Source organism: Citrobacter sp. FDAARGOS_156 (assembly GCF_001559235.2).
GTDB lineage: Bacteria > Pseudomonadota > Gammaproteobacteria > Enterobacterales > Enterobacteriaceae > Citrobacter > Citrobacter youngae.
Window position 1 is genome coordinate 3,625,780 of record NZ_CP014030.2, and the last position, 922,746, is coordinate 4,548,525.

The window sequence follows — 922,746 nt, forward strand, 5'->3', positions numbered from 1 at the left end:
CGTCGTTCAACAGCGCCTGTACTTCCGGGTTTTTGGAGTCGAGCACGCGCAGCGGGTTGGTGTACATGCGCCGCTTACAGTCTTCGTCCAGTTTATCTTTATACTGTTCCAGATAAGCGACCAGCGCATCACGGTAGTTCGCACGGGCTTCAAGCGACCCAATGGAGTTCAGCTCAAGGCTGACATGCTGAGAAATCCCCAACGCACGCCACCAGCGGGCGGTCAGCAGAATGAGTTCAGCATCGATGTCCGGGCCTTGCAGGCCAAACACTTCGCAACCCAACTGATGGAATTGACGATAGCGTCCTTTTTGCGGACGTTCGTGGCGGAACATCGGCCCGATATACCACAGACGCTGTTCCTGATTGTACAGGAGACCATGTTCGATGCCGGCGCGTACGCAGCCCGCAGTGCCTTCAGGGCGCAGGGTCAGGCTATCGCCATTGCGGTCCTCAAAGGTATACATCTCTTTTTCAACGACGTCGGTGACTTCACCGATCGCGCGTTTGAATAACGGGGTCTGCTCTACAATCGGCAAGCGGATTTCACTGTAACCGTAGCTGCCGAGCACGTTTTTAAGAGTGCCTTCAATGCGCTGCCAGATGGCGGTTTCGCCAGGCAGATAATCGTTCATGCCGCGAATGGCTTGAATGTTTTTTGCCACGTTTATTCTCTTTATGGATATAAAAATGAACCCTCAGCGCTAACCCGGATAATACGGGCGCCATGCGGGTTCAATCATACACGGGAAGCACGCCGCTTCCCATCACGTTATTATTTTTCAAGCTGCTGCACGTCAATGCGTCGCGCTTCGTCCAGAATACTCGCTTTGGCGCGAATACGGGCTTCGAGCTGCGTGATCATATCGTCGTTATCGAGTCGGTCCTTACGCACGCCGTCTTCATACAGGCCGCTTTTCTTGTTACCGCCCGTCACGCCCAGCGTAGAAACCAGCGCTTCACCAGGGCCGTTTACCACACAACCGATGATCGAAACGTCCATTGGCGTAATAATATCTTCCAGACGTTGCTCCAGCGCGTTCACTGTACCGATAACGTCAAACTCCTGACGCGAGCAGGTTGGGCAAGCGATAAAGTTGATGCCACGCGCACGAATGCGCAGCGATTTCAGGATGTCGAAGCCAACTTTGATCTCTTCTACCGGATCGGCCGCCAGAGATACGCGCAGCGTATCGCCGATCCCTTCAGACAGCAGCAATCCTAAACCGATCGCGGATTTTACCGAGCCGCTACGCAGGCCACCGGCTTCGGTGATCCCCAGATGCAGAGGTTGATCGATCTGTTTCGCCAGCAGGCGATAGGATTCTACGGCAAGGAAAACATCAGACGCTTTAACGCTGACTTTGAATTGATCGAAGTTCAGACGATCGAGGTGATCCACATGGCGCATTGCGGACTCCAGCAGCGCCTGCGGCGTCGGTTCACCGTATTTTTCCTGCAGATCTTTTTCCAGCGATCCGGCGTTGACGCCGATACGGATAGGAATATTTTTATCACGAGCGCAGTCCACCACCATGCGAATACGCTCTTCACTGCCGATATTACCTGGGTTAATACGCAGGCAATCAACGCCGTATTCCGCCACCTTCAGCGCGATACGATAGTCGAAGTGAATATCGGCAACCAGCGGGACGTTAACCTGCTGTTTGATAAGCTTGAACGCTTCTGCGGCATCCATTGTCGGTACAGAGACACGAACAATGTCTGCGCCTACGCGTTCCAGCGCTTTAATCTGATTAACCGTCGCTTCCACATCCGTGGTACGCGTATTAGTCATAGACTGTACGGCGATGGGCGCACCATCGCCGATCGGCACGTTCCCAACGTAAATGCGTGTCGATTTTCTACGTTGAATTGGAGCCTGGTTATGCATTAAAAAATCTCCCGCATTGCCGTCTGTTACTGAGCCGGTGATTGTTCGGCATTAACGGTCAGACGCGCAACCTGGTTAGTTCTGATAAAACGACTCAGATCGACAGGTTTACCCTGGAACTGAATCTGCACTGCCGCCGGAGCACCAATCTTCAGTTTGTACGGTGCCTGACCGGTCAAATTCAGATTGCCGTCTTTACGCTGCATCCCGCTGAACAGTTTTTTACCGGTCGCATCGGTGACTTCCAGCCAGCAATCGGCGGTAAAGTTCATCACCAGCGCGTTAGGATCGCCAGCCGGTGTAGTGACACCAGCTTGGTCAGTCGGCAGCGGTGCCGCTGTCGCCGGTGCAGTGGGTGTGGTCGCTGCAGTATCAACATTGGCCTGAGACGGAGCCACAACGGCGTTTTGATCTGCGCCAGGAGCCGGAGTCGCTGCGGTATCCGGCGTTTGAGCGGCATCAGCCACTGCACCATCATCCGGAGCCGGTGTACTGTCCTGGCTTGCAGAGGCGCTGGTATCCAGCGGCACACTCTGTGCGTTATCTTTACCAGCATTCAGCTCAGCAGAGGATTGATCGGCCATGGTGGTGATCTCTTCCTGCTGCGCTTTATGGTTCTGCCACCACCAGGCACCGGTCAGTCCGACAACGACAAACAGTACCAGCCAGGTAAAGGTCATTAGCCAGCCGTCGCGTTTCTTACGACGCTTACCGAGCGAAAAACTTTGCATCGGTGCGACGTTGGCAGGACGAATCGGAGCCTGTTTTTCCAGCCCTGGCAACAGTTCTTCTTCAGGAATATGCACCAGACGCGCATAAGAACGGATATACCCGCGCAGGAATGTTGAAGCGAGATCGGCTGGTGCCTTATCTTCTTCAATATCGCGTACCGTGGAAACCTTCAGGCAGAGTCGTTCCGCGACCACCTGTTGGCTGAATCCGAGTTGTTCACGGGCATTGCGCAGACGAACGCCGGTGGAGAGTGCTTCATTTTTGTCGTGCGTGGCTTCAGTATTCATTCGCTACAGCTGCGTAATATTTGGGTTCTGATGCCGGCGAGCCACAATGCTCACCCACACCGCGAAACATCTGGTCAGTTAACCTTCGTCAGACAGTATAAAACCGTCAGACCATCAATGACAAAACAGCGTAAACCTGAGGGCTAAACGCTTGTTGCGCCGTTACATACTGCCTTAAAGTCGACAAAAACGCACCGTTATTATTGACCTGACGACAACAACAAAGAACCTCATCTGGTTTACGTTGCACTACGGTACATTAATTATACCGTAGTGCACTCAACATCAAACGGTCTTGATGTCGATAGCATCACCCTGCATACGCTTACGCAGAGTACGCTTGGTACGGTCAATAACGTCGCCCGCCAGCTGACCGCAGGCTGCATCGATGTCATCGCCTCGTGTTTTACGCACGATGGTGGTGAAACCATAGCTCATCAACACTTTGGAGAAACGATCGATACGGCTGTTGGAGCTGCGACCATACGGCGCGCCCGGGAACGGGTTCCACGGGATCAGGTTGATCTTACACGGCGTATCTTTCAGCAGTTCTGCCAGCTGATGAGCATGCTCAGTGCCGTCATTGATGTGATCTAACATCACATACTCAATGGTCACACGGCCCTGATTCGCATTGGATTTCTCCAGATAACGGCGCACAGCCCCGAGGAACGTTTCGATATTGTACTTTTTGTTGATAGGTACAATTTCGTCACGAATTTCATCATTTGGCGCATGCAAAGAAATCGCCAGCGCAACGTCGATCATATCGCCCAGTTTATCCAGCGCAGGGACAACGCCTGAGGTGGAGAGCGTGACGCGACGCTTGGACAGCCCAAAACCAAAGTCGTCCAGCATGATTTCCATCGCCGGAACGACGTTGGTCAGGTTAAGCAGCGGCTCGCCCATCCCCATCATCACCACGTTGGTGATAGGACGCACGCCCGTTGCTTTCACCGCGCCGACGATTTTCGCCGCACGCCAGACCTGACCAATGATTTCCGACACTCGCAGGTTACGGTTAAAGCCCTGTTGCGCCGTAGAGCAGAATTTACACTCTAATGCGCAACCGACCTGTGAAGAAACACACAGGGTGGCGCGATCGTCTTCCGGGATATACACGGTTTCTACGCGCTGATCGCCAACCGCGATGGCCCATTTGATCGTACCGTCAGAGGAGCGCTGCTCTTCCACCACTTCCGGGGCGCGAATTTCAGCCACTTCTTTCAGCTTGTTACGCAGCACCTTATTGATGTCAGTCATGTCATCAAAGTTGTCGCTGCAATAGTGGTACATCCACTTCATGACCTGATCGGCACGAAACGGTTTTTCGCCCATCTCTTTGAAGAATTCGCGCATTTGCTGACGGTTCAGATCCAGCAGGTTAATTTTTCCATTTTTATTTGGAACCGCAGGAATGACGACTTCAGAGGTGTTAACTAATTCAGACATAATTTTTTCCGGCCTCGTTGTTACACGTTGTGGCCCGTGGAGGGTTAAAAAGAAACGCCCCGGCAAGCGATCTGCTCTTCCGGGGCGTTGCATTGTACAAAGTCTGGCGCAGGGATGCCACGTTTGCACGAAGCATTAGCGAAAATAATATGTAAATCGCTAATTCATCTCCAAAGGATTTCGCGTCGCAGGAAGGCGGCAAGTTCGAGCATCCCCGGGAGCATAGAAAACTATGTGACCGGGGTAAACGAATGCAGCCAACGCATCTGCAACGTGAAAGACGCGGGAGATTAGCGAGTGCGCGGGCAAACCTCGCCTTCCCCAAAGAAATAGGCGATTTCACGCGCCGCAGATTCAACGGAGTCAGAACCATGGGTGCCGTTCTCAGTAAAACTGTCAGCGTAATCTGCGCGCAGCGTACCTGCCAGCGCATTTGCCGGGTTGGTTGCACCCAGCAGATCGCGGTGGCGCTGTACGGCATTTTCGCTTTCCAGCACAGAAACAACGATCGGACCAGAGGTCATGAATTCAACCAGACCGTCAAAGAACGGCTTGCCATCATGCTCGGCGTAGAAGCCGCGTGCCTGCTCAACGGTCAGGTGCAGCATTTTAGTGCCGACAATTTTGAACCCTGCTGCTTCAAAGCGCGCAAAGATGCTCCCAATAACGTTTTTTGCCACCGCGTTTGGTTTGATGATGGAAAAAGTACGTTCAATAGCCATGATTACCTCTGAAAAAGATGTTTTGTTGTGGTTTACCTGGCGCGGATTATAAAGAGCATCCCGGCAATTGACTATTGACGAAGATAACATTTCTTTAAAATAAGATGAATTTTAGCAACAAACAGTGACCAACTGGTCTACTGCAACGAAAATCTCACCGCCGCCACCTGTCCGGCGTCATCCATCACCAGCAGTTGATAATCCCCTTTAGTCGCCAGCCGTAGCGTAAGACGACGTCCGCGTTCATCCAGCCTTTCACCGTTAAGAAACCACCAGCGTTCACCGCTCCCACCGCTGGTTTGCACCGGCAATGAGGCTTGAGCAGAACCGGGTAAACGTCTCACAATCGCGCCATCACGAATGCCTGTCAACTGCAACGGCTGCGAAGCATCCTGTCCCAGCGGCGGACACGTGGCAGAAACCGGCGGTAGCCTTGCCCCACGGCGCTCTGACTCCGGTAACCATGGCTCCAGCGGCAACGGCCAGACGATTAACGTTTGCTCGTGCGCCTGGGGGCAATCCGCCGCCACACGTTTGCCTTCATCATCCAGCCAGACAGGAAAACGAATGCCATTAACCCCTTCCTGTTCGGGCAATAATAACGTTGGCGGCTGACTGCCATCCAGTAACCAGGTTGCCAGACGGCGACGGCAGTTGCTGTCACTGGGGGCAAGAGATTGCCCGCCCGGCCAGCACACCACACCGCGACTCACGGATTCAGGGCGTGGATCTTCCGGCTGATTTGTCCCGCGAGAGAGCAAAAGATTGTTGACCTGATTGAGCAACGGCACGGCGCTGGCAAAACCAAACTGTCCCACCACCGGCGTACCGTCTGGCCTGCCGGTCCAGATGCCAATCACATAACGGGCGTTAACACCAATCGCCCACGCATCGCGATAGCCATAGCTGGTGCCCGTTTTCCACGCCAACGGCACCACGCGGCTCAGCGCGTTATCCGGCAGCGGTTGCGCTTCGTCAGCCATAATGCGGCGAATAATCCACGCCGCGCCCGCCGACATCAACGGACGTTCCAGCAGCGGATCGTCTGGCTGCAGACGCAGTTTTCCCGCTTTTCCCTGGCGGGCAAAGGCGCTGTACGCTGCGGCCATATCTTCCAGCCTTGCCCCCGCACCACCTAAAATCAGCGACAGATTCGGTGCGGCCCCTGCGGGAAGATACAGCGGTAAGCCAACGTTACGTAACGATGCGGCAAAACGCTTCGGACCATAGGCTTCGAGTACCTGCACGGCGGGTAAATTTAGCGAGCGCACCAGCGCTTCGCTCATACTCACCGGGCCATGAAAACCACTGTCAAAATTCCCTGGTCGATAATCCCCGGTTCGACGCGGTACATCCTGCAACAATGAAGCCGGATGAATGAGTCCGTCATCCAGCGCGAGACCATAAACAAACGGCTTTAGCACCGAGCCCGGCGAACGGATCGCATTCACCATATCCACATGACCAAAACGGGAGTCGTCATTCATATCTACCGAGCCGACCCAGCCACGCACGCTCATATCGGTGTGATCGACCACAATCATCGCCAGCGAACTGCGCGCAGGTAAGCGCCCTTTCCAGTTTTGCGCCAGCTCTTCCAGTTGACGCTGCAATCCGGCATCAAGGGTAGTCACGATTTTATCGCTCCGGCTTTTTCCCAGCATCATGCGCGAGAATAACGGTGCTAACTGCGGCATTTGCCGGGGCGCCAGCCAGACCGGTTCTTCACGCGACTCCTGCACCTGTCTGGCAGGCCAAATGCCCTGCGTTGCCATGCGTTCGAGTACTTTATTGCGCGCCGCTTCAGCACGGTCCGGCCAGCGATCCGGGCGCAGGCGGCTCGGTGCCTGCGGCAGCACGGCCAGCAGCGCGGCATCGGAATAACTCAATTGCGCAGGTGATTTACCAAAATAAGCCCAGCTTGCCGCCCCCACGCCCTGCAGCGTACCGCCGAACGGCGCACGGTTGAGATACAGTGTCAGGATGTCGCGTTTGGAGAGATGCCATTCCAGCTGCAATGCGCGCCAGAGTTGGCGAAACTTGCCGCCGAAGGTTCGCGGATGGGGATCGAGTAATCGTGCGACCTGCATGGTGAGCGTACTGCCGCCAGAAACCACACGCCCAGAGGAGAGGTCTTGCCATGCCGCGCGCAGTACTGAGAAAGGATTAACGCCAGGATGTTTCCAGAACCAACGGTCTTCGTAGTTAATTAACGCCTCAAGGTAGCGGGGCGACACCTCATCAATCGTTACTGGATACCGCCAGATGCCGTCCGCGTCGGCGAAGCGCCAGAGCGGCGTACCATCATAGGCCACCACGACCCGCGCCGGATCGACTTCGTGCAGCGGCAGCGGCCAGATTTTATCTGCCGCCCAAACCGCCGCCACAAACAATAGTGCAACGGCTGCCAGCCAGAGCCAGCAGCCGCGTTTACCCAACCCGCGCATCATTTACGGTCTGACAATCAACAGTCCCTCTGTCGCACCGGTCGCGCGCCACTGCGGAACGTACATGGACTCCACCTGCGGCACAGGAACCTGATAGGTCCCCGGCGTTACCGCCCGCGCCAGATACACCAGCGTCACCGGCTGTCCTTCGTTGACCGCCACTGCGGCGACAAAGCGATCGTCACGGAACTCAACGTGCTGGATATCCGCCTGCTGCATCTGATTGAGTAGATTCGCCACTTCGCTGCCGCTATCCTGCAGGCTGGCGCTGCCGTTGGCCAGATTCTGGTTTTCCAGTTCCAGGCCTGCTGGCAGTAAATCGACCACCAGCGCATCCGGCACGTTCTGGCTGGCTTTTACCTCCAGCCAGACCAGCACCAGCTCGCCGCTACGCAGAGAATCCAGTGATTTGCTATTCCCGTCGAGCCCCAGGATCTGACGTTCAATATGCAGGACATTGCTGGCAGGCGTCGGTGAGGTTTGCGGATAACCGCTCACATCCAGACGCAGCCACAGCGGTAGATTACCGGTATTGGTGACGCTCAGCGTAGACAGCGCGTCGGCATCCAGATTACGCGTCTGTGATTTCTCTGCGGCTAACGGTTGTTCAGAGAATGACGTTTGCGCCTGCCACGAGCCAGGCAAGTCCTGTAACGTACGCGCGGCAAGGAACAGCGCATTATTTTCCTGAGTCGAGAGCCAGCGCTGTCCAAAGGCCTGTTCTGACAAGGTGTTCAGCAGCGTATTCTGTACGTCAGGTTTGATCTTGTTCTCTTCGAGTAAGGCCAGCATCAACGCGTTATCCCGTAACGCACTGCCGTAATCCGCCATCCACTGTTGCGTATCGCGGCGCGGTGTATTCAGGGCCAGCGTCAACGCCTGTTCACTGCGGTTGGCATCGCCCATATTTTTCAGCGCGATCCCCAGTTGTAACAGCGGTAAACCAGAGGCTGCTTGCGCACGACGCTCCCAGATCTCACGCAATGCGCCGAGCGGAGCTTTTTGCTGACGAGCCAGTACCAGCGCGGCGTAAGCCTGGACGGCAAAGCGGCTCGCGGATGCGTCGTCGGTATAACGAATCGACATCATGCCCGGATCCTGCAAATAGCGCAGTAGCCGCTCGTTGCCCCGATTAATCACCTCTACCGGGACACTGTAGCCCTGTTCATTTGCCCGGACGAGGAAATCCATGACATACGCGGTCAGCCAGTACTCTTCCGACCCGTTTTTATCCCACAGCGCGAAACCGCCGTTATCACGCTGCATCTGCACTAAACGGGAAATCCCAATATCGACTGCCGCGCGACGTTTTTCATCGCTGTCGCCTACAATACCTAACGCCTTCAATTGCGCGGCGTTGGTGTATAAAGACGGGAACAACCCGCTCGCCGTTTGCTCAAGGCAACCGTAAGGGTAAGCTTTCAGTTCACGGATGTAGCGCGCCAGATTCAGCGGCGGTTTACCGCTGAACAGCAGCTGTCCCTGCATCGTCGCTGGAGAGAAATTCGTCAGTTCTTCGCCCGGAAGTTGCCAGGTTGCGCCCGGCTGAAGTGCGACACCGCTGTTAATGGTTTGCGCCGGGAACGCCGGACGCACGCCAATCTTCCACTGCTTATGCTGAACAGGCAGCGTTTCACCCGGTAAAGTCAGACCGCTAATTTCTGCCTGAATTTCGCCATCGCCAAACCCCTCCCGCGCGCGCACCGGAATAAACAGCGTAGTCCTTACGCCTGGCGCCAGATTTACCGGCGCGGGATCTTGCCCCATCAGCTCCAGTAAACCATTGGCCGCGAGCTTAATATTCAGCGTTTGCGGTTTGTCAGTCAGGTTAGTCACGTCCAGCGTCAGGCGCGAGGTATCGCCTCCCGCCAGAAAACGCGGCATATTCAGTTCAGCAATTACTGGCGCGGCAACAATCACCTTGCTTTCGCTGCTGCCAAAGTCATCCGCCGTCCAGGCCTGCGCCATTACCCGCAGCTCGCCGTTGAAATCACCGATAGGTAACGTCACCGACCCTTCGCCTTGCTCGTTAAGCGTGACCGGCAACGCCTGTTGCGCCACGATATTGACGTGATTGACCGGTGGTTTACCGCCACGTTTTAATTCATCGCCGTCACCACCAAAGCGCAGCGCTGCCAGACGTCCTTGCCCTTCGATCACCTGGCCGTAAATATCATAAATATCCGCGCCATAGCGTTTTTGCCCGAAAAACGCCTGCCACGGATCCGGCGTGGCGTAATCGGTAATATTCAGCACTCCGCTATCAACGGCAGAGACCAGCACGTTAACCTGTTTTGGTACGTCACCATTTTTGACGCTGGCTTTAATCTTGACGGTCAACGGCTGGTTTGGACGTATTTTCGCCGGGTTTTCCAGCGCCAGCGCCAGACGACGGTTTTCGTCACCTAACGGCAAATGCAGTAAACCGACCGCCCGTTTTGGCGTTGCCGAACGGGACTTGTCGCCAGGACGAACCACCAGCGCACTAAGATACAAATCGTGGCGATTCCAGGTTTTATCGATTGGGATGGAGATATCGAGACCATCCGCCGGTACGTCTATTTCTTGCCACCACAGCGGGCCTTCGCTGGATTCCACCATCGCATAACCTTTGCCAGCAGCGGGAGCGGCAACGTGCAGCTTCATGGTATCACCGGGACGATAGCTGGGTTTGTCCAGTTTCAGCGTCACGCGATCGGGACGCACAGCCCCACTGCCGTCGCTATTATCCTGCCAGCTATAACCGGCCCAGAAGCGTACGCTGCTCACCGCATCATTAGGGGCTTTCACTTCCAGACGATAGGCGCCCCACTCAACCGGGAAGCTGACTTTACCGGTTTCATCGGCCTTAAGATCCAGAGTCTGCTCACCTTCAACCAGATCCTTTTGATCGAACTGTGATTGCCAGCCCTCGCCTTCAGACCAGTTCCAGTAATAATCACGGCGTTCACGGATCAAACGCACCTGCAAACCGGACACCGCTTTTTTCTCGCCTTGCGCATCGGCATACACAATGTCGAAAGCGGCGTTGCTGTTTTCATCAACGATAGGCTGATTCACGGTGGTATCGGTGCGGTAGTCATAAACGGCTTTCGCCGCAAACTGCGGACGAATGCCCGGCAGCGTATCTGCAGGCCAGATGGCTTGTTCAACCCGACGCGTCACCGGACGACCGCCCGACTCCAGCAGGCTGGCTTGCAGAATGACCTGTAACGGGGAATGCGTCTCCTGCCACTGGCTGTTGGCGGTCACTTCGCCGCGACCGTGGTCATCCAGCGTGAGCTGAACTTCATCGAGGCTGCGGGAAAGGTTTTCTTCGGCGATATTCCCAAACTGGAAGCCCGGTAACGCCTGTACCGCATCCCGCAATGGACGCAGATAAAGCTGGCCTTGCAGCGCATTGCCGTTGGCGGGCGCGCCGTACAGGTAGTAGCCCACCACCGAGAACTTCACTTCATCAGTTGGCGCCACCGGCATCTTACTAGCGGCGAGGTTAAGCGCCATCCGCTCCGGCATAAAATCTTCGACGTGGAAATCCCACATCCGCGACTGGTTGTCGCCAGTATTGGCACGAATATGCCACATGCCGGTTGGCGCGCTGCTGTCCAGCGGCCAGCTAAAACTGTACAGGCCGTTTTCCGGTTGGCTAACTACCGAGCGTAATACCTGTCCGTCGGGTTTCACGACTTCCAGCTTCACCGGTTGGTCGGGCAATGTTTTGCCGTCGCTGTCACGCAGTAATCCGTTGAGGATCACCGTTTCGCCAGGACGATAGAGGTCGCGTGGGCCGAACATAAAGAACTGTTTGCTGTATCCCGGCGCACCGGCAATATCAAATTCAGCCAGATCCAACGCCGGGAGCTTCAGATCCAGCAGCGTGGTTTGCCCGTCTTTGCGGGCCAGCAATAAAGCCGCGTCTTTATCAGTCTCCAGTTTGACATGACCCTGAGCGTCGCTGGTAGCCTGCGCCAGCGTCTGCCCTTTCTCATTGAGTAAGGTGACCTCAATACCCTGCTGCGCAGCGCCATTTTCCAGACTCTGCGTAAAGACATCCAACTGGTTATGATAACGGTGCGCAGACACGCCAATATCGCTGAGCGTGAACAGCGTGGCGGCATTGCTATAGTTGTACTGCCCGGCCTGGTTCATCACCGCAATGTAAACGCCCGCCTGCTGTAGCGGCTTAATATCGCTAAGCGGCAGCAGCAGTATCTCGCGGGTATTGCGCGCTGGATTGAGGTCAAAGCGCCCGGTATAAACCAGTTCCGCCATTTTCAACAGATTGTCTGACTCCCAGTTTGACAGCGAATTACGATATTCCCACTGGCTGACAAATGCGCCGAGCGACTCGGGCTTCACGCGAAAGAAGTTCACATCCACGCTGTTGACGTTAAGGGCCATCACTGGCAGCCCTTCAATCACTTTTCCCGGCAGCAGCGAGCCGCGACTGGCGAAGCCTACGCTTGGCTGGACGTCGCGGGTGGTAATATTTTTTTCATAGTCGATAGCGAACGTCGCTTTATTCAGCGCCAGCAAATCACGCTCGATGGTCACCACCAGTTCGCGGTTGGGTTCGAGATGGCGTAAGCGTAGCTCTTTCAGGTTTGGCGCCAACTCCCAGGCCCCATCCACTTTGCCGCTTTTTTTATCGACAACGTGCAGTACGCGAGAAAAATCTTGTTCAGGATCGAGAGGAATAGAAAAAGTCAGCACCAGCGTCGCCGCACCATCCAACTGGACTTCTGAGGAATCCAGCAGCGTCAACGGCTTGCCCTGGCTTTGCTGCATCAGCTTTTGTAATTGCGCCGGATCTTTTGCCGGTGTGGTCTGTGGGGCGGGCGTATCATTTTTTGCCGTCGTCGACGGCTTATCGTTATTATCGCACCCCGCCAGCGCCAACATCAGCATACAGGCCACTACGCGTAAATGTTTCATTTTTCATCCCTGGCCTGAGTGGCCCGTTAGCAACGTAGAACAACTATTATGCGTCAGATTTCAGCAGGTGGAAGTCAGTAATAAGATGTTGTTGTCTGAATTTTCGTGATTAATGTGGGTCCACCTGACAAATCAGCCTCTTTTACTTGTCGCTTTGCACCAAACATCCGACAATTTGCCGAAACCTGGTAAAAATGGAGATGCCTATGACTACCGCCTTCTTTGTCGCTGCCGACTGGCTTGTCGAACATATTGACGACCCGGAAATACAAATTCTTGATGCCCGGATGGCACCTCCAGGCCAGGAAGATCGCGATGTTGGCGAGGAGTATCGCGCCGGCCATATTCCTGGTGCGGTCTTTTTTGATATCGAAGCGCTCTCCGACCATACTTCTGCGTTACCGCATATGCTGCCACGTCCGGAGGCTTTCGCCGTCGCCATGCGCGAGCTGGGTGTACATCAGGATAAACACCTGGTCATCTACGATGATGGCAATCTGTTTTCCGCCCCGCGTGCCTGGTGGATGCTGCGCACATTTGGCGTCGAAAATGTTTCCATTTTGGCCGGCGGTTTTGCGAGCTGGCAGCGTGATGAGCTCCCCTTGCAGACAGGAAATGTTGACTTGCCCGAAGGTGAATTTGACGCCGTGTTTACGCCAGAGGCCGTCGTGCGGGTGACCGATGTCCTGCTGGCCAGCCATGAAAAAACCGCACAGATTGTCGATGCGCGCCCGGCTGCGCGTTTTAACGCAGAAGTTGACGAACCCCGACCAGGCCTCAAGCGCGGCCATGTTCCCGGTGCGCTGAACGTACCGTGGACAGAGTTGGTTCGTGACGGCGAACTGAAAACCACCGATGAGCTGGATGCTATTTTCTTCAGCCACGGCGTGAGCTTTGACAGACCGATAATCGCCAGTTGCGGATCCGGCGTAACGGCGGCCGTGGTGGTGCTGGCGCTTGCGACGCTGGGCGTTTCTAACGTCGCATTGTATGACGGCGCATGGAGCGAATGGGGAGCGCGCAACGATTTACCGGTAGAACCCGAAACTAAATAAAATCTGATTTACACATCTTTTTCGCCCACAAAAAAACCGCTCAAATGAGCGGTTTTTTTGTGCCAGTCCGGTTCGCGGCCTTTCCAGCAGGCTGTGTTGCCATAGCAACGCAGGCACACCTCAGGAGCTAAATATTCCGGTTTAAGAGAATAAAAGTCAAGTTAATTAACAGGGAAACTATTCAACATTTAATGTATTATTCTGAGCGACCCTTTCCGCTGTCTCGCAAACGGGCACTGGCTTTAGGGAAGGTCATTGTATGGCCGTATACGCAGGCGCACCTCAGTGCTTGCTATCACGGCATGATCGCCAGTGGTGCTGTCGTGATGCGGTCTTCGCATGGACCGCGCAATGAAAATACGATACTTCTGTATCGTGCTTGTTGTATCTGGCGCGTTGTGTCTTCACGGTGATCGGAGTTACTCAGGTAATTCTGTATGCGTGACGCTCAGCGCCCAGGGCAAGTAAGCCAGGTAGCCGCCCTACGGGGCGGCTTTCCTTTACTCAGATAATCCTGTTCTGTTTGAAATCCCGCAGGAAACCGCCCCAGCGACGCTCGTAGAAAGGCGCGATGTGTTCGGTAATAAAGTGGCTGACCCCTTTCTCACCTTTCACCACCTGGCAGATATCAATCGGTTCATTACCCGGTAACGTATCCGTTGCAACACTCCCCGTGGCATGAATAATCTCTTCAATATCGCCATCGGCTTCAATGCCAATCAGCAGGTTGGGTTGGGCATCCGGACTTTCTTTGATCGAGCAGAGAAACGCGCGTTTTACCGGCTTAATGGTTTTAAACAGCGTAGTCAGCGAGTCAATCATCTGCGCCGGAGGTTCAGGGACTTCAGAGAGGATCAGCGATTCACCGCCTTCCAGTACTTCCTGGGTGCTGAGCGGATTCCCCTCTTCCCCCATCAGCAGGCTGATTTCACGCGGCATAAATTCTTTGCCGGTCGGCAGTTTCGCGTTGAGAAACAGCGTTTCGCCGAGCGTCATTTCAAACAATGTGCGCACCGGCATGACGACAAATGCCTGCTCATCTTCAACCGCCTGCTGCAGGGCTTCCAGGGAGGTAAAGAACGGGATCACGGTGGTGCCGTCTTCTTTTTCCCAGTGCTGAAGGTCGAGGGCGCTGTCTTCAACCACCGCCTCGCCTTCTGCGGCAGTACCCGGCACCCAGACGGTAGACTCCAGTAAAGTGCGGAAAAATGCCGGACGATGCGCAGGCTCTGTCGCCGCTTGCTCCAGCAGGGTTTCTAATTCGTTTTTCGTTTCGGACATAGAGATCACAAATTATGAATATATGAGTTGTAGGCCTGATAAGACGCACGACGTCGCCATCAGGCAAAATGCCGGGTGGCACTTCGCTTACCCGGCCTACAAAAACACCTTTCAGGCAGTCAACAGATTCGCGATAGTACGCACGCCCAGACCGGTTGCGCCCGCAGACCACTGCTCAACCGGAGCTTTGCGATAGGTTGCAGAGCAGTCGATGTGCAGCCAGCCTTGCTGATAGTTTTCCACAAAATGGGACAGGAAACCCGCCGCGGTGCTTGCGCCAGCCGGGTAGGCCGCGCTGCCGGTGTTATTCAGCTCGGCAAAGTTAGACGGCAGCTGGCTACGGTGGAACTCTGCCAACGGCAGACGCCAGAACGGCTCGTTTTCTTGCGCCGCACTTGCCAGCAGACGGGTAGCCAGTTGATCGTCAAAGCTAAATAGCGCATGGTAATCGTTGCCCAGCGCAGTTTTCGCCGCGCCGGTCAGCGTGGCAGCATCAATAATCAGTTCCGGTTTCTGCGCGCTGGCGTCAATCAGGCCATCGGCCAGTACCAGACGTCCTTCGGCATCGGTATTCATCACTTCAACTTTTTTACCGTTGCGATAGTGAATGATATCACCGAGCTTAAAGGCGTTGCCGCTGATCAGGTTATCCGCGCAGCACAGATACAGCTTAACGCGCTTGTTCAGACCACGGGTGATGGCGAACGCCAGCGCGCCGGTCACCGTGGCCGCACCGCCCATATCAGACTTCATCGAGTCCATAAATGCGCTTTGCTTGATGCTGTATCCGCCGGAATCAAAGGTAATTCCCTTGCCAACCAGACAGGCATAAACCGGCGCTTCTTTATCGCCAGTTGGATTGTAATCCAGCGCCAGCAGTACCGGAGGACGTTCGGAGCCACGACCTACGGTATGCAATCCCATGTAGTTCTGCTCGCGCAGATCTTCGCCTTTAGTGATCCGGTAAGAGACGTTATCGCAGGCAACAGAGCACAGCAGGTCTACTGCGCGTTGCGCCAGCTGTTCCGGGCCCAGCTCTTCTGCCGGGGCGTTAATGGTATCGCGCACCCAGTCAATAATTTTCAGGCGGTTATCCAGCTCTTTGCGCTGCGCCTCATCCAGAGCGGCCCACTCAACTTTGCGGGTGCCTTTTGGTCCTTTGTAGCCCTGCCAGAACGCCCAGCTACGTTCGGTATCCCAGCCTTCACCGTCCAGTTGGACATGTTTAATACCCAGGCCGTCAATTTTACGGGCGGCGCGCTGGATAAGGCCGAGGTCATCTTTCCCGTTCAGGTGCAGGGTAATGCCATCATTATTAATGCTGTATGTCGCCTTTTCACCCCAGCGGGCATCAGCGGGTTGCGTGGAAAGCGTAATTTTCATGGCTTCTGTCATTTTATTTATCCTTATTTTCGCGCATACAGGAAAACGGGCCACCCGTGGGCAGCCCGTTGACTTATTCGGCTTCGTCCAGCCAGACCAGCAAAATGGCCTCAAGGATTTTTTCGTTCGATGCCTGTGGATCATCATCGAACTCTTCCAGGTCACAGATCCACTGGTGCAGATCGGTGAAACGAACGGTCTTGGGGTCGAGATCGGGGAACGCGTCGTACAGCGCTTCGCCGATTTCACGGCTATCGGTCCACTTCAGTCCCATACTACCCTCTGTTAATGCTCACGTGCATGATTGATTGTGTAACGTGGGATTTCGACCACTAAATCGTCCTCGGTGACACGTGCCTGACAGCTTAAACGGCTCTCCGGCTCCAGTCCCCAGGCTTTATCCAGCATGTCGTCTTCTTCTTCTGTGCTTTCCGGCAAAGAATCAAAACCTTCACGTACGATGCAGTGGCAGGTTGTGCAGGCACAGGATTTTTCACAGGCGTGTTCAATCTCGATACCGTTACGCAGGGCAACGTCAAGAATGGTTTCGCCGGTCTCAGCTTCCAGAACTGCGCCATCGGGACAGAGATCCTGATGAGGCAAAATAACAATCTTTGGCATATTAAACCTCGTCCACGGAATGGCCTTTCAGCGCGCTACGGACGGACTTGTCCATGCGGCGAGCAGCGAATTCCTGGGTTTGTTTGTCTACGTTTTTAATGGCTTGTTCTATCGCGTCAACATCGTCACCCTGTGCAACCTCGCTCAAGTGCGCGGCGGCGGTGTCGATAGCCTGACGTTCTGCGGCGCTTAACAGCGCGGCATCAGCGTTCAGCGCACCGGATAAACTTTCCAGTACGCGTGCCGCTTCGACTTTCTGTTCTGCAAGCCAACGGGCTTTAACGTCCTGCTCGGCAAAACTCATCGAATCCTGAATCATGGAGGCGATTTCACTGTCGGTCAGACCGTAGGACGGTTTAACCTGAATTGAGGACTCAACGCCGGTAGATTTTTCCATGGCGGTGACGCTCAGCAGACCATCGGCGTCCACCTGGAAGGTCACGCGGATGTGTGCGCCGCCAGCTGGCAATGCCGGGATGCCGCGCAGCGCAAAACGCGCCAGTGAACGGCAGTCCTGCACCAGCTCACGCTCGCCTTGCATCACGTGAATGGACATCGCGGTTTGGCCATCTTTAAAGGTGGTAAAGTCCTGCGCGCGCGCCACCGGAATCGTGGTGTTACGTGGGATCACTTTCTCCACCAGACCGCCCATCGTTTCAAGGCCGAGCGACAGCGGGATAACGTCCAGCAGCAGCATTTCACTGTCCGGTTTATTGCCGACCAGAATATCCGCCTGAATTGCCGCACCAATGGCGACCACTTTATCCGGATCAATAGAGGTCAGCGGCGTACGGCCAAAAAATTCACCAACGCGTTCACGCACCAATGGCACGCGAGTTGAACCACCGACCATCACCACTTCCAGCACATCCTGCGGCTCCACGCCCGCATCTTTCAGCGCGCGACGGCAGGCCAGCAGCGTACGCTTGACCAGTGCGGAAATGAGTTCATTAAAGATTTCACGGGTGATTTCACCCTGCCATCCCGCCACGTTAACTGTTACAGAATCAGCGTCGCTAAGCGCGATTTTCGCTGCAATAGCGGCATCCAGCAGTTCGCGCTGTACGCGGTTATCGCTACGATCGGCAACACCCGCCTGCTCGCGAATGTAATCCGCCAGCAGATGGTCAAAGTCGTCGCCGCCGAGCGAGGAATCACCGCCGGTCGCCAGCACTTCAAACACGCCGCGACTCAGGCGCAGAATAGAAATATCAAAAGTACCGCCGCCAAGATCGTAGACCGCAATCACGCCTTCCTGACCGGAGTCCAGACCATAGGCAATCGCAGCTGCGGTCGGTTCGTTCAGCAGACGTAATACGTGCAGGCCCGCCAGACGCGCGGCGTCTTTGGTCCCCTGACGCTGTGCATCGTCAAAGTAAGCCGGAACGGTGATCACCACGCCGTCCAGTTCGCCGGACAGTGATTCGGTTGCCCGCGCGGCCAGCGCTTTCAAAATATCAGCGGAGACGCGCACCGGATTAAGCAATCCGGCAGCGGTTTCAATCATCGGCAAGCCGTTTTCGCTTGCCTGGAACGTATATGGCAGATGCGGGTAACGCGCCTGGATATCCGCCAGAGAGCGGCCCATCATGCGTTTTACCGAACTGACGGTGTTTGCCGTATCCAGCGCAGCATTGGCGCGGGCATCGTAACCGACAGAATAACCCTGCTGCTGATAGTGAACCACTGACGGCAACAGGTGGCGACCTTCATGATCTGCCAGCGTTTCGGCCTGGCCGCTGCGTACGGTCGCAACCAGGGAGTTGGTGGTGCCTAAATCGATACCTACCGCCAGACGACGCTGGTGCGGCGCGGCGCTCAGACCAGGCTCACTAATTTGTAATAAGGCCATTTTCGCTTCCGGAAATTAAAAATCGAGCAGTTTTTCTTCGAGTTGTTCTGCACTGCTTCGCAGTTTATCGAGAAAACGCAGCTTACGCACGGTATCTGCCGCTGCGTCCCACGTCTCGCTATCCAGCTGTTCCACCATCAATTGATGGCGAACGTTATACATTTCGCTGACGCGCTGCATAAACGCATCTAAACGTTGACTGTCTTTTGCCTGTTCAATTTCGTCCAGCTCTTCGCGCAGCTCCAGCTGTTCCATCAGGAACGCGGTATCGCGCACCGTGTGCTGCTCGCTACGGATGTCAAAGCCGTGTAAAGACAATAAGTATTCGGCGCGCATCAAAGGATGACGCAGCGTTTGCCAAGCCTGATTAATGGTAGCGGACTGCGAAACCGCAGCAAGTTGTTCCGCCTGGGAACCGCTGGCGAATTTATCAGGATGATACTGACGTTGTAGATCCTGAAAACGTAGGCTCAGCGCCTGAGTATCGAGCTGATAACGGGCCGGTAAGCCAAAGAGGGTGAAGTAGTCCATAACATTCTCAGGGCATCGATTCTCTGTTGTTCGATGAGGCAAAACCAGAGAGTCAGGTAAAACAAACCCCACGCGCAGGCGACCACGGTGGGGTTATCAGTAAGCGCGTTACACGTGGAAGCTTTCGCCGCATCCACATTCGTCTTTCACGTTCGGGTTAGTGAACTTAAACCCTTCGTTCAGACCTTCTTTGACGAAGTCTAACTGCGTACCGTCGAGGAATTGCAGGCTCTTACCGTCGACCACAACTTTAACGCCTTTGTCTTCAAACACGGTATCTTCAGCCGCCGGCTCGTCAACAAATTCCAGTACATAGGCCATACCTGAGCAGCCGGAGGTTCTCACGCCCAGACGCAGACCAAACCCTTTACCGCGGTTTGCCAGGAAGGTATTTACACGCGCTGCTGCACTGTCGCTTAAGGTAATCGACATAATAAAACCTCAACTCTTAATTATTTTGCTTCACGTTTGCTTTTGTAATCCGCAATCGCGGCTTTAATCGCGTCTTCAGCCAGAATAGAGCAGTGAATTTTCACCGGTGGCAGTTCAAGCTCGTCGGCGATATCGGTGTTTTTAATCGCCTGTGCTTCGTCCAGAGATTTCCCTTTTACCCATTCGGTAACCAGAGAGCTGGAAGCAATAGCGGAACCGCAGCCGTAAGTCTTGAAACGCGCGTCTTCAATGATACCTTCATTGTTGACTTTAATCTGCAACTTCATCACGTCGCCACAGGCCGGTGCACCCACCATGCCGCTGCCCACGTTCTCGTCGCTGTTGTCAAAAGAGCCCACGTTACGTGGATTCTCGTAATGATCGATTACTTTTTCGCTGTAAGCCATGCTGAATTCTCCTTATCGATACCGATTAGTGATGTGACCATTCAATGCTGTTCAGATCCACGCCCTGTTTGAACATTTCCCACAGTGGAGAAAGGTCACGCAGGCGGCCGATGGAGTTGCGAACCAGATTGATGGCGTAGTCAATCTCTTCTTCGGTAGTGAAACGACCTAAAGAGAAACGAATTGAGCTGTGTGCCAGCTCGTCGGTCATCCCCAGTGCGCGCAGCACGTAGGATGGCTCCAGGCTTGCAGAAGTACATGCAGAACCGGAGGATACCGCCAGATCTTTCAGCGCCATAATCAGCGACTCGCCTTCAACAAAGTTGAAGCTGACGTTGAGAATGTTCGGTGCGCCCTGCTCGAGGTCACCGTTGAGATACACCTCTTCCATATCTTTCACGCCGTTCCACAGACGGTTACGCAGACTGCGCAGGCGCGCCATCTCGGTTTCCATCTCTTCTTTGGCGATACGGTATGCTTCACCCATGCCGACGATCTGGTGCACAGGCAGCGTACCGGAACGCATGCCGCGCTCGTGACCGCCGCCGTGCATCTGCGCTTCAATACGAATACGCGGTTTACGACGCACGTACAGCGCACCGATACCTTTCGGGCCATAGATTTTGTGACCGGAGAAGGACATCAGGTCCACTTTCAGTTGGCTCAGATCGATAGGCAGTTTGCCCACGCTCTGGGTCGCATCAACGTGATAGATGATGCCGCGTGCGCGGCACATTTCGCCGATAGTCGCGATATCCTGCACCACGCCGATTTCGTTATTCACGTGCATGATGGACACGAGGATGGTGTCGTCACGCATTGCCGCTTCAAGTTCTTTCAGGTCGATAATGCCGTTACGCTGCGGGGCGAGGTAGGTGACTTCGAACCCTTCGCGCTCCAGCTGACGACAGGTGTCCAGCACGGCTTTGTGTTCGGTTTTGCTGGTGATGATGTGCTTGCCTTTTTTCTGATAAAAGTTGGCTGCACCTTTAATCGCCAGGTTATCGGATTCAGTCGCACCGGAAGTAAAGACGATTTCACGCGGGTCAGCGCCCACGAGGTCAGCAATCTGGTTACGGGCGATATCTACCGCCTCTTCAGCCTGCCAGCCGAAACGGTGTGAACGAGACGCTGGGTTACCAAAGTTTCCGTCCAGGGTCAGACACTGCATCATTTTCTCGGCAACACGCGGGTCCACCGGCGTGGTTGCGGAGTAGTCGAGATAGATCGGTAATTTCATTGCTCTATAAACTCCGTACATCGCTTCAATGCAAGGAATCAGGCAACCGGCTGGATGTACGACCGTGTTAACGGGGTGTGTAACACCCCGGCCTGATTCTAAAATACTTTTATTATGCGCGTAACTTAACGTCGATCGCGTCTTGAGCACGATTAGTGCGTGGAGCGTCATGGGTATGCTGGCGACCAGACACATCCAGGACTTCCTGATTATTCACCAGTTCGCCCAACGTAATGTTGTTGAGGAAACCGGTCAGACGATCGCTCAGATCGCGCCACAGCGCGTGGGTCAGGCATTTATCGCCGCCCTGACAACCGCCTTTGCCCTGGCAACGGGTCGCATCTACAGACTCGTCCACAGCGCTGATTACTTCACCTACTGCGATGCTGCCGGCATCTTTACCCAGCAGATACCCGCCGCCTGGTCCACGTACGCTGGAAACCAGACCGTTTTTACGCAAACGGGAAAACAGCTGCTCCAGATATGACAGGGAAATTCCCTGACGTTCAGAAATATCAGCCAACGGTACCGGGCCCGTTTCGGAGTTGAGCGCAACGTCCAACATTGCGGTCACGGCATAACGCCCTTTTGATGTCAGTCTCATGTCTTACTTAGCCTCAAACTCGCCCCTGCCCGGGGTTTTTTATTGTAAAATGGGGGTATTGCATAGCAGGGGCAAGTCTGACATTCCCGACTAAATCAGTCAACTATTTACTTGACTAATTTAGTCAGGTATTTAACCTTCAGTGCCATTTTTACTTGCCGGAGGCGTTACGTTTACTTGCCTTTATTCTGTTGCTCAATCGACGCTAAAATCCCGCGCAAAATGTTCAGTTCCTGGCTCTCCGGACGCGCGCGCGTAAACAGACGGCGCAGCTTGTTCATCACCTGTCCCGGATGCCCTTCACGGATAAACCCGGTCGACAGCAGCGTTTGTTCCAGATGACCGTAAAAACGCTCTAAATCATCGACCAGCGGGTACTCAGCTTCTTCGTATTCTGCGGTCTTCTCGCTTTCCTGCGTCGCCAGCCAGGCCATGCGCACTTCATAAGAGATGACCTGCACCGCCATCGCCAGGTTCAGCGAACTGTATTCCGGGTTCGCAGCAATAGCGACGTGGTAATGGCACTTCTGCAGTTCTTCATTCGTCAGACCAACGCGTTCACGACCAAACACCAGCGCCACCGGCGAATTCGTCGCTTCAGAGACGCTTTTTAAACCGCATTCACGCGGATCCAGCATCGGCCACGGCAGCGTACGAGAGCGCGCGCTGGTGCCTACTACCAGGCTGCAACCTGCCAGCGCTTCATCGAGAGTATCGACGATCTGCGCGCTGCCGATCACATCACTGGCACCTGCCGCCAGAGCGATGGCCTGAGAGTCCGGTTTAACCAGTGGATTTACCAGCCACAGATTGGTTAAACCCATGGTTTTCATTGCGCGGGCTACAGAGCCCATGTTGCCAGTGTGAGAGGTTTCCACCAGCACGATTCGAATATTTTGCAGCATTGTATTTCTTCGGCTAAAGATTATTCGGGCATATTATCATAAAACGAAGACATATTCCGAACTCGCTGCTATACTCTGCGCCGTTTTCCCGTTCTTTAACATCCAGTGAGAGAGACCGATGCATCCGATGCTGACCATCGCCGTGCGCGCAGCGCGCAAGGCGGGTAATGTAATTGCCAAACACTACGAAACCCCAGACTCTGTAGAAACCAGCCAGAAAGGCAGCAATGATTTCGTGACTAACGTCGATAAAGCCGCCGAAGCGATTATTATCGAAACTATTCGCAAATCTTACCCACAGCACACCATCATCACCGAAGAAAGCGGTGAGCACGCAGGTGAAGATCAGGATGTTCAATGGGTTATCGATCCACTGGATGGCACTACCAACTTCGTAAAACGTCTGCCGCACTTCGCAGTATCTATCGCAGTACGCATTAAAGGCCGTACTGAAGTCGCCGTTGTTTACGATCCAATGCGTAACGAACTGTTCACCGCCACTCGCGGCCAGGGCGCACAGCTGAACGGCTATCGTCTGCGTGGCAGCACCGCCCGCGATCTGGACGGCACCATCATCGCCACCGGTTTCCCGTTCAAAGCGAAGCAGCACGCCGCTTCTTACATGAAAATTCTTGGCAAAATGTTTACCGAGTGCGCTGACTTCCGCCGCACAGGTTCTGCTGCGCTGGATCTGGCTTACGTTGCCGCTGCGCGCGTTGACGGTTACTTCGAAATCGGTCTGAAACCATGGGATTTCGCAGCAGGTGAGCTGATTGCGCGTGAAGCTGGCGCACTGGTTTGCGACTTCACCGGTGGTCATAACTATCTGGCGACCGGCAACATCGTTGCAGGTAACCCGCGCGTTGTTAAAGCCATGCTGGCGAACATGCGTGATGAACTGAGCGACGCGCTGAAACGCTAATCGTTTGATGCCGGATGGCGGCTAGCGCCTTATCCGGCCTACCAGGGGCGTTCCCCGTAGGCCTGATAAGCGAGGCGCCATCAGGCATTCATCCTACAACAGTGCTAAAACGGTCTTATCCCCCGCCCCACCGGCACCGCGCTCATCCACATCACTACCGCAGCAGCAATAAGCACTGCACCACCGGCTAACGCCAGCGTCGTCCATCCGATTTGCCGCCACAGCACCGGCGCTTTGTGTCCGCTAATTCTCACCGCCAGCGAGCGAAAACTGTGTACCAGCAGAGCCAGTGACGTAATCGTTAAAGAGGTTCCTGCCGCCATCGCCAGCGCCGACGCCATACCCCAGCTAAAGACGCCAACCACTTTACTGAACAGCAGCACCATAATTGCGCCAGAGCATGGGCGCATGCCCATAGAGAGAATAATCATCAACCGGGCGCGCCAGTCATCACCGCTTTGCAGTTGTTCCGGGTTGGGCAAATGCTGATGCCCGCAGCCGCAGCCCTCGTGATGCACATGGTGCGGCGTAAAGGCGGTGAATTTCGGACGGCGGAGCAGCTGGCGCAATTTCTTTAGCGCACGGACACACAATAAAACACCCAACACGCCAACCAGCGCATAACTTCCTTTCTCCAGCCAGAAACTGCTCATATGCAGCTGTCGGGCAGGCAGTTGCAAGACGGTGAGGACTACAACCACCAGTCCTATTGCCACCAGCCCCTGCAATAGGGACGACGCCAGCGTCAGCCCAATGCTCGACTTGAGTTTCGACGGATGCGTCGCAAGCCAGGTCGTGATGACGATTTTGCCGTGCCCCGGCCCCAATGCGTGCAATACCCCATAAATAAAGCTAAACAGCAGCAGAGATCCGCCCGCACGTGTGGGGTTCGCGGCAACCGCTTTCAGCAACCCGCTCATCTGCTGGTTAACGTCGCGCTGCCAGACGACACTTTGCATCATTACCTGAGGCCAGGCCTGCCACAACCACAGCACCCCGCCTGTCGCCAGCAACAAAAAGACCGCCAGCGGCCATAGCGTGAGCCAACGGCGTCTGGCTGCGCGTTGTTGATAAACTACTGACATTGCAGCGTCACCGTCTGTGCAAACTGTTTACCCAACTCCATATCCTCCGGCGGTGCGTCTTCTTTATCCAGCGACTGCGCAAAGCTCAGCATGTGTTCATTCGGCGTCGGCGTATGCATTGAAATATGGCATTGCTGGCTTATGGTCTGCGAAAGCCGGGCGTCGCTGTCTTTGTCATAGCTCATATCGACGTAGTAGGTCGGATCGAAGGTCGAAATAGTATATTTTTGACCGCTCAGTGGTTGAGCTTCGGCCAGCGGCAGAACGAACGTCAGCACCGCCTGGTGTTCTTCACGCTCCATGCCATATTCCGTCGGTCTGTTTTTAAACTTTACCTTTTTCCCATCGTGCCATACTTCGGTGAAATAGTGCTGCCCGAGAACGTTGGCCATCACTTCCGCCGCCAGTTTTTTCCAAATTTCATCGCCAGGTTTAGCATTCCCCGCGTCGTAAAGCAGATCCGCCGACGTGATTTCATCCATCGTCCAGCGCATTTTTAGCGCGACGAACCGATCATTTTCGCTCACAACTTCGGTTTTCAGATGAATAAAGCTGTGGGGATGTGCACCTGTGCCAAAAGACAGGACAGCGAGAAACAACGTCATAATGATACGTTTAACGCCTTGCATGAGTTCTCCACGTTAAAAATCAACACCGCCACAAATAATGATGCCGTATTTGGCACAAGTGTGCCGAGGATACCATTGAACGAAAAAAAGTTGAGCACCCTTTTCCGGTATCGATTCAGTTCTCAATTTCGATAATTTCTTCTTCGGGAAATTCCACCCAAACACCTTTTCGGCGTCAAATCTTAAGTCAAATGATAATAAAATGTTAATTAATGGTTTCATTTTTAATGCTTCATTAACAATTAATTTGAACGCTTGAATCTAAAAACATGTAAATTTAACTAATTGTTAACTATTTTATTTCCATAAATTCACAATAATGGGCGTGCATCACATTCTCCAAACTTATGATTCATTCCCTCTTCCATTCGTTGTTAACTTCACGCCGTGACATGTCCTGCCCCCTACGAAAGGTACAACTATGAAATTCAAACTCGCATTACTCAGTGCAACCCTGGTTTCTGCATGCATGTTGTCCGGCACGTCCTTTGCGGCGGAAAAATATGAAATTGCTGTGGTTGCCAAAGTCACCGGTATTCCCTGGTTTAACCGCATGGAAACCGGTGTTAACGAAGCAGCAAAAAAACTGGATGTGAACGCTTACCAGACCGGTCCGTCTACGCCGGACCCGGCACAGCAGGTCAAAGTGATTGAGGATCTGATCGCCAAAAACGTCAACGCGATCATCGTGGTACCAAACGATGCCAAGGTTCTTGAGCCAGTACTGAAAAAAGCGCGCGATAAAGGCATTGTGGTCCTGACGCACGAATCCCCGGACGAGCAAATCGGTCAGTGGGATATCGAAACCATCGACAGTGAAAAATACGCGCAGGCCAACGTTGATGAGCTAGCAAAAAACATGGGCGGCAAAGGGGGTTATGCCATCTATGTCGGTTCGCTGACGGTCCCATTGCATAACGCGTGGGCGGATTATGCAATCAAGTACCAGAAAGAAAAATATCCGGAAATGTTCGAGGTCACTTCACGTCTGCCGGTTGCGGAAAGCATCGATAAATCCTACGCCACGACGCTGGATCTGATGAAAACCTATCCGCAGATGAAGGGGATTATCGGTTTCGGCTCGCTGGGTCCAATTGGTGCGGGTCAGGCTGTACAGAAAAAACGCGCCAAAGATAAAATTGCCGTCGTCGGGATCGCCATGCCAGCACAGGCTGCGCCTTACCTGATGCGTGGAGATATCAAAAAAGCGCTGCTGTGGGATCCAAAGGATGCGGGCTATGCGCTGGTAACGGTTGCCGATCAGCTGTTGCAGGGCAAAGAAGTCAATGCAGACCTGAGTATCGACGGTTTAGGGAAAGCCGATATCGACACGGAGAAGAAAGTGATCCGCTTTAACAAGATCCTCGAAGTCACCAAAGACAACGCACAGTCACTCGGTTTCTAAGGCTTTTGCCAACACCAGGGAAACCATAACGCCGACCGTCTGGTCGGCGCTATCCACCAAACTAACACTCAGCGTCCGTCAGGACGCTCGCAGGGGTATTGTCCATGACAGACACCACCGCATTTATCACTCTTGAGAATATCAGCAAACAATTCCCGGGCGTGCTGGCGCTGGATAACGTGAATCTGACGCTGAGAAAAGGCGAAGTTCACTGTCTGGCGGGTCAAAACGGCTGTGGTAAAAGCACCATTATTAAAGTGATCTCCGGGGTATATCACCCGGAAAAAGGCGCGCAGATTTTACTCGATGGCAAACTGTTCCATCACCTGACGCCGCAGCTCTCTTCCCATTATGGCATTCAGGTTATCTACCAGGACCTGTCGTTGTTCCCCAACTTTAGCGTCGCGGAAAATATTGCGGTTAACCGCTACCTTCCCGGCGGCGATATCTGGGTGCGTCGCGGAGCCATGAAACAGCAGGCGCTGGCCGCCATGAAGCGTATCGGGGTGAATATCGATCCCGATAAAAAAGTTGAAAAACTCTCGATTGCCGACCGACAGCTGGTCGCTATTTGTCGGGCAATTGCCGCCGACGCGCGCCTGGTGATTATGGACGAGCCCACCGCCTCGCTGACCCGTCAGGAGGTCAATGGCCTGCTGAAGGTGGTTAACGAACTGAAAGCGGCCGGCATTTGCGTGGTGTTTGTCAGCCATCGTCTGGATGAAGTGATGGAAGTGGCAGACCGCATCAGCGTGATGCGCGACGGCAAACTGGTGGGCACATATCCTGCCAGCGAACTGGACAGCCACGAGCTGGCTTTCCTGATGACCGGACAACGCTTCCATTACAGTCCGTTGCCGGAGAAATCATTCGACGCTCGAGCCCCCCTGCTGGAGCTGCGCAACCTAAGCCGCAGAGGCAAATACCAGAACATCAATCTGTCGCTGCACGGCGGCGAGATTGTCTCAATTGTCGGCCTGTTGGGCGCCGGGCGTACCGAGCTTTGTCTGAGCCTGTTTGGCATGACACACCCGGAAAGCGGAGAGATGCGTATTAACGGTCAGCCGGTCACGCTTCGTAATAACCACGACGCCATTAAGCACGGGATCGGCTACGTCTCAGAAGATCGCCTGACGCAGGGGCTGATCATGGAGCAATCGATCTACGACAACACCATCGTCACGGTGTTTGATCAACTGCACACCGGTAGCGGCTTGCTCGATCATCGTAAAGCGCAAAAGCTGGTCGCCGATTTGATCCGCGAGCTAAATATCAAGGTGTCCGATCCGCACCTGCCGGTCAAAACACTTTCCGGCGGGAATGCCCAGCGCATCGCCATTGCCAAATGGGTGGCGACCAATCCCCGCATTCTGATCCTCGACTCGCCTACCGTAGGCGTGGATATCGCCAACAAAGAGGGCATTTACCAGATAGCCCGCGATTTAGCGGAACAAGGTATGGCGGTGCTGATGATTTGCGATGAAATCCCGGAAGCGTATTACAACAGCCACCGCGTGCTGGTGATGCGTCGCGGCAGGCTGGTGGCGGAATTTAATCCTCATCACTGCCGTGAAGAGGAGATTGCTGAAGTGGTCGAGGTAATCAATGAATAAGATGCATCTGTCCCGTTTAATCGGGCAACATGAATTCTGGCTGGGCCTGCTGGTCGTGGCGCTGGCGGTTGGGCTGAGCATCAGCACCGACGAGTTCTTGTCTTTGGGGAACCTGACGGATGTGGCCACCAGCTACGCGATTCTCGGCATCCTTGCCTGTGGGATGTTTGTGGTGCTGATTTCCGGCGGGATCGATATCTCATTTCCGGCGATGACCGCGATTGCCCAGTATGCGATGGCCAGTTGGGTGATCGGCCACGGCGGCAACTTCGCACTGGCATTAACCATTGCGATTGCAGTGGGCCTGCTGCTTGGGCTGATCAACGGTTTTCTGGTCTATTGGCTGCGCGTTCCGGCAATCATCATTACCATCGCCACGTTGAACGTTTACTACGGTCTGCTGGTTTACGCCACTAAAGGTACCTGGCTGTACGGTTTCCCTGACTGGTTTATGAACGGCATTAACTGGTTCTCCTTCACCGCGGCAGATGGCTACGACTACGGCCTGACCCTGCCCCTGCTGTGCCTGGCGGCGGTAATCGTCTTTACCGCAGTGCTGATGAACTATACCCGTCTTGGCCGTCAGGTTTACGCCATGGGCGGCAACCGCGACGCGGCCTCACGCCTGGGGCTGAATCTGCTGAAGCTGCATTTCTACGTGTATGGCTATATGGGCATTCTGGCAGGTGTTGCCGCCGTGGTTCAGGCGCAAATCACCCAGTCAGTTGCGCCCAATTCGCTGCTCGGCTTTGAGCTGACGGTGCTGGCGGCGGTCGTACTCGGCGGAACCAGCATGAGCGGCGGGCGCGGTACGTTGACCGGAACCCTGCTCGGCGTTGTCTTACTCGCCTTCTTACAAAATGGTCTGACGCTACTCAGCGTCTCCTCTTACTGGCACACCGTATTCAGCGGTGCCATTATCCTGGTCAGCATCAGTGCCACGGCCTGGAACGAAAAACGCAAACTGGCAAGGGAGCTTTGAGATGAAAACAATCGCCAGATTTTTACCCGGTGATGCCATCATTCGTCTGCAATGCGTCATTATTGTGGTCGTCGCCCTGGTTTTCTCAGCCCTGCTTGGCAGCCGTTTCTTCAGCGTTGCTAACTTCCAGTCAATTGGCTCACAGTTACCGATCCTCGGCATGCTGGCCCTCGGAATGGGTATGACCATGCTGACCGGCGGCATTAACCTGTCAATTATTGCCGGGGCGAACGCCTGCTCGCTGGTAATGGCAGCGATTATCGTTACCCATCCGGATAACCCGCTGTTTCTGGTGCTGGCGCTGCTGGCAGGCGCAGCCGTGGCGGTGGCTATCGGTACGCTCAACGGCGCGCTGATTGCCTGGGTCGGCGTCTCACCGATTCTCGCCACCCTCGGCACGATGACACTTATCTCCGGGCTGAATATTCTGCTCTCCAACGGGACGGTGATTTCGGGTTTCCCGACCGCCATTCAGTACCTTGGCAACGCCACAATTGTGGGTATTCCGGTGGCGCTGTTGCTCTTTTTCCTGGTGGCAATCCTGCTATGGGTACTGCTGGAGCACACCACGCTGGGGCGCAGTCTTTATCTCGTCGGCTCCAATGAACAGGCTACCCGCTACAGCGGCGTGAATACCGTACGGGTACAAATTTCCGTGTACGTGATTTCAGCCCTGCTCGGCTGGGTCGCCGCCATTCTGATGATGGCGAAATTTAACTCGGCAAAAGCCGGATACGGTGAGTCCTACCTGCTGGTCACCATCCTTGCCTCCGTACTCGGTGGCATCAATCCGGATGGCGGCTTCGGACGCATTATCGGCCTGGTACTGGCGCTGATTGTGCTGCAAATGCTGGAAAGCGGCCTTAACTTGCTGGGGGTCAGCAGCTATCTGACGATGGCGCTGTGGGGCGCGGTGCTGATCCTCTTTATCGCATTACAGAATCGTAAAGCCTGATTTCAGGAGAAAAAATTATGGCAAGTTACTTTATTGGTGTGGATGTCGGAACCGGAAGCGCCCGTGCTGGCGTGTTTGATCTCAACGGCAGAATGGTCGGCCAGGCCAGTCGGGCCATCGAGATTTACCGTCCGCAGGCCGATTTTGTTGAGCAGTCTTCCGATAACATCTGGCAGGCGGTGTGTAACGCGGTTCGCGATGCGATTAACCAGTCGGATATCAACCCTATCCAGGTGAAAGGTCTGGGTTTTGACGCCACCTGTTCACTGGTGGTGCTGGATAAAGAAGGTAAACCGCTGACCATCAGTCCGTCCGGGCGCAGCGAACAGAATATCATTGTGTGGATGGATCACCGCGCCATTACTCAGGCTGAGCGCATTAACGCCCTGCATCATCGGGTGCTGGACTACGTTGGCGGTATTATCTCCCCGGAAATGCAAACGCCCAAACTGCTGTGGCTGAAGCAACATATGCCCAACACCTGGGCCAATGCGGGATACTACTTTGACCTGCCCGATTTCCTGACCTGGCGCGCAACGGGCGATGACACGCGCTCACTGTGCTCGACGGTGTGTAAATGGACCTATATGGGCCATGAAGACAAATGGGATGCCAGCTATTTCCGCCAGATTGGGCTGGAAGACTTGCTGGAACATGATGCCGCCAAAATTGGTCGCTACGTGAAAACCATGGGCGAACCGCTCGGTCACGGGCTGTCCGCACGCGCCGCCAGCGAAATGGGGCTGATTCCGGGGACCGCGGTCAGCGTCTCGATCATCGATGCCCACGCCGGTACGCTCGGCACGCTCGGCGCGAGCGGTGTTTCCGGCGAGGTGGCGGATTTTGACCGTCGTATCGCGCTGATTGGCGGCACCTCTACCGGACACATGGCGATTTCCAAAGAGCCGCGCTTTATCGGCGGCGTTTGGGGTCCTTACTACTCAGCAGTGCTGCCAGAATACTGGCTTAACGAAGGTGGACAGTCGGCAACCGGGGCGTTAATCGACCACGTTATTCAGTCGCATCCTTGTTACGAAACCTTGTTGACCCAGGCGAAATCTCAAGGGCAGACCATTTATGAAGTGCTGAATGCGCTGCTGCGTAAAATGGCCGGCGAGCCGGAAGATATCGCCTTTCTGACCCGCGACATGCACATCCTGCCCTACTTCCACGGCAACCGTTCACCGCGCGCCAACCCAACGCTCACAGGCGCTATCACCGGACTGAAGCTGTCGCGCACGCCGGAAGATATGGCGTTACAGTACCTCGCGACCATCCAGGCCATTGCGCTGGGAACGCGGCATATCATTGAAACGATGAATCAAAGCGGCTACACCATCGATACCATTATGGCCAGCGGCGGCGGGACGAAAAACCCGATCTTCGTTCAGGAGCATGCCAACGCCACCGGCTGTGCGATGCTGCTGCCTGAAGAGAGCGAAGCCATGCTACTGGGCGGCGCCATGATGGGAACTATCGCCGCGGGCGTGTTCGATACCTTCCCGGAAGCAATGTCGGCGATGAGCCGGATAGGTAAAACGGTCACCCCGCAGACCAATCGCATTAAGCAGTACTACGATCGCAAATATCGGGTGTTCCACGAGATGTATCAGGACCATATGAAATACCGCCAGTTGATGCAGGAGGACGCATGAGTGATTCATGGTCTCAGGCCAGCGACGTATTTCAGCTCTATAGCGATGCCCTGGCGGGTCTGGGGCAGCATCTGACTGAACCGGTCTGGCAGTCGCTGATGGCGGAGTTGCGCAGTTGTACAGGGAAAATCGTCGTTACCGGCGTCGGTACATCCGGTATTGCGGCGCGTAAAGTCGCGCATATGCTCGCCTGCGTGGAACGTCCGGCGATTTATCTCAACGCAACGGATGCAGCGCATGGCGATTTGGGCTTCTTACGCGCTAACGACCTGGTGATTATGCTGTCGCGCGGGGGTAATTCGGACGAGCTCACCCGGCTGCTGCCCGGACTGGCTGCGAGAAATGTGCCCATCCTGAGCGTGACTGAAAACGCGGATTCGGCCATCGCTAAAGCATCGAGGCTGGTGATTTCTACCGGCGTTCAGCGAGAGGCCGACCCGCTGAACATGTTGGCTACCACCTCGATTTTACTGGTGCTGGCAATCTTTGACGCCGCCTGTGCCTGTCTGATGAGCGAGAGTGGCTACTCAAAGGAAACGCTGCTGGCGGTACATCCGGGCGGCGATGTGGGATTAACGCTGAGTCGTGAGAAGTAACGCCAGACAGTTGTTCCGGAGGTAATGAATTTGTTGCCTCCGTCGTATTGCTACGTTCACCTAAGGTTTTCACTTCTCTGAAACGATACTCCCTGTGAACGTGTTAAGGGTACTATCGCCGTACCCTTAACAATCCCGGCTCCCGGCGGGAAAATTGCCACTTCGTGGTTCCCTCCGCTTATTCCTCCCGGCCTTACGGAAACACGTCGGCAATTTTCAGCCGGACCAGCCCACACCTAACCACCTGTATTTTTATTCGAATATATCTGAACAGCAAAACAGATTTAACTGGAAGTCAGAGCTGTGCAGCGATGACCACGGTCCGGCTGAAAATCGATGAGGCGTTGACGGCTGACCGGGGCTGCCCGCAGGGATGCGGGCAGAGGGGACGGCCTGCAGGGATGCAGGCTCGGCACCGACCCGACAGGCAGACGGCATAAGACGAATAACTCGCGTAGCGACGATTTTCCCGCCGGGAGCCTGGGATGCAAGGGAGGCGGCGGTGAGCCTCCTTTGCTCGTTCACGGGTATCTGTGCTTCAGAGAAATGACACTGCTGAGGTGAACGGAACCCTGAGCAGGAATCACATGTACTCCATAATGTTTAACAAACATGCAGTACATCTCTGGCATTTTTTATATCTCAACAAAAGATAAAACAGTGAAAAAGCGGATTAACGCGCTGCGTTCCACTCCCGCTATCTGATCCGCACGTGAAAAATTCTGTGACGCCCTCCAGCATTCCTGGTGGAAAGCATTCCATTCTCCAAATCTATGAGCAAACTTTAGCTATTCTTATCAAACATACTTACGGGAGACCCTACAGATGATGTCAACGCTTGCTCCGCCATCTGTACTTTCCGCTCCCCAGCGCCGTTGCCAGGTACTGCTGACGCTTTTCCTGCCGGGGCAAATCGCTACTACACAAACCTTCAGCAGCCTCAACGGTGTCGATGATGCCACGGTTCAGGAAGATATTATTGGCGCAGGACTCGAAATACAGCGTTATCACCGACTCGCGATTACTACCGCGCAGAATGGTGCCTATGCGATCGAAGGGACTCCGCTCAATCAGCGTCTGTGTCTGTTGCAGTGGCTGCGTCGTGGTTTGCGAATTTGCCCGACTTTTATCGCCCAGCATTTCACGCCCGCATTAAAAATGGAGCTGAAACAACAAGGTATTGCGCGGACGTTGTATGACGACACCAATCTGCATGCGCTCATCAATCTGTGCTCCCGGCGCTTACAGAAGCCGTTTGAGTGTCGTGACATCCAGTTCCTGCGCCTGTATTTACAATATTGCCTGCTACAGCACCACGCGGGGATCACCCCGGAGTTTAATCCACTCCAGCAACGGTGGGCGCAATCCTGCGCTGAGTATCCGCTCGCCGAGGAAATTGGCCGCCACTGGCAGCGCCACGTCATGCAACGTGCGCCGCTGGGCGAATCGCTGTTTATGGCGTTGTTATTCTCAATGATTCGCATCCCCGATCCTATCCGCGATAATCACCAGCAGGATCGCCGCCTGCGCCTTGCTATTGCGCGGCTGGTGCTGCGTTTTCGCGAGTATGGCAACGTGCGCTTCAGCGACGAGCAAGGGCTGCACGACCAGCTTTATATTCACCTTGCCCAGGCGCTTAACCGTAGCTTGTTTGCCATTGGCATTGATAACACGCTACCGGAGGAGTTCAGCCGACTTTACCCCCGGCTGGTACGTACCACCCGTGAGGCAATACACGGCTTCGAAGCGGAATATGACGTGCAGTTTTCAGAAGAAGAGATCGGCCTGGTTGCGGTTATTTTCGGTGCCTGGCTGATGCAGGAAAAGGATTTGCACGAGAAGCAGATTATCCTGCTGACCGGTAGTAACGAACAACTTGAAGCGCATATAGAGCAACAGCTGCGCGAACTGACGCTGCTGCCGCTCAACGTAAAGCATATGCCGATGCAGGATTTTCAAAAAGAGGGAGCCCCGCGTGGCGTAACGCTGATTATTACGCCATACACCACGCCGCTACCGCTGTTTTCTCCCCCGCTGATTCATGCGGATCTGGCGCTTACGCCGCATCAACAGCAGCAGATCCGCAAAATCCTCGAATCATAACATCGCAGACTGCGCCGCCACCTTCGGGCGCAGAAAGATTGCCGGGAGCGCCACCAGCGCCATCACCCAGAATACGCCGCTGCCCAGATTCTGGTACAGGTATCCTGCGAATACGGTCATGATGGCAATGCTGCCGCCCATCGCCACCGCCGAGTACACCGCCTGGAGACGAATCACTTCGCTGCCCTGGCGTGCCGCAATGTAGCGCATCGCCGCCAGGTGGCAGACGGTAAACGTTCCGCAATGCAGGATTTGCACTACAATCAGCCACGGCAGCTCTGTGCTCCAGCCCATCAGCCCCCAACGCGCGACGCCGCAAACGGCGGAAAGCAGCAGAAGATCGCGAGCGCTAAAGCGGCGGAACAGCTTGTGGCTGAGCGCAAAAATAATCACTTCCGCCACCACGCCTAATGACCATAAATAGCCCACCGCCGAAGCGGAATAACCGGCAGACTGCCAGTAAATGGCGCTGAAACCGTAATAAGCGGCATGTGCGCCCTGCAGCAGACTCACGCAGGCCAGAAAACGCCAGCTTTGGGTTATTAGCGCGCGCCAGGCGGGCCATCCCGCGCTCTCCTGCTGACGGTTCTCCCCCGCTGGCTGTACGCTTGGGCGGATCATCATCCCCAGCAGCATTGATGCAACGCCAAGCGACAGCAGGACCAGGATAATCCGATAGTCAAACAGGCTCACCAGTTTGCCGGTCAACGCAGAGCCGATCACAAAGGCCACGGATCCCCACAGCCGTACCCGACCGTAATCCATGGTTATCTGTTTTTGCCAGGTGTTGGCCAGTGCGTCGGTCAGCGGCACCAGCGGCGAGAAAAACAGGTTAAAGCCGACCATCACCACCATCAGCCACGCCACGTTGGTCCCCGCCCAGAAGGCCAGTGCAAACACCAACGTCAACAAGGCCAGAATACGTAACGCTGAGATCAGCCGAGAGGGATCGCTCACACGCGGTGCGATCAGCAAGCTACCGAGAAAACGGGCAATCAGCCCCGCGCCCAGCAGTAAACCGATGGTTTCCGGCGTCAGCCCCAGCCCTTCGAGCCAAACGCTCCAGAAAGGCAGAAAGATACCGTAGCTAAAGAAGTAGGTGAAATAACCGAGCGCCAGCCAGCGCGTGGAATGCAAAGCCATGAATCCCTCCCGTTTGGTGGCGATAGTCTGGCGACAAACGCAGGCTGGCGCAAGTGAGCATTAACACGCAGATAACATGATTTTTGCCCTATTCGACGCAAATTTGCATCGCAAAATGGCAGCGTTCACCCTGCGCTAAAACCTGTAACCCCGGCTACCCCTGCATGTGGTGGGCATTCACCGGATGCGTCTGCGGCTCCAGACACAGAAACGGCTCACCCGACATTCTGAACAGCATCAACCATGGAGTTTGCGCTAAAATCGTGACTCTCATCACATCTCGCTGAATAACAGCCCGTCCGCTCCAGCCGGAATAGCCGACGTTCAGCCAGCTATCCTCACCGTATTGCGCGCGCATGAAATCCGCCGCTGGTGGAATGACACGTTGCCATTCCAGCGGCAGATGCTGCAATCGTGTCAGAAACGCCCCCCCACTAAATCGCCACCCGTCTCTGTAAGCGATCATCTGCTGGTTCACGTCGCGCTGCCAGACCACGCTTTGCAGCATCGCCCACCAGCCAGCCGTGGAGTGCAAACCTTGGCTCCTCCCGTTGTCGAGGGCACTCGAAGAATTACACCTATACGAGCTAATACGTTTCTGAAATAGATAGTATATATACAGAAAAGCAAAAATAATTCACAAACAAAACACATCTGCACAATCAATAATAAATTAGCAGAACAAGTAATAATATATTAATTATCCATAAACAAATTCTGAAAATCACCTTAAGCAATACCACAACTGGAATACATTCAATATCATTCAAGGTAACTAAAGTTATTAAAATAGTTAAACAATTTTAATTGTCATCATTCATTAATATAACGCATGGAAGAAAGAGGTACTTTAATGAAAAAAGTAGTGAAATCAATCGCCGTCGGTTTACTTGCGCTTTCTGCGGGAAGCGCATGGGCGACGGACGGCACCATTGAATTTACAGGCGAGATTTTAACCAGCACCTGTGAATTTGCCAACGGTGATACGATCAACGTCGAATTAGGCCACTACGCCGCCAAACAATTTAAAAGCGTTGGCGATCGTTCTCCGGCTATTCCGGTCGATATTCCACTGAAAAACTGCCCAACAACGCCGTGGAAACACCTTGATGGCAATACGGACAACTCATTCCAGATGTGGTTAGAAACGCGTAGCGGCGGTACCGTTGCGGGCAACGAAAACCTGGTTGCCGTCAACAGTCTCGATGTTCCTGCAACGGGTGTAGGTATTCGAATCGACAGAGCCATCGACGGGAAACAAATGTCGCTGAATAAGCTTACCGATCCGAAAATCAGCTTTACGCCTGAAGCCGACGGCACAACTACGGTAGGACTGCAGGCCTACTACGTTTCCACCGTCGATTCTTCTGCCATCACCCCAGGGGAAGCAAACGCCACTGTTGATGTCACCATCGACTATCGCTGATTGCCATCTACCATCTCTTTCCCTTCTTTCCATAGACGGGGAAAGAAGTGGTTTCTGACGCCAGGTTAAGGATAACCGAGATGAAAAAAATCACAGCATTAGCGCTGACATTACTGCTGAGCGGCTGGTCCTGCCAAAATTTCGCTGGCGGAATTGTACTGGAAAGAACCCGCGTCATTTATGACGCAGGGAAGAAAGAAGCCGCGCTACCCGTGACTAATCGCAGTGAAAGTCTGCCCTATTTACTGCAATCCTGGGTCGACAATGAACAAGGGACAGCCCGTGGTCCCTTTATTATGACGCCACCGCTATTTCGCCTGAATGCAGGCAATAATTCATCATTGAGAATAATAAAGACATCTGATGATATAGCTAAAGATAAAGAATCCCTGTTTTTTATTAACGTACGCGCCATTCCGGCAACACAACAATCCGATAGCGTCGAAAATAATATGCTGACGCTGGTATTTAAAACCCGAATTAAGCTCTTCTACCGTCCGAGCAGCCTGGTAGGGAAGCCCTATGACGCCTATAAATTACTCGAATATAAATATAGCAATAATAAGTTAGACATCTATACCCCATCTGCTTATTACGTGGTCTTCGCGGGATTGACGCTGGATAAAACCGATCTGACCAACAACATAGAGCGGATCGCACCTGGCGAGCATAAACAGTTGGCAGTACCGGGTCTGGCAGGAAAGACGGTGCAGTGGGCTGCAATAAACGACTACGGCGGAACTAGCCAGACGGAAACCAGGACGCTGCAATAAATCGCGACTTACAGCCAACTTACGACGTTAGCTCTCAGGGAATGAAAAGCGATATGGTGCAATCAACGCCACATTTTTCAGATATTAAACCACTCGCCTTGTGGCTGCATTGCGCAATCGTCAGCGGATGTCTGGCATCTGTCCATGCCAGAGCCGATGTCTTCTACTTTGACCCAACGCTTCTGGAAACAGAAAAAAGTGGTCAGTCGTCGGTCGATCTTTCCGTTTTCTCTCAGGAGAATTCACAGCTCCCAGGAGAATATATCGTTGATATTTATGTTAATAAAAAGAAAATCGTACAGCGAAAAATCCCATTTATTGCAGATAAAAATCACCAGTTAATTCCCCAGCTAACCCTTGAACAACTGCGCGAGTTGGGCGTGAAAATTGAAAATTATCCACAGCTCGAAAAGCTGGATGACCTTACGACGATCGGCAACCTGGCGCAGGCCATTCCTGGCACCGTCTCGGAGTTTGATATCAACCACGGCAGACTGAACCTAAGCGTGCCCCAGATAGCGCTGTACCGCGATGCTCGCGGCTACGTTGCACCTTCTCGCTGGGACGATGGCATACCGGTTCTGTTCACCCACTACACGTTTAGCGGTTCGCAAAATCAGTATGACGGTGATAGCAATCAGCACCAGTATCTGAATATGCAAAACGGTGTCAACCTTGGTCCCTGGAGGCTACGTAACTACTCGACCTGGACACACAACGACAGTGATGCGCATTGGGATAGCATTAATAGCTGGCTACAACGAGATATTAAAAGCCTGAAATCACAGCTGATAGTAGGAGAAAGCGCAACTGAAGGCACCGTGTTCTCAAGTTATCAGTTCACGGGAGCACGTCTCTTTTCCGACGAAACCATGTTACCAAACAGCCAGCGTGGCTTTGCGCCAACAATTCGTGGCATCGCACACTCAAGCGCTATCGTCACAATACAGCAAAACGGCTACACCCTTTATCAAAGCAACGTGCCGGCTGGGGCCTTTGAAATCAACGACCTCTACCCTTCCTCCTTTAGTGGCGATCTCGATGTCACGATTGAGGAAGCTGACGGTACGGTAAGGCACTTCGTCCAACCCTTCTCTGCGCTGCCGCAAATGCAAAGACCCGGATACCTTAAATACAGCGTCACTGCCGGGCGTTTTCGCGCCCCAACGTCGCAGGACAGCAATGAACCCGAGTTTCTTGAAAGTACCGCCAGCTATGGCCTGAGCAACGCCATTACGCTGTATGGTGGTCTGAATGCCTCGCAGGATTACCAGGCTTTAGCGCTGGGTCTTGGCTCAACGCTTGGCGTACTCGGGGCGGTGTCGACAGATGTGAGCCGTGCAGATACCCAGTTGAATACGGATGGTCGTTATCATGGTTATAGCTGGCGTACACAGTACATTAAAGATATCCCCGAAAGCGGCACCAGCGTGTCGCTAAGCTATTATCGCTATACCAGCAGTGGCTATTTCAACTTTTCCGACGCCAATCAGAAGGATATCCGTGCCGACGATCGCCTGCGCAGCGAGGCTCAATTTACGTTCAACCAGTCACTGCTAACAGGCATCAGCTTTTATGCTTCAGGCTCACAGCAAGAATACTGGGACCGCGGGCAGCAGGATAAAAACCTGTCTATTGGCCTGAACGGTAACCTATGGGGAGTCAGCTATAACCTGAGCGGCCAGTTCACCGACTCTCAGGACCACGAAAACGATCGCACGCTATCGCTCAGCCTGAGCATACCGCTAGATCGCTGGCTATCCCATACACAGGCCACGTGGAGGACCACCGATCAGCGCGATCGTCCTACTGAGCACGAAGTGGGCATTAACGGCTCTCTGCTGGACGATGGCCGCCTGAGCTATAACCTGAAACAACGACAAAGCGAAGGAGGCGGCAACAAAAGCAGCAGCCTTTACGGCAGCTATCGTTCTGCTTTTGGCACCGCCAACGCTGGCTATGATTACAGCGCCGATAGCCGGCAATTGAGCTATGGTCTTTCCGGAGGTATTGTTGTCCACCGCCACGGCGTGACCCTTTCACAGCCTTTGGGCAATGCCTTTGCGCTGGTAGATGCCAACGGCGCTGCCGGTATCCGGGTGAAAAACTACCCCGGCATTGCCACCGACCATTTCGGCTATGCCGTGATTCCCTTCCTGACCGCTTACCAGGAAAATGCGATATCGATCGATACTACGCAGATGCCGGATAACGTTGACGTAACCGAAACAGTGCGCACCGTTGTGCCTAATCGAGGTGCCGCCGTCGCCGCCCAGTTCCTTGCTCGTACGGGTTACCGCGTACTGCTAAAACTCACCGATAGTCAGGGTAACGCACTACCTTTTGGCGCCATCGCCAGCAGCCAGACCCAGCAAAGTATTGTTGATGACGGTGGTGTGTTGTATATCAGCGGTGTGAACAATCAGCCGCAAATCTGGTCTGTGCGTTGGGGCAACCAACCCGATCAGCAGTGTCAGTTCACCTTTAGCCTGCCGGAAAGTGTCAGCCGCGGCACTTCAATACAAAATGGCAACGCACAATGTCGATAAGGAAGATGTGGATGAGAAATGGAATTTCTACCGCTGCAAGCGTCGTGCTGCTCGCGCTTTTTTCCCCCGCAGGCTATGCGATCACTGGCGCCTGCTCGGCGAAAGGCAGTTTTAGCGCCAATGTGTCCAGCGACTGGACGCAAGATCAGAATGTCACTGGCCGCACCCTGGAACTGCCGACACCGCTCACGGGCAACGCCTACCAGATAGAGTGTACCTGCGAGGCAAATACCAAGGTGGGCCTGTTTTATACGGTAACCAGCGGCCTCTCACAAACTGGCAAAGTAGGTGGTTATTACCGCCTGAACAACAATCTGGATATTCAAACTGAAGTCGACGATATTCCTGGCGTTACCGGTGTCACCCCACTGAATACGCAAGCCATCAGAGAGAGTGGTGCCTACCAAAGCGGTGGTAGCAACGGCAGCGTCTGCGCGGCCGATCCGGCGGATACCCGAGCCGCGCCTGTGACAATTGGTGCCAATACCCGTTTGACGTTTTACGTCACCAAACCCTTCCTGGGCGAGCTCGTGATCCCGGACACACTCGTCGCTTCAGTGCGTGCCGGATGGAGCACCAACACCACCCCACCATCCTTGAGTACGCTACAAGATATTGCCGAACTGCGCATTCAAGGGAGCATTACCGTGCCGCAAAATTGTAAAATCAACCAGGGAGACATCATTCGAGTCGATCTCGGCTTTATCAACGTCAGCCGTTTTACGACAAAGGACAGGATGCCAGACGGCTACACGCCGGTTAAATTTGAAATTCGTTACGATTGCGGCGACACATCAGAAATGGGTAATGATATGGAAATGCAGATTGATAGCAACGATGTCGTTAACCAGTACACGTTGGTCGCCCGTCGCCGTGAAACGGACAACGTCCCGGATGTCGGTATACAAATGTCACGTGATGGCTCCCAGATGATCCCCTTTACTAATGGGTTGCTCAGCCTCGATTCTTCAGGTCAGGGTGCCATCAGCCTGGAAGCGTGGCCGATAAACATGGTGGGCGGCACGCTGTCACCGGGAAAATATAGCGGCACAGCAACCATTACCGTTATTGTAAAGTAGCGCACTCGGCTGGCCGCTGCGCCAGCTCGATAAAATCGCGCAGGGCGGGTTTCAGGTCACCTTTTTTCCACGCCATCAGCAGCGAAATGGTTGGGATATCGCCGATAATTGGCCGGAAAACCACCTGCCCGGTATTAAAATTATTCATATAACCGGGTATCAAAGTGACCCCCAGCCCCATACCGACCAGGTTCATCGTCACCAGAATATTGGTCGCCACCTGCACAATATTGGGCTGGCTTTTCTGCTGCTGAAACCAGTTTTTGACAATCTTCGCTAATACGCCGGAATAAGCGGGATCGGTGCTGACAAAATTGACACCGTTCAGTTGCTGTGCCGATATCGCCTTTTCACTGGCTAACGGATGGTTAACCGGTAGCACTACCACCAGCGGCTCATGAATGAGCTCCAGATACTCCAGTTCCGGGCTGTAAACCGGATGGCGCATTAAACCAACATCCAGCTCCCCACTCAGGATCTTCTCTTCCTGCTCGGTGGTTATCAGACTCACCAGTTCAATGTGTGTATCCGGTTGTTTTAAACGAAACAAAGGCAGCACCTTAGGCAGCAGATTCACCTCTGCTGAAGGAACAAAACCAATCGTAAAATGATTATCTTCCTGCACCGTTTTACGGGCGCGAATTTTCGCGTTCTCTGCCTGTTCGAGGATAGCCAACGCATCCTGTAAAAAGCACTCTCCTGCCGCCGTCAGCGCAACTTTTCGCTTATCGCGCACCAGTAACGGAACGCCCACGCAGGTTTCCAGATCGCGGATCTGACTGCTTAACGACGGCTGGGAGGTATGCAACTTTTCTGCCGCTCGGGTGAAATTCAGCGCCTGCGCCACCGCGACAAAATAGCGTAAGTGCCTCAGTTCCATGCCCTGCTCCTTGTTATCGAAAAAATGTCTCAACTGGTAGAAATTTACTATTTCACAGATTGATAACTAACCAGCAACATCCTTAGGGCACATAAAAAGAAGGTCAATACATCTTAGCTTTCAGGATTAAAAAATATGACCACACCCTCAAATTTAGACATCTACCAACTGATCGACACGCAAAACGGTCGCGTAACCCCACGAATTTATACCGACCCTGAAATTTACCAACTGGAGCTGGAACGCATCTTCGGGCGCTGCTGGCTGTTTCTCGCCCATGAAAGCCAAATCCCGAAACCGGGTGATTTTTTTAACACTTACATGGGCGAGGATGCGGTGGTGGTGGTTCGCCAGAAAGACGGCAGCATCAAAGCGTTTCTCAACCAGTGTCGCCACCGTGCGATGCGCGTCAGCTACGCCGACTGCGGCAATACCCGCGCCTTCACCTGCCCGTATCACGGCTGGTCTTACGGTATTAACGGCGAGTTGATCGACGTCCCGCTGGAGCCGCGCGCTTATCCGCAAGGTTTATGCAAATCGCATTGGGGACTGAACGAAGTGCCTGGCGTCGAGAGCTATAAAGGGCTGATTTTCGGCAACTGGGATACCAGCGCACCAAACCTGCGCGATTATCTCGGCGACATCGCCTGGTATCTCGACGGTGTACTCGATCGTCGTGAAGGCGGCACCGAAATCGTCGGAGGCGTCCAGAAGTGGACCATCGACTGCAACTGGAAATTCCCCGCCGAACAGTTTGCCAGCGACCAGTATCACGCGCTGTTCAGCCATGCCTCTGCGGTGCAGGTGCTGGGGGCGAAAGACGACGGCAGCGATAAGCGCCTCGGCGACGGTCAGACCGCCCGCCCGGTGTGGGAAACCGCCAAAGATGCACTACAGTTCGGCCAGGACGGCCACGGCAGCGGCTTCTTCTTTACCGAGAAACCGGACGCCAACGTGTGGGTCGACGGTGAAGTCTCCAGCTACTACCGCGACACCTACGCGGAAGCCGAAGAGCGTTTGGGCAAGGTTCGCGCCCTGCGTCTGGCTGGTCACAACAACATCTTCCCCACGCTTTCCTGGCTCAACGGTACCGCCACGCTGCGCGTCTGGCACCCGCGTGGGCCGGATCGGGTTGAAGTGTGGGCGTTCTGTATTACCGATAAAGCCGCCTCTGATGAAGTGAAAGCCGCGTTTGAAAACAGCGCCACGCGGGCTTTTGGCCCCGCCGGGTTCCTGGAGCAGGACGACTCGGAAAACTGGTGTGAAATTCAAAAACTGCTCAAAGGCCACCGCGCACGCAACACGAAATTGTGTCTGGAAATGGGGCTTGGCCAGGAGAAGCGTCGTGAAGACGGCATTCCGGGGATCACTAACTACATCTTTTCGGAAACTGCGGCGCGCGGTATGTACCAACGCTGGGCCGATTTGCTCAGCAGCGAAAGCTGGCAGGACGTGCACGAGAAAACCGCCGCGTACCAGCAGGAGGTGATGAAATGAGCGCGTTAGTTTCTCTTGAGCTGCATCATCGCATCAGCCAGTTTCTGTATGAAGAAGCGCGTATGCTCGACGACTGGCAGTTTCGCGACTGGCTGGCGCAGCTGGATGACGACATTCGCTACACCATGCGTACCACGGTCAACGCCCAGACGCGCGACCGCCGCAAAGGCGTGCAGCCACCAACCACCTGGATTTTCAACGACAACAAAGACCAGCTCGAACGCCGCATCGCACGGCTGGAAACCGGCATGGCCTGGGCAGAAGAGCCGCCTTCCCGCACCCGCCACCTTATTAGCAACCTGCAGGTCAGTGAAACCGACGTGCCCGACGTCTTCGCCGTGCGCCTCAACTATCTGCTGTATCGCGCGCAAAAAGAGCGGGACGAGACGTTTTACGTCGGCATGCGCGTGGATAAAGTCCGTCGTTTGCCGGGCAACGAGTGGCGCTTACTGGCGCGCGAGATCGTGCTGGATCAGGCGGTTATTACCTCCCATAACCTGAGTGTACTGTTCTGATGAGTCGTATTTATGCCTGCCCCGTAGGGGATTTGCCGGAGGGTGAAGCCCTCCGGCTCGACACCTCGCCCGTCATCGCGCTGTTCAATGTTGGCGGCGAGTTTTATGCCATTAACGATCGCTGTAGCCACGGCAACGCCTCGATGTCGGAAGGTTATCTGGAAGACGATGCCACCGTGGAATGCCCGCTGCATGCGGCCAGTTTTTGTCTGAAAACAGGCAAAGCGCTATGCCTGCCCGCCACCGATCCGCTAACCACCTACGCAGTATATGTGGACGGTAGCGATGTATTTGTTGATATTCCAGAGGACGCCCGATGAGCGATTTACGCGATAACGTGGTTTTTATTACCGGCGGCGGTTCCGGCCTCGGCCTGGCGCTGGTCGAGCGCTTTATTGAAGAAGGCGCGAAAGTCGCTACGCTCGAACTGTCGCCAGCCAAAGTCGCCAGCCTGCGCCAGCGTTTTGGCGAACATGTATTGGCGGTAGAGGGCAACGTCACCTGCTACGCCGACTATCAGCGTGCGGTCGATCAGATCCTCACCGTGTTTGGCAAGCTGGACTGTTTTATTGGCAATGCGGGCATCTGGGATCACAACGCAACGCTGGTGAACACCTCTGCTGAAGCGCTGGAGAGCGGCTTTCACGAGTTATTTAACGTCAATGTGCTGGGTTATCTGCTGGGGGCGAAAGCCTGTTCCCCCGCACTTATCGCCAGCGAAGGCAGCATCATCTTTACCCTGTCAAACGCTGCCTGGTATCCCGGCGGCGGCGGGCCGCTGTACACCGCCAGTAAGCACGCGGCTACCGGGCTGATTCGCCAGTTGGCCTACGAGCTGGCGCCTAAAGTGCGGGTGAACGGCGTCGGTCCGTGCGGTATGGCCACCGATCTGCGCGGCCCACAGGCGCTGGGGCAAAGCGATACCTCAATTATGCAGTCACTGACGCCGGAAAAAATCGCCGCTATTTTGCCGCTACAGTTCTTCCCCGACCCAGCCGACTTTACCGGGCCATACGTGATGCTGGCGTCGCGTCGCAACAACCGCACCTTAAGCGGCGTGATGATCAATGCCGATGCCGGGCTGGGTATTCGCGGTATTCGCCACGTCGCCGCTGGTCTGGATCTCTGAGGAGGCGTTATGCACAACAAAATTATTGCTATCGTCGGCGGTGGACAGGCCGCAGCGATGGCGGCGGTAGCACTGCGCCAGCAAGGGTTTGACGGCGAGATACATCTGTTCTCCAATGAGCCGCATCAGCCGTACGAACGCCCGCCATTGTCCAAAGCCATGCTGCTGGACGACGCCCCGCAGCTACAGCCGGTGCTAAACACGGCCTGGTGGCAGGAAAAAAATGTTCATCTGCATCTGAACGTGACTATCCAGACGCTCGGCCGCGAAACGCATCAGTTGGTGCTGGCTGACGGCCAGGTTTATCCGTGGGATCAGCTATTGATTGCCACCGGTGCCGAGGCCCGTCCTCTTCCGCTGCTGGATAAACTGGGCGATCGCTGCTTTACCCTGCGCCACGTTGACGACGCGACTCGTCTGCGAGACGCTTTACTCCCCGGTAAATCGATTGTGATAGTCGGGGCGGGCACCATTGGTCTGGAACTGGCGGCCAGCACGACCCAGCGCGGCTGCCGGGTAACCGTAGTGGAGCTGGCACCAACGGTGATGGGCCGCAATGCGCCTGCTCCGGTGCGCGACTACCTGCTTGCCCGCCACCAGCAGGCGGGCGTACGGGTGTTACTCAACAGCGCCATTGAACACGCCGGAGCGGGAGAGTTTCTCTCACTGACGCTGCAAAACGGTGAAACTCTCACCGCTGATACGGTGATCTATGGCATCGGTATCGTGGCGAATGATACGCTGGCCCGCGACGCCGGTCTGGAGACGGCTAACGGTATTATCGTTGATAGCGCCTGCACCACCTCCGATCCCGCGATTTTCGCCGCCGGTGATGTGGCGCTCACTCGCCAACCGGACGGTTCACTGCGCCGGGTAGAAAGCTGGGAAAATGCTAACTTCCAGGCACAAATTGCCGCTGCCGCAATGCTTAATTCGCCGTTGCCGGAGAAGACACCAGGCTGGTTCTGGACTGACCAATACCAGGATAATTTGCAGTTTATTGGCGAAATGCAGGGAGATAGCTGGCTTGTACGCGGCGATGCTGATGCGCAGAAAGCGATATGGTTTAACCTGCAGGATGGCGTGATTGTCGGCGCAGTAACGTTGAATCAGGGCCGAGAAATACGTTTACTGAGAAAATGGATTCAGGCAAAGAAAAAGCCACCCATGGCGGCTTTAGTCGATGAAACAATCTTGCTTAAGTCGATATAACTGCCGGATGGCACTTCGTTTATCCGGCCTACATGTGAGTTACCTGTAGGCCGGATAAGGTGTTTACACCGTCATCCGGCAATCAGTATGGCTTACGCGTAAACCGGGAAGCGTGCGCAGATATCCAGAACTTTACCTTTGACGCGCTCGATTACGGCTTCGTCATTGATGTTGTCCAGCACATCACACATCCAGCCAGCCAGCTCTTTCGCTTCCGCTTCTTTGAAGCCACGGCGAGTGATTGCCGGAGAACCGATACGGATACCGGAAGTCACAAACGGGCTCTTCGGATCGTTCGGTACGCTGTTTTTGTTAACGGTGATGTTGGCGCGGCCCAGCGCGGCATCAGCTTCTTTACCGGTCAGGTTTTTATCAACCAGATCCAGCAGGAACAGGTGGTTTTCAGTTCCGCCAGAAACCACTTTGTAGCCACGGTTCAGGAACACTTCCACCATCGCTTTGGCGTTTTTAGCAACCTGCTGCTGGTAAACCTTGAACTCAGGCTCCATCGCTTCTTTCAGCGCTACAGCTTTCGCCGCGATCACGTGCATCAACGGGCCACCCTGCGCACTTGGGAACACCGCAGAGTTCAGTTTTTTGTACAGCTCTTCGTCACCGCCTTTCGCCAGGATCAGGCCGCCGCGCGGACCCGCCAGAGTTTTGTGGGTGGTGGTGGTGACAACGTGTGCGTGTGGAACCGGGTTCGGGTAAACGCCTGCGGCAATCAGACCCGCAACGTGCGCCATATCGACGAACAGGTATGCACCGATGCTGTCAGCGATTTCACGCATTTTTGCCCAGTCAACAACGCCGGAGTAAGCAGAGAAGCCACCGATGATCATCTTCGGTTTGTGCTCTTTGGCCTGCTTCGCCATGTCTTCGTAGTCAATTTTGCCGGACTCATCAATACCGTAAGGGATGATGTTGTACAGTTTGCCGGAGAAGTTAACCGGGGAGCCGTGAGTCAGGTGGCCGCCTTGTGCCAGGTTCATACCCAGAACGGTATCGCCCGGTTGCAGCAGAGCGGTGTAAACAGCGAAGTTAGCCTGAGAACCAGAGTGCGGCTGTACGTTAGCGTAGTCAGCGCCAAACAGCTCTTTTGCACGATCGATAGCCAATTGCTCAACGATATCAACGTACTCGCAACCGCCGTAGTAGCGCTTGCCCGGATAACCTTCAGCATATTTGTTGGTCAGCTGAGAACCCTGCGCCTGCATAACACGCGGGCTGGTGTAGTTTTCGGAGGCGATCAGTTCGATGTGCTCTTCCTGACGTACTTTTTCCTGCTCCATAGCCTGCCACAGTTCGGCATCATAATCGGCAATGTTCATTTCACGCTTTAACATCCGCATCTCCTGACTCAGCTAACAATAGAATTTCGGCCTAAAAAGGCAGTCCCTAGGACTTCGGCCAACAGTATAACCGAATCATTCTTCGATAACAGGTCTTGACAAAGGATTTTACGCAAACGATTACCTTCACGGCACGCAAGGCTTTGGAGAACAAAGGTCTGCTGAATTTCAACGGATTTCTTTTCAGGTTTGTGATGCAGATTTTTCACGATGTAACCTTTACAACGCAAAGTTACAAAGAACCATTTACAATGCAGGGGTATTTTTTATAAGATGCATTTGACATACATCATTAAAGTCTCAGATAAAGGAAGACCGTATGCTTGACGCACAAACCATCGCTACAGTGAAAGCCACCATTCCCCTGCTGGTTGAAACAGGTCCGAAGCTGACCGCCCATTTCTACGATCGCATGTTTACGCATAACCCAGAGCTGAAAGAAATTTTCAACATGAGTAACCAGCGTAATGGCGATCAGCGCGAGGCGCTGTTTAACGCGATTGCCGCGTATGCCAGCAATATCGAAAACCTGGCGGCGCTGTTGCCAGCGGTTGAGAAAATCGCGCAAAAGCATACCAGCTTCCAGATTAAACCAGAGCAGTACAACATCGTGGGTGGTCATTTGCTGGCAACGCTGGACGAAATGTTCAGCCCAGGCCAGGAAGTCCTGGATGCGTGGGGTAAAGCGTATGGCGTACTGGCGAACGTTTTCATCAACCGTGAAGCGCAAATCTATAGCGAAAATGCCAATAAAAATGGCGGCTGGGAAGGTACCCGTCCTTTCCGCATCGTGGCAAAAACCCCACGCAGTGCACTGATCACCAGCTTTGAGTTTGAACCTGTCGACGGTGGCGCAGTAGCTGAATATCATCCGGGGCAATACCTGGGCGTCTGGCTGAAGCCGGAAGGTTTCCCGCATCAGGAAATTCGTCAGTACTCACTGACCCGTAAACCTGATGGCAAAGGCTATCGGATTGCCGTTAAGCGTGAAGACGGTGGTCAGGTTTCCACCTGGCTGCACAACCATGCAAATGTTGGCGACGTTGTTCACTTAGCCGCACCTGCGGGCGATTTCTTTATGGACGTCGCGACCGATACCCCTGTGTCTCTGATTTCCGCAGGCGTAGGTCAGACCCCAATGCTGGCAATGCTGGATACGCTGGCGAAAGCAAACCATACGGCGCAGGTTAACTGGTTCCATGCGGCAGAAAATGGTGATGTCCATGCCTTCGCTGATGAAGTAAATGAACTCTGCAAAACGCTGCCACGCTTTAGCGCACACACCTGGTATCGTGAGCCAACCGAAGCCGATCGCGCGAAAGGCGCGTTTGATAGCGTAGGTCTGATGGATTTGAACAAGCTGGAAAGCGCAATCAGCGATCCGGCGATGCAGTTTTATCTGTGCGGTCCGGTTGGCTTTATGCAGTTTGCCGCAAAGCAGCTGGTCGGCCTGGGCGTGAAAAACGAGAACATTCATTACGAATGCTTTGGCCCGCATAAAGTTCTGTAATTACGTTATGCCTGATGGCGCTGCGCTTATCAGGCCTACGAGATATTGTAGGCCGGATAAGGTGTTTACACCGCCATCCGGCAAGCAAGGCGCGGCTTAGATTGCCGCGTCGTCTTCTTCACCAGTACGAATACGAATAACGCGCGCGACGTCAAAGACAAAAATCTTACCGTCGCCGATCTTGCCGGTCTGGGCAGTACGAATAATGGTGTCGACGCAGGTATCGACGATGTCGTCGGTAACCACAATTTCAATTTTTACCTTCGGCAGAAAATCCACCATATATTCCGCGCCACGGTACAGCTCGGTATGGCCTTTCTGACGGCCAAAGCCTTTCACTTCCGTTACCGTCATCCCGGTGATACCGACTTCCGCCAGCGCTTCGCGGACGTCGTCCAGCTTGAAGGGTTTAATAATCGCATCAATCTTTTTCATGCTATTCCTTGAAAAGGTCGCCTGTCTTTTGATCGAATAAAGCTAACATAATCCGCAGATTTATTCTTTGAAATCGTTTGCATCCAGCTCGTGTCGAGAAAGCAACTTATAAAATTCGGTGCGGTTGCGCCCCGCCATTCTTGCCGCGTGGGTCACATTGCCCTTGGTGATTTGCAGCAGCTTACGCAGATAGTTGAGCTCAAACTGGTTACGCGCCTCAACAAATGTCGGCAGCGCGGTGTTTTCCCCTTCCAGCGCCTGCTCCACCAGCGCGTCGCTGATCACTGGCGAAGAGGTCAACGCCACGCACTGCTCAATTACGTTGACCAACTGACGCACGTTGCCCGGCCAGCTGGCGGTCATTAACCGCTTCATGGCATCGGTTGAAAAGGCGCGTACGAACGGTTTGTGCCGTTCAGCAGACTGGCGCAGCAGATGGTTCGCCAGCAGCGGAATATCTTCCGTACGCTCGGCCAGCGCAGGGATCTTCAGACTCACCACGTTGAGGCGATAGTACAAATCCTCGCGAAATTCGCCCCGAGCCATCGCTTTGGGTAAATCGCGGTGGGTCGCGGAAACGATCCGCACATCAATGTCGATGTCGCGGTTACTTCCCAGCGGTCTGACTTTTCGCTCCTGCAATACGCGCAACAATTTAACCTGCAACGGTGCTGGCATATCGCCAATCTCATCGAGAAAAAGCGTGCCGCCTTCCGCAGCCTGAAACAGCCCTTCACGATTACTCACCGCGCCGGTAAAAGCGCCGCGCGCATGGCCAAACAGTTCAGACTCCAGCAGTTGTTCCGGCAACGCGCCACAGTTAATGGCAATAAAGGGCTTGTGGCTGCGCGGGCTGGCGTTGTGAATCGCCTGGGCAAACACCTCTTTCCCGGTGCCGCTCTGACCATTGATCAATACGCTGACATCCGATTGCGCGACCATCCGCGCCTGTTCTAACAAACGCAACATTAACGGGCTACGGGTAACAATTGATTCACGCCAGCTATCATCGGTAGCAGGCGCGGACTGTTCCAGCGCACCGTCAATCGCTTTGTAGAGCGCATCTTTATCGACCGGCTTGGTGAGAAAGCTGAAAACACCCTGCTGCGTTGCCGCGACAGCATCAGGAATGGAGCCGTGCGCTGTCAGGATAATGACCGGCATCCCCGGCTGCACTTTCTGGATTTCAGTGAACAGCTGCATGCCGTCCATTTCATCCATGCGCAGGTCGCTAATGACCAGATCCACTTTTTCACGATTCAGTACTCGTAATCCTTCCTGCCCACTTTCTGCGGTTACGACGCTGTAACCTTCGCTGGTCAGTCGCATACCGAGCAATTTCAACAGTCCCGGATCGTCATCGACGAGCAGCAGATGCGCGGGCTTGCGGCTTATCATGGCATGGCCTCCCCATCATCGGGCGTCGTGAGTTTATCAGTACCGTGCAACGCATCGGGATTATAGCTGCCGGCAGGTTTACGGGTGGACAGTTGTCGTTCGATATCGGTCAGATTTTCCAGCTTACGGGTGGTGAGATCGAGCTGACTCTGCAAATGCTGTTGCTGCTGACGCAGCGTATCGAGATCGCTATCTGACGACTGCTGGAGCTTACTGTAACGCATGCGTTCTTCGGCAAGCTGTAACTGCAACATTTGGTTACGGAACCAGGCCTGATAAAGCGGTCGAACCTGAGTCGGAATTTGTGGACTTAACGCGTCGAGACGCGTAACGACCTCCCGCCGTTCAGGCGGGGTAATACGGGCGTTATCGAGCAGGATCCCACGCTTAAAAGCGCCCTGCCAGGTATCCGTAAGTTGGCTACTGGCTTCACTACGCGCCTGCACTGGCATCATGCGATCGGCGCAATCCATCGCCCGCAGCCAATACAACGGGTTGGTATCCGTGGACTGACCCGTTAGCGACCAGATATCCGTACATTCGGTGGCAAGGTAATCAGCGAGTTGATGCGGCGGGATTTTCTCCTGCGAAGGATCGCCGATAATGTGATTCACCGCATTTGGAACGCAGCCGACCAGCGCCAGGCATGGCAGACTTGCGAGTAAGACGCGGCGAATAAAATCTCGTTTAAGCATTCGGGCAACAACGTGTGGCATACTCACCAGACTTAGGTTCATTTTAGTGGTTTTTCGATGCAGATAGCGGCAGTTCTATGCGGAAACAAACGCTTTGCGCATGCTCATCAACCAGATACAGTTTTCCCCGCATACGGCGGATACAGTCTCTGGCTATGCTCAGCCCCAACCCGCTTCCTTTGACTGCCCCTTTTCGCTGATGGCTGCCCTGGAAAAAAGGCTCGAAGATCATCGCCTGTTCTGCTTCTGGAATCGATGTGCCGGTATTTATGACATCAATATATACCGTTGAGCCATGCAAACTGCTGCGGATCCAAATGTTACCGGATTCAGCGCCATAGTGCACCGCATTGGAATAAAGATTGTCCAGCACGCTCATTAACAGCATGGGTTCGGCCAGACAAGCGTTCGCCGCCAGCGCAACATCAGTATGGATCATTTTGGCGCGAGCAGGCAGGCTATGTGCTGAAACCACGCTTTCCACCAGCGGCGCGATTTCTACAGTTTCAAGCTCAACCTCGTCATCCGCCAGCTTGCGGTTGTAATCAAGCAATTGCTCAATCAACTTTTGCAGATTACGGCTGCTGTCATCCAGAATCCCGACTACCTCTTTTTGCTCCGGCGTTAACGGGCCAACTACCTGATCGGCTAACAATTCGGTACCTTCGCGCATGCTCGCAAGCGGTGTTTTCAGCTCATGGGAAAGATGGCGTAAAAACTGATGCCGTTGCGACTCAAGCCAGGAGAGACGTTCACTCAACCAGATAATGCGCTGCCCCACGGACCGCAGCTCCCGGGGCCCGGTAAATAATACGCTATCACCCAGCAAGCGCCCTTCCCCCAGACGGTTAATCATCCGCTCGATGCCCTTCACCGGACCGATGATCATACGGGTAAACAGCAGCACCATCGCCAGACTAACGAGAAACAGCACCAGCGCCTGCCAGCCAAAGAACTGACCTCGTTCGGCAATTTCTTGTTGTAACTGCTGACCACGCGAAAAGACCACGGTACGTGTGGCCTGCACCATGTCGGTATTCGCATTAGCGAAGGCTTCCAGGCGGGCTGCCGCCTGGCTGTCAGGACCACTGTTATTACACTGCAATTGGGCGAGATCGTTGAGATCCTGCCGCAACGCCTGGTAGAGCTTGTTGTCCGGCAACACGCCCGCATGCGCATCCAGCATGTCGCTATAACGTTTACGCTGGCTCTGGTAAACCTTTGCCAGCGTCGGGTCATCCAGCACACAATACTGTCGGTAGCTACGTTCCATCTCCAGCGCGGCGTTGGTCATTGCCTCACTGCGTCGGGCATCAATGAGCGTGGTTCTGTTAGTCAGCGCCGCCTGCGCGCTCAGGGCGTTCAGGCTCTGCCACGCTTGCCAGGCCAGTACGAGCAAAGGGAGCAGGATCAGCAAAAATGCCAGTGTCACCAGCTGACGTAAGGATCGGGGGAAAACAGACCAGCGCTTCAAGGCGTTACTCTCAATGGACGGGAATAAGACGATGCTAACTGAGGGGAACGTCAGATACAACAAAGCCGGGATTAACCCGGCTTTGTTATGGAATAAGGCGGTGCCTAACTCGACGTTTCGCCCGAAGGTTGATATGAGCTTCGCTAATATCAGATGTTGGACGGCAGGCACCTTGTTGTGCGTCATTCGAAGTTTATGTAGCACGTCCCGAAGGGGCTGACATAAAAAGGTGAATGAGCCACTGGTTAATATTATGCAGCATCTGTGCCAATATTCAAAACACTTTATTAACACAATGATAAATATAAGAAATATGAATAATTGTGTAAAAATAAGAGTTGAGTGCTTTTTGTTCATTCTGTCGCTAATCAGCAACACTCGCTGTACTTAAAAACAAAATCATTATAAATCAAATCATTAAGTGTCTCTTTTTGGCGACAAGCCAACCCTGCCAATGTCGGGATTTCCCGACACTTTAATTTTGTGGCATAAGCGCTGAGTTTATTGCCGGATGGCGGCGTAAACGCCTTATCCGGCCTGTGATATAAAAAAAGCCCCTCACGAAGAGGGGCTTGATGATTGCAGGCCAATTAACCGAGCTGTTTACGCGCATTACGGAAGATACGCATCCACGGGCTATCCTCGCCCCAGTTTTCCGGGTGCCAGGAGTTGCTCACGGTACGGAACACGCGTTCCGGGTGTGGCATCATAATGGTTACACGACCATTTTCGGTGGTAACAGCAGTGATACCGTTTGGCGAACCGTTCGGGTTAGCCGGATAGGTTTCGGTCACCTTACCGAAGTTATCAACGTAGCGCAGTGCCACCAGCCCTTTGCTCTCCAGTCCTGCCAGATGTACATCGTCACGCACTTCTACGCGACCTTCGCCGTGAGAAACTGCGATTGGCATCTGTGACCCAACCATACCGGCAAGCAGCAGAGACGGGCTTTGTGTCACTTCGACCAGGCTGAAACGCGCTTCAAAGCGATCGGAGTGGTTACGCACAAAGCGTGGCCACAGATCGCTTCCTGGGATCAGCTCGCGCAGGTTAGACATCATCTGACAACCGTTACACACGCCGAGTGCCAGCGTTTGTGGGCGGTGGAAGAAGGTTTCGAACTCATCACGGACCCGATTGTTGAACAGAATCGACTTCGCCCAACCTTCGCCTGCGCCAAGCACATCACCGTAAGAGAAGCCGCCGCAGGCTACCAGCGCCTGGAAGTTACCCAGGCCGATGCGTCCGCCCAGCAGGTCGCTCATGTGTACATCGATAGCGTCAAAGCCCGCACGGTGGAAAGCTGCGGCCATCTCAACGTGGGAGTTCACACCCTGCTCGCGCAGCACGGCCACTTTCGGACGCGCACCGGTGGCGATATACGGCGCGGCAACATCTTCATTGATATCAAACGACAGTTTAACGTTGAGGCCAGGATCGGCATCGTTGGTTTTAGCGTTATGTTCCTGATCGGCGCACTCTGGATTGTCGCGCAGACGCTGCATCTGCCAGGTTGTTTCCGCCCACCACATACGCAGAGTAGTACGGCTTTCGCTGAACACCGCCTGACCGTCTGCTTCGACCACGAAGCGGTCGCCCTGCACGGCTTTACCCAGATAGTGCACGCAATCGGCCAGGCCATGTTGAGCCAGCAACGCCTCAACCGCGTCACGGTCAGCGGCGCGAACCTGAATGACAGCCCCCAACTCTTCATTAAACAGCGCCGCCAGATGATCATCGCCCAGAGTGCCGATGTCTGCTTCAACGCCGCAGTGGCCGGTGAAGGCCATTTCCGCCAGCGTAACCAGCAGGCCGCCGTCGGAGCGGTCGTGGTAGGCCAGCAGCTTACGCTGTGCCACCAGCGCCTGAATGGCGTCGTAGAAGCCTTTCAGCTGCTCTACGTTACGCACATCGGCAGGCTTATCGCCCAGTTGACGGTAAACCTGCGCCAGCGCCGTCGCACCCAGCGCATTGTGGCCAAGGCCAAGATCAATCAGCAGCAGCGCATTGTCTTCAGTAGACAGTTGCGGGGTAATCGTGTGGCGCACATCTTCCACGCGGGCAAAGGCGGTGATCACCAGCGACAACGGCGAGGTCATTTCACGCTGTTCGTTGCCTTCCTGCCAGCGGGTTTTCATCGACATAGAGTCTTTGCCCACCGGAATGGTCAGGCCAAGCGCCGGACATAATTCTTCCCCAACGGCTTTTACCGCTTCGTACAGTCCGGCGTCTTCGCCAGGGTGACCCGCAGCCGCCATCCAGTTGGCCGACAGTTTAATGCGTTTGATATCGCCAATCTGCGTTGCCGCAATGTTGGTCAGTGCCTCACCGACAGCCAGACGCGCAGAGGCGGAGAAGTCGAGCAATGCGACTGGCGCGCGCTCGCCGAGAGACATCGCTTCGCCGTAGTAGCTATCGAGGCTTGCGGTAGTGACCGCGCAGTTGGCGACCGGGATCTGCCATGGCCCCACCATCTGATCGCGCGCCACCATACCGGTAACGGTACGGTCGCCGATAGTCACGAGGAACGTTTTTTCAGCAACAGTCGGCAGATGCAGCACACGGTTAACCGCATCTGCAATCGAGATTTCACCACGATTCAGGGCATCGCCTTTGGCTTTCAGCGTCTGCACATCGCGGGTCATTTTCGGTGTTTTGCCCAACAACACATCGAGCGGCATGTCGATCGGTTGATTGTCGAAGTGGCTGTCGCTCAAGGTCAGATGCTGTTCTTCGGTGGCTTCACCGATCACCGCATACGGCGCGCGCTCACGCTTACACAGTTCGTCAAACAGCGGCAATTGATCGGCGGCAACCGCCAGCACATAGCGCTCCTGGGATTCGTTACACCAGATTTCCAGCGGGCTCATACCCGGCTCGTCGCTGAGGATGTCACGCAGCTGGAACTTACCGCCGCGGCCGCCGTCGCTGACCAGCTCCGGCATGGCGTTAGACAGGCCGCCCGCACCAACGTCATGGATAAACAGAATCGGGTTGGCATCGCCCATCTGCCAGCAACGGTCGATAACTTCCTGGCAGCGACGTTCCATTTCCGGGTTGTCGCGCTGTACAGAAGCGAAATCAAGATCGGCATCAGACTGACCGGAAGCCATAGATGATGCAGCCCCACCGCCAAGACCGATGTTCATCGCCGGACCGCCGAGGACGATCAGCTTGGCGCCAACGACGATCTCGCCCTTCTGCACGTGATCGGCACGGATATTGCCGATCCCGCCTGCCAGCATGATCGGTTTATGGTAACCGCGCAGCTCTTCGCCGTTATGGCTGTTGACCTTTTCTTCATAGGTGCGGAAGTAGCCCGTCAGCGCAGGGCGACCAAATTCGTTGTTAAACGCAGCACCACCCAGCGGGCCTTCGGTCATGATGTCGAGCGCGGTGACAATACGATCCGGCTTACCAAAGTCCTCTTCCCAAGGCTGTTCAAAGCCAGGAATACGCAGGTTGGAGACGGAGAAGCCTACCAGCCCGGCTTTCGGTTTCGCACCGCGCCCGGTTGCGCCTTCATCGCGAATTTCACCGCCAGAGCCGGTTGCCGCACCTGGCCACGGAGAGATAGCCGTCGGGTGGTTATGAGTTTCTACCTTCATCAGGATGTGGGCTGGTTCCTGATGGAAATCGTAGCGGCCAGTTTTGTGGTCGGCAAAATAGCGGCCCACTTCAGAACCTTCCATTACCGCGGCGTTGTCTTTATAGGCAGACAGCACGTGGTCCGGCGTGGTTTCGAAGGTATTCTTGATCATCTTGAACAGCGACTTAGGCTGTTGTTTACCATCGATAACCCAGTCGGCGTTAAAAATCTTGTGGCGGCAGTGCTCGGAGTTAGCCTGCGCGAACATGTACAGTTCAATGTCGTTCGGGTTGCGTCCCAGTTTGGTAAACGCATCCTGCAGATAGTCGATTTCGTCTTCCGCCAGCGCCAGGCCCAGACGCAGGTTAGCGTCGATCAGCGCCTGGCGTCCCTCACCAAGCAGATCAACGCTGGAAACCGGCGCAGGCTGGTGATGAACAAACAGTTTTTCAGCATCGCTCAGCGCAGAGAAAACCGTTTCCATCATGCGGTCGTGCAAAATATCGGCAACCGTCAGCCACTGCTCAGCGGTCAACGTGGAGGCCTCAACATACCAGGCAATGCCACGTTCCAGGCGGCTAATCTGTTGCAGGCCGCAGTTATGGGCAATATCAGTCGCTTTAGAAGACCACGGGGAAATGGTACCCGGGCGAGGCGTGACCAGCAGCAGTTTGCCTTCAGGGGCGTGGCTGTGAAGAGCAGGACCATATTTCAGCAGACGTGCAAGTTGCGCGCGCTCATCCTCATTCAATGGTGCATTCAGATCGGCAAAATGGACGTACTCGGCGTAAATATTGTGGACCTGGAGGTTGGCAGCCTGAAAACGTGCCAGCAGTTTGTTAATACGGAATGCAGACAGTGCAGGTGAACCACGCAGAATTTCCATCATAAGTCTCTCGTCTTCTAAGCTTTCGGTGTGCCCAAGTGGGGGAAACGGGCGTCATTATAAAGAATCTGGCGCGCCGACGAAACCGTTTGCGTCGAAATAAAATCACGGCCTCTTCTTATCATCAAATGCGGTCTGGTTTCTGAATAAGTTGCCAACTGGCGCAAGTTTAAGCAAAATGCCGCTCATTAATGACGACTTCACTTCTTAATCAATACCACAGCACGCAGAGACAACGTACGGTTCAGAGAATTAACTAATTGAAAAAATTAAAGATTAATTATCTGTTCATCGGTATTTTGACGCTGTTGTTGGCAGCGGCCCTCTGGCCATCTATCCCCTGGTTCGGTAAAGCCGACAATCGTATCGCCGCCATTCAGTCGCGGGGAGAGCTGCGCGTCAGTACCATCGACTCACCGCTCACTTACGCCACGCTTAATGGGAAAAAGTTTGGCCTGGATTACGAACTGACCAAAGCCTTCGCCAACTACCTGGGTGTGAAGCTGAAAATCTCCGTACGCCAGAACATCAGCCAGCTTTTTGACGACCTGGATAACGGTAATGCCGATCTGTTAGCCGCTGGTCTGGTGTATAACAGCGAGCGCGTTAAAAATTACCAGCCAGGCCCGACCTACTATTCCGTATCGCAACAACTGGTGTATCGGGTTGGGCAATACCGCCCGCGTACGCTTGCCACCGTGAACGAAAACCAACTGACTATCGCCCCGGGGCATGTGGTGGTTAACGACCTACAGCAGCTAAAAGAAAAAAAATACCCGGACCTGAGCTGGAAAGTTGATGAGAAAAAGGGCACCACTGAACTGCTTGATGATGTCATCGCCGGTAAGCTGGATTACACCATTGCCGATTCCGTTGCCATCAGCTTATATCAGCGCGTTCATCCTGAGCTGGCCGTGGCGCTGGACGTCTCTGACGAACAGCCGGTGACCTGGTTCAGTCGTCTGGACGATGACAATACGCTGTCTGCTGCCCTGCTGGATTTCTTCAATACCATGAATGAAGACGGCTCGCTTGCGCGACTGGAAGAAAAGTACCTTGGGCATGGCGATGATTTTGACTATGTTGATACCCGCACCTTTTTGCGCTCCGTAGACAGCGTGTTGCCGGACCTCAAGCCGCTTTTTGAGAAGTATGCGCAGGAGATAGACTGGCGACTGCTCGCCGCAATATCCTATCAGGAGTCACACTGGGACGCGCAGGCGACTTCCCCGACCGGTGTACGCGGGCTGATGATGCTGACCAAAAATACCGCCCAGAGTCTCGGGCTAACTGACCGTACCGATGCCGAGCAGAGCATCAGCGGCGGCGCGCGGTATTTGCAGGACATGATGAGCAAAGTGCCGGATACCGTCCCCGAAGGGGAACGTATCTGGTTTGCGCTTGCCGCCTACAACATGGGTTATGCGCACATGCTGGATGCCCGGGCGCTGACGGTGAAAACCAAAGGTAATCCGAACAGTTGGTCCGACGTAAAACAGCGTCTGCCGCTGCTCAGCCAAAAGCCGTATTACAACAAGTTGACCTATGGCTATGCGCGCGGTCACGAAGCCTACGCCTATGTGGAAAACATCCGTAAATACCAGATTAGCCTGGTGGGGTATCTGCAGGAGAAAGAAAAACAGGCGCAGGAAACGCAGCAACTGGCGCAGGATTACCCGGCTGTGTCACCGGCTGAGCTGTTAGGTAAAGATAAATTTCCGCTTTCAGCGTTTCTGACTCAGACGTCGTCAAACTATCTGTCGCACTCCCCTTCTCTGCTGTTTTCAGCACAGAAGAAAGAGGACAAGTAGTCTGATTGGTATTTACTGATTGGCAGATTTTTTCAACGCTTTGATTTCCTGCCGACGCATGCGAAAGAAATCACTGAGCAGCGTGGCGCATTCATCGCGTAACACCCCTTCGATCACGTCAACCCGATGATTCATTCCAGGGTGATGCAGCACATCCATTAATGACCCGGCAGCGCCCGTTTTCGCATCGCGTGCGCCAAAAACCACCCGACCGATACGGCTATGGACCATCGCGCCTGCGCACATCACGCACGGCTCCAGTGTGACATACAACGTTGCATCCAGCAGACGGTAGTTTTGTAGCACCAGACCGCCCTGGCGCAACGCCATGATTTCAGCGTGGGCGGTAGGATCATGATGGCCAATCGGTCGGTTCCAGCCTTCGCCAATAACGCGGTTGTTATGTACCAATACCGCACCCACCGGGACTTCACGCTCATCCCAGGCGCGCTTAGCCAGCGTTAAAGCATGACGCATCCAGTATTCGTGGCTAAATTCAACTTCAGACAAAGGGGTAACTCCAGTAATCAAAGCGGGCGCATTATACACAGACGCTATCGTTTACTCTATTCGAGTTGTTGCAGCTCTCCGCGCGGCGTGACGCGCCAGCGATGCTGGCAAAAAGAGAGCAGTGGATTGTCCTGCTTACTGTCGCTGTAGCCGCTGTAAAGAGACAGCGGTGCGCCAATCTGTCGTTCCAGTTGCGCGACTTTTTCATGCCCCAGACATCGTAGCGGCAATACCCAGCCACCGTATCCCCGCGCCATTTGACTGGCGATCAGATTGACACGCGGTAGCCACGGCGTGTCGAAGTAAACCTGCTCGACCAGCGACTGCGGAGAACCGGTGATAAGCCAGATATCAGCATCGGAGCTTAACAGGTACGTCGTCAGACGCTGCTGCACGACCGGAAATGCCGTCACATGCCCGCGAAACCAGCGCACAAAATCGGCCTGATGCGCTTTCAGACGCGCTTCGCTGCGACCAAAGGTACAGCCCCACAACAGCAGGCTCATGGGCCAGCGGGCGGCGCGCCCTTTAATTAACATTGCCAGCGCAATAATTGGCAACAGGGGCAGCACCAGCAACGCATTTAGCGGTTGGCGACGCAGCAGAAAACGTAAGAAACTGCCGAACATATCCTGCTGGTGTAACGTGCCATCCAAATCAAAAAAAACAACGCGACGCTGGTGACTGGTCAAACCTTATTCCTCTGGATCGTTGAACCCCAATAGCCAGGTAAACAGGAACCCGGCAATAACCGCTACCAGATAGCCTAACAGATAGAACATCACTTTTCCGGCAACAATCGTCAGTGCCAGCGGCAATCCCGAGATGCCAAAGGTGATGACCGTCGCCACCTTCCAGTAGCTGATCAGCGCCCCACCGACTGCACCACCGAGACAGGCACCGATAAACGGCTTGCCTAATGGCAACGTCACCCCAAAAATCAGCGGTTCACCAATGCCCAGCAATCCAACCGGCAGCGCGCTTTTAATCACTTTTTTCAGCCGTGCGTTACGGGTTTTCATCAGTACCGCAATAGCCGCACCGATTTGCCCCACTCCTGCCATCGCCAGAATAGGAAAGAGCGCGTTATAACCATGCGCCTGTACCAGTTCAACGTGGATCGGCACCAACCCCTGATGAAGTCCGGTGAGCACCAACGGCAGGAAAGTCCCAGCCAGCACGGCTCCCACCAGGAAACCGCCGCGATCGATAGCCCAGGATGCGCCGTGAGCAATCGATTCAGAAATCCAGCCGCCAAGCGGTTGCAGCGCCACAATAGCGATTGTCCCGGTAATAAGGGTGGTCAGCAGTGGATTGAGGATCAGTTCGAGAGACTCCGGCAGCACTTCGCGGAATTTGCGTTCGATCCAGCACATCAACGCCACCACCAGCAGCACTGCGATCACTCCACCGCGTCCCGGCTGCAATGCCTCGCCAAACAAGGTAATTTGCGCCAGTTGCGGGCTGGAGAGAATACCGGCCATCACCCCGCCCATCGCCAGCGAACCGCCAAATACTTTGGCGGTATTCACTCCGACCAGAATATTCATGATGGCAAACACGGCGCTGCCAAATATTCCCATCAGCCCAAGCATATTTGGATAGTGGGTCGCAAAATCCCCAACGATATCCGGTCGCTTAAGGATGTTAATGATGCCGGTAATCAAACCGGAGGCGATAAACGCCGGAATAAGCGGGATAAAAACGTTAGCCAGCTTGCGTAGCGCGTCACTCATCGGCGCTTTGTACTTCGCTTTGGCCTCTGATTTTGTTCGCTCAATATCCCCCACATTGGAACGTTCGCCGCCATCGGCAATCAGGGAACGCATGGCATCGACCACTTTCGCGGCTTTGCCGGGGCCGACAATGATCTGGTGCTGCGCCCCTTGCTTCACGTAGCCGCTAACGCCCGGCAGTTGCTTGAGTCGGGAAATATCGAGCTGAGCGTCATCCTGTACTTCCACTCTGACGCGGGTCATACAGTTTTCCAGGCGCAGAATATTTTTCTCTCCGCCCACGCCCAGCAGGATATCGCTGGCCAGCACCGCCGTCTTATCCATATACACCTCTTAGTGTTCTAACGCCGCGCGTAAAAAACCCTGGTGAGCGGCAAGCTTTTCGCGGGCTGCAGCGGCATCGAGCCCCGTGAGAGCCATCAGAATGGCGGGCTTAACATCAAAATCGGTCTGTTTCAGCAGAGCTTGCGCCTGGTCATACGCAATACCGGTAGCTTCCACGACCATGCGACAAGCCCGGTCTACCAGCTTAACGTTAGTCGCTTTCATATCCACCATCAGGTTCTGATACACCTTGCCAAACTTCACCATTGCACCGGTAGAAATCATATTGAGTACCAGTTTTTGCGCAGTACCGGACTTCAGTCGCGTTGACCCTGTCAGAGCCTCCGGGCCAACAACCGGTGATATGGCGATGTCCGCTTCACGCGCGATGGGGGAATCCGGATTACAGGAAATCGCCACCGTGGTGCAGCCAACGGAACGGGCATATTGCAAGCCGCCAATCACATACGGTGTACGCCCGGATGCAGCCAGACCCACCACCACATCCTGAGCCGTAAGGTTGAGCGAACGAAGATCATCTTCACCCAGCTGCGGGTTATCTTCTGCACCTTCAACGGCCTTCAGCAATGCGCCCGGCCCACCAGCAATCAGGCCAACAACCCGTCCATGCGGTACACCAAAAGTCGGTGGGCACTCAGACGCATCCAGTACGCCAAGACGCCCACTGGTCCCCGCCCCCATGTAGATAATCCGTCCACCCGCTTTTAACGCGTCAGCCGCTGCATCGACCGCAAGCGCAACTTCAGTCAGCGTTGCTTTTACAGCAACGGCTACCAGCGTATCCTGTTGATTAAAACGATGAACCAACTCAAGTGTGGATAACGCATCAAGATCCATGGTCTGAGGATTGCGGCTTTCTGACACTAACGCACCGAGATTCATTTTTTGTTCCTTAGGAATTTTTAATTCATAGTAATCCGTTATAATGGAATATAATATTCACCCAGGCGAGTGAAATTTTGTTTTGTAATCGCCATCACGTTTTCGCCAGGAGACAGCATGAACTGTTTGATTCGCATTCGTCAGCGTTACCCGGACCTCGCGCAAAGCGATAAAAAGCTTGCGGATTACCTCCTCGCACAGCCGGATACTGCGCGTCATCTCAGTTCACAGCAACTCGCCTTTGAAGCGGGCGTCAGCCAGTCCAGCGTGGTGAAGTTCGCGCAAAAGATGGGTTTCAAAGGATTTCCTGCACTCAAACTGGCGATCAGTGAAGCACTGGCCAGTAATCCCAATCCCCACTCTATCCCAGTGCATAATCAGATTCGCGGCGACGACCCTATGCGTCTGGTGGGTGAAAAACTGATTCAGGAGAACGTGGCGGCCATGCACGCCACACTGGATATCAACAGCGAAGAAAAGCTGATGGAAAGCGTCGCCTTGTTACGCTCCGCCCGACGCATTGTCCTGACCGGAATTGGCGCATCGGGGTTGGTAGCACAGAATTTTGCCTGGAAACTGTTGAAAATAGGTTTTAACGCGGTAGTGGAGCGCGATATGCACGCCCTGCTGGCAACGGTACAGGCGCTTTCGCCGGGCGATCTCCTGTTGGCCATTTCGTATACCGGAGAGCGCCGCGAGCTCAACCTGGCTGCGGATGAAACGTTGCGCACCGGCGCGAAAATCCTTGCCATCACCGGATTTACACCCAATGCCCTGCAACAGCGAGCAAGCCATTGCCTGTATACGATTGCCGAAGAACAAGCGACACGCAGCGCGGCAATTTCATCGACGCACGCGCAGATGATGCTCACGGATTTACTGTTTATGGCGCTGGTTCAGCAAGATTTAGAACATGCTCCGGAACGCATTCGCCACAGCGAAGCACTGGTAAAAAAACTGGTCTGAGCAAAGAATGCGCGTATAATGCCCGCCCGATTTGTGATGTTTTGAGAGTTTCCTGATGGCCCTGTTAATCACTAAAAAGTGTATCAATTGCGATATGTGCGAACCCGAATGCCCGAATGAGGCAATTTCGATGGGTGACAGCATTTACGAGATTAACAGCGACAAATGTACGGAATGCGTAGGCCATTACGACACGCCAACCTGCCAGAAGGTGTGCCCGATCCCCAATACTATTTTGAAAGATCCGGCACATGTCGAAACGGAAGAGCAGTTGTGGGATAAGTTTGTGCTGATGCACCACGCCGATAAACTTTAACCGCGTCGCCATCCGGCAACGTGCAGAATCTAACTCTCGATAATCACCGTGGCGCAGGCGTAGTGACGCTCATCGGCCAGCGTCACATGCATATGCGCGACACCCAGTTTTTCCGCCAGTTTTAACGCCTCCCCCCATAACCGCAGACGCGGCTTACCGAGTTCGTCGTTAAAAACTTCAAACTGATTAAACGCCAGCCCATTGCGAATACCCGTCCCAAAGGCTTTTGCTGCCGCCTCTTTGACCGCAAAGCGCTTTGCCAGAAAACGCACCGGCTGCTGATGCGTCTCCCAGATTGCCCATTCGTTGTCACTGAGCACGCGTCTTGCCAGACGGTCACCGGAACGGGAGATCACCGCTTCAATGCGGGCAATCTCCACGATATCCGTGCCTAATCCCAGAATAGCCATTAGCCACGCGCTTCCAGCATCAGGCGTTTCATTTCCACCACGGCGTCTTTCAGACCGCTCATCACCGCGCGTCCGATAATGGCATGGCCAATATTCAGCTCATGCATTTCCGGGATCCGCGCAATGGCTTTAACGTTGTGATACGTCAGGCCGTGACCCGCATTCACCTTCAGGCCAAGGCTGGCGGCAAAAGTTGCCGCTTTGGCGATACGCGCCAGTTCGCTGGCCTGTTCCGCATCGGTTTTCGCATCGGCGTAACAGCCGGTGTGGATTTCAATAAACGGCGCGCCAACTTCCGCAGCGGCCTTAATCTGTTCTTCGTCGGCATCGATAAACAGCGAAACCAGAATGCCTGCGTCCGCCAGGCGTTTGCAGGCATCGCGCATCTTGTCACGCTGGCCGGCGACGTCCAGACCACCTTCAGTAGTCACTTCCTGACGTTTTTCCGGCACCAGACAGCAAAAATGCGGCTTCGTCTCGACGGCGATTGCCAACATTTCGTCGGTGACCGCCATTTCCAGATTCATGCGCGTATCCAGCGTCTGGCGCAGAATACGTACGTCGCGGTCGGTGATATGGCGGCGGTCTTCACGCAGGTGTACGGTAATACCGTCCGCACCCGCCTGCTCAACGATAAACGCCGCCTGAACCGGATCCGGGTATGCGGTGCCGCGTGCATTACGTAACGTAGCAATGTGGTCAATATTGACGCCTAACAGTAATTCAGCCATGACAATCCTCGTTAATCATTATTTGTTTTTACTGCGCGTTTTGGCATAAATTGCCGGAACAGTTCCCGGCTTTTTAACGGCTTACCACCAAGATACGGCTTTAACGCCATGCGGGTAAAGCGTTTCGCGGCGCGTAACGTATCGACATCGGGAAATTCACGTGACTCAAGCGCTTTGAGATGGCGTCCGGTAAAAGTGGAATTATCGATCACTACGCTGGCGATAAACCCTTTTTCTTCCCGGTAACGATAGGTCATGGTGTCGTCTACCGGCTCGCCGCTGCCCGCACAATGGGTAAAATCGACGCCGTACCCCAGATGTCCAAGTAAGGCCAGCTCAAAGCGACGCAGCGCAGGCTCTGGCGAACCCGTCGCACCAGCCAGCGCCTGGATACAATTCAGATAATCGAAAAAGAGTTCAGAAAAACGGGTCTCGTACTCGAGGACGCGGGAGATAAGTTCGTTGATATACAAGCCGCTGTACAGCGTGATACCGCTAAGAGGGAGCGCCAGAGAAACGGCTTCAGCGCTACGCAGGGTTTTAACCTCACCGCGGCCGCCAAAGCGAAGCAACAACGGGGTAAAAGGCTGGAGCGCGCCTTTGAGATTAGAACGTTTAGAACGTGCGCCTTTAGCCACCAGGCGCACGCGACCCGACTCTTCCGTGAAGACGTCCAGCACGAGACTGGTTTCGCTCCAGGGGCGACTATGCAAGACAAAGGCTCGTTGCCATCCTTCCATATACTCGCCGTGTTTCAGAAGATGGGTTTAGACGTCGTCGCCGTAACCGAGGCTACGCAGCGCGCGTTCGTCATCGGCCCAGCCAGATTTCACTTTCACCCACAGTTCGAGGTGAACGGGCGCTTCGAACATCTCCTGCATGTCTTTACGCGCTTCGATGCCGATGGTTTTGATCTTGGCCCCTTTGTTGCCAATAACCATCTTTTTCTGCCCTTCACGTTCCACGAGGATCAGACCGTTAATATCGTAACCACCGCGCTCATTGGAGATAAAACGCTCAATTTCCACAGTAACGGAGTACGGTAATTCAGCCCCCAAAAAACGCATCAGCTTTTCGCGGATGATTTCAGAAGCCATAAAACGCTGAGAACGGTCAGTGATGTAATCTTCCGGGAAGTGATGGATAGCTTCCGGCAGATGCTTACGTACGATGCCCGCAACGGTATCGACATTCAGACCGGTCTCGGCAGAGATCGGGACGATATCGAGGAAGTTCATCTGGCTTGCCAGGAACTGCAGGTGCGGCAGCAGATCGGCTTTTTCCTGAACGTTGTCTACTTTGTTCACGGCCAGAATTACCGGCGCTTTACCGTCGCGCAGCTTGTTGAGCACCATTTCGTCGTCCGGCGTCCAGCGGGTGCCCTCGACAACGAAAATAACCAGTTCAACATCACCAATCGAGCTGCTGGCCGCTTTGTTCATCAGGCGGTTGATGGCACGTTTCTCTTCCATATGCAGGCCCGGTGTATCAACATAAATCGCCTGATACGCGCCTTCAGTATGGATGCCAACAATACGGTGACGTGTTGTCTGAGCCTTACGTGAGGTAATGGAAATCTTCTGCCCAAGTAGATTATTCAACAGGGTGGATTTGCCGACGTTCGGGCGACCGACGATGGCAATAAATCCGCAGTAAGTTGTATCGATGCTCATTCCAGCTCCAGTTTTTTTAACGCCTGTTCGGCGGCAGCCTGCTCAGCCTTACGACGGCTCGAACCTGTGCCAACCACCGGTTCACTCAGGCCGCTAACCTGGCAGTGGATAGTAAATTCTTGATCGTGTGCTTCACCACGAACCTGCACCACCAGATAAGACGGCAGCGGCAGGTGGCGACCCTGCAAATACTCCTGCAGGCGCGTTTTCGGATCTTTTTGTTTATCGCCTGGGCTAATTTCGTCCAGACGCGTTTGATACCAGTTCAGGATCAGCTGTTCAACGGTTTGAATATCGCTGTCGAGGAAGACGCCGCCGATCAACGCTTCGACGGTATCGGCCAGAATTGATTCGCGACGAAAACCGCCGCTTTTCAGCTCGCCCGGTCCCAGGCGTAAACATTCACCGAGGTCAAATTCACGGGCTAATTCAGCCAGCGTATTTCCACGCACCAGCGTGGCGCGCATGCGGCTCATATCACCTTCGTCCACTCGAGGGAAACGGTGATACAGCGCATTCGCAATAACAAAGCTCAAAATAGAGTCGCCTAAAAATTCTAAACGCTCGTTATGTTTGCTGCTGGCACTACGGTGAGTTAATGCCTGCTGCAACAGCTCCTGATGATTAAAAGTGTAGCCCAGCTTCCGTTGAAGCCGATTAATTACGATGGGATTCATGCGATACCAATAAATGAATGCGTCAACAATTCAGCACACGAAACAGACCTGATATACACCCGTCATTAGAGAGACCAATGCTGTTTCGTGTGCCGTGGCAACCTGACGGTGCCAACCTAAAACTTCGGGGGAATATTCTATACACAACGACAAGGGATGTCGTTAGTCTGAGGGAATTAATCCGAGAAATAATTCACGCTGTCGTTATTAAGACGACAGCGTGAACCATTATCAGCAATTAGTGGATGCCGCCAATGCGGCTCAAACGAACACCGGTTGGCCACTCACCTTCTTGTTTGTCGAAACTCATCCAGATTGCGGTCGCTTTACCTACCAGATTCGCTTCCGGTACAAATCCCCAGTAACGGCTGTCCGCGCTGTTGTCACGGTTATCGCCCATCATGAAGTAATGCCCCGGTGGAACGATCCAGGTGGCTAACTGCTGACCCGGCTGACGGTAATACATCCCCACCTGATCCTGCGCGATTGGCACCATCAGAATGCGGTGAGTTACCTCACCCAGCGTTTCTTTACGCTCGGTCAGGCGAATACCGTTGTCTTTCGTTTCGTTCAGCGGAACTTCAAAGAAACCGCTGGTCGCTTCCCCGCCGTTGCGGCGAGCAAACGTCTGCACAAAATCACTTGGCTGAACATCAGAGTACGTTACCGGCAGCGCGTTTTCACAAGCCTGACCAGAACTACATCCCGGCTGAATCGTCACCTCTTTCGCCACCGGATCGTACGTCACTTTGTCTCCCGGTAAACCGACAGCGCGTTTGATGTAGTCCAGACGCGGATCTTCCGGGTATTTAAATACCACGATATCACCGCGTTTCGGGTGGCCAGTTTCGATCAACGTTTTCTGATAAATCGGATCTTTAATTCCGTAGGCAAATTTCTCTACCAGAATAAAATCACCAATCAACAGTGTTGGCATCATCGAACCCGACGGGATCTGGAACGGTTCATAAATAAATGAACGCACCACCAGCACAATAGCCAGTACCGGGAAAACGGACGCACCGGTTTCCAGCCAACCCGGCTTAGGGGCAACTTTTTTCAGCGTTGCTTTATCCAGTGAATCGCCTGCAGCGGCCTGTGCCGCAGCCTGGCGCTCCCGGCGTTTTGGCGCGAAGACAAACTTATCTACGCACCATAAAATGCCCGTCACCAGTGTGGCAATCACCAGAATCAGGGCAAACATGTTCGCCATGCCAACTCCTTAAGATTATTTGCTGTCTTTACCGACATGCAGAATAGCGAGGAAGGCTTCCTGCGGCAGTTCGACGTTACCGATCTGCTTCATTCGCTTTTTACCCTCTTTCTGTTTTTGCAGCAGCTTTTTCTTACGGCTGATATCGCCACCGTAGCACTTAGCCAGAACGTTTTTACGCAGTTGCTTAACCGTTGAACGCGCAATGATGTGCGTACCAATGGCCGCCTGAATTGCGATATCGAACTGCTGGCGAGGGATCAGATCTTTCATCTTCTCGACCAGTTCACGACCACGGCTCTGGGAGTTATCGCGGTGGGTAATCAGCGCCAGTGCATCGACGCGTTCGTTGTTGATGAGAACATCAACACGTACCATGTCGGAGGCCTGGAAACGTTTGAAGTTATAATCCAGCGACGCATAGCCGCGAGAAGTCGACTTCAGACGGTCGAAGAAGTCGAGGACCACTTCCGCCATTGGAATTTCATAGGTCAACGCAACCTGGTTACCGTGGTAAACCATGTTGGTCTGTACACCACGCTTCTCGATACACAGTGTAATAACGTTGCCGAGGTATGCCTGCGGCAGCAGCATATGACATTCAGCAATCGGCTCGCGCAGTTCGTAAATGTTATTCAGCGGCGGCAGTTTGGACGGGCTGTCGACGTAGATAGTCTCTTTCGCCGTGGTTTCCACTTCGTACACTACGGTCGGCGCAGTGGTGATCAGATCCAGATCGTATTCACGTTCCAGACGCTCCTGAATGATCTCCATGTGCAGCAGCCCCAGGAAGCCACAGCGGAAGCCGAAGCCCAGCGCGGTAGAACTTTCCGGTTCGTAGAACAGTGAGGCGTCGTTGAGGCTCAGCTTACCAAGCGCATCACGGAAGTTTTCGTAGTCGTCGGAGCTGACCGGGAACAGACCCGCATATACCTGCGGCTTCACTTTTTTAAAGCCAGGCAGGGGTTTATCTGCCGGGTTACGAGCCAGCGTCAGGGTATCGCCTACCGGCGCGCCGAGGATGTCTTTAATGGCGCAAACTAACCAACCTACCTCGCCACACTTCAGTTCTGTACGGTCAACCTGTTTCGGCGTAAAGATACCCAGGCGATCTGCGTTGTAGACCTGACCGGTACTCATCACTTTGATTTTGTCGCCTTTACGCATGGTACCGTTTTTAATACGCACCAGCGAGACCACACCGAGATAGTTGTCGAACCAGGAGTCGATGATAAGCGCCTGTAACGGGCCTTCCGGGTCGCCTTCTGGCGGCGGAATATCACGCACCAGACGTTCAAGAACGTCGGTCACGCCAACACCGGTTTTCGCCGAGCAACGGACAGCGTCAGCCGCATCGATACCGACGATATCTTCAATCTCTTCCGCCACACGCTCTGGATCGGCGGCTGGCAGGTCAATTTTGTTCAGTACTGGCACTACTTCCAGATCCATTTCCATGGCGGTATAGCAGTTAGCCAGTGTTTGCGCTTCAACACCCTGCCCGGCATCAACGACCAGCAGTGCGCCTTCACAGGCGGCAAGCGAGCGTGAAACTTCATAAGAGAAGTCAACGTGGCCCGGGGTGTCGATAAAGTTAAGCTGGTAGGTTTCACCATCAGATGCTTTGAAATCGAGCGTCACGCTCTGCGCTTTGATAGTAATACCGCGCTCACGCTCAAGATCCATCGAGTCGAGAACCTGCGCTTCCATTTCACGGTCAGACAGGCCACCGCAGATCTGGATAATACGGTCAGACAGCGTCGATTTACCGTGGTCGATGTGAGCTATGATTGAAAAGTTACGTATGTTCTTCATATAGTGTAATTATTGTGCCTTACGCCTGCCTGGGCAGGCTCTGAGAAGTCGCTGTTCTGAGCTTAACGTCTGTTTTAGTGAAACGTCGCATTCTACACTACATCGCTGAGGCGAGGAAATGTTCATAGAGCAAGGATAGCGGGAACTGGAAACAACTTTGCAAAGTCAGTGAAACTTTTGCCGGATGGCGGCATAAACGCCTTATCCGGCCTACCTTTGCATCTGAGGACGCTGTAGGCCTGATAAGCGCAGCGCCATCAGGCAAAGATATCACTGCGGGGTTTCAACACGAATCAGATCGGGCGGGAGAGCTACGTTGAGAATAACCGGTTGCCAGGCTTCGCGCTCAGCAAGCTTACGGGAATATCCTCGCGCAATCAGGAATCCCCCCACACCGCCCAGTATCGCCCCGCTGAGTGCGGCGATATCGCTGCCAAACAGCACCTGAAACAGCGCAGCAAAAATAAAGAGTCCCGCCAGCGGAGACATATAAACCAGCATCGCCGAGCCTAACAGGCTCCCTTCGGCAATACCCAGTTCAACTTTCTGCCCAGGCGTCAGCGGTTCATCGCTGGGTACCACGATAGTATGCGTTGTTTGCGGCCCCAGTTTGTTCAGCACACGACTGCCGCATCCAGCCCGCGACGCGCAGCTGCTACACGATGCTTTAACATCGCAGCTGACCGTCGCCAGGCCATTTTGCCAGGAGACGACTGTTGCCCATTCTTTAATCATTGCGCGGCCCTGAACTTAATATTATCCGCGATACGCTTTGCCGTTTGCGGCGGGAGCTCGCCCACAATGGTGATTTCGGCATTATCCCGCACGGTAGTACTGACCGTTCGACGTCCGGTACGCAGCAGTTGATCGGCGCTGTTTTGCGACGCGCGGTTCACGTTCACAGAAAAACTGAACAGGCCATCAGAATACAGGCGCGATTCAATCGGCATGTTATCCATTGTCGGCAGCGGGCGTCGACTGCTGGAAACCTCGCTGAAGCCTTGCGGTAACCACGATGGACTCCAGTTGAAGTTCGTTTTCTCCCCCGCAGGAACTGACAGTAACGGCGGAAGGTTTGCTTTCGCCAGCGTCTGCATGCTGTCGCTAACCCCGTTATTGACGGTAAAGGCGATAACGCGGAATTGTTCAAGCGTTTCGCCATCCCGATCGAGGAGATCGACACGCATTGGCAGCTTGGTTTCGGTGTCCATCCAGACGATGTAGCTGTAACGCGTACCGTCACGCGCTACCACGCGGATAACTTCACAGAGTCGGTCGGCAATACGCGTGCGTCCTACCGCGATAAAATCATAGTAGGGTGCAAGACGTTTAAAATCGGTGTAAATCAGGGATGGCAGAGAATCAACAATATAGTCGCCATTCAGCGTGAACGGTTCGAGTCCTGGCTCAAAGTAACTGATTTCGTTGCCACGTTGCACCACTTCCCGACGCGGTCCATCCATTTGCAACAACTGTGCAAGAGGGCGGTTGTCCTGGCGGGCATGGCGATAACGTAGGGATTCAACGCCCTGCTTATTGATGCTGACAAATGACAGCTCATAGGTGAGCGACTGGCTGGCCAGATTCATCTGCTGCAACAACGCCCCGGACGCAGGATTGGCCGAGGCGTTTACAGAGAAGAACAGGCTACCAGCCACAAGTGACATGGCAAACCAAAGTTGCTTCATTACTGCGATTGCGTTCCTAAAGTTTGAATTCCTGGCACCTGGACAGCGGCTTGCTGTGTTTGCGCCTGCTCAAACTGAAGCTGTTCGGAGTGCAGTCGACGTTGCAGTTCGTAATCCTGCAACATGGCATTAATACGACGACGCTGCTCCTGTACCTGCTGTTGCTGACCGCCGCTGGCAGTCGCGTCAGAAGGTACACCCAGGCTCACCGGACTGGCTTTACCCATCATCGGTAATGTATTAAATACCGGCGTTTCGGGCTGCTGGGACGTTTCAGATTGTCCATTATAGTGCTGGACGCCAACAATAACTGCAAGTGATACACACGCGGCCACACCCATTTGGGTAAGCTGCGCGGCCCACGGACGCATTTTCTTCCAGAATGGCATTTTCTGCCACTGATGCGGTGCTGGCTGGGCCTCAGGGATCAATGGCACCGCCTGACGTACTGGCTCATCTGCGATAGCAGCCATTACGCGGTCGGAAATATCGAAATGGAGAACGTCGGCGGTATCACCTCGCATAGAATCGCGAATCAGGTGATAACTCTCCCAGGTTTTTTGCATTTCCGGGTCGTGAGCCAGCTCTTTGAGCAACTCAGTGTCCAGCGTTTCGCCATCCATTAAAGCGGAAAGTTTTTCTTTCTGCATGCCTAATACCTTTTCCAGTATCCCGCTATCGTCAACGCCTGATAAGCGGTTGAACTTTATTATCAATAGCTTCCCTCGCTCGGAAGATACGTGAACGCACCGTACCCACCGGACAATCCATGATAGCGGCTATCTCTTCATAGCTCAGGCCATCCAGCTCCCGCAAGGTTATTGCCATGCGTAAATCTTCCGGGAGGGACTCAATAGTTCGGAAAACTATCTGTCTCAGTTCTTCTGACAACATTAAGTTCTCAGGGTTCGAAATTTCTTTCAGCGCACCGCCACTTTCGTAATTTTCTGCTTCTATCGCATCTATATCACTGGAAGGAGGACGACGCCCCTGAGCGACCAGGTAATTCTTCGCTGTATTGACTGCAATACGATACAGCCAGGTATAAAAAGCACTATCTCCCCGGAACGAGTCCAGCGCACGATAGGCCTTGATAAATGCTTCTTGTACAACATCGGGAACATCGCCCGACGGTACATAGCGGGAAACCAGACTCGCCACTTTATGCTGGTAGCGAACCACCAGTAAGTTAAAGGCTTTCTGATCTCCCTTCTGGACCCGTTCAACCAGGACCTGGTCCGTTAACTGCTCGCTCATCCGAGGTAAAGTCTCCCCAAACCAAATTTCCACGCGCTTTCGAAACGCCACTCCATAAGCTTCACTATGAGCAAGCAAAAGCTTAGAGTGCTCAAGTTTCGTAAAGTTCCGTTACGCATTTGTTTTTGTTTGTCATGTTGTAGACAGGTCTTATCTCTCATTATAAGTCTACATAACCCGATCAACGCACTATCTGTATAGAAATGCCCATTTCACCGCCAGCAGAGTAACCCAACAGCCACTTTATTTCACCTCATAATCTGATGCTAACGGCCTGCTTCACAAAATATTTTTGCTCTTTCACTCATCCACATACCCTCCCCCTGTGTTTAGCCATTGCAACACAGTTGAAAATAAAACGTGCAGCATCGCGCAGTATGATGCTATGGTGAACGAACAATGTTTAGTAAATTAAACAAAAATCATGAATACGACTCCCGAATTATCCTGTGACGTGCTGATCATTGGCAGCGGGGCTGCCGGACTCTCACTGGCGCTACGCCTGGCTGAAAAACATCAGGTCATTGTCCTGAGCAAAGGGCCAGTTAGTGAAGGCTCGACATTTTATGCTCAGGGTGGCATCGCCGCTGTTTTCGATGAAACCGACAGCATTGACTCCCACGTTGAAGACACGCTGATTGCAGGGGCCGGTCTTTGCGATCGTCATGCCGTTGAGTTTGTAGCCAGTAACGCCCGCTCGTGTGTCCAGTGGCTAATTGATCAAGGCGTCTTATTTGATACTCAGGTTCAACCCAATGGCGAAGAGAGCTATCATCTGACCCGAGAAGGCGGCCATAGCCATCGACGAATCCTGCATGCGGCAGATGCCACTGGTAAAGAGGTCGAAACCACATTGGTCAGCCAGGCGCAAAGTCATCCGAATATTCGGGTACTGGAGCGCAGTAACGCCGTGGACCTGATCATCTCAGATAAAGTTGGTCTACCGGGGACGCGTCGGGTTGTCGGAGCCTGGATCTGGAATCGTAATAAAGAAGCCGTTGAGACCTGCCATGCGAAGTCGGTAGTGTTGGCCACTGGCGGCGCTTCTAAAGTGTATCAATACACCACCAATCCGGATATTTCTTCGGGCGACGGTATTGCGATGGCCTGGCGCGCAGGATGCCGCGTCGCCAATCTGGAATTTAACCAATTTCACCCAACCGCGCTGTATCATCCACAGGCGCGCAATTTTCTGCTGACTGAAGCGCTTCGCGGCGAAGGCGCACACCTGAAACGCCCGGATGGCTCACGCTTTATGCCCGACTTTGACAAGCGCGGCGAGCTGGCCCCACGTGATATTGTCGCCCGTGCCATCGACCACGAAATGAAGCGCCTCGGCGCTGACTGTATGTTCCTCGACATCAGCCATAAGCCCGAAGAGTTTGTTCGCCAGCATTTCCCGATGATTTACGAAAAATTGCTGGGACTGGGCATCGATCTGACCAAAGAGCCGGTCCCTATCGTTCCTGCCGCGCACTATACCTGCGGCGGTGTGATGGTTGATGACTTTGGCCGCACTGATGTCGACGGTTTATACGCAATCGGCGAAGTGAGCTATACCGGCCTGCATGGCGCCAATCGCATGGCGTCGAACTCGCTGCTGGAGTGTCTGGTGTATGGCTGGTCTGCGGCGGAAGATATTGACCGCAGAATGCCTTATGCCCGCGGCGTTAACTCGCTCCCGGGTTGGGATGAAAGCCGGGTAGAAAACCCGGATGAGTTGGTTGTCATTCAGCATAACTGGCATGAGCTGCGGCTGTTTATGTGGGATTACGTCGGCATCGTGCGCACCACTAAACGTCTGGAGCGCGCCCTGCGCCGTATCACCATGCTGCAACAGGAAATCGACGAGTATTACGCCCATTTCCGTGTGTCGAACAACCTACTGGAGCTGCGCAATCTGGTGCAGGTTGCCGAGCTGATTGTCCGCTGCGCGATGATGCGCAAAGAGAGTCGGGGCCTGCACTACACGCTGGATTATCCAGAACAGCTTCCAGAGGCGGGCCCGTCAATTCTCTCGCCGCTCAGTCATCACATAAACAGATAGAATGCCTGGGTCAGCGCCGTATAACCTTCAGAGTAACGCTGGTCTGGCCCACGGATAACCAACCTGTCGCTAAAGCACTCCCCGGCCTGCGGGGAGAATGCCAGCAATACCCGATGCGGTAGACGGGCCTCGGTTTCTGCTACATCTGTGCGCAATCGCAGATGCCAGCCCATGCTAAGCGCCTGCTGAGTAAATGCGTTACCAATCTGCTCCGGTAGCACTACACAAAAAAAGCCTTCTTCCGTAATGCTGTCCGCCGCCAGCGTAAGCAATGCCTGATGATCGAGCGTGGTGGTGTAGCGTGCCTGCTCGCGCTGCGGCGTAGCACATTCCACGCCCTGTTCATAATAGGGAGGATTGCTGATTATCAAATCAAAACGCACGGTCTGGCGCGGTATCCACTGCTGGGCATCTTCCGTATGCACGTTCACACGATGCATCCACGGAGATTGCGCGATGTTCTCCTGCGCCTGCTGCGCGGCGTCGACATCAAGCTCCACGGCGTCAATGATGACGTTTTCATCAGTGCGCTGGGCCAGCATCAGCGCCAGCAGGCCGCTCCCGGTACCAATATCCAGGATCCGCTTTACGCCCGCAACGGGGGCCCAGGCCCCCAATAAAATGCCGTCCGTTCCGACTTTCATTGCACAACGATCGTGTGCCACAAAAAACTGCTTAAAAGTAAATCCATTACGTCTAAGTACGGATGTAGACTGGGGCATGAAGAACAACCTTCCTGGAAAAAAAACGATAACATAGGATAAAAACAATACCTGAGAAGGTATATCCATACAAACAGATGAAGATTGCAGCCGTAACGTCTATAATCAGCGCCCCACTCAGAGGTAGAACATGACTGTAACGACTTTTTCCGAACTTGAACTCGATGAAAGCCTGCTGGAAGCCCTCCAGGAAAAAGGTTTCACTCGCCCGACCGCCATTCAGGCTGCCGCCATTCCGCCTGCGCTCGATGGCCGTGATGTACTCGGTTCTGCGCCGACAGGCACCGGTAAAACGGCGGCATATTTGCTGCCAGCGTTGCAGCACTTGCTCGACTTCCCGCGCAAGAAATCAGGTCCACCGCGCATTTTAATCCTGACACCGACGCGCGAACTGGCGATGCAGGTTGCCGAACACGCCCGTGAATTGGCCAAAAATACGCATCTGGATATTGCCACCATTACCGGCGGCGTGGCTTACATGAACCACATGGAAGTCTTTAGCGAAAACCAGGACATCGTGGTCGCCACCACTGGTCGTCTGCTGCAATACATTAAAGAAGAGAACTTCGACTGCCATGCAGTTGAAACGCTGATCCTCGATGAAGCAGACCGTATGCTGGACATGGGCTTTGCCCAGGACATCGAACATATCGCCGGTGAAACCCGCTGGCGTAAGCAAACGATGCTGTTCTCCGCCACCCTGGAAGGCGATGCGATCAAAGATTTTGCCGAGCGTCTGCTGGAAGATCCTGTCGAAGTCTCGGCAGATCCGTCCACCCGCGAACGCAAGAAGATCCATCAGTTTTACTACCGTGCCGATGATATCGAGCACAAAACTGCCCTGCTGATCCATCTGTTAAAACAGCCGGAAGCGACCCGCTCAATTGTCTTTGTACGCAAACGCGAACGTGTGCACGAGCTGGCTGGCTGGCTGCGCCAGGCAGGCATTAATAACTGCTATCTCGAAGGCGAGATGGTGCAGAACAAACGTAACGAAGCGATCAAACGCCTGACCGATGGTCGCGTGAACGTGCTGGTAGCCACCGACGTTGCCGCTCGCGGGATCGATATTCCTGACGTCAGCCACGTGTTTAACTTCGACATGCCGCGCAGTGGCGATGCCTATCTGCACCGCATTGGTCGTACCGGTCGTGCCGGGCGTAAAGGTACTGCAATCTCTTTGGTTGAAGCGCATGACCACCTGCTGCTCGGCAAAGCGAGCCGCTATATTGACGAGCCGCTGAAAGCACGCGTCATCGACGAACTGCGTCCAACCACGCGCGCGCCAAGTGAGAAATCCAACGGTAAGCCATCCAAGAAAGTGCTGGCGAAGCGCGCCGAGAAAAAAGCGAAAGAGAAAGAGAAGCCGCGGGTGAAAAAACGTCACCGCGACGCCAAAAATATCGGCAAACGTCGTAAGCCGAGCGGAGCTGCTACCCAGCAGTCCGACAAAGAGTAAACCGAATGCCGGGCCGTTTAGCCCGGCATTTTTTCATGCGCAGCAAAGCTCTCTGTAATACATTCCATAAAAACCCGTATCGCCGGGCTAACGACTTTTCCGGCATGATGTGCGCACAATGCGGTAATCAATTCAGGCTTTTCACTGAACGGCAACTCGATTAATTCTCCTGAGTGTAATTCCTTCTCAACGGTAAACCGCGGTAAAAAACTGACACCAAGATTCGCAGAGACACACTGCTTGATGCTTTCGATACTCCATAGCTCAATAGTATTTTCCAGCGTTATCTGCCGCTTACGCAGCAGACTTTCAAAACGCTGTCTAAAAATACATTGCGGTTCATTAATGATAAAACTGCAGGGAATATGCTGATTATGCTGAGTGAAATCAACATCCTGAAGAGCCGGAGAGGCGACCAGCGCCAGTGACTGTTCACCCAGTGACAGCATCTCAAGCGCCTCATCATTCCCAACCCGATAAAACACCCCCAGATCAACCTCATCGTCCAGCAGGGCATCACGAATGACATAACAATTGAGCGACTGTAGGGACAACCGAACATTGGGAGCGCGTTGTTTAAAGCGCTGTAAAACCTGCGGCATTTTATAGGCCAGTAACGTTTCTCCGGTTGCGACGCGGAGATCGCCGCTCGGCTGTGCATCTTGTTGCACCGTCTGACGGATCGATGCCATCACACGCGTCAGGTCATGTATATGCGGCATCAGCCGTTTGCCCTCACTGGTGAGACACATCCGCCGGCCAATTTTTTCGAATAGCTGTACTGAGAGTTCTTGTTCAAGCTGTTGAATATGAAACGTTACGGTTGATTGCGTACAGCAAAGCTTTTGTGAAGCCCGAAGGAATGAGCCCTCTTCCACTACCGTTTTTAACGTAATAAACCGACGTAAATCCATCCTCACCAACCTATCGAAATTATCGAATTCAAAATGCAAAAACATTCATTTTTTTAAATCTTATATCTCGGGTACTGTCTGCTAAAACAGAGGAGATAACAAGTGACACCCATGCTTTTAAGTGCATTCTGGACCTATACACTGATTACTGCGCTAACACCCGGCCCGAATAATATCCTCGCGCTGAGTGCGGCGACATCACATGGCCTACGTCAAAGCACGCGTGTTCTGGCCGGAATGAGTCTGGGCTTTTTAATCGTCATGCTGCTGTGCGCCGGGATCTCGTTTTCGCTGGCCGTCCTGGATCCGGCTATTATTCATTGGCTGAGTTGGGCAGGGGCAGCCTACATTTTATGGCTGGCGCTGAAAATCGCCACCAGCCCAGCCTCAAACGATAGGCTGCAGGCGGAACCGATTAGCTTTTGGGCGAGTTTTGGTTTGCAGTTTGTGAACGTCAAAATCATTTTGTACGGCATTACCGCGTTATCCACATTTGTATTGCCATATACACAGGACGCGCACTGGTTGATTGGAGTGAGTATTCTGCTGGCGCTCATCGGCACCTTCGGGAATGCCTGTTGGGCGCTGGCGGGCCATCTTTTTCAGCGCATCTTTCGCCGTTACGGTCGGCAGTTGAATATCATTCTGGCATTACTGTTGGTGTATTGTGCGGTGAGGATTTTTTACTAACGGATACAAAAAAGCGGAAGACGCACTGGCGTCTTCCGCTTGTAGATTCTCTGCTGAGCGGGGTTATTCCCGGCGAGCCTTACAGGCTCTCAGTAAAGGTACGAGCAATAACGTCGCGCTGCTGCTCTGGGGTCAGAGAGTTGAAACGCACTGCATAACCAGAAACACGGATGGTCAGCTGCGGATATTTTTCCGGGTGCTTAACTGCATCTTCCAGTGTTTCACGACGCAGAACGTTAACGTTCAGGTGCTGACCACCTTCTACACGAACTTCTGGCTGTACATCTACCGGTACTTCACGGTATTCGATTTCGCCCAGTTTGCTGACGGCAACGACGTCATCAGCATTGAAACCTGCTTTCGCAACGATGCAGCGTGCTTCGCCTTTTTCGCTGTCCAGCAGCCAGAAAGAGTTCAGCAGGTCGTCGTTTGCAGCTTTAGTAATCTGGATACCTGTAATCATGTTGATGCCTCCCCGGCAAAATTATTTGATTTCGGTTGGCCTCATCCGGCCAATTGGTAAAACCATTGTTGCTTGAGTGTATATATACCCCTCACACACCCTTGAATCTTTGATTTAAATCAACAAAAACCACACATGAAAAGTGGTGATAGGTGGATTTTATTGTTTTACATCAACTTACGCCATGTACACAGCTAAACTTTTTACATAAATTTTCAACTATCTTTAAGAGGTAGCGCTTTGAGAAACGTACAGAATTTTGCGACGTCGACAGAAGCAGTTAAGCTAGGAGGATTGAAAATTCGCAGGAGAGCGAGATGGCCACCGAATTAACCTGGCACGATGTGCTGGCTGAAGAAAAACAGCAGCCTTATTTTGTTAACACACTGCATACTGTTGCCGGCGAGCGTCAGTCAGGAATGACAATTTATCCGCCGCAAAAAGATGTGTTTAACGCGTTTCGTTTTACCGAGCTTGGTGACGTGAAAGTTGTCATCCTGGGTCAGGATCCTTACCACGGTCCAGGCCAGGCACACGGTCTCGCCTTCTCTGTACGCCCTGGCATCGCCACTCCGCCGTCACTACTGAACATGTATAAAGAGCTGGAAGCCACCATCCCGGGATTTACCCGTCCGACACATGGATACCTGGAAAGCTGGGCACGCCAGGGCGTATTGTTACTCAACACCGTTCTCACCGTTCGGGCGGGTCAGGCGCATTCGCATGCCAGTCTGGGATGGGAAACGTTTACTGATAAAGTCATCAGCCTGATTAACCAACATCGGGAAGGTGTGGTTTTCCTGCTCTGGGGTTCACATGCTCAGAAGAAAGGCGCGATTATTGATGCGCAGCGTCACCATGTGTTGAAAGCGCCACACCCATCACCGCTCTCTGCACATCGCGGTTTCTTTGGCTGCAATCACTTTGTACTGGCTAATGAATGGCTGGAACAACGAGGTGAAAAACCGATTGACTGGATGCCGGTATTACCCGCAGAAAGCGAGTAAAAAAATGCCAGCGATTCGCTGGCATTTTTATTATCAGGCTTTGTTCTGACGCCACCACTCCGCGAGTAGCACGCCGGTCGCAACAGAAACGTTAAGCGTTTCTACGTTGCCGGTACCGTCAATCGCCACGCACAAATCGTCGGCTGAGCATGCCGCTTCCGGCAGAGCTTCACGCTCACGCCCTAATACCAGCACCATTTTTTCCGGCAGCGTGGTCGTAAACAGCGGTTTACCTTTCACGCTTGAGGTCATCACTATCGTGTAACCCGCGTTACGGAAATCGTCCAGCACGTCGACAATACTGTCACCGGTAATCGGCTGAACGTGCTCAGCCCCCCCTTCAGCGGTACGGATAGCCGCACCCGATTCCAGCAGCGCCGCATCCTGCACCACCACGCCTTTCACACCGAAGTGTGCGCAGCTACGCATCATACCGCCCAGGTTATGCGGGTTGGCGATATCTTCCAGCGCCAGTACGCAATCCTGCGCGCCCGCCTGACCAACCCACTGCTTAACGGTGGTACCGTTACGTTTTTTAATCAGGAAACAGACACCACCGTGGTGTTCAGTGCCGGAGGCCTTCGCCAGTTCGGCTTCGTCAACCACGTGGTAGGCTTTGCGGTTTGCCGCCATCCAGCGTAATGCTTCTTTAAAGCGCGGGGTGACGCTCTGAACAAACCAGGCGCGGACGATAGCGTCCGGACGACTCTGGAACAGAGCCTGACAGGCATTCTCACCGTAAACGCGAGTTTCTTCCGCGCGCTGGCGACGTAATACTTCCGGATCGATAAAGCTTTTGCCGCTGATACCGCCGTGATCGGCTTTTTCCGCTGCGTCATCACTCGGGGCGCGGGACACGGTACGCCATGGCGAATCTTCACGTTTACGATCGCGTTCAACATCGCGGTCACGACCACGTTCACGGCCTCGTTCGCTGTTCGGACCCTTTCTGTCATCACGGGCAGGGCGACGACCGCCTTCGGCTCGGGAAGTACCGGGGCGACCGCCGCCTTTACCAGTACGTGGATTTTGGGTGCGTTTATCCGAGTCATCGTCACTGCGGACGTACATCACTTTGACCTTGCCGTTTTTGTTCTTCAGTTCGTCGCTCATGTTTTTCTCCACCTGCTCTGCGCGAAGCGCGCAGATTACCCGATGTGCACGTCGTTAGCCATTATTTCATTTAAAAGCTAAGGACTATTGTACTCATTGAATAAAACGCATTGTTGTTTAGAACAGACTCCCCGATAATATGTAACATAATAGAAACATACTGGCGTTACTGCCGTGAAGTCCACTCCACTCATCCAGAGGTTAGTTATGAATACCGTTTGTACCAGCTGCCAGGCTATCAACCGCATCCCCGACGATCGTGTCCAGGAAGCGGCTAAATGCGGACGCTGTGGTCACGACCTGTTTGATGGGGAGGTGATCAATGCGACCGGTGAAACACTGGATAAACTGTTAAAAGACGATCTCCCGGTGGTCGTTGACTTTTGGGCCCCCTGGTGTGGTCCATGCCGCAACTTCGCTCCGATTTTTGAAGATGTCGCGGAAGAACGTAGCGGTAAAGTACGTTTTGTTAAAGTGAATACGGAAGCCGAACGTGAGCTCAGCGCCCGCTTCGGTATCCGCAGCATCCCGACCATCATGATCTTCAGAAAAGGTGAAATCGTCGACATGCTTAATGGTGCCGTACCTAAGGCTCCGTTTGATAGCTGGCTTAACGAATCATTATAAACTCTGCGGGGCACATCTTGTGCCCCGTTTTGTCCTCTGAGACAATAGCATTTTTCAACGTGCTTCCCGATGACCAATAACGCCGTTCTCCAGTTACGTGCCGAGCGTCTTGCGCGCGCCACGCGCCCTTTTCTTGCCCGAGGTAATCGCATCCGTCGCTGTCAGCGCTGCCTGCTGCCGCTGAAACTGTGCCTGTGTGAAACGCTGACACCAGCTCAGGCGAAAAGCCGTTTTTGCCTGGTGATGTTTGATACCGAACCGATGAAGCCCAGCAATACCGGGCGTTTAATTGCCGATATCCTGCCCGAAACAACGGCTTTTCAGTGGTCACGCACCGAGCCACCGCAGGCGCTGCTTGAACTGGTGAAAAATCCGGATTATCAGCCGATGGTCGTATTCCCGGCATCTTATGCCGACGAGGGGCGTGAGGTCATTTTCACACCACCAGCCGGTAAACCACCGCTATTCATTATGCTTGATGGCACCTGGCCAGAAGCACGCAAAATGTTCCGCAAAAGCCCGTACCTTGATAACCTGCCGGTGATCTCCGTCGATTTATCACGCCTCTCCGCTTACCATCTGCGCGAAGTCCATGCCGAGGGGCAATATTGCACTGCCGAAGTGGCAATTGCTTTACTGGATCTGGCAGGTGATACGCAGGCAGCCGAAGGATTAGGTGAGCACTTCACGCGCTTTAAAACACGCTACCTGGCAGGAAAAACTCAACATCAGGGAAGCGTCACAGCAGACTCAACAGAAAGCGTTTAAAATCATTCGGTCACTGGTGTCATTAAGGAAGCCGATATGAGTCAACGTGGTCTGGAAGCGCTACTGCGACCGAAATCCATTGCGGTGATTGGGGCGTCAATGAAGCCTAATCGCGCGGGTTACCTGATGATGCGTAACCTGCTTGCCGGCGGTTTCAATGGACCTGTTTTACCGGTGACGCCCGCATGGAAAGCGGTGTTGGGCGTACTGGCGTGGCCCAATATCAACAGCCTGCCTTTTAGCCCCGATCTCGCCGTGTTGTGCACCAATGCCAGCCGTAACCTGGCATTACTCGAAGCACTTGGCGAGAAAGGCTGTAAAACCTGCATTATTCTCTCAGCTCCCTCGGCGCAGCACGCGGAGCTGCTGGCCTGTGCATCACGCTACAACATACGTCTGCTGGGGCCTAACAGTCTGGGACTTCTCGCGCCCTGGCAGGGGCTTAACGCCAGCTTTTCCCCCGTCCCGATTAAGCGCGGCAAGCTGGCTTTCATCTCTCAATCCGCCGCCGTGTCCAATACCATACTCGACTGGGCACAGCAGAGAGAAATGGGCTTTTCTTACTTTATCGCGCTGGGTGACAGCCTGGATATCGACGTTGATGAGTTGCTGGATTACCTGGCCCGCGACAGCAAAACCAGCGCGATATTGCTCTACCTCGAACATTTAAGCGATGCAAGGCGTTTTGTCTCCGCCGCGCGTAGCGCCTCGCGTAATAAACCTATTCTGGTGATTAAAAGCGGTCGTAGTCCCGCAGCACAGCGTTTACTGCATACCAGTGCCGGAATGGACCCGGCCTGGGATGCGGCGATTCAACGCGCTGGTTTATTGCGCGTTCAGGACACTCATGAGCTTTTCTCGGCAGTCGAAACCCTGAGCCACATGCGTCCGCTACGTGGCGACAGGCTGATGATCATCAGCAATGGGGCCGCTCCCGCGGCGCTGGCATTAGATGAACTGTGGTCGCGAAACGGTAAGCTGGCCGCGCTGAGTGAAGAAACCTGCCAGAAATTACGCGATGCCCTACCTGCTCACGTGGATATCGCCAACCCACTGGATCTGCGTGATGATGCCAGCAGCGAACATTACGTCAAGACACTGGATATTTTACTCGCCAGTCAGGATTTCGACGCACTGATGGTGATTCACTCACCCAGCGCAGCCGCCCCCGGAACCGAAAGCGCGCAAGCGTTGATCGAAGCGGTAAAGCGCCATCCGCGCGGCAAGTTCGTCTCGTTGCTGACCAACTGGTGCGGCGAGTTTTCATCCCAGGAAGCCCGCAGGCTGTTTAGTGAAGCCGGATTACCCACCTATCGTACGCCGGAAGGCACTATCACTGCATTTATGCATATGGTGGAGTACCGGCGTAACCAGAAGCAACTGCGAGAAACACCAGCCCTACCCGATAGCCTGACCACTAACACCGCCGAAGCGCATAGTCTGTTACAGCAGGCGATTGCTGAGGGAGCGACATCGCTGGATACCCATGAAGTGCAGCCGATTTTACACGCCTATGGCTTACACACACTGCCGACATGGATCGCCAGCGACAGTGCGGAAGCCGTACATATCGCAGAACAAATCGGTTACCCGGTAGCACTGAAGCTGCGTTCTCCTGATATCCCGCATAAATCGGAAGTTCAGGGGGTAATGCTCTATCTGCGTACGGCAACAGAGGTGCAGCAGGCAGCCAATGCGATTTTTGATCGGGTAAAAATGGCCTGGCCGCAGGCGCGCATTCACGGTTTATTAGTACAAAGTATGGCAAATCGCGCTGGCGCTCAGGAACTGCGCGTCGTCGTTGAACATGACCCTGTGTTTGGCCCGTTGATTATGCTGGGCGAAGGCGGGGTTGAGTGGCGTCCAGACGAGCAAGCCGTGGTGGCCTTGCCGCCATTGAACATGAATCTGGCGCGTTATCTGGTGATCCAGGGGATCAAAAACAAAAAGATCCGCGCTCGCAGCGCACTACGGCCCTTAGATATTGCAGGTTTAAGCCAACTGTTGGTCCAGGTCTCCAACCTGATCGTCGATTGTCCGGAAATTCAGCGCCTGGATATCCATCCTCTACTGGCCTCTGCTGGGGAATTTACTGCACTGGACGTCACACTGGATATTGCCCCTTTCACGGGCGATAACGAAAGCAGGCTGGCGGTACGCCCTTATCCCCATCAGCTTGAAGAATGGGTGGAGTTGAAAAATGGCGATCGCTGCCTGTTCCGTCCCATTTTGCCGGAGGACGAGCCTCATCTGCAGCAGTTCATATCTCAGGTAACGAAAGAAGATCTTTATTATCGCTATTTCAGTGAGATAAACGAATTTACCCACGAAGATTTAGCCAATATGACACAGATCGACTACGATCGGGAAATGGCCTTTGTGGCAGTACGCTGTAAAGATAATCAGCAAGAGATCCTCGGCGTAACGAGGGCAATCTCGGATCCTGATAACGTTGACGCCGAGTTTGCCGTGCTGGTTCGTTCTGACCTCAAAGGGCTGGGCTTAGGTCGTCGGTTGATGGAAAAGTTGATTGCATACACCCGAGATCACGGACTTAGACGTTTAAATGGTATTACGATGCCAAACAATCGGGGGATGGTCGCCCTGGCCCGAAAACTCGGGTTTGATGTCGATGTCCAGCTCGAAGAGGGAATTGTTGGGCTAACGCTGAATCTGGCCCAATATGAGGAATCGTGAGTAAGGTACTGGAAATGTTGACCACATTAATGGGTACTGGTGGTATCATTGCCCGCTTATGTCGTCTGCAAAGCACAGAGGACCCTTCAATGAACAGAGAAGAAATGCACTGTGATGTTGTCAAAATTTAAGCGTAATAAACATCAACAACACCTTGCCCAACTACCTAAGATTTCTCAGTCAGTTGATGATGTAGATTTCTTTTATGCTCCCGCAAATTTCAGGGAGACTCTGCTGGAGAAAATAGCCAGCGCGACGCGACGGATCTGCATTATTGCGCTGTACCTGGAACAGGATGACGGCGGTAAAGGCATACTCGACGCGCTCTATGCGGCAAAGCGGCAGCGTCCTGAACTGGATATCCGGGTGCTTGTCGACTGGCATCGAGCCCAGCGTGGACGCATTGGTGTTGCGGCATCCAATACCAACGCTGACTGGTATTGCCGCATGGCGCAAGAAAATCCTGGTATCGATATCCCTGTCTACGGCGTGCCAATTAACACCCGTGAAGCGCTTGGTGTTCTGCATTTTAAAGGCTTTATCATTGATGATAGCGTCCTGTATAGCGGGGCCAGTCTGAACGATGTTTACTTACACCAACATGATAAATACCGCTATGACCGCTATCAGCTGATTCGCAACGCGAAGATGGCCGATATAATGTACGATTGGGTTACGCAGAATCTGATGAATGGGCGCGGCGTTAATCGTCTCGATGATATCCATCGTCCTAAAAGCCCGGAAATTAAAAATGATATCCGCCTGTACCGTCAGGAATTGCGCGATGCATCCTTCCATTTTCAGGGTGATGCGGATAACGAACAGCTTTCGGTCACGCCGCTGGTTGGGCTCGGAAAATCCAGTCTGTTAAATAAGACTATTTTCCACCTCATGCCCTGCGCGGAGCACAAACTCACCATTTGTACGCCTTATTTCAACCTACCAGCCATCCTGGTGCGCAATATCATTCAACTACTGCGTGAAGGGAAAAAGGTCGAAATCATTGTCGGTGATAAAACCGCCAACGACTTCTTCATTCCGGAAGATGAGCCATTCAAGATCATCGGTGCGCTGCCTTATCTGTATGAAATAAATCTGCGCCGTTTCCTGAGCAGACTGCAGTATTACGTGAATACCGACCAGTTGGTCGTGCGCTTATGGAAAGATGATGACAACACCTATCATCTGAAAGGCATGTGGGTTGATGATAAATGGATGCTGCTTACCGGCAATAATCTTAACCCCCGCGCCTGGCGGCTGGATTTGGAAAACGCCATTCTTATCCATGATCCCCAGCAGGAACTGACTCCTCAGCGTGATAAAGAGCTGGAGCTTATCCGCACGCACACCACCGTCGTGAAACACTATCGCGACCTGCAGAGCATTGCCGACTATCCAGTCAAAGTACGTAAGCTCATCCGTCGATTACGCCGTATTCGAATCGACAGATTAATCAGCCGTATTCTGTAATCAAGACCCCGTCCAGCGACGGGGTTTTTCCTATGGAGGCAACGATGCGTCTGTGTATTCTTGCCAGTGTTTTGCTTCTTTCCGGTTGTAGCCACATGGCTAACGACAGCTGGAGTGGGCAAGACAAAGCTCAACACTTTATCGCCTCGGCCATGCTTGCCGCAGCGGGGAACGAGTATGCACAGCATCAGGGAAACAATCGCGATCGTAGCGCAGCTATCGGTTTGATGTTCTCAGTCAGCCTGGGTGCATCAAAAGAGCTGTGGGATAGCCGCCCCGCTGGGAGCGGCTGGAGCTGGAAAGACTTTGCCTGGGATGTGGCGGGCGCATCAACCGGCTATACCGTTTGGCAACTGGCACACCATTAGAGGCGTAAACCTTTTCCCTTACTGTGTAACATCAGCGAAACCAGGAATGCGACCACCGCCATCACGGTGACATACCAGAAGAATGATGTCTCCATGCCGACAGACTTCAGGGATAACGCAACATACTCGGCTGAACCACCAAACAAAGCATTAGCCACCGCATAAGATAACCCAACCCCCAGAGCACGCACCTGCGCCGGGAACATTTCGGCCTTCAGAATACCGCTAATTGACGTATAGAAACTCACGATCAACAAGGCACACATCACCAGAGCAAACGCCATGTAAGGAGACGTCACGCTTTGCAACGCGGTCAAAATGGGAACAGTAAAAATCGCGGCTAACGCGCCAAAACACAGCATTGAAGTCCGTCGGCCTATTTTATCTGACAACGCACCGAACAGCGGTTGCACCAGCATAAACACGCACAATGCAGCTGTCATAATGCCGCTGGCCACGTTGGCATGCATACCAGCCGTATTAACCAGATATTTCTGCATGTAGGTCGTAAACGTATAAAAACACAGCGAGCCAGCAGCGGTGAATCCCAGTACCATAAGAAAGGCTCTGCGGTTACGCCACAGCCCTTTCAGAGAACCCGCTTCTTTCAACGCACGGATATCCTGTTTTGATGTTTCATCCAGTTGACGACGCAACCACAATGCCACAATAGCTAACACAGCACCCAGCGCAAACGGAATACGCCAGCCCCACGCTCTTAGCGCCGAGTCTTCTAACGTTTGCTGTAATATGACCACAACCAGCAATGCCAGTAACTGCCCGCCGATTAACGTCACATACTGGAATGAGGCATAAAAACCTTTCTTACCTTCAACGGCTACTTCACTCATATAGGTAGCGCTGGTTCCGTATTCCCCACCAACAGATAACCCCTGGAATAATCTGGCCAGCAGTAATAGCGCGGGAGCCCAGGTGCCGATGGTTTCATATCCCGGAAGACAAGCGATCACCAACGATCCCATGCACATCATACAAACAGACAACAGCATAGACTTTTTACGCCCGTGTTTATCCGCAATACGACCAAAAAGCCATCCCCCGATTGGCCGCATCAGAAAGCCTGCAGCAAAAACGCCGGCAGTTTGTAAGAGTTGCGTGGTGGTGTTTCCAGATGGAAAAAAGATATGAGCAAAGTAGAGAGAGCAGAAAGAGTAAATATAGAAATCAAACCATTCAACCAGATTCCCTGACGATGCACCAACAATTGCCCATATACGACGACGGGTGTCGCCATCTGCCAGCGCCCCGTTCTCAGTTACACTGCTATCAGCCATTAGAATTGTACCCCTGCCAGGATCTTATGAATCTATCAATGACGTTTCATGTCTGTTTTAGTAAATTAAATGTTATATAATTGTTATAATTTATTATGAGAGATAGATCACGATTTTAATTAGCAGGAAAAGGATTAAGAAATGTTCGAAGGAAGAGAACCAGGTTGGCTGTCAGAATTGCCTGATGCGCTGCGCTTAATCCGGCAATGTGCACCCCGCACAGACGCAAAGAAGCCCATCCGTCAGGATGGGCTTCTTCACTTAATTGATGCCTGGCAGTTTATGGCGGGCGTCCTGCCCGCCACCCTCCGGGCCGTTGCTGCGCAACGTTCAAATCCGCTCCCGGCGGATTTGTCCTGCTCAGGAGAGCGCTCACCGACAGACCACAGATAAAAGCGAAAGGCCCGGTCTTTCGACCGGGCCTTTCGCTTTTATTTGATGCCTGGCAGTTCCCTACTCTCGCATGGGGAGACCCCACACTACCATCGGCGCTACGGCGTTTCACTTCTGAGTTCGGCATGGGGTCAGGTGGGACCACCGCGCTACAGCCGCCAGGCAAATTCTGTTATCAGACCGCTTCTGCGTTCTGATGTCATCTGTAATCAAGCTGAATCTGATGTCTCTTCGCCAAAACATCTTCGGCGTTGTAAGGTTAAGCCTCACGGTTCATTAGTATCGGTTAGCTCAATGTATCGCTACACTTACACACCCGACCTATCAACGTCATCGTCTTTAACGTTCCTTCAGGAGACTTATAGTCTCAGGGAGAACTCATCTCGGGGCAAGTTTCGTGCTTAGATGCTTTCAGCACTTATCTCTTCCGCATTTAGCTACCGGGCAATGCCATTGGCATGACAACCCGAACACCAGTGATGCGTCCACTCCGGTCCTCTCGTACTAGGAGCAGCCCCCCTCAATTCTCCAGCGCCCACGGCAGATAGGGACCGAACTGTCTCACGACGTTCTAAACCCAGCTCGCGTACCACTTTAAATGGCGAACAGCCATACCCTTGGGACCTACTTCAGCCCCAGGATGTGATGAGCCGACATCGAGGTGCCAAACACCGCCGTCGATATGAACTCTTGGGCGGTATCAGCCTGTTATCCCCGGAGTACCTTTTATCCGTTGAGCGATGGCCCTTCCATTCAGAACCACCGGATCACTAAGACCTGCTTTCGCACCTGCTCGAGCCGTCACTCTCGCAGTCAAGCTAGCTTATGCCTTTGCACTAACCTCCTGATGTCCGACCAGGATTAGCTAACCTTCGTGCTCCTCCGTTACTCTTTAGGAGGAGACCGCCCCAGTCAAACTACCCACCAGACACTGTCCGCAACCCGGATTACGGGTCCACGTTAGAACACCAGCCATTAAAGGGTGGTATTTCAAGGTTGGCTCCATGCAGACTGGCGTCCACACTTCAAAGCCTCCCACCTATCCTACACATCAAGGACCAGTGTTCAGTGTCAAGCTATAGTAAAGGTTCACGGGGTCTTTCCGTCTTGCCGCGGGTACACTGCATCTTCACAGCGAGTTCAATTTCACTGAGTCTCGGGTGGAGACAGCCTGGCCATCATTACGCCATTCGTGCAGGTCGGAACTTACCCGACAAGGAATTTCGCTACCTTAGGACCGTTATAGTTACGGCCGCCGTTTACCGGGGCTTCGATCAAGAGCTTCTCCTTACGGATAACCCCATCAATTAACCTTCCGGCACCGGGCAGGCGTCACACCGTATACGTCCACTTTCGTGTTTGCACAGTGCTGTGTTTTTAATAAACAGTTGCAGCCAGCTGGTATCTTCGACTGATTTCAGCTCCATGGGTAAACCACTTCACCTACATATCAGCGTGCCTTCTCCCGAAGTTACGGCACCATTTTGCCTAGTTCCTTCACCCGAGTTCTCTCAAGCGCCTTGGTATTCTCTACCTGACCACCTGTGTCGGTTTGGGGTACGATTTCGTGTTACCTGATGCTTAGAGGCTTTTCCTGGAAGCAGGGCATTTGTTACTTCAGCACCGTAGTGCCTCGTCATCACACCTTAGCGTTAAAAGAAGTCCGGATTTACCTAAACTTCCCGCCTACATGCTTAAACCGGGACAACCGTCGCCCGGCTAACATAGCCTTCTCCGTCCCCCCTTCGCAGTAACACCAAGTACAGGAATATTAACCTGTTTCCCATCGACTACGCCTTTCGGCCTCGCCTTAGGGGTCGACTCACCCTGCCCCGATTAACGTTGGACAGGAACCCTTGGTCTTCCGGCGTGCGGGTTTTTCACCCGCATTATCGTTACTTATGTCAGCATTCGCACTTCTGATACCTCCAGCATGCCTCACGACACACCTTCAACGGCTTACAGAACGCTCCCCTACCCAACAACACATAGTGTCGCTGCCGCAGCTTCGGTGCACAGTTTAGCCCCGTTACATCTTCCGCGCAGGCCGACTCGACCAGTGAGCTATTACGCTTTCTTTAAATGATGGCTGCTTCTAAGCCAACATCCTGGCTGTCTGTGCCTTCCCACATCGTTTCCCACTTAACTGTGACTTTGGGACCTTAGCTGGCGGTCTGGGTTGTTTCCCTCTTCACGACGGACGTTAGCACCCGCCGTGTGTCTCCCGTGATAACATTCTTCGGTATTCGCAGTTTGCATCGGGTTGGTAAGTCGGGATGACCCCCTAGCCGAAACAGTGCTCTACCCCCGAAGATGAGTTCACGAGGCGCTACCTAAATAGCTTTCGGGGAGAACCAGCTATCTCCCGGTTTGATTGGCCTTTCACCCCCAGCCACAAGTCATCCGCTAATTTTTCAACATTAGTCGGTTCGGTCCTCCAGTTAGTGTTACCCAACCTTCAACCTGCCCATGGCTAGATCACCGGGTTTCGGGTCTATACCCTGCAACTTAACGCCCAGTTAAGACTCGGTTTCCCTTCGGCTCCCCTATACGGTTAACCTTGCTACAGAATATAAGTCGCTGACCCATTATACAAAAGGTACGCAGTCACCTAACAAGTAGGCTCCCACTGCTTGTACGTACACGGTTTCAGGTTCTTTTTCACTCCCCTCGCCGGGTTCTTTTCGCCTTTCCCTCACGGTACTGGTTCACTATCGGTCAGTCAGGAGTATTTAGCCTTGGAGGATGGTCCCCCCATATTCAGACAGGATACCACGTGTCCCGCCCTACTCTTCGAGTTCACAACCTGTGCATTTTGGTGTACGGGACTATCACCCTGTACCGTCGGACTTTCCAGACCGTTCCACTAACACACAAGCTGATTCAGACTCTGGGCTGCTCCCCGTTCGCTCGCCGCTACTGGGGGAATCTCGGTTGATTTCTTTTCCTCGGGGTACTTAGATGTTTCAGTTCCCCCGGTTCGCTTCATTACGCTATGGATTCACGTAATGATAGTGTGTCGAAACACACTGGGTTTCCCCATTCGGAAATCGCCGGTTATAACGGTTCATATCACCTTACCGACGCTTATCGCAGATTAGCACGTCCTTCATCGCCTCTGACTGCCAGGGCATCCACCGTGTACGCTTAGTCGCTTAACCTCACAACCCGAAGATGTTTCGTAAAACACCACCGTGTTGCGAAAATTTGAGAGACTCGAACACACCATTTTTCATTTCTTATTACGGAGAAATGAAACAGTGTGTCGTTTCAATTTTCAGCTTGATCCAGATTTTTAAAGAGCAAATATCTCAAACGTCACCCGAAGGTAAGTTTTGAGATATTAAGGCCGGCGACTTTCACTCACACAAACCAGCAAGTGGCGTCCCCTAGGGGATTCGAACCCCTGTTACCGCCGTGAAAGGGCGGTGTCCTGGGCCTCTAGACGAAGGGGACGTGTCAGTCTCAATCGCAAGACGCCTTGCTATTTACTTTTCATCAGACAATCTGTGTGAGCACTACAAAGAACGTTTCTTTAAGGTAAGGAGGTGATCCAACCGCAGGTTCCCCTACGGTTACCTTGTTACGACTTCACCCCAGTCATGAATCACAAAGTGGTAAGCGCCCTCCCGAAGGTTAAGCTACCTACTTCTTTTGCAACCCACTCCCATGGTGTGACGGGCGGTGTGTACAAGGCCCGGGAACGTATTCACCGTGGCATTCTGATCCACGATTACTAGCGATTCCGACTTCATGGAGTCGAGTTGCAGACTCCAATCCGGACTACGACGCACTTTATGAGGTCCGCTTGCTCTCGCGAGGTCGCTTCTCTTTGTATGCGCCATTGTAGCACGTGTGTAGCCCTACTCGTAAGGGCCATGATGACTTGACGTCATCCCCACCTTCCTCCAGTTTATCACTGGCAGTCTCCTTTGAGTTCCCGACCGAATCGCTGGCAACAAAGGATAAGGGTTGCGCTCGTTGCGGGACTTAACCCAACATTTCACAACACGAGCTGACGACAGCCATGCAGCACCTGTCTCACGGTTCCCGAAGGCACCAAGCCATCTCTGGCAAGTTCCGTGGATGTCAAGAGTAGGTAAGGTTCTTCGCGTTGCATCGAATTAAACCACATGCTCCACCGCTTGTGCGGGCCCCCGTCAATTCATTTGAGTTTTAACCTTGCGGCCGTACTCCCCAGGCGGTCGACTTAACGCGTTAGCTCCGGAAGCCACGCCTCAAGGGCACAACCTCCAAGTCGACATCGTTTACGGCGTGGACTACCAGGGTATCTAATCCTGTTTGCTCCCCACGCTTTCGCACCTGAGCGTCAGTCTTTGTCCAGGGGGCCGCCTTCGCCACCGGTATTCCTCCAGATCTCTACGCATTTCACCGCTACACCTGGAATTCTACCCCCCTCTACAAGACTCTAGCCTGCCAGTTTCGGATGCAGTTCCCAGGTTGAGCCCGGGGATTTCACATCCGACTTGACAGACCGCCTGCGTGCGCTTTACGCCCAGTAATTCCGATTAACGCTTGCACCCTCCGTATTACCGCGGCTGCTGGCACGGAGTTAGCCGGTGCTTCTTCTGCGAGTAACGTCAATCGCTGCGGTTATTAACCACAACGCCTTCCTCCTCGCTGAAAGTACTTTACAACCCGAAGGCCTTCTTCATACACGCGGCATGGCTGCATCAGGCTTGCGCCCATTGTGCAATATTCCCCACTGCTGCCTCCCGTAGGAGTCTGGACCGTGTCTCAGTTCCAGTGTGGCTGGTCATCCTCTCAGACCAGCTAGGGATCGTCGCCTAGGTGAGCCGTTACCCCACCTACTAGCTAATCCCATCTGGGCACATCCGATGGCAAGAGGCCCGAAGGTCCCCCTCTTTGGTCTTGCGACGTTATGCGGTATTAGCTACCGTTTCCAGTAGTTATCCCCCTCCATCGGGCAGTTTCCCAGACATTACTCACCCGTCCGCCACTCGTCACCCAAGGAGCAAGCTCCTCTGTGCTACCGTTCGACTTGCATGTGTTAGGCCTGCCGCCAGCGTTCAATCTGAGCCATGATCAAACTCTTCAATTTAAGTTTGATGCTCGTGAATTAAACTTCGTAATGAATTACGTGTTCACTCAGAGACTTGGTATTCATTTTTCGTCTTGCGACGTTAAGAATCCGTATCTTCGAGTGCCCACACAGATTGTCTGATAAATTGTTAAAGAGCAGTGCCGCTTCGCTTTTTCTCAGCGGCGCGGGGTGTGCATATTACGCCATCCCGCTACGAAGTCAAGCATTTAATTTCGCTTTCTTCGCCGGAGTTCTCAGTGGAACCCCGCTGACCCGGCGGCTTGCGTGCCGTTGTTCCGTGTCAGTGGAGGCGCATTATAGGGAGTTATTTCAGGCTGACAAGTTAAAAATACAAAAAACTTATCAAGCGATTACTTTTTAATCAACAGCTCTATTCTTGCCTGGTTATTAAACAAAAACGAGCCCCGCAGGGCCCGTTTATTGAGGTTTTGTGACTTACTGCACTGCCACAATGCGATCGTCATTCACTTCCAGACGAATCGTTTTGCCTGGAATCAGCTCACCAGACAGGATTTGCTGCGCCAGCGGGTTTTCGATCTGCTGCTGGATAGCACGTTTCAATGGACGTGCACCATATACCGGATCGTAACCATTCGCGCTCAGCAGTTTAAGCGCCTCGTCAGAGATGTGAATTTCATAGCCACGCTCTTCCAGACGTTTATACAGACGCTGCAGTTGGATCTGAGCAATAGAAGCAATGTGTTTCTCACCCAATGGATGGAATACAACAACCTCATCTATACGGTTGATGAATTCCGGGCGGAAGTTCTGGCTCACGACGCCCAGCACCATATCCTTCATGTGACCATAATCCAGCTCACCGAAGCGTTCCTGAATCAGATCAGAGCCAAGGTTCGAGGTCATGATGACAACCGTATTACGGAAATCGACCGTTCTCCCCTGCCCGTCAGTCAAACGACCATCGTCAAGCACCTGCAACAGAATGTTAAATACATCCGGATGCGCTTTTTCCACTTCATCCAGCAGAATGACAGAGTAAGGACGACGGCGTACCGCTTCCGTCAGATACCCACCTTCTTCATAACCGACATATCCCGGAGGCGCCCCGACCAGACGAGAGACAGAATGTTTCTCCATAAACTCGGACATATCGATACGCACCATCGCGTCGTCGCTGTCGAACATAAAATTAGCCAGCGCCTTACACAGTTCGGTTTTACCGACACCGGTTGGGCCAAGGAACAGGAATGAACCAATCGGACGATTCGGATCGGACAAACCCGCACGGCTACGGCGGATGGCATTAGATACCGCTTCTACCGCTTCGTTCTGGCCAATCACGCGGCTGTGCAGCTCCTGTTCCATCCGCAATAATTTTTCCCGCTCGCCTTCCAACATACGAGCCACCGGGATCCCGGTCCAGCGCGCCAACACTTCTGCAATTTCTGCATCCGTCACTTTATTACGCAGCAGACGCATGGTTTTGCCTTCAGACTGGGTGGCTGCTTCCAGCTGTTTTTCCAGTTCCGGAATTTTGCCGTACTGCAGCTCGGACATGCGCGCCAGGTCGCCGACACGACGCGCCTGTTCGATAGCGATTTTTGCCTGTTCCAGCTCCGCCTTAATAGTCTGCGTGCCGGAGAGGGACGCTTTTTCAGCTTTCCACTCTTCTTCTAACTCAGAGTACTGGCGCTCTTTGTCGTCCAGCTCTTCATTAAGCATATCAAGACGTTTTTTGCTCGCCTCATCAGACTCTTTCATTAACGCCTGCTGTTCCAGCTTGAGCTGGATGATACGACGGTCGAGTCTGTCGAGTTCCTCCGGTTTGGAGTCAATCTGCATACGAATGCTGGATGCCGCTTCGTCAATGAGGTCGATAGCTTTATCCGGTAACTGACGATCGGCAATATAACGATGAGACAACGTAGCTGCCGCAACAATCGCCGGGTCAGTAATCTGTACATGGTGGTGCAGCTCGTAACGTTCTTTCAGTCCACGCAAAATGGCGATGGTGTCTTCTACTGATGGCTCAGCCACAAACACTTTCTGGAAACGACGTTCCAGCGCCGCATCTTTTTCGATGTACTGGCGGTATTCATCAAGCGTGGTGGCCCCTACGCAGTGCAGCTCCCCGCGCGCCAGCGCTGGTTTCAACATGTTGCCGGCGTCCATCGCGCCATCGGCTTTACCTGCACCGACCATTGTATGCAACTCATCGATGAACAGAATGACGTTGCCTTCCTGTTTCGAGAGATCGTTGAGCACACCTTTTAAACGTTCTTCAAATTCACCGCGATACTTCGCCCCGGCCACCAGCGCGCCCATATCCAGTGCCAGCACGCGACGACCTTTTAATCCTTCAGGTACTTCACCGTTAATGATTCGCTGTGCCAGCCCTTCGACGATAGCGGTTTTACCAACACCTGGCTCACCGATCAAAACCGGGTTATTTTTAGTACGACGTTGCAGCACCTGAATAGTGCGGCGAATTTCTTCATCACGACCAATAACCGGATCGAGTTTGCCTTGTTCGGCGCGTTCGGTCAGGTCGACGGTATATTTTTTCAAGGCCTGACGTTGGTCTTCAGCCCCCTGGTCATTCACGCTTTCACCTCCACGCATTTGTTCAATTGCCTGAGTGATATTGGCGGTTGTCGCTCCAGCTGATTTTAATAAATCGGTCAGCGTACCGCGTGACTCAAGCGCCGCCAGAACGAACAGTTCTGACGAAATAAAGTTGTCCCCACGTTTTTGCGCCAGCTTGTCGCAAAGATTCAGTACACGCATCAGTTCCTGAGAAGGCTGCACATCACCGCCGGTACCTTCGACCTGCGGCAAACGGCTCAACGCCTGGTCAATCGCTGTGCGTAACTGGCCAGCATTAATGCCAGCGGACGTTAACAAAGGACGAACCGATCCCCCTTCCTGATTCAGCAAGGCGCTCATTAGATGAAGTGGTTCGATGAATTGATTGTCGTGCCCCAATGCGAGTGACTGGGCATCGGCAAGAGCAAGCTGGAATTTATTGGTAAGACGATCCAGACGCATAACTCCTCCCATAACAGGCCAAAATTGCTACTGGAGATTAAATGAGGTCATCCCTCAATTATTCAAGGTGAATGACCTGAATTATGTGAAAAGAAAATTACACGTACCGGATCGTCTTGATTCTTTAGGTTATATCAGCCAAATAAAACTTGCCATACGACCCGTGGTATTGTCGCGACGATAAGAGAAGAACGTCTCACTTTCGCTGAAGGTGCAATGGTCACCACCGTAGACGTTCTCAACCCCCACATTTGCCAGACGTTGACGTGCAAGCTGATAGATATCCGCCAGATATTTTTCACCACGCGGTACAAATGCGATGTCCGCTTGCAGATCTTTCGCCATGAACGCTTCGCGGACTTCTGCTCCCACTTCAAACGCGTCCGGGCCAATCGCCGGGCCTAGCCAGGCGATAATGTTTTCCGGTTTATCGGCAAAGCACGCCACCGTTTCTTCCAGCACACCTTCACATAACCCGCGCCAGCCCGCATGGGCCGCCGCCACCTCTGTTCCAGCACGATTACAAAACAGCACCGGCAGACAGTCCGCCGTCATCACCGCACATACGGTGCCCGGCGTATTACTGTAGGACGCATCTGCACGTTTAGATAAGTATGGCCCGCCGCTCAATTTCAGGACGTCTTTACCGTGTACCTGTTCAAGCCAGACGGGTTTCGAAGGCAGATTGCCCGCAGCAAACAGCCGCTTGCGGTTCTCTTCCACATGCTCCGGGTTATCACCACAATGGGCACCCAGGTTAAGCGAATCATAAGGCGACAGACTGACGCCGCCAATGCGGGTAGAACTACAGGCCGCGACACCCTGAGGTATCGGCCACTGCGGGACAATTAGCTTACTCATAGCCAGGCAACATCATCCTTATGCTCTTCGAAATCAGCGCGCATCACTTCGATAAGCTCCACCATATCTTGCGGAATCGGCGCATGCCATTCCATCTCAATACCGGAAATCGGGTGATACAAACGCAACATGGTCGCGTGCAGCGCCTGACGGTCAAACTTACGCAGCACGGAGATAAACTCGTCAGAAGCGCCTTTCGGTGGACGCGGACGACCACCGTAGACCTGGTCGCCCACCAGCGGATGGGTGATATGCGCCATGTGCACGCGGATCTGGTGCGTACGTCCGGTTTCCAGACGCAACCGCAGACGCGTGTGCACACGGAAATGCTCCATAATGCGATAGTGCGTTACCGCAGGTTTCCCCATTGGATGCACTGACATATGCGTACGTTTGGTTGGATGACGGCTGATCGGTTCTTCGACTGTACCGCCCGCTGTCATATGGCCAATCGCCACGGCTTCATACTCACGAATGATTTCGCGCAGCTGCAATGACTCGACCAGGCGCGTTTGCGCCGGGACAGTTTTTGCCACAACCATAAGTCCGGTTGTGTCTTTATCCAGACGGTGCACAATACCGGCTCGTGGGACATCCGCAATTGGCGGGTAGTAATGCAACAACGCATTCAATACCGTACCATCAGGATTCCCGGCGCCCGGATGCACTACAAGGTCACGAGGTTTGTTGATGACAAGAATGTCGTCATCTTCATAAACGATATCCAGCGGGATATCCTGAGCTTCAAAACGAACCTCTTCATCAATTTCAGCATTGATGGAGACACGCTCTCCACCTAACACTTTTTCTTTCGGCTTATCGCAAAGATTGCCATTTACCAGTACGCGCTGGTCGAGGATCCATTCTTTTATGCGCGATCGCGAATAATCAGGGAACAATTCGGCCAAAGCCTGATCTAAGCGTTGACCAAGCTGATTTTCGGAGACTGTTGCGGTGAGTTCTACTCGTTGTGCCATAAACTGCTTCTTCGTTTAACGTTGGGTTTTACGGCTTTGCCGTTTAATATAGTGTGCTATTGTAGCTGGTCTTAACCGGGAGCAGGAACAGAGAATCTCCCGTATTACATTTTGAGGAAAGTCAAAACGTCATGACGCGCATGAAATATCTGGTGGCAGCAGCCACGTTGAGCCTGTTTTTGGCGGGTTGCTCTGGTTCAAAGGAAGAGGTGCCCGATAATCCGCCAAATGAAATCTACGCGACTGCTCAGCAAAAGCTGCAGGACGGTAACTGGAAACAGGCAATAACGCAATTGGAAGCGTTGGATAACCGCTATCCATTTGGACCGTATTCTCAGCAGGTGCAATTAGATCTCATCTACGCCTACTATAAAAACGCCGATCTGCCACTTGCTCAGGCTGCCATCGATCGTTTTATTCGTCTGAACCCGACTCACCCGAACATTGATTATGTCATGTACATGCGTGGCCTGACCAATATGGCGTTGGATGATAGCGCGCTGCAAGGATTCTTTGGCGTCGATCGTAGCGATCGCGATCCACAGCACGCCCGAGCTGCGTTTAATGACTTTTCCAAACTGGTACGTGGTTATCCGAACAGCCAGTACACAACCGATGCCACGAAGCGTCTGGTGTTCCTGAAAGATCGTCTGGCGAAGTATGAATACTCTGTTGCTGAGTACTATACCGCCCGTGGCGCATGGGTTGCAGTCGTGAACCGTGTGGAAGGTATGCTGCGTGACTATCCGGATACCCAGGCAACGCGTGATGCCCTGCCGTTGATGGAAAACGCTTATCGCCAAATGCAGATGAATGCCCAGGCAGAAAAAGTAGCGAAAATCATTGCCGCTAACAGCAGCAACACCTGATTGACCTCAGAATGCAAAACGGCAGCCCAAGGGCTGCCGTTTTTTTATCCGTTAACACCACAACTGAAGCGGTTTAGCTGCGACGCATCCTATCAAATATGGCCTGCTTTCAGGTATTCCTCAAGTAAAAAATCGCCTGTTCCTGCGGTGCCTCACAAAAAGGTTTTCTTGACAAAAAGCGACAAAAATATGTGATTTAGATCACATATTTTGACATTAGGAACGGTATGCTGGAATCACCAAGACGGGAAAGACAAGAGGTAAAATTTATGACAATGAACATTACCAGTAAACAAATGGAAATTACTCCGGCAATTCGCCAGCATGTCGCAGACCGTCTCGCCAAACTTGAAAAATGGCAAACTCATCTGATTAATCCACATATCATTCTGTCTAAGGAGCCACAGGGTTTCATTGCTGATGCCACCATCAATACACCGAACGGACATCTGGTCGCCAGCGCAAAACACGAGGATATATACACCGCCATTAACGATTTGATCAACAAGCTGGAACGGCAGCTCAATAAAGTGCAGCACAAAGGCGAAGCCCGTCGTGCAACAACTTCAGTAAAAGACGCCAACTTCGTCGAAGCAGAAGAAGAGTAGTCCCTTACATTGAGTGTATCGCCAACGCGCCTTCGGGCGCGTTTTTTGTTGACATGGTGAAAACAGTACGGGTACTTTACTGATGTAGCCAAAGGAAAATTACATGAAACTTGTCCCGTTCTTCTTCGCATTCTTTTTTACCTTCCCCTGAATGGGAGGCGTTTCGTCGTGTGATAAAGAATGCGAAGACGAACAATAAGGCCTCCCACAACGGGAGGCCTTTTTTTTGATAACAAGAAAGGCAACACTATGACATCGGAAAACCCATTGCTGGCGCTGCGCGATAAGATCAGCACGCTGGATGAAAAATTACTGGCCCTCCTGGCTGAGCGACGTGGACTGGCCGTAGAAGTTGGCAAAGCTAAACTGCTTTCACATCGTCCGGTTCGTGATATCGACCGTGAGCGCGACCTGTTAGACCGCCTGATTCAGCTTGGCAAAGCACATCATCTTGATGCTCATTACATTACTCGCCTGTTCCAGCTGATTATCGAAGACTCCGTCCTGACCCAGCAGGCGCTCCTTCAGCAGCATCTGAATAAGAGCAACCCGCATTCCGCTCGTGTTGCCTTCCTGGGACCAAAAGGGTCTTACTCACACCTCGCCGCCCGTCAGTACGCCGCACGTCATTTTGAGCAGTTTATTGAAAGCGGCTGCGCGAAATTTGCCGATATCTTTAATCAGGTTGAGACCGGACAGGCAGACTACGCGGTAGTGCCTATTGAAAACACCAGTTCCGGTGCGATTAATGACGTTTACGATCTGCTGCAGCACACCAGCCTGTCTATCGTTGGCGAGATGACGATTACTATCGATCATTGCGTACTGGTGTCGGGAACAACCGATCTGGAGAGCATCGACACGGTATACAGCCACCCACAACCGTTCCAGCAGTGCAGCAAGTTCCTGAACCGCTACCCGCACTGGAAGATTGAATACACTGAAAGCACTTCAGCTGCGATGGAAAAGGTCGCCCAGGCTAATTCGCCACGCGTGGCAGCCCTGGGAAGCGAAGCCGGTGGTGTACTGCATGGTCTGCAGGTACTTGAGCATATTGAAGCTAATCAGACACAAAACATTACCCGCTTCGTGGTACTGGCACGTAAAGCAATCAATGTTTCTGACCAGGTTCCAGCGAAAACAACGTTGCTGATGGCGACAGGACAACAGGCAGGTGCGCTGGTAGAAGCATTGCTGGTGCTGCGTAACCATAATCTGATTATGACTAAACTGGAGTCACGCCCGATTCACGGCAATCCGTGGGAAGAGATGTTTTATCTTGATATCCAGGCCAATCTGGAATCGCCCCAAATGCAAAAAGCATTGAAAGAGCTGGGTGAGATTACGCGTTCGATGAAAGTATTGGGATGTTATCCGAGTGAAAACGTGGTGCCGGTCGATCCAAGCTAACGTTTGACAATGCCGGATGGCACTACGCTTATCCGGCATCTTAATTAAGGACGGCTGTCATTCGCCTGGCGTAACAAAGTACGGCTTTCACTCTGGAAGCGCTGCGCATAGTCGCCAAACCAGTGTTCCACCTTACGGAAACTGTCGATAAAAGCCTGCTTATCGCCCTGCTCCAGTAAACCGATCGCCTCACCAAAACGTTGGTAGTAGCGCTTGATCAGCGCAAGGTTGCTTTCAGACGACATAATAATATCGGCATAGAGCTGAGGATCCTGGGCAAACAGACGGCCAACCATTGCCAGTTCAAGACGGTAAATAGGTGAAGAAAGAGCCAGTAACTGCTCCAGTTGCACATTCTCCTCCGCTAAATGCAGCCCATACGCAAATGTCGCAAAGTGGCGTAACGCCTGAATGAACGCCATATTCTGGTCGTGCTCAACGGCGCTGATCCGATGCAGCCGCGCACCCCATACCTGAATCTGTTCCAGAAACCACTGATAGGCTTCCGGCTGACGTCCATCACACCAGACGACGACCTGCTTTGCCAGACTGCCGCTGTCCGGACCAAACATCGGGTGTAACCCCACAACCGGACCGTCATGTGCCGCCAGCATCGCCTGCAGAGGACCATTTTTCACTGAGGCCAGATCCACCAGAATGCAGTCAGACGGCAGACGCGGTAGTTTGGCGATCACCTGCTCGGTGACGTGGATCGGCACACTGACGATCACCATGCCTGCATCGGCGACGATCTCCGTGGCGCGATCCCAGTCCTGCTGTTCCAGGATCCGCACCTGATAACCAGACAGCGTCAGCATCTTCTCGAACAGCCGCCCCATCTGTCCGCCACCACCGACGATCACCACCGGACGCAAAGAAGGACAAAGCGTCTTAAAGCCTTTGTCATTCTCACTGGAATAAGACTCGCGCATAACCCGACGCAATACATCTTCGATCAGATCTGGCGGCACCCCCAGCGCTTCAGCTTCTGCACGGCGGGAAGCCAACATCGAGGCTTCCCGCTCGGGTACGTAGATCGGCAGCCCAAAGCGGCTTTTGACTTCACCGACTTCGGCAACCAGCTCCAGACGCCGTGCCAGTAAATCCAGCAACGCCTTATCAACTTCATCAATTTGATCGCGTAGTGCGGTCAATTCAGCAACCATACCAACCTCTTATGCTACACGCGCCGTCAGTTGGCCGTTTAAATCCTGGCTAATTTCACGCAGTAGCGCATCCGTCATTTCCCAGCTAATGCAGGCATCAGTTACGGAGACGCCGTATTTCATTTCGCTACGTGGCTGTTCGGAGGACTGGTTGCCTTCGTGAATATTACTTTCAATCATCAAGCCGATGATTGAGCGATTGCCATCTTTGATTTGGGCGATCACAGATTCAGCCACGGCTGGCTGGCGACGGTAATCTTTATTGGAATTACCATGACTGCAATCTACCATCAGAGAAGGTCGTAGTCCTGCCTGCTCCATCTCTTTTTCACACTGGGCGACATCCGCTGGGCTGTAGTTCGGCGCTTTACCGCCACGCAGGATCACGTGACCATCTGGATTACCCTGAGTTTGCAGTAGTGCAACCTGCCCCGCCTGGTTAATACCAACAAAGCGGTGTGATTGTGCTGCGGCGCGCATGGCGTTAATTGCCGTTGCCAGGCTCCCATCTGTACCATTCTTAAAACCAACCGGCATGGAAAGACCAGAAGCCATTTCACGGTGCGTCTGTGATTCAGTGGTACGCGCACCGATAGCAGACCAGCTAAACAGATCGCCCAGGTATTGCGGGCTGTTTGGATCTAACGCTTCTGTTGCCAGCGGTAGCCCCATATTCACCAGTTCAAGCAGCAGTTGACGCGCAATTTTCAAGCCTGCTTCAACATCAAAAGAGCCATCCATATGAGGATCATTAATTAACCCTTTCCAACCGACGGTGGTACGGGGCTTTTCAAAGTAGACGCGCATCACCAGGTAGAGGCTATCGCTGACCTCTGCGGCAAGGGCTTTAAATCGACGAGCGTACTCAATAGCCGCTTCAGGATCGTGAATCGAGCATGGACCACACACCACCAGCAGTCGCGGGTCGCGACCAGAGATAATGTCTGAAATGGTTTTACGCGACTGAGCGATTTGCGCCTCCTGTGCAAGGCTCAGCGGAAATTCCGCTTTAAGCTGCTCTGGGGTCATCAGAACCTGTTCGTCGGTAATGTGTACGTTGTTCAGCGCGTCTTTTTGCATGATGGTGATCCTGTTTAGCTCGTTTGCGATAGTTTTCCTCAGCGAGGAGATAATCACGATAACACAATAGGTAAAGATTTCAATCCACATTCCGTAAATTTTTATTTACGGAACACCTTTTTACAGCAAAAATACTGCAAAATTCCGTACAATTAAATTTACACCATTCTATATATGAATCCGCTATGCTTTAAAAAAACGGGGAGAACAGGCAATGAAGCAACTCATCTGTACCTTATTTGTATTATTTCTCAGCGGATGTCAGATAGATCCCTATACTTTTTCCCCTACCTGGACAGGTACCGACTGGTTTGATGCCGGAATACAGGATGCCATTTCAGGCCATGTCGTTAAAGATAACGAGACACTTGCCGACAACTACAATGACCCGGAGGTCGATCGTGCCCAATATCTTAAGGGGTACGCCGAAGGACAAAGGAAAACCTGTCAGCAGGACTTTGTTTACGCGAGAGGATTGACCGGCAAAACCTTCCCCGCCAGTTGCGACACGGTAGACAATGTCAGCCGATTACATGAAGCATGGCAAAAAGGAGCAAACGAAGGAGCAGCCTCAACAAGGTTAAATTAAACAAGAGCTTAAATTTTATAAATTAATGAGATTTAGCTTAAATACTCAATGCACTCATTCCAGGAATAATGACGCCCTGGGAAAATAATGTTATTTTGTTGCAAACAATCTTGAATGTATATCGACGCAATACGGCAAACGCTGGTAGGTACCTATTCATGAGCTTTTCTTACCGACTCATACTTCTACTGGCACTGCTTCTGACCGGATTACCTCTGTACGCTCACAGCGTCACGGAAGAGGCAAAATCTGTGCGCTCTATAGTTTCCGGTATCGTCAGCTATACACGCTGGCCAGCACTTTCAGGGCCACCAAAACTGTGTATATTCTCTTCTTCGCGCTTTTCCAGCGTGCTGGAAGATACCCGAGCAGGAGCACTACCCTATCTTCCTGTCATCATTCATACGGAACAAGAAGTTTTAGTTGCGCAGTGTGATGGTTTTTATTTTGGAAAAGAAAGCCCTACATATCAGGCGGAACTAAAGAATAAATATCCTACTAAGGCATTGTTATTAATTGCCGAACAGAATCCCGAATGCGTTATTGGCAGCGCTTTTTGCCTCATAATTAAAGATGAAGACGTGAGATTTTCCGTAAATATGGATTCCCTGTCACGCAGCGGTGTAAGGGTAAGTCCAGACGTATTGATGCTTGCGCGGAATAAAAAGCATGAATAAGGGTCCTTCTCCCATAAAACGCCCAACGTTTAAGCGGACGCTGCGGCGTATCAGCATCGTCAGCGTACTGGTAACCATGACGCTGATTTGGCTGCTGCTTAGCATTTCGTCTGTGCTGGCTCTGAAGCAATACGCACAAAAGAATCTGGATCTCACGGCAGCAACCATGACCCGCACGCTCGAAGCCGCATTAGTCTTTTCGGATAGCGTCGCAGCGTCGGAAACGCTGGCGGCACTAGGACAGCAAGGGCAATTTTCAGTTGCAGAAGTCCGCAATCAAAAGCAGAAAGTGATCGCCACCTGGCGCTATGACGCGCAGGATGCTACTGACAAAATCAGCAGTATCATCAGCCACTGGTTGTTCCCACAACCGGTAACTCAACCCATTTTGCACAATGGCGACGTTATTGGTGAGGTGCGCCTGATTGCTCGCGACAGCGTTATTAGTCATTTCATTTATTTGTCGCTGGCGGTTCTTACCGGATGCATTTTACTGGCATCGGGTATTGCATTAATGCTTACTCGTTATTTACACAATGGTGTCGTGGACGCCCTGCAAAATATTACTGAGGTGGTACATGATGTTCGTACCAATCGTAATTTCTCACGGCGCGTATCTGAAGAACGGATTGAAGAATTTCATCTGTTTGCGCAGGACTTTAATAGCCTGCTGGATGAAATGGAAGAGTGGCAACTACGTCTCCAGGCAAAGAATGCCCAACTGTTGCGTACCGCGCTACATGACCCTTTGACTGGTCTTGCGAACCGTGCCGCATTTCGCAGCAGTATTAACGCACTGATGAACGACGACGCGGCCCACAGCAGCTCTGCGTTGTTATTCCTTGATGGCGATAATTTTAAATTTATTAATGATACCTGGGGACACGCTGCGGGCGATCGGGTCCTGATTGAAGTCGCAAAAAGGCTGGCCGAATTTGGTGGTAATCGGCATCACCCATACCGACTTGGCGGCGATGAATTTGCCATGGTGCTTTACAGCGTCCATTCTGAATACGAAGTTCAACGTATCTGCGCGGCGTTGTCGCAAGAGTTTAATCGACCTTTTGACCTGCATAACGGTCATCTGGCAAGCATGACACTCAGTATTGGTTTTGCGCTGACGTGGGAACATGCCTCTGCCGAGAAATTACAAGAACTTGCCGATCATAATATGTATCAGGCTAAAAATTTGCGCGCTGAGCGCATTATTAAAAAATAAGGAATTACACACATGCTAAGACGTTTATTATCCCCGTTTATTCTCATTATGCTGATTCTGGCAGGCTGTCAGGCACCTCAGGGGAAATTTACCCCAGAGCAAATTGCAGCTATGAAATCGTACGGATTTACTGAAGCTTCAGGAGACTGGTCTCTGGGTTTGTCTGACACCATCCTGTTTGACAAAAACGACTATAAACTCCGCCCTGAAAGTGAAAAGCAAATCCAGGAAATGGCGTCCAAACTGGCTGCTACCGGGTTAAACCATGCTCGTCTGGATGGTCACACCGATAACTATGGCGAGGACAGCTACAACGAAGCTCTGTCGCTCAAACGAGCCAATGTGGTTGCAGACGCCTGGGCTCGGGGTGCCAATATTCCACGTACTAACCTGACAACCCAAGGGCTCGGGAAGAAATACCCGCTTGCCAGCAATCAGACGTCAAAAGGCCGTGCCGAAAACCGCCGCGTTGCAGTCGTGATCTCGACACCGTAATCAATATCCAACTGGCTGCGCGTCGCGCAGTCATCTGATAAAAAAACAAAACATAAAGGTCGGAATAAAAAAAGGGCCAGCCTTTCGGCCAGCCCTTTTCTAACAGGATGTCGCTTGCGCGAATCTTAGTTAAGACGCTCTTTGATACGAGCAGACTTACCAGTGCGCTCACGCAGGTAGTACAGTTTAGCTTTACGAACAGCACCACGACGTTTAACAGCAATGCTGTCAACTACCGGAGAGTGAGTCTGGAAGACACGCTCAACGCCTTCGCCGTTGGAAATTTTACGAACAGTGAATGCAGAGTGCAGACCGCGGTTACGAATAGCGATAACCACGCCCTCGAATGCCTGCAGACGTTTTTTGGAACCTTCAACAACCCATACTTTCACTTCCACGGTATCACCCGGACGGAAGGAAGGTACGTCCTGCTTCATCTGTTCTTGTTCAAGTTGCTTAATAATGTTGCTCATAATTTAATCTCTTATCCTGGGTAAACTGATATTGGGGGCTTACGCCTGCCCATCATGTTTATGTTGCTGTTGTGCGTGTTCCTTTTTGAACTCCGCCAGCAACCTTGCTTGCTCTTCAGTCAGAGCCAGGTTTTCCAGAAGTTCAGGTCTTCTAAGCCAGGTCCGGCCCAGCGACTGCTTCAAACGCCAGCGACGTATCTCAGCGTGGTTCCCCGACAGTAATACCGCCGGTACTTCCATCTGCTCTAACACTTCAGGTCGGGTATAGTGTGGGCAGTCCAGCAACCCGTCAGCAAACGAATCTTCGATTGCCGAAGCCTCATGACCCAGAACCCCCGGAATAAACCGGGAAACGGAATCGATCAGCGTCATTGCCGGTAACTCACCACCGCTGAGAACGTAATCGCCGATTGACCATTCTTCGTCAATTTCGGTTTGAATCACGCGCTCATCTATTCCTTCATAGCGACCGCACACCAGAATCAACTTTTGATTCGTTGCCAGTTCGCAAACGCCCGCTTGATCAAGCTTGCGTCCCTGAGGTGACAGATAAATCACCTTTGCGCCTTCACCAGCCGCAGCTTTTGCTGCATGAATGGCGTCCCGTAAAGGTTGCACCATCATTAACATCCCCGGTCCGCCGCCGTACGGACGATCGTCCACGGTACGGTGCCGGTCATGAGTAAAGTCACGAGGACTCCAGCTCTGGATGTTCAGCAGGCCATTTTTTACTGCCCGGCCAGTTACCCCGTAATCGGTAATTGCGCGGAACATTTCTGGAAACAGGCTAACGATACCTATAAACACAAGCCAATCCCCATAACGCCGACTTTTACCGTTTATCCGGTGGTTTAAAAACCAGGATCCCAATCTACTTCGATAGTACGAGTAGCGAGATCGACTTTCTTGATAACCTGCCCATCGAGGAACGGCACAAGACGTTCCTTGATACCAAACGCATCTTTCAGGTTTGCCTTGATGACGATGACGTCATTCGAACCGGTTTCCATCATATCGACGACTTTACCGAGATCGTAGCCTTCAGTGGTCACTACCTGGCAGCCCATAAGGTCTTTCCAGTAGTAGGAACCATCTTCCAGCGCTGGCAACTGCGAGGAATCCACGACAATTTCGCAATTAGTCAGTAGATTCGCCGAATCACGATCGTCAACGCCTTTCAGCTTGATGATCAGATCCTGATTGTGGTGCTTCCAGCTTTCCAGCTGTACTTGCTGCCACTGACCCGCCTTCTGGATAAACCAGGGCTGATAGTCAAAAATGCTTTCGGCGTCTTCAGTGGAAGAAAACACTCTGAGCCAACCACGGATACCGTAAGAAGACCCCATTTTCCCCAAAACGATGGGTTCTACAGGAGCCTGTGCGGCGAGTTGCTTGCTCATCATGACCACCGTGACAGATTAAGCTGCTTTGTTTGCTGCTTTGATCAGCGTAGCTACGCGATCAGAAATAGTCGCGCCCTGGCCAACCCAGTGAGCGATGCGATCCAGATCCAGGCGAGTGCCTTCTTCTTTTTCGCTAGCGATTGGGTTAAAGAAGCCAACGCGCTCGATGAAGCGACCGTTGCGTGCATTACGGCTGTCGGTAACAACAACCTGGTAGAACGGACGCTTTTTAGCGCCGTGACGAGCTAAACGAATAGTAACCATAACATCCTCTTGTGTGAATAAAACACCCAGGCCCCATCGAGGAACGGAGCCCGGGTGTCATATTAAAAGCCCGAAAATTTTACTGATTTCTGGGGAAAATGCAATCAGCAGTTGATAACTCTGCTATAAAAGGCCGTCGGCGGTGCCGTCAGTTCGGTGCCGGCGTGCGCGCAGCCACCGGAGCGTACACGCAGTACGTGAGGATGGCGAGCACACCCCGGTGCCGAAATGGCAAACAAGCCAGGCCGATTAGCGACCAGGGAATCCTGGGGGCATCATCCCTTTCATATTCCGCATCATCTTCGCCATTCCGCCCTTCTTCATTTTCTTCATCATGCGCTGCATGTCGTCGAACTGTTTCAGAAGACGGTTAACGTCCTGTACCTGCATCCCGCAGCCCAGTGCGATACGGCGTTTGCGGGAGCCTTTGATGATTTCCGGTTTAGCGCGTTCTTTCATCGTCATCGAGTTGATGATGGCTTCCATACGCACCAGCACTTTATCGTCCATCTGCGATTTCACGTTGTCAGGGATCTGCCCCATGCCCGGCAGCTTGCCCATCAGGCTGGCCATGCCGCCCATGTTTTTCATCTGCTTAAGCTGTTCAAGGAAATCGTTCAGATCGAAGCCGTCGCCTTTTTTCAGCTTGCTTGCTAATTTCTCTGCCTGTGCACGGTCAACTTTGCTTTCGATATCTTCGATCAGCGACAGCACGTCGCCCATGCCGAGAATACGTGAGGCAATTCTGTCCGGATGGAACGGCTCCAGCGCTTCCGTTTTCTCACCAACGCCGAGGAATTTAATCGGCTTACCAGTGATATGACGAATAGACAATGCCGCACCGCCACGGGCGTCACCATCGACTTTAGTCAGTACCACACCGGTCAGCGGCAGTGCTTCGTTAAACGCTTTCGCAGTATTCGCAGCATCCTGACCGGTCATGGCATCGACAACAAACAGCGTTTCTACTGGATTGATAGACGCGTGAACCTGTTTGATTTCGTCCATCATCGCTTCATCAACATGCAGACGACCGGCGGTATCCACCAGTAGCACGTCGTAGAATTTGAGCTTAGCTTCTTTCAGCGCGGCATTAACAATATCAATCGGCTTCTGACCGACGTCAGACGGGAAGAAGTCCACGCCGACCTGCTCGGCCAACGTTTCCAGCTGTTTGATCGCCGCCGGGCGATAGACGTCGGCAGAGACCACCAGCACTTTTTTCTTGTGCTTCTCGCGCAGGAATTTACCCAGCTTACCGACGCTGGTGGTTTTACCCGCCCCCTGCAGGCCCGCCATCAGCACCACGGCCGGTGGCTGTGCCGCCAGATTTAGCGTCTGGTTTTCTTCGCCCATCGCCGAAACCAGTTCGCTACGAACGATTTTAACGAACTCCTGACCCGGGGTCAGGCTCTTGTTAACTTCGTGACCAACCGCTTTCTCTTTTACGCGATTGATAAACTCACGCACTACCGGCAGCGCAACGTCAGCCTCCAGTAGCGCCATGCGCACTTCGCGCAGCGTCTCTTTAACGTTGTCTTCAGTAAGGCGTCCACGGCCACTGATATTGCGCAGCGTGCGCGACAAACGATCGGTTAAATTATCAAACATTGTCTCTCGCCTGAGGTGGAAACGGTCGGTCGCAACAGCGACACATCAACAGAAATTTGTCGCAGTATAACATGAAGCCGCCTTTGTTGTTATGCAACGGTTGGAGCAGCGGTCACGTAACGCTATACTGCTTTTCTTTATTCCTGGCCAACTGTCGACACCCATATGCCCGTTTTTGCTCTGTTAGCCCTTGTCGCCTATTCCGTCAGCCTTGCGCTGATCGTTCCCGCCCTGCTGCAAAAAAACAGCGGCTGGCGGCGTATGGCTATTCTTTCTGCGGTTATCGCGCTGGTCTGTCACGCGTTTGCCCTGGAAGCACGTATTCTGCCAGGTGGTGAAAGCGGACAAAACTTGAGCCTGCTGAACGTCGGTTCTCTGGTTAGCCTGATGATCTGTACTGTCATGACCATTGTGGCCTCGCGCAACCGCGGCTGGCTATTGCTACCGATCGTCTATGCGTTTGCATTAATCAATCTGGCATGCGCTACGTTTATGCCCAACGAATACATCACCCATCTCGAAGCAACTCCGGGCATGATGATTCACATCGGGTTATCGCTGTTCGCTTACGCCACGCTGATTATCGCCGCGCTCTATGCGCTGCAACTGGCATGGATTGACTACCAGTTGAAAAACAAAAAACTGGCCTTCAGCAATGAAATGCCACCGCTGATGAGCATTGAGCGGAAGATGTTTCATATCACCCAGATAGGCGTGGTTCTGCTGACGCTGACGCTGTGTACTGGCCTGTTTTATATGCACAACCTGTTCAGCACAGAAAATATTGATAAAGCCGTTCTGTCTATCGTGGCATGGTTTGTCTATATCGTTCTGCTGTGGGGACATTACCATGAAGGCTGGCGTGGACGTCGTGTCGTCTGGTTTAACGTCGCAGGCGCAGGTATTCTGACGCTGGCCTATTTCGGCAGCCGCATCCTGCAGCAGTTCGTGAGTTAAATCTTTAAGGAACCCTACGTGGAACACATCTCCACCACCACGCTTATTGTCACGCTTCTCATTATGGTGGTCATTTCCGCCTATTTTTCCGGTTCCGAAACCGGAATGATGACCCTGAACCGCTACCGTCTGCGACACCGGGCAAAACAGGGAAATCGTCAGGCAAAACGCGTTGAGAAATTACTTCGTAAGCCCGACCGTCTGATAAGCCTGGTCCTCATTGGCAACAACCTGGTGAATATTTTGGCCTCCGCACTCGGGACCATTGTCGGTATGCGTCTGTATGGCGATGCGGGCGTGGCAATCGCCACTGGGGTCCTGACCTTTGTGGTACTGGTATTTGCTGAAGTATTGCCCAAAACCATTGCCGCGCTGTATCCAGAAAAAGTGGCCTATCCCAGCAGCGTGTTGTTAGCGCCACTGCAAGTACTGATGATGCCGCTTGTCTGGTTACTGAATACCATCACGCGTCTGCTGATGCGGATGATGGGCATCAAAACGGATATCGTGGTGAGCGGTTCACTGAGTAAAGATGAACTACGCACGCTGGTGAATGAATCGCGCTCGCAAATCTCTCGTCGTAACCAGGATATGCTGCTGTCCGTGCTGGACCTGGAAAAAGTCAGCGTCGATGACATTATGATCCCGCGTAACGAAATCATCGGTATCGATATTAACGATGACTGGAAGTCTATCGTCCGCCAACTTTCTCACTCCCCGCACGGGCGTATTGTGCTGTACCGCGACTCGCTGGACGATGCCATTAGCATGTTGCGCGTGCGTGAAGCGTGGCGACTCATGGCCGAGAAAAAGGAGTTCACCAAAGAGACCATGCTACGCGCCGCCGACGAGATCTACTTTGTCCCGGAAGGCACCCCGCTCAGCACTCAGTTGATCAAATTTCAGCGTAATAAGAAGAAGGTCGGCCTGGTGGTCAACGAATATGGCGATATTCAGGGGTTGGTCACCGTTGAAGATATTCTGGAGGAGATTGTCGGTGACTTCACCACGTCAATGTCACCAACGCTTGCCGAAGAAGTCACGCCGCAGAATGACGGTTCAGTAATTATTGATGGCAGCGCCAACGTTCGTGAAATCAATAAGGCATTTAACTGGCATTTGCCGGAAGATGATGCGCGAACGGTAAACGGTATTATCCTTGAAGCACTGGAAGAGATCCCCGTTGCCGGCACGCGAGTGCGTATTGGGCAGTACGATATCGATATTCTCGACGTGCAGGACAATATGATTAAGCAGGTGCAGGTATTGCCGGTCAAACCGCTACGAGAAAGCGTATCTGACCAGTGAGGATAATCCAGACCGGGTAACGCATCAGCACTACCCGGTCTGAGGCTGATTAGCTTTTTGCTTTCGCCACAGACACCATTGCCGCGCGAATGGTACGTCCGTTAAGGGTATAGCCTTTCTGCATGACCATCAGCACGTTACCGGCAGCAACTTCATCAGACTCAACCATTGCAATAGCCTGGTGTACGTTCGGGTCCATCGGCACATCGATATCCGCAACCACCTGCACGCCAAACTTCGCCACAACATCCAGCATCGACTTGCGGGTCAGTTCAATACCTTCAACCATCGCCGCCATCGCGTCATTATCTTTGTTCGCCACTTCCAGCGCGCGGTCCAGGCTATCCAGCACCGGCAGCAGTTCGTTGACGAATTTTTCCAACGCAAATTTATGCGCTTTTTCTACGTCCAGTTCGGTACGACGACGCAGGTTTTCCATTTCCGCTTTGATACGCAACACGCTGTCACGCTCGCGCGTTTCAGCTTCTGCAAGCTGAGCCTCCAGATTCGCAATCTTTTCATCGCGCGGATCCACCTGCTCAGCAGAAGCGTCTGATTCTACCGCCTCAACTTCTTCGTGCTGATCCATGATAATTTCTTCCGGGGCTTGCCCCTCAGGCGTTTTCTGTTCTTTACTACTCATGAATTTCTCCGCGTTTTTTTCGCATTCATCTCGCTAACCTGGATTATTATGGGGATAAGATTCAGGGTTTCAAGGGAAGTACTCACATTGTCACTAATCTTCGTTACAAGGACCTCGAGAAAATGAACAAACATTTCAAGTGTATTGGCATTGTGGGGCATCCACGTCACCCCACTGCACTGACCACACATGAAATGCTCTACCGCTGGCTGTGCGTCAAAGGTTATGAGGTTATCGTTGAGCAACAAATCGCCCACGAGCTGCAGTTGAAAAATGTGAAAACCGGTACGCTCGCAGAAATTGGTCAGCAAGCAGACCTCGCCGTAGTCGTCGGTGGCGACGGCAATATGCTGGGGGCTGCACGCACCCTGGCACGCTATGACATCAAAGTTATCGGGATTAACCGCGGCAATCTCGGTTTTCTGACCGATCTTGACCCGGACAATGCCCAACAGCAATTAGCTGACGTACTGGAAGGCCACTACATCAGCGAAAAGCGCTTTTTACTCGAAGCCCAGGTGTGCCAACAGGATTGCCAGAAGCGCATTAGCACTGCGATCAATGAAGTTGTGTTGCACCCCGGAAAAGTGGCGCACATGATTGAATTTGAAGTCTATATCGATGAAATCTTTGCCTTTTCCCAGCGTTCAGACGGGCTAATTATCTCCACCCCGACCGGCTCTACCGCCTATTCGCTCTCTGCCGGAGGCCCAATTCTGACGCCTTCGCTGGATGCCATTACACTGGTGCCGATGTTCCCACATACGCTTTCCGCACGACCGCTGGTGATCAACAGTAGCAGCACCATTCGCCTGCGCTTCTCTCATCGCCGTAACGATCTTGAGATCAGCTGCGACAGCCAGATCGCCCTGCCTATACAGGAAGGTGAAGACGTATTGATTCGCCGCTGTGATTATCATCTGAACCTGATACACCCAAAAGATTACAGTTATTTCAATACATTAAGCACTAAATTAGGCTGGTCAAAAAAATTATTCTAATTTAACGTCAACCTCTTTACTGTATAAAAAACCAGTTTATACTGTATGTAATTACAGTTATGGTTTTTCATACAGGAAAACAGCTATGTTGGCACAACTGACCATCAGCAATTTTGCTATCGTTCGTGAACTGGAGATCGATTTCCAAAGCGGAATGACCGTCATCACCGGCGAGACCGGTGCGGGTAAATCCATTGCCATTGATGCTCTCGGGTTGTGTCTGGGCGGGCGGGCAGAGGCCGACATGGTACGTACAGATGCCACACGCGCCGATCTGTGCGCGCGCTTCTCTTTAAAAGATACCCCTGCGGCCCTGCGCTGGCTGGAAGAGAACCAGCTTGAAGAAGGTCGTGAGTGTTTGTTACGCCGCGTAATCAGCAGCGACGGACGCTCCCGCGGATTTATCAATGGCACTGCCGTACCGCTGTCACAGCTGCGCGAGTTGGGCCAGTTGCTTATTCAAATCCACGGTCAGCATGCGCATCAGCTCCTGACAAAATCAGAACACCAAAAATCCCTGCTTGATGGCTACGCCAATGAAGCGTCCCTGACTCAGGAAATGGCTGTGCGCTACCAACTGTGGCACCAAAGCTGCCGTGACCTGGCACATCATCAGCAACAAAGCCAGGAACGCGCAGCCCGGGCAGAGCTATTGCAATACCAGTTAAAAGAACTGAACGAATTTAACCCACAACCGGGCGAGTTTGAGCAAATTGATGAAGAGTACAAGCGTCTGGCTAACAGCGGGCAGTTGCTCACCACCAGCCAGCAAGCGCTGGCTATCATGGCAGACGGCGAAGACATTAACCTGCAAAGCCAGCTGTACACGGCAAAACAGCTGGTCAGCGAACTGGCGGGAATGGACGGTAAGCTCTCCGGTATTCTGGACATGCTGGAAGAGGCGACAATCCAGCTCAGCGAAGCCAGCGATGAGCTGCGCCACTATTGCGATCGTCTGGATTTAGACCCTAACCGTTTGTTCGAGCTTGAACAGCGAATTTCTAAGCAAATCTCTCTGGCGCGTAAGCATCACGTCGCCCCTGAAGCACTGCCACAGTTTTACCAGTCCCTGCTTGATGAGCAACAGCAGCTTGACGATCAGGCTGATTCGCTCGAAACCTTAACCCTGGCGGTAAACACGCACCACCAGCAGGCGCTGGAAACGGCAAAAATGCTGCACCAACAGCGCCAGCATTATGCTCAGGAATTGGGGAAACTCATCACAGAAAGCATGCATGCTCTCTCGATGCCGCACGGTGTCTTTTGCATTGATGTGAAATTTGAGGAACACCATCTGAGCGCAGACGGTGCCGATCGTGTGGAATTCAAAGTTACCACTAACCCGGGTCAGCCGTTACAGCCGATTGCGAAAGTCGCTTCCGGTGGTGAGTTGTCGCGCATTGCGCTGGCTATTCAGGTGATTACCGCGCGTAAAATGGAAACTCCTGCGCTGATTTTCGATGAAGTCGACGTTGGTATCAGTGGTCCGACGGCAGCGGTTGTGGGTAAGCTACTGCGTCAATTGGGTGAATCAACCCAGGTGATGTGTGTGACTCACCTGCCGCAGGTTGCTGGTTGCGGTCATCAACATTTCTATGTCAGCAAAGAAACTGACGGCGCAATGACCGAAACACACATGCAGCCGCTGGATAAACGCGCTCGCCTGCAGGAATTAGCCCGCCTGCTTGGCGGTAGCGAAGTGACGCGTAATACCCTCGCAAATGCAAAAGAACTGCTAGCGGCATAAACTTTTTTACCTTGTGACGGTCTGAGTTCAACATAAAATCGCCGACCGACCCGACAGCAAAAGGTTTTAAAGTGGTGAAAGGTCTATTATCATCGGCATATTACATATGAGCCACGTACTGCTCGGGCCCGAAAAGGAATCAAATCACTATGCGCTGTAAAACGCTGACTGCTGCTGCAGCAGTACTACTGATGTTGACTGCAGGCTGTTCCACTCTGGAGCGAGTGGTTTACCGCCCTGACATCAACCAGGGAAATTATCTGACACCTACCGATGTCGCCAAAGTGCGTACAGGTATGACGCAACAGCAAGTTGCTTATGCACTGGGTACACCAATGATGTCCGATCCTTTTGGTACTAACACCTGGTTTTATGTGTTCCGTCAGCAGCCAGGGCATGAAGGCGTTACTCAGCAAACGCTGACGCTGACCTTTAACAGCAGCGGCGTATTAACCAACATTGATAACAAACCTGCTCTGACCGACAACAAGTAGGTTTGAGAGATCAAAAAAAGGTGCTCAATGAGCACCTTTTTTATTGTCTGTTATTTTTTAGCGGATTTCTCTGCTCGCTGCCTGCGCAGTTCTTTCGGATCAGCAATCAATGGCCGATAAATTTCCACCCGATCGCCGTCATGCAAAACATCAGCAAGCTTAACCGGACGGCTGTAGATGCCCACCTTATTTTTGCTGAGATCGATATCAGTACGTAGCTCCAGCAATCCCGAAGCGCGAATCGCCTCTTCGACGGTTGCGCCCTGCTGCAACGTCACGCGCTGCAGATACTGTTTCTCGGGCAGCGCGTACGCTACTTCAACGACAATTTTAGCCGACGCTGACACTGTAAACCTCTTTCGCGCGAACCGTGAAGGCCTGCACCATATTAGAAGCCAGCTCTTTAAAGATGCGGCCAAACGCCAGTTCGATTAACTTATTGGTGAACTCAAAATCGAGATGAAACTCAATACGACACGCTTCATGACTTAGTGGCGTAAACTTCCAGCCGCCAATCAGTTTCTTGAACGGTCCATCGACCAGATGCATCAGGATGCTCTGGTTACTGGTCAGTTGATTACGCGTGGTGAACGTTTTGCTGATCCCTGCTTTCGAGACATCCACAGCGGCCGTCATTTGCCCCGGAGTCGACTCCAGGACGCGGCTTCCGGTGCAACCCGGTAAAAACTGAGGATAGGATTTAACATCATTCACTAACTGATACATCTGTTCCGCACTGTAAGGTACTAAAGCGGTCCGGCTAATCTGAGGCATAACAATTTCCATCAATATCAATCGTGCAAATAATACCATTTATCATCCGCTAAAAAAAACGCTATAGCCCAACTCGTGCTAAGATAGCGCCTTGCGCCCCGCTGGATGAAATGGGGTGTTTTTCAATTCCAGATTACCTATACTGAGCGGCATTATGACGAAGAAAAAAGCACACAAACCTGGCTCAGCCACAATCGCGCTCAACAAGCGCGCACGACACGAATACTTTATTGAAGAAGAGTTCGAAGCTGGACTCGCACTGCAAGGCTGGGAAGTCAAATCCCTGCGCGCAGGAAAGGCCAATATTGGCGATAGCTATGTCATTCTCAAAGACGGCGAAGCGTTCCTGTTTGGCGCCAACTTCACGCCGATGGCCGTTGCCTCAACGCACGTCGTGTGTGACCCTACTCGCACCCGTAAGCTTCTGTTAAACCAACGCGAACTTGACTCCTTATATGGACGCATGAATCGTGACGGTTACACCGTCGTGGCACTTTCGCTGTACTGGAAGAATGCCTGGTGCAAAGTCAAAATTGGCGTCGCAAAAGGGAAGAAACAGCACGACAAGCGTTCCGATGTAAAAGAACGTGAGTGGCAGTTGGACAAAGCTCGTATTATGAAAAATGCAGGTCGATAAATCCCCTCTCAGCGGCCAGTCTCTCATCATGAGGCTGGCTCTTATTGTTTAGTTATTGAAACCCACCCATTATATTCACCAAAATTATAGTTTTTACACCGCTGAATCGTTCAAACCTAAAATAGTCTTTTCATTATTTTATCGGGTCCATAGCTTAATAAAATAAAACTTCAAGAGCGTATCGTTTATATTTTACGCCTCACCAATAACACTATTATTACTGGTGTTTATTAGATTTGTAAAAAACCACAAAGAGGAAAAACAACTTTATATACAGCGAGTTAGATTTCAACAACAACCAAAACACGTACTGGAAAGTATCCTTTTCAATTACCTCAATGTATTTTTAATATAGATAATTTGCGTAATACATCCTTTCTGACTATATCATCTAATACGAAAGAACTATTCAGACTCAGGGGCCCTGACGTATTCGAAAAACAAACTGATACCTGCGTGACCTAATCAATGAAACCACATGTGCAAACTCATCTATACGATGAACGGGCACCTGTCAGCTCATTCTCCCAACACGCTATTGTGGATTAATACTCTCGGCCTGCCATCAGGAGTGAATATATGCGTCTACTCGCCGTTGTATCAAAATTGACTGGTGTTTCCACAAATATTGAAGCTTCAGAAGTCACGCTCAATTCACCTTCCATCGTGAAGCTGTCTGTTTCTCGTGAAGAAATCAGTCAGCTTACCCGCGTAAATCAGGATCTGATTGTCACACTCCGCTCTGGTGAAACTATCACAATTAAAAACTTTTACGTTGGCAAAGGTGATGAACAAAGCCAGCTCGTACTTGAAGATAGCAACGGCGCACTATGGTGGGTTCAGGATACGGATGGCGCATTCCACTATCAGCATCTGGACGATCTCACCCCATTGATGGCGAGCGAAGGCAGTCATGAAGGAGGCGCAGTTTGGCCCTGGGTTCTTGGCGGGATCGCGGTCGCTGGCGGAGTTGGCCTCGCTGCAGGTGGCGGTGGCGGTGGGGGGAGCGATAACAACGCCGGAAACGATAATGGTGGGAACGGCAATAGCAATGGCAATGGCAATGGCAATGGCAATGGCAATGGCAATAGCAATAGCAATGGCAATGGCAATGGCAATGGCAATGGCAATGGCAATGGCAATGGCAATGGCAATGGCAACGGCAATGACAATGGCAACGGCGATGGTGGCGATCCGCCGACAACAACCCCTAATATGCCAGACGTGCCCGTTATTACCAGCGTGATCGATAATCAGGAGCTGATTACAGGTCCTGTCAATCAGCAGGAATCCACCAACGATAATACGCCTACTCTTCAGGGCACTGGCCCCGCAAATGCCACCTTACATATTTTTGATAACGGTGTCGAAATAGGACAGGTCACTATCGATGCCAACGGCAACTGGACGTTTACTCCATCTTCCCCGCTCGCGGAAGGCGCTCACCAGTTTACGGTCAGCGCATCAAACAATGCGGGCAGCAGCGCAATCTCAGACAGTTGGGTCATTACCGTCGATACCACCCCACCTGCCGCCGCAGTAATTTCTTCAGTGAACCTGGAAGGCACCATGGTGACGGGTAGTGCAGAGCCCGGAAGCACTGTCACCATCATTGGCAGTAACAACCAGGTTCTGGGTTCAGCAATCGTCGGTTCAGGCGGCACCTTCACTATTGGCATATCACCCTCGCAAACACATGGTGAAACGCTGACAGCAAAGATTCAGGATGAAGCAGGCAATATCGGGCCAGATACCTCATTCAGTGCCTCAAATTCCGGTTATCCAGGCGTCCCCGTGATTGTCAGCGTTATGGATGATGTCGCGCCCTCCGTTGGGTCATTGACCAACAATCAGTCCACTAATGATGCGACCCCAACGCTTTCCGGAACAGCTGACGCCAACAGTACGGTTAAAATTTACAATAACGGGGCATATATCGACAGCGTCGTCGCCGACAGCAACGGTAGTTGGGACTGGACCTCCAGCACAAACTTGCGGGACGGCTCATACGCCTTCACCGCTACGGCAACCAACCACCTGGGTACGGGGGGAATATCGACGGCATTCAATATCAATATCGATACTCAGCCGCCGTTATCACCAGACAATCTGAACGTATCTGCCGATGGTGCTGTCGTCACTGGTACGGCTGAACCCGGCAGTACCGTGACTATAACCGACAATAATAATCATTTAATCGGCAGTGGCGTTACCGGGTCAGATGGCTCGTTTACTATCACCATAAACCCCCCACAAACCAATGGCGAAACCATAGCCGCTATCGCTACCGATCCAGCAGGAAACCCGAGTTTGCCAGAAACAGCACTCGCTCCCGATATCACCGCCCCGCTACCGCCCGCAAACCTGACAATCAATAACGCGGGCAATGAGGTTTCCGGCACGGCAGAGCCCAACAGTACCGTACATATTCTCAATCCTGGTGGCACTATCATTGGCACGACCACCGCTGATGCTGATGGAGATTTCACCGCCACACTGGTTCCGCCACAAACGAACGGCGAACATCTTGTCGCCAATGCAACGGATGCAGCAGGTAATACCAGTGATAACACAGCAGTCACCGCGCCAGACAGCACCGCCCCTGACGCACCGACAGGGGTAATTGTCGCCGGGGATGGTGGTTCAGTCAGTGGACATGCTGAAATCGGCAGCACTATCACCGTAAAAGACAGCAACGGGAATACGATTGGCGTGGGTCAGGCAGACAGCGGCGGTCACTTTGCCGTGTCGATCACCCCGTCACAAAACAATGGTGAAACGGTAAAAGTGACCGCAACGGACAGCGCAGGCAACGAAAGTCTGCCCGCTTCCGCGCTGGCTCCGGATATTACCGCGCCAGACCAACCGATTATTATTGCCGTCTTAGATGATGTTCCCGACGTCATCGGAAAAATTGATAACAACACGCTGACAAACGACGATAAACCGGAAATTAAGGGCACCGCCGAAGCGGGCTCGCAGGTAAAAATTTATGATAATGGCACCCTGCTAACCACCGTTACCGCCGATATCAATGGTAACTGGGACTACACGCCGACCACCGCGCTGAGCCAGGGCGCACACGTGTTTACGGTTACGGCAACTGATGCCGCCAACAACACCAGTAGCGCCGCCAGTTGGAAAATCATTGTCGATAGCGTCGCACCGACCGTCCCGGTTATTACTCTGATTAACGATGACGTCGGAACCATCACCGGTAACATCGCGAATAACAACGGGGTAACCAACGACAACACGCCGACCCTCTCCGGGACCGGCGAGCCAGGCTCGCTGGTGAACCTGTATGATAACGGTTTGCTGATGACGGTGATGCTCATCGACAAGTCAGGTACCTGGAGCTATACCGTCCCGGACAACAAGCAGCTTGCCGATCGCGACCATCATTTTACAGTATCCGCAACAGATGCCGCCGGTAACGTCGTCACCTCCCCCGTCACTGTCACCATTACCGTTGACACCCAGCCTCCTGGGGCTCCGGTCATTTCAGCCGCCACAGATGACATCGGCAATGCACCCGTTGACTTGCCTTCTGGTAGCCGTTCAAACGATAACCTGCCGTCACTGAAGGGGACCGGAGAAGTTGGCTCCACCATCACTATCTACGATGGTGCCACACCGATTGGAACGACCACCGTTGTGGCCGGAGGAAGCTGGAGTTTCCCGGTCACCCAGCCACTTAGTGAAGGCTCGCACACATTGTCAGCTATCGCGACAGATGCGGCGGGTAACGCCAGTACCGCCGGAAGTTTCATGCTGACTGTCGATACAACACCACCCGCGGCCCCGATCATCACCTCAGCGGAAGGGCTTATTGGCATTGAAACTAAAGCACTGAGTAATGGCGGCAGCACGAAAAGCGACAACCCTAAACTGTCCGGAACAGGTGAGCCGGGTGCGACAATTACGATTTATGAGAATGGCGGCCTCGCCGGCATCACTACCGTACAGCCAGACGGCACCTGGACATTTACCCCGACCTCACTTGCCGATGGGCCGCATAAATTCACCGCCACGGCGACCGACGCGGCGGGCAACACAGGGATCCCATCGGCGGGCTTTACGCTGACGGTGGATAATCTGCCGCCAACGCAACCGCTCCCGCCCACCATTACGGACGACGTCAATCCGATAACCGGGGTCGTGACAAACGGCATGACTAACGACACCACGCCAACGTTCAGCGGCACGGGAAGTGTCGGCGATCTCATTACCCTCTATCTTAATGGCAACTCTTCGTCGCAGGGTACCGCAACGGTTGGGGCAGACGGTAGCTGGAGCTTTACACCATCAGTGCCACTTCCCCAGGATGTTTATCAGGTGACCATTACGGCGACCGATCCTGCTGGCAACGTCAGCCCGCCATCAGATGCCATCCTCCTGGAGATCGATACAACGCCCTCTGCCTCCCCTGTTATTCTTGCCGTCAATGATAATGTCGGTGGTTTCCAGGGCGATCTTGCACCTGGCGCAATAACAGATGATACGACGCCAACTATTCGCGGAACCGGCACTGACGGCGACACGATCACGCTGTACAACGGCAGTACGATTATCGGTACCACAACGGTGGTTGGCACCACCTGGAGTATTACTCCTGGGACGGCACTGGCAAACGGAAGTTATACGCTAACGGCCATTGCAACCGATGCGGCGGGGAACGCCAGTACCCCATCAAACAGCGTAGCGTTTACGGTTAGCAGCACCGTGCTGACCCTACCGCAGGTTACAGATATTGAAGATGACGCTGGCGTCATTATCGGTTCATTGACCAACGGTAGCGTCACGGATGATACCACCCCAACAATCAGCGGGACCGGTGCGCCGGGCAGTACGGTAGTCATTTTCGATGGCGGCAATCCCATTGCCGAAACCCTCGTTGCGGCGAATGGTAGCTGGAGTATTGAGATTACGCTGACGGGCGATGGCCCGCACACGCTGACGTTCGGCGCCAGGGATCCCGCGGGTAATTCCCTGGCGGCAGGAAACCCTGTGATGTTGATACTCGATACGCAGCCTCCTGCCGAGCCAATCGTCACCTATGTTGACCCGAACGGCACGCTGGTGAGCGGGACAGCCGAGCCGGGCAGTACCGTCATCATCAGAAATGGTACCACGGTACTGGGCCAGGGCATTGCGAACAGCGTTACAGGTGTCTACACCGTCACGATATCACCCGCACAAACTACGGGGCAGAATCTGAATGCAATCGCCCAGGATCAGGCGGGCAATAGCAGCGACCCTACGCCGTTTAACGCGGCCACTTCCAGTATTCCGCATCCGCCAACTCTCGAAATCATTGATGATGTCTCTCCCGTTACAGGAGTGATTGGCAACGGTAAATCCACCAATGACACCTCACCGCTGTTACAAGGAACCGCCACGGCAGGAGCAACGGTTACAATTTATCAGGATGGGAATGTAATCGCTACGGTCACCGCCGATGCCGTTTCCGGCGCATGGCGCTATCCATTATCCACTCCACTGACAAACGGCACGACCTACAATTTCACCGTATCGCAAACTGTAAACTCAGAACCCAGTGGGTTGTCGCCCAATTACGCCATCACTATCGATACTGCCGCCCCACAAGCACCCGCGATCACCAGTGTGATTGACGACGTGTTACCAGGTACAGGATCGTTAGATACCGGACAAATTACCAACGATGCACGCCCGACCTTCAATGGAACCGGCGAAGCGGGTGCGACTATCACCCTTTACGATAAAGGTATCGCGATTGGCACAACCACCGTGAGTGGCAGCGGATACTGGAGCTATACTCCGACAAATGGGTTGGGAGAAGGCGAGCATATCTTTACCGCACGCGCAACGGATGCGGCAGGCAACCAGGGCGATCCCTCCAACAGCTTCCGGATTATTGTCGATACGTTAATCCCAAGCGCGCCCTCTATTGTGACGGTAACGGACGACGTCGGTACCCCGCAATCCCTTACATCCGGACAGCTAACCAACGACAACACCCCAACGCTTGCTGGCGTCACCGAGGCCGATTCAGTGGTTACCATTCGCGATAATGGCGCGGTAATTGGCACAACCACCAGCGATGAAAACGGCAACTGGAGCTTTACACCGGCTCCAGCACTTAGTGAAGGCAATCATTCGTTAACCGCAACCGTCACGGATGGCGCTGGCAATATCAGTCCGGCAAGCCCACCTTTCGTTCTGGTAGTTGATACGCTGCCGCCCGCGGCGCCGAACATTACCTCGGTGATTGACGATCAACCCGGCAACACATCGCTGACTAACGGACAATTGACTAACGATGCACAACCCACGCTGAACGGCAAAGGAGAGATCGGCGCATCTATCACCATCCGCGATAAAGGCGTTGATATTGGTACAACCCAGGTTGATGAATCCGGCAACTGGAGCTTCACGCCGGATGCCCCACTGACTCAGGGGCAACACATCTTTACCGCCGTTGCCACCGACCAGGCGGGCAATATGGGTGGGGTATCTTCGTCCTTTACCCTCGAACTGGATTCTATCGCCCCACAGCCCCCCATCATTAGCACGGTGCTGGACAATACGGCGCCCACAACAGGCGCGATAACCAATGGGCAGACGACAAACGAAACACGTCCGGCACTGAGTGGCACGGGCGAAGTGGGAGCAACCATTACCGTTCTGAGCGATGGTCAACCCATTGGCACTACCACCGTGGGTGCGGGAGGTATCTGGAACTTTACCCCAACGGATGCTCTGAGCAACGGACCACATACATTGACCGTCACCGCGACCGACAGTGCAGGTAACACCAGCCTTGCGTCGAACGGCTTTGGGCTCATCGTCGATACCATATCGCCGGGTATACCCGTCATTTCTCAGGTCGCAGATGATGTCGGCCCGCTGACGGGCAATCTGAACAACGGCCAGGTCACAAATGATGCGCAACCCACGCTCAGTGGTACGGCAGAAGCCAATTCCACGATCAAAATTTATGACAATGGCACCTATCTCGGTACCGCTCCGGTAGACGCCAATGGAGCCTGGAACTTCACGCCAACAGCCGGACTTGGAAATGGTAACCATGCGCTCACGGTGACCGCCACGGATGCAGCCGGAAACGTCAGTCAGTCATCCGCCGCATTTAACATCATTGTGGATACCGTTGCCCCGCTTGCCCCCACCATCATCCAGGCCGTCGATGATGTACAGCCCGGCACCGGGACTCTGTCCAGTGGAGCCTGGACCAATGACACCCGTCCGCTGCTCAGTGGCTCAACGGAAGCGAATGCCCGGGTCGCGATTTACGATAACGGCACGCTGCTGGGGACGGTAACAGCCACAATAGATGGGACGTGGGAATATCTGCCATCCACACTGAGCAACGGCCAACATACATTCACTGCTATCGCCACCGACGCCGCAGGCAATATCGGTGCCACCTCAAGCGGATTTATTATTAATATCGATACGACCCCACCGCCAATCCCACAACTGATCTCGGTCATAGATGACATCGCAGGGGGAGTTTTCAATACAGCGCTGAACAATGGGCAGCTAACCAACGATGCCCGCCCAACGCTCAACGGTACCGCCGAAGCCGGTAGCACTGTCAGCATCTATGACGGGAACACTCTGCTTGGTACTGCGCTGGTGCAAAGCAATAATAGCTGGACATTTACTCCGACCACGCCGCTCGCGACCGGGTCCCATACCTTCACTGTAACCGCTACCGATGCGGCAGGTAATACCAGCGGCGCAACAGCAGGTTTTACCGTGGTGGTGGACACCACAGCCCCGGCACAGCCTTCAATAAGTAGCATTATTGATGATGTTGGCCCCAACACCGGTGCGATTGGCAGCAACCAGCCCACCAATGACTCACGCCCAACCCTGAACGGATCCACAGAGGCCAACGCGCGAGTCGATATTTATGATAATGGCAGTTTTGTTATCAGCGTAACGGCTGACAGCACCGGCAACTGGAGTTACACGCCGTCCACTGCTCTGGCTCAAGGGGCTCATTCTTTTACCATCACGGCGACAGATGCGGCGGGGAATACCAGTGGATTATCGTCTGCGGCAGCCATTGTGGTCGATACCATCGCGCCCGGTGTTCCAACCGGGCTGGCGGTCAACGCCAATGGTACGGCGTTAACCGGCGTGGCCGAAGCGAACAGTACGGTCATTATCACCTCTGGTAGCGGAACGGTACTCGGCACCACGACAGCGAATGCTTCCGGTAACTTCACCTTTACCCTGAATCCACCGCAAATTAGTGGACAAACGCTGCTGGTTAGCGCACAGGACGCCGCAGGCAACATCGGTACGGCGGGTAACGTGCTGGCCCCGTTTACCGGCGTACCGCCTGCGCCAGTGATCTCCAGCGTATTCGATGATGTCGGCACTATCACGGGCCTGGTCACCGCCGGGAAAACCACGAATGATACCCGCCCAACACTGAGCGGAACTGCGCAGGCAAACGCCGTTATCAACCTGTATAACAACGGCACGTTGATGGGGAGCACAACCGCAGACGGGAATGGGATCTGGAGCTTTACCCCATCCGGTGCGCTCAGCGAAGGCAACCACGCGTTTACTGCCAACGCCACAAATGCCAACGGCTCGAGCGTTTTGTCTGGCTCGTTCAGCGTCATTGTGGATACCACGCCACCGCCACCTCCTACGATTTTGATCAGCGCCGATGGCGGAACAGTGAGCGGCATTGCCGAAGCCGGCAGTACGGTGACGATATCCCTGCCTGGCGGCACCAGCGTGACAGCGGTCGCCAACAGCAGTGGCGTCTACAGTGCCGCCTTGCCTGTACGCCAGATTGAAGGTCAGTCGTTATCTGCAACGGCAACCGACGCGGCAGGTAACACGTCATCGCCTGCCAGCGTCATCGCGCCGGTACTCCCCCTGCAGGCTGAAGATAATGTCACCCGTTTGCCGCTACAGACTGACGTGACAATCAGCACTGAGCATCAAAGCGATTACGGTTTCCTGCTGGTGAACGCACTGGGTAATGTCGCCAATGTGCTGGGTAACGATACGGCAAGTGTTAATTTCAGCATCCAGTCTGGCGGTAGTGGCTCCATCACCATTAACGCCGCGGCGACCGGCATTGTGCTGTCACTATTAAGCTCAATGGAGATTGTTATCCAGCGCTATGACTCCTTGCTCAACACCTGGATAACCGTGGTCGATACCTCAAAACCCAATTTTGCCAGTTTGCTGACCATCGGAGCCTCTGGAGTGACGCTCAATTATGATGGGCTGACAGGCGGGGATTATCGCGTGGTCAGCTTCAACACTAACCTGCTGGCGACTGGCGCATACACCAGCCTGGACGTTGCCGTGGTGAAAACCAACGGCGGAACCATCACTGGGGGGACCACAGAATCCGGTAACATCATCACCGATACCGATCCAACTAACGGTCAAGATAACGCCCCTTCCGGCACGCTGGTCACCGCTATCACTGACGGTAACGGCAACGTCGTGAACGTCCCGGCGGGCGGCATTGATGTGCAGGGGAAATACGGCATTCTGCATATCAATCAGAATGGTAGCTACACCTATACCCTGACCAATACGTCAATCTCAGTGTATGGCCGTTCCGAAAGTTTCACTTACACGCTAACGCATGGTAGCGATCACTCCTCGGCAAAACTGGTGGTCACGCTGGGTCAGGCCCCGACCACCAGTACGGTAACGGCGGCAGACGATGTGGCTGCGCTGACTTACGGGACGCAGGTCATCGCAGTCGACAACCATCCATCACAACAAACCGGCTTCACGCTCGCCAGTGTTGGTTTGGGACAATTGCTGGATGTCAGCCTGGTCAACGGTTTGACCAACCCGATTAAATTCAACGTTGATGACGGCGCGACCCGAACGATAACGGTTCAGGCCAGCGTACTTGGCGTAACGCTGGGCGGCTTTGATCTCTATGTCTACCGCTTCAACGAGTCTATTCAGCAGTATGAGCAGTACCGGGTACAACCGAACTGGGTAACCGCCCTACTGAGCGGCAATTCACCCGCGTATACCATTACGCTGCCGGGCGGTGACTATCTGTTCCTGCTTAACGCTTCCGGCGGCCTGACGCTGCTGACCAGCTATACCCTGAATATTCAGGCCGATCACACCTACGCCGTCGACAGCCTGAGTGCGGCAACCAATGGAAATCTGCTGGCCAACGACTCGGCTCCGGCTAATACCGTTATCACCGAAGTGAACGGTGTCGCCGTTAACGCAACGGGCACTACCACCATTAACGGACAATACGGCACCCTGACTATTGATGCAAAAGGGAACTACACCTACACGCTGAAAAGCGGACTGGGCGCAGACGGTATCAGCACACCGGACAGTTTCGTCTATACGGTCAAAGCCCCCAATGGCGATACAGGTAGCGCCTCGCTGAACATTACGGCGACCCCGCAAGCGCTGGACGCAGTAAATGACGTCAGCAGCATGATGGCGGTAAGTACCATTCAGGACTCTGCGGCATATGGAAGTGGCGCGCTGGGCACCGCGACAATTCCGACGCTGGGGAGCAAAGCAACCGGTACAGGTTCGTTTGATATCGCAACAAATGACGTACTGAAAGGTGCCACGCTCAACTTTAGCATCGGCACACTTATCACCGTCGGTACGCTGGGCGTAACCTGGACAATCACCGGTCCTGACGGATTCTCGCTTTCTGGCTCTGTACCCGCCAGCTCTATCAGCCTGTTAGGCAGTTCAATTGCCGTCTCGCTGGGTAATGCTGAGCTAGCCGCTGGTCATTACAGCATCAGCTTCACAGGAACAATGGGGGGACTGGCCGTTGGCAACGTCAGCATTACGCCAAACGTCACGGGTACGACATGGCACCTCAATACCTGGGACGTTAACACCACGACGGTGAATGGCAATATTTTTGATGGCAGTGATGCCGCTGGCGCGCACGATCAGCTCTCAACCGTCCATACCCAGCTCACTGTCACCGGTTTTAACGGCAGTACCGCCACCCTCAATCCGGCCGGCAGCGCCAGTAGCGCAACCATTCAGGGTCATTATGGTTCACTGACCATGAACCTGGATGGTTCATACATCTACACGCTGAAGCCGGGTACAACCGTAGCGTCGATAATCAGCAAAGAGACCTTTACCTATACGCTGAACGACCAAAACGGGCACACGGACACCGCTACGCTGACCATCAATATGAACCCGCAGATGGCAAGCACCGCACAGCATGACGTCATCACCGGATCGGTCTACGGCGATACGCTGATTTATCACCTGCTCAATGCCAACGACGCTACCGGCGGTAACGGGACTGCGGACAACTGGACCAACTTTTCACTGGCTCAGGGCGACAAAATCGACATCGGCGACCTGCTGGTAGGCTGGAACGGACAAAATGCCACGCTCGGCAACTACCTCACAGTGACCACCAGCGGTAACAACACCATCGTGTCCATTGATCGCGACGGTACAGGCAACACGTACCACACCACTAACCTCGTAACGCTGGAGAACGTACACACCACGCTCGATGAGCTGATCCAACAAAATCACATTGTGACCTGAAACGAACGCCATACCACTATAACGATATAACAACAGCCCCGGATGCCATGACGTCCGGGGCAATAACAATCGTCACTGCCCTATTTTGCAAGGGATAAACTATGAGAAATGTCGCCCCTGTTGCTGTACTGCTGGCATTAACGTTTTGTTCCGTTCGTGCGAATGCCGAAGATGAACCGCAAATTATTACGCCGGAAGGGCTGGCAACCAGTCAGATGCTTCCCTCTCTGGATGGTTCTGTGGCCGATCTACCGCTAAGCGTTGCCGCTCCCGGAAGCCTGACGCTTAACGACGCGGTGAGTCGCGCCGTGAGCTGGCATCCTTCTATTCGTGAATCCATTGGCAAACTGCTCTCGCAAAATGAGCAGATAGACGTGGCGAAAGCGAAATATTACCCGCAAGTTACAGCCGGAATGAACAACGGCTACAGCAATACCTACACTGACCATGGCTTCAGCCCTGCACTGGTCATTTCGGTGTCACAAATGCTGTATGACTTCGGCAAAGTCGCCAGCCAGGTGCGCGCCGAAACCGCCGGTTCAGCGCAGCAACAGGCAAACGTGTTACTCAGCATCGATACTGTCGCTCACGCTACCGCCAATGCCATCGTCCAGGTTCAGACATGGCAACAGATGGTGGATGCCGCCGAAGAGCAACTGGTCGCGCTAAACGGTATTGGTCGACTGACCAGAGAACGTAATGATGAAGGGGCGACCTCGCTGTCAGACGTAGTGCAAACCGATGCGCGTATCGAGTCCGCACGTTCTCAACTGGCGCAATATCAGGCCAATCTCGACAGTAGCAAAGCGACATTGATGAGCTATCTCGGCTGGAACTCGCTTAACGGCATCAGCAATGAGTTTCCGGTAAAACTGGACAGCAGTTGCGATGTGGTAAAACCGGAGGATAAGTTAGTTCCTGCAGTGCTGGCGGCCTGGGCGCAGGCGAACGTCGCGCAGGCCAACCTTGATTACGCCAACGCGCAGATGACGCCAACCATTTCCCTGGAGCCATCTGTTCAGCACTATCTCAACGACAAATACCCCAGCCATGAGGTGCTCGACAAAACGCAGTACTCAGCGTGGGTAAAAGTCGAAATGCCGCTGTATCAAGGAGGCGGGCTCACCGCCCGACGCAACGCCGCCAGCCACGCGGTAGAGTCCGCACAGTACTCTATTCAGCGCACCCGACTCGAAGTACGACAGAAATTACTGGAATCCCGCAGCCAGGCAATGAGTCTCGCAACTGCATTGCAGATCCTGCGCCGCCAGCAGCGGCTGAGCGAACAAACGCGCGAACTGTATCAACAGCAGTATCTGGATCTCGGCTCACGCCCATTACTTGATGTTCTTAACGCCGAACAGGAGGTGTACCAGGCCCGTTTTGCCGAACTCCAGACCCAAAGCCAGCTTCGCCAGCTACAACTGAACTGCCTCTACAACACTGGATCGTTGCGCCAGGCGTTCGCCTTAAATAACCGCAGCATTCAATCGGTGGAGATCCAGCTATGAGCGACGTCGAGCCTGTTGTTGAAGATGCTATTGGCGAACCCACCCTGAGCCAGTGGGCACAGGCAATGACGCATATTGCCAGCCACTATCGCGTTGCCTGTTCGCCTGGTGCTATTCAGGCTAACGCCCCGTGGTTTGAGGGGAAAAGCAAAACCCTTGCTTTGACGCAATTAGCGCGCCAGGCGGGACTTTCCTTTCATACGCTGGATACCGCAAAGCAGGTACTTAACCAATGGCGTTTACCGGTGGTGGCGGAACTGCACGACGGCCAAATCATGGTGATCGAACATTTTAACGGTGAAGATGCCCTGGATGTTTTTATCATCGCCGACGAGGGACAACGCAACCGGCTGGCAGTGGCTGAGCTTCTGCCAGAAATCCATACTATCACCGCACTGCGCCCGTTATCGGCGTTAAAAGACGGTCGGGTTGATCGCTATATTTCGCGCTTTAGACCCGACTGGATACGCGAGCTGGTTTTACAAGATATCCGCCCTTACCTGCCGGTCATGATTGCCGCCTTTCTGATTAACGTCCTGTCGCTCGCCGGGATTATTTTTTCGATGCAGGTCTATGACCGGGTGATCCCCGCCCAGTCTTATCCAACGCTGTATGTTCTCTCTACCGGTGTTCTGGTCGCGGTGCTGTTTGGCTTTTTGCTGCGCGAAGCGCGTACCCACATCATGGACCTGCTCGGCAAACGCGCCGATATGCGCATTTCCGATCGCGTGTTTAGCCACGCATTGCGGCTGCGCAACAGCGCTGTCCCCCGCTCGACGGGGAGCTTTATTTCTCAACTGCGCGAGCTGGAACAAGTTCGCGAGATGATCACCTCCTCAACCATGTCGACCATTGTCGATCTGCCGTTTTTCTTTCTGTTCATCGTGGTGCTGGCATTTATCGCCCCACCGCTGGCGTGGATTGCACCTGTCGCGGCCCTGCTGATGATCCTGCCTGGCTTACTGTTACAGAAGAAGCTGGCGGTGCTCGCCAACCAGGCTGCCCATGAATCCACCCTGCGCAACGCGGTGCTGGTCGAGAGCGTTCAGGGTCTGGAAGACATCAAGCTGATGCAAGCTGAAAACCGCTTTTTACAGCAGTGGAACAGCTATATCCGCATTACCGGAGAGTCCGGGCTGCGCACGCGCAGGCTGACTCAGGGGCTGATTGGCTGGGGGATGTCAGTACAAAGCCTGGTCTACGCCGCCATCATTATGTTTGGCGCGCCGATGGTCATTGAAGGCACGATGACCACCGGCGCCGTGGTGGCGGCCTCAATGCTCGGTTCCAGAATGATTGCTCCGATGGCTAATCTGTGCGGCGTGCTGGCCCGCTGGCAACAGGTCAAGGCGGCGAAGATGGGATTAGACAGCATCATGCAGCTTCCCACCGAAACGCAGTACGACGAAGACCGGGTGCATCAGGAGATTTTTCACGGCCATTATCTGTTTGAGAACGCACACTTTCGCTACCACAGCGACGATCAGCGCGTTCCGCTGCGGATCTCGCGCCTGGAGGTCATGCCCGGCGAACGGGTGGCGATCCTCGGGCGTAACGGCGCCGGGAAATCAACGCTGCTGCAGGCCATGGCGGGTGGTGTGGAGATTATCCAGGGCGATGTCCGGCTCGACAACCTGAGCCTGGCGCAGATCGATATGGCCGATTTACGCCGCAACATCGGTTTTCTCAGCCAGAATGCGCGGCTGTTTTTCGGCACCCTACGCGAGAACCTGACCCTCGGCGCACCGCATGCCAGCGACGCGCAGATCTTCGAAGCGCTGGAGGTCAGCGGCGCGGCGGCTTTCGTTAAACAGCTCGCCAAAGGGCTGGCGCACCCCATTATGGAAGGCGGCAACGGTCTGTCCGGCGGCCAACGGCAGTCGATCCTGCTGGCAAGAATGCTGCTACGCTCACCCAATATTGTCCTGCTCGACGAACCCAGCGCCTCTCTGGATGAACACACCGAACGGGAGTTTATTCAGCGTCTGAACCTGTGGCTGGGCAACCGCACATTGATTGTTGCAACCCATCGCGTACCGGTTCTGGAACTGGTCGAACGCGTGGTGGTGCTCAAAGAGGGTCAACTGGTCATGGATGCCCCGAAAGCGCAGGCGTTGAATGCGAGCCGGGCACCTGCCCCTACTCACAGTCGGGAGTGGAAAAATGAAAACCAATCCGCATGACGCCGCCATGGACGACCTCGATATTCGCCGCGAGCACCGTTTTTCCGGGGCCAGCCGCATTATTCTGCTCAGCACGCTGCTGTTTGCAGTCCTGGGGATCTGGGCATATTTCGGCAAGCTGGATGAAGTCTCAACCGGCAGCGGGAAAGTGATCCCCAGCTCGCGCGAACAGGTATTGCAGTCGCTTGACGGAGGGATCCTCGCCGAACTCAGCGTGCACGAAGGAGATAAAGTTCAGGCCAACCAGATTGTCGCCCGCCTCGACCCAACGCGTTCGGAGTCCAACGTGGGTGAAAGCGCCGCCCGCTATCGCGCATCTTTAGCGTCAAGCGCCAGACTGAATGCCGAAGTCAACGATTTGCCGCTAACGTTCCCCAGCTCGCTGCAGGCCTGGCCGGATCTTATCGCCTCTGAAACGCGGCTGTATAAAAGCCGTCGCGCGCAGCTTGCTGATTCTATGGTGGAACTGCAGGATGCGCTGGTCTCGGTAAATAAAGAGCTGGCCATTACCCAACGGCTGGAGAAAAGCGGTGCCGCCAGCCACGTAGAAGTGCTGCGCCTGCAACGACAAAAAAGCGATCTTGGACTCAAAATAACCGATCTGCGCTCGCAATATTACGTGCAGGCGCGTGAAGCGCTGTCGAAGGCCAACGCCGAGGTAGATATGCTGGCGGCTATCTTAAAAGGTCGCGAAGACTCCGTCACCCGCCTGACCGTTCGCGCCCCGATGCGCGGTATCGTAAAAAACATCCAGGTCACCACGATTGGCGGCGTGATCCCTCCTAACGGCGAAATGATGGAGATTGTCCCGGTAGACGATCATTTGCTGATTGAAACCCGCCTGTCACCGCGCGATATCGCGTTTATCCACCCCGGACAGCGGGCGCTGGTGAAGATTACTGCCTATGACTACGCCATTTACGGAGGGCTGGAGGGCGTGGTCGAAACCATCTCCCCGGACACCATTCAGGACAAAGTGAAACCGGAAATTTTCTACTACCGCGTGTTTATCCGTACCCATCAGGACTTCTTACAGAACAAGCTGGGACGCCATTTTTCTATCGTACCGGGCATGATTGCCACTGTGGATATAAAAACAGGTGAAAAAACCATCGTCGACTATTTAATCAAACCATTTAATCGTGCAAAAGAAGCACTGCGCGAGCGGTAAATCCTTGCGGTTAAAGGGTTGCGGGGGCTGGTCACGCGTGTCACAAGTCTGTTATACTTGTTCTAACACATTGGGGCTGATTCTGGATTCGACGGGATTCGCGAAACCCAAGGTGCATGCCGAGGGGCGGTTGGCCTCGTAAAAAGCCGCAAAAAAATAGTCGCAAACGACGAAAACTACGCTTTAGCAGCTTAATAACCTGCTCTGAGCCCTCTCTCCCTAGCTTCCGCTCTTAAGACGGGGATCAAAGAGAGGTCAAACCCAAAAGAGATCGCGTGGATGCCCTGCCTGGGGTTGAAGCGTTAAAACTAATCAGGCTAGTCTGGTAGTGGCGTGTCTGTCCGCAGGTGCCAGGCGAATGTAAAGACTGACTAAGCATGTAGTACCGAGGATGTAGGAATTTCGGACGCGGGTTCAACTCCCGCCAGCTCCACCAAAATTCTCCATCGGTGATTACCAGAGTCATCCGATGAAGTCCTAAGAGCCCGCACGGCGCAAGCCCTGCGGGCTTTTTTGTGCCCTCAATTTGTCCCGCGAAGTCTGATGCCAACTAATTAAATCCGAACCTTTTAGGCACCTTGTTAGGCACCTCATAAAGCTTTATTGTTTTTGAGGTGCCTAAAACTATGGAAACCCGGCAATGGCAAGACAAACCAAACCTCTATCCGTTAAAGAAATCGAATCCGCCAAACCCAAAGAAGCAGACTACGTTCTCTATGATGGTGATGGCCTTGAGCTACTCATCAAATCCAGCGGGAGTAAAATCTGGCAGTTTCGCTACATTCGCCCTGTCGCCAAGAAACGTGCGAAGAAGAGCATAGGCCCCTACCCGTCAGTTACGCTTGCCGATGCCAGAAACTATCGCGCAGAGTCTCGTTCTCTTCTGGCGAAACAAATCGACCCTCAGGAACATCAGCAAGAACAACTTCGCAGTTCGCTGGAAGCTAAAACCAATACTTTCCAGCTCGTGGCTGAACGTTGGTGGAATGTGAAGAAAGCCAGTGTGACAGAGGACTATGCCGACGATATCTGGCGCTCTCTTGAAAGAGATGTCTTTCCTGCGATTGGCGACGTTAGCGTTACAGATATTAAAGCTCACACACTGGTTCAGGCCGTCCAACCGGTTCAGGCCAGAGGAGCACTGGAAACCGTTCGTCGCCTGTGCCAACGCATTAATGAGGTCATGATCTATGCCCAAAACACAGGGCTGATTGATGCTGTTCCCAGCGTTAATATCGGTAAAGCCTTCGAGAAGCCTCAGAAAAAGAACATGCCCAGCATTCGACCGGATCAGCTACCTCAACTGATGCAGACAATGCGAACAGCCAGCATTAGCCTTTCGACACGGTGCCTGTTCATGTGGCAACTTCTTACTATTACCCGCCCTGCCGAAGCGGCTGAGGCTCGTTGGGATGAGGTAGACATGGAAGCGCGAGAGTGGAAGATTCCTGCAGCACGCATGAAAATGAACCGCGACCATACTGTTCCATTGTCAGATGAAGCAATTGTGATACTGGAGATGATGGAGCCGTTAAGTGGAAATCGAGAATTTATCTTTCCCAGCCGTATTAAGCCCAACCAGCCAATGAATAGCCAGACCGTTAACGCATCGCTAAAACGTGCAGGTTTTGGTGGTGTGCTCGTTTCACACGGTTTGCGTTCTATCGCCAGCACAGCCCTTAATGAACAGGCTTTTCCGCCTGATATTATTGAAGCGGCATTGGCCCATGTGGATAAGAATGAGGTTCGCCGTGCATATAATCGCAGCGATTACCTGGAACAGCGTCGCCCGATGATGCAGTGGTGGGCTGATTTTGTTATGGCAGCTGACCGTGGAAGTGTGATTGGCGATGGTATTAGAGGTATAAGGCTTGTCGGCTAATACACGAATAAGCGCTTAAAAGGGAGCGCTTATTCTTATTATCCAAATTCACATAAAAGATTAATACAACTGACCAGTTCTTTTTTTTCTGCTTACAGTGTCCTCGAAAGCCTGTTTCACACTATCAACATTTGTAGACCACAATTTTAAAATAGTATCGGCTAAGGCTACCTGACTGGTAGTTGGCATTCGATATTTTTTATCGTGCTTATTAACATTCAATTTTGACTCTTCTATAAATAGCCTCAAAGGTTCAATGAGAACATTCACCGCTGCGGCTTTACTTCTCCATCCTTCTTCAGGAGCCAAATCATTTATAAGTTCCACCAGTTTTTCCTGAATAGGTCGATACATTTCAGATTTTTTTATCCCACCTTTTCTTCCTGACCTATTCCTGGTAGATAAAAGTTTAGTTTGTTTATCTACAGAGATCTTATACCAAACCATCCCCATGCTTTTATCAAATAACTCAGATGCTTTTTTGAATGCTTCAAATGCAACATCCTCATTGTCTGATATAACTAATTCACCCCATTTATAGCACTTCTGTGCATACGTAAGGTGAAATTTAAAAAGTTTATCCATAGAGATATATTCATGGATAATGACAGCAACATTATCTCTCAGAAGTTCAGCCTCCAATGTACTCCAATAACTTTCAATAAGCTCAGCTAACTCGATGCTTTTCTCATTTGATGGAAAGTCCTTATGAGAGTCGGTGTACCTATGCTCCTTCAAATAAGAAGACGAATACAACAATATTCCGGGACCATGCTTCTTAGAGTTCCAGACACGCTCTTTCATCATAGTCAGTTCAGCTTCCATATCTGTATACTTTTCATCCAGAAATTGTGCATGCACGCTCCATTCACAGTCTTTCATCGCACTGTACAGGGTACTGCGTTTTCGACTAATTTCTTCACTAAAATCTTTAATAGAAAACATTTATCCTCACAATATCAACAGGTTAAAACTGTTAAAAATAAACCTTTGCTATCCGTATTTCTTCGAAGAGTCCTTGCAGCTAATCTTTGCTGGAACCAAACTGAACTAACAAGAGGCAAACCAGTATGAACGCTTCATCAGCAGTCAGGATACTCCGCTTACCAGCTGTTATCCATAAAACAGGTATCTCGCGAGCCACAATTTATGACTGGTTGAACCCGAGGTCGCCACGATATGATCCAACTTTTCCGAAGAAAAGAAAACTTGGAACACAATCAGTTGGATGGCTTGAATCAGAAATTGATGAATGGTTGTTGCATCGTAATCTTATTAATTAATTCTAAAGAGGAGTTAGACAGGATGTATGTCTAAAAAAAACAGTTCAACGCAAAATAAAGAACTTGGACTAAAGTTCCAGACGCTTCCCACTTTTGCACAACGATTAATAAGCTACATACATTATAAAACAGGAGCCGCCGCCGAACTTGTTTTAACAGTGTTACTTGGGGTAATGGCACTTGCCTGCCAGGACAAATTTGATGTTCAGCTTAAAAATGAGAGAACCTTTACTTCACTATATCTCATGCTATTGGCACGCTCAGGTAGCAGGAAATCAACGGTTTTCAGGCTGTTGATGGAGGAAATTTATCAACTGGAAAAGGAGCTGCGAAATGATTTTCTGTTAAAAGAGAAAAATTATAATCTTAAACTAGTATCCTGGGAAACCGAGCTAAAAGAGCTTAAAAAACAATTTGGCAAAGCTGTTCGTCAGAAGGCTGATGTAACTGAAGCACTTGAGGCGTTGGAGGAGTGCCAAAGAAGGAAACCATCAGTCCCAGAAAGAAAGTATCTTATTAAAAACGATTCCACAAGTGAGGGGCTTAGAAAGGCATTAGCGCTGGGTTCTCCATCATTGATGCTCGGTTCTGATGAAGCTGGAGGGGTGTTTGACAGCAATCTTTTTCGCAATATATCAGTTCTCAACTCTCTTTGGGGAGAAGGGAGAATCTCTGACAGCAGAGCATCTCGTGACAGCTACGATGTTGATGATGTCCGGCTGACCGTATTGCTGTTGTTACAGCCTGAATTGTTTAACGACTTTATAAGTAAGCAGGGGAAAAAATTAAGAAAATCAGGATTCTTAGCGCGTTTATTATTGATTGATCTGGAGCAACTTCCTGAACTATGCAACATCCCTGATGCGTGTTCATGGTCTGATGAACCAGGACTTGATGGTTTTTTCTCTATTCTCGTTAAGCATTTGCAAGACGGGATAGAGCGTAGAGAAAAAAATGAAGAACGTATCTGTATTACTTTATCTGAAGAGGCGAAAGCGTCATGGGATACACAAAGTAAACTAATCAGGGAACTAATGCAAAAAGGAGAGGAGTTGCATCACTATGATGATTTCGCCTCAAGAATTATGGAACAAGCTACGAGAATCGCAGCAGTAATGCAAATGTTTATTACCCCCGACTCACCAATAATTACCAAGGAAACGTTAATGTCGGCTACTAAAATAACACAATGGATTATTAATCACCTTATCACTAAGGTCGATACTACCCGAGAACCTACAACTGCAGAAAAATTGGTATGGTTCATGGAGGAGCATCTTGTTAGTAATGGTTCTTACGATTTCAAGAGGAATGATATCATTAAAAAAGGTCCATATTCAGTCAGGCGTTCAGAAAGTCTGAATTCTGCTTTAGAAAAACTTGAATCTGAAGGAATAGTACAACTATTTGAACGAGGTGGGGTTAATTATGTCAAATTTATTGGTTCCAAAATGGAACCTAGTGAACTAGCTGAAAAGACTAATATCCCGTTGTTAGATTCAGGAACAGTTGCGATGAGTAAACTACGTTTACCTGAATAACTTCAGAGTAAGCAGGCTCTTCCTGATTAATATTTATTTTGTTCTTAAGCCGAGTAACACTAAGGATTCAGCTTAAATTATTGAGGAGGACAGCTCATGAGTTTTAATCGGTATATGTAATATACCTTTATCAAAGGTCTACTCCTGTACAAACATTCATCAAGAGTGACAACCCCTACAGAAGTTATATCCAACATCACGTGGGTAGCGTGAGGGCTACCCACAATCCAATGATTAATATTTAAAGAATGAAGGATTATTATGGAATCACAATATTCACTTACCAACGAAGAAATCGATGACTTGGTAGAAATAGCCTCCAGGAAGTATAGATCACCCATTGACCTCAATATTCTCAATTCACTGCTTGAAATGGTCTACGACACGCTGGAGCAGCATAACCGGATACTGGCTATTCGTACTGACACTAGGTTCGCTCTGTCTCATGTACCGGGAGAGCCTGATCTACCAATATGCTTCCAGCGCGAAGATGCGCAGGCAATCACTCGCTTCTTCGAGTCACTGAAAAGTCAGTTACGGGCGGATCACAAACGCTCCCGGAGAGCAGGAGATCCAACACTACCATCTTATGTGTGGTGCAGAGAACGCGATACCGGGGAGCACCCACATTATCACCTGATGTTGCTGTTTAATGCGGATGTGTATGGGCATCTGGGTAATTACCAAGAACTCAATGCTAAAAACATGGCAACCCGAATACAGAAAGCCTGGTGCAGTGCTATAGGGCTTGCTCACGAAGATTACTCAACATTAGCTGAATTCCCGCCAAATGCTGTTTACAGGTTTAGCAGGATAGATGCCTTGGACCGTAGTACGCTCTACTGGGATTTCCTGATTCGACTGGCGTACTTGGCCAAAACCAGAACTAAGGATGTCCACAGCGGTTACCGCAACTTTGGCACAAGCCAGTGTCCACACTTAGGCAGATTAACCTGTTAATAGCACTCTGGGTGAGGTATTTATCCTCACCCAGTCAATTAACATAATTGATACATTTCTCGGTAAAAAAATTCGATAATGTATCTTGATACCCTGCTACAACATGCTACATGTAGCAGCCGTAGCAGTCTCCAAAGATCAGAACATAGATTTTTGGGCTACCAGCCCTCTGGATATCTCCTCTCTTTCATCAAGCGACAGCGCTAATCGGTGCCGTTTTCTGCACGGGAGGACGGTAGCCGCCTGTCTGGTGGATAGTGGGCATAATGGAAGAATGATATCTGTCGAACATTCTGGCGATATCATGTAGAGAATCACCTTGCTTATATCTGTCCCAGATAATTGCCTTTTGCTCTGGCGTGTAGTTAATCCGAGTTCTTCGTTTCATGGCAACGTCCCCCCTTGATTAAGGATAGCGTTGCATCGACTCATTGAACTCACAGCACAGAGCGGAGAACCAAATTGAGCTAAAGGTCCGCTGTGAGCGAGAAGCGGAAGTTATGATACTTATAGATTAACATCTAACCATAAAAAACTAATGGCTGCCAATATTATGGAAAGCAAAAGGATTCTATTAGCAGTGAAATAATAAAGCGAAAATAATAATGGAAGATGTATAATATTTTTAACTGCATACAAATGTATAAATAAATATTTTTAGAATGTTTATTTGTGATAGGCATTATGTTTATAACATGATAAAATCTCATAGAGATAAAACTAAGGGAGATAAATAAATGCCAACTCCATGGGAAAAAGAAGAGTTTCAAAACTCGCAAAGATGGGTTAGAAAATCTAAATCCGGAGCTTTAATACCGATACCATGCATAGGGGTATGGATGGATGTATGTGGGTTTGGTTCTCGATTAGAAGAAGCAAATTGGAATCTCGAAATACTACAGTCTAATGGTACCCTAAATTTATTGAGCGAGGTATATCAATGTGTCGGACATCCTTTTTGGATAGGAGTCGAACCTCAGCCATACGAAAACATACTGATATTGAATGATGGTATAGCAAGAACCGTCGATTTTCATAACACACAATATATTCATGCAGCACAAGCAATATTTTACATTCGTGATCTCGTACTGGGGCACTTGCACTTACTAGAATTGACCAAGTTTCACCATTTGGGTATTAGAACCGTTTTGGCTGGTGGGGAACGAATTCAATATTCGCCAGAGATATTTACTGGAAATTCAATTCTGTCTCATAACGAGATCCCTTCTGAGTGGGGGGCGAAATTGTTGAAGAAAAATTTTTTATATAACCCCGCCGAGTTTCAAATGAATACAGCATTTGCAAAAGCATATTCTGTTGATGCCAACGGTACGAAAGCAGGCTTTAATGTGAATGGTTTTTTTATCGAAAAAATGTTTTTTGACCGATTTGCTGCCATTCCATATATAGCATTGACCTTCAACGAGACATCAATACAATTAAAGTACAATGATAACATTGCATTAGAGTTTTATGTAAGTACTAATAAAGCTTTTACATACAAAGGGCTCAACACCCACGTCTATGGAATATCAGCTGTACGTGTTGATAAGACATTTGAAGGTGAAGAAACAATAATTAATCTTGTTAACGATTAAAAAATATGAAAAATATGAAAAATATGAAAATAATAACAATGACCTCTGAGCTTTCATTGTTGATAAAATTATACGCTATGACTTCCGCTCCTGGCACAGAGCGGACAGGTTTATTGGGCTAAAGGTCCACAGTGATCGAAACGGGGACATTAAACTATTTATTGTAGAGGCTCCTTTATGATGGTGTTTTCAGAAATTGTTATTTAATTGAGATAGATGTTACCTGATATATATCTATCTGTGCTACAATCCGCTGCACTGCTAACAGTGTACTACCGCCACTCCAAAGTTTTGTGTTTATGATTAAGGATACTAATGAGAACCTTCAGCGATCTTGAGAAGACGTTAGTTCGTAAGATGATAGAACTTGATGATAGATCATGCTCTCTTAATGTTCTGGGAAATATTATTAATTCCTTTAACGGACATACAGGTCTACCTGAATTCTGCTATATTGAACTAAAAAGCGAAAGCGATGTATTCATCCAAGTTGAAAGTCACGCCTTAGAAAAAAATGGAATGGACTGGGTACGAGGCATTGATAATGATATTTCAAAAAAACTGCTGACGGTTGTGGCTCTTTTTCAATACCTAGAAGATGAGAAGCTTGCTTATTTTACAGGCGATCTTGGCATCAAAAACCTTGGGGTAAAATGTGATAGTGCTGAATATACGCGATGTGAGTTCCTAGACGACGACTTAAAGCCTTTGATTTTTAAATATTCTAGGAAAAAAATATTTGTTTCAGAAACACTTCGATTATTGGCAACAAATGGTTTTAAAACAGACGAGGAGTTGAGGCATGAAGCTGAAATCGTCTCAATGGGCAAACAGCTCAATATCACCCGCTGGGCTCTTGGGTTGACAGTTCTAGGTCTTATTATATCTATAATGATTCCAACTCTTACAATCTCTTCTGTCGAATTAAAAAATATTGAGCTTGTAAATAGTCGGCCTGCGTTGGCTGCGATAGAGAACCAATTGCAGAAAATGAATGATAACGATAATTCGAGGAATGCTATGATTGAGCGTATTGAATCGGCTATTCTTTCGTTACAAGAATCAATTGATAGAGCGTCGAGCATCTTGCCGGAGTCACATAACAATAAGATGCAGACGCCCGCCGATGATGACGACTGATTTTGGCATTGAGCAGGCCTGCTCGCTGGTCGAGGTCTGCTTTGAGCGAGAAGCGGAAGTTGGCAACGCCAACAGCTACATGACTAACATTGAGGAATTTTAATCATCGGGGAGTAGGTCAAATGGACCAGCTCCCCATCCGCTAAGACTAACCGCAGTAACAACTTACGCTTTTGGCCAGACCTATCGGTTGTTTATGACCGATTTCGACCCAAAGTCGCATGTGGATAATTTAAAGACTCATTGTGATTTGACCTGACAGTAGCTGTCAAATGAGTTTGAGCTACCACAGTTTATTGTGCTATTTAAGAGTGGCTATCGATGTCGAAAAGTTGTCACTCTTTCTGGATGCCTGCAATTTTCGATTAGGGCCGCGAGAAAATTATCCTCATGTTCATCAGGAAAGAGCACATGCGATGATAAACGTTCAGACTCCGGCAGTTCGAAATCAATTCGAATCGCTCCAACAAGATATAAGCCCGCAAGATTAAGTGCGTACGGACCTGATCGGCAGATTACACATGATTGCCTCTCCGGTCTAAGTGGCTGTAAACCATGAAGAACTCGATCGTGTGCATACACCGCCATTTCATTTTGTTTATGCTTAAACAAGTACAGGATGGACTTCGAACCGTTACTTCCGACGAACTGGTAATGATCATTTCCAGCATTGGGAACAAAACGATGACTCGCAAAAAACATTGCCACTCGCAAATCACTGCTTAAATCCAAATATGGCGAAAACAGTCCATAGTGCTGCAGTAGAGTACTAAGTAGGTCAGCCAGATTGTAATTGTGGCCCATACTCAAATCCAATCGAACGCGGCCAAAGAGACTCACTAAAGGATCATCTGAATCCTCCATATCTTGTGCTGAATATATCCACTCACCTCGTTTTATGAGTTCGTTTATTCGCCGATCCACTTCCTCGATGTCGAATTGTGAAGAGATAATCTTCGACCACTCATACAAGTCAATACCATTGAAATGGTGAAATGATCGCGGATGATTCTGGAGGAGATTTCGCCAAATAGAAGGAATAAAAGAAGTCTCGCCAAGCCCTTCGATAAGAAAGTATGGATTTCTTATTGGGCGAGTAATCTCGTAATGCATAATCTGCCCACGGAACAACAGTTTTTGCCCTAGAGACTCTTGGATTTTGTTAACCTGCCTCGTTAATTCGTCGTATGATTTTGCTGTGTTTAAAAAAATATCTTTACAGAAGGCCTTACCGGACTTTGCTATCTGATACCACTCGGTAAAATGATTTTTGTGAATTCGTGTGGCAAGATCCGAACTGGCTAGAGGTCCGCCATAGTAACGATCTATAATTATGTCACCCCCCATATTCACATATCCTGACGAGATTAGCGCTTCGGCTTCTGCAGTTTGGATGCCAAGGTCAGAATAAATCTGTCGAGTCTTCTCTAAATTTGGGGGATAAAAATTATTTGGCCAATCGAAGTCATTACTGTAGTAATTCCAATAGTTATCATAATTCGCCATGAGTTTCTTATTTTCCAATAGTTGACTAATACTAACGCCAATACATAAAAGCTTTTTCTTCTAAATTAAATTTTAGCGAAAGCTTTCGAATAAGATTTATTATCACCAATGTAGATACTTGTCAAATAGAACTGGTCGCCAAGTTGGATTTTTTCATGTGACGGTTTTCCGATTCGTTTGGTGGTCAGTTGACTCAACGTTATATTCATACAGCCATAGAATGCTGTAATACTTAACGATAAGTGAACCGCCACGGATAATTTAGACATTTCCTTGCCAGCTCAATCACGCTAGTAAGGTTCCCCCCATGTAGCCAATTTGTCAGAGGTCGGGTCAATACCTTTCTGAACATATAAATCTGAACCGATATCTTCTAGTAACTTGTTCCTCAAGGAAACATCAACCCGGCCAAGTAAGGATATATTGTCAATATGTTCTGAACCACACTTGCAGTCTTCCTCATGTATAACACGTTCCCAACAGCCGTTACTATCGATTCGATAGTGCATCCCATAGAAGCGACCAATACTCATGATACGCAACCCTGGATGATCGATACCATATTCAAATACACATACAATATTTTCAGGCATTTTTACTATTCCAACGCCCTTCCCATATCTTGTGTCCATACCATGGTAAACAAGTCCATCAAGTTCAATTGATATCTCATTATACTTTTCTAATAGCTTGTTGATTTCAGGAAGAACAAAACAAGGTTCACTTACACCATGATACAGGGCGCTTCCACATAGAATCTGAACTATTTGTGAAGAGATAATGGCCAAACCGTCCGGAGGCGGAAGGTCCCTAGTCCAAAAGGGTCTATACATTGCACTTCTAGAAGGCATGCGCTTTTGAAGGTGACAGGAATACTCAGGTAACTCCAATGACCTCTTGAACGCCTCAAGACCTTCATCCGAAAGGTGTCGCATCTTCACCCATGGCATTGCCAAAAGTTCGCGATAAACAGGATCCTCACATGGTTCTGGAAATAGCCAGCCAACACTATATCCCTCCGCATATTTACGCAGAACCTCTGCTGGAGCGCTGATATGACAAATAATACAGTCTCCATCTAACCCTTCACGAATTAAAGGCCCCACCATGTACGCATCCTGTCGCACATATCTTGGAGCACCATGATCTGTCGCAATTTCGGATAGATGAACAGCCTGAAGATTGTATTGTCGTAGTAACTTCTGGCTTATTAAATAAATGTGGCCAATATCTTCGGATGGAGCGAAACAAGCATTTAGAGTACGCAACCAAACTGGATCTTCAAAGCAATCCTCTACCAAATTGACCACATACTTAGAATCAAATTTATTACATGCAAACCAAGCAGCAACACGCGGATCGCCACTAACATCAAGGAAAAAGGAACGAAACCCATAATGCTGAAGGATTGCTTGGTTGGTTGCATTATCGCCGGTATCATTCCAACCGCGTACTAAGTGTTGCAAGGCTCTCTTTGCATAATAGGTCCACATAATCATCAAATCGGGTACGCATCCTTGACGCTGAAATGACGTGGGCATTGAGGGCGAGCCATCTGAAGATAGGTAATGTTGAGTTTGTCCTCTGTAGAGAACTCCTGGCCCATATTGTTTAATAACTATTTTGAGTTCTTCGAGCGTCTCGCAATGACAATGTTCCATCCTACCTCTCCATTCCAACTTTAATAGTCGAATAAATGCTCTTGACTCAAATTTAGTGTGCCATTATACCTATTCGTCTACCATCATCCCTTGATAGGTACAACCTCGTCGGATAGAAGTTTCTTGGATTGTAAATTTTGGACCCAACTCAATCTGTAGAGCATTTATTCTAAGACCAAAAAAATCAAAATGCTGAAGATCAGTTTTTAATTCTTCAATGAATACGGATTTATAAGCATTTGCATCAAACCCTTGGAATAACACTCCAGCATTATCCAATGCAGTAAAAACTCTAGAAACAGCAGAATTGAATATCGGCAACAAGTCCAAATACACTTGCTTTGTGGGGTATCGATCTACTTTCGTTTTTTTCCACACTTTTTCAAAGGCCAAGCCATTTTCCAGAGTGACGAATCTGGATAAAGCATTTGCTTTACCCATTGGGTTTAAGTAGTCCGATTCGCTGCGTGGATCTAAGCGACTATAAACATCTTCTAACTTTATCAAATGCATCATCAACGGAGGATTGCCACCTGTCGTTCGATGCCTAGCAATTAAATATTCAGCCCCAAGTAGACGCTCAGGTTTCCCATCCAACCAAATAGTCTGGAGAAGGCTATGGAATAGAGGATGATCACGGTGATGAAGAGCATTTCGAATTGAAATTAAGAGGCTAGTCTCAGGATGCTCATGGAAGTCAAATATCGCTTGTGATACATCATATAACGTATGAAAACCCTCAAGATTTTGTTCAAATGCTCGATCTAGGTTGTGGATAGCCTCTTCACGGTCGATTGCTACCAATTCTCGGTATCTTAAAAATGCTTCCCCATAGAGTCGCATATTGTTGGCAAAACGCCCAAGAGCATTAGTAATAATTGATACATCGCCCATATCAACCCTCAGCATCTTAGTATTTATAGACTCTTCTTGTGAGTCCTCGGTTGGATTGCATAATCATATAATGGCGTACTGAACATAGCTATCAATAGCGCTGGGAATGTCCGCTTCACGCCCTGAGACATTCGATAAGCTTTTTACGGCATCAATAAGGGCGATTTTCGCGCTTCCAGTGCCAGCAAATATTTTGCTTCATCATAACAGGTTCTAGTCTTCCAGCAGCGGTAAATTATCCTTATCCATTTGAATGCCAGAGCCCGGATCGCTGATTGATGAGATTTTCCTTTTTCTCGCAGCCCCTGGTAATACAGCTTGGCCCAGTATGATGAGTTAACCGTCTTGGCAGCCCATTCGACGAAGGTTTGCCTGACGAACTTGGCACACTGCCATCGCCAGTGAACCCAGGATTTCTGGCCACTTCGTTCAGTCACCGGTGCAATCCCCGCGTAGTTTTGAATTTCCTCAGCGCTGTTGAAGCGGTCGCGGTTATCACCCAGTGCGGCAAGCATACGTGGGCCCAGACACGGCCCCATGCCCGGTAGTGATCTGAACAGCTCTGCATCCGGAAGTGTATCGAATAACGATTCGATTCGTTCGTCGTAGGTTCTGATAAGTTCACCTACAAGTTTGATTTGCGATGCAAGAGCTGTTGCCATTAGCACGTTCGCCTCGATGACACTTTTATCAGTGGTCAGGGGAATAGCGTTCGCAATGCTTGTCACCCGCTGTTCTGTATAAGCTACAGCGGGACCACCTCTTGCGTTCATAAAATGACGGACGGTATCACTCCTGGCACGTTTGAGCTGTTGCAGGCTTGGCCAGCGGATTATGAGCTCACAGAACAATGAACTGTCCCGATGCGAGAACCATTCCAAGGGTTGAGGGTAATACTGCTTAAGCGTGTTAATGAGCCGATTAACAAAGCGGCGTTTGTCTTCTACCAGCAGTCTGCGCTGCTCGACTAGTTGTAGAAGTAAACGGATATCAGCATTGTCGGGTTCGATGGGTTTTATCTTTTGGGGATAGCGAAGCATCAGATCTAACGCCAGCTCGGCATCCTGCGGATCGTCCTTCGCACCACTTGGCCAGAAGGTCTGCCGATAGCGGGCCAATGATAACGCGTGTACAGGAAAGACAGTAATAAAGGGGTACTTCTGGAGAGCGTACACTACCGGGCCTTTTTTCAGTTCAAGGGCGATAGCGATCCTGCCTTTGACCTTCTGATGCAAGTCATTGAGCCAGGTATCAAGCGCTTCCGGCGTATGGTTAATCACATGGAATGTGCGCTCACCGTTTTTAAACTGAACGCAGACATCGTGTTTTTTATCCGCCCAGTCCAGGCCAACATGAGCAGCAAACTGATCTATAGCAGTCATCACCAACTCCTTTTAACCGGGGATTGGTATGCATTCCACGCTCTTCGAAAGAAATATAGTCAGCAGTTTATCTGCATGCCCTGAGTATTCGTTAGCGAACGTGGAGCACTTACTGGCTCGAAAGCAAAGCGGCAATCATCAAATCACATGATTCTGGCACAATATTCGTAACCAATAAGCGCATACCCTGAATCACTTAAAAGTGTAACTCTCAGGGTGTGAATGACTATACCTGGCACTAAGCGGACAAGCTACCTGAGCTGAAGGTCCGATTCGAACGAGGAGCGGACATTAACACTTAGAAGACGGTTATCTCGTTATGACCTTGATTTCTCTCCATTGGATTTCAAATCCTTGCCAGAACAGAAAGTGAACATCATGGCATGCAAGCCATTTTGAGCCTATCGAAATCAATTAGTTAAACTCATAACATTAAGTTGCAGCTGGCGGTCTTTGAGAAAAAAATGGCGGAAGTCTTAAATAATAATTACCGTTATATTCAAATTTTAAAGTCGAAAATAAATGAGTGGACTTGATATAGGGCTCCGAATGTAAAAGTGGCCAACGGGCCCTCTATTTTCTATTTGTTTTCTGCTAACTGATCGGGGCGAATAATATATAGCTCCGGAGACTGGTCGGGAGTGTTGTCAGGAGGCATCAGCATAACCCATGGACGGCCTATAAATTTACCATCTTCAAAAAACATGCCTACTTCGTCGCGCCAAAAACGTTTTGTCGCTAACACAGATCCAGGCCAAATTGATTCAATGATTTCTTTCAGTGAGGGAGTCATATTGCTCACAAGGTTAATTAATCGATTAGCATGATGGGTGGCACTTTCAGGACCTATACTTTTAGCTGTTAACATGACCATTGCAAATAACCGCTCTGTTCGCCTTCCCATTTTGACATCTAGCTTAAGTGTCAACCCATCTGGAAGTTGAGCTTCTATGGTTCTAATATCTATATCCACTTCAAAAACGGATTCATCAACACTTTCCCACATTTGTAAGTAAGTCATGCTTCGATCGAGTAAGTAACTGGGTGACGGTATATTATCGTAATATTCTAAAATCTGTGCTGCAGGTGCTCTATCATATGACTTTGTATAGACCAGTGGTCTTGCTAATGCAGCGGCTAAATGAATTGCTCGAGCGGGTTCAAACTCATCAATACCCATTTTCTTAAGCTGATGACGAATATTTTCTGCTTCTACAAAAAATCTTTCTGCTTCAGGATGAAAAGGAATATACTTTCCATCTTCAATTTTGACGCTTCTTTGTTGATCTTTTTCATTATGACACAAATAAGGATGTAGCCATCCCAGAACTGTTTCCCCTCCCAAGCTTTCAAACCAGTCAGGTTGAGGAACAAAATCTTGACGTATTAACTCAAGTTGTTCGTCATTAACAGCTACAAAAAGGGATTGATTAACGGCCTCTCGTTCGGAATGCTCATAAATTTCAACAGATTGAGTGCTTCCAGTGACATAAGGCCATCGAAGTTCGTACATCAAGAATGCATCATGGTTTTCTGAAAACCAACCAGCCCACTCAACTTCAGCAACTGAAATATTTTCAGGGAATTGCCAGCCCTCTCCCATTTCAGGAAGAAGCCATTCCTTCTCAGTCTTTATCTCTCCATTAAAATTTATGATGTAACTCTCTGGCTCAATTCCCCCTATCCAAATATTGTCGTCCTCATTTTTAGATTTTGGGTTAATCAAAGCGGGTTTACCAAATCTAACAGTCACTTCGGTGTAATTCCCCTTTAATGTTTGCAATACATCCTGTTTCATATTAGCAATAGAAATAGGTAGTTCTGTCAGGGACAGCCTACGCTCTCCGCTAATCGAATTAGCCGAAAAATCACCAACGCTTCCAGAATTAATTGATGGTCGGAATGGTTCAAATAATTCACGTGGTCCCCAAAAGTTAGCAACACCTTCATATTGAGTTGTATTTAATTTTACAGTGCTATCGTCACTTATATTCCGAATTATGAATGGAATAAGTAAGCGATGGGTAACCATTCCCAAGGTAGAACCATGTAGCCACATGCGCGATAGTAGCGGACTTTCTTCAACATATTGCAACATCAAATCGCCGTCAATATAGTCCAGAGAATAACCCGGGAAATTATCTATGTATTCACGCTTTCCCTGTGGGGAAATGCGACCATTCGTAAAAAATAAAGCAGACTTAACTCCAAACTTTGCCAAAGCTATAACAATCTCATCTGTTTCACGCGAGCTAACAGACTTTGAGTAATCAGAGTGGTGTTTACACTGGGTTAAATGTTGTATTCCTTCAGGGGTTATTGAAAGGATATCTCTTCTGCCATCACCAGGGCAATCAAGAATGCGAACCTTAGTATGACCAAGAGACCATTTAAGAATGTCTGCAGCAAGGATAGGGAGCGAATTAGGGTTTAAAGACCCGCTTAGTTTATACCGAGAATCAATTTCAGCCATTTACCTACTCCTATAGAAATAATTGTAATTATTCACTTTGCTTAGTTATACCATATATTAACAATCTATTCTCAATGGAAATTATAACTATGATTTTACAGTATAATTAATAGTGATATTGAAATATATAATTTTACTTTTTAAACAACTTAGTGCTCAGGTAAATTTACTTACTGGATGTCCGCTCCAGGCACACTGCGAACCAGCTAGCTGAACTGAAGGTCCGCAGTGAGCGAGAAGCGGACACTAACGCCTATAGTGAGTCCGATAACATTACCTTCTTAGAGCTTTGCTAGCCGATGATATTGAATTACTCACCCGAATTTCCACACCATCGATTTACGACTTCCATCAAGCCAGCTTCTTGGGTCGCTTCATTCGCCCACCCGCTTGCGAATTTAATATCGTTAGAATTTGGCAATTTATCAGGTGATAACTCTCGAATTCTAATCCTGCTTGGAAGTGCTGCGGCCTCCCCAACAAAAATTGCCTCTCGCCTTGTAAGGGCTGATAACATTTTAGTTAAGCCGCTTAAACTATCCGGCAAGAACTTTGAGACATGTTCTTGATCACTAGAATTAGATAATCTAAGTACTATCCAAGAGTTACACTGGGAGAGAACCGTACTTTCAACATCAGATGGTCTTTGTGAAATAAGCCCCAGCCCTAGTCCGTATTTACGCCCTTCTTTTGCAATCCGTCGTATAGCATCTTGAGCCTCTTTGTATTGTGCTTCACCATGGTTTGGCACGTAGCGGTGCGCTTCTTCGCAGATAAATAATATAGGATCTTTCTCTCTTTCTTCCCTTGTCTGCCAGAGTTTGTATTGAAAAAGAAGGCGGGATATTAAAGCAGTTAATGGTCCAGCCACCTCATTTGGCAGGCCTGATATGTCTATTATACGAATATCTTTTCCATTTGCTTCACCGACAAACTGCCCCAATATATCCTTTAGCTTAGGAGAATCAGCTTCACTATATTCTTTTAGCATAAAACTAAGCTGGGGGTTTGAGCGAAGGACTTTGAGTTTTTTAAGTATGCTTTCGACTTTATCGCGCCCCGATGATGCAGCTAATTTTTCCTGTTTCCCTTCTTTGCGCCCTTGAACCTTGTCTATGTGCTTGGCAAACTGCTCTAATTTGAACGGGACGGGTTTATCTCTATCAAAATTCAAAACCTGATCTTCAATTACACCTTCAACAAATGCAGCTTCTATTCCGCCGTTTGGTTCAGCACCTACATCCTGCACGTAACCCGCCTCTAGCAATCTAGAATAGGTGATTGCTTCATAAACAATATTATTTTGAGAGGTGGCTTCATGTTCTGTTTTACCAATGATTAAGGATCTCAACTCATCACTGGACATAAGCCAATAAGGCAACTTCAAAAGCTCTGCCTCATCCTCTACTGCAGATGCATCATTGTATGCGCGGAATACTTTTGCCCTATTGCCAAAAGCACTAGCATACTCACCGTGGGGATCAATCATGACAATTCTTGGTTTTAACGTCGTGTCACTAGGCTGATGTTCTAGTACAGAATGTAAAATTGATGCCACTGTTCCTGATTTCCCTGAACCTGTAGAACCTAATATCGCAAAGTGATGCCCAAACAGTTTATCAATATTCGCTCTGCATACTGCATTGTTGCCACCGATATAATTCCCAATTGGAACCATGGGTGTAATGGCTTCATCTTGAGCATTTGATTCTGCTGCTTTATAAACAGCCTCTAGCTCATCGTTTAGGCAGATATAGGCGCTTTGTAATGGCAAAGGGTAGGTTTCAACGCCACGAGAAAATTCAAGCCGAGAATTCTTGTGAGACCAGACACCCTGACCAAAGAGATCTGCCTCTAATATACGAGCATCATCTGCTGCATTAATAATTTGGTTACGGTCTTCAGTAATCAACTCAGATCTCATCTTAAGAGACCGAACAAAAGCAAATAACAACTTTCTACCAAAATGCACTTTAATGATACTGCCCATCTGTCCTACAGGATAAACTTGCCCATCAACAGCACGAATGAGTTCATTAACGCTATCATCGATCTCTATGCGTAAATTATTTCCAGCCACCTCAATAACTTTACCTACCTTTAGTTCTTTTCGCGATTGAAATATATTACTCATGAAGTTTCCCCTGTACTGATGAACTGCGTTAAGCCATCAAAACGCCACCATGAATACTTGCTAGCATCAGATTCAGCTAAAGGAGTTGTTGAATTATGATAAATACCCAATTCACCTGCGACGTACACTCTAGAACTAATTTTTGGACATCTCAGCCAAGCGTCTAAAGTCTTATTAATGACAACCCCATCTTTTGATGATTCTTGAATAAATGCAATAACTGTTGTTTGGTTAGACTCACTTCGCAATGCACTTTCTATTTCAGAATTAATATGGTCATCACCAAAACTATAACCGCAAGTAATTAATGTATTTTGCTGCCCACTCATTAAGGTTTTCCTTAAACCTAGGAATAAATTGGCGAATGGATCTTTCTGTGTTTCAACATATTTTGTTGCCTGAGGGTAAATCATTATATTTGCGGGGTTTGACAAGTATTTAGTTCCATATCTTGCACGCACTAGACCTAAGTCATCATCCCTGTGCCAATCTATCGAGCCATGTAATTTATATAGATGGTATGTATTTGAGTCTATCGCTGCATTCGAGAATGCGCTTTCGGCATTCCAAAAACCTACAGCTCCACCTGAAAAGCCATCACATACTATTTTTTTGTGTAGAGCTAAGGCGTCTTCAAGCAAAGTATCATAATTAGTAGTAAAAAATGTAGTTTTTGAACGTTGTTCTAGATTTGATTTGCTGATCAATAATGCCTCTATAAACTTATAATGAGGTTCTATTTCAACAATTGGGTTTGCTGCGCTACCAATCTCCTCCTCTATCGCACGATCAGCATTAGCAGCAACGTATCCATATCTGACAATCCCGCCGATAGCCTTGATAATTTCTAGATACAGTCGCCTTAGCTCTTCACTGGTATAACTATTAGCGCCAATATATGCCGACTGGTTCCTTGAACGCTCAGCAATAGCTAAAAGATCACCCAAATGACTCAAGTAGTGCTCAACATGGCAGTCATCAGAGAGATCTGCTTTTAAAACAGCTAAGATTTCGTTTTCTTTGCCTCCTGAATTTTCTTCGATAATTCGCTCAACGCGACTGGTCAATGGATACATTAAAGGTATTTTTGAACCGAAACTTATCCCTGCGCCAAAAAGCCAGCTTTGTCTACTTGGAGAACTTAAAAGCTGCTTTATGTTTTCCAACCTATTATCAAATTCTTCCATAAGGGTCTCTTCATTTATTGAGGTTTAGGATACAGAATCAAACAAATACGTGAGTGCGCTTTAACGCTTATTCAACGAGGCTGCCCGAACTTGATCACAAACCTACCTGTCTTTGTAGATTTAATGTACAGACACTACATTTTTTCTTTCACATTTACAACAAGTTATAGGTAAAACTGATAGCTGTACTAGCAACAACAAATTTACCCTAATTACACGCGATGTCGGCATTTAGATACGAAAACTAAGTGCATTTAAAGTATTAATAGGCAGCCAAGAGGGCAAGACGTAAGGAATCGTCCCCTTAACACAGAGCAGCCCTTCAGTTCATGTCAAGCTCTGTACCATAACAGTGCCGAGATCAGGTCTGAGCCAACTCAATTGAATCTCAAAACAGCTCAATCACTAATAGTATTGACCAATCTGCATGTATTCTAAGTAATTTCAGATAGATATCATCTTCCTGAACGCGCCGCATTTACAGCGAATCCGCAAGGGTTCGCTGTTTTTGTTTTCTTTATCTCGGAGATGTCATGAGAAATCAGGATGGTTTGCATTCGCTGCATCGTTCACTTACCGGTTTACCGGAATGGGCCTGCGCGCGAGTTATGCAACAGATTCGTCAGTTAACACAATACGAGCCCGTTATCGGCATTATGGGGAAAACCGGGTCGGGAAAATCAACACTCTGTAATGCGCTGTTTGCCGGAAAAATCTCTCCGGTCAGCGATGTGAGCGCCTGCACACGCGAACCTTTACGCTTTCGCCTGCAAGTTGGCGAACGATTTATGACCATAGTAGATCTGCCCGGTGTCGGTGAAAGCGAAAGTCGTGATGCGGAATATGCTGCGATGTATCGGCAGCAACTGCCGCACCTCGATCTGGTACTGTGGTTGATTAAGGCTGATGATCGGGCACTGGCTGTGGATGAGCATTTTTACCGTAAGGTAATTGGTGAGGCATATTGGCATAAGGTGCTTTTTGTTATCAGTCAGTCAGATAAGGTCGACCCCTCCAGCAGCGGTGATAAGCTCTTTAGGGAGCAAAAGCAGAACATCAGTCGCAAAATCTGCTTGCTGCATGAGCTATTTCAGCCGGTAAACCCTGTCTGTGCGGTGTCAGTCCGTCTGCAGTGGGGACTACGTGTGATGGCAGAGCGTATGATTCGTTGCCTGCCACGCGAGGCCAGCAGTCCGGTAGCGGTACAGCTCAGTGCGCCACTTCGTACCGATGCCGTTAATAAAAAAGCCCGTGACGATTTTGGTGAAACGGTCGGCTCGGTACTGGATACAGTAAGTTCCATGCCCCTGATACCGGCCCAAGTTCGGGCAATCATCCAGTCTGTGCGCGACATCGTGGTATCAGTCGCCCGTGCAGTCTGGAATTTCTTCTTCTGAACATTAACCCTTCTAACCCGTAGTTTCCTGAGCCCTGCCGCGATTTTGCGGCGGGGCTTTTTGTATTTAATTTTCCATCATGAGGAGTCTGCTTATGACCCGTCTGGCTTCGCGCTTTGGCGCATCAAATCTTATCCGTCGTGACCGTCCGTTAACCCGCGAAGAGCTATTTCGTGTAGTGCCCAGTGTTTTCAGCGAGGACAAACACGAATCTCGCAGTGAACGGTACACATATATACCCACGATTTCTCTCCTCGACAGTCTGCAGCACGAAGGTTTTCAGCCCTTCTTTGCCTGTCAGACCAGAGTGCGTAACCCAGGTCGCCGCGAGCACACAAAGCACATGCTGCGCCTGCGTCGGGAGGGGCAAATTACCGGCAAGCAGGTCCCGGAAATCATTTTGCTCAACTCTCATGACGGCACCAGCTCGTATCAGATGCTGCCGGGATTATTCCGCGCGGTATGCCAGAACGGGCTTGTCTGCGGTGAGTCGTTTGGCGAGGTGCGGGTGCCGCACAAAGGAGATGTCGTGAGTCAGGTGATTGAGGGGGCGTATGATGTGCTGGGTATTTTTGACCGTGTGGAAGAGAAGCGGGATGCCATGCAGTCGCTGATGCTGCCGCCACCTGCTCAACAGGCTCTGGCACAGGCTGCGCTGACATACCGTTTCGGTGAGGACCACCAGCCGGTGACAGCACCTCAGATACTCTCCCCACGCCGCTGGCAGGATGAGAGCAATGATCTGTGGACCACATACCAGCGTATTCAGGAGAACCTGATTAAGGGCGGGCTCAGTGGTCGGAGTGCAAAAGGTGGGCGAACGCATACCCGCGCCGTGCGTGGTATCGACGGAGATGTGAAGCTCAACCGGGCTCTCTGGGTGATGGCTGAAGCGATGCTGAGTGGGTTTCAGTCCTGAGCTTGTTATCAGCATGTTAGGAAAGGACACTCCCTGTCCGTTTTACCTCCACTGAATTGAGTGTTTTTTCACCGTATTTCACGATGTGCCGCGTCGGGCCTGCTTCCGGTGGCAGATAAAAAATAGTTCATTCCATGTCCATACCCTGTCCGCCCCCCTCTTTAGAATCATTTCATATTCAGTCAGTTAACTATTACGGAGATTTAAGATGACACAGGCAGAGCGCCGTCATGACCGGCTGGCTGTCAGGCTGTCACTGATAATCAGCCGCCTGGTTGCAGGTGAAACGCTGAACATGGCGCGGCTGGCTGCAGAGTTTGGTGTGTCAGTCCGTACCCTGCGACGGGATTTTCGCGAACGGCTGATGTACCTCGACCTTGAGTATCGACGGGGGCAATGCCGCCTGCGCAGTACCGGTGGAGGCGTACAGGGCGAGCTGGATGCGCTGACCTTTGCTCACCGGGCAGGACTGGCCGATATTTTTCCGGGGCTGGACCGGCGTCTGGCGGGCATGCTGCTCACTGCAGGAGGGATGCCCTGCCTGGTGTGGCACCCCCCACAGTCAGTGTCACCGGCCAGCTCGCTGGTGTTTTACCGCCTCGTCAGTGCCATTACCGCCTGCCAGCGGGTACTGCTGCTGGCCGAGGGAGAGCGCTGTGACGGGCTGGCCCCGTACCGACTGATTTCATTCGACGGCTGCTGGTACCTCACCGGTGAACTTAACGGGTATATCACCGTGCATCCTCTGGCGACCATCCATGCGGTGACAGTCCTCAACACAACGTTCACCCCACTAAAACGTCTCAGCCAGTTAACCACACAGGCGGGCTTTATCCGGGCCCTTCCGCACTTCAGCTGTATCCGTGAAGTCTTGTCTCCTGGGCCCTCTGAGGAGGAGCCGGGCAACACACTGATTTAATTATCTCTGTTAAGAAGGAAAAACAATGATCTGGCATTACGAGAAAAATGGCATACGTCACGACAATGTGACCGAAGACGACATCACCAGCCTGATTATGCGCGGTGAACTGACTGCATCCACTCTGGTGTGGCGACAGGGAATGGCAGAGTGGCAGCCGGTCTCCGCTACTCCGCTTTCTTCGGCGCTGCTCCGGAGCACCACACCGCCAGCGCTGCCGGGGAACCGCATTCCGGGTGGCGTTGTGTGGACGCTGGCATTTGCTCCCTTCATTGGCTACGCGCTGGAGTTGTGGACTGCAGGATTGAGCGGGATGTCATTTGACGAGGCATATGAGGCCGTCTCGGGTGGGCAGTACTGGTTCATCACGCTGCTGCTCAATATCGCACTGGGGTATCTCGATGAACGACGCCTGCGTAAGGCCGGAGTGGATACCACCACGTTCGGCAAACTTGCCTGGCTGGTGCCGTTCTATTTGTGGCGGCGGGCGAAAACCCTTGGTCAGAAACCGGCTTACTTCTGGGTATGGCTGGTGATGCTGGGCCTGACTGTCTGGGCCTGAATCGTCGCTACCTGATACTTTCTCTGTTAAGGACCAACGTAATGAAAACGCTGATTAAAATACTGGGCATTACTGGCAGCCTTCTGCTCTGTACAGAAGTTCAGGCCCAGCCTTATAACCGGACGCTGCCTGCTGTCGTCAATGACAACAACGGGAATATTTTCTGGTGTGATGCGCATCGTCAGGTTACCGGAAAATGTGAAGCCATGTCTGTTGACCGCCAGGGTGGGATGGTAACAGTTCGTTCAGCACCCTTTAAGGACTGCGAAGGTGGCCTGTGGGGCTGGATAACTATCATGCGCAACGATGTGTCGAAGGGATTCACCATTACTCCGGACAAGAAATTCGGTCTCACCGTAAAAGACCTGTGTCGTCCGGGCACGGTAGTGACCTTTAAGCCCAACCAGAAGAAGCCGGAATATGACGACCTGGTGGCGTTGTACCAGGGCAAAGAGCTGTTTCGCTACCGTCGTTTCTGATAACACCCGATATCAATTTCTCTCATTTTGCCCGACAGCGGGCTGGATTAATTCAGGAAGAAAACCATGCTGAAAATGATGACCTCTGCTGTACCCGCCCTCATTCTGTCACTTGCTGCATTCAGTGCCAGTGCCGCTCAACTTCCGGCAAGCCTGATGGATAAAGACAATCCCGGACAGGAGTACTGGTGCCAGGGAAACGACATCAACACCTCCATGTGTTCACTGACCGGTGTCAGCGACGACCATAAATTTGCTCTGATTCAGGATTTGCCCGGTCCAGCCTGTGAAGATTTAAGTTTCGGGATTATTGACCTGGTATTTAACACCGGACTTAACATCCCTTATGACGGTGGTGACTGCAAGGGAGATGTAAAGGCCGGGTTTGTTCGTGGCACAAAAGATAATGCCCTGTATGTGAAGATTGTCCGGGGCAGCAAAACTTTGCGCCTGTATAAGGTGCAGACGGGTTTCTGATAATCACCCCACACCTGCATACTACCATAGCCCCTGACGCATCTGCGTCAGGGGCTGTTGCTTTTAAGGTACACCGAATGTCTGAATCTCATATGCTGCCACCGGGGCCTTTCACCCGACAGCTGGCTGAAGCTGTTATCCGCCGGTATCACAACATCAGCATTGAAGATGACCAGGGTAGCCACTTCCGTCTGGTGGTTCGTGACTCTGAAGGTCGAATGGTCTGGCGGGCGTGGTGCTTTGAACCTGATGCCGGTGAAGAGCTTAACCGTTATATCCGCAAGTCAGGCATCCTCAGAGCATCCTCCTCCTGACCGCACCCATTCATCATCCCTGCATGTCCTTTATTTCCCATACGCCAGCCATCGTCGCTGGCGTTTTTATTGACGGAGAATATCCATGACGACACAAACGCAATGCGAATTGATGCCCGCTAATGAACCTCAATTTGACCTTACTGCAACACCAGTACCTGACGAACAGCGTCTTGATTTCTGGCCGCTGTACTTTGGCACTATCCCTCAGTGGATAACGCTGGAACCCCGTATTTTCGCCTGGATGGACCGCTTCTGTGATGAATACAGCGGTGGTATCTGGTCCTTTTACACGCTCAGTAATGACGGCGCGTTTATGGCCCCTGATGCTGAGGGAGACGATAAATGGCATCTGTTCAACGGCATGAACGGCAATAGTGCGGAAATGAGCGCAGAAGCCGCAGGTATTGCTGTCTGCCTGATCGAATACAGCCATCACGCCTGCCGCACCGAATGCGATGCCATGACGGAGCACTATTACCGCCTGCGGGATTACGCCCTGCAGCACCCTGAATCCACCGCCATTCTGCGCATTATTGATTAAGGATACTCATGATGGAACAGTCACTTATCCCACCAGCTCCGGCACTACCACTAACCGCACAACGCACGGTAAAACGCGCCTTAATGCTGCTTGACCGACACCTGCGCGAAACAGGCGTGGCATTCACCTCCACTCAGGCTGCCCGTGACTGGCTGAAACTGAAAATGGCGGGACTGGAGCGCGAAGAGTTTATGGTGCTGTATCTGAACCAACAGAACCAGTTGATTGCCCACGAAACCCTGTTTGCCGGTTCCATTAGCAGCACCGAGGTACATCCCCGTGAGGTGGTCAAACGCGCCCTGTATTTCAATGCAGCAGCAGTGATTCTGGCGCATAACCACCCCTCCGGCGACACCGCGCCCAGCCAGGCAGATAAGACCATCACGCAGCGTCTGGTGCAGGCGCTTCAGCTCGTTGATATCCGTGTGCCTGACCATCTAATCGTCGGCGGCAAGCAAATCTATTCGTTCGCTGAACACGGTCTGCTTTGAGGTGTGACATGAGAATTATCAGTAAACGCCGGGCGATGACGATATACCGTCAGCATCCGGCCTCCCGCATTTTTCGATACTGCACCGGCAGATACCAGTGGCACGGCAGCGTCTGTCATTATACCGGTCAGGTAGTTCCTGACATTCCTGGCGTGCTGGCGATATACGCCGAACGCCGCCAGGACCGCAACGGGCCCTATGCCTGTCTGATGAGTATCACCCTGAACTATAAATGAGCAACACCACATGGTACCTGCAGCGGGATATCACGCCGCGCCTGGAAGCACATCTGGTGCAGGAGGGGAACCACACCACTCAATCTTGCGAGCCGTCTTCCTGATTCACCTTTCTGAACTTTCCTTCTCTTTAATTTATCGCATACTGCGCCTGCCGGGAGCGGTAGGCGATTTTGTTTTTGCTACGTTAGTCGAAAATTTAGCCATTGGTTCAGGGAATCATTTCAAATTGACAGATTCTCTCAGTTCGATATGCTTTAGGGAAGGAGCCAAAATTTGGCGCCAAAATTAGGATACTTTATGAGCACCTCAACAAACTATCGTACCAGTCTCCGTCTTACAAACGAGCAATACAATGAAATATCTCGTTTATGCCAACTTGATGGCGGAAAGATCAAGATGAGTGCATGGATTACTGAGGCCATTAACGAAAAGATTCAACGTGATATGGAAAACGCGAAAGCTATTCCAGACCAGATGAATCAATCCGGTCCCTCTTTTTACGAGTTTTTTGCCGGAGGTGGCATGGCTCGGGCTGGTTTGGGTGAACATTGGAATTGCCTCTTTGCTAATGATTTTAGCCCAATGAAAGGACATGCTTACAGAAACAACTGGCATGGTGGGTTAGATTTATTAGTTGAAGATATAAATAAGATTACCAGCAAACAACTCCCTGACCAGGCTGACCTTGTATGGGCCTCTTTCCCTTGCCAGGACCTCTCTCTCGCAGGCGGATATAAAGGTATTGGTGGCGAAGATGACCAGACTCAAACCCGTTCAGGAACATTCTGGCCTTTCTGGCGACTCATGCGTAGTCTAATGACAGAAAATCGAGCACCTCGAATAATTGTGCTTGAAAATGTCTATGGTGTCTTGACGTCAAATAAGGGAAAGGATTTCGCCTCAATAGGTACTGTTTTATCTGATGCTGGTTATCGCTTTGGGGCGATGATGATTGATGCTGTCCATTTCGTCCCCCAGTCACGCCCTCGAGTTTTCATTGTGGCCGTTCATCCGACAGTAGAATTATCACAACAACTCGTATCTCAAACGCCAGTAACTCCATGGCATCCAGAACGGATGGTTACGGCTTTCAACGGACTATCAGCGAAAGCTCAGGAATTATGGTTATGGTGGAATTTACCCCTACCAGATAAGCGGTTAATCACATTTACTGACATAATCGATGAAGAGCCTGTAGGGGTAAAATGGGATTCTCCTGAGAAAACCAAGCTTTTACTGTCAATGATGACTGAAGCAAATCTCAGTAAAGTTAAAGCTGCTATGAAGTCAGGACAGCGCATAGTTGGCGGTCTTTATAAGCGCACCCGCAAAGATGATAACGGTGTAAAAGCGCAACGAGCAGAAGTCCGATTCGATGGTATTGCCGGATGTTTACGTACACCTGCGGGCGGTTCTAGCCGCCAGAGCATCTTGATCGTAGAGGGGGATCAGGTTCGCTCACGTCTCCTCTCCCCGAGAGAGGCGGCTCGCTTGATGGGGTTGCCTGATACCTACAAGCTCCCGGATAACTATAACGATGCTTATCATATTGCTGGAGATGGCGTTGTTGTGCCTGTTGTTAGCCATCTTTCTAGATTCATCTTTGAACCTATCCTTTCAGAGTCGTACAATGCTGTATTGACTCAGAAAAAGGTTGCGTAATGAATTCAACATCTGCAATTGACTCAGCACTGGAAGCATTTTCTGTAAGTAACTCGGTAAATGGGAATAAGGGACCAATTGCAGCTCTGTTGGTTATTAACCGACATGCACTTGAGAAGCAAAAGGCCGGAACCCTAGAATGGCCTTTAAATAGTGATGACTGGAAGACTGGCAAACAAGGCCAGGTAAAAGGGTTAGGGGGTCCAGCAACGCAAAAAGTGTTGGCTGATCATGGAATTGAAAGAATATTAGCCAGCGAAGGTGGTCGCACTAGTCGTGGTAGTATGCAACTCATGCTGGGATACATTGAGTTGTTAAATAATTATCACCAAATCAACGGTTCTATAGATCTATTTCGGTGTGAATGCTTCTGGATTAATAAGGCCAAAGAGTATTTTGAAAGACGCCCATTTGTTTTAAGCATCGATCCCCAATGGGGAGTTCGTCGAGCTATTCGCCATTTGCTGACTCAAGCGCAAAATAGACAAAATGAAGGTGCTGGTACCAGATTTGTAGGTACACTGATGCAGCATATGGTTGGAGCCAAATTGGATGTACTCCTTGGAGAAGGGAAAGTTACCCATCATCATTCGAATCAGAACGATTCAGGCTCCAGTCGCAGTGGTGATTTTGACTATGAAGACATGGTGTTACATGTTACCAACCTACCAACAGAAGCATTGTTGAGCAAGTGTATCGCAAATCTGGAAGGGGGTTATAAGCCACTCGTAATTACGTCGTCTAAGGGCGCATTTGTATTAGAAACATTACTCGAGAATTTTTGTAATGGCGTATACGATGGTCGTGTAGATATCCTGGAGTTTGAACAGTTTATAGCATCAAATGTCATTGAACTTGGAAGGTTTAATGCCGCTGGTCGTAAAGCCTCACTCAGTAAAATTATTGAGGCTTACAACCGTATCATTGAAACAGTTGAATATGATCTCAGCATGAAGATCGAGTTAGGAGAAAAGTAGTCATCTATCCTAACTGAACCTTAACACTCGGAGCCAATTTTCATATGGCTCCGCTCCCCCCAGAAACATGATAATTTCTTTTAGGCCCCTTTATAGGCCCCTTCGCAAAGTTGAATTGAGGAGAAGACAATAAAAAACAAAGAATTACACAACCAATTCAGACTCCGCCAGCCCAAAATCCTTCGAAGATGATTCCAGAGTCATCCGATGAAGTCCTAAGAGCCCGCACGGCGCAAGCCCTGCGGGCTTTTTTGTGCCCGTTACAGACCGAGAACATCCAGCCAAATCCAGAGAAAATTGGCACCTATGCCGTCGTGCTTTCATTGTTTATCAACGTTGCCAGGCGCTTAATCTGTTGTCCTTTGCTATCAAAATTACCCTCATCAAGCCACAGAGTGAACGCTTCGCGTAGCGCCGGGTATTCACTATCAATGATCGAATACCACGCGGTGTCCCGATTACGCTGGTGCACAACAACGGCCTGCCGGAATATGCCTTCAAAGGTAAAACCAAAGCGTGCTGCTGCCGCACGAGAAGGCGCATTAAGCGCATCGCATTTCCATTCAACGCGGCGATACCCCAGCCCCTCAAAAACATAGTCTAACAGCAGCGACATGACCTCCGTTGAAACCCGCGAACGTTTCATGCGTGATGAATAGGTCACCCAACCCACTTCTATTACGCCATTCGTTGCATCAATGCGCATAAGTGCCAGCGTGCCGACAGCCTGCATGCTGGCCAAATCGATTACGGCAAAATGCATGGGGTCGGTCTGCGCCGCAATCTTCGTTAAATAGCTTAAGAAAGAATCAAAGGTCGTGAATGGCCCTGTCGCGAGATAGGTCCAGTCGCGAGAGTCAGGCGTATCGCAATAGGCGTCATAAAGCGTCTTTGCGTGGCGTTCGACGTTAATACGCTCAAGTTTGCAATAACGACCGGTGATGTGCTGAGCCGTAGGAAATCGCGCACCTTGCCAGTCAGGTAACGCTAAACCAACGGGTTGCTGGAATTCATTAAACGTGGATGACATGCTATTTACCTCTCATAATAGAGTGTCAAATGACTGCAGAGTAAGAGACAACTGACAGGGTAAAAAGAACCACAATGGATGTTTTTAACAGATCCACATGACGATGCTATACCGAACATCAGCACCGTATTGCTTATCCGCAATTAAAAAATGCCGGTCATGCCACTGTTGTGGAAATAAGAAATACTGACATTATTACGTGCCATCGCTATCAGCATCAAAGCGACGCTACATGGCATGGGCAAGACGACGAATTCCCTCAACAATAACCTCTGGCGGGTGATTCGCAAAACCGATCATAATCCCCTGCCGGGAGATATCACCATGATAATAATGACTCAATGATTGAATCCCCATCCCCAGCATTCTGGCTTTCAGTTCGACCTCATCTCCGGTCAACCCGGCATGCAACCAGCAGACAATATGCCCCCCAGAATCAGAATGCTGGACGGTCATTTTATCGGCAAGATAGCATTGAATAGCATTGACCAACGCCGTTCGCCTCTCGTAGCATGCCTTACGAACCCGTCGTACATGGCTGGCGTAATGTCCTTCTTCAATAAAACTCGCCAGTACCGCCTGCTCAAGATAACTGGAGCCAATATCGGAAAAATATTTTGTCACGATAAACTGTTCTTTTAATCCTGGCGGAACAACTAAAAAACCTAAACGAAATTCTGGGTACATCATTTTTGAAAATGTCCCTGAATATATTACCCGCTGATGCTGATCTAACCCCTGCAAGGCTTGCAAAGAGCGTGCGGCATAACGAAACTCACTATTGTAATCATCTTCAAATATCCATGCCCGGTTAACCCGAGCCTATTCCAGTAGCTCAAGTCGTCGGGATAAACTGAGTGTCCCGCTAAGCGGGTACTGATCGGAAGGAACAACATAGGCCAGTTTCGCATGAGAGAAATGATCAATGCCGTATTGAACATTCATTCCTTCGTTATCCACCGGCACAGGTCTCACAATTGCCCCTGTTGACATAAATACCCCGCGCGCACCTTTATAACCAGGGTCGTCCAGCCAAACGTCATTTCCTTTTGTAAGCAACGCCCGGGCAGTAATATTTAACGCCTGCTGAATACCGTTTACGATAATTATCTGATCTTCACTACAGTTAACCCCTCGCGTTGTTTTCACGTAGTGACAAATTGCTTTCCGTAAGGGATAAAAACCGCAGGGGCTGGTATGAGAGCCGAGTTGATGCCGGGATTGTCTCCAGACTCGTCCCAGTAACTTGCCCCATAATGAATGAGGAAAGAGATCGGTACAGCCCACACCGACGGCAAACAGACGGTTCATTTCACGCCCTTCAACATCGCCAGACCATAAACCACGAACGGATACGATATCCGCATTTAGCTGCCCATCAACAGGCAGTTCATCCCCTTGCTGTAATTCAGGATAGAGACCGCTGATGCTGCGGTCAGGAAGACTTGGCGTGACAAAGGTTCCAGCGCCTTTGCGCGTCTGAATATACCCTTCGTCTAACAGCCGGTCATAACCCGCAATTACCGAGTTCCGTGAAATTGACATCATCTCGGACAGTCCCCGGGTTGAGGGTATCTTTGTCCCTGGCGGCAAACGGCCTTCTACGATTGCGTTGCGTAGCGCATGGTACACCTGTTCCTTAATAACGCCTTGCTCTAAAAAAAGCTCCTGAAATAAAGGTGCACTATTTTTTTTCATTGCACTCACTCTTACGTTAAAAGTGGATCCTGGAAATATTTGCAAAGTGTCTCTTTGCGGTGGCTTACGCAATATTTAGGATAACCGCCATAGAAAACCACTCTGACTAAAATTATCAGGAGACCTATGAGTAACCAAAACACAACTGCGCCGATTACTATCGAACCCGTCACCCAGCAAGACTACGCGGGCTGGCTACCGCTTTGGATAAATTACCAGATTTTTTACCGTACTGAAATTTCAGACAAGGTCACACAATTAACCTGGGGGCGTTTTCTCAATCCTGTGGAGCCTGTTTTCTGCGCTGTCGCAAAATCTGACGGTAAAATTGTCGGTCTGGTACATTATCTCTTTCACCGCTCAACCTGGGCGGAGTCTGATTATTGCTATCTGGAGGACTTATTTGTTAGTGAAGAAACCCGGGGCAAACACATCGGCAAGCAGCTTATCGAGTATGTTCAAAAACACGCCCGCAAGCGCCATGCGGCAAGATTATACTGGCACACACATGAAACAAACCTCCGCGGTCAGCGCCTTTATGACTGGGTTGCCAGCAAGAGTGGGATGATCGAGTACCGTATGTAAAATAAATAATACCCATTTAATCGGGTAGTTCTATGTAAACATCCCCCCGTACTGTACCTTCATTTTTCAACACATCGTCTGCGGCTCTGTTTCGCAAAGCCGCAGAATCCGAAATCATCAGATTTCTGAGACCAAATACCCGCTACGCTAAAAAGTGACATATTCATATATTTTAAACTTCCCATCAATAAAAAAACATTAATTCTCAACACGTTGCATATATCTTACTGCTCATGAGTTTTATTTTCACATAAAATGTCCCTACACTTGTTTTGCATCTCTATATTGCCGGAGCGGCCTCTAAACAAGCCGCCGGGTTGCATCGGTGCGGCATGAGATAATATATCAGTAAATATATTTTCTCATACTTTTGGGTGATATCAATTTGGCTAACTGGCGATCTGGAGATGTTTGAGGAGCTGGGTAGTGAAATAATAGTGTAACCAAGCGGGATGTTTTCCCAACATTAACGCGTTGCTTTCACACATAAAGGAGAAAAACAGGGTGCCGGAATAGCAACTTACGCAGCCCTGGCTTTGTCATAGTCTCCTGTTTTATTATTAATAATTAACCCTGAAAATATCTAGTGACAATGCAATTGTTCTAAATGTAGTTCATCCACCAAAGAGATATATAAAATAGCCAGAGTTTTAAATCACCTTGACGCCTATACAAATTGTTACCCTAATAACAATGTTATACGCACCTATCCCGCCCCGGGAGAAATAAACAGTAAGACATCTTATTTTTGCAGTTTAAAAAAACTACTATTGTTTTTCTTAGAGAGAGCGATTAAAGGTTTAATTTAACAGCATAACTGTAAATCCTGTGGCTCTGGAACAGCAGAGCCACAGGCGTTTGACACTAATCAGGCTTTACTGGGTATTGCACCTACAGCATGCGAACCTTTTACGGTCAACGTCACCACAGCGGAACATAACAGGGCGGCGATCATAAAGATAAATGCACTGTTGTAACTTCCGCCGCTGCTTTGGATAAGCCAGCCAATAATCGGCGCAGAAACCACCCCCGCCATCTGACCGCCAAAGTTAACAATACCGGAAGCCCGCCCCATGATATTGCTGGGGATGGTATCCATTAAAATGCCCCAAAATGTCGCCATGGCAAAAAACATAAACAGCGCAGAGATACACTGATAAACCACCGCCATATCCGCGCTGCTGACGCTGAAGGTCAGATACAGGAAGCCCGCCGCAATAACCGACGTCACGACATACAACGTCTTGCGCATCGGTTTGAATTTATCTGAGCAATATCCGCCGATTAATGTCCCACCCGCGCCAAACAGGAACGGAATTGCCGCCATCACTCCCGTCTTCGCCAGTGAAAATTCACGCACGGTAATCAGGTAGCTTGGCAACCAGGTTGAAAACCCCCAGAAGGTGATATCAAACAAGAACCAGATACTGGCCATCTGCCAGAGCACCGGCATCTTGAGCACGTCTTTAAACGCGATAGCGCTCGTATTTTGCAGGCCGCCCTGATCGTCAGCGGCTAAATCGGCCAGATCCTGTTGCGTAATCGCAGGGTGATCTTTCGGGTTGTCACGTGTGAATAAGTAGATACCCGCAGCAATAAACAGGCCCGGGATCCCCAGCACAATAAAGACCATGTGCCAGCCAAACGCCCCGATAATACTTGCAGCGACCACCACCGCCAGTGCGGGGCCTAAGGTATTTACCGTTGACTGAATTGCTGTAGCTCGACCGCGTTCTTTCGAAGGGAAATAGGTGGAAATCATTTTCCAGGAAGCTGATGGGAAGCACCCTTCGCCAATACCGAAGAAGAAGCGAACAGCCAGCATCAACGGCAGCGTTAATACCGCACCGGTTAAGCTGGTGAAAACTGACCACCAGGCAATACCAATAGCCATAATTTTACGTGAGCCAAACTTATCCGCCAGTAAACCACCGGGGATTTGGAACGCGGCATAACCAATGAAAAAGGCGCTAATAATTAAACCTTGTTGAGTTGTATCAAGATTTAAATCTTTGCCGATATAAGGCAACGAAACGCTCATGACCATTCTGTCGAGGAACGAGAGTAGCCATGCCAGCCAGATTAATGTCAGGACGGTATATCTTGCTTTCCAGGTCTTAGGTTTACCTGAAGGTAAAGATGTTTGTAGGTTCATTGTGATGTCCTTGGGGTGTAGTGATCTACCGCGGCCATAAATGGTCGCGATAGATCCATGCGTGTTTAGCGTTATTTATTAATATTGTTTTCTGATAACAGTACCGCTACAGGCATAACTTTCCGTGCCATTAATTAAGGCTATGCGTCCATTAACCATCACGATTTCAATCCCTTCCGGATACTGATTAGGTTCAACAAATGTCCCCTTATCCGCAATAGTCTTGGGATCGAACATCACAATATCCGCCGCATACCCTACCTTCAGCAGTCCGCGATCCTGCAGACCCAACACCTCAGCGGGTTTGCCTGTCATCTTGCGGATTGCCGCTTCCCAGCTCAGGCATCCTTCTTCACGCACGTATTTACCCAGCACGCGCGGGAAGGCGCCAAACACACGTGGGTGTGGTTTACCCGCGCCCATCAGTCCGTCAGTGCACACGTTCTGTTCCGGCCGGCAGAGAAACTTAATGACGTGCTCTTCAGTGCCGTAAAAATCGACCATGCCAACGGCGTTTTCTTCTTCAAACAACAGATCGAAGGTGGCGTTGTACGGATCTTTACCGCGCAATTCCCCCAGTTGAACAAGGTTCAGACCAACAGCATCCTGATTTTTCTCTGTCTTGACGCTGGTGACAAAAATCTGATCCAGGCCTGCAAAATCAATGAAGTTATCCCAACCAGGAATGCCCTGCTGGATATCCTCTATCATTTTGGCGCGCAATTCAGGCGAGGCCAGACGCTCAAGTAATTTGTCCGTCCCGCCAGAGTGGACCCACGGAGGCAGGATCACGCCGAGCATGGTGCTGCCCGCCACATACGGATACTGGTCGTAAGAGATACGGATCCCCTCTTCCTGGGCCTGCTCCAGCATGCCCAACATCTGGTCAATCAGCCCCCAGTTTTTCTTCCCACAGACCTTCATATGTGAAATATGCAACCAGACGCCGGTGGCTTTAGCGATATCGATCAGTTCCTGCGTTGAACTGATGATATCGTCAGCCTCACTGCGCTGGTGTACCACAAAGATCCCGTCATATTTCGCCGTGACCTTGCACAACTCAATCATTTCAGCGGTATCACCAAAAGCACACGGCATATAGATAAGCCCAGTTGAAAGACCAAACGCGCCGGCTTTTAGCTCACGTTCAAGGACTTCACACATCTTCGCCACATCTTCACGCGTGGAAGGGCGTCCATCCAGGCCCATCGCTTCCATGCGTACGTTACCGTGTGGCACCAGATATGCCAGGTTTGTCGCCGGATGTCGGGATGCCAACAGGTTGAGATAACCGTCCGTGTTTTTATATTTCCAGTCAATTTTGTCGGTGTCGCCGTCCAGTCCAGCAATATTTTTACGCCATGCCGGAATATATTCCTCCGGCAATGGTGCCAGCGCTACGCCATCCTGCCCCAGCAACTCGGTAGTAATCCCCTGGCGGATTTTCGCTGACAGCGCAGGATTAATAATGGCTGACAGATCAGAGTGTGTGTGAGTATCAATAAAGCCCGGGCAAATAATTTTCCCTGTTGCATCAATAACCTGTTCATTGACGCCAACATCAATTTGACCAATTTCGACAATATGCCCTTCATCAACCATTACATCGGCAATTCGGCCTGGATTACCCGTTCCATCAATCACATTTCCGTTTTTAAAAATGGTTTTCATCGTTATTCTCCATTGCGGTGCCGCGTAGCAGCACCACCTGTAAGGTAAGAGGTATTTATCTTTATTTTTTAACGGCGATAGAGTGTCTGGATGATGCTGTAATAGCCGCGGGCCGATCCGGTCAACTGATCAATCTCGATATACTCGTCGATGGTATGCGCCAGGTTTTCACGCGACGGCCCAAACCCGATGGTTTTGATCCCCGCTTCCCCCGCGTAGTGGCTGCCGTTGGTACAAAATGAGTACTGCGTAATGGTTGGATTAAAGCCAGCCTCGCGAACACCCGCCAACGCTGCCTGCACGAACTCGTCAGACTCGTCATAAACCCAGCCAGGGAAGAAACGCTCACCCTCAATGGTGGCTCCGGTATAGCAAGACTCCTTGCCAACCGCGTAAGAGACGCGGGCTTTGAACTGCGGGTCCTGGGCGGTTAGCTCCGCAAGTGCATTTTCCAGTGGCGCAATAACACTTTCTTTGGTTTCGCCCACCAGCAAGCGGCGATCGTAAGTGGCGCGGCAGTAATCCGGCACCACTGATGCGCCAGGATACGGCGACGATTTAATGTCTGTCAGTTCCAGGATACCGGGGCCAAGAACCGGGTGGGTTGGCGGAGTGATGGTGCGAATTTTGTCGATCAACTGAGCCATTTTGTACACCGCGTTAATTCCTGCCTGCGGGTTGGCGGAGTGGGCAGGTTTACCAAAGGTTTCAACCACAATTTCAGCACGACCACGCTGGCCGATTTTCAGATTCAGTTCAGAAGCTTCGCCAATAATGACGTAATCAGGCTGATAGCGCTCACTGACCAGACGAGCGGCAATGCCTTCAAAACACTCTTCATGAACGATACAGGCGACGTAAATTTTCCCGGCGAAATTACGCTGAGTATCCTGGCCGAAAAAACCTACGGCAGAGATCATCGCAGCAACAGCACCTTTCATATCGGTGGTGCCACGGCCATAAATTTTGCCATCGTCAATATCACCGCCGTACGGGTTGCGGGTCCACTTCTCTTCGTTCACCGGCACAGTATCAATATGACCATCCAGAACCAGCGTTTTCCCCTGCTGATTTCCCACAATACCGCCAACGATATTGCCGTATTTATCAACATGGATGTCGTCGAACTGGTAATGCTGCATCATTATTTTTATGGCATTTACCACGTCCCCTTCCTGACCTGAATAACTTTTTTGCTGGATCAGCGCCTGGCAATTTTTAATGACTTCTTCAATACGGGTTGCAGATAACATGGGGTTTCTCCGTTAATACTCTCAATCAGGAAATTATTTATTGATGCGCGGGTACTGACCGCCCCAGACAATATCCAAATATTGTTGCGGGTCGGTATCACCTTCAGTACTTATCAGCAACACGCGGGAATGCTCATCCAGACCCAGTTGCTCACGGGTTTGGGCCAAATCCGGGGAGGTCATCAACAGCGCCAGAAGACCTGTCGTGACGGCCCCAGACTCACCTGAAATAATTTGTGGGTCGCCCGCCAGCGGGTTGCCCAACATACGCATGCCCAGCGCCGCGACTTCATCAGGGCAGGAAGCAAATGCGGTGGCATAATCACGCAGTAACTTCCAGCCAATGCTGTTTGCCTCACCACAGGCCAGACCCGCCATCACGGTCTGTAAATCGCCGCCTACCGCAACAGCATCCCCCTCTTTTGCACGGGCTGAACGGTAGAGACAGTCGGCAATTAACGCTTCGGCGACGATCACTTTCGGACGATTTTCGCCCCATGCGGCCGTCACCATACCCTGCACCATTCCCGCAAATGAACCCACACCGGCCTGAACGAAAACATGCGTCGGGGCGACCTGATGGAGTTGATCAATCGCTTCCAGCATCAGCGTGCCGTAGCCCTGCATAATCCACTGCGGGATCTTTTCGTACCCTTCCCAGGCCGTGTCCTGCACAACGATCCAGCCATACTTTTGCGCCTGATCTGCGGTCATACGCACGGCATCGTCATAGTTCATATCCACGATTTCAGCGGTAGCGCCTTCATTGCGGATAGATGCCAGCCGCTGCTGTGAAGATCCTTTCGGCATGTAAACCACCGCATTTTGCTTTAGCTGGCGCGCCATCCACGCCACTCCGCGCCCGTGGTTACCATCGGTGGTGGTGGCAAACGTCACGGTCTTCAGGTCATGGCGTACTGCTTCACTGGTCATGACATCAAACGGCAATTCACTGATATCCTTCCCCACTAATTCCGCGATATGGCATGCCATCGCGTAGGCGCCACCCAGCGCTTTGAACGCTTTCAGGCCAAAACGTTGAGACTCATCTTTGAGGTAAATATTTTTTACGCCCAGTTTTTGTGAAAGTGCCGGCAACGTATACAGCGGTGTTGGAGCGTATCCCGGAATAGACCGATGAAAATTCAACGCTTTTACCAGTTCCTGGCGACTAAAGGGGGCCAGCGGTGCGTTAGGGTGCTCGGTAAACGGCGTCTGGTTGATAAAAAATGATAAGTTTTGCTGCATCATAAAACCTCATTATCCTGGTAATTCATTCCCTGTAATCGGTGTAATACAGAGTTATTTACGCTATCGGTAATCCATAAAAGCAAAATGCTTACCAGTTTTTTAGAAAATGAGGGAAAAACTAGAAATAATTTAATAAATTCTTTTATTTCAATACATTAATCAATTTTTAATGATAGCAAGGTAAAAACAGCCGTCGTTAGTTTATCGCCTGGTTTTGATAAATTCTCATAAATGATAAATAGTGTGATCACGAAGGATAAAATTAAAAAAACATCCAAAAACAATACGCTAGATTGATTTTTCGCAAATCAATTTTGCAATGGTTCGCCTATTTATCATTTTCCTTGAGAAATGAGACACCTTACCGGAGAAGTATCATGATTTCAGTACTGAGCAATATCCAGGATGATATATGCAATTATGCCGACGCTATTTCCGGCATTACCGGGACTGATGTAGAAATCATTGATGAATCTTTAATGCGCATTGCTGGCACCGGTAAATACCGACATATGCTCAATGAGAACGTGGCAAAAAATGGTTATATCTATCGGCATGTTTTGCAGGTCCGTGAGACGGTTTTGATCAAAAACCCCGGTGAACATCCTCTATGTCAACTGTGTGAAAAACACCATTACTGCTCTGAAATGCTGGATTTGAACGCCCCTATTTTTCTCAATAACCGCGTCATTGGGGTGATCGGCATTATTTGCTCAACGCAAACACAGCGTGACACTTTGCTTAGCCAGATCGATAAATTTGTCACGTTTATAGAGCAAATTGCCGTCATGATCTCCAGTAAGGTCTTTGAATGCCTGGAACGCTTACGCGCGCAGGAGACGCTCGGTGCCTTTCGCCGTCTGATTGATGCAATGGATCGCGGCGTTGTGGCCATCGATGGCAAGGGCCGCATCTGGCATGCCAACCATTCAGCAGATCGCATACTTAACCGTGAAGTTCAGGGATTACCTCTGACCATTGAAACGACCGGAGACAGTTTGTATGGCGATGAGGAAGCATGGCTGACACTTGAAGGGCAAAAACACCATGTGCTGTGTAAACAAATCTCGCTCTCGTCACTGGATAACGACCGATTAACTATGGTTATCTTTCGCGATGCGCACGACTATCTGAGCACGATTGCTCCCTCGCCCTATGAGTCTGACACACAGGTGCGTCTTATTGGCCATTCCCCCTCAATGGAACAACTCAGAAGTACCATTAGCAAAATCGCCAACAGCTATGCCAGTGTACTGATCACCGGGGAAAGTGGTTCAGGTAAAGAAGTTGTGGCATTTGCTATTCATCAGAGCAGCCCGCGTAAAGCCGCCCCTTTCGTGACCATCAACTGCGCCGCTATCCCTGAACAACTCCTGGAAAGCGAACTGTTTGGCTACGTACGCGGCGCATTCAGCGGTGCCGATCCCAAAGGCCGTGTGGGGAAATTTGAGCTGGCCAATGGGGGTAGCCTGTTCCTCGACGAGATTGGCGATATGCCACTGCATTTGCAGGCCAAGCTGCTCAGGGTACTGCAGGAAAAAGCCATCACCCGTGTGGGGTCTAACAACACCATCAATATTGACGTGCGGATTATTGCCGCAACCAACAAAAACATCAGCGCGATGGTCGAGAATAATCAGTTTCGTGAAGATCTTTTCTATCGCCTGAACGTGGTCCCTCTGGTACTTCCTTCCCTGCGTGAACGCCGGGCGGATATCGCCGTCCTGGCACAATATTTTGCCGATGAATTCTCGCTAAGCTACCAGCGACCGCCGCAAAAACTTCCCGATGATGTTATTAACCGCCTTTATGCCTGGCACTGGCCGGGCAACATCCGTGAACTGCGCAACGTCATCGAGTACATTTTTGTCATGCGCGGAGAAGCCGCCGGGATCAACGCCAGCCATCTGCCCCCTTACCTGCTTACCGCAGCCGATGGCAGAAAAAGCACAATGATGGCGCAACCTCGCCAGCTTGCCCACCAGGGCAAACAAGCAGAGAGAGATGCCATTGAAAACGTCATACAGCGATTTGGTTCAAGCGTTGAGGGTAAGAAACAAGCCGCGACAGAACTGGGGATCAGCATTGCGACGCTGTACCGAAAAATAAAACTCTATGGCTTATGAGCCTCGCCTTCTCAACGACAAAATCTGCATTATCCAATACTGCCGATCATCAATGCTCGCTTATCGGCCTACGGTTTACAGGCTTTAGTAGGCCGGATAGGGCGTCAGAGCCGCCATCCCGCAGATACAGCAAAGTCCCTTATGGTTGAGCGCTTTTAAAATTAAAACTCGCCATTCCCGCTATCTCAGATCGGCAATCAACAGGCACAGGATCTGAGTTTTTGGGAATAATTTCGCGAAAATGGAGAGAAAACGGTGATTTTTTTCGGTTAAGCTATGTGCATGCTTTGGCGCTACCACAAGGTCAAATTCACTCTTCAGGAACCAACCCGTAATGGCTAAAAGTATTCCGCAGCTGCCGCATGATCCCCATATGTGTCGCAGCTATGAAAAAAAGACTCGTAGCCCACTGGCACTCTATTCAGAGTATCAGCGTATGGATGTCGAGTTGCGGGAGCCGCTGGCCATGACTTACAGTCACTGGCATGGCCAGGTTGAAGTGAATGTGCCATTTGATGGTGATGTTGAGTACCTGTTCAATGACGAAGTGGTACAGAGCAAACAAGGCTTTATCACACTGTTCTGGGCGTGTACTCCCCATCAGCTCACGAATGCCGGGCACTGTAAGCAAATGGCTATCTTCAACTTGCCCATGCATTTATTTTTGTCCTGGCCGCTGGATAGAGAGCTGATTAATCACGTAACGCACGGCAGGGTGATTACCTCATCGGCATCCCAGCAGCTTAGCGTTTTTGAGGTTCAACGTTGGCAAAATGAACTCAACAGCGATAACGAACAGATTCGTCAGTTAGCCATTGATGAAATCGCCCTGATGCTCAAGCGGTTTAGCCTCTCAGGCTGGCGGACAGTATTGGGAAACCAAACTGCACGAACCCAGAAGAATAGCATTTCGCGGCATTCACAATTTTACGTCAGCCAGATGCTGGAATTTATTGCCGCCAACTGTGACAAATTGCTGACCGTCGAGGCCATTGCCGATCACGTCAAACTTAATCCTAATTATGCGATGGGTATCTTTCATCGCGTAATGCAACTGACGATGAAACAATATATTACGGCGATGCGCATCAACCATGTACGGGCATTACTCAGCGACACCGATAAAACCATTCTGGATATCGCGATGATTGCGGGTTTTCGCTCCAGCAGTCGATTTTATAGCTCATTTCATAAATACGTCGGTATGCCACCTCAGCAGTATCGCAAGCTCAGCCAGCAACGCCGAAATCATCCACCTTATGCGGAGGGATAATTGACTATCAAATCTATCTCTTATTTTACTGCTGAAATATGAACATCATAACAGCAGGCCAGAAAAGAACGCCTGAAACAGTTAATAAAATAGAGTTCGTTCAACAACTCACGTAACTACGCCACTCCGTTATTGATTGGCCTGTAGCAGGTATTTCTTTGGCTTGTTCAACCGTTAACGATTGGGATGGAATTATGGAACAAAATAGCTGTACCTCACACTACAGAAAAAAACTCTCTTTCTTTTGGTCAGTATTACCTATGGTGATCATGCTGGGCGGGATTAGTATAGGATATTTTATATTCAATATTCGTGCCGAACCTATGATCCTGATGGGAACGGCAGCCGCTTCATTTATCGCCATTGCTCATGGTTATACATGGGATGATATTCTGCAATCGATTTGCAATAAAATATCAGAAGCACTGCCAGTCATTCTAATTGTCGCCAGTATCGGGTTTTTGATTGGCTCCTGGATGGTATCAGGTACCATCCCGATGATGATCTATTATGGTTTGAAGTGGATTAACCCTCAGTATTTTTATATTTCAGCATTTATGCTGGGGGCATTGATCTCAGTGTGTACCGGCACCTCATGGGGTTCCATTGGTACCGTCGGAATTGCCATGATTGGTGTCGCCATTGGCCTTAATGTCTCTCTGCCCATCGCCGCTGGAGCCATTGTTTCAGGTTGCTGGTTTGGCGATAAACTCTCGCCGGTCTCTGATTCAACCAATATGGCGGCACTGGCTGCCGGTGTAAATCTGTACTCCCATATTGGCCATTTGCTGTGGACTACCGGTCCGGGATTCATTATTTGCTGCGTGGTTTATAGCTATATGGGAATGGGCATTGATGCCGCTGTCAGTGCACCAGAAAATATCACCCAGTTAATGAACGCTATCGGCCAGATTTATCAGTTCAACCTTCTGTTGTTGCTACCACCGATTATAGTTTTGTACGGCTCACTGTCGAAAAAACCGCCTATCCCGATGTTGTTTTTGTCCACCATCGTATCAATGATTCTGGCTCTGGTTTTTCAACAATTCAGCGCATCTTCGGTCGGTGAATCCGTGGTCAGCGGCTTTAAGCTCGCGATGCTTACCGGAGACCCTGTTCCTGCACTGTCATCTGATGTCTCGCGCTTATTAGAGCGAGGCGGCGCAATCTCTATGTTCAGCAGTTTTGTGACCGTCTTCAGCGCCTTTAGTTTTGCTGGCGCCATGAGTGCGACTGGCTCCCTGTACACGGTTATTAACGCGCTGACAAAAGGGGTTAAATCAACATTCCGCCTGGTCGCTACCACCATTGTTACGACGTTCACCATCTGCGCCTGTACCGCCAATGGAACCTTACCGTTGTTATTGTGCGGCGATGCCTTTAAAGATGAATACAAAAAACGTGGACTGGCCGCGAAGAACCTTTCGCGAACCACCGAAGATGCCGGAACCGTTGTCGAACCTATTATTCCATGGTCTGCTTCTGGTGTTTATTGCGCCACGATGCTGGGCGTGACAACTCTTGATTACCTGCCATGGGCAATTCTATGTTACAGCGGCGTCATCTTTGCATTGCTGTGGGCAGCAACCGGTATTGGCATTGCTAAATATGAGTCTAATGAACTGACTACCAATAGAGTTGAACAAGAATCATAAAGTGATAAATAGCTAAAGACAGCTATCACCAGGGGTATTTTACTATATCAACCAGATATGTACATGACGTGTGCATAAAAATCTCTGGTTTATTTCACGCGGCTTAAATTATTTATTTCAGAGACTATCCAGGAGTTAGCAATGTCTTTGTTTGATGATATTGTCACAAGGGATGTTAATTGTCGTAAATACGGACAATTACAACAAATGTACGGTACCAGCGATGTATTACCACTATGGATTGCGGATATGGATTTTGTGACGCCAGAACCCATCATGAATACATTACGCACAGTAGTAGAGCAGCCTGTTCAGGGCTATAACCTGGATTATCCGCAATGGAAAGAATCCGTTGTCCAGTGGTACGCAAAACAATATGATGCCGAGATTAAATCGCACTGGCTGCATTTTGTTCCCGGTGTCATAAAAACCATTGTCATGTCCTTGCTGGCACTCACTCGTACGGGAGACAATATATTAACCTGTACCCCAATATATGACCCCTACCCTAACCTGGTGAAAACCAGCGGCAGACATTTACTCCAGACCCGCCTCATTGAAAAAGACGGTTGCTATGAATTTGACTGGCAAGATCTCAGCGAGAAACTTAAACAGTGCAAAATGTTTCTTTTTCCCTCGCCACATAATCCTGGTGGAATGGTGTGGTCACGGGAAACGCTTGAAAAGATCAGTCACTATTGCCAGCAGGCCGGCGTCATCATTCTTTCCGATGAAGTGCATAGCGATTTAACCCTGCCAGGTAAGCAACACCGGCCCTTTTTTACCCTTGATGACGCAGCAGGGTGTCAGTCAATCGTACTGACCTCTGTCAGCAAGACCTTCAACACGGCGGCGATCCAGGGAGGGATAGCCATTATAAAGAATGATGAACTGCGTCACCGGTTCTATCATTTTCTCGATAACTGTTATCTTGCAGAGACTCACTCACTGCAACAGGCAACGATTTATAGCGCCTATACCCATTGCGGTGACTGGCACCGGGAATTATTGGCTTATCTGGCTGATAACGTGGCATTTGTTAGAAATGAAATCGAAATGCACTGTCCGTTGATTTCAATTGTCTATGGTGGCGCATCCTATCTGCTCTTTCTGAATGCCGAAAAAATGGCGCTTAGCGAGACGCAGCTAAGCGATTTTTTTGTCCATGAAGCCAGACTTGGCCTGTCACCAGGGTCACAATATGGTCCAGGCGGAGAGGGGCACATGCGTCTGAACGTTGGCTGTCCGCGCGCCATACTGGTCGAGGCGATGAACAGGCTAAAAGCGGCATACCAGAAACGGCTGAACGCATAACGCAGGCCGCTACGCTTGCCCTGCTTCGTCAGGGCAAAATTGCCCAAAGATATTGACCGAACTGCTATAAAGTCTTTCCCTTCTGTCGGCTGGTGTTAAACTGGAAAGTGTGATCTTCATCATAACCTGCTTAAACAGAGAAAAGAGACACTGCTATGCAACATATCATTGAGGGCTTCCTCAACTTCCAAAAAGAGATTTTCCCTCAACGTAAGGAACTCTTCCGCAGCCTGGCATCCAGCCAGAATCCTAAAGCGCTTTTCATCTCCTGTTCTGACAGCCGTCTGGTGCCAGAGTTAGTGACGCAGCAAGAGCCAGGACAGCTTTTCGTTATCCGTAACGCCGGTAATATCGTACCGTCTTTTGGCCCGGAGCCTGGTGGCGTGTCTGCTACCATTGAGTACGCGGTCGTTGCTCTAGGCGTGACTGATATCGTTATCTGTGGTCACTCCAACTGCGGCGCGATGAAAGCCATCGCAGAAAGCCAACCCCTGGATCCGATGCCTGCTGTCGCCCACTGGTTGCACTATGCCGATGCCGCGAAAGCCGTGGTTGAAAAGAAAACCTGGGCTAACGAAATCGATAAAGTGAATGCCATGGTAGAAGAAAACGTAATTGCCCAGTTGAACAACATTAAAACGCATCCTTGCGTGGCTGTTGGCCTGCGCAACAACGCGATTCGTCTGCACGGCTGGGTCTACGACATCGAAAGCGGAGAAATTCGTACTCTGGATAAGAACAGCAAGACTTACGTTTCACTGGCCGATAATCCACACGTCCATTTCGAGTAAAGCTGCACTGGAGCACGGATGCTCTGGCAATCCTCCCACTACGATTTCTGTTAGTAGACAAACACCCCTCATGCGACTAGCTTTTACACTAGCCATTGGTGTGGCTGTCGTGGAACCCGCAATAGATTAAGCGATAAAAAGGAGCAGGTACGCATGCGAACGAAAAATAACAGACTGATTAATATGTTATTTTTTCATGAGTCGTGGGATATTATGATCCTGAAAAGTAATGGTTCGCATACCTTTCCCACTAACACGCTGGACATTCTAAACCGCACCCGAGCCCAACAGCTCAAAAAGAAATATACCTTTCAGGCCGATCCTTTCATTATTGAAAAAGACAATAAAGTTTATGTGTTTTATGAAGCATTAAGCTTTCGTAATTCGCAAGGTATCCTGCGCTGCCGTATCCTTGATGCTAACCTGGTTGAGCTTGAGGATGTGAAACTCGACGGTTTTGATAACCTAAAATGCCATCTATCATTTCCTTTTTTATTTTACAACAACGATCAGCTTTTCATGATCCCGGAGTCTTCAGAAAGGAAAGAGGTTATCTTATTCCAGTCGATAGATTTCCCTACGCGCTGGAAACAGGTAAAAGTATTAGTACCTGATCAGGCGCTCACCGATAACGTCGTCGTTTCGTTGCATGAAAATCTTTATCTTTTATCCACCACGATGGAAGATAAGTTAGTTATCCATACAGCCAGTGATGTAACCGGGCCATGGCAAAAAATAGTGCCAACGCTTAACCTGTCGAATCAACACCCCCGAGGCGCTGGCGCACCACATTGCGTTGAGAATAGACTCTATTTCCTCACCCAGGAATGCACACCAGAGACGTACGGAAAGTCGGTTTATATCAAAGAGTTAATCACGATTAATGCATCCAGCTTTGATGAGCATTTGATTGCGCAGATCGATGCCAGCATCAACCAAAGCGAGGGCGTCCACACGCTGAACTTCACCGATAACTATATCGTGTATGATAGTAAGATAAGCAAATTCAGCCTGTTTTCTATACTTAAAAAAATATCTTATAAATGCAGGGTGAAATACCGGAATTATTACCTTAACCGACGCCGCCAATAACATTTATTTATGCCGGTGGCATTAATGAATTAATGATTGTTTGCAAAAAAATATCTGGAGACTGTATGGCAATTTTAGTCACTGGTGGTGCTGGTTATATTGGTTCACATACCGTGCTGACGCTTCTGGAAAGAGGTGATGATGTTGTGGTCATCGATAACCTTTCCAACTCCTCACAAACATCCCTGGACCGGGTTGCGGAACTGACCGGCAAAGCGCCCATTGTTTATATTGCTGATGTGCTGAACAACGATATTCTGAAAACGATTTTCTCTAACCATAACATCACCGATGTCATTCATTTTGCTGGATTAAAATCAGTTTCAGAATCAATAAAAGAGCCGCTTGCCTATTATGACAATAATGTCACCGGCACGCTGGTTTTACTGCGTGAGATGTTAGCTGCGGGGGTGAAGCACTTTATTTTCAGCTCTTCCGCCACGGTATACGGCAACCCGGAAAGCGTTCCATTAAGTGAACAATCGCCAACCGGTGGTACCACCAATCCGTATGGCACATCAAAATTCATGGTCGAGCAAATTCTGGCAGACTTTTCCCGCGCACAGCCCGATTTCCGAATCACCTGCCTACGCTACTTTAACCCAGTTGGCGCGCATCCATCGGGCAGGATTGGCGAAGATCCGAATGGTATCCCCAACAATCTGGTACCGTATATTTCTCAGGTGGCGATTGGCAAACTGGAAAGCGTGTCGGTCTATGGAAATGACTATCCAACCCCTGACGGCACCGGTGTGCGTGATTACATCCATGTGATGGATCTGGCAACTGGCCATTTAGCGGCACTGGATTGCCAGGAAAAAGGTGCGGCATACAAAGTCATCAACCTCGGTACCGGTATCGGGTATTCCGTACTTAACCTGATTGCAGCCTTCGAGAAAGCGGCGCAAACCCGCATTAATTATAAGATTGTGGCCAGAAGGCCCGGGGATATTGCCGAGTGTTGGTCAGACCCGTCGTTAGCACGAAAAGAGTTGGGATGGCAGGCCATCTATACCCTGGATGAAATGATACGCGACACCTGGAACTGGCAAAAAAACAATCCAGATGGCTATCACGTTTAATTTTTAACGATAAGGAGCCTGGTTGCCAGGCTCCTTACTATGGCAGGCTATTTCACCGTTACCGCAGAGACGCGATACCAACCGTTGCTCTGCTTCCCTTCATTGGCAAAGTGAATTCTTGCCGCACCGGTTTTATCCACTATCGCCGTCTCAATAGCATATTTCCCTTTCGGCAGCGTCCCGGGCATCGGCATCGGGTAACTCAGTGAGTACTTTCCGGGCAGCCAGTGACGTATATCTTCCGGGGCATTCCCTTGTGCCACCACCTTATTGGCCTCATCGACCAGACGAAATGCCAGCGTGTAGGGCAAGTAAATCGGCGCGTTACCCTCATTATACCAGGTGCTTGTCAGGGTGAATTCTTGTCCACCTTCCCAGACGGACTCGTGGCTCAGAGATGCTAAGCGAAACCGATAGCCCAGTTTTGTCAGTGCCTCGTCGACAATCGGACGATACTCACGGGGCACTGTTCTTGATTTCAGGTTAATCGTACTGGTATGTTGCTTCACCGCCCAGTCAAAAATCCCCTGCACTTCCGCTCGCGTATAGTGAAACGTATTTTTCCAGTCCTGCATGTACGAGCAGATCTCAAAGCTCACTGGCGCATGTTTCCAGGCATCATTAAATCCTGAATAGCTTTTCTGTGCGGCCTGCAGCCGTTGCGGATAATCATCCGCCATATGGTTCCAGGAAGCAGAAAACACGCGGAGATCGCCCAGGCAGTCCGCACGCCAGCCTGCCCCGCGCGCGACCGCATTCGCCAGACTTTGCCCACCACTCATCAGCATGATTTTTGGCGTACTGGGGAAAGCCGTAAAATGCATCGTCACATAGCGGTCCAACTGCGCCGTGGTATAGCGCTCCAGCAATGGTTTCAGCATCGGGAAGTTGCTGTTATGCCACTCTCCCCACGACCCCACCATGCCGATATCCACGAAAGCCAGGTTCTCGTTACCATCATAGCGTTTACCCATCGCGTTCAGCAGGCGCTGGCTATATTCAATAAATAGGGGATCGTCTAAATCAGGGATAAAGGTTTTTTTGTCAGGCGTCCAGGTTCCCTTTACGCCTTTGTTAATCAACCAGTCAGGAATTTGTGAACCGGTTTCCGGCTCAGCAAGCGCCATAAACCGCAGTCCGACGTTCATCGCCGGTCGATGCGCCACGGCATACTTAAAAGCGTCATCAACCAGTGCAAAATTGTACTGGCCTTCGACAGGCTCAAGGTCACGCCAGTAAAAGCGCTCATATTCAAAGCCGGTGTCGGGATAATCCGCCAGTCCAAGCGTTTCACCATATCCTTGATGAAAACTGGCGACCCCGATACCTGGGTTTGTCAGTGGGCCCGTCAATGCTTTGGGGGTTACGGTCGTTAATGCGGCCAATACCGTCAGCGGACAGAACAGACACAACAGCGCAGAAAACCATTTACACTTCATCGCAGTGACGCCCTCCACAGGTTTGATAACACTAGCGGTCTTTCAGGCTTAACCACCAGTCCCAGATACCAACGTGAAAATGTTGGAATACATCAATACCCAATGCGGATTTGATCATATATAGCGTCAGTAATACGCAGCAGGTGACAAACAGCGTGCCTAGCAGCAGCAAAAAAGTGAGCAACATGGTCGATAAGGTCGACTCCTGACGATGCCGCTGACGTAAGTCTCTGCCGAATAAAAAAACCAGATAAAAGCGTTTACCGAAAAATGGAAAACTTCTGCGAATATCGATCCGATGTCTTGATGCCAGAGTGCTGGCGACGATCGCTTTCTCGATCCCGCCTTTTTGTTCCGGAGTCAGTCCCTCCGATATATGCTCATCAAGTTGCGCATAAAATCGTTCGATGACGGGGGGGCGATTCTGAGGACTGGTCAAAATTAACCTATATCTTTATCAATTGAGTGATAGACATTGACTGTTTTTCTGGCAATTTCCTGCCAGTCATAATTTTGCAAATAGACACGATAGTCCACGCTATTTGCGCTGGCCCAGGCGGTTAATTTCTCAGCAAGGCTGGACAATGAGCCGACCCGAAAATAGGCCTCAGACGGCAACTGCACTTCCAAATTTGCGGGAATGTCGCTCACCACCGCCGGAAGGGAATACGACATCGCCTCCAGAAGTGCAATCGGTAGCCCTTCATGGTAGGAAGGCATAACGAACAGCCTGGCCTGCGAAAACACCGCCTGAAGTTCATCTCCCCTTAAAAACCCGGTCATCACCACCCCAGGGGTATCAGCGGCAAGTTGCTTGAGTCGAATACTGTATTCCGTTGGGTGATCTGCATCGCCAATGAGCACTAGCGGCTGTTGCAAACCACTTAGTTTGTACGCAGAGATGGCATCATGCATCCCCTTTTCTTCCACAAACCGTCCGACCACCACGAAATAGTTTTTCGCCTCGAGTCCAAAGCGGGAAAGCGTGGCATGAAGGGTTTGATCTGACAACGGACGGGGCTTATTGACGCCGTTGAAAATCAAATGCGCATCATAGCGAGCATGTTTTTTCTGAATTAGTTGGTTAATAACCTCAGAAATCACTATCACCTCATTGGCATATCTCACCGCCCAGCGTTCACCCAGCAGCAATATTTTTTTGGCGACGAATCCCCATTTTTGACGATCGTAATCAGGTCCGTGGTGGGTAAAAACCACCTTCTTACCTAACACGCGTAATAATGGGATCACCAAACCCGGTCCTATCGCATGGACATGCACAATATCAGAACGGTCGACACAGGTTCTAAACGCCGCTAAAACGGAATGCACAATCGCTTCCAGTGACCGTTTTTTGGGAGCCCATAGCGCATAGGTCTCAACTTTCTTATAAGAAGATCGTTTGTAGCTAACATACGGCGAGCGGGCGATCACACAAATATCAACGTCAAACTGTTGTTTAATAGCCGGATAAAGATTCTGGCAGTGGGTTTCCACACCGCCCAATACATCCGGAATACCGCGGGTTCCAAAAACCGTTATTTTTTTACTCATTCTATGGCCTGCCCAGAAGTTCTTTATATAACGCCTGTAAGGTATCCATATGTTTGCTAAGCGCATATTTTTCACTCAGGCGTGCGCGCCCCCGTAAGCCCATGACACGAGCTTTATCCGGGTCATCAACCAGAGTATCCATCGCCTTCGCCAGTTCCTGCGCATTACCCGGCTCAAATAAAACCCCTTCAATACCGTCACGTATTTGTTCGGGGATCCCGCCAATGCGCGCCCCGATCACCGGTTTCGCGAAAGACATCGCCTCCAGCACCGCCATTGAGCAGTTTTCATAACATTCAGAGGGGAGGATCACCACACGGGCATGCTTAATGAGCTGATTTAGGGCATCCCCTTGTTGTACATAACCTAAAAACTCAGCTTCCGGGTATTTCGCCACTAACTCGTCATGCAACGGACCGTGCCCCACTATTTTCAGCGGAGCCGGGTTACGCATTTTCTGATGAGCGGCCAGCAACGTTGCCACACCCTTTTCACGGCTCAGGCGGCCGAAGTACAGTATATAACCGTCATCGACGACCTCATCGATGGGCTGGCTATCATCAACACCATTGACGATCACATCGATTCGTGATTTCGGCAACGTGCGGAGTAACACGCCGCGTAGAAAGACGCTCGGTGAAACAATGACATCCAGAGCCTGATAATTTTGGGCAATGTATTGCCAGGTCGCTTCTAACGAGAGCAGCAAGCTTTTAGAGGCAGAGCCTTCCTGGCAGCGATAGCGGAAGGCATTGAAAACGGTACCGGTGATACAGGCATCACACACCTTCCCATCGCGTAACATAGAGTATGCAGGACAGACAATCTTATAGTCGTGCGCCGTCAGCACCGTTTTACAGCCAAAATTGCGCGCCACTTTAATCAACGCCGGCGTCAACTGATGGTAAATATTATGAAAGTGAACGATATCAGGGCGTTCTTTTTGTAAAAGCGCCAGCATTTTTTTGCAGGCCTGGGTGTTATGAATAAAGTTAACCGCGGTTTTGATGCCCCCCAACAGATTACTCTCTTTATGGTAATCGACATTGCTGACGAAATAATCCGCATAATCAGAGGGGAAATTTTTCTCATGCTGCATGGAAAAATCAATGACCTGCACACCAGCCTGTTTCAGCATGTCGCGTTCTTGAAAATAAACCGTTTCCGCGCCGCCTTTGATGAAAAAAAACTTGTTAACTAATAATACTTTCATGGCGCCTGCCCCGGTTATTCATTAATGATTTTATTGCTGGGCGGAGTCAGCGGATCGCGTACCGGATAAAAAATACCTTTGATCAACCCCGCTGAACGTACGATTAAATTAATAACGCTTTGCAGCCCATCTGTTAACGAGCGGTTTTGCACAATCTTCAACAAGGCAAATGCCAGTAAGGGTAGAAGCGCAACGGCAAACACGTTGATATTAAAGGTGAGCAGCGCAACAAATAAGAGAATAAGGTAGAGCGCAAATACCGCCTCATTCCTCACGATGTTGAATGACTGGGAAAACCAGGGTTTCCCCCAACTACAACGCAAAAGCTCACCCGGAGCCTGGTAATAACCGCTGGTCCAGCGGCGCGCCAGCATCTTAAACGTCGACAGCGTGTGTGACGTATGGCTGAAGTAAGGAATATCCAAACGCCGCAGTTTATAACCCGCTTCGATTAAACGCAGACCCAGCTCAGCTTCTTCATAAGCGTGCAAATTACGGTTGGTCAGATAACCAATTTTTTCAATTGCCGACCGACGATACAGTCCACCGCCTCCCAGATGATCGCTATCGCCAAGAGGATAGATTTTATTGATCCGCTGCTTACGAGACTTAAACTCATAGTTAACGGCATCATCCATTTCGACGGTACCGGCCACCCCGGCATAGTCCGGTTCCGCCTGCAAAAAGGCAACAGCCTGGTCAATGAAGCCATCTTCCAGCTCCATATCTCCATCCATCAATAATAAATATTCCCCTTCGCTGTACAGATAGCCCAACTGATGGCCCACCCCACAACAGCGATCGCCTGGATCGGTGAGTGACACTACCGTGACGCCTTTATTGGCTGCCAACTGCTGGGTGTTATCTGTCGACAGACTGTCAGCCACAATAATTTTATGCGGATACCCGACCAACTGACGCCGAATGCTGTCGATCGTTTTCTCAATGCCTTTAGATTCGTTGAGCGTCTTAATACTCACTGAAATAAATGGCTTATTGTCCATACCATCCCCCTGCACTGCGAAGTACGGTTCGACGAATCACTAAGCTCGCCCCCAGCGATAAATAGAACAGGAACTGTAACATCGGCGTAATCATCAATATCTGGCTGTAAGGTAAGCTGATTAAACAACTGATAGCGAAAGCGTTAAACGCGGGCGCAAAGCTCAGTAACTGCAGATCCTGTTTATCCAGCTGTTCAAGCATCAATACTGGTTTTGGCTGACATACTTTCAGAATATAAATAAACAAGCCAATAAACAGCAGCGTGCCAATAATGCCAACTTCCCACAGCAGCATACTCAGCGCAGTCGAGTCTAAAATCAGGTTATAGATAATGTTCAAAAACCCAGGGGAGACCGTACTACCACTGTTTGTGGCATTAAGCCCATAGCCAAATAATGTGCCCGACAGTCCCCATAGATCGTTATTTTTTAACCAGAACAGAAACGTTGTGAAACGCCCCAACTCTCCGGTCGACATGATGTAGTTCGGATCAAAGATATAGCTCAATGAATCAATAAAAATGCTTAATGAGCCTTTTGTCGGATCGCTGCCAAAAGCGGAAGAGTAGTACCAGGCCAGTATCATAATCGACAGGCCGATGAGCACCAGCATTCCTGCCACAATGATAAATAACGTCTTCAGGTTTACCTTACTGACATCTTTAACATAGCTCGGCGATATCCACACCCATGCAAGAAATATCGGTGACAGCAGGATGACAAACTTGACCTCGCCAATGATGCATAACCCTATTCCAAGGATGATATGCAGCGCTGCGGATTTAAACGTCGTAAGCCCGTGCTTATATTCAGAGAGTTTCAGCAACATAATTAACAGGCAAAATAACCCCATCGCCGCCGTATTGCCGCCACCCATTGGGTCTCCGCCGAATGTTCCGACCACGGAGTCCCATTTTTCATCTTCCCCGCGTACGGCCACACGCTGAGGAACAACCAGCAAAACCTGATAAATCATCACCGGGATTTGCGCATAGAACACCCAGTACAGATAGCGCGTCGCCCGATATATCTGCGATTCACGGCAAAAACCCAACAGCAAACAAACCATCACCAGCGATAACGCGATTTCGTTTTTGAAGGCCACAATTGCCACGGTGACCCCGCCCTGAATCAGGGTCGATGTTCCCGCCAGCACCAGAAAGGAAAAATACAGCGCAAGGATAATGGTTTCCTGTGCATCCAGACGCAGCGCCCCATCTCGCGTCTGCATCACCAGTAATCCCACCATCAGCAATGTCAGGAAAAACGGGATCCACAACACGGACTGCATGCCGGTGAAATACTGCACCAGACCACACAGGATCAGCGTTATAAAGGTGTAGACCTGTAAATAATTTCCGGTATTCAGTGTCATGGCGTCACCGGCTTGTTTTTCAGGAGATTGGCCCGCTTGTTCATTTTCAGGTAAATGAACGCATAGCGAATAAATGTCAGTGAAGAGAACAATATTACTGACGCCGCATAATCATGGTAAAAATAGGGAACGACCACAAACGCCAGTAGCACAATCGCCAACTGTTCAAGTTGGATACGCAGAAAATAGCGGTGCGAGCCAAAAATAAGCTCAATCACCGTTAAAGGACTTATCGCCAGCGCCGGGAACAAATAGGGCAGCATGTAGCGCGACGTCTCAATGGAGTTAATCCAGTCTTCGCTAAAACCCAGGCGCATCACAATGGGATAGAAAATAAAGACGCCTAAGGTACAGACAACCCCCAGCACTAGCAGCAGCATACGCACCTTCGTATACTCCTGATAATTGAAGGTGTTATTTCTAAAGTCGATGGACCATTTAGAAAAAATGGTATTGCGTACCGCGTTGCCGATAATCACTACCGGTGCCAGACAGAACCGGCTTACAACGGAAAAATACCCCGCCGTCAGCGCCGAAAACCAGAAGTTAATCAGCATAATAGGCAAGTTACTGCTCGCCATTGCCAGCACCTCAGCACTACCAACTTTAGTGATATGGTGAATATTCTGTTTAAAAAATCGCAAATTACTTGCCGGGCGCAAATGCTGCGACGTCACCGAACGAATATCAAACGAATGAAAAATACAGCTAGTGGTCAGCAAAATCATGGCGCAGGCCCACGACCAGTAAAATGTCTGTACCTGGTGCGTGAGCAGTACCGAGAGCACCACCACCACGGAGACAGAAATACGCTGAAAGATTAGAAAATAAAAGTTGGCTGTCCGCAGCGATAAGTTTTCCGATATTAACGCCCACGCCGTTGAAAGCGTCAGCAAATAGAGAAACAGTATGTTCTGGTGAAACAACCACGCGGTCAGGACGGCATACGGTAACGCAATGAGCGCGCTTTGCAGCAAACAGAACACCACATTTTGCGCCAGCTCGTCATCCTGCTGTTTGGGAATCAACAACTGGGAGGCAAAGGTACACACCTGAGCCCCCACCACCGCGATACTGTAGTTGAGCGCATACAGCCCAACCTCTGCCATATCGTACTTATGTGAGATCAACCAGATAGACAGCGCACCAATCAGCTGCGAAACGACTGATGAACTGGCTATCGTAGAAGCGCTCTTCAGTAAACTCATACACGACCTGGCGTAGTCATCAGTTGGTCAGTATTGAAGTTCAATGAGCGCAACCCTTCCTGCGTTTCAAGGTTTTTTTCTTCTACCGCATTCAACACTGCGCCAATCACCACGCCCTGATTATCCTCAATCTTATCCAGTGCGCTGGCGATATTCTCCGCAGAACCGGTTCCGGCTTTCACGATAAAGATAACCCCATCAACGGCTCGTTTGATCAGTTGGATATCCTGACTTTGATTCACCGCTGCAACGTCAATAATAATGCGTTGATACTGCGACTTCAGTTCGCGCATCACGGGTTCAACGCGCTCTGACGACAGCATCAGTAAAGAGGAAATGGTCGTCTTACCGTGGGGGATGAAATCAAGATTTTCAGTGATCTTAACCCGTACCTTTTCAAGCGGAGCCTCTCCCCGCAACAGCTCCGCCACACCAGCAGAAGTCGCTGATGCCAGTTCAGAAGACAGGCCGTTGGTATTGAAGAAATCAGCATCAATAAGCAACGTTTTCTGATCGAAGCTGAATGAACTGGCCAACAGATTCGCCAACAGGGAGCGCCCTTCACCCTGCTCCGCCGAAGTAATAGCGACCGTCTGCAGCGATCGATTATCCAGCATAATTCGGGTGCGAATACCGTGGATGATATCGGCATTCAGCGGGTTCTTCAGTATCATATCCCGCACCTGCGCGCGTCCCGAAGTGCCGGTAAATCGACGAATTTCGCCCAATGGCTCGACATTGAGACGTTTCTTCAGACGGCTCAGGGTACTAATTGAATTATCCATTGCCGCTTTGACGATGAAATACATGATGCTGAATACCACAACCAACATCACCACCATCACGAGCAGCAACGATTTATTCGGCTTAGACGGCTTTAACGGGGGAACGGCTGGATCATACAGCACCGCATCCGCATTAACCCCGGACAGCGACAATTCCTGAGTCCGCTGATAAAGCGTCTTATACAGATCTTCCATTTTATCTAACGCCAATTTTTGGCTGTTCCAGGCATCCCGTTTTGATGCCATCTTCTGGAAGATCTCTTTTTGCTCAGCAACCTGCTGCTGGTAATTCTTTTCATCGGCCAGCGCAGCCAGATACTGCTGACGTAAGCCAAGTTTTAACTCACCCAGTACCCGACCCGTTTGATTTTGGATTGATTGCACATCGGCTTCTGCTTTTAAAATATTGGCACTTTTAGGCCCATACACTTTGCGCAGTTCCGACAACGTGCGCTGCGCCTGAATCAGCGCAATGCGTAAATCCTGAATTTGCGCATGATCAGAAACTGATGGCAGCGAAATGATATCGCCTGAAGATTTCCCTCGGCTATTTACTTCATTATAAACAGACTCCGCGGCGACACGGCGTTGGGTCGCATCGGCAAGACGGTTGGTCACAATGCTTAACTGCTCTGTTTCAAAACCATCAATACCACGGAAGGTCAGCAGCCCAGAGTTTTTCAGGTAGCTATCCATTTCCTCTTTTTGTTTCGCTATCGATTTCTGAATCTCTTCCATTTTTTCAAAGTTGAGATTGCGAGCCTGCTCTGCTTTCAGACGCTTTTGTTCTACTGTGTAGTTGATAAAGGCCTGAGCGACGCCATTGGCTATCTCAGCAGAAAGTTGAGGCGATGAAGATTCATAAGAAATAGAGGCCAGATTAGTGGTACGGATACCGATGACCTTCAGATCTTTCGACAATGTTTTCAGCGCCTGATCAACCCTCAGTTGCTGATCTTCACTACCAGAGCCGGGCTTCGCCCCGGTAAAATCCGGGTTTTCATCCAGCTTCAGATCGCGGACCGCCTGCTCGAGGATAATGCGTGACTGCATCAGCGCATATTGCGTTTCGTAATATCCACTACGCGTTGAATCAAAACCATCCACCTGTGGAAACGGCGAAACGTTATCGGCTTGTGCCTTAATCAGCACCGTCGCCGTCGAGACATATTTTGATGACATCATGCTGATCAAGGGATACGCCACTACCCCGGCAATAATGCCGGCCAGCGCGATTTTCCAGGCATTCTTTTTCAGTTCTTTGGCAAAGCGGGAGAAATCGACGGAGTTTTCTCGTTGCTTGCCGTTTTCCACTATAGATAGTTTCATCGTTAGAAGAACCCCATGCCAATAATCACGACATCCCCAGGACGAACAGAGTGCGTTAAATCAACATTCTCAAGTAGCTGATTACTACCGGAGAGGCGAATGTTGATATCTTTGCGATCTGCACGGTCAGTAAATCCCCCCGCCTGAGCAATAGCTTTCTCTACGGTAAGTCCCGGCTCCCAGGCGAATCCATTCGGGCTTTTTACTTCCCCTGACACGTAGAATTTGCGGAACTCGGCAAGACTCACGGTCACCATGGGATTAACCATGTACCCGTTGCGCAAGCGTTGAGTTAATTCAATATTCACCTGTTCTGGTGTTTTATCTTTTAAACCCAGCACGCCGATATAAGGGAAGTTTATTGTTCCACTCTTATCCACGATAAATTTCATCGTCATTTCGGGTTCCCCGTAAACAACGATATTGACAGTATCCCCCGCCCCAATTCGGTAATCCTCTGCCACCGCAGCAGGATCGTCCATTAATGGTGGCCTGGACGTTGTGCATCCGACCAACAGGATACTGAATAGCAAAAACGCGCACAGTTCTATTATTTTCATTTTAGATCTGAACCTTAGCTTTAAGCATAATCATAGAATTATCATAACCCAACGTTCTAATGACTTCCTTACTGTCGTCGGGACCGATATAAAACGAATCAGTATCCTTATTCGAATTCAAGGTATCTAATTGATATTTAATCTCAAAATTGACAGACGGCGTGTAGTCATAGCTCATGGTTACACTAAATACACCATTTTTATCATGTCGATCCTTGTTCTGTTTTTTATAGTCTTCCGTGGTGTATGAGTAGTCCAGCAAAGTAGAAAAACGATTGCCCAGCCAGAAATGCTGGTAAGAAATCCCATACTCAGTCACTAAGATATACCCCCCAACTTCCGAGGGATCTTTAATACTTTGAGCAGAATGGGCGGTGAAGACTGACTGATTTAACGGCTTCCACTCCCCCTTTATATCCCAGTTTAGACCATTAAAATCACTCGAGTTTGCGGCATTTTCAAATGTTTTGTACAGCCATGAAACATTCATGTCGACGTTGGTTTTCCCCGTCAACTGCGATTTCAGACCGTAAAGCAAATAGTATTCATTACTGTCTTTTTCTGAGTTGTTATCATAGTGACGCTGATTAGTAATAAAACTATAGCGAAAGCGCGTTCTGGAGGTGTATTGGTCAAAAATTTCAGCCACCAGACTATTTTCATGCCATTCCTGCTGCTGAATATAATTGTAAAAATCCGGGCTGGTATCCTGCACATCCGAGGTATTCCCGAACGTCAGTTTTTTATACAACAGTGCCAGTTCCGCTTTGCCGCGTCCATCTGGTGCGCCATAGCTATAGCGCAACTCACTGTTGATAAAATTATTCGTCAGCGGAGAGTTAATTCCATACTGGCGGAACTGGTTCGGCAAAAAGCCCTCTGTGATATCGCGGCCGCGAGATTCATGCCCAATTGAATCTTCCAGATTCAGGGTTAAGCCGTGCATTTGCCCATAACGCCAGGCACCGTTAAAACGGAAAAAATGGTCGTTATAGTTATCGGCAGAATCGCTTGAGTAGTTACGATAATCGCCTGAATACATTAGCAAATACTTATCCTGTCCGCGCTCACCGATCATACTAAACACAGGTGCCGCGCTCTGGAACGCTGAACCTATCGCATCGCGGTTATGGGGCTGATAAGTTACGTTATCATCATAACCGTAATCCACAGCAGCTTGGCCCTGGAAGTCGATCCCCGCAAAGCCAATGTGTGATTTCGGCGTTAGATCAGCCCATGCGGACTGCGATATCACGATTCCGGTAATAACTATTAATTTAGTATGCATTCTTACCGACAAATCCTTTGAAAATAGTTTTAATAATAATTTTTATATCCAGCCATAACGACCAGTTTTGAATATATTCAATATCATACTGAACGCGCTTTTCCATCTTATAAAGTGCATCGATTTCCCCACGGAAACCGTTAATCTGCGCAAGCCCGGTGATCCCCGGCTTAACTTTATGGCGGATCATGTAATTTTCGACCTGTTTGCGGTATTGTTCATTATGCGTAACCGCATGAGGTCTGGGACCGACAATAGACATACTTCCCTGCAATACATTAATGAATTGCGGGAGTTCATCAAGAGAGGTGCGTCGCAAGAAACTACCAAATTTTGTCACGCGCGGATCATTCTTAGTGGCCTGGATAACCGTATCGGAATTCTCCATAACTCGCATCGAGCGAAACTTCCATACCTTAATTTTTTGTCCGCTCAGGCCGTATCGATCTTGTTTGAAAAACACCGGACCACGGGAGGTAAGTTTAATACCAATAGCAATCGCTAACATCAGTGAGGAGATCATCACCATAATGATACTACCGAGAATCAGGTCTTCCGCACGTTTAATAAATGAACCGGCCCCTTCAAACGGTGAGCTAAAGATGCCAATGGTTTGCAGGTTGTGGATCGAGCGCAGCTTGGACATATTGTTACTGTAGGTATAAAAATCAGGAACAATATAGGTATCTACCGTGGTATCCGACATCATGGCCAAAAAGTGACGAATACGATGTAATGCCACCATCGGCAATGCGATATAGATCTCGTCGATATTCCCTTGCTTAGCCTCTTCAACCAGATTAATGACAGGACCGCGAAAGGGACTTTTTATCTTATCCACGATATCACCACAGCGGGACAACGCGCGTTCATCATAAAAAGCCAAATCTAATTTGATATTGGAGTATTCAGCTATCAATGCATTTTCTGCTGCCACGCCGTTGTCGGTAAGACCAATAATCGCCACACGAATGTTTTTTTTCGTTGAATATTTAAAAATGAAAAAACGAATAAAATAAAGAAAAGGTAAAGGAATGAAATACCAGTAAACAATAGGGGATAAAAATGACGGTGTCAGACTTGTCAGGTATCCAAGTGACTCCGGTTCGGCCACCGTCATGCTGATCACTTCGTTGAACGAGATTGCCAGCAGCGTACAGAAAAGCAGCCGTTTTTGGTTACGTATGCCGATGGTTTTTATCTTCTGCTGGTACATTTTTGTGTATTCAGCAAGCAACAGGAAAAACACTGAGAAGAGGATGCTCAGAATGACAATGGTCTTAAACGGCACCATATTTAACAGATGGGCGCTAAAAATTAACGTAATATTGATTACAATAAAATCGACCAGCTTTAAAAAGACTGGATATCCTTGACTGCTAATCTTTAGCGAATTTTTAAGCATATCTCAGCCCATTATTTATTGATATTTAATTGTTTTTTTCTCTTTTCATGTTGCTAATTATATCACAAGTCTAAAAAACGCAATGGTACATTGTCAGTAAATGTAAAAAATAATGTTGACTAGTGTGACTATCACCCACGTTCCTTTTATATCATTATGATTTTTATCATTAATTTCTGAATGAACGTTTTATCGCCACTGCCAAAAAAGATGAGAATTTACAACACAACCGTTATTGACAGATAGCACTTCATAGACTATGAAAAGCCGTTATATGTATGACGAATAGCATAAATCGTTTCTCTTTTTCCCCTAAATAGCCGTTGAAATTAATTAACTGCACCGCAATACAAATAAAGTCAATAAATCACTTTCCGTTATTATTAATAATGATCGGCTTTCTTATCTGTAATTTTCTTAAGAATAATCTGCACCAGTGAAATAAAGATATCAGTTCGTGATGCTTAAAAATCGTACTCGTACGCTCAGTCCTCCTAACGTATCGCTGCGCGACAACTGCGGGTGTGTACGGTGTAGACGCGCAATATCGTTGACCAGAGCCAGCCCTATCCCTGCCCCCGGGACGTTGCCGACGTTATCCAGGCGATGAAAGGGCTGTAACGCCTGATGCACCTGTTGTGCATCAATACCTGGCCCGCTATCTTCAACCACCAGCACCACAGCTTCTCCCTCGCACATTAAACGCGCCGTCACCACGCCCAGCGCTGGCGTATATTTCAGCGCATTATCCAGCAGATTTCCGCACAGTTCACCGAGTAGCACCTCATCCCCTTCAATCCACAGCGCCTCCTGCTTCCCTTCATACCCCAGATCGATAGCTTTACTGCGCGCCTGCGCCAGACGGGTAAAACAGCTGGTTTGCACCACGTCATACAGATTAACGGGCGAAAAGTGCCTTTCCCCTTGCTCTTTACGCTTCACCGCTGAAAGCTGTAACAACCTTTCCGTCAGCTGAATAGTGTTATCCAGCGTTGAACTCATCGCCTGTAAGCTTTCATACCATTGCTGCGGTTGCGGGCTCGCCAAAGCCACTGCCGCCTGCGTTTTTAGCACTGCCAGTGGTGTTTTGAGCTGATGGGAAGCATCTGCGCTGAAGCGTTCCTGGCGGGAGATAAGCCCTCGCAGTCGATCGATATAGCGGTTGAACGCGACAATCAGCAAACGGGTTTCCGACCACGGCAGCAGCTCAGGCAGCGGCGTCAGTAACCCCGGCTCACGACGCACCATCAGCGAAGACAGCTGGCGCATCGGGCGTAACACCCGGCGCAGCAGCCAGCCGACCAGAACCAAAGTGAGCAGCACCAGCAGCCCTTGCGAAACCCACGAGGAAAACAGCAGCTGTCGCGCCAGATAGCGCCGCGATTGCAGCGTTTCGGCGACATAAATTTCAGCCATGCCGACAATACCGCCCTCATTGACCGGCTGGAGCAGGCGTGCCACGCGGATCGCCTCACCGCGATATTCCGTATGATAAAACCACGCTAACGCTGGATACAGCCGGGTACGCGAGGTCGCGGGCGGCATGGCCGGTAAATCGTCATAACCCGAGATAACCTTCCCCGCCGGATCGACCACCTTGTAATACAGCCTGTCGTTCATGTTCAGTTCAAAGCTGTCCAGTACCACCCACGGCACGTTGACTTCCAGGTGTTTATTGCGCACCACCAGCCGCTCAGAAACCGTTCTGGCCGATGAGAGCAGCGTCCGGTCATACGCCTGCGTCGCGGCCTGTAATGCGCTAACGTAGCTGTTAAACGCCGAGAGTCCCCACAGCAACAGCAGCGGTAGCCCCAGAAACATCAGCAGTTGCAGGTACAACGACTGGGGCTTAACCCACCTCATCGCAGCGTTCCAGCACATAACCCAGGCCACGCAGCGTGGCTATACGCACGTCGCTCCCTTGCAGTTTCTTCCGCAACCGATGGATATACAGCTCAATGCTTTCGGGGCTGACCTCATCGCTCAAACTGAACACCTGCTCAAACAACTGTTGACGCGAAACCGGACGCAGTCGACGGTACATCAGGACTGTCAGTAGAGCCTGCTCACGCGGCGTAAGCGCCAACGGTTGTCCTTGCAACAGAAAGTAACCTTCATCATAAAACGCTAACTCCCCCAGTTGCTGTATCCCTTGCACCTGGCCTGCGCTACGCCGCAGCAAGGCCCGCAGCCGGGCATCAAGCTCTTCAAGCTCAAACGGCTTAGCCAGATAATCATCGGCCCCGACGTTCAGTCCCTTCACCCGATCGGCTACCGCGCTGCGCGCCGTCAGCAACAAAACCGGCAGCGTCTGCCCGCGTTTGCGTAGGCGCTGGACGACTTCCAGACCATCCAACCCCGGCATGTTGATATCCAGTACCGCCAGCGCGTAGGTTTCACTGTGTAAAAGATGATCGGCCGACTGGCCATCAAACACGCAGTCAACGGCAAAACCGTTTTGCACCAGCGCTTTCTCCAGCCAGTGAGCTAACTCACGGTTATCTTCCGCTAATAAGAGACGCATATCACATCCTGTAAAGTTTCTGCCGCATTGAAAGGGAATTGAAAGGTTAATGTTTTAACAATCACGCAACCGAACTGCTACACATCGGCTCACATAATCACAAAAATCTTCTTCCGTACCCGAAAATCCGGTTTTCCGGCGTGAGGATAAACAATGAAAAAACAATTACTTCGTACCCTTACTGCAAGCATTTTATTGATGAGTACTTCTGCTTTAGCCGAACAAGCGCCATCGCGCACCGAATGCATTGCTCCGGCAAAACCCGGCGGTGGGTTCGACCTCACCTGTAAGCTGATTCAGGTGAGCATGATGGAAACTGGCGCCATCGAAAAACCGATGCGCGTGACCTATATGCCCGGTGGCGTGGGTGCCGTGGCCTATAACGCTATCGTCGCGCAACGTCCTGCCGAAGCCGGAACCGTCGTGGCCTTCTCCGGCGGCTCCCTGCTAAATCTGTCGCAAGGTAAATTCGGCCGCTATGGCGTCGATGACGTGCGTTGGCTGGCAAGTGTAGGCACTGACTACGGCATGATTGCCGTGCGTAGTGATTCCCCCTGGAAGACGCTGAAAGACCTGCTGACTGCCATGGAGAAAGATCCCAACAGCGTGGTGATTGGCGCGGGTGCTTCTATCGGTAGCCAGGACTGGATGAAGTCGGCGCTGCTGGCGCAAAAAGCCAACGTCGATCCGCACAAAATGCGCTACGTCGCCTTTGAGGGGGGTGGCGAACCGGTGACCGCGTTGATGGGCAATCACGTCCAGGTGGTTTCCGGCGATCTCAGTGAAATGGTGCCCTATCTCAGCGGCGACAAGATCCGCGTACTCGCGGTGTTCTCTGATGAACGTCTGCCGGGCCAGTTAGCCAATGTCCCTACCGCCAAAGAGCAGGGCTATGACCTTGTTTGGCCGATTATTCGTGGCTTCTACGTTGGGCCAAAAGTGAGCGATGCGGATTACCAGTGGTGGGTTGATGCCTTTAATAAGCTCCAACAGACCGACGAATTTAAAAAGCAGCGTGATCTGCGTGGCCTGTTCGAGTTCAACATGAGCGGTAAGCAACTCGATGACTACGTGAAGAAACAGGTCACCGATTATCGTGAGCAGGCAAAAGCCTTCGGTCTGGCGAAATAAGCCCGGGGGCAAAGATGATGAGCGATCGTATTTTCGCGGGTATCTGGCTGTTGCTCTGTATAGCCGGGCTGTTCGTGGCCTGGCAAATCAGCAGCGAATACAGCTATGAACCCGTTGGGCCGCGTCCCTTTCCGCTTGGCATTATTAGCTTGATGCTCTTGTGTGCCGTCGCGCTGCTGTTGCGCCACCCGGACACCATCAGTTGGCCTCGCCGCCACGTGCTGCAAAAGTTGCTCACGATGGTGATTGTGCTGCTGATGTACGCCTGGGGGTTTGAATGGTTGGGCTTTCCCATTGCCACTGCCATTCTCACCGTGGTGATTGGCATGCTGTTCGGCGCAACCATCCCGGCAGCGGGCATTTCCGGTTCGGTTCTCGGCATTCTGTTGTGGTACGCCTTCGACCGACTGCTTGACGTCACCTTACCACTCGGCGCCTGGCTGGGTTAACGGAGAAACGATGGATACCTGGATTTATCTTTCTCAGGGTTTCGCAGTGGCGATGACGCCGGAAAACCTGGTTATTGCCTTGATCGGCTGCTTTGTCGGCACCATCGTTGGGTTGCTGCCTGGCCTGGGGCCGATCAATGGCGTGGCGATCCTGCTGCCGCTGGCCTTCGCTTTGCATCTCCCTGCGGAATCTGCGCTGATCCTGTTGGCGACTGTTTATATCGGCTGCGAGTACGGCGGACGCATCTCCTCTATCCTGCTCAATGTTCCTGGCGATGCGGCAGCCATTATGACCGCCCTTGACGGCTATCCAATGGCCCAACAGGGACGCGGCGGCGTGGCGCTTTCTATCTCAGCGGTCAGTTCTTTCTTCGGTTCGCTTATCGCTATCGGCGGCATCATTCTGTTTGCCCCGGCGTTAGCACAATGGTCGCTGTCATTCGGTCCTGCAGAATACTTTGCCTTAATGGTCTTCGCCATTGCCTGTCTCGGCAGCATGATGGCGCAGAACCCACTGAAATCATTTCTGGCAGCGCTTATCGGTCTCGGACTCGCGACCGTCGGCGTAGACGCCAACACCGGGGTTTATCGCTTCACCTTTGACAGTGTTCATCTCTCCGACGGTGTGCAATTTATCGTGGTAGTGATTGGGCTGTTCTCTGTCTCAGAAATATTATTAATGCTGGAACATACCAGCAGTGGCCAAACGCTGGTACGTAAAACGGGCCGTATGCTGTTCAATGCCAAAGAAGGTATGCAGTGCGTAGGCACAACGCTGCGCTCATCGGTGATTGGCTTTTTCGTCGGCGTCCTGCCCGGCGCCGGGGCCACCATCGCCAGTGCTATCACCTACATGACCGAGAAGAAGCTCAGCGGTAACAGCGACAGCTTTGGGAAGGGGGACATTCGTGGTGTTGCCGCACCTGAGGCGGCCAACAATGCCTCGGCCTGTGGCTCGTTTATCCCAATGCTGACGCTCGGCGTACCAGGTTCGGGCACCACGGCGGTAATGATGGGTGCGCTGACGCTGTACAACATCACGCCAGGCCCGGCAATGTTCACCGAACAACCGGATATCGTCTGGGGACTGATTGCGGCGCTGCTGATTGCCAACGTGATGCTGCTGGTGATGAACATTCCGTTAATCGGTCTGTTCACCCGCATGCTGACCATTCCGCTGTGGTTCCTGGTTCCGGCCATTGCGGCGGTTTCGGCGGTCGGCGTGTATGCCGTCCACAGTACGACCTTTGATCTGGTACTGATGGTCGGTCTCGGCGTACTGGGATACATTTTGCGTAAAATGCACTTCCCGATGTCTCCGTTAATTCTCGGATTTGTGCTCGGGGAAATGCTGGAGCAGAACCTGCGTCGCGCCCTGTCCATCAGTAATGGCAGCATGGATATTCTGTGGGCCAGCGGCGTGGCGAAAGTCCTGCTGCTGATGGCGGTCATGGTTATCGTTATCCCGCCAGTGCTGCGCCTGATCCGCAAACGCAACAATAAGCCGCAGGTGGACATCGGCTAACAAATTGCCGGATGGCGGCGCTATTGCGCCCTATCCGGCCTACAATTTGGCTCGGTTGTAGGCCGGATAAGCGCAACGCCATCCGGCATTTTTATTTTCCGCGCAGCCCCAGCGTTCCTTCCAGCACATGTTCAACAAACTGCGTCAGCTTGGGCAGTGGGCGCAAATCCTGGCGCCACAACAAATGAATTGGCCGAGGCTCTGGCGTAAACCCCTCCAGCACCCGGACCAGCCGACCATTCGCGAGCTCTTCTGCCAATAAAACCTCTGGTTGTAACAGCAGCCCGGCTCCCGCTACCGCCGCCATACGCAGGCCGTGGCCATCATTACAGCGTAGAATCGCATCACGTTTCCACCTGACCTCACCCGCCACACCCGGCAGTTTCCATTCATTACGTGCCGTCCACACGGTATGCGACAAACACAGATGATCCACCAGATCCACGGGCGTTCGAGGAGTGCCGTATCGGGCAAGATAGTCCGGCGACGCACAGATGGCCATACGGTACGGACACAGATATTTCGCCACCACATCCGTCTGATGAATATCACCAATACGTATCGCCAGATCGACCCCTTCATCGACCAGATCCACCATTCGGTTAGTCAGATCTAACTCAATGCGTACCTCTGGCCAGGTTTGCAAAAAACCCGCGGCCAGCGGCGAGATAACACAGGCGCCAAAGGAGGTGGGCGCGCTGATGCGTAGCGTCCCTGCTGGTGCCAGCCGCAGACGCTCTACCGAACGTTCGGCTATCGATACCTGCTCCAGCACGCGACGGGCTTCTTCAAAATAGACGCGCCCGGCGTCGGTCAGACTCTGACGGCGTGTGTTACGTTCCAGCAGACGCGTACCGAGCTGCGCTTCCAGCAGGGCGATATATTTCCCCACCATCACCGCAGATATCTCCAGTCGCGTTGCCGCACCGGTAAAGCTTCCACTTTCCACCACCGCGATAAACGTTTCCATGCTGCGCAGCTTATCCATATTGCAAACCTCTGGTTAGTAATCATCTAACTTTTAGCCAGTTTATCTGATTTCATTTTCATTAAAGAATAGCGGCTCACACTATTGCGGAGGTGGTTATGAAAATCGTCATTATTGGTGCCAGCGGTACAGTGGGTCGTGCAGTCACAGAGACGTTGAGCCGTAAACATGAGGTTATCCGCGTGGGCCGCACGCAGGGTGATTACCAGGTCGATATCACCTCACAAGAGAGCGTACAGGCGCTATTTGAAAAAACTGGACGCGTGGATGCGATTGTTTCCGCCACCGGCAATCTGTTCTTTGGCCCGCTATCAACGATGACTGACAGTGAATTTAATCAGGGCCTGCAGGATAAGTTGTTAGGCCAGGTGCGTCTGGCCTTAACCGGGCAACATTACCTGAATGATGGCGGTTCCATTACGCTTATCAGCGGCATTATCGCCCATGAGCCCATTGCCCAGGGGGCAAATGCGGCAACGATCAATGCCGGGCTGGAAGGATTTGTGCGCGCGGCTGCCTGTGAGCTGGAACGTGGTCAGCGTATTAACCTGATAAGCCCGACCGTACTGAGTGAATCTGCTGAAGCCTACGATGGATTCTTCCCAGGCTTTGAAAGTGTGCCAGCGGCAACTGTGGCCAACGCTTACCGCCGCAGCGTGGAAGGCATTCAAACCGGACGTATTTATAAAGTGGGTTACTGTTAACCGCTTTTTCTCGCCTCTTACGTCATCAGTAAGAGGCGAGGAGTCGCATATTTCAGGCACCCGTTTCGTTTCTGATCCGCGCATTGATGTATTCCACGGCCTGCGTGACGTCCATAATGCCGTTAATCGCATTCGTCACGCCTTGCCCGATAATAATCTCTGCCTGTCGCAGGTTAAAAGACTCACCTTTACTTCCCTGAGACTCCCGTATTCCCGTCATGCCTTTTTCATTCAGTAAATTAAACCACGGGTAGAGATTGAGAACATTTTGATCGTGACATATTCCAGACCAGGCGCTGTTGCCCCCCAATAGAACCAGATGGCGCGAAATTTCATCGGAATAAAGCCAATGAAAAAACTGCTCAACCTGTTTTTTCTTCTTACTGTAGCGAGACATTCCAATAGAGCCACCGCCCAATTGTGGAAGCTGCCCCGGAACGGGAGCATAGCCGATCGTGGGGGCGATGGTCGTATGCGCAACATCGTTAAACAAATTGAGATACATAATCAGCATGGCGAGATTTCCACGCTCAAACTGTTTAACCGCATCACTCCACCACTCACCAGGGAGATTCACGGCGATAGACAACTGGTGCAGATATTCTTCGAGTGCAGCGGCAGCAAGCGAAGCATCAAGTTGTACCGGCTCGCCCTCACGCACCAATCGTCCCCCTAACGCGTAGTAACGCAGCAAGTACTCAGTGGCGATAAGTCCTGAACTGCCCAACGTCACTGCCGTGCCCATCGGGCGCTGTCTGTTTTCTGGCTGATGCAGTTGACTAAAGAAAGCGGCAATCTCATCAAATTGTGCGAAATTCTCTGGTAGCGTTAACTCTTTTCCTGTTGATTCATAAAACATCCGTTTAATCGTCGCATCTTCAAACAGATCTCGTCGATAAAACAGAAGCTGCATACTGGCATCAAAGGGAATTGCCCACGCAGTCCCATTCACCTGGCTGAAGTGCTGCTTAATTTGCTCAGAGAAGTTATCCAGCAATAACGGGAGCTCGGGGGAGACCGACTCCAGCGGCAATAATGCTTTTTCTGCAAACCAGGGAAAACACGCCATATCGATTCGCAGTAAATCGTAATAAGGGTGCAGGTGAAGATGAGAGAGAATTTCAAAAACCTCATCATACGGATAAACCGCAAGATTAACCTTAATACCGGTCTGGCGATAAAAGTGAGGTAACAGTTTCTTCAGCGCATCGGTCGAAGGGCTGGGCAAAATTAACATATTCAGCGTCGCCTCCGTCTCATGAGGCGGAGCGTATTGTCCATTCCAGGAAAAACCGCAATTCGTCAGAATACGGTGCTTCTCTTTACTTTTGGGTTGGCGAATACATGAAGCAATAGTTGTCCCCAGGCGGGCATAATCCATCTGATAGCTGGTGATTCCATCAAAAGATGCAGGAAGATTATCACTCAGTTGTACTATCGGCGGGCAGGACTGAGAACTCCCAAACCAGGACGCTTGCGTCAACGCACGCGTCTTCTCACTGTCCTGAACAATAAACAGATCGGGTATCGCCCCCCGGAAAAAGTCAAACGCGACGGTGTTAACTTCACTGGCATGCGCAGGTATAACCGTAAGCTTTGTGTGCGGACTTAACTCCCGGCATACCTTCTGTATCGCTTGAGTAAAGCGTGCGCTGTGGGCAAATTCCAGCGGTTCGCAGAAAACACCAATATGACCAGGCTGCTGCACCAGTGCCTTTCTTGCGGTTTCTTCCCCTGCGGTCACATAGTCAAGGCTAAAATAACAAACTGCACCGGCTGGCTGGCGATACGCAAAAAACACATTCTCCGGGGAGAGCCTGAGCATATCGTAATAGGGCTGGCTGTTGACCAGGCAACTCACGGTGACAATAGCCTGGTAAGACTTTGCCGCCAGTGTTTGCAAAATATCCAGTTCCAGATTGGGCAAATCATTAGTCAGGTAAAGATCAACCGGTTCGCTGAGTGAAGGTTGCCAGGCCTGGTGTAATCCCCGATAGAGTTGATAGTAACGTTCCGCATTGATGTCGGGCAGAATCAAGGCCACTCCCTGACTTTTGCTGGCTCTCAATGATTGCGCCTGCGCATTCAACTGATAGCCAACTTCTCGGGCCGCACGTTGAACCGCTTCAATCTTCTCAACGCTTACATTTCCTCTGCCATTGAGCACATTCGAGACAGTCCCATGCGACACACCGGCAATTCTTGCTATGTCTTTGATAGTTGGCATTTTTACATCCTTCCCCTGATGCTTTGATGCTAGCACGGCGCTCATCAGGAAACTATCTTCAGCAAGATAATTTGAACGTTACAATATTAAAAAGTGCATTTTATCAACACATTCTTATAACCACCTCTCAACCCCACATAGCATGAAGACATGAATCAAAAATTACAACCACATGAAATATAAAAATAAACCAATAAATTCTTGAAGAGGATCACTTCTACAACAAAAGATCGTTGTTGCCTTGAAGTCGCAGGATGATAATTGACACGTTCCAATTACATTTCATTGCATTTTCGTTCAAAAAACAACACTCTGTTTTGATCAAGAGGGAAACATGAATATTCATTTTCTGGGAACCGCGGCATCCGAAGGGATACCCAATCCTTTTTGCCGTTGTGAGCACTGTCAGCAAGCCCGTATTCGTAAAGGCAAAGACATACGCACGCACTCCTCAGCGATCATCGACGATGAACTGTTGATTGATGTCGCGCCTGAATTCACTCAGCAACTGCTGCGAGATGGCCTGGACGCAACAGAGATCAAATCGCTGCTGTTCACGCATACACATCCCGATCATTTCAACGTCGGCGATCTTTTTAGCCGAATGGAAGGGTACGGATTTGAGATTACTCATCCGTTGCACATTTTTGGTAATGACCGTGCGATTAACGGCGCGGCACAAGTGTTACCTGGCTACAGCGCAGAAAGATTTGCCTTTCATTGCCTGGTTCCCTTCGTAACCGTTGAAACCCGCGGATACCGAATCACTCCACTGCTGGCGAACCATGCCAAATGGGAGCTTTGTTATACCTGGTTTATCGAAAAAGACGGTCAGTCAATTTTCTATGGACATGATTCGGGCTGGTTCCCTGAACTCACCTGGCAATGGTTGAAAGGGAAAAAGATCGATTTAACGGTGCTGGAATGTACCTACGGTTTTAATGGTGATAACCGTACAAATAACCACATGAGTCTGGAAACTGTTTTCGCCGCCAGAGACAGGCTTGCAGAACTGGGCTGCCTTGAGAAAAATAGCCAACTCATCGTCTCGCATGTCTCACACAGCGGCGGTCTACTGCACGACGATCTCGTAGCGGCGTGCGACAAAGAGAACATTCTTGTCGCCTGGGATGGGCTTAACCTGAGCATCAACCAATAAAGGATATGCAATATGGACCTGAATAAAACACCACGCCTGCTGGTTATGATGTTCATACAATATTTCATGCAGGGCGCCTGGAATATGACCATGGGACTGGTATTAAGTACCTATGGTATGGCGACCATTATTGGCTCATCTTATGCTTTGCTTGGTCTGGCGACCATTCTTTCGCCACTCTTTATTGGCATGGTAGCCGACCGTTTCTTTTCGTCACAAAAAGTCATGGCGATCCTGCATTTAATTAATGCTGGCGTACTGTTGTTTGTTCCACAATTTATTGAGGCACAAAACACGGGTATGACGTTGACCATGATCTTCCTGGTTGGTCTGCTGTTTTATCCAACAACGGCGCTGGCTAACAGCATCAGTTTCAGCCACATTAACGGGGTGAAATACTTCCCCTTTATTCGTGTGTTCGGCACATTTGGCTTTATGGTCATCGGTTTTATTATTGGTGAAATGGGCTATTCCGGAAATACCATCACCTGGTATATTGCGTCAGCCTCCGGTGTCGTGCTCGGCCTTTACTGCTTTACGTTGCCAAACACCCCACCGAAAGCAAAAGGAAGCGTATTTACACTCCGCGATCTGTTATGTCTGGACGCTCTGGCACTCTTCAAGGACCGCAGTTTCTCGGTTTTGATGCTCAGCATTTTTGTCCTGATGATCCCCAAAACGGCTTATTCCGCCTATATCCCGGTCTTTTTAAAAGCGCTTGGATTCGATAACGCCGCGTCAATGATGCAGGTCGGCATCGCCTGTGAAGTCATTTTTATGTTCCTGCTCTCGTTTTTCTTACTGAAAGCCGGCTTCAAAATTACTCTCATGTTGGGCGCCGTTTGCTGGATCATCCGCACACTGTTGTTTGCTCATGCCTCGCTGGATGCCAACATGATGTTTGTGCTGATCGGTCTGATGTTGCAGGGATTCTGCTGGGACTTCTTCTTTACCGTGGGCGACATTTATGTTGACCGTAAAGCCGCGCCAGAGATTAAAGCCCAAGCCCAAAGTTTACGATTCATCGTCTCCAACGGCGTCGGTTTGCTGTTTGCCTCTACCGTATGCGGGCAAATCTTTAACAACACCGTGACGGAACAAGGCCCACAGGCGTTACCGCAATGGGAAACATTCTGGCTGGTTTCAGCAGGCGTTGCCGCAGTGGTCAGCGTATTCTTCCTGATATTCTTCCGGGACGATATTTCAAAACGCAAAGCAGACCTCCCATTGAAAAAAGCAAACTCCTGATCGTTAAAGACTCTTTCATTAAGGTAATTGCATGAATAATCTGGCCGCCATCATCAATGAGCAAGGATTGTTGCCTTTAACTACGATCATCAAAATCAGCATTGCATTTATTCTGGGTGGCATTATTGGCCTGGAAAGAGAATCGAAAGGGAAACCGGTCGGCTTCAAAACTTGCGTTATTTTATCCGTAGCCAGCTGTGTGTTAACTGTCGTATCAATACAATCTGCGGAATACTATGCTGAAATTTCGATGAACATCCGTAGCGATCCTATGCGCCTGGCGGCTCAGATTATCAGCGGCGTTGGTTTTCTCGGTGCGGGAGTCATTCTGCACCGACACGACGATGCTATTTCTGGTCTCACTACTGCGGCAATTGTCTGGGCATCTGCTGGGGTGGGAATCACCTGTGGAGCCGGTTTTTATTTTCATGCTTTTTTTGCCACGGCTTTATTTTTATTGGCAATCAAACTAAGCCCGTTCATTATTTTCTTACAGACTAAAAACCAGTTTCCCGGAAAAGTAAAAGTCCGGGTTATTCTTGATGAACGCGATGCACTCGAAAATCTGATAACCCGCATCCATCAGCAGAAAAACATTATTGAAAACATAACGATCAGGGATATTAAGAAGGGTAAAATTGAGGTTAATCTCAAAATCGTAATTCGTAAGAAGATGACCTTGCCCGACTTGTACCACGATCTCACCCATGTTGAACACGTCTGCGCTATCGCCCTTGAACATTAAGAGACTTTACTTTCCACTTTAAAATCAGGGGGTTTTACCCCTGAGAAAACCGTTCTATCCCCACTTCGCTTTAAATCCCTACCTTTTTCAATGTTAAATATTTGTTGTTTTTGATCACAAATAGTAAACAAACAAGCTCATTCTGTGCGCGTTTTTCAAAAATGTAGATATTTTTAATTTATGGCTACGAAACGAGCTGCGCCATATCTCCCTGACAATCTACTGAGAGGAACGATTTGATGAACGCACTGACTGCCGTAAAACCGAACGCTGAAGATCCAGCCCAGCACTACAGCGGTTTCACGCTGAAACCATCAGCCCAGTCCCCACGCCTGCTGGAGCTGACTTTTTCCGCTGAGACCACTGAGCAATTTCTGCAGGCCGTGGCGCAGTGGCCGGTACAGGCCCTGGAATACAAATCTTTCTTGCGCTTCAAAGTCGGCAAAATCCTCGATGACCTGTGCGGCAATCAGTTGCAGCCTCTGTTGCTGAAAACGTTGCTCGATCGTGCCGAAGGCGCACTGCTGATCAATGCCGTGGGCGTGGATGATGTAGCGCAGGCGGAAGAGATGGTCAAGCTGGCGACGGCGGTAGCGCATCTTATCGGACGCTCCAATTTTGATGCGATGAGCGGTCAGTACTATGCGCGCTTCGTGGTAAAAAACGTTGATAACTCAGACAGCTATCTGCGCCAGCCGCACCGTGTTATGGAGCTACACAACGACGGAACCTACCTCGAAGAGATCACCGACTATGTGCTGATGATGAAGATTGACGAGCAGAACATGACCGGCGGTAACTCGCTGCTGCTGCACCTTGACGACTGGGAACATCTGGATCAGTACTTTACCCATCCGCTGGCGCGTCGCCCCATGCGCTTTGCCGCGCCGCCAAGCAAAAACGTGAGCCAGGACGTGTTCCATCCGGTATTTGACGTTGACCAGCAGGGTCGTCCGGTGATGCGCTACATCGACCAGTTCGTCCAGCCAAAAGACTATGAAGAAGGCGTCTGGCTGAGCGACCTGTCCGACGCGCTGGAAACCAGCAAAAGTATTATTTCCGTACCGGTTTCAGTGGGTAAATTCCTGTTGATCAACAACCTGTTCTGGCTGCACGGTCGCGATCGTTTCACCTCGCACCCAGACCTGCGCCGCGAACTGATGCGCCAGCGTGGCTATTTCGCTTACGCGACAAACCACTACCAGACTCATCAGTAAGCGCGAAGGAAAAAAGCGGATGTATGATTTTGTGATTATTGGCGGCGGCATTATCGGCATGTCGACCGCCATGCAACTGATTGATGTCTATCCGGACGCCAGAATCGCGCTACTGGAAAAAGAGTCCGGCCCGGCCTGCCACCAGACGGGCCACAACAGCGGTGTCATTCATGCCGGGGTCTATTACACTCCCGGCAGCCTGAAGGCGCAGTTTTGCCTGGCCGGAAATCGCGCCACCAAAGCCTTTTGCGACCAAAACGGCATCCGCTATGACGTCTGCGGAAAGATGCTGGTCGCCACCTCAGAGCTGGAAATGGAGCGGATGCGCGCGTTATGGGATCGCACTGCCGCTAACGGTTTAGAGCGCGAGTGGTTAAACGCCAAAGAATTGCGTGAGCGTGAGCCAAACATTACCGGGCTGGGCGGGATTTTTGTTCCGTCGAGCGGGATTGTTAGCTACCGCGAAGTCACCGCCGCGATGGCGAAGATTTTCCAGGCCAAAGGTGGCGAGATTGTTTATAACGCCGAAGTCAGCGCGCTGAAAGAGCACGCTGCGGGCGTGATTGTCCATACCCGTCAGGGCCAGGAATATGAAGGCGCGACGCTGATTAGTTGTTCTGGCCTGATGGCGGACCGACTGGTGAAAATGCTCGGCGTTGAACCTGGCTTTATCATCTGTCCGTTCCGTGGCGAATATTTCCGCCTGGCGCCAGAACATAATCAGATAGTTAACCATCTGATCTACCCGATCCCCGATCCGGCGATGCCGTTTCTCGGTGTTCATCTGACCCGGATGATTGACGGCAGCGTCACGGTCGGCCCCAACGCCGTGCTGGCATTTAAACGTGAAGGCTACCGTAAGCGTGACTTCTCGCTCAGCGATACGCTGGAGATCCTCGGCTCTTCTGGTATTCGCCGCGTGCTGCAAAACAATCTGCGATCCGGGCTTGGCGAAATGAAGAACTCGCTGTGCAAAAGCGGTTATCTGCGGCTGGTACAAAAGTATTGCCCGAGTCTGACGCTTAAGGATCTGCAACCGTGGCCTGCAGGCGTGCGGGCACAGGCGGTGTCACCGGACGGCAAGCTGATTGACGATTTCCTGTTTGTCACCACGCCGCGTTCGATTCACACCTGTAACGCCCCTTCTCCGGCGGCAACATCGGCAATCCCTATTGGCGCACATATTGTCAGCAAAGTTCATGCGCTGCTGGAGAACCAGAGTAATCCCGGACGCACGCTGCGTGCGGCACGTAGCGTGGAGACATTACACGCCGCATTCACCCGTTAACCTTTTTAAGACAGGAAGCAATTATGCAACTTAACGATCCCACCTTGTTTCGCCAGCAGGCATTGATCGACGGCCACTGGCGTGACGCCAACAGCGGCGAGACCCTCGCGGTGACCAACCCCGCCAACGGTCAGAAATTAGGTAGCGTACCGAAAATGGGGGCAGATGAAACCCGCGAAGCCATTGAAGCCGCGAATCGCGCCCTGCCCGCGTGGCGGGCGCTAACCGCCAAAGAGCGGGCCAACATCCTGCGCCGCTGGTTCAACCTGATGATTGAACATCAGGACGATCTCGCCCGTCTGATGACCCTGGAACAGGGCAAACCGCTGGCGGAAGCCAAAGGCGAAATCACCTACGCCGCTTCCTTTATTGAGTGGTTTGCCGAAGAGGGCAAACGCATTTATGGCGATACGATCCCTGGCCATCAGGCCGACAAACGCCTGATCGTCATCAAGCAGCCGATCGGCGTTACCGCCGCGATTACGCCGTGGAACTTCCCGGCGGCGATGATCACCCGCAAAGCCGGTCCGGCGCTGGCGGCAGGTTGCACGATGGTGCTTAAACCCGCCAGCCAGACGCCATTCTCCGCGCTGGCGCTGGCAGAGCTGGCTAATCGCGCCGGGATCCCGGCAGGTGTTTTCAGCGTGGTGACCGGTTCTGCGAGCGCGGTCGGTAATGAGCTGACTGGCAACCCGCTGGTACGCAAGCTGTCGTTTACCGGCTCAACCGAAATTGGCCGTCAGTTAATGCAGCAGTGCGCCAAAGACATCAAAAAGGTATCGCTGGAACTGGGCGGCAATGCGCCGTTTATCGTCTTTGACGATGCCGATCTTGATAAAGCCGTGGAAGGTGCGCTGGCCTCGAAATTCCGTAATGCCGGGCAAACCTGCGTTTGTGCCAACCGCCTGTACGTGCAGGACGGCGTGTATGAGCGTTTTGCCGAAAAACTTCAGCAGGCTGTGAGCAAGCTGCACCTCGGCGATGGTCTGCAACCTGACGTCACTACCGGACCGCTGATCGACGATAAAGCGGTTGCCAAAGTGCAGGAACACATCGCCGATGCGCTGGATAAAGGCGCGCGCATTATCGCGGGCGGTAAACCTCATGCGCTCGGCGGTAACTTCTTCCAGCCCACCATTCTGGTAGATGTGCCTGACAACGCGAAGGTCGCCAAAGAAGAGACGTTCGGACCGCTGGCTCCGCTGTTTCGTTTTAAAGACGAAGCCGACGTCATCGCTCAGGCCAACGACACCGAGTTTGGTCTGGCCGCCTATTTCTACGCCCGTGATTTGAGCCGCGTCTTCCGCGTTGGCGAAGCGCTGGAGTACGGCATCGTCGGGATTAACACCGGCATTATCTCCAACGAAGTCGCCCCGTTTGGGGGAATCAAAGCCTCCGGTCTTGGCCGTGAAGGATCAAAGTACGGCATCGAAGACTACTTAGAAATCAAATATATGTGTATCGGCCTTTAATAAAATAAATACTGGAGAACACCTGATGAGCACCAACAAAGAACTCATGCAACGTCGCAGCAACGCCGTTCCCCGTGGCGTAGGCCAGATCCATCCAATTTTCGCCGAGCGTGCAGAAAACTGTCGGGTCTGGGACGTTGAAGGCCGTGAATTCCTCGATTTTGCCGGAGGTATTGCAGTGTTGAATACCGGGCACCTGCATCCGCAGATTGTCTCTGCGGTAGAAGCGCAGTTGAAAAAGCTGTCCCATACCTGTTTCCAGGTACTGGCCTATGAGCCATACCTGGAGCTGTGCGAAATCATGAACAAGAAAGTGCCGGGTGATTTCGCCAAGAAAACACTGCTGGTCACCACCGGCTCCGAAGCGGTGGAAAACGCGGTAAAAATCGCTCGCGCCGCCACCAAACGTACCGGGACCATCGCCTTTAGCGGTGCTTACCACGGCCGTACCCACTACACCCTGTCGCTGACAGGGAAAGTGAACCCATACTCTGCCGGAATGGGACTGATGCCGGGCCACGTGTATCGCGCGCTTTACCCGTGCCCGCTGCACGGCATCAGTGACGACGATGCTATCGCCAGCATTCATCGCATCTTCAAAAACGATGCCGCGCCGGAAGACGTTGCCGCCATCGTGATTGAACCCGTTCAGGGCGAGGGGGGTTTTTACGCCGCCTCGCCGGCCTTTATGCAGCGCCTGCGCGCCATTTGTGACGAACACGGGATCATGCTGATTGCCGATGAAGTACAGAGCGGCGCGGGTCGTACCGGTACGTTGTTTGCCATGGAGCAGATGGGCGTTGCGCCCGATCTCACCACCTTCGCTAAATCCATCGCCGGAGGCTTCCCGCTCGCAGGTGTGACCGGACGCGCCGACGTCATGGACGCTATTCCACCGGGTGGTCTGGGCGGTACCTATGCCGGTAACCCGATTGCCTGTGCCGCCGCGCTGGCGGTACTGAACATTTTCGAGCAGGAAAATCTGCTGCAAAAAGCCAACGATCTGGGGAAAACCCTGCGTGAAGGCCTGCTGGCTATCGCGGAAACCCACCGCGAGATTGGCGACGTACGCGGGCTGGGGGCGATGATTGCTATCGAACTGTTCGAAGATGGCGACCACACGAAACCAGACGCTAAACTGACCGCCGAAATTGTCGCGCGTGCGCGAGATAAAGGGCTGATCCTGCTCTCCTGCGGGCCTTACTACAACGTGCTGCGCATCCTTGTCCCGTTGACCATTGAAGATGCGCAAATCCGCCAGGGGCTGGACATTATCGCCCAGTGTTTTGCCGAGGCAAAACAGGGTTAAACCCGTATCAAAACGGGGAGTTTTAAGCCGGATAAGGCGGAGCCGCCATCCGGCAAACAGGGTCAATAACAATAATACGCGTGCCCCGGCGCGGGAATGCCGGGGTGCTCTCCCAAGTGAAATACTTTCGAGAGGTTTAAAGATGGGGCAACTGTCACAATCACATGATTTAGGGGGCGGGCTGAAATCACGCCACGTCACCATGCTGTCTATTGCCGGGGTAATCGGCGCAAGTCTGTTTGTCGGTTCAAGCGTGGCGATAGCAGAAGCCGGTCCCGCAGTATTATTAGCCTATCTGTTCGCCGGATTGCTGGTGGTGATGATTATGCGCATGTTGGCCGAAATGGCCGTCGCCACACCGGATACCGGTTCTTTTTCCACCTACGCCGATAAGGCCATCGGCCCTTGGGCGGGTTACACCATCGGCTGGTTGTACTGGTGGTTCTGGGTGTTGGTTATCCCACTGGAAGCGAATATCGCCGCCATCATTCTGCACTCCTGGGTGCCTGGCATCCCCATCTGGCTGTTTTCTTTGGTTATCACGCTGGCATTAACCGGCAGTAATTTGCTGAGCGTCAAAAATTACGGTGAGTTCGAGTTCTGGCTGGCGCTGTGCAAAGTGGTTGCCATTCTGGCGTTTATTACCCTCGGCGCAGCGGCGATTAGCGGCTTCTATCCCTACGCTGAGGTCAGCGGGGTTTCGCGCCTGTGGGATCAGGGCGGCTTTATGCCCAACGGTTTTGGCGCCGTGATCAGCGCAATGTTAATCACCATGTTCTCCTTTATGGGCGCAGAGATAGTTACGATCGCCGCCGCCGAATCCGATACCCCGGATAAACATATCGTTCGCGCCACCAACTCGGTTATCTGGCGTATCTCCATCTTCTATCTGTGCTCTATTTTTGTGGTGGTGGCACTGATCCCGTGGAACATGCCGGGACTGAAAGAAGTCGGTTCTTACCGCTCGGTACTGGAGTTACTGCATATTCCGCACGCGAAACTGATCATGGATTGCGTCATTTTGCTGTCGGTGACTAGCTGTCTCAACTCCGCGCTGTATACATCATCACGCATGCTCTACTCCCTGAGCCGTCGTGGCGATGCCCCCGCCTTTATGGGTAAAACAAACCGCAGCAAAACGCCGTATGTGGCGGTGTTGCTGTCTACCGGGGCGGCATTCCTCACCGTCATCGTCAACTATTACGCCCCGGCCAAGGTGTTTAAATTCCTGATCGACAGTTCCGGTGCCATCGCACTGCTGGTCTATCTGGTCATTGCCGTTTCTCAACTGCGGATGCGCAAAATCCTGCTGGCGCGAGGCGGCGAAATTAAACTGAAAATGTGGCTCTATCCGTGGCTTACCTGGCTGGTCATCGCGTTTATTATCTTTGTGCTGGTGGTCATGCTGTTTCGCCCGGCACAACAGCTGGAAGTTATCTCTACCGGATTATTAGCCATAGGCATTATTTGCACCGTGCCCATTATGTCACGCTGGAAAAAACTGCTATCTTGGCAAAAAGTACCATTGCAAAATACGCATTAAACCTGTTCCCGGCGCAGGCCGGGAAATCCTTTCAGGAGTATGACCATGACCGCCATTCCCCAACCGACGGCCATTGATGGATACCGCTGGCTGAAGAACGACATCATCCGCGGTGTGTATCAGCCTGATGAAAAACTGCGTATGAGCCTGCTGACCTCGCGTTATGATCTTGGCGTTGGGCCACTGCGCGAAGCGCTTTCGCAGTTAGTTGCCGAGCGGTTGGTGACGGTGGTGAATCAGAAAGGGTATCGTGTCGCCCCGATGTCAGAGCAGGAGTTGCTCGATATTTTCGATGCCCGCGCCAATATGGAAGCCATGCTGGTCGCGCTGGCCATTGAACGCGGCGACGACGCCTGGGAGGCTGAAATTCTGGCGCGCGCGCATATGCTTAGTAAGCTTGAAGCCATTGATGCCAGCGAACAGATGCTCGACGAGTGGGATCAGCGCCATCAGGCGTTTCACTCGGCGATTGTCGCCGGTTGCGGTTCACAATATCTGCTGCAAATGCGCGAACGACTGTTCGATTTGGCGGCGCGCTACCGGTTTATCTGGCTGCGAAAAACGGTGCTGTCGGTGGAGATGCTGGAAGACAAACACGATCAGCACCAAACACTGACCGAAGCTATTCTGGCACGCGATGCCGCGCGCGCCAGCGAATTAATGCGCCAGCACCTGCTGACGCCGATTCCGATTATTCAACAGGCGATGTCCGGTAAATTGCTGACGGAATAAGCCTGAATAATATTACTGCTCCGGAATACGTAAAACCTGCCCGGGATAAATTTTATCCGGGCTTTTCAGCATCGGTTTATTGGCTTCAAATATTTGATTATACAAATTGGCGTTACCGTAAACCTGTTTGGCAATCGCGCTCAGGGTATCCCCTGATTTCACGGTATAAAACTGGCTTTCGCTCGCGGGCGCAGAGGTTTTAACCTGATCATCGACGCTGGCGATACCAGAGATATTACCAATCGCAATCAGGATTTTTTCTTTCGCTTCCTGACTTAATCCATCACCAGAAACGGTGGCTTTGCCTTCGTTAATTTGGACGTCCACTTTATCCGCATCCGGAATACCGGTTTTATTCAGATGTTCCTGCACTTTTTTTGCCAGATCGGCTGTGTCATGATTTCCAGTGACCGCATCCCACAGTTTTTCACCCGCATCTTTTACAAAATTGAAGAGTCCCATATCCACCTCGGTAATTAACAATCAACCCCAAAAGTGTAGCAGAGGAGAACGAGGCGCAAAGAAAACGGCGCCAAAGCGCCGCTGTAGAAGGGGAATTAGTTACGCGTCTGTATCCAGAAGGCGTGGATCAGACCTGGGATGTAGCCCAGCAGCGTCAGAACGATATTGAGGATAAATGCCCAACCGAATCCTTTACCCAGCAACACGCCGAGCGGAGGCAAAATAATAGTAAAAACGATTCTCCAGAAACCCATACACACTCCCTACAAGCAAAAAATTAATCATTGTTTAAAAAGAGATTTTATCTCTAAGAGTAGCCATTCTACCCAACTCCGCCAGCATTCCGCGGCTGTTTTACCCTCCTTTACGCTCTTTACGCTGGCGTACGTTGGTTATTTATTTTAGAATATACTTAATTTAGATTATGCTTAAATACATATGACTGAACTTGAACAACTCCAGGCCAGTGCTGAACAGGCTGCCACCCTGCTAAAAGCGATGAGTAACCCTAAACGGTTGCTGATTTTGTGCATGCTCTGCGGTTCACCCGGTACCAGCGCAGGCGAGTTAGCCCGTATTACCGGCCTTAGCCCTTCCGCCACTTCCCAGCATCTGGCGCGTATGCGTGAAGAAGGACTGATAGACAGCCAGCGCGATGCCCAGCGCATCCTGTACTCCATCAAAAATACGGCCGTGAATTCGCTGATCGCTACATTAAAAACACTGTATTGCCCATAAGGAGCCATCATGACTATTGGGACGATTTCCCCGCGCGAGGCGCAGACACTGGTCGCACAGGGTGCAAAACTGATTGATATCCGCGACGCTGACGAGTATCTGCACGAGCATATTCCTGAGGCTCATCTGGCACCGTTTCCCGCGCTTGAGCAGGGATCGCTGCCTGCGAATTTACGCGCCGAGCAGGTGATTTTTCACTGCCAGTCAGGCAAACGTACACAAAATGCGGCAACAAAACTGAGCGCCATTGCTGCGCCTGCGCAGGTCTGGCTGCTGGAAGGTGGAATTGACGGCTGGAAAGCCGCAGGGTTGCCGGTGGCGAAAGACAGTTCACAACCGTTACCGCTGATGCGTCAGGTGCAGATAGCCGCAGGTAGCCTTGCCTTGCTTGGCGTCATTCTCGGTTACGCCGTTAACAGCGGCTTCTTCTTACTCAGCGGTTTTGTCGGTGCGGGGCTGGTACTTGCGGGTGTAACTGGCTTCTGCGGTATGGCGCGTCTGCTGGACAAAATGCCCTGGAACCGACGTACTCATTAAGCAGTAATCATTGAAACAGCACTGTACCCGCCGGTTGACGTGATCTATGGTGAGTTCTGCGATAAATGATAAATAAAGGAGCGCAACAATATGTTTAAACCTGGCGATCTGGTTCAACCGCGTATGGGCGGTCCAAAACTGAAGGTTGTTGAAGTCAATGACGATCAAATTGTGGCGGTACAAGCCAGCAATGAAAGTGGCGAAAAATACACCCTAAAAGTTGCTGATGTCACGCGATATTCTGAAGAAGGCGATTTCGGCGTCTGCTGAAAATAAGCGGTGAGGTTCCCCTCACCGCATTGATATTAGATCAAAAAATCATCGAGAGATTTACCGGCAGCCAGCGCCTGTGCAATCGGCTTTGGCGTGCGGCCTTGTCCTGTCCATGTTTTTGTTTCACCATTAGTATCCGTAAAACGATATTTCGCCGGACGCGGCTGACGTTTCTTAACCGAACGCGATGTTGCCGCCGACATGCTCAACAGTTCTTCAGGATCAATCCCATCAGCTCTCATCATCGCCAGCAGTGTATTAATTTTTTCCTGCTGTTCTGCACGTTGGCGCTGCAGCAGTTCTTCTTCGTCACGTCGTTCTTTGGTGACTACCCGAAGTTTTTCCAGCATATCGTCCAGAACCTCGACGGATAATTCACGCGCCATGACCCGTAGCGATCTAATATTATTTAAGTTTTTTAACATTGAACTCATATTAATAAAACCTCTTTAACGCAAAAACAGAAATCGGTATTACGAAGCAAATTGTATGCGAGTATTTTTTCTTTTTCCAGTCTCTTTTTTGTCGCAAGATATTAAAACGACAATCGCTATTATTATTTATCTTGTCATACGGTGATCTTTAGTCAGCGATATTTTATATTCGGCCAGCAACCAGAATAAATAGACTTGGGATATCTCGCTGCCGCACCAGATAAACCAATACAGGCATCGCGCAGGCGTTGCGGTAGATATGCGCAATATTCGTCAACATTCAAAAAGGAGCGCAAAAAGTTCAGAAAAACAAGTCAAAACAACTTATTGATTTTTAATGGTTTTAATTTTCATGACAACGAAAATACCAAAACGAACAAAAAACAAACCACTGCAGAGCATTTTATCGACAAAAAGGCAATAAATAAAAATTTTAAGCTAGTTGATAGTTATTATCCAGGCAGATATCCTACTCGAACGCGAAAGCAGCAAGACAAATCACTAGCAAGAAGGTATTGAAAACCTTTTTCCCCCTTTTTACAAGGAGCATTAACATGTTCTCTCCGCAGTCACGCTTGCGTCATGCAGTAGCAGACACGTTCGCGATGGTTGTTTATTGTTCTGTCGTGAACATGTTGATCGAGATATTCCTTTCAGGAATGAGTTTCGAACAGTCACTGTACTCCAGACTGGTCGCTATCCCCGTCAACATCCTGATCGCCTGGCCATACGGTATGTACCGCGATTTGTTTATGCGCGCGGCACGCAAAGCCACGCAGGCAGGATGGGGGAAAAACCTGGCGGATGTGCTGGCCTATGTCACGTTCCAGTCACCGGTATATGTGATTATTCTGCTGACGGTTGGCGCAGACTGGCACCAGATCACAGCTGCGGTAAGCTCCAACATCGTGGTCTCAATGCTGATGGGTGCAGTGTATGGCTACTTCCTTGATTATTGCCGCCGCCTGTTTAAGGTCAGCAGCTACCACCAGGCTAAAGCGTAAAAAACATCTCATCGCGACTGGCACTGCCAGTCGCGTTATCAGTTTGAACTCACGTCGCCAAACAACCCACTCAGATAACGTTCCAGCGCGATACGCGAGCTAAAGCCGTGTGGAATACCATAATGCTCGTGTGTCTCACCGGCTAAATACAGTGGGAATTGCTGATAGTGATCGCAGGTTTTAATATCCGTCGCGGGTTCTGCCAGCGAAGAGCTGCGCTCTTTTAGCGTGGGATGGATAATTAATGCGGTACGTCCCATACGAGCTTCACGGTTAACGTATACATAATTCTCACCACGTCGATAACCGTATGTTTTCTGTGTGACTACATCAACGGTAAAGCCCACTTTTTCAAGTACGCGCGCCACCTCATCAGGTCGTAAATACATATTATTTTCCTCGTTATCTTTTACTGCGGGCTTACCTTACCTGATTCAGCATTAGCAACGCTTTCAGAAAAGTCCATAAACGAGTGAACACGATGGGACGAATATCTTAAGAACCGTATATACCCTAAATAATTCGAGTTGCAGGAAGGCGGCAAGAGAGCGAATCCCCAGGAGCTTACTAAAGTAAGTGACTGGGGTGAACGAACGCAGCCAACGCACATGCAACTTGAAGTATGACGGGTATAGATTTATGTCAGCGCCATCCGCAGTTGGTACGCCGCCTGTTGCGCCATCTCCGCCGAGCTGATATTGGTAAATGACAGCAATATTCCCCCCTTTCCTTCTGACGTTATTCGCCAGCGGCTTAACGCCTGAACGGCTAACCCGGCCTGATTCGCTTTGCACACTAGCGCAACATCATCGCCGTCTACGGTCATCACCAGTTGGATCCCCCCTTCCTGAGGAATGACATTAAATCCTTGTTCGGTCAGGGCGTTTTCCATCCATTGACGCCGCTCGGCATAATGCTGGCGCATGCGTTTTAAGTGCCGCCAGAAATGACCGTCTTGCATAAAATCTGCCAGCGTTTGCTGCCATAAAACCGGAACGCTACAGGCCGTTAGCGACGCCTGCTGGCGAAAACGTTCAACCTGGGTCAGGGGTACCACCAGCCATGCCGTGCGCAACGCCGGAAACATCGATTTGCTGAACGTGCCGGCATAAATCACCCGCTGGGGCGCATCCAGACTTTTAAGCGGCGGCAACGGTTTACCGTGGTAGCGAAATTCACTGTCGTAATCATCTTCAATAATCCACGCCTGTTCGCGAGTCGCCCACTCCAGCAACCGATGACGGCGATCTAATGACAGAGCCACGCCCAGCGGACTTTGGTGTGCGGGGGTGAGCATGACAAAACGCGCCTGTGGAAAGTCGCGGATCCCGGCGCAGACATCCAGACCATCGGCATCAACCGCCACCGGCATCAGCTCAATGCGTTCCTGAGCCACCACGGGCCGAATCAACGGAAAGCCGGGATCTTCGACCCACATTCCCTCACCGGGTTGAGACAGGGCGCGCAGAATTAACGTCACTGATGCCGCGTAGCCTGACGTAATAAAAATCTGCTCCGGCTGGCACTCAATGCTGCGTGAAACGCGCAGGTAATCCACAATCGCCTGACGTAACGCGCGTTCGCCGCAAACATCTCCCACCGCAAGGTCAAAACGCGTTTGGGTGCGTAAACGCCGTCCCATCACCCGCGCCCAGACGTCACGCGGGAAGAGATCGAGTGCGGGTAATCCCATTTGAAAAGGGTGCGGTCTGGGGTTTTCTCCGGCGAAGATCGCGGGAGACGCAGGCGCCCTTTCGGGTCGCAGTTGCTCACTGACAAATGTTCCGGCCTGCCCACGCCGCGCGAGCCAGCCCTGCGCCACCAGCTCGGCGTAGGCATTTTCCACCGTCGAGCGTGACACACCCAATTCCTGGGCCCAGGTCCGACTTGATGGCAATCGGGTTCCGGGTTTGAGTTCACCTTTCTCAATTGCGTTTTTTAACTGACGGGCGATGTGCTGATAACGCGGCATTTATGGTCTGCTTTTTTGGCAACAATATGGCTCTCTATAGCAGTCCATTATAGTGCTACATTGCGGGTCATCCAAACGAGGAGAAATACTATGACCATGTTACGCCAGCCCTATTATGAACTCAGCCCTGAAGTCTATAACGCTCTGGTTCAGGCAAGCAAAGCGCTGGAGAACTGCGCGCTGGAAGCCACGCTGACGGAACTGATTTACCTGCGGGTCTCGCAAATCAACGGCTGCGCCTTTTGTCTGGAAATGCACAGTAAAGCGCTGCGCAAATCCGGTGTTGCGCAGGCCAAACTGGATGCGCTGGCAGGCTGGCGGGTGAGTCACCACTTCAGCGAGCAGGAACGTGCGGCGCTGGCGTGGGCCGAATCCGTCACCGATATCGCCAGCACCCATGCCGAAGATGATGTTTATCTGCCGCTGCTCGACCATTTTAGCGCGAAAGAAATTAGCGACCTGACGTTTGCCATTAGCCTGATGAACTGCTTTAACCGTCTGGCGGTGGGAATGCGTATGTAATTTTGCGCTGCCGGATGACGGCATTAATGCCTTCTCCGGCCTGGGATGCGCTCTCCTGTTGCCCGTAGGCCCGATAAGCTTAGCGCCATCGGGCAATTTAGAACCACCAGTTAGCCTTCCCCCGCCACGCTCATCACCCAGTTCATCATTAATCTAAAATTCCCATATCTTGTATGGTTGAATCTTTTTAAAACTACATCTAGTATTCCTCCTATCAGGACACACACAACCCGACGTCCTCTATCGCGCCGATCTTTTATTTTTAAATGGAAATACGAATCATGCGTATTATTATTTACACTCGCAATAACTGTGTTCAGTGCCATGCCACCAAACGGGCAATGGAAAGCCGTGGTTTTGACTTTGAGATGGTAAACGTCGATTTACAGCCCGATTTGGCTGATAGCCTGCGCGATCAAGGGTTTCGCCAGCTGCCGGTCGTGGTCGCGGGTGAAACCAGTTGGTCAGGTTTTCGCCCGGACATGATCAACCGTCTGCATCCGGAACCACGCGTGGCCAGCGCATGACGACGCTCGTCTACTTCTCCAGCAGCTCCGAAAATACGCACCGATTTATGCAGCGTCTGGGGTTACCTGCCATCCGCATTCCGCTTAATGAACGCGAGCGGATCCAGGTGGACGAACCTTACATTTTAATCGTGCCGTCTTACGGCGGCGGCGGTACGGCAGGCGCAGTCCCGCGTCAGGTGATCCGCTTTTTAAACGATCCTCATAACCGGGCATTAATCCGTGGCGTGATCGCCTCCGGCAACCGCAATTTCGGTGATGCATGCGGTCGCGCGGGTGATGTCATTTCACAAAAATGCGGCGTGCCGTGGCTTTATCGTTTTGAGCTAATGGGCACCCAAAGCGATATCGACAACGTTCGAAAAGGAGTGAGCGAATTTTGGCAACGACAACCGCAGAACGCGTAATCCAGCCCGCACTGGATTATCACGCCCTGAACGCCATGCTAAATCTGTACGATAAAGCCGGGCGTATTCAGTTCGATAAAGATCATCAGGCGGTGGAGGCTTTTTTTGCTACCCACGTCCGCCCTCATTCAGTGGTCTTTGCCAGTCAGCAGGAACGCCTGGAAACGCTGATTCGTGAAGGCTATTACGACGAAAGCATTTTAGCCCGCTACAATCGCGCATTCGTGCTGAAACTATTTGCCCACGCCCACGCCAGTGGATTCCGTTTTCAGACGTTCCTTGGCGCATGGAAGTTCTACACCAGCTATACGCTGAAAACGTTCGACGGTAAGCGCTATCTCGAAGATTTTGAGGATCGGGTGACGATGGTGGCGCTCACGCTGGCGCAGGGCGATGAAGTGCTTGCCATGCAGCTCACTGATGAAATGCTCTCTGGTCGTTTTCAACCAGCCACACCAACCTTTTTAAACTGCGGTAAGCAACAGCGTGGCGAACTGGTTTCCTGCTTCCTGCTACGCATTGAAGACAACATGGAGTCAATTGGTCGGGCGGTTAACTCAGCGCTGCAGCTCTCTAAACGCGGCGGCGGCGTGGCATTTTTACTCTCGAATCTGCGCGAGGCCGGAGCGCCAATTAAGCGTATTGAAAACCAGTCTTCCGGGGTGATCCCGGTCATGAAAATGCTGGAAGATGCGTTTTCTTATGCGAATCAGCTCGGCGCGCGTCAGGGCGCAGGCGCGGTGTATCTGCACGCACACCATCCGGATATTTTACGTTTTCTCGATACCAAGCGCGAAAACGCCGACGAGAAAATCCGCATCAAAACGCTCTCGCTTGGCGTGGTGATCCCGGATGTTACCTTTCGACTGGCGAAAGAAAATGCCCGGATGGCGCTGTTTTCACCGTATGACGTGGAACGCATTTACGGCAAACCGTTCGGTGATATCGCCGTGAGTGAGCGGTATGACGAACTGGTGGCCGACGAACGCGTGCGCAAAAAATACATTAACGCCCGCGAGTTCTTCCAGCGGCTGGCCGAGATCCAGTTTGAGTCTGGTTATCCTTACATCATGTTTGAAGATACGGTGAATCGCGCCAATCCGATTGCCGGTCGGATCAATATGAGCAATCTGTGCTCAGAGATTTTGCAGGTTAACAGTGCCTCCACCTACGATGAAAATCTCAATTACGAGCAGACCGGGCACGATATCTCCTGCAATCTCGGCTCGTTGAACATTGCCCATACCATGGATTCACCCGATTTTGGCCGCACCGTGGAGACGGCAGTTCGTGGCTTAACCGCCGTTTCGGACATGAGCCATATCCGCAGCGTTCCTTCCATTGAAGCCGGGAACAGCGCGTCGCACGCGATTGGCCTTGGGCAGATGAACCTGCACGGGTATCTGGCGCGGGAAGGGATTGCCTACGGTTCGCCCGAAGGGCTAGATTTCACCAATCTCTATTTCTACACCATCACCTGGCATGCGCTGAATACGTCAATGAAGATCGCCCGCGAGCGCGGTCAAACCTTTGCCGGATTCAAACAGTCACGCTACGCCAGCGGCGAGTATTTTAACCAGTATCTGCAGGGCGACTGGCAGCCAAAAACCGACAAGGTTCGCGCACTGTTTACCGCCAGCGGCATTACGCTACCGACGCGCGAGATGTGGGCGCAACTGCATGAAGATGTGATGCGCTACGGTATTTATAACCAGAATTTACAGGCGGTTCCGCCCACCGGTTCTATTTCCTACATCAACCATGCCACGTCAAGCATTCACCCGATTGTATCGAAAGTGGAGATTCGCAAAGAGGGCAAAACCGGGCGCGTTTACTACCCTGCCCCGTTTATGACCAATGAGAATCTGGCCTTGTATCAGGATGCCTACGAGATTGGCCCACAAAAGATCATTGATACCTACGCCGAAGCGACGCGGCATGTTGATCAGGGACTCTCACTGACGCTCTTTTTCCCCGATACCGCTACCACTCGAGATATCAACAAGGCACAGATCTACGCCTGGCGTAAGGGTATCAAATCGTTGTACTACATCCGGTTACGCCAGTTGGCGCTGGAAGGAACCGAAATTGAGGGTTGCGTGTCATGCGCACTGTAAGGAGAACCAAATGAAACTATCTCGCGTCAGCGCCATCAACTGGAACAAGATTGAAGATGATAAAGACCTTGAGGTATGGAATCGCCTGACCAGTAACTTCTGGCTACCGGAAAAAGTCCCGCTTTCCAATGATATCCCAGCCTGGCAAACGTTGAGCGCTGCCGAGCAGCAGCTCACTATCCGCGTATTTACCGGTCTGACGCTGCTCGACACGATTCAGAATATCGCCGGAGCCCCCGCGCTGATGGCGGATTCAATCACGCCGCATGAAGAGGCGGTACTGTCGAATATCAGCTTTATGGAAGCCGTGCACGCGCGTTCCTACAGTTCTATTTTTTCCACGCTTTGTCAGACCAAAGATGTGGATGCGGCTTACCTCTGGAGTGAAGAAAATACTCCACTCCAGCACAAGGCACAGATAATTCTGACGCATTACGCCGGCGCGGAGCCGTTGAAAAAGAAAATAGCCAGCGTATTTCTGGAATCCTTTCTGTTCTATTCCGGCTTCTGGCTACCGATGTATTTCTCCAGCCGCGGCAAGCTGACGAATACCGCTGACCTTATCCGCCTGATCATTCGTGATGAAGCGGTTCATGGTTATTACATTGGCTATAAATATCAAAAAGGTCTGGAGCACGTTTCACCCTCGACGCGTGAAGCGCTACAGAATTATGCCCTCGATCTGTTGATGGAATTATATGACAACGAAGTTCGTTATACGGAGGAATTGTATGCGGAAACCCCGTGGGTGGAAGACGTCAAAGCCTTCCTTTGCTACAACGCCAATAAGGCGTTAATGAATTTAGGTTATGAGGCCCTGTTCCCGGCAGAAATGGCGGATGTGAACCCGGCAATCCTCGCTGCACTCTCACCCAACGCTGACGAAAACCACGATTTCTTCTCGGGTTCTGGCTCATCCTATGTGATGGGAAAAGCGGTCGAAACCGAAGATGACGACTGGAATTTTTAACGTTTCCTTCCGCGGGAAATACCTTACATTTTCCGCGTTAATATTTTAACGAGATCACATTTTTATCACACAAATAGGATTGAGTGATCTACACTCAATATCAGCCGCAATATTCGCCTGTATTTCAACAATTCAGGCGCATTTTCAGTGCCATTTACAAAAAATATCCCTCACGGCTCATCCGCGCTCAGCCCTTATATCATGGGAAATTCCGCCATCTGACGTTTGGCAATATTCATGCCACAACCAAATTCAGGGTTGTCTCAGATTCTCAGTATGTTAGGGTAGAAAAAGGTCACTATTTCCATCAGGTAATATATCGATATAAACAAATAACAGGAATCATTCTATTGCATGGCAATTAAATTAGAAATTAAAAATCTCTATAAGATATTTGGAGAGCATCCGCAGAGAGCCTTCAAATATATTGAAAAAGGACTTTCAAAAGAGCAAATTCTGGATAAAACAGGGCTATCGCTTGGCGTTAAGAACGCCAGTCTGGCCATTGAAGAAGGCGAGATATTTGTCATCATGGGATTATCCGGTTCGGGTAAATCCACAATGGTACGCCTTCTCAATCGCCTGATTGAACCCACCCGCGGGCAGGTATTGATTGACGGCGTAGACATCGCCCGGATATCCGATGCTGAGCTTCGCGAGGTGCGCAGAAAAAAGATTGCGATGGTGTTCCAGTCCTTTGCCCTGATGCCGCACATGACGGTGCTGGACAATACGGCATTCGGCATGGAATTAGCCGGTGTTGGTGCGGATGAACGTCGTGAAAAAGCGTTAGATGCGCTACGTCAGGTTGGTCTGGAGAATTATGCTCACGGCTACCCGGATGAACTTTCCGGGGGGATGCGCCAGCGTGTGGGCCTCGCCCGTGCATTAGCCATTAATCCTGACATCTTATTAATGGATGAGGCCTTCTCAGCCCTCGATCCATTAATTCGTACTGAGATGCAGGATGAGCTGGTAAAACTGCAGGCGAAGCATCAACGTACCGTGGTCTTTATTTCCCACGATCTTGATGAAGCCATGCGTATTGGCGACAGAATTGCCATTATGCAAAACGGTGAAGTGGTGCAGGTCGGCACGCCGGATGAAATTCTGAATAATCCGGCCAATGATTATGTACGCACCTTCTTCCGTGGCGTTGATATTAGCCAGGTCTTCAGTGCGAAAGATATATCCCGTCGTAGCCCTGAAGGGCTAATTCGTAAAACACCAGGCGTCGGCCCTCGTTCAGCCCTGCAATTACTGCAGGACAAAGATCGTGAATATGGTTACGTGATCGAACGCGGCAATAAATTCGTCGGCGTGGTGTCGATCGACTCCTTAAAAACAGCGTTAAGTCAGGCGCAAGGTATTGAAGCGGCATTGATCGATGAGCCGTTAGCCGTAGATGCACAAACTCCTCTCAGCGAGTTACTTTCTCATGTCGGCCAGGCCCCGTGCGCGGTGCCGGTTGTTGATGAGGAACAGCAGTATGTGGGCGTCATTTCAAAACGCATGCTGTTACAGGCTTTAGATCGTGAGGGGGTAAACAATGGCTGATCAAACTAATCCGTGGGATACCACACCTGCGGCCGATAGCGCCGCGCAATCTGCTGATGCCTGGGGGACGCCCGCAGGCACGCCTGCCGACGGTGGTAGCGCAGACTGGCTGACCAGCGCCCCCGCGCCGGCACCAGAACATTTCAACATTATGGATCCATTCCATAAAACGCTGATCCCGCTGGATAGCTGGGTCACCGAAGGGATTGATTGGGTGGTCACCCATTTCCGTCCGGTCTTCCAGGGCATTCGTGTCCCAGTGGATTACATTCTCAACGGCTTTCAACAACTGCTGTTGGGTATGCCTGCGCCGGTCGCCATCATCATTTTTGCGCTTATCGCGTGGCAAATTTCTGGCGTCGGAATGGGCGTCGCCACGCTGATTTCACTGATTGCTATCGGTGCTATCGGTGCCTGGTCGCAAGCCATGATCACCCTGGCGCTGGTGTTAACCGCGCTGCTGTTCTGCGTGGTGATCGGTCTGCCAATGGGGATCTGGCTGGCGCGCAGCCCGCGTGCGGCGAAGATTGTTCGGCCACTGCTGGATGCGATGCAAACCACACCTGCGTTCGTCTATCTGGTGCCGATTGTCATGCTGTTCGGTATTGGCAACGTCCCGGGCGTGGTGGTGACGATTATCTTCGCCCTGCCGCCAATTGTGCGTCTGACTATTCTGGGGATTAACCAGGTGCCAGCCGATCTGATTGAAGCCTCGCGCTCGTTTGGTGCCAGCCCGCGTCAGATGCTGTTTAAAGTGCAGCTCCCGCTGGCGATGCCCACCATTATGGCCGGGGTGAACCAGACGCTGATGCTGGCACTCTCCATGGTCGTCATCGCGTCGATGATCGCCGTCGGTGGGCTGGGTCAGATGGTTCTGCGCGGTATCGGTCGTCTGGATATGGGGCTTGCCACCGTCGGCGGAGTTGGGATTGTGATCCTCGCCATCATTCTGGATCGCCTGACGCAGGCCGTCGGTCGCGACTCACGTAGCCGTGGCAACCGCCGCTGGTACACCACCGGTCCTGTTGGGCTTATCACTCGCCCTTTCACGAAGTAATTCACCCGCTGCCCGGTAGCGCATTGCTTACCGGGCCGACAATTCATTAACTTGCGCAAAATCGTTCAAGTTGCATCGCGGCGGCAAACGAATGTATCCCCAGGAGCGTACAAGTAGTACGTGACTGGGGTGCATGAATGCAGCCAACAAAGAGGCGGCTTGAAGGATGAAGTGCAATAAGGAACAACGATGCGACAGAAAATCATTATTGCCACAGCGTTTGCCACCCTTGTCTCCACCAGCACTTTCGCTGCCGACCTGCCGGGCAAAGGCATCACTGTACAGCCAATCCAGAGCACCATCTCTGAAGAATCCTTCCAGACGCAGTTAGTCGCCCGTGCGCTGGAGAAACTGGGTTACACCGTTAACAAAACCAGCGAAGTTGACTACAACGTCGGCTATACCTCTATTGCCTCTGGCGATGCGACGTTTACCGCCGTGAACTGGCAGCCGCTGCATGATGATATGTACGCCGCAGCGGGTGGAGACAAAAAGTTTTATCGCGAGGGGATATTTGTTACGGGTGCCGCACAGGGTTATCTGATCGATAAAAAAACCGCTGAGCAGTACAAAATCACCAATATTGCCCAGCTAAAAGATCCGAAGATCGCCAAAATCTTTGATACTAACGGCGATGGTAAAGCTGACATGATGGGCTGCTCACCGGGCTGGGGCTGCGAAGCGGTTATTAACCACCAGAACAAAGCCTTCGATCTGGAAAAAACAGTCGAGGTCAGCCACGGTAACTATGCGGCGATGATGGCCGATACCATTACCCGCTTTAAAGAAGGTAAACCCATTCTTTACTACACCTGGACACCATACTGGGTGAGCGACGTGATGAAACCGGGCAAAGATGTGGTCTGGCTGCAGGTGCCGTTCTCTTCCCTGCCTGGCGAACAGAAAGATATTGATACCAAGCTGCCAAACGGCGCCAACTACGGCTTCCCGGTGAACACGATGCATATCGTCGCCAATAAAGCCTGGGCGGAGAAAAACCCGGCTGCAGCGAAACTGTTTGCCATCATGAAGCTGCCGCTGGCGGATATCAACGCACAGAACGCAATGATGCATGATGGGAAAGCCTCAGAAGCTGACGTTCAGGGCCACGTTGACGGCTGGATCAAAGCCCACCAGCAGCAGTTCGACGGCTGGGTGAAAGAAGCGCTGGCTGCGCAGAAATAACCCACCCGTAGGCCTGATAAGTATAGCGCTATCAGGCCCGGTAACCACACCAATGCCGGATGGTGGCGCGATGCGCCTTATCCGGCCTACACGCCCCTCCCTCACCGCACAATCCATCACCCAACAAATCAGCAACATTTAATCACTTCCGTTATGATTGTTTTCTGCACCCCATTATTCAGTTGAAAACAATGACCAAACCCACTCACGGGCTTAGCCCGGCACTGATTGTTTTAATGTCTGTGGCGACCGGCCTCGCCGTTGCCAGTAACTATTACGCCCAACCGCTGCTCGACACCATCGCGAGAAACTTTTCGCTGTCGGCCAGTACTGCGGGCTTTATCGTCACTGCAGCCCAGCTTGGCTACGCTGCAGGGCTCCTGTTTCTGGTACCGCTTGGCGATATGTTTGAACGCCGGATGCTGATTGTCTCGATGACGTTGCTCGCCGCAGGCGGCATGCTGATTACTGCCAGCAGTCAGTCGCTGGGGATGCTGATCCTCGGTACTGCGCTAACCGGGTTGTTCTCAGTTGTGGCACAGATCCTGGTTCCGCTGGCGGCGACGCTCGCCACGCCAGACAAGCGCGGTAAGGTTGTCGGCACGATTATGAGCGGCCTGTTGCTGGGGATTTTGCTGGCGCGAACGGTTGCAGGATTGCTGGCGAATCTCGGCGGCTGGCGCACCGTGTTTTGGGTGGCCTCAGTATTGATGGCGTTGATGGCGATTGCCCTGTGGCGTGGTTTGCCAAAGATGAAATCAGAGACCCATCTTAACTACCCGCAGCTATTGGGCTCCGTGTTTAGCCTGTTTATCCACGATAAATTACTCCGCACCCGCGCGATGCTGGGCTGCCTGACCTTTGCCAACTTCAGTATCCTCTGGACATCGATGGCATTTTTACTCGCCGCACCGCCGTTTAACTATTCAGAGGGGATGATTGGTCTGTTCGGTCTGGCCGGGGCCGCCGGTGCGTTAGGCGCTCGTCCGGCGGGCGGTTTTGCCGATAAGGGTAAATCACACCTCACGACTACCGCAGGCCTGCTGCTACTGTTGCTCTCCTGGCTGGCTATCTGGTTCGGACATACTTCAGTGCCGATGCTGATTATCGGTATCCTGGTACTGGATCTGACCGTTCAGGGGGTACATATCACCAACCAGACCGTTATCTATCGCATTCACCCGGACGCACGTAATCGCCTGACTGCCGGGTACATGACCAGCTATTTCATTGGTGGTGCTGCAGGTTCGCTGATTTCAGCTTCAGCCTGGCAGCATGCCAGCTGGGCTGGCGTTTGTCTGGCAGGTGTGACTGTTGCCGTACTCAACCTGCTGGTCTGGTGGCGAGGTTTTCACCGCCAGGAAGCCGTAAATTAGGCGTATAACGTCTGTTTATCTTTGATTGGGCTCCTCAGGGTGTTAAGGAGCCCATCAGTCTGCTAAGGTTATAACGCATTGAGCCAGGTTATTTTAATTTCGGTAATGAAGCCTATAATCCTATGGAAAGCCCTGTTCCCCAGTCTGAATCCCGTTCTGCAACGTTAACTGAAGGATTCAAAGACAGCCTACCGATAGTTATCAGTTATATTCCGGTCGCATTTGCATTTGGTATGAATGCGACTCGCCTGGGCTTTACTCCCGTTGAAAGCATTTTTTTCTCCTGCATCATTTACGCCGGCGCCAGCCAGTTTGTCATCACAACCATGCTCGCCGCAGGCAGCTCATTGTGGGTCGCGGCTCTGACCGTCATGGCGATGGATGTTCGCCACGTTTTGTACGGCCCTTCTCTGCGTAGCCGTATCGCCCGACAGCTGAGCAAACCTAAAAGCGCGCTATGGGCCTTTGGCCTCACCGACGAAGTCTTTGCCGCGGCAACGGCGAAGCTGGTGCGGGATAACCGGCGCTGGAGTGAAAACTGGATGATTGGCATCGCGCTATGCTCCTGGGCTTCCTGGGTGCTTGGCACGGTGATCGGCGCATTTTCCGGCACTGGCTTACTGAAGGGGTTCCCGGCGGTAGAAGCGGCGCTGGGGTTTATGCTCCCGGCACTGTTTATGAGTTTTCTGCTGGCCTCTTTCCAGCGTAAGCAAACGCTATGCGTCACGGCGGCATTAGCCGGTGCGCTGGCTGGCGTGACGCTGTTCTCTATCCCGGCGGCCATCCTGGCGGGCATAGCCTGTGGATGCCTGACCGCGCTCATTCAGTCGTTCTGGCAGGGAGGTCCTGATGAGTTATGAGGTTCTGCTGCTCGGCCTGCTGGTCGGCTGCGTCAATTACTGTTTTCGCTATTTACCACTGCGTCTGCGAATGGGGAATGTGCGCCCGACAAAACGCGGAGCCACTGGAATATTACTCGACACCATCGGTATTGCATCAATTTGCGCCCTGCTGGTGGTGTCTACTGCGCCAGAAGTGATGCACGACGCCCGTCGTTTTGTGCCTACGCTGGTGGGGTTTGTGGTACTGGGTGCAAGCTTCTATAAGACCCGCAGCATCATCATTCCGACCTTACTGAGTGCCCTGGGCTATGGATTAGCCTGGAAAATGTTGTTTGTCTTATAGATTAAAATAATCATTTTAAATAAATAATACATTTACTTTATTTGTCACTGTCGTTACTATATCGGCTGAAATTAATGAGGTTATACCCAAATGGATAGTTCGTTTACGCCCATTGAACAAATGCTAAAATTTCGCGCCAGCCGCTACGAAGAGTTCCCTTATCAGGAAGTGCTTCTGACTCGTCTTTGCATGCATATGCAGGGCAAGCTGCTGGAAAACCGCAATAAGATGCTGAAAGCTCAAGGGATTAACGAGACGTTGTTTATGGCGTTGATTACGCTGGAGTCTCAGGAAAACCACAGTATTCAGCCTTCTGAACTGAGTTGCGCACTTGGCTCGTCACGGACTAACGCCACCCGTATCGCGGATGAGTTAGAAAAGCGTGGCTGGATCGAGCGCCGCGAAAGCGATAACGATCGCCGCTGTCTGCATCTGCAATTGACCGAAAAAGGCCATGCTTTTTTGCAGGAGGTATTACCGCCTCAGCATAACTGCCTTCATCAGCTTTGGTCATCTCTCAGCACCACCGAAAAAGATCAACTTGAGCATATCACCCGTAAACTTCTGACCCGTCTTGATCAGATGGAGCAGGATGGCGCGGTGTTAGAAGCGCTGCGCTAACGCGCTGACTCGCTCAGAAATCCAGATTTATAAATGAAAAACCGACAGGCCAGCACGCATACTGCTGGCCTGTCTGATAAACAGGTCGGCTCAGCCGATGTGAAAAAAATAAGATCGTGGAGAACAACATGAGCGCAAATGCGGAGACTCAAACCCCGCAGCAACCGGTCAAGAAGAATGGCAAACGTAAAAGTATGCTACTCCTGCTGACCTTGCTCTTTATTATCATTGCCGTGGCATATGGGATTTATTGGTTTTTAGTACTGCGTCATATCGAAGAGACAGACGATGCGTACGTGGCAGGGAACCAGGTTCAAATTATGGCGCAGGTATCAGGCAGCGTGACGAAAGTCTGGGCTGATAACACTGACTTTGTAAAACAGGGCGATGTGCTGGTCACTCTCGACCAGACAGATGCCAAACAGGCATTTGAAAAAGCCAAAACTGCGCTGGCCTCCAGCGTGCGCCAGACGCACCAGTTGATGATCAACAGCAAGCAACTGCAGGCCAGCATTGAAGTGCAGAGAACTGCACTGGCCCAGGCACAAAGCGACTTTAATCGCCGTGTCCCGCTGGGTAATGCCAACCTGATTGGCCGCGAAGAACTGCAACATGCCCGCGATGCCGTCGCCAGCGCTCAGGCTCAGCTTGATGTCGCAATCCAACAATATAATGCGAACCAGGCAATGATTCTGGGTAGCAAGCTGGAAGATCAACCTGCTGTACAACAGGCTGCCACCGAAGTGCGTAATGCCTGGCTGGCACTGGAACGTACCAAAATTGTTAGCCCGATGACCGGCTATGTTTCCCGTCGTGCCGTGCAGCCTGGCGCGCAAATTAGCCCGACTACGCCACTGATGGCGGTTGTTCCGGCCACTAACCTGTGGGTGGATGCCAACTTCAAAGAAACACAGCTGGCGCACATGCGTATTGGCCAACCGGCGACCGTTATCAGTGATATTTACGGCGATGACGTGAAATACACCGGGAAAGTCGTCGGCCTGGATATGGGTACGGGCAGCGCGTTCTCCCTGCTGCCGGCGCAAAACGCGACCGGTAACTGGATCAAAGTCGTCCAGCGTTTGCCGGTACGTATCGAACTGGATGCGCAGCAGCTGGCACAACATCCACTGCGTATTGGTTTGTCAACACTGGTTACGGTAGATACCGCTAATCGTGACGGGCAGATCCTGGCAAGCCAGGTCCGCACCACTCCAGTATCAGAAAGTAATGCACGTGAAATCAACCTTGATCCGGTCAATAAGATGATCGAAGAGATCGTGCAGGCCAACGCGGGCTAATTTAAAGGTGCGTGTGATGCAACAGCAAAAACCGCTTGAAGGCGCGCAGCTCGTCATTATGACGATTGCGCTGTCCCTGGCGACATTCATGCAGGTGCTGGACTCCACCATTGCTAACGTGGCGATCCCCACTATCGCCGGGAACCTCGGCTCTTCGCTGAGCCAGGGAACCTGGGTGATCACCTCATTCGGGGTGGCGAACGCTATCTCAATTCCGATCACCGGCTGGCTGGCCAAACGCGTTGGCGAAGTCAGACTATTCATGTGGTCAACTATCGCCTTCGTCATTGCGTCGTGGGCATGCGGGATGTCCACCAGCCTGAACATGCTGATTTTCTTCCGCGTCATTCAGGGTATTGTCGCTGGTCCATTGATTCCGCTGTCACAAAGCCTGTTATTGAATAACTATCCTCCCGCCAAGCGTTCCATTGCCCTCGCGCTATGGTCGATGACAGTGATTGTTGCCCCGATATGTGGCCCCATTCTTGGGGGCTACATCAGCGACAACTATCACTGGGGCTGGATATTTTTCATCAACGTGCCAATCGGTGCTGTGGTGGTATTGATGACCCTGCAAACTCTGCGAGGTCGGGAAACCAAAACCGAGCAGCGGCGTATCGACGCCATTGGTCTGGCTTTGCTGGTCATTGGTATCGGCAGTTTGCAGATTATGCTCGACCGCGGTAAAGAATTGGACTGGTTCGCCTCACAGGAAATTATTATCCTGACGGTTGTCGCCGTGGTGGCAATCAGCTTCCTCATCGTCTGGGAGCTTACCGATGAGCACCCCATTGTCGATCTCTCGCTGTTTAAGTCGCGCAACTTTACCATCGGCTGTCTGTGTATCAGTCTGGCCTATATGCTCTACTTCGGCGCAATCGTCCTGTTACCGCAGTTATTGCAGGAGGTGTACGGATATACGGCAACCTGGGCAGGTCTGGCGTCTGCGCCGGTTGGGGTGATTCCGGTGATCCTGTCGCCGATTATCGGCCGTTTCGCACACAAGCTGGATATGCGTCGGCTGGTCACGTTCAGCTTCATCATGTATGCCGTCTGTTTCTACTGGCGTGCGTGGACATTCGAACCCGGTATGGATTTTGGCGCATCGGCCTGGCCGCAGTTTATTCAGGGGTTCGCGGTAGCCTGCTTCTTTATGCCACTGACCACCATCACGCTATCGGGGTTACCGCCTGAACGAATGGCGGCAGCATCGAGCCTGTCTAACTTTACGCGAACGCTGGCGGGTTCTATTGGCACATCGATCACCACAACGATGTGGACTAGCCGTGAGTCGCTGCACCATGCGCAACTGACGGAGTCAGTAAACCCTTATAATCCTAATGCGCAGGCCATGTATAACCAGCTGCAGGGATTAGGGATGACCAAAGAACAGGCATCCGGCTGGCTGGCGCAGCAAATCACCAACCAGGGGCTGATTATTTCTGCTAACGAAATCTTCTGGATGTCTGCAGGGATTTTCCTCGTGCTACTCGGCCTGGTATGGTTTGCCAAACCGCCATTCGGTGCAGGCAGCGGCGGCGGCGGCGCGCACTAATAGCGATTTGTCGGTACTGAGAATCAAAACCCAATATAGATATTGAATCTATATTGGGTTCAATTCATTGACTCATTCAATATAAATTAATGCTAAACCAGAGCAGTTTTTGATATTTTTCGTTGTCTCTTAGTAAGAGAATCGCCTTAGTGATAAACCAATCAATAAGGCGATGTCAATGGACAACATTAATGCTTTAGCACAAAAACATATAGATATACTGGTAAGCGCTGCAATGAGCCCAGACGATAAAACATTGCACAAAGAAGCAACTAAACTACATGGCGTAGTCGAGTGTCTGAAGTACATTTTTACTTTTGGAATTAAGGACTCAGGGGAGAAGCGTCTTAAGTCAGTCATCAATAGTCTCGCGAGCTCTTTGGCTTCAGAGGGTATGTCCCCGCGAAAAACACTGAACAGTATTATTGATAACCCCGACATTTCTATTAGATTCACTATTGATAAGTCAGAAAAATCGCTACAAGGTGAATATGAATTATGTATAAGTAAGGACACGGATGGAGCATACTCACTGAATATTAGTGAAGAAAACGTATCTGAACCATTAGAGTTACAATTAAGTGAAGCGCAGTTCATATCAGGGGCCAGATATCTTAGCACCATATATTTTCTGGATACAAACAACCTATCAGAAGCCCAGCAAAAATATATTGATACTGGATGCCTCGATCTATCAGGGGAAGATTTAAGCGAACTTGATATGAGCGATTTGGATTTGAGTAATGCTGACCTTTCCGAGGCAAATCTAAGTAGAACAAGTATAGCAACTGAACAACTACTTGATACTAGTTTAATACGTGACAATTTTAGCGAAGATAATCAGCCTGAAGCAGCAGCAAGGTTGAATGAGATAATGTTGTTGGAAAAAAATATCTTCAGTAAAAATAATAAATTATTCGAATCCATTAAGAATATGGCTAAACCAGAGTGTCAACAATTGTTTAGTAAAACATTGATTGAAGAAAAAGATTCAGACATGATGGTTTCATATTCAATCGCAGGAAACATTATTGCTAATGAATCAATATTGCATTATACCATGCAGAAATTTTCAGAAGCAGGAATGGGTAACTTAAAGCAGGTTATCGACAAATTTTCAAAACTCTTTTTTGAACAACCTGCTGTATATAAAGATATCATTCCTGCCGAATCAAGCCTTAGGAAAATAACAACTCTAGATAAATGGAATGAAGCCGTACAATCCGGTTACTTTGATGCAGATAAAATGGCACTACTTTCGAGAGGACTCAGTACGACCACAGAGTACAAGGATTTCATCAAGGATCTAAAAGATGATCTGGAATCCTTTAACATCACTAGCCAAGAGAGTTATTGTAAAATACTGGACAAAGGTGAGATTATGATGGGGAAATATGACTATTGTACCAATGTCAGTGTAATAACCCCAGAAATCTTAGAAGACGTAGAAATCTTTGGACAATATACTTCTTTTTATAGAGAGTTTGGTAAATTAATTGATGTTATTTTTAATAAAACATAAAGGTAAAACTCAATAGCGCTTGCAACTACATTCTGACGATATCATTTAAAGGTGCGATGGCCACGCGTATTGATAAAAAAAAGCCAGTTCATCTGAACTGGCTTTTTTTATACCGGCTGGAGCCTATTATTTGTAGACCAGATGAGAAGCGTGAGCTTCACCATCCAGCATGACAACTAAATATGCAGTTCCTGCAGCTTGTCTTTTGGCAGCGCCAGCTCCTCATTGCTGTTAACGCGGACATCACGTTCCAGAATATGACGTGCAATGTCCTGCGCTTCGCTGAGGGAGTGCATCTGATACGTACCGCACTGGTAGACGTTCAGTTCCGGGATCTGACTCTGATCCTGCACTTTCAACACATCTGCCATTGCCGCTTTCCAGGCATCAGCTACGCGTTGTTCGTCCGGCGTTCCAATCAGGCTCATGTAGAAGCCGGTACGGCAACCCATTGGCGAAATATCGATAATCTCGACACCGTTGCCATTCAGGTGGTTACGCATAAAACCAGCAAACAGGTGTTCCAGCGTATGAATACCTTTCTCAGGCATCACTTCTTTGTTCGGAATGCAAAAACGCAGATCAAACACGGTGATTGCGTCGCCATGCGGGGTATTCATCGTTTTTGCAACCCGGACCGCGGGAGCTTCCATCCGGGTGTGATCGACAGTAAAACTATCTAACAACGGCATTTAGCCACCTCCGATAAATTTTTTTAAAATATTCTGAACTCTTTGTTCCGGGGCGAGTCTGAGTATATGAAAGACGCGCATTTGTTATCATCATCCCTGTTTTCAGAGATGAAATTTTGGCCACTCCCGAGTGGCCTTTTTCTTTTGTATCAGGCGTGCTTTTCCAGCCACACACCAAACGGCTCAGTATCTGCCGCTTCAATCTCCTGCTGACGGCGCTTAGAAGCCACACTTTCAGCAATAAATTCGTCTTCCTGCAGCAGTTCCAACGGCTCTTCGCGCAACAGGTTACGGTACGCTTCACCCAACGCTTTACCCGTGCCACCGATACCAGTATCAATCATAGACCGCAGGATCCGCGCTGAGAATGTCAGCTCAGGATTATCAAAGCAGGCAACCAGTTCGTCACATACTTTTTGATATTCCTCTCCTCCGTGAATGCCGTCCAGCGTTTGTGCCACACGTTTCAGATCACGGAACAGATCTTTACCCACTTTAGGCAACGGAAACTGAGCCGTTTCACAACCAATACCTAACGTCAGGCCTGGCTTGCGCCCTTCCAGAATAACGCGATTCCAGTTAGTACGCGTACACAGCAGCTCGTCGCTACTCATTTCCGGGGCATCAGCCAGAACGCACCAAACCATGAACAAATCGAGGAAGCGCACCTGTTGTTCATCTACGCCGATTGGCGAGAAGGGGTTGATGTCGAGCGAACGCACTTCGATATACTCAATGCCGCCGCGTAGAAGCGCATCAGACGGCGTTTCACCGCTGCGAGTCACGCGTTTCGGACGAATTGGCGCATACAGTTCATTTTCGATCTGCAAAACGTTGCTGTTGATTTGCAGGCGCTTACCGTCTTTCTCCAGACCGATCGCCGCGTACTCCTCTGAAGGCGTTTTAATCGCGCGCTTCAATCCTGCCACATACTCATGCAAATCGTTAAACGTAATTCCGAGATTGCTTTGCGACTTATTGGTATAACCCAGGTCACTCAGACGCAGCGACGTGGCATAAGGCAGGTAATACATACCACAATCGGTTTTTTCAAACGGCAGCGTTGTCGGTTTTCCTTGCAGGAAGGAGGAACAAATGGCCGGAGAGGCGCCAAACAGATACGGGATCACCCAACCAAAACGGTAGTAGTTGCGAATCAGACGGAAATACCCTGCTGACACTTTTTCTTTAGCGTCTTCATCGCCATCTGTTACGCCACATTTCGCCTGCCAGAAAGCCATCGGCAGCGAGAAGTTGTAGTGTACGCCGGAGATAGTCTGCATCAACGCGCCGTAACGGTTTTTGAGGCCTTCACGGTAAAGGGTTTTCAGACGACCGATATTCGACGTACCGTACTGCGCCAGCTCGATATCCTGACCTTCGGCAATATAGCAAGGCATGCTCAACGGCCACATACGCTCATCGCCAAGATTCCTGGCAGTATAGCGATGCAGATCGCGCATGAACGTGAGCATTTTGTGAATGTCATCGCCCGGTGGAGTAATAAACTCCAGCAGTGTTTCGGCAAAGTCAGTGGTTATCCATTTATGCGTTAGCGCTGAGCCTAACACTTCAGGATGGCCTGTCGTTGCCAATGAACCATCAGCATTAACACGCAGCGTTTCGCGCTCGAGCCCGCGTTGAATCCCCTCTAACGCATGAGGATGTTTTTCCAGCCAGGCCAGCGCCTGTGATACGTCCGGGATCAAATTGACCTCCCGCCTGTCAAAATCGTTTTAATTAGCATAATGGTATTGGTCAACCTGCAGGTTATTCCACAACACAATTAGTGCCACCACATAATGCCTTGCGTCGTAACCGCCGCGACCACAACATAGCGCAGCGCTTTGCCAAGACATAAAAAAAAGAGAACTGGGCCCCACGAGATGCGCATCCATCCCGCTAACAAGCACAGTAAATCACCCACAACCGGCATCCAGCTTAATAATAGTGTGACAGCGCCATAGCGCCTCAGCCAGCCAGTGGCTTTTTCTTGCCAGCGCGATGTTTTACGCAACGGAAAGAAACGCCCAAGGATAACGTTAGTTAACCCTCCAAGGCTATTACCCATTGTTGCTGTTAAAACTAAGACCCAGGGATGACTCGCTCCAGAAACCAGTAAGGCAACTAAAACAACTTCAGAATTTCCAGGTAATAGCGTGGCGCTGAGAAAGCTGCTGGTAAACAGCGAGAGGAGCGACAGTCCATCACTCACAATAACCGGACATCCACGGCGTCCATTCCTGCGGCACGCGCCGCCTGAAGTCCAAAATCGGCATCTTCAAACACGACGCAACGCGCCGGTTCAACGCCCATACGTTCAGCACAGAGCAAAAACGTATCAGGAGCCGGTTTGTGGCGTTGTACGTGATCGGCCGCCACCACGGCATCAAAATAACGACGCAGCCCAAGGTGAGTAAGCAGCGCTTCTGCAATCGCGCTTTCACTCCCCGTTCCTACCGCCATAGGCCGACGACCATGCCAGGCTTTCACGACGTCAACCAACGGCAGAGGCCGGACGCTATCCAGCAACATGCTTCTCACCTTGTCGGTTTTTTCACGCGCTAAGGCATGGGGGTCGAGATCGGCATGATTCAATTCAATTACCGACTGGGCAATACGCCACGTTGGGGAGCCGTTGAGGGCGACCATGGCTTGTTCATCAAAACGCAGCCCATAATGTCCCAATACCTCATGCCACGCCTTACGGTGCGTTGGCTCGGTATCCAGGATGGTGCCATCCATATCAAAAATCAAACCCGCATAACGTTCGTACATCGTCTTCTCACAAGCCGAATGACCAGACGTTATTTTATCGTAATTGATTGATTTTGTCGCTGACAGCGAATGAAGGGGTGTTCAGAGAGTATGTGGAAATGATTCAGAGGGGGGAGATGGTGCATCCGGGAGGATTCGAACCTCCGACCGCTCGGTTCGTAGCCGAGTACTCTATCCAGCTGAGCTACGGATGCATCGGGAATTGCTGATTACTACTGATACTGCAAAGAAGATGGTGCATCCGGGAGGATTCGAACCTCCGACCGCTCGGTTCGTAGCCGAGTACTCTATCCAGCTGAGCTACGGATGCATCGGGAATTGCTGTTTACTACTGATACTGCGAAGAAGATGGTGCATCCGGGAGGATTCGAACCTCCGACCGCTCGGTTCGTAGCCGAGTACTCTATCCAGCTGAGCTACGGATGCATCAGGAAAACTTACTTACTGCAGATTTGATATCGCTGCTAAAGTGATATCGATTTCCGTAACAACGCTAATGCGTTATTGCAGAGAAGATGGTGCATCCGGGAGGATTCGAACCTCCGACCGCTCGGTTCGTAGCCGAGTACTCTATCCAGCTGAGCTACGGATGCAAATGGCGGTGAGGCGGGGATTCGAACCCCGGATGCAGCTTTTGACCGCATACTCCCTTAGCAGGGGAGCGCCTTCAGCCTCTCGGCCACCTCACCAACACGCCTCTTGCGAGTGCTTCGAAGAACTTGTTTCTGCTCATCGTCGCTGCGTGGCGCACATATTACTTTCTGGGACTTATAAGTCAAACAATTTTTCCAGAGCTTTTATCGTTTGCACATTTCACGCGCAATTAGTCTGCAAAAACGGCAAAAAGAGTGTTTTATCAACAGATAAATTGGCAATTTCCTGAAGCAGTGAACAAACGGAAACTTCGTAGGGAAAGGCATTACGCCCAGTGGAATCGAAAAAATGGGGAGGACGAAGAAGAACAGAGAAGAAAAAGGGTAACTCAATCAGGTTGCGCCTCACCAGACAGGTGAGACGCGAAAACCTTAGTAACTGGACTGCTGGGATTTTTCAGCCTGGATACGCTGGTAGATCTCTTCCCGATGGACAGAAACTTCTTTCGGGGCGTTGACGCCAATGCGCACCTGGTTGCCCTTCACCCCTAAAACTGTCACGGTGACCTCATCGCCTATCATGAGGGTCTCACCAACTCGACGAGTCAGAATCAGCATTCTTTGCTCCTTGAAAGATTAAAAGAGTCGGGTCTCTCTGTATCCCGGCATTATCCATCATATAACGCCAAAAAGTAAGCGATGACAAACACCTAAGTGTAAGCAGTCACGGCATCACATTCTGTTAAACCTAAGTTTAGCCGATATACACAACTTCAACCTGACTTTATCGTTGTCGATAGCGTTGACGCAAACGCTGCGGATTGAAGTCCGCAGCGTCGGCTTACGCTTATAATTTTTACAGTTTTGCGCTAACCCAGCCTTTCACACTGGCTAACGCTGCCGGCAGAGCCGCAGCATCCGTACCACCGGCTTGCGCCATGTCCGGACGACCACCACCCTTGCCGCCTACCTGCTGAGCGACCATCCCAATCAGTTCCCCTGCTTTCACGCGGTCTGTCACATCCTTAGACACGCCCGCAATCAGAGAAACCTTACCTTCAGCAACTGTTGCCAGTACGACAACAGTAGAACCCAGCTGATTTTTCAGATCATCAACCATGGTACGCAGCATTTTCGGTTCAACGTCCGCAAGCTCGCTGACCAACAGCTTCACGCCATTGATATCAACGGCTTTGCTGGAAAGGTTCGCACTTTCCTGCGCTGCGGCCTGTTCCTTCAATTGCTGCAATTCTTTTTCGAGCTGACGCGTACGTTCCAGTACGGAACGAACTTTGTCACCGATATTCTGGCTATCGCCTTTCAGCAACTGCGCAATATCGCTTAAGCGATCGCTTTCAGCATGCACGGTATTAAGAGCACCTTCACCGGTCACGGCTTCGATACGACGAACGCCCGCAGCAGTACCAGACTCGGAGATAATACGGAACAGACCGATATCGCCCGTACGGCTGGCGTGAGTACCACCACACAGTTCGGTAGAGAAATCACCCATACTCAGTACACGCACGCGGTCATCGTATTTCTCACCAAACAGCGCCATTGCACCTTTGGCTTTCGCCGCCTCAAGATCCATGATGTTCGTTTCAATCGGCAGGTTGCGACGAATTTGCGCATTCACCAGATCTTCAACGGCACGGATTTCAGCAGGCTTCATCGCTTCGGTATGAGAGAAGTCGAAGCGCAGAATTTTATCGTTAACCAGCGAACCTTTCTGTGCCACGTGCGTGCCCAGAACCTGGCGCAGCGCCGCGTGCATCAGATGCGTTGCGGAGTGGTTCAGGCGAATACGTGCACGACGCGCTTCATCCACATCAGCCTGCACTGCATCGCCAACTTTCAGAGAACCCGCAGACAGTTTGCCGATGTGGCCAATCGCCTGACCATATTTCTGCGTGTCGCTAACGGCAAACGCGAAGCCCGCACCTTTCAGTTCGCCTTTATCGCCAACCTGACCACCAGATTCCGCATAGAACGGTGTCTGGTCAAGAACGACAACGGCATCCTGACCTGCGTTAATGGCGTCTACCGCTTTACCATCAACAAACAGCGCGGTGACTTTGCCGTTCAGTTCCAGGTGCTCGTAGCCTTTAAATTCAGAAGCACCATCAACGCGAATCATCGCATTGTAGTCTGCGCCAAAGCCGCTGGCTTCACGTGCGCGACGGCGCTGTTCTTCCATTGCGGCTTCAAAGCCCGCTTCATCAACCTTAATGTTACGCTCGCGGCAAACGTCTGCCGTCAGGTCAACCGGGAAACCGTAGGTGTCATACAGACGGAATGCGGTTTCGCCGTCCAGCGTATCGCCGGACAGTTTTGCCAGTTCTTCATCCAGCAGCGCCAGGCCACGCTCCAGCGTACGCGCAAACTGCTCTTCTTCGGTTTTCAGAACCTGCTCAACCATAGACTGTTGACGCTTCAGCTCTTCGCCCGCGGAACCCATTACATCTACCAGCGGACCAACCAGCTTGTAGAAGAAGGTGTCCTTCGCGCCCAGCATGTTGCCATGACGAACTGCGCGACGAATGATACGGCGCAGCACATAGCCACGGTTTTCATTAGACGGAACAACGCCATCGGCAATCAGGAACGCACAGGAACGGATATGGTCGGCGATAACGCGCAGTGATTTATTGCTCAGATCGGTCGCGCCGGTGACTTTCGCCACGGACTCAATCAGTGAACGGAACAGGTCAATTTCATAGTTGGAGTTAACGTGTTGCAGCACGGCCGCAATACGCTCCAGACCCATACCGGTATCCACGGACGGTTTCGGCAGCGGTTCCATGGTGCCGTCAGCCTGACGGTTGAACTGCATGAAGACGATGTTCCAGATCTCAATGTAGCGATCGCCATCTTCTTCCGCGCTTCCCGGAGGGCCACCCCAAATGTGGTCGCCGTGGTCGTAGAAAATTTCGGTGCACGGACCGCAAGGACCGGTATCACCCATCTGCCAGAAGTTGTCGGAAGCATAAGCCGCGCCTTTGTTATCACCGATACGGATGATACGTTCGCGCGGAATACCGACTTCTTTTTCCCAGATTTCATAGGCTTCATCGTCAGTTTCATAGACGGTGACCCACAGACGCTCTTTTGGCAGGGCAAACCAGTTTTCACCGGTCAACAGTTCCCATGCGTATTGAATGGCGTCGTGTTTGAAGTAATCGCCGAAGCTGAAGTTGCCCAGCATTTCGAAAAAGGTATGGTGACGTGCAGTGTAACCGACGTTTTCCAGGTCGTTGTGCTTACCGCCCGCACGTACGCAACGCTGCGAGGTGGTTGCGCGGGAATAATTACGCTTGTCGAGGCCAAGGAAAACATCCTTGAACTGGTTCATCCCGGCGTTGGTAAACAACAAAGTAGGGTCATTGTTCGGTACCAGGGAGCTGCTGGCAACTACCTGATGTCCTTTACTATGGAAAAAATCGAGAAACGCCTGACGGATCTCAGCGGTGCTCTTGCTCATAATTATCCTGAAGAAATCAAGCTAACGAAATGTCATTACCAGCATCGGCACGTAAACTGCGCCTCTGGCAATCGAAAAGTGGGAATAAGATAAGTTTTCTTTACTGGGAAGTAAAATCCCGTATGCGCTCAATCGTCAAAATTTCGCCATATTGCCTGAATATCTTCCATCAGATAGCCGCGATAGAGCAAAAAACGCTGGACCTTTACCTTATCTGAAAATTCCACAGGTAAAGGTTCTCCATATTTCCGGACGGCCTGCTCACGTGCAAGCGCTGCCCAGTCAATTTCACACTCGCGCATAGCTCGCTCAATGGACTCACGCGCGATCCCTTTCTGATTTAATTCCTGACGCACGCGGGCAGGTCCGTAGCCCTTACGACTGCGGCTGGCGATAAACTGCTGAACGAAGCGGTCATCATCCAGATAGCGACTTTCAATACACCAGGCGATGACCTTGTCGTAATCCTCCGGCGTAGCATCAATGTCTTCCGGTCCATTTTTTCCCATCACCGGAGCGGCCAGCTTGCGCCGCAGTTCCTGCTCACTGTGGTCGCGCATCGCAAGTATTCGCACGGCGCGGTCAAGAAGTCGGGAATAAGCGGAACGGCGGGAAGTTGCGTCTGTCATAGTGAGCCTTCAGAAATGGAAAAGGGCTGCATGATATGCAGCCCTTTACTATATACGATTCAAAACATGCGATTCAAAACAGGTTATCAGAAATCTTCGTTCGTTTCTTTTACGTCTTCACCGCTGTCATCAACAGAGAAATCAGGCGTTGAATCCTGGTTATTGAGCAGTAACTCACGTAATTTCTTCTCAATTTCTTTCGCGGTTGCCGGGTTTTCTTTCAGCCAGTTGGTTGCGTTCGCTTTACCCTGACCGATTTTCTCACCGTTGTAGCTGTACCATGCACCCGCTTTTTCAATCAGCTTCTCTTTCACGCCCAGGTCAACCAGTTCGCCGTAGAAGTTGATGCCTTCACCGTAAAGAATCTGGAATTCAGCCTGTTTGAACGGCGCTGCAATTTTATTTTTCACAACCTTAACGCGGGTTTCGCTGCCAACCACGTTGTCGCCTTCTTTCACCGCGCCAATACGACGGATATCCAGGCGAACAGAAGCGTAGAATTTCAGGGCATTACCACCAGTGGTGGTTTCCGGGTTACCGAACATAACGCCGATCTTCATACGGATCTGGTTGATGAAAATCAGCAGCGTGTTGGACTGCTTCAGGTTACCGGCCAGCTTACGCATTGCCTGGCTCATCATACGCGCCGCAAGGCCCATGTGAGAGTCGCCAATTTCGCCTTCGATTTCTGCCTTCGGCGTCAATGCGGCAACGGAGTCGACAACGATAACGTCAACCGCACCGGAGCGCGCCAGCGCATCACAGATTTCCAGCGCTTGTTCACCGGTATCCGGCTGAGAACACAGCAGGTTATCGATATCAACGCCAAGCTTACGGGCATAGACCGGGTCCAGTGCGTGTTCTGCATCGATAAATGCACAGGTTTTACCTTCACGCTGCGCAGCGGCAATAACCTGCAGGGTCAGCGTTGTTTTACCGGAGGATTCAGGCCCGTAGATTTCGACGATACGGCCCATTGGCAAACCGCCCGCGCCCAATGCAATATCCAGAGAAAGCGAACCGGTGGAGATAGTTTCCACATCCATGGAACGGTCTTCACCCAGGCGCATGATGGAGCCTTTACCGAATTGCTTTTCGATCTGACCCAGCGCTGCCGCCAACGCTTTCTGTTTGTTTTCGTCGATAGCCATTAATTACTCCTGTCATGCCGCTTTCGGGTTAAACCGCGAAACGTGATAGATAATGTTCTGTTGAGGCAATTATACTGTATGCTCATACAGTATCAAGTATTTTGTAGAAATTGTTGCCACAGGGTTTGTAACGCGTAGGCGGTCGCCTGTCGACGGACCGCATCGCGATCGCCGCTAAAGCATTCCCGGCGGGTAATTCCCTCGCCGCTCGCGCTGGCAAAGGCAAACCATACCGTTCCCACAGGTTTTTCTTCGCTACCACCATCCGGCCCCGCAATACCGCTTATCGAAACAGCGAAATGCGCGCGGGCGGCTTTTAACGCGCCTATCGCCATCTCCACCACCACAGGCTCACTCACTGCGCCATGCTGGGCCAGCGTCTCTTCGCGCACGCCAATCATCTGCGCTTTGGCTTCATTGCTGTAGGTCACAAACCCGCGTTCAAACCAGGCGGAGCTTCCGGCAATATCCGTAATCGCTTTGGCTACCCAGCCGCCGGTACAGGATTCCGCCGTCGTCACTGTTGCCCCGCGCGCTTTCAGCGCCAGGCCAACCTGCTCGCTTAACTGCATCAGTTCACTGTCGGTCATTTCAGCCTCTGTCAGTTAAAAAATATGCCGGACAAGATAGCACTTTCATAACCAATATGGGGATGGGGAGAACGTTTTACGAGGAGGATTCCAAAAATTGCTCCGTTGCACAAATAAGATCTGCCGGATGGGGATGTCAGGGCATCTTCTCCGGCCTACAAGAGATATCCTCCGGTAGGCCGGGGGAGCGATTACTGCACGCGCGCCAGCGCCACCGCCTGACCCAATTGCCACACGGCCATCGCGTAGTGAGTGCTGTGGTTATAGCGGGTAATCGTGTAGAAGTTCGGCAGTCCGTACCAGTACTGATAACCCGTGCCAATATCCAGGCGCAGCAGGCTGGCCTGCTGATGATTACCCAACGACTGCTGTGGCGTCAGACCCGCGGCAGCAAGCTGAGAAATGCTGTACTGGGTTTTAAAGCCGTTAGCCAACCCAGGTGCCTGACCATTTGCCGGAACCGCGACCGTATCGCCTTTCACCCAGCCGTGACCTTTGAAATAGTTCGCCACGCTACCGATGGCATCAACCGGATCCCACAGGTTAATGTGCCCATCGCCATTGAAATCAACGGCATATTGTTTATAGGAAGACGGCATAAATTGGCCGTAGCCCATTGCCCCCGCGAAAGAACCTTTCAAATCGAGCGGATCGTCGCTTTCATCTCGCGCCATCAGCAGGAAGGTTTCCAGTTCACCAGAGAAGTATTCCGCACGACGAGGATAGTTAAACGACAGCGTCGCCAGCGCATCCAGAATCCGCGTTTTACCCATCACGCGGCCCCAGCGAGTTTCTACGCCAATAATACCAACGATAATTTCCGGCGGTACGCCGTATACCTGCCACGCGCGGTTCAGCGCATCTTCGTATTGATTCCAGAACGCCACGCCGTTTTGCACGTTATCCGGCGTGATGAACTGTTTACGATAGCGCAGCCATGCGCCGTTAGGTCCGGCTGGCGGTTGCGTCGTCGGCGCCTGGCGGTCCATCAAACGCAATACCGAGTCCAGACGCTTGGCCTGCGACAGGATCTCCTGCAATTGCTGGCGGTCAAAGCCGTGCTTGTTCACCATTTTCTCGATGAACTGCTGTGCATTCGGATTATTGGCGAAGTCGCCGCTTGTTTGCATGACGTTGTGCTGCGGCTCAAGCAGGAAGCCGCCGGATGGCGTACCCGTAGTCGTTTGAGTCTCTGAAGGTTTGGGTTTGCTGCTACAGGCAGCAAGCAGTACGAAAAGGGGGAGTAACGCTACATAACGACGCTTGAACATGAGACATCCATTAAACAAATTCAGCCTGGGGGAAGTATGGTAAAGCATCCTCCGTCATACAAGGAAGCGGTAGTCGCTCTCCTTCACAGAATTTACATCCCCTTTCATCTCTGAGCCGCACATTTGCGAGCACTCACGCAATAACTTTCAAATTAAAATATTTTACTTTCATTTTGAGATCAAAATAACACTTTTAAATCTTTCGATCTGATTAAAATTGGTTACCGTTTGGCAAGGTAACTAAAATCCCTACAGGAGAGAATAATGATCGACACCATCACACTCGGTGCGGAGTGGTTTATCGGGCTGTTCCAGAAAGGCGGAGAGGTCTTTACCGGCATGGTGACCGGTATTCTTCCACTGCTGATTAGCCTGCTGGTCATCATGAATGCGCTGATTAACTTTATTGGCCAGCAGCGTATTGAACGTTTTGCCCAGCGCTGCGCCGGAAACCCATTGTCCCGCTACCTGCTGCTGCCGTGCATCGGCACATTCGTTTTTTGTAACCCCATGACGCTGAGCCTGGGCCGTTTTATGCCAGAGAGATATAAGCCCAGCTATTACGCAGCAGCGTCCTATAGCTGCCACTCAATGAACGGCTTGTTCCCACACATTAACCCCGGAGAGTTGTTTGTCTATCTGGGGATTGCCAGCGGCTTGACGACGCTGGGCCTCCCGCTCGGCCCGCTCGCGGTGAGCTATTTGCTGGTCGGTCTGGTGACCAACTTCTTCCGTGGCTGGGTGACCGATTTCACCACCGCCATCTTTGAGAAAAAAATGGGCATTCAACTTGAGCAGAAAGTGCATCTGGCGGGAGCAACATCATGACGCGTATTCGTATTGAAAAAGGCACCGGTGGTTGGGGTGGTCCGCTTGAACTGGAAGCAACGCCCGGGAAGAAAATTGTCTATATCACTGCCGGAACGCGCCCGGCGATTGTCGACAAGCTGGCGAACCTGACCGGCTGGCAGGCCGTTGATGGCTTCAAAGAAGGTGAACCACCAGAGAATGAAATCGGTGTAGCGATCATCGACTGCGGCGGCACACTGCGCTGCGGGATCTATCCAAAACGTCGTATCCCGACGGTGAATATTCACGCGACCGGGAAATCCGGCCCTCTGGCACAATACATTATTGAAGATATCTATGTCTCTGGCGTGAAAGAAGAAAATATCACCGTTGTCGGTGAAGCATCCGCTACCCCAACGCCTGTAAACAGCACTATCGGTCGCGATTACGACACCAGCAAAAAAATCACTGAACAGAGCGATGGCCTGCTGGCAAAAGTTGGCATGGGCATGGGCTCCGCCGTCGCGGTGCTGTTCCAGGCCGGGCGCGACACGATTGATACTGTGCTGAAAACCATTCTGCCGTTTATGGCGTTTGTCTCGGCACTGATTGGCATCATTATGGCTTCCGGTTTGGGTGACTGGATAGCCCATGGACTCGCACCGTTAGCCAGCCATCCGCTGGGGCTGGTGACCCTGGCGCTGATTTGTTCTTTCCCGCTGCTGTCGCCTTTCCTCGGCCCCGGTGCGGTTATCGCCCAGGTTATCGGCGTTTTGATCGGCGTACAGATTGGTTTGGGGAATATTCCCCCTCATCTGGCGCTACCTGCCCTGTTCGCCATTAACGCTCAGGCTGCATGCGACTTTATTCCTGTCGGGCTGTCGCTGGCCGAAGCGCGTCAGGACACGGTTCGCGTCGGCGTGCCATCCGTTCTGGTGAGTCGTTTTCTCACCGGCGCGCCTACCGTTCTCATCGCCTGGTTTGTTTCCGGCTTTATTTACCAATAAGAGGCACTCAAAAATGACCGTGATTTATCAGACCACCATCACCCGTATCGGCCAGAGCGCCCCGGATGCACTCAGCGACCAGATGTTGATTACCTTTCGTGAAGGCGCGCCAGCGGATATCGAGGAGTTTTGCTTCATTCATTGCCACGGCGAGCTGAACGGTTCGTTGCAAGCCGGGATCCAGTTTGAACTGGGCCAGCATCACTACCCGGTCACCGCCGTTGGCAGCGTAGCGGAACAAAATTTACGTGAACTGGGGCATATCACCCTGCGTTTTGACGGACTGAGCGAAGCGGAATTCCCCGGCACCGTACACGTTGCAGGCCCCGTACCGGACGGTATCGCGCCGGGCTGTATTTTGAAGTTTGTTGCTTAAGATTGAAGGAGATAAAGATGAATCAGGTTGCCGTTGTCATTGGTGGAGGCCAGACCCTTGGGGCATTCCTTTGCCGTGGGCTTGCGACAGAAGGATACCGCGTCGCGGTGGTGGATATTCAAAGCGATAAAGCCGCCAACGTGGCGCAAGAAATTAACGCCGAGTTTGGCGATGGCACCGCCTACGGTTTTGGCGCAGATGCCACCAGCGAACAGAGCGTGCTGGCGCTATCACGCGGAGTGGATGAAATATTTGGCAGTGTCGATCTGCTGGTTTACAGCGCCGGTATCGCTAAAGCCGCATTTATTAGCGATTTTCAGCTTGGGGATTTCGACCGCTCGCTGCAGGTGAATCTGGTCGGCTACTTCCTCTGCGCACGTGAGTTCTCACGCCTGATGATCCGCGATGGCGTTCAGGGGCGCATTATCCAGATCAACTCCAAATCAGGGAAAGTGGGCAGTAAACACAACTCTGGCTATAGCGCGGCAAAATTTGGCGGCGTGGGCTTAACCCAGTCGCTGGCGCTGGATCTGGCGGAATACGGGATCACCGTGCATTCATTGATGCTCGGCAACCTGCTGAAATCACCGATGTTCCAGTCGTTACTACCGCAATATGCGACCAAGCTTGGCCTTAAGCCAGACGAAGTTGAGCAGTACTACATTGATAAGGTTCCACTCAAACGCGGCTGCGATTATCAGGACGTGCTGAACATGCTGCTGTTTTACGCCAGTCCAAAAGCCTCTTACTGCACCGGGCAGTCCATCAACGTGACCGGCGGTCAGGTGATGTTTTAATGTTGAATTGCCGGATGGCGGCTACGCTTATCCGGCAAAATCAAAGGAGTACATTATGGTTTCCGCACTGATTACCGTCGCCGCTATCGCCTGGTGCCTGCAACTGGCGCTCGGTGGCTGGCAAATATCCCGCTTTAATCGGGCTTTCGATAAGCTCTGCCAACGGGGTCGGGTTGGCGTGGGGCGCTCCGGCGGACGTTTTAAACCCCGCGTGGTGATCGCCATTGCGTTAGATGAGCAGCAGCGGGTTACCGATACGTTATTTATGAAAGGTCTTACGGTATTCGCCAGACCCGGCAAAATTGCCACAATAATGGGCAAACATCTTGATGAATTACAGCCTGATGTGATCTTTCCCCATGATCCGCTATCGCAGAATGCACTATCATTAGCGCTTAAACTGAAACATGGGTAATTTCGTTGTGAATGCTAATAGCTTGCGAAATTATCATTTTGCAACCTATAGTCAGGGTAATCACGCCTATGAAACCTCGTCAGCGTCAGGCTGCCATACTGGAGCACCTGCAAAAGCAGGGAAAATGCTCGGTTGAAGAACTGGCCCACTACTTTGACACCACCGGCACGACCATTCGCAAAGACCTGGTCATTCTGGAAAATGCCGGCACCGTCATTCGTACCTATGGCGGCGTGGTATTAAATAAAGACGAATCCGACCCGCCAATCGATCACAAAACGCTAATCAACACGCATAAAAAAGAGCGGATTGCCGAAGCCGCCGTCCGTTTTATTCACGATGGCGACTCGATTATTCTGGATGCGGGCAGCACCGTACTGCAGATGGTGCCGATGCTCACGCGCTTTAGCAACATCACCGTTATGACCAACAGCCTGCACATTGTTAACGCCCTTTCGGAGCTGGACAACGAGCAAACCATCCTGATGCCCGGCGGGACCTTTCGCAAAAAATCTGCGTCATTTCACGGTCAGCTGGCAGAAAACGCCTTTGAGCAGTTCAGCTTTGATAAACTCTTCATGGGCACCGACGGCATTGACCTCAATGCCGGCGTGACCACTTTTAATGAGGTGTTTAGCGTCAGTAAAGCGATGTGTAATGCCGCTCGCGAAGTGATTCTGATGGCTGACTCGTCAAAATTTGGGCGCAAAAGCCCTAATGTTGTATGCAGTCTGGAAAGCGTCGACAAGCTGATTACCGATGCGGGTATCGACCCTGCATTTCGTCAGGCGCTGGAAGCAAAAGGGATTGAAGTGATCATAACCGGAGAAACCAATGAGTGATGCACTACTGAACGCGGGCCGTCAGACGTTAATGCTGGAGCTACAGGAAGCCAGCCGACTGCCAGAACGACTGGGCGATGATTTTGTCCGCGCTGCCAATACTATCATCCACTGTGAAGGCAAAGTGATTGTTTCCGGGATTGGCAAATCCGGCCATATTGGCAAAAAAATTGCGGCAACCCTCGCCAGCACCGGCACCCCCGCCTTTTTTGTGCATCCGGCAGAAGCGCTGCACGGCGACTTAGGCATGATTGAAAGCCGCGATGTCATGCTGTTTATCTCCTACTCCGGCGGGGCTAAAGAGCTGGATCTCATCATCCCACGCCTGGAAGACAAATCCGTCGCCCTGCTGGCAATGACCGGAAAACCGACCTCACCGTTGGGCCTGGCCGCCAAAGCCGTGCTGGATATTTCTGTTGAGCGCGAAGCCTGTCCGATGCGCCTGGCGCCGACCTCCAGCACCGTTAACACGCTGATGATGGGCGACGCGCTGGCCATCGCCGTGATGCAGGCGCGCGGCTTTAACGAAGAAGATTTCGCCCGCTCGCATCCGGCGGGTGCGCTGGGCGCTCGTCTGTTAAATAAAGTGCATCATCTGATGCGCCGCGACGATGCCATCCCGCAGGTGACGCTTACCACCAGCGTCATGGACGCGATGCTGGAACTCAGCCGCACGGGTCTTGGCCTGGTCGCGGTCTGCGACGACCAGTCACTGGTGAAAGGGGTCTTTACCGACGGCGACCTGCGCCGCTGGCTGGTTGGCGGCGGAGCGCTCACCACTCAGGTTAGCGAAGCAATGACCCAGAATGGCATTACGCTGCAGGCGCAGAGCCGTGCGATTGACGCCAAAGAGATCCTGATGAAGCGCAAAATCACTGCCGCACCAGTGGTAGATGAAAACGGTAAACTCACCGGTGCTATCAACCTGCAGGATTTCTATCAGGCCGGTATTATCTAATCCTTCAGCCCCAGACGCTTCGCCAGCCGGTGCAGGTTGGCGACGTCTGTTTCCAGCGCCCGCGCACTTGCCGCCCAACTATGGTTATTTTGCGCCAGTGCCCGGCGGATCATCTCCCGCTGGAACGACTCTGTTGCTTCACGCAGGTTGTGATGCTGTGGGATCTCCGCAACAACTTCCGCCGCCGGTGTTACTGGCGCTTCATCCTGCAGGGCAAAATGCTGCGCCTCCAGCACCACTTCATCCCCTGCCCTGGTGGCTCTTGCCAGAACGACCGCGCGGTGAATGGCATGTTCCAGTTCACGCACGTTCCCGGGCCAGGCGTAGCTCAACAGATGACTACGCGCACCGGGGCTTAACACCACGCGGGACAGTCCCAGCCGCAGCCGACATTGCTCGCAAAAATAGCCTGCCAGCAGCACCACGTCTTCGCCGCGTTCACGAAGAGGCGGTACCGAAAGGGGAAAGACGCTCAGCCGGTGGAACAAATCCGCACGGAAATTCCCGGCCAACACCTCTTCGCGTAAATCACGGTTCGTCGCCGCCAGCACTCGCACATCCACGCGCAAGCTGCGATCGTCACCCACGCGCTGAATATCGCCGTACTGCAATACGCGCAGCAGCTTAGCCTGTAGCGCCAGCGAGAGTTCACCTATCTCGTCGAGAAATAGCGTCCCATTGTCGGCCATTTCAAACTTACCGCTACGATTGCTGATAGCCCCGGTAAACGCGCCTTTTACGTGACCAAACAGTTCGCTTTCGGCAACGCTTTCCGGCAACGCCGCGCAGTTCAGATACACCAGTGGATTCACCGCGCGCGGCGAACCTTCATGGATAGCTTTAGCCACCAGCTCCTTCCCGGTCCCTGTTTCGCCGCTAATCAGTACGTTGAGATCGGACCCCGCCACAATCTCAATCTCTTTTTTCAACTGCATCATATTGGGCGACAGGCCAATCATCTGGGTTTCCGTCACCTGCTCAAAGTTGGTTGACGAACCTGGCAGCATATTCTGGCTTTCCAGCTGTTCAATCAGCAGCGCATTGCTCAATGCGCCAGCCGCCAGTGCGGCAATCAGCCTAAGCTCCTCATCGCTGAAAACATCGAACTGATCGGGCTCCATGCCATCCAGCGTTAACGCGCCAATCAAATTTTGACCGGCGAACAGCGGTAAGCCAATGCAGGCATGCACTTTCAGACTCTCCTGCCCCGGAATCAGACCATCATACGGGTCGGGCAAATCGCTGTCGGCAGGAAAACGTACCACGTCCCCGGCGCGGGCAATCGCCTCCAGACGCGGATGCCCTTCCAGAGTAAAGCGTCTGCCGAGAACATCCTGCGCCAGCCCATCGATCGCCAGCGGAATAAACTGTCGCGACTCGTAGCGCAGCAGTGCCGACGCGTCGCACTCCAGCACCTGACGCAAGGTGGTTATCAGTCGTTGAAAACGGTCCTGATGCCCAATACCGCTTTGTAATTCAATGGCGATGCCCGCCAGCACGTCTACGGAAAAGCTCATGGCTACCTCATTGTCATTTTGACAATTCATATTGTCATATTGACAATAAAACATATAGTCATTTTGACTACCACCTTATAGGTGGAAAAACAACTAATCCTTTAAAATCAAATAAATAAAAAGTTGGCACGCAACCTGCAATTAGCAAAACATCTTTTTTGAAAAACGCTGAATTAATTGAGGTTGCTATGTCTATTCTGGTTAAAAATAACATTCATTGGGTTGGCCAACGTGACTGGGAAGTGCGTGATTTCCACGGAACTGAATACAAAACGCTGCGCGGCAGCAGCTACAACAGCTATCTCATCCGTGAAGAAAAAAATGTCCTGATTGATACCGTAGACCACAAGTTTAGCCGTGAATTCGTGCAGAACCTGCGCAGTGAAATTGACCTCGCGGATATCGACTACATCATCATTAACCATGCAGAAGAAGACCACGCCGGGGCGCTGACCGAGCTGATGTCCTGCATCCCGGACACGCCGATTTACTGCACAGCCAACGCCATTGACTCTATCAACGGGCACCACCATCACCCGGAATGGAACTTTAACGTGGTGAAAACCGGTGATTCGCTGGACATTGGTAACGGCAAGCAGCTGATCTTCGTTGAAACGCCGATGCTGCACTGGCCGGACAGTATGATGACCTACATGACCGGCGATGCGGTGCTGTTCAGTAACGACGCCTTCGGTCAGCACTACTGTGACGAACGCCTGTTTAACGACGAAGTTGACCAGACCGAGCTGTTCGAACAGTGCCAGCGCTACTATGCCAACATCCTGACGCCGTTCAGCCGTCTGGTGACGCCGAAAATTACTGAGATCCTCGGCTTCAACCTGCCGGTCGATATGATTGCCACTTCCCACGGCGTGGTATGGCGCGACAACCCAACACAAATCGTTGAGCTGTACCTGAAATGGGCGGCGGATTATCAGGAAGACCGCATCACCATTTTCTACGACACCATGTCCAACAACACCCGCATGATGGCGGACGCGATTGCCCAGGGCATCAACGAAGTTGACCCGAATGTAGCGGTGAAAATCTTTAACGTCGCCCGTAGCGACAAAAACGAAGTTCTGACCAACGTCTTCCGCTCTAAAGGCGTGCTGGTCGGGACTTCCACAATGAACAACGTGATGATGCCGAAAATCGCCGGTCTGGTGGAAGAGATGACCGGCCTGCGTTTTCGTAACAAGCGTGCCAGCGCCTTTGGTTCACACGGCTGGAGCGGCGGTGCGGTAGACCGTTTGTCCACGCGTTTGCAGGATGCGGGCTTTGAAATGTCCCTGAGCCTGAAGGCCAAATGGCGTCCTGACCTCGATGCGCTGGAACTGTGCCGCCAGCACGGCCGTGAAATCGCGCGTCAGTGGGCGCTGGCTCCATTGCCGGAAACAACCGTGAAAGCCGTCGCCCAGGAAGAAGCCTGTGCCTGTGCCGCTGCGGCTGCCGCCGATCTTGGTCCCAGCATGCAGTGCAGCGTGTGCCAGTGGATTTACGATCCAGCAAAAGGTGAACCGCTGCAGGATGTCGCGCCGGGTACACCGTGGAGCGACGTGCCGGATAACTTCCTGTGCCCGGAATGTTCATTAGGTAAAGACGTCTTTGACGTACTGGCAACGGAGGCAAAATGAGCCACGGAATTGTCATCATTGGTTCGGGCTTTGCCGCCCGCCAGTTAGTCAAAAATATCCGTAAACAGGATGCGGCTGTTCCGCTGACCCTGATTGCCGCGGACAGCATGGATGAGTACAACAAGCCCGATCTCAGCCACGTTATCAGTCAGTCACAGCGTGCAGACGACCTCACCCGCCAGTCGGCGGGGGAGTTTGCCGAACAGTTTAATTTGCGCCTGTTCCCACATACCTGGGTAACCGACATCGACGCCGATGCCCACGTAGTGAAAAGTCAGAACAAGCAGTGGCAGTACGACAAGCTGGTGCTGGCAACGGGGGCTTCAGCCTTTGTACCTCCGGTTAGCGGGCGTGAGTTAATGCTTACATTGAACAGCCAACAAGAGTACCGCGCCTGTGAAACGCAGCTGCGTGACGCCCGGCGGGTACTGATTGTTGGCGGTGGCCTGATTGGTAGCGAACTGGCGATGGATTTCTGTCGTGCAGGTAAAGCGGTGACGCTTATCGACAACGCCGCCAGCATTCTGGCCTCGCTGATGCCGCCGGAAGTCAGCAGTCGCTTACAGCATCATCTGACCGATATGGGTGTCCATCTGCTGCTGAAATCACAGCTTCAGAGTCTGGAGAAAACCAGTACCGGTATTCGCGCCACGCTCGATCGTAGCCGCAACGTCGAAGTCGATGCGGTGATTGCCGCCACCGGCCTGCGCCCGGAAACCGCACTGGCGCGTCGCGCCGGATTGAACATCAATCGTGGCGTCTGCGTCGACAGCTACCTGCAAACCAGCCACCCGGACATTTATGCGCTCGGTGACTGTGCGGAAATTAATGGTCAGGTCCTGCCGTTCCTGCAGCCGATTCAGCTGAGCGCCATGTATCTGGCGAAAAACCTGCTCGGCGGCAATGCGCCATTGAAACTGCCAGCCATGCTGGTAAAAGTCAAAACGCCGGAGTTGCCATTGCATCTGGCAGGGGAAACCCAGCGCCGCGATCTGAACTGGCATATTGCCGCCGAAGCGCAAGGGATGGTCGCCAGAGGGATGAACGACGAAGGCCAGCTGTGTGCCTTCGTCGTCAGTGAAGACCGCATGAAAGAGGCCTTTGCGCTGCTGAAAACGTTGCCCGTGTAAGTCCAGAGTTCCGTTGCTTGATTTATTAACCTCACGCACACGGATGTGCGTTGCCACTTGTCAGTATGCCCCGGCATGTTTTTCTTGCCCCGCCAGTCCCGTAATGCCAGTCAGTTAAGCATTATTGAGAACATGTAATTCCGGCCCAGGGTTCCGTTCACCTCAGCAATGTCATTTCTCTGAGGCTCGGAAACCCGTGAACGTGTAAGGGAGGCTCACCGCCGCCTCCCTTACATCCCAGGCTCCCGGCGGGAAAATCGTCGCTGCGCGATTCATTCGTCTTATGCCGTCTGCCTGTCGGGTCGGGGCCGAGCCTGCGTCCCTGCAGGCCATCCCCTCTGCCCGCATCCCTGCGGGCAGACCCGGTCAGCCGTCAACGCCTCATCGATTTTCAGCCGGACCAGGGTCATCGCTTCAACGCTCTGACTTCCAGCTCAATATGTTTTGCTGTTTAAACAAAAAACGCAAATGGTCAGGTGTGGGCTGGTCCGGCTGAAAATTGCCGACGTGTTTTCGTAAGGCCGGGAGAGCCAGCATGGATGCTGGCTCAGGGCGCGTTTTGCAGGGACGCTACCTCGCGCCCGACCCGGTAGCCTGAAGGAATAAGCGGAGGGAACCACGAAGTGGCAATTTTCCCGCCGGGAGCCGGGATTGTTAAGGGTACGGCGATAGTACCCTTAACACGTTCACGGGGACTATCATTTCAGATATGTGAAAAATTTAAGGTGAACGTAGCAATGCGACGGAGGCAACAGATTCATTACCTCCGGTTCGTTAACTGATAAGCATTACGCCAGTCTCGGGGCTTTTTTATTTTTGCGTCAACACCCGCGCCGCGGCAATCACGCCCTGCCCCAATGACAACCCGCCGTCGCCCGCCGGTAAACGCTGTGGGAACAGTAAGGTAAAATCACGCAGATAAAACGCCAGCCGGGATGACAGTAAGCGGTTATGCATCACGCCGCCGCTGAAGACTAACGTTTTAATTCCGCGCGTTTCGGCCTGCTCACGCATCAGTGTGGCAAACCCACGCGCCAGCGCGTCGTGAAATGCCCACGCTCTTTCAGCAGGGGCGGTCTGCCAGGCCAGCCATTGCTGCCAAAAAGCCGCTAAGTCCAGATGATTGCCATTAAGCGGCACCGTAACAGGGTGATCAACGCCTGCACACTGCGATGCCAGCGCCTCCAGCGCGCAGGCAGCCTCACCTTCATAACTCAACGATTCCGGCGCACAACACAGCGCAGCGGCAACCGCATCAAACAAGCGTCCGCACGACGATGCCAGCGGGGCATTGATTCCCCGCTCGATGGCGCGCGCCAGTACGTTCCAGTTTTGATGTTGCAGCGCCGATGTTTCCGGATAACGCTGCCAGTCAGGAACAAAACGCAGGCACTGCGCGAGCAGATTGCGCCATGGCTGTTTTGCCGCTAAATCGCCGCCCGCCAGCGCTACCGCCGGTAAGCCGCCAAGGTGTTCGCATTCACGGTAGTTGACCCGCAGACATTCGCCGCCCCACAGCACGCCATTTTCCCCCATGCCGATGCCATCCAGCGTCAGGGCAATCACATCGCCGCCGTCGAGCGGCCAGCCGTGCTCGGCCAGGCATGCCGCAGCATGCGCATGATGATGCAGCACCGTTTCGGTTGGCAGATTCATCTCGCTGGCCCACTGGCTGGAAACATAGCCAGGGTGCGCATCATGCACGATACGCTGCGGCGTAAAGTCATAAATGTTCTGGATCAGACGTAACGCATCACACCACTGCTGCTGAATGCCGTCATCACTGAGATCGCCTAAATGCTGGCTGATAACCGCCTGTTCGCCGCGCACCAGGCAGAAAGTATTTTTCAGATCCGCGCCTAAGCACAACATCGGCGGCACGTCACGAAACCCCGGCGGCAGTGCTATCGCATCCGGCACGTAACCCCGGGAGCGGCGCAGTATTTCCCCACTGTCACGCACCACGGAGTCATCCATGCGCTGCATAATTTCACGGTTATGCAGCAGAAAACCATCAGCAATCTCACTTAAATCTTCCAGCGCCTGCGCATTGGTAATAGCAGGTGGCCTGCCGCTAAGATTGCCGGAGGTCATTACCAGCGGACAATTCATCTCTTGTAAGAGCAGATGCTGCAACGGATTCGCTGGCAGCATAACGCCTACTTCCGTTAACCCTGGCGCAATGCCCTCGCTCAATGCAGCGACATAGCGTTTCTGCATCAGCACGATTGGCGCGGCAGGGGTTGTCAGCAAATGACGTGCGGGTTCAGGTAATCCGTCATCAGCAGGCAGCATTACCGCCAGCGGTTTCGCCGGACGGTGTTTACGCAGCCTGAGCAGTGCGACGGCGTCATCATTGCGCGCATCGCACACCAGATGAAAGCCGCCAATGCCTTTCACGGCCACAATGCCGCCCGCTTTCAGCTGTGCCACCGCCGCCTGCAGGGCGTCTTCTTTTTCAGCCCGCACGTCAGTACTGATCCATTCCAGATGCGGGCCACATGCCGGACAAGCAACAGGCTGGGCATGGAAGCGACGGTCATACGGGTCACGATACTCTTTGTCGCATTGCGCACAGAGCGGGAACGACGCCATCACGGTCAACGGACGGTCATACGGCATGGCGCGGATAATGGTAAAACGTGGGCCGCAGTGGGTGCAGTTGATAAAGGGATAACGATAGCGGCGTTCGCCGGGAGTGTTCATTTCAATCAGACATTCGGGGCAGGTCGCGGCGTCCGGGACGATTTGCGTATTCATCGTACCGCCAGCACTTTGACGAATCGAGAAGTCAGCAGGTTGCTGCGTCCAGGCGAATGCTTCGCTCTCAACGCTGTCAATGCGCGCCAGCGGTGGGCAGTGTTGATGTAACTGCGCAATAAACTCCGCCGGATCTTCCTGTAAGCGCACAACCACACCGTCACCGTCGTTACACACGTCGCCATGCAGCTGTAACCGTTGCGCCAGTTGCCAGACGTAGGGGCGAAATCCGACGCCCTGTACCTTGCCGCGAATACGCAACTGTACGCCGGAGGGGGTGTTTATTGTCATTAGATTTTTCCCGCAGTCATCAATCCCGGTTAGCCTGATGGCGCGATGCTTATCAGGCCTACGGGGATGCGAACAGTAGGCCGGATAAGGCGAAGCCGCCATCCGGCATAAGTACTACCGTATTTTACGCGGATTTGCAGATATCAGAACAGCAAAGATGCGGTGGAATCCAGCGCCGCGCGACGGCGTTTTTCCGCGCTCAGTTGCTCCAGCTTGTTGCGATCCACATAAATCAGCGCGTGAGTCGGGCAGACTTCCATACAGGCAGGACCGGCCTCACGGTGGTGGCACAGGTCGCACTTATTGGCTTCGGCTTTTTCTGCACGGACGTTCAGACCCGCGCCGCTGTTACGCACAACCGGACGCACGACCACTTCCATTGCGCCGTAAGGACAAGCCACAACGCAAGTTTTACAGCCAATGCAGCGTTCCTGCATTACGTGAACAAAACCTTTATCACGGCTGATCGCACCGTTCGGGCAGACGTTAGCGCACGGCGCGTCTTCACACTGGCGGCACAGCGTCGCCGTGGAGACATTAACGCCTTTGATGACGTGAATGCGGGGTAAAAAAGTTTCAGGGGTCAGCGATGCGCAGTCCTGGTTATCCTGATGGGATACCACGCAGGCCACTTCACAGGTACGGCAACCAATGCATTTATTGGCGTCTGCAATGATGAAACGGTTCATCAATTTCTCCAGCAATGACAGAATATCTGCCGAAGCATTCACAAATCGTGCCAGATTTTAATTTACTGTTATTAAAGGATTTTTATTATAATGAATACAAGGATGCCGTGTCATCGTCACTAGTGACGATGACAAATGACAGCCGTCAGCGCTAAGCGGGCGGCGCAACAGAGTCGCGCTGGATGAGTTCACCGGTGAAAGTCTTTGGCGGCGTAAACGCCCCGTCACCCAACATAAAGATCAGGCGCCCAATCGTTTCCTGAATCATTTCTGTTACCGGAATTTTTACGCTGGAAAGCGCCGGAATAGTGTATGGCGCGAGGGTGATATCATCGAAGCCAATCACCGACACCTGTAAAGGCACCCGCACACCATGGGCGTGTAACTGCTTCATCGCGCCGATCGCCATATCGTCATTGCTGGCCACCAGCGCGGTAAAATTGACCTTACGTGAAAGCAACGCATCAACGCCCGCAGCACCGCAGGCTGGCGTCCACTTTCCCTTAACAATCAAGTCATTATTAAGCGCAATACCATGATGTGCCAGCGCGTCTTTATAACCTGAAAGTCGCTCCACGCCGGTTGGAGAATCCATCGAGCCGGTAATAAAACCAATCTCTTTATGCCCGGCGGCAATGAGCTGAGTGACGGCGTTAAAGCTGGTCTGCTTTTGATCACACCATACGCTGTGGCTACTGTTTTTCCGCAGGCGTCGGTTAAGCACCATAATCGGCTGAGTATGGGCGTCGATGATATCGTCTATCTCATCCACACTGAGAAAACGCGGATAGATCATAATCGCGTCGCAGCGTAAGTCCAGAAGGTATTGGATCGCCTGGCGTTCTTCCTCAGCGCTGTGCTTACCGTCAGCCAGCAACAGCTGACGCCCCTTATCCTCCGCCATGCGTGCGGTATGAAACAACAGTTCGCTGAAATAGACGCCGTGATAAAGGGTATTCGTCACCACCAGTCCCAGCGTCTGCGTGGTTTTCGCCGCCAGACTGCGCGCCAGCAAGTTAGGGCGATAACCACTCTCTTCAATGGCCTGAAACACGCGGTCTTTGGTCTCCTGGCTGACGTAGCCGTTCCCGGAAAGCACCCGGGAAACGGTCGCTTTCGACACGCCGGCACGCTTCGCCACCTCCAGCATCGTGGTCATATTACTCATCCCTATTCTCTCAATGTGACGCAGTGTACTGCACCGTTTCGCCGCTGTCCTTGCTGCTAAATCGCAGACGCTGACATCTGGTGATCGGAGTCACAATTACAAAAAATGATCAAAATTAAATCTTGCTCATTATTCATAATTTAAACATGATTTTGTGGAACCGGTTTCCTATCTGCGTTTCATAACCCAGAAAAGCGACCTAACGTAAACGGATAAAACATAACGTACCCTACTGATAAAACAGGATTAAATCCGATGTCCAAGAATTATGCAGCGCTGGCGCGCTCCGTTGTGACGGCTCTGGGAGGCGTTGACAACATCACAGCAGTGACCCACTGTATGACACGTTTGCGTTTCGTTATCAAAGATGACTCGCAGGTCGACAGCGCGACGCTGAAGACGCTTTCTGGCGTGCTTGGCGTGGTGCGGAGCGATAACCAGTGCCAGGTGATCATCGGCAACACCGTTTCGCAGGCGTATCGCGAAGTGGTCAGCCTGTTGCCTGCCAATATGCAGCCCGCTGAGCCGCAAACCAAACCCCGACTGACGCTGAAGCGGATTGGCGCGGGGATCCTCGACGCGCTGATCGGCACCATGTCCCCGTTGATCCCGGCGATTATCGGCGGATCAATGCTCAAGCTGCTGGCAATGATCCTCGAAATGACCGGCGTGCTGGAGAAAGGATCGTCCACGCTCACTATTCTGACCGTTATCGGCGACGGCGCATTTTTCTTCCTGCCGCTGATGGTCGCCGCGTCGGCAGCAATCAAATTCAAAACCAACATGTCACTGGCAATCGCCATCGCGGGTGTACTGGTGCATCCCAGCTTCATCGATCTGATGGCGAAGGCCGCGCAGGGTGAGCACGTTGAGTTTGCCCTGATCCCGGTGACGGCGGTGAAATATACCTACACGGTGATCCCGGCGCTGGTGATGACCTGGTGCCTGTCATACATCGAACGTTGGGTGGATCGCATCACTCCGGCAGTCACCAAAAACTTCCTGAAACCAATGCTGATCGTGCTGATCGCCGCGCCGCTCGCCATCGTCATCATTGGCCCGATCGGCATCTGGATCGGTAGCGCAATTTCAGCGCTGGTGTATACCATTCACGGCTATCTCGGTTGGCTGTCAGTGGCCATTATGGGCGCATTGTGGCCGCTGCTGGTGATGACCGGTATGCATCGCGTTTTCACGCCAACCATTATTCAGACCATTGCCGAAACCGGAAAAGAAGGCATGGTGATGCCGTCGGAAATCGGCGCCAACTTGTCGTTAGGCGGTTCATCGCTGGCAGTGGCATGGAAAACCAAAAACCCGGAACTGCGTCAGACGGCGTTAGCGGCAGCCGCCTCTGCCATCATGGCAGGGATTTCCGAACCCGCACTGTATGGCGTGGCGATCCGCCTGAAACGACCACTGATTGCGAGTCTTATCAGCGGTTTTATCTGCGGTGCCGTTGCCGGCATGGCCGGGCTGGCGAGTCACTCCATGGCGGCTCCAGGTCTGTTCACCAGCGTACAGTTTTTCGATCCGGCCAATCCGATGACTATCGTATGGGTGTTTGGCGTGATGGCGCTGGCGGTGGTGCTTTCCTTTGTATTAACACTGATTCTCGGCTTTGAAGATATTCCTGTCGAAGATGCCGCCGCGCAGGCCAGAAAAAATCAGGCCGCACAACCGGGCAATATCAATGGAGCCAGCATTTGACTGGTATGAACTGAGGTTAATTATGTCTGTTTTTCCGCAAGGATTTTTATGGGGCGGCGCACTGGCCGCCAACCAGTCTGAAGGGGCGTACCGGGAAGGTGGCAAAGGGCTGACGACCGTCGATATGATCCCTCACGGCACAAGTCGCATGCCCGTCAAACTGGGACAGGAAAAGCGCTTTACGTTGCGGGATGACGAATTTTATCCCAGCCATCAGGCGATCGACTTTTATCATCGCTATAAAGAAGACATCGCGTTAATGGCGGAAATGGGTTTTACGGTATTTCGTACTTCCATTGCCTGGAGCCGTCTCTACCCTAACGGCGATGAGCTGACGCCGAATGAAGAGGGTATCGCATTTTACCGGGCGGTGTTTGCCGAGTGTAAAAAATACGGTATTGAGCCGCTGGTCACGCTGTGTCACTTCGATGTGCCAATGCATCTGGTCACCGAGTACGGTTCATGGCGTAGCCGTAAAATGGTGGAGTTCTTTACCCGCTACGCCCGGACCTGCTTTGAGGCCTTTGACGGACTGGTGAAGTACTGGCTGACGTTCAACGAAATCAACATTATGCTGCACAGCCCCTTTTCAGGCGCCGGGCTGGTATTTGAAGAAGGTGAAAATCAGGATCAGGTGAAATATCAGTCCGCTCACCACGAACTGATAGCCAGCGCCCTGGCGACTAAAATAGCCCATGAAATTAATCCGCAAAACCAGGTCGGTTGTATGCTGGCTGGCGGTAATTTTTATCCTTATTCCTGTAAACCAGAAGATGTGTGGACCGCGCTGGAAAAAGACCGCGAAAACCTGTTCTTTATTGATGTGCAGGCGCGCGGGGCCTACCCGGCTTATTCTGCCCGCGTGTTTCGCGAAAAAGGCGTGGTCATAGAAAAAGCCCCGGAAGATGACGACATCCTGAAAAACACCGTCGATTTCGTCTCGTTCAGCTATTACGCATCGCGCTGCGCCTCGGCGGAAATGAACACCGGCAATACCAGCGCCGCCAACGTGGTGAAATCGCTACGTAATCCATACATTGCCGCCAGCGAATGGGGCTGGGGCATCGATCCGCTCGGTCTGCGCATCACCATGAATATGATGTATGACCGCTACCAGAAACCGCTATTTCTGGTGGAGAACGGGCTGGGGGCGAAAGATGAAATTGATACTAACGGCGAGATCAATGACGACTATCGCATCAGCTATTTACGCGAGCACATTCGCGTCATGGCAGACGCGATTGAAGATGGCGTGCCGCTGATGGGTTACACCACCTGGGGCTGTATTGACCTGGTTTCTGCCTCAACCGGTGAGATGAGCAAACGCTACGGTTTTGTGTATGTGGACCGCGATGATGCGGGCAACGGCACGCTGGCGCGCACCCGTAAGAAATCATTCTGGTGGTACAAAAAAGTGATCGCCAGTAACGGCGCCGATCTGGCATAACAGATCTGCCGGAGGGGGTTACAGCCTTCCGGCAGAATTACATATTTTCATTTCATTTATTACATTCCAGATGTGGAATCGTCCTTCCAGTTTCAGGTTTGCCCTCATCTTTTTTTACTGGCATTTTATTCAGTAGTTTTTAATCCTGGCCGTTCACCACAAGGAAACGTGCATGTCTGATAAAAATGGCACAACAGCAGTGGCTATCACTAAACCCGTACGTCGATTGAAAGTTGGCTATGTCAGAAAACGCCATGAAGATCCCAAAACGGGTTACACGCGACGAATCAGTCGGCACGCCTCACTCACGCTGAACGGCGACTGGCTGGAACAAGCAGGGTTTCCTACCGGTACGGCAGTGAGTGTGTCAGTGATGCAGGGGAAATTAATTATAGAGCAGGCCATTGAGTAACGAGGAAGGCGGGAAACAGGCCGGATGTCACTCACATCCGGCACTGATACGGTTTACTCTTCTGGCGCTTCCAGCTCGGAGAATCCACCGTGTCCTTCCCAACCGGCTAATCGCTGATAGACGGTATCAACAGCATCTTTGATCGGCTGTGTCATCGGGTAGTAAAAACCGACGATGTCCGGTTGAATGCCGAGGAAAATCACCTCACCAACGTCGTCTTTCAACTGATCGACCAGGTAATTCAGCGGCATGTTATGGGTGGTCATCATGAACATCTCGGCAATGTCATCGGGATCGATAATGCGGATTTCACCTGGGTTCAGCCCCATATCGGTGGCATCAACAATCAACAAACGTTGCGGACGCAGTTCACGGATGGCGACAATATCGTTCTCCGGCGCGCTACCGCCGTCGATGACAACCCAGTTGCCTTGAGGATTTGCAGCACACATTTCAGCCAGCAGCGGGCCCGCGCCGTCATCGCCCATCATGCTGTTACCCACACATAATAAAACGTCAGTCACGGTGTCTCCTCACCATCAGATAGATGGCGCTTTCCTGGTGGATGTCGTGCAGCATGCTAAGCATCAGCTTGCTCCACTCCTGCTGCTGCGGGGTCTGTACGGCACGCGCATCATCGAACGCGCGTGCCAGCATTTGCACATGGTTGAAATCGATAACGATCTCGCCGTATTTCGGCACACCTTCCATTTTCCGGCGGGCTTCGCTTCCCTCAGCAAGGGTAGCAATCCATGCCAGATATTCGTCCCATGGACAAGTTAACGCCGCTTCCAGGCAATCGATGATCCCAAGGTGGTGACCAATCGCCAGGCTGTAATAGACAACCTGCTGCGCCTCGGCGGGCGTCGCATCGTTCTCATCAATAAACTTACGGCTCAGTTGGCTGAACACCACCGTTTCACTCATCGGATACGCGCCTCTTCGACAACATGGTTAAGATGCGTGACGATCTCGGTCAGACGCGGATCGTTTTCCGCCTCCAGCCAGCGCGCCACCTGATGCTCGCCCTGCCCTAACTGCGTCATATAGTCATCAGCAATCTGGCGACCATAGCGGTATCCCGCCAGACGGCGAGCCTCGCGATCCACCTTCACGCGCAGCGGCTGAACCATATCCGGATGCAGAATTTCAGCAGGTTGTTCGTCCAGTTCGCCCGGCGCACGTGCATGAATTTTCTGTTCCAACAGGCCAAGCGCCATCGCAAAACCATACAGCGTGGCTGCAGGCGTTGGCGGGCAGCCAGGGATATACACATCCACCGGTACGATTTTGTCGGTGCCGCCCCATACGCAGTATAAGTCGTGGAAAATACCACCGCTGTTACCGCAGGCACCGTAAGAGATACAAATCTTCGGGTCTGGCGCAGACTGCCAGGCGCGCAGCGCCGGAGAGCGCATGGCACGGGTTACCGCGCCGGTAAACAGCAGGATATCCGCATGGCGCGGGGACGGTACCACTTTGATGCCAAAACGTTCGGCGTCAAACAGCGGAGAAAGCGTGGCGAAGATTTCGATTTCGCAACCGTTGCAGCCGCCGCAGTCCACACGGTAAACGTACGCTGAACGCTTGATGCTTTTTAGCAGCGACGCTTTCATGCTGGCAATGGATTCATCCACCGTCATCGGTACCGGAATACCGTTGGCGTCACGTGGGCCTAATAAATTGCTCATCAGCTGGCCTCTTTCATATGGCGAGTCAGTTCAATACGGTCAGACGGCACCAGGCATTTCTGGCGCTTACAGTCCGGGCAGGTCTCAAAGCTTTCACGGTGGTTTTCCGCGCGGCTATCACCGTTGTGCTTAAGCAGCGCAATGGCGTAATCAATCTCTTTTTGTACCGCAAACGGACGGTTACATACGCGGCAATTACACAGCGCAAAGCGGGACTGCTGCAGGAAATCCTCTTTCTTCCACACCGCCAGTTCATACTCCTGCGACAGCTTGATCGCCGCCGTCGGGCAAACTTCTTCGCAACGGGCGCAGAAGATGCAGCGACCGAGATTGAACTGCCACGCCAGCTCATTGGTGGCCAGATCGGTTTCTACCGTCAACGCGTTCGACGGGCACGCATTCACACAGGCCGCGCAGCCAATACACTGCTGCGGATTATGTTCCGGTTTGCCACGGAAGTTTTTATCGACCGCAATCGGCTCCAGCGGATACGACGACGTCGGCGCCCCGGTTTTGATGACTTTTTTGATAAAGGTAAACATGGCGATTCCTTATTTCAGCGGCGAGTTTTTACGCTCGATGCTGTAGCGCTCAAGTTCTTTGTACGGCACGACTTTGCTCTTCTTCTTACGTACATCGACCACGGTCATACGGTCAGTACAGGAGTAGCAAGGATCGAGGCTACCGATAATCAGCGGCGCATCGGAAACGGTATTACCACGCAGCATGTAGCGCAGCGTCGGCCAGTTGGCGTAGGTCGCCGCACGGCAGCGCCAGCGATACAGTTTCTGGTTGTCGCCGGTCATGCTCCAGTGGATGTCATCTCCACGCGGCGCTTCAGCAAAGCCCAGTGCGAAACGGTGAGGAATGTAGGTAAAGCCTTCCACCATCAGCGGGCCGCCCGGCAGGTTATCCAGACCAAAGTCGATCATATTCAGTGCGGTATAGACTTCATTAATACGAACTTTCAGACGAGAAATAACGTCGCAGCCTTGCTCGCTATGAACTTCCATCGGCAGCAGACCATAGCCGACAAACGGGTGATCGGCGCGGGTGTCACGCGCGTGGCCGCTGGCGCGAACCATCGGGCCGACGTTACTGAAGTCACGGGCAATTTCCGGATCCAGACGACCAATACCAACGGTACGCTGTTCCATGTTCGGCGTGCTGAGCAGCATATCGACCAGTTCCTGCACGTCACGACGCATCTGCTGCGCCAGTTGACGGGTCTGGATCATATCTTCTTTCAGCAGATCACGACGGATACCGCCGATCAGGTTCAGACCGTAGGTTTTACGTGCCCCGGTGAGGATCTCCGCCATCTTCATCGACGTTTCACGCACGCGGAAGAACTGCATAAAGCCGGAGTCAAAACCGGTGAAGTGACAGGCCAGGCCGAGGTTCAGCAGGTGCGAGTGCAGACGCTCAACTTCCAGTAGAATGGCACGGATCATCTGCGCACGTTCCGGCACCACGATGCCCATCGCATTCTCAACGGAGGTGGTATAGGAAGTGCTATGCGCAAAGCCGCAGATACCACACACGCGATCTGACAGGAACGTCACTTCGTTGTAACCCATACGGGTTTCCGCCAGTTTCTCCATGCCGCGGTGGACATAGAACAGACGGTAGTCGGCATCGATAATGTTCTCGCCGTCAACGAACAGGCGGAAGTGACCGGGTTCATCGGAGGTGACGTGCAGCGGACCAATTGGCACCACGTTGTTTTTCTTGTCGCCCAGTTCGTTGATGAACTCGTAGGTTTCCGCATCGGTAGTCGGCGCCGGACGCTGACGATAATCCATGCTGTCTTTACGCAGCGGATAGAGTTCGTCCGGCCAGTCATCCGGCAGTACCAGGCGACGCTCATCCGGCAAACCAACCGGGATTAAACCGTACATATCGCGCACTTCGCGCTCGCCCCAGACCGCAGCCGGAACGCGCGGCGTTACGGACGGGAACTCCAGTTTATTGGCATCGACTTCAACGCGGACGGTTATCCAGCATTTGGTGCCCTGCTCCATCGACATCACGTAGTAAACAGCGTAATGGCCGCACAGCTGGCGCTCGTCGTTACCAAACAACACGGACAACCAGCCGCCCTGTTTGTAGTACAGGAATTCCACCACTTCCGGCAGGTAGTTCACCTTGACGGTGATCGTCAGCTGATCTTTGGTCTGCCAGGCTTCATCCAGCACCACACCCGGGAAGGCCTGGTGCAGCGCAGCGAGATAGTGTTGACCTAATTTTTCTTCAGACATGCTCAAACTCTCTTAAATCACGCCACCAGCAAGGAGACGAACGCTAAAAACGCAAACCCAAAACCGGCCCAGGTCACGCGTGAAGTGGCGCAAAAACGCAGACGCGCCATGCTGTTTTCGAACAGGGCGATGACCAGCACGCCGAGGACCAGCTTGACGATGGCAATCACCAGCGCCAGCAGCAGTCCACCTGCGGTAAAGGTTTCCATCTGTCCCCACGGCAGGAACACACCGACGAACATTTGCAGAACGACCAGTTGCTTGAGGCTAATGCCCCATTTCAGCACCGCAAAACCGCTGCCGCTGTATTCGGTCAATGGACCTTCCTGCAGTTCCTGCTCGGCTTCCGCCAGATCGAACGGCAGTTTGCCCATTTCGATAAAGGTGGCGAAAGCGCAGGCGCACAGCGCCAGAATCAGCGGGATGCTGCGCGCAGCAGGCCAGTGGTAAATGGTATCGGCGATATTGCTGATATGGGTTGAACCCGCGACCTGCGCTGCGACCCACAGGCCCAGCAGCAGGATGGGTTCAACCAGCACGCCGAGCATCGCTTCACGGCTGGCACCAATGGCGGTAAACGGGCTACCGGTATCCAGACCCGCGATAGAAAAGAAGAAGCGAGCGATGGCGAACAGATAAATTAAGGTGATCAGATCGCCCAGTTGCGGCAGCGGTGAGCCAACGGTCACTACCGGCAACGCGGTGGCGATAGTCAGCATCACGCCCACCATCACAAACGGCGTCAGGCGGAAAACCCAGCTGGAATCCGCAGGCGCAATGCTCTGACGGCCGAGCAGTTTGATAATGTCGCGGTACTCCTGCAAAACGCCCGGACCACGGCGATTGTGCAAGCGCGCGCGCGCCACACGGGTAACGCCGGACAGCAGCGGCGCAACGGCAAACAGCACCAGCGCCTGAATTAACGGATATAAAACACTCATTCTCAGGCTCCTCGTGAAACCACAATCACCACCAGTACCGCCAGCTCAATCAGCGCCAGGCGACGGAACAGCACCGGCGCAGCCGCATTCTGCCAGCCCGGAACCAGTGATACCGGATTCAGCCATTTACGCAGTTTGAGTACCGGGGCAAAGGCTTCTTTGACCGGCATGGCAAAACCGTGCGCGGTAATGACCATTGACTGCTCGTGATCGTAACCACAGACCCATGCCGCACCGCGTGAACGTGACGGCAGACGGTTGCCTTTGAAAATTGCCATGATGATGAACGGCAGCAGCGGACATGCGATCAGCAGTAGCGTGATCATTGGCTGAGAAACGGTGGTGTTGGCGGTTTCCAGCGGCAGCGGAACGGCAGAGGAGATCATCGGCAGCAGCCACGGCGCAGCAACGCCGCCAATCACGCAGCAGATAGCCAGCGCAACGACGCTCACGCTCATCAGGATTGGCGCACAACAGGCATTCTCAGCTTCCTTCGTGCGCGGTGCGCCAAGGAACGTAACGCCATAGACTTTCGCCATACACATCACCGCCAGCGCGCCGGTAATTGCCAGCCCAACCGCCAGCAACGGCCCTAACAGACGACCGACAAACGCGCCACTGTTACCCAGATTGAAGAAGGACTGGTAGATAACCCATTCGCCGGCAAAACCGTTCAGCGGCGGCAGCGCGGCCATCGCCATCAGGCCAACCAGCATCGCCAGAGAGATAACCGGCATACGTTTACCGATCCCGCCCAGTTTTTCGATATCACGATGACCGGTACGGAACCAGATGCTGCCTGCGCCCAGAAACAGAACGCTTTTGAACAGGCTGTGGTTGACCAGATGGTACAGACCGCCGGTTAAACCCAGCGCAATCAGTGCTGGTTGATTAAGGGAAATCCCGGTCACGCCAGCACCCAGACCCAGCAGAATAATGCCGATGTTTTCCAGCGTGTGATACGCCAGCAGACGCTGGATGTTGTGCTCCATCAGCGCATACAGACCGCCGACAAACGCGGTAATCATGCCCAGCACCAGCAGCGTTATGCCCCACCACAGCGGCGCGTTACCGCCCAGCAGCGACAGCGACAGAATCCCCAGCAGACCCACCTTCATGACGACGGTAGAGAACAGCGCCGCAGCCGGTGCGCTGGCATTGGCGTGTGCCTGTGGCACCCAACCGTGCAGAGGAATAATCCCGGCCAGCAGGCCAAAACCTGCCACGCCCAGCAGCCAGATGTCAGACCCGAGCGGCAGCTCCTGGGTGCGCAGGTCTAGCAGACGCAGCTCCAGAGTGCCGTAACGTTGCCACACAAGGTAGCAGGCAACCGCCAGCAGCAGCGTACCAATACGTCCCAGCGCAAACCACAGTTTGCCTTCTTTACTGCATCCGGTGAGGAACACAGCACACAGCGCCATGATTTCCGCCATCACCACCAGCGTACCGAGGTTGCTGGCAACCACCGCACATACCGCCGCGGCCATCAGCAGATTGACCAGCAGGCCGTTAGCTAAAACCAGCGGATGACGATGCCAGTCAATGTTGTACAGGCTGACAAACAGACCGCACAGACCCAGCGTAATCAGCCAGATAGCGTTCAGTGGCGTCATTTGCAGACTGTGACCAATAAACGGCATCACGCCGCTGACCGCCAGCCCATTAATCAGTACGCTAAAACCCGCAGCCGCCGTATACAGGCTGCCCACTGCACCGCCAACCCCGGCAATCCAGCCACTCAACGATTTATGAAATGAAAACAGAAATGCCAGAACCGCCGCCGCTGTAAACCAGGCCACGCCGCTGTTAATTAGTGAAATTGCGCTCATTTTGCATCCCCACTCTGAGCCTGCTGAAACAAGGTGAGATCGCCGAAATCGGTGTTGAAAGTCAGCTCACGCTTACGTTTGCTGGCGCGGGCGATATCCATGTTGCTCACCAGGTGCAGGGCTTTGGTTGGGCACATGCGCACGCAGGCCGGACCAAGCTCGTCAAAACTGCACAGATCGCATTTCACCGCGATGGCGCGAACGCCCGGAACCCAGTCCAGCAGCGTGCTCACACGCGCAGGCGCCGGCGGAGCCGGAGGCGCTTTTGGCGTATTGGCGTTCGCCGGGATGTGCAGCGGACGGCTGCCGGAAAACTCTATCGCGCCGAACGGACAGGCAATCCCGCACAATTTGCAGCTGACGCACAGGCTTTCATTCAGCTGTACGGCGCCATCGACACGGTTAATCGCATTAACCGGGCAAACGGTGGCGCAAGGCGCATCTTCACACTGGTGGCAAAGCTGCGGCGCGGATTCTTTTTCATTTAACATCACTTTCAGGCGCGGCATTGACTGCAGGCCATGCTGGCGATGTGTCTCTGAGCAGGCGGCCTCACAGGTGTGGCAGCCAATGCAAAGAGTGGAGTCAGCAATTACAAAACGATTCACCAGGCATTCCTCAGGTGATAGTCATTTTTGACGAAAACATGTCTGCGAAATGTCATTTCGACATTTTTCGACATGCCCATTCCCTAAACTGTCGTGACGCAGAATGAAAGCGCATCATGACAAAACTGGGCAGCACCCGAGGCTTAAGCCGGGTTATGTCCTTCAACCAGCTGGCTTAAATTCACCGGCATATTGTTTTCAACCGCGGTGTACAAGCTGTCGTAGACGCTGGCGATTTTTTCGAGATAGTGCTCCAGCACCTGCTCGCGATCGCGGTTGCTGATACGCTCATCGACTTTACCGTCGAGGGTCAACTCTGCTTGTGCAATCAGTTGCTTATCATCACCATCTTTTGTTTCGACGTAGTACTCGATGGTGTGGCTATTGAAGCCGTCCGCCAGCGTGACGTAGATAGTGAAGTGTTCAAAAAGGACAAAGCACAAATCCTTGTCCGGCGCGCAGCTCATCGCATGATGCAAACGCGCTTTTGACAGGGTGATCCCCTGAACCAGCGAGTTGCAGTAGATACGCCACTGGTCCTGTAGGCGACGATGCCGTTCAGCGATGTAATCGGCTTTTTCGCTTATTTCCCAAATAGTCATGTCAGGTTACCCGTTTAGCAGAGATGAACAGCCTTAAGCACATTTCATGCCAAAATTAAATTACTTAATTTTCATATAGATAAAAAACCAAAGGCGGGTGACGACATGTCATTTCGTCATCGTCGTCATTGTCACGAATGAAAAAATTCAACCTGGCATGCTTATTGCTTTTGATACGGCAACTTCACAGGAGGCGGTATGCACGAAATAACCCTCTGCCAACGGGCACTGGAATTGATTGAACAACAGGCCACGCAACACGGTGCTCAGCGAGTAACTGGGGTCTGGCTCAAAATTGGCGCATTTTCTTGCGTAGAAACCAGCGCTCTCTCCTTTTGTTTTGATCTGGTATGCCGCGGGACCCTTGCAGAAGGTTGTAAACTCCACCTCGAAGAACAAGAAGCCGAATGTTGGTGCGAATCTTGTCAGCAATACGTCACGTTACTGACGCAACGCGTGCGCCGATGTCCGCAATGCAACAGCGATATGCTGAGAATTGTGGCCGATGACAGCTTACAGATTCGACGTATTGAAATAGATCAGACTCCAGCGCCGGATGGCGACGCCTAAGCGTCTTATCCAGCCTACACAAAGGGCTCGTTTGTAGGCCGGATAAGGCAACGCAGCCATCCGGCAACAGATGTATCGCAAGTAAAAAGATCAGGAGTGAGCGATGTGTACGACATGTGGTTGCGCTGAAGGCAACCTATATATAGAGGGTGATGAGCATAATCCCCACTCGGCGTTTCGCAGCGCGCCATTTGCCCCAGCGGCTCGTCCAGCGCTGAATATTACCGGTGTGAAGACCTCAAATTTCACACCGAGCCAGACCGACGAAGGCGATTTGCACTACGGTCACGGTGAGGCTGGAACCCACGCACCAGGTATGAGCCAACGCCGTATGCTGGAAGTGGAAATTGACGTACTGGACAAAAACAACCGCCTGGCCGAGCGCAACCGTGCCCGCTTTGCGGCCCGTCAGCATCTGGTGCTGAACCTTGTTTCAAGCCCGGGCTCCGGTAAAACCACACTGCTGACCAAAACGCTGATGAAGCTGAAAGATAGCGTGCCGTGCGCCGTTATCGAAGGTGACCAGCAGACGGTGAACGATGCTGCCCGTATTCGCGCCACAGGTACGCCCGCCATTCAGGTCAACACCGGTAAAGGTTGCCACCTTGACGCACAAATGATTGCTGACGCCGCGCCGCGTTTGCCGCTTGACGATAACGGTATTTTGTTCATTGAAAACGTCGGCAACCTGGTGTGCCCGGCCAGTTTCGACCTCGGCGAACGTCATAAAGTCGCCGTGCTTTCCGTCACCGAAGGTGAAGACAAACCGCTGAAATATCCGCATATGTTTGCCGCCGCATCGCTGATGCTGCTCAACAAAGTGGATCTGCTGCCGTACCTCAATTTTGACGTAGATAAGTGCATCGCCAGCGCCCGGGAAGTGAATCCGGAAATTGAGATCATCCTGATTTCCGCCACCAGCGGCGAAGGGATGGATCAATGGCTGTCATGGCTGGAGAATCAGCGATGTGCATAGGTGTTCCGGGTCAAATCCGCACCATTGATGGCAACCAGGCAAAGGTCGACGTTTGCGGTATTCAGCGCGACGTCGATCTGACGCTGGTCGGTAGCTGTGATGAAAAGGGTGAGCCACGCCTGGGCCAGTGGGTACTGGTTCACGTCGGTTTCGCCATGAGCATCATTAATGAAGCAGAAGCGCGCGACACGCTCGACGCGCTACAAAACATGTTTGACGTTGAGCCGGATGTCGGCGCGTTGCTGTATGGCGAGGAAAAATAATGCGTTTTGTTGACGAATACCGCGCACCAGAACAGGTGATGCAGTTGATAGAGCACCTGTGTGAACGTGCTGCACTCCTCCCCTACACGGCTGAACGCCCGCTGCGCATCATGGAAGTTTGTGGGGGTCATACCCACGCAATCTTCAAGTTCGGTCTCGACCAGTTACTGCCTGAAAACGTCGAGTTTATTCACGGTCCAGGCTGCCCGGTGTGCGTTCTGCCGATGGGCAGAATTGACAGCTGTGTCGAAATCGCCAGCCACCCGGAAGTGATTTTCTGCACCTTTGGCGACGCGATGCGCGTCCCGGGTAAACAAGGTTCTCTGCTACAAGCCAAAGCGCGCGGCGCGGATGTCCGTATCGTCTATTCCCCAATGGATGCGCTGAAGCTGGCCGAGGAAAACCCAACGCGCAAAGTGGTGTTCTTTGGCCTGGGTTTTGAAACCACCATGCCGACAACCGCCATCACTCTGCAGCAGGCCAAACAGCGCGATGTGCAGAACTTTTACTTTTTCTGCCAGCACATCACCTTGATCCCTACGCTGCGCAGCCTGCTGGAACAGCCGGACAACGGTATTGACGCCTTTTTAGCACCAGGCCACGTCAGCATGGTGATTGGCACAGATGCCTATAATTTCATTGCTTCAGACTTCCATCGTCCGTTAGTGGTCGCCGGTTTTGAACCGCTCGATCTCCTGCAAGGCGTGGTGATGTTAATTGAGCAGAAAATTGCCGCGCACAGCCAGGTAGAAAACCAGTACCGTCGCGTGGTACCTGACGCCGGTAACGCGTTAGCCCAACAGGCTATCGCCGACGTGTTCAGCGTGAATGGCGACAGCGAATGGCGCGGTCTGGGCGTCATTGAATCATCAGGCGTTCACCTGACACCTGACTATCAGCGCTTTGACGCCGAAGCGCATTTCCAGCCAGCGCCGCAGCAGGTGTATGACGATCCGCGCGCGCGTTGCGGAGAGGTATTGACCGGCAGATGCAAACCGCATCAGTGCCCGCTATTTGGCAAAACCTGTAACCCGGAGACCGCATTTGGCGCCCTGATGGTCTCCTCCGAAGGCGCATGTGCCGCCTGGTATCAGTATCGTCAGCAGGAGTGTGAAGCATGAACAGCGTACAACTCGCCCACGGTAGCGGCGGCCAGGCTATGCAGCAGTTGATCAACAGTCTGTTTATGGAGGCATTTGCGAATCCGTGGCTGGCGGAACAAGAAGATCAGGCACGTCTGGAACTGGCGCAACTGGTCGCTGAAGGCGATCGTCTGGCGTTTTCAACCGACAGCTATGTTATCGATCCGTTGTTCTTCCCGGGCGGTAATATCGGCAAGCTGGCAATCTGCGGTACGGCTAACGACGTGGCGGTCAGCGGCGCGATACCGCGCTACCTCTCCTGCGGTTTTATCCTCGAAGAGGGTCTGCCAATGGACACGCTGAAAACCGTCGTTAACAGCATGGCGGCAACCGCGCGCGAAGCGGGTATTGCTATCGTAACCGGCGATACCAAAGTTGTGCAGCGCGGCGCGGCGGACAAACTTTTTATCAACACCGCCGGAATGGGCGCGATCCCCGCCAACATTCACTGGGGTGCCCAGACCCTGAGCGTGGGCGATGTGCTGCTGGTCAGCGGTACGCTTGGCGATCACGGCGCAACTATCCTTAACCTGCGCGAACAATTGGGTCTTGATGGCGAACTGGTCAGCGACTGCGCGGTATTGACGCCGCTTATCCAGACGCTACGTGATATCCCCGGCGTGAAGGCGCTGCGTGACGCGACCCGTGGCGGCGTGAATGCGGTAACGCATGAATTTGCCGCATCATGCGGGTTTGGCATTGAGCTGTCTGAAGCGGCCCTGCCCGTGAAACCCGCGGTGCGTGGCGTTTGCGAACTGCTGGGTCTGGATGCGCTCAATTTTGCTAACGAAGGTAAGCTGGTGATTGCCGTTGAACGTCAGGCTGCTGAAGCCGTGCTCGCCGCACTCCACGCCCATCCTTTAGGACGCGATGCCGCGCTGATTGGTGAAGTGGTAGAACGCAAAGGTGTGCGTCTGGCCGGACTGTACGGCGTGAAACGGACCCTCGATTTACCACACGCCGAACCTTTACCTCGTATATGTTAGCAGCCAGTTGGCAGCATACTGTAGGCCGGATAAGACGCATTTGCGTCGACATCCGGCATTAACGCTGCATTATCGCCTGATGGCGCTTTGCTTATCAGGCCTACGGATTGCGTGACCAGCGAGTTCGCGGTCAGCTATCCGGCAATGATTTACGACTTATACCTATAATTCATTTACCGTTTTCGCACCGTTCTGCGGTGCTTTTCCTGGAAAAGCAATATGTCGTATACACCGATGAGTGACCTCGGACAGCAAGGCCTGTTCGATATTACTCGTACATTATTACAGCAGCCCGATCTCCCGTCTCTCAGCGAGGCGCTTTCGCAGCTGGTCAAGCGTTCAGCGCTGGCCGACTGTGCGGCTATTGTCTTATGGCAGGCACAAACGCAGCGTGCGCGTTATTTTGCGACGCGTGAAAATGGTAAACCCATCGATTATGAAGATGAAACGGTACTGGCCCATGGCCCGGTACGCCGTATTTTGTCTCGCCCCGATGCGCTGCACTGCAACTATCATGAGTTTACGGAAACCTGGCCACAGTTGGCTTCAGGTGGACTGTATTCTGAATTTGGCCACTACTGCCTGCTGCCGCTGGCGGCGGATGGACGCATCTTTGGCGGCTGTGAATTCATCCGCAACGAAGATCGTCCGTGGAGTGAAAAAGAGTACAACCGGCTGCAGACCTTTACCCAGATAGTCGGCGTCGTTGCGGAACAAATTCAGAGCAGAGTCAGCAACAACGTCGATTACGATTTGCTGTGTCGCGAACGTGACAACTTTCGTATCCTCGTCGCCATCACCAATGCGGTGCTCTCCCGCCTGGACATTGACGAGCTGGTCAGCGAAGTCGCCAAAGAGATCCATCACTACTTCGACATTGATGCCATCAGCATCGTGTTACGCAGCGATCGCAAAAACAAGCTCAGCATTTATTCCACCCACTATCTGGATGAACATCATCCGGCGCACGAACAAAGTGAAGTGGATGAAGCAGGTACGCTTTCTGAACGCGTTTTCAAAAGCAAAGAGATGCTGCTGATTAATCTGAGCGAACGCGATACGCTCGCCCCTTACGAACGGATGCTGTTCGAAACCTGGGGCAACCAGCTACAGACTCTGTGCCTGCTGCCGCTGATGTCCGGCAACACGATGCTTGGCGTGCTCAAACTGGCGCAGTGTGAAGAAAAAGTTTTCACCACCGCCAACCTGAAACTGTTGCGCCAGATTGCCGAACGCGTAGCCATTGCGGTAGATAACGCGCTTGCCTATCAGGAGATACATCGCCTGAAAGAACGTCTGGTCGATGAAAACCTGGCGCTGACCGAGCAACTGAACAATGTGGACAGTGAGTTCGGCGAAATTATCGGTCGCAGCGAAGCCATGTACAGCGTACTCAAACAGGTCGAAATGGTGGCGCAGAGCGACAGCACCGTATTGATTCTGGGTGAGACAGGTACGGGTAAAGAGCTGATCGCCAGAGCGATTCATAATCTGAGTGGGCGTAACGCCCGCCGGATGGTGAAGATGAACTGCGCGGCAATGCCTGCCGGATTACTGGAAAGCGACCTGTTTGGTCACGAGCGCGGCGCGTTTACCGGGGCCAGCACACAGCGAATTGGTCGTTTTGAACTGGCGGATAAAAGCTCGCTGTTCCTCGATGAAGTAGGTGACATGCCGCTGGAGCTACAGCCTAAGCTGCTGCGCGTACTGCAAGAGCAGGAATTTGAACGCCTGGGCAGCAACAAGCTGATCCAGACCGACGTTCGGTTGATCGCCGCCACTAACCGCGATCTGAAAAAGATGGTTGCCGATCGGGAATTCCGTAACGATCTGTATTACCGGCTGAACGTTTTCCCAATCCATTTACCTCCGCTGCGCGAGCGCCCGGAAGATATCCCACTGCTGGTGAAAGCCTTTACCTTTAAAATTGCTCGCCGGATGGGACGCAATATCGACAGTATTCCTGCCGAAGCGCTTCGTACCTTGAGCAGCATGGAGTGGCCGGGTAACGTGCGCGAACTGGAAAACGTGGTGGAGCGCGCGGTTCTGCTTACCCGAGGCAACGTGCTACAGCTGTCCCTGCCGGATATTGCCGCGTTGACGCCGTCCGCACCGCCGGTAGCCACCGAAGTTGCGCAGGATGGCGAGGACGAATACCAGTTGATCATGCGCGTCCTGAAAGAGACCAACGGCGTGGTTGCCGGTCCTAAAGGTGCTGCGCAGCGATTGGGGCTAAAACGAACCACGTTGTTGTCGCGTATGAAGCGATTAGGTATTGATAAGGATGCGCTGGTTTAGCCATTGTGGCTATACTGGGTGATAACTCAACGAAAGGAGGCAGTATGGCGGTATCAGCACGTAATCAATTAACCGGTACAGTCAGTGCAGTTGCCACTGGTGCAGTGAATGATGAAGTTGAACTGACGCTGGCTGGCGGCGCAAAACTGGTCGCGATTGTGACCCATAGCAGCCAGCAGGCACTGGGTCTGGCGAAAGGAAAAGAAGCCATTGCGCTGATTAAAGCGCCGTGGGTGACGCTGGCGACTGAAGACTGTGGCCTGAAATTCTCTGCCCGTAACCAATTTGCCGGTAGCGTTTCACAGGTAACCGAAGGCGCCGTTAACGCCACCGTACACATCAAAACTGATGCCGGTTTTGACATTGTCGCGGTCGTGACGAACGAAAGTCAGCAAGAGATGAAACTGAGCCAGGGAAGCCGGGTCATCGCGCTGATCAAAGCTTCGGCCATTCTTATTGCCACCAAAGCGTAACCGCCATCCGGTACCGGATAGTTAAATTGCCCGATGGCGCTACGCTTATCGGGCCTACGCGACAGGTGAGCCTGCGCTTGCTGGCCGGATAAGGCATCGCCGCTATCCGGCACAAAATAACCAGATTACTTCTTGCGCTGATATTTCTCAGGTAATTCCGGGACGGGACGCTTGTCATCAATCAAATGGCGAACGGTCAGAATTGGGTGACGCCAGAGCATTCTCGGCCCGGCCCAACGCATAATTTGCTTCATCTCTTCGCGTTTAGCAGGTTGATAGCAGTGTACCGGACACTGTTTGCAGGCCGGTTTTTCCTCGCCAAACACGCACTTGTCCAGGCGCTTTTGCGCATAAGCAAACAACGCATCGTAATGCCCCTGTTCATCTGAAGCTTCCGGACACTGGCTTTCGTACAGCGATATCATCTTTTGGATCGTCATTTTTTCACGAGCAATACGTTTGCCGGACATGATGCCTCCATAACTAAGTTGCATAAATAATACACCTTAATCATGAAGGCAACCAAGACCCGAGTACCGCTTACTCGTCACAACGGCTAAATAGCCCTGCGTTTATAAGGACGGTAGTGCGGTAGCCAAAAGTTATCTTTAATACTCTGCGACAGCGCGTCGTCGCTCATCTTCTCTGCCACACCCGACTGCTGTGCCGCCTTACCGACCTCAAAGGCAATGCTGCGGGTCACCTCGCAGATTGTCCCAATCTCCGGCAACAGAGCGCCTTCCCCGTTACGCACCAACGGGGAAGCATCGGCCAGCGCACGGCTTGCCGCCATCAGCATAGCCTCTGTTACGCGTGTCGCGCCGCTGGCGATAGCCCCCAGACCGATGGCCGGGAAAACATACACGTTATTGCACTGCGCCACCGGAATGGAGCGTCCATTAAATTCAATCACACCGCAGGGACTGCCGGTCGCAATGATGGCCTGTCCCTCGGTCCAGCGAATGATATCTTCTGGTCGCGCTTCCATTCTCGAAGTGGGATTCGACAACGGCATAACAATCGGACGGTCGCAGTATTGGTACATCGTGCTAATTACCTCCTGCGAGAACAATCCAGCCTGACCCGACACCCCCAGCATAACCGCCGGTTTGGCATTGTGGATCACCTCCAGTAACGACGGTGCCGGCCCCTCATACTGCCAGTCAGAAATTTCCTCGGGCGACTGCGCCAGCGGTTGCTGGAAATCAGCTAAGGCATTATTGGTGGTCATCACCAGACCGTCGCGATCCACCATAAAAATGGTCCGTCTGGCTTCAGCCTGGCTCATTCCTTCACTGATGCGACAGGCAATAATATGCCGGGCAATCCCACATCCCGCAGCCCCCGCCCCCACAATTACGATTGATTGCTGACGGAAGTCACGACCGCTGCCTCGGCAGGCAGCAACCAAAGTCGCCAGAGCCACCGACGCCGTGCCCTGAATATCATCGTTAAAACAGCACAGCTCATCGCGATAACGGTCCAGCAGCGGTACCGCGGTATGCTGGGCAAAATCTTCAAACTGCAGCAGAACGTTAGGCCAGCGCCGTTTTACGGCAGCAATAAACATTCCAATAAATGCGAAATAGTCTTCACCAGTTATGCGCGGATGACGCCAGCCGATATAGCGCGGATCGTCCAGCAGTCGCGCATTATTCGTGCCGACATCCAGTAAAATAGGTAGCGTATTCGCCGGATTTACCCCGCCACAGACGGTATAGAGCGACAGTTTCCCGATAGGAATTCCCATACCGCCAACGCCCTGGTCGCCCAGCCCCAGAATGCGCTCACCATCGGTGACGACGATGACCTTGATATGGTGCCGTGGAATATCATGCAAAATATCGTCAATACGATCGCGATCGGGCCAGGAGATAAAAACACCGCGCGCACGACGATATATCCACGAGAATTTTTCACAGGCGGCCCCGACTACCGGGGTATAAACGATGGGCAGCATCTCTGGAAGATACTTTTTCAGCAGGTAATAAAATAACGTTTCGTTGGTATCCTGGATATTACGCAGGTAAATATGTCGAGCGTTGTGGGACTCAGCCTCAAGATATTGTTGATACGCCCGTTCGGCTTGTTCATCAATATTCTCAATGGCGCAAGGCAGTAGCCCACTCAGGTTAAAGTCGTGCCTTTCTTGCTGCGTGAAGCTGCTTCCCTTGTTTAATAACGGAGATTCAAGCAGTAACTTCCCCGTAAACGGGACGTATAAAACATCGTTTGTCACGTTGCCATCCATAAATTACAACCAGATAAAAAATAAGAGCCTGCATTAGCAGGCTCTCGGGATTCAAATCAGGACATAGTTGGCAACCAGCATCGCCGCAATACCGGCCAGCGCTGGAAGCAGCGTTCTTCTGACGATCATAAACGGTGAACATTCTCCTGCTTTACTCACCGCAATAATGATTCCAGCCACTGGGGACATTGAGCGCCCCATTCCCGCCATTAACTGCATAGGCAGGATCATATTGACGGCGCTCTCACCAAATTTTGCTGCAATGGAGGGGGCCAGTCCGGAGAAGGAGAAAAAGGCGGCAACACCAGAGCCTGTCAGGATGGCGGTTACGCCCACCAGCGCGGTCATCACCAGCGTCATGCTGGTAAAGCCCAGTCCTGCGTTTTGCACTGACTGTAACAGGTAGTCCACCGCGCCAATTTTCTGCAACCCCTGGGCGTAGATATCCGCACATACCAGCAAGGAAACGATACTGGTAAACATGCTGCCCATGCCTTTGAAAAAGACCTGTAATCCTTTGCAGCTGCTTTTGAAATCACGGGTAGCCACCAGTTCAAAGAAAAATGCGACCACAGCGCCAAGGATCATCGCCGTGACTACGTCAATTTTGATGGATTTGATAACCAAAGGGCTAAAGACCAGCACCAGTGCCACCGGCAGGACCGGCAAAAGAGCATAAATCGCGGGCGCTTTGCGACCCTCTTCTTCCGCTTGCGCCACGCTTTGCGCACCCGGTACAAAGCCATCCTTTTTGTCGAAATATTTCGCGGTGAAGTAAATCACCACCGCCACGGCCAGCATAACCGCCACCGCAACCGGCATCTGGTAATGAGCAAAGTAGATAGCGCTTTCCATTCCGGCATGCTTCGCCGCCAGATTCGCCGTACCTGCCGCAGGCCCTAGATCCATAAACGCGCACAGGGCAATCATCGCGGCCGCAGAGGCTTTACTGACTCCGAGGCGCACCAGAACCGGGAAGAATGTCACCAACAGCAACATTGCCAGGCCCGCCGCACTTGAAATTGCCACGTGCAGAAGCTGCGCGCAGATGTACCCCAACGCGAGGATAAGGTAAGGCGCTTTAATTACCTGTAGCGGGCGAATGCACATATTCACCATCGCGTTCGATGCTTTGATGTGATCCATATAGCTGGCAAATCCACCCGCCGCCATGATGATAAGACCGATACCCGCAATTTGTGTGGTCAACGATGCTTTTGCAAAGCTAAAGATATCCAGCCAGGTTGACCCCGTGGATTTCGCTTTATCATAGAGAATGCTGTTTTCTGGATAAAACAGTACTGTGATGGTCAATAATGCCAGTCCAGCGAGTAATAAAACAGTTTGCGGCTGATAATTTTTAACAATTAACCATGCAGCAATAACTGTTATCACTATTGCTATAATAAACGCCGTCATAATAACAATTCCTATGCCATACAAATCTGGTAGGGTTACCCGTCATATCATCATAGCTTATGCAGGATACCGGGAAATCACATCCATATATAAGCAGTTATAATATGTACGTAAATTTATCGTATTACATACTCAAATATTGAGATTTAATTGTAATGGGTTGTGTGGTTGTAAAATACGGGAAAGGTGTTTTCCCACCTCTTTTTGTGAGTAAGATCGCAACTCATCTGAATACGGTCACATCCTCCAAAAAAGGCTGGATGCGGGTTTCCAGGATATTCATTCAATGATTGACCTCGAAAGCGTATTACCCTATAACAGCGTTGATATACAACAGCCATCGGGTGTTATCTATGTACAAAAAAAACACGTTAAGTCTGGATGAGTATAACTCACTTACTCTTAATATGGGCGATCTTACAGAATCTGAGTGCCGACTTAATGAGTACATTAATAAGCACTTCAATGAACTCCCCTATCATGGCATTGTTGATCTCTCGCAGAATGCGATGGTAAGTAAAGCTACTATCGGTCGATTCCTGAATAAAATAGGTTTTACCGGTTATGCCGCTTTCCGTAAAGCATTAGACATTACACTGTCAAAAAATAAACTATCAGCACCTTTTGAGAAAAACATCAAACTGCGTAACAATTCCAGCATCACGACAGAAAGTATTGTTACTGATTTCACGCATAAAATATCAACGTTATTTAGTCAATTTAAAAATAATATCGATATTGAAAGCCTGAATGCGTTTATCGATCTGGTATTAAACAATCAACGCCATATTTATGTCGTCGGTCCTTCATCTTCTCATGCCATGGCGACGCATTTTTGTACGTTGCTAAAGTACTTTCGCAGCGATATTACCCTGTTACCAACAGACATCAGCGAACTCCCCAAATGCCTCATCAATATCAAGGAGGAGGACGTCCTGATTGTGTTCTCTTACTATCGATTTAACCGGGTCGCGCTCAATATTGCAAAATGGTTCAGAAAAAAGAATGCCGTCGTAGTGTTGGTGACCAACTCAGAGGCGAACCCTTACGGTAAGTTCTGCGATCTGCAGTTTGTTCTCCCAAGCGACGTACATTCCATTTTTCAAAGCCGTATTCTTGGCTTCTTTTTTATCGAACTCATTCTGCATCTGGCTTATGAGAAAGGAGATAGCGAGGGGAATTTTGCCCAACTGGAAGAATTGTTCGTCTTCTTCGAAACATTTTCTGCATCGGCTCATAATACTTAGCGCTGCCAGCCGCCAGGAGAGTTATCCCGCCCGGCAGCATGACGAATCAGGCAATCTCTGCGGTTTTCACGCGATCGAACTCAGCAATTGTTTCCGCAATGAGCGCATCGTTAGCCCCGATATATGACAGCGGCTCACAGGCGGCGGTAATTTCTGCCACAGACAATGACGCGCGGATTTCCGGGCTAGCCTGTACGATCTCCATGAAGCTGTGCTCGCCGGTTGCATGCTTCAGCAGGTTTTTCACCAGGTTATAAGCGGACTCTCTGCCAATTTTGGCGGCAAGTTTCATCGTCAGCGATTCCGACATAATAAAGTGCTTCGAGCAGTCAAAATTAGCGCGCATCTTCTCTTCATTAACAATGAGATGCGAAAGCAGATTTTTTGCGCGCATCAGGCTGGTCGATAACGCATTAGAGGCCTCCGGGAGGATCGTCCAGTTCAGTACCCGCATTGAGGCGGCTCGCACATCCTGTTGATCCAGCATTGCTGGCGCGCCGGAAGCATACATCCACCCCATCCTTGCCAACGTTTGCATCATGTTACTGGCGCGCGGATTCACTTTGTGCGGCATCGTGCTTGACCCGCCGCCGCCTTCTCCTTCAAGCACTTCGGCAATCGGCGTGCGTCCCATGGTTTCGACATCGTTAGCCAGGCGACACAGCGTGCCGTGGATAAGAGCAAAAAACTGCACAACCTCAACAACCGCATCCTGGCTGGCATTATTAATCCCGCAGGGCACGTTCAGACCCAGCGCTAACATCAGCCGCTTGCGCGTTTCCATTCCCTGCTCGCCCACAGAAGCCAGGTTGCCCACCGCACCGCCAAAGAGTCCGGTAACGGCGCGCGGATACAGCTGCTGGAGCCTTGTCAGGTGGCGGTTTATCTCCGCCAGATAACTGCAAACATGCAGCCCCCACGTCGTTGCAGAGGCATCCACCGAATTGGTGCGAGCAACCATTACCGTACGAGCATGTCGTAACGCCATCGTTTTCATGGTTTCGCCAACATCAAGCAATTGCTCACGCAATAGCCGCAGCGTTTGCTGCAATCTCATCGCCATGCCTGAGTCGAGTAAATCCTGAGTGGTGCATCCCCAATGCAGAAACTGACTTACCAGCGGCGTTCCGCTGGCGGAGATCTGATCGATCAGCGGTTTTATCGCCATGCCGACCGTCTGTGTTTCCTGCGCCAGCGCTGGCCAGTCTATCTGTATTTCCCGACAGGTTTGTTCAATTTCAACGGCCGCCTGTTCAGGGATAATCCCCAACTCACTTTGCACGCGAGCGACCGTCGCCTCAAAGCGCAACCAACAACGCAGCAGATTGTCGTCAGACCATATTTCCCGCATCCTGGCCTGAGTGAACAATGATGAATAAAGGTCAGAATCAAATACCGTTGTTTGCTTCCCGTACATACAGCGCCTCTCCGGCCAATGAATGCGTGATAATCGAAAATGTGATTAATCAATTTTGCGGGATCTGTCTGCCAATTTATAGGGGAAAATAGTATTCCCACCCCAAAAATAATTATGAGAATACAACTTTCCCATTTTCAGCTTTTCTATCCAGTAGAAATGCGATGCACTTCACAGTAATTTTTAAAATGTAGATCAAATAGCCGTAACATTTCAAAAGAATCGTTCATAAAATATTAGAACCATTAATATAATAGCAAAAATAGAGATATTTATGCGTGAATAATCACATTTCATTACGAGAAAAAATGATTCCCATACCGCTGCCATTCCTTTTCCACAAACAATTATCCCGCTGTGAACTTTATTTTATGGTCAGGAAATTAATGCAAGTTTGAGGGATGACATGAAGCTAAAAAATTATTCACTAATATTACTAATGGGTATGAGTTCCTCGGCGTTCGCCTTAAACGTCTATAATAAGGACGGAAATACGCTGGATATTTATGGCCGCGTTGAGGGAAAAATTGCGAGTGGCCAGAATTCATTTGCTGGTAGCGAAAGCCGAAGCGATCTGGGTGGCCGTGTCGGTATTTATCTCACCCGGGATCTGGACCTTCTGCCAGAAACTAAAATCGTGGGGCGCCTGGAATGGCAGGTGCGTACCGAAAAAAATGATAACAATACCGGTGAAAGCGATATGGAGGCCCGTTATTCCTATGTCGGCCTGTCAAATAAAACATGGGGCGAGCTGATCACCGGGAGAACCAAGAACCCGTTGTATCAGGTGATGAAAATGACCGATAAGTATAAAAACTTCACCCCCAATATCTACAGCTATGGTATTACAACCATTGATGATTCTTACCAGTTCAACCGACAGGACGGCACCGTTCAGTGGAACGCCAAATTTGCCGGTAACGAAATCCAGCTGGCATGGGTCTCCGGTAACGGCAACAGTGATAACGAAGCGCTGGATTACGGGGCAATGGCCAGCTATCGTAAGTCTTTCAAATTTGGCGATTTTAGGATTACACCTGCGATAGCGGCCAGTCGTTACAAACGACAGGATGGCGTAGTGACCACCGATGGGCGTAATCAAAACGATCAAATTATGGGAGGATTACAACTCAGCTATAAAGCCTATGAAGTCGCGGTAACCGCATTGCGTACTTCTATTTCTCGCGATAACAAAAGCGATAATAATTATAAAGGGATGGATTCACTCATTTCCTACAATTTTGGCACCGTCAAGGTTCTCACCGGATATAGTTTTTTAAATGAAGATGGTAAAGATATTGCTGAAAAAGAAGACTGGCGTGCTGAAGCGCAATTAACATTGGCTGAAGATACGTGGTTATCATTTACTTACGATAAAGAGTTCGCCAGTAAGAACAAAAAAACCAATGATGATGCGCTCATCGTTGGGCTCCGTTATGATTTCTAAGAGATAAAAAATGAAAAAGATAACATTGCTTGCCGCAGCGACGACCCTCGCATTAAGTAGTCTCTGTGCTCACGCGGATACGTTATTAGCACCTTCCGCACATGCGAAAATGGATGGCGAGAATAAAATTGTCGCGCTTTATGGTAACTCTTTCACTTTCTATAACAATAATATTAATACCCGCCTGCGGGATTTAACGCAGTCCCTACTGCCAGACCATGCCAAAGGCTATAAGTATCGGGGGATCACGATTTCCAGCGGTCATTTAGGCTGGCAAATTGAGAATATGCGCTATCAGAACACGCTACAGAAATGGGATGTCGTCATCCTGCAGGGGAACTCAACAGAAACGATTTCAAAGAAAGAAAGTACCCGACAAAACTTCGTGGACTCTGCAACCCAAATGGCTGAGATGGCGCATAAAGCCGGTGCAAAAGTTGTCTATTTCATGACCTGGCCGAAAAAAGACAAACCCGAAGATAGCCAAAAACTGGCAGATGCTTATATCTCGATTGCGCAAAAAACGGGGGGATATGTGGCTCCGGTAGGTCTGGCTTTCGAGAAAGCACGTAAAACGCACCCAGAAATTAACCTGTATTATCATGATGGTGTACATCCTTCGATTTCTGGAACGTATCTCGCTGCCTGCGTATTCTTCGCTACCCTGTATAACCAGTCTCCAGTCGGCGGCGCGCTCCCTGTTGATACGGACATGACCCCAGCCACCGCCAAAGTGTTACAACAGGTAGCATGGGAAACCGTCACCGAGTTCCAAAAGTCATAATCACCGGGTTATTCGTTCCCAACACGCCGGCAATCGTACCGGCGTAAAACACATTATCCCCCATCTATTCCTTAGCACCCTACGCAAATAAGAATTATTTTCATTTATTTATGCCATGTGCTATATAACATAGCAAAGGCTATATTCGATGATTAATTAACCACTTTGTTGTGAGGGATACTATGCCGCATCTGCCTCGTCTGAAGTCAGTTCTCCTTGCCAGCCTGTTGACGGCACTTACGCTGTCGCCTGCCTGGGCGAAAGAAAAGTTCAAGGTCATCACGACGTTTACGATCATTGCTGATATGGCAAGCAATGTGGCAGGCGATGCGGCAGACGTCAGTTCAATCACCAAACCCGGGGCAGAGATTCACGAATACCAGCCCACGCCAGGCGACATTAAGCGGGCGCAGGGCGCGCAGTTAATTCTCTCTAATGGTCTCAATCTGGAACTCTGGTTTACCCGCTTCTACCAACATCTGTCCGGCGTACCGGAAGTGATGGTCTCAAACGGCGTAAAACCGATGGGCATCAGCGAAGGGCCATACAATGGAAAACCCAATCCGCATGCCTGGATGTCAGCAGACAACGCACTGATTTACGTGGATAACATTCGCGATGCGTTAATGAAATATGACCCGGAAAACGCAGCGACCTACCAGAAGAATGCCGATCGCTATAAAGCAGAAATTCAGCAAACGCTCGCGCCGCTCCAGGCCGAACTTGCCAAAATTCCTGCCGATAAACGCTGGCTGGTCACTAGCGAAGGGGCGTTCTCCTATCTGGCGCGCGATAACGACCTGAAAGAACTGTACTTATGGCCGATCAACGCCGATCAACAAGGTACGCCGAAGCAGGTACGCAAGGTGATCGATACCTTACGTGCGCATCAGATCCCCACGGTATTTAGCGAAAGTACCGTGTCCGACAAACCCGCGCGTCAGGTAGCCCGGGAGTCTGGCGCACATTACGGCGGCGTGCTGTACGTCGATTCACTCAGCGCTGCCGACGGCCCGGTCCCGACCTATCTGGATCTACTGCGCGTCACCACACAAACCATTGTTAACGGCATCAATAACGGCCTTGGGAGTCAACCATGAGTCAATCTGCGATTACCGTGAATCAGGTTACGGTGACGTATCGCAACGGCCACACTGCACTGCGGGATGCCACGTTTCAGGTTCCGGGCGGCTCGATTGCCGCACTGGTTGGTGTCAACGGTTCCGGGAAATCAACACTGTTTAAGGCGTTGATGGGGTTTGTCCGGCTGGCACAGGGGGAAATCTCTATCCTGCAACAGCCGGTCAACAAGGCGCTAAAACAGAATCTGATTGCTTATGTGCCCCAGTCTGAAGAGGTGGACTGGTCATTTCCGGTACTGGTGGAAGATGTGGTCATGATGGGACGTTTTGGCCATATGGGCTGGCTGCGTCGGCCAAAGGCGCACGATCACGCCTGCGTGGATGCTGCACTGGCGCGGGTTGATATGCTGGAATATCGCCATCGCCAGATTGGTGAACTGTCCGGTGGGCAGAAAAAACGCGTTTTCCTGGCAAGGGCCATTGCACAAGATGGGCAGGTTATTTTACTGGATGAACCCTTCACCGGCGTGGATGTAAAAACCGAAGCCCGGATCATCGACCTGCTGCGCGAATTGCGTGATGAGGGCCGAACCATGCTGGTCTCCACCCATAACCTGGGCTCGGTCACCGAGTTTTGTGATTACACGGTAATGATTAAAGGCACCGTGCTGGCAAGCGGTCCAACTGACACCACCTTTACCACCGAGAACCTTGAACAGGCATTTAGCGGCGTTCTGCGTCACGTCGCATTGAGTGGGGGTGAGCAGCATGTGATTACCGATGATGAGCGCCCGTTTATTTCGCGCCGCGCGGCACGCGAGGGGGAATAGTCATGAACTGGCTGACAGAACCCTTTGGTTACCAGTACATGCTCAACGCCATGTGGGTTTCGGCGATGGTCGGCGGCCTGTGCGCGTTCCTCTCATGCTACCTGATGCTCAAAGGCTGGTCGCTTATTGGCGATGCGCTATCGCATTCCATCGTCCCCGGTGTTGCCGGGGCATATATGCTAGGGCTTCCCTTCGCGCTGGGGGCATTTCTCTCCGGGGGACTGGCTGCGGGCAGTATGCTGTTTCTTAATCAGCGTTCGCGCCTGAAGGAAGATGCGATTATCGGACTGATTTTTTCGTCTTTTTTCGGTATCGGGCTGTTTATGGTGTCGCTCAATCCGATGTCGGTGAACATCCAGACCATTATTCTCGGTAACGTGCTGGCGATTGCGCCGGAAGATATTTTGCAACTGGCGATCATCGGCGTCATCTCACTGACTATCCTGCTGCTGAAGTGGAAAGACCTGATGGTGGTCTTTTTCGATGAAAACCATGCACGCTCTATTGGTCTGAATCCTGGTCGGCTGAAGCTGCTATTTTTTACGCTGCTCTCCGTTTCCACCGTTGCTGCACTGCAAACCGTCGGCGCATTTCTGGTCATTTGCCTGGTGGTCACGCCCGGCGCCACAGCCTGGCTGTTGACCGATCGTTTTCCTCGTCTGCTGACGATCGCTGTGGCTATCGGTAGCCTGACCAGCTTTTTCGGCGCCTGGCTAAGCTACTGGCTGGACGGCGCAACCGGCGGAATTATCGTCGTACTGCAAACGCTGCTGTTCCTGCTGGCGTTTGTCTTCGCCCCCAAACACGGTCTGCTGGCGAATCGCCGCCGCGCCCGGCAGGTGAACAAGGAGTCCTCATGTTCTTAACCACATTACTGGAACCTTTTCAGTTCAGCTTTATGGTCAACGCGCTGACCATCTCCGTTATCGTCGCCGTCCCCTGCGCGCTGCTGTCGGTATTTTTGGTGTTGAAAGGTTGGGCGCTGATGGGGGATGCCATGAGCCATGCGGTCTTTCCAGGGATTGTACTGGCCTGGATTGCGGGTATTCCGCTGGCGATTGGCGCTTTTGTCGCCGGATTGTTCTGCGCGGTCGCCACCGGGTATCTTGACGATAATAGCCGTATCAAGCGCGATACCCTGATGGGGATCGTCTTTTCCGGTATGTTTGGCGCCGGACTGGTGCTGTATGTGTCAATCCAGTCTGAAATTCATCTGGACCATATTTTGTTCGGTGACATGCTGGGCGTTTCGCTGGGCGACATTGCGCAGACTGCGGTTATCGCTTTGGGGATAGCGCTTATCATCGGGCTTAAATGGAAAGATCTGCTACTGCATGCGTTCGATCCGCACCAGGCAAAGGCCAGCGGTCTTAACACCACACTGCTGCATTATGGTCTGCTGTGTATGATAGCCCTGACTATCGTCGCGACGCTAAAGTCGGTAGGTATTATTTTGTCGATCTCCTTGCTGATTGCCCCCGGTGCGATTGCGATTTTAATGACGCGCAGGTTCGCCCAGGCATTATTACTGGCTACCGCCATATCGGTTGCAACGTCATTTCTGGGTGTATACCTGTCATTTTTCATCGACAGTGCCCCCGCGCCGACCATAGTCGTTTTATTTTCCCTGCTGTTTGTCATCACCTTTATTTATTCAACGCTGCGCGATCGGCGTTTAGAGAATCAACTTCAGCTGCATGATGTATAAATAATGCTTCATGATATGTCAGCTAATGATGCTTATGCCTCTAAAACCTCGTTTCCGCATCCTGACGGGTATTATCGATATTCAATAAGATAAAAAAGAGCAACCACGAAATGAATGAGTAATTTGATACAAACTTCACCAGCCACACTTCAATGGTACATTGGGGTGTGGTGTAAATAGACCCGTTTTAGTTCCAGGCATTTTTTGAGATCCCGGCCAGATAATAGTGCTGTCGGTATTCCTCCGGTGTCATATTGTTCAGTGATTCATGCGGGCGTTCACAGTTATATTCAGATAACCATTTCTCCGTGATTTCCCGCACTTCATTCAGCATTCTGAACAGATAAAAATCGAGTATTTCTGTACAGTATGTTCGGTTAAAGCGCTCAATAAAAGCGTTCTGTGTCGGCTTACCCGGCTGGATAAACTCCAGTTTTACTGCATGTTTCTCTGTCCATTCAGCCAGTGCCAGTGAGATAAATTCCGGACCATTATCCATGCGTAACGTGACCGGATCGCCGCGATTTGCCGCGATCCTGTCGAGCACACGGACCACGCGCAGAGCTGGCTGATTCAGTTCGATTTCAATCGACAACGCCTCACGGTTAAAGTCATCAACGACATTGAACGTGCGAAAACGACGGCCACAGACCTGGGTATCAGGCATAAAGTCGATAGACCAGTTCTGGTTCAGACTCCGGCAGGCCTGACGGAGAAGCTTTAATTCGTGGAGTTTAAAACGTGCAGCAAACGAGAGAAGTTGTGGAAAGTTACCAATTTTAAACTGAACAAGTTTACCAGTCGGGGACTCGCGTAACGGTAGGAAAAAGACTTCATCCCGGTGGCACCACATGAGAGACGTAAACCACGATTTTCGCCCACGTCAGCCTCATCTTTGCCACCAGGCTTCATCATTTTTACCGCTTTAAACGAAAGTGGCTTTCCCTCTTGTTTTACTACCATAAAGACTCCGTTATCATGCACCTTATGCAGTCATGAATTCCTACTGTTAACTGTAGGATTCCATGATATTCGATGAGACAACGTGAAACCTAATGATAACCATAAAATTCACTAACTCATTAAAAATTAAGAAATATGGACATCACACTCCAATGAGTACAATAGAAAATCTAGACTCTCACACCCCCATGATGCAGCAGTATCTCAAGCTGAAGGCTCAGCACCCGGAGATCCTGCTGTTTTACCGCATGGGCGACTTTTACGAACTGTTTTATGACGACGCGAAACGTGCGTCGCAGCTGCTCGATATCTCGCTGACCAAACGTGGCGCATCGGCAGGCGAGCCAATCCCGATGGCGGGCATTCCCCACCATGCGGTGGAAAACTACCTCGCTAAGCTGGTCAATCAGGGGGAATCTGTCGCTATTTGCGAGCAGATTGGCGATCCAGCAACCAGCAAAGGGCCGGTTGAACGCAAAGTGGTACGCATCGTCACACCGGGCACCATCAGCGATGAAGCACTTTTACAGGAACGTCAGGACAACCTGCTGGCCGCCGTCTGGCAGGACAGTAAAGGCTTTGGCTACGCCACACTGGACATCAGCTCCGGGCGTTTTCGCGTCAGTGAACCCGCAGACCGTGAGACGATGGCTGCGGAACTACAGCGCACCAATCCTGCCGAATTGCTGTATGCCGAGGATTTCGCAGAAACGTCGCTGATCGAAGGCCGTCGCGGCCTGCGTCGTCGTCCGCTGTGGGAGTTTGAAATTGATACCGCCCGCCAGCAGTTAAACCTGCAGTTTGGCACACGGGATCTGATCGGCTTTGGTGTGGAAAACGCGCCGCGTGGATTATGCGCTGCCGGCTGCCTGCTGCAATATGTAAAAGATACCCAGCGCACCTCACTGCCACATATTCGCTCCATCACCATGGAACGCCAGCAGGACAGCATCATTATGGATGCCGCCACGCGCCGCAATCTGGAAATTACCCAGAACCTGGCCGGTGGCGTAGAAAACACGCTGGCATCGGTGCTCGATTGCACCGTGACGCCAATGGGTAGCCGTATGCTCAAACGCTGGCTGCATATGCCAGTCCGCGATACGCAGATACTGATCGAGCGCCAGCAGACCATCGGCGCGCTGCAGGATTCCACCAGCGAATTGCAACCCGTACTACGTCAGGTGGGCGATCTGGAACGTATTCTGGCACGTCTGGCACTGCGTACCGCGCGCCCACGCGATCTGGCGCGGATGCGTCACGCCTTCCAGCAATTACCGGAACTGCGCGCTCAACTGGAAAACGTAAACAGCGCTCCCGTACAGATGCTGCGCGAGAAAATGGGCGAGTTCACGGAACTGCGTGAACTGCTGGAGCGTGCCGTGGTTGATGCCCCGCCAGTGCTGGTACGCGACGGTGGCGTTATCGCACCGGGCTATAACGAAGAGCTGGACGAATGGCGAGCGCTGGCTGATGGCGCAACCGATTATCTGGACAGACTGGAGATCCGCGAGCGCGAGCGCACCGGCCTGGACACATTGAAAGTTGGATTTAACGCCGTCCACGGTTACTACATTCAGATCAGTCGTGGACAGAGTCATCTGGCACCGATTAACTACGTACGCCGTCAGACGCTGAAAAATGCCGAGCGCTACATTATTCCTGAGCTGAAAGAGTACGAAGACAAAGTTCTGACCTCAAAAGGCAAAGCGCTGGCACTGGAAAAACAGCTGTATGACGAGCTGTTCGACATGCTGTTGCCGCATCTGGCTGATTTACAGCAGAGCGCCAGCGCACTGGCAGAGCTTGACGTGCTGGTCAACCTGGCCGAACGCGCTTATACCCTGAACTACACCTGCCCGACATTCAGCGATAAGCCCGGTATCCGTATTGCAGAGGGTCGCCATCCGGTGGTGGAACAGGTGCTGAGTGAGCCGTTTATCGCCAACCCACTTAACCTTTCCCCGCAGCGGCGGATGCTGATTATCACCGGGCCAAATATGGGCGGTAAAAGCACCTATATGCGCCAGACCGCGCTGATTGCGTTGCTGGCCTACATCGGTAGCTATGTGCCGGCACAAAAGGTAGAAATAGGTCCAATCGACCGTATCTTTACTCGTGTGGGCGCAGCGGATGACCTCGCATCCGGTCGTTCAACCTTCATGGTAGAAATGACCGAAACTGCCAATATTCTGCATAACGCCACTGAGAACAGCCTGGTGCTGATGGATGAGATTGGGCGCGGGACCTCAACCTATGACGGTTTATCTCTGGCCTGGGCTTGTGCTGAAAATCTGGCGAATAAAATCAAAGCACTCACGCTGTTTGCTACCCACTACTTCGAACTGACTCAGTTACCGGAAAAAATGGAAGGCGTAGCGAACGTACATCTGGATGCGTTAGAGCATGGCGATACCATCGCCTTTATGCACAGCGTACAGGATGGCGCGGCGAGTAAGAGCTATGGTCTGGCGGTCGCGGCACTGGCTGGCGTTCCGAAAGAGGTTATCAAACGCGCACGGCAAAAACTGCGCGAGCTGGAAAGCATCACGCCAAACGCCGCGGCAACGCAGGTTGATGGGACGCAGATGTCACTGCTCAGTGCACCGGAAGAGACATCACCTGCCGTTGAAGCACTGGAAAATATTGACCCGGATTCGCTGACGCCGCGCCAGGCGCTGGAGTGGATCTATCGGTTGAAGAGTCTGGTGTAATACTCGTGGTGCCGGATGACGGCTCCGTCTCATCCGGCCTACGGCCTGATTTGTAGGCCCGATAAGCACAGCGCCATCGGGCAAATTTACCGGGCGGGGCTTCGCCTCGCCTGCATTTTTGATTAGCGCTTATCTTCCGCCAACAGCGGGGGGATACTTGGCACCATCGGTGCTTCATCAATATCCTTCTGCGTCATGCGAAACGCCTGCGGGTAGTGCTCACGGCTGGTGCGACGTAGCGGTTCAGTATTACGCCAGGTGTACAGACAATGCTGGCACTGATATACCGTCCAGACGCCTTTTACCGGCGAATTCGCCATCACTTCAATATGTTCATCGGCACAACGTGGACAAATCATCTGCAACTCCTTATTTACGGTTAGCCAGCATGGCGGTCAGCTTTTCAGCCCAGGCTTTCGTTTCCGGTAAATCACATACCGGCTGGCTGTAGTGCCCACGGTTATCCGGCGCGACCGGTGTGGTGGCATCAATAATTAACTTGTCGGTAATCCCCGCCGGACTGGAACCCGGATCAAGCTCCAGCACCGACATATTCGGCAATTGCACCAGATCCCCCGCCGGATTGACCTTCGACGACAGCGCCCACATCACCTGCGGTAAGTTGAACGGATCAACATCCTCATCAACCATAATCACCATTTTCACGTAACCCAGACCGTGCGGCGTGGTCATCGCCCGCAACCCTACCGCACGGGCAAAGCCGCCGTAACGTTTTTTGGTGGAGATAATCGCCAGCAAACCGTGGGTGTACATGGCGTTCACCGCCTGCACTTCCGGGAATTCTGCCTTCAACTGTTGATACAGCGGTACGCAGGTTGCTGGCCCCATCAGATAGTCGATTTCCGTCCACGGCATCCCGAGATACAGCGATTCAAAAATAGGTTTACTGCGATAAGAGACTTTATCAATGCGCACCACAGTCATGTTGCGCCCGCCAGAGTAGTGCCCGGTAAATTCACCAAATGGCCCTTCTATTTCACGCTTGCGGCTTTCAATGACCCCTTCAAGGATCACTTCTGAACCCCACGGTACGTCAAAACCGGTGAGCGGTGCGGTGGCGATCGGGTACGGGCTTTCTCGTAGCGCCCCCGCCATTTCGTATTCAGATTGATCGTACTTCAGCGGCGTTGCCCCCATCAGAGTGATGATCGGATCGTTGCCAAGGGTGATCGCAATCGGTAGATCCTCGCCGCGCTCTTCAGCTTTATGCAGATGCAGCGCGATATCATGCATCGGCACCGGCTGCAGGCCAAGCTTGCGTTTGCCCTTCACTTCCATACGATAAATGCCGACGTTCTGCTTACCGAAATTGTCGACATCCAGCGGATCGCGTGAAACCACGCAGGCTTTATCAAGGTAGAAACCACCGTCGCCATCGTTCAGACGAAACAGCGGCAGAATATCAAACAGGTTGATATCGTCACCGTCGACGCTGTTTTCCGCCCACGCCGGGTTGGCACGACGCTCCGGCGTAACCGGAAATTTATCCCAGCGGCGAATGAATTCATCGATCTGTTTTTTCACCGGCGTATTCGGTGGTAAACCCAGCGAGATTGCATGGTTCTGCCAGGAGCCGATAGTGTTCATTGCCACACGGGCATCGGTAAATCCACGAATGTTGTCAAACCACAGCGCAGGCGCCCCGTCGCCAATACGTCCGGTGGCATTGGCAGCCGCTGCTAAATCCGGTTCGGCGTTCACTTCTTCACTGATTTTCAGCAATTGTCCCTGGTCGTCCAGCGCCTGCAAAAAGCTACGCAAATCATCAAATGCCATTACTCATTCTCCTGTAAAAAATTCTGCGCCTGCCGTAACCCCTGCCAGCGACGGGCGTTTGGGTGTTCCAGACCAAACTGATCGAGAACGCGAGCGACAATGTGCTGCGTAATGTCATCGACCGTTTGCGGATGGTTATAAAACGCGGGCATCGGCGGAACCATTGCGGCGCCCATACGGGAAAGTGCGAGCATATTTTCCAGATGAATGGTGCTCAGCGGCATTTCACGCGGAACCAGCACCAGCTTGCGCCCTTCTTTCAGCACCACATCAGCGGCGCGCCCCACCAGGCCTTCCGCGTAGCCTGCGCGAATACCGGCCAGCGTTTTCATGCTGCAGGGGATAATGATCATGCCGTCGGTCCGAAACGAGCCAGAGGAAATACTCGCTGCCTGGTCCGCCGGATGGTGGCAATAGTCCGCCAGCGCAGACACATCGTTAACGCTGTACGGCGTTTCGAGCTCAATCGTCGTTTTAGCCCACTTCGATAACACCAGATGCGTTTCCACTTCCGGCATTTGCCGCAGCGCTTGTAGTAGCGCCACACCAAGCGGCGCTCCCGTTGCCCCGGTCATTCCTACGATGAGTCTCATTCAACCTCTCAATATTGTTCGTGTACGAACATTTTGCATAACATACTCCCACAACCGACTCCGGGCAAGGACACCTGGCACAGATAGCTAAAGTCGCGCTTATTAAAAAATCACGCGTTACCCGCTATGATAGAGACCGATCGTTTGCCCGGAGTTCCCATGGAGTTACGAAATACCGCGTTTCACTTACTACGTCAGCTTTTTCAAAAGCATACGGCTCGCTGGCAGCATGCATTACCGGAACTGACCAAACCTCAGTACGCAGTGATGCGGGCCATCGCTGAACAGCCCGGCATTGAGCAGGTTACCCTGACCGAGGCTGCAGTCTGTACCAAGGCGACGCTTGCGGAAATGCTGAGCCGGATGGAAAAACGCAATCTGGTCAGGCGTGAGCACGACCCGGCGGATAAGCGTCGGCGGTTTGTTTATTTGACCGCGCAAGGGGAAGCATTACTGGCCAGCGCAACCCCGTTGGGAGATAGCGTGGATGATGAGTTTCTGGGCCGACTTAGCGGGGAAGAGCGCGAACAGTTTACGCAGTTGGTGCGTAAGATGATGAACTGATTTGCCGGATGGCGACGTAAACGTCTTATCCGGCCCACAAAGCCCTGCTCTCCGTAGAGCCTGATAAACGCAGTGCCATCAGGCAACAAACAAAGAAAAAGGCCAGCCTCACCGAGACTGGCCTTTCTTGATAGAACTTGTGCTTACTCGCGGAACAGCGCTTCGATATTCAGCCCCTGTGTCTGCAGGATTTCACGCAGACGACGCAGGCCTTCAACCTGAATCTGACGAACACGTTCACGGGTCAGGCCAATTTCACGGCCCACATCTTCCAGTGTCGCAGCTTCGTACCCCAGCAGACCAAAACGACGTGCCAGCACCTCACGCTGTTTGGCGTTCAGTTCGAACAGCCATTTGACGATGCTCTGTTTCATATCATCGTCTTGCGTGGTGTCTTCCGGACCGTTTTCCTTTTCGTCGGCCAGAATATCCAGCAACGCTTTTTCGGAATCGCCACCCAGCGGGGTGTCTACCGAAGTAATGCGCTCGTTGAGTCGGAGCATACGGCTGACGTCATCAACCGGTTTATCCAGTTGTTCCGCAATCTCTTCTGCACTCGGTTCGTGGTCCAGTTTATGCGACAACTCACGCGCGGTACGCAGATAGACATTCAGCTCTTTTACAATGTGAATCGGCAGTCGGATCGTACGGGTTTGATTCATAATCGCCCGTTCGATCGTCTGGCGGATCCACCAGGTTGCGTATGTTGAGAAGCGGAACCCGCGCTCAGGGTCAAACTTCTCGACGGCACGGATAAGCCCCAGATTGCCCTCTTCAATCAGGTCCAGCAATGCCAGACCACGATTGCCATAACGACGAGCAATTTTCACCACCAGACGCAGGTTACTTTCAATCATGCGGCGGCGAGAAGCGACATCTCCACGCAGTGCGCGACGCGCAAAATAAACTTCTTCTTCGGCTGTTAACAGTGGCGAATAACCAATCTCACCAAGGTAAAGCTGAGTCGCGTCCAACACACGCTGTGTGGCCCCCTGCGATAACAGCTCTTCTTCAGCCAGGTCGTTATCACTGGGTTCCTCTTCACTCAAGGCTTTCTCATCAAAAGCCTCTACTCCGTTCTCATCAAATTCCGCATCTTCATTTAAATCATGAACTTTCAGCGTATTCTGACTCATAAGGTGGCTCCTACCCGTGATCCCTAACGGAACTAGCACGTGAAAGCCTGGTTCCGCCGAATTATCGCTGCGGTAAATAGCGCAGCGGGTTTACGGATTTCCCCTTGTAACGAATTTCAAAATGCAAGCGTGTAGAACTGGTTCCGGTGCTACCCATGGTAGCTATCTTCTGCCCCGCCTTGATTTCTTGTTGTTCCCGGACCAGCATTGTATCGTTATGGGCGTAGGCACTCAGGTAATCATCGTTGTGTTTGATGATAATAAGATTACCGTAACCACGCAGCGCATTACCGGCATATACGACGCGTCCATCTGCGGTCGCGACAATAGCCTGTCCTTTGCTGCCTGCAATGTCGATCCCTTTATTGCCACCTTCGGTAGCTGCGAAGTTTTCGATCACTTTGCCGTCAGTCGGCCAGCGCCAGGTAGAAATCGGCGAACTGGTAGAAGTTGAGCTTGCAGTCGATTCGGTTGCACTAACTGCCGGAGCCGTTACAGGCGCTGTGACGACGGTCCCAGCAGGCTTGTTGTTCGGCAACATTTTGTTAGCACTTTGTTCACCTGAATCCTCAGAATACGTAATTGTTGGTTTCGAAGCAACAGCAACGGTGGAATTTTGTGCAGGGTTGGTCACAACTCCTTGCTGTGCTGCATCCGCCTGGGTGATGGCATTACCACCGGTAATCGGTGCACCCGACGCGTTGCCCACTTGCAGAGTTTGTCCGACATTCAGGCCATACGGGGCCGGAACGTTATTGCGTTGTGCGAGGTCACGGAAATCGTTCCCGGTAATCCAGGCAATATAGAAAAGCGTGTCGCCTTTCTTAACAGTATAGGTACTGCCACCCGTATAGCTACCTTTCGGAATATTCCCATACTGACGATTGTACACAATCCGCCCGTTTTCCATCTGGACAGGCTGTTCTGCAACCGGCTGAACCTGTGTTGGCTGAGTCGCCGGGCGTTGCACCGGTTGGATCTGTGGCGTTTGTTGTACTGTCGCCGTTGATCCCATTTTTGGTGGAGGCGTGATCAGCATGCCGGAGCTGGTGTTCGATGATGCATTGCCGCCAACAGAGCTGACCGGCGCTGGTGGATTCGAGGTGTTTGAACAACCTGCCAGCCATAACGAAACCAGTGACAATGCCGCCATGCGGCGAACGGTAAATTTGTGGCTTCCCGCGCTCATTTATCCCCCAGGAAAATTTGGTTAATACCCAGTGACGTAATCACCGTGCAAGGCATCGGACTGGACACTGGAAAATGTGACCACGATACGCTTACTAATTCCAGAATATCCAGGAAAACTCCAGGTATTCAGCAGCGTTAGCTACGCCAGCTCCCCTTTGACTAAGGGAACAAAGCGTACGGCCTCCACGGTGTCGATAATAAATTCGCCTCCCCGACGACGCACCCGTTTCAAAAACTGGTGCTCATCGCCCACGGGCAAGACGAGAATGCCGCCTTCATCCAACTGCATCATCAATGCCGTTGGGATCTCCGGCGGTGCTGCCGTCACAATGATAGCGTCAAACGGAGCTCGCGCCTGCCAGCCTTGCCATCCATCACCATGACGGGTCGAAACATTATGTAAATCAAGCTGTTTCAGGCGACGACGCGCCTGCCATTGCAAACCTTTAATGCGCTCAACAGAGCACACGTGATGCACCAGATGCGCCAGGATCGCCGTCTGGTAGCCAGAGCCGGTACCAATTTCCAGCACCCGAGACTGCGGCGTTAGCTCCAGCAGTTCGGTCATGCGAGCCACCATATAGGGCTGTGAGATGGTCTGCCCCTGGCCAATCGGCAGGGCGATATTATCCCAGGCCTTATGTTCAAACGCCTCATCAACGAACTTTTCACGCGGCACGGCGGCGAGCGCATCCAGGACATGCTCATCTCTGATGCCCTGCGCACGTAATTGTTCAAGAAGAGTGTGTACGCGTCTGCTTACCATTGCGTGTCGGCTCCCACGCTGTCTAACCAGTCAGAAACCACCTCATGCGCGCCATATGCGGTTAAATCGACATGCAGCGGCGTGATGGAAACATAACCTTCATCAACGGCAGCAAAATCCGTATCCGGACCGGCATCGCATTTTTCGCCCGGTGGTCCGATCCAGTACAGCGTATTGCCGCGGGGGTCCTGCTGTGGAATCACCTGATCCGCCGGATGGCGGCTGCCGCAGCGGGTAACGCGAATACCTTTGATCTGATCCAGGGGTAAATCCGGCACGTTGATATTCAGAATGCGACCGGTGCGCAGCGGTTCGCGGCTTAACGCGCGTAAAATCCGGCAGGTTACTGCGGCAGCAGTATCGTAGTGTTTATGCCCATCGAGTGAGACCGCCAGCGCAGGGAACCCCAGATGACGACCTTCCATCGCCGCCGCCACGGTACCGGAATAGATAACATCATCACCCAGATTAGGACCCGCGTTAATACCAGAAACGACAATGTCCGGACGCGGACGCATTAATGCGTTCACGCCCAGATAGACGCAGTCGGTGGGTGTCCCCATTTGTACAGCGATATCGCCATTATCATAGATAAACGTGCGAAGTGAAGACTCCAGCGTCAGCGAGTTAGACGCGCCACTGCGGTTACGATCCGGGGCAACCACCTGTACGTCAGCAAACTCACGCAGCGCTTTCGCCAGCGTTTGTATACCGGGCGCGTGGACCCCATCATCGTTACTCAGCAATATACGCATAATCACCCATTGTGTTAATAAGTTCCCTTACAACACTGGTGGCGAAGCTACCTGCCGGTAGCCAAAAGCGCAACTCAACGGTTACGTCATCCCACCAGTTCCAGCTTAATTGTTGTGGATACAGCAACATAGCGCGGCGCGATGCCTCAACTTTCTCGCGCAATAACAGAGACTGCAGCGCGGTTTCGTCAGCAATAGCGGCTTCTTCAAACGCCAGCGCATCGCGCTGAGTTCCCCACTCACCGCTGCCCGGCAATGCCGCTGTTATCATCAATTCTTTCTCATCGACGCGACGCTGTAATTCAGTTTGTTCTTCCTGTGTGGCGACAAACCAGCTTCCGCGTCCCGACAATTGTAGCGCATCGCCGTCAACAACTTGATTAAAGTCTGTTTTTTTCAGGCGTTCACTGACTATCTGATTAAACAACGCGCTACGGGCCGCCGACAACCAAAAACTGCGTTTATTGCGATCGCGCACCGGCGCATCGCTTTGCGCCCAGCGCAGCGCCCCTTGCAGGTTGCTGCCGCCGATACCAAAACGCTGAGCGCCAAAATAGTTCGGAACGCCGCGCTCGTTAATTGCCTGCAAACGCGCTTCAACATCATTTCGCTCGCTCACTTCACGCAGCACCAGCGTAAACGCGTTGCCTTTCAGCGCCCCTAAACGCAGCTTACGCTTGTGGCGCGCGTACTCCAGCACTTTACAGCCTTCAAGCTCAAATTTGCTTAAATCAGGCATCGCATTGCCCGGCACACGCGCACACAGCCACTGTTCCGTGACCGCATGCTTGTCTTTCTGGCCAGCAAAGCTGACTTCCCGGGCATGAATTTTCAGGAATTTCGCCAGCGCGTCAGCCACAAAACGGGTGTTACAACCGTTTTTCAGGATACGCACCAAAATGTGCTCGCCTTCGCCATCGGGTTCGAAGCCTAAATCTTCGACGACGACAAAGTCTTCCGGATTCGCTTTCAGAACGCCATGGCCTTGTGGTTTGCCATGGAGATACGTCAGATCTTCAAACGCAGTCATTTCGTTGCCTTAATGAGTAACGCCACCGCTTCACAGGCAATCCCTTCCCCACGCCCGGTAAAACCGAGTTTTTCCGTGGTGGTCGCTTTCACGTTAACATCATCCATATGGCAGCCGAGATCCTCGGCAATAAACACCCGCATTTGCGGAATGTGCGGCAGCATCTTCGGCGCCTGTGCAATAATCGTCACATCTACATTACCAAGCGTATAGCCTTTGGCCTGAATACGCCGCCAGGCTTCACGCAATAATTCACGACTATCTGCGCCTTTAAAGGCCGGGTCGGTATCAGGGAAGAGTTTACCGATATCCCCCAGCGCAGCCGCGCCCAGCAGAGCATCGGTTAGCGCGTGTAACGCAACATCACCATCAGAATGCGCCAGCAAACCTTTTTCATACGGAATGCGCACACCACCAATGATAATTGGGCCAACGCCGCCAAAAGCGTGTACGTCGAAACCGTGTCCAATTCGCATTATGTCTTCTCCTGGTATACACAACATCCTGCAGGCTGCCTCGTTGCAGCGTGAAGGATGAGGTGTCTAGATAGTTCGGGTCAGATAAAATTCCGCCAGCGCCAGATCTTCCGGGCGGGTGACTTTAATGTTGTCAGCGCGTCCTTCGACCAGCAGCGGATGAAAGCCGCAATATTCCAGTGCCGAAGCCTCATCCGTAATGGTTGCGCCTTCGTTGAGCGCTCGCGTCAGGCAGTCGTGCAACAGCTCGCGTGGGAAAAACTGCGGCGTCAACGCGTGCCATAAATCGGTGCGTTCGACCGTATGAGCAATCTCGGTCTTACCAGGCTCGGCACGTTTCATTGTGTCGCGTACGGGAGCCGCCAGGATACCGCCGATACGGCTGGCTTCACTTATTGCCAGTAAGCGGGCTAAATCATCCTGGTGCAGGCACGGACGTGCGGCATCATGCACCAGTACCCACTGAGCCTCCCCTGCTGCTTGCAAACCGGCAAGGACAGAATCAGCACGCTCGTTGCCGCCATCCACTACGGTAATTTGCGGGTGCGCAGCAAGTGGAAGTTGGGCAAAGCGACTGTCGCCTGGGCTGATAGCGATGACGACTCGCGTCACCCGGGGGTGAGCCAGCAGCGCATCCACCGAGTGTTCAAGAATGGTTTTATTGCCAATAGAGAGATACTGCTTAGGACACTCTGTTTGCATTCGGCGGCCAAACCCGGCAGCCGGCACCACGGCGCAAACGTCCAATAAAGTGGCTGCCATGTTAAATCCCTGGACGGTTTATCGATTGTTTTGCCCTGCAGTCTGAGCGCGTTTAGACGCGTCAGGCACCAGACGATAAAAGGTTTCGCCCGGCTTAGTCATACTGAGTTCGTTGCGCGCACGCTCCTCAATAGCCTCTTGTCCGCCATTGAGATCGTCAATTTCAGCAAAGAGCTGATCGTTACGCGCTTTAAGTTTCGCGTTTGTAGCTTGCTGCGCAGCAACATCATCGTTGACGCGACTATAGTCATGTATGCCGTTCTTACCGAACCACAGCGAATACTGCAGCCAGACTAATAAAGCCAGCAACAGCAGCGTTAGTTTACCCATCCTGCCCCCTGAAAAACGGCATTAACATCCCATAACTTCCGCAGACAACTTTACATCAACGGTCGGGAATGCCGCGACAACGCGGGCAAATGTACCACATTTGCCCGTTGTTACGTATACCCCGTGTAAGGAGAACATAATCTCATTGTTGGTTACGGTTTGAATTAGAGCTGCCGATATGCGGCACCACTCACCATGAAAAAAGGGAAGTGAACCTAGCCCAGCAGCCACAGGAACAATGCGCCAAACATCGACCCAACCACCAGCAGGGTAAACGTAACGCTTAGCAGCAGCCGTCCCTGCATAAGCGAATGCAGGGCAATACCCGCCACAATGGCGACGGGCAGCAACGCGAGGAAAAAGGGCCAGGTATAAATGAAAAAAAACAGTGTATTAGGGCCATACATCAGACACGGGAATCCCAGCGCCAACAACCACGCAATAAAACCGACCACGGCCCCCGGTAGTGACCAGGTGGTTTCGTCGTCGGCGGCGAAGGTATCTGACTCTGTAATAGTAATGTTATGGCTGTTACGCATATCTAATCCTGTGACCGTGACTGACCGGGCATGTGAGCTCGGGTGTCTCAGGATCTGATAATATCTTCCTGCCTCAGCAGGTCTAATAATTGGGGTACCAAATTTGTTACCAATTGTTCACCATCAAGATGAATTTCTGGCGATTCAGGCGCTTCGTATACCGAGTCAATGCCAGTAAAATTGCGCAACTCACCCGCCCGCGCTTTTTTATACAGCCCTTTTGGATCACGTGATTCACAGGTCGCCAGCGGTGTATCGACAAACACCTCTATAAAACGCCCTTCGCCAACCCGCTCACGAACCATTTTGCGCTCGGCGCGATGCGGTGAAATAAAGGCGGTCAACACCACAAGGCCCGCATCCACCATCAGGTTAGCCACCTCACCAACCCGACGAATATTCTCCTTACGATCGGCATCGCTAAATCCAAGATCGCTACACAGACCGTGGCGCACGTTATCGCCATCCAGCAGATAAGTGCTAACCCCCAGCTTGTGCAACGCTTCTTCCAGCGCTCCCGCTACCGTGGATTTACCCGAACCAGAGAGTCCGGTGAACCACAGCACAACACCACGATGCCCGTGGTGTTGCTCCCGCTGTTGCGGCGTAACAGGATGGGCATGCCAGACGACGTTTTCGTCATGCAGCGCCATTATTTTCCTCCCAGCAGATCGCGCGCACCCCAGTGTGGGAAATGGCGGCGCACCAGCGCATTAAGCTCCAGCTCAAACGCGCTGAACTGGGATGTCGTGGCCTGCTCCTGGACGATCGGCTCGCGTACCAGTCCAGCCCCGACGGTAACGTTAGTCAGACGGTCAATGATAATCAGGCCGCCCGTGACCGGATTATGCTGATAGGTATCCAGCACCAGCGGTTCATCAAAGGTCAGATTAACCAGGCCGATGCCGTTTAGCGGCAGCGCTTCAACGTCACGTTGGGTAAGGTTGTTAATATCGACCTGATACTCCACGCTATCAACACGCGCACGCGTCTTCTTGCCCGCCACTTTGATGTCATAGCTCTGCCCTGGCGACAACGGTTGTTCCGCCATCCACACCACATCAACGGCAGCGCTTTGTACCGCTGGCAACGCTTCACCGGCATCAAGTAACAGGTCGCCACGGCTGATATCGATCTCATCTTTCAGCACCAGGGTGATCGCTTCCCCTGCATGCGCTTCCTGCAAGTCGCCATCGAAGGTCACGATCCGCGCTACGCTGGACTCTACGCCGGACGGTAGCACTTTGACGCGCTGTCCCACCTTCACACTACCGGAGGCCAGCGTTCCGGCATAACCACGAAAATCAAGATTTGGGCGGTTCACATACTGCACCGGGAATCGCATCGGCTGAGTATCGACAACGCGCTGGATTTCAACAGTTTCAAGCACTTCCAGCAGCGTCGGGCCGCTGTACCACGGCATGCTGAAACTTTGCGACGCCACGTTGTCACCTTCCAGTGCTGAAAGCGGTACAAAACGGATATCCAGGTTGCCCGGCAACTGCTCTGCAAAGGTCAGATAATCTTCACGAATCCGGTTAAATGTCTCTTCGCTAAAATCCACCAGATCCATTTTGTTGATCGCAACGATCAGATGTTTTATTCCCAACAGCGTGGAGATAAAGCTGTGACGACGCGTCTGATCCAGCACGCCTTTACGTGCATCGATCAGCAGGATCGCCAGATCGCAGGTCGACGCACCGGTTGCCATATTGCGGGTGTACTGCTCATGGCCGGGGGTATCCGCAATGATAAATTTACGCTTCTCGGTAGAGAAATAACGGTAAGCCACGTCGATGGTGATGCCCTGCTCACGCTCGGCCTGCAAGCCATCAACCAACAGCGCCAGATCGAGCTTTTCGCCCTGGGTGCCGTGACGTTTGCTGTCGTTGTGCAGCGATGAAAGCTGATCTTCATAAATCTGACGCGTGTCGTGCAGCAGGCGACCAATCAGGGTACTTTTCCCGTCATCCACGCTACCGCAGGTTAAAAAGCGCAGCAGACTTTTGTGTTGCTGGGCAACCATCCAGGCTTCAACGCCGCCTTCATTAGCAATTTGTTGTGCAAGTGTCGTATTCATGGCGGCTCCTTAGAAATACCCCTGACGTTTCTTCAGCTCCATGGAGCCCGCCTGGTCGCGGTCAATCACGCGCCCCTGACGTTCACTGGTGGTTGAGACCAGCATCTCTTCGATAATTTCCGGCAGCGTCTGCGCGTCTGACTCCACCGCGCCAGTGAGCGGCCAGCAGCCGAGCGTGCGGAAACGCACCATGCGTTTTTTAATCACTTCACCGGGTTGCAGATCGATTCTGTCGTCATCAATCATCATCAACATGCCATCGCGCTCAAGCACCGGACGCTCTGCGGCAAGGTACAGCGGAACAATGTCGATGTTCTCCAGCCAGATGTACTGCCAGATATCCTGTTCCGTCCAGTTAGAGAGCGGGAATACGCGAATGCTTTCGCCTTTGTTAATCTGGCCGTTGTAGTTATGCCACAGCTCCGGACGCTGGTTTTTCGGGTCCCAGCGATGAAAACGATCGCGGAAGGAATAGATGCGCTCTTTCGCGCGCGATTTCTCTTCATCACGGCGTGCGCCACCGAATGCTGCGTCAAAACCGTATTTGTTCAGCGCCTGCTTCAACCCCTCGGTTTTCATAATGTCGGTATGCTTGGCGCTACCATGGACAAACGGGTTGATGCCCATCGCCACCCCTTCCGGGTTTTTATGCACCAGAAGTTCGCAGCCGTAGGCTTTTGCCGTACGGTCACGAAACTCATACATCTCGCTGAATTTCCAGCCGGTATCAACGTGTAGCAGAGGAAACGGCAGTGAACCAGGATAAAACGCTTTGCGCGCCAGATGCAGCATTACGCTGGAATCCTTGCCGATGGAATACATCATCACCGGATTCGAAAACTCGGCGGCCACCTCACGAATGATATGGATGCTCTCCGCTTCCAGTTGCCGCAGGTGGGTAAGTCGTTTTTGATCCATAACCGTTCCTATGTATTGCCGTTATTTTGCTAACGAAGTTCAGATAACCTGACTATAGGGAGGGCAAGAGAGCGAATGAAATTACGAATTGGAATGAGTAGTTCCTCAAAGGAATAACGATTTGGAAAAGCAAAGTTCAAAAAGTGCTTAAGCCGCCGGATTTCGGGCATTTAGGAGCAAATGAAATTGTTTTACCTCGATCACAGTTTCATACTAGCGACTGAAAATTTCTGCTTGGTATTTAAGGACTCATTATGTTTTCCGCAACGCGCCACCTTATTGCTGCCATGGCGCTCGGCGCGTGTTTTATCCTTCCTGCACAGGCAACATCCTCCAGACCTGGAGATATCGCAAATACTCAGGCCCGATATATCGCAACATTCTTCCCTGGCCGCGTGACGGGCTCTCCGGCAGAAATGCTATCTGCTGATTATTTACGTCAGCAATTTCAGCAGATGGGCTATCGCAGTGATATTCGAACGTTTAATAGCCGTTATGTTTATACCGCCAAAGACAACCGTAAGAACTGGCATAACGTTACGGGCAGCACCGTCATTGCAGCGCATGAAGGCAAAGCACCGCAGCAGATTATTATCATGGCGCACCTCGACACTTACGCCGCGCTGAGCGATGCCGATTCCGATGCTAATCTGGGCGGATTAACCTTACAGGGCATCGACGATAACGCCGCAGGTTTGGGTGTCATGCTGGAATTGGCTGAAAAACTTAAAAATGTGCCGACACAGTACGGCATTCGGTTTATCGCCACCAGCGGCGAGGAAGAAGGCAAACTCGGCGCAGAAAATATCCTCAAGCGCATGAGTGCGGCTGAGAAGAAAAATACGCTGCTGGTTATCAACCTCGATAACCTGATCGTCGGGGATAAGCTCTACTTCAATAGTGGGAAAAGAACCCCGGAAGCCGTACGAAAACTGACGCGCGACCGGGCGCTGGCAATTGCACACAGCCGCGGTATCGTCGCCAGTACCAACCCGGGCCTGAACAAAGACTATCCGAAAGGAACCGGATGTTGTAACGATGCCGAGGTCTTCGACAAAGCGGGAATCGCCGTGCTCTCGGTAGAAGCAACCAACTGGAACCTGGGTAAAAAAGACGGCTATCAGCAACGCGCTAAAACCGCCTCTTTCCCCGCAGGTAACAGCTGGCACGACGTGCGTCTGGACAACCAGCAGCATATTGATAAAGCGCTTCCAGGCCGGATTGAACATCGCAGCCGCGACGTCGTACGCATCATGCTGCCGCTGGTAAAAGAACTGGCGAAAGCAGGTAAATCCTGAAGAAGAAGCCCGGTAAAATGTAAACGTTACCGGGCTTTTAGCCGTTACCCTTCGTGCAGCCCGCACTCTCTTTTCAGCCCAAAGAACCGCGTCTCTTCTTCCGCCATCCCCGGCTCCCATTTGCGGGTGGTATGGGTATCGCCGACTGACAGATAGCCTTGATCCCACAGTGGATGATACTTCAGACCGTGTTTTTGCAGATACTGGTATACCGTACGGTTGTCCCAGTCGATAATCGGCAGCACTTTAAATACGCCACGCTGAATAGCCAATACCGGTAAATGTGCACGGCTACCGGACTGTTCGCGGCGCAGGCCGGCAAACCAGGTTTGTACATTCAGTTCTTTCAGCGCCCGGTTCATGGGTTCGACTTTGTTGATGTCATTGTATTTCTCAATGCCTTCGACGCCCTGTTCCCACAGCTTACCGTAGCGTGCCTCCTGCCAGGCGGCGCTCTCTTTCGCGCGATAAACCTGGAGATTCAGCTTGAGTTTGTCCGTTAACTCGTCAATAAACTGGTAGGTTTCCGGGAACAGATAACCGGTATCGGTCAGGATCACCGGGATATCCGGGCGGCTCTGGTTTACCAGATGCAGGCTGACCGCCGCCTGAATACCGAAGCTTGATGACAGAACATATTCGCCGGGCAGGTTTTCCAGCGCCCACGCCACACGATCCTCGGCACTCAGTTTTTCCAGTTCGGCGTTGGTTTCTGCCAGTGCTAATACGCGTTCGACTTTCGGCAGTTCATTCAGCGTGTTTAGATCGAGTTGGGACATAAGTTCCTCACTGTGTGCCTTGCCTGATGGCGCTTCGCTTATCAGGCCTACCGTCTGCGTAGGCCGGATAAGGCATTTATGCCGCCATCCGGCAATTCATGTTATTCCCAGAAATCACGCGCTGGATCGAGCACCGGGCGAATGATGCCCGCACGCACCGTAAAGTCGCCGAAGCCTTCACCCGCTTCACGCTCTTTCGCCCAGCGCCCAACCAGTTCGTCAACGGCGTCGAGAATTTCCGATTCCGTAATGTTTTCGCGATACATACGCGGAATACGTGTTCCCATGCGGTTACCGCCCAGGTGCACGTTGTAGCGCCCCGGCGCTTTGCCCACCAGCCCCAGCTCGGCCAGCATTGCGCGGCCACAGCCGTTCGGGCATCCCGTCACACGCATCACGATATGCTCGTCAGGAATGCCGTGTTTTTCCAGAATGGATTCCACTTTGTCAGTAAACGACGGCAGGAAACGCTCGGCTTCCGCCATCGCCAGCGGACAGGTCGGGAACGACACGCAGGCCATCGAGTTTTCACGCTGCGGCTTCACCGCATTCATCAGCCCATGATCGCGCGCCAGCTTCTCTACCTTCGCTTTCTGGCTTTCCGGTACACCGGCAATAATCAGGTTCTGGTTAGCAGTAATACGGAAATCGCCTTTGTGGATCTTCGCGATCTCCAGCAAGCCGGTTTTCAGCGGACGGCCCGGGTAATCCAGAATACGGCCATTTTCAATAAACAGCGTCAGATGCCAGTTATTGTCGATCCCTTTCACCCAACCAATCCTGTCGCCACGACCGGTGAACTCGTATGGGCGGATCGGCTCAAATTTGATCCCCGCACGACGTTCCACTTCCTCTTTGAACGTGCCGATACCAACGCGTTCAAGGGTGTATTTGGTTTTAGCGTTTTTACGGTCGGTACGGTTGCCCCAGTCACGCTGCGTCGTCACCACCGCTTCCGCCACCGCCAGCGTGTGTTCAAGCGGCAGATAGCCAAATTCGCTCGCCGTACGGGCGTAGGTTTTCTTATTGCCATGCTCAATCGACAAACCACCGCCGACCAGCAGGTTAAAGCCTACCAGCTTGCCGTTTTCGGCAATCGCCACGAAATTCATATCGTTGGCGTGCAGATCGATATCGTTCTGCGGCGGGATGACGACTGTGGTTTTAAACTTACGCGGCAGATAGGTTGAACCGAGGATCGGCTCTTCGTCCGTGGTCGCGACTTTTTCCTGATCGAGCCAGATCTCCGCATAAGCGCGGGTGCGCGGCAGCAGATGTTCAGAAATTTTCTTCGCCCACTCGTAGGCTTCGGCGTGCAGCTCTGACTCATATGGGTTAGAGGTACACAGCACGTTACGGTTCATGTCATTGGCGGTCGCCAGTGCGTCCAGCCCCACCGAATGCAGCATCTGGTGCACCGGCTTCACGTTCTTCTTCAGAATGCCATGGAACTGAAAGGTCTGACGGTTGGTCAGACGAATACTGCCGTAAATGGTGTTATCAGCGGCAAATTTGTCGATGGCCTTCCACTGGGTTGGGGTGATCACCCCGCCCGGCAGACGGCAGCGCAGCAGCATCGCGTGGCGCGGCTCCAGCTTCTGCTCGGCACGTTCGGCGCGAATATCGCGGTCATCCTGCTGATACATACCGTGGAAACGGATCAGCAGGAAGTTATCGCCGTGGAAACCGCCGGTCAGACCGTCGTTCAGGTCTTCCGCGATGGTGCCGCGCAGGAAATTACTTTCACGCTTCATGCGCTCGGCGTCAGTCAGTTTGCCTTCGACCACTAAAGGCCCTGGGTATTTTTCGCTCATTAGTAGACATCTCGCTGATAACGGCGCTCAACGCGCAGCTCACTTAAAAATTCATCCGCCGCTTCGATATCCATTGCACCGAATTCAGCAATCACTTCCAGCAATGCCTGCTCAACGTCTTTCGCCATGCGATTAGCGTCGCCGCAGACATAAATGTGGGCACCGTCATTGATCCAGCGCCACAGTTCCGCGCCCTGTTGGCGCAGTTTGTCTTGTACGTAGATTTTTTCTTTTTGGTCACGCGACCAGGCGAGATCGATCCGGCTCAACACGCCCTCTTTGACGTAGCGCTGCCATTCCACCTGATACAGGAAATCCTCGGTAAAGTGCGGGTTGCCGAAGAACAACCAGTTTTTACCTTCTGCGCCATCGGCAGCACGCTGCTGCATAAAGGCACGGAACGGTGCGATACCGGTACCCGGGCCAATCATGATAACCGGCGTCTGCGGGTTCGCCGGCAGGCGGAAGTTGTCGTTATGTTCGATGAAGACGCGAACTTCGCCCTCTTCTTCCACACGATCGGCGAGGAAGCTGGAGGCACCACCGGCGCGGGCGCGGCCTTCAATGTCGTAACGCACGACGCCAACAGTCACGTGCACTTCACTTTCGACTTCCGCCTGGGAGGAAGCAATGGAGTACAGACGCGGGGTCAGCGGGCGCAGAAGATCAACTAACGCCTGAGCGTCCAGTTGTGCCGGGGAGAAACGCACCATATCGACGATTGGCGTGGTGGTGGCGTAATGCTGCAACTGCGCTTTATCGCCCACCAGCGGCAGCAGCGATTCACTGCGCGTCAGCGTGGCGTAGTTTTCCACGATATTGGCGGTGTTGACCGTCAGCTCAAAGTGCCACTGTAAGGCTTCCGCCAGCGGCAGCGTTTTGTCATTGACCGTGACCGGTTCATCACCCTTCAGCCACAGCAGCTCTGCCAGCTCTTTAACCAGCGCAGGATCGTTCTGATACCACACGCCCAGCGCGTCGCCCGGCTGGTAGCGCAGGCCGGAATCGCCGAGATCGATTTCGATATGGCGCACATCTTTTAGTGAGTCGCGACCGGTGATTTTCTGATTCACCGCAAGTGACGCCGCCAGCGGCGCTTCTTTGGTATACGGGCTGGTGTGTACTTCGTTTACCGAACCACTCGCAGCAACTTGCACAGACGGTGCAGCCGGCGCACGGGCTTTCAGAACCTCAACCAGACGCTCACGCCACTGCGCGGCAGCGGCCTGGTATTCGACATCAGCATCCACCCGATCCAGCAGGCGCTCGCCACCCAGTTCAGCCAGCCTGCTGTCGAAATCTTTCCCCGCCTTGCAGAAGAACTCATAGGAGGTATCGCCCAAACCAAATATGGCAAAAGCAGTGTTCTCAAGCTTCGGCGCTTTTTTCGAAAACAGGAATTTATGCAACGCCACGGCTTCTTCCGCCGGTTCACCTTCCCCTTGCGTCGACGCCACCACGATCAGCAATTTTTCATTGGCGATTTGTTTGAATTTATAGTCGCCAGCGTTGATCAGAGTGACGTTGAGCTTCGCGGAGATCAAATCATCGCGCAGGGCTTCCGCCACACGACGCGCATTACCGGTTTGCGAGGCGGAGATAAGCGTAATACCGGGCATTTCAGCAGCAGGCGCAGGGGCCGCCGCATTGCTGCCAGGCTGCTGATTCAGCACGCCCCAGAAATAGCCAGAAACCCACGCGAGCTGTGCGGGAGTGAAGTCAGTCGTGGCTGCCTGAAGGCGTGCCAGTTGCTCCGGATTTAGCGGTAGCAAAGCGGAAGGTGGGGCCTGTGTCGTCATGCGTTGTCATGTTCCAGTAAGCAAAGCGGATTTCAGCAATAAAACCCAAACTGAAGATAAGGTTAACGGCGGGGATAGTAACAATTAAAGAAGGGATAGAAATAACAAATAACCAAATGGACTAACCTGTTTTAGTTATAGTCATTAACGACAAAAACGATTTAATAACTATATGATATATAAATAGTTATCAAACATTAACAGCGTAAATATGACGTTCTGATGCTTAGCGCCCTTTTAACTAATGATAAAAATTGTACTTTACGGTACCCTACGGCGGTTTTTCGCATTCTTGAGAGTAAAAAATGTCCACCACCTTGTTTAAAGATTTCACCTTCGAAGCCGCTCACCGCCTGCCGCATGTACCAGAAGGGCATAAATGTGGCCGCCTGCATGGTCACTCATTTATGGTGCGTCTTGAAATTACCGGTGAAGTCGATCCGCATACCGGTTGGATCATGGATTTTTCTGAGTTAAAAGCGGCGTTTAAGCCGACCTACGACAGACTCGATCACTACTATCTGAACGATATTCCAGGCCTCGAAAACCCAACCAGTGAAGTGCTGGCAAAATGGATTTGGGAGCAGGTTAAACCGGTGGTTCCACTGCTGAGCGCAGTAATGGTAAAAGAAACCTGCACAGCAGGCTGCGTGTATCGCGGCGAGTGATCCCGACCTTGCCGGATGGCGACGCACCGCGACTGATCCCGGCCTACCTTATTAGCAAGCGTAGGCCGGACAAGCGAAGCGCCCCGGCAAAACTTATCAGGCAATATTCAGATATTTGTGGGTTTGCATCGACAAACGCCAGTTACGCGCAATACAGGTATCAATACACAAACGCGTTGCATCTTCTTTCTGACTGATTGGCTGTAAGGCGATGATGCGTGGTTTTTCGTCGCTCAACGTGGCCAACAGTTCGTCCAGCGCTTCAATATCGCGAACGCGACCAACCGGATGTTTGATTTCATTCGCGCGCTCCAGCGCCTGCGACAGCACATCATAACCGCCGCGCATATTTACCTTCGGCGATACGGTCACCCAGGTATTCGGCGTACAGCGCACTTCATGGGTGCCGCTGGTTTCAATCTGGCAGCTAAAGCCGTTCTTTTCCAGCAGGTCAGTCAGCGGCATCAGGTCATGAATGCAGGGCTCACCACCGGTTATCACCACATGACGGGCGGTATAGCCCTGACGCTGAATAACAGCCAGCAGATCTTCACTGCTCGCCGCCCCCCATTTATCACTCTCTTTCGTCTTAGCCAGGATGCTGTACAGGGAGACTTCCCGATCCTCAAGCTTATCCCAGGTGTGTTTGGTATCGCACCAGGCACAGCCAACCGGGCATCCCTGTAAACGAATAAAAATGGCGGGGACGCCGGTAAAGTAACCCTCACCTTGCAGGGTCTGGAACATCTCGTTAATCGGGTACTGCATAGTCATCTCTGTTTAGGGTTATGGACGCGTATTATTGCAGATTTGCACGCTCAGGTCTTGCCCCCGGCTGCGCTGTCCCCTGAGTTAAAAATCATGAAACATGATCTCGTGTTTGCGCCTGCAATGATCGAATAGCTGTGATTTAATTTCATAGCTGTTCAGGCAGCGTTTTGATGTAACAAAATATTATTGATAATGACCTTATAAAAATAGTATAAATATTTTAAAAGTAAAATATTTCAAGCATGTACAAACGGAAACATGAAATTATGAATTTATTAGCATCACGCATAGTCAAATTCGATCCGCGATATCTTTTTATATTAGAATAGGCTTAAGAAACCTAAACTTACGCTAATTTTCCATTTAATCTCCGTTTAATTATCCGCGCCTAGAATCCAGTCAACCACCCCTAATGAGACTGCATTCATGAATACACTATTAATTACTGGCGCAACCGGTTTTTTGGGCGGAGCCGTTTTAGAAAACATTCTGAATCAGACAAATGGATTTAATCTGCTGCTTTTAGTTCGTGCCAGTAATGATGTATCTGCGCTGGAACGGATAAAGGAAAATCTGCGCAAATTCAATATTGCAGAAGAAAAACTGGCCACACTTAGCCCGCGGAATATCCTGTTGGGTGATTTAGTAGAACCTGAAGCGTTTCTTAACGACCCGCGTCTGGGCCAGGTTACTCATGTCATCAATTGCGCCGCCGTCGCCTCTTTTGGCAACAACCCGCTTATCTGGAAAGTCAATGTCGAAGGAACGCTGAAGTTCGCCCGGAGAATGGCCTGTGTCGGCAGCCTGCAGCGTTTTCTTCACGTTGGTACAGCAATGTCATGCTCCCCAGACCCCGATTCACTGGTGGCCGAAAGTGCAGAGTTTCGCGAGCGTGCTGAGCATCTGGTTGAGTATACGCACTCTAAATCCACGATAGAACGTCTGATGCAACAGGAATGCCCAACATTACCACTGGTTATCGCGCGGCCTTCGATCGTTGTTGGCCATACTCATCACGGCTGTAAACCCTCCAGCAGTATTTTCTGGGTATTCAGCATGGGTCTGATGCTACAAAAATTTATGTGTTCGATGGAAGACCGTATTGACGTGATCCCGGTTGATTATTGCGCCGATGCATTGCTGATGTTACTGAGCAGTCCACTTGCTCGCGGTGAAGTGGTGCACATCTCAGCAGGAGAAGAAAATAGCGTGAGGTTTGCAGATATTGATAACGCGATGGCATCTGCGCTGGAACAAGCTCCCGTCGGCAATAAATACGCACAGGTCAGCTATGAAACGCTGGTCCAAATGCGCCGTGAACTGAAGAATATTTTTGGCCCCTGCAACGAACGACTAATGCTGAAAGCCATGCGTCTTTACGGCGCGTTCGCAACGCTGAACGTGCGATTCAGCAATGATAAGCTGCTCAGCATGGGGATGCCGAAGCCGCCGCGTTTTACCGATTACATTGAGCGCTGTGTACAGACGACACGTGGGCTGACTATTCCACAGCAAATGGCAGTGGACTTTAAATAGGTTGCTATTGTGCAGGCAAAAAAATGCCAGCCCGAAGGCTGGCATTTTTAAATCAGAGAAAGAACAGGATTACGCCTGACCTTTGATCTCTTTACGACCGTTGTACGGAGCTTGTTCACCCAGAGCTTCTTCGATACGAATCAGCTGGTTGTACTTAGCAACGCGGTCAGAACGGCTCATAGAACCAGTTTTGATCTGGCCTGCAGCGGTACCAACAGCCAGGTCAGCGATGGTAGCATCTTCAGTTTCGCCAGAACGATGAGAGATGACAGCGGTGTAGCCAGCGTCTTTCGCCATTTTGATCGCAGCCAGAGTTTCGGTCAGAGAACCGATCTGGTTGAATTTGATCAGGATGGAGTTAACGATGCCTTTTTCGATGCCTTCTTTCAGGATCTTGGTGTTGGTTACGAACAGGTCGTCACCAACCAGCTGGATTTTGTCGCCCAGTACTTTAGTCTGGTATGCGAAACCATCCCAGTCAGACTCGTCCAGACCATCTTCGATGGACACGATCGGGTACTGTTTGGTCAGTTCTTCCAGGAAATGAGTGAATTCTTCGGAGGTGAATGCTTTGTTGCCTTCGCCAGCCAGAACGTATTTACCGTCTTTGTAGAATTCAGACGCTGCACAGTCCATCGCCAGAGTGATGTCTTTGCCCAGCTCGTAGCCAGCTGCTTTAACCGCTTCAGCGATTACCGCCAGAGCTTCAGCGTTGGAACCCAGGTTCGGCGCATAGCCGCCTTCGTCACCCACTGCAGTGTTCATACCTTTGGCTTTCAGAACTTTAGCCAGGTTGTGGAACACTTCAGAACCCATACGTACAGCTTCTTTCAGGGTTTTAGCGCCAACAGGCTGAATCATGAATTCCTGGATGTCGACGTTGTTGTCAGCGTGCTCACCACCGTTGATGATGTTCATCATCGGAACCGGCATGGAGTATTTGCCCGGAGTGCCGTTCAGTTCAGCGATGTGTGCATACAGCGGCAGGCCTTTAGCAGCAGCTGCTGCTTTGGCGTTCGCCAGGGACACAGCCAGGATGGCGTTTGCACCGAAGTTGGATTTGTTTTCAGTACCGTCCAGATCGATCATGATCTTGTCGATGCCAGCCTGATCTTTAGCATCTTTACCCAGCAGAGCCTGAGCAATCGGGCCGTTAACAGCTGCAACAGCTTTCAGTACGCCTTTACCCATGAAGCGGGATTTGTCGCCATCGCGCAGTTCCAGTGCTTCGCGGGAACCAGTAGAAGCACCTGACGGAGCTGCTGCCATACCAACGAAACCACCTTCCAGGTGTACTTCGGCTTCAACAGTCGGGTTACCACGGGAGTCGATGATTTCACGACCGATGATTTTAACGATTTTGGACATTAGGTTTTCCTCAGTACAAGTTAAACTAAAACTCCAGACAAACAATGCACCCTGATGGGTGCATTGCCGTTCTAACTTTTTACTTCTTACTTCGCCTGACGCTTCTGATGTTCACTGGCGGCTTTCACAAAGCCGGCGAACAGCGGGTGCCCATCACGTGGCGTGGAAGTAAATTCCGGGTGGAACTGACAGGCCACGAACCACGGATGATTCGGTACCTCAATGATCTCGACCAACTGATCATCACCGGAACGGCCTGCAACACGCAGACCCGCAGCTTCAATCTGTTTCAACAGCATATTGTTGACTTCGTAGCGGTGGCGATGGCGTTCAACAATTGTCGGCGTACCGTACAGTTGACGAACCAGACTCTCATCGCTCAACTGACACTGTTGCGCACCAAGACGCATTGTGCCGCCCAGATCGCTCTTCTCGGTACGGACTTCGACGTTGCCGTCTTCATCACGCCATTCAGTAATCAGGGCCACCACCGGGTACTTACAGTCTGGCACAAATTCTGTGGAGTTGGCGTTGTCCATTCCCACGACGTTACGAGCAAACTCAATCAACGCAACCTGCATACCCAGGCAAATACCCAGATAAGGAATATTGTTCTCACGCGCAAAGCGCGCTGTCGCGATTTTACCTTCAACACCACGGTAGCCGAAGCCGCCTGGGATCAGGATTGCATCAAGACCTTTCAGGATCTCAACGCCGCGCGTTTCGACATCTTGCGAATCAATCAGCTTGATGTTGACGGTGACACGATTCTTCAAGCCACCGTGCTTCAGCGCTTCGATAACTGACTTATAGGCATCCGGCAGTTCAATGTACTTGCCGACCATACCAATAGTCACTTCGCCTGCCGGATTCGCTTCTTCGTAGATAACCTGTTCCCATTCTGACAGATTCGCTTCCGGACAGTTCAAGCTGAATCGTTTACAAATATAATCGTCAAGGCCCTGAGATTTCAACAGGCCCGGAATTTTATAGATGGAATCGACATCTTTCAGAGAAATCACCGCTTTTTCCGGAACGTTACAGAACAATGCAATTTTTGCACGTTCATTAGCCGGAACTGCGCGATCGGAGCGACAAATCAGGATATCTGGCTGAATACCGATAGAAAGCAGCTCTTTTACCGAGTGCTGAGTCGGTTTAGTTTTGACTTCACCTGCCGCCGCCATGTACGGAACCAGCGTCAGATGCATAAACAACGTGTGCTCACGGCCAATTTCTACGGCCATCTGGCGAATCGCTTCAAGGAACGGCAGAGATTCGATATCCCCAACGGTTCCGCCGATTTCAACCAGAACAACATCATGACCTTCGCCGCCTTCCAGAACGCGTTCTTTAATGGCATTCGTGATGTGCGGGATAACCTGAACGGTCGCGCCCAGGTAGTCGCCACGGCGTTCTTTACGCAGAACGTCGGAGTAGATACGACCGGTGGTGAAGTTGTTACGGCGGCTCATTTTCGTACGAATGAAACGCTCATAGTGACCCAGGTCCAGGTCGGTTTCAGCGCCGTCTTCGGTAACGAACACTTCCCCGTGTTGGATAGGGCTCATAGTACCTGGATCGACGTTGATGTACGGATCCAGTTTCATCATGGTTACATTGAGGCCACGGGCTTCAAGAATGGCTGCCAGGGAGGCTGCGGCAATGCCTTTTCCCAGAGAGGATACGACCCCGCCGGTCACAAAAATATAGTTCGTTGTCATGCTGGACCTGAGAAGTTAGGGTGAAACGATGGAATTACCAAGACGGGAAAGTAGTATACCCGAACATGACGAGCGCCACAAACTTTCATTATTCCTCCTCTTCACCAGGCTCACATTAACATCGGGAGTGAGAAAATAGCCCCTTTGGGGTAAATGTTTTTGACGTAAATCAAGCGCTTGTTATTTAAAAAATCACACAAATCGCCCTTGACCGACGAAATCCCTTAGAGATCAATTTCCTGTCGTTTTACCTGTTGCCAGACTTCTTCCATTGTTTCCAGATCAACACCTGTCATTTCCAGACCGCGGGCAGCCACAATTCGCTCAACCTCACGAAAACGGCGCTCGAATTTTTCATTCGCTTTCTGCAAAGCAGTCTCTGCTTTAGTGCCTAAATGCCGGGCCATATTGACCGTGGCAAACAGCAGGTCGCCCATTTCCTCCTCCAGTTTAGCCTGGTCAACGACAGCCTGCTTCGCCTCGAACATGACTTCGTCAATCTCTTCGTAAACCTTGTCGACAACCGGCCCTAATGTTTTCCAGTCGAAGCCAACATTTGAGCAACGTTTCTGGATTTTCTGGGCGCGCATTAGTGCCGGTAAACTACGGGGAATATCGTCCAGCGCGGAATGTTGTGACTTCTCGGCACGTTCTTCGGTTTTGATTTGCTCCCAACGGGTTAGCACCTCGGTGCTGTTACTGGCAGAAACATCTGCGAAAACATGCGGGTGGCGGCGTTCAAGCTTATCGCTTATCGCAGCGCAGATATCATCAAAGTTGAAGCGCCCTTCTTCCTGTGCCATCTGGGCGTAAAACACCACCTGGAACAACAGATCGCCTAATTCACCACGCAGATCGTCGAAGTCTTCGCGCGCAATGGCATCAAGTACTTCATAGGTTTCTTCGAGGGTGTAAGGGGCAATAGTGGCGAATGTCTGCTCTTTATCCCACGGACAACCGTTTTCCGGGTCGCGCAGGCGCTGCATAATACCGAGCAGTCGATCGATTTGGTTCATTGGAATATCCTGAAATTTCAATATAGTAGACCGGATATGGCGACAGCCAACATCCGGCGATATAGCAATGCCTGATGGCAACGCTGACGCGTTGCCATCAGGCCTGCAAGATCATCCGGCCTACAAAATAATTAATTACCGTGCAGACGGCGTGCGTCGATCACATCCGGCACCTGGTTCAGCTTGCCGAGCACACGTCCGAGCACCTGCAGGTTGTAGATTTCGATGGTCATATCAATGGTGGCCAACTGTTGTTTGGTATCACTCCGGCTGGCAACCCCCAGCACGTTCACCTTTTCGTTGGCAAGAATCGTCGTGATATCACGTAACAAGCCGCTGCGATCGTTAGCCTGGACGCGAACCACCAGCGAATACCCTGCCGAGTAGCTTTCGCCCCAAACCGCGTCAACAATTCGTTCCGGCGCATGCGAGCGCAGTTCATTCAGCTGTTCGCAATCCGCCCGGTGGACGGAAATACCGCGTCCCTGGGTGATAAACCCGACAATCTCATCGCCAGGAATCGGCTGGCAGCACCGAGCGATGTGGTGCATCAGGTTACCCACCCCTTCAACCACCACGCGACCGTCGTCTTTTCGGCGACTCTGCGGCGCCTGCGTTTTCTGCTGAAGTTGTTTCAGCGCGGCGGCATCCTGTTCGGCAGCGCTTGGTTTATTAAACTGCGCCTGCAGGAAGTTCACCATCTGGTTGAGGCGGATGTCTCCTCCGCCAATCGCCGCCAGCAGCTCATCCAGCTCATTGAAGCTGTAGCGCGGCAGCAGATGTTTTTCCGCTTCTTTCAGGCTAATACCTAAATGCGCCAGCTCATCGTCGAGGATCTGGCGGCCCGCCAGGATGTTTTTGTCGCGATCCTGTTTACGGAACCAGGCGTGGATCTTCGAACGCCCACGACTGGTGGTTACGTAGCCAAGGTTAGGATTTAGCCAGTCACGACTTGGGTTTGGCTGTTTCTGAGTGATGATTTCAATTTGATCGCCCATCTGCAGCTGATAGGTAAACGGTACGATGCGCCCGCCAATTTTCGCGCCAATGCAACGATGCCCCACATCACTGTGAATGTGATAAGCAAAATCGAGCGGCGTTGAGCCCGCCGGTAAGTCCACAACATCGCCTTTTGGCGTAAAGACGTAAACTCTGTCATCAAAGACCTGGCTACGCACTTCATCCAGCATTTCACCGGAATCCGCCATCTCTTCCTGCCAGGCTATCAGTTTACGCAGCCACGCAATGCGGTCTTCATGACCAGAGCGCGCCGCGCCTGAAGCAGTACCTTCTTTGTACTTCCAGTGCGCGGCAACACCCAGCTCAGCATCTTCGTGCATCTGTTTGGTACGGATCTGGATTTCAATGGTTTTACCGCCAGGCCCCAGCACAACCGTATGGATTGACTGGTAACCGTTAGGCTTTGGATTGGCAACGTAGTCATCGAACTCATCAGGCAGATGGCGATAGTGAGTATGCACAATCCCCAGCGCGGCATAGCAATCCTGTAAACGCTCAGCCACGATACGCACCGCACGCACATCGAACAGTTCGTCAAAAGCCAGCTGCTTTTTCTGCATTTTGCGCCAGATGCTGTAGATGTGCTTCGGACGTCCGTAAACTTCGGCTTTGACGCCTTCCGTTTTCATCTCTGAGCGCAAATGACCGACGAATTCATCAATATAATGTTCCCTGTCGATACGACGTTCATGCAGCAGCTTGGCAATACGTTTGTATTCAGCCGGGTGCAGGTAACGGAAGCAGTAATCTTCCAGCTCCCATTTTAATTGCCCGATGCCTAATCGGTTGGCCAGCGGGGCATAGATATTGGTGCACTCTTTTGCTGCCAGTACGCGTTCATCTTCCGGTGCGTCTTTCACTTCTCGCAAATGGGCAATACGTTCCGCCAGCTTGATGACCACGCAGCGGAAGTCGTCGACCATTGCCAGCAGCATGCGACGAACGTTATCGACCTGCTCGGAAGAGACTGAATCGGTATGCGTGGCTTTAAGTTGGCGTATCGCCGCCATATCACGCACACCATGGATAAGGTTAACGATTGACGTGCCTACGCTCTCGCGCAGGATGTCTTCACTCACCACATTGGCATCCGCCAGAGGGAACAGCATCGCCGCTCGCAGCGTGTCGATATCCATGCTCAGCATGGAGAGTATTTCCACCATTTCGACGCCACGCCACAGCAGCAGATCCGCATCCGGATGCCCCTGTGTCTGCTGCAGGCAATACGCCCAGGTTTCGGCTAAGCGTTCACACGACTGCTGGCTGGAGATCCCAAGACTCGCGATCCATTTCTTAGGATCAAACTCACCAGCTTTATTTATATGTGCACTTCTTACCGCAACCATCGTCCTCTCCTTAAGGGGCATGGCCTGTCGAAGTCGACAAGCCGTACCCATTGTCTTTCACGTTGCATTACAACCCGAAATCCAATGGGTATAAAATTCATTACAAACGCTCAAACAGGACCATCGATTCCAGATGTCCAGTGTGCGGGAACATATCGAGCATCGCCAGTCGCCGAACGGTATATCCTGCATTGAGTAACGCTTCGCTGTCACGAGCCAGCGTAGCAGGATTACAGGATACATAAACAACGCGGCCAGGGTTTAACTTTATAATATGTTGCATCACGCCGGCAGCCCCCGCACGCGCAGGATCGAGCAATACTTTATCAAATCCGTTTTTTGCCCATGGTTGTTTGGTGACATCTTCTTCAAGGTTTTCATGAAAGAATGTCACATTGTGTAGTCCGTTATTCCGCGCATTTTCCCGGCCTTTTTCCACCAGCGCAGGGACACCTTCAACACCCACAACGCTCGCTGCTCGTACGGCCAACGGCAACGTAAAATTCCCCATACCACAGAACAAATCGAGCACCCGGTCCTCTCGCTGCACATCCAGCCATTCCAGCGCACAGGAAACCATTTTTTGGTTTACCCCTTCATTGACCTGGATAAAATCACGCGGGCTGAAGGTTAAACGTAGTCCATTTGAATCATACCAGGGCGATTCTTCTGAATTTGATTCCAGTATCTCGCTTTGCGGAGCCAGAAACAAAGACAGTCCCTGAGAATGCGAAAAGTGTTCCAGTTTTTCTTTATCCGCGGCACTCAATGGTGCGGTGTGGCGCAAAATCATCAGAGTTCCACTTCCAGCCTGCACCAATTCGACATGCCCCAAGTGACGCAGCCCCTGCAGACTCTGCAGGCATGCCCGAATTTCAGGCAGCAACGCCTCAAGTTGGGGCACCAAAATAGGGCATTGCTTCACATCAATAATGTCGCTGGAGCCGGACTTGCGAAATCCCATCTGCAATTGCTGCTCTTTCGAGCGATAGTTCAGACTTAAACGCGCGCGGCGTCGATAGCCCCACGGGGTATCGGCGATAACTTCTGTCACCTCACATTTCATTAAACGCGATAACGCTGCACTTTTGCTACGCTGCTGCAACGAGATGCTGGCGTGCTGCTGTTGACAGCCACCACAGACCCCAAAATGTGGACAACGTGGCACTTCACGTTCCGAACTGTCGTTTAAACGACGTTTGACTTGCGCGCGGGCGAACTGTTTTTTATCTTCAGTTATCACCACTTCTGCGCTTTCCTGAGGCAGCAATTCCGGTATAAACAGGGCTTTCCCGTTATGACGAGCAACGCCCTGACCAAAAGAATCAAGGTCATTGACGGTAACGGTTATGATCTGACGCGTCGTCACGCGTCGTTTTGCAGAGTAGAATTGCGCCATCGACGAGATATTTCTCTATTTAACAGTGTGACCCTAATTGTCCCATAACGGAACTCCATGACCAACTACAGCCTGCGCGCACGCATGATGATTCTGATCCTGGCCCCGACCGTCCTGATAGGTTTGCTGCTCAGTATCTTTTTTGTTGTGCATCGCTATAACGACTTGCAGCGTCAACTGGAAGATGCTGGTGCCAGCATCATCGAGCCACTCGCGGTTTCCAGCGAATACGGCATGAACTTGCAAAACCGGGAATCCATCGGCCAGCTTATCAGCGTGTTGCATCGTCGCCATTCCGATATTGTGCGGGCAATTTCCGTCTATGACGAAAATAACCAACTGTTCGTCACCTCCAACTTTCATCTTGATCCGTCAGAGATGCAATTGGCTACCGGATCGCCGTTTCCGCGAAAGCTGAGCGTAACCCGGCACGGGGATATCATGATCCTGCGTACCCCTATTATATCGGAAAGCTATTCACCTGATGAATCTGCCGTTAGCGATGCCAAAAACACCAAAAATATGTTGGGGTATGTGGCGCTTGAGCTGGACCTCAAGTCCGTGCGATTACAGCAGTACAAAGAGATCTTTATCTCCAGCGTCATGATGCTGTTTTGTATTGGCATTGCGTTAATTTTCGGCTGGCGTCTGATGCGCGACGTGACCGGACCAATTCGCAACATGGTGAATACCGTTGACCGAATACGTAGAGGTCAGCTCGATAGCCGCGTGGAAGGTTTCATGTTGGGCGAACTGGATATGCTGAAGAATGGCATCAACTCGATGGCAATGTCTCTCGCCGCCTACCATGAAGAGATGCAGCACAATATCGATCAGGCGACTTCAGATCTGCGCGAAACGCTGGAGCAGATGGAAATCCAAAACGTTGAGTTGGATCTGGCAAAGAAACGCGCCCAGGAAGCTGCACGTATTAAATCAGAGTTCCTGGCGAACATGTCTCATGAGCTACGTACACCGCTAAACGGTGTCATTGGCTTTACACGCCTGACACTGAAAACCGAGCTCAACACCACCCAGCGCGATCACCTGAATACAATTGAGCGCTCTGCTAACAACCTGCTTGCTATCATCAATGATGTGCTCGACTTCTCTAAACTGGAAGCGGGTAAACTGATTCTGGAAAGCATACCGTTCCCGCTGCGCAGCACACTGGATGACGTCGTAACGCTGTTAGCGCACTCCTCCCATGACAAAGGGCTGGAGCTAACACTGAATATTAAAAATGACGTTCCGGACAATGTGATTGGCGATCCGCTGCGCCTGCAACAGGTCATTACCAACCTGGTCGGCAATGCCATCAAATTTACTGAGAGCGGCAATATCGACATTCTGGTTGAAAAACGCGCGCTCAGTAACACCAAAGTCCAGATTGAAGTTCAAATCCGCGATACCGGTATTGGCATCCCGGAACGCGATCAGTCACGTCTGTTCCAGGCTTTCCGTCAGGCTGATGCCAGCATTTCGCGCCGTCACGGCGGTACCGGACTTGGCCTTGTGATCACACAAAAACTGGTCAATGAAATGGGTGGGGATATCTCGTTCCATAGCCAACCCAATCGCGGTTCCACTTTCTGGTTCCATATCAGTCTTGATCTCAATCCTAATGTTATCAGCGATCGTTCAACCACCCGCTGTCTGGCCGGAAAACGACTGGCTTACGTTGAACCAAATGCTACCGCCGCGCAATGCACGTTAGATATCTTGAGTGAAACGCCGCTGGAGGTGATTTACAGCCCTTCATTCTCTGCATTACCGGCAGAACACTACGATATCCTGCTACTTGGTGTCCCCGTCACTTTCCACGAGCCGCTCACCATGCAGCATAAACGTCTGGCAAGCGCAGCCGCAATGACCGATTTCCTGTTGCTGGCGCTGCCTTGCCATGCGCAGATTAACGCTGAAAAATTAAAGCAAGGCGGCGCGGCGGCATGTCTGTTAAAACCGCTCACCTCAACCCGATTACTGCCTGCGTTAACCGAATATTGCCACCTGAACCAGGGTGCAGAACGCCAGTTGTTAGATGAAAGCAAGATTGCGATGACCGTGATGGCGGTGGACGACAACCCGGCGAACCTGAAGCTTATCGGCGCATTACTTGAAGATAAGGTTCAGCACGTCGAGCTGTGCGACAGCGGGCAGCAGGCGGTGGACAGAGCCAAGCAAATGCAGTTTGATCTGATCCTGATGGATATTCAGATGCCAGACATGGACGGTATTCGTGCCTGCGAACTGATCCATCAGCTTCCACACCAGCAGCAGACACCGGTTATTGCGGTAACAGCACATGCCATGGCAGGGCAAAAAGAGAAGTTACTCAGCGCCGGAATGAATGACTACCTGGCTAAGCCGATTGAAGAAGATAAATTGCACAGTTTGCTGTTGCGCTATAAGCCCGGTGCCGGCACATCAGCCCGGGCTATCGTGGCGGCCCCCCCTGACCCCGTGGTCAACCCGAATACGACCCTCGACTGGCAACTGGCGTTGAGACAGGCTGCCGGTAAAAACGATCTGGCGCGGGATATGCTGCAAATGCTGATCGATTTCTTGCCTGAAGTCCGTAACAGAATTGAAGAGCAACTGGTGGGTGAAAACCCTGAAGGGTTGGTGGATTTGATTCATAAACTACACGGCAGCTGCGGTTACAGCGGGGTTCCCCGCATGAAAAACCTGTGCCTGCTTATTGAACAGCAGTTACGTAGCGGGACCAAAGAAGAAGATCTGGAACCAGAGTTTTTAGAGCTTCTTGATGAGATGGACAACGTCGGGCGAGAAGCGAAACGGATATTGGGGTGATATTCGCCGATGCGGCGTAAACACCTTATCCGGCCGACAGGTTTCGCTGTTTACCGTAGGCCCGATAGGCGTCGCGCCATCGGGCACATCGCCGGAGCGGCGTAAACGCCTTCTCCGACCTACAACTCAGCGTAATTGCTGCCCTGCTTTAAGCGTTGCGGCCACGTTTCGTGCCGTCATCCGCACATTTTCACTCGCATTATCCAGCGCCTCATCCAGCGTGCAAATGGTATAAATCACGCTAAAAACAGCATCAATTCCATGCTCATGCACCACGCCAACATCTGGCGTCAGGCTGCCTGCAATACCAATGACGGGCTTATTATATCGCTTTGCAACATTCGCTACGCCTACCGGGACTTTGCCATGGATCGTCTGACTGTCAATACGCCCTTCCCCGGTCACAACTAGGTCTGCATCCGCAACGCAGTCGTCGAGGTGTAACGCATCCGTCACGATCTCGATACCACGGCGTAGCTGCGCGCCGCAAAACGCATACAGTGCAGCTCCCATGCCTCCGGCAGCGCCTCCACCGGCCAGATCCAGCACGTTAACGTCCAGATCGCGGGCAATCAGTTGTGCATAGTGCGTCAGCGCATTATCCAGACGGGTGATCATCTCTGGCGTTGCCCCTTTTTGTGGACCAAATACTGCAGAAGCGCCCTCTTTACCGGTCAGCGGATTCGTGACATCACAGGCCACTTCGATACGACAGGTGGCAAGGCGCTTATCTAACGCTGAAATATCGATCCTGGTGAGCGCTTCCAGACCGATCCCGCCTTGTGCAATCTGGTTATTCTGTGCATCCAGCAATTTGGCGCCCAGTGCCTGCACCATACCGGCACCACCATCATTGGTCGCACTACCGCCAATCCCGATGATGATGTGTTCTACACCCGCATCCAGCGCATGGCGAATCAACTCTCCGGTCCCCCATGAGGTGGTTTTCAGCGGGTCGCGTAACCCTGCCGGAACTCGCTCTAACCCACTGGCGGCCGCCATCTCGATAAACGCTGAGCGCTCATCTCCTGATACCCCATAAAATGCCTGTACCTTACTTCCCAGGGGCCCCGTAACATCAACATGCACAAGGTGGCCCGCCGTAGCGGCAACCATCGCCTCGACCGTTCCTTCACCACCATCAGCGACCGGTATCTTTACGTAATCCGCATCAGGCCAGATCTCACGAAAACCCTGCTCAATGGCAGTTGCCACCTCAAGCGCACTCAAACTCTCTTTATAAGAATCCGGTGCAATTACTATTTTCATAAGCCGTCCTTACGCATGTTGATTCTGTTAATCATACACCTGGAGATGTGCCGGTTCCTGCCAGAACCGGCATAACACTTAGCGCACCATGCATGGGCGTTTATTATCGAAGGTCCAGTTCGGGATCAGGTACTGCATTCCCATCGCGTCATCACGCGCTCCCAGGCCATGTTGCTGGTACAGTTCGTGCGCTTTCATCACCTGGTCCATATCCAGTTCTACACCCAGACCCGGCTTCGCTGGTACCTGTACCATGCCGCCTTTAATGTCGAACGGTTCTTTGGTCAGGCGTTGGTTACCTTCCTGCCAGATCCAGTGGGTATCAATGGCCGTAATTTTACCCGGCGCAGCCGCCGCGACATGCGTAAACATCGCCAGCGAAATATCAAAGTGGTTGTTAGAGTGTGAACCCCAGGTGAGACCAAACTCATGACACATCTGCGCTACGCGAACAGACCCCTGCATGGTCCAAAAATGCGGGTCCGCCAGTGGGATATCCACGGACTGCAACGACAGCGTGTGCCCCATCTGACGCCAGTCGGTAGCAATCATATTGGTCGCTGTCGGCAGGCCAGTAGCGCGGCGGAATTCCGCCATCACTTCACGCCCAGAGAAGCCCTGCTCGGCGCCGCACGGATCTTCCGCATAGGCCAGAGAACCCTTCAGATACTTACCGATCTTGATCGCTTCATTCAACGACCAGGCGCCGTTGGGATCGAGCGTTACGCGGGCCTGCGGGAAACGCTTCGCCAACGCGACGATAGATTCCGCTTCCTCTTCCCCTGCCAGCACGCCACCTTTCAGTTTAAAGTCGTTAAAGCCATATTTCTCATACGCGGCTTCCGCCAGGCGCACAACCGCATCCGGGGTCATGGCCTCTTCATGACGCAGACGATACCAGTCGCACTTCTCATCCGGCTGACTCTGATACGGCAGCGGCGTCGCTTTACGGTTGCCGACGAAGAACAGATACCCCAACATTTCCACTTCGCTACGCTGCTGACCATCACCCAGCAGAGACGCGACATTCACCCCCAGGTGCTGGCCTAACAGATCCAACATGGCAGCTTCGATCCCAGTAACCACATGAATAGTGGTACGTAAATCAAAGGTCTGCAAACCGCGACCGCCCGCATCACGATCGGCAAAAGTATTGCGTACCGTATTCAGTACGTTTTTGTATTCACCTAACGTTTTGCCCACCACCAGCGGAATCGCATCTTCCAGCGTTTTACGGATTTTTTCTCCGCCGGGAATTTCACCCACGCCGGTATGACCGGAGTTATCTTTAATAATCACAATATTGCGCGTGAAGAACGGAGCATGTGCGCCGCTCAGGTTCATCAGCATACTGTCATGACCCGCAACCGGAATAACCTGCATAGAGGTAACCAGTGGGGTAGAAAATTGTGCGCTCATAATTAAGTCCTTATTCAAAATTAGTGGCGGCCGAAAACGGGACGTTTACGGTCAAAAGTCCATCCGGGGATCAGATACTGCATTGGGCCTGCGTCATTACGCGCGCCGCCGGGCAGCGCCTTATAGGCTTCATGCGCTTTCTGCACCTGATCCCAGTCCAGTTCCACGCCCAGACCGGGCGCATCGGGTACCGCAATTTTTCCGTTTTTAATCTCCAGCGGATTTTTGGTCAGGCGGCAATCACCCTCCTGCCAGATCCAGTGGGTATCAATAGCCGTTGGATTACCCGGCGCAGCCGCACCGACGTGGGTGAACATCGCCAGCGAAATATCAAAGTGGTTATTAGAATGGCATCCCCAGGTCAGGCCCCAGTCATCGCACAACTGCGCCACGCGTACCGCGCCGGAAAGCGTCCAGAAGTGCGGATCGGCCAGCGGAATATCGACTGCATTCAGCATTACCGCGTGGCCCATTTCGCGCCAGTTGGTAGCAATCATGTTGGTCGCCACCGGCAAACCAGTCGCGCGGCGGAACTCAGCCATCACTTCGCGGCCAGAAAAACCCTGTTCAGCGCCGCATGGATCTTCGGCGTAGGTCAGCACATCGTTCAGCCCTTTACACAGGGAGATGGCTTCATCCAGCAACCAGGCACCGTTGGGATCAACCGTAATACGCGCATCCGGGAAGCATTTTTTCAGCGCACGAGCGGTGTCGATTTCCTGCTCGCCCGGCAGCACACCACCCTTCAGTTTGAAATCTTTAAAGCCGTAGCGATCCTGTGACGCCTGCGCCAGACGCACCACCGCGTCGCTGGTCATCGCTTGCTGGTGACGTAATTGATACCACTCATGTTTACCCGGCGTACTTTCCAGATACGGCAAATCGGTTTTGCAGCGATCACCTACATAGAACAGATACCCGAGCACGGTCACTGCATCACGCTGCTTACCCGGACCTAACAGCTCGCAGACCGGTACATTCAGCGCTTTGCCCAGCAGATCCAGCAGCGCGGCCTCCAGCGCCGCCACCGCATTGACGCGCAGCTCAAATGTCCAGGCACCTTTGCCGAAAGTATCAAAGTCAGCAGCCTGATTGCCTTTATGTACCTGCTGGACCACCTTATTCAGGCGGGCCACTTCCTGACCCAATACCATCGGGATAGCGTCAACCAGAGTCTGATAAATCACTTCACCGCCCGGCGCTTCACCGACGCCAGTATTACCGGCGTTATCGGTAAGAACCACAATATTGCGGGTGAAATATGCGTTGTGCGCACCGCCAATATTGAGCAGCATGCTGTCATGCCCGGCCACCGGGATGACCTTCATATCGGTAATAACGGGGCTTGATTGTGTTGTCATCATCATTGTCCTGCGACAGGTTTAAGTTCGATACGTTTAATATCACCGACCAGCACCAGATAGCTCACCACAGCAATCAGCGCATGCACCCCAACGTAAATCAAGGCACCATTAAACGACCCCGTCGTGCCCACAATGTAGCCAATAGCAATCGGTGTCACGATGCCGGAGATATTACCGAACATGTTGAACAGACCGCCGCTCAGGCCGCTAATCTCTTTGGGGGCCGTGTCTGCCATTACCGCCCAGCCCAGTGCACCAATACCTTTACCGAAGAAAGCCAGCGCCATAAAGCCGATAATCATCCACTCAACGTTGACGTAGTTACAGAACACCATCACCATTGACAGCAACATACCCAACACGATTGGCGTTTTGCGGGCGATATTCAGCGAACCGGTGCGACGCATCAGCCAGTCGGAAATAATGCCGCCGAGCACGCCGCCTGCGAATCCGCAAATAGCCGGGACCGACGCGACAAATCCCGCTTTCAGAATCGACATACCGCGCGCCTGTACCAGATAGACCGGGAACCAGGTGATAAAGAAGTAGGTCAGCGCGTTAATACAGTACTGACCGATGTAGATACCGATCATCATGCGGGAACCCAACAACTGTTTGATTTGTCCCCATTTCACGCTGAACGGAACTTTAGCTTTAGCGGCTGCCTGATCCATGTTGATCAGTGCGCCACCTTCGGCAATGTAGTCCAGCTCTTTTTGGTTTACACCCGGGTGCTGGTTTGGTTCATGAATCACCTTCAGCCAGACAAAACTGATGATGATCCCGAGTCCGCCCATAAAGAAGAATACGTGTGACCAGCCTACTTCGTGGGTCAGCCAGCCCATGATTGGCGCGAAGATAACGGTGGCAAAGTACTGCGCAGAGTTAAAGATTGCGACCGCCGTGCCCCTCTCCTGTGCCGGGAACCATGCCGCAACTATGCGACTGTTGCCGGGGAAGGATGGCGCTTCAGCTAACCCCACAAGAAAGCGCAGGGTAAACAACGCAACGATAATGCCGAAGCCGCTAAAGATATCGACGAAGCCCTGCAGCAGGGTAAACATGGACCAGATAAAGATGGACCAGAAATAAACGCGTTTTGAACCAAAGCGGTCAAGCAACCAGCCGCCAGGGATCTGGCCGATAACATAGGCCCATGAAAAAGCGGAAAATACATACCCCATCCCTACCGCATCCAGACCAATGTCTTTGGCCATCTCCGAACCGGCAATGGATAAGGTGGCGCGGTCGCCGTAGTTGAAGGATGTGACGATAAACAACATCACCACTATCCAGTAGCGAGCGTTAGTGCGTTTTTCCGCGCTGCTCGCCGCCTGACTTAATGAACTCATTGTTGCACTCCTGAATCGTGGCTTTCGCCAGTTCATTCTGTACAGCACCTGTAGGGTGATCAGAATGAGAGGTTAGTGTGTGGCAGTTTTGGTACAGCTCAGGGCCGTTTTATTCTGACTCGCTGCCTTTTCGGGAACTGACGGGAAAAGTATATGAAGGAGTGCCTCTTACCCTCACCGTGCAAAAACACAACATTGCGAGGGGTGAATGAGGTTGTTTATGGCATAAGCCTAAGGGAATGGAAGATGCTTCACGAAATTGGCGTTTGAGGGGGATTTATTGCCGGGTAATGGCGACGCCTTACCCGGCTTATGATTCGAACTGTGCGGATGGTTGGGTAATATTCTATTTGAGGAGCGTTGCCCAGTGTTCTACCCAGGGGTTGGATTCGCTTTCCGGTTCCGGATGTTCACCGGCATCAATCAGCAGCATCTCACCTACACGCTGGGCGCTCTGTTCCTGCAAAAGCGCATCAAACTGCTTACCACCGCCGCAGAAATTGGCATATGAACTGTCACCGAGTGCAATAATGCCGTAGTGAACGTCGGGCTGATAACCCAGTTGGTCTTTAATTCCCTGAAACAGCGGCACGATGCTGTCCGGCAGATCGCCTTGTCCCGTCGTTGACGTTACGACCAGGATGTACTTGTCTTTGTACTTTTCCCAGTCAGCCAGTTCCGGATCTTCATAAACCGTAGCTTTATGCCCCTGATTTGCGAGGATAGCTTCGGCCTCTTCGGCAACCAGCAGCGCGTTTCCGTACATCGTGCCGACAAAAATTCCAATTTCCGCCATAACCGTAATCTCCTGGGACTTAAGAATCTATCTGCTTATCCTGACCTGACAGCCCGCTGAACTCAACCCTTTCATTCTCAGGGAGAAGTCCACGCCAGCCAAACTGTGATAGCGCCTGCATCCAGACGTCATCCAGCCCGGCGCGAATAACCAGCGGTTCGCCGGTGAAAGGATGGGTCAGCGCAAGCTGGCTGGCATGCAGCATTAATCGCTGACAACCGAAATGCTCCGCGGCGCTGCGGTTTTGTCGCAAATCACCGTGCTTGCTGTCGCCAATAATCGGATGACGCAAATGCGCCAGGTGACGTCTGAGCTGGTGTTTTCGACCGGTTTTAGGATCCAGCTCCACCAGCCCGTAACGGGTGGTCGGATAACGTCCGGTCGCCACCGGCATTTCAACCGTCGCCAGGCCGCGATAATGGGTTACCGCAGGCTGTGGGCCTTTGTCGTCACGGGCAAATTTATCGGCAATCTTGTCCAGCTCTTCCACCAAAGGATAATCCAGCACGGCATCATCCATCAGCCAGCCACGCACAATCGCATGATAGCGTTTTTGGATTTGATGCTGCTCAAACTGCTGTGCCAGCCGTCGTCCGGCCTCGCTGGACAGCCCCATCAACAGCACACCGGATGTCGGTCTGTCGAGTCGGTGGGCGGTAAAAACGTGCTGACCAATCTGGTCGCGCACCGTTTGCATTACCACCACTTTCTCATCGCGGTCGAGCCAACTGCGATGAACCAGCCAGCCCGAAGGTTTGTTGACTGCAACCAGCCATTGGTCCTGATAGAGAATCTCCAGCATCAGGCGTTATCACTGGTAAATAGCGCATCCAGATCCTGCAATGCAATCAGGATCACATCGCGCTGTGGATGATCGGCTGCCAGCGCCATTTCATAATATGGCGCAATAGCGAACGCTTCTGGAAGTGGCTGCGCATTATCAAGCAGCGCATGCATGCGGGGAATCAACACCCACTGCAGCCATTCAACCGGCTCCATGGTATCCATACAAAAAGGCTGCGTGCTGGAAAACAGATGCGCTTCTGGCTCATCCATCCGCCAGTGATTATGTTCACGCAGCAGTACTTCAAGCGCATGCAACTGCTCGCGCACACGGTCATGAGTCGTCATGAAATTAACCTCAATGATGAAAAATCTGGCGCGAAGAATAGCACCAGTAGAAAGGAAATAAAAAAAAGGGAGCACTGTAAAAACAGTGCTCCCGGTTCGTTTCGCAGCATTCCAGCTACTTTTAGTGCTCCCTGCTCATCCGTGACAACTTTTCCTGTGGTCTTGCGACCGCGTTCATCCTGAACTTTTGCATCCTGCTCACATCACCCCGATGTGAAAACTTCATCCTGAAGTGTCCTGGCCATCCTGACCCGCCGAACATCCTGACCGGCTCTCGTTCTCCATCCTGGAGGTGTCCTTTAACGCTTCCCGCGTTTTCCTCTTTGCTTCATCCTGAAACCTGTCCTTGCAGCACCGTCCAGGTGTGTCCTGCCGAAGTGTCATCATCCTGATGTTCACTTCGTTGTGCGACTCCTTGTCGACAGAGATAGAATCGCCTGTTTCGCATTGTCTTACAAGACACTTACAGACATACCCTAATGATTATTTTCATATGAAAGTTATCAATAAAACATTAACCAATTGAATTATAAATAGTTAACATTATATCGGTCGATGAAGTCTTTACTGATCACCTGGCAATCTCCTACAGGGTTTGTAAGAGATCTCTCACACGCCCTAGGGCAAACTGGATTACAGAACAGGCTTAAGTTGAGTAAGAAATTCCGCAAGCGAGGCCGCCAGAACCGTCCGTTTACGGGTTCCCAGCGTTTCCTTGCAGACTTCCCCAGACAAGTTGCACACTGAAATAACATCAAGTTCATTGTCCAGTGTGGCAATAAAAAGTGTAGGAGAGAGCTTAAGGCGTTTTTGCGTAACCAGGTGGCCGATCAGGTTTTCCTGTACGCGCCTGAAGTCATCTTCAGACCAGGTTTGCAGCAGAGTAAGTTTCTCATCCGCAAATTGTGCGTGCATGTCCCCGGCAAACTGGGTGGTATAAAACGCATGAACAGCGGGTTGTACCACAATATCAAAGGCGCGTTCAACCGCGTTTACATTCGGCTCGCCCACAAAAGGCTGCGGTTGCCAGTACACCGCATCGTTCGTGGAGGAGATGATGCACGGAGACGGTACGCCATACAGCTCTTCACTCAGCGGCCAGCTGCCGTTTTTTTCATGCCATGCATCGCAATAACGCGTCGTAAAGGCTGTCAACGCCTGTGCTGTCAATTCGTCCACTGATTTCTCTCTTCACAAAAGCCAGGATACACTTGTCGCATAGTGTATCTGGTTTATGACGGTGAAACATGTCCTCTTATGAAAATCATCAGGCGCTTGACGGCCTGACTCTCGGAAAATCAACGGATTACCGGGATATTTACGACGCCAGCCTGCTGCAGGGTGTTCCGCGCAGCCTGAACCGCGACCCGCTGGATCTTAAGGCCGATAATCTGCCTTTTCACGGCGCCGATATCTGGACGCTGTATGAACTGTCATGGCTGAATGCCAACGGCTTACCGCAGGTTGCGGTCGGCCATGTGGAGCTGGATTACACCAGCGTTAATCTGATTGAATCAAAAAGTTTTAAGCTGTATCTGAACAGTTTTAATCAGACGCGTTTTGACTCATGGGAACACGTCCGTCAGACGCTGGAACACGATCTACGCGCCTGCGCGCAAGGTGATGTCAGCGTAGCGCTCTATCGTCTTGACGAACAGGAAGGGCAGCCGATAGCCCACTTCAATGGCACCTGTATCGACAATCAGGATATCATCATCGATAACTACCAGTTCAGCACCGACTATCTGGAAAATGCCGTAAGCGGTGAAAAAGCGGTGGAAGAGACGCTGGTCAGCCATCTGCTAAAATCCAACTGCCTGATCACCCACCAGCCTGACTGGGGTTCCATACAAATTCAGTATCGCGGTCGCAAAATCGACAGGGAAAAGTTGCTGCGCTATCTGGTCTCCTTCCGCCACCACAATGAATTTCACGAGCAGTGTGTGGAACGCATTTTCAATGACCTGCTGCGTTTCTGTCAGCCGGAGAAACTGAGCGTATACGCACGCTACACGCGACGCGGCGGCCTCGATATCAACCCATGGCGCACCAACACAGATTTCACTCCCGCAACAGGCAGACTGGTGCGTCAGTAATCTTTTTTCTCAATTTTGCGTGTCGGATTCCGCGCGCAAGGTTGTGAAAGGTCATAAGCCAGGGCTATTGTAATCAGTAGAGGATGATATCTCTCGTCCCGTAAGGAGTTTACTTGATTACACATATTAGCCCGCTTGGCTCAATGGACATGTTGTCGCAGCTGGAAGTCGATATGCTTAAACGCACGGCCAGCAGCGACCTGTATCAACTGTTTCGTAACTGTTCGCTTGCCGTTCTGAACTCCGGCAGTTTGACAGACAACAGCAAAGAGCTGCTGTCTCGTTTTGAAAGTTTCGACATTAACGTGCTGCGCCGTGAACGCGGCGTGAAGCTGGAACTGATCAACCCACCTGAAGACGCGTTTGTCGATGGGCGCATCATTCGCGCGCTGCAGGCCAACCTGTTTGCCGTACTGCGCGACATTCTTTTCGTCAATGGCCAGATCCATAACGCGGGTCGTTTCCAGCATCTGGATCTCGAAAGCTCGGTTCACATCACCAACCTGGTCTTCTCCATTCTGCGTAACGCCCGGGCGCTTCACGTCGGTGAAGCGCCGAACATGGTCGTCTGCTGGGGCGGTCACTCCATCAACGAGAACGAATACTTGTATGCGCGTCGCGTGGGCACTCAGTTAGGCCTGCGTGAACTGAACATCTGCACCGGGTGTGGTCCGGGCGCGATGGAAGCACCAATGAAAGGCGCCGCGGTCGGCCACGCTCAGCAGCGCTACAAAGACAGCCGCTTTATTGGTATGACCGAGCCGTCAATTATCGCGGCGGAACCGCCTAACCCGCTGGTTAACGAACTGATCATCATGCCGGACATTGAAAAACGTCTGGAAGCGTTCGTGCGTATCGCTCACGGTATTATCATCTTCCCGGGCGGCGTAGGGACAGCAGAAGAGCTGTTGTATCTGCTGGGTATCCTGATGAATCCGGCCAACAAAGATCAAGTTCTGCCATTGATCCTGACCGGGCCAAAAGAGAGCGCCGATTACTTCCGCGTGCTGGACGAATTTATCGTGCACACGCTGGGGGAAGATGCGCGTCGCCACTATCGCATTATCATTGACGATGCAGCGGAAGTGGCGCGTCTGATGAAAAAAGCGATGCCGCTGGTGAAAGAAAACCGTCGCGACACAGGTGATGCTTACAGCTTTAACTGGTCGATTCGTATCGCGCCCGATCTGCAGATGCCGTTCGAACCGTCCCACGAAAACATGGCGAATCTGAAACTGTATCCAGACCAGCCTGTTGAAGTGCTGGCTGCAGACCTGCGTCGCGCATTCTCCGGGATTGTCGCGGGGAACGTGAAAGAAGTCGGCATTCGCGCCATTGAAGAGTTTGGCCCGTACAAAATCCACGGTGACCCTGAGATGATGCGCCGCATGGACGATCTCCTGCAGGGCTTTGTTGCACAACATCGTATGAAGTTACCGGGCACTGCGTATATCCCGTGCTACGAGATCTGCGCATAACCTTCAACACCCGCTAGCAGCGCTATAGCGGTGACAGTTTTGTCCATATCAAAGCCGGATTTGGCGCATCAGCCAACCGGCTTTTTTAGTGATACCAGTCACATAGCTCACGCAATAACATAAATATCAATTATCTTTCGTCTGGCGAGCCCCAAAACGCAAACGATTACCTCCCAGGGGAAACCGTGATTTATCACCGCAAATTATAATTAGTCATCAGAATTCACTAAAAACAACAGTTTTTATAGCGCAACCCTCGTATCTTCGCGCCCTGTCTTTCATGCCATATGTCGTTAATGTTAGCCTTCACGCCCGTAAATTCGCTTTGACTATTTTTTAACAGATTAATGGTCCAAATTTATCCACATAAAAGGTGGATTATTGCATTTGAGATCGCGATCACTGATACATTCATTACTTAAATGTATCTTTCCGCCCGAAAATTATTACGGCGAAAAATTATATAAAAATCGCTAAACGAATTTCGTTTTACAGTCGGGTATTTTTTCATTGGATTGAACCCAAACCCGACTTTTTAAGCTTCCTCCAGGAGAAACAGATGGAAAACACGCAAACCAGCACTATCGTTACGGGCCAGACCCGCAGCGCATGGCGCAAGACAGACACCATGTGGATGCTGGGCCTTTACGGCACGGCGATTGGCGCGGGTGTATTATTCCTGCCAATTAACGCAGGCGTTGGCGGTATGATCCCGCTGATCATCATGGCCATTCTTGCCTTCCCAATGACCTTCTTTGCTCACCGTGGTCTGACCCGCTTCGTGTTGTCCGGTAAAAATCCGGGTGAAGACATCACCGAAGTTGTAGAAGAACACTTCGGCGTTGGCGCAGGTAAACTGATTACCCTGCTCTACTTCTTCGCTATCTACCCGATTCTGTTGGTTTACAGCGTAGCAATCACCAATACCGTTGAAAGCTTCCTGACTCACCAGTTGGCGATTACGCCGCCGCCGCGTGCAATCCTGTCTCTGATCCTGATTGTCGGCATGATGACCATCGTGCGCTTCGGTGAGCAGATGATCGTTAAGGCGATGAGCATCCTGGTATTCCCGTTCGTTGCGGCTCTGATGCTGTTGGCGCTGTATCTGATCCCTCAGTGGAGCGGTGCGATTCTGGAAACCATGTCTTTTGACTCTGCGGCAACCACCGGCAACGGCCTGCTGTTGACCCTGTGGCTGGCGATTCCGGTAATGGTGTTCTCCTTCAACCACTCCCCGATCATCTCCTCCTTCGCCGTGGCGAAGCGTGAAGAGTACGGTGATGAAGCTGAGAAGAAATGCTCCAAGATTCTGGCATTCGCTCACATCATGATGGTACTGACCGTTATGTTCTTCGTCTTCAGCTGTGTATTCAGCCTGACCCCGGCGGACCTGGCAGCAGCAAAAGAACAGAACATCTCTATCCTGTCTTACCTGGCAAACCACTTTAACGCACCGATTATTGCCTGGATGGCACCGATCATCGCGATTATCGCTATCACCAAATCCTTCCTCGGCCACTACCTGGGCGCACGTGAAGGCTTCAACGGGATGGTGATTAAGTCTCTGCGCGGCAAAGGCAAATCCATCGAAATCAACAAACTGAACAAAATCACTGCACTGTTCATGCTGGTAACCACCTGGATTGTGGCGACGCTGAACCCGAGCATCCTCGGTATGATTGAGACCCTGGGTGGCCCAATCATCGCGATGATTCTGTTCCTGATGCCGATGTATGCGATTCAGAAAGTACCGGCAATGCGTAAATACAGCGGCCATATCAGCAACGTGTTCGTTGTGATTATGGGCCTGATCGCTATCTCCGCTATTTTCTACTCTCTGTTCAGTTAATTCCCCTGCGCCGCTCTTCGGGGCGGCGCACCTCGATACACAATGGACGCCTCATGATTAGCGTATTCGATATTTTCAAAATCGGCATTGGCCCTTCCAGCTCCCATACTGTTGGCCCGATGAAAGCAGGCAAACAATTCACGGATGACCTGATTGCACGCGGAATTCTCACTGACGTAACCCGCGTAGTGGTTGATGTCTATGGCTCTCTGTCCCTGACCGGGAAAGGTCACCATACCGACATCGCGATTATTATGGGCCTGGCGGGTAATCTGCCGGATACCGTAGACATTGATGCTATCCCGGCCTTTATCCAGGATGTGAATACTCACGGACGTTTGCTGCTGGCGGACGGTCAACATGAGGTCGAATTCCCGGTTGATAAGTGCATGAATTTCCATACGGACAATCTGTCCCTGCACGAAAACGGGATGCGTATTACCGCACTGGCAGGCGAAAAAGCCATTTACAGCCAGACGTACTATTCCATCGGCGGTGGATTTATCGTTGATGAAGAACACTTTGGTTTGCCGAATAACAATCCGGTAAACGTGCCATATCCGTATACATCCGCAGCCGATTTGCAACGACACTGTCAGGAAACCGGACTATCACTTTCCGGCCTGATGATGCAGAACGAACTAGCCCTGCACAGCAAAGAAGAGCTGGAACAGCACTTTGCAAACGTCTGGGAAGTGATGCGCAGTGGAATTGAACGCGGTATCACCACCGAAGGCGTATTGCCGGGCAAACTGCGCGTTCCGCGTCGTGCGGCAGCACTGCGTCGTATGCTGGTTAGCAGTGACAAAACCACGACTGACCCGATGGCAGTTGTAGACTGGATCAACATGTTTGCGCTGGCCGTGAACGAAGAGAACGCTGCCGGTGGACGTGTAGTTACCGCCCCGACGAACGGCGCATGCGGGATTGTTCCTGCAGTGCTGGCGTACTATGACAAGTTTATCCGCGACGTGAACGCTAACTCACTGGCACGCTATATGCTGGTCGCGAGCGCCATCGGTTCCCTGTACAAGATGAATGCCTCAATTTCGGGTGCTGAAGTGGGCTGTCAGGGTGAAGTCGGCGTGGCGTGTTCTATGGCGGCGGCGGGTCTGGCAGAACTGCTGGGCGGTAGCCCGACGCAGGTATGTATCGCCGCAGAAATCGGTATGGAACACAACCTGGGTCTGACCTGCGATCCGGTTGCCGGACAAGTTCAGGTTCCGTGCATTGAGCGTAACGCCATTGCATCGGTGAAAGCGGTGAACGCAGCTCGTATGGCGCTGCGCCGTACCAGCGAGCCTCGTGTATGCCTCGATAAAGTTATCGAGACCATGTACGAGACAGGTAAAGATATGAATGCCAAATACCGCGAAACCTCGCGTGGCGGTCTGGCGATGAAGATCGTTACCTGCGATTAATCCCTGGCGCAAACTTATCCGGCCTACAGTGCCACAGTCATTTGTAGGCCGGATAAGGCGTCAGCCGCCATCCGGCAAAATGTTGTTTCAGATCTTCGCCTCCCCCCACTGTGAATGTTACCCTACAGCCTGATTTATCAGGGAGAACACCGTGGCCGTCCATCTGCTCATTGTCGATGCACTCAATCTCATTCGTCGCATTCACGCCGTCCAGGGGTCGCCCTGCGTGGAGACGTGCCAGCACGCGCTCGATCAGTTGATTGTGCACAGTCAGCCCACACACGCCGTGGCGGTATTTGATGACGAAGCGCGCAACAGCGGCTGGCGTCACCAACGCTTACCTGACTACAAAGCCGGTCGCCCGCCAATGCCTGACGATTTACACAAGGAAATGCCCGCCTTACGCGCCGCTTTTGAACAACACGGCGTCTGTTGTTGGGTCTCGAGCGGGAATGAAGCCGATGATTTAGCCGCAACGCTGGCGGTGAAAGTCACCCAGGCGGGACATCAGGCCACCATCGTTTCGACAGATAAAGGTTATTGCCAACTGCTCTCCCCAACATTACGCATTCGCGACTATTTCCAGAAGCGCTGGCTGGACGCGCCGTTCATTGAGAAAGAATTTGGTGTAATGCCTCAGCAATTGCCAGATTATTGGGGACTGGCCGGGATCAGCAGCTCAAAAGTGCCGGGCGTTGCAGGTATTGGTCCCAAGAGTGCAACACAGCTACTCATGCAGTTTCAGCATCTGGAAGGGATTTACGCACATCTGGAAGACGTGCCGGAAAAGTGGCGCAAGAAACTGGAGATGCACCAGGAGATGGCGTTTCTGTGCCGTGATATCGCGCGGCTGCAAACGGACTTACATATTGACGGAAATCTCCAGCAGCTACGGCTGGCACGGTAGTCTTATTGCCGGATGGCGCTGCGCTTATCCGGCCTACGCATCGTCCCTCCAGTAGGCCGGATAAACGCCAGGTGATTACCAGGCGGTATGGTAAAGCTCGACAATATCGGCAATGCTTGCTTCACGCGGATTACCGCCAGTGCAAACATCGTCAAATGCCGCCTGCGCCAGCGCAGGAATATCTTCCTTACGTACCCCCACATCACGTAAGTGCGGCGGGATCCCCACATCGCGGTTAAGCGCAAACACAGCATCTACCGCAGCCTTACGCGCCTCTTCCAGCGTTAAACCTTCCACTTTCACCCCCATCACCCGGGCGATATCGCGGAATTTCTCTCCGGTGTATTCGGCGTTGTAGTGCATCACGTGCGGTAACAAAATGGCATTGGCGACGCCGTGCGGAGTGTTATAAAAGGCCCCTAGCGGGTGTGCCATCCCGTGCACGAGCCCCAGACCGACGTTTGAAAATCCCATTCCGGCAACGTACTGACCCAGCGCCATTGCCTCACCAGACTGGCTGTCACCATTAACAGAGCCGCGCAACGCCCCGGCAATGATCTCAATAGCTTTGATGTGCAACGCGTCAGTGAGTGCCCAAGCCGCCCGCGTAATATAACCTTCAATAGCATGGGTCAACGCATCGACCCCGGTCGCCGCTTTTAACGCGGCAGGCATACCATCCATCATATCGGCATCAATAAACGCCACCTGCGGGATGTCATGCGGATCGACACAGACAAATTTACGCCGATTTTCTTCGTCCGTGATCACGTAGTTAATGGTCACTTCCGCCGCCGTCCCTGCCGTCGTAGGGATTGCCATCACCGGTACGCTCGCAGCACGTGTTGGCGATAACCCTTCAAGGCTGCGTACATCGGCAAACTCAGGGTTATTGTGGATAATGCCAATCGCTTTGCAGGTATCCTGCGGGGAGCCGCCGCCTATAGCTATCAGATAATCTGCGCCACTTTGCTGAAAGACTCCCAATCCCTCCTTCACCACTGCAATTGTAGGATTTGGGATCACACCGGAATAGATTTCCCACGGCAAACCGGCGGCATCCATACGGGATGTCACCTTATCGACAACGCCGCACTGTACCAGGTTTGCATCGGTGACAATCAAAGCCTTGCGATAACCCCGACGGATGACCTCGTCCGTTAATGCCCCAACAGCTCCCCGGCCAAACCATGCCGTTTCATTCAGAATCATTCTGTTCGCCATCGTATTTCTCCTTTTCGCTATGCGAAATTACTCTTCAATTCGTAATCCGTAAGATTTGAATTTCTCCAGCACAATGGCGATCTCTTCGTCATCCAGCACCGGCACCGGGTCGACAATCGCCAGGGTGCTTAGATAAAGGCGGGCCAGGACTTCGACTTCATGCGCCAGCCATAGTGCTTTTTCCAGATTCGCTTCACAGGCAATCAACCCGTGGTGCTGCAACAACGTTGCCTTACGGCTTTTCAGCGCGACGCTCACATGCTCTGACAGCTCTCGTGTACCAAACGTCGCATACGGCGCACACGGGATAGAGTTCCCCCCAGCCGCGGCAATCATGTAATGGATTGCCGGAATAGGACGGTTCAAAATCGACACGGCGGTGCAATGAATCGCATGGTTATGAACGACTGCATTGGCATCCGGGCGCGTCTGATAAGCCGCCAGGTGAAAACGCCATTCACTGGAAGGTAATTGTCCTTTATCATATTTGCCGTCGTTATCTACGAACACGATCATGTTTTCAGTGAGTCTTTCGTAAGGGATACCGCTGGGTGTGATCAGCATTCCATTTTCATAGCGCGCACTTACATTTCCTGCGGTCCCCTGATTCAACCCAAGACGGGTCATTTCAAGGCAGGTTTCGATGATTTCACGTGATAAACGCATTCTTTCCATAATGATTCTCCGGGTACAGTTGCCCCTCGTCTTTATTGCGAAAAAATGCAGCCGCAGAGTAAGACGGGTCAGGTTTCAGGTATGAGCAGCCACTGAACACATTTATTCAGATTCAGTTGGCCGATTTAGTTAGTGCGACGAATTATTGTTGTCTTACGCGCTTAATTAGTTTCATCTCAACTTTTACAGTTTCTTTAATGGGCTGGTCATCAATAGCACTCATCATCATAGCGAAAGCTTTTTCCGCCCAGACATTTTCATCCTGCTGCATCGACCAGACATTATTCGCGAGGAATCCCAGCATGGGATGTTCATCAAATGTCCCGATATTAATATCCGGTGGAATCACACCGAAACGATTGCGAATAGCAATGACGGCACCTTCCAGTACAGGTAATGATGAGGCAATAAACGCCTGCGGACAGCCCTGTTCGTTGATCAATTTATCCATCAACCGATAACCACCATCCGGCGTATTATCCGGACCTTCACGCACCCAGTCACGATGAGAAATTCCATTATTGTTCAACGCGTTAAGGTAACCTTTTAAACGATCGCCAATACTGGGCAATCCGGTATCCCCGACTAAAAACCAGATCGGAGATTTGCCTGCATCAAACAAACTTTGCGTCAGCTTTTCACCGCCTAAAATGTTATGACTTTCAACCAGCGCGTTATCGGTATACTTAAAATCCCTGTCGAGTAGCACCATCGGTTTTCTGACCTGACGCAAATGGTGTTGCTGATTCTCTAATGTTGAAGGAACAATAAACAGGCCATCAACATTACGAGCTATTAACGCTTTCGTTAATTTGTTTTCGTAATCAACATCATCGTAGGTACAACTAATCGTTAATTGATATCCAGAACGACGACAACGTTGTTCAAGTTTCTCGGCCAGTGTGGCAAAAAAGACGTTAGATATATTGGGTACAATCAGCCCCAACGTATCTGTTTTATTCAGTTTCAGGCTGCGGGCTGAATGGTTTATGACATAACCATACCGTTCAACGTATTCATTAATACGCGTTTGGGTTTTGACACTGATACGATATTGCTCAGCCTTCCCGTTCAGCACCAGTCGCACGGTCGTCACCGATAAATTCAGATCGCTGGCTATCTGTTCTACTGTTTTAGCCATTTATATGTCCCAGTTCACATCCAAAAACGTCAATTCACAATCATAAAAGTATTTTAAACTTTTGTCTTACTGCATAACCTGGTTAAGCGCCTGCTGTTGATCCCACATCATCAGATATGCCTGGTATTTACGGTCATAGAAGTCCCGTCGTGCCGGATTCGCTTTAATCACCCCACCTGGGCAAACCATCGCCCGGCAGGCGGAGGGAACATCTGCCCACACCCCGCTGGCCACTGCACCGGTGATAGCCGCACCTAACGTCACCGCATCTTCTTCCTGCATAAGATGAATATCGCATCCGGTGGCGTCTGCATACTCTCGCAACCACAGAGGATTGTGTGTTGCACCGCCACATAGCGTCAGTCGAGAAATGGTATGACCGTTTTCGCGCATCACTTCCATAATGTGTCGCGTGCCGCAGGCAATCGCCTGTAATGTCGCCAGATACAGACGAGCAACCTGCATCTCACCTCGTTCAAGCGTCAAACCGCAAACGCTGCCCCGGGCATCGGGTCGCGCACGCGGGGAACGGTTACCGTGGTGATCGGCCAGCACATGCAGATAACGACCAGGCTCAGACTCCTGCTCCTCAAGTGCGGCAACCCATTCATTAACTAAAACTATGGGATGGCAGCCCCGGGCCTCAGCTTTGTGAAACAGCTCAGCGCTGGCACCCGACTCCTGAAGCGTCCAGTCAACCAGCGCCCCAGCCGCGCTTTGCCCCCCTTCCGTCAGCCAGTAACCAGGCAGCATAGCGGACCAGTACGGCCCCCATACACCCGGTGTATGAATCTCCTGCTCGCTGCACAGCATATGGCAATTTGATGTTCCGCTGATCAACGCCAATGTTCCCGCAGGCTCGACACCGGCAAGCGCCACGCCACCCGCATGCGCATCAATCATGCCACTGGCGACTACCACCGCTGTCGTCAATCCCAGCGCCTGTGCCGCATCGGGGCTGAGCGTCCCAACGGCCGCGCCCGGGGGCAGGATCCGCGACGGAATTTTGTTCAGTAAATCAGTTAATTCAACCGCATCCAGCAGGGAGTGGCTAAAGCGTTGCTCATGTGCCAGATAGTTCCATTTACAGGTTAAAGTACACAGACCAGCAACATCACAAGCGGTGGCTTTCCAGACCAAAAAATCCGCCAGATCGTAGAAGCGGTGTGCACTCTGCCAGGTCGCGGGGAAATGGTTTTTTAGCCACAACGCTTTGGGTAGTTCCATTTCGACACTGACTTCACCACCGACATAACGCAACGCCGGGTCCTGTGTAGCGTTGATACGCTGCGTCTCCTGCACCGCACGATGATCCATCCACATGATGATGTTATGGTCTGACGGTTCACCAGGTGAAACCGCCAGACCCTGCCCCTGTTCATCCAGAGCCACTAACGAACAGGTGGCATCAAACCCCAGCGAGCGGATCTCCTCAACGCTAACCCCGGCTGACGACACAGCCTCCTTCACGGCATGGCAAACCTGCTGCCAGATTTCGGCAGATGACTGCTCTACCCGCTCGGGGCTAGGTCGAAACTGCGAGATAGGGAATGTCGCAAAAGCCAGCCGTTTGCCACTGGCATCAAAAACACCAGCCCTGACACTGGCGGAACCGACATCCACTCCGAGGAAATATCCACTGCTCATAGTAGCTCCCTGACGCTGGCTAATAATGGGGCGAATGTACCGCCCCCGCGGTCTTATTTTTTACCGAATGGGTGCAACAGCTTGTCGATTTCCGGTGTATCAATGTTCTGCGCATTAACAAATTTCACCGGAATATCAATTTCTTTCGGTACTGACTGACCTGACACGGCCGCATTCAGCGTCTTAATACCCTGATAGCCAATCTGGTACGCATCCTGTACAACAAAGCCCTGGATCACGCCAGATTTCAGGAAGGCAATGATTGCTTCGGTGCTATCAAAACCAATCACCTTCACTTTACCTTTCAGGTTTTGGCTATCAATGGCGTTCGCCACACCCAGCGTTGAGCCTTCATTGGTGCCGTAGATCCCGGCAATATCGGGGTTTGCCTGGATCATATCGATGGTTTTATCCATCGCTTTTTGCGGATCGCCATCACTGTACTGAACCGGCAGAACTTTGATATCCGGATATTTTTCCTTCATTCTGGCCACAAAACCTTCCGAACGTTCAATTGCGGAAGAGGTTCCAGCCACGTGCGCAATAATGCCGACTTTCCCTTTGCTACCCACTTGTGCAGCGAGAGCATCTGCCGCTTCAGCCCCTGCTTTACGGTTATTCGTTGCCACAAAGCTGACAGGAATGTCAGAATTTACGCCTGAGTCAAACGTCACCACCTTGATGCCGCGTGAATTCGCTGTTTCCACTAATGGCGCAAGCGCATTGGCGTCTAATGCCGCCAACAGCAACCCATTAGGTTTTTGCGCCATTGCGTTTTCAACCAACTGAATCTGCTCGGCAATCTGAGTTTCATCGGCAGGCCCAACATAGCTGGTCTTATCGCCCAACTCTTTCGCTGCCGCTTCGGTACCCATTTTTACGGTCTGCCAGAATTCATGCTGGAAGCCTTTACTGACCACAGGAAGGTTCATATCTTTAGCCAGTGCGCTGGATGTCATGCAGGCCAGCAGGGATAACGCATAGACAAAATTCCTGGTTCTCATTGTTTTACTCCGTTCTGAGTGAGTCACCCTAAACGTCAGGGTTATGTTGTCCCGTGACTTCCGGGTGCGTAAATCAACGAATTTTTTTGCGTAAAGTGTCGAGATAAACCGCGGCGATAACGACTACGCCCATGGCCACCATTTGCCAGAACTGCGAGACGCCCATCAGGTTCAGACCATTTTTCAACACGCTCATAATGAATGCGCCGATAATGGTGCCGCCAATAGTGCCAATCCCCCCCATCAGGCTGGTACCGCCAATGACCACCGCAGCAATGGCTTCCAGTTCATAGCCCACGCCGACGGTCGGCTGGCCCGAGTTCAAACGAGAGGCCAGAATGACCCCGGCAATCCCGGTCAGCAGACCACAAAATGCGTAGACGAAAATTTTCACGCGCTGGACTTTAATCCCGGAAAGATGCGCAGCAACCTCATTACTGCCCACGGCATAGACATAGCGGCCAATCACCGTTTTCTTGAGGATATATGCGGCGATCAGTGCGACAACCACGAGGTAAAAAACGGGGTAAGGCAGCACATCGAACAAGCGTCCCTGCGCCAGCATCTTGAAGGTGGGATAATCAGCAAAGTAAATTGCCCGGCCGTCAGTCATTACCATATTGATGCCTCTGACGGACATCATCAGACCCAGGGTGGCAATAAAGGGCGGAATAGTCATTTTAGTGACCAGCAATCCATTGATATAGCCGCATAATCCACCCGCCAGCACACCCGCCAAAATACATACGGGCAGAGGTAATCCCAGCGTGGCGCTGATACCTACCGCAACACCAGAAAAAGCCACTACCGAGCCAAGAGAAAGGTCGATTCCTGAAGTGATAATGACGAAGGTAACGCCAATCGCCATGATGCCAATCACCGAGGTTTGCAGGGCAATTGTCATAATGTTTTCAGTGTTAAAGAAGAAAGGTGATCCAAAACTAAAAAATATCACCAGAATAATCAGACTCAAAAGCGGCGCCAGGCGCATTAAAAGCTCTTTGTTAATTTTTATTTTCTTATTATTGCTGTCTGAAGAGGTTACAGAGATAGTCATAAATTAGTCCTCTAACGTCGCATATTGCATGATTTTTTCTTGTGTGGCGTCATCAGAAGCTAACTCTCCGGTAATACGCCCATTACGCATAACTAAAATGCGATCGCACATACCCAGCACTTCCGGTAATTCAGAGGAAATCATGATAATTGATTTCCCTTTTGCCACCAGTCGATTCATTAATTCATAAATTTCAAGTTTGGCTCCCACATCAATACCGCGGGTGGGTTCATCAAAGATGAGAATGTCGGTGTCTTTGCATACCCATCTGGCAATAATAATTTTTTGCTGATTACCGCCACTTAAATTCAACGCAGCCTGTTCAAGATGCGGCGTCTTAATACGCAGTGCTTTCACCTGCTCTTCGCTGGTTTGCTGACAGCGTTTGCTATCCACGTTGCCATATCGGTTGGAATATTCGGGGTAATTTCCTAGCATAATATTGCGTTCAACGGACAATCCTAATGCCAGGCCCTCTTTTTTTCTGTCCTCGGTTAAGTAGCTAATACCCTGCTGGATGGCATCAGGAATATCCTTGATTACCGTCTCTTTACCGTTCAACTTGATGGTTCCGCTATCGATAGGATCGGCACCAAAGATAGCCCGTGCCAGCTCAGTACGCCCGGCCCCCATCAGCCCGGCAAAACCTAAGATTTCCCCCTGATGCAAGGTAAAATCGATATTGTTCAGTACGCCTTTTCGCGTCAGGCCACTGACTTCCAGTACCGGTTTACGCTGGGGTTGCGGCTCCCGACGGGGATAGATATTGCCAAGGTCACGCCCAACCATCATGGCAATCAGGTCGCTGATTTTGACCGAGTCATAATCCACGGTGGCAATAAACTGTCCATCACGCATGACGGTAGCGCGATCGGCTATCAGCGCCAGTTCCTCCAGTCGGTGCGAGATATAAACGATGCCCGTTCCCTGTTCTTTAAGTAAGCGTGTAACCCGGAATAAACTGTCAATTTCGGTTTCCGTCAACGCCGCCGTTGGTTCATCCATAATAAGAATCTTGGCATTCACCGATATCGCTTTCGCAATCTCAACCATTTGTTGCTGAGCAACAGTAAGATCGGCAACCAGCGTGTCTGGGGAGATATTCAGGTTTAATTTTTGCAAAATATCGATCGCAGCCTGCCGCTGTTGTTTCTCATCCAGACGCCAGCGATTATTTTTGCAAAACTCCCTGCCAATAAATATATTGTCTTCGACCGTCAGTTCAGGAAAAAGGTTAAACTCCTGATGAATAATGGTGATACCTACGCTTTGTGCGCTCAATGGGTTTGCAAACGAAACGGGTTGGTTCTCAAAAATAATATCCCCTTCATCAGGTTGATATACACCGGATAAAATTTTCATCAGGGTAGACTTTCCCGCGCCATTCTCCCCCAACAGTGCATGAACCTCACCTTTGCGTAAAGTAAAATCCACATTACTCAACGCTAATACGCCGGGAAAACGTTTCGTAATATGACTCATCTGTAAAAATGTTTCAGACATTGCTGCTTTCCTCAATATACAGAAACTGTAATCAGTGAATCAGGCGAAAAACAGCGTTGCCAGGAAGCCATCGTCACCGTTAATGCGAATGTGTCTACAAGATCATATGCGTTTTATCAACGATGCTAACTCGAGTTAGCGATTGCCTTTTAAAGCTATTTTAGCTGCCAAAAATAGCCAAATCATTTGGTTTAAAACTGTGACACTGAACAGACATTTTATTTTATCTTATTAATTTAAAAAGAATTTAATAAAAAAATTTGTATTTGTTTATTTGACGCAGATCGAATTTTAACCACTTCTCGTGAGGCTTCTCACAGTTCCATAACAAAAAAGTTGTGCAAAAAACTCTCTAATACCTAAGCTAACTCGAGTTAGCAAAAATGGGTAATTCAGCCAACTGCGACAGTGGTGTCCGACATCCGCTTTTGCAGCACGGCATAAAGTGAGATGAGGAACCTCGAATGAAAAAAAATAGTTTACCGAAAATCGGTATTCGTCCGGTGATTGATGGGCGTCGTATGGGTGTACGCGAGTCGCTCGAAGAACAAACCATGAACATGGCAAAAGCCACTGCCGCACTGATTTCCGAGAAACTTCGTCATGCCTGCGGGGCACAGATCGAGTGCGTTATCGCAGACACCTGTATTGCCGGATTGGCTGAATCTGCCGCCTGTGAAGAAAAATTTAGTAGCCTGAACGTCGGCGTGACAATTACCGTCACGCCGTGTTGGTGCTACGGCAGCGAAACTATCGATATGGACCCTATGCGCCCGAAAGCCATCTGGGGTTTCAACGGGACGGAGCGTCCAGGTGCCGTGTATCTGGCTGCAGCACTGGCTGCACATAATCAAAAAGGGCTTCCCGCCTTCTCTATTTACGGTCATGACGTGCAGGATGCAGGTGATACCACTATCCCTGCCGATGTTGAAGAAAAACTGCTGCGTTTCACTCGGGCAGGTTTAGCCGTTGCCAGCATGAAAGGTAAAAGCTATCTGTCCGTCGGCGGCGTTTCAATGGGAATTGCAGGCTCTATTGTCGACCATAACTTCTTTGAATCCTGGCTGGGAATGAAGGTTCAACCTGTTGATATGACCGAATTGCGTCGTCGCATTGACCAGAAGATCTATGACGAAGCGGAGCTGGAAATTGCCCTGGCATGGGCGGATAAACATTTCCGTTATGGCGAGGATCAGAACGCACAACAGTATAAGCGAAATGAAGAACAGAGCCGTGCAGTGCTGAAAGAGAGCCTGCTGATGGCCATGTGCATTCGCGACATGATGCAGGGTAACCAGAAACTGGCAGAGAAAGGCCGGGTTGAAGAGTCGATGGGGTACAACGCGATTGCCGCCGGTTTCCAGGGCCAGCGCCACTGGACGGATCAATATCCAAACGGCGACACCGCCGAAGCGTTGCTCAACAGCTCATTTGACTGGAATGGCGTGCGCGAACCGTATGTCGTCGCCACCGAGAACGACAGCCTGAACGGTGTCGCAATGTTGTTTGGCCACCAGCTCACCGGCACGGCACAGGTCTTTGCTGATGTACGAACCTACTGGTCACCGGAAGCAGTAGAGCGCGTCACAGGTAAACCGCTGACCGGTCTTGCGGAGCACGGCATTATTCACCTGATTAACTCCGGCTCTGCGGCACTGGATGGTTCCTGCAAACAGCGTGACAGCGAAGGCCAGCCAACCATGAAACCACACTGGGAGATCTCACAGCAGGAAGCAGATGATTGCCTGGCGGCGACGGAATGGTGTCCGGCGATCCACGAGTATTTCCGAGGCGGCGGCTACTCTTCCCGTTTTCTTACCGAAGGTGGCGTACCGTTCACCATGACCCGCATCAATATCATCAAAGGTCTGGGTCCAGTGCTACAAATTGCGGAAGGCTGGAGTGTGGAATTACCGAAAGAGGTACATGCTCAGCTTGATGCTCGCACCAACTCTACCTGGCCGACCACCTGGTTTGCACCGCGCTTAACCGGCAAAGGTCCGTTCAGCGATGTCTATTCCGTAATGGCTAACTGGGGTGCCAACCACGGTGTGCTGACGATTGGCCACGTTGGTGCGGACTTTATTACGCTCGCCGCCATGCTGCGTATCCCTGTGTGTATGCACAACGTGGAAGAAGAGAAGATCTATCGCCCTTCCGCATGGGCGGCGCACGGTATGGACAGCGAAGGCCAGGATTATCGCGCCTGCCAGAACTATGGCCCGCTGTATAAGCGTTAAACATCAAGCGATTGCCTGATGGCGACGCTTACGCATCTTATCGGGCCTACGAAGTGCACGGTTTTGTAGGCCCGATAAGGCGAAGCCGCCATCCGGCAATAGGTAATATCCCAGGAGCAATTATGAAACAAGAGGTTATCCTGGTCCTTGACTGTGGCGCGACCAACGTGCGGGCTATCGCTGTTGACCGCCAGGGAAAGATTGTCGCTCGTGCGTCCACCCCAAACGCCAGTGACATCGCTGCAGAAAATAGCGCCTGGCATCAGTGGTCCCTCGACGCTATTGTGCAGCGCTTTGCCGATTGCTGCCAGCGGCTCTCCGCGCAACTGGCCGCCTGCCAGGTCCGTGGGATCGCCGTCACCACCTTTGGCGTAGACGGCGCATTGGTTGATCAGAACGGCAAGCAACTGTATCCGGTAATCAGCTGGAAATGCCCACGCACCACGGCAGTAATGGAGAATATCCACCGCTACATGCCGTCGCAGCAGTTGCAGGAAATTTCCGGCGTCGGCGCGTTCAGCTTCAACACGCTGTATAAACTGGTTTGGCTAAAAGAAAACCATCCGCAATTACTGGAACAGGCGCACGCCTGGCTGTTTATTTCATCACTGCTCAACCATCGCCTCACCGGTGAGTTCACCACAGATATCACCATGGCCGGTACCAGTCAGATGCTGGATATTCATCAGCGAGATTTCAGTGTTGATATTTTGCAGGCAACCGGGATACCACGCCGACTGTTTCCACGTTTAGTTGAAGCGGGAGAGCAGATTGGAGTACTGCAACACGAGGCCGCCAGCCTGCTCGGGCTACCAGTGGGTACTCCTGTGATATCTGCCGGACACGACACGCAGTTTGCGCTATTTGGCGCTGGAGCCCAGCCAGATGAACCCGTGCTCTCCTCCGGTACATGGGAAATTCTGATGGTGCGCAGCGCGCAGGTGGATACATCCCAGCTTAGCCATTATGCGGGTTCAACCTGTGAACTGGATAGCCAGCCCGGACTCAATAACCCCGGAATGCAGTGGCTTGCTTCCGGTGTCCTCGAATGGGTACGCAAGTTGTTGTGGACTGCTGATACCCCATGGCAAACGCTGATTGACGAAGCCAGGGCAATCCCGGCAGGTGCCGAAGGCGTGAAGATGCACTGCGACCTGCTGGCCTCTCAGAATGCGGGCTGGCAGGGTGTCACACTCAACAGTACCCGCGGACACTTCTACCGCGCGGCGCTGGAAGGATTGACGGCCCAGTTGCAGCACAATCTACACACACTAGAAACCATCGGTCATTTCAACGCAACAGAGCTACTTCTGGTTGGTGGAGGAAGTCGTAATGCACTATGGAATCAGATAAAAGCGAACATTCTGGGTATTCCCATCAAAGTGCTGGATGATGCCGAAACGACGGTTGCCGGTGCAGCGATGTTTGCCTGGTCCGGTATCGGCGAATTTGCCTCTCCGGAACTGGCTCGCGCGCAGGTGGACTATCAGTATCGTTACTTCTATCCACAAACAGAACCCGTATTCACAGGAGTCGAGTGACATGCTCAAAACGATTTCCCCCTTAATTTCCCCGGATCTGTTAAAGGTGCTGGCTGAAATGGGTCACGGTGATGAGATTATTTTTTCCGACGCCCACTTTCCGGCCCACAGTATGGGCCCGCAGGTTATCCGGGCCGATGGTCTGCAGGTCAGCGACCTGTTGCAGGCGATTATTCCGCTGTTTGAACTGGACAGTTACGCCCCACCACTGGTGATGATGGCCGCCGTCGAAGGAGACTCGCTCGACCTCGACGTAGAAGCGCGATATCGGCAGGCACTGTCATTACAAACACCTTGCCCGGACATCACTCGCATTGACCGTTATGCATTTTATGAACGCGCACAAAAAGTATTCGCAATCGTTATTACAGGGGAGCGGGCAAAGTACGGAAATATCCTGTTAAAAAAAGGGGTAACGCCATAATCTCTTACCTGAATGCCCGACAGGTACGGGCATTCATCGCATGATGGGGTGAGAAAACATGAAAGCAGCGCGCCTGCAAGCAATCCTGGATCTGTTGAGCAACCATAAAAGTCTGACGACTGAAACCTTATCCTCACAGCTCAATGTCAGTAAAGAAACTATCCGTCGCGATCTTACGCAACTGCAGGCGCAGGGTAAGGTACTGCGTAATCACGGGCGCGCCAAAGTGATACATCGGGTAAACCAGGACTGCGGCGAGCCGTTTCATATCAGACTGAAAAGCCATTATTCCCACAAAGCAGATATCGCCAGAGACGCGTTAACGTGGATAGAGGAAGGTATGGTGATCGCGCTGGATGCCAGTTCTACTTGCTGGTACCTGGCTCGCCTGTTGCCAGACATTAACATTCACGTATTTACGAATAGCCAACCGATTTGCCTCGAATTGGGTAAACGTGAAAATATTCGGTTGATCAGTTCCGGTGGTCGACTTGAGCGTAAATACGGTTGCTACGTTAATCCATCGCTCATCTCACAGCTAAAGTCACTTGATATCGACCTGTTCATCTTTTCCTGCGAGGGGATCGACCGTGGCGGTACACTCTGGGATTCAAATGCTACCAACGCCGATTTTAAATCCATCCTGCTTAAGCGTGCGGCGCAGTCATTATTATTGATTGATAAGAGTAAATTTAATCGCTCGGGTGAGACGCAGATTGGGCATCTGGAAAATGTGACGCATATTATTTCAGATACAGAAATGATTGAAACAACCCACGCCGGATGAGGCGTTCACGCCGCCATCCGGCATATAAGTATTATCGTTCGTCGCGACGACCACCGACGGCAGCCCACAGACGACGCACGTGCACGGTGACTTCTTCACGGTCATGATACAGCTGACGCGCCTGAATCTGGGCATTTACGCCATGTTCATCAAGCTGGGCCTGAATGTAAGCCAGGTTCTGTGATACCTCTTCGTAGCGTTTTTTCATCGGCAGCTTGAGGTTGAAAATCGTCTCACGACACCAGCCGTTGACCAGCCATTGTGCCATCAGCGCGGCAACCTTCGCTGGCTTCTCCACCATGTCGCACACCATCCATGAGATGTTGTTGCGATTCGGGCGATACTTAAATCCATCCTCCCGCAGCCAGGTGACCTGCCCGGTATCCATCAGGCTTTGTGCCATCGGACCGTTATCCACGGAGTAAACCCACATGTTGCGTTTAACCAGCTGATAGGTCCATCCGCCCGGGCAGGCCCCTAAATCCACCGCATACATTCCATTGGCCAGACGCTCATCCCACTCATCGGCAGGGATAAACACGTGCAGCGCCTCTTCCAGCTTCAACGTTGAACGGCTCGGCGCATCCGCCGGGAACTTCAGACGCGGAATCCCCATGTAGAACGGGGAGTTATTGTCAGGCCAGGAATAGCCGGTATAGCAACAGCCTGGCGCAATAAAGAAGACGTGCACTACCGGACGTTTTGGCGTTTCATGTTTTGCCAGCACGCCCGCTTCACGCAGCGCGGCGCGCAGCGGTACGGTAAATTTGCGACAAAACTTAACCAGCTCTTTGCTTTCATTCGTGTCGGCAACTTCGACACGCAAATCGCCGCCTTTCTCCACCACGCCCTGCAGCATACCGACGATCGGTGTGATGCGGTCTTCCGGCGGCAAATATTGCAGTAGCTCGCCGACAACAAACATTTGGCGAGCAAAAATCAGCGAGCTAAACGGCAACTCTTTAACCAGCTTTTCCGCATCTTCCTGCTGATAGCATTCAAAGATGACATAACCCGCATTTTCTTTGACGCGGGCGAAACCAAAGATTTCGCGACGCCCTGCTTTATCCGTAATTTCTGCGGCGCACTCTTTTTCAAAACCCGGGCGACACAACAATACAACCTTATTCATGGCTTACGCCCTTACGTTTCAATCGAATAGCGCCCACTAACATCAGTGCCCAGCCTACAAGGAAGCTAAAACCACCGACAGGGGTAACAAACGCCCACAGGCGTAAATGAGAAAGCGCGAGGCAATACAGACTGCCGCTAAACAGCACAGTCCCTAATGCCAGGAACACGCTACTCCAGTAAAACCAAATGCTGATGCGTCGCTGCATGGCGACGGCCAGACCAAAAATAGCCAGCGTATGAAATGCCTGATACTCAAGGCCAGTCTGGATCCACCCCATTTCAACAACGCCGAGGGTTTTACTCAGAACATGTGCCCCAAAGGCTCCCAGAGCTACAAAGATAAAGCCACTGACGGCGGCAAAAATCAGCATAAAACGGCTGGTCATGTTAATACCCTACGTAAATTATTGTTCATAACGAAAGCGGAATTTTTCTTGTTCCGTGGCCGCTTTCGCCAGTATCCACTGACGGAAGGCGGCTATTTTACCCAGTTCTGCCTGACTGTCATGACAAACCAGATAAAATGCGTTTTTGCTGACCAGAACATCATTAAATGGACAAACCAGACGTCCGGCTTCAATTTCGGACTGCGCCATAACGTTATTGGCCAACGCAACGCCCTGTCCATGGATAGCGGCCTGTAGCACCATGGCGCTATGGCTGAAGATAGGTCCCTGCTGTACGTTGATATGATTCAGCCCAAGCTGGCGTGTATAAGCTTGCCAGTCACGCCGTGACGCATCGTGCAATAACGTATGTTTTGCCAGATCTTCAGGCGTCTTCAGCGGTTTATCACCAGTAAGCAACAGCGGCGAGCAGACCGGCAATAAATATTCTGCGTACAATTTTTCAACGCGCAGACCCGGCCAGTTGCCGCGCCCGTAGAAAATCGCCACATCCACATCGTCAGCCAGTTTGTCTTCCTGACGGTCCACCGCCTGGATCCTGACATCGATTCCCGGATAAGCTGAGTTAAAGCTAGAGAGTCTGGGCACCAGCCATTGGATCGCAAAACTGGGCAATAAACTGACCGTAAGCGCACCTTTTGCACTGCGTGCCTGAAGTTTACGCGTCGCGTCGGTTAATTGCGAAAAAATCTCTTTGATGTCGAGGAAGTAGCTTTGGCCTTCTTCCGTCAACAGTAAAGATCGATTGCGTCGACGAAACAGCTTCAGCCCAAGGAAATCCTCGAGTGACTTGATTTGATGACTTACTGCGGCCTGCGTCACAAAAAGCTCTTCTGCTGCACGCGTAAAGCTCAAATGACGCGCTGCAGCATCAAAAACACGCAACGCATTTAAGGGTGGTAATCGTTTTGACATGACTTTTAGGCTTTGATGTTAAATGAATTTAACAATTAGCTAACAGGCTGTAACCTATTAGTTTTTTTTATCTGAGCCATTATAAATTGTCCGTTGAGGTTCTACCAGCAAATACCTATAGTGGCGGCACTTCCTGAAGCCGGAACGAAAAGTTTTATCGGAATGCGTGTTCTGGTGGGCTTTTGGCTTACGGTTGTGATGTTGTGTTGTTGTGTTTGCAATTGGTCTGCGATTCAGACCATGGTAGCAAAGCTACCCTTTTTCACTTCCTGTACATTTACCCTGTCTGTCCATAGTGATTAATGTAGCACCGCCAAATTGCGGTGCTTTTTTTTGTCCGACTCTTTGTCGATGGATGACCGGTTAGTTATCCAGTTCTACCATCTCTTTCACGTCAGTGCGGTTAATCTGCTGTTTGTTGCCGTTAGCGTCTTTATACGAAATCATCCCCGTTTCATTATCGGTCTGTGGCTTACCGTCAGCTACGATTGATCGACCATCGTTGGTGTGCATCACGTAATTCGAACCGGAACAGGCGCTCAGGGCAAAAGTCAGCATACAGGCAGAAATTATGGCGGCAGTCTTTTTCATCTTCTTCTCCTTAAAGCGATTTATGCTATTAAAAACACACTCCGTAACAGGCAAAATTGTTCACCTAACGCTATTTAGCATAAGACACTGAGCGGGCTTTGCCAGGATATCCAGAGTATTCCGATGGTTAGCGCAACCCTTGTATCAATGCCCTTTTTGCGCCACGATCGGTTTACTGAACTGAGGAATACCATGAACGCTTTTAACCCCACGCAGTTTCGCGCACAATTTCCCGCACTCAACGATGCAGGTGTCTATCTCGACAGCGCCGCGACGGCATTGAAGCCGCAGGCGGTGATTGAGGCGACCCATCAGTTTTATAGTCTGAGCGCCGGGAACGTCCATCGCAGCCAGTTTGCTGAAGCCCAGCGTCTGACCGCGCGCTATGAAGCCGCGCGGGAAAAAGTCGCACGGCTGATTAACGCGCCGGATGACAAAACAATCGTCTGGACCCGTGGCACGACGGAAGCTATCAATATGGTTGCCCAAAGTTATGCGCGTCCGCGCTTACAACCGGGCGACGAGATTATCGTCAGCGTAGCGGAACATCACGCCAACCTGGTTCCCTGGCTGATGGTGGCGGAGCAAACGGGGGCCAACGTCATCAAGCTTCCGCTCAATGCCCATTTGCTGCCTGACACTGAGCGTCTGGCGGACCTCATCACCCCACGCAGTCGCATTCTGGCTCTCGGTCAGATGTCGAACGTCACCGGTGGCTGCCCTGACTTAGCCCGCGCGATTACGCTTGCTCATGCGGCAGGCATGGTGGTGATGGTGGATGGCGCTCAGGGAATTGTACATTTCCCCGCTGACGTTCAGCAGTTAGATATTGATTTCTATGCCTTTTCCGGACACAAATTATATGGTCCGACGGGCATTGGCGTATTGTATGGTAAACCAGAACTGTTGGAGGCCATGTCACCGTGGCTCGGCGGCGGTAAAATGATTAGCGAAGTCAGCTTTGATGGTTTCTCCACACAAGCGGCACCGTGGAAGCTTGAGGCAGGCACGCCGAACGTTGCGGGCGTCATTGGATTAAGTGCGGCGCTTGAATGGCTTGCGGATATTGATATCGTGCAAGCCGAAAACTGGAGCCGCAGTCTGGCGACGTTGGCAGAAGATATGCTGGCAAAGCGGCCAGGATTTCGTTCCTTCCGCTGCCAGGACTCCAGTCTGTTAGCCTTTGATTTCGCAGGCGTTCATCACAGCGACATGGTGACGCTACTGGCCGAATATGGCATTGCGCTGCGAGCGGGGCAGCACTGCGCACAACCGCTGCTGGCGGAGCTGGGCGTCTCCGGGACGCTGCGCGCCTCATTTGCACCTTATAATACGCAAAGCGATGTGGATGCGTTGGTCGCAGCCGTCGATCGCGCACTGGAAATATTGGTGGACTAATGACAAGCCCTCTGCTCGCCGGACACCCGTTTGGCACAATCGTAACGGAAGAGACGTTACGGAATACTTTTATCCCACTCACCCAGTGGGAAGATAAATATCGTCAACTTATTTTACTGGGCAAGCAACTTCCGGCCCTTTCAGATGATCTGAAAGCGCAGGCAAAAGAGATTGCCGGATGCGAAAACCGCGTTTGGCTGGGGTACAGTCTGCATGAGAATGGCACACTTCACTTCTTCGGTGATAGTGAAGGCCGAATTGTGCGCGGCCTGCTGGCGGTACTACTCACGGCTATCGAAGGTAAAACTACCGCGGAGTTACAGACGCGTTCGCCGATGGCGTTATTTGATGAGTTGGGCTTAAGCGCACAACTGAGCGCGTCACGTAGTCAGGGGCTGAATGCGCTCATTGAGGCAGCTCAGGATGCCGGATGGCAACGCTGATGCGTCTTATCCGGCCTACAACGCTGCGTGAACCGTAGGTCGGATAAGCGTCACGCCATCCGATACAATCAGGCCTGACGCGCGGCTTTCGCCATCATTTTCTTCAGCGCGTGAGAGACCGCAACAAAACCAAAGGTCGCCGTCACCATGGTGGCAGCGCCAAACCCGGATGCGCAATCCATACGCTTCGGCCCTTCCGCCGTAGCCTTCATTGCACATACCGAGCCATCTGCCTGCGGATACACCAGCGCTTCGGTCGAAAACACGCAGTCCACGCCCAACTTGCCTTTGCTGTTTTTCACCACCCCAAAATCACTTTTCAGCCGCTCACGTAGCTTGGCCGCCAGCGGATCCTGGATGGTTTTTGCCAAATCAACGACCTGTATCTGCGTCGGGTCGATCTGCCCGCCCGCACCACCGGTGGTCACCAGCGGAATTTTGTTACGCCGACAGTAAGCGATCAGCGCCGCTTTTGGGCGCACGCTGTCAATCGCATCAATGACATACGCATAACCCACACTCATATACTCAGCAACGTTATCCGGCGTGACAAAATCATCGACCACGTTAACCCGGCACTCCGGGTTAATCTGACGGATACGTTCAGCCATCACTTCAGCTTTTGCCAGACCGACGTTATCGCGCAGAGCATGGATCTGGCGGTTAGTATTGGTGACGCACACATCATCCATATCGATGAGCGTGATGGCACCAATGCCAGTGCGCGCCAGCGCTTCCGCCGCCCACGACCCCACGCCGCCAATTCCAACGACACAGACGTGCGATTGGGCAAACAGTTGCAGCGCATTTTCGCCATACAGACGCGCCGTACCGCCAAAACGCTGACGCCAAGCATCACTTATAACCACAGACATAGAACCTCAGATATAGAAAACAAAAAGAGCGGACAAATGCCGCCCTTGATGACTGCATCACTGCCTGATGGCGGCTACGCCTTATCAGGCCTACTCAATAATCCAGGCCGGATAAGCGAAGCGCCATCCGGCAATTAACCGCTGAATACGTTACCCGCGTTGGCCGCTGTTTTCAGCACCCACACGCGTCCGTAGTGATTATACCACCCCGCACGGTGTCCGGCGTCTGCACCAATACCCTGGTAGATATCGAAGTGCTGTCCTTTTATCGCCCCACCGACATCTAACGCCACCATCAGACGTAATTCATACTGACCGGTGAATTTCCCGTTATTGTCCAGCAGCGGAACTTCCGCCAGTAACGTTGTGCCCGCAGGAATGATGCTGCGATCAGAAGCCACGGATGCGCGACCAATCAGCGGTACCGCGCTGGCCCCTTTGACCGGCGCAAAAGATTGCGGTTTAAAGAAGACAAACGATGGGTTCTGCTCCAGAAGCTCACGCACTTCAGCTTCGCTGTGCGTTTCACCCCAATGGCGAATGGCCTGCATCGACATATCTTCTTTTTTCACTTCACCACGGTCGATAAGCACCTTACCGATGCTGCGATAGGCGTGACCGTTTTTCCCGGAATAGCTAAAAAAGTTCAGCGGACTGCCATCGCCGAAATCGATGTAACCACTGCCCTGAACATCCATAATGAAGTTATCCATTAGGGAGTTGCTGTACGCCAGAATATAATTGTCGCTCAGGGCGCCCGCATAAATCTCGGCACGGCTTGGTAAGCGCCCACGTTTTGGCGGCATGCGGTAGATAGGGTACTGAAATTCGCCCTGACGCGTATGGCGCGCCTGGATAACCGGCGTGTAGTAGCCCGTAAACTGGACGTTACCGTAGTTGTCCGCCCCTTCCATTTGCCAGGCATCAATACCAAACTGGCGCATACTGCGCGTATCACCGCCCGCACGTAGCCACTGCTGGATAGCGTTGTAAACGTTACTCTGGTTACCGTACAAACGTGGCGATGCGCTGCGAATTTGATTAACCTGCTCGGCGAAATCACCGGCGTTAATTGGCGCGCCAACCGCATCAGGCTGGTTCACCAGTGAGAAAGGCTGGGTAAATTTCCCGTCTTTATACTGCTGCCCACGATCGGTGGGTTTTGAGGAACATGCTGCGAGCATCGCGACGACTGCTCCCGCCAGAAGATATTTTGCCCAACGTCCTTTCATTGTTCTCGTCTTATGTTGCCTGAATGCGAGACGAAGATAACAAACCCCCGAACCTAATGAAATGCGTATACCTACCTGAACGCAAATTTTGCGCAAAAAACAATCCAGAATGCGTTGTTTTTGTTCGTTTTCGCCCTAAAAACGTGATCAAGGTGAAAAAAGGGTTGCATGAAATCATTAGCAGAGTATAGTGCGCATCCACGGACGCGGGGTGGAGCAGCCTGGTAGCTCGTCGGGCTCATAACCCGAAGGTCGTCAGTTCAAATCTGGCCCCCGCAACCAATTAAAATCAGAAGCAGTAACGTTACTCGATGGAAGAGTAATGACGGACGCGGGGTGGAGCAGCCTGGTAGCTCGTCGGGCTCATAACCCGAAGGTCGTCGGTTCAAATCCGGCCCCCGCAACCAATTAAAATCTGATGTAATATTTTTGCAAAGTGTTTGAAATACGAAGCAAAAAGACGGACGCGGGGTGGAGCAGCCTGGTAGCTCGTCGGGCTCATAACCCGAAGGTCGTCGGTTCAAATCCGGCCCCCGCAACCAACACATTAAACACCTTAACGGGTGTTTTTTTGTATCTGCGATCCGTAAAAAAAGCGCTTTTCAGCGCTTTTTTGTTATCCCCTTCTCGCCAGCGTCGCCCCATCGGCAAAGTAGGCTTTAATCCCCGCCAGAATCGACTCTGCAACTTCCTGCTGGAAGGTCGCCGTTTTGAGTTTGCGCTCTTCCTCAACGTTACTGATAAACGCTGTTTCTACCAGAATGGACGGAATATCCGGCGCTTTTAGCACCGCAAACCCGGCTTGTTCAACCTGATTCTTATGCAGATTGTTGATTTTACCAAGCTTATTCAATACCGCTTTACCAAACTTCAGGCTGTCGGCGATGGTCAGCGACTGCACCATATCGAACATGGTATGGTCGACGTAGCGGTCGCCACTCTTGCTGACGCCACCGATGAGATCCGAGGCGTTCTGGGTCTGCGCCAGATATTTCGCTGCGGTACTGGTCGCGCCTTTGGTCGAGAGCGCAAACACCGACGAACCGCTGGGCTGTCGACTGGTAAAGGCATCGGCGTGAATCGAGACAAACAGGTCTGCGCGCTGCTTCTGCGCTTTTGCCACACGGACTTTAAGCGGAATGAAAATATCTTCATTTCGCGTCATAAAGACCTTCATGTTGCCCTCTTTCTCTATGAGGGCTCGCAGACGGCGGGCAATCTGCAGTACCACATCTTTTTCACGCGTCTTGTATTTCCCCACCGCGCCGGAATCTTCCCCACCGTGGCCCGGGTCCAGCATAATGACAATGGGGCGATCGCGTCCCGCTTTGCCCGGCTGTGGGCCACTCTGCGCAGGTGGAACCTGTTTATCCAGATCGCCCTTGTTGTAATCTTCCAGCAACGCCAGCAGAGGATCCTGAACATCCTGGGCATTCGCGGGATAGAGATCCATCACCAGACGTTCTTTAAAGCCCGCCACCGGCGCCAGAGCAAAAAGTTGCGGCTTCACATTCTGTTTCAGCTCGAACACCATCCGCACGGTTTGTGGATCAAACTGGCCAACGCGCGCCGATTTAATATACGGGTCGTCAGGACGAATCTGCGCTCCCATGCCCTTGAGCACCGAGTTCAGATTAACGTCTTCAATATCCACAACCACACGCTCAGGATTACTCAGGGCAAACTGTTTGTATTTCAGCAGACGGTTAGATTCTACCGTGACGCGGGTATAGCTGGACGCAGGCCAGATACGTACGGCAACGACCTGACTCGTGGCTGCCAGACCAACCTGGCTGACGCTTAAAAGCCACATAGCACCCGCACCTTTCAGTAAACGGCGGCGACTGATTGCTGAGTTGGATCCCGACATGCTTCTCCCGAGCAAAAGAAATCTGTATTGAGGTAATACGTAAAACGTCCGAATTGACCGGAAACTTTAGCGAATGACGCATAATCTGTCATCTATAAAAGGGTAAACATTCTTTTTATATTCACGGTATTACTGATAAAAATCTTCGGTATGGGTAAAAATTACGCTTGCGTACAGCGCAAAAACAGAATAAAAATACACAAATTACGAATAATCATGCAATGAGGGTGTGCCGTGGTGAAGGAGCGTAGAACCGAACTGGTACAGGGATTCCGCCATTCTGTTCCCTATATCAATACCCATCGGGGAAAAACGTTTGTCATTATGCTGGGCGGCGAAGCCATAGAGCATGAAAACTTTTCCAGTATCGTCAATGACATTGGTCTTCTTCATAGCCTCGGCATCCGCCTGGTCGTGGTCTATGGCGCACGACCGCAGATTGATGCCAATCTTGCGGCGCATCATCATGAACCGGTGTACCACAAAAACACGCGCGTCACCGATGCGAAAACCCTGGAGCTGGTCAAACAGGCTGCGGGTTTACTTCAGCTTGATATTACCGCCCGCCTGTCGATGAGCCTGAATAATACGCCGTTGCAGGGGGCGCATATCAATGTGGTCAGCGGTAATTTTATTATCTCCCAGCCGCTGGGCGTTGATGACGGCGTAGATTACTGCCACAGCGGGCGTATTCGTCGCATCGATGAAGAGGCGATTCACCGCCAGTTAGACAGCGGCGCGATTGTGCTGATGGGCCCGGTCGCCGTTTCCGTCACTGGTGAGAGCTTTAATCTGACGTCAGAAGAGGTCGCCACGCAGTTGGCTATCAAACTGAAGGCGGAGAAGATGATCGGCTTTTGCTCCTCTCAGGGCGTCACCAACGATGATGGCGATATTATTTCCGAGCTGTTTCCCAACGAAGCCCAGGCTCGCGTTGAATTGCAGGAAGAGAAAGGCGATTACAGCTCCGGTACGGTGCGCTTCCTGCGCGGCGCAGTGAAAGCCTGTCGCAGTGGCGTACGCCGTTGCCATCTGATCAGCTATCAGGAAGATGGCGCATTACTGCAGGAACTGTTCTCCCGCGACGGGATCGGGACGCAGATCGTAATGGAAAGCGCCGAGCAGATCCGCCGCGCCACCATTAACGATATCGGCGGGATTCTGGAGCTTATCCGCCCGCTGGAACAGCAAGGTATTCTGGTCCGCCGCTCCCGCGAACAGCTGGAAATGGAGATCGACAAGTTCACCATAATTCAGCGCGATAATCTGACCATTGCCTGCGCCGCCCTGTACCCTTTTCCGGAGGAGAAGATTGGCGAAATGGCGTGCGTGGCAGTGCATCCGGACTACCGTAGCTCATCACGCGGCGAAGTTTTGCTGGAGCGGATTGCTGTGCAGGCCAGACAAATGGGGCTGAGTAAGCTGTTCGTGCTGACGACGCGCAGCATTCACTGGTTCCAGGAGCGCGGCTTCACGCCGGTCGATATCGATCTGCTGCCGGAAAGCAAAAAAGAGATGTACAACTATCAGCGGCGGTCAAAAGTGCTGATGGCGGATTTGGCATAGGAGTGGTTGCCGGATGCGGCATAACTGCCTTATCCGGCCAGCAAATGTTATTGATTAAACAGCGCCGACAATCCGCTTCGGCGTTCGGTTCGGGTGGCAATGGCGCTACTCAATATCCGTTCATCGGCATACAGTGACAAACGACGGCGTGCGCGGGTGACGGCGGTATAGACCAGCTCACGGGTCACCACGGGTGAGTGCTGGTTGGGTAAAATTAACGCCGCGTGGTCAAACTCAGATCCCTGCGATTTGTGCACCGTCATTGCCCAAGTGGTTTCATGTTCAGGCAAACGGCTGGGCTGGACCGATTTGATAGAACCGTCCGGCAGCGCAAACCACACTCTCAGGCCCTGCCCACGATCGAGGGCAATACCAATATCACCGTTAAATAATCCCAACGAACTGTCATTGCGCGCGATCATTACCGGCCTTCCCTCATACCAGCGGCTATGCGTCGAACGGTGAATTTTGCGCTTTTGCGCCATCACCTGCTCAATGCGTTCATTCAAGCCACCCACGCCAAACGGGCCTTCCCGCAGGGCGCACAATAGCTGATACTCATTGAAGGCCTGAATGACAGCATCCGGCTCGGCACGATCGCGCAGTAAATCGAGATAGTTCCCATAACCCGCCAGCGCTTCTTCCAGCATCGCGGCGTAATCCTCGCTGCTGTGCAGAGCGCGTTTTTCGATGTCGCTAAATCCCTGCTGGAAGACCGTTTTTATCGCGGCTTTATCACCACGATTAATCGCCGCAGCCAACTGGCCGATTCCGGAATCGCTACCGAAACGGTAGCTCTTTTGCAGCAGGCACAAACTGTCGCGCAGAGCAGCCGCCTGAGTTCCCGAACCTGCCGGAATAGCGCTTTCGGTCAGGCGACTAAGCTGGCGGGCACGTTCCGGGGTAAAGCCATCACCGACGAAAGCACAGATATCCCCCAGCACCGCCCCCGCTTCAACGGAAGCGAGCTGGTCGCGATCGCCAAGAAAAATCACCCGCCCATGTGGCGGTAGCGCATCGATAAGGCGCGACATCATCGGCAAATCGATCATCGAAGCTTCATCCACCACCAGCACGTCCAGATGCAGCGGGTTTCCTGCATGATGCCGCAGGCGTTGGCTTCCAGGTTGAGCGCCCAATAATCGGTGCAATGTACTGGCATCATCGGGAATGCGCTTCTTTTGCTCATCGGTCAGCGGCAGTTCTCGCAGCGCCGCGCCCAGCGAGGCGGTCAGACGGGCTGCCGCTTTTCCCGTTGGCGCCGCCAGACGAATACGACAGCGTTCACCGTCCGCCATCTGAATCAACGCCGCCAGAAGCCTCGCCACCGTTGTCGTTTTTCCGGTCCCCGGCCCGCCGGAGATCACCGATATACGGCGGGTCAACGCCACAGCAGCCGCCACTTTTTGCCAGTTAACGCCTTCAACGGGTGGAAACAGCGCCGCCAGCGTGTGGGTCAGCCGTTGTTCATCCACCTCAATGGCGTGGTTAACTTCACCGAAAAAGCGCGCCACCGCGCGTTCGTTATGCCACATGCGGTTCAGATACAAGCGATCGCCGTACAGCACCAGCGGCGTGGGCTGCTCGCCACGGCTTACCGCAGCGGAGGCCAGCAGGCATTCCGACCAATCTTCCGGTTCACCGGCCTCGTACAGCCCGGCGCTCAACAGCGGATGGGCATCTTCGCGTAAAGACAACCGGGAAAGCGGTAAGCAAACGTGCCCCTCGCCCGCCTCACGGCTAAGCAGAGCCGCCGCCAGCGTAACGGCAGGGTTGTCGTTTCCGGCAACCGCCAGCGCAAACTGAGCATCCAGAGGACGGAGCTGTTTTTGCTCTACGGCCTCCAGCAATCGTTTCTGGATTGTCATTGCATCTCCTCCAGAGCCGCACCGGCAAACAACTCGTCCATCAACGCGATCAATTCCCCATCGGGTCGGGTAGCGTAAATTCCCTGCTGCGGATTTTCACGGTCAACGCCACGCAGGAAGAGATAAATAACGCCGCCAAAATGGCGTTCATAATCGTAATCAGCAATGCGATGGCGCAGATAACGGTGCAGCGCCAGGGTATACAACTGATACTGCAGATCGTAACGGTGCGCCTGCATGGCTGAGGCCATTGCCTGCTGGGTATACGCAGAACTGTCTTCGCCCAGCCAGTTTGACTTGTAGTCGAGCAGGTAATAACGCCCCTGGTGGCGGAACACCAGGTCAATAAACCCTTTCAGCATGCCGCGTACCTGCATAAAGTCCAGCGGCGGGCAGCCAGCCGAAAGCGGATCGTATTGGCGGATCAACGCATCAAGTTGGCTGGCCATCAGCGGCTGCGAAATCGGCAGATAAAACTCCATCTCCACCTGTTTTTCACGCGCGGAAAGCTGACTCAAACTCACGCCGGTCTCGTTGAGAGGCGCCAGCAAAATGGCGTCCAACCATGCGGTCAAAACCGGCGTCCAGTGTGCATCATAACCGCCCAACGCCAGTTTTTCTTCGACCCAATGCGGCTCTACCGGTTGGGTGAAGTCGAGATCTTCAAACAGGCTATGCAAAAATGTACCCGGCGAAGCGCCGCGCGGAAACTGATGCGGCGTGAGTCCTGACTCTTCAATAACCTCACCGACGCCTGCGGCATCGATATCCAGTCGCGGGATCAGATCCTGCGCAATACCATGCCCACGCTGTTGCAGACCGGAATAGCTGGTCACGCGCCAGCTGTCACCAGGTGTACGCTGCAGTATTTTTGCATTCAACGTAGAACTGGCGGGCTGTGCAACCTGCCAGCGCTCACCGTCCGGTTTATTCGGCGTCAGGCAGGCGATATCCTCACCGCACAGCGCCTCAATAGCGCCACGCAGACCCGCGGCATCCATCGGCTCGCCTTTTTGCAGCAGGCGGCCAAGGGCACTCTGATGCACATCGGTATCCCCTTTCTTATCGCCCCGACGGCGTACCAACGGCGCCACGCCAAGGCTGCAGTGCCATACCGAACGGGTGAGCGCAACATAGAGCAAGCGCAAGTCTTCTGCCAGACGTTCCGCTTCGGCCAGCTCAACGCTCTCCGCGGCATCGCTGAGATCCAGCACCGCTTCAAAGGAGCTGCGATCGTGGTAGAAAGCCTGATCCTGGACGCGGAAATTGGTGATAAACGGCAACCAGACCAGCGGATATTCCAGCCCTTTCGATTTATGGATGGTGACGATTTTAACCAAATGCTTGTCGCTTTCGAGCCTGAGCTGCTGACTGGACGCATTGCTGTCGGGTTCAAGAATATGCTGAGATAGCCAGCGCACCAGCGCATGCTCGCTTTCCAGTTGCGATCCGGCTTCCTGGAGCAGTTCGCTGATATGTAAAATATCGGTCAGGCGGCGTTCGCCCCCCGCCGTCGCCAGCAGGTTTTCCGCAATATGGCGAGCGGACATCAGCGCGCGCAGCATGGGCATCACGCCGCGTTTATGCCAGATCTGACGATAGCCATCGAACTCCTCGACTACCGCATCCCAGGCATTTTCGTCGTTATTTAACGCTTCGAGATCCTGCGCATTCAGCCCCATCATTGAGGTTGCCAGCGCGCTACGCAGCGTGTTCTCACGCTCCGGCGTCATCACCGCTTGCAGCACCCACAGCAGTTCCTGCGCTTCCAGCGTTTCAAACACGCTGTCACGGTTGGAGAGATAAACAGAGGGAATGGCCAGTTGCGTCAGCGCATCGCGGACCAGCGCCGCCTCCTGGCGGCTACGAACCAGTACGCTGATGTCCGAGGCGCGTACCGGCCTGGACGTTTTACCGCTGACCAGTTGTGCAGCGCCAGAATACCCGGCCTTAAGCCAGTCGCGAATTTGCGTGGCGCACACCTGCGCCATGTAGTTCTGATAGTCGCCTACGCCACAGCTTTCCCCTTCCATCAGCCACATACTCATGGCTGGCTGCGTTTCACCGTGTAAAACAAACTGAAGCGACTGGTTTTTCTCTGCGGATTTTACCGGGCTGAAGGGGATGTCGCGGAACATAAAGGCGTCGTTCATCTGGCTGAAAATCGTATTCACGCTATTGACCATGCCAGGAGCCGAACGCCAGTTAGTATCGAGCGTATAGTGCGCGCTGACTTCGCTGCGCGCCTTCATGTAGGTAAAGATATCCGCGCCGCGAAAGGCGTAAATTGCCTGTTTCGGATCGCCAATCAGCAGCAGCGCGGTGTCCGGTTGATGCTGCCAGATACGGCGGAAAATACGGTATTGCTGCGGGTCGGTATCCTGGAACTCATCAATCATCGCGACCGGAAAACGGGTACGAATCGCCGTCGCCAGCGCATCGCCGCTTTCACTGCGCAACGCTGCATCCAGACGGCTGAGCATATCGTCAAAACCCAGCTCGCCGCGGCGGCGTTTCTCCTCGGCAACCGCCGTGCGGATCTCCGCCAGCGCCCGGGTGATCACCAGATCGCGGATTGTCAGCGGTTGGCCAAGCAGTTGATCAATAGCGACGAAAAGCGGGTGCTGAGGCGTTACGCCGCCCGCTTTGGTTCGCTCTTCTAAAAAGCGCTGGGAGAATTTCTCCAGCGCATCAGGCAACTGATAGCTTTGGGTTTCTTCCTGCGCCCATGCGCTGATCTTTTCGATCCACTTACCCTGGTTACCACGATTAAATTTACGCCGGTCGATCCCGGATGCTTCCAGCAGGCCATCCAGCTCATCAACGGCATCGCACCATTGCTGCTTAATTTGATTAATGCGCGCGAGGATTTGTTCGTGCCGGGTTGCCAGCGTTTCGTCATCGGGCGGTGGAGCCTTGATAACCGGTGCTTCCCCTTGCAGATAGCGATCGATATCTCTCAGCAGCGCCTGCGGTCCTTTCCACGTTTCAAAAATCACCTGCGCAATGTCACGGGGCAGCGGATAGCAGTGTCGACGCCAGAAGTCCGCACAGGCCTGATAGCGCAGCAGCGATTCATCTTCGATTAGTTGTTGCTCAAACAGCATGCCTGACTCAAAAGCGTTGAGGCTGAGCATACGCTGGCAAAAGCCGTGAATGGTAAACACCGCCGCTTCATCCATCTGTCTTTCTGCCAATAGCAGCCACTGGGCGGCCTGTTTTTTATCGGCGATTTCATCTAACAGACGGACGTATAGCGGGTTATCGGTGGTTTCACGCAGGCAGGCAATACGCAGTTCATGGATGTTGCTACGAATTCGACCGCGCAGCTCTTCAGTAGCCGCCTCGGTGAAGGTGACCACTAACAGTTCTTCGACGGTCAGCGGACGGGGAAAGGCGGCAGAGCCGCCCAGTCCAAGCAGTAAACGTAAATACAGGGCGGCGATGGTAAAGGTTTTACCGGTGCCCGCAGAGGCTTCAATCAGGCGCTCGCCCGTCAGGGGCAAGCGGAGTGGATCAAGGGACTCAGCGGCATCATTCATTCTTATCACTCATCAGGGGTAAGGTTTGCTGCAACGCGCTGACGGTCTGCCACACTTTCCAGCCTTCCGGGTGCACATATTCTGCTTTCCCGTTCTGACTGCCGGAAACCTGTGACAGTATCGCCATGCCTTGCGGCTCAACCACCGCCTGATGGAAGAAGTCGGCAAGCTTTTGCGGCGTCAGCAGTTTAATCTGAGCCACTATTTTATCACGTGAATCGAAGCGCATATTGCCGCGATCAAAATCTTTGCTTAACTGCGAGGCTTCTGCCCCCAGCGTTTGCGGGGCCTGGAGCATTTGCGCAATAATCGCCTGCTGAATTTGTGCGAACTCATCAGCTTTCATCGCCCGCAGCTTCGCTTCCGCCGTGGGGAAAAATGCCTTATAGCGTTCCCAGAGATAGGACGGTTGCTTGTCGCTGCTTTGCAACAGGAAGCCCATTCCCCACTGGCGGCCAACGCTCATTGGGAAAGCAAAGACGGCATAACCTAATTGCTCTTCAGTACGCAGTTGATTGTAGAACCACGGTTGAACAATCTGCCCTAACATGGCGCTATAGGCTGAACTGGTGTACTCATCGTATCCAGTTGGCACAAATACCGCCGCCAGCGCGGAATCCGTACTACTGCCCGCTTTTTCAAAGATGACAGACTGCTTCTTGTCTACCACAACATCTTTGTTTCGGCACCACTGTGAGCCGTTCGCACCAAGCTGCTTCTGGATATCCCGCGCCATGGTTTTCGCCTGAGTTTCACTCATATTACCGACCACCAGGAATTCGGGACGCGCCCCGGTTTTCAAGGCGTCGCGATAGGCCATTACCTCTTTCAGGGTGATGGAAGGCAGTAGCTTACGGCGCTCATCGCGTGAGAAGTACGGTACCTGAGACAGCATCTGAACCGGCATGATCGCCTGATCGTAGGCTTTGCCTTTCTCCGCCGAGTCCATCATCTGGGCGTACCAGGATTTCGCCTGTTCCAGCTGTTCATCTGTTGAGGTGTAACTGAAATAACCGCTCAGCAGCGCCTGGAAAAGCTGCGGCAAACGCTGAGTATAGCCGTTGGCGTTAAGCATCAGGCCGTTATTAGCGTTTGTAGAAAAACCAATACCTCCCACTGCGGCCTGGTTACTTAACTGGTCGAGTGCAATACCCGCCAGATAATCGTTCAGGGCGAATAAGACCTGATTGCGGGCGCTGTCCATCGCTTTCGGGTTACGCAGTATCACGCTGACATCAACCTTTGGCTCGCTGGCAAAATATTGGCTCGGCGCATACACCACGCGTAAATCCGGCTCATCAACGATCAGTTCCGGGTGAGCGTATTTTTTATCCGCCTTAATCAGCGTGAAATCATCAGGAATGTAGGGGTTCAACTCCGGTAATGACAACGCAATGCCCTGCGCTTTTTGCTGCCAGTCGGCAAAGGTTTTGTCGCTGATTTTATCTACCTGATAAGGCGCATCGACAAAGTAAGCAGTTTTATTATGCGGCTCTTTCGCACTGATATACCAGATACGCGCATTCTGCGGCGTCATCATTGCCAGACGTTGCTCAACGGCTTTGGCATCGTACTGGTCGGCAATATTCACCGCATCCAGAGTATGCTCGACGGGAACGCGGATCATGGTATCCGCCAGCCATTCAACGTAGTCCATATCACGGGTGATAGAGGGATAACGAAAATCGAGATCCAGCACGTGCGCCAGTTCGTCAAAATAGCGTTTATTGATACCTTTTTCACGTAACAGGTTGAGATAGCTAAAGATTGCAGCAACAACTTCATCGCGATTCGCCAGCCCTTTGTCGGTTAACGTCGCGGAAATGGCTAACACGCCGCTATTCCCATTGACCACCGGATCGGAGTCCGCACGAATACCTTCAACCAGCCCCTGCTTTTGCAACCAGTCAGACAATGTGCCCGGACTACGATTGCCAATCAGGTAGGTCACCAGCTCATCGGTTTTACTGCGGAACTGCGCGCTATTGTTATCAATACGAAACTCGACGCGCAGCACTTTACGCGGCATTGCCGGAACATAGTGGATGATGACGCCCTTTTGCGCGTCGGTGACAACCGGGACGGTTATTTCCGGTTTTTCGATATTTCTGTTTGGCACGCGTCCAAAGGTGTCAGCCGCTATCCGCGCCAGCTCTGGCAATGGTTTATTGCTATAAATCACCGCCTTCATCAGGTTCGCGGAGTAGTACTTTTCATGAAATTTGTGTAACGCCTGTACCACCGGATTACCCGGTTTATCGCTTAATGTTTCCAGATTTCCGCCGGAGAAGCGCGAACCAGGGTGCGCCGGGTTAATAGTCTCCGCACTCACCTGCGCCATACGCATCCCGTCTCGGGTACGCGCCAGCGTCAGCTCGGAGTTAACCGCGTTACGCTCGCGATCGGCATATTTTTTATCCAGTAACGGATCGGCAATAGCGTCTGCCAGGCGATCTACAGCCCCCACCAGCGCGTCGTTTTCAACCTCAAGATAGAAAGCCGTACGATAAGGCGCAGTGCTGGCATTATGGCTGCCGCCGTGCATTTTCAGGAATTCAGACAGGCTGTCCGGCTGCGGATATTTTTTCGACCCCATCAGACACATGTGTTCGAGATAATGCGCCAGCCCCTGATGATCGTCCGGATCTTCCAGCGAACCCACGGGGACCACCAGTGCAGAAAGGGATTTCACGGCCTGCGGATCGGATACCAGCAATACGACCATACCGTTATCAAGGCGCACGGCCTGATACTGACGGGTGTCTTTATCGCTTTTACGGATGGTTTCAGCTAAAGGCTGCCAACCGGTATCAGCCTGACTTACGGGAACCCAAAGGGCGACGAACAACAGTAATGCGCTAAACCAGGTGCTGCGGGGCATTCACAAACCTCATCATTAACGTATTCACCTGTTCACTGCAAACAACGCATTAAGCGTGTTCTGAACAGGGCAAGACTCTGTGCTGAACGCGTCAGCCTCTTCTCTTTGTAAGAATCAGTCCGTGACAGAAAGCGCATCATAGTGGAAGCCATCAAATTGCGCAATTTTTATACAATCATCACGACTGATTAAATCGAAAAATCGGTAACAGGTAACGCTGAGACTGTAAAACAATGGTCTCCAGCGTATCAGCATCCAGTTGACGCCACAGACGTTGATACCAGATGTCATCACCTTCACCGCGTACCATCATGTTGCCTTCATAGGCCTGCAGAAACTTACTGCGCGCTTTTTGCAACGTATCATCGTCATCTAACATGGCATCATTTACGGCGTCATAACAGGTTTTTATCCACGCCCCACCACTTTCCGGTAATACCAGTAGCGGCGATGACATGCCTTCCCGATATCCCTCAATAAGTTGCGACAGATACTGTAACGCCTGTTCGGCCTCCAGTGGAGGGAAACGCCACTCGCCGTCTTTGCGTAAGAACAACCGGCTTTCTCCCGTACCGCCACTCGCACAATAGACAAGATGTTCCAGCCAAAGTTGCACACCCTGCGCAATGCTGATCAAAGATGGGCGCCAGCGCAACAAACCGTCCTCTTGCACCTGCGGCAACCAACCGGTGATTTGCACGCCGTTACAGGTAAGATCGATTTCCATGCTCTGACAAGGCTGACGACAGGCGATAATGCGTTCAGCCAGCGTCTGCATCTCCTGACGCTGCGTATCCCACAGAATTTCACCAAATGGCCCATAGGGAAGCGCACCCGCCGCACGAAAACGGCGAAACAGTCGTTCAGCGTCGTTCTCTTCAACCAGGGTATTAAGCAACTGCTGATTAAGTTGATAGCGGCTGAGCCCTTCGAGGATAAAGGGTTCTGTTTCCGGGATTTCGCTCTCTTCAGAGCGGAAATTTACCCTCAGGCGCATCTGGAAAAACGCCCGCACCGGATGAGCCCAAAAGCGTTGCAGCGTTTCCAGCGTCAGGGTTTCAGGCATTGTAAAGGGGAGCGGCTGGACAAAATCCGTGTGCGCTTTGCCTGACAGACTTGCCGCTGGCAACCACTCTCGAGCATAACTTTGCTGCTCACCTGGCAGATAGTTTTGTGCATCAAAGGGCATACGGGTATGTAAACGGGTAATGTGCGCTTTTACTTTCGCTTCACTTTGATCGCTAGTGAGTAATTCATCGCCCGGCAAATAGTGGCTTTGCCCAATGTAATCCATAAGTTCCTGCACCAGCACCGACGGGAAGCGCTCACTGTTATCCTGGATTGAGCGGCCGATATAGCTGATATAGAGCGTTTGTTGCGCCGAAATCAGGGCTTCGAGGAACAGATAGCGGTCATCATCACGGCGGCTTCGGTCACCACGCCTCGGTTTTTGGCTCATCAGATCAAATCCCAGCGGCGCAAGCTGGCGCGGATAAACGCCATCGTTCATGCCCAACAGGCACACCACTTTGAAAGGGATAGAGCGCATCGGCATCAGCGTACAGATATTGACAGGCCCTGCCAGGAAACGCTGGCTAATGCGCTCCTGGTCAAGACGCTGCGCCAGTTCGTCACGTAACAGAGACAGCGGTATGGCCTCGCCATACTCGGCCCCCAAACCTTCAGTGATAATGGCCTGCCACTGCTGTTCAATCAGCGTCATCGCCGCTTCGGTGTCCGCGTCCGGCAGGAAGAAATCATTAAGCATGTCCCGGCAAACGGGTAACCACTCTTCCAGCGGGCGTTCCTGTGCTAACCCTCTGCGCCAGATGTTTAGCTGCATCAGCAACGAGGCCAAATGCCCGACTAACTCGGCAATCAAACCACTGGACTCATCATAGGGCAATACCGACTGCCACTCACCCTGTGCGCTTTCCATCGCATAGCCCAGCAGCATACGTGTTAAACCAAATTGCCAGGTATGCTGGCCAGTTGGAGGAAGCGCGAGTTCGCGCACGTTGTCGTCGTCAATGCCCCAGCGAATTCCAGATTCATTGACCCACAAACGAAGATAGCGCAACCCTTCTTCATTGATGTTGAAACGCGCAGCCAGCACGGGCACATCCAGTAATGCCAGGACATCCTCTGAGACAAAACGGCTGTCCGGTAGCGAAAGCAGGCTAATAAACGCCTGTAAGACGGGATGAGACTGACGCGCCCGGCGATCGGAAATAGCATACGGCAGGTAACGATCGGCCGGTGCACTGCCAAAGACAGCCTGAATAAATGGACTGTAGCTGTCGATATCCGCCACCATCACGATGATGTCGCGCGGCGTCAGTGTTGGGTCCGCTTCCAGCATTGCCAGCAACCGGTCGTGGAGTATTTCCACTTCGCGTTGTGGGCTATGACAGACATGAAACGTCACACTAGTATCATTCGGTTCAAGCAACCGTTTATTGTCGCTACGCGAATACTCCTCCAGGCTGACTCCTGCCACCGCATGGTTTTCGAGTTCCAGAATATCCGCTTGAATATTATGCAAAAGATTGTCAGGAGTAATATCGACAAACGCATCCAGCTCCTGGCTGTTTTCCAATTCCGAAAGCAAATATATGTAGTCACGTCCTAGTTTTCCCCATGAGGCCAACATCGGATTCCCCACATCCTGCTCACCATCGCTGTTAAACAGTCCTTCAGCATTCTGACTATCGCGAAACAGCGGTAAATGTCGTTCTTCAAAGCTATGCCTACGCTGACGCGCCAACAGTTTAGCCAGATAAGCGGGGTCTTTAATATCCCCCCAGTAGTAACGACAGGGATTGGTAAAAAGCAGATGAATATCAATATGCTTACCCAGCGCTTGTAATGCCTGCAGATACACGGGCGGTAGCGCGGAGATACCACAAATAAAGACGCGCGAGGGCAAGCCTTGTGGGCAGTCAGACGTATTCTCCAGGGTCTGAATAAACCGCTGATATAAATTGGCACGATGCCAGCCTGGCTGTCCCAGTTCAGCCGTGTATTCCACCAGTGCTTTCCACAATGGCGCTTGCCAGGCCTGAGCATCTCCTAGCCCTTCCACCTGCAGCCCCACCTCCCACTGCGTCAGCCATTCAGGACGGTAGACTAAATACTGGTCGAACAGATCCGCAGCGCGTGATGAAAGCTGAAACAGCTTACGTTTGTCTGTGTCGTCGGTGAGATAGTGGCGTAGCAGTGCGAAATCGTCGTTATCCAGCAATTGAGGTAGCAGCGTCATCAGCTTCCAGCTCATGCTCTGTTTGCTAAATGCGCTCTCTTTTGGGATATCCGGCAATACACGCACAAACATATCCCAGATAAAACTCGCTGGCAGCGGGAAATCAATGTTAGCGGCAATACCAAACTTCTGTGCCAGAGTCATTTGCAACCACTGCGCCATACCGGTGCTTTGAACCAGGATCATCTCGGGTTCAAAGGGGTCGTCCAGCCGCTCGCGCTCAACGATATATTCCATCAACGCTTCCAGCACATCCAGACGATTGGAGTGGTAGACCCTTAACATAGCAACTCCTGACTACTGACGATTTGGGCAGTGCAGTCGTGTCATCTGACCCTGCCTGCCCAGAGGGGAAGTAATTTTAACATTGATGCTGACACATCCCGCTATCGTTGTCTGCATTCGGTTAATTTGCCAGTTTAAAGGTGGTGAATACATATGCAACTGCGTTTGCTGCCAGGCGTGATGCCACAATTGTTGATACTGGCTTCTGACTAAAAAGCTCTTCATCAGCGCCCGCTGATATCCGGAAAGCGCGGTCACGATCATAATCATCAGCACCATTGCCAGCATCACTTCCGGCAGGCTAAAACCACGCTGTCTGTTCAGGGTATCAGACATAACGCCAGCACCTTTAACGGGCAGAAATCGCTCCAGCCATGCGCTGAGAATTCGATAGTACCCTCGATAATCATCCCCTGACGCCATAGCGATATACCTTCATATTGCGCAATAAGCAGCACAAGATCGTCGTCGAGCACACGCAGGCAGACTGTCGCACCCTGTGTGGAATAGCGTCGACACTGCGTTGCCATCTGCAAGCTCCAGGGCTGCATACGTGCCCATTCCATGGCGGATTGCACCACTGCCTGATGTTGTAGCGACTGGCTTTCCGTTGCCACCCGCGACGCAAAACTCGCCTCCTGTCGGCTCACGCCTTGCAGCAACAGACTGCCAAGTACCAGGAGTAAAAGCACCATTGCAAGCGATGAAACACCTCGCTCACGGTTCACAGGTTGAATCCTGTGACGTCATAGAATACCTCAATGACCTTTTGAGGTTCGGCGTTGCTTCTCCCGCGCAGGTGCAACGAAAGCACTGGCGCAAATCCTCTGATATTCAGGCGCTCCACCTGAAATACCTCAATCTGAATAGAATCCGGATCGGTCATTTTATCCCAACCTTTTCCCACGCAGGTTGTTGCGCCACGCAAGGTTTCCAGCACCTTATCTTGAACACGAAACCCAACGGCATCGGCCTCCTTTGTCGGAATATCGTCCCAAACACCGTTGCTATTGGCATCCCAGCGTACAATCACACAGTCTCCCGCGGCTGATATCATCAGCCCTTCTCCGATACAGTTTCCCCGACAATAGCCAGCCCGCTGGAGATGCTTCGCCACGGTATAGATCCGCTGCCAGAGCTCATCTTCAAGCACTAGCTGACGAGTGTTCTGCAAAATTTCTCGCTGCAGCGCAGGTAAAAATCGCGCAGCGCTGAGGAGTAAAATGCTGCTTATCACCATAGCGATAAGCACCTCAAGCAGTGAAAAGCCACGTTCACTTACCGACATTGATCCGCCTCACCGCGTTCGCAAAGCCTGATTCGTCCCCAACCAGACACCACCACACGCCATTCACCTGCAGCATTCTTCAGGTAGATATGCCCGGCCCATGCGGTATTACGTAGGCCAAAAAAAGCCAGTGACGGTGTTATCTCTGCCATCTCGACATCAGCCCAGAGTGGCGTAAAAATCAACGGTGAAACCGGCTGACACGAAGTTTGTGACGTCGCTGAGCTTGCCAGACACCATGTTCCTCCTTCGCGGAGCACGTTGATGACGTGATCACGATTACGCCAGTTAGCATCTTCGCGCAATTGCAGCAGGTAATCCCGCACCTGGCTGGCTGTTTGCCATAACCGCTGCTGTTGTTGCCAGCGCTGCCAACCGTACAACCCCGATGCGCCAAGCGCCGCGACAATCAGCATTGCAATCAGGGTTTCGAGAAGCGTGTAGCCTTGTTGTTTTTTCATGTCGCCAGTATGGCGTGAGAGAAATTAATAACGAGGGGGAAATTCAGCTTCTTCGGCAAGCTACGGAGAATATTTATCGCATTACATCACGTTGCAAAATTTCAGGAATCAACGCCGCAGAATAGAATGTAAGGCAAAAAAAACCGACGCATAAGGCGCCGGTTGTGACAGGATTAGCCTCGATCAGATAGCGACCGGTGCTTTAATGCCTGGGTGCGGATCGTAACCCTCAATTTCGAAGTCGTCGAAACGATAGTCGAAAATTGAATCAGGTTTACGCTTGATAACCAGCTTCGGCAGCGCACGTGGCTCACGGCTAAGCTGCAGATGTGTTTGATCCATATGGTTGCTGTACAGGTGCGTGTCACCGCCTGTCCAGACAAAATCACCGACTTCAAGATCGCACTGCTGCGCCATCATGTGAACCAGCAAGGCGTAGCTGGCGATGTTGAACGGCAGACCGAGGAACACATCGCATGAACGCTGATACAGTTGGCAAGAGAGTTTGCCATCCGCCACGTAGAACTGGAAGAACGCATGACACGGCGCCAACGCCATCTTATCCAGTTCGCCTACGTTCCACGCGGAAACGATAATACGACGGGAATCCGGGTCGTTTTTCAACTGGTTCAGCACCGTCGTGATCTGGTCGATATGGCGGCCATCCGGTGTTGGCCATGCACGCCACTGTTTACCGTACACCGGACCTAAATTACCGTTCTCATCAGCCCATTCATCCCAGATTGAGACGTTGTTTTCATGCAGGTAGGCAACGTTGGTGTCGCCCTGCAAAAACCACAACAGCTCATGGATGATCGAGCGTAAATGGCAGCGTTTAGTCGTAACCAGCGGGAACCCTTCCTGCAGATTAAAACGCATCTGATGACCAAAAATGGAAAGCGTTCCGGTTCCGGTGCGGTCGTTTTTCTGTGTGCCTTCATCCAGCACTTTTTGCATCAGTTCTAAATACTGTTTCATGGTTCCTCAGGAAACGTGTTGCTGCGGGCTGCGACGGTACGCCCAAACCATCATAATAATACCTGCGACAATCATCGGGATAGACAGGATCTGCCCCATGCTGATGTACTGGACCCATGTGCCGGTAAACTGCGCATCCGGCTGGCGGAAGAATTCGACGATAATACGAAACGCGCCATAGCCAATCAGGAACAGACCGGAAACCGAGCCCATCGGACGAGGTTTGCGAATAAACAGGTTAAGAATGATAAACAGCACAACCCCTTCCAGCGCCATCTCATAAAGCTGTGAGGCATGGCGAGGCAAAGAGCCGTATGTGTCAAAAATAGACTGCCACTGCGGATTGGTTTGCAGCAATAAAATATCTTCAGTGCGGGAGCCAGGGAACAGCATGGCGTACTTAAAGTTAGGGTCAACGCGTCCCCACAGTTCACCGTTGATAAAGTTACCCAGGCGGCCTGCGCCCAAACCAAACGGAATTAGTGGAGCAATAAAATCAGAGACCTGGAAGAATGTACGCTTGGTGCGTTTGGCGAAGATAATCATCACCAGAATCACCCCGATAAGCCCGCCATGGAAGGACATGCCCCCATCCCAGACGCGGAACAGATACAGCGGGTTATCAAGGAACAGCGGGAAGTTATAGAACAGCACGTAGCCAATACGCCCGCCGAGGAAGACCCCGAGGAAGCCTGCATAAAGTAAGTTTTCTACTTCGTTTTTGGTCCAGCCACTGCCCGGGCGATTAGCCCGGCGCGTCGCCAGCCACATCGCGAAAATAAACCCCACCAGATACATCATGCCGTACCAGTGAAGCGCGACGGGTCCAATTGAGAAAATGACCGGATCGAAATCCGGAAAATGCAGATAGCTACTGGTCATCTGTCACCACAAGTTCTTGTTATTTCGCTGAAGTCAGACAGCAATTGATAAGCGCGCCTGCATAATGCAGGCGCTCCAAAGGTGCGAATGATAGCACAAGGGGATCGCAGCGGATGCCGGGAAGATGTAAAAGATCTGTATAGGTAATCTTTACCCCCCGTATTGCCTGATGGTGCTACGCTTATCAGGCCTACAATCCTCCGCGAATCAATCCTCCCATGCCACGGCGCTCCATAAAGGCCGCTACCTGATGGCGTACCTCTGCCGCCATCTGCGCTTCCAGGCTGCGCTGCGCCAGCGTTTGCGCCTCATCAAAATCGATATGACGCAGCAGATATTTAACGCGAGCGACAGAACGACCGTTCATTGACAAATGGCGAAAACCCAGGCCTATCAGAATGGCTACACACATCGGGTCGCCCGCCATTTCACCGCATAAGCGCAAATCGATACCGCTTCTTTCGGCTTCCTGCACAATCATCGCCAGCGCGCGTAACATCCCCGGATGCAGACTGTCATAAATGCTGGCTACCCGTGTGTTGTTACGATCGACGGCCAGTATGTACTGGGTAAGATCGTTGGTTCCGACCGAGATAAAGTCAATCCGGTTTGTCAGATGCGGCAGCATGAACACCATCGACGGAACTTCCAGCATGATGCCAATGCGCGGTTTCGGGATCTCGTAGCCGATCATCTCTTCCACTTCGCGTCCGGCGCGTTCAATCAAACGTCGCGCTTCGTCCACTTCATCAATGCTGGTTACCATCGGTAGCAAAATGCTGAGGTTGCCGGTTGCCGCGTTGGCACGCAGCATGGCGCGAACCTGGATCAAAAAGATCTCTGGCTGATCGAGCGTTATGCGGATCCCTCGCCAGCCAAGGCACGGGTTCTCTTCACTGATGGGCATGTAGGGCAGTTGTTTATCGGCACCGACATCCAGCGTACGCAGAGTTACGGGCTTATCGTTAAACATCTGCAGCATACCCTGATACTGCGCAACCTGTTCTTCTTCCGAAGGAAAACCGCTTTGCAGCATGAACGGGATTTCGGTGCGATACAGGCCAATACCGTCGATCCTGCTACCCAGCTTTTCTTCATGTTCCGGGCTGAGACCCGCATTGAGCATCACCTTCACGCGCTCGCCGCTTTTCAACTGTGCTGGCTGGTTGACGTCGTCTTCCGCCAGGCGGCTCAGCTCAATTTCTTCACTGATAAGACGCTGGTATTCCTGAATCAATACCGGTTCCGGATCGACCAGCAGTTCACCGCGATAACCGTCCACCACCAGCGTGCGGCGATGCAGCACCGACGGCTGGATATCGGCCCCCATAACGGTAGGGATACCCAGCGCACGAACCATAATCGCCGCGTGAGAGTTGGCGGCACCATCCCTGACGACAACCCCTACCAACCGGTCCTGGGGAAGTTCCGCCAGCGTAGTGGCAGACAGCTCATCCGCCACCAGCACGAAACGTTCCGGCCAGGCATTCGGCCCCTGAACAGAGTCGTCAAGATGGAACAGCAGACGCTGCCCCAACGCGCGCAAATCCCCGGCGCGTTCTTTGAGATAGTTATCGCTTAGCGCGGCAAACTGTTCGGCAAACTTCTCGATGATCGTTTTAACCGCCCACTCGGCCACCGAGCCGTTATCCACTTCCGCGAACAACTCGCGGCGCAGACGGGTATCGGAGAGCAGGTGCGAATAGAGATCAAAAATTGCCGCCGTCTCTTTCTGTGCCCCGGCAGCAAAACGCTTACTGTAGCGGCGAAATTCATTTGCGGCTTCTTCCAGTGCGCCAGTCAGACGTTCACGCTCAAGCACTGGATCCAACGTTGAAGCCTGATACACCTGTTCCATCAGCGGTAACGTGGCATCCTGCCAGCCTTCAGCGATCGCCACGCCGGGGGCGGCAGGCAATGCGCGGATACGCGTTTGCCGGTATTGCCCAAATAGCGCGGTTAACTGCGACTGAGACAGAATAGCGGCCATTTGTGTGGCAAGCGTGACCAGAAAAGATTCTTCGCTTTCGTCGTACTGGCGCAACTCACGTTGCTGTACCACCAGGACGCCTAATAACTGGCGTCGCTGGATGATCGGTACGCCTAAGAACGCACGAAAGCGTTCTTCTTTCACCGAAGGAATATATTTAAAGCTGGGGTGTTTTTGCGCATCGGCAAGGTTGATAGGTTCCGCCAGCCTGCCAACCAGGCCAACGATCCCTTCATCAAACGCCAGTGCAACAGTGCGACCGCGTGGTTTTTTAAGTCCTCGGGTCGCCATCAGGTAATAACAGCGTCGGTCGTGATCGGCCAGGTAGACCGAGCAGACCTCTGTATCCATCGCAAGACAGATGTCAGTAACCAGAATATTCAACGCCTCATTGAGACGTGGGGCACTGGCCACCTTTTCGACTATTTCGCGCAGGCGGGTGAGCATAATTTGCGTAGCTTAACCTCTTTTACGTCTGTACGCAGGTGCGCTTTGCGGCTTAGGAGTGCTCTCCTGAAGCGCCATCACAACACTTGCGAATTCTTTCATCACCCTGCGATAGACATCGCGTTTAAATGACACCACCTGTCGAACCGGATACCAGTAACTCACCCAGCGCCAGCCGTCGAACTCAGGTGTACTGCTGGTTTGCATATTGATTTCAGCATCGCTACTGACCAACTGCAAAAGAAACCATTTTTGTTTCTGGCCGATACAAACCGGCTTTGTGTCCCAACGCACCAAACGTTTCGGTAACTTGTAACGCAACCAGTTACGAGTAGAAGCAAGGATCCGCACATCTTTACGACTCAGACCTACTTCTTCAAAGAGTTCCCGGTACATCGCCTGCTCTGCTGTCTCTCCTGCATTTATCCCGCCTTGCGGGAATTGCCAGGAGTGCTGACCAAATCGCCGGGCCCACATGACCTGCCCCTGGCGGTTACAAATTACTATCCCTACATTCGGGCGGTAGCCATCGTCATCAATCACCGGACTACCTCAACATAAACCTTATATACAAACGATTGTTTCACACTCCAGAGGGGCGGTAAACCACTCTGTTAAGGGCGCGATATTCTAATAACAATTGAATAACTCACAGCAAAGAGCCGAGTTATAAACAGAAGATATGCTACATAGGCGATTTTATTCACCTTTTCTGTGGATATAGTTGTGAAGAAGTACGGAATTACTATGGGAAAACCCGGAGCAGTCTGAATAAGACATCCGTCACACTCAAAAAATAGTCTTATATATTCATTAAGTTAAAAGCAACAACTGTAGCTAAACATGCAGAAATGTGATGCACGTCACGCATACGATCTTCGAGCTGATGAAAGATCGACCAGCGTTGGTTTTATCCACAGATTATGCCAATAAGTTAGGCACAATTTGTGTGAAAATTCGATTTTCGTCGCACGTCAAGGCTGTAAATTGAAACAGTAGTGGGGGTTTTTCACAGTTATCCCATCTTTCTGTGGATAACATGGTGTAAGATCCTGTTCATTGTCAGTGACCAGAATTGGAAAACCCGGTTTTCTGTTGCGCAACCCTTTACATCAAAATATAAAAACCACTATAAATCATGCAATTGGATAAAGCATGTGGAAAAAGATAAACTCTGTCCACACGGTATAAAATCATTGCTCATTTTTTAACCCAAGGGTAACCCTGATGCCAGAACTCCATCCATTGCTTTCTCCGCCTGAATCCGAAGCCCAGTTGCTGCACCAGGCACGGCAACTTTCGGGCTACACGCTGGGAGAACTGTCGGCGATGGCAGGACTCGTCGCGCCAAAGGATCTGAAGCGGGACAAAGGCTGGATTGGCGTGCTGCTGGAAATTTGGCTTGGGGCCAGTGCGGGCAGTAAACCGGAGCAGGATTTTGCCGCGCTGGGTGTGGAGTTAAAAACGATCCCTGTAGATAGCCTTGGCAGACCGCTGGAAACGACCTTTGTCTGCGTGGCACCGTTAACCGGTAATACCGGCGTGACCTGGGAAACCAGCCATGTTCGACACAAGCTTAAACGCGTGTTGTGGATACCCGTAGAAGGTGAACGCAGCATCCCTGTGGCTGAACGGCGCGTTGGCTCTCCGTTGCTGTGGAGTCCGAATGAAGAGGAAGATCGACAACTGCGTCTGGACTGGGAAGAGTTGATGGACATGATAGTGCTAGGCCACGTCGAACGCATCACCGCTCGCCATGGGGAAGTGCTGCAACTGCGTCCTAAAGCCGCTAACGCCCGGGCGCTGACCGAGGCCATTGGCGCCCATGGCGAACCGATCCTGACTCTGCCCCGCGGGTTTTACCTGAAAAAGAACTTCACTCGCGCATTGCTGGAACGGCATTTTCTATTCCAGGCTCAATAACACACCCTGACCTTTCGCCCGTCGCGTTACGCGCCTATAATTACCGCTTCTTTTTTTTGGCAGGACTTTGTTTGATGTTATTTGCATGGATAACCGATCCTAACGCCTGGCTGGCGCTCGGTACGCTGACGCTGCTGGAGATCGTTCTCGGGATCGACAATATTATTTTCCTTTCTCTGGTTGTAGCAAAACTCCCAACAGCACAACGTAATCATGCCCGACGAATCGGGCTGGCGGCAGCGATGGTGATGCGTCTGGCGCTGCTGGCATCCATCGCCTGGGTAACGCGGCTCACTAACCCGTTATTCGAACTGTTTGGCGAGGCGATTTCAGCGCGCGATCTGATCCTTCTGCTCGGCGGATTGTTCCTGATCTGGAAAGCGAGTAAAGAGATCCACGAATCCATTGAGGGCGAAGAGGAAGGGCTGAAAACCCGCGTCTCTTCTTTCCTGGGCGCGATTGTGCAGATCATGCTGTTGGATATTATCTTCAGTCTGGACTCAGTAATCACCGCAGTAGGCTTGTCCGATCATCTGTTTATTATGATGGCAGCCGTCGTGATTGCCGTGGGCGTAATGATGTTTGCAGCCCGCCCAATCGGTGAGTTTGTTGATCGTCACCCTTCGGTAAAAATGCTGGCACTCTCTTTCCTGATACTGGTTGGCTTCACGCTAATCCTGGAAAGCTTCGATGTCCATGTTCCGAAAGGATACATTTACTTCGCTATGTTCTTCTCTATCGCTGTAGAGACCCTGAACCTGTGGCGCAATAAAAAAAATCCACTCTGACTGACACTATCGCTCCCCCCATGGGGAGCGAATACTCCCCGCGCACCTTCCTTCTCTCACAGATTAAGATTTTACTGCTTTCGCCCTGCACAACTTCGCGTTATTACTAAACTAGTGTCAGACGCAGGCCATGTGAGGATAAGCAGATGAAAAAATGGGCAGTTTTAATTTCCGCCGTCGGGCTGGCTTTTGCCGTTTCCGGATGCAGCAGTGATTATGTGATGGCAACAAAAGATGGTCGAATGATCCTGACCGATGGTAAACCAGAAATTGACGATGATACCGGTCTGGTGAGTTACCACGATCAGCAAGGCAATGCGATGCAAATTAACCGCGACGAAGTCTCTCAAATCATTGAGCGTTGATGGTTAAGGTCAGCAACGCGCTGGCCTTAACAATTTTGCTTCCCTTTTTCCCTTCCCTCAGCCATTTTTATAATCCTTATGTCGTGATTATAAAAAGGAAACGGCTATGCAATATCACCGTATACCCCACAGCTCGCTGGAAGTCAGTACACTGGGGCTGGGCACAATGACGTTTGGTGAACAAAACAGCGAAGCCGACGCACATGCACAGCTCGACTATGCCGTTGCACAAGGCATAAATTTAATCGACGTTGCCGAGATGTATCCGGTACCGCCTCGTCCAGAAACCCAGGGACTCACCGAAACTTACGTGGGCAACTGGCTCGCCAAACACGGCAGCCGCGAAAAGCTAATCGTGGCGTCGAAGGTCAGTGGACCATCACGTAACAACGACAGCGGCATTCGACCGAATCAGGCGCTGGATCGTAAAAACATCCGTGAGGCACTGCACGACAGTCTGAAAAGACTGCAGACCGATTATCTCGATCTCTATCAGGTCCACTGGCCGCAGCGTCCGACCAACTGCTTTGGTAAGTTGGGCTATAGCTGGACGGACTCCGCGCCGGTCGTTTCCCTACTGGATACGCTGGACGCGCTGGCAGAGTTTCAGCGTGCAGGTAAGATTCGTTACATCGGTGTTTCCAACGAAACCGCGTTTGGCGTAATGCGTTACCTGCACCTGGCAGACAAACATGACCTGCCGCGTATCGCCACTATCCAGAACCCGTACAGCCTGCTAAACCGCAGCTTTGAAGTTGGACTGGCCGAAGTGAACCAGTATGAAGGCGTTGAGCTACTGGCCTACTCGTGCCTTGGTTTTGGCACCTTAACCGGTAAATACCTGAACGGTGCGAAACCTGCCGGCGCACGCAATACGCTGTTTAGCCGTTTTACGCGCTACAGCAGCGAACAAACGCAAAAAGCGGTAGCTGCCTATGTGGATATCGCCAAACGCCATAACCTCGATCCTGCGCAAATGGCGCTGGCATTCGTGCGTCGTCAGCCGTTTGTCGCCAGCACACTGCTGGGCGCCACGACGATGGAGCAGCTAAAAACCAACGTTGAAAGCCTGTATCTGGAATTGAGCGAGGAAGTGCTGGCAGAGATTGAAGCGGTGCATCAGGTGTATACCTATCCTGCACCTTAACAGTTAGCACCTGATGGCGCTGAGCTTATCAGGCCTACAGACAGCGTTCCCTGTAGGCCTGGTTGCAACAGCATATAACAGACTAATGGCGGCGCTGCCAAATCCACAGCGCCGTAATCGCCAGGGCAAACAACGCACCAAATCCAACGCCAATGGCTACCGCAGGAATACCCACCAACACCGCCAGTGAGTAGATACCGAGCATCAGCAACATCGCGCTGTTTTCACCCAGGTTTTGCACCGCAATAGCGTTGCCCGCACCCACGCTTTTTTTGCCCCGCTCCTGCAGTAACGCATTCAGTGGCACCACAAAGAACCCACCACACACGCCGATAAGCAGCAGCAACGCGTAGGCCGGAAGCAGCGAATGTTGAAGAGAGAAAATCAGCACCACGACGCCGATCAGTATCCCTGCAGGCATACAGCGCGACACGGTTTCCAGCGTCACCAGTTTCGCAGCCGCCCCCGCGCCGACAACAATCCCGATAGCCACCATAGCGTTGAGATAGGTCGGTGTGGCGTTATCGGTAATGCCGAGCGCAACCGGGACCCACAGCACCAGAAGAAAACGCAGCGTGACGCCCGCGCCCCAAAACAGGCTGGTTCCTACCAACGAGAAACGTGTTTCACCGTTGCGCCACAGCGAGGAGGCGGCACAGAAAAAACTACGCGCCATTTTGCCCAGATGCCAGGACTGACCGGGGCGAGCCGCGGCCAGTTTCGGGATATACAGGTTAGCCACCACTGCGCCAGCATAGGCCAGCGCACAGGCAGAAAGCGCGGCAATCACGTGCCAGTCGGCCAGAACGCCACCGGCGACAGATCCGAGCAGAATCGCGGCAATGGTGGAAGCTTCCATCAGGCCGTTGGCTTTCACCAGTTTGTCGCCGGTAGTCAGTTCACCGAGAATGCCATACTTGGCCGGAGAATACGCCGCAGCGCCAATACCCACCAGCGTATACCCGAGAAATGGGTTAACGCCGAAACAGATACTCGCCGCGCCCAGCAGCTTGAGACCGTTGGCGAACATCATCACTCTGCCTTTGGCAAAGCTATCCGCCACCTGTCCAACAAACGGCGCAAACAAAATGTAAGCGCCCACAAACACCATTTGCAGGATTGGCTGGCTCCAGTCCGGGTAGAACTGCGCCTTGAGCAAAGCCAGGGTAGCAAACAACAACGCGTTATCGCCAAACGCTGACAAAAACTGCGCGGCGATAACGGACATCATCCCTTTTGACCAGATTGACGTGCTAGTGTGTACTGACTCACGCATGTTGTTTTTCCGGTTCATCGACCCAGTTTTTCAGTGTCACAAAATCTGGCTTACCGCTGCCGAGCAGAGGGAGTTGTTTCAGGTGGCGGATATCACGCGGTACGGCAAGCTCTGGAATACCGTGGATGCGCGCATACTGGAGTAATCTTTCACGGGTCAGCTCGCTGTCGGTAGTAAACAGCACCAGCGCTTCCCCTTTATTGGCATCGCTCTTGATAGCCGTGGCATGCATTTTGTCAGCAGATACTGCCAGCGCCAGCTGTTCAACCATCTCCAGTGACACCATCTCACCGGCAATTTTGGCAAAGCGCTTGGCACGCCCCTGAATCTGTACAAAGCCATTTTCATCAAAGCGTACAACATCACCGGTGTCGTACCAGCCGTGTTCTATCTGACCCTGCGCATTTTCTGCGGTTGGGACTTCCAGTACACCTGGCTTTTCGACGCGTAGATAGCCGCTCATAATATTAGGGCCTTTCAGCTGTAAACGCCCGCCATCTTCAATACCAGGAACCGCCAACAGTCGGGCATCCATACCAGGCAGAATGCGCCCTACCGTTCCCGATTTCGCCGCCATCGGTACGTTAATCGACACCACCGGCGCACATTCCGTCACGCCATAGCCTTCAAGGACGCGCAGGCCAAACTTCTCCTGCCACAACTGCTTTGTGCTGTCTTGCAGCTTTTCGGCTCCGGCAACAACATAGCGCAGACGGTGGAAATCGTACGGATGAGCAAACCGCGCATAATTGCCGAGGAACGTTGAGGTACCAAACAGTACGGTGCAGTTACGGTCATATACCAGCTCAGGAACGATGCGGTAATGCAGCGGACTGGGGTACAAAAACACTTCAGCACCGGTCAGCAACGGCGTGAATAACCCTACCGTCAGGCCAAAAGAGTGAAATAGCGGCAATGCTGACATAAAGCGATCGTCGGCAGTGAAATCGGCAATCGTCTTAATCTGCTCGACGTTCGCCAGAATGCTCTTATGGCTGTGTACGACACCTTTCGGGTGGCCTTCTGATCCTGAGGTAAAGAGGATCACCGCAGCTTCTTCCGGCTGCTGCTTCACCTGTGCCAGATGCGGCGCCAACAGATGAGAAAAAATCCACAGCCTATCGCCAAAGGTCACATCGGCCTTCAGATCTTCCAGATACACCCAGCGCACCTGGGTGAGCTGTTCCGGTAGGTGCCAGAGTTTGCCTTTATCGAGAAATTGTCGGGAAGTGAAGATCGTTTTGATTTCAGAGGCTGTAATGGCGCTGGTTAATCCTTTCACGCCCGCCGTATAGTTCATCATCGCCGGGATGCGTCGACGCGCAATGGCGCCAAAAATGACCGCCGCGCTGATCCCCGCATTTGGCAGCATCAGGCCGATTTTTTCACCTTCCGCGCTATATTTCTCCAGAATACGAGCCACAAAGAGTGTCTTCGTCAGCAGTTTGCGGTAGCTGTCCGGCGTAAAGTTAACATCTTCAATGCAGTTTTTGCCTGCGCCAAACCGGTATTTTGCCGCCAGTAGCGACTCGTATAACGTTTCACGCGGGCGGACGGCCATACGCGCTTCCATCATAATCTGATGCAGCATTTCACCGGCGATTTTGCGGCGATCGCGAGCACGCGGCGCTTCCGGCATCGGCATTTGGGTCGGTGGCAGGATATGCAATTGAATACGCGGAAAAAATCGCTGTTTAACCAGACCTTTCAGGCGGCTAAAATGGGTCAGTTCCGCGCCTTCAATACGCACAGGCACCACCGTCGCCTTTGATTTTGCGGCAACGAACCCGGCACCATCGTAGATTTTCATCAGTGAACCGGTGGTCGAAATACGTCCTTCCGGGAAAATAACCACCGGGCGACCCTGCTCGACCAGGCGTACCAGATGTTTAATCGACATCGGTTTGGTTGGGTCTAGCGGTACGAAATCAATCAGTGGAGTGAGCCAGCGCATATACCATTGCTGGCTGATCGAGGTGTAAACGGCAAAAACGGGGCGAATCGGTAAAAAGAGCGCCAGCAGGATACCATCGATAAATGAGACATGGTTGGGCGTGATTAAGACGCGTTCTCCCCGTAGCGCGCTGACATCGCCCGTGACGCGAACACGAAACAGCACGCGAAACAGATTTCGAAAAAAGCCAAATAGCATCTCAACTCCCTGTGCCATTAATTATATAAACATCAATGATGGGAGAGTATACGAGTTGGGGAATGGGCGCGACAGATAACGGGTAAATAGAATCCGAAAAAAAACCTGCGCATCCGCGCAGGTCGGTGCAAGAGACAGGTACGAAGTGCGTACCGAATAATCTCACCAATCAATACCTCTGGGATCTTGATTGTGGTCGTCACCGCGCCGTTCCGCCAGTTGGAAAACGCAAAGGAATGAACCCAAGTGCAACGAGTTGTGTAAATTATCGGTTACTGTTACAGATACGCCGTACGCAAAAAAAAACCTGCGCATCTGCGCAGGCTGGTGTAAATTTTGTGATCAACCCGAAAGTTGATTTCACCTATCAATACCTCTGGGATCCCAACTCTATCAATCCGCTCTCTCCCCTCACCAGCGAACAATCGCAACAGCACATCGCAAAGTGTAAGCAAAGGTTTTCATTTTCTATTTTCTGTCTTACTTCGCTCGTGTCCGCTCACATTTGCGACGTCCTGACGGGCAATCTGCTTGAACAGACAGCCGTTTTCCGTAACACTGGCGGGATGTAAGCGTTTACCCACAACAGGTACTATCATGGCGACCATAAAGGATGTAGCCCGACTAGCTGGTGTATCAGTCGCCACCGTTTCTCGAGTGATCAATGACTCCCCCAAAGCCAGCGAAGCATCGCGTCTGGCTGTAATGAGTGCAATGGAATCACTCAGCTACCACCCCAACGCCAACGCGCGTGCGCTGGCACAACAATCTACTGAAACCGTCGGTCTGGTAGTCGGTGATGTGTCCGATCCGTTCTTTGGGGCAATGGTTAAAGCTGTCGAGCAGGTGGCCTATAACACCGGTAACTTTTTACTGATTGGCAACGGCTACCATAACGAGCAAAAGGAACGTCAGGCGATTGAGCAGCTTATTCGCCACCGCTGCGCAGCCCTCGTGGTCCACGCTAAAATTATCCCGGATGCCGAGCTGACATCATTGATGAAACAAATCCCCGGGATGGTACTGATCAATCGAATCTTACCGGGATTCGAACAACGCTGCGTTGCGCTGGACGACCGTTACGGTGCCTGGCTGGCAACCCGTCATCTTATTCAGCAGGGTCATACGCGCATCGGTTATCTGTGTTCCAACCACAGCATTTCAGATGCGGAAGATCGTTTGCAAGGCTATTACGACGCGCTGGCGGAAAGCAATATTCCGGTAAACGATCGACTGGTCACGTTTGGCGAGCCCGATGAAAGCGGCGGCGAGCAGGCAATGACTGAGCTGCTTGGTCGCGGCAAAAACTTCACGGCTATCGCCTGCTATAACGACTCAATGGCGGCGGGCGCTATGGGTGTATTAAATGATAACGGCATTGATGTGCCGGGAGAAATCTCGCTGATTGGTTTTGATGATGTACTGGTTTCACGCTACGTGCGCCCACGGCTGACGACGGTACGCTACCCTATCGTGACGATGGCAACCCAGGCCGCCGAACTGGCGCTGGCGCTGGCCGAAAAACGCCCGGTCCCGGAAATCACTCACGTCTTTAACCCAACGCTGGTACGTCGGCATTCCGTTTCGGCGCTGACTGAGCCGGGAAATTCTTTGTCAAACGATTAATCAGGATTACGTCATGACAACGATGTTAGACGTTTCACGACATGCTGGCGTATCGAAAGCGACCGTTTCACGCGTACTTAATGGTACGGGGCAGGTTAAAGAAAGCACGCGCCAGAAAGTCTTCAACGCCATGCAGGCATTAGATTATCGGCCTAATTTTTTAGCGCGCTCACTGGCAAACCGCACCAGCAACAGCATTGGTTTAGTGGTATCTACATTTGATGGCTTCTACTTTGGTCGCCTGCTACAACAGGCTTCGCGCCAGACGGAGTCTCACGGTAAACAGCTGATTGTCACCGACGGCCATGACACACCAGAGCGTGAGCAGGAAGCCGTTCAAATGCTGGCCGACCGACAGTGCGACGCTATTATTCTCTACACCCGCTACATGAGCGAAAAGGCGATTATGTCGCTGATGAGCCGCATTGATATGCCATTGCTGGTCATTAACCGCGACGTCAGCCAGGCCCGCGACCGCGCAATTTTCTTTGAACAGGAAGACGCGGCGTTTCAGGCCGTCGATTACCTCATCTCGCAAGGACATCGCGATATTGCCTGCATCACCGTACCAGGCCATACACCAACCGGTAAATCTCGGTTAATGGGATATCGTAAGGCGCTGGAAAAAAACGGTATTCCCTGGGAACCCGCCAAGGTCAAATACGGTGATTCAACGATGACCAGAGGCTATGAAGCCTGTCGTGAACTGTTGGATGAAGGAGTGATATTCAGCGCGCTGTTCGCCTGTAACGATGACATGGCGTTAGGTGCATCGAAAGCATTACATCAGGCAGGACTAAAGATCCCCGAGGATGTTTCGTTGTTTGGTTTTGATGATGCGCCCAGCGCGAAATGGCTGGAGCCGGGGCTGTCTACCGTTTATCTGCCGATCGATACCATGATAACCACGGCAATCGATCAGGCTATCCGTCTGGCCAACGGCGAAAGCGTGGAGCCGATCCCACCGTTTACCGGCAAACTGGTGTTACGGGAATCGGTGACAACGGGGCCGAACTTCACGTAATCAGATGCCGGATGGCGGCTTCGCCTTATCCGGCCTACAGGCCCCACCGTTTATTTCGTAGGCAGGATAAGCATAGCGCCATCCGGCGTTTCATAAAGCTGTATTCAGATTAATTCCAGCGCTAACAGCTCATCAATAGTCTGACGACGGCGAATGAGTCGCGCCACGCCGTTATCGAACAGAACCTCCGGCAGCAGCGGGCGGCTATTGTAGTTCGACGACATCGACGCGCCATACGCACCGGTATCATGCAATACCAGGTAATCTCCCGGCACTACCGCAGGTAATAGACGGGTTTCGACTTTACCGCCTTCCTGTTGGGTAAAAACATCGCCCGATTCGCACAGCGGCCCGGCAACCACCGTCTCAATCTGCGCCGCATTATCCAGCGAGCGGCCATCCCCGGCCAATGCGGAGATATGGTGATAGCTGCCGTACATTGCTGGCCGCATCAGATCGTTGAAGCCCGCGTCGATCAGCACGAAGTGGCGACTGCCCATCTCTTTCACACTGCGCACCTGCGCCACCAGCACACCCGCTTCGGCCACCAGAAAACGTCCTGGCTCGATCTCAAGCTTCACCGGATGCCCCAGATGTTTGGCGATTTGCTCTCGTGCGGCGTTCCACAGTCCGAAGTAGTGATCGGTGTTGATCGCCTCTTCTCCTTCGCGATATGGGATCGACAAACCTCCGCCCGCAGATATAGCCTCCAGATCCTGACCTAATTCAACAACCTGACGCACCATCGCGCCACACACTTGCTCCAGATGGCCGTAGTCCACACCGGAGCCGATATGCATGTGAATGCCCACCAGTTTCAGTTGATAACGCTGAATCACCTCCAGCGCCGCCGGAAGGTCGCTATACCAGATACCGTGCTTGCTGTTCTCGCCGCCGGTATTGGTTTTCTGGCTATGCCCGTGACCAAAACCTGGGTTGACGCGCAGCCATACACGATGCCCTGGCGAAACCTGACCCAGTTGTTCCAGCATATCAACCGACCCGGCGTTTACTGGAATACGTAGCTCATGCACCCGGGCCAGCGTCGCCTGGTCAATCATATCGGCGGTAAAGACGATTTCATCATTCTCCGGCACAAAACCTGCTGCCAGCGCACGTTCAATCTCACCCAGCGAGACGGAATCCACCTTCACGCCCTGCCCACGCATCAGACGCAAAATATGAATATTCGAGCAGGCCTTTTGGGCAAAACGCACCACATCAAACTGACTCAGTTTGGCTATCTGCGCGCGGATAATCTGCGCATCGTAAACCCATACCGGACAGCCGAATTCGGCGGGCAGACGCAGCAGGTTATCTGCGGTCAGGTCAGTATCAGTGCTGTTGAGTGGACGTGGCATGGTGTGCTCCGGTATTGGCTTTTTTATGATTACGCCACAGCCCGAAGAGAATAAAAAATATCGTTTTATCGCGAGTCTATGCAAAAATGATATGGAATGTTTATTTGAGGATCGCCGATGCCTGCCGTTAACTTGCGCCACATTGAAATTTTTCACGCCATTATGACAGCAGGCAACCTGACGGAAGCCGCACGGATGCTGCACACGTCGCAGCCTACCGTCAGTCGCGAGCTGGCAAGATTTGAAAAAGTTCTGGGGTTAACACTGTTCGAACGTACGCGAGGCCGGCTGCATCCCACAGTGCAGGGGCTACGCCTGTTTGAAGAGGTGCAACGTTCGTGGTATGGCCTGGACAGAATTGTGAGCGCCGCAGAGAGCCTGCGTGAATTTCGTCAGGGTGAGCTGTCGATTGTCTGCCTGCCAGTGTTCTCACAGTCCTTTTTACCGCCGCTGCTGCAGCCATTTCTCGAGCGCTATCCGCAGGTCAATATTCAGATAGTGCCGCAGGAGTCGCCGCTGTTGGAAGAGTGGCTGTCGGCACAGCGCCACGATCTCGGGTTAACTGAGACCCTGCATACCCCCGCCGGGACTAAACGCACTGAATTACTGTCGCTGGATGAAGTTTGCGTGCTGCCACAGGGACATCCGCTGACCGGGAAAGCAGTATTAACACCGCAAGATTTTCAGGGGGAAAACTATATCAGCCTGTCGCGCACCGACAGTTATCGCCAGTTGCTGGATACCCTGTTTAATGATCATCAGGTCAAGCGCCGAATGGTCATAGAAACGCACAGTGCCGCATCAATTTGTGCGATGGTACGTGCCGGCGTGGGGATCTCGGTAGTGAACCCGCTGACCGCCCTGGATTACGCAGGCAGCGGGATTGTAATCCGGCGTTTTAGTGTTTCGGTGCCTTTTACCGTCAGCCTGATCCATCCACTGCATCGCCCGGCATCCGCGCTGGTTGATGCTTTTACAGCACATCTACAGGCCCATCTCCACCGGCTTACTGACCCGCTGGAGGCTATTTTGCAATCTCAGGTGAAAGCATAAACGTCACGGCATCCTGCGCATGGATCGCCGCGGTATCGAAGACCGGCAACGGGCTCATTTCAGTGGGAACCAGCAGGCCAATTTCGGTGCAGCCAAAGATCACCCCTTGTGCCCCCTGACGAGCCAGTCGCTCAATCACGCTCAGGTAATAATCGCGGGAAGTTTCGCTAAATTCACCAAGGCACAGTTCCTCGAAAATAATCTGGTTTATTTTCTGTCGGTCGTCAGCGTCAGGGATTAGCGTGCTAATGCCAAATTCCATCTGTAAACGCCCACGATAGAAATCCTGTTCCATGGTGTAACGCGTGCCCAACAGCGCGACGTTACTCATCTTCTGTTGTTGTATGGCCCGACCTGTTGCATCGGCAATGTGCAAAAACGGGACATCGCAGGCCGTTTCAATGGCCTCGGCCACTTTATGCATAGTGTTGGTACACAGCACAATTCCCTCAGCTCCCGCTTGCTGTAACCCCACCGCTGCCTGCGCCAGGATCTCCCCTGCCCGCTGCCAGTCACCGTTCGACTGACACGCTTCAATCTCATGGAAATCGACGCTGTGCAGCAGAATTTTCGCAGAATGCAGACCGCCCAGATTCTGCTTAACCCCTTCATTAATCAGACGATAATAAGGAATAGTAGATTCCCAGCTCATTCCGCCTAACAGACCGATCGTTTTCATCATTTACCCTTATTCGTGGTTGTCCTCCCAGTGAACCAAAGATGTGATCAACTTTCCACATCTGCCGGCGCACATTTCCTTTTTTTATTTTCTGATATAAATTTAATGAAATAATGTTTCATTTTATTGCAAGGATATCGAATGTTTATTTTTCATAAAGAAACCACGCTTGAAGATCTGGGTAACGGCGTTACCCGGCGTATTCTGGCTCACGATGGCAAAATGATGGCCGTGGAAGTCAATTTCGAGCAGGGCGCAGTTGGCCCGATGCACAGCCATCCGCATGAACAACTCACGTACGTTTTATCGGGCGAGTTTGAATTTACGATTGGGGAAGAAAAGCATGTCGTCAGTGCAGGAGACACCCTGTACAAGCAACCCAATATTATGCACGGCTGCGTCTGTTTACAGCCGGGAACATTACTCGATACCTTCACCCCGGTACGCGAAGACTTCCTGCAGGCGTAATCTCTCTATTCTCGAACCTTGTTATACAAAAATGCCGGGTATCGCTTACGCTTACCCGGCCTGCACGAGACGTCATCCGACACTGCGCCTCACTACTTACACCCCAATATCTCTTAACTTCTCGCCAGCCATCAGCTTACGTTCGATATGCTCAAGCGTAACGTTTTTGGTTTCAGGAATAAGCCAGAAGGTAATACCAATAAATACGACGTTCAGTGCGGTATAAAGCCAGAACGTACCGGCTGCGCCAATGCTGTCGAGCAGCGTCAGGAACGTTGCGCCGATAATCATGTTCGACACCCAGTTGGTGGTGGTGGAGCAGGTAATACCAAAATCACGGCATTTCAGCGGCTGAATTTCCGAACACAGGATCCACACCACCGGCGCGGCGCTCATCGCATAGCCTGCAATACACATCATCGTCATGCCAACTGACAGCCAGGATAGCCCACTGGAAGCCGTGCCGTTATCAAACTGCATCAGGCAATAACCAAGCACCAGCGTCCCAATGGCCATCACGCTGAAACCAATTTTCAGCGCCGGTTTGCGTCCGGCTTTATCTACTGTAAAAACAGCAATAAAAGTCGCGAACATAAAGGTTAAGCCAACGACTAACGTGGCAATCATCTGCTGTTCAGTCGTGGTAAAACCGGCCATTTTAAAAATACGTGGGGCGTAGTACATAATGATGTTCATCCCGGTGAACTGCTGCATCGCCTGCAGTAACATCCCAAGAAAAACTGCGCGGCGCACGTTACGGTTAATTTTAAACAACGCCCAACCGCCCTGCTTCAGCTTCAGGCTTTCACGAATTTCGTTCAGTTCATCACGGGCCTTTTCTGAGGTATCACGCAACATGCGTAATACTTCTTCGGCTTCGATGTGGCGGCCTTTCTCCGCCAGCCAGCGCGGGCTGTTTGGCAGGAAAACAACCAGGATAATCAGTAACACCGCCGGAAGCGCCAGCACGCCCAGCATAGCGCGCCAGTTACCGCTGTAGCTAAACGCCGTATCAGATAAAAAGGCCAGTACGATCCCCAGCGTTACCATCAGTTGATACATGCTGATCATCTTGCCGCGCACGTTCTCACTGGCCATTTCGGAGAGATAGAGCGGCGCGGTGTAAGAGGCGATACCTACGGCAACGCCCAGTACCACGCGGGCAAAAATGAGCATTTCCACGCTTGAAGCAAATGCTGACCCCAGGGAACCAACGACAAACAGGATCGCCCCGGCCATCAGACTGTATTTGCGTCCCAGTCGGAATGACAACCAGCCGTTAAACAGCGCACCAATTGCCGCGCCAAGCATCATACTGCTGACCACCCACTCCTGCAGGCGACTGGTCAGGACAAAGTGATCGGTGATAAAAGGCAACGCGCCGGCAATTACGCCGATATCGAGGCCAAATAACAACCCTGCGACAGCCGCAGAAATAGAGACAAACAAGTTCATACGTCGCGTATCGCGCTGCGTACGCGGTGTTAAAGCAGCTTCATGATTAATTGAGACCATTTTTTCCTGCCAGATACAGAGTAAGCCATGTCGATGAAAGTAAGGGATCCCTTGCAGGAAGCGTCAGGCAGGAAACGGCAAAAACATGGATAAAATTGCTGCACCACATCGTTATGTGATGGATATTCCAATTTTAAAATTTATCGCTAATTACTCAATTAAATTTAATGCACTGATATTAAAGAGTATTAATTATTGCAAACCCATACATATATAATTATGTATGGATTAATTTATAAACAGAATATGGATTAAAATAACTTAACACCAAAAAAAACCCTGCCATTGGCAGGGTTTGTTGATGCTGGACGGTAAATTAACGCGCCAGCCACCCACCGTCGACCGCAACGGTATAACCGTTAATGTAGTCAGATGCGCTGGACGCCAGGAACACTACTGGCCCCATCAGATCGCTTGGCAGACCCCAACGGCCCGCCGGGATACGATCGAGAATTTCGGCGCTACGCTGCTCATCAGCACGCAGTTGCTGCGTGTTATTGGTCGCCATATAACCCGGCGCGATCGCATTCACGTTGATGTTATGTTTTGCCCACTCGTTGGCCATCAGACGGGTGACGCCCATTACGCCGCTTTTAGACGCGGTGTAAGACGGCACTCGGATGCCGCCCTGGAAGGAGAGCATAGAGGCGATGTTGATAATTTTGCCGCCATTACCCTGCGCGATAAAGTGCTTCGCCGCCGCCTGAGACATGAAGAACACGCTCTTAATGTTCAGGTTCATCACGTCGTCCCAGTCTTTTTCGCTGAAGTCGATAGCATCTTCACGACGGATAAGACCGGCGTTGTTGACCAGAATGTCGATATGACCGAATTCTGCGACCGCACGCTCCAGCAGTGCCGGAATACCATCAATCTGACGCAGATCGGCGGTCAGGCTTAAAAAACGGCGGCCCAGGGCGGTAACACGTTCGATGGTTTCAGTCGGCTCAACAATGTTGATACCCACGATATCGCAGCCCGCTTCCGCCAGGCCCAGCGCCATACCCTGACCCAGACCGGTGTCACAACCCGTCACAACGGCGACTTTACCTTCAAGAGAGAATGCATTCAAAATCATTGTAAATCCTTAAATTTTTATAATGCCCGCCACAGGCAGGCAAGGCTGTCGCCCGCAACTAGCGCAGATCTTTGACTGCAACATGGTCCATATCATCAAAGACCTGGTTTTCGCCGACCATGCCCCAAATGAACGTATACGCTTTTGTGCCGACGCCGGAGTGAATTGACCAGCTCGGAGAAATCACCGCCTGCTCGTTGTGCATCACTATATGACGCGTTTCCTGAGGCTGCCCCATCATGTGGAAGACACAGGTGTCCTCTTCCATATTGAAGTAGAAATAGACTTCCATACGGCGTTCATGGGTATGGCACGGCATGGTGTTCCACAGGTTGCCCGGCGCCAGTTCGGTCAGGCCCATGCTCAGTTGGCAGGTTTCCAGTACGTCCGGCACAAAATACTTGTTGATGGTACGGCGGTTACTCGTGAGATCATCACCCAACGTCACTGGCGCAACGTCGGCTGGGGTCACTTTTTTGGTTGGATAAGTCATGTGTGCCGGCGCGCAGTTATAATAGAACTTGGCGGGTTTTGCAGGGTCAATGCTTGCAAAAACAACTTCTTTTGCCCCTTTACCGACATACAGCGCATCGCGATGACCAATTTCATAGCACTGACCGTCAACGGTAATCGTGCCCGGTCCACCGATGTTGATCACGCCTAACTCACGACGCTCCAGGAAGTAGGTTACGCCCAGCTGTTTGCCAACTTCACCACCCACAGAGACGGTTTTGCCCACAGGCATAATGCCGCCAACAATGATGCGGTCGATGTGGCTGTAGACCATGGTGTATTCATCTGCGACAAACACTTCTTCTACCAAAAACTCATTACGCAGCGCCTGGGTATCCAGGGTTTTCGCATGCGCACTATGGATGCTTTGTCTTACGTCCACATTTACCTCCAGTGATAAATTGACCGTGAATTCTTGAGCGATAGCAAAACGCCGTTCCGTTTTACCTAATGCGTTCATGATATCCCTCCCGGGACGGGTTTTCAATTATAACTAAAACGATGTTTCACTTTTTCCGCATCTTATTATCAAAAGTGTAAGTGCGATCACGCCAGCGCGTATAAATAGCGAAATAGGTTTAAATAAAATCATTGAATAACAATAAGATAAATTTATTCATTCACTAGAGGTGGGGATAAAAAATGGAAAATTCAGCCGAGTTTATAGGCCGATAAGATACCTTTTCTAACAAAGTGCGCAGTTAATCACATGAAATGAAACAATGTTTTGATAAGTTGACTGTGTTTAGAGTGTATGTTTCTGTAACTGGCCTTGCCCTCCTGCTGGAGGGCTTTTTTACAGGTGCAGGGAAAACACGTAGAAAGGCGTTTAAGACGGTAAATGTAAGATCGTTAATCTCGTTCGATAGCGAGCGCCACCCCCTGACCGCCGCCGATACACAGCGTTGCCAGTCCTTTGTGCGCCCGGCGTTTCACCATTTCATGCACCAGCGAAACCAGAATTCGGCAGCCAGATGCGCCAATCGGATGACCGAGCGCAATGGCCCCACCGTTCACATTCACCCGACGCTCGTCCCATTCCAGCATTTTCCCAACGGATAATGCCTGCGCGGCGAAGGCTTCATTGGCTTCAATCAAATCGACATCCGCCAGTTGCCAGCCGACGCGCTCAAGGCAGCGACGCGTCGCGTATACCGGAGCTATCCCCATGAGAGCAGGATCGACACCGACGCTGGCAAAGGCGCGAATGCGCGCCAGTATGGGTAAATTCAGCGCCTGCGCTTTGGCTTCGCTCATCATCATCACCGCGGCAGCGCCATCATTGATAGATGACGCGTTGCCCGCCGTGACCGAACCGAGTCTGTCGAAGGTAGGATCCAGACGCGCCAGCCCTTCGGCGCTGGCATCGGTGCGCGGCTGCTCGTCGGTATCCACCACAAAGGATTGCCCGTTACGCTGGGTCACTACCGGCACGATCTCATCTTTAAAGCGCCCGGCATCAATTGCCATCCGCGCTTTGTGCTGCGAATGAAGCGCGTAGGCGTCCTGTAATTCGCGGCTGATACCATATTCCCGTGCCAGATTTTCAGCGGTAACACCCATATGGTAGTCGTTGAAAGCATCCCACAGCCCGTCATGTACCAGGCTGTCGACCAGTTGGCTGTTCCCCAGCTGTGCGCCGGTGCGGCTATCCGTAAGGACATGCGGGGCACGGCTCATATTCTCTTGCCCGCCCGCAATCACAATGTCGGCTTCGCCGCACTGGATAGCCTGGGTCGCCAGATGCAGCGCTTTCAGACCCGAGCCGCAGACATCGTTAATGGTGATGGCGGAAACGGTATTGGGTAGCCCACCATTGATGGCGGACTGACGCGCCGGATTCTGCCCTGCACCTGCGGTAAGTACCTGTCCGAGGATCACTTCATCCACGGCGTGAACATCCACGCCCGTGCGTTCCAGTAACGCCCTGATCACCATGCTACCTAATTCAACGGCAGAGTGGCGCGCCAGCGTCCCCTGGAAGCAGCCAATCGGTGTCCTTAACGCCCCGACTATCACAACCTCTTTCATCACCACCTCAGCGCAAAATAACACCGCAATAGTAGATGATTGTTAAAAAGAGTTATCAAGGTTGTTTAAAAACGGTGATTTTTATCACAAAGGAAATTCGTATCATTTATTGGTCATCTGAACGCCACTCTGCTGTAAATGGTCGCGCAACCAACTTCCCGCCACGCCTGGCGGGGATTTCTTATTCCACAACAGATCGATAGAGATAGCCTTTGGCCAACCGGGCAGCGTCAATGGAACCAGCGGCTTTTCTGCGGCAAATTCTTCTACCAGCGCGCAAGGCAGCGCGCACCAGCCGAATCCCTGAACCGCCATACTCAGCAGCAACAAATAGTTGGGAGCAGACCACACAGGGCCGCGCGCCACGTTGGTACGGCTTTCCAGATAGGTGTTCAGACGCAGCTCGCGCCAGGTATGCAGCTGTTCCCACTGCAGTTTTTCCTGCGCCGCCAGCGGATGCGAAGCCGCAACATATAATCCCATCCAGGTTTGCATCGGCAGGCGCGTGACGCCCATGTCGGTCGGGTAATCCTCCCGCGCTTCGATCAACCCCACCTGAGCACGTCCTTTTTGCAGCAGATCGATCACGTCCTCGTCTTCACCAATCAGACATTCAAACTCGGTATGGGGAAACTTACGGTCAAACTGCACCATCAGTTCTTCCAGCACATCCGGATGCAGCGTATCTGACAACACGAAGGTCAAACGCGCTTCCGTTTCACCCGACAGCGAAATCGCCGCTTCGTCCAGACGATCGCTCGCTGACAGAATGGCCTGCACATAACCCAGCACCCGCTTACCTTCTTCGGTCAGCGTTGGCTGGCGTGATGAACGGTCAAACAGCGCAAAACCAAGGTCGGCTTCCAGATGCGCAATGGCCGTACTGATGGTGGACTGGCTTTTGCGCAGCCGCCGGGCCGCTGCAGAAAATGAGCCGCAAGAAACGGTCTCTACAAATGCCGTTAACGCTTCAGGAGAGTAACGCATGAACTATCTACTTTATCGATGGATACTATCTTTTAGATATCACATAAAACGATAAAATTGCCACCATTCCGTTATCCGGGCATCAAAGAAGGTTTTAGGTTATGCAACACGATACAGTCCAACGTCGCTCGTTAATGGAGCGCATTTTTCATGCCGTCTGCTTTGAAGGCATTGCCACCGCTGTTCTCGCACCAACCACCGCATGGTTGATGCAGCGCTCGGTACTGGAAATGGGCGGGCTGACCATTCTGCTGGCAACGACAGCAATGATCTGGAATATCATATATAACGCCCTGTTTGACCGCTTATGGCCGTCACATCTGGTGAAACGTACGGCTAAAGTACGCGCATTCCACGCGTTAGGTTTTGAGAGTGGTTTTATTGTGATCGGGGTGAGCATCGTGGCGTATGTGCTGAACGTCAGCCTGTTTCAGGCATTCACGTTGGAAATAGGTTTCTTCCTGTTCTTCCTGCCGTACACCATGTTCTATAACTGGGCATATGACACGTTACGCGAGCGTGTTATGAAGCGTCGCCAGCAGCGCGTTACTGCCTGATAATTCAAACAATAGCCGGAATTTTCTCAATTCCGGCTATTCATCCATTCACCAGCCCACTTGTTCACACCTCCCCCAGCCCCTCTCATTTGTGGTAAATTGCGCTTCTTTTTGTTTATTTTATAGTTGATACGTTCAAATAATGTCGAAATTTTGGTCAAAAGAAGAGACTCTCTGGAGCTTCGCACTATATGGGACTGCCGTCGGCGCAGGAACCCTCTTCCTCCCCATACAGCTGGGTTCTGCAGGTGCGGTGGTATTGTTTATCACCGCTCTCGTCGCCTGGCCTTTAACCTACTGGCCGCACAAGGCGCTGTGCCAGTTTATCCTGTCTTCAAAAACGTCGGCTGGTGAGGGGATCACTGGCGCGGTTACACACTACTACGGCAAGAAAATTGGCAGCCTGATCACGACGCTTTATTTTATTGCCTTCTTTGTGGTGGTGCTGATCTACGCCGTGGCGATAACCAACTCACTCACCGAACAGCTGGCAAAACATATCGAGATAGATCTTCGCGTGCGTATGCTGGTCAGTCTGGGCGTGGTACTGGTGCTGAATTTAATTTTTCTGATGGGTCGCCAGGCCACCATCCGGGTGATGGGCTTTCTGGTGTTCCCGCTCATCGCGTATTTTTTGTTCCTTTCACTCTACCTGACCGGAAGCTGGCAGCCAACGCTACTCACCGGCCAGATGTCTGTCGATCAGCACACGCTTCATCAGGTTTGGATATCTATTCCCGTGATGGTTTTCGCTTTTAGCCATACGCCAATTATCTCCACGTTCGCCATTGATCGACGTGAGAAATACGGCGAGCAGGCCATGGGTAAATGCAAAAAAATCATGAAGGTAGCCTACGTCATCATCTGCCTGAGCGTGCTGTTTTTCGTTTTCAGCTGTTTGCTTTCGATTCCGACAAACTATATCGAGGATGCAAAAAATGAAGGCGTGACCATTCTGTCAGCACTATCGATGATGCCAAACGCGCCGGCCTGGCTGTCAATCTCCGGGATTATTGTTGCCGTCGTGGCGATGTCAAAATCGTTCCTCGGCACCTACTTTGGCGTAATTGAAGGGGCGACAGAAGTTGTAAAAACGTCGCTGCATCAGGTAGGTGTGAAGAAAAGCCGGGCCTTTAACCGCGCCCTGTCCATTATGTTGGTCTCAAGCATCACGTTTATCATCTGCTGCATTAACCCGAATGCCATTTCAATGATTTACGCGATCAGTGGGCCGCTGATTGCCATGATTCTGTTTATCATGCCGACATTGTCTACCTATCTGATCCCGGCGCTGAAGCCGTACCGTTCAGTGGGGAACCTGATAACGTTGATTGTCGGTCTGCTGTGTGTATCCGTGATGTTTTTTGGCTAAATGACGTTATCAACGGCTCATTCATCAGTGCGTGAATGAGCCGTTAAACTAACTTATTTGATGTACGAATCCAGCACTTTCAGGATCACATCCAAATCCTCTTCACGCTTTATTTCATCGCCCTGATGCACAATGTGCTCGGTCAGATGACCTTTAATCACTTCGCGCATTAATCCATTTACCGCCCCGCGGATCGCCGCTATTTGCTGCAATACCGCCGCGCATTCATGCGGTTCATCCAGCATGGTTTTCAACGCCGCTACCTGCCCCTGAATCTTACTGGTTCGGGCTTTCAGCTTCTGTTTGTCGCGGATCGTATGTGACATAACTTTACCTTTTTAACGTCTGGCTGTAGCGACAATACCATCGACATTCTACTGGGGGGTAGTATTTGATACTGGGGGGGAGTAGAATCCGGTGAAACAAAACAACTAAGAATCATTCTCATGGGTGAGTTTTCGACGCTTCTTCAGCAAGGCAACGCCTGGTTTTTCATTCCCAGCGCGATCTTATTGGGCGTGTTACACGGTCTGGAACCGGGGCATTCCAAGACAATGATGGCGGCCTTTATTATCGCCATAAAGGGGACTATCAAGCAGGCGGTGATGCTGGGGCTGGCGGCTACCCTGTCGCATACCGCTGTGGTGTGGTTGATTGCGCTCGGCGGGATGTATATCAGCAAAGCGTTTACAGCCCAGGCCGTGGAGCCCTGGCTGCAGTTTGTCTCGGCGATAATTATTCTCGGGACCGCATTCTGGATGTTCTGGCGGACCTGGCAGGGAGAGCAGAACTGGCTGGCCCAGACGCATCACGACCACGATCACGGGCATCACCACCACCATGATCATGACGATCATCACCACCACCATCATGACCACGATGACGATCATCACCATCACCATGACCACGATCATAACCATGCCGCGTTAGCAGGGCTGAGCGAGGGTTCGAAAGAGTATCAGGACGCGCACGAACGCGCACATGCCACCGATATTCAGCGCCGCTTTGCGGGCAAAGAGGTCACCAACGGCCAAATTTTATTGTTTGGCCTGACCGGCGGGTTAATCCCGTGTCCTGCGGCCATTACGGTACTGCTGATTTGTATCCAGCTCAAAGCCTTTACGCTGGGGGCAACGATGGTGCTGTGCTTTAGCCTCGGGCTGGCGATAACGCTGGTAACGGTGGGCGTGGGCGCGGCAATCAGCGTGCAGCAGGCGGCCAAACGCTGGAGCGGATTTAACACGCTGGCACGCAAAGCGCCCTATTTTTCCAGCGTGCTCATCGCGATGGTCGGCGTATATATGGGGATTCACGGCTATATGGGGATCGTCGGTTAATATATGGGAGCGCAGCAGCGATAGCCGCTGCGCGTAGAACCAGGCTAGCTTGCGACATTCCCCCACACCAGTTGCCCTTTATGGAAGGTCGCAGTGCGTGGGGAGATTCGCGCGACCGCTTCCGCCGAGCAGGAGGCATCCACCAGCACAAAGCTGGCTTCATCCTGCGCTTTCGGCCAGACGCGCTCACCTTTATCGTTAAGCGGCAGCACATCACCGGTAGCGAGAAACAGCGCCCGCGACAGGTTGAGTTCATTCGGGCGAATATAGAGCTGCGCGTACAGATTCGCCTTCTCCAGCATGTCTCCCAGGCCGTACGGCGACCAGTGGTCAATCACGCTGTCGGTGCCGGTAATCACTTCCACGCCTTTGTCGCGCAGCTGTTTTAGCGGCATGTGCATCGTGCCAATCGGCACCGTCGAGGCAATGGTAATCTGCTGCGCCGCCATGCGGGTTGCCAGTTCATCCACCTGCTGCTCGTTCAGCGTAGACAGCGCAAACGCGTGGCTGATGGTCAGTTTGCCCTTTAACTGCGGCGTTTTCTCCACCGTTTCCACCATGTAATTCACCGCCGCCACGCCCGCCGGACTGGTTTCATGCAGATGGATATCCACGCCTTTGTTGTAATCGAGCGCAATCTGGAACATGGTATCGAGTGATTTTTCCATCGCGCCGTCGACGCTGGTTGGGTCCAGACCGCCGACATACTGCGCTCCCGCCTGCATCGCTTCACGCATTAACGGTTCAGATTTTGATAACAGCAGGCCATGCTGCGGAAACGCCACGATTTCGCAGGCAAAACCCGGCTGGCGACGCGCCAGCACCGCCTGCAGGTTCTCCAGGTTTTTCAGTCCGGAAACCGGTTCGATATTGCAATGACTGCGGGCAATCGAGGTGCCTTTTGATTGCAGCAGATCGATAAGCTTTTCCGCCCGCTCCTGGGTATAAGGCTGGAGTTCAGGCAGCAGCTTTTGCTCCAGGCGAATCATATCCTGAATGGTGGTGCCCGCCGGACGGTTCAGCGAACGCCAGGGACCGCCGTAAAAGGTTTTATCCAGATGGATATGCATGTCGCGCATGGCGGGCAGCATCAGCTTTCCACCCGCATCGTAGTGCGGCAGCGCCGCATCCGGATGCTGCTTATTCTCGCGCAGCGCAACAATTTTCCCGTCCTGGATTTCAACGGTTTGCAGCGCGGTACGGGTATGTACCACCACCGAGTTTTCGTAATCAAACCCCGCTTCCAGCAGGACGTTATCCAGGTAATAGTGCTTATCGTTAATCGTCATTGTGCTCTTCGACCCGCAGGTGTTCCCGACAGGATTAGCAGCATACGTGACCGGAGCCACTGCGCCAAACAGCGCGGCAGCAGTGACCATTTTTCCGCTCTGGCTTAAAAATTCACGGCGGCTGTTACTTTCCTTCATTCGCATCTCCTCTCAGGAATGGACAATATGGGTGCCCGTTTCACCGCGCAGTGCGGCGGGCAGGCATTCCGGCGTGGTGATGATTACCCGCTTACCGCCACGCGCAAGGAACGTCAGGCTGGCAACGATTTTGGGTAACATACTGCCCGGCGGGAAGTGACCTTCCTGCATGTAGCGGGTCATTGTCGCAATATCCACCGTATCCAGCGCCTGCTGGTTGGGTTTGCCGAAGTGAATACACACTTTCTCTACGCCGGTGGTGATCACCAGAATGTCGGCGCGGATCTCCTGCGCCAACAACGCCGTGGAGAGATCTTTATCAATCACCGCATCCACGCTGTGATAATCCCCGTGCTCGCTACGCACCACCGGGATCCCGCCGCCGCCTGCGCCGATCACCACAAAACCTTGCTGAGTCAGCGTTTTGATGGCCTCTGCTTCAACAATACGTTTGGGTTCAGGGGACGCCACAACCCGGCGGTAGCCGCGCCCCGAATCCTCGACAAAGCGCCAGCCCGGATTGACCCGCAGCAGCTCATCGCGCTGCGCTTCGCTAAAGAACGCCCCGATAGGCTTGGTCGGATTAGCGAAGCCCGGATCGTTTTTGTCGACCTCCACCTGCGTGACCACCGTCACTGCCTTCTGCTCGCCGCGTCGTGCCAGTCGGTTGTTCAGCGCCTGTTGGATCAGATAGCCGATGCCGCCCTGCGTATCAGCTACGCAGTTTGCCAGCGGGGTGAGTGGCAACCCTTCGCGTTCGTGCGCGATTTCCGCACGCCGGAGATCCAGCCCCACCTGCGGCCCGTTACCGTGTGTCAGCACAATGTTGTAGTCCGATGCCAACATCTCCAGCACCGTGTCCGCCACCGCCTTCACCGCTTCAGCCTGGTGCTCAATCGACTGGCTGGCGTTATCTTTGATAATGCTGTTGCCGCCAATGGCAACGACCACAAGTTCTTTCATCGTATTTTCTTCCGCTTGCAGGCGATTCAGGTTGTTTTCGTCGGTTCCTGCTCAGGCGCAGTAGCCGCTTCACGACTGTCGAGAATATGTTTGACGACAAACATGCCGCTCATCATCAGGTAGGCCACAACAAACATCATCGAGCTGCCCTCAGCAAAGCCAACTGCCGGGGAGTGGATCACGCCAAACAGCGACAGCAGTGCCCCAAAGGCTGCGGCAATCGCCCCGCGTAACGGCTTATTCATAATGGCGAAGATAGCGACACAGCCCCACAGCATGCTGGCCAGCGGCGCGCCGCTTCCCAGATGCACCAGTCCGTCGTAATAGACGCCTTTGCTGTGCAGCAGGTCACTGCCCAGTTTCCCCGCAGAGGTTCCGGCGGCGCCCATCACGCTGTTAACGATGGTCAATGCCCAGTTGGCAATCCACGGGAACAGACAGATGAAGATGACGGGAACCTCGACTTTGGGCGTTTCTCGCACCACCTGGTTGGCGGTCACCACGCCGATAAACACCAGAATCGGCACTATCGCGGTCATCGGAATAATGGCGAGCATAAACGCGCCCAGCCCAAACAGCGGTACCAGGAACATGGTGATGCCTGAAGCGAGGGTATAGCCGATGCTGGCGCCCATCGCTTTCCAGCCCGCATGCCCAACATACACGGTCACCGGGAACGGATTGCCCAGCATGCAGCCGAGCATGGAGGCAAAGCCGTTCGCCATCATCACCTTACGGGTGTTGTACTCATCCCCCGCCGCGTGCGCACTTTCAATGTTCTCAAGGTCGAAAATGTAGTTCGCCAGACCCAGAGGAACCGCAGAAGCCAGATACGGCAGTGCATGCGGCAAACCTTGCAAGAAGCTGTCGACATGAATTTCCGGCGGGTTGAAGCCAAAGGAAGACATCGACGCTTTAATGGCTTCCGGGCTTTGTAAACCGGAGATCCACGCCAGGGCCGTACCGGCAATCAGCAGCAGCAAACCGGTAGGAATACGGGCAAAAATCGGCTTCTTACCGAACCAGTTAATGAAGATCAGCAACAGGACGATGAAAGAGACGGTCGGCGCTTCGAATGCCTGCAGCATCGGGTTCATCGCCAGCAGCAACAGTCCCAGGCCGGACAGACAAGAAAGCAGTACCGTACGTGGGATCATCTTGCGGATGGTTTCGCCCAGGAAGGAGCCGCCGACCAGGATTAACGCTTCTACAAAGCACCATACCAGCGCTATCTGAATCGCAAAGTTGGCATCTTTGGTTTGCTGATAAACCGGCATCAGTACCAGGAAGGTGACGGTAAAGATTGACGGTGCGCTCGGTCCGGACGGCAGCGCCGTCACGTCTTTACGCCCGGTGTGCTTTGCCATCTGCAGGCCAAACCAGGCGTAGCAGACGCTGGCCACCAGCACCGCCAGACCAAAGGCAGGCGCAATGCGACCATAGACAATTTCGGTAGGGATCCCGACGACAAAAATGAGCAGCCCCATCATTGTCAGCAGGTTAGTCAGGTTGTTGGTCATCAGCCCAAAGTAAGCTGCCCAGTCACCACGTTTCCATTCTAGTTTTATGCTGTTCATGGAATATCCTTAACAGGTTAAGCATCGTTTGCGATCGCGAAGATCGCCCAGCCCTGCAGGTAAGCAACGTTTTTCGCTTCGCTACTGTGGGGCTAACCGCGTCAGCCCCGATTGTTGTTATTGGCAGTAGCGGTCGCGCCAGTTGAGGATCGCCTTTTCAAAACAGGCGAACGGCGGGTGGACTATTCCGGCACCGATCATGCCGATCCCCGCGTCTTTGTGCGCAATGGCGGTGTTGATCACCGGCAGAATGCCGGTGCTGCCCACGCGCGTAATATCGATAGCGGTCGGTACGCCCATAAAACCAAGCAGCGGAATGGTGACGTTGGGGTTTTCGCCGAGAGTGATTTCACGCATCTGGCGCGAGAAATCAACGGCCTCTTCGACCGTACCACCCACCAGCGCCACGATAGCCGGTGCCGTCGCCATGGCGAAACCGCCAATGCCGTAGGTTTCGGTGATCGCGCTATCGCCAATATCGCGTCCTGAATCTTCCGGCTTATAGCCCGCAAACATCGGGCCAATCACCTGCTGCGCCGGACCGGTAAACCACTGACCCGGTAAGCCGCTAATGCGCAGACCGAACTCAACGCCGTTACGCGCCATCGTCGTCACCACGGTGCTGTATTCAATGCCGTGTGCAGCGTCCATTGCGGCTTTACACATCGCCATCCAGGTCGGCCCGGAGAAGTAGTCGCTGCTGAGGACGAACTCGAACACCTCACGCTGCTGCTCAACCGGATAGCCGGTCTGAATGATCCACGGCGTCAGCGCCTGAATCAGCAGCGCCGTCCCGGCGTTATTGCGGTTATGACACTCATCGCCCATGTGCAGCGCCTGCGCCAGCATCAGGCGCAAGTCTATTTCTCCCGCCAGCTTCATGGCATCGCGCAGCATTGGGCCCAGCACATCACGCATCCAGTTCAGACGATCAATAACGCTCTGATCGTTCGCCCCCATGCGCAGGATCTTCGCCATCTGCTCGCTCATATTGGTATATGCGCGGTTGCCGTAGGTTTTGTTCTCAACGATGTGCATAAACATGGATGCTGACGTCACACCCGCCATCGAGCCAACGCAGTCATGCTCGTGGCACGGAGAGAAGATAATTTCGCCCGAGGCGGCCAGTTCGGCGGCTTCATCCAGATCTTTCGCCAGCCCTTCAAACACCAGCGCACCGGTGACTGCGCCCTTCATTGCGCCGCACATTTTTTCCCAGCGGATTGGCGGTCCAGCGTGCAGGATGGTGTTGCGGGTCATCCCCGGCACGACATTGATTGCCTGGTCATAGCCAATCAGCACCGGATGCGACTGGATAATACGTTCCAGCGCCTGCTGGTTAGCGGCAGCGATTTTGTCTGCCAGCGGCGAATCGGCAATCTCGTCCAGTGCCGCAACCACCTGCATGTTGCCCTGGCCCGGCGGCGTCCAGTCGAGCTGGGTCACGGGAACGTTCTGCTTTTTCAGGTCATCGCTGAACATCGCGATACCGACGTTAATCACATTCAGCGGCTGGTTAAACAGCGTCTGGCTCATCAGGCTTCCTCCCCTTTACAGATAAATTCACGCGCCAGCAATCCGGTGTTGGTGCTACTGCTCGCCCAGATAACACCAGCATCAGTCAGCATCTGACACTGTTTTTCCAGCGATGGCGTATCAAGATCGGTTCCCAGCACATAGCCGAGGATCTCAAGCGGACGACCGTCTGCGGCGGCGATCGCTTTGGCTTCAACGATCGCATCGAGCATTACGCCAACCGGATCTTCATGCGATCCAAAGCCAAGCACAAAGTCCATCACGATCACGCCGACTTCAGGATCGCGCGCTTCCTGCAACAGACGACTAATGCGGTTGGTGGGATCGATCATCGGGTGCGGTTTACCGTTGGTGAAATCATCATCACCGAAATCAAGGAAGGTATGCGCGACGCTGCGATTGAGATCCGTGAGGCGGAATGCCGGGTCCGGATGAATGTTGCTGTACACTTCGGCATGTTTTTCCATGGCGGCAAACATCGCCTCATCGCACAGCGTGCCACCGCAGAACAAGCCACGGATGTACTTTTGTTGCGGGGTCAGACGGGCGCGAACCTCTTCAATCAGCGGCCAGTTGAGCGGATGCAGATCCAGGCTCTCTTTTTTCACGCCTGTCAGCAGTACCGCTTTCAGCGCAGCTTCTTTGGTGCCACGTGCGAACTGCAGCCCCGCTTCATCCGCAGGCGCGGCATCACGTCCAAGGAAACACACCACCACGGGCTTATGACAGGCGCGTGCACGTTCCAGTACCTTGCGGGCCACCGCAGGTGCAGGCGGTTTGGAGATCAGTGCAATGATTTCGGTTTGCGGATCGGCTTCCAACATGCCAATCGCGTCAAGCATCATCAGGCCGCCAATCTTTTCACTCAGATCGCGTCCACCGGTGCCAATCAGTTGGGAAATCCCGCCGCCAAACTCGTGAATGCGTACGCTCAGTTCCTGGCTACCGGTACCGGACGCACCAATAATTCCGATGTTGCCGCGACGAACTGCGTTGCCAAAACACAGCGCCGCGCCGTTAATGATGGCGGTTCCGCAGTCTGGCCCCATCATCAACAGCCCTTTTTCGTGCGCCAGTTGCTTAAGCATCAACTCGTCTTCAAGAGAGACGTTGTCAGAGAACAACATCACGTTGAGGTTATTTTGTAGCGCCTGACGCGCTTCACGCGCGGCAAACAGGCCATTGACCGAGATCACCGCCAGGTTGCTGTCGGGAACGTGCTTCTTCGCGCTGGCGAGCGTGGCATAGCGCGCTTCGTGCTGGCCACCCTGCTCTTTATGCGTAAACAGATCGTCAATCGCCACCAGCGTTTGCGCGTTTGCTTCGTCGCTCGCGCCTTTAATGACAATCATCAGATCGCCACTTTTCGCCTCTTCCAGTTCAGGCGTGAGCAGGCCGAGATTCTTCAGCACGCCCTTATTCATTTCTGTCGCCATAGCCACGAACGCCTGCTCCACACCATCGAGCTTATTTGCGCGTGTTGAAATAGACATCAGTGAGACCGAATCAAAGTACGTATTCTTTTTAACAACTATCCTGATCGACATAATTCCCTCCGGACCTGTGGCTCAGGGCGCAGGCATCTGCCATGCCGTACAGCATGTCGCAGCCAGAACTTGAGCCGATATTTTTAATATCAGTTATATATTGCGTAGAAACGGGTTGTTGCTCATTAATAATATGGTTCAGCAGCCGTCCAACGCTTTCCCGATAGCGCTGATGAAAAGCCTCCTCCAGCGTAATTTTACTGAGTAATGTCGTATTATTTCCGTCACGCTGCAAGGCGGCTAAAAACTCTCCCCGATATTTTCCCAGCGGGTGTCCTGGAATAAATAATATGGTACTTAGACCAACTAAATAATCATCCGATGATGGCGTCAGCCCAATCCCCAGACCAATTAAATGGCTGACCGCTGTAGAGATATTTTCTCCTGTACGCAACGCCGTCAGTAATGTTTGTCGGCGGTTGCGTAATTGACGGGTGATTTCCTGAAAAAACGGATTGTCACCCTGATACAAAAATAATGTGTCGTCGTTTCTTAGCTGTTGGCGGATAACCTCTTCCCAATGCTGCCAGCCGACTGCGGCAAGACTTGCTGCATCAGATGTCCACTGTGGCATTCGCCACGGCAGGCACCCGGAAGTTTCTATCCATTTATCATTGCCAACAACTATTCCCGACCCGCTAAAATTGACCAGCTCACCGGGGTGAAACAGGTCTTCACAATGCGTCAGCGCCAGCCGACAGCTGTTAGGTGCGTTATCACAATCTTCACTCAGTAACGTCAGCAACCGCTGCTGTTCAGGTATCAACAGGTTTACCGCGTGGGAAAAAACCTGTTCGACCCGTCCCATTCCCCGGAATGAAAGAAACGCGCCGTCGGCGGTTAGCGCCAGTACGCATCGCCGTGATGGCGTAGCGATAATGGCGCTCCTCTGTCAGGCTCCGGCGGCAATCAGCAGCTCGGCAATTTCGTGGTACCCTTTCTCTCGCGCCAGTTCCAGCGGGGTTTTACCGTATTTATCCGTCATGTGCGGATTTGCGCCATGGTCGAGCAGCAGCTTAACGATCTCCTGCTGCTTCGCGCCACCGTCATTAAGTACGATGGCTTCCAGCAGCGGCGTCCAGCCAACGAAATTGGTGTGGTTGACGTTAATATCGGTATGCAGCAGCAGCTCGCGCACGATCTCAACATGACCTTTCTCACTGGCAGGCGTAATGCCGACGCCGCCAAAACGGCTCAGACGCTCAAGATCCGGGTTAGCCGGTAATACCAAACGCAGTAGCGTTAAGTCATTTGTCAGGCAGCTAATCAGGAATGGATTAAAGCAGGTTTGATCTTGCTTATTAATATCAGCACCGGCGGCAATCAATAAAGAAACACAATCGTAATGCTTATTCAGGCTGGCAATAATTATGGCAGTACGGCCCTGACGGTTGGTGGCATTAATATCCACATTTTTTTCCAGACAGGATTTTAATCCTTCGACGTTACCCTGTTCTGCCGCCAGCAGAAATTCAGTAATAAGTTCTTTCTCTGACATAATCACTCTCCTGCAGTTTTTTAGACTCTTCATATTTCCGATAACCTGAGAATAGCAACAGAGTTTAGAGAATAACATCCGCTTAAATTTCATTCATCGTAAGCGTGTCGATTGTTGAATCAAATTTAATAATGAGAGTAAAACGTGCTGTAGTGCAATCTTTCCCTTATGACGGAAGCCGTTTTAGCGATGAATCAGAGCCTGGGGAAATCAGGCGGTATGCAGCACGGATAGCGGGTCGCAACTAAAATACAGAAGTGTGATTGCCTTCAAATCAAATGTAACCCTAGTGTTAAATTCTGTTCAAAACTGATTGCTCTCGATAAGGATTACAAATACATTCAACAATCATCGTATCGTGGACATCGCAGCATGGTCTGAGGGGAGAACGGATGAATTCAATTTTTACCGAGGAAAACCTGCTGGCCTTTACGATGGCAGCACGCTACAGCAGTTTCAGCAAGGCCGCTGAGGAGCTTGGCTTAACAACGTCGGCCATCAGCTACACCATCAAACGTATGGAGATGGGGCTCGATGTGGTGCTGTTTACTCGTAGTACCCGCAGCATTGAGCTCACCGAGTCCGGTCGCTACTTCTTTCGCAAAGCAACCGACCTGCTGAATGACTTCCACGCCATCAAGCGCAGCATCGATACTATCGCCCAGGGAATTGAAGCGAGGGTACGCATTTGCATTAACCAGCTGTTGTATACCCCACAGCATACTGCACGGCTGTTACAGGTACTCAAAAAGCAGTTTCCGACCTGCCAGATAACCGTCACCACCGAGGTGTATAACGGCGTCTGGGATTCGATCATCAACAACCTCGCCAACATCGCTATCGGCGCGCCCGATACGTTACTGGACGGCGGCGGCATTGATTACACTGAGATTGGCGCGATCCGTTGGTCGTTTGCGATTGCCCCGGATCATCCCCTCGCCTTTATGCCGGAACCCATTTCTGAGAGCCAGTTACGCCTGTACCCGAACATCATGGTGGAAGACACCGCTCACACCATTAACAAGAAGGTCGGCTGGCTGTTACACGGACAGGAGTCGATTCTGGTTCCCGATTTTAATACCAAGTGTCAGTGCCAGATCCTGGGTGAAGGCATTGGTTTTCTGCCGGACTATATGGTACGCGAAGCGATGGAAAAGTCGCTGCTGGTCACGCGGCAGATCCACAACCCGCGTCAGGATTCACGCATGCTGTTGGCAACCCAGCATTCGGCAACCGGTCGTGTAACTCAGTGGATTAAAAAAGAGTTTGGGCCACAAGGGATACTGACGGGGATTTATCAGGATCTGCTGCATCGGGAGTGATGAACCGGATGGCTGTTATACCTTCCGGTTCATATAAGATGATCAGGCGCGGATATCGTCGTACTCGCGGGTTTTATCAAATTCATGTTTGGCAAACGGGCACAGCGGAATAACTTTGCGGTTTTCAGCGCGCATTTTCTCCACCACCTTCGCTACCAGCAGCTTACCCACGCCCTGACCTTTCAGGCTGGGGTCGACATCGGTATGTTCAATGATGCTCAGATGCTCGCCCGTCGGCACAAATACTATCTCAGCAACCTGGTTGCCCTCGGCATCATTGACATAAAACTTGTTGTGGCCTGCAAGAATTTCCATAGTCCCCTCACTCATTTCTGGCGATATTTCAGCGCACCGCTCGGACAGGTATCGATGACCCTGATAACCGTCTCGACATCCACTTCATCCGGAATGATCCACGGTTTACGTTTCAGGTTAAACAGTTTCGCGCTTCCCCGCACGCAATTGCCCGAATGCTGACATATCGCCGTGTTGAAATAGACGTCAATCTTCTCGCCGGTATAGGCCCGGTAACCTGCATCCAGTAGTTCCTTATCCACGACATTGCCTCACATTTTTTTATTGTCTGGGTCTAATCATAGACCGATGCGAGGCTGAAGGAAGCCGCTGAAAGCAGAAATATCACTCAGACCGTCTCTGCCACGACGGCTGCTGCTCTGGTGGCAAATACTCCAGCATCGCAGGCGTCGGTGGCGGCAGACGGTTATCGGCGATATCCCTGTCCACATCGATATGACTGATCTCACCGCTTTCATGATGGTGAACCGTCAGCACCCTCGCCTTGTTCAGCTCTGTCACCAGCTCGCGGGTAATGCGTAAACTTTCCGCCAGCTCATGCTCTTCCAGACCCGGTCTGCGACTGCGGCGTTCCACCCGGAAACGAAACTGGTTGTACTTAGCCCAACCAATCAGCACCAGACCATTGACCAGGGCAATAAGAATGTAAAACGTCACCGTATCCAGGGTCGTGAAAAAGGGGCGAACCCCTATATGCGGTGAATGCGCCAGTGCGACGATCAACCCTTTATAAATCAGGTATAAGAACCCAATCCAGGCAATAAGCGTCAACACGACGTCGATCACCCGCGGCAGCAGACGCCGTTCGGTAAAAATCAACGGTTGGTTCATGATTCAATCCTCCCGATACCGCGATCAGGACTGACCCAGCGTGCCCTGCCGCGTTTGCGTTTGAGCATCACTTTGGGGAACGCCACCAGCGTGGTGAACAGACTCAGCATCCAGTACACCACCGGGAACCAGATGATCCAGAACAATGAGGCCCCAATCCCTTTTTCATAGCGCCGTTCAATCATCAGGCTCACCGCGAACTGCAACAGGCAGACCACGCCGAGGATAAGTCCAGTGAAGGCTGGCGGGAACAGATGCTGAACATACAGCGTGTCTGGCATCGGGAATAGCAGCCCTAACAGGAACAGCACGATACTAACCGCATACGCAAATGCCCAAGCGGTAGAGAAACAGAACTCAAGGAACAGCGGCCACATACGGCGGAATTCCCACGACCACAGGCGGCGCATGTTAACGATAAACACCTCCGCACCACCTTGTGCCCAGCGCAGGCGCTGTTTCCACAGTCCTTTCAATGTTTCAGGCATCAGGATCCAGCACAGCGCGCGCGGCTCAAAGAATACCGACCAGTGGCGTAATTGCAGCTTCCAACTGATGTCGATATCTTCGGTGATCATGTCCGGGCTCCAGTAGCCAACTTCAGCCAACGCCCGGCGACGAAACGCGGCAACGACACCTGAAACGGTAAATATCTGCCCGTAGACTCGCTGGGTACGCTTGATTAAGCCGATAATCGACGAGAACTCACCAACCTGTACGCGGCCAATTAACGTCGAGCGGGTACGAATACGCGGGTTACCGGTCACCGCACCAACGCGCGGGAACTGGATAAGCGGAGCCACGATATAGGCGACGGCATCACGATCCAGTAACGCATCCCCATCGATGCACACCAGGTAATCACTGCGCGCTGCAGCTGCGCCGGTCTTAAGAGCCAGGGCTTTCCCCTGGTTTTCCGCTAAGTGAATCACTCGCAGGCTTGGGTACTCTGTTGCCAGCTGTTCCAGAACATCGTGCGTGTCATCCGTCGAACCATCATTGATGGCAATAACTTCAATATTCTTATATCGCTGGGCCAGTGCGGCCTCGATCGTTTCGCGCGCGTTGATCCCTTCGTTAAAACACGGGATCAAAATCGAGACCAGCGGATTCCCTTCCAGAGTAGGCGGCGGCGTTTCATCTCCCCATTTCCAGTGACGCTCACGGTAAAACCAGAAATAGACCCCGCCGCTTATCCACAATGCAGACATGAACAAGGGCCAGAAGAAGACAAAGTTCAACATCACTTCACCCGTGAAGACGACAGCCACGCCAAACGGCAGGCTGAACATCAGGCAAAGTATCAGGAAAGCAATTATGCGATCGGTCATTTTTGCGGGTACCAGTATGAGGAGAACGTCGAACGAATCTCTGACATCTCAGGTTTATCGCTGATGAAATCATCCGGGTAATAGCCGTAGTTGCCTGCGCCGCTTAACTTAAGCTGACGCATCCATTCGGCGAGCTGTTTACCGCTGATTTCGGCCTGTTCCCCGGATTTACGCCAGTCGCGTGCCTGCAGTTCAAACACGGTTTTATCCAGCGCGCCGGGCGTCTGTGCGACAGCATTCACCAGTCGATCAAGCCAGGCGTTAGCATCATTGGCCGGGATCTGCTCCATAAATGGCATCGCCATGGGTGCCGTCCAGTCATAGGTATTCAGGAAATCATTCAGGTTTTGCGCAAACCAGGCTTCACTTTCAGGCTCCAGTACCGGCATGGCGTAAATATTGCGCGCAGTTTGCACCTGTGGACCGCGAATATTACGCACAGACTGAGTCAGCTGTTTGGTGAAGTCGATCAGCATCTTACTTTTCAGGCGAGTCCAGCGCTCAAACGCCTGAGGGTTATTACGGATTTGCTCGATGCTTCCCGGAAGTCCTGCGGCACGGTAGGCGGCTAACGCCTCCGGCGATGCATCTTCAAAATCCGTCAGGAAGGCATCGTCATGGAACAAGATGCCTTTGAAGCTGGCGTGCTTCGCCAGGTCTTCGTAGATCTCGGTAATGCGCTGACGCGCTTCACTGCTCCAGGGTGAAAGACGGACATAGTTCTCGCGGTTGATCGCAGTACGTCCGGTTTTCGGATCCCATGCCGTTACACGCGGAATTGAGGCATCCAGATCGAAAGCCAGCACCGGCATCCAGGCGTACACGGTAACCCCTGCACGGGTTTGTAACTGCCAGGAGATATAGTTAAACAGATCGGCGCGCATCGGCAGCCAGCGGTTAGGGAAATAGACCTCGCGAATGTTCCCGTCGCCTTTAGGGTCGGCATACGCCTGCAGGAAGACATGAGAGATACGCATGTCGTAGACACGCTGGATCAGCTTATCGATGTTGCGCTTCTGCTGGGCGGGGTCTTTGTCATAGACGTAATCCAGATCGACATGCATCACGCGCATCGTCTGCGGTTCACGCACCTGAGCAACCTGACTGGCAAAACGCTTGAGCGATGGGTTATCAGAAATCAGTACACGCGGGATATCATCAAGGAATGCCGCATTCGCCAGCCCTTCATTAAGCGTAAACGCCATCTTATAACCTTGCTCTTTGGCCAGGTTTAAGGTCGTACCGCTGGCGGCACCGTAAGGCCATACCCACGCACGTGGCGATTTCCCCGTTACCGCTTTAATTTTATTGGTGATCAAAGAGATATCGGTATTAATACGGCGATAGTATTGCTCGTCCGTTTCGTAAGTGCCGGTTTTCTTATCGTAGAGACGGTTTGCCACTGCAGGTTCTTTACTTCCCTGCGGGTTCGCCTCAGCACCGAAATGCGAGTTCCAGGTATGCGCGCCGATTTCCACCAACGGCGATTTGCCCATTTCCTCGACCATCTTCCAGGTGGCGAATTTGTCGCGCGCCGTCATCAGGCCACCAAAATCGACTTTTTTGTCCGCAGGGGCATCCACCCAGCTTCCAACCGGTGCCCAAAGGGCTGGCCAGTTGTAAGCTTTCAGCAGCGGCCAGACGCGGGTATAGAAACTGCTATACCCGTCATCAAAGGTGAGCAGAACCGCTTTTTCCGGCAGCACGATTTTACCGTCATGAGCATCCAGAATTTGCTGAACGCTGATCGGGTTATAGCCATTATCACGGAGCCAGGCTATTTGATCGCTCAGCGCGCTGGTACGCACAGAGAGGTAGCGCTGATCGGCTGCATCATCCTCTACATCGTGATAACCCAGAACCAAAAAACTATTTTTCGGCCACGGGTGATCGGCCGTCAGCGGCGTTCTCTCATCAGGAGGAACGTAGCGAGGCGTCGTATTGTGCGCACTGCTGCACGCGGTAATCATCAACCAGCCAGCGATGAGTGCGCTAAGCCATAGGCATCTTTTCAGCATGAACAATCCTTAAAACCTGACATTCAAATCGAAAGCGAGGGAGATATTCCGCTCACGTTTACCGTCGTAGGGGCGTTTATCCCACACCAGCATCACCCCGCCATCTACGACGTTGTTCCATTTAAGCCGTTGACCGTAACCCAACTGGACGATAGCCCCTGCGTCTTCACCTTGTTGCCAGTAGCCGCCCACACCAGCCACTCCCTGCTGTGTCCACACGGTGTCATAGTGTCGGTAAAGCACCTGCTCCGCGGTCAAGCCGGGAACTACGGAGAAATCACTTTTGGGGTTGTAATACGGCACATTCTCTTTGGTATTGGTGCTACCGCCGATACCCGGGGTAAAGTCCAGCGTGAAGCGCGGTGTCGTCCACATACGCTCTTTTCCGCTAAGCCCGTATTCGAGACGATCGTTACCATCCGAGAAATGTGAGGCCGCAAACGACAATTGATACTCTCGCCGTTCGTTTTGGTACCAGCGGACATACATGTCGCCGCCGTTTGCATATACGCCGCTACGCAGCGCACGCAGTGGCGTATTGCGGGAAAGACGCTCTGCTGACCCACCCACACGCCAGTTATCATTGAAGTCATGCCAGGCTGAAAGACGGCCCCCCATTTTCTGCCCGTCGCCATAATTACGGCCAGACAGTTCCATTTCGGCCCAGTAATCACGTGAAGTCCATTCAGCACCAGCCGCCAGATCGCGGCTGATGCCCTTTCCTTCTTCAAACTCGCCGGTGGCAAAGTTGAAACCGGTAAACAGTCGCCAGTTGTCATTAATCGGCGGGCTGTAAATCGCTGTATTGATGTTGAAGTCATTCTTACCGCTGACCGGACTATCGGAGGAGATCCCCTGCGTACCGCTGATACGTACTTCCGACATTTTGTGCACATCACGGATCCGTGCCAGGCGCAGCGTCGCTTCGTCATCCGGGCTACGGGCGATGACATCATCGGTCAGCTCATCGGCCTGTTTCCACTCCTGAAGATCCAGCGCCACATAGGCCTGCTGACGCTCCAGCTCCAGGTTGCTGGGCTCGATCACTTCCGCAAGCTTTAACTCTTTTTCCGCCGCATGTGGCAATCCACGGGCTTCCAAAACGGAAGCATAGGTTATGCGCAACCCCTGGTTACCGGACCCCGTTCGTGCCAGATGTTCTGAGAGTTTTTCTGCCTCAGGCAGTTCATTGGCAGCAAGATGATATTGCGTCAGCAGCGTCTGCCCGAGCAGCCAGTTATCGTTAGGCTGTGGCGTTGGCGAGCCGTAGATACGACGCAGATACGGGCTCTCTTTGATCAAGTCATCAACTTGTTTTTTAGCGGCATCAAAGTTTTCATTATCAATATGCGCATAGAACAGATCCTGTTGATCTTCAGGACTGAGCGGCGTCACAGGGATAGGTCCGTTCGGATAATAGATGCTCGCCAGCATTGCTTCGGTCTTTTCCGGCTGACGTTCGCTGAGCCACGCTGAAGCCACCCAACGTTTGGCATAGTTGGGCACTTCACCGTCCGCGGAAAGGGATTCGTACTCCTGAATCACGTCGGCAGTGCGCTTACGCACCAGCAGGGCCCCCATGCGGTCAATCCTCGCCCGACGCACATCCCCCTGAGCTGCGGGTTCATCTTTCCAGGCTGCCAGCAACTGGTCATAGCGGGCAAGCGCTTTATCCGCCACGATAAAACGCTCATCTTCATTTCGTGCAGAGGTATAAGAAGCGCGCACCTTTTCGGCTGCAGCATCAAGCGCCAGACGCCGCTTAACGGGGTCAGATGTCGGAACCACTTCCGTCAGTCCCAACGCCGGTTCAGCAACACGGTTGGCTGACAGCGCTGACAACAGCGTGGATTTCGCATTTTTGTTACCCGGATCAACTTCATCCGCCTGGCTGGCGACTAACAGCGCATCCCAGTTTTTACCCTGTGAATGATACACATAGGCAAGCAGTGCATCAGAGTCAGCCCCCGGATGCGCACGTGCCCATTTATTCGCTTCAGTCAGGGCCTGCTGATTGTAACGTGCATCCGCCAGCGTCATGATCCAGCCAGTACGCACATCGGCGTTCTCAGGCTCTTCCTGTACAACGCTCTCCCAGAGCGCTAATGATTCATTCCAGCTCTTCTGATTGCGATACGCACGTGCAGCCGCCACTTTGCCGCGTGCGGGCACTTCCATCTGTCCACGATACCTTTGCCAGATATCAATGGTTGCTTTATCGTTGTTATCAACCCAACTGGATACTTGCAGCCAGTCAGCCACCTGATTTGGCGTTAACGCACTTTTCTTTCCCTGCTCCTCAAGGTAGCGCAATAACGGTGTGCTATTACCACCTCGCGCTTCAATAATCAACGCATCGTAATCTGATACTGCTGCAGAGGCTTGCATTGGGAAAAGAACGCTTGCCGTAAATAAACAGGTTACTGACTTGAAGCGTTTAATAAAGTTGGCATGTCGACGCATACTGAACATATCTGCCCTTATATCTTACATCATAGTAAAAATAAGCGTTTTCAATAAGTTATAGTCATTCCATGACGGTTGCCGACCATGTAAAGTGCACTGCCGCTTATTTCGTAATATGGCTAAAAATCATTTAATTCTTTCGTCTTATTGACTCCCTATGACTCGTCCACTCGTCGTTGAGAGGCTGGCGAAAGCTCAGGAATTTTATCACTCAGTGTGGGGTCTTGCTATGTTATAAGAAAACTCTTAGGCAAAAAAAGTATTTTAAACCAAATTATCCTAATACTCTTGGGATCGAATACTGGATTTAGATTAAGTTTCCGTGACGAAACCACGTAACGATGATAACTATTATCAGCAAATATAGAAACACCAGGTAACTGTTTGCCTGATAAGCATTTTGAAAATTGACAGGAAAAACCTGATAATTAACAGTAACTGATAACACTATAAATAACATCAGTTAATTTTAAACGGCTAAGTTTCAGGGTTAAATCGGCAACATAACACCAGGCAAAAAGAATTAGGTAAAGATATAACAAAATGAAATTAAAGGGCTTTATGAGCAGTATGTTTATCACCTACCAAAAATGGCATTGTGGAATACCTCAATGAACTACCACAGGCAATTGTTAATTCCACTACGCCCAAGTGTATTTATCATTCCGTAAAACTGTACTTATCTATTTGTTAAATTATTGGCGATATCAACGACAATCAATTTTACCCTTACAAAATACAAGCCTAATACTATTGAATGATGTCCATTGAGCCATAAGCTTTTACGCTTACCCTTTCCGCATTCTTTCAGGTAATCTGGCAAAAGATGCCAACGGGAACTGGTCAATGAAAATCGTTAACGCAGAAGAAAAGCACATCCCCGCTATCCATACTATCTACGCACATCATGTTCTTCACCGGACGGCCAGCTTTGAGACTAACCCGCCAGATTCTCGCGAAATGCTTGTTCGCCTGACTAAGATCCGCGAGCTGGGGTTACCGTGGGTTGTGGCCCTGCAGGACGAAAAAGTCATCGGCTACTGTTATCTCACTCGCTACCGTGAACGCTATGCCTACCGTTATACGCTCGAAGACTCGATTTATATTGATCCGACAGCACAACGTCAGGGCGCGGGCAAAGCGCTACTACACCATGTCATTACATGGGCAGAAACACACGGCTACCGACAGATGATTGCCATCGTCGGCGACAGCAATAATCAGGGATCGCTGAAAGTCCACCAGCAGGTCGGATTTATGGAGGTCGGCACGCTAAAGAATATTGGCTTCAAGCATGGTCGCTGGCTCGATACCGTATTGCTACAACGTAATCTGGGTGAAGGTAACAGCACACTGCCGCCCGACGCTGGCATGATGCTCTGAGGGAAAACGGAGGGGCCCCCCTTAATACTTATTTCAGTCGTTTGCCTGCTTTATCTACCTGCTACTCGCCATCTTCCTTTACGAAAATGCCTTTTTGCGCACAACAACACGATACCCAGAGGGGTTTCATCAGATAGATTTCTGTGGTGCAGGACTGGCAAGATGGAATGATAAGGTAGATGATTGTTACGCTTGAAAATGTCAGTATAAACGATTAGAAAATAAAGCTAACCGACTAATTTTATTAGCTAAGCCACATTAAGGAATATGGGATGTTAAATGCCATTCTGGAAGGTAAAGCGGGAAGAATAACGCTAAATGAAGGGATGCGACAAAGCTGGCGAACTGTTTTTCAGTCCTATGAAGATCTACTCACAGCTGCAATCTGGAGCCGGGTTAACTATTTATCACCTGCTGCAATGAGTCATTTCTTTTCTGCATTGACAGGGAAATCCAGGGATGATTGGGGAGCTTATGAAGCTATCGCTTTCTGGCCAAAATTCGCTTTTCCTGATTCCATTGATGAAAAAATGCAGCCATACACATCTGGTCTGGAACAATTTTCTGAACCGGATGTGGTCATCACTTTCGAACATGCGGCACTGATTGTCGAGGTAAAACCACCTGCTGGAGGGATGCAATATCAACAGCAATGGCGAAAAGAACTTTATACTTATTTACACGATGATGACGCTAAACCTGTTGTCCATTTTTTAGCTCTGGGCAACTTGCCCGCCGCCGCAAAAACCTGGTTTCACGAATTAGCGACAGAGTTTCCCCAGGTTGAATTTCATGGACTGGAATGGCGTAGACTCAGAGAAATTTTCCAGCATTCAGAATGGAATGCCCCTCAGGATAAGCGCATCGTTGCTGATTGCCTGAAAGCCCTTGCTCTGTACGGCATCCGCGAACCACTACTTCCATGGCACAGATTTAGTCAATTTCTGACAGAGAATCCCCTCTCCGGCGATTTATCACTTATTAAGGAACAATAATGACACATGATCCCTTTGCTCAGGTTCGTCAGGCTCACCGCATCTGCGGGGCGTATTACCAGCAAATTCTGCCAATGATCAATGAGGTTGCGCAGAAAATAGAAACCTCTTTTCTCCTCTGGGATACATGGAGTTTCAATAAACCTCCTCGTCGCGGCGTGAATCCACTGGAGAGTTGGAAATGGGACTACCTGCCAATGATGGATGTATCATTCGTCTTTGGCAAACAAAAGCAGCCTTCTTTACCGATGTTGATGACCGACTATGTAATTGATTTTAAATTGGTTACTGACAGCGAATTAGAATATCACCAGCGCACATCACAGTACCCAAAAGATGAAGAACCACTGGCAACCCAACTGAAAACACCCGCCGACAAATCCCAAAGTTATCTGAATATTTATCTCTTCTCAGCAGCAAACAATGACACACCGTATTCCTCTCCAGAAGAGATGTGGGACAGCTATGAGGGCTATCCTGATACCCATTCCAAAGTACAATTTTCTGACAATAACCAAATTCGCGGTATCGGATTTTCAGTGCCGCTGATAGATATCGCGAACGACAATGGAGTGAATCTACTGGTGGAAAAAATTTTGGAACATAGAGAATATCTCATGCAAGGATAACCTGTTATCGCAGGATAACTTAATTTTTATAAGTGTTATCAGAGATTGAGCGGGTAATATTAAATCCAATATATCCTTATAATTCCAAAGTGATGCAGGGGGATTATTCAATAGAGAATAGTCCCCCTGCATCTCCCTATCGTTCTATAAATGGGACACTGCTTCCCACTTTTCAATCTGGACGGGTTATAACACATGAATTATAAATGCATCTGTTTTTTATCTCTGAGGTTACACCATGAACAAGAACATATTGATCGCAATATGCGCATTAGGTTTTGTGAATATTGCACATGCCGAAGTATATAAATTGGATAGTACGCATACGAATGCGACATTTAATATCGACCATTTTCAGACATCAACCAACCATGGTGGCTTTTACTCCATCAGCGGAGAAGTGAAATATCTTCCAGAGAAACAGCAAGGTGAAATGCAGGTAACCATTCCTGTTAAGTCTCTAAATACCGGTCTGGAAGCATTTGATAAACATATCCGTAGCAGCGATATACTCGATGCAGAAAAACATCCGAATATTGTATTCAAATCAACAAAATGGAACTTCTCTGAGGGCAAACCCGCCTCTATTGAAGGGATGTTGACGATGAAGGGTGTTACTAAACCTGTCACGTTAACGACGACCAAATTCGGCTGCTATATGAGTCCGGTTTTCAATGCTCAGGTCTGCGGTGGCGATTTCTCTGCAAAAATTGATCGTACCCTATGGGGTGTTGATTATCTCGTCAACATAGGAATGAGCAAAACAGTTGATATTAGTATTCAGGCTGAAGCAATACGCCAATAACAAGGAAGTAAGAGTGAAAGTGAATAAAACAGTTCTGGCCATAGCCTCTATGGCTATGATGATTTCATCGGGTATGGCGCAAGCCGAAGCATATAAAGCCAGCACCGAAGAGCACCCCATTAAAATGGTCAACATTGACGCTCTTGAAGATCAAGTAAAAGCCAGAATGGAAAAGGGAGCATTTGGTTATATTCGTGGAGGCGCGGAAGATGAAAATAATCTGCGCAGCAATACCGAGAGCTTTGATAAGAAATTTATCGTTCCTCGAGTATTGCAAGGTATTGAATTAAAAAATATCAATCTTTCAACCAGCTTGCTGGGCATTCCGCTAAAAACCCCCATAATCCAGGCGCCAATGGCAGCCCAGGGTCTGGCGCACGAAGCCGGTGAACTTGCCACAGCCCGAGGAATGGCCCAGGTAGGTTCAATTTTCTCTTTAAGCACCTACGGAAATAAAACCATTGAAGACGTTTCCAGGGCATCAGAGGGAAATCCGTTTTTCTTCCAGCTCTATATGAGTAAAAACAATAAGTTTAACGAATTTATACTGAGTGAAGCAGTTAAGCATGGTGCAAAAGCGATCATTCTGACAGTCGATTCACCTGTTGGTGGATATCGTGAAGACGATATAAAAAATAATTTCCAGTTCCCTCTCGGCTTTGCAAATCTTGAGATGTTTGCGAAGCAGAGTGATGACGGTTCAAAAACAGGCAAAGGTTCTGGTATCAGCGAAATTTACGCACAAGCCAAACAAGCCTTCACACCGGAAGATATTAAATACGTTCACCAAATCTCCGGTTTGCCGGTCATTGTGAAAGGAATTCAATCGCCGGAAGATGCAGAAATTGCTATTAAGGCCGGAGCTGCAGCTATCTGGGTTTCTAACCACGGGGGAAGGCAACTCGATAGTGGGCCATCCTCATTTGATGTATTGCCCTCTATCGCAAAAGTGGTAAATAAACGCGTACCCATCATTTTTGATAGTGGTGTACGTCGTGGCTCGCATGTATTTAAAGCTATCGCTAGTGGCGCTGATATCGTGGCTATTGGGCGTCCTGTCCTGTACGGTCTAAACCTTGGCGGGGCTCAGGGTGTTGCTTCTGTTGTCGAGCAACTCAACAAAGAATTAGTCATCAATATGATGCTCGGTGGAACCAAAGATATCGAGCAGGTGAAAAAAACCAAATTGTTGACCTTACGTGATCTGGAAGAATAAGAGCATACTTTGGGTTAACGGTGTGGAATATTAACCCCTCTACTCCACTCACCAGAGACATTATTAAAGAATAGATAATAATGCTGAATACCGGCCACTATGGCCGGTATTTTATTTATTCACCATGGAGGAAAAATACCTTAATAGCCAAAATAAAATTCTGGTCTGTTCCTGAACATTAAATTGTGATATCACGCACATGGCATGCATATTTTCGATAGGGCAGGATCGTCTACCGGGGCGGGGTCAGTCCATTACTGCCCAACCTAAAAACTATAATATTGGTAGGGAAACAGGCTCAAAAAGCGAGAAGAGAACTTGAATATCGTGGTTTTGATGTTGCACAATCAGAGCATCCCTCTCCACTTTTCAAAGCTCGGTATCGTCAGCGATGGGAGCAAATCCCGGCTGCGCGGAAAAATGAGATTTCAGCCAACAAGAGATAATGATGAAGAGAATCTTACTTTGTGTGCTGGCACTGCTGCCGCTACTCGCCCATACTGGCGGTAAAATCACTATGTCCGATCCTGACGAACAGAAGTTACAGGGCGGGAAGCGGCTTTGTACCTATGAAAACAGCATTTACCTGTTTACGCTGGTGACGCGCTCTCAGTCCTGCCCGTACTCTCGCACGTTCTCCACCTCGGACAACGAAAAGTAAATGGCAAAATGCCGACTTAGTCAGGCAGTATTACAAGGAAATCCATACCACCTTCAGAATTTTTGTTCACTTTATCTACAGAAAGTCCTTTTTCATCGATAAACTTCAATAAACCTTCATCAGTATAAAACCCCTGAATCCGTTCTTTGGTCTCAGCACTGACTAAAAAGAATTTCTTGGCTATGTTTTGAGTCTCGTTCTCCGCAATTTTTTTAGGTTGAGTATTTGATGAGAGGGACCAAACCAAACAGACTAACCAACCAAGAAAGGTCCAGCCAAGGAAGATATTTAAAGCCAAAATAGGCTTAAAGTTTCTGTGCCATCTTCTGTAAGCAATAACAGAAGGGATGAGATAAAGAACCAGCAGTACAGCAAGAAACACAAATCCATTAAGCGAAGAATAATCGTTCATCCAAAAAATCTCGTCAAATTATGCGATCAAGTATTAGCTTACTTAATTTCTCTTAGTTGCAACAGCATCATTTGCTGATGATGTGGCTACAGGCTTTGAGAGGATAGCCGTGAACACTTCAAGAGACGCAATCCCCACTTTTTGTTGGCTTAGCGAACTAAGCCAACAATGCCTAAAGACTAAATTCAGTCGTCCATCTCCAATGGTTCATTGTCCGACTATGAATAATCACGCGCTGTAGAGCACTCGGTATACATCTTCTTCGAGGATTTCACAAATATGGTCATCATAAGAATCCTCCACTGATTCGGATACCTTCACAGACAAGCCAGAATTTTGGGTACTGCTACTTTTTTAAACTGTCCAAAACTTAGGCGGGAGCCTAAGTTCACTAATAAAATGCAATAGAAGCCATAAAGCCCCGTTAGTGGTAAGGAGAATAGCGGAGCGTAGCTACTTCATCAGATTGTCAAAGGGATCACACCTTATCAGGGTGCTCGTGTACCGTTAGGAGCGTGAGCGAAGTGCTGGCAGAGCCTGCATGCCGTGTGCAGGTACATTGACCACTATTTACCTGTTTACGCAGCCACAAGATCGCACATCGGGCTTAAATGCGTGTGATCAATCTGTTTAGGAGTTGTGCCACGTATGAGGATTTTTGTTCGTTGTTGTACTGTCGCGGTAAGAACGTGGAACCACCGCCAGCGTGATGATATGCTCCCTTGTACCACACCGCAGACCAATCACGCGACAGGTGCAGGCGTAGAACAATGAGTAGTTTAAGTTGTACCTGTTTTTGCGGGGCAACGTAACTAACGGATAAAACATAACCAGTTGATTTATCAGGAGACTGGAGCGGGCGAAGGGAATCGAACCCTCGTATAGAGCTTGGGAAGCTCTCGTTCTACCATTGAACTACGCCCGCGAAGAGGTGCGTGGGCCATTATAGACCTTACGCACCCTCTGACAAGCCCAAACTATGCTAACTGCTGATAAAATAGCCTGTTAGCACTTAGGTTTACTCCCCTGCGGCGGTAAATAACGCAGCGGATCAATCGCCGTTGCGCGATAGCGAATCTGGAAGTGCAGGCGTACAGATGCCGCATCAGTGCTACCCATGGTGGCAATTTTCTGCCCGGCCTTCACGCTCTGCCCGTTGTTCACCAGTAGCGTATCATTATGCGCATAAGCGGTAATGTAATCCTCACTGTGCTTAATCATGATGAGGTTGCCATAGCCCCGCAGCTGGTTGCCGACATAAACTACCTTCCCTGCTCCCGCCGCATAAACCGGTGTGCCGCGCGCAGCTGAGATATCAATACCCTTGTTGCCGCCATCCGCCGTTGAATAAGGCAGGATCACTTTACCGCTGGCAGGCCACAACCAGCAGCGTTGCCCCACCGGCGGCCAGGATGACTGCGGCACGGATGAAGATGGTCTGACAGTTGCCGTTTTAGTCGAGGATTTCTTGGTTGTTTTGCCAGAGCTTGAACTGGTTTTCGCGCCGCCGCTGACCTTCAGCCTTTGCCCTACTTCGATGGTATAGGGTGGTGAAATGTTATTCAGACGGGCAATCTCTTTCACGCTGGTGCCGGTGGCGCGCGAAATACGGTATAGCGTATCTCCCCGCTTCACGGTATACACGGAGCCGGAATAACTTCCTGTATCAGACGACTTACTCCCGGAACAGCCCGCTAACAGCAGACCGGCACACAGCAGCATCACGATACCCAAGCCATTTTTCTTCAGGCGTCCTGCACTCAAAACAATACCTCGCAACATTTTCAGACGCTTTATCATAGCAGCCAGAAACCGGATGCCAAATCATATCGCGTAACGAAGCGTCGGCTCTGGCATTTCACACCCTCTGTTAATCAATATGACTTAATTAAGCATATAATGTAGGCGCTTAAGATTGAGGGTGGACGCAATGCGACAGGAACATGTCATTTTATTGAACGAACAGGGCCAACCCTGTGGAACGCTGGAAAAGTATGCGGCGCATACCGCCACAACGCCCCTGCACTCCGCTTTCTCATGCTGGATATTTAACGAGCAGGGGCAACTACTGGTCACCCGCCGGTCGCTGCATAAAAAAGCCTGGCCGGGTGTCTGGACAAACTCGGTGTGCGGTCATCCACAATCAGGGGAAACAACTGAAGACGCCATTATCCGTCGCGCCCGCTTCGAGCTGGGAGCTGACATTCGCGCACTCACGCCCGTATACGCTGATTTTCGCTATTGTGCCGCAGATCCCAGTGGAATTGTGGAAAATGAAGTTTGTCCGGTATACGCCGCACAGCTAATCAGCACGCTGCAGCCGAATGCGGAGGAAGTGATGGATTATCGGTGGAGCAATCTTGAGGATGTGTTATGCGGGATTGACGCTACACCGTGGGCCTTCAGCCCGTGGATGGTAATGCAGGTTTCAGACGATAAGGCGCGAAAATTGTTGCGCGCATTTTCCAGCGGTCATTAATTGCCGGATGACAACGCAAACGCGTTTTATCCGGCCTACGAATCGTCTTCCGCGTAGGCCGGATAAGGCATCAGCCGCCATCCGGCAGTTCACATCTTACTTAACCGGACGCATTGCCGGGAACAGGATCACGTCGCGGATGGTGTGGCTGTTAGTGAACAGCATAACCATACGGTCGATACCAATACCCAGGCCCGCAGTCGGCGGCAGACCGTGTTCCAGAGCGGTAACGTAGTCTTCGTCGTAGAACATCGCTTCGTCATCACCCGCATCTTTGGCGTTAACCTGATCCTGGAAACGCTGCGCCTGATCTTCGGCATCGTTCAGCTCGCTGAAGCCGTTACCGATTTCACGTCCGCCGATGAAGAATTCGAAGCGATCGGTGATTTCCGGGTTTTCGTCATTACGACGCGCCAGCGGAGAAACTTCTGCCGGGTACTCGGTAATGAAGGTCGGTTGAATCAGGTGCGCTTCTGCAACTTCTTCAAAGATCTCGGTCACGATACGACCCAGACCCCAGCTCTTCTCAACTTTGATGCCGATAGATTCAGCAATCGCTTTTGCAGAGTCGAAGTTATCCAGACCGGCCATGTTGGTTTCCGGACGGTATTTCTGAATCGCTTCGCGCATGGTCAGTTTTTCAAACGGCTTACCGAAGTCGAAGACTTCTTCACCGTAAGGCACTTCAGTCGTTCCCAGAACGTTCTGCGCCAACGTACGGAACAGAGATTCGGTCAGTTCGATCAGATCTTTGTAGTCCGCATAAGCCATGTAGAGTTCCATCATGGTGAACTCTGGGTTATGGCGAACAGAGATGCCTTCGTTACGGAAGTTACGGTTAATTTCGAATACGCGTTCGAAGCCGCCAACCACCAGACGCTTGAGGTAAAGTTCCGGCGCAATACGCAGGTACATGTCCAGATCCAGCGCGTTATGATGGGTGATAAACGGACGCGCTGCCGCACCGCCGGGGATCACCTGCATCATCGGGGTTTCAACTTCCATAAAGCCGCGGCCCACCATGAACTGACGGATACCCGCCATGATCTGTGAACGCACTTTAAAGGTGTTGCGGGATTCATCATTAGAGATGAGATCCAGGTAACGCTGGCGGTAACGCGCTTCCTGATCCTGCAGGCCGTGGAATTTATCCGGCAGCGGACGCAGGGCTTTGGTCAGCAGACGCAGCTCGGTACAATGGATGGACAGTTCGCCGGTTTTGGTCTTAAACAACTTACCTTTCGCGCCGAGGATATCGCCCAGATCCCATTTCTTGAACTGCTCGTTGTAGACGCCTTCCGGCAGATCGTCGCGCGCAACGTACAGCTGAATACGGCCGCCCACGTCCTGCAGCGTAACGAATGATGCTTTACCCATAATACGACGGGTCATCATACGGCCAGCAACGGAAACCTCAATGTTCAGCGCTTCCAGCTCTTCGTTTTCTTTCGCGTCGAAGTCAGCATGCAGTTGGTCTGAGGTATGATCGCGACGGAAATCGTTCGGGAACGGGATCCCCTGCTCGCGCAGGCTCGCCAGCTTCTCACGGCGCGTTTTCAGTTCATTGTTAAGGTCGGCTACCGCGTCAGCGCCCTGTGCGTGTTGTTCAGACATGTTGGTTCCTCATAACCCTGCTTTCAAACTTGCTTCGATAAATTGATCCAGGCTGCCATCCAGCACTGCCTGCGTGTTACGGGTTTCAACCCCGGTACGCAGATCTTTAATGCGGGAGTCATCAAGGACATAAGAACGAATCTGGCTACCCCAGCCGATATCTGACTTGGTGTCTTCCATCGCCTGTTTCTCGGCATTCTTCTTTTGCATTTCCAGTTCATAAAGCTTCGCTTTCATCTGCTTCATGGCCTGGTCTTTGTTCTTGTGCTGGGAACGGTCGTTCTGGCACTGCGTCACAATCCCGGTCGGGATGTGGGTGATACGCACCGCAGATTCTGTACGGTTAACGTGCTGACCGCCCGCACCCGAGGCACGGTAAACGTCAATACGCAGATCCGCCGGGTTGATATCGATATCGATATCATCGTCAACTTCCGGGTAGACAAACGCCGAACTGAACGACGTATGGCGACGGCCGCCGGAATCGAACGGGCTTTTACGTACCAGGCGGTGTACACCGGTTTCAGTACGCAGCCAACCGTAAGCATATTCTCCAGCGATTCTGATGGTCACGGATTTAATACCCGCCACTTCACCTTCAGACTCTTCAATAATTTCGGTCTTAAAGCCGCGCGCTTCAGCCCAACGCAGATACATACGCATCAGCATGCTGGCCCAATCCTGCGCTTCGGTACCGCCGGAGCCAGCCTGGATATCGAGATAGCAATCTGCGCTGTCATATTCACCGGAGAACATACGACGGAATTCCAGCTGTGCCAGTTTATCTTCCAGCGTATCGAGTTCTGCTACGGCTTCGTTAAAGGTTTCTTCGTCATCGGCTTCTACAGCCAGTTCCAACAGGCCGGAGACATCTTCCAGGCCCTGGCTCATCTGATCGAGCGTATCAACGATGGCCTCAAGGGAAGAACGTTCTTTACCCAGCGCCTGTGCACGTTCGGGTTCGTTCCACACGTCCGGCTGTTCCAGCTCGGCGTTTACTTCTTCCAGACGCTCTTTCTTGGCATCATAGTCAAAGATACCCCCTAAGAACGTCTGAGCGTTCCGTGAGGTCCTGAATGCGGTTATTTACCGGATTAATTTCAAACATGGTCTGATTTCTTTTATTGAACGAGTCAAAATGCGGTTATAAGAGCGGGATTGTAACCAATCCACACCCTTTTTTATAGCGAATATACACGTCATCCTTCAAGCTGACTCTTTGTTGGCTGCGCGAATTCACCCCAGTCACGTACTCGTTGTACGCTCCTGGGGACTCATTCACTTGCCGCCTCGATGCAGCTTGAATGATTATGTGTATTGTGACGCTAAAGTGGCCAGATATTATCGATTATAATCTGCAGGCTGCGGTTACCGCGAAACTCGTTAATATCCAGTTTGTAGGCAAGCTGAACTTCGCGAACACCGTTATCCGGCCAGCATGTGGTATCGACATTAAACGCAATTCCGTCCAGCAGTGGGCCGCCGCCAACAGGCTCCACCATCACCTTCAGATGACGCTCACCGACCAGGCGCTGCTGAAGCAGGCGGAAATGCCCGTCAAACAGCGGCTCCGGGAACATTTGTCCCCACGGGCCGGCATCGCGCAGCATTTGCGCGACCTCCATGGTCATCTCCGCTGCGCTCAGAGCGCCATCTGATACCACTTCACCCTGCAGTAAGGCGGGATCCAGCCACTCGGTTACCAGTTCGCCGAAACGCTGCTGGAAACGCTCAAACTGCGCTTCTTCCAGCGACAGACCTGCTGCCATCGCATGTCCACCAAACTTAATGATCATGCCGGGATAAAGCGTATCCAGACGCTCCAGCACATCACGCATATGCAGTCCCTGGATCGAACGTCCGGAGCCTTTCAGCGTACCGTCACCTGCCGGGGCAAACGCTATCACTGGGCGATGGAATCGCTCTTTGATGCGCGACGCCAGAATCCCCACCACGCCCTGATGCCACTCTGGGTGGTACATTGCCAGGCCGCCTGGGAGTGTGTCACTACTGCGTTCCAGCTTTTCACACAGGGTCAGTGCTTCTGCCTGCATCCCCTGTTCAATCTCTTTTCGTGTCTGGTTTAGCGCGTCCAGCTCATTGGCCAGCACGCGCGCTTCACCAATGTTGTCACACAGTAGCAGCGCCACGCCGACGGACATATCATCCAGACGACCTGCCGCGTTCAGCCGAGGGCCAAGCGCAAAACCTAAATCACTGGCGGCCAGTTTGAGCGGGTCACGATTGGAAATCTCCAGTAGCGCCTTAATGCCAGGGCGGCACTTTCCAGCACGAATGCGGCTTAAACCTTGCCACGTCAGGATACGGTTATTGGCATCCAGCGGCACCACGTCTGCTACTGTGCCCAAAGCAACCAGATCAAGCAAATCTGCCAGGTTCGGCGGCGCGATACCACGTTCATCAAACCAGCCTTTATCACGCAAAAAGGTGCGCAGCGCCAGCATCAGGTAGAAGGCCACACCAACGCCTGCCAGCGATTTCGACGGGAATTCACAGTCGGGCAGGTTAGGGTTGATGATCGCCTCTGCGCCCGGCAGCGTGTCACCGGGCAGGTGGTGATCGGTCACAACGACCGGGATCCCCAACGTTCTGGCATGTTCGACTCCCGCGTGAGACGAGATGCCGTTGTCTACGGTGACAATTAGCTGAGCGCCCCGGGCATGGGCCTGATCCACGACTTCCGTGCTTAAACCATAGCCGTCTTCAAAACGATTAGGCACCAGGTAGTCAACGTTGCTGCAGCCCAACGCACGCATTGCCAGGATGCTCAGCGCCGTGCTGGTCGCACCATCGGCATCGAAATCCCCCACCACAATGATGTGGGTTCCTTCGCGAAAGGCGTTATAGAGGATCTCAACCGCTTTTTCGACGCCGTTCAAATGCTGCCACGGCAGCATGCCTTTCACGCTACGCTCAAGCTCCTGCGCGCTGCGCACGCCGCGACTGGCGTACAAACGACGCAGCAGCGGCGGCAAGTCGGCTGGTAGCTCGGCGGTCTCGTCGGCTTCACGCCGACGAAGTTGTATCTGTTGTTTCACGCGAATTATTTACCGCTGGTCTGTTTTTCGTGTGCGTCGAGGAATTCTTTCATCTCTTTCGGCCCCTGATAGCCCGGAACAACATAGCCGTTGCTCAGGACAATCGCCGGTGTGCCACTGACGCCAAACTGCACGCCCAGCGCGTAATGATTCGCGATATCCACATCACAGGTCGCCGCTTTCACGCTCTTGCCCGCCATTGCATCGTCAAAGGCTTTGTTTTTATCTTTTGCACACCAGATTGACTTCATGTCCTGCTCGGCCTGGCTTTCCAGCCCCTGTCGAGGGAAGGCCAGATAACGGACGGTGATCCCTAACGCATTGTAGTCTTTCATCTCTTCATGCAACTTGTGGCAGTAACCACAGGTGATGTCGGTGAAAACGGTGATGACGTGTTTTTCCTGCGGCGCTTTGTAGACGATCATCTCTTTTTCCAGCGCATTCAGATGCTTCATCAGCAGTTGATTAGTGACATTTACCGGACTTGCGCCACTTACGTCATACATCGGCCCCTGAATAATATGCTTGCCGTCTTCAGTCACGTACAGCACACCGCTATTGGTCAGTACGGTTTTCATGCCCGCAACCGGAGCAGGTTGAATTTCGGTGCTCTGCACGCCCAGCTTCGCTAATGACTGGCGAATAGCTGCATCGTCTGCATGCACCATGCCTGAAAACGCTGTAGCCAGCAGGGTGAGCATCATAAAACGTTTCTTCATAACCTATCCTTTACTGTCAGCACTCACGCTCGTGGGTGATGCTGTTGATGTAGTTGACGCAAGCGCTCCGTTGCGACATGTGTATAAATCTGCGTAGTCGAGAGATCGCTATGCCCCAGCAGCATCTGCACCACGCGCAGGTCAGCGCCGTGATTGAGCAGATGCGTGGCAAAAGCATGCCGCAATACGTGCGGTGACAGTTTCTCGCTGTCGATCCCTGCTAACACAGCATAGTGTTTAATACGATGCCAGAAAGTCTGACGGGTCATCTGCTGCGCACGCTGGCTGGGAAACAGTACGTCAATCGATACGCCGTTGAGCAACCACGGACGGCCGTGTTCCAGGTATGTTTCCAGCCAGTACACGGCTTCTTCGCCCAACGGCACAAGCCGCTCTTTGTTGCCTTTACCAATCACCCGCACAACGCCCTGGCGCAGACTAATATCGCTCATCGTCAGCCCCACCAACTCTGATACGCGCAACCCCGTAGCGTACAAAACCTCCAGCATCGCTTTGTCGCGTAGCTCAAGCGGTTGGTCAATAAGCGGAGCCTGCAGCAGCCGTTCTACCTGCGCTTCGCTGAGATCTTTTGGCAAACGCTGCGGAAGTTTAGGTGAAGCAAGCGAGGCGCTTGGATCGTCTTCGCGAAATTTTTCGCCGTAAAGATGCTGAAAAAAACGCCGCATGGCACTGAGCAAACGTGCTGAACTGGTGGCTTTATACCCGCCATCCATCCGCTCAGCCAGCAATGCCTGCAAATCATCGCTTTGCGCCGTCGCCAGTGAAATGCCACGATGGTGCAACCATTCAACAAGCATTGTCAGATCGCGACGATACGCACTTAACGTGTTCTCTGCCAGATTTCGTTCCAGCCACAGTGCATCAAGAAACTGCTCGATGCGCGCCAGATCCTGTTCCACTCGCGCCCCTTATTCCACTCTCATTTTTGATGCATTATGCCTCATTGTGCCGGGATTGCGGCGATTCTGTTACACTACCCGCAACGCTACAGCAGAATTGAGATGTTTACGTCATGAACATGGGTCTTTTTTACGGTTCCAGCACCTGCTACACCGAAATGGCAGCAGAAAAAATCCGCGATATCCTGGGTCCCGAACTGGTGACACTGCACAATCTCAAGGATGATTCCCCGGCTCTAATGGAGCAGTATGACGTGCTCATTTTGGGTATTCCAACCTGGGATTTCGGTGAAATTCAGGAAGACTGGGAAGCGGTCTGGGATCAACTGGACAACCTCAACCTGGAAGGCAAGATTGTCGCGCTTTACGGCATGGGCGATCAACTGGGGTACGGTGAGTGGTTCCTTGATGCACTGGGCATGCTGCATGATAAACTGGTCACCAAAGGCGTTAAGTTTGTCGGTTACTGGCCAACAGAAGGTTATGAATTCACCAGTGATAAACCCGTGATTGCCGATGGGCAGTTGTTTGTCGGTTTAGCTCTGGATGAAACGAACCAGTACGACCTCAGCGATGAACGTATCCAGGCATGGTGTGAGCAAATTCTCGGTGAAATGGCCGAACACTGGTCCTGATAGCCAGTTTGCCGGATGACGGCGTGAATGCCTTCTCCGGCTTACATAGCGCGCTAAACCGTAGCTGCTCGCCATCAGTCATTCGCCGGCGTTAACCCTGCTTTACCTGTTGCAGCATTAACCGCCGCAAATCCCGCCACTCAGCGTCATCCATGCTGTCCGCTGCCAGCCACAAATGCTGACGTTTTCCCGCATCTGAACGCAAACGCAGCATCATGCCCGTTTTAATCATCCAGGGTGCACAAACGATAGACCACTCTTGCCCCTGCCAGCGCAGGCGACCGTCCATTAACAGTCTAATCTCTCCCTGACAAGCGTTAATGCGACGCTGACTGCGTACGCTATCAAACACCACCAGAGAGAGCAGCACCAACCATAATGGGGTGTAGCTCAATGGCCAGGGCATCAATAAAATGAATACCGCAACCAGCCCATGAATGAGCAGAGAGAGCCACTGTGCGCGCCATGAAACGCGTAAATCAGATTGCCACTGGACCACGTTCCCGATTCCGTGTCTGGATGAGTCGCACCATCTGCTCCAACTGCTCATCAGCCGGTTTCCCATGATTCATCAACCAGTTAAATAAGTCTGGATCATCACATTCCAGCAGACGGATAAAGATGCGTTTTTCTTCGTCACTTAAGTTGTCATACTCATGTTCAAAAAACGGCATGATAGAGATGTCCAGTTCACGCATACCGCGGCGGCATGCCCAATGAATACGTGCTTTGTTGTTAATATCCATGTTCTTTTCCCTGTCTCGCGAAAACGAAGTATCCGGCTATTGTAACGTGTTTTTCACGCTCTTTTACGGGAATATCAGTAAACGGAAGCGCGATCGCTAAATAAAACCACATTAAGTCAAAGGGTTCACTTTTTTGGATGTCTCCTCGCAAAGCTTAATATAAGGCACAAACAGGATGTTTAAACCGCTTGCAATAGCCTATAGCTCTTTTACCATTAGTCATTATTATCGCGTTAAGCAAATCAGGACATTATTATGGCTTTTACATCGTTTCCTCCTCGCCAGCCGTGTGCGTCGGCACGTTTGCCTCTGACGCTAATGACGCTCGACGACTGGGCTCTCGCCACCATTACCGGCGTCGACAGTGAAAAGTACATCCAGGGCCAGGTCACCGCTGATGTCAGCCAGATGACCGAACAGCAACACCTGCTGGCAGCTCACTGCGATGCCAAAGGTAAAATGTGGAGCAACCTGCGTCTCTTCCGTCAGGCTGATGGTTTTGCCTGGCTTGAACGCCGTAGCCTGCGTGATGCCCAATTGACCGAACTGAAAAAATACGCCGTCTTCTCGAAGGTCGTGATTGCCCCGGATGACGAGCGCGTCCTGCTGGGCGTAGCGGGCTTCCAGGCGCGCGCGGCGCTAGCCAATCTCTTTAGCGAACTGCCAACCAGCGATAAGCAGGTCGTTACCCACGGCGCTTCCGCCCTGCTGTGGTTCGAGCATCCATCTGAACGCTTCCTGCTGATCGTTGATGTCGCAACAGCTGAGATGATTGCGGAGAAACTGCGTGGCGAAGCAGAATTGAATAACAGCCAACAGTGGCTGGCGCTGGATATCGAAGCGGGTATTCCGGTTATTGATACTGCCAACAGCGCACAGTTTATTCCGCAGGCCACCAATCTGCAGGCATTGGGCGGTATCAGCTTTAAAAAAGGCTGCTATACCGGTCAGGAAATGGTTGCTCGTGCAAAATTCCGCGGCGCCAATAAACGCGCCATGTGGACTCTGGCAGGAGCGGCCAGTCGGGTACCGGAAGCGGGTGAAGACCTGGAGCTGAAAATGGGCGAGAACTGGCGTCGTACCGGCACCGTACTCGCCGCGGTACAGCTGGCTGATGGACAAGTGCTGGTGCAGGTTGTGATGAATAACGACATGGAAGCCGACAGCGTGTTCCGCGTTCGCGACGATGCAAAAACGCTGCATATCGTACCGCTGCCGTATTCGCTGGAAGAGTAAAAGATTAACGCCGGATAGCGCACGCTTATCCGGCCTACAGGCACATTTTGTAGGCCGGATAAGGCGTTAGCCGCCATCCGGCATCAAGGGTTACGCTTGACCAACGTACAGATAGATTGCCAGGAAGTGGCAAACGCTGCCACCCAGCACAAAGCCATGCCAGATCGCGTGGTTGTAAGGAATGCGCTTACAGACGTAGAAAATAACGCCCAGCGAATACACGACGCCGCCAACGGCCAGCAACGTCACACCACCCGCCGCCAGCTTAACCGCCAGTTGATACACCACTATCAGCGATAGCCAGCCCATTGTCAGGTAGGTCACCAGCGACAAAACCTTAAAGCGGTGCGCAATAGTCAGTTTGAATAAAATACCGATTAGCGCCAGGCTCCAGATAACAATCATCAGTCCGCGTGCCAGCGGCGAATCCAGCCCCACCAGCAGGAATGGCGTGTAGGTCCCGGCAATCAGCAGATAAATCGCGCAGTGGTCGAATTTTTTCAGCCAGACTTTCGCTCTCTGATGGGGGATCGCATGATACAAGGTTGAGGCAAGGAACAGCAGGATCATGCTGCCGCCGTACAGGCTATAGCTGGTAATAGCCATGGCGCTGGCGTTGGTATCCACTGCCTGAACCAGTAACAGCACCAGTCCGACAATCCCAAACACCAGCCCGATACCGTGACTGATGCTATTGGCTATTTCCTCTGCCAGCGAATATCCCTGCGCGATTAATGGCTTCTGAACCATAAGTTACTCCCCAGAAACGAACACTTTCGTTATTGCGCCTCTAGCGTAACTGAGAATGGTTCCAGTGAACACATGTTAGCTAAAATATTTATCAAATAATAAATAATTAATAAAAATCATATAATTGCATTTTATATTTCAGCTAACAGCTGTACCTGTAAAGTTAAAGGCATTTAAAATCAATCACATAAAATTGCGTTTGATCCGGGTAAATCTCGGCGATCACCTGTTTAAGCTCATCGAGCGCCATGTTTTCCTGCTGGGCATGTTTTTCCGTTAGCGTATCCAGCGTAACCGTTGAGGTGCCGACAACTTCAATCGTGCAGAAGTAGCCCTCATCTTCAAAGCGTCCAACCCGTAGAATGTCCCCGGCTTTAAAGTGTGATTCGGACTCGTCACGAATGGTGATGGTTTTGCGTCCGGCCAGAATGTCATCCTGGAAACGCTGAAAAAAAGTGATGTCATTTGGCTGCATGTTATTATTCCCTGTAGATAAAGTCTGATGAGTGAGTTTTGCCATTGTGAGTATGTTCTCCCACGCTGCCATCGCCAGTCTCAACAATCTTGAGATGCTGGTCTACAACTATGTCATCAAAAACCGTGACAAAGTCATGTACATGACCATTCGCGAACTGGCTGATGCCGTGGGCGTTTCCACCACCACCGTACTGCGCTTTTGCCGCAAGCTTAAGTGTGAGGGTTACTCAGAATTTCGCTTACGCTTCAAATTATATTTAGAGCAGAATGAACCGCAACAGGCTAATTTCGGTGCCAGCGAAATTATCAGCTTCTTTAAAGGCGTCAATAACGACGAGTTCGATAAACTGCTCGATCAGGCTGTTGATATTATATTATCTTCCGAGCGTATTATATTCGTCGGAGCGGGAACGTCTGGAGCGCTGGCAAAATATGGCGCACGTTTTTTCTCAAACGTCGGTAAATTCAGTAATCACATTGACGATCCTTATTTCCCGGTAACTAACGACATGGCCAGAAACGCGCTGGCGATCGTGCTTTCCGTTTCTGGTGAAACAGAAGAGATCCTGCGCTTTGCCAGCCAGTTCAGTCTGCACAACTGTAAGGTTCTGTCTGTCACCAGCCATGAACATTCTCGCCTGGCGAAACTCGCCGACTTTAATCTCTCCTGGCATGTTCCACAAACACGTATTGCCGGGGTATACGATATAACCACGCAGATCCCCGTTATTTATATTCTGGAATCACTCGGTCGCAAGCTGGCGAAAAGAATAGCGTAAAAAAACACTCTGTTTTTTTGATGTAACAAATCACATTTACGCTATTTTGTTATATCGTGACATTTATCTTTCCTTTGTTAGACTCAAAATCAGATTGTATTAATTTGAGACTGAGCGCAGATGAAAAAACTTACCTTACCAAACGATTTTTTATGGGGCGGCGCGGTGGCGGCGCATCAGGTTGAAGGCGGCTGGAACAAAGGTGGCAAAGGCCCCAGCATTTGCGACGTACTGACCGGAGGGGCACACGGCGTTCCGCGAGAAATCACTCAGGAAGTTGAGCCCGGTAAGTACTACCCCAACCACGAAGCTGTCGATTTTTACAGTCATTACAAAGAAGACATCAAGCTGTTTGCCGAGATGGGCTTCAAATGCTTCCGTACGTCAATTGCCTGGACCCGCATCTTCCCGAAAGGGGACGAAACCCAGCCAAATGAAGAAGGGTTAAAATTCTACGACGACATGTTTGATGAACTGCTGAAGTACAACATTGAACCAGTCATCACCCTTTCCCACTTCGAAATGCCGCTGCACCTGGTTCAACAGTACGGTAGCTGGACCAATCGTAAAGTCGTCGATTTCTTTGTCCGTTTTGCTGAAGTCGTTTTTGAGCGCTATAAGCACAAGGTCAAATACTGGATGACCTTCAATGAGATCAACAACCAGCGTAACTGGCGCGCGCCGCTGTTTGGCTATTGCTGCTCCGGCGTGGTGTATACCGAGCATGAAAACCCGGAAGAGACTATGTACCAGGTGCTGCACCACCAGTTCGTGGCCAGCGCTCTGGCAGTAAAAGCCGCACGTCGCATCAACCCGGAAATGAAAGTCGGCTGCATGCTGGCGATGGTGCCACTGTACCCGTTCTCCTGTAAGCCTGAGGATGTGATGTTCGCGCAGAAATCGATGCGTGAGCGTTACGTTTTCACCGATGTTCAACTGCGCGGTTACTACCCGTCTTATGTGCTAAACGAATGGGAACGCCGTGAATTTAACATCAGGATGGAAGACGGCGACGAGCAAATCCTGCGCGAAGGCACCTGTGACTATCTCGGTTTCAGCTACTACATGACCAACGCGGTAAAAGCGGAAGGTGGTAGCGGTGATGCGATTTCCGGCTTTGAGGGTAGCGTACCGAACCCGCACGTCAAAGCATCCGACTGGGGCTGGCAGATTGACCCCGTCGGTCTGCGCTATGCCTTATGTGAGCTGTATGAACGCTACCAGAAGCCGCTGTTTATCGTTGAAAACGGATTTGGTGCCTACGACAAAGTGGAAGAAGACGGCAGCATCAACGACGACTATCGCATCGACTATCTGCGCGCTCACGTCGAAGAAATGATGAAAGCAGTAACGTATGATGGCGTAGACCTGATGGGCTACACGCCGTGGGGCTGCATCGACTGCGTGTCATTCACCACCGGCCAGTACAGCAAACGGTATGGCTTTATCTATGTGAATAAACACGACGACGGCACCGGCGATATGTCGCGTTCGCGCAAGAAGAGTTTTGAGTGGTATAAAACGGTGATTGCCAGCAACGGCGAGAATTTGTGATTTTTTGCCGGATGGCGCTGCGCCATCCGGCAATCAAGTCCCTACTTCCCGCCCGCCAGTTCCAGAAAACTGCCCGTTACGTAAGATGCCTTCTCGCTCAGTAGCCAGGTAATTGCCTGCGCGACTTCTTCCGGCTGCCCGCCACGCTGCATAGGCAACATAGATTTCACGCGATCGACTCTTCCCGGTTCGCCGCCTGACGCATGCATTTCAGTGTAGATCAGACCCGGCCGCACACCGTTCACGCGGATACCCTGCGCCGCAACCTCCAGCGCCAGACCGGTGGTAAGCGTGTCCACCGCGCCTTTCGAGGCCGCGTAATCAACATATTCGAATGGCGCACCAAGCCGCGATGCCGCTGAAGAGACATTCACAATCGCCCCGCCCTGACCGCCGTGCTTGAACGACATGCGCTTTAACGCTTCCCGACAGCACAGAAAATAGCCGGTAACATTGGTCGCCAGAACGCGATTAATGCGTTCGGCGGTTAAGTTTTCGACCGTGCTTTGCTCAAACAAGATCCCGGCATTATTCACCAGGGCAGTCAGCGGCTCGCCTTCACGGTCAATAGACTCAAACATTGCCACCACCTGGCTTTCATCACTGATATCCGCACGCAAAGCAATTGCTTTACCGCCTGCAGCGATGATGTAGTTCACCACCTCGGTTGCCGCACGAATATTGTGATGAAAATTCACGGCGACCGTGTAACCCTCTTGCGCCAGTTGCAGCGCGGTTGCTCGACCAATGCCACGACTGCCGCCCGTCACCAATGCTATAGCCATAACGTTTCTCCCAAAAAATAAAGGCGCCGAAGCGCCTTTAAAAGATAGTTGAATCAGCAGATTACTGATATTCGCTCATCGGTACGCAGGAGCAGAACAGGTTACGGTCACCGTAAACATCATCAAGGCGTTTCACGGTTGGCCAGTATTTGTTCGCCACACCCGCCGGGAAGACGGCGATTTCGCGGCTATAACCGTGGTTCCACTCCGCTACCAGCTCGTTTTGCGTGTGCGGTGAGTTAACCAGCGGGTTATCTTCCAGTGACCATTCACCGGCTTTCACGCGATCGATCTCAGCGCGGATTGCCAGCATCGCATTGATAAAGCGATCCAGTTCCACTTTGCTTTCAGATTCTGTCGGTTCAACCATCAGGGTACCCGCGACCGGGAATGACATAGTCGGTGCATGGAAACCGTAATCGATTAGGCGCTTGGCAATATCCAGTTCGCTGATGCCGGTCTCTTCTTTCAGTGGGCGAATGTCGAGAATACATTCATGCGCCACGCGACCATCGCGACCGGTATACAGTACCGGATAAGCATCTTTCAGACGGCTGGCAATGTAGTTAGCGTTAAGGATCGCCACCTGGCTTGCCTGCTTCAGACCTTCTGCGCCCATCATACGGATGTACATCCAGCTGATTGGCAAAATGGATGCGCTGCCGAACGGTGCTGCAGAAACTGCGCCCTGACGGGTCAGCATTCCTTCAATCTGCACTACGCTGTGGCCCGGTACGAACGGTGCCAGATGTGATTTCACGCCGATCGGTCCCATACCTGGGCCGCCGCCGCCGTGCGGAATGCAGAATGTTTTATGCAGGTTGAGGTGCGAGACATCTGCGCCAATAAAGCCCGGCGTGGTGATCCCAACCTGAGCGTTCATGTTCGCACCATCAAGGTAAACCTGGCCGCCGAACTGGTGCACAACGTCGCACACTTCACGGATCGTTTCTTCATAAACGCCGTGGGTGGATGGGTAGGTCACCATGATGCAAGAAAGGTTGTCGGCATGTTGTTCTGCTTTTGCTCGCAGATCGTCCAGGTCGATGTTGCCGTTCTTATCACAGGCGACAACCACGACCTGCATACCCGCCATCTGTGCAGATGCCGGGTTAGTACCGTGGGCAGAGGCCGGGATCAGGCAGATATCGCGATGACCTTCGTTACGGCTTTCGTGATAATGACGAATCGCCAGCAGACCCGCATACTCGCCCTGCGCGCCGGAGTTCGGCTGCATGCAGACGGCATCATAACCGGTCAGTTTTACCAGCCACTCGGAAAGCTGGCCGATCATCTGGTGATAACCTTCAGCCTGCTCTGGCGGGCAGAACGGATGCAGCTCAGCGAATTCAGGCCATGTGATAGGGATCATCTCGGCAGCGGCGTTGAGTTTCATGGTGCAGGAACCCAGCGGGATCATTGCCTGATTCAGCGCCAGATCTTTACGCTCCAGTGAGTGCATGTAGCGCATCATCTCGGTTTCGCTGTGGTAGCGGTTGAACACCGGATGGCTGAGGATCGCATCGTCACGCAGCATGCTTTCCTGAATAGAACGACTGTCGAGCGCCACGTCTTTATCCAGCGTATCGATGTTCAGGCCGTGACTGTCGCCCAGCAGAACATTGAACAACTGCACCACGTTTTCACGGGTGGTGGTTTCATCGAGCGTAATACCTACCGCGTTATGGATATCGCTACGCAGGTTGATTTCTGCCGCTTCGGCACGCGCCAGTACCGCCGCTTTGTCGGCCACTTCAACACACAGAGTGTCGAAGTAGTGCGCATGACGCAGCTTCAATCCTTTCTGTTGCAGACCGGCTGCCAGAATATCAGTCAGGCGGTGGATGCGATTAGCAATGCGTTTCAGGCCAACCGGACCATGATAAACGGCATACAGGCTGGCGATGTTGGCCAGCAGAACCTGCGAGGTACAAATGTTGGAGTTCGCTTTCTCGCGGCGGATATGCTGCTCACGAGTCTGCATCGCCATGCGCAGTGCGGTATTGCCCGCCGCATCTTTGGAGACGCCGATAATACGGCCTGGCATGGAGCGTTTGAATTCGTCTTTAGCGGCGAAAAATGCCGCGTGTGGGCCACCGTAACCCATCGGTACGCCGAAGCGTTGTGCAGAACCGAAAACGATATCCGCGCCCTGTTTGCCCGGAGCAGTCAGCAGTACCAGCGCCATAAAGTCGGCAGCGACACTGACCACAACTTTACGGGATTTCAGCTCGGTAATCAGTTTGCTGTAGTCATGCACTTCACCGGTGGTGCCAACCTGCTGCAACAGCACGCCAAACACATCCTGGTGATCCAGTGCTTTCGCCGCGTCATCAACAATGACGTCAAAACCAAAGGTTTGCGCACGAGTACGCACGACGTCCAGCGTTTGCGGATGAACATCAGCCGCAACAAAGAAGCGGTTGGCGTTTTTCAGTTTGCTGACGCGTTTTGCCATCGCCATCGCTTCAGCCGCAGCGGTAGCTTCATCCAGCAGAGAAGCGGAGGCCATGTCTAGCCCCGTCAGATCCAGTGTGACCTGTTGGAAGTTGAGCAGCGCTTCCAGGCGCCCCTGAGAAACTTCTGGCTGATACGGCGTATACGCAGTGTACCAGCCCGGGTTTTCCAGCATGTTGCGCAGGATAACCGGTGGCAGCTGCACGGCGGTGTAGCCCATGCCAATGTAGGACGTGAAGCGCTTGTTACGCCCAGCGATGGCTTTTAATTCAGCCAGCGCAGCGTATTCGGTCGCCGCCTCGCCCACCTGCGGCGGGGTTGCGAGCTGAATGTCTTTCGGCACAATCTGGCCGATCAGCGCGTTTAACGACTCGGCGCCAACCGCATTCAGCATCTCTTGCTGCTGCGCGGCGTCCGGTCCGATGTGGCGTTCAATGAAAGCGCCGCTGTTTTCAAGCTGGCTTAACGTCTGTGTCATGGGCGATGGTTCCTGAAACGTGCAGTGAATCGTAGGTGTCTCTACTTACCTGAATACGCAAAATAATTCGCGTTGCAGGACGGCGGCGACGCAGCACATCCCCAGGAGCTTACATAAGTAAGTGACTGGGGTGAGCGAGGAAGCCAACACACCTGCAACGTGAAGGATGAAGCGTATTTACTCGTCTTCTAACAAAGCTTCGTATGCGGTCGCATCCAGCAGCGATTCAATTTCGCTTTCATCGCTGGCTTTGATTTTGAAAATCCAGCCCCCCGCATATGGCTCGCTGTTGACCAGTTCCGGGGAGTCGCTAAGCGCGTCGTTGACCGCAACAATCTCACCGCCTACTGGCGCATAGATATCGGAAGCCGCTTTTACGGACTCCGCAACGGCACAATCATCGCCCGCGCTGACGGTTGAGCCAACTTCGGGCAGGTCAACGAAAACCATGTCACCTAACAGCTCCTGAGCGTGTTCGGTGATACCAACGGTGTAAGAACCGTCAGCTTCTTTGCGCAGCCATTCATGTTCTTTGCTGTATTTCAGTTCTGCAGGTACGTTGCTCATCAATCAATCTCCAAAAAAGGATGAATTACGCAACGGCTTTGCCGTTACGCACAAAAACAGGTTTAGTGACTTTAACTGGCATTTCGCGGTTACGAATTTGCACAATCGCCGTGTCGCCGATACCCGCAGGGACACGAGCCAGCGCGATGCTGTAACCCAGGGTTGGGGAGAATGTCCCGCTGGTGATAATGCCTTCCTGCTGGTTGCCGGAAGCATCGGTGAAACGCACCGGCAGCTCATTACGCAGCACGCCTTTCTCGGTCATCACCAGCCCGACCAGCTGTTCGTGGCCTTTTTCACGCTGCATTTCCAACGCTTCACGACCGATAAAGTCGCGGTCAGCCGGTTCCCATGCGATGGTCCAGCCCATGTTAGCTGCCAGCGGAGAAATGCCTTCGTCCATCTCCTGACCGTACAGGTTCATACCAGCTTCTAAACGCAGCGTATCACGCGCGCCCAGACCGCAAGGCTGAACACCGGCTTCGACCAGCGCACGCCAGAAATCCGCGGCCTTTTCATTCGGCATGGCAATTTCATAGCCTGCTTCGCCGGTATAACCGGTGGTTGCGATAAACAAGCCACCCGCCTGAACGCCGAAGAAAGGTTTCATACCTTCAACTGCATGGCGTTGCTCGTCAGTAAACAGGGTGGCTGCTTTTGCCTGCGCGTTTGGTCCCTGCACCGCGATCAGCGACAGGTCGTCACGAACGGTGATGTCGATAGCGTATGGTTCAGCGTGTTGGGTAATCCAGGAGAGGTCTTTTTCGCGGGTGGCGGAGTTTACAACGAGGCGGAAGAAATCTTCAGTGAAGTAGTAGACAATCAGGTCATCTATCACGCCGCCCGAAGCGTTGAGCATACCGGAGTAGAGGGCTTTGCCTGTCTTCGTTAGCTTCGCGACGTCGTTTGCCAGCAGATAACGCAAGAACTCCCGGGTGCGGCTACCGCGCAGGTCGACGATGGTCATATGCGACACATCAAACATACCGGCATCGGTGCGGACAGCATGGTGCTCATCGAGCTGAGAGCCGTAATGCAGCGGCATCATCCAGCCATGGAAATCAACCATGCGCGCGCCACATAGCGTGTGTTGTTCGTACAAAGGAGTCTGTTGAGCCATCTTTTCCTCGTTGAATAAGCGGGGCTATCAACTCTTTCGCGGTGAAATTGTCGCCACGAAACCCAGCGCCACAGCCGCTCCAGGGGCTGCGACGCAAACGTTCTCTTTGTCCTGAACTTACCACCGAAACAGACGCTAAACCATAAGGCAAAATTAACCATCACATTAGCTTATGACTAAAAATGACCAGATCGACGACAGCATAAAAAACCAGTAAAACGCCAATGCATCAGAACAACAGACATATATAAGCGAAGTTAAGCCGTATCAATCCATATTAAATGTGGAAAAAATGTCAAAAATGGCGTTATGAAAAAAACGTAATATTAAAAAAACTAATGCGAAAAAAGGCGTGGAATTAGATTATTTCAAATGAGAGAACCATCCCGGCGCGCAGGCCGGGAGAGGAAAGTGTGACGGGTTTCAAACTCTTAAGATTGTCCTTACGGACACTAGCGTAGCCACTCAGGAAGATCGTTCAGTCCCATCGCCTGGCGGATGAGTTGCGGTTTTACGCCCGGGAGGGTATCGGCCAGTTTCAGACCAATATCACGCAGCAGTTTTTTCGCCGGATTCTCGCCAGCAAACAGCTCACGGAAACCCTGCATCCCCGCCAGCATCAGCGCTGCGCTGTGCTTACGGCTACGTTCATAACGGCGCAGATAGAGGTACTGACCAATATCTTTGCCCTGACGCTGTAGCCGCTTAAGCTCGTCGATCAGCTCCGCCGCATCCATGAAGCCAAGGTTCACCCCCTGGCCCGCCAGCGGGTGGATGGTATGCGCCGCATCACCCACCAGGGCCATACGATGGGCGGCAAACTGGCGGGCATAGCGTCCAGTCAGCGGAAACGTCTGGCGTTCGCTCTCAAGGCTGCACAGCCCCAGGCGATTATCAAAAGCGATATTCAGCGCCTGATTGAAATCATCTGCACTTGCCTGCTGCATACGTTCTGCTTCCTGCGGCGAGAGCGACCAGACGATAGAACACAAGTGTGGATCGCTAAGCGGCAGGAATGCCAGGATACCTTCGCCATGAAATGCCTGACGCGCAACCGCACCGTGGGCTTCCTGCGTACGGATTGTCGCCACCAGCGCATGATGGCGGTAATCCCAGAAGGTGAGCGGAATATCCGCTTTGTTGCGCAGCCAGGAGTTAGCGCCATCGGCACCGACGACCAGGCGTGCCGTCAGCATTGCGCCATCTTTCAGGGTCAGAAATGCCTCGTTCTCACCCCAGGCCACCTGCTGTAATTCAGCGGGTGCCAGCAGCGTAATATCCGCTGAACGCTGCGCCTTTTGCCACAGCGCATAATGAATCTCTGAGTTTTCGACAATGTGCCCCAAATGGCTGTAGCCCATGCTCTGGTCATCAAACGCAATACGTCCAAAGCTGTCTTTGTCCCAGACTTCCATGCCGTGGTAGCAGCAAGCGCGACGGGCTACAATATCGGACCAGACGCCAAGACGGGTCAGCAGTTTTTCGCTGGCGGCATTAATAGCCGATACGCGAAGCTGAGGAGGTGCATCCGCCGCCAAAGGCTGCGGGACATGTTGTTCCAACACCGCAACGCGCAACCCGCTGCCCTGCAAGCCGCAGGCAACCGCCAGTCCCACCATGCCGCCACCCACAATTGCTACATCAACACTTTGCACTGTTTATACCTCGAAACCTGTAATCCGTAGGCCTGATAAGCGCAGCGCCATCAGGCATTTTTGCGGAGACCCTTGCCGGATGGCGGCTTTGCCTTATCCGGCCTACAGGTCATATTTATCGCGCAACCCAACCGAGGGTTCGCTCCGCCAGCGCATCGCGCGCAGGGGTAAATAATTCCATCGCCATCAGCCCGACATTTCGTCCAACAACCAGCGGGGCCCAGCGATTGGCAAACAGATACACCAAATTATTAGTCACGCCAATCGTCGTTTCGCGATCGCGTTCGCGGCGATGCTGATAGCGTGCCAGCACCGCATAATCACCGACATCTTCCCCGCTGTTCTGCGCCTGGGTCAACGTTTCAGTCAGGCTCATCACATCACGCAGACCAAGGTTGAAACCTTGTCCGGCAATGGGGTGCAGCGTCTGGGCTGCGTTCCCTACCAGCACGGTTCGATGGGTAATCGCTTTTTGCGCCGAGGTTAACGAAAGCGGATAGGCGTTGCGTTTACCCGCCTTGATAATACGCCCCAGCCGCCAGCCAAACGCGGTTTGCAGTTCACGGCAAAACCGTTCGTCGGACCAGGCCAGAATCTCATCGCGCCGTTCCAGCGGATGACACCACACCAGCGAGCAGCGACCATCAGACATGGGCAGCATTGCCAGCGGGCCATATTGCGTGAAACGTTCAAACGCTCGACCGTCGTGCGGCACAGAGGTTGTGACGTTGGCAATTACCGCCAGTTGCTCATAGGGCTGTTGCTGCCAGTCAACGCCGCAGGCGGTAGCCAGTGCGGAGCGCGTACCGTCGGCGGCCACCAGCAGGCGGCCATCAATCATTTCGCCATTTTCCAGCGTAACTTCCACGCGCTCCTGCGTGCGTGACACGCTGGCTACGCGGTCGGGGCAGTGCAGTGTGACGCCCGGCGCTTTACGCAGCAGCGCAAACAGACGTAGCCCGACATCGTGCAGCTCTACAACTTGCCCCAGCGCCGGAATACGGTATTCCTGCGCATCCAGCGTTACAAATCCGGCATGGCCGCGATCGCTGACGTGAACGGTTTTGATCGCCGTTGCGCAATCGGCAATCGCCTGCCATATGCCAATTCGCGCCAGCTGTTGGCAGGTCCCTGCCGCCAGCGCGATCGCCCGGGCATCAAACCCCGGATGGCGATCAGAGTCAGGCGCACTTGCTTCTATCAGATGAACTGGCAGCGTCCCATGACTAAGCTGGGAAATGGCCAGCGCCAGCGTCGCGCCGACCATGCCACCACCGACGATAATCACGCTCATTGCAGTCGCGCCGCAGCCATCAGGGCTTCAATGTCATCCGCTTTCTTCACCACGCTGGCGGTCAGGTTTTCATTGCCGTCTTCCGTGATGAGGATGTCATCTTCAATACGAATGCCGATACCACGATAGGCAGCCGGTACGTCGGCGTCCGGCGCGATATACAGTCCCGGTTCAACGGTAAGCACCATTCCCGGCTCGAGAATACGTGAGCGGTCCTGACCATAAACGCCGACGTCGTGTACATCCAGACCCAGCCAGTGACTAAGCCCGTGCATGAAGAAAGGTCGGTGTGCATTTTCGGTAATCAGTTGATCGACCTCGCCGTGCAGAATGCCAAGCCTCACCAGGCCGGTAATCATGATACGCACCACTTCGCTGGTGACTTCCTGGATGGATGTCCCGGGACGATACAGGCGCAGGCTGGTCTCTAAGGATTCCAGTACGATGTCGTAGATTTCACGCTGTGCAGGGGTAAATTTGCCATTTACCGGAAAGGTACGCGTAATGTCGCCCGCATAGCCTTTGTATTCACACCCGGCGTCAATCAGCACCAGATCGCCATCGCGCATTTCACTTTCATTTTCGGTGTAATGCAGGATACAGCCGTTTTCGCCGCTGCCGACAATCGTGTTATAGGACGGATAACGCGCACCATGGCGGGTAAATTCGTGGTGAATCTCCCCTTCCAGGTGATATTCAAACATTCCCGGACGGCATTTTTCCATCGCTCGGGTATGCGCCAGCGCGGTGATCTCTCCGGCACGGCGCATGACCGCAATTTCTTCCGCTGATTTGAACAGGCGCATTTCATGCACCATTGGACGCCAGTCGATAATCGCGGCAGGCGCTCGCAGATTTTGTCTGGAACCTTTACGCAGTTTATCCAGTGCCGTGCACACAATCTCGTCAGCCCAGGCATATTCGCCTTGTGCGTGATACACCGCGTCCAGGCCATTGAGCAACAGGTGCAGCTGTTGGTTAATTTCGCTGAAGGCCAGCGCCCGGTCAACGCCGAGTTTTGCCGGTGCGGCATCCTGACCAAGACGACGGCCAAACCAGATCTCCGCCGTCAGATCGCGAACCCGATTAAACAAAACGCTGTGGTTATGAGTGTCATCGCTTTTAATCAGCACCAGCACGGCTTCAGGTTCGTTAAAACCGGTGAAGTACCAGAAATCACTGCTTTGGCGGTACGGGTATTCACTGTCCGCGCTGCGCGTCGCTTCAGGGGCGGCAAAAATCAGCGCGGCGCTGCCGGGCTGCATTTGTGCCAGTAAAGCCTGGCGACGACGCTGGAATTCTTGCTGAGATATCTCGCTCATCACACTCTCCTTTGCGTTTCGTTCTTAGTGCAGAGTCGGTTTACGGACTTCCGGCGCAGTCGGCTGCTGACGCGTAAACGTGTCATGACACAGCAAGGCGGCTACGCGCACGTATTCGATGATCTCTTCGAGCGACATTTCCAGCTCTTCCTGATCTTCGTCTTCGTCATACCCTAACTGCGCGATATTGCGCAGGTCGTCAATCGCTTCCCCGGTTTCGCCGGTTACTTTGTCGAGCTTCGGCTGCGTGACGCCAAGACCCAGCAAAAAGTGGTTTACCCATCCCGCCAGCGCATCGGCGCGATCGAACACGCTGACGTCATCCCCTTCTGGCAGATAAAGCTGAAAAAGGAAACCATCATCTTCCAGCGCATCGCTGGTGGCAGAGTGCATTTTCAGCAGCGCCTGAGCCAGCTCGTGACCGAAGGCCAGACCTTCGTTCGTCAGGTCGTGCAGCAGCGGCTGCCATGAGCTGTCGTTGTTGCCGCCACAAATCATTCCGCTGATTAAGCCGTGCATTTCGGCCGGGGTTAATCCAGCCCCTTGTTGGTTCAAAAACTGGCTAACGTCGTTGTAGCCAGGCATTTCGTTCTGTATAGACATAAGCATTCGTCATCAAAGGGAGGAATATTCATGGTATGCTACCACTTTGGACCCTGGTGAACCAGAAAAGGGCTTGTATCTTGATACCAGGGTAGCTATAGTGTCGCCCCTTCGCGGACCCAAGGTCTGGAGACGAAGGCAGCGCAGTCAATCAGCAGGAAGGTGGCATGTCTGCACAACCCGTCGATATCCAAATATTTGGCCGTTCACTGCGAGTGAATTGCCCGCCTGAACAAAGGGATGCGTTGAATCAGGCTGCGGACGATCTCAATCAGCGATTGCAAGATCTGAAAGTTCGCACTAGAGTCACAAATACTGAGCAGTTGGTTTTCATCGCCGCATTGAACATCAGCTATGAATTAACTCAGGAAAAAGCGAAGACGCGTGAGTACGCGGCGAGCATGGAACAACGTATTCGGATGCTGCAACAGACCATCGAACAGGCGTTGCTTGATCAGGGTCGCATAACCGAAAAAACGGGCCAAAACTTTGAATAACACTTTTCGGTTTACTGTGGTAGAGTGACCGTGAAGACAAAATTTCTCTGAGATGTTTGCAAGCGGGCCAGTCCCCTGAGCCGATATTTCATACCACAAGAATGTGGCGCTCCATGGTTGGTGAGCATGCTCGGCCCGTCCGAGAAGCCTTAAAACTGTGACGACGCATTCACCTTGAACCAAGGGTTCAAGGGTTACAGCCTGCGGCGGCATCTCGGAGATTCCCTTCTACCTGGCAACAGCCATGACATTACTTTCTGAACTCCCTTTATCCCGGCAAGAAATTCGTCAACTGATTCGTCAGCGTCGGCGTGCGCTTACCTCCGAACAGCAGCAACAGTACGGTCAGCAAGCCGCGACCCGAATGCTCAGTTATCCCCCTGTTGTACTCGCGCATACTGTGGCGGTGTTTCTCTCGTTCGATGGCGAACTCGATACCCAGCCGCTGATCGAACAGCTGTGGCGAGCGGGCAAGCGTGTCTACCTTCCAGTGCTTCATCCCTTCAGCCCCGGTAATTTACTGTTCCTGCACTATCATCCGCACAGCGACCTGGTGACCAATCGCTTAAAGATCCAGGAACCACGACTTGATGTACGTGACGTATTGCCGCTGTCAAAGCTGGATGTACTGATTACACCGTTAGTGGCGTTTGATGAATACGGGCAACGCCTGGGCATGGGCGGCGGATTTTACGACCGTACGCTACAAAACTGGCAGCAACATAAGATCCAACCCGTGGGCTACGCGCATGACTGCCAGTTAGTCGAGAAGTTGCCGGTTGAAGAGTGGGATATTCCGCTGCCTGCGGTGGTGACGCCGTCAAAAATTTGGCAATGGTAGCCGTTTTTTAGCGATTGACAGCGTCGTTTTTTTGACCTAAATTCCTCGGTGAAGGGTGAGGGAGGCGAACCTCCCTCCTGCGTACTCTCTGTTAATATGCTGGCGAAGCGATGATTAACAGGATCAGCAGCATGATGACGTATCTCATCATCGTCCCTTTCCTTTTTAAAGCCCCTGCTCCGGTAGGGGCTTTCCCGTTTCAGCACTATGCTGAGCCCCTATCGTAAATTCCTTTTACTGCTGTACAACACGCAACGCTGCCTTTAGTTGCCAATTGCGGCAAGGCTCGAGAACAGAATGTATGCGTTACACAAAGAGATAGTAAGGCAGGAAAATCAGAGGAAAGATGGGCAGGTCAACCGCCTGCCCATGTAGAGGAAATCAGTACAGCAGACGAGCACGAATGGTACCCGGAAGGGCTTTCATCGCCAGCAACGCTTTCTCCGCCACATCTTCATCCGCTTCAATATCAATAACCACGTAACCTACCTGTGCGGAAGTCTGCAGATACTGTGCGGCAATGTTGACGCCCTGCTCGGCAAAAATCTGGTTCAGCGCGGTCAGTACGCCGGGACGGTTTTCGTGAATGTGCATCAGACGACGACCGCCGTGTAGCGGCAGCGACACTTCCGGGAAGTTAACTGCAGACAGCGTAGAGCCGTTGTCGGAATACTTGGTCAGTTTCCCAGCTACTTCCAGACCGATGTTTTCCTGCGCTTCCAGCGTTGAACCACCAATGTGCGGCGTCAGGATCACGTTGTCGAAATCACACAGCGGCGAAGTGAAAGGATCGCTGTTGGTTGCCGGCTCGGTTGGGAATACGTCGATTGCCGCCCCAGCCAGATGCTTGGTCGCTAACGCGTCGCACAGCGCAGGAATATCAACAACCGTACCACGTGCGGCGTTAATCAGCAGCGCACCTGGTTTCATCAACGCAATCTCACGCGCGCCCATCAGATTTTTGGTGGAGGCATTTTCCGGTACGTGCAAACTGACCACGTCGCTCATATTGAGCAGGTCGGAAAGATGCTGCACCTGTGTGGCGTTGCCGAGCGGGAGTTTATTTTCAATATCATAGAAATAGACATGCATCCCCAGCGATTCCGCCAGAATGCCTAGCTGAGTACCAATGTGGCCGTAGCCGATGATCCCCAGTTTTTTGCCACGCGCTTCAAAGGAGCCGGTAGCCAGTTTGTTCCACACGCCGCGGTGTGCTTTGGCATTCGCTTCGGGTACACCGCGTAGCAGGAGAAGCAGTTCGCCAATCACCAGTTCCGCAACGGAACGCGTGTTAGAGAATGGCGCGTTAAACACGGGGATCCCGCGCTTTGCCGCAGCGGTCAGATCAACCTGGTTGGTGCCGATACAGAAGCAGCCAATCGCGACCAGTTTCTCTGCGGCGTCAATCACATCTTCAGTCAGATGGGTACGGGATCGCAGGCCAATGAAGTGGGCATCACGGATGGACTCTTTCAGTTGTTCAGTGTCCAGAGCGCCTTTGTGAAACTCGATGTTGGTATAACCTGCTGCACGAAGGCTTTCGAGTGCTTTTTGATGCACGCCTTCAACCAGCAGAAATTTAATCTTATCTTTCTCCAGTGATACCTTTGCCATTTCCCCGACCCTGTCTTTTTTTGTTCAAACTGATGTGTTGTGTGTGGGATTTTCATCCGCCTCTTCAACATATCAAAAAATAATATTGCGGCAATATGAACGTTTGCGTCGCCGTGCTGAAGAAATGTCATTCAGAGAGAAATGTCAGAGGAAAATACTGGCGATAACTTTTTCTTTGGAGAGATCGGCAGGACAATATTATAAACGTGACACAAGTCACCAAATTTGCCCTGCCAAAATTTTTTTAACGGGAGAAGACACTCCCATCAGATCATTTTACGATAGTTTTCACGCCGTCTGGGGTACCGATCAGCGCGACATCCGCACCACGGTTGGCGAACAGACCTACGGTTACTACGCCCGGAATCGCATTGATGGCGTTTTCCAGCGCCACGGCGTCAAGGATCTCCAGACCGTGCACATCGAGGATCACGTTACCGTTGTCCGTCACCACGCCCTGACGGTATTCAGGACGGCCGCCCAACTTCACCAGTTGACGCGCGACTGCGCTGCGCGCCATTGGGATCACTTCCACCGGCAGCGGGAAGTTACCAAGAATATCGACTTCTTTGGACGCGTCCGCGATGCAGATAAATTTCTTCGCCACCGAAGCAATGATTTTTTCACGGGTCAGCGCTGCGCCGCCGCCTTTGATCATCTGCATATGGCCGTTGATTTCATCCGCGCCGTCAACGTATACGCCAAGGCTGTCCACCTCGTTAAGATCGAACACGTGGATACCGAGGCTTTTGAGTTTTTCGGTTGAAGCGTCCGAACTGGATACCGCACCTTCAATCTGACCTTTCATTGTACCCAGCGCATCAATAAAGTGTGCGGCTGTTGAACCGGTACCTACGCCCACAATGGTGCCGGGCTGTACATACTGAAGTGCCGCCCATCCTACTGCTTTTTTCAGTTCATCCTGCGTCATGATCGTTTCGCCTGTGGTGTGAATATGGTGGGAAAATTCACGCGCATTATAGAACATTGTGCAGAAAAATGTTCCCACACCCGCTCGCAAGCGGCGGATTTCGTCTTTACCCAACCTAAATTTGTGTCATAGTGCAGAACAAGCAAAAATTTCAGGAGTGCGTCAAAGCAATGAAACGTCCGGACTACAGAACACTACAAGCACTGGATGCGGTTATTCGTGAACGAGGATTTGAGCGCGCGGCGCAAAAGCTGTGCATCACGCAATCCGCGGTTTCACAGCGCATAAAACAGCTTGAGAATATGTTCGGACAACCGCTGCTGGTGCGTACCGTCCCCCCGCGCCCTACCGAACAAGGACAAAAGCTTCTGGCACTTCTGCGCCAGGTTGAACTGCTGGAAGACGAGTGGCTGGGTGATGAACAAACCGGCTCGACGCCGCTGCTGCTTTCTCTGGCGGTGAACGCCGACAGCCTGGCAACCTGGTTACTTCCGGCGCTGGCCCCGGTACTGGCTAATTCGCCGATTCGCCTGAATCTGCAGGTTGAAGATGAAACCCGCACCCAGGAACGTCTGCGTCGTGGTGAAGTGGTCGGTGCGGTGAGTATCCAACATCAGGCGCTGCCAAGCTGTCTGGTGGATAAACTCGGCGCGCTGGACTACCTGTTTGTTGGCTCCAAACCTTTCGCCGAACGTTATTTCCCTAACGGCGTCACCCGCTCCGCCCTGCTGAAAGCCCCGGCGGTAGCGTTTGACCATCTTGATGATATGCACCAGGCGTTCCTGCAACAAAACTTCGACCTGCCGCCGGGCAGCGTGCCGTGTCACATCGTTAACTCGTCTGAAGCTTTCGTCCAGTTGGCGCGTCAAGGCACCACCTGCTGCATGATCCCGCACTTACAGATTGAGAAAGAGCTGGAAAGCGGCGAGCTGATCGACTTAACGCCAGGTCTGTTCCAGCGTCGGATGCTGTACTGGCACCGTTTTGCACCGGAAAGCCGCATGATGCGCAACGTTACCGACGCGCTGCTGGAATACGGGCACAAGGTGTTGCGCCAGGATTAAACCGTTTATTGCTCCAGAGTGCCGGATGGCGGCGTAACGCCTTATCCGGCCGACAAGCCTTTACCCTCTATTCATGCTATTCCCGCCACGTCTTTGAAATACATCACAAAATAAAACACGCCACGCGGCAAAAAACGACGTCCTGTTGGCTATTTTTTGCTGGCGACAAGCCAAATGAAAAAGCACACCGTATCCGCAAAGATTCAACTTATTGCGTAATACGGAGCAAAAAATGGCAAACGTGCAGGAGTGGCAAACACTCGCCAACAAAGAACTCAGTCGACGGGAAAAAACCGTTGAGTCGCTGGAAAGACAGACGGCGGAAGGGATTGCCATCAAACCGCTGTACACCGAAGCGGACCTCGATAATCTGGAAGTCACGGGCACCCTCCCCGGTCTGCCGCCTTACGTGCGTGGCCCGCGCGCCACCATGTATACCGCGCAGCCGTGGACCATTCGCCAGTACGCCGGTTTCTCTACCGCCAAAGAGTCCAACGCCTTTTACCGCCGCAATCTCGCCGCCGGGCAAAAAGGGCTTTCCGTCGCCTTTGACCTTGCCACCCATCGCGGTTATGACTCAGACAACCCGCGCGTGGCAGGTGACGTCGGCAAAGCGGGTGTGGCGATCGATACTGTCGAAGATATGAAGGTGCTGTTCGACCAGATCCCGCTGGATAAGATGTCGGTATCAATGACCATGAACGGCGCGGTGCTGCCGGTACTGGCGTTTTATATCGTCGCTGCAGAAGAACAAGGCGTAACGCCGGAGCAACTCACCGGGACCATTCAGAACGATATTCTGAAAGAGTACCTGTGCCGCAACACCTACATTTACCCGCCAAAACCTTCAATGCGTATCATCGCCGACATCATCGCCTGGTGTTCCGCCAATATGCCGCGCTTTAACACCATCAGCATCAGCGGTTATCACATGGGGGAAGCCGGGGCGAACTGCGTCCAGCAGGTGGCGTTTACGCTGGCTGACGGCATTGAGTACATCAAAGCCGCGCTGTCTGCCGGGCTGAAAATTGATGACTTCGCGCCGCGCCTGTCATTCTTCTTCGGCATCGGCATGGATCTGTTTATGAACGTCGCCATGCTGCGCGCGGCTCGCTATTTGTGGAGTGAAGCAGTCAGCGGTTTTGGCGCAAACAACCCGAAATCTCTCGCTCTGCGTACCCATTGCCAGACCTCCGGCTGGAGTCTGACCGAGCAGGATCCTTACAACAACGTGATCCGCACGACCATTGAAGCGCTCGGCGCTACGCTTGGCGGCACTCAGTCCCTGCATACCAACGCCTTTGATGAAGCACTCGGGCTGCCCACCGATTTCTCCGCCCGCATCGCGCGTAATACACAGATCATCATTCAGGAAGAGTCAGAGATCTGCCGCACCGTCGATCCGCTGGCCGGATCGTATTACGTCGAGTCGCTCACCGATCAAATTGTGAAGCAGGCGCGCACGATCATCAAACAAATTGATGAGGCAGGCGGCATGGCGAAAGCGATCGAAGCCGGGCTCCCTAAACGGATGATCGAAGAAGCTTCCGCGCGCGAGCAGTCGCTGATCGACCAGGGTAAACGGGTTATCGTCGGCGTGAACAAATACAAGCTGGATAAAGAAGACGAAACGTCGGTACTGGAAATCGACAACGTGAAGGTACGCAACGAGCAAATTGCCTCGTTGCAGCATATCCGCGCCACCCGCGACAATGATGCCGTTAACGCCGCGTTATCCGTGCTGACCCACGCCGCACAGCATAATGAAAACCTGTTGGCCGCCGCCGTTAACGCCGCCCGCGTTCGCGCCACGCTTGGTGAGATCTCCGACGCGCTGGAAAGCGCTTTTGACCGCTATCTGGTTCCCAGCCAGTGCGTCACCGGCGTGATTGCGCAAAGCTATCACCAGTCCGACAAATCCGCCGATGAGTTCGACGCCATCGTTGCGCAAACCGAACAGTTCCTCGCGGAAAATGGTCGCCGTCCGCGCATTCTGATCGCCAAGATGGGTCAGGATGGCCACGATCGCGGCGCGAAAGTGATCGCCAGCGCCTACTCCGATCTCGGCTTCGATGTTGACCTCAGTCCGATGTTCTCCACACCAGAAGAGATCGCCCGTCTGGCGGTAGAAAACGATGTACATGTGGTTGGCGCATCATCGCTGGCGGCAGGTCATAAAACGCTGATCCCGGAACTGGTTACCGAGCTCAAAAAATGGGGGCGTGAAGATATCTGCGTGGTAGCAGGAGGCGTTATTCCGCCACAGGATTACGCCTTCCTGCACGAGCATGGCGTGGCCGCCATTTATGGCCCCGGCACGCCAATGCTCGACAGCGTTCGCGACGTATTAACCCGTATCAGCCAGCATCATGATTAACGCCGCCACGCTTGAGGATACCGTTCGTCGCTTGCGACTTGGCGAACGGGCTACGCTCGCCCAGGCAATGACGCTGGTAGAAAGCAACCACCCGCGCCACCAGCCGCTCAGTACGCAATTGCTGGACGCGATTATGCCGTTCACCGGTAACGCCCTGCGTTTGGGGATAACCGGTACGCCGGGCGCAGGGAAAAGCACCTTTCTGGAAGCCTTCGGCATGCTGTTAATCCGTCACGGATTACGGGTGGCGGTGATCGCCGTCGATCCCAGCAGCCCGGTCAGCGGCGGCAGCATTCTTGGCGATAAAACCCGCATGACGGAGCTGTCTCGCGCAGAATCTGCGTTTATTCGCCCGGTTCCCTCCAGCGGTCATTTAGGTGGTGCCAGCCAGCGCGCCCGCGAATTAATGCTGCTGTGCGAAGCGGCTGGTTTCGACGTGGTGATTGTGGAAACCGTCGGCGTTGGGCAGTCAGAAACCGAAGTCGCAGGCATGGTGGATTGCTTTATCTCACTGCAAATCGCTGGCGGTGGCGACGATTTGCAAGGCATCAAGAAAGGTCTGATGGAAATGGCGGATCTGGTCGTCATCAACAAGGACGACGGCGAGAACCATGCCAACGTGGCCATCGCCCGCCATATGTACGAATCCGCCCTGCATATTCTGCGCCGCAAATATGACGAGTGGCAGCCGCAGGTTCTGACCTGTAGCGCGCTGGAAAAACGCGGTATTGAGGAGATCTGGCAGGCGATAACCGACTTTAAAACGTGCCTTACCGCCAGCGGTCGACTGGAAAAAGTCCGCCAGCAGCAGGCGGTGGACTGGTTACACCAGCAGGCTGAAGAAGAAGCCCTGCATCTGCTGTTTGCGCGGACTGATTTTGACCGCTATTTCCAGCAGACGCTGCAGGCTGTCAAAAACAATGATCTGTCGCCGCGCACCGGTCTGCGGCACATCAGCGAATTTATCCAGCATCATTACTTTCAATAAAGAGAACATTATGTCTTATCAATACGTCAACGTGGTCATCATCCAGAAAGTCGCGGTTATTGAATTCAATTACGCCCGCAAGCTCAATGCCCTGAGTAAAGTGTTTATTGACGATCTGATGCAGGCGCTGAGCGATCTCAATCGTGCGGACATTCGCTGCATCATTCTGCGCGCACCGAGCGGAGCCAAAGTTTTCTCCGCCGGGCATGATATTCATGAACTCCCGACCGGACGTCGCGATCCGCTCTCCTATGACGATCCGCTGCGTCAGATAACCCGCATGATCCAAAAATATCCGAAACCGGTGATCTCCATGGTCGAAGGCAGCGTCTGGGGCGGCGCGTTTGAGATGATCATGAGTTCCGATCTGATCATCGCCGCTGAAACATCCACCTTCTCGATGACCCCGGTCAACCTCGGCGTGCCGTATAACCTGGTCGGCATCCACAACCTGACCCGCGACGCCGGTTTTCACATCGTGAAAGAGCTGATCTTTACCGCCTCGCCGATTACCGCTCAGCGCGCCATGGCGGTCGGGATCCTCAACCATGTGGTTCCTGTAGACGAACTGGAAGATTTCACCCTGCAAATGGCGCACCACATCTCGGAAAAAGCGCCGCTGGCGATCGCCGTCATTAAAGAAGAGCTGCGCGTGCTGGGTGAAGCGCACACCATGAATTCCGATGAGTTCGAGCGCATTCAGGGCATGCGCCGCGCGGTGTACGACAGCGAGGATTATCAGGAAGGGATGAACGCGTTTATGGAAAAACGTAAACCTAATTTTGTCGGCCATTAATCACGTCTGAGGAAGGAGACGGCCATGAAACGGATGAGCGCCGAACAGGCGGCAGAAATTATCCAGCACGATGATATGGTGGCGTTTAGCGGCTTTACCCCCGCGGGCTCGCCAAAAGCGTTACCCACCGCAATTGCCCAACGCGCCTGCGAACAGCATCAGAACGGACAGCCTTTTCAGATCCGCCTGCTGACCGGAGCATCAATTGGCGCCGCCGCTGATGATGTACTATCCGCGGCGGATGCCGTTTCCTGGCGTGCGCCTTATCAAACGTCATCGGGCCTGCGCGAGAAAATTAACCAGGGCCAGGTGAGGTTTGTCGATCTCCATTTGAGCGAAGTGGCGCAAATGGTTAATTACGGCTTTTTTGGCGAGATCGACGTTGCCGTCATTGAAGCTTCAGCCATCGCGCCGGATGGCCGGATTTGGCTGTCCAGCGGTATCGGTAATGCCCCCACCTGGCTGCTGCGGGCGAAAAAAGTCATTATCGAGCTGAATCATTACCATAATCCGCGCGTGGCAGAGTTTGCCGACATCGTGATACCCGGTGCGCCGCCGCGGCGTAACAGCGTACCCATTTTTCATACCATGGATCGCGTAGGCAGTCAGTGCGTACAGATAGACCCCAAAAAGGTGGTTGCGGTGGTGGATACCGAACTGCCCGATGCAGGAAATGCATCGGATAAAACCAATCCAGTCAGCCAACAAATTGCCGATAACGTGGTCTCTTTCCTGCTGGCAGAAATGGCGCACAAACGCATTCCTGCTGAGTTTCTGCCCTTACAAAGCGGCGTGGGTAATATCAACAACGCGGTAATGGCTCGACTGGGCGAGAACCCGGATATCCCGCCCTTTATGATGTATTCGGAGGTGTTGCAGGAGTCGGTAGTGCATCTACTGGAAACGGGCAAGATAACCGGTGCCAGTGCTTCCAGTCTGACCATTTCAGCCCCGTCGCTACAGAAGATTTACGCCAACATGGACTTCTTCGCCAGCCGGATTGTGTTGCGCCCGCAGGAGATTTCCAATAACCCGGAAATCATTCGTCGGCTGGGCGTCATTGCGCTCAACGTTGGTCTGGAGTTTGATATCTACGGTCATGCCAATTCCACGCACGTTGCGGGGGTGAACCTGATGAATGGCATCGGCGGCAGCGGGGATTTCGAGCGCAACGCCTACCTGTCTATCTTTATGGCGCCGTCGATTGCCAAAGGCGGGAAAATATCCACCATCGTACCGATGTGCAGCCATGTCGACCACAGCGAACATAGCGTTAAAGTGATCGTGACCGAACAAGGGATTGCCGATCTGCGTGGGCTATCTCCGATGCAGCGGGCGTACACGATTATCAATAACTGTGCGCATCCGCTTTACAGAGATTATTTGCACCGCTATCTGGAAAAAGCGCCCGGCGGGCATATCCATCACGATCTCAGCCATGCGTTCGATCTGCATCGCAACCTTCTCGAAACAGGCTCGATGCTTGGTTAACTTGCACTACCGTCACGATCTTCAGCAATATGCTGGAGCATGGTGGCGGTATAGCGATGATTTTTCAGCGAATAGAGAAACTCCTGCATATACATGGGACTGCCGGGCGCGTCGAAATATTTCAGCGTCGACGGGTTCACCAGCCGCCATGCGAAGTGCGGGATCACCGTCAAAAACTGCCCGCGCTCCACCGCGCTAATCTTGGCCATAAAGCTGTACGGACGATAGATTATCGTCGGGTTGATCCCGCAGGGTCGCATGTAGGCATCCAGCATCGCCTCAAAGTTGGCGCGATTCTGGAAGCGCATTTGCAGCCAGGGCAGCTCGCGCAGCAGATCCTGCGGCTGTTTTTCTTCATAGCGCCGGGAAACGAGAAACCCCAGACGCAGCGGAGACAGTTCGCTGATCGCCAGATTTTCCAGCTCCTGCACGCGGGGGGAAACGTGCTGTGGCGAGATAATAAAATCCAGTTTGCGGTCGAACAGGTTATCAATCACCCCATTCTCGCTAAATTCAACGGCCTGAGCCGTCACGCCGTCATACTTGTCACCAAGGCTGATCAACTGGTCAAAAATAATCGTCGGGTAGGTATTGTCGATGCCGATGACGATTTCCCGCGAGCGGCGAGAGGCGTTATGGATTTCGTTATCAATGGCAGAGAGGCGCTGATAAACGGGAAACAGCTTCTGATACAGTTCCTGTCCGGCTTTATTCAAGCTGATGTTGTTATCTTTGCGGGTAAACAGCGTATAGCCGATTTGATCTTCCAGTGCGGCAATGCTTTTACCGAAGGGCGATGCGGTCATATGTATTTTTTCTGCCGCTCTGGCGATGTTATTGGTTTGCGCCAGCAGAATGAAATTACGCATCTTTTTTGAGATAAAAATATCCATAGCGTCCCCTTAAAAATCGCTATGGCCTATCCTCATTACGGCGAAAAAAAAGACCGGATGTGAAGTCTCATTTTTACAGTTGCTCACAGAAAAAACCCGGCTGGAAAGCCGGGTCTGAAAAGATTACTGAGTTTTGGCAGGCGTTGCCGCTGGCTGCCCCGCCGTCGGCTCAATCTGGAAGACGACATCAACCTGATCGTCAAACTGAATAACCGGCTGTTCGTAGGTTTCCTGAGCAGAAGCAGCAGGTGCGGCATCTGCTTTCATCATCCGTACCATCGGGCTCGGCTGATAATTGGAAACGTGGTAGCGCACGCTGTACACCGGGCCAAGTTTGCTATTGAAGCCCGCAGCCAGCTGTTCAGCCTGATGAATGGCATCATCAATTGCCGCTTTTCGCGCTTTATCTTTGTAAGCATCCGGTTGGGCAACGCCCAGTGATACCGAACGGATCTCATTCAGACCCGCCTTCAGCGCGCCATCGAGCAGCGTGTTGAGTTTGTCCAGCTGACGCAGCGTGACTTCAACGGTGCGCACCGCACGATACCCTTTGAGGATACTTTTACCGTTCTGGTAGTCGTAGTCCGGCTGGGTACGCAGGTTTGCAGCGTTAATATCCTTCTTCGCTATCTGGTTTTGTTCAAGGAAGGACAGATATTGCGCCACGCGCTCATCGGCCTGCTTCTTAGCTGAGGCCGCATCCTTGGCAGCAACGTTCACTTCAATTGCCAGCGTGGCGATGTCTGGTGTCGCATCCACGCTTGCTGTTCCGGAAGTCACGATGTGCGGTCCATTTGGCAACTCATTTGCCTGTACCGATAGTGCGCTGAATCCGACTAATGCCGCCAGGGCCATTATTTTGAACTTCACGGTCGTTCCTCCATGTTTCATTAATTACCCCGAAACTCAGGGCACATGCAGGCAAGCTTAGCCGATCTCGCTGCGTTGTCCATCAGACAACACTTAGTTGAACAACGCATGAACGTGCGCAACACCTTCTTTTGCCAGTTGAAAAGCGATAAACCACATCACTAATCCTACCAGGGTATTGATGATGCGCTGTGCTTTAGCCGTGCGCAGACGCGGAGCCAGCCAGGCCGCCAGCAATGCCAGACCGAAAAACCACAGGAACGAAGCGCTGACGGTTCCCAGCGCAAACCAGCGCTTAGGCTCAACGTCCAGTTGGCCCCCCAGACTCCCCAGCACCACAAAGGTATCCAGATAAACATGTGGGTTTAGCCAGGTTACCGCCAGCATGGTGGCGATGATTTTCCAACGTCCCTGCTTCATTACCTCGGCGCTGGCCAGTTCCAGATTACTGCTCATCGCCGTTTTTAACGCGCCAAAACCGTACCAGAGCAGAAACGCCACTCCGCCCCAGGTGACCAGCGCCATCAACCACGGCGACTGCATCAGCAAAGCGCTACCGCCAAAGATACCGGCGCAGATCAGCACTAAATCGCTGATAGCACAGAGTAAAGCAATCATGATGTGATACTGGCGGCGAATGCCCTGGTTCATCACGAAGGCATTTTGTGGACCAAGCGGAAGTATCATGGCCGCACCAAGTGCAAGCCCTTGAAAATAATACGATAACACGTTAATCATCCCGAACTGTTTCTCTTAGGAGCAGACTATAGCGCGGGAAAATCATTAGCGGAAATTGATAATTTTAATCGCAGATTAGGGAAATTAATGGAAAGATAGTTTTATCGGCCCGGAAAGCGAAAGCACCTCCGGGCGCGTAATTACTCTGCCGTACTCTCTTTCACACGCTTGAAGTTCACATCCATCTGCGGATACGGGAAGCTGATGCCGTTGGCATCGAACTCACGCTTAATGCGTTCCAGTACATCCCAGTAGACACTTTGCAGATCGCTGCTGTTGCTCCAGACGCGTACGACGAAATTAATTGAGGAAGCCCCCAGCTCATTCAGGCGCACCGTCATTTCACGGTCTTTAAGAATGCGATCTTCCGACTGAATGATATCAGTGAGGATTTTTTTCACCTGATCGATATCGGAGTCGTAAGCCACGCCGATAATAAATTCGTTACGACGAACCGGCTCGCGAGAGAAGTTAATGATGTTCCCGGCAATAATTTTACCGTTTGGGATCACAACAATCTTACCGTCAACGGTGCGCATAGTGGTGGAGAAAATCTGCACATTGAGCACGGTTCCGGCCACGCCGCCGAGATCGACATACTCACCCGCACGGAACGGACGGAACATTACCAGCAGGACACCTGCGGCGAGGTTAGACAGCGAGCCTTGCAACGCCAGACCGACGGCTAAACCTGCGGCACCGAGAACGGCGATCACGGAGGCAGTTTGCACCCCAACGCGGCCCAGCGCGGCAATCAGCGTGAACGCGATAATACCGTAACGCACCAGTGCAGAGAGGAAGTCGGCAACGGTGGCATCAATTTTACGCGCCAGCATCAGGCGGTTAACGGTATTTGATACGATGCGCGCCACGATCATACCGATAATGACAATCGCGATGGCCGCAACGATGTTGACGGCATAGCTCAACAGCAGTTCCTGGTTACGCACCAGCCAGGTGCCCGCACCGTTTATGCTGTCGACAACATTCAAATCTTCCATTTAGTATTCCTTGGTCATGTCAAAAAAATTCATGAGATCATTCTCACAAAAATACTGTACTAAAGGTAAACAAAAAAGACCGAACATGCCATTTTTCAACATGATCCAATAAAAGCATTCGTAAATTCAATGATCGGTTGGTTGATCAATCATCCGCAAGAACCCGCTGACCAGTGGATCTTTCTGCTTAAAGATTTCGGCAATTTCACTGACCACCTTTCCGCTACCTGCATTCTTCCAGGCGATAGAGAGCGGTGACGGTTGGCGTGGATTGATTACCTCACGGGCAACCAATGCTCCGGACTCAACATAAGGACGACACATCCGCTCCGGCAAGAAACCGACCCCGAGGCCGCTTAAATGACAGGCCAGCTTGGTACTGAGATCCGGAACTTTGATCTCCTTTTGACCACTGAGCAGCCAGGCAACGCGGCGCGTAAGCGTGCGCGAGGTATCTTCAATATTAATCGCCGGGTAACGACGCAGCATATCGTCTGACAGTACAGGCGCGGGGTGGCGAGCCAGAGGATGATTCTGCGCCACCACAAACTGCCAACTGATGTCACCGAGTGACAACAGAGAAATATTATTGGACAACGACTCCGATCCGGTGACGCCAATGGCTAACTGGAAATCGTCATACAACAGTGAATCCCACACGCCCATATAGACCTGTCGGGAAATCTGAAAGCGGGTAAAGGGAAATTGTTGATGCAGCCAGGTCAGTAAATCCGCCGTGGTCTGTGGCTGGTACAGCAGATTATTGATAACGATATTCACCTGCCGTTCAACGCCCGCATTGATTTGCTGAAGCTCATCCGGCATCGCATCCAGCCAGTTGAGCCACTGCCGGCAATGCTCAAGCAGATGCTGTCCGGCCAATGTCAGACTGACAGTGCGCGTAGTGCGCATGAAGAGTTGAGTCCCCACCTGCTCTTCCAGCGTTTTGATACGATAGCTAATCGCCGCTGGCGTTTTATGAAGCGAACTGGCTGCGCGGGAAAAACTCTCCGTCTCCGCAACCCGAATAAACGTGCGTATTGTTTCCTGATCGAGCATGCATTCTCCTTGGATCGTTCCTCTGTAACCACTGTTGAGCTATTGCTATCCCTAGCAATATATCTGCTCCCGAGGTATGACCAACAGCAAGCAGATGCGCAATTGCAAAATGAGACTCGCGCCCCGGTTGTAAAGCGCGTATGACCTTCTGCACTGATGTAGAAAACTCCCCCACTCTGGCGCTGTTCAAATAGCTGCAACTGACTGATGTAGTGAGTTTTGCCAGCTGTTTCGCCGGAGGTAAAAAATACTGAAGTTGCGCAGAAAACCCTGCGGCATACAGTACGGCCAACATGCCAGTCAGCATGTCATCACCGCTAGGCGTCAGCCCAGGTCCACATCCGATCAGCCAGCTCCAGTCGGGGGTCATGCCGCAATACCAACAATCAAGCTGCTTAATAATCTCAGAATAGTGCGACATCGTGTGAACCGGTTGATTTAGCGCTCCGCAGAGGCCACTGTGTTGCGTACAAAAAGAAAGATCGACTGGGGCAATGGCGATGGAGCTTATTGGCAATTGCAGTATGCGACGCGGGCAAATTGTGATGTTTTTCCCTCGCAGGATATTTCCTTGTTTGCTTAGCCATTCAATCTGAGCCACGTGGGGAAACTGCACGGTACTCAGCAATACGGCTGTCGGCCCCATTCCTTTTCCGTGGCGAAGCAACGTCAATAACTCACCGTCTGGACGGCAAAAGTTAATCGCCTGCGTAAAACAGCTATGCCGTCTCCATTCGCCATCGGGAAGCCGATAAAACCCGGCGCAGGCTAGAGCATTAATTGTCTTCATCAGTAATACTCAGGGGCGGCCTTGCCGCCCCTTCAATATCAGGCGGTGATGTGATGTAGTTCGGCCAGAGCTTCAAGTGCTTTTTCAAAACAGAGTAGCGGTGCACGTACGGTTCCCGCCCCGACCTGACCAATCCCCGCATCTTTATGCGCGATACCGGTATTAATCAGCGGCGTAATCCCCGTCTCTACGACACGACGGACATCCAGCCCCAGACATGCCCCCTTGAAATCCCATGAGGGGATCTGAAACAGCGGGTTGTTGGCAAGATAGATCTCCGCCATCTCTTCTGAGGTTTCCAGCGCCGCGCCCATACCACCCGCGCCGACGAAGCGCGTTACGCCGGGTGCCGCAATCATTGCTGCACCACCAATCCCCAACGTTTCTGTGATGGCGCTGTCGCCAATGTCCGGATTCGCGTCAGCCTGGCTATAGCCGGTAAAAAACAAACCCTGCGGCGTATTTACCGGCGCGGTAAACCAGCGATCGCCAGTTCCGCTCACGCGAATGCCGAAATCACGACCGTTACGCGTCATCGCAGTGACCACTGAGCCTGCCTTAATTTCCGCCGCGGCATCCATCACTGCCTTACTATAGGCCATAGCCAAATTGAGGAAGAATTGGTCTGTTACGCTCAGGAACTGCAGTACCTCAGTGATTTCCGTCTTCGGACGATCCAGACCCGCGATCACCGGAGAGAGTGTACGCAGTAACAGAGAAGAGGCAGCAATATTACGCTGGTGGAACTCATCGCCCATGGTGATGGCCTGCGCCATCATTGCCGTCAGATCGACGCCATTTTCCATCAGCGAGAGCGCTTCCTGTAGTACTGGCGCCAGCGTGTCGCGCATCCAGCGCAAGCGCTTTTGCACGTCATCACCGTAGGCGCCAAAACGCATCACTTTGCCAATACCTTCATTGAGGTTGCAGCAGGACTGGTTACCATGCACCACGTCACGCACCACCAGCACCGGCATATTAGCGGAGGTGATTCCCCCCATCGGACCTACCGCACCAACGTGATGGCAAGGGATAAAATCAACCTCACCCTGCTCCAGCATCCACACGGCATCTTCTTCCGTCACCGCCCAGCCTTCAAACAATGATGCGCCAATGCAGGCTCCGCGCATTGGGCCGGTCATCTCTTCCCAGGCGATCGGCGGACCAGCGTGCAATAATTTGCGTCCAGAAGACAATTCGGCCACCGCTTCTTTTGCAGGGCGCACAGCAACCCAGTGGGGACGCGCGGCTTTAATTCGTTCGATAATGGCTTCGTTGGCCTGTGCAATAGATGAATACATATCCGTACCTCTGAACTTAATGTAACTGTTTGAGTAAACTGGCAAGACGGGCGTTGCCACCGGCAACAGGCGCCCACTGATAATGCACAACCGGCGTACCGCTGCTTTGCAGATCCAGTGCAAAGCTGCGTAATCCAGCGTTAATGACCTGTACGCCATCAAGGAGTGCGCTATGGGATGCCAGGATGCTACGTTCCTGGTGATGTGTCAGGTTGACGGCGAGTAAAACTGCCTCTTCCAGCGTTTCCACCACCGCTATCCCAGCCTCGCGAAGTATCTCCGCCTGCCCACAGCGCCCCTGCGGATCGGCCTCGGTTCCGGTCAGAGTGGCAATCACCACAAGCGGGGCGGCACGTTTGGCTCGCACCTGCTCTACCGCCTCAACAACCGCTCCAGCCGGGTCAGCACAGGCGCCATAGCCCAGCACCACATCCAGAAGCAGTACGCCCACATCCGGCAACGCGGCCAGTTTTTCGATCTCAATGCTGCGAGTCGTCGGGTCAATCATCGGATGCGGTCTGCCCAGGGTGTAGCTGTCGTCCCCCAGGTCGACAATGCGATGGCCACCGCCTTCCAGCATCACTCCCTGGTCATGGCTTTCGCTAACGGGTACTCCCAGCCCGGCAGAGAGCAACATAGCGGCTTCAGCTGCCAACGTGCCGCCGGCGTATAGACCGTAAATACCTTTACCTGCCACTTCCGGTTGAACCTGTCTCTGCAGTGCCACACGCATCAGCAATACCGCCAGTTGTGCAGCATCAGAAAGTGAATTCGCCAGCCAGACGTTACCTTCGCGACGCTGCTCCGGCTTGCTTCCCAGAAACAGCGCGACAACCGGTTTACCCACGTTTTGCATCGCGGCAATAATGCGGGTTCGCACCTGCGGTGACGGTGGTTTAGAGACAAACGCAATCACCCGCGTGGCATCATCCGTAGCCAGCATTTCCAGTGCGGTCAATGCGCTGATGCCGCCAACATCAGCACTCAGGTCGCGGCCCCCCAGACCGATAGCGTGGCTCACACCCTGCTGGTGTAGTGCAATCTGCGAAGTAATTTCCTGAATCCCGGTGCCTGACGCGCCAATCACGCCAATCCCGCCTTCAGGGAGTACGTTGGCGAAAGCTAATGGACTTCCGGCTATCATCGCGGTTCCGCAGTCTGGTCCCATGACAAGAAGCCCGCGCTCGCGCGCCAACGTTTTCAGCTCAACTTCTTGCTCCAGCGGCACGTTATCGGAAAAGAGCATCACGTTTTTGTTCGCCAACAGTCCCTCTTTGGCAACGGACGCGGCATATTCCCCAGCGACCGATATCAGCAACAGATTAGCCTGAGGCAATTTCTGGCACGCACTTTCGAAGCGACGTGCTTTAACCAGTTGATGCGAACTCCCTGACGCATTGGTAATCGCGTTCAGCTCTTTTTCCAGTTGCTCACGGATCAAATCCAGTATCCCGGGCTCTTCGCCTTCGGTTCGGACTGCGACACAAATATCGTTTGGCGTGGCGTCAGCAAAGTCGTCGTGCCAGAATCCGGTGGAATCCAGCATTGATTTATTGGCTGGCGTTCCCATCATGACTGAAACCTGATCGACTTCCGGGCGTTCACTGAGTTTTCGGGAAATGATCATCAGGCTGACGGAATCCTGAAAACTTCCCTTTTTAATAAAGGCGTAAATCATTACCGCTACCTCTTTATGTGCGTTTTTCTTTTAAAAACAGCATTGCAACTAAACCGATAGCCAGCAGAGTGGCTGAAACATAGAAGCTGGAAGCCAGGCTTCCGGTCATATCACGTGCCGCGCCGGCAATAATGGGGGCAAGAATAGATGAGCTCATGCCGATGAAATTAAATAAACCAAATGCGGTGCTGTAGTTATTTTCATCCACGCTGTCGGCAACCAGCGCAACCAGTACTGGATCCAGCGCCAGTTTACCCACCAGACCATAGACACACAGCGCAATGATTACCCCTGTCATATTCGGCATCCAAATAATTGACAGCATGCTGATAATCGCTACCGGCACCAGAAACATAATTAATGGTTTTCGCTTGCCTAATTTGTCAGAAAGGCTGGAGAATAACAGCGCGCCAGGAATTGAAATCCAGGCCACCAGCGAAGAGATAAACCCGGTTTCGCTACCGGCAATACCACGTTCATTTTGCAAATAATAGGGAAGCCAGGTCAGGATTACGAAGAAACCGAACAGGCTACAGAACACCATTATATAAGTAATAATTAAGTTACGATTTTTTAGCAGGTCGCTGAACTTACCTTTTTTCACCGGCGCACCATCGACATCAGCGGTGCGTTTCTTCTCTTTTACGAACAGCCATATAGCCACCCCGACCAACACCGAGGGAACCGCCATCGCATAAAATGGCATGCGCCACGAATGTCCTTGATCGTATACCAGCCAGCTTGAGGTCATCAAACCCAGCGCAATACCAAAGGCCATACCACTGTTGATGATCGCACTACCAAGAGAACGATATTTCTTCGGGATCTGCTCGGAAGAGAGACCGTATTGCGGACCGTAGTAGGTTCCTTCACCAGCCCCCGTTACCACGCGGGCAAATAGCAACGTATACCAGCTTTTCGCCCAACCAGTAACCGCGGTGAAAACACCAAATAGAATAAATCCTGGAACCAGTACTTTTTTCTTACCAATTTTGTCGCCCAGAATTCCGGCTGGAACCTGAAGCAAAGCATAAGAAAAATAGAACACGGAATTAAGAATACCTAACTGTGTGCCGCTTAAACCAAATTCCTTTTCTAATTCGCCCATCACCGGATTGAGCACCGTACGGTCGGCGTACATAAAAATCCATCCGAGCCAGAACAGGAAAACGGTGACCCACCAGGCCGGTATTCCCTTTTTCTTTGTGGCCTCAGCCACTTCATATGAACCAGACATAAGCAATCTCCCGGTAATAATTACCGCTGAATACCTCATGTTACCTGACACGATACGTGAGGTTTGATGTTTTAACTGCGCCTACCTTATCGGGGTAAAAATGTATTTCATTTGAACAAAGTCACACAAAATCCATTGTTATAAATTCCTGGGAACTGACCACAGTATTATTAAAAAAAGTCTAATAATCATTTTTAAAACAATTTAAATAAAGAGACTGAAATCATCATTAATTATCGAGTTATTTTTGTAGATATTTTACTTGTCGCTCCCATCACATAATAAAGGTAATAAAACGTTATTTTGACCGCGAGATAATTTGCATAATGAGGTCATCAATGAAAAAGAGAATTGTCATTGCTCTTGGCGGTAATGCGTTATTACAGCGCGGAGAAATTTTGAGCGCAGAAAACCAGCGGCGGAGCATTCAGGTATTTGCTGAGATGGCAGCCGAATTAGCCCGTGACTATCAGTTGGTCATTGTTCATGGCAACGGCCCTCAGGTTGGCCTGCTGGCGCTACAGAATGCAGCATACAAAGAATCCCCGGTCTGGCCGCTGGATATTCTGGTCGCGGAAAGCCAGGGAATGATCGGTTTCGCTATTACTCAGGAACTGGCGTCATCCGCGGGTAACTCTCCCGTCACAACGCTGATGACCCGGGTTGAGGTGGATCCGCAGGACGAAGCCTTCTCAGCTCCCGGTAAGTATATTGGCCCCGTGTATCAACCGGATCAACAGGCAGAGCTGGAAGCACGCTATGGCTGGCAGATGAAAACCGATGGGCAATATATTCGCCGCGTGGTTCCCTCACCGACTCCGCTGAAAATTCTCGATAGCGACGCCATCCGTACGCTGATGGATGCGGGACATACTGTGGTTTGCTGTGGTGGCGGCGGTATTCCGGTTATTGCACAGGGTGATGGTTACCAGGGAACCGAGGCCGTCATTGATAAGGATTTGACTGCTGCCGTTCTGGCACAATCCATCAACGCTGACCATCTGCTGATTCTGACAGACGCCGATGCCGTGTATGAAAACTGGGGAACGCCGCAGGCGCGTGCGCTACGACATGCCACCGTTGAGGAACTTACGCCATTTGCCACACCTGATGGCGCGATGGGGCCTAAAGCGGCGGCGGTGATGCAGTTTGTCAAACAGACCGGGAACGCGGCATTTATCGGCGCCCTGAAAGATGCCCCGCAGATTCTGGCTGGAGAAAAAGGTACCTGCGTGACAAAGTAAACCGAGATGAAAAAAAGGCTTCCCGGAGGAAGCCTTGTTTGTCGTTAGCAGACTGAATTACAGAACGTCAACCGCGTTCAGTTCTTTGAAAGCCTGTTCCAGACGGGTGATCATGGTTGCCTGACCAGCACGCAGCCATACGCGCGGATCGTAGTATTTCTTGTTCGGCTGATCTTCGCCTTTTGGGTTACCCAACTGGCCCTGCAGGTAAGCTTCGTTTGCTTTGTAGTAGTTCAGAACACCTTCCCAGGTAGCCCATTGGGTATCGGTGTCGATGTTCATTTTCACTACGCCGTAGCTTACGGAGTCTTTGATTTCCTGAGCAGTAGAACCGGAACCGCCGTGGAAGACGAAGTTCAGGCTGTTGTGCGGCAGGTTATGTTTCTTAGAAACATAGTCCTGAGAGTCGCGCAGGATGGTCGGGGTCAGAACCACGTTACCCGGCTTGTAAACGCCGTGTACGTTACCGAAGGACGCTGCGATGGTGAAACGCGGGCTGATTTTGCTCAGCTCGGTGTACGCGTAATCAACGTCTTCCGGCTGGGTGTACAGTGCAGAAGCGTCCATGTGGCTGTTGTCCACGCCGTCTTCTTCGCCACCGGTGCAACCCAGTTCGATTTCCAGAGTCATGCCCATTTTGGACATGCGCGCCAGATATTTGGAGCAGATTTCGATGTTCTCTTCCAGAGACTCTTCAGACAGGTCGATCATGTGAGAAGAGAACAGCGGTTTGCCGGTTGCTGCGAAGTGTTTTTCACCCGCGTCCAGCAGACCGTCGATCCACGGCAGCAGTTTCTTCGCGCAGTGGTCAGTGTGCAGGATAACCGGAACACCGTAGTGTTCAGCCATCTGGTGAACATGATGCGCGCCAGAGATAGCACCCAGGATTGCAGCGCCCTGAGGCACGTCGGACTTCACGCCTTTACCCGCGATGAAAGAAGCACCACCGTTGGAGAACTGTACGATTACCGGCGCTTTAACTTTTGCAGCGGTTTCCAGTACGGCATTGATGGAGTCGGTACCAACGCAGTTAACAGCTGGCAGAGCAAAGTTGTTTTCTTTAGCTACCTGGAAAACTTTCTGTACGTCATCACCAGTGATTACGCCTGGTTTTACGAAATCAAAAATTTTAGACATGTTGCGAGTCCTGTATCTTCGGCCTTGGAAAGGGCGCGCGCTCTAAAGCGCGCTAATAATTGGGCAGGTTTCCCTGCCCATTAAATTCTTACTTTTTAGCACGCTCTTCGAGCATGGCTACTGCTGGCAGGACTTTGCCTTCCACGAATTCGAGGAACGCGCCGCCGCCAGTAGAGATGTAGGAGATTTTGTCAGCAATGCCGAACAGGTCGATTGCTGCCAGGGTGTCACCGCCGCCTGCGATAGAGAATGCTTCGCTGTCTGCGATGGCATTAGCAACGATTTCAGTACCTTTGCGGAAGTTCGGGAATTCGAACACGCCAACCGGGCCGTTCCACAGAATGGTTTTCGCATTCTTCAGGATGTCAGCCAGCTGCTGTGCAGAAGCGTCGCCGATATCCAGGATCTGCTCGTCTTCTTTCACATCGCTTACGGACTTCAGAGTAGCCGGTGCAGTTTCAGAGAATTCAGTCGCAACGCGAACGTCGGTTGGGACCGGGATGTCGCAAGTGGTCAGCAGACGCTTAGCTTCGTCAACGAGATCTGCTTCGTACAGGGATTTACCCACGTTGTGGCCTTGAGCAGCAACGAAGGTGTTCGCGATACCACCGCCAACGATCAGCTGGTCAGCGATTTTTGACAGAGAATCAAGAACGGTCAGTTTGGTAGAAACTTTAGAACCACCAACGATAGCAACCATCGGACGAGCAGGTTCTTTCAGCGCTTTACCCAGTGCATCCAGCTCGGCAGCCAGCAGCGGACCTGCACAAGCGACATCGGCGAATTTACCGATACCGTGAGTAGACGCCTGCGCACGGTGAGCAGTACCGAAAGCGTCCATAACGAATACGTCGCACAGAGCAGCATATTTTTTGGACAGCGCTTCGTCGTCTTTCTTCTCGCCTTTGTTAAAGCGAACGTTTTCCAGAACAACCAGTTCACCGGCAGCGACTTCAACGCCGTCCAGGTAATCTTTTACCAGGCGAACCGGAGCAGACAGTTTATCTTTCAGATAGTTAACAACCGGCAGCAGAGAGAATTCTTCGTTGTACTCGCCTTCGGTAGGACGACCCAGGTGGGAAGTTACCATCACTTTAGCACCCTGTTTCAGGGCCAGTTCGATGGTTGGCAGGGAAGCACGGATACGCGCATCGCTGGTTACTTTCCCTTCTTTAACTGGTACGTTCAGGTCCGCACGGATAAAAACGCGTTTACCAGCCAGATCCAGATCGGTCATCTTAATTACAGACATGGTGAATCCTCTCGTTGATTCATAAAGTTTTGTCGACGCTCAAGCGTCGAGCCTGAAACCAATAGCAGCCATCGCTAACGTCGTGTCGAGCATACGGTTAGCAAAGCCCCATTCATTATCACACCAGACCAGCGTTTTGATCAGGTGAGCGCCACTCACGCGCGTTTGCGTGCCATCAACGATGGCGCTGTGCGGGTCGTGGTTAAAATCTACTGAGACCAACGGTAATTCCGTATAGTCAACTATACCATGAAATGCACCTTGTGCTGCTTTTTGCAGCAACTGGTTGACTTCACTGGCTTTTACTGGTTTTTTCACCGTCACGCTTAAGTCGATCGCCGTCACATTTATGGTCGGTACACGCACCGCTATCGCTTCAAAACGATCGTTAAACTGCGGGAAAATTCGCGTGATGCCCGCCGCCAGTTTGGTATCAACCGGAATGATCGACTGGCTGGCCGCTCGCGTGCGACGCAGGTCAGGATGATAAGCATCAATAACCTGCTGATCGTGCATCGCGGAGTGGATCGTGGTGACGGTACCAGACTCAATGCCGTAAGCATCATCCAGCAATTTAATGACGGGTATTATGCAATTCGTGGTGCAGGAGGCATTGGAAACGATCCGGTGCTCAGCGCGCAGCTGATCCTGATTAACGCCAAACACAACGGTTGCGTCGATGTCGTGACTACTAGGATGTGAAAAGAGCACTTTCTTTGCGCCGGCGGCAATATGCGCCTCACCGTGTTCGCGATTGCCGAAAACCCCCGTACAATCCAGCACAACGTCGACACCCAGTTCGCGCCACGGAAGCGCATCGAGCGTTCGCTCATGCAGAATACGGATCGCGTCATCGCCAACGATGAGCTGGTCTCGTTCCTGACGAACATCCCAGGCAAAACGCCCATGGCTGGTGTCATATTTCAACAAATGCGCCATGCCTGCAGCATCCGCCAGTTCGTTGATTGCCACCACGGTGATTTCCGCCCGACGCCCGGATTCATATAAAGCACGAACCACGTTGCGTCCGATGCGACCGAAACCATTAATCGCTACGCGTACGGTCATAGGTCTCCTGCAAGGATTTCTCAGAAACGATGTGGCAGACAGAGTAATGCAGCAAATCGCTCAGGGAAACCTTACCTGTCGCAAACTGCGACTAATTGGTTAATTGTCGAACATTTAATCGACTGAAACGCTTCAGCTAGAATAAGCGAAACGCGGAATAAAAGGAATGATTGTCCAGCAACAGAACACAGTTATCTGACTTACGTCACATTTTAACGTCCTTCAACGCGACTTTTATTCCATATTCCAGAATTACGAATAACCGTAGCAAGATTATTTCGTTGCCATGTCACAAATCCTGATTTATATCAGAAAGCTCCCTAACCCGCGTCTATATTATCAGCGCAACGTCCGAGTCTCGGAGTCCCTCAACTATGACAACATTCTATCCCCAATCATCTGCAGCTCGCTTTCATGCGCTGCGTTTATTACCCGGCCAGGAAGTCTTTTCAGCGCTACACGCGTTTATCCAGCAGCATCAACTACAGGCAGCCTGGATAGCGGGTTGCACCGGCAGTTTGACCAACGTTGCTCTGCGCTTCGCCGGGCGTGAAGAAACCACATTACTCACGGGTACGTGGGAAATTATCTCGCTGAACGGCACGCTGGAACTGACCGGTGAGCATCTCCATCTGGCGGTTGCCGACCCACACGGCGCGATGCTGGGCGGGCACATGATGCCGGGCTGTACCGTGCGAACCACGCTGGAACTGGTGATTGGCGAGCTGACGTCTCTGGCATTCAGCCGTCAGCCCTGCGCCGTTTCCGGTTATGACGAACTGGTTATTTCATCCCGCTAACGCTTCACTTATACGAGGTCTTTTATGGCGCGTCGCCAATTTTCCAGCCAGTCTCTGGTTCTTATTGTCATTGCTATCGCCATCAACATGGTCGGTGGGCAGCTTATCAGCATGTTGAAATTACCTATTTTTCTCGACTCGATTGGCACGTTGATCAGCGCGGTGCTGTTAGGCCCGGTTGTGGGGATGCTAACCGGATTACTCACTAACCTGTTGTGGGGGTTACTGACCGATCCGATCGCCGCCGCCTTTGCGCCCGTCGCCATGGTTATTGGACTGGTCGCCGGTTGGCTGGCACGGGCAGGATGGTTTCGCACCTTACCCAAAGTCGTGGTCAGCGGCGTAATTATCACGCTTGCCGTGACCCTCGTTGCCGTGCCGATTCGCACGACTCTGTTCGGCGGTGTCACCGGCAGCGGCGCGGATCTTTTTGTCGCCTGGATGCACTCGGTCGGTCAGAACCTGGTGGAGTCCGTCGCCATCACCGTCATCGGTGCGAATCTGGTCGATAAAATCCTCACGGCAATCATCGTCTGGGTGCTGCTGCGACAGCTTCCGCTGCGCACCACGCGCCATTTCCCTACGATGTCTGCCGTGCGCTAAATGCATCCGTTTACGTCGTTAACTCTGTGGGCGCTTGCCGCCTGCTCCACGCTCCTGCTGCCAGCCGGAGTGCCGCTCAGCTTGTACAGCGCCGCGACGTTTGTCGGTTTGCTATGTATGAAGGCTACGCGGTCGCGGGCGAAATACGTACTCTGGCTGATGATCCCCTTAGGACTGGGGCTATGGCTGGTACACGGCGGATGGCTTACCGAGTGGATTAGCGGGCAGCCGCGCACACCGGAACGCTGGGCCGATGCCGTTACGCTCTGGCTGCGGATCCTGGCCATTGTGTCGACATCACAGATGTGGATGCAGTACGTGCCGGTTGCGCGCTTTATGCGCGCCCTGTTTGCTTCACGCCTGCCGCCAGGCGTTGCCTATCTGTTTGCAGGCCCGCTGCTGGTGGTTGAACAGCTCAAACGCCAGTTGGCGATTATTCACGAGGCTCAGCGCGCACGCGGCGTACCGCTGGATGAATCCTGGTACCAACGTTTACGCGCTATGCCGGCATTAATTGTGCCGCTCACCCATAACGCGCTCAATGACCTGGCCGTTCGCGGTGCAGCGCTCGATATGCGGGGATTTCGCCTGCATCGCACTCGCACCACTCTATGGGCGCCGCCAGACAGCACCTTACAACGTCTGGCCCGCTACGGTATGGTGGTTCTGATGGCAGTTGAGACAGGAATCTGGATATGGTTACGTTAGAGCAGTTTCGCTATATTCCGACGCACGCTATGCGGCCATCCGCCTGTTACGATTTCCATTACGCCAGGCCTGGTATGGTGGCTATTTTTGGTGAGAACGGCAGCGGGAAAAGTACGCTGGCACAGCTGATGGCTGGCTGGTACCCCGACTTCCTTCCGGGAGAAATTGAGGGCACAGGCACGCTACTGGGTAATCCCATCGGGAAACTGTCGCTGGTCGAGCAGTCGAGTACCATCCAGCTTGTGCAGCAGTCACCTTACCTGCAGCTTTCAGGTTGTACTTTCAGCGTGGAGGAAGAAGTGGCGTTTGGCCCGGAAAATCTCTGCCTTACCGAGACTGAAATTATGCAGCGCATAGATGCCGCCCTTACGCTGACGGAATGTCAGCCTCTGCGCCATCGTCATCCCGGCACCCTTTCCGGCGGGGAAACCCAGCGGGTGGTGATTGCCAGCGCACTCGCCATGCAGCCGAAAATATTGATTCTGGATGAAGCGTTCAGTCGCCTGACGGCGCAAGCCACGGCAATGCTGCTGGCTCGACTGCAGCAGTGGGCACAGGAACAGCATGCTTTGGTGATACTTTTCGAACGCAACCCTTCACCTTTTCTCAGCTACTGCCAGCAGGCATGGCAACTGCGCGACGGAGCATTGTCATCACTATGCTAACGCTAAACCAGGTCAGCTATCGCTGGCCGAACGCCTCCGATGACTGTTTACGCAATATTTCGCTGGAACTCCAGGAGGGGGAATGGCTGGCGCTAACGGGCGATAATGGCGCAGGAAAATCCACGCTTTTGCGCATCATGGCCGGGCTACTGACGCCCTCATCCGGCACAATAACCGTTCAAAATCGTGCGATTGCGCAACTGAAAAACCGGGAGCGCGCCAGGGTGCTCGGCGTACTGTTTCAGGAGGCGGAGAATCAAATCTTTCACAGCAAGGTTGCAGAGGAAGTGGCCTTCGGATTACGGCTACAGAAGCTTCCTGCGACTGAAATTGCGCAACGCACGATGGCGGCGCTGCGATTATGTCAGTTAGAGGATGTCGCCGACGCGCACCCGCTCGATCTGCATACTGCACAACGACGTATGGTTGCCGTCGCCAGTCTGGAAGCCCTCGAACCTGCTATTCTACTGCTGGATGAGCCCAGCCGGGACTTTGATGCGCATTGGCTTGGCGTCTTCGAAAACTGGCTGGCAGTGTGTCGTACGCGTGGTGCCAGCGTTGTGGCGATCAGTCATGACGCTGCATTTACGCAGCGCCATTTTTCGCGCGTAGTACGTCTTGAAGCAGGTCAGCTACGCACGTAACTACCCTGATAAGCAAAAAAACGGGCCGCCTGAGCGACCCGTTTTCACCTGTAATCGAAATTACAGCAGTTCTTTTGCTTTCGCGACCACGTTGTCTACGGTGAAGCCGAATTCTTCAAACAGCAGTTCTGCCGGTGCAGACTCACCAAAGGTAGTCATACCAACAATAGCGCCGTTCAGGCCCACGTATTTGAACCAGTAGTCAGCAATGCCGGCTTCGATAGCGACGCGAGCAGAGACGGCTTTCGGCAGTACGGATTCACGGTAAGCCGCATCCTGCTTGTCGAATGCATCGGTAGACGGCATGGAAACCACGCGCGCTTTCACGCCTTCAGCGGTCAGTTTGTCCCAGGCAGCCACGGCAAGTTCAACTTCAGAACCGGTGGCGATGAAGATCAACTCCGGCTGACCCGCGCAATCTTTCAGCACGTAGCCACCGCGAGCGATGTTCGCCAGTTGCTCTGCGGTACGTTCCTGCTGTGCCAGGTTCTGACGGGAGAGGATCAGTGCGGTCGGGCCGTCCTGACGCTCAACACCGTATTTCCATGCTACTGCGGATTCAACCTGGTCACACGGACGCCATGTGCTCATGTTCGGGGTCACACGCAGAGAAGCAACCTGCTCTACCGGCTGGTGAGTCGGGCCATCTTCACCCAGACCGATAGAGTCGTGAGTATAGACCATCACCTGACGCTGTTTCATCAGCGCAGCCATACGCACCGCGTTACGGGCATATTCCACGAACATCAGGAAGGTGGAGGTGTACGGCAGGAAACCACCGTGCAGGGAAATACCGTTTGCGATAGCGGTCATACCGAATTCACGTACACCGTAATGGATGTAGTTACCGGCAGTATCTTCGTTGATGGCCTTAGAACCAGACCACAGAGTCAGGTTAGACGGTGCCAGGTCAGCAGAGCCGCCGAGGAATTCAGGAAGCCAAGGACCGAAGGCTTCAATCGCGTTCTGAGAAGCTTTACGGCTGGCGATTTTCGCCGGGTTAGCCTGCAGCTTAGCAATGAACTCGTTGGCTTTCGCGTCGAAGTCAGACGGCATTTCACCTTTCATACGACGGGTGAATTCAGCAGCTTCCTGCGGGAAAGCTTTGGCATAAGCAGCGAACTTCTCGTTCCATGCGGCTTCTTTTGCCTGGCCGGCTTCTTTCGCATCCCACTGCGCGTAGATTTCAGACGGGATTTCGAACGGCGCGTATTTCCAGCCCAGCTGTTCACGGGTCAGTGCGATTTCTGCATCTCCCAGCGGCGCACCGTGAGAGTCATGGGTACCGGCTTTGTTCGGGGAACCGAAACCGATGATGGTTTTGCACATCAGCAGGGACGGTTTGTCGGTCACTGCGCGTGCTTCTTCAACAGCGCGTTTAATGGCGTCAGCATCGTGACCATCTACACCACGAATCACGTGCCAGCCGTAAGCTTCGAAGCGCTTCGCGGTGTCATCGGTGAACCAGCCTTCAACGTGGCCATCGATAGAGATGCCGTTGTCATCGTAGAACGCAACCAGTTTACCCAGTTTCAGCGTACCGGCCAGGGAACATACCTCGTGAGAGATACCTTCCATCATGCAGCCGTCGCCCATGAAAGCATAGGTGAAGTGGTCAACGATGTCGTGACCAGGACGGTTAAACTGCGCCGCCAGCGTTTTTTCAGCGATAGCCATACCCACTGCATTCGCAATGCCCTGACCCAAAGGACCGGTCGTGGTTTCAACACCCGCGGTGTAACCCACTTCCGGGTGACCCGGCGTTTTGGAGTGCAGTTGACGGAAGTTCTGCAGCTCGGACATCGGCAGATCATAGCCGGTGAGGTGCAGCAGGCTGTAAATCAGCATTGAACCGTGGCCGTTTGACAGCACGAAGCGGTCACGGTCAGCCCAGGACGGGTTAGTCGGGTTGTGGTTCAGGAAATCACGCCACAGGACTTCGGCAATGTCAGCCATACCCATCGGGGCACCCGGGTGACCGGATTTGGCTTTCTGTACTGCGTCCATGCTCAGCGCACGAATAGCATTGGCAAGCTCTTTACGTGAGGACATTTTGACTCCAGATCGGATAATGAAGGCCACGCCCTAAACGACTTGACGACAGCGCGTTTTGGGCTACGCCGGAAAAAAGTGCCAACAATGTAACCCAAGCCGCGTGTCATGTACATGGAGCATCCTTTTGCCGCTTCAGAAATCTCTGGATCATGCGCGCAAGTTGCGCAATCTTCTCGCCCGCTTATTGTTCTTTTCTTTATACTTAGGCCGAGCGTCGGTTCACCTGTAAACGACGCATTTTTTAGAATAATCCTGACCTTGTGCGGAAGAGAAAAAATGAAAATTCGCGCTTTACTGCTTGCTACGAGCATGGCGGCGGCATTGACCGGCTGCCAGAACATGGACTCAAACGGACTGCTTTCCTCAGGCGCAGAGGCTTTCCAGGCCTACAGTCTGAGCGATGCGCAGGTAAAAGCGCTGAGCGATCAGGCCTGTAAGGATATGGACAGCAAAGCTACCATCGCCCCGGCTGGCAGCGAGTATGCAACGCGTCTTGGCAAAATCGCCGCCGCGCTTGGCGATAACATTAACGGCCAGCCGGTGAACTACAAAGTGTATATGGCGAAAGATGTGAATGCCTTTGCCATGGCGAACGGCTGTATCCGCGTATACAGCGGCCTGATGGATATGATGACCGACAACGAAGTCGAAGCGGTGATCGGCCACGAAATGGGTCACGTTGCGCTGGGTCACGTGAAAAAAGGGATGCAGGTTGCGCTGGGTACGAACGCCGTGCGCGCAGCTGCGGCTTCCGCTGGCGGTATTGTCGGCAGCCTGTCGCAGTCGCAATTGGGCGATCTTGGCGAGAAACTGGTGAACTCGCAGTTCTCCCAGCGTCAGGAATCCGAAGCGGATGATTACTCGTATGATCTGTTGCGCAAACGAGGGATCAATCCGGCAGGCTTAGCCACCAGTTTTGAGAAACTGGCAAAACTGGAAGCAGGACGTCAAAGCTCAATGTTTGACGATCACCCGGCATCCGCAGAACGTGCGCAACATATTCGCGATCGCATGAGCGCAGACGGGATCAAATAATCTTCGAACAGTGCCGGATGGCGGCGTGAACGCCTTATCCGGCCTACAGAATGACAAATTTAGTCCAGCGATCGGGCGTTATTGGCGAAGTCAGTTTGAGACCGGACAGCGCACAGCCACCGGAGCGTACACGTAGTACGTGAGGATGGCGAGCACTGCCCGGGTTCAAAATGGCGAGTAAAATAGCCCGAAACCGTTACTCGCCTTTTTTCGCCGCCTGGATATAGAGCATTTCTAATGCCAACGTTGCCGCCGCCAGTGCGGTGATCTCTGACTGATCGTAGGCCGGAGCCACTTCAACAACATCCATCCCGACGATGTTCAGATCTTTCAGACCACGTACCAGTTTAATAGCACGATCGGAAGTCAGACCGCCGATCACTGGCGTACCGGTTCCTGGTGCAAACGCCGGATCCAGACAGTCGATATCAAAAGTCAGGTATACCGGCATATCACCGACAATCTGCTTAACCTGAGCGATGATGTCATCAACGCTGCGGTCGTTAACCTGGCACGCATCCAGCACGGTAAAGCCGTTGTCTTTGTCGAACTCGGTACGAATACCGATCTGCACAGAGTGATTCGGATCGATCAGACCTTCGTTCGGCGCAGTGTAGAACATGGTGCCGTGGTCGAATTCGCAGCCGTTCGCGTAGGTGTCGGTGTGAGCATCAAAGTGCACCAGCGCCATTTTACCAAAGTGCTTAGCGTGCGCGCGCAGCAGCGGCAGCGTAACAAAGTGGTCGCCGCCAAAGGAGAGCATACGCTTACCGGCAGACAGCAGCTTCTCTGCATGCGCCTGCAGTTTTTCACTCATTTCACGCGCATCGCCAAATGCATAAACCAGATCGCCGCAGTCCACCACGTTCAGGCGCTCACGCATATCGAAGTTCCACGGGAAGCGGTTGTGCTCCCAGGCCAGGTTGGTGGAAACCTGACGGATCGCCGCCGGGCCATGGCGGCCACCCGCACGACCTGACGTTGCCATATCAAACGGTACGCCGGTGATCACCCAATCGGCGTCGCTGTCGTAGGGCATGAAGTTCATCGGCAGACGCAAAAAACCAAAGGCGTTAGAAACCAGGGAGTTGTCGTATTGATGACCTAAGGTGCTCATGTACTGACCTCTTTTAAAATCGGTGAAAAAAAATCCCCTCCGCGTCGTTAAGCCCGACGAGGAAGGGATTGATTTACGTGACTACTTGTATGGGCGAATTATCGCCTTAAAACTGCGCGGCTTCAAGCAAAGCGTTTATTTCCGGCAAGGCGGCGGCGCGTAACCGTTACTGTCCGCTGGAAACGCCTGGGCAGAGCACGGCGGTATCGCCTTCGCAACTTTTCCCTGTAGCTCAAAGGCGGCAAAACCAATCACTCCGGTGTTACGTACATCGCCCTGTGCGGAATTAGCCGCGTAAGAGTCCGAGGCAGAGGAAAACTGGAATGCCGCTTCGGTAGTGCTGTCTTTGCGGAATCCTTTGATTGCCAACGAATCTCCCGCATTCACAATATAGCCATTGTGACTCAGTGAACCCGGCTTGCCAGTAAGAACATCCAGTCCATCGACTGTGGCCACAATTTCATAATTTGTATCGCGACTGTTGTTACGCACATACAATTGATAGGTCATGCCCAATTTTGCCGGAATAAGATATTGCCATTTGCCGAAAGAATTATTGTAGTGCCGGGTAATAGGAATAGATCTGAAATTTGCATCACGAACCGCATACTCCAGGTCGCTAATACGAATGCTGTAAATCTGGTCATAACCAGACTGATATGCCGTCGAGTAATTAATGACTATCATCTCAGTCGGTTCACGGTCTACGCGTTCAGCGGACACGCCAGTCACCGTAGAGTGAACATCATTACCCCAGGCAGTTCCCACCTCGGAATCCGGAGCATTGCTGCGCTGCATCTGAGATGAGCAGCCCGTGATAAACAAAAAAACAACCGCAAATAATGCGTTAAATTTAAATCCTTTCATATCTGTTCCTTTACCGATGACGAGTTAATCTGGCAACAATGCTAGGGGTATTAAATAAGAAAGGAAGGGATTAACATCCTATTTCAGATATTGTTTAATAAAAAGGGCCGACTTATATAAATAAGTCAGCCCTCAAGAGGAATAATCTTAATTATTCGTCTTCGAGATAAGTGTATCCGTACAGACCCGCTTCGAACTCTTCGAGGAATTGCTGTTGCAGCTCAGCATCCAGATCGGTTTTTTTCACCTGGTCACGGAACTGCGTCAGCAGGGTGTTCGGATCCAACTGCACGTACTGCAGCATATCCGCCACGGTATCGCCTTCATCAGAAAGCTCAACTTCCACGCTGCCGTCGGGGAAGACGAACACGTCAACCGCTTCGGTATCACCGAACAGGTTGTGCATGTTGCCGAGGATCTCCTGGTACGCCCCCACCATAAAGAAGCCCAGCATCGGCGGATTTTCCGGGTCGTATTCCGGCATCGGCATGGTCGTCGCAATCCCATCGCCGTCAACGTAATGGTCGATAGCACCGTCGGAGTCACAGGTAATATCCAATAGCACCGCACGACGCTCTGGCACCTGATTCAGTCCTTCGAGCGGCAGTACCGGGAACAGCTGATCGATCCCCCATGCATCCGGCATCGACTGGAACAGGGAGAAGTTGACGTAGATCTTATCCGCCATACGCTCCTGCAGTTCGTCGATAATCGGACGGTGCGCACGGTTGCTCGGGTCGAGCTGTTTCTGCACGTCATGGCACATGTTCAGATACAACTGCTCTGCCCACGCACGCTCCTGCAGGCTGAAGGTGCCTGAAGAGTAACCCACGTGAATATCATGCAGATCCATCTGGCTGTCGTGCAGCCATTCGCGCAGCGAGCGACGGGTTCCCGGCTCGTGCATCTCTTGCCAGGTTTCCCACATGCTTTGCAGGGCACGCGGTGCATCTTCAGCCGGCGGTGTGGCTTCGGTGTGTTCGCTACGCTCAACGCCGATAATGTTAGACACCAGCACAGTATGGTGCGCGGTAACCGCACGACCAGACTCGGTGATGACCGTCGGATGCGGCAGACCATGCTCTTCACAGGCATCGCCAATGGCCCAGATGATGTTGTTGGCGTATTCGTTCAGGCCGTAGTTTACGGAGCAGTCAGACTGCGAACGGGTACCTTCGTAGTCCACGCCCAGACCACCGCCGACGTCGAAGCACTGGATATTCACGCCCAGCTTGTGCAGCTCAACGTAGAAACGCGCTGATTCACGTACGCCGGTGGCGATATCACGAATGTTCGCCATCTGCGAACCGAGGTGGAAGTGCAGCAACTGAATACTGTCCAGACGACCGCGCTCGCGCAAAATTTCCACCAGTTGCAGCACCTGGTTTGCCGCCAGGCCGAATTTTGATTTCTCGCCACCGGAAGACTGCCATTTACCGGACCCCTGCGACGCCAGACGAGCACGCACGCCCAGACGCGGAACCACATTCAGGCGTTCAGCTTCATCCAGCACGATAGCGATTTCAGACATCTTCTCGATGACCAGATAGACCTTATGGCCCATCTTCTCGCCAATCAACGCCAGACGGATGTATTCACGGTCTTTATAGCCGTTACACACGATCACGCTACGGGTCATTCCGGCATGGGCCAACACGGCCATCAGTTCAGCTTTGGAACCGGCTTCCAGCCCCAGCGGTTCGCCGGAGTGGATCAGCGATTCAATCACGCGACGATGCTGGTTGACCTTGATTGGGTAAACGAGGAAATAGTCGCCGTTGTAACCGTAAGATTCACGGGCGCGTTTAAACGCGGCGTTAATCGAACGCAGTCGGTGTTGCAGGATCTGCGGGAAGCAGAATAATGCAGGCAGACGCTGGCCCTGCGCTTCACGGGCTTTCACCAACTCAGCAAGGTCAACGCGCGCTTCTGGTACGTCCGGATCCGGGCACACGCTGATGTGGCCCAGCTCATTGACGTCATAGTAGTTATTACCCCACCAGGCAATATTGTAAGTACGCAGCATCTTGCTGGCTTCCTCGGAACTCATTGCAACCTCCTGCATGGAGCGTAGTACACCGTGTTCGCCTGCTGACGAAGGCGAACCCAAAGAAATGTCGTCAGACATAGCGAACCTCAATTTTATTAACAAGTGTAAAACAGTTGACTACTATCGCAATCCATAGACGCGATAACAACCCAAATACAGGCAGAATTTCCAGCAGATAGTGCTGACGCTCCGACTGTGCGACCGGTTTCTTTTTCATATCAATGTAAACACGTAACCGAACTTAATGCTGACGGTTCGGCGAAACCACGAGAAAACTCTTGTTTACCAAGAGCGCCCTTGTTCAGTTCTTAGTGACCGTTACCGGCCCTGGAGTCCTGAGAAGCGCCGAGATGGGTATAACATCGGCAGGTATGCAAGATGCAGATTACGGGGGACATATGTACACCAGAACGGTGCGACAGATTCAGCAGAATACAACGGTTCATTATCTCGTATCACCTCCACGGTTGCTCCTGACGGAACGAACCCACAAGCCAAAGCTAAAGTGTTAACCCGGCTGGAAGTGGCAACACGATGGAAAACGTCGTGTGCTTTTGTATGAGCCGCGCGCCGCGTTTTATACCCATAAGGAAGTCAAAAAGCAAAAGATAAATGCACGCATTGCCAGCACCGTCAGGAAAAATTTCCAGTTACATTTTCAGTACAATGCGACCTCAATCAAAAAAAGCTGGAAATCAGGCGAAGAACTGTCCTAAAATAGCCGTCCAGATGTTAATCCATCTATACCGATTAACACTCAGACTGCCAGTGTCCGTCATCTGCAGACTCATGGTAGAATCTTCTACACATGGCTATTCCACTCGACAGTTTGAGCTAACTAAATATTCCTTAGGTGAAATTAAATATGGCAAAACACCTTTTTACGTCCGAGTCCGTATCAGAAGGGCATCCTGACAAAATCGCTGACCAAATCTCTGATGCCGTGCTGGATGCAATCCTCGAGCAGGATCCGAAAGCACGCGTAGCCTGCGAAACCTATGTCAAAACCGGTATGGTTTTAGTTGGCGGTGAGATCACTACCAGCGCCTGGGTAGATATCGAAGAGATCACGCGTAACACGGTTCGCGAAATTGGCTATGTGCATTCCGACATGGGCTTTGACGCCAACTCTTGCGCGGTTCTGAGCGCCATCGGTAAGCAGTCTCCGGATATCAACCAGGGTGTTGACCGCGCGGATCCGCTGGAACAAGGCGCTGGCGACCAGGGCCTGATGTTTGGTTATGCAACCAATGAAACCGACGTGCTGATGCCAGCTCCAATTACCTACGCGCATCGTCTGGTACAGCGTCAGGCTGAAGTACGCAAAAACGGTACTCTGCCGTGGCTGCGCCCGGATGCAAAAAGCCAGGTTACCTTCCAGTATGACGACGGCAAAATCGTCGGTATTGATGCCGTGGTTCTGTCGACTCAGCATGCTGAAGATATCGACCAGAAATCTCTGCAAGAAGCCGTCATGGAAGAGATCATCAAGCCGGTACTGCCGACTGAATGGCTGAGCGCTGCGACCAAATTCTTCATCAACCCAACCGGTCGTTTCGTTATCGGCGGCCCGATGGGCGACTGCGGTCTGACCGGTCGTAAAATCATCGTTGATACCTACGGCGGCATGGCGCGTCACGGCGGCGGTGCATTCTCTGGTAAGGATCCTTCTAAAGTTGACCGTTCCGCAGCCTATGCAGCTCGTTACGTCGCGAAAAACATTGTTGCCGCTGGTCTGGCTGACCGTTGTGAGATTCAGGTTTCCTACGCCATCGGCGTGGCTGAACCGACCTCTATCATGGTTGAAACCTTTGGTACCGAAAAAGTACCTTCAGAACAGCTGACCCTGCTGGTGCGCGAGTTCTTCGACCTGCGTCCGTATGGCCTGATTCAGATGCTGGATCTGCTGCACCCGATCTACAAAGAAACCGCAGCTTACGGTCACTTTGGCCGCGAACATTTCCCATGGGAAAAAACCGACAAAGCGCAGTTGCTGCGTGACGCTGCAGGTCTGAAGTAATTTACTGAAGACTGTCCGCTTAGTAAGACCAGCCTCGTGCTGGTCTTTTTTTTATTCCCCAATTTTCCCCCAACGCCTCATCACCTGAACAATGCAGTGAAGCGTTCCTCTAACAACAATGAAAGCGATTACATAGGACCGATTTTCTATCCACAACAAGTTAACATCTCTTTTCCGTCAAGCTTGCGTCACTGTTACATTATTTTTCAGGATCGTCTTAATTCCAGGCAATTAACCATATTTAATCGTATTATAAAATGTTAATTTTCAAATGGTTAATCGATAATCGTGATAAATGTCAGTGTAACCGATTACACTAATGTGATGTGATTCGCATTTTTTTACCCCGTACTCACCTACCCTTAACATCAACAAAACTAGCTACCCAACCGGAGGGCATCATGCCTGACAATAAAAAAACGGGGCGTTCCAACAAAGCCATGACATTTTTTGTCTGCTTTCTTGCAGCCCTGGCTGGATTACTTTTTGGCCTGGATATCGGTGTTATTGCCGGTGCTTTACCGTTCATCACCGACGAGTTCCAAATTACCCCCCACACTCAGGAATGGGTGGTGAGTTCGATGATGTTTGGTGCTGCCGTGGGTGCCGTCGGCAGCGGTTGGCTCTCCTTCAAACTGGGGCGTAAAAAGAGTCTGATGATCGGCGCAATCCTGTTTGTTGCCGGTTCACTGTTCTCCGCCGCGGCGCCAAACGTTGAAGTGCTGCTGGTTTCCCGCGTACTGCTCGGCCTGGCGGTGGGCGTTGCGTCTTATACCGCGCCGCTGTACCTGTCTGAAATTGCCCCGGAAAAAATTCGTGGCAGTATGATCTCTATGTATCAGCTGATGATCACCATCGGTATTTTGGGTGCGTATCTTTCCGATACGGCGTTTAGCTACAGCGGCGCATGGCGCTGGATGCTGGGCGTGATCATCATCCCTGCCCTGCTGCTGCTGGTTGGCGTCATCTTCCTGCCGGACAGCCCACGCTGGTTTGCTGCTAAACGTCGTTTTGTCGATGCTGAACGTGTTCTGTTGCGTCTGCGTGATACCAGCGCAGAAGCCAAACGCGAGCTGGATGAAATTCGTGAAAGCCTGCAGGTGAAGCAGAGCGGCTGGGCGCTGTTTAAAGAAAACAGCAACTTCCGCCGCGCGGTATTCCTTGGCGTCCTGTTACAGGTGATGCAGCAGTTCACCGGGATGAACGTCATTATGTATTACGCACCGAAAATCTTTGAGCTGGCGGGCTACACCAACACCACCGAGCAGATGTGGGGGACTGTTATCGTCGGTCTGACCAACGTGCTGGCAACCTTTATCGCCATTGGCCTGGTTGACCGCTGGGGCCGTAAACCTACGCTGATCCTCGGCTTTATCGTCATGGCCGTCGGTATGGGCGTGCTGGGCACGATGATGCACGTGGGTATTCACTCGGCGGCCGCGCAATACTTCGCTGTACTGATGCTGCTGATGTTTATCGTTGGCTTTGCCATGAGCGCCGGTCCGCTGATTTGGGTACTGTGCTCTGAAATCCAACCGCTGAAAGGCCGCGATTTCGGTATCACCTGCTCTACCGCAACCAACTGGATTGCCAATATGATCGTCGGTGCAACCTTCCTGACGATGCTGAACTCGCTGGGCAGCGCCAATACTTTCTGGGTCTACGGTGGTCTGAACGTCCTGTTCATCTTCCTGACCCTGTGGCTGATACCTGAAACTAAAAATGTCTCTCTGGAACACATTGAACGTAACCTGATGAAAGGTCGTAAACTGCGCGAAATTGGCGCACAAGACTAATCACGAAAAGCTTCCTCCCCCGCGGGAGGAAGCCTTCCTCTTGCAGTCCCTTCCCTGTCGCACTATCCTCTGGCGTTATGAAAACCTCCCGTCTCCCTATCGCCATCCAGCAAGCCGTTATGCGCAGCCTGCGGGAAAAACTCGCACAGGCCAATCTTAAGCTCGAGCGTAATTATCCGGAACCTAAGCTGGTGTACCAACAGCGCGGCACCGCTGCAGGCACCGCGTGGTTACAAACCTACGAAATCCGCCTCAATCCGGTACTACTGATGGAAAATGTCGACGCATTCGTGAATGAGGTGGTGCCCCATGAACTGGCGCATTTACTGGTGTGGAAATACTTTGGTCGCGTGCCGCCGCACGGCAAAGAGTGGAAATGGATGATGGAGAGCGTGCTGGGCGTGCCAGCCCGACGCACACATCAGTTCGAACTGCAATCCGTGCAGCGTAAGACCTTTACTTACCGCTGCAAGTGTCAGGAACACCAACTGACCGTACGCCGCCATAACCGCGTGGTACGCGGTGAAGCCACCTACCGCTGCGTTCACTGCGGCGAACCACTGATTGCAGAATAATCTTCAGAATTATCAGGAACTTTTCTGATCTAACTGATTGCATACAGGAATGACTTTCGCTACGTTGCGGGCTCGTTTTGACACGGAGTTCGTGATGTACCGTAATTTTTCTTTTGCTGCGGCCCTGTTAGCCGCTGCGTTTTCAGGCCAGGTGTTCGCCGAAGGCATCAATAGTTTTTCCCAGGCAAAAGCCGCTGGCGTCAAAGTTAACGCCGATGCGCCAGGCGATTTCTACTGTGGTTGCAAAATTAACTGGCAAGGCAAAAAAGGGGGCGTGGACCTCGAATCCTGCGGCTATAAAGTGCGAAAAAACGAAAACCGCGCCAGTCGAATTGAATGGGAACACGTTGTCCCCGCCTGGCAGTTTGGTCATCAGCGCCAGTGCTGGCAGGACGGGGGGCGTAAAAACTGCGCTAAAGATCCGGTCTATCGCAAAATGGAAAGCGATATGCATAACCTGCAGCCTGCGGTAGGTGAAGTGAATGGCGATCGCGCAAACTTTATGTACAGCCAGTGGAACGGTGGCGAAGGCCAGTATGGACAGTGCGCGATGAAGGTTGATTTTAAAGAAAAAGTTGCCGAACCGCCTGCCCGCGCCCGTGGCGCCATCGCGCGTACCTATTTTTATATGCGCGACCAATACAACCTGACGCTCTCCCGTCAGCAAACCCAGCTTTTTAATGCCTGGAATAAGCAGTATCCGGTCACCGACTGGGAGTGTGAGCGCGACGAACGCATCGCGAAGGTACAGGGGAATCATAACCCTTATGTGCAACGCGCTTGCCAGGCGCAAAAGAGCTAACCTACACTAGCGGCAATATTTTTAACCATGCCCTGGCCTTTAATAGCTCAGGGCCATGACGCGGATGTTTAACTATGCGCATTCCCCGCATTTATCACCCTGAGCCAATCACCTCCGGTAGCCAAATTTCATTGTGTGAGGATGCCGCCAACCATATCGGCCGCGTACTACGTATGGGGCCAGGCCAGGCGCTGCAGCTATTTGACGGCAGCAATCAGGTATTCGACGCCGAAATTACTCACGCCAGTAAGAAAAGCGTGGAGGTGAAGGTGCTTAACGCCGAGCTCGACGATCGTGAATCACCGTTGCATATCCATCTTGGCCAGGTAATGTCGCGCGGTGAAAAAATGGAATTTACTATCCAGAAATCGATTGAACTGGGTGTAAGCCTCATTACGCCACTTTTTTCTGAGCGCTGCGGCGTTAAACTGGACAGTGAACGCCTGAACAAGAAGCTCCAGCAGTGGCAGAAAATCGCCATTGCCGCCTGCGAACAATGCGGTCGTAACCGGGTGCCTGAAATTCGCCCGGCAATGGATCTGGAAGCATGGTGCGCAGAACAGGACGAAGGTCTGAAACTCAATCTGCATCCTCGCGCCAGCGCCAGCATCAACACGCTGCCGCTCCCGGTGGAGCGCATCCGCTTGCTGATTGGCCCGGAAGGTGGGCTATCGGCAGATGAAATTGCCATGACCGCACGGTATCAGTTTACTGATATTCTGTTAGGACCTCGCGTTCTGCGTACTGAGACAACTGCGCTCACCGCCATTACCGCGCTACAGGTGCGTTTTGGCGATCTGGGCTAACGGAGAAAAACAATGATCAAGCTCGGCATCGTGATGGATCCCATCGCAAGCATCAACATCAAGAAAGATTCCAGCTTCGCTATGCTGCTGGAAGCGCAACGCCGCGGTTACGAAATTCATTATATGGAGATGGCCGATCTTTATCTGATCAACGGTGAAGCCCGCGCCCATACGCGTACCCTGAGCGTAGAGCAGAACTACGACAAATGGTATGAGTTCAAGAGCGAGCAGGATCTCCCGCTGGCAGACCTGGACGTTATTCTGATGCGTAAGGATCCGCCGTTTGATACCGAGTTCATTTATGCAACCTATATTCTGGAACGTGCAGAAGAAAAAGGGACGCTGATCGTCAACAAACCGCAGAGCCTGCGCGACTGCAACGAGAAGTTGTTCACCGCATGGTTTGCCGATCTGACGCCGGAAACGCTGGTCACGCGTAACAAAGCGCAGTTGAAAGCCTTCTGGCAAAAACACAGCGACATCATTCTCAAACCGCTGGACGGCATGGGCGGAGCCTCTATTTTCCGCGTGAAGGAAGGCGATCCGAACCTTGGCGTTATTGCGGAAACGCTGACAGAGCACGGTACCCGCTACTGCATGGCGCAGAACTATCTGCCTGCAATTAAAGATGGCGATAAACGCGTGCTGGTGGTTGATGGCGAACCCGTTCCGTACTGCCTGGCGCGTATTCCGCAGGGCGGTGAAACCCGTGGCAACCTGGCCGCAGGTGGCCGTGGCGAGCCGCGTCCATTAACCGACAGTGACTGGGAAATTGCCCGTCGCATTGGGCCGACGCTGAAAGCGAAAGGTTTGATTTTTGTTGGTCTGGACATCATTGGCGATCGTCTGACGGAAATTAACGTCACCAGCCCAACCTGTATTCGTGAAATTGAAGCGGAGTTCCCGGTCTCTATTACCGGTATGCTAATGGACGCCATTGAAGCGCGCCTGCAAAAATAAAAGAACTCGCCGGTAGAAGGGACCCTACCAATACTAATAGTGACAGCGCTCCTGTTTGTACGCATACTGGGCGCTGTTGCTTTTTTGAACCAGGAAACAGAACCTCTGACAATGAATTTACAGCATCACTTTCTAATTGCCATGCCTGCTCTCCAGGATCCAATTTTCCGCCGTTCCGTGGTGTATATCTGCGAACACAATGAGAACGGAGCAATGGGGATTATCGTCAATAAGCCTCTGGAAAACTTACAAATTGAAGGGATTCTGGAAAAGCTGAAGATCACGCCTGAAGGACGCGATCCGTCCATCCGTCTGGATAAAGCAGTGATGCTCGGCGGCCCGTTGGCGGAAGACCGCGGATTTATTCTGCATACTCCGCCCGCCCGTTTTGCATCCAGTATCTTAATTTCTGATAACACTATCATCACGACCTCCCGCGATGTATTAGAAACGTTGGGCACGCAGGAGCAACCGTCCGAGGTGCTGGTGGCATTGGGCTATTCATCATGGGAAAAAGGCCAGCTGGAACAAGAGCTACTGGATAACGCCTGGCTCACGGCCCCCGCAGACCTCAACATCTTATTCAAAACGCCGATTGCCGACCGCTGGCGCGACGCTGCCAAACTTATCGGAATAGATATTCAGACCATGCCCGGCGTGGCGGGACACGCATGATGAGCGGAACATTACTCTCTTTTGATTTTGGTACGAAAAGTATCGGCGTCGCCGTGGGTCAGCGCATTACCGGTACGGCCAGGCCATTGCCCGCCATCAAAGCGCAGGACGGTACGCCGGACTGGAATTCGATTGAACGCCTGCTAAAAGAGTGGCAACCAGATGAGATCATCGTCGGCCTGCCGCTCAACATGGACGGTACCGAACAACCCCTTACCGCGCGCGCGCGTAAATTCGCCAACCGCATTCATGGTCGCTTTGGCGTAACCGTAACGCTGCACGATGAACGTTTGAGCACCGTCGAAGCCCGCTCAGGCCTGTTTGAGCAAGGCGGTTACCGGGCGTTGAATAAAGGCAAAGTGGACTCCGCTTCTGCCGTTATTATCCTCGAAAGCTATTTCGAGCAGGGCTATTAAAGCCGCCCCTGCGCCTGTCGCTGCTGCAAACTTTGTGCAAACGTCTGCATACCTGTCTGCTGCCCGGTTTGTATCACGCCGGGTAGCTGATGCGTTTTCCCTTCGCGGATCAAATTGCCCACGGCGGGCGTGTTAACGAGCAGCTCGAATAGCGCCACGCGTCCCCCCTGCTTATCCTCCTCCAGTTTTTGCGAAAGAACCGCCCGCAGGCTGTCTGCCAGTTGATTACGCACCGGATCTTTCTCTGATGCAGCAAAGGAATCCACCAGCCGCGCAATGGCTTGTGCAGCCCCACGCGTGTGTAGCGTTGCCAGCACCAGATGTCCGGTCTCCGCCGCCGTTAATGCCAGCCGAATGGTTTCCACGTCGCGCAGCTCGCCCAGCAAAATAACGTCGGGATCTTCGCGTAACGCACCGCGCAAACCGGCGGCGAAAGAGACGCAGTGTACGCCCACCTCCCGCTGTTGAATGAGACAACGCTGGCTGGCGTAGCGGTATTCAATAGGATCTTCCAGCGTCAGAATGTGTCCCTCAATATGCTGATTAAGATACTCCACCATCGCCGCCAGGGTCGTAGATTTACCGCTGCCGGTGGCGCCTGTCACCAGAATTAACCCATTTTCACTGCGCAACAGTTCAGGTATGGCCTCGGGAGTCTGGAGATCGTCTAAATGAGGACAATCCAGCGGTAGCAGTCTTAGCGCCAGTGACGTTCCTTGCTGATGGGCAAATGCGCTGGCGCGCAGCCGCCGGGAGTCCGTCAGGGTAACGGCAAAATCAACCTGCCCTTGCTCCCGCCACTGTACCTGTTGTTGCTCACTGAGCCAGCACATCAGCAGATTCTCTACGTCAGGCGCGGTAAACGGCGCATTTTCGATTTTTCCATGTCTGCGCCAACGCGCGGGCCATGCATTGCACAGGTGTAGATCCGACACGTTATGCTTTACACTAAGGGCCACTATTTCTTCCATATTCATATGAACATCCTCGGAAAATGAACGATATCGCGCATAACCTGGCACATGTCCGGGACAAAATCTCAGCCGCCGCGACGCGTTGCGGGCGGTCTTCAGAAGAAGTTATGTTGCTTGCAGTCAGCAAAATCAAACCTGCGAGCGCCATCGAAGAAGCCATTACCGCAGGATTATTTTCAATTGGTGAAAACAATAACTAATGGCGAGTAGCCACGCTCTTGATTTTCCATACACCATTTTCTTCTACCATGCAGTCAATGACTTTTTGAGATGACTCACCTGTTCCAAATGTCAAATAGACATTGGTACAAATAGGATCAGTTATAGTCAGATCAATACTAATATGCTTACTCCAGTCTTCATCTGCAAAATCCTGAACCTTTAGAAAATAATCCTCTTCAAGCTCATTATTCATATAAGCTTGTTTTAATTTATTCAATGTATCAATACTAACGAAAGGCTCTAATGCCGTCGGGTTATCTGCAACTGGGATGACATTATGAGCAATCTGCTTTATATACCAGGTATTGAATTTTAATGCTTGCGTATCAGCAGGAACTATTTCTGCCATAGCAAATGATGAGAATAGAAAAGTAAATAATATTAATCGCTTCATCAGTTGTGCCTATATAATTTATACGAAGGCTGACTTTTACGATAACCGGGGCCGGGGTACACGCCATGTTCCTGCTTGAAATCTGACCACCAGTAATGCCCATCAAAAATCGCCATATGACCTGCTGCATTTCCTCCAGTATATGGTTGGATTATAGCAACATCACCTTTTACAGGATTCCCATATACTTCACGAAAACCAGCTAATACTAAATATTTCCCCATATTTTTAGCATTATCATGGTGCAATGATACGCCGCCATGTTCGATAGCTGCTGTTACTGCCCTGGCACAATAACCCGTAGCGTGTGGATGAGCATTATGTCTAACAAAATTTATAGCGGCTTCTTTATTCCACATTTACAACACCTCATTTATAAACGAAGAATATGAAATATCACAAAGCGAACCATTAGCATGAACATTAAATGCTTCTAACTCCATTTATTGACATCATCACCATGTCCCAAAATTATATTTGCAATATGTATTATCGTTTAGTTATAAAATAAGAAAAAATATTCACCCCACCAATTATGTAATACCTTAATTTTATTAGAGATATAATTTCACACCTGTTTTTATTACTTTAAACCTTTAAATTAAAGCAAGCCTGAGCTAAATAAAAACGAATTAAAAATTCTATTTATTAAATCTGTTTACATCCTCCTACAGACTCACATTTTGTACTCAGCACATCCACAGTCCCACCAGGCGCGGTAAACGGTGCGCTTTCGACTTTTCCATGTCTGCGCCAACGCGCAGGCCATGCATTGCACAGGTGTAGATCCGACACGTTATGCTTTACACTAAGGGCCACTATTTCTTCCATATTCATATGAACATCCTCGGAAAATGAACGATATCGCGTATAACCTGGCACATGTCCGGGACAAAATCTCAGCCGCCGCGACGCGTTGCGGGCGGTCTTCAGAAGAAGTTACGTTGCTTGCAGTCAGCAAAACCAAACCTGCGAGCGCCATCGAAGAAGCCATTACCGCAGGGCAGCGAGCCTTCGGTGAAAACTATGTCCAGGAAGGGGTGGATAAAATCCGCTACTTTCAGGAAAAAAGCGTCAACGATCTGCAGTGGCACTTTATCGGCCCGCTGCAGTCCAACAAAAGTCGTCTGGTCGCAGAACATTTTGACTGGTGCCATACGATTGATCGTCTGCGCATCGCTGCCCGTCTGAGCGAACAGCGCCCGGCAGACCTGCCGCCGCTGAATGTGTTGATCCAGATAAATATCAGCGATGAGAACAGTAAGTCAGGGATTCCGCTGGCAGAGCTTGATGCCCTGGCCGCTGAAGTCGCTGCGCTGCCGCGCATTACCCTGCGTGGCTTGATGGCGATTCCCGCGCCTGAGTCAGATTATGTAAGGCAGTTTGAAGTTGCACAGCAAATGGCTGTAGCATTTGCCGGGTTGAAAACACGCTACCCAAATATCGATACGCTCTCGCTGGGGATGTCTGATGATATGGATGCCGCTATCGCGGCGGGTAGCACGATGGTGCGCATCGGCACTGCCATTTTTGGTGCTCGTGATTACACTAAAAAATAAGGAAAATTAAGGAACACCATGAATACGTTGACCTTCCTGCTCTCAACGGTAATTGAGCTGTATACCATGGCGCTGCTATTGCGTGTGTGGATGCAGTGGTCTCGCTGCGATTTTTACAACCCGTTCTCACAGTTTATTGTGAAAATCACCCAACCTATTATTGGGCCGTTACGCCGCATTATCCCCCCGATGGGACCGATCGACAGCGCATCAGCATTAGTCGCGCTCGTTCTCAGCTTTATCAAAGCCATCGTGCTGTTTAAGGTGGTGACGTTCCAGCCGATCATCTGGATCGCCGCCGTGCTGATTGTCCTGAAAACCATCGGACTGCTGATTTTCTGGGTACTGCTGGTGATGGCAATTATGAGCTGGGTCAGCCAGGGCCGCAGCCCGGTGGAGTACGTGCTGATCCAACTGGCGGATCCGCTGCTGCGTCCTATTCGTCGTATTCTTCCGGGAATGGGAGGGATAGATTTCTCGCCGATGATCCTGGTTCTGCTGCTCTATGTCATTAACATGGGGATCGCGGAAGTGTTACAGGCGACAGGCAACATGCTGCTGCCGGGGCTGTGGATGGCACTATGAGTGCCGTAACCCCCTGCGATGACGGTCTGGTTTTACGGCTCTACATTCAGCCAAAAGCCAGCCGTGACAGTATTGTGGGTTTACATGGCGACGAGCTAAAAGTCGCCATTACCGCCCCGCCGGTTGATGGACAAGCCAACAGCCATCTGGTGAAGTTTCTCGGCAAACAGTTCCGCGTAGCGAAAAGCCAGGTCGTTATTGAGAAGGGCGAGCTTGGCCGCCATAAACAGGTTAAAATTATTCATCCGCAACAGATCCCGCCCGAAATTGCGGCACTAACTGATTAGGTATCCCATGCAAAAAGTTGTCCTCGCGACCGGCAATGCCGGTAAAGTGCGTGAACTCGCCTCTCTTCTGAGTGATTTCGGTCTTGATGTTGTTGCCCAAACGGATCTGGGTGTTGATTCTGCAGAAGAGACCGGACTGACGTTTATTGAGAACGCCATTCTGAAGGCGCGTCATGCCGCGCAAATTACGGGTTTGCCAGCCATTGCTGATGACTCCGGCCTGGCAGTAAATGCCCTTGGCGGCGCGCCGGGTATCTATTCAGCCCGCTATTCCGGCGAAGATGCGACCGATCAGCAGAACCTGGAAAAACTGCTGCACACCCTGCGGGATATCCCGGATGACCAGCGTCAGGCGCAATTCCACTGCGTGCTGGTGTATATGCGCCATGCGGACGATCCCACGCCTTTAGTGTGCCACGGAAGCTGGCCGGGCGTGATTACCCGTGAACCGGCCGGAAACGGTGGTTTTGGTTACGACCCAATCTTTTTTGTGCCGTCCGAAGGAAAAACAGCTGCTGAGCTGACCCGCGAAGAAAAAAGTGCGATTTCTCACCGCGGACAGGCACTGAAGCTGCTGCTGGATGCCCTGCGTAATGGTTAACCTTCCGCCGCTAAGTCTTTATATTCACATCCCCTGGTGCGTGCAGAAATGCCCGTACTGCGACTTTAACTCGCATGCGCTCAAGGGCGAGGTTCCTCATGACGACTATGTTCAGCACCTGCTGAGCGATCTTGATTCTGAGGTTGCACACGCTCAGGGACGTGAAGTAAAGACGATTTTTATCGGTGGTGGTACGCCGAGCCTGCTTTCTGGCCCGGCAATGCAAACGCTGCTCGACGGCGTGCGCGCACGGCTGAATCTGGCCGCAGATGCAGAAATCACGATGGAGGCGAATCCCGGGACGGTGGAAGCCGATCGCTTTGTTGATTATCAACGCGCTGGCGTCAACCGTATCTCGATTGGCGTACAGAGCTTTAGCTCCGCCAAGCTCGAACGTCTGGGACGTATTCATGGGCCGGAGGAAGCCAAACGCGCAGCGCACCTGGCGAGCGGTCTGGGGCTACGCAGTTTTAACCTCGACCTGATGCATGGTTTACCGGATCAGACGCTGGAAGAGGCGCTGGGTGATTTGCAGCAGGCCATCGCGCTCAATCCGCCGCATCTTTCCTGGTATCAGTTGACCATCGAACCCAACACACTGTTCGGGTCCCGACCACCGGTATTACCGGACGACGACGCGCTGTGGGATATTTTTGAGCAAGGCCACCAGTTGCTGACCGCCGCCGGGTATCAACAGTACGAAACCTCAGCCTATGCGAAGCCAGGCTATCAGTGTCAGCACAACCTTAATTACTGGCGTTTTGGCGACTATCTCGGTATTGGCTGCGGCGCGCATGGCAAAATTACGTTCCCGGACGGGCGCATTCTGCGTACCACCAAAACGCGGCATCCGCGTGGCTACATGCAAGGGCGTTATCTCGAAAGCCGGCGTGATGTCGCCGAAGCCGATAAGCCGTTCGAGTTCTTTATGAACCGTTTCCGGTTGCTTGAGGCCGCGCCTCGCGCGGAGTTCAGACAATATACCGGGCTTACCGAGGACGTTATTCGTCGACAGATCGATGAGGCTATTTCCCAGGGCTACCTGAGTGAATGCGATGAATACTGGCAGATTACCCAACACGGTAAGCTGTTTTTGAATTCGCTGCTGGAGCTGTTTCTGGCGGAGTAATACGGTAACGATCCAGGCCGGATAAGGCCTTGAGCCGCATCCGGCAAATTGCCTGATGGTGCTGCGCTTATCAGGCCTACAGGGTTAGGTCGATAAGCGCAACCACCTTCATCGATTAATACTGATTAAACATTTCCTGAATCTGCTTAGGATCTTTGGTTTCGGTCAGCGCCAGCTGCAACAGAACACGCGCTTTTTGCGGGTTCAGCGAACCAGACGCGACAAAGCCATATTTCGCATCATCAACTTCAGCATCCTGGGTAGTAGCACCAGTCGGTACACGGGATGAACGTACGACAATGGTTCCTTTATGCGCGGCAGTTGCCAGCGTATCGAAAATGGTTTTATACAGGTTACCGTTACCTACACCCGCACTAACGATCCCTGCGTAACCCGCATCTACCAGCGCTTTTGCCGGCAGATCGGAGGCGTTAGCATAGTTGTAAACAATCCCAACTTTCGGCAGTTCGGTCAGCTTAGAAACATCGAACGGCGTGGATGTAGTGTGCTTACGCGCAGGCGTACGCTGGTAGTCGATTTTACCGTTATGAATGTAACCCAACGGGCCATAGTTAACGGATTTGAAGGTAGCAACGTCAGTGGTATTGGTTTTGGTCACGTCGCGACCATCCATAACGGTGTCGTTCATCACCACCAGCACACCGCGGTTGGCAGAGGCTTTATCTGCGGCGGTTACCACGGCATTATACAGGTTGAACGGGCCATCAGCGCTCATACCGGTAGACGGACGCATCGCGCCTACCAGCACCACCGGCTTGTTGCATTTGACGGTCAGGTCGAGGAAATAGGCGGTTTCTTCCATGGTATCCGTACCATGCGTTACCACGAAGCCGTCGGTTTTATCACACTCGGTATTAATCTTTTTCGCCAGCGTTAACCAGACGTCGTCATTCATATCCTGGGAGCCGATATTCACCACCTGCTCACCTTTAACCACGGCGATATCTTTCAACTGAGGTACGGCCTCAACCAGATTTTCTACGCCAACCTTGCCTGCCGTGTAGTTAGATTTTGTCGCGGAATCACCGCCACCAGCAATCGTCCCGCCGGTCGCTAAAATGGTGATATTTGGCAGTGCAAGCGCCGCGCCGCTGAAACCCATAACCAGTGCGGCAAGTGCCGTTCTCTTGAAAAACTCCATGTTATTTCTCCAGTTACTTGAATTTGCAGCATTATGTCTATCTCACAGATGAATAATGTGACGAGATCCAATTAACCAGATTTATATCTCCATCAAATTGTTATTCTTAGAGATGGATATCAAAAAAACAGAAAAGTACAAAATAAAACGGCGCAGAATGTTTCTGCGCCGTTAAACAGAGGTGAAGATTATTTCAGAGTGCTAACCAGCGTTTTACGATCGTTTTCCAGCGTCACTACGCGGGCACAAACATCTTTGCCAAACTGCTGGAAGTCTTGTTCCTGATTCTTCCATTCGTTCTGAATTGAGGTTTGCAAGCCACCGAGACTCCCGAGCACGCCCTGCAACGGATTACCACCGCCTTTGAGTACGGCTTTGGCACCCATTTCGTTGATGCTGTCCTGCAAAATACCGCCCATCGCCTGATTAACCAGCTGTTGTCCGTCCGCGCGGACTTGATCAATCGCCTTATAATGGAAGGTCAGGCCATCAGTTCGATGCTCGATGATGCGGTTCATCTGCTCTTTCAATTGCGCATCCAGCTTGGTTAAGCGGTCACGCATGTTGCTGCTTTCACCGACCTCTTTGGCGATGATTTTATCCAGCGCCACGCGACCTTTCTCTACGCGCGCTCTGGCACCTTCGTCAATCCACGGCAGGCTGCTACGCAACGCCGCCTGATAATCTTTGGCTTGCTCACGCTGTGCGGCGTTCAGGTTGTACTGTTTACCGTTAAAGGTGACATCGCCGGCCTGGGTAATAATCAGGTCGCCGTTCTCGCCCTTCACCTGCACCGTTTGTGGGCTCAAAATCACATCGTCACGCGGGGTGACGCTGCACTGGTAATCTGCATGTGCGGCCATCGCCGTGAACGTTAGGACTGCCGCCAGCAGCGTTTTGCGCATCATATCTTTCCCTCAAGACAAATCGGGCCGGCATTTGCCGACCCTGTGCTACTTAGTCCCACCAAATATCGAAAAGTTCGCTGGTACGCACTTCTTCGAGTTTGTGCTCTTCCAGCCACTTACGTACGATTGCCTGGTGTTCTTCGGTGCATTTGCCGATTTCCTGCAGACAGATCAGACCTTCCCAGGCCAGATAGCCGCTGCCGTCAAAAGCCAGCTTGTTCGGTTCGATAACTTCATTGATAAAGTCATCAACGATTTGATCAACCTGCTCTCCAGATGTACCTTCCGGGAAACGCCATGCAACCGAAAATCCTACTTCCTGGAATTCTTCGATGTGCATCTTTTTACGCAGACGACGGCTACGGTTCTTTGCCATTATTTCACCCTCTCGAACATTAAGTCCCATACGCCGTGGCCAAGACGATGACCACGTTGTTCAAATTTGGTTACCGGGCGCGATTGTGGGCGCGGTACATAATCGTTACTCTCGGACTGGTTTTTATACCCGTCAATGGAGGACATCACTTCCAGCATATGTTCCGCATAAGCTTCCCAGTCGGTTGCCATGTGGAATACGCCGCCCAGCTTCAGCTTGCTTAAGATATGCTCAGCAAACGGTACCTGAACGATACGGCGTTTATTATGACGTGCTTTATGCCACGGGTCAGGGAAAAAGAGCTGAACCATAGATAAAGAATTGTCAGGAATCATTTTATGCAGGACTTCAACGGCATCATGGCACATGACGCGCAGGTTCTCGACACCCTCTTCATGGGCTGAAGCCAGACACGCACCAACGCCCGGTGAGTGAACCTCAATACCGAGGAAATTTTGCTCCGGACGCGCTTTCGCCATTGCGACCAGCGAAGCTCCCATACCAAAACCGATCTCAAGGGTGACTGGCGCATCACGACCAAACAGTTCTGCGAAATTTACAGGCTCTTCGCTGAACTCAACGCCCATCACCGGCCAGTAGTTTTCCAGCGCGTGTTCCTGCCCTTTCGTCAGTCGCCCCTGGCGACGAACAAAACTACGAATCCGGCGCAGAGGGCGGCCGTTTTCATCAAATTCCGGTGAAATGACGTCGTTCTTCATAAAAGTTTAGTCTGCTGTGTTTGAGTTCTGAAAACGGGCATTATCCAAAGTTAGTTGCCGGATGCAAGTAAAGGAAGAAAGTGAGCAGCGGAAAGTTCCGGTTTACACCCCGTTGCCGCTGTGCTGCAATCTTGCCCCCGGCAATAATGAAACGGTAATCATGCAAGCGTCTCAATTCTCGGCTCAGGTTTTGAGCTGGTACGACAAATACGGGCGGAAAACGCTGCCCTGGCAAATTGACAAGACGCCTTACAAAGTATGGCTCTCTGAGGTGATGCTGCAACAAACTCAGGTTGCGACCGTTATCCCTTATTTTGAGCGCTTTATGGCGCGCTTCCCAACGGTAAGCGATTTAGCCCATGCGCCGCTGGATGAAGTCTTGCATTTATGGACCGGCCTTGGCTATTACGCCCGAGCGCGTAATCTGCATAAAGCCGCGCAGCAGGTTGTGACGATGCATGGCGGTATATTTCCGCAAACCTTTGATGAGGTGGCTGCTCTGCCAGGCGTCGGTCGCTCAACCGCAGGCGCGATTCTTTCCCTCTCTCTGGGTCAGCATTTTCCGATTCTCGACGGTAACGTCAAACGCGTGCTGGCTCGCTGTTATGCTGTAAACGGCTGGCCGGGTAAAAAAGAGGTCGAAAAGAAGCTGTGGGACCTGAGCGAGCAGGTTACGCCTGCCCATGGCGTTGAGCGTTTTAATCAGGCGATGATGGATTTAGGCGCCATGGTCTGTACGCGCTCAAAACCTAAATGTTCGCTGTGTCCGTTGGATAATGGCTGTGTGGCCAGCGCCAATGCAAGCTGGGCGCTGTACCCGGGTAAAAAACCCAAGCAAACGCTGCCGGAACGGACGGGCTATTTTTTACTGATGCAGCATGATGACGAAGTGTTGCTCGCGCAGCGACCACCCAGCGGCTTATGGGGGGGGTTATACTGTTTTCCGCAGTTTGACGATGAAAACGGACTGCGCAACTGGCTGGCGCAACGGCAAATTAACGCAGATAATCTGACCCAACTTAATGCGTTTCGCCATACCTTTAGCCATTTCCACTTAGACATTGTGCCTATGTGGCTTCCTGTGTCTTCATTCGGCTCATGCATGGATGAAGGCAACGCGCTCTGGTATAACTTAGCGCAACCGCCGTCGGTCGGACTGGCGGCTCCCGTGGAGCGTTTGTTACAGCAATTACGTGCCGGTACACACGTTTAACGTACCGGACGATAGAGAGGATTTTTTATGAGCAGAACGATTTTTTGCACTTTCCTGCAACGCGAAGCAGAAGGCCAGGATTTTCAGCTGTACCCGGGCGATCTGGGGAAACGCATCTACAACGAGATTTCTAAAGAAGCATGGGCGCAATGGCAGCATAAGCAAACCATGCTGATTAACGAGAAGAAGCTCAATATGATGAACGTTGAGCATCGTAAGTTACTGGAACAGGAGATGATTAACTTCCTGTTTGAAGGCAAAGATGTGCATATTGAAGGCTATACACCAGAGTCTTAAGAACCGTTGCCGGATGGCGCTGCGCTTATCCGGCTTACGATTTAATCTGGTCCTTGCAAATAACAAACACAACACGCACTCCCGGAATGATGAAAAAATTTCTCGCGCTTGCCGTTATTGCGCCGTTGCTCATCTCCTGTTCCAGTTCGACCAAAAAAGGCGATTCCTATAATGAAGCCTGGGTCAAGGATACCAACGGTTTTGATATTCTGATGGGGCAATTTGCCCATAACATTGAGAATCTGTGGGGGTTTAAGGAAGTGCTGATTGCGGGTCCGAAGGACTACGTAAAGTATACCGATCAGTATCAAACCCGCAGCCATATCAACTTTGATGACGGTACGATAACCGTCGAGACCATTGCCGGGACAGATCCCGCCGGACACCTGCGTCGGGCGATTATCAAGACATTGCTGATGGGGGATGATCCGGGTTCTATCGACCTCTATTCCGATGTCGACGACATCAAGATTTCCAAAGAGCCGTTCCTGTACGGGCAGGTGGTCGATAATACCGGCCAGCCCATTCGTTGGGAGGGACGCGCCACCAATTTCGCTGACTATCTGCTGAAAACACGCCTGAAAAGCCGCAGCAATGGTATTCGCATCATCTATAGCGTGACGATCAACCTGGTACCGAACCACCTTGATAAGCGCGCGCATAAATACGTCGGCATGGTGCGTCAGGCTTCGCGTAAGTATGGCGTCGATGAGTCGCTGATTCTGGCCATCATGCAAACCGAATCCTCATTTAACCCGTATGCGGTCAGCCATGCCGATGCCCTGGGACTGATGCAGGTGGTGCAACACAGCGCCGGGAAAGATGTGTTTCGCTCGCAAGGGCGCTCCGGCACGCCGAGCCGTAGCTTCCTGTTTGACCCGGCCAGCAACATTGATACCGGTACCGCCTATCTGGCAATGCTCAACAATGTCTATTTAGGCGGCATTGATAATCCAACCTCCCGTCGCTACGCGGTGATCACGGCATATAACGGCGGTGCGGGCAGCGTGCTGCGCGTTTTCTCGAACGATAAAATCCAGGCCGCGAATATTATCAACAGCATGACCCCGGGGGACGTTTATCAAACGCTGACCACCCGACATCCGTCTGCTGAATCACGCCGATACCTTTACAAAGTCAATTCCGCACAAAAATCATATCGACGCCGCTAATATATCCCTCTTCTGCCCCGGTAAACGGGGCCCGGAAGAGGGTAAAGTGTTAACCCCATCACTCTTTTGCTTTGCAATCAGAAATTGTTTGCAAATATTTGTCACAGGTAACAAAAAAAGAGTGTCTCTCGTTGATAGAATCACATCATCAAGCCCCGGCAAATGTGCCTTTTAAAACATTCATCCGCATCACGGTGTGAGGAAATTAACATGAATCTTAAGCTGCAGCTGAAAGTGCTCTCGTTTCTGCAGTTCTGCTTATGGGGTAGTTGGCTCACTACCCTCGGCTCCTATATGTTTGTCACCCTAAAATTCGATGGTGCATCCATTGGCGCAGTGTATAGCTCGCTGGGGATCGCCGCCGTGTTTATGCCTACGCTGTTAGGGATCGTGGCCGACAAATGGATCAGTGCGAAATGGGTGTACGCCATTTGTCACCTGGTCGGCGCAGCAACGCTGTTCGCCGCAGCCGAAGTCACCACCCCAGGCGCCATGTTCTTTGTGATCTTGCTTAACTCTCTGGCCTATATGCCAACGCTTGGGTTAATCAACACCATTTCTTACTATCGCCTGCAGTCAGCCGGGATGGATATCGTAACGGACTTCCCGCCAATCCGTATCTGGGGCACCATCGGCTTTATCATGGCGATGTGGGGCGTGAGCTTCTCCGGCTTCGAGCTGAGTCATATGCAGCTGTATATCGGTGCGACGCTGTCCGTTGTTTTAGCGCTGTTCACGCTGACGTTGCCGCATATTCCGGTGGCTAACCAGCAGAAAAACCAGAGCTGGTCGTCCATGCTGGGCCTGGATGCTTTCGCGCTGTTTAAAAACAAGCGTATGGCGATTTTCTTTATCTTCTCAATGATGCTGGGCGCTGAGCTGCAGATTACCAATATGTTCGGTAATACCTTCCTGCACAGCTTCGATAACAACCCGCTGTTCTCCGGTAGCTTCATCGTTGAACACGCCTCGGTGATGATGTCGATCTCGCAGATTTCCGAGACGCTGTTTATCCTGACCATCCCGTTCTTCTTGAGCCGTTACGGTATTAAGAACGTGATGCTTATCAGTATTGTGGCGTGGATGTTGCGCTTCGGCCTGTTTGCCTACGGCGATCCGACACCGTTCGGTACCGTGCTGCTGGTTCTGTCGATGATTGTTTACGGCTGCGCCTTCGACTTCTTCAACATCTCTGGCTCGGTGTTCGTGGAGAAAGAAGTTCGCCCTGAAATCCGCGCCAGCGCACAGGGTATGTTCCTGATGATGACCAACGGCTTCGGCTGTATTCTTGGCGGTCTGGTGAGCGGTAAAGTGGTTGAACACTATACGCTGAACGGTATTACCGACTGGCAGACCGTGTGGCTGATCTTCGCTGGCTACTCGCTGGTACTGGCTTTTGCCTTCGTGGCGCTGTTTAAATACAAACACGTACGCGTTCCGACTGGCACGCAGACTATCGCACACTAACGTTTACGCAGAGAAAAGCGGGTTGCCAAAAGGTAACCCGCTTTTTTTGCGCTTACTTCACAACATATCCATACAGACGCTTAATACCGTCGGCATCCGTTTCACTGTAAACGCCTTGCAGCTCCGGCGAAAAACCCGGCAGCAGGTTTACGCCCTCTTCCAGCGCCAGGAAATAACGTTGCACCGCCCCGCCCCAGACTTCACCCGGTACCACGCACAGCACGCCCGGAGGATAAGGCAGCGCACCTTCTGCCGCAACGCGACCTGCGGCATCAGAAATTCGCACCAGTTCGACATCACCGCGGATGAAAGCGCTGTTCGCATCCTGCGGGTTCATCGCCACGGCAGGCAAACTCTCCTGGCGGAACATCGCTTTTTGCAGATCCTTCACATCAAAGCTGACGTATAAATCGTGCATCTCCTGACACAGTTCACGCAGCGTGTAATCCCGGTAACGTACCGGATACTTGTTGAAGATGGAGGGCAACACGTCCGCCAGCGGCGTATCGTCCTCAATATGCTGCTCAAACTGCGCCAGCATCGCCACCAGTTGCGCCAGTTTCTCGGTGCTTTCTGCCGGAGTCAGCAGGAACAGAATCGAGTTAAGGTCGCATTTCTCCGGCACAATACCGTTTTCACGCAGGTAATGCGCCAGAATCGTCGCCGGAATACCAAACTCAGTATATTGCCCGGTTTGCGCATCAATGCCCGGAGTAGTTAACAACAGCTTGCAGGGATCAACGAAGTACTGGTCGCGCGCGTAGCCGGAAAAACCATGCCATTTAGCACCCGGTTCAAAGCTAAAGAAGCGGCGCTCGCTGGCAATCACTTGCGTCGGATAGCTTTCCCACGGCTTACCATCAACTACCGGAGGAATAAACGGCTGAATCAGCTTACAGCGGGTAAGTATCGCTTTACGGGCCTCGATCCCCAGCGCTACACACTCCGCCCATAGCCGACGCCCGCTCTCGCCTTCATGGATTTTGGCGTTAACATCCAGCGCCGCAAACAGCGGGTAAAACGGACTGGTAGACGCATGCAGCATAAATGCATTGTTCAGACGCTTATGCGGACAGAACCGCGCCTGACCACGAATATGGTTATCCTTTTTGTGGATCTGCGAGGTTTGCGAGAATCCGGCCTGCTGTTTGTGTACCGACTGGGTGACAAAGATCCCCGGATCGTCAGCATTGAGCTCCAGGAGCAGCGGTGACCCATCGGCCATCATCGGAATAAATTGCTCGTAGCCAACCCAGGCAGAATCAAACAGGATGTAATCGCACAGGCTACCGATCTTGTCGATAACCTGCCGGGCGTTGTAGATCGTACCGTCATAGGTACCAAGCTGAATGATTGCCAGACGGAACGGGCGCGGCTGGTCAGCCTTGTGCGGCGCAACTTTACGCAGTTGCTGGCGCAGATACGCCTCATCAAAGCAGTGCTCATCAATGCCGCCAATAAAGCCAAACGGATTACGCGCTGCTTCCAGATAAACCGGCGTCGCGCCTGCCTGGATCAGCGCGCCGTGGTGGTTGGACTTATGGTTGTTGCGATCAAACAACACCAGATCGCCGCGCGTCAGCAGCGCATTGGTCACCACTTTATTCGCCGCAGAAGTCCCGTTCAGCACAAAGTAGGTTTTATCCGCGTGGAAAACTTTCGCGGCAAATTTCTGCGCATGTTTCGCTGATCCCTCATGAATCAGCAGATCTCCCAGCTTAACGTCAGCGTTGCACATATCCGCGCGAAACAGGTTCTCGCCAAAGAACTCGTAGAAATGTCGACCCGCCGGATGCTTCTTAAAAAACTCACCATGCTGGTGCCCCGGACAAGCAAAGGTACTGTTCCCCATTTCAACATACTGGGTCAGCGTGTCATAGAACGGCGGCAGCAACTCTTCCTCATACCGACGGGCGGCAGACTCCAGCTCCAGCCAGTCCTGCGCATTGCCGCAGATAACCGCTTCAACGTCTGCCAGGACATCCACGTTGGTCTCTGAAAATATAAACACCGGTATGTGAAACCCGGTGCGTTTCAGCAAAGCCAGGATCCCGCTGCGGCTGTCCGCAACGGTAATGACGACTGCCGCGACGTCAGTAAAATCGGTACTGTCCAGCGTCACCACCTTGCGATGAGTAGACAGACGGGAAACCAGTTCACCACTGGCGGCAATATTCATTGATTTCATAAGTGCAAAAACCCGTATCGGGAGAATCAAAAGTCCCGGGCAAAGCCGCATTGCTATGCCCCACGAAATGACAGGTCAAACTGGTCACCAGCCCCGACCGCCAGACATCAGTAAAAGCAGATAGCCTCTGATTTTACTGTTATCCTGCAGTGAGCGTGCGCTGCCCTCACCGCATGGTGGGAGAGTATAGATAAGTCGCAGGAAGGGGCAAACGTCGCGCAAAAAGGCGATATTGAAGGCGATGTAGGGGGAGTAATGTCATCCCAGGCAGCCCCATTCAGACAGGAGAAAATTCGCGCAATCATGGCACCTTTCACCTACAGGCGCAAGATAAAATCCTGTGCTTAAACCTCACAGATAAACAAACATTTCGTCTGAAAATAGCGGCATAATAATGCAATCTGAAACATAATTTCACCCAGACAATTACCTTTAACATCAATACGATAATAGGTATGCAGGAGCTAACGTGGTAATCGGACCCTTTATTAATGCCAGCGCCATTTTACTCGGTGGCGTTCTTGGCGCGCTGCTCAGCCAGCACTTACCCGAACGTATTCGGATCTCAATGACCTCAATATTCGGGTTGTGCTCGTTGGGGATTGGTATCCTGCTGGTTATCAAATGCGCTAACTTGCCGGTGATGGTGCTGGCAACGCTGCTCGGCGCGCTGATCGGCGAGTTCTGTCATCTGGAAAAAGGCATTAATACCGCTGTCGCCAAAGTGCAGCAGCTTTTCACCAAATCGGATGTCAATGCAACACACGAATCTTTCATCCAAAGCTACGTGGCTATCATCGTGCTGTTTTGCGCCAGCGGGACCGGGATCTTCGGTGCGATCCATGAAGGGATGACCGGCGATCCTAATATTTTAATCGCCAAGTCATTTTTGGATTTCTTCACGGCCATCATCTTTGCCTGCTCATTAGGAATCGCGGTATCGGCAATTTGTGTGCCGATGCTGGCAATTCAGTTGACGCTCGCCACCTGCGCGGCTCTGATTTTACCGCTGACAACCCCAGCCATGATGGCCGATTTCAGCGCGGTAGGCGGACTGCTGTTGCTGGCGACGGGTCTACGTATTTGCGGAATCAAAATGTTTGCGGTGGTGAATATGCTTCCCGCCCTGCTGCTGGCAATGCCGCTTTCCGCAGCATGGACGGCATTTTTTGCCTGAGAATGCGTGCAATACCAGCAATGTGGTGATAGATTGTGCAGTCTGCATTGATTTGAAGAAATTTCGTTGACGAAACGAAGTGAATCGGGTTTAATGCGCCTCGTTGCCCGGATAGCTCAGTCGGTAGAGCAGGGGATTGAAAATCCCCGTGTCCTTGGTTCGATTCCGAGTCCGGGCACCAAAATTTAGTTTCATGGCGTACCTGTGCGTCCTGAAACGTTAAAAAATCAGTAAGTTACAAAGAGTCTGGAGTATCAATAGATACTGCCAGATTTTTTGACACCAAGAGTTTTTGGGGGCTTAATTGGGGACCTGTCGGTTCGATAAACTCTGGAGCCCCCGCTATGCCACTCACCGATACCGCCATTCGCAATGCAAAGCCGCTCGATAAACCCTACAAACTCAGCGACGCACAGGGCTTATACCTGCTGATTAAACCCAACGGCTCTAAACTCTGGCAACTCAAGTACCGCTTTGGCGGCAAGGAGAAGAAGCTGGCGTTTGGCGCTTACCCGACCGTGACGCTGGCGAATGCGCGTAAGCTGCGTGAAGAAGCTCGTACGGTACTCAGTGCGGGCGACGATCCGGGGGTGAAAAAACAGCAGGAGAAGCAGGCGAAGAAAAGCGGCAATACGTTCGAAGAGGTCGCCCGTAAGTGGCTGGCGGGCAATATCCGCTGGACGGAGCATCACGCGGCGAAGATCCTGCGCTCACTGGAGCTACGCGTTTTCCCGCTGATCGGTAAGATCCCCGTTACCGACCTGAAAACCGCCGATCTGCTAATCCCGCTGCGGGTGGCGGAGAGAAAAGGCAATCTGGAGACCGCCGCACGCATTCAGCAGCGCACCACGGCAATTATGCGCTATGCGGTGCAAGAGAGCCTGATCACCAGCAATCCGGCCAACGATCTGACCGGAGCCATCGCGCCGCCGCCGAAAAACCACTACCCCGCCCTGCCGCTGGAGAAAATGCCGGAATTACTGGAGCGGCTGGAAAGCTATTCCGGCAGATTACTGACACGGCTGGCGGTACAGCTTAACCTGCTGATCTTTATCCGCTCCAGCGAACTACGTTTTGCCCGCTGGACAGAGATCGATCTGGATGGTGCCATGTGGACGATCCCCGCACAGCGTGAGCCGATTCCGGGCGTGCGTTATTCAGAGCGCGGCGCAAAGATGAAAACGCCGCATCTGGTGCCGCTGTCAACGCAGGCGGTGACGGTGCTGAAGCAGTTAAAACTGCTGTCCGGCAGCAGTGAGTTATTGTTCCCCGGCGATCACGATCCGCGCAAGCCGATGAGCGAAAACACCATCAACAAGGCGCTGCGGGTGATGGGGTACGATACGAAAGTAGACGTGTGCGGCCACGGCTTCCGCACGATGGCCTGTAGCGCACTGATTGAGTCCGGGCGCTGGTCGAAAGACGCCGTGGAGCGGCAGATGAGCCATCAGGAGCGTAACAATGTTCGCGCCGCGTATATCCACAAGGCGGAACACCTCGACGAGCGCACACAGATGATGCAGTGGTGGTCGGACTGGCTCGACGCCTGTCGGCAGAAGTTCGTTGCGCCTTATCGGTATGACAGGCAGGTTCAGGTGGCCTGAATTTGTTGATGAACCACGCCGTAAAGCAGATCTCAGCGGATCTGCTTTTTATTTGCACTTACTTTGGTCCTTTTTAATCTGATGTTATTCAGCGCTTCCCCTTTTATGGTGGCGACTGATAACATGCTCAGCGTCACTCTACCTGCTTTTTACTTCCTGTTTTTCCTTTCTAACAAAACTTCTTATTCTATTTTTATTGGAGAATTTTATGTCAAACCTCCAGCAGCGTATTGTTATTACCGGCGGGCCAGGTTCCGGTAAAAGCACACTCATTGACGCTTTGATTACTAAAGGTTATACGTGCTTGCCTGAAGCTGGCAGAGGCGTTATTCAGACTCAGGTTTCCATCAATGGAAATGCGCTTCCATGGAGCGACAGAATGGCTTTTGCAGAATGGATGCTATGTTGGGAAATGCGTTCATGGCATGCCGTTGAAGGGTGCAATGAGATCTGCTTTTTTGATCGAGGAATTCCTGATATTGCAGGCTATCTCAACTTATGCCATTTACCTGTACCAGCCCATTTAGATAAGGCCATTCAGACATTTCGTTACAGTAAACAAGTGTTTATTGCGCCGCCATGGCCAGAAATTTACACACAGGATGCGGAGCGAAAACAGTCGATTGAGGAGGCCGAACTGACATATCTCGCAATGGTGACCACTTATCAAAAATACGGTTACCAGCTACTTGAATTACCTCGTGCCTCAGTGGAGAAACGGGCTGAGTTTGTCATTTCTAATATAGCCAATAAGGGAAAAAACTGAACCAACATATTTTGCAGGTTTTTAAAAGTTGCTGTGGTTCTGCTTTTAATTTGCACCAGTATCAAAATCCATTTCGCTGCGCCAGATCCCCCCAGTTAAATGTCGAACTGCGCCAGTTCCGGCCCTTTAGGCCCTTTGGCCTTTTCCGGTCTGGCGCTGTTACCCTTAATATTCCTTTACCCTTCAGCCTTTTGCTTTTCATGATTGCACCAGAACAGGAAATTACTCCTCATCCCGCCGCCCGTAAACCTGCGCCACATAACGCCCGCGCCCGTCGCCGTGGCCCAAATCCATCGCCGTCAGCGCCAGCGCTTCTTTTTCGCTGAATCCCTGCGCCAGATGATGGCGAATGGCATCCTGAGTCCACGCATAACGCAGCGAGTGCGGGGTATACATCCCCGTCAGTCCGGCTTCGGCAAGCTCCCCCCGCCAGTAGTTCATGGCTTTCTGGAGGTTGGACTGGTCGATCAGCCTGCCGTTACGTTCTTCTGCAACAGCCAGGGCGTTATCCAGCGCTTTTTTCATTGCGCCAGCATCCTGAATAACGGTTCCACGCGGGCGATGGCCTTTAGTGCCGAACACCACCGTCAGCCGGGTTTCGCCGCGCTCCAGCGCCTTTTTCCACGCTTTCAACGACTGGCAGCACTGCACCGCTTCCTGCGATCGCAGTCCCATCAGCCTTGCCAGTTCCAGCGTTACCGCCAGCCCTGCGTCTTTATCGCGGGCGGCTTCCAGCACCTGCTGATAATACTCCGGCGTGATGGCCCGGTTGGTGCCGTTACGCGATGCGCCAGCCAGCCCTAATGCTTTATTGGTCAGTCGCTCATGTTCGGCTACCTGCCTACGTCCGGCCTGTTGCAGCACGCCGCGCTGTGCGGCCATTTCATTTTGCAGCGTCCGTTTACCGATTTCCTGCGCCAGACGTGCCTGAACGTAGCATTCGATATGGCGAACCTTGATCTGCTCCACACGCTGGATCTGGATATTCAGCTCACGTAAATGGCGGCTGAACCGCTGCACAATATGAATACGACCATCCACCGTTTTAAAACTGCCGCCCGCTTTTTTCGCCAGCCCTTTCATTTCATTGCCTAATTTGCCCATAGTTACCCCTTGCCGCTGTTAAAAAGCACAATCTGGCCCCGGCGTATGCTTTGTGGCTGCGCCAGAACGATACCTTCACGCCGGGGTGGCAGGTTGTTGAGGTGTAGGGAGTTTCAGACTGTACGCGGTACAGGCTGCCTGCGTGAGCAGGAAATTCTCCGGGGCATCATGCCCCCCTCGGTATCGATCTTTTTCTCCTTTTTATGACTGACAGCGGCCTGTAATCGGCGTGTCAGAGTGGGGATTGAGGGCGCAGGCCAGATTTGCGGTGGCTCGCGTCGGCGTGGTGAAACGGCGTCACTTGCGCCCGAAATACGGGACTCAAGTGACGCCCGGTCAGGTCTCGTGCTCTAAAAGAGCCAATTCTGGTGCAGGTTTACGGTCACGCGGCAGCAAAGCCTTGCGGCAATGCAGCCCGAAGCCCGTAACGCAAAAGGCGCTGATGTAGCAACAGGTGCAGGATTTACCGGAAAGTTTCCGGCGCGGTGAAGCATCGACCAGTGGACTGGTGCAGGTAAAAGGCGCTGAAACTCAGCAGGTGTAAGTGAACCGTGAAATCGGGTGATTTCCGGTTGGGTGGAATGGTAGCCGATGAACTGGCGCAGTAAAAGTATGTAGCGTGTATAACTTCGGGCCTCTGCCGCGATGTTCTGCGACCCGGTGTTTGCAGAGGTCTGCACCGGTAAAGGGATCAACCGTCCTGATAACAGGTGCTTCTTTCAGGTTGTGAAGCAAAGGGAGCTGTCGACGACAGCATATTGCAGGAGGAAGATTACACCCGGTTTATGAGGATGAAAAGGGGAAATCTTTTTTCTGGAAATTGAGTTGTTTGTGGATTTTTTCGTCATTCTGTGAATGGCAGTCTGCCGCGCTTCGCTTGCCTTCTCCCGCTCTTCTGACAGCACAGCTACCAGAAAAGCGGGAGAGACGATTTAGCAATTTTCAGGCTTACGATAGCGCGAAGGCCAGATTTGTTCTGGCACAACGCCCAGCGCTTCAGCAATCAATCTTTCGCCTTTGGGCCAGTGCCTTATTAGCGCATTTGCCAGCGTGGAGGATGCCAGCCCTGAGTTGCGGGAAACGGCGGACAGCGACGTTCCGCGCTTTTTCAGCGCCGCGATGATGTCGGCAGAATGCCAGTCCGTTTGCATCATGCCGCCACCCCGTCAATAAACTTTACGCCGTCAGGTGTACGCAGCCAACGCGGGGCTTTCATTTCTGCCGCAAAGTAATTGATCAGGTCATACAGCAGCCAGCTAAGGAATTTCTCCGTTTCCGAGGAAAATCCCTGCCCCGCCAGCGTCTGCGTCAGGGCAAGGCAGTAGTTGCAAAGTTCGGTACATTCCGGCCCAAACTGAGGGGCGTTTGCGGGGAGGGTATCAACGGTCAGGCTTTCAACAAGATGGGGCGGGACAGGTTCTAACAGCGTGGGCTGGAGCAGTGCCAAAGCGATGTTGAGTCTGCCGCAGAGCGCCATTTTTAACGCAATATTTTTACTTTCAATCAGGGTTTCGGCGAAGTTTTCGCAGTGGCTGGCAAGGACGGTGAAGTCCGTGGCAGCATTGAAGGGAACAGCGAGTAACGGGTGTGTATGGGTGGGGATCGTAGCCATAGTGGCAGCCTCCAACAAAAGTTGATAAACCACCACCAGAGAGGTCAATCTCATGGTGGTGAACTGGACGGAGTTGACCTTACCGGCTTTGTTGGCAACCGGCGCACCTTGCGGTGCCCCCGCCCAGCCCACCATTGAGATGTAGCCGTGCATACGACATAAAAAAAGACGCAGGCGCGTCAATATGTCGCCAACAAAAGATATTCAGGAGGTCAAGCCCGGCACCTGATTTTGCAGGTGCTTGTAAACGATACCGCGTTTGGTTTTGCCAGACAAGAAATTTTCGGGGCCTCCATTACACTTCTCTGACCAATAATGCCAGCAGCAAAACAGTGACCGAATTCACCCCAACACAAAAATACGACCATCTCAATTAATTGTTATCTAAAGCAAAGATTGAATCATCAAGAAAAATCGCCTATGATAGCGGAAGCCATCCCCCGGGATCCTTAGCTTCTACACGATAGTCACGCGAGTACGAGGTGTACGAGGCTCGCCGACAGCCAGTCGGTGTTGAAAGAAAGGAGCCCGGTATGAAACAGAAAACTGTGCTGGTTCACCAGTATCTGCGTTTCCGTTTTGGTCGCTGGGAGCACGTGTGTCAGCACATGCGCTCTTTGCCGAACAGTTAACGGTAATCCCGGGGTGATGGTCCTCCTCTTTTGTAATCAGGCTGCCTGCGTCGTTTTTTCCATCATTAATGTGTAATGTTCTTCATCTTTCGCAGCCTCAAAGACTTTCTTAAACCAGGCAAGATAGCGTTCAACCGAAGCCCCCTCATGAAGAGAGATATTGCGGGCATCCTGGTGAGAATGTCGATTCAGATAACGAGCAAATATACGGAAACCAGGTTCCCCCTCAGGTCCGCTAGCCAGTGTTTCAAGCGCCCGGTGAAGCGTTTCACTTTTCCCCGAAAAACCAAAGTAGTACTCAAGTATTTGCCGCATCGTATTTGGGATCACCACACTGGCAATGTCATCTTTTTGGGCATGGCGTAAGACATACCATAGTGCCTGATAGTCGTTCAGTAATTCTTTTTCGGAAACAAGGGAAGCAGAACTATGTAAGGATTTGGATACCCGATAAAGCGTCCATTCTGGTGGGCAAGAACCCGCAGCCCTTTTCTTTCGTTCAGCAGAAAGCAGTAACTCCTGAAAGAAAAACAGGCTGTGCGTCAGAATAATCACTTTCTCAGCAATTCTGGCACGTATAATCTGATGCTGGATTAACGATGCTATTTCAAAAACATAATTTTGCGACAGGCTGGATATAGGGTCATCAATGACAATTAAACGTTTTCGTTGGTCATTGTCATCACGACTTTTCCTTCCTGTGCAAGTCTCCAGAAAATAGAGAAAAGCAATCAGCGTTTTTTCACCTTCACTCAAACTACCAAAAACAGGCGTATCGCTGTTCTCACCTTCTCTCACCAGACGATAATCATCCCGATCGTCATAGGGAGCAATGCGGAATCCAGTGATCCCAAGGCTATCCAAACTGTGATTAATATGTTCAATCGTTTCCTGCGTATTGATAATCAGGCTGGATTTATCTCGAATGATTGCGTTCAGCGTATCAAGCTGGGCCGTAATTTCATCCCGAGATACCATTAATTTTGCTAATTTTTCAGCAAGTTCTGCTAGTTGTTCATCATGGTTAATTATCGTATCGGCAGCCAGCTTTCGGATATGACCGAGTAACCTCTGTTTCAGTCTTACCCGTTCAGTCTGATAATTTTCAGCCTTTCGATTATGTTCGCTTATCACCTTATTAATACTGGCGATCTGCACAGAGACATTGCCAGCCAGAGCAGAAAGATCCTCAACAGCAATAGACGCAGAGGGTGATGTTAATTTCTCATCGATATGCAATTTATTTCTTTGATAGGCCTGATCCAGTTCAAGCAAACAGAGATAAACAGGATGTTCCTGATCAACTAACGGACACGCTTTTATTAACTGCCGCATATGTTCGGGTTTATCGTGCCAGAGTTGATATCGCGCCTGAAGTTCCCGCAACTGGTCCATCGCGGCTTCCCATGAGGTATCAAAAAGGGCAGTGATTTCCTGTTGAAGTTGCCGGGCATCTATCGGCGTTTGACAAAATGGGCAAATGTCATCACTCAGCCACTGCTGTCCATTCCTCACCCAGTCAATGTTGCCTAATTGGTTAATTGCAGCAGCAAGACGGCTATCACCAGCAGGAATAAGAGGTTGCATCAATAACGCAATATCACTTTCATTCAAAGGCGATGCTGGCAGTGCTTCAAGTAAAGCGTAAGGGTTGCCTTTACTGGCCTCAAGTCGGTGAAGTTCTTCGTTCAATTCCTGCGTCGAAGTCTCTTCAACTTCAGTGTGTTCAAGGATGGTCTGATAAAGCTTGTCAGTCTGCTTGGTACCAGCCATCAAATCCCATAAATCTGTTTTTCTGATTTCTGCGGTGGAACTATAGATCTGTTTCGCTGAGCTACTTTTAATGTTTTCTTTCATACCCTCAACGTCGCACTTTTGCGCGTCCAAAGCATCACGCCGGGCAAGTAAAACTTTATTCTCCGCTTCCAGAGCATCTATTTCTTTTTTTATTTCAGCATTTTCACTATTCAAAGTAAAAACACCAGGTTGAGAAGGTTGACTGAAAATATCGTCTACATACTCCTGATTAAACACCAGGTAGTTCATGTCCAGTGGAGGCCGTAGCTGGCACTGACTGTAATCTGGTCGACCATGCTTATAGAAGTAGCCGGAAACGGTTGATTTCCCTGAACCGTTTTGTCCATAGATAAGAGTGACATACTTGTTCAAATCGAACTCCACTGGCTTTTCACCCTGATAACTGCGAACGCCGTGGATGGAGAGAATGCTCATGCTATATCCTTATCACCGCCTGCTGTATGTGGGTATTTTATCGTCGGAATTCCCTACAGCAAGCTACCTCACTGATAACTACCATTTTATACATTACCATGGATAAATATTACTGACATTTTTTAGATTAGACTCCTTGTTACACAAGGGATATAATGAAAGTACATATCAATTAAAATGTCAGTACAGGAGAATCAATGTCTGTTGCCGCTCTGGCCCGCCAGCGGGTTCACCGCATGAAGCGGGGCATCCCCTTTTCCATCAGCGGATTTTATTCGCTGGGAAGCCGCACGTCGGTACAACAGGCAATGAGTCGTCTGGTCAAAGAAGGCCTGCTGGTTCGGGTTGAACGGGGTTTCTACTCCCGGCCAAAACCGTTGAAAAACATCCCCTCTGTTAACGTGATTGCCAGCGCCAATGATGTTGCCGCAGCATGGGCAAAGGAGCGCGGTTATAAAATCACCCTTCAGGGGCTGGAAGCCGCTTACCGGCTGGGGCTGCAAACGCAGGCACCGGTTAAACGCATCTACTGGTCAAATGGCCCGACGCGAGAGTTCCGCGTCGGTAATGAGCAGGTACGAATCCAGCATAAATCAGCAAGCCGGTTGCGTTGGCTGAACCGGCCTGAAGGGGAACTGATGCGCGGTTTACTGAGTCTGGATCAGGAGCATACCCCGCCGGAAATCCTGAAGAATGCCTTTCACCGGCTGAGCGTCCCGTCCGCCAAAGCGCGACAGATTGCCGGAAAGTTAATGAATGAACCTGCGCTTCATGCGTGGCGCTCGCATCTGATGATGTTGCAAAAGGCGCTCTGATGAACATTTTCGATTATTACCGGAGCGCATCGTACCGCAGCGAGCTTCAGGAAATCCTTTCTTACGCAGCACAACAGCATCCCTCCGGGCTGGGAGCCAGCTTTCTGGAAAAGGATCTCTGGGTAACGGAGATCCTTCGGCTGCTTTTTAATGAGGATCTGCTGGGCGACCTCTCTGTCGCGTTTAAAGGTGGAACGGCGTTAAGCAAATGCTGGAACGTGATTGAACGTTTTTCTGAAGATATCGATCTCTCTGTTCACTGGGCCGATCTGGCAGGTCACTCAGAGGAGGAAGAACTGCAGGCGTGGGAGCAAAGCACGCAGAATAATAGCCAGAATCGCCGGTTCAGAGATCAGCAGCAAGAGCGTTTAATCGCATGGACAAGTACGCTGGCAGAACGGTTAAACCAACGCTTTCAGATTTATGATATTCCGGGCCTTGAAGCAAAAATGGAACTCAACAGCGGTGGCGAAAAAGTCAATATCTATTTTCCACGGGTGAAAGAAGACAGTATGGCCTATCAGCGCGATCATATTCTGCTGGAATTTGGCGGACGAAATCGCGGTAAGCCAACCGATCAAATGCCTGTTGTGAGCTATCTGTCCGGGATTGCTGGATTAGATGCCCTTCAGCTACCTGTTGCGACCGTAAATGCTTATAACACCGGTTATATTCTTTGGGAAAAGCTGACGGCGCTACACCAGTTTTGTACGCAAACCAAAGCGCCAAACCCGGCCCGACTCGCTCGCCACTGGTATGATGTGGATTGTCTGCTGCGCCATCATTTCGCCAGCCCCTATGAAACGCTGGAAGCCATGCGTAATGTGGTCGAGATGAAGCAACGTCGCTGGTCTGTGCCGGGTGTGGATTTTACTCAGGTGATTGTCGGAAACTTGCAACTGTTGCCTGATGACGCTGAACGGTTCGCCGCGATCGCAGGGGATCATCAAACTGCAGTGGAAGGGGGAATGTTCTTTCGTGAACCTGACGGATTTGCCGAGATCGCTGACCGTCTTCGCGATGCACAGCGTGAGATCAACCACTTTATGCGCGACGCTCAGACGTAACCAGATCCTGCTGGCTATCTGGTTACGCGCTTTTGAGGTTGAGCGCGTGACGGAGTGGCTGCAGGGACATTTGTAGGATAATGACCTGCTCATCAGATAAAAATACACGGCCAGCAACGAAATATTTTAATCTGATGCTTTCAACATAACCATTTTCAAGATTTCACCCTGCATTTTTTGCTGCCTCAGCGCCTGATGCTTTTCCAAAACCAACAGATAGTCACGAAAATGGGAATGAACCTTACCTCTCAATAATTCAGGTAAGAACTTTAACTGCGCATCAGGAAACATCGCTGAAGAGGATTTCTTTATCACTACGGCTGGTGAAGGTAATAACATAGAATGATAACCTTCATTCATCGCAATACTGACTCCCTTCGGGTCAAAATCGCCAAAATAGATCATTGCTTTCCCGGTTTTCAACCAACAATGCTTCAATGCAACAGCCCCCTTACTGTATGTCCGATCGCCACGATAAATAATCAGAGGCGAACGGAAGTCGCACAGGGAATAATCAAAAAGCGCCAGATAGTAGAAACAATCCTGATTCTCCACCACGATAAGGGCATCAAACTGCGTCAGCGTAATATTACGCCAATCAGTATCGACGACCTCAACTGTCATCCCCAACTCATTGACTAAAGGCTGATTAAGACGGAACAGTACTCGATGCTGTTGTGGTCGAATTCCCGCCGTTTTAATCTCCTGATCGCTTAACTGCGCACTCTCAATACGATTTTGTGTACTAATATCGTCACGAAAATTTGCCTGTTTGAGACGCTGCTGAGCTTCTGAAATTTTCGTCAGCAACGCCATTGTAAAAATGAAATCAGGCAGCAACAAACTGTTAGCCGGGATCAAATCCAGCGCAGTACACCAACGCAAAACCTGCATCACGATTTTACTGTCGGTATTTTTCTTCTCGTAATTTTTCGCTTTCAGGCGATGATCAAGTTTTTTCAGCCAGACGAGTGCGTTATACGACAACGATTCTGCTTCGATCATTTTCCCCTCACGCCAATAATCACATCCGATATAATACGCAGATCATTTACCGGGCTGGCCTGACGCTCGTCACAACGCTGCCAGAAACGCGGTTTATCCGCTAACGGCAATGATTGATATTCCGTAATAACCTGATAAAGCCATATCTCGCTGTCCCAGTTCAGATGATTCTCCGTCAGATAATGCAGCGCGTTCACCGGCCCGGATTGCCCGGCAGCGAAAACATAGAAATCCTCAACGTCCATTTTAAGCGCAACCTGACGAGCAGCGACCTCCTCATCAATAGGAGGAATTACTGAGCCTGCACTTTTTGGCACAGGCGGAGGCATAACCGATGCCCGAGGCAAAGCGAGCAACATCTCCGCCATCATTTGCCGATCCACGGGTCTGTCGAGCGAAATGGAGGTTTGCAGTGAAAGTGGCGTCGCAATATTGAATACATCCGGCACTTCCCGGCGTTCAGGGTAGCTGGCGGGTTGATATTGTGGATGCTGACGCAAAAAAGCAGCCATATTCGTCACTAATAATGTGCGCGATTGCTGTTGGCGAAACTTAACCATCAGATCCACCAGACGCTGCTGAACGGCCAGTAATGAACTATGGTGAAGACTGACGCGCAACTGTAACTGACTCACTAATAATTTACGTAGTGCGCTATTGTTTTCCGCGAACTCTATCAATTCATGGAAAACAATCAAATCCAGTCCATCAAGCAACCGACGAACCTGGTTTTGCGCCCGCGCATTCTCATTAATTTTTTCATTCAGGCTGCTGACGAAACCAAAATCATTATTCAGACGGTGCCAGAGGCTGTCGATGGCCTCTTCAAACTGCCCGCTGAGATCGTGAACGAGTTCAGTCAACCTCTGCATTTGCCGTTCAGCAATAGTGTAATCACCTTTATAATAAGCATCGCGCCAGGCCTGCACCTTATTGCGGATTTGCTCCAGCTTTTCTGCCACATCCGCATTAATCTGCCGTCGGCTCTCATCAGCAACCATACTGGCAATGAGTTCGCTCACCAGCGGGCGTAGCATCAGTGGCTGTTGCTCATCAGGACGCCATACAATACGCGCTGCAATCAGCTTTTTTAATGTCTGGTCGCTAAAAGCCGTTTCATCAATAAACCCATCGACATACCCCTTCATTAAGGCGTGATGGTGTTTTCCCAACAATGCCAGCCGGTCAGCGCCGTTTTTAAACAGACCGGATAGCGGAGAAATCTCCTGCGCCATTACAGAAGCTCCTGCTGAACAGGCGGCGTGTCTTCAACCGGTAAATGCTCTTCATCACGGATAAAGCGGATCACATCAATCAGATAATCAATTTTCCCCGTGGCAATAAATATCTGCTGCTCGGCGTTGGGTTGTCTGACATAGCCATGTTCTTTCAAACGCCGGAAAATTTGTTTGAGCTGAAGATCAATGGAATCACTCTTACAATTGAAAAAACGATCGCTGGAAAGCTGATTCAGACGCTGTTGCAGGCTCTGATTATCCTCTACACGCGTCATGATTTCCGACAATCTGATATAGTCGCCGGCGGTCAGCGTACTCTCCCGCCCTTGCGTCTCCTGTATGAGTTGTAACCACTCAAGCAGAGGCAGCAGAGAAGAGATAATGTCCTTAAACTGATTCATCAGTTGGCTGCGGGTATCGCGATTCATCTCACAAAAACCCGCATAATAAACAGTTTGCGTTTCATTACTGACAACTCTGTAGTTAAGAGGGCGCAAATAGTTGTCCATCGCTTGCCGGGTACTCTCATCCTGTAAATGACGATAGGCATCCGGGTCGTTGATACGGCAAATAAATTCCCCTGTCAGCAGCCTTTTGATTAAAGGTCCATGTTCCAGCATTACACAGCCCCCTGTTCCATCTGCGCCAGTCGGGCTGCCAAGCGGCTCACTTTCGGCTGGATCCTTTTCAGCCTGCGCTGAGTCGGCTCAAGCTGATCGGCATCAAGTAAATAACGGTGTTTAAACAGCATTAACACATCCGATTCCGCATTCGGAAAAGCGCCTACAATCACAATATTATTATGGCTACAGGCAATAAATAATTTCTCTACATTGTGGTAGGCCAGCGTGCCGAGTTCATCAATGGGCCAGTGAATAACCGCGTCTGATTTGCCTCTTAACAAACGCGTGAACGCCAAAAGATATTTACATAAGATCAGATAGGCCATACCGTGGCTTGACGCTTCCAGCAGTTGACGATCGTTTTTGATAACAATATCTTCCCCACCTTCATTAAGATGAAGTTCGAGGTTCAATAACGATTCCATAGTGAAACGCTCATCGGCATGAAGCAGTTCAACCACATCCATAAGGGCATTCAAATAGCTTTCGGGAGGGAGTTGCTGACCAGACGATCGCCAGTCACTATAGCTTTGAGCAAAGCGCTTTAATGGTTTCCAGAATCGTAATTGGTCGATGGTTGATAAAATGCGAACTTCTGATTTATTGATGCCTTCCAGTTGCAAATCGTCGGTAACCGCATCGCTTAAGCGTCGACTTTGTTGCGAAATCCGGCGATTGATATCACTGAAAACATCAAAGAACTTTTTCAGATCGCCACCGATATTTTCCCCCATTTCCAGTAATTGCTGCTGTTTATCTTTAAGCAGTTGCAGGAGTTTTTCGAGTATTGGCAACTGCTGCCGGGTTCGCAACGGATCGGGTAATTTATCTATCTCAGAGCCCAATAATTCAAGGAAAGCAGGGTCAGCATCCTGATTAAAGCGGGTCTTAAACTCGTTGAGCTTACTCTCCAGCGTACGGGTCACGCTGGCGTGTTGCTCCAGCATATCGCTGGTACGCGACATCCGTTCATTAATATCAGCGGCGGAATCAATATAAGCCGGAACAATTTCGGCCAGCGGCAAAGGCAATAATCGGTCCAGCAACACCTTTAACTGACTAACAAGCTCGCCGGCCTGACGCATCAGCGTATCATAGCGTTTTTTCTCATCATTAAGCCTGTCTTTTTTATTCTGATACTCCGCTTTTAACTGACGTTCTGACTGCAACAGCTCACACTTCTGCTGAGAGAGTTCACTTTCCTGCTTCTGTTTCTCAGGCCGCAACTGCTCCCAGTCAAGTTTGATAAAACGCAGCCATTCGGTCAGCTCATCCCGACGTTCTTCAACCGCCTGAATATCTTTTTTAAGCGTTTCAATGCGCTCCCGCAGTATTTTGACTTCGCGGGGATCAATTCCCTTCTTCGCTAAATCATCGTCCAGAGCCTGCTGGAATATTCTTATCTGTTCTTCCATATCGGCACGTTTTTTGTTTATCTGTAGGGACAGTTCTTCCACCTTCTCATCAATTTGCTGCTGTTCACTTTGAAGGTCGATACTCCATTGCAGCGTTTGCGCATTATGTTCGTCCGTTAACGCGCGGAGATCGTGTTCTTTCTGTTGCGTTAATTCGGTATGTGCTTTTTCTAATGCGCTTAAGCGGACGCGTTTTTCCTGCCGACGTTCTTGCTCCTGCGCCCCATGCTCTGCGATTAAACGAGTACGGGCATCCCGGGCATAACCGACCTCCTGATTTTGACGTTGATATTGTCTTTCACACTCGTCCGCTTGCGATTGCAAATGTTTGACGTTCTGGTGGTGCTCCTGAAAGCTGGCTTCTGCCGTTTTCTTCGCTTCTTCAGCATGCACCCTGACTTGCTCTGCCTTATCAAGACTATGTCGAATTGAAGCTTCATCCTGTGCAAAATCGGGCATATCCAGTACGCTTAATTCCAGTTGCAGGCCGTACAGTGATTCCGACAGTTCCCTTAGATCAGGCTGCAAGTCCTTACGTTCCAGCAGGTTTTCATTCAGAATCTTGCCCAAATTCTGCTCCCAGCCCTCGTAACGTGAACGCAAGAAGTAGCGTAATGTCCCCTGTTCAGGATCCAACTGGCGATGCAGTTGCAGCAATTGTTCCTCAGCCTGATGCAGACCAGCGCGAGCATCGTGCAATTGCTTTTCTGCGCTATCCTGCTGTTTACGGGCCTCGGAGAGCTTTGTCTGCGCATTTTGTCGTTGATCGCCCAGTTGTAATAAGTACTCCTGGGCCTGCTCAATACGCAACTCTGCAATCTGGCGCTCTTCTTGCTCTTCAGCGGTTAACTGGGAATGTTTAAGCTCAGTGCTAACAGCCGTTCGATCGCATGAAATCTTCTCCAGTTGTTCACCGTAGTGATTTTCCTGCTGTTGTTTTCGCTCTTCGAAACGCTGCCGAAGTATCTCTTTCTGGCTGTCAAATTTATCCCTGACCGCCTCTTTTTCCCGCTGGCAATCCTGAATTTTTTGCTGAGTCAGTCGGTCCTGACGGTAAAAACTGTCTTTTAGTTTTGCTTTGTGCTGTTCAAACTCTCGGGAAAGTTCACCGACTTGATCCTGCATAAGCCGGTATTGCTCACTTTGCGCTAAAAGCGCCTCCCGCCACTGGGGCAATTCGTCCATGTGCGTCTGCAAAAGGCGGATATCTTTACGTTCATAACGATCGTTCTCTTCCTGAACATGATCCAGCCATGCCTGAACCGTTTTTAATTCACTTTGCGTTTTACTTAATTGATCGTTCAGTTCGCGACTCTGTTGATTAAAGCAATCCTCTAATTGGATAAACTCTCCCCGTCGCTGAATAAGCTGTTGTTCTGCATCCACCTTTGCCTGCTTCTGAATTTGTTCATCATTTCTTAACAGAGGGTGGAGCGCAGCTAACTGCGCCTCCGTATCATCCAGTTTCAGCCCCAGGCGCTGTAAGAGTTCAAACTCCTGCTGCAATTTATCGTAACGCAACGACTGGCGCATTTTTTGGATCCATTCCCGCGCAAAGCCGCTTTTTACTTTGGTTTGAGGGAGAGTAACGCCATCATCGGCAAAAATCGCCGCCAGCATGGTTTTGAGTGTTTCCATTTTGCCTTCACCGGCATGAACAGCACTCACTAATTTCTCAATATGTCTAAGCTTATAGTTACCACTCACCAGACTAAACGATGCCGCCAAACGACGTAACCGCATCGTCTCCGTCGAATTACCGCGTAATGACGATACATCATTCTGAATGATGCTACGGTACTCCGTAGTTGAACCTATTTTGGCTGAAACTGAGATGTCATCCCGGCTGCGCATCTGGGCAGACCATTCGTTATAACTCAAGCCGTTCGCGCCATCTTCCGTATAGCGGAGGAAAAAATCAGGATGATAAGGCGCACTAACAAAACGATATTCAACGCCGCCCTCATTTTTACCCGTCAAAACAACCAGGCAATTGTCACCCGTTTCTCGCTGGTATTCATAAATGATATAACTATTGCTACAGGGGAGATAAAACTCGTCGAACTTCTTCCGCGTTCTTGGTACGACTTTATTAGGCTGTTCGCCGTAGAAAACAGGAACAAGGCGCTGAAGCGTCGTTTTTCCGGAAGCATTTGTTCCACAAATATTGGTATGTTGATCCAGTTGAATTTCAACAATGCCAGGCAGGTGAGTGTGTATAAGAATGATACGAAGCAGTTGTGGCATGATACCTCCCTGAACATAAAATAACCTTTGAATAATACACTCAAAACCCTTTTTAAACATTGGGTTATTTCACAATTAGATCAGGAATCAGGCGATGCAAAATCTTTATGATCTTAAAAAGGGAATCGTACCGAAGGTTCTAACCGAACTACTTTCTTGATTACTAATCCATCATTATGATTTAAAAGAAGAAATACGGGTCACATGCAGGGTCTTGACAATAAGTAGCAGAAGAATTTTTTATAGAAATCAAATTGGTAAGTAACTGAATGTTCCCGAGTCCGGGCACCACTATTCAAAGAACCCGCCCACAAGGCGGTTTTTTGCTTTTGTTTGATATAATTTACTCCCTCCCCGTAGCGCTTTGTTTCAATAGAGCATACCGATTAAGAAGCTGATTAAGCCGCATATCGAGCTGCTGATACAACGCGGGTGATACCCTCCCCTGTAGGCTTAATTCCTCATCGATTTGACGCAATAACTCTTCTGTCGGCGGCGTTTGGTCAAGCTGGCGGCGGATAGTGAAAATGGCTGATTTCAGCTCCGACCCCGTCAGATATTTACCTTTGCGTTCATCAAGCGTATTTAGCCTGGCAGTTAACGCTTCCAGCCCCTGCTGGGCATCATGCCAGTTTTGCAGAGCGCTTTCCGGCAACGCTTCCGTGGTTAACGCTTTCTGTAACCCACTAACGAATGTCGTAGTCTGCGATTCCTCCGGCCATAGGGTGACTAACTGCTGCGCTAATGATGCGGCATACTCCCTCGACCATAGAGGTGACAGGTCATGTAAAACGTCCAATTGCCCTTGCGTTGCGGCAATTATGTCCTGCTTCTGCTCCTTCAAATCTGAAGATTGCCTCAACGTGGACAATTGCTCTGGCGACAGCATCTGCGGCAATGGCTTCACCAGTTCATATCCGTCGGCGCGCATATGAGTGATACCAAGAAAAGCACCTGTAGTTACGAACGCAGTCACCATGACACCGATAGCAAACCCTAACCACATCCGTCGGGCTCCATGTTCGGTTTGAGTAGCAAAAACCGTTGCGCTCGATTGCGCTGGTGACACGGGTTCATTAACCACAAAGACCAACTGTGGCAAAGACGTTTCAACGTTAATGGTCGCACCTGAAGCCGGTATCGTCACAACGGCTGAGCCCGAATCCGCTTCTGACTTCTCCAGGCGTAAAGCGGCATTGTGCATCCAGGTAACAACAGCCTCCAGTTTACTCAGCGCTTTCAACTCAAGCCGTTGCAGCACTTCGCAGGCATGTTTTAAACGCTGTTCAACCCGATACACCACGGATAAATCAGCATATGACAGCGTTAGCGTACGCAATTCTTGCTGTAAACGGGCTGACAGCCATGTCAGAATTTCAACGCGAGCATGGGTTTGCTGCGGCCATATAGCACTCCAGTGATGCGTCAGTAACGCCTCCAGAAGCTCGGCACCTTCGGCAAGTCCCAGCAGCCCGGCATTACGCATTCTACTGACGGTATACCAGGCCAGGGTTTGCAATTCGACGCCGTTATGGCGAAACAAAGTCAGGCTTAACTGTTCAACCTTTTGCCAGTCAACGTCCGGGCGCGCGGGATGAGTCAGCTTGCTGATTTCATCGCGTAGCTGCCCGAACTCCGTGAAAGCACGCGGGTCGCCACCGGCGCTGATGCGATTCGTCTCCATATCAGTACGCTCCTGTCTCAAGCCAACCCTGTTTTTTCAGGTGGCGGATGAGCACCCGTCCCTCGGGGGTAAAATCAGTGCCATAACGAACAACGCCAAGGTCCTGAAGCTCGGCATCGATGGAGTAGCGTAAATGCCCTGGCGATTCCTGCTCCTGCATTGTGACCTGAATACCGTTCAGTCGCGGTTCATACTTCAATAAAACCTGAGAAAGCGTACTGATAAGCTGATGTGCCGTTCCCGGCATACCCTGGAGGATTTTGGTCATATCCGGCAGACCGTAGTCGGGTAAATGTTTAAGGCTACCGGCACGCGTATTCAAAATGCGCTGCATATTATCGAGAACGGACAAGATGACCTGCGTGTTTTCACCAACTGCATGCAAAGGCAAACCACCGGAGAAATTACCCAACAAGATGTCATAAAGAGAAGGTCGTTTAATCATGACTCGTCCTCCTGCATCAGAAGAACCAGAGCCTGAGAATTTAATTCAATCACGCGCGCTTTATCAGAATCGAGATCTTCACGCTCCAATACTACACGCCATGAATCCTCAGACCGATCGGGAGAAATGAACATTCCCGCCACGGCAACATATTGCGTTTCCTTTTCGAGTGGAATATCGACAGTTACGCTTTCACCAGGACGTACCCGAATATCTTTCTGAGCCAATAAATCTGCTTTCACCACCGTACTGTCTTGCGCAAATAAAGACTGATAGTTTGTCGAATCAAATGCTTTACGATCTTTGAGTTGGTAAACACGTACGACCGTTGAAAGCGCGATGCCCTGCGCATTTTTATTAGCGCCCTCTCTGGCGCAAAGATCCAAATGCAATGTTTTAATTTCCTTATAAAAAATTGACTTCGTTAATGACACCGTACCTTCAGATATTTTCTGTGTCAGACCACATCCGGTTACCAGACCGGTCATTGCGGTTATTACGGCAAAATTAATAGCGATAATCGCCAGTCTCATCGGCTTCCCTCCGCTGATCGTGTTGACTAAGGCTCTGCCAGAGCCCAAGTTTAATCGTTATGAGTTGATTCTTAATTTCCGGATTATCCAGACGCATAACAGCCGTGCGGCCGAGCTGTACTGCGCGTTCGCTGTTATTACTGGTAAGTTGAGCATCCGGAAGCGCTGAACGAGGAATACGTAATTGCAGCCTCGCATTCACTCTGGCACCTAAATAAACGTGCAGGAGAGCGAGGAAATCATGGTAAAGCTGACCGCCGGGCAACCAGTCGCGAACCTCATCAGGAACATCCGTGGTTAGCGTAATAAGCACCTGACTGTTAATATCTACGGCGCTATGCCCAATCACCGGGCGAGAATGGAGGCTAACGGGTTGACGCGCACTCATTTTTAACGCCTTATCCAGCAGGACGAAGCGTTTATCATGAGGGGTCACGGTGATATTTGTTATTGGCGATAATAAAGAAACCAGCGCGGATATTCCTTCCGCCGTACGTGTTGGCATTCTCATTATTCCTAACAGCGCCAAAAAACGCGATAGCGGGGCTTGCGTTTGCGTGGCGCATCCTGGAATCCCCAACCCTGTTAGTCCCAGTAAATATTGCGATGTTTCATCTGTACCGCCGGGACGAAAGGTCGCTGGATAACTGTATTTACGCCAGATTCGATAAAACTGCGTAATTAAGCGGTGATTAAAAATATCCAGAAACTCAGCGGCAACGTCCGAACCTTCCTGACGCTGGGCGATATCATCCTGATAGGTTGTCGGTAGCGGCGACTCCACGCCATACAACCCCATAAAAGTGACACGAACCGTTGGCGGCAGTGTGGGATGCTGCAGATCATATTCTGCACTTTTTAGCTCACCCGCTGGGAACCCCATCCCCGGATGAGGGCGAAAACGAATGGCATCGAAGCGCGGACTTTGCTGGCTTCCTGGAGCTGGCGCTTGCGGGTTCCCCTGTTCCAACAACTGGCAGAAACGATAAAAATTGGTACGTGGCAGGTTTTCGCCAAGGCTATTTAGCAGCCGGGTAGCCGCTGATTGTGATTCTCTTTCCATCGCAAGCTTTTCCCTGCCGGCTGTATGATTAAAGTAAGCTGATTAAACAAATGAATATCCGCATATAATGCAAAAAAGCGGTTAAGCATTTCTCCAAACAGATGAATATCGCCCTCACCGGTAAATCCGTTCTCATCAAGCGTTATTTCGATGTCCACACCACGGAGTAGAAATCCTTTTTCAAAGCGCTGTATTTCATGTTGTTGAACATCCATGATCGCATCCAGACGACGATAATTAAGCTCATCATCCTGCCAGTTATAGAGAGACAACGTTCCTTTGAGCACTTCAGCGCTGGCCATCATATTCAGAAAGCTGGACCCGAGGTGGCTTAAGACGCGCCAGTGAAAACGATCCTCGGCGGGAGGATAAGCCGGTAGCGTCGGTTTACACAGATTGCGCACGGCAAGCGGCGTCTGGAGGATCTGCTCACAACGATTAAGCAATGAACTCTGCAAAGCTCGCCTGGGTAGCTGACCGTTTGTTCCGGTCACTTTCAATGACACGGTTTCATACTCAGCAAGACGATCCCGCTCCCAGGCGTCACCGCCGAGGATCAGCCAGGTGTCATACAATCCGGATACGCCGCGCCTGACGCGTGTATGGTAGTAACGTTCGGGCGCATTACGACGCATCATGCCTCCCTTGTGGCGAAAGCTGGTGAATGGGGCATAAACGGCATTACGCGCCCGCTGCGAACCAGAAACCGCATCCACCGAATAAATTTCCGTGTGACCATCCTGCAATCTGCGCGGACGCAGCAAATATTCGCTTTCCAGTCCATTAACCACCAGCGGATCGGCTTCCAGAGTGAAGAGATTAATAACCGGAACGCAGTGCAGACGGATATTTTCACTCCCCAAAGGAAGCTCAGAACTCCACTGTTGAGTCAGTACAGCTTCTATTTCAAAACAATCTATACCGGCAGGAAACGTTACCTTTTCCAGACCGTTAAGATGGACAAACATAAATTTTTCGCGGAACGTAAAATACTCAAGCAATAATTGCCAGCCGCCAAACGCCGCATCACCTTTTGGCCATAAACTGTCTTCACTGGCAAATCCGCCCGGGGAAAAGAACCCCTCCAGGCGAATACGTTCTACGCTGTTGGGGAGTCTCAAATAAAGAGAGGCCAGACGCTTTGTCAAAGCAAGGTGCAGCGCGTGGGTCACCGGCGCGTCACCGCTCAGGTAAAGGCTGAGACGCGTCAGATCGGTTTGCGGCCAGTCCATCTGTGGATTGCACTTTATTCGCATACAGATGACCGAGCGTCCGTCAGGTTCGGCATCGATATTCACCGCCGTAACAGACAGTGGGCTGAGCGTGACGGGCTGGGTAGTACGATACTGACATACCGTTTTTTTAGGACCGACGGGCTGGGACAATACGCCAAACCCCGCATTAATCCGTTCGCTCATTTTCAGCACATCAGTATCCGGTAAAAGTTCGACAATGCTTAAGGAGGGAATAGTGCGTAAATAATGTGGCCATAGCAGACTCATCAAGCCTTCGGTAAATTCAGGAAGATGATCGTCTATTTTGGCGCGCAATCGCCCCATCGAAAATGCAAAACCTTCGAACAGCCGCTCCACATAGGGATCGGGAATACCGGCTTTATCCAGATCCAACATGGCGGCACGATCCGGATGCGCCTGCGCAAACTCTTTTGCCGCTTCCCTTAAATAACGCATTTCCGCGTCATAATAACGCAGAGTTAAATCTTCCATTTTACAGTTCGCTTATTTTGTTTTTTCTTTAGCCGCATAAAACGGCGGCTCTGGCGGGATCAATGGCGACCAGCCCAGACAACAGTGACTCCATCTCTGGCGCCAGACGCGCTTTGTCGCTTTCACTGCGATTGGCTTTTAAACGCAGAAGCTTCAGCCGTCGCGCTTTGACTTCAAACAGCAGTTCAGGCTCCCATTGTTTGAGAGTGAGAGAGTGCGCAGTCGTATTCAACTCGCCAAGCAAATGCAGCGCGAGATCGTTGCGCCCACACTGTTCCGTCAGACGGGCCATCAACAGCTGGCGTACCCAACGCTGTCGACGTGAAATAATGCCAGGTCGAGCCTGAAGCCAGGCGAGCGCTGCTTCAATGCCTTCGCTATCCGCCAGCGTCAGGGCCTCGCTTTCAAGCAGCAGGATATCGTCATCCTCCCCGACGGTAGCCGCCGCGATTTTATCCGTCTGCCAGTCGCTTTCCTGCAGCACGTCACGGGCTATCCATTCACGCGTGACGTCATCGGCAAAGGGCGTTCCGTCATTAAATGCCAGCGTTTCCAGACCCGGCATCCGATGCAGCAGCATTTTCAGATCGCTGATGATAATGGCGGCATGTTTATCCCATGGCGATCCCGCCCTGGTTAATGCCTGATGAAGGTACCACTGCACGTCCAGCCAGAAATGATTCACTCCCTCAACAAATAAGCTGTCAGTTAGCTCAATCAGTTCGGTCCAGCTTTGCTGCAAATACAGACGCTTGAGCTGGGCGCGGTAATCACTCTTAGGTGGCACCAGCCGTGTACGCCCGGCGCCATCTGGCGGTGGAAGCTGGCTAACCGTATCGAGCCGCACGCTTTTCATCAAATGATGCGCCGCCAGCCAGCCGTCCGGCTGATCGCTCAGGTATTTCGCCAACACCCGTGCCTGCTCCAGCAGCTCCCGGCCAGAGGCAATACTTTTGAGGACGGGAGTTTCTGCGCTATGCCGACCGGTTTGCGGACTGACATTTTGCGGAACCAGCGCCTGAGCGCCGCCAGACTGTGCCAGACGATTCTCCAGCGCGCTATACAGCGCCCCAAGCCCTGGACGAATGCTCTCTTCTTGCTGAACAAACTGCTGCTCCAGCAGCATCAGCGCACCGGCGATCCGCTGCGCGTCAGGTCGTGAAACTTCGGGGAAACGTGTCAGACTATCCAGCATCCGCCCGCCGGCCAGCCATTCCAGCGCGGCCTTATGGCTGTTGGCTCTTAAGGGATGGAGAGAATTGCCATACTGCTGCATCAGGCCAGCCAACAAAATCAGACCATCGGCCAGGCCGGACTCACCATCCTGATGCAAACGCGCCCAAGTGTAGTAGGTGACAACACGGACATCCTTACAGGTGTGGATCAGCAGTTTTTCCGCAAGCTCAACGATGAGATCCGTTTGTGCGCCTGAAAGTTTATTCACCTCCTCTCGCATGCGCTGAAAATCATCGTCATAGCCGGGATCTTCCCCGCCCGGGTTGGTTGCGGAAACGGGCAATAACCAGTTTTGCCACAGCGCAATTTGCGTTTGCGCCTGTTCCATTAGCTGCTGTTGTTCATCTGGCGAAGCTGTGCTGGCAGCCAGTAGACGTTTCAAAGCGCTCATTCTTCTTCCTCAGAGGGGGACTGGCTGACAACAAAAATTGCTTCTGGTAGTTCAAAGTCGCGGAGTTTGAGTAATGCGAGCGGGCCTTCACCCGCTTCCGTTCGCAGGGTGTAGTTCAGCGGCAATCCATCCTGAGCAGTCCAGCGCAGGTTAAAACCGCTGCTCACGCCAGCGTTGTCGGTTACCTCCGCTTTCTCAAGCAGTCTTATCCACCCCCAGGTACCGGGGTTATCTGAGTAGATTCGGGCTCCCGTATTTGTACTCACCCAGCTTAGGGTTGCCCCTGACGCTTGCGTATCGGCTGGCCAGACAACGTTTTTCCACGCTGGCATCTGATTAACGTAGGTGAGTTTCTGCCCATCCAGCACGAGATCGGTTTGCATCACATCCCGCGCCGTTCCAGGACGCAGTTCAAAACGCATCCCGGCTTCTCCACGAATAAATGCGACATCCGCAATCTGACTGAGCTGGTCCATCGCCTCGAGGAACGCCGGATTAAACTCCAGCCCCTGCGCATTCACCGTGTCAGCAACCCAGTGACTTCCCTGTTTATGCAATACGCCGCTTAAATGACTTTCGAGAAAATGCGGGATCCGGCCATTATCGCTTCGCAGATATTGCGCCAGCAGCGGCAGAGAAGCCTCGCTACCGACATCGCGAAACGGATAACGTCCGCCGAATGCGCTGTTCCAGTCATTCACAATCAGCGCCTTCCATTGCGCATTCAGGCCCGCCGCGGTTGGTTGCAACACCTGCTGCCATGACTGCTCCAGCGGCTGAACAAACATACTTTGACCAAATCCACTCCATGCTTGCCCCAGACTGGCCGCCACCAGATTGCCATAGTCACGCGTGGTGGTGAGATCGACGGTTTTGCCCTGAAACACCGTTTGCGCCAGGGCCTGACTCATTCCCTGCGGATCGGCAGCGTTAGTAATCTGCTGGAGTTTCAGCCTGACCTGCGTTACCCGGGTCAGGTAGGTTTGCAGACTAAGGTGGCTGATATCCTGGCCAGCCGATTGTTCATCCATCAATGCCAGGATTGGCGAGAAGGTACCCGCCATAGGGCCTTCTTCTCGCGCATGCTGGTCAATAGTCTGATTTTCTTTAGTGTTAAACAGATCCTTTGCCGACTTCACCAGTGAGTCCGACAGCGCTTCACCGGTTAACCCTGTGCGTCCCTGAACGGCGAGCGTATTCATTAGCGCAACCAGAGGAGACTGACGGATATCTGCAATCAACGTGAGTTGATCGATAGCATCACTTAGCGTTTGGGTGCGCTGCCAGCGAATACTGTTGAGAAAATCCAGCCAGGTGTCGGCAAAATCCGTGAAGTAACGCTCGCTAAGACGCGCCTTTAAGGCCTGTGGAGAGAGAGGGTCGCTTGCAGAATGCGTATCATCCCCCAGTACCTGATCCATTTCTTCCCGGCGGTTGTTGACGATTTTCTCTATGGCGGGCAAAACCTCCTCTTCCCAGGCTTTGCGGGTATATACGCCAGCAACCGAACTGCGGGTATAAAATACGTGGTCTGCCCGGGTATCGCCGGTCATGTCTTCCAGACGAAGTTCGGTGTAATGCGGCGTTACCTGTTCAATGATTTTCTGATACAGAGCGGCTTCGCCATTGCGGATCCCCATCTGACGAATTAACAGCGTTCGCGCCTGGCTAATAAGATTTTTATCCGCTGTTATTTTCCATTCAGGATGCGCCTGAAGGTTTTCGCCCCAGAACTGCCAGAGTCCTGGCCCAACGCCCTGCCATGATGCGCGCGAAATACCCGCTCTCTCCGGCCAGTCTTGCATCAGAGCCTGACTAAAAAATGAGGCCTCCATCTGCTCAGGCCGGGAGAGCATCAGATACATTTTCAGCTGATTGTAGGCGATCTTTGCCTGGGCGGAAAACTGCGGACTGTCTGGAGCCAGTCGGGTTAACGCCGTTAATTCCTGAGTGAGATGTTGCGCGGCTTCATCACGCAGGAGCGGAATAGCGATACGCGTATAACGTGGCAATAGCGCATCCAACAGAGCATCATTTTGGCTTAAGCCGAAGCGGTAGTACCACGGCGCCCCATTCAGCTGACGCCAGCGAAGCATGCCTGGGGTTTGCTGAAGCGCGGACAGCGCCGTAAGACGCTCGGCGAGCGGTTCATCCGCACCACCTGCCAGTCTCGCCTGATCCAGACTTTCGCCGATCAGATTGCGATTCGCAAGAAAAGATACCACCATTCCTGCGCCCCATAGCAGCATCAAACCAGCGGTACCGACTGCCAGCACACGCATCCCTGAACGGCCTGTGCGCTGTGCCCTAAGTTCAGCAGGTAACGCAGGGAGCGAATCAAACAGCGCGCGCCAGCGCTCATCACATGCCCAGGCATGCGCCACGCGCGGTGAAGTACTTTCCACATGCTGGCTCAAGACTACCGCCGCCAGCGGCAGAGGCCGATGCAGGCTGAAAAAAGCAGATAACGCGTCGCTGATGGCTTCTGCGTTTTGCGTGAACGCATTCGCCATTTTCAGTAAGAAGTTATCGTGGATATTGCGCGTAACCTGCTGCGAACCCTGTTCCGCCAACTGCATTACCAGAGCGGCCAGCTGCGAACGGCATAACGCCGTTGTACATCCTGCAGGGAAAAAACACGTCGCAGACTGGGCCATCGCGGCATTCAGAACGGATTGAGCGCCATGCAGCGACCAGAGGTATAACGGCACTCGCCAGCGAAGCGTGGTAAATACAGCCTGAAGATGGCGGGCAGCATTATCTATTTGTTCTGCGGTTAAAGAGACAACAGGTGCCGATTGAACCAATGAATCCTGGTGCTGAAAAGTGGGGGTTACCCATACAATCCCATCCAGCGGGCGTCGATGCAGCTTGCGTATCGCATCAAACAACGAAACATCTGGCGGTTCAGTGAGCGTACCTCCCCAGATTAACACCACGCCATCCCCTTCAACCCAGCGCAGAGAGGTGAGTTTTGGTACCAGTAGCTCAACCTGAATGACATCCCCCATCACCAGCAGAATACGGGTTTTGGCGCGCCAGCAATGGCCGTAACTCTGACGAAGATATGTGAGTACATGATTTAAAATTTCAGCACGACTATTTTTAATATCTTTCTTTGATTTATTTCCTGAAATACCAAAACCAGATAACAGATTAAAACGCTGAAAGTAACTTTTTGAAATAATTATTTGCCATAAACGAACAATTGCATCATCAAAAAGTAATATTGTGATACATACGCCAGCAATTGCCAGTGACGCATTTTGTTTTTTCTCCATAGTCGGAATATGAATCAATGGGTTTTCTACCCAGATGAAAAATCCCCCTATAATTATTATCAGCATAACAATAAACCATGTACTTACACGCTTATTATTTTTCACATCATCCTCCTTCATCAAGGTTATACCGGATGAACAATAAGCATATGAGTGGTTTTATCATTAATTAATAGCCATTGTGCCATATTTGATTTAGCCGCATGTTCATTAGCACAAATTAAAATGACATTTCCTACTACAGAATTCAGCCTGCCAAATGTATCATCCAACACGAAATCTCCTTTTTTCGATAACATATATCCAGATTGTTCCATTGACTGGAGTACCAGCGCCAGTGTTTCGCTTTGTATCTGGCTACGCCAAAAAAACCACGGCAGGTCAGCCGTTATATTCCCCCATAATGTCACGGTTGTTACTGATTCCACAGCCTCGTCCATAACTACCGGACGATGTATCCATGACTGCGGTGTTACATGATGGTGAGTTAACCAATCAGGTGAGGCCAACAATATAGCAGATACCGATTCAACCTGCTGGTCTCGTGGTTCAAGGAACAAATTAATCTCAATAGAAAGAATTAATATCGCCTCCTGACAATCCAGACAGTTATCAATCCACATTATACCGTCACTTTCTGTACAGATAGTCAGATTTTGGTCATCAAAAGATAATGAACAGACCCGACGCCAAACGGTATTAATCGTTTCATTCTTGAGCGTGCCATCGTGTTGAATACGGACATGGAGGTTTCCAGAAAATTTCTCTAATTCAGGTTGTAACTGTCGGATAATATCCGTCAGTAATTGTTCCATGCGTAGCAGATAACCGTCCTCACTCATATTGGTAAGTTGTAGGGAGATTAGTGCAGTACTTAACATCCTCTGGTATTGAGGGTAAAAAAATGGTTGAAGTTCACTCCCCCCTTGTAAAAGCGCTGCTGCCAGTTTATTTCTGGCGACTGGAGTAATATATGCTGTTGCCAACACCCCCATAGCCAATTTTCCTAAAGCAACCTGCTCATCGTATTGCTGCTGGTGTAAATGATTCCACCAAATGACACGATCGCGTTCATTTTCATAACGTCGCAATTGAAAAATATAACCCATAAAACCAATTAAAAAAGGAATAAAAAAAGAGCAAAACCAAAACCAGATTGTATGTGTAGGTTCATTTTCACGCCAAAATGAGAATACTAATATTGCTCCCAAAAAAACACAGAGAAGTATAGTAGTTAACCAACGAAATTTATCTGGGGGGACTGGTAATTCGGCTTTCTCAGGGATCTTTTTAAGATCGATTGGCATATATTACAGCCTTCCAGCAATAGGTAATGAGGAAATCAATGTACAACCGCATCCACAACGGTGGCCATGGAGAGCGATAGGCTTACCATTAATTCTGGAACCGAAATCTCCTTCAATTATAATTGTTTCGCCATGTATTGGGCAGAAAACTTTATCCAGCATACAAGAAACCGGCAATCCCATAAAAATAACGCCAGAACTCCCTTCAAGGACAATACCGCCATGAGTCGTTTTATCTGAAAGACGAATAACACCAAGCATATTTTACCCTCTTTATTTTGAACAAAACTATCCGATATCAACTGATAACATCTTCCATATACTCTCTTCCTGGATCATGACAATAGTAATATCGAATACATTACCATCGTTAAATTTAACACTTCCTGAAAGTACACCTCTGTTACCTTCAACGGAGATATTATTAAAACTATAATCCTCTATATTTTCAAATTTATAAGATTTCATTGCCAACTTAAAATCTTCACTTGTGATTTTCTCGCGCATCTCACTCGCAGTTTGTGCATAGGCTAAGATATAGGAATTGTCACGTAACAAATCTATTTCCGCTCTTGCTGCCTCCTTAACGCCGGTCGTCATAAAAAATATGAAGGAAACAATAGATATTGTAAGAATAGCGACAAATGCCAGACAGACAAAAACCTTCCATTTTGCTGATCTCTTCTTCCCAGCAGAAAAAGTTGATTTTACACGCCAGCCGGATTCTTTTACGACATTAAAAAGAGGAGCGGTAACACTGGATGATTCAAAATCGTAACTGTATATCTTTCCTACCTTGCCATTTTCTTTTAATCCCCAGGCACCTCCTAATTTGAATTCTTTTCTTCTCCCTAACTGAAATTCCTTTTTAAAACCAATTCTTTCTGGCCCAACTTCCCATTCAGCACTGGTTGATTTCTCCTGATAACCCACCTGTTTACCAACATCATCAAACACCAGTCGAATCTGAAAACTTTCTTTTAACCCTCCGGTATCATAGATATTTGACCAGTTAGCATCGACATAATTATAAATAACAATAAGGTCATCACTATCCTCCTGTATTGTAAATGGAATATCTTGACATTCATTTAAATCCAACAATCGTTTTTTTAAGGAAATTAGGGTACAAGACCCCGTTGATGATGTAGACATATTTTGAGGCATAATTCTCTCTTCTCAATTAATAAATAACAGTAAACGTTTATTTCACCGCCTCCGCAGCGTTCACCGTACAGCGTACGGTGGTGCCATCGGGAAAATAGTTATCCTTGATGGCATAGCCGCGAAAAAAGGTCAGGCCCACATCAAACCCGGGAGAAGGATTGTCACCTCCGCGGCGAACCTTCATATATTGCCCATTATCGTCATCCAGGATGACGCCCTTCTCCGGGCCCTGCGGATCCTGGCGCGGAGATTTCGCGTAATAGTCCGGGTCATACCAGTCGCTCACCCACTCGTAGCCGTTCTCTGCCATGCCGTACAGCCCGCCGGGGGTCGGCGGATAGCGATCGACGGCATAACGCACTAAGAAACTTTCCACGCCAGTGGCCTCTTCCGTAGCCTGCCGGTCCTCGCTGGTGGCGTAGTTTTCACCGCGACCGGTTTTCTCATCTTCACGCCAGTCGCCGTCATCCGTTGCCACCAGAATATACTGACCCCGGTCACGCGCCGCATACTCCCACTGCGCTTCCGTCGGCAGGGAAAACGGCAGCCCCGTCTTCTTTTTCAGCCAGCGGCAGTAATTATCGGCCTCTGTCCATGACACCACCGCCGGACTGTTTTTAAAATGGGTCATGTCCGCCAGCGTTTTATTCCGCCATTCTTTATCAAACTGCTGGGCTGGTAATCCCGCCATTTTGAGATAAAAGGCGTAATCCTCATGGGTCACCTTGAAACGACCGATGGAATAGCTGCTCAGCGCCACTTCATGCACGGGTTTGGTATCTTTTTCCGAAGAACAGCGCGCCCCCTCACCGTGCGTGCGGGAGCAAAAATCCCCCATCCAGAACGTGCCGCCCGGAATAAACACCAGATCGCCGGTGATGCGTTGCAGGTAGTGTGCTAATTCAGCGTTATCCTGCGCCGCAGGCTCCGGTTTATCGCAACCGCTCAGCAACAGCAACAACGCCAGGCTATATTTTCCAACCTTCATTTCACCGCCTCCGCAGCGTTCACCGCACAGCGGACGGTGGTGCCATCGGGGTAAGGCTTGTCCTTGATGGCATAGCCGCGAAAAAAGGTCAGGCCCACATCAAACCCGGGAGAAGGATTGTCACCTCCGCGGCGGACCTTCAGGTATTGCCCAGTTTTTTTATTTTTGATGACCGGTGTTTCCGGGCCCTGCGGATCCTGGCGCGGAGATTTCGCGTAATAGTCCGGGTCATACCAGTCGCTCACCCACTCGTAGCCGTTCTCTGCCATGCCGTACAGCCCGCCGGGGGTCGGCGGATAGCGATCGACGGCATAACGCACCAAGGAACTTTCCACGCCGGTCGCCTCTTCCGTAGCCTGCCGGTCCTCGCTGGTGGCGTAGTTTTCCCCCCGCCCGGTTTTCTCATCCTCACGCCAGTCGCCGTCATCCGTTGCCACCAGAATATACTGACCCCGGTCACGCGCCGCGTACTCCCACTGCGCTTCCGTCGGCAGGGAAAACGGCAGCCCCGTCTTCTTTTTCAGCCAGCGGCAGTAATTCTCGGCCTCAGTCCATGACACCACCGCCGGACTGTTTTTAAAATGGGTCATGTCCGCCAGGATTTTATTCCGCCATTCTTTATCAAACTGCTGGGCAGGTAATCCCGCCATTTTCAGATAAAAAGCGTAATCCTCATGGGTCACCTTGAAACGACCGATGGAATAGCTGTTCAGCGTCACTTCATGCACGGGTTTGGTATCTTTTTCCGGTGAACATCGCGCCCCCTCACCGTGCGTGCGGGAGCAAAAATCCCCCATCCAGAACGTGCCGCCCGGAATAAACACCAGATCGCCGGTGATGCGTTGCAGATAGCGTGCTAATTCAGGGTTATCCTGCACCGCCGGTTCAGGTTTATCGCAACCGCTCAGCAACAGCAACAACAACGATGCCAGGCTATATTTATAAATTCGTTTTTTTTCCATTAATCGTTACTCTCCCATTTTTGCTGATACTGAGGATCAACCGGCACAAAATGACACAGTGACCTATAAAATGGATTATCATCACAATGTAATTTGTATTGTTTGCTGCAATTTGGCGAAAAAGAATAACCGTAGGTTGGTTTTTCCTTTAAACGCGACACCAGTTCATCTAAATCTCGCAGTTCTAGTTTGTCGATGATATTATCCAGCTCGTCATCACTATCAATGCCCGTCTGCAGGAATATCCGGATATTCTTTTGCGCCATTTTAACAATCGCGTCCTCATTACCGGGGTACACCGTTCCCGTTGCGGTAATACGCGTCAACACCTTTTTCCACTCCCTTTTGGTCTGAATACTGGACAAAATAAACAATACCGCTTTTTTTCGTTCATGGTTGGTATCCGGGATAAAACCATCACCCTGGTTATTGATATCAATACGGTCGTAGGCGCCATCTAAAGTCAGGAGATACAAGGCAGTACCTTTTGCCTCAGGAGAATAAAGATATACATTGCCAGGGTCGCTATTAATCTCAGCCGCAAATTTATTGCGCTTTGCCGACTGGGTTCTTGCCGTCATAATTTCTGTAAACGTTGATTTAATAAACCCAGAGAAATCTTTGAGAACATCATCAAAATCAGCCTTCATCTTATCATAATACTCTTTGTATTTTTTCTCCTTATCCATCAATAAAATATACCACAAGGCATTAAACGCCTCCTCCTCAATAATCACCCAGTGCTTATAGTCCATGCCATAGAGTTGATAGATAACCCATACGGCGAATTCCATAAACAGCTCGGGAGTAATCTCACCCTCCACAAGTCCCTTCGCGCCGGGGCCCAAACACAAACTGCCATGCATATGGAACCTGAATCTTCCTTTAACAAAGCGAACCCTAAATTCACCGCTAGCTCCAGCGCCTAACTGAACCTCGCCACCGACTTTAAGCGAACCAAAATCCTGGAAATCATTTAAATGCTCTTCTTTCTTTTTATTCTTTTCTTTTTGGTTTTGCAGTTGAATTAATTTATCCATCGCCGAGGCGTCAAGCATTAAGTCTGGTTCAAGACCCAATTTTTTTAACATGGCGGGAATTTCCGCCACCAGTGAAGTAAAGGGTTTCAGCCACTGTAATGTTCCCCCTAAACTGGCGCCAACTTTAGCACCACCAAAGGCTTCAGCTTTTACTTCCAGTCCTTTTTTCGCTTTATCTTTATTATCTTTAACTTTTACACCTTCTTTTCGTTCTGCAAATGTCGAACTTTTGGTGCGATTTCCCATTAGCAACTGTTTTTGATTGTATGTCACAAACTGCAGATTGGCTTCTATCTTGGCTGATGCGCCAACATACCCGGTCAATTGCCCTTCTATTTTTGCCCTCAGGACACCAATATTGGCTTCTTCCTTATCATTAATCATAAATTTAAGCGGCCAGCCGGTCCGGTCGGGAACAAAAAGTGTGGAGTCTACTTTTCCAGAGAAAACGGTTAACTCAGCTTGAGCCTCACCTTTTATTTTCACTTGTCCGGTGTCCGGGTTCCAACTATTAAGCGTAGAGGCATTCGCTGTCAAACGCATAAATTGAGCACCCGCGGAAACATCAATACACTCACCCGTGTGCTTATATTTTTTATCGTTCCATGCCTCGGCCCATTCAGTTAATGTATCTTCAAATTTGACGTTCGCACCGATAGTCATGGTGCGATCCATCATTTGTTTAATTTTCTCTCTGGCTGCTTTCAACTTCTCTGATAAAGATTTTATATCGATACCAATAATATTATTATCTTTATCTTTGGTGAAAATATTATCACCACTAAAATCATCCACGGAAATCACTGTGAATTTTGTTTCAAACTTCTTATAGTCTTCTTCTTTAATATATGAATAAAATCGACCAAAAGCTCGCTTCTTAATATCTTCAATGGGTATTAGCTCAACTATAGGTTTATACCCACTTTGTTCATTGAAATCCCCCAACTCCTGCTGTAGATTTTTAGTTGCCGTTTGTAGCTCACCTTCAGCCTTTGATATTTCATTTTCCAGTTCGGGCAACCTGTCCTTATTGGCAGTATCCTTTAACTGCACACCATATTTTTCAATAGCCTGAGAGTATTTATTTTTTGCAATATGTTGTTTATTTACCAGGTCGCTCAGTTTGCTCATAGCAACTTCAAACACGCTGGCATCCGCTTCATCAATAAAAATCAATTGTAATTTGTCAATCCTGAAATAGCATTGACAAGATTTGACAATCACAATTTTTACATTTGACTCAACCTTACTCGTTTGATGATCTGCTGCTGGCGTGTTTGAACCGCTCATAATCTTTTCCCTGATTATTCAGATGCATAAATTAATAAATTATCACTTCACCGGACTCGGGTGGTTCACTGCACAGCGCACGGCTTTGTCGCTTGGCCGGTATGATCTGCTTTCAGGGTCCGCTTTATAGCGCACCATGGTCAGCCCGCGCCCCGGCCCTGAGTAGTCCTGGCTGCGCAGCACCCGCGTGTAGTACCCGTCCGGGTTTTTAAATACCGGCTGCTCCGGGCCCTGCGGGTCTTTTACCGGCGAATGGCTGTAGTATTCCGGGTCATACCAGTCCTTCATCCATTCCCAGCCGTTTCCGGCCATGTCGTAAATCCCCAGCGGATTGGGGGGACGAAAATCACGTGGAAGGGGGGATAGCCACTTGAGGGTTGAGCCTGTCTTTTTGGCATACTCTTCAGTATCCAGCTCAGTGGCAATATTGATGCCCTTGCGGTTTTCTATACGTATCGTGCCGTCATCGGTGGGCGCCACCACATATTTACCCCGGCTACGCGCCGCGTATTCCCACTGCGCCTCCGTCGGCAGCGAGAACGGCAGGCCCGTTACCCCTCCCAGCCACGCACAGTACCGCTCCGCTTCGTTCCAGTCCACGCGGGCTGGCGTATCCGGGATCCGTCTCCTGTCATTCCAGTCCCTCCCGCTCAAACGCCCCTTGACCTCCCGGCCCTTCAGGCCATTCCAGGCCAGATAAAACTGGTACTGCTGGTTGCTGGTTTTAAACTTACTCAGCGAATAGCTGCTTAACTCCACCCTGTGCAAAGGCTTGCTGTCTTTATGCCCGTCGTACTGCAGTTTTTCCACGCCATATTCTTCGCCAAAATCCCCCATCAGATATTCACCGCCTTCCACAAATACCTGCTCTGACTTTATCTGCGCCACAAACTCCTGCAGCCGGGCCTGGTCTTCCGCACTGTGCAGGGGTTTGACTGAGGCGGGGTTTTGATCGCAGCCAGCTGCTGCGACTATCGCAATGGCGCACAGCCACAACCTGTCGTTTTTCATTATCACAGACCTCACTTCACCGGACTCGGGTGGTTAACGGCGCAGCGCACGGTTTTGTCGGTTGGCAGATATGGTCTGCTTTCAGGGTCCGCTTTATAGCGCACCATCGTCAGTCCGCGCCCCGGCCCTGAGAAGTCCTGGCTGCGCAGCACCCGCGTGTAGTACCCGTCCGGGTCTTTAAATACCGGCAGCTCCGGGCCCTGCGGGTCTTTTACCGGCGAATGGCTGTAGTATTCCGGGTCATACCAGTCCTTCATCCATTCCCAGCCGTTTCCGGCCATGTCGTAAATCCCCAGCGGATTGGGGGGACGAAAATCACGTGGAAGGGGGGATAGCCACTTGAGGGTTGAGCCTGTCTTTTTGGCATACTCTTCAGTATCCAGCTCAGTGGCAATATTGATGCCCTTGCGGTTTTCTATACGTATCGTGCCGTCATCGGTGGGCGCCACCACATATTTACCCCGGCTACGCGCCGCGTATTCCCACTGCGCTTCCGTCGGCAGCGAGAACGGCAGACCCGTCACCTCTCCCAGCCAGGCGCAGTACTGCTCCGCTTCGTTCCAGTCCACATGCGCAGGTGCATCCGGGGTTCGTCCTTTTTCTCTCCATCGTTTTAATAGTCGTTCATCCACTTTTCTCCCGGAGAGGCCATTCCAGGCCAGATAAAACTGGTACTGCTGGTTGCTGGCTTTGAACTTACTCAGCGAATAGCTGCTTAACTCCACCCTGTGCAACGGCTTGCTGTCTTTACGCCCGTCGTATTGCAGCCTTTCCACGCCATATTCTTCGCCAAAATCCCCCATCAGGTATTCACCGCCTTCCACAAATACCTGCTCTGACTTTATCTGCGCCACAAATTCCTGCAGCCGGGCCTGGTCTTCCGCGCTGTGCATGGGTTTGACTGAGGCGGGGTTTTGATCGCAGCCAGCCACCACGCTGACTGCCAGACTCAGGAGTAATAACGGATATTTTATCTTCATGACCATTCCTCGGAATTTGCGCCAGACAGCGGTGAAAATGTTCCCATACGCGGATAAAAGGGGTTATCCGCCGTCGTTAAGCGATACGCAGTGGTATTGTTCATCGTCAGGGCATATCCCCAGGCAGGCGTCGTTCTTAATCTTTTATAGATAAGATCCATTTCACTGACTTTATCGAAACCTTCCTGGAGAAAACGCCTTACCGCGTTCATTGAATTTTGCGCCACCATATATTTCAAAGCAGAGTTACCCTCTGCCATGTCACTTCCACTGGCATTAAATCGGCTAAATATCTGGAACCACTCCCGCTGTGTCTGAATGGATTGCAACACAACAATAATCGCCTGCTTGCGCTCTGGATAAATATCGATGAGATAATCACCGCGATTATCAAAATCAACATGATCTGCGGTGCCGTGACGGGTAAGCAGGTAGAGTAATATTCCTTTGGCCTCAGGGGTGCGCATCAGAAGTAAATCGGGGCTCTTAATAATATTTGTTGCCAGCTTATTTCTTCTTTCAGACTCATCAAAGACGGATTCAAGACTTACAATATAACTTTCAAATTTCATCCCTATTTTTTCAGTTGTTTCCGTAAATGAAGACAATCCAGCTTTAATTGACTCCTCCAAATCTGAAAGCAACAAAACACTGACCTGGGTAAATGCCTCAAAAGCTTTCTGCGCCACTATTTCGAAAAAGGCGTAGTCTAATCCATAAAGCTGATAAATGAGCCATTTTGAAAATTCATAAAATTTGTCAAAATCGACTTCTGCTTCAAAACTGCCTTTTGCCCCAATCCCGACACAGAGGCTGGCGGCAATTTTGAAACAAAACTTACCGTTAACAAAATCACACTGAAAAGTCCCCCCAATTCCGGCGCCGGCCATTCCTACCAGGCTTTCAGTAAACGTACAAAAATCGGCGAACTCGTTAGCTTCTTTGGCATCGTCTCCGGTCTTGCCCTGACGCACGGTAAGCTCCGGCGGCTGCAGCCACTGTACTCCACCTGCGAGCTTGAGTTCTGCGCGCGCGCCGCCAAACGCTTCTGCGCTCACTTTGGCGCCATCTTCGTTTTCCTCTCTGGCCCTATGGAAGGTTGCACCGTTCACATGCCGTTCACTAAATCTCGGTAGACGCCCGGCGCTGTTACCCATAATCATTTGCTTACCGCCATAGGTGGTAATCTGCAACTGCGCTTCAGCCTGGGCAGAGGCCCCCACAAAGCCAATCAGTGAGGTTTTCAGATAGACTCTGAGCATTCCCATTTTTAATGGTTCAGTTCGATTTTCAGGTTGAAATGTCAGGCTCCAGCCAATACGATCCGGAAGATAAAATGTCGTTTCAACAATGCCAGAAGCCAGAGAAAGCGTGGCCTTGAATTCACCTTTGATAGCCAACTCGCCGGTTGCCGGATCCCATTCCGCTGAAGCCGCCAAATTAGACGAGCAGCGCATAAACTGTGCGCCAGCTGAAAAATCGATAAACTGACCAATTTCTTTATGCGAAACCAGACTGTTATTCCAGCTATCTGCCCAGTCCGTTAACGTCTCATCTATTAGCTTTTTATCGATTGGATCAAAAAGATTTATGCCTTTATTTTCAAACTCCAGATCTTTAATTTGTTTTTTTAATTTAGAAACTGAAATCCCTGTTATATTACCATTTTCTCTTTTTAGGATATTATCCGCATCAGATTGTTTAAACTTTACTTTATGTCTGACTCCCGCCCCCAAATTATCAACATATCCTTTCTTTGCAAAAGAATAGCGTTTCTTTGCGCCAGCGCCACCATTTTTTCGAGAGATGGGGATGAGTTCAACAACATCCTCATAACCTGCCCCCTCAGACGAAAATTTTCCCATAATCTTTTGTAAAGCATCTCTTTTCTCACTCAAATCAGCTTCTTTATGAGTGACATTACTCCCTTTGTCAGTAAGAGCGGAACTTTCCTCTATTTTTGAATTTAAAACGCCAAATTCCTCAACAGCTTTAGAGTATTCCTCGTTAGCCTGATGAAATTCATCAACTGCCGTCATTATTTCACTGGCATGCTCATCAAGTACTTTTGCCGCATCAGTAGTTAAAAACAATAGCTCCTGCTCTCCGGTACAATAATAGATATCACATGATTCATGTGATATCTGTACGGTGTTATTTTCTTTTTTACTTAATTGATTCTCTGCTACGGGTAATATGGATGTATCGCTCATGATACCAACCTGGTTTTATTCAAAGAATAACTTCATAGTCTGAGGTTCAAGGCCGTAATGAGATTGGGTATATCCATTCTCATCAGTCACACCACGAATAGTTTCACCACTTTCAGTTTCAATACGATATTTAATGTACGGTTTAGGCTTACCATCCCCTTTATCAACGATCTGAAAAGAACCATTCATAGGGTATTTATATTGCGGGTCAGAAACAGTCATCGGCTTAAGCGCTTTTTCCAGGATACCTACTCCGCCCCACTGGATATCAGGACTTTTTAGCTTAAGACTCCCCGGTGCGCCAAGCTCGATGGATCCATCTTTGATTTTTATATACGCTCCGCCAGTGCTGGTAAGCGTAATTCCCTGTTGGGCGTTTAAAACAATGCCACCATTAACGCTATTAATATTCATCGTTTTATCTGACTGCAATCGCATGGCATCAGTTTGTGCCTGAATATCGACCATTCCTCTGGCGGCAAAAATTTTCATCCCCATTTTTTGGGCAAACAAACTGATTGCCTCGCCAGCGGCAACGGTCAGACGTTTAAACAACGTCAGATCTGCGTTCTCACCTGTCGTTACGGTTAGAGAATGACCCGCTGTTAGCTGAATATTTTTGGGTGTGGCCGCACCTATACCAGCAGGTGCATTCAGTAACAAACCCGCCCCTTTTAGTTGCGCCAGCGTTTTCGTCAGTTCTTGCTGCGAAGCAATATCAGCATCAAGTGAACCTGATACTTTGGCGCTGTTCGCTAAAGCTGTAACCAGCTCGAGTGCATTTTGCAACTCAGCTATTGCAGCACGCATATCCAGCATCTCTCCCTGAGCCTGCGGCTGGTTATAGGCACTAATTAAAACCCCTTTCCCGCCGCGTACCGCCACCCAGTCATCTGTGCGCAGCTCGGCTCCCTCGCCCCGCAGCGCACGCTGTGCATCCACATTATGCCCCAGGTTCAGCTGCGTCTTGCCGCCGTACTCGGTGCTGAGCTTGACGTGCTCCTCGCCCCGTTTGTCTTCCATGCGCAGCTTGTTGTTCGCGGGTGTGCGAATGACGTTGCGGGTGTGGTTTGCCTGTGTCACGTGGTCAGGATGCCGGGAGTCGTGCAGCGCGTGGGCTATATAGGGCCGGTCCGGGTCACCTTCATGGAACGCCACCGCCACTTCTGTGCCCTGTATCAGCGGGAAGTGAATCCCGTAGGTGTCGCCGCCGTAGGGTTTGGCCAGGCGCAGCAGCATGCTCTCGTAACCCTGCTGTTTGCTGTCCTGGTCTGCATCGAACTTCACCCGGTACAGCCCCTCCGCCGTCTGATGCGCGTAGATATCCCCGCTCTTCGGGCTGCTGACCCGTGCCGTCAGCGTGCCGCTAACCTTCGGTCTTGCCTTCAGCGCCGGACGCCAGCACTGCGTCTCACTGTACGGCACCGCCGCCAGCGTCACCCTCAGCGCATCCTTCCTGCTGCCGCTGAAACCGGCCCGGATGACCACCACCGGCTGCTGCAGCACGCCCGGCAGCGTCGACGGCACGCTGTTGTCGGTTATCGTCAGCACCTGTCCCGGACGTAACCCCGCATCCGTGCTGAAACCCGTTATCAGCGTCTGCTCCGCCAGAAAACGCTCGTGGTCCAGTCGCGCCCAGAAGTTCCCGGTTTCCGCCGCCGGATCGAATGCATCCCCGGTTTCAAGATGGCGCGGTTTGTAGTGATACACCTCGCCATAGCGCATTTCCTCGCCTTCGCCGCCGGTGATATCCGCCCTCGCCGACTGCAGCACCTTCTGCGCTTCGCGGTGGTTATAGTCTTTTGTCGTCACTCCCGCCGGTGCCACCTGGTGCAGGATGTTCAGTCCCCAGACGGAGTCCGCCCCGCTGTCGCTCATTCCTGACGGGCTGTTCAGCGCCAGCCGTTTATCAAACACATAGGCGCTCTGCTGGTCTGCAAAATGCACCACTTCCGTCCGGGTGTCCGGCTGCAGCGTGAAGAAGTAAAATATCCCCACTTCCGCCAGCAGACGCTCAATAAACGCCAGGTCGCTCTCCTGATACTGATTTATCTGTTCACGCTTCGGATAACTCTGCGTCAGCGTGAAGTCATACTCCCAGCCATGCAGGGCGTGCTCCTGCAGAATTTCACCCACCACTTCCGGGACCGATTTGTTTATGAAAAAACGGTGCGTGCGGAACTGTTTATCCAGCAGGGAGAGATAAGGCTCAATGATGATTTCATGGCTGACCTGGTCGCGAGACCCCGTCAGACGCCGGAAATGGGTCACCACGCCGTGGACGAATTTCACGGGCAGGGCATGCAGTAATTCCCCGCCTTTCATGGTCAGCAAAGCCGGCTGGTTCAGGAACATACCGGCAGTCAGCGCTGAAGCGCTGCAGGTAAAACGGACTGAATAATGGTAACGGACGCTTAACTGCTCCAGCCCCTCAAAACGTTCCACATCCAGTTCATGCGGGCATGAAGAAACCGATAAACTGTAGCGGTTAAGCGTGGGCCCTGATGCTATTTCCATATTCATAGCGTTAACTCCGTTTAATAAACTATAATTACGCGTTTATAAACCATAATAAAAACTGAATAAAACAGTTTTCCATTAAATAAAAATCACAGATAATCATCCCAATTACTACGTACGTGAGGCCAGCCAAATTTCATCATAAAATACCCAAAAACAATCAATAAAAAACCTCCCGCGCCCCATAAATATCTAAATCCATCGTCAGAAATAAAGAAGAACCAAATAGAAAAGGCAATACCAAACATACATAAGATATTACCAGCCAGATATGAAAAATAATACATCAAATATCTGGCTATTTCTCTAAACTTCCCAAGCCGTCCAGAAAACATTGGCAAACCTCATTAAAAAAAACTAAATTTGCATTGTGAAATTCAATTGCTTTTTCAAAAGGTGAAACAAGATCTTCTATCAGAAAATAAAGCAGATCCAGGTCCCCCATATCCTTCAATTTTTGATAATGACCTGGACTCCTTGCAGCCAGATAGCGAGATGTATAGATTGCTCTGGATACTTCCGCTCCCAGCGTAAGAAGCGAGCCTATAGCAGCACCTGAAAAAAATGCCGTGACTAGCCGATTAGAAATAACAGCCCCAATTTTAACGCCAGTTAGCTCTGAGAAAATCATCCTTCCAGCACTATTTCCAGCTATTTTTTCTGCCATTAAAGCAACATCCAGTCGAGAAGAAAAATCATCAATAAAAACTCCAACAACCTGACCTACCAGCTCCTTATTAAATCCCACCTTATTAATAAGTCTGGCAAACCTGTATTTGTCATCTTGATTCGCTCTGCGATGTTCTGTGTCCATAAAATCATAGGCCAAATACCCCATACTAACAGGAAATGATATAAGCCCTTTTACCAAAGCAGCAATAAATCCAGAATCATCAACATTAATAGCTTCGAGCATATCTTTTGCAAGATCTTTAGCACCATCCATATTTAGTCCTTTAGCGCAACGCATATCCCGATACAAAATAAAACCCAGCGCTAGTCTTTTCACTGGGTTTTATTTTTCACTTGCTATCAAATATCAGTTCAATTCCCTCTTCATCACGCCAACTTAAAGTAAGTTGCAGAGGTTTTTGCTGCCGGGAAAGATATGTTAACAACTGCTGACTGAGCACTGGCAAGATTTGTTGGTTCAGCAGACTGTCGATATTCCTCGCCCCCGTATCCGGTAGCAGGCAAGCGGCTGTCAGGGCGTCAGAAAGGCTATCGGATATCGTCGTGGTGATGCCGTAGTGGCGTAATAGACGCTGGCTGACCTGCTCCAGCTTCATCTGAACAATTGTGCGTAGCGCTGGTTCACTGAGCGGGTGATAGATGATGGTCTGGAAGCGTGCCAGCAGCGCCGGCTGGAAATGTTCGCGTAAAAGTGGACGCAGCAATTCATGCAGATCGGACTCTGTCGCTTCTGGCTGTTCTTCCAGCAGCTGCATTACGGAATCGCCACCAAGATTGGAGGTCATCAAAATAACGGTATTGCGAAAATCAATTTCACGACCTTCGCCGTCACGCATGAAGCCACGGTCAAATACCTGGTAAAACAGGTTCATGACGTCGCGATGCGCTTTTTCGACTTCATCCAGCAGTACCACGCTATAGGGACGTTTTCGCACGGCTTCGGTCAGGATCCCTCCCTGACCATAACCCACGTATCCCGGAGGCGAGCCCTTGAGCTGGCTCACGGTGTGCGGCTCCTGATATTCAGACAGATTAATCGTGATCAGCGATTTTTCACCGCCAAACAGAATCTCGGCCAGCGCCAGCGCCGTCTCCGTTTTCCCGGTACCGCTTGGTCCGGTGAGTAGAAATACCCCCTGCGGGCCGTTTTCCGGCGCAAGACCCGTTTTTGATGCGCGCAGTCGTTGCGCGATGGCATTAAGCGCATAATCCTGCCCGACAACGCGTTTTCCCATCTGAGTTTCAAGCGTCAGCAAGTCTGCCTGGGAGTCCTTCATTAGTGAAGACAACGGTATACCGGTCCAGTCGGCAATCACCGTTGCGACAGTGCGCGTGTCTACATCCGGAAACAGTAAAGGATGACCCTGCTGAAGCACACTAAGCTGCTGCTGCAATTCAACCGTCTCCGCCTGACGGGAAATATCACGGCGGCTGGCCAGCAGTTGCTCAGTGAGCGCTAATTCCTGGCCATACTGGGTTTCGCGTTCATCCAGCTCGACAAGCAGACGATTTTCTTGCTGTTCAATGCTCGCCAGCCTTTCACCATGCTGACCATTTCCTAGCGCGAGATCTGCAAGCAACGCCTGCTTTTCGATTTCAAGCGCGGTGATCTCCGACCTCAAACGCGTCAGTGGTTCCGGAACGGTATCAAGGCTGATACATACTCTTGCACCTGCGGTGTCCAGCAGGTCGACGGCTTTGTCCGGCAACTGCCGCCCGGTAAGGTAGCGGCGAGAGAGCGTAACAGCGGTTTTAACCGCGTCGTCAGTGATGTGAACGCCATGGTGTTCCGCATAGCGTGATTTCAGACCGCGCAGCATCAAACAAGCAGTGTCATCATCTGGCTCATCCACTTTCACCATCTGAAAACGCCGCTCCAGCGCAGCATCACGCTCAAAATACTGTTTATATTCGCTCCATGTGGTCGCCGCGATGGTTCGTAGTTCACCTCTGGCCAAAGCGGGTTTTAGCAGGTTGGCTGCGTCAGCGCCTCCCGTCTGATTACCAGCCCCAATGATGGTATGTGCTTCATCAATAAAGAGCAGAACGGGGGTTGGCCATTGCTGAACGGCATCAATGATATTTTTTAAACGCTGTTCAAACTCTCCTTTCACCCCAGCCCCCGCTTGAAGCAGCCCAAGATCCAGCGTGCGTAACGTCACCGCTTTCAGGCTATCCGGCACGTTACCTTCCGCAATACGCAGCGCCAGCCCCTCCACCAGAGCGGTCTTGCCGACGCCGGGTTCCCCGACCAGAATGGGATTGTTTTTTCGCCGACGGGACAGCACATCCACCATTTGACGAATTTCATTATCGCGACCAAATACCGGGTCGATATCGCCGGCACGCGCTTTCGCGGTGACGTCCTGCGTAAATTTATCGAGCACGCCTTGTAATGCTGACGACAACGTCGACTGAGCCAGACCAGGACGCGATTCATCATCAGGAGAAACCTGCGCCAGAGCGGCTTCCTGCTGTCTTTCGGGACGTTCATCCGACTGGACATTTAATAGCGGCAGGAGTCGTTCCAGTTGAGTATGTCCGGCGCTCAGAAGAGGCCACAGGCCATCACACTTCAGTAATGAAGGCTTGCCTACCAGTGCCATCAGCAGATGCACACCCCGTATCTGCGAATTTTCATCCGTTGCGGCGCATAGCCACGCTTGTTGCATTAAAGAAAGAAGCGCATCAGACAACTGTGGGCGGCTTTTCACGGAACGAGGCTGAACATCCAGATGCGCCAGCAGCGACTGCCAGAGATTGTCGATATCCCATTCATAGCGACGAGCGATGACGGTAATATCGCCCTCCCCCTGCTCAAGCAACTTCAGTAGCCAGTGTTCAGGCGTGATTTCTGCATGCGCGCGCGTCTGGCATAACGATGCAGCCGCTTCAAGCGCCTGAGCACAGTAGGGATTGAGACGACGTAATAACACTGCTGACTGGTGTTCCATTTGGTTCCTGACTCCCTGCATTCAGGCACGCTACCGCCCGTGGCCGTAATCCAATGCCCATAAGGTAATAAGTGACGTTGATACTCTCTGCTTAACCCCCACTCCGGACGCTCAGCAGAGGGCATAAAAAAACGGATGAGGAAATCCTCATCCGTTAGTGCATTACGCGGTGGTACGCTCGTTCCAGGCGTCAGAATGGATAATGTTGCCATCCTTATACGTCCAGACGATTTTCTCGTAGCGCAGTTCTATCTGTTCCAGGTGGTTGTGCTTCTCTTTAGCCGGATCCTTGATGTCGTACATCACAGGATTTACTTTCACCACTTTCACGTTGTGCAGAGTGGTGTTGAAGTATTCCACTTCCTGACCCGCATCATTAATGCGATACCATTTGAACTCTGCCTGGCGCAGAGTCTGACCGGTCGTTACAGCCTTGTACAGATACGGGCTGGAGGCATCGATTTCCTTAGTGAAAAGGAATGGGGTATGGATGCGCGTCCCGGTCAACTTACCGGTGTTGTTATCGGTAGGGATGTACAGGTTATGTTCCTGAGCCACTACTTCGATACTGCCCACACGGTCTTTCACGTCAACAGAGCCTTTAATATCCGCACCGCCGTCATCTTTCAGCCAAAGGTAGACTGGAATTGCCATAACTCTTTCTCCATTTTTACTTCGCTAATGCGTCACCATCTTGCGGTGACGGTTCCCTCATGCCCGGCACCCGACAGGCATCAACCTGCGGAACCAGACTGATCTCTACACGGCGGTTAGCAGCCCGACCCTCCAGCGTATCGTTGGTTTTGTAGGGATGTGATTCACCGTAACCCTGAACGGCAAAGCAACTCTCTGCGACGTCACCGGTATCACGCATCCAGTCGCGAACAGATTCCGCACGTTTGAGAGAGAGCTGCTGATTAGATTTATCGTCACCCACATCATCGGTATGCCCGGCGATGACTATCAGCCAACCGGGTCTGGCTTTGATATTGACCAAAGCTCGAATGAGCACTCTTGTTGAACCCGCTTTTAGCGCCCATTTGCCCGTATCAAACAGCGACATGCTGTCAAGACGCACGGTTTGCGGGGAGGTCGCTTTTGGTTTTTCAGGTGGCAACCAGTCGCTGATTGCGGCCTGCAAAGGTGGGATCAATCTCATCCCCTGGTACAATCCCATTGAAAGAGAAAGGGGTTCGCCGCGCTGATACCAGCGATCAAGCCGCTGCGCATCCCGACGAAGTTGATCCTGAGCCTGAATCTTTGGCTCGACAGGATTGCCGCTAAGATGGCGGTATAGTGTCAGATGATCGTTTGTGATCCTGATGAGATGCTGGTTATTGATAAAGCTGCATGCCATCGCCAGTCCAACAAAAATGCCGCATAGCAGACCACTTATACCCACAGTTCGTTGAAATGCTGTCAGCGCCCGGCGGCGGGATAAAAAAGGCAATGCTAAATCAGGAAAAGGCAGCAGTTCGGACGCTGCAGAAGCCGCAGGAGAAATCGTTGTTTGATCGGTGATATGCCGCTGCCACAGGTTATTTTCACAGGCCGCTAATGAGGTGAAACACACAACCCGTAAAGCAGAGAAAAGTGGCGGAGCATGGCGCTCGGCGTCGCCTTGTACCTTCTTCAGCCAACCCAGTAAAGTATCTAACCACACTGCATGTGTAAGATGAGAATGGCGAGCCGAGTGCTCTTGCGATGAGAAAGGAACAAAATCATCTAATCCTGTAGCCGACTGCACTTCAGTATCCTGAGGGGTGCGAATAAACCAACGCACAGTCTCATTGCACTGAGGAGAATTCAGCCAACAACACAGCCAAAACGGCGGTATACCTGATAACCAACGCCGACTCTGGGTCACCACCCGCCGCCAACTGAGCAGCATGTGCTTAAGCGCGTCTTCATCATTATGCCGTTCCGGGATCAATGCCAGCATCACGGAAACGCGCATAAGAAGCCCCGGACGCTGCACAGCTATCTGACGAACCAGAGCACTGTAATGTTCTGGGGATTGAACAGATAAATACCAGCCCTGTGAACTCTCGCAGGAATCGCCACGTCCGGCAAACAAGGGAGCAGTATCGCCACATACCAGCACAACAGGTCCACTGAAACTCTCTGGAGGGAGCGGAACGTCATGAGCAGAATGAGCAGACGTCAACCGACCATATTGACGCCAGCCATAAACGATCCCTGGAATGGAAAACAGTAAAATAAAGACGGTAAGACCACTGCGAACACCCATACTTAACGGACTGAATCCCCAGACCAGCAATAAAGCCAGCACGGTTGCCAGCGCATAGTTCACGATCCCTCGCAACTGAGCCATGTCTTAACCCTGCCCAATAAGCTGAGCAATCTGCCCTTGTAAGACATGAGAAAATGTGAGCCATAAAGCACCTAACGCCAGTGCGCCGACAAGCCATGCCAGCCACCAGCGGCGCTTACCGCCAGAGAATCCGGAAGCCCGCATGATGACTGGCGCATCGTGCTTTAACTTAAAAGGCATTGCCTGAGTCGTCAGCGCTTCAAGAACATCTTCACGACGCTCGTCTCCTTGCTCACGATAACGCCCAACAAAACCGAGCGTGATTGCGCGATAAAAGCAGGTTAATACGGCGGTATCAGGAACGGGCTCGCGCAGTACGGTACGAATGCGCTCCCAAAGTTCTTCCCCGGCATTGGTGGTGTTGAAATAGCGAGCCTGTAAAGGTGTCGCAAGCCAGGTGATATAACCGCTATCCTGGCGGTTGCGGTTCAACACGCTTTCATCCAGTAATGCACATTGCGTATAGAGCATGTGCTCAACGCTGTGTTCGCTGTATCCCATGTCACGTAAGGCCTCACGTGCAGAATCAATCCATTGGCAGGCCCGGCGATAGAAAGCAGCCCCATCGTCGACTTCCGACCCATCGCGTAATTGGCTTACAGCAAGCCAGGTTGGCCAGAACACCTGATCAATATCCTTATTCATTTATTTCAATCCCTTAATACTGCAAATAGCTCAAGTTGAATCTCTCCCAACGTTCCCGGCACATAGAAAGCGCAATTACCGGCGTCCAGCATGGACTGGGCGGTTGGATGATTAATCTCAAGAGCAAAATATTGATTTTCCAGTCGTAGTGGGATGGCTGCGGGTACATGCGTCAGCGGTTTTAATGGAATGCCGCTAAGTGCCACATTGACGACATCCGACACATCAGCCCGACTCCCTGCTTTACACAGCTGTGGAAACTGCGTCAGGAGGACATGCGCTGGAAGAGCCGAACGAACGGACAGATAAAAATCAGCGCCTTCACGCAGTCGGGCATCCGACAGAGCGCCATACCAGAACTGTCGCTCCTGCGTCAGTTCAATCGCGACAACGCGAGATGGCAGGCTGGCTTCCAGTAGTTCCACCAGCAGTGCAAACAGTGGCGGGAATACCTGCTGCGGATTTGCGTGCTGGTATGGAGGTACAACACTGACATCATTGTCTAATGAAAAGGTCAGCAGGCTGCCGGCTAACCGCGCCAACTCACGCCACAAAAGCTCGGGGTGACGGCCCGGATTTTGCAGCATTTCTTTCAGAACAGGCTCCGAGCTATTAAGTGCATTTAGCAGCCAAAACAATGAAACGTCTGCTACCGCAAAATCCGCCATTCGTTCGTTACTTTCACGGCGCAAGGCCATCAGGCGACGGCAACGCGCCTGGATACGGTGTACTAAATCACCGAGCGAATTGATTAATGAGGGGCTCGCTGAGAGTGAAAGCGAGGGTGGTAAAAAATCGCGTCCCAGCTCCCATTGCCCCTGAGCATTACGAATAAGGCAAGCTACCGGACAGGTCAGATAAGCGCTGTTATCGTCATGGGCATACCGGAGGGTAATAGCATGCCGCAGTACCGCCATATCAGTCCGTTCCTGGCCTGCGAGATCCTGCACTGGTAGCCATTCCTGCTGCCAGCGACACGGACGGCTAACGCCGTTGCCTGATGAAAGATTGCCGCCATTAGCTGAAAGCAGCGGCAACGCCAGCACGATATCAACGCTGCTGTAACCAGTAAGATGCGATAAATCACACGCCGGAGGCAGGTTATCTGAAATACCTGTATCCACTAACGTACCGTCAGGAAAGCGCACCACCAGATTAACGGGATTCAAACGGGAAACCGTTAGCGCACTTTCATCAAACTCCGCACTGATGACGCCCCACGGTGATGAAAGTGACATGTGAGCAACAACGTCAGCGACATAAGCATCCCAACGTGTCTGTTGCTGAAACTGTTGGGGAGCCAGAAAGGCCCCCTCGCTCCATAACGGACGATAGATCTTCATCGCACCTCCTGTGCGCTGCGTCGTTAAGATTTCGACTTCGGCATTTGTGAAACTAACGACAGACTGACATCCATACCTTCAACCTGGAAATGCGGAATGGCATACAGGCGTACACGGAAGAAACCGGGGTTATCCTCAATATCCTCCACCACGACACGCCCATCACGCAGCGGGTGTGATGCCTGCAAGTCGTCGCCAGGATCGGTCATTTCGGTTACCAGACTGCGCAGCCAGTTGTTAAGTTCAAGCTCAAGCAAACGGCGATCTTTGGTCGTGCCAATATTTTCCCGCTGCAAGATTTTCAGGTAGTGAGCGATGCGAGAAAGCAGGAAGATATACGGCAGACGTGAGTTAATCCGGCTGTTAGCCGTCGCTTCCGGAGTATCAAACTGTGCAGGTTTTTGAGCCGAGTTAGCAGAGAAGAAGCAGGCGTAATCACGATTCTTATAATATGAAAGCGGAATAAAGCCGAGGTTAGCGAATTCAAACTCGCGGGTTTCCGGAATCATCACCTCAGATGGAATCTTCACCTGATTACCCGTACCCAGATCGTACAAATGGATAGGCAAATCTTTAACTGCGCCGCCCGCCTGCGGCCCACGGATCTGGACGCACCAGCCATTCTTGATAAAACTTTTCACCATGTTGACAGCGAAAGAGAAAGAGGCGCTGGTCCACAGATATTTTTCGTGATCCGGCCCCTTAACTTCTTCAACATAGTTAAAACTGCGTACCGGCACCGTATCAGGGCCGTACGGCAGGCGACCCAGCACACGCGGCATAGTCAGCCCGATGTAGCGTGAATCATCGCTATCACGAAATGCTTTCCACTTGATGTATTCAGCACGTTCGAAATAATCATTGATATCTTTTATGGCCGCGACGTCTTCCATATTTTCTTTCAGGAAGAATTTCGGCCCCACGGCACCAATAAACGGCATATGACAGGCTGCCGAGACGCCAGAAATATTGCGCAGCAGTGCAATATCCTGCGGGCTGTTATCAAATTCGTATGCTGAAATCATTGCCGCAATGGGTTCGCCGCCTGGCTGATCATATTCTTCAATATAAACATGGCGGTATAACCCGCTCTGGATAAGTTCCGGCGCGTCGTCAAAATCATCACGTAACGCATCCTTGCTGATATCCATCATTTCTACCCGGACATTTCGACGAAAATCGATGCCGGTGATCATCGAATGTAAACCGCGCCAGAGCGATTCTTGCTTCTGAAACTCAGCATGATGCATGACTTCATTTACCTGATCGCTAATCTGCTTATCAAGGCGAGCAATTTGTTCATCAAGCAGCGTTTTATCCAGGCGCTCTACTGGCTGTGCGGCATCCGCCAGACATGAGACCAGAACCTGAATAGCGGCGGTCACGCGTTCAGCCGGAGCGGCATCAGAAAGCGCTTCATCACTCTGCCACGCATCAACATTTTTTAATGCCGAAACCGGGGAAAGATTAATTTTGTCAAAGAGGGATTGATAAACGCTGCGTTCACTGGTCGTAGTGGCCGCGACTGAAGAGGTATGTTCCTGAACAGACATCAACATATTCCTTTTATGATCCTTTACTATTCCTGCCAATTAAGCGGAGGAAACCCTGTATAGCGTTAAATCTCTTCTGGCATCATGGTTGCCAGTTCATCACGCAGTTCCTGACTCAGGGCTGGATCCTTAAGGATGGTTTCCAGCTCGCGACGAAAAGCAGCGTTATCGAGTAAGTTAGATTTCAGGTCACGAAGTAAGTTACGCATAGCCAACAGAACGCGTAATTGTGGGATATTCCTGGCTACCTGCTCGGGCTCAAAATCGTGGATATTTTTAAAGGTAAGATTAATATCGTCTTTTCTACCATCACCAGCTAACGTATTTTTAACACTCAGATTAACGACTGGTGAGAACTTAGCTAACACATCGTTGAAATTATTCTTATTAATATCAACCTTTTCGCGTTCCGATAGAGGTCGTTGTTCTCTACCATTACTGAAATCACCCACGGTCAAAAGTTTTAACGGCAATTCAACCTTTTTCTGAACGCCTCCGGTATGTAAATCTAACTTGATATTAACGCGTGCCGTCGGCACTTCATTCTGAAAACTGTCACCCATACATCCCTCTCAGATCGGCGATTCCTGCCGATATTTTGCATTTCCTGACGGAGCATTTTCCAATCGCTCAACGAGTTTCATACAACGTCATTTCTGTGGGCAGTCAACAATGACTGTTAATGACAATTAATGATTATAATTAGTGTGGCGATGTAATCCGATATATTCTCTAATAGAAAACATGATCAATATCACTGTTCAACCAAATAATACATCAGTATTATTTATTTAAAAGAGAGATCAAGAAGCTCTTTATCTAATACAAACAACAGGAATTAAATAATGTTAAATACATTCACTGAATAAATGTATTTTTATTATGCAAGTATTAATAAGGGGAATATCTATAATTATATATATAGACCACATCATTTATTAAAACATAATCGAAATCAATTAAACTATAAATAAAAAAAGCCGAAGATATACTTCGGCTTTTCGCACCTCATTCCTGAGCACGCAGAAAGATTACGCTTCCTGCACCACAATCAACGGCTCGATATCACTCTCTTTTTTAATCACCAGCGACTCGTCACCGCGCAGGCAGGTCCCGCCGTAGTTACCACCTACGGTGAACGTACAAACCTGAATATATTTACCGGCAACCTTCGGCAGACACCAAAGCTGCTGATAAATGTTCTTCTGCTCAGCAAACTTACCGCTGGTTTTATCCAGTAGCTCTTCCTGATGACTCACCAGATCGATGTTGCTGCCACAACGTCCTGCAATAGGTTTCACCGCATAACCGGTTTGCGCCAGCTCTTCATTAACAGTGAAATCGGTATCAAGCAGATAGCGGTGGTGCGGGAAAAGCTGCCAGAGGATCGGCAAAATCGCTTTGTTGCCAGGGATCACCGTCCACAGAGGTTCGAACACCAGCACTTCCGGGCGCAGCAACACGTCGATTAAACGCACTTCCTGATTGGTATGCCCGGTACGAATTGGCACCGCGGCGTACTCCGTTTCGCTGACCTCTCGCACTTGCTCAATCGCGGTTTCCCACGCCCAGGTTTTCCAGACGCAGTTTACCAGGCGACCGTCACCGTCAATCAGTTGACCGGCGTCATCCCAGCGTAGCTCATCGAGGCCACGCAGAATTTTGCTGTCAAACCCGGCCTGACGCAACGCCTGCTGCATAAACTGCGCGTGGTAGTTTTCTTCGATATCCTTATCCTGCATGATGTGGACAAACGGACGTGCGCGGCTGTGCTTCCAGGCCCCCGCCAGTTCGTTGATCAACCCTTCAGCCGGGTTGTGTCCCTGCCCTGTGTAGCCCCGCTCGGCCCATCTTTCGAGGATCAACCCGGCTTCGGTATGGCACGATGCGGAATCGGCGTTGTACTCGTACACCTTCAGTCCGCGTTCATCCATACAGAAATCCATACGACCCGTAATCATATGATGCCGACGACGCTGCCAGGAAAGGCGCAGGCGCGGCCAGAGGATTTTCGGGATATCAAACAGCGCCAGCAGGTTATCGTCTTTCAGCACCTTATCAGTCGCGTGCAGATACATCAGGTGCAGCTCGTTGGTGGCTTTGATCAGCTCCTGCTCTGCACTCTCGGTAATGGTAAAGTACTGATGCGGATCCTGATTAATCACATGCCCATTCGCCAGCACGTAGGCTTTTTGCAGCGGATCCTGTTCATCCAGCCATTTACCGTCAAACTGCCCGTTATCTTCCAGTCGCGCGCTGCCAATTTTCAGCGAGTCATTGGCGATCTCCGGCTGCGGCAGGCTGTAACGGGTATCCTCGGTCTGGATCATCCAGCCAAGGATGGTGGTGTCGTCAAAGGTATCCCGCAGGGTGTAGCAACCGTTTTCAACCACCATCTCCAGTTCGCGGGTCCACTGCTGTCCGGGAGGCAGCGGCGTATGGAGCACGTTCTGTTCGGCAATACGAATTTTGTTTTCCAGCAACTGGGTGACGACCGCCACATGCCCGGTATCTTTAAATTCGCCGCCTTTTTGCCAGATAAGCAACGCGCCTGCTACCGGTGCGCGGGGCGAACCATTGGGAAATGCCTGTAACGGCAGGATATTGTCATTTACCACTTCACGCAGGAAGCGTAAGGAGAAAATCTCCCAAGCCATGCCTACATCGGTGAAGACCACGCCATAGTTTAGGAAAAGAAAGCGGCGTGCGAACTCTACGCACTGCCATTTGTGGCCCATGTATTCGTCGTCGATATAGCTGCGAAATGCCGCATCATCGTCGTAGTCCCGTGGGTCGAGGGAGCTGTAATCTGAAGAGTAGATTGCTACGCCACCTGGGGCGTAGCCCAATAATGTCCCGAATGGGGCATCCTGACTGGTCGTTCCTTTGCTCATGCACCTTACCTCAAAACAATACAGCCTGAGCAGGTTGGCGTGAATTTTTCGCTCTGGTTGCCTGCTCTGCGACACTAACCGGACAGAGGTCGACATCATCATACACCTCAACGCAGCGGCTGGCGCTCAGAGGCGAAAAATTCACAGCAGGAACTACGCTTTGGTCAGGGTGACCGGTACGCTTTTATAGGCCGGAGTCAAACTTTGTGTATCTACCGCATCCAGCGAAAGCAGGACATTCGCTTCCGGCAAATACGCGCCAATTGAGCCAGCCGCCATGTTGTAAATCACCACCGTTAAGCCGTACATGATGTGATCCGCGCAGGGCTGACCGCTGTCGTCCAGCGCCTGAACGTTGACCACATCACCCTGGCTCAGACCGCGGCTCATCGCTTCTTCGGCGCTTAAAAACACCACATCCCGACGACCGGTAATGCCACGATAGCGATCGTTCATACCATAAATCGTGGTGTTGTACTGATCGTGGCTACGTAGCGTCGCCAGAACCAGTGCATCAGCAGGCTGATTTTCCCGCTCTACCGCCCGCTGATGGCTGACGATAAAGTTGGCTTTGCCATTTACCGTTCGCCATTCACGGCGCGATGCAGGGGTATCCATACGAAACCCGCCCGGCTCGGCAATACGGGCGTTGTAATCGTGGAACGCCGGGATCACGGCTTCAATGGCGTTACGGACCAGTGCGTAGTCCCCGGTCAACGCTTCCCAGTTTACCGGCGAAAGCGGCAGCGTGGCGCGTGCTATGCCCGCCACAATCGCGGGCTCGGATTTTAGCCAGCGGGAAGCCGGCTTCAGCGCGCCACAGGACGCGTGGACCATCGACATTGAGTCTTCGACGGTCACCGACTGAATGCCCGTCGCCTGCAGATCGCGCTCGGTTCTGCCCAATGCGGGGAGCAGATAGTTATGTTTTGCCAGCAGCAGGTGCGATCTGTTCAGTTTGGTCGCAACGTGAACCTGCAGATCCAGCTTTTTCATCGCCGCAAAAGTACGCTGCGGCTGTGGCATCGCCACCGCCAGATTGCCGCCCATGCAGATGAGCGCTTTTGCATCGCCCCGCTCGATGGCGCGAATACTTTCCACGCTGGAGCGGCCATGTTTGCGCGGTACACGGATAGAAAAATACGTCTCAAGGCGTTGCAGGAAATCTTCTGATGCTGCCTCGTTGATCCCCACCGAACGGTCACCCTGCACGTTAGAATGACCGCGCAACGGGCAGATCCCCGCCCCCGGCTTACCTATGTTGCCTTTCAGCAGCAACAGATTTACCAGTTGCTGGACGTTCTCAGTGCCGTTTTTATGTTGGGTGATGCCCAGACCATAACAAACAATCGTGGCGCGGGATTTACTGTAGCTGTGCGCCAGATCTTCCATCTGGCTGCGCGTCAGCCCCGAGTCCTGCTCCAGCTCCGCCCAGCTACGCTGGCGTAAGTCATCATACAGCGCGGCATATTCGGCGGTATGCTCATCGATAAACGCATGATCGAGCGTTGGCTGCTGATCCAGTAAGATCCGCGCTTCATCCATTTCGATCAGCGCCTTCATGATGCCTTTAAGCAGCGAGGCGTCACCGCCCATTTTGACCTGGTAGTAGTCGTGGCTCAGCGCCGTCGCCTGGCCGGTGAACATCTCTTTCGGACTTTGCGGAAAGCTAAAGCGCTCAAGCCCTCTTTCGGTCAGCGGATTGATGGAGATAATCTTAGCCCCGCGTCTGGCAACATCGCGCAGCGTGGTGAGCATACGTGGATGGTTAGTGCCAGGGTTATGCCCGATACAAATCACCAGATCGCAGTGGTCAAAATCATCGAGTTCAACGGTTCCTTTTCCAAGGCCAATGGCCGGCGTTAGCCCTGCGCTGGTCGGTCCGTGGCACATGTTGGAGCAATCAGGAAAGTTGCTGCTGCCATATTCGCGGGCAAACAGCTGATACAGGAACGCTGCCTCATTTGACGTTCTGCCGGAGGTGTAAAACTCAACCTGTTGTGCTGAATCATAGCTGCGCAGACGCTCACCGATTTCCTGGAAGGCGATATCCCAATCCACCGCCTGCCAGGTGTCTGACGCTGCATCGTATTTCATTGGATGCGTCAAACGACCGATATTTTCCAGTTCATAATCGCTGTAGTGCCATAGCGTAGAAACCGGATGACGGCTGAAAAATTCCGGTGACGCTTTCTTGCAGGTTGTCTCCCAGGTGACTGCCTTAACGCCGTTTTCGCACAGCTCCATCGGTGCCCGATGGCCTGGGTCCGGCCACGCACAGCCCGGACAGTCGAACCCTTTCACCTGGTTCATTTTAAACATCGCGATAATGTCGCGGGCGACAGCCTTTTGCGAAAACAACGAAGCAGTGACGGCTTTTACCGCGCCCCACCCACCCGCCGGGCCCTGATAACCGCTTACTCCTGGAACACCCTTTTTCATTATTACTGCTTATTCACCGCCAATTTTTGATGGTGAATACGGTAGCAATTTCCGTCCAACATTGATTTCCTCTTCATGGAGTACGGGCCAGGTACAATGAACGGGTTAGATTTATCTTCCCCTTTCAGCACAAAACAGCATAAAGTCCCAATCTGTTAAATTGAGTTCTACCTGGCTGCTACACTGCATCAAACAACCACTCAGAAGGCAGGTCACTATGTCAGACAATACCTATCAGCCCGCGAAAGTCTGGACGTGGGAAAAATCGAACGGCGGCGCATTCGCCAATATCAATCGCCCTGTTTCCGGCGCTACACACGAGAAAACACTGCCAGTTGGCAAGCATCCGCTGCAGCTCTATTCGTTGGGTACGCCAAACGGGCAGAAAGTGACAATTATGCTGGAGGAGCTGCTGGCGCAGGGCGTGAAGGGCGCGGAATACGATGCCTGGATCATCCGTATTGGCGATGGCGATCAGTTTTCCAGCGGCTTTGTGGAGGTGAATCCGAACTCGAAGATCCCGGCGCTACGCGATCACTCGCAAAACCCACCGGTTCGCGTATTCGAATCTGGCGCAATCCTGCTCTATCTGGCGGAAAAGTATGGCTATTTTCTGCCGCAGGATTTACCAAAACGCACCGAAACGCTGAACTGGTTATTCTGGCTACAAGGCGCAGCCCCATTCCTCGGCGGTGGCTTTGGCCACTTCTACAACTATGCGCCAGTGAAGATTGAGTACGCGATCAACCGCTTCACCATGGAAGCCAAACGCTTACTCGACGTGTTGGATAAACAGTTAGCACAGCATCAGTTTGTCGCCGGAGATGAATACACCATTGCCGATATGGCGGTCTGGCCGTGGTTTGGCAACGTGGTTCTGGGTAACGTGTACGACGCGGCAGAGTTCCTTGATGCAGGAAGCTACAAGCACGTGCAGCGCTGGGCAAAAGAGATTGCAGCACGTCCGGCGGTTAAGCGTGGTCGGATTGTAAACCGCACTAACGGACCGCTGAATGAGCAGCTTCATGAACGCCATGATGCCAGCGACTTCGATACCCATACCGAAGATAAGCGCCAGGGCTAAAATGCCTGATGGTGACGCCGGGGCGTCTTATCAGGCCTACAAAGACGCCCTGGCGTAGGCCGGATAAGGCGTTTGCGCCGCCATCCGGCATAAAATCAAGCGCTGGTGACGTCATACTCCATGCGGCGAAGTGCATCCAATGTGAATTTAGCTTCATCTTCATCAATGATGCTCATGGCGAACCCTACGTGCACCAGCACCCATTGCCCGACCAGTTCGGCAGGCTCGCCTTCACATATCAGGGCAATATTGACATCACGCTTGATGCCGCACACTTCAACCTGCGCAAGCTGGTGAATATCTTCACCAACGGCCAGAACCTGACCAGGGACTCCAATACACATATCTGACTCCGCCCCATAGCAACCTATGGGCTATTCGACTTCAATACTTTTCACTTTCAGTGAATCGCCAGCATCTACCCGCAGACGATCGCCCTGACAGAGAGGACACTGCGCATCATGCTGGGTGATCTCTACGACCTGACTGCAATCCCAGCACCACGCCTGGGCGGGTTTGTAATCAATATGCAGCTCACAACCCTGGGCCAGCGTCCCCTGACAGACGATGTCGAAACTGAAACGCACGGCGCTCTCTTCAACGCAGGAGAGCGCCCCGATTTCCAGCCAAACGCCGGTTACACGTTTGACACCGTGCTGCTCTGCCTGCTGTTGAACAATCTCAACCGCGCTCTGACAAAGGGACAGCTCATGCATTTTCGCAGTTCCGACGACCCAGCAGCAGCGCGCGGCGGTTGAGCTGCGGCGCATTTGGATCGCTTACCGGCAGCGATAACAGCATTCGTGCGCAATCGTCAGTCAGGCGCACACCTTCTTGCGCAGACATTCTGTGCGAAAGCGGCGACATCAGCGAACAGGAGAGGTATTGCGATACACCCTCCAGTTCACCCACGGTAAAGGTCATTTCGCCATACGGCAGACGCAACCCGATTTTTTCGCTGACTTTACGCACCGGCCAGACCTGATCCGGCCCAGGGAAAATCAGCGCGCTGAGCATCCAGGGTGTGATAACACACCCCGTCCACTGTCCTTCAAACAGCGTAAAATCAGAGACATATACCGGCATATTCGGATGCAGGAAAGAAAGATCGTGCATCGAACGCCGGGCAACCTCTTCAAACGCGGCCTGAATTTGCTGCTTCGGGGCTGTCTGAAAGCCTAAGAACTCCTCAGACATGTGCCTTCTCCCGTGGAATAGCTTCAACGCCAGACTCGCGCAGCGCGGCAAGAACCTGCTCAAGCGCAGGTTCAATCATCGCTTCGACCGTTGGCGTTAGCCCGATATGCGGCTCCAGCGATTCCGGAATAACGCCGACTAACGTCAGCTTTTTCGGAAACTCGCCAGTGAAACGCAGGGCCGACAAAACGTCGGCCAGGCCAAGCTGGTGCGGTGAGATTTTGTTGGTAAACAGCGCCGGGATCTCTTCATCCCGCAGGACCATCATCGTTCCTGGCGTGTTTTTCTTCGACACAATGGCGTCAGCAATGATCAGATGATCTCTGTTCGCCATATCGCCGAGAAGCTCCATCCCAGCCGTACCACCGTCCAGAACATCAACAAAGTCTGGCAGGATGTACCGTTGCTCTAATGCCTCAACGATACGCACCCCGATGGCTTCGTCGGTCAGCAAAATATTGCCGACCCCTAAGACTAATATCCGCATTACAGAACCTTAACTGAGACCACTTCGTTCCCGTCAACGTCCACCACATGCACCGCACATGACATACAAGGGTCGAAGGAGTGAATGGTACGAACCACTTCCAGCGGTTTGTTTGGATCGGCAATCGGCGTTCCTACCAGCGAGCGCTCATACGGTCCCACTTCATCATTAAAGTTACGTGGGCCAGAGTTCCAGGTTGACGGAACAACCGCCTGGTAGTTGCTGATAATGCCATCTTTAATCACCATCCAGTGAGACAGCATACCGCGCGGCGCTTCGAGGAAACCGACACCTTTGAATTCGCCCGTTGCCGGGATATCCGGTTTCACGAAGGTGGTGTGGTCGCCTTTACCGATGTTCACGATCAGCGCGTTGTACTGATCCTGCAGAACGTTCTGCAGTTCACAGCAGTGAACGGTACGGCCAATAATACGACCCAGCGTAGAGTGCAGCTGCGACACTTCGATAGTTTTACCGGTCAGCTTGGTGTAAATCGCGATGATTTCATTCAGCTTGGCATGGGTAGACTCGCGTTTGGCCGCCAGTTTACACAGCATGTTAGCCAGCGGACCCACTTCAACCGTTTTCCCGTAGAAGGTCGGCGCTTTAACCCAGGAGTACTTGCCGTCATCTGACCAACCGGTGTAATCAGGAACCGTTGTGCCTTCCCACGGAGCCTGCGGCGCTTCGTCTTTGTACCACGCGTGTTTCGCACTCTCCTGAATCCCTTTGATCAGATACTCATCGGAGTGAGAGGTGATCGGACGATAGGTCGACAGATCTTCATTAGTAATGTAACCACCCGGGAACAGGAAGCTGCCGTTTTTACCGTCAGTCGGAAATTCCGGCGCGCTCAGATAGTTAACCGCACCCTGACCACGTTCCAGCCACTCAGGATAGAATGCCGCAATAACCGCGGTATCTACCTTGTAAACCTGCTCAACGAAGTCGCTCAGCTTATCAATGAATGACTTGATGTACATCAGACGCTCAAGGTTCAGCACGCCAAGACCGTCGAGGTTAATCGGGTTAGCAACCCCACCTACTGCCAGGTTCTGGATGTGCGGCGTTTTACCGCCCAACAGCGCCACAACGCGGTTGGCATCACGCTGGCATTCCAGCGCCTGCAGATAGTGAGCGACCGCAATCAGGTTCACTTCCGGCGGCAGCTGCATTGCCGGGTGACCCCAGCAACCGTTGGCAAAAATACCTAACTGACCGCTGGCAACAAGGTCTTTGATCTTGTTCTGAACCTTGGTGAACTCTTCTGCGCTGTTCAGGTGCCAGGAGGACACGCCGTTCAGCATGGCAGATGCTTTCGCTGGATCGGCTTTCAGCGCAGAAGTGATATCCACCCAGTCCAGCGCAGACAGCTGATAGAAGTGAACAATATGGTCATGCGTGGTGTGCGCGGCCAGAATGATGTTACGGATATACTGTGCATTTACCGGAACATCAATATTCAGCGCGCTTTCAGCTGCACGAACGGAAGAGATAGCGTGAGTCGTGGTGCAAACACCACAAATACGCTGCACAATCATCCAGGCATCGCGCGGATCGCGGTTTTTCACGATCTCTTCCATGCCGCGCCACATGGTACCGGAAGCCCATGCTTTAGATACCACGCCATTTTCGATTTCGCAGTCGATGCGTAAATGACCCTCAATACGGGTTACCGGATCAATAGTAATTCTCTGGCTCATGCTTTGCTCGCCTCATGACGATTTTGATCGTTTTGTTTTAAAGGAGGAAGTATCGGCAGTAGACGAATGAGTACGATGTATGCACAAATCTCAATAGCCACAAAACCAATAGAAATCAACAGCTCTTCCCAGGTCGGGAAGTAGTGGTAGCCACCACCAGGATTGAACGCCACCAGCGAGTAGGACAGACGCCATGTCGCACAACCCAGCAATGCGCTCAGCGCAGACAGATACAGCATGCGCGAGTCATTGCGCAGCTTAGTGACGCGCAGCACCACCAGCGGGAAGACCATCAGCACGACTTCAATCCAGAACATCACGGAGTAAAGATCGCCTGCAAACGCATACGACAGCTTGTCGCGGTAGATCAACTCGCCAAAGCGCAGGACCACGAAAATCGCCAGCAGCACGCTGATGGTGTTCGTCAGCTTAATGAACAGACTTTTCTCGTCCGGACCGTTACCTTTCAGACCCGCTTGTACCAGTGAGCCTTCAAAAATGACGATCGAGAAGCCCATTATAAAGGCGGTTAATACCGAGAAAAGCGGCAACATTTCATAAGCTTGCCAGAGCGGATGTACTTTATAGCCCGCAGAAATCATCAATGAACCCATTGAAGACTGGTGCATGGTCGGCAGCAGCGCGCCGAGGGCAATAATAAAGAACATCACTTTATTCAAACGCTTGAGAGAAACTTTCCACCCCAGACGTTCAAACAGAGCCGGAGCAAATTCCAGCGCCATGATACCGATATAGATGGTCATACAGACCGCCGTTTCAAACAGTACCGAGTTCACGTTGAAGTGACCCGGAATGTAGAAGTACGGCAGGTTCCAGTAACGACCGACGTCAATGGTGATCGACAAACCACCCAGCGAGTAACCAAACAGGCTTGCCAGCAACGCCGGACGTACCAGTGGATGGTATTGTCCTCTGTTGAAAACATACACCGCCCACGCCAGCGCCCAACCGCCGCACGCAAAGCCAGTACCAATCAACAGGTCAAATGCGATCCATACGCCCCACGGGAAACCGCCGTTCAGATCGGAGACTGAACCCAATCCGAAGACCAGACGTTTCACGATCAGGAGCATACACAGGACGATAAGCGGCCCAAAAATAATGACCGGTTTGCTGATTATTTTTCCGCCCAGCGGTTTAGGATCATGACTCATGATCGTCTCCTCCATCGTGATGGTCGTTTTTCGTGTTACGACGAACCAGCACGGTTAAGCCCGCCAGCGCAGCCAGGGGTAAAATCATGCCCTTGTACAGGGAATGTTGAACATGTTCGGAACGCGCACCGGTTGAAAGGTCATCCAGTTTTGGCAGATCCAAATCCTCGTAAGGAACACCCGTCAGCACCATAACCTGCGTACCACCGCCTTCCTTTTCACCGTACAGGTGCGGATAGTACTTCGGTACCGTATGCAAATAAGTATCACCAGCGTTCACTGTCTGACGCGGATAGTGGTATTCGCTGCCAGGCTTCAGTGCGAGACGTTTTTTCGCCTCAGCCATCAGCTCTTCACGGGTACCAAAAATCACTGCACCGGCAGGACACACTTCAACACATCCCGGTAAGCCACCTTTGTCCAGACGTTCAACGCCTTTCTGGTTACACAGTTCACATTTATGAAGCGCACCAAATGGGTTGTTGTAGTCGTATTTAGGGACGTTGTACGGACAGGCGACCATGCAGTAACGACAGCCCGTGCAGACATCTTTGTCATAGTGGACGATGCCGGTTTTCGGGTCTTTCTTCAGCGCGGAAACCGGGCAAACGGAGACGCAGTTTGGATCGACACAGTGCATGCACTGTTTCTTAATGTATGCGTAACCATTTTCTTCCTGGTCTTTGTTAACGCCTGTTCCGCTACGCCACACCTGGATGATGTTGTTGGTGTACGGTGACAATTTGTCGTTGTTCGACCAGGTTTGCTCGCCTTCCGGGTTACGCGTCGGGAAGTTGATATCCTGACACTTGGTGACGCAGGCCTGGCAGCCTACGCACAGCGTCGAATCATAGAGCATCCCAAGAGAACCCGGGATCGGCGGACGGTTTTCTGCAGCCGCATGGCTGATGGACGGCGCGGCGCCCAACAGCAATGCCCCGCTGGAGGCTGCTTTAATAAAGTTACGTCTGTTCACGGTTATTCTCCCCGTGAGTCAGCGTTATCTTTCTTCTGCTGACGCCCCAGTTCACGTACCGCCATCACGCTGACACCGGCAACCAGTCCTACTACGCCGCCAAGCAGCCCAATAGCCCCAGCTGAAATGTTGCCGCCTTCTTTCATGTTGACATCAGGCTTCTCTGAACGCGGGGTTTGGTTTTCCACATGGGCGAGTTGGTGAATGCCTTTATGGAAACCGACGCCTTCTTCGTTACAGCCGTAGCAAGGATGACCAATAGCCACCGGCCACACGCCGCCAACGTCGCAGAATTGCAATGTTGAGCAGTTGCCGTACGTTTCTGGCCCTTTACAGCCCAGATGATAGAGGCACCAACCTTCACGATGGCCTTCATCGCCGAACTCTTTAGCAAAACGACCGGCATCAAAGTGCGGGCGACGTTCGCAGTGTTCGTGAATCAAACGGCCATAGGCGAATGTCGGACGGTTTTTGGTATCCAGCTTCGGCGGCTTACCGTAAGTGATGATATGCGCGACCGTGGCGAGGAAGTTATGCGGGTTAGGCGGACAGCCTGGGATGTTGATGATGGTTTTGCCTGGCAGAACTTCTTGCAAGCCGACTGCACCCGTTGGGTTCACGCCAGCGGCAGCCACACCACCCCATGCGGCACAAGAGCCGATAGCGATGATAGCTGCTGCACCTTCGGCCGCTCTGCGGATGTGATCCACAATTGGCTCACCGGCAACCATGCAATAAATACCATTATCTTTTAGTGGTATAGAACCATCTACCACCAGAACATATTGCCCTTTGTACTTCTCCAGAGCGTTATGTTTGTTCTCTTCGACCTGGTGGCCAAAGGCGGCAGAGAGCACCTCATGATATTCAAGAGAGATAGTCTCCAGAACGAGGTTTTCCACTGTAGGGTGTGTCGCACGAAGCAGCGATTCAGTACAACCCGTACACTCCTGAGCACCAATCCAGATAACCGGCGGGCGCTGAGGACGAGAAACTGATTCGGCCATTTCTGCGGCGGCTTTGCTACTGAGCCCCATGGTAGCGGCCAGTGCTGCACAAAGCTTCATGAAATCACGGCGATTGATGCCGTTCGAATTGATGAGAGAATTATCTCCAGTCATTTTATTGTTATTCCGTTGCGAAGACCTGGCTTTTATTTTGCACCATTCGCATGTTGCATATTGCGATCGGCGCGCCATTACCACACTTTTTATATGGTTATGTGCATTATAATACTTCGGCGGAGCAACAAAACGAAGGCGTAGGTCAATAGTGTAATTAATTAAAGCAAGATAATACCCCTTTTGGATCAAGCTTCGAGCCGATAGCCGGCCATGAAAAACCGAATTGTTGTACTCGACTGGTTCTCTTTGAAGAAATCCATCACCATCTCTTTATCCAGCCCGTAACGACGCGTCAGGATCCCCGCTTCCCATGCGCTGAGCTGTCGGTCACCCGTTTTTTCAAACATTCGATGTGAAAAACCCAGAACAAAACCGCGTTTATAATCTGAACAAAAATTCGCCACTGAACGAGCACTGTCCGCACTTGAGGCGTTCAATCCGGCCATCAGGCCCTTTCCAAAATGGTTGTCCATGCATAACCTCCAATCGCTATATAACAAATTATATAGCGATTTTTTAAGCAAAGGCCAGAGGTATCACGCACTTTTTTGTGCCAGATTAAAAGGACACCCACTCGTCCGTTTTAGGTGCTGCAGAGGTTCTGCTTTCTGCGGAAGGGGAAGCGGTATTGGCAGCGGCGTATTGCACATCATTCGCAGACAGGCGGAACTGTTGCACCGAGCGTTGCAGCTCTTCCGTTTGCCGTTCCAGCGCTACTGCAGCGGCGGAGACTTGCTCTACCAATGCAGCATTCTGTTGCGTTACGCTGTCCATCTGCGTGATCGCAACACTAACCTGCGAGATGCCCTTATTCTGCTCTTCCGAGGCTGAGGCAATTTGTTTCATGATAACGGTCACTTCGGTGGCACCGCGCAGAATCGCTTCCATGGTTAATCCCGTCTCTTTAACCAGACGAGCGCCCTGTTCGACACGACGCGACGATTCACCGATTAATGTCTCAATCTCTTTTGCCGCACCGGCGCTACGGCTGGCGAGATTACGTACTTCCCCTGCTACCACGGCAAAACCACGTCCCTGTTCACCAGCCCTGGCCGCTTCAACGGCGGCGTTGAGCGCCAGAATGTTGGTCTGGAAAGCAATGCTATTAATGACAGAGGTAATTTCTGCGATCTGTTTAGAACTGGCAGCAATACCGTCCATGGTGTCGACCACTTCAGAAACCAGGGTGCTTCCTTTACCTGCCGTTTCTGTTGCGGTATCGGCAAGCTGGCTGGCCTCACGCGCATTTTCGGCGTTAAGTTTTACCGTAGCAGTCAGTTGCTCCATGCTGGCAGCGGTCTCTTCCAGCGCCGCGGCCTGCTCCTCAGTACGGGAAGAGAGATCATTATTGCCGGTAGAAATTTCCGTAGCGCCTCGCCAGATGTTGTCACTGCCTGAACGAATCGTACTTACGGCTTCACGCAGGCTGTCCTGCATTGCGCACAATAAAGGGACCAGTTGGCCCACGCAGTTACGCCCAAAATCTTCAATTGGATGGCTGAGATCGCCCTGGGCAATCTGGCGGAACTGCAAGCGAATGCGACCGAGAGGTTTCACCATCATGGTAACGAGGTAACGATCGGTGAAGAACAGGAGGGCAATCCCGAGGATAACGGCAGTAATAATCAGTGTCCGAATGATCGACGTTTTACCGTCTACCATGATACGCGTCGCATCAAGTCTCTTTCCGGCGGTGGTATTAAACAGCTCAGCGCTGGCACCAAATTCACGGCTCAGTGCGGGCGTAATCGTGCTGGCATGTTCCGAAAACGCCGTAAGCGAGCCCTGCTGCGCCAGCTGCATTTGCGGTATCACGCCTTTATCCAGCAAAGCTTGCCACTTGGCCAGCACTGCTGCTGAAATTTCCGGGTCCATCGGTCCTGGAGACAATGTTTTCATCTCCTGGAGCTTTTGGCTCAGATTATCCAGCGATTGCTGGGCAGGTGCAAAATCAGGCATTTCACCACCAATTTTGACATCCACAGCACGGCTCAGGCGTGTCACAAAGCGAAAGTACTGATCGTTCCCCTGACTCAGTACCGTCATCTGTTTGACAAGATGACGGTCAATATCGTTGCCTTCTGATATTTTTGATAAAGCATGAAGACTGAATAAACCCACGCCCGACCAGAGCAGGCAAAAAAGTCCCAGTATCGCCAGCATGACAATACGAATAGTGAAGTTTTTCAGCAAATACATAATAATTTCCTTGCCATTGATGAGGAATTCGCCATCAGGCGATACTTCCCCTTGTTATCGGCAGGCAATGAAGAAGATATAATACGTTCTTTATTTTTTTACTTTTTTAAGTCTATCTATTATCCCTGCTGGTCATATCAATATGAATGTTAATGAAATTAGGTAGCATTATTATTCAGATAATTAACCTAAAGCTGTAAGTAATGCGTTGTTTTTCATAACAAATATTTATCAAACCAGGCAAGAGTGCGTTCCCAGGCTAAATCAGCAGCTGCTTTATCATAACGGGGTGTCGAATCGTTATGAAAACCATGATTAACACCGGGATAGATATATGCTTGATAGATTTTCTTATTCACTTTGAGTGCAGCTTCATAAGCGGGCCAGCCTTCATTAATTCGTGTGTCTAGTTCTGCATAGTGTAATAATAAAGGCGCATTAATTTTAGGGACATCAGAAGCAGGAACCTGACGACCATAAAAGGGCACCGCACATGCCAGTTCAGGGAAAGCAACAGCCGCTGCATTCGCCACACCACCACCGTAGCAAAATCCGGTGATCCCCACCTTTCCTGTCGCCATCGAATAACGCTGCATAAACTCAATAGCGGCAAAAAAATCATTCATCAGCTTAACGGGATCAACCTGCTGCTGTAATTCCCGGCCTTTATCATCATTGCCGGGATAACCGCCCAGTGAACTTAATCCATCGGGTGCCAGTGCAATATAACCCGCCTTCGCCACCCGCCGTGCTACATCCTCAATATACGGATTCAGCCCACGATTCTCATGTACCACTACCACCGCCGGAACCTTCCCCGTCACCTTCGCGGGTTTCACCAGATAACCTCGCACATCACCATGCCCATCAGGCGATGGATAGGTAATGTATTCTGCCAGAATATCGGGATCGGTAAATTCTACCTGCGTTGCCAGGGCATAGTTCGGTTTCAGCAAATTGAATAGCGCCAGTGCCGTCATGCCACCTACCGCATATTTCGCCGCCAGATTCAGAAACTCGCGTTTCGTAATTTTGCCATGGGCGTAATAGTCATAGTAATCGAGTAACTCCTGCGGAAAGTCTTTAGCAGTCAGACGCGGCATGGTCGCACTCCTGAGTGATGTTTTTTTAAGCAAAGCACAGCGGTCTTTTTTTGCCCAGTTTTTCATCCCAATGTGACCTGGTGAACGGGATATTCACCACGAACCCGCTAGAATAGAAACGTTGTTTTGAAATTCACCTGCACTAAGGAGATCTCATGGCCTGGTTTGCCAATCCTGAACGTTATGAGCAAATGCTCTATCGCTACTGTGGGCGCAGCGGCTTGCGCCTGCCCGCGCTGTCGCTGGGTTTATGGCACAGTTTTGGACACGTTCACGCTCTGGATTCACAACGAGCACTGCTGCGAAAAGCATTTGATTTAGGGATCACTCATTTTGATTTAGCCAATAACTACGGGCCACCTCCGGGCAGTGCTGAAGAGAATTTTGGTCGATTGCTGCGCGAGGATTTTGCACAATATCGTGATGAATTGATCATCTCGACCAAAGCGGGTTACGACATGTGGCCGGGGCCTTACGGTTCTGGCGGCTCACGCAAGTATCTGCTGGCCAGCCTCGACCAGAGCCTCAAGCGCATGGGTCTCGACTACGTCGATATCTTCTATTCGCACCGCGTTGATGAAAATACGCCAATGGAAGAGACCGCTTCCGCGCTGGCCCATGCTGTGCAAAGTGGCAAAGCACTGTATGTCGGTATCTCATCTTATTCGCCAGAGCGCACGCAGAAGATGGCCGAACTGCTGCGGGAATGGAAAATTCCGCTGCTTATCCACCAGCCATCCTACAACCTGCTTAACCGCTGGGTAGACAGCAGCGGATTGTTGGATACGCTGGAATCCAACGGAATGGGCTGTATTGCCTTCACCCCGTTGGCGCAGGGGCTCCTGACAGGGAAATACCTCAACGGTATTCCTGATGGTTCCCGCATGCAGCGTGAAGGGAAAAAAGTCCGTGGGCTGACGGAAAATATGCTGACGGAAGCAAATCTTAACAGTCTGCGTTTGCTCAATGAGATGGCCCAACAACGTGGGCAGTCGATGGCGCAAATGGCGTTAAGCTGGCTACTAAAAGATAACCGGGTCACATCGGTATTAATTGGTGCCAGCCGACCTGAGCAGTTGGAAGAGAACGTTCAGGCACTGGCAAACCTGACATTCAGCGCCGAAGAACTGGCACAGATTGATAAACATGTCGCGGACGGCAAGCTCAATCTGTGGCAGGCCTCATCAGACAAATAACGATCTGAACATTACGCCGGGTGTAGTCCTACCCGGCCTTAATGGCCTGCTGATGAGAGTGGGCAAGTAAATCTCGCCTCACACCTCGTCCTCTTTAATCAACGGACGCTGGTATTCCGGCCATACCAGTGCGACAAGTGCAGGATAGGCTTCCAGGCTGAACTCCCTGAAGCACTGCCGCAAGTTAAGCACATCCAGATCGGCGTGCGGGACTTTCTCCCCGCTGAGGCAGCGCTTTTTAATATTGTCATAATACTTATAAACCGCAGAGTTAAGATCGCTACAGCGCCGCTGCGCGTCAAAGAGCCCGGGCGTTTCATTCAGCTCCACCATTGTCATCCTCTTGACTGTGGAGTGGATAAAATCAATATATTCGTGATTGACTCGCCAATACCATACCGGAGTAATCGAATTCATCAGGGCAGAAAAATGATCTTCTCCCTCTTCTTTACTTAGCATTTCCGGCTGGCGCTGTGCGTTAACATCTTCTGCATAACGGTTTCTATTTGCACTACGCATTAGCAAAAGTACCCCGCAGGTAAGCAATAGCAGGGTAATAACAGAATAAAATATACTGTTCATAGCGGGCTCCATTTTTTTTGATTTTAAAATTACCCCATGCTATTGTCAACGCGGCCTACCTTATTAAAAACATCATATTATTGGCAGCAAAGGATATTTCAACATGCTTCCCGAGCATCTTGTTCCCTCTCGTTTTCATTTATCCGCAACCCCGAACAATACAAATACCACAGAAAATAGTGAAAATTTGACTCAGGGAAAGATAAAACTAAGTGATTACGAATCAGAAATTTTGATTAGCTCCGCAGCTACCGGCCAGTCCCGGAATATGTTATTTGAAGAGTGCGATCGTCATTTAAAAGAGCGCCTTTTCCGCGCCGCAAAAATTGAGTCATTTACTCGTCTGCTCAATTCATTACAGGCGGAAGGCGACATTAATGCCCAGGAATTAAGTAAAATTTTGGCCAAAAAAACAACCATGATAAATGAACAAGGCAACAAAATTTGGCTTAATTTAATTACTCGCGAAACCAACGATCCTATTTTTTATTCTCTGGAAGAGAAATAAAATGAAAGATGTTGAAGATAATAATGTTTATTTGGCTTTAGATAACCACAAAAGCGATGAGTTTGTCTTAAAACAAAATCTGTCTGTGTTGATAGCCAATAAAAACACGACGCTGGAAAGCCTTGCTCAAGAGATGGTTTCTATACCCGCCGCACTGGTGCGGATGAAATGGCAAAATCGTCATGAAATCTACGCACTGCAAGCCAAAGAAGAGATTTACGGTGCCACTATCGAGGCCATCATCGCTCAGCAACCAGAATTGCGGGACAAAATAATGGCCCGTCTGGAAAGCACATACCAGCATCTGCTTGCACGTGAAACTGCCACACTGCGCCTGACCCGTAAGCTATCCGATGGGAACTACGAGCCCACAAAAATCACTACGGTGGCGTTGGACGAGAACAGATAAGGCAAAAGACTTGCAGAGGAGTGATATCAGGAGAAGCTTGCCGGGTAAGGTCAAACCTGTACCCGGCAACAAGGATTATTTGGCTTTCACGGTCTCTTCACCGACCAAACCAATCTTCAGGTAACCCGCCTGGTGCAACGTATCCATAACCTTCATCATAGTTTCGTAGTCGACGGTTTTATCTGCCCGGAAGAAGATGGTGGTGTCTTTCTTGCCTTCAGTTAGCGCGTTTAACTCGTTAATCATCGTCTCATCGGTGACCTGATCGTTACCAATAAACATGGTGTTATCGGCTTTTACTGACAGGTAAACCGGTTTTTCCGGACGCGGTTGCGGCGTACTGGTGGATGCAGGGAGATTGACCTTCACATCCACGGTTGCCAGTGGCGCTGCCACCATAAAGATGATCAACAATACCAGCATGACGTCGATAAACGGCGTCACGTTGATGTCATGCATTTCACCGTTATCGTCCAGGTTTTCATTAAAGCTCATTGCCATGGAACATTATCCTACACGTAATTTCTGCGCAGCACGTACCGGGTGTGCAGACGCGCTTGCACTCAGGTCCAGGTCACGACTTTGCAGCAACAGTACCTGCGCCGCGACATCGCCCAGCATCGCTTTATAGCTGCCGATCTGACGAGCAAAAATGTTGTAGATAACAACAGCAGGGATTGCCGCGACCAGACCGATCGCGGTTGCTAACAGTGCTTCTGCAATACCTGGAGCAACAACAGCCAGGTTGGTGGTTTGGGTTTGTGCGATACCGATGAAGCTATTCATGATGCCCCATACTGTACCAAACAACCCGACAAATGGAGAGATAGCCCCGATGGTTGCCAGGTATCCATTACCCCGCCCCATCTGACGGCCAACGGCGGCAACGCGACGTTCCAGACGGAAACCGGTACGCTCTTTGATCCCTTCGTTGTCATCACTGCCTGCTGACAGTTCCAGCTCGTTCTGTGCTTCGTTAATCAACAGAGCGCCCAGGCTTTTGCCATCGAATCCAGCGGCAATCTCACTTGCCTGATCTAAAGAGCGGGCATCTGCCAGCATTTGCTGTTCACGCTTAAGACGGCGCTTCTGCGTAAAGAACTCAAGGCTCTTACTAAAGAAGATAGCCCAGGTGACCACTGACGCCAAAATCAGCCCAATCATCACGCACTTAACCACGATATCGGCGTGCTGATACATACCCCAGACGGAAAGGTCCGTCTGCATCAAATTATTACCCACTCTGTATCTCCAGGACGCAAATCACAAAATCTGAGCGTAATCATATCAAAACGACGTCGAATTGATAGTCGTTCTCATTACTATTTACATAGTGCCGCACCTTTGGTTTCTTTTCCTTGCGCTCACGCAGTAAAAAAGTCACCAGAAATCGATTTGAGAATATTTTGTACTTTATGGCTGTTCTGCAGGACGCGGCAGATGAGATTCATGCTAGTTTAGACATCCAGACGTATAAAAATAGGTAATACAACATGGCAGATAAGCAGCTTGAGACCAAACTCGTTCACGCCGGGCGTAGTAAAAAATACACGCTGGGTTCGGTAAATAGCGTGATCCAGCGCGCGTCTTCACTGGTATTCGACACCGTTGAGGCGAAAAAACAGGCGACGCATAACCGCGCAAACGGTGCCCTTTTCTATGGCCGTCGCGGCACGCTGACGCATTTCTCACTGCAGGAAGCGATGTGTGAACTGGAAGGCGGGGCCGGTTGCGCCCTGTTCCCCTGCGGTGCAGCAGCCGTTGCCAACACCATCCTTGCCTTTGTTGAACAAGGCGATCATGTGCTGATGACCAACACCGCCTATGAACCCAGCCAGGATTTTTGCACTAAGGTGCTGGGCAAGCTTGGCGTGACAACCGGCTGGTTCGATCCGCTGATTGGCGCGGATATTGTGAAGCATATACAGCCGAACACTAAAGTCGTTTTTCTTGAATCTCCAGGTTCTGTCACCATGGAAGTTCATGATGTTCCAGCCATTGTTGCCGCCGTCAGAAGCGTAGTGCCTGACGCGATCATCATGATTGATAACACCTGGGCTGCGGGCGTGTTGTTCAACGCGCTGGATTTCGGTATCGATATCTCAATTCAGGCAGGGACGAAATATCTGATTGGTCATTCTGACGGCATGGTTGGGACAGCGGTATCCAATGCCCGTTGCTGGGATCAACTGCGTGAAAACGCCTATCTGATGGGACAAATGCTGGACGCCGATACCGCCTATATGACCAGCCGTGGATTGCGGACGTTAAGCGTTCGCCTGCGCCAACACCATGAAAGCAGTTTAAAAGTCGCCGAGTGGCTGGCTGACCATCCGCAGGTTGCCCGCGTGAATCACCCGGCACTTCCCGGCAGCAAGGGACACGAGTTCTGGAAACGCGACTTTACCGGTAGCAGCGGTCTGTTCTCATTTGTTCTGAATAAGAAGCTAAATAATGAAGAACTGTCTGCGTACCTGGATCACTTCAGCCTGTTCAGCATGGCCTATTCCTGGGGCGGTTTTGAATCACTGATTCTGGCTAACCAACCGGAACATATCGCGGCAATCCGTCCGCAAGGCAAAGTGGACTTCAGCGGAACGCTCATCCGTTTGCATATCGGTTTAGAGAATGTTGACGATCTGATTGCCGATTTAGCCGCAGGATTTGCCCGAATCGAGTAACATTGCCGCAGATGGACATATATGCAGACACTTCTGGTGGAAAAGTCTGCAATTGTTGCGTCCGGGATCAAGGCATCCCGGACAATTCAGGAGTACAATCCACTTATAAACGCTGTTCCACAGGAAAGTCCATGGTAGTCATTCAAGATATTATCTCTGCGCTTTGGCAACACGATTTTGCCGCGCTGGCGGACCCACACGTCGTGAGCGTGGTGTACTTCGTGATGTTCGCCACACTGTTTTTAGAAAATGGCCTGCTGCCCGCCTCCTTTTTGCCCGGTGACAGCCTGCTATTACTGGCAGGAGCGCTGATTGCTCAGGACGTGATGAGTTTTTTACCTACCATAGCGATTCTGACTGCCGCTGCCAGTCTCGGTTGCTGGCTGAGCTACATTCAGGGGCGCTGGCTGGGCAACACGCGGACGGTAAAAGGCTGGCTGGCACAATTACCTGAAAAATATCATCAGCGTGCTACCTGTATGTTTGACCAACACGGGTTGATGGCACTACTCGCCGGACGTTTCCTGGCGTTTGTACGTACCTTACTGCCAACCATGGCGGGGATTTCAGGGCTGCCTAACCGTCGCTTCCAGTTTTTTAACTGGCTGAGCGGGCTGCTGTGGGTCACTGTGGTCACCAGTTTCGGCTATGCGCTCAGCATGATCCCGTTTGTTAAACGCCACGAAGATCAGGTGATGACCTTTTTAATGATCCTGCCTGTTGCCCTGTTAACCGCAGGTCTGCTGGGAACGCTGTTCGTGGTGATTAAAAAAAAATACTGTAGCGCCTGAGTATTAGCCGTATGCCGGAGTCACTCCGGCATTTCGTTGATGGCGCGCAGCGTTAAGGCCGACAAGAAATCACCCCCCCTGCATCATCCGAATTCTGGCTGCATCTTCTCCTGGCGTGACGCCAAAGTAACGTTTGAACTCCCGACTAAACTGCGATGCACTCTCATAACCTACGCGCATGGCCGCCGCGCTGGCTTTCATCCCGTCATGAATCATCATCATCCGCGCTTTATGCAATCGATAGCTCTTCAGATACTGCAACGGTGAAGTACTGGTCACCGATTTAAAATTATGATGGAACGCCGACACGCTCATATTGGCCTCTGCCGCCAATTGCTCAACATTGAGATTTTCGGTGTACTTGGTTTCAATTCGCTTCAGCACACGGCTTATCAAACTGAAATGCGTCTGGCGACTGACCAGCGCCAATAACGCGCCACCACGCGGCCCGGTCAGTACGTGGTAGAGGATCTCACGAATAATCTGTTTTCCCAGAATACGTGCATCCAATGGCCGCTCCATCACATCCAGCAGGCGTTCCGCAGCACAGAGAATTTCATCGGATAGCGTCGCCGAATTGATCCCGCTTGCCGCCATTGCAGGCTGGAACAGCTCATCCTCACCAATATCCATCAGCAATTCCTGCAATTGCAGGATATCGACGTTCAGGCGGATACCAGCCAACGGAACGTCCGGTGTCGCATACGTTTCACATTCAAAGGGTAAAGGTACTGTGAGCAGTAAGTATTCGTTGGCATCATAGCGAAAGACACGCTCGTTGATATAACCAATTTTATATCCTGAAAAGAGAAATATAATGCCAGGCTGATACATCACTGGTGTGCGCACCCCAGGTTCAGAGCCGTACAGTAAGCGAATATCAGGCAGCAGATCATTTAATTTATTTTCATTATTTTTCAGCTGCTTAATTTTATCTGTCAGCAGGAGACAGATCTCATCACGGTTCATAGGGCACCATTTCATCATTGATTTTCAACCCTGATATAGTGCGGAATTTTATCCATTTTCTCCAGTAGTCTGTAGAAATGGGCAAGACATTGGCAGAAATGAGCATTGAGAGGAACGCTTCTGACGACCACAATGTTCACCATCAGGCAGGCACTCGCCTACCCTCTTTTTTACCCACACAAGGTAACGAGCAATGAACAACTTTAATCTCCATACCCCAACCCGCATTCTGTTTGGTAAAGGCGCGATTGCAGAACTGCGCGACCAAATCCCACAGGATGCTCGCGTACTGATTACCTACGGCGGTGGTAGCGTGAAAAAAACCGGCGTTCTGGCACAGGTTCAGGATGCACTGAAAGGCCTGGACGTGCTGGAATTTGGCGGTATTGAGCCGAACCCGTCTTATGAAACGCTGATGAACGCGGTAAAAATCGTGCGTGATGAGAAGGTGACATTCCTGCTGGCGGTAGGCGGCGGTTCTGTTCTGGATGGCACAAAATTCATCGCCGCAGCAGCACATTACGCTGACGGTGTTGACCCATGGCGCATTCTGGAAACACGCGGTAACGACGTACAAAGCGCCGTTCCAATGGGCTCCGTATTAACTCTGCCGGCAACTGGCTCCGAATCTAACTCTGGCGCGGTAATTTCGCGCAAAACGACTGGCGACAAACTGGCCTTCATGACCCCGTTTGTCCAGCCGGTATTCGCTGTACTCGATCCGGTTTACACCTATACTCTGCCGCCACGTCAGGTTGCCAACGGCGTGGTAGATGCTTTTGTTCATACCGTAGAACAATACGTGACTTATCCGGTAGACGGGAAAATTCAGGATCGCTTCGCCGAAGGCATTCTGCTGACGCTGATAGAAGACGGTCCGAAAGCATTGCAGGAGCCGGAAAACTACAATGTGCGTGCGAACGTCATGTGGGCAGCCACTCAGGCGCTGAACGGACTGATCGGCGCAGGCGTACCGCAGGACTGGGCAACCCATATGCTGGGTCACGAACTGACGGCAATGCACGGACTTGACCACGCTCAGACACTGGCCATTGTTCTGCCAGCGCTTTGGAATGAAAAACGCGATACCAAGCGTGCCAAACTGCTGCAATACGCAGAACGCATCTGGAATATCACCGAAGGCTCCGAAGACCAGCGCATTGATGCCGCGATTGCCGCCACCCGTCAATTCTTCGAACAAATGGGTGTACCGACTCGCCTGTCTGACTACGATCTGGATGGCAGCTCCATCCCGGCACTGCTGGAAAAACTGCAAGCGCATGGCGGCACGAAACTGGGTGAACATCAGGACATTACGCTGGACGTCAGCCGCCGGATTTACGAAGCTGCCCGCTAAGGTTTTTTAACCTCCGACTTTCGTTTTTGGCTATTTATACCAGGCTTAAGTCACACCTATGTCACCGGAGTATGTTCCGGTGACAGTCATTAAGGGGAGGAATTATGACCACTCCAACCATTATCAAACTACAGGATGGTAACGTCATGCCGCAACTGGGCCTGGGGGTCTGGAAGGCAAGCAACGAAGAAGTCATCACCGCCATTCATAAAGCGCTGGAAGTAGGGTATCGCTCAATTGATACCGCTGCGGCGTACAAAAACGAAGAAGGTGTCGGCAAAGCAATACGCGATGCTGGCGTACCGCGCGAAGAGTTATTCATTACCACCAAGCTGTGGAATGATGATCAGAAACGCCCACGGGAAGCGTTGCTCGAAAGCATGGAGAAACTCCAGCTCGATTACCTCGATCTCTACCTGATGCACTGGCCTGTTCCGGCGATCGATCACTACGTTGAAGCGTGGGAAAACATGATCGACCTGCAAAAAGAGGGGCTGATTAAGAGCATCGGCGTGTGCAACTTTCAGATCAATCATCTCCAGCGCCTGATGGATGAAACAGGTGTCCCGCCGGTGATTAACCAGATAGAACTGCATCCACTGATGCAACAGCGCCAGCTGCACGCCTGGAACGCCACACATAAAATCCAGACCGAATCCTGGAGCCCGCTGGCGCAGGGCGGCAAAGACGTATTTGATCAAAAGATCATTCGCGACCTCGCTGAAAAATATGGCAAATCACCGGCGCAGGTCGTCATTCGCTGGCATCTGGATAGCGGCCTGGTGGTGATCCCGAAATCCGTCACCCCTGCCCGTATCGCCGAGAACTTCAATGTCTGGGACTTCCGCCTGGACAAAGATGAACTCGGTGAAATAGCAAAACTCGATCAAGGTAAACGCCTTGGCCCTGACCCGGATCAGTTCGGCGGTTAATCTCTCCTCTCCAGCCCGGCATTCCCGTCGGGCTTTTCTCCTGTCGAAATATTAAGAAACAATAAACGCGCAACTATTGATGTATTTATGGCACATCCACGTGCAGCATTACGCAATATAACTTACTAATTATTCAGTAATAATATTGATTTAATGAACACATCACAAATATCTATAGGTGCGTGACCATGGCGGAAAAAACACAGCAAGGCGTCAAATGGCTCCCATTGATTCTTATACTATTTATTTCTGCCGGGCTCTGGCAGCTTACACCACCCAGTGGGTTAAGTGCGCCAGCCTGGCATTCAGCCATTATTTTCGTTGCTACCATTGCTTCTATCGTGGCAAAAGTTCTGCCTATTGGCGCAGTCGGCATTATCGGTATTACCGTTTTTGCCCTCGCTTATGCTGCCGGGGATAAAACCGCCAGCGGCGCTATTACCACCGCACTGAGCGAACTGAACAGTTCTCTGATCTGGCTGATTGTCGTCGCCTTTATGATTGCCCGCGGGTTTATCAAAACGGGCCTCGGACGACGTATTGCGCTGCAGATGATCCGCCTGCTCGGCAAGCGCACGCTGGGACTCGCCTACGGACTGGCGTTTGCGGACCTGATACTTTCCCCCGCAATGCCAAGCAACACGGCCCGCTGCGGCGGCGTCATCTATCCCATTGCCGACTCCCTGGCGCGCAGTTTCCACTCGAACCCGGAAGATGAATCCCGCAGTAAAATCGGCACCTTTCTTATCACCTGTATTGGCAACGTCAACGACGTCACCGCCGCGCTCTTTATGACCGGATATACCGGCAACCTGTTGGCAGTGAAGCTGGCGGCCAATGCGGGGGTCACTCTGACCTGGGGCAGCTGGTTTATGGCGGCGCTGCTGCCTTGCCTGGTTTCCTTACTGCTGGTTCCATTACTGGTCTACTGGATTGTGCGCCCGGAAATTAAACACACGCCGGATGCCCCTAATCTGGCGCGTAAAGAACTGGCGGAAATGGGTCGTATGTCACGCGGGGAATGGCTGATGCTGGCGACCGTCGGCGTCCTGCTGGTACTGTGGATTTTTGGTGATACGCTGGGCGTCGACGCCACCACTGCCTCATTTGTTGGTTTATCCATCTTGCTGCTCAGCGGCGTTCTGAGCTGGGAAGATGTCAAAAGCGAGAAAGGTGCATGGGATACACTGATCTGGTTTGCCGCACTATTGATGATGGCAAACCAGCTGAAAAAACTGGGTTTTACCTCCTGGTTTGGCAACCTGATTGGCGATAGCCTGAGCAGTACTATGCATGGGACCAGTTGGGTGGTTGTCCTGCTGCTGCTCAACGCCGCGTACTTTTATACCCACTACTTTTTTGCCAGCGGTAATGCGCAGATTGCGGCGCTGTATGCCGTTTTCCTCGGCGTCGGCCTGCATTTGAACATTCCCGCTGCCCCTACGGCGTTGATGCTGGCCTTCACCAGCAGCCTGTACTGTTCCCTCACTCAGTACACTCACGCTCGCGGGCCGATTCTGTTTGGTGCCGGGTACGTACCGACGGGAGTCTGGTGGCGAACAGGATTCATCATCAGCCTGTTCAATCAAGCCGTCTTTATCACTGTAGGGCTGATGTGGTGGAAGATGCTGGGTCTGTACTAAACTCACTGCGTCCTGACGAAACGTCTTATCTACGGAGAAAAGGAATGACCTGTATTTTCTGTCAAATTGTTGAAGGTAAAGCGCCCTGCCATAAAGTCTGGGAAGACGAGCATCACCTGGCCTTTCTGTCGATTTTCCCAAACACCGACGGTTTTACCGTGGTGATCCCGAAAAAGCACTACCCAAGCTATGCATTTGATATGCCGCCACAGGCGCTGGCAGACCTGATGCTGGCGACCCAAAAGGTGGCGAAAAAACTGGATAAGGCTTTCCCGGATGTCAGTCGTACGGGGATGTTTTTCGAAGGGTTTGGCGTGGATCATGTGCACAGTAAGCTCAGCCCTATGCATGGCACAGGTGATTTGACGCACTGGAAACCGATTGAGTCCCGGCAGACTAAATTTTTCGAGCAGTATGAAGGGTATCTGTCGTCACATGACCACGAACGGGCTGACGATGAAAAACTGGCCGCATTAGCGGCCAGAATTCGCGAAGCATAAATACTGAGCATGTCTGCCGGATGGCGGTGCGAGCACCTTATCCGGCCTACGGTCTGTCTGGCCCGGTAAGCATTTCACTACCGGGCAAGACAGATTAGCGCCCCGCGACTTTCCCGCGTTTTTTATTCGCCGCAGGTGTCTGACGCTGGTGCGCGACTGGCGTATGCTTGGTCAGTGCCGGACGGGTATGGCGGTTCTGACGACGTGCTTCACGCATCTCTTCCAGCGTCGGGGCCGGAACCAGACATTCGCGACGACCGCCAATCAGATGCTTTTTCCCCATATCTTCCAGCGCCTGACGGATTAACGGCCAGTTAGCAGGATCATGGTAACGCAGCAGTGCTTTATGCAGACGGCGCTGTTTATCACCTCTTGGCACTACCACATCTTCACTCTTATAACCAATTTTGCCCAACGGGTTTTTCCCGGTGTAATACATGGTTGTAGAGTTTGCCAGCGGTGATGGGTAGAAGTTCTGCACTTGATCCAGACGGAAACGACGCTGTTTCAGCCACAGAGCCAGATTCACCATATCCTCATCACGCGTACCCGGGTGCGCAGAGATAAAATAGGGGATCAGGTACTGCTCTTTACCGGCCTGTTTAGAGTAAGTATCGAATAACTCTTTAAAGCGGTCGTAGCTGCCCATACCCGGCTTCATCATCTTCGACAATGGGCCTTCTTCTGTATGCTCCGGCGCAATCTTCAGGTAGCCACCCACATGGTGAGTTGCCAACTCTTTAATATAGCGCGGGTCCTCCACGGCGATGTCATAACGCACCCCGGATGCGATAAGGATCTTTTTAATGCCTTTCAGATCACGCGCGCGGCGGTAGAGATTAATCGTCGGTTCGTGGTTAGTATCCATATGCGGGCAGATATCCGGGTAAACGCAGGACAGACGACGACAGGTCTGTTCTGCACGCGGAGACTTACAGCGCAGCATATACATGTTTGCAGTTGGACCGCCGAGATCGGAAATCACGCCGGTAAAGCCCGGAACGGTATCGCGAATGGCTTCGATCTCATTGATGATCGAATCTTCAGAACGGCTCTGGATAATGCGCCCTTCGTGCTCGGTGATCGAACAGAACGAGCAACCACCAAAACAGCCACGCATGATATTGATCGAGAAACGGATCATCTCATAGGCGGGAATACGGCTGTTACCGTACGCCGGATGCGGTACGCGCTTGTACGGCAGTGCAAAGACGCTGTCCATTTCTTCAGTCGACAACGGGATCGCTGGCGGGTTAACCCAAATATAGCGATCGCCATGCTTTTGCATCAGTGCACGCGCGCATCCTGGGTTCGTTTCGTGATGCAGAATACGCGACGCATGGGCGTACAGAACTTTGTCGCTCTTAACTTTCTCGAAAGACGGTAACAGTACGTAGGTTTTTTCCCACGGCTTCGGACGCGGCGGCTGTACGGTTACCGCTTTCGCTTCTTGTTTTTTCGGTGCGACCGGTTTGTTATCAGCACACGGCAAGTCTTCGCCATACGGATGGGGGATAGGGTCAATTTTCCCGGGCATATCCAGACGTGTGGAATCCACCCCGCTCCAGCCCGGCAGCGCTTCTTTAACCATAATCGCGGTATTACGCACGTCGCGGATCTGATCAATGGTTTCGCCCATCGCCAGACGGTGTGCGACTTCCACCAATGGACGTTCGCCGTTACCAAACATCAGCATGTCAGCTTTTGAATCCACCAGCACGGAACGGCGTACGGTATCTGACCAGTAATCGTAATGCGCAGTACGGCGCAGGCTGGCTTCAATACCGCCGAGAATAACCGGCACATCTTTCCAGGCTTCTTTACAGCGCTGGGTATAAACCAACGTCGCACGGTCCGGGCGTTTACCCGCCACGTTGTCCGGCGTATAGGCATCGTCATGGCGCAGTCGGCGATCGGCGGTATAACGGTTGATCATCGAGTCCATGTTGCCTGCGGTTACGCCGAAGAACAGGTTAGGTTTGCCCAGACGCATAAAGTCATCTTTGCTGTTCCACTCCGGTTGGGCGATGATCCCCACGCGAAAGCCCTGCGCTTCCAGCATACGGCCGCAAATAGCCATGCCGAAGCTCGGGTGATCGACGTACGCATCGCCGGTAACCAGAATGATGTCGCAGCTATCCCAGCCAAGTTGATCCATTTCGTCGCGTGACATCGGCAAAAATGGTGCCGGCCCAAAGCAGGCGGCCCAGTACTGCGGCCAGGAGAAAAGGTCTCTGTCCGGTTGGATCAGGGATATTGCACTCATAATGCTTCCAAAAAAATGGTAAAAAAATAATCAAAGGCCGGGGATTATACGCTGGATCAACAGGGGAAATGAAGGAGTATTGTAAGGATGTTAAATTTCATCTCTGCTGGTGCTACGCTGACCGTTCCTGTGCTTTCGCACGGTCCAGGCCGGGTTAGGCGAAGCCGCCACCCGGCACAGGAATATCTATTACGGTGCCGGATTCACCAGCATCTGGCCAATAGAACCACGGTCTGCCATTTCCAGCGTCTGGCTGTTGAAGTAGAACGGGAAATGCGCCCAGGAAGGCTGCCCATAATAGACCAGCAACTCCACTTGCCCATCAACCCAGACGGTATCTTTCCAGCCACGGTCTTCCGGGAACGGCATCGCGCCATTCACATTACGGATCAGGAAAGAGACGCCTTCAATATGGAACGACTGCGGCATATCTGCACGCACCGTCCAGCGCTCCCAGGATCCCTGCTGCGCCGTGATATCCATGCGATTGACATCCCACAGTTGGCCATTGATTCCGGGATCGTCATCAAGGCTAATATCACGGCTGCGAATCGGCGAGCCGCTCAAAATTTCGGTGGGTAACAGACGCATTGGCAGGCTATCCGTTACCAGCGGCAGAAGGCCGGTTGGTCGCAGAGTCAGTACCAGCGTGGAGATCAGGATACTGGAAGGTTCAAAGAAACCACGGATCCTGTCGACAATACTGGCCGCCTCGCCGCAGGTAATCGAAACTTCATCACCGTTGGTCATATCGACCAGAATCTCACGACGCTCGCCTGGCGCCAACGATAGCTGCTTCACCGAAACCGGCGCGGGTAAAAACCCCTGATCGCCTGAGATAACATGCAGCGCACGACCATCGCTCATTTTCAGCAAATAACGACGCGAATTTGAGGCATTCAGCAAACGCAAACGCACCCAGCCGCGGGACACTTCGACATACGGACTTTGCGCCCCGTTGACCAGAAGAGTATCCCCCACAAACCCCCCACTGCCCGGTTCGCTATATTCTGGCGTACCGAAGTTATCCAGACGCTTATCCTGAATAATGACTGGAAAATCATCCACGCCATAGTGGTTAGGGATCGGCAGTGATTTACTCACTTCATCTTCAACCAGCCACATCCCGGCAAGGCCGTTATAGACCTGCTGGGCAGTGCGATTTGGCGTGTTGGCGTGATACCACAAGGTTGCAGCACTCTGGCGAATCGGCAGCACGGGCGCCCAGTCCGCATTAGGCGACATCATACGCGCCGGCCCCCCCATAAGAGGACCCGGGACCTGTAATCCGGCAACGGTCATTGAGACATTTTCTGTCAGACGGTTGCTGTAGATAAGCTTGACGTCATCACCTTTCCAGACGCGGATTGTCGGCCCCAGGTAGCGCCCGTTAACACCCCAGACGGGTGCGCGCGTGCCCGGCGTAAACGACCAGTGCGCACGTTGCAGCGTCATAAATAGCGGCTGTCCCCGACGGGACTCCAGCAGGGGGGGAACAGGTAGCGGTTGTTGCTGACCGGCAGCATTAGCCTTCAGCGGAACAGCACCTGCACACAGTGCGATCCCCGATGCCTGAATGAACTGACGCCGACTGAATGACATATAAGCTCCATGAAAAACTGGCGATTAACACGCAGGAAATCATTTCCTGTAACAAACCCGAAATGAGCGAATCAAACCTTACCGGCAGCTTCCCGCTCAGCAACTTCTTTATCGAGTTCTGCGATTTTTTGTTCCATCAGCGTGCGGCAATGCGCTGCCAGTTCACGAACCTGATCTTTACCAAAATGACTGATATCCACTGGCGGCAGCATCTCTACAATCGCCAGCCCATTATTGAGTCGGTTCAATTTGATCTTATTAGAGGTCGTTGAAACGCAAACAGGGATAACCGGGACACCCGCAGCAATTGCCGCATGGAACGCACCGGTTTTAAACGGCAGCAGACCGCGACCGCGGCTACGCGTTCCTTCAGGGAACATCCAGATAGAGATACGACGCTTTTTAAAGTGGTTCACCACCGCCGCAATAGTGCTGTGCGCTTTGGCGCGGTTATTTCTGTCGATCAACAGATTACCGGTGAGCCAGTACAGTTGTCCGAAGAAAGGGATCCACAACAGGCTTTTTTTACCTACTGTGACCGTCGGTGGCTGAACGATATTCGCTGCGGTAACCATGTCATAGTTATTCTGGTGGTTACAAATATAGATAGCATTACCATAGTTCTTCGCGTCAGGCGGCATGCGACACTCGACCTTCAGGCCATACAGGGGAGCCAGGCGACCAAACATATGGCCGAACGTCGCAACGTGTTTTGGATTTCTTGGGCTGAACAGACAGTATATGCAACCGAAAATACAGACCAAAATGCAGTAAATAACAGTAATAATTAAACGAAAAATATATAGCATAACAACCTCTAAAGGCCTAAGAGCCTGGCATTCTACGTCACCTGATTCCGAACACTGCATCAGGTTAGGGCATTGTTAAGAGTGGCTCTCTGGAAAAGCGTATTGTTAATCGCAACGCACGAATAAACAACGGTTTCACGGGAATTTTTAAAACAAGCTCTCCCTGTGCGAAAACAGGGAGAGCCAGACGCTGGCGTTATTCTTCACTGTCGCCGTGACTGGCGCGTCGAGGCGAGTCAATCTCAACACGGTCGATGCGTTGCAGACCGCGCATGAGCGTACCGCGACGACCACGCTCGCCGGTTACCTTCTGTAGCTCTTCAGGGCGCAGTTTAATTTTGCGTTTCCCGACGTGGATAGTCAGCGTGCTTTGCGGCGGCAGCACGTAGAGTTGTGCCAGACCATCTTCGCCTTTCGCAGCTTCCGCAGAAGGAATATTGATTATCTTGTTCCCTTTGCCTTTCGACAACTGCGGCAAATCGCTCACCGGGAACATCAACATGCGGCCCGCATGGGTAATCGCCAGCAGCATATCGGTTTCATCTTCAATCACCACCGGCGGCATAACATGCGCGTTTTCCGGTAGCGTAATCAATGCCTTGCCCGCACGGTTACGCGCGACCAAGTCATTGAAGGTGCAGACAAAACCGTAACCGGCATCAGATGCCATCAGCAGCTTCTGATCGTCGCCTTCCATCAGCATATGCTCAACCGTCGCGCCCGGTGGTAGCGTGAGCTTCCCGGTCAACGGCTCACCCTGACCACGCGCCGACGGCAGCGTAATCGGGTCGATAGCATAGCTACGCCCGGTTGAGTCAACGAACACCACCGGTTGGTTGCTCTTACCCTTCACCGCCGACTTAAAGCTGTCGCCCGCTTTATAGCTTAAGCCTGGCGCATCGATGTCGTGGCCTTTCGCGCTACGCACCCAGCCACTCTGGGACAGCACAATAGTCACCAGCTCAGACGGCAGCATGTCATGCTCGCTCATCGCCTTCGCTTCTTCACGCTCCCGCAGTGGAGAACGGCGATCGTCACCATAGGCATCCGCATCAGCCTGCAGTTCTTTCTTCAGCAGGTTACTCATTTTGCGTTCAGAGGCCAGAATGCCCTGCAGTTGATCGCGCTCTTTCGCCAGTTCGTCCTGCTCACCGCGGATTTTCATCTCTTCCAGTTTGGCAAGGTGGCGTAATTTCAGCTCAAGAATGGCCTCCGCCTGAGTTTCTGAAATACCAAACCGCGACATCAGCTCGGGTTTAGGTTCATCTTCATGACGAATAATTTCGATTACTTCGTCAATATTGAGGAACGCTATCAGCAAACCTTCAAGAATGTGCAGGCGTTTGAGTACTTTCTCCAGGCGATAGTTCAGGCGACGGCGCACGGTATCGCGACGGAACGTCAGCCATTCGGTGAGGATCTCCAGTAGGTTTTTAACTGCCGGACGACCGTCGAGGCCAATCATGTTCAGGTTAATGCGATAGCTTTTTTCCAGATCGGTAGTGGCAAACAGATGGTTCATCACCTGTTCCATATCTACGCGATTCGACCGCGGGACAATCACCAGACGAGTCGGGTTTTCGTGATCCGATTCGTCGCGCAGGTCATCGACCATCGGCAGCTTTTTATTGCGCATCTGAGCGGCGATCTGCTCCAGCACTTTAGCCCCGGAAACCTGATGCGGCAGCGCGGAAATCACCACCGCGCCGTCTTCTTTCGTCCATACCGCACGCATACGTACGGAACCGCGTCCGTTTTCGTAAATCTTACGAATCTCCGCACGCGAGGTAATGATTTCTGCTTCGGTCGGATAATCCGGCCCCTGTACGATATCCAGCAGTTGATCCAGCGTCGTTTTCGGCTGCTCAATCAGCGTAATTGCCGCTTTGGCCACTTCACGCAGGTTATGCGGTGGAATATCCGTCGCCATACCCACGGCAATCCCGGTCGTGCCGTTTAGCAGGATATTCGGCAGACGCGCAGGCAGCATTTTCGGCTCCTGCATGGTACCGTCGAAGTTTGGCACCCAGTCTGACGTGCCCTGACCGAGTTCACCCAGCAGGACTTCCGCATATTTAGACAGGCGGGATTCCGTGTAACGCATCGCGGCGAAGGATTTCGGATCGTCTGGTGCCCCCCAGTTCCCCTGCCCGTCAACCAGCGGGTAACGGTAAGAGAAGGGCTGGGCCATCAGCACCATCGCTTCATAGCAGGCGCTGTCGCCGTGCGGATGGTATTTACCCAATACGTCACCGACGGTACGGGCGGATTTTTTAAATTTGGCGCTGGCATTCAGCCCCAGTTCGGACATCGCGTAAACGATGCGACGCTGAACAGGTTTCAGACCATCACCAATAAACGGTAACGCCCTGTCCATGATGACGTACATGGAGTAGTTCAGATAGGCGTTTTCCGTGAATTCATGCAGCGCAAGGCGCTCTGCCATATCGCTCATTAATCGTGGTTCCTCAACTTATACCCGTCTATTGAAGGGCAATATTGCCGCAGATACTACCCTATCTGGCGTGTTGAGTCACAAAGAAAAGGGCCGCGACTGCGGCCCTGATGGGGATTATTTGGCAACTTTGGTAATCTGTTTCACGTCGATTTCAACGGAGTTCCAGTCTTTATCCACTTCACCCTGGATTTCAACCACATCCTGCGGCGTGACGGTCACGCCGTTCCAGCGTTTGTGGTCGATATCTACGTTCACTGTGCCGGTTGCATCTTTAAACACATACAGGTCGTCGGAAATACGCTCAACGATGTTCCCGCGCAGGGTAACCCAGGTGTCATCACGCAGCGATTTGGCGCTTTCTACCGTCGTGCTGCTACCGTTTGGGCCAACAAAGCCGCCATTTTGGCTTTGTGTTGTCGTCGTCGGTCCAGAGAAGCCGCCCTGCTGCGCTGCCAGAACAGGTGCGGAACACAGTGCCATTACGGCAACCATTGCAGCTAATTTTTTCATCGTCATGTCTCCCTTTCATGTTGGTTTACGACTATTAAATAAGTTAATCCTTAACAAGTTCTTAAGGCAAAAAAAGATACTTTTTTTACTGTACAGAGGCTGTAGCCACAGGTTTACTTAACGGTAATGAGAGCGACCGCAGGGAAGAATATATGCGTATTTTACTGGTAGAAGATGACACGCTGATTGGCGACGGCCTGAAAACAGGTCTGAGTAAAATGGGTTTCAGCATCGACTGGTTTACCGAGGGTCGCCAGGGGAAAGAAGCACTGTACTGCGCCCCTTATGATGCGGTGATCCTCGACCTGACGCTGCCAGGCATAGACGGGCGCGATATCCTGCGCGAATGGCGAGCCAACGGGAAGCAGGAGCCGGTGCTGATTCTTACCGCTCGTGACGCGCTGACAGAACGCGTGGAAGGTCTGCGCCTGGGCGCGGATGACTATCTGTGTAAACCCTTTGCGCTGATCGAAGTTGCCGCCCGACTGGAAGCATTGGTACGCCGCGCCAGCGGCCAGGCCAGCAATACGCTGAACCACGGCCAGGTGTCGCTTGATCCCGGCGCGCTGGTCGCCACGCTGGCGGGCGAACCGTTATCGCTCAAACCGAAAGAGTTCGCGCTATTGGAATTGCTGATGCGCAACCAGGGTCGCGTCCTGCCGCGCAAGCTTATTGAAGAAAAGCTGTATAACTGGGATGAAAATGTCTCCAGCAATGCAGTTGAAGTGCACGTCCATCATTTACGCCGCAAGCTCGGCAGCGATTTTATCCGTACCGTTCATGGCATTGGTTACACTCTGGGTGACACATGAAACTCACACAACGCCTCAGTCTGCGCATCAGGCTGACGCTGATATTTATGATTTTGGTTTTGCTCACCTGGTTGATTTCCAGTTTTGTCGCCTGGAAGCAAACGACGGATAACGTGAATGAGATGTTTGACACGCAGCAGATGCTGTTCGCCAAACGGCTTATCACGCTGGATCTTGACGAGCTGAAAGCCTCAGAACGCATTGCGCATACGCCGAAAAAATTCAAACATGGCCATATTGATGACGATGTACTGACCTTTGCTGTCTATACGCCAGAAGGAAAAATGGTGCTCCACGATGGCGACAATGGTCAGTACATTCCTTATAGCTATCGCCGGGAAGGTTTTGACGATGGCTATTTAACCGGCGACAACGATAAATGGCGCTTTGTCTGGCTGACGTCGGCGGATAAAAAATACCGCATTGTTGTGGGGCAGGAATGGGAATACCGTGAAGACATGGCTCTGGCGATTGTGACAGCGCAACTGGTGCCCTGGCTTATCGCATTGCCATTGATGCTACTAATCCTGATCGTATTGTTAAGTCTTGAGCTTAAACCCCTGAAAAAACTGGCGCAGGCGTTACGTTTGCGCGACCCGGAATCTGAAGATCCCCTCAGTTTAAAAGGCATTCCCGGCGAGGTTCGCCCGCTGGTTGAATCGCTCAACCAACTCTTTACCCGTATTCACACCACCATGATGCGCGAGCGGCGCTTTACTTCCGATGCGGCTCATGAACTACGTAGCCCACTCACCGCGCTGAAAGTACAGGCCGAAGTGGCGCAATTGTCTGACGATGATCCGCAGGCAAGGCAAAAAGCCTTAATGCAGATGCAAACCGGCATTGACCGCGCCACCCGACTGGTCGATCAGTTGTTGACGCTTTCGCGCCTCGATTCGCTCGATAATCTTCAGGATGTGGCTGATATTTCTTTCGAAGAACTGCTGCAATCCGCAGTGATGGATATCTACCACCCGGCGCAACAAGCGCATATAGACGTACGTTTGCAGATTAACGCCCACGGCATCACGCGCACGGGACAGCCGCTGTTGCTCAGTCTGATGGTGCGCAATCTGCTGGACAATGCGATTCGCTATAGTCCGCAGGGTAGCATTGTGGAAGTGACGCTCAACGCCCGCAATTTCAGCGTCAAGGATAACGGGCCTGGCGTTGCGCCGGAAATCCTGACGCACATCGGTGAACGCTTTTATCGTCCGCCGGGACAAAGTGTTACCGGTAGTGGTCTGGGCCTGTCGATCGTTCGTCGTATAGCGACTTTACACGGGATGTCTGCCTCGTTTGGTAATGCTCCGCAAGGCGGGTTTGAGGTCAAAATCAGCTGGTAAAGACCGCATTATTGCTAGTAATGCAAAAGACTTTGCACATTTTGCTAATTTCACCGCACCACCCGTGGGGGTAAAATCGTCCTCAAACGTATTTCCTTGAGGACACAAAATGAGCAACATTCTGATTATCAATGGTGCGAAAAAATTCGGCCACTCTAACGGTCAGTTAAACGACACCCTGACCGAGGTCGCGGACGGTATCCTGCGCGACCTCGGGCATGATGTTAAAGTCGTACGCGCGGACAGCGATTATGACGTAAAAACAGAAGTGCAGAATTTTGTCTGGGCCGATGTGGTTATCTGGCAAATGCCGGGCTGGTGGATGGGTGCACCGTGGACCGTGAAAAAATACATCGATGATGTGTTTACCGAAGGTCACGGTACGCTGTATGCCAGCGATGGTCGTACACGTTCAGATGCCTCTAAAAAATACGGCTCAGGCGGGCTGATTCAGGGCAAAAAATACATGCTGTCCCTGACCTGGAACGCGCCAATGGAAGCCTTCACTGAAAAAGACCAATTCTTCCATGGTGTTGGCGTTGATGGTGTGTATCTACCGTTCCATAAAGCAAATCAGTTCCTGGGAATGGAAGCGCTGCCGACCTTTATCACCAATGACGTGATTAAAATGCCAGATGTTCCACGTTATATCGCAGAATATCGCGAGCATCTGACCGAAATTTTTGGTTAACTGGTAACCTGGAATTAGAAGGAGTTAACCATGCTTACCGTTATTGCAGAAATCCGTACACGTCCAGGTCAACACCACCGCCAGGCGGTACTGGATCAGTTTGCTAAAATCGTTCCGACTGTACTGAAAGAAGAAGGCTGCCACGGCTATGCGCCAATGGTCGATCATGCAGCAGGTGTGAGTTTTCAGACCACAGCACCAGACTCAATCGTGATGGTTGAACAGTGGGAAAGTATTGCGCACCTTGAAGCGCATTTGCAGACCCCGCATATGAAAGCCTACAGCGAAGCCGTGAAAGGCGACGTGCTGGACATGAATATCCGTATTCTGGAATCGGGTATTTAAGGTTGTCGATTTGCCGGATGAGGCTTTGCTATCCGGCATATAATCGCTTCGTCAGATGAGAGCCGGATAAGGCATTTTACGCCCCTCTCCGGCTTTTCTACATGCAATTAGCCTTCGAGATCCGCCAGGTCACCTTTCTCTTGCAACCAGTTACGACGATCCTCTGAACGTTTCTTGGCCAGCAGCATATCCATCACCGCATTCGTACGCTGATCGTCCTCATCATCAATGATGAGCTGCACCAGGCGACGCGTATTGGGGTCCAGCGTCGTTTCACGTAACTGCATCGGGTTCATTTCACCCAGACCTTTAAAGCGCTGGACGTTCGGCTTGCCTTTCTTGCGCTTTAACTGCTCCAGTACGCCCGCTTTTTCTTCTTCCGTCAGCGCGTAATACACCTCTTTGCCGAGATCGATACGATACAACGGCGGCAGCGCCACATAGACGTGACCGTGTTTAACCAGCGTACGGAAGTGTTTCACAAACAGCGCGCACAGTAGCGTAGCGATGTGCAGACCATCGGAGTCCGCATCCGCCAGAATACAGATCTTGCCATAGCGCAGTTGGCTCAGATCATCACTGTCCGGATCGATGCCGATCGCTACCGAAATATCATGCACTTCCTGCGAGGCCAGCACTTCATCAGAAGAGACTTCCCAGGTATTGAGGATCTTACCTTTGAGCGGCATGATCGCCTGGAATTCACGATCGCGCGCCTGCTTGGCCGATCCGCCCGCCGAGTCACCTTCGACGAGGAACAGTTCGGTGCGATTGAGATCCTGTGCGGTACAGTCCGCCAGTTTCCCCGGTAGCGCCGGACCGCTGGTCAGCTTTTTGCGTACCACTTTTTTCGCCGCACGCAAACGACGCTGTGCGCTGGAAATCGCCATTTCCGCCAGCAGCTCGGCTGACTGCACGTTCTGGTTCAGCCACAGGCTAAAGGCATCTTTCACTACGCCAGAAACGAATGCCGCACACTGACGCGAAGAAAGACGCTCTTTGGTCTGTCCGGCAAATTGTGGATCCTGCATTTTTACCGACAGCACATAGGCGCAACGATCCCAGATATCTTCTGCTGACAGCTTCACGCCGCGCGGCAGAATATTACGGTACTCGCAGAATTCGCGCATCGCGTCCAGCAGTCCCTGACGCAGGCCGTTAACATGCGTACCACCCTGCATGGTTGGGATCAGGTTGACATAACTTTCAGTCAGTAATTCACCGCCTTCCGGCAGCCAGAGCAGCGCCCAGTCTACGGTTTCTGTTTCACCGCTGAAATTACCGATAAACGGTTTTTCCGGCAGCGTTGGCAGACCGTTTACGGCTTCGCTCAGGTAGTCATTCAGACCGTCCTGGTAGCACCAGCGCTGCTCGCTGTTGTTAACTTCATCTTTAAAGGTGATCTCTACGCCCGGACACAGCACCGCTTTGGCTTTCAGTACGTGCGTTAAGCGAGAAACAGAGAAACGCGGGCTGTCAAAGAAGGTTTCATCCGGCCAGAAGTGTACGCTGGTACCGGTATTGCGTTTACCACAAGTACCGACCACCTGCAGATCCTGCACTTTGTCACCGTTTTCAAACGCGATGTTGTACACCTGCCCGTCGCGGCGTACGTTCACTTCCACACGTTTGGACAGGGCGTTAACAACAGAGATACCCACACCGTGCAGCCCCCCGGAGAACTGGTAGTTCTTGTTGGAGAACTTGCCGCCCGCGTGCAGACGACAGAGGATCAGCTCAACCGCCGGAACACCCTCTTCAGGGTGAATGTCTACTGGCATACCGCGTCCGTCGTCAATGACTTCCAGCGATTGATCGGCATGTAAAATCACATCCACGCGTTTCGCGTGGCCAGCCAGTGCTTCATCCACACTGTTATCAATCACTTCCTGTCCAAGATGGTTCGGACGGGTCGTATCGGTGTACATCCCAGGGCGACGGCGTACCGGCTCAAGCCCAGTGAGTACCTCAATGGCATCAGCGTTATAAGTTTGCGTCATGGTTTAAATAAGCAATTCGAATTGATCGTCAGAAACTGTGCAGTCCAAGGAAATCGACAATCGGGTTGAAATAATCTTCGAAGCCCGTGAATGCGTGGTTTCCGCCCTCAATAACTGTCTGACGGCAGGAGGCGTAATACGCCACCGCCTGGCGGTAGTCCAACACTTCATCGCCCGTTTGTTGAAGCAGCCAAATCAAATCCGGCGCTTCCAGCGGGTCAATCTGCATGACTTTAAGATCGTAAATATGGCGTGACTCTAGCACATATTGCTGCCCCGTGTAGGGGTTCTCGTTCTGACCGAGATAGTCGACCAGCAGTTCGTAAGGCCGCACGGCAGGGTTCACGACCACCGCTGGCAGCATAAAACATTGCGACAGCCAGGTGGCGTAATAGCCTCCTAATGACGAGCCGACAATCCCCAGCGACTCGCCGCCATGCTCAAGGATAATTGACTCCAGCATCTCTGCCGCCTGGGCTGGATACGGAGGTAACTGCGGTACGATCATCTCAACGTGCGGATGGTGCTCCGCCAGCCAGTTTTTTAGCAGACATGCCTTCGCCGAGCGAGGAGAACTGTTAAATCCATGAAGATAGAGAAGCGTAGACATCAGTAGCCTTCTGAAGCGGTATCAGGGTGGAACCGATTACCCTGTAGACGACACACCTGGGTCTGTAACGTACCGTCGGCAAAGAGTTCCAGCGTCCGCCAGCCGGGGCTGATGGTATCTAACGTGAAGTTGGAACAATGCGGCTTAAACTGCACGCAGGTCGATGGCGTCGCCAGCAGGCGGCGGCCGTTCCAGTCGAGATCCAGCTCCTGATGAATATGCCCGCACAGCAGATACTTCACGCGCGGATAGTTCACCAGCACGTTGTCGAGCTCCGCCGCATTGCGCAGACTGTGTTGATCGAGCCAACTGCAGCCCGCAGGCAAAGGATGATGATGCAGAAGCAGCAAGGTATTGCGCTCAGGCGCATCGGCAAGTTTACGCTCCAGCCATTCAAGCTGAAATTCGCTTAACTCACCGTGAGGGACGCCGAACACCTGGCTGTCGAGCAACAATATTTGCCACTGTTCACCGATGAAGATGCGTTTGGCGGGGGAAATACCCGCATCCTGAAGCGCGCTGTACATCGCTGGCTGAAAGTCGTGATTACCTGGTAACCAAACGCAGGGCGCACGAAAACTTGCGATGCCCTCAGCAAAATGCTGATAGGCCGCAGCGGATTGATCCTGCGCCAAATCCCCAGTCGCAACGATCAGATCGTACTCTGGCGACTCTGCATGTATGGCATCCAGTACGCACTGGTAGCTATCCCAGGTGTTCACACCCAGTAAGGTTTCATGCTTTTCGGCAAACAGGTGAGTGTCTGTAATTTGTAAGATCCTGACTCTGGCCTCACCAGCCAAAGGAAGGGTTAACAGGCTTTCCAAATGGTGTCCTTAGGTTTCACGACGCTAATAAACCGGAATCGCCATCGCTCCATGTGCTAAACAGTACCGTAACCAGTCGGCCAAAAACTGATTAATTTGATGCTTTTCGTCGCGTTGATGCAACTTTTTATTTGGATAATCATACCGCGCTTTGAAGCGAAAGATCTGCTGACTTGAACACACTTCAGCCACCCTCGCATCATGATACAGGCGCACGGTCAGCGACGGCAGGCTCCAGTAGGTAACCGCTGGTGCCGTCTGTTCGATCGCGACAAGCGTAGTGTATCGGGTCGATTCCACAATCGTTAATCGATATTGTGCGTTTGCAACCTGATAGCTCACTGTTTCACCGGCTGCATCATTGCGTGGCAACAGGCGGCGCAACTGCGAAAAATTGGTTTCGCACAGGCGCATCATTTCAGGGAAGTCAGGTGTGTAACGCTTCATTTTTTCCACTCAGTTTTTAACTCTTGATAGTGCAGCTGTAACCATTGCAAGGCGATGACAGAAGCCGCGTTGTCGATTATCCCCTCTTCTACCCATTGATAAGCCTGTTCCCGACTCACCACATGAACACGAATATCTTCGTTTTCATCCGCCAGACCGTGGATACCATTTGCGGTCGAAGCGTCCACTTCACCTACCAAAATAGACAGGCGCTCACTGGTGCCGCCAGGGCTTGCCAGATAACTCAGCACGGGTTTCGTACGTTTAACGTCCAGTCCGGCTTCTTCCATTGCTTCACGGCGAGCCACATCTTCAACGGTTTCGCCTTCCTCAATCATTCCGGCTACCATTTCCAGTAGATACGGCGTTTCGCTGGTGTCATAGGCCGCGATGCGGATTTGTTCGACCAACACAACTTCATCCCGCTCAGGGTCAAAGGGTAGCAAGACTGCCGCGTGTCCGCGCTCAAAAATTTCACGCTTCACTTCACCGCTCATACCACCGTTAAACAGGCGATGACGGAAGCGATAAAGATCCAGTGAAAAAAAACCGCGGTATAGTGTTTCTCGTGCAATAATTTCTACATCATTTTTAGTGAATGTCATTGGCAAGTTGTCTGGTTTACGCATTGTGCTGTCCTGGTACCAATAGTGATTAAAATGTGAATTTCAAGGTCGTTTGACTGCTGTTTGAGCGCCCTTGTGTTAAATTGATGCAAATTAACGCCGTATGGCACGTAACGCCAACTTTTTGAAGTGGCGGATTCTGCTAGAATCAGCAATTATTTTTACAATTTGATCAGCGCTAAATACTGCTTCACAACAAGGAATGCAAATGAAGAAATTGCTCCCCATCCTTATCGGCCTGAGCCTGTCGGGGTTCAGTACTCTGAGCCAGGCAGAAAACCTGATGCAGGTTTATCAGCAAGCACGCCTGAGCAACCCGGAATTGCGTAAATCCGCCGCCGATCGCGATGCTGCATTCGAAAAAATTAACGAAGCGCGTAGTCCTTTACTGCCGCAACTGGGCTTAGGTGCCGATTACACCTACAGCAATGGCTTTCGTGATGCCAATGGCGTCAACTCCAACGCGACCAGTGCTTCGTTAAGCCTGACTCAGACTCTGTTCGATATGTCAAAATGGCGTGCCCTGACGCTGCAAGAAAAATCAGCGGGCATCCAGGACGTGACCTATCAGACCGATCAGCAAACGCTGATCCTGAATACTGCCACGGCTTATTTTAACGTATTGAACGCGATTGACGTGCTCTCTTATACCCAGGCACAAAAAGACGCCGTTTATCGTCAGTTGGATCAGACGACCCAGCGTTTTAACGTTGGCCTGGTCGCCATCACTGACGTACAGAACGCCCGTTCACAGTACGATACCGTGTTGGCAAATGAAGTTACCGCGCGTAACAACCTGGACAACGCCGTTGAACAGCTGCGTCAGGTCACCGGCAATTACTACCCGGAACTGGCTTCGCTGAATGTTGATGGCTTTAAAACCAACAAACCGCAGGCGGTAAATTCGCTGCTGAAAGAAGCAGAAAACCGCAATCTGACGTTATTGCAGGCACGTTTAAGCCAGGATCTGGCGCGTGAGCAAATTCGTCTGGCACAGGACGGTCATCTGCCGACGCTGGGTTTAACCGCCTCTACTGGTGTTTCTGATACCTCTTACAGTGGTTCTAAAACTAATACCTCTCAGTATGACGACAGCAACCAGGGCCAGAATAAAATTGGTCTGAACTTCTCGCTGCCGCTGTACCAGGGCGGGATGGTTAATTCGCAGGTGAAACAAGCGCAGTACAACTTTGTTGGCGCCAGTGAACAACTGGAAAGCGCGCACCGCAGCGTAGTACAGACCGTTCGTTCATCATTCAACAACATTAATGCGTCTATCAGTAGCATTAATGCGTACAAACAAGCGGTTGTCTCTGCCCAAAGCTCCCTGGATGCGATGGAAGCCGGCTATTCTGTAGGTACACGTACCATTGTGGACGTGTTGGATGCTACTACCACGCTGTACAACGCTAAGCAGCAGTTGGCAAATGCGCGTTATACCTATCTGATCAACCAGTTAAACATCAAGTCTGCGCTCGGTACGCTTAACGAGCAGGATCTGGTGGCGTTGAACAATACGCTGGGTAAACCTATTTCCACCGCGCCTGACGCCGTTGCGCCGGAAAACACCCAGCAAGACGCCGCAGCAGATGGTTATACTGCCAACAGTGCGGCACCAGCGGTCAAACCGGCAACAGCACGTACAACCAGCAGCAGTAACGGCAACAACCCGTTCCGTAATTGATGCTGTAGACGGGGCTTCGGCCCCGTCTGAACGTAAGGCAACGTAAAGATCTGCCCCTTCCTGCGCATTCTCGCCTCTTCCCGCTTCAATTTCGACCAGTCATCCTCTATCCTGAGCATTATTTACTGTGTTTACCACTGGGTCCTGGAAGACAAAAATGAAACGGACAAAATCGATACATCATGCCTCGTTCCGCAAAAGCTGGAGCGCGCGCCACCTGACTCCTGTCGCCCTGGCAGTTACCGCAGTGTTTATGCTCGCGGGCTGTGAAAAGAGTGACGAAACGGTTTCGCTTTATCAGAACGCGGACGACTGCTCTGCGGCGAATCCGGGTAAAAGCGCCGAATGCACCACCGCGTTTAACAACGCGCTGAAAGAAGCTGAACGCACCGCGCCAAAATACGCCACGCGTGAAGACTGTATTGCTGAATTCGGCGAAGGCCAGTGCCAGCAGGCACCTGCGCAGGCGGGCATGGCACCGACCGGTGAAGGCCAGGCTCAGGCGCAGAATCAAAGCAGCGGCAGCTTCTGGATGCCGCTGATGGCAGGCTACATGATGGGCCGACTGATGGGCGGCGGAATGGGCGCTCAGCAACCGCTGTTCAGCTCGAAAAACCCGGCCAGCCCTGCATACGGCAAATATACTGACGCCAGCGGCAAAAACTACGGCGCAGCAACGCCGGGCCGCACCATGACCGTACCAAAAACCGCCATGGCACCGAAACCTGCCACCACCTCTACCGTAACCCGCGGCGGATTTGGTGAGTCAGTCGCCAAACAGAGCACCATGCAGCGTAGCGCAAGCGGCACCACCACACGTTCGATGGGTGGCTGATCGTCATGGAAAGAGTCAGTATTGTTGAGCGCCCGGACTGGCGCGATAAGGCCACCGAATACGGTTTCAACTTTCACACCATGTACGGCGAGCCGTACTGGTGTGAAGACGCGTACTATAAGCTGACGCTTGCTCAGGTCGAAAAGCTGGAAGAGGTCACCGCAGAGCTGCATCAGATGTGCCTCAAAGTGGTGGAAAAGGTCATTGCCAGCGATGAGCTGATGACCAAGTTTCGCATTCCAAAGCATACCTGGGGCTTTGTCCGCCAGTCCTGGCTGACACAGCAACCGTCGCTCTATTCCCGCCTCGATCTGGCGTGGGACGGTACCGGTGAACCTAAGCTTTTAGAAAACAACGCCGATACGCCAACCTCATTGTACGAAGCCGCCTTTTTCCAGTGGATCTGGCTGGAAGATCAGCTTAATGCGGGCAACCTGCCGGAAGGCAGCGATCAGTTCAACAGCCTGCAGGAAAAGCTGATCGAACGTTTCACTGCGCTGCGCGAGCAGTACGGTTTTCAGTTGCTGCACCTGACCTGCTGTCGCGATACGGTCGAAGATCGTGGAACGATCCAGTATTTGCAGGATTGCGCGGCTGAGGCTGAAATTGCCACTGAATTTCTCTATGTCGAGGATATCGGGCTCGGTGAAAAAGGTCAGTTCACGGACATGCAGGACCAGGTGATCGCCAATCTGTTCAAGCTCTATCCGTGGGAGTTCATGCTGCGTGAAATGTTCTCCACCAAGCTGGAAGACGCTGGCGTCCGCTGGCTGGAACCGGCCTGGAAAAGCATTATCTCCAACAAAGCGTTGTTACCGCTGCTGTGGGAAATGTTCCCGAACCATCCGAATCTTCTGCCGGCGTACTTCGCCGAAGACGACTATCCGCAGATGGATAAGTTTGTCGTGAAACCGATCTTCTCGCGTGAAGGCGCTAACGTTTCCATCATTGAGAACGGTAAAACGATCGAAGCCGTGGAAGGGCCATACGGTGAAGAAGGCATGATCGTGCAGCAGTTCCATCAGCTACCGAAGTTTGGCGACAGCTATATGCTGATCGGCAGCTGGCTGATTAACGATCAACCTGCCGGGATCGGCATTCGCGAAGACAGAGCGTTGATCACCCAGGATCTCTCGCGCTTCTATCCGCATATTTTTGTCGAGTAATTCGTTGTGCCCGGTATCGCTAATGCTTACCGGGCCTACGTTTTTATCCCACCTGTACTGACAACATACTCAGGCTACCCATCTCAATCCCATCAACAGGAATCGTCACCGGCTCTTTGCCATCCCACGCGCCGAGGACATACAGCAGCGGCAGATAGTGATCCGCCGTTGGGTTCGACAGCGATCCGCCTTCATGATCCATATAGTTAACCAGCGGGTGCTGTTCAACCGGTCCCTGCCATGTCAGGTTGGCTTTAACATAATCGTTAAATGAGGTCGCCCACGGGTATGGTGTATTCTCACCATGCCAGCGTGCTGTACGCAGGTTATGCACTACGTTGCCACTGGCCACCAGCATAATGCCTTCATCGCGCAACGCTGCCAGCTTACGGCCCATTTCAAAATGCCACGCCGCAGGTTTGGTGCTATCGACACTCAACTGCACCATCGGGATATCTGCGTTCGGGTACATCTTGATTAGCACACCCCATGAACCGTGGTCAAAACCCCACGCTTCTTTGTCTAAGGCGACGGGCACAGGAGCAAGCAAGTCAACCAGATGCTGTGCCAGTTCTGGCGAGCCCGGGGCCGGATAATGCGTGTCATACAGTGCCTGCGGGAAACCACCAAAATCGTGGATAGTTTTAGGTGCTTCCATCGCGGTTACGCCAGTACCGCGTGTAAACCAGTGTGCCGATACCACAACAATCGCTTTCGGGCGCGGCAACGTTTCCCCCAGTTGCTGCCAGGCACGGGTATAAACGTTATCTTCCAGAACATTCATTGGGCTGCCGTGTCCCAAAAACAATGCTGGCATACGAGTTGAAGACATGATGATATCCTTACTGAGGGAGTCATTTTGATATCACCACAATACGCTTTTTCGGTTGATGAAGAACTCAGATAACCATGATGAAGATCATCAGTTATTTTGACGATCCGCCCCGAACAGCAGATTGATAAGGAGTTTTATTTGTCGATGTCAGTACCTTTACTTCTGACCTTACTGGCAGGCGCCGCCACATTTATCGGTGCATTTCTCGGCGTGCTGGGACAAAAACCCTCTAACCGCGTTCTCGCGTTTTCTCTGGGTTTTGCCGCAGGTATCATGTTGCTGATCTCCCTGATGGAAATGTTGCCAGCCGCACTGGCAGCAGAGGGAATGTCGCCGGTGCTGGGTTACGGGATGTTTATCGTTGGTTTGCTGGGCTACTTTGGCCTGGATCGTTTGCTGCCGCACGCTCACCCTCAGGATTTAGTCCAAAAAACCACACAACCGTTACCCGGTTCCATTAAGCGTACTGCGATTTTATTAACTCTGGGTATCAGCCTGCACAACTTCCCGGAAGGGATTGCAACTTTTGTTACCGCCAGCAGCAACCTCGAACTGGGCTTTGGTATCGCGCTTGCCGTCGCATTACACAATATTCCTGAAGGATTAGCCGTTGCAGGTCCGGTCTATGCAGCCACGGGCTCCAAACGTACCGCTATATTCTGGGCCGGGATCTCGGGAATGGCGGAAATATTAGGTGGGGTACTGGCATGGTTAATTCTGGGCAGTTTGATTTCGCCCGTGGTGATGGCAGCAATTATGGCCGCGGTCGCCGGAATTATGGTGGCGCTGTCAGTCGATGAATTGATGCCACTGGCAAAAGAGATCGACCCAAATAATAATCCCAGCTATGGGGTCCTGTGCGGAATGTCGGTGATGGGGTTAAGCCTCGTCATCCTCCAGTCCATGGGAATCGGATAATCCAGAGGGCGGATGCCACCCTGCTCATTTACAGCATCCGCTCATCCATAGCAGAACGTGAAGGACTATTCCTGTTCCTTAATCACGCTGTTATCTTCACCAGAGCGACGAAAGAGTTTGTTTCGCGCCTCGAGCAATGCGTCTCTGTCTTGCCGGAATGCCCGGCAATAACGCTTCATATGGCAATAATAACCCAATGCAACGAATGCAATTAATACGATCCAATACCAGGCAATAAACATTCTTTTACCCTTAACATTTAACATCATTAAACATTTAACGTTAAAATTTTACACAAGCTTATTCTGACATACTCCTATAGTGGCATATTCCAGAAACAAATATATGATTTCGATCATATAAACCAGCGGCTAAGCCAATAGTCAAACTCGCTATAGAAAATAAAACAATGTCGACAAGATCACACTACGCAATAATAAATATTGTTCTCAGAATATCTCACTCATACTATCGGAAATAATAAAAAATAATTTCCACAAATAATACATTTTATCAATATTAATATATTCACCATAATAGTTGAATCAGTAACACCATTTTATATTTTATCGACACTATGAAAACATAATATATTCAGCATAATTATATTTATAGGTAATATAAGGAGATATATCCATGTTTATACAATATCGAAAAACGCTTCTCGCAGGCACTCTGGCACTGACGTTTGGATTAACAGTCGGAAACTCTTTTGCCGCGGGTTTTCAACCCGCCCAACCCGCAGGGAAACTGGGCGCAATAGTCGTTGATCCTTATGGAAACGCCCCGCTTACCGCGTTAGTGGAATTAGACAGTCACGTTATCTCAGATGTTAAAGTCACCGTTCATGGCAAAGGCGAGAAAGGAGTTCCTGTTACTTATACTGTTGGCAAAGAATCGTTAGCAACCTATGACGGCGTGCCTATTTTTGGTCTTTATCAAAAGTTTGCTAATAAGGTCACCGTTGAATATAAAGAAAATGGCAAAGCCATGAAGGATGATTATGTGGTGCAAACGTCCGCCATCGTTAATCACTACATGGATAACCGTTCAATTTCCGATTTACAGCAAACGAAAGTGATTAAGGTAGCGCCTGGTTTTGAAGACCGTCTCTATCTGGTGAATACCCATACCTTCACGGCACAAGGGGCGGAATTCCACTGGCATGGCGAAAAAGATAAAAATGCCGGCATCCTGGATGCGGGTCCTGCGGGCGGGGCATTACCCTTTGACATTGCCCCCTTCACCTTTATCGTCGATACGGAAGGTGAATATCGTTGGTGGCTGGATCAAGATACCTTCTACGATGGCCATGACATGGATATCAATAAGCGCGGTTACTTGATGGGTATCCGGGAAACGCCGCGCGGCACCTTCACAGCCGTTCAGGGTCAGCATTGGTACGAATTCGATATGATGGGGCAGATTCTGGCCGATCATAAGCTACCGCGCGGATTCCTTGACGCATCGCATGAATCGATCGAAACAATCAACGACACCGTGCTGCTTCGCGTGGGCAAACGCGATTATCGCAAAGAAGATGGCATCCATGTGCAAACCATCCGTGATCAGATAATTGAAGTAGACAAGTCCGGCCGTGTGGTTGACGTGTGGGATCTGACAAAAATACTCGATCCGATGCGTGATGCGCTTCTGGGTGCACTGGACGCAGGCGCGGTATGCGTCAACGTTGACCTCGCTCATGCCGGTCAACAGGCGAAACTGGAGCCAGATACACCTTACGGTGACGCCCTCGGGGTGGGTGCAGGTCGTAACTGGGCGCACGTTAACTCCATTGCCTATGATGCCAAAGATGACTCCATTATTATCTCTTCCCGCCATCAGGGCGTCGTTAAAATCGGTCGCGATAAACAGGTGAAATGGATCCTCGCTCCGTCGAAAGGCTGGAATAAGGCGCTGGCAAGCAAGCTGTTAAAACCGGTTGATGGTAAAGGCAACGCGCTAAAATGTGACGAAAACGGCAAGTGCGAAAACACCGATTTCGATTTTACTTATACACAGCACACCGCATGGCTCTCGAGCAAAGGGACATTAACCATCTTTGACAACGGCGATGGTCGTGGGCTCGAACAACCAGCATTGCCGACGATGAAATATTCCCGTTTCGTCGAATATAAAATTGACGAGAAAAAAGGTACCGTTCAGCAAATCTGGGAATACGGCAAAGAACGCGGTTACAACTTCTATAGTCCCATCACCTCGGTTATCGAATATCAGAAAGACCGTGACACCATGTTTGGCTTTGGTGGTTCAATTAATTTATTTGACGTTGGGCAACCAACCATTGGCAAAATCAATGAAATTGACTACAAGACCAAAGAAGTCAAAGTTGAGATTGATGTCCTTTCAGATAAGCCAAACCAAACTCACTACCGTGCATTACTGGTCCGCCCACAACACATATTTAAATAATCGCGTTAGATTAAGGATTAATTATGTCATCTAAATGGATTACTTCATTATTTAAAAGCGTGATATTAACTGCAGCGCTTGCCACGTCGTTTGCCGCCTCCGCTTTTACAGAAGGCACTGATTATATGGTTTTAGAGAAACCGATTCCGAATGCTGATAAAACGTTAATCAAAGTATTTAGCTACGCCTGTCCGTTCTGTTACAAATATGATAAAGCCGTGACTGGCCCGGTTTCTGAAAAAGTGGCCGATCTCGTCACCTTCACACCATTTCATCTGGAAACCAAAGGGGAATATGGTAAACAGGCCAGTGAAGTTTTTGCAGTAATGATTGCTAAAGATCAGGCCGCAGGGATTTCATTATTTGATGCCAAATCGCAGTTCAAAAAAGCGAAATTCGCTTATTACGCTGCTTACCACGACAAGAAAGAGCGCTGGTCAGATGGTAAAGATCCGGCCGCATTCATTAAAACAGGTCTGGATGCTGCAGGCATGAGCCAGACAGATTTTGACGCCGCGCTGCAAGATCCCACCGTTCAGCAAACGCTGGAGAAATGGAAAGCGGCATACGACGTCGCCAAAATTCAGGGGGTTCCGGCTTACGTCGTTAATGGTAAATACCTGATCTACACCAAAAGTATCAAATCCATTGACTCCATGGCTGAGCTTGTCAGAGAGCTGGCGACAAAATAAACAGGGACCAGGCTATGGCTTTCATAAAAGGATTTTGGCGGGACTTACGTACCACGCCGGTTGATACGCTGGTGAGATGGCAGGAACGGCGCTTTCTGTGGCTACTGATGGCGTGCGCGATGGGCGGGTTAATAATACTGGCGCACTCATTCTTTCAAATCTATCTCTATATGGCTCCCTGCGAGCAGTGTGTCTACATTCGCTTCGCCATGTTTGTGATGGTTTTCGGTGGATTGATCGCGGCAATAAATCCCAAAAATGTTGCTCTGAAGCTTATTGGCTGCATCGCGGCATTTTATGGCAGCATCATGGGCATTAAGTTCTCCATCAAACTTAACGGCATTCATTATGCTGTACATAACCCGGATCCGGACTCACTGTTTGGCGTCCAGGGATGTTCCACCGATCCGATATTCCCTTTCAATTTGCCGCTGGCAAACTGGGCTCCGGAGTGGTTTAAGCCCACAGGAGATTGCGGCTATGACGCCCCCGTGGTTCCCGATGGCGTAGCACTCAGCAGTACGCAAAAGTGGTTTATCGATCTATACCAACAGTCTGAAGGCTGGTATCTGCTCCCGCCGTGGCATTTTATGAACATGGCACAGGCCTGTTTGCTGGCCTTTGGTTTATGTTTACTACTGCTGGTGATAATGAGTGGAGCCTGGGCTTTAAAACTGACCAGAACCAAATAATTGGAGCAAGAAACAAAAAAACCGAAGCCAGGAAGACGGCTTCGGTTTTTTATGCTTACCACAACTAACGTGGTAATAGTCTATTAGCTGGCTTTGCGCTCGTGCGCCTGACGATAAGCCACTAAATCTTCGATAGTGACTACAGCCATATTGTGCTTGCCGGCAAACTCAATACACTGTGGCGCACGCGCCATGGTGCCATCATCGTTAGTCAATTCGCACAGCACACCAGCCGGTTTAAAACCAGCCAGCGTCACCAGATCGATGGTGGCTTCGGTGTGGCCACCGCGAGTTAACACACCGCCAGCCTGAGCACGCAGCGGGAAAACGTGACCCGGGCGGTTCAGATCGGAAGGTTTAGCGCCATCTTTAATCGCCGCGCGAACTGTAGTGACACGGTCTGCTGCGGAAACACCGGTAGTCACACCTTCTGCAGCTTCAATGGTCACGGTAAAACCCGTACCATAAGCGCTGGTGTTATTTTCCACCATCATCGGCAGATCGAGCTGTTTGCGTCGGTCTTCAGTGATGCACAGGCAAACAATACCGCTACCGTGACGGATGGTCAGCGCCATCTGTTCAACGGTCATGGTTTCTGCCGGGAAAATCATATCACCTTCGTTTTCACGGTCTTCATCGTCAAGCACCATCACACCGCGTCCTTCACGCAGTGCAGCAAGCGCATGTTCAACACGTTCGAAAGGCGTACCAAAAGAGGAAAGTAGCGTCTGATTCATGGTAAAAAAACCTCACTAAATTTATGGTTACCAGAATCAGGGCAGTCTTAGGAGTGCCGTCAAAGCGGCAAAAAAATAACGTGAGCGGGTCCATGCCCGACTGGATCGTTACTCTCTCCCATCCGGACTCTAACCGTCGGCCCCGGAATTACACCGGATCTGCTGACCTTTTCGCATTCACGAAAAGCGCTCGCGGGCTTTCAACATCAGTTGATTTACCGCCGGTGGGGAATTTCGCCCCGCCCTGAGAATAAGCGGGTTAACTATAACGCTATTGATTACCTTCATCAACGCCTTTACTCGTCTTAGCTTCACACAATTCTGGTTTATGCCTGTGCCAGTTCGCACTACAATAGGCAGCAACACGTACCAGTTCAGGGAAACCACAATGATTGACCCGAAAAAAATTGAGCAGATTGCTCGTCAGGTTCATGAGTCGATGCCGAAAGGGATCCGCGAGTTTGGCGAAGACGTCGAGAAGAAAATTCGTCAAACGCTTCAGTCACAGCTGACCCGTCTGGATCTGGTAAGCCGTGAAGAGTTTGATGTACAGACTCAGGTTTTGCTGCGTACTCGTGAGAAGCTGGCGCTGCTTGAGCAACGCCTGACTGAGCTGGAATCGCGTGAAACAACGGCAGAAGTTAAGCCTGCCCCGGCGATCCCATCAGTCGATCCGCAAGAGTAAAAACGACAACGGGCCGCAAGGCCCGTTTCTCTGTTAGTGTTCCAGTTCCAGCTTCCTGGCCTCCGTCGCCTGCTGGCAGTAAAGTGCATAGCGTTTGCAAAACCAGCTACGGTGTTCTTCATCCATATTCCCAGTTATCGCCTGGATATCAACGGGATGGCCCTCAGCCTGCATCCTGGCAAAACTTCGGGCCAGGAAATCGAAATTGTTCATTGAATACATACTGCTGTTCATGAGCATACCCTCCAGTTATTGAATATCTGCTAAGGCCATATGCTTTTTCTGATTCCAGTATTTCCCTGGATGCGAAGATATTCTGCACATATTGTGCGCAAAAAAACCTTCAGCTTCACAGTTTCCTACGAAATCTAAGAGGGGGATGAGCCTCTTTTCGGATTCAAGACCAGGAGGACGCATGTTATTGTAACGTCATGTAAAAGTAAGAGGTGAAACCATTACTTTTGACACTATCAGGGAACGCGGTCGCAGGAGGAAGAAAGTTGGTTTTATTCACGGATTATAACGGACCCTACCTGTTTGCTATTTCATTTGTCCTGCTGATTGGCTTACTGGAAGTCATCTCTCTTGTTTTCGGGCACTTCCTTTCGGGCGCACTGGATGCGCATCTCGATCACTACGATGCCCTGACTTCAGGCAATATTGGACAAGCGCTGCACTATTTGAATATCGGACGTATTCCCGCACTGATCGTGCTGTGCTTACTCGCTGGCTTCTTTGGACTCTTCGGCATCCTTCTTCAACATGGTTCGGTCACACTGTGGCAAGCTCCGCTCAGCAACCTGCTGCTTGCTCCGCTGAGTTTTATTCTTGCCGTCTTCGCCGTGCATTACAGCGGAAAAATCATTGCTCCCTGGCTGCCACGGGATGAAACCACCGCTCTCGCAGAAGATGAGTTTATCGGCAGCATGGCGATTATTATCGGACATTCCGCAAGTGCCGGAACCCCATGCGAAGGGAAATTTACCGATAAGTTCGGGCAGACCCACTATGTGCTACTAGAGCCTGAAGCAGGCAAAGAATTCAAAAAAGGAGACAAGGTGCTGATTATCTGCCGACTCTCCGCAACGCGTTACCTGGCCGAGCTAAACCCCTGGCCAAATGTTTTGTAATTTTTACTTTAAGGGAATAACACAATGGATGATGTTTTTGGCATGTTACCTTCATGGATGTTTACCGCTATTGTGGCGGTGGTCGTCTTATTAATTATCGGGATTATCTTTGCCCGCCTGTATCGCCGCGCGTCAGCTGAACAGGCGTTTGTACGTACCGGACTTGGCGGGCAAAAGGTGGTGATGAGCGGTGGCGCAATTGTCATGCCCATCTTCCACGAAATTATTCCTATCAACATGAACACCCTCAAACTTGAGGTGAGCCGTTCGACTGTCGACAGCCTCATCACTAAAGACCGTATGCGTGTGGATGTCGTCGTCGCCTTTTTCGTGCGTGTAAAACCGTCTGTTGAAGGGATTGCTACCGCCGCACAGACCCTGGGGCAGCGGACGCTGTCACCAGAGGATTTACGTGTGCTAATAGAAGATAAGTTTGTCGATGCCCTGCGTGCCACTGCGTCGCAGATGACCATGCATGAACTGCAGGATACGCGTGAAAACTTCGTTCAGGGCGTACAAAATACCGTCGCGGAAGACCTGTCCAAAAACGGCCTGGAACTGGAGAGCGTTTCACTCACCAACTTTAACCAGACCGAAAAAGTCCATTTCAACCCGAATAACGCCTTTGATGCCGAGGGTCTTACCAAGCTGACCCAGGAAACAGAACGCCGTCGCCGCGAACGTAACGAAGTCGAACAGGACGTTGAAGTTGCGGTGCGTGAGAAAAACCGTGATGCGCTGTCGCGCAAGCTGGAGATCGAGCAGCAGGAAGCCTTCATGACGCTCGAGCAGGAGCAGCAGGTGAAAACCCGCACGGCCGAGCAAAACGCCAAAATCGCCGCCTTCGAAGCCGAACGTCATCGTGAAGCTGAACAGACGCGTATCCTTGCCGAACGCCAGATTCAGGAAACAGAAATCGAACGCGAGCAGGCGGTGCGCTCAAGAAAAGTCGAGGCCGAGCGTGAAGTTCGTATCAAAGAGATCGAACAGCAGCAGGCAACGGAGATAGCCAACCAGACCAAGTCCATAGCCATTGCTGCCAAGTCCGAGCAACAGTCTCAGGCTGAAGCGCGAGCTAACGATGCGCTGGCCGAAGCGGTTCGCGCCCAGCAGAACGTAGAAACCACCCGCCAGACCGCAGAAGCGGATCGTGCCAAACAGGTCGCGCTGATCGCCGCGGCGCAGGATGCAGAAACCCAGGCAGTTGAATTGACCGTGCGGGCAAAAGCCGAAAAAGAAGCCGCAGAATTGCAGGCGGCGGCAATTGTGGAACTGGCCGAAGCGACGCGCAAAAAAGGTCTCGCAGAAGCCGAAGCCCAGCGTGCACTCAACGATGCCATCAACGTGCTTTCCGACGAACAGACCAGCCTGAAATTTAAGCTGGCTCTGCTGCAGTCTCTGCCAGCGGTTATTGAGAAATCCGTTGAGCCAATGAAGTCTATCGATGGGATCAAGATTATCCAGGTTGATGGCCTGAATCGTGGTGGCGCCGTCGGTGAAGTGAACGCAGGTAACGTAAGCGGTGGAAATTTGGCTGAGCAGGCATTATCAGCCGCCCTTGCCTATCGTACACAAGCGCCGCTGATTGACTCACTGTTAAATGAAATTGGTTTGTCCGGCGGTTCGCTAAATGCGCTTACCACTCCGTTAAACGCCACGACAACAGTCGACGTTAACCATCAGACAACGATAAAAGAAGAATAACGACTTCTGCCTTATGTCCCCCGTCCCTGGCCCATAAAGCCGGGGATTTTTTATTCTGGCGCGCCGTTTTGCGTGGATGCTCCAGCAATAAAAAACCTGCGGGAGAAAGCCCTTGCGCCTGTCAGGTCGCTCACTAACAATCGCTTGGTCAGCAAGGGGCTGCAACGAGAAAGCCCCTCTCGAAGAAGGGGCTTTAATAAGGAAAGGGTTATGATGAAGCGAGTCATCATACTGGTTGTGCTGTTACTGTTAAGTTTCCACGCTTACTAACAGTCAATCAGAGGGGGGAGAAATCCCCTCTCACCCTTATTCCTTTACTTTAGGTCGAAAAAACAGCAGCGTCAACAGCGGGAAACGCACAGAAACGAAAAGTTTGACCCGTTTCCAGCATTTGTTATTTATCGCTGTCTTTCTGGATCTTCTTGATGATATTGGTCGTTGAGCAGCCATCTTCGAAGTTCAGCACCAACACTTCTCCGCCGTTGGCCCATACCTCTTTGCTGCCCGCAATATCTTCTGGCTTATAGTCGCCGCCTTTGACCAGCAGATCCGGCAGGATGCCAGCGATCAGACGCTGCGGCGTATCCTCTTCAAAAGAGACCACCCAGTCGACGGATTCCAGCGCGCCCAACACGATCATGCGCTGTTCCAGCGGGTTGACCGGACGCGTTTCGCCTTTCAGACGTTTGGTCGACGCATCGCTGTTTACCGCCACGATCAGGCGATCGCCCAGCTTGCGCGCATTTGCCAGATAGGAGACATGGCCCGCATGCAGGATGTCGAACACGCCGTTAGTCATCACCACTTTCTCACCGCGCTTGCGGGCGCTGGCGACGGCCTGTTTCAGCTCAGATTCGCTCATCACGCCAAAACCAGTATCAGCCCGACCACGCACGGCGTTTTCCAGTTCAATCGGAGAAACGGTGGAGGTTCCCAGTTTACCGACCACAACACCGGCAGCAGCGTTAGCAAAATAGCACGCCTCTTCCAGCGAATTACCCGCCGCCAGCGTCGCCGCCAGCACGCCGATTACCGTATCGCCCGCACCGGTCACGTCATACACTTCCTGCGCCTGCGTCGGCATATGCAGTGGCGATTTGCCCGGTTGCAGCAACGTCATCCCCTGTTCTGAACGGGTAATCAGCAGTGCGGAAAGGTCGAAATCAGCAATCACTTTCATACCGCGCTCAACCAGTTCATCTTCGCTTTTGCATTTACCGGCTACCGCTTCAAACTCAGACAGGTTCGGCGTTAGCAGCGTTGCGCCGCGGTAACGTTCAAAATCGGTCCCTTTCGGATCGATAAGCACCGGCACGCCAGCCTTACGCGCCAGAGCAATCATTTGCTGCACGCTTGCCAACGCGCCTTTGGCATAGTCAGAGAGCACCAGAGCGCCGATAGAACCCAGCGCCTGGTTAATTCGCTCGTGCAGCGGTTGCGGATCCACGCCTTCAAAACCTTCTTCGAAATCCAGGCGAATCAACTGCTGGTTACGGGAAAGCACGCGCAGTTTGGTGATTGTCGGATGCGTCGGCACGGAAACGAAGTCGCATTTTACGTTCACATCCGCCAGCGTTTTGCTCAGCGCACGCGCCGCGTCATCGATACCAGTCAAACCCACCAGACGAGAATTTGCGCCCAGAGAGGCAATGTTCATCGCCACGTTTGCTGCGCCACCGGGACGTTCTTCGATGGTATCGACCTTCACCACCGGAACCGGCGCTTCAGGTGAAATACGGCTGGTAGGGCCGTACCAGTAGCGATCCAGCATCACATCACCGACAACCATGACTCCTGCACGTTCAAACTCTGGCAGCGTTACTTTCATTCCTGTCTCCTGAGAGATTCTCTGAGGGTCTTAAAATTTGCGCGCGATAATAGCACACTTCACTCGGCAACCAGCCACTTCTGCCAGCTGTCACGCACCAGCGTACGTTCAGCGCTGAAGTGTTCCGCCGCTACATGGCCCGGAAGTTCCTGCAGGGCAAGATGGTGAAGTTCGTCGCGCAGCGTTGTATAAGCGCGGGTAAGCGCCAGCGCTTCCTGCTCATCCATAATGTCGTTTTGCGCCAGCAATTCCAGAATGCGCACGTTATCCGACCAGCGCGTCAGCTTCGGTTTTTCATGCGCATAGCGCAGCACCAGATATTGCGTAATAAATTCAATATCTGTAATGCCACCCTCATCCGCTTTAATATCAAAACGATCCCGATGCTTATTGCCCAAATGGGCGCGCATTTTCTCACGCATTTCACGCACGTCGGTCTGCAAGGTTTTCCCATCACGGACGAGGGTCATGATATCGCGACGAATCGCATCAAACTGAGAGGTCAACTGCGGGTCGCCGTATACCACGCGAGCACGCACCAGCGCCTGATGTTCCCACGTCCAGGCTTCGTTGCGCTGGTAGTCAGCGAAAGCATCTGTTGAGGTCACCAGCATTCCCGCCGCGCCAGACGGACGCAGCCGCGCATCCACTTCGTACAAAATACCGGACGAGGTACGGGTGCTGAAAAGGTGCATAATGCGCTGCGACAGACGCAGATAGAACTGTCGCCCATCAATCTCACGCTCACCGTCCGTCATCACGTCCATCGGGCAATCATGCAGGAAGATCAAATCAAGATCGGAACTGTAGCCCAGTTCCCAGCCGCCCAGTTTGCCATAGCCGACGACGGCAAAACCGCGCCCCTCACGTTCGCCAAGATGGGTAGGTTGCCCGTAGCGAGCAACCATCTGCGTCCACGCCTGCTGGACTACCGCATCAATAATCGCTTCCGCCAGCCAGGTTAAGTGATCGCTCACTTTCATCACTGGCAGCGTACCGGCAATATCAGCCGCCGCAATTCGCAAAAGCTGCGTTTGCTTAAACTGGCGCAGTGCCTCCAGTTGCTGTTCTTCGTCATCTTCCGGTACGCGCAGCAAATACTGGCGCAGCTCATCGCGGTAGGCATCCGTCGCGGTGGGTTGATACAGGGTGTTCGGATCCAGCAGTTCATCGAGCAACAGCGGATACCGCGCCAGCTGGCTGGCAATCATCGGCGAGGCGGCACAGAGTGAAATCAGGTGCTTAAGCGCGCCCGGGAATTCACTCAGCAGCTCCAGATAGGTCGTGCGGGTCACAATGCCCACCAGCAGCGGTGTGATGCGCGACAGCGGTATTGAGGCGTCGTCACGCGTACAGACATCGCTCAACAGATGCGGCATTAAATGATCCAGCACCTGACGTCCTCGCGGGCCAATGGTGCGTTTATCCAGCTCTTTGCGGAAATCGGCAATCAGAGACAGCACGCGCCGCCGATCTTCATCCGCCAGATGCGTCAGCACTGGCGTGGTGTCATCTTCCTGTAAGGCGTCCTGCCACAATTCACGCCACAGTTCTGAGAGCGACTCTTCCTGGGTTTCGGCCTCGTCATCGCCAATCAGCTCGTTAAATACCCGGCGTACGTTGTCCATATGATTGGCCAGTACATCGGTTAATTGCTGCCAGTCATCAACGTTCATCCCCCACGCCAGTCGCGCGCGATTCAGTTCATCGCCCGGCAGCGTTTGGGTCTGTTCATCATTGATGCTTTGCAGCAGGTTTTCCAGGCGGCGTAAATAGAGATAGGCTGCACGCAGTTGTTCCGCGTCGGTATCAGACAGCAGGTGTAATTCATTGATGGCACTGAGCGTGGGTAACAGCGAGCGGGATTGCAGCGACGGCTCCCGCCCACCGCGAATAAGCTGGAATACCTGCACGATAAATTCGATTTCACGAATGCCGCCCGCCCCCAGCTTGATGTTGTCTTTCAGGCCACGACGGCGTACTTCACGCGCAATCATCCCTTTCATGTTACGCAGCGACTGGATCACGCTAAAATCAATATAGCGACGGAAGACAAAAGGCCGCAGCATCGCGCGAAGCTCGCTGACGTAAGTACCGTCAGAATCGCCCATAATGCGGGCTTTGACCATCGCATAGCGTTCCCAGTCGCGCCCTTGCTCCTGGTAATAATCCTCCAGCGCGGAGAAGCTCAGCACCAGCGGGCCGCTGTCGCCAAACGGGCGTAAACGCATATCCACCCGATAGACAAACCCATCCATTGTGGGCTGATCCAGCACTTTGATAAGCCGCTGGCCCATACGGGTAAAGAACTGCGCGTTATCCAGCTCGCGACGCCCACCCTGTGTGCTGCCGTGTTCCGGCCAGGCAAAAATCAGATCGATATCAGAAGAAAAATTCAGCTCGCCGCCGCCGAGTTTTCCCATACCTAAAATCAGCAGCGGCTGCGCCACACCTTCAGAATTACAGGGCGTACCCCACTCTCGACAGCAGGCGTCATACAACCAGTCTCGAGCGGCAATAATCAGCGTTTCAGCCAGATGGCTTAACTGCTGCAAAATACTCTCTTCCGTCACCAGCGACAGCGTCTGCGCCCAGGCAATACGCACCATGATACGGCGGCGAAACAGGCGCAGCTCGCGCATCAGCGTGTTTTCATCGCCGACGTCAACCAATGCTTGCTGCAACCACTCGGCATAGTGTTGCCATTCATCCGCCTGGGGTGGCGCACTTTCCAGCTCAACCAGCCATTCGGGATGGGCAATCATGCTGTCGCGGACAAAATCACTGAATGTAAGCACTGACTTCGCCTGCACGCTTAGCGAGGGCTCAGAGATTGCTGCTGGCAGCCGCTCAACAACGGTCTGCCAGTACTGCTGTAACGGTGAAGAGAGCTGCTTCATGTATGGGACATCCTTTGCGTATTGAGGCTCATGGTATGGCCTCGTAGGCCTGATAAGCGCAGCGCCATCAGGCATCCCGGCCTCAACCCTGATTATCGTTTTCCGCTGTGCAGCCAGAACGGCTCCAGCGCGATCGCCTCGTTGCGGAAGTGTTCAATTTCAATATATTGGTTAGCTATAATGGCGCGACGTAAGCCCTGCCAGTTGGCGATCCATTCCGATGCAACATTTTCGTCGTAGTATCCCGCCAGCATCAGCATGCTATCAATGTTGCGCGTCAGGCGCGGTAGCTGATCGACGTACTTATCGCCCAACGGCTGAGCGAAAGTGGTTTTCAGCTCAGCGGCATGGCGTGAAAGATGGGTATCAGAGAAGCGCTTAAAGGAGTCGGCAATTTTGCCCTGCGCCTTCGCATCCAGGAACGGCTGCCACCCTTTGGTCACCAGCCATTCGGTCAGCGCCAGCTTGGCCATTGCCGTTTGCGTACTGTAAACCGCCGAAATAGCAGAAACGTCCGACGCAATGATCGCTTCCGATTGGGTCAGCAAATCACGTAAGTGAGCGCTCGCTTTTCGTGGCACATTACCGCCAAACAACATCAGAATGTGACGCACCAGACCCATTGCCGCCAGCACCTCGGCTTTCGCCCCTTTCACGCCGCGTACCCACAGCTCTTCGTGATACTGCCACTGTGATAATGCCAGCTCCAGCGCCGCTTCCAGCCCCTGCTCAATGCTCGCCTTCGCCGGAACCTGTAAAATGCGCGTCGGTTTGAGTTCGCGCGGCGCATTCCCCTGGGCCAAATGATAACCGCGCGCTGCTTTGCTCAAACTGCCCTGGCGTAAACCGGTTTGCGAAACCAGCTGGTTTGCCAGCTTCAGTACCGCACGGGTATCGCCGCTTAGCAGTTCAAGTTCAAGCTCACAGATAGGTTCTGCAAACTCGCCCGCTTTCACTTCCCCCAGATCGAGGGCCATTTCAATCCGGCTGCCATCAACATCAACCAACCATTTCTCACGGTAAAAATCGGTGCTGAACAACGGTTGCACTTGAGAAGCAAGTTCAGCGGGCAGCTCGCCATCGGGCCAGACTTCCGTTGGGAACAAGGTGAGATCCAGCTCAGGCGCGTTTAGTGCAACGTTATATTCCGGCCGCTGGTGCAGTCCGCCCGTCACGCGTCCGGCAATTTTCATGGTCATTTCGTAATGACCGTTTTCACCGCGAATACGCAGCCCCATATCGTGACCACGCAACCACGCATCCGGCGTTTCGTAGTAAATATTCAGCAACTGGCTGGGCGCATGATGCTCTCCCCCCAGCGTATTCAGACGTTCACGCAGCGCATCTACAGCGTCACTATTAACGATAAATTTTAATTCGATTTCCTGGGCCATGGTCTTGTACTTATGGGTTATGTCACAGTTGAGAAAACTGACTGCGAACTAAGTTCGTTCTTTATGGTCAGTAGATAGTATTTTGCGCCAAATTGCCATGCAACGAGCAATTTGACGGGCGTAAAAGTTTCGGGTGGTGGCAAAAAGGACACAGATGATTCCGATTGATGTCGAATGCTTTGCGTAGAGACACTGATGCCACTACTATCGTTCCACTTTCTATGACAATAACGACAGCCTGATGCCAAAATTACGCCTGATTGGATTAACTTTACTCGCACTTAGCGCCACTGCAGTCTCTCATGCCGAAGAGAAGCGCTATGTCTCTGACGAACTGAACACCTGGGTCCGCAGCGGTCCGGGAGATAATTATCGCCTCGTGGGTACGGTTAACGCCGGCGAGGAAGTCACGCTATTACAGACCGATGCCAACACCAACTACGCCCAGGTGAAAGACAGCACCGGACGTACCGCCTGGATCCCACTGAAAGAGCTGAACAGTACGCCAAGCCTGCGTACCCGTGTACCCGATCTGGAAAACCAGGTTAAAACACTGACCGATAAGCTCAATAATATCGATACCACATGGAATCAGCGTACCGCCGATATGCAGCAAAAAGTATCGCAAAGCGACAGCGTGATCGACGGGTTGAAGGAAGAAAACCAGAAGCTGAAGAACGAGCTTATCGTGGCGCAAAAGAAGGTAAGCGCAGCCAACCTTCAGCTTGATGACAAACAGCGTACTATCATCATGCAATGGTTTATGTATGGCGGCGGCGTGCTGGGTCTTGGTCTGCTGCTCGGTCTGGTTCTGCCGCACATGATCCCAAGCCGTAAACGCAAAGATCGCTGGATGAACTGAATCGCCTTCTCCGCCACACTGACATATGATTAAGGGATGTTTTTTTCAAAAGGAAAGTGGCGTGAAGATTTATCTGGTCGGTGGTGCTGTTCGGGATGCGTTATTAGGGCTACCGATTAAAGATAAAGATTGGGTCGTTGTCGGTGCCACGCCGCAGGAGATGCTTGACGCGGGCTATCAGCAGGTAGGCCGCGATTTCCCCGTGTTTCTCCACCCACACTCCCGGGAAGAGTATGCGCTGGCACGCACCGAACGAAAATCGGGCTCAGGTTACACCGGATTCACCTGTTATGCCGCGCCAGATGTGACGCTGGAAGCCGATCTTCAGCGGCGCGACCTGACCATCAACGCAATGGCCCGCGATGACAACGGGGAGATTATCGACCCGTATAACGGACGCGACGATCTGGAAAACCGCCTGCTGCGTCATGTTTCCCCGGCCTTTAGCGAAGATCCGCTGCGCGTGCTGCGCGTGGCGCGCTTTGCTGCTCGCTATGCGCACCTTGGCTTTCGTGTTGCTGATGAAACCATGACGCTGATGCGCAACATGGCCGCCGCTGGAGAGCTGGAACACCTGACGCCAGAACGCGTGTGGAAAGAGACAGAAAGCGCCTTAACCACCCGCAACCCACAGGTATTTTTTCAGGTCCTGCGCGATTGCGATGCCTGCGGCGTGCTGTTCCCGGAAGTAGATGCTCTGTTCGGCGTTCCCGCGCCCGCGCAGTGGCATCCGGAAATCGATACCGGTATTCACACGCTGATGACGCTGTCGATGGCAGCCATGTTAAGCCCGGAGGTCGACGTGCGTTTCGCCACGCTGTGTCACGATCTCGGTAAAGCATTAACGCCTAAAGCGCTATGGCCGCGCCACCACGGCCACGGTCCGGCGGGCGTTAAGCTGGTCGAGCAACTGTGTCAGCGCCTGCGCGTGCCGAATGACATCCGCGACTTAGCCAAACTGGTAGCCGAGTTCCACGACCTGATTCATACCTTCCCGATCCTGCAACCGAAAACCATCGTTAAGCTGTTTGATTCCATCGATGCGTGGCGCAAACCGCAGCGCGTGGAGCAAATCGCCCTGACCAGCGAGGCCGACGTGCGTGGGCGAACCGGTTTTGAAGCGGCGGATTACCCGCAAGGCAGGCTGTTGCGTGAAGCCTGGCTGGTTGCACAGGCGGTTCCCACGAAAGATGTCGTGGAAGCGGGATTCAAAGGTCAGGCAATTCGTGAAGAACTGACCCGACGCCGCATCGCGGCGGTGGCCAACTGGAAGGAGAAGCGGTGTCCTAAACCCACCGCCTGAACGGATATCACCCGTAGGTCGGATAAGGCGAAACGCCGCCATCCGGCACCACGGTAAGTCATCAGAAGAACACGACGTAAACGGCAGCCGCCACAACAAAGCGGTAAATCGCAAACGGAATGAACGAGATACGCTTAATCAGCTGCAGGAAGGTTTTGATCGCCACCAGTGCCACGATAAACGCCGTCACAAATCCAACTGCAAACATCGGAATATCTGACGCGCTGAGGAACGACCAGCTTTTGTAGAGATCCAGCGCCGTCGCGCCCATCATCATCGGCACAGCCAGCAGGAAAGAGAATTCAGAGGCCGCGTAACGGCTCACCCCCATCAGCATACCGCCAGAAATCGTCGCTCCTGAGCGAGAAAAACCCGGCCACAGCGCGAGACACTGAAAACAGCCAATCATAAACGCCTGGCGATATGTCATATCATCCAGACCCGGCGCGCGCGGCTCTTTCGGTTTCAGGCACTCTGCGACAATCAGCAGCACGCCCCCCACCACCAGCGCATACATCACGTTGATCGGATTAAACAGTGACTTGATGGTGTCGTGGAAGACCAGCCCAAGGACAACGGCTGGAATCATCCCCAACAGGATATGCCCCAGCGTCAGCCGACCTTTACCAGTACCTTCATGCGGGGCCTTGCCAAAGTGAATGCCAATTAAACCAAACAGACGTCGCCAGAACATCACCACTACCGCCAGAATGGAACCCAGTTGGATCACGACTTCAAACGTTTTTGCGGTATCGCCCTCAAAACCTAACAAGTGGCCAACAATTATCATATGGCCGGTACTGGAAACGGGTAGGAACTCCGTCAGCCCTTCGACCACACCCAAAATTGCCGCCACCAGCAGCGAGTGCATATCACTCATCAATAAACCCCTAACGAAAGAGAAAAAGCACGGCAAAAAAGAGCCGACGTCAGGACTCTTTTATACCCGTTTGATTTAGAAATTATTAAATTAATTATTTTCTTTCAGATTATTGCCACGCTCAATAACGACCCCGACGTTTGCCGCACGGGCCACCGCACCAGGTTTGCTCAGCTTGATGCGCACCCACGGAGAATTAAAGCGGTTAAGTAGCAAATCCGCCACCTCTTCCGCCACACGTTCTACCAGCGCATAACGCCCACCTTCCACATGATTAACAACCGTTTGAGCAATATCAGCATAGCTCAGGCAATCAGCCACATCATCGCTTTTCGCCGCTTTGCGGTTATCCCACGCCATTTCGATATCGAACACCAACTGTTGTTCGATCGTTTGTTCCCAGTCGTAAACACCAATAGTGGTGATTACAGAAAGTTGCTCTATAAATACAATATCCATCACGACCTGCCTGCTTTTTGGCTAACCCGGATACCACTTCCGGCGAAATATGCGTATTATCCACAGAAGTAGCGTTTTACACGACATTTTCAAAACGGAACAGCTTATGAGTGCAATCGCGCCTGGAATGATTATCTTCGCGTACCTCTGTGGCTCAATTTCCAGTGCTATTCTGGTATGCCGCCTTGCTGGATTGCCGGACCCGCGCGACAGCGGCTCTGGGAATCCGGGCGCGACAAACGTGCTGCGCATCGGTGGCAAGGGAGCCGCCGTCGCGGTACTGATTTTCGACGTCCTGAAAGGTATGTTACCCGTCTGGGGTGCCTATGCGCTAGGCGTCAGCCCCTTCTGGCTGGGATTGATCGCAATCGCCGCCTGTCTGGGACACATTTGGCCGGTATTTTTCGGCTTTAAAGGTGGAAAAGGCGTTGCCACCGCCTTTGGCGCAATTGCGCCGATTGGCTGGGACTTAACCGGCGTGATGGCCGGAACCTGGCTACTAACCGTCCTGTTAAGCGGCTATTCGTCGTTAGGCGCTATCGTCAGTGCGCTGATCGCCCCTTTTTACGTCTGGTGGTTCAATCCCCAGTTCACTTTCCCGGTGTCCATGTTGTCGTGCTTAATTCTGCTTCGTCACCATGACAACATTCAGCGTCTGTGGCGTCGTCAGGAGCCGAAGATCTGGACCAAGCTAAAGAAAAAACGCGAAAAAGACCCCGAGTGATTTTATTGTCGGATAGCGACGCGTCGGTGTCTTATCCGGCCTCGGGGATGTGATACCCCTCCACCGGTTTGCCTAATCGGTTCTGACACCACGTCGCCAGAAACTCCACGCACACTCGAAGCTTCACGCTGCGATACAACGGCTCCTGATAAACCGCCCAGATATTGGCGCTTTGCGCATAGTCCGGTAGCACCCGCACCAGTTCACCGCTAGCCAGAAACGGTTGTACGTCCCATTCAGAACGCAGCATGATCCCTTTTCCCTGCAGCGCCCACTGCAGCACAATCTCACCGCTGTTAGAAGAAAGATGTCCCGCCACCTTAACCGACTTTTTCTCCTGACCGTTATCCAGTTCCCACACCCCGTGAGTCATATCCCGTTCTTTGGTGACCAGACAATCATGTCGAATTAATTCCTGTAACGTCATCGGCTCACCGTATTTTTGTAAATACGTCGGGGACGCACACAATATTCTTTTGTTTTTCGTTAACAAATGCGCAATATAATAATCAGGAATTTCATCATTGATACGAATATCCAAATCGATATTATCCTGCGCCAAATCAATTTGCCGATCGTAAAGTTCAAAATGTACCTGTAATTCAGGATAGCTGTGCATCAATTCGGTAATTGCCGGTGCAATATAACTGCGCCCAAAACCAAAGCTACAGCCGATACGAATCATCCCCGCCGGACGCGTTTTGAGTTGCGTAACGTCATCGACCAGATGCTGATAACCTGCGAGGATCGCCTGCGCATGTTCATAGCAACGCTGACCACTCTCCGTTAGCGCCACGCCGCGCGCCGAGCGGCTTAGCAGCGTCGTCCCCAGCGTAGACTCAAGGATCTGAATGCGTTTCGTCACAAACGCCGGCGTTTGCCCCAGCGTCGCAGCGGCGGCGCTAAAGCTGCCGCTATGCACAATTTCAACCAGCACCTGCAGGTCTTTCGCCAGGGGATACGTGTTCAGCATGATCGGTAATCCGTAATGTGGTTAACCGCAGTGTAATTCTCCCATACGTATTAAACCCTGCCCTGGCGCAATTTTTATTGCCTTATCTGGACATCATTCACGAACTGTTAATTAGATATTCACAGTGCCAAATAATATAAAACCACATTTTTAGTGGTAGTTTGTGGCGGAGAATTTATTTCCAGACAAATAAAAGAACTGGAGTTAATAAGATGAGCAATCAAAATAACCAACAAGCGATAACTACGCTGACGAACATTGTCGCCGACTTTACCGCCATGATTTCTACCCGCATGCCTGACGATGTTGTGGATAAATTAAAGCAACTGCGTGAAGGCGAAACATCAAAGATGGGTAAAATCATCTACCACACCATGTTTGACAACATGCAGAAAGCTATCGACCTGAATCGTCCGGCCTGTCAGGACACCGGGGAGATTATGTTCTTCGTGAAGGTCGGTTCCCGTTTTCCACACCTCGGCGAACTGCAAAGTATTCTGAAACAGGCCGTTGAAGATGCCACGGTAAAAGCGCCGCTGCGCCATAACGCGGTTGAGATTTTTGACGAAGTGAATACCGGAAAAAATACCGGCACCGGTGTGCCGTGGGTCACCTGGGACATCATCCCTGATAACGATGACGCGGAAATCGAAGTCTACATGGCAGGCGGCGGCTGTACGCTGCCGGGGCGCTCGAAAGTGTTAATGCCTTCTGAAGGCTATGAAGGCGTGGTGAAATTTGTCTTCGAAAATATCTCCACGCTGGCAGTCAACGCCTGTCCGCCGGTACTGGTGGGCGTGGGTATTGCCACCTCTGTAGAAACCGCTGCCGTGCTTTCTCGTAAAGCGGTGCTGCGCCCAATCGGATCACGCCATCCAAACCCAAAAGCGGCAGAACTGGAACTGCGCCTGGAAGAAGGACTTAACCGTCTGGGCATTGGGCCGCAAGGGTTGACCGGGAATAGCTCAGTGATGGGCGTGCATATCGAATCCGCCGCGCGCCACCCGTCGACTATCGGCGTTGCCGTCTCTACCGGCTGCTGGGCGCATCGTCGCGGCACGCTGTTGGTTCATGCCGACCTTTCCTTCGAAAACCTGTCTCACACCCGGAGCGCGTTATGAAAAAGATCCTCACAACCCCGATCAAAGCCGAAGATCTGGCAGACATTCGCGTTGGCGATGTCATTTACCTGACCGGTACGCTGGTGACCTGCCGTGACGTTTGCCACCGCCGCCTGATCGAACTGAAGCGCCCGATTCCTTATGACCTGAACGGCAAAGCCATTTTCCATGCGGGCCCGATCGTCCGTAAGAACGGTGAAAAATGGGAGATGGTCTCCGTCGGCCCAACTACCAGCATGCGTATGGAAGCGTTTGAGAAAGACTTTATCGAGCAGACGGGCGTCAAGCTGGTGGTCGGCAAAGGCGGCATGGGACCGCTGACGGAAGAAGGCTGCAAGCAGTTCAAAGCGCTGCACGTCATCTTCCCGGCTGGCTGTGCGGTCGTGGCGGCAACTCAGGTTGAAGAAATTGAAGAGGTACACTGGACTGAACTCGGCATGCCGGAATCTCTGTGGGTATGCAGGGTAAAAGAGTTCGGCCCGCTGATCGTTTCCATCGATACCCACGGCAATAACCTGATTGCCGAAAACAAAAAGCTGTTCGCTGAACGTCGCGATCCTATCGTCGATGAAATCTGCGAACACGTGCACTACATCAAATAACCCTCCCGGAGGGGCGTAACGCCTCTCCCTCTTCGCAGGGATACAACAATGGCACCTTTAGCTGGTTGGTGGCGATACCTGGCTCCGCTGGTGGTCATCGCCATTATTGCTGTTCTGCCCGTCCCCACCGGTCTTGAGAGTCACACCTGGCTCTATTTTGCCGTCTTTACCGGTGTGATTGTCGGGCTTATTCTGGAACCTGTACCGGGCGCGGTGGTGGCGATGATTGGCATTTCGATCATCGCCGTCCTTTCACCGTGGCTGCTGTTCAGCCCGGAGCAACTCGCGCAGGACGGTTTTAAATTTACCGCCAAATCGCTGTCGTGGGCGGTATCTGGATTCTCAAACTCGGTTATCTGGCTGATCTTCGCGGCCTTTATGTTTGGTACCGGCTATGAAAAAACCGGGCTCGGTCGGCGTATCGCGCTGATGCTGGTGAAAAAGATGGGACACCGGACGCTGTTTCTCGGCTATGCGGTGATGTTCTCAGAGCTGATCCTCGCTCCCGTCACGCCTTCCAACTCCGCGCGCGGAGCCGGAATAATCTACCCGATTATCCGCAACCTGCCGCCGCTGTATAATTCACAACCCAATAGCGCCAGTTCACGCTCCATTGGCTCGTACATCATGTGGATGGGCATTGTCGCTGACTGCGTTACCAGCGCTATTTTCTTAACGGCGATGGCACCTAATCTGCTGTTGATCGGCCTGATGAAAGGCGCGTCCCACACGGCGCTGAGCTGGGGCGACTGGTTCTTAGGCATGCTGCCGCTGAGCATTTTACTGGTGCTGATCGTGCCGTGGCTGGCGTACGTGCTGTATCCACCAGTGCTGAAATCCGGCGATCAGGTTCCACGTTGGGCGGATACAGAGCTAAAAGCGATGGGACCACTCTGCGCTCGCGAGAAAAAGATGCTGGTGCTGATGGTCGGCGCACTGGTGTTGTGGATTTTCGGCGGCGATTTTATTGACGCGGCGATGGTCGGATACAGCGTAGTGGCGTTGATGCTGGTTTTGCGCATCATCAACTGGGATGACATCGTCAGTAATAAAGCCGCGTGGAACGTCTTTTTCTGGCTGGCCTCGCTGATAACGCTCGCCACCGGACTGAACAACACCGGCTTTATCTCCTGGTTCGGCAAGCTGCTGGCAAACGGGCTGAGTGGCTATTCGCCGGTGATGGTGATGGTGGCGCTGATCGTGGTGTTCTACCTGCTGCGATACTTCTTTGCCAGCGCCACGGCGTATACCTCTGCCCTCGCGCCGATGATGATTGCCGCCGCGCTGGCGATGCCGGAAATCCCGCTACCGGTCTTCTGCCTGATGGTCGGCGCCGCCATTGGCCTGGGCAGTATTCTGACCCCGTACGCCACCGGTCCCAGCCCTATCTACTACGGCAGCGGTTATTTGCCGACGGTGGATTACTGGCGGCTCGGCGCTATTTTTGGCCTGATTTTCCTCGTGCTGCTGGTGATCACCGGTCTGCTCTGGATGCCCCTCGTTTTACTGTAATCTCCCTTGGGCGGCATATTGTCGCCCCTTTTTCCATAAGCTTCTCATATGATCGATTTCCCGATGCGCTGAGGCATACTTTTTTGTATGCAAACACCCTCATGCTGATAGGGGAAACGCTCTGGACACGGTTGCGCACGAGACACTCACACGGGGCTGGCAGGCCGAACTGGATCTGCATTTTACCCGCACCGGGCACAAAACGGTGCTCGCCTCGGCGCGTCATCATGGTCCATTGACGGTTCAGCGTCCGTTTTACCCGGAAGAGGAGGTCTGTCACCTCTATTTGCTGCATCCACCTGCGGGGATCGTTGGCGGAGATGAGCTTCATATTGCCGTCACGCTCGACGAAAACAGCCATGCGTTAATCACCCAGCCCGGCGCGGGCAAGTTTTATCGCAGCCGAGGGCCACAAGCGTTGCTGCGCCAGCACTTTACCCTCGCCTCGCACGCCACGCTGGAGTGGCTGCCGCAGGATACGATCCTCTTTCCCGGCACCAACGCTGTTATTCAGTCTGTATTTCACATCGCATCAGAGAGTCGTTTGCTGGCCTGGGATCTGTTGTGTCTTGGGCGACCGGTTATGCAAGAGACCTTCAGCCACGGCGTGCTGCAAAACCGTCTGGAAGTGTGGCGAGATGACCAGCCGCTGTTGATAGAACGCTTGCAGTTGCAGGAGGGAGAGCTGAGTGGAGTTGCGCATCATCCCTGGGTCGGCACGTTGCTGTGTTATCCGGCCAGCGAACACATGCTGGAGGGCACGCGCGAGCGGCTTACACCGCTTGGCGATTACGCCGGGGCAACGCTTAATGACTCGCTGCTAACAATCCGCTTTCTTGCCGACGACAACCTGATTGTACAGCGCGTTATGCGTGACATCTGGCAATTCCTGCGCCCGTTGCTGACACACAAAGCGCCTGTGCTACCGCGAATCTGGCAAACCTAAGAGAACCCTTATGGAACTGACCCCCAGAGAAAAAGACAAGCTGTTGCTGTTTACCGCCGCGCTGGTGGCGGAACGTCGCCTGGCCCGCGGGCTGAAGCTGAACTACCCGGAATCGGTGGCGCTGATTAGCGCTTTCATCATGGAAGGGGCGCGCGACGGGCAAACCGTGGCCGCGCTGATGGAGGACGGGCGTCACGTCCTGCGCCGCGATCAGGTGATGGAAGGCGTACCGGAAATGATCCCGGATATTCAGGTTGAAGCCACATTTCCGGACGGATCGAAGCTGGTCACCGTCCACAACCCGATCGTCTAAGGAGCGGCAATGATCCCAGGTGAATATCAGATCGCAAAAGGCAATATCGCTCTTAATCAGGGGCGGGAGATCTGCACGATCGTGGTGGAAAATCATGGCGACAGGCCCATCCAGGTGGGATCGCACTATCACTTTTTCGAAGTGAACCCGGCGCTGCGCTTTGACAGGCTGGCCGCACGCGGCTTTCGTCTGAACATTGCTGCGGGCACAGCGGTGCGTTTTGAGCCAGGACAAAAACGCGAAGTAGAACTGGTGCGCGTCGCTGGCGCACAAAGGATCGTCGGGTTTCGCAGTGAGGTGATGGGCGCGCTGGAGGCTAATAATGAGTAAAATTTCCCGGCAGGCGTACGCCGACATGTTTGGCCCAACCACCGGCGATAAAGTGCGCCTGGCGGATACCGACCTGTGGATCGAAGTAGAAAAAGACTTCACCACCTACGGCGAAGAGGTCAAATTCGGCGGCGGCAAAGTGATCCGCGACGGCATGGGCCAGGGGCAAATGCGCACCGATGCATGTGTGGATCTGGTAATAACCAACGCGCTGATCGTCGATCACTGGGGGATCGTGAAAGCGGATATCGGTATCAAAGCCGGCAGGATCTTCGCCATCGGCAAGGCAGGTAATCCCGATATTCAGCCCAACGTTACGATCCCGATAGGCGTGGGAACTGAAGTCATCGCCGGGGAAGGCAAGATCGTCACCGCAGGCGGCGTGGATACGCATATTCACTGGATCTGCCCACAGCAGGCGCAAGAGGCGCTGGTTTCCGGTGTGACAACGATGATCGGCGGCGGCACCGGTCCGGCCGCGGGCACTCACGCCACCACCTGTACGCCGGGTCCGTGGTACATCGCTCGCATGCTGCAGGCGGCAGACACGTTACCGGTTAACATCGGTTTACTGGGCAAAGGTAACGGCTCAAATCCTGACGCCTTGCGCGAGCAAATCACCGCGGGCGCCATTGGCCTGAAAATCCATGAAGACTGGGGCGCCACGCCTGCCGCCATCAACTGCGCACTGACCGTGGCCGACGAGATGGACATCCAGGTCGCGCTGCACAGCGACACGCTCAATGAGTCCGGTTTCGTGGAAGATACGCTGGCGGCGATTGGCGATCGCACCATTCATACTTTTCACACCGAAGGCGCGGGCGGCGGTCATGCGCCGGATATCATCACCGCCTGCGCGCATCCGAATATCCTGCCCTCCTCTACGAACCCGACGCTGCCCTATACCATCAACACCATCGACGAGCATCTCGACATGCTGATGGTTTGCCACCATCTCGATCCGGATATCGCCGAAGACGTGGCCTTTGCCGAATCACGCATTCGCCGGGAAACGATCGCTGCCGAAGATGTGCTGCATGACATTGGCGCCTTTTCCCTGACCTCGTCCGATTCACAGGCAATGGGGCGCGTGGGCGAAGTGATCCTGCGCACCTGGCAGGTGGCGCACCGCATGAAGACGCAGCGTGGAGCTTTGGCAGAAGAAACCGGTGACAACGACAACCTGCGCGTTAAACGCTACGTCGCCAAATACACCATTAATCCGGCGCTAACCCACGGTATCGCCCATGAAGTCGGCTCCGTTGAGCCTGGCAAACTGGCCGATCTGGTGCTGTGGTCACCGGCATTCTTTGGCGTAAAATCGGCGACGATCGTTAAAGGCGGGATGATCGTCTGTGCGCCGATGGGCGACATCAATGCCTCGATTCCCACCCCGCAGCCGGTGCATTACCGCATGATGTTCGGCGCACTTGGCGCTGCGCGGCATCACACCCGGCTGACCTTTATTTCGCAAGCCGCTGACGCGCAAAACATCGCGCAGCAGCTCAATCTGCAAAGCGCCATCGCCGTCGTCAAAGGCTGCAGAACGGTGAAAAAGGCTGACATGATCCACAACGACCTGCAACCCAATATCACCGTCGATGCTCAGACCTACGAGGTGCGTATTGATGGCGAATTGATTACCAGCGAACCGGCAAACGTTTTGCCGATGGCGCAACGCTATTTTCTGTTTTGAGGAGTGACGATGATCTACCTGACCCAACGCCTTGACCACGCTCACCGCGTCACCGCAAGCGTCACGCTACCCATTGATATGCGGGTAAAAAGTCGTGCCAGAGTGGCGCTGAACGACGGTCGCGAAGCCGGGCTGATGCTACCGCGCGGTTTGCTGTTACGCGGTGGCGACCTGCTGACCACCGACGATGGCAGCGAAGTGATTGAAGTGATCGCCGCGCCGGAGTCGGTTTCCGTGGTGCGCTGCGCCGATCCTTTCCTGCTCGCCAAAGCCTGTTATCACCTCGGCAATCGCCACGTTCCGCTGCAAATCCTGCCGGATGAACTACGTTACCACCACGATCATGTGCTGGACGCCATGCTGCGACAGTTCAACCTCGAGGTGGCCTTTGCTCAACTACCGTTTGAACCGGAAGCAGGCGCTTATGCCAGTGAATCACACGGGCATCATCACGGCCATGCGCACTGATGCATAACACCCAACAACTGCGTCTGATGCAGCTCGCCAGCAGCACACTCCCGGTGGGGTCGTTTACCTGGTCCCAGGGTCTGGAGTGGGCGGTGGAGATTGGCTGGGTGAAAAGCGTCGATGACTTCTCTGCCTGGCAAATTCAACAGATGGAGCAGAACTTTTTTACCGTCGACCTACCGCTGCTGGCGAGACTGTATCGCGCCTGCGAGCAGGACGATCTCGCTGCCGCACGCCGCTGGAACGCTTACCTGTTGGCCTGTCGGGAAACCCGCGAACTGCGGGATGAAGAACGCAGCCGGGGCGCGGCGTTTACGCGGCTGGTCACCGACTGGGAGGCGGATTGCTCGCGAGAGTGGCGCCCCCTCTTCGCCGACAGCCAACTCTGCGGCATGGCCTGGCTGGGCGTGCGCTGGAGAATTCCCCTGACCGAACTGGCGTTAAGCCTCGGCTACAGCTGGATTGAGAGCGCAGTGATGGCTGGCGTCAAACTGGTTCCCTTTGGTCAGCAGGCAGCCCAGCGTTTGATTATTGCGCTCTGCGATCGCTATGCGCAGGGTCTGGCACAGGCGCTGGCGTGTCCTGACGCCAGTCTCGGCTCCGCAACGCCGTTGGCCGCCATCGCCTCTGCCCGGCATGAAACGCAATATTCCCGATTATTCCGCTCCTGAGGAGAAAAAATGAGTAACTACAAGCATCCCCTGCGCGTAGGCGTTGGCGGCCCGGTCGGTTCCGGCAAAACGGCGCTGCTGGAAGCGTTATGCAAAGCCATGCGCAGCAGCTATCAACTGGCGGTGGTCACCAACGATATCTACACCAAAGAAGATCAGCGCATTCTCACCGAGGCGGGCGCCCTGGAGCCAGACAGGATCGTCGGTGTGGAAACCGGCGGTTGCCCGCATACCGCCATCCGCGAAGATGCATCGATGAATCTGGCTGCCGTAGAGGCGTTAAGCGAGAAATTCGGCAATCTGGATCTGATTTTTGTGGAAAGCGGCGGCGATAACCTGAGCGCCACCTTCAGTCCGGAATTAGCGGATCTGACGATCTATGTGATCGACGTTGCCGAAGGCGAGAAGATCCCGCGTAAGGGGGGGCCGGGGATCACTAAATCCGATTTTCTGGTGATCAATAAAACCGATTTGGCCCCTTACGTCGGTGCCTCGCTGGAGGTAATGGAACGCGATACCCTGCGCATGCGCGGCGAGCGTCCGTGGACGTTCAGTAATTTAAAATCCGGAGAGGGTCTGGAAAAAATTATCGCGTTTCTGGAAGAGAAGGGAATGCTGCGGATGTAGCGTCTTGCCCGGTAACATTGCGCCACCGGGCAAAAAATCACGCCGCCGGTAATTCCGCCAGAGGCCAGCGTGGGCGCACGGTTACGCCAAGATCCGCCGTTGCGCCCGCTTTAAAACGCACCATGCCCGCGTAGGCGATCATCGCCCCGTTGTCGGTACAAAATTCCGGACGCGCGTAAAATACTTCGCCACGACGTTTTTGCATCATTTCAGCCAGTTTTGCGCGCAGTGTACGGTTAGCGCTCACGCCCCCCGCCATCACCAGACGTTTAAAACCGGTTTGATCCAGCGCGCGTTTACACTTGATCATCAGCGTATCAACTACCGCATCTTCAAAGGCTCGGGCGATATCTGCGCGCGTTTGATCGTCATTTTCGTTATTACGAATGGTATTCGCGGCAAAGGTTTTCAGCCCGGAGAAGCTGAAATCCAGCCCCGGACGGTCGGTCATCGGGCGCGGGAAGACAAAGCGTTTTTCAACGCCTTGCGAGGCCAGCTTTGACAGCATTGGGCCGCCAGGGTAATCCAGCCCCAGCAGCTTGGCGGTTTTGTCGAACGCTTCGCCAGCAGCATCATCAATCGATTCGCCGAGTAATTCATACTGACCGATACCGGTGACGCTGATAAGCTGCGTGTGACCGCCAGAAACCAGCAGCGCGACGAACGGAAAAGCAGGCGGATTATCTTCCAGCATCGGCGCCAGCAGATGCCCTTCCATATGGTGCACAGGAATTGCTGGTACGCCCCAGGCGAACGCCAGCGAACGTCCTACGGTTGCGCCAACCAGCAGCGCGCCAACCAAACCAGGACCTGCGGTATACGCTACCGCATCAATCTCTTTTGCCGTCAGTCCCGCCTCTTTCAGCGCGGCCTGGATCAGCGGTACGGTTTTACGTACGTGATCGCGCGAGGCCAGTTCTGGCACTACGCCGCCGTAGTCAGCGTGTAATTTCACCTGACTATACAATTGGTTGGCTAAAAGACCTTTTTCATCGTCGTAAATGGCGATGCCGGTTTCATCGCAGGATGTTTCAATACCCAGTACACGCATGACTTGTTTTACCTCGCTCTATTACCGCGCAGTGTAGGACCAATGCGGGTTGATGTAAAACTTTGTTCGCCCCAGGAGTTCCGCTCGTGTATACTCCTTGTCCTTATAAAAGTCCCTTTCAAAATCGCGTCGGTGCTTTACAAAGCAGCAGCAATTGCAGTAAAATTCCGCACCATTTTGAAATAAGCTGGCGTTGATGCCAGCGGCAAACCGAATTTATTAAAGGTGAGAGTTACATGCCGGTAATTAAAGTACGTGAAAACGAGCCGTTCGACGTAGCACTGCGTCGCTTCAAGCGTTCATGCGAAAAAGCAGGTGTTCTGGCGGAAGTTCGTCGTCGTGAGTTCTATGAAAAACCGACTACCGAACGTAAGCGCGCTAAAGCTTCTGCTGTGAAACGTCACGCGAAGAAACTGGCTCGCGAAAACGCACGCCGTACTCGTCTGTACTAATCTATTGAGAGCCAAAGCTCTCAATTCAGACTGAGTTGTAGTTGTAAGGCCGTGCTTCCGGAAGGAATGCGCGGCTTATTTTCGTTTATGCATTGGCATATACACAAAATCATTCAGTATGCATCAAGGCGGCAAGTGAGTGAAGCCCCGGAGCTTACATAAGTAAGTGACAGGGGTGAGCGAGCGCAGCCAACACAGAGGCAGGCTGAAGGATGAAGTGTATAAAAGGGGCATATGGCTGGACGAATTCCACGCGTATTTATCAATGACCTGCTGGCAAGAACCGACATCGTCGATCTCATCGACGCGCGGGTAAAGCTGAAAAAGCAGGGCAAAAATTATCACGCGTGCTGTCCGTTCCATAACGAAAAAACCCCCTCTTTCACCGTAAACGGTGAAAAACAGTTTTATCACTGCTTTGGGTGTGGCGCGCATGGCAACGCCGTCGACTTTCTCATGAACTACGACAAGCTCGAGTTTGTGGAAACCGTCGAAGAACTGGCCGCAATGCACAACCTTGAAGTGCCCTATGAAGCAGGCAGTGGCCCCAGTCAGATAGAGCGCCATCAACGGCAAAGCCTTTATCAATTGATGGATGGCCTGAACACTTTTTATCAACAGTCTTTGATGCAACCCGCCGCTACCCCTGCGCGCCAGTACCTGGAAAAGCGAGGATTAAGTAGCGACGTTATCACCCGTTTTGCTATTGGTTTTGCCCCCCCCGGCTGGGACAACGTCCTGAAACGGTTTGGCGGCAATGCTGAAAATCGCAAATCGCTGGTCGATGCGGGGATGTTGGTTACCAACGATCAGGGACGCAGTTACGATCGCTTCCGCGAACGGGTGATGTTCCCCATCCGCGACAAACGTGGTCGGGTCATTGGTTTTGGTGGACGCGTGCTGGGCGATGCCCTGCCGAAGTATCTCAACTCCCCGGAAACCGATATTTTCCATAAAGGTCGCCAGCTGTATGGTCTTTATGAAGCCCAGCAGGATAACGCCGATCCACAGCGCCTGTTAGTGGTAGAAGGCTATATGGATGTGGTGGCGCTGGCGCAATACGGCATTAACTACGCCGTGGCATCCCTTGGGACGTCAACCACCGCCGATCACATCCAACTGTTGTTCCGCGCGACGAACAACGTAATTTGCTGTTACGACGGCGACCGTGCCGGACGCGACGCAGCATGGCGCGCACTGGAAACCGCACTGCCCTATATGACAGACGGACGCCAGCTACGCTTTATGTTTTTACCTGACGGCGAAGACCCCGATACGCTGGTGCGTAAAGAAGGGAAAGAGGCCTTTGAAGCCCGGATGGAGCAGGCGCTGCCGCTCTCCGCGTTTTTATTTAACAGCCTGTTGCCGCAGGTGGATTTGAGTACCCCAGACGGACGCGCACAGCTCAGCACGCTGGCATTACCGCTGATTACTCAGGTACCAGGCGAAACGTTGCGCATTTACCTGCGACAGGAGTTGGGAAACAAGCTCGGCATTCTGGATGACAGCCAGCTTGAACGTTTAATGCCAAAACTGGCAGAAAATGGGGCTTCCCGCCCGGTTCCACAGCTAAAACGTACGACCATGCGTATACTTATAGGGTTGCTGGTGCAGAACCCGGAGCTCGCCCCGCTGGTTCCACCGTTAGGCGCACTGGATAGCAATAAGCTGCCTGGACTTGGCTTATTCAGAGAACTGGTCAACACTTGTCTGGCTCAGCCAGGTCTGACCACCGGGCAACTTTTAGAACACTACCGTGGCACAAATGATGCTGCGACCCTTGAAAAACTGTCGATGTGGGACGATATAGCAGATAAAGATATCGCAGAAAAAACCTTCACCGACTCACTCAACCATATGTTTGATTCGATGCTTGAACTGCGCCAGGAAGAGTTGATAGCTCGTGAGCGCACACACGGTTTAAGCAGCGAAGAACGCCGGGAACTCTGGACGCTGAACCAGGAACTGGCCAGGAAATAAGAGAAAGACAAAATCATTCGCGTTGTATCAAGGCAGCAAGTAAACGAACGCAGCTAACGCAGAGACAACGTGAAGGATGAAGTATTTAACGGCTTAACTGCCGAATATCGATCGGGAAGCCCCCGACAGCCGCACGGAGAGGCAGCGGCAAAATATAAGTATGCCCTCGTTTTGCCGTTGGCGGTTTTACCGCCCAACACCAATCAAACGAATTAAGTGTGGATACCGTCTTATGGAGCAAAACCCGCAGTCACAGCTGAAGCTTCTTGTCCAACGTGGTAAGGAGCAAGGCTATCTGACCTATGCCGAGGTCAATGACCATCTGCCGGAAGATATCGTCGATTCAGATCAAATCGAAGACATCATCCAAATGATCAATGACATGGGTATTCAGGTGATGGAAGAAGCACCTGATGCCGATGATCTGCTGCTTGCTGAAACCTCCAACAGCACCGATGAAGACGCGGAAGAAGCGGCTGCCCAGGTTCTGTCCAGCGTTGAGTCCGAAATCGGTCGTACAACTGACCCGGTCCGCATGTACATGCGCGAAATGGGTACCGTTGAACTGTTAACCCGCGAAGGCGAAATCGACATCGCTAAACGCATCGAAGACGGGATTAACCAGGTTCAATGCTCCGTTGCCGAATACCCGGAAGCTATCACCTACCTGCTTGAGCAGTACGATCGCGTAGAAGCTGAAGAAGCACGTCTTTCCGATCTGATCACTGGCTTTGTCGATCCAAACGCGGAAGAAGACATGGCGCCAACGGCGACCCACGTCGGTTCTGAACTCTCTCAGGAAGAGATGGATGACGATGAAGACGAAGATGAAGAAGATGGCGACGACGACAGCAGCGATGACGACAACAGCATCGACCCTGAGTTAGCGCGTGAAAAATTCGGTGAACTGCGTACTCAGTACGAAATCACTCGCGACACCATCAAAGCGAAAGGCCGCAGCCATGCTGCCGCGCAGGAAGAAATTCAGAAGCTGTCCGAAGTGTTCAAACAGTTCCGCCTGGTGCCGAAGCAGTTCGACTACCTGGTAAACAGCATGCGCGTCATGATGGACCGCGTGCGTACTCAGGAACGTCTGATCATGAAGCTCTGCGTTGAGCAGTGCAAAATGCCGAAGAAAAACTTCATCACCCTGTTCACTGGCAACGAAACCAGCGAAACCTGGTTCAACGCGGCAATCGCGATGAACAAACCGTGGTCTGAAAAACTGCACGATGTGGCCGATGACGTTCACCGCGGCCTGCAGAAACTGCAGCAGATTGAAGAAGAAACCGGCCTGACCATCGAGCAGGTTAAAGATATCAACCGTCGCATGTCCATCGGTGAAGCGAAAGCCCGCCGTGCGAAAAAAGAGATGGTTGAAGCGAACTTACGTCTGGTTATCTCTATCGCTAAAAAATACACCAACCGTGGCCTGCAGTTCCTGGATCTGATTCAGGAAGGTAACATCGGTCTGATGAAAGCGGTGGATAAGTTTGAATACCGTCGTGGTTACAAGTTCTCCACCTATGCAACCTGGTGGATCCGTCAGGCGATCACCCGTTCGATCGCAGATCAGGCGCGTACCATTCGTATCCCGGTGCATATGATTGAGACCATTAACAAGCTCAACCGTATCTCCCGTCAGATGCTGCAAGAGATGGGCCGCGAGCCGACGCCGGAAGAGCTGGCTGAACGCATGCTGATGCCAGAAGACAAGATCCGTAAAGTGCTGAAGATCGCGAAAGAGCCTATCTCCATGGAAACGCCGATCGGCGACGATGAAGATTCGCATCTGGGTGATTTCATCGAGGATACCACCCTCGAGCTGCCGCTGGACTCTGCGACCACCGAGAGCCTGCGTGCCGCAACGCACGACGTTCTGGCTGGCCTGACCGCCCGTGAAGCGAAAGTTCTGCGTATGCGTTTCGGTATCGACATGAACACCGACCACACGCTGGAAGAAGTCGGTAAACAGTTCGACGTTACCCGTGAACGTATCCGTCAGATCGAAGCGAAAGCACTGCGTAAACTGCGCCACCCGAGCCGCTCTGAAGTACTGCGTAGCTTCCTCGACGATTAATCTCGCCACATAAGCATAAACGCCACCGCAAGGTGGCGTTTTTCTTTATAGTCCCCGCCTGAGCAGGGCGTCGTTCACTTCCCGATACGCTTCCACCAGTTTATCCAGCGTGATCCGGCTTAACCCGCTGGGATTCGGCAATACCCATAATTGCGTCGCGCCAATGGTCAACGTCTGCTTCCCCCACTGCGCCCCACGCTGGCTAAGGCCCTGCTCAAAGGCCTGCTTACCGAGGATTGCGAGCGCGGCGGGCTGATACTCTTCTATTTTCTCAATAAGCAGACGACCGCCGCTACGCATTTCCTGTAGCTTCACTTCATTGGCTTGCACCGTTGGTCTGTCGACAAATTTCGTCACGCCGCAGCGGAAATCCAGCAGATGCTGTGCCTCTTCAGGTTTAAGCTGGCGATCGGTAAATCCCGCCTGATGGATAACCTTCCAGAAGCGATTCGCGGGATGCGCAAAGGGAAATCCTGTACCCGCAGAAGAGAGCCCCGGATTGATGCCGCAAAATACTACCCGCAGCCCCGGTGCCAGTATGTCCTTAACCATAATTACTCCGAACAATACATCAAGGGACAAGTATAACGGACTGAAAATACATTGTTTATAAAAACAGCATCCGTACGCTTATGTCTGGATTGCAACGCGGAGTTACTTTATAATCCACCGCCACGGCCCCTTAGCTCAGTGGTTAGAGCAGGCGACTCATAATCGCTTGGTCGCTGGTTCAAGTCCAGCAGGGGCCACCAAATTTTAGCTTTAAAATCATATAATTAAGCCACTCGAAAGAGTGGCTTTTTTATTTAATAGAACCTCATTGGCAGCAAAATGGCAGCAGAATTTTTACTGCCTCCAATAAAAAACCCGCCGAGGCGGGTTTCTTGTTAGAAATTCATGTGGCCTTGACCACTGTTTAATGGGTGTGGCGGAGCGTGATCGATTAGTCCAGGGGTGACAATAAAGCGCACCACTGTTTCATGTGTGACAAAGGTGGTGCCACAATTAATATTCTGGCACTGGCAGTAACGCTCCTTAGTGTTATCAGATACCCGAAAGCTGCTACGAGTATGCGCCGCATGTCCACATTTCGGACAATTCATCATATCCGTTTCCCCCACCAATTCCTGCAATCACATAATGATACACTACACATCCATTTTGTGAACAAATTCATTCCATTTCTAAATCATCAATCTTTACTTCAAGCTCTATGCTGGTCGTAAATCCATTATCCGGGCTGACAGAATGCGTCAGGGTGGTAATGGTCCATTCTGCATCATCGATTGGCTGCTTAAACCCTGTAACCTTCACCGGCATTTCCGTATAGAGATCAGCCCGCCCCTCAGCGAGCTGCAGGGAAAATGAAGCAACCCCACGCTGCAGACGTTCCCACTGCATTTTTGCTGCGCGCTCTGCATTGCTCCGGTTGGCGTAGGTACGATTAAGAACCAGCACATTTTCATCCGTTCCCACCAGATAATCGCCCTGTTTTGCTTCCGGCTCTTTGGGTGTGGTGGTTTTCTTTCGACGACGCTTAACACTGGTTGTCTCTTTTTTCCTGGGTTCACGCGTATGCAACCAGCTGGCAATAACACCGGTATAGGCACCACGATCAGCAAGGGTGAACCGATGACCGTCACCGGCTTTGCGCGTTATGGTGATAACCGGCAGCGGCTTGCCGCTCGCCGTTCTTCCCTGTCCCTGCCGGATAAACAGCAGATTCCCGTCCTTAACGGAAGCAATCGCCCCATACTGTCTCGCCAGTTTCATCAGAAAACTTGCATCGCTTTCATTGGTCTGGTCCAGATGATCCAGCGCCTTATCCGTCAGGTCTTTACCCAGCGCCATTTTGAGGTTATGCCGGGCGGCGATTTCCTTTACCACCTCCCCCACCGTTGTCTGATGCCATGATTTTTCGCGCCGTGTATTGAGGGTTTCACGGAAATCTGCGCTACGCGCCCGGATGGTCAATCGGTCAGGGGCACCGCTGTGTTCAATTTCATCCACGGTAAAAGCCCCTTTAGGGAAAAGCGGCTGGCCTTTCCAGCCCAGCGCCAGCTGAATCACTGCCCCACGTCGCGGCAGAGCAATCAGACCGTCGGCGTCGTCCAGTTCCAGATCAAGCTGATCCGCTTCAAAGCCCCGGTTATCCGTCAGCGTCAGACTCATCAGGCGGGTATCCAGCACGGTCGTCACGTCCTTACCTTCAATGACGATACTGAAAGCCGGGCTTTTGCTGTTCAGATTCAGGAGATCAGAATTAAAGTTCACTGCAGCAATCCTCCAGCCGTGTTTTTAATCCCCTCAATCGCAGAGGCAGCAGAGTCCTGCAGGTTGCTGAGCTGGTCACTCAGGCTGCCGAACATATCCGCCAGCGACTCATCCACCCTTTTCAGTGACAATGAGAACTCAATGCGGCGCGGCATCCCGTCCCGGAAAAACTCTGCTTTCGTCTGGTTCAGCCCCTCGATCACATACATGCCATAAATCGTGCCGCTGCCCTCGATCAGGGGCCACGCCTTGCCCAGCTCCGCCATCTGTTCCAGCGCCAGCATGGACAGCCTGCCGCCGGTAATTTCCGGCAACAGCACCCCGGATAGCGTCAGCGTGTCATTATCCGGCCCCAGAAATTGCGTGGTGGCGCGGCGATTTACGCGGCTGTTTGTCGCATGGCGCCAGCTGCGCTGATACTGCAGTTCCTGATAAGGGACCGTGCGCAGCTCGAAAACAAATAATCCCAGCACCATCATCATGAGTCATAGCCCCCCTGATCGCTGTAGTTACTCCGGGCCTTCGCCCTGATCCGGCGGTCACGCTCATCGAGCTGTCGCGCCACCTCTCGCGCAATGTCCTGCGCATTCTGTCCTGGCTGCGCCTGGATAATAATCTGCGTGGGGGCGTCCACACGGATAACCGGCTGTACGCTGGCGCTCTGGCCCATCATTGCGGCGCCTGCTTTTACCGGCAGGCTAAACGGATGAAGCGGTGCCGCATCGACCGGCGCCGCAGCCACCCCCATCATCCCGGCAACCACCGAGGCCAGCGCCGCTGTGCGTCGCCTGCTGGTTACGTTTACCGGGCCGTTGATAATCTCCGGGCCGTTCTCCCCCACGATGCCAAACTGCCCGCGCGGGATATTACCGCCGGTGTCATACATCCCCGCATAAGCCGGGAACCCGCCTGGCGGCAATATCACGCTGCCGTTACCGCCCACTGTGGCAGGCGTCTGATTTGGCATCCTGGCGCTGGCGGCCTCTTTGTTAACCAGACCAAGTTTATCCAGCAACCAGATCACACCGGATTTCAGAGATTCCAGCGGATGCAGCGCCATGTTCAGCCCTTCCGCCACCATTTCCCCGAACAAACGCCCCATTGATGCCGCACTCTGCAGCTCTGCCGCCGTCGATTTAACTGGCGTCAGCAAGTCGGTAAACCAGCCCCACAACTCCCGGACCTTATCTCCTACCCACTGAAAAATAGGCATTAGCGGAGTGAAGGCTGACAGGATAGGCGCTGCCGCCGCTTTGAACCCTTCCACCACGCCACCCAGAAAGGTGCTGATAGGCTGCCAGTATTTCCAGACCACCATCGCCACCCCAGCCAGCGCAGCCACCACCAGACCGATCGGACTCAACAGCGCGCCAAGCAGACTACCCACAGAAAACAGCGCCACGCGCAGCACTGCCAGCGGGCCGGAAACCAGTAAACGCAGCACTCCGCCCGTGCGGGTCGCTGCATCAGCGGTGGACGGTAACGCCTTAACCGCCAGCATCGACAGCGCGAACCGGATCACCGCAATCGGCCCCAGCACTGCAGCCACCGCCACCGCCAGCGTACCCAGCCCGACAGTGATCGCCGCCGTCGCCGCAGCCACTTTCATCAGCGTGCCAGCCAGCACAGGATTCTGCTCAACCCAGCGCCGAAGCGCCCCGGTCACGCCTTTAACCATGCTCATGATATCCATCAGCGGCTGGCGCAGCGTTTCCCCCATGCTACTGAAAGCGTTCTGCGCGCCCGTCTTAACCAGCAACCACTGCGCAGACAATGAATCCTTGTTGATGTCGGATTCTTTCTGCATGGAGCCATTAGCATCGCTGCCTGCAGTGAGTTTCAGCTGGCGCTGCAGCTCCGGCAGGTTGTTTGCCAGTTTTGCGGCATCATCGCCAAACTCTTTGCCAAAAATCATCGTCATTGCAGACAGGCGCTTATCCTGCGGCAGCTTGTTGACCTTCTCCAGTACGCGTTGAATAGTGCCCATGGCATCCGTAGCCATCTGTTTTTCAATCTTTTCTGGATCGAGTTTCAGCAGATCCATACCTTCCATGAACCGCTTGCTCTGCATGGTTGCAATCGACAGTTCGCGCACCATCGCATTTGATGCGCTGGCGGCAATTTCTGGCGCGGCGCCCAGAGACAGGAAAGTGGAACCCAGCGCGGCCGCCTTGCGGAAATCAAGCCGGTCGGCCACGCCCCCCATTCGCTGCAGGACGTTGATAATGTCCCCACCCTTTGACATGGCGTTATCGTCCAGGTAGTTCAGCGCATCGCCCAGTTGTTCAATATTGCGCGTCGGCACTTTATAGAGCTGCGCGATTTTCCCCAACCCTTCCGCCAGTTCATCGGCTGGCAGCTCAAAGGCCGTTGCAGCTTTTGCCGCCGTGGATGCAAAGGCCAGCAGGTCACGTTTCTGGTCTTCGTAAGTATCGTCTTGGTTGGTCACGCCCATGCGCGCGCCCCCCTCAACCAGCGCGGCATAGTCTATAGCACCATTCTCCATCGGTAGCTGCTCACTGGCAGCCTTGATGGCATTCTGCATGTCATAAAACTGCTTTGTACGGTTGCCGTTATCGTCCCGCAGCCCGTTTACCTGCTTTGCCACGCCTTTCATGGCATCTTCCATACTGGCGTAGCTCTTAACTGCAGCCATAACCGGCGCGCCCATTGCCAGCCCCGCTGCCGTGGTGGTAGCACCTGCCCCGGCGATACGATCCCGCACCTCAAGGCGTCTGGAATATTGCTCACGGGCAGCATTCATTTTTGCCTGCTGTTCACCCAGACGTTTCAGGGATTTCTGCTGACGCTCCAGAGCTTGCCTTGTTTCATCTGCATTTTTCCGCAGTTCCCGCTGTGCGCTACTTAGCTGTTTAGTATCGATCCCGGATTCTTTCAGCGCCTGCCGCTGTCTTTGTACCGAACCCAACAGACCGTTGTATGTCTGCTGCAGTTCCTGTACGCGGGTTTTCGCATGGCTAAATAACTTGGCCTGAGCAGCGGTTGGGCGGTTTGTTGCAGTAAACTGGGTGGCAAGTTTTGCGGCTTCTTCGCGTGCGGCGTTGAGATTTTTTGCAGTAATAGCAAGCTGTGACCTGGTTTTACGGAATTCATCAATACGCGCGGCCTGCTTATTCAGTTCTTTCAGGCTATTCCGGGTGGTTTGAAGCACAGCAGCCAGCTCTCTCGAGCTGGCCTGCGCGGATCGAAATGGGCGGGAGAGCTTGTCAACCGCATTCAGAATCACCTGCAGACGCAGGTTATTGTCACTCATCGCTGGCCCCGCTTCTCTGAATCGCTTTGTGCCGCCACTCCAGCACCTCAGTCAGCGGCATAACGTCAGTGATGGACGGCGACCAGTGAAAGATGGTGGCGATATCCGCCACTAGGTCATCAATCGTCAGGCTGTCGGTAAACCGGCAAGCACCGACTTCTTCAACAAAAAAGTTACCACCTCTACCGACAGTGCGGTGAGATCGGCGGGGTCCAGTTCAGCCATTTCCTGTGCGGTCAGCGTCGGGTTGGAAATACGCGGGATCACTGTCATCATGGCCCCCACGTCCATATCCATAATGGCCTGCAGGCGGGTGCCGCGCAGCGCACCGGACTGAGGCTTACGCAGCACAATTTCGGTGATTTGGGTTTTACCGCGCATGATGGGAGTATCCAGTTGTACGGTTTTTTCAGTCAGCTTGTCGCTCATGTTCGTTTCCTGTTAATTAGATACTGGCGCGGATCACCGCGCCGTTAAGTTCAATCAGAGGCCAAGGGCGTTACGGTGCGCTTCCATCAGGTCCACGCCGTCAACGATTTCAATCATGTTGACCACATCAACCTCATAGAGCACCTCGCCGTTAATGGTCAGCTTCGCGTAACTGTTGGTGCTGCTGACTTTGGTGGCGCTACTTTCTCCGGTTTTCCACTCGCCGGAATCCACCTCTTTATGACGCCCCCGCACAACCAGCTCAACGGCCTGCACTTCGCCGGTATCGTCACGCTGAATAGAGCCGGTAAAACGCAACTGGATACCGTCCACCGTGGCAGCTCCCATCTGTTTGAATAACAGCAGTTCGGTGCCGCCGATTGAAAATTCCGTGTCCAGTGCGCCGTCATCCAGCCCCATATCCACATCCACCGCGCCCGGCATACCGCCGCCGCGATACTTCTCAAACTTGCGGGTGAATTTCGGCAGGGTCAGGGACTCAACGATCCCCTGCCAGTTGTTCCCGTCGTTGAACAGGTTCAGGTGTTTTAACTTGCGTGGTAATGCCATGTATCCCCCTTATGCACTGACACGGCTGGCAAAATCGACCAGGTAGCGATCGGTGATGCGCTGGCGCAGCATCAGATTTTCAAGCGGCGACACAGGCGTGTAGTCGTAGTCGATGGTGAGTTTCCCGGCTTTCAGGGAGTCTTTATCGTTCACTGACTCATCCAGCCAGCAGTCCGCCCCGATGAGGTATCCCTGATTCACCAGGCTGCGTAATTTGGCGCGGATACCTTCGATAATGTCGCGGGCCAGTGACGGATTCAGTGGCTTATCCACCGCCCACATATGCCCCTCTGCAATCGTGTCAGCCAGCACCTGCGCCGTGCGGGTGTAGTTCTCAAACGCAAACAAGGGATCATCACTGAGGCAGCGGGAACCCCAGAAGCGGAACCCGTCTTTACAGATCAGCGTGGTGACGTCGTTCTGGTTCAGCAGTCCCGCATCCGTTGCCGGGTCCTGCAGATCCCAGAACACATCAGCGGAAATACCGGTGACGCCATTCACACCCACGTTGGACAGGGTTTTGTGCCAGCCGGTCTGTTCGTCGATTTTGGCGCGCAAACCGAGCGCACGTGCAGAGGCGTAAGCCGTCGCATCGGCTTTTAGCACGGTGTCAAAGTTGATGAAATCAGGCCAGATCAGCATCCCTTCTCGCTGGCTGAAATTGTCCCGGTATGCAATGGCTTCCTCCACCGTCTTACAACCATAGGCGGACAGGTAGGCAAACCCGCGCAGGCTCTGTGCCACACTCATCAGCTCAGTGGCAACCGCCTGCGTGTCGTGCCCAGGTACACCGAGAATGCGCGGCTTAACTTTCAGTTGCGACTGCGCAGAAAGCAGCGCTTTCATCCCCGTTTTCTTACCGTCGGACGTGACGCCACCGATAATATTGGAGGTGGTTTCCGCTTCGGTTTCGCCCTGCGCCACGCGCACAACAACCGTCACGGGTTTTGACTGGTCGGCAATCGCATCCAGCGAACGGGCCAGCGTGCCGGACTCGCCTGCTTTACCGCTGGCCTCCAGCACATCCGTCAGCAGAACCGGCTTATTGAGAGGAAACACGGACGCATCAGCATCATCGCCGGTGCAGACCATGCCCACGATAGCGGTGCTCACCGTGGTGATAGATCGGGTGCCCTCGTTGACTTCAACAACGCGCACCCCGTGGTGGTAATCCTGAGCCATAAGGCAGTCTCTCCGGTTTACAGGGGGTGTGCCTATGTTCTGGTTGATATGCGCGCGGCGCACGCGCCGGGCTATGTGTGGGGAATGGCACAATTGAGATTGATGAAAAATGATGGTTAGCAGTGCATTTAAATTCTTTGAAAGGTTCCATTTGTAACTATTTGACCCAGCGGTTGATGGCTGAGAGGCTGACGTTCATCGCCTTCGCCGCTTCGCCATGGGTATAGTGCTGGTCGAGGACCAGCTTTGCCGCTTCGAGTTTAAATTCAGCAGTAAATGCTTTGCTCATTGGTTCACCTGTGAAATTTTTAGGTGAGCATATCACCTCAACTTAGGTGGCCAAATTCAGTGTGCCACTACACCATAACCAGTGAATGTTGAATGCTAATGTATTCTGTGAGATGTGGATGTGGTATGTTTTCTCTATCTCTCCCTACCTGTTTCTGATGTGAGTGTCAGTATTCATAATAGGACTGTTACTGTGATTGTTTTTATTGTTAGATTGCGGCATTACTATCATTTTTTGGTTTGGTTTTTGGCTTCTGAAAGGTAGATGCAGCGCTGCTGTTTGGTGAGATATTCATGATAACCATCTGGGCTCAGATGGAATATTTAAATTATAAAAAAGAGGACAATAAGTTGGGAGTGTATAGACTGATTCTCGCATTGCTAGTTCTGCTATCGCATTGCGGATATCAATTTATTGGCTACAATCAAGGTGTGACCGCAGTTGTGTCATTTTTTATAATTAGCGGGTATGTAATCACAAAACTTATAAATGCAAAATTCAGAGGGGTTGATTGCATAACTCTATTCTACATTGACCGTGCCATGAGATTATTTCCGCAATTTGTTTTTTACCTTGCTTTAACCAGCTTTCTATACATAGCTTTTGACGGCATTGAAAAGCTATCCATAAGTCAGTTTTTAGTTAATTTATCAATACTGCCACTAAATGGGTTTGCTGTTTTTATGAACGATTATATTATAGTGCCACAATCATGGTCTCTTGGATTGGAGTTGCAGTTTTATTTACTGATTCCATTTATCTTATTGAGCGGGAAAAGCTTTTTATTTTCTATAGTATCACTTGTTCTTTTTGTCCCTGCGTATCTTGGAATCATAAATACTGACTACTTTGGTTACAGAATGATAAGCGGCACTCTTTTCATATTCTTAATTGGGAATCTGATGGCGGAGAGAAAATTTAAGCTCATGATTTCCCTATACGCATTGTCGCTAGCTTTTTTTATTGCTTCTTTTTTCACCGAGTTGCATACATATAGTTTCAATAAAGAGGTTTTGTCGGGAATCCTAATCGGAGTTCCAATTGTATTTGCTTTATTCAAGATAAACATAAAGAACAACATCGACAAGCTAGCGGGTGATTTGAGCTATGGAGTTTATCTTAACCACCTAATGTTTTTCTACGCTTTTAATAAAATGGGATTTAATGTTATAAGCGTAAGCGGTGTACTTCTTATAATGTCATCATCCATTTTATCTTCATACATATCCCTTAGATTGATTGAGCAGCCTTTTTACAGATTGCGCCATGAAAAAAACTTCTTTTTAAGATTTAAGCAACAATCTTAGTCTCACAAGAGGGCTATATAGCCCTCTTTTTTTCACTCACGCTTACTCAGTTTCTGAATCAACTTCCAAGTCCTGATTTTTATCATCATGATTTGGATCGTATGGGGCTGAAAATATTCCATTTGAATATTACTATCCGATGCTTATTTCTTCGTTGGAAAGAATTTCATCGCCAATCTCTGGGATGCGGTCTGATATCCCATCCCATATATTCATATCAATGACTATGCCTTCATGAACAATTGCGTAATTAGCCATTTTATCACCACTCAATGATTACAACGCCCGGCACGCCATTGCCGCTTGCATAGGGATTGATCGCAGATGCACCACCACTATAAGATGCGTCTACTGGTTGTGCCGTTTGGGTCATTCAATGTCTGGCTATTAAGGAAAGTGAATTCATCAACAGCCCGTGTATTGAATGGCCTACACCTCTGGGGCTGGCAGTATCCGCTGCATAACCTCAGGTTGCGCGTTATAAAACTCAATATAACGCGCATCATTCTTATCAATCTGTGTGGAAGTTTCTTGCTCGCATGAGAACAATGCCACAACCGACTTTCCATCTGGTGTTAATTCAGCGTAAATCATATCGTGTATCCACTTATAAATAATGATGCAGAAAAACCCGTGATTGATGTGCCGTTTGGGTTCACGTCATAAAAAATTGATTGTGGGGTTGATAGCAATAATTCTGCAAACTGACCATAAACCCCTATGCCATAATTCCCAACATAACCACCGATTGATACGTACCCGACACCGCTATTTGTGGATGCAACATCAATAATTAAACCGCCAGATTGCGCACCACCGCCTGCTGTTGCATAGATGGAGCCATAGCCACTCACTTTCCTTGCGTTTTTAGGAACAATTGCGGCAATAGATAACTCAGTTAGCGTATTTATTGTTGCGGTTGTTGTTATTGCTGTCTGACGGTCAACATTAATAACCCGCCCATTCTGCGTTCCAGCTTTGAATTTTGACTCTGAAATACCCCAAACACTCACCAGTGCACTGGCGGTATAATCAGGTGGTAACGATGAGCCACTATAAATTTCTGGTGCATCAACAGAGGTAGCATTTACTGCCAGCAATGACGACATATCAGTAGTCGGGTTATAAATCGCATACAGCGCAACGAATCCAGTGGCCGGGACAACCCCCTTATCCATCCCGCCTGCACCGGTAGTCGCCAGGTTGATTTCCTTGCTGAAAGAAGTTACCCGGTACTGACGCCCTCCACTATCTTCAACAATCAATTCATCGGCTGAAAATGTCGCAGTAGCACTCGCTGCAGCCACTGACATTCTGGCATTTCGAGACTGCCCAACAACGCCAGAAAATGATTCTCTCAATTGAAGGTTTTTGAGAAACTCTGAAACATCAGCAATGTCTTTTCCATTGGCTGCCTTGTCCATCTTTCCGGCAAGCGCATTTGTCATGGTGGTGGCAAAATTAGGATCGTTTCCCAGCGCCGCCGCCAGTTCGTTAAGCGTATCGAGTGCAGCTGGAGAAGATGCCACCAGTGCAGCAATTGCCGCCTGCACAAAAGCCGTGTTAGCAAGTTGCATGGAATTATTGCCTGCCGCTGCCGTCGGTGCTTTTGGCGTACCAGTGAATGTCGGACTGGCTTTTGGCGCATATTGCGTATGCGGATCTGCAGCAGCAAGATGTTTTGCCATCAGATCATCCACATACACCTTAAGCTCCAGCACCTTGTCATCCACATATTTGCGGGTTGCCAGAACCACAGCAGGGTCAATTTTCAGGATGATGTTATCTGTGCTGCTGGTAATCAGCACCATGCGTACGGTCTGCGTGCGTCCGCTGCCCTCAACGAGCTGCGGCTTATAGCTTTCCGGGCAATTCCCGACGGCAATCAGTGCGCCGTTTTCATCAAACAGGCCGACTTCACGAATCCACCAACCGCCCTCAGTTTCAGGGATCACCTGCTCAGCAATAATCTGGCTGCTGTTCTGGGGATCGATATACAGCATATTCAGTGCTGCGCGGCGCTTTTCAGCCACTAACGCGGTCTGTTGTGCGCTGGGAGTGGGCAGTGCTCCACCACCGTCACCCACCGCCATATGGGTAATTTTAAGCGGGATACCGAGCGCGGCGGCGCTAGCCAGTTTCGCCGCGCCGATATCCGTCAGCAGGGTGTAAAATTTTGCGTTCATGGGTTCACTCTCATCGTGTCAATAACATGGACCGCTCCGCCCTCATAGGCGGTGCCGCCGGAAATAATGGTTTCGTTGATGTGCGGGTAGATCGTGATTTCTTCGCCGGTGTAGGTGGCTGCACCCACAAAATACGGACCGCCTGTCTGCAGGTTGATGGACATGCCAACCAGATGACGGCTGCACGGTTTGGCGTCACCGATCAGGCGCTCCAGCTCCAGATAGGTTTCTTCTGTTATGCCCTGGTCCTGCACGCCAATATCCAGACGGAACGTCCCCGGCGTTTCGCCGGTCTGCCACCACTCAATGATGCGGATCAGGAAGCCGAACGGCTCCACCACGCGCCGCACAGCGCTGGTTGTTCCCTTGTGCTGATGGATATAAAACGCGTCCTGCACAACGCGGCGCTTGACGCTTTCTGTCCAGCTCTCATCCCAGCGATCAACAGAAAACGCCCAGGCCAGATAAGGCAGGAATCTGATCGGGCAGGTTGCCGGGTTCCACAAATCCCGCAGTGATACCTGCAGATCGGAAATCCCGCTGCAGGTCTGCGCCAGTCGGCGCTCAAGCGGCGACGAACCCGGCGGCAACAGGCTATTCATCAGTGCCCCCGTTGGTGACGCTCCATTCAGTACAGGATGCCGCCTGCGTCTTATCCAGCACCACATCACCCAGCGGGGACGTCAGCTCCACACGCTGGACCCCCTCCACATGCAACGCGGCATAAATGGCGCTGCGGCGGATATCACGTCCCAGCCGCGTCTGACTGGCGATGTATTTCTGCAGACTGGCTTTTGCTTCTGCCATCACCGGCTCAGCCTCCGGCCCCGGATAAAGGAATATCGTTGCGTCCACGCTGTACGGAATAATTTCAGCGCTGCGCACCGTCAGGCGGTCTGCCACCGGGCGCACATTCTCACTGTTAAGCGCCTGTTCAACCACTGCCAGCAGGTCAGCCCCTGCCGTCCCGTCACCCTCGCGGCTCAGTACGGTAAGCACCACCTCTGCCGGTGCAGGACTGGTTGAGCTGGCATCAGCCACGCGCCCGTCGGCACTTCTGGCGTGGAACTCATAGGCTCCCGTCGGCCCTGCAACGGACAGCCCCTCAAATGCTGCAGGAATGCGCTGGCGTAATGCTTCATCACTTTCCATCACTGCGGCGACCGGCGGCACCGCGTCATTATCTGCAGGGACTACCGTCAGGCGCTTCACGTTGCAGTTGCCTGCCAGTTGCTCAAGGTCATTTCCCATGGAATAGGCCACCATGACCGCCTGCGCAGCCTCATTAATACGCTGGCGCAGCAGGATTTCTCGATAAGTATTCTCCTGCAACAGTTTGGTGACAGGTTCTGACTCCAGCGCTAACGTGCGCATAACGGCATCCTGTTCATCAGCCGGATGGAGGGCCACAAAGGCGGCCTTGCGTTCTGCCAGCAATGCTTCAAAGTCCGGCACGTCCACAATCTGCGGCGGCGGTAGTTGGGAAAGATCAATGACTGCCATTGTCTGCTCCTGTTGATACGGAAAGGGAAACCGGTGCTCCGTTATTGCCGTGTCCGGTAAGTTCAACCACCATAGAGCCGTCAAAATTGCCGTTGATGGTGATGGAGTCCAGCGTAAGGCGCGGTTCCCAGCGGTTCAGCGCCACATAGACCGCAGACATAATCTGCAGGCGCAGTGCCGGGTTCTGCGGCTGGTCAATCAGGGCAGACAGCAGGGAGCCATATTCCCGGCGGGCAAGACGGCTGCCCTGCGGCGTCAGCAGAATATCCCGCACCGACTGGCGCAGATGGTCTGTATCTGTGATGGTCTGCCCGTCATTCCTGCTCATACCGATATACAACGTCATACCGGCCCCCCCGTGTTGTCGCCACCTTTCAGAACACCAGTATGCTCATGGTCATCAACCACGATCCCGTTAGAACTCATTGCGCCGCCGCCCTGGGTGACGCCGCCATTGATCACCACCTCGCTGTTAATATGCGTGGTGTCAGCCTCCACCACAAACTCACCTGTTTTGTAGGTGACGCTGTCTGCTGCCTCGATCACCATGGATTTGATGCCCCTGACATGCCATCGTCCGGTGGCGGGTTCATACTCAAACCATCCCCCGTCCGGGTACTCCGTCACGCAACCGTCCACGGAATCCGACGGTGGCGGAAACTGATTGGAGTAGATAGCGGGCAGCACAAAAGCGGTTTCCAGATTGCCGCCCATACTCAGCACCACCACCTGCTCATCCGGCGACGGACACCACCATGTACGGGCACCACCGGCGCGCAGCGTCAGCCAGTTAATCCAGTTGGTTTCAAGCTCGCCCACCTTCACCCGGCACAGCCAGTTTTCCCGGTCCACTTCGGTCACGGTGCCGGTGCGGATCAGGTTGGTGATAAGGCGCATGATTTCGGTCAGTTGTGCATTCATAACGAAAGGTTGCCATCAGTGGGAAAAGGTAGGCAGTTCTGGCGCTTGTACCAGCGATGAAACAAAGATCACCCCGCCAGCCAGCGCAACAGAGTGTCACGGGTAACGGTTTCCACCTCATCATTCACGCCCAGCAGGCGGCGCTCTGCGTAGCGGACCTCCGGGCCTTTGCGGCTGACGCGATCACGCAGGCCGTAATGATGAACACGGGCAATGCGCTGCACCTTGCCATCAAACTGCACGCTGGCGGAGTCCGCACTGGCGGTGGTTTTCAGGTATTTTGTGGTGCGAAGCTTTGCAAACATCTGGCGTTTGATGCGGCCCTTCTTGCTGCGGGCTGTCACCCGGCGCGGCTCATAGCCGCTGCCGTCAGGATTACGCTGCAGCCTGATGCTCTGCTGCTGCGTCCGGCGCAGTTGTTGCGCCAGTTGCCGCATCATACGGCTGCGTGCTGCAGGCTCCAGATTTGCCAGTAGCGCCGTCAGCCAGTCATCCACCCTCTGCAGTTCACCCACGTTTCACCGTCCACATTTCTTCGGGTTCGTCCGGCTCCGGCACCGCTTCAACGCTTGACACGCTGCCGTTAGTGCTGACCAGCACGCGCTCCGTCAGTTGCAGGTTCAGGCTGATATCGCACACATCGTTGCGCAGAATATCCACTTCAAAGGTGAACAGTTTTTCGCGCAGCTCCGGGTTATTGATAGCATCCGGCTGGTTGTCACTTAGCCACAGCAGCACAGGAGCCATCAGCAGATTCTGGTCTCCGCTGAAATCCTCGATCACCACGTTCAGGGTGTAGCGGTATTCCCATGACATGGAGCTGGCACCGGTTGCCACCAGTGAGCCGTTATCAACGAAAAGGTGCAGCTTGTCCGGGTTGTCGCGGACATAAGCAACCGCTTTATTCAGGGCGCTGCGTAAGGACCGCGGTTTGTTCACTGTCTCGCTCCTGACACGCAATAATCGTGTCCACTTTGTCAGCACAGACCGCCCAGGCGGCCTCGGTTTCATCCAGCACCGCGTTCAGATCGCCGTTACTGCGCGGCGCTGACCTTTCCAGACGGCACTGCGTCACTCTGGGACAGCCATTCACGGTAAGCTGCACCTCCGGCAAGGGCCGGACGTTCGCGCAGCCTGATAATGTCAGCAGGCAAAGGAGCGTCAGCCCAGCGGCGTAAATCCTCGTTTTCACGTTTCAGTTCCTCGATCCGGCGCTGGCGGCTTCGCAGCAGCGCGGTGGTCTGTTCCGCTGCCGCATAAAGCCGCGTCTGCTCCCGGCTGTTGGTTTCGGTCAGAATGGACAGGCCAATCAACTGACTGTTTTTCTTCGTCAGTTCCTGCGTTTTGCTTTTCAGCGCCTTGCCCTGCGTCTCAATGGTGTGACTGGCATTGTTAAGCCGCCACGACTGCCAGCCCAGCGCCGCAAGTGCCAGCGCCAGCACTACCGCCAGCGCACGCATCAGGCCGCCATCGGCTCATGAAGCTGCGCGCGGGCAATCTGATACAAAACCAACGTCAGCAGGTAAAACACCAGGGTGATCACCCATCCAGAAAACGCCAGGCACAGAACAATAAGCAGCCTGATTACCCATGTACGCACGGGTTTTACGGGGTGCGCCCTGAATTTCAGCAATGCCGCCCTGACCTCATCGCGCGCCCGATCTCCGGCGAACCACCCGACAGCGCACAGCGCAGCAAGCAGCCAGGCAAGGAAGCATGACACCCAGACAGACGCACCAACCAGAACCGGCGCACCGCTGCGCGGATACAGCAGGCTGATAACCAACAGCGCAGCCCATGCCAGCTGGAAAAAAACGCTCATGACTTTCTTTTTCATTCCGTTATGCTCCTTTTAAGCACCAGGCCATTTCCCGCGCGCGGCGGTTGTCCAGCCCCTGATTAAACACACCTTTGACATATACCCAGCGCGCCAGTTGATGGCAGGCATCCGCCCAGCGCCGCTGGTTCAGCAACTTAACCAGCGTGGAGCTGCAGGCGTTGCCGGTTCCCACGTTGAAAGCAAACGACACCACTGCGTCATAGACCTGTTGCGGCATCGGCTGCACCACACATTTGTCCAGCGCCCGCTCCACGCGCAGCACGTTGGTGATAAGTCCCTGCGCTGCCTGCCGCTCCGTGATGGTTTTTCCCGGCACCACACCGGACGTATTACCGATCCCGTCAGTCCAAACGCCCGCGCTGCACTGATAAGGCTGCAGGCGGCATCCCTCGTAATCGGCGATCAGTTTCAGCCCCTCAACGGAGGTATGAAGCGACTGAAATCCGGGCAGCGTGGCGGCGATAGCCAGCACCGCCCCGACGAGGCAGCGCTTAACGATTGAAGGATTCATATTCCCCCCGCGAAATCTTGCCACCTCGTAACAATTTGAAAGACTGGTGTTTGTAGTACCAGTTGATAGCCAGCATCAGCACACCAATCAGTACGCCGCCAACCGTTGACGCATCCTTGAGCGACAGATCGCCCAGCCATGCCAGCAGCACGGCGATGCAGTAAGTGATAAAGGCGCTGATTCGTTCAAGCGTCATAATTCAGTCCCATAGCTGGACGGTCTGCGCCGTGGTTGACGCCGTAATGTCCGGCAGCTCCACCTGCAGCCCGTGCGGTAAAAATGGGCCGTACTCAGCCAGCCCCGGATTCGCCTGCAGAACCTGCTCAGTGACACCCTGCGTGCGCCCGTAATGACGCCAGCAAAGCGCGTCCACCGTGTCATACTGATGCGCACGCACTTTCATCAGATAAGTTCCACCGTACAGTGCGGTGCATCCTGCACCCGGCTGATAGCCCAGCGGGCATCACGCCACAGATCGCCGCTGGCCTCCGCCAGCTCCTCCCCTCGCTTCACGCCTGACGCCGTGGCGTCATAGTCCTGATAACGCTCATTGAGCACAGCACGCGCCCAGCAAAAAACGGCGTTGTGGTAGTGCCGGATACGCTCGCTTTTGCCGTCCAGCATATCCGCCGGAACCTCAGCAAGTGTCCGCCAGCCCAGCAACTGCTGGCGGTTGCGGAAGTCGTACAGCTCAGCGTTAACCTCAGAAATAGCCGTCAGCACAACCTGCTTTAAACGCGGCTGCGTCACCGTGCCGTCAGTTCGCATCACACTGCGAAATTCCGACAGATCCACATCAGGCCAGAACGGCGTATTTTTGATGACCTCTGCCTGTTCCGGCACCTGTTCGGGCGCAACAAACTTCATGCGGCTTTCTCCTGAATAAGTGGGCGGTGGACGGAATTTTGATGTGGCAGTGCCTTTCGCCATCCCGTGCCGCCCGTGCGCGGGGCACGTTCTTTAGCGGCTGTCATTGCGCAGTCTGCGCTCCAGCTGCTGCTTTTCTTTTTTCACACCACAGCGGGGATCAAGCTGCAGCGCATGGGTAAGGTGATTCAGGGCAGACGCCGGGTTGCTTTCGCTCAGTACAGCGCCGATGGCTTTATGCAGGCGCGCCCGCGACTGGTCCGGCATATCCAGATCGGTTGTCAGGTCCAGCGTCTGCAGAAGCAGATCGGCATCAAAACCGGCAGCAGCAAGCAGAGCGCTTTGCGCCGCGTCTGCCATTTCTTCTGCCAGCACGGTCTGCACGTTACGGTTGCCCAGCGGCATAACCCAGCCATGGCTCAGCGCATGACGCCCGATTTCCAGCGCACCGGCATAATCACCGGCGTCGATACGCCACAGCATCACGTACATCAGCACGTCATCCTGCTGCGCACCTCCGGCAGCCAGCACGCCCTCCGCCCAGGCAGAATATTTCGGCAGCAGCTCCACCTTGATTTCCGCCTTTTTCACCGTGGACTGGATGCCTTTAAGCCTGCGGCGATCTTCTGCCAGCTGCAGCAGCATCAGGTCATAACCCGACGCATGGCGAACACTGCCGCCCTCACGGGCGGCCTGTTCGGCCTGAATGCGCAGGCGGTGCTGCCGTGCGGGACTCAGGCTCATGCGTTACTCTCCGTTTCCTGTTTCTGCTGCAGGCGGGGTGAAATCACCGATTTCGATGTTTTCCACCAGTGCCGCGCAGCGGTAGTCCTCGACCACATACGCCTCGTTGACGGATTCAAAGTTTTCAATCCGGTCGCGTTTAGGGTTGTCGATAACTGAACGGCGGCGGGTGTCTTCCTGCCAGTAGATGGACAGGTTATCCAGACGGGTGATCAGCAGGGCATTTGCCGGGAAGAAAGGCGCGCGCACAGCCTGCAGGCCGCCCATGCGTTTCTGGCTGATGATCAGATCGGCGGCGATTTTCTCGCTGTTGTCCTGCTCTTTGTTGACCAGCGGGAAATACTTGTCAGACAGCAGTTCACGTCCGCAGACAACAACCAGCTCGTCATCATCCTGATACTCCACATCGATCAGCTCGTTGACGGTATCCATCACCACCGCGTCAAGATTTACATACTTACCACCCGGACCGACTTTTACCGGTTCTGCCGTAGTGGTGCCGTCTTCTGCGGTTTTGCTGCCCATGACGTGATCCGGCGCGTCTTCGCGGATTTTCTGCAGCCAGCCTTTATTGACGTCCTGCAGCAGCGGGTTTTCAGCACGGTTGGAGGTTTTGGCGCGCTTCACGCCGTTAAAGCCGATCATGATGCGGTCCAGCGCCTGACGCTTGACGATGGCGTTGCGAATACGCACCTGGAAGTCCTGGAATTTCGCCCACAGGTCCAGTTTTGCGTAGGTCAGCACCGTATCAAAGTTGGTCTGCTCGCATTTGTATTCCACGTCTTCCATCAGCGTCGGATCGGTAGGCTCGCGCTCTTTGGTGGTGGTATCGGTGGTTCCGGCAATGGTGCTGCCAACGCCCAGCCCCAGCAACTGACCGGACTGCTCAGTGACCGGCGTGATGTTAATCAGCGTCAGGAAAGCGGCGGACTGCTGGATCTGGTCTTCCAGCGTCTGCTGCACGGACGGCTCCACGGTAAACTTGCTGGAGAGTTCTTCAACCTCCACACCGTTCAGGCGCGCCAGCTGCTGCAGGTAAGCGTTAAAGGCAAAGCGGGTTTTCTTTTTCATCGGGTTTTATGCTCCATCAGCAATTGGTCAGGGTGCCTGCCGGTGCGTCACCGCCCGGCGCGCGCTGGCGGTAATCCTTGCGGCTGTCTTCACGGCTCAGCTGCTGCTGTAACTCGGCAAAGGCGGCCTGCTGTTCCTGCAGGGAGGACTCCAGCGCGGAAAGGCGCTCACCGTTTTCAGCCAGGGATTTATCAGTGCGCTCGCTCAGGTTCTGCTGCTCGGTGGCGACAAGTTCCACGGCTTTATGCACGTCTGAGAAACGCGCATCGTCGGTCTGCTCTTTTTTGGTGAACAGCGCGGTGACGCGGGCAAAGAGGGACGGCTTTTCGTCCTGGGCTTCTTCAAGTTCGATCAGCGTTTCAACCGCTTCCGAAAACAGGTTTTCAGGGTTCTGCTTACGGTTTGCCAGCGGGTTATGCGCGGCGCTGGCGCTGAAAGCCAGCATTTCGGTGCCAAGGCTCGCAGGATCGTCTGTCGCACCCAGCCCCACAAGGTAGGCTTTGCCGGTGTCGGCAAACTTCGTGCTGACCTCCATGGAGGTGAAAAGCTTCTGGCCCTTTTTCACCAGTGCCACCAGGGCGTCCGTGGGTTCGATATCGGCATAAAGTGCCATCTTGCCCGCCAGCGGGCCGTCCTGGATTTCTTCTGCAACCAGCCCCGTCACCCTGCCATAGCGGTTAAACGTGCTCTCCGGCAGATAAGACTTGATGTGCTCAAGGTTAATCAGAGCGGTATAGACCGTCGGGTTATAGCTGGCTGCCATCTGTACCAGCCATTCACGCTGGATCTCGCGCCCGTCAGTGGTGGCACCTTCCACCCCGATACGGAAACGCTTTGCTTTCACTGTCATGAGCCGTGCTCCGTTAGAAATAACTTACTGGAGCCTTATGTTTGCGGTGATGAGGGGAGTGAGACAACGCGCTGTATTTGTACGGTAAACCACACAAACCGCAGCCGGGGAAAGCTGCTATCCAAGGCCGTATGTTTGGGCCATGAACACGACACTGACCCCCGCAGACCTCGATCCCCGTCGGCAGGCCATGCTGCTGTACTTTCAGGGATACCGCGTAGCCCGCATTGCTGAAATGCTGGGCGAAAAAGTTGCAACCGTTCACAGCTGGAAAAAACGCGACAAGTGGGGCGACTATGGGCCGCTGGATCAGATGCAGCTCACCACCGCCGCACGTTACTGCCAGCTCATCATGAAGGAGCAGAAAGAAGGGAAAGACTTCAAGGAAATTGACCTGCTGGCGCGCCAGTCAGAGCGCCACGCCCGCATCGGCAAATTTAACGATGGCGGGAACGAAGCTGATTTAAACCCGAAAGTAGCCAACCGCAACAAAGGCCCACGCCGTCAGCCGGAAAAGAACGTTTTCACCGACGAACAGATCGAAAAGCTGGAAGAAGTCTTCCACGCCTCTATGTTCGACTATCAGCGCCACTGGTTTGAAGCCGGGAAAACAAACCGCATCCGCAATCTGCTCAAGTCGCGCCAGATTGGCGCCACGTTTTATTTTGCCCGTGAAGCATTGATTGACGCCCTGCTGACCGGACGCAACCAGATTTTCCTTTCTGCCAGTAAAGCACAGGCGCACGTTTTTAAGCAGTACATCATCGACTTTGCCAAAGAAGTTGAAGTGGAACTGAAAGGCGATCCCATGGTGCTACCCAATGGGGCAGCATTGTACTTCCTTGGCACCAATGCCCGTACGGCGCAGAGCTACCACGGCAACCTGTATCTTGATGAATATTTCTGGATACCGAAATTCCAGGAGCTGCGCAAGGTTGCCTCCGGGATGGCCATTCACAAGAAATGGCGACAAACCTACTTTTCCACGCCGTCCAGCCTGACGCACAGTGCCTATCCGTTCTGGTCCGGCGCGCTGTTTAACCGGGGCCGCGCCAAAGCGGACAAGGTGGATATTGACCTGACCCACAGCAACCTTGCGCGCGGCCTGCTCTGCCCTGACGGACAGTACCGCCAGATCGTCACCGTGGAAGATGCGGTGCGCGGCGGCTGTAACCTGTTCGACCTCGACCAGCTGCGCATGGAGTACAGCCCGGACGAATACCAGAACCTGCTGATGTGCGAATTTATTGACGATCTGGCGTCAGTATTCCCGCTCAGCGAGCTGCAGGCGTGCATGGTGGACAGCTGGGAAGTGTGGGCAGATTTTCAGGCGCTGGCGCTGCGCCCGTTTGGCTGGCGCGAAGTCTGGATCGGATACGACCCGGCGAAAGGCACACAGAACGGTGACAGCGCCGGGTGCGTGGTTATGGCACCGCCAACTGTGCCGGGCGGCAAGTTCCGCATTCTTGAGCGGCACCAGTGGCGCGGGATGGACTTCCGCGCCCAGGCTGACGCTATCAAAAAGCTGACACAGCAGTACAACGTGACCTATATCGGCATCGACTCGACCGGCGTCGGTCACGGTGTTTATGAGAACGTGAAAGCGTTCTTTCCTGCCGTGCGGGAGTTTGTCTACAACCCCAACGTCAAAAACGCCCTGGTGCTCAAGGCATACGACATTATCAGCCACCGCCGTCTGGAGTTTGACGCAGGACACACCGACATTGCGCAGTCCTTTATGGCTATCCGCCGCGCCACTACCGCCAGCGGCAACCGCCCTACCTACGAAGCCAGCCGCAGCGAAGAAGCCAGCCACGCCGATCTGGCATGGGCAACGATGCATGCACTGTTTAACGAACCGCTACAGGGCGAAGCCGCCAATACCAGCAACATTGTGGAGATTTTCTGATGCACTCAACCCCAACTAACCTCATGACCACCGCCAGTCTGCCTGTAGACCGCCCTTTCTTTGCTTATCAGCATGAATGGAACAGTGGCGCACGCAGCAGAAACCGCGTGCTTACAAAAATGCGTCAGGCTGGCGCAGATTTCTTTTTCGCCTACGAAGCCCTGAACGATGCACTGCATACCGGACGCAACCAGATTTTTCTGGGCTGCACCCCGGCATCAGCCCTGACCGTCAAAACCTACATATCAGCTTTTTTAAGTGAGGCCGCAGCCTGGACACATCTTGGGAAAATAAAATCAGGTAAAGCTCATCTGGAACTACCAAACGGTGCGGTCATTTATTTTATCGGGCCGAAAAGCCTCGCCGCCGCGCTCCATGGAAACGTCTACGTGTCAGAGTATGCCTGGGCTGACTCCCCAAAAAATATGATTGCGCTCGCCAAAGGCCTGTCCATGCACGCGCGCTATCACGCTACCTACTACACCACCCCAAGCCGCAACCCGGAGGCATGGCAGGAATACAAGAAGCTGATCGCCCGCAACGGCACTACCTGCATGACCTTTACCGCTGATGACGCTGCAGCATCCGGGGCAACGCTCGCAACCGGAGCCGCGCTCTTTGATGATGAATGGCTGAATGACATGAAAAAAGAATTATCAGCAGAGGACTGGAAAATGCTGTTTATGTGCGAATGGCCCCAGGCTGACAAGGAGCAGGCGGCATGAGCAAACGTAAAAACAAGAACAACCGCGCAGCGGTAGATCACAACGTCAAATCAGGCGGCGCGGCGGCGGAGGCGTTCAGCTTTGGCGACCCGGTGCCGGTGTTAGACCGACGCGAATTGCTGGACTACGTGGAATGCGTGCAGATGGATCGCTGGTATGAGCCGCCGGTTAGCTTTGACGGACTGGCGCGTACCTACCGCGCCGCCGTGCATCACAGCTCACCGATTGCCGTTAAGCGTGACATTCTCAGCAGTACCTACATCCCGCACCGTCTGCTCAGCCAGCAGGCTTTTGCCCGTTTCGTCCAGGACTATCTGGTGTTCGGTAACGCCTATCTGGAAAAGCGCACCAACCGGCTCGGCGGCGTTCTCTCACTGGAGCCAGCACTGGCGAAGTACACACGGCGCGGCGTGGATCTCGACACCTACTGGTTTGTGCAGTATGGCCTGACCACGCAGCCCTATGAATTTACGCAGGGCAACATCTTTCATCTGCTGGAGCCGGATATTAACCAGGAGATTTACGGGCTGCCCGGCTATCTCTCCGCCATTCCGTCAACCCTGCTCAACGAGTCCGCAACGCTGTTCCGCCGCAAGTATTATATCAACGGCAGCCACGCGGGCTTCATCATGTACATGACCGACGCAGCACAGAACCAGGAGGACGTGAACAATATCCGCCAGGCAATGAAAAGCGCCAAAGGGCCGGGCAACTTCCGTAACCTGTTTATGTATTCGCCCAACGGTAAAAAGGACGGCATCCAGATCATCCCGTTGTCGGAAGTTGCGGCAAAGGATGAGTTTCTGAACATCAAGAACGTGAGCCGCGATGACATGATGGCAGCGCACCGCGTGCCGCCACAGATGATGGGCATCATTCCCAACAATACCGGCGGCTTTGGTGATGTGGAAAAGGCCAGCCGCGTCTTTGTTCGCAACGAGCTGATGCCGTTGCAGAAGCGACTGCAGGAGCTTAACGACTGGCTGGGCGAAGAAGTGATCCGCTTTGAGCCGTATACGCTGGGACTGACAGAAGACAAGCGCAACGACTGACCCACCGCACCGCGACAACAAGACCACCTCTTACAGCGCCCCAGCAGCATTCTGCGGGGCGCTTCTTTTTTGCCGTCACTCACTCACCCTCAGCGATTGAAGCCGCCAGTGCGCCGGAGATTGCGCCGGATTTTTACCATTTCACCCCATTGCGCGCGCTCGTATCCCCGCCACGCCTGCCCACTTTGTGTAGTGGTTTTCATGCACCTGCATGACATAAGTAAAAGCCCGCCAGTTCTGGCGGGCCTGAGCAAAAACGATCCTCAAACGATCATGCGATTTCATGCGGCATAGTCATGCACAACAGCACTAACGCCTCGCGTGGCTCGTTGTTCAACCTTGCGGACGGTAAAAACCAGTTTTATCGCCCGCAACGTTTGCTAATGTAACCAGCTGTCGTCCTCCCAGACCTGCTGCATTATTTCCATCACTCGCTTTTTGTCTTCATCCAGCTTTAACCCGCTCAGCTCAACGCCGTTGGCGCTGCCCTTACGGATACGAATTGCTGTTTTGGGATACAGAGGGCGCAAATTACGGTAAAGCTCGGATTCAAGGGCGTCCAGTGTAGCCTGGCTAATCTTCTGCTCTTTATCGATCATTATTTCAATGCGCATACAGACCCCCTTAACTGGTGACGTCCATTGACCGACAGTATTCATGGCTGCGGATTTTCGCCATCAGCTCGTCGGTCATTTCGGACACCCACTGGATAGCCAGCCGCTTTTCTTCGTCGCTACACTCACTAGCCGCTACAAGCTTGATAAAAAAATCAATGCGCTGGAGTTTCAACGACTCCAAAAGATAATCCTGCATTTTCCCTCCTATCACTACTACGGACACACAATAACTGTATGTATATCCACTGGTTATAAATACAGTATAGTAGGATTTGGTGAATGTAAAACGTTTTTTATCTGTCAATTAGATCGCTCTGATGCGGATCAATAAGAGCAAGAATTGTTAAAGCTGCGGCATCAGTACCACTGACGCCATTTGTCATCTTCCTGCAGACGGTGGTTGCGGTAAAAAATACGCAGCCCGCCACCTGACGGAATACTGCCGCCGCGCAGAAGAAGGTCAATCTCTGACTCGCTACCATCGAACCCTCTGGAACTCAGCTCAGCCTCAAGCTGCAGGCGCTGCTGATCCGAAATAGTCTGTTTGTATGCTTTTTTCCGCTTCGGTTTTACAAGCCTTAACCTGGCTGTCAGCTCCCGCCGTTCCTTCTGGCCCATGCTGTGGAGATATTCCTGCAGCTCGTCCTCATCCATGGTTTTTATATCGGGTAAATCACCCCCTGATTTGTTCAGATTTTCAACAGGGGGACAGTTATTGCCACGAGTCCAAGGGGCGCAAGCGCCCTGGTCGGCTACCGCCTCCTGAACGTCAACAGCCTTACGAACCTTTTTCCACTTCACCGCGTGTGTGCAAATCTTGCCCTCTGCAATCGGGGACCAGATGCCATAGATACGGATACCGTGATCGCCGTAGGCGCCCGGTTCGTCGTTAAGCTCATAAGCCGTGCGGACAAGGTGATGTTTGCGGGGCACCAGTACACCGCCCTGCTTCATGATGTAGGTGGCAAAGCAACCCGCATCTGCAGCTGCCAGTACCGCATCCAGACGCGGGTTATCCAGTACCGGCGCACCCGCTTTGCGTTCACCCTGCACTCTCGCCGCCTGACCAGCCAGCAAGCGCAGCTCGCGGTATGCCTGACGCCCCGGAATACCAAAGAAACGGAACTGCTGAACACGGTGCAGTGACGCCCAGGCGGTGACATGCTCGGCACTGTCACGCAGTGATCTGCCGGTTTCTTTGCTGATTTCTTTAGCCAGCCCGCGCCCGTCGATATTCTTGCTGATGTATTTGGCGATGTAGCTGGTCGGTGTACCCTTGCGCGGGTTGATTAGCTCGGACTTGAAGCGCGGCCCGGTATTGGTGCCCAGCTCCTCGCGGTCTTCACGAATGGCAAACTTGCGCAGCATCGCAGTGATGGAACGGCGGTCTTTTTTGCGCATGAAGCACAGAAGATGCCAGTGCACGGTGCCATCATGGTGCGGCTCTGCCACGCGGACGCCATACCAGCGCAGCCCGGCCTTGTGCATAGCCTTGCGGAAAGCGGCGAACGTATCAACCAGATAGTCACTGCTCTGCCGGACGGTAGCGCTGGTCCACTTCGGATTAGGTCTGCCGTTGTTGAGCGTTGAGTGGAAGCGTGACGGGCAGGTGATGGTATAGAACACTGCGCAGTCTCCGCGCATTTCCGCTATCAACTCCAGTCCTTTAACACAGGCCATCATTTCATTACGGCGGTGTGCCGGGTTGCTGTTGCTGGCGTTCACCACGTCTTCCATGTCCAGCGTGTCGCCGTCTTCATTAATCAGTTCATGAGAGCGGAAGAACTCCAGCGATTTGCGGCGCTGCTCGCGTTTGTGGATCACGGCTTCATAGCTGACATACGGGGACGCTTTTTTGTTGACCAGGCAGACAGCACGCAGCTGTTCCTCCCGCCACTCGCAGCGCATCTGCCACAGTTTGCGATACCACCAGTCCGCGCACAGCATACGAGCCAACGACGCCGGGATCAGTTCATAAGGCACCGGCTTGCGGCGGTGCTTTTTGCGGCGTAGCTGCTCAAACGCTGGCGGGATGACCTCAAGACGCATGGCTTCTGCGGCAACCCTTTCCCATGCCTGACGGATTTCTTCTGGTTTTACATCATCGCTGACAAACAGATCACCGCAGGCCGCATCGAGACACATGCTCATATGTGCCGCAACCAGCGTGGAAAGGCGCTTGACCTGATCCTGATTCATTTCAGACAGTACCAGCAGCCCCTCCAGCCCGTCATGACTCGCCATGAACCGGAAAGAGGCAGACACCTGACTGTCACGCACGCGCTCCAGACGCTCAAGACACGGCCTGATGGTTTCGCGCAGGTAGCGGGAATAGGCTTTTGCTCTGCCCAGACTATGGAAATATTTAATCCGCTCCAGCAGAGGCTTGCTGATATGGGACGGCATGGCGTTAACGTCAGCCAGAATGACCAGATCGGGATTAAAACGCTGCTGCTCGCGCGCCATTTTGGCGTGGCTAATCAGCCGGTCCTGCTCCATTTCACGCTGGACAGGATCACGGGATTCATTGAAGAAATAGCGTTCCCAGACCTCATCACTCAGCGCCTCACGGCGCAGCTGTTCCTGCTCGTTATCCGCAGCGTAAAGAGCGATCAGGTTTGAAAGCGCGGACTCCGGCGCAACTTCCGCCGGGTCCAGATAGGGGTTAACTGCTTTCCTGAGTAAATTCCACGAATAAGGCCCGGCAGCATTTTCAACGCTACCGGGAGTTTTAGTAACAAATGGGGCGACGAAGCGTCCTGTACTGATTTCCGTCACTCGCAGACTCCGGCATAAACACTGCTGCACACTGCCTTATCGTTCATGCCAGCCAGCAGATCGAACTGCGCACCGCCGCGAGTGGTTAAAGCCCAGTCGCGGTAAGACTCAATGCCATAAGCATCAACGGTGATAACCTCAATACGTTTTTCAGCCCGGCGCGGGTCATGTGTGGACGGAAAGAATGTTGAATTGCCGCGACGTGAACATTCCGCAACCATTCTTTCCCATTCAGCCACACGGCTGATTTCTTCGGGCCATCGCTGGAAAATCTCTGCAAGCTCGGACTTGCGGGCATGAATACATGGCATACAACCGACACGGCTGCAGCCCTGCAGATAAAGTGGGTTGGGCTTGATGCCATGGCGTCTGGCAATGGCGAATACATCCTCATGCAGCCAGTTGAGGATCGGACGATAGACATGCAAACCCGGAGTATCGTCTGCATCTTCCTCCCACTCAGGTAACAGAGCACGCGCCGGTGATTCCTGTGCCTGGACGCCCTGCCAGCTAATCACCTCGTCGTATTCGTCCAGAGCCGGGACGATCACCTGCGTCCGCACCGGCTCATGTTTCAGCTCAAACGTGCAGAAACGGACCTTTGTTGAAGGGAAACGCCCTTTCCACATGCATAAATCAAGAAACGGATTGCCGGTTGGTTTAAGAATTTCCAGTGCCCGATGGATACGTTCTGCGGCCTCATCTGGCGACATACCGCATTCCTGAACCAGAGAAACGGGCCACTTCTCAGCAATGAATTTACGTTTTCCTTCTATCTGGCGCGTGAAATCAGCTTTAACGCGGATAACCTTGCCCAGCTTTGATTCCAGATAATCCAGATAATCCATCGTCTGGGGATGTTCATGGCCCGTATCAGCAAAGACAGAAATATGCGGAACATCGTTTTCAATAGCTCTTAGCCACTGTGCAAGACTATCTTTGCCGCCTGAAATACTGATGGTATTGATGGTGCTGGCTGCGAAACAGCGCGGATCGATGGCATTCATACGCGCACCTCAACGGTACGGTCTGGACCTCTGGCAAAATCAGCACCGAACCAGCACACTGACTTCGTGGCTATGATTTCTGAAGCAGATTTACCATCACCCGCAGCCACACCCATGCTGCGCTTTACGGTGATACGGTGGCGGGTAAAGTTACGATAAAGCGAACGAGTCAGGGACGTGTCGCTGTTGGACACAATAACCTGATGACCTTCTGATGACCGGCGCTCAAGAATATACGCCAGATGATACTGATCGTCCTCTGTAAAACCGGCAGTGTGATAACCGCTAAATGTGCCATCGTATGGCGGATCACAATAAACAACATCACCAGCTTGCAGCAGCGCCAGTGTTTCGTCATAGCTGGCACAGATAAACGTTGCGCGTTGAGACTTTTCAGCAAAAGCGCGTATTTCACTTTCAGGGAAATACGGCTTTTTATAATTACCGTAAGGGACATTAAAATGACCGCTCAAGTTGTAACGGCACAGCCCACGATAACCATGACGATTAAGATAAAGGAAATATACTGCTTTCATGAAATCAGTAATTTCAGAGGAATGATTAAATTCATGCCTAATGTTGTAATAAGCAACTTCTCTATTCGCAATCGCAAAAATATTTTTTGCGCGTGATATGAAAGCGTCACAATCAATGGTAATTTTTTTATAGAGATTGATAAGATCTGGATTAATATCCGCGACAAGATAATGAGGATAGTCTGTCGCCATCATCACAGCACAGGAACCCGCGAAAGGTTCAACCAGTCGCGAGCCAGCAGGAAGGTGCTTAATCAATTCCGGCATGATAGCGGTTTTATTTCCCGCCCATTTCAGGATGGTACTCATTTAGCACCACCTTTAGCCAGAGCACGGACAAGCCCTAGCGTCATTTTGCAATCAGCTAAAGCACGGTGCGCCTTACCTTCGACCACAACACCTTCATGCGCAGCAGCATCAACCAGCTTATGCCATTTATAGCCATTAAATCGTCCCGGCTCGCCTCGATACTCTGCATAAAGCCTCATCGCGCAAACAGAATGAGCAGCAAGCATCCATGGCGCACCTTCAGAAGGTCTTCCATTCAATGCGTAGGTCTGACGAATTAACCGGAGATCATAATCGGCGTTATAGATAACAAACCCAAAGCGCCGAAATAGTTCCTCCGCTGCCCCGCATATATCAGTCCAGGCAGGCGCAAAAGCTACCATTTCATTAGTAATGCCATGAATGGCTATTGCTTCATCAGGGATAGGCTTAGTGGGCTTAATAAGCGTATTAAGCATAACAAACCCATGACTATCAATAATGCATATTTCAACTATTTCCGCGTCGTCTCCCAGCCCTGTAGTTTCGGTATCGATGAATAAATATCCTTCATCAAGCCATTGTTCTGCACGTTGGCGAATTGTCATATTATCGGTATTCATACAGCACCTCCGTTATAGTGTTTGCCTTTCAGCTCTGAAATTTCCTGACAGGTGACGCAGCACTGCACGCCCGGAATAGCACGGCGGCGTGCTGGCGGGATCGGCGCATCGCAATCAATGCAGAGCACACGGGAAACGCCCGGCGTTCTGTTACGGGCGGTGTGGATGTTGCGCTGACGTTCTTCTTCAACGCGCTGCTGTACGAGGTCCATTGAATCAGCCATCAGTGGTTCTCCTGCGCTTCGTTCTGAATGTTTTCAGCCGCAATACGCAACAGCTCCGCCGCTTCAACGTGGTTAAGCTGACGTGACGTGATATGGCAAGCCAGGCTATCAAGACGGGCTGCCATTGCCGCGGCACGTGCCCGGCGTTCTTCCATGCGTGCATCAGTCAGTATCTGGTTAAGGCCAGCATCATCTGGTCCTGTTTTGGTGATACGGGTTTCAATATTTCGCATTGTTATTTCTCCTGAATTTGGGCAATAAGAAGCCCGGCGGGTTTACGCCTTTAATTTCTGTTTGGTTATTCAGATATAGCCCGCATTACACGGGCTATAGAGTTAGGACTTTTTAAACATGGGTAGCGCCACTGCAATGATCCCTGCTACCAAAACACCATCTGCCAGCATAGACATAATGCGCCCGGTAAAATCCACTGCCACTACAAGGAACAGCAGAACGCAGATTGCTAAACAGCGAACCTTGCCCATTACAGGTACTGGTCCAAAGGTAATTGAAGCGCCTGAGCGATTTTTTTCAGGGTTACTTCTTCCTCTTCTCCGATTCCATCCTGATCGGCAATGTCCAGGCACAGACAAAGCACATCAACTGCATCAGCCGTGCCAGCCACATCAGCCAGTTCACGCAATGCCTGAGCGTTAGCAGAACGCGGTGACGCCTCATAACGTGCGCGAATATTGCTGCTCATCTGCGCAATCTCGCCAGAAAACGGGGCAAATGCAGGTAATGCTGAGATTGTTTTCTCCAGCACTGCAATTTCTTTTGCATCGCATGTACCATCAGAGTAGGCAATAGAATATGCGCCCCATACAGTTGCTTCTACTGCATCGCGGTTTTCCATTTTTTTTACTTCCTGAACTGCTTTACGTGCTTTTTTACCGAAACCAAAAAATGCCATTTTAATATCCTCAGTTGTTGTTAATTACCTTCACAATGACCACCATGATGATCATTAGGAAGGTTTTTTAGGAATTGCAGGCCATTTAGGAAACAAACCTACAGCGGCACGAAAGGCGTTTATTATTTCTTTCAAATTATTCTTTTCCTCTTCCGTCATTTCACTGACGGTTATGTTGTGACGCCTAGCCGGAATATTTGCTGCAAATAACATTGCCGCCAAAACCCTGACATTCTGTTTATTATTTACATCTCTTGGATCTCGCATATCCTTTAAAAATCGCTCCAATTCTGGCTCTATATTCAGACCGAATACTTTCTCTCTTAGGTCGTTTATATGGTTAAGTCCCGCAAGTCGCTCGCCATGACTTAATGGAACAGTCGCCGTAGCGCCTTCAATAGCCATGATTTCCCCTGTTTGGTTGTGGACAGGTCAGCCAGCAGTTCATCCTGAGAGCGGCACGGGTGCCAGCGTTTGCCATCCTTCCCCATGATCCAGCCGTGACCGTAGTGCATTGCATGACTTTGCTTAACGAGAAGTGATGCAAAAGATGGTTCTTTAGTCAGCATAACCACCTCAGATCAGACCGAACGAAGCGCCGAGGCCCGTCACGGTATCCACCGCGCTTGCCATCGCCGGATTCGCCTGCAAACGCGCATGCAATGAAACTGCAGTGAGTGCCATAAGGCGCGTAACAGAGTTGATGCTATTGATCACATCGCGGCGGCCTGCACTGGTTTTCACATCACCGGATACTGCGCCTGCAGCTACACGCCCAATCTCCGCAGTTGCACTCATTACGTAATGCGGGAGTTTTTCTTTTGCCACTTCGTTCGTAGGTACGCACGGCAGGCAATGAATTTGAGCCAGGAAACCATCAACCAGCGTGGAATCCTCAGTGATATCCGTCAGCAGCCAAATTTCCGGCGGCGTGAACTGATGGGGCTGCTCAGGGTTAAGCTTGTTGCGCAGCGTCTGGACATTCATGCCTGCCCGATCTGCCAGCTTCGCCATATTGTGACGCTGTGCGAAAGCGCGGCAGGCTTCATCAAAGTGAGGATGTTTGGAAACGCGATAATCAAACATGTCGTAAATCCTTTTTTATCCCAAAATGGAACTATCAGGCTTGCATTGCGACTTCACAGCCCTGGGCTGCTTCCATCGTCAAGGCGAACATGTTTACTTCAACCAGACCGTTCGCGTTTTCTTTCTTACGGATCGGGAGACGCCCCTCACGAACCATTTGACGGGCATAGCTGAGCTTGTAACCGGTACGACGGCAGAACTCATGCAGGGTGATATATGGTTCAGACACCACAAGGTTGATGCTGGGGCGCATTGATAAATGTTGTTTCATGATGCAATATTCCTCAGTTTGGGTTGTCTCTACACTATTCGAGACTATTAATTACTATTCGTTGCTTCACATAACGGAGAATAGGATCACAAAACGCCAATGTCAATTCAAAACATCACAAAACACCATATTCCGCAAAAGCTGCGTACGGAGATTATGCAGAACAAAGGCGGTCAACCGGTCATTGAGCGCATTCTTAAAGCCTATGGATTCACCACTCGCCAGGCCCTTTGCAATCATCTGGGGATATCACAGAGCACCATGGCTAATAGGTATGCCCGGAACACGTTTCCCTCTGATTGGGCTGTGATTTGCCATCTTGAAACGGGCGCTTCTCTGTTATGGCTGGCCGCTGGTGAAGGTCCGATGCTTGAGGGTCAGGCTGAGGCTGGAACGGTTACCAGGACTCTAAAGCACTTGGTAATCACTGATGGGGTTTCAACTTCACAAAATGAAATCATATACGACGCTAGTTTAATTCCTGCAGGCTTATCAGCTCCCTTTGTCGTGACTTTCGAAAGCTCAGTTTATTTAGTCGATAATCACGAGGGTGAAATCAACGATGGGTGGTGGCTGGTCGAAATTGACGGCTTAACCAGTATTAGAGAGGTTTTTAGATTCCCCGGCGGACGCATACGTATTGAGAATGGGCGAGCCTCTTTTGAGTGCGCGACGTCAGACGTAAAAGTATTAGGCAAGGTGATAAGCAAAACCGAGCAGTTTGTTTGATACCAAACGGGAGATTAATTAAGTGGCCGTAAGCAAACTCGCCAATGGCAAGTGGCAAGCCCAGGTATTCCCAAACGGGCGCGATGGAAAACGCATCCGGCGCCAGTTTGCCACTAAGGGCGAGGCTCTAGCATTCGAGCGCCATATAAAGGATCAAGCTCAGGATAAGCCGTGGCTGGGTGAGAAGACAGACAAACGCCGCGTTAGGGATTTGGTTACAGCCTGGTATAACGCACATGGTGTAACACTTGCTGATGGCGAGAAGCGTAAAGGCGCAATGGAGTTTGCCTGTCTCGCTATGGGCGATCCCCTCGCAACTGAATTTAACGCTAAATTATTTTCAACGTATAGAGAACAGCGATTAAGCGGAAAAATCACCCGCTCGGATCGCGTAAAGTCAGTAACCCCTCGAACGGTAAACCTCGAACTGGCTTACTTTCGGGCTATGTTCAATGAGCTGAAAAGGCTTGATGATTGGACAGCACCAAACCCTCTCGAAAACGTCAGAGAGTTTAAGATTGCAGAAGTTGAGTTAGCCTGGCTTACGGTTGAGGAAGCGACGCGCTTGCTTGAGGAATGCGAGAAAAGCAAAGCAGGTGATTTAACCACGATTGTTAAAATCTGCCTTGCGACCGGCGCAAGATGGGGAGAGGCTGAGAGCTTAACTGGCAAGCAGATAAGCCCCGGTAAAATAACTTTTATCAAAACTAAGGGTAAGAAAAACCGTGCGGTTCCAATCAGTGATGAGCTTTACGAATTGCTACCCAAAAGCCGAACCTCGAAGCCACTCTTTACCGGTTGTTATTCAGCATTCAGGAGCGCGATAAAGCGCGCGGGAATAGAACTGCCAGACGGTCAGCTGTCGCACGTTCTACGACATACTTTTGCCAGCCATTTCATGATGGGCGGCGGCAATATTCTGGTCTTACAACGCATCCTCGGACATACAGATATAAAAGTTACGATGCGTTATGCTCACTTTGCTCCCGACCATCTAACAGAAGCGGTTCAACTTAACCCCCTAAACCTAATTAGTGGCAGCAAAATGGCAGCACAGCGCAGCACTATGCAATACTTTTCGACAATATACGAAATCCTATGCGCTTGAATTTACTGTAAATCATTGTTTTTAATCAAATATGGTTCGGACTCATAATCGCTTGGTCGCTGGTTCAAGTCCAGCAGGGGCCACCAAATTTTAGCTTTATAATCAAAGAATTAAGCCACCTTGCAAAAGGTGGCTTTTTTTCATCTTCTCTCTTGTGTCGCAAAAGTGTCGCATGAAAGCAGCACGATGCTTGATTGCATAGCTTCAACTTGTTGTGGGGACCAACGCATGGAGATCGAATTAAGCACTTTGATATGGCTGGTTGGGGGGTTCTGTTCTTCAGTCGCCATATGGGTAGGTTTCGCTTTTAAAAACCCAGGATTCTACTTAAAACACCTATCAAGTAAGCTGTTTAATTTTATTTTGGGGACAGGTTTCTTAACGTTCGTCGTTTACACTTTTCTCAACGCTTACACAAACATACTCAAAAATAAACTTTCCTTCACTGAAGGTGCAGTTGAAATCATTGATGATGTTTGGAAAAAGCCATTTCACATCATTTTGTTTGTTGCATTAGCTTTGTGCTTATATTTTCTTGTTTGGATTAGCGTACTTTGGTTGGCCGAATCTTACAAAAAATATCAAGAAGATACTAAGTCCAAAAATGATAAATAATCGCTCGGTAGCAGGTTTAATGCCAGCAAGAGGGATCATGATTTGACTACCCATCGTGAATGCTGTCGCTATACACGAGACAAAAAAGGGTTACACATAGGTGCAACCCTTCGTTATCGAGCATAATAAAATCCAGATCTTATATATGATGCATCGATGGCTGACTAGTGCCTTCCTTTTTCTTTGGGGAAAGACAGATTAAACGGCAGTCTCAACTCATTCTTGAGGCATTCCCCGCGCCTTTTCACAATCCACCTGTTAGCAAGCCAACAAAAATTAGCATATATCCGCGGATTAACCTTTTGACGTTCTTCAATGTAGGGTTTACATGCAACATAAAGGTTGATGACTGTGGAAGCATAGACTTTGTACAAAAATCCTTCATCAAAGAGCCCGTGTTTGATGGCGTTCCCACAGCGTTCCCATTCATTGAAAACCGTCATCAGCGCTCGGGCTTCTTTCGTTTGCCTTACAGAATTTAGTCCCCAATGGCTCATCGGTTTTTTGGGCTTTTTAGGATCTTTCTTCAATAAAGTTAAGATTTCTTGCCAAGCGGCATCAACTTTATCGCTTCTTTTATAAGATGATTCGAAATCTAACGAGTTTTTTTCGCGGGATGTTTGACGATTTTTTCTGATCGTTACGACAGCCACTATTAGAGCAACGATGGCCGCAACAACATTACTGAAGAACGTTGGGCTAGTATCCCAGAGATTAGAAATTATTTCATTCATTTTCAATGAGTTGTAGTTATGTTTGCATACAAAAAAGGCGGGGAAAAACCCCACCTCTCGTCAATTCAGAAAATGAAACTTCTTAGGATAAGCCCCAATCCTCTTCGCGGAAAGTTTTCATAGTATTGCTCCTCCAGTTAGTCATTTTTTACTCATAAATCTGTTTGGATGACCTTTATACACTGCATAAGTGACAACCACAAGCACTGTACAACAGATTTCAGTAATCACTCCAATAGCTAAGATAGTAAGCCATTGGTTCCTCTCTCTTTCTATGTTGTTACTAAGCTTAGCAAATGCAACCCATCAAGCCAGTTCATTTAAGAAAAATTACATTTAACCATATAAATCAATAAATTAATTGTAGCACACATTAAACATAAGGACAAAAAAACTGAAAAACACTGAAATTCCTTTCATCCTTTTCAGTTCTGGTTTTCCGCAAAGCCGCCAGTGCTGGCGCAGTCTGGCTGTCTGGTTTGTAGAAAAATAAAACTGAAAAAACTTATCGATCCAGAAACCGCAGGCGGGTGCGGTGTAGTGCCGTTTTTGTCTGCGAAAGATTTATTTTGTCAGCATTTAGCGCCGCCAGCGTAACGTGACAGCACAGAGCCTTTAATGATGTTGCGTGGTAGTGGTCAGGGGAAATAAACGCTTAGAATGCGTCTGGTGAGGTCTGGGAATGGGTACAAAAAAGCCCGCATTATGCGCGGGCTGATGGGATGGTCAGGCGATTATTTTCTGGTACTTATTGCGGGTCTGTCCGGCCTTCTCCGCCGTCTGTGTGAATGCCCCGGCATTGGTTGGCGTACCCACGCTGGGGTGTGAATGGCTCGCACACTGCTGCGCCAGCTCTGCCAGTAAATCAATGGTATCCAGCATCATGGCCAGCGTATTGACACTCTCACTGCCAATATGGACAGTTGGTCCCATAATCTGCTGACCGCCCGCCGCCACCGATTTACGCAGCGCGGCAATCTTTTCAGTCAGTGTTCCCCCATCAACATCCACATCACCGGCCACTTTCATGGACTGCTTCCCGGTTATATCGGTTTCGTCATTCCCTTCAATGCTGGCCAGCCTGTTACCCTTCACGGCCTGGCTAAAATCCCCGGCGCTGACCTGCTGAATGGCTCCGGCCATCAGGGTGGCGGTACCCAGTACCGTGGTCTTATCGGTGGCTTTAACCGTGGTTTCCCGACTGACCAGATCACGCTGTTCCGTGTCGGCTTTGACCGTCCGCGCCATCGATGTTTCGCTGATGGTCTGATCGGTCTGCCGCACCCAGTCGCCAGCCTGGGTAACACGCTGCGACACCTCCGCCCGCTGCTGTTGCAGCTGTTCGCCGGGCTTTACATCCGGCAGACTGGTACCATCCGGCAGCGTCTGCCGGATAAACGGTTTATCAGGTCGCCCCCCGGTAAAAGCGACTTCAACCAGCGTCCCTTCTGGCGGGAACTGGAACATAATTGATTTGATTAAACTCTGGTTCAACACCCACGGCATCAAATTAGCGGATGGTGAAAAGCGACAAACCACGATGGCTTTTGCATGCGAGGCGATGTGAAACCCACTCGCAACCGAGTTTAATTCGAAAATTTTTGCGTCGTATCACGAGCAGCGTTTAAGTGGGAAGATCACCCGCTCCAGCAGAGTGAAGAATGTTACGCCACGCACGGTTAATTTAGAACTGGCGTATTTCAGAGCCATGTTTAACGAACTGCGTCGATTTGATGAATGGACTGCACCGAACCCGTTAGAGAATGTGCGTGAGTTTAAAATCAGTGAATCCGAGATGGCTATCTCACCATTGAAGAAATCCGCACACTACTCTCTGAATGTGAGAAAAGCCGTTCTAAAGATCTGACTACTATTGTTAAGATTTGCCTAGCAACTGGATCACGATGGAGTGAAGCAGAATGTTTGAGAGGGAACCAGATTCGCGCTGGGCAAATCATCTTCGTAAAAACAAAAGGCAAGAAAAACCGCGCGGTGCCGATAACTGAAAAGTTACAGGCTGAGCTGCCTACGAGCAGAAAAGCGCTGTCACTCTTCAAACCATGCTACTCTGCCTTTAGAAAAGCTATGCAACGCGCTGGTATTGACACACCTGCCGGGCAACTGACGCATGTTTTGCGCCACACATTCGCTTCACATTTTATGATGAATGGCGGTAATATTCTTGTGCTTCAACGGATATTGGGGCATACCGATATTAAAGTTACAATGCGGTATGCGCATTTTTCACCTGATCATTTAAATGAAGCACTCTATTTTAATCCAATAAACCAAATATATTAATATTACACTTGTTATCAAGGAGTTGATGTGGAAACGACAATTTCCAATACCACTAAGCAGAATGCCATTGAAATTAGCGACATTGAAAAAGTCGAAAAATGGTTAACTGAATATGGAGTTAATTACAACTCAACTCGTTTTGGAAAATCATCTAAAGTTTATAAGAAATGGAGTAGCGATGGTCAAATCCCTTCATTTCAAGAGTTATGGGCCATCACTGAATTACTAGATTTTTGTGAGCTCTACAATTCATTTTCTAACTCAAGTGAAATAGAAAAACATTTTATAACAAAAATAACAAAAGGTGCCGATTTTCTAGAAGATGATAACAAAAACTCTGCTAGAGATTTCTTTTTTGAAGCTAAAGTGGCATCCAGATTCAAAAGGGCCGGTTTTAATGTTGAGATTAATGGCGAACACGATATTATTTCTCAAAACGATATAATAAGACTTGGTATTGAATGCAAACGCCCTAGAAGTGAAAAAAAAGTCATAGAACTAGTAAAGTATGCTTTTGAAAAACAACTGAGCAAATTAGAAGACCGCTCTTCTCAAGGTATAATTTGCCTTGATATAAGCCGAGTACTTTATGGTGAGTATATTGAAGCATTAAATGCTGGTGCTTTTACATTGCCCTTTACCTCACGTGAATTGATTCAATCATATCGTGACAAAACTGATACTCGGTTTAAAGACTTACTCGTCGATAAATGTCCTGAAGTTATTGAAGGAATAAGGATGTTTGTAATTTACTACTCACTTCCAATGTTATTACAAAACAAAAAAGAAAAAGGCAAAGTTCTCTTTTTAAAATTTGCGCATTTTTCTCACATGAGTCGAAGAAAAGATGAAGTTACCAGAACTATAGCTAAATCGTTAACTAATAGTGTCGGAAAGCAGTTTACAAGCTAATTAGCGATTCAAAATTTGGCAGCAAAGTGGCAGCATAGCACAACACTATGCACCACTTTTCATCACTATATAGCCTTAAGAAAATATATAAATCAGTAACTCACTGATTTTACGAGCTTTAAAATGGGACTCATAATCGCTTGGTCGCTGGTTCAAGTCCAGCAGGGGCCACCAAATTTCAAGGACTTGCGAGAAATCGCAGGTCCTTTTTAGTACCAATTATACCTCCCATAAGTTACCCCCAGTGTTTATGCATTTCAGCCAATGCCATCTGGCCGATGTTAATCTTCCCCTCAACCTCCGATAATCGTCACCCGAAAATCAGGAGGTAAAATATGACGCTAAAACCAGGTGAGAACTCCGGTAACAACGGAGGTATCTATGTGGAGGTCGGGCCACGCGGTGGGGTAAAAGATAACTTTGCCACTATCGCAGACAACAAAACCGCACCACCAACGCAAAGTCCTAAAAGCCACTGGGTGCTGGCAAAAAGAACACCCAACAGTAGACGTAAGTAAGAGCACCCGGTGCCACTACAGTTGGCGCCTATTGCTCACAACACGTCCGGTGCTTTACCGTCCGGCAAGCATTGTGCAAGATATTCAGTGAGGAAATCGATGCAGGTTTTGATACGATCAGAGCTTGATGAACGCCGGGTATATACGGCCCAGATATTCGCTTCCTGATACCACTGGGGCAACACGTGAACCAGCTCACCGCGTGCAATATACTGCGCAACATCCCATTCCGACCGCAATGTAATGCCATGACCTTTCAGTGCCCAAATGAGCACCACGCTGCCGCTGTTGGAAGAATGAAAACCGTTTAGTCGGCAATGTGTCTGCTGCCTGCCATCCGTTAATATCCAGTTGCCAAATGCCGAGTTTTTTTCCTGAATCATCAGGCAATCATGTTGCACAAGCGCACTAACAGACTCTGGTTTACCGTGGCGTTCCAGGTACTCAGGGGAAGCACAAAGGATCCGGCGATTAGTGGCCAACTGCCGTGCGATATACCATTCATTGATGTCATCCCCAACGCGAATCTCAATATCGACACCCTCCTCCACAAGATCCACTTCACGATCCGTTAGCGTGAGTTTTACCGTGATATCAGGGTAGGCGATCATAAATGACGACAGCGCCTCTGCGACATATTGTTGCCCAAAACCAAATGAGCAGTTGAGGGTGATATGACCCGCCAACACGCCACGTTGATTATCCAAACGACTGACAAAGCCATCCATTTCACTGACGACCTGCATCGCCCCATCCAGCGCATTTTCGCCTTCCGGTGTGAGACGCATCACTCTGTTATTACGGAAAAAAAGCCGGACGTTGAGGCATTTTTCAAGGATAGCGATGCGTTTGCTGATGTAGGAGGGGGATAGCCCCAGCTCCAGCGCTGCCCGGGCAAATCCACCGTTGCGGGCAACGGTGACAAAAACGAAAAGATCTTCAACAGAAGGCCAGCCCTCAAGGGGCTGGCGATGCTTTTTACCTACAGGCGTCGTTTTCATAACATCGCAGCGAGATGACGGAAAATGACAATGTTATAACACCGATCGCAAAAATGACTGCAGTTTCTGCATGAAGATCTCTGGGATCTCCTCTTGCGGAGAATGCCCGCAAGGCAAAGCTTCTCCCTGCACGTGCGTCGCTTTTTCTCTCCAGGTATCCACAACATCATACAACTGCCCTACCGTGCCCTGAGCCCCCCACAGCAACAGTAATGGACACTCAATACGCGCAGACGCATCCGCAGCATCGTCTTCAAGATCAATCGATGCTGCGGCACGATAATCTTCGCAGACCGCATGGATCATCTCAGGATTCTGGTAACAGCGCAGGTATTCATTGAACGCATCTTCTGATGTCGCCCCTGCAGTTTTTAACTGACCTGCAATATGCTTGCGCAGAAAAAATGCCGGATCGTGCGCGATCATTGTTTCCGGTAATGGAAAAGGTTGGATCAGGAAAAACCACCAAAAATAGCGCGTGGCAAACGCCTTATTGGTTAACGCGTACATTGTGGCTGTCGGGGCTATGTCGATGAACGTGCAACACGTCACACTGTCAGGATAATCAAGGGCCAGCCGATGTCCCACCCGTCCTCCACGGTCATGCCCGACAAAAGCGAACCGCGGATAACCCAGAATCTCCATCAGCATGACAATATCCTGCGCCATCATACGCTTTGAATAGGTACGATGCGCCGGGTCACTCGCCGGTTTGTCGCTGTCTCCATAGCCCCGTAAATCCGGCAAAATCACCGTGTGGCTTTTCACCAATTCCGGCGCGACTTTACGCCATGTGATGTGGTTCTGCGGATGGCCATGTAAGAGCACTAACGGTGAACCGTTTCCTCCGATGGCGACCCGGATTGTTAAACCATTTGGCAGCCGTACATCCTTTAATGCAAACCCAGGAATGAACGGAGAAGCGCCGCATTCAATAACTGTACTCATCACTGTCTCCTGCCTTTTGCCCGACATTGCCCCCGTTTCATCGCCATCTCTTTTCTTAGCCACGTGCGGATGCCGGACACTTTAACCATGGGCGCCGCGCGTAATGCTGCACCTCAAAATTTTCGATCTCTGGCAGATATTGCAGTGCCCAGGCAATAGCATCTTCGCCAGCGGCCAACATCTCTCGTTTGAGTTCACTAATGACAAAAGGAAGTGTTTCATCTGCTGTCACAATCTCGCAGCGTTCAAGAGAAACCGTGATCAGATTGCTGTCAGCCTTCGCAGCTAACTGTGCCAGACGAGCCAGAGACGCGTCATCCAAAGAGATTGTCAGGATCCCGTTGCGCTGGCAGTTGTCATCAAAAATCCCGGCGAAAGTGGAACCTAACAGCGCCCGGATGCCCAACTGTTTTAATCCCCAAACGGCATGTTCGCGGCTCGATCCGCAGCCAAAGTTGGGGCCGACCAGCAAAAACGTCGCGTCCTGCCAGCCCGGCATATTGAGAATAAAATCGGGATTAGGCTGACCATTGCCCAGGAAACGGCGATCGAAAAACACCCCTTTATTCAACCCCTGACGATCGATCCCTTTCAGGAACTGTTTAGGCATAATCACATCGGTGTCGATATTCGGTTCCAGCATTGGCGCAATTCGCCCGCTAATTTGCTTAAACGTATCCATCTCATTCCCCCGCCTGAAGTAATGTCCGAACATCGACCAGATGCCCTGCTACCGCTGCTGCCGCGACCATCGCCGGGCTCATTAAATGCGTTCTTGCCCCTGCGCCTTGCCGCCCAGGGAAATTACGGTTCGTACCCGATGCGCAGCGATCGCCTGCTGCCAGTACGTCCTCGTTCATCGCAAGGCACATTGAGCAACCCGACTGACGCCATTCAAAACCAGCATCAATAAAGATTTTCGCCAACCCCTCGTCTTCCGCCTGGCACCGGACCTGCGTTGAACCGGGCACAATAATCCCGCGCACATGGCTGGCAATTTTGCGTCCTGCCACGACTTTCGCGACGGCCCGCAGATCTTCAATGCGGCCATTTGTGCATGAGCCAATAAAAGCGTGCGAAATACGAAGGTCACTCACCGGCGTACCGGGCAGCAGATCCATATACTGGAGAGCTTTCTCAAGCGCGAGGCGTTTAAGTGGATGCGTTTCGTGTTCCGGGGATGGGACATGGCCGGTGATCGCACAGGTTTGATCCGGGCTGATCCCCCAGGTCACTTTAGGTTCAAGATCGAGACAGTCGATCGTCACGGTCTTATCAAAAACCGCATCAGCATCACTACTTAACTGCGACCACTCCTGCAATGCCTGTTGCCAGAGTTCACCTGCGGGCATTTGCGGCTTCCCGTGGATATAGTCAAAAACCTTTTCATCCGGCGCAATAATCGCACCGCGAGCTCCTGCCTCCACGGCCATATTGCAAAGCGTCATTCGCCCCTCAACACTCAGGGCACTGATTGTTTCACCGTCGAATTCGATGGCATATCCTGTCGCACCATCTGCGCCAGTACGTTCGAGTAATTCAAGAACGATATCTTTTGCAGAACAACCAAAAGGCAATTCACCCTTAACGCTGACACGCAGGGTTTTCAGCTTGCGATAGACCAGCGTCTGAGTCGCCAGCAGGTGTTCGATTTCCGACGTACCGATACCAAATCCCAGAGCGCCAAACGCACCGTAAGTGGTGGTATGGCTGTCGCCAGCCGCAATCACCATTCCGGGCATGACCAGCCCTTGCTCGTGGGCAACGACATGTTCTATCCCTTGCCGTGGGTCCAGCACATCAAATAACGTGATACCAAAATCAGCGGCATTTTCCCGAAAATAATCAACCTGCAACTGACCGCCGGGATCCGTCATCAGCATATCGCGCTGCGGCCGGGTGGGATTAACATGATCAACATTCAGCAGAAAGGCTTCCGGATGCCGCACCGGCCGTCCCTGTTCCCTTAACCCGCTAAATGCTTGTGGACTGGTATATTCATTGAGTATCGAACGATCGATATAAAGTAAAACATGCCCTTCGTTATCAAGTTCCCGAACGGTATGCGATTCAACTAATTTTTCATACAGCGTTTTAGCAGACATAGATATATTCCTGGGGTAACGAATGGCTGAATAATGAGATATTCGTCATTGAGGCTTTTAGCTATAGTGACACATTCATGAAAAAACGATGATTCCAGTCGGGAAAGTATAAAAACACACTTCGTGTTGGTGAGCAGACGCCGCCCAGAGTAGGTTGCGCTGCGATCACAACAATTCCGCAGGCACCGCTGACCTGATTATGTTCATATTTTTATTGTGCCCAGAGGGACAAAACGAAATGGCGTATTTTATGAAATGGAGATCGTCAGAGGTTAACCAGATAATAAAAACGTGGTTATTTTTAAGATACAGAGTTAGCCACGCGTTTTAAACGCACCAGGATGGTAATCGGGATTAATCAGAATTGTGGCAGCGCTTTTGGACGCCGCCATCCCGAGATGGAAACGTCCGTTAGCGTGTTATTCGATAGTCAGCTCACACGAGTTCTTTGAGCTGCTCCTGCATATAGGTCGAAAAATACTCTGGATTCTTGATAAGGATACGGTTACCGGAGGCGACTTTTTCTGCCCATCCGGCTACTTTTTTCGTGAACTCAGGATTCCATCCCTCCTGCTCACCCCGTGCCATTACAACTTCCGGACTCGCTGGCACACCTAAGTCATGCAAATACTTTAAGATTCCCTTAGCGGTACTTTCGTCCATTGAATGGGGTACTGACACTGAGGTGTTCATACCACCAATAAAATCCAATGCTTTCTCAATTGCTGTTGGCATGCTCTTATCCTTAAAATTAACCACGTGAGAGACACATTTATACTATGTACCCAACTCCGCCGGGATATCAAAGAGAACGTTGCCTTTATTTGATTTACCCCGCAGCTAAACGCTTGCGGCGGCTGTTTTCTGCACGATTAATTCGCCATTCCGGCCAAAACCAGCCCGGTCGCCACCGCATTACGCGGCCCTTCGGTACCACGAATGTTGCCCTGTCCGGCGACAACCCCGTAATGTGCCAGCGCGTCGGTAATCATCTGTGGGATTTCGAAATCCAACGAGGAACCGCCCACCAGCACCACGAAAGAGATATCGCGAATGGATCCGCCGGGAGACACCTGGCGCAATGCACGCAGGCAGTTGGTCACAAAAACCTTCTCTTTGGCCTGACGTCGCACCAGACGAATTTTTTCCAGCGAAGTCTGGTTATCTACCGGGATCAACTCGCCATCTTTCAGATACACCACTTTGGCGAATACTGATGGGCTGAGCGGTTCGCGGAAAAACTCCACCGCACCGTTCTCATGACGAATACTGAACAGGCTCTCTACTTTCGCCAACGGGTATTTTTTTATTTCCTCGGCCAGAAACGGATCGCTCAGACCCAGCTCCGTCTGAATCAACAGGCTGACCATATTACCCGCACCGGCCAGATGTACCGCCTTTACTGTCCCTTCTCTATTGATGATGGCTGCATCAGTGGAACCTGCGCCTAAATCGAGGATCGCCAGCGGTGCAGCACATCCAGGCGTCGTTAACGCACCTGTCACGGCCATATTGGCCTCTACCCCTCCTACTTCAACGGAGGTGTTTAATCGCGCGCTCAACTCGCTGGCAATAGCCTGCATTTGTAAACGATCGGATTTCACCATCGCCGCAATGCCGACAGCATTTTCCATCGAACACTCCCCGGCGATGCCGCCCTGCACCTTGCGCGGAATAAACGTATCAACCGCCAACAGATCCTGAATATGCACCGCGTTCATATCATGCCCAGTCAGCGAGGCCATCACCTTACGCACTCGCTCCAGCATGCCGCCTGCGTGCGTACCAGCTTCCCCACCAATATCTCGCACGGGCGCGCAGGCGTTCATCGCCTGCATAATGGCCTGCGCACCTTGCGCTACGTCGGCTTCACCGCCACGCTTTTCACCACGGATAAAGATCTTACCCGCCGGGATCACTCTTGATTGCACATCGCCCTGCGGGGTTTTCAGCACCACGGCGGAGCGGTTACCAATCAGCGCTCTGGCAATAGGGACGATGGTTTGTGTTTTCTCCGGCGTCAGGGCAAAGAAGGTAGCGATACCGTAAGGATTCGACAGCACCCGCACCACCTGTCCCGCGGCCGCCACTTCCACCGCCGCCAGCACGCCTTCCGGCACCTTCTCCAGCAGGGTGACTTCATCAACCACCGGCATTGGCCGACGCAGGCGATTATTCACCAACACGCCATCATCTTTTTTCAGGATGGCCGCCACCACGTTGATTCCGCGATCCAGTGCCTCATTGATGAGCCAAACTGCCTCGAGAAAATCCATTGCCTCACCCACCAATGGGATCCAGCCCTGAGCACATCGATCCTCACTCAATGCCGCCAGCTTCTCCACAGCAATGGTGGTTCCCATTCCCACGCCAACGCCGCCGGGCGTTTGTGGGTTATGCCCTATCATCGTTGATTCGGTAATGATGGTTTCCGTGATGGTTTCCATCGCCACATCGCCAATCACCGGTGCGGCTTCATTGATACAGATTTTCGCCACATCTTTAAGCGACCATGGCGTTTTTTCCAGCGCCTGCTGCAGGGAAGCGACCACCCCGGCAATATTGTCCCGCGTTCCTTTCATGCCCGTGGTCGCGACAATCCCGCTGGCGATAAACCGGTCATGCTGCGCCAACGCCACTTCCGTGGTGGCGTTGCCGATATCAATCCCTGCGATTAACGGCATATTCCCTCCGTCACTGGCTGCCTTTACGCAGCTTGTTTCTCTGCTGATACACCTCTGCCGACTCACGCACAAATCCGGCGTTCACCGTCGCGTGCCAGGTATGTTCCAGCTCATCAGCGATCGCCTGTAGCTCCGCGAATGAAGAGCGAAACGGACGTAGCGCGTTGTAGATTTCCAGAATGCGGGTATCCGGGATGGCAATCAGTTCGGCCGCGCGGCGGAAGTTGCGCGCCACGGCGTGACGTTGCATCTGTTCGGCAATCTGCGCCTGATACTCCAGCGTTTGCTGAGAAATACGCACATCCTGCGGCCCTACATGTCCCGCCAGCACATTCTCAAGGGTGATATCGGTTAGCGGTTTCCCGGTGGGGGTCAGGATTTTCTCCGGGCAGCGGGTAGCTAAAGGATAATCCTGCGCGGTCATGATGTTGTCGTTCATTGTCATTCCCTTACTAATGCAATATGCAGCGTGACAGGCGCAGCATCCTGCACCACATGCTTGGTTTCTTTAATGTGAAACAGCGCGGCTTTGGCCATAAATTTGGGGCGCACCATCTGGTCATTGACCACCGGAACCGGCGAGGGCGACTCTTTGCGTGCATAGCGCGCAGCGTTCTTTCCAATCTGGCGATAGGTTTCCAGCGTCAGCAGCGGGGCCTGAGAGAAGAGTTCAAGGTTACTCAGGGGCAGTAAATCACGCTGATGAATAACTGTGGTTCCCTTTGACTGAATACCAATCCCGATGCCGGAGCCACTGAGGTTCGCCGCATCCCACGCCATAAAAGAGACATCAGAGGTGCGCAGAATTCTCACCACTCGCGCATGCAGCCCCTCTTCTTCAATCCCTGCCACCAGCTCTTTCAGAATCGCGTTGTGCGGCATATCAATCAGGGTTTTATGCTGGTGCTTGCCAAAGGCCGGCCCGACGCCAATCACCACTTCATCAGCGCGATCGTCTGCTTTTGCCGCCTCGCCTTCACTGACCTGCAAGGTAAAAACGGGCTTACGTTCAGTTGTGCATTCCACGGTGTACCGCCTTATTCAATCGAGCTGGGCTGAACCACGCCCGCAATATTTTTAATTTCTGCCCAGCGTTCGGCACTGATGCGATAGCCGGTGCCGGGTCCCTGATAATCATTGATGTCATTCACGGCGCTGACCACGTCGAACTGACGATCCAGAATGGCCGATGTTTGCAGGTAATCACCGGTCACGCGCTGTCTCAACATATTGAGAATATTGCTGGCGATATCTTCAAATCCGCTACCGCTTAGCGCCCCGACGATATCCAGCCCGGTAATGTTGCGCTTCATCATCTCTTCCACTGCAGCCAGATCTTCCACCACATTGCGCGCAGGCATGTCTTTGCTGCCGTGAGCGTAGGTGGCAGCCTCCACTTCCTCATCACTGATAGTCGGCAGGCCCAGTTCGCGGAATACCGCCTGGATAGCCCGCGCCGCCTTGTTACGGATAGCGATGGTTTCTTCTTCGGTTACCGGGCGCAGGCCGCCGTCAACCATCAGGTCACGTTGCAGTATGTTGTAATCATCGAAGTCTTCAGCATCGAAGTTAGAACCGGCAAACATGTTGTCGTAATTGGGGACGGCGCTATAGCCAGAGAAGATAAAGTCGGTGCCGGGCAGCATCTGCATCAGGGTGCGGGCGGTACGGCGAATATCGGAGTGTGAGAAGGTCTGGTCATTAGCCGAGGCCACTTCAAGGTCGAGCATCGACGCAATCAGGTTTTCCGCCAGTACCGCGCGGATCCCCGACGGCACTGCGCCCGTCATCCCGATACAGCTAACCGCGCCGTTTTGCAGCCCCTGTACACCCGCGCCTTTGGTGATAAAAATGCAGCGCGACTCCAGGTACAGCATCGATTTACTTTCGGAATAGCCCATCAAGGCTTCCGAACCGGTACCGGAGGTGTAGCGCATCTTCAGGCCGCGGGACGCATAGGCCGAGGCGAGAAATGCTTTTGACCATGGCGTATCGTCGCCGTCAGTGAATACCGATTCCGTTCCGTAGACCGACACCGTTTCGGCGTAGCTGGTTAACCCACGCATTCCCAGCTCCAGCTCAGTAGCCTCTTCAACAGAACATTGTGTCAGTACGCCAGGGCGACCACACTGAGAACCGACCAACAGCGCAAGGGCGTTAAACGGCGCATAGCGGGCAATCCCGACCGTCGTTTCCTGTTCGGAAAAACCACGAATCCCCGCTTCAGCGGCATCGGCGGCAATCTGCACCGGATTATCTTTCAGGTTGGTCACGTGGCACTGGTTAGAGGGGGTGCGTCGGGCGCGCATTTTTTGCAGCGCCATCATCATCTCTACCACGTTCATTTTCGCCATCACCTCCACCGCTTTCGCCGGAGTAATAGCGGTGGTAATAGCAATGATCTCTTCGCGACTGACGTGGATATCCACCAGCATTCTGGCGATCTCCAGTGCGTCGAGCTGCATGGCACGCTCGGTTTCAGCCACGTTTATCGCGTAGTCGGCAATAAAGCGGTCAATCATGTCGAACTCGGCGCGGCGCTTGCCGTCCAGTTCAACGATACGACCCTTTTCCACCTTCACAGAAGAGGCTGGATCGTAGGGACTTTCCATGGCGATCAGACCTTCTTCCGGCCATTCGCCAATAAGCCCATCCTGATTTACAGGGCGCTTCGCAAGAACTTCGAATCGTTTTGATCTTCTCATAGTTTATAGACTCAAAAGATAAAGAATAGGGACGCCAGGCTGTATCGCTGGTGCTCTATCCCCCCAGCAATCGCCTTTATCAGCAATAGCCGAACTTTAAATGAGCAGGCCGATAAAAAAATAAAATTAATTACGTTCCAATTTGATACATATTTAAATGTCAGCGTTTCATATTGAAACGGTCAACAGGAATATCCATAAAGAATTGTGACGCGCTTAAATGATCATTATCAACAAATGCCGAACGCAGGGAATTAAATTAATATTTTAGAAAAATCCACACTATTGACTTAATAACGCGTCGCGAGAAAATACAGAAAACCCAATGAGAAAAAATAGCTGTAGCGCGATATTTTTTGCGACCTCAGCCCTACAACCTTGTCAGGAGATACTGTGAATAAGAGCCAACAAATCGCCACCATTACGCTGGCGGCCGCAAAGAAAATGGCGACTGCCGTCGAGGCAAAAGCGATTGAAATCAACGTTCCGGTGGTCTTTTCCGTGGTCGACCACGGCGGAAACACGCTACTGATGCAGCGCATGGACGAGGCGTTTGTCACCAGTTGTGATATTTCTCTCAATAAAGCCTGGACCGCCTGCTGTCTGCGGCAGGGCACCCATGAAATTACCGATGCAGTACAACCAGGTGCTTCTCTATATGGTTTACAGCTCACCAATCAACAGCGAATCGTTATTTTTGGTGGCGGTTTACCTGTTGTATTTGACGGTCAATTAATTGGTGCCGTCGGCGTTAGCGGCGGCACTGTGGAACAAGATAGATTATTGGCTGAGACCGCATTGAATTGTTTCTCTGAATTATAATTTAAATCTAAGAAGGTATATTATGAGCTATCGTATGTTTGATTACCTTGTGCCGAATGTTAACTTTTTTGGCCCAAATGCTATTTCCGTTGTCGGCGAACGCTGCAAACTGTTAGGCGGTAAAAAAGCGCTGCTGGTCACCGATAAAGGTCTGCGGGCGATAAAAGACGGTGCGGTAGATAAAACGCTGGCACATCTGCGTGAAGCCGGGATTGAGGTGGTCGTATTTGACGGCGTAGAGCCGAACCCTAAAGATACCAACGTGCGCGACGGTCTGGAGGTCTTTCGTAAAGAGCAGTGCGATATCATCGTTACTGTCGGCGGCGGTAGCCCGCATGACTGCGGTAAAGGTATCGGTATCGCAGCCACGCACGAAGGCGATCTCTACAGCTATGCCGGGATTGAAACCCTGACCAACCCGCTGCCGCCGATTGTCGCGGTGAATACCACTGCCGGTACGGCCAGCGAAGTCACCCGCCACTGCGTGCTGACCAATACCAAAACCAAAGTGAAATTCGTGATCGTCAGCTGGCGTAACCTGCCGTCGGTTTCCATTAATGACCCGCTGCTGATGCTCGGCAAACCCGCCCCGCTGACCGCCGCCACCGGGATGGACGCCCTGACCCACGCCGTGGAAGCCTATATTTCCAAAGATGCCAACCCGGTCACCGACGCCGCCGCTATCCAGGCGATCCGCCTGATCGCGCGTAATTTACGTCAGGCTGTGGCGCTGGGCAGCAACCTGAAAGCCCGTGAAAATATGGCCTATGCTTCGCTGCTGGCGGGTATGGCCTTCAACAACGCCAATCTCGGCTATGTTCATGCGATGGCACACCAGCTCGGTGGTCTGTACGACATGCCGCACGGCGTGGCAAATGCGGTATTGCTGCCACACGTAGCCCGTTATAACCTCATCGCTAACCCGGAAAAATTTGCCGATATCGCTGAGTTTATGGGCGAGAACACCGACGGGCTGTCAACCATGGATGCCGCTGAGCTGGCCATTCACGCCATCGCCCGTCTCTCCGCTGATATCGGCATTCCGCAGCATCTGCGCGATCTGGGCGTCAAAGAAGCCGATTTCCCGTACATGGCGGAAATGGCGCTGAAGGACGGCAACGCCTTCTCTAACCCGCGCAAAGGGAACGAGAAAGAAATTGCCGAGATCTTCCGTCAGGCTTTCTAATCCAAAGGGGGCGCAATGTCACTTTCATCACCGGGCGTACATCTGTTTTATCACCCACGCTGGCAGGATACCCGCGCGCTTGATGAACTGTGCTGGGGACTGGAAGAGCAAGGCGTCCCATGCCGGACGGTCTGTTGCGACGAGAATGACTGTGCGCTGGCGTTGAGCAAACTTGCGGCCAAAAGCTCCACGCTGCGTGTCGGTCTTGGTCTTAACGCCACGGGTGATATTGCTTTAACCCACGCCCAGTTGCCCGAGGATCGGGCGCTGATCCGTGGTCATATCGCCGCCGGAATGGCGCAGATCCGCACGCTTGGTGCCAATGCTGGTCAACTGGTCAAAGTGCTTCCTTTCAGCGAGATAACATAAATGTACCGTATCTATACCCGCACTGGTGATAAGGGCACAACCGCGCTGTTTGGCGGCAGCCGTATCGACAAAGACGATATCCGCGTGAATGCCTATGGCACCGTGGACGAACTGATTTCCCAGCTTGGCGTCTGCTACGCCAGCACGCGCCTGACAGAGCTTCGCCAGGATTTACATACCATCCAGAAGACGCTGTTTGTGCTCGGCGCGGAACTTGCCAGCGATGAGAAGGGTCTTGCTCGCTTAACGCAGACGATCAGTCCCGAGGATATTCAGGCGCTGGAGCAGCTTATTGATCGCAATATGACGCAAAGCGGTCCGCTAAAAGAGTTTGTTATTCCGGGGAAAAACCTCGCATCGGCACAGCTACACGTTGCGCGCACGCTGGCGCGTCGGCTGGAGCGACTCCTCATCACCATGGGCAGAACGTTGACGCTGCGTGATGAGCTTAAGCGTTACATCAATCGTCTGTCAGATGCGCTGTTTTCGATGGCCAGAATCGAAGAAACTACTCCAGATGTTTGCGCTTAAACTGGCTGGCATCGATGTCGTACTGCTTCATCTTGCGCCACAAGGTGGTGCGGCCAATATTCAACAGTTGCGACATTTCCTGCACACGTCCGCTGGTGACGCGGGCGGCATGGATAATCGCCTCTTTTTCGATGGCGGTAAACGTCAGGCTGGCTGGCAGCAGTGAAGATGCTGCTTCCAGACCCGGACGTTCGGCAAACAGATAATCCGGCAGATTACTCAGGCGAATATGGCCATTGTCGCTACTAATGGCGATATTTTCGATAATGCTGTTGAGTTCAAAATCATTGCCCGGCCACGAGTAGGCCACCAGTTGCGCCAGCGCGTCATCGTCCAGCTTCAGGCTGGATGAAAAGCGTTTTTTCAGGCTATTTAAGCGTGTATGAATCAGCGCCGGAATGCTGTTACGCCGTGCCCGCAGCGGTGGAATAACAATTTCAAAGGAGTGTAACGCGTAATACAGTTGGCGGCTAAAGCGGTTTTGCTCCACCAGGTTGGCGAGATCAACCGTGGTAGTAGCAATCACTTTGACATCTACCGGGATCAGGCGGCGGGCATCAAGGCGGGTCAATACGCCCTGCTTGATAACCTGCAACAACGCGGATTGCAACTCTGGTGCCAGATACTCAATTTTTTCCAGAAACAGCGTACCGCCGTTCGCCAGTTCAAGGCGGCTCAGCCGACCGTTTTCATCATCGGTTGGCGCACTGCCCATAAAATCCTGCCCCAGCACGCTGTTGGCATACAGTTGGCAGTTCACGGCGATATACGGCCCGCTGGCACGTTCACTTTCATTGTGAATAGCCTGGCTCAATAGCTCTTTACCCACTCCCTCTTCACCACACAACAGAATAGGGAAACTCCCTCTCGCCGCCTGGCGACCAAAATGGATCAGCCGACGGGTTTCCGGGTCATCCGTCGACATCTGTTCAAAGGTGTGGCTGACTTTTCCGAGCTGGCTGGTCATCAGTTGGCGCATTTGTTCGACCGGGTGCAGCAGCAGAATAAAGCTGTTGCCCTGCTCTTCAACAATCGGCTTCAGGGTAATGACGGCATCAACAAACTGATGCTGACTTTCAAAGGTGACTTCGACGTGATTCAGGCCGCGGGCATGTTTTATCGCCCGGCGCAGCAGCATGGGCAGATTGAGCAAGTCATTAATGTTTTTACCCTGGCTGGCCTGTGCATCCAGATGTAAAAGCAAAGCGGCACGGGCATTAAGAAATTGCAGAACGCCCTGCTCGTTCCACGCCATCACGCCATCATCCATGCTTTCCAGCAGTCCGTACATCTGATTCAGATGGCGGTTAGATTCGGCTAGCAGGCTATCAGTCAGCAAAGAGTTGCCGACTTCTCTGGCAATCGCCAGCGTCAGGGACAAATCAGAAACGCACTCATGCTCTACCAGACAGCACAAGGAAATAGAGCCAAACAGTCGACCATGGTTATCGAATACCGGCGTCGAGCAGAACGACCACGGATGCAGCGCCTGCTTAAAATGCTGATCGCCAGAGGTTTTTGTCGGCTGCCCTGGCATCGTTGCCAGCGATAGCGCACAACTGCCGATAATGCTTTCCGCACAGTAGCTACCGTCACGAAAGCCAAGTTCCGCCAGCTGTTCCACCGTCTGCGGATCGCCGCACCGGCTGAGAATACAAGCCGATTCATCCAGAATCAGCAGTGCGCACGGACGTCCATCCATAAACTCCCAGGCATCTTCCAGCGCAGCCTGTCCAATCGTCAGTAGCGCAGTCTTACGGCGACAAATCGACGCAAAAGTCAGTCCCTGTGCCTGATGCGGTGCCTGCCAGGTTTCCCGCTGCATAAACTTGCTGCAACGATGCCATGACTGAGCAATGACCGAAGAGACTTCCTTCCCGATGCCATGAGTGTGCGCCGTCATATCCATTTCCGCTGTTTTACCATAGACAACCCCTCCGGCAGAGACTGCCAGAGGGGGAGAAGATGCCAAATAAAAGGCTTACCGACGTCTGATTAACGTGCCAGCCACTGCTGTCCCAGCAGGTCTGCCGTCAGAATAGCGGCATGGACGCTTTCAGGCGTCACCGGGAACGGCATATTGTGAATGGTTTCACCTTCCGCGCAGGTGGCTTTCGCAACGGCCATAATCTTAGCGTCGATGCCGTCTTTCACGCCCATTTGCGCCAGCGTTACCGGCAGATCTACTTTCTGGCAGAAATTCAGCACCGTTTCGATCTCTTCCATCGGGCTGTTCTGCAGCACCAGTTGCGCCAGCGTACCAAAGGCGACTTTTTCACCGTGGTACAAATGGTGACACTCTTCCAGAATGGTGAAGCCATTATGGATGGCGTGTGCACCCGCAAGACCACTGCTTTCAAAGCCGATGCCGCTGAGATAGGTGTTCGCTTCCACGATACGTTCCAGAGCATCGGTCACCACGCCAGCTTGCGCCGCCAGGCGAGCCTTTTCACCTTCTGCCAGCAACGTATCATAGCACAAGCGCGCCAGGCTCAGGGCCGCCGCCGTGGACTGTCCTCCCGCCATGCTGGTCGCTCTGGCATCAAAACACGCTTTTGCTTCAAACCAAGTCGAGAGCGCATCGCCCATCCCGGCTACCAGCAGACGTACCGGCGCTTTGGCGATAATTGCCGTATCCATGACAACCATATCCGGGTTTTTCGGGTAGATCAGATATTCTTCGAACTCACCGGCTTCGGTATAGATAACAGACAGCGCACTGGTTGGCGCATCAGTTGAGGCGATAGTTGGGATCACCACCACCGGCAGTTTCTGGTAGTAACCGATCGCTTTGGCTGTATCCAGCGTTTTCCCACCGCCAATCCCAACCACACCACGGCAACCGTGCTGCTTCAGAATGGCAATCAGGCGATTAATTTCAACATGGCTGCATTCGCCATTGAAGCGTTCCGCGTGGCAACTAATACCGTGGCTGTGCAGGCCATTGAGTACTTTGTCTCCCGCCAGTTTCATGACGAAGTCATCTGCAATCACGAAAAAGCTGTCTGCCAGATTTTTAGCGTATTGACCAAATAAGGTAGAAGCGTCAGGACCCTGGAGATATTTGGCTGGAGATTGAATAACTTTTAGCATTCCTTTCATCCTCAAATAAGTACATGTTTTTACATGGTGAGCCCTGGCGTTAACCTGTTTAGCCTATTGCGAACGGCGAAAACGGGAGACCGGAGCGATGCAATAACTGTATGGCGAGGCGGGAACAAAAAAATCATTCGTCTTTTTGTTCTGATATGAAACAGATAAAAATGACATGCGTTCCATATTGAAACGGTTAACCCTGAAAATACTAAGGTTTGCGATCCCGATCCGTTCATTTTCCGACAAATCCTTGCAGAACGCGAAAATCAAATTCCCTTTGCCCCTCTCTGACGCCGTTAAAAGCAGTAACAAAACGTTTACTGTGCGGTGTGGCCAGCACTGAAAAGGCGATAAAAAAGTCGAGCGGGCTCGCATTGTGATCGTTCATCTCACAAATGCGTTCCATTACGGAACAAAAAATAACAATTACGTTCCGTAATGAAACTCATTTTGCCGCTGTTTTTTTCCACGCTGACTCCGCCAGAATCTCCCCATCGCCTCCGCACCATGACAATGCATTCGGGGGTTTGTCTTACACTCAACCTCGAGGAGCCGTTATGTCTCAATTCTTTTTTAATCAGCGTACCCAACTCGTTAACGACGTCATCGACGGTACGATTATCACCAGTCCGTGGAACAATCTGGCGCGTCTGGAAAGCGATCCGGCTATTCGCATCGTGGTACGTCGCGATCTCAACAAAGATAACGTGGCGGTCATTTCTGGCGGCGGTTCGGGACACGAACCTGCGCACGTTGGTTTTATCGGTAAAGGCATGCTCACCGCTGCGGTCTGTGGCGACGTGTTTGCGTCCCCGAGCGTAGATGCAGTGCTGACCGCAATCCAGGCGGTAACTGGCGAGGCAGGCTGTCTGTTGATCGTTAAAAATTACACCGGCGATCGTCTTAACTTCGGCCTCGCCGCCGAAAAAGCACGCCGCCTTGGCTATAACGTCGAAATGCTGATTGTCGGCGACGATATCTCCCTGCCGGATAACAAGCATCCTCGCGGGATTGCGGGCACTATCCTGGTTCATAAAGTGGCAGGCTATTTCGCTGAACGCGGCTACAACCTCGCTACCGTCCTGCGTGAAGCGCAGTATGCAGCAAGTAACACCTTCAGCCTGGGCGTCGCCATTTCCAGTTGCCACCTGCCGCAGGAAACCGACGCTGCACCGCGCCATCATGCGGGCCATGCCGAACTGGGCATGGGCATTCACGGCGAACCGGGTGCTTCGGTTATCGACACGCAAAACAGTGCGCAGGTGGTGAATTTGATGGTGGATAAACTGCTGGCGGCACTGCCCGAAACCGGCCGTCTGGCAGTAATGATTAATAACCTGGGCGGCGTGTCCGTTGCTGAAATGGCTATTATCACTCGGGAACTGGCAAACAGCCCACTGCATCCGCGTATCGACTGGCTGATTGGCCCGGCCTCGCTGGTCACCGCCCTGGATATGAAAGGTTTCTCGCTGACCGCCATCGTACTGGAAGAGAGCATCGAAAAAGCACTGTTAACCGAAGTAGAAACCAGCAGTTGGCCAACCCCGGTTCCACCACGCGAAATCAACTGTGTGCCGTCATCGCAGCGCAGCGCGCGTGTCGAATTCCAGCCCTCAGCCAACACGCTGGTTGCCGGGATTATTGAGCAGGTCACCGGAACGCTTTCCGATCTGGAAACACACCTCAACGCGCTGGATGCCAAAGTAGGCGATGGTGATACGGGTTCAACTTTTGCCGCTGGTGCGCGTGAAATCGCTGACCTGCTGCATCGTCAGCGACTGCCACTGGATAACCTTGCCACGCTGTTCGCCCTGATCGGCGAACGCCTGACCGTGGTGATGGGCGGGTCCAGCGGCGTACTGATGTCCATCTTCTTTACCGCCGCCGGGCAGAAACTCGAACAAGGGGCTAACGTTGCCGAGGCGCTGAATACGGGCCTGGCGCAGATGAAGTTCTACGGTGGTGCAGACGAAGGTGACCGTACGATGATTGACGCGCTGCAACCCGCACTGACGTCTCTGCTGGCACAACCGCAAAACCTGCAAGCCGCTTTTGACGCCGCACAGGCAGGCGCAGAACGTACCTGTCTGTCGAGCAAAGCCAATGCGGGCCGCGCATCGTATCTCAGCGGCGAAAGCCTGCTGGGCAATATGGACCCCGGCGCGCACGCCGTCGCAATGGTGTTTAAAGCGCTGGCAGAGAGTGAGTTGGGATAAGCCATAAGTGCCTGATGCGCTGCACTTATCAGGCCTACGAGTGCAAAGCTTTGTAGGCCGGATAAGGCAACGCCGACATCCGGCGGAACGTTAACGATAAACGCGGATCCCGCCTTCTACGCCCCGGCTAAACAGTACTTGCCACAGCTCAATATCTCTGGCGCGGAACGCACCAGCACAAGCGCACAGGTAATAATTGAACATCCTTCTGAAAGTCGCGGAATAACGCGATGACAGCTCCGGCCACGCCTGATTAAACCGCGCATGCCAGGCCATCAGCGTTTTATCATAGTCACTGCCAAAGTTATGCCAGTCTTCCATCACGAATCGCGACTCGCTCGCTTCAGCAATATGAGAAATCGCCGGTAAGCAGCCATTCGGGAAAATATATTTATTGATCCACGGATCGACGCTCATCCCTTTTTTATTGCTACCAATAGTATGTAACAGGAACAGCCCATCCGGTTTTAAACAACGGTCGGCGATGCTGAAATAGGTGTCGTAGTTTTTCGGCCCTACGTGTTCAAACATCCCCACGGAGACAATACGATCGTAGTGTTTATCGAGGTCGCGATAATCCTGCAGCAGAATATTAACGTCCAGCCCTTCACAGCGCTGCTGCGCCATTTTTTGCTGCTCTTTCGAGATAGTGACGCCTTCTACCGCCACGCCGTAATGACGCGCCGCATATTCGGCCAGCCCGCCCCAGCCACAACCAATATCGAGTAAACGCATACCCGGTTTCAGTTGCAGCTTCTCGCAAATCATTTTTAATTTGGCGTTTTGCGCGTCTTCTAAAGTGGTTGCCTCTTTCCAGTAGCCACAGGAATATTGCATGTGGGGATCCAGCATGAGTGCAAAGAGATCGTTGCCAATATCGTAGTGTTCTTTACCGACAATCCACGCACGACTGCGAGACTGCAAATTAAACAGGCGGGCGCTGGCAATACGTAATATATCTTTCAGATTTCCCGGCATTTGCTGGTCGAGTTTTGCTTTCAGAATTTTGCAGAACAGAACATCGAGGCGTTCACAGTCCCACCAGCCTTCCATATAGCTTTCGCCAAGCCCCAGGGAGCCTTGTTGCAGCACCCGTTTAAAGAAACCGGCATGATGAAGTTGAATGTCCCAGGGGCGGGAACCATTGATCTGAATATCTGCTTGCTGGAGCAGCTCTTTTCCCATTCGGGTCCAGTTATCATTTGTTTCATTGACGATGACAGCATCTGAACAAAGCGTGTTCATGGTATTTACCAAAAGTGGGCTATTAATTATTACGCAAGATTATTATGGAAAAAAGAATGTATGTATTATGATTTGCGGACAAGATCTATCGAACAGCGGCCACACCACCGGGAGCATTGACGATTTATTTATGGAAACTCTCGCGCAAAAACATTGGAATTCCTTCCCGGACGATTCCATGGCAGAACTGCCGCAGGACGTTTACTTTCGCTCTTATGTCCTGGAAGCCAACCACCATGTTCCGCAGCACTCACACGCTTTTATGCAGTTTCATTTTGCCCGCAAAGGCAGTATGCGCATTGATGTCGCCGGCAAGTGCTGGATAATCCCCGCGCATTACGGCATCTGGATCCCTAATAATACTGAGCATGCAGTTTGGGCGCTGGATGATGTGCATTTAGAGAATCTGGATATTAAACCGGGTTTTCTCGAAGAAAGTATCCATGAGTGTAAAGTCGTGGCGATCAGTGATTTCGCCAGAGAGTTTATTCATTACGCCACGAATTCAATTTCAGGCCATTATGATAGCCAGTCAAAAGAAGGCAAACTGGTCAGTGTGCTGGTCGACATTATTCTGCAATTACCAGAGGTCGCCTTTGTATTACCCTGGCCGCAGGATCGTGAATTAACCCATGTGTGCCGAACAATACAAGCGTCACCGGCGCTGGAACATTCAGTAGAGTATTGGGCACAACATTTGGGTATGTCTGCCCGTACCTTTTCGCGTCATTTCAAAAAAGAAACCGGATTACCCTTCAGCGTCTGGAAGCAAAAAATGCGAATTCTGGAGTCTGTACTCATGCTGAAGAAAAATAAAAGCGTAACCGCCGTGGCGCTCGATGTGGGATATTCAAGCACCGCAGCGTTTAGTTATGCATTCCGCCAGGCGTTTGGCGTTTCACCGTCACATTATTAATTAACGTTCCGACGTTGATGCCAGTAAGCCGCGGCACGCACCAACTGCTGATCGAAAGCCTCAGTAGCAAAGCGGGCGCTCAGGTTTTTCACCACTTTTCCTTCGCCAGTTATCCAAATGAAATAATCCTGTGCAGGTACGGTCAGCTGTGAAAGCTGATCATTCACTGCCTGTTCGTCATGGCCGACAAACCACTGAATCGTAAAACCATCGAGATGAGCGAAATAGTCCTGATACGCTGCATCGTGTACGCTAACCAGCGCCGTCACGTTTGGACGTACCGCTAAACGACCGATCGCCTCCAGCCGACGACGTAGCGCAGGCATTCCAGATTCATCACACACGTAAACCTGGTACGCATAGTCTTCTGGTACCACCAGCGAGCCACGCGGTCCGCCAATCGTCAATTTGTCACCTTCACGCGCATTCATCGCCCACGTACTCGCCACGCCGCCGTCGTGGATATAAAAATCCAGCGCCAGTTCATGGCGTGCCTGGTCATACAACGGCGTGTAATCACGGGATACCGGACGCACACCCTCCGGCCAGACAATCCCCTCATCCGTCACTACGGGCGGCACAAAGTGACTGCCCTGCTCAGGGAAAAAGACCTTGGTGTGGTCGTCAAAACCATGTGAGCTAAAACCATCCAGAGCGTCACCGCCCAGTACAATGCGCTGGAAACCCGCGCTGATACGTTCAACCCGCAGGACGGTCAGTTCACGGAAGCGCAGCTCATTGCGAACGCGCTGTGGATAGCGTGGAATGTTATTTGTCATTTTTTCGCCTTCGTGACAGAGATTAGATATATCTAAATAAATTTTAAATGATAATGATTGCTAATTGAGAATATTGCAAGAACTTTTTTGATAGAGTATGGATAGCCACTCCAAACGCGAAACAAAAAAAATAAATATATATAAATCAATAAATTAAATTAATATTCCTGCATACACTTGCAAATGGAAAAAGTTTAGATATAAATTAGATATATCTAAATAACGTCAGGAGATGAATGATGCAAGATCATCATGAAGGGTGCTGCAAACATGCAGAACACCAGCACGAAGGCTGCTGTAAAGGTGAAGAACGTCATCACGAAGGCTGTAACAAAGAACACCATCATGAGCATGGCTGCGGACACCGCCACGGTCGCGGTGGCGGTGGCGGTCGACGTCAGCGTTTCTTCGGCCACGGCGAATTACGGCTGGTGATTCTCGATATTTTGACCCGTGATGCCAGTCACGGTTATGAGCTAATCAAAGCCATTGAAACATTGACTCAGGGTAATTACATCCCAAGCCCGGGCGTGATTTACCCGACACTGGATTTCTTGCAGGATCAGTCGCTTATCGCCATCCGTGACGAGGAAGGCGGACGTAAGCAAATCACAATCACCGAGCAAGGCCTGCAATGGCTGGAAGAGAACCAGGAACATCTGGAACATATCCACGAACGTATTAAAGCACGCTGTGTCGGCTTTGAATTACGCAAGAATCCACAGATGAAAAGAGCACTGGAGAATTTTAAAGCCGTGCTGGATCTGCGGGTCAATCACGGTGACACCAGCGAAGCGCAAATCAAGAAGATCATCGGTATTATCGATCGCGCATCGCTGGACATCACCCAGCTTGATTAAGCAGGCTGCGCGTCCTCTTTACGTACGCGGAACACTTTAATCATCTCTTTTAAGTGTAATGCCTGTTCGTTTAATGACGCCGCTGCCGCAACGGACTCCTCTACCAGACAGGAGTTCTGTTGCGTGGTGGTGTCGATCAGGCCAATCGCACTGTTAATCTGCGAAATACCGTCCGTCTGCTCGCGGCTGGCCTGACCGATTTCCCGCAATATCACATCCATTTCTTCAACGTTAGTGACCATTCCATTGATCAACGCGTTGGCTTTTTCAACCAGCACCAGTCCTTCCCGGGTTTGACTGGTGGAGTCTTCAATCAGATTGCGGATTTCACTGGCAGACGATGCGCTTTTTTGCGCCAGTTGACGCACTTCTCCGGCTACTACCGCGAAACCACGTCCATGCTCACCGGCGCGCGCCGCTTCGACAGCCGCATTCAGCGCCAAAATATTGGTTTGAAAAGCAATCGAATCTATCAGGTTGATAATCTCTGACATACGGTTAGAGGTTTCATTAATCACGCGTATTTTCTGCGTCACCTGATTCATCATCTCACCGTTGTTTTTCACCACCGCCGCCGCTCCCGTAGACAGCTTCGTCGCTTCATGGGTATGGTCTGCCGTCGTTTTGACCGTCGCGGTAATTTGTTCCATTGACGCCGCAGTCTGTTCTACCGAGCTTGCCTGTTCTTCGGTACGCGCAGCCAAATCCTGATTACCCGCGACAATCTGCGCCGCCGCCGCAGAGATATTTTCGGAGCCGTTTTGCACTTCCTCGACAATCTCTAACAGTCGGGTTTTCATTGCCATCAGCGCTTGCAGCAGCACACCGGTCTCATCCTTCTGTTCCATACTGATGTTGCGAGTAAGGTCGCCCTGCGCAATCGCCTCGGCAAACTGCACGGCTTCATTAAGAGGTCGGGTAATTGAGCGCACAATATACCACCCCATCACACAACCGGCGGCAATGCTTATCAGCGCCAGAGTAATCAACAGCGCGCGATTGGTGTGGAAATCATATTCCACCTGAGCGCCCGCCTTCTGCATCTGGGCATCTTCAATGGCGATCAATTCCTGCACTTTTGCTTTATACGCCTGCTGCACATTCACCGTGCGGGTCATCATCTCGTGCATCGCACCGGAGCGATCGTGATTCTGCAGCGCCTGCAGAATGCGGAATCGGGAAGCCAGATACTGCTCACGCACATCGCGGATATCCGCAACAATTTTTTTGGATGCATCATTGAGAGGTGCAGCACTCAGCGCATCCAGCAGAGCAGAAATTTGCTGGCTGATGGTATCGAGCTTTTTCTGGGACGCCTGGGTCCATTTGCCTTCCTCATCCAATAACATCAATTGTTGAGTACTGACAAACTCCTGAAAATTATCAATGAGCAGATTGGCTTTTACCGTAATCGGATAGTCATTGGTAATGATGTTCTGCATCCCACTGTTACTACGATCCAGACTCAACAGCGAAAGGCCCGAACTCACCATCATCAGTACAATAAACAAACCAAACGCGATAAATAATTTCGAGCGAATCTTTACGTTATGCAAGAACATATTTTCTCCCTGGAGACAGTTTTCTTCAGACAGATATCCTTATCGGTCAACACTCACCTAACTTTATGATATTGATCGTTTTTTAATTTTCATCAATGTTACGAAATAGTTTTTGACGATGAATAAAGCAAGACCGATCGTTATATAAGCGATATTTAACAATATTTAAAAACAGGACACTCGCGGTCAGAACGGAATAAGGAAAATAGAATCGTAATACCAAAGTGGTATTATTTAATATATGATTAACAAAATCATTACAAAAACGCCTACCGGGGACGATAAGCGTTTGGCGGGAAAATGGGATAGGGTGAGAATTAATGCAGCACGGTCACCGCATCTTCCAGGCGACCGGCACGATGTTTCACCATTGCTGAAATCTGCGCGCTCTCTTCGACCAGTTCGGCATTTTTCTGCGTAATATTGCTCAACTCATTTACGGCACGGGTCAGGCTGGAAAGACCATCTGACTGCTCCAGCGTTGAATGGCTGATTTGAGCAATCAACTGCGTCACATTCTGGACCTGCGCCACAATATCATCCATTGTCCGCCCTGCGGCATGAACCTGATCGGAGCCAGACTGCACCTTGTCGGCGCTGGCATCAATCAGTTTACGGATGTCATTTGCTGCGCTTGCACTACGACTGGCAAGATGGCGTACCTCTCCGGCCACCACCGCAAATCCTTTTCCTTGTTCACCAGCCCTGGCCGCTTCAACCGCCGCATTCAGCGCCAGAATATTTGTCTGGAAGGCGATATCGTTAATCAGGGTCGTGATAGTACCGATCCGTTGGGTGCTGTTGGCAATATCGTCCATTGTTTTAATGACTGTATCCATCGCCTCACCGCCCTGTGTCGCTGCGCTGCTGGCGGCAATAGACAGCTTGTCAGCCGCCGCTGCTGTCGCAGAGTTTTGCTTCACCGATGCCGCCATCTGATTCATGGTGGTGACCGTTTCCTGCACATTTTCTACCGTCTGCTGCGTATGCTTGTTTAAATCATCGCTGCCTTTCGCCAGCGTTTCACTGTCGTTACGCACACAGCTGACCTGACTCGACACGTCATGAATAAGCCAACGGCACATTAACCCTAGCTGCCCCACCGCCCGTAGCATCAGACCCAGTTCATCGCTACGGTTAAGATGGGTCACGCTGTTGCGCTCACCGGTCGCGACTTTCAGTGCCTGCTGGGCAACATTCTCAATGGGACGCACAATCTGCCATTCGAAAATAACCGTCGCCAGCATCATCACCAGCGCGCTCACCAACAGTTGCGGCCATTCAGCGCCCATCTGCTGTAGCGCAGTTGCCAGGATGACAAACATAAAAGCCATGACACTGCGTACCCGCCAGCGAACCGGAAGCGACGGGAGTTTACCCAACCAGCCTTTACGTACCACCAGCCCCTTATGGACGCGCCGATGACAACGGCCTTCATTGAGTGCTTTATATAAAGGTTCGACCGCCGCGATTTCCGCTTCCGTCGCCCGGGTACGGATCGACATATACCCGGTTACGCGTCCTTCCCGCACCATCGGCACCGCATTGGCCCTCACCCAGTAGTGATCGCCATTCTTCCGCCGGTTTTTCACAATACCGCTCCACGGTTCCCCCTGTTTCAGGGTGTACCACATATCCGCAAACGCCGCTTTCGGCATGTCCGGGTGACGAACCAGGTTGTGCGGCTGAGCAAGCAATTCATTCAGCTGATAGCCGCTGACCTGAACAAAGGTATCGTTCGCATGGGTGATATAGCTTTGTAAATCGGTGGTCGACATGAGGGTGATATCATCATCCAGCGGTGTATTTTGCTGACTAACGTAGGGATGAGAAGACATGGTTGCGTCCTGTGCAGGTTATCTGGTTGTTAACTCTTTCGGCTTATGTTATTTCGGCGCTAATCTTTTTAACTTTAGTTGTTAAATTTGATTTAGATCGCAATTTGCGATTAAACCTCAAAATTTGTATGTTTTCTAATTCATTGATTTAAAATACTTTCATTACGAAACTATTCAACGCACCTTCACTCAGCGCACCGCAATAGTGCAATTTTCGCCCACTTTTAGCGCAATAACGCGTTTTTCTCGTCGGTTTTACGCGCGTAAACCTGGGCAAAATGCCAGCAAATGTTAATGTTTGAGATTAAATGTTGTACAAGCAAGATCTTCCCTGGTGTTTATCCCGATTTTCGTTAAGCGCGTCGGGATGGCGCAATCCCTGCAATACTTAATTCAGTATCATGTGATACGCGAGCTCCGGGAGCATATTTTGAACAGGTTACCTTCCAGCGCATCGGCTCTGGCCTGCAGCGCACACGCACTGAATCTCATCGAGAAGCGAACGCTTGATCATGAGGAAATGAAAGCACTAAACCGAGAGGTGATTGATTACTTCAAAGAGCATGTCAATCCGGGGTTCTTAGAGTATAGAAAATCTGTAACTGCCGGCGGGGATTACGGAGCCGTAGAGTGGCAAGCGGGAAGCCTGAATACGCTTGTCGACACCCAGGGACAGGAGTTTGTCGATTGCCTGGGAGGTTTTGGAATTTTCAACGTGGGGCACCGTAATCCAGTAGTGGTCTCCGCCGTACAGAATCAACTCGCGAAACAACCTCTGCACAGCCAGGAATTACTTGACCCATTACGGGCCATGCTGGCAAAAACGCTTGCTGCACTGGCTCCCGGAAAGCTGAAATACAGTTTCTTCAGTAACAGCGGGACCGAGTCGGTTGAAGCGGCGCTAAAACTGGCGAAAGCGTATCAATCGCCGCGCGGTAAATTTACATTTATTGCCACCAGCGGAGCCTTCCACGGTAAATCGCTGGGGTCGCTATCCGCCACCGCTAAATCAACCTTCCGCAAACCGTTTATGCCGCTGCTGCCGGGCTTCCGCCATGTTCCTTTTGGCGATATTGATGCCATGCGCACCGTCCTGAGCGAATGCAAAAAGACCGGCGACGATGTTGCCGCCGTGATTCTGGAGCCAATCCAGGGGGAAGGAGGCGTGATCCTGCCGCCGCAAGGGTATTTAACCGCGGTACGTAAACTTTGCGATGAGTTTGGCGCGCTGATGATCCTCGACGAAGTGCAAACCGGCATGGGGCGCACCGGCAAGATGTTCGCCTGCGAACATGAAAACGTGCAGCCTGACATTCTGTGTCTGGCCAAGGCGCTTGGGGGTGGCGTAATGCCAATTGGCGCGACCATTGCCACAGAAGAAGTGTTCTCCGTCCTGTTCGACAATCCTTTCCTGCATACCACCACGTTCGGTGGCAACCCGCTCTCATGCGCGGCGGCGCTGGCGACCATTAACGTCCTGCTGGAGCAAAATTTACCCGCTCAGGCAGAGCAGAAAGGCGATATGTTGCTGGATGGTTTCCGTCACCTGGCGCGTGAATATCCGGATCTGGTACACGACGTTCGCGGCAAAGGCATGCTGATGGCGATTGAGTTTGTCGATAATGAGATTGGCTACAGCTTTGCCAGTGAAATGTTCCGTCAGCGAGTGCTGGTCGCCGGAACACTAAATAATGCGAAGACGATCCGTATCGAACCGCCGTTAACATTAACGATCGAGCAATGCGAACTGGTATTGCGATCAACCCGCAAAGCCCTGGCCGCATTACGGGTGAGCGTGGAGCAGGTCTAACCACTGCCGGATGGCGATACTAACGTATCTTATCCGGTCTACTAAAGGACCTCCTTTGTAGGCCGGTTAAGGACCGGAAGGCTGGTCACCGCTGTTTAACGGTGCGGCCACACAATCCCATGCGGATGCGGTAGTTAGCGTGATGCTCGATCCGAAAGAGTTCAACACATATGTCCCACTTGGCACCGCAGCACTGACCAATCCAGCCTTCGGCGCGGACATATACTGGCGCGGACGCGTCTGGGTGGATCAGTTCTGGTTCGGGCTAAAAGGGATGGCGCGTTATGGCTATCGCGCTGAAGTATTAAAACTGGCCGATACTTTCTTCCAGCATGCCAAAGGGCTGACGGCAGAAGGTCCAATTCAGGAAAACTATAACCCGTTGACCGGCGCACAGCAGGGCGCACCTAACTTCTCCTGGAGCGCCGCGCATCTCTACATGCTGTATAACGATTTTCTTAAACAGCAGTAACGTCGATTGGCTCTCCTGAAAAGGAGAGCCTCTTTTTTGAATCCCATCACAATCACGGCATTCCCCTTTTCCCTTTTACGCGGCGACGGCTAAATTAGTAACTCATCCGACCACATAACAATAATTTTACATACTGGACACCTTTATGAGCTATCCGTCGTTGTTCGCCCCGCTCGATTTGGGATTCACCACGCTTAAAAACCGCGTGCTGATGGGTTCAATGCATACCGGTCTGGAAGAGTATCCTGATGGTGCAGAACGGCTGGCCGCGTTCTATGCTGAACGTGCTCGTCACGGCGTAGCCCTGATTGTGACCGGAGGAATTGCGCCCGCGTTATCGGGCGTGGGTATGGAAGGCGGGGCGATGCTGAACGACACCAGCCAGCTCGCACACCATCGCGTCATTACCGATGCGGTTCACGATGAAGGCGGGAAAATCGCCCTGCAAATCCTGCACACTGGTCGCTACAGCTATCAACCGCATCTGGTTGCGCCGTCAGCCATTCAGGCCCCTATTAACCGCTTTACGCCGCATGAGCTGACGCACGATGAAGTGCTGCAACTGATTGAAGATTTTGCCCATTGCGCCCAACTGGCGCGGGAAGCGGGCTACGATGGCGTGGAAGTGATGGGATCCGAAGGGTATCTGATCAACGAATTCCTGACTCTGCGCACCAATCAGCGTAATGATGAATGGGGCGGCGAGTATGCCAACCGCATGCGTTTTGCCGTTGAGGTGGTACGGGCGGTACGCCAGCGCGCCGGCAATGACTTTATCATTATCTTCCGCCTGTCGATGCTCGACCTGGTGGAAAACGGCGGAACCTTCGACGAAACCGTCCAGCTTGCACAGGCGATAGAAGCTGCAGGCGCCACCATTATTAACACCGGTATTGGCTGGCATGAGGCACGCATTCCCACTATCGCGACCCCGGTACCGCGCGGCGCGTTTAGTTGGGTGACGCGAAAGCTGAAAGGGCATGTGACGATCCCACTGGTCACCACCAACCGCATTAACGATCCTCAAGTCGCCGATGATATTCTGGCCCGTGGCGATGCCGATATGGTGTCGATGGCTCGCCCGTTCCTCGCCGATGCCGAACTGCTGTCAAAAGCGCAAAGCGGACGAGCGGATGAGATCAATACCTGTATCGGCTGTAACCAGGCCTGCCTGGATCAGATCTTCGTCGGCAAAGTCACCTCTTGCCTGGTCAATCCGCGCGCTTGCCATGAAACCAAAATGCCGATCGTTGCGGCCACTCATCCGAAAAATCTGGCGGTGGTCGGCGCGGGCCCTGCGGGTCTCGCCTTCGCCATTAATGCCGCCGCGCGCGGGCATCACGTTACGCTGTTTGACGCATATGGCGAGATTGGCGGGCAGTTTAATATCGCCAAACAGATCCCCGGCAAGGAAGAATTCTATGAAACCCTGCGCTACTACCGCCGGATGATCGACGTGACTGGCGTAACGCTGAAACTGAATCACTTTGTCAGCGCACGCGATCTGCACACCTTCGACAACGTGATCCTCGCCAGCGGGATCGAGCCGCGCATGCCGCCGATCGAGGGGATCGATCACCCTAAAGTGCTGAGCTATCTCGACGTCCTGCGCGATAAGACGCCAGTGGGTAAACGCGTGGCGATCGTTGGCTGTGGCGGGATCGGTTTTGATACCGCCATGTATCTGAGCCAGCCTGGCGATCCCACCAGCCAGAACATTGCCGAGTTCTGCGTGGAATGGGGAATCGACACCAGTCTGCAACAGCCCGGCGGTTTACGTCCGGAAGGCCCACATCTACCCCGCAGCCCACGCCAGATAGTGATGTTGCAGCGTAAAGCCAGTAAACCAGGACAAGGTTTAGGCAAAACAACGGGATGGATCCACCGTGCTACCCTGCTTTCACGCGGCGTAAAAATGATCCCGGCGGTGAGCTATCAGAAGATCGATGATGACGGGTTACACGTGATGATCAACGGCGAGCTACAGATCCTGAATGTGGATCACGTGGTGATTTGCGCCGGACAAGAGCCACGCCGTGAACTGGTCGATCCGCTGCACGCGGCAGGTAAAACGGTGCATCTGATCGGCGGCTGCGATGTGGCAATGGAACTGGATGCCCGACGCGCTATTGCACAAGGCACCCGACTGGCACTGGAAATTTAACGTCACGTCTTTCGTAGGCCGGATAAGGCGTTAGCCGCCATCCGGCACACGCGATTAGCGGCGACGACCAGTTTTGACCGCTTTCAGCACCACGAATTTATTATTGGTGGCGATGGTCACGCAGTTGCCGAAAATCTTCTTCAGCTTGTGGAAGTAGTCGAGGTGGCGGTTGGCCACGATGTACAGTTCACCATTGATTTTCAGGCAACGGCGCGCGTGGTGGAACATCTCCCAGGCGATGTTATCGGTCAGCGCATGCTTCTGGTGGAACGGCGGGTTACACAACACAGCGTTAAAGCGGAAAGGCTCCACGCCAGACAGCGCGTTGTTGATCATAAACTCGCAGCGATCCAATGCTTCCGGCATGTTGCTTTCGACGTTCAGACGGCTTGAAGCCACCGCCATCGGCGATTCATCCACAAAGACCACGCTGGCTTGCGGGTTCTTCTCCAGCAAAGTCAGGCCAATCACACCGTTGCCACAACCGAGATCGACAATCTCGCCTTCGAGGTTTTCCGGCAGATGTTCCATAAAGAAGCGCGCACCAATATCCAGCCCGGTACGGGAAAAGACGTTGGCGTGGTTATGGATAGTCCACTCGGTGCCTTCCAGCTTCCAGCTCAACGTTTGCGAGGCAGCGGCCAGCTCAGGTTTGCTGAACGTACAGTTGATCAGACGGGCTTTTTTCCACGCCAGCGTCGTGGTGGTTGGACCCAGCACTTTTTCGAACAGCTCCAGCGTCGAGGTATGCACATCGCGCGCCTTCGCGCCCGCGATGATGCGCGTTTGTGGCGTCACCACTTCACGCAACGCACGCAGTTGCTGTTCCAGCAGCGCCATGGTTTTTGGCAGCTTAATCAGCACCACGCCCGGCGCCTGCGGATATTCAGCGGTGCTGTCGAGGAATTTGACGCTCGACTCGGCAATATCGTTGTGACGCAGGTTCTCGCGTGTGGCAAGCTCGCTGAGATAAGAGTCGCCAATGCTATACGGCGTATGTTCCGCCAGCGCACAGCCCAGCGCGCCGAAAGTATCATTCAGGAGAAGCACCGGGCCGCTAATCTCGGTATCGTCCAGCTGTTGCAGCAGATATTCATCTGCAGCTTCCCACGCCAGCAGTGGGTTAACGTCATCCGTCTCCGGGAAACGTTTAAGTGACAGCGAACGGAAACCGTTGTCTATGTGGCTCATCGGCCCTCCTGAATGGTAAAATTTCGGCGTATCCCTGAAAAGGGTGCGTGAGTATACACTTTTTATACTTTATATGGGGCACTAATGAGTCAGTTGACCTATCTGCAAGGCTACCCGGAGAATTTACTTTCCCAGGTTCGTACGCTGATTGCTGAACAGCGTCTGGGGGCGGTGCTGGAGAAGCGCTATCCGGGTACGCATGACTTCGCGACCGACAAAGCGCTCTGGCAATATACCCAGGATCTGAAAAATCAGTTTCTGCGAAACGCCCCGCCGCTGAATAAAGTCATGTATGACAGTAAGATACACGTGCTGAAAAATGCGCTGGGACTGCATACTGCCGTCTCCCGCGTGCAGGGTGGCAAGCTCAAAGCCAAAGCGGAAATCCGCGTGGCGACCGTTTTTCGCAATGCTCCCGAACCCTTTTTACGCATGATCGTCGTGCATGAACTGGCGCATCTGAAAGAAAAAGAGCACGACAAAGCGTTTTACCAGCTCTGCTGCCATATGGAGCCTCAGTATCACCAACTGGAGTTCGATACCCGACTGTGGTTAACGCAACAATCGTTAAAGCAAACTGCGCCGTAGCGCACTGGCTTTGTCTTCAGGGCATGCTAAATTGACGCAAGGATCCCTTTTCGCAGCCTGAAGGCCTTTATGATACGTTTCGCAGTAATTGGCACAAACTGGATCACCCGCCAGTTTGTCGATGCCGCCCATGAAACCGGCAAGTATAAGTTAACCGCAGTCTATTCCCGTAGCCTTGAGCAGGCACAGACCTTCGCCAACGATTACCCCGTCGAGCATCTGTTTACCTCGCTGGAGGCCATGGCGCAAAGCGACGCGATTGATGCCGTTTACATTGCCAGTCCGAACTCTCTGCACTTCCCGCAGACAACGCTGTTTCTACAGCACAAAAAGCATGTCATTTGTGAGAAACCGCTGGCCTCAAACCTGGCGCAAGCCGAAGCCGCTATCGCCTGCGCGCGTGAAAACCAGGTGGTGCTGTTTGAAGCATTTAAGACCGCCAGCCTGCCTAACTTCCTGCTGTTACAGGAATCTCTTCCCAAAGTTGGAAGAATCAGAAAAGCGTTTATCAATTACTGCCAGTACTCCTCGCGTTACCAGCGCTATCTCGACGGTGAAAATCCCAATACGTTTAATCCGGCGTTCTCCAATGGCTCGATTATGGATATCGGTTTTTACTGCCTGGCCTCGGCGGTTGCGCTGTGGGGCGAACCACTGAGCGTTCAGGCCAGCGCCAGCCTGCTGGAAAGCGGCGTGGATGCCCACGGCGTGGTCGTACTCAATTACGGCGATTTTAGCGTCACGTTGCAGCACTCGAAAGTCAGTGATTCCGTACTGGCCAGCGAAATTCAGGGCGAATCAGGGTCACTGGTTATCGAGAAGATTTCCGAGTGTCAGAAAGTGTGCTTTATTCCGCGCGGGGGCAAAACGCAGGATCTTACGGTGCCTCAGCACATCAATACTATGCTGTATGAGGCAGAGGCGTTTGCCCATTTGGTTGAATCCGGCGAAGTGGATCACCCGGCACTGGCCGTCAGTCGTATCACCGCTAAACTGCAAACGGAAATTCGCCGCCAGACCGGCGTGGTTTTCCCGGCAGACGAAGCGGTAACCTCGCTGACTGCGTAAATGTGTGTAAAACGAATGTTGCAGGCCATTGACTGAATGCATGGCCTGTAATATTTTGTAACCCGCAAAGGGGAGTAACTTCGTTGTCGGTTGATCGTCATTACGATGTGTGAAAAACCACATCCGGTCACCGGGCGATAACAAAGGAATACGCCATCGTATTCCTTTGTTGTTGTAAGTGAGACCTTGCCGAATGGCAAGGTCTATGCATAAAAAGCAGCGGCTAACGTCATTCGGCGTTGGCCGTTTTTTTATGCATGGGGAAATAAAATGAATACTGTCGGCACACCGTTGTTATGGGGTGGCTTCGCTGTTGTGGTGGTCATTATGCTGGCCATTGACCTGCTGTTGCAGGGTCGTCGTGGCGCGCACACGATGTCGATGAAGCAGGCTGCGGCCTGGTCAATCGTCTGGGTAACGTTGTCGTTGCTGTTTAACGCGGCATTCTGGTGGTACCTGGCTGAGACTCAGGGCCGCGCCGTTGCCGACCCGCAGGCGCTGGCGTTCCTTACCGGCTATTTAATTGAAAAATCGCTGGCAGTAGATAACGTCTTTGTCTGGCTGATGCTGTTCAGCTACTTCTCCGTCCCCCCTGCATTGCAGCGTCGGGTACTGGTGTATGGCGTACTGGGTGCGATTGTATTACGTACGATCATGATCTTCGCCGGCAGTTGGCTTATCGCCCAGTTTGAGTGGCTGCTGTACGTGTTCGGCGCGTTCCTGCTGTTTACCGGCGTGAAGATGGCGCTGGCGAAAGAAGATGCCTCCGGTATCGGCGACAGACCGTTAGTACGCTGGCTGCGCGGCCATTTACGCATGACCGATACCATCGAAGATGAAAAATTCTTCGTGCGTAAAAACGGTCTGCTATTTGCGACGCCGCTGATGCTGGTATTGATCCTGGTTGAGCTGAGCGACGTGATTTTCGCCGTCGACAGTATTCCGGCAATCTTCGCCGTCACCACCGATCCGTTCATCGTGTTGACCTCGAACCTGTTTGCTATTTTAGGTCTGCGCGCGATGTACTTCCTGCTGGCAGGCGTTGCAGAGCGTTTCTCCATGCTGAAGTACGGTCTGGCGGTCATTCTGGTGTTTATCGGTATCAAGATGCTGATCGTCGATTTCTACCATATCCCGATCGCTATTTCGTTAGGCGTAGTGTTCGGTATTCTGTTTGTAACGCTGATTGTGAACGCGTGGGTCAACCACCAGCACGATAAAAAGCAGCAAATACAGTAACGTTATCTGCTAGCTGAAAAGCCCGACGGCACACTATGTGCGTCGGGCTTTTTGTTTATCATGTCAAAATAATGTTAACCCAAAGTTATAAAATATGATCTCAACGCGGAATCCAGCATATTTCTCTTCCCGAAGCTTTATCTTTCCTTATACTCAACCAGGCAAACACTTTGTTACATCCAGAAAGATGCGTCATGAGAACGCACAATGGATGAGCAACAACACAATCAAAGGATCACGACATGACTACGCAACGTTCATCGGGGCTACTCTTGCGTTTGGCGCAAGGGAGCCTGGTTAAACAAATTTTGGTAGGTTTGGTACTGGGGATTTTACTCGCACTGGTGTCAAAACCTGCGGCAGAAGCCGTTGGTCTGCTGGGTACGCTGTTCGTCGGCGCATTAAAAGCCGTCGCGCCAATTCTGGTTTTGATGCTGGTCATGGCCTCTATCGCCAACCACCAGCACGGGCAAAAAACCAACATCCGCCCCATCCTGTTCCTCTACCTGCTCGGAACGTTTTCAGCCGCGTTAGCAGCCGTCGTCTTCAGCTTCGCCTTCCCGTCGACACTGCACCTTTCCAGCAGCGCTGGCGATATCGTGCCGCCATCCGGTATTGTTGAAGTGATGCGTAGCCTGCTGATGAGCATGGTTTCCAACCCAATTGACGCCCTGCTTAACGCCAACTATATCGGTATTCTGGTCTGGGCCGTCGGTCTGGGCTTTGCGTTGCGCCACGGTAATGAAACGACCAAAAATCTGGTCAATGATATGTCCAACGCCGTTACCTTTATGGTGAAGCTGGTGATCCGCTTCGCCCCGATCGGCATCTTCGGCCTGGTCTCCTCCACGCTGGCAACCACCGGTTTTGCCACGCTGTGGGGCTATGCGCAGCTGCTGACCGTACTGGTCGGTTGTATGCTGTTGGTGGCGCTGGTGGTCAACCCGCTGCTGGTATTCTGGAAAATTCGCCGTAACCCGTATCCGCTGGTGCTGGCCTGTCTGCGCGAAAGCGGCGTGTACGCTTTCTTTACCCGTAGCTCTGCCGCCAACATTCCGGTGAATATGGCGCTGTGTGAAAAGCTGAATCTGGACCGTGATACCTACTCGGTATCTATCCCACTGGGCGCCACCATCAATATGGCGGGCGCGGCGATCACCATTACCGTACTGACGCTGGCGGCGGTGAATACGCTGGGAGTCCCGGTTGATTTACCGACGGCGCTGTTACTGAGCGTGGTGGCGTCGCTGTGCGCCTGCGGCGCATCGGGCGTAGCGGGTGGCTCCCTGCTGCTGATCCCGCTGGCGTGCAATATGTTCGGTATCCCGAATGACATCGCCATGCAGGTGGTGGCCGTTGGCTTTATCATCGGTGTATTGCAGGACTCCTGTGAAACGGCGCTGAACTCTTCTACTGACGTGCTGTTTACCGCAGCAGCCTGCCAGGCTGAAGACGAACGTCTGGCAAATAACGCCCTGCGCGGCTAATCACAGCCCCTCCGTCATCGGGCGGAGGGCTTTTCTTGCTGTACGCTTTTTTCAATTTTGAACGGATCAATTCCGCGCTTTTGCATCCGCCGAAAGCGGATAATGTTCAGGCCGTTCATCACCAGAAAGCTGCCTTCGATCATCGTCCCGCCAATCGATCCTAACCAGAAATTATGAACAACCCAGCAGGCGGTTGCACACCACATCACACAGCGCACGGTTAACCCTTTGCAACGAAACAGTGCCCAGGTACTGGCAAGCGTGCCGATTATCGGCAACAGCTCCATCGCATGCTGCAATTTTGCCAACCCAAGAACCAGCGTGAGGACAATAAAAACGGTCATTACCCACAGTTTGCGGGTATGCATTGAGACGAGCGTGCGTACGGTATTAAGCTCGGCGCTCATTCCCGCGGGCCAGGCCCCCATCAGGAAAAAATGCACGCCAATGGTGGCGCTATAGACGGCGAGCTGTAGCCGGAACCGGCGCTCGTCACGATTAAAAAAAGTGGTAATACCGATCAGAAAGGCGATGACACCTACGCCCTGGGCCAGCCAATACGCGGTCATGCAAGCAACCCCAACTCCATTTTGTAGGCCGGATAAGGCGCGTTCGCCAGCATCCGGCAACGGTTTGTGCCTGATGGCGCTACGCTTATCAGGCCTACGGTTTGCGCAGACCTGCAGGCACCATCAGGGATTTATTACAGCGTCACTCCCGACTTAAACAGCGCGAGTTCCCGGAAATCGTTGCGCTCATTGCAGGTTTGCTTGCCGTTAGCAAACTCAACGATGGTATCGACAAACTCGTTCAGCAATTGCGGCATCGCTTTACCGTGGATTAGCTGCCCGGCATCAAAATCGATCCAATGCTTTTTCTTCGCGGCCAGCTCGCTGTTGGTCGCGATTTTCACCGTCGGTACAAAACCGCCGTACGGTGTACCGCGCCCGGTACTGAACAACACCATATGACAGCCGGCCCCCGCCAGCGCACTGGTCGCAACGGCGTCATTACCCGGAGCACTTAACAGATTCAGACCAGGCGTTTTCAGGCGTTCACCGTAGCGTAGTACATCGACAACTTTGCTGGAACCCGCTTTCTGTGTACAGCCCAGTGATTTATCTTCCAGCGTGGTGATACCACCCGCTTTGTTCCCCGGCGATGGGTTCTCGTAGATCGGCTGGTCGTGAGCAATGAAGTATTGCTTGAAGTCATTGACCATGGTCACCAGCTTACCGAAGGTTTCTTCATCGCGGCAGTGGTCCATTAATAGCTGCTCGGCACCGAACATCTCCGGAACTTCAGTCAGCACGGTAGTCCCGCCGTTGGCGATCACGTAGTCAGAGAAACGTCCCAGCATCGGGTTAGCGGTGATCCCGGACAAGCCGTCAGATCCGCCACATTCCAGACCAAACTTCAGCTCGCCGAGCTTACCCGGCTCGCGCTTATCGTTACGCATCACGTTGTACAGCTGATGGAGATGTTCAATCCCTGCTTCCACTTCGTCTTCCTGATGCTGGCAGACCATAAAGTGAACGCGGTCAGGATCATACTCCCCTAACGTTTCGCGGAAAGCATCCACCTGGTTGTTTTCACAACCGAGGCCAACCACCAGCACCGCCCCCGCATTCGGGTGACGCACCATGTTTTGCAGCATGGTGCGAGTGTTGATGTGGTCATCGCCAAGCTGCGAGCAGCCGTAGGTGTGGCTGAAGAGATGCACGCCGTCGATACCGTCAGCGTCATTCGTTTCTTTCAGGAAACGGTTCTGCATCTGGCGCGCCATGGCGTTGACGCAGCCTACGGTTGGCAGGATCCACAGTTCATTACGCACCCCAACGTCACCGTTCGCGCGACGATAAATCTGCACATCGCGATCGGCAGGTTGCGCGACTTCCGGCTGGAAATCAGGTTGGTAGCGATACGTGTCCAGGTCGCTCAGATTGGTGCGCGTGTTATGAGCATGAATATGCTCACCCGCCGCAACGTCCGCCAGCGTATGGCCGATTGGCAAACCGTATTTAATGACGTTTTCGCCTTTCGCAATATCGCGTAAAGCGAATTTATGACCGCGAGTCACCGCCTGGCGCAGGGTGACGACCTGACCATCAACGGTAACTTCAGTCCCTTCAGCCAAATCAGCGAGCGCTACCGCGACGTTATCCAGCGCATGGATCTTGATGTATTGCATATCAACCCGGACCTTAGAGCCTATCTCAGTAGGCGTATATTGTCGCAGCCAGTTTGGACACGGACAGCGCGCAAAAACCGGAGCGTACACGCAGTACGTGAGGATTTTGAGCACTGACCAGGTTCAAACTGGCAAGTAAAATAGCCTAATGGATAGGCTCTTAGTTCAGTTCAATGGCGAAGTAATCACGCGCATTGTTGAAGCAAATATTTCTCACCATCTCACCCAGCAGCTGGATGTCGGCAGGTGCTTCACCGGCGGCAACCCAACGGCCAATCATCTGGCACAGAATACGGCGGAAGTATTCATGGCGCGTGTAAGACAGGAAGCTGCGGCTATCAGTCAGCATACCCACAAAACGGCTCAGCAGACCGAGCTGTGCCAGTTGGGTCATCTGACGTTCCATCCCGTCTTTCTGGTCGTTGAACCACCAGCCGGAACCGAACTGCATTTTGCCCGGCATACCTTCGCCCTGGAAGTTACCGATCATGGTGCCCAGCACTTCGTTATCGCGCGGGTTCAGGCAGTACAGGATGGTTTTCGGCAGCAGGTTCTGTTCATTCTGCTTGCTTAGCAGTTTGGACAGTTCTTCAGCCATCGGACGATCGTTAATGGAGTCAAAACCGACATCCGCGCCCAGCAGTTTGAACTGACGCAGGTTGTTATTACGCAGTGCGCCAATGTGGTACTGCTGCACCCATTCGCGACGAGCATATTCAGCGCCAAGGAACACCAGTACGGCAGTTTTAAACTGGGCAACTTCATGCTCGCTCAGGGTTTCACCCGCCAGACGACGCGCCAGGATGTTATCCAGTTCAGCTTCGTTAGACTCGGCAAACAACACCACATCCAGCGCATGGTCGGAGACTTTACAGCCGTGCGCAGCAAAGTGATCAAGACGTTTAGTAAGCGCGGTTTGCAGGTCGGTAAAGCGGCGGATCTCGGTGTCAGACACTTCACCGAGCTTCGCCATGTAATCGTTAAAGGTCGCCAGTTCAATGTTGAAGGCTTTATCCGGACGCCAGCTTGGCAGCACTTTGATAGCAAAGGTGCTGTCTTTCGCGACCGCTGCGTGATGCTCCAGAGAATCGATCGGGTCATCGGTGGTGCCGACCATTTTCACATTCATCTGCTGCATGATTCCACGTGCGGAAAACCGATCCTGCGCCAGCAATTCGTTGCACTGATTCCAGATTTCATCGGCAGTTGCAGGAGACAACAGCTTACCTGTAATACCAAATGGGCGACGCAGTTCAAGATGCGTCCAGTGGTAGAGCGGGTTACCGATGGTGTGTGGGACCGTCGCGGCCCATGCATCAAACTTCTCGCGATCGGACGCATCACCGGTACACAAGCGTTCAGCGACGCCGTTAGTGCGCATGGCGCGCCACTTGTAGTGATCACCTTTCAGCCAGATGTCATACAGGTTATTAAAACGGTAGTTATCCGCGATTTGTTGCGGCGGCAAATGGCAGTGGTAGTCGAAGATTGGCTGGTCTTTAGCGTAATCATGATACAGACGGCGGGCAAATTCGGTATCCAGCAGGAAATCTTCAGTCATAAACGGGGTCATTATCGTCTTCCTCTCAGCGAGTGCGTCAGATTGCTTATGTTTTGATGTTGTCAAAGTTATCACACCAATTTCCATACGCTGAAGATATTTTCGTGAGTTAGATCAACAAATGATGACAAAAAAATTACTCTCAAAGAGGTAAAACTCACGGCAAGCCGCGCCAACACTGGCTTTGCTGAATCGAATTAATGACCACACGAAGATTCACACTTTTGTGATGGCACTCACCTTTTAAAGCTGTATGACAAGTTATCTTTTTGCCGTCGCGATACATAAGCCGACGGAATGCAAATTACCGATGGTCCGCCATCGGATTGACCGGTACGGAAACCGAATTAGCACAATCATTGACATGGCAAAGTTCGGGGCAGTGCCGGTTTTTTTTCGGTCACGCCCTTCGTAAAAGAACATCCTCCGCCCTGGACTGGAAGATGACCGCTCGTTAGCGGACATAACAAAACGATGAGGTTTTACATGCGTAAAATTAAAGGGTTACGTTGGTACATGATCGCACTGGTGACGCTTGGCACCGTGCTGGGTTACCTGACACGTAACACTGTGGCGGCAGCTGCGCCAACTCTGATGGAAGAGTTACACATCTCCACTCAACAGTATTCCTATATCATCGCAGCGTATTCTGCTGCTTACACCGTAATGCAACCCGTTGCTGGCTACGTGCTGGATGTGCTCGGCACCAAAGTAGGCTACGCGATGTTCGCCGTTCTGTGGGCCGTCTTCTGTGGTGCCACGGCGCTGGCTGGTAGCTGGGGTGGACTGGCACTGGCACGAGGCGCAGTCGGTGCCGCAGAAGCCGCGATGATCCCTGCGGGTCTGAAAGCCAGTTCAGAATGGTTCCCGGCAAAAGAGCGTTCGATTGCCGTAGGTTACTTTAACGTCGGCTCTTCTATTGGCGCGATGATCGCTCCGCCGCTGGTCGTGTGGGCTATCGTCATGCACAGCTGGCAGATGGCGTTCATTATTTCTGGTGCCCTGAGCTTCATCTGGGCGATGTCCTGGCTTGTCTTCTATAAGCACCCGCGCGACCAGAAAAAACTGTCTGACGAAGAGCGTGATTACATCCTTAACGGTCAGGAATCACAGCATAAAAACAGCACAGCGAAGAAAATGTCGCTTGGCCAGATCCTGCGTAACCGCCAGTTCTGGGGTATCGCACTGCCACGTTTTCTGGCAGAACCAGCCTGGGGGACATTCAACGCCTGGATCCCGCTGTTCATGTTTAAAGTCTACGGCTTTAACCTGAAAGAGATCGCGATGTTCGCGTGGATGCCAATGCTGTTCGCTGACCTGGGCTGTATCATCGGGGGTTACTTACCGCCACTGTTCCAGCGCTGGTTCGGCGTAAACCTGATCGTGTCCCGTAAAATGGTCGTCACCATGGGTGCACTGCTGATGATTGGCCCAGGGATGATTGGTCTGTTTACCAGCCCGTATATTGCTATTGCCCTGCTGTGCGTCGGTGGTTTTGCTCACCAGGCACTGTCTGGCGCGCTGATTACGCTCTCTTCTGACGTATTTGGCCGCAATGAGGTCGCGACAGCTAACGGCCTGACGGGGATGTCAGCCTGGCTGGCGAGTACTCTGTTTGCCCTGGTCGTTGGCGCCCTGGCTGATACCATCGGCTTTAGCCCGCTGTTCGCCGTACTGGCAGTATTCGACCTGCTCGGTGCGTTAGTCATCTGGACGGTACTGCAGAACAAATCGGCAAGCGAGATTGATTCAGGTCCGCAAACCGGCTCTCCCGCTACGCAAAATTAACCTGACGCTAGTCGTCATAGGTATATAATGCAGAGCCGCCAGTTAACTGGCGGCTTTTTTGTCGGTGCGAGTAGAGCCGCCATCGCAAAAGTGGTATAACAAATATAGTCTGCTGTATCATGCCTGGAGTGCATATGGAAATCACTGAACCACGACGTTTGTACCAACAACTTGCTGCCGATCTAAAAGAACGCATCGAGCAAGGCGTCTATCTGGTGGGCGATAAACTTCCCGCCGAGCGCTTTATTGCCGATGAAAAGAATGTCAGCCGTACCGTGGTTCGTGAAGCGATTATCATGCTCGAGGTTGAAGGCTACGTTGAGGTGCGTAAAGGATCAGGTATCCACGTCATCTCTAACCAACCCAAACATTATGTTGCTCCCGACGAAGGTCTGGAGTTCGCCAGCTACGGTCCTTTTGAATTGCTGCAAGCGCGTCAGCTTATTGAGAGCAACATCGCCGAGTTTGCCGCCACCCAGGTGACCAAGCAGGACATCATGAAACTGATGGAAATCCAGGAGAAGTCGCGCAACGAAAAAAGCTTTCGTGACTCCGAATGGGACCTGCAGTTCCATGTTCAGGTCGCGCTAGCGACGCAAAACTCAGCTCTGGCCGCCATTGTTGAAAAAATGTGGACTCAGCGCGTTCACAACCCCTACTGGAAGAAATTGCACGATCACATTGATCTGCGCACGGTAGACAACTGGTGTGATGACCATGACCAGATCCTGCGGGCATTAATTCGCAAAGATCCGCATGCAGCCAAGCTGGCGATGTGGCAGCACCTTGAGAACACGAAACAGATGCTGTTTAACGAAACCAGCGATGATTTCGAGTTCAACGCGGATCGTTACCTTTTCACGGAAAATCCGGTCGTTCATCTGGATACCGCGGCAAACAGCACAAAATAAACGTTCTGACTTTCACAGGCGCGATAACAGCGCCTGTTTCTGACACTCAGTAAGCATTAGGTATAAAGTGTCAGCCTGTGTAAATCCTCTCGCCTCACTCCCTTGCGATCAGCAAAATCAGAGTTCAACCACCGTAATTTATATAACGGACAACGTTGACCTTTGTTACAATTAGATGCTATTTGAATTTTTATGTTTGAGAGCTTGCTTACTTCACAACTTTACAGGGAATAGTTCAGGCCGTGAATTTGTGTCAGACCGCGAACCATGTAAAAAACACCAATAAAATTGCGGCGTTACAAACTCCAGAAAACCGGCATGACGACAACCGATTCTCCAGGAATATTGAATGGAACTACTGACTCAATTATTGAATGCTTTATGGGCTCAGGATTTTGAAACTCTGGCCAATCCTTCCATGATTGGTATGCTGTATTTTGTACTGTTTACAATTTTGTTTCTGGAAAATGGGTTGCTACCCGCGGCCTTTTTACCTGGTGACAGTTTGCTGGTACTGGTCGGCGTTCTTATTGCCAAAGGCGCAATGGGTTTTCCGCAAACGGTACTGCTACTCACCACCGCAGCCAGCCTCGGTTGTTGGCTCAGCTATATTCAGGGCCGATGGTTGGGTAATACCCGCACTGTGCAGAACTGGCTTTCACATCTTCCGGCTCATTATCACCAACGCGCGCATCATCTTTTCCACAAGCATGGCTTATCCGCGCTGTTGGTCGGTCGCTTCATTGCGTTCGTCAGAACATTACTGCCGACCATTGCCGGGCTGTCAGGCCTGAATAATGCACGTTTTCAGTTCTTCAACTGGATGAGCGGGCTATTGTGGGTACTGATTCTGACCACGCTAGGCTATCTACTGGGCAAAACACCTGTTTTTCTTAAGTATGAAGATCAGCTCATGTCCTGCCTGATGCTGCTTCCTGTCGTATTACTGGTGGTTGGCCTGGCCGGTTCACTGGTTGTACTCTGGAAAAAGAAATACGGGAACCGAGGGTAAATTATGCTGAAATCACGCATAACGATCCGACGACTGGCCTGGTCCACCACCTTTATGTTGTTTATCGGCGCGCTGCTCCTGACCTGGTCGGTCATCCGCCAGCAGGAGTCAACGCTTGCCATTCGTGCTGTAAACCAGGGAGCCAGCATGCCTGATGGTTTCTCTATCTGGCATCACCTGGACGCCAACGGCATTCGCTTTAAAAGCATTACTCCGCAAAATGACGCGCTGCTGATCACCTTTGATTCCAGCGCGCAGAGCGCAGCCGCAAAGGTCGTGTTGGACCGAACGTTGCCACACGGCTTCGTTATCGCTCAACAGGATGATGACAATCAGGCAGTGCAGTGGTTATCTCGTTTACGGGATACACCGCACCGCTTTGGTTAATCTCCAGGAATCTGAATTAGATCACTCACTTTGGTGATTTCACCGTTTAGTGCCTATGATTAATAAACTGAAGTTATGACCTACAGCTTTATTATTCTGGAGCATCGACCACAAAACATCGGGTCGCATCACAATGGAAGGTTCAAGAATGAAATACCGCATCGCTTTGGCCATTAGCATTTTCGCACTCAGCGCCGGCAGCTACGCGTCCACCCTCTGTCAGGAAAAAGAACAAGATATTCAGCGGGAAATTAGTTATGCCGAAAAGCACAATAATCAGAGCCGCATCAATGGGTTAAACAAAGCGCTTAGTGAAGTTCGGGCAAACTGTACTGACAGCAAACTGCGCGCGAATCACCAGAAAAAAATCGCAGAGCAGAAAAATGAGATAGCCGAACGTCAGCGTGATTTAGCCGAAGCTAAGCAAAAAGGCGATGCGGATAAAATCGCAAAACGCGAACGTAAGCTTGCAGAAGCTCAGAAAGAGCTGAAAGAACTTGAGACCCGCGATTACTAAGTAAGGTAACTACCCACTCACCTGGAGAAAACTATGTCAAAAGATAACGCTACGGAAAATCTGCGCGCTGAACTGAAATCCCTTGCGGATACGCTCGAAGAAGTACTGAGCTCCTCTGGCGATAAGTCGAAGGAAGAGATGAGTAAAATTCGCAGCAAAGCCGAACATGCGCTGCGCGAGAGCCGCCATCGTCTGAGCGAGACCAGCGATGTGATTGCTAAGCAAACCCGTGAAGCGGCCGCTAAAGCCGACAACTATGTGCGCGAAAACCCATGGACAGGCGTCGGCATTGGCGCTGCGGTCGGTGTGGTGCTTGGTGTACTGCTGTCGCGCCGCTAACAATGGCTGACTCTCAACACGCACAAGGTCCAGGCAAAAGCGTCCTGGGGATTGGACAACGGGTCCTGACGATTTTTGTTGAGATCGTAGAGACGCGGCTGCGGTTGGCCGTCGTTGAGCTGGAAGAGGAAAAAGCCAATCTCATCCAGATCCTGCTGATGCTTGGGCTGACCATGCTGTTTGCGGCGTTTGGTCTGATGAGCCTGATGGTGCTTATCATCTGGGCCATCGACCCTCAATATCGCCTGAACGCCATGATTGCCACTACCGTTGTGCTGTTGCTTTTAGCGCTTATCGGTGGGCTATGGACGTTGCGAAAAGCGCGTAAAACAACGCTGCTGCGCCATACGCGCAATGAACTCGCTAACGACAGGAAGGCCCTGGAGGATGATGCATAATGAGCAGTAAAGTCGAACGTCTACAGCGTAAGGCGCAACTGCTTGGACAGATCCAGCAGCAACGGCTGGATCTGTCAGCCACTCGCCGCGACTGGCTGGAGGCTACTGAAGTCTACGATCGCGGCTGGAAAACGCTGTTGAACCTGCGTGGTTGGGTGTTAGTCGGGAGCAGTATTATGGCGGTTCGCACCATCCGTAATCCGAACCTGCTGGTACGCTGGGCCAAACGCGGCTTTAGCGCCTGGAGCATCTGGCGTCTGGTGAAATCGACCATCAGACAACAGCAGCTGCGCGGCTGATCCCCTCACCTTCCACCTAACCTCAAATTTTTTGAAAATTTCTGACAGTTTTCCTTGCTAACAATTCTCATTAGCCACGTTTATTATTCTCTTCATCGACAGCAATGACGCCCTCTGCGGCGTCGTTGCACAAAAAAACACAATAAGCCGCCTGAGTGGTTTCCTGGAGAGTATGATGAAGAAATTAGAAGATGTTGGTGTACTGGTAGCGCGCATTCTGATGCCAATCCTGTTTATTACCGCAGGTTGGGGAAAAATCACCGGATATGCGGGTACCCAACAGTACATGGAAGCCATGGGCGTCCCAGGATTTATGTTGCCGCTGGTGATTCTGCTTGAGTTTGGCGGCGGTCTGGCAATTCTGTTCGGTTTCCTGACCCGTACTACCGCGCTGTTCACCGCAGGCTTCACGCTGCTGACGGCATTCCTCTTCCACAGCAACTTTGCGGAAGGTGTGAACTCTCTGATGTTTATGAAAAACCTGACCATCTCAGGCGGCTTCCTGCTGCTGGCTATCACCGGTCCGGGCGCATTCAGTATTGACCGCGTACTGAATAAAAAGTGGTAAGCAAACTATACTGAACACATCAAAAAGCGAGGAGATATCTCCTCGCTTTTGCTATCTGAGGAGCGAAAATTATGGGACAACTCATTGACGGCGTCTGGCATGACACCTGGTACGACACCAAATCAACCGGGGGGAAATTTCAACGCTCTGCATCGGCTTTCCGTAACTGGCTCACCGCGGATGGCGCCCCAGGCCCAACGGGTGAAGGTGGCTTCGCCGCCGAAAAAGACCGCTATCACCTGTACGTTTCTCTGGCCTGTCCGTGGGCGCATCGCACGCTGATTTTGCGTAAACTCAAAGGGCTGGAACCGTTTATTTCCGTTTCCGTTGTCAATCCGCTGATGCTGGAAAACGGCTGGACCTTTGATGACAACTTCCCAGCGGCCACCGGCGATACGCTTTACCAGCACGAGTTTCTCTATCAACTGTATTTACACGCCGATCCGCACTACAGCGGCCGGGTAACGGTTCCGGTGCTGTGGGATAAAAAAAATCACACCATCGTGAGCAACGAATCTGCAGAAATCATCCGCATGTTTAACACTGCGTTTGATGCGCTGGGCGCAAAAGCCGGGGATTACTATCCACCGACTCTGCAAAGTAAAATTGACGATCTGAACAGTTGGATTTATGACAACGTCAATAACGGCGTATATAAAGCCGGGTTTGCCACCAGCCAGGAAGCTTACGACGACGCCGTAGAAAAAGTCTTTCAATCGCTGGCTCGACTGGAGCAGATCCTGGGTCAGCATCGCTACCTGACCGGCGACCAGCTAACCGAGGCCGATATTCGCCTGTGGACCACGCTGGTACGTTTTGATCCGGTTTATGTCACCCACTTCAAGTGCGACAAACACCGCATCAGTGACTACCTGAATCTGTACGGTTTTCTGCGTGATATCTACCAGATGCCAGGCATTGCGGAGACCGTCAATTTCGATCACATCCGCAATCACTACTTCCGTAGCCACAAAACGATCAACCCGACCGGTATTATTTCAATCGGCCCGTGGCAGGACCTCAGCGAACCTCATGGACGTGACAGCCGTTTTGCATAATTTACACAGGTCTCCGTTTGGGGCCAAATAATTAATACTACAAACATTTACCAGCATTCCATTCGCAGCTATTCTTAATTTGATTGCTTTAAAAACAAGTAATTGAACGCAGAACGAGGCGAAAATGGATTGGTATTTAAACGTATTAAAGAACTACTTTGGTTTTGGTGGTCGTGCACGGCGCAAAGAGTACTGGATGTTTATTTTGGTCAACATCATCTTTACGTTCGTGCTGAGCGTGTTAGACAGGATGTTTGGCTGGCAACGCACCGGGGGAGAAGGCGTATTAACAACGATTTATGCAATTCTGGTTTTTATACCGTGGTGGGCGGTACAGTTCCGGCGTTTACATGACACCGACCGTTCAGCCTGGTGGCTACTGGTGCTGCTGATCCCGATCGTCGGCTGGTTGGTCATCATTATTTTCAACTGTCAAAACGGCACACCGGGGAGCAACCGCTTCGGCGCTGACCCCAAACAGTTGTCCTGAATTTAAATACGCCCCTTCCGTTGAAGGGGCGCATTTCTTATTTCCCGGCAAACAGCTTGGGGATTTCCCGCAAACACCAGGACTTCGCTTCGCCCATACTGTCCCGACGCCAGGCCATGATGATATCTATTTCGTTTGTCGATTCCGGGCTAACCACACGCAGCCGGCCAGCCGCAATATCCGCTTCCACCAGCGGGTATGGCATCGTCGCCACGCCAAGTCCAGCCAACAGCGCCTGGCGTTTATCTTCTATCGTACTCACCGTCAGGCGTGGTTGTTTATCGAGAAGCTGAACTGTCAGCACCGGGCGCTCACGGGCAGTATCCGCCACCGCTATGCCCCGGTATTTCACACGAGTGACTTCTGACAACGGTTCCGGCTCCTGGTGGATCGGGTGATCCGGCGCCGCCACATAGACGTTCATCAGCGAGTACAGCTTGCGCGAGTTAATTTCTGAGGATGAGCGGAAATGCATATCCGGCGCGATCACGATATCCGCCCGCCCTTGCTCCAGACGCTCCCACGCCCCGGCCAGCACTTCAGTGATGACGGAAAGCTGCGTGTTCGCCTTTCCGGCAAGGCGGTCGATAAGCGGGAAGAATGCCGCCGTTGGCACCAACGCTTCAGTGACAATCGTCAGATGCGTTTCCCAACCACGGGCCAGTGCTTCAGCATCGGTCGTCAGTTTATCCGCAGCCTCCAGCAACACGCGGCCACGTTCAAGCAGCATACGCCCGACGTTGGTAAATTTTGTGCGGTGACCTGAGCGGTCAAACAGCACCACGTCCAGCTCTTCTTCCAGTTTCTGCATGGTGTAGCTGAGGGCGGAAGGTACGCGTCCCAGTTCATCTGCCGCGGCGGCAAAGCTGCCGCGCCTGTCTATTGCGTCCATGACGCGTAACGCTTCAAGCGTTAAAGCCCGTTCTTTGGCCATCTCGTTCTCATTCAGGAAATTTGAACATACCGGGCAGAATATCTGGCTAACAATGCAGCGTCTAGCCATTTAACATAAAAGGAAGTAAAGAGAGGTCAAGAACTATGATTACTACCCGTACAGCCAAACAATGCGGGCAAGCAGACTACGGCTGGCTGCAGGCCCGTTATACCTTCTCCTTTGGACACTATTTTGATCCTAAACTGCTGGGTTATGCCTCGCTGCGTGTTCTGAACCAGGAAGTTCTGGCACCGGGGGCCTCTTTCCAGCCACGTACCTATCCAAAGGTTGATATCGTCAATCTGATCCTCGAAGGGGAAGCAGAGTATCGCGACAGCGAAGGTAACCATATTCAGGCCAAAGCCGGAGAGGTGTTACTGCTCGCTACGCAACCTGGGATCAGCTACAGCGAGCACAATATCAGCAAAGATAAGCCCCTGACCAGAATGCAGCTATGGCTGGACGCTTGCCCGCAGCGCGAAAACGCCTGCGTACAGAAAGCCACGCTGAGTGCAGGTAAGCATCAGCTGCTGGCCTCACCGGACGGTGAACAGGGTAGCCTGCATCTTCGCCAGCAGGTCTGGGTACATCATGTTGAGTTGCAAAAAGGTGAATCACTGAGTTTTCAGTTACATGGACCTCGCGCGTATTTGCAGTCGATCCATGGCACGTTCCACGCGGTCACTTCAGGTGCCGAAAAAGAGGCGCTTACCTGCGGTGATGGCGCATTTATTCGTGATGAAACTAACATAACGTTAGTTGCCGATACCCCGCTGCGCGCTTTGCTGATAGATTTGCCCGTATAGTCATTGGAATCAAGGGAGTACGACTATTGAGCAAGAAGTCATCAAAAAAACGCCAGCCGCAGGCTGCGCTGGAAAAACGGGAGACAGTTCCCTTCGGCTATGAAGAAATGCTGACAGAGCTGGAAGCGATTGTGGCCGATGCTGAGCTACGGCTGGAAGATGAAGAAGCCGCCTGAAAAGGCGGCTTTGACTTAGGCCGGGTGACGACTCCGCCTTACCCGGCCAGGAGATTAATGTGCCTTACTGGCCATGATCTCAATGATCTGCTTGTCGGTTTCCTGCATCGAACGACACGCCAGCGCACACAGGTTAGAGATAGATTGCTCCACGTTATGCGCCACAATGCCTTCATTCCCCGTCACTGCGGTATCGTCCAGCGCCATGAGTACCGCTTTCCAGGCTGCTGACGCACTGGTAGAGACTTTCATTGCGCAACTGTTCGAGGCGCCATCGCAAATCATCCCACTCACGTCGCCAATCATGCTGCTGATCGCCATCGCGATGGTGTTGTAGCGACCATCCACGATCCATGCCATCCCCGCCGCGGCGCCCATTGCGGCCGTGGTTGCCGCGCACAGCGCAGACAAACGCGGAAGCTGATGATGGATGTAAATAGCGCTCAGATGAGACAGCATCAGCGCACGCGCCAGTTTCTCCTCATCTGCGCCAAAATGCTCAGCTACCACCATCACTGGGACGGTGGCGGTAATCCCCTGATTACCAGAACCGGAGTTGCTCATGGCCGGCAGCGTCGCCCCGCCCATTCGCGCATCCGATGCCGCGCTGGTACGAATAAGAATGGCAGTGGAGAGATCGTTCGCCAGCAGACCACGGGCGCACTGCTTCTCCAGCGTAGTTCCGATGTGCAAGCCCCAGTTGCCGCGCAGTCCTTCCTGAGACAGCGCACCGTTCAGTTTTGCCGCATCAAGAATAAAGCGGATCGACTCAAACGGTACCGCGTTCACGAACGCCAGAATCTCTTCCAGCGAGGTGTGAGACAATACCGCCAGCGGCGACTCTTGCTTCTCTTCCTCAGCGTTCTGTTCTGTTGTGAACACCACGCCGTTATTGGTCTCGATGTGTACAATGTTGGTATGACCGCCCACAATCGTCACGCACGCCCATCCTTCAGCACCGTAAACCTTCGCGCGGGAAAAGAGGATGTCCTCGCAAGGCTCCTGCAGCATCACAGCAACCTTCCCTGCGTTAAGCATCGTTTTCGCATCAGCAATCGCTTGTGGCGACGCGTCTTTCAGTACTTCTAACCCAGCCTCGGCATTTCCCCCCAAAGCCCCCAGCGCAGCCGCTACGGGAAGACCTACCATCCCGGTACCCGGCACGGTAACGCCCATGCCGTTTTTCATCAGGTTTGGTGAGACCCACGCATCAATGCGTTCCACCGCGCCGTCCAGCTCAGCAGAAGCGACGGCCGCAGCCAGAGCCAGAGAGATAGGTTCAGTACAACCCAGCGCAGGTTTTACTTCTTCCTGCACCGCGCGAATAAAACTATCCCATAATGGATTCAATGTAGTCTCAAACATAACAACAACCCTTGCTCAGATAACTCAGGAAAATGCCAGGAACGGAGAAACGCACAACAACAGGCCGGTGACGATAATCAGGTACAGAGAGGCGCCTTTGTATTTGTGCAATGCAGGAACTTTGTAGACCAGCCAGGCCGGGATCAAGCAGCCCACCATGCCGAAGATTGGGCTACAAATAGAGGTGAAGCTCAGCACCGGCGCATTGAGCACAATTGCACTCCAGGCCAGCAGGATGGCGAAAACCATAATGCCGCGCTGAACCAGGGTTTCGTTGATTTTCTCGGCTGGCATTTTGCGGCGCAGCACGTTCATTACGATCCCCTGAGTCGCTTCACGAAAGCCTAAGTAAACACCGAAGAAGGCGGTCATCACGGCGAAAATGTTCAGGATAACGCTGACGATTTTCACCCAACCTGCACCATCACCACTGATAAACTGCGCAGCAATCGCCAGAGCGGAAATGTTCTGCTCATAGGCTTTAACCGCTTCGTCATGCCCCATCGCCAGCGTGAAGGAAACGGCGTAGAAAAAGACGGTGACAAACAGAATACCGAATGCGATGTTCATAGCACGCAGAGCTTTATGGCGTGCCACCTCAATCGATTTCTCACGAGAGCGGTACGAAATAACCATCGGGCTTAGCGTCTGAATAAACAGAATTGAAGTCAGGGTAAACGGCAGCGTGATAATTGCGTTTTTGATCAGCAGCGCCATCGGCGGCAGTGAGCCCGCGTTATACAAATGCCACATTCCCACCATCGATACACCAAGCGCAGCCACCACCAGCAGCTTGGTCAGCACCATGCCGGTGGAGATTTTAAACAGCAGTTTTTCTCCGCGTGACGAGATGGCCACCAGGATGCAAATCAGCACCAGGCCATAGAACGGGCTGTCGGACAGTAAACCTTCAGTAACGCCAAAAGTGTGCAGATAAGAGGCGCTATCGTTAGTGATAGCCGTGGAGTAGACGAACATCCAGATTACCAGCATCACAAAATATAATGCGCCTAACAGGATGCCCCAGTTTTTACCCAAATAGCCGCTGATTACGCTCGGGTAGTCTTTGCATTCCGGAGATTCCGCCAGCGTGTTAATAAACAGGCGCTGGAACAGATACATGGCTGGGTAGCCAATGATAGAGGACAGCAAGAACACCCACAGCCCCATCAATCCTACCTGGACGGGAAGGAAAACAATCCCCGCACCAATCGCCATCCCAATACTCATAATGACCCAGCCGGTGTCCGTGCTGTCGAACTTAATAGCTTCCCGCCATTCGCTTTCGGTCATTCCCGCCCGACGCGCAGGCGCTGATGCGTCGAGTATTACGCTGTTATTCGTTGCCGTTTCCATAAAAATCTCGCTCAAAATGTAGGGTAAGGTTTTATTATTTTTCCGTTCCGCATCAATGCGATACGCGGTACGAGTCGTGCAGGCGAGTTCGTTAGAATGGAGAAATCATACGCCGAGGGTCAGAGAAAAACTTCACATAAATACCCCTTCATTTCATGATGTTTAATAAAATTATTCTATTTTATATTTACAAAATGGGATTATTTTCTATTTTTGAAGCAGATCACAACAAAAAAAGGGCGCACTCAAGTGCGCCCAAAGGAGAAATAAACACAAATTCAGTTAAGTGCAAATCACTTTGATAGCCAGGCCTCCACGTGAAGTTTCACGGTATTTGTCGTTCATGTCTTTGCCCGTCTCATACATGGTCTCGATCACTTTATCGAGCGAAACGCGTGGTTCTGACGTCCTACGTAGCGCCATGCGCGCGGCGTTGACGGCTTTCACTGCGTTGATCGCATTACGTTCAATGCACGGGATTTGCACCTGCCCGGCCACCGGATCGCAGGTCAGCCCCAGGTTATGCTCCATAGCGATTTCCGCCGCAATACACACCTGAGACGGGCTACCGCCAAGCAACTCTGTCAACCCGGCAGCCGCCATTGAACAGGCTACGCCAATTTCCCCCTGGCAGCCGACTTCGGCACCCGAAATCGAGGCATTCATCTTATACAGCGCACCTATCGCCCCCGCGGCCAGCAAATAACGGGCGATGGAGTTGGCATTCACCGGACGGCGGAACTTGTCGTAATAGGCCAGGACGGCGGGAATAATCCCGCATGCACCGTTGGTCGGTGCGGTCACCACCCGACACCCGGCGGCGTTTTCTTCGCTCACGGCCAGCGCGAACATGTTGATCCAGTCAATGACGTTCATCGGGTCGCTGGACAGGTTGTCGCTGGAAACCAGCAGCCGACGCAGTGCCACGGCGCGACGCGGTACATTAAGCGGGCCCGGAAGCACACCTTCGGTATTCATGCCGCGCTCAATCCCGGCATGCATGACGTCCCAAATGGCAGCAAAGCCAGCATCGATTTCTTCTTTGCTGCGCATCGCCAGTTCGTTTTGCATCATCAGGCCGGAAACAGACAGCCCGTTGCGCTCACACAGTTTCAGCAGTTCGCTGGCGGAATGAAAATTGTAGGGCACGTGTGCTTCAACATCATGCGCCTGACCAAATTGCTCCTCTTCAACGATAAAACCACCGCCGACGGAGTAATAGGTTTTGCTTAACAGCGTCTCGCTGCCGTTCCACGCGGTGATACGCATACCATTTTCATGGCGCGGCAGCGTTTCGGCGTGAAAGAGAATATTTTCGTCTGGGGAGAAATCGACAATATGCGTGCCCTCTGCCACCGGTAAACGTCCGGTACGGGCTACTTCCTGAGTAAAACCAGCGATTGAATCTATATTAACGTTTTGCGGACTGTTACCGGCCAGCCCCATCATGATGGCGACATCTGTCGCATGACCTTTTCCGGTCAGGGAAAGCGATCCATAAAGATCGACCACAATATGTGTGGCCCTGGGAAGTTCCCCGCTGCTGACCAACAGATCAATAAAGCTTTTACCTGCATTCATTGGCCCCACGGTATGGGAGCTGGAAGGTCCAATGCCAATCTTGAAAATATCGAATGCGCTAATCATATCCACACCCTCGGATTGCCGTTCAGTGAAGACCAGGTTTCACACTCATTAAGGATCGGGGCGATCCGCAGATCGCCCCGCAAGGGATTACAGCGTGTCGCCACGTACGGCGATGGCTTCAATCTCCAGCTTCACATCCTTTGGTAAGCGGGCGACCTGCACGCAGCTGCGCGTAGGGTAGATTGCCTTATGCTCATCAAAGAACTGCTGGTACACCTGATTGATGGTGGCGAAGTCGTTCAGGTCGGAAACGAAAACGGTGGTCTTCACGATATCGCTCACTTTCAAACCTGCAGACTCGACGATCGCTTTCACGTTTTCCAGGCTTTGACGCGCCTGATCGGCTACGTTTTCAGCCACTTCACCGGTCTGTGGACACACCGGGATTTGACCTGACGTCAATACCATGCTGCCCAGATCCACACCCTGTACGTAAGGCCCAATCGCCCCTGGCGCACATTCGGTTGCAATAACTTTTCTCATAGTCCCTCCGGCGTCAGAGCGCCTGGGTGAAAGTACGTGAAATAACATCCTGCTGCTGTTCGCGGGTCAGCGCGTTGAAGCGCACCGCATAGCCAGACACGCGGATCGTCAGGTTCGGATAGTTTTCCGGGTGCTCAATGGCATCCATCAACATTTCACGGTTCATGACGTTAACGTTCAGATGCTGCCCGCCTTCCACATGCGCTTCATGATGGAAGTAACCGTCCAGCAGACCGACCAGGTTGGTTTTACGTACGCTGTCCTCTTTGCCCAGCGCTGCCGGCACAATGGAGAAGGTGTACGAGATACCGTCTTTGGCATAGGTAAACGGCAGTTTGGCGACCGAGGTTAACGACGCCACCGCACCTTTACGATCGCGGCCATGCATCGGGTTCGCCCCTGGCGCAAACGGCGTACCTGCGCGACGTCCGTCCGGCGTGTTACCGGTTTTCTGTCCGTACACTACGTTGGAAGTGATGGTCAGGATGGACTGCGTCGGCACCGCGTTACGGTAAGTTGGCAACACCTTAATTTTCTTCATAAAGCGTTCGACCAGGTCGCAGGCAATGCTGTCCACGCGCTCGTCGTTGTTGCCGTATTGCGGATAGTCGCCTTCGATTTCGAAATCAATTGCCAGGCCGTTTTCATCGCGAATCGGTTTCACGCGGGCGTACTTAATAGCCGACAGAGAATCCGCCGCTACGGACAGACCCGCCATGCCGCAGGCCATCGTGCGATAGACATCACGATCGTGCAGCGCCATCAGCGAGGCTTCGTAGCTGTACTTGTCGTGCATGTAGTGGATGATGTTCAGCGCGCTGATGTACTGCACGGCCAGCCAGTCCATAAAGTGGTCCAGGCTCTCCATCACCGTATCGTAGTCCAGCACGTCATCCATCAGCGGTGCCGTTTTCGGCCCGACCTGGATTTTCAGCTTCTCATCCACGCCGCCGTTGATTGCATACAGCAACGTTTTGGCGAGGTTGGCACGTGCACCGAAGAACTGCATTTGTTTGCCGATAACCATCGGGCTGACGCAGCAGGCAATGGCATAGTCATCGCTGTCAAAGTCGGCACGCATCAAATCGTCGTTTTCGTACTGTAAAGACGAGGTGATGATCGACACCTGGGCGGCATATTTTTTGAAGGCAATCGGTAGCTGTTCAGACCACAGCACCGTCAGGTTCGGCTCAGGTGCCGGGCCCATAGTGTGCAGCGTATGCAGGTAGCGGAACGAGTTTTTCGTCACCAACGTGCGGCCATCCAGCCCCATACCGCCGATAACTTCGGTCGCCCAGATAGGGTCGCCTGAGAACAGGGTGTCGAATTCCGGCGTACGCAGGAAGCGTACCATACGGATCTTCATAATGAAGTGGTCGATCAGCTCCTGCGCCTGCTGCTCGTCTAAAATTCCCGCTTTGAAATCGCGCTCAATGTAAATGTCGAGGAACGATGCGGTGCGACCCAGCGACATCGCGCCGCCGTTCTGCGATTTCACCGCAGCCAGATAAGCAAAGTACACCCACTGCACCGCTTCCTGCGCATTACGCGCCGGGCGGGAGATATCGCAGCCATACTTCGCCGCCATTTCCTGCATTTGCAGCAGGGCGCGGCGATGTTCAGACAGCTCTTCACGCAGGCGAATCGTGGCTTCAAGATTCTGCCCCCACTCCAGGTTCGACTGGAGATCGGCAAACTGCAGTTCACGCTCGCGCACCAGGTAGCGGATACCGTACAGCGCGACGCGGCGATAGTCACCGATGATACGGCCACGACCATAGCCGTCCGGCAGACCGGTCAGCACGCCGGATTTACGGCAGCGCAGCATATCCGGAGAGTAGGCGTCGAATACACCCTGGTTATGGGTTTTACGCAGTTCAGTAAACTGGTACTCAAAATCAGCATCCATTTCACGGCCATAAGCATCAAAAGAGCTTTTGATCATGTTGATGCCGCCAAACGGATGCAGAGCACGCTTGAGTGGCTTATCCGTTTGCAGACCGACGATTTTTTCCAGTTCCTGTTCAATATAACCCGCATCGTGTGCGGTAATTGTCGTCGCAATATTGGTATCAAAATCAACCGGCGCATGCGTCGAGTTTTCAATACGGATGCCCGCCATGACTTTTTCCCACAATGCTGTGGTCGCAGGCGTGGCTTCGGCGAGGAAAGATTCATCCCCTTCATAAGGTGTATAGTTGTGCTGAATAAAATCACGGACATTAATTTCTTCTTTCCAGTCCGTACCTTTAAAGCCATTCCAGGCTTCGGCATACAGCATATCGCTGGTATCGATATTTACCTTCATGAAAAATAATCTCTCTGCTGAAAATTAATTATGCAAATTCTACTGGTGTATTAATTTTGCCTAACGCAATGGCATCACGCGCAATCATTTTCTCTTCATTCGTGGGAATAACCGCACAAATAACATGAGCATCTTTATTGGAGATAATTCTTTCGCCATGGGAATTTGGCAGACTATTCATTTCACTATCGATATTCACACCTAAAACAGCAAGGTGCTCAATCACCAGGCGGCGAATTAATACCGAGTTTTCACCTATTCCACCAGTGAAAATAATCCCATCAAGACGATGCAGCGATGCGGCATGCCCGGCGATATGACGCGCGATGCGATGCACAAACGTTTTAATCGCCAGTTGCGCACGCTCATGTCCCTCGTGCCAGGCTTTTTCCAGCGTACGTAAGTCGGACGACAAACCGGAAATACCCAGCAGGCCAGATTCCTTATTCACTACGCGTTCAAGGTCGCTTAGCGTCTGGTTGGTTTCACTGGCGATCCACGCCATCGCACCGAAGTCCACATCACCGCTGCGTGTCCCCATCATCAGGCCTTCCAGCGGCGTCATCCCCATCGAGGTATCCACGCTCTGTCCATTACGCACCGCACAGATAGACGCCCCATTCCCGAGGTGAGCCACAACCAGGCCAGAATCATCATGCGGTAGCTCAAGCAGCTCATGCGCACGTTGAGAAACATAGCGATGCGACGTGCCGTGGAAGCCGTAACGACGAACACCCAGCTCCTCAAAATATTTCCACGGTAAACCGTACATATACGCTTCAGGCGCCATTGTCTGATGGAAGCTGGTATCAAATACCGCAACCTGCTGCCGGCCAGGGAAAAGATGCTGAGCAGATTCGATTCCGCTTAAGTTCGCATAATTATGTAACGGTGCTAAAGGAGAGACCCGGCGGATATTTTCGATAACTTCATCAGTAATAATGGCTGATTCGGTAAAGATATTTCCGCCGTGGGCAATGCGGTGGCCAATTAAGGCCACGCTGTCCATTAAATTACGTTTCTCCAGTTCAACGGCAATGGCTTTTAATGCGTCTTCGTAGCTGTGGTGAGCCAGCTTAGCTGGCTCTCCTCCATTAATTGCTATGAACGCATTTTCAGAGTTAATACCGTCTGCAATTCCCGCCAGTAAAACTTCACAGTTTGCTGCATCCAGCACTGAGAATTTAATGGAAGATGAACCACAGTTAATAACCAGTACTACCGGAAACTCATTCATTTCACTACTCCGCTCATCCTGAGCTTATGGATTAAAACAGTTTGTAGACAATGTTCAGGATGGTCAGCAGACCAATCGCGGTAACAAACACGTTATCCAGACGGCCACGGTATTTCGCCAGTGACGGCGCTTTACGGATGGCATACATCGGCAGCAGGCAGAGCAGTGAGGCGATAATCGGCGCGCCCATTGCTTCAATCAGGTCCAGGATGTTCGGGTTGGCGTAAGCCACAACCCAGGTGGAGCCCATGATGAAGATCATGCTGATGGTGTTCAGTTTGCCGACGGAAACTTTCGTTTTATCGCCTTTGTAACCAAACTTCAGCACCAGACCGTTCAGACCTTCCAGCGTACCCAGATAGTGGCCGAAGAAAGATTTGAAGATAGCGACCAGGGCAATGATAGAAGCACCGTACTCCAGAACGGTCGCGAAGGTGGACTTCGTACCGGACAGTGACGCGAAGTGGTTCGCCAGGTAAGACAGTACCGGAATGTTCTGTGCTTTCGCATCCGCCATGTTTGCCGGAGACAGCGTGAACAGGCAGCTAAAGGCGAAGAACATAACCACGGCCACCATCAGCATACTGGCGCGGGAGATGATTTTGGAACATTTCTGCTCGGTGAATTCACGACCGAAATCTTTCTCATACTCTTCGCGTTTAGAGACCACGAAGGAAGAAACGATTGGCGAGAAGTTGAAAGAGAACACCATGATGGAAATACCCAGCCATACGGTAACCAGGATGCCGTCATGGCCAGTCAGTGCGATATTGCTGAGATCAACCTGATCGATAACCGCAGAGTTCCAGTAAGGAATCAGTGACAGAGAGATTAGCACCAGGCTGGCGATAAACGGCCATACCAGGTAGCTCATCACTTTAACCATCAGATCTTTACCGAACCAGATGACGAATGCCATCAACAGCAGCAGGAACAGAGCGACAAAGCCACGGTTTAACGCGGGCATCTGCAACTGGTTTTCCCAGAAGGTCATAAAGGTGTTGGTAATGGTGACGCCATAAATCCACAGCAGCGGACAAATCGCAAAGAAGTAGAGGAACGTGATAACCACGCCGCCCGTTTTACCAAAGTGCTCTTCAACCGTTTCTGTGATGTTACCGGAAGGATTAGAACCGGAAAGACACAGGCGTGCCAGCGCACGGTGGCAATAGAAGGCGATGGGGTATGCTAACACCAGCATGATCAGAATGGGGATCAGTCCGCCAAAACCTGCGCGGATAGGGAAGAACAGCACCCCTGCGCCGATGGCTGTACCAAATAAACCCAGTGTCCAGGTGGTGTCCGATTTGCGCCAGGACGACTGTTTTGTCTGGCTGGATACAATGCTATCAGTAGTACTCATATCCTATCCTCAACGAAGTATATTAAGCGTCAACTAAACCAGTAATTTGAGATACACGAGAAAGGTCGATATTACCGCCAGAAATAATGCTGACTGTTTTTCTGTTCTGGATATAGCTATCTAATTTCCCGCTTAATAATGCTGCGCATGCCAGCGCACCGGCACCTTCAGTCACAACTTTATTTCGCTGAATTAATGCCACCATGCTGTTGCGAATTTCATCTTCGCTGACCAGGACAATGTCATCCACCAACTCACGAACAATTTCATACGTTAAAGTACCCGGGCGAGAGACGTCACAACCATCCGCCAGGGTGCCGGTCGTTCGGTGCGTGGTTATTTCTCCAGCGTGGAAAGATGCCGCCATGCCGTGAACGTTTTCAGACTGCACACCAATAATTCTAATTGTTGGGTTGATAGATTTAATTGCTACGGCAATACCCGCAATCAGTCCGCCACCGCCAATTGGTACAATCACGTTATCGACATCGTACAGATCTTCTAAAATTTCCAGGCCAATCGTTCCCTGGCCCGCAATAACTTTCGGGTCATCGTATGGCGGAATAAAGATACGGCCTTCCGTTTCCACAATCTCGCTGACCTTCGCGATGGTGTCGTTGAAGTTGTCGCCGTGCAGCACAACTTCTGCGGAATAATCGCAGGTTGCCGCCACTTTAGACTTCGGCGCGCCTTTTGGCATCACCACTTTGCCGTCGATACCGAGCATAGCGCAGGAGAGAGAAACGCCCTGCGCATGGTTACCTGCAGAGCAAGCCACCACACCCTTCATTCTTTCTGCTTCAGTTAAGGAACTGAGCTTGTTAAAAGCGCCACGGATTTTAAATGAACCGGTACGCTGCATGTTTTCAAACTTGAGGAAAATTTCCCCTTTGCAACGTTCACTAAAATAGTTAGAGCGAGGCATTCCCGTTTTATAAATTTTCCCCGCCAGTCTTTTTTTCGCTTCGAGGATATCTTCAATTGCAACTGGGAGATCGTATGTAATGTGCATTAGAACCTCTTACCTGGGTATTAAAGTAAATAGATAGCCGTGACCAACGTCTGATATAGACCGATGGCGTTAATTTCTCATTAAAACAAGTTCAATCTTTAATCAATTTCAATTAATTGCTTTCGCCTACAAGAATTATATGATGAATATTCTTTGGCTAATTCAACCAAAATAGATGCTGCTTTTTTTATTCGATAATTTTTAGACCAAACGGCGGCATAACGTGCAACCGGTAAGGCTTCTTCTACCGGGATAGTAATAAACTGGTCTGAACCAAATGGGGCGGTCATATCACAGGGAATTACTGTTAAGAAATCAGCATTGAGAACAAGATTATAAATCGTGACAACGGAGTCTGTTTTAACGATGTTTTCACTGCTGATGCCATTATTTTGTAACGTGGTGAGAAGTTCGCTGTAGTAACCCATATTCGTTTGTGGCAACACCCACTGTTCGTTTTTCAACGCGCTCAGCGAGGTGATGCCGGTGCATGTTCGGGACTTACTGGCCACCAGAATAAACTCTGACTCAAAAAGCGGCTCAACATGGAGGTCCTGCAGTTTCATCTCATCACTTAGCGTACCAATGGCGAAATCCAGACGCCCATCGCGTACCGCAGGTAAGAAAGAGGAGAGCTGAGCCTCATACATGGAAACCTGCGCTTTCGGGAACACCTCTTTAAATTTTTTTATCATGCCGGACATGATGGTAAAGGCGATCAGTGAAGGGAAGCCAAACGACACATCAACGACCGCGTTGCTGGTCATGCTGTTCATCTCATCAACCATGTTTTTCATTTCGCGGGTAATGGATTCAGACCATGAAAGCATCACCTGACCTGCCTGGGTCAGTGTCACACCGGTATTTTTACGTACGACTAACTCAATGCCAAAATAAGCCTCAACATCGTTAATGATTTTGCTGACAGCGGGTTGAGTTAAACCTAATTCTTTTGCAGCCGAGCCGATAGAACCACTTCTAATGACTTCCTGAAAGACCACTAAATGCTGTGTTTTAGGGAGAGTAATAGTATTCATATCGACCTGCGTTAATTACTTTGTTGACGGCAGGAAGTGTACCAAATTAAGCAATCGAGGATATGTGCGACCACTCACAAATCCCCTTCACTTACATTTTGTAAGATTATTATTAAACAATAAAATTCTTTATAATCAACAAATTATAAAAACACGATCTCACTTTAACCTGACTTTAATCAAAAAAAGATGGGGGGATAACGGAATTTTATGGCAATAACACACCTGTTTTTTCCGCTATTTCCAAAAATCGTGAAAGGCTATATTTCAATCAATTACAGAGCAATTATCCGGCAAAATGATGCTTAAATTTAATAAGCAACTTATCAAATTTAATTATATTTTAATTGTAACCATGAATAAATAACGCCATGCATCACATTTTTTCGCCTTATTTGTTTGTAAAGAAACATTGCATTTATTAATATTCAAACCAAATCATACATAAAATTATCATATGCAACATTATATTAACACTGGTTTTGTACGATTTATCAGCGAGTAATTTTGTGATGGCGATCGATTGCGTTCATTTATTCTCGAGAAAAACGTATCGCACAGCGTTTTGTGTTTGTTGTCACAAAACGGGAAATATCCACCAGTACCTTTTACCAGATAAGGAACGTTATCCCCTTCAATAAAGGGAAGGCCACTTCTCATTGCGAGCCACCGGGTTACATCATTAACGCCATACTTAAATGCGCTGTCACTTCATGAAGGGGGATTTGCACCCAGCAATGGTTTTCTTCATCACAAAAAGTGACCTCATTGTCGCTGCCGTCTATAAGCAAAATAAAACGTGCTCCCTGGCGTTGCGCGTTCTTCTGCCGGGTCGATAAGCGTAGCGTGGAGCAGTCATTGACAATGCTCAAATGCGGGAAATTACGCCTGAGCCGGCGGCCAAGTAGTATTGCCTGATCCCGTGCCCGTTCCTGGCTGGGTATGATGACAACATCGACATGCTTAGCATAATCGCTGCTTTTTTTCGTAGCGGTAAGCAACTGCATAATCGGTTCCAGCATGAAAGCGAAGCCGCATGCAGAGACAGGATGCCCAATTAGCCGACTGGCGCTATTGTCGTAACGCCCGCCCCGACACAGTAATTTATTGTGATGCAACGAATCCGCATACCATTCAAAAAGCTGGTCGTTATAGTCATTTACGGGGAAGAGATTTTTATCGTGGGTAAAAGGGATATTCAGTGCAGTCAGTGAGTCGCAAAGGTGCGTAAAACGCTGACGGGATTGTAATGACAGGCATGCTTCAAGTTGCGGCGCCTTTTCTGCCAGGCGCAGCATCAAATTATCTTTATCACTCAGTAAGCGCTCAGGATGTTGCTCCAGGCAAGCTAACTGCCTGGCATTAAGCAGTGATGCCAGCGGCTGATAGTATTGCTGCAAGTGACGGCGAAATTGAGTGAACTCTTCGACATTGCCTAATGTATTGATTTTGAGTTCGACAAACGGCAACAGTTGTAGCGATTTGAAAAAATCGTACTGTAAGGAAATGAGTTCAATCTCAATGCCAATATCTGGATAGCCAAACGCTTCCACGCCCAATTGATGAAATTGGCTGATGTTCTGCTGGTTCTGACGGCGGAACATTGCCCCCAGATACCATAATCGTGTGCCAATTTGTAAATTCTGATATTGCGATAAAAGCCGTAGACAGCCCATCGTTCCATCACCGCGAAATAACGCCTGATGATTAAGCATTAGCTCATCACTTTCACCGGAAAAAGACCTCGTAGCGTTTTCTTCCAGCCTTTCAAGAAGCGGCATGCGGATCTCCTTGTAGCAATACTGCTGCAATAAATACTCCGCTTTTTTTTCCAGCCACTCCCAGTCCGCGGCGGGGTTCTGGTAATGCTTACGTGGACGACCACTTTTTCGTGGCCGCAGATTCCGCTGATATTTTTCTTCCAGCGACTGAGAGTAAGGTGTCGTTGCCAGTAGGCAGTTTTGCGCCAGTGATGACTCAATACGCGTAATGACTGCCGGAACAATCATCCCCAGGCAAAAGCGCTGGTAGGCACCGGAACGCTGCGCCGCATTTTCTCCGAGGCGCAGGTACTCTTCATGGGGAGTGATCCGCACTTCGGGGGAATCAGCAAAACTATGATGCGGAGTTTCATCCACGCAATGGCATTCAACGTATTTTTTTGTCAGTAAGAAATAGGCGTTGGGTTCGACGGGGCAGCAATTGTATCGACTATCCCAAAGCGTGCCATGGCGTTGGTGACGGTGGTTGAAGTAGTGGGTGTAACCTTTGGCGATATATTGCATAAAACGCCCGAGGCATTCTTTATCAGGAGCGGACAGAAATAAAAATATTTTCTTTGATGAAAGTGAATACGCATGTAATCTTACCGCATAGATACTCATTGCAGTGTCGACGCATTGATAAAAATACTGGTAATCTTCTTCACCTTTAAAAATAGTTTCATCATTATGCCCGCACAATTGCACGAGGTGAGGAATTCCATCGATAAATAATCGGTTTTTTCGTGGCATAGGAATAATGTTTAAATAATATTTAAGTTGGCTAAATAGTGTTTTTTATTAGTGCATAAGCCACGTCTGTTAATATATTAGGATTTCTAGAGAATCTTACAGGAGCTACCAAAAGACAACAAGATGCCCTTTTGATAGCCCAGTTCACTTATTTCTGGTTAAGCTCATCAAGTCGTAATGCAATATCTTGAATCGCTAGTAAATTTTGCTGGTTATTTTGTAAATCCCAAAGACGAATTTGTTGATCAGCATTAATGGTCAGAATAAAACGACAACCGCTCTTAAGGGCATTTTGATGCTGTCGTTTAAGTTTGGTACCGCTACAATCAGTGAGGACACGCAAACCAGGCAAGTCTCGACGAAGCGCGCAAGCCAGCACTTGCACCTGTATGCCCCCATCCTCCAGCTCGCTGGTAATCACAACGTCAGGATGGAATTGCCACTGAGGATTCAGACCGTCATAAACAGTCTGCAGCAGAAGCAACAATCGTTCGATACCTATGGCAAACCCACAGGCGGGCAATTTCTTACCATTAAATAACTCAGCCAGACCATCATAACGACCACCACCGCAGACTGTCCCCTGAGAACCTAAATCATCGGTAATCCATTCAAAAACAGTGCGTGAATAGTAATCCAACCCGCGCACCAAGCGTGGGTTAATGTGATAGGTTATATCGGCATTGTCGAGCAGAGTCCGCAACGTATTGAAATGCCGCTGTGAATCATCCCCCAGAAAATCCAGTAAACGAGGTGCGTTCTCTATCATTTCTTGCATTTCAGGGTTTTTACTATCGAGGATACGCAGAGGGTTTACGTCCAGACGCTTGATGCTGTCTTCGTCCAACAAGTCTCTATGTTGAGTAAACCAACTCACCAGTTCCCTGCGATGTGCCTGGCGTTCTTCCGGCGTCCCTAATGAGTTAATTTCCAGCCGGACGTTCTGTGATATGCCTAAATCTTCAAATAGATCGCGCACCATAAAGATCAGTTCAGCATCAACATCGGCACCGGACATTCCGAAGGCTTCGACACCAAACTGCGTGAACTGGCGTAACCGCCCTTTTTGCGGACGCTCGTAACGAAACATCGGTCCCTGATACCACAAACGCTGTGACTTGTTGTAACACATGTTATTTTCCAGGACCGCACGCATACATCCGCTGGTCCCTTCCGGACGCAAGGTAATATGCTCACCGCTTTTATCGGTAAAATCGTACATTTCTTTTGAGACGATATCGGTCGCTTCACCCACCGCACGTTCAAAGAGCGCAACGGGCTCCAGGAGCGGCAGACGCATTTCCTGGTATCCATAACGAAACGCCATTTGATGAAATTTACGCTCCAGCCACTGCCACATTGGTGTTTCGTCAGGCAGCACATCGCGCATACCTCGTATAGCCTGAATTTTGCTCATGACAACTCCTTGCTTAATAAAGAAAAAGATTGTTCAGTCAAATTGTGCTGCGGGACACCCTTGTTCAGACGATGGCGCCGGGCAACATAAAGAAGGTAAAGAGGGATGGTGATCATCTGTAAAATAATGCCCCATACCACGGTAGAGGCACTCTCTGTCATTAGCGCCAGTGCAATAAAGCTCAACGCAACCAGGCTGAGGCAGCAATAACTCCAGAAACTGGCATCACCTCCCCGGCGATGAACAACTATCATGACCGGCAGTGATACTGCAGCAAATGCATAGGGGAGTAAGCTGGCAGAGATGGCCAATGTAATCACGCTCTGGAACTGGTTCTGCAGATTTGGCGACAATGTGAATAGCAGGAGCGCAGTCATCAGCGCTGCAGTAAAAATCAACCCACACCAGGGAACACCATGGCGGTTAGTACGGGCAAAAAAAGCAGGGAGTAAATTATCTTCCGCCGCAGCCCTGGGCACTTCAGTTTGCAGGATTTGCCAACCAGGCATCGCCCCGAGGCAAGCGATAACGACCATGGCTGAAATAATCGCTCCAACCGTACTTCCCCACATTGCTTTTGCGCTGTCGGCAAAAGGAGAGGAGGAGTTCATCAGCACATCATGGGGGAGTAGCCCCATCATGACATTGGTTGAACTGGCATAACATAACCCAGCGAGCCCCAGCCCTAACAAGGTGGCCAGAGGTATTGTGCGGCGTGGGTTTTTCACTTGGCTAAACGAGACAGATGCAGATTCAATGCCCAGAAAACCCCATAATGAGATAGTTGCCGCGTTAATGATTGCCTGATGATCACTGACGCCACTAAGATTCCAGGCTGCCTGATAACGCGCAACGTCAAAATGTCCCCAGCCCATGACGCCGATGCTGAGGATCACCAGCACCATGCAGCTGCCCGTGAACATTTGCATATAGCCAACCCGTTTCGCTCCACGTAATCCCCAAAGAACAGAGCACCAAAGCAGCACAATGCATGCTGTCGTACCATAAAGTGGGTTGTGTAATACCGGGAAGAAGAAAGAGAGATATCCCACGCCGGCTAACAGCAGCGCGCAGTTGCCAATCCACGTTGACAACCAATAGAACAATGTCATTTGTAGGCCGATAAAGGGGCCAAAGCTGGCAGTAATACTGGCTATGATGCCGCCATTGCGCGGAAATAACTCACTCATTTTGCAGAAAATGAGTGCCAGGGCAGCAATCGCTAAAAACGCGAGTCCCCATCCCCAGACAGAGATTGAACCTATTCTCGCAAGCGTGGCAGGCAGCATAAACACACCGCTACCCATCATATTTGATGCTGTCATCATGGTCAGCGCAAGCAGACCCATTTGGTTTGTCTTCGCGCAACATTTATCCATGCCAGTCCTCATTTAATAGATCATAGTGAGATGAACGGGACTCCTCCCGCGCATGTCCAGGGCCAAAGTTTGTCGTTACAACCCATCGGTAAAGCGTTAATCTCGTTGAAGGCTCTGTAAGAACAGAGCCTGATAGACGCAACCGATAATGATTGGTCTCGGCATCGGTTGCGCCGCCCCTGAGGGCAGTGATGATTATCACTGCCCTTTCTTCATGCGGCCTGCTGGTTCAGGTCAGCAATCACATCGTCAATCAGCTCATCAATCTTGCTGGAGTCAAGGTGGTGCGCAGTGGTAATCAGGTGAGCGATGTCACCGGAGGTGGCCAGACAGTGCTTCTTCCAGACGGCTTCTGACGGACAAGGGAAAACCACGGTAATAGAGTTTTTATTGCGCCAGGCATCAATACCAGCAGCCTGTAAGCGATCGACTGCGTACTGCGCCATATTCAGGCTATGTTCAATGCGGCGTTGCCAGTCGCTCCAGGAATGGCTGCGAATAGCTTCCCACATCATTAGCGGTGTATGGCCGTTACGAGAACCAGAAATGGTTTTATCGTGTGCAGAGATGTAATCAATTTCGACAGAAATCCGGTCAACGTTTTTCCTTTTCGCTACCACGATGCCGCAGGGAATAGGCGAACCAATCATTTTGTGACCTGAAACGCCAATAGAATCAATACCATCAGCGAAGTTAAAAGGCTGCGGATCGTTCACAAACGGCAAAATCATACCGCTCAACGCAGCATCAGCGTGTAGATAATAATCGTCACGTTTGATACCCAGTTGACCAATCCGTTGTTGGATCTCAGCAATATTATCAATAGCGCCACGAACGGTTGTGCCGATATTTGCAAAAATAATCGGATGTTCTTCGTTATCGCGTTGAATTTTACGAATCAAATCATCATAGTCCATCTCACCATTCGGCTGTGATTCCACCAGACTTGATTTAATGCGCAACAACTTAACAATTTTCGCAACGGAATAATGAGTATCTTTCGAGTAATAAAGCGTACCTTCTGGAAACAGTTCACGCCCCAGATAGCAGCCAAACATATTACCTTCAGTTCCCCCGTTGGTAACGTAACCCCAGCTTTCTTCAAATGGGATTTTGAAAATACTGGCGAAATACTCCATTACTTCTTTTTCAAAATCAAACGAGTTCAGCAAATAATTGCAATACTCCCCCCAGTCACCACAATTATTTATGGAGAAACGCATAAACCGTTCCAGTATCGTGTAATCGAAGTCGGCTGACTCCGGATAACCTATATTAAAATACTGATTTTTTACGCAATATGACCAAAAAGCATCGAGCTTATTCTGTTCGACAATAGATAATGTCATTTTAAACTCCCGTGGATAAAACCAATACAGTTGGATACGTTTAGATACGTTTATCTAAATAAAGAATATCCTGACCTTTCTTACTACGCCCGGCAGCAACAAATGAGAACAATGGAATGGTTACCATCATCATCAAGATGCCCCAGAATATGGAGTCGCTGCCAGAACCAAGCAAAGCAAAAATGCAGTAAATCATGCCAATAACAACCAACGTGCAGTAAAACATAAACGATCTTCCACGATTGGCTTTCTTTGAAACAAGGATGATTGGAAGCGAAATCAGGGCGTACATATATGGCAGAAGTGAAGCAAATACCGACATTAAGATTACAGCCTGGAATTGTTTCGCCAGATTCGGAGATGCCGTCAGAAGCAAGACAATACTCATTAATACACCGGTAAAAACGAGGCTTTTCATCGGGACATCTTGCTTGTTGGTTTCTTCAAAGAATTTCGGGAAAAGTCCTTGTTGAGCACCTGCGCGCGGGCCTTCTGACTGAAGTATCAACCAACCTGAAATTGAGCCAAAGCAGGCAATGATGCTCAGTGCGGAAGCAATGTTCCCTGCCGTATTACCGAACATATAGCGTGCGGCATCAGCAAAAGGTGCGGCTGAATCTACCAGAACATTATGTGGTACCAACCCCATAATAACAGTGCAGCTACCAACATAGCATACGGAAGCGATTAATAACCCCATAACGGTAGCCCGAGGAACCGTGCGTTCTGGATCTTCGACCTGACCGGTAGAAACGACTGCAGATTCAATACCAAGGAAGCCCCATAGCGCAATCGACGCAGCAGAAATAATTGCCGAGGAATCACTATGTCCCGTTCCATTATAAACTTCAGTATAGAGCGACGGGTTAAACCAGAACCACCCAATAAATCCTACGCCTAATATTACGATTAACCCGCAGGTTGCGGTAAAGGATTGTGCCCGCCCCGCAACTTTGGCACCAAAACTAGCAAGGAAAACAAATGCCCACAGAATAATAATTGCGGCAATACAACCGTAAGTTGGATTTTTAAGCTCCGGGAAAAAGAAACTGAGATAGCCGACACCTGCGACCAATAATGCAACGTTACCTACCCATGCGCTGATCCAATAGCACATTGTTGTCTGAAACCCAATGAATGGGCCGAAGGCATCACTGGCATAAGCAACGATACCGCCGGTACGAGGTGTAATTAAACTGGTTTTAGCGAAAACTAATGCAAGTGCAATAACACCGATGATGGTAAATACCCATCCCCATATTGAGATGGAGCCTATGCCTGCGAGATTAGTTGGCAACATAAATACGCCAGACCCCATCATATTTGATGCAGTCACTAACGTTAGGGCAATGACTCCCATTTTATGAGCAGAGCCTGAGCTTACTGTTCCCATAATGGTTTCCTATTAATTTAAAATTTTGCAATAAGTGGAAATTCGTACTGAATTCGTGGGTCATTGTTATGAATAGAAATGTCCATTATTGTGACAACAATCAAAAATAATAATGAATCAATTTTTTTTGAGCGGTTTTTCCGCTTACTTTTTAACCATTTTATTAGTAATTGACTCTGTCCCCTTTTATTCGACCTGAATAAAGAAAAGGCGACACTAAAATAATCAGAAAAAAATCACGACGATCATTTATTAATAATGTAATTTTTTGTTGATGGTATTGCTTTAATGTTAAAGATCATGAGTAATTTAAAGACACCCTGTTTATCACGCCAAAAACGGGTATTTCTGATATGAATAAAGTAGAAGATGGCAATTCAAAGGAGAGAACATAATTTATGTTACAACGGACAGAATGATGACTTCCTGTGGGCTACGCCACACAAAGTAAAAACCCCGCCGAAGCGGGATTCTATAAAGAGTGAAGCTATCCGATAAGCCGCGTTCTTTTGAGCATAGCGTCGTGGACAGTCATTCATCTATTCTGTCTCACAAAGCAAAAACCCCGCCGAAGCGGGGTTCTATAAAGAGTGAAGCTGACCGATAAGCCGCGTTCTTTTGAGCATAGCGTCGTGGACAGTCATTCATCTATTCTGTCTCACAAAGCAAAAACCCCGCCGGAGCGGGATTCTATAAAGAGTGAAGCTATCCGATAAGCCGCGTTCTTTTGAGCATAGCGTCGTGGACAGTCATTCATCTATTCTGTCTCACAAAGCAAAAACCCCGCCGAAGCGGGGTTCTATAAAGAGTGAAGCTGACCGATAAGCCGCGTTCTTTTGAGCATAGCGTCGTGGACAGTCATTCATCTATTCTGTCTCACAAAGCAAAAACCCCGCCGGAGCGGGATTCTATAAAGAGTGAAGCTATCCGATAAGCCGCGTTCTTTTGAGCATAGCGTCGTGGACAGTCATTCATCTATTCTGTCTCACAAAGCAAAAACCCCGCCGGAGCGGGATTCTATAAAGAGTGAAGCTATCCGATAAGCCACGTTCTTTTGAGCATAGCGTCGTGGACAGTCATTCATCTATTCTGTCTCACAAAGCAAAAACCCCGCCGGAGCGGGGTTCTATAAAGAGTGAAGCTGACCGATAAGCCGGGTTCTGTCGTGGACAGTCATTCATCTAGGCCAGCAATCGCTCACTGGCTCAAGCAGCCTACCCGGGTTCAGTACGGGCCGTACCTTGTGAACCCCTATTTGGCCTTGCTCCGGGTGGAGTTTACCGTGCCACGGACTGTTACCAGCCGCGCGGTGCGCTCTTACCGCACCCTTTCACCCTTACCTGATCCCACTTGCGTGGGCCATCGGCGGTTTGCTCTCTGTTGCACTGGTCGTGGGTTTCCCCCCCAGGCGTTACCTGGCACCCTGCCCTATGGAGCCCGGACTTTCCTCCCCTCCGCCCGTCTCCCCCGAAGAGGACGACGACGAAGCGGCGACTGTCTGGTCAGCTTCGGCGCGCAGTATAGAGGGTTCGTGCGCCTTTGTCACCCCGCACTACGCATTCCGATTGCCAGCGTGGCAGCGATATTCCTTGAAGCGCGGTAAATATTATCCGATGCCCCGCGGAAAGCGTCCTCCAGCGTGCCGATCCGGGTTAATACGCTAAACACCGCATCAATGCCATATTGGTGTACCACGTCCACATCGCGTGTCAGGCTACCGGCAATACCAATTACTGGTTTATGGTACTTCTTCGCTACATTTGCCACACCAATCGGCACTTTGCCATGCACACTCTGGCTGTCGATACGTCCCTCACCGGTGACCACCAGCGTACAATCGTGAATATGTTCTTCCAGATTGAGCGCCTGAGTCACAATCTCGATACCACTGCGCAGCTCCGCGCCTAAAAAAGCCATTAACGCGGCCCCCATACCACCAGCCGCTCCCGCGCCAGGTACGTCTTTCACATCCACCCTGAGCGATTTTTTAATGATATCGGCATAGTGGGAAAGATTGCGGTCCAGCTCGACAATGTGTTCCTCAGTCGCCCCTTTCTGAGGCCCAAAGATGCGGGATGCGCCAGTATCGCCCGTCAGAGGATTCGTCACATCACAGGCAACACGGATTGAACAGGTTTTTAAGCGCGGATCCAGCCCCGAAACATCGATGGTATTGAGGCAAATCAGGCTACCGCCGCCGTAACCGATTTCAGTACCGTTGGCATCACAGAGTTTTGCTCCCAGTGCCTGCACCATACCCGCGCCGCCGTCATTGGTCGCGCTACCGCCAATGCCGATAATGATACTTTTCGCACCGCTTTCCAGCGCCTGCAAAATCAACTCTCCGGTACCACAAGACGTTGTCACTAATGGATTGCGTTTTTCAGGAGGAACCAACGCCAGGCCGCTGGCTGCAGCCATTTCGATAAACGCGGTTTTACCGTCACCGGACATGCCCCAGCAGGCATTCACTTTTTCACCCAGCGGCCCCGTCACCCACGCGGAATATTCACTCCCTTGCGTGGCGGCAATCATGGCTTCGACCGTTCCTTCGCCGCCGTCGGCCACCGGAACTGAAACATATTGCGCATCGGGAAATATTTCCCGAAATCCTTTTTCTATTGCCTGAGCGACCTCAGTGGCAGATAGACTTTCTTTATAAGAGTCTGGGGCAATTACGATTTTCATAGTTATGTAGCCTGACTGTGCCGCGCAAGGCAAGAAATACAGGGCGCACATCCGCGCCCTTCTTGTTAGCGTGTGACTTCCACTTTCGCCAGTTTTTCGTAGTAGCATGCGAGCGCGCTGTGATCGGCGGTGCCCAGCCCATCTGCACGCAGCGCCTGCATCATCTCCATGACTGCAGCAGTCAGCGGCAACTGCGCGCCGACCCCATGAGAAGTGTCCAGCGCATTCGCCAAATCTTTGATATGCAGGTCAATACGGAAGCCTGGTTTGAAGTTGCGGTCCATAACCATCGGCGCTTTCGCGTCCAGTACGGTACTTCCTGCCAGCCCGCCACGGATCGCCTGATATACCAGATCCGGATTCACTCCGGCTTTGGTCGCCAGCGTCAGCGCTTCAGACATCGCCGCAATGTTCAGCGCCACAATCACCTGGTTCGCCAGCTTAGTGACGTTACCCGCGCCAATGTCGCCGGTATGTACCACTGAACCAGCCATCGCTTTCAACAGATCGTAATACTTGTCGAAAATCGCTTTATCGCCGCCGACCATCACCGACAACGTGCCATCAATCGCTTTCGGTTCACCGCCGCTTACCGGCGCATCCAGCATATCCACGCCTTTCGCTTTCAGCGCGTCGCTGATTTCACGGCTGGCCAACGGCGCGATGGAGCTCATGTCGATAAGCACTGTGCCCGGTTTCGCCCCTTCAATAATACCGCCTTCCCCCAGCGCAACTTCTTTCACATGCGGCGAGTTCGGCAGCATGGTGATGATCACGTCGCACTGTTCGGCAATATCTTTCGCCGTGGCGGCGGTTTCTGCACCTGCGGCAATGACTTGTGCAATGGATTCCGGGTTACGGTCAGCAACCACCAACGAGTAACCTGCCTTGAGGAGGTTTTTACTCATTGGTTTACCCATGATACCGAGGCCAATAAAACCAACTTTCATTGTCATGTCTTTATCTCTCTACTGTCGATGGTGGTTATTTCTTAAAAGAATCAGCCAGTTTCTGCGTGGCTGAACGGAACACGCCAAGGTCGCTGCCAACAGCAACAAAGGTCGCGCCCCACTCCAGATAACGACGCGCATCCGCCTCTACCGGGGCCAGAATTCCGCTTGGTTTGCCATGTGCTTTCGCGCGGGCAAAAATGTGCTGGATAGCTTTCTGCACATCAGGATGCGACGCATTGCCGAGGTGGCCTAGCGCCGCAGCCAGATCGCTCGGACCAACAAAAATACCGTCTACGCCGTCGGTCGCCGCGATGGCGTCAACGTTACCAACGCCCTGCTGACTTTCAATCTGCACGATGATGGTGATGTTCTTATTCGACTGCGCAAAGTAGTCCGGTACGGTGCCAAACATATTGGCGCGATGGGAGACGGACACGCCGCGAATACCTTCCGGCGGATAGCGGGTCGACGCCACGGCGTTCACCGCCTCTTCTTGTGTCTCAACGAACGGGATCAGGAAGTTGTAAAACCCAATATCCAGCAGGCGCTTGATAATCACCGGCTCGTTGGTCGGTACGCGCACGACTGGCGCGCTGGCGCTACCTTTCAGCGCCATCAATTGCGGGATAAACGTCGAGATATCGTTCGGCGCGTGTTCGCCATCCAGCACCAGCCAGTCAAAACCTGCCAGGCCTAAAACCTCGGTACTGATTGGGCTGGCTAATGCAGACCAGCAGCCAATCTGAATCTGTTGCGCCGCGAGGGCCGCTTTAAACTTATTCGGAAAAATCGTGTTATTCATCGCCTATACCTTTGTTTATTTCTGCAATTCCATACGTTTAATGTCACCGACAATAAACAGGTAGCAAACCATCGCCATCAGCGCCGAGCATCCTACAAACATCAGCGCAGCATTAAATGAGTGCAGCTCGCTCACCAGATAACCAATCACCAGCGGGGTGACGATGGAAGCGACGTTGCCAAATACGTTAAATACCCCCCCGCACAGACCGACGATTTCTTTCGGTGCGGTATCGGAGATCACCGGCCAACCCAGCGCGCCGAAGCCTTTGCCGAAAAACGCCAGCGCCATCAGCGCGACGACCAGGGTAGTGTTATCGGTGTAGTTACACAGAATAATGGTCGACGCGAGCAACATTCCGAGCACAATCGGCAGCTTACGTGCCAGGGTGATGCTGAAGCCGCGTTTAATCAGATAATCAGAGAACACACCGCCGAGCACGCCACCGGCAAATCCGCACAGCGCAGGAATCGACGCCACCAGACCCACTTTCAGAATCGACATGCCTTTTTCTTGCACCAGGTAGATCGGGAACCAGGTCAGAAAGAACCAGGTGATGGTATTGATAAAATACTGTCCGAAGAACACCCCAAGCATCATGCGATTAGTCAGCAACTGCTTGATATAATGCAGCTTAGGACCGCCAGATGCCGCAGCGCCCGGCTTCTTGTGATCCATATCCACAACCGCGCCGTTGTCAGAGATAAACTTCAGCTCTTCCTGCGACATACGCGGGTGATCGGTTGGGTTATGAATAAACTTTACCCACAGGCCGGTGAGCACAAAACCGATAACGCCCATCACGGTAAAGACGTGCTCCCAACCCCAGGCGAAGGTCAGCCAGCCCAGCAGCGGTGAAAACAGCGCCAGAGAGAAATATTGTGCGGAGTTAAAAATTGCGGATGCCGTACCGCGCTCTTTCGTCGGGAACCAGGCCGCCACAATACGGGCGTTCGCCGGGAAGGACGGCGCTTCCGAGAAGCCCAGCATGAAACGCATGATGAACATTGAAATACCCGCCCAGGCCAGCGGAAACATATCCACGAATCCCTGCAGGAAGGTAAACAGCGACCAGAAAAACAGGCTGTAAGTGTAGACTTTCTTCGAGCCGAACTTATCGAGCAGCCAGCCGCCGGGGATTTGCATCAACAGATAAGCCCAGCCGAAGGCGGAGAAAATGTAACCCATTGAGATGGCGCTGAGCTGCAACTCTTTCGCCACTTCCGTACCGGCAATAGACAACGTCGCACGGTCCGCGTAGTTAACGGCGGTAACAATAAAGATTATCAGCAATATTAAATAACGAGTGTGCGTACCTTTCTTTTTCTCTACCACCGTATCCAGTATCATACTATTTACCTCAGGTTACCTCGGGTACATGTCTTTTATTATTCGGCAGGCATTTTTAAGAATTAATTACCACCAATAAAAATACGCAATAATTTATCAGGTGCTATGAAACCGTGATTTAGTATAATCAGCACGACAAGGTTAATCATTGTGCAAATGCTCACTAAAGAAAATGCGTTAGAATATTATCCTGGGCAAATGCACATAAGCATGGGCGCTAATGCACACATTTACGTATTGCCACCTCTGGCAGCATGATGTACCTGAGTTTAAGTGATCATGGTCACATTCTCAGATTTAATCTCCTGACATTCTTATTTCACAATACCAAGTTTTTATTGCTTTTAATTAGCTGCAATATAACAACACCCATACAATTATTATCACCACCTGGCTGGAGAATACTGGACAATGGCCGACATCGAAATTAGACAAGAATCGCCAACGGCGTTTTATATTAAAGTTCACGACACAGATAATGTGGCGATTATTGTCAATGACAATGGTCTGAAAGCCGGGACACGTTTTCCGGATGGACTGGAGCTAATTGAACATATTCCCCAGGGTCATAAAGTGGCGCTCGTGGACATTCCTGTTCACGGCGAAATCGTGCGTTATGGCGAAGTGATAGGCTATGCCGTTCGCAATATCCCCCGCGGTAGTTGGATCGATGAATCGATGGTTGAACTGCCAAAAGCCCCGCCGCTGGAAACATTACCGCTGGCAACCAAAGTCCCGGAACCGCTGCCGCCGCTGGAGGGGTATACCTTCGAAGGGTACCGCAATGCTGACGGCAGCGTCGGCACCAAGAATCTGCTCGGCATCTCCACCAGCGTGCACTGTGTGGCGGGCGTGGTGGACTATGTAGTGAAAATCATTGAGCGCGATCTGCTGCCCAAATATCCGAACGTCGACGGCGTGGTGGGGCTCAATCACTTGTACGGCTGCGGCGTGGCGATCAATGCCCCAGCCGCCATCGTGCCGATTCGTACAATCCACAATATTGCGTTGAACCCGAACTTCGGCGGTGAAGTAATGGTCATCGGCCTTGGCTGCGAAAAACTCCAGCCTGAGCGCCTGCTGGAAGGTACTCACGATGTGAAAAGTATTCCGGTAGACAGCGCCAGTATCGTCAGCCTGCAGGATGAAAAACACGTTGGCTTTAAATCCATGGTAGAAGACATTTTGCAGGTCGCTGAGCGCCACCTGGCAAAGCTCAATCAGCGCCAGCGCGAAACCTGTCCGGCATCAGAACTGGTTGTCGGCATGCAATGCGGCGGCAGCGATGCGTTTTCTGGCGTAACGGCCAACCCGGCGGTAGGTTATGCCTCCGACCTGCTAGTTCGCTGCGGTGCGACCGTGATGTTCTCGGAAGTGACCGAAGTCCGCGATGCGATCCATCTTCTGACCCCACGGGCAGTTAACGAAGAGGTGGGCAAGCGTCTGCTCGAAGAGATGGCCTGGTACGACAACTATCTCGATATGGGAAAAACTGACCGCAGCGCTAACCCCTCTCCGGGTAACAAGAAAGGCGGTCTGGCAAACGTGGTGGAAAAAGCGCTGGGTTCTATTGCCAAGTCAGGCAAGAGCGCGATTGTCGAAGTATTGTCGCCGGGTCAGCGTCCAACCAGGCGCGGCCTGATTTATGCCGCCACCCCGGCAAGCGATTTTGTCTGTGGTACGCAGCAGGTTGCTTCCGGCATTACCGTGCAGGTGTTCACCACCGGTCGCGGTACGCCGTACGGTCTGATGGCCGTGCCGGTGATAAAAATGGCGACGCGAACTGAACTGGCTAATCGTTGGTTTGACCTGATGGACATCAACGCAGGCACCATCGCGACCGGAGAAGAAACCATCGAAGAAGTAGGGTTAAAGCTATTCGAGTTCATTCTCGACGTGGCCAGCGGTCGTAAGAAAACCTTCTCAGATCAGTGGGGATTACATAACCAGCTGGCGGTATTTAACCCGGCACCGGTAACCTGATTTTTCACTGTTTTTTCTTCAGGAGCATGTCTACGGGCATGCTCTTTTTTTTGGCATAAACTTTCGCAACCCTCCCATTACTTTCGAAACTTTCATTTTTCAGATCGAAATCACAAAAAAACATTACGAAACCCTATACTTTATTTCGAAGAAAGAAATCGAAAGACTTCGGAGGAAGTATGTTTATCATTTCAAGCAAAACGATGCTGAAGAAGGCTCAACAAGAAGGCTACGCCGTCCCCGCGTTTAACATCCACAATCTCGAGACCTTACAGGTTGTCGTGGAAACGGCTGCCGAGCTACGTTCTCCGTTGATCGTCGCCGGAACGCCAGGTACGTTTAGCTACGCTGGTGTAGGTAATATAGTCGCTATCGCCAGCGAGCTGGCCAGAAGCTGGAACCACCCCCTGGCAATTCATCTCGATCACCATGAAAGCGTCAGCGATATTGAAGCGAAAGTCTCCGCAGGGATTCGCTCTGTCATGATCGACGGCTCCCATTTACCGTTTACCGATAACATCGCGTTAGTCAAACGCGTGACGGATTACTGCCACCGCTATGACGTCAGCGTTGAAGCAGAACTGGGACGCCTGGGCGGGCAAGAAGATGATCTGATCGTGGATGGCAAGGATGCACTTTATACCCACCCTGAGCAGGCTCGAGAGTTCGTAGAAAAAACAGGTATCGACTCACTGGCAGTCGCCATTGGCACTGCCCATGGCTTGTACACCGCAGAACCAAAACTGGACTTTGAACGGTTAGCAGAAATTCGTCAATGCGTTGATATTCCTTTAGTTTTACATGGCGCTTCCGGCCTGCCCCCTCAGGATATTAAACGCGCAATCACTCTCGGGATCTGCAAAGTCAACGTCGCTACCGAACTCAAAATCGCCTTTGCTGACGCACTCAAAAACTACCTGAGCGCCCACATCGATGCGAACGATCCACGGCACTACATGGTGCCAGCAAAAACAGCGATGAAAGAGGTGGTACGTAAAGTCATTGCCGACTGCGGCTGCGAAGGAAAGCTGTAAGTCCTTCATTAATTTGAATTGCACGGGTGCTGACAAAGGTTTGTTTTTAAAGCTGGATCACGAAAGATGCTTTTACCCTTTGCCTTCAATCCAAAAATATTATGAAGATAAACAAAAGATATCGGAGATAGAAGTGAAAGAAATAATCTCTCGTCATAAAGCGGGTGAACATTTGGGCATTTGTTCTGTTTGTTCAGCCCATCCGCTGGTGATTGAATCCGCATTACGTTTTGATCTCAATACAGACAGTAAAGTGCTGATCGAAGCGACATCTAATCAGGTAAATCAGTTTGGCGGCTATACCGGGATGAAGCCTGCCGATTTCCGTGACTTTGTGTATAACATTGCAGAACAAGTCGGTTTCCCTCGTGAAAGACTGATTCTCGGGGGCGATCACCTCGGTCCTAACTGCTGGCAAAATGAACCGGCAGCAGAGGCAATGGCGAAATCCGTAGATTTAATTAAAGCTTATGTCGCCGCTGGATTCAGTAAAATCCATCTTGATGCCTCTATGTCCTGTGCTGACGATCCCACACCGCTGGATCCAATGGTTGTCGCCGAGCGCGCCGCTGTGTTATGCCAGGCCGCAGAAGCAACAGCCACTGAAGAACAGAAACGCCAATTAACTTACGTTATAGGGACAGAAGTTCCTGTACCTGGCGGAGAAGCCAGTACTATTGGTACCGTACATGTTACCCGCGAAGAAGATGCTGCCCGTACTCTGGAAACACACCAGGTCGCTTTTCGCGCATTAGGGCTTGAAGAAGCATTAACCCGTGTGATCGCCATTGTCGTCCAGCCAGGCGTAGAGTTTGATCACACACAGATCATTCACTATCAACCACAAGCCGCACAAGCGCTTTCCGCCTGGATCAAAGAGACGCCGATGGTCTACGAGGCGCACTCCACAGATTATCAAACCCGTCAGGCCTATCGTGACCTGGTACGTGACCACTATGCGATTCTGAAAGTCGGTCCCGCGCTGACTTTCGCCCTTCGCGAAGCTATTTTTGCGCTGGCACAAATGGAAAATGAGCTGATCTCTCCGGAACAACGGAGCCGGGTGCTGGAGGTGATTGATGAAGTCATGCTGAATGAGCCGGATTACTGGAAAAAATACTATCGTCCAACCTGGAGCCAGGCGATGGTCGATATTCACTTCAGCTTGTCTGACCGTATTCGCTACTACTGGCCTCATCCGCGCATTCGTCAAAGCGTAGAAAAGTTAATTGCCAACCTGAACGGTGTGGCATTACCGCTGGGGCTAATTAGCCAGTTTATGCCCGTGCAGTTTGAGCGCCTGTCAGAAGGAACGCTCACGGCTACACCACATAATCTGATTATCGACAAAATCCAGGACGTTCTGCGTGCCTATCGCTTTGGCTGCGCGCCAGTTATCGCCTGAAATCTGGAGAATATATGAGCCAACTCTTTGTCCGAACCGGAATTAACTTTAGCTCGTGTCAGCATGCGCTGGTGCACATTGGGGAAGAGATGCTGGCCAAAGGGGTCGTGCATGAAAGCTACCCGCAGGCCCTGATTGAGCGTGAAGCAACCTTTCCAACTGGAATCGCGCTGGAACATCATGCCGTTGCGATCCCGCACTGTGAAGCCGTTCATGCGAAATCGCCAGCTATCTATCTGATTCGCCCAGAGACGCCTGTCAACTTTCAGCAGGCAGATGATGATGAAGAGATAGCGGTCTCTTTAATTATTGCCTTAATCGTTGAGAACCCGACGGCGCAGCTGAAGCTCCTGCGTCGTCTGTTTAGTGAGCTGCAAAACCCGAACACCATTGAAGCATTATTGAATGCGCCAGATGCTGAACTGGCAATGCTCTTTCGGGAAAAAATCCTTGAGTCTGAGCCTTGCGCCCAGGCTTGATAAAAAACTGATAATAAAAGGAATACCCTATGAAACGTAAAGTAATTGTGGCTTGTGGCGGTGCTGTAGCAACTTCAACAATGGCAGCAGAAGAAATTAAAGAACTGTGTGAAGCCAACAATATTCAACTCGACCTGGTTCAGTGCCGGGTAACGGAAATCGAAACCTATATGGATGGAGCAGATCTTATCTGTACCACCGCCCGTGTTGACCGTACTTTTGGCGATATCCCTGTGGTCCACGGCATGCCTTTTGTTTCAGGCGTGGGTATCGAAGCGTTGCAGCAAAAAATACTGACTATCCTCGTGGGGTAACGCCATGTTTAGCGAAATAATGCGTTATATCCTCGATTTAGGTCCAACGGTTATGTTGCCGCTCGTGATCATCATCTTCTCAAAACTATTGGGGATGAAGCTCGGGGATTGTTTTAAATCTGGTCTGCATATTGGGATCGGCTTCGTCGGCATTGGTCTGGTTATTGGCCTGATGCTGGATTCTATCGGGCCTGCCGCAAAAGCAATGGCGGAGCAGTTTCAAATCAACCTGCATGTCATTGATGTTGGTTGGCCGGGTTCATCACCAATGACCTGGGCTTCGCAAATTGCGCTAATTGCGATTCCTGTCGCCATTGGTGTGAATATCCTGATGCTGGTTACCCGCATGACCCGCGTGGTGAACGTCGACATCTGGAATATCTGGCATATGACGTTTACCGGCGCCATGTTGCATCTGGCAACCGGTTCATACTGGCTGGGCATTCTCGGCGTGGTTGTTCACGCCGCATTTGTCTACAAACTTGGCGACTGGTTTGCGAAAGACACGCGCGACTTTTTCGGTCTCGAAGGTATTGCCATCCCACACGGCTCATCAGCCTATCTGGGGCCAATAGCGGTCCTGGTTGATACGATCATTGAAAAAATCCCGGGTCTGAATCGCATTCATTTCAGTGCAGATGATGTACAGAAACGCTTCGGTCCTTTTGGTGAGCCAGTCACCGTCGGTTTTGTTATGGGCTTAGTGATCGGCTTGTTAGCCGGGTATGACATCAAAGCAGTATTGCAACTGGCGGTAAAAACTGCTGCCGTCATGCTGCTCATGCCGCGCGTCATTAAACCGATTATGGATGGCTTAACACCTATCGCGAAGCATGCCCGCAAACGCCTGCAGGCGAAATTTGGCGGTCAGGAGTTCTTAATTGGTCTGGATCCCGCATTGCTGCTCGGCCATACGTCGGTGGTTTCCGCCAGCCTGATCTTTATTCCGCTGACCATTCTGATTGCCGTCCTGGTCCCAGGTAATCAGGTTCTGCCCTTCGGCGATCTCGCCACCATTGGGTTCTTCGTCGCAATGGCGGTAGCCGTTCATCAGGGGAATCTGTTCCGCACGCTGATCTCTGGCGTCATCATCATGGGCATCACCTTGTGGATCGCCACCCAGACCATCGGCTTACACACTCAGCTTGCCGCCAACGCCGGGGCACTGAAAGCAGGTGGAATGGTCGCCTCTCTGGACCAGGGGGGCTCGCCGATCACCTGGTTACTGATTCAGCTCTTTACCTGGCAAAACGTCGTGGCGTTTGCAGTTATTGCCATCATTTACTTCGCAGGTGTGCTATTGACCTGGCGCCGGGCACGTAATTTCGTCGCCGCCGAAAAAGCAGCCGCTATCTCAGAAAGCCAGCCCACATCTTAATTTCTGGGGAGCATTTGCTCCCCTTCACATTTCTGGAGACTCTTATGAAATCAGTGGTTATTCACGCTGAGGGAGACGTACGCGTTGAAGAACGTCCCATGCCCCAACTGCAAGCCGATAACGATGTATTGGTCAGGGTGGTTAGTTCAGGACTTTGCGGTTCTGATATCCCGCGTATTTTCTCTCATGGTGCGCATTATTACCCAATAACGCTGGGTCATGAATTTAGCGGTTATGTTGAATCCTACGGCACTGGCGTTACTGATATGCAACCAGGCGACGCCGTTGCCTGTGTGCCGCTGCTCCCCTGCTTCCACTGTCCTCAGTGTGAGCGTGGTTACTTTTCGTTGTGTAAGCAGTATCAGTTTGTCGGTTCACGTAGCGAAGGCGGCAACGCAGAATATGTGGTGGTGAAACGCGCTAATCTGTTCCGCCTGCCTTCAGATATGCCGATTGATGACGGGGCATTCATCGAACCGATTACCGTCGGTTTGCACGCCTTCCATCTGGCCCAGGGCTGCGAAGGTAAAAACGTGATTATCGTTGGCGCAGGCACTATCGGTTTGCTGGCGATGCAATGTGCCCGCGAACTCGGTGCAAAAAGTGTCACGGCAATTGATATCAACCCACAAAAATTGACGTTAGCGAAAGAGTTGGGAGCCACTCACGTATTCAATAGCCGGGAGATGGGCGCGGCGGAAATCTATTCTGCACTGGCCGATTTGCAGTTCGATCAGCTTGTACTGGAGACAGCAGGAACACCACAAACCGTAGCCCTGTCTGTAGAAATTGCAGGCCCTCGCGCACAGGTAGCGTTAGTGGGTACATTGCATCAGGACCTGACGCTGACTTCCAGTGTATTTGGCCAAATACTGCGTAAGGAATTAACCATTCTCGGCAGTTGGATGAACTACTCCAGCCCATGGCCAGGAGAGGAGTGGGAAACCGCTGCACGCTTGCTGACCGAAAAACGTTTACAGCTGGAGCCGTTAATTGCCCATAGCGGCGATGCTGACAGTTTTGCCAAAGCGGTAACATCACTCAATGGCGCACCGATGCAGGGAAAAATTCTGCTCAAATTTGCCTGACCTCACGAGCCAGCAACCTGCGCTGGCTCACATTTCCTTTCGAAATTTAGCGTTCACCTTTCGCAATCCTTCGATTAAACTAGTGATAGTTAAATTATCAGGTAAATCAATATGAACTCATTTGAGAGAAGGAACAAAATTGTCGACCTGATTAATACGCAAGGCAGCGTGCTGGTAATGGACCTTTCGAATACCTTTGGTATTTCTGAAGTGACTATTCGCGCCGACCTGCGGTTATTAGAGGAGAAAGGTCTTGTCACCCGTTTTCACGGCGGAGCGGCAAAACCAGGAAGCCACCTGGCTGAAGGCGACAATCAGGAAGTGATATTGGAAGAGCGGTATCAACTTGCCAGCGATCCGAAAAAAAGGATCGCCCAGGCCGCGACCGCAATGGTCGAAGAAGGCATGACCGTCATTCTCGATAGCGGAAGCACCACCTTGCTTATCGCGGAGGCGTTAAACCGAAAAAGTAATATCACCGTTATTACCAATAGCCTACCCGCCGCATTCACGTTGTCGGAAAACAAAGACATTACGCTGGTCGTCTGCGGTGGAACCGTGCGCCATAAAACGCATTCAATGCATGGCACTATCGCTGAACGTTCCCTACAAGGGATCAGCGCTGACCTGATGTTTGTGGGTGCCGATGGGATTGATGCCACAAATGGCATTACGACATTTAACGAAGGCTACTCCATTAGCAGCGTCATGGCAGCTGCCGCACATAAGGTCATCGCGGTGCTGGACGCGACAAAGTTCAATCGCCGTGGCTTTAATCAGGTATTGCCGATGGAGAAGATTAATTGCGTGATAACCGACGATAGCATCAGCAAGCAGGACAAATCAGCGCTGGCTAAAACAGGCGTTGAGTTACTGATCGTTTAGTTTTTTACCCGCCACATCCCGCTTTTCTTCGCACCAACGCGTTGCAACTTTCCTTTTTGCTGCAACGCTATCAGCGCGTTCTTCCGACAAGCTGGCGATTAATCCAGCCTCTCTTACTCTCCCTGCTGTTCCAGCGCGTGTTTGTACAGCGCATTCTTTTTCACGCCGTGGATTTCAGCGGCCAGCGCGGCGGCCTTTTTCAGCGGCAGTTCGGCCTGCAGCAGCGCCAGGGTTCGCAGCGCATCGGCAGGCAGATCGTCTTCTTGCGCTTTATGCCCTTCAACAATCAGCACCATTTCGCCTTTGCGACGATTTTCATCTTCCTTGACCCACGCCAGCAGCTCGCCAACCGGTGCGCCGTGAATGGTTTCCCAGGTTTTGGTCAGTTCACGCGCCAGCACCACGTAACGGGATTCTCCCCAGACGGCAACCATGTCTTCCAGGCTATCCAGCAAGCGGTGGGTAGATTCATAAAAAATAAGCGTACGCGGCTCTGCCTCAATGGCTTTCATCGCATCACGACGCCCTTTCGATTTGGCCGGCAGAAAACCTTCATAGCAAAAGCGGTCTGAAGGCAGACCAGCAGCACTCAGCGCGGCAATCGCCGCGCAAGGGCCCGGCAGAGGAACAACGCGGATCCCCGCTTCGCGACAGGTGCGCACCAGATGGTAACCAGGATCGTTAATCAGCGGCGTTCCGGCATCGGAAACCAGCGCAATGTTTTGCCCTTCTTTGAGCTTCGCCACCAGCGTTTCCGCTTTTTGTTGCTCATTGTGATCGTGCAACGCAAACAAACGGGCGTTTATCGCGAAATGTTGTAACAACAATCCTGTATGACGGGTGTCTTCAGCGGCAATCAAATCAACGGCTTGTAAAACTTCGAGCGCTCGTTGGGTAATATCAGCCAAATTTCCTATAGGAGTAGGTACAATAAAGAGTTGGCCTTGAGAATTATCCGCCGATTCGTGTTGTTTCATTGTGTCGTCCGTATTGCCGATTTAATATTGAGCATTGAGTAAAAAAATATCACTGGATACAGTATGGTACCCTCAACATTTTCTCGTTTGAAAGCCGCGCGCGCGCTGCCAGTCATTCTGGCTGCACTGATTTTCGCAGGCTGTGGCACCCAGGCGCCAGACCAGAGTGCAGCCCATATGCAGGGCTCTGCGCAGGCTGATTCCGGCTTTTATCTGCAACAAATGCAGCAAAGCTCAGATGATAGCAAGACCAACTGGCAATTACTCGCCATTCGTGCACTGCTGAAAGAAGGCAAGAGCCAGCAGGCTACCGAGCTATTCAACCAGCTACCGCAGAAACTCAGCGATACTCAGCGTCGTGAGCAGTCGTTGCTCGCCGTCGAGATCAAGCTCGCGCAGAAAGATATCGCTGGCGCTCAGGCCCTGCTGGATAAACTTACTCCTGCCGATTTCGATCAAAACCAGCAGGCCAGATACTGGCAGGCGCAAATCGACGTCAACCAGGGGCGCCCATCACTGACGCTACTGCGCGCCCTGATCGCCCAGGAACCGCTGCTGCCCGCGAATGCTAAGCAGAAAAACATCGATGCCACCTGGCAGGCGCTGTCATCCATGACCCAGGAACAAGCGCAGGCGCTGGTCATCAATGCGGATGAAAACGTGCTGCAAGGCTGGCTGGATCTCCAGCGCGTCTGGTTCGATAACCGTAACGATCCGGACATGATGAAAGCCGGGATTGCTGACTGGCAGAAACGTTATCCGCAAAACCCCGGGGCAAAAATGCTGCCAACGCAGTTGGTTAACGTGCAGAGCTTTAAGCCCGCCTCCACCAGCAAAATTGCGCTGCTGCTACCACTGAACGGTCAGGCCGCTGTATTTGGCCGGACTATTCAGCAAGGCTTTGAAGCGGCGAAAAATATGGGTACTCAACCCGTATCGGCCCCTGCTGTAGCTGCGCCTGTTGTGGATACAACAACTGCGACGACCACGGAACAGCCGCAAACGACTGACGGTGTTGCCAGCCCTTCTCAGGCGTCAGTCAGCGATCTGACCAACGAGACGCCAGCTCAGCCAGAAACACCTGCTGCGCAGCCCGCAGCACCCGCTCAGCCAACCACCGCCAGCGCACCGGCGAATCCGTCCGCAGAGCTGAAAATCTACGACACCTCATCACAGCCGCTGAACCAAATCCTGACTCAGGTCCAGCAGGATGGCGCCAGCATCGTGGTTGGTCCGCTGTTGAAAAACAATGTTGAAGAGCTGATGAAAAGCAACACGCCATTAAACGTGCTGGCGCTTAATCAGCCGGAGTCGGTGAAAAACCTGCCGAACGTCTGCTACTTCGCTTTGTCGCCAGAAGATGAAGCGCGCGATGCCGCACGCCACATCCGTGAACAAGGAAAACAAGCACCACTGCTGTTGATCCCGCGGAGTTCGTTAGGTGATCGCGTTGCCAACGCCTTTGCACAGGAATGGCAAAAGCTGGGCGGCGGCGTAGTGCTGCAGCAGAAGTTCGGCTCCACCGCCGAGCTGAAAATGGGCGTCAACGGCGGCTCGGGGATTTCCCTGACGGGTAGCCCGGTAGCGTCCTCTGTACCTGCGCAACCTGGCGTGACGATTGGCGGTCTGACGATACCGGCTGCGCCTACCGATGCGCAGATCACCGGCGGCAGCGGTCGTGTTGATGCCGTGTATATTCTGGCGACGCCGGAAGAAATTGCCTTTATTAAGCCGATGATCGCTATGCGCAACGGCAGCCAGAGCGGTGCGACGCTGTACGCCAGCTCCCGCAGTGCGCAGGGTACCGCTGGTCCTGATTTCCGTCTGGAGATGGAAGGTTTGCAGTACAGCGAAATACCGATGCTGGCAGGCGGCAACGAGCCGCTCATGCAGCAAGCGCTGAGTGTAGTACGCAATGACTACTCACTGGCGCGCATGTATGCAATGGGCGTCGATGCCTGGTCGCTCGCTAATCATTTCTCGCAAATGCGTCAGGTGCAGGGCTTCGAAATTAACGGCAACACCGGCGCATTGACCGCAACGCAGGATTGCGTAATTAACAGGAAGTTATCATGGCTCAAATACCAGCAAGGACAGGTCGTCCCCGCCAGTTAACGAGCAAACAGACCGGTGACGCGTGGGAATCCACCGCGCGTAACTGGCTGCAAAGCAAGGGACTGCATTTTATCGCCGCCAACGTGCGTGAACGTGGCGGCGAAATCGACCTGATAATGCGTGAAGGCAGCACCACCGTCTTTGTTGAGGTTCGCTATCGGCGCTCGGCCCAGTTTGGCGGCGCAGCGGCGAGTGTGACCCGGAGCAAACAACACAAATTATTACAGACCGCCCGCTTGTGGCTTGCACGCCACAATGGGAGTTTTGATACTGTGGATTGCCGGTTCGATGTGTTAGCCTTCACCGGAAATGATGTTGAGTGGTTTAAGGATGCGTTCAACGACCGCTCATAGTTGAAGATTCAGAGCCTGGTTCTTAAGGATTAGCGTGTTAGATAGAATTAAAGTCTGCTTTACTGAAAGCATTCAAACTCAGATAGCTGCGGCTGAAGCACTCCCGGATGCGATCTCCCGTGCAGCCATGACGCTGGTTCAGTCCCTGCTCAATGGCAACAAAATTCTCTGTTGTGGTAATGGGACGTCCGCTGCCAACGCACAGCATTTTGCTGCCAGCATGATCAACCGTTTTGAAACAGAACGCCCAAGTTTACCTGCGATTGCACTAAATACTGATAATGTGGTCTTAACTGCGATTGCCAACGATCGCCTGCACGACGAAGTTTATGCAAAACAAGTCCGTGCGCTGGGACATGCAGGTGATGTTCTATTGGCAATTTCTACGCGTGGTAATAGCCGCGATATCGTAAAAGCCGTTGAAGCAGCCGTTACGCGCGACATGACGATCGTTGCGTTGACCGGTTATGACGGAGGGGAGCTGGCCGGGTTGTTGGGGCCACAGGATGTTGAAATCCGCATCCCGTCACACCACAGCGCCCGCATTCAGGAAATGCATATGCTGACGGTCAATTGCCTTTGCGATCTCATTGATAACACGCTTTTCCCTCACCAGGATGATTAAGGAGTACACATGAAGGCATTTTCGCCGCTCGCCGTCGTTCTCTCAGCATTGCTGTTGCAAGGCTGTGTAGCTGCCGCCGTTGTCGGAACAGCAGCTGTCGGGACGAAAGCAGCAACGGATCCTCGCAGTGTCGGCACCCAGGTAGATGATGGGACCCTGGAATTACGCGTCAATACGGCGTTGTCGAAAGATGCCCAGATCAAGAAAGAAGCGCGAATCAACGTGAGCGCATATCAGGGTAAAGTGCTGCTGGTCGGTCAGTCGCCAAATAGCGAACTGTCTGCGCGGGCAAAACAGATTGCGATGGGCGTAGAAGGTACGACTGAGGTCTTTAATGAGATCCGTCAGGGCCAGCCAATCGGTCTGGGCGATGCGTCCAACGATACCTGGATAACCACCAAAGTACGTTCCCAGCTACTGACCAGCGATCAGGTGAAATCCTCTAACGTGAAAGTCACCACCGAGAATGGAGAAGTGTTCCTGTTAGGTCTGGTGACCGAACGCGAAGCGAAGGCGGCGGCAGACATCGCCAGCCGGGTAAGCGGCGTGAAACGCGTCACTACGGCCTTTACGTTTATTAAATAATACTGATGCCGGATAGCGACGCATGGGCGTCTTATCCGGCCTACAGGACGTAATCGTTTGTAGGCCGGATAAGCGTCAGCGCCATCCGGCATTTTATTTAGCCCTTTCGCGTAACTCGGAAGAGGTCAGGATAGAAACCCCTTCATGCCCAGGCGCCAGCGCTTCTGCCAACATTGCCCGCGCAACATCGCGCGCTTCAATCGACTTCCAGTTACCCGGTAGCAGCCTGAACAACGGCGCTAAAAACATTTCATTCGCCCGCTGTTTATCCCGATCACCCAGTAGCATAGAAGGCCGGGCAATGGTCAGCCGAGGCCAATTCTGCGCGATCAGCGCCTGCTCCATTTCACCTTTCACCCGGTTATAAAAAAACGGCGAATGTGCATTGGCTCCCATCGAACTCACCACCAGCATATGCTGTGCCCCCAGCCGACGCCCCGTCAGAGCTGTATCCACTACCAGCGTATAATCCGCGTGGATAAACGCCTCTTTACTACCCGCTTCACGTCGGGTCGTACCCAGACAACAAAAGACAACATCGACCGGATCGGTAACCTGCGCCAGAGCATCGGTTAGCTGCGGATCGTGGGGATTATAGATGCCAACCGTATCAGCCAGCGGTCGACGCGTCGGCGCCGTAATGGCATTGATCCGGGGTTCATTCAGTAGCATCCGCAATAAATGTCCACCCACCAGACCCGTTGCACCGGTTATTAACACCTGGCTCATCGTTTATTTTCCCCTGACGCTTCAATCACTCTTTTAACTATAGATCACGTAGCCAGTGCATCTTTTTACCGAAGCCCAACGTGTTGTCCGTGAATTTGACTTCATCCAGTCGAATCTCCCACACGGGCGCTGGCAACATCCTGGCGACGGGGAAACGATGGTTATACGCTTTACGCGCAGCCTCGCTCTCTTCTCCCTCCAGGCGGCGAATTTCCCCCTTAAACTGCACGCCACGAATCAGGGCGACCGTTTTGGGCTGACCATTTACCGTGCCGGCAATCGGTGCACACGATCCCGACATCTGCGCATGGCGCGTTTTATCTTCGGTCAGCACATAGAATGCCATCTTCTGCGCATCAAACAGGTAAAACGCATTGGCGCACCACAATTCACCTTCATGGTGTACACACCAGGTCACGACGTGCTGTTTTGCCAGCCAGCGAGACACCGCAGTCAGTGTTTCCATTTCTGTTCTCTTTTATACTGTAGGCCTGAAAATTATCACGTCGATGGTGACAATGACACCCTGGTATCTGTACCTGATCCGTACCGCTGACAACGCCTTATACACTGGAATAACCACCGATGTGCAGCGCCGCTATCAGCAGCATCAGAACGGGAAAGGTGCGAAGGCGCTACGTGGAAAGGGGGAACTCACGTTGGCATTTGCGGCGCAGGTCGGCGATCGCTCGCTGGCCCTGCGCATAGAGTATCGGGTCAAGCAGCTTACAAAACGCCAGAAAGAGCGTCTTGTGGAAGGCGAAGGGTTTGAGACTCTACTGAGCAGCCTGCAAACCCCCGACACTTAAAAGCGATTGAAATGGTCGTGATATTCCACCAGGCCAGAGACGCCCTCCAGCGCATCTTCTGCCAGGCGATGAACCTGGAACGCACTTTCTGTACCCGGCCAGCGGCAACGCAGGTCGTGATGGGCCGCCAGTTCGAAGCCAAAGCGGCTGTACAGTGCCGGATCGCCCAGCGTAACCACCGCGGCGTAGCCAAACTCGTTCAGGGAATCGAGTCCTTCATAGACCAGTTGACGCGCCAGGCCTTGCCCACGGTAGTTTTCATCCACCGCCAGCGGCGCCATGCCGACCCACTGCAGATCTTCACCCTGCACATCGACAGGGCTGAACGCGACGTAGCCCACTACCTGACCTTCATCATCGGTAGCAACCAAACCCAGCGTTAAGAACCCGTCTTCGCGCAGGTCGTGCACTAACTTCGCTTCCGCATCGCTCTCAAATGAACGGCGCAGCAGCGCATCAATGCCTGGGGCATCAATGGGAATTTCAACTCGAATCAGCATGGTTCACCTACCGAGGTCTGTTTGGTTTCCGGCGACGTTTTCATACCCGCCTCAACAAAATCCGCCAACTGCAGCAGCATGACACGTAACGCTTTCGGCATCTGCTCCAGTTCGATGGCGTCCATCAGATTTTTAACATACAGCCCTAATTCTGTATCACCTTCGATCACCAGGCGACGCTGGAAGAAAAGCGTATCTGGATCCTGCTTACGCGCCGCGATCATCAGAAGATCGCTGGCATCGGCGCTAAAACTGACATCCGCATCTGCATTCTGGCTGACGATCAGTTTATCGTTTTGAACAGAGGTATACCATTTAAGGCCGATGTCACGCACATGAATGCTCAGCCAGCGACCGTCGAGAAACTCCAGCTCCCCATCGGCCAGCGCCTGACTAAACTGCCAGCTCAGGACCTGCTCCAGAACCTGGCGCTTCAGCGCAAAGGGCGTCAGTTTAACCGGTACACTCATCAGAGAAGGACCTAAATGTACTAAGCGTGAACGCAGTTTATCCAACACGAGCTTTACTCCCTGTTTCAATAGTCCTGCTATTTTGCCATATCAAATAAACGACATAGCGGCATAAATCAACAATTCGCTACGAAATTGTTACCTCTTTATTGGTGTCACCAATACGACTTTAACTGCCTCAAATCAAAAATTGTCTCAGCAAGGTTAACTAAAATCCCTCTTCGTTAACATTTCTGCGCCCTACATGGCGCAACGTTCAGGATAAATTATGGAGCTGCTCTGCCCTGCCGGAAACCTCCCGGCGCTTAAGGCGGCCATCGAGAACGGCGCTGATGCTGTCTACATCGGGCTGAAAGATGATACCAACGCCCGTCATTTCGCCGGCCTTAATTTTACCGAGAAAAAATTGCAGGAAGCGGTGAGTTTCGTTCATCAGCACCGCCGTAAGCTGCACATTGCGATTAATACCTTTGCGCACCCGGATGGTTACGCGCGCTGGCAGCGTGCCGTTGATATGGCAGCGCAACTGGGTGCAGATGCGCTGATCCTCGCCGACCTCGCCATGCTTGAGTATGCCGCAGAGCGCTATCCCCATATTGAGCGCCATGTCTCCGTTCAGGCATCTGCGACTAACGAAGAGGCAATTAATTTCTACCATCGCAACTTTGACGTTGCGCGGGTCGTACTGCCGCGCGTGCTGTCTATTCATCAGGTGAAGCAATTAGCCCGCGTAACCCCAGTTCCGTTAGAAGTGTTTGCCTTCGGCAGTCTGTGCATTATGGCAGAAGGTCGTTGCTACTTATCTTCTTATCTGACAGGCGAATCGCCAAACACCGTGGGTGCCTGCTCCCCTGCTCGCTTTGTGCGCTGGCAGCAGACCCAACAAGGGCTGGAATCCCGCCTAAACGAAGTTCTGATCGATCGCTATCAGGATGGAGAAAACGCCGGTTATCCGACGTTATGCAAAGGCCGCTATCTGGTTGATGGCGAACGCTATCATGCACTGGAAGAGCCTACCAGTCTGAACACGCTGGAACTGCTGCCCGACTTACTGGCCGCCAATATTGCTTCGGTCAAAATCGAGGGACGTCAGCGCAGCCCGGCTTATGTCAGCCAGGTGGCGAAAGTGTGGCGTCAGGCGATCAACCGCTGTATGGCCGATCCTCAAAACTACGCCCCGCAGGACGCGTGGATGGAAACGCTCGGTTCAATGTCCGAAGGCACGCAGACCACGCTTGGCGCGTATCACCGTAAATGGCAGTGAGAGAAGCAATGAAATATTCCTTAGGGCCAGTGCTGTGGTACTGGCCGAAAGAAACGCTGGAAGATTTTTATCAGCAGGCCGCCGTAAGCCAGGCCGACGTTATCTATCTTGGCGAAGCGGTATGCAGTAAACGCCGCGCCACCAAGGTGGGCGACTGGCTGGATATGGCGAAATCACTCGCTGGCAGCGGTAAACAGGTGGTGCTCTCTACGCTGGCGCTGGTGCAAGCTTCCTCTGAGCTGGGAGAACTGAAGCGCTATGTTGAAAATGGCGACTTCCTGCTGGAAGCCAGCGATCTCGGCGTGGTAAACATGTGCGCCGAGCGCAAGCTGCCGTTTGTCGCAGGACATGCGCTCAACTGCTACAACGCGGTAACCCTGCGTTTGCTGCTCAAGCAGGGCATGACGCGCTGGTGTATGCCGGTTGAGCTGTCCCGTGACTGGCTGGTAAACCTGCTCAACCAGTGTGATGAGCTGGGTATTCGCAATCAGTTTGAAGTCGAGGTGCTGAGCTACGGGCATCTGCCGCTGGCGTACTCTGCTCGCTGCTTTACCGCGCGTTCCGAAGATCGGCCAAAAGACGAATGTGAAACCTGCTGCATCAAATACCCCAACGGGCGTGATGTGCTGTCGCAGGAAAATCAGCAGGTCTTTGTCCTCAACGGGATCCAGACCATGAGCGGCTATGTCTACAACCTCGGCAACGAGCTGACATCGATGCAGGGTCTGGTTGATATTGTGCGTCTGTCCCCTTCAGGCACTGAAACATTCGCCATGCTTGATGCGTTCCGCGCCAATGAAAATGGTACGGCCCCATTACCCCTTGCCGCCCACAGTGACTGCAACGGCTACTGGAAGCGACTGGCTGGTCTGGAGCTGCAGGCGTAAAAAAGCTCACTTTGTTAACAACGGTAATCAAATTTTAATGCAGTATTAAAAGATTAACCGGTAACAAAGTGAGCCGTTATGACTGACAAAACTATTCCGTTCTCGGTGCTGGATCTGGCACCGATCCCTGAAGGGTCTTCGGCAAAAGAGGCCTTCACGCACTCGCTTGATCTCGCCCGGCTCGCCGAAAAGCGCGGCTACCACCGCTACTGGCTGGCAGAACATCACAACATGGTCGGTATCGCCAGCGCGGCAACTTCAGTGCTGATTGGCTATCTGGCTGCCAATACCACCACACTGCATCTCGGTTCCGGTGGCGTTATGCTGCCTAATCATTCGCCGCTGGTGATCGCCGAGCAGTTCGGTACCCTGAATACGCTGTATCCGGGACGCATCGATCTTGGGCTTGGCCGCGCGCCGGGGAGCGATCAGCCAACGATGCGTGCGCTGCGCCGCCATATGAGCGGTGATATCGATAACTTCCCACGCGACGTCGCTGAACTGGTGGACTGGTTCGACGCCCGCGATCCTAACCCTCATGTACGCCCGGTTCCCGGCTACGGCGAGCAGATCCCGGTCTGGTTATTAGGCTCCAGCCTGTACAGCGCACAGTTGGCGGCCAAGCTCGGCCTGCCGTTTGCCTTCGCCTCGCATTTTGCTCCGGATATGCTGCATCAGGCGCTGCATCTGTATCGCACCCAGTTCAAACCCTCAGCGCGGCTGGCAAAGCCGTATGCGATGGTGTGCATCAACATCATTGCCGCTGACAGCAATCGCGACGCCGAGTTTCTTTTCACCTCGATGCAGCAGGCGTTTGTGAAACTGCGTCGTGGCGAAACGGGCCAGCTACCACCGCCGGTAGAGAATATGCATCAGCTGTGGTCCGCTTCTGAACAGTACGGCGTACAACAGGCGCTGAGCATGTCGCTGGTTGGTGATAAGGCAAAAGTGCGTCACGGTCTTGATGCCATTTTGCGTGAAACCCAGGCCGATGAAATTATGGTTAACGGTCAGATTTTTGATCATCAGGCACGTCTACATTCGTTTGATTTGGCGATGGATGTGAAGCAGGAATTGTTGGGGTAGCGCGGTTTGTGCCTGATGGCGGCTACGCCTTATCCGGCCTACACGGTACTGTAGACCCGGTAAGCGTAGCGCTACCGGGCAACGGTTTTACTGATAGACCGGTAACAGATCCATGCTCGACAGAATATGGATAACCGCGTTGCCGATACCGAACACCAGGATCAGCGCAATCATCGGCTTACCGCCCCAGACACGGAATTTCGGGCTACCGAAACGCTCGCGGGATTTACGGGCCAGCAGCGCCGGAACAATGGCAGCCCAGATGGTTGCTGCGAGTCCTGCATAGCCAATGGCATACAGGAAACCGTTCGGCCATAGCAGGCCACCGATAATTGGCGGGACAAACGTCAGCAATGCCGTTTTGAAACGTCCCATCGCCGAGTCATCAAAGCCAAACAGATCCGCCAGATAGTCAAACAGACCGAGCGTAACGCCGAGGAATGAACTCGCCACCGCAAAGTTGGAGAACACCACCAGCAGCAGATCAAGACTGCGGCTGTTTAGTACGCCGCTCAGCGCCTGTACCAGCACATCAATGTTACCGCCCTGTTGCGCGATACCGATAAACTCTGGACGCGGAATGTTGCCCATCGTTCCCAGCAACCATACGGTATACAGCACCAGCGCCAGCAGCGTGCCGTACACCAGACACTTTACGATGGTCTTCGGATCTTTGCCGTAGTACTTCATCAGGCTCGGGACGTTGCCGTGATAGCCGAATGAAGCCAGACAAAACGGCAGCGTCATCAGCAGGTACGGCGTATACGAAGCGTTGCTCTGCGCCACGTTAAACAGTGTTGCGGGCTGCACGTGCCCCAGCAGACTGCCGAAGGTCAGGAAAAAGGTAATCACCTTTGCGCCCAGCACAATCGCCGTCATGCGGCTAACCGCTTTGGTGCTTAACCACACCACAAATGCCACCAGCAGCGCAAAGCCAAGACCTGCCGCGCGCGCCGGAACATTCAGCGACATCTCGGAGAAGGTGTGATGCAGAATCGACCCGCTCGCTGAGATATAGGCGTAAGTCAGGATATAGAGAACGAAGGCGATCGAGATGCCGTTCACTACGTTCCAGCCTTTACCCAGCAGATCTTTCGTGATGGTGTCAAAACTGGAGCCAATGCGGTAATTGAGGTTAGCTTCAAGGATCATCAGCCCGGAGTGCAGCATGCAGAACCAGGTGAAGATCAGCGCCGCCATTGACCAGAAAAACCACGCCCCGGACATGACCACTGGCAGAGAAAACATCCCCGCGCCAATAATAGTGCCGCCGATAATCACCACGCCGCCGAGCAGCGAAGGTGACGTTTGGGTGGTGGTTAGTGTTGCCATTTAGCCATCTCTCCAGTCATTTATATTGTGACTACATCTTAATGTGCTGCACTGTACCAGTACACGAGTACAAATGAAATAAAAAAAGCCCCGATTGTTAAGATCGGGGCTGTACATATTACTTTACGCAGTGAAACTTATGCGTCACCGCCGAAACGACGACGACCAGCGGAGTCATCACGACGCGGAGCAGAAGAATCGTCACGACGCGGACCACGGTTGCCTTCACGACGTTCGCCGCTGAAACGACGACCATCGCCACGACCGCCTTCACGACGCTCACCGCTGAAATTACGACCTTCGCCACGACCGCCTTCACGACGCTCGCCGCTGAAACGGCCACCGCCACGACGCTCACCACCGGTGTGCGGAACTGCATCGCCAACCAGCTGCATATTCATCGGCTTGTTCAGGATGCGAGTACGGGTAAAGTGCTGCAGCACGTCGCCCGGCATACCTTTCGGCAGCTCGATGGTGGAGTGGGAAGCAAACAGCTTGATGTTACCGATGTAACGGCTGCTGATATCGCCTTCGTTAGCAATCGCGCCAACGATATGACGAACTTCAACACCGTCATCACGGCCCACTTCAATGCGGTACAGCTGCATATCGCCAACGTCACGACGTTCACGACGCGGACGATCTTCACCACCACGGTCATTACGCGGGCCACGATCGTTGCGGTCACGCGGACCACGATCGTCACGGTCGCGGAATTCGCGTTTCGGACGCATCGGCGCATCTGGCGGCAGGATCAGCGGACGTTCGCCCTGAGCCATTTTCAGCAGTGCGGCTGCCAGCGTTTCGATATCCAGCTCTTCTTCCGGCTGCATTTTCGCCAGCAGAGCACGGTACTGATCCAGATCGCTGCTTTCCAGCTGCTGCTGTACTTTAGCGGCGAATTTTTCCAGACGGCGTTTGCCCAGCAGTTCTGCGTTCGGCAGTTCTACTTCCGGAATCGTCAGCTTCATGGTGCGTTCGATGTTACGCAGCAGACGACGCTCACGGTTCTCAACGAACAGCAGCGCACGGCCAGCACGACCCGCACGACCAGTACGGCCGATACGGTGAACGTAAGACTCGGAATCCATCGGGATGTCGTAGTTAACAACCAGGCTGATACGCTCAACGTCCAGGCCACGGGCCGCAACGTCGGTTGCAATCAGAATATCCAGGCGGCCATCTTTCAGACGTTCCAGAGTCTGCTCACGCAGGGACTGGTTCATGTCGCCGTTCAGTGCAGCGCTGCTATAACCGCTACGCTCCAGCGCTTCTGCCACTTCCAGGGTCGCATTTTTGGTACGAACGAAGATAATCGCCGCATCAAAATCTTCTGCTTCCAGGAAACGCACCAGCGCTTCATTTTTACGCATGCCCCATACAGTCCAGTAGCTCTGGCTGATGTCAGGACGCGTGGTAACGCTGGACTGAATGCGTACTTCCTGCGGCTCTTTCATAAAGCGGCGGGTAATACGACGAATCGCTTCCGGCATAGTCGCAGAGAACAGAGCGGTCTGATGACCTTCCGGGATCTGCGCCATGATGGTTTCAACGTCTTCGATGAAGCCCATACGCAGCATTTCGTCTGCTTCGTCCAGTACCAGACCGCTCAGTTTAGAGAGGTCCAGAGTCCCGCGCTTCAGGTGATCCAGCAGACGGCCCGGCGTACCGACGACGATCTGTGGTCCCTGACGCAGGGCACGTAATTGCACGTCATAACGCTGGCCGCCGTACAGGGCAACCACGTTCACGCCGCGCATGTGTTTAGAGAAATCCGTCATGGCTTCTGCAACCTGAACCGCCAGTTCGCGGGTCGGTGCCAGCACCAGAATCTGAGGTGCCTTCAGCTCAGGATCAAGATTGTTGAGCAGCGGTAAAGAGAACGCTGCAGTTTTGCCGCTACCTGTCTGGGCCATACCCAGAACATCGCGACCGCCCAGCAGATGCGGAATGCACTCTGCCTGGATTGGAGATGGTTTTTCGTAACCCAGATCGTTAAGGGCTTCAAGGATAGGAGCCTTCAGGCCCAGATCTGCAAAAGTGGTTTCGAATTCAGCCATGTAGTACGTGTGCCTCAAAATTAATGGCGGCCAGTCTACATAACTCATCATGAAATTGATCTGCAATTTTCATTGAAAAGTGTGAACCGGCTCAAAGTAGGTGTATTAACGAACAACAACGCCCTCACCCGTGAAGGTGATGGCAATCAAAAAAGATTACGGGCTGATGTGTACGTCAGCTATTGCTGGTCCGATTCTGCCAGGTCATCTTGGTCCTGGCCCAGGAGCGATAATTCCAACAATGCGTATCGGTGCTCAACAAAGTTATGAACGTTGTTAGCCACCGCCAGTTTGAACAATGCCGTAGCGTTGCCCAAATCCCCCAGACTTAGGTAGTACTTACCTAAATAGAAGTTGGTTTCACTGAGATGCTCAGCGAGCGAGGTGTTATCCGTTGCGTCCGCCTTCAGGCGTTCCATCAGCGTTGCTTCGCTAATGTTGCCCAGGTAGAACTCGACAATGTTCCATCCCCATTGCTCTTTATCCGATTTCTCAAAGCGTTGCTTTAACGCTTCTTTAGCCTGCTTCTCATCGAGCTTCTGCTCGGCGAGATAAAGCCACAGACTACGGAAAGGATCATTGGGATCGTCTTGATAAAACGCTAGCAGATCATCTTGCGCTAACTTGTCGCGACCGCCGTAATACAATGCGATACCGCGATTTAAGTGCGCGTAGTTGTAAGTTGGATCAAGCTCAAGTACAGAATCAAACGCTTCATAGGCAGCATCAAAATTGCCTGCCTGCGTTAAATATATACCTAAGTAATTGAATACTTCAGGCATATCTGGTCGGATTGCCAGCGCTTGTGAAAAATCATTTCGCGCCAGTGCCCTCAGACCGAGACTATCATACAACACTCCGCGCTCATATAAAAGCTGTGCGCGTTCGTCATCGGTTAAAGCCCGACTGGCAAGAATTTGTTCCATACGTGCCAGAATCACTTCCTGCTGCAAAGTCGGTTGCAATGGTACTGCGAGGACTTCACTCTTACGCCAGGTGGAATTACTGCATCCAGCCAGCGTGAGTGCTGTCGCAACGAAACACCAGCGCAAAAAAGGCTTCATTTCCCACTCCCGAAGACAACGATTGAATGAACGTCCAGGTTCCCCGGTTGCTAACAAGGCATCCTGCCGGGTTAAAGGCCCTCCGCTCTCACGGAGGGCAATGGCAACCTTACTCGCCCTGGCTTGCCGGAGCTTCCGGTTCGCCTGCAGGCTGAGACTGCTCAGTTGCTTCTTTAATGCTCAGACGTACACGGCCCTGGCGATCAACTTCCAGAACTTTGACCGGTACTTCCTGACCCATCTGCAGGTAATCGGTCACTTTCTCAACGCGCTTATCAGCGATCTGAGAGATGTGTACCAGGCCTTCTTTACCGCCACCGATGGCAACGAATGCGCCAAAGTCAACGATACGGGTCACTTTACCATTGTAGATACGGCCTACTTCGATCTCTGCGGTGATCTCTTCGATACGACGGATAGCATATTTCGCTTTTTCGCCGTCGGTCGCAGCAATCTTCACGGTACCATCATCTTCGATTTCAATGGTGGTGCCGGTTTCTTCGGTCAGAGCACGGATAACAGAACCGCCTTTACCGATAACGTCTTTGATCTTGTCCGGGCTGATCTTGATGGTGTGGATACGCGGAGCAAATTCAGAGATATCGCCACGCGGTGCGTTGATCGCTTGTTCCATCACACCCAGGATGTGCAGACGCGCACCTTTAGCCTGGTTCAGAGCAACCTGCATGATTTCTTTGGTGATACCTTCAATTTTGATATCCATCTGCAGTGCAGAGATACCGTCGCGGGAACCCGCCACTTTGAAGTCCATATCGCCCAGGTGGTCTTCGTCGCCCAGGATGTCAGACAGAACAACATAGTTGTCGCCTTCTTTCACCAGCCCCATCGCGATACCCGCAACGGCGGCTTTGATTGGCACGCCTGCGTCCATCAGCGCCAGGGAAGCGCCACATACGGAAGCCATAGAAGAAGAACCGTTAGATTCGGTGATTTCAGAAACCACACGCACGGTGTACGGGAATTTATCCAGTTCCGGCATCACTGCCAGTACGCCACGTTTCGCCAGACGACCGTGACCAATCTCACGACGCTTCGGAGAACCGACCATACCGGTTTCACCTACGCAGTACGGAGGGAAGTTGTAGTGGAACAGGAAGTTGTCAGTACGCTCGCCCATCAGTTCGTCGAGGTTCTGTGCATCACGAGTGGTGCCCAGGGTCGCGGTAACCAGTGCCTGAGTTTCGCCACGGGTGAACAGTGCGGAACCGTGGGTACGCGGCAGAACGCCAGTACGCACGTCCAGGCCACGGATCATGTCTTTTTCACGGCCATCGATGCGCGGCTCGCCTGCCAGTACGCGGCTACGAACAACGTTTTTCTCGATAGCGTGCAGAATTTCACCCAGTTCGTTAGCGTCCAGGGTTTCGTCTTCAGCCACCAGAGTCGCGATGGTTTCAGATTTGATTACGTCAACCTGAGCATAACGCTCTTGTTTGTCGGTGATGCGGTAAGCGTCGCTCAGGCGAGCTTCTGCCAGTGCGGCAACGCGCGCGTTCAGCGCTTCGTTGACGGCTTCTGGCTGCCAGTCCCAACGCGGTTTGCCAGCTTCTTTCGCCAGCTCGTTGATGGCCTGAATAACAACCTGCTGCTGTTCGTGACCGAATACCACAGCGCCCAGCATCTGGTCTTCGCTCAGCAGTTCAGCTTCGGATTCAACCATCAGTACGGCAGCTTCAGTACCCGCAACAACCAGGTCCAGCTTGCTTTCTTTCAGTTCGTCCTGAGTCGGGTTCAGTACGTACTGGTCATTGATGTAACCAACACGTGCAGCACCGATCGGGCCGTTGAATGGAATACCAGACAGAGTCAGCGCAGCAGATGCACCAATCATTGCCACGATGTCTGGGTTAACCTGCGGGTTAACGGAAACAACGGTGGCGATAACCTGAACTTCGTTAACGAAGCCTTCCGGGAACAGCGGACGAACCGGGCGGTCAATCAGACGCGCAATCAGGGTTTCGCCTTCGCTCGGACGGCCTTCACGACGGAAGAAGCTACCCGGGATACGGCCAGCAGCGTAGGTACGCTCCTGATAGTTAACGGTCAGCGGGAAAAAGTCCTGGCCTGGTTTCGCTTTTTTCTGGCCAACAACTGTAACGAATACCGCGGTGTCATCCATGCTAACCATAACAGCGGCAGTCGCCTGACGCGCCATCATGCCGGTTTCCAGCGTAACGGTATGCTGACCGTACTGGAATTTACGAACGATCGGATTAAGCAAAATAATATCCTTTCTCTATTTTTTTGACGGCACATTTTGCGCCATCGTTAATACCCGATCTTCTGCGCATCCTCGCGACTAATGACAACCCTAACCCATAAGCATGAGTAAAGCCTCTCATTAGCCGCGCGAACCTCTGCAACGGAAGATCATTCATAGCAACAATACATTAGTTTCCAGCGAATTGCTGCCATCTGCTGGAAAAAAGGGGCCATGAAGGCCCCCTCTTTCTGAAACTCGAAAGAATTAGCGACGCAGACCCAGACGCTCGATCAGCGCGGTGTAACGTGCAACATCTTTACGTTTCAGGTAGTCGAGCAGTTTACGACGCTGAGAAACCATGCGCAGCAGACCACGACGGCTGTGGTGATCTTTTTTGTGCTCTGCAAAGTGGCCCTGCAGGTGGTTAATCTGTGCAGTCAACAGAGCAACCTGAACATCGGTAGAACCGGTGTCGTTTGCATCACGACCAAACTCAGAAACGATTTTAGCGGTAGCTTCAGTACTTAGAGACATTTTAAAACTCCAAAGTGATAAGAATGAAAGGATGCCGATCTCTAATTCAGCTATCCCAGTGTATACACTTCATCCTTCAAGCTGACTCTGCGTTGGCTGCGTCCGCTCACCTCAGTCACTTACCTGAGTAAGCTCCTGAGGATTCTCAGACTTGCCGCCTTGATGCAGCTTGAATGATTTTGTGTATACGCCACGCAGATTGTTAAACAATTCACGCGACGTTAAGCGGCAGTATTCTACTCGCAGCGCCCTTTTATCGCAAGACAGAGAGCGCTATGCAGGATACTCAACCACCAGGCGACGGGGGGCGACACGACCTTCATCGTCCATCTCCCCCATGCCGATAAACTTGCCGTCATCGCCTTCCGTCACGCGGACCAGCCCTTCCAGCGGCGCGCCTGACGTCCGTACCGGGTTACCATTTTTAAAGTAAACCGAGGATGTTAAAGGTAAATTAACTACCGGATAGTCTGATGCCGGACTGTCCATTGGCATCAGCAAAGGATCAAGCAACTGCGCCGCCGGAATATTTTGCTGTTCTGCCTGCTCAACCAGTTCACGCAGATGCTCCAGCGTGACCATACGATCCACCGGATACTTGCTGACCGTCAGACGACGCAGATACGTTACGTGCGCGCCGCAGCCCAGCTTCTCACCGAGATCGTCAACGATGGTGCGAATATAGGTGCCTTTGGAGCAGTGAACTTCCAGCTCCAGCTCGTTACCTTCGTGGCGAATAAACAGCAGCTCATAGACGGTAATCGGGCGCGCTTCACGCGGCACTTCAATGCCCTGACGCGCATATTCGTACAGCTTCTTACCCTGATACTTCAGCGCCGAATACATTGACGGGATCTGCTCGATATCGCCGCGGAAAGTCTCCAGCGCGCTTGCAAGCTGCTCAGCGGTGAAGGTTACCGGACGTTCCTGCACGATTTGCCCATCAGCATCCGAGGTGTCAGTACGCTGGCCCAGACGGGCAACCACACGATAGCGTTTATCAGAATCCAGCAAATACTGTGAAAACTTCGTCGCTTCACCGAGGCAAATCGGCAGCATGCCTGTCGCCAGCGGATCCAGCGCGCCGGTATGTCCCGCGCGGTTGGCATTGTAGATGCGCTTTACTTTTTGCAGTACGTCATTGCTGGACATGCCTTGCGGTTTGTCCAGCAGCAGAACACCGTGAATGTCGCGACCACGACGACGAGGACGACTCATCAGTCCTCCTTGCTGTCGTCCGCTGGGTTCACACGACGCTCATCGTCATGTTTCACCACGCTGGTCACCAGGTTGGACATGCGCATCCCTTCGACCAGTGAGTTGTCGTAGAAGAAGGTCAGTTCCGGCACGATACGCAGACGCATGGCTTTACCCAGCAGAGAGCGGATAAAACCAGAAGCTTCCTGCAGCGCCTTAATACCATTTTTAACGGCAGCTTCGTCCTGGTCGTTCAGGAACGTCACGAATACTTTGGCATACGCCAGATCACGGGACATCTCAACACCAGACACGGTAGTCATCATGCCCACGCGTGGGTCTTTGATTTCGCGCTGCAGGATGAGTGCGATTTCTTTCTGCATCTCCTGCGCGACGCGCTGCGGGCGACCAAATTCTTTCGCCATAATAAATTCTCCAGAATAAAGACAAAAAAGGGGCAATAAGCCCCTTTTTAAATTTCTTGCCGGGTGGCGCTTCGCTTACCCGGCCTACGCTTATTCATCTTCTCAGGATTTTGGGCTGCAAGTTGCGACCCAAAAGACGACGAAGATTATGCGATGGTACGTTTGATCTCAATGATCTCGAACACTTCGATCATATCGCCAACGCGAACGTCGTTGTAGTTCTTCACGCCGATACCACATTCCATGCCGTTACGGACTTCGTTAACGTCATCTTTGAAGCGGCGCAGGGATTCCAGCTCGCCTTCATAGATAACCACGTTGTCGCGCAGTACACGGATTGGGTTGTGACGTTTGATCGTACCTTCGGTAACCATACAGCCTGCGATAGCGCCGAATTTCGGTGATTTGAACACGTCACGAACTTCAGCCAGACCAATGATCTGCTGTTTCAGCTCCGGAGACAGCATGCCGCTCATCGCTGCTTTCACTTCGTCGATCAGATGATAGATGACGGAGTAGTAACGCAGATCCAGGCTTTCAGATTCGATAACTTTACGTGCAGAGGCATCAGCACGGACGTTGAAGCCAACCAGAATCGCGTTGGATGCCGCTGCCAGAGTCGCGTCGGTTTCGGTGATACCACCCACGCCGGAACCGATGATCTTCACTTTTACTTCGTCGGTAGACAGTTTCAGTAAAGAGTCAGAAATCGCTTCGACAGAACCCTGCACGTCGGCTTTCAGGACGATGTTCACTTCGTGAACTTCACCATCAGTCATGTTAGCGAACATGTTTTCAAGTTTAGATTTCTGCTGACGAGCCAGTTTAACTTCACGGAATTTGCCCTGACGATACAGTGCAACTTCACGGGCTTTCTTCTCGTCACGAACGACAGTAACTTCGTCACCTGCAGCCGGAACACCGGACAGACCGAGGATTTCCACCGGAATGGATGGACCTGCTTCAAGTACTTCCTGACCCAATTCGTTACGCATCGCACGAACGCGACCGTATTCGAAGCCACAGAGTACGATGTCGCCTTTGTGCAGCGTACCTTCACGCACCAGTACGGTAGCAACCGGACCACGACCTTTATCCAGGAAGGATTCGATAACCGCACCGCTCGCCATACCTTTACGGACAGCTTTCAGTTCCAGTACTTCGGCCTGCAGCAGGATAGCGTCCAGCAGCTCGTCGATACCGGTACCCGCTTTCGCAGAAACGTGAACGAATTGGCTCTCGCCGCCCCACTCTTCCGGCATGATGCCGTACTGGGACAGTTCGTTTTTAACGCGATCAGGATCCGCTTCTGGTTTATCGATCTTGTTGACTGCAACCACTACCGGCACACCTGCCGCTTTCGCGTGCTGGATTGCTTCGATAGTCTGCGGCATCACGCCGTCGTCTGCTGCAACAACCAGAACCACGATATCCGTTGCCTGAGCACCACGAGCACGCATGGAGGTAAACGCGGCGTGACCCGGGGTATCCAGGAAGGTGATCATACCGTTGTCAGTTTCAACATGGTATGCACCGATGTGCTGAGTAATGCCGCCTGCTTCGCCAGAGGCCACTTTCGTAGAACGAATGTAGTCCAGCAGAGACGTTTTACCGTGGTCAACGTGACCCATGATGGTGACTACCGGTGCGCGCGGTTCAGCCGCTGCGCCGGTGTCACGGTCGCTCATTACTGCTTCTTCCAGCTCGTTTTCACGACGCAGGATAACTTTGTGGCCCATCTCTTCGGCAACCAGCTGTGCGGTTTCCTGGTCGATGACCTGGTTAATGGTCGCCATTGCGCCCAGTTTCATCATCGCTTTGATGACCTGAGAGCCTTTAACTGCCATTTTGTTCGCCAGATCGCCAACGGTGATGGTTTCACCGATCACAACGTCACGGTTAACGGCCTGAGCTGGCTTCTGGAAGCCCTGCTGCAGAGCGGAACCTTTACGCTGCTTACCGCCTTTACCACCGCGAACCGCGGCACGCGCTTCTTCACGGTCAGCTTTAGATTCAGCGTGTTTGTTGCCTTTCTTCGCCGGACGCGCTGCTTTCGTGCTGCGAGTACGACCACGGCCGCCTTCGACTTCACGATCGTTCTCGTCTTCAGCCTGGCGAGCGTGCTGGGAAGTGGTGACGTGATAATCGCTGGTATCTTCAACAGGTTCAGCGTTATTCACACCATTTTTCTCATTTTCTTCCGCCATACGGCGAGCTTCTTCCGCTACGCGGCGCGCTTCCTCTTCAAGCTTGCGACGTGCTTCTTCTTCCGCTTTACGCTTCAGTTCAGCGGCTTCATTTTCACGGCGGGCTTTTTCGGCCTGGGCGGTTTTAGTCATATCGTCGGTCTGTTGATTGCTCACTTTGTCTTTTTCCGCAGCTTCACGTTTCGCTTTATCAGCGGCTTCACGCTTAGCTTGTTCTGCGGCCTCACGTTCGGCTTTTTGTTGCGCCTCGCGTTTGGCAGCTTCTTCTGCCTCACGACGGGCTTGCTCTTCCGCTTCACGCTGCGCCTGCTCTTCCGCGGCAAGGCGTTCAGCCTCTTGCGGATCGCGTTTCACAAAGGTGCGTGTCTTGCGGACTTCGATTTGTACCGATTTACTTTTCCCACCGGTACCTGGAATATTGAGAGTACTGCGCGTTTTACGCTGCAATGTCAACTTATCCGGCGCTGAGCCGTTTTCACGGTTCAAATGCGCCAGTAAGGTTTGTTTCTCTTGTGCGGACACAGAGTCGTCAGCAGACTTCGGGATACCTGCATCAGCAAATTGCTGTACCAGGCGATCCACGGAGGTCTGTATCTCTGCAGCCAGTGTTTTTACGGTTACATCTGTCATACTGTTCCTTCCTGCTACAGTTTATTACGCTTCGTCGCCGAACCAGCAAATATTACGGGCAGCCATAATCAGCTCACCGGCTTTTTCGTCGGTCAACCCTTCGATATCAGCCAGATCATCAATGCCCTGTTCAGCGAGATCTTCCAGCGTACAAACACCACGGGCAGCCAGTTTGAAGGCCATCTCACGATCCAATCCTTCCAGATTCAGCAGATCGTCAGCCGGTTTGTTATCACCGAGGCTTTCTTCCTGGGCCAGTGCCAGAGTGGTCAGTGCGTTTTTAGCACGCTCGCGCAGCGCTTCAACGGTCTGTTCATCCAGGCCGTCGATTTCCAGCAGCTCTTTCATTGGCACGTAGGCCAGTTCTTCCAGCGTCGCAAAACCTTCTTCCACCAGAACGGTCGCGAAATCTTCATCGATATCGAGATATTTGGTGAAGGTGTCAATGGCTGCATGTGCTTCTGCCTGATGCTTCGCCTGCAGGTCATCAACGGTCATCACGTTGAGTTCCCAACCGCTCAGTTGTGAAGCCAGGCGGACGTTCTGACCATTACGTCCAATCGCCTGCGCCAGGTTACCGGCTTCAACCGCGATATCCATGGTGTGTTTGTCTTCATCCACCACGATAGAAGCGACGTCTGCTGGCGCCATTGCGTTAATCACGAATTGCGCCGGGTTATCATCCCACAGGACGATATCAATTCGCTCGCCGCCCAGTTCGGTAGAAACCGCCTGAACGCGCGCACCGCGCATACCAACACACGCGCCGACCGGATCAATACGCTTGTCGTTGGTCTTAACGGCGATTTTCGCACGCGATCCTGGATCGCGAGCTGCCGCTTTAATTTCGATCACTTCTTCGCCAATTTCTGGCACTTCAATGCGGAACAGTTCAACCAGCATTTCCGGTTTGGAACGAGTTACGAACAGTTGCGCACCGCGCGCTTCCGGGCGTACAGAGTACAGAACGCCACGAATACGGTCACCTGGGCGGAAGTTTTCACGCGGGAGCATGTCTTCACGCAGGATCACGGCTTCAGCATTGCTGCCCAGATCCAGAGAAATGTTGTCGCGGTTTACTTTCTTCACCACGCCAGTAACGATTTCGCCTTCGTGCTCGCGGAATTGATCAACAACCATTGCACGTTCAGCTTCACGTACTTTCTGTACGATAACCTGTTTCGCGGTCTGAGTGGTGATACGGTCAAAGGTGACAGATTCAATCTGATCTTCAACATATTCGCCCACGTTCAGACTTTCGTCTTCGAAACGTGCCGCTTCCAGCGTAATTTCTTTGGTCGGCTGAGTAACTTCTTCTACGATTACCCAACGACGGAAGGTATCGAAATCACCGCTTTTACGATCGATTTCTACGCGAACGTCGATCTCTTGCTCATATTTTTTCTTTGTTGCTGTAGCCAGCGCACTTTCCAGCGCTTCAAAAATTTTCTCGCGTGGCAGCGCTTTTTCGTTGGATACGGCTTCAACAACAGCCAAAATTTCTTTGTTCATCGCGGGCTTTTCACCTCAATCCAGACTGTTAAAAGTGGGGAACCAGGTTCGCCTTCTGGATATTACTCAGCGCGAACACTTCATCTTTACCGTCGACTGTGACCGTGATCATCTCACCGTCCACCGCTTTGATAACGCCCTGCCATTTACGGCGGTTTTGTACAGCCATACGAAGAACCAGCGTGACTTCTTCACCCAGGAAACGCACGTAGTGTTCAGCAGTGAACAGAGGACGGTCGAGACCCGGAGAGGAGACTTCCAGGTTATAGGCAACGGTGATCGGGTCTTCGACATCCATCACGGCGCTTACCTGATGGCTCACATCAGCACAATCATCAACATTGATGCCATCTTCACTATCAATATAGATGCGCAGTGTGGATGTGCGACCGCGAATAAATTCGATGCCGACCAGTTCGTAGCCCAGGGCTTCAACCGGCGCTGTAATCATCTCTGTTAATTTTTGCTCTAATGTGGACAAGCCCACCCCCAAGACATAAAAAAAGGGCCTAAAGCCCAGTTATTCTGTAGTCAGATAACAAAAAACCCCGATAAATCGGGGCTTTAGATAACTGAACCCTATAACCGCACCTGCGGTTCGGAAAACCTTCCGAAAGAATTTTTTTCAAATCCAGCTACGAAGGCCTAAGTCTTCACAGTATATTTGAAAAAGAACTCTAAGGGAAAGTGGTTGCGGGGGCCGGATTTGAACCGACGACCTTCGGGTTATGAGCCCGACGAGCTACCAGGCTGCTCCACCCCGCGCCTGAAACGTGGCAAATTTTACGCGTTTTGGGTAAAAAATGCAAATACTGCTGGGATTTGGTACCGAGGACGGGACGTAAAATCTGCGCACAGTATATTGATTCACTATGCGTTATGTCAACCTTGTTACGACTATGCAAATCAATGAATGCTGGCCCGTGGATGTTCAGCAAGATAAATATGCCATCCACGCCGTTATTTAACGAAATTATCACTAAACTCTTCCTGTCACCCAGAAAAGATGATTAAATGAAAACTCATTTATTTTGCATAAAAATGCAATTAGTATAATAAGCCGACCTCTTCACCAGTCTATCAAGCAGGGTTTTATTTTATGACGACGATTCTCAAGCATCTCCCGGTAGGTCAACGTATTGGTATCGCTTTTTCCGGCGGCCTGGACACCAGTGCAGCACTGCTGTGGATGCGACAAAAAGGGGCTGTCCCATATGCATATACTGCGAATTTGGGCCAGCCGGATGAGGATGACTATGACGCCATCCCTCGCCGTGCAATGGAATATGGTGCTGAGAATGCTCGCCTGGTAGATTGCCGTAAGCAGCTGGTTGCCGAAGGGATCGCTGCCATTCAGTGCGGTGCATTCCACAACACCACCGGCGGACTGACCTATTTCAATACCACCCCGCTGGGTCGTGCAGTCACCGGCACCATGCTGGTTGCTGCCATGAAAGAAGATGGCGTAAATATCTGGGGTGACGGTAGCACCTATAAAGGGAACGATATTGAACGTTTCTATCGTTACGGCCTGCTGACCAACGCCGAACTGCAGATTTACAAACCATGGCTGGATACCGACTTCATCGACGAACTCGGCGGTCGCCATGAGATGTCCGAATTTATGATTGCCTGTGGTTTCGACTACAAGATGTCTGTCGAAAAAGCGTATTCCACCGACTCCAATATGCTCGGCGCGACCCACGAAGCTAAAGACCTCGAGTTCCTGAACTCCAGCGTCAAAATCGTCAACCCGATTATGGGCGTGAAGTTCTGGGATGAGAGCGTGAAGATCCCGGCAGAAGAAGTGACCGTGCGTTTTGAACAAGGCCATCCGGTTGCCCTGAACGGTAAGACCTTCAGTGACGACGTTGAGATGATGCTGGAAGCCAACCGTATCGGCGGCCGTCATGGTCTGGGTATGAGCGACCAGATTGAAAACCGTATCATTGAAGCAAAAAGCCGCGGTATCTATGAAGCCCCGGGGATGGCACTGCTGCACATCGCCTACGAGCGTCTGCTGACCGGTATTCACAACGAAGACACCATTGAGCAGTATCACGCGCACGGTCGCCAGTTGGGTCGTCTGCTGTATCAGGGCCGCTGGTTCGACTCTCAGGCGCTGATGCTGCGTGATGGTCTGCAGCGTTGGGTTGCCAGCCAGATCACCGGTGAAGTCACGCTGGAACTGCGTCGCGGTAACGACTATTCAATCCTCAACACCGTGTCTGACAACCTGACCTACAAGCCAGAACGTCTGACCATGGAGAAAGGTGATTCGGTATTCTCGCCAGACGATCGTATCGGTCAGTTGACTATGCGTAATCTGGATATCACCGATACCCGCGAGAAGCTGTTTGGCTACGCGCAGTCTGGCCTGCTCACCGCCTCTTCCGCAACCGGCCTGCCGCAGGTTGAGAATCTGGAAAACAAGGCGAAATAATCATTCATCGTCTTAAGGCCGCGAAAGCGGCCTTTTTTATGCGCGGAATATAGAGTGTTTGTAGGCCTGATAAGCGTAGCACCATCAGGCGTTGTAATAATGTCGGATGGCGGCGTAAACGCCTTATCCGACCTACAGGCCTACAGGACAGCCACAAATAACAGACGAAAAAAAAGACGCTTTGCAGCGTCTTTTTTTTGGAATTTGGTACCGAGGATGGGACTCGAACCCACAAGCCCGTTAGGGCACTACCACCTCAAGGTAGCGTGTCTACCAATTCCACCACCTCGGTACAGAATACTTAGTGCGGGATATCGCTGGTCGGCTGAGCCGGAGCAGCTGGCTGAGTTTGCTCGGTTTTCGCCGGTGCGCTCAGATTTTCCCACTCACTTCCTTTATTGGTCTTATTGCTGTTCATGTTACCCAGCACCAGACTGATAATGAAGAACAGAGTTCCTAACACAGCTGTCATACGGGTCATGAAGTTGCCAGAACCACTTGAACCAAACAGTGTACCAGAAGCGCCTGCGCCAAAAGAGGCTCCCATATCAGCGCCTTTGCCTTGCTGCAGCATGATCAAGCCTACCAGGCCAATTGCCACAATAAGGAAAACTACTAAAAGAGCTTCGTGCATAATCAACCTGTTCCTTGCGGAGTTGCCGCGTACAATGCTTCGACCATTAAAGCGGGAATATTTACTGTTTCCCACTGAAGCGGGTGTGAATACTAACCAAAGCGAATAACCTTCGCAAGGGCAATTTGTTAGCATTGTATCAAGTGCGGAAAAAATCGCCACATCAATCAAAAACGCAGCAACTTATCCCAGCATCGCTGCATTACTGACCGCTGATCGTCAAGGTTTGCCCAAACAACAATTGGGATCTCACAAACCAGATCCGAATTTTCTGGCCAACACTGAATGATCTCCTGATTCACCAGCTCCTCAGCCACCATTGATTCAGGTAACCATGCCATTCCCATATGGCGCAGTACCATTTCTCGTATTGTTTCGCTTAGCCCAGTCTCAAACACTTTTTTCAACCGTGGGCGCACTCGTTGTTCTGCCGGATCAATAATACGTCTGACAAAGGTATAGTCGCTGTAGCATAGCCAGGGGATCGCGGTATGCGGATCATCCAGTTTGTCCGCGAGTTGCGCAGAAACCACCGGGATAAAACGCTCATATCGCCATAAAGAACGTTTCAGCCCTCCGGCAATCTCCAGCCCCGGTTGTGAAGAGGGTAAATCGTACGTCACCAGCATATCAATTTGCCGGTTTATCAGGGCATTAAAGTGATTATCAATCCCCTGGATGCTGGCATTTACCGTGAAGTTTAATTGCGGTTCACTTTGGCGCAAATAGTTGATCATATCCGGCAAGATATTCACCGACAGCGTATGCAGGCTAACCATTACCAGCGTATTGTCCGTTGCTGGCATCATCGCCGACAGCTCGTGGCGCGCCTCTGTTAACGTGCTGAGGACGTGCCTGGCATAAGGTTCAAAGCGTTCGCCATAACAGGTTAGTGTAACGGGCGTCGTGGTGCGGTCAAACAGCGGGACCCCCAACATCTCCTCCAGAGCCTTTATACGTCGGCTTAGCGCGGGTTGGGTGATATGCCGCTGTATCGCTGCCTGGGAGTAATTCCCATACTGGCTCAACGCCAGAAAATCTTCTAACCACTTCGAATCCACGTCTCATTCCCCATCATGCCATAACCGTATCCACCGATGACAAATCGGCAATAGTCACAGTTATAGTAATGGCTTTAATGTGGGCATCATAACAACAATATTCTGTTTCACCTGCCGACTCTCACCCTCGACGTTTGACAGGACCGATATGTTTACTTTACTGACCAATGCCCGCGTTTTTTCTCCGGAGGATTTAGGCCTCTGTTCCCTGCTCATACATGCCGATCGCATTGTGGCTGTTGAAAAAGATATTGCACTCTTTGATGGTGTCAAAGAGGTCATCGATTGCCGCGGTAAGTGGGTAATTCCCGGAATTATCGATCAGCATGTTCATCTTACCGGCGGCGGCGGTGAAGCCGGCTTTGCCAGCCGGACGCCAGCCGTCAAGCTGCGCGATCTGATTCAGGCCGGTATTACGACGGTCGTCGGCGTGCTGGGTACTGATGCGATATCCCGCTCCCCGAAAGATCTTTACGCCAAAATGCAGTCCCTCAATCTGGAAGGCCTGCGTGCGTATATGCATACTGGAGCCTACGCGGTACCCAGCCCGACAATTACACGATCCATTCGCGATGATATGGCATTTATCCCGGCAATCCTGGGTGTCAAAATCGCCCTCGCCGACCACCGTGGCTCTTACCCCTCTTTCCAGGAATTATTGAGGATAGTCAGTGATATCCGCGTGGCTTCACTGCTGGCCGGAAAAAAAGGGTTGCTGCACGTACACCTGGGCAATCTGCCGGAAGGGATGTCACAGCTGATGGAACTGTGTGATGCCGGTATTCCAATTCATCACATTTCACCGACGCATGTCGCGAGGACAGAAGCATTGTTCGAACAGGCTATCGCTTTCGCACATCGCGGTGGCCATATCGACGTGACGTCTGGCGGCAGTCGATTTATGCCCCAGGAGCAAGCGATTCTCCACGCGCTGGAATCACAGGTTCCGGCCGATCGCATCACCATTAGCTCTGATGGCAATGGCAGCGTGCCGCGCTTTAATGCGCAAGGCATCGTAGAAGGGTTAAGCGCCGCGCCGGTAGCTGGCAACCTCAACCTGCTGCCTCGTCTGATTGATGTCGGTATTCCAGTGTCTCAGGCGATCGCGATGTTGACGGCGAACGTCGCACGCTCACTGGGTATTTCTGGCGGCGTACTTTGCGCAGGAGAACGTGCTGATATTTGCGTGCTCAATGACGACCTCTCACTGACCCACCTGTTTGCCGCTGGAAAGCTGCTACTGCGTGATGGTGAGTGTCTGGTTACCGGCAACTTCGAGTAAGGGGGCGAGAATGTCATTATTACTGGCGCTACTCGCCATCATTTTTGCCGGACGTCTGATCCTGAAAAAGTACCACCCTCAGTCGGTGTTGCTCTTAACCGGGATCGTACTACTGCTTGTCGCGCATTTTAGCGGGATGACCACGCTCAGTAGCCTGGTAAAAAAGAGCACCGGATTTGGCCCATTTGACGCCTTTGAGTTTATTCGCGACACCCTGAGCGTGCGTCTCGGCGGTCTCGGGCTACAAATCATGCTGATAGGTGGCTTTGCCACCTATATGTCGGCCATTGGCGCAAGTCAGGTGCTGGTGCGCGTCACATCCCGCCCCTTGCAACGTCTGAACTCCCCTTACCTGCTGCTAGGGCTGGCCTTGCTGCTGGGCCAATTTCTGTCGCTATTTATCAGTAGCGCCACCGGACTGGGTCTGCTATTGATGGCAACGCTTTACCCCCTGCTGACCCGTCTTGGCTGCAGCCGCGCCGCCGTTGCTGCAGTTATCGCCAGTACCTGTGCCGTTGAATTTGGCCCGGGTTCCGGGAACTCAGTTCTCGCCGCTAAAACGGCGGGTATCGAGGTAGTTAACTATTTTGTTCAGGATCAGTTACCGATCGTTGTCCCCGTTATTCTGTTCATCGCCCTGCTGCATATTGTTGTACAACGCTTTTTCGATCGCCGGGAGAGCGATGACAATACCGCGCAGCAAATGCAGACATTAACCTCAACCGAAGAAGCTGAAGCGCCGGTTGCCTGGCTATTCCTGCCGATGTTACCGCTGGTGTTGATGCTGGTGTGCAGTGATTTAGTATTCAGCTCACTCAAAATTACGCTCGATACCGCCGTACTGATAAGCCTGGCCATTACCCTGATTTGCGAATATTACCTCCATCGTAAAGCTCGCGACGTGATGGCTGGCGTACAAAAAGTCTTCGACAGCATGGGCAGTGTGTTTGCCACGGTAGTCACGCTGATTATCGCCGGTGAAGTCTTCTCCGCCGGTCTGAAAGCGATTGGTGCGGTTGATGCGCTGCTGTCACTCTCAGGAGAATTTGGCCTCAGCGCAGCTTCCATAATCTTGCTGATGACGCTAATCACCTTTGCGATTTCAGCGTTGATGGGCTCCGGAAATGCAGCATTTTTCTCCTTCGCCCCGATGGTGCCGGATATCAGCCGCCATATCGGCAGCGACGTGGCGGTTATGATGCTACCGATTCAGATCTCAGCGGGCATTGGACGGACATTGTCGCCTATTGCCGGCGTGATTATCGCCATCGCCGGGATCGCAGGTGTATCACCGGTGGATATCGTTAAACGCACCGCAATTCCGATGCTGGGAGGATGGCTGCTGATGATTGCGCTGACATTCGCCCGATCCGGGCACTTGTTGGCGGTTCTCCCGTGGCTGAGCGTCCTCGTGCTATTGATGGTCGGTGGCTACTTCTGGCAGCGCCGACGTAAACAGCCGCTGGCAGTACAGTAAAAAAAAGCCGGAGTCTCTCAGACTCCGGCTCTTACACTTTACGGAAAGGGTTAAACGGCTTTCACTGCATCCGCAATGCGGTGCGCAAACTCCGTAACCTGTGCTTCGTCTTCACCTTCAACCATCACACGAATTAACGGTTCGGTACCAGACTTACGCAGCAGGACGCGTCCACGGTTACCCAGCGCCGCTTCCACTTCCGCCATCACCGCCTTCACGTTTTCATGTTCCAGCGGATCGCCGCTACCTGCGGTGTAACGTACGTTAACCAGCAGCTGTGGGAACATTTTCATACCGCTGCACAGGTCGTGCAAACTCATATGGTTGCGCACCATCGCCGCCAGCACCTGCAGGCCCGCCACGATGCCGTCACCGGTAGTGGTTTTGTCCAGCAGGATCACATGACCAGAGTTTTCGGCACCGATACGCCAGCCTTTTTCCTGCATTTTTTCCAGCACATAGCGGTCGCCAACTTTCGCACGGGCAAACGGAATACCCAGCTGTTTCAGCGCCAGCTCGAGGCCCATGTTGCTCATCAGTGTACCTACCGCACCACCACGCAGTTGCCCCTGGCGCAGCGCTTCACGAGCGATGATGTACATGATCTGGTCGCCGTCGACTTTATTACCTTCGTGATCAACCATAATGACGCGGTCGCCGTCACCGTCCAGAGCAATACCCAGATCGGCTTTTTCCGCGATTACGCGCGCCTGCAGCGCACGAACATCGGTCGCGCCGACTTCTTCATTGATGTTCACGCCGTTCGGTTCACAGCCAATCGCAATGACGTTAGCACCCAGCTCGCGCAGTACATTTGGCGCAATGTGGTACGTTGCGCCGTTAGCGCAGTCCACCACAATTTTAAGCTCGTTCAGGCTCAGTTCATTCGGGAATGTGCCTTTGCAGAACTCAATATAACGACCGGCAGCATCGACAATACGACTGGCTTTACCCAGTTCGGCCGAATCCACGCAGGTGATTGCTTTTTCCATCTCCGCTTCAATTGCTTCTTCAACTGCATCCGGCAGTTTGGTCCCGTCGATGGAGAAGAATTTAATCCCGTTGTCATAAAATGGGTTGTGAGAAGCGGAGATAACAATCCCGGCTTCAGCACGGAAAGCACGCGTCAGATAAGCAACGGCAGGTGTTGGCATGGGGCCGGTGAAAGAAGCTGACAACCCCGCGGCAGCCAGGCCCGCTTCCAGCGCAGATTCCAGCATATAGCCGGAAATACGCGTATCTTTACCGATAATGATTTTGCGTGAACCATGACGTGCCAGCACTTTTCCTGCCGCCCAGCCCAGCTTGAGCACAAAGTCAGGAGTGATTGGAGCGTCGCCTACACGACCACGAATCCCATCGGTGCCAAAATATTTACGATTACTCATAGCGTTTGTTTTCCTTTGCAGACAATGTGGCTTCCACCACACGCATCGCTTCTACGGTTTCTTTGACGTCATGGACACGAATAATCTGCGCTCCCTGCATTGCGGCAATGACCGCGCATGCAAGGCTGCCGCTCAAACGCTCAGATGGACCCACATTGAGCAATTGGCCAACCATTGATTTTCGTGACATCCCTACCAGCAGCGGCAGATTAAAATGATGAAATTCCGCCAGACGTGCCAGCAATGTGTAGTTGTGAGTAAGATTTTTACCGAATCCGAATCCTGGGTCGAGTAGCAATTTATCTTTTGTGATTCCGGCCCGTTCACAACGTGCTATTTGCTCAACAAAGTAACGATTTACCTCAGCAAATACATCCTCATACTTCGGTGCTTCCTGCATAGTTTTCGGCTGCCCCTGCATATGCATCAGGCAAACCGGCAATCCAGTTTCTGCCGCAGCTTCCAGCGCGCCCGGCTCCGAGAGTGAGCGAATGTCATTAATGATATGTGCGCCCACTCTGGCGCACTCACGAATGACCTCTGGTTTTGAGGTATCTACCGAAATCCACACTTCAAAACGTTGAGCAATTGCCTCCACCACCGGGATCACTCGCTGCAGTTCTTCTTCCACGCTAACATCCGCCGCTCCCGGTCGCGTAGACTCACCACCCACATCAATGATAGTCGCCCCTGCGTTAATCATCAGATTTGCGTGTTTTACCGCCTCAACCAGAGAGTTGTGCGCCCCGCCATCAGAAAAAGAGTCTGGTGTGACGTTTAAAATCCCCATGACGTGGGGATGGCTGAGATCCAGCGAAGATCCCTGAGCAAAGAGTTTCATAGTGTTATCCCTGGTATATACCCAATGAATTTCGAGTTGCATCTGCATTAGCTTTCCTCGCTCACCCCAGTCACGTACTGATGTACGCTCCAGGGGATTCCCTGCGTCGCCGCCTTGATGCAACTCGAAATTCATTGGGTATAAGTTGATAAATAAAAAAACCCCGGAGCAAGCCCCAGGGTTTTCAATTAAAACATGGTCATCAGATGACGATAACTTATTTGTCGCCTAACTGCTCTGACATGTTGCCCGGGTTCGGCGTACGCGGCTCTTCAGCCGGACGCGGTGCACTCGGGGTGCCATTGTTGCCAGAGTTGTTAGATGAACCAGACTCTTCCCAACCCGCTGGCGGGCGCACATCGCGGCGAGCCATCAGATCATCAATCTGCGGTGCATCGATGGTCTCATATTTCATGAGCGCATCTTTCATCGAGTGCAGAATGTCCAGGTTATCGTTCAGCAGACGGCGAGCACGGTCATAGTTGCGCTCAATCAGTGATTTCACTTCCTGATCGATAATACGCGCGGTTTCATCGGACATATGTTTTGCTTTCGCAACAGAACGACCGAGGAACACTTCGCCTTCTTCTTCCGCGTACAGCAACGGCCCCAGTTTGTCAGAGAAGCCCCACTGAGTGACCATGTTACGCGCCAGGTTCGTCGCGACTTTAATGTCGTTGGACGCACCGGTAGAAACATGTTCAGCACCGTAGATGATCTCTTCCGCCAGGCGACCGCCGTACAGCGTGGAGATCTGACTTTCCAGTTTCTGACGGCTGGCGCTAATTGCGTCGCCTTCAGGCAGGAAGAAGGTGACACCCAGCGCACGACCGCGCGGAATAATCGTCACTTTGTGCACCGGATCGTGCTCCGGCACCAGGCGACCGATGATTGCATGGCCAGCTTCGTGATACGCGGTAGATTCTTTCTGCGCTTCCGTCATCACCATGGAGCGACGTTCCGCACCCATCATGATTTTGTCTTTCGCTTTCTCGAACTCAACCATCGATACAACACGCTTGTTACCACGCGCTGCAAACAGTGCCGCTTCGTTCACCAGGTTCGCAAGATCCGCACCGGAGAAACCAGGCGTACCACGAGCAATGATTGCCGCATCGATATCCGGAGACAGCGGTACGCGACGCATATGCACTTTCAGAATCTGTTCACGACCGCGAACGTCTGGCAGCCCCACCACAACCTGACGGTCAAAACGGCCTGGGCGCAGCAGCGCAGGGTCAAGAACATCCGGACGGTTAGTTGCCGCGATAACGATAATACCTTCGTTACCTTCGAAGCCGTCCATCTCAACCAGCATCTGGTTCAGCGTCTGTTCACGTTCATCGTGACCGCCACCCAGACCAGCGCCACGCTGGCGACCTACGGCGTCGATTTCATCGATGAAGATGATACACGGTGCCGCTTTCTTGGCTTGTTCGAACATGTCACGCACACGAGATGCGCCCACACCAACGAACATTTCCACGAAATCAGAACCGGAAATTGTGAAGAATGGAACCTTCGCTTCACCCGCGATGGCTTTTGCCAGCAGGGTTTTACCTGTACCCGGAGGACCAACCATCAGGACGCCTTTCGGGATCTTACCGCCCAGCTTCTGGAAACGGCTCGGTTCGCGCAGGTATTCAACCAGTTCAGCAACCTCTTCTTTCGCTTCGTCACAACCCGCGACATCAGCAAAAGTGGTTTTAATCTGATCTTCGGTCAACATGCGCGCTTTGCTCTTACCGAACGACATGGCACCTTTGCCACCACCGCCCTGCATTTGACGCATAAAGAAGATCCAGACACCAATCAGCAGCAGCATTGGGAACCAGGAAATGAAGATAGAAGCCAGCAGGCTCGGCTCTTCAGGCGGCTCACCAACAACCTTGACGTTTTTGGTCAGCAGGTTATCAAGCAGCTTCGGATCGTTAACCGGAATGTAGGTCGTGTAACGGTTACTATCTTTCTTGGTAACGTTAATCTCACGTCCGTTGATACGCGCTTCACGAACCTGGTCCTGATTGACCTCTTGCAGGAAGGTAGAGTAATCAACCTTACGGCCATTAGACTCGCTGGGCCCAAAGCTCTGGAATACTGACATCAGCACAACGGCAATGACCAGCCAGAGTATTAGGTTTTTCGCCATGTCACTCAAGGGATTAACCTCATATTACAACTGTGTTAAAAACAGCGTCAGGATACTCTATATCCAGTGTCTTTCAAACTTTCGTTTGAAATCTACCGGTTATGGTTTACGCCCGGTCGCTACAATGTACACTTCACGCGAACGGGCGCGAGAAGAGTCCGGCTTACGAACTTTGACCTTCGTAAACAGGGAGCGAATCTCTCTTAGATACTCATCGAAGCCTTCGCCCTGGAACACCTTCACTACAAAACTACCACCTGGCGCTAATACATCACGAGCCATTCCAAGTGCCAGTTCAACCAGATACATGGCCCGGGGAATATCCACCGCCGGTGTTCCACACATATTTGGCGCCATATCAGACATGACAACTTGTACTTTACTGTCACCTACACGCTCAAGTAACGCTTTCAGGACTAATTCATCACGAAAGTCGCCCTGAAGGAAGTCCACACCAACGATTGGATCCATAGGTAAAAGATCGCAAGCGATAATGCGGCCGCTGTTTCCGATCTGCGTAACCGCATATTGCGACCAGCCACCGGGTGCAGCGCCGAGGTCAACAATCGTCATCCCCGGTTTAAAAATTTTGTCACTTTGCTGTATTTCATCAAGTTTAAACCAGGCACGGGAACGTAACCCCTTTTTCTGTGCCTGTTGAACATATTTATCGCTAAAGTGTTCCTGAAGCCAGCGACTCGAGCTGGCAGAACGCTTTTTACCTGTCATTTCACTTTCCCATCGGGCAGTTCATCGTAACCAATGGTGTAAATATCTACACAGCTATTTGGCGATATATGGGAGATGGCGGTAGAATGACCCGTTTTCAATCCCAACGTAAGCAAAAATATACGATGAATCTGAGTACTAAACAAAAACAGCACCTGAAAGGTCTGGCACATCCGCTCAAGCCTGTAGTTATGCTTGGCAATAATGGTTTGACCGAAGGGGTACTGGCCGAGATTGAACAAGCGTTAGAGCACCATGAGCTTATCAAGGTGAAAATCGCCTCGGAAGATCGCGATACTAAAACCTTGATCGTGGAAGCTATCGTACGCGAAACCGGCGCCTGCAATGTACAGGTCATCGGCAAAACGCTGGTACTGTATCGCCCGACTAAAGAACGTAAAATCTCGCTGCCACGCTAAGAATATCCCAAAGTTGAACACGAAGTTTGTGTAAAACGCGGGAATTTCCGCTAGCAGGAGAGCAAAATGCCACGCTCTCTTCGTTGATAAAAGGCCGCTATGCGGCCTTTTTCCTTTCTTTACAATACATCAACATCTTGAGTATTGGGAAATTCTTACAGGTATTCGACCTTCGTCACTTCATACTCAACTTCGCCGCCCGGCGTTTTGATAACCACCACGTCATCCTGCTCTTTACCAATCAGGCCACGAGCAATAGGTGAGTTCACCGAAATCAGGTTTTGTTTAAAATCGGCCTCATCATCGCCCACAATGCGCCAGGTCTGCTCTTCATCGTTATCAAGATTCAGAACGGTAACCGTCGCACCGAACACAACGCGGCCGTTATTTGGCATTTTAGTGACGTCAATAACCTGCGCGTTAGACAGTTTGGCTTCGATATCTTTAATGCGACCCTCGCAGAATCCCTGCTGTTCACGCGCCGCGTGATACTCCGCGTTCTCTTTCAGGTCACCGTGTTCACGCGCTTCCGCGATCGCGGCAATAATTTCAGGGCGACGCACAGATTTAAGAAAATCCAGTTCTTCGCGCAGTTTTTCAGCACCACGTAAGGTCATCGGGATAGCTTGCATTTGTTATACCTCTTGAACATTCCTGTAGGGGGTGGTTGTCCTCACCCCGGCTGCTAAGCCCACCCTGGCATACGCCATGCCAGAGTCAGAAGCAAAAAAATACCGACCCGGGGCACGAGGTCCCAGGTCAGCTACAATTCTCCATTTGATGTTCATTTTACCCTGGAGTTCCCTATGGGTCATCGTTTACTTTTTGGGGCGTTGCGCCGTAGTATGACGGCCTGTTTCCAGGTTGTTAGCGCGAGATTATGCGATTTTCCAGATTTACTATTGGATTGACTGCCAGTATAGCGTTCAGCGTTCAGGCTGCGAACGTCGACGAGTATATCAATCAGCTCCCTGCCGGGGCCAACCTCGCCCTTATGGTACAGAAGGTTGGCGCTCCTGCTCCTGCTATTGATTTTCATAGCCAGCAGATGGCACTCCCCGCCAGTACCCAGAAAGTGATCACCGCGCTGGCGGCATTGATTCAGCTCGGGCCGGACTTTCGTTTTACCACCACGCTTGAGACGAAAGGCAACGTGGAAGGCGGAGTATTAAAAGGTGACTTGGTAGCGCGATTTGGTGCCGATCCGACGTTAAAACGTCAGGATATCCGCAATATGGTGGCAACCCTGAAAAAATCAGGCGTGACGCAAATTGCCGGAAATGTCCTGATCGACACCTCTATTTTCGCCAGTCATGATAAAGCCCCTGGCTGGCCCTGGAACGACATGACGCAGTGTTTTAGCGCACCGCCCGCAGCAGCCATTGTCGATCGTAACTGTTTCTCGGTTTCACTCTACAGCGCGCAAAAACCTAACGATCTCGCGTTTATCCGCGTGGCATCTTATTACCCGGTCACCATGTTCAGCCAGGTGCGTACTCTCGCTCGTGGCTCTGCCGAAGCGCAATATTGTGAACTGGATGTGGTTCCCGGCGATCTCAACCGCTATACGCTGACCGGATGCCTGCCCCAACGAGCCGATCCGCTGCCGCTGGCGTTCGCCATTCAGGACGGAGCCAGCTATGCCGGGGCGATTATCAAAGATGAGCTAAAACAAGCAGGGATCACTTACAGCGGTACTCTGCTGCGCCAGACGCAGGTCAACGAACCGGGAACCGTAGTCGCCAGCAAACAATCAGCACCGTTGCATGATCTGCTTAAGATTATGCTGAAAAAATCAGACAACATGATTGCCGACACCGTTTTTCGCATGATTGGCCATGCGCGATTTAACGTACCGGGCACCTGGCGGGCAGGTTCAGATGCCGTACGTCAGATCCTGCGTCAGCAGGCGGGCGTCGATATTGGCAACACGATTATTGCCGACGGCTCTGGCCTCTCTCGCCATAACCTGATTGCCCCCGCCACCATGATGCAGGTGCTGCAATATATCGCTCAACACGATAACGAGCTGAACTTTATCACTATGCTGCCGCTGGCGGGGCACGACGGCTCCCTGCAATACCGTGCGGGTCTGCATCAGGCTGGTGTTGATGGTAAGGTTTCAGCGAAAACAGGCTCACTTCAAGGGGTGTACAACCTCGCGGGGTTCATCACCACCGCCAGCGGGCAACGCATGGCGTTCGTGCAGTATCTGTCTGGCTATGCGGTAGAGCCTGCAGACCAGCGCAACCGACGTATTCCACTGGTGCGCTTCGAGAGTCGGCTGTACAAAGATATATATCAAAATAACTGAGTATGTTTGCCGGATGGCGGCGCAAACGCGCCTTATCCGGCCTACAGCGCGTCCTGGAAACAAAAACCCCGGCAACATGGCCGGGGTTTTTATTGGGATTAACGCTTGTAAATGAACTCAACGCCTTCTTCGTCGTCTTCGTCCCAATCATCATCCCAGTCATCTTCCGCTTCGTCTTCGACTTCAGCGAGCTGCTGGCGGTGATAATCATCCCACATGAACTCAACTTTCTCCGGCTGTTTCGCTTCTTCAGCCTGAACGATTGGGTTCTCAATGATAAAGGTCATTACATCCCAGCAAAGATCCTTCACACCCAGCTGGCTGGCGGCAGAGATCAGGTAATATTTACCTTCCCAGCCCAGCGCTTCAGCGATGGCTTTCGCTTTTTCTTCCGCTTCAGCTTTGTCCATCAAATCAATTTTGTTGAACACTAACCAGCGTGGTTTAGACGCCAGATCCTGACTGTATTTTTCCAGTTCGCCAATAATGATACGGGCGTTTTCTACCGGATCGGAACCGTCAATCGGATCGATATCAATGAGGTGCAGCAACACGCGGCAACGCTCCAGGTGCTTCAGGAAGCGGATACCAAGACCAGCGCCTTCAGCCGCGCCTTCAATCAGACCCGGAATGTCGGCAACCACGAAGCTCTTTTCGTTGTCCATACGCACAACGCCGAGGCTCGGTACCAGCGTGGTGAACGGATAATCCGCCACTTTCGGTTTCGCCGCAGACACTGCACGGATAAACGTCGATTTACCGGCGTTTGGCATACCCAGCATACCCACGTCTGCCAGCAGCATCAGCTCCAGCATCAGGTCACGCTTATCGCCAGGTGTACCCATCGTTTTCTGACGCGGGGTACGGTTGACCGACGATTTAAAACGGGTGTTACCCAGACCGTGCCAGCCGCCTTTAGCGACCATCAGACGCTGACCGTGTTTGGTCATGTCGCCCATAGTTTCGCCCGTGCCCTGATCGATAACACGCGTACCGACAGGCACTTTAATCGTGACATCTTTACCACGCTTACCGGTGCAATCACGGCTCGCGCCATTCTGACCACGTTCCGCACGGAATGATTTTTCAAAACGGTAATCGATCAGCGTGTTCAGGTTTTCGTCGGCTTCCAGCCAGACGTCACCGCCATCACCACCGTCACCACCGTCCGGACCGCCTTTTGGGATGTATTTTTCGCGGCGGAAGCTGACACAACCGTTACCGCCATCGCCTGCAACGACCAGAATCGATGCTTCATCAACAAACTTCATTTTACTCTCCGTAAATCATTCGCCTGAGCGGGGTTGCGAAACCACCGTTTCATGCTTACGTAAACCGCCCCAAATTCGATGACCAATGGCGGAATACATCGCGCCCGCAACCACGATAAACGCACCGAGATAACCTAAAAGGTTTAGCATCGGTCTGGCGAAGAAATCGGGCCAGGCCAGTGATAATAAATCTGAAAATAACAACGTAAACAGCGGCGTGAGCGTAATTATGGCGCTCACCTGCGCCGCCTGCCAGCGAGCCATTGCTTCCGCAAGGGCACCGTATCCTACCAGCGTATTCAGGCCGCAGAACACGAGGCATGCCAGCTGCCAGTCGCTGAGTTGCGCTATTACACCGGGTTTAGCCAGCGGCAATAACGCAATCGTACATAAAGTGTACAGTAAAAACAGGATCTGCGGTGATGCCAGGCGGCGCAATAACACCTTTTGCGCGACCCCATAACACACCCAAACCGTCGCGGCACCGACACCAAAGATCACGCCCCAGGTGTAATCGGTCAGCCGGGTAAAAATTTCGATCAGACTGGTATTAAAAAACAGGACCAGCCCGCTCAGAAGCATAATAGCGCCAATAATCTGCGTGCCGCGCATCTTCTCCTTCAGGATAAAGACGCTGGCGATCATCATACCAACAGGTGACAGTTGACCGATAACCTGCGAAGCCGTTGGGCTTAAATATTGCAAGGATGAACTAAACAGAATGAAGTTACCGAACAGCCCACCGGTAGCGATAGCCAGCAGTACCAGCCAACGCGCTTTGCGAAAAATACGCAATGGAGGGAGCTTTTTTTTAACCGCAAGAATAGCGCCTAGGCCAATACTTGCCATTAAAAAACGGTAAAACACCACGGTAGGAGGCTCCATCACCTCCAGCACTTGCTTCATCGCTATTGGTAAAGCCCCCCAACAGACAGCTGTCGTGAGTGCTAACAGAATACCAATGCCTGCCTGCTGCTTCATGCCGTATTCCCTGCAAGGGCTCGTTTCCGGGTTGTCACGCGCGACGAGCGTATTTACCGGCCGTCGAATGTAAAAAGCCCCGCAACGTGTTGCGGGGCTTTTATCCGTTACCGGGACGCGAAAAACTTATTCAGCAACGATGCTGATGAATTTACGGTTTTTCGGGCCTTTCACTTCAAATTTCACTTTACCGTCTGCTTTAGCAAACAGAGTGTGGTCTTTGCCGCAACCAACGTTGGAGCCAGCGTGGAATTTAGTACCACGTTGACGAACGATGATGCTACCAGCCAGAACTGTTTCACCGCCGAAGCGTTTTACGCCCAGACGTTTAGCTTCTGAATCGCGACCGTTACGAGTCGAGCCGCCAGCCTTTTTATGTGCCATTTAATCTGCTCCCCTTAACTTAAGCGCTGATGCCAGTGATTTTCACATCAGTGAACCACTGACGATGGCCCTGCTGCTTACGGTAGTGTTTACGACGACGAAACTTAACAATTTTAACTTTCTCGCCACGACCGTGAGCAACGACTTCAGCTTTGATAACGCCGCCATCAACGAAAGGAACGCCGATTTTGACTTCTTCACCGTTTGCGATCATCAGAACTTCAGCGAACTCAACAGATTCGCCAGTTGCGATGTCCAGCTTTTCCAGGCGAACGGTCTGACCTTCGCTTACTCGGTGTTGTTTACCACCACTTTGGAAAACCGCGTACATAAAAAACTCCGCTTCCGCGCACACCTTTTTGATGATTCAGAGTGCGCTATAAATATTCACAATAGGGCGCGAATATTACGCAAAACGCGAGCCTTTGACAAGTGCTACCGTCAATACATGAAGAAAAAAAACACAACGTGTACCGTAACGTTTATCTGCGGCGTTTTTTCAGTACAATCAGCATATATTTCTAACCCTAAACCCGACGTTACCTTCTCAAATAGTGAGGTAATCGGGGCGAGAAGCCCGGCTTTTGCGATGAATTTAGAAAAAATCAATGAGTTAACCGCGCAAGATATGGCGGGGGTCAATGCGACAATCCTTGAACAGCTCAATTCCGACGTCCAGTTGATCAATCAATTGGGGTACTACATCGTGAGCGGCGGCGGAAAACGCATTCGTCCAATGATCGCTGTACTCGCGGCGCGCGCTGTTGGTTATCAGGAAAATGCCCACGTCACGATCGCTGCCTTAATCGAGTTTATCCACACCGCGACCCTGCTTCATGACGATGTAGTGGATGAATCCGATATGCGCCGTGGGAAAGCCACGGCGAATGCAGCCTTTGGTAATGCGGCCAGCGTTCTGGTCGGCGATTTTATCTATACCCGCGCCTTTCAGATGATGACCAGCCTCGGTTCGCTGAAAGTGCTGGAAGTGATGTCTAAAGCGGTCAACGTTATTGCTGAAGGCGAAGTCCTGCAGTTAATGAACGTCAATGACCCGGATATCACCGAAGAAAACTATATGCGTGTTATCTACAGCAAGACGGCTCGTCTGTTTGAAGCCGCGGCCCAATGTTCAGGTATCCTTGCAGGTTGTAGCGATGAGCAAGAGAAAGGCCTGCAGGATTATGGCCGTTACCTTGGCACCGCTTTCCAGCTTATCGACGATTTACTGGATTACAGCGCAGATGGCGAGCAGTTGGGTAAAAACGTCGGGGATGACCTCAACGAAGGTAAACCTACGCTACCGCTACTGCATGCGATGCGTCACGGCACTCCTGAGCAGGCGCAAATGATTCGCCAGGCGATTGAGCAAGGTAATGGTCGCCACCTTCTGGAGCCGGTTCTGGAAGCAATGAACGCTTGCGGATCACTGGAATGGACCCGTCAACGTGCAGAAGAAGAAGCCGATAAAGCCATCGCGGCGCTTCAGGTACTTCCAGATACTCCGTGGAAAGAAGCCCTGATTGGCCTGGCGCATATCGCCGTACAGCGCGACCGTTAATTTCCCTCGTCTCGCTTCCCAGCATCCCGTGCAACACACGGGATGTTCTTATAAGCTCTAAAAAAATCACAAAAACAATCAAACAACATGTATGACCTTGGCATATTCTGAATATTCAAGCACTTTACGAGAACATTTTAGAACATTCGTTCTCGAGGCGTATAGTAACTCCACAGGCTGATTGTGAAACCGTAACTGGTTAACCAAAGGAGATGTGGAACTATGGAAAGCAAATTCATTGACTGGCATCCGGCTGACATCATCGCGGGGCTACGTAAGAAAGGCACGTCAATGGCCGCTGAGTCACGTAAGAATGGCTTGAGTTCATCAACGCTGGCAAATGCGTTAACCCGGCCATGGCCGAAAGGTGAATTGATTATCGCGAGAGCACTGGGAACAGACCCGTGGGTAATTTGGCCGTCACGCTACCATGACACCAGGACGCATGAATTCATCGACAGAACGCGGATGATGAGAGTACGGAAAGAAAAAAAGCGTCTTGAGTAGTGGTGAAACAGCAACCCCCGGATCAACGATCCTGGGGGTTACAACACGCGTAGGCGATTACTCGCCTTTAATGCGCTCTATGTTTGCGCCCAGCGCACGCAATTTATCCTCGATGCGCTCATAGCCGCGATCGATGTGATAAATGCGGTCAACAACCGTTGTGCCTTCAGCGATACATCCCGCTAACACCAAACTTGCTGACGCGCGCAGATCGGTCGCCATTACCTGTGCACCGGAGAGCGTTTCAACCCCGTGACAAATCACAGTATTGCTTTCGATTTCCGCGTGAGCCCCCATACGGCTCAGTTCAGGCACGTGCATAAAGCGGTTCTCAAACACGGTTTCCGTAATGAAGCCTGTCCCTTCGGCCACCAGGTTCAACAGCGTGAACTGGGCCTGCATGTCGGTCGGGAAAGCCGGATGTGGCGCAGTGCGCACATTAACCGCTTTAGGGCGTTTGCCGTGCATGTCGAGGCTAATCCAGTCTTCACCGACTTCGATATCCGCACCGGCATCACGCAGCTTCGCCAGAACAGCATCCAGTGTGTCTGGTTGCGCATTACGGCAGATAATTTTGCCGCGAGAAATCGCCGCCGCCACCAGGAACGTCCCGGTTTCAATACGATCAGGCAGAACGCGATACACCCCGCCGCCGAGGCGTTCAACGCCTTCAATGGTGATACGGTCGGTACCCTGCCCTGTGATCTTCGCACCCAGCGCAATCAGGAAATTCGCGGTATCAACAATTTCCGGCTCACGTGCGGCGTTTTCGATGATGGTCGTGCCTTCGGCAAGCGTTGCCGCGCACATGATAGTGACCGTCGCACCGACGCTTACTTTGTCCATCACGATGTGCGCGCCTTTCAGGCGGCCATCAACGGACGCCTTCACATAGCCTTCTTCCAGCTTGATGGTGGCACCTAACTGCTCCAGACCGGTAATGTGCAGGTCAACCGGGCGCGCGCCGATAGTACAGCCGCCCGGCAGAGAAACCTGACCCTGACCAAAACGCGCAACCAGCGGCCCCAATGCCCAGATAGACGCACGCATGGTTTTCACCAGATCGTACGGTGCACAGAAGACGTTAACGTCACGCGCATCAATGTGCACAGACCCATTACGCTCTACTTTCGCCCCCAACTGGCTCAGCAGTTTCATGGAGGTATCTACGTCCTTCAGTTTTGGGACGTTTTGAATTTCTACAGGTTCTTCAGCCAGCAGCGCCGCAAACAGGATCGGCAGTGCGGCATTTTTAGCGCCTGAAATTGTGACTTCGCCCTGGAGCTTGGTTGGCCCCTGAACACGGAATTTATCCATTATTCTGTTCTCTGTTAAGAATTCATCTTCGCTACCGGCATATCACCCGTAGCTCAAAAACCGTTAAGTTTGCGATCGCGCGCCCATTCCGCTGGGGTAAACGCTTTAATCGACACAGCATGAATGCGGTTATCCGCAATATACTCCATCAATGGGCCATAGACCGATTGCTGCTTCTTTACCCGGCTCATGCCGTCAAACATCTCACCCACGGCAATAACCTGAAAGTGACTGCCGTCACCAGAAACGTGGACTTCCTGGAGGGAGAGTGCGTTCATCAGCACGCTCTGAATTTCATTATTTTCCATGGGCTCTTCATTCGTCAGATAGTGAAAACAGCCCAACATCTTAGAGCAAAGTGGCGCTGTCATAAATAAGCAAAAAGCCTCGCTGATAAATCAGACAAGGCTTTGGCGGTAGATCCCCTTCAGGGGTTTTGCCGGATGGCGGCACAAGGCCTTATCCGGCCTACAAAAATTAACGCGGAAGGACGTCGTCAGGCAAATTGTAAAGCTGTGCCAGGGTGTAAACCTTATCGTTAACCCCGGTAAGCGAAACGCGATTCCCCTGTTGCTTGCCCTGGTCAACCAGATGCAACAGCAATGCCAGACCACCGGTATCAACCCGGGAAACCTGGCTCAGATCGATGCAGGTGACCCCTTTCATCGCCTCAATACGTGCATCCCATAACGGATTTAACACGTCCTGATCCAGCTCTCCCGCAAGCCTAAGCTTGTCACCTTCACGCGTCCAGGTGAGTGACTGCGTCATTATTTCTTCTCTTCCAGGGTGATTTTCTGCTGAGAGATAGATTTCAGCTGTGCGGTCAGGCCATCAATACCTTTCGTGCGCAGCAGGTCGCTCCACTCATTTTGCTTGGTGGTGATCATACTTACGCCTTCGGCGATCATGTCATACGCCTGCCAGTTACCGGTCTGAGAATTTTTACGCCACTGGAAATCCAGACGCACCGGCGGACGTCCGTTTGGATCGATGATGGTTACGCGGATAGGCACAATCGTCGCATCACCCAGCGGCTGTTCCGGCGCGATCTGATAGGTCTGACCGTGGTACATTGCCAGCGCCTGACCGTAAGCCTGCTTCAGGTATTCGCGAAACGCGGCGAAATAAGCGTCACGCTGCGCAGGCGTAGCTTCTTTGTAGTAGCGCCCTAATACCAGCGCCCCCGCATATTTTACTTGCACATACGGCAGCAGCTCCTGATCGACAACCTGACGCAGATAGTCCGGGTTGGAACGAATTTTAGGTTGCTCGTTTTTCAGACGATCGAAAGTTTTCTGCGCCGCCTCATTCATCAGTTTATACGGGTTAGTCTGGTCCGCTGCGGTTGCCACGCTAAGTGGGGCAATGACCAGCATAGCCACCATCATCAATCGTTTAAACATACGTCGATTCTCCTGAGATTATTTCGTTGCGCCCGCAGGCGTAGTGGCTTCATTATTGCCTTCAGTTGCGGCTGGCGCATCGCCAGAATTCTTATTGTCATCACCTTTACTGTTGCTGTTGTAGAGGAATTGACCAATCATATCTTCCAGCACCATCGCGGATTTCGTGTCCTGAATCGTACTGCCATCTTTGAGGATAGACGTTCCCAGCTCAGGATCTTCAAAACCCACGTTTAATGCCAGATACTGCTCACCCAGCAGACCAGAGGTGCGGATGCTCAGCGAGCTGGTGTCCGGGATATGGTTAAAGCGCGATTCGATGTCCAGCGTTACGCGTGGCAGGTAAGTTTTGGGATCTAACGAGATATCCGAAACTCGCCCCACAACAACCCCCCCAATCCGCACGGGAGAGCGCTCTCTCAGGCCGCCGATATTATCAAAGGTCGCATAAACCGTGTAGGTTGGTTCAGTACGCATGGAGGTCACATTAGCCGCTTTCAGGCAGACAAATAGCGCCGCCAGCAGCGCAACCAGCAGGAATACCCCAACCCAAATTTCATTTTTTTTCGTTTGCATGAACTCAATTCCCAAACATCAGTGCGGTCAGCACAAAATCCAGCCCCAGAACGGCAAGAGAGGCGTGCACAACGGTGCGTGTCGTAGCCCGGCTAATTCCGGCGGAGGTCGGAATCGCATCATAACCATTGAACAATGCAATCCAGGTGACCGTAATGGCGAACACCACGCTCTTAATCAAACAGTTGACCAGATCCAGACGCCAGTCGACGGCATTTTGCATAGCCGACCAGAAAAAGCCGGCATCAATACCTTTCCAGCTTACGCCAACCAGTGAACCACCCCAGATCCCCACGGCGACAAAAATAATCGTCAGCAGCGGCAATGAAATGACACCCGCCCAAAAACGCGGAGAGACCACTCGACGCAGAGGATCAACCGCCATCATTTCCAGGCTGGAAAGCTGTTCGGTTGCCCGCATCAGGCCGATTTCCGCGGTTAACGCCGATCCGGCTCGCCCGGCGAACAGCAGCGCCGCAACAACCGGCCCCAGTTCTCGCAGCAAGGACAGCGCCACCAGCATACCGAGACTGGTTTCTGCGCTGTAGGTTGTCAGGACCAGGTATCCCTGCAATCCCAGCACCATCCCGATGAACACGCCAGAAACGATAATGATCAGCATCGACAGGACACCGACATTATAGAGCTGGCGGATCAGCAGCGGCGCATGTTTGCGAAACTCCGGCTTGCCGACTACCGCATTGAACAACATTAATCCGGCTCGCCCGAACGTCCTGAGGGTTTTTATTCCCCGATGTCCGAGTGATGCCAGCGCATTTAACAACATGGGTGGCTTAACTCCCTGTTTTGAGTAAATCGGTGTGGTAGTCGCCCGCTGGGTAGCGGAACGGAACCGGCCCATCGGCAATACCATCGAGGAACTGACGCACGCGCGGATCGGCATTTTCTTGTAGTGCCTGAGCACTACCGTAGGCCACTATCTTTTTGTCCGCCATAATATAGGCGTAATCCGCAATACTCAGTACCTCTGGCACATCATGAGAGACCACCACGCAGGTGACGCCCAGCGCGTTGTTCAGTTCTGAAATCAGCTTCACCAGCACACCCATGGTGATAGGATCCTGACCGACGAACGGTTCATCAAACATAATGAGATCTGGCTCCAGCGCAATGGCGCGTGCTAATGCCGCACGTCGCGCCATCCCCCCGGATAATTCAGAAGGCATGAGTTTTGCCGCACCACGCAGGCCGACAGCTTCCAGTTTCATCATCACCGTGCTCTTGAGCAACGCCTTGGGCAGCGTCGTATGCTCACGCAGTGGATAAGCGACGTTGTCAAACACGTTCATGTCGGTAAACAGCGCCCCGGACTGAAACAGCATACTCATGCGCTTACGCACGGTGTACAAACGTGAACGAGACATGGCTGGGACGTTTTCGCCGTCAAACAGGATTTCGCCCTTATCTGGCGGGATCTGCCCGCCAATCAGACGTAACAGCGTCGTTTTGCCGATGCCTGATGGCCCCATGATCGCCGTCACCTTACCGCGCGGCACCGTCAGGGAAATATTATCAAAGATGCAGCGGTCACCTCGGGAAAAGCTGACATCGCGCATATCGACTAGATTCGCCACAGACTGACCCATTGATTCATCCTTTACTATTGCCTCGTTGATCGAAGAGTTGGCGCTCAATTTAGCCCTGAACTCGACATATTTACAGATTATTGCCTGTCCTGGTTAGCGAAAGCTGGCATTTGTTTTACTTTTTAGCCGCATAAAGTCAAAATTAAGAATTCGTTACGGCTTCCAGAAGATCCTTCAAGTGGACCGGCGAGTATACCTGAAGAAAGGACTTTAGATGCTTTTAGCGACGGCACTGTTAATAATTGGTTTACTTCTGGTGGTCTACGGTGCCGACCGTCTGGTATTTGCTGCATCTATTTTATGCCGCACCTTCGGTATCCCCCCCATCATTATTGGAATGACGGTCGTCAGCATCGGCACATCCCTACCTGAGATTATTGTCTCTGTTGCGGCATCAATGAATGGGCAGCTCGATTTAGCCGTCGGTACCGCCATCGGCTCCAACATCACCAATATTCTTCTTATTTTAGGCCTGTCAGCACTCATTCATCCTTTTACCGTGCATTCCGATGTTCTGCGTCGTGAATTACCGTTAATGTTGCTGGTAAGCATTTTGGCCGCGTCCGTTCTGTATGACGGGCAGTTAAGCCGCAGTGATGGCCTCTTTCTTCTGCTTCTGGCCGTGCTATGGCTGCTATTCATTGTTAAAATCGCCCGTCTGGCAGAACGCCAGGGCAATGACAGCCTGACTCGGGAGCAAGTTGCGGAACTGCCTCGCGAAGGCGGATTGCCTGTCGCATTTTTATGGCTGGGGATAGCGCTGATCATTATGCCAATGGCAACGCGTATGGTGGTTGATAACGCCACTGTACTGGCAAATTACTTTGCCATGAGCGAGCTTACTATCGGTTTGACGGTCGTCGCCATTGGTACCAGCCTGCCAGAACTGGCAACCGCCATTGCAGGTTTGCGTAAAGGTGAAAGCGATATTGCCGTCGGTAACATCATCGGCGCTAACATTTTTAATATTGTTATCGTTCTTGGGTTACCTGCACTGATTACACCGGGCGAGGTCAACCCGATGGCCTTCGTCCGGGACTACAGCGTCATGCTGCTGGTGAGCGTTATTTTTGCATTACTCTGCTGGCGACGTCCGCGCCAGATTGGTCGTGGCGCAGGGGCGCTTCTGACCAGCGGTTTTATCATATGGCTGGCGATGCTGTATTGGTTATCGCCACTTCTCGTTGGATAACTGGAAACGCATTATGTCGCACTTAGAGTTGCAACCGGGTTTTGACTTTCAGCAAGCAGGCAAGGAAGTCCTGACAATTGAACGTGAAGGCCTGGCGGAGCTTGATCAGTACATCAACCAGAACTTTACCCTCGCCTGTGAAAAGATTTTCAGTTGCCCGGGCAAAGTCGTGGTGATGGGAATGGGAAAATCAGGGCATATCGGGCGCAAAATGGCCGCTACGTTTGCCAGTACCGGCACGCCCTCATTTTTTGTGCATCCTGGCGAAGCCGCACATGGCGATCTGGGTATGGTGTCACCGCAGGACGTCGTGATTGCCATTTCTAACTCCGGTGAATCTAATGAGATTGCAGCGTTAATTCCGGTGTTAAAACGCCTGCATGTCCCCCTTATCTGCATGACGGGTCGTCCGGAAAGCAGTATGGCGCGTGCAGCAGATGTCCATCTGTGTGTTAAAGTGCCCAAGGAAGCTTGTCCGTTAGGCCTGGCGCCGACCAGCAGCACGACAGCAACACTGGTGATGGGCGATGCCCTTGCGGTGGCATTATTAAAAGCACGCGGCTTCACCGCAGAAGATTTTGCGTTATCTCATCCTGGTGGCGCACTGGGGCGTAAGCTTTTGTTGCGCGTTAACGATATTATGCATACGGGAGACGAAATCCCGCATGTGACCAAAAGCGCCAGCCTGCGTGACGCCTTACTGGAGATCACGCGGAAAAATCTCGGCATGACCGTCATTTGCGATGACGCGATGAAGATTGACGGCATCTTTACGGATGGCGATTTACGTCGTGTCTTCGATATGGGCGTTGATGTACGCCAGTTAGGCATTGCGGATGTGATGACCCCTGGGGGCATTCGCGTGCGTCCAGGGATTCTTGCCGTTGATGCGCTGAACTTAATGCAGTCCCGCCATATCACCTCGGTAATGGTTGCTGATGGCGACCAGTTACTGGGTGTGTTACATATGCATGATCTGCTGCGTGCAGGTGTAGTGTAAGAAACTCAAGGATAAAGAAAATGAGTAAAGCAGGTGCGTCGCTTGCGACCTGTTATGGACCCGTCAGCACTGACGTCATCACCAGGGCAGAAAACATCCGTCTGCTGATCCTTGATGTGGATGGCGTACTGTCTGATGGTCTGATTTATATGGGCAACAACGGTGAAGAGCTGAAGGCGTTTAACGTCCGCGATGGCTACGGAATTCGCTGCGCGCTCACTTCCGGCATTGAGGTTGCCATTATTACCGGACGAAAGGCTAAACTTGTAGAAGATCGCTGTGCCACATTAGGGATCACACATCTGTATCAGGGGCAGTCGGACAAACTGGTTGCCTTTGGCGATCTGCTTAGCAAACTGGCGATCGCGCCTGAGAATGTGGCGTATGTTGGCGATGATCTGATCGACTGGCCGGTGATGGCAAAAGTGGGATTAAGCGTAGCGGTAGCGGATGCTCATCCGTTGCTGATCCCGCGGGCCGATTACGTCACCCGTATCGACGGGGGACGCGGCGCAGTGCGCGAAGTCTGCGACTTATTACTGCTGGCGCAGGGCAAACTGGATGAGGCCAAAGGGCAATCGATATGAGCAAAACCAGACGTTGGGTTATCATTCTACTGTCGCTGGCTGTCCTTGTGATGATTGGTATTAACCTGGCAGACAAAGACGACACCGCTCAGGTTGTCGTTAATAACAACGAGCCAACCTATAAGAGCGAGCATACCGACACCGTCGTGTACAGCCCTGAGGGCGCGCTGAGCTATCATTTGATCGCGCAACACGTTGAATATTATTCAGATCAAGCAGTTTCGTGGTTCACTCAACCGGTGTTAACCACGTTTGATAAGGACAAAGTACCGACCTGGTCAATCAAGGCCGATAAAGCCAAATTGACCAACGATCGGATGCTGTACCTGTATGGCCATGTTGAGGTTAACGCGCTGGTGCCTGACTCTCAACTACGCAGAATTACTACCGATAACGCGCAGATCAACCTTGTGACGCAAGATGTCACTTCCGATGATCTGGTCACGTTGTATGGAACAACATTTAACTCCAGCGGACTGAAGATGCGCGGCAACTTACGCAGCAAGAACGCCGAGCTGATTGAAAAGGTTAGAACCTCATATGAAATCCAAAACAAACAAACTCAGCCTTAATCTTGTGCTTGCCAGCTCACTTCTGGCCGCCAGCATTCCGGCATTCGCCGTCACTGGCGATACCGAGCAGCCGATCCACATTGAATCGGACCAGCAGTCTCTGGATATGCAGGGCAACGTGGTGACGTTTACCGGCAATGTCATCGTGACTCAGGGCACGATCAAAATTAATGCCGATAAGGTCGTCGTCACGCGTCCGGGCGGTGAAGACGGTAAAGAAGTGATTGACGGTTATGGCAATCCGGCGACCTTTTACCAGATGCAGGACAATGGTAAACCGGTTAAAGGCCGCGCCTCACAGATGCACTATGAGCTGGCAAAAGATTTCGTCGTCCTTACCGGTAAGGCTTATCTGGAACAACTCGATAGCAACATCACGGGCGATAAGATCACCTATCTGGTAAAAGAACAGAAAATGCAGGCCTTCAGTGAGAAAGGCAAACGCGTCACCACCGTTCTGGTTCCGTCGCAATTGCAGGACAAAAACAAGACCAAGGCTCCGGCAGAGAAAAAAGGTAACTGATTCGTTATGGCAACATTAACTGCAAAGAATCTTGCAAAAGCCTACAAAGGCCGTCGTGTGGTGGAAGATGTCAGCCTGACCGTCAACTCCGGGGAGATCGTCGGTCTGCTCGGCCCTAACGGTGCGGGCAAAACAACAACCTTTTACATGGTTGTCGGCATTGTCCCGCGCGATGCGGGCAACATTATCATTGATGACGAAGATATCAGTCTGTTACCCCTGCATGCGCGTGCCCGTCGCGGTATCGGCTACTTACCGCAGGAAGCCTCTATTTTTCGTCGCCTGAGCGTATTTGATAACCTGATGGCGGTACTGCAAATTCGTGACGATCTTTCCAGCGAGCAGCGTGAAGATCGCGCCAATGAGCTGATGGAAGAATTCCATATCGAACATCTGCGTGACAGCCTTGGACAGGCACTCTCCGGTGGGGAACGCCGCCGTGTGGAGATCGCCCGCGCACTGGCCGCTAATCCTAAATTTATCCTGTTGGATGAACCCTTTGCCGGTGTTGACCCAATTTCCGTCATTGATATCAAACGTATTATTGAACACCTGCGCGACAGCGGGCTTGGCGTGCTGATTACCGACCATAACGTGCGCGAAACGCTGGCTGTTTGTGAGCGCGCCTACATTGTGAGCCAGGGACACCTGATCGCACACGGTACGCCGACAGAAATCCTGCAGGACGAGCACGTTAAACGCGTATACCTTGGGGAAGACTTCAGACTCTGATAGGGTAGTAGACTTCACGTCACCGCAGGAGACAACAACTCTGAACATGAAGCAAGGTTTGCAACTCAGGCTTAGCCAACAACTGGCGATGACGCCTCAGCTACAACAGGCTATCCGTCTGTTGCAGTTGTCCACGCTGGAACTTCAGCAAGAACTTCAGCAAGCGCTGGAAAGTAACCCACTGCTCGAGCAAACCGATCTTCACGACGAAATTGATACCCAGGAAAAGCAGGATAGCGAATCCCTCGATACGGCTGACGCACTCGAACAAAAAGAGATGCCAGAAGAGCTGCCGCTGGATGCCAGTTGGGATGAGATTTACACCGCAGGGACGCCGTCTGGCACCAGCGGGGATTACATTGACGACGAACTGCCTGTGTATCAGGGTGAAACCACGCAATCGCTGCAAGATTACCTGATGTGGCAGGTGGAACTGACCCCATTCTCAGATACCGATCGTGCTATTGCCACGTCAATTGTGGATGCAGTCGACGAAACGGGCTATCTCACCGTCACGCTGGACGACATTCTCGACAGCATGGGCGATGACGACATCGGTATCGATGAAATCGAAGCCGTGCTTAAACGCGTTCAGCGTTTTGATCCCGTGGGCGTGGCGGCAAAAGATCTCCGCGACTGCTTACTGATCCAACTTTCACAGTTTGATAAAGTCACGCCGTGGCTGGAAGAAGCACGCCTGATCATCAGCGATCACCTTGATCTGCTCGCCAACCACGACTTCCGCACCCTGATGCGCGTAACCCGACTGAAAGAAGATGTGCTGAAAGAAGCCGTCAATCTTATCCAGTCGCTTGACCCAAGACCTGGACAATCTATCCAGACCGGTGAACCAGAGTACGTCATCCCGGATGTGCTGGTGCGTAAGCATAACGATCGCTGGGTAGTCGAACTCAACAGTGACAGCATTCCGCGTTTACAGATTAACCAACACTACGCCGCCCTGTGCAATAACGCGCGCAATGATGCTGACAGCCAGTTCATTCGTAGCAACCTGCAGGATGCAAAATGGCTGATTAAAAGTCTGGAAAGCCGCAATGACACGCTATTGCGCGTTAGCCGCTGTATCGTTGAGCAACAGCAAGCCTTCTTTGAGCAAGGCGAAGAGTATATGAAACCGATGGTTCTGGCCGATATCGCCCAGGCCGTCGAGATGCATGAATCGACCATTTCCCGAGTGACCACGCAAAAGTATCTGCACAGTCCGCGCGGCATTTTTGAATTGAAGTATTTCTTCTCCAGTCACGTTAACACTGAAGGTGGAGGCGAAGCCTCTTCTACAGCTATCCGCGCATTGGTGAAGAAATTAATTGCTGCGGAAAACCCCGCGAAACCGCTGAGTGACAGCAAGTTAACCTCTATGCTGTCAGAACAAGGTATCATGGTGGCACGCCGCACCGTTGCGAAGTACCGAGAGTCTTTATCCATTCCGCCGTCTAACCAGCGCAAACAGCTGGTTTGACCCAACCGATAAGGAAGACACTATGCAGCTCAACATCACTGGAAATAACGTCGAAATCACTGAGGCCCTGCGCGACTTTGTCACCACAAAGTTTGCCAAGCTTGAGCAATATTTCGACCGGATTAATCAGGTCTATATTGTGTTGAAAGTGGAGAAGGTCACACACATCTCGGATGCAACACTGCATGTGAACGGTGGCGAAATTCATGCCAGCGCGGAAGGTCAGGATATGTACGCCGCCATTGACGGTTTAATTGATAAACTGGCTCGGCAGTTAACAAAACATAAAGATAAACTGAAACAGCACTAACTTGTCCGGGCAGTTAGCGGGTGCAGGACGGCCTGTTGTGCAGCACAACGGGCCATTTGTACAGTTAGCGCTTAGGTGAAATTATGACAAATAACGATACGACTCTACAACTGAGCAATGTTCTTAACCAGGAATGTACGCGCGCGGCCGTTCACTGCCAAAGCAAGAAACGCGCACTGGAAATCATCAGTGAACTGGCGGCCAAACAACTCAGCTTGCCTCCTCAGGTGGTATTTGAAGCCATTCTGACGCGCGAAAAAATGGGCAGTACCGGTATTGGCAATGGTATTGCCATTCCGCATGGAAAGCTGGAAGAAGACACCCTGCGTGCAGTTGGTGTATTTGTTCAACTTGAAACGCCAATCGCGTTCGATGCCATTGATAATCAACCCGTCGATCTGCTTTTCGCCCTGCTGGTCCCGGCGGACCAAACCAAGACGCATTTGCATACATTGTCACTGGTTGCCAAACGCCTGGCAGATAAAACCATCTGTCGTCGCCTGCGCGCCGCACAGAGTGACCAGGAGTTGTATCAAATCATCACTGACACCGAAGGTGGACAGGATGAAGCATAACAACCCAATGGCATCCTTTTCTGTCGTTGTGAGGAGAAACAGTACATGGTACTGATGATCGTCAGCGGTCGTTCAGGGTCAGGTAAGTCTGTCGCCCTGCGTGCGCTGGAAGATATGGGTTTTTACTGCGTGGATAACCTTCCCGTCGTGTTGTTGCCCGAACTGGCTCGAACCCTCGCCGATCGCCAGATATCTGCGGCTGTCAGCATTGATGTGCGCAATATGCCCGAATCCCCGGAGATTTTTGAGCAGGCCATGAGTAACCTGCCTGAAGGCTTCTCACCGCAACTGCTGTTTCTTGATGCCGACCGTAACACGCTGATTCGCCGCTACAGCGATACGCGCCGTTTACACCCGCTGTCCAGCAAGAACTTGTCTCTGGAAAGCGCTATCGATAAAGAAAGCGATTTACTGGAGCCGTTGCGTTCACGCGCTGACCTGATCGTAGACACCTCTGAAATGTCTGTGCACGAGCTGGCGGAAATGTTACGTACCCGACTGCTGGGCAAACGTGAACGTGAATTAACGATGGTATTTGAGTCCTTTGGCTTTAAACACGGAATCCCTATTGATGCGGATTACGTCTTTGATGTCCGTTTCCTGCCTAACCCGCACTGGGATCCAAAGCTACGTCCGATGACCGGTCTGGACAGGCCCGTCGCGGCCTTCCTCGACAGACACACAGAAGTACACAATTTTATCTACCAGACTCGCAGCTATCTTGAGCTATGGTTACCCATGCTGGAGACCAACAACCGCAGCTACCTCACTGTAGCCATCGGCTGTACCGGCGGGAAACACCGTTCGGTGTATATTGCAGAGCAACTGGCAGACTACTTCCGCTCACGCGGTAAAAACGTGCAGTCACGCCATCGTACGTTGGAAAAACGCAAATCATGACCGTGAAGCAAACTGTTGAAATCACGAATAAGCTGGGCATGCATGCCCGGCCGGCAATGAAACTGTTTGAGCTAATGCAGGGTTTTGAAGCAGAAGTTCTGCTGCGTAATGATGAAGGGACGGAAGCCGAGGCAAACAGTGTTATCGCTCTGCTGATGCTGGATTCCGCCAAAGGACGCCAGATAGAAGTTGAAGCCACAGGTCCGCAGGAGGTTGAGGCTCTGGCAGCCGTGATTGCGCTGTTTAATTCGGGGTTTGATGAAGATTAGGGCAGCATCGACTAATACAGCTTATTTTCACGCATAAACGACTCACCGCCCAGCTGGCGCATTTGGCGCATGATCCACGCCTGACGACTGCGTACATAGCCGGAAGGCGCACTCGCCTTAAAACGTAACGGATTGGGCAGCACCGCCGCCAGCAATGCCGCTTCAGACGGGCTAAGACGGCTGGCGGGTTTATGGAAATAGCGCTGTGATGCAGCCTCTACACCGAATACTCCATCGCCAAACTCCGCAATATTCAAATAAACCGTCAGGATTCGTTTCTTGCTCCAGACGGTTTCTATCCCAAGCGTTAACCCGGCCTCGAGCCCTTTGCGCACCCAGCTACGCCCATCCCACAAAAAGAGGTTTTTTGCCGTTTGTTGCGATAACGTCGAAGCGCCCCGAATACGGTTTTCATTACGTTCGTTATGCGCCAGCGCTTTCTCTATCGCTGAGACATCAAATCCCCAGTGATCGGGAAATTTCTGGTCCTCAGCGGCAATGACCGCCAGCCCCATCCACGGTGATATCTCATCCATACTGACCCAGTCAGAATGCGCCACATAGCCGAAATTACCCTGTATCCAGGCACCAAGCTGCCGCTCAATCATGACCGCTGAGAAAGGAACGGGCATCACGCTGAAGAGCGCTATACCCCCGCCCCAAAACACGGCGAGGACAATAACCGCCCGCAGAAGCAGACGTCGCAGAAAGGCGGTAGCCCCTTTTCTCATTCAGCCAGTACCAGAACACGCGAGACCAGTTTGTCGATCCCACTCGCCGCCTGAGCGATATCCTGCGCCAGCATGTAAGCAGGCGTGGTGACAACTTTATTATCTTCATCAACCACAATGTCATCGACCGGGCAAGGCACATGTTCAGCGCCCATCTCTTCCAGTACTTCCGCTGTATCGATGTCAGTGCCAATGGTCAGACGCAGCGGGAAGTCAAAAATCTTAGGTAACATAGCAGGAGCAATACACATGAATCCAAGAGGTTTACCGGCCTGATGCAGCGCCTTCGCCAGAGCAGCTAAGTCGCTATCAATCCGACACTCACTGCCCTGGCTGGCAAAATTGCTCAGATTTTTTGCTGCGCCAAACCCGCCAGGCACAATTAGCGCATCCAGCTCCGTTGCGACCGCCTGGGCCAGGGGACGAATATCACCACGCGTAATACGCGCAGCTTCAATCAGGACATTGCGCGTTTCCGGCATCGGCTCGCCCGTCAGATGATTAATCACATCCGCCTGCTGTTTATCTGGGGCAAAGCAGATAGCTTGAGCGCCATTGCGGGCAATAGCCAGCAGCGTGAGTACGGCTTCGTGAATTTCTGCACCGTCATACACGCCACATCCGCTGAGCACTACGCCAACTTTTTTCATCGTGATACTCCTTTCGCAACTGACTGAAGCATATTAATAATTCTGATTAGAATGCCACGCTTCACACATTTAACTGATTCATGTAACAAATTATTTAAGATTTGCTATCTTAACTGCGTGCGGCCTGAAAATTAGGGCTGCGCCCTTGTAAACAATGATAATAATTTACGGCGCAGCCACGATTTCCCTGGTGTTGGCGCAGTATTCGCGCACCCCGGTCAAGCCGGGGTCATTTTTTTTCCACGCTCGCAACCCAGGCTCTTAACACCGCCACATCGTGCTGCCACTCCTGCTTCATCTCTTCAATCCATTCAGCCACGTTATCTTCCCAGGCAGGAAGGTCGGGTGATTGAATTTGCTGACCCAACTGTTGCAGGTGGCGCAGACCGACAGATCCGGCTGCACCTTTAATTTTATGGCCTTCCTCAACCACGCCTTTTTTATCACGGGCAGTCAGATTAGACTCCAGCACGCTCAAATATCCTGGCATCATTTTCTCAAACACCGCCAGACCGTCGGTGATCAGCTTCGGCCCGACCAGTTCGAGGTATTGTTCCAACATGGGAATATCTAACAGCGCTTGCGATTTACTGCTTTCTTCAGACGTCACAGTGCTCTCCTCTTCGTTTCGGGTATCCCAGTATTTTTTGATCATGGCGGTTAACGCCGGAACTGACAGCGGCTTACTCAGCACGTCGTCCATTCCTGCATCCAGATATTCTTTTTTATCTTTCAGTACGTTGGCGGTGAGAGCCACCAGCGGCGGCAGATCTTCACGGGCGTATTTTTGCGTCAGTTCGCGTGAGATATCCAGACCGGTCATATCCGGTAGCTGAATATCCAGCAGCACCAGGTCATATTCACCCGGTTTGAACATGTCCAGCGCGGCTTTCCCGGTCATAGCGACATCCACGCTGTTGCCCAGCTTTTCCAGCACCGAACGCGCAACAATAACGTTCAGTTCAATGTCTTCCACCAGCAGCACATTCAGGGCTGGTAACGGCATTTCATCGTCTTCAAAAGCATCTTCAATTTCTTCTGCCACGGCAGGAGCATGCACGGTTAGCGTAAAGATGGAGCCTTTTCCGGCCTGGCTGGAAACCGTAATATCACCGCCCATGTTTTTCGCCAGACGCTTCGAGACGGCCAGTCCAATCCCGGTTCCCGTTGCCGGTTTACCACCATGGCTGTCCTTCACCTGATAGTACATGGCGAAAATTTTATCCTGCTCATCCTGTGGAATACCGATCCCGGAATCCTCCACCTCAAAATGCAGTATGTCTCCCTCGTCATAGCGCGCCCGTACGGTCACCTGCCCCTGCTGAGTAAACTTCACGGCGTTGCTGATCAGATTCCACAGAATCTGGCGCAAACGCGTTCCGTCGGTGATGACCTTATGTGGCAGCGGTAGCGTCGGCTCAAGCACAAAGCGCAATCCTTTTTGTTGCGCCTGCAAGCCGGAGAGGTTTTCCAGATCCGCCATAAAACTGGTGAAATCAACAGGCTGGTTATCGAGCTGGACTTTACGCCGCTCCATCTTATCCATGTCAATAATATCGTTGAAAATATTCCCCAGCGTCACGGCGGAAACATGGATAGTTTTGAGATATTTTTCCTGCTCAGCGGTTAAATCTGTATCCAACAGGATCCGGCTTAAGCCGACAATGCCGTTAAGCGGAGTGCGCAGCTCGTGGCTGATGGTGGAAATGAAAGTGGTCTTATCACGGCTGGCGCGCTCAAGCGCGTCCTGATAACGCTTCCGCTCGGTAATATCGCGCCCAAAGCCCATCAGGCCATGTCGCTTACCTACGCGGTCATAGTAAGGCACTTTACGAATTTCAAAGCAGGCTTTGCGCCCATCCGGGTAGTCCAGCCACTGTTCATAGGTTAGCGAGACGTTATGACGGAATACCTTCTCGTCGGTTTCAATCACCTTTTCAGCCGCCTCTGGCGAATACACATCAGCCGGCTTTAGATTCACCAGTTGCTTTTCGCTCTTACCGGTCAGCAGCTCCATAGCACGGTTACAGCCGGAAAATTCTTTATCTTCATTGCGATAAAAAACCAGATCCGGCGAGGCATCAAGGAAAGAGCGTAAAAAGGAGGACTGTTGCTCAAGCTGGATCTGCGCTTCTTCGCGCTCTTTGATTTCAACCTTCAGTTGTTCGAACGTTTCCTGGCGCTCCGCTTCGGCTTTTTCGCGCTCGACAATTTCCTGGTTGAGCTGGGCAATATTATCTTTCAACTGCACATTGAGCTTGAGATCGCGCTCGCGCATCTCTTCCAGCTTTTGTACCAGTCGTGACAAGCGTTGCCGGGACTCTTCCAGTTGCTCCACCACCACAGAAAGGAAGTAGACGGCCCAGGGGGTAATTAACAGGCCAAAAAAGATAGAACGGATGACATCAATGCTTTCTACCTGGCCATGCAGCACCATGGTGACAGCCATCTGCACCACAATTGCCAACACAACCAAAGCCAGCGCCAACAGCAGCGAAAAGCGCACCAGACCTAACTTCATCATCAGGTCGACATAGTATTGCGCCAGCATACGAATTTGCTTCATAGAGGGTTCCTTCACGACAACTTGGCACAATAATACTCAATTCTCAGCGTGACGTTGAAGATTGTGCAAGAAATGCGGGGGTTATCGGTGAAATGACTGGGTAGGCGGTAGGCCGGATAAGGCATAGCCGCCATCCGGCAATGTGCGCCGGGCCACCTGATGGCGCGCAGCTTTCAGGCCTACATGACTACAGAGGGTTAGATCCCCGGCTGCACCCACGGCGTACCCAGCGCCGAGCCTTGCACGCCGTGCTCATTAAGATACTTATCCAGTTCAACCATCCCGGTCCAGCGGTTTTCACACCATAGCGGTGCCAGCAGTGTTGGGCGACGCGCGCTGGCAGAAATGCGATGATAAATCACCTCTGGCGGCGTATGGCGGATCATCTCTCCGGCGGTAACCGTATAATTGTCCAGTTCAATACCGTTCAGCCGTCCGGCCTCCCAGGCTTTCGCCATCGTACTGCCTTTGACGATATGCAGAGGATGCAGCTTAATACCGTCGACGCCTGTCTCTACCACACGTTCCATCGTTTGCAGGCACTCTGCCTGCCCTTCTCCCGGCAGACCGACAATCAGGTGCGAACAGACTTTCAGCCCGCGTTCACGCGCCAGTTGGGTCGTTCGCTGATAACAGGCAAAATCATGCCCACGATTAATGCGATGCAGCGTCTTGTCATGGGCCGTTTGCAAGCCCAGTTCCAGCCACACTTCGTAGCCCTGATCCTTGTACTCGCAAAGCAGATCGAGTACCGCATCCGGCACGCAGTCGGGGCGCGTGCCAACGCATAACCCGACGATGCTGGCCTGGCTGACGGCCTGCTGATACATCGAACGCAGCACCTGTACTTCAGCAAAGGTGCTGGTATAGGCCTGGAAATAGGCCAGATAGCGTCTGGCGCGATTGACCAACTGCGCCTGATGCTCAAGCTGCTCGGCAATGGAATGATGCTGCTGAGTTTCATCGGCAAACGAGGCGACATTACAGAAGGTACATCCGCCACGTCCAATGGTGCCATCGCGATTTGGGCAGCTAAAGCCGCCGTGCAGCGTGAGCTTATGAACCTTTTGCCCATAACGGCGAGAAAGATCCCCACCAAACATATTGACTAATTTCTGTAACTGCATAATCTGGTAGACCGCGCCTTGAAAAGAGGCCAAAGCCTGCCATTTTTTGCCCCAGTCGGCGATGACCTGGATCAATCGCCCTGGCGAGCCTTTATTTATTGCATAACAAATCAAAATAATTGAAATTTCATTCACTCTAAATCTAATTACTTTTCCTTATATTCAGCGGTTTTTTTTATCTTCTTATACTCTCAGCGTAAAAACAGTATCTTTAAGACGCCGGAACTCTAAAAACCAGCATAAAATGCCAGTCATCTCGATAAATAAAGGGAGGACGAGGGATATCAGGCCTTTCTGACAGTGAGACAGATCACACTTCCAGGGGTATACTCCTCAGGTTAAATCAATGTAAAAAACCCTTTTATTTCAACATTTTCATAAAGTTAATCGCCCTATAGCACATTTTTGCATAAATAAGATTGCCATTTGACCTGTGTGTGGATTCCCGATAACTTGGAAATCCGCTGGAAGCTTTCTGGATGAGCAGTCTGCTCATCATATTTATGCAGTAATTGAGATTCCCTCTGAAGCAAGTCCTCAAACTTGTTTGACCTATGCGAAAAGGATAAAGAGGGCGAATGCGAGGTGAGCGTATGAAACGCAAACCCCGTCGCCATGCTCTTGGTGTGCCCGTGCGCAAACGGTATCGGAGAGGTGTCCCGCAGAGCCTGGGGAGGTTCACTGATATGTTGTACGATAAATCCCTTGAGAAGGATAACTGTGGTTTCGGCCTGATCGCCCACATAGAAGGCGAACCTAGCCACAAGGTAGTGCGTACCGCCATACACGCACTGGCACGTATGCAGCACCGTGGCGCAATTCTTGCCGATGGCAAAACCGGCGATGGTTGCGGCTTGCTGTTACAAAAACCTGACCGCTTTTTCCGCATTGTTGCGCAAGAGCGCGGCTGGCGTTTAGCTAAAAACTACGCCGTCGGCATGATCTTTTTAAATAAAGACCCTGAACTGGCGGCGGCATCTCGTCGCATTGTTGAAGAAGAATTACAGCAGGAGACCCTGTCGATCGTAGGCTGGCGCGACGTGCCAACCAACGAAGGTGTTCTCGGTGAAATAGCCCTTTCCTCCCTGCCTCGTATCGAGCAAATTTTTGTTAACGCCCCTGCGGGCTGGCGTCCGCGTGATATGGAGCGTCGCCTGTTCATCGCGCGTCGTCGTATCGAAAAACGCCTCCTGCAAGACAAAGACTTCTACGTCTGTAGCTTGTCGAATCTGGTCAATATCTATAAAGGTCTGTGTATGCCGGCAGATCTGCCGCGCTTCTACCTGGACCTGGCAGACCTGCGTCTGGAATCGGCCATCTGCCTGTTCCACCAGCGCTTCTCCACCAACACCGTGCCGCGCTGGCCGCTGGCGCAGCCGTTCCGCTATCTGGCGCACAACGGTGAAATCAACACCATCACGGGCAACCGCCAGTGGGCGCGCGCCCGTACCTATAAGTTCCAGACCCCGCTGATCCCGGATCTGCACGACGCCGCGCCGTTTGTTAACGAAACCGGCTCAGACTCCAGTTCGATGGATAACATGCTGGAACTGCTGCTGGCAGGCGGGATGGACATCATCCGCGCCATGCGCTTACTGGTTCCACCGGCCTGGCAGAATAACCCGGATATGGACCCGGAGCTGCGCGCGTTCTTTGACTTCAACTCCATGCACATGGAACCGTGGGACGGTCCGGCGGGCATCGTGATGTCCGATGGTCGCTTCGCCGCCTGTAACCTCGACCGTAACGGCCTGCGTCCGGCACGCTACGTCATCACCAAAGACAAGCTGATTACCTGCGCCTCTGAAGTCGGAATCTGGGATTATCAGCCGGATGAAGTGGTCGAGAAAGGCCGCGTCGGCCCCGGCGAGCTGATGGTTATTGATACCCGCAGCGGGCGCATTCTGCACTCGGCCGAAACCGATGATGACCTGAAAAGCCGTCACCCATACAAAGAGTGGATGGAGAAAAACGTCCGCCGCCTGGTACCGTTCGAAGACCTGGCTGACGATCAGGTCGGCAGCCGTGAACTGGACGATGACACCCTCGCCAGCTACCAAAAACAATTTAACTACAGCGCTGAAGAGCTGGATTCCGTGATCCGCGTGCTCGGCGAAAATGGCCAGGAAGCGGTCGGTTCAATGGGTGATGATACCCCGTTTGCCGTGCTCTCCAGCCAGCCGCGCATCATCTATGACTACTTCCGCCAGCAGTTCGCGCAGGTCACCAACCCGCCGATCGACCCGCTGCGTGAAGCGCACGTTATGTCGCTGGCCACCAGCATCGGTCGTGAGATGAACGTATTCTGCGAAGCGGAAGGTCAGGCACACCGCCTGAGCTTTAAATCGCCGATCCTGCTGTACTCCGATTTCACTCAGCTCACCACCATGAAAGAGGAGCATTATCGCGCTGACCGCCTGGATATCACCTTCGACGCGACCGAAACTACGCTCGAAGAGACCGTCAAAGCATTGTGCGATAAGGCGGAACAGATGGTGCGCAACGGCACGGTACTGCTGGTACTCTCTGACCGCAACATCGCCAAAAATCGTCTGCCGGTTCCGGCGCCGATGGCCGTGGGCGCAGTGCAAACGCGTCTGGTAGAACAAAGCCTGCGCTGCGACGCCAACATCATCGTTGAAACCGCCAGTGCCCGCGATCCGCACCATTTTGCCGTCCTGCTCGGCTTTGGCGCGACGGCCATTTATCCGTATCTCGCGTATGAAACATTGGGACGTCTGATCGACACCCAGGCGATTGCCAAAGATTACCGCACCGTGATGCTGAACTACCGTAACGGCATCAATAAAGGCCTGTACAAAATCATGTCCAAAATGGGCATCTCGACCATTGCCTCTTACCGCTGCTCGAAGCTGTTCGAAGCCGTTGGTCTGCACGATGATGTGGTTGCGTTGTGCTTCCAGGGCGTGGTTAGCCGCATCAGCGGCGCAGGATTTACCGACTTCCAGCAGGATCTGCTGAACCTCTCCAAACATGCATGGCTGGCGCGTAAGCCCATCAGCCAGGGCGGTCTGCTGAAGTACGTCCATGGCGGCGAATACCACGCCTACAACCCGGACGTGGTGCGCACGCTACAACAGGCGGTGCAAAGCGGCGAGTACAGCGACTATCAGGAATATGCAAAGCTGGTCAACGAGCGTCCGGCGGCCACGCTGCGCGATTTGCTGACGATCACGCCTGGTGATGAAGCCGTCAGCATTGACGAGGTAGAACCCGCAACCGAACTGTTTAAACGTTTTGATACTGCGGCCATGTCTATCGGCGCATTAAGCCCGGAAGCACACGAAGCGCTGGCCGAAGCGATGAACAGCATCGGCGGTAACTCGAACTCCGGCGAAGGCGGCGAAGACCCGGCGCGCTACGGCACCAACAAAGTGTCGCGGATTAAGCAGGTGGCTTCTGGTCGCTTTGGCGTAACCCCGGCGTATCTGGTGAACGCCGACGTGATTCAGATTAAAGTCGCTCAGGGTGCGAAGCCGGGTGAAGGCGGCCAGTTACCGGGCGACAAAGTCACTCCGTACATCGCCAAACTGCGCTATTCGGTACCGGGCGTGACGCTGATCTCCCCGCCGCCGCACCACGATATCTACTCTATCGAGGATTTAGCGCAGCTGATTTTCGACCTCAAACAGGTCAACCCGAAGGCGATGATCTCGGTGAAACTGGTTTCCGAACCGGGCGTCGGCACTATCGCCACCGGCGTGGCGAAAGCCTATGCGGATCTGATCACCATCGCGGGTTACGATGGCGGCACCGGCGCAAGCCCGCTGTCATCGGTGAAATACGCGGGCTGTCCGTGGGAGCTGGGGCTGGTGGAAACTCAACAGGCGCTGGTGGCTAATGGCCTGCGTCACAAGATTCGTCTGCAGGTCGATGGCGGTCTGAAAACTGGCGTCGATATCATTAAAGCGGCGATTCTGGGGGCAGAGAGCTTCGGTTTCGGTACCGGCCCAATGGTCGCGCTGGGCTGTAAATACCTGCGTATTTGCCATCTGAATAACTGTGCAACCGGCGTGGCGACTCAGGATGAGAAACTGCGTAAGAACCACTATCACGGCCTGCCGTTCAAAGTGACCAACTACTTTGAATTTATCGCTCGTGAAGTGCGCGAGCTGATGGCTTCGCTAGGCGTTACCCGCCTGGTGGATCTGATTGGTCGCACCGACCTGCTCAAAGAGCTGGAAGGGTTTACCGCCAAGCAGCAAAAGCTGGAGCTGTCTCGTCTGCTGGAAACCGCCGAACCGCATCCTGGTAAAGCGCTGCATTGCACCGAGAACAACCCGCCGTTTGATAATGGCGTGCTGAACGCCCAGCTGTTGCAGCAGGCGAAGCCGTTCGTCGACGAGCGCCAGAGCAAAACCTTCTGGTTCGATATCCGCAACACCGACCGTTCCGTCGGCGCATCGCTGTCGGGCTATATCGCTCAGACGCATGGCGATCAGGGGCTGGCGTCTGACCCGATCAAAGCGCACTTCAACGGTACCGCAGGCCAGAGCTTTGGCGTGTGGAACGCGGGCGGCGTGGAGCTGTATCTGACCGGCGATGCCAACGACTATGTCGGTAAAGGCATGGCGGGCGGTCTGCTGGCGGTACGTCCTCCGGTTGGCTCAGCTTTCCGTAGCCATGAGGCGAGCATCATCGGTAACACCTGCCTGTATGGCGCCACCGGTGGTCGCCTGTTTGCTGCGGGTCGTGCGGGTGAGCGCTTTGCGGTGCGTAACTCCGGCGCAATCACCGTGGTTGAAGGCATTGGCGACAACGGCTGTGAATACATGACCGGCGGCATCGTCTGTATTCTCGGCAAAACCGGCGTTAACTTCGGTGCGGGCATGACCGGCGGATTCGCCTACGTGCTCGACGAAGACGGTGAATTCCGCAAACGCGTGAACCCGGAACTGGTCGAAGTGCTGAGCGTGGACTCTTTGGCTATCCACGAAGAGCACCTGCGCGGTCTGATTACCGAGCACGTACAGCATACCGGATCTTCACACGGCGAAGAGATCCTGGCGAACTGGCCAGCATTCTCGGCGAAATTCGCGCTGGTAAAACCAAAGTCCAGTGATGTGAAAGCACTGTTGGGTCACCGTAGTCGTAGCGCAGCAGAGCTGCGTGTGCAGGCGCAGTAAGGGGTAGCAGCAATGAGTCAGAACGTATACCAATTTATCGACCTGCAGCGTGTTGATCCGCCGAAGAAGCCGCTGAAGATCCGTAAGATCGAGTTTATCGAAATTTACGAGCCGTTTTCCGAAGGTCAGGCCAAAGCACAGGCAGATCGCTGCCTGTCCTGCGGTAACCCGTACTGCGAGTGGAAGTGCCCGGTGCATAACTACATCCCGAACTGGCTGAAGTTGGCGAATGAGGGACGTATTTTTGAAGCGGCAGAGCTTTCGCACCAGACCAACACCCTGCCGGAAGTCTGTGGCCGTGTATGCCCGCAGGACAGGCTGTGTGAAGGATCCTGTACGCTGAACGATGAGTTTGGCGCGGTAACTATCGGCAATATCGAGCGCTATATCAATGATAAAGCGTTCGAGATGGGCTGGCGTCCGGATATGACCGGCGTTCGCCAGACGGACAAGCGCGTGGCGATTATCGGTGCGGGGCCTGCGGGCCTGGCCTGTGCTGATGTGCTGACCCGCAACGGCGTAAAGGCGGTGGTATTTGACCGTCACCCGGAAATCGGCGGCTTGCTGACCTTCGGTATCCCAGCCTTCAAGCTGGAAAAAGAGGTCATGACCCGTCGCCGTGAAATCTTCACCGGCATGGGCATTGAGTTCAAACTGAACGTGGAAGTGGGCCGTGACGTACAGCTCAACGATTTGCTGAAGGATTACGACGCTGTGTTCCTGGGCGTCGGAACCTATCAGTCAATGCGCGGCGGGCTGGAAAACGAAGACGCTGAGGGCGTGTTTGATGCCCTGCCGTTCCTGATTGCTAATACCAAGCAATTGATGGGTTTTGGCGAAAGCAGCGACGAGCCGTACATCAGCATGGAAGGCAAACGTGTCGTCGTGCTCGGCGGTGGCGATACCGCGATGGACTGCGTGCGCACCTCCGTGCGTCAGGGTGCGTCACACGTTATTTGCGCCTACCGTCGCGATGAAGAGAACATGCCGGGTTCGAAACGCGAAGTGAAAAACGCGCGTGAAGAAGGCGTCGAATTCCAGTTCAACGTCCAGCCGTTAGGTGTGGAAGTGAATGCCAACGGCAAAGTGTGTGGTGTGAAAATGGCGCGCACGGAGATGGGCGAACCGGATGCGAAGGGGCGTCGCCGTGCGGAGATCGTCGCTGGTTCCGAGCACGTTGTTCCGGCTGATGCGGTGGTCCTGGCGTTTGGTTTCCGCCCGCACAGCATGGAATGGTTGAAAGAGCACAGCGTCGAGCTGGATTCACAGGGGCGCATTATTGCCCCGGAACGTAGTGACAACGCTTTCCAGACCAGCAACCCGAAAATCTTCGCCGGTGGCGACATCGTGCGCGGTTCGGATCTGGTGGTCACCGCAATTGCCGAAGGTCGTAAAGCGGCAGACGGTATCCTGAATTACCTGGAAGTGTAATACTTCTGGCTCCCCTGACGCTGATGGATGGGGAGCCAATATTCCTCCACTAAATACATGCGGAATCATTTTTCGAAAGCCGCTCACAAATACAGCTGTATATTCAGTACATTGAAATTCCGCAGACAGTGTCTGCAGAATCTTACCATTTGGCGTAACTGACTTAATCTTTTCCACTACCCTGGTCGGCGTTTGTCCGCTTCTTATCGGTTAAAAATGTCGAGCCCAAAAATCAACGCAATCATCAACACCATAAATAATAACCATGTAAAGATTATACGTAATCGTTTGCTTTATTCTGAGAAGTGTATATGATGCGGCGGATTTTTTGGGCAAAATTCAAGGAGGCGTTGTGTCGCAGGACAACAATTATAGCCAGGGCCCCGTCCCTCTGGCGGCGCGGAAAGGCGTGGTTCCACTAACATTTGTCATGTTGGGGCTTACATTTTTTTCCGCCAGTATGTGGACCGGTGGCACACTCGGTACCGGTCTTTCCTATAATGATTTCTTCCTGGCAGTTCTCTTCGGTAATCTTCTCCTCGGTATTTACACTGCATTTCTCGGTTTTATCGGCGCAAAAACAGGTCTCTCTACCCACCTCCTCGCACGTTACTCATTTGGCATAAAAGGTTCATGGCTTCCCTCAATGCTACTAGGCGGCACACAGGTGGGCTGGTTTGGCGTCGGCGTGGCAATGTTCGCCATCCCGGTGGGTAAAGCGACGGGTATTGACGTCAACATCCTGATTGCAGTTTCCGGTCTGCTGATGACCATGACCATCTTCTTTGGTATCTCGGCACTCACCATTTTGTCCATCATCGCCGTTCCCGCTATCGTCATTCTTGGCAGTTACTCTGTCTGGCTGGCAGTGAGCGATGTGGGGGGATTGGATCATTTAAAAGCAATTGTGCCGCAGACACCGCTGAATTTTTCCACAGCACTGGCGCTGGTCGTCGGATCGTTTGTCAGCGCAGGAACATTAACCGCCGACTTCGTTCGCTTTGGTCGCAACGCCAAAGGCGCAGTGCTGATCGCCATGGTGGCGTTTTTCCTTGGCAACTCCTTGATGTTCATCTTCGGCGCGGCTGGTGCCGCCGCGGTAGGACAGGCGGATATCTCTGACGTGATGATTGCCCAGGGGCTGCTGCTGCCCGCGATCATCGTTCTCGGCCTGAATATCTGGACAACCAATGACAACGCGCTGTACGCCTCCGGTCTGGGATTTGCCAATATTACCGGCCTTTCCAGCCGCACATTGTCCGTGGCCAACGGTATTATTGGAACACTGTGCGCATTATGGCTTTACAATAACTTTGTCGGCTGGCTGACATTCCTGTCGGCGGCCATCCCTCCTATTGGCGGAGTGATTATTGCCGATTATCTGTTAAACCACCGCCGGTACACCAACTTCAACACAGCACAGTTTATTCCCGTCAACTGGATAGCTATCCTGTCCGTTGCATTAGGCATTGCCGCAGGTCACTATATTCCCGGTATTGTGCCGGTCAACGCCGTACTTGGCGGCGTATTCAGCTATATCCTGCTGAACCCACTTTTCAATCGCAGCCTTGCTAAATCCCCGGAGGTCAGCCATGCAGAATAACACCATCACTCTAACTCAAACCCGTCTGCAGGGGCGTGAAGGATTGTGGCAAATCACGATTGAAAACGGGCGTTTTAGCCGTATTGATCCCCAGGAAACAGCATCTGCGCCACAGGGCAAGGTGCTTGATGCTGAAGGCGGGCTGGCCATTCCACCGTTCGTTGAGCCACATATCCATCTGGACACCACGCAAACTGCTGGGGAGCCCAGTTGGAACCAATCGGGTACGTTGTTTGAAGGTATTGAGCGCTGGGCCGAACGCAAGGCGATGCTCACCCACGAAGACGTGAAGACCCGCGCCATGCAGACTCTCAAGTGGCAGATGGCCAACGGCATCCAGTATGTCCGAACTCACGTAGACGTTTCCGATCCTACGCTGACGGCGCTGAAAGCCATGCTGGAAGTGAAGCAAGAAGTGGCACCGTGGGTGGAGCTGCAGATTGTGGCGTTCCCACAGGAAGGTATTCTTTCTTATCCCAACGGCGAAGCGCTGCTAGAAGAAGCTGTGCGTTTGGGTGCCGACGTCATTGGCGCAATTCCTCACTTTGAATTCACGCGTGAATATGGCGTTGAGTCGCTGCACAAAATTTTCGCTCTGGCGCAGAAATACGACCGGCTTATCGATGTGCACTGCGATGAAATTGACGATGAACAGTCACGCTTTGTTGAAACCGTCGCGGCGCTGGCGCATCGTGACAATATGGGCGAACGCGTGACTGCCAGCCATACCACGGCAATGCACTCCTATAACGGCGCATATGCTTCCCGCCTTTTCCGTCTGTTAAAAATGTCAGGTATTAACTTCGTCGCGAATCCGCTAGTGAATATTCACCTGCAAGGACGTTTTGACACCTATCCTAAGCGCCGTGGCATCACCCGCGTCAAGGAGATGCTGGAAGCGGACATCAATGTTTGCTTTGGGCATGATGACGTTTTTGACCCGTGGTACCCATTGGGAACCGCGAATATGCTGCAAGTTCTGCATATGGGATTACATGTGTGTCAGTTGATGGGGTACGGACAAATCAATGATGGGCTAAATCTCATCACCACCCACAGCGCGAAAACCCTACACTTACAGGACTACGGTTTAAGTATTGGGAATTCCGCTAACCTGGTGATTTTACCTGCAGAAAATGGGTTTGATGCGGTTCGTCGCCAGACGCCTGCACGTTATTCCATTCGTCACGGGCGAGTCATTGCTGAAACGGTGCCAAGCCAGACCACGCTGCATCTGGCGCAACCGGAAGCGGTGACGTTTAAGCGCTAGGTTGTTCTATCCAGTGTCGGATGGCGCAAGCCTTGCCATCCGACACTGTCTGTCAGACGTGTAATAAGCTGGCGCGCACCTTAATCACCACCTTTTTAATGTCCATCGGGGCTTGCACCACACAGCCCGGTTTATGCGGCTCGCCCGGCATAAAAATCGCAAATCTTCCCGGCTTCAGTACGATCGCCTGCTCATCGGCAATCTCGCTGCACAGCTGATAGTCATCCTCAACATGCATCTCATCGCACTGGCGAGCAGAATCGGTCATCCCGAACAGAATGCGTTCTTCGCCGGACAACAGCACCTGAATATCAATGTACTGCTGATGCAGTTCCGCTTTCTTTTGCTCTGGGCTCTGCGTCGCAAACTGCATGACATTCATAAAAATAGTATCGCCTTGCAACGCGTAGCGCCCTGGTGTCTTCTCCTGAGGATTCGCCGCAATGGCAAGCGTTAATGCCTGCTGCAATACCGGATGCAATCCAGCAGAAAGCTGAGACTGTAAATCCCCTGACATCATCATCATTCTCCCTGGGCCAACAGCGCGGCCCCCAGTAGTCCAGCGTCATGACGGTAATGTGCCGCCAGTAATTCCACGTGATAAGTCGCGGGTTCCTGTGCCAGCCAGTCTTTCACCTGCGCCAGATAACCTTCAGCCAACCCGACGCTTCCGCCAATAACAACGCACTGGCAGTCGGTTGTCGCCTTCACATCGGCAATCAGACGTGCCAACGTGCATGCCGATCGCTGGATCAATTGACACGCCTGTTCATCCCCTTGTCTGGCCCGGCTAAAAATAGTTTTTGCATCACATCCAGCAAGTGAGCCTTCGGCTGCCGCTGCAATCCCACGGCCAGAAGCGATAGCCTCCACGCACCCCACTCGTCCACAACCACATTGCGGACCATACGGGTCCGCCAGTGTATGACCTACATGCCCCGCCAGCCCCCCGGCTCCGGTTAACAACTTTCCGTTGCTAACCACGCCGCCACCAACACCGGTCGATACAGTAATAAACGCCATATCGTGGTATTTCCCGCCAAGTGCATGATATTCAGCCCACGCAGCGGCCTGTGCGTCATTCACCGCCAACGTCGGTAGACCGGTGAATGACTCCAGCGTTTGCACCAGCGGGAAATGCATCAATCCCCCCAGATTTAATGGATTCAGTGCCAGGAGCGCACCCTCACGGATGATGCCGGTTGAGGCAATCGCCACGCGCTGAGCCTGTGCCAGCAACGGCTCAATCAGCGCTTCCAGAGCAGCTCGCAGCGCTTGTGGTGTTTTGCTGGCGGGTGTCGGAAGTTCGTGACGGTCACGCATTTGCAGGCGACCATCAACCAGTGCAGCGGCCAGTTTAGTACCGCCGATATCAATCGCCAGGGTGGTCATAGCGCGGCCTTTTTCATCGCCGTGGTGTACCACTGGCAAATGTGTTCCAGTCGGGTAATAGCAGAACCCACTGTCACCGCCCAGGCCCCGTGGCGCATGGCTTCAGCTGCTTGTGCTGGCGTGTTATAACGTCCTTCGGCAATCACCCGACACCCGGCATCACGTAACGCTTTCACCAGCGCCAGATCCGGCTCATCTGGTGTTTCTGGTGTCGTATAACCCGACAGCGTCGTACCAATAATTTCCGCGCCGAGTTGCTGGCAGGCCAGGCCGTCTTCCAGCGACGAACAGTCGGCCATGGCCAGACAGTGATGTTGATGAATTCGTGCCAACAATGCGGCGACGGGAACAGGACGCACGCGGTCTGTACCATCAATCGCTATAATGTCAGCTCCCGCCTGCGCCAACGCATCGACATCATCTAAAAATGCAGTGATGCGTACAGGGGAGTTAGCAAGATCGCGTTTCAGAATACCTATAATTGGCAGCGAAACGACCGCCCGGGTCGCCTGCAGGTTTTCCACGCCTTCAATACGCAGCGCCACCGCACCAGCCTGCTCGGCTGCCAGCGCCATGGCGGCGACAATTTCAGGTTTATCCAGCGGGCTGTCAGGAACGGGCTGGCAGGAGACAATCAGTCCGCCATCAGCGGCAATCTTTTTATCCAGTAGCTCAAGTAACGACATACATCTTCCCTTTCGAATCTTGCCCGGCTCAACGCCGGGCAAGCGGATTAACTTTTTGATTTCACCATGGTGCTTTTATCGCCGCCAAACGGCACGGCTCCACTAAACGGTTTACCATCAATGGCATCATGTGTACGTAGTGCTTCAGGCCGCAGCCAGCGCTGTACACGAGACGGCATATCAAGTCCAATCAGCAGGATCACCACAAATGTCAGACCGAAAGAGAGCGATCCCAGCGCGGTGCCCAGATCCAGACGTTGGGCAATCAGCGCGCCGATGATCGGTGCCAGTGCCCCACCAAGTGCCCCCACGTTATAGGTGAAGCCCAGGCCCGCCGCACGCTGGTCGGTATCGAAATAACCACCAATAAGTTTTGGTAAGATCCCGGAGATCCCCTGCCCAAGCATTTGCTGGAAAAACAGTAGCAAACCCAGAACCCAGACGTTGGCCCCGCCAATCGCAAACACAGGGATAATCAGCAACTGCGAGGCCAGCAGACTGCACACATAAGCCTTGCGGGTACCCAGCCAGTCGCCAAGGAAACCACCGACGCAGCAGCCAACCGCCGCACCAAAGCCGCTAAAGAACAGGACCCTGGCAACCGTTGAAGGGTCATACATCAGTTCAGTTTTCAAATACGTTGGCAGCAGCGCCTGAATCGGCCACGAGTAGAGAAATGCGAACAGCACGACAACCATCAGCATCACACCCGTCGGCCAACGTTTACCGCTGCTTTGCACCATAAAGCTAATGAAAATAAACGCACATATCAGGCCGAGGACCGCCACGATAGCCGCATTTTGCAGGTCGCCAGCAAAGCAGAACCACAGCGCGGTTGCAGCGGCGATCGTCATCAGAATATTAATTACCCGATGCTCGCCCCGGTAGAGAATATCCACCATCGTGCGTACCGGCGCTTTACCTGCGTGTTTTTCTTTCCAGTCCTCTGCCTCCGGAATATTTTTACGTAGCCAGAGGGCAAAGATAATCGGCAGAATGCCGATGAAGAACAGCGCACGCCATCCCCAGACCGGAACCACCAGGCTGTAGACCTGCGCAGCGATCACCGCGCCAACGGAGAAGCCGGAAATCAGGAAGCCGCTGGCTTTATTTCGCAGGTGTTTAGGCCAGCTTTCAATAACATAAGTCGCGCTGGAACCGTACTCACCTGCCATTCCCATACCGATTACCAGGCGGGCGATAAACATGGTGGTGTAGCCTGGCGCGAAGCCACAGGCCAGCGTCCCCACTGAGAACAGAATGATGCTGGTGACCATCGCCAGGCGACGTCCGTAACGGTCACCCATCGCCCCCAGCATTAACCCGCCAAACCAGCGGGAGATAAAGGCGGCGGAGATCAAACTGGCCGCCTGCACCGTCGTCAGTCCGAATTCGCCTTGTACTTCCGTCAGTACAAGGGCGATTAATACAAAATCAAAACCATCAAGCAAATATCCCAGCCAGGCGGCGGAAAATGCCCGCCATTGTGCCCGATTGAGATGGCGATACCACGGGATGCTCTGGGTAGAAGTACTCATTTTACTCTCCCGACGATCTTTGTTGTTGAGCCGGATGGCGGCTTCGCCTTTTCCGGCCTACGGTCGAAAAATCCAGGCCGGGCAAGCAAAGCGCCCCCGGCTACCCGCGGTTACGCTTTTTCCGCCAGCAGTTGGTTCGCCAGGGCTTTCAGTTCCGGCAAATATTGTTCATCTACCGGAGCGAACGGTTTACGGCACAGAGGTACAGAAACCACATCCATATAGTGCAGTACCGTTTTCAGACCGCGGAATACGCCAACCTTGATGAGCAGATCGATAACCTCATTGCACTCGGTTTGCAGCTTTTGTGCAGCCCGGATATCGCCTTCTTTGAGCGCTTTCACAATTCCCTGATAACGCCATCCCATAATGTTGTAAGTACTGCCAATCCCACCATCCGCACCGGCCAGCAACCCAGAAGCGAAGATCTCGTCATAGCCGTTGTAAAGCACCAGATCGGGGTGAGCGCGGCGGATCTGTTCCATCTGATAGAGATCGCCTGAGGTTTGCTTCAGCGCACCAACGCCCGGCAACGTCACCAGCGTGTTGATCTGATCCAGCGTCAGTTTTACGCCGCTCAGTGCCGGGATGTTATAGACCACCATCGGTAAGCCATCGGCGGAATCAATAATTGCGCGGTAGTGATCGCAGTGCTCTTCAAAGCTGAACGGATAGTAAAACGGCGTAACGGCCGAAACCGCATCAAATCCGTAGCGATGCGCAGCGCTCGCCAGCTGCTGGCTCTCTTCAGTGCTCACCGTGCCAACGTGAGCAATTAAGGTCACTTTACCTTTCGCTTCTTCAGCAACAATTTCCAGCACCTGCTCTCTTTCAGCGCGGTTTTGGACAAAGGCCTCACCCGTTGAGCCACCGACATAGAGCCCATCAACGCCCTGTCCAATGTTGAAACGCACCAGACGGCGCAAGCTCTCGGTGTCCAGTTTCTGCTGGTTATCGAATGGAGTTAATAACGCTGGCATTACGCCTTTTAAATTTCTTGCCATAACGACCTCTGAAGATGATTAGTGTTGTCTGACTGCATACCTTTATACCTGTTATACCAGATCAAATAAGCAGCAATACAATACAGAACGCTTATAGTGCGATCTGCTTCACTAAAAGATCGTCAGGATCGCGATTACTTACGCAATTTTTTACTTTTGCTGAAGGCGTGCCAGGTTGCGGAAACGCTATTGAGATGTTCTTGCAGTGCGCGGTCTGCTTCTTCAGGATCGCGCTGGCGAATCGCGTCGACAATAGCGATATGCTGCTGATAACTCACGTTATTGTGCTCATACAATTCTTGATCGGCGACGGCCGGACGGGCAGCTATTAACCAGTCTAACAGCGCAACATGGATCGCCATAAAGATGGGGTTGCCCGGGATCTCTGCCAGTACGCGGTGAAAATCAACGTCCGAACGGATGAACAACGTATTGTCTTCCAGCGACTGACTGTTGATCTCCAGTGCTTTCGCCAGTCTGTCGATTTGCTCGTCAGTGGCATGCTCTGCGGCATAACGTACCAGGCTGGACTCAAAGAACAATCGCAGTTGCTCAAAATGGGAAATACCACCAGGATGTGAGAGGAAATCTTTCGCCATGCCGGACAGTTCGCTGATAATCGTATCGGCCGAAGGACGTGAAACGCGGGCGCGTTCACCGTTGTTAATTTGCACCAGACCTTTACGCTTTAACGCCGCCAGCGCTTCTCGTACAGAAGGACGGCCAACATTGAAAAAAGCCATCAGTTCTCGCTCTGACGGCAACTGTTCCCCTTCGCCAAATTCCCGACGGCGAATCATCTGTTCAAGTTCTTCCTCAACCATTTCAGACAGTTTTTTACGCGCCAGCGGGCGGCTGCGTAAGCTACGGCCAATGGTGGATGGAGAGTCTTCAGCTTGCGAATCAAATGCGTTCATAGGGTCCATTCAGCTAAGTCGTGGTGACAAATAACAGCGAGTTCATCGTAACACAGGATCGAAAGCAGGGTGAAATGGTGGTCTGTGGGGGATATGCTCATACCGATGATATATAAAATTCATATATTTAAATATGAATGATTGAGCGGACAGTTTTTTATTACCATGGGATAAAACTAACTTTATGAAATCTGCGAATATCATCTTTAAAATAAATCATAAGCCACTATTTTAAAACGAAAAATAACCAAACCTCGATTATAAAAACACGATGTCCACTCCAAAACACATGCCAGAAAAAATATAACATCCGCATTTAAAACAGCGTTATTACCGGATTTATCCTCTTCTCTGGCATGGAGTGAAAAAATGTTCGGCATTATTATCTCTGTCATCGTTTTATTAACGATGGGTTACCTGATCCTCAAAAACTACAAACCTCAGGTAGTACTGGCAGCAGCCGGGATCTTCCTGATGATCTGCGGCGTCTGGTTGGGGTACGGCGCACTGGTCGCCAGCGACAAAAGCAGCGGTTATCTGCTGGTCGATATTTATAATGAAATTCTTCGTATGCTCTCAAACCGGGCGGCCGGACTGGGGTTATCCATCATGGCGGTGGGCGGTTATGCCCGCTATATGGACAGAATGGGAGCCAGCCTGGCAATGGTCAGCCTGTTGAGCCGCCCACTTAAGCACATCCACTCACCCTATATTGTGCTTGCCGCGACGTATGTAATTGGTCAAATCATGGCACAGTTCATCACCAGTGCTTCCGGATTGGGCATGCTGCTGATGGTTACGCTCTTCCCAACGCTGGTCAGCCTGGGCGTGAGCCGTTTATCCGCGGTAGCGGTCATTGCCACTTCGATGTCGATTGAATGGGGCATTCTGGAAACTAACTCAATTTTCGCCGCACAGGTTGCGGGGATGAAAATAGCCACTTATTTCTTCCACTACCAACTTCCTGTTGCATCCTGCGTCATCATCGCCGTCGCCATCGCACACTTTTTCGTTCAACGCCGGTTTGATCAAAAAACACAACCAGACAGCACAGGCTTCAATGAACAAAAGACGCTGGAGGATGTGCCGCCACTCTATTACGCCATTTTACCGGTGATGCCGCTGCTCCTGATGTTGGGCTCGCTGTTGCTGGCGCATATGGGATTAATGCAGGCAGAGTTGAATCTGGTGGTGGTGATGCTAATGAGTTTGTCGCTGACCATGTTTGTGGAGTTTCTTCATAAGCATAATCTGCGTGAGACTATGGATGATGTGCAGGCGTTTTTTGACGGCATGGGAACACAGTTTGCCAACGTCGTCACACTGGTGGTGGCCGGTGAGATCTTTGCCAAGGGTTTAACCACTATCGGCACCGTCGATGCGGTGATTAAAGGTGCGGAACACTCCGGGCTTGGCGGTATCGGTGTGATGATCATTATGGCCGTGGTTATCGCCGCCTGCGCAATTGTAATGGGATCCGGGAATGCACCGTTTATGTCATTCGCCAGTCTGATCCCGGATATTGCTGCGGGGCTGCATATTCCTGCGGTTGTGATGATTATGCCGATGCACTTCGCCACCACGCTGGCACGTGCGGTTTCACCGATTACCGCTGTGATTGTCGTGACATCCGGTATTGCTGGCGTGTCGCCTTTTGAGGTAGTAAAACGGACAGCCATCCCAATGGCGATAGGATTTGTGGTCAATATGATTGCCACTATCGCGCTGTTTTATTGATATCTGACGCAGAATGCAAAACAGGCCCGCAAGGGCCTGTTTGATTATTTCACTACGCGTAGCGCCGGACGCCCACCGCGAGGAGGCGGCGGTGTGTCGTCAGGATCGTCATCGTGATTATCCGGTTTATCGCCATCAATCACCGACATCACCGTTTCGTTTTCGCTCTCAGGCGCGACATCGTCATCATTGAGGCTGTCGACATCTTCGTCATAGGCCGCTTCAGGTTCAAACATCGTTCCTGCGCCGTTTTCACGGGCATAGATCGCGAGTACCGCCGCCAGTGGTACGGAAACGTTGCGCGGCACGCCGCCAAAGCGCGCGTTAAAGCGCACTTCGTCGTTTGCCAGTTCCAGATTGCCCACGGCACGCGGCGCAATATTCAAAACAATTTGCCCGTCACGTGCATATTCCATCGGAACCTGCACGTCCTGGAGCGTCACATCCACCACCAGGTGCGGCGTGAGCTGGTTGTCTAGCAACCACTCATAGAATGCGCGCAGCAGATACGGACGGCGTGGCGTTAACTGTGGCAAATCCATACAGGTTAACCCCGGCCCAGACGCATTTCACGTTCAGGCTCAGTCAGAGAAGCCAGGAAAGAGTCACGTTCAAAGACGCGGGTCATATACCCTTTCAGTTCTTTCGAACCTGCACCGTTGAATTCAATACCCAGCTGCGGTAAACGCCACAGCAGCGGCGCCAGGTAGCAATCGACCAGGCTGAACTCATCGCTCAGGAAATACGGTTTTTGACCAAAGACTGGGGCAATTGCCAGCAGCTCTTCACGCAGACGTTTACGTGCAACATCGGCTTCAGATGCGGAACCGTTCACGATGACGTTCATCAGCGTGTACCAGTCTTTTTCAATACGCTGCATGTACAGGCGGCTCTCACCACGCGCAACCGGGTAAACCGGCATCAGCGGAGGATGCGGGAAACGCTCATCCAGGTATTCCATAATGATGCGAGATTCCCACAGGGTCAGCTCACGATCCACCAGTGTCGGGACGCTCTGATTCGGGTTGAGGTCGATCAGATCCTGCGGTGGATTGTCCTTTTCCACGTGCTCAATCTCGAAACTAACACCTTTTTCAGCCAGCACGATGCGGACCTGATGGCTATAGATGTCAGTAGGACCAGAAAACAGCGTCATTACCGAACGTTTGTTGGCAGCGACAGCCATGAAAACCTCCAGGTATATTCAGAATTTTTACTGCTACCAGCCACTATGTGACCAGCCAGAAGTGATGTCACCCAGATTCGGGAAAGCCATTACTGTTCAAAATACAAACAAAAAATGAGCGATACCGGACATTTGGGCAGAAAATTGGATGATAGTTTACCAGATTTTGTGACCTTTGTGGTGAGTCGATTCTGGAAATGGGGAAAAAGAGGTGGCAATCAGCGAATTACCGTGGTTCTACGCGGAGAAAATAACCATAAAAAAACCCGCCGAAGCGGGTTTTTTCGCAAATTGTCGTCTGCCGGAGCAGAGTACAATTAACGTTTGGAGAACTGAGGACGACGACGTGCTTTACGCAGACCGACTTTCTTACGTTCAACCTGACGAGCATCACGGGTAACGAAGCCAGCTTTACGCAGTTCGCCACGCAGGGACTCGTCGTACTCCATCAGAGCGCGGGTGATACCGTGACGGATCGCACCAGCCTGACCAGAGATACCACCACCTTTAACAGTGATGTACAGATCCAGTTTCTCAACCATGTCGACCAGTTCCAGCGGCTGACGAACTACCATGCGGGCAGTTTCACGACCGAAGTACTGTTCCAGAGAACGTTGGTTGATTACGATTTTACCGCTACCCGGTTTGATGAAAACGCGAGCTGCGGAACTTTTGCGGCGACCAGTGCCGTAGTATTGATTTTCAGCCATTGCCTATAATCCCGATTAGATGTCAAGAACTTGCGGTTGCTGTGCCGCGTGGTTGTGCTCGTTGCCAGCGTAAACTTTCAGTTTACGGAACATAGCACGACCCAGCGGGCCTTTTGGCAGCATGCCTTTAACCGCGATTTCAAGCACACGCTCAGGACGGCGAGCAATCATCTCTTCAAAGGTCGCTTGTTTGATACCACCGATGTGGCCGGTGTGGTGATAGTACACTTTGTCAGTACGCTTGTTGCCGGTTACAGCAACTTTGTCAGCGTTCAGAACGATGATGTAATCACCGGTATCTACGTGCGGAGTGTATTCCGCTTTGTGCTTACCGCGCAGGCGCAGAGCCAGTTCGGAAGCCAGACGGCCCAGAGTTTTACCGGTCGCGTCAACAACATACCAGTCGCGTTTTACGGTTTCTGGTTTAGCTGTAAAAGTTTTCATTAAAAGCTTACCCAAATAAATAAGTTACACGTTGGTGAACACCCAAACGTTTTGTCAGTTGAGGTTCACACGACATTGTCCAGCAAACCTACCCCTTCGAATAGCCTATGCCGGCGCATAGAAAGTTTTGGGAAAAAAACTCTCTCGTAACGTGGGGTCGCAAGATTATAGAGAAGTCAGGGTCAAAGATCGACCCCTTTATGTGATTTGCGGCAGGTTTAACCAGCTAAATGTTCCCGCTTCAGATACTCCTCGCTTTGCATCTCCTGCAAACGCGACAAACAACGCTGGAATTCAAACTTCAGGCGCTCGCCCTGGTAGATTTCATATAAAGGCGCTGCGGCGCTGACCACCAGCTTAACGTGGCGTTCGTAGAACTCATCCACCAGCGCGATAAAGCGTCGTGCCTCACTCTCCATCAGCATCGTCATGACCGGTACATCAGACAGCAGCACCGTGTGGAACAGGCGCGACAAGGCGATGTAATCGTGCTGACTGCGAGCATCGACGCACAACGTAGTGAACGATACCGCCAGCGTCTGGTTCTCAACGGCCAGCGTCTGCATCGGGCGGTGGTTAATCTCCAGCGTCGGCGCGTGATCACCTTTCGCGCCCGCCAAGGCCAGCCAGAGCTTATCCATCTGCCGCTGCGTTTCATCATTAAGCGGGGACAGCCATAAGTGTGCCTGAGTTAACGTACGTAACCGATAGTCAACGCCGGCGTCCACGTTCATGATGTCGCAATACTGTTTAATGGCTTCGATAGCGGGAAGGAAGCGCGCACGTTGCAAACCGTTACGATACAGTTCATCTGGCGGAATATTGGAGGTCGCGACCAGCGTAATGCCACGGGCAAACAGCGCTTTCATCAGACCGCCGAGCAGCATGGCATCGGTGATGTCAGAAACAAAAAACTCGTCAAAGCACAGCACGTCCGTTTCGGCCTTAAAACGGTCGGCAATGATTTCCAGCGGATCGCTCTGCCCCTGCAGGGCGGTAAGCTCTTCATGGACGCGCAGCATAAAACGGTGAAAGTGCAAACGCTGTTTACGTCCGCCCGGCAGGCTATGGTAGAACAGATCCATCAGCCAGGTTTTTCCACGCCCTACGCCCCCCCACATATACAGACCACGCACCGGCGTGTTTTCCTTCGGCTCACGCTTACCCAGCAATTTACCAAAGCGGGCCATCAGTCCACTCTCCTGCGCCGCTGGAGGTGTAATCGTCGTGAGCTCCTGGTAAATCGTTTCCAGTCGATTCACCGCTTCTTGTTGTACGTTGTCGGGTTGATGGCTGCCGTCGTTAAGGGCCTGCAGGTATTGCGATGTCGGGGAAAGGCTTTGCATGATGTTATTGTTATTCCTTGAGAATCGATGTGCCGTCGCTCACGGTTGACGAAAAAAAGGCCGTTCTACATTACGTGATATAAACACGGGATTCCACTTCTACGGGATTAGCGGTTATAGTGGCATAATCAGGCGCAGGCATGGAGCCTAAAGCCAACACCCTACGGAAACAAAAGACAACGGGAGATGTTCATGACCTGGGAATATGCGCTAATTGGGTTAGTCGTCGGTATCATTATTGGTGCTGTAGCCATGCGTTTTGGTAATCGTAAATTACGCCAACAGCAGGCATTACAGTACGAACTGGAAAAGAACAAAGCTGAACTGGAAGAGTACCGCGAAGAGCTGGTGAGCCATTTCGCCCGCAGCGCTGAGCTACTGGATAACATGGCGGACGATTATCGTCAGATCTACCAGCATATGGCGAAAAGTTCCAGCAACCTGCTGCCGGGTATGTCAGCGGAAAATAACCCATTCCGCAATCGTCTGGCTGAGTCTGAAGCGGGTAACGATCAGGCACCGGTTCAGATGCCGCGTGACTATTCCGAAGGGGCTTCCGGCCTGCTGCGTAGTGGCGCAAAGCGCGACTAACTGCACATCGTTAAGAAATTTATGGGGCGCAGCAATTGCGCCCTCTGCTTCTCTTCCCGTCCCAGCTATTATTTAGTCGTTAGCCTCATTGTGACCAAACCGAAAATTCAATAACATCAAACTGTTTTGAATCATCTTCCGTTTACTCAAGGTACGAGAGCAGGATCCATGAAAAAACAAACCCAGCTGTTGAGTGCATTAGCGTTAAGTGTCGGGTTAACTCTCTCGGCGCCATTCCAGGCCGTTGCGTCGATTCCCGGTCAGGTCCCCGGACAGGCAGCGCTTCCCAGCCTCGCCCCGATGCTGGAAAAAGTGTTACCAGCCGTGGTTAGCGTGAGAGTCGAAGGTACCGCCACTCAGGGGCAGAAAGTCCCGGAAGAGTTCAAAAAGTTTTTTGGTGATGAACTGCCCGATCAACCTTCCCAACCTTTTGAAGGGTTAGGTTCCGGGGTCATTATTGACGCTGCCAAAGGCTATGTTCTGACCAACAACCACGTTATTAATCAGGCACAGAAAATTAGCGTTCAGCTGAACGATGGCCGCGAGTTCGACGCTAAGCTTATCGGCAGCGACGATCAGAGCGACATCGCTCTGCTGCAAATTCAACATCCCAGCAACCTGACGCAAATTGCCATTGCCGACTCCGACAAACTCCGCGTGGGTGATTTCGCGGTAGCCGTGGGTAACCCGTTTGGTTTGGGGCAAACTGCCACCTCCGGCATCGTATCGGCTTTGGGTCGTAGCGGGTTGAACCTGGAAGGTCTGGAAAACTTTATTCAGACCGATGCGTCTATTAACCGCGGTAACTCCGGCGGTGCGTTGCTCAACCTCAACGGTGAGCTGATTGGTATCAATACCGCCATTCTGGCGCCTGGCGGCGGCAGCATCGGGATCGGCTTTGCTATCCCCAGTAACATGGCGCGTACGCTGGCGCAGCAGTTAATGCAGTTTGGCGAAATCAAACGCGGCCTGCTGGGTATTAAAGGTACTGAAATGACCGCTGACATCGCTAAAGCATTCAAACTGGATGTACAACGTGGCGCGTTTGTCAGCGAAGTTCTGCCTAACTCAGGTTCCGCAAAAGCGGGCGTGAAATCCGGTGATGTTATTACCAGTCTTAACGGCAAACCGCTCAGTAGTTTCGCCGAACTGCGTTCACGTATTGCGACAACCGAACCGGGGACCAAAGTCAAACTGGGCCTGCTGCGTAACGGTAAACCACTGGAAGTTGAAGTGACGCTGGATACCAGTACATCATCTTCCGCCAGTGCGGAAATGATTGCACCGGCGTTGCAAGGGGCCACGCTCAGCGACGGGCAGCTAAAAGACGGTGCCAAAGGTATTCGAATTGATAACGTTGAAAAAAGTAGCCCAGCCGCACAGGCCGGCCTGCATAAAGATGACGTCATCATCGCCGTTAACCGCGATCGGGTGAACTCGATTGCCGAAATGCGTAAAGTGCTGGAAACGAAACCGTCAATCATTGCTCTGCAGGTCGTTCGTGGAAACGAGAGTATTTACCTGCTTTTGCGTTAACCTGGACAACCGGACATCAGCCCCCCGTGTGATGTCCGGTAAACTCGTGATATGCTGCTGCCGTTCCCTTTTTTAATGACGCCGCCATCATGTTTGTGAAGCTTTTACGTTCGGTCGCGATTGGTTTAATCGTCGGCGCCATTCTGCTGGCCGCGATGCCCTCTCTGCGCAAAATTAATACGCTTACCGCACCACAGTTCGACAGCACAGATGAAACACCTGCCAGCTATAACCCGGCAGTTCGCCGTGCTGCGCCTGCCGTGGTCAACGTGTACAACCGCAGTATGAACAGCACGACGCATAACCAGCTTGAGATCCGCACGCTCGGTTCAGGCGTGATCATGGATCAGCGCGGCTATATCATTACCAACAAGCACGTCATTAATGATGCCGACCAAATCATCGTCGCATTGCAGGATGGGCGTGTCTTTGAAGCGCTGCTTGTTGGCTCCGATACCTTAACCGACCTTGCGGTGCTGAAAATCAACGCAGCAGGCGGGTTGCCGACGATCCCGATTAATAACAAACGTGTACCGCATATTGGTGATGTCGTGCTTGCCATTGGTAACCCGTACAACCTTGGGCAAACCATCACTCAGGGGATCATCAGCGCCACGGGGCGTATTGGCCTGAACCCAACGGGCCGGCAAAACTTCCTGCAAACGGATGCCTCCATTAACCATGGTAACTCTGGCGGTGCGCTGGTTAACTCTCTGGGTGAGTTGATGGGGATTAACACACTGTCGTTTGATAAAAGCAATGATGGTGAAACGCCGGAAGGGATTGGCTTTGCCATTCCGTTTCAGTTGGCGACGAAAATCATGGATAAGCTGATCCGCGACGGGCGCGTTATTCGTGGCTACATCGGCATCAGCGGGCGTGAAATTGCACCGCTGCATGCACAAGGTAGCGGCATGGATCAAATTCAGGGGATTGTCGTGAACGAAGTGGCACCGGATGGCCCGGCGGCCCAGGCCGGAATTCAGGTCAACGACCTCATCATTTCGGTAAATAATAAACCGGCAGTATCAGCGCTGGAGACCATGGATCAGGTCGCTGAGATTCGCCCCGGTTCGGTTATCTCCGTGGTCGTGATGCGCGATGACAAGCAGTTGACGCTGCAGGTCACGATTCAGGAATATCCGGCGACGAACTAACGCGGATATAAAAAAACCGGAAATCATCCGGTTTTTTTTACATTTCGATAGGCTTGTAGGCCGGATAAGGTGTTTACACCGCATCCGGCATCTGTATGCCTGATGGCGACGCAAAACGTCTTATCAGGCCTACCGAAAAGAGTTATTTAACGAACTCTTCGCCCAGCGTGATATCTTTCTTCAGCGTGTCCAGCATGCCTTCCAGCGAGCTTTGTTCGAACGCGCTCAGTTTACCGATGGACTGACGTTCTTCTACGCCATTTTTGCCCAGCAGCAGCGGCTGAGAGAAGAAGCGAGCATACTGGCCATCGCCTTCAACGTAAGCACATTCCACCACACCTTTTTCGCCGCTCAGCGCGCGAACCAGTGACAGACCGAAACGTGCTGCAGCCTGACCCATAGACAGGGTTGCAGACCCGCCACCGGCTTTTGCTTCCACAACTTCAGTACCCGCGTTCTGGATACGTTTGGTCAGGTCGGCCGCTTCTTGTTCAGTGAAGCTTACACCAGGGATTTGTGACAGCAGCGGCAGAATGGTCACACCAGAGTGTCCACCGATAACCGGGACTTCAACGTCGCCAGGCTGCTTGCCTTTCAGTTCCGCCACAAAGGTGTTGGAGCGGATGATGTCCAGCGTAGTTACGCCAAACAGTTTGTTCTTATCGTATACGCCTGCTTTTTTCAGCACTTCAGCAGCAATAGCAACGGTCGTGTTCACTGGGTTAGTGATGATACCGATACACGCTTTCGGGCAAGTTGTAGCAACCTGCTGCACCAGATTCTTCACGATGCCAGCATTCACGTTAAACAGGTCAGAACGGTCCATACCTGGTTTACGTGCAACACCCGCAGAAATCAGCACCACGTCAGCACCTTCCAGTGCAGGGGTCGCATCTTCACCGCTGAAGCCTTTGATTTTCACAGCAGTAGGGATATGGCTCAAATCAACGGCCACACCAGGCGTTACTGGAGCGATGTCGTACAGGGAGAGTTCTGAACCTGAAGGCAGTTGGGTTTTTAACAGTAATGCTAGCGCCTGACCGATACCACCAGCAGCGCCGAGGACTGCAACTTTCATCCTAAACTCCTTATTATATTGATAAGCAAAATGTCTATTGCTCCGCGGCGGCGACCTTAATTCACAAATCCAACGAATTCAATAACCACGCGTCAAGAATGCGTAGTCACGCAAATTTGGCTTTTATGCATTTAACTTACGTAAAATAAAACCTAAGTTACGTAATTCAAAACCACTCGCACAGTAGAGCAACTTTCCAACAGGTGCTGACAATATACCCTACAGCCATCTCAAAACAACATCAATTTGATAACATTTAATTTACTTTTAATCTTATTTGCGAGCCGTGACACAGGCATGTTTCTTGATAACGAAATTTGATAAAATTCCGCTCTTTCATAACATTATTTCAGCCTTGAACGAGGCAGACCGTTTGCATAAAAATTCATCTGTATGCACAATAATGTTGTCTCTACCGCCATATTACGGGTGACTTATGCGAAGCTCGGCAAAACAAGAAGAATTAGTAAAGGCGTTTAAAGCGCTGCTTAAAGAAGAAAAATTCAGCTCTCAGGGCGAAATCGTCCTCGCGTTGCAGGATCAGGGCTTTGATAATATCAACCAGTCCAAGGTTTCACGCATGCTGACCAAGTTTGGTGCCGTGCGTACCCGCAATGCGAAAATGGAAATGGTGTACTGTCTGCCTGCAGAGCTGGGAGTCCCGACAACGTCAAGCCCGTTGAAAAATCTGGTGCTGGATATCGACTACAACGATGCCGTTGTCGTTATTCATACCAGCCCAGGCGCTGCGCAGCTAATTGCCCGCCTGCTGGATTCACTGGGTAAAGCAGAAGGTATTCTTGGAACGATTGCTGGTGACGATACCATCTTCACCACACCAGCCAAAGGTTTTACGGTCAAAGACCTGTACGAAGCCATTCTGGAACTGTTTGAACAAGAACTGTAATCCCCTTCCCCGTCACGCCCTGTGGCGGGGAAAAATCTCTCTTTTCTGCTCCCCTTCTCAACTTTCCACTACCGAACATTTAACAAATAGTGCGTTTCACCGCCAAAATACATTCACACAGTGAATGATCCCAATCAAAAACGCACAATTTGCAAAATATCATATCCTAATGAATTTATTGATTTTATTTTCAAAAATAAGTTCTAACCTGTATTTTTAATTCCATATAGTTATAAAAAATAATTTTTTTAACACTTGATTACCATGGAAACAATTAGCGTGGTATTAATTTATCGCGTGATTAGTGTATACTTGATTTTGTGATGAGGGTCACGAAACAAAGACCCCTAGTAAAAGAATTCGACGAGGTAAGTATCATGAAAATCAAAACCACTGTTGCAACTTTAAGCCTTCTCTCAGTTCTCTCTTTCGGTGCAAGCGCCGCTGTTAATCAGGTGAACTCGCAAGAAGCACAGAATCTGCAATCCATGGGTACCATCTCTGTATCTCAGATCGGTAGCTCACCAATGGATATGCGTCAGGCAATCGCCGCTAAAGCAGAAAAAGCGGGCGCCAGCAGCTATCGTGTCACTGAACTCCGTGAAGGTGCTCACTGGCATGCAACCGCAGAATTGTACAAATAAACCCTCGTCGTCTAGTCCGACGACTTGCCCCCGCCTGCCGGGGGCTTTTTTATACCTGTTTTGAGTGACGAACGTTAAAGCGTAACTGTCCTTCGAGCTCTTCTTCTGCTTCATCGAACAGTAAAATCAGCGCGCCATATCGCCTGCGTAGCTTATCCGGTAAATGAACAAATTCGATTTCCAGAGGTAAAGGCAAGATTTCCCCAACCACAACCTCCCACAAAGAATCTAAATCAACCACCTTTTCCCGGGCCAGACCGAATGTACGTGCAAACTCACGGTAGAAATCACTCTGATTTTCAATCTCGTCAAAATCAAACGTATAGATATTCATCTATAGCCACCATCCCGACGCCAGTTACTCCACAGACCACCGATATGCAGGGTCTTCCTCAACCTGTTTCCCCTATCCCGCCAGCAAAATTTTATATTCCTGCGGTCCAGGCATCGTTTACCACCCCCAGCTAAATACTCGTCTTAAGTATAGCCCTGCCTCAGTGTGCGTAATACGTCAGGAATGAACTGTTCATCGTTTAGACAAAGAGAGATACATCACATTTTTGTGCAATCCTATGACTGCGTTTCGGAAACAGTATGAAACAGGTTGGCCATAACTTTCTGAAAAATAATAGATCCGATATTTATCTGATTTTTTCAATATAAAAATCATATCAATAACCGCATTTATCATATTGGATTTGTAATTGAAGCCTCCACAAAATGCATGCAACTAAATAGTCTCTGGAGTCGATATGTCCATGTCTGTTGTCAACGATACCCCGTATGAAGCGGCTGAAATTCTGCGTTCTGCAAAACCCAATTTTCATCCACGTATCGCTCTGATACTTGGGTCAGGTCTGGGGGCTCTTGCCGATCGCATGGAAAATAAAACCACGCTTTCATATCAACAATTACCTGGGTTTCCGGTCAGCACTGTAATCGGCCATGCCGGGGAAGTGGTGATGGGAACGCTTTATGGTATCGACCTCATCTGCATGAAGGGACGTGGGCATTTTTATGAAGGGCTGGGAATGGGCATCATGACCCATGCCGTACGTACCTTTAAACTGTTGGGCTGCGAATTTTTATTCTGTACCAACGCCGCGGGTTCGCTGAACGTAGATATTCCTGCAGGTAGTCTGGTCGCCCTCAACGATCACATCAACACCATGCCATCTACCCCACTTGTCGGGCCGAACGATGAACGCTTTGGTCCTCGCTTCTTTAGCCTCGCTAACGCATACGATCGCGAACTGCGCCAGCAGCTTCACGGTGCCGCAGAGCAGTTGGGTATCACGCTTCATGAAGGGGTTTTTGTCTCTTATCCTGGACCTAATTTTGAGACGGCTGCGGAGATTCGCATGATGCAGCGTATGGGCGGCGATGTCGTCGGTATGTCGGTGGTACCGGAAGTGATAGCTGCACGCCACTGTGGCCTGAAAGTACTGGCCGTTTCAGCCATCACAAATATGGCTGAAGGTCTCAGTGATGTTGAGCTTTCCCATGAACAAACGCTGAAATGCGCTGCCATGGTAACCGAAGATTTTATTCGTTTGATCAGCCAGTTCCTCAAGCAGTACGCCTGATCGTGGTTCCGTAGACGGACAGGTCGCCCTGCTCCGTCTGGAGAAAAGTTATGCCAGACAATCAGTTTTCTCGCGCAAATCTCAATGCCGTTTCGTACCTGAGCTATTACTTTGTTGGCGCACTGGTGTCGACACTGGGGATTGTGCTTGGGCCACTTTGTGCCGCTTTTCATAAAGACCCCAGCTTTATCGGGCAGGTCTTTACTCTGATGAACATCGGAATGTTTGTGCCTATTATGCTTGGCGGCATTCTGATGAAAAAATGGGGGCTGAAAAAACCATTAGTTATTGCTGCAACGCTCACCGTGATTATCAGCGTAGTACTTTTTATCCAACCAACCTTAACGCTGTTTAGCGTTGCAGTGGCCGGAATTGGTGCCTGCGGGGGCGTGTTTATGACCATCGGCAGTTATCTGGTGGTCCGTATTAATCCCGATGAAAAGAGCCGCTCTTCCAGCCTGATTTTTACCGATTTCTTTTTCAGCTTTGCCGGAGCAACCCTTTCCTTACTGTTAGCCTGGATGTTTAAACTGGGTGCCAGTTGGATTGCGATGTATGGGATTATGGGCGGTCTGGGCGCGTTGATGTTGGCACTTACCCTGCGTTGTCGCTTCCCATCGACAGAGGCTGCGCAGCCGCAGCAACACGAGAAAACGGAAGAGTCAGAACCCTGGGGGATCTCTGTCTATTTGATCTGTTTTACTCTCTTTGCTTTCCTGCTGGCTGAACCCATTTTTACCATGTGGACACCGGGCTACCTGCAATCGCGTTTTACACTTCAGGCGCAGGATGCCGCGCTATTCACTACTGTGTATTGGGTGACGAAAGCCATTGGCCTGTTCCTGAATCAGTTCACCGTGAAATGGATGAAACTGCGCACTTTCCTGCTGATCTGCGCAAGCATTGGTCTGGTCTCTATTGCGCTAATTGCCAACAGCAACAATACCACGCTGATTCTGATAGCGTGCGGCGTGTTTGGTTTCTTTAACTCCGGTTTATTCTCCGGCCTGATGAGCTATGGTTCACTGCAGGTGAGTCGCAGTTCACCAACCTTGATCTCCGCCTTGTTGACGTGCGGCACAGTGGGCACGCTACTGTTTGCCAGCGTCTCCTCCATGGTAAACAGCCACTTTGGTCTGCAGGGGGCGGTGAATACGTCAACTGTCGCCTATTGTGTGTTACTGCTGACGCTGGTTATCGCTGTCACCTGCAGCCAGGCCGAGCGTCTCGCCCGCCCGCCATCCGCTGCGGTTTGACAAGCTTTGGGGAGGACGGCATGATGCCGTTTCTCTCCCTCTCTTACGCGTAACCAGCATGATTGATCTCCAGGCCAATAGCCGAATTCGTCTTCGAACATTGCGTTATTTTCAGGTTCTCGCTGACGAGCTGCACTTTGGCCGGGCCGCGGCCCGGTTAAACATCTCTCAACCGCCGTTGAGTATGCAGATTAAAGAACTGGAAGAGATCCTTGAAACGACGCTATTTGAACGTACCAGCCGTAAAGTGGTTCTCACGCGAGCCGGGCAGGTATTGAAAACGGAAGTCGATCGTATCCTGAGTACCACCGATCAATCCCTCAATTATGTGCGACAGATTGGCCGTAGCGAACATCAGCATTTCAACATTGGGATAGTCGGTAGCGCATTGTGGGGAACGCTGCTGACACGTCTAAAGGACTTTAAGAAGCAACAGCCGTACGTAAACTGGAGTTTGCAGGAGCTTTCCCAACATCAGCAAATTGAAGCCTTGCATGCCCGGACGATTGATATTGCGATTAGCCGGAACGTACTGCCCCAATCCGAGACGAATATTCGTAGCCAATTGATTTCCCGCGAAGCGGTTGCTCTCGCCGTACCTGAACACGATCCTCTCTGCCAACACCAAAGCGTCTCACTGGCGATGCTCGCTGAACGCCCCATCATTTCGCTTTCATTCAATCAAAGCAATTTCGCCCGTCAGGTACATGACCGCTGTGTTGAGGTAGGATTTTATCCTCTGATTACCCACCAGGTTAACGAACCGCAAACAGCGCTGGCGCTGGTTAGCGCAGGAATTGGTCTCTCTTTGCTGCCAGAAACCTGCGGATTGATCCACTGGCCAGGCGTTCGTTTCTTACCGTTGAATGACCCTATTCCAGCCGATCTTTATGCCTACTGGTTCGACGAACAGCTCTCCACATTAATGAACGCGTTTATCATGACATTACAGGGGCGGTAAAACTGAAACCGGAAGAGATATCCTCTTCCGGTTAGATGAGTTATGAATTGCTGGTCAGCGCATGCTGGTATTTGTGCAACATTCCCGTGAGTCGTTTCACTGGCTCCGTCACCTGAGGCGGGGCTTCCCAAAGCGTTAATTTTTCCTGGTAGATATCAAGCTCCTCCAGCAACTGACCAAAGTAGCGTCGGCGTTTGTCATCATTGACTGCAGAAATAACTTGATCGGCGGTACGGCGAAGCTGGCGATGAAACGCCGATAAATCGTCGTTTACCGGTACAGGCGCATCACGTAAACGCTGGTGAGCAATAATCATCGTCAGTGCCAGGCGGAACTTTGCCAGATCGCCGGGGAATTTGTTCATCAGTAAAAACAGCTGCTGATACAACGCCGGAAGGTGGTTTTCTTTACGGCGCACAACATTGGTGGTCATTGCGGAAACCGCTGCCGACACAAACTGGTTAAGCAACACACGACCTGTTCTGTCACGCGAGTTATCCCGCACCAACAGAATAACGATAAACGCCAATACGCAGCCAACAATCTGCCCCAGTGCACTGTCGAGGAACTGACTAAAGTGGAACGTCATCGGGTTATCAAGCACGATAATGTTAATGGTGCTCGCCAGCGCCCCCATTGAGCCCAGACGCCGCTTCTGCACCTCAATACCCAGAAAGAATCCCAGCACCGCCAGACTCAGACACAGCAACAACATGCTTTGCTGGGTATTGGGGATAATCACCAGAAAATAGAGCGCCCCCAACGGCAATGCTGCCAGCGTGCCATAGATAAAGTCGATGGCCACCATGCGGGGGTTAGGCAAACGCATGGCCAGCGAGGTGACGACTGCTATCATGACCATCGCGCCGCTACCTGATGTCCAGCCGGTCCACAACCAGAATAAGGTTCCCAGCACACAGGACAGCGTAGTACGCCAGAAGTTGACCAGCGCATGGTGATGTTCGGCGGATTCCACCTTCACCACCGGTTCGCCTTGCAGGATCTCTTCTTCAATAGCGCTAATTTTGGTATTGCTGACCACACCGCGTTTCAACAGCAGGTAGCGCGTCGCCGCGCCGGCCCAGCTATAGATCGTCACTGGCGTATCACGCTCACCGGTCCAGACAATCACGCGGCGCATCCGCTTCAATTGTTTATGTACGTCCTGCACCGTTTCAACCGGCGTATCAAACAACTCGCGGAAGGTATCTGTAATCAGTTCTGGTCGCGTATTCTGGATAAGATAGGTTTCGCAGGACTGCGTGATGAGTGTGAGCGACAGAGTATTCAATGCCTTGAGTCTACGATTGGCGCGCACCCAGCGTGAGGATTCCATGTTCAGGTTGCTGCGCATACCTTCAAGCGCCGCCGTACGACGAACTAAAGCGCCCCAGGCCTTGTCCACCTCTTCGCTATCGCCATGCTTTATACACAGTTGCATAAGCTGATATTGCGCCACCAGAAGACTGTCTAACTCGACATCTATCTCCTGTTTCACTGAACGGGGCGAAAAGAGCAGGTCGGCGATGATAGCGCAGACAATCCCCATCACAATCTCGCTGCAGCGTTCAAGCGCAAATTGTGGCGTCAGCAGAGGCTCCGCCTGAATGGTAATGACGATAATCAGAGCCGTGTAACCCGAAAGCCCCCAGGCATAGGAGTTTTCGATCTTTACCAGTGAAGAGATCCAGGTACAAAAACCGGCCCAGATACAACACACCAGGATCATCAATAGCGGGGCGCGGATCATGCTGATGATAATGATCAGTGCGGCAATACAGCCGATAAATGTCCCGACAATACGCAACATGCCGCGATAGCGGATAGCGCCTGAATAAGGTTCTCCGCCAGCGGCAAAGGCCGGGCCTGCCGCCACAATGGCTGCGGTCAGTACCGCCCAGCGTGGGGTCTCAAGCTGGAAGTGAAAGCCAACGAACAGCGCCAGTACAATCGCGCAGGCCAGTTTTACCGCAAAGCGGATATGCTGGTTGGCAATGGAGAAAATACCCATCGCGATTAACCAAACTCGCGCAGGCGATGCGCCATTTTACGGAAGAAAGATTCCTGGCTGGCATCGCGATCCTGCTTGCCGGTAATGACGACGGTCGCCGTCGTCCCGGCAGGCCACAAGGTTCCCTGCTGCTCATCAAGACGAATTCGCACCGGCACGCGCTGCGCCAGACGCACCCATTCAAGATTGGAATCAATGGTCGCCATACCCTTTGCGTCCCGCGTGCTGCTGGCATTCGTTACGCCAGCCGCCACGCTATCAACGGTGCCTTTCAGCACATTATTACTGCCAAGCGGGGTGATTTCAGCGCGATACCCTGGGCGAACGCCTTCCAGTTTGGTCTCTTCCATATACGCCAGTACATAGAATGAGTGCTGTTTTACCAGTGCCACCGCCGTGGAGCCGCGCGTAATAAATTCACCGCTATAGACGTTCAGGTTAGTCACCCATCCGTCTGCAGGCGCACGGATAACGGTACGTTCCAGATCTAATTTTGCCAGGTCGCGGGTCGCTTGTGCTTTCGCAAGCTGGTGTAATACGGTTTGCAGGACGTTGTTTGACTGGTCGATCTCTTCGCGAGACATAGCCTGCACGCCCAGTCGGTTACGACGACCGGCCTCCTGGCGTTTTTCCTGCGCCAGAACCTGATAATAAGCGACGTCAGCTTCGGCCTGCTCAAGGGCTTTCTTATAGCGTGGCTGGTCGATGGTGAACAGGATCTGATCCTTTTTCACCAGTTGGTTATCATGGATGTTAACGTTGGTAATAAGCCCCGCAACATCCGGCGCAATCGCGACGACATCGGCGCTGAAACGCGCATCACGCGTCCACGGCGACTCGGTGTAGAACACCCATGCGCGGAAAATAGCGATGAAGGCCAGAATGACCAGTATCACGGTAATGGCCGTGCGGGAGAGTTTTCTTGTTAGTGTTTTCACTTCAACCTCAAACGAACAGGCGCGTTATTAAATAGAACAGACAGCAATACAGCGCAGTGTTAAACAGAGCCGGATGCCAGACAAAATCATAGATGCCAGTCGGAACAAGCACCCGGCGCACCAGCCAGAAAATCGCCAGTGACAAAAGTAATTCGAAAAAAATCGGTGGGAAGGACAGACCAAACACCACGATAACGGGAAACAGACTCATGTTGACCTTGGTAACGTAAGAGAGTGCAGATGATAGATTTTCTAGCGTATGTCACCGCAGAGAAGGGCAAGGATGAGCCAGGCGAGAGCGACATAGCCGTTATTTGAATAATAATATATTAACGTAACTGTTATGCTGTTATCTATATTATGTGATCTAAATCACTTTTAAGCCAGAGTGAACAATGGAACGATTAAAACGTATGTCGGTGTTCGCCAAAGTTGTCGAACTGGGCTCCTTCACCGCCGCCGCAAGACAGCTACAAATGAGCGTTTCATCGATAAGCCAGACGGTCTCAAAACTGGAAGATGAGCTACAGGTCAAGCTGCTAAACCGCAGCACGCGTAGCATTGGGCTAACTGAAGCCGGTAAAATTTATTATCAGGGCTGCCGCCGGATGCTGCACGAAGCGCAGGATGTTCACGAGCAACTGTATGCTTTTAACAACACGCCCATCGGCACGCTGCGCATTGGTTGTTCTTCAACCATGGCACAAAATGTCCTCGCCGGACTGACCGCAAAAATGCTCAAAGAGTATCCTGGGCTGACGGTAAATCTGGTGACGGGAATACCGGCACCCGACCTGATTGCCGACGGTCTGGACGTGGTTATCCGCGTGGGTGCCCTGCAGGACTCCAGCCTTTTTTCGCGTCGTCTGGGGGCTATGCCGATGGTGGTCTGCGCGGCAAAAAGTTATCTCGCCCAGTTTGGTGTCCCGGAGAAACCCGCCGATCTCAGCAATCATTCGTGGCTGGAATACAGCGTTCGTCCGGATAATGAGTTCGAATTAATTGCCCCGGAGGGGATTTCTACCCGTCTGATCCCAGAGGGACGTTTTGTGACCAACGATCCGATGACATTGGTGCGCTGGCTGGCCGCAGGCGCGGGCATTGCCTATGTACCGCTGATGTGGGTGATCAATGAGATCAACCGCGGCGAAGTGGAGATCCTGCTCCCCCGCTACCAGTCAGATCCACGTCCGGTGTATGCGTTGTATACCGAAAAGGATAAGCTGCCGCTCAAGGTGCAGGTGGTGATTAACTATCTGACAGACTATTTCGTCGATGTGGCGCAGCTGTTTCAGGGAATGTACGGTCGGGGAAAAGAGAAATAAAAAGAGTCCAGGCCAGATAAGGCGTTGACGCCGCATCTGGCAAGATGCCCGATAGCACTGGTGCTTATCGGGCCTGAATCATGATGTTACGCGGTGCCACCTACGGTCAGGTTATCCACCTTCAGCGTCGGCTGGCCCACGCCAACCGGCAGACTCTGTCCTTCTTTACCGCAAACACCCACGCCGTTATCCAGTTTCAGGTCGTTACCCACCATCGAAATCTGCTGCATTGCTTCGATACCGGAGCCAATCAGCGTCGCGCCTTTCACCGGTTTGGTCACTTTACCGTTTTCAATCAGATACGCTTCGGAGGTAGAGAACACGAATTTACCGGAGGTGATATCCACCTGGCCACCGCCGAAATTAGGCGCATAAATACCGTATTCAACGGATTCGATGATTTCCTGCGGCGTGGATTTGCCCGGCAGCATATAGGTGTTGGTCATACGAGGCATGGGCAGATGCGCGTAAGATTCACGACGACCGTTACCCGTTGGCGCCACGCCCATCAGGCGCGCATTGAGTTTGTCCTGCATATAGCCTTTCAGAATGCCGTTTTCGATCAGCACGTTGTACTGACCCGGCGTTCCTTCGTCATCAATGGCTACTGAACCACGACGATCCGCCATCGTGCCATCATCAACGACGGTACACAATTCTGACGCCACCAGCTCACCCATGTGACCGCTGAATACCGACGTGCCACGGCGGTTAAAGTCACCTTCCAGACCATGACCGACCGCTTCATGCAGCAGAACGCCCGGCCAGCCAGCGCCGAGTACCACCGGCAGCGTACCGGCAGGCGCAGCTACCGCAGAGAGATTGACCAGCGCCATGCGTACGGCCTCTTTCGCCCATGCGTCAGCACGAACTTCGCCATCGAGGTCGCCAAGGAAATAGTCATAGCCAAAACGACCGCCGCCACCGCTGGCGCCACGCTCGCGTTTGCCATCCTCTTCAACCTGTACGCTTACGGACAAACGCACCAGAGGACGGACGTCAGCGGCCAGCGTACCGTCGGTCGCCGCCACCAGAATCAGTTCATACACACCGGTCAGGCTCGCCGTCACTTCCTGCACACGCTTGTCGGCGGCACGCGCCACGCTGTCTACGCGGCGCAGAATATCCAGCTTCTCTTCGCGGCTCATGCTCTGCAGGGGATCTACTGAGGTATAAAGTGCCTGATGCTCTACCGCCCCCAGCGTTTTTACTTTGCCATCACCGCTGTCGCGCACGATAGTACGCGCGGCATGAGCACTTTGCTCCAGCGCCAGCAGGCTAATCTGGTCTGCATAGGCAAACCCGGTTTTTTCGCCGCTGATGGCGCGCACGCCAACGCCCTGATCGATATTGTAAGAACCATCTTTAATGATGCGGTCTTCTAAAACCCAGGATTCGTGATAGCTCGACTGAAAATAGAGATCGCCGTAATCAAGACGGCGTTCGGCCAGTTGGCCCAGGATGGCAAACAGATCCTGATGTTTCAGGCCATTCGCCGCTAGCAATTGTTCACTTACCAGGTTCAGACTCATCGTTTTGCTACTCATTAGTTACTGTTGTAGGCCTGATAAGACGCGCCAGCGTCGCCATCAGGCGCTTCAATGCCCGGATGGCGGCGTAAACGCCTTATCCGGCCTACGGACTGCGGTAGAAGTTCTATGTTGAGATTGGGGCAATTACTCGCCCCCGTCAAATCATTGCTGGCTTTCTTTGCGCGGCTGGCGCAGAACTTCGTTGATCTGTGGCTTATCGACCGGACCGGTAATGCGATAGCGCAGAATTGAAACTTTGCTCCACAGCGGTCCCAAAACTTTACTGGCGGCAAATACCGCCGCGCCGACAATTGGGTTGACGGCAAACGCCGCGGCCACCCCAACGGTGGCAGAAATTTCAGGTGCGACAACGGCTTCCATATCCAGTTCGCGACGCACCAGATTCACCGAACCTTTCATGGCGATGTCAGCTTCCAGGCCATCCACCAGCGTATCATCAGTGTGCATCACACCGTCTTTGATCCACGCCGTACTGCGGATAGAGTCAAAGTAAAAACCTTCGCTGAACGTATCGCTAAAATCAAAACGCAGTTTACGTAATAGCGCATCAAAGCTCAGCAGACGTAACAGTTGTCCCGCATGTCCGGTGCTAAGTTCAGTCAATTCACCTTTGCCCAAACGGGTACGCAAAATCCCATTCAGTGAAGCTTCATCCGGATCCCAGGGCGGATTACGCCAGTGCAGATCGTACTCGACGTTAAAGGAAGAGTTACGAATCGGGGTAGATACGCCAAAGAAACCCGCGGCTGAATCAATCTTGTTGCCATTCAGCTTTCCTTTCAGTGACGTACGCTCCTTGCCCGGCACATTGACCCATTCGCCATCGGCGGTCAGCCGGGCAAACCCGGTATCCAACAGACCATTGCTCAACGTTAATGTGTCACCTTTTATCGCGACATCGGCATCAATGCGCCCATACTTTTGCCCCCACATCCAGCACTCTTCGCAGCGTATCTGCGCATCCGGCCAGCCACGGAAACTGACGTTACTGATAGCAGAGAACGGCGAGGCTGGCGTTGTATTTGGCGATGACGTTGCAGCGTTCGGGTTGTAATACAGGTACTTGATATTGGCAAGCCACGGAGCATTATTGCGCATAGCCAATGTGGCGTTAATCTCACGCCCCTGTGCCCGTACGCTGGTACCATTAAGCCCAGGTTCAGACACAATGCTCAGGTTATTCCACTGCTGGCCGCCCAGGGATAAAGAAGGCGTGCGCACCGCAATACGCTGCGGGAAGTTCGCATTACTTCCGACGTTATCTGCCGCGCCTTTCTGGAACAATGCCAGCCATTGCGCACCGTCCATGGGCGGAAGATTAAGTTCGATGCCCTGCTGGTCAGGAAGCGCTGGCACGGTACGGCTTTCCGAAGTCCAGATTGCGCGGTCAAGCGTCAGTTTCTGATTCAGCAACCAGTGGCTGTTAAAGTGGTTCTTGCTTCCGGCGTTACCGGTCAGATCGAAGCTGCGCAGGTTACCATCTGCCTTAACATTAACCGGTAGCGACTCACCGGCGACTTTGTTTAACGGAGCAGGTAAGTGACTGCTTACATTTTTCAGGTCGCCTTTCAGCTCAATGTTGTAGGTCGCTCCGGCATGATATGGCAGGTCAATGCCAACCTTACCGTTCCACGCCATACTGCCGCTTAAGGCATCATTCACCTGTGCGGGGAGTATCCCCATGCGAGTTGGCTGCCAGTCACCGTTCAGATTCACAGCAACCTGGTAAGCTTTTGCACCCTCGGTAGTGGAAAAGTCGACGTTCAGCGGCTGATTAAACCAGTTCGCCGTCATCGGCTCACTCTTGAGATCGCCGTTGATAAAGCTGAATTTACCGTTCAAATTCTTCAGCGTGCTATCGAGCGGCTTGATAAACAGACTGTTATTACGCAGGTTCACGTCGCCTTTGGCCGTAACCAGCGAACCATCTAACGGGATATCAAGATGTAAGCGAGCACTCACATCACCGTCAATTTGCAGCTGTTCCAGCGTGGCACCAAGCGACTCTTTCAGCGGTGTTTCGTCGAAATAAGGCCCAACCGCTTTGCCCGGCCCGTTGATGTCGGCATCAATCAGCAGTTTTTCTTTTGCGTAGTCAGGGATATTTGCCGTCAGGTTAGTGGCTTCTACCCCCCCTAAATTGACGCTATCCGTCTTCATCCACAGGCCATCGTTAATGAAGTTCAGTTCAATATTGAGGTCAGTCAGTGCGGGCCAGTCCGGCTGGAAGGCAAATTTTGCATTACGCAGCGGCACCAGCACCTGGAACTGACCTTCGTTATGCAAATACGGGAACAGATGTGGGTTACCGCCATAAACCAGTGTTGCGTTATCCGCCTCACCGCCCTGAATTGCCCCACTGAGATAATCAACCAGCTCTTTTCCCATCAGATTTTCCGGGAAATAGCGCCAGGCCTGGGAGCCATCGTGAGTGCTAATCCCCGCCAGAATCCCCAGCCACGGTTCATCACCAGTTGGTTGCAGATAACGAAAACCGCCGCGCGCATGTACCGCTTTCGCTTTAACGTCAATATTGCGCCCGTCTAGCTGAAAGCCATTTTCATTCTTCAGCCAACTGAGCGTTGCCACGCCATCCTCTATCTCCAGCGGGGCACGAAAGACGGTTTCATACGGCATTTTTGCCTGCTTCATGGAGGCCGTTAATGCGCCATTTTCCACGCTGCCAGACAATGTACCGGAGAAATGTTCTGCCCCCGGCAGCAGCTTCCACTGTTTCCAGGCCAGATCGGTCCACGAGGACTGGAAACGGGTTTTTTCGGTCGCCTGTAACGGGATATCCAACGCCAACACGTTTATCTTGCCGCTCGGTTGCGTGGCCCGCCAGATATCACCCAATGCCGGAGATAACTTAGCGGCCATCGGGCGTAGCCCCTCTAACCCGGCTAGCTCCAGGTTACTGGCGCGAATACGTAATTCGTCGCTGCGCTTATTATTGGCGCCCCCCACTTCCTGCCCGGGAAACCAGGCCAGCGTTAATGCCCCACTCGGCCAGGGTTTGTCATCCATCGTGATGCGCGTATCCGGGATAGCAAACAACCAACCGGAGTGCTCACGGCTGATATGCGCAGTCAGGTTATCGACGGACAGCGTGTGGATGTTGCTCTCTCCCTTCCAGCTTGCGCCGCCCTTTTTCAACCAGACATCGCCACCAGAGATTTCGCCTTTGTTGAGCGTCATCCAGCCTTCCAGGCTAAAGCGCGCAGTTTGCAGCGCAACATTATCCTGCATCCATTTTCCCAACCACGGCTTAACGTCGATGTCGTCAGCCTGCAGCCAGACTCGACCATTATTCAGCAGGCCGTCATCATCACGCAGATCCATACGCACCTGCATAACACCGTGCTGCCCGGTCAGGCTGGAGAGGCTGACCTGGCCTTCAGCACGATGCCGGTTTTTACCGTTCAACCAGGTTAGCTGAGGGATCGCCAGTTCCGCACGCTGGCCTGACAGGGTCAAAAAACTAACCTGGCTGTCGCGAAGATCAAAATGATCAAACTGGCGCAGGAACAGATCGCTGATGTGGCTGGTTTCAATCCCGTCGCCGCTATCGCCGCGCTGGATCGGTGTATTGGTGCGCAACTGCAGTTGCCAGAAGGTGAGATCGCGAAACTGCCAGCGCATGTGCAGCAAACTTTGCCAGACATCCAGCGCCAGCGTGACACGCTTTACCGAGAATTCGCCACCGTCTTTCAGCTGTGCATGAATATCGCGAGCTTCGAGCGTAGGGCCAAAATTTTGCCAGTTAGCAGAAAGCTGGCTGGCGGAAACGGGCATACCGGTGGCAGATTCGATCTTGCCCAGAATGGTCGGACGCCAGCTATCGAGATGCGGTAGAGCAAGGCGCAGCCCACTGACCAGCAGCGCTGCGATGACAACGAATGCGGCTCCAGTGAGCAGTAAAATCCCCGGCAATCGCCTCACGCGCCTCTCCTTGTCTGCCAAAAAATGTGACTCACACCCCTTGAGTGAATATTGCCGGATAGCGGCGTTTGTGCCTTATCCGGCCTACATGCGCGGGTGCCACTACACGATTTACATCATTACCACGTCAAACTGCTCCTGGTTATAGAGCGGTTCGACTTGTACTTTGACCTGTTTGCCGACAAAGATTTCCACTTCCGCCAGCGCATGCGACTCTTCCCCTTTCAGGGTTTCAGCCACTGCCGGAGACGCATACACCAGGAAACGATCGGAGTCGTAAGCATGGTGCACGCGGACGATTTCACGCATGATTTCATAACATACGGTTTCGACCGTTTTCACCGTGCCACGTCCGTGGCAGGTTGGGCACTCGTTACACAGCACATGCTCCACGCTTTCACGCGTGCGCTTACGTGTCATCTCTACCAGACCCAGCTGTGAAAAACCGTTAATGCTGGTTTTTACGCGATCCTTGCTCAGCGCCTGCTCCAGAGAGTGCAGCACCCGGCGGCGGTGATCTTCATTATTCATGTCGATAAAATCGATAATGATTATGCCGCCCAGATTACGCAGACGCAGCTGACGTGCGATAGCCTGCGTTGCTTCAATATTAGTATTAAAGATAGTGTCGTCGAGATTACGATGCCCAACAAATGCGCCGGTGTTGATGTCGACGGTAGTCATCGCTTCGGTTTGGTCGATGATCAAATAGCCGCCGGATTTCAGCTCAACCTTACGCTCCAGCGCACGTTGGATTTCATTCTCAACGTCGAAGAGATCGAAAATCGGTTGGCGTCCGCTGTAATGTTCCAGTTTGCTGGTCATCTCCGGGATGTATTCCGCCGTAAATTCCAGCAACGCTTCATAAGTCAGACGGGAATCAACGCGAATTCGGTCTAACTGAGCATCAGCAAAATCACGCAGAACGCGCTGTGCCAGTGCCAATTCACCATACATCTGGTAGCGCGTTTGTGGCCGCTTCTTACGCTCCATGACCTTCGTCCAGACACGCTTCAGGTAGGCAGCATCCGAAGCCAGATCCTCTTCACAAACGCCTTCAGCCGCCGTACGAATGATGAATCCGCCCTGTTCGTCGCAGTAATCCGCCACCACCTTTTTCAGGCGTTCGCGTTCGGTTTCGCTCTCGATTCGCTGAGAAACCCCCACGTGCGACGCCCCCGGCATAAAGACGAGATAACGGGAAGGTAGCGTGATGTCCGTTGTCAGGCGTGCGCCCTTCGTGCCCAGAGGATCTTTCACCACCTGTACCATCAGGTCTTGCCCCTGACGCACAAGTTCGGAGATATCGCGTACAGTGAACTGTTTTTGTTCTTCACCCGCTACGCATTCGGTATGCGGCATGATGTCTGATGCGTGGAGAAATGCGGCTTTATCCAGCCCAATATCTACAAAAGCCGCCTGCATACCCGGAAGTACACGACTTACACGACCTTTGTAGATATTGCCTACGATTCCGCGTCGCGCCTCACGTTCAATATGAATTTCCTGCAGAATACCGCCATCAATGTACGCCACCCGCGTTTCCGATGGCGTTACGTTTACCAACAATTCAGCCGTCATGTTTATCCCTTTTCTCACGCAGTGCGTTAAAATTGCTCAGCAACTCATACGTTTCTACCAGCGGTAAGCCGACTACGGCGTGATAGCTGCCATTGATCTTCCTGACAAAACAGCCACCCAACCCTTGAATACCGTATGCACCTGCTTTATCCATAGGCTCACCGCTGGCAACATAACCGGCGATGTCCTCATCTGTTAGTGTTCTGAATGTCACTTCCGTCACCACCAGACAGTCCAGGTTGTGCTGGCGATCGGCTAATGCGACAGCCGTCATGACCTGATGCGTTTTGCCTGACAGCTTGTGCAGCATCGCTGCTGCATGGTCGGCATCATGCGGTTTTTCCAGCACTTCGCCATTAAGGATAACAATGGTATCCGCCCCCAGCACAGGTAAATCGCGCACAGCCATTGCTACGCCTGCCTGCGCTTTTTCACGCGCCAGACGAACAACATACTGCTGGGCGCTTTCCTGCGGGTGCCGCTGTTCTTCAATTCCAGGAACCAGCCGTTCAAACGTAACACCAAGCTGAGCGAGCAACTCCTGACGACGTGGAGAACCTGAAGCAAGATACAGAGTATTCATATCAACCTTTATTGCACCGCAAACTGCTGGCGGACTTTACGCATCAGTAAGAATAGCCATGGCCAAAGCACACCATTTACTACACTACTCCAGAACACTTCAGGTCTGAAAGAGACGTTGATCACTAAAAACTCGGCCCAGAAAACAATAATATCCACGACCAGTGACAACAACATAACTACCAGCGCCTGCTGCCAGAGCGCGAGGTTACGGAAGAGCTGAAATTTCAGTGCGACCAGATAAGCAATGATACTCATCGACAATGCCCGCACACCAAGCGTAGAGCCGCTAATGAGATCCAGTATGGCACCCACGATAAATCCTGTGCCCACATTTACGCGATGCGGCAGCGCCAGGATCCAGTACAGCAGAATGAGCAGCACCCAGTTCGGCCGGAAAACGAGGATCTCGTCCGGCCAGGGCATGACTTGCAGCAGAAATGCAATTAGGAACGAGAGCCAAATGACCCAACGTCCCTGGTGACGGATGCTTGCCACTTACTGCCCTCCCGGCTTACGCGGAGCAGGTTGTGACGGCGTGGTTGTTGCAGGAACCGGCGTTACACCTGTCGCCGGAGCAGGAACTGGCGCAGGAGGCCCCATGGCATCCGGTGCCGGCAGGACTTGCGGCATCATTTGCATCAGACGTTCATTAGCTACACGGTGCACTTCTTCTGGCGTCATCGGGTTAGCACCATTACGATCGGCTCCCCACAGCAGCAGCAGATAGCGCAGACGCTGTAAACCCGCCGTCGGGCGCGCCTGAATCACGGTGTATGCGCGCTGGGTATCCAGCTTCACAGAGGAAACGACACCGACTGGATAGCCTTCAGGGAAACGCCCACCCAGACCGGAGGTAACCAGCACATCGCCAACGCGAATGTCAGTATTAGCCGGCAGGTGTTCAAGCTGAAGATCGTCCGTGCAGCCGTTACCGGCAGCGATCACGCGAATATCGTTACGCAATACCTGGATTGGCAGTGCATGCGTCGCGTCACAAATCAGCAGTACGCGGCTGGTCAGTTTGGCCACCGCAACAACCTGGCCCACTACGCCTTTATCGCTGATGACTGGCTGACCTTCATAAACGCCGTTAACACTCCCTTTGTCGATCACCACCTGATCGCTGTAAGGATCGTTAACCGTTGAGATGACCTGCGTCACCATTTTTTGTTCGTCCTGGCGCAGCGGCGATCCCAGCAGCTCACGCAAACGCGCGTTCTCCTGTTTATATTGCCCCAGCATCAGCAGTTCACTGTTTTTCAGCAGCAGTTCCTGACGCAACGCCCGGTTTTCAAGTTCGAGTTGGTCACGAGAAGCCAGCGTTTGCGACACGCCGTCGAGTAATTCACGGGGACCATTAGAGATAAAGTAGAAAGGACTGACGGCGGTATCCATGTACGTTCGGATTTGACTAAACGTACCCAGGCGGCTGTCGGCAATAATAACGCCGAGCGCCACCAGCACCGCCAGAATAAGGCGAATCTGTAGCGACGGGCCACGGCTAAAAATTGGCTTCATAGTCTATGCGTATTCTCGCATCAGAGCGGAAGAGCAACCCAGGGCTACCCTTCCTGCATCCGATTACTCTTCGCTGAACAAGTCGCCGCCGTGCATATCGATCATTTCCAGTGCTTTACCGCCACCGCGAGCCACACAGGTCAGCGGATCTTCGGCAACAACAACTGGAATACCGGTCTCTTCCATTAACAGACGGTCAAGGTTACGCAGCAGCGCACCGCCGCCGGTCAGGACCATACCGCGTTCTGAGATGTCAGACGCCAGTTCTGGCGGACACTGTTCCAGTGCAACCATCACCGCGCTTACGATACCGGTCAGGGGTTCCTGCAGCGCTTCAAGGATCTCGTTAGAGTTCAGGGTAAAGCCACGTGGAACACCTTCTGCCAGGTTACGACCGCGAACTTCGATCTCGCGTACTTCGTCGCCAGGATAAGCAGAACCGATTTCGTGCTTAATACGTTCCGCGGTAGCTTCACCGATCAGAGAGCCGTAGTTACGGCGAACATAATTAATGATGGCTTCGTCGAAGCGGTCACCACCAATACGCACGGAGGAGGAGTAAACTACGCCGTTCAGAGAGATAACGGCGACTTCTGTGGTACCACCACCGATATCGACAACCATTGAGCCGGTTGCTTCAGAAACTGGCAGGCCCGCACCGATCGCTGCCGCCATCGGCTCTTCGATCAGGAACACTTCACGTGCACCTGCACCCTGAGCGGATTCACGGATGGCACGGCGTTCAACCTGAGTTGCTCCAACCGGTACACACACCAGTACGCGCGGGCTTGGGCGCATGAAGCTATTGCTGTGCACTTGTTTAATAAAGTGCTGGAGCATTTTTTCAGTCACGAAGAAGTCAGCGATAACGCCATCTTTCATTGGGCGAATTGCAGCGATATTGCCCGGCGTACGACCCAGCATCTGCTTCGCATCATGACCTACTGCAGCCACGCTTTTCGGCGAACCGGCACGATCCTGACGAATGGCCACAACGGAAGGCTCATTCAATACGATGCCTTGTCCTTTTACATAAATAAGGGTATTCGCGGTACCCAGGTCAATGGACAGGTCATTGGAAAACATGCCACGAAATTTTTTCAACATACTAAGGGATAATCCTGAAAGCTGGGGCGGAAAACAAAATCCGCTTACTTTACCAACCACACGCAGCAGCGACAAGGCGCAAAAATCATCTGCTACGGTGAAAATTAGTGCAGTTCGTTTCCTTTGTTACAAAACCGGCCTGAGTCCATCAGGGCTGAAAAACTCAGCAGCAGTCCTCGCTTTTGTTTGCAACCTGTCAAAGGTCATTCACCTGCATGTTTGCTGTTACAACCTGGCGAGCAGACAAGCACACCCCCAGAAGGCACAGCGCGCGTTATTCTACGTGAAAACAAATTAAACGGCAGGTTAAACCGAGTATCTTTGCGAATATTTTTTCACGTTTGTGTCAAGTGGCTGTGATGCGGCAAAAAAATCACCCTGCCCACCCGCGACTCCACGTTCTGTCAGGGTATGCCACTCGCTGCGCGAACGAACGCCCGTGGCATAAACCTGCGTTGGCGTTCCGGTACACGTCTCTACCAGGCTTTGAACCAGCAGCTGATTTTCCGTTCGCTTATCAATGTTTCTCACCAGACTGGGATGAAGCTTCAACAATTCGACATTCAGCTCTTTGATCCAACTGGTACTCACCAACGTTAAACCGGCCTGCGTAACGGCAATACGTACGCCAAGCGCATCCATCAATCGGATAACCGGTTGTAACCGGCTGATGTGTTGACAAACATCCGCCTCAGCAAGTTCAATAATTATGCGTTTACGTAGCGATTTTTCGCACTGCATCAGCGTATCTCGCAGCCAACGCTGAAAACGTGGGCGAATGAGCGATTCAACCGTCGTCTGCATCGCCAGGCTTTCCTGCGGCCAGTACCCCAACAACAGGATCAAACGGCTGATTTGCAGACGGTCATACTCTTCCGCCAGACCAAATTGCAGCACCATCGGCATATATTCCGCCGAAATAACCTCTTCGCTGCCATCGAAAATACGGCACATCAGCTCGCGATGGTGCACCCGCCCTTCACGCGTTACGGCAGGTTTTTGATAAATTCGCGGTCCGCCCCGACTGAGCATCTGTTCAATCAGCGTTCGCCAGCGCACATTGCCCCGGCCTTTTTCCGGCAGAGAGTCGTCATACACCGACCAACTGTTCCCGCCTTGTAATACTGAATTCCGGGTGGCGGCTTCAGCGTGATCCATAACTTGTTCAGTCGACTGACCGCTGCGACAGACACAAATGCCAATATGAACCATATCGGCACGATCGATCATTTTGTTAGCCGGAAGTGCATCCACCGCCTTTAAGAGTTGCCCGGCGATACTTTCCGCTTCTTTTAACGTGCGGTGTGGCAGCAGGATGGCAAAATCGCTTCGGTGGTAACGCGCTAACAGTGCGCCCGGATAGCGCATCATAAAGGTAGACAACAAATTGATAAGCGTTGAAATTTGTTCTTCCGCCTGGGTAATGCCCCAGCTCTCGCGTAGCAGCGTAAAGTCCGGCAAACGAACCATCATCACCACACCATGCGAGCCGACTTTTTCCTGATCTTCCAGCAGCGTCGCCAGTTGGTTATCAAAGAACAAGCGGTTGCTCAGCCCCGTTTTTGTATCCTGCGCGACATAGGAGCGAATTAGCGTATCCAGCCTGCTGCGCTGCTCACGAGCATTTTGAATTTCGGTCAGTAGCATGTCGAGCGCACTACTGGTACGCGCTGGCCACTCATAGACCGTTCCCCGCACGTTTGGCCCGCGTTCACCGTTGAGGATCCGCGTTGAACGAATCTCCAGTAATTCCTGTCCGGAAAGTTGACGTTGAAGCCAGCGCACCGACAAAAACAGCATCAGGATAATAAAGCCTATCGATAGCGTGAGCGGTGCCGTAGTCATCAACGAATGGAAATAGTTGCCCATCGGATCCTGGTAAACCATACGCAGCGACATCCCCGGATGCTTGACCAATGGCACGGTGAGATTGCGATAAAGGTTATTCGTCCCCGCCGGGCGGTAGCTACTGGTTCGGGAATGGCTATAAACAACGCGGTCATCCTGAAGCAATTCAATACGGACGATATCAACCGAAATCATCAGTTCATCAATTTGCGGCGTTAAGGACACGACATCTCTGGTGACCAGATGGGTATCGATCGCCGTCGCGACGGCATGGACGCGGGTGGTGAACTTATATTGAATAGCGTTATAGAAACTCAGCGAGCAACCTATCAGCGTCACGAAAATCGTTAACCCGGTAAGCAGCGTGACAAAGGCTGAAAATTTCGTCGTTAATCGCATCCTTGTGTTAACTCCGACAGTGATGAATCAGGTGTGAAAGTGAAAAAGCGACACGAAAATGCAAAACTGAACGCGAAATCCGTCAATTTACACAAATAATGTGGGCATACTACCAAATCAGGTATATCTGGCAATTTATTGCGCAGAATCGGCATCATGTTTTAATTAGCGAGTATAGTCTTCACAGATAATTTTCCAATCCACTATATGAATTGAGGACAGGTTATGCAGGCTTTGATCTTAGAACAGCAGGACGGAAAAACCCTCGCATCCGTTCAACCCCTCGACGAAAATCAGCTACCTGAAGGCGATGTGACGGTGGATGTTCACTGGTCGAGCCTGAACTATAAAGATGCCCTCGCCATCACCGGTAAGGGTAAAATTATCCGCAATTTTCCGATGATTCCTGGTATCGATTTCGCCGGTACCGTACGCACAAGTGAAGATCCTCGTTTTCATGCAGGTCAGGAAGTCTTACTGACCGGATGGGGCGTGGGTGAGAATCATTGGGGGGGACTGGCCGAACGCGCTCGTGTGAAAGGCGATTGGCTGGTTGCGCTGCCAAAAGGACTGGACGGTCGCAAATCCATGGTCATCGGTACCGCCGGTTTTACTGCCATGCTGTGCGTCATGGCGCTTGAAGATGCCGGTATCCGCCCGGAAGACGGCGAAATCGTCGTCACTGGTGCCAGCGGTGGCGTAGGCAGTACTGCCGTTGCGCTGCTGCACAAACTGGGTTACCAGGTTGCGGCAGTATCGGGCCGCGAAAGCACCCACGACTACCTGAAAAGCCTGGGAGCCAACCGCATTCTGGGTCGTGATGAGTTTGCTGAATCTCGTCCGCTGGAAAAGCAACTGTGGGCGGGTGCCATTGATACCGTTGGCGACAAAGTGCTGGCAAAAGTACTGGCGCAGATGAACTATGGCGGTTGTGTTGCCGCCTGTGGCCTGGCTGGCGGTTTTGCGCTACCCACCACGGTGATGCCGTTTATTCTGCGCAACGTGCGCTTACAGGGCGTCGACTCCGTGATGACGCCTCCGGATCGTCGTGCACAGGCCTGGCAACGTCTGGTTAACGACCTGCCAGAGTCGTTCTTTACCCAGGCAGCGACAGAAATCACGCTTGCCGATGCGCCGAAGTTCGCCGATGCCATCATCAATAACCAGGTGCAGGGCCGTACGCTGGTGAAAGTGAAATAAAACAATTTGCAGATACAAATTTACATTTAATTAACTAAATTTCTCTGCACATTGACGGACTCCCTGCCATAGTAACTACGCGCCAGTATGAGCCTTTGCGCGTATGTCGGGAGTCCGTTATGAAGAAAATACGTCCATTCACTGAAGCCGATGTAACAGCCGAGTCGGCTTTTTTTATGCAGCGCCGCCAGGTGCTGAAAGCGCTGGGTATCAGCGCCGCCGCTTTGTCTTTGCCCTTTTCTGCCGAGGCCGATCTTCTGAGCTGGTTTAAAGGCAATGACCGTCCGCCCGCGCCTGCAGGTAAGCCGCTTGATTTCAGTAAGCCCTCCGCCTGGCAAAATTCACTTCCTTTAACGCCTGCGGATAAGGTTTCTGGCTACAACAACTTCTACGAGTTCGGTCTCGATAAAGCGGATCCGGCAGCCAATGCAGGCAGCCTGAAAACCGATCCGTGGACGTTGCAAATCAGTGGCGAGGTGGCAAAACCACTCACCCTCGATCACGATTCGCTGACCGCCCGTTTCCCGCTGGAAGAACGGATTTATCGGATGCGCTGCGTGGAAGCCTGGTCGATGGTCGTACCGTGGATTGGTTTTCCTTTACATAAACTGTTAGCGCAGGTTGAACCCACCAGCAACGCAAAGTATGTCGCGTTCGAAACGCTGTACGCACCGGATGATATGCCGGGACAGAAAGATCGCTTTATTGGCGGCGGGCTAAAATATCCCTATGTTGAAGGACTGCGTCTGGATGAAGCAATGCACCCACTCACACTGCTTACTGTGGGGGTTTATGGTAAGGCCCTTCCGCCACAAAATGGCGCGCCCATTCGCTTAATTGTGCCGTGGAAATATGGATTTAAAGGCATTAAGTCGATCGTGAGTATCAAACTCACGCGCGAACGCCCTCCGACAACCTGGAATCTGGCCGCGCCCAATGAATACGGATTTTATGCCAACGTGAATCCGCATGTCGATCATCCCCGCTGGTCACAAGCGACTGAACGCTTCATCGGCGCGGGCGGCATACTGGATGTACAGCGCCAGCCCACGTTGCTGTTTAACGGCTATGCAAAGGAAGTCGCTTCCCTGTACCGAGGTCTCGATCTGCGGGAGAATTTTTAAGTGCGCCTGACTGCAAAACAGATTACCTGGCTGAAAGTTTGCCTGCATCTTACCGGACTTTTACCGTTTCTCTGGCTATTTTGGGCGGTAAATCATGGGGGACTGAGCGCCGATCCGGTCAAAGACATTCAGCACTTTACCGGTCGGACAGCTCTGAAATTCCTACTGGCTACCTTGCTGGTGGCGCCGTTGGCGCGCTACGCTAAACAGCCATTATTGATACGCACTCGTCGCCTGTTAGGGCTATGGTGTTTCGCCTGGGCGACGTTACATTTAACCAGCTATGCGCTACTGGAATTAGGCATTAATAACCTGGCATTGCTGGGGCGGGAACTTACTACTCGACCTTATTTGATGTTGGGTATTTTCAGCTGGGTCATTTTATTCGCCCTCGCCTTGACCTCTACACAGGCAGCCCAGCGAAAACTGGGTAAATATTGGCAGTATCTGCACAACTTCGTCTATCTTGTGGCGATCCTGGCACCCATACATTATTTGTGGTCGGTAAAAATTATCTCTCCGCAACCGATTATTTATGCCGCACTTGCAGCGGTGCTGTTAGCCTGCCGCTACAAGAAGTTTCGCCAGTGGTGGCGGTAGTTTCACGATATGTGCAGTACGTTGCAAAACACAGACGAACCCATGTTCTTTACATGCCAGCGGTTGATTATCTTCCCTGATAAGACCAGTATTTAGCTGCCAATTGCTACGAAATAGTTATAATGTGCGCCTTTGCTCTCCCCGGTAGCGTTTTTACAGCGCAGAAAGGGTGACAATCGCATATTGAAGGTATATTTTGTCTTTTACCCGAAAATGGCAGAAGATAGCCGCACAATGACTAACAAGTCTGGCAATCTCATATAATGGCCGCAGCACGCAGTGCAACGCCTGAGATGCGTGGCATCTTGTCACTCACTGTTATAAAAATGCTATACAGACGGCGGTAAAACGCCTGTCACAATCTCACTAAACAAAGAGTACGGAACCCACTCATGGATATTCGTAAGATTAAAAAACTGATCGAGCTGGTTGAAGAATCAGGCATCTCCGAACTGGAAATTTCTGAAGGCGAAGAGTCTGTACGCATCAGCCGTGCAGCGCCAGCTGCAAGTTTTCCAATGATGCAACAGGCTTATGCTGCACCAGTGATGCAGCAGCCAGCTCTGTCTAACGCTGTCGCACAAACTGCCACTCCAAGTATGGAAGCGCCGGCAGCAGCGGAAATCAGTGGTCACATCGTACGCTCCCCAATGGTTGGTACGTTCTACCGCACCCCGAGCCCGGATGCTAAAGCGTTCATCGAAATCGGCCAGAAAGTGAATGCGGGCGATACCCTGTGCATCGTTGAAGCCATGAAAATGATGAACCAGATCGAAGCCGACAAATCCGGCGTAGTGAAAGCGATTCTGGTAGAAAGTGGTCAACCGGTAGAATTTGACGAGCCGCTGGTCGTCATCGAATAACGAGGCGAACATGTTGGATAAAATTGTCATCGCTAACCGCGGCGAGATTGCCTTGCGTATTCTTCGTGCCTGTAAAGAACTGGGCATCAAGACTGTCGCCGTGCATTCAAGCGCGGATCGCGATTTAAAACACGTATTGCTGGCGGATGAGACGGTCTGTATTGGCCCGGCTGCGTCCGTAAAAAGCTATCTGAACATCCCGGCAATCATTAGCGCCGCTGAAATCACCGGCGCAGTGGCAATCCACCCGGGTTATGGCTTCCTCTCTGAGAACGCCAACTTCGCTGAACAGGTAGAACGTTCTGGTTTTATCTTCATCGGCCCGAAAGCCGACACTATCCGCCTGATGGGCGACAAAGTGTCCGCGATCACCGCGATGAAGAAAGCTGGCGTACCGACCGTTCCAGGCTCTGACGGCCCGCTGGGCGATGACATGGACGCTAACCGCGCGCATGCTAAACGTATCGGCTACCCGGTTATCATCAAAGCCTCCGGCGGCGGCGGCGGTCGCGGTATGCGCGTCGTGCGCAGCGATGCCGAACTGGCACAATCCATCTCCATGACCAAAGCGGAAGCGAAAGCGGCTTTCAACAACGACATGGTTTACATGGAGAAGTACCTGGAAAACCCACGCCACATCGAAATTCAGGTGCTGGCTGACGGTCAGGGTAACGCGATTTATCTGGCTGAACGTGACTGCTCCATGCAGCGTCGTCACCAGAAAGTCGTCGAAGAAGCACCTGCGCCGGGTATTACCCCGGAACTGCGTCGCTACATCGGCGAGCGTTGCGCCAAAGCGTGCGTTGATATCGGCTATCGCGGGGCAGGTACTTTCGAGTTCCTGTTCGAAAACGGCGAGTTCTACTTCATTGAGATGAACACCCGTATTCAGGTTGAACACCCGGTAACCGAAATGATCACCGGCGTTGACCTGATCAAAGAGCAGCTGCGTATCGCGGCAGGACAACCGCTGTCCATCAAGCAGGATGAAGTTGTGGTTAAAGGCCATGCGGTAGAATGCCGTATCAACGCCGAAGACCCGAACACCTTCCTGCCAAGCCCGGGTAAAATCACGCGTTTCCACGCGCCGGGTGGCTTTGGTGTGCGCTGGGAGTCTCATATTTACGCAGGCTACACTGTACCTCCGTACTATGACTCAATGATCGGTAAGCTGATTTGCTACGGCGAAAACCGCGACGTAGCGATCGTCCGTATGAAAAACGCATTGCAGGAACTGATCATCGACGGTATCAAAACCAACGTTGATCTGCAGATCCGCATCATGAATGACGAGCACTTCCAGCATGGTGGAACCAATATCCACTATCTGGAGAAAAAACTCGGACTTCAGGAAAAGTAAGCATGTGTTAACCGAAAAGGCCGGAAATTCCGGCCTTTTGTTTTTCTCCCCTCCCGAACGCGCCATAAGGTACAATCCCCGCTTTCTTTATCCACAAGGGACAAAAAATGGACGCTCGTTTTGTTCAGGCCCATAAAGAGGCGCGCTGGGCGCTGTGGCTGACCCTTTTATATCTTGCCACATGGTTAGCAACCGCTTACTTACCAGATTCCACGCTCGGTTTTACCGGCTTACCGCACTGGTTCGAAATGGCCTGCCTGCTAACGCCGCTGGTTTTCATCGTACTGTGCTGGGCGATGGTGAAGTTTATCTATCGCGACATTCCGTTGGAGGATGACGATGCAGCTTGAAGTTATTTTGCCGCTGGTCGCCTATCTGTTGGTGGTCTTCGGTCTCTCTGTTTACGCCATGCGTAAGAGATCGACCGGTACTTTCCTGAACGAATATTTCCTCGGCAGCCGCTCGATGGGCGGGGTCGTATTGGCCATGACGCTAACGGCAACCTACATTAGCGCCAGTTCGTTTATTGGCGGCCCTGGCGCGGCTTATAAATACGGATTGGGATGGGTGCTGCTGGCGATGATCCAGTTGCCTGCCGTCTGGCTCTCTTTGGGGATCCTCGGGAAGAAATTCGCCATTCTGGCGCGCCGTTACAACGCCGTAACCCTTAACGACATGCTGTTCGCCCGCTACCAGAGCCGTCTACTGGTGTGGCTGGCAAGTCTTAGCCTGCTGGTCGCGTTTGTCGGAGCAATGACCGTACAGTTTATTGGCGGCGCACGTTTGCTGGAAACGGCTGCGGGTATTCCTTACGAAACCGGTCTGCTGATCTTTGGCGTCAGTATCGCTTTATATACGGCATTCGGCGGATTTCGCGCCAGCGTACTGAACGACACCATGCAAGGCATGGTAATGCTGATTGGGACTATCGTTCTGCTGGTCGGCGTCGTTCATGCCGCCGGCGGCCTTAGCAATGCGGTAGTAACCCTGCAAACCATCGATCCGAAACTGGTCTCACCGCAGGGCGCGGATGACATTCTGTCACCCACGTTTATGACCTCATTCTGGGTACTGGTGTGTTTTGGCGTGATTGGACTTCCGCATACGGCGGTACGCTGTATCTCCTATAAAGACAGTAAAGCGGTACATCGTGGGATTATCATCGGCACCATCGTGGTGGCGATCCTGATGTTTGGCATGCATCTGGCGGGTGCGTTGGGACGTGCGGTGATCCCTGACCTGACGGTACCGGATCTGGTGATCCCGACCCTGATGGTCAAAGTGTTGCCACCGGTAGCTGCCGGGATCTTCCTCGCGGCCCCCATGGCCGCGATCATGTCAACGATCAATGCCCAATTGCTGCAAAGTTCCGCTACGATCATTAAGGATCTGTACCTGAACCTTCGTCCGGAACAGTTGAAAAACGAAACCCGGCTGAAGCGCATGTCCGCTGTGATCACCCTACTGCTGGGCGCGTTACTGCTGCTGGCCGCCTGGAAACCACCAGAGATGATTATCTGGCTCAACCTGCTGGCGTTTGGCGGGTTGGAAGCGGTCTTCCTGTGGCCGCTGGTGCTGGGCCTGTACTGGGAGCGAGCAAACGCGACTGGCGCATTGAGCGCGATGATTGTCGGCGGCGTGTTGTATGCCGTACTTGCTACCTTTAACGTTCAGTACCTGGGCTTCCATCCGATCGTGCCCTCGTTGCTGATAAGTTTGCTGGCTTTCCTGGTCGGAAACCGTTTCGGTTCTACCGTCCCGCAAGCTGCCATATTGACTACTGATAAATAAAGAGTTTTGCCATGCCATGGATCCAACTGAAACTGAACACAACGGGTGCTAACGCAGAAGAGTTAAGCGATGCACTAATGGAAGCGGGCTCCGTTTCCATCACTTTCCAGGATACGCATGATACGCCGGTGTTCGAGCCTCTGCCGGGCGAGACTCGCCTGTGGGGCGATACCGATGTTATCGGCTTGTTCGACGCAGAAACTGACATGAAAGAAGTCGTTGCCATTCTGGAGCAGCATCCGCTGCTGGGTGAAGGTTTCGCGCATAAAATCGAACAGCTTGAAGATAAAGACTGGGAACGCGAATGGATGGATAACTTCCATCCGATGCGCTTTGGCGAACGCCTGTGGATTTGCCCGAGCTGGCGCGATGTCCCGGATGAGAATGCCGTCAATGTAATGCTGGACCCGGGTCTGGCGTTTGGTACTGGTACTCACCCTACTACTTCTCTGTGTCTGCAATGGCTGGACGGTCTCGATCTTAACGGCAAAACGGTTATCGACTTTGGCTGCGGCTCCGGCATTCTGGCCATTGCGGCATTGAAACTGGGCGCAGCGAAAGCCATCGGCGTGGATATCGATCCACAAGCGATTCAGGCCAGCCGTGATAACGCCCAGCGTAATGGCGTTTCTGAGCGTCTGGAGCTTTATCTGCCGAAAGACCAGCCAGAAGCCATGAAAGCCGACGTGGTGGTCGCCAACATCCTCGCGGGCCCATTACGTGAACTGGCGCCGTTAATCAGCGTACTGCCCGTTGAGGGCGGTCTACTGGGGCTTTCTGGCATTCTTGCCAGCCAGGCGGAAAGCGTCTGTGAGGCCTATGCCGATCTCTTTACACTCGATCCGGTCATCGAAAAAGAAGAGTGGTGCCGTATTACCGGTCAGAAAAAATAATCGTCACGCGTTACTATCGCCAACCCCAAAATCGCTTTCGTTTTCGCAAAATGATTTGCGGAAATGAGAGCGAGATCGCATTACAAAGTCACTATTTGTACACAAAAACAGCTTTTTATCCTGATGTCCTGAGCCTGAGCGCAATAAAAAAAGAGAAGTTTTCGGAATTTATAAACGGATGATAAATTAGCGCAACTACGTATCCAAATGATTATTAAAGCTTTTAATTTGAAACTGTGTACTTAGTCAGCAATTCATTGATCCACCTCAGTGGATTGGTCAAAGTTTGGCCTTTCATCTCATGCAAAAAATGCGTAATATACGCCGCCTTGCAGTCACAGTATGGTCATTTCTTAACTCATGCGCATCGGACAATACCAGCTCAGAAATCGCCTGATCGCAGCACCTATGGCTGGCATCACTGACAGACCATTCAGGACGCTGTGCTATGAGATGGGAGCAGGATTGACGGTATCCGAGATGATGTCTTCTAACCCGCAGGTTTGGGAAAGCGACAAATCTCGTTTACGTATGGTGCACGTTGATGAGCCAGGAATTCGCACGGTGCAAATTGCCGGTAGCGATCCTGTTGAGATGGCTGATGCCGCACGTATTAACGTGGAAAGCGGCGCCCAGATTATTGATATCAATATGGGGTGTCCGGCTAAAAAAGTGAATCGCAAGCTCGCAGGTTCAGCCCTCTTGCAGTACCCGGATTTAGTGAAATCGATACTAACCGAGGTCGTCAATGCAGTGGACGTTCCTGTCACACTCAAGATTCGCACCGGCTGGGCTCCGGAACACCGTAACTGCGTAGAGATTGCCCAACTGGCTGAAGACTGTGGCATTCAGGCTCTGACCATTCATGGACGCACCCGCGCCTGTTTGTTCAATGGAGATGCTGAGTACGACAGTATTCGGGCAGTTAAGCAGAAAGTTTCCATTCCGATTATCGCGAATGGCGACATTACTGACCCGCATAAAGCCAGAGCTGTACTCGACTATACGGGGGCGGATGCCCTGATGATAGGACGTGCAGCTCAGGGAAGACCCTGGATCTTTCGGGAAATCCAGCATTATCTGGACACTGGGGAGCTGCTGCCCCCGCTGCCTCTGGCAGAGGTGAAGCGCTTGCTTTGTGCGCATGTTCGGGAATTGCACGACTTTTATGGTCAGGCAAAAGGGTACCGAATTGCGCGTAAACACGTATCCTGGTATCTCCAGGAACACGCTCCGGATGACCAGTTTCGGCGCACATTCAACGCCATTGAAGACTCCAGCGAACAGCTGGCGGCGTTGGAGGCATACTTCGAAAATTTTGCGTAAACAGAAATAAAGAGCTGACAGAACTATGTTCGAACAACGCGTAAATTCTGACGTACTGACCGTTTCTACCGTTAACTCTCAGGATCAGGTAACTCAAAAACCCCTGCGTGACTCGGTTAAACAGGCACTGAAGAACTATTTTGCTCAATTGAATGGTCAGGATGTTAACGATCTCTATGAGCTGGTACTGGCTGAAGTAGAACAGCCCCTGTTGGACATGGTGATGCAATACACCCGCGGTAACCAGACCCGTGCTGCCCTGATGATGGGCATCAACCGTGGTACGCTGCGTAAAAAACTGAAAAAATACGGCATGAACTGATACTAATCAGCGAAATGTTTGTTTTAAAAGGCGCTACTCGGCATGGGGAAGCGCCTTTTTTATTCGCGTCACACGGAGGCTTTGGTGATGAAAGCGAGATGTGAACCTGTCTACTTTGGTGATGAATCAAAAAAGATAATCCAGGGTGATGCGCTGACTGAACTGAAAAAGCTGCCGTCTGAAAGCATCGATCTGATCTTTGCCGACCCACCTTATAACATCGGGAAAGACTTTGACGGGTTGGTAGAATCCTGGGACGAAGAGAGCTTTCTGGCCTCGCTGTTCGAGTGCATTGATGAATGCCATCGAATATTAAAGCCACAAGGCACCATGTACATCATGAACAGTACGGAGAACATGCCGTACATCGACCTCAAATGTCGACAGCTTTTTACCATCAAGAGCCGTATTGTGTGGGCCTATGATAGCTCAGGGGTACAGGCCAAAAAGTACTTTGGCTCCATGTATGAACCGATCCTGATGATGGTCAAAGACCCAAAAAGTTATACATTTAACCGTGATGATATTTTGGTTGAAGCGAAAACCGGGGCGAAACGCGCGCTAATAGACTACAGAAAAAACCCACCTCAGCCCTACAATCATAAAAAAGTACCCGGTAATGTCTGGGAGTTTCCACGTGTTCGCTACCTGATGGATGAATACGAAAACCACCCCACGCAGAAACCCAAAGCCCTGCTGGAGCGCATCATTCTGGCTTCCTCCAACCCAGATGACAAAGTGCTGGATCCGTTTGCCGGTAGCTTCACAACCGGTGCCACTGCCGTGGAATTAGGTCGCAAGTTTGTCGGGATTGAAATCAATGCCGAATACGTAAAAATGGGGCTCAGAAGATTGAGTATTGGTTCTCATTTTTCAGAGAATGAGCTTGCAAAGGTGAAAAAGCGCAAGACGAAAAACCTGTCTAAAAAGAGTCGATTACCGGAAAAGAACAGTGGAATTTCAGCAAAGTAAAAGCATTGTAAGTCTGCTTTTCAGCTTTTAGATTTCGTGTATATTCCCTGCACGCTTGGGCATGAATACACAGGATTTGGTAATGATTCGCAAGTATTGGTGGCTGGTTGTTTTTGCTGTCTTTGTTTTTCTTTTTGATGCGCTACTCATTCAGTGGATAGAGTTGATGACAACAGAGCACGATAAGTGCCGGAATATGAACTCAGTAAATCCCCTCAAGCTGGTCAACTGTATCGACCTCGAATAGTACGTCCGGTGACTTACCGTTCTGCAACTGCCGTCAGTCCATGGCGGCAGAAACTAGCCAGCCTGATCCTCACCCTGAATCAATTGCAGCATGCAGCCATCAGGGCTTAACATTTTTAATACATTATCAACTAATACTGGCGCTTGTTTATAAAGATCATAACTCATTGGATTAATGAGCCAGTTTTTAACAATGCCACTAAAACTCCCATGAAGAATAATTATTATAACGTCTAAATCAAGGCTGGTTGCGATAAGCCCATCGTCCATACATTTCTGCAAGGCAATGCGCATACCCAGATGGTTGATACCAATTTTTTCACGAATAGTCTGTTCCGATATCATATCATTATGGAATTCACATTTATGATATAAAATCTGCATTAATGCCTGCTGTCGAGGATTCTCAGCAATATATTGCAAACCCACAACTAATCTTTCTTGTAGCCGCTGTAGTGGGTTATCTCCCCAACGGCCCACGAGCCGCTCCTGAATAAGATCGCGCAAGGGCGGCTGCTGTAACCAAAGCTCATTAAAAAGCTGCGTTTTATTTTCGAAATGCCAATAGAGCGCTCCCCGCGTAACGTTGGCCGCATCAGCAATGTCGTTGAGCGTCGTATTGCTTACGCCGCGCGCGGCAAACTGCGCTATCGCTGTTTCAATCAGGTGCTGCCGCGTTTTGAGAGCATCAGCTTTCGTTCTTCTGGCCATGGTTCCGACTGTCCGGAGTAGAGTGGAGAATGATTAACTTTCTTATCTAATATTTGCTAAACGAAATAAATGTATCACTTAGCGTTTATTTAGACGAGGTCTAAAAGCGTTAATTGCTGACATTGCACACGAATAAACAAAGCATATAAAAACTTTAAATACATTCACCAGCCAAATACTTATTTCAATATGTATTTATGCGCATCATAGTATTGCTATTAACACCATAATAAAACAGCAGAGGATTAATCTTTTTTTGTTTTTATGTGCCGTGTGTCGCGCCCATAAATAAGTATTGCTTACATCGCAAGCTAATAATTTGTAGGATAGCCAACTATTATTTTTCTTGTGCGCGTTATCGCCTCTGCGTTACCCGGTTAATAACGAGCGTTCGGTTTTTTAAGGAATAGAAATGACGAAAAATGCCAGGTTTTCACTCCTGCCCTCATTCATCATCATCTCCGCTGCATTACTCGCCGGTTGTAACGATCAGGGAGAAACACAAGCTCATCCCGCAGAGCCGCAGGTGACTGTCCATGTCGTCGAAAAGGCGCCCTTAGCCGTGACGACCGAATTACCCGGGCGCACAACGGCATTTCGTATCGCAGAAGTCCGTCCTCAGGTTAGCGGGATTGTACTTAAACGGAATTTCACTGAGGGAAGCGATGTTGAAGCAGGTCAGTCGCTTTATCAGATCGACCCCGCGACTTACCAGGCTGACTATGACAGCGCCAAAGGCGAGCTGGCAAAGAGTGAAGCGGCGGCAGCTATCGCGCATTTAACGGTAAAACGTTATGTTCCGCTGGTAGGCACTAAGTACATCAGCCAGCAAGAGTACGATCAGGCCATTGCTGATGCCCGCCAGGCAGATGCTTCCGTAATCGCAGCAAAAGCCACGGTCGAAAGCGCACGTATTAACCTGGCCTACACCAAAGTGACATCGCCCATTAGCGGACGGATCGGTAAATCTAACGTCACCGAAGGCGCATTAGTCACGAATGGCCAGGCGACTGAGCTTGCTACCGTTCAACAGCTTGATCCTATTTACGTCGACGTAACGCAGTCCAGCAATGACTTTATGCGCCTCAAACAGTCAGTTGAGCAAGGGAGCCTGCATAAAGACAGCGCCAGCAGTACCGTCGAACTGGTAATGGAAAATGGTCAGTCGTACCCGCTGAAAGGCTCTTTACAATTTTCTGACGTGACGGTTGATGAAAGTACCGGATCCATCACCCTCAGGGCCGTCTTCCCTAACCCGCAGCACACGCTGCTGCCGGGCATGTTCGTGCGTGCGCGCATTGATGAAGGTGTTCAGCCAAATGCCATTCTCGTTCCGCAGCAGGGGGTAACACGTACGCCTCGCGGCGATGCCACCGTGATGGTCGTTAACGATAAAAGTCAGGTTGAGTCTCGCGCCGTTGTTGCCGCACAAGCCATTGGCGACAAGTGGCTCATCAGCGAAGGTCTGCAACCGGGTGACAAAGTTATCGTGAGCGGCTTGCAGAAAGCACGCCCTGGCGTCCAGGTTAAAGCAACTGCCGACACCGAAATCTCTGCCACGAAAGCCCAATAAGGTAACCGGACATGGCTAACTTTTTTATCAGGCGTCCTATCTTTGCCTGGGTACTGGCCATCATTCTGATGATGGCGGGTGCTCTGGCAATCATGCAGCTCCCCGTGGCGCAGTACCCAACCATCGCACCTCCTGCGGTCGCTATTACCGCAACCTATCCAGGTGCGGATGCGCAGACGGTACAAGATACTGTTACGCAGGTTATCGAACAGAATATGAACGGTATCGATAACCTGATGTATATGTCCTCCACCAGCGATTCCGCTGGAAGTGTGACCATCACGCTGACCTTCCAGTCCGGTACCGACCCCGATATCGCCCAGGTTCAGGTGCAAAATAAACTGCAGCTCGCCACACCTTTACTGCCGCAGGAAGTCCAGCAGCAGGGGATCGGCGTTGAGAAATCCAGCAGCAGCTTTTTAATGGTCGCGGGGTTTGTTTCTGATAACCCGCAAACCACACAGGATGATATTTCCGACTACGTTGCCTCTAACGTTAAAGACTCAATCAGTCGTCTTAATGGCGTGGGTGACGTACAGCTGTTTGGTGCACAGTATGCTATGCGCATCTGGCTGGATGCGAACTTGCTGAACAAGTACCAGCTTACGCCGGTTGATGTGATCAATCAGTTGAAGGTCCAGAACGATCAGATAGCCGCAGGTCAGTTAGGCGGTACGCCAGCATTACCTAACCAGCAGCTTAACGCTTCTATCATTGCGCAAACGCGACTGAAAGATCCTGAAGAGTTCGGCAAAGTCACTTTACGCGTAAACAGCGATGGTTCAGTTGTTCACCTGAAGGACGTTGCACGGATCGAGTTGGGTGGTGAGAACTACAACGTGGTGGCGCGTATTAACGGTAAGCCTGCGTCCGGCCTCGGTATTAAGCTGGCAACCGGGGCAAACGCGCTGGATACCGCTAACGCTATCAAAGCCAAACTGGCTGAGTTGCAACCGTTCTTCCCGCAGGGAATGAAGGTGGTCTATCCGTACGACACCACGCCATTTGTGACCATCTCCATCCACGAAGTGGTAAAAACGCTGTTTGAGGCGATCGTGCTGGTGTTCCTGGTCATGTATTTGTTCCTGCAGAACATCCGGGCAACGCTCATTCCAACCATCGCTGTCCCCGTCGTATTGTTAGGCACATTTGCCGTACTTGCCGCGTTTGGCTACTCAATAAACACCCTGACGATGTTCGGGATGGTGCTCGCCATCGGTCTATTGGTCGATGATGCGATAGTGGTAGTGGAAAACGTCGAACGTGTGATGATGGAAGATAATCTGCCGCCTAAAGAGGCGACGGAAAAATCCATGTCACAAATTCAGGGAGCGCTGGTCGGCATCGCCATGGTGCTGTCTGCGGTCTTTATCCCGATGGCTTTCTTTGGTGGGTCGACAGGTGCTATCTACCGGCAGTTCTCCATCACCATTGTTTCCGCCATGGCGCTTTCTGTTCTGGTCGCGCTGATCCTGACTCCCGCACTTTGCGCAACGCTGCTGAAGCCGGTATCGGCTGAACATCACGAGAAAAAAAGCGGTTTCTTTGGCTGGTTTAATGCCAAATTCGATCACAGCGTCAACCACTACACCAATAGTGTCAGCGGTATTGTGCGTAAAACCGGGCGTTACCTGGTTGTCTACCTGATCATCGTGATCGGAATGGCGGTGCTGTTTATGCGTCTGCCGACCTCCTTCCTGCCGGAAGAAGATCAGGGCGTATTTATGACTATGATTCAGCTCCCGGCGGGGGCAACACAAGAGCGCACCCAGAAAGTGCTGGATCAGGTCACCCAGTATTATCTGAACAATGAGAAAGCTAACGTCGCAAGCGTCTTCACGGTTAACGGCTTTAGCTTCAGCGGTCAGGGACAAAACTCAGGTCTGGCGTTCGTCAGCCTCAAGCCCTGGGATGAGCGTAGCGGAGAGGAAAACAGCGCCGAAGCGGTTATTGCACGCGCCACTCGCGCCTTCAGCCATATCCGCGATGGTCTGGTCTTCCCCTTCAACATGCCGGCGATTGTTGAATTGGGTACTGCAACCGGCTTCGACTTCGAGCTGATCGATCAGGGCGGTCTGGGACATACGGCATTAACGCAAGCCCGTAACCAACTGCTGGGTATGGTGGCTAAACACCCAGATTTGTTAGTCCGCGTGCGTCCGAACGGCCTGGAAGATACCCCTCAGTTCAAACTGGATGTCGATCAGGAGAAAGCACAAGCACTGGGCGTTTCGCTGTCGGACATTAACGAGACCATCTCTGCATCGTTGGGCGGCTATTACGTCAATGACTTTATTGACCGCGGCCGAGTGAAGAAAGTGTACGTTCAGGCGGATGCTAAATACCGCATGCTGCCAACGGACATCAGTAATCTGTATATCCGCAGTGCCAATGGCGAAATGGTTCCGTTCTCTGCGTTCAGCGCATCGCATTGGGTTTACGGCTCACCGCGCCTGGAGCGTTACAACGGCATGCCATCGATGGAAATACTGGGGGAAGCCGCGCCGGGTCGAAGTACGGGTGAAGCAATGGCACTAATGGAAAGCCTCGCAGAAAAGCTGCCAAACGGTATTGGTCATGACTGGACGGGTATGTCTTATCAGGAACGACTGTCGGGTAACCAGGCACCTGCACTTTATGCCATCTCGCTAATCGTCGTCTTCCTTTGCCTGGCCGCGTTGTATGAAAGTTGGTCGATTCCCTTCTCCGTCATGCTGGTTGTACCGCTCGGTGTGGTAGGCGCACTGTTAGCTGCATCAGTGCGTGGGATGAATAACGACGTCTACTTCCAGGTGGGTCTGTTAACCACTATTGGCCTCTCGGCGAAGAACGCCATCCTGATCGTCGAATTTGCCAAAGACCTGATGGATAAAGAGGGCAAAGGATTGATAGAAGCCACTCTGGAGGCATCGCGCATGCGTCTTCGTCCAATCCTGATGACATCCCTGGCGTTTATTCTGGGGGTTATGCCTCTGGTTATCAGCCATGGTGCAGGTAGCGGTGCGCAGAATGCTGTTGGTACCGGTGTTATGGGGGGGATGCTCACCGCAACATTGTTAGCGATCTTCTTCGTTCCCGTCTTCTTCGTTGTCGTTAAACGGCGTTTTAGCCGGCACCACGAATAATTTGTAAAATAAAGGCGTCCATAGACGCCTTTTTACATGATGATGAGTTCTTTATTTATTAATGAGATAGACATTTAATTTTGCTGAAGCATTGCAGAACAAACTTTCAGGTGCCCCATTTTATCCATTATTTTTACAATCCACATGAATTGAGATTATTCCTCATGTCAGTCTTTTTTTAAGCAGTGGTAAAATAGCAGTCGAGTTCGCAGATGGCTGAGCGTTTACCTTTGCTCAATTAGCGAAACGCTTATTTTTGAGGTAACACCATGAAAAGATTAATACCCGTTGCACTGCTTACCGCATTACTGGCTGGCTGTGCACACGATTCCCCTTGTGTGCCTGTCTATGACGATCAAGGGCGTCTGGTTCATACCAATACCTGTATGAAAGGCACCACGCAGGATAACTGGGAAACTGCAGGAGCGATAGCCGGTGGTGCAGCCGCTGTTGCCGGCTTGACGCTTGGGATAGTTGCCTTGACGAAATAAAAAATCATAAAAGCGCGGCCGTTACCGCGCTTTTAGCAATACGAATTAAATCTTAATATAAGACAAAATGTTAGTTCACGGCATCATTCATAAAATAAAATTATTATAGATTCGCTTCACATATCCATGAACTCAAATTAGCATTTTCTGTATTCTTCGTTATAACGCACATCCCTTTCATTATTCTCACGCTACGGATATTCACGCCCGAAATCGTTATCATGCGTCCTGTCTTATTTTTAAATTTTTTGCGCCGAAATGTGGCTTACGTTTCAATTTTGCACCACTTCAGGGCGCTGCATTTATTCTTTCCTGTCTACACTCTGCATATTGCGTCGAATAATCGTGCGCAAAAACCTGGCACTACCTTTGCTTAGAAGAGTATGGCCATAGCCACAGACAGGTAAAAGACGTTTTCAGAACGTTTCCATAACAATAATTCCTCCACACAGGATGCTCTATGAAAAAGATGATAATAGCCAGCCTGGCTGCGGCCGGCGTGCTGCTTGCGGTTGCAAATCAGGCACATGCCGGCGCAACTCTCGATGCCGTACAGAAAAAGGGTTTTGTGCAATGTGGTATCAGTGATGGCCTGCCTGGTTTTTCTTACGCTGATGCAAGCGGTAAGTTCTCAGGTATTGATGTCGATGTATGTCGTGGCGTTGCCGCTGCCGTATTTGGTGATGACAGCAAAGTAAAATATACCCCACTCACCGCCAAAGAACGCTTCACCGCGTTACAGTCTGGTGAGGTCGATATGCTTTCCCGTAATACCACATGGACCTCTTCTCGCGATGCCGGAATGGGAATGTCTTTCACTGGCGTAACGTATTACGACGGCATCGGTTTTCTTACCCACAATAAAGCGGGCCTGAAGAGCGCTAAAGAGCTGGATGGCGCAACGGTTTGTATTCAGGCAGGAACAGATACTGAACTGAATGTGGCCGACTACTTTAAAGCCAATAACATGAAGTATACCCCTGTCACCTTTGACCGTTCTGATGAGTCCGCTAAAGCTCTCGAATCAGGGCGCTGCGATACACTTGCCTCCGACCAGTCTCAGTTGTACGCCCTGCGGATCAAACTGAGCAACCCCGCAGAATGGATTGTACTGCCAGAAGTTATTTCTAAAGAGCCACTGGGGCCAGTCGTGCGTCGTGGTGACGACGAGTGGTTCTCGATTGTTCGCTGGACGTTGTTCGCTATGCTGAACGCCGAAGAGATGGGGGTTAATTCGAAAAATGTTGACGAAAAAGCGGCAAATCCTGCAACACCGGATATGGCGCACCTGCTAGGTAAAGAGGGGGATTATGGCAAGGATCTGAAACTTGATAACAAATGGGCTTATAACATTATCAAGCAGGTAGGTAACTACTCGGAGATCTTTGAGCGTAACGTTGGATCGGAAAGCCCGCTGAAGATCAAGCGTGGGCAGAACAACCTCTGGAATAACGGTGGCATTCAGTATGCACCACCCGTGCGCTAATGCGCAGTGATGCAACGAGCGCCGCAACTGCGGCGCTCAGCCCAGAGTCATAGTTACCGAGGTTTTCTTATGTCCCATCGCCGCTCAAACGTAAAAGGATCGTTATCCTTTTCTAACCCTGCGGTCCGCGCCTGGTTATTTCAAATACTCGCTGTGATTGCGGTCGTTAGCATTGCGATCTATCTCATTCATAACACCATTAATAACCTGAGCAGTCGCGGTATTACCTCGGGATTTTCTTTTCTCGAACGCAGTGCCGGATTTGGTATCGTCCAGCATCTGATTGATTACGAGCAAGGCGATACATATGGCCGCGTTTTTATCGTCGGTCTGCTTAATACGCTATTAGTCTCTGCGTTGTGCATTGTTTTCGCATCATTTCTCGGCTTTTTTCTCGGGCTGGCACGGCTGTCGGATAACTGGTTACTACGAAAGCTCTCTACGATTTATATCGAAACGTTCCGCAATATCCCGCCATTGCTGCAGATCTTCTTTTGGTATTTTGCCGTATTGCGGAATTTGCCCGGACCGCGGCAGGCTGTTAGTACCCTGGATCTGGTCTTTCTGAGCAATCGCGGGCTCTACATTCCGGCGCCACAGATGGGAGAAGGTCTGATTACCTTCTGTGCCGCAATCATGCTTGCCGTCATCATCACCATTGGGTTATTTCGCTTCAACAAAATGCACCAGACCAAAACAGGCCAGTTGCGCCGAACATGGCCAACAGCCCTGATGCTAATCGTGTTTCTACCGATGATTTCACATTGGATTTTCGGTGCGGCGCTGCACTGGGATATCCCTGAACTGCGCGGGTTTAACTTCCGTGGCGGTATGGTGCTTATTCCCGAACTGGCTGCCCTGACGCTGGCGCTTTCGGTGTATACCTCAGCGTTTATTGCTGAAATTATCCGGGCGGGGATTCAGGCTGTTCCTTATGGCCAACATGAAGCCGCACGCTCGCTGGGCCTGCCAAATCCGGTAACGCTGCGCCAGGTGATCATCCCACAGGCGCTGCGCGTCATCATTCCCCCATTGACCAGCCAGTATCTGAATATCGTCAAGAACTCCTCTCTCGCAGCCGCCATTGGCTATCCGGATATGGTGTCATTGTTTGCCGGTACTGTGCTCAATCAAACAGGACAGGCCATCGAAACTATCGCCATCACCATGTCGGTGTACCTGATCATCAGCCTGAGCATTTCTCTGTTGATGAATATTTATAACCGCCGCATCGCACTGATTGAGCGCTAAGGAGCCATGATGACAAAAGCACTGCTGTCTCGCCCCGCGCGCCCGAGCAGTAACCAGGCAAGTCGCATTCTATTTTGGGTACGTAAAAACCTGTTCTCTAGTTGGTCAAACAGCCTGCTCACATTGCTATGCGTGTGGCTTATTTGGTCGTTCCTTCCCCCGCTGTTGAACTGGGCATTCCTGCAGGCCAACTGGGTCGGTTCTAGCCGGGCCGATTGTACAAAAGCAGGGGCTTGCTGGGTTTTCATCCATGAACGCTTCGGGCAATTTATGTATGGACTGTATCCACACGATCAACGCTGGCGCGTCAATCTGGCTCTGATTATTGGTCTGCTTTCCTTCATCCCGATGTTCTTGAAAATCATCCCCCACCGTGGCCGCTATATCGCCGTCTGGGCCGTCATTTATCCAGTGGTGGTTTGGTGGCTGATGTACGGGGGTTTTTTCGGGCTTGAGCGCGTAGAAACTCGCCAGTGGGGTGGATTAACACTGACGCTTATCATCGCATCCGTGGGTATTGCAGGCGCGCTTCCGTGGGGCATTTTACTGGCGTTAGGCCGCCGTTCTCATATGCCGATCGTGCGTGTTTTATCGGTCATTTTCATTGAGTTCTGGCGTGGTGTGCCGCTTATAACCGTCCTGTTTATGTCCTCAGTCATGCTCCCGCTATTTATGTCGGAGGGTACAACTATCGACAAACTTATTCGGGCACTGGTTGGTGTCATTCTCTTCCAGTCAGCCTATGTTGCTGAAGTGGTACGCGGAGGATTACAGGCCTTACCAAAAGGTCAATATGAAGCGGCTGAATCACTGGCGCTTGGGTACTGGAAAACGCAGGGGTTGGTTATTCTTCCCCAGGCGCTGAAGCTGGTCATTCCCGGCCTGGTCAATACCATCATCGCGCTATTCAAGGATACCAGCCTGGTCATTATCATCGGCCTGTTTGATCTCTTTAGCAGCGTCCAGCAAGCAACTGTCGACCCGGCCTGGCTGGGAATGTCGACAGAAGGATATGTTTTCGCTGCACTGATTTACTGGGTTTTCTGTTTCAGCATGTCGCGTTATAGCCAGCATCTGGAAAAACGTTTTAACACCGGGCGTACACCGCACTGAGGAATTTATGAGCCAACTAGTAATGCCGTCCACTGACGCGATGATTACGCTGGAAAACGTCAACAAATGGTATGGGCAGTTTCATGTCCTGAAAAATATCAACCTACAGGTAAAACAGGGAGAGCGTATCGTATTGTGTGGGCCTTCTGGTTCCGGAAAATCGACGACTATTCGCTGTATTAACCATCTGGAAGAACATCAGCAAGGGCGTATTGTCGTGGATGGAATCGAGCTCAACGAAGATATCCGCAATATCGAACGTGTCAGACAGGAAGTTGGCATGGTCTTTCAGCACTTTAATCTCTTCCCTCATTTAACGGTTCTGCAAAACTGCACACTGGCTCCTATTTGGGTGCAAAAGATGCCGAAGAAAGAAGCCGAAGTGCTGGCAATGCACTACCTTGAGCGGGTCCGCATTGCTGAACATGCACATAAATATCCCGGGCAAATTTCCGGTGGTCAGCAACAGCGTGTCGCTATTGCGCGCTCGCTGTGTATGAAACCCAAAATCATGCTGTTTGACGAACCCACGTCAGCGTTAGATCCCGAAATGGTAAAGGAAGTGCTGGATACGATGATTGGCCTGGCGCAATCGGGAATGACAATGCTGTGTGTAACACATGAAATGGGGTTCGCCCGCACGGTAGCGGATCGGGTGATCTTTATGGATCTTGGAGAGATTGTCGAACAGGCGCCTCCAGATGAATTTTTTGCCCATCCTAAATCCGAACGAACCCGTGCCTTTTTGTCGCAGGTTATACATTAATGCCCAATTGCCTGCACGTATCAGACCGACAGCAATATCAACCTCGTGGGCCGGGTAAAGCGTTTACGCGTATCCGGCCTATTTTCCCTGATACGTTAAAAAAGCAAAAAGGCCCAGTCTTTCGACTGGGCCTTTCGCTTTTATTTGATGCCTGGCAGTTCCCTACTCTCGCATGGGGAGACCCCACACTACCATCGGCGCTACGGCGTTTCACTTCTGAGTTCGGCATGGGGTCAGGTGGGACCACCGCGCTACAGCCGCCAGGCAAATTCTTTACTAAGTGCCAAACTTTAACCCGAAAAACTGGTGCTGATACCCAGAGTCGAACTGGGGACCTCACCCTTACCAAGGGTGCGCTCTACCAACTGAGCCATATCAGCACACTAAATTTGATGCCTGGCAGTTCCCTACTCTCGCATGGGGAGACCCCACACTACCATCGGCGCTACGGCGTTTCACTTCTGAGTTCGGCATGGGGTCAGGTGGGACCACCGCGCTACAGCCGCCAGGCAAATTCTGTTATCAGACCGCTTCTGCGTTCTGATGTCATCTGTAATCAAGCTGAATCTGATGTCTCTTCGCCAAAACATCTTCGGCGTTGTAAGGTTAAGCCTCACGGTTCATTAGTATCGGTTAGCTCAATGTATCGCTACACTTACACACCCGACCTATCAACGTCATCGTCTTTAACGTTCCTTCAGGAGACTTATAGTCTCAGGGAGAACTCATCTCGGGGCAAGTTTCGTGCTTAGATGCTTTCAGCACTTATCTCTTCCGCATTTAGCTACCGGGCAATGCCATTGGCATGACAACCCGAACACCAGTGATGCGTCCACTCCGGTCCTCTCGTACTAGGAGCAGCCCCCCTCAATTCTCCAGCGCCCACGGCAGATAGGGACCGAACTGTCTCACGACGTTCTAAACCCAGCTCGCGTACCACTTTAAATGGCGAACAGCCATACCCTTGGGACCTACTTCAGCCCCAGGATGTGATGAGCCGACATCGAGGTGCCAAACACCGCCGTCGATATGAACTCTTGGGCGGTATCAGCCTGTTATCCCCGGAGTACCTTTTATCCGTTGAGCGATGGCCCTTCCATTCAGAACCACCGGATCACTAAGACCTGCTTTCGCACCTGCTCGAGCCGTCACTCTCGCAGTCAAGCTAGCTTATGCCTTTGCACTAACCTCCTGATGTCCGACCAGGATTAGCTAACCTTCGTGCTCCTCCGTTACTCTTTAGGAGGAGACCGCCCCAGTCAAACTACCCACCAGACACTGTCCGCAACCCGGATTACGGGTCCACGTTAGAACACCAGCCATTAAAGGGTGGTATTTCAAGGTTGGCTCCATGCAGACTGGCGTCCACACTTCAAAGCCTCCCACCTATCCTACACATCAAGGACCAGTGTTCAGTGTCAAGCTATAGTAAAGGTTCACGGGGTCTTTCCGTCTTGCCGCGGGTACACTGCATCTTCACAGCGAGTTCAATTTCACTGAGTCTCGGGTGGAGACAGCCTGGCCATCATTACGCCATTCGTGCAGGTCGGAACTTACCCGACAAGGAATTTCGCTACCTTAGGACCGTTATAGTTACGGCCGCCGTTTACCGGGGCTTCGATCAAGAGCTTCTCCTTACGGATAACCCCATCAATTAACCTTCCGGCACCGGGCAGGCGTCACACCGTATACGTCCACTTTCGTGTTTGCACAGTGCTGTGTTTTTAATAAACAGTTGCAGCCAGCTGGTATCTTCGACTGATTTCAGCTCCATGAGTAAATCACTTCACCTACATATCAGCGTGCCTTCTCCCGAAGTTACGGCACCATTTTGCCTAGTTCCTTCACCCGAGTTCTCTCAAGCGCCTTGGTATTCTCTACCTGACCACCTGTGTCGGTTTGGGGTACGATTTCGTGTTACCTGATGCTTAGAGGCTTTTCCTGGAAGCAGGGCATTTGTTACTTCAGCACCGTAGTGCCTCGTCATCACACCTCAGCGTTAATAAACGACCGGATTTACCTAATCGTTCCGCCTACATGCTTAAACCGGGACAACCGTCGCCCGGCTAACATAGCCTTCTCCGTCCCCCCTTCGCAGTAACACCAAGTACAGGAATATTAACCTGTTTCCCATCGACTACGCCTTTCGGCCTCGCCTTAGGGGTCGACTCACCCTGCCCCGATTAACGTTGGACAGGAACCCTTGGTCTTCCGGCGTGCGGGTTTTTCACCCGCATTATCGTTACTTATGTCAGCATTCGCACTTCTGATACCTCCAGCATGCCTCACGACACACCTTCAACGGCTTACAGAACGCTCCCCTACCCAACAACACATAGTGTCGCTGCCGCAGCTTCGGTGCACAGTTTAGCCCCGTTACATCTTCCGCGCAGGCCGACTCGACCAGTGAGCTATTACGCTTTCTTTAAATGATGGCTGCTTCTAAGCCAACATCCTGGCTGTCTGTGCCTTCCCACATCGTTTCCCACTTAACTGTGACTTTGGGACCTTAGCTGGCGGTCTGGGTTGTTTCCCTCTTCACGACGGACGTTAGCACCCGCCGTGTGTCTCCCGTGATAACATTCTTCGGTATTCGCAGTTTGCATCGGGTTGGTAAGTCGGGATGACCCCCTAGCCGAAACAGTGCTCTACCCCCGAAGATGAGTTCACGAGGCGCTACCTAAATAGCTTTCGGGGAGAACCAGCTATCTCCCGGTTTGATTGGCCTTTCACCCCCAGCCACAAGTCATCCGCTAATTTTTCAACATTAGTCGGTTCGGTCCTCCAGTTAGTGTTACCCAACCTTCAACCTGCCCATGGCTAGATCACCGGGTTTCGGGTCTATACCCTGCAACTTAACGCCCAGTTAAGACTCGGTTTCCCTTCGGCTCCCCTATTCGGTTAACCTTGCTACAGAATATAAGTCGCTGACCCATTATACAAAAGGTACGCAGTCACCTAACAAGTAGGCTCCCACTGCTTGTACGTACACGGTTTCAGGTTCTTTTTCACTCCCCTCGCCGGGGTTCTTTTCGCCTTTCCCTCACGGTACTGGTTCACTATCGGTCAGTCAGGAGTATTTAGCCTTGGAGGATGGTCCCCCCATATTCAGACAGGATACCACGTGTCCCGCCCTACTCTTCGAGTTCACAACCTGTGCATTTTGGTGTACGGGACTATCACCCTGTACCGTCGGACTTTCCAGACCGTTCCACTAACACACAAGCTGATTCAGACTCTGGGCTGCTCCCCGTTCGCTCGCCGCTACTGGGGGAATCTCGGTTGATTTCTTTTCCTCGGGGTACTTAGATGTTTCAGTTCCCCCGGTTCGCTTCATTACGCTATGTATTCACGTAATGATAGTGTGACGAATCACACTGGGTTTCCCCATTCGGAAATCGCCGGTTATAACGGTTCATATCACCTTACCGACGCTTATCGCAGATTAGCACGTCCTTCATCGCCTCTGACTGCCAGGGCATCCACCGTGTACGCTTAGTCGCTTAACCTCACAACCCGAAGATGTTTCGTAAAACACCACCGTGTTGCGAAAATTTGAGAGACTCGAACACACCATTTTTCATTTCTTATTACGGAGAAATGAAACAGTGTGTCGTTTCAATTTTCAGCTTGATCCAGATTTTTAAAGAGCAAAACTTCGCAGTGAACCTTTTCAGGTACACTCTGAAGTTTTCTTGTGTTTTTGCAGTAAAGATGGTGGAGCTATGCGGGATCGAACCGCAGACCTCCTGCGTGCAAAGCAGGCGCTCTCCCAGCTGAGCTATAGCCCCATCGTAGTTATCTCATTCACCTTAATTCTTGCTGAGACAAGGCGTGGAGCGGCGAAGCATACTGAAGTATGCGAGTCGTTTCACAACGCGGTATCAGAAAGAATTTGGTAGGCCTGAGTGGACTTGAACCACCGACCTCACCCTTATCAGGGGTGCGCTCTAACCACCTGAGCTACAAGCCTGCAGAGATTTTCTTACTGCTAATTTTCATCAGACAATCTGTGTGAGCACTTCAAAGAACGCTTCTTTAAGGTAAGGAGGTGATCCAACCGCAGGTTCCCCTACGGTTACCTTGTTACGACTTCACCCCAGTCATGAATCACAAAGTGGTAAGCGCCCTCCCGAAGGTTAAGCTACCTACTTCTTTTGCAACCCACTCCCATGGTGTGACGGGCGGTGTGTACAAGGCCCGGGAACGTATTCACCGTGGCATTCTGATCCACGATTACTAGCGATTCCGACTTCATGGAGTCGAGTTGCAGACTCCAATCCGGACTACGACGCACTTTATGAGGTCCGCTTGCTCTCGCGAGGTCGCTTCTCTTTGTATGCGCCATTGTAGCACGTGTGTAGCCCTACTCGTAAGGGCCATGATGACTTGACGTCATCCCCACCTTCCTCCAGTTTATCACTGGCAGTCTCCTTTGAGTTCCCGGCCGGACCGCTGGCAACAAAGGATAAGGGTTGCGCTCGTTGCGGGACTTAACCCAACATTTCACAACACGAGCTGACGACAGCCATGCAGCACCTGTCTCAGAGTTCCCGAAGGCACCAAAGCATCTCTGCCAAGTTCTCTGGATGTCAAGAGTAGGTAAGGTTCTTCGCGTTGCATCGAATTAAACCACATGCTCCACCGCTTGTGCGGGCCCCCGTCAATTCATTTGAGTTTTAACCTTGCGGCCGTACTCCCCAGGCGGTCGACTTAACGCGTTAGCTCCGGAAGCCACGCCTCAAGGGCACAACCTCCAAGTCGACATCGTTTACGGCGTGGACTACCAGGGTATCTAATCCTGTTTGCTCCCCACGCTTTCGCACCTGAGCGTCAGTCTTTGTCCAGGGGGCCGCCTTCGCCACCGGTATTCCTCCAGATCTCTACGCATTTCACCGCTACACCTGGAATTCTACCCCCCTCTACAAGACTCTAGCCTGCCAGTTTCGGATGCAGTTCCCAGGTTGAGCCCGGGGATTTCACATCCGACTTGACAGACCGCCTGCGTGCGCTTTACGCCCAGTAATTCCGATTAACGCTTGCACCCTCCGTATTACCGCGGCTGCTGGCACGGAGTTAGCCGGTGCTTCTTCTGCGAGTAACGTCAATCGCTGCGGTTATTAACCACAACGCCTTCCTCCTCGCTGAAAGTACTTTACAACCCGAAGGCCTTCTTCATACACGCGGCATGGCTGCATCAGGCTTGCGCCCATTGTGCAATATTCCCCACTGCTGCCTCCCGTAGGAGTCTGGACCGTGTCTCAGTTCCAGTGTGGCTGGTCATCCTCTCAGACCAGCTAGGGATCGTCGCCTAGGTGAGCCGTTACCCCACCTACTAGCTAATCCCATCTGGGCACATCCGATGGCAAGAGGCCCGAAGGTCCCCCTCTTTGGTCTTGCGACGTTATGCGGTATTAGCTACCGTTTCCAGTAGTTATCCCCCTCCATCGGGCAGTTTCCCAGACATTACTCACCCGTCCGCCACTCGTCACCCAAGAGCAAGCTCTCTGTGCTACCGTTCGACTTGCATGTGTTAGGCCTGCCGCCAGCGTTCAATCTGAGCCATGATCAAACTCTTCAATTTAAGTTTGATGCTCGTGAATTAAACTTCGTAATGAATTACGTATGTTCACTCAGAGACTTGGTATTCATTTTTCGTCTTGCGACGTTAAGAATCCGTATCTTCGAGTGCCCACACAGATTGTCTGATAAATTGTTAAAGAGCAGTTGCGACGCGCTTTAGCGCTCTGTCGCGAGGTGGCGTATATTACGCTTTCCTCTTTCAGAGTCAACCCTCATTTTCAGGTTTTTCTCTTCAACCGGCCCGGCCGTTTGCGTGAAGTGATTCACATCCGCCGTGTCGATGGAGGCGCATTATAGGGATCCCATTTTTTAGCACAAGTGTTTTTTGGATCTTTTTTGCCGAATGCTTGTTTTTCACTCCTTTCGCTACATTCCTGTGCAATTTGGCTGATTTTTGATAGCTAAACCACTTGCACAGTCTCAATAATCCAACCAAAGTCTTCATTACCGCCCTATTTTCATTGAGGTAAACATGTCTGATGTACTACGTCCTTATAAGGATCTTTTCCCACAGATCGGCAAACGCGTCATGATCGATAGTAGTAGTGTTGTCATTGGCGATGCTCGTCTGGCTGATGATGTCGGGATTTGGCCACTGGTTGCGATTCGTGGCGATGTGAACTACGTACAGATTGGCGCCCGTACAAACATCCAGGACGGCAGCGTTCTCCATGTCACGCATAAATCCACGTCTAATCCGCAGGGTAATCCACTGATCGTGGGTGAGGACGTTACGGTTGGTCATAAAGTCATGCTACACGGTTGCATCATTGGCAACCGCGTTTTAGTCGGTATGGGATCGATTTTGCTGGATGGCGTAGTCGTAGAAGACGACGTTATGATTGGGGCTGGGAGCCTGGTTCCACAAAACAAACGCCTGGAAAGCGGATATCTGTATCTGGGAAGCCCGGTTAAACAAATCCGCCCACTAACTGATGAAGAGAAAGCAGGCCTACAGTATTCTGCTGACAACTACGTGAAGTGGAAAGATGAGTATTTAGGTCAGGATAACCAGACCCAACCTTGAGAATCTTCCTGCTGGGCCTGGATCAATGCTTCAGCCTCTTCTTCCAGATCCCAGCGATATTCGCGAAAAGTTTCAAGCCACTGTTCAGGCGTGTCGCCGCCAAAGCGATGCGCCAGCGTCTCTCCTTTTATGGCACATTTTAGCTGCATACCATGAACCATCGCCGGGAAGACGACGGAATTAATATCCGCCACCCACTCTTCCCTATCAGGGAATTGAATCGCCTGATTCATGCAGAAAGTTCCTGTTGCAGTGTTTTAATCACAGGCTCAATCTCCGGTAGTACACCATGCCAGAGCAAAACAGCATGTGCCGCTTGCCCCACCAGCATTCCCAAACCATCAGCACAATGTTTTGCACCATGCGATACGCACCAGGAAAGGAACGGAGTATTCCCCTTTTGATAGAACATGTCGTAGCAATAAACCGAAGAATGAATAAGCGATGCAGGAATGGCTGGAACATCACCGCTAATACCACTGGACGTTGCGTTGATGATCAGATCGAAGGTGTAATTATCCAGCTCATCCATTCCTACCGCCTGAACGCTGCCGGTATGGGAGAAGATCTGCGCCAATTCTTCAGCACGTGAGGCGGTGCGATTAACAATAGTCACCGCGCAATCCATAGACAGGAGAGGCAGCAACACGCCACGGGACGCTCCACCAGCCCCAATCAACAGGATACGAGACCCGGGATGAATGAAAGACAAACGCTCAAGATCGCTAAGCAGGCCGATACCATCGGTGTTATCACCCAGTAAACGCCCATCCTCCAGCCGTTTTAGAGTATTGACCGCCCCAGCCAGCGATGCCCGCTCTGTTAGTTCATCAGCACGCGCAAAAGCCTCTTCTTTAAAAGGAACGGTAACATTAGCCCCTTTCCCCCCATCAGCAAAAAAGGCATTGAGCGTATTCACAAAGTTATTGATCGGCGCCAACACCCGACCATAAGAGTGATCAATCTTCAGCTGCTCTGCAAATTGCTGATGAATAAAAGGCGATTTGCTGTGTGCTACCGGATTACCAAAAACAGCATAGGCTTCTTTCATATTACCCCTGTCGAAACTGTTCACCCGTCAAAGCATCTCTGATTTCCGAGGGATTCAAACGTCCGCCGGTATTACCTTCAACCACTGGAAAATCTTCCCCGAACTGCGCTCGTACTTCCTCTACCGTTCTGCAGGGTGCCAGTCCACTCAGATTGGCACTGGTAGAAACTAATGGCTTGCCATAAGCCTGGCACAATGCAACCACCAGCGGGTGATCCGTGACGCGCACGGCGAGCGAATCAAAACGACCGGTTAGCCAACGCGGCGTTGTCGCAGGAGCCGGGAAAACGAAGGTGACAGGGCCAGGCCAGCGAGCGAAAACTGCTTCACGTTGAGCATCGGTGAGCATACTGTCATCAATATACGGTTTGAGTTGATCAAAGCTTGCTGCAATCAAAATCAAACCTTTATCAATTGGACGTTGTTTGAGTTCCAACAGACGCATTACCGCCGTTTCGCTGTCAGGATTGCAACCGACACCAAAAACGGCTTCTGTTGGATAAGCGATGACATTTTCTTGTTGCAGAACCTCTATCGCGGCAGCGATGGGGTCCGTAGGCAGGTTTTTATTCACTTTTTATTCCGCCGGGATCGGCTTTCCACATTGTTTACTGGCACAGAAATGCTTCGCACCCTGCGCGGTTTTCTTTTCGATGAGTAGCGGATAGTGGCACTCTGGACACTCTCCCGCTAACGGTTTGAAGTTAATGACAAACTGACACTCCGGATAGCGATCGCAGGAGTAGAAGGTTTTGCCATAACGTGAACGCCGCTGAACCAAGTGGCCCGTCTGGCATTGGGGGCACACTACTGCGGTTTCATCAGGCTTATCGATAAGCTCAGTGTGATCGCAGGCAGGGTAATCACTGCACCCAATAAACATACCGAATCGTCCCTGCCTCAGCACCAGTTCAGCGCCACATGCAGGGCAGAATTTACCCTCCAGAACTTTGACTATATGTCCGTCCGCAGATGATTTCAGCGGACGGACATAATCGCATTCTGGATAGTGTGAGCAACCAAGAAACGGGCCGTGTTTCCCGGAACGAATAACCAGTTCAGCCCCACATTGTGGGCAGGGCTCGTTTTTACGCACCGTAAACAGTGCTGATTTAGCCATAACAACTCATACTGAATGAAGATTGATTAATGCAGCATACCTTCATTCACTTCAAAGAGTAATTCTTCCATTTGCTGATAGGCATTTTCGCAGCCTGGAATGTTGAACAGAACCATCAGGATCACCCACTTCAGGTCTTCCAGATCAAACTCAGCCGTATCCAGCGCAAGTACGCGCTCTATCACCATTTCTCGCGTTTCGAGGTTTAGCACCTGAATCTGCTCCAGGAATAGCAGGAACCCCCGACAGCTCGCATCCAGCCGATCGCACTCTTCTGCAGTATAAATACGTACAGAAAGGGGATCTGATGCAAGCTGCATAGGTTCTGCAAGGCCGTCCTGATAATCAGCAAGCTTTTCCAGCCACAGTAACGCGTTGTAGATGTCTTCACGATCAAAACCAGCGTCGGTAAGATCCCGTTCCAGTTTGTCCTGATCCACCCGCAGCTCAGCTTCGTTATGAATATATGTCTCAAACAAATACATTAGTACGTCGAACATGGCTTGCCCTCCTCAATCGGACATAGCCGCCGGGTACAGCTGCGATCCATCCTGCTAACTCCAGTTCGAGCAGTTGAGCCACTACCTCTGGCACAGGTTGGCCGGCACGTTCAGCGACGACGTCAACAGGTGTTACCTCATCTCCTACGTTAGCCAGGAGCTCTGAAAATGGCAATGCCACCTCTTCGTGATCCGGCGAATAAATTGATTTTTCAGGCTCATCTGGCAGCCATTGCAGCCCATATTGCAAACTTTCCAGTATTTCCTCTGGTGCCGTCACAAGCATGGCTCCCTGCTGAATGAGCCAATGGGGACCTTCACTTCCCGGACTCCCTATCGGTCCAGGCAAAGCAAAAACCTCCCGTCCTTGTTCCAGCGCACAGCGTGCAGTGACTAATGAGCCACTACGCTGTGCCGCTTCAACAACCAGTACTCCCTTACTTAGACCACTAATAATGCGATTTCGTCGAGGAAAATTACGCGGTAAAGGGAGCATATCCAAAGGAAACTCGGACACCAGAGCACCTCCGGCCTCTATCAAACTTTCGGCAAGACGAACATGTCGCCGTGGATATATAGTTTCCAAACCATTTCCCAGTACCGCAATACTGGCCCCGTGTGTGTTTATCGCTGCAGTATGCGCCACACCGTCAATCCCTTTAGCCAGTCCGCTAGTGATCGTCACACCACATGCTGAAAGCTTTTCGCAGAACAACCGCGCCCATCGTTCGCCATACCAGGAGTACTGCCGACTGCCGACAACAGCAACTTGAAATGAGTGAAGACACTCAGGGCGGCCAGCAATGAAAAGTACGCCAGGGTAATCCTCAATAGCACGCAGTTGCGGCGGAAAATACTTGCTGTCGGCAAAAACCAGATGATGATGGGGTAACTCAAGCCAACGCAGCGTTTTTTCCAGTGACTGTTCAGAAAAGGCCAGAAAACGTTCGACCTGGCGAGGAGTGAACCCTGCATGCCGAAGTACCGTATTGTTAATACTCGGTTGAGCGATAAGCCAGCGAGCAGTGCGCACCATCTCATCACCATACAGTTCATTCACTTGTGCTAAACGTAACCAAATCTCAATATGGGTCATCCCTGTTCCCCTGCCACAAGCAGTCCTGGCAATCTTTGCGATTGGTCACTGATGCTGTCAATCAGAGCGGGTTTTGTCTAGAATAGAGGTAATAATCTTTCCAATTCCTGAACACAACTCTGGATAACTATGTCAGTTTTGCAAGTGTTACATATTCCGGACGAGCGTCTTCGCAAAGTCGCAAAGCCGGTTGAAGAAGTGAATGCAGAAATTCAGCGTATCGTTGATGATATGTTCGAAACGATGTACGCCGAAGAAGGTATCGGTCTGGCCGCAACACAGGTCGATATTCATCAGCGCATCATTGTTATTGATGTCTCTGAAAACCGTGACGAGCGTCTGGTACTCATTAACCCAGAGCTGCTGGAAAAAGACGGTGAAACGGGCATTGAAGAAGGCTGCCTGTCTATTCCTGAACAACGTGCATTAGTACCGCGCGCTGAAAAAGTAAAAATTCGTGCGCTCGATCGCGACGGTAAGCCTTTTGAACTGGAGGCCGATGGCCTGTTGGCTATCTGCATCCAACATGAAATGGATCACCTGGTCGGTAAACTGTTTATCGATTATCTGTCTCCGTTGAAGCAACAACGTATTCGTCAGAAAGTTGAAAAACTCGACCGCCTGAACGCCCGAGCTTAAGGACAAGAATCAACGTGTCAGACTCACTACGTATTATTTTTGCGGGTACACCTGACTTTGCAGCGCGTCATCTCGACGCGCTGTTGTCTTCTGGACATAACGTCGTTGGGGTGTTTACCCAACCGGACCGCCCTGCGGGACGTGGTAAAAAGCTGATGCCCAGCCCGGTAAAAGTGCTGGCGGAAGAAAAAGGGATACCCGTTTTCCAACCTGTATCTCTTCGTCCCCAGGAAAACCAACAACTGGTTTCTGATCTGCACGCTGATGTAATGGTGGTGGTGGCATATGGCCTGATTCTGCCAAAAGCCGTACTGGACATGCCGCGTCTGGGTTGCATCAACGTTCATGGTTCTCTGCTTCCACGCTGGCGTGGGGCCGCACCGATCCAGCGTTCATTGTGGGCAGGCGACACCGAAACAGGTGTAACCATCATGCAGATGGATGTCGGTCTGGACACCGGAGATATGCTGCATAAGCTGTCGTGCCCAATTACGGCAGAAGATACCAGCGGTTCGTTATACGACAAGCTGGCAGATTTAGGGCCTCAGGGGCTGATTGAAACGCTAAAACAGCTTGCTGCTGGCACAATAAAACCAGTTGTTCAGGATGAATCTCTGGTTACGCATGCAGAAAAACTCAGCAAAGAAGAGGCACGTATCGACTGGTCGCTTTCGGCCACTCAGTTGGAACGCTGTATCCGCGCCTTTAACCCGTGGCCAATGAGCTGGCTTGAAATCGAAGGTCAGCCAGTGAAAGTCTGGAAAGCTTCTGTTATTGCTGTGAACACACAGTCTGCACCAGGCACCATCCTCGAGGCGACAAAGCAGGGCATCCAGGTCGCAACAGGCGACGGCATCCTGAATCTCATCGCTTTACAGCCTGCCGGTAAGAAAGCGATGAGCGCACAGGATCTGCTCAATTCGCGTCGGGAGTGGTTTGTGCCCGGGAATCGTCTGATCTGACGGTTCATCTCTTTTAAAGCCCGGAGCCTCCGGGCATTTTTATTTTTGCGCTTATGAAAAAACATCTTAATTTACGCAGTATGGCGGCCCAGGCTGTCGAACAGGTTGTCGAAAAGGGCCAATCGTTGAGTAACGTACTGCCCGCCATGCAGCAAAAAGTAGCCGACAAAGATAAGGCGCTGTTGCAGGAACTTTGCTTCGGCGTATTACGCACGCTCTCCCAACTGGAGTGGATGATCCAGCAGCTGATGGAACGTCCAATGACGGGCAAACAGCGCACCGTTCACTATCTGATCATGGTGGGCTTCTACCAACTACTGCATACCCGTATTCCACCGCACGCTGCGCTGGCTGAGACTGTCGAAGGTGCGGTTGTCATAAAGCGTCCGCAGCTTAAAGGGTTGATCAACGGCGTGTTGCGCCAGTTTCAGCGTCGTCAGGATGAACTGCTGGCCGAGTTCGCGCAAAGCGATTTACGTTTCTTACACCCTTCCTGGCTGGTGAAACGTATTAAGGCCGCTTATCCGCAGCAGTGGGAAGCTATTCTTGAAGCCAATAATCAGCGACCACCGATGTGGCTGCGTGTCAATCGTAACCACCATACCCGCGATGCCTGGCTGGACCTGCTTAGCGAAGTGGGGCTAACCGGCTTCCCGCATCCCGATTATCCGGATGCCGTGCGTCTGGAAACACCGACTCCTGTGCACGCCCTCCCAGGCTTTGATGAAGGCTGGGTAACCGTCCAGGATGCTTCAGCTCAAGGATGCGTAACCTATCTGTTGCCGGAGGACGGCGAACAGATCCTTGACCTGTGCTGCGCGCCGGGCGGTAAAACGACGCACATTCTGGAAGTTGCTCCGCAAGCTAACGTGATGGCCGTCGATGTCGATGAGAAACGCTTATCGCGCGTTTACGACAATCTGAAACGCCTCGGCATGAAGGCAACCGTAAAACAGGGTGATGGTCGATATCCACAACAATGGTGTGGCGAACAACAGTTTGACCGTATTTTGCTGGATGCTCCGTGTTCTGCCACCGGGGTGATTCGTCGCCATCCGGATATCAAATGGCTGCGCCGCGACCGGGATATTGCCGAACTTGCCCAATTGCAGGCCGAGATCCTGAATGCAACCTGGTTACATCTTAAACCTGGCGGCACGCTGGTTTATGCAACGTGCTCTATCCTGCCAGAAGAAAACCAGCAGCAAATTACCGCCTTCCTGGCACGCACGCCGGATGCGGTATTAAGCGAAACCGGTACGCCGGAAAAACCCGGACGTCAGAATTTACCAGGTGCGGAAGATGGCGATGGCTTCTTTTACGCTAAGCTAATCAAAAAGTGATGAGATAACGGGTCGCGACTGATGAAAATTATCATTCTGGGCGCAGGGCAAGTTGGCGGTACGCTGGCTGAAAACCTGGTCGGAGAAAACAACGATATCACGGTAGTCGATACCAATGGTGAACGCCTGCGCAGCCTGCAGGACAAGTTTGATCTCCGCGTCGTGCAAGGGCACGGTTCACATCCTCGCGTACTGCGTGAAGCTGGGGCCGACGATGCCGATATGCTGGTTGCCGTAACCAGCTCAGATGAAACAAATATGGTTGCCTGCCAGGTAGCTTATTCACTGTTTAATACGCCTAATCGCATCGCCCGTATTCGTTCACCGGATTATGTTCGTGATGCGGACAAGCTATTCCAATCCGATGCGGTACCTATCGATCACCTGATTGCGCCGGAGCAACTGGTTATCGATAGCATTTATCGACTGATTGAATATCCGGGTGCATTGCAGGTAGTCAATTTTGCCGAAGGTAAAGTCAGTCTGGCAGTAGTAAAAGCCTATTACGGCGGGCCGCTTATCGGTAATGCGCTGTCAACAATGCGTGAACATATGCCGCACATCGATACCCGCGTTGCGGCGATTTTCCGTCATGACCGACCAATCCGTCCACAAGGTTCTACGATCGTTGAAGCGGGTGATGAAGTCTTCTTTATTGCGGCATCACAGCATATTCGCGCCGTAATGAGTGAACTGCAGCGTCTGGAAAAACCCTACAAGCGTATTATGTTAGTGGGTGGCGGTAATATCGGTGCTGGTCTGGCCCGACGTCTGGAAAAAGATTACAGCGTCAAACTGATCGAGCGCAATCAGCAACGGGCATCCGAGCTTGCGGAGAAATTGCAAAATACGATCGTCTTTTTCGGTGATGCCTCGGATCAAGAGCTGCTGGCTGAAGAACATATTGATCAAGTTGATCTGTTTATCGCAGTGACCAACGATGATGAAGCGAATATCATGTCGGCGATGCTTGCCAAACGGATGGGTGCCAAGAAAGTGATGGTGTTAATCCAACGCAGAGCATACGTCGATCTGGTGCAAGGTAGCGTGATCGATATTGCTATTTCACCGCAGCAGGCGACCATCTCCGCGCTGCTCAGTCACGTACGTAAAGCTGACATTGTCGGCGTTTCTTCACTACGCCGTGGCGTCGCGGAAGCCATTGAAGCCGTCGCACACGGGGATGAAACAACATCTCGGGTTGTGGGACGCTCAATTGATGAAATTAAACTTCCACCCGGTACCATTATTGGTGCGGTAGTGCGAGGTAACGACGTGATGATAGCCAATGACAACCTGCGTATTGAGCAGGGTGATCACGTTATCATGTTCCTGACAGACAAAAAGTTTATTACTGACGTCGAGCGACTATTCCAGCCAAGTCCTTTCTTCCTGTAATAATTTGGGCGCGAATACAGCGCCCTTTTTATTTCCCTTTATATTTCATGGTCTAATAAATTTTCCTTTCGGCAATACATAAATGGAAATTGCCTAAACATTTGTTAAACTTATAAACGTCAGCTGCATAGGGAGAATAAAATGAGCATTATTAAAGAGTTTCGCGAATTCGCGATGCGCGGGAATGTTGTCGATTTGGCAGTGGGTGTCATTATTGGTGCGGCATTCGGTAAGATTGTTTCATCGCTGGTTGCCGATATCATCATGCCGCCACTGGGGTTGTTAATTGGTGGGATCGATTTTAAACAGTTTGCTTTGACATTACGCGATGCGCAGGGAGACATCCCGGCTGTCGTTATGCATTACGGTGTATTTATTCAGAACGTATTTGATTTCATTATTGTGGCGTTTGCTATCTTTATGGCAATCAAACTGATCAACAAACTGAATCGTAAAAAAGCGGAAGAGCCGGCTGCACCGCCAGCTCCCTCGAAAGAAGAAGTATTGCTGAGTGAAATTCGTGACCTGCTGAAAGAACAAAATAACCGTTCTTAAGCACTCACTGAAACCAGAAGGCCAGTGGTAAAAAAGTGATTCACTTTCTTGCCACTGGCCTCCCAGTTACCCCGATTGCCATGTTTACCTTTACGCAGATAACTACCTTTACCTTTTTTATTCTTCTCAACGCGCTGTCTGAACAGTGGGTCATGCAGAAGCGCCTCAATGGCGTTGTCTTTTATCTGCCCTTTGGTGTGCTGATAACGACTCATAATATCTCCAGTTTGTAGTAATTTACGCCGCGAGTGTAGACCCGGCAGTTCAAGAAATCAACAGCCTGATATTGTTCCACTGGCGCCTTGCTCAAGAGCTTCAAGAATAGAGCAGTACACGCTGCTATGTGCCTTGCCGCAGCATGCATCATTTAATCGCTGCAGAGACCGCTGCATCGTCTGAAGTTCGGCAATACGTGCTTCGACTTCTTGCAGTCTTTCCTGGACGATCCCTTTTGATTCCTGACAGGTATGGTGTTCGGGATCAACACGGATCGAAAGCAATTCGCGGATCGACTCCAGAGTGAAACCAAGCTGGCGGGCATAACGAATAAACTTCAGGCGCTGAAGATCGCTTTCTGTATAGAGGCGAAATCCGCCTTCAGTACGCACTTCATGCTCCATCATCTGCTGCTTTTCATAGTAGCGGATAGTATCTGGCGTCACGTCAGCCAGTTTCGCTATTTCACCAATTCGGTACATGCTCTCTCCGCTATTCATCGTTGATCTTTTTTAGCAGCTTATCTGCGTAGTCACCGCGCAAAAACTCGATGCTGAGTCCAGCCTGCCGAAGTTTAAGTTCCAGCAGCGACAGTCTTCGGCTCACCTCCGGATAACTTGGATCATCTTTGCGGATCCCCGCGAGTATTTCAAGCAGCTGTATTGCTTCTCTGCGTTGCTCGAGCTCAGGAGGGAGGCAACCTGCATTTTTTAATAAACGGTATCCGGCTCGGAGTTCAGGCGGGACATGGGAGTCATCGTCAAGAGTCAGCGGTTCGCCCGTTCCCGGTAAATCATCAAACTCGCCTTTAGCTTGTGCATCAATAATATGGCGCTCTGCCCACTGGTCCAGTAACCACATACAACACTCCAGGGGATGAACAAAAAGAGTACAGATATTGTAGATAAGTGGGGATATGACGGATATAAAAAAACCCGCCGAGGCGGGTTTTTTTACGTTACTACAGATTACTCTGCAGCAGCTTCTGTTTTCTCTGAACGATCAACCAGCTCGATGTATGCCATCGGCGCGTTGTCGCCTGCACGGAAGCCACACTTCAGAATGCGAGTGTAACCACCGGCGCGGCTCGCGAAACGCGGGCCCAGTTCGTTAAACAGTTTTGCCACGATCTCGTTATCACGAGTGCGGGCGAATGCCAGACGACGATTAGCTACGCTATCAGTCTTGGCAAGAGTAATCAGCGGCTCAACTACGCGACGCAGCTCTTTCGCTTTCGGCAGAGTCGTCTTGATGATTTCATGACGAACCAGTGAACCTGCCATATTGCGGAACATAGCCTGGCGATGGCTGCTGTTGCGGTTCAGTTGACGACCACTCTTACGATGGCGCATGACCTTATCCTTCTCAGTAAAACCTTAACCTGTGATCCGGTTACTCGTCAGCGATGCTTGCCGGTGGCCAGTTTTCCAGGCGCATGCCCAGAGACAGTCCACGGGAAGCCAGCACGTCTTTAATCTCGGTAAGAGATTTTTTACCAAGGTTAGGCGTCTTAAGAAGCTCAACCTCAGTACGCTGTACCAGATCACCGATATAGTGGATAGCTTCTGCTTTGAGGCAGTTAGCAGAGCGGACAGTCAATTCCAGATCGTCAACAGGGCGCAGCAGGATCGGATCGAATTCTGGTTTCTCTTCTTTAACTTCCGGCTGACGTACATCACGTAAATCAACGAAAGCTTCCAGTTGTTCAGCCAGAATGGTCGCCGCACGACGAATCGCCTCTTCAGGATCGATTGTGCCGTTGGTTTCCATTTCGATGACCAGCTTGTCCAGGTCGGTACGCTGTTCTACACGCGCTGCTTCAACATTGTAGGCAATACGCTCTACAGGGCTGTAGCATGCGTCGACCAGCAGACGGCCGATTGGGCGCTCATCTTCTTCCGAATGAATTCGGGTAGAAGCCGGCACATAACCACGACCGCGCTGAACTTTGATACGCATGCTAATAGATGCATTCTCATCGGTCAGGTGGCAGATCACGTGCTGTGGCTTGACGATTTCGACATCCCCATCATGGGTAATGTCGGCTGCAGTCACAGGGCCAATGCCAGATTTATTCAAGGTAAGAATAACGTCATCTTTACCCTGAACTCTCACCGCCAGCCCTTTCAGGTTGAGCAGGATTTCCAGGATATCTTCCTGAACGCCTTCTTTGGTGCTGTACTCATGTAGTACACCATCAATCTCAACCTCGGTCACCGCGCAACCCGGCATCGATGAGAGCAGAATACGGCGCAGTGCGTTACCCAAAGTATGGCCAAAGCCACGCTCTAAAGGCTCAAGGGTCACCTTGGCGTGCGTCGAACTCACTTGCTCGATATCTACCAGGCGCGGTTTTAGAAACTCTGTCACAGAACCCTGCATTGTGTCCTCTCTTTGGTACTAAGCTTTACTTGGAGTAAAGCTCGACGATCAGGTGTTCGTTAATGTCCGCAGACAGATCAGAACGCTCCGGCTTACGCTTGAACGTACCTTCCATCTTGCCAGCATCAACTTCCAGCCAGGTTGGCTTTTCACGCTGCTCAGCCAGCTCCAGAGCGGCTTTCACGCGAGACTGCTTCTTCGCTTTCTCACGAATGCTAACAACGTCATTCGGACTAACCTGATAAGAAGCGATGTTAACAACACGACCGTTTACCATAATTGCTTTATGGCTGACCAGCTGACGTGCTTCTGCACGAGTGGCACCGAAGCCCATACGGTATACAACGTTGTCCAGACGACCTTCCAGCAGACCCAACAGGTTTTCACCGGTGTTGCCTTTCAGACGCGCTGCTTCTTTGTAGTAGTTACGGAACTGACGCTCCAGCACACCGTAGATACGGCGAACTTTTTGCTTTTCACGCAACTGCACACCATAGTCAGACAGACGCGGTTTACGCGCACCGTGCTGGCCAGGAGCTTGTTCAATTTTACACTTGGTATCGATCGCGCGAACGCCAGACTTAAGGAATAAGTCAGTGCCCTCACGACGGCTCAGCTTGAGCTTAGGACCCAAATATCTTGCCATTTTCTTTCTCCAACAATCCTAGAAACGACAGCGTTATACGCGACGTTTTTTCGGCGGACGACAACCGTTATGAGGGATCGGAGTCACATCAGTAATATTAGTGATGCGGAAACCAGCGGCGTTCAGAGCACGAACAGTAGATTCGCGACCTGGACCCGGTCCTTTGACCATAACTTCCAGATTCTTGATACCGTATTCTTTTACGGCTTCAGCGCAACGCTCTGCTGCAACCTGAGCTGCAAACGGAGTGGATTTGCGAGAACCACGGAAACCGGAACCACCGGCTGTTGCCCAACCCAGTGCGTTACCCTGACGATCAGTAATGGTAACGATGGTGTTGTTAAAAGAAGCATGGATATGAGCCACGCCGTCAGAGACTTGTTTTCTTACACGTTTACGTGCACGAATTGGTGCCTTTGCCATTATTCAATCACCCCGATTATTTCTTGATCGGTTTGCGCGGACCCTTACGGGTACGTGCGTTGGTCTTGGTACGCTGACCGCGAACCGGGAGACCACGACGATGACGCAAACCGCGATAGCAACCAAGATCCATAAGGCGCTTGATGCTCATGCTAACTTCACGGCGCAGATCACCTTCAACGACAAATTTGGCAACTTCGTCACGCAGCGTGTCGATTTGTTCTTCAGACAGCTCACTGATCTTAACATCTTCAGCGATACCCGCAGCAGCCAGAATGGCTTTAGAACGGGTCTTGCCGACGCCGTAGATCGAAGTTAATGCGATCACAGCATGTTTCTGATCAGGAATGTTAATGCCTGCTATACGGGCCACTATGCACTCCTACTATTTAATATGTACGCACCATGCTGAAAAGCCCGTTTTCAGGATACTCAAATGGAAACGCACAGACATACAAAAGATTGGCTGGCTAATCTAGCCAGCTCAACCCAACTTTGCAAGAAAAATATGCGAATAAATCAGCCTTGGCGCTGTTTATGCTTCGGCTCGGCACTGCAAATCACACGGATGACACCATCACGCTTAACGATTTTGCAGTTACGGCATAATTTCTTGACGGAAGCACGAACTTTCATTTTTACTCTCCGTAACTTCTCGGGCGACTGTTAACGGCCGTAGCCTTTCAGATTCGCCTTCTTCAATGCAGACTCGTACTGACTTGACATCATCAGAGTTTGCACTTGAGCCATAAAGTCCATAATCACGACAACAACGATAAGCAGTGAGGTCCCACCGAAGTAGAACGGTACTTTCATTGCATCACGCATGAACTCCGGGATCAGGCAGATAAAGGTAATGTAGAGCGCACCAACCAGAGTCAGGCGGGTCATTACTTTATCGATATACTTCGCCGTTTGCTCTCCCGGACGAATTCCTGGTACAAATGCACCGGACTTCTTCAGGTTATCTGCTGTTTCACGCGGGTTGAAAACCAACGCCGTGTAGAAGAAACAGAAGAAGATGATTGCAGACGCATAGAGTAACACATAAAGCGGTTGCCCAGGCTGCAAATACAGCGAAATTGTTGTCAGCCAGTTCCAACCAGTCCCGCCCCCGAACCATGACGCGATGGTCGCCGGGAACAGAATAATACTGGAAGCGAAGATTGCCGGGATTACCCCCGCCATATTCACTTTCAGCGGTAAATGTGTGCTCTGTGCAGCATAGACACGACGACCTTGCTGACGTTTCGCGTAGTTTACCACAATGCGGCGTTGACCACGCTCAACAAATACAACAAAGAACGTCACTGCGAATACTAATACTGCAACCAACAGCAACACGAGGAAGTGCAGGTCGCCTTGACGCGCTTGCTCGATAGTATGGGCAATGGCTGGCGGGAGTCCCGCGACAATACCGGCGAAGATAATGATTGAGATACCGTTGCCGATACCACGTTCAGTAATCTGTTCACCCAACCACATCAGGAACATCGTCCCTGTAACCAGACTTACAACAGCGGTGAAATAGAATGCAAAGCCTGGGTTCATCACCAGGCCCTGCATACCAGGCATATTCGGCAGACCGGTAGCAATACCGATCGACTGGAATATAGCCAGCACCAGAGTACCGTAACGGGTGTACTGGCTGATCTTACGACGACCAGACTCCCCTTCTTTCTTAATTTCTGCCAGCGTTGGATGAACCACCGTCAGCAGCTGGATAATGATCGACGCCGAAATATACGGCATGATCCCCAGAGCAAAGATAGAAGCACGGCTGAGTGCACCACCAGAGAACATGTTAAACATTTCAATGATGGTGCCTCGCTGTTGCTCAAGCAGTTTGGCAAGTACAGCGGCATCAATACCAGGGATCGGAATGAAAGAGCCAATACGGAACACAATCAGCGCGCCGATTACAAACAGCAGTCTGCGTTTCAGCTCGCCTAAGCCACCTTTGGCACTTTGAAAATCTAATCCCGGTTGTTTAGCCATCTGCTACTTATTCCTCGATTTTACCGCCAGCAGCTTCGATAGCAGCACGAGCGCCTTTAGTAACACGCAGGCCACGAACAGTTACCGGAGTAGTGACTTCACCAGCCAGGATCACTTTCGCGAACTCGATCTGGATACCGATAATGTTGGCTGCTTTCAGCGTGTTCAGGTCTACAACACCGCCTTCAACTTTAGCCAGGTCAGACAGACGAACTTCGGCTGTAATCGCTGCTTTACGTGAAGTGAAGCCGAATTTCGGCAGACGACGGTACAGAGGCATCTGACCACCCTCGAAACCGCGACGTACGCCACCGCCAGAACGAGACTTCTGACCTTTGTGACCACGACCACCGGTTTTACCGAGGCCAGAACCGATACCACGACCCAGGCGGCGAGCCGCTTTTTTAGAGCCTTCGGCCGGAGACAGAGTATTTAAACGCATCTCTTACTCCTCAACTTTAACCATGAAGGAAACCGCGTTGACCATACCACGAACAGCAGGAGTATCCTCGCGCTCTACGGTGTGACCAATACGACGCAGACCCAGGCCAAGCAGCGTTGCCTTGTGTTTCGGCAGACGACCGATTGCACTGCGGGTTTGAGTAATTTTAATAGTCTTTGCCATGGTTTATTTCCCCAGAATTTCTTCAACGGATTTACCACGCTTGGCAGCGACCATTTCCGGAGATTTCATATTTTCCAGACCATCGATAGTTGCACGAACCACGTTAATCGGGTTAGTGGAACCATACGCTTTAGCCAGAACGTTACGAACTCCAGCGACTTCCAGAACGGCGCGCATTGCACCACCGGCGATGATACCGGTACCTTCGGAAGCCGGCTGCATGAAGACACGAGAACCCGTGTGAGTACCCTTAACCGGGTGCTGCAGGGTGCCGTGGTTCAGCGCGACGTTAATCATATTGCGACGGGCTTTTTCCATCGCTTTCTGGATCGCTGCTGGAACTTCACGCGCTTTACCGTAACCAAAACCAACGCGACCGTTACCATCACCAACTACAGTCAGAGCTGTGAAGGAGAAAATACGACCACCTTTAACGGTTTTAGATACGCGGTTAACCGCGATCAGCTTTTCCTGCAGTTCGCCAGCTTGTTTTTCGATGTGAGCCATCTTACACCTCTACCTTAGAACTGAAGGCCAGCTTCACGGGCAGCA

The 922,746-nt window shown here is 51.9% G+C and carries 843 protein-coding genes, 17 tRNA genes, 7 rRNA genes, 3 other RNA genes, 15 pseudogenes, 1 riboswitch and 1 other annotated feature (2 of these 887 cut by a window edge); of the genes and pseudogenes, 374 read left to right on the top strand and 511 right to left on the bottom strand.

Features of this window, described 5'->3' with window-relative positions; genetic code table 11:
- The 7 genes from hisS (AL515_RS17875) to AL515_RS17905 all read right to left on the bottom strand — a co-directional run.
- On the bottom strand, positions 1-664 hold the 5' portion of the coding sequence (gene hisS, locus AL515_RS17875) for a histidine--tRNA ligase (protein WP_061068334.1). Its footprint begins 611 nt before the window's first position; the window shows 664 of its 1,275 coding nt (coding positions 1-664); its start codon is at positions 662-664; its stop codon lies beyond the left edge, outside the window.
- 110 nt (positions 665-774) lie between these two features.
- On the bottom strand, positions 775-1,893 hold the full coding sequence (gene ispG / locus AL515_RS17880) for a flavodoxin-dependent (E)-4-hydroxy-3-methylbut-2-enyl-diphosphate synthase (protein ID WP_003037720.1): 1,119 nt from the start codon (positions 1,891-1,893) through the stop codon (positions 775-777).
- A gap of 26 nt (positions 1,894-1,919) precedes the next feature.
- Positions 1,920-2,912 (bottom strand): cytoskeleton protein RodZ, encoded by a 993-nt coding sequence (gene rodZ, locus AL515_RS17885; RefSeq protein WP_061068335.1) that lies wholly within the window; start codon positions 2,910-2,912, stop codon positions 1,920-1,922.
- A 285-nt stretch (positions 2,913-3,197) separates the two neighbouring features.
- The gene (locus tag AL515_RS17890; RefSeq protein WP_003037713.1) at positions 3,198-4,364 is read right to left on the bottom strand and encodes a bifunctional tRNA (adenosine(37)-C2)-methyltransferase TrmG/ribosomal RNA large subunit methyltransferase RlmN; all 1,167 of its coding nucleotides are present in this window, start codon (positions 4,362-4,364) and stop codon (positions 3,198-3,200) included.
- A gap of 290 nt (positions 4,365-4,654) precedes the next feature.
- Positions 4,655-5,086 (bottom strand): nucleoside-diphosphate kinase, encoded by a 432-nt coding sequence (ndk, locus tag AL515_RS17895; protein ID WP_003037710.1) that lies wholly within the window; start codon positions 5,084-5,086, stop codon positions 4,655-4,657.
- A 137-nt stretch (positions 5,087-5,223) separates the two neighbouring features.
- Entirely contained in the window at positions 5,224-7,536 is a 2,313-nt protein-coding gene (pbpC, locus tag AL515_RS17900) for a peptidoglycan glycosyltransferase PbpC (RefSeq protein WP_061068336.1), read from the bottom strand.
- Positions 7,537-12,468, bottom strand: a complete 4,932-nt coding sequence (locus tag AL515_RS17905) for an alpha-2-macroglobulin family protein (RefSeq protein ID WP_061068337.1) — start codon at positions 12,466-12,468, stop codon at positions 7,537-7,539. It abuts the gene before it with no gap.
- Between the two features lie 206 nt (positions 12,469-12,674).
- On the opposite strand from AL515_RS17905, the gene sseA reads away from it, so the two are divergent.
- Positions 12,675-13,523, top strand: coding sequence for a 3-mercaptopyruvate sulfurtransferase (sseA, locus tag AL515_RS17910; RefSeq protein ID WP_061068338.1), 849 nt, complete (start codon positions 12,675-12,677; stop codon positions 13,521-13,523).
- A gap of 351 nt (positions 13,524-13,874) precedes the next feature.
- Complete coding sequence (timP, locus tag AL515_RS23955; protein ID WP_249033505.1) at positions 13,875-13,991, top strand: small toxic inner membrane protein TimP; 117 nt, start codon at positions 13,875-13,877, stop codon at positions 13,989-13,991.
- A gap of 36 nt (positions 13,992-14,027) precedes the next feature.
- Here timP and sseB read toward each other — a convergent pair whose 3' ends face one another.
- The 11 genes from sseB to trmJ form a co-directional block, all read right to left on the bottom strand.
- On the bottom strand, positions 14,028-14,804 hold the full coding sequence (gene sseB, locus AL515_RS17915) for an enhanced serine sensitivity protein SseB (RefSeq protein ID WP_061068339.1): 777 nt from the start codon (positions 14,802-14,804) through the stop codon (positions 14,028-14,030).
- Positions 14,805-14,915: 111 nt separating this feature from the next.
- Positions 14,916-16,199, bottom strand: coding sequence for an aminopeptidase PepB (gene pepB, locus AL515_RS17920; protein ID WP_061068340.1), 1,284 nt, complete (start codon positions 16,197-16,199; stop codon positions 14,916-14,918).
- 61 nt (positions 16,200-16,260) lie between these two features.
- Positions 16,261-16,461: a Fe-S cluster assembly protein IscX gene (gene iscX / locus AL515_RS17925; protein ID WP_003037694.1), complete on the bottom strand. Its 201-nt coding sequence runs from the start codon at positions 16,459-16,461 to the stop codon at positions 16,261-16,263.
- An 11-nt stretch (positions 16,462-16,472) separates the two neighbouring features.
- Positions 16,473-16,808 (bottom strand): ISC system 2Fe-2S type ferredoxin, encoded by a 336-nt coding sequence (gene fdx, locus AL515_RS17930; RefSeq protein WP_003037690.1) that lies wholly within the window; start codon positions 16,806-16,808, stop codon positions 16,473-16,475.
- Between the two features lies 1 nt (position 16,809).
- A complete protein-coding gene (gene hscA / locus AL515_RS17935; RefSeq protein WP_061068341.1) occupies positions 16,810-18,660 on the bottom strand; it encodes a Fe-S protein assembly chaperone HscA in 1,851 nt (616 codons plus the stop codon).
- Between the two features lie 15 nt (positions 18,661-18,675).
- Complete coding sequence (hscB, locus tag AL515_RS17940) at positions 18,676-19,191, bottom strand: co-chaperone HscB (protein WP_003838436.1); 516 nt, start codon at positions 19,189-19,191, stop codon at positions 18,676-18,678.
- 108 nt (positions 19,192-19,299) lie between these two features.
- Positions 19,300-19,623, bottom strand: a complete 324-nt coding sequence (iscA, locus tag AL515_RS17950; RefSeq protein WP_003037681.1) for an iron-sulfur cluster assembly protein IscA — start codon at positions 19,621-19,623, stop codon at positions 19,300-19,302.
- 20 nt (positions 19,624-19,643) lie between these two features.
- On the bottom strand, positions 19,644-20,030 hold the full coding sequence (gene iscU, locus AL515_RS17955; protein ID WP_002913991.1) for a Fe-S cluster assembly scaffold IscU: 387 nt from the start codon (positions 20,028-20,030) through the stop codon (positions 19,644-19,646).
- Between the two features lie 25 nt (positions 20,031-20,055).
- Positions 20,056-21,270, bottom strand: coding sequence for a cysteine desulfurase (gene iscS, locus AL515_RS17960; RefSeq protein WP_003835233.1), 1,215 nt, complete (start codon positions 21,268-21,270; stop codon positions 20,056-20,058).
- Positions 21,271-21,382: 112 nt separating this feature from the next.
- Entirely contained in the window at positions 21,383-21,874 is a 492-nt protein-coding gene (gene iscR / locus AL515_RS17965; RefSeq protein WP_003037674.1) for a Fe-S cluster assembly transcriptional regulator IscR, read from the bottom strand.
- 173 nt (positions 21,875-22,047) lie between these two features.
- The gene (trmJ, locus tag AL515_RS17970; RefSeq protein ID WP_003838431.1) at positions 22,048-22,779 is read right to left on the bottom strand and encodes a tRNA (cytosine(32)/uridine(32)-2'-O)-methyltransferase TrmJ; all 732 of its coding nucleotides are present in this window, start codon (positions 22,777-22,779) and stop codon (positions 22,048-22,050) included.
- Positions 22,780-22,897: 118 nt separating this feature from the next.
- Here trmJ and suhB point away from each other — a divergent pair, with 118 nt between their 5' ends.
- Positions 22,898-23,701: an inositol-1-monophosphatase gene (gene suhB / locus AL515_RS17975; RefSeq protein ID WP_003037670.1), complete on the top strand. Its 804-nt coding sequence runs from the start codon at positions 22,898-22,900 to the stop codon at positions 23,699-23,701.
- A gap of 104 nt (positions 23,702-23,805) precedes the next feature.
- Here suhB and AL515_RS17980 read toward each other — a convergent pair whose 3' ends face one another.
- The gene (locus AL515_RS17980) at positions 23,806-24,786 is read right to left on the bottom strand and encodes a nickel/cobalt transporter (protein ID WP_048210919.1); all 981 of its coding nucleotides are present in this window, start codon (positions 24,784-24,786) and stop codon (positions 23,806-23,808) included.
- Positions 24,777-25,415 (bottom strand): DUF1007 family protein, encoded by a 639-nt coding sequence (locus AL515_RS17985; RefSeq protein ID WP_048210918.1) that lies wholly within the window; start codon positions 25,413-25,415, stop codon positions 24,777-24,779. The genes AL515_RS17980 and AL515_RS17985 overlap by 10 nt, the downstream gene beginning before the upstream one ends.
- A gap of 421 nt (positions 25,416-25,836) precedes the next feature.
- Between AL515_RS17985 and AL515_RS17995 the strand changes: the two genes are divergently transcribed.
- The 7 genes from AL515_RS17995 (at position 25,837) to csiE (ending at position 34,724) form a co-directional block, all read left to right on the top strand.
- Positions 25,837-26,820 carry an autoinducer 2 ABC transporter substrate-binding protein gene (locus tag AL515_RS17995; protein ID WP_003037665.1) on the top strand — a complete coding sequence of 328 codons (984 nt, stop codon included), beginning with the start codon at positions 25,837-25,839 and terminating at the stop codon, positions 26,818-26,820.
- Positions 26,821-26,924: 104 nt separating this feature from the next.
- Entirely contained in the window at positions 26,925-28,433 is a 1,509-nt protein-coding gene (locus AL515_RS18000) for a sugar ABC transporter ATP-binding protein (protein ID WP_048210916.1), read from the top strand.
- On the top strand, positions 28,426-29,415 hold the full coding sequence (locus AL515_RS18005; RefSeq protein WP_048210915.1) for an ABC transporter permease: 990 nt from the start codon (positions 28,426-28,428) through the stop codon (positions 29,413-29,415). Before AL515_RS18000 ends, AL515_RS18005 begins: the two co-directional genes overlap by 8 nt.
- 1 nt (position 29,416) lies before the next feature.
- Complete coding sequence (locus AL515_RS18010) at positions 29,417-30,370, top strand: ABC transporter permease (protein WP_061068342.1); 954 nt, start codon at positions 29,417-29,419, stop codon at positions 30,368-30,370.
- Between the two features lie 17 nt (positions 30,371-30,387).
- On the top strand, positions 30,388-32,025 hold the full coding sequence (locus AL515_RS18015) for an FGGY-family carbohydrate kinase (protein WP_061068343.1): 1,638 nt from the start codon (positions 30,388-30,390) through the stop codon (positions 32,023-32,025).
- On the top strand, positions 32,022-32,621 hold the full coding sequence (locus AL515_RS18020; RefSeq protein WP_061068344.1) for a KpsF/GutQ family sugar-phosphate isomerase: 600 nt from the start codon (positions 32,022-32,024) through the stop codon (positions 32,619-32,621). Before AL515_RS18015 ends, AL515_RS18020 begins: the two co-directional genes overlap by 4 nt.
- Positions 32,622-33,446: 825 nt before the next feature.
- On the top strand, positions 33,447-34,724 hold the full coding sequence (gene csiE / locus AL515_RS18030) for a stationary phase inducible protein CsiE (RefSeq protein ID WP_061068345.1): 1,278 nt from the start codon (positions 33,447-33,449) through the stop codon (positions 34,722-34,724).
- On the opposite strand, the gene AL515_RS18035 is transcribed toward csiE, so the two are convergent.
- Complete coding sequence (locus tag AL515_RS18035) at positions 34,719-35,867, bottom strand: 3-phenylpropionate MFS transporter (protein ID WP_061068346.1); 1,149 nt, start codon at positions 35,865-35,867, stop codon at positions 34,719-34,721. The genes csiE and AL515_RS18035 overlap by 6 nt on opposite strands.
- Before the next feature lie 88 nt (positions 35,868-35,955).
- Positions 35,956-36,273, bottom strand: a pseudogene (locus AL515_RS18040) (aldose 1-epimerase); the annotation flags it as partial.
- 447 nt (positions 36,274-36,720) lie between these two features.
- On the opposite strand from AL515_RS18040, the gene AL515_RS18045 reads away from it, so the two are divergent.
- The 4 genes from AL515_RS18045 to AL515_RS18060 all read left to right on the top strand — a co-directional run bounded on the left by AL515_RS18045 (position 36,721) and on the right by AL515_RS18060 (position 41,694).
- A complete protein-coding gene (locus tag AL515_RS18045) occupies positions 36,721-37,293 on the top strand; it encodes a fimbrial protein (protein ID WP_061068347.1) in 573 nt (190 codons plus the stop codon).
- A gap of 80 nt (positions 37,294-37,373) precedes the next feature.
- Positions 37,374-38,066, top strand: coding sequence for a fimbrial biogenesis chaperone (locus tag AL515_RS18050; RefSeq protein ID WP_061068348.1), 693 nt, complete (start codon positions 37,374-37,376; stop codon positions 38,064-38,066).
- Between the two features lie 53 nt (positions 38,067-38,119).
- On the top strand, positions 38,120-40,615 hold the full coding sequence (locus tag AL515_RS18055) for a fimbria/pilus outer membrane usher protein (RefSeq protein ID WP_061068847.1): 2,496 nt from the start codon (positions 38,120-38,122) through the stop codon (positions 40,613-40,615).
- 11 nt (positions 40,616-40,626) lie between these two features.
- A complete protein-coding gene (locus AL515_RS18060; RefSeq protein ID WP_071887373.1) occupies positions 40,627-41,694 on the top strand; it encodes a fimbrial protein in 1,068 nt (355 codons plus the stop codon).
- Here AL515_RS18060 and hcaR read toward each other — a convergent pair.
- Complete coding sequence (hcaR, locus tag AL515_RS18065; RefSeq protein ID WP_061068350.1) at positions 41,681-42,574, bottom strand: DNA-binding transcriptional regulator HcaR; 894 nt, start codon at positions 42,572-42,574, stop codon at positions 41,681-41,683. The two genes, AL515_RS18060 and hcaR, sit on opposite strands and share 14 nt — an antisense overlap.
- Positions 42,575-42,709: 135 nt before the next feature.
- Between hcaR and hcaE the strand changes: the two genes are divergently transcribed.
- From hcaE to hcaD, 5 genes are read left to right on the top strand one after another with little or no spacing between them, the layout of a single operon-like run.
- Positions 42,710-44,071: a 3-phenylpropionate/cinnamic acid dioxygenase subunit alpha gene (hcaE, locus tag AL515_RS18070; protein ID WP_048210906.1), complete on the top strand. Its 1,362-nt coding sequence runs from the start codon at positions 42,710-42,712 to the stop codon at positions 44,069-44,071.
- Positions 44,068-44,586 (top strand): 3-phenylpropionate/cinnamic acid dioxygenase subunit beta, encoded by a 519-nt coding sequence (gene hcaF, locus AL515_RS18075; RefSeq protein WP_061068351.1) that lies wholly within the window; start codon positions 44,068-44,070, stop codon positions 44,584-44,586. The genes hcaE and hcaF overlap by 4 nt, the downstream gene beginning before the upstream one ends.
- Positions 44,586-44,906 (top strand): 3-phenylpropionate/cinnamic acid dioxygenase ferredoxin subunit, encoded by a 321-nt coding sequence (gene hcaC / locus AL515_RS18080; RefSeq protein WP_061068352.1) that lies wholly within the window; start codon positions 44,586-44,588, stop codon positions 44,904-44,906. Before hcaF ends, hcaC begins: the two co-directional genes overlap by 1 nt.
- A complete protein-coding gene (gene hcaB / locus AL515_RS18085; RefSeq protein WP_061068353.1) occupies positions 44,903-45,715 on the top strand; it encodes a 3-phenylpropionate-dihydrodiol/cinnamic acid-dihydrodiol dehydrogenase in 813 nt (270 codons plus the stop codon). The genes hcaC and hcaB overlap by 4 nt, the downstream gene beginning before the upstream one ends.
- Before the next feature lie 9 nt (positions 45,716-45,724).
- Complete coding sequence (gene hcaD / locus AL515_RS18090; RefSeq protein ID WP_061068354.1) at positions 45,725-46,927, top strand: phenylpropionate dioxygenase ferredoxin reductase subunit; 1,203 nt, start codon at positions 45,725-45,727, stop codon at positions 46,925-46,927.
- Between the two features lie 92 nt (positions 46,928-47,019).
- Here the strand turns inward: hcaD and glyA are convergent, their stop codons facing one another.
- Positions 47,020-48,273 carry a serine hydroxymethyltransferase gene (gene glyA, locus AL515_RS18095; protein WP_003037627.1) on the bottom strand — a complete coding sequence of 418 codons (1,254 nt, stop codon included), beginning with the start codon at positions 48,271-48,273 and terminating at the stop codon, positions 47,020-47,022.
- Between the two features lie 325 nt (positions 48,274-48,598).
- Here glyA and hmpA point away from each other — a divergent pair, with 325 nt between their 5' ends.
- Positions 48,599-49,789, top strand: a complete 1,191-nt coding sequence (hmpA, locus tag AL515_RS18105) for an NO-inducible flavohemoprotein (protein WP_061068355.1) — start codon at positions 48,599-48,601, stop codon at positions 49,787-49,789.
- Between the two features lie 4 nt (positions 49,790-49,793).
- A pseudogene (locus AL515_RS24160) lies at positions 49,794-49,889 on the top strand (hypothetical protein); the annotation flags it as partial.
- On the opposite strand, the gene glnB reads toward AL515_RS24160, so the two are convergent.
- From glnB to purL, 5 genes are all read right to left on the bottom strand, one after another.
- Complete coding sequence (gene glnB / locus AL515_RS18110; protein WP_002914032.1) at positions 49,886-50,224, bottom strand: nitrogen regulatory protein P-II; 339 nt, start codon at positions 50,222-50,224, stop codon at positions 49,886-49,888. The pseudogene AL515_RS24160 and the gene glnB overlap by 4 nt on opposite strands.
- Positions 50,225-50,284: 60 nt before the next feature.
- Complete coding sequence (gene glrR / locus AL515_RS18115) at positions 50,285-51,619, bottom strand: two-component system response regulator GlrR (RefSeq protein WP_305764056.1); 1,335 nt, start codon at positions 51,617-51,619, stop codon at positions 50,285-50,287.
- Complete coding sequence (gene qseG / locus AL515_RS18120; protein WP_061068356.1) at positions 51,619-52,338, bottom strand: two-component system QseEF-associated lipoprotein QseG; 720 nt, start codon at positions 52,336-52,338, stop codon at positions 51,619-51,621. Before qseG ends, glrR begins: the two co-directional genes overlap by 1 nt.
- Positions 52,339-52,360: 22 nt before the next feature.
- Positions 52,361-53,791, bottom strand: coding sequence for a two component system sensor histidine kinase QseE/GlrK (qseE, locus tag AL515_RS18125; protein WP_105242215.1), 1,431 nt, complete (start codon positions 53,789-53,791; stop codon positions 52,361-52,363).
- A 590-nt stretch (positions 53,792-54,381) separates the two neighbouring features.
- Positions 54,382-58,269 carry a phosphoribosylformylglycinamidine synthase gene (purL, locus tag AL515_RS18130; RefSeq protein WP_061068358.1) on the bottom strand — a complete coding sequence of 1,296 codons (3,888 nt, stop codon included), beginning with the start codon at positions 58,267-58,269 and terminating at the stop codon, positions 54,382-54,384.
- 257 nt (positions 58,270-58,526) lie between these two features.
- Here purL and mltF point away from each other — a divergent pair, with 257 nt between their 5' ends.
- A complete protein-coding gene (mltF, locus tag AL515_RS18135; protein WP_061068359.1) occupies positions 58,527-60,077 on the top strand; it encodes a membrane-bound lytic murein transglycosylase MltF in 1,551 nt (516 codons plus the stop codon).
- Positions 60,078-60,089: 12 nt separating this feature from the next.
- Here mltF and tadA read toward each other — a convergent pair whose 3' ends face one another.
- From tadA to murQ, 4 genes are all read right to left on the bottom strand, one after another.
- On the bottom strand, positions 60,090-60,554 hold the full coding sequence (gene tadA / locus AL515_RS18140; protein ID WP_236871750.1) for a tRNA adenosine(34) deaminase TadA: 465 nt from the start codon (positions 60,552-60,554) through the stop codon (positions 60,090-60,092).
- A gap of 89 nt (positions 60,555-60,643) precedes the next feature.
- Positions 60,644-61,279, bottom strand: a complete 636-nt coding sequence (gene yfhb, locus AL515_RS18145; protein WP_061068361.1) for a phosphatidylglycerophosphatase C — start codon at positions 61,277-61,279, stop codon at positions 60,644-60,646.
- A gap of 3 nt (positions 61,280-61,282) precedes the next feature.
- Complete coding sequence (locus AL515_RS18150; protein WP_048210893.1) at positions 61,283-62,647, bottom strand: PTS transporter subunit EIIC; 1,365 nt, start codon at positions 62,645-62,647, stop codon at positions 61,283-61,285.
- A gap of 9 nt (positions 62,648-62,656) precedes the next feature.
- A complete protein-coding gene (gene murQ, locus AL515_RS18155) occupies positions 62,657-63,550 on the bottom strand; it encodes an N-acetylmuramic acid 6-phosphate etherase (RefSeq protein WP_061068362.1) in 894 nt (297 codons plus the stop codon).
- Positions 63,551-63,667: 117 nt separating this feature from the next.
- Between murQ and AL515_RS18160 the strand changes: the two genes are divergently transcribed.
- Positions 63,668-64,516, top strand: coding sequence for a MurR/RpiR family transcriptional regulator (locus AL515_RS18160; protein ID WP_048210891.1), 849 nt, complete (start codon positions 63,668-63,670; stop codon positions 64,514-64,516).
- A 55-nt stretch (positions 64,517-64,571) separates the two neighbouring features.
- Entirely contained in the window at positions 64,572-64,832 is a 261-nt protein-coding gene (locus AL515_RS18165; protein ID WP_003037590.1) for a YfhL family 4Fe-4S dicluster ferredoxin, read from the top strand.
- A gap of 29 nt (positions 64,833-64,861) precedes the next feature.
- Here AL515_RS18165 and acpS read toward each other — a convergent pair whose 3' ends face one another.
- From acpS to rseD, 12 genes are all read right to left on the bottom strand, one after another.
- Entirely contained in the window at positions 64,862-65,242 is a 381-nt protein-coding gene (acpS, locus tag AL515_RS18170) for a holo-ACP synthase (RefSeq protein ID WP_003037588.1), read from the bottom strand.
- Positions 65,242-65,973, bottom strand: coding sequence for a pyridoxine 5'-phosphate synthase (gene pdxJ, locus AL515_RS18175; RefSeq protein WP_061068363.1), 732 nt, complete (start codon positions 65,971-65,973; stop codon positions 65,242-65,244). The genes acpS and pdxJ overlap by 1 nt, the downstream gene beginning before the upstream one ends.
- 11 nt (positions 65,974-65,984) lie before the next feature.
- On the bottom strand, positions 65,985-66,713 hold the full coding sequence (gene recO / locus AL515_RS18180) for a DNA repair protein RecO (protein WP_061068364.1): 729 nt from the start codon (positions 66,711-66,713) through the stop codon (positions 65,985-65,987).
- A 27-nt stretch (positions 66,714-66,740) separates the two neighbouring features.
- A complete protein-coding gene (gene era / locus AL515_RS18185) occupies positions 66,741-67,646 on the bottom strand; it encodes a GTPase Era (RefSeq protein WP_005130325.1) in 906 nt (301 codons plus the stop codon).
- Positions 67,643-68,323 carry a ribonuclease III gene (gene rnc / locus AL515_RS18190; protein ID WP_003037579.1) on the bottom strand — a complete coding sequence of 227 codons (681 nt, stop codon included), beginning with the start codon at positions 68,321-68,323 and terminating at the stop codon, positions 67,643-67,645. Before rnc ends, era begins: the two co-directional genes overlap by 4 nt.
- A 238-nt stretch (positions 68,324-68,561) precedes the next feature.
- The gene (gene lepB, locus AL515_RS18200; RefSeq protein WP_048210888.1) at positions 68,562-69,536 is read right to left on the bottom strand and encodes a signal peptidase I; all 975 of its coding nucleotides are present in this window, start codon (positions 69,534-69,536) and stop codon (positions 68,562-68,564) included.
- A gap of 15 nt (positions 69,537-69,551) precedes the next feature.
- Positions 69,552-71,351 carry a translation elongation factor 4 gene (lepA, locus tag AL515_RS18205; protein WP_005130327.1) on the bottom strand — a complete coding sequence of 600 codons (1,800 nt, stop codon included), beginning with the start codon at positions 71,349-71,351 and terminating at the stop codon, positions 69,552-69,554.
- Between the two features lie 270 nt (positions 71,352-71,621).
- A complete protein-coding gene (rseC, locus tag AL515_RS18210; protein WP_048210887.1) occupies positions 71,622-72,086 on the bottom strand; it encodes a SoxR-reducing system protein RseC in 465 nt (154 codons plus the stop codon).
- On the bottom strand, positions 72,083-73,039 hold the full coding sequence (gene rseB / locus AL515_RS18215) for a sigma-E factor regulatory protein RseB (RefSeq protein ID WP_048210886.1): 957 nt from the start codon (positions 73,037-73,039) through the stop codon (positions 72,083-72,085). Before rseB ends, rseC begins: the two co-directional genes overlap by 4 nt.
- The gene (gene rseA, locus AL515_RS18220) at positions 73,039-73,689 is read right to left on the bottom strand and encodes an anti-sigma-E factor RseA (protein ID WP_005130332.1); all 651 of its coding nucleotides are present in this window, start codon (positions 73,687-73,689) and stop codon (positions 73,039-73,041) included. The genes rseB and rseA overlap by 1 nt, the downstream gene beginning before the upstream one ends.
- A 31-nt stretch (positions 73,690-73,720) precedes the next feature.
- A complete protein-coding gene (gene rpoE, locus AL515_RS18225) occupies positions 73,721-74,296 on the bottom strand; it encodes an RNA polymerase sigma factor RpoE (protein WP_003037573.1) in 576 nt (191 codons plus the stop codon).
- Positions 74,293-74,457: a rpoE leader peptide RseD gene (rseD, locus tag AL515_RS23520; protein ID WP_124022090.1), complete on the bottom strand. Its 165-nt coding sequence runs from the start codon at positions 74,455-74,457 to the stop codon at positions 74,293-74,295. The genes rpoE and rseD overlap by 4 nt, the downstream gene beginning before the upstream one ends.
- Before the next feature lie 263 nt (positions 74,458-74,720).
- On the opposite strand from rseD, the gene nadB reads away from it, so the two are divergent.
- Positions 74,721-76,343, top strand: a complete 1,623-nt coding sequence (nadB, locus tag AL515_RS18230) for an L-aspartate oxidase (protein WP_061068365.1) — start codon at positions 74,721-74,723, stop codon at positions 76,341-76,343.
- On the opposite strand, the gene trmN is transcribed toward nadB, so the two are convergent.
- Complete coding sequence (trmN, locus tag AL515_RS18235; RefSeq protein ID WP_061068366.1) at positions 76,328-77,065, bottom strand: tRNA(1)(Val) (adenine(37)-N(6))-methyltransferase TrmN; 738 nt, start codon at positions 77,063-77,065, stop codon at positions 76,328-76,330. The genes nadB and trmN overlap by 16 nt on opposite strands.
- A 130-nt stretch (positions 77,066-77,195) precedes the next feature.
- Between trmN and srmB the strand changes: the two genes are divergently transcribed.
- Positions 77,196-78,524, top strand: a complete 1,329-nt coding sequence (gene srmB / locus AL515_RS18240; protein ID WP_061068367.1) for an ATP-dependent RNA helicase SrmB — start codon at positions 77,196-77,198, stop codon at positions 78,522-78,524.
- Between the two features lie 17 nt (positions 78,525-78,541).
- On the opposite strand, the gene AL515_RS18245 is transcribed toward srmB, so the two are convergent.
- Entirely contained in the window at positions 78,542-79,438 is an 897-nt protein-coding gene (locus tag AL515_RS18245; RefSeq protein WP_105242187.1) for a LysR family transcriptional regulator, read from the bottom strand.
- Positions 79,439-79,540: 102 nt separating this feature from the next.
- Between AL515_RS18245 and eamB the strand changes: the two genes are divergently transcribed.
- Positions 79,541-80,128 carry a cysteine/O-acetylserine transporter gene (gene eamB, locus AL515_RS18250; RefSeq protein ID WP_048210881.1) on the top strand — a complete coding sequence of 196 codons (588 nt, stop codon included), beginning with the start codon at positions 79,541-79,543 and terminating at the stop codon, positions 80,126-80,128.
- Positions 80,129-80,207: 79 nt separating this feature from the next.
- Here the strand turns inward: eamB and grcA are convergent, their stop codons facing one another.
- Positions 80,208-80,591: an autonomous glycyl radical cofactor GrcA gene (gene grcA / locus AL515_RS18255; RefSeq protein ID WP_005121223.1), complete on the bottom strand. Its 384-nt coding sequence runs from the start codon at positions 80,589-80,591 to the stop codon at positions 80,208-80,210.
- Positions 80,592-80,908: 317 nt separating this feature from the next.
- On the opposite strand from grcA, the gene ung reads away from it, so the two are divergent.
- Complete coding sequence (gene ung / locus AL515_RS18260; RefSeq protein WP_003037561.1) at positions 80,909-81,598, top strand: uracil-DNA glycosylase; 690 nt, start codon at positions 80,909-80,911, stop codon at positions 81,596-81,598.
- Between the two features lie 33 nt (positions 81,599-81,631).
- Here ung and AL515_RS18265 read toward each other — a convergent pair whose 3' ends face one another.
- A complete protein-coding gene (locus tag AL515_RS18265; RefSeq protein ID WP_048210880.1) occupies positions 81,632-82,711 on the bottom strand; it encodes a tRNA/rRNA methyltransferase in 1,080 nt (359 codons plus the stop codon).
- Positions 82,712-82,918: 207 nt separating this feature from the next.
- On the opposite strand from AL515_RS18265, the gene trxC reads away from it, so the two are divergent.
- The 5 genes from trxC (at position 82,919) to AL515_RS18295 (ending at position 88,641) form a co-directional block, all read left to right on the top strand.
- The gene (trxC, locus tag AL515_RS18275; protein ID WP_003037559.1) at positions 82,919-83,338 is read left to right on the top strand and encodes a thioredoxin TrxC; all 420 of its coding nucleotides are present in this window, start codon (positions 82,919-82,921) and stop codon (positions 83,336-83,338) included.
- A gap of 69 nt (positions 83,339-83,407) precedes the next feature.
- Positions 83,408-84,106 carry a tRNA-uridine aminocarboxypropyltransferase gene (gene tapT / locus AL515_RS18280; RefSeq protein ID WP_061068369.1) on the top strand — a complete coding sequence of 233 codons (699 nt, stop codon included), beginning with the start codon at positions 83,408-83,410 and terminating at the stop codon, positions 84,104-84,106.
- Between the two features lie 36 nt (positions 84,107-84,142).
- Entirely contained in the window at positions 84,143-86,803 is a 2,661-nt protein-coding gene (locus AL515_RS18285) for a bifunctional acetate--CoA ligase family protein/GNAT family N-acetyltransferase (protein WP_061068370.1), read from the top strand.
- A 114-nt stretch (positions 86,804-86,917) separates the two neighbouring features.
- Positions 86,918-88,273: a CDP-diacylglycerol--serine O-phosphatidyltransferase gene (gene pssA / locus AL515_RS18290; protein ID WP_048210877.1), complete on the top strand. Its 1,356-nt coding sequence runs from the start codon at positions 86,918-86,920 to the stop codon at positions 88,271-88,273.
- A 44-nt stretch (positions 88,274-88,317) separates the two neighbouring features.
- Positions 88,318-88,641, top strand: a complete 324-nt coding sequence (locus AL515_RS18295) for a YfiM family lipoprotein (protein WP_048210876.1) — start codon at positions 88,318-88,320, stop codon at positions 88,639-88,641.
- Here the strand turns inward: AL515_RS18295 and AL515_RS18300 are convergent.
- The 8 genes from AL515_RS18300 to rluD all read right to left on the bottom strand — a co-directional run bounded on the left by AL515_RS18300 (position 88,638) and on the right by rluD (position 100,262).
- Positions 88,638-89,936: an MFS transporter gene (locus AL515_RS18300; protein ID WP_061068371.1), complete on the bottom strand. Its 1,299-nt coding sequence runs from the start codon at positions 89,934-89,936 to the stop codon at positions 88,638-88,640. The two genes, AL515_RS18295 and AL515_RS18300, sit on opposite strands and share 4 nt — an antisense overlap.
- A 440-nt stretch (positions 89,937-90,376) precedes the next feature.
- Positions 90,377-90,492: ribosomal RNA gene (gene rrf, locus AL515_RS18310) — 5S ribosomal RNA — on the bottom strand.
- Between the two features lie 92 nt (positions 90,493-90,584).
- A 23S ribosomal RNA gene (locus AL515_RS18315) occupies positions 90,585-93,490 on the bottom strand.
- A gap of 219 nt (positions 93,491-93,709) precedes the next feature.
- Positions 93,710-93,785: transfer RNA gene (locus AL515_RS18320), tRNA-Glu, on the bottom strand.
- 85 nt (positions 93,786-93,870) lie between these two features.
- Positions 93,871-95,412 (bottom strand): 16S ribosomal RNA (locus AL515_RS18325).
- The 16S, 23S and 5S rRNA genes sit together here with 1 tRNA gene alongside, the layout of an rRNA operon.
- A 438-nt stretch (positions 95,413-95,850) precedes the next feature.
- Complete coding sequence (clpB, locus tag AL515_RS18335; protein ID WP_061068372.1) at positions 95,851-98,424, bottom strand: ATP-dependent chaperone ClpB; 2,574 nt, start codon at positions 98,422-98,424, stop codon at positions 95,851-95,853.
- A gap of 129 nt (positions 98,425-98,553) precedes the next feature.
- Positions 98,554-99,285, bottom strand: a complete 732-nt coding sequence (gene yfiH, locus AL515_RS18340) for a purine nucleoside phosphorylase YfiH (protein ID WP_061068373.1) — start codon at positions 99,283-99,285, stop codon at positions 98,554-98,556.
- Positions 99,282-100,262: a 23S rRNA pseudouridine(1911/1915/1917) synthase RluD gene (gene rluD / locus AL515_RS18345; protein ID WP_061068374.1), complete on the bottom strand. Its 981-nt coding sequence runs from the start codon at positions 100,260-100,262 to the stop codon at positions 99,282-99,284. Before rluD ends, yfiH begins: the two co-directional genes overlap by 4 nt.
- A gap of 131 nt (positions 100,263-100,393) precedes the next feature.
- Here rluD and bamD point away from each other — a divergent pair, with 131 nt between their 5' ends.
- The 4 genes from bamD (at position 100,394) to pheA (ending at position 103,149) form a co-directional block, all read left to right on the top strand.
- A complete protein-coding gene (gene bamD / locus AL515_RS18350) occupies positions 100,394-101,131 on the top strand; it encodes an outer membrane protein assembly factor BamD (protein WP_005130417.1) in 738 nt (245 codons plus the stop codon).
- A gap of 269 nt (positions 101,132-101,400) precedes the next feature.
- Complete coding sequence (raiA, locus tag AL515_RS18360) at positions 101,401-101,739, top strand: ribosome-associated translation inhibitor RaiA (protein ID WP_061068375.1); 339 nt, start codon at positions 101,401-101,403, stop codon at positions 101,737-101,739.
- A 102-nt stretch (positions 101,740-101,841) separates the two neighbouring features.
- Positions 101,842-101,967: a sequence feature (Phe leader region), on the top strand.
- Complete coding sequence (gene pheL, locus AL515_RS18365; protein WP_100250063.1) at positions 101,843-101,890, top strand: pheA operon leader peptide PheL; 48 nt, start codon at positions 101,843-101,845, stop codon at positions 101,888-101,890. (Overlaps the previous feature by 48 nt.)
- Positions 101,968-101,988: 21 nt before the next feature.
- On the top strand, positions 101,989-103,149 hold the full coding sequence (gene pheA / locus AL515_RS18370) for a bifunctional chorismate mutase/prephenate dehydratase (RefSeq protein WP_061068376.1): 1,161 nt from the start codon (positions 101,989-101,991) through the stop codon (positions 103,147-103,149).
- A 44-nt stretch (positions 103,150-103,193) separates the two neighbouring features.
- Here the strand turns inward: pheA and tyrA are convergent, their stop codons facing one another.
- Positions 103,194-104,315: a bifunctional chorismate mutase/prephenate dehydrogenase gene (gene tyrA, locus AL515_RS18375; RefSeq protein WP_061068377.1), complete on the bottom strand. Its 1,122-nt coding sequence runs from the start codon at positions 104,313-104,315 to the stop codon at positions 103,194-103,196.
- A gap of 9 nt (positions 104,316-104,324) precedes the next feature.
- On the bottom strand, positions 104,325-105,395 hold the full coding sequence (gene aroF / locus AL515_RS18380) for a 3-deoxy-7-phosphoheptulonate synthase AroF (RefSeq protein ID WP_005130422.1): 1,071 nt from the start codon (positions 105,393-105,395) through the stop codon (positions 104,325-104,327).
- A 214-nt stretch (positions 105,396-105,609) separates the two neighbouring features.
- Here aroF and AL515_RS18385 point away from each other — a divergent pair, with 214 nt between their 5' ends.
- The 4 genes from AL515_RS18385 to AL515_RS18400 all read left to right on the top strand — a co-directional run bounded on the left by AL515_RS18385 (position 105,610) and on the right by AL515_RS18400 (position 108,375).
- The gene (locus tag AL515_RS18385; RefSeq protein ID WP_048212935.1) at positions 105,610-105,984 is read left to right on the top strand and encodes a DUF2799 domain-containing protein; all 375 of its coding nucleotides are present in this window, start codon (positions 105,610-105,612) and stop codon (positions 105,982-105,984) included.
- A gap of 158 nt (positions 105,985-106,142) precedes the next feature.
- Positions 106,143-106,661: a YfiR family protein gene (locus tag AL515_RS18390; protein ID WP_061068848.1), complete on the top strand. Its 519-nt coding sequence runs from the start codon at positions 106,143-106,145 to the stop codon at positions 106,659-106,661.
- On the top strand, positions 106,654-107,880 hold the full coding sequence (gene dgcN, locus AL515_RS18395; protein WP_061068378.1) for a diguanylate cyclase DgcN: 1,227 nt from the start codon (positions 106,654-106,656) through the stop codon (positions 107,878-107,880). The genes AL515_RS18390 and dgcN overlap by 8 nt, the downstream gene beginning before the upstream one ends.
- 12 nt (positions 107,881-107,892) lie before the next feature.
- Positions 107,893-108,375, top strand: coding sequence for an OmpA family protein (locus AL515_RS18400; protein WP_048212937.1), 483 nt, complete (start codon positions 107,893-107,895; stop codon positions 108,373-108,375).
- Between the two features lie 125 nt (positions 108,376-108,500).
- Here the strand turns inward: AL515_RS18400 and rplS are convergent, their stop codons facing one another.
- From rplS to ffh, 5 genes are all read right to left on the bottom strand, one after another.
- Entirely contained in the window at positions 108,501-108,848 is a 348-nt protein-coding gene (gene rplS / locus AL515_RS18405) for a 50S ribosomal protein L19 (protein WP_002914145.1), read from the bottom strand.
- A 39-nt stretch (positions 108,849-108,887) separates the two neighbouring features.
- Positions 108,888-109,655 carry a tRNA (guanosine(37)-N1)-methyltransferase TrmD gene (gene trmD / locus AL515_RS18410; RefSeq protein ID WP_061068379.1) on the bottom strand — a complete coding sequence of 256 codons (768 nt, stop codon included), beginning with the start codon at positions 109,653-109,655 and terminating at the stop codon, positions 108,888-108,890.
- Positions 109,656-109,699: 44 nt separating this feature from the next.
- Positions 109,700-110,248: a ribosome maturation factor RimM gene (gene rimM, locus AL515_RS18415; protein ID WP_003031230.1), complete on the bottom strand. Its 549-nt coding sequence runs from the start codon at positions 110,246-110,248 to the stop codon at positions 109,700-109,702.
- Positions 110,249-110,266: 18 nt separating this feature from the next.
- On the bottom strand, positions 110,267-110,515 hold the full coding sequence (rpsP, locus tag AL515_RS18420) for a 30S ribosomal protein S16 (protein ID WP_003031228.1): 249 nt from the start codon (positions 110,513-110,515) through the stop codon (positions 110,267-110,269).
- A gap of 249 nt (positions 110,516-110,764) precedes the next feature.
- Positions 110,765-112,126: a signal recognition particle protein gene (gene ffh / locus AL515_RS18425; RefSeq protein WP_048212938.1), complete on the bottom strand. Its 1,362-nt coding sequence runs from the start codon at positions 112,124-112,126 to the stop codon at positions 110,765-110,767.
- A 165-nt stretch (positions 112,127-112,291) separates the two neighbouring features.
- On the opposite strand from ffh, the gene AL515_RS18430 reads away from it, so the two are divergent.
- Complete coding sequence (locus AL515_RS18430) at positions 112,292-113,083, top strand: cytochrome C assembly family protein (RefSeq protein ID WP_048212939.1); 792 nt, start codon at positions 112,292-112,294, stop codon at positions 113,081-113,083.
- An 18-nt stretch (positions 113,084-113,101) separates the two neighbouring features.
- Complete coding sequence (locus AL515_RS18435) at positions 113,102-114,391, top strand: HlyC/CorC family transporter (protein ID WP_101742785.1); 1,290 nt, start codon at positions 113,102-113,104, stop codon at positions 114,389-114,391.
- 49 nt (positions 114,392-114,440) lie between these two features.
- On the opposite strand, the gene grpE is transcribed toward AL515_RS18435, so the two are convergent.
- Positions 114,441-115,034, bottom strand: coding sequence for a nucleotide exchange factor GrpE (gene grpE, locus AL515_RS18440; protein WP_048212941.1), 594 nt, complete (start codon positions 115,032-115,034; stop codon positions 114,441-114,443).
- A gap of 122 nt (positions 115,035-115,156) precedes the next feature.
- On the opposite strand from grpE, the gene nadK reads away from it, so the two are divergent.
- The 3 genes from nadK to bamE all read left to right on the top strand — a co-directional run bounded on the left by nadK (position 115,157) and on the right by bamE (position 118,276).
- Positions 115,157-116,035, top strand: coding sequence for an NAD(+) kinase (gene nadK, locus AL515_RS18450; protein ID WP_005130436.1), 879 nt, complete (start codon positions 115,157-115,159; stop codon positions 116,033-116,035).
- An 85-nt stretch (positions 116,036-116,120) separates the two neighbouring features.
- Entirely contained in the window at positions 116,121-117,782 is a 1,662-nt protein-coding gene (gene recN / locus AL515_RS18455) for a DNA repair protein RecN (RefSeq protein WP_061068380.1), read from the top strand.
- 149 nt (positions 117,783-117,931) lie between these two features.
- Positions 117,932-118,276, top strand: coding sequence for an outer membrane protein assembly factor BamE (gene bamE, locus AL515_RS18460; RefSeq protein WP_003826401.1), 345 nt, complete (start codon positions 117,932-117,934; stop codon positions 118,274-118,276).
- Between the two features lie 50 nt (positions 118,277-118,326).
- Here the strand turns inward: bamE and AL515_RS18465 are convergent, their stop codons facing one another.
- Positions 118,327-118,623, bottom strand: a complete 297-nt coding sequence (locus AL515_RS18465; RefSeq protein WP_003839823.1) for an RnfH family protein — start codon at positions 118,621-118,623, stop codon at positions 118,327-118,329.
- Positions 118,607-119,050 carry a type II toxin-antitoxin system toxin RatA gene (gene ratA, locus AL515_RS18470; RefSeq protein ID WP_003031213.1) on the bottom strand — a complete coding sequence of 148 codons (444 nt, stop codon included), beginning with the start codon at positions 119,048-119,050 and terminating at the stop codon, positions 118,607-118,609. Before ratA ends, AL515_RS18465 begins: the two co-directional genes overlap by 17 nt.
- Positions 119,051-119,204: 154 nt before the next feature.
- On the opposite strand from ratA, the gene smpB reads away from it, so the two are divergent.
- The 7 genes from smpB to AL515_RS18505 all read left to right on the top strand — a co-directional run bounded on the left by smpB (position 119,205) and on the right by AL515_RS18505 (position 138,005).
- A complete protein-coding gene (gene smpB, locus AL515_RS18475) occupies positions 119,205-119,687 on the top strand; it encodes an SsrA-binding protein SmpB (protein WP_003031211.1) in 483 nt (160 codons plus the stop codon).
- A 579-nt stretch (positions 119,688-120,266) separates the two neighbouring features.
- On the top strand, positions 120,267-131,258 hold the full coding sequence (locus AL515_RS18480) for a BapA/Bap/LapF family large adhesin (RefSeq protein ID WP_061068381.1): 10,992 nt from the start codon (positions 120,267-120,269) through the stop codon (positions 131,256-131,258).
- A 101-nt stretch (positions 131,259-131,359) separates the two neighbouring features.
- Positions 131,360-132,769: a TolC family outer membrane protein gene (locus AL515_RS18485; RefSeq protein ID WP_048212944.1), complete on the top strand. Its 1,410-nt coding sequence runs from the start codon at positions 131,360-131,362 to the stop codon at positions 132,767-132,769.
- Positions 132,766-134,952: a type I secretion system permease/ATPase gene (locus AL515_RS18490; RefSeq protein WP_061068382.1), complete on the top strand. Its 2,187-nt coding sequence runs from the start codon at positions 132,766-132,768 to the stop codon at positions 134,950-134,952. Before AL515_RS18485 ends, AL515_RS18490 begins: the two co-directional genes overlap by 4 nt.
- A gap of 7 nt (positions 134,953-134,959) precedes the next feature.
- Positions 134,960-136,123 (top strand): HlyD family efflux transporter periplasmic adaptor subunit, encoded by a 1,164-nt coding sequence (locus AL515_RS18495; RefSeq protein ID WP_105242216.1) that lies wholly within the window; start codon positions 134,960-134,962, stop codon positions 136,121-136,123.
- 72 nt (positions 136,124-136,195) lie between these two features.
- Positions 136,196-136,559, top strand: a transfer-messenger RNA (tmRNA) gene (gene ssrA, locus AL515_RS18500).
- A 204-nt stretch (positions 136,560-136,763) separates the two neighbouring features.
- The gene (locus tag AL515_RS18505; RefSeq protein ID WP_061068384.1) at positions 136,764-138,005 is read left to right on the top strand and encodes an integrase; all 1,242 of its coding nucleotides are present in this window, start codon (positions 136,764-136,766) and stop codon (positions 138,003-138,005) included.
- Between the two features lie 60 nt (positions 138,006-138,065).
- Here AL515_RS18505 and AL515_RS18510 read toward each other — a convergent pair whose 3' ends face one another.
- The gene (locus AL515_RS18510) at positions 138,066-138,950 is read right to left on the bottom strand and encodes a hypothetical protein (RefSeq protein ID WP_061068385.1); all 885 of its coding nucleotides are present in this window, start codon (positions 138,948-138,950) and stop codon (positions 138,066-138,068) included.
- Positions 138,951-139,075: 125 nt separating this feature from the next.
- Between AL515_RS18510 and AL515_RS18515 the strand changes: the two genes are divergently transcribed.
- From AL515_RS18515 to AL515_RS18525, 3 genes are all read left to right on the top strand, one after another.
- Positions 139,076-139,288: an AlpA family transcriptional regulator gene (locus tag AL515_RS18515; RefSeq protein ID WP_071887378.1), complete on the top strand. Its 213-nt coding sequence runs from the start codon at positions 139,076-139,078 to the stop codon at positions 139,286-139,288.
- Positions 139,289-139,314: 26 nt separating this feature from the next.
- Positions 139,315-140,829: a YfjI family protein gene (locus AL515_RS18520; protein ID WP_061068386.1), complete on the top strand. Its 1,515-nt coding sequence runs from the start codon at positions 139,315-139,317 to the stop codon at positions 140,827-140,829.
- Between the two features lie 261 nt (positions 140,830-141,090).
- Positions 141,091-141,789 (top strand): inovirus Gp2 family protein, encoded by a 699-nt coding sequence (locus tag AL515_RS18525; RefSeq protein ID WP_061068387.1) that lies wholly within the window; start codon positions 141,091-141,093, stop codon positions 141,787-141,789.
- 144 nt (positions 141,790-141,933) lie between these two features.
- Here the strand turns inward: AL515_RS18525 and AL515_RS18530 are convergent.
- Positions 141,934-142,177: pseudogene (locus tag AL515_RS18530) on the bottom strand (IS30 family transposase); the annotation flags it as partial.
- A 349-nt stretch (positions 142,178-142,526) separates the two neighbouring features.
- On the opposite strand from AL515_RS18530, the gene AL515_RS18535 reads away from it, so the two are divergent.
- Together AL515_RS18535 and AL515_RS18540 are read left to right on the top strand one after the other, a co-directional pair.
- Positions 142,527-143,390, top strand: a complete 864-nt coding sequence (locus tag AL515_RS18535; RefSeq protein WP_129533675.1) for a hypothetical protein — start codon at positions 142,527-142,529, stop codon at positions 143,388-143,390.
- A 315-nt stretch (positions 143,391-143,705) separates the two neighbouring features.
- On the top strand, positions 143,706-144,530 hold the full coding sequence (locus AL515_RS18540; protein ID WP_061068389.1) for a hypothetical protein: 825 nt from the start codon (positions 143,706-143,708) through the stop codon (positions 144,528-144,530).
- A 315-nt stretch (positions 144,531-144,845) separates the two neighbouring features.
- Here AL515_RS18540 and AL515_RS18545 read toward each other — a convergent pair whose 3' ends face one another.
- From AL515_RS18545 to AL515_RS18580, 7 genes are all read right to left on the bottom strand, one after another.
- Positions 144,846-146,036: an FRG domain-containing protein gene (locus AL515_RS18545; protein ID WP_061068390.1), complete on the bottom strand. Its 1,191-nt coding sequence runs from the start codon at positions 146,034-146,036 to the stop codon at positions 144,846-144,848.
- Positions 146,037-146,326: 290 nt separating this feature from the next.
- Entirely contained in the window at positions 146,327-147,697 is a 1,371-nt protein-coding gene (locus AL515_RS18555) for an FRG domain-containing protein (protein ID WP_061068392.1), read from the bottom strand.
- A gap of 69 nt (positions 147,698-147,766) precedes the next feature.
- On the bottom strand, positions 147,767-148,591 hold the full coding sequence (locus AL515_RS18560) for a hypothetical protein (RefSeq protein ID WP_082759621.1): 825 nt from the start codon (positions 148,589-148,591) through the stop codon (positions 147,767-147,769).
- A 143-nt stretch (positions 148,592-148,734) separates the two neighbouring features.
- A complete protein-coding gene (locus AL515_RS18565; protein ID WP_061067836.1) occupies positions 148,735-149,973 on the bottom strand; it encodes an IS110 family transposase in 1,239 nt (412 codons plus the stop codon).
- A 580-nt stretch (positions 149,974-150,553) separates the two neighbouring features.
- The gene (locus AL515_RS18570) at positions 150,554-152,446 is read right to left on the bottom strand and encodes a restriction endonuclease (protein WP_061068393.1); all 1,893 of its coding nucleotides are present in this window, start codon (positions 152,444-152,446) and stop codon (positions 150,554-150,556) included.
- A gap of 310 nt (positions 152,447-152,756) precedes the next feature.
- Positions 152,757-154,580, bottom strand: coding sequence for an ATP-binding protein (locus tag AL515_RS18575; RefSeq protein ID WP_061068394.1), 1,824 nt, complete (start codon positions 154,578-154,580; stop codon positions 152,757-152,759).
- Positions 154,577-155,767, bottom strand: coding sequence for an SIR2 family NAD-dependent protein deacylase (locus tag AL515_RS18580; protein WP_061068395.1), 1,191 nt, complete (start codon positions 155,765-155,767; stop codon positions 154,577-154,579). Before AL515_RS18580 ends, AL515_RS18575 begins: the two co-directional genes overlap by 4 nt.
- Positions 155,768-156,300: 533 nt before the next feature.
- Here AL515_RS18580 and AL515_RS18585 point away from each other — a divergent pair.
- From AL515_RS18585 to AL515_RS18645, 13 genes and pseudogenes are all read left to right on the top strand, one after another.
- The gene (locus AL515_RS18585) at positions 156,301-157,164 is read left to right on the top strand and encodes a GTPase family protein (protein WP_061068396.1); all 864 of its coding nucleotides are present in this window, start codon (positions 156,301-156,303) and stop codon (positions 157,162-157,164) included.
- Positions 157,165-157,258: 94 nt separating this feature from the next.
- Positions 157,259-158,083, top strand: coding sequence for a DUF932 domain-containing protein (locus tag AL515_RS18590; RefSeq protein ID WP_061068397.1), 825 nt, complete (start codon positions 157,259-157,261; stop codon positions 158,081-158,083).
- Positions 158,084-158,291: 208 nt separating this feature from the next.
- A complete protein-coding gene (locus AL515_RS18595) occupies positions 158,292-159,002 on the top strand; it encodes a DeoR family transcriptional regulator (RefSeq protein ID WP_061068398.1) in 711 nt (236 codons plus the stop codon).
- Positions 159,003-159,027: 25 nt separating this feature from the next.
- Positions 159,028-159,564, top strand: a complete 537-nt coding sequence (locus AL515_RS18600; RefSeq protein WP_061068399.1) for a DUF4339 domain-containing protein — start codon at positions 159,028-159,030, stop codon at positions 159,562-159,564.
- 41 nt (positions 159,565-159,605) lie between these two features.
- Complete coding sequence (locus AL515_RS18605; RefSeq protein WP_061068400.1) at positions 159,606-160,043, top strand: hypothetical protein; 438 nt, start codon at positions 159,606-159,608, stop codon at positions 160,041-160,043.
- Between the two features lie 66 nt (positions 160,044-160,109).
- Positions 160,110-160,520, top strand: coding sequence for a hypothetical protein (locus AL515_RS18610; RefSeq protein ID WP_061068401.1), 411 nt, complete (start codon positions 160,110-160,112; stop codon positions 160,518-160,520).
- A 77-nt stretch (positions 160,521-160,597) separates the two neighbouring features.
- Complete coding sequence (locus AL515_RS18615) at positions 160,598-160,834, top strand: DUF905 domain-containing protein (protein WP_008815079.1); 237 nt, start codon at positions 160,598-160,600, stop codon at positions 160,832-160,834.
- A gap of 85 nt (positions 160,835-160,919) precedes the next feature.
- Positions 160,920-161,378 (top strand): antirestriction protein, encoded by a 459-nt coding sequence (locus AL515_RS18620; protein ID WP_061068402.1) that lies wholly within the window; start codon positions 160,920-160,922, stop codon positions 161,376-161,378.
- 8 nt (positions 161,379-161,386) lie between these two features.
- Positions 161,387-161,869: a JAB domain-containing protein gene (locus AL515_RS18625; protein WP_082759590.1), complete on the top strand. Its 483-nt coding sequence runs from the start codon at positions 161,387-161,389 to the stop codon at positions 161,867-161,869.
- An 8-nt stretch (positions 161,870-161,877) separates the two neighbouring features.
- Positions 161,878-162,105: a DUF987 domain-containing protein gene (locus AL515_RS18630; protein ID WP_061068404.1), complete on the top strand. Its 228-nt coding sequence runs from the start codon at positions 161,878-161,880 to the stop codon at positions 162,103-162,105.
- Positions 162,102-162,176, top strand: a pseudogene (locus tag AL515_RS18635) (type IV toxin-antitoxin system YeeU family antitoxin); the annotation flags it as partial. The gene AL515_RS18630 and the pseudogene AL515_RS18635, both read left to right, overlap by 4 nt.
- Before the next feature lie 229 nt (positions 162,177-162,405).
- Entirely contained in the window at positions 162,406-163,770 is a 1,365-nt protein-coding gene (locus AL515_RS18640) for a DNA cytosine methyltransferase (RefSeq protein WP_225807917.1), read from the top strand.
- A complete protein-coding gene (locus tag AL515_RS18645; RefSeq protein ID WP_061068405.1) occupies positions 163,770-164,747 on the top strand; it encodes a DUF4928 family protein in 978 nt (325 codons plus the stop codon). The genes AL515_RS18640 and AL515_RS18645 overlap by 1 nt, the downstream gene beginning before the upstream one ends.
- A gap of 304 nt (positions 164,748-165,051) precedes the next feature.
- On the opposite strand, the gene AL515_RS18650 is transcribed toward AL515_RS18645, so the two are convergent.
- Both AL515_RS18650 and pdxR (AL515_RS18655) read right to left on the bottom strand, forming a co-directional pair.
- A complete protein-coding gene (locus AL515_RS18650) occupies positions 165,052-165,777 on the bottom strand; it encodes a GNAT family N-acetyltransferase (RefSeq protein ID WP_061068406.1) in 726 nt (241 codons plus the stop codon).
- 228 nt (positions 165,778-166,005) lie between these two features.
- Positions 166,006-167,475, bottom strand: a pseudogene (gene pdxR, locus AL515_RS18655) (MocR-like pyridoxine biosynthesis transcription factor PdxR).
- Positions 167,476-167,601: 126 nt separating this feature from the next.
- On the opposite strand from pdxR (AL515_RS18655), the gene AL515_RS18660 reads away from it, so the two are divergent.
- On the top strand, positions 167,602-168,060 hold the full coding sequence (locus AL515_RS18660) for a GNAT family N-acetyltransferase (RefSeq protein ID WP_048212960.1): 459 nt from the start codon (positions 167,602-167,604) through the stop codon (positions 168,058-168,060).
- Between the two features lie 868 nt (positions 168,061-168,928).
- Here the strand turns inward: AL515_RS18660 and AL515_RS18665 are convergent.
- From AL515_RS18665 to dpaL, 4 genes are all read right to left on the bottom strand, one after another.
- Positions 168,929-170,215 (bottom strand): MFS transporter, encoded by a 1,287-nt coding sequence (locus AL515_RS18665; protein WP_048212961.1) that lies wholly within the window; start codon positions 170,213-170,215, stop codon positions 168,929-168,931.
- A gap of 78 nt (positions 170,216-170,293) precedes the next feature.
- Positions 170,294-171,886, bottom strand: a complete 1,593-nt coding sequence (locus AL515_RS18670) for an N-acyl-D-amino-acid deacylase family protein (protein ID WP_061068407.1) — start codon at positions 171,884-171,886, stop codon at positions 170,294-170,296.
- A gap of 68 nt (positions 171,887-171,954) precedes the next feature.
- A complete protein-coding gene (locus AL515_RS18675; protein ID WP_061068408.1) occupies positions 171,955-173,139 on the bottom strand; it encodes a YgeY family selenium metabolism-linked hydrolase in 1,185 nt (394 codons plus the stop codon).
- A 33-nt stretch (positions 173,140-173,172) separates the two neighbouring features.
- A complete protein-coding gene (gene dpaL / locus AL515_RS18680; RefSeq protein ID WP_048213489.1) occupies positions 173,173-174,387 on the bottom strand; it encodes a diaminopropionate ammonia-lyase in 1,215 nt (404 codons plus the stop codon).
- 380 nt (positions 174,388-174,767) lie between these two features.
- On the opposite strand from dpaL, the gene AL515_RS18685 reads away from it, so the two are divergent.
- From AL515_RS18685 to galE, 7 genes are all read left to right on the top strand, one after another.
- Entirely contained in the window at positions 174,768-176,516 is a 1,749-nt protein-coding gene (locus AL515_RS18685; protein WP_048212964.1) for a sigma-54 interaction domain-containing protein, read from the top strand.
- 334 nt (positions 176,517-176,850) lie between these two features.
- Positions 176,851-177,789 carry a transcriptional regulator MelR gene (gene melR, locus AL515_RS18690; protein WP_048212965.1) on the top strand — a complete coding sequence of 313 codons (939 nt, stop codon included), beginning with the start codon at positions 176,851-176,853 and terminating at the stop codon, positions 177,787-177,789.
- A gap of 194 nt (positions 177,790-177,983) precedes the next feature.
- A complete protein-coding gene (gene nhaC / locus AL515_RS18695) occupies positions 177,984-179,444 on the top strand; it encodes a Na+/H+ antiporter NhaC (protein ID WP_061068409.1) in 1,461 nt (486 codons plus the stop codon).
- A 141-nt stretch (positions 179,445-179,585) separates the two neighbouring features.
- Positions 179,586-180,758: a MalY/PatB family protein gene (locus tag AL515_RS18700; RefSeq protein ID WP_061068410.1), complete on the top strand. Its 1,173-nt coding sequence runs from the start codon at positions 179,586-179,588 to the stop codon at positions 180,756-180,758.
- A gap of 155 nt (positions 180,759-180,913) precedes the next feature.
- Positions 180,914-181,549, top strand: a complete 636-nt coding sequence (locus AL515_RS18705; RefSeq protein WP_005122990.1) for a carbonic anhydrase — start codon at positions 180,914-180,916, stop codon at positions 181,547-181,549.
- 153 nt (positions 181,550-181,702) lie between these two features.
- On the top strand, positions 181,703-182,641 hold the full coding sequence (locus AL515_RS18710; protein WP_061068411.1) for a glucosamine inositolphosphorylceramide transferase family protein: 939 nt from the start codon (positions 181,703-181,705) through the stop codon (positions 182,639-182,641).
- Positions 182,642-182,706: 65 nt separating this feature from the next.
- Positions 182,707-183,723 carry a UDP-glucose 4-epimerase GalE gene (gene galE, locus AL515_RS18715; protein WP_061068412.1) on the top strand — a complete coding sequence of 339 codons (1,017 nt, stop codon included), beginning with the start codon at positions 182,707-182,709 and terminating at the stop codon, positions 183,721-183,723.
- Positions 183,724-183,770: 47 nt separating this feature from the next.
- Here the strand turns inward: galE and AL515_RS18720 are convergent, their stop codons facing one another.
- The 13 genes from AL515_RS18720 to tctD all read right to left on the bottom strand — a co-directional run bounded on the left by AL515_RS18720 (position 183,771) and on the right by tctD (position 199,407).
- Positions 183,771-185,162 carry a DUF4832 domain-containing protein gene (locus AL515_RS18720; protein WP_061068413.1) on the bottom strand — a complete coding sequence of 464 codons (1,392 nt, stop codon included), beginning with the start codon at positions 185,160-185,162 and terminating at the stop codon, positions 183,771-183,773.
- A 31-nt stretch (positions 185,163-185,193) separates the two neighbouring features.
- Positions 185,194-185,601 (bottom strand): membrane protein, encoded by a 408-nt coding sequence (locus AL515_RS18725; protein ID WP_048212971.1) that lies wholly within the window; start codon positions 185,599-185,601, stop codon positions 185,194-185,196.
- 2 nt (positions 185,602-185,603) lie between these two features.
- Positions 185,604-186,716 carry a glycosyltransferase family 4 protein gene (locus tag AL515_RS18730; protein ID WP_048212972.1) on the bottom strand — a complete coding sequence of 371 codons (1,113 nt, stop codon included), beginning with the start codon at positions 186,714-186,716 and terminating at the stop codon, positions 185,604-185,606.
- A gap of 1 nt (position 186,717) precedes the next feature.
- The gene (locus tag AL515_RS18735) at positions 186,718-187,929 is read right to left on the bottom strand and encodes a glycosyltransferase family 4 protein (RefSeq protein ID WP_048212973.1); all 1,212 of its coding nucleotides are present in this window, start codon (positions 187,927-187,929) and stop codon (positions 186,718-186,720) included.
- Between the two features lie 14 nt (positions 187,930-187,943).
- Positions 187,944-188,933 (bottom strand): glycosyltransferase, encoded by a 990-nt coding sequence (locus tag AL515_RS18740; RefSeq protein WP_061068414.1) that lies wholly within the window; start codon positions 188,931-188,933, stop codon positions 187,944-187,946.
- The gene (locus tag AL515_RS18745) at positions 188,923-190,308 is read right to left on the bottom strand and encodes a hypothetical protein (protein WP_061068415.1); all 1,386 of its coding nucleotides are present in this window, start codon (positions 190,306-190,308) and stop codon (positions 188,923-188,925) included. The genes AL515_RS18740 and AL515_RS18745 overlap by 11 nt, the downstream gene beginning before the upstream one ends.
- Positions 190,305-191,516: a lipopolysaccharide biosynthesis protein gene (locus tag AL515_RS18750; protein ID WP_048212976.1), complete on the bottom strand. Its 1,212-nt coding sequence runs from the start codon at positions 191,514-191,516 to the stop codon at positions 190,305-190,307. Before AL515_RS18750 ends, AL515_RS18745 begins: the two co-directional genes overlap by 4 nt.
- Entirely contained in the window at positions 191,513-193,630 is a 2,118-nt protein-coding gene (locus tag AL515_RS18755) for a GumC family protein (RefSeq protein WP_061068416.1), read from the bottom strand. Before AL515_RS18755 ends, AL515_RS18750 begins: the two co-directional genes overlap by 4 nt.
- Before the next feature lie 2 nt (positions 193,631-193,632).
- Positions 193,633-194,190, bottom strand: a complete 558-nt coding sequence (locus AL515_RS18760; RefSeq protein WP_048212978.1) for a polysaccharide biosynthesis/export family protein — start codon at positions 194,188-194,190, stop codon at positions 193,633-193,635.
- Between the two features lies 1 nt (position 194,191).
- Entirely contained in the window at positions 194,192-195,478 is a 1,287-nt protein-coding gene (locus tag AL515_RS18765) for an outer membrane beta-barrel protein (RefSeq protein ID WP_061068417.1), read from the bottom strand.
- Positions 195,468-196,883 (bottom strand): undecaprenyl-phosphate glucose phosphotransferase, encoded by a 1,416-nt coding sequence (locus AL515_RS18770; RefSeq protein WP_061068418.1) that lies wholly within the window; start codon positions 196,881-196,883, stop codon positions 195,468-195,470. Before AL515_RS18770 ends, AL515_RS18765 begins: the two co-directional genes overlap by 11 nt.
- 450 nt (positions 196,884-197,333) lie before the next feature.
- Positions 197,334-198,746 (bottom strand): sensor histidine kinase, encoded by a 1,413-nt coding sequence (locus tag AL515_RS18775; protein ID WP_061068419.1) that lies wholly within the window; start codon positions 198,744-198,746, stop codon positions 197,334-197,336.
- The gene (tctD, locus tag AL515_RS18780) at positions 198,733-199,407 is read right to left on the bottom strand and encodes a transcriptional regulator TctD (RefSeq protein ID WP_061068420.1); all 675 of its coding nucleotides are present in this window, start codon (positions 199,405-199,407) and stop codon (positions 198,733-198,735) included. The genes AL515_RS18775 and tctD overlap by 14 nt, the downstream gene beginning before the upstream one ends.
- A 153-nt stretch (positions 199,408-199,560) precedes the next feature.
- Between tctD and AL515_RS18785 the strand changes: the two genes are divergently transcribed.
- From AL515_RS18785 to AL515_RS18795, 3 genes are read left to right on the top strand one after another with little or no spacing between them, the layout of a single operon-like run.
- The gene (locus AL515_RS18785; RefSeq protein WP_061068421.1) at positions 199,561-200,538 is read left to right on the top strand and encodes a Bug family tripartite tricarboxylate transporter substrate binding protein; all 978 of its coding nucleotides are present in this window, start codon (positions 199,561-199,563) and stop codon (positions 200,536-200,538) included.
- 14 nt (positions 200,539-200,552) lie between these two features.
- Positions 200,553-200,987 carry a tripartite tricarboxylate transporter TctB family protein gene (locus tag AL515_RS18790; RefSeq protein ID WP_105242189.1) on the top strand — a complete coding sequence of 145 codons (435 nt, stop codon included), beginning with the start codon at positions 200,553-200,555 and terminating at the stop codon, positions 200,985-200,987.
- Between the two features lie 10 nt (positions 200,988-200,997).
- Positions 200,998-202,512, top strand: a complete 1,515-nt coding sequence (locus tag AL515_RS18795; protein WP_061068422.1) for a tripartite tricarboxylate transporter permease — start codon at positions 200,998-201,000, stop codon at positions 202,510-202,512.
- A gap of 91 nt (positions 202,513-202,603) precedes the next feature.
- On the opposite strand, the gene AL515_RS18800 is transcribed toward AL515_RS18795, so the two are convergent.
- Positions 202,604-203,500, bottom strand: a complete 897-nt coding sequence (locus AL515_RS18800; RefSeq protein WP_048212985.1) for a LysR family transcriptional regulator — start codon at positions 203,498-203,500, stop codon at positions 202,604-202,606.
- A 98-nt stretch (positions 203,501-203,598) separates the two neighbouring features.
- Here AL515_RS18800 and AL515_RS18805 point away from each other — a divergent pair, with 98 nt between their 5' ends.
- Positions 203,599-204,204 (top strand): short chain dehydrogenase, encoded by a 606-nt coding sequence (locus AL515_RS18805; protein WP_061068423.1) that lies wholly within the window; start codon positions 203,599-203,601, stop codon positions 204,202-204,204.
- Between the two features lie 52 nt (positions 204,205-204,256).
- Here AL515_RS18805 and AL515_RS18810 read toward each other — a convergent pair whose 3' ends face one another.
- The gene (locus AL515_RS18810) at positions 204,257-206,431 is read right to left on the bottom strand and encodes an extracellular solute-binding protein (protein WP_061068424.1); all 2,175 of its coding nucleotides are present in this window, start codon (positions 206,429-206,431) and stop codon (positions 204,257-204,259) included.
- 334 nt (positions 206,432-206,765) lie between these two features.
- Between AL515_RS18810 and AL515_RS18815 the strand changes: the two genes are divergently transcribed.
- From AL515_RS18815 to csiR, 9 genes are all read left to right on the top strand, one after another.
- Positions 206,766-207,590, top strand: a complete 825-nt coding sequence (locus tag AL515_RS18815; protein WP_049002292.1) for an MBL fold metallo-hydrolase — start codon at positions 206,766-206,768, stop codon at positions 207,588-207,590.
- Between the two features lie 12 nt (positions 207,591-207,602).
- A complete protein-coding gene (locus AL515_RS18820; RefSeq protein WP_061068425.1) occupies positions 207,603-208,838 on the top strand; it encodes an MFS transporter in 1,236 nt (411 codons plus the stop codon).
- A gap of 31 nt (positions 208,839-208,869) precedes the next feature.
- The gene (locus AL515_RS18825) at positions 208,870-209,583 is read left to right on the top strand and encodes an MgtC/SapB family protein (protein ID WP_003037218.1); all 714 of its coding nucleotides are present in this window, start codon (positions 208,870-208,872) and stop codon (positions 209,581-209,583) included.
- A 239-nt stretch (positions 209,584-209,822) separates the two neighbouring features.
- Positions 209,823-210,800, top strand: coding sequence for a glutarate dioxygenase GlaH (glaH, locus tag AL515_RS18830; protein WP_048212987.1), 978 nt, complete (start codon positions 209,823-209,825; stop codon positions 210,798-210,800).
- A gap of 19 nt (positions 210,801-210,819) precedes the next feature.
- Complete coding sequence (lhgO, locus tag AL515_RS18835) at positions 210,820-212,088, top strand: L-2-hydroxyglutarate oxidase (RefSeq protein ID WP_061068426.1); 1,269 nt, start codon at positions 210,820-210,822, stop codon at positions 212,086-212,088.
- A 23-nt stretch (positions 212,089-212,111) separates the two neighbouring features.
- Complete coding sequence (gene gabD / locus AL515_RS18840) at positions 212,112-213,560, top strand: NADP-dependent succinate-semialdehyde dehydrogenase (protein ID WP_061068427.1); 1,449 nt, start codon at positions 212,112-212,114, stop codon at positions 213,558-213,560.
- Between the two features lie 25 nt (positions 213,561-213,585).
- Positions 213,586-214,869 carry a 4-aminobutyrate--2-oxoglutarate transaminase gene (gene gabT, locus AL515_RS18845; protein ID WP_061068428.1) on the top strand — a complete coding sequence of 428 codons (1,284 nt, stop codon included), beginning with the start codon at positions 213,586-213,588 and terminating at the stop codon, positions 214,867-214,869.
- Positions 214,870-215,011: 142 nt separating this feature from the next.
- Positions 215,012-216,412 carry a GABA permease gene (gene gabP, locus AL515_RS18850; protein WP_061068429.1) on the top strand — a complete coding sequence of 467 codons (1,401 nt, stop codon included), beginning with the start codon at positions 215,012-215,014 and terminating at the stop codon, positions 216,410-216,412.
- 45 nt (positions 216,413-216,457) lie between these two features.
- Positions 216,458-217,144: a DNA-binding transcriptional regulator CsiR gene (gene csiR, locus AL515_RS18855; protein WP_016150866.1), complete on the top strand. Its 687-nt coding sequence runs from the start codon at positions 216,458-216,460 to the stop codon at positions 217,142-217,144.
- Between the two features lie 12 nt (positions 217,145-217,156).
- Here csiR and lysM read toward each other — a convergent pair whose 3' ends face one another.
- Positions 217,157-217,606, bottom strand: a complete 450-nt coding sequence (lysM, locus tag AL515_RS18860) for a peptidoglycan-binding protein LysM (protein WP_003037241.1) — start codon at positions 217,604-217,606, stop codon at positions 217,157-217,159.
- 95 nt (positions 217,607-217,701) lie between these two features.
- Positions 217,702-217,860: a YqaE/Pmp3 family membrane protein gene (locus AL515_RS18865; protein WP_003037242.1), complete on the bottom strand. Its 159-nt coding sequence runs from the start codon at positions 217,858-217,860 to the stop codon at positions 217,702-217,704.
- A gap of 184 nt (positions 217,861-218,044) precedes the next feature.
- Between AL515_RS18865 and AL515_RS18870 the strand changes: the two genes are divergently transcribed.
- The 3 genes from AL515_RS18870 to AL515_RS18880 all read left to right on the top strand — a co-directional run bounded on the left by AL515_RS18870 (position 218,045) and on the right by AL515_RS18880 (position 219,151).
- Positions 218,045-218,344 (top strand): ArsR/SmtB family transcription factor, encoded by a 300-nt coding sequence (locus AL515_RS18870; protein ID WP_061068430.1) that lies wholly within the window; start codon positions 218,045-218,047, stop codon positions 218,342-218,344.
- A gap of 9 nt (positions 218,345-218,353) precedes the next feature.
- The gene (locus tag AL515_RS18875; RefSeq protein ID WP_061068431.1) at positions 218,354-218,881 is read left to right on the top strand and encodes a rhodanese family protein; all 528 of its coding nucleotides are present in this window, start codon (positions 218,354-218,356) and stop codon (positions 218,879-218,881) included.
- A gap of 90 nt (positions 218,882-218,971) precedes the next feature.
- On the top strand, positions 218,972-219,151 hold the full coding sequence (locus AL515_RS18880; RefSeq protein WP_048212995.1) for a hypothetical protein: 180 nt from the start codon (positions 218,972-218,974) through the stop codon (positions 219,149-219,151).
- 35 nt (positions 219,152-219,186) lie between these two features.
- Here the strand turns inward: AL515_RS18880 and stpA are convergent, their stop codons facing one another.
- Positions 219,187-219,588 carry a DNA-binding protein StpA gene (stpA, locus tag AL515_RS18885; RefSeq protein WP_048212996.1) on the bottom strand — a complete coding sequence of 134 codons (402 nt, stop codon included), beginning with the start codon at positions 219,586-219,588 and terminating at the stop codon, positions 219,187-219,189.
- 195 nt (positions 219,589-219,783) lie between these two features.
- Here stpA and AL515_RS23870 point away from each other — a divergent pair, with 195 nt between their 5' ends.
- Together AL515_RS23870 and alaE are read left to right on the top strand one after the other, a co-directional pair.
- The gene (locus AL515_RS23870; protein ID WP_225807918.1) at positions 219,784-220,107 is read left to right on the top strand and encodes a hypothetical protein; all 324 of its coding nucleotides are present in this window, start codon (positions 219,784-219,786) and stop codon (positions 220,105-220,107) included.
- Positions 220,108-220,142: 35 nt separating this feature from the next.
- Positions 220,143-220,592, top strand: coding sequence for an L-alanine exporter AlaE (gene alaE, locus AL515_RS18890; RefSeq protein WP_016154144.1), 450 nt, complete (start codon positions 220,143-220,145; stop codon positions 220,590-220,592).
- Positions 220,593-220,630: 38 nt separating this feature from the next.
- On the opposite strand, the gene AL515_RS18895 is transcribed toward alaE, so the two are convergent.
- Complete coding sequence (locus AL515_RS18895; RefSeq protein WP_061068432.1) at positions 220,631-220,981, bottom strand: DUF2002 family protein; 351 nt, start codon at positions 220,979-220,981, stop codon at positions 220,631-220,633.
- A 248-nt stretch (positions 220,982-221,229) separates the two neighbouring features.
- A complete protein-coding gene (gene pdxR / locus AL515_RS18900) occupies positions 221,230-222,564 on the bottom strand; it encodes a MocR-like pyridoxine biosynthesis transcription factor PdxR (protein ID WP_061068433.1) in 1,335 nt (444 codons plus the stop codon).
- Between the two features lie 90 nt (positions 222,565-222,654).
- On the opposite strand from pdxR (AL515_RS18900), the gene AL515_RS18905 reads away from it, so the two are divergent.
- The 15 genes from AL515_RS18905 to AL515_RS23875 all read left to right on the top strand — a co-directional run bounded on the left by AL515_RS18905 (position 222,655) and on the right by AL515_RS23875 (position 238,466).
- Positions 222,655-223,086, top strand: coding sequence for a carboxymuconolactone decarboxylase family protein (locus AL515_RS18905; RefSeq protein ID WP_061068434.1), 432 nt, complete (start codon positions 222,655-222,657; stop codon positions 223,084-223,086).
- A 281-nt stretch (positions 223,087-223,367) separates the two neighbouring features.
- A complete protein-coding gene (nrdH, locus tag AL515_RS18910) occupies positions 223,368-223,613 on the top strand; it encodes a glutaredoxin-like protein NrdH (RefSeq protein WP_061068435.1) in 246 nt (81 codons plus the stop codon).
- On the top strand, positions 223,610-224,020 hold the full coding sequence (nrdI, locus tag AL515_RS18915) for a class Ib ribonucleoside-diphosphate reductase assembly flavoprotein NrdI (RefSeq protein WP_061068436.1): 411 nt from the start codon (positions 223,610-223,612) through the stop codon (positions 224,018-224,020). Before nrdH ends, nrdI begins: the two co-directional genes overlap by 4 nt.
- Positions 223,993-226,137 carry a class 1b ribonucleoside-diphosphate reductase subunit alpha gene (gene nrdE, locus AL515_RS18920; protein ID WP_061068437.1) on the top strand — a complete coding sequence of 715 codons (2,145 nt, stop codon included), beginning with the start codon at positions 223,993-223,995 and terminating at the stop codon, positions 226,135-226,137. Before nrdI ends, nrdE begins: the two co-directional genes overlap by 28 nt.
- 10 nt (positions 226,138-226,147) lie before the next feature.
- Complete coding sequence (nrdF, locus tag AL515_RS18925; RefSeq protein WP_061068438.1) at positions 226,148-227,107, top strand: class 1b ribonucleoside-diphosphate reductase subunit beta; 960 nt, start codon at positions 226,148-226,150, stop codon at positions 227,105-227,107.
- Between the two features lie 354 nt (positions 227,108-227,461).
- Entirely contained in the window at positions 227,462-228,664 is a 1,203-nt protein-coding gene (proV, locus tag AL515_RS18935) for a glycine betaine/L-proline ABC transporter ATP-binding protein ProV (protein ID WP_061068439.1), read from the top strand.
- On the top strand, positions 228,657-229,721 hold the full coding sequence (gene proW, locus AL515_RS18940; protein WP_048213004.1) for a glycine betaine/L-proline ABC transporter permease ProW: 1,065 nt from the start codon (positions 228,657-228,659) through the stop codon (positions 229,719-229,721). The genes proV and proW overlap by 8 nt, the downstream gene beginning before the upstream one ends.
- Positions 229,722-229,910: 189 nt before the next feature.
- Positions 229,911-230,906 (top strand): glycine betaine/L-proline ABC transporter substrate-binding protein ProX, encoded by a 996-nt coding sequence (gene proX / locus AL515_RS18945; RefSeq protein WP_061068440.1) that lies wholly within the window; start codon positions 229,911-229,913, stop codon positions 230,904-230,906.
- A gap of 191 nt (positions 230,907-231,097) precedes the next feature.
- Positions 231,098-232,282: an MFS transporter gene (locus AL515_RS18950; protein WP_061068441.1), complete on the top strand. Its 1,185-nt coding sequence runs from the start codon at positions 231,098-231,100 to the stop codon at positions 232,280-232,282.
- A 122-nt stretch (positions 232,283-232,404) separates the two neighbouring features.
- Entirely contained in the window at positions 232,405-233,142 is a 738-nt protein-coding gene (locus AL515_RS18955; protein WP_061068442.1) for an AzlC family ABC transporter permease, read from the top strand.
- Positions 233,132-233,467, top strand: a complete 336-nt coding sequence (ygaH, locus tag AL515_RS18960) for an L-valine transporter subunit YgaH (RefSeq protein ID WP_005122930.1) — start codon at positions 233,132-233,134, stop codon at positions 233,465-233,467. Before AL515_RS18955 ends, ygaH begins: the two co-directional genes overlap by 11 nt.
- A gap of 90 nt (positions 233,468-233,557) precedes the next feature.
- Positions 233,558-234,088: a transcriptional repressor MprA gene (gene mprA / locus AL515_RS18965; RefSeq protein ID WP_005122929.1), complete on the top strand. Its 531-nt coding sequence runs from the start codon at positions 233,558-233,560 to the stop codon at positions 234,086-234,088.
- 128 nt (positions 234,089-234,216) lie between these two features.
- Entirely contained in the window at positions 234,217-235,389 is a 1,173-nt protein-coding gene (gene emrA, locus AL515_RS18970) for a multidrug efflux MFS transporter periplasmic adaptor subunit EmrA (RefSeq protein WP_048213008.1), read from the top strand.
- Between the two features lie 16 nt (positions 235,390-235,405).
- Positions 235,406-236,944, top strand: a complete 1,539-nt coding sequence (gene emrB / locus AL515_RS18975; RefSeq protein WP_061068443.1) for a multidrug efflux MFS transporter permease subunit EmrB — start codon at positions 235,406-235,408, stop codon at positions 236,942-236,944.
- Positions 236,945-237,122: 178 nt separating this feature from the next.
- The gene (locus tag AL515_RS23875; protein ID WP_061068444.1) at positions 237,123-238,466 is read left to right on the top strand and encodes a pentapeptide repeat-containing protein; all 1,344 of its coding nucleotides are present in this window, start codon (positions 237,123-237,125) and stop codon (positions 238,464-238,466) included.
- Positions 238,467-238,642: 176 nt separating this feature from the next.
- Here AL515_RS23875 and luxS read toward each other — a convergent pair whose 3' ends face one another.
- The 15 genes from luxS to mltB form a co-directional block, all read right to left on the bottom strand.
- Positions 238,643-239,158 carry an S-ribosylhomocysteine lyase gene (gene luxS, locus AL515_RS18985; protein WP_061068445.1) on the bottom strand — a complete coding sequence of 172 codons (516 nt, stop codon included), beginning with the start codon at positions 239,156-239,158 and terminating at the stop codon, positions 238,643-238,645.
- Between the two features lie 149 nt (positions 239,159-239,307).
- Positions 239,308-240,867, bottom strand: coding sequence for a glutamate--cysteine ligase (gshA, locus tag AL515_RS18995; protein WP_048213011.1), 1,560 nt, complete (start codon positions 240,865-240,867; stop codon positions 239,308-239,310).
- Between the two features lie 77 nt (positions 240,868-240,944).
- The gene (locus AL515_RS19000; protein WP_061068446.1) at positions 240,945-241,373 is read right to left on the bottom strand and encodes a YqaA family protein; all 429 of its coding nucleotides are present in this window, start codon (positions 241,371-241,373) and stop codon (positions 240,945-240,947) included.
- The gene (gene yqaB, locus AL515_RS19005; RefSeq protein ID WP_061068447.1) at positions 241,370-241,936 is read right to left on the bottom strand and encodes a fructose-1-phosphate/6-phosphogluconate phosphatase; all 567 of its coding nucleotides are present in this window, start codon (positions 241,934-241,936) and stop codon (positions 241,370-241,372) included. The genes AL515_RS19000 and yqaB overlap by 4 nt, the downstream gene beginning before the upstream one ends.
- A 117-nt stretch (positions 241,937-242,053) precedes the next feature.
- Positions 242,054-242,130: transfer RNA gene (locus tag AL515_RS19010), tRNA-Arg, on the bottom strand.
- A 39-nt stretch (positions 242,131-242,169) separates the two neighbouring features.
- Positions 242,170-242,246: transfer RNA gene (locus AL515_RS19015), tRNA-Arg, on the bottom strand.
- A gap of 39 nt (positions 242,247-242,285) precedes the next feature.
- Positions 242,286-242,362, bottom strand: a tRNA-Arg gene (locus tag AL515_RS19020).
- Positions 242,363-242,452: 90 nt separating this feature from the next.
- Positions 242,453-242,529: transfer RNA gene (locus AL515_RS19025), tRNA-Arg, on the bottom strand.
- A gap of 3 nt (positions 242,530-242,532) precedes the next feature.
- A tRNA-Ser gene (locus tag AL515_RS19030) sits at positions 242,533-242,625 on the bottom strand.
- A 336-nt stretch (positions 242,626-242,961) separates the two neighbouring features.
- Positions 242,962-243,147: a carbon storage regulator CsrA gene (gene csrA / locus AL515_RS19035; RefSeq protein ID WP_000906486.1), complete on the bottom strand. Its 186-nt coding sequence runs from the start codon at positions 243,145-243,147 to the stop codon at positions 242,962-242,964.
- Between the two features lie 238 nt (positions 243,148-243,385).
- Positions 243,386-246,013, bottom strand: a complete 2,628-nt coding sequence (alaS, locus tag AL515_RS19040) for an alanine--tRNA ligase (protein WP_061068448.1) — start codon at positions 246,011-246,013, stop codon at positions 243,386-243,388.
- A gap of 128 nt (positions 246,014-246,141) precedes the next feature.
- The gene (recX, locus tag AL515_RS19045; protein WP_061068449.1) at positions 246,142-246,642 is read right to left on the bottom strand and encodes a recombination regulator RecX; all 501 of its coding nucleotides are present in this window, start codon (positions 246,640-246,642) and stop codon (positions 246,142-246,144) included.
- An 86-nt stretch (positions 246,643-246,728) separates the two neighbouring features.
- The gene (gene recA / locus AL515_RS19050; protein ID WP_003037330.1) at positions 246,729-247,793 is read right to left on the bottom strand and encodes a recombinase RecA; all 1,065 of its coding nucleotides are present in this window, start codon (positions 247,791-247,793) and stop codon (positions 246,729-246,731) included.
- Positions 247,794-247,885: 92 nt separating this feature from the next.
- Complete coding sequence (gene pncC, locus AL515_RS19055) at positions 247,886-248,383, bottom strand: nicotinamide-nucleotide amidase (protein ID WP_003037333.1); 498 nt, start codon at positions 248,381-248,383, stop codon at positions 247,886-247,888.
- 191 nt (positions 248,384-248,574) lie between these two features.
- Positions 248,575-249,654: a lytic murein transglycosylase B gene (gene mltB, locus AL515_RS19060; RefSeq protein ID WP_048213016.1), complete on the bottom strand. Its 1,080-nt coding sequence runs from the start codon at positions 249,652-249,654 to the stop codon at positions 248,575-248,577.
- 264 nt (positions 249,655-249,918) lie between these two features.
- Between mltB and srlA the strand changes: the two genes are divergently transcribed.
- The 7 genes from srlA (at position 249,919) to gutQ (ending at position 254,838) form a co-directional block, all read left to right on the top strand.
- Positions 249,919-250,482: a PTS glucitol/sorbitol transporter subunit IIC gene (gene srlA, locus AL515_RS19065; protein ID WP_048213017.1), complete on the top strand. Its 564-nt coding sequence runs from the start codon at positions 249,919-249,921 to the stop codon at positions 250,480-250,482.
- Positions 250,479-251,450, top strand: a complete 972-nt coding sequence (gene srlE, locus AL515_RS19070) for a PTS glucitol/sorbitol transporter subunit IIB (RefSeq protein WP_061068450.1) — start codon at positions 250,479-250,481, stop codon at positions 251,448-251,450. Before srlA ends, srlE begins: the two co-directional genes overlap by 4 nt.
- Before the next feature lie 13 nt (positions 251,451-251,463).
- Positions 251,464-251,826 carry a PTS glucitol/sorbitol transporter subunit IIA gene (srlB, locus tag AL515_RS19075; RefSeq protein ID WP_048213019.1) on the top strand — a complete coding sequence of 121 codons (363 nt, stop codon included), beginning with the start codon at positions 251,464-251,466 and terminating at the stop codon, positions 251,824-251,826.
- Between the two features lie 17 nt (positions 251,827-251,843).
- The gene (srlD, locus tag AL515_RS19080; RefSeq protein WP_061068451.1) at positions 251,844-252,623 is read left to right on the top strand and encodes a sorbitol-6-phosphate dehydrogenase; all 780 of its coding nucleotides are present in this window, start codon (positions 251,844-251,846) and stop codon (positions 252,621-252,623) included.
- 55 nt (positions 252,624-252,678) lie between these two features.
- Positions 252,679-253,038 (top strand): transcriptional regulator GutM, encoded by a 360-nt coding sequence (gutM, locus tag AL515_RS19085; protein ID WP_048213020.1) that lies wholly within the window; start codon positions 252,679-252,681, stop codon positions 253,036-253,038.
- Between the two features lie 68 nt (positions 253,039-253,106).
- Entirely contained in the window at positions 253,107-253,880 is a 774-nt protein-coding gene (srlR, locus tag AL515_RS19090) for a glucitol operon DNA-binding transcriptional repressor SrlR (RefSeq protein WP_048213021.1), read from the top strand.
- Positions 253,873-254,838, top strand: coding sequence for an arabinose-5-phosphate isomerase GutQ (gutQ, locus tag AL515_RS19095; RefSeq protein ID WP_003037353.1), 966 nt, complete (start codon positions 253,873-253,875; stop codon positions 254,836-254,838). Before srlR ends, gutQ begins: the two co-directional genes overlap by 8 nt.
- On the opposite strand, the gene norR is transcribed toward gutQ, so the two are convergent.
- Positions 254,835-256,355 carry a nitric oxide reductase transcriptional regulator NorR gene (norR, locus tag AL515_RS19100; protein ID WP_044713357.1) on the bottom strand — a complete coding sequence of 507 codons (1,521 nt, stop codon included), beginning with the start codon at positions 256,353-256,355 and terminating at the stop codon, positions 254,835-254,837. The genes gutQ and norR overlap by 4 nt on opposite strands.
- A 188-nt stretch (positions 256,356-256,543) precedes the next feature.
- Between norR and norV the strand changes: the two genes are divergently transcribed.
- Together norV and norW are read left to right on the top strand one after the other, a co-directional pair.
- Entirely contained in the window at positions 256,544-257,992 is a 1,449-nt protein-coding gene (norV, locus tag AL515_RS19105; protein WP_048213024.1) for an anaerobic nitric oxide reductase flavorubredoxin, read from the top strand.
- Positions 257,989-259,122: an NADH:flavorubredoxin reductase NorW gene (gene norW / locus AL515_RS19110; RefSeq protein ID WP_061068452.1), complete on the top strand. Its 1,134-nt coding sequence runs from the start codon at positions 257,989-257,991 to the stop codon at positions 259,120-259,122. The genes norV and norW overlap by 4 nt, the downstream gene beginning before the upstream one ends.
- 810 nt (positions 259,123-259,932) lie before the next feature.
- Here the strand turns inward: norW and hypF are convergent.
- The 3 genes from hypF to AL515_RS19135 form a co-directional block, all read right to left on the bottom strand.
- Positions 259,933-262,173, bottom strand: a complete 2,241-nt coding sequence (hypF, locus tag AL515_RS19125) for a carbamoyltransferase HypF (RefSeq protein WP_061068453.1) — start codon at positions 262,171-262,173, stop codon at positions 259,933-259,935.
- Between the two features lie 143 nt (positions 262,174-262,316).
- Entirely contained in the window at positions 262,317-262,862 is a 546-nt protein-coding gene (gene hydN / locus AL515_RS19130; protein ID WP_003037366.1) for an electron transport protein HydN, read from the bottom strand.
- A 151-nt stretch (positions 262,863-263,013) separates the two neighbouring features.
- Complete coding sequence (locus AL515_RS19135) at positions 263,014-264,021, bottom strand: LacI family DNA-binding transcriptional regulator (protein ID WP_048213491.1); 1,008 nt, start codon at positions 264,019-264,021, stop codon at positions 263,014-263,016.
- A 264-nt stretch (positions 264,022-264,285) separates the two neighbouring features.
- On the opposite strand from AL515_RS19135, the gene ascF reads away from it, so the two are divergent.
- From ascF to AL515_RS19150, 3 genes are all read left to right on the top strand, one after another.
- Positions 264,286-265,740, top strand: a complete 1,455-nt coding sequence (gene ascF / locus AL515_RS19140) for a PTS cellobiose/arbutin/salicin transporter subunit IIBC (protein WP_003037374.1) — start codon at positions 264,286-264,288, stop codon at positions 265,738-265,740.
- Between the two features lie 22 nt (positions 265,741-265,762).
- Complete coding sequence (locus tag AL515_RS19145) at positions 265,763-267,187, top strand: 6-phospho-beta-glucosidase (protein ID WP_061068853.1); 1,425 nt, start codon at positions 265,763-265,765, stop codon at positions 267,185-267,187.
- Positions 267,188-267,359: 172 nt separating this feature from the next.
- Positions 267,360-267,599 (top strand): SymE family type I addiction module toxin, encoded by a 240-nt coding sequence (locus tag AL515_RS19150; protein WP_061068454.1) that lies wholly within the window; start codon positions 267,360-267,362, stop codon positions 267,597-267,599.
- 53 nt (positions 267,600-267,652) lie between these two features.
- Here AL515_RS19150 and hycI read toward each other — a convergent pair whose 3' ends face one another.
- The 9 genes from hycI to hycA form a co-directional block, all read right to left on the bottom strand.
- Complete coding sequence (hycI, locus tag AL515_RS19155) at positions 267,653-268,123, bottom strand: hydrogenase maturation peptidase HycI (protein WP_003037382.1); 471 nt, start codon at positions 268,121-268,123, stop codon at positions 267,653-267,655.
- A complete protein-coding gene (locus AL515_RS19160; RefSeq protein ID WP_003037385.1) occupies positions 268,116-268,526 on the bottom strand; it encodes a formate hydrogenlyase maturation HycH family protein in 411 nt (136 codons plus the stop codon). Before AL515_RS19160 ends, hycI begins: the two co-directional genes overlap by 8 nt.
- Positions 268,523-269,290, bottom strand: a complete 768-nt coding sequence (gene hycG / locus AL515_RS19165) for a formate hydrogenlyase subunit HycG (protein ID WP_003037388.1) — start codon at positions 269,288-269,290, stop codon at positions 268,523-268,525. The genes AL515_RS19160 and hycG overlap by 4 nt, the downstream gene beginning before the upstream one ends.
- Positions 269,290-269,832: a formate hydrogenlyase subunit HycF gene (gene hycF / locus AL515_RS19170; RefSeq protein ID WP_003037391.1), complete on the bottom strand. Its 543-nt coding sequence runs from the start codon at positions 269,830-269,832 to the stop codon at positions 269,290-269,292. The genes hycG and hycF overlap by 1 nt, the downstream gene beginning before the upstream one ends.
- Positions 269,833-269,841: 9 nt before the next feature.
- Entirely contained in the window at positions 269,842-271,551 is a 1,710-nt protein-coding gene (hycE, locus tag AL515_RS19175; RefSeq protein ID WP_061068455.1) for a formate hydrogenlyase subunit HycE, read from the bottom strand.
- A 17-nt stretch (positions 271,552-271,568) separates the two neighbouring features.
- On the bottom strand, positions 271,569-272,492 hold the full coding sequence (locus tag AL515_RS19180; RefSeq protein WP_061068456.1) for a respiratory chain complex I subunit 1 family protein: 924 nt from the start codon (positions 272,490-272,492) through the stop codon (positions 271,569-271,571).
- A 2-nt stretch (positions 272,493-272,494) separates the two neighbouring features.
- Positions 272,495-274,321, bottom strand: coding sequence for a formate hydrogenlyase subunit 3 (hycC, locus tag AL515_RS19185; RefSeq protein WP_061068457.1), 1,827 nt, complete (start codon positions 274,319-274,321; stop codon positions 272,495-272,497).
- Positions 274,318-274,929: a formate hydrogenlyase subunit HycB gene (gene hycB, locus AL515_RS19190; RefSeq protein ID WP_043017341.1), complete on the bottom strand. Its 612-nt coding sequence runs from the start codon at positions 274,927-274,929 to the stop codon at positions 274,318-274,320. The genes hycC and hycB overlap by 4 nt, the downstream gene beginning before the upstream one ends.
- 143 nt (positions 274,930-275,072) lie before the next feature.
- Positions 275,073-275,531, bottom strand: a complete 459-nt coding sequence (gene hycA, locus AL515_RS19195; protein ID WP_048213032.1) for a formate hydrogenlyase regulator HycA — start codon at positions 275,529-275,531, stop codon at positions 275,073-275,075.
- A gap of 198 nt (positions 275,532-275,729) precedes the next feature.
- Between hycA and hypA (AL515_RS19200) the strand changes: the two genes are divergently transcribed.
- From hypA (AL515_RS19200) to AL515_RS19230, 7 genes are all read left to right on the top strand, one after another.
- Complete coding sequence (hypA, locus tag AL515_RS19200; protein WP_061068458.1) at positions 275,730-276,101, top strand: hydrogenase maturation nickel metallochaperone HypA; 372 nt, start codon at positions 275,730-275,732, stop codon at positions 276,099-276,101.
- A gap of 103 nt (positions 276,102-276,204) precedes the next feature.
- Entirely contained in the window at positions 276,205-277,077 is an 873-nt protein-coding gene (gene hypB / locus AL515_RS19205) for a hydrogenase nickel incorporation protein HypB (RefSeq protein WP_061068459.1), read from the top strand.
- The gene (gene hypC, locus AL515_RS19210; protein WP_061068460.1) at positions 277,068-277,340 is read left to right on the top strand and encodes a hydrogenase 3 maturation protein HypC; all 273 of its coding nucleotides are present in this window, start codon (positions 277,068-277,070) and stop codon (positions 277,338-277,340) included. Before hypB ends, hypC begins: the two co-directional genes overlap by 10 nt.
- Positions 277,340-278,461, top strand: a complete 1,122-nt coding sequence (gene hypD, locus AL515_RS19215) for a hydrogenase formation protein HypD (protein ID WP_048213035.1) — start codon at positions 277,340-277,342, stop codon at positions 278,459-278,461. Before hypC ends, hypD begins: the two co-directional genes overlap by 1 nt.
- Positions 278,458-279,468 (top strand): hydrogenase maturation carbamoyl dehydratase HypE, encoded by a 1,011-nt coding sequence (gene hypE, locus AL515_RS19220; protein ID WP_061068461.1) that lies wholly within the window; start codon positions 278,458-278,460, stop codon positions 279,466-279,468. The genes hypD and hypE overlap by 4 nt, the downstream gene beginning before the upstream one ends.
- 219 nt (positions 279,469-279,687) lie before the next feature.
- Positions 279,688-281,766 carry a formate hydrogenlyase transcriptional activator FlhA gene (gene flhA, locus AL515_RS19225; RefSeq protein ID WP_061068462.1) on the top strand — a complete coding sequence of 693 codons (2,079 nt, stop codon included), beginning with the start codon at positions 279,688-279,690 and terminating at the stop codon, positions 281,764-281,766.
- A gap of 44 nt (positions 281,767-281,810) precedes the next feature.
- Positions 281,811-282,239 (top strand): TOBE domain-containing protein, encoded by a 429-nt coding sequence (locus tag AL515_RS19230; RefSeq protein WP_003037421.1) that lies wholly within the window; start codon positions 281,811-281,813, stop codon positions 282,237-282,239.
- Positions 282,240-282,364: 125 nt separating this feature from the next.
- Here AL515_RS19230 and AL515_RS19235 read toward each other — a convergent pair whose 3' ends face one another.
- From AL515_RS19235 to dcuC (AL515_RS19245), 3 genes are all read right to left on the bottom strand, one after another.
- Positions 282,365-282,709 carry a nitrous oxide-stimulated promoter family protein gene (locus tag AL515_RS19235; protein WP_048213037.1) on the bottom strand — a complete coding sequence of 115 codons (345 nt, stop codon included), beginning with the start codon at positions 282,707-282,709 and terminating at the stop codon, positions 282,365-282,367.
- Positions 282,710-282,795: 86 nt separating this feature from the next.
- The gene (locus AL515_RS19240) at positions 282,796-284,490 is read right to left on the bottom strand and encodes an NAD-dependent malic enzyme (RefSeq protein WP_061068463.1); all 1,695 of its coding nucleotides are present in this window, start codon (positions 284,488-284,490) and stop codon (positions 282,796-282,798) included.
- Positions 284,491-284,541: 51 nt separating this feature from the next.
- Positions 284,542-285,909, bottom strand: coding sequence for a C4-dicarboxylate transporter DcuC (dcuC, locus tag AL515_RS19245; RefSeq protein ID WP_061068464.1), 1,368 nt, complete (start codon positions 285,907-285,909; stop codon positions 284,542-284,544).
- A gap of 353 nt (positions 285,910-286,262) precedes the next feature.
- Here dcuC (AL515_RS19245) and AL515_RS19250 point away from each other — a divergent pair, with 353 nt between their 5' ends.
- A complete protein-coding gene (locus AL515_RS19250; protein ID WP_061068465.1) occupies positions 286,263-287,156 on the top strand; it encodes a MurR/RpiR family transcriptional regulator in 894 nt (297 codons plus the stop codon).
- Positions 287,157-287,202: 46 nt separating this feature from the next.
- Here the strand turns inward: AL515_RS19250 and AL515_RS19255 are convergent, their stop codons facing one another.
- Entirely contained in the window at positions 287,203-288,573 is a 1,371-nt protein-coding gene (locus AL515_RS19255; RefSeq protein ID WP_061068466.1) for a class-II fumarase/aspartase family protein, read from the bottom strand.
- A gap of 406 nt (positions 288,574-288,979) precedes the next feature.
- On the opposite strand from AL515_RS19255, the gene AL515_RS19260 reads away from it, so the two are divergent.
- The 6 genes from AL515_RS19260 to sitD all read left to right on the top strand — a co-directional run bounded on the left by AL515_RS19260 (position 288,980) and on the right by sitD (position 294,424).
- Positions 288,980-290,020: a porin gene (locus AL515_RS19260; protein WP_061068467.1), complete on the top strand. Its 1,041-nt coding sequence runs from the start codon at positions 288,980-288,982 to the stop codon at positions 290,018-290,020.
- 10 nt (positions 290,021-290,030) lie between these two features.
- A complete protein-coding gene (locus AL515_RS19265; protein ID WP_061068468.1) occupies positions 290,031-290,804 on the top strand; it encodes a DUF4886 domain-containing protein in 774 nt (257 codons plus the stop codon).
- A 182-nt stretch (positions 290,805-290,986) separates the two neighbouring features.
- Positions 290,987-291,904, top strand: coding sequence for a metal ABC transporter substrate-binding protein (locus AL515_RS19270; RefSeq protein WP_048213038.1), 918 nt, complete (start codon positions 290,987-290,989; stop codon positions 291,902-291,904).
- The gene (gene sitB, locus AL515_RS19275; RefSeq protein ID WP_048213039.1) at positions 291,901-292,716 is read left to right on the top strand and encodes an iron/manganese ABC transporter ATP-binding protein SitB; all 816 of its coding nucleotides are present in this window, start codon (positions 291,901-291,903) and stop codon (positions 292,714-292,716) included. The genes AL515_RS19270 and sitB overlap by 4 nt, the downstream gene beginning before the upstream one ends.
- A 2-nt stretch (positions 292,717-292,718) precedes the next feature.
- On the top strand, positions 292,719-293,582 hold the full coding sequence (sitC, locus tag AL515_RS19280; RefSeq protein WP_048213040.1) for an iron/manganese ABC transporter permease subunit SitC: 864 nt from the start codon (positions 292,719-292,721) through the stop codon (positions 293,580-293,582).
- Positions 293,573-294,424: an iron/manganese ABC transporter permease subunit SitD gene (gene sitD, locus AL515_RS19285; protein WP_048213041.1), complete on the top strand. Its 852-nt coding sequence runs from the start codon at positions 293,573-293,575 to the stop codon at positions 294,422-294,424. The genes sitC and sitD overlap by 10 nt, the downstream gene beginning before the upstream one ends.
- Positions 294,425-294,611: 187 nt before the next feature.
- Here the strand turns inward: sitD and AL515_RS19290 are convergent.
- Positions 294,612-295,121, bottom strand: a pseudogene (locus AL515_RS19290) (transposase); the annotation flags it as partial.
- A gap of 23 nt (positions 295,122-295,144) precedes the next feature.
- Entirely contained in the window at positions 295,145-295,387 is a 243-nt protein-coding gene (locus AL515_RS23880; RefSeq protein ID WP_320338604.1) for a DUF4102 domain-containing protein, read from the bottom strand.
- Between the two features lie 152 nt (positions 295,388-295,539).
- On the opposite strand from AL515_RS23880, the gene mutS reads away from it, so the two are divergent.
- Positions 295,540-298,101: a DNA mismatch repair protein MutS gene (gene mutS, locus AL515_RS19300; RefSeq protein ID WP_061068470.1), complete on the top strand. Its 2,562-nt coding sequence runs from the start codon at positions 295,540-295,542 to the stop codon at positions 298,099-298,101.
- Positions 298,102-298,223: 122 nt separating this feature from the next.
- Here mutS and AL515_RS19305 read toward each other — a convergent pair whose 3' ends face one another.
- Genes AL515_RS19305 through AL515_RS19315 form a run of 3 tightly spaced genes read right to left on the bottom strand, consistent with a single transcriptional unit; the run spans position 298,224 to position 300,491 of the window.
- Positions 298,224-298,460 carry a non-oxidative hydroxyarylic acid decarboxylases subunit D gene (locus AL515_RS19305; protein ID WP_061068471.1) on the bottom strand — a complete coding sequence of 79 codons (237 nt, stop codon included), beginning with the start codon at positions 298,458-298,460 and terminating at the stop codon, positions 298,224-298,226.
- 10 nt (positions 298,461-298,470) lie between these two features.
- Positions 298,471-299,898, bottom strand: a complete 1,428-nt coding sequence (locus AL515_RS19310; RefSeq protein ID WP_061068472.1) for a non-oxidative hydroxyarylic acid decarboxylases subunit C — start codon at positions 299,896-299,898, stop codon at positions 298,471-298,473.
- A complete protein-coding gene (locus AL515_RS19315; protein WP_061068473.1) occupies positions 299,898-300,491 on the bottom strand; it encodes a non-oxidative hydroxyarylic acid decarboxylases subunit B in 594 nt (197 codons plus the stop codon). Before AL515_RS19315 ends, AL515_RS19310 begins: the two co-directional genes overlap by 1 nt.
- Positions 300,492-300,650: 159 nt before the next feature.
- Here AL515_RS19315 and AL515_RS19320 point away from each other — a divergent pair, with 159 nt between their 5' ends.
- The gene (locus tag AL515_RS19320) at positions 300,651-301,055 is read left to right on the top strand and encodes a MarR family winged helix-turn-helix transcriptional regulator (RefSeq protein WP_048213054.1); all 405 of its coding nucleotides are present in this window, start codon (positions 300,651-300,653) and stop codon (positions 301,053-301,055) included.
- Positions 301,056-301,198: 143 nt separating this feature from the next.
- On the opposite strand, the gene rpoS is transcribed toward AL515_RS19320, so the two are convergent.
- The 12 genes from rpoS to cysD form a co-directional block, all read right to left on the bottom strand.
- Positions 301,199-302,191, bottom strand: coding sequence for an RNA polymerase sigma factor RpoS (gene rpoS, locus AL515_RS19325; RefSeq protein WP_000081498.1), 993 nt, complete (start codon positions 302,189-302,191; stop codon positions 301,199-301,201).
- 61 nt (positions 302,192-302,252) lie between these two features.
- Positions 302,253-303,335 carry a murein hydrolase activator NlpD gene (gene nlpD / locus AL515_RS19330; protein ID WP_306308092.1) on the bottom strand — a complete coding sequence of 361 codons (1,083 nt, stop codon included), beginning with the start codon at positions 303,333-303,335 and terminating at the stop codon, positions 302,253-302,255.
- A gap of 186 nt (positions 303,336-303,521) precedes the next feature.
- A complete protein-coding gene (locus tag AL515_RS19335) occupies positions 303,522-304,148 on the bottom strand; it encodes a protein-L-isoaspartate(D-aspartate) O-methyltransferase (protein WP_061068474.1) in 627 nt (208 codons plus the stop codon).
- Positions 304,142-304,903, bottom strand: a complete 762-nt coding sequence (gene surE, locus AL515_RS19340) for a 5'/3'-nucleotidase SurE (protein WP_061068475.1) — start codon at positions 304,901-304,903, stop codon at positions 304,142-304,144. The genes AL515_RS19335 and surE overlap by 7 nt, the downstream gene beginning before the upstream one ends.
- Positions 304,884-305,933 carry a tRNA pseudouridine(13) synthase TruD gene (truD, locus tag AL515_RS19345; RefSeq protein WP_061068476.1) on the bottom strand — a complete coding sequence of 350 codons (1,050 nt, stop codon included), beginning with the start codon at positions 305,931-305,933 and terminating at the stop codon, positions 304,884-304,886. The genes surE and truD overlap by 20 nt, the downstream gene beginning before the upstream one ends.
- Positions 305,930-306,409 (bottom strand): 2-C-methyl-D-erythritol 2,4-cyclodiphosphate synthase, encoded by a 480-nt coding sequence (gene ispF / locus AL515_RS19350; RefSeq protein ID WP_003034167.1) that lies wholly within the window; start codon positions 306,407-306,409, stop codon positions 305,930-305,932. Before ispF ends, truD begins: the two co-directional genes overlap by 4 nt.
- Before the next feature lie 66 nt (positions 306,410-306,475).
- Positions 306,476-307,171 (bottom strand): 2-C-methyl-D-erythritol 4-phosphate cytidylyltransferase, encoded by a 696-nt coding sequence (gene ispD, locus AL515_RS19355; protein ID WP_048213058.1) that lies wholly within the window; start codon positions 307,169-307,171, stop codon positions 306,476-306,478.
- 18 nt (positions 307,172-307,189) lie between these two features.
- Complete coding sequence (gene ftsB, locus AL515_RS19360) at positions 307,190-307,501, bottom strand: cell division protein FtsB (RefSeq protein ID WP_003034163.1); 312 nt, start codon at positions 307,499-307,501, stop codon at positions 307,190-307,192.
- Between the two features lie 215 nt (positions 307,502-307,716).
- A complete protein-coding gene (locus tag AL515_RS19365; RefSeq protein ID WP_048213060.1) occupies positions 307,717-308,040 on the bottom strand; it encodes a DUF3561 family protein in 324 nt (107 codons plus the stop codon).
- Positions 308,041-308,087: 47 nt separating this feature from the next.
- On the bottom strand, positions 308,088-308,693 hold the full coding sequence (gene cysC, locus AL515_RS19370; protein WP_048213061.1) for an adenylyl-sulfate kinase: 606 nt from the start codon (positions 308,691-308,693) through the stop codon (positions 308,088-308,090).
- The gene (cysN, locus tag AL515_RS19375) at positions 308,693-310,120 is read right to left on the bottom strand and encodes a sulfate adenylyltransferase subunit CysN (protein WP_048213062.1); all 1,428 of its coding nucleotides are present in this window, start codon (positions 310,118-310,120) and stop codon (positions 308,693-308,695) included. Before cysN ends, cysC begins: the two co-directional genes overlap by 1 nt.
- A 9-nt stretch (positions 310,121-310,129) precedes the next feature.
- Positions 310,130-311,038 (bottom strand): sulfate adenylyltransferase subunit CysD, encoded by a 909-nt coding sequence (gene cysD, locus AL515_RS19380; RefSeq protein ID WP_005130891.1) that lies wholly within the window; start codon positions 311,036-311,038, stop codon positions 310,130-310,132.
- A gap of 254 nt (positions 311,039-311,292) precedes the next feature.
- On the opposite strand from cysD, the gene AL515_RS19385 reads away from it, so the two are divergent.
- Positions 311,293-312,336: an aminopeptidase gene (locus AL515_RS19385; RefSeq protein ID WP_061068477.1), complete on the top strand. Its 1,044-nt coding sequence runs from the start codon at positions 311,293-311,295 to the stop codon at positions 312,334-312,336.
- Between the two features lie 44 nt (positions 312,337-312,380).
- Here the strand turns inward: AL515_RS19385 and cysH are convergent, their stop codons facing one another.
- The 3 genes from cysH to cysJ form a co-directional block, all read right to left on the bottom strand.
- The gene (gene cysH / locus AL515_RS19390; RefSeq protein ID WP_061068478.1) at positions 312,381-313,115 is read right to left on the bottom strand and encodes a phosphoadenosine phosphosulfate reductase; all 735 of its coding nucleotides are present in this window, start codon (positions 313,113-313,115) and stop codon (positions 312,381-312,383) included.
- Between the two features lie 101 nt (positions 313,116-313,216).
- Positions 313,217-314,929: an assimilatory sulfite reductase (NADPH) hemoprotein subunit gene (cysI, locus tag AL515_RS19400; RefSeq protein ID WP_061068479.1), complete on the bottom strand. Its 1,713-nt coding sequence runs from the start codon at positions 314,927-314,929 to the stop codon at positions 313,217-313,219.
- The gene (cysJ, locus tag AL515_RS19405; RefSeq protein ID WP_061068480.1) at positions 314,929-316,728 is read right to left on the bottom strand and encodes an NADPH-dependent assimilatory sulfite reductase flavoprotein subunit; all 1,800 of its coding nucleotides are present in this window, start codon (positions 316,726-316,728) and stop codon (positions 314,929-314,931) included. Before cysJ ends, cysI begins: the two co-directional genes overlap by 1 nt.
- A 305-nt stretch (positions 316,729-317,033) precedes the next feature.
- On the opposite strand from cysJ, the gene queD reads away from it, so the two are divergent.
- Positions 317,034-317,396 (top strand): 6-carboxytetrahydropterin synthase QueD, encoded by a 363-nt coding sequence (gene queD / locus AL515_RS19410; RefSeq protein WP_048213068.1) that lies wholly within the window; start codon positions 317,034-317,036, stop codon positions 317,394-317,396.
- Between the two features lie 96 nt (positions 317,397-317,492).
- On the opposite strand, the gene queE is transcribed toward queD, so the two are convergent.
- A complete protein-coding gene (gene queE, locus AL515_RS19415) occupies positions 317,493-318,164 on the bottom strand; it encodes a 7-carboxy-7-deazaguanine synthase QueE (protein WP_048213069.1) in 672 nt (223 codons plus the stop codon).
- A gap of 429 nt (positions 318,165-318,593) precedes the next feature.
- On the opposite strand from queE, the gene AL515_RS19420 reads away from it, so the two are divergent.
- A complete protein-coding gene (locus AL515_RS19420; RefSeq protein WP_048213070.1) occupies positions 318,594-319,703 on the top strand; it encodes an SDR family oxidoreductase in 1,110 nt (369 codons plus the stop codon).
- Between the two features lie 69 nt (positions 319,704-319,772).
- Here AL515_RS19420 and eno read toward each other — a convergent pair whose 3' ends face one another.
- The 5 genes from eno to rlmD all read right to left on the bottom strand — a co-directional run bounded on the left by eno (position 319,773) and on the right by rlmD (position 327,576).
- A complete protein-coding gene (gene eno / locus AL515_RS19425) occupies positions 319,773-321,071 on the bottom strand; it encodes a phosphopyruvate hydratase (RefSeq protein WP_003034129.1) in 1,299 nt (432 codons plus the stop codon).
- Positions 321,072-321,157: 86 nt separating this feature from the next.
- Positions 321,158-322,795: a glutamine hydrolyzing CTP synthase gene (gene pyrG, locus AL515_RS19430; RefSeq protein WP_005130912.1), complete on the bottom strand. Its 1,638-nt coding sequence runs from the start codon at positions 322,793-322,795 to the stop codon at positions 321,158-321,160.
- 224 nt (positions 322,796-323,019) lie between these two features.
- Positions 323,020-323,811, bottom strand: a complete 792-nt coding sequence (gene mazG / locus AL515_RS19435; RefSeq protein ID WP_048213071.1) for a nucleoside triphosphate pyrophosphohydrolase — start codon at positions 323,809-323,811, stop codon at positions 323,020-323,022.
- Between the two features lie 131 nt (positions 323,812-323,942).
- Positions 323,943-326,177 carry a GTP diphosphokinase gene (relA, locus tag AL515_RS19440; RefSeq protein ID WP_048213072.1) on the bottom strand — a complete coding sequence of 745 codons (2,235 nt, stop codon included), beginning with the start codon at positions 326,175-326,177 and terminating at the stop codon, positions 323,943-323,945.
- 100 nt (positions 326,178-326,277) lie between these two features.
- Positions 326,278-327,576, bottom strand: coding sequence for a 23S rRNA (uracil(1939)-C(5))-methyltransferase RlmD (gene rlmD, locus AL515_RS19445; protein ID WP_061068481.1), 1,299 nt, complete (start codon positions 327,574-327,576; stop codon positions 326,278-326,280).
- 57 nt (positions 327,577-327,633) lie between these two features.
- Between rlmD and barA the strand changes: the two genes are divergently transcribed.
- A complete protein-coding gene (gene barA, locus AL515_RS19450; RefSeq protein ID WP_061068482.1) occupies positions 327,634-330,390 on the top strand; it encodes a two-component sensor histidine kinase BarA in 2,757 nt (918 codons plus the stop codon).
- A 126-nt stretch (positions 330,391-330,516) separates the two neighbouring features.
- On the opposite strand, the gene AL515_RS19455 is transcribed toward barA, so the two are convergent.
- The 8 genes from AL515_RS19455 to syd form a co-directional block, all read right to left on the bottom strand.
- Positions 330,517-331,659: a glycerate kinase gene (locus AL515_RS19455; RefSeq protein WP_061068483.1), complete on the bottom strand. Its 1,143-nt coding sequence runs from the start codon at positions 331,657-331,659 to the stop codon at positions 330,517-330,519.
- Between the two features lie 78 nt (positions 331,660-331,737).
- Positions 331,738-333,078: a glucarate dehydratase gene (gene gudD, locus AL515_RS19460; RefSeq protein WP_061068484.1), complete on the bottom strand. Its 1,341-nt coding sequence runs from the start codon at positions 333,076-333,078 to the stop codon at positions 331,738-331,740.
- Between the two features lie 20 nt (positions 333,079-333,098).
- Positions 333,099-334,439, bottom strand: coding sequence for an enolase C-terminal domain-like protein (locus AL515_RS19465; protein ID WP_061068485.1), 1,341 nt, complete (start codon positions 334,437-334,439; stop codon positions 333,099-333,101).
- 2 nt (positions 334,440-334,441) lie between these two features.
- Positions 334,442-335,794, bottom strand: a complete 1,353-nt coding sequence (gudP, locus tag AL515_RS19470) for a galactarate/glucarate/glycerate transporter GudP (protein ID WP_061068486.1) — start codon at positions 335,792-335,794, stop codon at positions 334,442-334,444.
- Positions 335,795-336,140: 346 nt separating this feature from the next.
- Positions 336,141-336,590: a flavodoxin gene (locus tag AL515_RS19475; protein ID WP_005130932.1), complete on the bottom strand. Its 450-nt coding sequence runs from the start codon at positions 336,588-336,590 to the stop codon at positions 336,141-336,143.
- A gap of 19 nt (positions 336,591-336,609) precedes the next feature.
- Positions 336,610-337,392, bottom strand: a complete 783-nt coding sequence (truC, locus tag AL515_RS19480) for a tRNA pseudouridine(65) synthase TruC (protein ID WP_061068487.1) — start codon at positions 337,390-337,392, stop codon at positions 336,610-336,612.
- The gene (locus tag AL515_RS19485; RefSeq protein WP_061068488.1) at positions 337,392-337,721 is read right to left on the bottom strand and encodes a YqcC family protein; all 330 of its coding nucleotides are present in this window, start codon (positions 337,719-337,721) and stop codon (positions 337,392-337,394) included. The genes truC and AL515_RS19485 overlap by 1 nt, the downstream gene beginning before the upstream one ends.
- Before the next feature lie 633 nt (positions 337,722-338,354).
- The gene (gene syd / locus AL515_RS19490; protein WP_061068489.1) at positions 338,355-338,900 is read right to left on the bottom strand and encodes a SecY-interacting protein; all 546 of its coding nucleotides are present in this window, start codon (positions 338,898-338,900) and stop codon (positions 338,355-338,357) included.
- A gap of 68 nt (positions 338,901-338,968) precedes the next feature.
- On the opposite strand from syd, the gene queF reads away from it, so the two are divergent.
- The 5 genes from queF (at position 338,969) to xni (ending at position 345,472) form a co-directional block, all read left to right on the top strand.
- On the top strand, positions 338,969-339,817 hold the full coding sequence (queF, locus tag AL515_RS19495) for an NADPH-dependent 7-cyano-7-deazaguanine reductase QueF (RefSeq protein ID WP_061068490.1): 849 nt from the start codon (positions 338,969-338,971) through the stop codon (positions 339,815-339,817).
- Between the two features lie 113 nt (positions 339,818-339,930).
- Entirely contained in the window at positions 339,931-341,295 is a 1,365-nt protein-coding gene (gene ppnN, locus AL515_RS19500; RefSeq protein WP_048213083.1) for a nucleotide 5'-monophosphate nucleosidase PpnN, read from the top strand.
- Between the two features lie 559 nt (positions 341,296-341,854).
- Positions 341,855-343,144 (top strand): HAAAP family serine/threonine permease, encoded by a 1,290-nt coding sequence (locus AL515_RS19505; RefSeq protein ID WP_003034073.1) that lies wholly within the window; start codon positions 341,855-341,857, stop codon positions 343,142-343,144.
- A 53-nt stretch (positions 343,145-343,197) separates the two neighbouring features.
- Complete coding sequence (locus AL515_RS19510; protein WP_061068491.1) at positions 343,198-344,565, top strand: L-serine ammonia-lyase; 1,368 nt, start codon at positions 343,198-343,200, stop codon at positions 344,563-344,565.
- 151 nt (positions 344,566-344,716) lie between these two features.
- Positions 344,717-345,472 carry a flap endonuclease Xni gene (xni, locus tag AL515_RS19515; RefSeq protein WP_061068492.1) on the top strand — a complete coding sequence of 252 codons (756 nt, stop codon included), beginning with the start codon at positions 344,717-344,719 and terminating at the stop codon, positions 345,470-345,472.
- Between the two features lie 75 nt (positions 345,473-345,547).
- Here xni and fucO read toward each other — a convergent pair whose 3' ends face one another.
- The 7 genes from fucO to AL515_RS19550 form a co-directional block, all read right to left on the bottom strand.
- Positions 345,548-346,696, bottom strand: a complete 1,149-nt coding sequence (fucO, locus tag AL515_RS19520; protein WP_048213086.1) for a lactaldehyde reductase — start codon at positions 346,694-346,696, stop codon at positions 345,548-345,550.
- Between the two features lie 27 nt (positions 346,697-346,723).
- Positions 346,724-347,371 carry an L-fuculose-phosphate aldolase gene (fucA, locus tag AL515_RS19525; protein WP_005130946.1) on the bottom strand — a complete coding sequence of 216 codons (648 nt, stop codon included), beginning with the start codon at positions 347,369-347,371 and terminating at the stop codon, positions 346,724-346,726.
- A 142-nt stretch (positions 347,372-347,513) separates the two neighbouring features.
- Complete coding sequence (locus AL515_RS19530) at positions 347,514-348,512, bottom strand: LacI family DNA-binding transcriptional regulator (protein WP_061068493.1); 999 nt, start codon at positions 348,510-348,512, stop codon at positions 347,514-347,516.
- 66 nt (positions 348,513-348,578) lie between these two features.
- Positions 348,579-350,159, bottom strand: a complete 1,581-nt coding sequence (locus AL515_RS19535) for an FGGY-family carbohydrate kinase (protein ID WP_061068494.1) — start codon at positions 350,157-350,159, stop codon at positions 348,579-348,581.
- 53 nt (positions 350,160-350,212) lie between these two features.
- Positions 350,213-351,163, bottom strand: coding sequence for an ABC transporter substrate-binding protein (locus AL515_RS19540; protein WP_061068495.1), 951 nt, complete (start codon positions 351,161-351,163; stop codon positions 350,213-350,215).
- Between the two features lie 73 nt (positions 351,164-351,236).
- Positions 351,237-352,220, bottom strand: coding sequence for an ABC transporter permease (locus tag AL515_RS19545; protein WP_003034055.1), 984 nt, complete (start codon positions 352,218-352,220; stop codon positions 351,237-351,239).
- A gap of 3 nt (positions 352,221-352,223) precedes the next feature.
- Positions 352,224-353,723: a sugar ABC transporter ATP-binding protein gene (locus AL515_RS19550; protein WP_061068496.1), complete on the bottom strand. Its 1,500-nt coding sequence runs from the start codon at positions 353,721-353,723 to the stop codon at positions 352,224-352,226.
- Positions 353,724-354,187: 464 nt separating this feature from the next.
- Between AL515_RS19550 and fucI the strand changes: the two genes are divergently transcribed.
- From fucI to fucR, 4 genes are all read left to right on the top strand, one after another.
- On the top strand, positions 354,188-355,963 hold the full coding sequence (gene fucI / locus AL515_RS19555; RefSeq protein ID WP_061068497.1) for an L-fucose isomerase: 1,776 nt from the start codon (positions 354,188-354,190) through the stop codon (positions 355,961-355,963).
- A 122-nt stretch (positions 355,964-356,085) separates the two neighbouring features.
- A complete protein-coding gene (gene fucK / locus AL515_RS19560) occupies positions 356,086-357,504 on the top strand; it encodes an L-fuculokinase (RefSeq protein WP_061068498.1) in 1,419 nt (472 codons plus the stop codon).
- A gap of 1 nt (position 357,505) precedes the next feature.
- A complete protein-coding gene (gene fucU, locus AL515_RS19565; RefSeq protein WP_048213091.1) occupies positions 357,506-357,928 on the top strand; it encodes an L-fucose mutarotase in 423 nt (140 codons plus the stop codon).
- A gap of 58 nt (positions 357,929-357,986) precedes the next feature.
- On the top strand, positions 357,987-358,715 hold the full coding sequence (fucR, locus tag AL515_RS19570; RefSeq protein ID WP_061068499.1) for an L-fucose operon activator: 729 nt from the start codon (positions 357,987-357,989) through the stop codon (positions 358,713-358,715).
- Between the two features lie 31 nt (positions 358,716-358,746).
- On the opposite strand, the gene rlmM is transcribed toward fucR, so the two are convergent.
- The 4 genes from rlmM to AL515_RS19590 form a co-directional block, all read right to left on the bottom strand.
- Positions 358,747-359,847: a 23S rRNA (cytidine(2498)-2'-O)-methyltransferase RlmM gene (gene rlmM / locus AL515_RS19575; protein ID WP_048213093.1), complete on the bottom strand. Its 1,101-nt coding sequence runs from the start codon at positions 359,845-359,847 to the stop codon at positions 358,747-358,749.
- Positions 359,840-360,235, bottom strand: a complete 396-nt coding sequence (locus AL515_RS19580) for a DUF423 domain-containing protein (RefSeq protein ID WP_003034037.1) — start codon at positions 360,233-360,235, stop codon at positions 359,840-359,842. Before AL515_RS19580 ends, rlmM begins: the two co-directional genes overlap by 8 nt.
- Positions 360,236-360,253: 18 nt before the next feature.
- Positions 360,254-361,171: a glycine cleavage system transcriptional regulator GcvA gene (gene gcvA, locus AL515_RS19585; protein ID WP_005130970.1), complete on the bottom strand. Its 918-nt coding sequence runs from the start codon at positions 361,169-361,171 to the stop codon at positions 360,254-360,256.
- A 363-nt stretch (positions 361,172-361,534) separates the two neighbouring features.
- On the bottom strand, positions 361,535-361,762 hold the full coding sequence (locus AL515_RS19590) for a YgdI/YgdR family lipoprotein (RefSeq protein ID WP_003840386.1): 228 nt from the start codon (positions 361,760-361,762) through the stop codon (positions 361,535-361,537).
- A gap of 192 nt (positions 361,763-361,954) precedes the next feature.
- Here AL515_RS19590 and csdA point away from each other — a divergent pair, with 192 nt between their 5' ends.
- Positions 361,955-363,160 (top strand): cysteine desulfurase CsdA, encoded by a 1,206-nt coding sequence (csdA, locus tag AL515_RS19595; RefSeq protein ID WP_048213095.1) that lies wholly within the window; start codon positions 361,955-361,957, stop codon positions 363,158-363,160.
- Positions 363,160-363,603, top strand: a complete 444-nt coding sequence (gene csdE, locus AL515_RS19600; protein ID WP_048213096.1) for a cysteine desulfurase sulfur acceptor subunit CsdE — start codon at positions 363,160-363,162, stop codon at positions 363,601-363,603. Before csdA ends, csdE begins: the two co-directional genes overlap by 1 nt.
- Positions 363,604-363,671: 68 nt before the next feature.
- On the opposite strand, the gene tcdA is transcribed toward csdE, so the two are convergent.
- Complete coding sequence (gene tcdA, locus AL515_RS19605; RefSeq protein ID WP_048213097.1) at positions 363,672-364,478, bottom strand: tRNA cyclic N6-threonylcarbamoyladenosine(37) synthase TcdA; 807 nt, start codon at positions 364,476-364,478, stop codon at positions 363,672-363,674.
- Between the two features lie 134 nt (positions 364,479-364,612).
- Entirely contained in the window at positions 364,613-365,710 is a 1,098-nt protein-coding gene (gene mltA / locus AL515_RS19610) for a murein transglycosylase A (protein WP_048213098.1), read from the bottom strand.
- 205 nt (positions 365,711-365,915) lie between these two features.
- Between mltA and AL515_RS19620 the strand changes: the two genes are divergently transcribed.
- The 3 genes from AL515_RS19620 to AL515_RS19630 all read left to right on the top strand — a co-directional run bounded on the left by AL515_RS19620 (position 365,916) and on the right by AL515_RS19630 (position 366,252).
- Positions 365,916-365,992: transfer RNA gene (locus AL515_RS19620), tRNA-Met, on the top strand.
- Positions 365,993-366,040: 48 nt separating this feature from the next.
- Positions 366,041-366,117: transfer RNA gene (locus tag AL515_RS19625), tRNA-Met, on the top strand.
- A 58-nt stretch (positions 366,118-366,175) separates the two neighbouring features.
- Positions 366,176-366,252: transfer RNA gene (locus AL515_RS19630), tRNA-Met, on the top strand.
- Between the two features lie 74 nt (positions 366,253-366,326).
- On the opposite strand, the gene amiC is transcribed toward AL515_RS19630, so the two are convergent.
- Positions 366,327-367,580: an N-acetylmuramoyl-L-alanine amidase AmiC gene (amiC, locus tag AL515_RS19635; protein WP_048213099.1), complete on the bottom strand. Its 1,254-nt coding sequence runs from the start codon at positions 367,578-367,580 to the stop codon at positions 366,327-366,329.
- Between the two features lie 234 nt (positions 367,581-367,814).
- Between amiC and argA the strand changes: the two genes are divergently transcribed.
- On the top strand, positions 367,815-369,146 hold the full coding sequence (argA, locus tag AL515_RS19640; RefSeq protein WP_048213100.1) for an amino-acid N-acetyltransferase: 1,332 nt from the start codon (positions 367,815-367,817) through the stop codon (positions 369,144-369,146).
- Between the two features lie 47 nt (positions 369,147-369,193).
- Here the strand turns inward: argA and recD are convergent, their stop codons facing one another.
- From recD to rppH, 12 genes are all read right to left on the bottom strand, one after another.
- Positions 369,194-371,014, bottom strand: a complete 1,821-nt coding sequence (gene recD, locus AL515_RS19645) for an exodeoxyribonuclease V subunit alpha (protein WP_048213101.1) — start codon at positions 371,012-371,014, stop codon at positions 369,194-369,196.
- Positions 371,011-374,556: an exodeoxyribonuclease V subunit beta gene (recB, locus tag AL515_RS19650; protein WP_048213102.1), complete on the bottom strand. Its 3,546-nt coding sequence runs from the start codon at positions 374,554-374,556 to the stop codon at positions 371,011-371,013. Before recB ends, recD begins: the two co-directional genes overlap by 4 nt.
- A complete protein-coding gene (ptrA, locus tag AL515_RS19655) occupies positions 374,549-377,437 on the bottom strand; it encodes a pitrilysin (protein WP_061068500.1) in 2,889 nt (962 codons plus the stop codon). The genes recB and ptrA overlap by 8 nt, the downstream gene beginning before the upstream one ends.
- A gap of 178 nt (positions 377,438-377,615) precedes the next feature.
- Positions 377,616-380,984, bottom strand: coding sequence for an exodeoxyribonuclease V subunit gamma (gene recC / locus AL515_RS19660; protein ID WP_048213104.1), 3,369 nt, complete (start codon positions 380,982-380,984; stop codon positions 377,616-377,618).
- A gap of 12 nt (positions 380,985-380,996) precedes the next feature.
- On the bottom strand, positions 380,997-381,320 hold the full coding sequence (locus tag AL515_RS19665; protein ID WP_048213105.1) for a prepilin-type N-terminal cleavage/methylation domain-containing protein: 324 nt from the start codon (positions 381,318-381,320) through the stop codon (positions 380,997-380,999).
- Positions 381,305-381,712: a DUF2509 family protein gene (locus AL515_RS19670; protein WP_048213106.1), complete on the bottom strand. Its 408-nt coding sequence runs from the start codon at positions 381,710-381,712 to the stop codon at positions 381,305-381,307. The genes AL515_RS19665 and AL515_RS19670 overlap by 16 nt, the downstream gene beginning before the upstream one ends.
- Positions 381,709-382,272, bottom strand: a complete 564-nt coding sequence (locus tag AL515_RS19675) for a prepilin peptidase-dependent protein (RefSeq protein ID WP_048213107.1) — start codon at positions 382,270-382,272, stop codon at positions 381,709-381,711. Before AL515_RS19675 ends, AL515_RS19670 begins: the two co-directional genes overlap by 4 nt.
- Positions 382,263-382,733, bottom strand: coding sequence for a prepilin peptidase-dependent protein (locus AL515_RS19680; protein WP_048213108.1), 471 nt, complete (start codon positions 382,731-382,733; stop codon positions 382,263-382,265). The genes AL515_RS19675 and AL515_RS19680 overlap by 10 nt, the downstream gene beginning before the upstream one ends.
- Before the next feature lie 183 nt (positions 382,734-382,916).
- Positions 382,917-383,711 (bottom strand): thymidylate synthase, encoded by a 795-nt coding sequence (gene thyA / locus AL515_RS19685; RefSeq protein ID WP_005123418.1) that lies wholly within the window; start codon positions 383,709-383,711, stop codon positions 382,917-382,919.
- 6 nt (positions 383,712-383,717) lie between these two features.
- Positions 383,718-384,593, bottom strand: a complete 876-nt coding sequence (gene lgt / locus AL515_RS19690) for a prolipoprotein diacylglyceryl transferase (RefSeq protein ID WP_048213109.1) — start codon at positions 384,591-384,593, stop codon at positions 383,718-383,720.
- Between the two features lie 190 nt (positions 384,594-384,783).
- On the bottom strand, positions 384,784-387,030 hold the full coding sequence (gene ptsP / locus AL515_RS19695; RefSeq protein ID WP_048213110.1) for a phosphoenolpyruvate--protein phosphotransferase: 2,247 nt from the start codon (positions 387,028-387,030) through the stop codon (positions 384,784-384,786).
- A gap of 12 nt (positions 387,031-387,042) precedes the next feature.
- On the bottom strand, positions 387,043-387,573 hold the full coding sequence (gene rppH, locus AL515_RS19700) for an RNA pyrophosphohydrolase (protein ID WP_003825602.1): 531 nt from the start codon (positions 387,571-387,573) through the stop codon (positions 387,043-387,045).
- A gap of 684 nt (positions 387,574-388,257) precedes the next feature.
- Between rppH and mutH the strand changes: the two genes are divergently transcribed.
- The 4 genes from mutH (at position 388,258) to AL515_RS19725 (ending at position 391,253) form a co-directional block, all read left to right on the top strand.
- Positions 388,258-388,953, top strand: coding sequence for a DNA mismatch repair endonuclease MutH (gene mutH / locus AL515_RS19710; protein WP_061068501.1), 696 nt, complete (start codon positions 388,258-388,260; stop codon positions 388,951-388,953).
- A gap of 74 nt (positions 388,954-389,027) precedes the next feature.
- Positions 389,028-389,741, top strand: coding sequence for a TerC family protein (locus AL515_RS19715; protein WP_040232169.1), 714 nt, complete (start codon positions 389,028-389,030; stop codon positions 389,739-389,741).
- A 146-nt stretch (positions 389,742-389,887) separates the two neighbouring features.
- Complete coding sequence (gene ygdR, locus AL515_RS19720; protein WP_005123410.1) at positions 389,888-390,106, top strand: lipoprotein YgdR; 219 nt, start codon at positions 389,888-389,890, stop codon at positions 390,104-390,106.
- Positions 390,107-390,212: 106 nt separating this feature from the next.
- Positions 390,213-391,253 carry an NADP(H)-dependent aldo-keto reductase gene (locus AL515_RS19725; protein ID WP_061068502.1) on the top strand — a complete coding sequence of 347 codons (1,041 nt, stop codon included), beginning with the start codon at positions 390,213-390,215 and terminating at the stop codon, positions 391,251-391,253.
- 82 nt (positions 391,254-391,335) lie between these two features.
- Here AL515_RS19725 and lplT read toward each other — a convergent pair whose 3' ends face one another.
- Positions 391,336-392,529: a lysophospholipid transporter LplT gene (gene lplT, locus AL515_RS19730; protein ID WP_061068503.1), complete on the bottom strand. Its 1,194-nt coding sequence runs from the start codon at positions 392,527-392,529 to the stop codon at positions 391,336-391,338.
- A complete protein-coding gene (gene aas / locus AL515_RS19735; protein WP_061068504.1) occupies positions 392,522-394,681 on the bottom strand; it encodes a bifunctional acyl-ACP--phospholipid O-acyltransferase/long-chain-fatty-acid--ACP ligase in 2,160 nt (719 codons plus the stop codon). Before aas ends, lplT begins: the two co-directional genes overlap by 8 nt.
- Positions 394,682-395,278: 597 nt before the next feature.
- On the opposite strand from aas, the gene galR reads away from it, so the two are divergent.
- Complete coding sequence (galR, locus tag AL515_RS19750) at positions 395,279-396,307, top strand: HTH-type transcriptional regulator GalR (protein ID WP_048213115.1); 1,029 nt, start codon at positions 395,279-395,281, stop codon at positions 396,305-396,307.
- Between the two features lie 13 nt (positions 396,308-396,320).
- On the top strand, positions 396,321-397,331 hold the full coding sequence (locus tag AL515_RS19755) for a LacI family DNA-binding transcriptional regulator (RefSeq protein ID WP_048213116.1): 1,011 nt from the start codon (positions 396,321-396,323) through the stop codon (positions 397,329-397,331).
- A 104-nt stretch (positions 397,332-397,435) separates the two neighbouring features.
- Here AL515_RS19755 and lysA read toward each other — a convergent pair whose 3' ends face one another.
- Complete coding sequence (gene lysA / locus AL515_RS19760; protein WP_061068505.1) at positions 397,436-398,692, bottom strand: diaminopimelate decarboxylase; 1,257 nt, start codon at positions 398,690-398,692, stop codon at positions 397,436-397,438.
- Positions 398,693-398,809: 117 nt separating this feature from the next.
- On the opposite strand from lysA, the gene AL515_RS19765 reads away from it, so the two are divergent.
- A complete protein-coding gene (locus tag AL515_RS19765) occupies positions 398,810-399,745 on the top strand; it encodes a LysR family transcriptional regulator (RefSeq protein WP_048213118.1) in 936 nt (311 codons plus the stop codon).
- On the opposite strand, the gene AL515_RS19770 is transcribed toward AL515_RS19765, so the two are convergent.
- Positions 399,717-400,424 carry an aspartate/glutamate racemase gene (locus tag AL515_RS19770; protein ID WP_061068506.1) on the bottom strand — a complete coding sequence of 236 codons (708 nt, stop codon included), beginning with the start codon at positions 400,422-400,424 and terminating at the stop codon, positions 399,717-399,719. The genes AL515_RS19765 and AL515_RS19770 overlap by 29 nt on opposite strands.
- A 141-nt stretch (positions 400,425-400,565) precedes the next feature.
- Here AL515_RS19770 and AL515_RS19775 point away from each other — a divergent pair, with 141 nt between their 5' ends.
- Complete coding sequence (locus AL515_RS19775) at positions 400,566-400,892, top strand: cupin domain-containing protein (RefSeq protein ID WP_061068507.1); 327 nt, start codon at positions 400,566-400,568, stop codon at positions 400,890-400,892.
- A 96-nt stretch (positions 400,893-400,988) separates the two neighbouring features.
- Here the strand turns inward: AL515_RS19775 and araE are convergent, their stop codons facing one another.
- The 5 genes from araE to AL515_RS19800 all read right to left on the bottom strand — a co-directional run bounded on the left by araE (position 400,989) and on the right by AL515_RS19800 (position 407,016).
- Positions 400,989-402,407, bottom strand: a complete 1,419-nt coding sequence (araE, locus tag AL515_RS19780; RefSeq protein WP_061068508.1) for an arabinose-proton symporter AraE — start codon at positions 402,405-402,407, stop codon at positions 400,989-400,991.
- 316 nt (positions 402,408-402,723) lie between these two features.
- Positions 402,724-403,485 carry a 2-dehydro-3-deoxy-D-gluconate 5-dehydrogenase KduD gene (gene kduD / locus AL515_RS19785; protein WP_005123393.1) on the bottom strand — a complete coding sequence of 254 codons (762 nt, stop codon included), beginning with the start codon at positions 403,483-403,485 and terminating at the stop codon, positions 402,724-402,726.
- A 58-nt stretch (positions 403,486-403,543) separates the two neighbouring features.
- On the bottom strand, positions 403,544-404,380 hold the full coding sequence (kduI, locus tag AL515_RS19790; protein WP_005123391.1) for a 5-dehydro-4-deoxy-D-glucuronate isomerase: 837 nt from the start codon (positions 404,378-404,380) through the stop codon (positions 403,544-403,546).
- A 470-nt stretch (positions 404,381-404,850) separates the two neighbouring features.
- Positions 404,851-406,029: an acetyl-CoA C-acetyltransferase gene (locus tag AL515_RS19795; RefSeq protein WP_061068509.1), complete on the bottom strand. Its 1,179-nt coding sequence runs from the start codon at positions 406,027-406,029 to the stop codon at positions 404,851-404,853.
- Between the two features lie 102 nt (positions 406,030-406,131).
- Positions 406,132-407,016, bottom strand: a complete 885-nt coding sequence (locus tag AL515_RS19800) for a LysR family transcriptional regulator (protein WP_048213122.1) — start codon at positions 407,014-407,016, stop codon at positions 406,132-406,134.
- A 101-nt stretch (positions 407,017-407,117) separates the two neighbouring features.
- Here AL515_RS19800 and AL515_RS19805 point away from each other — a divergent pair, with 101 nt between their 5' ends.
- A complete protein-coding gene (locus AL515_RS19805; protein WP_048213123.1) occupies positions 407,118-407,573 on the top strand; it encodes a multidrug/biocide efflux PACE transporter in 456 nt (151 codons plus the stop codon).
- A gap of 142 nt (positions 407,574-407,715) precedes the next feature.
- Entirely contained in the window at positions 407,716-408,945 is a 1,230-nt protein-coding gene (locus AL515_RS19810; RefSeq protein WP_032949974.1) for an amino acid permease, read from the top strand.
- A gap of 53 nt (positions 408,946-408,998) precedes the next feature.
- Here AL515_RS19810 and rcnR read toward each other — a convergent pair whose 3' ends face one another.
- Positions 408,999-409,271, bottom strand: coding sequence for a Ni(II)/Co(II)-binding transcriptional repressor RcnR (gene rcnR, locus AL515_RS19815; protein WP_003033900.1), 273 nt, complete (start codon positions 409,269-409,271; stop codon positions 408,999-409,001).
- Between the two features lie 120 nt (positions 409,272-409,391).
- Here rcnR and AL515_RS19820 point away from each other — a divergent pair, with 120 nt between their 5' ends.
- Positions 409,392-410,282 (top strand): nickel/cobalt efflux protein RcnA, encoded by an 891-nt coding sequence (locus AL515_RS19820; RefSeq protein WP_048213125.1) that lies wholly within the window; start codon positions 409,392-409,394, stop codon positions 410,280-410,282.
- 44 nt (positions 410,283-410,326) lie between these two features.
- Here AL515_RS19820 and AL515_RS19825 read toward each other — a convergent pair whose 3' ends face one another.
- The 7 genes from AL515_RS19825 to AL515_RS19855 form a co-directional block, all read right to left on the bottom strand.
- Positions 410,327-411,709 carry an amidohydrolase family protein gene (locus AL515_RS19825; protein WP_061068510.1) on the bottom strand — a complete coding sequence of 461 codons (1,383 nt, stop codon included), beginning with the start codon at positions 411,707-411,709 and terminating at the stop codon, positions 410,327-410,329.
- A gap of 12 nt (positions 411,710-411,721) precedes the next feature.
- Positions 411,722-412,672 carry a carbamate kinase family protein gene (locus AL515_RS19830; protein WP_061068511.1) on the bottom strand — a complete coding sequence of 317 codons (951 nt, stop codon included), beginning with the start codon at positions 412,670-412,672 and terminating at the stop codon, positions 411,722-411,724.
- A 26-nt stretch (positions 412,673-412,698) separates the two neighbouring features.
- The gene (locus AL515_RS19835) at positions 412,699-414,249 is read right to left on the bottom strand and encodes a xanthine permease (protein ID WP_105242191.1); all 1,551 of its coding nucleotides are present in this window, start codon (positions 414,247-414,249) and stop codon (positions 412,699-412,701) included.
- A 117-nt stretch (positions 414,250-414,366) separates the two neighbouring features.
- Positions 414,367-415,785, bottom strand: a complete 1,419-nt coding sequence (locus AL515_RS19840; protein WP_003033887.1) for a DUF1116 domain-containing protein — start codon at positions 415,783-415,785, stop codon at positions 414,367-414,369.
- The gene (gene fdrA, locus AL515_RS19845; protein WP_061068512.1) at positions 415,785-417,332 is read right to left on the bottom strand and encodes an acyl-CoA synthetase FdrA; all 1,548 of its coding nucleotides are present in this window, start codon (positions 417,330-417,332) and stop codon (positions 415,785-415,787) included. Before fdrA ends, AL515_RS19840 begins: the two co-directional genes overlap by 1 nt.
- Positions 417,310-418,140 (bottom strand): DUF2877 domain-containing protein, encoded by an 831-nt coding sequence (locus AL515_RS19850; protein WP_082759595.1) that lies wholly within the window; start codon positions 418,138-418,140, stop codon positions 417,310-417,312. Before AL515_RS19850 ends, fdrA begins: the two co-directional genes overlap by 23 nt.
- 84 nt (positions 418,141-418,224) lie before the next feature.
- Positions 418,225-418,830 carry an ankyrin repeat domain-containing protein gene (locus tag AL515_RS19855; protein WP_048213131.1) on the bottom strand — a complete coding sequence of 202 codons (606 nt, stop codon included), beginning with the start codon at positions 418,828-418,830 and terminating at the stop codon, positions 418,225-418,227.
- Between the two features lie 392 nt (positions 418,831-419,222).
- Between AL515_RS19855 and AL515_RS19860 the strand changes: the two genes are divergently transcribed.
- Positions 419,223-420,152: a LysR substrate-binding domain-containing protein gene (locus AL515_RS19860; RefSeq protein WP_061068513.1), complete on the top strand. Its 930-nt coding sequence runs from the start codon at positions 419,223-419,225 to the stop codon at positions 420,150-420,152.
- A 42-nt stretch (positions 420,153-420,194) separates the two neighbouring features.
- Here AL515_RS19860 and AL515_RS19865 read toward each other — a convergent pair whose 3' ends face one another.
- From AL515_RS19865 to pgaA, 6 genes are all read right to left on the bottom strand, one after another.
- On the bottom strand, positions 420,195-420,467 hold the full coding sequence (locus tag AL515_RS19865) for a GNAT family N-acetyltransferase (protein WP_016157396.1): 273 nt from the start codon (positions 420,465-420,467) through the stop codon (positions 420,195-420,197).
- Positions 420,468-420,478: 11 nt separating this feature from the next.
- Positions 420,479-420,709, bottom strand: coding sequence for a 4Fe-4S mono-cluster protein YjdI (gene yjdI, locus AL515_RS19870; protein ID WP_061068514.1), 231 nt, complete (start codon positions 420,707-420,709; stop codon positions 420,479-420,481).
- An 82-nt stretch (positions 420,710-420,791) separates the two neighbouring features.
- Positions 420,792-421,298 (bottom strand): poly-beta-1,6-N-acetyl-D-glucosamine biosynthesis protein PgaD, encoded by a 507-nt coding sequence (gene pgaD, locus AL515_RS19875; RefSeq protein WP_048213134.1) that lies wholly within the window; start codon positions 421,296-421,298, stop codon positions 420,792-420,794.
- Positions 421,295-422,629: a poly-beta-1,6-N-acetyl-D-glucosamine synthase gene (gene pgaC, locus AL515_RS19880; RefSeq protein WP_040232145.1), complete on the bottom strand. Its 1,335-nt coding sequence runs from the start codon at positions 422,627-422,629 to the stop codon at positions 421,295-421,297. The genes pgaD and pgaC overlap by 4 nt, the downstream gene beginning before the upstream one ends.
- Complete coding sequence (gene pgaB / locus AL515_RS19885) at positions 422,626-424,647, bottom strand: poly-beta-1,6-N-acetyl-D-glucosamine N-deacetylase PgaB (protein WP_048213135.1); 2,022 nt, start codon at positions 424,645-424,647, stop codon at positions 422,626-422,628. Before pgaB ends, pgaC begins: the two co-directional genes overlap by 4 nt.
- Before the next feature lie 9 nt (positions 424,648-424,656).
- On the bottom strand, positions 424,657-427,119 hold the full coding sequence (gene pgaA, locus AL515_RS19890; protein ID WP_048213136.1) for a poly-beta-1,6 N-acetyl-D-glucosamine export porin PgaA: 2,463 nt from the start codon (positions 427,117-427,119) through the stop codon (positions 424,657-424,659).
- An 840-nt stretch (positions 427,120-427,959) separates the two neighbouring features.
- Here pgaA and AL515_RS19895 point away from each other — a divergent pair.
- The 6 genes from AL515_RS19895 to AL515_RS19920 all read left to right on the top strand — a co-directional run bounded on the left by AL515_RS19895 (position 427,960) and on the right by AL515_RS19920 (position 432,802).
- The gene (locus tag AL515_RS19895; protein WP_061068515.1) at positions 427,960-428,496 is read left to right on the top strand and encodes a GNAT family N-acetyltransferase; all 537 of its coding nucleotides are present in this window, start codon (positions 427,960-427,962) and stop codon (positions 428,494-428,496) included.
- A gap of 272 nt (positions 428,497-428,768) precedes the next feature.
- The gene (locus AL515_RS19900; protein WP_048213138.1) at positions 428,769-429,491 is read left to right on the top strand and encodes a hypothetical protein; all 723 of its coding nucleotides are present in this window, start codon (positions 428,769-428,771) and stop codon (positions 429,489-429,491) included.
- Positions 429,491-430,120: a hypothetical protein gene (locus AL515_RS19905; protein WP_048213139.1), complete on the top strand. Its 630-nt coding sequence runs from the start codon at positions 429,491-429,493 to the stop codon at positions 430,118-430,120. The genes AL515_RS19900 and AL515_RS19905 overlap by 1 nt, the downstream gene beginning before the upstream one ends.
- Before the next feature lie 238 nt (positions 430,121-430,358).
- Entirely contained in the window at positions 430,359-430,925 is a 567-nt protein-coding gene (locus AL515_RS19910; protein WP_061068516.1) for a YceI family protein, read from the top strand.
- A 49-nt stretch (positions 430,926-430,974) separates the two neighbouring features.
- Complete coding sequence (locus tag AL515_RS19915; RefSeq protein ID WP_086523811.1) at positions 430,975-432,141, top strand: lactate oxidase; 1,167 nt, start codon at positions 430,975-430,977, stop codon at positions 432,139-432,141.
- Positions 432,142-432,589: 448 nt separating this feature from the next.
- Positions 432,590-432,802: a hypothetical protein gene (locus AL515_RS19920; protein WP_061068517.1), complete on the top strand. Its 213-nt coding sequence runs from the start codon at positions 432,590-432,592 to the stop codon at positions 432,800-432,802.
- Between the two features lie 16 nt (positions 432,803-432,818).
- Here AL515_RS19920 and AL515_RS19925 read toward each other — a convergent pair whose 3' ends face one another.
- The 3 genes from AL515_RS19925 to actS all read right to left on the bottom strand — a co-directional run bounded on the left by AL515_RS19925 (position 432,819) and on the right by actS (position 434,978).
- The gene (locus tag AL515_RS19925; RefSeq protein ID WP_071887381.1) at positions 432,819-433,214 is read right to left on the bottom strand and encodes a superinfection immunity protein; all 396 of its coding nucleotides are present in this window, start codon (positions 433,212-433,214) and stop codon (positions 432,819-432,821) included.
- An 851-nt stretch (positions 433,215-434,065) separates the two neighbouring features.
- A tRNA-Gly gene (locus AL515_RS19930) sits at positions 434,066-434,139 on the bottom strand.
- Positions 434,140-434,219: 80 nt separating this feature from the next.
- Complete coding sequence (gene actS, locus AL515_RS19935) at positions 434,220-434,978, bottom strand: amidase activator ActS (protein WP_048213497.1); 759 nt, start codon at positions 434,976-434,978, stop codon at positions 434,220-434,222.
- Between the two features lie 166 nt (positions 434,979-435,144).
- Here actS and idi point away from each other — a divergent pair, with 166 nt between their 5' ends.
- Positions 435,145-435,693 carry an isopentenyl-diphosphate Delta-isomerase gene (gene idi, locus AL515_RS19940; protein ID WP_048213161.1) on the top strand — a complete coding sequence of 183 codons (549 nt, stop codon included), beginning with the start codon at positions 435,145-435,147 and terminating at the stop codon, positions 435,691-435,693.
- Positions 435,694-435,789: 96 nt separating this feature from the next.
- Here the strand turns inward: idi and lysS are convergent, their stop codons facing one another.
- The 5 genes from lysS to xerD form a co-directional block, all read right to left on the bottom strand.
- Positions 435,790-437,307 (bottom strand): lysine--tRNA ligase, encoded by a 1,518-nt coding sequence (lysS, locus tag AL515_RS19945; RefSeq protein ID WP_061068518.1) that lies wholly within the window; start codon positions 437,305-437,307, stop codon positions 435,790-435,792.
- A 9-nt stretch (positions 437,308-437,316) separates the two neighbouring features.
- A protein-coding gene (gene prfB, locus AL515_RS19950; RefSeq protein ID WP_096878465.1) for a peptide chain release factor 2 occupies positions 437,317-438,415 on the bottom strand; the annotation gives its coding sequence in 2 pieces (ribosomal slippage) (positions 437,317-438,339 and positions 438,341-438,415; 1,098 coding nt in all).
- Between the two features lie 217 nt (positions 438,416-438,632).
- Positions 438,633-440,366 (bottom strand): single-stranded-DNA-specific exonuclease RecJ, encoded by a 1,734-nt coding sequence (gene recJ, locus AL515_RS19955; protein ID WP_061068519.1) that lies wholly within the window; start codon positions 440,364-440,366, stop codon positions 438,633-438,635.
- A gap of 5 nt (positions 440,367-440,371) precedes the next feature.
- The gene (gene dsbC / locus AL515_RS19960) at positions 440,372-441,085 is read right to left on the bottom strand and encodes a bifunctional protein-disulfide isomerase/oxidoreductase DsbC (RefSeq protein WP_048213163.1); all 714 of its coding nucleotides are present in this window, start codon (positions 441,083-441,085) and stop codon (positions 440,372-440,374) included.
- 23 nt (positions 441,086-441,108) lie between these two features.
- The gene (gene xerD, locus AL515_RS19965; RefSeq protein ID WP_005123354.1) at positions 441,109-442,005 is read right to left on the bottom strand and encodes a site-specific tyrosine recombinase XerD; all 897 of its coding nucleotides are present in this window, start codon (positions 442,003-442,005) and stop codon (positions 441,109-441,111) included.
- Between the two features lie 113 nt (positions 442,006-442,118).
- Here xerD and fldB point away from each other — a divergent pair, with 113 nt between their 5' ends.
- Complete coding sequence (fldB, locus tag AL515_RS19970) at positions 442,119-442,640, top strand: flavodoxin FldB (RefSeq protein WP_048213164.1); 522 nt, start codon at positions 442,119-442,121, stop codon at positions 442,638-442,640.
- A gap of 91 nt (positions 442,641-442,731) precedes the next feature.
- Here fldB and AL515_RS19975 read toward each other — a convergent pair whose 3' ends face one another.
- Together AL515_RS19975 and sdhE are read right to left on the bottom strand one after the other, a co-directional pair.
- A complete protein-coding gene (locus tag AL515_RS19975; RefSeq protein ID WP_048213165.1) occupies positions 442,732-443,139 on the bottom strand; it encodes a protein YgfX in 408 nt (135 codons plus the stop codon).
- A complete protein-coding gene (gene sdhE / locus AL515_RS19980; protein ID WP_005123351.1) occupies positions 443,120-443,386 on the bottom strand; it encodes an FAD assembly factor SdhE in 267 nt (88 codons plus the stop codon). Before sdhE ends, AL515_RS19975 begins: the two co-directional genes overlap by 20 nt.
- A gap of 255 nt (positions 443,387-443,641) precedes the next feature.
- Between sdhE and ygfZ the strand changes: the two genes are divergently transcribed.
- Positions 443,642-444,622: a tRNA-modifying protein YgfZ gene (gene ygfZ / locus AL515_RS19985; protein ID WP_048213166.1), complete on the top strand. Its 981-nt coding sequence runs from the start codon at positions 443,642-443,644 to the stop codon at positions 444,620-444,622.
- 90 nt (positions 444,623-444,712) lie between these two features.
- Here ygfZ and trhA read toward each other — a convergent pair whose 3' ends face one another.
- Together trhA and yqfB are read right to left on the bottom strand one after the other, a co-directional pair.
- Entirely contained in the window at positions 444,713-445,372 is a 660-nt protein-coding gene (gene trhA, locus AL515_RS19990) for a PAQR family membrane homeostasis protein TrhA (RefSeq protein ID WP_003026947.1), read from the bottom strand.
- Positions 445,373-445,535: 163 nt separating this feature from the next.
- Positions 445,536-445,847 (bottom strand): N(4)-acetylcytidine aminohydrolase, encoded by a 312-nt coding sequence (yqfB, locus tag AL515_RS19995; RefSeq protein ID WP_048213167.1) that lies wholly within the window; start codon positions 445,845-445,847, stop codon positions 445,536-445,538.
- A 52-nt stretch (positions 445,848-445,899) separates the two neighbouring features.
- On the opposite strand from yqfB, the gene AL515_RS20000 reads away from it, so the two are divergent.
- Together AL515_RS20000 and bglA are read left to right on the top strand one after the other, a co-directional pair.
- Positions 445,900-446,628 (top strand): MurR/RpiR family transcriptional regulator, encoded by a 729-nt coding sequence (locus AL515_RS20000; RefSeq protein ID WP_061068520.1) that lies wholly within the window; start codon positions 445,900-445,902, stop codon positions 446,626-446,628.
- Between the two features lie 120 nt (positions 446,629-446,748).
- Positions 446,749-448,182 carry a 6-phospho-beta-glucosidase BglA gene (bglA, locus tag AL515_RS20005; protein WP_061068521.1) on the top strand — a complete coding sequence of 478 codons (1,434 nt, stop codon included), beginning with the start codon at positions 446,749-446,751 and terminating at the stop codon, positions 448,180-448,182.
- Positions 448,183-448,223: 41 nt separating this feature from the next.
- Here bglA and AL515_RS20010 read toward each other — a convergent pair whose 3' ends face one another.
- The 8 genes from AL515_RS20010 to AL515_RS20045 form a co-directional block, all read right to left on the bottom strand.
- Positions 448,224-448,967: an SDR family oxidoreductase gene (locus AL515_RS20010; RefSeq protein WP_048213169.1), complete on the bottom strand. Its 744-nt coding sequence runs from the start codon at positions 448,965-448,967 to the stop codon at positions 448,224-448,226.
- 61 nt (positions 448,968-449,028) lie between these two features.
- Complete coding sequence (gene gcvP / locus AL515_RS20015; protein WP_048213170.1) at positions 449,029-451,902, bottom strand: aminomethyl-transferring glycine dehydrogenase; 2,874 nt, start codon at positions 451,900-451,902, stop codon at positions 449,029-449,031.
- A gap of 177 nt (positions 451,903-452,079) precedes the next feature.
- The gene (gcvH, locus tag AL515_RS20020) at positions 452,080-452,469 is read right to left on the bottom strand and encodes a glycine cleavage system protein GcvH (protein WP_005123344.1); all 390 of its coding nucleotides are present in this window, start codon (positions 452,467-452,469) and stop codon (positions 452,080-452,082) included.
- Between the two features lie 25 nt (positions 452,470-452,494).
- A complete protein-coding gene (gcvT, locus tag AL515_RS20025; RefSeq protein WP_061068522.1) occupies positions 452,495-453,589 on the bottom strand; it encodes a glycine cleavage system aminomethyltransferase GcvT in 1,095 nt (364 codons plus the stop codon).
- 452 nt (positions 453,590-454,041) lie between these two features.
- Positions 454,042-455,244, bottom strand: coding sequence for an FAD-dependent 2-octaprenylphenol hydroxylase (ubiI, locus tag AL515_RS20030; protein WP_061068523.1), 1,203 nt, complete (start codon positions 455,242-455,244; stop codon positions 454,042-454,044).
- Between the two features lie 115 nt (positions 455,245-455,359).
- Entirely contained in the window at positions 455,360-456,538 is a 1,179-nt protein-coding gene (gene ubiH / locus AL515_RS20035; protein ID WP_061068524.1) for a 2-octaprenyl-6-methoxyphenyl hydroxylase, read from the bottom strand.
- Entirely contained in the window at positions 456,535-457,860 is a 1,326-nt protein-coding gene (gene pepP / locus AL515_RS20040; protein ID WP_061068525.1) for a Xaa-Pro aminopeptidase, read from the bottom strand. The genes ubiH and pepP overlap by 4 nt, the downstream gene beginning before the upstream one ends.
- A gap of 24 nt (positions 457,861-457,884) precedes the next feature.
- The gene (locus tag AL515_RS20045) at positions 457,885-458,463 is read right to left on the bottom strand and encodes a YecA/YgfB family protein (protein WP_086523442.1); all 579 of its coding nucleotides are present in this window, start codon (positions 458,461-458,463) and stop codon (positions 457,885-457,887) included.
- Positions 458,464-458,630: 167 nt separating this feature from the next.
- On the opposite strand from AL515_RS20045, the gene zapA reads away from it, so the two are divergent.
- The 3 genes from zapA to AL515_RS20065 all read left to right on the top strand — a co-directional run bounded on the left by zapA (position 458,631) and on the right by AL515_RS20065 (position 459,801).
- Positions 458,631-458,960, top strand: coding sequence for a cell division protein ZapA (gene zapA / locus AL515_RS20055; RefSeq protein WP_003026980.1), 330 nt, complete (start codon positions 458,631-458,633; stop codon positions 458,958-458,960).
- A gap of 41 nt (positions 458,961-459,001) precedes the next feature.
- Positions 459,002-459,185, top strand: a non-coding RNA gene (gene ssrS / locus AL515_RS20060) — 6S RNA.
- 19 nt (positions 459,186-459,204) lie between these two features.
- The gene (locus AL515_RS20065) at positions 459,205-459,801 is read left to right on the top strand and encodes a 5-formyltetrahydrofolate cyclo-ligase (protein WP_061068526.1); all 597 of its coding nucleotides are present in this window, start codon (positions 459,205-459,207) and stop codon (positions 459,799-459,801) included.
- Between the two features lie 381 nt (positions 459,802-460,182).
- Here the strand turns inward: AL515_RS20065 and serA are convergent, their stop codons facing one another.
- Both serA and rpiA read right to left on the bottom strand, forming a co-directional pair.
- Positions 460,183-461,415, bottom strand: a complete 1,233-nt coding sequence (gene serA / locus AL515_RS20070; RefSeq protein WP_003026984.1) for a phosphoglycerate dehydrogenase — start codon at positions 461,413-461,415, stop codon at positions 460,183-460,185.
- 271 nt (positions 461,416-461,686) lie between these two features.
- Positions 461,687-462,346: a ribose-5-phosphate isomerase RpiA gene (gene rpiA, locus AL515_RS20075; RefSeq protein ID WP_086523812.1), complete on the bottom strand. Its 660-nt coding sequence runs from the start codon at positions 462,344-462,346 to the stop codon at positions 461,687-461,689.
- Between the two features lie 170 nt (positions 462,347-462,516).
- On the opposite strand from rpiA, the gene argP reads away from it, so the two are divergent.
- The 5 genes from argP (at position 462,517) to AL515_RS20100 (ending at position 469,062) form a co-directional block, all read left to right on the top strand.
- Positions 462,517-463,410 carry a DNA-binding transcriptional regulator ArgP gene (argP, locus tag AL515_RS20080; RefSeq protein WP_003026988.1) on the top strand — a complete coding sequence of 298 codons (894 nt, stop codon included), beginning with the start codon at positions 462,517-462,519 and terminating at the stop codon, positions 463,408-463,410.
- Positions 463,411-463,642: 232 nt separating this feature from the next.
- Positions 463,643-465,787, top strand: a complete 2,145-nt coding sequence (gene scpA / locus AL515_RS20085; RefSeq protein WP_061068527.1) for a methylmalonyl-CoA mutase — start codon at positions 463,643-463,645, stop codon at positions 465,785-465,787.
- Positions 465,780-466,775 carry a methylmalonyl Co-A mutase-associated GTPase MeaB gene (meaB, locus tag AL515_RS20090; protein WP_061068528.1) on the top strand — a complete coding sequence of 332 codons (996 nt, stop codon included), beginning with the start codon at positions 465,780-465,782 and terminating at the stop codon, positions 466,773-466,775. Before scpA ends, meaB begins: the two co-directional genes overlap by 8 nt.
- Positions 466,776-466,785: 10 nt before the next feature.
- The gene (gene scpB / locus AL515_RS20095; protein ID WP_003026994.1) at positions 466,786-467,571 is read left to right on the top strand and encodes a methylmalonyl-CoA decarboxylase; all 786 of its coding nucleotides are present in this window, start codon (positions 466,786-466,788) and stop codon (positions 467,569-467,571) included.
- A gap of 24 nt (positions 467,572-467,595) precedes the next feature.
- The gene (locus AL515_RS20100) at positions 467,596-469,062 is read left to right on the top strand and encodes an acetyl-CoA hydrolase/transferase family protein (RefSeq protein ID WP_061068529.1); all 1,467 of its coding nucleotides are present in this window, start codon (positions 467,596-467,598) and stop codon (positions 469,060-469,062) included.
- Here the strand turns inward: AL515_RS20100 and srsR are convergent.
- The 9 genes from srsR to AL515_RS20145 all read right to left on the bottom strand — a co-directional run bounded on the left by srsR (position 469,059) and on the right by AL515_RS20145 (position 478,629).
- Positions 469,059-469,955 (bottom strand): LysR family transcriptional regulator SrsR, encoded by an 897-nt coding sequence (gene srsR, locus AL515_RS20105; protein ID WP_061068530.1) that lies wholly within the window; start codon positions 469,953-469,955, stop codon positions 469,059-469,061. The genes AL515_RS20100 and srsR overlap by 4 nt on opposite strands.
- Before the next feature lie 123 nt (positions 469,956-470,078).
- Entirely contained in the window at positions 470,079-470,825 is a 747-nt protein-coding gene (locus AL515_RS20110) for an oxidative stress defense protein (RefSeq protein ID WP_061068531.1), read from the bottom strand.
- A 93-nt stretch (positions 470,826-470,918) separates the two neighbouring features.
- A complete protein-coding gene (argO, locus tag AL515_RS20115) occupies positions 470,919-471,554 on the bottom strand; it encodes an arginine exporter ArgO (RefSeq protein ID WP_003027005.1) in 636 nt (211 codons plus the stop codon).
- 149 nt (positions 471,555-471,703) lie between these two features.
- The gene (locus AL515_RS20120) at positions 471,704-472,564 is read right to left on the bottom strand and encodes a small-conductance mechanosensitive channel MscS (RefSeq protein WP_040232115.1); all 861 of its coding nucleotides are present in this window, start codon (positions 472,562-472,564) and stop codon (positions 471,704-471,706) included.
- A gap of 126 nt (positions 472,565-472,690) precedes the next feature.
- Positions 472,691-473,623 carry an HTH-type transcriptional activator AllS gene (gene allS, locus AL515_RS20125; RefSeq protein WP_061068532.1) on the bottom strand — a complete coding sequence of 311 codons (933 nt, stop codon included), beginning with the start codon at positions 473,621-473,623 and terminating at the stop codon, positions 472,691-472,693.
- Entirely contained in the window at positions 473,541-474,413 is an 873-nt protein-coding gene (locus tag AL515_RS20130; protein WP_071887382.1) for a DUF2877 domain-containing protein, read from the bottom strand. Before AL515_RS20130 ends, allS begins: the two co-directional genes overlap by 83 nt.
- 38 nt (positions 474,414-474,451) lie before the next feature.
- Positions 474,452-475,714, bottom strand: coding sequence for a DUF1116 domain-containing protein (locus AL515_RS20135; protein WP_061068533.1), 1,263 nt, complete (start codon positions 475,712-475,714; stop codon positions 474,452-474,454).
- Between the two features lie 16 nt (positions 475,715-475,730).
- On the bottom strand, positions 475,731-477,392 hold the full coding sequence (locus AL515_RS20140) for an acyl-CoA synthetase FdrA (RefSeq protein ID WP_061068534.1): 1,662 nt from the start codon (positions 477,390-477,392) through the stop codon (positions 475,731-475,733).
- 13 nt (positions 477,393-477,405) lie between these two features.
- The gene (locus tag AL515_RS20145; RefSeq protein WP_105242192.1) at positions 477,406-478,629 is read right to left on the bottom strand and encodes an MFS transporter; all 1,224 of its coding nucleotides are present in this window, start codon (positions 478,627-478,629) and stop codon (positions 477,406-477,408) included.
- 338 nt (positions 478,630-478,967) lie between these two features.
- Between AL515_RS20145 and AL515_RS20150 the strand changes: the two genes are divergently transcribed.
- Entirely contained in the window at positions 478,968-479,873 is a 906-nt protein-coding gene (locus tag AL515_RS20150; protein WP_061068536.1) for a carbamate kinase, read from the top strand.
- A 57-nt stretch (positions 479,874-479,930) separates the two neighbouring features.
- Here the strand turns inward: AL515_RS20150 and fbaA are convergent, their stop codons facing one another.
- The 3 genes from fbaA to epd form a co-directional block, all read right to left on the bottom strand.
- The gene (fbaA, locus tag AL515_RS20155) at positions 479,931-481,010 is read right to left on the bottom strand and encodes a class II fructose-bisphosphate aldolase (RefSeq protein WP_003027029.1); all 1,080 of its coding nucleotides are present in this window, start codon (positions 481,008-481,010) and stop codon (positions 479,931-479,933) included.
- 88 nt (positions 481,011-481,098) lie between these two features.
- Positions 481,099-482,262 (bottom strand): phosphoglycerate kinase, encoded by a 1,164-nt coding sequence (gene pgk, locus AL515_RS20160; protein WP_003027032.1) that lies wholly within the window; start codon positions 482,260-482,262, stop codon positions 481,099-481,101.
- A gap of 39 nt (positions 482,263-482,301) precedes the next feature.
- A complete protein-coding gene (epd, locus tag AL515_RS20165) occupies positions 482,302-483,330 on the bottom strand; it encodes an erythrose-4-phosphate dehydrogenase (RefSeq protein WP_061068537.1) in 1,029 nt (342 codons plus the stop codon).
- A gap of 374 nt (positions 483,331-483,704) precedes the next feature.
- On the opposite strand from epd, the gene AL515_RS20175 reads away from it, so the two are divergent.
- From AL515_RS20175 to AL515_RS20195, 5 genes are read left to right on the top strand one after another with little or no spacing between them, the layout of a single operon-like run.
- Positions 483,705-484,130: a PPC domain-containing DNA-binding protein gene (locus AL515_RS20175; RefSeq protein WP_061068538.1), complete on the top strand. Its 426-nt coding sequence runs from the start codon at positions 483,705-483,707 to the stop codon at positions 484,128-484,130.
- A gap of 24 nt (positions 484,131-484,154) precedes the next feature.
- Positions 484,155-484,733, top strand: a complete 579-nt coding sequence (locus AL515_RS20180) for an ECF transporter S component (RefSeq protein WP_003027040.1) — start codon at positions 484,155-484,157, stop codon at positions 484,731-484,733.
- Positions 484,734-485,441, top strand: coding sequence for an energy-coupling factor transporter transmembrane component T (locus AL515_RS20185; RefSeq protein WP_048232773.1), 708 nt, complete (start codon positions 484,734-484,736; stop codon positions 485,439-485,441).
- Positions 485,429-486,106 (top strand): ABC transporter ATP-binding protein, encoded by a 678-nt coding sequence (locus AL515_RS20190; protein WP_061068539.1) that lies wholly within the window; start codon positions 485,429-485,431, stop codon positions 486,104-486,106. The genes AL515_RS20185 and AL515_RS20190 overlap by 13 nt, the downstream gene beginning before the upstream one ends.
- The gene (locus tag AL515_RS20195) at positions 486,100-486,750 is read left to right on the top strand and encodes an ABC transporter ATP-binding protein (protein ID WP_061068540.1); all 651 of its coding nucleotides are present in this window, start codon (positions 486,100-486,102) and stop codon (positions 486,748-486,750) included. The genes AL515_RS20190 and AL515_RS20195 overlap by 7 nt, the downstream gene beginning before the upstream one ends.
- A 60-nt stretch (positions 486,751-486,810) precedes the next feature.
- Here AL515_RS20195 and tkt read toward each other — a convergent pair whose 3' ends face one another.
- Positions 486,811-488,802 (bottom strand): transketolase, encoded by a 1,992-nt coding sequence (gene tkt / locus AL515_RS20200; protein ID WP_048213189.1) that lies wholly within the window; start codon positions 488,800-488,802, stop codon positions 486,811-486,813.
- Positions 488,803-489,081: 279 nt separating this feature from the next.
- Here tkt and AL515_RS20205 point away from each other — a divergent pair, with 279 nt between their 5' ends.
- Positions 489,082-489,840 (top strand): M48 family metallopeptidase, encoded by a 759-nt coding sequence (locus AL515_RS20205; RefSeq protein ID WP_003027053.1) that lies wholly within the window; start codon positions 489,082-489,084, stop codon positions 489,838-489,840.
- A gap of 196 nt (positions 489,841-490,036) precedes the next feature.
- Here the strand turns inward: AL515_RS20205 and speB are convergent, their stop codons facing one another.
- The 5 genes from speB to AL515_RS23980 form a co-directional block, all read right to left on the bottom strand.
- Positions 490,037-490,957, bottom strand: a complete 921-nt coding sequence (speB, locus tag AL515_RS20215; RefSeq protein WP_003027056.1) for an agmatinase — start codon at positions 490,955-490,957, stop codon at positions 490,037-490,039.
- A gap of 135 nt (positions 490,958-491,092) precedes the next feature.
- Positions 491,093-491,824, bottom strand: coding sequence for a hypothetical protein (locus AL515_RS20220; protein ID WP_061068541.1), 732 nt, complete (start codon positions 491,822-491,824; stop codon positions 491,093-491,095).
- 151 nt (positions 491,825-491,975) lie between these two features.
- The gene (speA, locus tag AL515_RS20225; RefSeq protein WP_071887384.1) at positions 491,976-493,952 is read right to left on the bottom strand and encodes a biosynthetic arginine decarboxylase; all 1,977 of its coding nucleotides are present in this window, start codon (positions 493,950-493,952) and stop codon (positions 491,976-491,978) included.
- Complete coding sequence (gene yqgB / locus AL515_RS20230) at positions 493,945-494,091, bottom strand: acid stress response protein YqgB (protein WP_005123310.1); 147 nt, start codon at positions 494,089-494,091, stop codon at positions 493,945-493,947. Before yqgB ends, speA begins: the two co-directional genes overlap by 8 nt.
- 91 nt (positions 494,092-494,182) lie before the next feature.
- Positions 494,183-494,320 (bottom strand): hypothetical protein, encoded by a 138-nt coding sequence (locus tag AL515_RS23980; protein WP_269467231.1) that lies wholly within the window; start codon positions 494,318-494,320, stop codon positions 494,183-494,185.
- A 419-nt stretch (positions 494,321-494,739) separates the two neighbouring features.
- On the opposite strand from AL515_RS23980, the gene metK reads away from it, so the two are divergent.
- The 8 genes from metK to ruvX all read left to right on the top strand — a co-directional run bounded on the left by metK (position 494,740) and on the right by ruvX (position 501,924).
- Positions 494,740-495,894 (top strand): methionine adenosyltransferase, encoded by a 1,155-nt coding sequence (gene metK, locus AL515_RS20245; protein WP_040232098.1) that lies wholly within the window; start codon positions 494,740-494,742, stop codon positions 495,892-495,894.
- A gap of 401 nt (positions 495,895-496,295) precedes the next feature.
- Complete coding sequence (gene galP, locus AL515_RS20250; RefSeq protein ID WP_061068542.1) at positions 496,296-497,690, top strand: galactose/proton symporter; 1,395 nt, start codon at positions 496,296-496,298, stop codon at positions 497,688-497,690.
- 77 nt (positions 497,691-497,767) lie between these two features.
- A complete protein-coding gene (locus AL515_RS20255) occupies positions 497,768-498,265 on the top strand; it encodes a SprT family zinc-dependent metalloprotease (protein WP_061068543.1) in 498 nt (165 codons plus the stop codon).
- 94 nt (positions 498,266-498,359) lie between these two features.
- Positions 498,360-499,067: a deoxyribonuclease I gene (endA, locus tag AL515_RS20260; protein ID WP_061068544.1), complete on the top strand. Its 708-nt coding sequence runs from the start codon at positions 498,360-498,362 to the stop codon at positions 499,065-499,067.
- 74 nt (positions 499,068-499,141) lie between these two features.
- Positions 499,142-499,873: a 16S rRNA (uracil(1498)-N(3))-methyltransferase gene (rsmE, locus tag AL515_RS20265; protein ID WP_061068545.1), complete on the top strand. Its 732-nt coding sequence runs from the start codon at positions 499,142-499,144 to the stop codon at positions 499,871-499,873.
- A 12-nt stretch (positions 499,874-499,885) separates the two neighbouring features.
- Positions 499,886-500,833 (top strand): glutathione synthase, encoded by a 948-nt coding sequence (gene gshB, locus AL515_RS20270; RefSeq protein ID WP_003027083.1) that lies wholly within the window; start codon positions 499,886-499,888, stop codon positions 500,831-500,833.
- 111 nt (positions 500,834-500,944) lie between these two features.
- A complete protein-coding gene (locus AL515_RS20275; RefSeq protein WP_048213499.1) occupies positions 500,945-501,508 on the top strand; it encodes a YqgE/AlgH family protein in 564 nt (187 codons plus the stop codon).
- A complete protein-coding gene (ruvX, locus tag AL515_RS20280) occupies positions 501,508-501,924 on the top strand; it encodes a Holliday junction resolvase RuvX (protein WP_061068855.1) in 417 nt (138 codons plus the stop codon). The genes AL515_RS20275 and ruvX overlap by 1 nt, the downstream gene beginning before the upstream one ends.
- Here ruvX and AL515_RS20285 read toward each other — a convergent pair.
- Complete coding sequence (locus AL515_RS20285; protein ID WP_061068546.1) at positions 501,921-502,901, bottom strand: type IV pilus twitching motility protein PilT; 981 nt, start codon at positions 502,899-502,901, stop codon at positions 501,921-501,923. The two genes, ruvX and AL515_RS20285, sit on opposite strands and share 4 nt — an antisense overlap.
- Before the next feature lie 17 nt (positions 502,902-502,918).
- Here AL515_RS20285 and AL515_RS20290 point away from each other — a divergent pair.
- A pseudogene (locus AL515_RS20290) lies at positions 502,919-503,089 on the top strand (YggS family pyridoxal phosphate enzyme); the annotation flags it as partial.
- Between the two features lie 5 nt (positions 503,090-503,094).
- On the opposite strand, the gene AL515_RS20295 reads toward AL515_RS20290, so the two are convergent.
- The 3 genes and pseudogenes from AL515_RS20295 to AL515_RS20305 form a co-directional block, all read right to left on the bottom strand.
- Positions 503,095-503,514 carry a DUF3828 domain-containing protein gene (locus AL515_RS20295; RefSeq protein WP_048213194.1) on the bottom strand — a complete coding sequence of 140 codons (420 nt, stop codon included), beginning with the start codon at positions 503,512-503,514 and terminating at the stop codon, positions 503,095-503,097.
- A complete protein-coding gene (locus tag AL515_RS20300) occupies positions 503,514-503,873 on the bottom strand; it encodes a hypothetical protein (protein WP_061068548.1) in 360 nt (119 codons plus the stop codon). Before AL515_RS20300 ends, AL515_RS20295 begins: the two co-directional genes overlap by 1 nt.
- 352 nt (positions 503,874-504,225) lie before the next feature.
- A pseudogene (locus AL515_RS20305) lies at positions 504,226-504,351 on the bottom strand (type IV pili twitching motility protein PilT); the annotation flags it as partial.
- 17 nt (positions 504,352-504,368) lie between these two features.
- Between AL515_RS20305 and AL515_RS20310 the strand changes: the two are divergent.
- From AL515_RS20310 to hemW, 5 genes are read left to right on the top strand one after another with little or no spacing between them, the layout of a single operon-like run.
- A complete protein-coding gene (locus AL515_RS20310) occupies positions 504,369-505,073 on the top strand; it encodes a YggS family pyridoxal phosphate-dependent enzyme (RefSeq protein ID WP_061068549.1) in 705 nt (234 codons plus the stop codon).
- A gap of 18 nt (positions 505,074-505,091) precedes the next feature.
- On the top strand, positions 505,092-505,658 hold the full coding sequence (locus AL515_RS20315; protein WP_003825417.1) for a YggT family protein: 567 nt from the start codon (positions 505,092-505,094) through the stop codon (positions 505,656-505,658).
- On the top strand, positions 505,655-505,945 hold the full coding sequence (gene yggU / locus AL515_RS20320; RefSeq protein WP_005123286.1) for a DUF167 family protein YggU: 291 nt from the start codon (positions 505,655-505,657) through the stop codon (positions 505,943-505,945). The genes AL515_RS20315 and yggU overlap by 4 nt, the downstream gene beginning before the upstream one ends.
- 7 nt (positions 505,946-505,952) lie before the next feature.
- Complete coding sequence (locus tag AL515_RS20325) at positions 505,953-506,546, top strand: XTP/dITP diphosphatase (protein WP_061068550.1); 594 nt, start codon at positions 505,953-505,955, stop codon at positions 506,544-506,546.
- The gene (gene hemW / locus AL515_RS20330; protein ID WP_061068551.1) at positions 506,539-507,675 is read left to right on the top strand and encodes a radical SAM family heme chaperone HemW; all 1,137 of its coding nucleotides are present in this window, start codon (positions 506,539-506,541) and stop codon (positions 507,673-507,675) included. The genes AL515_RS20325 and hemW overlap by 8 nt, the downstream gene beginning before the upstream one ends.
- A gap of 115 nt (positions 507,676-507,790) precedes the next feature.
- Here hemW and ansB read toward each other — a convergent pair whose 3' ends face one another.
- From ansB to trmB, 4 genes are all read right to left on the bottom strand, one after another.
- Positions 507,791-508,837, bottom strand: a complete 1,047-nt coding sequence (gene ansB, locus AL515_RS20335; RefSeq protein WP_061068552.1) for an L-asparaginase 2 — start codon at positions 508,835-508,837, stop codon at positions 507,791-507,793.
- A 188-nt stretch (positions 508,838-509,025) separates the two neighbouring features.
- Complete coding sequence (locus AL515_RS20340) at positions 509,026-509,745, bottom strand: DUF2884 domain-containing protein (RefSeq protein WP_061068553.1); 720 nt, start codon at positions 509,743-509,745, stop codon at positions 509,026-509,028.
- Between the two features lie 49 nt (positions 509,746-509,794).
- Complete coding sequence (locus AL515_RS20345) at positions 509,795-510,121, bottom strand: YggL family protein (protein WP_003027115.1); 327 nt, start codon at positions 510,119-510,121, stop codon at positions 509,795-509,797.
- A complete protein-coding gene (gene trmB, locus AL515_RS20350; RefSeq protein WP_003027117.1) occupies positions 510,121-510,840 on the bottom strand; it encodes a tRNA (guanosine(46)-N7)-methyltransferase TrmB in 720 nt (239 codons plus the stop codon). Before trmB ends, AL515_RS20345 begins: the two co-directional genes overlap by 1 nt.
- A gap of 160 nt (positions 510,841-511,000) precedes the next feature.
- On the opposite strand from trmB, the gene mutY reads away from it, so the two are divergent.
- From mutY to AL515_RS20370, 4 genes are all read left to right on the top strand, one after another.
- The gene (mutY, locus tag AL515_RS20355) at positions 511,001-512,053 is read left to right on the top strand and encodes an A/G-specific adenine glycosylase (protein WP_105242217.1); all 1,053 of its coding nucleotides are present in this window, start codon (positions 511,001-511,003) and stop codon (positions 512,051-512,053) included.
- Between the two features lie 27 nt (positions 512,054-512,080).
- Positions 512,081-512,350 carry an oxidative damage protection protein gene (locus tag AL515_RS20360; RefSeq protein ID WP_003027126.1) on the top strand — a complete coding sequence of 90 codons (270 nt, stop codon included), beginning with the start codon at positions 512,081-512,083 and terminating at the stop codon, positions 512,348-512,350.
- A gap of 86 nt (positions 512,351-512,436) precedes the next feature.
- Complete coding sequence (mltC, locus tag AL515_RS20365) at positions 512,437-513,522, top strand: membrane-bound lytic murein transglycosylase MltC (protein WP_049001609.1); 1,086 nt, start codon at positions 512,437-512,439, stop codon at positions 513,520-513,522.
- 210 nt (positions 513,523-513,732) lie between these two features.
- Positions 513,733-514,989 (top strand): nucleoside permease, encoded by a 1,257-nt coding sequence (locus AL515_RS20370; protein ID WP_061068555.1) that lies wholly within the window; start codon positions 513,733-513,735, stop codon positions 514,987-514,989.
- 52 nt (positions 514,990-515,041) lie between these two features.
- Here the strand turns inward: AL515_RS20370 and AL515_RS20375 are convergent, their stop codons facing one another.
- Positions 515,042-517,177, bottom strand: coding sequence for an ornithine decarboxylase (locus tag AL515_RS20375; protein WP_061068556.1), 2,136 nt, complete (start codon positions 517,175-517,177; stop codon positions 515,042-515,044).
- Between the two features lie 469 nt (positions 517,178-517,646).
- On the opposite strand from AL515_RS20375, the gene AL515_RS20380 reads away from it, so the two are divergent.
- The 4 genes from AL515_RS20380 (at position 517,647) to AL515_RS20395 (ending at position 520,724) form a co-directional block, all read left to right on the top strand.
- Positions 517,647-518,354 (top strand): DUF554 domain-containing protein, encoded by a 708-nt coding sequence (locus AL515_RS20380; RefSeq protein WP_061068557.1) that lies wholly within the window; start codon positions 517,647-517,649, stop codon positions 518,352-518,354.
- 105 nt (positions 518,355-518,459) lie between these two features.
- A tRNA-Phe gene (locus AL515_RS20385) sits at positions 518,460-518,535 on the top strand.
- 163 nt (positions 518,536-518,698) lie between these two features.
- A complete protein-coding gene (locus tag AL515_RS20390; protein WP_048213203.1) occupies positions 518,699-519,958 on the top strand; it encodes a tyrosine-type recombinase/integrase in 1,260 nt (419 codons plus the stop codon).
- 208 nt (positions 519,959-520,166) lie between these two features.
- Positions 520,167-520,724 (top strand): AAA family ATPase, encoded by a 558-nt coding sequence (locus tag AL515_RS20395; RefSeq protein ID WP_048213204.1) that lies wholly within the window; start codon positions 520,167-520,169, stop codon positions 520,722-520,724.
- Between the two features lie 222 nt (positions 520,725-520,946).
- Here AL515_RS20395 and AL515_RS20400 read toward each other — a convergent pair whose 3' ends face one another.
- From AL515_RS20400 to AL515_RS20425, 5 genes and pseudogenes are all read right to left on the bottom strand, one after another.
- The gene (locus tag AL515_RS20400) at positions 520,947-521,828 is read right to left on the bottom strand and encodes an integrase domain-containing protein (protein WP_061068558.1); all 882 of its coding nucleotides are present in this window, start codon (positions 521,826-521,828) and stop codon (positions 520,947-520,949) included.
- Between the two features lie 932 nt (positions 521,829-522,760).
- On the bottom strand, positions 522,761-522,982 hold the full coding sequence (locus AL515_RS20415) for a helix-turn-helix domain-containing protein (RefSeq protein ID WP_061068559.1): 222 nt from the start codon (positions 522,980-522,982) through the stop codon (positions 522,761-522,763).
- A complete protein-coding gene (locus AL515_RS20420; RefSeq protein WP_061068856.1) occupies positions 522,979-523,440 on the bottom strand; it encodes a hypothetical protein in 462 nt (153 codons plus the stop codon). Before AL515_RS20420 ends, AL515_RS20415 begins: the two co-directional genes overlap by 4 nt.
- 30 nt (positions 523,441-523,470) lie before the next feature.
- Positions 523,471-523,593: pseudogene (locus AL515_RS23945) on the bottom strand (hypothetical protein); the annotation flags it as partial.
- Positions 523,594-524,108: 515 nt separating this feature from the next.
- Positions 524,109-526,304, bottom strand: a complete 2,196-nt coding sequence (locus tag AL515_RS20425) for an AAA family ATPase (RefSeq protein WP_061068560.1) — start codon at positions 526,302-526,304, stop codon at positions 524,109-524,111.
- 197 nt (positions 526,305-526,501) lie between these two features.
- Between AL515_RS20425 and AL515_RS20430 the strand changes: the two genes are divergently transcribed.
- Both AL515_RS20430 and AL515_RS20435 read left to right on the top strand, forming a co-directional pair.
- On the top strand, positions 526,502-527,119 hold the full coding sequence (locus tag AL515_RS20430) for a DUF6088 family protein (protein WP_061068561.1): 618 nt from the start codon (positions 526,502-526,504) through the stop codon (positions 527,117-527,119).
- Complete coding sequence (locus AL515_RS20435) at positions 527,119-528,186, top strand: nucleotidyl transferase AbiEii/AbiGii toxin family protein (protein WP_082759598.1); 1,068 nt, start codon at positions 527,119-527,121, stop codon at positions 528,184-528,186. Before AL515_RS20430 ends, AL515_RS20435 begins: the two co-directional genes overlap by 1 nt.
- A gap of 126 nt (positions 528,187-528,312) precedes the next feature.
- Here the strand turns inward: AL515_RS20435 and AL515_RS20440 are convergent, their stop codons facing one another.
- From AL515_RS20440 to AL515_RS20595, 31 genes are all read right to left on the bottom strand, one after another.
- Entirely contained in the window at positions 528,313-529,191 is an 879-nt protein-coding gene (locus tag AL515_RS20440; protein ID WP_061068562.1) for a DUF7281 domain-containing protein, read from the bottom strand.
- Complete coding sequence (locus AL515_RS20445; RefSeq protein WP_061068563.1) at positions 529,188-530,426, bottom strand: hypothetical protein; 1,239 nt, start codon at positions 530,424-530,426, stop codon at positions 529,188-529,190. The genes AL515_RS20440 and AL515_RS20445 overlap by 4 nt, the downstream gene beginning before the upstream one ends.
- Positions 530,426-531,049 (bottom strand): condensin complex protein MksE, encoded by a 624-nt coding sequence (locus AL515_RS20450; protein WP_061068564.1) that lies wholly within the window; start codon positions 531,047-531,049, stop codon positions 530,426-530,428. Before AL515_RS20450 ends, AL515_RS20445 begins: the two co-directional genes overlap by 1 nt.
- Positions 531,049-534,714, bottom strand: coding sequence for an ATP-binding protein (locus AL515_RS20455; RefSeq protein WP_061068565.1), 3,666 nt, complete (start codon positions 534,712-534,714; stop codon positions 531,049-531,051). Before AL515_RS20455 ends, AL515_RS20450 begins: the two co-directional genes overlap by 1 nt.
- A 343-nt stretch (positions 534,715-535,057) precedes the next feature.
- Positions 535,058-536,398, bottom strand: coding sequence for an ImpA domain-containing protein (locus AL515_RS20460; RefSeq protein WP_061068566.1), 1,341 nt, complete (start codon positions 536,396-536,398; stop codon positions 535,058-535,060).
- A gap of 1 nt (position 536,399) precedes the next feature.
- On the bottom strand, positions 536,400-536,843 hold the full coding sequence (gene tssE, locus AL515_RS20465) for a type VI secretion system baseplate subunit TssE (RefSeq protein WP_061068567.1): 444 nt from the start codon (positions 536,841-536,843) through the stop codon (positions 536,400-536,402).
- The gene (gene tssJ / locus AL515_RS20470) at positions 536,840-537,376 is read right to left on the bottom strand and encodes a type VI secretion system lipoprotein TssJ (RefSeq protein ID WP_061068568.1); all 537 of its coding nucleotides are present in this window, start codon (positions 537,374-537,376) and stop codon (positions 536,840-536,842) included. The genes tssE and tssJ overlap by 4 nt, the downstream gene beginning before the upstream one ends.
- The gene (gene tssG, locus AL515_RS20475) at positions 537,351-538,439 is read right to left on the bottom strand and encodes a type VI secretion system baseplate subunit TssG (RefSeq protein ID WP_061068569.1); all 1,089 of its coding nucleotides are present in this window, start codon (positions 538,437-538,439) and stop codon (positions 537,351-537,353) included. Before tssG ends, tssJ begins: the two co-directional genes overlap by 26 nt.
- Positions 538,400-540,166 carry a type VI secretion system baseplate subunit TssF gene (gene tssF / locus AL515_RS20480; RefSeq protein WP_061068570.1) on the bottom strand — a complete coding sequence of 589 codons (1,767 nt, stop codon included), beginning with the start codon at positions 540,164-540,166 and terminating at the stop codon, positions 538,400-538,402. The genes tssG and tssF overlap by 40 nt, the downstream gene beginning before the upstream one ends.
- 28 nt (positions 540,167-540,194) lie before the next feature.
- The gene (tssA, locus tag AL515_RS20485; RefSeq protein ID WP_061068571.1) at positions 540,195-541,793 is read right to left on the bottom strand and encodes a type VI secretion system protein TssA; all 1,599 of its coding nucleotides are present in this window, start codon (positions 541,791-541,793) and stop codon (positions 540,195-540,197) included.
- Positions 541,790-545,140, bottom strand: coding sequence for an ImcF-related family protein (locus AL515_RS20490; RefSeq protein ID WP_225807920.1), 3,351 nt, complete (start codon positions 545,138-545,140; stop codon positions 541,790-541,792). Before AL515_RS20490 ends, tssA begins: the two co-directional genes overlap by 4 nt.
- A gap of 59 nt (positions 545,141-545,199) precedes the next feature.
- Positions 545,200-546,381 carry a hypothetical protein gene (locus AL515_RS20495; protein WP_061068573.1) on the bottom strand — a complete coding sequence of 394 codons (1,182 nt, stop codon included), beginning with the start codon at positions 546,379-546,381 and terminating at the stop codon, positions 545,200-545,202.
- 3 nt (positions 546,382-546,384) lie between these two features.
- On the bottom strand, positions 546,385-546,642 hold the full coding sequence (locus AL515_RS20500) for a PAAR domain-containing protein (protein WP_071887387.1): 258 nt from the start codon (positions 546,640-546,642) through the stop codon (positions 546,385-546,387).
- A gap of 27 nt (positions 546,643-546,669) precedes the next feature.
- The gene (locus AL515_RS20505) at positions 546,670-547,548 is read right to left on the bottom strand and encodes a hypothetical protein (protein ID WP_061068574.1); all 879 of its coding nucleotides are present in this window, start codon (positions 547,546-547,548) and stop codon (positions 546,670-546,672) included.
- Positions 547,549-547,585: 37 nt separating this feature from the next.
- Positions 547,586-548,536: a formylglycine-generating enzyme family protein gene (locus tag AL515_RS20510; protein ID WP_061068575.1), complete on the bottom strand. Its 951-nt coding sequence runs from the start codon at positions 548,534-548,536 to the stop codon at positions 547,586-547,588.
- Positions 548,533-549,498 (bottom strand): formylglycine-generating enzyme family protein, encoded by a 966-nt coding sequence (locus AL515_RS20515; RefSeq protein WP_061068576.1) that lies wholly within the window; start codon positions 549,496-549,498, stop codon positions 548,533-548,535. Before AL515_RS20515 ends, AL515_RS20510 begins: the two co-directional genes overlap by 4 nt.
- On the bottom strand, positions 549,498-551,828 hold the full coding sequence (locus AL515_RS20520) for a hypothetical protein (RefSeq protein ID WP_061068577.1): 2,331 nt from the start codon (positions 551,826-551,828) through the stop codon (positions 549,498-549,500). The genes AL515_RS20515 and AL515_RS20520 overlap by 1 nt, the downstream gene beginning before the upstream one ends.
- Before the next feature lie 42 nt (positions 551,829-551,870).
- Positions 551,871-552,839, bottom strand: coding sequence for a formylglycine-generating enzyme family protein (locus AL515_RS20525; protein WP_061068578.1), 969 nt, complete (start codon positions 552,837-552,839; stop codon positions 551,871-551,873).
- A gap of 11 nt (positions 552,840-552,850) precedes the next feature.
- Positions 552,851-553,819, bottom strand: coding sequence for a formylglycine-generating enzyme family protein (locus AL515_RS20530; RefSeq protein ID WP_061068579.1), 969 nt, complete (start codon positions 553,817-553,819; stop codon positions 552,851-552,853).
- Positions 553,816-556,032 (bottom strand): hypothetical protein, encoded by a 2,217-nt coding sequence (locus tag AL515_RS20535; protein ID WP_061068580.1) that lies wholly within the window; start codon positions 556,030-556,032, stop codon positions 553,816-553,818. The genes AL515_RS20530 and AL515_RS20535 overlap by 4 nt, the downstream gene beginning before the upstream one ends.
- A 15-nt stretch (positions 556,033-556,047) precedes the next feature.
- Positions 556,048-558,555, bottom strand: coding sequence for a type VI secretion system Vgr family protein (locus AL515_RS20540; protein WP_061068581.1), 2,508 nt, complete (start codon positions 558,553-558,555; stop codon positions 556,048-556,050).
- A gap of 295 nt (positions 558,556-558,850) precedes the next feature.
- Positions 558,851-559,498, bottom strand: a complete 648-nt coding sequence (locus AL515_RS20550; protein ID WP_061068582.1) for a hypothetical protein — start codon at positions 559,496-559,498, stop codon at positions 558,851-558,853.
- A gap of 76 nt (positions 559,499-559,574) precedes the next feature.
- Positions 559,575-562,199, bottom strand: a complete 2,625-nt coding sequence (tssH, locus tag AL515_RS20555) for a type VI secretion system ATPase TssH (protein WP_061068583.1) — start codon at positions 562,197-562,199, stop codon at positions 559,575-559,577.
- Between the two features lie 162 nt (positions 562,200-562,361).
- Positions 562,362-562,853 carry a type VI secretion system tube protein TssD gene (gene tssD, locus AL515_RS20560; RefSeq protein WP_003024437.1) on the bottom strand — a complete coding sequence of 164 codons (492 nt, stop codon included), beginning with the start codon at positions 562,851-562,853 and terminating at the stop codon, positions 562,362-562,364.
- Positions 562,854-562,869: 16 nt separating this feature from the next.
- Positions 562,870-564,534, bottom strand: coding sequence for an OmpA family protein (locus AL515_RS20565; protein WP_061068584.1), 1,665 nt, complete (start codon positions 564,532-564,534; stop codon positions 562,870-562,872).
- A 3-nt stretch (positions 564,535-564,537) separates the two neighbouring features.
- The gene (gene tssL, locus AL515_RS20570) at positions 564,538-565,179 is read right to left on the bottom strand and encodes a type VI secretion system protein TssL, short form (RefSeq protein ID WP_048213209.1); all 642 of its coding nucleotides are present in this window, start codon (positions 565,177-565,179) and stop codon (positions 564,538-564,540) included.
- Between the two features lie 5 nt (positions 565,180-565,184).
- Complete coding sequence (gene tssK, locus AL515_RS20575; protein WP_061068585.1) at positions 565,185-566,522, bottom strand: type VI secretion system baseplate subunit TssK; 1,338 nt, start codon at positions 566,520-566,522, stop codon at positions 565,185-565,187.
- Between the two features lie 23 nt (positions 566,523-566,545).
- Entirely contained in the window at positions 566,546-568,075 is a 1,530-nt protein-coding gene (tssC, locus tag AL515_RS20580) for a type VI secretion system contractile sheath large subunit (RefSeq protein ID WP_061068586.1), read from the bottom strand.
- Positions 568,076-568,140: 65 nt separating this feature from the next.
- The gene (gene tssB, locus AL515_RS20585; RefSeq protein ID WP_048213212.1) at positions 568,141-568,638 is read right to left on the bottom strand and encodes a type VI secretion system contractile sheath small subunit; all 498 of its coding nucleotides are present in this window, start codon (positions 568,636-568,638) and stop codon (positions 568,141-568,143) included.
- A gap of 468 nt (positions 568,639-569,106) precedes the next feature.
- Positions 569,107-570,969 carry a bifunctional glutathionylspermidine amidase/synthase gene (gss, locus tag AL515_RS20590; protein WP_061068587.1) on the bottom strand — a complete coding sequence of 621 codons (1,863 nt, stop codon included), beginning with the start codon at positions 570,967-570,969 and terminating at the stop codon, positions 569,107-569,109.
- 153 nt (positions 570,970-571,122) lie between these two features.
- Complete coding sequence (locus AL515_RS20595; protein WP_061068588.1) at positions 571,123-573,411, bottom strand: FdhF/YdeP family oxidoreductase; 2,289 nt, start codon at positions 573,409-573,411, stop codon at positions 571,123-571,125.
- 217 nt (positions 573,412-573,628) lie between these two features.
- Here AL515_RS20595 and yghU point away from each other — a divergent pair, with 217 nt between their 5' ends.
- On the top strand, positions 573,629-574,495 hold the full coding sequence (gene yghU / locus AL515_RS20600) for a glutathione-dependent disulfide-bond oxidoreductase (protein WP_061068589.1): 867 nt from the start codon (positions 573,629-573,631) through the stop codon (positions 574,493-574,495).
- A 95-nt stretch (positions 574,496-574,590) separates the two neighbouring features.
- On the opposite strand, the gene hybG is transcribed toward yghU, so the two are convergent.
- From hybG to yghX, 11 genes are all read right to left on the bottom strand, one after another.
- On the bottom strand, positions 574,591-574,839 hold the full coding sequence (hybG, locus tag AL515_RS20605; RefSeq protein WP_048213216.1) for a hydrogenase maturation factor HybG: 249 nt from the start codon (positions 574,837-574,839) through the stop codon (positions 574,591-574,593).
- A 30-nt stretch (positions 574,840-574,869) separates the two neighbouring features.
- A complete protein-coding gene (gene hypA / locus AL515_RS20610; protein WP_003828349.1) occupies positions 574,870-575,211 on the bottom strand; it encodes a hydrogenase maturation nickel metallochaperone HypA in 342 nt (113 codons plus the stop codon).
- Positions 575,204-575,692, bottom strand: a complete 489-nt coding sequence (gene hybE / locus AL515_RS20615) for a hydrogenase-2 assembly chaperone (protein ID WP_061068590.1) — start codon at positions 575,690-575,692, stop codon at positions 575,204-575,206. The genes hypA (AL515_RS20610) and hybE overlap by 8 nt, the downstream gene beginning before the upstream one ends.
- Complete coding sequence (locus AL515_RS20620) at positions 575,685-576,179, bottom strand: HyaD/HybD family hydrogenase maturation endopeptidase (protein ID WP_061068591.1); 495 nt, start codon at positions 576,177-576,179, stop codon at positions 575,685-575,687. The genes hybE and AL515_RS20620 overlap by 8 nt, the downstream gene beginning before the upstream one ends.
- Positions 576,179-577,882, bottom strand: a complete 1,704-nt coding sequence (hybC, locus tag AL515_RS20625) for a hydrogenase 2 large subunit (RefSeq protein WP_003024476.1) — start codon at positions 577,880-577,882, stop codon at positions 576,179-576,181. Before hybC ends, AL515_RS20620 begins: the two co-directional genes overlap by 1 nt.
- Complete coding sequence (hybB, locus tag AL515_RS20630; RefSeq protein WP_006688074.1) at positions 577,879-579,057, bottom strand: Ni/Fe-hydrogenase cytochrome b subunit; 1,179 nt, start codon at positions 579,055-579,057, stop codon at positions 577,879-577,881. The genes hybC and hybB overlap by 4 nt, the downstream gene beginning before the upstream one ends.
- Complete coding sequence (hybA, locus tag AL515_RS20635; RefSeq protein WP_061068592.1) at positions 579,047-580,033, bottom strand: hydrogenase 2 operon protein HybA; 987 nt, start codon at positions 580,031-580,033, stop codon at positions 579,047-579,049. Before hybA ends, hybB begins: the two co-directional genes overlap by 11 nt.
- A 2-nt stretch (positions 580,034-580,035) precedes the next feature.
- The gene (gene hybO / locus AL515_RS20640) at positions 580,036-581,154 is read right to left on the bottom strand and encodes a hydrogenase 2 small subunit (protein ID WP_016154493.1); all 1,119 of its coding nucleotides are present in this window, start codon (positions 581,152-581,154) and stop codon (positions 580,036-580,038) included.
- Positions 581,155-581,342: 188 nt separating this feature from the next.
- A complete protein-coding gene (locus AL515_RS20650) occupies positions 581,343-581,630 on the bottom strand; it encodes a DUF2623 family protein (protein ID WP_048213218.1) in 288 nt (95 codons plus the stop codon).
- 85 nt (positions 581,631-581,715) lie between these two features.
- Positions 581,716-583,356, bottom strand: coding sequence for a methyl-accepting chemotaxis protein (locus AL515_RS20655; protein WP_061068593.1), 1,641 nt, complete (start codon positions 583,354-583,356; stop codon positions 581,716-581,718).
- A 215-nt stretch (positions 583,357-583,571) separates the two neighbouring features.
- Positions 583,572-584,459, bottom strand: a complete 888-nt coding sequence (gene yghX / locus AL515_RS20660; protein ID WP_048213220.1) for a YghX family hydrolase — start codon at positions 584,457-584,459, stop codon at positions 583,572-583,574.
- A gap of 155 nt (positions 584,460-584,614) precedes the next feature.
- On the opposite strand from yghX, the gene AL515_RS20665 reads away from it, so the two are divergent.
- Positions 584,615-585,655 (top strand): aldo/keto reductase, encoded by a 1,041-nt coding sequence (locus tag AL515_RS20665; RefSeq protein ID WP_005123138.1) that lies wholly within the window; start codon positions 584,615-584,617, stop codon positions 585,653-585,655.
- Between the two features lie 78 nt (positions 585,656-585,733).
- On the opposite strand, the gene AL515_RS20670 is transcribed toward AL515_RS20665, so the two are convergent.
- Positions 585,734-586,237 carry an ESA_00282 family adhesion-associated protein gene (locus AL515_RS20670; RefSeq protein ID WP_061068594.1) on the bottom strand — a complete coding sequence of 168 codons (504 nt, stop codon included), beginning with the start codon at positions 586,235-586,237 and terminating at the stop codon, positions 585,734-585,736.
- A gap of 103 nt (positions 586,238-586,340) precedes the next feature.
- Between AL515_RS20670 and AL515_RS20675 the strand changes: the two genes are divergently transcribed.
- Positions 586,341-586,745 carry a hypothetical protein gene (locus tag AL515_RS20675; protein WP_048213222.1) on the top strand — a complete coding sequence of 135 codons (405 nt, stop codon included), beginning with the start codon at positions 586,341-586,343 and terminating at the stop codon, positions 586,743-586,745.
- 1 nt (position 586,746) lies between these two features.
- Positions 586,747-587,154: a hypothetical protein gene (locus AL515_RS20680; protein WP_048213223.1), complete on the top strand. Its 408-nt coding sequence runs from the start codon at positions 586,747-586,749 to the stop codon at positions 587,152-587,154.
- A gap of 75 nt (positions 587,155-587,229) precedes the next feature.
- Here AL515_RS20680 and exbD read toward each other — a convergent pair whose 3' ends face one another.
- Positions 587,230-587,655: a TonB system transport protein ExbD gene (gene exbD, locus AL515_RS20685; RefSeq protein ID WP_048213224.1), complete on the bottom strand. Its 426-nt coding sequence runs from the start codon at positions 587,653-587,655 to the stop codon at positions 587,230-587,232.
- Between the two features lie 6 nt (positions 587,656-587,661).
- Entirely contained in the window at positions 587,662-588,396 is a 735-nt protein-coding gene (gene exbB, locus AL515_RS20690; RefSeq protein WP_048213225.1) for a tol-pal system-associated acyl-CoA thioesterase, read from the bottom strand.
- Positions 588,397-588,647: 251 nt separating this feature from the next.
- Here exbB and metC point away from each other — a divergent pair, with 251 nt between their 5' ends.
- On the top strand, positions 588,648-589,835 hold the full coding sequence (metC, locus tag AL515_RS20700) for a cystathionine beta-lyase (protein WP_061068595.1): 1,188 nt from the start codon (positions 588,648-588,650) through the stop codon (positions 589,833-589,835).
- Positions 589,836-589,966: 131 nt separating this feature from the next.
- A complete protein-coding gene (gene yghB, locus AL515_RS20705; protein WP_048213227.1) occupies positions 589,967-590,626 on the top strand; it encodes a DedA family general envelope maintenance protein YghB in 660 nt (219 codons plus the stop codon).
- Positions 590,627-590,695: 69 nt separating this feature from the next.
- Here the strand turns inward: yghB and AL515_RS20710 are convergent, their stop codons facing one another.
- Entirely contained in the window at positions 590,696-591,595 is a 900-nt protein-coding gene (locus AL515_RS20710; protein ID WP_048213228.1) for an AraC family transcriptional regulator, read from the bottom strand.
- Between the two features lie 193 nt (positions 591,596-591,788).
- Between AL515_RS20710 and yqhD the strand changes: the two genes are divergently transcribed.
- From yqhD to AL515_RS20730, 4 genes are all read left to right on the top strand, one after another.
- Positions 591,789-592,952, top strand: coding sequence for an alcohol dehydrogenase (yqhD, locus tag AL515_RS20715; RefSeq protein WP_061068596.1), 1,164 nt, complete (start codon positions 591,789-591,791; stop codon positions 592,950-592,952).
- A gap of 104 nt (positions 592,953-593,056) precedes the next feature.
- Positions 593,057-593,884 (top strand): 2,5-didehydrogluconate reductase DkgA, encoded by an 828-nt coding sequence (dkgA, locus tag AL515_RS20720; protein WP_048213230.1) that lies wholly within the window; start codon positions 593,057-593,059, stop codon positions 593,882-593,884.
- A gap of 188 nt (positions 593,885-594,072) precedes the next feature.
- Positions 594,073-595,527, top strand: a complete 1,455-nt coding sequence (locus AL515_RS20725; protein ID WP_061068597.1) for a DASS family sodium-coupled anion symporter — start codon at positions 594,073-594,075, stop codon at positions 595,525-595,527.
- Between the two features lie 44 nt (positions 595,528-595,571).
- Positions 595,572-596,027, top strand: coding sequence for an HIT family protein (locus AL515_RS20730; protein WP_048213232.1), 456 nt, complete (start codon positions 595,572-595,574; stop codon positions 596,025-596,027).
- Positions 596,028-596,121: 94 nt separating this feature from the next.
- Here AL515_RS20730 and AL515_RS20735 read toward each other — a convergent pair whose 3' ends face one another.
- The 5 genes from AL515_RS20735 to AL515_RS20755 form a co-directional block, all read right to left on the bottom strand.
- Positions 596,122-598,293: a YgiQ family radical SAM protein gene (locus AL515_RS20735; RefSeq protein WP_040233974.1), complete on the bottom strand. Its 2,172-nt coding sequence runs from the start codon at positions 598,291-598,293 to the stop codon at positions 596,122-596,124.
- A 189-nt stretch (positions 598,294-598,482) separates the two neighbouring features.
- On the bottom strand, positions 598,483-599,895 hold the full coding sequence (gene ftsP, locus AL515_RS20740) for a cell division protein FtsP (RefSeq protein ID WP_005123112.1): 1,413 nt from the start codon (positions 599,893-599,895) through the stop codon (positions 598,483-598,485).
- A 71-nt stretch (positions 599,896-599,966) separates the two neighbouring features.
- Positions 599,967-600,704, bottom strand: coding sequence for a 1-acylglycerol-3-phosphate O-acyltransferase (plsC, locus tag AL515_RS20745; RefSeq protein WP_040233973.1), 738 nt, complete (start codon positions 600,702-600,704; stop codon positions 599,967-599,969).
- Between the two features lie 196 nt (positions 600,705-600,900).
- The gene (gene parC / locus AL515_RS20750) at positions 600,901-603,159 is read right to left on the bottom strand and encodes a DNA topoisomerase IV subunit A (protein WP_061068598.1); all 2,259 of its coding nucleotides are present in this window, start codon (positions 603,157-603,159) and stop codon (positions 600,901-600,903) included.
- Between the two features lie 117 nt (positions 603,160-603,276).
- The gene (locus AL515_RS20755) at positions 603,277-603,672 is read right to left on the bottom strand and encodes a YgiW/YdeI family stress tolerance OB fold protein (RefSeq protein ID WP_005123105.1); all 396 of its coding nucleotides are present in this window, start codon (positions 603,670-603,672) and stop codon (positions 603,277-603,279) included.
- Between the two features lie 152 nt (positions 603,673-603,824).
- Between AL515_RS20755 and qseB the strand changes: the two genes are divergently transcribed.
- From qseB to AL515_RS20775, 4 genes are all read left to right on the top strand, one after another.
- On the top strand, positions 603,825-604,484 hold the full coding sequence (gene qseB / locus AL515_RS20760) for a quorum sensing response regulator transcription factor QseB (protein WP_061068599.1): 660 nt from the start codon (positions 603,825-603,827) through the stop codon (positions 604,482-604,484).
- Positions 604,481-605,830 (top strand): quorum sensing histidine kinase QseC, encoded by a 1,350-nt coding sequence (qseC, locus tag AL515_RS20765; protein WP_061068600.1) that lies wholly within the window; start codon positions 604,481-604,483, stop codon positions 605,828-605,830. Before qseB ends, qseC begins: the two co-directional genes overlap by 4 nt.
- A gap of 109 nt (positions 605,831-605,939) precedes the next feature.
- A complete protein-coding gene (locus AL515_RS20770; RefSeq protein ID WP_048213236.1) occupies positions 605,940-606,521 on the top strand; it encodes an NAD(P)H-dependent oxidoreductase in 582 nt (193 codons plus the stop codon).
- A gap of 30 nt (positions 606,522-606,551) precedes the next feature.
- Positions 606,552-606,866 carry a putative quinol monooxygenase gene (locus AL515_RS20775; RefSeq protein WP_003024557.1) on the top strand — a complete coding sequence of 105 codons (315 nt, stop codon included), beginning with the start codon at positions 606,552-606,554 and terminating at the stop codon, positions 606,864-606,866.
- Between the two features lie 107 nt (positions 606,867-606,973).
- Here AL515_RS20775 and parE read toward each other — a convergent pair whose 3' ends face one another.
- Genes parE through nudF form a run of 5 tightly spaced genes read right to left on the bottom strand, consistent with a single transcriptional unit; the run spans position 606,974 to position 611,379 of the window.
- Positions 606,974-608,866, bottom strand: a complete 1,893-nt coding sequence (gene parE, locus AL515_RS20780) for a DNA topoisomerase IV subunit B (RefSeq protein ID WP_040233967.1) — start codon at positions 608,864-608,866, stop codon at positions 606,974-606,976.
- 28 nt (positions 608,867-608,894) lie between these two features.
- Positions 608,895-609,476: an esterase YqiA gene (gene yqiA, locus AL515_RS20785; protein WP_003024575.1), complete on the bottom strand. Its 582-nt coding sequence runs from the start codon at positions 609,474-609,476 to the stop codon at positions 608,895-608,897.
- Positions 609,476-610,303, bottom strand: coding sequence for a 3',5'-cyclic-AMP phosphodiesterase (gene cpdA / locus AL515_RS20790; RefSeq protein ID WP_048213238.1), 828 nt, complete (start codon positions 610,301-610,303; stop codon positions 609,476-609,478). Before cpdA ends, yqiA begins: the two co-directional genes overlap by 1 nt.
- A 24-nt stretch (positions 610,304-610,327) precedes the next feature.
- Positions 610,328-610,750, bottom strand: coding sequence for a DUF1249 family protein (locus tag AL515_RS20795; RefSeq protein WP_005123087.1), 423 nt, complete (start codon positions 610,748-610,750; stop codon positions 610,328-610,330).
- Positions 610,747-611,379 (bottom strand): ADP-ribose diphosphatase, encoded by a 633-nt coding sequence (gene nudF / locus AL515_RS20800; protein ID WP_040233966.1) that lies wholly within the window; start codon positions 611,377-611,379, stop codon positions 610,747-610,749. The genes AL515_RS20795 and nudF overlap by 4 nt, the downstream gene beginning before the upstream one ends.
- Positions 611,380-611,578: 199 nt before the next feature.
- On the opposite strand from nudF, the gene tolC reads away from it, so the two are divergent.
- The 3 genes from tolC (at position 611,579) to AL515_RS20820 (ending at position 615,061) form a co-directional block, all read left to right on the top strand.
- Complete coding sequence (gene tolC / locus AL515_RS20805; RefSeq protein ID WP_086523458.1) at positions 611,579-613,060, top strand: outer membrane channel protein TolC; 1,482 nt, start codon at positions 611,579-611,581, stop codon at positions 613,058-613,060.
- 157 nt (positions 613,061-613,217) lie between these two features.
- The gene (locus AL515_RS20815) at positions 613,218-613,895 is read left to right on the top strand and encodes a DUF1190 family protein (RefSeq protein WP_003024591.1); all 678 of its coding nucleotides are present in this window, start codon (positions 613,218-613,220) and stop codon (positions 613,893-613,895) included.
- 5 nt (positions 613,896-613,900) lie between these two features.
- A complete protein-coding gene (locus AL515_RS20820; RefSeq protein WP_048213241.1) occupies positions 613,901-615,061 on the top strand; it encodes a glutathionylspermidine synthase family protein in 1,161 nt (386 codons plus the stop codon).
- Between the two features lie 43 nt (positions 615,062-615,104).
- Here AL515_RS20820 and ygiD read toward each other — a convergent pair whose 3' ends face one another.
- A complete protein-coding gene (gene ygiD, locus AL515_RS20825) occupies positions 615,105-615,893 on the bottom strand; it encodes a 4,5-DOPA dioxygenase extradiol (RefSeq protein WP_105242194.1) in 789 nt (262 codons plus the stop codon).
- A gap of 147 nt (positions 615,894-616,040) precedes the next feature.
- On the opposite strand from ygiD, the gene zupT reads away from it, so the two are divergent.
- The 4 genes from zupT to dsbI all read left to right on the top strand — a co-directional run bounded on the left by zupT (position 616,041) and on the right by dsbI (position 620,631).
- Complete coding sequence (gene zupT / locus AL515_RS20830; RefSeq protein ID WP_003024600.1) at positions 616,041-616,814, top strand: zinc transporter ZupT; 774 nt, start codon at positions 616,041-616,043, stop codon at positions 616,812-616,814.
- A 636-nt stretch (positions 616,815-617,450) separates the two neighbouring features.
- Complete coding sequence (locus AL515_RS20840) at positions 617,451-619,247, top strand: aryl-sulfate sulfotransferase (protein WP_048213243.1); 1,797 nt, start codon at positions 617,451-617,453, stop codon at positions 619,245-619,247.
- A gap of 23 nt (positions 619,248-619,270) precedes the next feature.
- Entirely contained in the window at positions 619,271-619,939 is a 669-nt protein-coding gene (locus AL515_RS20845) for a thiol:disulfide interchange protein DsbA/DsbL (protein WP_061068601.1), read from the top strand.
- Between the two features lie 14 nt (positions 619,940-619,953).
- Complete coding sequence (gene dsbI, locus AL515_RS20850) at positions 619,954-620,631, top strand: protein-disulfide oxidoreductase DsbI (protein ID WP_048213245.1); 678 nt, start codon at positions 619,954-619,956, stop codon at positions 620,629-620,631.
- 83 nt (positions 620,632-620,714) lie between these two features.
- Here the strand turns inward: dsbI and ribB are convergent, their stop codons facing one another.
- Complete coding sequence (gene ribB / locus AL515_RS20855; protein ID WP_048213246.1) at positions 620,715-621,368, bottom strand: 3,4-dihydroxy-2-butanone-4-phosphate synthase; 654 nt, start codon at positions 621,366-621,368, stop codon at positions 620,715-620,717.
- Positions 621,369-621,474: 106 nt separating this feature from the next.
- A riboswitch (FMN riboswitch) is annotated at positions 621,475-621,624 on the bottom strand.
- 132 nt (positions 621,625-621,756) lie between these two features.
- Between ribB and ubiK the strand changes: the two genes are divergently transcribed.
- Positions 621,757-622,053 carry a ubiquinone biosynthesis accessory factor UbiK gene (ubiK, locus tag AL515_RS20860; protein ID WP_048213247.1) on the top strand — a complete coding sequence of 99 codons (297 nt, stop codon included), beginning with the start codon at positions 621,757-621,759 and terminating at the stop codon, positions 622,051-622,053.
- Between the two features lie 33 nt (positions 622,054-622,086).
- Here the strand turns inward: ubiK and glgS are convergent, their stop codons facing one another.
- Entirely contained in the window at positions 622,087-622,293 is a 207-nt protein-coding gene (gene glgS / locus AL515_RS20865; protein WP_086523459.1) for a cell surface composition regulator GlgS, read from the bottom strand.
- A gap of 260 nt (positions 622,294-622,553) precedes the next feature.
- Between glgS and AL515_RS20870 the strand changes: the two genes are divergently transcribed.
- The 3 genes from AL515_RS20870 to AL515_RS23885 all read left to right on the top strand — a co-directional run bounded on the left by AL515_RS20870 (position 622,554) and on the right by AL515_RS23885 (position 625,157).
- Positions 622,554-623,183, top strand: coding sequence for an OB-fold-containig protein (locus AL515_RS20870; RefSeq protein WP_061068602.1), 630 nt, complete (start codon positions 622,554-622,556; stop codon positions 623,181-623,183).
- A gap of 24 nt (positions 623,184-623,207) precedes the next feature.
- The gene (locus tag AL515_RS20875; RefSeq protein ID WP_048213250.1) at positions 623,208-624,887 is read left to right on the top strand and encodes a flotillin family protein; all 1,680 of its coding nucleotides are present in this window, start codon (positions 623,208-623,210) and stop codon (positions 624,885-624,887) included.
- Between the two features lie 210 nt (positions 624,888-625,097).
- Positions 625,098-625,157, top strand: coding sequence for a type I toxin-antitoxin system Ibs family toxin (locus AL515_RS23885; RefSeq protein ID WP_137346154.1), 60 nt, complete (start codon positions 625,098-625,100; stop codon positions 625,155-625,157).
- A 124-nt stretch (positions 625,158-625,281) separates the two neighbouring features.
- On the opposite strand, the gene hldE is transcribed toward AL515_RS23885, so the two are convergent.
- From hldE to AL515_RS20895, 3 genes are all read right to left on the bottom strand, one after another.
- Entirely contained in the window at positions 625,282-626,715 is a 1,434-nt protein-coding gene (hldE, locus tag AL515_RS20885; RefSeq protein WP_048213251.1) for a bifunctional D-glycero-beta-D-manno-heptose-7-phosphate kinase/D-glycero-beta-D-manno-heptose 1-phosphate adenylyltransferase HldE, read from the bottom strand.
- A gap of 59 nt (positions 626,716-626,774) precedes the next feature.
- The gene (glnE, locus tag AL515_RS20890) at positions 626,775-629,615 is read right to left on the bottom strand and encodes a bifunctional [glutamate--ammonia ligase]-adenylyl-L-tyrosine phosphorylase/[glutamate--ammonia-ligase] adenylyltransferase (protein WP_061068603.1); all 2,841 of its coding nucleotides are present in this window, start codon (positions 629,613-629,615) and stop codon (positions 626,775-626,777) included.
- Between the two features lie 92 nt (positions 629,616-629,707).
- On the bottom strand, positions 629,708-631,009 hold the full coding sequence (locus AL515_RS20895; protein WP_061068604.1) for a CYTH domain-containing protein: 1,302 nt from the start codon (positions 631,007-631,009) through the stop codon (positions 629,708-629,710).
- A 241-nt stretch (positions 631,010-631,250) separates the two neighbouring features.
- On the opposite strand from AL515_RS20895, the gene AL515_RS20900 reads away from it, so the two are divergent.
- Together AL515_RS20900 and AL515_RS20905 are read left to right on the top strand one after the other, a co-directional pair.
- Complete coding sequence (locus AL515_RS20900) at positions 631,251-631,871, top strand: TIGR04211 family SH3 domain-containing protein (protein ID WP_048213254.1); 621 nt, start codon at positions 631,251-631,253, stop codon at positions 631,869-631,871.
- Between the two features lie 61 nt (positions 631,872-631,932).
- Positions 631,933-633,174: a multifunctional CCA addition/repair protein gene (locus tag AL515_RS20905; RefSeq protein ID WP_061068605.1), complete on the top strand. Its 1,242-nt coding sequence runs from the start codon at positions 631,933-631,935 to the stop codon at positions 633,172-633,174.
- A gap of 61 nt (positions 633,175-633,235) precedes the next feature.
- Here the strand turns inward: AL515_RS20905 and bacA are convergent, their stop codons facing one another.
- Together bacA and folB are read right to left on the bottom strand one after the other, a co-directional pair.
- Positions 633,236-634,054, bottom strand: coding sequence for an undecaprenyl-diphosphate phosphatase (bacA, locus tag AL515_RS20910; protein WP_048213256.1), 819 nt, complete (start codon positions 634,052-634,054; stop codon positions 633,236-633,238).
- 90 nt (positions 634,055-634,144) lie between these two features.
- Entirely contained in the window at positions 634,145-634,513 is a 369-nt protein-coding gene (gene folB, locus AL515_RS20915; protein ID WP_061068606.1) for a bifunctional dihydroneopterin aldolase/7,8-dihydroneopterin epimerase, read from the bottom strand.
- Positions 634,514-634,619: 106 nt separating this feature from the next.
- Here folB and plsY point away from each other — a divergent pair, with 106 nt between their 5' ends.
- Positions 634,620-635,237, top strand: coding sequence for a glycerol-3-phosphate 1-O-acyltransferase PlsY (plsY, locus tag AL515_RS20920; RefSeq protein WP_003024662.1), 618 nt, complete (start codon positions 634,620-634,622; stop codon positions 635,235-635,237).
- 31 nt (positions 635,238-635,268) lie between these two features.
- Here the strand turns inward: plsY and ttdR are convergent, their stop codons facing one another.
- On the bottom strand, positions 635,269-636,210 hold the full coding sequence (ttdR, locus tag AL515_RS20925) for an L-tartrate utilization transcriptional activator TtdR (protein ID WP_061068607.1): 942 nt from the start codon (positions 636,208-636,210) through the stop codon (positions 635,269-635,271).
- A gap of 212 nt (positions 636,211-636,422) precedes the next feature.
- Between ttdR and ttdA the strand changes: the two genes are divergently transcribed.
- From ttdA to ureG, 10 genes are all read left to right on the top strand, one after another.
- Positions 636,423-637,331, top strand: a complete 909-nt coding sequence (gene ttdA, locus AL515_RS20930; protein ID WP_048213258.1) for a L(+)-tartrate dehydratase subunit alpha — start codon at positions 636,423-636,425, stop codon at positions 637,329-637,331.
- The gene (gene ttdB / locus AL515_RS20935) at positions 637,328-637,933 is read left to right on the top strand and encodes a L(+)-tartrate dehydratase subunit beta (RefSeq protein WP_003828447.1); all 606 of its coding nucleotides are present in this window, start codon (positions 637,328-637,330) and stop codon (positions 637,931-637,933) included. The genes ttdA and ttdB overlap by 4 nt, the downstream gene beginning before the upstream one ends.
- A gap of 48 nt (positions 637,934-637,981) precedes the next feature.
- Positions 637,982-639,445: an anion permease gene (locus tag AL515_RS20940; RefSeq protein WP_048213259.1), complete on the top strand. Its 1,464-nt coding sequence runs from the start codon at positions 637,982-637,984 to the stop codon at positions 639,443-639,445.
- A gap of 121 nt (positions 639,446-639,566) precedes the next feature.
- Positions 639,567-640,391, top strand: a complete 825-nt coding sequence (locus tag AL515_RS20945; protein WP_225807947.1) for an urease accessory protein UreD — start codon at positions 639,567-639,569, stop codon at positions 640,389-640,391.
- A gap of 10 nt (positions 640,392-640,401) precedes the next feature.
- The gene (locus AL515_RS20950; RefSeq protein ID WP_003024678.1) at positions 640,402-640,704 is read left to right on the top strand and encodes an urease subunit gamma; all 303 of its coding nucleotides are present in this window, start codon (positions 640,402-640,404) and stop codon (positions 640,702-640,704) included.
- 9 nt (positions 640,705-640,713) lie between these two features.
- Complete coding sequence (locus AL515_RS20955; protein WP_061068609.1) at positions 640,714-641,034, top strand: urease subunit beta; 321 nt, start codon at positions 640,714-640,716, stop codon at positions 641,032-641,034.
- Positions 641,027-642,730: an urease subunit alpha gene (gene ureC / locus AL515_RS20960; RefSeq protein WP_061068610.1), complete on the top strand. Its 1,704-nt coding sequence runs from the start codon at positions 641,027-641,029 to the stop codon at positions 642,728-642,730. Before AL515_RS20955 ends, ureC begins: the two co-directional genes overlap by 8 nt.
- A gap of 9 nt (positions 642,731-642,739) precedes the next feature.
- Positions 642,740-643,198, top strand: coding sequence for an urease accessory protein UreE (gene ureE, locus AL515_RS20965; protein WP_061068611.1), 459 nt, complete (start codon positions 642,740-642,742; stop codon positions 643,196-643,198).
- Positions 643,198-643,869 carry an urease accessory protein UreF gene (locus AL515_RS20970; protein ID WP_061068612.1) on the top strand — a complete coding sequence of 224 codons (672 nt, stop codon included), beginning with the start codon at positions 643,198-643,200 and terminating at the stop codon, positions 643,867-643,869. Before ureE ends, AL515_RS20970 begins: the two co-directional genes overlap by 1 nt.
- Before the next feature lie 9 nt (positions 643,870-643,878).
- Positions 643,879-644,496, top strand: coding sequence for an urease accessory protein UreG (ureG, locus tag AL515_RS20975; RefSeq protein ID WP_003838095.1), 618 nt, complete (start codon positions 643,879-643,881; stop codon positions 644,494-644,496).
- Between the two features lie 37 nt (positions 644,497-644,533).
- On the opposite strand, the gene tsaD is transcribed toward ureG, so the two are convergent.
- Complete coding sequence (gene tsaD / locus AL515_RS20980; protein ID WP_003024694.1) at positions 644,534-645,547, bottom strand: tRNA (adenosine(37)-N6)-threonylcarbamoyltransferase complex transferase subunit TsaD; 1,014 nt, start codon at positions 645,545-645,547, stop codon at positions 644,534-644,536.
- Between the two features lie 236 nt (positions 645,548-645,783).
- Here tsaD and rpsU point away from each other — a divergent pair, with 236 nt between their 5' ends.
- From rpsU to rpoD, 3 genes are all read left to right on the top strand, one after another.
- The gene (rpsU, locus tag AL515_RS20990) at positions 645,784-645,999 is read left to right on the top strand and encodes a 30S ribosomal protein S21 (RefSeq protein WP_001144069.1); all 216 of its coding nucleotides are present in this window, start codon (positions 645,784-645,786) and stop codon (positions 645,997-645,999) included.
- A 234-nt stretch (positions 646,000-646,233) separates the two neighbouring features.
- Positions 646,234-647,979, top strand: coding sequence for a DNA primase (gene dnaG, locus AL515_RS20995; protein ID WP_048213264.1), 1,746 nt, complete (start codon positions 646,234-646,236; stop codon positions 647,977-647,979).
- Positions 647,980-648,211: 232 nt separating this feature from the next.
- On the top strand, positions 648,212-650,059 hold the full coding sequence (rpoD, locus tag AL515_RS21000; RefSeq protein ID WP_003024699.1) for an RNA polymerase sigma factor RpoD: 1,848 nt from the start codon (positions 648,212-648,214) through the stop codon (positions 650,057-650,059).
- A 45-nt stretch (positions 650,060-650,104) separates the two neighbouring features.
- Here rpoD and mug read toward each other — a convergent pair whose 3' ends face one another.
- The gene (gene mug / locus AL515_RS21005; protein ID WP_048213266.1) at positions 650,105-650,611 is read right to left on the bottom strand and encodes a G/U mismatch-specific DNA glycosylase; all 507 of its coding nucleotides are present in this window, start codon (positions 650,609-650,611) and stop codon (positions 650,105-650,107) included.
- 124 nt (positions 650,612-650,735) lie between these two features.
- Here mug and AL515_RS21010 point away from each other — a divergent pair.
- Positions 650,736-650,811 (top strand) — tRNA-Ile (locus AL515_RS21010).
- 135 nt (positions 650,812-650,946) lie between these two features.
- Here AL515_RS21010 and AL515_RS21015 read toward each other — a convergent pair.
- The 9 genes and pseudogenes from AL515_RS21015 to AL515_RS21055 all read right to left on the bottom strand — a co-directional run.
- On the bottom strand, positions 650,947-651,165 hold the full coding sequence (locus AL515_RS21015) for an ogr/Delta-like zinc finger family protein (protein WP_058215518.1): 219 nt from the start codon (positions 651,163-651,165) through the stop codon (positions 650,947-650,949).
- 67 nt (positions 651,166-651,232) lie between these two features.
- Entirely contained in the window at positions 651,233-652,333 is a 1,101-nt protein-coding gene (locus tag AL515_RS21020; protein WP_061068613.1) for a phage late control D family protein, read from the bottom strand.
- Positions 652,330-652,815, bottom strand: coding sequence for a phage tail protein (locus tag AL515_RS21025; protein WP_040233918.1), 486 nt, complete (start codon positions 652,813-652,815; stop codon positions 652,330-652,332). Before AL515_RS21025 ends, AL515_RS21020 begins: the two co-directional genes overlap by 4 nt.
- Entirely contained in the window at positions 652,812-655,607 is a 2,796-nt protein-coding gene (locus tag AL515_RS21030) for a phage tail tape measure protein (RefSeq protein WP_061068614.1), read from the bottom strand. Before AL515_RS21030 ends, AL515_RS21025 begins: the two co-directional genes overlap by 4 nt.
- The gene (locus AL515_RS21035; protein ID WP_001397628.1) at positions 655,600-655,719 is read right to left on the bottom strand and encodes a GpE family phage tail protein; all 120 of its coding nucleotides are present in this window, start codon (positions 655,717-655,719) and stop codon (positions 655,600-655,602) included. The genes AL515_RS21030 and AL515_RS21035 overlap by 8 nt, the downstream gene beginning before the upstream one ends.
- Positions 655,720-655,733: 14 nt before the next feature.
- Positions 655,734-656,036, bottom strand: a complete 303-nt coding sequence (locus AL515_RS21040; RefSeq protein WP_061068615.1) for a phage tail assembly protein — start codon at positions 656,034-656,036, stop codon at positions 655,734-655,736.
- Positions 656,037-656,090: 54 nt separating this feature from the next.
- Entirely contained in the window at positions 656,091-656,606 is a 516-nt protein-coding gene (locus AL515_RS21045; RefSeq protein ID WP_001397630.1) for a phage major tail tube protein, read from the bottom strand.
- 9 nt (positions 656,607-656,615) lie between these two features.
- Complete coding sequence (locus AL515_RS21050) at positions 656,616-657,788, bottom strand: phage tail sheath protein (protein WP_061068616.1); 1,173 nt, start codon at positions 657,786-657,788, stop codon at positions 656,616-656,618.
- A 160-nt stretch (positions 657,789-657,948) separates the two neighbouring features.
- Positions 657,949-658,077, bottom strand: a pseudogene (locus AL515_RS21055) (transposase); the annotation flags it as partial.
- A 293-nt stretch (positions 658,078-658,370) separates the two neighbouring features.
- On the opposite strand from AL515_RS21055, the gene AL515_RS21060 reads away from it, so the two are divergent.
- A complete protein-coding gene (locus tag AL515_RS21060) occupies positions 658,371-659,384 on the top strand; it encodes an acyltransferase family protein (RefSeq protein ID WP_061068617.1) in 1,014 nt (337 codons plus the stop codon).
- 590 nt (positions 659,385-659,974) lie between these two features.
- Here the strand turns inward: AL515_RS21060 and AL515_RS23890 are convergent.
- The 17 genes from AL515_RS23890 to AL515_RS21145 form a co-directional block, all read right to left on the bottom strand.
- Complete coding sequence (locus AL515_RS23890) at positions 659,975-661,570, bottom strand: phage tail protein (protein ID WP_082759603.1); 1,596 nt, start codon at positions 661,568-661,570, stop codon at positions 659,975-659,977.
- Positions 661,567-662,172 carry a phage tail protein I gene (locus AL515_RS21070; RefSeq protein ID WP_061068618.1) on the bottom strand — a complete coding sequence of 202 codons (606 nt, stop codon included), beginning with the start codon at positions 662,170-662,172 and terminating at the stop codon, positions 661,567-661,569. The genes AL515_RS23890 and AL515_RS21070 overlap by 4 nt, the downstream gene beginning before the upstream one ends.
- On the bottom strand, positions 662,165-663,073 hold the full coding sequence (locus AL515_RS21075; protein ID WP_061068619.1) for a baseplate assembly protein: 909 nt from the start codon (positions 663,071-663,073) through the stop codon (positions 662,165-662,167). The genes AL515_RS21070 and AL515_RS21075 overlap by 8 nt, the downstream gene beginning before the upstream one ends.
- Positions 663,060-663,419, bottom strand: a complete 360-nt coding sequence (locus AL515_RS21080) for a GPW/gp25 family protein (protein WP_061068620.1) — start codon at positions 663,417-663,419, stop codon at positions 663,060-663,062. Before AL515_RS21080 ends, AL515_RS21075 begins: the two co-directional genes overlap by 14 nt.
- Positions 663,416-663,994 (bottom strand): phage baseplate assembly protein V, encoded by a 579-nt coding sequence (locus tag AL515_RS21085; protein ID WP_061068621.1) that lies wholly within the window; start codon positions 663,992-663,994, stop codon positions 663,416-663,418. The genes AL515_RS21080 and AL515_RS21085 overlap by 4 nt, the downstream gene beginning before the upstream one ends.
- A gap of 68 nt (positions 663,995-664,062) precedes the next feature.
- Positions 664,063-664,509 carry a phage virion morphogenesis protein gene (locus AL515_RS21090; protein ID WP_061068622.1) on the bottom strand — a complete coding sequence of 149 codons (447 nt, stop codon included), beginning with the start codon at positions 664,507-664,509 and terminating at the stop codon, positions 664,063-664,065.
- Positions 664,502-664,933 (bottom strand): phage tail protein, encoded by a 432-nt coding sequence (locus AL515_RS21095; protein ID WP_061068623.1) that lies wholly within the window; start codon positions 664,931-664,933, stop codon positions 664,502-664,504. Before AL515_RS21095 ends, AL515_RS21090 begins: the two co-directional genes overlap by 8 nt.
- Positions 664,896-665,144, bottom strand: a complete 249-nt coding sequence (lysC, locus tag AL515_RS23895; RefSeq protein WP_225807948.1) for an Rz1-like lysis system protein LysC — start codon at positions 665,142-665,144, stop codon at positions 664,896-664,898. Before lysC ends, AL515_RS21095 begins: the two co-directional genes overlap by 38 nt.
- Positions 665,029-665,457 carry an Rz-like lysis system protein LysB gene (lysB, locus tag AL515_RS21105; protein ID WP_167335586.1) on the bottom strand — a complete coding sequence of 143 codons (429 nt, stop codon included), beginning with the start codon at positions 665,455-665,457 and terminating at the stop codon, positions 665,029-665,031. Before lysB ends, lysC begins: the two co-directional genes overlap by 116 nt.
- Positions 665,454-665,831 carry a DNZ54_00345 family protein gene (locus tag AL515_RS21110; protein ID WP_010835207.1) on the bottom strand — a complete coding sequence of 126 codons (378 nt, stop codon included), beginning with the start codon at positions 665,829-665,831 and terminating at the stop codon, positions 665,454-665,456. The genes lysB and AL515_RS21110 overlap by 4 nt, the downstream gene beginning before the upstream one ends.
- 4 nt (positions 665,832-665,835) lie before the next feature.
- A complete protein-coding gene (locus tag AL515_RS21115) occupies positions 665,836-666,345 on the bottom strand; it encodes a lysozyme (RefSeq protein ID WP_061068624.1) in 510 nt (169 codons plus the stop codon).
- Positions 666,326-666,541: an HP1 family phage holin gene (locus tag AL515_RS21120; RefSeq protein WP_000171565.1), complete on the bottom strand. Its 216-nt coding sequence runs from the start codon at positions 666,539-666,541 to the stop codon at positions 666,326-666,328. The genes AL515_RS21115 and AL515_RS21120 overlap by 20 nt, the downstream gene beginning before the upstream one ends.
- A 3-nt stretch (positions 666,542-666,544) precedes the next feature.
- Positions 666,545-666,748, bottom strand: coding sequence for a tail protein X (locus tag AL515_RS21125; RefSeq protein ID WP_000868184.1), 204 nt, complete (start codon positions 666,746-666,748; stop codon positions 666,545-666,547).
- Positions 666,748-667,212, bottom strand: coding sequence for a head completion/stabilization protein (locus tag AL515_RS21130; protein WP_061068625.1), 465 nt, complete (start codon positions 667,210-667,212; stop codon positions 666,748-666,750). Before AL515_RS21130 ends, AL515_RS21125 begins: the two co-directional genes overlap by 1 nt.
- 93 nt (positions 667,213-667,305) lie before the next feature.
- Complete coding sequence (gene gpM, locus AL515_RS21135; RefSeq protein WP_048213306.1) at positions 667,306-667,956, bottom strand: phage terminase small subunit; 651 nt, start codon at positions 667,954-667,956, stop codon at positions 667,306-667,308.
- A gap of 3 nt (positions 667,957-667,959) precedes the next feature.
- Positions 667,960-669,027 carry a phage major capsid protein, P2 family gene (locus tag AL515_RS21140; protein WP_000730754.1) on the bottom strand — a complete coding sequence of 356 codons (1,068 nt, stop codon included), beginning with the start codon at positions 669,025-669,027 and terminating at the stop codon, positions 667,960-667,962.
- A gap of 16 nt (positions 669,028-669,043) precedes the next feature.
- Entirely contained in the window at positions 669,044-669,877 is an 834-nt protein-coding gene (locus AL515_RS21145; protein WP_061068626.1) for a GPO family capsid scaffolding protein, read from the bottom strand.
- A gap of 142 nt (positions 669,878-670,019) precedes the next feature.
- Between AL515_RS21145 and AL515_RS21150 the strand changes: the two genes are divergently transcribed.
- Genes AL515_RS21150 through AL515_RS21160 form a run of 3 tightly spaced genes read left to right on the top strand, consistent with a single transcriptional unit; the run spans position 670,020 to position 673,563 of the window.
- Positions 670,020-671,786, top strand: a complete 1,767-nt coding sequence (locus tag AL515_RS21150; RefSeq protein ID WP_061068627.1) for a terminase ATPase subunit family protein — start codon at positions 670,020-670,022, stop codon at positions 671,784-671,786.
- Positions 671,786-672,511, top strand: coding sequence for a terminase large subunit domain-containing protein (locus tag AL515_RS21155; protein WP_061068628.1), 726 nt, complete (start codon positions 671,786-671,788; stop codon positions 672,509-672,511). The genes AL515_RS21150 and AL515_RS21155 overlap by 1 nt, the downstream gene beginning before the upstream one ends.
- Complete coding sequence (locus tag AL515_RS21160) at positions 672,508-673,563, top strand: phage portal protein (RefSeq protein WP_061068629.1); 1,056 nt, start codon at positions 672,508-672,510, stop codon at positions 673,561-673,563. The genes AL515_RS21155 and AL515_RS21160 overlap by 4 nt, the downstream gene beginning before the upstream one ends.
- A gap of 380 nt (positions 673,564-673,943) precedes the next feature.
- Here the strand turns inward: AL515_RS21160 and AL515_RS21165 are convergent, their stop codons facing one another.
- The 14 genes from AL515_RS21165 to AL515_RS21225 all read right to left on the bottom strand — a co-directional run bounded on the left by AL515_RS21165 (position 673,944) and on the right by AL515_RS21225 (position 681,885).
- A complete protein-coding gene (locus AL515_RS21165; protein ID WP_001217561.1) occupies positions 673,944-674,177 on the bottom strand; it encodes a DinI family protein in 234 nt (77 codons plus the stop codon).
- 10 nt (positions 674,178-674,187) lie between these two features.
- Positions 674,188-674,376 carry a hypothetical protein gene (locus AL515_RS21170; RefSeq protein ID WP_048977490.1) on the bottom strand — a complete coding sequence of 63 codons (189 nt, stop codon included), beginning with the start codon at positions 674,374-674,376 and terminating at the stop codon, positions 674,188-674,190.
- Between the two features lie 161 nt (positions 674,377-674,537).
- Positions 674,538-676,949 carry a replication endonuclease gene (locus tag AL515_RS21175; RefSeq protein ID WP_061068858.1) on the bottom strand — a complete coding sequence of 804 codons (2,412 nt, stop codon included), beginning with the start codon at positions 676,947-676,949 and terminating at the stop codon, positions 674,538-674,540.
- A 5-nt stretch (positions 676,950-676,954) separates the two neighbouring features.
- Positions 676,955-677,965, bottom strand: a complete 1,011-nt coding sequence (locus AL515_RS21180; protein ID WP_061068630.1) for a phosphoadenosine phosphosulfate reductase domain-containing protein — start codon at positions 677,963-677,965, stop codon at positions 676,955-676,957.
- Complete coding sequence (locus tag AL515_RS21185; protein ID WP_061068631.1) at positions 677,962-678,810, bottom strand: DNA adenine methylase; 849 nt, start codon at positions 678,808-678,810, stop codon at positions 677,962-677,964. Before AL515_RS21185 ends, AL515_RS21180 begins: the two co-directional genes overlap by 4 nt.
- On the bottom strand, positions 678,807-679,391 hold the full coding sequence (locus AL515_RS21190; RefSeq protein WP_061068632.1) for a 3'-5' exonuclease: 585 nt from the start codon (positions 679,389-679,391) through the stop codon (positions 678,807-678,809). Before AL515_RS21190 ends, AL515_RS21185 begins: the two co-directional genes overlap by 4 nt.
- Complete coding sequence (locus AL515_RS21195; protein WP_061068633.1) at positions 679,388-679,615, bottom strand: TraR/DksA family transcriptional regulator; 228 nt, start codon at positions 679,613-679,615, stop codon at positions 679,388-679,390. The genes AL515_RS21190 and AL515_RS21195 overlap by 4 nt, the downstream gene beginning before the upstream one ends.
- Complete coding sequence (locus AL515_RS21200; protein ID WP_061068634.1) at positions 679,615-679,848, bottom strand: DUF2732 family protein; 234 nt, start codon at positions 679,846-679,848, stop codon at positions 679,615-679,617. The genes AL515_RS21195 and AL515_RS21200 overlap by 1 nt, the downstream gene beginning before the upstream one ends.
- A gap of 102 nt (positions 679,849-679,950) precedes the next feature.
- Positions 679,951-680,100, bottom strand: a complete 150-nt coding sequence (locus AL515_RS23530) for a DUF3927 family protein (protein ID WP_129533676.1) — start codon at positions 680,098-680,100, stop codon at positions 679,951-679,953.
- A complete protein-coding gene (locus tag AL515_RS21205) occupies positions 680,100-680,528 on the bottom strand; it encodes a tellurite resistance TerB family protein (protein WP_061068635.1) in 429 nt (142 codons plus the stop codon). The genes AL515_RS23530 and AL515_RS21205 overlap by 1 nt, the downstream gene beginning before the upstream one ends.
- Positions 680,529-680,582: 54 nt before the next feature.
- Positions 680,583-680,933 carry a DUF5347 family protein gene (locus AL515_RS21210; protein ID WP_061068636.1) on the bottom strand — a complete coding sequence of 117 codons (351 nt, stop codon included), beginning with the start codon at positions 680,931-680,933 and terminating at the stop codon, positions 680,583-680,585.
- Entirely contained in the window at positions 680,897-681,097 is a 201-nt protein-coding gene (locus AL515_RS21215; RefSeq protein WP_071887390.1) for a phage filamentation protein Fil family protein, read from the bottom strand. The genes AL515_RS21210 and AL515_RS21215 overlap by 37 nt, the downstream gene beginning before the upstream one ends.
- A 7-nt stretch (positions 681,098-681,104) precedes the next feature.
- Positions 681,105-681,614 (bottom strand): phage regulatory CII family protein, encoded by a 510-nt coding sequence (locus AL515_RS21220; protein WP_061068637.1) that lies wholly within the window; start codon positions 681,612-681,614, stop codon positions 681,105-681,107.
- A gap of 34 nt (positions 681,615-681,648) precedes the next feature.
- Positions 681,649-681,885: a hypothetical protein gene (locus AL515_RS21225; protein ID WP_017441496.1), complete on the bottom strand. Its 237-nt coding sequence runs from the start codon at positions 681,883-681,885 to the stop codon at positions 681,649-681,651.
- Between the two features lie 99 nt (positions 681,886-681,984).
- Here AL515_RS21225 and AL515_RS21230 point away from each other — a divergent pair, with 99 nt between their 5' ends.
- From AL515_RS21230 to AL515_RS21240, 3 genes are all read left to right on the top strand, one after another.
- Positions 681,985-682,614 (top strand): phage repressor protein CI, encoded by a 630-nt coding sequence (locus AL515_RS21230; protein ID WP_225807921.1) that lies wholly within the window; start codon positions 681,985-681,987, stop codon positions 682,612-682,614.
- A gap of 22 nt (positions 682,615-682,636) precedes the next feature.
- On the top strand, positions 682,637-683,722 hold the full coding sequence (locus AL515_RS21235; RefSeq protein ID WP_061068638.1) for a phage integrase: 1,086 nt from the start codon (positions 682,637-682,639) through the stop codon (positions 683,720-683,722).
- Positions 683,723-683,950: 228 nt separating this feature from the next.
- Positions 683,951-684,337, top strand: coding sequence for a hypothetical protein (locus AL515_RS21240; protein ID WP_061068639.1), 387 nt, complete (start codon positions 683,951-683,953; stop codon positions 684,335-684,337).
- Between the two features lie 164 nt (positions 684,338-684,501).
- Here the strand turns inward: AL515_RS21240 and AL515_RS21245 are convergent, their stop codons facing one another.
- Together AL515_RS21245 and AL515_RS21255 are read right to left on the bottom strand one after the other, a co-directional pair.
- Positions 684,502-685,071, bottom strand: coding sequence for a DUF4760 domain-containing protein (locus AL515_RS21245; RefSeq protein WP_129533677.1), 570 nt, complete (start codon positions 685,069-685,071; stop codon positions 684,502-684,504).
- Positions 685,072-685,797: 726 nt separating this feature from the next.
- Positions 685,798-686,538: pseudogene (locus AL515_RS21255) on the bottom strand (hypothetical protein); the annotation flags it as partial.
- Between AL515_RS21255 and AL515_RS21260 the strand changes: the two are divergent.
- From AL515_RS21260 to AL515_RS21270, 3 genes and pseudogenes are all read left to right on the top strand, one after another.
- A pseudogene (locus AL515_RS21260) lies at positions 686,537-687,372 on the top strand (phage integrase); the annotation flags it as partial. The pseudogenes AL515_RS21255 and AL515_RS21260 sit on opposite strands and share 2 nt — an antisense overlap.
- A gap of 27 nt (positions 687,373-687,399) precedes the next feature.
- On the top strand, positions 687,400-688,284 hold the full coding sequence (locus AL515_RS21265) for a hypothetical protein (RefSeq protein ID WP_061068641.1): 885 nt from the start codon (positions 687,400-687,402) through the stop codon (positions 688,282-688,284).
- 335 nt (positions 688,285-688,619) lie between these two features.
- A pseudogene (locus AL515_RS21270) lies at positions 688,620-688,893 on the top strand (cytoplasmic protein).
- Here AL515_RS21270 and AL515_RS21275 read toward each other — a convergent pair.
- The 9 genes from AL515_RS21275 to AL515_RS21315 all read right to left on the bottom strand — a co-directional run bounded on the left by AL515_RS21275 (position 688,838) and on the right by AL515_RS21315 (position 698,245).
- Positions 688,838-689,803: a LysR family transcriptional regulator gene (locus AL515_RS21275; protein WP_061068643.1), complete on the bottom strand. Its 966-nt coding sequence runs from the start codon at positions 689,801-689,803 to the stop codon at positions 688,838-688,840. The pseudogene AL515_RS21270 and the gene AL515_RS21275 sit on opposite strands and share 56 nt — an antisense overlap.
- Before the next feature lie 33 nt (positions 689,804-689,836).
- Positions 689,837-690,751 carry an alpha/beta fold hydrolase gene (locus AL515_RS21280; protein WP_105242197.1) on the bottom strand — a complete coding sequence of 305 codons (915 nt, stop codon included), beginning with the start codon at positions 690,749-690,751 and terminating at the stop codon, positions 689,837-689,839.
- Between the two features lie 55 nt (positions 690,752-690,806).
- Positions 690,807-691,433 carry a 3-isopropylmalate dehydratase small subunit gene (gene leuD, locus AL515_RS21285; RefSeq protein ID WP_061068644.1) on the bottom strand — a complete coding sequence of 209 codons (627 nt, stop codon included), beginning with the start codon at positions 691,431-691,433 and terminating at the stop codon, positions 690,807-690,809.
- A gap of 1 nt (position 691,434) precedes the next feature.
- Positions 691,435-692,856 carry a 3-isopropylmalate dehydratase large subunit gene (gene leuC, locus AL515_RS21290; RefSeq protein ID WP_061068645.1) on the bottom strand — a complete coding sequence of 474 codons (1,422 nt, stop codon included), beginning with the start codon at positions 692,854-692,856 and terminating at the stop codon, positions 691,435-691,437.
- Between the two features lie 435 nt (positions 692,857-693,291).
- The gene (locus AL515_RS21295) at positions 693,292-693,615 is read right to left on the bottom strand and encodes a DUF1889 family protein (RefSeq protein ID WP_071887391.1); all 324 of its coding nucleotides are present in this window, start codon (positions 693,613-693,615) and stop codon (positions 693,292-693,294) included.
- 113 nt (positions 693,616-693,728) lie between these two features.
- Positions 693,729-695,540 carry a diol dehydratase reactivase subunit alpha gene (locus AL515_RS21300; protein WP_061068647.1) on the bottom strand — a complete coding sequence of 604 codons (1,812 nt, stop codon included), beginning with the start codon at positions 695,538-695,540 and terminating at the stop codon, positions 693,729-693,731.
- 10 nt (positions 695,541-695,550) lie between these two features.
- Positions 695,551-695,979 carry a glycerol dehydratase small subunit DhaB3 gene (locus AL515_RS21305; RefSeq protein ID WP_005131409.1) on the bottom strand — a complete coding sequence of 143 codons (429 nt, stop codon included), beginning with the start codon at positions 695,977-695,979 and terminating at the stop codon, positions 695,551-695,553.
- 2 nt (positions 695,980-695,981) lie between these two features.
- Positions 695,982-696,566 (bottom strand): propanediol/glycerol family dehydratase medium subunit, encoded by a 585-nt coding sequence (locus AL515_RS21310; protein WP_040230555.1) that lies wholly within the window; start codon positions 696,564-696,566, stop codon positions 695,982-695,984.
- Positions 696,567-696,577: 11 nt separating this feature from the next.
- A complete protein-coding gene (locus AL515_RS21315) occupies positions 696,578-698,245 on the bottom strand; it encodes a propanediol/glycerol family dehydratase large subunit (protein WP_061068648.1) in 1,668 nt (555 codons plus the stop codon).
- Positions 698,246-698,638: 393 nt separating this feature from the next.
- On the opposite strand from AL515_RS21315, the gene AL515_RS21320 reads away from it, so the two are divergent.
- Genes AL515_RS21320 through AL515_RS21335 form a run of 4 tightly spaced genes read left to right on the top strand, consistent with a single transcriptional unit; the run spans position 698,639 to position 701,153 of the window.
- The gene (locus AL515_RS21320; protein ID WP_061068649.1) at positions 698,639-699,067 is read left to right on the top strand and encodes a GlcG/HbpS family heme-binding protein; all 429 of its coding nucleotides are present in this window, start codon (positions 698,639-698,641) and stop codon (positions 699,065-699,067) included.
- A 22-nt stretch (positions 699,068-699,089) separates the two neighbouring features.
- The gene (gene dhaT / locus AL515_RS21325; protein WP_048213323.1) at positions 699,090-700,253 is read left to right on the top strand and encodes a 1,3-propanediol dehydrogenase; all 1,164 of its coding nucleotides are present in this window, start codon (positions 699,090-699,092) and stop codon (positions 700,251-700,253) included.
- A 15-nt stretch (positions 700,254-700,268) separates the two neighbouring features.
- A complete protein-coding gene (locus AL515_RS21330) occupies positions 700,269-700,622 on the top strand; it encodes a glycerol dehydratase reactivase beta/small subunit family protein (RefSeq protein ID WP_061068650.1) in 354 nt (117 codons plus the stop codon).
- Positions 700,623-701,153, top strand: coding sequence for a cob(I)yrinic acid a,c-diamide adenosyltransferase (locus AL515_RS21335; protein WP_061068651.1), 531 nt, complete (start codon positions 700,623-700,625; stop codon positions 701,151-701,153).
- Here AL515_RS21335 and dhaR read toward each other — a convergent pair.
- Together dhaR and AL515_RS21345 are read right to left on the bottom strand one after the other, a co-directional pair.
- Complete coding sequence (gene dhaR, locus AL515_RS21340; protein WP_048213505.1) at positions 701,131-703,056, bottom strand: dihydroxyacetone kinase operon transcriptional regulator DhaR; 1,926 nt, start codon at positions 703,054-703,056, stop codon at positions 701,131-701,133. The two genes, AL515_RS21335 and dhaR, sit on opposite strands and share 23 nt — an antisense overlap.
- A 92-nt stretch (positions 703,057-703,148) precedes the next feature.
- Positions 703,149-704,246 (bottom strand): glycerol dehydrogenase, encoded by a 1,098-nt coding sequence (locus AL515_RS21345; protein WP_005131422.1) that lies wholly within the window; start codon positions 704,244-704,246, stop codon positions 703,149-703,151.
- Positions 704,247-704,806: 560 nt separating this feature from the next.
- Between AL515_RS21345 and AL515_RS21355 the strand changes: the two genes are divergently transcribed.
- On the top strand, positions 704,807-706,465 hold the full coding sequence (locus tag AL515_RS21355; RefSeq protein ID WP_048213326.1) for a glycerone kinase: 1,659 nt from the start codon (positions 704,807-704,809) through the stop codon (positions 706,463-706,465).
- 90 nt (positions 706,466-706,555) lie between these two features.
- Here the strand turns inward: AL515_RS21355 and cfa are convergent, their stop codons facing one another.
- A complete protein-coding gene (gene cfa / locus AL515_RS21360) occupies positions 706,556-707,710 on the bottom strand; it encodes a cyclopropane fatty acyl phospholipid synthase (RefSeq protein ID WP_048213327.1) in 1,155 nt (384 codons plus the stop codon).
- Positions 707,711-707,777: 67 nt separating this feature from the next.
- Here cfa and AL515_RS21365 point away from each other — a divergent pair, with 67 nt between their 5' ends.
- The gene (locus AL515_RS21365) at positions 707,778-708,626 is read left to right on the top strand and encodes a helix-turn-helix domain-containing protein (RefSeq protein ID WP_040230561.1); all 849 of its coding nucleotides are present in this window, start codon (positions 707,778-707,780) and stop codon (positions 708,624-708,626) included.
- Here AL515_RS21365 and AL515_RS21370 read toward each other — a convergent pair.
- Positions 708,623-709,405, bottom strand: a complete 783-nt coding sequence (locus tag AL515_RS21370; RefSeq protein WP_061068652.1) for a siderophore-interacting protein — start codon at positions 709,403-709,405, stop codon at positions 708,623-708,625. The two genes, AL515_RS21365 and AL515_RS21370, sit on opposite strands and share 4 nt — an antisense overlap.
- 239 nt (positions 709,406-709,644) lie before the next feature.
- Between AL515_RS21370 and AL515_RS21375 the strand changes: the two genes are divergently transcribed.
- Positions 709,645-710,265, top strand: coding sequence for a PadR family transcriptional regulator (locus AL515_RS21375; RefSeq protein ID WP_061068653.1), 621 nt, complete (start codon positions 709,645-709,647; stop codon positions 710,263-710,265).
- Here AL515_RS21375 and AL515_RS21380 read toward each other — a convergent pair.
- Together AL515_RS21380 and AL515_RS21385 are read right to left on the bottom strand one after the other, a co-directional pair.
- On the bottom strand, positions 710,262-711,827 hold the full coding sequence (locus tag AL515_RS21380) for a methyl-accepting chemotaxis protein (RefSeq protein WP_048213330.1): 1,566 nt from the start codon (positions 711,825-711,827) through the stop codon (positions 710,262-710,264). The genes AL515_RS21375 and AL515_RS21380 overlap by 4 nt on opposite strands.
- 317 nt (positions 711,828-712,144) lie before the next feature.
- On the bottom strand, positions 712,145-713,665 hold the full coding sequence (locus AL515_RS21385) for a methyl-accepting chemotaxis protein (protein ID WP_048213331.1): 1,521 nt from the start codon (positions 713,663-713,665) through the stop codon (positions 712,145-712,147).
- Positions 713,666-714,095: 430 nt separating this feature from the next.
- Between AL515_RS21385 and ygjG the strand changes: the two genes are divergently transcribed.
- The 3 genes and pseudogenes from ygjG to AL515_RS21400 all read left to right on the top strand — a co-directional run bounded on the left by ygjG (position 714,096) and on the right by AL515_RS21400 (position 718,111).
- Positions 714,096-715,475 carry a putrescine aminotransferase gene (gene ygjG / locus AL515_RS21390; RefSeq protein ID WP_167335587.1) on the top strand — a complete coding sequence of 460 codons (1,380 nt, stop codon included), beginning with the start codon at positions 714,096-714,098 and terminating at the stop codon, positions 715,473-715,475.
- 70 nt (positions 715,476-715,545) lie between these two features.
- Positions 715,546-715,947: pseudogene (locus AL515_RS21395) on the top strand (MGH1-like glycoside hydrolase domain-containing protein); the annotation flags it as partial.
- A gap of 145 nt (positions 715,948-716,092) precedes the next feature.
- Positions 716,093-718,111, top strand: a complete 2,019-nt coding sequence (locus tag AL515_RS21400; protein WP_061068655.1) for an oxidoreductase — start codon at positions 716,093-716,095, stop codon at positions 718,109-718,111.
- 54 nt (positions 718,112-718,165) lie between these two features.
- Here AL515_RS21400 and rlmG read toward each other — a convergent pair whose 3' ends face one another.
- Complete coding sequence (gene rlmG, locus AL515_RS21405; protein WP_061068656.1) at positions 718,166-719,302, bottom strand: 23S rRNA (guanine(1835)-N(2))-methyltransferase RlmG; 1,137 nt, start codon at positions 719,300-719,302, stop codon at positions 718,166-718,168.
- Positions 719,303-719,386: 84 nt separating this feature from the next.
- Here rlmG and AL515_RS21410 point away from each other — a divergent pair, with 84 nt between their 5' ends.
- The 4 genes from AL515_RS21410 (at position 719,387) to sstT (ending at position 723,684) form a co-directional block, all read left to right on the top strand.
- Positions 719,387-719,890: a M48 metallopeptidase family protein gene (locus AL515_RS21410; protein WP_048213335.1), complete on the top strand. Its 504-nt coding sequence runs from the start codon at positions 719,387-719,389 to the stop codon at positions 719,888-719,890.
- A gap of 69 nt (positions 719,891-719,959) precedes the next feature.
- Positions 719,960-720,958, top strand: a complete 999-nt coding sequence (locus tag AL515_RS21415; RefSeq protein WP_048213336.1) for a Gfo/Idh/MocA family protein — start codon at positions 719,960-719,962, stop codon at positions 720,956-720,958.
- A gap of 270 nt (positions 720,959-721,228) precedes the next feature.
- Entirely contained in the window at positions 721,229-722,197 is a 969-nt protein-coding gene (locus AL515_RS21420) for a TerC family protein (RefSeq protein WP_061068657.1), read from the top strand.
- Positions 722,198-722,439: 242 nt separating this feature from the next.
- The gene (gene sstT, locus AL515_RS21425; RefSeq protein ID WP_061068658.1) at positions 722,440-723,684 is read left to right on the top strand and encodes a serine/threonine transporter SstT; all 1,245 of its coding nucleotides are present in this window, start codon (positions 722,440-722,442) and stop codon (positions 723,682-723,684) included.
- A gap of 14 nt (positions 723,685-723,698) precedes the next feature.
- Here the strand turns inward: sstT and AL515_RS21430 are convergent, their stop codons facing one another.
- The 3 genes from AL515_RS21430 to uxaC form a co-directional block, all read right to left on the bottom strand.
- Entirely contained in the window at positions 723,699-724,253 is a 555-nt protein-coding gene (locus tag AL515_RS21430) for a YgjV family protein (RefSeq protein WP_061068659.1), read from the bottom strand.
- 134 nt (positions 724,254-724,387) lie between these two features.
- Positions 724,388-725,875: a UxaA family hydrolase gene (locus AL515_RS21435; RefSeq protein ID WP_048213340.1), complete on the bottom strand. Its 1,488-nt coding sequence runs from the start codon at positions 725,873-725,875 to the stop codon at positions 724,388-724,390.
- Between the two features lie 160 nt (positions 725,876-726,035).
- The gene (uxaC, locus tag AL515_RS21440) at positions 726,036-727,448 is read right to left on the bottom strand and encodes a glucuronate isomerase (protein WP_048213341.1); all 1,413 of its coding nucleotides are present in this window, start codon (positions 727,446-727,448) and stop codon (positions 726,036-726,038) included.
- Positions 727,449-727,922: 474 nt separating this feature from the next.
- Here uxaC and exuT point away from each other — a divergent pair, with 474 nt between their 5' ends.
- The 11 genes from exuT to AL515_RS21495 all read left to right on the top strand — a co-directional run bounded on the left by exuT (position 727,923) and on the right by AL515_RS21495 (position 735,203).
- The gene (exuT, locus tag AL515_RS21445; RefSeq protein WP_048213342.1) at positions 727,923-729,224 is read left to right on the top strand and encodes a hexuronate transporter ExuT; all 1,302 of its coding nucleotides are present in this window, start codon (positions 727,923-727,925) and stop codon (positions 729,222-729,224) included.
- Between the two features lie 134 nt (positions 729,225-729,358).
- Positions 729,359-730,135, top strand: coding sequence for a transcriptional regulator ExuR (gene exuR / locus AL515_RS21450; protein WP_005131459.1), 777 nt, complete (start codon positions 729,359-729,361; stop codon positions 730,133-730,135).
- Between the two features lie 349 nt (positions 730,136-730,484).
- Positions 730,485-731,147, top strand: a complete 663-nt coding sequence (yqjA, locus tag AL515_RS21455; RefSeq protein WP_005131462.1) for a DedA family general envelope maintenance protein YqjA — start codon at positions 730,485-730,487, stop codon at positions 731,145-731,147.
- A gap of 3 nt (positions 731,148-731,150) precedes the next feature.
- The gene (gene mzrA, locus AL515_RS21460) at positions 731,151-731,534 is read left to right on the top strand and encodes an EnvZ/OmpR regulon moderator MzrA (RefSeq protein WP_048213343.1); all 384 of its coding nucleotides are present in this window, start codon (positions 731,151-731,153) and stop codon (positions 731,532-731,534) included.
- 148 nt (positions 731,535-731,682) lie between these two features.
- Positions 731,683-732,051 carry a DUF1090 domain-containing protein gene (locus AL515_RS21465; RefSeq protein WP_061068660.1) on the top strand — a complete coding sequence of 123 codons (369 nt, stop codon included), beginning with the start codon at positions 731,683-731,685 and terminating at the stop codon, positions 732,049-732,051.
- A gap of 33 nt (positions 732,052-732,084) precedes the next feature.
- Complete coding sequence (locus tag AL515_RS21470) at positions 732,085-732,390, top strand: DUF883 family protein (protein WP_003024832.1); 306 nt, start codon at positions 732,085-732,087, stop codon at positions 732,388-732,390.
- 2 nt (positions 732,391-732,392) lie between these two features.
- Positions 732,393-732,788 (top strand): phage holin family protein, encoded by a 396-nt coding sequence (locus tag AL515_RS21475; RefSeq protein WP_048213345.1) that lies wholly within the window; start codon positions 732,393-732,395, stop codon positions 732,786-732,788.
- Complete coding sequence (locus tag AL515_RS21480) at positions 732,788-733,087, top strand: YqjK-like family protein (protein ID WP_048213346.1); 300 nt, start codon at positions 732,788-732,790, stop codon at positions 733,085-733,087. The genes AL515_RS21475 and AL515_RS21480 overlap by 1 nt, the downstream gene beginning before the upstream one ends.
- 175 nt (positions 733,088-733,262) lie before the next feature.
- Complete coding sequence (locus AL515_RS21485; RefSeq protein WP_048213347.1) at positions 733,263-733,655, top strand: DoxX family protein; 393 nt, start codon at positions 733,263-733,265, stop codon at positions 733,653-733,655.
- Positions 733,656-733,726: 71 nt separating this feature from the next.
- Positions 733,727-734,713 (top strand): glutathionyl-hydroquinone reductase YqjG, encoded by a 987-nt coding sequence (yqjG, locus tag AL515_RS21490; protein ID WP_061068661.1) that lies wholly within the window; start codon positions 733,727-733,729, stop codon positions 734,711-734,713.
- Positions 734,714-734,837: 124 nt separating this feature from the next.
- Positions 734,838-735,203, top strand: coding sequence for a DUF805 domain-containing protein (locus AL515_RS21495; RefSeq protein WP_048213349.1), 366 nt, complete (start codon positions 734,838-734,840; stop codon positions 735,201-735,203).
- A gap of 37 nt (positions 735,204-735,240) precedes the next feature.
- Here AL515_RS21495 and yhaJ read toward each other — a convergent pair whose 3' ends face one another.
- A complete protein-coding gene (gene yhaJ / locus AL515_RS21500) occupies positions 735,241-736,137 on the bottom strand; it encodes a DNA-binding transcriptional regulator YhaJ (protein WP_048213350.1) in 897 nt (298 codons plus the stop codon).
- Positions 736,138-736,241: 104 nt separating this feature from the next.
- Here yhaJ and AL515_RS21505 point away from each other — a divergent pair, with 104 nt between their 5' ends.
- Both AL515_RS21505 and AL515_RS23670 read left to right on the top strand, forming a co-directional pair.
- Positions 736,242-736,943, top strand: coding sequence for a pirin family protein (locus AL515_RS21505; RefSeq protein WP_048213351.1), 702 nt, complete (start codon positions 736,242-736,244; stop codon positions 736,941-736,943).
- A 26-nt stretch (positions 736,944-736,969) separates the two neighbouring features.
- Positions 736,970-737,119 (top strand): hypothetical protein, encoded by a 150-nt coding sequence (locus AL515_RS23670; RefSeq protein ID WP_192575271.1) that lies wholly within the window; start codon positions 736,970-736,972, stop codon positions 737,117-737,119.
- A gap of 54 nt (positions 737,120-737,173) precedes the next feature.
- On the opposite strand, the gene AL515_RS21510 is transcribed toward AL515_RS23670, so the two are convergent.
- The 19 genes from AL515_RS21510 to garP all read right to left on the bottom strand — a co-directional run bounded on the left by AL515_RS21510 (position 737,174) and on the right by garP (position 762,771).
- A complete protein-coding gene (locus tag AL515_RS21510; RefSeq protein ID WP_061068662.1) occupies positions 737,174-738,484 on the bottom strand; it encodes an L-cysteine desulfidase family protein in 1,311 nt (436 codons plus the stop codon).
- A gap of 24 nt (positions 738,485-738,508) precedes the next feature.
- Positions 738,509-739,840, bottom strand: a complete 1,332-nt coding sequence (locus AL515_RS21515) for an amino acid permease (protein ID WP_048213353.1) — start codon at positions 739,838-739,840, stop codon at positions 738,509-738,511.
- Between the two features lie 282 nt (positions 739,841-740,122).
- Entirely contained in the window at positions 740,123-741,487 is a 1,365-nt protein-coding gene (tdcG, locus tag AL515_RS21520; RefSeq protein WP_061068663.1) for an L-serine ammonia-lyase, read from the bottom strand.
- An 87-nt stretch (positions 741,488-741,574) separates the two neighbouring features.
- On the bottom strand, positions 741,575-741,970 hold the full coding sequence (locus tag AL515_RS21525; protein WP_003828585.1) for an enamine/imine deaminase: 396 nt from the start codon (positions 741,968-741,970) through the stop codon (positions 741,575-741,577).
- Positions 741,971-741,983: 13 nt separating this feature from the next.
- The gene (pflB, locus tag AL515_RS21530) at positions 741,984-744,278 is read right to left on the bottom strand and encodes a formate C-acetyltransferase (protein WP_048213356.1); all 2,295 of its coding nucleotides are present in this window, start codon (positions 744,276-744,278) and stop codon (positions 741,984-741,986) included.
- A 28-nt stretch (positions 744,279-744,306) separates the two neighbouring features.
- Positions 744,307-745,515, bottom strand: a complete 1,209-nt coding sequence (tdcD, locus tag AL515_RS21535; protein WP_061068664.1) for a propionate kinase — start codon at positions 745,513-745,515, stop codon at positions 744,307-744,309.
- 31 nt (positions 745,516-745,546) lie between these two features.
- Positions 745,547-746,878 carry a threonine/serine transporter TdcC gene (tdcC, locus tag AL515_RS21540; RefSeq protein ID WP_005131699.1) on the bottom strand — a complete coding sequence of 444 codons (1,332 nt, stop codon included), beginning with the start codon at positions 746,876-746,878 and terminating at the stop codon, positions 745,547-745,549.
- Positions 746,879-746,900: 22 nt separating this feature from the next.
- Complete coding sequence (tdcB, locus tag AL515_RS21545) at positions 746,901-747,890, bottom strand: bifunctional threonine ammonia-lyase/L-serine ammonia-lyase TdcB (protein ID WP_048213358.1); 990 nt, start codon at positions 747,888-747,890, stop codon at positions 746,901-746,903.
- A gap of 98 nt (positions 747,891-747,988) precedes the next feature.
- A complete protein-coding gene (gene tdcA / locus AL515_RS21550; protein WP_048213359.1) occupies positions 747,989-748,927 on the bottom strand; it encodes a transcriptional regulator TdcA in 939 nt (312 codons plus the stop codon).
- A 674-nt stretch (positions 748,928-749,601) separates the two neighbouring features.
- Positions 749,602-751,440, bottom strand: coding sequence for an ATP phosphoribosyltransferase regulatory subunit (locus AL515_RS21555; RefSeq protein ID WP_048213360.1), 1,839 nt, complete (start codon positions 751,438-751,440; stop codon positions 749,602-749,604).
- Positions 751,441-751,588: 148 nt separating this feature from the next.
- Positions 751,589-752,857 carry a histidine--tRNA ligase gene (gene hisS, locus AL515_RS21560; RefSeq protein WP_061068665.1) on the bottom strand — a complete coding sequence of 423 codons (1,269 nt, stop codon included), beginning with the start codon at positions 752,855-752,857 and terminating at the stop codon, positions 751,589-751,591.
- Entirely contained in the window at positions 752,854-754,236 is a 1,383-nt protein-coding gene (locus AL515_RS21565; RefSeq protein ID WP_048213362.1) for an amino acid permease, read from the bottom strand. The genes hisS (AL515_RS21560) and AL515_RS21565 overlap by 4 nt, the downstream gene beginning before the upstream one ends.
- 212 nt (positions 754,237-754,448) lie before the next feature.
- Entirely contained in the window at positions 754,449-755,585 is a 1,137-nt protein-coding gene (locus tag AL515_RS21570) for a histidine decarboxylase (RefSeq protein ID WP_061068666.1), read from the bottom strand.
- A 40-nt stretch (positions 755,586-755,625) separates the two neighbouring features.
- On the bottom strand, positions 755,626-756,978 hold the full coding sequence (gene hdcC / locus AL515_RS21575; RefSeq protein WP_048213364.1) for a histidine-histamine antiporter: 1,353 nt from the start codon (positions 756,976-756,978) through the stop codon (positions 755,626-755,628).
- A gap of 1,133 nt (positions 756,979-758,111) precedes the next feature.
- An RNA gene (gene rnpB, locus AL515_RS21585) (RNase P RNA component class A) lies at positions 758,112-758,488 on the bottom strand.
- Between the two features lie 32 nt (positions 758,489-758,520).
- Complete coding sequence (gene garK / locus AL515_RS21590) at positions 758,521-759,666, bottom strand: glycerate 2-kinase (protein ID WP_061068667.1); 1,146 nt, start codon at positions 759,664-759,666, stop codon at positions 758,521-758,523.
- A 65-nt stretch (positions 759,667-759,731) separates the two neighbouring features.
- Positions 759,732-760,622, bottom strand: coding sequence for a 2-hydroxy-3-oxopropionate reductase (garR, locus tag AL515_RS21595; RefSeq protein ID WP_048213366.1), 891 nt, complete (start codon positions 760,620-760,622; stop codon positions 759,732-759,734).
- A gap of 28 nt (positions 760,623-760,650) precedes the next feature.
- Positions 760,651-761,421, bottom strand: coding sequence for a 2-dehydro-3-deoxyglucarate aldolase (gene garL / locus AL515_RS21600; protein WP_061068668.1), 771 nt, complete (start codon positions 761,419-761,421; stop codon positions 760,651-760,653).
- 15 nt (positions 761,422-761,436) lie between these two features.
- Positions 761,437-762,771, bottom strand: a complete 1,335-nt coding sequence (gene garP, locus AL515_RS21605; RefSeq protein WP_048213368.1) for a galactarate/glucarate/glycerate transporter GarP — start codon at positions 762,769-762,771, stop codon at positions 761,437-761,439.
- Between the two features lie 411 nt (positions 762,772-763,182).
- Between garP and garD the strand changes: the two genes are divergently transcribed.
- The 8 genes from garD (at position 763,183) to AL515_RS21650 (ending at position 771,337) form a co-directional block, all read left to right on the top strand.
- Positions 763,183-764,754, top strand: coding sequence for a galactarate dehydratase (garD, locus tag AL515_RS21615; RefSeq protein ID WP_061068669.1), 1,572 nt, complete (start codon positions 763,183-763,185; stop codon positions 764,752-764,754).
- A 179-nt stretch (positions 764,755-764,933) separates the two neighbouring features.
- Complete coding sequence (locus AL515_RS21620) at positions 764,934-765,788, top strand: tagatose bisphosphate family class II aldolase (RefSeq protein ID WP_061068670.1); 855 nt, start codon at positions 764,934-764,936, stop codon at positions 765,786-765,788.
- A 133-nt stretch (positions 765,789-765,921) separates the two neighbouring features.
- A complete protein-coding gene (gene gatZ, locus AL515_RS21625; RefSeq protein ID WP_061068671.1) occupies positions 765,922-767,193 on the top strand; it encodes a tagatose-bisphosphate aldolase subunit GatZ in 1,272 nt (423 codons plus the stop codon).
- Positions 767,194-767,207: 14 nt separating this feature from the next.
- Entirely contained in the window at positions 767,208-767,672 is a 465-nt protein-coding gene (gene gatA / locus AL515_RS21630; protein ID WP_048213372.1) for a PTS galactitol transporter subunit IIA, read from the top strand.
- Positions 767,673-767,701: 29 nt separating this feature from the next.
- Positions 767,702-767,986 (top strand): PTS galactitol transporter subunit IIB, encoded by a 285-nt coding sequence (gene gatB / locus AL515_RS21635; RefSeq protein ID WP_003828616.1) that lies wholly within the window; start codon positions 767,702-767,704, stop codon positions 767,984-767,986.
- 4 nt (positions 767,987-767,990) lie between these two features.
- On the top strand, positions 767,991-769,364 hold the full coding sequence (locus AL515_RS21640) for a galactitol-specific PTS transporter subunit IIC (protein ID WP_048213373.1): 1,374 nt from the start codon (positions 767,991-767,993) through the stop codon (positions 769,362-769,364).
- Between the two features lie 44 nt (positions 769,365-769,408).
- Positions 769,409-770,452: a galactitol-1-phosphate 5-dehydrogenase gene (gene gatD, locus AL515_RS21645; protein ID WP_061068672.1), complete on the top strand. Its 1,044-nt coding sequence runs from the start codon at positions 769,409-769,411 to the stop codon at positions 770,450-770,452.
- Positions 770,453-770,563: 111 nt separating this feature from the next.
- Positions 770,564-771,337 (top strand): DeoR/GlpR family DNA-binding transcription regulator, encoded by a 774-nt coding sequence (locus AL515_RS21650; RefSeq protein ID WP_048213375.1) that lies wholly within the window; start codon positions 770,564-770,566, stop codon positions 771,335-771,337.
- Positions 771,338-771,450: 113 nt separating this feature from the next.
- Here the strand turns inward: AL515_RS21650 and rsmI are convergent, their stop codons facing one another.
- A complete protein-coding gene (rsmI, locus tag AL515_RS21655; RefSeq protein ID WP_003024942.1) occupies positions 771,451-772,314 on the bottom strand; it encodes a 16S rRNA (cytidine(1402)-2'-O)-methyltransferase in 864 nt (287 codons plus the stop codon).
- Positions 772,315-772,377: 63 nt separating this feature from the next.
- Here rsmI and AL515_RS21660 point away from each other — a divergent pair, with 63 nt between their 5' ends.
- From AL515_RS21660 to dolP, 4 genes are read left to right on the top strand one after another with little or no spacing between them, the layout of a single operon-like run.
- A complete protein-coding gene (locus AL515_RS21660; RefSeq protein WP_061068673.1) occupies positions 772,378-774,429 on the top strand; it encodes a penicillin-binding protein activator in 2,052 nt (683 codons plus the stop codon).
- Entirely contained in the window at positions 774,387-774,782 is a 396-nt protein-coding gene (locus tag AL515_RS21665) for a YraN family protein (RefSeq protein ID WP_061068674.1), read from the top strand. The genes AL515_RS21660 and AL515_RS21665 overlap by 43 nt, the downstream gene beginning before the upstream one ends.
- A gap of 34 nt (positions 774,783-774,816) precedes the next feature.
- The gene (gene diaA / locus AL515_RS21670) at positions 774,817-775,407 is read left to right on the top strand and encodes a DnaA initiator-associating protein DiaA (RefSeq protein WP_048213380.1); all 591 of its coding nucleotides are present in this window, start codon (positions 774,817-774,819) and stop codon (positions 775,405-775,407) included.
- Between the two features lie 9 nt (positions 775,408-775,416).
- Positions 775,417-775,992, top strand: a complete 576-nt coding sequence (dolP, locus tag AL515_RS21675) for a division/outer membrane stress-associated lipid-binding lipoprotein (RefSeq protein WP_048213381.1) — start codon at positions 775,417-775,419, stop codon at positions 775,990-775,992.
- Between the two features lie 93 nt (positions 775,993-776,085).
- On the opposite strand, the gene AL515_RS21680 is transcribed toward dolP, so the two are convergent.
- The gene (locus AL515_RS21680; RefSeq protein WP_061068675.1) at positions 776,086-776,721 is read right to left on the bottom strand and encodes an NAD(P)H-binding protein; all 636 of its coding nucleotides are present in this window, start codon (positions 776,719-776,721) and stop codon (positions 776,086-776,088) included.
- A 37-nt stretch (positions 776,722-776,758) separates the two neighbouring features.
- Positions 776,759-777,187: a YhbP family protein gene (locus AL515_RS21685; RefSeq protein WP_061068676.1), complete on the bottom strand. Its 429-nt coding sequence runs from the start codon at positions 777,185-777,187 to the stop codon at positions 776,759-776,761.
- 52 nt (positions 777,188-777,239) lie between these two features.
- On the opposite strand from AL515_RS21685, the gene AL515_RS21690 reads away from it, so the two are divergent.
- Entirely contained in the window at positions 777,240-777,530 is a 291-nt protein-coding gene (locus AL515_RS21690; protein ID WP_061068677.1) for a GIY-YIG nuclease family protein, read from the top strand.
- Here AL515_RS21690 and AL515_RS21695 read toward each other — a convergent pair.
- Both AL515_RS21695 and ubiT read right to left on the bottom strand, forming a co-directional pair.
- Positions 777,527-778,030: a GNAT family N-acetyltransferase gene (locus AL515_RS21695; protein WP_048213385.1), complete on the bottom strand. Its 504-nt coding sequence runs from the start codon at positions 778,028-778,030 to the stop codon at positions 777,527-777,529. The two genes, AL515_RS21690 and AL515_RS21695, sit on opposite strands and share 4 nt — an antisense overlap.
- Positions 778,024-778,548 (bottom strand): ubiquinone anaerobic biosynthesis accessory factor UbiT, encoded by a 525-nt coding sequence (gene ubiT / locus AL515_RS21700; RefSeq protein ID WP_061068678.1) that lies wholly within the window; start codon positions 778,546-778,548, stop codon positions 778,024-778,026. The genes AL515_RS21695 and ubiT overlap by 7 nt, the downstream gene beginning before the upstream one ends.
- Positions 778,549-778,768: 220 nt before the next feature.
- On the opposite strand from ubiT, the gene ubiU reads away from it, so the two are divergent.
- The 3 genes from ubiU to AL515_RS21715 all read left to right on the top strand — a co-directional run bounded on the left by ubiU (position 778,769) and on the right by AL515_RS21715 (position 781,737).
- Positions 778,769-779,764, top strand: a complete 996-nt coding sequence (gene ubiU, locus AL515_RS21705) for a ubiquinone anaerobic biosynthesis protein UbiU (RefSeq protein ID WP_061068679.1) — start codon at positions 778,769-778,771, stop codon at positions 779,762-779,764.
- A gap of 8 nt (positions 779,765-779,772) precedes the next feature.
- A complete protein-coding gene (locus tag AL515_RS21710; RefSeq protein WP_105242198.1) occupies positions 779,773-780,651 on the top strand; it encodes a U32 family peptidase in 879 nt (292 codons plus the stop codon).
- A 78-nt stretch (positions 780,652-780,729) separates the two neighbouring features.
- On the top strand, positions 780,730-781,737 hold the full coding sequence (locus AL515_RS21715) for a luciferase-like monooxygenase (protein WP_061068681.1): 1,008 nt from the start codon (positions 780,730-780,732) through the stop codon (positions 781,735-781,737).
- A gap of 87 nt (positions 781,738-781,824) precedes the next feature.
- On the opposite strand, the gene mtr is transcribed toward AL515_RS21715, so the two are convergent.
- The 12 genes from mtr to AL515_RS21770 all read right to left on the bottom strand — a co-directional run bounded on the left by mtr (position 781,825) and on the right by AL515_RS21770 (position 795,687).
- Entirely contained in the window at positions 781,825-783,069 is a 1,245-nt protein-coding gene (mtr, locus tag AL515_RS21720; protein ID WP_061068682.1) for a tryptophan permease, read from the bottom strand.
- A gap of 137 nt (positions 783,070-783,206) precedes the next feature.
- Positions 783,207-785,129: an ATP-dependent RNA helicase DeaD gene (gene deaD / locus AL515_RS21725; protein ID WP_061068683.1), complete on the bottom strand. Its 1,923-nt coding sequence runs from the start codon at positions 785,127-785,129 to the stop codon at positions 783,207-783,209.
- Positions 785,122-785,202, bottom strand: coding sequence for a protein YrbN (yrbN, locus tag AL515_RS23535; RefSeq protein WP_010723222.1), 81 nt, complete (start codon positions 785,200-785,202; stop codon positions 785,122-785,124). The genes deaD and yrbN overlap by 8 nt, the downstream gene beginning before the upstream one ends.
- A 106-nt stretch (positions 785,203-785,308) precedes the next feature.
- Entirely contained in the window at positions 785,309-786,193 is an 885-nt protein-coding gene (gene nlpI, locus AL515_RS21730) for a lipoprotein NlpI (protein ID WP_048213391.1), read from the bottom strand.
- 109 nt (positions 786,194-786,302) lie between these two features.
- Positions 786,303-788,435 (bottom strand): polyribonucleotide nucleotidyltransferase, encoded by a 2,133-nt coding sequence (pnp, locus tag AL515_RS21735; protein ID WP_047408353.1) that lies wholly within the window; start codon positions 788,433-788,435, stop codon positions 786,303-786,305.
- A gap of 246 nt (positions 788,436-788,681) precedes the next feature.
- Positions 788,682-788,951, bottom strand: a complete 270-nt coding sequence (gene rpsO / locus AL515_RS21740; RefSeq protein WP_000059465.1) for a 30S ribosomal protein S15 — start codon at positions 788,949-788,951, stop codon at positions 788,682-788,684.
- Between the two features lie 273 nt (positions 788,952-789,224).
- Entirely contained in the window at positions 789,225-790,169 is a 945-nt protein-coding gene (truB, locus tag AL515_RS21745; protein WP_003024986.1) for a tRNA pseudouridine(55) synthase TruB, read from the bottom strand.
- On the bottom strand, positions 790,169-790,573 hold the full coding sequence (gene rbfA / locus AL515_RS21750; protein WP_003024988.1) for a 30S ribosome-binding factor RbfA: 405 nt from the start codon (positions 790,571-790,573) through the stop codon (positions 790,169-790,171). Before rbfA ends, truB begins: the two co-directional genes overlap by 1 nt.
- 146 nt (positions 790,574-790,719) lie before the next feature.
- Positions 790,720-793,410, bottom strand: coding sequence for a translation initiation factor IF-2 (infB, locus tag AL515_RS21755; protein ID WP_048213393.1), 2,691 nt, complete (start codon positions 793,408-793,410; stop codon positions 790,720-790,722).
- 24 nt (positions 793,411-793,434) lie between these two features.
- Positions 793,435-794,922 (bottom strand): transcription termination factor NusA, encoded by a 1,488-nt coding sequence (nusA, locus tag AL515_RS21760; RefSeq protein ID WP_043017784.1) that lies wholly within the window; start codon positions 794,920-794,922, stop codon positions 793,435-793,437.
- 28 nt (positions 794,923-794,950) lie between these two features.
- Complete coding sequence (gene rimP / locus AL515_RS21765; RefSeq protein ID WP_061068860.1) at positions 794,951-795,403, bottom strand: ribosome maturation factor RimP; 453 nt, start codon at positions 795,401-795,403, stop codon at positions 794,951-794,953.
- A gap of 207 nt (positions 795,404-795,610) precedes the next feature.
- Positions 795,611-795,687, bottom strand: a tRNA-Met gene (locus AL515_RS21770).
- 334 nt (positions 795,688-796,021) lie between these two features.
- On the opposite strand from AL515_RS21770, the gene argG reads away from it, so the two are divergent.
- A complete protein-coding gene (gene argG / locus AL515_RS21775; protein ID WP_005131837.1) occupies positions 796,022-797,365 on the top strand; it encodes an argininosuccinate synthase in 1,344 nt (447 codons plus the stop codon).
- A gap of 205 nt (positions 797,366-797,570) precedes the next feature.
- Here the strand turns inward: argG and AL515_RS21780 are convergent.
- The 3 genes from AL515_RS21780 to AL515_RS21790 all read right to left on the bottom strand — a co-directional run bounded on the left by AL515_RS21780 (position 797,571) and on the right by AL515_RS21790 (position 799,060).
- Positions 797,571-797,657 (bottom strand) — tRNA-Leu (locus AL515_RS21780).
- Between the two features lie 9 nt (positions 797,658-797,666).
- A complete protein-coding gene (gene secG / locus AL515_RS21785) occupies positions 797,667-797,999 on the bottom strand; it encodes a preprotein translocase subunit SecG (RefSeq protein ID WP_006687886.1) in 333 nt (110 codons plus the stop codon).
- A gap of 167 nt (positions 798,000-798,166) precedes the next feature.
- Positions 798,167-799,060, bottom strand: coding sequence for a LysR family transcriptional regulator (locus AL515_RS21790; RefSeq protein ID WP_061068684.1), 894 nt, complete (start codon positions 799,058-799,060; stop codon positions 798,167-798,169).
- Positions 799,061-799,208: 148 nt separating this feature from the next.
- On the opposite strand from AL515_RS21790, the gene iadA reads away from it, so the two are divergent.
- Positions 799,209-800,342 carry a beta-aspartyl-peptidase gene (gene iadA / locus AL515_RS21795; protein WP_061068685.1) on the top strand — a complete coding sequence of 378 codons (1,134 nt, stop codon included), beginning with the start codon at positions 799,209-799,211 and terminating at the stop codon, positions 800,340-800,342.
- A 10-nt stretch (positions 800,343-800,352) separates the two neighbouring features.
- On the top strand, positions 800,353-801,819 hold the full coding sequence (gene dcuC / locus AL515_RS21800; protein ID WP_061068686.1) for a C4-dicarboxylate transporter DcuC: 1,467 nt from the start codon (positions 800,353-800,355) through the stop codon (positions 801,817-801,819).
- 50 nt (positions 801,820-801,869) lie between these two features.
- Here the strand turns inward: dcuC (AL515_RS21800) and glmM are convergent, their stop codons facing one another.
- From glmM to rlmE, 4 genes are all read right to left on the bottom strand, one after another.
- Positions 801,870-803,207: a phosphoglucosamine mutase gene (gene glmM, locus AL515_RS21805; protein WP_061068687.1), complete on the bottom strand. Its 1,338-nt coding sequence runs from the start codon at positions 803,205-803,207 to the stop codon at positions 801,870-801,872.
- Positions 803,200-804,048, bottom strand: coding sequence for a dihydropteroate synthase (gene folP, locus AL515_RS21810; RefSeq protein WP_048213410.1), 849 nt, complete (start codon positions 804,046-804,048; stop codon positions 803,200-803,202). Before folP ends, glmM begins: the two co-directional genes overlap by 8 nt.
- 217 nt (positions 804,049-804,265) lie before the next feature.
- Positions 804,266-806,197, bottom strand: coding sequence for an ATP-dependent zinc metalloprotease FtsH (gene ftsH / locus AL515_RS21815; RefSeq protein ID WP_048213411.1), 1,932 nt, complete (start codon positions 806,195-806,197; stop codon positions 804,266-804,268).
- Positions 806,198-806,296: 99 nt separating this feature from the next.
- Positions 806,297-806,926 (bottom strand): 23S rRNA (uridine(2552)-2'-O)-methyltransferase RlmE, encoded by a 630-nt coding sequence (rlmE, locus tag AL515_RS21820; RefSeq protein ID WP_004106110.1) that lies wholly within the window; start codon positions 806,924-806,926, stop codon positions 806,297-806,299.
- 125 nt (positions 806,927-807,051) lie between these two features.
- On the opposite strand from rlmE, the gene yhbY reads away from it, so the two are divergent.
- Positions 807,052-807,345, top strand: a complete 294-nt coding sequence (gene yhbY, locus AL515_RS21825) for a ribosome assembly RNA-binding protein YhbY (RefSeq protein WP_003025016.1) — start codon at positions 807,052-807,054, stop codon at positions 807,343-807,345.
- Positions 807,346-807,500: 155 nt separating this feature from the next.
- On the opposite strand, the gene greA is transcribed toward yhbY, so the two are convergent.
- A complete protein-coding gene (gene greA, locus AL515_RS21835) occupies positions 807,501-807,977 on the bottom strand; it encodes a transcription elongation factor GreA (protein WP_003025019.1) in 477 nt (158 codons plus the stop codon).
- 248 nt (positions 807,978-808,225) lie between these two features.
- Between greA and dacB the strand changes: the two genes are divergently transcribed.
- Positions 808,226-809,659, top strand: a complete 1,434-nt coding sequence (gene dacB / locus AL515_RS21840; RefSeq protein WP_061068688.1) for a serine-type D-Ala-D-Ala carboxypeptidase — start codon at positions 808,226-808,228, stop codon at positions 809,657-809,659.
- Positions 809,660-809,757: 98 nt separating this feature from the next.
- Here dacB and cgtA read toward each other — a convergent pair whose 3' ends face one another.
- The 4 genes from cgtA to rplU all read right to left on the bottom strand — a co-directional run bounded on the left by cgtA (position 809,758) and on the right by rplU (position 812,626).
- Complete coding sequence (cgtA, locus tag AL515_RS21845; RefSeq protein WP_003828732.1) at positions 809,758-810,930, bottom strand: Obg family GTPase CgtA; 1,173 nt, start codon at positions 810,928-810,930, stop codon at positions 809,758-809,760.
- Between the two features lie 15 nt (positions 810,931-810,945).
- The gene (locus AL515_RS21850; protein WP_048213413.1) at positions 810,946-811,911 is read right to left on the bottom strand and encodes a DMT family transporter; all 966 of its coding nucleotides are present in this window, start codon (positions 811,909-811,911) and stop codon (positions 810,946-810,948) included.
- Positions 811,912-812,037: 126 nt separating this feature from the next.
- Positions 812,038-812,295, bottom strand: a complete 258-nt coding sequence (gene rpmA, locus AL515_RS21860) for a 50S ribosomal protein L27 (RefSeq protein ID WP_003025030.1) — start codon at positions 812,293-812,295, stop codon at positions 812,038-812,040.
- 19 nt (positions 812,296-812,314) lie between these two features.
- Complete coding sequence (gene rplU, locus AL515_RS21865) at positions 812,315-812,626, bottom strand: 50S ribosomal protein L21 (RefSeq protein WP_003025032.1); 312 nt, start codon at positions 812,624-812,626, stop codon at positions 812,315-812,317.
- A gap of 258 nt (positions 812,627-812,884) precedes the next feature.
- Here rplU and ispB point away from each other — a divergent pair, with 258 nt between their 5' ends.
- Complete coding sequence (ispB, locus tag AL515_RS21870; protein WP_048213414.1) at positions 812,885-813,856, top strand: octaprenyl diphosphate synthase; 972 nt, start codon at positions 812,885-812,887, stop codon at positions 813,854-813,856.
- 222 nt (positions 813,857-814,078) lie between these two features.
- Complete coding sequence (gene sfsB / locus AL515_RS21875; RefSeq protein ID WP_048213415.1) at positions 814,079-814,363, top strand: DNA-binding transcriptional regulator SfsB; 285 nt, start codon at positions 814,079-814,081, stop codon at positions 814,361-814,363.
- 57 nt (positions 814,364-814,420) lie between these two features.
- On the opposite strand, the gene murA is transcribed toward sfsB, so the two are convergent.
- The 7 genes from murA to mlaF form a co-directional block, all read right to left on the bottom strand.
- The gene (gene murA / locus AL515_RS21880) at positions 814,421-815,680 is read right to left on the bottom strand and encodes a UDP-N-acetylglucosamine 1-carboxyvinyltransferase (protein ID WP_048213416.1); all 1,260 of its coding nucleotides are present in this window, start codon (positions 815,678-815,680) and stop codon (positions 814,421-814,423) included.
- A 53-nt stretch (positions 815,681-815,733) separates the two neighbouring features.
- On the bottom strand, positions 815,734-815,988 hold the full coding sequence (gene ibaG, locus AL515_RS21885) for a BolA family iron metabolism protein IbaG (RefSeq protein ID WP_005121314.1): 255 nt from the start codon (positions 815,986-815,988) through the stop codon (positions 815,734-815,736).
- 169 nt (positions 815,989-816,157) lie between these two features.
- On the bottom strand, positions 816,158-816,451 hold the full coding sequence (mlaB, locus tag AL515_RS21890; RefSeq protein ID WP_048213417.1) for a lipid asymmetry maintenance protein MlaB: 294 nt from the start codon (positions 816,449-816,451) through the stop codon (positions 816,158-816,160).
- A complete protein-coding gene (mlaC, locus tag AL515_RS21895) occupies positions 816,451-817,086 on the bottom strand; it encodes a phospholipid-binding protein MlaC (protein WP_048213418.1) in 636 nt (211 codons plus the stop codon). The genes mlaB and mlaC overlap by 1 nt, the downstream gene beginning before the upstream one ends.
- An 18-nt stretch (positions 817,087-817,104) precedes the next feature.
- Entirely contained in the window at positions 817,105-817,662 is a 558-nt protein-coding gene (gene mlaD, locus AL515_RS21900; protein WP_048213507.1) for an outer membrane lipid asymmetry maintenance protein MlaD, read from the bottom strand.
- A gap of 4 nt (positions 817,663-817,666) precedes the next feature.
- Positions 817,667-818,449 carry a lipid asymmetry maintenance ABC transporter permease subunit MlaE gene (mlaE, locus tag AL515_RS21905; RefSeq protein WP_048213419.1) on the bottom strand — a complete coding sequence of 261 codons (783 nt, stop codon included), beginning with the start codon at positions 818,447-818,449 and terminating at the stop codon, positions 817,667-817,669.
- Between the two features lie 7 nt (positions 818,450-818,456).
- Positions 818,457-819,269, bottom strand: coding sequence for a phospholipid ABC transporter ATP-binding protein MlaF (gene mlaF / locus AL515_RS21910; RefSeq protein WP_048213420.1), 813 nt, complete (start codon positions 819,267-819,269; stop codon positions 818,457-818,459).
- A 214-nt stretch (positions 819,270-819,483) separates the two neighbouring features.
- Here mlaF and AL515_RS21915 point away from each other — a divergent pair, with 214 nt between their 5' ends.
- The 11 genes from AL515_RS21915 to npr all read left to right on the top strand — a co-directional run bounded on the left by AL515_RS21915 (position 819,484) and on the right by npr (position 827,409).
- A complete protein-coding gene (locus AL515_RS21915; RefSeq protein ID WP_048213421.1) occupies positions 819,484-820,461 on the top strand; it encodes a calcium/sodium antiporter in 978 nt (325 codons plus the stop codon).
- Between the two features lie 13 nt (positions 820,462-820,474).
- Positions 820,475-821,461 carry an arabinose-5-phosphate isomerase KdsD gene (gene kdsD, locus AL515_RS21920; RefSeq protein ID WP_048213422.1) on the top strand — a complete coding sequence of 329 codons (987 nt, stop codon included), beginning with the start codon at positions 820,475-820,477 and terminating at the stop codon, positions 821,459-821,461.
- A gap of 20 nt (positions 821,462-821,481) precedes the next feature.
- Positions 821,482-822,048: a 3-deoxy-manno-octulosonate-8-phosphatase KdsC gene (gene kdsC, locus AL515_RS21925; RefSeq protein ID WP_005121322.1), complete on the top strand. Its 567-nt coding sequence runs from the start codon at positions 821,482-821,484 to the stop codon at positions 822,046-822,048.
- Positions 822,045-822,620 (top strand): LPS export ABC transporter periplasmic protein LptC, encoded by a 576-nt coding sequence (gene lptC / locus AL515_RS21930; protein ID WP_048213423.1) that lies wholly within the window; start codon positions 822,045-822,047, stop codon positions 822,618-822,620. Before kdsC ends, lptC begins: the two co-directional genes overlap by 4 nt.
- The gene (gene lptA / locus AL515_RS21935; protein ID WP_048213424.1) at positions 822,589-823,143 is read left to right on the top strand and encodes a lipopolysaccharide ABC transporter substrate-binding protein LptA; all 555 of its coding nucleotides are present in this window, start codon (positions 822,589-822,591) and stop codon (positions 823,141-823,143) included. Before lptC ends, lptA begins: the two co-directional genes overlap by 32 nt.
- Before the next feature lie 6 nt (positions 823,144-823,149).
- A complete protein-coding gene (lptB, locus tag AL515_RS21940) occupies positions 823,150-823,875 on the top strand; it encodes an LPS export ABC transporter ATP-binding protein (RefSeq protein ID WP_048213425.1) in 726 nt (241 codons plus the stop codon).
- Positions 823,876-823,921: 46 nt separating this feature from the next.
- Entirely contained in the window at positions 823,922-825,355 is a 1,434-nt protein-coding gene (gene rpoN / locus AL515_RS21945) for an RNA polymerase factor sigma-54 (RefSeq protein WP_048213426.1), read from the top strand.
- Positions 825,356-825,377: 22 nt separating this feature from the next.
- Positions 825,378-825,665 (top strand): ribosome hibernation promoting factor, encoded by a 288-nt coding sequence (gene hpf / locus AL515_RS21950; RefSeq protein ID WP_005121327.1) that lies wholly within the window; start codon positions 825,378-825,380, stop codon positions 825,663-825,665.
- Between the two features lie 83 nt (positions 825,666-825,748).
- Positions 825,749-826,240, top strand: a complete 492-nt coding sequence (ptsN, locus tag AL515_RS21955) for a PTS IIA-like nitrogen regulatory protein PtsN (protein WP_048213427.1) — start codon at positions 825,749-825,751, stop codon at positions 826,238-826,240.
- Positions 826,241-826,285: 45 nt separating this feature from the next.
- Positions 826,286-827,140, top strand: coding sequence for an RNase adapter RapZ (gene rapZ, locus AL515_RS21960; protein WP_048213428.1), 855 nt, complete (start codon positions 826,286-826,288; stop codon positions 827,138-827,140).
- Positions 827,137-827,409, top strand: a complete 273-nt coding sequence (gene npr, locus AL515_RS21965; RefSeq protein ID WP_003828770.1) for a PTS phosphocarrier protein NPr — start codon at positions 827,137-827,139, stop codon at positions 827,407-827,409. Before rapZ ends, npr begins: the two co-directional genes overlap by 4 nt.
- A gap of 11 nt (positions 827,410-827,420) precedes the next feature.
- Here npr and mtgA read toward each other — a convergent pair whose 3' ends face one another.
- From mtgA to AL515_RS21985, 4 genes are all read right to left on the bottom strand, one after another.
- Entirely contained in the window at positions 827,421-828,140 is a 720-nt protein-coding gene (mtgA, locus tag AL515_RS21970) for a monofunctional biosynthetic peptidoglycan transglycosylase (RefSeq protein ID WP_048213429.1), read from the bottom strand.
- Entirely contained in the window at positions 828,137-828,790 is a 654-nt protein-coding gene (elbB, locus tag AL515_RS21975) for an isoprenoid biosynthesis glyoxalase ElbB (protein ID WP_048213430.1), read from the bottom strand. The genes mtgA and elbB overlap by 4 nt, the downstream gene beginning before the upstream one ends.
- A gap of 229 nt (positions 828,791-829,019) precedes the next feature.
- On the bottom strand, positions 829,020-831,356 hold the full coding sequence (arcB, locus tag AL515_RS21980; RefSeq protein ID WP_048213431.1) for an aerobic respiration two-component sensor histidine kinase ArcB: 2,337 nt from the start codon (positions 831,354-831,356) through the stop codon (positions 829,020-829,022).
- Positions 831,357-831,553: 197 nt separating this feature from the next.
- Positions 831,554-832,483 carry a TIGR01212 family radical SAM protein gene (locus AL515_RS21985; RefSeq protein WP_105242200.1) on the bottom strand — a complete coding sequence of 310 codons (930 nt, stop codon included), beginning with the start codon at positions 832,481-832,483 and terminating at the stop codon, positions 831,554-831,556.
- 686 nt (positions 832,484-833,169) lie between these two features.
- Between AL515_RS21985 and gltB the strand changes: the two genes are divergently transcribed.
- The 5 genes and pseudogenes from gltB to AL515_RS22010 all read left to right on the top strand — a co-directional run bounded on the left by gltB (position 833,170) and on the right by AL515_RS22010 (position 841,934).
- Positions 833,170-837,630: a glutamate synthase large subunit gene (gene gltB, locus AL515_RS21990; RefSeq protein WP_129533679.1), complete on the top strand. Its 4,461-nt coding sequence runs from the start codon at positions 833,170-833,172 to the stop codon at positions 837,628-837,630.
- A 12-nt stretch (positions 837,631-837,642) separates the two neighbouring features.
- Positions 837,643-839,061: a glutamate synthase small subunit gene (locus tag AL515_RS21995; RefSeq protein WP_061068691.1), complete on the top strand. Its 1,419-nt coding sequence runs from the start codon at positions 837,643-837,645 to the stop codon at positions 839,059-839,061.
- 95 nt (positions 839,062-839,156) lie between these two features.
- Positions 839,157-839,291: pseudogene (locus AL515_RS24165) on the top strand (DUF1016 domain-containing protein); the annotation flags it as partial.
- A 122-nt stretch (positions 839,292-839,413) separates the two neighbouring features.
- On the top strand, positions 839,414-840,664 hold the full coding sequence (codB, locus tag AL515_RS22005) for a cytosine permease (RefSeq protein WP_061068692.1): 1,251 nt from the start codon (positions 839,414-839,416) through the stop codon (positions 840,662-840,664).
- Entirely contained in the window at positions 840,654-841,934 is a 1,281-nt protein-coding gene (locus AL515_RS22010; RefSeq protein WP_061068693.1) for a cytosine deaminase, read from the top strand. The genes codB and AL515_RS22010 overlap by 11 nt, the downstream gene beginning before the upstream one ends.
- 52 nt (positions 841,935-841,986) lie before the next feature.
- On the opposite strand, the gene nanQ is transcribed toward AL515_RS22010, so the two are convergent.
- The 6 genes from nanQ to nanR all read right to left on the bottom strand — a co-directional run bounded on the left by nanQ (position 841,987) and on the right by nanR (position 847,480).
- Positions 841,987-842,454 carry an N-acetylneuraminate anomerase gene (nanQ, locus tag AL515_RS22015; RefSeq protein WP_048213508.1) on the bottom strand — a complete coding sequence of 156 codons (468 nt, stop codon included), beginning with the start codon at positions 842,452-842,454 and terminating at the stop codon, positions 841,987-841,989.
- 2 nt (positions 842,455-842,456) lie between these two features.
- A complete protein-coding gene (gene nanK, locus AL515_RS22020; protein ID WP_061068694.1) occupies positions 842,457-843,326 on the bottom strand; it encodes an N-acetylmannosamine kinase in 870 nt (289 codons plus the stop codon).
- The gene (locus AL515_RS22025) at positions 843,323-844,012 is read right to left on the bottom strand and encodes an N-acetylmannosamine-6-phosphate 2-epimerase (RefSeq protein ID WP_061068695.1); all 690 of its coding nucleotides are present in this window, start codon (positions 844,010-844,012) and stop codon (positions 843,323-843,325) included. Before AL515_RS22025 ends, nanK begins: the two co-directional genes overlap by 4 nt.
- Positions 844,013-844,059: 47 nt before the next feature.
- Positions 844,060-845,550, bottom strand: a complete 1,491-nt coding sequence (gene nanT / locus AL515_RS22030; protein ID WP_061068696.1) for a sialic acid transporter NanT — start codon at positions 845,548-845,550, stop codon at positions 844,060-844,062.
- Positions 845,551-845,660: 110 nt separating this feature from the next.
- Positions 845,661-846,554 carry an N-acetylneuraminate lyase gene (gene nanA, locus AL515_RS22035; RefSeq protein WP_061068697.1) on the bottom strand — a complete coding sequence of 298 codons (894 nt, stop codon included), beginning with the start codon at positions 846,552-846,554 and terminating at the stop codon, positions 845,661-845,663.
- A gap of 134 nt (positions 846,555-846,688) precedes the next feature.
- Positions 846,689-847,480, bottom strand: a complete 792-nt coding sequence (gene nanR, locus AL515_RS22040) for a transcriptional regulator NanR (RefSeq protein WP_061068698.1) — start codon at positions 847,478-847,480, stop codon at positions 846,689-846,691.
- Positions 847,481-847,840: 360 nt separating this feature from the next.
- Between nanR and dcuC (AL515_RS22045) the strand changes: the two genes are divergently transcribed.
- Positions 847,841-849,208 carry an anaerobic C4-dicarboxylate transporter DcuC gene (gene dcuC / locus AL515_RS22045; protein WP_061068699.1) on the top strand — a complete coding sequence of 456 codons (1,368 nt, stop codon included), beginning with the start codon at positions 847,841-847,843 and terminating at the stop codon, positions 849,206-849,208.
- A 44-nt stretch (positions 849,209-849,252) separates the two neighbouring features.
- Here dcuC (AL515_RS22045) and sspB read toward each other — a convergent pair whose 3' ends face one another.
- The 5 genes from sspB to zapE all read right to left on the bottom strand — a co-directional run bounded on the left by sspB (position 849,253) and on the right by zapE (position 852,894).
- Positions 849,253-849,750 carry a ClpXP protease specificity-enhancing factor gene (gene sspB / locus AL515_RS22050; RefSeq protein WP_048213443.1) on the bottom strand — a complete coding sequence of 166 codons (498 nt, stop codon included), beginning with the start codon at positions 849,748-849,750 and terminating at the stop codon, positions 849,253-849,255.
- A gap of 5 nt (positions 849,751-849,755) precedes the next feature.
- Positions 849,756-850,394, bottom strand: coding sequence for a stringent starvation protein SspA (sspA, locus tag AL515_RS22055; protein WP_048213444.1), 639 nt, complete (start codon positions 850,392-850,394; stop codon positions 849,756-849,758).
- Between the two features lie 317 nt (positions 850,395-850,711).
- Positions 850,712-851,104, bottom strand: coding sequence for a 30S ribosomal protein S9 (gene rpsI / locus AL515_RS22065; RefSeq protein ID WP_003025138.1), 393 nt, complete (start codon positions 851,102-851,104; stop codon positions 850,712-850,714).
- Positions 851,105-851,119: 15 nt separating this feature from the next.
- Positions 851,120-851,548: a 50S ribosomal protein L13 gene (gene rplM, locus AL515_RS22070; RefSeq protein ID WP_003025141.1), complete on the bottom strand. Its 429-nt coding sequence runs from the start codon at positions 851,546-851,548 to the stop codon at positions 851,120-851,122.
- A gap of 218 nt (positions 851,549-851,766) precedes the next feature.
- Positions 851,767-852,894: a cell division protein ZapE gene (gene zapE / locus AL515_RS22075; RefSeq protein WP_061068700.1), complete on the bottom strand. Its 1,128-nt coding sequence runs from the start codon at positions 852,892-852,894 to the stop codon at positions 851,767-851,769.
- 192 nt (positions 852,895-853,086) lie between these two features.
- Here zapE and zapG point away from each other — a divergent pair, with 192 nt between their 5' ends.
- From zapG to degS, 3 genes are all read left to right on the top strand, one after another.
- Positions 853,087-853,485, top strand: a complete 399-nt coding sequence (gene zapG / locus AL515_RS22080) for a Z-ring associated protein ZapG (RefSeq protein ID WP_048213446.1) — start codon at positions 853,087-853,089, stop codon at positions 853,483-853,485.
- A 168-nt stretch (positions 853,486-853,653) separates the two neighbouring features.
- Positions 853,654-855,021: a serine endoprotease DegQ gene (degQ, locus tag AL515_RS22085; protein ID WP_048213447.1), complete on the top strand. Its 1,368-nt coding sequence runs from the start codon at positions 853,654-853,656 to the stop codon at positions 855,019-855,021.
- Between the two features lie 89 nt (positions 855,022-855,110).
- Entirely contained in the window at positions 855,111-856,178 is a 1,068-nt protein-coding gene (gene degS, locus AL515_RS22090; RefSeq protein WP_005121354.1) for an outer membrane-stress sensor serine endopeptidase DegS, read from the top strand.
- A gap of 142 nt (positions 856,179-856,320) precedes the next feature.
- Here the strand turns inward: degS and mdh are convergent, their stop codons facing one another.
- Entirely contained in the window at positions 856,321-857,256 is a 936-nt protein-coding gene (gene mdh, locus AL515_RS22095) for a malate dehydrogenase (RefSeq protein ID WP_040234161.1), read from the bottom strand.
- A gap of 436 nt (positions 857,257-857,692) precedes the next feature.
- Between mdh and argR the strand changes: the two genes are divergently transcribed.
- Positions 857,693-858,163 carry a transcriptional regulator ArgR gene (gene argR, locus AL515_RS22105; RefSeq protein WP_003025162.1) on the top strand — a complete coding sequence of 157 codons (471 nt, stop codon included), beginning with the start codon at positions 857,693-857,695 and terminating at the stop codon, positions 858,161-858,163.
- Positions 858,164-858,540: 377 nt separating this feature from the next.
- Positions 858,541-858,807 carry a peroxide/acid stress response protein YhcN gene (gene yhcN / locus AL515_RS22110; RefSeq protein WP_005121357.1) on the top strand — a complete coding sequence of 89 codons (267 nt, stop codon included), beginning with the start codon at positions 858,541-858,543 and terminating at the stop codon, positions 858,805-858,807.
- 49 nt (positions 858,808-858,856) lie between these two features.
- On the opposite strand, the gene AL515_RS22115 is transcribed toward yhcN, so the two are convergent.
- Positions 858,857-859,141 carry a barstar family protein gene (locus tag AL515_RS22115; protein ID WP_048213449.1) on the bottom strand — a complete coding sequence of 95 codons (285 nt, stop codon included), beginning with the start codon at positions 859,139-859,141 and terminating at the stop codon, positions 858,857-858,859.
- 418 nt (positions 859,142-859,559) lie between these two features.
- On the opposite strand from AL515_RS22115, the gene xapA reads away from it, so the two are divergent.
- Genes xapA through AL515_RS22130 form a run of 3 tightly spaced genes read left to right on the top strand, consistent with a single transcriptional unit; the run spans position 859,560 to position 862,610 of the window.
- Positions 859,560-860,393 (top strand): xanthosine phosphorylase, encoded by an 834-nt coding sequence (gene xapA / locus AL515_RS22120; RefSeq protein ID WP_048213450.1) that lies wholly within the window; start codon positions 859,560-859,562, stop codon positions 860,391-860,393.
- 50 nt (positions 860,394-860,443) lie between these two features.
- On the top strand, positions 860,444-861,649 hold the full coding sequence (gene tsgA / locus AL515_RS22125; protein WP_061068701.1) for an MFS transporter TsgA: 1,206 nt from the start codon (positions 860,444-860,446) through the stop codon (positions 861,647-861,649).
- 58 nt (positions 861,650-861,707) lie between these two features.
- On the top strand, positions 861,708-862,610 hold the full coding sequence (locus AL515_RS22130; protein WP_061068702.1) for a LysR family transcriptional regulator: 903 nt from the start codon (positions 861,708-861,710) through the stop codon (positions 862,608-862,610).
- A gap of 40 nt (positions 862,611-862,650) precedes the next feature.
- Here AL515_RS22130 and aaeB read toward each other — a convergent pair whose 3' ends face one another.
- From aaeB to aaeX, 3 genes are read right to left on the bottom strand one after another with little or no spacing between them, the layout of a single operon-like run.
- Positions 862,651-864,621: a p-hydroxybenzoic acid efflux pump subunit AaeB gene (aaeB, locus tag AL515_RS22135; RefSeq protein ID WP_048213453.1), complete on the bottom strand. Its 1,971-nt coding sequence runs from the start codon at positions 864,619-864,621 to the stop codon at positions 862,651-862,653.
- Positions 864,622-864,626: 5 nt separating this feature from the next.
- The gene (gene aaeA, locus AL515_RS22140; RefSeq protein ID WP_003025174.1) at positions 864,627-865,559 is read right to left on the bottom strand and encodes a p-hydroxybenzoic acid efflux pump subunit AaeA; all 933 of its coding nucleotides are present in this window, start codon (positions 865,557-865,559) and stop codon (positions 864,627-864,629) included.
- A gap of 7 nt (positions 865,560-865,566) precedes the next feature.
- Positions 865,567-865,770, bottom strand: coding sequence for a p-hydroxybenzoic acid efflux pump operon protein AaeX (gene aaeX, locus AL515_RS22145; protein ID WP_003025177.1), 204 nt, complete (start codon positions 865,768-865,770; stop codon positions 865,567-865,569).
- A gap of 184 nt (positions 865,771-865,954) precedes the next feature.
- Between aaeX and aaeR the strand changes: the two genes are divergently transcribed.
- Positions 865,955-866,884 carry an HTH-type transcriptional activator AaeR gene (aaeR, locus tag AL515_RS22150; RefSeq protein WP_038634351.1) on the top strand — a complete coding sequence of 310 codons (930 nt, stop codon included), beginning with the start codon at positions 865,955-865,957 and terminating at the stop codon, positions 866,882-866,884.
- Positions 866,885-866,970: 86 nt separating this feature from the next.
- Here the strand turns inward: aaeR and tldD are convergent, their stop codons facing one another.
- The 8 genes from tldD to csrD all read right to left on the bottom strand — a co-directional run bounded on the left by tldD (position 866,971) and on the right by csrD (position 879,417).
- Entirely contained in the window at positions 866,971-868,416 is a 1,446-nt protein-coding gene (tldD, locus tag AL515_RS22155; RefSeq protein WP_003025183.1) for a metalloprotease TldD, read from the bottom strand.
- 162 nt (positions 868,417-868,578) lie between these two features.
- A complete protein-coding gene (gene yhdP, locus AL515_RS22160) occupies positions 868,579-872,379 on the bottom strand; it encodes an AsmA2 domain-containing protein YhdP (RefSeq protein ID WP_061068703.1) in 3,801 nt (1,266 codons plus the stop codon).
- 111 nt (positions 872,380-872,490) lie between these two features.
- Positions 872,491-873,960, bottom strand: a complete 1,470-nt coding sequence (gene rng / locus AL515_RS22165) for a ribonuclease G (protein ID WP_003828822.1) — start codon at positions 873,958-873,960, stop codon at positions 872,491-872,493.
- Positions 873,950-874,543 carry a Maf family protein gene (locus AL515_RS22170; RefSeq protein WP_061068704.1) on the bottom strand — a complete coding sequence of 198 codons (594 nt, stop codon included), beginning with the start codon at positions 874,541-874,543 and terminating at the stop codon, positions 873,950-873,952. Before AL515_RS22170 ends, rng begins: the two co-directional genes overlap by 11 nt.
- An 8-nt stretch (positions 874,544-874,551) precedes the next feature.
- Entirely contained in the window at positions 874,552-875,040 is a 489-nt protein-coding gene (mreD, locus tag AL515_RS22175) for a rod shape-determining protein MreD (RefSeq protein WP_040234168.1), read from the bottom strand.
- Positions 875,041-876,063, bottom strand: a complete 1,023-nt coding sequence (mreC, locus tag AL515_RS22180; protein ID WP_040234170.1) for a rod shape-determining protein MreC — start codon at positions 876,061-876,063, stop codon at positions 875,041-875,043.
- Between the two features lie 63 nt (positions 876,064-876,126).
- Complete coding sequence (gene mreB, locus AL515_RS22185; protein ID WP_000913396.1) at positions 876,127-877,170, bottom strand: rod shape-determining protein MreB; 1,044 nt, start codon at positions 877,168-877,170, stop codon at positions 876,127-876,129.
- A gap of 306 nt (positions 877,171-877,476) precedes the next feature.
- Positions 877,477-879,417, bottom strand: coding sequence for an RNase E specificity factor CsrD (gene csrD / locus AL515_RS22195; protein WP_048213458.1), 1,941 nt, complete (start codon positions 879,415-879,417; stop codon positions 877,477-877,479).
- A 225-nt stretch (positions 879,418-879,642) separates the two neighbouring features.
- Here csrD and acuI point away from each other — a divergent pair, with 225 nt between their 5' ends.
- The 12 genes from acuI (at position 879,643) to AL515_RS22265 (ending at position 890,115) form a co-directional block, all read left to right on the top strand.
- Positions 879,643-880,617 (top strand): acrylyl-CoA reductase (NADPH), encoded by a 975-nt coding sequence (gene acuI / locus AL515_RS22200; protein ID WP_061068705.1) that lies wholly within the window; start codon positions 879,643-879,645, stop codon positions 880,615-880,617.
- A 119-nt stretch (positions 880,618-880,736) separates the two neighbouring features.
- Entirely contained in the window at positions 880,737-881,741 is a 1,005-nt protein-coding gene (gene msrP, locus AL515_RS22205; RefSeq protein ID WP_061068706.1) for a protein-methionine-sulfoxide reductase catalytic subunit MsrP, read from the top strand.
- Positions 881,742-882,341: a protein-methionine-sulfoxide reductase heme-binding subunit MsrQ gene (gene msrQ, locus AL515_RS22210; protein WP_048213461.1), complete on the top strand. Its 600-nt coding sequence runs from the start codon at positions 881,742-881,744 to the stop codon at positions 882,339-882,341.
- 392 nt (positions 882,342-882,733) lie between these two features.
- A complete protein-coding gene (gene accB / locus AL515_RS22220) occupies positions 882,734-883,204 on the top strand; it encodes an acetyl-CoA carboxylase biotin carboxyl carrier protein (RefSeq protein WP_005121378.1) in 471 nt (156 codons plus the stop codon).
- 10 nt (positions 883,205-883,214) lie between these two features.
- The gene (accC, locus tag AL515_RS22225) at positions 883,215-884,564 is read left to right on the top strand and encodes an acetyl-CoA carboxylase biotin carboxylase subunit (protein WP_061068707.1); all 1,350 of its coding nucleotides are present in this window, start codon (positions 883,215-883,217) and stop codon (positions 884,562-884,564) included.
- Positions 884,565-884,671: 107 nt separating this feature from the next.
- Positions 884,672-884,914, top strand: a complete 243-nt coding sequence (locus AL515_RS22230) for a YhdT family protein (protein WP_061068708.1) — start codon at positions 884,672-884,674, stop codon at positions 884,912-884,914.
- Positions 884,904-886,355 (top strand): sodium/pantothenate symporter, encoded by a 1,452-nt coding sequence (gene panF, locus AL515_RS22235; RefSeq protein ID WP_048213463.1) that lies wholly within the window; start codon positions 884,904-884,906, stop codon positions 886,353-886,355. Before AL515_RS22230 ends, panF begins: the two co-directional genes overlap by 11 nt.
- 11 nt (positions 886,356-886,366) lie before the next feature.
- A complete protein-coding gene (prmA, locus tag AL515_RS22240) occupies positions 886,367-887,248 on the top strand; it encodes a 50S ribosomal protein L11 methyltransferase (RefSeq protein WP_003025221.1) in 882 nt (293 codons plus the stop codon).
- A 360-nt stretch (positions 887,249-887,608) separates the two neighbouring features.
- Positions 887,609-888,574, top strand: a complete 966-nt coding sequence (gene dusB, locus AL515_RS22250) for a tRNA dihydrouridine synthase DusB (protein ID WP_003025224.1) — start codon at positions 887,609-887,611, stop codon at positions 888,572-888,574.
- A gap of 25 nt (positions 888,575-888,599) precedes the next feature.
- The gene (gene fis / locus AL515_RS22255; protein ID WP_000462905.1) at positions 888,600-888,896 is read left to right on the top strand and encodes a DNA-binding transcriptional regulator Fis; all 297 of its coding nucleotides are present in this window, start codon (positions 888,600-888,602) and stop codon (positions 888,894-888,896) included.
- 87 nt (positions 888,897-888,983) lie between these two features.
- Positions 888,984-889,868 (top strand): adenine-specific DNA-methyltransferase, encoded by an 885-nt coding sequence (gene yhdJ, locus AL515_RS22260; protein ID WP_061068861.1) that lies wholly within the window; start codon positions 888,984-888,986, stop codon positions 889,866-889,868.
- An 82-nt stretch (positions 889,869-889,950) separates the two neighbouring features.
- Complete coding sequence (locus tag AL515_RS22265) at positions 889,951-890,115, top strand: DUF2556 family protein (protein ID WP_048213464.1); 165 nt, start codon at positions 889,951-889,953, stop codon at positions 890,113-890,115.
- A gap of 53 nt (positions 890,116-890,168) precedes the next feature.
- On the opposite strand, the gene envR is transcribed toward AL515_RS22265, so the two are convergent.
- The gene (envR, locus tag AL515_RS22270) at positions 890,169-890,825 is read right to left on the bottom strand and encodes an acrEF/envCD operon transcriptional regulator (RefSeq protein ID WP_061068709.1); all 657 of its coding nucleotides are present in this window, start codon (positions 890,823-890,825) and stop codon (positions 890,169-890,171) included.
- 412 nt (positions 890,826-891,237) lie between these two features.
- On the opposite strand from envR, the gene AL515_RS22280 reads away from it, so the two are divergent.
- From AL515_RS22280 to AL515_RS22310, 7 genes are all read left to right on the top strand, one after another.
- Positions 891,238-892,398 (top strand): efflux RND transporter periplasmic adaptor subunit, encoded by a 1,161-nt coding sequence (locus AL515_RS22280; RefSeq protein ID WP_061068710.1) that lies wholly within the window; start codon positions 891,238-891,240, stop codon positions 892,396-892,398.
- Between the two features lie 11 nt (positions 892,399-892,409).
- Positions 892,410-895,523, top strand: a complete 3,114-nt coding sequence (locus tag AL515_RS22285) for an efflux RND transporter permease subunit (protein WP_061068711.1) — start codon at positions 892,410-892,412, stop codon at positions 895,521-895,523.
- A gap of 269 nt (positions 895,524-895,792) precedes the next feature.
- On the top strand, positions 895,793-896,014 hold the full coding sequence (locus AL515_RS22290) for a membrane protein (protein ID WP_048213468.1): 222 nt from the start codon (positions 895,793-895,795) through the stop codon (positions 896,012-896,014).
- Positions 896,015-896,474: 460 nt separating this feature from the next.
- On the top strand, positions 896,475-897,500 hold the full coding sequence (locus AL515_RS22295) for an amino acid ABC transporter substrate-binding protein (RefSeq protein WP_061068712.1): 1,026 nt from the start codon (positions 896,475-896,477) through the stop codon (positions 897,498-897,500).
- 69 nt (positions 897,501-897,569) lie between these two features.
- Positions 897,570-898,751, top strand: coding sequence for an amino acid ABC transporter permease (locus AL515_RS22300; protein WP_061068713.1), 1,182 nt, complete (start codon positions 897,570-897,572; stop codon positions 898,749-898,751).
- Between the two features lie 9 nt (positions 898,752-898,760).
- Positions 898,761-899,864 carry an amino acid ABC transporter permease gene (locus tag AL515_RS22305; RefSeq protein ID WP_048213471.1) on the top strand — a complete coding sequence of 368 codons (1,104 nt, stop codon included), beginning with the start codon at positions 898,761-898,763 and terminating at the stop codon, positions 899,862-899,864.
- 7 nt (positions 899,865-899,871) lie between these two features.
- Positions 899,872-900,630, top strand: coding sequence for an amino acid ABC transporter ATP-binding protein (locus AL515_RS22310; protein ID WP_061068714.1), 759 nt, complete (start codon positions 899,872-899,874; stop codon positions 900,628-900,630).
- A 149-nt stretch (positions 900,631-900,779) separates the two neighbouring features.
- Here the strand turns inward: AL515_RS22310 and rrf (AL515_RS22315) are convergent.
- The 7 genes from rrf (AL515_RS22315) to AL515_RS22345 form a co-directional block, all read right to left on the bottom strand.
- Positions 900,780-900,895: ribosomal RNA gene (rrf, locus tag AL515_RS22315) — 5S ribosomal RNA — on the bottom strand.
- Positions 900,896-900,934: 39 nt separating this feature from the next.
- Positions 900,935-901,010: transfer RNA gene (locus tag AL515_RS22320), tRNA-Thr, on the bottom strand.
- A 14-nt stretch (positions 901,011-901,024) separates the two neighbouring features.
- A 5S ribosomal RNA gene (gene rrf, locus AL515_RS22325) occupies positions 901,025-901,140 on the bottom strand.
- A 92-nt stretch (positions 901,141-901,232) separates the two neighbouring features.
- Positions 901,233-904,139: ribosomal RNA gene (locus AL515_RS22330) — 23S ribosomal RNA — on the bottom strand.
- Between the two features lie 206 nt (positions 904,140-904,345).
- Positions 904,346-904,421: transfer RNA gene (locus AL515_RS22335), tRNA-Ala, on the bottom strand.
- Positions 904,422-904,526: 105 nt separating this feature from the next.
- Positions 904,527-904,603 (bottom strand) — tRNA-Ile (locus AL515_RS22340).
- Between the two features lie 71 nt (positions 904,604-904,674).
- A 16S ribosomal RNA gene (locus AL515_RS22345) occupies positions 904,675-906,214 on the bottom strand.
- 471 nt (positions 906,215-906,685) lie between these two features.
- On the opposite strand from AL515_RS22345, the gene AL515_RS22360 reads away from it, so the two are divergent.
- A complete protein-coding gene (locus tag AL515_RS22360; RefSeq protein ID WP_048213512.1) occupies positions 906,686-907,240 on the top strand; it encodes a gamma carbonic anhydrase family protein in 555 nt (184 codons plus the stop codon).
- On the opposite strand, the gene AL515_RS22365 is transcribed toward AL515_RS22360, so the two are convergent.
- Genes AL515_RS22365 through dprA form a run of 6 tightly spaced genes read right to left on the bottom strand, consistent with a single transcriptional unit; the run spans position 907,216 to position 911,007 of the window.
- Entirely contained in the window at positions 907,216-907,473 is a 258-nt protein-coding gene (locus tag AL515_RS22365) for a DUF1488 domain-containing protein (RefSeq protein WP_061068716.1), read from the bottom strand. The genes AL515_RS22360 and AL515_RS22365 overlap by 25 nt on opposite strands.
- Positions 907,470-908,291: a shikimate dehydrogenase gene (gene aroE / locus AL515_RS22370; protein WP_061068717.1), complete on the bottom strand. Its 822-nt coding sequence runs from the start codon at positions 908,289-908,291 to the stop codon at positions 907,470-907,472. Before aroE ends, AL515_RS22365 begins: the two co-directional genes overlap by 4 nt.
- Position 908,292: 1 nt before the next feature.
- Positions 908,293-908,865: an L-threonylcarbamoyladenylate synthase type 1 TsaC gene (gene tsaC / locus AL515_RS22375; protein ID WP_048213515.1), complete on the bottom strand. Its 573-nt coding sequence runs from the start codon at positions 908,863-908,865 to the stop codon at positions 908,293-908,295.
- A 3-nt stretch (positions 908,866-908,868) separates the two neighbouring features.
- Positions 908,869-909,411 carry a DNA topoisomerase family protein gene (locus AL515_RS22380; protein ID WP_048213516.1) on the bottom strand — a complete coding sequence of 181 codons (543 nt, stop codon included), beginning with the start codon at positions 909,409-909,411 and terminating at the stop codon, positions 908,869-908,871.
- A gap of 26 nt (positions 909,412-909,437) precedes the next feature.
- On the bottom strand, positions 909,438-909,911 hold the full coding sequence (gene smg / locus AL515_RS22385; RefSeq protein WP_005134083.1) for a DUF494 family protein Smg: 474 nt from the start codon (positions 909,909-909,911) through the stop codon (positions 909,438-909,440).
- A complete protein-coding gene (dprA, locus tag AL515_RS22390; protein WP_048213517.1) occupies positions 909,883-911,007 on the bottom strand; it encodes a DNA-protecting protein DprA in 1,125 nt (374 codons plus the stop codon). Before dprA ends, smg begins: the two co-directional genes overlap by 29 nt.
- A 129-nt stretch (positions 911,008-911,136) precedes the next feature.
- Here dprA and def point away from each other — a divergent pair, with 129 nt between their 5' ends.
- The 5 genes from def to mscL all read left to right on the top strand — a co-directional run bounded on the left by def (position 911,137) and on the right by mscL (position 915,904).
- The gene (def, locus tag AL515_RS22395) at positions 911,137-911,646 is read left to right on the top strand and encodes a peptide deformylase (RefSeq protein ID WP_040232019.1); all 510 of its coding nucleotides are present in this window, start codon (positions 911,137-911,139) and stop codon (positions 911,644-911,646) included.
- Between the two features lie 14 nt (positions 911,647-911,660).
- Positions 911,661-912,608: a methionyl-tRNA formyltransferase gene (fmt, locus tag AL515_RS22400; protein WP_061068718.1), complete on the top strand. Its 948-nt coding sequence runs from the start codon at positions 911,661-911,663 to the stop codon at positions 912,606-912,608.
- Positions 912,609-912,661: 53 nt separating this feature from the next.
- A complete protein-coding gene (gene rsmB / locus AL515_RS22405) occupies positions 912,662-913,951 on the top strand; it encodes a 16S rRNA (cytosine(967)-C(5))-methyltransferase RsmB (protein WP_061068719.1) in 1,290 nt (429 codons plus the stop codon).
- A 21-nt stretch (positions 913,952-913,972) separates the two neighbouring features.
- Positions 913,973-915,349, top strand: a complete 1,377-nt coding sequence (gene trkA / locus AL515_RS22410) for a Trk system potassium transporter TrkA (RefSeq protein ID WP_003031153.1) — start codon at positions 913,973-913,975, stop codon at positions 915,347-915,349.
- A 141-nt stretch (positions 915,350-915,490) separates the two neighbouring features.
- Positions 915,491-915,904, top strand: coding sequence for a large-conductance mechanosensitive channel protein MscL (gene mscL, locus AL515_RS22415; RefSeq protein WP_003031152.1), 414 nt, complete (start codon positions 915,491-915,493; stop codon positions 915,902-915,904).
- On the opposite strand, the gene arfA is transcribed toward mscL, so the two are convergent.
- The 14 genes from arfA to rplR all read right to left on the bottom strand — a co-directional run.
- Entirely contained in the window at positions 915,901-916,119 is a 219-nt protein-coding gene (arfA, locus tag AL515_RS22420; protein ID WP_048213520.1) for an alternative ribosome-rescue factor ArfA, read from the bottom strand. The genes mscL and arfA overlap by 4 nt on opposite strands.
- Positions 916,120-916,176: 57 nt before the next feature.
- A complete protein-coding gene (gene zntR / locus AL515_RS22425; protein ID WP_048213521.1) occupies positions 916,177-916,602 on the bottom strand; it encodes a Zn(2+)-responsive transcriptional regulator in 426 nt (141 codons plus the stop codon).
- A 10-nt stretch (positions 916,603-916,612) separates the two neighbouring features.
- Positions 916,613-916,981 (bottom strand): DUF1992 domain-containing protein, encoded by a 369-nt coding sequence (locus AL515_RS22430; RefSeq protein WP_048213522.1) that lies wholly within the window; start codon positions 916,979-916,981, stop codon positions 916,613-916,615.
- Between the two features lie 107 nt (positions 916,982-917,088).
- Positions 917,089-917,472, bottom strand: a complete 384-nt coding sequence (rplQ, locus tag AL515_RS22435) for a 50S ribosomal protein L17 (protein WP_001216370.1) — start codon at positions 917,470-917,472, stop codon at positions 917,089-917,091.
- A gap of 40 nt (positions 917,473-917,512) precedes the next feature.
- Complete coding sequence (locus tag AL515_RS22440; protein WP_003031139.1) at positions 917,513-918,502, bottom strand: DNA-directed RNA polymerase subunit alpha; 990 nt, start codon at positions 918,500-918,502, stop codon at positions 917,513-917,515.
- Positions 918,503-918,527: 25 nt separating this feature from the next.
- Entirely contained in the window at positions 918,528-919,148 is a 621-nt protein-coding gene (gene rpsD, locus AL515_RS22445; RefSeq protein ID WP_003031138.1) for a 30S ribosomal protein S4, read from the bottom strand.
- 33 nt (positions 919,149-919,181) lie between these two features.
- Complete coding sequence (gene rpsK / locus AL515_RS22450; RefSeq protein WP_003031137.1) at positions 919,182-919,571, bottom strand: 30S ribosomal protein S11; 390 nt, start codon at positions 919,569-919,571, stop codon at positions 919,182-919,184.
- A 16-nt stretch (positions 919,572-919,587) separates the two neighbouring features.
- Positions 919,588-919,944, bottom strand: a complete 357-nt coding sequence (gene rpsM, locus AL515_RS22455) for a 30S ribosomal protein S13 (protein ID WP_003031135.1) — start codon at positions 919,942-919,944, stop codon at positions 919,588-919,590.
- A 146-nt stretch (positions 919,945-920,090) separates the two neighbouring features.
- Positions 920,091-920,207 (bottom strand): 50S ribosomal protein L36, encoded by a 117-nt coding sequence (gene rpmJ, locus AL515_RS22460; RefSeq protein ID WP_000868187.1) that lies wholly within the window; start codon positions 920,205-920,207, stop codon positions 920,091-920,093.
- A gap of 30 nt (positions 920,208-920,237) precedes the next feature.
- Positions 920,238-921,569, bottom strand: a complete 1,332-nt coding sequence (gene secY, locus AL515_RS22465) for a preprotein translocase subunit SecY (protein ID WP_001118864.1) — start codon at positions 921,567-921,569, stop codon at positions 920,238-920,240.
- 7 nt (positions 921,570-921,576) lie between these two features.
- Positions 921,577-922,011, bottom strand: a complete 435-nt coding sequence (rplO, locus tag AL515_RS22470) for a 50S ribosomal protein L15 (protein WP_003031132.1) — start codon at positions 922,009-922,011, stop codon at positions 921,577-921,579.
- Positions 922,012-922,014: 3 nt separating this feature from the next.
- Positions 922,015-922,194: a 50S ribosomal protein L30 gene (gene rpmD / locus AL515_RS22475; protein ID WP_001140434.1), complete on the bottom strand. Its 180-nt coding sequence runs from the start codon at positions 922,192-922,194 to the stop codon at positions 922,015-922,017.
- Positions 922,195-922,197: 3 nt separating this feature from the next.
- Positions 922,198-922,701 (bottom strand): 30S ribosomal protein S5, encoded by a 504-nt coding sequence (rpsE, locus tag AL515_RS22480; RefSeq protein WP_003031131.1) that lies wholly within the window; start codon positions 922,699-922,701, stop codon positions 922,198-922,200.
- Positions 922,702-922,715: 14 nt separating this feature from the next.
- Positions 922,716-922,746 carry the 3' portion of a 50S ribosomal protein L18 gene (rplR, locus tag AL515_RS22485; RefSeq protein WP_000358960.1) on the bottom strand. It continues 323 nt past the right edge of the window, so only the last 31 of its 354 coding nucleotides appear in the window; its start codon lies beyond the right edge, outside the window; its stop codon occupies positions 922,716-922,718.

Coding starts and splice junctions, on each gene's coding strand:
- nudF (WP_040233966.1), bottom strand. CDS start 611,379: ATGCGTAAACCAGACAACTTGCCAATGACATTCACTAAAAATGATGTA.
- rpsD (WP_003031138.1), bottom strand. CDS start 919,148: ATGGCAAGATATTTGGGTCCTAAGCTCAAGCTGAGCCGTCGTGAGGGC.
- AL515_RS19465 (WP_061068485.1), bottom strand. CDS start 334,439: ATGACAACACAATCAAGCCCCGTTATTACCGATATGAAGGTCATCCCG.
- AL515_RS20490 (WP_225807920.1), bottom strand. CDS start 545,140: ATGCTGATAATAATTATAGGGGGATTTTTCATCTGGGTAGAAAACCCA.
- AL515_RS20395 (WP_048213204.1), top strand. CDS start 520,167: ATGTCAAACCTCCAGCAGCGTATTGTTATTACCGGCGGGCCAGGTTCC.
- AL515_RS20950 (WP_003024678.1), top strand. CDS start 640,402: ATGGAACTGACCCCCAGAGAAAAAGACAAGCTGTTGCTGTTTACCGCC.
- cysD (WP_005130891.1), bottom strand. CDS start 311,038: ATGGATCAAAAACGACTTACCCACCTGCGGCAACTGGAAGCGGAGAGC.
- srmB (WP_061068367.1), top strand. CDS start 77,196: ATGACTGTAACGACTTTTTCCGAACTTGAACTCGATGAAAGCCTGCTG.
- tssF (WP_061068570.1), bottom strand. CDS start 540,166: ATGGAAGATTTAACTCTGCGTTATTATGACGCGGAAATGCGTTATTTA.
- AL515_RS21570 (WP_061068666.1), bottom strand. CDS start 755,585: ATGACATTATCTATTGTCGAACAGAATAAGCTCGATGCTTTTTGGTCA.
- AL515_RS21505 (WP_048213351.1), top strand. CDS start 736,242: ATGATTACTACCCGTACAGCCAAACAATGCGGGCAAGCAGACTACGGC.
- ispD (WP_048213058.1), bottom strand. CDS start 307,171: ATGGCAGCCACTTTATTGGACGTTTGCGCCGTGGTGCCGGCTGCCGGG.
- AL515_RS20755 (WP_005123105.1), bottom strand. CDS start 603,672: ATGAAAAAATTAGCTGCAATGGTTGCCGTAATGGCACTGTGTTCCGCA.
- smg (WP_005134083.1), bottom strand. CDS start 909,911: ATGTTCGACGTACTAATGTATTTGTTTGAGACATATATTCATAACGAA.
- yghX (WP_048213220.1), bottom strand. CDS start 584,459: ATGCCGCGTCTGACTGCTAAAGACTTTCCGCAGGAGTTACTCGATTAC.
- hcaC (WP_061068352.1), top strand. CDS start 44,586: ATGAGTCGTATTTATGCCTGCCCCGTAGGGGATTTGCCGGAGGGTGAA.
- AL515_RS18535 (WP_129533675.1), top strand. CDS start 142,527: ATGCCAACTCCATGGGAAAAAGAAGAGTTTCAAAACTCGCAAAGATGG.
- AL515_RS20725 (WP_061068597.1), top strand. CDS start 594,073: ATGGCGGAAAAAACACAGCAAGGCGTCAAATGGCTCCCATTGATTCTT.
- argG (WP_005131837.1), top strand. CDS start 796,022: ATGACGACGATTCTCAAGCATCTCCCGGTAGGTCAACGTATTGGTATC.
- aroF (WP_005130422.1), bottom strand. CDS start 105,395: ATGCAAAAAGACGCGCTGAACAACGTACACATTACCGACGAACAGGTT.
- rimM (WP_003031230.1), bottom strand. CDS start 110,248: ATGAGCAAGCAACTCGCCGCACAGGCTCCTGTAGAACCCATCGTTTTG.
- yqgB (WP_005123310.1), bottom strand. CDS start 494,091: ATGAAAAAGAAACCGGTCGCACAGTCGGAGCGTCAGCACTATCTGCTG.
- hcaB (WP_061068353.1), top strand. CDS start 44,903: ATGAGCGATTTACGCGATAACGTGGTTTTTATTACCGGCGGCGGTTCC.
- AL515_RS18865 (WP_003037242.1), bottom strand. CDS start 217,860: ATGGGTTTCTGGAGAATCGTTTTTACTATTATTTTGCCTCCGCTCGGC.
- norV (WP_048213024.1), top strand. CDS start 256,544: ATGTCTATTCTGGTTAAAAATAACATTCATTGGGTTGGCCAACGTGAC.
- AL515_RS21375 (WP_061068653.1), top strand. CDS start 709,645: ATGCAAGATCATCATGAAGGGTGCTGCAAACATGCAGAACACCAGCAC.
- AL515_RS21485 (WP_048213347.1), top strand. CDS start 733,263: ATGAAGAAATTAGAAGATGTTGGTGTACTGGTAGCGCGCATTCTGATG.
- AL515_RS18905 (WP_061068434.1), top strand. CDS start 222,655: ATGACCATGTTACGCCAGCCCTATTATGAACTCAGCCCTGAAGTCTAT.
- AL515_RS21335 (WP_061068651.1), top strand. CDS start 700,623: ATGTACCGTATCTATACCCGCACTGGTGATAAGGGCACAACCGCGCTG.
- AL515_RS19715 (WP_040232169.1), top strand. CDS start 389,028: ATGTTATTTGCATGGATAACCGATCCTAACGCCTGGCTGGCGCTCGGT.
- cysI (WP_061068479.1), bottom strand. CDS start 314,929: ATGAGCGAAAAATACCCAGGGCCTTTAGTGGTCGAAGGCAAACTGACT.
- lepA (WP_005130327.1), bottom strand. CDS start 71,351: ATGAAGAACATACGTAACTTTTCAATCATAGCTCACATCGACCACGGT.
- pgaC (WP_040232145.1), bottom strand. CDS start 422,629: ATGACCGATCGCATAATTGCTTTCCTGATACTTTGCCTGATGTTCAGC.
- nadB (WP_061068365.1), top strand. CDS start 74,721: ATGAATACGACTCCCGAATTATCCTGTGACGTGCTGATCATTGGCAGC.
- AL515_RS20340 (WP_061068553.1), bottom strand. CDS start 509,745: ATGATGCGCAAAACGCTGCTGGCGGCAGTCCTAACGTTCACGGCGATG.
- raiA (WP_061068375.1), top strand. CDS start 101,401: ATGACAATGAACATTACCAGTAAACAAATGGAAATTACTCCGGCAATT.
- qseG (WP_061068356.1), bottom strand. CDS start 52,338: ATGCCACACGTTGTTGCCCGAATGCTTAAACGAGATTTTATTCGCCGC.
- nrdH (WP_061068435.1), top strand. CDS start 223,368: ATGCGTATTATTATTTACACTCGCAATAACTGTGTTCAGTGCCATGCC.
- nanQ (WP_048213508.1), bottom strand. CDS start 842,454: ATGATGTCAGGGGATTTACAGTCTCAGCTTTCTGCTGGATTGCATCCG.
- AL515_RS22285 (WP_061068711.1), top strand. CDS start 892,410: ATGGCTAACTTTTTTATCAGGCGTCCTATCTTTGCCTGGGTACTGGCC.
- AL515_RS21410 (WP_048213335.1), top strand. CDS start 719,387: ATGAGTCAGTTGACCTATCTGCAAGGCTACCCGGAGAATTTACTTTCC.
- mlaE (WP_048213419.1), bottom strand. CDS start 818,449: ATGTTGTTAAATGCGCTGGCATCACTCGGACATCGGGGAATAAAAACC.
- hcaE (WP_048210906.1), top strand. CDS start 42,710: ATGACCACACCCTCAAATTTAGACATCTACCAACTGATCGACACGCAA.
- AL515_RS18150 (WP_048210893.1), bottom strand. CDS start 62,647: ATGGATAAGACGGCGGTGCTGGCCAGCGATATCCTGCTGGGCGTGGGC.
- AL515_RS21665 (WP_061068674.1), top strand. CDS start 774,387: ATGGCTCAAATACCAGCAAGGACAGGTCGTCCCCGCCAGTTAACGAGC.
- AL515_RS18820 (WP_061068425.1), top strand. CDS start 207,603: ATGGACCTGAATAAAACACCACGCCTGCTGGTTATGATGTTCATACAA.
- fis (WP_000462905.1), top strand. CDS start 888,600: ATGTTCGAACAACGCGTAAATTCTGACGTACTGACCGTTTCTACCGTT.
- eno (WP_003034129.1), bottom strand. CDS start 321,071: ATGTCCAAAATCGTTAAAATCATCGGTCGTGAAATCATCGACTCCCGT.
- AL515_RS19540 (WP_061068495.1), bottom strand. CDS start 351,163: ATGAGAACCAGGAATTTTGTCTATGCGTTATCCCTGCTGGCCTGCATG.
- lysM (WP_003037241.1), bottom strand. CDS start 217,606: ATGGGACTCTTCAATTTTGTAAAAGATGCGGGTGAAAAACTGTGGGAT.
- dsbI (WP_048213245.1), top strand. CDS start 619,954: ATGGCTTTCATAAAAGGATTTTGGCGGGACTTACGTACCACGCCGGTT.
- recA (WP_003037330.1), bottom strand. CDS start 247,793: ATGGCTATCGACGAAAACAAACAGAAAGCGTTGGCGGCAGCGCTGGGT.
- hldE (WP_048213251.1), bottom strand. CDS start 626,715: ATGAAAGTAACGCTGCCAGAGTTTGAACGTGCAGGAGTCATGGTTGTC.
- AL515_RS18480 (WP_061068381.1), top strand. CDS start 120,267: ATGCGTCTACTCGCCGTTGTATCAAAATTGACTGGTGTTTCCACAAAT.
- dcuC (WP_061068686.1), top strand. CDS start 800,353: ATGTCATTATTACTGGCGCTACTCGCCATCATTTTTGCCGGACGTCTG.
- AL515_RS20145 (WP_105242192.1), bottom strand. CDS start 478,629: ATGTCTGGTTCATATGAAGTGGCTGAGGCCACAAAGAAAAAGGGAATA.
- csdE (WP_048213096.1), top strand. CDS start 363,160: ATGACAAGCCCTCTGCTCGCCGGACACCCGTTTGGCACAATCGTAACG.
- era (WP_005130325.1), bottom strand. CDS start 67,646: ATGAGCATCGATACAACTTACTGCGGATTTATTGCCATCGTCGGTCGC.
- ansB (WP_061068552.1), bottom strand. CDS start 508,837: ATGGAGTTTTTCAAGAGAACGGCACTTGCCGCACTGGTTATGGGTTTC.
- gcvA (WP_005130970.1), bottom strand. CDS start 361,171: ATGTCAAAACGATTACCACCCTTAAATGCGTTGCGTGTTTTTGATGCT.
- AL515_RS20520 (WP_061068577.1), bottom strand. CDS start 551,828: ATGAGCGGTTCAAACACGCCAGCAGCAGATCATCAAACGAGTAAGGTT.
- AL515_RS19475 (WP_005130932.1), bottom strand. CDS start 336,590: ATGGCGGAAATTGGAATTTTTGTCGGCACGATGTACGGAAACGCGCTG.
- iscA (WP_003037681.1), bottom strand. CDS start 19,623: ATGTCGATTACCTTAAGCGACAGTGCAGCAGCGCGTGTAAATACCTTC.
- AL515_RS20390 (WP_048213203.1), top strand. CDS start 518,699: ATGCCACTCACCGATACCGCCATTCGCAATGCAAAGCCGCTCGATAAA.
- rseD (WP_124022090.1), bottom strand. CDS start 74,457: ATGAGAGATAAGACCTGTCTACAACATGACAAACAAAAACAAATGCGT.
- nanR (WP_061068698.1), bottom strand. CDS start 847,480: ATGGACCCTATGAACGCATTTGATTCGCAAGCTGAAGACTCTCCATCC.
- AL515_RS20445 (WP_061068563.1), bottom strand. CDS start 530,426: ATGGCGCAGGAGATTTCTCCGCTATCCGGTCTGTTTAAAAACGGCGCT.
- araE (WP_061068508.1), bottom strand. CDS start 402,407: ATGGTCTCAATTAATCATGAAGCTGCTTTAACACCGCGTACGCAGCGC.
- tolC (WP_086523458.1), top strand. CDS start 611,579: ATGCAAATGAAGAAATTGCTCCCCATCCTTATCGGCCTGAGCCTGTCG.
- ftsP (WP_005123112.1), bottom strand. CDS start 599,895: ATGTCATTCAGTCGGCGTCAGTTCATTCAGGCATCGGGGATCGCACTG.
- endA (WP_061068544.1), top strand. CDS start 498,360: ATGTACCGTAATTTTTCTTTTGCTGCGGCCCTGTTAGCCGCTGCGTTT.
- trkA (WP_003031153.1), top strand. CDS start 913,973: ATGAAAATTATCATTCTGGGCGCAGGGCAAGTTGGCGGTACGCTGGCT.
- glyA (WP_003037627.1), bottom strand. CDS start 48,273: ATGTTAAAGCGTGAAATGAACATTGCCGATTATGATGCCGAACTGTGG.
- AL515_RS21115 (WP_061068624.1), bottom strand. CDS start 666,345: ATGAATCCTTCAATCGTTAAGCGCTGCCTCGTCGGGGCGGTGCTGGCT.
- tssH (WP_061068583.1), bottom strand. CDS start 562,199: ATGGAACACCAGTCAGCAGTGTTATTACGTCGTCTCAATCCCTACTGT.
- gutM (WP_048213020.1), top strand. CDS start 252,679: ATGGTTTCCGCACTGATTACCGTCGCCGCTATCGCCTGGTGCCTGCAA.
- tdcC (WP_005131699.1), bottom strand. CDS start 746,878: ATGAGTACTACTGATAGCATTGTATCCAGCCAGACAAAACAGTCGTCC.
- serA (WP_003026984.1), bottom strand. CDS start 461,415: ATGGCAAAGGTATCACTGGAGAAAGATAAGATTAAATTTCTGCTGGTT.
- AL515_RS18745 (WP_061068415.1), bottom strand. CDS start 190,308: ATGACACTGAATACCGGAAATTATTTACAGGTCTACACCTTTATAACG.
- AL515_RS18570 (WP_061068393.1), bottom strand. CDS start 152,446: ATGGCTGAAATTGATTCTCGGTATAAACTAAGCGGGTCTTTAAACCCT.
- AL515_RS21640 (WP_048213373.1), top strand. CDS start 767,991: ATGTTTAGCGAAATAATGCGTTATATCCTCGATTTAGGTCCAACGGTT.
- AL515_RS20845 (WP_061068601.1), top strand. CDS start 619,271: ATGTCATCTAAATGGATTACTTCATTATTTAAAAGCGTGATATTAACT.
- AL515_RS20295 (WP_048213194.1), bottom strand. CDS start 503,514: ATGAAGCGATTAATATTATTTACTTTTCTATTCTCATCATTTGCTATG.
- AL515_RS20940 (WP_048213259.1), top strand. CDS start 637,982: ATGGCACCTTTAGCTGGTTGGTGGCGATACCTGGCTCCGCTGGTGGTC.
- AL515_RS18625 (WP_082759590.1), top strand. CDS start 161,387: ATGATGGAACAGTCACTTATCCCACCAGCTCCGGCACTACCACTAACC.
- AL515_RS19770 (WP_061068506.1), bottom strand. CDS start 400,424: ATGAAAACGATCGGTCTGTTAGGCGGAATGAGCTGGGAATCTACTATT.
- hisS (WP_061068665.1), bottom strand. CDS start 752,857: ATGAGCAAAATTCAGGCTATACGAGGTATGCGCGATGTGCTGCCTGAC.
- gabT (WP_061068428.1), top strand. CDS start 213,586: ATGAGCACCAACAAAGAACTCATGCAACGTCGCAGCAACGCCGTTCCC.
- recB (WP_048213102.1), bottom strand. CDS start 374,556: ATGAATGATGCCGCTGAGTCCCTTGATCCACTCCGCTTGCCCCTGACG.
- hybB (WP_006688074.1), bottom strand. CDS start 579,057: ATGAGTCATGATCCTAAACCGCTGGGCGGAAAAATAATCAGCAAACCG.
- AL515_RS21215 (WP_071887390.1), bottom strand. CDS start 681,097: ATGCTGACTAAAGAACCATCTTTTGCATCACTTCTCGTTAAGCAAAGT.
- AL515_RS18565 (WP_061067836.1), bottom strand. CDS start 149,973: ATGACTGCTATAGATCAGTTTGCTGCTCATGTTGGCCTGGACTGGGCG.
- ruvX (WP_061068855.1), top strand. CDS start 501,508: ATGAGCGGAACATTACTCTCTTTTGATTTTGGTACGAAAAGTATCGGC.
- AL515_RS21510 (WP_061068662.1), bottom strand. CDS start 738,484: ATGTTTGAGACTACATTGAATCCATTATGGGATAGTTTTATTCGCGCG.
- AL515_RS20400 (WP_061068558.1), bottom strand. CDS start 521,828: ATGGGCAAATTAGGCAATGAAATGAAAGGGCTGGCGAAAAAAGCGGGC.
- AL515_RS21370 (WP_061068652.1), bottom strand. CDS start 709,405: ATGACAAATAACATTCCACGCTATCCACAGCGCGTTCGCAATGAGCTG.
- rpoN (WP_048213426.1), top strand. CDS start 823,922: ATGAAGCAAGGTTTGCAACTCAGGCTTAGCCAACAACTGGCGATGACG.
- AL515_RS22290 (WP_048213468.1), top strand. CDS start 895,793: ATGAAAAGATTAATACCCGTTGCACTGCTTACCGCATTACTGGCTGGC.
- dnaG (WP_048213264.1), top strand. CDS start 646,234: ATGGCTGGACGAATTCCACGCGTATTTATCAATGACCTGCTGGCAAGA.
- hybE (WP_061068590.1), bottom strand. CDS start 575,692: ATGTCTGAGGAGTTCTTAGGCTTTCAGACAGCCCCGAAGCAGCAAATT.
- nadK (WP_005130436.1), top strand. CDS start 115,157: ATGAACAAACATTTCAAGTGTATTGGCATTGTGGGGCATCCACGTCAC.
- AL515_RS18385 (WP_048212935.1), top strand. CDS start 105,610: ATGAAGCAACTCATCTGTACCTTATTTGTATTATTTCTCAGCGGATGT.
- AL515_RS22305 (WP_048213471.1), top strand. CDS start 898,761: ATGACAAAAGCACTGCTGTCTCGCCCCGCGCGCCCGAGCAGTAACCAG.
- zntR (WP_048213521.1), bottom strand. CDS start 916,602: ATGTACCGAATTGGTGAAATAGCGAAACTGGCTGACGTGACGCCAGAT.
- gatB (WP_003828616.1), top strand. CDS start 767,702: ATGAAACGTAAAGTAATTGTGGCTTGTGGCGGTGCTGTAGCAACTTCA.
- zapE (WP_061068700.1), bottom strand. CDS start 852,894: ATGCAAAGCCTTTCCCCGACATCGCAATACCTGCAGGCCCTTAACGAC.
- msrP (WP_061068706.1), top strand. CDS start 880,737: ATGAAGAAAATACGTCCATTCACTGAAGCCGATGTAACAGCCGAGTCG.
- mltC (WP_049001609.1), top strand. CDS start 512,437: ATGATGAAAAAATTTCTCGCGCTTGCCGTTATTGCGCCGTTGCTCATC.
- mltA (WP_048213098.1), bottom strand. CDS start 365,710: ATGAAAGGACGTTGGGCAAAATATCTTCTGGCGGGAGCAGTCGTCGCG.
- AL515_RS21085 (WP_061068621.1), bottom strand. CDS start 663,994: ATGAATGCACAACTGACCGAAATCATGCGCCTTATCACCAACCTGATC.
- proX (WP_061068440.1), top strand. CDS start 229,911: ATGCGACAGAAAATCATTATTGCCACAGCGTTTGCCACCCTTGTCTCC.
- dcuC (WP_061068464.1), bottom strand. CDS start 285,909: ATGACGGCGTTTATTATAGCAATAGTGATAACAGTTATTGCTGCATGG.
- AL515_RS21110 (WP_010835207.1), bottom strand. CDS start 665,831: ATGAAAAAGAAAGTCATGAGCGTTTTTTTCCAGCTGGCATGGGCTGCG.
- AL515_RS19590 (WP_003840386.1), bottom strand. CDS start 361,762: ATGAAAAAGACTGCCGCCATAATTTCTGCCTGTATGCTGACTTTTGCC.
- panF (WP_048213463.1), top strand. CDS start 884,904: ATGCAGCTTGAAGTTATTTTGCCGCTGGTCGCCTATCTGTTGGTGGTC.
- AL515_RS18035 (WP_061068346.1), bottom strand. CDS start 35,867: ATGGCTTTGCATTCCACGCGCTGGCTGGCGCTCGGTTATTTCACCTAC.
- iadA (WP_061068685.1), top strand. CDS start 799,209: ATGTTTACTTTACTGACCAATGCCCGCGTTTTTTCTCCGGAGGATTTA.
- AL515_RS21515 (WP_048213353.1), bottom strand. CDS start 739,840: ATGGAAACGGCAACGAATAACAGCGTAATACTCGACGCATCAGCGCCT.
- AL515_RS21225 (WP_017441496.1), bottom strand. CDS start 681,885: ATGAAACAACATTTATCAATGCGCCCCAGCATCAACCTTGTGGTGTCT.
- dhaR (WP_048213505.1), bottom strand. CDS start 703,056: ATGACGGCGCACACTCATGGCATCGGGAAGGAAGTCTCTTCGGTCATT.
- AL515_RS21690 (WP_061068677.1), top strand. CDS start 777,240: ATGACACCCTGGTATCTGTACCTGATCCGTACCGCTGACAACGCCTTA.
- AL515_RS18795 (WP_061068422.1), top strand. CDS start 200,998: ATGGATACCTGGATTTATCTTTCTCAGGGTTTCGCAGTGGCGATGACG.
- AL515_RS21695 (WP_048213385.1), bottom strand. CDS start 778,030: ATGCTGATTCGAGTTGAAATTCCCATTGATGCCCCAGGCATTGATGCG.
- parC (WP_061068598.1), bottom strand. CDS start 603,159: ATGAGCGATATGGCAGAGCGCCTTGCGCTGCATGAATTCACGGAAAAC.
- AL515_RS22130 (WP_061068702.1), top strand. CDS start 861,708: ATGATTGATCTCCAGGCCAATAGCCGAATTCGTCTTCGAACATTGCGT.
- queD (WP_048213068.1), top strand. CDS start 317,034: ATGTCCACCACCTTGTTTAAAGATTTCACCTTCGAAGCCGCTCACCGC.
- csdA (WP_048213095.1), top strand. CDS start 361,955: ATGAACGCTTTTAACCCCACGCAGTTTCGCGCACAATTTCCCGCACTC.
- qseB (WP_061068599.1), top strand. CDS start 603,825: ATGCGTATTTTACTGGTAGAAGATGACACGCTGATTGGCGACGGCCTG.
- AL515_RS19310 (WP_061068472.1), bottom strand. CDS start 299,898: ATGGCATTTGATGATTTGCGTAGCTTTTTGCAGGCGCTGGACGACCAG.
- nlpI (WP_048213391.1), bottom strand. CDS start 786,193: ATGAAGCCTTTTTTGCGCTGGTGTTTCGTTGCGACAGCACTCACGCTG.
- AL515_RS20530 (WP_061068579.1), bottom strand. CDS start 553,819: ATGAAGATAAAATATCCGTTATTACTCCTGAGTCTGGCAGTCAGCGTG.
- hybC (WP_003024476.1), bottom strand. CDS start 577,882: ATGAGCCAGAGAATTACTATTGATCCGGTAACCCGTATTGAGGGTCAT.
- hydN (WP_003037366.1), bottom strand. CDS start 262,862: ATGAACCGTTTCATCATTGCAGACGCCAATAAATGCATTGGTTGCCGT.
- ispF (WP_003034167.1), bottom strand. CDS start 306,409: ATGCGAATTGGACACGGTTTCGACGTACACGCTTTTGGCGGCGTTGGC.
- AL515_RS17980 (WP_048210919.1), bottom strand. CDS start 24,786: ATGTCAGTAGTTTATCAACAACGCGCAGCCAGACGCCGTTGGCTCACG.
- AL515_RS18515 (WP_071887378.1), top strand. CDS start 139,076: ATGAACGCTTCATCAGCAGTCAGGATACTCCGCTTACCAGCTGTTATC.
- AL515_RS18560 (WP_082759621.1), bottom strand. CDS start 148,591: ATGGGCGATGTATCAATTATTACTAATGCTCTTGGGCGTTTTGCCAAC.
- degS (WP_005121354.1), top strand. CDS start 855,111: ATGTTTGTGAAGCTTTTACGTTCGGTCGCGATTGGTTTAATCGTCGGC.
- AL515_RS18510 (WP_061068385.1), bottom strand. CDS start 138,950: ATGTTTTCTATTAAAGATTTTAGTGAAGAAATTAGTCGAAAACGCAGT.
- AL515_RS18160 (WP_048210891.1), top strand. CDS start 63,668: ATGAACTGTTTGATTCGCATTCGTCAGCGTTACCCGGACCTCGCGCAA.
- rpmA (WP_003025030.1), bottom strand. CDS start 812,295: ATGGCACATAAAAAGGCTGGCGGCTCGACTCGTAACGGTCGCGATTCA.
- AL515_RS21150 (WP_061068627.1), top strand. CDS start 670,020: ATGAACACGACACTGACCCCCGCAGACCTCGATCCCCGTCGGCAGGCC.
- fucR (WP_061068499.1), top strand. CDS start 357,987: ATGAAAGCAGCGCGCCTGCAAGCAATCCTGGATCTGTTGAGCAACCAT.
- AL515_RS21330 (WP_061068650.1), top strand. CDS start 700,269: ATGTCACTTTCATCACCGGGCGTACATCTGTTTTATCACCCACGCTGG.
- parE (WP_040233967.1), bottom strand. CDS start 608,866: ATGACGCAAACTTATAACGCTGATGCCATTGAGGTACTCACTGGGCTT.
- speB (WP_003027056.1), bottom strand. CDS start 490,957: ATGAGCACCTTAGGTCATCAATACGACAACTCCCTGGTTTCTAACGCC.
- AL515_RS19160 (WP_003037385.1), bottom strand. CDS start 268,526: ATGAGTGAAACGGTGGTGTTCAGCCAACTGAGCCGTAAGTTTATTGAT.
- AL515_RS20120 (WP_040232115.1), bottom strand. CDS start 472,564: ATGGAAGATTTGAATGTTGTCGACAGCATAAACGGTGCGGGCACCTGG.
- AL515_RS21075 (WP_061068619.1), bottom strand. CDS start 663,073: ATGGCAGTCATTGATCTTTCCCAACTACCGCCGCCGCAGATTGTGGAC.
- bglA (WP_061068521.1), top strand. CDS start 446,749: ATGAAAAAACTTACCTTACCAAACGATTTTTTATGGGGCGGCGCGGTG.
- AL515_RS19680 (WP_048213108.1), bottom strand. CDS start 382,733: ATGAAAAAACAACAAGGCTACACGCTTCTCGAAACCCTGATTGCAATG.
- AL515_RS22360 (WP_048213512.1), top strand. CDS start 906,686: ATGTCTGATGTACTACGTCCTTATAAGGATCTTTTCCCACAGATCGGC.
- AL515_RS18615 (WP_008815079.1), top strand. CDS start 160,598: ATGTCTGAATCTCATATGCTGCCACCGGGGCCTTTCACCCGACAGCTG.
- AL515_RS19810 (WP_032949974.1), top strand. CDS start 407,716: ATGTCGAAATTTTGGTCAAAAGAAGAGACTCTCTGGAGCTTCGCACTA.
- trhA (WP_003026947.1), bottom strand. CDS start 445,372: ATGGTTCAGAAGCCATTAATCGCGCAGGGATATTCGCTGGCAGAGGAA.
- accB (WP_005121378.1), top strand. CDS start 882,734: ATGGATATTCGTAAGATTAAAAAACTGATCGAGCTGGTTGAAGAATCA.
- AL515_RS21205 (WP_061068635.1), bottom strand. CDS start 680,528: ATGGCATTTTTTGGTTTCGGTAAAAAAGCACGTAAAGCAGTTCAGGAA.
- AL515_RS21060 (WP_061068617.1), top strand. CDS start 658,371: ATGATAACCATCTGGGCTCAGATGGAATATTTAAATTATAAAAAAGAG.
- recD (WP_048213101.1), bottom strand. CDS start 371,014: ATGACAATCCAGAAACGATTGCTGGAGGCCGTAGAGCAAAAACAGCTC.
- grcA (WP_005121223.1), bottom strand. CDS start 80,591: ATGATTACAGGTATCCAGATTACTAAAGCTGCAAACGACGACCTGCTG.
- nanT (WP_061068696.1), bottom strand. CDS start 845,550: ATGAGTACTTCTACCCAGAGCATCCCGTGGTATCGCCATCTCAATCGG.
- relA (WP_048213072.1), bottom strand. CDS start 326,177: ATGGTTGCGGTAAGAAGTGCACATATAAATAAAGCTGGTGAGTTTGAT.
- pheA (WP_061068376.1), top strand. CDS start 101,989: ATGACATCGGAAAACCCATTGCTGGCGCTGCGCGATAAGATCAGCACG.
- AL515_RS18400 (WP_048212937.1), top strand. CDS start 107,893: ATGCTAAGACGTTTATTATCCCCGTTTATTCTCATTATGCTGATTCTG.
- tdcG (WP_061068663.1), bottom strand. CDS start 741,487: ATGATTAGCGCATTCGATATTTTCAAGATTGGCATTGGACCTTCCAGC.
- AL515_RS22430 (WP_048213522.1), bottom strand. CDS start 916,981: ATGTGGTTACTGGACCAGTGGGCAGAGCGCCATATTATTGATGCACAA.
- ung (WP_003037561.1), top strand. CDS start 80,909: ATGGCCACCGAATTAACCTGGCACGATGTGCTGGCTGAAGAAAAACAG.
- AL515_RS19820 (WP_048213125.1), top strand. CDS start 409,392: ATGGGTGAGTTTTCGACGCTTCTTCAGCAAGGCAACGCCTGGTTTTTC.
- rpoD (WP_003024699.1), top strand. CDS start 648,212: ATGGAGCAAAACCCGCAGTCACAGCTGAAGCTTCTTGTCCAACGTGGT.
- AL515_RS20045 (WP_086523442.1), bottom strand. CDS start 458,463: ATGTCTATACAGAACGAAATGCCTGGCTACAACGACGTTAGCCAGTTT.
- AL515_RS19925 (WP_071887381.1), bottom strand. CDS start 433,214: ATGAACGATTATTCTTCGCTTAATGGATTTGTGTTTCTTGCTGTACTG.
- AL515_RS18010 (WP_061068342.1), top strand. CDS start 29,417: ATGAAAACAATCGCCAGATTTTTACCCGGTGATGCCATCATTCGTCTG.
- bacA (WP_048213256.1), bottom strand. CDS start 634,054: ATGAGTGATATGCACTCGCTGCTGGTGGCGGCAATTTTGGGTGTGGTC.
- AL515_RS18805 (WP_061068423.1), top strand. CDS start 203,599: ATGAAAATCGTCATTATTGGTGCCAGCGGTACAGTGGGTCGTGCAGTC.
- gcvT (WP_061068522.1), bottom strand. CDS start 453,589: ATGGCTCAACAGACTCCTTTGTACGAACAACACACGCTATGTGGCGCG.
- AL515_RS21315 (WP_061068648.1), bottom strand. CDS start 698,245: ATGAGAAGATCAAAACGATTCGAAGTTCTTGCGAAGCGCCCTGTAAAT.
- gss (WP_061068587.1), bottom strand. CDS start 570,969: ATGAGCAAAGGAACGACCAGTCAGGATGCCCCATTCGGGACATTATTG.
- AL515_RS21365 (WP_040230561.1), top strand. CDS start 707,778: ATGATTTGCGGACAAGATCTATCGAACAGCGGCCACACCACCGGGAGC.
- yqfB (WP_048213167.1), bottom strand. CDS start 445,847: ATGCAGCCAAATGACATCACTTTTTTTCAGCGTTTCCAGGATGACATT.
- accC (WP_061068707.1), top strand. CDS start 883,215: ATGTTGGATAAAATTGTCATCGCTAACCGCGGCGAGATTGCCTTGCGT.
- mlaF (WP_048213420.1), bottom strand. CDS start 819,269: ATGGGTCAGTCTGTGGCGAATCTAGTCGATATGCGCGATGTCAGCTTT.
- AL515_RS20535 (WP_061068580.1), bottom strand. CDS start 556,032: ATGAGCGATACATCCATATTACCCGTAGCAGAGAATCAATTAAGTAAA.
- AL515_RS18520 (WP_061068386.1), top strand. CDS start 139,315: ATGTCTAAAAAAAACAGTTCAACGCAAAATAAAGAACTTGGACTAAAG.
- AL515_RS19840 (WP_003033887.1), bottom strand. CDS start 415,785: ATGAGCCAGACGCTGTTTAACCAGCCGCTGAATGTGATTAACGTCGGT.
- dkgA (WP_048213230.1), top strand. CDS start 593,057: ATGACCACTCCAACCATTATCAAACTACAGGATGGTAACGTCATGCCG.
- emrB (WP_061068443.1), top strand. CDS start 235,406: ATGCAACAGCAAAAACCGCTTGAAGGCGCGCAGCTCGTCATTATGACG.
- mlaC (WP_048213418.1), bottom strand. CDS start 817,086: ATGTTTAAACGATTGATGATGGTGGCTATGCTGGTCATTGCCCCACTT.
- AL515_RS19895 (WP_061068515.1), top strand. CDS start 427,960: ATGAAAATCGTTAACGCAGAAGAAAAGCACATCCCCGCTATCCATACT.
- AL515_RS18710 (WP_061068411.1), top strand. CDS start 181,703: ATGCGAACGAAAAATAACAGACTGATTAATATGTTATTTTTTCATGAG.
- AL515_RS19550 (WP_061068496.1), bottom strand. CDS start 353,723: ATGTCTGAAACATTTTTACAGATGAGTCATATTACGAAACGTTTTCCC.
- rpmD (WP_001140434.1), bottom strand. CDS start 922,194: ATGGCAAAGACTATTAAAATTACTCAAACCCGCAGTGCAATCGGTCGT.
- AL515_RS21185 (WP_061068631.1), bottom strand. CDS start 678,810: ATGAGTACCATCCTGAAATGGGCGGGAAATAAAACCGCTATCATGCCG.
- AL515_RS21480 (WP_048213346.1), top strand. CDS start 732,788: ATGAGCAGTAAAGTCGAACGTCTACAGCGTAAGGCGCAACTGCTTGGA.
- rsmI (WP_003024942.1), bottom strand. CDS start 772,314: ATGAAACAACACGAATCGGCGGATAATTCTCAAGGCCAACTCTTTATT.
- iscR (WP_003037674.1), bottom strand. CDS start 21,874: ATGAGACTGACATCAAAAGGGCGTTATGCCGTGACCGCAATGTTGGAC.
- ygaH (WP_005122930.1), top strand. CDS start 233,132: ATGAGTTATGAGGTTCTGCTGCTCGGCCTGCTGGTCGGCTGCGTCAAT.
- pncC (WP_003037333.1), bottom strand. CDS start 248,383: ATGACCGACAGTGAACTGATGCAGTTAAGCGAGCAGGTTGGCCTGGCG.
- AL515_RS19675 (WP_048213107.1), bottom strand. CDS start 382,272: ATGTCGGTAAGTGAACGTGGCTTTTCACTGCTTGAGGTGCTTATCGCT.
- AL515_RS21850 (WP_048213413.1), bottom strand. CDS start 811,911: ATGAAGCAGCAGGCAGGCATTGGTATTCTGTTAGCACTCACGACAGCT.
- AL515_RS20370 (WP_061068555.1), top strand. CDS start 513,733: ATGAATCTTAAGCTGCAGCTGAAAGTGCTCTCGTTTCTGCAGTTCTGC.
- AL515_RS19150 (WP_061068454.1), top strand. CDS start 267,360: ATGTCTGATAAAAATGGCACAACAGCAGTGGCTATCACTAAACCCGTA.
- lysS (WP_061068518.1), bottom strand. CDS start 437,307: ATGTCTGAACAACACGCACAGGGCGCTGACGCGGTAGCCGACCTTAAC.
- aaeB (WP_048213453.1), bottom strand. CDS start 864,621: ATGGGTATTTTCTCCATTGCCAACCAGCATATCCGCTTTGCGGTAAAA.
- tctD (WP_061068420.1), bottom strand. CDS start 199,407: ATGCGTCTCTTATTAGCGGAAGATAACCGTGAGTTAGCTCACTGGCTG.
- srlA (WP_048213017.1), top strand. CDS start 249,919: ATGATCGACACCATCACACTCGGTGCGGAGTGGTTTATCGGGCTGTTC.
- AL515_RS21120 (WP_000171565.1), bottom strand. CDS start 666,541: ATGACGCTTGAACGAATCAGCGCCTTTATCACTTACTGCATCGCCGTG.
- rplM (WP_003025141.1), bottom strand. CDS start 851,548: ATGAAAACTTTTACAGCTAAACCAGAAACCGTAAAACGCGACTGGTAT.
- AL515_RS19795 (WP_061068509.1), bottom strand. CDS start 406,029: ATGAAAGAGGTTGTGATAGTCGGGGCGTTAAGGACACCGATTGGCTGC.
- zapG (WP_048213446.1), top strand. CDS start 853,087: ATGACCTGGGAATATGCGCTAATTGGGTTAGTCGTCGGTATCATTATT.
- AL515_RS18685 (WP_048212964.1), top strand. CDS start 174,768: ATGATTTCAGTACTGAGCAATATCCAGGATGATATATGCAATTATGCC.
- AL515_RS20505 (WP_061068574.1), bottom strand. CDS start 547,548: ATGCCTCAAAATATGTCTACATCATCAACGGGGTCTTGTACCCTAATT.
- aaeR (WP_038634351.1), top strand. CDS start 865,955: ATGGAACGATTAAAACGTATGTCGGTGTTCGCCAAAGTTGTCGAACTG.
- AL515_RS18055 (WP_061068847.1), top strand. CDS start 38,120: ATGGTGCAATCAACGCCACATTTTTCAGATATTAAACCACTCGCCTTG.
- sitB (WP_048213039.1), top strand. CDS start 291,901: ATGAGTCAATCTGCGATTACCGTGAATCAGGTTACGGTGACGTATCGC.
- AL515_RS19535 (WP_061068494.1), bottom strand. CDS start 350,159: ATGAGCAGTGGATATTTCCTCGGAGTGGATGTCGGTTCCGCCAGTGTC.
- elbB (WP_048213430.1), bottom strand. CDS start 828,790: ATGAAAAAAGTTGGCGTAGTGCTCAGCGGATGTGGCGTGTATGACGGT.
- AL515_RS21170 (WP_048977490.1), bottom strand. CDS start 674,376: ATGCAGGATTATCTTTTGGAGTCGTTGAAACTCCAGCGCATTGATTTT.
- AL515_RS21180 (WP_061068630.1), bottom strand. CDS start 677,965: ATGAATGCCATCGATCCGCGCTGTTTCGCAGCCAGCACCATCAATACC.
- AL515_RS21025 (WP_040233918.1), bottom strand. CDS start 652,815: ATGATGATGGTGCTGGGATTATTTGTTTTCGAGCTGCGCACGGTCCCT.
- bamD (WP_005130417.1), top strand. CDS start 100,394: ATGACGCGCATGAAATATCTGGTGGCAGCAGCCACGTTGAGCCTGTTT.
- AL515_RS21300 (WP_061068647.1), bottom strand. CDS start 695,540: ATGCCGTTAATCGCAGGGATTGATATCGGCAACGCCACCACGGAAGTG.
- AL515_RS19915 (WP_086523811.1), top strand. CDS start 430,975: ATGGCTATGATGATTTCATCGGGTATGGCGCAAGCCGAAGCATATAAA.
- AL515_RS20190 (WP_061068539.1), top strand. CDS start 485,429: ATGGTTACGTTAGAGCAGTTTCGCTATATTCCGACGCACGCTATGCGG.
- AL515_RS18595 (WP_061068398.1), top strand. CDS start 158,292: ATGACACAGGCAGAGCGCCGTCATGACCGGCTGGCTGTCAGGCTGTCA.
- AL515_RS19335 (WP_061068474.1), bottom strand. CDS start 304,148: ATGGTAAGCAGACGCGTACACACTCTTCTTGAACAATTACGTGCGCAG.
- leuD (WP_061068644.1), bottom strand. CDS start 691,433: ATGGATACGTTTAAGCAAATTAGCGGGCGAATTGCGCCAATGCTGGAA.
- AL515_RS20525 (WP_061068578.1), bottom strand. CDS start 552,839: ATGAAAAACGACAGGTTGTGGCTGTGCGCCATTGCGATAGTCGCAGCA.
- yqjA (WP_005131462.1), top strand. CDS start 730,485: ATGGAACTACTGACTCAATTATTGAATGCTTTATGGGCTCAGGATTTT.
- bamE (WP_003826401.1), top strand. CDS start 117,932: ATGCGCTGTAAAACGCTGACTGCTGCTGCAGCAGTACTACTGATGTTG.
- rpmJ (WP_000868187.1), bottom strand. CDS start 920,207: ATGAAAGTTCGTGCTTCCGTCAAGAAATTATGCCGTAACTGCAAAATC.
- norW (WP_061068452.1), top strand. CDS start 257,989: ATGAGCCACGGAATTGTCATCATTGGTTCGGGCTTTGCCGCCCGCCAG.
- envR (WP_061068709.1), bottom strand. CDS start 890,825: ATGGCCAGAAGAACGAAAGCTGATGCTCTCAAAACGCGGCAGCACCTG.
- AL515_RS19580 (WP_003034037.1), bottom strand. CDS start 360,235: ATGACCAGCCGTTTTATGCTGATTTTTGCCGCCGTCAGTGGCTTTATC.
- AL515_RS20775 (WP_003024557.1), top strand. CDS start 606,552: ATGCTTACCGTTATTGCAGAAATCCGTACACGTCCAGGTCAACACCAC.
- AL515_RS20460 (WP_061068566.1), bottom strand. CDS start 536,398: ATGGAGACGAATCGCATCAGCGCCGGTGGCGACCCGCGTGCTTTCACG.
- AL515_RS19135 (WP_048213491.1), bottom strand. CDS start 264,021: ATGACCACGATGCTGGAGGTGGCGAAGCGTGCCGGCGTGTCGAAAGCG.
- AL515_RS20180 (WP_003027040.1), top strand. CDS start 484,155: ATGGCGCGTCGCCAATTTTCCAGCCAGTCTCTGGTTCTTATTGTCATT.
- AL515_RS20205 (WP_003027053.1), top strand. CDS start 489,082: ATGAAAATTCGCGCTTTACTGCTTGCTACGAGCATGGCGGCGGCATTG.
- murQ (WP_061068362.1), bottom strand. CDS start 63,550: ATGAATCTCGGTGCGTTAGTGTCAGAAAGCCGCAATCCTCAGACCATG.
- thyA (WP_005123418.1), bottom strand. CDS start 383,711: ATGAAACAGTATTTAGAACTGATGCAAAAAGTGCTGGATGAAGGCACA.
- AL515_RS18815 (WP_049002292.1), top strand. CDS start 206,766: ATGAATATTCATTTTCTGGGAACCGCGGCATCCGAAGGGATACCCAAT.
- tssL (WP_048213209.1), bottom strand. CDS start 565,179: ATGAATAAGGATATTGATCAGGTGTTCTGGCCAACCTGGCTTGCTGTA.
- AL515_RS17995 (WP_003037665.1), top strand. CDS start 25,837: ATGAAATTCAAACTCGCATTACTCAGTGCAACCCTGGTTTCTGCATGC.
- speA (WP_071887384.1), bottom strand. CDS start 493,952: ATGTCTGACGACATTTCTTTGGGTTCGCCTTCGTCAGCAGGCGAACAC.
- hmpA (WP_061068355.1), top strand. CDS start 48,599: ATGCTTGACGCACAAACCATCGCTACAGTGAAAGCCACCATTCCCCTG.
- tldD (WP_003025183.1), bottom strand. CDS start 868,416: ATGAGTCTGAACCTGGTAAGTGAACAATTGCTAGCGGCGAATGGCCTG.
- hybG (WP_048213216.1), bottom strand. CDS start 574,839: ATGTGTATTGGAGTCCCTGGTCAGGTTCTGGCCGTTGGTGAAGATATT.
- yhaJ (WP_048213350.1), bottom strand. CDS start 736,137: ATGGCCAAAGAACGGGCTTTAACGCTTGAAGCGTTACGCGTCATGGAC.
- secY (WP_001118864.1), bottom strand. CDS start 921,569: ATGGCTAAACAACCGGGATTAGATTTTCAAAGTGCCAAAGGTGGCTTA.
- gatD (WP_061068672.1), top strand. CDS start 769,409: ATGAAATCAGTGGTTATTCACGCTGAGGGAGACGTACGCGTTGAAGAA.
- AL515_RS18810 (WP_061068424.1), bottom strand. CDS start 206,431: ATGCCAACTATCAAAGACATAGCAAGAATTGCCGGTGTGTCGCATGGG.
- gabD (WP_061068427.1), top strand. CDS start 212,112: ATGCAACTTAACGATCCCACCTTGTTTCGCCAGCAGGCATTGATCGAC.
- recC (WP_048213104.1), bottom strand. CDS start 380,984: ATGTTAAGGGTCTACCACTCCAATCGTCTGGATGTGCTGGAAGCGTTG.
- trmB (WP_003027117.1), bottom strand. CDS start 510,840: ATGAAGAACGACGTCATTTCACCGGAATTTGATGAAAACGGCCGCCCT.
- sitC (WP_048213040.1), top strand. CDS start 292,719: ATGAACTGGCTGACAGAACCCTTTGGTTACCAGTACATGCTCAACGCC.
- AL515_RS19725 (WP_061068502.1), top strand. CDS start 390,213: ATGCAATATCACCGTATACCCCACAGCTCGCTGGAAGTCAGTACACTG.
- garK (WP_061068667.1), bottom strand. CDS start 759,666: ATGAAAATCGTAATTGCCCCAGACTCTTATAAAGAAAGTCTATCTGCC.
- srlB (WP_048213019.1), top strand. CDS start 251,464: ATGACCGTGATTTATCAGACCACCATCACCCGTATCGGCCAGAGCGCC.
- tssC (WP_061068586.1), bottom strand. CDS start 568,075: ATGTCTGTTCAGGAACATACCTCTTCAGTCGCGGCCACTACGACCAGT.
- AL515_RS19260 (WP_061068467.1), top strand. CDS start 288,980: ATGAAGCTAAAAAATTATTCACTAATATTACTAATGGGTATGAGTTCC.
- gatA (WP_048213372.1), top strand. CDS start 767,208: ATGAGCCAACTCTTTGTCCGAACCGGAATTAACTTTAGCTCGTGTCAG.
- AL515_RS21420 (WP_061068657.1), top strand. CDS start 721,229: ATGAATACTGTCGGCACACCGTTGTTATGGGGTGGCTTCGCTGTTGTG.
- AL515_RS19920 (WP_061068517.1), top strand. CDS start 432,590: ATGAAGAGAATCTTACTTTGTGTGCTGGCACTGCTGCCGCTACTCGCC.
- AL515_RS18665 (WP_048212961.1), bottom strand. CDS start 170,215: ATGAACCTACAAACATCTTTACCTTCAGGTAAACCTAAGACCTGGAAA.
- AL515_RS21280 (WP_105242197.1), bottom strand. CDS start 690,751: ATGAGTACAGTTATTGAATGCGGCGCTTCTCCGTTCATTCCTGGGTTT.
- xapA (WP_048213450.1), top strand. CDS start 859,560: ATGTCCATGTCTGTTGTCAACGATACCCCGTATGAAGCGGCTGAAATT.
- AL515_RS18650 (WP_061068406.1), bottom strand. CDS start 165,777: ATGTCATCCACGTTTAATGAATTCCAGCAACCCGTTGGTTTAGCGTTA.
- stpA (WP_048212996.1), bottom strand. CDS start 219,588: ATGAGTTCAATGTTAAAAAACTTAAATAATATTAGATCGCTACGGGTC.
- AL515_RS18590 (WP_061068397.1), top strand. CDS start 157,259: ATGACCCGTCTGGCTTCGCGCTTTGGCGCATCAAATCTTATCCGTCGT.
- AL515_RS20515 (WP_061068576.1), bottom strand. CDS start 549,498: ATGGAAAAAAAACGAATTTATAAATATAGCCTGGCATCGTTGTTGTTG.
- surE (WP_061068475.1), bottom strand. CDS start 304,903: ATGCGTATATTGCTGAGTAACGATGATGGGGTCCACGCGCCCGGTATA.
- rplS (WP_002914145.1), bottom strand. CDS start 108,848: ATGAGCAACATTATTAAGCAACTTGAACAAGAACAGATGAAGCAGGAC.
- AL515_RS21275 (WP_061068643.1), bottom strand. CDS start 689,803: ATGAAAACGACGCCTGTAGGTAAAAAGCATCGCCAGCCCCTTGAGGGC.
- AL515_RS18700 (WP_061068410.1), top strand. CDS start 179,586: ATGTCTTTGTTTGATGATATTGTCACAAGGGATGTTAATTGTCGTAAA.
- AL515_RS21525 (WP_003828585.1), bottom strand. CDS start 741,970: ATGAGAAAAGTTATTGCAACCGAATGTGCGCCAGGGGCGATTGGGCCT.
- fucA (WP_005130946.1), bottom strand. CDS start 347,371: ATGGAAAGAATGCGTTTATCACGTGAAATCATCGAAACCTGCCTTGAA.
- sspB (WP_048213443.1), bottom strand. CDS start 849,750: ATGGATTTGCCACAGTTAACGCCACGCCGTCCGTATCTGCTGCGCGCA.
- AL515_RS19905 (WP_048213139.1), top strand. CDS start 429,491: ATGACACATGATCCCTTTGCTCAGGTTCGTCAGGCTCACCGCATCTGC.
- queE (WP_048213069.1), bottom strand. CDS start 318,164: ATGCAGTACCCGATTAACGAGATGTTCCAGACCCTGCAAGGTGAGGGT.
- AL515_RS21565 (WP_048213362.1), bottom strand. CDS start 754,236: ATGGATAAATGTTGCGCGAAGACAAACCAAATGGGTCTGCTTGCGCTG.
- AL515_RS23890 (WP_082759603.1), bottom strand. CDS start 661,570: ATGAACGCAAAATTTTACACCCTGCTGACGGATATCGGCGCGGCGAAA.
- yggU (WP_005123286.1), top strand. CDS start 505,655: ATGAGTGCCGTAACCCCCTGCGATGACGGTCTGGTTTTACGGCTCTAC.
- ndk (WP_003037710.1), bottom strand. CDS start 5,086: ATGGCTATTGAACGTACTTTTTCCATCATCAAACCAAACGCGGTGGCA.
- AL515_RS20955 (WP_061068609.1), top strand. CDS start 640,714: ATGATCCCAGGTGAATATCAGATCGCAAAAGGCAATATCGCTCTTAAT.
- AL515_RS22380 (WP_048213516.1), bottom strand. CDS start 909,411: ATGGCTAAATCAGCACTGTTTACGGTGCGTAAAAACGAGCCCTGCCCA.
- cgtA (WP_003828732.1), bottom strand. CDS start 810,930: ATGAAGTTTGTTGATGAAGCATCGATTCTGGTCGTTGCAGGCGATGGC.
- AL515_RS19835 (WP_105242191.1), bottom strand. CDS start 414,249: ATGAACAGCATAAAACTAGAATGGAAACGTGGTGACTGGGCAGCTTAC.
- AL515_RS20130 (WP_071887382.1), bottom strand. CDS start 474,413: ATGAAGACAATTAATGCTCTAGCCTGCGCCGGGTTTTATCGGCTTCCC.
- pdxJ (WP_061068363.1), bottom strand. CDS start 65,973: ATGGCTGAATTACTGTTAGGCGTCAATATTGACCACATTGCTACGTTA.
- AL515_RS21680 (WP_061068675.1), bottom strand. CDS start 776,721: ATGAGCCAGGTGTTAATAACCGGTGCAACGGGTCTGGTGGGTGGACAT.
- AL515_RS17985 (WP_048210918.1), bottom strand. CDS start 25,415: ATGCAAGGCGTTAAACGTATCATTATGACGTTGTTTCTCGCTGTCCTG.
- ptsN (WP_048213427.1), top strand. CDS start 825,749: ATGACAAATAACGATACGACTCTACAACTGAGCAATGTTCTTAACCAG.
- AL515_RS18525 (WP_061068387.1), top strand. CDS start 141,091: ATGGAATCACAATATTCACTTACCAACGAAGAAATCGATGACTTGGTA.
- iscS (WP_003835233.1), bottom strand. CDS start 21,270: ATGAAATTACCGATCTATCTCGACTACTCCGCAACCACGCCGGTGGAC.
- tssE (WP_061068567.1), bottom strand. CDS start 536,843: ATGATTAAACGACCTTCTCTTTATGACATCTTGTTGGGTAATTTCTCC.
- AL515_RS20100 (WP_061068529.1), top strand. CDS start 467,596: ATGAAACGGATGAGCGCCGAACAGGCGGCAGAAATTATCCAGCACGAT.
- AL515_RS21220 (WP_061068637.1), bottom strand. CDS start 681,614: ATGTTTGATTATCGCGTTTCCAAACATCCTCACTTTGATGAAGCCTGC.
- rpiA (WP_086523812.1), bottom strand. CDS start 462,346: ATGACGCAGGATGAACTGAAAAAAGCAGTAGGATGGGCGGCACTTCAG.
- AL515_RS21470 (WP_003024832.1), top strand. CDS start 732,085: ATGTCAAAAGATAACGCTACGGAAAATCTGCGCGCTGAACTGAAATCC.
- AL515_RS21140 (WP_000730754.1), bottom strand. CDS start 669,027: ATGAAAAAGAAAACCCGCTTTGCCTTTAACGCTTACCTGCAGCAGCTG.
- AL515_RS23875 (WP_061068444.1), top strand. CDS start 237,123: ATGGACAACATTAATGCTTTAGCACAAAAACATATAGATATACTGGTA.
- AL515_RS20435 (WP_082759598.1), top strand. CDS start 527,119: ATGAACATTTTCGATTATTACCGGAGCGCATCGTACCGCAGCGAGCTT.
- ispB (WP_048213414.1), top strand. CDS start 812,885: ATGAATTTAGAAAAAATCAATGAGTTAACCGCGCAAGATATGGCGGGG.
- tssA (WP_061068571.1), bottom strand. CDS start 541,793: ATGAGCGCTTTGAAACGTCTACTGGCTGCCAGCACAGCTTCGCCAGAT.
- AL515_RS18015 (WP_061068343.1), top strand. CDS start 30,388: ATGGCAAGTTACTTTATTGGTGTGGATGTCGGAACCGGAAGCGCCCGT.
- rplO (WP_003031132.1), bottom strand. CDS start 922,011: ATGCGTTTAAATACTCTGTCTCCGGCCGAAGGCTCTAAAAAAGCGGCT.
- hybO (WP_016154493.1), bottom strand. CDS start 581,154: ATGACTGGAGATAATTCTCTCATCAATTCGAACGGCATCAATCGCCGT.
- AL515_RS18705 (WP_005122990.1), top strand. CDS start 180,914: ATGCAACATATCATTGAGGGCTTCCTCAACTTCCAAAAAGAGATTTTC.
- arcB (WP_048213431.1), bottom strand. CDS start 831,356: ATGAAGCAAATTCGTATGCTGGCGCAATACTATGTCGACCTGATGATG.
- rseB (WP_048210886.1), bottom strand. CDS start 73,039: ATGAAGCAACTTTGGTTTGCCATGTCACTTGTGGCTGGTAGCCTGTTC.
- ureC (WP_061068610.1), top strand. CDS start 641,027: ATGAGTAAAATTTCCCGGCAGGCGTACGCCGACATGTTTGGCCCAACC.
- AL515_RS19250 (WP_061068465.1), top strand. CDS start 286,263: ATGTACAAAAAAAACACGTTAAGTCTGGATGAGTATAACTCACTTACT.
- AL515_RS19385 (WP_061068477.1), top strand. CDS start 311,293: ATGTTTTCCGCAACGCGCCACCTTATTGCTGCCATGGCGCTCGGCGCG.
- suhB (WP_003037670.1), top strand. CDS start 22,898: ATGCATCCGATGCTGACCATCGCCGTGCGCGCAGCGCGCAAGGCGGGT.
- dolP (WP_048213381.1), top strand. CDS start 775,417: ATGAAGGCATTTTCGCCGCTCGCCGTCGTTCTCTCAGCATTGCTGTTG.
- galR (WP_048213115.1), top strand. CDS start 395,279: ATGGCGACCATAAAGGATGTAGCCCGACTAGCTGGTGTATCAGTCGCC.
- AL515_RS20425 (WP_061068560.1), bottom strand. CDS start 526,304: ATGAGCATTCTCTCCATCCACGGCGTTCGCAGTTATCAGGGTGAAAAG.
- fucI (WP_061068497.1), top strand. CDS start 354,188: ATGAAAAAAAATAGTTTACCGAAAATCGGTATTCGTCCGGTGATTGAT.
- AL515_RS20815 (WP_003024591.1), top strand. CDS start 613,218: ATGAAACGGACAAAATCGATACATCATGCCTCGTTCCGCAAAAGCTGG.
- ttdR (WP_061068607.1), bottom strand. CDS start 636,210: ATGCTGAACACGTATCCCCTGGCGAAAGACCTGCAGGTGCTGGTTGAA.
- AL515_RS20770 (WP_048213236.1), top strand. CDS start 605,940: ATGAGCAACATTCTGATTATCAATGGTGCGAAAAAATTCGGCCACTCT.
- AL515_RS20185 (WP_048232773.1), top strand. CDS start 484,734: ATGCATCCGTTTACGTCGTTAACTCTGTGGGCGCTTGCCGCCTGCTCC.
- AL515_RS21985 (WP_105242200.1), bottom strand. CDS start 832,483: ATGCAGTTACAGAAATTAGTCAATATGTTTGGTGGGGATCTTTCTCGC.
- garP (WP_048213368.1), bottom strand. CDS start 762,771: ATGATACTGGATACGGTGGTAGAGAAAAAGAAAGGTACGCACACTCGT.
- AL515_RS20140 (WP_061068534.1), bottom strand. CDS start 477,392: ATGATTTACGCCTTTATTAAAAAGGGAAGTTTTCAGGATTCCGTCAGC.
- AL515_RS19180 (WP_061068456.1), bottom strand. CDS start 272,492: ATGAGTGTTTTATATCCGTTAATTCAGGCGCTGGTGCTGTTTGCCGTT.
- glnE (WP_061068603.1), bottom strand. CDS start 629,615: ATGAAGCAGCTCTCTTCACCGTTACAGCAGTACTGGCAGACCGTTGTT.
- proW (WP_048213004.1), top strand. CDS start 228,657: ATGGCTGATCAAACTAATCCGTGGGATACCACACCTGCGGCCGATAGC.
- sstT (WP_061068658.1), top strand. CDS start 722,440: ATGACTACGCAACGTTCATCGGGGCTACTCTTGCGTTTGGCGCAAGGG.
- AL515_RS20735 (WP_040233974.1), bottom strand. CDS start 598,293: ATGAGTGCAATATCCCTGATCCAACCGGACAGAGACCTTTTCTCCTGG.
- recX (WP_061068449.1), bottom strand. CDS start 246,642: ATGACAGACGCAACTTCCCGCCGTTCCGCTTATTCCCGACTTCTTGAC.
- AL515_RS22300 (WP_061068713.1), top strand. CDS start 897,570: ATGTCCCATCGCCGCTCAAACGTAAAAGGATCGTTATCCTTTTCTAAC.
- rplQ (WP_001216370.1), bottom strand. CDS start 917,472: ATGCGCCATCGTAAGAGTGGTCGTCAACTGAACCGCAACAGCAGCCAT.
- mtgA (WP_048213429.1), bottom strand. CDS start 828,140: ATGAGAAAAGGGGCTACCGCCTTTCTGCGACGTCTGCTTCTGCGGGCG.
- AL515_RS19145 (WP_061068853.1), top strand. CDS start 265,763: ATGTCTGTTTTTCCGCAAGGATTTTTATGGGGCGGCGCACTGGCCGCC.
- AL515_RS21650 (WP_048213375.1), top strand. CDS start 770,564: ATGAACTCATTTGAGAGAAGGAACAAAATTGTCGACCTGATTAATACG.
- AL515_RS18485 (WP_048212944.1), top strand. CDS start 131,360: ATGAGAAATGTCGCCCCTGTTGCTGTACTGCTGGCATTAACGTTTTGT.
- ubiU (WP_061068679.1), top strand. CDS start 778,769: ATGGAGCTGCTCTGCCCTGCCGGAAACCTCCCGGCGCTTAAGGCGGCC.
- AL515_RS18660 (WP_048212960.1), top strand. CDS start 167,602: ATGAGTAACCAAAACACAACTGCGCCGATTACTATCGAACCCGTCACC.
- rseA (WP_005130332.1), bottom strand. CDS start 73,689: ATGCAGAAAGAAAAACTTTCCGCTTTAATGGATGGCGAAACGCTGGAC.
- rnc (WP_003037579.1), bottom strand. CDS start 68,323: ATGAATCCCATCGTAATTAATCGGCTTCAACGGAAGCTGGGCTACACT.
- AL515_RS19265 (WP_061068468.1), top strand. CDS start 290,031: ATGAAAAAGATAACATTGCTTGCCGCAGCGACGACCCTCGCATTAAGT.
- AL515_RS20300 (WP_061068548.1), bottom strand. CDS start 503,873: ATGTGGAATAAAGAAGCCGCTATAAATTTTGTTAGACATAATGCTCAT.
- ureE (WP_061068611.1), top strand. CDS start 642,740: ATGATCTACCTGACCCAACGCCTTGACCACGCTCACCGCGTCACCGCA.
- mazG (WP_048213071.1), bottom strand. CDS start 323,811: ATGAACCAAATCGATCGACTGCTCGGTATTATGCAGCGCCTGCGCGAC.
- folP (WP_048213410.1), bottom strand. CDS start 804,048: ATGAAACTCTTTGCTCAGGGATCTTCGCTGGATCTCAGCCATCCCCAC.
- dgcN (WP_061068378.1), top strand. CDS start 106,654: ATGAATAAGGGTCCTTCTCCCATAAAACGCCCAACGTTTAAGCGGACG.
- AL515_RS18610 (WP_061068401.1), top strand. CDS start 160,110: ATGCTGAAAATGATGACCTCTGCTGTACCCGCCCTCATTCTGTCACTT.
- ubiH (WP_061068524.1), bottom strand. CDS start 456,538: ATGAGCGTGATTATCGTCGGTGGTGGCATGGTCGGCGCGACGCTGGCG.
- AL515_RS19805 (WP_048213123.1), top strand. CDS start 407,118: ATGCAACACGATACAGTCCAACGTCGCTCGTTAATGGAGCGCATTTTT.
- hdcC (WP_048213364.1), bottom strand. CDS start 756,978: ATGGGAACAGTAAGCTCAGGCTCTGCTCATAAAATGGGAGTCATTGCC.
- hypC (WP_061068460.1), top strand. CDS start 277,068: ATGTGCATAGGTGTTCCGGGTCAAATCCGCACCATTGATGGCAACCAG.
- AL515_RS20360 (WP_003027126.1), top strand. CDS start 512,081: ATGAGCAGAACGATTTTTTGCACTTTCCTGCAACGCGAAGCAGAAGGC.
- rpsO (WP_000059465.1), bottom strand. CDS start 788,951: ATGTCTCTAAGTACTGAAGCTACCGCTAAAATCGTTTCTGAGTTTGGT.
- rluD (WP_061068374.1), bottom strand. CDS start 100,262: ATGGCACAACGAGTAGAACTCACCGCAACAGTCTCCGAAAATCAGCTT.
- norR (WP_044713357.1), bottom strand. CDS start 256,355: ATGAGCTTTTCCGTAGACGTGCTGGCGGGCATCGCCATTGAATTACAA.
- AL515_RS22440 (WP_003031139.1), bottom strand. CDS start 918,502: ATGCAGGGTTCTGTGACAGAGTTTCTAAAACCGCGCCTGGTAGATATC.
- rcnR (WP_003033900.1), bottom strand. CDS start 409,271: ATGTCACATACGATCCGCGACAAACAGAAGCTGAAAGCCCGAACCAGT.
- infB (WP_048213393.1), bottom strand. CDS start 793,410: ATGACAGATGTAACCGTAAAAACACTGGCTGCAGAGATACAGACCTCC.
- AL515_RS18620 (WP_061068402.1), top strand. CDS start 160,920: ATGACGACACAAACGCAATGCGAATTGATGCCCGCTAATGAACCTCAA.
- hscB (WP_003838436.1), bottom strand. CDS start 19,191: ATGGACTACTTCACCCTCTTTGGCTTACCGGCCCGTTATCAGCTCGAT.
- grpE (WP_048212941.1), bottom strand. CDS start 115,034: ATGAGTAGTAAAGAACAGAAAACGCCTGAGGGGCAAGCCCCGGAAGAA.
- alaS (WP_061068448.1), bottom strand. CDS start 246,013: ATGAGCAAGAGCACCGCTGAGATCCGTCAGGCGTTTCTCGATTTTTTC.
- rpoE (WP_003037573.1), bottom strand. CDS start 74,296: ATGAGCGAGCAGTTAACGGACCAGGTCCTGGTTGAACGGGTCCAGAAG.
- sitD (WP_048213041.1), top strand. CDS start 293,573: ATGTTCTTAACCACATTACTGGAACCTTTTCAGTTCAGCTTTATGGTC.
- ubiK (WP_048213247.1), top strand. CDS start 621,757: ATGATTGACCCGAAAAAAATTGAGCAGATTGCTCGTCAGGTTCATGAG.
- deaD (WP_061068683.1), bottom strand. CDS start 785,129: ATGGCTGAATTCGAAACCACTTTTGCAGATCTGGGCCTGAAGGCTCCT.
- cysN (WP_048213062.1), bottom strand. CDS start 310,120: ATGAATACGACACTTGCACAACAAATTGCTAATGAAGGCGGCGTTGAA.
- AL515_RS19775 (WP_061068507.1), top strand. CDS start 400,566: ATGTTTATTTTTCATAAAGAAACCACGCTTGAAGATCTGGGTAACGGC.
- kdsD (WP_048213422.1), top strand. CDS start 820,475: ATGTCGCACTTAGAGTTGCAACCGGGTTTTGACTTTCAGCAAGCAGGC.
- AL515_RS21230 (WP_225807921.1), top strand. CDS start 681,985: ATGTCAATTCAAAACATCACAAAACACCATATTCCGCAAAAGCTGCGT.
- scpB (WP_003026994.1), top strand. CDS start 466,786: ATGTCTTATCAATACGTCAACGTGGTCATCATCCAGAAAGTCGCGGTT.
- pgk (WP_003027032.1), bottom strand. CDS start 482,262: ATGTCTGTAATTAAGATGACCGATCTGGATCTGGCTGGTAAACGCGTT.
- hypB (WP_061068459.1), top strand. CDS start 276,205: ATGTGTACGACATGTGGTTGCGCTGAAGGCAACCTATATATAGAGGGT.
- AL515_RS18775 (WP_061068419.1), bottom strand. CDS start 198,746: ATGAGGTGGGTTAAGCCCCAGTCGTTGTACCTGCAACTGCTGATGTTT.
- sspA (WP_048213444.1), bottom strand. CDS start 850,394: ATGGCTGTCGCTGCCAACAAACGTTCGGTAATGACGCTGTTTTCTGGT.
- AL515_RS21145 (WP_061068626.1), bottom strand. CDS start 669,877: ATGACAGTGAAAGCAAAGCGTTTCCGTATCGGGGTGGAAGGTGCCACC.
- AL515_RS19315 (WP_061068473.1), bottom strand. CDS start 300,491: ATGAGACTCATCGTAGGAATGACCGGGGCAACGGGAGCGCCGCTTGGT.
- alaE (WP_016154144.1), top strand. CDS start 220,143: ATGTTCTCTCCGCAGTCACGCTTGCGTCATGCAGTAGCAGACACGTTC.
- AL515_RS20450 (WP_061068564.1), bottom strand. CDS start 531,049: ATGCTGGAACATGGACCTTTAATCAAAAGGCTGCTGACAGGGGAATTT.
- AL515_RS20310 (WP_061068549.1), top strand. CDS start 504,369: ATGAACGATATCGCGTATAACCTGGCACATGTCCGGGACAAAATCTCA.
- npr (WP_003828770.1), top strand. CDS start 827,137: ATGACCGTGAAGCAAACTGTTGAAATCACGAATAAGCTGGGCATGCAT.
- iscX (WP_003037694.1), bottom strand. CDS start 16,461: ATGGGACTGAAGTGGACCGATAGCCGTGAAATCGGCGAAGCGCTGTAC.
- metC (WP_061068595.1), top strand. CDS start 588,648: ATGGCAGATAAGCAGCTTGAGACCAAACTCGTTCACGCCGGGCGTAGT.
- galP (WP_061068542.1), top strand. CDS start 496,296: ATGCCTGACAATAAAAAAACGGGGCGTTCCAACAAAGCCATGACATTT.
- mzrA (WP_048213343.1), top strand. CDS start 731,151: ATGCTGAAATCACGCATAACGATCCGACGACTGGCCTGGTCCACCACC.
- AL515_RS21200 (WP_061068634.1), bottom strand. CDS start 679,848: ATGCGAAATATTGAAACCCGTATCACCAAAACAGGACCAGATGATGCT.
- pssA (WP_048210877.1), top strand. CDS start 86,918: ATGTTGTCAAAATTTAAGCGTAATAAACATCAACAACACCTTGCCCAA.
- AL515_RS18245 (WP_105242187.1), bottom strand. CDS start 79,438: ATGGATTTACGTCGGTTTATTACGTTAAAAACGGTAGTGGAAGAGGGC.
- AL515_RS18540 (WP_061068389.1), top strand. CDS start 143,706: ATGAGAACCTTCAGCGATCTTGAGAAGACGTTAGTTCGTAAGATGATA.
- tapT (WP_061068369.1), top strand. CDS start 83,408: ATGACCAATAACGCCGTTCTCCAGTTACGTGCCGAGCGTCTTGCGCGC.
- AL515_RS20970 (WP_061068612.1), top strand. CDS start 643,198: ATGCATAACACCCAACAACTGCGTCTGATGCAGCTCGCCAGCAGCACA.
- prmA (WP_003025221.1), top strand. CDS start 886,367: ATGCCATGGATCCAACTGAAACTGAACACAACGGGTGCTAACGCAGAA.
- mreC (WP_040234170.1), bottom strand. CDS start 876,063: ATGAAGCCAATTTTTAGCCGTGGCCCGTCGCTACAGATTCGCCTTATT.
- arfA (WP_048213520.1), bottom strand. CDS start 916,119: ATGAGTCGTTATCAGCACACCAAAGGGCAGATAAAAGACAACGCCATT.
- AL515_RS18300 (WP_061068371.1), bottom strand. CDS start 89,936: ATGGCTGATAGCAGTGTAACTGAGAACGGGGCGCTGGCAGATGGCGAC.
- glaH (WP_048212987.1), top strand. CDS start 209,823: ATGAACGCACTGACTGCCGTAAAACCGAACGCTGAAGATCCAGCCCAG.
- AL515_RS21130 (WP_061068625.1), bottom strand. CDS start 667,212: ATGAAGTTTGTTGCGCCCGAACAGGTGCCGGAACAGGCAGAGGTCATC.
- amiC (WP_048213099.1), bottom strand. CDS start 367,580: ATGTCGGGATCCAACTCAGCAATCAGTCGCCGCCGTTTACTGAAAGGT.
- AL515_RS19855 (WP_048213131.1), bottom strand. CDS start 418,830: ATGTCAGAGAAAGAACTTATTACTGAATTTCTGCTGGCGGCAGAACAG.
- srlD (WP_061068451.1), top strand. CDS start 251,844: ATGAATCAGGTTGCCGTTGTCATTGGTGGAGGCCAGACCCTTGGGGCA.
- AL515_RS20150 (WP_061068536.1), top strand. CDS start 478,968: ATGAAAAAGAGAATTGTCATTGCTCTTGGCGGTAATGCGTTATTACAG.
- AL515_RS18640 (WP_225807917.1), top strand. CDS start 162,406: ATGAGCACCTCAACAAACTATCGTACCAGTCTCCGTCTTACAAACGAG.
- AL515_RS18295 (WP_048210876.1), top strand. CDS start 88,318: ATGCGTCTGTGTATTCTTGCCAGTGTTTTGCTTCTTTCCGGTTGTAGC.
- pepB (WP_061068340.1), bottom strand. CDS start 16,199: ATGACAGAAGCCATGAAAATTACGCTTTCCACGCAACCCGCTGATGCC.
- yghU (WP_061068589.1), top strand. CDS start 573,629: ATGTCAGACAATACCTATCAGCCCGCGAAAGTCTGGACGTGGGAAAAA.
- AL515_RS20550 (WP_061068582.1), bottom strand. CDS start 559,498: ATGGATGGTGCTAAAGATCTTGCAAAAGATATGCTCGAAGCTATTAAT.
- AL515_RS18670 (WP_061068407.1), bottom strand. CDS start 171,886: ATGAAAACCATTTTTAAAAACGGAAATGTGATTGATGGAACGGGTAAT.
- idi (WP_048213161.1), top strand. CDS start 435,145: ATGCGACAGGAACATGTCATTTTATTGAACGAACAGGGCCAACCCTGT.
- srlE (WP_061068450.1), top strand. CDS start 250,479: ATGACGCGTATTCGTATTGAAAAAGGCACCGGTGGTTGGGGTGGTCCG.
- AL515_RS21430 (WP_061068659.1), bottom strand. CDS start 724,253: ATGACCGCGTATTGGCTGGCCCAGGGCGTAGGTGTCATCGCCTTTCTG.
- aaeX (WP_003025177.1), bottom strand. CDS start 865,770: ATGAGTCTGTTTCCCGTTATCGTGGTGTTTGGTCTGTCCTTCCCACCG.
- AL515_RS18880 (WP_048212995.1), top strand. CDS start 218,972: ATGTTTAAACCTGGCGATCTGGTTCAACCGCGTATGGGCGGTCCAAAA.
- AL515_RS18750 (WP_048212976.1), bottom strand. CDS start 191,516: ATGAGTTTACTGAAGAGCGCTTCTACGATAGCCAGTTCATCAGTCGTT.
- mdh (WP_040234161.1), bottom strand. CDS start 857,256: ATGAAAGTTGCAGTCCTCGGCGCTGCTGGTGGTATCGGTCAGGCGCTA.
- AL515_RS21030 (WP_061068614.1), bottom strand. CDS start 655,607: ATGAGTGACAATAACCTGCGTCTGCAGGTGATTCTGAATGCGGTTGAC.
- fdx (WP_003037690.1), bottom strand. CDS start 16,808: ATGCCAAAGATTGTTATTTTGCCTCATCAGGATCTCTGTCCCGATGGC.
- tssK (WP_061068585.1), bottom strand. CDS start 566,522: ATGAAGATCTATCGTCCGTTATGGAGCGAGGGGGCCTTTCTGGCTCCC.
- AL515_RS20495 (WP_061068573.1), bottom strand. CDS start 546,381: ATGCCAATCGATCTTAAAAAGATCCCTGAGAAAGCCGAATTACCAGTC.
- tssB (WP_048213212.1), bottom strand. CDS start 568,638: ATGGGTGACAGTTTTCAGAATGAAGTGCCGACGGCACGCGTTAATATC.
- AL515_RS18785 (WP_061068421.1), top strand. CDS start 199,561: ATGAAAAAACAATTACTTCGTACCCTTACTGCAAGCATTTTATTGATG.
- hcaR (WP_061068350.1), bottom strand. CDS start 42,574: ATGGAACTGAGGCACTTACGCTATTTTGTCGCGGTGGCGCAGGCGCTG.
- hycC (WP_061068457.1), bottom strand. CDS start 274,321: ATGAGCGCAATTTCACTAATTAACAGCGGCGTGGCCTGGTTTACAGCG.
- AL515_RS20820 (WP_048213241.1), top strand. CDS start 613,901: ATGGAAAGAGTCAGTATTGTTGAGCGCCCGGACTGGCGCGATAAGGCC.
- recO (WP_061068364.1), bottom strand. CDS start 66,713: ATGGAAGGATGGCAACGAGCCTTTGTCTTGCATAGTCGCCCCTGGAGC.
- mreB (WP_000913396.1), bottom strand. CDS start 877,170: ATGTTGAAAAAATTTCGTGGCATGTTTTCCAATGACCTGTCCATTGAC.
- glgS (WP_086523459.1), bottom strand. CDS start 622,293: ATGCTCATGAACAGCAGTATGTATTCAATGAACAATTTCGATTTCCTG.
- AL515_RS19865 (WP_016157396.1), bottom strand. CDS start 420,467: ATGGAAATTCTTGCAGGCCACAACAAGTTTTATGTCAATGATGCCGAG.
- hcaD (WP_061068354.1), top strand. CDS start 45,725: ATGCACAACAAAATTATTGCTATCGTCGGCGGTGGACAGGCCGCAGCG.
- degQ (WP_048213447.1), top strand. CDS start 853,654: ATGAAAAAACAAACCCAGCTGTTGAGTGCATTAGCGTTAAGTGTCGGG.
- AL515_RS20900 (WP_048213254.1), top strand. CDS start 631,251: ATGCCAAAATTACGCCTGATTGGATTAACTTTACTCGCACTTAGCGCC.
- rpsE (WP_003031131.1), bottom strand. CDS start 922,701: ATGGCTCACATCGAAAAACAAGCTGGCGAACTGCAGGAAAAGCTGATC.
- yqhD (WP_061068596.1), top strand. CDS start 591,789: ATGAACAACTTTAATCTCCATACCCCAACCCGCATTCTGTTTGGTAAA.
- AL515_RS18285 (WP_061068370.1), top strand. CDS start 84,143: ATGAGTCAACGTGGTCTGGAAGCGCTACTGCGACCGAAATCCATTGCG.
- rng (WP_003828822.1), bottom strand. CDS start 873,960: ATGACGGCTGAATTGTTGGTAAACGTAACGCCATCGGAAACGCGGGTG.
- truB (WP_003024986.1), bottom strand. CDS start 790,169: ATGAGTCGTCCTCGTCGTCGTGGTCGCGACATTCACGGTGTTCTGCTG.
- gshB (WP_003027083.1), top strand. CDS start 499,886: ATGATCAAGCTCGGCATCGTGATGGATCCCATCGCAAGCATCAACATC.
- yhbY (WP_003025016.1), top strand. CDS start 807,052: ATGAATCTGAGTACTAAACAAAAACAGCACCTGAAAGGTCTGGCACAT.
- AL515_RS18875 (WP_061068431.1), top strand. CDS start 218,354: ATGACTATTGGGACGATTTCCCCGCGCGAGGCGCAGACACTGGTCGCA.
- queF (WP_061068490.1), top strand. CDS start 338,969: ATGTCCTCTTATGAAAATCATCAGGCGCTTGACGGCCTGACTCTCGGA.
- tssG (WP_061068569.1), bottom strand. CDS start 538,439: ATGGAAAGAGAATCACAATCAGCGGCTACCCGGCTGCTAAATAGCCTT.
- AL515_RS19235 (WP_048213037.1), bottom strand. CDS start 282,709: ATGTCCGGCAAACGTATTGCTCGTGAAAAAATGACGATCCAAAAGATG.
- rsmB (WP_061068719.1), top strand. CDS start 912,662: ATGAAAAAACATCTTAATTTACGCAGTATGGCGGCCCAGGCTGTCGAA.
- AL515_RS20175 (WP_061068538.1), top strand. CDS start 483,705: ATGACAACATTCTATCCCCAATCATCTGCAGCTCGCTTTCATGCGCTG.
- AL515_RS21495 (WP_048213349.1), top strand. CDS start 734,838: ATGGATTGGTATTTAAACGTATTAAAGAACTACTTTGGTTTTGGTGGT.
- srlR (WP_048213021.1), top strand. CDS start 253,107: ATGAAACCTCGTCAGCGTCAGGCTGCCATACTGGAGCACCTGCAAAAG.
- AL515_RS20675 (WP_048213222.1), top strand. CDS start 586,341: ATGCTTCCCGAGCATCTTGTTCCCTCTCGTTTTCATTTATCCGCAACC.
- ftsB (WP_003034163.1), bottom strand. CDS start 307,501: ATGGGTAAACTAACGCTGCTGTTGCTGGCTTTATTAGTCTGGCTGCAG.
- AL515_RS17890 (WP_003037713.1), bottom strand. CDS start 4,364: ATGTCTGAATTAGTTAACACCTCTGAAGTCGTCATTCCTGCGGTTCCA.
- AL515_RS18020 (WP_061068344.1), top strand. CDS start 32,022: ATGAGTGATTCATGGTCTCAGGCCAGCGACGTATTTCAGCTCTATAGC.
- ratA (WP_003031213.1), bottom strand. CDS start 119,050: ATGCCTCAGATTAGCCGGACCGCTTTAGTACCTTACAGTGCGGAACAG.
- yghB (WP_048213227.1), top strand. CDS start 589,967: ATGGTAGTCATTCAAGATATTATCTCTGCGCTTTGGCAACACGATTTT.
- AL515_RS21415 (WP_048213336.1), top strand. CDS start 719,960: ATGATACGTTTCGCAGTAATTGGCACAAACTGGATCACCCGCCAGTTT.
- AL515_RS18645 (WP_061068405.1), top strand. CDS start 163,770: ATGAATTCAACATCTGCAATTGACTCAGCACTGGAAGCATTTTCTGTA.
- AL515_RS18720 (WP_061068413.1), bottom strand. CDS start 185,162: ATGAAGTGTAAATGGTTTTCTGCGCTGTTGTGTCTGTTCTGTCCGCTG.
- argP (WP_003026988.1), top strand. CDS start 462,517: ATGAAACGTCCGGACTACAGAACACTACAAGCACTGGATGCGGTTATT.
- rpsI (WP_003025138.1), bottom strand. CDS start 851,104: ATGGCTGAAAATCAATACTACGGCACTGGTCGCCGCAAAAGTTCCGCA.
- smpB (WP_003031211.1), top strand. CDS start 119,205: ATGACGAAGAAAAAAGCACACAAACCTGGCTCAGCCACAATCGCGCTC.
- acpS (WP_003037588.1), bottom strand. CDS start 65,242: ATGGCTATTCTGGGATTAGGCACGGATATCGTGGAGATTGCCCGCATT.
- AL515_RS19485 (WP_061068488.1), bottom strand. CDS start 337,721: ATGACGACTCATGACCGTGTGCGCGAGCAGTTGCATGCGCTTGAAGTA.
- AL515_RS20000 (WP_061068520.1), top strand. CDS start 445,900: ATGTTCTCCCACGCTGCCATCGCCAGTCTCAACAATCTTGAGATGCTG.
- argR (WP_003025162.1), top strand. CDS start 857,693: ATGCGAAGCTCGGCAAAACAAGAAGAATTAGTAAAGGCGTTTAAAGCG.
- AL515_RS19830 (WP_061068511.1), bottom strand. CDS start 412,672: ATGAAAGAACTTGTGGTCGTTGCCATTGGCGGCAACAGCATTATCAAA.
- AL515_RS18770 (WP_061068418.1), bottom strand. CDS start 196,883: ATGCTTAAAAATTCGCTAAAGATTAGCAGTCAAGGATATCCAGTCTTT.
- AL515_RS18050 (WP_061068348.1), top strand. CDS start 37,374: ATGAAAAAAATCACAGCATTAGCGCTGACATTACTGCTGAGCGGCTGG.
- AL515_RS20275 (WP_048213499.1), top strand. CDS start 500,945: ATGAATTTACAGCATCACTTTCTAATTGCCATGCCTGCTCTCCAGGAT.
- acuI (WP_061068705.1), top strand. CDS start 879,643: ATGCAGGCTTTGATCTTAGAACAGCAGGACGGAAAAACCCTCGCATCC.
- AL515_RS18755 (WP_061068416.1), bottom strand. CDS start 193,630: ATGAAACTATCTATAGTGGAAAACGGCAAGCAACGAGAAAACTCCGTC.
- AL515_RS22265 (WP_048213464.1), top strand. CDS start 889,951: ATGATTCGCAAGTATTGGTGGCTGGTTGTTTTTGCTGTCTTTGTTTTT.
- rlmG (WP_061068656.1), bottom strand. CDS start 719,302: ATGAGCCACATAGACAACGGTTTCCGTTCGCTGTCACTTAAACGTTTC.
- rapZ (WP_048213428.1), top strand. CDS start 826,286: ATGGTACTGATGATCGTCAGCGGTCGTTCAGGGTCAGGTAAGTCTGTC.
- AL515_RS23530 (WP_129533676.1), bottom strand. CDS start 680,100: ATGGGCAAGGTTCGCTGTTTAGCAATCTGCGTTCTGCTGTTCCTTGTA.
- AL515_RS20730 (WP_048213232.1), top strand. CDS start 595,572: ATGACCTGTATTTTCTGTCAAATTGTTGAAGGTAAAGCGCCCTGCCAT.
- pgaA (WP_048213136.1), bottom strand. CDS start 427,119: ATGTTCAGTATGCGTCGACATGCCAACTTTATTAAACGCTTCAAGTCA.
- pflB (WP_048213356.1), bottom strand. CDS start 744,278: ATGAAGGTAAATATCGATACCAGCGATATGCTGTATGCCGAAGCCTGG.
- csiR (WP_016150866.1), top strand. CDS start 216,458: ATGACCGCCATTCCCCAACCGACGGCCATTGATGGATACCGCTGGCTG.
- AL515_RS20420 (WP_061068856.1), bottom strand. CDS start 523,440: ATGGCTACGATCCCCACCCATACACACCCGTTACTCGCTGTTCCCTTC.
- tyrA (WP_061068377.1), bottom strand. CDS start 104,315: ATGGTTGCTGAATTGACCGCACTACGCGATCAAATTGATGAAGTTGAT.
- AL515_RS23980 (WP_269467231.1), bottom strand. CDS start 494,320: ATGAACCGTTGTATTCTGCTGAATCTGTCGCACCGTTCTGGTGTACAT.
- AL515_RS19910 (WP_061068516.1), top strand. CDS start 430,359: ATGAACAAGAACATATTGATCGCAATATGCGCATTAGGTTTTGTGAAT.
- dcuC (WP_061068699.1), top strand. CDS start 847,841: ATGTTCGGCATTATTATCTCTGTCATCGTTTTATTAACGATGGGTTAC.
- AL515_RS22025 (WP_061068695.1), bottom strand. CDS start 844,012: ATGTCGTTACTTGAGCTACTGGATAAAAAGATTGCCGCTGATGGCGGA.
- dhaT (WP_048213323.1), top strand. CDS start 699,090: ATGAGCTATCGTATGTTTGATTACCTTGTGCCGAATGTTAACTTTTTT.
- recN (WP_061068380.1), top strand. CDS start 116,121: ATGTTGGCACAACTGACCATCAGCAATTTTGCTATCGTTCGTGAACTG.
- AL515_RS19665 (WP_048213105.1), bottom strand. CDS start 381,320: ATGTCTGATACCCTGAACAGACAGCGTGGTTTTAGCCTGCCGGAAGTG.
- AL515_RS19420 (WP_048213070.1), top strand. CDS start 318,594: ATGAATACACTATTAATTACTGGCGCAACCGGTTTTTTGGGCGGAGCC.
- ureG (WP_003838095.1), top strand. CDS start 643,879: ATGAGTAACTACAAGCATCCCCTGCGCGTAGGCGTTGGCGGCCCGGTC.
- rbfA (WP_003024988.1), bottom strand. CDS start 790,573: ATGGCGAAAGAATTTGGTCGCCCGCAGCGCGTCGCGCAGGAGATGCAG.
- AL515_RS19455 (WP_061068483.1), bottom strand. CDS start 331,659: ATGAAAATAGTAATTGCACCGGATTCTTATAAAGAGAGTTTGAGTGCG.
- AL515_RS18575 (WP_061068394.1), bottom strand. CDS start 154,580: ATGAGTAATATATTTCAATCGCGAAAAGAACTAAAGGTAGGTAAAGTT.
- mutY (WP_105242217.1), top strand. CDS start 511,001: ATGCAAGCGTCTCAATTCTCGGCTCAGGTTTTGAGCTGGTACGACAAA.
- rsmE (WP_061068545.1), top strand. CDS start 499,142: ATGCGCATTCCCCGCATTTATCACCCTGAGCCAATCACCTCCGGTAGC.
- zapA (WP_003026980.1), top strand. CDS start 458,631: ATGTCTGCACAACCCGTCGATATCCAAATATTTGGCCGTTCACTGCGA.
- pbpC (WP_061068336.1), bottom strand. CDS start 7,536: ATGATGCGCGGGTTGGGTAAACGCGGCTGCTGGCTCTGGCTGGCAGCC.
- dusB (WP_003025224.1), top strand. CDS start 887,609: ATGCGCATCGGACAATACCAGCTCAGAAATCGCCTGATCGCAGCACCT.
- AL515_RS17905 (WP_061068337.1), bottom strand. CDS start 12,468: ATGAAACATTTACGCGTAGTGGCCTGTATGCTGATGTTGGCGCTGGCG.
- AL515_RS18390 (WP_061068848.1), top strand. CDS start 106,143: ATGAGCTTTTCTTACCGACTCATACTTCTACTGGCACTGCTTCTGACC.
- rpoS (WP_000081498.1), bottom strand. CDS start 302,191: ATGAGTCAGAATACGCTGAAAGTTCATGATTTAAATGAAGATGCGGAA.
- tdcD (WP_061068664.1), bottom strand. CDS start 745,515: ATGAATGAGTTTCCGGTAGTACTGGTTATTAACTGTGGTTCATCTTCC.
- AL515_RS20620 (WP_061068591.1), bottom strand. CDS start 576,179: ATGCGGATATTAGTCTTAGGGGTCGGCAATATTTTGCTGACCGACGAA.
- aas (WP_061068504.1), bottom strand. CDS start 394,681: ATGCTATTTGGCTTTTTTCGAAATCTGTTTCGCGTGCTGTTTCGTGTT.
- AL515_RS20595 (WP_061068588.1), bottom strand. CDS start 573,411: ATGAAAAAGGGTGTTCCAGGAGTAAGCGGTTATCAGGGCCCGGCGGGT.
- AL515_RS20840 (WP_048213243.1), top strand. CDS start 617,451: ATGTTTATACAATATCGAAAAACGCTTCTCGCAGGCACTCTGGCACTG.
- AL515_RS21465 (WP_061068660.1), top strand. CDS start 731,683: ATGAAATACCGCATCGCTTTGGCCATTAGCATTTTCGCACTCAGCGCC.
- gudP (WP_061068486.1), bottom strand. CDS start 335,794: ATGAGTTCATTAAGTCAGGCGGCGAGCAGCGCGGAAAAACGCACTAAC.
- nanK (WP_061068694.1), bottom strand. CDS start 843,326: ATGACCACCCTGGCGATTGATATCGGCGGTACTAAACTGGCCGCTGCA.
- AL515_RS21125 (WP_000868184.1), bottom strand. CDS start 666,748: ATGAAAGTGCGTGCGCATCAGTATGACACGGTGGACGCGCTTTGCTGG.
- AL515_RS18895 (WP_061068432.1), bottom strand. CDS start 220,981: ATGTATTTACGACCTGATGAGGTGGCGCGCGTACTTGAAAAAGTGGGC.
- clpB (WP_061068372.1), bottom strand. CDS start 98,424: ATGCGTCTGGATCGTCTTACCAATAAATTCCAGCTTGCTCTTGCCGAT.
- AL515_RS20650 (WP_048213218.1), bottom strand. CDS start 581,630: ATGGACAACCATTTTGGAAAGGGCCTGATGGCCGGATTGAACGCCTCA.
- AL515_RS20665 (WP_005123138.1), top strand. CDS start 584,615: ATGGCCTGGTTTGCCAATCCTGAACGTTATGAGCAAATGCTCTATCGC.
- mlaD (WP_048213507.1), bottom strand. CDS start 817,662: ATGCAAACGAAAAAAAATGAAATTTGGGTTGGGGTATTCCTGCTGGTT.
- rlmD (WP_061068481.1), bottom strand. CDS start 327,576: ATGGCGCAATTCTACTCTGCAAAACGACGCGTGACGACGCGTCAGATC.
- nhaC (WP_061068409.1), top strand. CDS start 177,984: ATGGAACAAAATAGCTGTACCTCACACTACAGAAAAAAACTCTCTTTC.
- qseC (WP_061068600.1), top strand. CDS start 604,481: ATGAAACTCACACAACGCCTCAGTCTGCGCATCAGGCTGACGCTGATA.
- yqaB (WP_061068447.1), bottom strand. CDS start 241,936: ATGTACGAACGTTATGCGGGTTTGATTTTTGATATGGATGGCACCATC.
- rpsP (WP_003031228.1), bottom strand. CDS start 110,515: ATGGTTACTATTCGTTTAGCTCGTCACGGCGCTAAAAAGCGTCCGTTC.
- tsaD (WP_003024694.1), bottom strand. CDS start 645,547: ATGCGTGTACTGGGTATTGAAACATCCTGCGATGAAACCGGCATCGCC.
- zupT (WP_003024600.1), top strand. CDS start 616,041: ATGTCAGTACCTTTACTTCTGACCTTACTGGCAGGCGCCGCCACATTT.
- fucK (WP_061068498.1), top strand. CDS start 356,086: ATGAAACAAGAGGTTATCCTGGTCCTTGACTGTGGCGCGACCAACGTG.
- AL515_RS19530 (WP_061068493.1), bottom strand. CDS start 348,512: ATGGCTAAAACAGTAGAACAGATAGCCAGCGATCTGAATTTATCGGTG.
- fdrA (WP_061068512.1), bottom strand. CDS start 417,332: ATGTCGATCAGGATAGTTGTTAAAAAGAATACGTACTTTGATTCGGTC.
- AL515_RS18580 (WP_061068395.1), bottom strand. CDS start 155,767: ATGGAAGAATTTGATAATAGGTTGGAAAACATAAAGCAGCTTTTAAGT.
- mprA (WP_005122929.1), top strand. CDS start 233,558: ATGGATAGTTCGTTTACGCCCATTGAACAAATGCTAAAATTTCGCGCC.
- AL515_RS20440 (WP_061068562.1), bottom strand. CDS start 529,191: ATGATCGAAGCAGAATCGTTGTCGTATAACGCACTCGTCTGGCTGAAA.
- tsgA (WP_061068701.1), top strand. CDS start 860,444: ATGCCAGACAATCAGTTTTCTCGCGCAAATCTCAATGCCGTTTCGTAC.
- cfa (WP_048213327.1), bottom strand. CDS start 707,710: ATGAACACGCTTTGTTCAGATGCTGTCATCGTCAATGAAACAAATGAT.
- truC (WP_061068487.1), bottom strand. CDS start 337,392: ATGCTGGAGATTCTCTATCAGGACCAATGGCTGGTTGCAGTCAACAAA.
- lptC (WP_048213423.1), top strand. CDS start 822,045: ATGAGCAAAACCAGACGTTGGGTTATCATTCTACTGTCGCTGGCTGTC.
- rlmM (WP_048213093.1), bottom strand. CDS start 359,847: ATGAATAAGGTTGTATTGTTGTGTCGCCCGGGTTTTGAAAAAGAGTGC.
- hycF (WP_003037391.1), bottom strand. CDS start 269,832: ATGTTTACCTTTATCAAAAAAGTCATCAAAACCGGGGCGCCGACGTCG.
- yhcN (WP_005121357.1), top strand. CDS start 858,541: ATGAAAATCAAAACCACTGTTGCAACTTTAAGCCTTCTCTCAGTTCTC.
- sseB (WP_061068339.1), bottom strand. CDS start 14,804: ATGTCCGAAACGAAAAACGAATTAGAAACCCTGCTGGAGCAAGCGGCG.
- AL515_RS18555 (WP_061068392.1), bottom strand. CDS start 147,697: ATGGAACATTGTCATTGCGAGACGCTCGAAGAACTCAAAATAGTTATT.
- AL515_RS18675 (WP_061068408.1), bottom strand. CDS start 173,139: ATGTTATCTGCAACCCGTATTGAAGAAGTCATTAAAAATTGCCAGGCG.
- dacB (WP_061068688.1), top strand. CDS start 808,226: ATGCGATTTTCCAGATTTACTATTGGATTGACTGCCAGTATAGCGTTC.
- truD (WP_061068476.1), bottom strand. CDS start 305,933: ATGACTGCGTTTGAAGATCTGACGTATCTCCATGGCAAACCACAAGGC.
- AL515_RS22115 (WP_048213449.1), bottom strand. CDS start 859,141: ATGAATATCTATACGTTTGATTTTGACGAGATTGAAAATCAGAGTGAT.
- AL515_RS19765 (WP_048213118.1), top strand. CDS start 398,810: ATGCCTGCCGTTAACTTGCGCCACATTGAAATTTTTCACGCCATTATG.
- AL515_RS22310 (WP_061068714.1), top strand. CDS start 899,872: ATGAGCCAACTAGTAATGCCGTCCACTGACGCGATGATTACGCTGGAA.
- AL515_RS21155 (WP_061068628.1), top strand. CDS start 671,786: ATGCACTCAACCCCAACTAACCTCATGACCACCGCCAGTCTGCCTGTA.
- garR (WP_048213366.1), bottom strand. CDS start 760,622: ATGACAATGAAAGTTGGTTTTATTGGCCTCGGTATCATGGGTAAACCA.
- leuC (WP_061068645.1), bottom strand. CDS start 692,856: ATGTCTGCTAAAACGCTGTATGAAAAATTAGTTGAATCGCATACCGTT.
- glnB (WP_002914032.1), bottom strand. CDS start 50,224: ATGAAAAAGATTGATGCGATTATTAAACCCTTCAAGCTGGACGACGTC.
- AL515_RS18490 (WP_061068382.1), top strand. CDS start 132,766: ATGAGCGACGTCGAGCCTGTTGTTGAAGATGCTATTGGCGAACCCACC.
- trmJ (WP_003838431.1), bottom strand. CDS start 22,779: ATGCTGCAAAATATTCGAATCGTGCTGGTGGAAACCTCTCACACTGGC.
- flhA (WP_061068462.1), top strand. CDS start 279,688: ATGTCGTATACACCGATGAGTGACCTCGGACAGCAAGGCCTGTTCGAT.
- hcaF (WP_061068351.1), top strand. CDS start 44,068: ATGAGCGCGTTAGTTTCTCTTGAGCTGCATCATCGCATCAGCCAGTTT.
- AL515_RS21715 (WP_061068681.1), top strand. CDS start 780,730: ATGACTGACAAAACTATTCCGTTCTCGGTGCTGGATCTGGCACCGATC.
- metK (WP_040232098.1), top strand. CDS start 494,740: ATGGCAAAACACCTTTTTACGTCCGAGTCCGTATCAGAAGGGCATCCT.
- AL515_RS21045 (WP_001397630.1), bottom strand. CDS start 656,606: ATGGCATTACCACGCAAGTTAAAACACCTGAACCTGTTCAACGACGGG.
- AL515_RS18585 (WP_061068396.1), top strand. CDS start 156,301: ATGAGAAATCAGGATGGTTTGCATTCGCTGCATCGTTCACTTACCGGT.
- AL515_RS18760 (WP_048212978.1), bottom strand. CDS start 194,190: ATGAAAATAATAGAACTGTGCGCGTTTTTGCTATTCAGTATCCTGTTG.
- AL515_RS21245 (WP_129533677.1), bottom strand. CDS start 685,071: ATGAATGAAATAATTTCTAATCTCTGGGATACTAGCCCAACGTTCTTC.
- cysH (WP_061068478.1), bottom strand. CDS start 313,115: ATGTCCCAACTCGATCTAAACACGCTGAATGAACTGCCGAAAGTCGAA.
- ygdR (WP_005123410.1), top strand. CDS start 389,888: ATGAAAAAATGGGCAGTTTTAATTTCCGCCGTCGGGCTGGCTTTTGCC.
- AL515_RS19860 (WP_061068513.1), top strand. CDS start 419,223: ATGAATTCAATTTTTACCGAGGAAAACCTGCTGGCCTTTACGATGGCA.
- lplT (WP_061068503.1), bottom strand. CDS start 392,529: ATGCGTGAGTCAGTACACACTAGCACGTCAATCTGGTCAAAAGGGATG.
- AL515_RS21995 (WP_061068691.1), top strand. CDS start 837,643: ATGAGTCAGAACGTATACCAATTTATCGACCTGCAGCGTGTTGATCCG.
- AL515_RS22170 (WP_061068704.1), bottom strand. CDS start 874,543: ATGAATACTCTGTATCTTGCTTCAGGTTCTCCACGTCGTCAGGAGTTG.
- nusA (WP_043017784.1), bottom strand. CDS start 794,922: ATGAACAAAGAAATTTTGGCTGTTGTTGAAGCCGTATCCAACGAAAAA.
- AL515_RS20065 (WP_061068526.1), top strand. CDS start 459,205: ATGACATTACTTTCTGAACTCCCTTTATCCCGGCAAGAAATTCGTCAA.
- AL515_RS18950 (WP_061068441.1), top strand. CDS start 231,098: ATGACCAAACCCACTCACGGGCTTAGCCCGGCACTGATTGTTTTAATG.
- AL515_RS21915 (WP_048213421.1), top strand. CDS start 819,484: ATGCTTTTAGCGACGGCACTGTTAATAATTGGTTTACTTCTGGTGGTC.
- sdhE (WP_005123351.1), bottom strand. CDS start 443,386: ATGGATATTAACAACAAAGCACGTATTCATTGGGCATGCCGCCGCGGT.
- ibaG (WP_005121314.1), bottom strand. CDS start 815,988: ATGGAAAATAATGAAATTCAGAGCGTGCTGATGAACGCACTCTCCCTC.
- AL515_RS18825 (WP_003037218.1), top strand. CDS start 208,870: ATGAATAATCTGGCCGCCATCATCAATGAGCAAGGATTGTTGCCTTTA.
- gudD (WP_061068484.1), bottom strand. CDS start 333,078: ATGAGCGCACAATTTTCTACCCCACTGGTTACCTCTATGCAGGTTATT.
- barA (WP_061068482.1), top strand. CDS start 327,634: ATGACCAACTACAGCCTGCGCGCACGCATGATGATTCTGATCCTGGCC.
- AL515_RS20670 (WP_061068594.1), bottom strand. CDS start 586,237: ATGAACAGTATATTTTATTCTGTTATTACCCTGCTATTGCTTACCTGC.
- AL515_RS19755 (WP_048213116.1), top strand. CDS start 396,321: ATGACAACGATGTTAGACGTTTCACGACATGCTGGCGTATCGAAAGCG.
- AL515_RS20285 (WP_061068546.1), bottom strand. CDS start 502,901: ATGAATATGGAAGAAATAGTGGCCCTTAGTGTAAAGCATAACGTGTCG.
- plsC (WP_040233973.1), bottom strand. CDS start 600,704: ATGCTATATATTTTTCGTTTAATTATTACTGTTATTTACTGCATTTTG.
- hpf (WP_005121327.1), top strand. CDS start 825,378: ATGCAGCTCAACATCACTGGAAATAACGTCGAAATCACTGAGGCCCTG.
- hycG (WP_003037388.1), bottom strand. CDS start 269,290: ATGAGCAATTTATTAGGCCCACGTGACGCCAACGGTATTCCGGTACCG.
- hypE (WP_061068461.1), top strand. CDS start 278,458: ATGAACAGCGTACAACTCGCCCACGGTAGCGGCGGCCAGGCTATGCAG.
- tssD (WP_003024437.1), bottom strand. CDS start 562,853: ATGGCAATTCCAGTCTACCTTTGGCTGAAAGATGACGGCGGTGCGGAT.
- exuR (WP_005131459.1), top strand. CDS start 729,359: ATGGAAATCACTGAACCACGACGTTTGTACCAACAACTTGCTGCCGAT.
- ygiD (WP_105242194.1), bottom strand. CDS start 615,893: ATGTCTTCAACTCGTATGCCAGCATTGTTTTTGGGACACGGCAGCCCA.
- ygfZ (WP_048213166.1), top strand. CDS start 443,642: ATGGCTTTTACATCGTTTCCTCCTCGCCAGCCGTGTGCGTCGGCACGT.
- AL515_RS21190 (WP_061068632.1), bottom strand. CDS start 679,391: ATGAATACCGATAATATGACAATTCGCCAACGTGCAGAACAATGGCTT.
- AL515_RS18505 (WP_061068384.1), top strand. CDS start 136,764: ATGGCAAGACAAACCAAACCTCTATCCGTTAAAGAAATCGAATCCGCC.
- AL515_RS21015 (WP_058215518.1), bottom strand. CDS start 651,165: ATGATGAATTGTCCGAAATGTGGACATGCGGCGCATACTCGTAGCAGC.
- AL515_RS18600 (WP_061068399.1), top strand. CDS start 159,028: ATGATCTGGCATTACGAGAAAAATGGCATACGTCACGACAATGTGACC.
- fucO (WP_048213086.1), bottom strand. CDS start 346,696: ATGGCGAACAGAATGATTCTGAATGAAACGGCATGGTTTGGCCGGGGA.
- pgaD (WP_048213134.1), bottom strand. CDS start 421,298: ATGAACCAACCGTTGATTTTTACCGAACGGCGTCTGCTGCCGCGGGTG.
- rpsU (WP_001144069.1), top strand. CDS start 645,784: ATGCCGGTAATTAAAGTACGTGAAAACGAGCCGTTCGACGTAGCACTG.
- rpsK (WP_003031137.1), bottom strand. CDS start 919,571: ATGGCAAAGGCACCAATTCGTGCACGTAAACGTGTAAGAAAACAAGTC.
- AL515_RS19270 (WP_048213038.1), top strand. CDS start 290,987: ATGCCGCATCTGCCTCGTCTGAAGTCAGTTCTCCTTGCCAGCCTGTTG.
- garD (WP_061068669.1), top strand. CDS start 763,183: ATGGCCGACATCGAAATTAGACAAGAATCGCCAACGGCGTTTTATATT.
- exbD (WP_048213224.1), bottom strand. CDS start 587,655: ATGGCAATGAGCTTTAATGAAAACCTGGACGATAACGGTGAAATGCAT.
- pgaB (WP_048213135.1), bottom strand. CDS start 424,647: ATGCTGAAAAGATGCCTATGGCTTAGCGCACTCATCGCTGGCTGGTTG.
- exuT (WP_048213342.1), top strand. CDS start 727,923: ATGCGTAAAATTAAAGGGTTACGTTGGTACATGATCGCACTGGTGACG.
- AL515_RS18060 (WP_071887373.1), top strand. CDS start 40,627: ATGAGAAATGGAATTTCTACCGCTGCAAGCGTCGTGCTGCTCGCGCTT.
- AL515_RS21380 (WP_048213330.1), bottom strand. CDS start 711,827: ATGTTCTTGCATAACGTAAAGATTCGCTCGAAATTATTTATCGCGTTT.
- AL515_RS18800 (WP_048212985.1), bottom strand. CDS start 203,500: ATGGATAAGCTGCGCAGCATGGAAACGTTTATCGCGGTGGTGGAAAGT.
- mtr (WP_061068682.1), bottom strand. CDS start 783,069: ATGGCAACACTAACCACCACCCAAACGTCACCTTCGCTGCTCGGCGGC.
- AL515_RS22295 (WP_061068712.1), top strand. CDS start 896,475: ATGAAAAAGATGATAATAGCCAGCCTGGCTGCGGCCGGCGTGCTGCTT.
- proV (WP_061068439.1), top strand. CDS start 227,462: ATGGCAATTAAATTAGAAATTAAAAATCTCTATAAGATATTTGGAGAG.
- AL515_RS21240 (WP_061068639.1), top strand. CDS start 683,951: ATGGAGATCGAATTAAGCACTTTGATATGGCTGGTTGGGGGGTTCTGT.
- gcvH (WP_005123344.1), bottom strand. CDS start 452,469: ATGAGCAACGTACCTGCAGAACTGAAATACAGCAAAGAACATGAATGG.
- AL515_RS21435 (WP_048213340.1), bottom strand. CDS start 725,875: ATGCAATACATCAAGATCCATGCGCTGGATAACGTCGCGGTAGCGCTC.
- AL515_RS19230 (WP_003037421.1), top strand. CDS start 281,811: ATGGCGGTATCAGCACGTAATCAATTAACCGGTACAGTCAGTGCAGTT.
- AL515_RS21305 (WP_005131409.1), bottom strand. CDS start 695,979: ATGAACGACAACATCATGACCGCGCAGGATTATCCTTTAGCTACCCGC.
- AL515_RS21475 (WP_048213345.1), top strand. CDS start 732,393: ATGGCTGACTCTCAACACGCACAAGGTCCAGGCAAAAGCGTCCTGGGG.
- tadA (WP_236871750.1), bottom strand. CDS start 60,554: ATGCGTCATGCTTTAACGCTGGCTAAGCGCGCCTGGGATGAGCGTGAA.
- yfiH (WP_061068373.1), bottom strand. CDS start 99,285: ATGAGTAAGCTAATTGTCCCGCAGTGGCCGATACCTCAGGGTGTCGCG.
- AL515_RS22010 (WP_061068693.1), top strand. CDS start 840,654: ATGCAGAATAACACCATCACTCTAACTCAAACCCGTCTGCAGGGGCGT.
- AL515_RS20345 (WP_003027115.1), bottom strand. CDS start 510,121: ATGGCAAAGAACCGTAGCCGTCGTCTGCGTAAAAAGATGCACATCGAA.
- lptA (WP_048213424.1), top strand. CDS start 822,589: ATGAAATCCAAAACAAACAAACTCAGCCTTAATCTTGTGCTTGCCAGC.
- AL515_RS21210 (WP_061068636.1), bottom strand. CDS start 680,933: ATGGCTATTGAAGGCGCTACGGCGACTGTTCCATTAAGTCATGGCGAG.
- secG (WP_006687886.1), bottom strand. CDS start 797,999: ATGCACGAAGCTCTTTTAGTAGTTTTCCTTATTGTGGCAATTGGCCTG.
- AL515_RS18545 (WP_061068390.1), bottom strand. CDS start 146,036: ATGGCGAATTATGATAACTATTGGAATTACTACAGTAATGACTTCGAT.
- AL515_RS20500 (WP_071887387.1), bottom strand. CDS start 546,642: ATGCTTGGTGTTATTCGTCTTTCAGATAAAACGACTCATGGCGGTATT.
- AL515_RS18165 (WP_003037590.1), top strand. CDS start 64,572: ATGGCCCTGTTAATCACTAAAAAGTGTATCAATTGCGATATGTGCGAA.
- AL515_RS18955 (WP_061068442.1), top strand. CDS start 232,405: ATGGAAAGCCCTGTTCCCCAGTCTGAATCCCGTTCTGCAACGTTAACT.
- AL515_RS20415 (WP_061068559.1), bottom strand. CDS start 522,982: ATGATGCAAACGGACTGGCATTCTGCCGACATCATCGCGGCGCTGAAA.
- AL515_RS18605 (WP_061068400.1), top strand. CDS start 159,606: ATGAAAACGCTGATTAAAATACTGGGCATTACTGGCAGCCTTCTGCTC.
- mutH (WP_061068501.1), top strand. CDS start 388,258: ATGCCAGAACTCCATCCATTGCTTTCTCCGCCTGAATCCGAAGCCCAG.
- def (WP_040232019.1), top strand. CDS start 911,137: ATGTCAGTTTTGCAAGTGTTACATATTCCGGACGAGCGTCTTCGCAAA.
- epd (WP_061068537.1), bottom strand. CDS start 483,330: ATGACCGTACGCGTAGCGATTAATGGTTTCGGTCGCATCGGACGCAAC.
- AL515_RS19255 (WP_061068466.1), bottom strand. CDS start 288,573: ATGTACGGGAAGCAAACAACGGTATTTGATTCTGACCTTTATTCATCA.
- AL515_RS20255 (WP_061068543.1), top strand. CDS start 497,768: ATGAAAACCTCCCGTCTCCCTATCGCCATCCAGCAAGCCGTTATGCGC.
- AL515_RS18495 (WP_105242216.1), top strand. CDS start 134,960: ATGGACGACCTCGATATTCGCCGCGAGCACCGTTTTTCCGGGGCCAGC.
- AL515_RS22365 (WP_061068716.1), bottom strand. CDS start 907,473: ATGAATCAGGCGATTCAATTCCCTGATAGGGAAGAGTGGGTGGCGGAT.
- murA (WP_048213416.1), bottom strand. CDS start 815,680: ATGGATAAATTCCGTGTTCAGGGGCCAACCAAGCTCCAGGGCGAAGTC.
- AL515_RS21660 (WP_061068673.1), top strand. CDS start 772,378: ATGGTACCCTCAACATTTTCTCGTTTGAAAGCCGCGCGCGCGCTGCCA.
- AL515_RS18730 (WP_048212972.1), bottom strand. CDS start 186,716: ATGAGTAAAAAAATAACGGTTTTTGGAACCCGCGGTATTCCGGATGTA.
- AL515_RS21080 (WP_061068620.1), bottom strand. CDS start 663,419: ATGACGTTGTATATCGGTATGAGCAGGAATGACGGGCAGACCATCACA.
- AL515_RS21400 (WP_061068655.1), top strand. CDS start 716,093: ATGAGCTATCCGTCGTTGTTCGCCCCGCTCGATTTGGGATTCACCACG.
- tkt (WP_048213189.1), bottom strand. CDS start 488,802: ATGTCCTCACGTAAAGAGCTTGCCAATGCTATTCGTGCGCTGAGCATG.
- lptB (WP_048213425.1), top strand. CDS start 823,150: ATGGCAACATTAACTGCAAAGAATCTTGCAAAAGCCTACAAAGGCCGT.
- AL515_RS18735 (WP_048212973.1), bottom strand. CDS start 187,929: ATGAAAGTATTATTAGTTAACAAGTTTTTTTTCATCAAAGGCGGCGCG.
- hycE (WP_061068455.1), bottom strand. CDS start 271,551: ATGTCTGAAGAAAAATTAGGTCAACACTATCTCGCTGCGCTGCACCAG.
- ribB (WP_048213246.1), bottom strand. CDS start 621,368: ATGAATCAGACGCTACTTTCCTCTTTTGGTACGCCTTTCGAACGTGTT.
- ispG (WP_003037720.1), bottom strand. CDS start 1,893: ATGCATAACCAGGCTCCAATTCAACGTAGAAAATCGACACGCATTTAC.
- csiE (WP_061068345.1), top strand. CDS start 33,447: ATGATGTCAACGCTTGCTCCGCCATCTGTACTTTCCGCTCCCCAGCGC.
- allS (WP_061068532.1), bottom strand. CDS start 473,623: ATGCTCGATCAGGAAACAATACGCACGTTTATTCGGGTTGCGGAGACG.
- mutS (WP_061068470.1), top strand. CDS start 295,540: ATGAGTACAATAGAAAATCTAGACTCTCACACCCCCATGATGCAGCAG.
- sseA (WP_061068338.1), top strand. CDS start 12,675: ATGACTACCGCCTTCTTTGTCGCTGCCGACTGGCTTGTCGAACATATT.
- hypD (WP_048213035.1), top strand. CDS start 277,340: ATGCGTTTTGTTGACGAATACCGCGCACCAGAACAGGTGATGCAGTTG.
- AL515_RS20540 (WP_061068581.1), bottom strand. CDS start 558,555: ATGAATATGGAAATAGCATCAGGGCCCACGCTTAACCGCTACAGTTTA.
- sfsB (WP_048213415.1), top strand. CDS start 814,079: ATGGAAAGCAAATTCATTGACTGGCATCCGGCTGACATCATCGCGGGG.
- hscA (WP_061068341.1), bottom strand. CDS start 18,660: ATGGCCTTATTACAAATTAGTGAGCCTGGTCTGAGCGCCGCGCCGCAC.
- AL515_RS21555 (WP_048213360.1), bottom strand. CDS start 751,440: ATGCCACGAAAAAACCGATTATTTATCGATGGAATTCCTCACCTCGTG.
- AL515_RS21345 (WP_005131422.1), bottom strand. CDS start 704,246: ATGCTAAAAGTTATTCAATCTCCAGCCAAATATCTCCAGGGTCCTGAC.
- csrD (WP_048213458.1), bottom strand. CDS start 879,417: ATGCGATTAACGACGAAATTTTCAGCCTTTGTCACGCTGCTTACCGGG.
- trmN (WP_061068366.1), bottom strand. CDS start 77,065: ATGCCCCAGTCTACATCCGTACTTAGACGTAATGGATTTACTTTTAAG.
- uxaC (WP_048213341.1), bottom strand. CDS start 727,448: ATGACCCCGTTTATGACTGAAGATTTCCTGCTGGATACCGAATTTGCC.
- AL515_RS20010 (WP_048213169.1), bottom strand. CDS start 448,967: ATGGCTATAGCATTGGTGACGGGCGGCAGTCGTGGCATTGGTCGAGCA.
- AL515_RS20565 (WP_061068584.1), bottom strand. CDS start 564,534: ATGGCTCAGTTGCGAGGGATCGTGAACTATGCGCTGGCAACCGTGCTG.
- AL515_RS19505 (WP_003034073.1), top strand. CDS start 341,855: ATGGAAAACACGCAAACCAGCACTATCGTTACGGGCCAGACCCGCAGC.
- AL515_RS20710 (WP_048213228.1), bottom strand. CDS start 591,595: ATGAACCGTGATGAGATCTGTCTCCTGCTGACAGATAAAATTAAGCAG.
- tssJ (WP_061068568.1), bottom strand. CDS start 537,376: ATGAGACTGGCGATTATCGCTATTAATTTTGCCGTAATAACCGCAATG.
- nrdI (WP_061068436.1), top strand. CDS start 223,610: ATGACGACGCTCGTCTACTTCTCCAGCAGCTCCGAAAATACGCACCGA.
- AL515_RS19320 (WP_048213054.1), top strand. CDS start 300,651: ATGGAGTTACGAAATACCGCGTTTCACTTACTACGTCAGCTTTTTCAA.
- AL515_RS20895 (WP_061068604.1), bottom strand. CDS start 631,009: ATGGCCCAGGAAATCGAATTAAAATTTATCGTTAATAGTGACGCTGTA.
- AL515_RS21685 (WP_061068676.1), bottom strand. CDS start 777,187: ATGGAAACACTGACTGCGGTGTCTCGCTGGCTGGCAAAACAGCACGTC.
- AL515_RS20135 (WP_061068533.1), bottom strand. CDS start 475,714: ATGTATTCATCTATTGCACAGGCCAACGAAGCCATTATCGAACGAATT.
- iscU (WP_002913991.1), bottom strand. CDS start 20,030: ATGGCTTACAGCGAAAAAGTAATCGATCATTACGAGAATCCACGTAAC.
- ptrA (WP_061068500.1), bottom strand. CDS start 377,437: ATGCCCCGCAGCACCTGGTTTAGCGCATTACTGTTGTTCGTCGCCCTT.
- dprA (WP_048213517.1), bottom strand. CDS start 911,007: ATGACCCATATTGAGATTTGGTTACGTTTAGCACAAGTGAATGAACTG.
- hypA (WP_003828349.1), bottom strand. CDS start 575,211: ATGCATGAGCTGTCCCTTTGTCAGAGCGCGGTTGAGATTGTTCAACAG.
- lysA (WP_061068505.1), bottom strand. CDS start 398,692: ATGCCACGTCCACTCAACAGCACTGATACTGACCTGACCGCAGATAAC.
- AL515_RS18790 (WP_105242189.1), top strand. CDS start 200,553: ATGATGAGCGATCGTATTTTCGCGGGTATCTGGCTGTTGCTCTGTATA.
- mlaB (WP_048213417.1), bottom strand. CDS start 816,451: ATGACGCAGTCACTCACCTGGACGCGTGAAGGTGACAAGCTTAGGCTT.
- nanA (WP_061068697.1), bottom strand. CDS start 846,554: ATGGCAAGAAATTTAAAAGGCGTAATGCCAGCGTTATTAACTCCATTC.
- hypF (WP_061068453.1), bottom strand. CDS start 262,173: ATGACAATAAACACCCCCTCCGGCGTACAGTTGCGTATTCGCGGCAAG.
- AL515_RS19545 (WP_003034055.1), bottom strand. CDS start 352,220: ATGACTATCTCTGTAACCTCTTCAGACAGCAATAATAAGAAAATAAAA.
- ffh (WP_048212938.1), bottom strand. CDS start 112,126: ATGTTTGATAATTTAACCGATCGTTTGTCGCGCACGCTGCGCAATATC.
- mug (WP_048213266.1), bottom strand. CDS start 650,611: ATGGTTAAGGACATACTGGCACCGGGGCTGCGGGTAGTATTTTGCGGC.
- fbaA (WP_003027029.1), bottom strand. CDS start 481,010: ATGTCTAAAATTTTTGATTTCGTAAAACCAGGCGTAATCACTGGTGAT.
- timP (WP_249033505.1), top strand. CDS start 13,875: ATGAAAATACGATACTTCTGTATCGTGCTTGTTGTATCTGGCGCGTTG.
- hemW (WP_061068551.1), top strand. CDS start 506,539: ATGGTTAACCTTCCGCCGCTAAGTCTTTATATTCACATCCCCTGGTGC.
- AL515_RS19900 (WP_048213138.1), top strand. CDS start 428,769: ATGTTAAATGCCATTCTGGAAGGTAAAGCGGGAAGAATAACGCTAAAT.
- emrA (WP_048213008.1), top strand. CDS start 234,217: ATGAGCGCAAATGCGGAGACTCAAACCCCGCAGCAACCGGTCAAGAAG.
- garL (WP_061068668.1), bottom strand. CDS start 761,421: ATGAATAACACGATTTTTCCGAATAAGTTTAAAGCGGCCCTCGCGGCG.
- AL515_RS21355 (WP_048213326.1), top strand. CDS start 704,807: ATGTCTCAATTCTTTTTTAATCAGCGTACCCAACTCGTTAACGACGTC.
- purL (WP_061068358.1), bottom strand. CDS start 58,269: ATGATGGAAATTCTGCGTGGTTCACCTGCACTGTCTGCATTCCGTATT.
- AL515_RS19510 (WP_061068491.1), top strand. CDS start 343,198: ATGATTAGCGTATTCGATATTTTCAAAATCGGCATTGGCCCTTCCAGC.
- ascF (WP_003037374.1), top strand. CDS start 264,286: ATGTCCAAGAATTATGCAGCGCTGGCGCGCTCCGTTGTGACGGCTCTG.
- cysC (WP_048213061.1), bottom strand. CDS start 308,693: ATGGCGCTGCATGACGAAAACGTCGTCTGGCATGCCCATCCTGTTACG.
- AL515_RS19305 (WP_061068471.1), bottom strand. CDS start 298,460: ATGATTTGTCCACGTTGTGCCGATGAACATATTGAAGTGATGGCGAAT.
- AL515_RS18000 (WP_048210916.1), top strand. CDS start 26,925: ATGACAGACACCACCGCATTTATCACTCTTGAGAATATCAGCAAACAA.
- AL515_RS21165 (WP_001217561.1), bottom strand. CDS start 674,177: ATGCGCATTGAAATAATGATCGATAAAGAGCAGAAGATTAGCCAGGCT.
- AL515_RS20875 (WP_048213250.1), top strand. CDS start 623,208: ATGGATGATGTTTTTGGCATGTTACCTTCATGGATGTTTACCGCTATT.
- AL515_RS20510 (WP_061068575.1), bottom strand. CDS start 548,536: ATGAAGGTTGGAAAATATAGCCTGGCGTTGTTGCTGTTGCTGAGCGGT.
- pyrG (WP_005130912.1), bottom strand. CDS start 322,795: ATGACAACGAACTATATTTTTGTGACCGGCGGGGTCGTATCCTCTCTG.
- AL515_RS20375 (WP_061068556.1), bottom strand. CDS start 517,177: ATGAAATCAATGAATATTGCCGCCAGTGGTGAACTGGTTTCCCGTCTG.
- gltB (WP_129533679.1), top strand. CDS start 833,170: ATGTTGTACGATAAATCCCTTGAGAAGGATAACTGTGGTTTCGGCCTG.
- ttdB (WP_003828447.1), top strand. CDS start 637,328: ATGAAAAAGATCCTCACAACCCCGATCAAAGCCGAAGATCTGGCAGAC.
- gpM (WP_048213306.1), bottom strand. CDS start 667,956: ATGAGCCTGAGTCCCGCACGGCAGCACCGCCTGCGCATTCAGGCCGAA.
- lepB (WP_048210888.1), bottom strand. CDS start 69,536: ATGGCGAACATGTTTGCCCTGATTCTGGTGATTGCCACACTGGTGACG.
- ttdA (WP_048213258.1), top strand. CDS start 636,423: ATGAGCAATCAAAATAACCAACAAGCGATAACTACGCTGACGAACATT.
- luxS (WP_061068445.1), bottom strand. CDS start 239,158: ATGCCGTTGTTAGATAGTTTTACTGTCGATCACACCCGGATGGAAGCT.
- tdcA (WP_048213359.1), bottom strand. CDS start 748,927: ATGAATACTATTACTCTCCCTAAAACACAGCATTTAGTGGTCTTTCAG.
- AL515_RS19365 (WP_048213060.1), bottom strand. CDS start 308,040: ATGCGTAACAGCCATAACATTACTATTACAGAGTCAGATACCTTCGCC.
- galE (WP_061068412.1), top strand. CDS start 182,707: ATGGCAATTTTAGTCACTGGTGGTGCTGGTTATATTGGTTCACATACC.
- mscL (WP_003031152.1), top strand. CDS start 915,491: ATGAGCATTATTAAAGAGTTTCGCGAATTCGCGATGCGCGGGAATGTT.
- AL515_RS22230 (WP_061068708.1), top strand. CDS start 884,672: ATGGACGCTCGTTTTGTTCAGGCCCATAAAGAGGCGCGCTGGGCGCTG.
- AL515_RS18765 (WP_061068417.1), bottom strand. CDS start 195,478: ATGCATACTAAATTAATAGTTATTACCGGAATCGTGATATCGCAGTCC.
- AL515_RS20655 (WP_061068593.1), bottom strand. CDS start 583,356: ATGTATTTGCTGAAAAACTTCACTATTCGTATTGTCATGCTGGCGATA.
- AL515_RS21385 (WP_048213331.1), bottom strand. CDS start 713,665: ATGTCTTCTCATCCCTACGTTAGTCAGCAAAATACACCGCTGGATGAT.
- melR (WP_048212965.1), top strand. CDS start 176,851: ATGGCTAAAAGTATTCCGCAGCTGCCGCATGATCCCCATATGTGTCGC.
- AL515_RS18265 (WP_048210880.1), bottom strand. CDS start 82,711: ATGAGCGACGAACTGAAGAACAAAAACGGCAAGGTCAAAGTGATGTAC.
- AL515_RS20680 (WP_048213223.1), top strand. CDS start 586,747: ATGAAAGATGTTGAAGATAATAATGTTTATTTGGCTTTAGATAACCAC.
- fldB (WP_048213164.1), top strand. CDS start 442,119: ATGAACATGGGTCTTTTTTACGGTTCCAGCACCTGCTACACCGAAATG.
- AL515_RS19850 (WP_082759595.1), bottom strand. CDS start 418,140: ATGGGACGGGTCGAACAGGTTTTTTCCCACGCGGTAAACCTGTTGATA.
- AL515_RS21160 (WP_061068629.1), top strand. CDS start 672,508: ATGAGCAAACGTAAAAACAAGAACAACCGCGCAGCGGTAGATCACAAC.
- gcvP (WP_048213170.1), bottom strand. CDS start 451,902: ATGACACAGACGTTAAGCCAGCTTGAAAACAGCGGCGCTTTCATTGAA.
- AL515_RS20220 (WP_061068541.1), bottom strand. CDS start 491,824: ATGAAAGGATTTAAATTTAACGCATTATTTGCGGTTGTTTTTTTGTTT.
- lhgO (WP_061068426.1), top strand. CDS start 210,820: ATGTATGATTTTGTGATTATTGGCGGCGGCATTATCGGCATGTCGACC.
- nrdF (WP_061068438.1), top strand. CDS start 226,148: ATGAAACTATCTCGCGTCAGCGCCATCAACTGGAACAAGATTGAAGAT.
- rodZ (WP_061068335.1), bottom strand. CDS start 2,912: ATGAATACTGAAGCCACGCACGACAAAAATGAAGCACTCTCCACCGGC.
- AL515_RS20315 (WP_003825417.1), top strand. CDS start 505,092: ATGAATACGTTGACCTTCCTGCTCTCAACGGTAATTGAGCTGTATACC.
- rplU (WP_003025032.1), bottom strand. CDS start 812,626: ATGTACGCGGTTTTCCAAAGTGGTGGTAAACAACACCGAGTAAGCGAA.
- gutQ (WP_003037353.1), top strand. CDS start 253,873: ATGAGTGATGCACTACTGAACGCGGGCCGTCAGACGTTAATGCTGGAG.
- AL515_RS21195 (WP_061068633.1), bottom strand. CDS start 679,615: ATGGCTGATTCAATGGACCTCGTACAGCAGCGCGTTGAAGAAGAACGT.
- AL515_RS21710 (WP_105242198.1), top strand. CDS start 779,773: ATGAAATATTCCTTAGGGCCAGTGCTGTGGTACTGGCCGAAAGAAACG.
- fucU (WP_048213091.1), top strand. CDS start 357,506: ATGCTCAAAACGATTTCCCCCTTAATTTCCCCGGATCTGTTAAAGGTG.
- AL515_RS19800 (WP_048213122.1), bottom strand. CDS start 407,016: ATGCGTTACTCTCCTGAAGCGTTAACGGCATTTGTAGAGACCGTTTCT.
- AL515_RS22280 (WP_061068710.1), top strand. CDS start 891,238: ATGACGAAAAATGCCAGGTTTTCACTCCTGCCCTCATTCATCATCATC.
- AL515_RS20455 (WP_061068565.1), bottom strand. CDS start 534,714: ATGCCACAACTGCTTCGTATCATTCTTATACACACTCACCTGCCTGGC.
- meaB (WP_061068528.1), top strand. CDS start 465,780: ATGATTAACGCCGCCACGCTTGAGGATACCGTTCGTCGCTTGCGACTT.
- AL515_RS21050 (WP_061068616.1), bottom strand. CDS start 657,788: ATGGCTCAGGATTACCACCACGGGGTGCGCGTTGTTGAAGTCAACGAG.
- plsY (WP_003024662.1), top strand. CDS start 634,620: ATGAGTGCAATCGCGCCTGGAATGATTATCTTCGCGTACCTCTGTGGC.
- yrbN (WP_010723222.1), bottom strand. CDS start 785,202: ATGAAAATTGCAGATCAATTTCATGATGAGTTATGTAGACTGGCCGCC.
- tcdA (WP_048213097.1), bottom strand. CDS start 364,478: ATGTCTGTGGTTATAAGTGATGCTTGGCGTCAGCGTTTTGGCGGTACG.
- lgt (WP_048213109.1), bottom strand. CDS start 384,593: ATGACCAGTAGCTATCTGCATTTTCCGGATTTCGATCCGGTCATTTTC.
- AL515_RS21070 (WP_061068618.1), bottom strand. CDS start 662,172: ATGAATAGCCTGTTGCCGCCGGGTTCGTCGCCGCTTGAGCGCCGACTG.
- AL515_RS20430 (WP_061068561.1), top strand. CDS start 526,502: ATGTCTGTTGCCGCTCTGGCCCGCCAGCGGGTTCACCGCATGAAGCGG.
- AL515_RS19240 (WP_061068463.1), bottom strand. CDS start 284,490: ATGGATGGCAACGTGACAAACGATGTTTTATACGTCCCGTTTACGGGG.
- pepP (WP_061068525.1), bottom strand. CDS start 457,860: ATGAGCGAGATATCTCAGCAAGAATTCCAGCGTCGTCGCCAGGCTTTA.
- AL515_RS18430 (WP_048212939.1), top strand. CDS start 112,292: ATGCCCGTTTTTGCTCTGTTAGCCCTTGTCGCCTATTCCGTCAGCCTT.
- rseC (WP_048210887.1), bottom strand. CDS start 72,086: ATGATTAAAGAATGGGCAACAGTCGTCTCCTGGCAAAATGGCCTGGCG.
- pdxR (WP_061068433.1), bottom strand. CDS start 222,564: ATGCCGCGTTATCAGCACATCGCCCGTCAGTTAAAAAACGCAATTGAG.
- dsbC (WP_048213163.1), bottom strand. CDS start 441,085: ATGAAGAAACGTTTTATGATGCTCACCCTGCTGGCTACAGCGTTTTCA.
- kdsC (WP_005121322.1), top strand. CDS start 821,482: ATGAGTAAAGCAGGTGCGTCGCTTGCGACCTGTTATGGACCCGTCAGC.
- AL515_RS21040 (WP_061068615.1), bottom strand. CDS start 656,036: ATGAGCGACAAGCTGACTGAAAAAACCGTACAACTGGATACTCCCATC.
- gabP (WP_061068429.1), top strand. CDS start 215,012: ATGGGGCAACTGTCACAATCACATGATTTAGGGGGCGGGCTGAAATCA.
- AL515_RS20795 (WP_005123087.1), bottom strand. CDS start 610,750: ATGAAGCGTTACACACCTGACTTCCCTGAAATGATGCGCCTGTGCGAA.
- csrA (WP_000906486.1), bottom strand. CDS start 243,147: ATGCTGATTCTGACTCGTCGAGTTGGTGAGACCCTCATGATAGGCGAT.
- AL515_RS18740 (WP_061068414.1), bottom strand. CDS start 188,933: ATGGACAATAAGCCATTTATTTCAGTGAGTATTAAGACGCTCAACGAA.
- tdcB (WP_048213358.1), bottom strand. CDS start 747,890: ATGCACATTACATACGATCTCCCAGTTGCAATTGAAGATATCCTCGAA.
- yqiA (WP_003024575.1), bottom strand. CDS start 609,476: ATGTCTACGCTTCTCTATCTTCATGGATTTAACAGTTCTCCTCGCTCG.
- kduD (WP_005123393.1), bottom strand. CDS start 403,485: ATGATTTTGAATGCATTCTCTCTTGAAGGTAAAGTCGCCGTTGTGACG.
- glmM (WP_061068687.1), bottom strand. CDS start 803,207: ATGAGTAATCGTAAATATTTTGGCACCGATGGGATTCGTGGTCGTGTA.
- AL515_RS23880 (WP_320338604.1), bottom strand. CDS start 295,387: ATGGTAGTAAAACAAGAGGGAAAGCCACTTTCGTTTAAAGCGGTAAAA.
- folB (WP_061068606.1), bottom strand. CDS start 634,513: ATGGATATTGTATTTATAGAGCAACTTTCTGTAATCACCACTATTGGT.
- mltB (WP_048213016.1), bottom strand. CDS start 249,654: ATGTTCAAGCGTCGTTATGTAGCGTTACTCCCCCTTTTCGTACTGCTT.
- trxC (WP_003037559.1), top strand. CDS start 82,919: ATGAATACCGTTTGTACCAGCTGCCAGGCTATCAACCGCATCCCCGAC.
- ftsH (WP_048213411.1), bottom strand. CDS start 806,197: ATGGCGAAAAACCTAATACTCTGGCTGGTCATTGCCGTTGTGCTGATG.
- hypA (WP_061068458.1), top strand. CDS start 275,730: ATGCACGAAATAACCCTCTGCCAACGGGCACTGGAATTGATTGAACAA.
- AL515_RS19825 (WP_061068510.1), bottom strand. CDS start 411,709: ATGAAGGAAAGTAACAGCCGCCGTGAATTTTTAAGCCAGAGCGGAAAA.
- rlmE (WP_004106110.1), bottom strand. CDS start 806,926: ATGACAGGTAAAAAGCGTTCTGCCAGCTCGAGTCGCTGGCTTCAGGAA.
- hycA (WP_048213032.1), bottom strand. CDS start 275,531: ATGACTATTTGGGAAATAAGCGAAAAAGCCGATTACATCGCTGAACGG.
- aroE (WP_061068717.1), bottom strand. CDS start 908,291: ATGAAAGAAGCCTATGCTGTTTTTGGTAATCCGGTAGCACACAGCAAA.
- yqjG (WP_061068661.1), top strand. CDS start 733,727: ATGGGACAACTCATTGACGGCGTCTGGCATGACACCTGGTACGACACC.
- cysJ (WP_061068480.1), bottom strand. CDS start 316,728: ATGACGACACAGGCCCCACCTTCCGCTTTGCTACCGCTAAATCCGGAG.
- AL515_RS18870 (WP_061068430.1), top strand. CDS start 218,045: ATGACTGAACTTGAACAACTCCAGGCCAGTGCTGAACAGGCTGCCACC.
- AL515_RS20325 (WP_061068550.1), top strand. CDS start 505,953: ATGCAAAAAGTTGTCCTCGCGACCGGCAATGCCGGTAAAGTGCGTGAA.
- yhdJ (WP_061068861.1), top strand. CDS start 888,984: ATGAAAGCGAGATGTGAACCTGTCTACTTTGGTGATGAATCAAAAAAG.
- dpaL (WP_048213489.1), bottom strand. CDS start 174,387: ATGCAGCAAAACTTATCATTTTTTATCAACCAGACGCCGTTTACCGAG.
- AL515_RS20195 (WP_061068540.1), top strand. CDS start 486,100: ATGCTAACGCTAAACCAGGTCAGCTATCGCTGGCCGAACGCCTCCGAT.
- AL515_RS21620 (WP_061068670.1), top strand. CDS start 764,934: ATGTTTATCATTTCAAGCAAAACGATGCTGAAGAAGGCTCAACAAGAA.
- ptsP (WP_048213110.1), bottom strand. CDS start 387,030: ATGCTCACCCGCCTGCGCGAAATAGTCGAAAAGGTGGCCAGTGCCCCA.
- scpA (WP_061068527.1), top strand. CDS start 463,643: ATGGCAAACGTGCAGGAGTGGCAAACACTCGCCAACAAAGAACTCAGT.
- AL515_RS18630 (WP_061068404.1), top strand. CDS start 161,878: ATGAGAATTATCAGTAAACGCCGGGCGATGACGATATACCGTCAGCAT.
- AL515_RS18005 (WP_048210915.1), top strand. CDS start 28,426: ATGAATAAGATGCATCTGTCCCGTTTAATCGGGCAACATGAATTCTGG.
- srsR (WP_061068530.1), bottom strand. CDS start 469,955: ATGGATATTTTTATCTCAAAAAAGATGCGTAATTTCATTCTGCTGGCG.
- greA (WP_003025019.1), bottom strand. CDS start 807,977: ATGCAAGCTATCCCGATGACCTTACGTGGTGCTGAAAAACTGCGCGAA.
- AL515_RS18045 (WP_061068347.1), top strand. CDS start 36,721: ATGAAAAAAGTAGTGAAATCAATCGCCGTCGGTTTACTTGCGCTTTCT.